Raw genomic sequence first — 922,746 nt, 5'->3', positions numbered from 1 at the left:
CAACTGGCGGATGATTTCGATCCGTCCGCAGTCGGTACGTTCGACTACGAGAAGTCCGAATACCAGATCTCGCATCCGTTGTGGCAAGACGATGCGCACATCGTCGCATGGAGCCCGCACGCCGGCAGCATTCACTATCATCTGTATGAAGACGCCGACGACGGCCAGGTGGAAGTGATCGGCCGCGACCTGCTGACCGAGAACGGGCATATGAGCTTTTCGCCGGTCGACACGCGCTGGCTGTTATCCGACACCTATCCCGACTCGCGGACCAACACACGCATTCTGTTTATCTACGACATGCGTGAAGGCGTGCGCTATGAGATCGGCGAATTCCATGCACCGCCGGAGCTGAAAAAAGAAAACCGCTGCGACTTGCACCCGCGCTGGAATCGCGACGGTCTCGCCGTGTGCATCGATTCCGTTCACGAGGGTGAACGCCAGATGTATGTGATCGACGTTTCGCAGATTACCGGCGCACGCTGAAGCAAAGATAATGAAGACCGTGGAGACAACGATGAAACGAGAGTACTTCGCCCGCGCCATCGTCACCGTTGCGTTTGCAACATCGAGCGCGCTTCAGCTTCATGGCGTGAAGGCGGCGGAACCCGCGCTCACGGGCACGCTTCTGAAAGTAAGCGAAGACAAAGTGATTACCATTGGCTACCGCGATGCGTCGGTTCCGTTCTCCTACTACGACGCGAATCAAAAGCCGATCGGCTACTCGATCGACGTCGCGAATCTGATTATCGAGCGCATCAGAAAAGATCTGAAACTTCCGGACCTGAAGGTCCGCACTATTCCGATCACTTCGCAGAACCGCATGTCGCTGCTTCAGAACGGCACGATCGACTTCGAATGCACGAGCACGACGAACAACGCCGAGCGCGCGCGGCAAGTGTCCATTTCAAACAGCTTCTTCATTATCGGCACGCGTCTGCTCGTCAACACGAAGTCGGGCATCAAGGACTTCGACGATCTGAAAGGCAAAACCGTCGTGGTCGGCGCGGGTACTACTTCGGAAAAGATCCTGCGCAAGATGAATGTCGAGAAGTCGATGAACATGGACATCATCAGCGCGAAAGATCACGCCGAATCGTTTCTCATGCTGACCACGGGCCGCGCGAAAGCCATGATGATGGACGACGCGTTGCTCGCCGGCGAACGCGCGAAAACGCGCAATCCCAATGACTATGAAATTGTCGGCACGCCGCAGAGCTACGAGGCGTACGGCTGCATGCTGCGCAAAAACGATGCGCCGATGAAAGCCATCATGGACGCCGCGATCGCCGACGCCCAGAAGTCCGGCCTGGCCGCGAAGATGTACACGCGCTGGTTCGAGCAGCCCATTCCGCCAAAGCAGCTCAATCTCGGTGTACCGCTGTCGCCGCGAATGAAGACTCTGTTCGCCAACCCCGGCGACAAGCCGACATCGTGAGCCGCGTCGCAGGCTAGAGGTATTCAATGGATTACAGATGGCACTGGGGTGTGCTGCTGCAGCCGGTCGCGACCGGCGAGCCCGCCACTTATCTGGACTGGCTCTTCTCCGGACTCGTGAATACCGTCGAATTGACCTTGCTTGCCTTCTCGCTTGCACTTGCGATAGGCACCGTATTCGGCGTCATGCGCACCTTGCCGAACCGCGCGGCAAATGCGGCGAGTGCGGCCTATGTTTCAATCTTTCGCGGCGTACCGCTGATCGTGCAGTTCTTCATCTGGTTCTTCGTCGTGCCAGAAGTACTGCCCACCGCTGCCGGAGACTGGTTCAAGAGCCTGCCCTCTCATCCGCAGTTTCTGATTGCGTCGGTTGTATCGCTCGGCGTGTACACGGGTTCGCGAATCTGCGAGCAAGTGCGCGCGGGCATACAGGCGCGACCCGTGGGACAGTTCCATGCGGCGTTCGCACTCGGGCTCACGCGAGCCCAGGCCTATCGCCATGTTCTGCTGCCTGTCGCGTTTCGCACGATACTCGGCCCGCTGACATCCGAGTTCCTGATCATATCCAAGAACTCTGCCGTGGCTTCCACGATCGGTTTGCTCGAACTGTCGGGCCAGGCGCGGCAACTCGTGGACTACACCGCGCAGCCGTATGAATCGTTTATCTGCGTGACGCTTGCCTATATGGCACTCAACTTCGCGATTCTGCGCGGCATGCGCTGGATTCGCCGGCGCACTGCGCTGCACGGAATGATCGGGAGTTGATATGTTCGAGATGGACTGGCAAGCGCTCATCGACTCGAGAGACGTGTTGCTCTCAGGCATGCAGGTCACGTTGCAGATTACCGTTGTCGCGATTCTCGTCGGTCTCGCCTGGGGCACAGTACTCGCGATATTCAGTTTGTCGGCGAATCGCGCACTGCGGCTCTTTACGCAAACCTATGTAGCGCTATTCCGATCGATTCCGCTCGTCATGCTGTTGTTGTGGTTCTACCTGATCGTGCCGCAACTGCTGAAGGCGCTGTTCAATCTTCCGTCCACGGTCGACTTGCGGCTCGTTTCTGCACTGACTGCTTATTCGTTACTCGAGGCGGCGTTCTTCTGCGAAATCATTCGCGCGGGCATCGCCGGCTTGCCGAGCGGACAGCTTCAGGCGGGATACGCACTCGGCATGACATCCATGCAGACGCTGCGTTATGTGATTCTGCCGCAGGCGTTTCGCGCGATGGTGCCGCTTGCTCTTACACAGTGCATCGTCATCTTCCAGGACACGTCGCTCGTCTATGTGATCGCGCTGGGCGATTTCTTCAGGCGCCTGACGGCAATCGGCGAACGCGACGGCACCATCGTCCCCGTGCTGATCGTGGCGGGCGTGGCTTACTGGGCGATCACCACGTTGATGATCGCGATCACTCATTGCGTTCGGACGAGGCTCGCAAAATGATTGCATTGAAAGACGTTTCTAAACGGCATGGACACGCGCCATCACGATGAGTACCAGCCACGACACGCAATTGCGCATGTTCGTCGCCGTCGCGAAGTTCCATTCGCTGCGCGCGGCGGCTGAAGCGGTCGGCATCACGCAGCCGGCCTTGAGCCGGCATATTCAGTCGCTCGAATCGAAACTCGGCCACGCGCTATTCAGGCGGCATGGTCGCGGAATGCAACTGACGTCGGATGGTGAAGCGTTGTTTCGGGCGGTAGAGCCGCTTCTCGACGCGCTGGACCAGTCGGTTTCGCACGCCACCGCGCATGGGCCCGGCTGGGGCCTGTCGCTGCGCATTGCCACCGTGGACACACTGGTTGGACACTTCGTACCGAGCCTCGGCCGCGAACTGTTGCGAGTCTATCCGCAGACGCGTCTCTCTTTGCAATGCAGCACTTCCAGTAGCGTCGTTGAAATGGTGTTGCGCGGCACGGCCGATCTCGGCCTGGCTTATTCCACCGAGTTGAGCACGACCGACCTTCAAAGCGTCGAGCTTCACGAAGAACGTCTCGCGCTTTACCACAGCGCGCGGACTGATGTCAGCCGTGAAGCCATGTCGCGTTTGTCGGAGTTGAAGCTGGTGCTGCCGCCTCGTCACTTCGGCGTGCGGCGTTATGTGGAGCGCGTGCTCGGTTGTGCGATACAGCCGTCGATCGAATGCGACTCGCTCGAGTTGTCATTGCGAATGGCGTCGGTTAGCGGAGCGATTGCGCTATTGCCAGAACATGTCCCAGAGGACTTAATGGCATCCTGTGAGTTAAATCGCATAATTCTCGCGGACATTCCCGCTCGACGGCTGGTCGCTTTCTGGCGCGCTCAAACCAGAAGATGTGTGGTACTCGAGACGGCCATTGAAATCGCCAGGCGAACCCGAGCCAGCGAACGATAACTGCACGTTAATCCAGAATTATTTCTGGGACGATGGCGCCGTGCATTCGCCACGGTCATAATCGCAAAGGCGTTGCGCAGCATCAACGCAAACTTCAAATACCTCCTGACCCGTTACACAACAAAGGGCACTGCGAAAGGGCACTGCCAACAAATCGCCTGAATCGTCAAACAGTTTTGACAATTAGTCATGCATACCTTCAAACGGTGAGGACACGATGAAGAACCATCAACTTCGCGCGCTCGTCGCCATTGCAGACGCCGGCAGCGTTCGCGGCGCAGCCAGGGCATTGGGATTGTCGCCCTCCGCCATCACGCAGGCGCTGAAAGATCTCGAAGACCGCGTCAACGCGCCTTTGATCGTGCGCGCATCGTCAGGGGCGACGTTGACGGAATGCGGCAATACGCTGCTCCCTCATGCAAGACTTATCGTGTCGCAAGTAGAGCGCGCGCATGGCGCTTTGAATGAGATGCGCGGCGAGCCGTGCGGAAAACTGTCGCTCGCGATCACGCCGTGGATAGCTTTATGTTTTCTTCCCGAGATATTCATTCAGTTCCGCAAGCTGATGCCGAATGTGCAACTCGAGATGTTCGAAGGCCTCATGTCGATCGCCTATCCGCGTTTGCGCGATGGCAGCGTCGAAGTATTCGTGGGCCAGCAGGCTCCCGATACGGTCAACACGGAATTCAATTTCCGCCCGCTCTTGTCGTGCGGCCTGACCGTGGTCGCGCGGCGTGGACATCCACTCGCGCAGTCCCGCTCTCTTGCGGATCTGATGGATGCCGATTGGCTGGTGTGCCTCGACTCGGATATGGAGTGCCGGCTCTCGAAGAAAATGTTCTATCGCAATGGCTTGCCGGAACCGCGTAACGTTCACTACATGCATTCATTGATGGTGGCCGCATCGGTACTGCAAAGAACCGACGCAGTGAGTATCTTCCCGTGGCCACTCGCGGAACTCTGTGTGACGCGCTTCAAGTTCTGCGCGTTCCCGCTGAGAGAAGAACTCGAAGATACATCCATTGGAATCGTTTCGCGCCTTGGCCATCCTCAAAGCGCGGCGGCAAATTGCCTTATCGACATACTTCTGGAAACCATCCGCGATAGCGACAACACAGGAAGCGTAGAAGCAAAGCGGGTTCTGCAATCGACTGAGCGGCTGTTCTAATTCGCGCCATTGTCGTGCAACGCCGGCGGCTGTACTCGGCTTTACGCTTCACCGCCGGCTCATCATAACGATTAGCGAATCGGCTTGCCGTCGCGTGTGATGAGAACCGCCGTCTCAGCGCTATATGTCGCGTGCACGCTGTCGCCTACCGCGATCTTGTCGAGGGGTACGTTCGGGGCAATTTGCAGCAGCATACTGCGCGAGGGTCCGCGCAATACGACCTGGCGATTCTTGCGGTCGATGCTTTGCACGGTCGCGACCACGTCGACCTTGCGCAGCTTCACGGCCATGCTGTGCGATATGGGCCTCGCGGATTCTTCTTCGACTCGCGAGCGCACGCCCTTGGCCGCCACCTTTTCCGCCGACAACAACAGCGCGCTTTTGTATTGGACCTGTATCTCGTCGCCGACCTTGAGCAGCCTGATATCGGCCACCTCGGGATCGACCTCCATCACTACTATCTCGCCGTGCGATCCCTGCACGGTGATACGGTTCATCTGCGCGTCGATATTGACGATACGGCTGGTGAGCCAGGCTACCATTTGCGCACCCGGTGCGCTTGCCGGTGCAGGTGTCCGATCGTCTTGCGCGCGACTTGCTGCCGGATAGCCCAGCAATAATGCCGCGGCAAAGGCGAGGTTTAACATACTCGACGATTGCGCTGTAAGTGCACGCATAACTTGCTCCGATTTCAATTTCATAGTGAGTAGGTGTGGTGGGCAGTCCTCGACAACATCAGCGCTTTAATTAACCGGTCGCCTGTTGACTGCCAGCAGCGAACGTATCGCGAGCCCATGCACGCTGTGAAGCAACATAATGCTGAACGCGTTAATCGCTTCCGAACAACACAGCAAGGAGCCGGGCGCTCCATTCCGCATACGCACGCGCGTCGCCGCAACAGATCCATATCGCTTTCAATGAACCGCGTTCGCTTTTGCTTTACGCGTACGCCATTCCGCTTCTTCCGCCGACGGTTCGCTTGCATTAACTTTCCAACACGTTGCAGCGAGTAACGAACCCCGAGCCGCCACTTACCAAGGTCTGAGTGGTGGACTTTCGCGGCCGCTAAGGCGGCCGCCTTTTTTTCAGCAGGAGCGCCCATGAAGAAAATCGTTTCCACTCTGTTGTTCTGCATGATTAGCGCGGCGTCGACATCCTGGGCACAAACCCCGGCGAATAAAACATCGCCCGGTACAAGCGATCAGATCGTGCAGATGCACGAGCGCATTTCCGCGGCTAATCACGTATATGACGGCAAAGTGGCCGCCGCCAAGCGCGTGTATATGCGGCAGAAAGCGGCCGCAGCGAAAGAGCGCGACGCCGCCGTCGCCGCTGCTCGCGACGGTGTTCCCGCGGACGCCGCTCAATAGGCGACTTATTGGCGCGGCCGGAGAACGCGCGTTCCGGCACGCGATGTAAAGACGATCCAGCACTGCTAACGCAGCAAGAAGAGAGGCGTCGACTATGAACCGGGATAACGAGGCAACAGATAGACACGCAAAGGACACACATGCAAAAGAGGAGGCAGCAAAACGCAGAAGACTGACTGCGTCGAGTCTCGACGCCATCATGACACCAGGCGTGCGCTATACCTGCGTTGCGCTCGCGAATCAGTTGAATAGCAGCACACGGCAAATCAAGGCCTCGCTGAGTCAGCTCGTCGACGCCGGCACGGTCCGCCATATACAGGAGGCCCGCACCGGCATTTACTGGGTGCCGACAAGCGACGAGAGGAAGAGCTTCGAGCAAAGACGCATGGCGCGCAGAGTGCTCCTCGGCCATACGCTCGAAGGTTATGACGCGGGTCTGCACAGCTTGCAAAGCCTGTGCATGCTGGTACGTCGATCCTGACGACGCCACCGCTCTTCTCCAATACGCGCGCGGTGCAAGCGATTTTGCGTAAACTGCCGGGTGCCGGCATACGCCGGCTTGCCTGCGCGCGGTTTCAATCGAATCCCGGCGTCGCCCGAAGTGGCGCGCATCGTGCTCTTGCGTAGGCAACGCTGCTTATCGCACCGCTTATCCAGGAGCCATCGCATGAATCGACACAAGCGCCTTCCCTGCACGCCGACTTGTTCGGGCTGCGCAAACTCGCCGCGCTAGCATGGTCGATATCGTCGACAGCGCCACGCGCAGCCGCATGATGTCCGGCATTCGCGGCCGCAATACGAAGCCCGAGGTGCTGATCCGCAGCCTGCTGCATCGGCAGGGCTTTCGCTTTCGCCTGAATGCGCGCGACCTGCCGGGGCGCCCCGACATCGTGCTGCCTCGCTACCGCGCCGTCGTGCTCGTGCATGGCTGCTTCTGGCATGGTCACGACTGCCCTCTTTTCAAATGGCCGCAGACGCGCCCCGAGTTCTGGCGCGAGAAGATCGGCCGTAACCGCGCGAACGACGACAAGGTGCGCGCCGCGCTGCTCGCGGCCGGCTGGCGCGTCGGCGTCGTGTGGGAATGCGCGTTGCGCGGCGCGAATCGCGACATCGAGGGCGTGCTGACGCGTCTCGTCGAATGGCTGAAGAGCGACGCGCCGAGCTTCGAAGAACGCGCCTGAAAGCGCCCTTGCCCACCGCCTGCTACGCGCGGTTTGGCGAGCGAACCGGAAGCCCTCGGTGATACACTCGACTGGCTAACCCGAAGCGACTTAAGCCCGCCGGCCATCACGCCGGCACGGCACTCACGGTGCTCGCTTCGGCCATCAAACCCGCCAGCAAGGGAGGCACACAATGGCTGATTTCCGTCTGTGGTCCGACGATTTTCCCAATAGCGGCTTCATGCCGAAGGCGCACGAATACGACGACAAGGCATTCGGCGTCGACGGCGAAAACATCTCGCCCGCGCTGCAATGGGAAGGCGCGCCGGCCGACACACAAAGCTTCGCGCTCACCGTGCACGATCCCGACGCGCCAACGGGCAGCGGCTTCTGGCACTGGGTCGTGGTCAACATTCCCGCGGACGCACGCTCGTTGCCGCGCAACGCCGGCAAGGCCGACGGCTCGCTGCTGCCGCAAGGCGCGCTGCAGGTGCGCAACGATTACGGCACGGTCGGCTTCGGCGGTGCCGCGCCGCCGCGCGGCGACAGAACGCATCGCTACATTTTCCGGCTGCATGCGCTGAAGGTGCCGCACCTGCCCATCACCGCCGAGACCACCAACGCGGTCGCGCGCTTCATGACTCATCTGAATGAGATCGACTCGACGACGCACACCGGGCTCTACGAGCTCAAATAGCGGCGAGCTGCGGACGATGCCGCAACGCACGCCATCATATTGAGCGGCGCGGCATCGACCCAGCGCGCGCGAACCTTTCGCGAAAGCAGCCATAAGTCGCGACCCGCCGCGCTTTCGTGCGGAACGCTGAAGGCAACTCGAACAACCGATGCACGCACAACCATCCCGCAACGGCGGGACCCTACCGCCGGATGCCGCGGACACGCTCGCTCCTGACAGCGCGCGGCCGTCCAATAACGAACCCGGTCTGCCCACGCCGCAACGCTATTGGGCGATGCTCGTCATCGCTCTTGCGCTGACGCTTGCGGTGCTCGACAGCGCGATTGCCAATGTCGCGCTGCCCACCATCGCGCGCAACTTGCAGGCGAGCGCGGCCGGCTCCATCTGGATCGTCAACGCGTATCAACTCGCCATCACCATTTCGCTGCTGCCGCTCGCGTCGCTTGGCGACCGCATCGGCTATCGGCGCATCTATCTGGCCGGGCTGATTCTGTTTACGGTGGCGTCGTTCGGTTGCGCGCTCTCGACCTCGCTGCCGACGCTCGCGATCGCTCGCGTTGTGCAGGGCTTCGGCGCGGCGGGCGTCATGAGCGTGAACACGGCGCTCGTGCGCATGATCTATCCGCCGACGCAACTCGGACGCGGCGTCTCGATCAATGCGATGGTGGTTGCGGTGTCGTCGGCAGTCGGACCCACGGTCGCTTCCGGCGTGCTCGCGGTCGCTCCGTGGCCGTGGCTGTTTGCGATCAATGTGCCGATCGGCATTGCGGCGATTATCGGCGGCTTCAAGGCGCTGCCGATGAACCGCGGCCACGATTCCCCGTACGACCTGTTGAGCGCGGTGATGAACGCGTTCGTATTCGGCCTGCTGATTTTCGCCGTCGACGGACTCGGCCACGGCGAACGGCTCGGCTATGTCGTCGTGGAACTGATCGGCGCGGTGGTGATCGGCTACTTCTTCGTGCGCCGTCAGTTGAGCCGCCCCGCGCCGCTGCTGCCGATCGATTTGCTGAGGATTCCGATCTTCGCGCTGTCGATCGGCACGTCGGTGTGTTCGTTCTGCGCGCAGATGCTCGCGTTCGTGTCGCTGCCGTTCATGTTGCAGGACATGCTCGGTTTCTCGCAGGTCGACACCGGTCTGCTGATGACGCCGTGGCCCGCGATCATCATCGTCGCCGCGCCGATTGCCGGCGTGCTGTCGGACAAGGTCTCGTCGGGCTGGCTCGGCGGCGTGGGGCTCGCCGCGATGACGGTCGGCCTGCTCCTGCTCGCGACGCTCGGCCCGCATCCGGACGCCTGGCAGATCGCGTGGCGCATGGCGTTGTGCGGCGCGGGCTTCGGCATCTTCCAGTCGCCGAATAACCGCACGATGCTGTCGTCCGCGCCACGCGAACGCAGCGGCGGCGCAAGCGGCATGCTCGGTACTGCGCGCCTGACCGGTCAGACGCTCGGCGCGGCGCTCGTCGCGCTGATCTTCGGCGTCGCGCCGCACAGCGGGCCGGTCATCGCGCTTTATGTTGCCGCGGGTTTTTCGGCGGTGGCCGCCGTGGTCAGCACGATGCGCGTGATGCAGCGGGTCAATACGCGCGCCGCGTAACGACGCCACGCATCCGACAAACGACGTAGATGCAAAAAGGGCGCGCATCGCATGATGTGCGCCCTTTCTCTGCTCTGCCTCAACCCTTCCTTCCAGGCTCTCACTTCGACGTGATCAGCTTCGCGCGGCTTCTAACAAACGCAAAGAAACCGCGCAGCCGCCCACAACTCCTAGGACGACGACGACGCCGTCACGTCAGCGAGCTTTACCGCTTTGGCCGTCACCGAAGACGCGGTCGCCACGTTACGCAGATCCGCCAGGAACGTATCGCGCCACACGGACAGGTTGTTCTCGCGCATCGGCGCCATCATGTCGGCGTGACGCGCCTGCCGCTCGGCAAGCGGCATCGACAGCGCGCGTTCGAGCGCCTCGGCCATTTGCGAGAGATCGAACGGATTGACGACGAGCGCGCCCGGCAATTGTTCGGCCGCGCCCGCGAACTGCGACAGCACGAGCACGCCAGGATCGGCCGGGTCCTGCGACGCGACGTATTCCTTCGCGACGAGATTCATGCCGTCGCGCAGCGGCGTCACATAGCCGACCTGCGATTGACGGAACAGCGCCATCAGAAGATTGCGCTCGTATTTGCGGTTCAGGTACTGGATCGGCGTCCAGTCGAGCTGCGCGAAGCGTCCGTTGATGCGGCCGGCCTCGCCTTCCAGCGTCTGACGAATCCGCTGATAGGTTTGCACGTCGGAGCGCGTCGGCGGCGCGATCTGCACCAGCGACACGCGCCCGTGCCATCCCGGCGCATTCAGCAGCAGACGTTCGAACGCCTGGAAGCGCTCGACGAGCCCCTTCGAATAATCGAGGCGATCGACGCTCATGATCAGCTTGCGTCCGCGCATGCCGTCGCGCAGGCTGCGCACCGGCTTGCGGTCGGTGAACTGCTCGGCGGCCTTCGCGATCGCATCGGGATAGATGCCGATTGGATACGCGGCGACCTTCAGGAAGCGGTTATACGCGTGGACCATGCCGTCTTCGCTCGAGGTGCCGTGATGACCGCGCTCGATGAAATCGACAAACGACTGGCGATCCGCCTCCGTCTGAAAGCCGATCACGTCGTAGCTGCACATTGCCTTGACGAGTTCCTCGTGCGGCGGAATAGTGCGCAGCACCTCGGGAACCGGAAACGGAATATGCAGGAAGAAGCCGATCGGATTCTTCACGCCGAGATCGCGCAGGCAGCGCGCGAACGGCAGCAGATGATAGTCGTGAACCCAGATGATGTCGTCGGGCCGCAGCAGTTCCTTCAACTGCTTCGCGAGCGTCGCATTGACGCGCTGATAACCCGCGTATTCCTGCCGATCGTAGCGCGAGAGGTCGTTGCGATAGTGGAACGTGGGCCACAGCGTCGCATTCGAAAAACCGCGGTAGTACTGGTCGTAGTCGCGCTTGGTCAGGCCGACCGTCGCATACGTGACGTTGCCCTGCTTCTCGATTACCGGCGCCGACGGTTCGCTCACCGTCTCGCCGCTCCAGCCGAACCAGACTCCGCCGGTTTCCTTCAACGCGTCCAGCACGCCGATCGCCAGGCCACCCGCTGCGGGCCGGCCCTCCTGGGTCGGCGCGACACGATTCGATACCACGATCAGTCTGCTCATTGGTGCTCCACCTAGTTCAGTTGTTTCGTTGCATGCGGACATGTGCGGCAAGATTGCACGCAAGTCGCGTGCCGTTTCGGTGCAAATGGGAAATAAAAATGTGTGCAAATGTGACAAACGAGCACAAACCCGCGCCGCCATGATGCCGCGAAGGAGTTTCTTCCGTTTCGTCACATGAAAGTGGAAACGTCTTGCTCGGGCTGGGAGCTCGGGCTGCCGAGCAGTCTTATGCGTCCTGCTCAGAGCCCAGGTCGCGCTGGTAGTCGAGGCCTTCCTGACGCACGCCGCCCTGGTTGTATTCCCCGTCAGGTGGGGCGTCGGGGGCGACGCGATTCTGCGCGGACGGATCGTGATGCGGCGCGGACGAGGCCGCAGCGGCCGCAGCGGGCGAAGCATCCGGAACCGGTCCGGACGAAGCCGGCGGTGGAGCGCTCTTGTCCGTAGAACGGCTGTCGCGCTTGGAATGGCGCGCGGAACGCCGCAGCGCTGGATGTCTCATGATCGATGCCTCCGGGCAAAGCCGCGCCGCCTGGCAGCGGCGGCATCAACACAGTCTAGGAGCGACGACATTGAATTGCCGGTAAATCATGCGTCGCATTTGTAACATGTACACAAATTTGCTGCGCCCGCCAAGGCGCGAACGGCAAGGAATTCAGAGTTGCAGAGAGATTGGCGGACGCCGACTGGCCTGCGGAGTTTGCGTGGGCTGCGGAGGCGGGTCGCCAATCGGCGGCTCCACAGGTTCGATCGGTTCAGGATCCGGATTGGGCACCGTATCCGGCTCGCCCGGACTCGGCGGCTCGATCGGCTCCGGTCGATGCGCGTGCTGGCGAAGCGGCAGCGCGGGAGCGGCAGCGTAGTGCGGCATGTCAGTGGTCCTCGCTATGCGTTTGGGTTGAATGCAGCAAGGGCTGTGCCGTTCGACGCCGCGCTCCCGACCGAAGCGGCGCGCGGACTTTGCGCGCCGGATTTTACGCGCCGGACTTTAAGCGTCCGCGCCGCCGAGCGCACGCGATTCGTCGGCGGCATCACCGTCTTCGCGCGCGTCGTTGCCGTATTCCACGAGGCGGTTGTACAGCGTCTTCAGGCTGATGCCGAGAATTTCCGCAGCGCGCGTCTTCACGCCGCCGCATTGCTCGAGCGTGGCCAGAATCAACTGACGGTCGGCTTCGGCGAGCGACGTGCCGAACGGAATCGTGATCGCCGTGCCCGCAGCCGGCTTCGACAACGTGATCTGCAACGGCACGGTCGCGGTGCTGTCCGAGTCCGTGCCCGACATGATGTGCGCGCGCTGCACGTAGTTCTTCAGCTCGCGCACATTCCCCGGCCACGGATACGACAGCAGCATCTCCTTCACCGCGGGCGGGAAATGCTTCTTCGTGCCGTGCCGCTCGTTCAGTTCCTCGAGGAACGCTTGCGCGAGCAGTTCGACGTCCTTGCCGCGATCGCGCAGCGGCGGCAGGCTGATCGGAAACACGTTCAACCGATGGTAGAGGTCGAGCCGCAGCTTTCCTTCCAGCACCGCCTGCTCCGGATCGCGGTTGGTCGCGGCGATCAGCCGCACGTCGGTTTCGATTTCCTTCGTCGTGCCGACCCGCATGAACATGCCGGTTTCCAGCACGCGCAGCAGCTTGACCTGCAATTCGATCGGCATTTCGGTGATTTCGTCGAGGAACAGCGTGCCGCCGTTCGCGCGCTCGAAATAACCCTTGTGCTGGCGATCCGCGCCCGTGAACGAGCCGCGCTCGTGGCCGAACATTTCCGACTCGATCAGATTCGGCGAAATCGCGCCGCAATTTACTGCGAGAAACGCATGCTTGCGACGCAGGCTGAGCTCGTGCAGCGTCTGCGCGGCCACTTCCTTGCCGGTGCCTGATTCGCCGACCAGCATGACCGAAGCCGCCGTCGGCGCGACACGGCCGATCTGGTCGTAGACCTCCTGCATGGCCGGCGAATTGCCGAGCATCAAACCGAAGCGGCCCATGCGGCGCAGTTCGCCGCGCAAGGTGCCGATTTCGGCCTTCAGGTCGCCGGCACGCGGCAGGCGCGACAGAATCGCCTTCACGCGCTGCATGTTGATGGGCTTCACCAGGTAGTCGGTGGCGCCCATTTTCAGCGCGTTCACCGCCGACTCGACCGTGGCGTGGCCGGTAATCACGATCACTTCCACGCCGGAGCGCGGATCGAGATCTTCGAACAGTTCGACCCCGCTGCCGTCCGGCAGCTTGAGATCGGTAAAGACAACGTCCGGCATCTGCCGGACCAGTTGAATGCGCGCTTCGCGCAGATCGCCCGCGGTGGCGGTGGTCAGACCGTCTTCCCCGATGATGGCGGAAAGCGCCTCGCGGGTACTTGCGTCGTCATCGACAATCAGTACATGTGGCATCGCGTCTCGAAAGCCTGCAAGCGTGGGAGGAACAGCATGCGGCGAGCATGCTGAAAAAGCGCCGACGACCTCGCGCGGGTGGCGGGCATACCTGTCTCAAAGTGAGCGTACGCCAACTTCCGACAGCGCTTGGTCGCCGATTCCATTCAATATTGCAACAATACACGCATAAATCGCGACGTGATCGGCACTATTGTTCTGTATTTACCTATTATACGGCTTTATAGAGACAATTTAACAGTCCCGGAGACGCGCCGCATGCCCAGCGGATCGGCGGCGGCGCGCGGCGGGAAAGCAGCCTAGCTGCTGTGCGGGAACGGCCAGGCGTCCGGGTGAGCGGAGCCGTTCGGCCCATGCGCGCCCGGACCGGCGGGGGCCGGCGAGCCCGCGCCGGACTGCGCGGAAGAAGCGGACGACGAGGACGCCGCCGACGGCGTGACAACCGCGCCGCCCTCGTCTTCCCAGCGGTTCAACTCGCGCCCGGTGGTGGATTGCGCGGCGCGGCTGCGCTGCACATAACGCACCGCGAGGTAGCCGCCGAGCGCCATCAGCGCACCGAAAATGCCAATTTTGGGTCGAGCCATCATGAACTCCTTGTGGTCGTTTTGTGATCGTTAGATGCAGAGAGGCAGAGAGTGCAAACCGCCGCGCCGCGCAGCCGGCCGCAGCGGACGCCGCGGACGCCGAACCCGCGCCTAGCGCGCGCTCAGCACGCCCAAGACGAAGCCGACGCCAGCCGCAATGGCGACGGAACTCCACGGGTTCTGCCGCACGTAGCGTTCCGTGTTGACGGTTGCGAAGCGATAGCGCCGCTGCGCGTTTTCCTGCGCGTCGCCGAGCGCGGATTGCAGCGTCTCGACATGGGTGCCGAGCTTCTGGCGCAGCGCGCCGACGCCCTCGCCCGGCACATTGGCGGCAAGCCGCAGCATTTCTTCCGAATCCTTCAGCAGCACCCGCAGATCCTGGACGATCTTCTGGCCGCCGAGTGCGAGCTGTTGCGTCGTGTCAGTCATCTTTCACTCCTCGTCTGGTTCAGCGCCCGCGCGGACTGCGGCGTCCGCGGTGTCCGCGGCCTGAGCGCACGCGTGCCGGGGGCAAGCTGCAATGCATGTGCCCGGTAACTTTGCGGGTTCGCGGGCGCGGCCGGCGCGCGCCACGCGCAGTTTCGACCGACTCGCCGCGATGCGCGGCCGATCGCCTTCACATAGATTGCAGGAAGCGCTGTCAAAGTGGTTAAATCGACCTTTGTGAGATAGAACTTCGGTCGTCTCGTTCCCAGGCCTGCGCGCCGCACCAACGAACTCATTTGCACAGGACTTCCCCGTTTATGGCGTCAATCGATCTGGCCTCGCCCACTGTGTCCGCCGGCGGCAGCGCTTCCGCACAGGCAAAGCAGCGCGTCGCGGACGGCGTCGCGGGACTGAAATCGTACGGCCTGCTGTACGGTTCGTCCCCGGTGATGCTCGACCTGTACGAGCAGATCGAGCGCGTCGCGAGCACCGACGCGACCGCGCTGATCATCGGCGAATCGGGCACCGGCAAGGAGCTGATCGCCCGCACGATTCACGATCAAAGCAGCCGCAGGGAGGCGCCGTTTGTCGCCGTGAATTGCGGCGCGATTCCCGACGAGCTGATCGAGGCCGAACTGTTCGGCCATGAAAAAGGCAGCTTCACCGGCGCGGTCCAAGGGCGCGTCGGCTACTTCGAGCATGCGAACGGCGGCACGCTGTTTCTCGACGAAGTCACCGAAATGGCGCCCGTGCGTCAGGTGAAACTTCTGCGCGCGCTCGAGACCGGCACGTTCTATCGCGTCGGCGGCAACGAGCTGATCAGCGGCAACGTGCGCGTGATCGCCGCGACCAATCGCGACCCGGCCGTCGCGGTCAAGGAAAACGGTCTGCGCGAGGATCTGATGTACCGGCTCGCGGTGTTTCCGTTGCGCGCGCCGCCGCTGCGCGAACGCGAGAACGACCGCGAACTGCTCGCGCAACACTTTCTTGCGCAGCTCAATCAGCAGGAAGGCACCAGCAAGAGCTTCAGCAAACGCTCGATCGAAACGCTGCGCACGTGGTCGTGGCCAGGCAACGTGCGCGAGCTGAAGAACGCGGTGTACCGCGCGTTCATTCTCGCGGAGAAAACGGTCGAGTTGCCGCACCCGCACCTCGCGTCGAAAGTGAAGCGGCCCGTGACGCAGGGCGACGCGATGAGCGTATGGATCGGCACGCCGCTCGCCGACGCGCAAAAGCAGATCATTCTCGGCACGCTGAAGTACTGCGGCGGCGACAAGCGGCGTGCGGCAAAAGCGCTCGGCGTGAGCCTCAAAACGCTCTACAACCGCTTGAGCGCGTATGGCGACGAAAGTACCGACGAAGACACCGAACAGTAGACGCGCTCCAGCAGAAGTTTCCTCATCAAACAGTTCGCACCACCAATCAAACCGGTCTGCAGCTTGAGCAGAAACCGGTTTGGTGCGCACCATGTTTTGCAATTGCTTGCACTTTCCCTCTGCCATTTACAAAACGCATCCTGCAAAATGCAGCAGCCCATTTTCGACGATGGGACGACATGCCGCCGGCTCGCCGTTGCCTTCGCACGCGAGCCGGAGCACTTGCAAGAGTAGAGACAGGGATGCAAAAGAAAATGCTGTGCGCCGGGTGCCTGGAACCAGGCTTGAAACCGCGCTTGAAAGTGCGCCGCCAACCAGAAGCGAGGCGCGGATGGGGTAACGCAACGGTCCTCGTTGCGTTGAGCCTGGCGCTCGCGTCGGCGCTCTCGGGCTGCAGTTCGTTCTACACAGAAGGCGCCACCGCCGGCGCGGGTATCGCCGGCGCCGCGCTCGCGGCGAAGGTCACGAGCAACGCCGCCGTCGCGACCGGCATCGGTCTCGGCGCGGTGGCCGCGGCGCGAGCGGGCGTGCAGTACTCCGAGCGCGTGGTCCACCGGAATACGCAGGACGGCATCGCGAAGATCGCCGGGCCGCTCGAAGTGGGCGCGATCGCGCCGTGGAGCGTCACGCATTCCATGCCGATCGAAGACGACGAACACGGCCGCGTCACGGTCAGCCGCACGATCAGCGCGGGCGCGCTCGACTGCAAGGAAATCGTCTTCTCGGTCGACCACATCGCGACGAAAAACGTGCCGGCCAGCAGCACGTTCTACGTGGCCTCCATCTGCCGCGACGGCGAAAACTGGAAATGGGCGTCGGCCGAACCCGCCACCGAACGCTGGGGCGCATTGCAATGACCGCGCGTGCGTTTCCGGCCGCTCAGCGGCTGCATCGCGCGAGTCTGACGGCGCTCGCCGGCGCGCTATGTCTCAGTGCGACGCTTCTCACGAGCGGTTGCTCGTCGATCGGCGCGGCGAGCGGCGCAGCGGCCGGCGTCGCGTCCGGCCTCGTCACGTCGAATCCGGCGGTGGGAATCGGCGTCGGTATCGCGGTGCAAGCCGCCACCGACGAAGCCATCGGCCGCTACATGCGCAGCATGCACAGCGACCAGCAGAATCTGATCGCGGCTTTGGCCGGCGCGATGCCCGTCGGCGAAACGCGTCCGTGGTCCGTCAAACATACGCTGCCCATCGAGAACGGCCACGGCCAGGTGCGCGTCACGCGCGCGTTCGGCTCCGCGCTCGCGCTATGCAAGGAGTTCGTGTTCTCGGTGCAGGACGGCGACGGACCGAACGCACGCGAAGACTGGTACACGGCAAGCGCGTGTCAGCAGGAGAAAGGCTGGAAATGGGCGTCGGCGGAACCGGCCGTGGAGCGCTGGGGCAATCTGCAATAAAACGAATCGCACCGCATAACGAAAAACGGCAGGGTCTCCCCTGCCGTTTTCATTGAACCGTACTACGTGAGCGCCGCGGTGCTCACGACTCCACGTCTTCCAGACTGAAGATTTCGGTCTGGTCGTTGTAGGAAAAAATCTCGCCATAGCGCCCCCAGTTGATGACCGCGTCGAGCGTTTCTTCGGCGGCGCTGTCGGACAGAAAATCCTCCAGTTCCTGCTCGAAGCGCACGCGCGGTGCGCGATGCCCCGGCCGCTCGTTCAGCACCTTCTTGATTCGCGCGGCGAGCGGCACATGCCGCAGTAGATGCTCGGCGAACATCATCTTGCGCTCCTGCGTGCCGAATTCGGCGAACACGCGCGCGGGCGGCGTCAGGAAAATATCGCCTTCGCGGACGTCGGCGAAACCGAGGTGCTGAAGCACTTCCGCGACCGGGAACAGGTCGTCCACTTCGAGATGCAGCGAACGCGCGATTTCCGGCATGTCCGCGCGGCCGTGATACGGCGCGGCGGCGAGCGTCTCGATCAGACCGGCCATCAGGTTGGTCGACACATGCGGCAACCAGCTATGCAGCTCGAGGCCCTTCCGCGTTTTCTCGTCGGTCTGACGCGCGGTCATCTTCGCGTAGATCTCATCCACCAGACGCCGGAACGCCGGATCGAGACGATTGCGCGGATGCTTGAACGGCACCTTGATCTCGGCGATCACGCGGCCAGGATTGGACGACAACACGAGAATCCGGTCGCACATGAACACCGCTTCCTCGATGTTGTGCGTGACGATCAGCACCGCCTTGATCGGCATGCGGCCTTGCGTCCACAAGTCGAGCAGGTCGGTACGCAGCGTCTCGGCGGTCAGCACGTCGAGCGCGGAAAACGGCTCGTCCATCAGAAGCAGTGTGGGGTCGACCACCAGCGCGCGCGCAAAGCCGACGCGCTGGCGCATGCCGCCCGACAACTCGCGCGGATACGCGTTCTCGAAGCCGTCGAGGCCGATCAGGTCGATTGCGGCGAGCGCGCGTTCGCGCCGCTCGCGCGCGGCCACGCCTTGCGCCTCGAGCCCGGCTTCCACGTTTTGCAGCACGGTCAGCCACGGGAACAGCGCGAAGGTCTGGAACACCATCGCGACGCCCTTCGCGGGACCGTCGAGCGGCTTGCCCATGTATGTGACTTCGCCGTCGGTCGGCTCGATCAGACCGGCGATGATGCGCAGCAGCGTCGACTTGCCCGAGCCCGAACGCCCGAGCAGACCGACGATCTCGCCTTCGCGCAGCGACAGGTTGGCGTCGTCGAGAACCAGCAGTTCGCCTTGCGACTTGTTGAAACCGCGGCACACGTCCTTGACGCGCAGGATTTCTTCGCCGAGACGCGGTGGCTTCGGCGGCGTCTGGATCGGCGCGGCGGTCGTGGCAGCTTTAGGATTTTGCATCGCGTTATGCCTTCAATTCTCAGGAAAACACCGGGCCGCGCAGGTTTGTCGTGCACCGCGGCAGGCCAGGCGCGTAGCGTCAGGGCCTCAGAGCTTCACGGCCTCAGGGCCTCAGTCCAGCCGCAGCTTCGCTTCGGCGTAGGCGTACATCGGACGCCACAGCAGGCGGTTGAACAGCGTCACGAATAGCGACATCACGGCGATGCCGACGATGATCTTCGGATAATCGCCCGCCGCCGTCGACTGCGCGATATAGGCGCCGAGCCCGTGCGCGGCCACCTTCGTGTCGCCCCACTGCACGAATTCCGCGACGATGCTCGCGTTCCATGCGCCGCCCGACGCGGTGATCGCGCCCGTCACGTAGTACGGGAAGATGCCCGGCAAGATGGCCTGACGCCACCACTGCCAGCCGCGGATATGGAAATTCTTGGCCGCCTCGCGATAGTCGTTCGGATACGAAGTCGCGCCGGCAATCACGTTGAACAGGATATACCACTGCGTGCCGAGCACGATCAGCGGCGAGAGCCAGACATCCGGGTTCAGGTTGAAGCGCACGATCACGATCACGAAGACCGGAAACAGCAGATTCGCCGGGAACGCGGCCAGAAACTGCGCGAGCGGCTGAATCTTCTCGGCGAGCGCCGGCCGCAGGCCGATCAGCACGCCGACCGGCACCCAGACCACCGACGCTAGCGCGATCAGCACCACAACCCGCAGCAGCGTGATCAGACCGAGCACGAACACGTGGCCGACTTCATCGAGCGACACGCCGGTGCGCACGTAGATGAACACGCGATACACCACATAGACAGTGGCGACCAGCACGAGCGCGCCCCACACGATGTCGCCGATGCGCGAGCTCTTCTGGATCTGCGGAATCGGAAAGCGCGGCGCTTGCAGCGCGGGCAAGCGGAACGGCACGCGCGCGGCCTTCGCGAACATCCAGCCGAGCGGCACCAGCAAGCGGTGAATCAGCCGCGTGCGGCGAATCAGATCGAGCAGCCACGACTCGGGCGCGTCGCCCGAACTGGTGGTCTCCATGCGGAACTTGTCGGCCCACGCCACCAGCGGACGGAAGAGGAGCTGGTCGTAGGCGAGAATCACGACCGTCATCGCGAGGATCACCCAGCCGATCGCATGCAGGTTCTTGACGACGATCGCCTGCGCGAGATACGCGCCGATGCCGGGCAGCGTGATCGTGTTATTGCCGACCGTGATCGCCTCGGATGCGACCACGAAGAACCAGCCGCCCGACATCGACATCATCATGTTCCAGATGAGGCCGGGCATCGAGAACGGCACTTCGAGTTTCCAGAAGCGCTGCCACGACGTCAGATGAAAACCGCGCGAGACTTCGTCGAGATCGCGCGGCACCGTGCGCAGCGACTGATAGAAGCTGAACGTCATGTTCCACGCCTGGCTCGTGAAGATCGCGAAGATCGCCGCGAGTTCGGCGCCGAGCACGCGGCCCGGAAAGAGCGCGAGAAAGAACGTGACCGTGAACGAGATATAGCCGAGCACCGGCACCGACTGCAGGATGTCGAGAATCGGCACCAGCACGAGTCCGGCGCGGCGGCTCTTCGCGGCCAGCGTGCCGTAGGCGAGCGTGAAGATCAGCGACGCGACCATCGCCGCGAGCATGCGCAATGTGGTGCGCATTGCGTACTCGGGCAGATTCGCCGGATCGAGCGAGATCGCCTGGGTCTTCAGCGTCGACATCGGCGCGAGCGTCTCGTGAAAGCCGATCGCCGCCATCGCGATGATGCAGATGATGAGCGGAAACGCGACGAAGTCCCAGCGGTTGGGCAGCACGCGCCATGCCGACGCGTTGGCGGTGCGCTTCAGGTTGAAGCTGAAATCCATCAGACCGGCTCCTCGTTAATACAGGCGTTCGAATGCGCGAAGGAGGCCGCGGCTGCCGCGCGGCGGTCTGAAGTTCGGTCCGGAAAGCGGAAATCAGGCATGGCAAAACGCGTGTGCGCGGTAAATCGTTAGCGTACGAGACAGGTGGACCGGCAACGGAAGCGCCGATGGGCAAGCCGCCCCCGAACCGCAATCGTCAAGCCTGAGTCCTGTCGCCGCAGGCGCCGCCCGTAGGCTGGCGAGCTTTCCTTTGTTTTGGACGGCACGACACTACACCATCCTATGTTTCAGGCACAACCTTTGACGGCAAATCCGGCAACTTGCTGCGCCCCGCCTGACAACGGCCCGGCAATGGCCTGACAGTGGCCTTCCGCGAAGCTTCCGTGAAGACCGCGAGCCTCGTTGCGCGTCTCGTCGCGCGTGGCCTATTGCCGCTCCCGGCATCAAGAAAACGGCGCGGTTGCCGTTAAGAGCCTGATGGGTGCAGCCCATCTGGATTCATTGCCGCGATAAGGGTGCCGTCTGGCCCCATGACGGTTAGAATCCACTAAAGATGCGCCCGTATGGATGGTTTTATCCCGGCCCGCGCGGCGCAACCCCGAGCGAAACGCGAGGCGAAACGGCGCCGCGGCGCTGCCACGAATAAGCTAGTTGCATGTCTCAGCCAGACGGATCAGAGGGTCGATGAACAGGACAACCTTGCGCCAGGCAACCGGCCCGATCGGCTTCGTGCTGATCGTACTGGCTTGCTGGTTCGTGGCCGGCATGGTCGCGGACCGGATGGTACAGCAAGAGCTCAACGCGGCGTTGCACGCGCAGCGTCAGATGGCCGCCTCGATCGTCGACAACATGGCGGAGGTGATCGCAAGCGACCTCGCGATGTCGCGAGCCATTCCCGCAACCATGGCCGAAATGGACGTGGTCCAGAACGCGCTGGTGCAATCCCGGAATTATGCCGCGAACGGCGAGACGACGGAACCCGCGCTGCGCGCCGCGTTGCTAAAAGACCCGCATCTTGGCGCGGTCAGCACCTTCCTGCACCGGGCACAGGGCTTCTCCGGGCTCGATCAGGTGTGGCTCGTGAATGCCAACGGCATCTGCGTGGCCTCGAGCGATGTCTCCGGCGATCCGCAGAGGCGGCGCGCCTCGTTCGTCGGCGTCGACATGCGGGTGCGCGCGTATCTGACCAACGCGCTGCTCGGCGCGTTCTCCGAAACCTATGGCGTGGGCCGCACGAGCGGCGAACCCGGCATCTTCATCGCGGTCCCCGTCTATGCGGACGGCGAACTCGCGGGCGCGGTCGTCGCCAAGGTCGGCATCGCGCGGTTGCGCCACTGGGTCGCGCATGCCGGCACCTTCGTCGCCGACGATAACGGCGTCATCATCATGGCGCACGACAGCAAGCTCGAAGGCCACGCGTTGCCCGATTCGCGCGTGACGAAGATGAGCGTCGCCGAGCGCACCGTGACCTATCGCCGCGACGCGTTCCCGGACATCCAGATTCGCGTCGACAACGAAGTGCGTGAGCAGGCGCCGTGGGTTTCGGCGACCGTCGCCGGGCAACTGTTCGGCTCGGCCGGCCGCCTGGGGCCGTCGCTGTATCAGACTCGTGGCGGCCTGAACTCGGGGCTCTCCGCGCATCTGGTCGAGCCGCTCTCGGCCTGGCCGGAGCTGTTGCGCAACCATAAGCGCGATCATCTGCTGGTGTTTCTGACGCTGGCGGGTACCGTGGCGCTCGCGTGGGTGATCACCGTGTCGTACGTGCGCGAGCGGCGCCATCATCGGGCCACGCGCGATCTCGCCGAGCAGTTGCAGTCGGCCAATACGCTGCTTTCGGCGGAGGCGCGTCACGACGCGTTGACGGGCGCGCTGTCGCGCCGCTACTTCCTCGATCTGCTGCGTCACGAGATCGATCGCGCGCACCTCGGCAACCAGCCGCTGTGCATGGCGATTGCCGACCTCGATCACTTCAAGCAGATCAACGACCGCTTCGGCCATGCCGCCGGCGACCGCGCGCTCGAGCATTTCGTCGAGACCTGCCGCGCCGAACTGCGCGGCGCCGATGCAATCGGCCGGCTAGGCGGCGAGGAGTTCGGTGTGCTGCTGCCCGGCACCGATCTCGCGGGCGGCCGCGAAGTGGTCGAGCGCCTGCGCTTGCGTCTGAAAGCGGTGCCGTCGGCGAAACTGCCTGCGTCCGTTACGCTCAGCGTGAGCATCGGCATCACGGAGTTGTCCGTCGACGACCTCCCGGAGCGGATCATGAGCCGCGCCGACATGGCGCTCTATGCCGCCAAGACCGGCGGGCGCGACCGCACCGAAGCGCTGCCGCCCGACGACACCGCCCCGCCCGCGCGCACGGTCGCAAGCGTCTGGTAACGGCGAGTCCGCTCCTTGACGCGACGCAAGCCGGAGCTTCGAGCCTTCCGCAAGCAAGCAGGTATGATCGACACTGACCTCGAGTTGTCGCTACCGCTTTAACGGGAGATTCGCATGAAGGGAAATCTGGTCATTGTTTGCCGCGATCAGGATGCTGACGCGTTCGACCATCTGCTGGCTGAGTACGGCGCGTTCCAGACGCGGCTGTCGTCGACCGCGTGGTATCTGAAGCTCGATGTCGCGCCGGAAGTCATTCAGGAAGAGATACTCGGCCGCCTCGGCAAGTACACGACCCACTATATTTTCGAAGCCGAAACCGTGACGTGGAATACGGTGGATAGCGAAGCCGCCAACGCGCTGAATACGTTGTTCTCGGATTAGGGCGCGAGAGGGAGGCGGTTGCGTGTGCGGCCGCATTCATGACCTCGGCGGCGGACCACACCAGCCCACGACCAAACCAGGCGCGACGCAACGCCGCGCCTGCAACTCAAATCACCAGACACTGCTCTCCGACGCCGCCCTCGCCTGAGGCACCGCCGAAAACGGGAAGCTCATCAAAACGCGCAAGCCGCGGCCGTCGTGGTTGCCGATCTGCCACTCGCCGCCCGCGCGCCGCACCAGCCGCTCGACAATCGCAAGCCCAAGACCGCTGTGGCCATTGCCGCCGCGCGCGGGGTCGAGCCGCACGAAAGGCCGGCTTGCGTTGACGAGGTCCTGCGCGGCGATGCCCTTGCCGTTATCGCTCACCGACAACGTGAAGCCTTCCGCCGTGCGCGCAGTGGCCACGACGATCGGCGGCGCTCCGTACGCGTGCGCGTTGTCGAGCAGGTTCGACAGAATCCGGTCGAGCGTGGCAGCGGGCAGCATGAAGCCGGGGCCGGCTCGCAGATCGGTCTGCACCGCGGGTGCGCCCGAGGCCACCGCGCGATAGCTGCGCACGACACGCTCGCATTGCGCATCGACCTCGACGGCTTCGCTGCGATCCGCGCCGTCGTGCGCGAACACCAGGAATTGTTCGACGATGTGCGTCATCGAATCGACGTCGCGCACGACGCCGTCGCGCATCTTCGCTTCGTCCATCATTTCGGCGCGCAGACGCAAGCGCGCAAGCGGCGTCTTCAGATCGTGCGCGACGCCCGCGAGCATCACCGCGCGGTCGTTCTCGGTGCGCGCGACTTCCTGCACCATCTGGTTAAAGCCATGCGTCAATTGCCGCAACTCGCGCGGTCCGCGCTCGGGCACGGGCGGCACCGGCAGGCCACGGCCGAAGCGCGCCACCGCCTGGGCGAGCGAGCGCAACGGCTGCTGCAACGCCCATGCGGCGAACAGCGCCGCCATCACCGCGAACGAGAAGATGATGACGAGCCACAGCACGGTTCGGTCGAGCGAGCGCGGCGGCCGCAGCGGCTGCACCGGCACGACGATCCAGCTACGGTCCCTGGGCGCGCGTACCCACAGCGTGGGCGGCGCTCCCGGCAAACCGACGCGCACCTGCGTGCCGGACGGCATGCGGTCGCGCGCGTCTTCGATAAACCGTTCGAGCGGCGGCGGCAGATTCGATGTCTCGGGCGGTACTTCGGGGCTCGCCGGATCGACGAGCTTTACGCGCGACGGCAGCGGCTGATCGGGATTGCGGGCCACGTGCTGACGCACCGCGTCGACGAGGAACGTGGCTTCTTCAACGGCATAGCGGGTTTGCAACTGGCTGCGCTCGAGGCGCATGAGCGCATACCACGCGAAGTGCGACAGCAGCAGCACCGCGACGACCAGCAAGGCCAGCCGTCCGAACAACGAATCAATGGGCCGGCGCATTCTGATCGCCGTCGGGCACGAACACGTAGCCGCGCCCGCGCACTGTCTGAATGAAGCGTGGCGTGGACGGGTCCGTTTCGAGAATGCGCCGCAGACGCCACACCTGCACGTCGATACCGCGGTCGGTGCCGTCGTATTCGGGACCGTGCAGCAACTCGAGCAGACGCTCGCGCGTCAGCGTGCGCATGGGATGGTTCACGAAGATTTTCAGCAACGCGAACTCGCTGCCCGACAGCGTGAGCGGCTTGTCTTCCTGATGCAGCGTGCGCGACTGGAAGTCGAGCGTGAAGCGGCCGAAGCTGAACGGCTCGCGCTGTTCGGGCGCGGCCGCCGAAGGCAGCGTGCGCCGCCGGCGCAACACCGCCTGCACGCGTGCGAGCAGCTCGCGCGGATTGAACGGCTTGCCGAGATAGTCGTCCGCGCCGAGTTCGAGACCGACGATCCGGTCGACGTCGTCCGCACGCGCGGTCAGCATGATGACGGGAATATCGTCGCCCGACGCGCGCAGCTTGCGCAATGCAGTGAGCCCGTCGACACCGGGCATCATCAGGTCGAGCACGATCAGGTCGGGACGCTCGCGTTCGAGCCTGCGCTCGAGCGAGCCCGCGTCGTGCAGCACCGAGACTTCGATGCCCTGACGGGCCAGATAGTCGCGCAGCAGATCGCGCAGTTCGACGTCGTCGTCGACAACAAGTATTTGAGTAGCCATGGAATGAAGTTTAACGCGCGGCAGCAGCGGTTTTCGATTTCACAGTGGCCTCAAGGGTTACCGGGTGTTACGGTGAAAGCTGCACGTAATGGCCCGTAACAGCGGCGCGAAGGCGCGTAACACAGCGCCGGATGCAGTTCTCTACGCTGTGTCTTACCGAATGCAGGCCGTCAACTGGATCGGATGCATCGTCGGCTATTCCATTACAAGGAGCCTTACATGTCCACCAAAAAAATCTCGCGCGCCCTCGCCGTTGCCGCCACCGCTCTCGCCATCGGCGCGGGCGCTGCCTATGCCGCACAACCCGCTCATGAGGCCCACGGCGGTCCCGGCGGATGGCACGGGCACTTCATGAAGGAACTCACGCAACTGCACGATCAGTTGAAGCTGAACGCGGATCAGGAAAAGCAGTGGCAAGCCGCACTCGACACGATGAAGCAAGGCCATGAAGCGATGCGCGCGAACCACGAGCAGATGAAGAACCAGTTCAAGGCCGCGCAGCAGCAGCCGATTCTGGATCTGAATGCGATGGCTTCCGCTCATCAGCAGATCGAGCAGAAGGACGCGCAGTTGCGCCAGCAAACCACGGACGCCTGGCTCAAGTTCTATAACGGCCTGAACGACCAGCAGAAGACGACCGTCAGCACGGCGCTGAAGCAGCGCTTTGCGAAGATGGAGTCGCGTCACGAGAAGATGCGCGAGCGTTGGCAGCAGCATCATGGCGCGGCGTCGGCGCCGGCTGCGAGCCAGTAAGCGGCGCGGCCGCCGCGCGGTAAAGCGCGGCGGCTTCGCAGAAACAGAAACGCCACGGAGCGCAGTTCAAAAACTCCGTGGCGTTTTCCATATATACATATAGCGGCGCGTGCATAGCTCACCGCAAAAAGCTGACCTTGCAGCACGCGCCGTTTGCGCCGTCTTGGTTGCGCCCTCAACCAACTCCGCGTTGAGCGGCGCAACATCTGCCCCCGCTTCAGCTATCCAGCCGTCCAAGGTCGAACAGCAGCACTTCGGCCTGATCGCCCTTTTCCAGCGTCACCGCGTCCGTATCGCTGAGCTTCGCGGCATCGCCCGCTTGCAGCGCCTCGCCGTTCACCGTCAGCGAGCCGCGCGCGACGTGCACGTATACGAGCCGTCCCGCGGGCACCGCGAAGCTGGCCGTCTCCGCGCCGTCGATCAAGCCCGCGTAAATCGACGCGTCCGCGTGGATCGTCACCGAGCCGTCGCGGCCGTCGGGCGATGCGACGACGCGCAGGCGGCCGCGCTTGTCGGCGGCGTCGAAGCGCTTTTCCTCGTAGCCCGGCTGATCGCCCGCGCGTTGCGGAATCACCCAGATCTGCAGCAGATGCGCCTCTTCGTCCGGCGACGCGTTGAACTCGCTATGCATCACGCCCGTGCCGGCGCTCATGCGCTGCACGTCGCCGGGGCGGATGGTCGAGCCGTTGCCCATGCTGTCGCGGTGCGCAAGCGCGCCTTCGAGCACATACGTGACGATCTCCATGTCGCGGTGCCCGTGCGTGCCGAAGCCCTGGCCGCCCGCGATGCGGTCTTCGTTGATCACGCGCAGCGGCCCGAAATGGACGTGCTCGGGATCGCGATAATCGGCAAACGAAAAGCTGTGATACGAGTCGAGCCAGCCGTGGTTGGCGTGGCCACGCTCGTCGGAGCGGCGAATCTCGATCATGACGTACTCCCGGTGAAATTGGCGATGGCGAGAATGTATGGGCTCGCCGCCCGATCCACAATCGGGCGCGGGCGCACCGGATCGTTTCGCAAATCCGCTTAATCGAAGTTGGCGAAGCGGGCCGCGCCCATCGAACCGTCGTCTACCGCTTTCGCAACGCGCCGCGCGAATGCGTCGCGCATACGCAACGGCCTTGATGCAGCGCCGGCGCCGCGGGCAACGCGCACTGGCGCCGCGCCCCTGTTCGGGTAAAATACCGCGCTTTTCAACGCATAGGGTGGCCGAAGGCTCGCCTGCCAAAGCCTTGGCAAAGCCTTGGCAAAGGCTCGCAATGGCCTGGCAAGGCCGGACACCACGCGGAAAACCGCGGCGGCGCGACAATTTTGACCGCCTAGAATAGCGACGGCCGGCCACGAGCCGAGGCGACGGCCGGCCACGAGCCGGCTTCGTCGGGATCGGACACCACGACGATCAGTTTGACCCAGGAGAAACATGAAGAAGCTCGCACTGTGCGTAGCGCTCGCCGTCATGGCCACCGGCGCCATGGCCAAAGAATGGAAAACCGTACGCATCGGGGTTGACGCCAGTTATCCGCCGTTCGAATCGAAGGCGGCCAGCGGCCAGGTCGTCGGGTTCGACGTCGACGTGACCAAGGCGCTGTGCGCGCGAATGAACGTCAAATGCGTGTGGGTAGAGCAGGATTTCGACGGCATCATCCCGGCATTGAAGGGCAAGAAGTTCGACGCGATCGTGTCGTCGCTGACCATCACGGACAAGCGCCGCGAGCAGATCGACTTCTCCGACAAGCTCTTCGACGCCCCCGCGCGCATGATCGCCAAAGCCGGCTCGCCGCTGCTGCCCACGGCTGAATCGCTGAAGGGCAAGCGCGTCGGCGTCGAGCAGGGCACGACCCAGGAAGCGTACGCCAAGGCGTATTGGGAGCCGAAGGGCGTGACCGTGGTGCCCTATCAGAACCAGGATCAGGTCTACGCCGATCTCACGTCCGGCCGGCTCGACGCCGCGTTGCAGGACGAAATCCAGGCCGACGCCGGTTTCCTGAAGACGCCGCGCGGCAAGGGCTTCGCGTGGGCGGGCCCGGAAGTGAAGGACCCGAAGACCATCGGCGAAGGCACGGCCATCGGTCTGCGCAAGGACGATGCCGAACTGAAGGCGATGTTCAACAAGGCGCTCGCGCAGATTCATCAGGACGGCACGTTCACGAAGCTCGAAAAGCAGTACTTCGACGTCGAGATCTATCCGGCACACTGAGCACGCACCTGGGCACCGTCGGAGCGCCGCCTTTGGGCACCAGCGCCGCTCCCATCAGATGCAGCAATCGCAGCAATGAGAAGACTCGGGCTCGCCCGCATGGGCGCTCGCGAGGCTTCGTAATACAGTCGGTCTAGTTTCAAAGAGAGTCGAAAAGCGCGCTGCAGGACCGGCAACGGCCATGCAGTCATGATTTGCACAGCGGTGCGCTGTGCGCCGCGGATCACGGCGAGCCACGCTCGCGGTACATGCGGCGCCAGGCCGCCCGCGTCTTTCGCGGTGTGCCGCAAGCGCATCGTCAAGGACCCCCTATGTTCCTTCAAGGCTACGGCCCGCTGCTTCTCAACGGCACCTGGCAAACCGTCAAGCTGGCGGTGTTGTCACTGGCGCTCGCTTTCTTGCTGGGCCTTCTCGGCGCGGCGGCGAAACTGTCGAAGAACCGCTTCTCGCACGGCGCCGGCACCGTCTACACGACGCTCGTGCGCGGCGTGCCCGACCTCGTGCTGATGCTGCTGCTGTTCTACAGCATCCAGATCTGGCTCAACAATCTGACCGACCTGCTCGGCTGGGACCAGATCGACATCGACCCGTTCGTGGCCGGCGTCGCGGTGCTCGGCTTCATTTACGGCGCGTACTTCACCGAAACCTTCCGCGGCGCCTTTCTCGCGGTGCCGCGCGGTCAGCTCGAAGCCGGCGCGGCCTACGGTATGACGAGCTGGCAGGTGTTCGCGCGCATCATGTTCCCGCAGATGATGCGCTTCGCGCTGCCCGGCATCGGCAATAACTGGCAGGTGATGGTGAAGGCCACGGCGCTCGTGTCGATCATCGGACTCGCGGACGTCGTCAAGGCTTCGCAAGATGCGGGCAAGGGCACGTTGCGGTTCTTCTTCTTTACCCTGCTTGCGGGGGCGATCTATCTCGTCATCACCACAGTGTCGAACTTCGTGCTGATGTACCTCGAAAAGCGTTACTCGACCGGCGTGCGAAAGGCGGATCTATGATCGAGATCATTCAGGAATACTGGCGCAATTATCTCTACACGGACGGCTACCGCTTCACGGGTCTCACGATCACGCTGTGGCTGCTGGTGGTGTCGATCGGACTCGGCTTCTGCCTGTCGATCCCGCTTGCGGTGGCGCGCGTCTCGAAGAGGAAATGGCTCGCCGGTCTCGTGTGGCTTTACACGTACATCTTTCGCGGCACGCCGCTTTATGTGCAGTTGCTGCTGTGCTACACGGGCTTGTACAGCCTCGAAGTCATCCGCAATCACGAGCTGACCAACGCGTTCTTCCGCGACGGCATGCATTGCACGCTGCTCGCCTTCACGCTGAACACCTGCGCGTACACCACGGAGATTTTCGCGGGCGCGATCAAGGCCACGCCGTACGGCGAAATCGAAGCGGCGCGCGCGTATGGCATGTCGTCGTTCACGCTGTACCGGCGCGTGATTTTGCCGTCGGCGCTGCGCCGCGCGCTGCCGTACTACAGCAACGAAGTCATTCTGATGCTGCACGCCACGACCGTCGCCTTCACCGCGACCGTGCCGGACATTCTGAAGATCGCGCGCGACGTGAACTCGGCGACGTATCAGTCGTTCAACGCGTTCGGCATTGCCGCCCTGCTCTATCTGTGCATTTCTTTCGCGCTCGTGTGGCTGTTCCGCCGCGCCGAGCGCCGCTGGCTCGCTTACCTGCGGCCGCAAGGCAAATAAGCGGGCACACGCCCCGCGGTTAAGCACGCCCAAGGACCCCGATGAACAACACGAAGCAAAAGCTTTTCGTCGACGAACTTCATAAACAGTACGGCGATAACGAAGTCCTCAAAGGTGTTTCGCTGAAGGCGAACGCCGGCGACGTCATCAGCGTGATCGGCTCGTCCGGTTCGGGCAAGAGCACGATGCTCCGCTGCATCAACTTCCTCGAACAGCCGAACGCCGGCCGCATCTTCGTGGACGGCGAAGAAGTGCGCACGCAAAAGAACAACCAGGGCGCGCTGCGCGTGTCCGACCCGAAACAGTTGCAGCGCGTGCGCACCAAACTGTCGATGGTGTTTCAGCACTTCAACTTGTGGTCGCATATGAACGTGCTCGAGAACATCATCGAGGCGCCCGTGCATGTGCTCGGCCTAAAGCGCAAGGAAGCCGAAGACCGCGCGCGCGAATATCTCGAGAAAGTGGGCCTCGCGCCGCGTCTCGAGAAGCAGTATCCGTCGCATCTGTCGGGCGGTCAGCAGCAGCGCGTGGCGATCGCGCGCGCATTGGCGATGCATCCCGACGTGATGTTGTTCGACGAACCGACTTCCGCGCTCGACCCCGAACTCGTCGGCGAAGTGCTCAAGGTCATGCAGACGCTCGCCGAGGAAGGCCGCACCATGATCGTCGTCACGCACGAAATGGCGTTTGCGCGAAACGTGTCGAACCACGTGATGTTCCTGCACCAAGGGCGCGTCGAAGAAGAAGGCCGCCCCGACGACGTGTTCAAAAACACGCGCAGTGAGCGCCTGAAGCAGTTCCTGTCCGGCAGTCTGAAATAGCAATGCGGTAGCAAAACATATCGCACAGCCTGGTATTTGAGATTTGGCGATGACTCATCGCAACGCCTCATGACCGGGCTGTAGTCGAAGTACTTTTTACAAGGCGCTTACGAGCGCCTTTTTTGTTTCGGTCACCTGTGTAATCCGCGCTTTTCGGCCGCGAAACCGTCGCGTACAAGCCTCCCAACGCGTCTTTTCGCCCCTACCCTGCCGTATCCGAAGCGTCAATAGTGGCAATCCTTAATCTTGCCCCCGTCGATCCGTGATTCCCTTGTCGCATAAGGGCTTTAGCCGTTTTGACACAGGCGGCAATGGGTCTTTGCCCACATCGGTATTGCAATTTGGAGACACAGGTCAACGCCGGTACTAATTTCTTCTCACACTCAAGTGTATTTTTGATAAATTAGTAACCAAAGTAGCAAAACTAAGTTCATTAAAAGTAGTTTTACTTCAAAGCACAGAGGAGAACCGGTCGGCGAGGGATCGGCATGACGACCAGACAGCCCCAAGGCTGCACGTCAGGATAGGAGACCAATCCGCCCGCTAATCTCCCTGGTACCGATTTCTGTTCGGCGCAACTCGCGTCCGAACACCATTCGCAGTACTGGGTTTCACTTTTTGACAGGGTATGGAGGAGAAGATGAAGAAAGCTTTGCTCGCCGCTGCGCTGATGTCGGCCGGGGTTGTTGCACATGCCCAAAGCAGCGTAACGCTGTATGGCCGCCTGGACGCAGGTCTCGAATACATCAGCGGCCTGCCGAACGCCAACTATACCGGTTCAACCTCGCGCTTTCGCGCGGAAAGTGGTGACTGGGGCACGAGCCTGTGGGGCATGAAGGGCGTCGAGGATATCGGCGGCGGCAATAAGGTCCTGTTCCAGTTGGAAGGCTCGTTCAACACGATGAACGGTCAGGGTCCTGGCGGCGGCGGTCTCTTCAATCGCTGGGCAACGGTCGGTCTGTCGAACAGCGCATACGGTACGTTGACGATGGGCCGCATGCTCTTCATCTCGAACGGCGTGTGGGACTTCGACCCGTTCGGTCAGTCGAACTGGTCGTCGGCGTCGCTGGTGCGTGGCCGCAACTGGCCGCAATCGAGCAACAACATCGCTTACCAGTCGCCGAAGTTCTACGGCTTTGACGTGTACGGTCAGTACGCGCTGTCGAACGCGACGAACTGGAACGGTAACGGCACGACGCCGCAAGGCCGCGAAGCCGGTCTGCAAGTGACGTACACCTCGTCGCTGTTCCAGTTGCGCGGCATGTACGACGAAATCCGCAACAACACCAACGGCAACTTCACGGACCCGTTCACGGCATCGCGCGAGTACACGGCTGCGTTCAACGTGTTCCTCGGTCAGTTCAAGATCCAGGGCGCGTATCAGGCAGTGCGCACGTCCGCGGCTGCCAGCGCGGTAAACGCTGCGCCGACCTCGCTCGATCACGAATGGGGCGGTGTGACGTGGCAAGCCACGCCGGCTGCAGCACTGATCGCGGCTGTGTATCACGTGAACGCGAACAAGGGCGGCGGCAACGCAACGATCTACACGATCGGCGGTTCGTACAACCTGTCCAAGCGCACGCTGCTGGACATCCAGGTCGCGACCGTGCGTAACAGCAAGTCGGCTAACTTCGGTCTGGATGCGAACAACGCAGGCCGTGGCGGCAACATCACCGCTTCGGACGGCACGGTCTCGTACAACGAGAACCCGCTGCCGGGCCACAGCCAGACCGGCGTGTACGCAGGCATTCAACACTCGTTCTAATCGAACGGTGTTCCCCGAAGGCGGCGCCTTCGGGGCTTAGAAGTTCTTCAAGAGAATCTTTTTCACGCTGCTGCGAGAGGCGCGTATCGGTGCGATGTCCGAAAGGGTATCGCACCGTTTTTTATTGGCGCGAAGGCTTCGCGAGTTCTGTCGACGTTGCGCAAAGTCTCCTGCTCGCGCCGGCGCACCGCTTCGGTGCGCGAGCCGCTTAGACGGCCGCTTCGTTTTCTTCGCCGGTACGGATGCGAATCACGCGCTCCACGTCCGCGACGAAAATCTTGCCGTCGCCGATCTTGCCGGTGCGTGCCGCGCCGATGATCGCGTCGATCACCTGGTCGCACTGGTTATCCGCGACGACGACCTCGATCTTCACCTTCGGCAGAAAGTCGACCACATACTCTGCACCACGATAGAGCTCGGTATGGCCTTTCTGCCGGCCAAATCCTTTGACTTCGGTGACGGTCAGGCCCGTGAGGCCGACTTCAGCGAGCGCCTCGCGCACTTCGTCGAGTTTGAACGGTTTGATGACTGCGGTGATGCGCTTCATGGCGAACCTCGTCTCGTGACTGGAAGAGTGAAAGGGAAATGGATGATTTTTATTCTACGCCGCGCCGGATGCGTTGCGGCAGTCCGGCGTGCGTCGCAATGCCCGCGGCTCCGATTCATTCCACCGGTTCGGTGTAGCGCGACGTGATCGGATAGCGCCAGTCGCGGCCGAACGCGCGATGCGTGACGCGAATGCCGATCGGCGCCTGGCGGCGCTTGTACTCGTTGATCTTGATGAGCCGCGTGACGCGCTTCACGTCGTCGGCCGCATAACCCGCGGCGATGATTTCGGCGAGCGAGCGGTCCTCTTCCATGTACATGCGCATGATCGCGTCGAGCACGTCATAGGGCGGCAAGCTGTCCTGGTCGGTCTGGTTCTCGCGCAATTCCGCGGAGGGCGCGCGCGTCAGAATGCGCTCGGGAATCACGTTCTGCGTGTCGAAGGCCGTGGCCTGATTGCGGTAGTGGCACAGCCGATAAACGAGCGTCTTCGCGATGTCCTTGATCACCGCAAAGCCGCCGGCCATGTCGCCGTAAAGCGTGCAGTAGCCCACCGCCATCTCGCTCTTGTTGCCGGTCGTGAGGACGATCGAGCCGAACTTGTTCGACAGCGCCATCAAGAGCGTGCCGCGGATGCGGGCCTGGATGTTTTCCTCGGTGGCGTCTTCCGGGCGTCCTTCGAATTCCTGCGCGAGCGAACTGCGGAACGCGTCGAACATCGGCGCGATCGCGATTTCGTCGTAGCGCACGCCGACGCGGCGGGCCATCTCGGCGGCGTCGGTGGTGGAGATGTCGGCCGTGTAGCGCGAGGGCATCATCACCGCGCGCACCCGATCCGCGCCGAGCGCGTCGCACGCGACCGCCAGCACGAGCGCTGAATCGACGCCGCCCGAGAGGCCGATCAGCGCGCCAGGGAAACCGTTCTTGTTGACGTAGTCGCGCACGCCGATGACGAGCGCCGCGTAGACCTGTGCCTCCAACGAAAGCTCGGGGGCGATTGCTGGGTTGGCGCCGGTTGCGCCGCTGAAGAGCTGCGCGTCGTTGGCCTTCGCTTCACCGCCATGACCGCGCAACGGCACCGCGTTTTCAAACTCCACGAACGCCGTCGCTTCCTCGAACTGCGGCATCTTCGCGACCAGTTCGCCTTGCGCGTCGAGCACGAACGAGCCGCCGTCGAACACCAGTTCGTCCTGCGCGCCGACCATGTTCACATAGACCATCGGCAACCCGGTCTCGCGAATCCGCGCACGCAGGATGTCGAAGCGCACCGCTTCCTTGTTCAGGTGAAACGGCGAGCCGTTCGGGATCAGCAGCACTTGCGCGCCCGCGGCTTTCGCCATTTGCGCGGCCGACGCATGCCACGCGTCTTCGCAGATCACCACGCCGTACTTCACGCCGTCGAGTTCGAAGACGAACGGCTGCGCGTCGGACGCGAAGTAGCGCTTCTCGTCGAACACTTCCGTATTGGGCAAATCCTGCTTGCGATACGTGCCGGCGATCCGGCCGTCCACCACCAGCGACGCCGCGTTGAACGTGTCGACCGGCGGCACGCCGCGCTGGATCGGCGCGTTTGCATTACCATGACCACTCGCCGCGCTGTTGGCAACACTGTCAGCAGCGTCGCGCAACGGATGACCGACGATCACATGCAAGCCGGCGAACTGCTTGAGTTGTTGCGCGAGGTCCGCCAACGCAGCAGCGCTTGCGGTATAAAACGCGGGGCGCAGCAGCAGATCTTCGGGCGGATAGCCGGACAGCGCGAGTTCGGGCGCGACCAGCAGCTTCGCGCCGGCGCTGTGCGCGTCACGCGCGGCGGCGACGATCTTCGCGACGTTGCCGGCGAAGTCGCCGACGGTGACATTGATTTGAGCAAGAGCGATTCGTGTCTTCATGGCAGGATCGACGGGCAAGCGAAAGGCTTGCGGAGGGCTTGCAAATAAAGCGGCTTGTTGTGGGCTCGACGGAACGGACAACTCGGATAAACGAACGACGCAGTACGTGCTTGACGGACCGCGTCGCTCATTGGGACAGTCACACAGATTGAATCAGGAACGCTTTGATTATCGCACGGGCATTCTGGCGTCGCCCTCCGAGGTTGACGCCGCCGAATGGAACGCCCTCCTCGCGCAGCAGACGCAACCCACGCCGTTTCTACGGCATGAGTTCCTGAGCGCGCTGCACGCGACCCGTTGCGCGGTCGCGGACACCGGCTGGGCGCCGCAATTCGTCACGCTGACCGACCCGCTCACGGGCAAGCTCGCCGCGGCCGCGCCGGTTTATCTGAAGGGCCACTCATACGGCGAGTACGTGTTCGACTGGGCCTGGGCCGACGCCTACAAGCGCAACGGCTTGCCCTACTACCCGAAGCTGCTGTGCGCCGTGCCGTTCACGCCGGTGCAAGGCAACCGCCTGCTCGCCGCCGATTCGCACGCGTTGCGCCACCTTGCCGCGACGTTGATGGCGTTCGCCGAGCAGGCCGACGTGTCGTCGCTGCATGTGCTCTTTCCGACCGAAACCGAAGCCAACGCGCTCACCGAGATGGGCATGATGCAGCGCGAAGGCGTGCAGTTTCACTGGTTGAACGACGGCTATCGCGACTTCGACGATTTCCTTTCGACGCTCGAACAGAAGAAGCGCAAGAACATCCGCGCGGAACGCCGCAAAGTCCACGACGCCGGCATCACGATGCGCCGTATTCGCGGCGAGGACATTCAGGACGCGGACTGGCGCTTCTTCAGCAAGTGCTATCGGCAGACTTATCGCGAGCACTTTTCGACGCCGTATCTGAACCTCGATTTTTTCCGCATGATCGGCGCGTCGATGCCGGAGAATCTGCTGCTCGTGATCGCCGAGTACGAAGGCAAGCCGATCGCGAGTTCGCTCGTCGTGTATCAGCGCGATGCGAAAACCGGCGGCACGCTGTACGGCCGTTACTGGGGCGCGCTCGAACATGTGCCCTGTCTGCACTTCGAGACCGCGTACTATCAGCCGCTCGAGTTCTGCATCGAAGAAAAGCTCGGGGCCTTTGAAGGCGGCGCGCAAGGCGAACACAAAATGGCGCGCGGCTTCCTGCCCACAGTGACGCGCTCGGCGCACTGGCTCGCGCATCCCGCTTTCGCCGATGCGGTCGGCCACTTCCTCGACAACGAAAAGAACAGCATCCACGCTTATGTGGACGAGCTGCGCGAACACAATCCGTTCAAAGGCTGACGCGTCCGTGGCGTGGTTTCTCTATCTGCTCGAATGTTCGGACGGCAGCGTCTACACCGGCATCGCCACCGACGTCGACGCGCGTTTCGAAAAGCACGTCAGCGGCGCGGGCGCGCGCTATACACGTTCGCGCAAGCCGGTGCGCGTGCTGGCATCGTTCGAACTGGCGGATCGTTCGAGCGCGTCGCGCGCCGAGTATTGGGTGAAGCGCTTGACGCCCGCGCAGAAGCGGACGCTGGCGGCGGGTGGGCGGACGCTCGAGTCGGTGATGCCGGAGCCTGAGCCGGCTCTGGATGATGATGAAGTCGAAGGCGACGCGGCGTGAACGGCGTGCGTTCGCTGAGCAGTTGGCGGTGACTGTGCCACCGTCAGCCACGCTTCATTAACGCCCAATCACCCCCGCGCTTCGCGCATCCGCTCCGTCAGCAAGCGCTGCATCAACGCAAGCTCGCCCACTGCATCCGCTTCGAGCGATGTCAAACGCTCGCGCGCCGGCAGTTCATGCCGTAGCGGCACGATCGCGCGATTCAGCGACGCCTCGATGTCCGCGCTCACCGCCTCCACCCACGCGCGAAGCTCGGCGTGCACATCGTGAGCTTCACGCCGGTTCGCGCTCAAGCGCAACTGCGTCGCCGTGCCCGCCATCTTGCGCAGCACGCTCAGCACCGTCAGCGTGACCGTGTCGACCATCGAGTGCTCCAGCTTTTCGAGGCGAATCCGCGCGATCGCCTCTTCGGCGTTATTGCTGCCGAGGCCCGCCGCCCTGCGCAGGCGCTCCATATCCTTTTCCGTGCGACGCGGCGATTCGAGCGCGGCAAGCAGATACGCCAGATTGGCGCGCACGGCGTCGCCGAGATACGCGCGGTAATCGGTTTTCTCGCGCGTCGGCCATAGATAGAACGTGGCGAACAGCGCGAGCACGCAGCCGAGCACATTGTTGCCGAGCCGCGTGAGCGCATACGCGATCTCGCTCGCGCCGGGCGTCGCGAAGTCGGCCACGAGCACGAACGTCGGCGTGAGGAACAACACGAACAAGCTGTAGCTGACGGGGCGCAAGGCCATCGTCGCCATCACCAGCGGAAAGACCGCGAGCGAAATGCCGAGCGGCGAATGAATCGCATAGCCGATGCCCGCCGCCAGCACGCCGCCGACAATGCTGCCCGCCGCGCGCTCGATGCTGCGCGGCCAGGTCGCGGCAATCGAAGGTTGCAAGATCAGCAGCGTCGCCATGGTCGCCCAATAGCCGAACGGCAAGCCGAGCACGCGGATCACGACAAAGCCCGCGGTCGTCGTCACGCCGACGCGCGCCGCATGGCGCAAGCCGACCGACTCCAGCGACAGGTTTGCCTTCAGCGTCGACCAGACCCGCGCCAACGTGATCGCGACACTCCCTAAGAAATGCGGCGGCGCCTGTACCGGCGTGAAGTCGACGAGTTCGAAGTCGGACTTCAGCTTGACCGGCTCCATCAGCGCGGTTTCAAGACGCCGCGCGAGCCGGCGCAAGCGCAACTGCAATTTCACGAGATGCGTCCAGCGCGCTTCGTTTGCATCGGCGCCGATGTTGCGCAGCGTCTCGCCCAGCGCCGTGAGAAGACGCGCCGCGCGTCTGATGTGGCGAGCGTGGTGTTCGTCGCCGGGCATTTTTTCGCACGCGCCGGAGACGGCGATCAGATACGCGAACAACGCCTCGCCTTCCGTCAGCAAGCCGAGCAGCGCGTCGTAGGTCTCGCGCGCGGCGGTTCGCGTCGGCGGCACGCGCGCCAGCGCCTTGCGCGAGCGCTCGAGCGCCGCGCGCGCATCGGCGCGAAACTGCGCGGCATGCGTCGCCCATTCGCGCGGCGTGCTGCGCTGCTGCAGCAGACGCGCGCTGTCGAACGCAATGTCCGCGAGCCGCAGATACACCGTGCGTAACGAAGCGCGGCTTGCGCCAAACGGCTGAATGCGCCACACGGTCAGGCTCAACGCGACCGCGAACAGGCAGCCGATCAGATAGACGCCGAGAAACGCGAGCCCTTCGCGGACGTCGTGCATCGGCCGGTCGACCATCACGACGCAGGCGGTCGCGGCGAGAATCGTCACTTGCGAGGTCGCCGCGCCCCAGATGCGGCCGAACGCGCCAAGGCTCGTGAAGACGAGGACTGCGAGCGCGGCAACCACCGTGCCGCTCGCCGACGCGAAAGCGGTGAGCCCGCCGCATGCGGTGGAGAGCAGCGCGAAGCCCATCATCGATGCAAAGCGGGCGCGGTTTGAACCGGCGGCATCGGCGAGACAGGTCCAGAACGCGCCGATCGCGGCCCACGCGAAGACCGGATCGTGCAGCAAGTTGCCGAGCGCGAGCATCGCCGTCGATGCGCACGCGGCGCGCAAGCCTTCGGAGAGACTGGCCTCGCTGGCGGAGAACGACACCATCCACACCGGCCGCTTGCGATAGATCGCCGTGGCGATCGCATACAGCCGATTCGACCAGCGAGGCAAGGGACGCGGCGTGTTGGACTTGCGGTTCGTCATCCGGACAGTGGGCTCCTGAGGCGGCGTGTGGCTGGGCAATGGCAGATTGGGCCGCGGTCGGGACAATCCGACGCGGTCACAAATCATAAGGGTTTATACCTGGATATAAAAATGGCTTCGGTTCATCCGCGCGATGCAGTTGGGCTATACGAGCGTGCCTCGGCTGCAATTGCAATAAAAAACCGCGCGGCCCGTTCCGGCTCGCGCGGTTTTGTGCACCTGGCTGGCGTCTGGCGTCTTACTTGGCGGGCCGATGATTCGATCTCATCGGCGCGCCAGAGCCATTTACTTCTTGTAGTTCGCCACGCCTTCGCTGATTTCCTTGTGCGCGGCTTCCATGTCGGCCCAGCCTTCGACCTTCACCCACTTGCCCTTCTCCAGCGCCTTGTATTGCTCGAAGAAGTGCTTGATCTGGTCCTTGAGGTAGGCCGGCACGTCGTCGATCGACTTCAGGCTTGCGGTCATCGGGCAGATCTTGTCGTGCGGCACGGCAATCAGCTTCGCGTCCACGCCCGATTCGTCGGTCATTTGCAGCATGCCGAGCGCGCGGGCGCGAACCACCGAGCCTGCCAGCAGCGGGAACGGCGTGATCACCAGCACGTCGACCGGGTCGCCGTCGCCCGACAGCGTTTGCGGAATGAAGCCGTAGTTGGCCGGATAGCGCATGCCGGTGCTGATGAAACGGTCGACGACGAGCAGGCCCAGGTCCTTGTCGGCTTCGTACTTCACCGGGTCGCTTTGCGCCGGGATTTCGATGATGACGTTGAAATCTTGCGGAAGGTCTTTCCCTGCGGGGACGTTATTGAAGCTCATGAGCGCTCTCTGGTCAGATGGAATTCGGAGCACGGCATGCGGCGCGTGGCCCGAGGCGATGCATGATGAAAACTCGCCCCGAACGCGAGCGCTGCGGCCGGACAGTGCGGAATGCGCCATTATAGCCAATCGGCCGATGGCATCCGTCGGCGGATCGGCGCGATAATCATCAGGCGTCGCTCGATTGTGCCTCTCGTTTATGAACACCGCGTAACGGCGTTCGTTCAGCGTTCCGTCGAACTTCTGTGGAACGTGCGCCGGTTGCGGACATGTCAAGGAGTCTGAATGGAAGAAGCCCGACACTTCATCGGCGGCGAGTGGGCCGCTGCTTCAGGCGGCGAGACCATCGCCGTGCTCGATCCCTCGGACGGCCAGCCGTTCACGCAACTCGCGCGCGGCACAGCGGCGGACATCGACGCCGCCGTGCACGCCGCGCGCCGCGCGTTCGAAGGTGCATGGGGCGCGGCGAGCGCGGCCGAACGCGGACGCGTGCTGTACCGGCTGTCGATGCTCGTCGCCGCGCATCAGGAAGAACTGGCGCAGCTCGAAGCACGCGATACCGGCAAGCCGCTTAAGCAGGCGCGCGCCGATTCGGCGGCGCTCGTGCGCTACTTCGAGTTCTACGCGGGCGCAGCCGACAAGCTGCATGGCGAGACGCTGCCCTACCAGGCCGGCTACACGGTGATGACGATCCGCGAGCCGCACGGCGTGACCGGCCACATCGTGCCGTGGAATTATCCGATGCAGATTTTCGGGCGCAGCGTGGGCGCGGCGCTCGCGGCGGGCAATGCGTGCGTCGTCAAACCCGCCGAAGACGCGTGCCTTTCGGTGCTGCGCGTCGCCGAACTGGCGGCCGAAGCGGGCCTGCCCGCAGGCGCGCTCAATGTCGTCACCGGTTATGGACACGACGCGGGAGCGGCGCTCGCGCGTCATCCGGGCATCGATCATATTTCGTTCACCGGCTCGCCCGAAACCGGCAAGCTCGTCACGCAAATGGCCGCCGAGAACCACGTGCCCGTCACCCTCGAGTTGGGCGGCAAATCCCCGCAAATCGTTTTCGCCGATGCGGACCTCGACGCCGCGCTGCCCGTGCTCGTTTCCGCGATCGTGCAGAACGCCGGGCAAACCTGTTCGGCGGGCAGCCGCGTGCTGATCGACCGCGCGATTTACGAGCCGCTGCTCGACCGGCTGAGCGGCGCGTTTAACGCGCTGCGCGTCGGTCCGTCGCATGCGGATCTGGATTGCGGGCCGCTCATCAACGCGAAACAGCAGCAGCGCGTGTGGGACTTTCTGTCCGACGCGCAGCATGACGGCATCGCGATGGCCGCGCACGGCGAAGTGATTCCCGAGGCGCCGGAAAGCGGCTTCTATCAGGCGCCCACGTTGTTGCGCGACGTGCCCGCGAGCCACCGCCTTGCCCGCGACGAAGTATTCGGCCCCGTGCTCGCCGCCATGTCCTTCAGCGACGAAGAGGAAGCGCTCGCGCTCGCCAACGGCACGCAATTCGGCCTGGTGGCCGGCATCTGGACACGCGACGGCGCGCGCCAGATGCGTCTCGCGCGACGTCTGCGCTCGGGCCAGGTGTTCATCAACAACTATGGCGCGGGCGGCGGCGTCGAATTGCCGTTTGGCGGCGTCAAACATTCGGGCCACGGACGCGAGAAAGGATTCGAGGCGCTGTATGGCTTTACGGTGCTGAAGACGATTGCGATCCGGCACGGCTAGTTCGTGTCTCTGCATGCCCCGACTTACGCATCAACATCTACGACAAACAATGGAGACATCATGCGGTTGACAGGTAAAACGGCCATCGTCACGGGTGGCGGCTCGGGTTTCGGCGAAGGCATCGCGAAGACCTACGCGCGCGAAGGCGCGAACGTCGTCGTCAACGATCTCAACGGCCCCGCCGCCGAGCGCGTCGCGAGCGAAATCGCGCTGGCGGGCGGCAAGGCGATTGCAGTGACGGGCAACGTCGCGCAACGCGAGGACTGGCAAAAGCTGCGCGAGGCGGCGCTCGAAGACTTCGGCAGCGTGCAGATCGTCGTCAACAATGCGGGCACCACGCATCGCAACAAGCCGGTGCTCGAAGTGACCGAAGCCGAGTTCGACCGCGTGTACGCGGTGAACGTCAAAAGCATCTACTGGAGCGTGCAGGAGTTCGTGCCGTATTTCCGCGAGCAAGGCGGCGGCAGCTTCATCAATATCGCGTCGACGGCGGGCGTGCGGCCGCGCCCCGGACTCGTCTGGTACAACGGCAGCAAGGGCGCGGTGATCATCGCGAGCAAGTCGCTGGCGGTGGAACTCGGGCCGGACCGCATCCGCGTGAACTGCGTGAATCCGGTGATCGGCGAAACGGCTTTGCTGTCCGAATTCATGGGCGTCGAAGATACGCCTGAGAACCGCAAGCGCTTTCTCGCGGGCATTCCGCTGGGACGCTTTTCGACGCCGCAGGACATCGCGAACGCCGCGCTCTATCTGGCTTCGGACGAAGCGGAGTTCATCACCGGCGTGTGTCTGGAAGTGGATGGCGGGCGCTGCGTGTAGTCGCAGCTCTGGCGTTGGGTTTGGCGTTGGTGGCGTTGCCCTGAGCAAGCGCCGTTCACGTACGGCGCTTGCGGGGCTCAGTGTTTTCCCCCGGTATCTAATTGACGTGCGAGCCGCGCCGCACGGCTAGAATCGATCGACGCGGCACTTCAATTCCACAAGAAAAGAGGAGACACCATGGCTAGTCCCGCAGATCCGCTCCACCATCCCGGCGCGGGAGCGCCGCCTTCCACTTTCGAAGAGGCGACCTATCGCAAGGTCAACTGGCGGCTCGCGCCGCTCCTGATGCTCTGCTACGTGGTCGCGTATCTCGACCGCGTGAACGTCGGCTTCGCGAAGCTGCAAATGACGAGCGATCTCGGCCTGAGCGATGCGGTTTATGGCTTTGGCGCAGGCATTTTCTTCGTCGGCTACTTTTTCTTCGAGATCCCAAGCAATGTGATTTTGCACAAGGTGGGCGCGCGCGTGTGGATTGCGCGGATCATGGTGTCGTGGGGCGTGATCTCCATGCTGACCATGTTCGTCACCACGCCGACCATGTTCTACGTGATGCGCTTTCTGCTCGGTATTGCCGAAGCCGGCTTCTTTCCCGGCATCATTCTGTATCTCACCTACTGGTATCCGTCGCATCGGCGCGGACGCATGACGACGTGGTTCATGACGGCGATTGCGCTCTCGGGAGTGATCGGCGGGCCGGTGTCGGGCTATATCCTGAAGACGTTCAATGGCGTGAACGGTTGGCACGGCTGGCAGTGGCTGTTTCTGCTCGAAGGGCTGCCGTCGGTGCTGGTGGGCATTCTGGTTTTCGTCGCACTCGATGATCGTATTTCGAAGGCCAAGTGGCTGACCGACGAAGAAAAGGAACTGCTGCAGCGCCACGTTTCCGCGGAAGAAGCGACCAAGCACGACATGCCGATTCGCCAGGTGCTGACGAGCGGCCGCGTGCTGATGCTTAGCCTCACTTACTTTTCGTTCGTGATGGGTTTGTATGGCGTGAGCTTCTGGCTGCCGACGATCATTAAGGCGACCGGCGTGACGGATGCGTTCGCGATCGGCCTGCTCTCCGCGATTCCGTTCGCGGCGGCGGTGGTGGCGATGGTGCTGGTTGCGCGCAGCGCGGACCGCATGCGCGAGCGTCGCTGGCATATTGCGTTGCCGGCATTTGCGGGGGCGGTTGGACTGGTGCTTTCGGTGGTGTACACGCACAACACGGTGCTCGCGATGGCTTCTCTCACGCTTGCGACGATGGGCATTCTCACTACGTTGCCGCTGTTCTGGAGTTTGCCGACGGCGATTCTTGCGGGAACGGGTGCCGCGGCCGGGATTGCGATGATTAATTCGATTGGCAATCTTGCGGGGTTTTTGAGTCCGTATGCGGTGGGGTGGTTGAAGCAGGCGACTGCGGCTAATGATTCGGGGATGTATATGCTCGCGGCGTTTCTGGTTCTTGGGGGACTGCTGGCGATTAGTGTGCCGGCGAGGATGGTTAATCGGTGAGTGGGTTTGCTAACCATCGAGTTTGAGTGAGGCGCGGCTATTGCCATTGACATGTAACGTTAGGCGATAGTCGCGCTCACAAGGAATGCGTGCACAAGCGAGAAAAAGCTCGAACAATCCGCATAGTTTCCTGCCATTGCCATTTCCTGAGACACAGTGATGAAGGTCACGATTGCGTACATCGAAGAACCGCCATTCGGTTGGACCGACGCGGATGGTAGCGCTACAGGCGCTGACATCGCCTTGGCCGATGCAGTCCTTCGGGCGATTGGTGTAGCGCGGATCGAATATCACCTGACCACGTTCAGTGAACTGCTGCCCGGCGTTCAAGCAGGCCGGTGGGACATGAATGTGCCGCTCTTCGTCACGGCTGAACGCGCGGAGATGGTCGCGTTCAGCGTACCTGTATGGGGAATCGGCGACGGCTTTCTCGTTCAGGCTGGAAATCCGAAAGCGCTCGACAGCTATGTATCACTCGCCGAACGCGCCGATGCCCGCCTTGGCATCATCGCGGGACAGGTTCAACACGATTCGGCCAGAGCATCAGGCGTATCGGAAGAGCAGATCGTCATCTTTCAACAACAGGCCGACGCTATTGACGCGGTCCTTTCGCGCGAGATCGATGCGTATGCGAGCACCGCGTTGGGCAATCGCATAGTTGCGAGTCGGGTCGGTGGCTCAATGCTCGAGGCGGTGGCGCACAAGCGGGCAACGGACGGTGCGCAGCACACGCCCCCGCTCGGAGCGTTCTCGTTTAATCGAAAGAACAGCGAGCTGATTAATGCGGTGAACCGGCAACTTCGTTTATATCTGGGCTCGGAAGATCATCGCGCCAGCATGGCAAGGTTTGGATTGACGGGTAATGAAATCGATCCAGCGCTCGCGCGCTGAGTTTGTTTGCGTTGGCGTAGGCATTAGCTGCCGCTCGATAAGGTCGCACTACTCGGCAACAATTCGCCGCGACGACTACTATCTCGTCCATCTACTGTTGGGCCAACTCGCGGCATTATGTGGACGCACGTTTGGAGAATGTACTTTGGCCCCGGCACTTGGCGTTAGCTTCAAGTTGAAGAACTACTTGACGAACACGCCGCGATGGGGATTGATCGTGGGAGGGGCAGCGATCATGTCGTTCGGGCAGATCGCGCTCATTGTCGTCGGATCGTGGTTTTTTGGCGCGCCGCCTGCGCACGAAATACCGTTCGCGAACCGCTCTATTGAGTTGCGACTGTTCGTTATCGTTGTCGCGATGCCATTCGTGGAGACAATAGTCGGGCAATGGCTGCCGATTCGATTGGTTAGGGGCGTTTTCCGTCAACCGTGGTGGGTTGCTGGACTTTGTTCAGCCATTGCATTCACTTGCCTGCATGGTTATACGGATCGTACTGTCGTGAGTATTGTCTTGGGCGCAGCGGTGCTTGCGGCGGTCTTCGTTGTGGAGGCCAGGAAGCAAGGGCGGCCGATTTTTAGCACGTACGTTACGCACGCTTTGGCTAATGGGCTTGTGTTGGCTGTGCGCTTTCTTTAGCCGGGGAAAGGTTGAGTAGGTGGGGTTCCGGTCGAACGGCCGCTGACTACAGCGTCTGGCCGCGAGCCTCGCTTTATGCTATCGACGCGCTCGGGGCCGAGCGCTCTACATATGGACGACGGTCGCCAGTACCGCTGTGACAATATCGCTTCCGTTCCGGCTCAATGCATTGATTTCGCTGCCTTTCGCCGGCCTGTTTATTGCCTTGGTGTATAGCAAAAGGAGTTACGACTTCTTTGTCGAGAGCCATCATATGCCGTCGCGACATACGGTCCGGGATCTGGTTCGAATTGGCGCTCTCGGTCTCTCGTGTCTGCTTCATTTTTTTGCAATGTCTTTCGCGGCAAGCCGCGCGGGCTGGTTACCGCTCCTAATGCCGCAGGGCCGCCCTTTGAGCCTTCTTATTGCGGCAACGATCGCGCTCCTCTTTGGAGTCGCGCTTTCGCCAAAGGGACAGCGCGCGTGGAACTGCGGCATGACCCTGATGATCTTCTCTGTTTCGATGACCTGCCAATTGCTCGCCCACGTAACGACGAGCACGCCACTCATCAAATACTTGCCGCCTCCTTTCAGGTTCACACCGTTTCCGTGGTCCGTGATGATTGCGTACACCGCAGTGGTCGGACTCACTGCTACAGCGTTGCTGCAATGGACCAGGCCCCCTCGTCACCGGCCGCCTCTGGAAATGCCTGACTTTTCGTGAAAGTAATTCCGATTCCCCCACACGCCATCCACTCACCTCGCCCGCAACGCATCCACAACATTCATCCGCGACGCGCGCAACGCGGGCAAAAAGCCGCCGACCAGCCCCATCGTCACCGAGAACGCCAATGTCTTCCCGACAATAGCGGGCGTCAGGATGAAGCGGAACGACAGGTCCGCGAAGGTCTGGAAGTTGGTTGTCGAGAACGACGCGAACTGCATGAACGCTGCGCAGCCAAGCCCCGCCAGTCCGCCGACGAGCCCCAGTAGCATCGCTTCGATGAGGAACGCCGCGAGCACGTTCGCGCGCTTGAAGCCGAGCGCGCGCAACGTGCCGATCTCCGCCACGCGATTCGCCACGGACGCATACATCGTGATCATCGCGCCGATCATCGCGGCAATGGAAAAGATGGCCGACAGCGTGAAGCCGAGTATGTTGAGGAACGTCGACAGCGCCTTCGACTGGTCGCTGTAAAAAGTCCGCTCGCGTTTCGCGTCGTCGGCGAGGCGGGGGTCGACGTCGATATCGCTCCTGAAGCGCTCAAACTGATCGCTCTCTGAAAGCCGCACGACCATCGACGAATAACTCGTCCGGCGAAACGCCTGCATCAGTTGATCGGCATCGCCCCAGATCTCCGAATCGAAGCCGCTGCCGCCTGCGTCGAAGGTGCCGACCACAGTCCATTCGCGCTGCGCGAAACGCAAATGCTCGCCGGGCTGCGTGCCCGCAAAGCCCTTCGCAATGCTGCTGCCGACCACGATCTCCGACGAACCCGGCGTGAAGAAGCGCCCCGATGCGAGCCGCACTTGCGGCCGCAAGCCGATGCCCGCTTGCGACACACCGCGTATCACCACGTTCGACGGCTTGCCCGAGCCGATTTTCGCGAGCGAGATCAGCACGACCGACTCTTTCGACGCGAGCCTTCGTCCGTCGCCGCCGATCGCGACGGCCGGATGCATCTCGATCACGTTGGCCTGATTGCGGTCGATCGCGCTCTGCACTTCCGTCTCGGCGCCCTTGCGGATCACGACGACGTTGTCCTCTTCGCCCGTCGAGACGAGCGTTTTCTTCAGGCCCGCGTCGAGCATCAGCACCGTCGAGAACACGAATACGACGAGCGCGAGTCCGCCCGCCGTGAGCGCCGTCGTCAGGCGACGGGTCCACAGGTTGCGAGCGATATATGAAAGCGGAATGGCCACGATGCGCTACCCGATCGCCCGCAGGCCTTCGACGATCCGCACGCGCGCCGCCTGGATCGCCGGAATGATCGCCGCCGCCACGCCGACGACACCCGCACACGCCGCCTGCAACAGCACGGTGTCGCGCGACACGTGGAAGACGGGGAATACACCGCCCGTTGCCTGCCGGAAGATACTGGCGGCGGGCGGCGTCAACAGCATGCCGAGCCCGCCGCCCGCGATGCACAGCGTCAACGATTCGCCGAACATCAGCAGCGCGAGAAAGCCCGGTCCGAAACCGAGCGCCTTCAGCGTCGCGTATTCGACGGTGCGCTCGCGGGCGCTCATCGCCATCGCATTCGCCATCACGGCCATGATGATGACGATCACCACATACGACACGACGCGGATCGCCGCGATGATCTGATTCGACATCGCGACGAAGCCGAGCTGGAACGCCTGCTCGGTTTCGGTCAGCGTTTCGGCGAGGGAGTTCCTGAACACGTCGTCGACGTTGCGCGAGATCGCTGCAGCCTCCTCGGGAACAGCAATGCCCAGCACGTAGACACCGACCTGATCCGCACGCCGCCCCGGCATTTTGCGCACCGATTCGTTCAGATAGTCCCAATGAAAAATGAGTTGCCGCGTGATGGTGGATTCGTCGCGGCCGTCCATGATGCCGCGCACGACAAACTCCCAGGTGCCCGGATAGATCGTGCCTTTGATCGGGATGACGTCGCCGACCTTGAAGCCGAACTGCGTCGCGAGTTGCCGGCCGACGAGACAGCCCTTGCGGTCGCGTACGTAATCGCTGCGCTGTTGAGCGGGCACGATCAACTCGGGATAGAGGTCCAGATAGTTGTCCGACACGGCGAACTGCGCGAAGAAGTTCTTCGGCTCGCGATACACGCCGCCGAACCAGCTCGAGCGCGCAACCAGCGTCACGCCTTCCACGCCGCGAATGCGGTTCTCGTAGCTGAGCGGCAGCGAGAACGTCAGCGAAATGGCGTTGCGCGTGACGAGGCGCGCATTCGATGCGGCCGCGGCGCCCGCATACCATGCATCGACTACCGTATTAAGAAGCCCGTATGCCAGCACCGCGATCGTGAGCCCGAGCACCGTCAACGCAGTGCGCAGCTTGTGGCGCAGCGCGTTGCGCGTAATCAGCTTCAGCGCGTGCATGACAGGCTGCCGTCGCGCCGATCAGCGTGTGTCGCCATCGGTCAGCTCCCCTTTGTCCAGATGCACGAGCGCATTCGCGGCGCCTGCGGCATGCGCGTCGTGCGTGACCATGATGATGGTCTTGCCCAGTTCGCGGTTCAGACGTTGCAGCATCGCGAGGACTTCTTCCGCCGATGTGCGATCGAGGTCGCCGGTCGGTTCGTCGGCGACGATCAGCGTCGGATCGGTGATGACTGCGCGGGCAATCGCGACGCGCTGCTGCTGTCCGCCCGACAGCTCCGACGGATAGTGATGCGCACGGTTCGCGAGGTTGACCATCTCGAGCACCAGCTCGACGCGCTCGCGCCGCTCCTTGCGCGTGAGTCTCGTGAGCATCAGCGGCAACTCGATGTTCTCGAACGCCGTCAGCACCGGCATCAGGTTGTAGAACTGGAAGATAAAGCCGACGTTGGCCGCGCGCCAGTCGGCCAGCGCCGCTTCCGACAGTTGCGTGATGTCGAGCCCGCCCACGCGCAGCACGCCGCCATCGGGCCGGTCGATGCCCGCAATCAGGTTGAGCAGCGTGCTCTTGCCTGATCCCGACGGCCCCATCAATGCGATGAAGTCGCCTTCTTCTATCGAAAGCGTGATGTTCGACAGCACCGGCACCGTCTGCACGCCGCGCCGGTACGACTTCACGAGCTGCGATATCTCGACGAGCGGCGCAGCGCCATTCGCGCGGTTCATAGCTTGCTGCCCGCTCATGTTATGGCTTCGCCACGTTGACTTTCGCGCCGTCCGTCAACTGCGCGTCGGGCGCACGCACCAGCACGTCGCCGGCGCGCACGCCGTCGAGTGCGATCAGGTCGCCGAGTTTCGCGCCCGTCGTGACCGGCACCTGATGCACGGTCTCGTCCTTGACGACGAAGACGACGCTGCGTCCGTCGCGCTGAACGACGGCAGCCGGCTGCGCCGCGACGACGGGCCGCCGGTCCTGCGGCGGCACCGGCTTTGACAGGAAAGCGATCTTTGCGCTCATGTCCGGCAGCACGCGTGGGTCGCGATCGACGAAGCGCACCTTGACGAGCACCGTCGCCTTCGAGCGGTCGACGGTCGGCACGATGCGCGATACGCGGCCTGCGAGACGCAGTTCGGGGAGCGCGTCGAGCTGGATCTCGCAAGGCGCGTCGACGGCGATCTTCGCGATGTTCGATTCCGCGACATCCGCCTCGACTTCGAGCGTGTCCATGTCGGCGATGGTGACGACGGCCCCTTTGCTGTCGGACGCCTGAGAAAACGGCGTGATGTTGTCGCCGACGTTCGCATGCTTCTCGATCACCACGCCGTTGAACGGCGCGCGAATCACGGTCTGATCGACAGCGACCTGTGCGGCCTGCGCGTTCGCCTGCGCCGACACGATGGCCGCGCGGCTGTTGTCGATCGACGCCTGCGCCTTGTCGTAGCGCGCGAGATCGGCGTCGTACTGCGTCGCGGGCATCGCGCCGCTCGGCACCAGAATCTTAGAGCGGCGCAGGTTGAGTTCAGCGTTTTTCAGTTCGGCGACCTGCAGCGCGAGGTTCGCTTGTGCGACCTTCACCTGCGCCCTCGCCTGCGCCAGCGACGCCTCGACGTCCGCACTTTCCAGCCTGGCGATGACTTCATCCTTTTTCACATGCGTGCCTTCGAGCACCCCGAGCCATTCGAGCCGCCCTTGTGCCTTCGACGCCAGGGCCGCCTTGCGTTGCGGCACGACGTAGCCCGTCGCGTTCAGCAAAGTGTAGCTCTGCGACGGATAAGCGGAGACGACCGACGTGGTTTGCACGGTGCGCGGGCTGGCGAAGCGCAAGCCCACGACGAGCGCGCCCACGACGATCAGCGCGGCCACCCCGTAGCCGGTCCAGTTGCGCCGACGGCGCGCAGTCACCGGCGCGCGGTCGATTTTGAGTCGTTTGAGATCGTGTTCAGCCAATTTTTTTATCGGTTCGCCGGGCAGCGCTCGTGCTGCCCCGGCTACTCGCGCTATGGACGGGGAGTCAGTATAGCGCTGCGTCTGGTGTGGCAGCCTGCGGGTGGGGGACGGCGGCTCAAAACGACGATGCGCTGCGCGGCGGAGAAAGACTACGCGCCGCATTTCCCCTTCGGATGGCCGCTGCCTATCATTCTTTAGAAGGCCGAAGTGGCGGCATTGACTCGCGGATAACGTAGGAAGAATCTGCGCCCGATGCAGGCTCTCACGCGCCGCATCCTGCGGCGCCTGCTGCGATGACGGCTTGCCACTGGCCGGCATCGTCGCGAGTCAAGTGGAGGTCCGCAATGAAATTCATTGTGCAGTGGAAGGGGCTACCGACGGCACAGCAATCGGCGATCGAACGTTTCATGAAGACGGGAGGCGCGCTGCCGCCCGATGGCATCACGATGCTCGGCCGTTGGCACGCAATCGGCGAGTTGAGCGGGTGCGCGATCGTCGAGGCCGACAGCACGGCCCCCCTGGCGGCGTGGGTGCTGCAGTTTGGCGATATCTTTACGTTCACCATTTCGCCCGCTGTCACCGACGACGAACTCGGGAAGGCGTTGGCGGCGTTTCAGGCGGGGAGGTAAGGCTGGCGGAACAGGGGCGTTAATCGGAATACCGATGCGCTTCTGTTTTTGTGTTCCAGGCTAGGGTCGGGCGCTGCCGATCGTCGTGCCCTCCACTCCACTCGGCCGTAGAATTGCTTAGCCCCCGCAGCGAGGGGTGCAACGCGCTGATTTGGGTCAAGCTTGACGCAGTCACGCAAAGCCGCTGCTCAATCCAGCACGCATCGACAGTGACCAGTCACCCCGTGCAATGTCTCCCCCAACCAAACTTCCATCGCTAACCGTCGGCTACCGAACGACACTTCCCCGCTCTCCGCACTGGCATACAACCCCACCCAGCCGCCAGTAAAGGCACACCGTTCCATGGCACGGTCGATGCATAAACGACGCCGTCAAGAGTCGTCTATTGACCAACATCGGGCCGTACGAGGTGCGTCATGTCCAGTGCTCAGCAACAAGCCAGTCGCGGAACCCACCACGGCTTGCACGCCTTCTCCTGGCTGCGCGCCTTAAGGCTGATTTTCGGCGCGCCCAAAGCGTATTTGCCTTACGTGCTTCCGTGGCTGCTGGGAAGTCTCACTGTCGCGTTCTGCTATCTCGTCGTGCAAGGCGTGCTCAGGCAACAACTGCTGGTGCCGCCCGTGGCCACGCCACCGTCTCTCGCCGAACGCGGCTACACATCCAGTTTCCTCGCCGAAAAGATCATGTCTGAGATGCGGGTGATCGGGCGCGATGCCGGTTCCATTCCCCACGACGCGCTGACCGCGAGCGAAGCACAGCCCGACATCCAGATTCCCGGTCAGGACCTGTCCTATGCGACGACCGTGCGCTTTCTAAAAGAGGTCGTCGACCGGAAGGATGTGGTCGTTCATATCGGCATCACAAAGCTCGGCGATGCCGCGGACTCCTACATGGCGCACGTGCAGATCGAAGGCGGTGTGTTCCAGTCGCGCCAGGCCGAGGTGACGTTCGCGGGACGCGACATCGACAGATTCGTGCGCGACATTGCCTCGCAGGCGATGCGGCTTGCCGAGCCGAATATACTGGCCAGCCATCTGTTCACCGAAGTGCAGAAAACGAAATGCTCGCTTGCGCAATGCAATTACAGCGAGATCGTCGGCATCTACGATGAAGTGCTTGCGCTGCCCGCTTCGAAGCAGAGCGAATGGGCGGAGGCCGGCAAGGCGTGGCTGCTCGTTAGCCAGGGCCTCGCGAAAGACGCCGAAGCGCAGAGCCGCGAGGCGCTGCGCCGCTATGAAGGCTCGGCGATTCTGCGGGCCAGTCTTGGGATTGCGCTCGAGCAGCAGCACCGAATCGACGACGCGCTGGAACAACTCCAGGCCGGCGCAAAAAAATCATCGCGCACCGCCGAGAACCTGCGTCTCTTGGGCGACGTCATGTTGCACGCGCATCGTTATCCGGAAGCACTGAAGGCTTTCAGGGAAGCCGATCGTATGCAGCCGGACTCGGTCAACACGTTGCACGACTGGGGTGAGGCGCTTATCGCGGTCGGGCGTCACAACGATGCGATTGCGAAGTTCTCTCAGGCCGTATCGCTTCGGCCGGATCTCGCGCCGTCGTATGCGGGATGGGGCCGTGCGCTCGAGCTAAGTGGCGAGATGAGCGAAGCGGCGCGCCGGTATGCGCAGGCATCGAAACTCGACAAGGATGTGCTCTCGCCGCACGAAGACCGTATCGCGCGGCTTAGCAAGGAGTATCAGGCGGTCACGCGTTCCGACAAACCGGCTTCGGATGCGACGAGCCGCCCACGTTTAAATCAGCCCGCAAGACGTCAGCTTGATGCAACACAAAACCCGATCGCGATGCTGACGGCTTAGTGCAAAGGCATCCTCTTCAGCAGTATCACGTAGCAGGCACGGAGACAGTAGATGAACAGCTTCGACGATGCGTTCAGGGCTCTGATCGGAAGCGAAGGAGGATATTCCTTCCATCCCGCGGACCCGGGCGGCGAAACGATGTGGGGCGTGACGGCACGCGTGGCGCGTAGCTCCGGTTATGCCGGCGCGATGAAGGACCTGCCGCTTGAAACCGCCAGGCAGATCGCCAAGGAAAAATACTGGGACCCGCTGCATCTGGATGAACTCGATCCGCGGGTCGCCTTCCAGATATTCGATGCGAACTATAACGGCGGTCTCGTTGTGTTGTGGATGCAGAAGGCGTCCGGCGCTCAGGAAGACGGCAAGTTCGGCCCGGACACGCTGGACGCCGTCAAGAGCGCGGACCCGATGAGGTTTGTCCTGCGATTCGTGGCGTATCGGCTGCGGTATCTGCGAAACCTGCATACGTGGCCCACTTTCAGCCGCGGATGGACGGACCGTATGGCAACCAACCTTCTCCTTGGAGCTGCATGATGGACTGGTCAAAAGTAGCGTCGAGCATCGGCAGCACGGCCCCTTTGCTTGCGGGCCTGATAGGCGGCCCGAGAGGGTTGGGCGTGACTGCCGCCGCCGCCATCATCTCGCATACGCTTGGCATACCCAACGATCCGCACGCGATCGAAACCGCGCTAAACGACCCGACGGCACTCGACAAGCTCAGACAGGCCGAGCGCGCCAACGCGGTGCAGTTGCAGCAGTTGATGGTGACTGCGGCGCAGGCCCATCTCGCGCATGAGACCGACATGGCACGCATCCAGGCCGGCGATCGGGCCGACGCGCGCGCGATGGGGATTGCCAACAAGGATTGGGTGCCCAAGGCGCTCGCGATGGTGGTGACCGGCGGCTTCTTCGGCATCCTGCTGCTGATGGCCCTGAAGGAATTGCCTCACGAGAACCGCGATCTGGTGAACGTGGTGATCGGCGCGCTCGGCACGGCGTGGATCAGCATCATCGGCTATTACTTCGGTACGTCGGCGGGTTCGATGAGAAAGACGGAACTGCTCGCGAAGCCGAGTGTGCCGATCACCGCGGATAGTGCTGTTATGTCGAGGGAACCGGCGGCGGCGCCTCATCCGCATGCTGGGGGGAGTGCGCCGCATGGCGAGATGTTTCCGGCGTTTGCGCCGGGGGGACAGGGGCCGGTTTTTACTGGTGGAGCGTGATGTGAAGGTGCGATGGTTGGTGTGTGCGGTTGAGAGTTGCGCTGGCGCGTGCGGTGAGACGGGACCTGATATTCGCGGTTATCGCGATGTGCGAATGGCGGGCAAGCAATGTGTAGGTGGCTGGCTAACGACAATGCGCGGATGTGGGCGAAGGAACAGATGGTGCCGGCCGCCGTGCGTTGACGGATGGATGGCGGTTGAAGTTCGGAAGCCGCCGTTGAGGTGGTGCGGGGTCGAACGCAGGTTGAGGGGAGCACGGAGTAGAGCGCGTTGGATGTAGTCAGCCATGAAGAGTCTCTCGGCTCATCCTTCGCTAAGATGCTCAGATGTCGGCTCCGCTCAGCAAGCGGTCATTTGGCGCGCAGGCAGATGGGGCGCGTCGGCGACGCAGCAATCGCGCGCTCGGCCGCGGAGTGCGACGGCAAGCGAAAGCCATATCTGATAACCGTATGCAGGCGAGTCGGCGTGCGGATGCAGGCGAAGCCCCGGTCTATCGAAGCCGAAGCTGTACCCGGGCGTTAGCTGGTCACCCATTCGGGGTATGCTTGCTTTCCGTTACTAGGGCGCTGGCTTACTCCAACGCCGGACAATGGTCGCCCCGGGCGAGAATGAAGACGCATCCAATGACAGCAGATACGCAACAGCCGAAGTCTTTATCCCGTACAACTGGACGATGCGGATACACGAACAGTGGGTCATCGACCTCGCTGAGTGTCTGGTGGAAGACGATGTCGACGTGATCATCGACAAATGCGCCTTTGCGGGAAGGCCACAATGCCGATGCAAAAGGCTAATCGCTCATAGCTTGCCATATCACACGACTCAAAAAATCGAACAATGAAACCGTTAATAGAATATTGCCGGGGAGCTGTCGCAGCACTGAACGCTCAGTACAACATGACCGAAGTCCTGGGTCACGCGGCAACAGCTGGCTCAGCGCGGGAGCGCCTGATTCAGGATTTTCTGACTGGCCATCTTCCCGAGATGACCAGCGTGGTGAGCGGCATGATTGTCGACTCAACCGGACAACGCTCGAAGCAGCAAGATATTGTGTTGATGTTGAAATCGATGCCTAGGTTGAGGTTCGCAAGCGGTCACGATCTAATATTTCAAGAAGGCACCATCGCAACTTTCGAGATTAAGACCCAAATTTCGCCGTCTGTGCTAGAAAGCATCGCTGATAATATTGAAAGTGTGAAGCGTTTGAAGCCGACGACACTTTTAGGCGCACAGCTGGGTGACATTGACTGGCCATACAACCGGATTCTTAGCGTTGTCCTCACTTACGGTGGATCAAATTTGCATGTCATCGGCGAAAAACTTAACGCCCTATCCGACGCGAGTAAACCAGATGTTTATTTGGATTTAACGAAAGGCATTCTAATCAAGAACGAAGGCCTACTCTTTCCACAGTTCGGTTCTGACGAGTATCTTTGCTATGACGATGCGGCCATTGGTCTTGCTCGATTGTTGGCTTTATTGTCTAAAGTAACCGGGCGCCTGGTGATGCGATCTGTGGAATGGGAGAAGTACATTTCATAGCCACGCGCACATTGGAACCGGAAGCAAAGGAGCACCACTTGAGCGCTGGAAGTGGGAGTTCGGCGTCGCAAGAGGCGCGCGTGGGCATACGTGGGGATCGATCCGCATGCACATCAGCAGTCATCTATCAGGCCTGCTCCTTAGACGCACAAGGTCGGTCTTCGCGGATGTGCCGCCGTTCAAATTAAGAGTGACAGCTAGTATTCCCGCACGAACGCCTCGAAATGAAGCTCCGCTATTTTTTTAACTATCCCATGACAGAAAGCCGCGTTCTGAAACCCAAGATTGCCTCGCTCATCCGAGCAATGACGCTCGCAGGTGACTCCGTGGTAGACGTAATAGAAATCGCAGGAGTGCCACCCTTAACCCCAGAGCAACATGAAGGATTTGAATACCTCCACAATTACCTTTTTTCCCCGCAGCCTCCTTGGTTGCAAGAGCTCAGAGCAACGCCCGCAGGAGAACGATGGTACCTGCGATTGGTCGGAGGCATTTTCGACAACGTGCAAAGTGCTCGGCTGGCTGTGGAATACCATTTTGGCAACATAAAAGCTATTGAGTCTGCGGTTCATTCCGTCTTGCAAGACCGCGATCTTTCTACCATTCCTCCAAATCAAACGGTGGCCGTTGGAAATACGCAAAAGCTCGAATTCGAATACCATGCTTACGTGTTTGCTTATCGCCGTACCTTGGAGTATCTCTCGCGCGCGATGGCAGGGTATCTAAAGTGCGATTGCAGTTCATTTAATCGGTTTTCGAAAGTATTAACGGCCAAACGGTCGAGCAATGTTGCGACGCGGCTGCAAGTTGTTTGCGATGAGTTCGACGAACAATTCGCGTTTGTTGTCTCCGATGGGAATGAGGGCGTCTCTGTTCGAGATCGTATTTCGCATTACGAATTCACATCGGCAGGATCATACAACCTTACACGGGATGGTTTTCGTCTGATTGGCGGTGGTGAAGTACTTCATCTCATTGGAAAGGCAGGTACATTATCTGAGGCCCTAGAAGAACGACTGCGGGTTCTCGACGCATTTTTGTCGAAGATGCTGCACGAATTCACGGACGCCGTGCGGGAAGAAAATCAAGGTGCTGCGTTGCCGACATCTTCCTGCGGGCTCTGAACCCATAGCCGCAGACCCACGAAGTGCATTTCACCATCTTCGACTACTTGGCTCAGTCGGTGGCCGACAAATAGAGAAAGGGGAACCATGGCGATCACACAGTGGCTTCATCTCAGCGAGCTCGGCAGCGATCCATGGGTGCTACCGATCTATACGGCATGGAACAAAGCCGTTACCGAGAACCGTGTGGCGGTGCGGCCGGACGCAGTCAACGAGGCCGGATTGCACATTACCACGCGGATGAATCTGGTTCGGCACATCGTGCGCCGTCTGCAGCGAGACTTGTCTGCGCTGGTGAAAGAGGTCAACCAACACGTTACGGAGGAAAACCAGTGGACACCGGACCACGAAGGCATCTCGCTGCGAGTCGACGATCACATGAAATACCTGATGATTGCGGACCTCCACTCCGTTATCTCGGAGGTCGACGCTTGTATCGACAGGATGAAGGCTTTCATGGAAACGCTATACGACCATGTTGGGCAACACATCACGGACAAGCAGCGCATCGAGATAATCAACTCGTGGATGAAAGAGCGTGGCGTCGACCCTAATTGGTTTAAGAGGCTGGCCAGCGCCCGCAACTTCATCGCGCACGTCGGCGCGTTCTACATTGCCCTCGACACCACCGAGTCCTCTTGGGACCTGTTACTGGTCAAAGGGAATCTAAGACAGTTCGATGACCCGCGCACCTACGTGCGATTCTCCAGCGTCATGGAGATCATGGACAGTTTCCTGGAATGCCGCGAAGCGATGCAGGCACATCTCGTCGCCCTGCTCGAAGCCACAAAGTGATCACACTTCAGCGCTCTACTCACTGAGCATGGGGAATGTCTGCTCGTCCCTCGTGAACAGTCGCCAGGGAATCCGAAACTGTGCGTCTGCTCCGGCTCGACGTCGGCCCCTTACCAGTCTCCTCCCCCCGCCCCCCATTTAACATTCCGAAGCATTCCCCCAACTCCCCCAAATTCAAGACAGTCCCACTCCCCTATAATCACCAAGTCGCCGGAAAACACCCTGCGACCAGGTTTAGCAGCCTGAACGTTGAAACCCGCACGCCTGCCCAGGCAGGCCGTGCGTCTACTGCTGCACGTCTATAATTCAATGGGCGGGCCGTGGTGGGGGAGCCGCAAGGCTCGCCGGTTTTGGTTTCAACGCCGGTCTGCTAACCCCGCCACGTGCCCGCTCACCCTTCCTCAAAAAAGCGCGTGTCCGGGCGATCCAAAGCAGCACCAGGGAGATCGCACCATGACCAAGCCCATCAAGAACCACACACCTTCGCGCCCACCCGTCGACGCACTCCAGTACGAAAAACTCGCCCTATCCGCGTTCGACCTCTGCGACCGGCAGGTAGCTCAACTGGACACCTTGATCACACTTGCGTCGTCGATAGTTAGAAATCCTGCCGTTTCGCGCGACGAAAGACAGCGCCGTCAAAAGCTCATCGAACTGTTGCTCGACACAGCAGAGCAGTATCAGCAGGAACTCGAATGCGACCGCGAGTTGTTCCAGGTGATCGCACTCGATGCGAAGGGCGTCCCGCGCAGCCGCATCACCGCGCATCATGCAACGAAGCTGCTCGCCGAAGCATCGCAGAGAGCAAACGCCTCTTCGACTGCCGCGGACGAAAGCACATCGCGCGGCAAAAACGCGTCCACGAAACGCGCCGCCTCCGTGACCGCAAACATCACGCAACCACCCGCAGCCGCACCACACTAAGTAACGGCCGCAACCCGCGCAAACCACAAACCAACCGCACAAGCAACAAAAAACAAAACGCAAAAAAAAATGGCCGCAGCACCCGCTGCGGCCATCATCCAAAAACCCAAAACCCAACTCAAACAATATTCATAGCCAACGCACTTTCGCGATAATGCAGGCTCGCCTTCTCCGCATCGCCAAGCTGCTCATGCAAGCGAGCCAACGCGCGATGCGACCGGATCTTCAGCGTCTCGTTATCGGCCAGCTTCAGCGCGCGCTCCAGGAACGACTGCGCCTTGCCCCACAACTGCTGATGCAGACACAAGCGCCCCAACGCGAACAACAAGTCCGCATCGTCCGGACGATCCTTCTGCCAGCCCTCGGCCTTCTGAATTAGCGGCAACGCGTCGCCGCCCGCCGTATCCGGATAACGACGCAACAAGCGCGCGTCCCAATTCTGCGCGAGCGCTTCCTCGACAATCTTGCGCGCTTCCTGCGGACGATTCAGCGCCACCAGCAGTTCGGCGGCGAGATCGGCGAGACGCGGCGAATGGCGCTCGGTCGGCGTCAGCGAATTCCATAGTTCGAGCAGCGCATCGGCGTTATGCCGACGATCGCGCAGCAAATTCTCCGCTGCGAGTTGCCGCAAACGGACGGCCACCGCCGGATGAATCGCCTCGCGCTTTTCCAGCGTCTTGACGAGCTTGAGCACTTCGCCCCAGTTCTTCAATTGCTGTTGCGCGCGCAACATGATCTGCTGCGCGTGAATGCGCCGCCCGCCCTGCGATTGCATTTCCTTGAGCGCGGCCAACGCGCCGTCGGCGTCGCGGCCGTCGGCGCGCATGTCGGCGGTGGCCATCAGACGCGCGTCCTGCCAGTCGGCCTCGTCGATCTGCGCGAGCCATTCGTCGCGCCGCGCATATTCATGCATGCGATGCGCCGCCGCCGCCGCGATCAGGCCAGCCGCGCCCTTGTTGTCGCCATTCGCGAGCGCGTCTTTCGCGGCCTTTTCCGCGCGCGAAAAACGCCCCGCGTACAGATTGCCGATCGCGTCACGCAGCGCGGCGTGCGCCTTCGCGACACGCGAGCGCGCACGATACGCGGCCACGCGCTGCGGCATGCGCCAGATATTGCGCACGATGCGCAACAACGCATACAGCAGAATGAACAGCACCACGAGCCCGACCACGAACAGATTCAGCGACATGTCGATGCGGTACGGCGGATACACCAGCAGCACCTGTCCCATGTCGAAGCGCCCGACCACCGCCAGCACGACCGCGATGGTGAACAGCAACGCGAGCCATAGAAGTCCCCGGATCGCCATGATTAACCTCGGCTCCGGTATTGATTGACCGCCTGCAGGCTCGTATTCAGATTCGGCAATTCGACGGCGGCCGAACCGGCTTCCACCTGCTTGACGAGATCGGCCACGTTTTGCGTTTTCTTCGACGACGCATCGAAGTAGCGCGTCAGCGCCGTTTGCGCAGCCTGCAGGTCGGACTTGAGCGTCGTCTGGTTGCGCGACAGGAGCGCGAGCCGCGCGGACAACAGACGCAGCTTCACGTTCTCACGCACGAAGTAGCCCTGATCGGGCGCGACCATCATCGCGTCCGCATTGTCGATGCGGCGCACCTGCACGAGGCTCGTCAACTGCTGGCCGATGCCGGTCGTCACCTCGCGCCACCACACTTTCCAGCGCGGCTCGCCAGTGGCCGCCGCGACCTTGGCCGTGTCCGCCCACGTCGCCGCTTGCGGCGTCGCATGCGCGATCGGCGCCTCGCCCGAAAGCGGCAGACTGTCGATCTGATCGACCGCGTTGTCGAGTTTGATCGCGAGACCGGTGAGGTCGGTGGAAGGCGCGGCCTTCAGCTTGTCGATGTCCTGCGCAATCGCCTTGCGCACCGCAACCGCCTGCGTGCTGTCCGACGCGGCGAGCCGCGTGTCGGCGCTTTGCAGCGCGAAGAGCGCAAGCTGCGTGTTGCCGGTCAGCTGCAACTGCTGGCTCGCGGCCGAGAGCATCTGACCCACTTCGGCGAGCGTCCAGTCGTCGCGATTGCGCGCGAGATCCGCGTATTGCTGTTGCAGCGCCTGCTGCCCGGCCTGCGCGTCGGCGAGCTTGCCTTCCAGTTGCGCGACCTGCGAGTCCGACTGACGCACCGTCGCGAGCGCCTGCTCGGTCTTGATGCGCAACTCGTTGGCTTGCGTGTCGTTCGCCTGCTGACGTTGCGTAAGCTGCTGCTCGGTGCGCTCCAGCTTGCGGTTGAGCGCATAGCCGCCCACGCCCGCGGCGCAAGCGAGAATCACGACGACAAACCACAACAGCGGTCCGCTCGCGCTGCGGCGCTTTTGCGCTTCGTAGGGCGTGAAGGGTTGGTTCGGCGGCAAGCTTGCGGTCGCGGCCGGCTGGGGTGAAGCGTTCGTGGATGCGTTCGTTTCAGTCATGCGTGATTGAGCCGGTGAATGAGCCGGATTGGACGATACCGGTTGAACTACGGTCGGCAGGGCGGCGAGCAAGGCTTGGGCGATGCGCTCGTCGCCCGCGCCGGACACCGTAATCCTATCAAAACCCAATGCCCGCGCGGTCTGCGCGATACGGGGATGCGGCGCGACGATCGTCGCGCGCTTGAGCTGCGCGATTTCGTCGGCGGTGAGATGTTCTTGCGCGAGTTCGTGCAGGTTGCGCACGCCTTCGGAACTGGTCAGAAGCCATGCGTGCGGTTCGCCCGCCAGCAGTCGATGCACGCGCGCCCAAGCCGCGATAGACGGCTCGGGCACGAGGCGCCGATACGCGGCGACCGTTTCGACTTCGGCGCCGGCTTCGCGCAGGCGGTCGGCGAGCCACTCGCGGCCGCCGTCGCCGCGCACGATCAGCACGCGCTTGCCTTCGAGATTCGCCTCGCCGAGCGCTGCGTCGATCGCGGCGAAGAGGCCTTCGGAATCAAAGCGGCCGTTGTCTTCGTCGGCGTCCGACGCCGGGCTGATGACCTGGTGCGCCGGCGCATTCACGCCGTGACGCGCGAGCGCGCGCACGCTGCCCGGCCCGACCACGCCGACCGGCAATGCATGCGGCCAGATCGCGCCGCTTCGGGCGAACGCGTGATCGATTGCGTTCGGCGACACGAATACGACGAGCGCATAACGTTCGAGCGAGCCGAGCGCGGCGCGCAACGGCGCGTCGTCTTCGACCGGGGCGATGTCGATCAGTGGAAAGTCGAGCGTGACGGCACCGGCCGCGGCAAGCCGCTCAATCAGTTCGCTCGACTGACCGGCCGGTCGCGTAATGACGACCGTGAACGCCGCCTTGCCGGCAGCCGGCGATGATGCCGACGCGTTGCCCGAAGTGTCGGTATGGGCGGCCATCAGTCGCCGGATACCGCGCTGTCCGCGGCGCCGTTGCCGGACGATGCCGCGGCGCCATCCACCGCGCTCGCCGTGCTCAACGCGCGGACGATGTCCATCGCGCCTTGCTGTTCGAGCGCGCTCGCCACTTCGCGGCCCAATGCGATGGCGCGTTCCGTGGTCGGCGCGGGTGCCGACGCCTGCGCGCTCAGCACGCGTTGACCGTCGGGCGTGGCGACGATGCCGCGCAGATGCAGCGCGCCGTCATGCCATGTCGCGTACGCGGCGAGCGGCACTTCGCAACTGCCGCCGAGCACGCGCGACACCATGCGCTCCGCCTCGACGGCCGCAGCCGTGTGTTCGTGATGCAGCGGCGCGAGCCACGCCGCGAGTTCCGCGCGGTCGGCGCGAATCTCGATGCCGAGTGCGCCCTGCCCGGCGGCGGGCAAGCTGTCTTCCGGATCGAGCAGCGCGCGGATGCGGCCTTCGAGACCGAGACGCTTCAGCCCCGCCGCCGCGAGAATGATCGCCGCGTAATCGCCGCGGTCGAGCTTGGCGAGACGCGTGTCCAGATTGCCGCGCAGCGGCCGCACTTCGAGATGCGGATAGCGCATGCGCAACATCGCTTCGCGGCGCAGGCTCGATGTGCCGACCACGGCGCCGGCCGGCAGCGCGGCGAGCGAGTCGTAATCGTTCGAGACGAGCGCATCGCGCGGGTCTTCACGCTCCATGATCGTGGATAGTGCAAAGCCCGCGGGCAATTCCATCGGCACGTCTTTCAGCGAATGCACGGCGAGGTCGGCGCGGCCATCGGCGAGCGCGGCTTCCAGTTCCTTGACGAAGAGACCCTTACCACCCACCTTCGACAGCGTACGATCGAGAATCTGATCGCCACGTGTCGTCATTCCGAGGATTTTTACGTCGCAAGATGGATATAATTTGTGCAGCGCACATCGCACATGCTCCGCCTGCCACATCGCAAGGCGGCTCTCTCGCGAAGCAATCACAAGCGTGTGGGGTGGCGCGGCAAACGTCTCGGTGTTCATTAGCTTGTCGATTGAATGACGGGATGGAATAACAAGGAATGTTAGCACGCGCTCTTGCGTTCTCCCCCTCGGTTCGCCCGCCTGCCGCCCTTACGGATCAAGGCTCGAGTAGAGGTGGAAGGGGCGCCGTGCCGACGCGGTATCGATGGAGGAGACGGGCGTCGCGCCATGCGCGGCTGCCCAGGACGTTGTGCGTGCGAAATACGGGCGACTTGCGGCTGTGGTGCGTTTGACTTTGCAGCAAGCTCTTCACGCACGGTCGTTCGCGCATCGCGGCGCCGCATGCGCGATGATTCAATGCGGCGCAACATGCGCCGTATGCGGACCTCGTCACGCGCGGCCATCCTCTCCGGCGTATCGCCATCGGTGCATACCGCTTCATGCAGTTCACGTTGCCGTTTCAGTGCAGTTCGAGTTCCGCAGTAGCAGTTCATCACTTAACAGACCCTGGCTTCCCTGAGGAAACCCATCGTGACGTCTTCCGGATCGGCGCGCTCCGCCCGCCGCAACACTGCATCGCCCAACGCTTCCACTGCCGACGACGACGCGTCGACGGCTTCCGCCTCGTCCGCCGCGGACGCACACGCCACGCAACCGGCCAAAGCTAAACGCGCGACGACTGGCGCTAAGCCTGCGAAAGCCGCGAAGGCCGCCACCGCCGCGAACGCCGCCAAAGCCATCAAGGCCGGGAAAACCTCGGTGCCCGTCAAAGCGGAAAAGACCGTCAAGACATCGAAGGCTGGCAAAGCGAACGAGGCCGCCTCCGCGATGAAGAACGGCAAAGCGAACGCGAAGGCGAAGACGAAGAGCAAAGCCGAAGACAACGCGGCGAACCTGCAAGCCGTGTCCTCGGAAAGCATCGTCATCGCCGCGCCGAAAACGAACGGCCGCACGCGCGACGACAAGGATCATCCGCTCTTCCAGGACATCCGCTATCTCGGCCGCCTGCTCGGCGACGTGCTGCGCGAACAGGAAGGCGACGCGGTGTTCGACGTCGTCGAAACGATCCGGCAGACGGCCGTGCGTTTTCGTCGCGAGGACGATAACGCCGCCGCGCAAACGCTCGACAAGAAACTGCGCTCGCTGAGCCCTGAGCAAACGGTCAGCGTGGTGCGCGCGTTCAGCTACTTCTCGCACCTCGCGAATATCGCCGAGGACCGTCACCGCAACCGCCGCCATCGTATTCACGCGCTGGCGGGCTCGGCTCCGCAGCCGGGCAGCATCGCCTATGCGCTGGAGCGGCTCGTCGAAGCGGGCGCCGCAGCAACGCCGGTGTTGCAGCAGTTTTTCAACAACGCGCTGATCGTGCCCGTCCTCACCGCGCACCCGACTGAAGTGCAGCGCAAGAGCATTCTCGATGCGGAGCACGACGTCGCGCGCCTGCTCGCCGAACGCGACCAGCAGTTGACCGACCGCGAACGCGCGCACAACGAAACGATGCTGCGCGCACGCGTCACGTCGCTATGGCAAACGCGCATGCTGCGCGACTCGCGGCTGACCGTCGCGGACGAAATCGAGAACGCGCTGTCGTACTACCGCGCGACCTTCCTTGAGGAAATTCCCGCGCTCTACGCCGATGTCGAAGAAGCGCTGAAGGAGCACGGTCTCGAAGCGCGCCTGCCGCCGTTCTTCCAGATGGGTAGCTGGATCGGCGGCGACCGCGACGGCAATCCGAACGTCACCGCCGAAACGCTCGAGCACGCGATCTCGCGCCAGGCCGAGGTCATCTTCGAACACTATCTGGAGCAGGTGCACAAGCTCGGCGCGGAATTGTCGGTGTCGAATCTGCTCGCCGGCGCGAGCGACGAACTCAAAGCGCTTGCGGAAAGCTCGCCGGATCGTTCGCCGCATCGCACGGACGAGCCGTATCGGCGCGCGCTGATCGGCATGTACACGCGGCTCGCGGCAAGCGCGCGCGTGCGTCTCGGCGAAGGCAGCGTGCCGCTGCGCAGCGCGGGACGTGGCGCAGCGCCGATTCGCGCCACGCCTTATGACGACGCCGCCGAATTCGCGCGCGACCTGCATGTGCTGATCGATTCGCTCGCCGAACATCACGGTGCGCCGCTCGCCGCGCCGCGTCTCGCGCCGCTGGCGCGCGCGGCCGAAGTGTTCGGCTTCCACCTTGCGAGCATCGACTTGCGTCAGAGTTCGGACATCCACGAAGCAGTGATCGCGGAGCTGTTCAAGCGCGCGGGCGTCCACGACGACTACGCGGCGCTCGAAGAAAGCGAGAAGCTCGACGTGCTGCTCGCCGAACTCGCGCAGCCGCGTCCGTTGCGCCTGCCGTATGCCGACTACTCGGATCTCGTGAAAAGCGAACTCGGCGTGCTGGAGCAAGCCCGTGTCACGCGCGAGAAATTCGGCGCGCGCGCGGTGCGCAACTACATCATTTCGCACACGGAGACGGTCAGCGATCTCGTCGAAGTGATGCTGCTGCAAAAAGAAACCGGCCTGCTGCAAGGGCGGCTCGGTGACGCGAACGATCCGGCCAAAGCGGCGCTGATGGTGATTCCGCTCTTCGAGACGATTCCCGACTTGCGCAACGCGCCGCACATCATGCGCGATCTGCTCGCGCTGCCGGGCGTCGATTCGATCATCGAACATCAGGGCAACGAGCAGGAAGTGATGCTCGGCTATTCGGACAGCAACAAGGACGGCGGCTTCCTCACGTCGAACTGGGAGTTGTACCGCGCCGAACTCGCGCTCGTGTCGCTCTTTAACGAACGCGGCATCACGCTGCGCCTTTTCCACGGACGCGGCGGCACCGTCGGCCGTGGCGGCGGCCCGACCTATCAGGCGATTCTGTCGCAGCCGCCTGGCACCGTCGACGGCCAGATCCGTTTGACGGAGCAAGGCGAAGTGATCGCGAGCAAGTTCGGCAACCCGGACATCGGCCGGCGCAATCTGGAAACGGTGGTCGCGGCGACGCTCGAAGCGTCGCTGCTGCCGCACGGCAATGCGCCCGCCGAACTGCCTGCATTCGAGCAAACGATGCAGCAGTTGTCCGACGCGGCGATGGCGTCGTATCGCGCGCTCGTGTACGAAACGCCCGGCTTCAAGGAGTATTTCTTCGAGTCGACGCCGATCTCGGAGATCGCGGAGCTGAACATCGGCAGCCGTCCGGCGTCGCGCAAATTACAAGATCCGAAGCAACGCAAGATCGAAGATTTGCGCGCGATTCCGTGGGGTTTTTCGTGGGGCCAATGCCGGCTGCTGCTGACGGGCTGGTACGGTTTCGGCAGCGCGGTCGCCGCGTTTCTCGACGGCGCGCCGAGCGACGCCGAACGTGGGCGCCGTCTTGCGCTGCTCAAGAAGATGCACAAGAGCTGGCCGTTCTTCTCGACGCTGCTGTCGAACATGGACATGGTGCTCGCCAAGACCGACCTCGCGGTGGCCTCGCGCTACGCGGCGCTCGTGTCCGACAAGAAGCTGCGCAAGCATGTGTTCGAGCGGATCGTCGCGGAATGGGAGCGCACCTCGAAGGTGTTGTCGGAGATCACCGGCAAGAGCGAGCGGCTCGCGGAAAATCCGCTGCTCGCGCGCTCGATCAAGAACCGTTTTCCGTATCTCGATCCGCTCAATCACTTGCAGGTGGAATTGCTCAAACGCCATCGCTCGGGCGATACCAACGCGCGCGTGCGGCGCGGGATTCATTTGACGATCAACGGGATTGCGGCGGGCTTGCGGAATACGGGCTGAAGGTGCGCGGCGACGTTTGAGAATTGAGAACGTTGCTGCCGTGCGGTTGAAATAAAGCCGGGCGTCGACCGATTGTGGTCGCGTCCGGCTTTAGTTTTTTCTGCAAGCGATCGTGCCGCGCTTAACTCGCGTCGATCATCAACGCATCGAGCTTGAACGACCCATCTTCCTTTACGTCGAAGTACTGCCGCACCTCATCCGGCGAACCGCGCCACAGCGACTGAATCGCCACGACACGCGGCTCCGGCGTGCGCATGCGCGCGATCCACGAACTGAATTCGAGGTCGATACGCCAGCGCTCGCGAATCGACGCCTTGAAGCCCGCGGCTTCGAACATCGCGATCCATTCGTCGGCGCGGTAATCGCGAATGTGCGAACCGTCGCGCAACAGTTCGATTGCCTGAATGTGCGTATCGAGCAGCGGATGATCGATGCCCGCAATGTCGATGAACAGCACCCTGCCGCCCGGCTTCAGCACGCGCCGCACTTCCGCAAGCGCGGGCGCCACGTCGTGCCAGTGATGCGCGCTCATGCGGCTCACGACCCAGTCGAAGGTGTGATCGCCGAACGGCAGTTTTTCGGCGGCGCCTTGCTGCGTGCGGATATTCGCGAGACCGCGCTCCTTCGCCGCGCTTTCGACGATCGCGAGCATCGGCGCGGCGATGTCGTAGGCGACCACCTCTTGCGCATGCGGCGCGACGGCGAAGCTCGCGTGGCCCGCGCCGCAACCCATGTCCAGCACCGTCGCGCCCGGCGTCGCGGCGACCGCTTCGGCCAGCGTGCGCAGATCGGCGCCGGTGGCATGCGTCGGACTCGTCAAATAAGCGGCGGCGGTCGAGCCAAAGGCGTCGGCGACCTGATCGTGATGCTTCATGGATAGCTCCGGTTGTCAGCGTGGGATGTCGTGTCGTGTGAATCCGCGTGTAGCGCGCGGGCAGCGCGGCCTGCCGTTCGAGTCGCTACGCCGCTACAATAGAGCCCGCCGTGTACCGGTACAAGTTAAGCAATTATTCTGGTATCTATAACACCACCCCGCCACCCTCCTCACGCTCAGCAAGAACCGAATGACCCCGCCCTCTTCCGCCGACCAGCCGCCGCCGCTCGACGCCACGCCCGCCCGCGCGCTCGGCGACTTTATCCGCGCGCATCGTGAACGGCTGTCGCCGCAAGCGGTCGGCCTGCCGCCCGGCCCGCGCCGCCGCACGCCGGGCTTGCGCCGCGAGGAAGTCGCGCAACTGTGCGGCGTGAGTCCGACCTGGTACACGTGGATCGAGCAAGGCCGTCCGGTTTCCGCTTCGGCCGATGCGCTCGCGCGCATTGCCGTCGCGTTGCAACTGTCGCGCGCCGAGCGCGCGTATCTGTTCGAGCTGGCGGCGCAGCGCGATCCGGCCGAACCCGACCCGGCCGCCGCCGACGCGCCCGCCACGCTGCTCGAAACCGTGCAACTGGTGAACGCGCCGGCCTACGTGCTGGACCGTCAATGGAATGCGCTGGCGTGGAACGAGCATGCGGCGGGGCTTTTTGTCGGCTGGCTCGACGGCGCGCACGACCGCAATCTGCTGCGCTACACGTTCACGGAAGCGGCGGCGCGCGAACTGATCGTCGATTGGGAAACGCGCGCGCGCCGGCTCGCCGCGGAGTTTCGCGCGGATTCGATCCGTCATCTGAACGATGCGCCCACGCGCGCGCTGATCGATTCGCTGACCGCCGCGAGCGACGCGTTCGCGCGCTTCTGGGCGTCGCAGGACGTCGGCGGCCGCGAAGGTGGACGGCGCGAATTCAACCATCCGCGCGACGGGCGGCTCGTCTACGATCAGATCACGTTCAAGCCTGCGCATCGTGAGGATTTGAAGCTGGTGGTGCTGGTGCGGGAGTGAGCGGTTGTGGTTGCAGCGCGTTGCATGACGTTGCGTCGCCCGGCGGCTTCAGCTCCTATGAATGGCGAGCATCAGGCCGTTCAATCGTCGGCCACGCCTCGCGCCAGTGTTAAAATCGCCGTCTTTCTTCGCTTCGGCGACGCTGCGCGCGGTCATGCCGCGTGCACTGCGCCGTCAGCCTTATCGCCGCTCGCTCAACCGCCAGGTAAGCACCGACTAAGCGCCACTTTAACCGCCGCATAACTGCCCAACACCATGACGTCCCAACTGCACAAAAAAGGCGAAGCCTGGTCGGCTCGCTTCTCGGAGCCGATGTCGGAGCTCGTCAAACGCTACACGTCGTCGGTTTTCTTCGACAAGCGTCTGGCGCTCGTCGACATCGAAGGGTCGCTTGCGCACGCCTCGATGCTAGCCGCGCAAAAGATCATCGCCGCCGACGACCTCGCCGCGATCCAACGCGGCATGGCGCAGATCAAGGGTGAAATCGAGCGCGGCGAGTTCGAGTGGCAACTCGACCTGGAAGACGTCCACCTGAACATCGAGGCGCGTCTGACCGCTCTCATCGGCGACGCCGGCAAGCGCCTGCACACGGGCCGCTCGCGTAACGACCAGGTCGCGACCGACATCCGCCTGTGGCTGCGCGGCGAGATCGACCGCATCGGCGGATTGCTGACGGAACTGCGCACCGCGCTGCTCGACATGGCGGAGAAGAACGCGTCGACCATCATGCCCGGCTTCACGCACTTGCAGGTCGCGCAGCCGGTCACGTTCGGCCATCATCTGCTCGCCTACGTCGAAATGTTTTCGCGCGACGCCGAGCGCATGCTCGACTGCCGCAAGCGCGTGAACCGCCTGCCGCTCGGCGCGGCGGCGCTCGCGGGCACGAGCTATCCGATCGACCGTCACGCGGTCGCGAAAACGCTCGGCTTCGACGGCATCTGCGCGAACTCGCTGGATGCCGTCTCGGACCGCGACTTCGCGATCGAATTCACGGCGGCGTCGGCGCTCGTGATGACGCACATCTCGCGCTTCTCCGAAGAACTCGTCTTGTGGATGAGCCCGCGCGTCGGCTTCATCGATCTGGCCGACCGCTTCTGCACCGGTTCGTCGATCATGCCGCAGAAGAAGAACCCGGACGTCCCCGAACTCGCGCGCGGCAAGACCGGCCGCGTGAACGGCCATCTGATGGCGCTGCTCACGCTGATGAAAGGCCAGCCGCTCGCGTACAACAAGGACAATCAGGAAGACAAGGAACCGCTGTTCGATACCGTCGACACAGTGGCCGACACGCTGCGTATCTTCGCTGAAATGGTCGCGGGCATTTCGGTGAAGCCGCAAGCGATGCGCGACGCCGCGTTGCAAGGCTTCTCGACGGCAACCGATCTGGCCGACTATCTGGTCAAGCGCGGCCTGGCGTTTCGCGACGCGCACGAAGCCGTTGCGCTCGCCGTGCGGATCTGCGCGGATCGCGGCATCGACCTCGCAGACCTGACGCTCGATGAAATGCGCGCGGAGCTGCCGAACGTCGCGCATCTGATCGGCGACGACGTGTTCTCGTATCTCACGCTCGAAGGCTCGGTCGCGAGCCGCAATCATCACGGCGGCACGGCGCCCGAGCAGGTGCTGGCGGCGGTTCAGGCGGCACGGCAAGCGTTGAAGTAAAACGCGGAGCGCGCCGTTCTCCGGCGCGCAAATGCATGGCAGATTGCGAAGGCGAACTCGTTAGCGAGTTCGCCTTTTTTATGCGCGCGTGCGTGCTCAGCAAGGGCGAACGCGGATTGAAACCGCGCGGTTTTTGACTACCATCGAAGCAGGTTCCGCTCTCTTTCGTGGTTCATCATGCTTACCCGCACGCGCTTCCTTCATCTTCTGACTGAATGCGGCGCTTGCCGCGGTTCGTCATCATGGCCAACGCGGCGCGGCACGGCGCTCGCGGCGTTGCTCGCGCTCGCCGCCGCTGGCTGCACCATCACGCCGCCGCCCCGCGCGGTCGTCCCGACGCCGCCCGCCGCGGTCAACAGCGCGACGCTCGATCAATATCGCGAGGCCGTCGCGCGGCGCATCGTCGAGCGCAATCCTTCGTATGTGCTGCGCGGCAAGCCTCAGGCGATGCTGCGCTCGCTCGTCGTGGTGTCGTTCACCGTCGATCGCAACGGGCATGTGGTGGACTCGTCGGTGTATCGCACGAATGGCGACGACGAAGCCGAAGGCACCGCGCTCGCCAGCTTGCGGCGCGCGTCGCCGCTGCCCTTGCCGCCGGGCAAGCTGCTGAACGGCCGCGGCCAGCTCGAACTGTTCGAAGACTGGCTTTTCAACGACGACGGCAAGTTCCAGTTGCGCGAGCTCGCCTCGCCGCAGGCGCTGACCATCGACTGAACGCGGCTTGGCCGATCGGCCAGCCGCCTTGCTGCGCAAGCGCCGCGCTCGCTATAATTTTCCGATTCCCTCGCCGGAGCACTCCGGCACGGCTCAGGCCGCCTGCTCATCCGCGGGCGTGCTAGCAGCCGATCCTGGCGGCGCCGCGCCATCCGCGCGCGCCGTGCAAGCGCTTTGTGCTTGATGCCGTGGCGTGCTGTGGCGTGTGTTGCACGCGGCGCGGCGCGAACCTCTATCATCGACACGAGCGCGCCACCACCTCAACAAAGATGCCGACTGATCTTGCCGCTGTCCGCGACTGACGGCGGTCGACCGCGCCGCTACCAGGCGCAGGCAAGCCGGCATCACGAAACATGGAGACCCTGCATGTCCACATCGCCGATTTCCGCGGCCAAGCCCAATGCGGCCGGGCAGACCAACAGCGCGCGGATCATCTTCGCGAGCTTCATCGGCACCGCGATCGAGTTCTACGATTTCTATGTCTATGCGACCGCCGCGGCGCTCGTCATCGGCCCGGTGTTTTTCCCGCATGGCTCGGCGACGGCGCAGGCGTTGTCCGCCTTCGTCACGTTCGGCATTGCCTTCGTCGCGCGGCCAATCGGCTCGTTCCTGTTCGGGCACTTCGGTGACCGCATCGGCCGCAAGTCGACGCTCGTCGCCTCGCTGCTCGTGATGGGCGTGTCCACGACGCTGATCGGCTTCGTGCCGGGCTACGACTCGATCGGCAGCCTTGCGCCGATCCTGCTGTGCATCTTGCGCTTCGGCCAGGGCATCGGCCTCGGCGGAGAATGGGGCGGCGCGGCGCTGCTCGCCACCGAAAACGCGCCGGCCGGCAAGCGCGGCTGGTTCGGCATGTTCCCGCAACTCGGGCCGTCGATCGGCTTTCTCGCGTCCAATGGGCTCTTCTTCGCGCTCGCGATGTCGCTCACCGACGAGCAGTTCCGTAGCTGGGGCTGGCGCGTGCCGTTCCTCGTCAGCGCAGTGCTGGTGGCGCTCGGCCTTTACGTGCGACTGAAGATCGCCGAGACGCCGGCCTTCCAGGCCGCCATCGAGCGGCAGGAGCGCGTGAAGGTGCCGATCGCCACGCTGCTCTCGCGGCATTGGCTGCCCACCTTGCTCGGCGCGCTCGCGATGGTGGTCTGCTACACGCTGTTCTACAACGCGACGACGTTCTCGCTGTCGTATGGCGTGTCGGTGCTGCACATTCCGCGGCAGACGTTCCTCGGGCTGCTGTGCGTCGCCGTCGTGTTCATGGCGCTCGCCACGCCGCTGTCGGCATGGGCAAGCGACCGCTATGGCCGCAAGCCGGTGCTGATCGTCGGCATCGTCGCGGCTGTGTTGTCGGGCTTTACGATGGCGCCGCTTCTCGGCAGCGGGCAAACGTCGCTCGTGCTGCTGTTCCTCGTGATCGAACTGTTCCTGATGGGCGTGACCTTCGCGCCGATGGGCGCGCTCCTGCCCGAGCTTTTCCCGACCAACGTGCGTTATACCGGCGCGGGCGTGTCGTATAACCTCGGCGGGATTCTGGGCGCGTCGGTGGCGCCGTATATCGCGCAAATGCTGGCCGCGCGCGGCGGCTTGCCGTGGGTCGGCGCGTATGTGTCGATTGCCGCGGCCGTCAGCATGATCGGCGTGCTGTGCATGCGCGAAACGCGCGACTCGCGGATGATGTGACGCGAGCGGTCCGCGAGGCGGCGCGCTTGAGCGGCTGATCGCTCAGGCGGCTGCCTCGCGGCGCTTTGCTTTGCTTCGCTGGGTGAATCCTCTGTCTTGCGCGTCTTTTTGACTTGCCTATACTCGAATTCAAATAACCCCATCGCAAGCAGGGAGGCCCGCATGAATTTCCATCTTCACAATGCGGATGTCGTGATGATCATCGCGCTCGCGCTTCTGTGTTCGTTGCTGCTCGCGCTGCGCTTCAAGCCGGCCAGTTGGAAAGGCATTGTCGTCGAGGCGCTGGCGGCGAACGCGGCTGCCATTACGGCCGTGCTCGCGGTCGAAATGCTGATTGCCTGACGGTCCGCCGCGCTCTTGCCTGAGGGTGCTTCGCGACGGGCCGCCCGTTGAGTCGGCTCAGCGGTCTCAACGGTAGTAATAGCCGTGATGGTGGTAATAGCCGCCACCGCCACCGCCGTAGTAATAGCCCGGCGCCGGAGCGACGATGCAGCCGCCCAGCATGCTTGCGAGCACGGTGCCGGCGATCAGGGTGAGGATCAAGCGTTTCATGTCGTTCTCCGTCGAATCAGATTATTCGAGCTCAAGCCCCGAATGACTCGATTGAACACGACGCGCGCCTGCTTGAACGTTGCCAGTTGTAAGGGAAGATCACGCCGGTGTTACAGGTTCGCCGACGCCGGCGGGCATTGCGCAACGCTTTCCACGAAGCGCCGACATTCTCGAAACAACCGACGAAAACACCGCCTATACTGACTTGCATGTGCCAAGCGCCGACGCCGCCTTGCAGGCATTGCGCGGCGGCTTGGCAAAGGTGAGAGCGAGCCCGCCGCCACACGGCTCGCAACCGGCCCATGTGGGCGCATTGGTGGCACGAACCGGCACGAACCGGCGCGAGCCCCACGCGCAACCGGCGTGACGGCCAACGAAAAGCGACAGATTTAACAACCGTGTAATGCGGCAACACGGCGTGTAATCCCCATCCTCTTCGCCCGACGTTCCCCGACGCGGGCGTTTCAGGGCGTCACGTGACAGGGCCGGTTCGCATAGGCACTCTGCGCGTGACGCCCTTTTCTTTTGAGCAAACGATTGCGCGGCCAAAGCCAACCGCGCTCAAGCCGCGGCCGAGCCCTGCTGTGCGGCGAGAGTCTGCGTTGGCCGAAGAATGGAATAGTCTTTGCTGAACCGGGCAAAGGCCGTCCAGCGGATTAACAACGGCGTCCTGCAGCGCTCGCCTTACAACATGCCTTTTCACTCTATTTCAGCAGGCTTTCATACGTTTTAGAGCCATCCGCGGGCTTTATACTTTCCCCTTTGCTTTCCAGATACTCATGCCACGAGCGCAACCTTTTCTTTCTTCCGGGATTCTGCGTCGAGGCAAGCGCCTTTGGCGTCAATACGGCATTTTCTGGCTCGGCGCGATCGCGGTCGGACTCGTCGCGGTGCTTTACGCGCGGCTGATCGACTGGGGCTACGACGAATTCCGCGCGGTGCAGCGCGAGCATGTGTGGGCGCCGCTCATCATCACGCCCGCCGTGGCCGCGCTCGCCGTGTGGCTGACGCGCAAGTTTTTCCGCGGCGCCGAGGGTAGCGGCATCCCGCAAGTGATCGCCACGCTTCATGCGAAGCCCGGCGAATATGGCGCGCGGCTGCTGTCGTTTCGCATCCTGCTCGGCAAGATCGCCGTGTCGTTTCTGGCGATTCTCGGCGGCTTCACGATCGGCCGCGAAGGTCCGACGGTGCAAGTGGGCGCGGCGCTCATGTTCAATCTGCGCAGGCTTTATCCGCGCTCGAATGCGCTGATCGAGCGGCAACTCGTGCTGGCCGGCGCGGCAGCGGGTTTGTCGGCGGCTTTCAACACGCCGCTTGCGGGCATCGTGTTCGCCATCGAGGAACTGACGCGCAGTTTCGAAGCGCGCGCGAGCGGCGTGCTGATTACGGCGATCATCATCGCCGGCGTGATTGCGCTCGGCCTGAACGGCAACTACACGTACTTCGGCACGATTCAGATCGGCGCGCACTTTCCGAACTTGCTTGCGCTCGCGGTGCTGCTGACGGCCATCGTCACCGGCATTGCGGGCGGCGTGTTCGGCTGGCTGCTGCTGAACACCGCGCGCTGGATTCCCGCGCCGCTGCGCCGCTTGCACGGCGAGCGGCCCGTCGTGTTCGCGGCGTTGTGCGGCCTGGTGATAGCGGTGGTCGGCATCGTGTCGGGCGGCACCACGTTCGGCAGCGGCTACGCGGAAGCGCGCGGCCTGCTCGACGGACAGGAACAGCTCTCCGTGTTCTATCCGTTTCTCAAGATGATCTCGATGGTCGGCTCGTACCTGCCCGGCATTCCGGGCGGCATCTTCGCGCCGTCGCTGTCGATCGGCGCGGGCTTCGGCAATCTGCTGCACATGGTGTTCGGCTCGATGCAACTGCCGATGCTGATCGCGCTCGCGATGGTCGGCTATCTCGCGGCCGTCACGCAATCGCCGATCACGTCGTTTGTCATCGTGATGGAGATGATCAACGGTCACGCGCTCGTGATTTCGCTGATGGCGACCGCGCTGATCGCGAGCCGCGTGTCGCGCATGTTCGCCCCGGCGCTTTATGAGGCGCTTTCGGAGCGCTATCGGGCGCCGCTGCCCCGTCCGGCGCCCGCTCCGGTGCCGGAGGTGCCGGAAGTGGATGCGCCGGAGGCGGCGGCGGCGAGCGCTGCTGAGGGTTCCGGTGAGGCGTCGGGGGATGCTTCGGCTGATGCGCCGGCTGATGCGTCGATTAATGCGGCCGGTGAGGCGCCCGGCAAACACACCGACTAAAGACGGCCCGGCCTCGGGTTCCCGGTAAGCGGCGTTCGCGCGTCGCTTCATTCGCGACGCGCGTCGACATGCGCGCTGCCAGAAAATCCTGTCACGCCACGCAAAGACCGACGACCCGATCGGCCCCCCCGCACCACGCGTCTGCCGCCAGGAATTCAGCGATCCCGAGATTGACGCCACCGCCGCGCCCTACCACCTTCGCGCAATCTCCATCTTGATCTAGAGCAACCAAAGTCTGTCGCCAGCTAACAAGCTGACGTCGCGTCGTCACGTCCGCTCGTCAGAAACACGCCCCCTTAGACGCCCGCTTGCAAGTTTGCAAACTATGCACTGACTTTTAGGACTGGTCCGATAAATCAGTCTACCTAATTACTTAATAATCTGTCCGCCCTTACGGGAAGCTTAGCGACTCAACCTCGGGATTCGGCAGCCAAGACCGAAAAATCGCCGGCGCCGGCGCGTGTTCCGGTTCGGTGCGCTATGTGTCGTTCATCAACCTACCTCGGTCAACACCCTGGAGTACATCTCAATGAAAAAAATCGCATTCCCCCTGATCGTCGCGGCAATGGGTCTCGTTGCTTCAGCAGCGCACGCTGCACCTGCCAGCAACGGCGGCGTCCTGACCATCACCGGCCAGTTGACGGCGAACACCTGCACGGTGAGCGGCAATGGTCAGGGCAACAACTTCGCGGTCACGCTGCCGACGCTGTCTGCCGCGACGCTGTCCGCCGCGGGTTCGACGGCAGGCTCGACGGGTTTTAACATCGCTCTGAGCGCCTGCACGCCGTCGACGGGCACCGTCCACACGTTCTGGGAATACGGCGCGAACACGCTGGCCGACGGCAACCTGCGCAACAACGGCACCGCCGCGAACGTGGAAGTGCAACTGGTCGACTACAACGGCACGCAAAAGGTCCTCGACGTCAGCAAGGCCGACGGCGCGCAGAACGCACAAACCGCCACGATCACGGGCGGCAGCGCAAACCTGCAATATGCGGCGCAATACGTGTCACCGGCCGGCGGCGCCACCGCTGGCAGCGTGACGACCAACGTCACGTACTCGATGATCTATCAGTAATCAACATGCTCTGAACGACAACTTCGCGTTACGTCATTTTTTAGTATGACTAAGCACATGCGGCGTTATCCGCGCCGCGTGTCGCTACAGCCGATGAGGCCTGTATGCGATTGCTTATCTGTCCTTTCAGGCATTGACTCGCTGTGGGAGCGCCGATGTCCTGGCGCGCGGCGCCGCGCAATCTTCGCGGCGCCATTTCACCGAAGTCCGTTTTTCAGGTTGAGCGTTATGAATATCCGCAAACTCCTTGGCAGCGCAATGACCGCTAGCGTGCTCGCACTGGGCGCACTGCTGCCCTTCTCGGCGCATGCTTCTGTCGTCATTGCCGGTACGCGTGTCGTCTATAACGCGACGGACAGCGAAGTCACGCTGAAGCTCTCGAATGTCGGTAAGTCCCCCGCCCTTGCGCAGGTGTGGCTCGACAAGGGCGACCCGAAAGTCGACCCGAGCAAACTCGACCTCCCGTTCGTGCTGACGCCGCCGCTGGCTCGCATCGATCCGGACAAGTCGCAGACCCTCCGCATTGCCTATACCGGTGAAGCGATGCCTAGCGACCGCGAAACCCTTCTGTGGTTCAACTTGCTGGAAGTCCCACCCAAGCCCGCAGCGGCAGAGGTTGGAGCGAACTATGTGCAGCTCGCGTTCCGTTCGCGCCTGAAATTCTTCTTCCGGCCGGCCGGCCTGCAAGGCAAGGCCGACGACGCACCGGCCAAGCTCGTATGGCGCCTCGGCACGCATGACGGCAAGCCGGCCCTGCTGGTCTCGAATCCCACGCCGTTTCACGTCACGATCATCGAGGCCCTCGTCGGCGAAGGCCCGAATCCGGCGAAGTTCGACGAAGGCGGCATGGTCGATCCTGGCGGCGAGCTTGCACTGCCGCTGTCGGCTACCCCTGCTGCCGGCAAGGTCTCATTCACGACGCTCAACGACTACGGCGGTCCCATGAAACACGAGGCGACGCTGCAATAAAGCCGTGGCCTGCCAGAGCGCGGGTGAAACGGATCGACGCTGCGAAGGAATCCGAACTTTCGTCAGCCGGACGGGGTGCGTCGGGTCGAAATGACCCTGGCGCGCAAACAGGATCAATTGTCGCGGTCAGCGGGTGCGTGCCGATGTGTTGACAGTCGGCCGGGCGCCCTGTTGCCCGCGATTCCGGCACCACCATGAACAATAGCAATTCGAAATCCAGTTCCCGGCGCGCTCAGGCCGAGCCGTTATCCTTGAGCCGGGCTAGCATGGCCGTTCTGCTGGCATTCACCGCCGCACGCGCGCATGCCGATGGCCTGTCAATCGGAAAGACCCCTCCGTCGATGGCGTCCCTGCTTCCCGCGGAAGCCGGGCGCACGCCGCAATCGCTGCCCGACCCCACGATGACTCCCGCGCCGGACTCCGCGGATGCCGCCCCACGCGCCGTCGACGTGGCGCAAGCCGGGGCATCGTCGGACATGCAGGCGGGCCGTCGCCCTGCTTCGCCCGATAGCGGAGCCGTCAACACCGCGCATCCGGCGATGGCCTCGCGGCTCCCGCCCAGCGAGATCACCGCTTCCACTTCCGCCGCCGCGCCCCAGACCGTCGAGTTCAACTCGCAGTTCCTGACCGGCAGCGGCGCGGCGAACGTCGATATTTCGCGGTTCGACCAAGGCAACGTCGCCTTGCCGGGACACTACCGGGCGGCGCTCTATGTGAACGGCGTCTGGATTGGCGTAGCGGATGTTAACCTGCGTGAACTGAACGGCCAGAAGCGCAACGTCCAGCCGACGTTCGACCGCGACCTGCTTACGCGCGCGGGCGTGGACCTGACGCGTCTCACCGACGCTGCACGCGCCAAGCTCGACAGCGCAGCGAATCAAGGCACCGCGGCGCTGCTGCCGGACCTCATCCCGCAAGCGACGGCGAGTTTCGACGCGGGCGAGCAGCGCCTCGACGTGACCATTCCGCAGGCCATGATGAGCCGCAACGCACGCGGCTGGGTCGACCCCAAGTTCTGGGACGACGGCGTGCCGGCCGCGACGCTTCAGTACAACGCCAACCTGTATCACACGAACGGCAGCGGCCTGTCGACCACGCAGGGCTATCTCGGCATCAACGCGGGCGTGAACGTCGGCGCGTGGCGCTTCCGCTATAACGGCAACGTCACGAGCGGCAACATGTCGGGCACGCATCTGCAAAGCATGCAGACGTACCTGCAACGCTCGTTCGAACCCATCAAGAGCCAGTTGACGATCGGCGATTCGTACACCGACGGTACGATCTTCGACAGCTTCGGTGTGCGCGGCGTCCAGCTCACCACCGACGACCGCATGTATCCCGAGTCGCAGCGCGGCTATGCGCCGACTGTGCGCGGCATCGCGAACAGCAATGCGAAGGTCGAGGTCAAGCAGAACGGCAACATCATCTACACGACCACGGTCGCGCCGGGGCCGTTCGAGATCAACGATCTTTATCCCACTGGCTATGGCGGCGACCTCCAGGTCGTCGTGACGGAAGCCGATGGCAGCCAGCATGCGTCGGCAGTTCCGTATGCGGCGCCAGTGAACGCGCTGCGCGAGGGTCGCTGGCGCTATAGCACGGCGCTCGGACAGTACCGCAACACGAGTCTGCGGAACCATCCGGTTGTGTTCGAGGCCGGTGTGCAGCATGGCCTGAACAATTTCGTCACGTTGTATGGCGGGACGATCGTCGCGGAGAATTACGTCTCCGGCGCGATTGGTGCGGCACTGGATACGCCGATCGGCGCGTTCGCGGCCGACCTGACGCAGGCCAACTCGAACTTCAGGAACATTCCGGGCCGCAACGGACAAAGTTTGCGGATTTCGTATTCGCGCGTCATCGCGCCTACGGACACGAGCGTCACGCTCGCCGCTTATCGCTACTCGACCAACGGCTTCCTGAGCGTGCAGGACGCGATGAATCTGCGCGACCTGGCGCTGCGCGGCATCCCCAATACGAACGGCGGCATCCAGAAAGGACGGCTTCAGCTCACGCTGAACCAGAACCTGAAGTCCTGGGGCTCCATCTACGCTTCCGGCTTCACGCAGAACTACTGGAACAAGCCGAATCGCGATACGTCGTTCCAGGTTGGCTACAACACGAACGTCGGGCGGGTGGGCGTGGGCGTGTCGGCGTCGCGGGAACTCGACATCAACACCACGCGCTGGAACAACCGCGTGATGCTGAACCTCAACATTCCGCTCGACATCGGTTCGAAAGTCGCCAACACGACGACGAGCTTCGCCCACGACTCGCGCGACAACAGCAATCAGATTCAGGAAGCGTTCACGGGCGCAGCCGGCGTCGACAACGAGTTCAATTATGGCGTCTCGACGGGCTACGACTCGGCGAGCGGCAACGGCGGCAGCATCAACGCGAATGCGGGCTATCTGAGCCGGTACACGCAGGTGCGCGGCAACGCCGGCTATTCAGGCGGCTACACCCAGGCCGGCGCAGGACTCTCCGGCACGATCGTCGCCTATCCGGGCGGCGTGGTGCTCTCGCCGCAGACGGGCGACACACTCGCGGTCATCGAAGCGAAGGACGCCGTGGGCGCGCGGGTCGCCACCGCGCCAGGTGTGCGCGTCGATGACAACGGACTCGCTGTCGTGGCCGGCATGCAGCCGTACTCGCTGAACACGGTCGAGATCGACACCAAGGGCCTGCCGATGGGCGTCGATCTGAAGAGCACCGAACAGCACTTCGCGCCGACAGCGGGTGCCGTCGTGCGCGTGAAGTTCGACACCGAGAATCGCGGCCAGGCGACGTTGCTGCGCCTGAGCCGCCCGAATGGCGATCCGGTGCCGTTCGGCGCCGACGTGCTTGACGACAAGGGCAGCAACGTCGGCACCGTTACGCAGGGTAGCCGCGCGATGTTCTACACCAAGGCAGTGACAGGCGAGTTGCTCGTCAAGTGGGGCCAAGGCGTTGGGCAGTCATGCAAGATCAGCTACGGATTGCCCGTCGCGCAAAGAGACAAGCCGGCGGCAACGGTGTTCTCGGACGCGAGCTGCAATTGAACGAACGCGAACAATCGACGGCCTGGCGAAAGCCCGCTCGGAGCGATGACAGTGTCATCGCGACCGACGCGGCTTGCCATTGAGCGACCATAGACAAGGTATTGTATGAACGCTTTTAAGAGATTCCTTTCCCGATCCAGACGCTTGCATCTGACGATGTCGTGTCTGATGGGACTTCTATGCGGCGCAGTAACGCCGCTGGCCCACGCCGATAGTTGTTCAGGAGGCGGGCAGACTATCACCCTGCCATTCCCGTCCACTCTGACCGCACCCAGGGATGCCGTGGTCGGCGCCGTCATCTCGCCGTGGGTGTCCACGCCGTGGCAAACCTTCTCGTGCAGTTCGACGAAGATCCAGGCCGCTACCTTTATTACGGCGTCGTTGCTGATGTCGTCCAGCACCGGTTATTCGGTGTCGTACTCTGGTTACACATTTCCGGTGTACGCCACCAACTATCCGGGCATTGGCATTGCGGTCGGTTGGCAGGACATGCAGGGAGGATCCGTTGTAACCAACGACGGGCCCATCAACCCAAGCGTAAATAACGGCTATGGCTACAACGGCAGTACATCGGTGCGAGGCCTGATATACGCCGCCTTCGTCAAGACCGGCCCGATCAGCGGGGGAACGCTCGCCGGGCAATCGGTCGGGCAACTGACACCGGGTACGTGGTCCTACGTGACGACGCCTCCGACTAATGTGTCGGTTATGTACTCTCAGTCTGACACGGCCGTATTCCCGACGCTTAACGTGGTGAACGCCTCGTGCACCACCCCGGACGTCTCCATACCGCTCGGCACGTTTCCTACGACAGGCTTCACTGCGATCGGCCGAACGACCACTACCGCCAACTTCAGCATCAGTCTGAACAACTGCCCCGCCGGCATGAATTCGATCAAATACCGGATCGATCCGACGACGACCGTGCTGAACAGTTCGCAGTCGGTGGTGGCGCTCGACAGCACTTCGTCGGCCACAGGCGTCGGCGTGCAACTGCTCAACAGCGCCGGCTCGGCCGCGTTCCCGTTCAGCAGTCTGCAGACGTTCAGCGGCTATAGCTCGAGCACGGGCGGCAGCTATACGATTCCGCTGGCCGCACGTTACTACCAGACGAGCGCCACGGTTACGCCTGGTCCGGCCAATACGTCAATGACCGTGACCATGCAATATCAGTGATTCCGCAGGCAGACAGGCGCGGCAACGCCGACGCAACGAACCGGACCTATGCAACGGTCCGGCTCATTGCGCCTTTTGCAGCGACTCGACGCCCCGCAGGGCCGCATTTGCCAAACGACGCAGCGGCCCCTTCCATCCTCAAATTGAACAACCCGACCATGCGAAAGATTTTGATGCCCCTGGCCGCTTCCGCCGTGATCGCCGCGATGGGCGCGGGGTCCGCCGGGTCCGCCCTCGCGGCGGACGCGAACCTGAAGTTCACCGGTCTGATCACGCAGCCGTCCTGCACCGTGGATAGCTCGACGGCCAATCAGACCATCAGTCTGGGCAGCGCGCCGATCATGAATTTTCCGGCGATCGGAAGCACCGGCAACCCGACCGCATTCAGTCTGAACCTGCTGAATTGCTCGCCGGGCACGGCGGTGACGATGTCGGTGGCGGGAACGATAGATACGGTTGCGAGCGTGTTGCAGAACACCGGTACTGCCACGCAGGTGGGCGTGCAGATTCTGAAGGCGGCCAGCGTGGGCGCGACGACGGGTACGCCCGTCACGCTCAACAGTACGAGTTCGCTCGGCACGGTCGACAACACCAATACGATGACGGTTCCGTTCGTCGCGCAGTTCTACCGGCTCGGTACTTTGACGGCCGGCTCCGTGACGACAACCGCAACGGTCAACTTCACGTACAACTGATCGGCTGCGTCAGTCGATCAGGTCGATCAGATGGATCAGCAGGCGCCGCATCGACCGGCGCCGCTCTGCCTTGTGAATATCGGCCGGATGGCGCGCGAGCCGCGCGCCAGTTCCTGCAAACCCGTCAGGTCTGCGGGATCTCGATCTTGACCTCGAGCACCTCGAGGTCGTCCTGACGCTCGAGGCTCACGCGGATGTCGTCATCCGAGATCCTCACGTACTTCGAAATCACGGCCACCAGTTCGCGTTGCAACGCAGGCAGATAATCGGCGGGAGCATGACCGCCGGCGCGCTCGTGCGCGATGATCAACTGCAGGCGTTCCTTCGCTACCGACGCGGATTTCTTCTTCTCGCCCAGCAAAAACGAAAGAATCGACATAACGTGCGCTCCCCTTACTTGGTGCCGAAGAGGCGCTGCAGCAGCCCGGGCTTCTGGTAATCGGTAAAGCGAAGCGATTTCTGCTCGCCGAGAAAACGCGATACGACGTCTTTGTAGGCTTCCGCCACGTCGGTGCCGTCGAGGTGCACGGCCGGCAGGCCCTGGTTCGACGCGTGCAGCACCGCTTCCGATTCCGGAATCACGCCGATCAGGTCAATACGCAAGATTTCCTGGATGTCCGTCAACGACAGCATCTCGCCTTCGCTCACACGCTTCGGGTTGTAGCGCGTGATGAGGAGATGCTCCTTGATCGGCTCCTTGCCTTCAATTGCCCGCTTGGTCTTCGACGACAGAATGCCGAGGATGCGGTCCGAGTCGCGCACCGACGACACTTCCGGGTTCGTCACGATCAGCGCTTCGTCGGCGAAATGCATCGCGAGCAGCGCGCCCGATTCGATACCGGCCGGCGAGTCGCACACGATGAACTCGAAGTCCATCGCGATCAGATCGTTGATGACCTTCTCGACGCCTTCCATGGTCAGCGCGTCTTTGTCACGCGTTTGCGAGGCCGGCAGGATAAAGAGGTTCTCGCACTTCTTGTCCTTGATCAGCGCCTGGTTCAGATTCGCTTCGCCCTGAATCACGTTGATCAGGTCGTACACCACGCGGCGCTCGCAGCCCATGATGAGATCGAGATTGCGCAGGCCGACGTCGAAGTCGATCACGGCGGTCTTGCTGCCCCGCAACGCGAGGGCCGATGCAAAACTCGCGCTCGTGGTCGTCTTGCCCACGCCACCCTTGCCCGATGTCACCACAATGATTTTTGCCATTACCCTTACCTTGTGTTCGTCAAATTCGTCAATTATGTGCGGCCATATTTCGAGCAGAACGCCGCGCGCCGCAAAGCTCCAGGACGGCGCGATTCACAGCGTGCTTTCCGCGCTCAAGTGAGCCGCAATGGTTCGATCATCAACTTTTCTTCTTCGAGCCAGATCTGCACCGGTTTGCCGAGTACATCGGCCGGCAGCGGGTTCTCGGTCGTTCGATAGATGCCCGCGATCGAGATCAGTTCCGGTTCGAGACACGTACAGAAAATGCGCGCGTCGTGGTTGCCCTGCACGCCGGCAAGCGCGCGGCCGCGCAACGGCGCATAGATATGGATATTGCCTTCCGCGATGACTTCCGCGCCGTAGCTGACCAGCCCGAGCACCACGAGATCGCCCTTTGCGTAGATGCGCTGGCCGGAACGCAGCGGCTTTTCGACCACCATCGTTTGCGAAGACGTGGCAAGACGCACGGGTTCGGCGGCGGGCGCAGGTTCGAGCGATGCGCTTGCCGTCGCGCCCGATGCTGCGTTCGTGGCTGCCGTGCTTGCTGCGCTTGCTGCGTTTACCGTGCTTGCTGCGTCGTTCGCGGCTTCGCCCGAATCCGCCGTTGACGTGCTCGCCGATTCGTCGTCAGCCGGTTTCGCGGCCGCGCCGCGGCGGTCGCGCGCTTCGAGGAGCGGCAACGCCGATTCCGTCGCCCACGACTGCTGCGTGTCAGCGACCACGCCGACCGGACGCATGCGCACGCTGTCGAGCAGTTGCGCAATCTCGGCGAGCGGCACGCGCTCGTTCTCCGCGAGACGGCGCACGTCGATCGCGACGACGTCGTTAGCGAAAAATTCGGGGGTCGCCTCGAAGCGCCGGGTCAGCTCGGCACGCATGGCATCGAGGTCGGTTGTCTTGACCACAAAGAGGAGCGTGTCGACGGAACCGCTGCGAAGTTCGAAAAAGGGCGATTTCTTGGGCGACATAGCGTTCGGCAAAAAATTTTGCGTATTTTACAGGCGTCCACGCGTGCGGCGAGATTTTTTGCCCGCGCGCGCGGCGATATGCGCGTGTTGTGCATGTTGCGCGAGCAGAAACGATCACGCCGCGCCGCGCAAGAACGGGCGAGGCAGGACATCTGTGGAGATACGGCTGCGGATGCGAGCAGGGAAGCAACAGAACCGCGCAAGAGATCCGGAACGGGCGGCAAACTGCTGCGCCGCTCGGCGGATCACGAGTCAACTGCGGGTGACGTGGACGGCACGTGGCGAACCAGCAGGCTTTCGACCTGTTCCGGCGCGCGCGTGACGCGCCGATGTTCGCCGGTCGGTCCGAAACCGAGCGCTTCGTAAAAGCGCATGGCGGTGCGATTCGAGTCGGCGACCCATGCGTAAATTTCGGCGGCGCCTTCGTTGGCGAGCCAGCCGCTAGCGGTGTCGACCAGCAACTCTCCGCCACGCAGATGACGAACCGCCGGCGCCACCCACAACTCGCAAACGAATGCGCGGCGCTCGGGGGTCTCTTCGAAATGCGCCTCGATGAGTCCCGCCGGATGACCCTCGGTATAGAGAATAAAAGTGCTGACGGTAAGAGAAACCGCGTGCTTCGCGGCGATGACGTCAAAGCTGGCGGCGTCCGCGGACAAGGCGTCCTCTAGCGTCGCGCCGAAGGCATAAGGCGCCTCTCGCAGCGACGCAGTACGGAGTTCGCGAAAAACAGCGCCCTGATCAGCGGCGATACGGCGAACGGTCAATGACGGACTCATGCAGACGAAAACCCCTTGAAGCCTTAAGGCGTAGCTTTAACCGAACCGGCGCGCGAGTCAAATCATTCTTTGCCGGGGGATCTTATCGCGTGAGCCGGTTCTGGCAAAGCGCGCATCGAGTTCTCAGCATTTGCCGCGCCCGGTGTCTCTGAGCTCGGCCCACTCGCGATGGAAGCGTTTCGGGCTAAGGCGCCTCGTAGCTGCCGGTGCCGTCCGGCCAGGGCGTGAGGAGTTCGTAGCCGTCGTCGGTGACGGCGATCATGTGTTCCCATTGCGCCGACAGCGAGCGGTCTTTCGTGACCACCGTCCAGCCGTCGCGCAAGACGGTGGTGCCGGCGCGGCCCGCGTTGATCATCGGCTCGATCGTGAAGACCATGCCGGGTTTCAGACGCACGCCCTGCCCCGGCTGACCGTAATGCAGAACCTGCGGGTCCTCGTGATAGACCTTGCCGATGCCGTGGCCGCAATAGTCGCGCACGATCGAAAAGCCGTCGCGCTGCGCGACCTTCTGAATCGCATGGCCGATGTCGCCGAGCGTCGCGCCTGGCTTCACTTCGCGGATGCCCGCGAGCATCGCTTCATACGTCGTGTCGATCAGTTGACGCGCGACCGCGCTCGGCTCGCCGACGCAATACATGCGGCTCGTGTCGCCGAAATAGCCGTCCTTGATGATCGCGACGTCGATGTTGATGATGTCGCCGTCCTTGAGCACTTCGTTGCGGCTCGGAATGCCGTGGCAGACCACCTGATTCACGGACGTGCACACCGTCTTCGGAAAACCCAGATAGCCGACGTTCGCCGGAATCGACTTTTGCGTATTGACGATGTAGTCGTTGCACAGTGCGTCCAGCTCGTCGGTGGAGACACCGGCCTTCACGTGCTCGCCGATCATGGCCAGCACGTCGGCCGCGAGGCGGCCTGAAATACGCAGCCTGGCGATGTCTTCGGGAGTCTTGTAGGTAATGGCCATGAATTCGGTCGATGGGTTCGAAGGTAGGTCGATATTCAATCGAACGGCCAATTGTACAGAGGATCGCGGAGGGGTCGGGGGAATGGGGGTGCGGGCGTTTGTATCGCGAGCGTGGGGGATTAAACGGGCAACGCTTGGTGAGCACTCGAAGATTGCCGAGAAACTCTTCGCTCGCTTGTTGCGTAGCGCGCGGACGTGATCGCCGCGCTATCGTTCGATGTACTCAGAAGAAGGATGGGACAGGCTCCACACTGTGCTTAGATACGAAGCGAAGATTTCGTAGTCGACATGGAGCACTCACCGATCCTTTAGCGCTATCAAGACCTCACGGTGCTCGGAGATTACCAGGCGTGCGGAACGCAGTACGTCCGACTTCTCTCTTTCTGTGGCCACGCTCACCGAAGCCTTCGGACGCACCATCACTCGCGGCGCCAACTGAACGCCATACAGCTCTGTAATACGTTTTTTCTCGGCCATGAGATGCAACTCAATCAAGAGACTTAGCACTTGGGCAATACAAACGAAAACAGGCCCCGAAGGGCCTGTTTTCTAAATTTGGCGGAAAGGGTGAGATTCGAACTCACGGTACCCCTAAAGGTACACCGGATTTCGAGTCCGGCGCATTCGACCACTCTGCCACCTTTCCGGGTTTTCTAACTAGCCGCTGCCGTATGAAGCTGGCGCGGTTTTGTCAGATCCAAGCGGGTCGCTGCTTGGGAGAGAAAGATTATAGAACAGTGAATCTGGATTTCCAAGTCCCTCGCCGAAAAAATTTCAGAGGGACGTACGCGAAACGTACAACACGACTCAAGCGGCCGGCACTTCCAGCCGCTCCACGCCGCCCAGGTACGGCCGCAGTGCAGCCGGCACCGTCACCGAGCCGTCGGCGTTCTGGAAATTCTCCAGCACCGCCACGAGCGTGCGGCCGACCGCGAGCCCCGAGCCGTTCAACGTATGCACGAGTTCCGGCTTGCCTTGCGCGTTCCGATAACGCGCCTGCATCCGGCGAGCCTGGAACGACTCGGTGTTCGAGCAGCTCGAGATCTCGCGATAGGTGTTTTGCGCCGGCAACCACACCTCGAGGTCATAAGTCTTGGTGGCCGAGAAGCCCATGTCGCCGGTGCACAACGTGATCACGCGATACGGCAGCTCGAGCTTCTGCAGAATCGTCTCCGCGTGGCCGACCATCTGTTCCAGCGCGTCATAAGACGTTTCCGGCGCCACGATCTGCACCATCTCCACCTTGTCGAACTGATGCTGACGGATCATGCCGCGCGTATCGCGCCCATACGAGCCCGCTTCCGAACGGAAGCACGGCGAATGCGCAGTCAGCTTGATCGGCAGCGCATTACCTTCGACGATGCTGTCGCGCACCGTGTTCGTCAGCGAAATTTCCGACGTCGAAATCAGATATTGCGTGACCGTGTTTTCGCCGCCGCCCTTCTCGACGCGGAACATGTCGTCCGCGAATTTGGGCAACTGCCCGGTGCCGTACAGAATCTCCGGATTCACGATGTACGGCGTGTAAATCTCCGTATAACCGTGCTGCTGCGTATGCGTGTCGATCATGAACTGCGCAAGCGCGCGATGCAGCCGCGCTATCTGCCCACGCAGCATCGTGAAGCGCGCGCCCGAAAGCTTCGCGCCGGTCTCGAAATCGAGGCCGAGCGGCGCGCCCACATCCACGTGATCCTTCACTTCGAAATCGAACTGGCGCGGCGTGCCCCAGCGGCGCACTTCGACGTTATCCGCTTCGTCGCGGCCAACGGGCACGCTCTCATGCGGAAGATTCGGCACGCCGAGCAGAAGATCCGACAGCCGCTTCTGAATATCGTCCAGCTTTGCCGCCGACGCCTTCATCTCGTCGCCGATGCCGCCGACTTCCGCCATCACTGCCGACGTGTCCTCGCCCCGCCCTTTCATCGCGCCGATCTGCTTGGACAGGCTGTTGCGGCGCGCCTGCATTTCTTCGGTGCGGGTCTGGGTATCGCGGCGTTCCGCTTCGAGCGCGGTGAACGCCGCGACGTCGAGGCTATAGCCGCGGTCGGCGAGGCGTTTCGCGACGCCGTCGAGGTCTTTGCGCAGCAACTGGATGTCGAGCATGGGATGGGGCGGGTATTCGTTGTATGAAGGTGGGATTTTAGCGCACCGGCGCGCCGCGCCGGAGACTCTCAGCCCTTCTTCGGCTTGTTCTCGCTGCGCCATTGCGCGTCGAGTTCGGCAAGACGCGCCATCTTGTCGCCGATCTTGCCTTCCAGACCGCGCGGCGTCGGCGTGTACCAGTGCGGATCGCGCATGTTCTCGGGCAGATAGGCCTCTCCGGCCGCATAGGCATCCGGCTCGTCGTGCGCGTAGCGATACTCGTGGCCGTAGCCGAGTTCCTTCATCAGCTTGGTCGGCGCATTGCGCAGATGCACGGGCACGCCGCGCGACTTGTCCTTGCTGACGAAGCGCCGCGCCTCGTTATACGCGTTGTAGCCCGCATTCGACTTCGGCGCGACCGCCAGATAGATGATGGCCTGCGCAAGCGCAAGCTCGCCCTCGGGCGTGCCCAGGCGCTCGTAGGTTTCGGCGGCGTCGAGCGCGATGCGCGCGGCGCGCGGGTCGGCGAGACCGATGTCCTCCCACGCCATGCGCACGATGCGCCGCGCCAGATAACGCGGGTCCGCGCCGCCGTCGAGCATCCGGCAGAACCAGTAGAGCGCGCCGTCCGGACTGCTGCCGCGCACCGACTTATGCAGCGCGCTGATCTGGTCGTAAAACGCGTCGCCGCCCTTGTCGAAGCGGCGCAAATTTTCGGCGAGCGCGCTGCCGAGCAACGCGCCGTCAATCTCCGTCGTCTTCTGCTGCGCAGCGGCGCGCGCGACGATTTCCAGGTTGTTCAACAGCTTGCGGCCGTCGCCGTCGGCGGAACCGATCAGCGCGTTGCGCGCTTCGTCGGTGAACGTGAGGCCGCCGAGTTCGCGCTGCGCCCGCTCGAGCAGTTCGCGCAACTCGTCCTCGTCGAGACTCTTGAGCACATAGACCGCGGCGCGCGACAGCAACGCGCTGTTCACCTCGAACGAGGGATTCTCCGTCGTCGCGCCGACAAACACGAACAGCCCCGACTCGACATGCGGCAAGAACGCGTCTTGCTGACTCTTGTTAAAGCGATGCACCTCGTCGACGAACACCAGCGTCTGATGCCCGTTCGCGCGATGAATCTGCGCCGTCTCGACCGCCTCGCGAATGTCCTTCACGCCCGAGAGCACCGCCGACAGCGCGATGAACTGCGCGTGAAACGCGTCCGCCATGAGCCGCGCAAGCGTGGTCTTGCCGACGCCCGGCGGGCCCCAGAGGATCATCGAATGCGCCTCGCCGGATTCGAACGCGACCCGCAGCGGCTTGTTCGGACCGAGCAGATGCTTCTGACCGATCACTTCGTCGATATTGCGAGGCCGCAGGCGTTCGGCGAGCGGGACATTGGCACGGGTTTCTTCGAACATGACGTTTTGGGGATAATCTCGGCTTTTCCGGACGCGGTTCGCGCGACGGTATCTGCGATGGTCGGAAGGCGGCGTGCTGCCGGACAAGCGCAAAGCCTGCACGAGAAACGCGCGGGCAACGTCCTGCATTATGACAGTGACGGAGCGTCGGCGAGCGCGGCGTGTCGTCTACCGAATGCGAACACGAGCGCGAACGCGCAGGCAAACCAAAGCAACAGACACACACTCACGGACAACACCCGATGGCACAAGACCCGCTCACCGGCAACGCCGGTTCCACCTACGCACCGCTCACGCCGGTGCCCGACGCGCGCCGCGCATTCCGCACCGGCGACGCCTTCGCGCTCTGGTTCTCGCTCGGCATCGGCCTGCTGGTCGCGCAGGCCGGCGCGCTGCTCGTGCCGGGCTTGTCGCTGCCGCACGCGCTCCTGGCGATTGTGATCGGCAGCGCGATCGGCGTGGTGCTCCTCGCGCTCGCAGGCGTGATCGGCACGGACACGGGGCTCGCCGCGATGTCGTCGCTGCGTCCGACGCTCGGCGTTCGCGGCGCGTCGGTGCCCGCAGTGCTGAACGCGGTGCAACTGGTCGGCTGGGGCGCGTTCGAAGTGATCGTGATGCGCGATTCCGCCGACGCCCTCGCGAAGCAGGCGTTCGGTTTCTCGATGCCGCTCGTCTGGACCGTCGTGTTCGGCTTGCTCGCGACGCTGCTTGCGATCAGCGGACCGCTGTCGTTCGTGCGGCGCTTTTTGCGCACGTGGGGCATCTGGCTGCTGCTCGCGGGCGCGGCGTGGCTCACATGGAATCTGCTCGCTCAGCACGACTTGAGCGCGATGATGCGCCGCCCCGGCACGGGCGAAATGCCGTTCGGCGGCGCCATCGATCTGGTGGTCGCGATGCCGCTCTCATGGCTGCCGCTGATCGCCGATTACACGCGCTTTGGCCGCCGCGCCGGCGACACGTTCCGCGGCACGCTGCTCGGCTACGGCATCGCGAACATATGGTTCTATGCGCTGGGCGCGATCTACGGTCTCGCCGCGGGCGGCGGCGACGCGCTCCTCACGAGCGCACTCGCGCAAGCCGGCGGCGGCCTCGCGCTCTTGCTGATCCTGATCGACGAAGTGGACAACGCATTCGCCGACATTCATTCGGCAGCCGTGTCGACCGGCACGTTCTGGGCGCGCGGCAGCGTGCCGCTGCTGTCGGCTGCGTTCGGCGCGCTCTGCACGTTGATCGCGCTGCTCGTGCCGATGGCGAAATACCAGAACTTCCTGTTGCTGATCGGCTCGGTGTTCGCGCCGCTCTTCGGCGTGGTGCTGGTCGATCACTTCATCGTGCGCAAGCGCCGCATTGAAGCCGCCGTGCTCGCCGACGTGCGCGGCCGCTACGGCTTTTCGGGCGGATGGCATCTGAGCGCGTTCATCGCGTGGGCGATCGGCATTGCCGCCTATCAGGCGATCAACCAGTGGCTGCCGAACCTCGGCGCGACGTTGCCCTCGCTGGTGATCGGCGCGGTGTGTTATCTCGCGTTCGTGTCGACGCGCAAGACTGCTTACGCGTAAGCGCTCGCTGCACTTCTAAATGCAGAAAAGGCCCACAAATGCAGGCCTTTTCGTTGCTGACGGCGCGCCGCAAGAGCTACGTGGCGAATGGATTCACCGAGCCGCGGCAGTCCGGTATTCGACGCCCGGCAGCACGCACAGCAACTCAAACGCGAGGTTCGCCCCGAGCAGCGCCGTGGTGCCGAACGGATCATACGGCGGCGCCACCTCCACAAGATCGCAACCGACGATATTCAGGCCGTGCGCGCCGCGAATGATTTCGAGCGCCTGCGGCACCGTCAGCCCCGCGATTTCAGGCGTGCCGGTGCCGGGTGCAAAGGCCGGATCGATCCCGTCGATGTCGAACGTGATGTACACCGGACCGTCGCCCATGCGCTCGCGCACACGCGCCATCAGCGGCGCGAGCGACTGGTTCCAGCACGCTTCCGCCTGCACGACCTCGAAGCCCTGGTCGCGGCACCAGTCGAAGTCTTCCGCCGCGTAGCCTGTGCCGCGCAGACCGATCTGCACGACGCGCTCGCAATCGAGCAGGCCCTCTTCCACCGCGCGGCGAAACGGCGTGCCGTGCGCGATTTTCTCGCCCATCATCGTGTCGTTGACGTCGGCGTGAGCATCGACGTGAATCAGCCCGACCTTGCCGTGCTTGCGATGGATCGCGCGCAGGATCGGCAACGCGATCGTGTGATCGCCGCCGAGCGTGATCGGCTTGCAATCGTGCTGAAGGATCTCGTCGTAAGCGGTTTCGATCCGCGCGATCGAGTCGTGCAGGTTGTACGGATTGATCGCGACGTCGCCGAGATCGGCGACCCGCAGCGAATCGAACGGCGCGGCGCGCGTCGCCATGTTGTACGGGCGCAGCAGCACGGATTCGCTGCGGATCTGGCGCGGCCCGAAGCGCGCGCCCGTGCGGTTGGACGTGCCGAGATCGAACGGCACGCCGACGAAGCAGGCGTCGAATCCCGCCGCCGAGCCGACGTTCGGCAGGCGCATCATCGTCGCGATTCCGCCGCAGCGCGGCATCGCATTGCCGGACAGCGGCTGCGGCCGCTCGCCGGCTTCGGGAGAAATGAAGGAGGAAGTATTCATCGTGGCTCGGCAATGAAAAGTCCCGGCGGGCGGGAATCGGCGAAACCGGCGCGGAACAGACGTCTGACAAGCGGCCAGACGCTATTCATGCCGGGCGAACTCCCATTCTTGAGCAGTTCGCGTGAACGTCCAATAGCTGCTCAAAAACCTTCGTATTGATCCCGAGCGATGTATCCTGACGCATGTTCTCCCAACTCACCGACCTCGACCTGCGGCTCATCCGCGTCTTTCTCGCGATCGTCGATGCGGGCGGCGTCTCGCCGGCGCAAGCCACGCTCAACGTCGGTCAGTCGACCATCAGCACGCAACTGGCCACGCTCGAAACGCGCCTCGGCTACCGGCTATGCGAACGCGGCCGCAGCGGCTTTCGCCTGAGCGCGCGCGGGGCGCAATTTGTCGATGCCGCTCGCGCGCTGCTCGATGCCGTCGACAGCTTCGGCATGCAGGCGCGCAACGTCGGCCGCAAGCTGGTCGGCACGCTCGACATCGGCATGATCGGGCACACGCCGGTATCGGCCAGCGCGCGCATCAGCGAGGCGATTGGCCGCTTTCGTTCGCGCGATCAGTCGGTGCGGTTTTCGATTCTCGTGCGCTCGCCTGGCGAGCTCGAAGAGTTGCTGCTCAACGGGCGAATTCAGATCGGCATCGGCTATTTCTGGCATCGCGTGCCGTCGCTCGAATACACCGAAGTGTTCGCTGAAGACCAGTTCGCCTACTGCGCAAAAGAGCATCCGCTCTTTGCTCGCGCGGGTGAAGTCACGCCCGCGCAGGCCGCCGCGCATGAATGGGCGTGGCGCAGCTATCCGTTGCCGGAGGCTGAAAGTTCGACGGCCGGGCGCAACGTCACCGCCGTCGCCGACAACATGGAAGCGGTCGCGATGCTCGTGCTCTCGGGGCACCACCTCGGCTATTTACCGGGACATTTCGCGGCGCCGTTCGTCGAACAAGGGCTGCTCGCCGCGCTGAATCCGGCCGTCATGCGCTATCGCGTCGCGTTTCATATGGTCACGCGCGCACGGCAGCATCGAACGGATATTGTCGAAGCGTTTCTCGAGGACATGAAGGCCGCGCATGCAATTGAAGCCGAGAAATAGCGCGGCCCGTTTTGCATCGGCGATAAAAAAGCCACGCATTCAGCGCGGCTTTCTTCGTCAACATTGAACGTGCAGCTTGAACGTGCAGCGGCAATTTAGCCGTTGATCACGTCCGCGCCCTTCGGCACGGTGAACTTGAACGCGTCAGCAGGCAGCGGCGGATTCTTCTGGATGTTCGAGAACGTCAGCAAGGTCACGTTCCCGAACACATCGTGCAATTCCATCGCTTGCAGATTGCCGTCCTTGAAGCCGATGCCCACGCGCTGGAATTGCGTGTCCTTTGCTTTCGGCGTGAGTTCGAGCCAGTCGATGCCGGCCTTCACGCCCGCATCGCGCAGCGTGAAGTTCTTGTCGAGATCGTTGCTGCCGAACAGGATCGCCGCCGGGCTCGCGCCGAGCGCGCCGCCCAGGCTCCGCACTGTCACCTGGTTCAGGTCTTTGTCGTAGACGTAAAGCTTGTCGCCGTCCGCTTGCAGCAGTTGCGCGTAGGGCTTTTCGTATTGCCAGATGAACTTGCCGGGACGCGCGAACGTGAATGTTCCACTCGACGTGCTGTTCTTGCTGCCGCCCGTGGTGGAGAGCACGCCGCTTGCGCCGCTCCCGCCACTCCCGCCGCTCGCCCCTTGCGCCTTGCCCGGCGCGCGCACTTCCTGCTGGACGAAGGTGCCGCGCGCCGAGTGAACCTGCGAGACGAACGCCTTCAACTGCTCGGTGCCGCTCGCGAACGCCTGCGAAGCGACTAGCACGGATGCGCCGATCGCCACCGTGCCCGCAGTGCGCGCAAGCGCGCGAGCCAAATGCGCAAAGCGGCCGACGCGGCCGGATTGTGCATGCTGCTGTGCGAATAGCTGCATATGTTTTTCTCCCTTGATCTGAATTCGTTGAGCGGCCGCGATGTTGGCGGCGCATCGTCATGAGCGGTGTTGCCGCGCAAGACTGCGGTTTTGCGCGAAGCTTAGGCAGGCAGCCTTAAGCGAGTCTTAGGAGCGAACCTTTGGAAACGAACGTTACAAGCGGTGAACAAGCGGTGAAGAAAGCGAAAAAGACAGAGCGGTAAAGGCAGCCGACAAAAACCCAACGCCTCACCGCAGCATGCCTTAATCAACCTCACTCCGCCTCGCGCGCCGGCGCGAGAATCTCGCGATTGCCGTTCGACGACATCGCCGACACCACGCCGGAGTTTTCCATCTGCTCGAGCAGGCGCGCCGCGCGGTTATAGCCGATGCGCAAATGCCGCTGCACCAGCGAGATCGACGCGCGCTTGTTCTTCAGCACGACGTCCACCGCCTGATCGTAAAGCGGGTCCGACTCGCCGTCGCCCGATCCGCTTCCTCCGGCGCCCGCCGAGCCTTCGTCGCCCTCGCCCGTCACGCCGCCTTCGAGAATGCCCTCGATATAGTTCGGCTCGCCCTGCTCCTTGAGCTTGTCGACGACGCGGTGCACTTCCTCGTCCGACACAAACGCGCCGTGCACCCGCACCGGCAAGCCGCTGCCGGGCGGCAGATAAAGCATGTCGCCCATGCCGAGCAGCGATTCCGCGCCCTGCTGGTCGAGAATCGTGCGCGAGTCGATTTTCGACGACACCTGGAACGCCATGCGCGTCGGCACGTTAGCCTTGATGAGGCCGGTGATCACGTCGACCGACGGACGCTGCGTGGCGAGAATCAGATGGATGCCGGCCGCGCGCGCCTTCTGCGCGATTCGCGCGATCAGCTCCTCGACCTTCTTGCCGACCACCATCATCAGGTCCGCGAGTTCGTCGATCACGACGACGATGTTGGGCAGACGCGTGAGCGGTTCCGGCTCGTCCGGCGTGAGGCTGAACGGGTTCGGCAGCTTCTCGTCACGCTTCGCCGCTTCGTCGATCTTGTTGTTGTAGCCGGCGAGGTTACGCACGCCGAGCTTGCTCATCAGCTTGTAGCGCCGCTCCATTTCGGCGACCGCCCAATTCAGCGCGTGGCCGGCCTGGCGCATGTCCGTCACGACCGGACACAGCAGATGCGGAATGCCTTCGTAGACGCTCATTTCGAGCATCTTCGGATCGATCAGGATCATGCGGACCTGGTCGGCGCTCGCCTTGTAGAGCAGCGACAAAATCATCGCGTTGATACCGACCGACTTGCCCGAACCGGTCGTGCCGGCCACCAGCAAGTGCGGCATTTTCGCGAGGTCCGCGCAAACGGGCTTGCCGCCGATGTCCTTGCCGAGGCCCATAGTGAGCGGCGACGCGGCATCCGCATAAACCGCCGAGCCGAGAATCTCGGACAGGCTCACGGTCTGCCGGCGCTGATTCGGCAACTCGAGCGCCATGAAATTCTTGCCCGGAATCGTTTCGACCACGCGGATCGACACGAGCGACAGCGAACGCGCGAGGTCTTTCGCCAGATTCACGATCTGGCTGCCCTTCACGCCGGTGGCCGGCTCGATCTCGTAACGCGTGACGACCGGGCCCGGATAGGCGGCGACCACGCTCACTTCGACGCCGAAGTCCTTGAGCTTTTTCTCGATCAGACGCGAGGTGAATTCGAGCGTATCGGCCGAAATGGTTTCCTGCGCGGCGGGCGCGGGATCGAGCAGCGAAATGGGCGGCAACGTGGAATCGCCCGGCAGATCGGTGAAAAGCGGCACCTGCCGTTCCTTCTCGACGCGCTCCGACTTGGCCGGCGTGACGACCGGCGGCACGATCACGACCGGCTCATGTTCCTCGATGCGCACTCGCCCCTTCTCGACCTTGCCCTCGCGCTTGACCGCGGCGGCTTCGCCGAGCTTGCGGTCGCGCCCGGCCTCGCGGCGCAGCTTCGCGAAGGTCACGGCGGAGATAATCGATTCGCCGACTTTCTCCGACACCGACAGCCACGAGAAACGGAAATACAGCGACAAGCCGATGCCCAGCACGATCAGCAGCGCGAGCGTGCCGCCCGTGAAGCCGAGCGCGTGCGACACGCCGCGCGCGACCGCCTCGCCGATCACGCCGCCCGGCGCGCGCGGCAGTTGAACCTTGAGCGACCACATGCGCAGCGCCTCGATGCCGTCGCAGGCGAGCAGCACGAGCATGAACGCGAAGGCGTCCGCGAGCCAGGTCGTGTCGCGCGGCGCGTCTTCGTCCGGTTCGTCCTGACGGGTAATGCGCTTGTAGTTCGCGGAAATGTGCCGGCCGAGCAGCACGATCCACCAGTACGCGGAGAGGCCGAACAGCAGCAGCAGAATGTCCGAGGTCCACGCGCCCACGCGGCCCGCCCAGTTGGCGATGTGATCGACCTGCGCGGCGTGCGTCCAGCTCGGATCGCGGCGGCTGTAGCTGACGAGCGCCATCAGCAGGAACACGCCGAGCGCGACCTGCAGAATCCAGCGGATTTCGGTGAAGAGGCGCGACATGCGGTGCGGTAATGCCTGCGCGCTCGCGGAATAAGGAGCTTTTGCCATTGATCCTGTTGCTTGTGTGGCCGATGCGTGGCCGATGCGTGTTGCCAATTCTATTGCCGGGCCTCGGGTCGAAGCCGTTCGGCGCGGCAGAGAGCCCGGCGCCGTCGACCCGAAAGACCCGAAACTTCGATCCGGCCTATTGTAAACGCAGTGCCCCGCATGAGGCTGTAAATGACGGTAACCTGGCCGATCGGCCACGCGCGCTGATCGCTTAGGCCCCGCGCCGGGCTATCGCCGCGATCGGAAAGCTTCATGGAGCAGGCCGCGGCCCCGCCCTTTATAATGCCCGACTGATACCCATCTACAGTTTCAGCCAAGTCGCGTTGCCCGCATGGGCGGGCAGCGCGCCGTAAAAGGATTCGATCATGCCCGCAACTTCCACGAAACACGCCAAGGTTCTGATTCTCGGTTCCGGCCCTGCCGGCTACACGGCAGCGGTCTACGCGGCGCGCGCCAACCTCGCGCCGGTGCTCGTCACGGGCCTCGCGCAAGGCGGCCAGTTGATGACCACGACCGACGTCGAAAACTGGCCCGCCGACGCCAACGGCGTGCAAGGCCCGGAACTGATGGCGCGCTTCCTGGAGCACGCTGAGCGCTTCAACACCGAAATCATCTTCGACCACATTCACACGGCGAAGCTCGACGAAAAGCCGATCCGCCTGATCGGCGATTCGGGCGAATACACGTGCGATTCGCTGATCATCTCGACGGGCGCGTCGGCGCAATATCTCGGCCTGCCGTCGGAAGAAGCGTTCATGGGCAAGGGCGTGTCGGCCTGCGCAACCTGCGACGGCTTCTTCTACAAGCAGCAGCATGTGGCCGTGGTCGGCGGCGGCAATACCGCGGTCGAAGAAGCGCTCTATCTGTCGGGCATCGCGAAGAAGGTCACGGTGATCCATCGCCGCGACAAGTTCCGCGCCGAGCCGATCCTGATCGACCGCCTGCTCGCGAAAGAGAAGGAAGGCGTGGTCGAGATCAAGTGGAACCATACGCTCGACGAAGTGACGGGCGACCAGTCCGGCGTGACCGGCGTGCGCATCAAGCACACGCAAACCGGCGAGACGACCGACATCGCGCTGCAGGGCCTGTTCGTCGCGATCGGTCACAAGCCGAACACGGACATCTTCGAAGGCCAACTGGAGATGAAGAACGGCTACATCATCACGAAGGGCGGCCTGAACGGCTTTGCCACCGCCACCAGCGTGCCGGGCGTGTTCGCGGCCGGCGACGTGCAGGACCACGTGTACCGTCAGGCGATCACGAGCGCAGGCACCGGCTGTATGGCCGCGCTCGACGCGCAGCGCTATCTGGAAACCATCAACGAGATGGCCGGCGAGCATGCGATGAGCCAGGAAGCCGAGCGTTGATCGGCAGCGCTTTCGTGCGAACGCAACGGTAAAATAGCGGCTGGGCGTTGCCCGGCCGCTCGTTGGATCTAAGGCCGCGGCTCATGAGCCGGCGGCCTTTTTTATTCGAAGCCGCACCAGGATCGCGCGAGGCGCCGCGCGACCGAATCGTTATCCGCGTCTACTACCGCCATGCCGAAGAACCACCCTCATCCGAACGAGCCGAAGCGCGTCCGCGCCCCGGCTGCAACGCCCGCGCGCGAACCGGCTGCGCCCGCCGCGACGCCGAAGATCGAACCGGCCGCGGGCCTCGCCGGCCTCGGCGCATTGCGCGACGCGTTGAAGGTCGACGCGCAAAAGCGCGAGCGCGAACGCGCCGCCGCGACGGCTGCACGGCGCGAAGCCGCGGCGGACGCCGATCTGTTTCGCCGCGAGATCGGCGAAGTCGCGCCGCTTGCCGTGCCGCCGCGCGCATCGTTGCCGCGCAATCCTCCGCCGCCGCTGCCCGTGCAAACCCTGCTCGACGAAGAAGCCGTTCTGCACGAAGCGATCTCCGATGAATTCGATCCCGAGGTGCTGCTCGAAACCGACGAGACGCTCTCCTATTGCCGCCCCGGCGTGAGCCAGGAAGTCGTGCGAAAACTGCGGCGCGGCGACTGGATCGTGCAGGCGCAAATCGATCTGCACGGCATGCGGCGCGAGAAAGCCCGCGAGGCCCTGGCGGAATTCATCCGCGAGTCGGTCAAGCGCGGCTTGCGCTGCCTGCGCGTGATTCACGGCAAAGGCCTGGGATCGATCGGCAAGGAACCGGTGCTCAAGGGCAAAGTGCGCGCATGGCTCGTGCAGAAGAACGAAGTGATCGCGTTCTGCCAGGCGCGGCCGCACGACGGCGGCGCGGGCGCGGTCGTCGTGCTGCTTCAGCCGGGCGCCGCGCCGGCTCACGCCAGGCCGCTGACGGAGCCGCAGTGATCCATCCGAGACTCACACTCGCGCTCTCCCTCATGGAGGCGCTGGCCATCTTTGCGTACGCGATTTCCGGTTTTATCGAGGCGAGGACGCGCCGGCTCGACGCGGTCGGCACGTTCCTCGTCGCCATTGCCACGGCCTTCGGCGGCGGCACGTTGCGCGACGTGCTGCTCGAGCGCCGGCCGTTCTACTGGGTCGAGCATCAGGGCTATCTGATCGCGATCTTCGTGATGTCGCTGTTCGCGCCGACCTTGCTGAAAATGACCTCGCGCCTGCTGTCCGAGCGCGTGCTGCTGGTCGCCGATGCGATCGGCCTTGGCCTCTTCAGCATCGCGGGGACCTCGATTGCGCACGACGCGCAAATGCCCTGGTTCACGTCCGTGATGATGGGCGTGGCGACGGGCGTGTTCGGCGGCGTGATCCGCGACGTGCTGTGCAACGAGGTGCCGCTGATCCTGCGCGATTCTCGGCCTTACGCGACGTGCGCTTTCGTCGGCTGCTGGCTGTATGTGCTGCTGGACTACGTGAATTTCGACACCGTGTATAGCGTGCTGTTCGCCACGGGGTTCATTCTGCTGGCGCGGCTCGCGACGTTCCGCTTCAACGTGCGCCTGCCGCATTAGCGGTTTCTGGCGCGGCGTCGGCACGACTGGAACGGGGGCCGTTTGTCGATTTGCGCCGCGCTCGCTCGTCGTGATGTGAACGGCCTTGCCCGGCCGCGGCAGCCGTCCAACCGTCGAAGGTGATCACGATGAAGCTCAAGCTCTACGCACACCCTTTCTCCTCGTACTGCCAGAAGGCGCTCATCGCGCTGTACGAGAACAGCACGCCGTTCGAATTCCGCCTGCTCGCGCACGACGACCCGCAAATCATGGCCGAATTCGCCGATCTGTGGCCGATCAAGCGCTTTCCCGTATTGGTCGACGGCGAGCGCACGGTGACGGAGGCGAGCATCATCATCGAATATCTCGGCCTGTACTATCCGGGGCCGGTGGCGCTCGTGCCCGCCGACGCCCGCGCGGCGCTCGACGTGCGCAGCATGGACCGCTTCTTCGACAACTACATTTCGACGCCGCAGCAGAAGATCGTGTTCGACAGCCTGCGTCCTGACGCCGAGCGCGACGCGCGCGGCGTGACAGAAGCGCGCGCGATGCTCGATACGGCTTACGCGTGGCTCGACAAAACAATGGCGGCGCGCGAATGGGCCGCGGGCGACACCTTCAGCCTCGCCGATTGCGCGGCGGCGCCAGCGCTTTTCTACGCCGACTGGAGCCACGCGATCGACCCGGCGTTCGCCCATGTGCGAGCTTACCGCGAGCGCTTGCTGGCGCGTCCGTCTTTCGCTCGCGCAGTCCACGAAGCCCGGCCCTACCGCCCGCTGTTCCCGCTCGGCGCGCCGGATCGGGACTGAGCGGCGACGAGCGTGGAACGAGCGGAGACTGAGCCGGATCAGCGGAGTCGCGCGCCAACCCCTTGCGACAACATTATTCCGAGCCTATACACTTCACGTCGAAACCAATTTCCGCTCATTACACATAAGAAGGCCAAACATGGACCGTTTTGAAGCGATGGAGATCTTTACGCGTGTGGTCGAGGCGAACAGCTTCACGAAAGTATCCGAATCGCTCGACTTGCCGCGCGCGAAAGTGAGCCGCACGATTCAGGCGCTGGAAGAGCATGTCGGCGTGCGCCTCCTGAACCGCTCGACGCGCCAGGTCAGCGTCACCGAAGACGGCGCGCTCTTTTACGATCGCTGCGTGCGCATCCTCGCGGAAGTCGCCGACGCGGAATCGTCGCTGTCGAACAAGCGTGAGAATCCGGTGGGCACGATCCGCGTCGACACGTCGGGCACGCTCGCTCGCGCGCTGCTGCTGCCCGCGCTCGACGACTTCTACCGGCGCTACCCTGAAATCGACGTGCGTCTGGGTCTCGCCGACCGCAACATCGACCTGATTCAGGACGCCGTGGATTGCGTGATCCGCATGGGCACGCCGGAAGAATCGAGCCTCGTCGCAAGGCGCATCGGCCATGCGCGTATCGTCACCTGCGCTTCGCCCGCATATTTGGAGAAGTACGGCACGCCGAGCACGCTCGATCAATTGAGCGAGCACCGCGCGGTCAACTACGTGTCGGCGCGTACGGGCAAGACCTTTCCGTTCGAATACGAAGTCAACGGCGAGACCGTGAAAGTCGCGATGAAAAGCGTGCTCGCGGTCAACGACGGCTCGGTCTACATTCGCGCGGGCGAGCTCGGCCACGGCATCATTCAGCCGTCGCGCTTCATGGTCGCGCATCTGATCGAGCGCGGCGTGCTGAAGGAAATTCTGACTGACTACACGAGCCCCGGCACGCCGCTGTCGATCCTGTACGCGCATCGCCGCAATCTGAGCTCGCGGCTGCGCGCGTTCACCGAGTGGGTGACGGAACTCGTACGCAACAATCCGGACCTGCGTATTCCGGAAGCCTGACTGGCGCCGCCGGCCCAGGCGAAGAATCGGCATAGGGGACGGCCATGAGGCCGTACCCCTGCCACACCACCCGGCATGCGGGTCCGCACCGGGCGGTTCGGGAAGTTGAGGTTATGAGAGTCGGGGTACGCCCAGTTGGTCGAAGTAGGCGATGGTCAGCACGCGCTTGAGCGCACCGTCGCTATTGCGCCACCAGCAACGACTGTTCGCCGCCACTTGTCGCGCCACAGCGGCCGATGCCCCCAGCGCACGCAGTTCCCGGTAGATGGTGGTGCCACGGCGCCAGTGTTTGAGATGGATCGCGCGCAACCGGTGACGCAGCCACTCATCCAGTGCCAACCACACACCGGGTGTTTGCGCCAACCTGAAGTACGCCTTCCAGCCTTGCACGTAAGGCCGTAACTGTTCCACCACTTTCTTCATGCTGCGCCCGCCAGAGCGATGGGTCAGTTCACGGATGCGGTGTTTGAACGCCAGCAGCGGTTTGGCCGCCACCTTGCGTTTGACCACCCCACCCGCAGCCACCCACAGGCTGTAGCCCAGAAACTTGCGACCAAACACACTGGCCACCGCGCTTTTGGTCTCGTTGACCTTCAGCCGCAGTCGCCCATACAGACGCCGCAGCAGTGCCATCACCCGCTCACCCGCCCGGCGGCTACGAACATAGACATTCGCGTCGTCGGCGTAGCGCGCGAAGCAATGACCCCGCCGCTCCAGTTCCTTATCCACTTCGTCGAGCAGCACGTTGGCCAGCAACGGGGACAGTGGTCCGCCTTGCGGCGTGCCCTGATCCCGTTGCTGGACCACTCCGCCATCCATGATGCCGCTGCTCAGATACGCCCGGATCAGCCGGATTACGCCGGCATCATCGATTCGCTTCTGTAGACGGTCAATCAGGATGTCGTGGTTGACCCGGTCAAAGAATTTCTCCAGATCAACGTCCACCACGATTCGCCGACCCGACTGCACGTACGACTGCGCGGCTAACACCGCGTCGTGCGCACGCCGTCCAGGCCGGAAGCCGTGGCTGTGCTCGCTGAAGGTAGGGTCCAGAACCGGCTGTAGCACCTGTAGCAGCGCCTGCTGGATCAACCGGTCCGTTACCGTCGGGATGCCAAGCTCGCGCTCGCCTCCATCCGGCTTCGGTATCGTCACCCGACGTACCGGGCTGGGCCGGTACGTCCCCTTGAGCAACTGTTCACGGATCGCGGGCCACGCCGTCACCAGATGACGCGACGTCTGGTCAACGTCCAGACCGTCCACGCCAGCGGCTCCCTTGTTGGACCGGACCCGTTTGAACGCCTGCTTCAGGTTCTCTCCTGTCAGCGCCGCTTCCAGCAGCGCCGACCCTGTGTCCCCGGATTCATGTCGCGGGCAGCAGGCTTCATCGCTAGTCGGTGTACGCCGTGCAGCTTCACCGCACGTGACCCCCACCCGCCCCGCTTGCGCGGGCATCTGACGCATTGCCTGTCGCATCGACATGACGCTGGACACTCCTTCCCGTTTAGCCCTTCGTCACCAGCTTCGGCCTCATCAACCTGTCCTGTGACTACTACGGCCTCTGCTGACTTCTCGCTCCGGCTCGACGCCGTTGCCCTTTCAGGCACGAGGCGAGATCTCCCCAGGTAAGAACGCAATCCTTCACCGCACAACCGCCGCATTTACGTTGCCTGATCCTTGACCACGAGAGCTTCGCGCTTCTTTGCACGCTCGCCCTGATCGGCACCGCCTCATATCCGGTTCTTGTTCATCGGCTCGCGGTTTCGCTCCACGCTTCCTCCCCACGCTCGGTCGCCCTCACGCAGTTGCGCTTCACTTCGTTCGCTGTGGTCAACTCACGATGGGACTTGCACCCACAAGATTGCGCCCATGCTGGGCGCACAAAGAAAAGCCCCTTGCGTCGCGAGACGCAAGGGGCTTTCTCAATGAGGCAAGGCCAAGCGATCAGACCAAAAAATCAGGCGATGCGCTCTTCATTCGACGGATCGAACAACACCGCTTTCGACGTATCGAACAGCAGCGTCGTATTCGTCAGCGGCTGCGGATTCGACGCCGGGTGCACGCGGCTCACCACGCGCTTGCCGTTGACCTGCGCGAATACCAAAGTGTCCGGTCCGGTCGGCTCGATCACGTCGACCTTCACTTCGATCTGTTGCAGCTTCGCGTGATCGCCATGCGCGCCGCGAGCATCGGTAATGCGCTCGGGACGCAAGCCGAGAATCACTTCACGGCCCACGTGCGACTTGACCTTCGCCGAGTCGAACGGCAGATTCAGCGCCGTGCGCGCAATGCCCGTATCGAGTTCGAGACCCACGCCCGCGCCCTGCTCGACGAGCTTGCCCTGGATGAAGTTCATCGGCGGTGCGCCGATAAAGCCGGCCACGAACAGGTTCGACGGCGAGTCGTAAATCTCCTGCGGCGCGCCGAACTGCTGGACGATGCCGTCTTTCATCACGGCGATGCGGTCGCCGAGCGTCATCGCTTCGATCTGATCGTGCGTCACGTAGACGATCGTCGTGCCGAGGCGTTGATGCAGCAGCTTGATTTCCGAACGCATCTCGATACGCAGCTTGGCGTCGAGGTTCGACAGCGGTTCGTCGAACAGGAACATCACCGGGTCGCGCGCCAATGCGCGGCCCATTGCCACGCGCTGACGCTGGCCGCCGGACAACTGACCCGGCTTGCGATCCAGCAGATGCGTGATCTGCAGCGTGTTCGACACGCGGTCGACAATCTGCGTCTGTTCCTGCTTCGGCACCTTGCGGATATTCAGACCGAACGAGATGTTCTCGCGCACCGTCATCGACGGATACAGCGCGTACGACTGGAACACCATCGCGATATCGCGATCTTTCGGCGACAGGTTGTTCACCGTCTTGCCGTCGATCTGGATCTCGCCCTTGGTCACCGTTTCGAGGCCGGCGATCATATTGAGCAGCGTCGACTTACCGCAGCCCGAGCCGCCGACCAGAATCAGGAACTGACCGTCTTCGATGTCGATGTTGACACCCTTCAGAACCGGCACCCCGTTCGGGTAGGTCTTGTACACGTCACGGATGGAAAGGCTTGCCATGCTGTGAATCCTCTAGTCTCTGGTACTGCTTGAAAACGTCTTGTTTATGCGCCGGGACACGCCGCCGCGCTCGGATGGTTTGCGAGGCGTTAGCCCTTCACCGCGCCGGCCGTCAGCCCGCGCACGAAATAGCGTCCGGCGATGATGTAGACGAGCAAGGTCGGCAATGCGGCGATGATCGCGCCGGCCATGTCGACGTTGTATTCCTTCACGCCCGTCGACGTATTCACGAGGTTGTTCAGCGCCACCGTGATCGGCATCGAATCGACGCCGGAGAACACGATACCGAACAGGAAGTCATTCCAGATCTGCGTGAATTGCCAGATGAGGCAGACCATGAAAATCGGCAGCGACACGGGCAGCAGAATCTTCGTGAAGATCGTGAAGAAACCCGCGCCGTCGATACGCGCCGCCTTCACGAGTTCAGCCGGAATGCTCACGTAGAAGTTGCGGAAGAACATCGTCGTGAACGCGATACCGTAGATCACGTGCACCACCACCAGGCCGGTCGTGGTGTTCGACAGGCCGAGAAAGCCTTCGAAGCGCGCCATCGGCAGCAGGATCGCCTGGAACGGAATGAAGCAGCCGACCAGCAGCATCGTGAAGATCGGATCGGCGCCGCGAAAACGCCAGTGCGTGAGCACATAACCGTTGAACGCGCCGATGATCGACGAGATCAGCACCGCCGGAATTACCATCCGCACCGAGTTCATGAAGAACGGCTGCATGCCGTCGCAACGCACACCCGTACACGCGCCGCTCCATGCCTTGATCCACGGATCGACGGTCCAGTGCGTAGGCGGCGTCAGCAGATTGCCGGTGCGCAACTGGTCGATGTCCTTGAACGACGTGGACAGCATCACGTACAGCGGAAACAGGAAGTACAGGGCAAACAGGACCAAGGCCGCGTAAATGACGGCACGGCTGATCGTCATCTTAGGCTGCATTGCGGGTGCTCCTCGATTCCAGATACATGAGCGGCACGAGCACGGCCACGACGGTTGCGAGCATCATCATCGACGATGCCGCGCCGACGCCGAGTTGCCCGCGATTGAACGAAAACGTGTACATGAAGATAGCCGGCAGCGACGACGACGTGCCCGGACCACCCGCCGTCAACGCGACGACGAGGTCGAAGGTCTTGATCGTGATGTGGCAAAGAATCAGCAGCACCGAGAAGAACACCGGACGCATGCTCGGAATCACGATCTTGCGATAGATGGTGGGCAGATTCGCGCCGTCCATCTGCGCGGCCTTGAAGATTTCGCCGTCCACGCCGCGCAGGCCCGCAAGAAAGAGCGCCATCACGAAGCCGGTGGATTGCCATACCGCCGCGATCACTACGCAGAAAATCGCCTTGTCCGGGTCGCCCAGCCAGCTAAACGAAAAGCTCGTCCAGCCCCAGTCGTGGAAAACTTTTTCGAGGCCGATGCTCGGCGTCATGATCCATTGCCACGCCGTGCCGGTCACGATAAACGACAGCGCCATCGGATACAGAAACACCGCGCGCAATGCGCCTTCGTTGCGGATCTGCTGATCGAGCAGGATCGCGAGAAAGAGACCGAGGCCGATGCAAATGCCGATGAACGGAATGCCGAACCAGCCGAGGTTCACAGCCGAGGTCCAGAACACGTCGTTATCGAACAGTTCGCGATAACGGTCCAGACCGACGAAATCATAACGAGGCATCAGTCGCGAATTGGACAGCGACAGATAGCCGGTGATGGCGATGAAGCCATAGACGAAGATCAGGCTGATCACGACGCTGGGTGCGAGCACCAGCTTCGGAATCCAGCGATCGGCAAGGGCCGCCATGGGCGACGTGCGGCGGGCGACGCTAGCCGTTTTCCCGTTTCCGCTGATAGAAGCAGTCACTACTCGACTCCTGCTGAAACTGTCAGGTGAAGCCGCGTGCATGCGAGGCGCAGTGCAAACAGCGCACACCGCATTGCGCGAATTCACGCGATCAACGGCGCGAAGGGCGCGCCCGCTTAATCCATTCGACGGACGCGCCCTTCGCTACTTCACTTACTTGGTCTTCGCTGCCTTCGCGAGCGCGGTCACTGCGCTCTTCGAATCCTGCTGCGAGTTCATGAACTTCGTGACGACGTCGGAGATCGCGCCGGCTGCCGCATCCGGCTGAGCCATGCCGTGAGCGAGCGACGGCACATAGCCGCCCGACTTGATCGCCGTTTGTTCATCCGCGTACGACTTCTTCGCGCAGTCGTCGAACTTCGCCATCGAGACGCCCAGACGAACCGGAATCGAGCCCTTGTTCAGGCTGAACTGCTCCTGGAACTCCGGCGTCATGATCGTCTTCGCGAGCGCGAGCTGACCCGGCGTTGCCGCCTTCTGGCCTTTCTGCTGGAAGAACACGAACGAGTCGACGTTGAACGTGTACGACTTTTCGGTGCCCGGCACGGCGGCGCAAACGTAGTCCGCGCCCGACTTCTTGCCGGCGTTGGCAAATTCGCCCTTCGCCCAGTCGCCCATGAACTGCATGCCGGCCTTGCCGTTGATGACCATCGCCGTTGCCAGGTTCCAGTCACGGCCCGTGCGGCCCGCGTCGAAGTAACCCTGGATCTTGCGGACCGTGTCGAACACGCCGACCATCTTGTCCGAAGTCAGCGTCTTTTCGTCGAGGTCGACCAGCGCCTTCTTGTAGAAGTCCGCGCCTTGCGACAGCACGACGTCTTCCCACAGCGTCAGGTCTTGCCACGGCTGGCCGCCCATCGCGATCGGCTGGATGCCCGCGGCCTTCATCTTGTCGGCCACCGCGAAGAATTCAGGCCACGTGGTCGGCACCTTGCCGCCTGCCTTGTCGAGCGCCGCCTTATTGATGTACAGCCAGTTCACGCGATGCACCGAGAACGGCGCCGCGACATAGTGGCCGTCCGCGTGCATGATCTTGTCGATTTCCGGCGGCAGGTTCTTCTTCCAGTCGCCCGCGACGGAGTCGATCGGCACCAGCACGCCTTGCGAAGCCCAGTCCTGAATCAGCGGGCCCTTGATCTGCGCGGCGCTCGGTGCATTGCCCGAGATCACCTGCGTCTTCAGTGCCGTCATGGCAGCCGCGCCCGCGCCACCCGCAACCGCAAAGTCCTTCCACGTGTAACCCTGCTTCGTCATGTCGTCCTTGAGGACGCCGACGGCTTTCGATTCGCCGCCCGAAGTCCACCAGTGCAACACTTCGACCGACTCGGCAGCCTGCACGGCCGAGACGCCACACATCAGACCCGCGGCGCACAGAGCGCCCATGATCGCGCGAAATTTCATTGCTTATCTCCTCCAGACACCTGAACAAAAAACAAATGGCCCCTGATGTCGCCAGGGTGCTGTGGTTGGTTCAAACAGGCAAAACACTGGGCGATCGAGCACGGTCGGGCGCATGCGTTAAGGCATGTGCCGGCGGACCGATGTCCGGCCGCTGGAAGCTCAAGAGATGAGTGATTCGGGATGCAACTGACTGTCTCCTCTTTTGATTTTTGCCCGCCCGCGTCGCGCGGCAGACTCGAGGCTGGCCCATGCCGGCAATGCAATGTCCGTTTGCAATGTCCGTTAACATGCAGGGGACGTTGGCCGATTCGCGAAACGTGCAACTGACATGCAGCGCACGCTTTTTTCATCGAATTAGCGCTACCTCTTGATTTGGATTGTAGTTAAACTACAATTCAGTGTCAAAAAATATTTTATCGGACTACGGTCGCCTGTTCGCGAGGAGCGAGCGGTTGGCGCGGCGGCCCCAGGACATCGACGGAGACTCATGCAAACCGATTCAAGTTTCACCTTCGTTCTCTTCGGCGGAACCGGCGATCTGTCGATGCGCAAGATTCTCCCCGCACTGTTTGAAGCACACCGTGCGGGCGGCATGCTGGCCGACAGCGGCAAGATCGTCGCAGTGGCCCGCCACGCAGCGGATCGCGGCGAATATCTTCAGTGGGTCAACGAGCACGTCAAGCCGCATGTATCGAAGAACGGTGTCGACGAAGCGGCATGGGCCAGTTTTCTCGAACGCATCGAGTTCGTGAAGATCGACCTGGGCAATCCCGAAGACTTCACGTTGCTGCGCGATGCGGTGAAGGACTTGCCCGGCATCCGCGTGTTTTATCTCGCTACGGGTCCGTCGCTCTTCGTGCCGATCTGCCGCGCGCTCGCGTCGGTGGGGCTCAATGAAAACGCGCGCATCGTGCTAGAAAAGCCGCTCGGCTACGACCTCAAGTCGTCGAATGCAATCAACGACGCGGTCGGCGAAATCTTCGCGGAAGAACAGATCTACCGTATCGACCACTACCTCGGCAAAGAGCCCGTGCAGAACCTGCTCGCGCTGCGCTTCGGCAATGCTTTGTTCGAGCCGCTGTGGCGCCGCGAATGGGTCGAGAGCATCCAGATCACGATCGCGGAAGAACTCGGTGTCGAAGCGCGCGGCGATTTCTACGACAATACCGGCGCGCTGCGCGACATGGTGCAGAACCATTTGCTGCAACTGCTTTCGATCGTCGCGATGGAGCCGCCGCATTCGATGGACTCCGACTCGGTGCGCGACGAAAAGCTGCGCGTGCTGCGCGCGCTCAAGCCCATCAATCAGCTCGACATCGGCAAGGTTGCGGTGCGCGGCCAGTATCATTCGGGCGTGATCCGCGGCAACGCCGTGCCCGCCTACGCGACCGAACCCGGCGTGAAGCAGAACAGCACGACCGAAACCTTCGTCGCGCTGAAGGTCGAGATAGAAAACTGGCGCTGGGCGGGCGTGCCGTTTTTCCTGCGCACCGGCAAACGGCTTGCCGATCGCGTCGCGGAAATCGTCGTGAATTTCCGCTCGGTGCCGCATTCGGCATTGGGCGCATCGGCGTTGCGCGCGGGCGCGAATCGTCTGGTGATCCGCTTGCAGCCGAACGAGACCATCCGTCTTTACTGTCTCGCGAAGCAGCCGGGCGAAGGCATGAACCTCGCCAGCGTTCACCTCGATCTCGCGTTCGACCAGTTCTTCCGCGAAGGGCAGATGGAAGCGTATCAACGTCTTCTGCTCGACGTGATCAACGGGCGTCTCGCCCTCTTCGTGCGGCGCGACGAACAGGAAGCCGCGTGGCGCTGGGTCGAACCGATCCTGAACGAATGGAAGGCTTCGAACAAACCGCCGAAGCCGTATGCGTCGGGCACATGGGGTCCTGCCGCGGCGAGCGCGATGCTCGCGCAGCACGGCACCTGCTGGCTCGAAGAAGAGAATTGATTCGCGGCGGCTGGTCGCCGCGCTAACAAAAAAGCAGCACGGAGGAGAAGTGATCGAGCTTCACGCTTTCGACGATCAACGCGCGCAATCCGACGCGTTGGCGAAGGCAGTCGGCGACGCGCTACATGCATCGCTGGCCGCCCAGGCGGCAACGTCGGACGCCGGTATTGCCGGCGCGTCCACGGCCGGTACGTCCACCACGACATCTGCGGCCCGCCCGGCGCTGCTCGCCGTTTCGGGCGGCAGCAGTCCGCGCCCGTTCCTGCAGACGTTATCCACGCAAAGTTTCGACTGGGCGCGCATCGCCGTGACCCTCGTCGACGACCGCTGGGTGCCCGAGACGGACAGCGCGAGCAACGCGCAGCTCGCGCACGCGACGCTGCTGCAGAACGCCGCGCAGAACGCGACCTTCTGGCCGCTCGCCGACACATCGCAGGACCTGCATTCGCACGTCGCCGCGCTGAACGCCGACGCGCGTTTTGCCAATGCGCCCGACGTCGCGATTCTCGGCATGGGCGAAGACGGCCACACCGCGTCGATCTTCGCCGACGCACCCGAGTGGGATCACGCGATCACCACGCGCGAGCGCTTCGTCGCCGTGCATCCCGGCAGCGCGCCGCATGCGCGCGTGAGTTGGTCGCTTTCCGCGTTGAAGGAAGTGAAGCACCTGTTTTTGCTGATCGCAGGACCGCGCAAGATGGACGTGCTGAACGCCGCCGCCTCTTCGCTACAAAAAAATGCCATCTCGCAGTTGGCGAACGACAAGGGAGTGAGACTCGATGTCTACTGGTGTGCAAACTAAGGCTGCTCCGGGCGCGGGCCAGCACGCCGATGGACCGAGGCTTCTCGCCGACATCGGCGGCACGAACGCGCGCTTCGCGCTCGAAACCGGACCGGGCGAGATCGGCTCGGTGCAGGTCTACCCGTGCGCGGAGTATCCCGGTGTTGCCGAGGTCATCAAGAAGTATCTGAAGGACATGAAGATCGGCCGCGTGAATCATGCGGCCATTGCAATTGCGAACCCGGTCGACGGCGATCAGGTCAGCATGACGAATCACGACTGGACCTTCTCGATCGAAGCCACGCGCCGCGCGCTCGGCTTCGACACGCTGCTGGTCGTGAACGACTTCACCGCGCTGGCGATGGCCTTGCCGGGCCTCACCGACGCGCAGCGCGTGCAGGTCGGCGGCGGCACGCGCCGCCCGAATAGCGTGATCGGCCTGCTCGGTCCGGGCACCGGCATGGGCGTGTCCGGCCTGATTCCCGCCGACGACCGCTGGATCGCGCTCGGCAGCGAAGGCGGCCACGCCACCTTCGCGCCCGCCGACGAGCGCGAGGACATCGTGCTGCACTACGCGCGCAAGAAGTGGTCGCATGTGTCGTTCGAGCGCGTGGCCGCGGGCCCCGGCATGGAAGTGATTTATCGTGCGCTCGCGGGCCGCGACAAGAAGCGCGTGGCGGCCAACGTCGACACGCGCGAGATCGTCAAGCGCGCGCTCGAAGGCGAGCCGCTCGCCGCCGAATCCGCCGATGTGTTCTGCGGGATTCTCGGCACGTTCGCAGGCAATATCGCGGTGACGCTGGGCGCGCTCGGCGGCATTTACATCGGCGGCGGCGTGGTGCCGCGGCTCGGCGACTTCTTCGCGCGCTCGTCGTTTCGCAAGCGCTTTGAGGCGAAGGGCCGCTTCGAGGCGTACTTGCAGAACGTGCCGACGTATGTGATCACCGCGGAATATCCGGCCTTTCTCGGCGTGTCCGCGATTCTCGCCGAGCAGTTGTCGAATCGCGCGGGCGGCAGTTCGTCGGCGGTATTCGAGCGGATTCGCCAGATGCGCGACGCGTTGACGCCGGCCGAGCGCCGCGTCGCCGATCTCGCGTTGAACCACCCGCGCTCGATCATCAACGATCCGATCGTCGACATCGCGCGCAAGGCCGACGTGAGTCAGCCGACCGTGATCCGCTTCTGCCGTTCGCTCGGCTGCCAGGGACTGTCGGATTTCAAGCTGAAGCTCGCCACCGGCTTGACCGGCACAATTCCGGTGAGCCATAGCCAGGTGCATCTCGGCGATACCGCGACCGACTTCGGCGCGAAGGTGCTCGACAACACCGTGTCGGCGATTCTGCAATTGCGCGAGCATCTGAACTTCGAGCAGGTGGAACGCGCAATCGATCTGTTGAACGGCGCGCGTCGTATCGAGTTCTATGGCCTCGGCAATTCGAACATCGTCGCGCAGGACGCGCACTACAAGTTCTTCCGCTTCGGCATTCCGACCATTGCTTACGGCGATCTGTACATGCAGGCGGCTTCCGCTGCGTTGCTCGGCAAGGGCGACGTGATCGTCGCGGTGTCGAAGTCGGGCCGCGCGCCCGAGTTGCTGCGCGTGCTCGATGTCGCGATGCAGGCCGGCGCGAAAGTGATCGCGATCACGTCGAGCAACACGCCGTTGGCCAAGCGCGCGACGGTCGCGCTCGAAACCGATCACATCGAGATTCGCGAGTCGCAGCTTTCGATGATCTCGCGCATCCTGCATCTGGTGATGATCGACATTCTCGCGGTCGGCGTGGCGATTCGCCGGGCCGTGCCAAGCGCGGACGTCGCGGAAACGGTGGCGAAAGCGCGTCAAGGCGCGGACGACGACGCCACCGCCGTACTCGACTGGCTCAGTCACGGCGCGGCTTCATCGGCGCGCGATTGACGTTTGCAGATTGAGGCTTGCATGAAGGCCACGCTACGGCGTGGCCTTCATGCTTTCTGCTAAAGCATTGCCCGTTCGAGCCTGCGCTTCAATCGCGCGACTCGAACAACAAGCGATAATAGAAACTCCATCGCTCATGGCACAGCACACCGATGATCATCCGTCCGCATCTCCATTGGTTCCGCATGCTGCTTGCGTGGCGCGGCTCGGTGCTTCCGCAGTTGCTTCCCCGGCTGTTCCTCATTTTCGCGATCTCGGTCGTTGCGGTCGCGGCGCACGATCATCTGCTGCCCATCTCGCTGAACCTCAACACGACTGCGCCGTTCTCGCTCGTCGGCATCGCTCTCGCGGTGTTTCTCGGCTTTCGCAACAACGCCAGTTATGACCGCTGGTGGGAAGCGCGCAAGCTCTGGGGTCAACTGCTGAACGACGCGCGTTCGCTCATTCGTCAGGCGCTGACCTTGCGAACGACGCCGTTGCCCAAAGAAGACGCGGCCGAATTTTGCGCGGCATTGGGCGCGTTGCCGCACGCGCTGCGGCATCAGCTTCGCAAAAGCGATCCGCGCGAAGACCTCGCCGCGCGCCTGCCGCCTGCGCTGTTCGAACGCGTGATGGCGTCGCGCTACCAACCGGCGACATTGATGCTGGTTCTCGGCGAATGGGTGCAGCGCCAGGCGCAAAAAGGCTCAATCGATCCGATGGCCGTACTCGCGTTCGACCGGAATCTGAATGGCTTGTCGGATGTGATCGGCGGATGCGAGCGCATTGCCTCCACGCCGCTGCCGTTTGCGTACTCGGTGATGATTCACCGCACGGTCTACTTCTTCTGCGCGTCGCTGCCGTTCGGACTCGTCGACAGCATCGGCATTTTCACGCCGGTGTTCGCGGTGTTCGTCGCGTACACGTTCATGGCACACGAAGCGATCGCGTCGCAAATCGAGGAGCCGTTCGGCACCGACGACAACGACCTCGCGCTGCACACCATGTCGCTCACCATTGAAGACGCACTGCGCGATCTGCGCGGCGAACCCGCGGTCGCGCTGCCCAATCTGCAAGCCGACAGCTACGCGTTGACCTGAAGCTCTCGTCTCGATGAGGCGGCTTCTGCGCGCGCAGAAGCCTAGTCGTTGCCGACCGTTTCCGACAAGCGCTTGAGCGTCGCCACACGCGCACCGATGATATCGATGCGGCCGCGTTCATCGACGAGCGGCGTGCTTGCGTTCAGATAAGCGGTCCACGCCTTTTGTGCGCGCGTCAGCGTGGAACGCGAACGCGCCGGCATTTTCGCTTGCAGACGACGGTAGTAGCGGTTCATGTCGAACATCGCGTGTTCGCAGCGCGCGTCGGCGGCACAGGCGCGCACACGGCCGCTCCGCGAACGACCGGCCTTAGGTTGCCCACCTGCGCTCGCATCTGCCGCCGCGCTGCGCAGCACGAGCGCGCGGTCGCGCACCGGCTGCAATTGCATATCGGCGGCGGCAAGCACATACATCGTGCCGCGCGTGGTGGCGAACACCGCCGCGAGCAGTTGCGTGTCGGCATCGCGCCAGGCCTGCCAGCTCGCCTGACTCTTCTGCCACTGCTTGCGGCGCGTCTGCGGCGACTCGCCCTGCAACTGCTGCCATGCGTTATCCAGCGCGGTCTTCCAGCCGATGCGCGCCGTCTCCATGCACTGCACCTGCCCGGCCGTCGACGACATATCGCTGCGCGCAAGACAGGTGCGCATGGCCGCGTCAATCGGATCGGCGGCCGCGACTTCGGCGCGCGCCGCGAGCGGCGCGGCGCCAAGCAGCAGCGCACAGATGACAGCCCGCGCGAGCAACGTCGATCGCATCGTCAGACGCGCACGCAATCGACGAAATATTCGATGCGCCCGTTGATCATTTCGCCGACGAGTCCGTGGATGTCCGTGTGGAAACCCGGGAAACGCTCGTTGAATTCGCGCGCGAAGCGCAGATAGTTGACGATGGTCTTATTGAAGCGCTCGCCCGGAATCAGCAGCGGAATGCCCGGCGGGTACGGCGTCAACAGAATGGACGTGACGCGGCCTTCGAGTTCGTCGATAGGCACGCGGTCGATCTCGCGATGCGCGAGCTTCGCGAATGCGTCGGACGGCTTCATCGCCGGTTCCATGCTCGACAGGTACATCTCGGTGGTCAGGCGCGCAATGTCGTTCGCACGGTAGACGCTGTGAATCTGCTGGCACAAGTCGCGCAACCCGACGCGCTCATACGTCGGATGCAACGCGACGAAGTCCGGCAGCACGCGCCACAACGGCTGGTTGTTGTCGTAGTCGTCCTTGAACTGCTGAAGCTCGGTCACCATCGAGTTCCAGCGGCCCTTCGTGATGCCGATCGTGAACATGATGAAGAACGAGTACAAGCCGGTCTTCTCGACGATGATGCCGTGCTCGGCCAGATACTTCGTGACGATCGCGGCCGGAATGCCGGTCTCGCCGAAATCGCCGTTCATGTCGAGACCCGGCGTGACGATGGTCGCCTTGATCGGGTCGAGCATGTTGAAGCCTTCGGCGAGCGGGCCGAAGCCGTGCCACGAATCGTCGGGGCGCAGCATCCAGTCCTCGCGCGAGCCGATGCCTTCTTCCGCGAACTGGTCGGGGCCCCACACCTTGAAGAACCAGTCGTCACCGTATTCGGCGTCGACCTTGCTCATCGCGCGGCGGAAGTCGAGCGCCTCGGCAATCGACTCTTCCACGAGCGCCGTGCCGCCTGGCGCTTCCATCATCGCCGCGGCCACGTCGCACGACGCGATGATTGCGTACTGCGGGCTCGTCGACGTATGCATCAGATACGCTTCATTGAAGCGATGCTTGTCGAAGCGGCTGTTCTTCGAATCCTGCACGACGATTTGCGAAGCCTGCGAAATGCCGGCGAGCAGCTTGTGCGTGGAGTGCGTCGCGTAGATCATCGCGCCGATGCGCGGACGGCCCGCGCCGATCGCATGCATGTCCTGATAGAACTCGTGGAACTCAGCGTGCGGCAGCCAGGCTTCGTCGAAATGCAGCGTGTCGAGCCATTCGCCCAACATCTCCTTGATCATCTCGACGTTGTAGATCACGCCGTCGTACGTGCTTTGCGTGATGGTCAGAATGCGCGGCTTCAGGTTCGGATTATTCGCGAGCGCTTCGCGCGCGAACGGATTCGCCGCGATCTTCTTGCGGATGTTTTCCGGCTCGAATTCGCTGCGCGGAATCGGACCGATGATGCCGAAGTTGTTGCGCGTCGGCGTGAGGAACACCGGAATCGCGCCGGTCATCGTGATCGCGTGCAGGATCGACTTGTGGCAGTTGCGATCCACCAGCACGATGTCGCCCGGCGCGACCGTGCCGTGCCAGACGATCTTGTTCGACGTCGACGTGCCGTTGGTCACGAAGAACACGTGATCCGCGCTGAAAATGCGCGCGGCGTTGCGCTCCGATGCTGCGACCGGGCCCGTGTGATCGAGCAGTTGCCCGAGTTCGTCGACCGCATTGCAGACGTCGGCGCGCAGCATGTTCTCGCCGAAGAACTGATGGAACATCTGCCCAAGCGGGCTCTTCAGAAACGCGACGCCGCCCGAGTGGCCCGGACAGTGCCACGAGTACGAGCCTTCTTCCGCGTAGTGCACCAGTTCCTTGAAAAACGGCGGCGCGAGCGAATCGAGGTACACCTTGGCTTCGCGGATGATGTGGCGCGCGACGAACTCCGGCGTGTCCTCGAACATGTGGATGAAGCCGTGCAGCTCGCGCAGGATGTCGTTCGGCAAATGGCGCGACGTGCGCGTCTCGCCGTACAGGAAAATCGGAATGTCCGCGTTGCGGCGGCGCACTTCGGTCACGAACGCGCGCAGCGCGACGATGGCCGCCGCGAGTTCCGGCGTCTCGCCTTCGACCACGACGTTTTCGACGTACGGCAGCAGCTCGTCGTCGTCGATGGAAAGGATGAAGCACGACGCGCGGCTCGACTGCTGCGCGAACGAAGTCAGATCGCCGTAGCTCGTCAACCCGAGCACTTCCGCGCCTTCTTTCTCGATTGCTTCGGCCAAAGCCCGGATGCCGGAACCCGAGATGTTCTCGGAGCGGAAATCTTCGTCGATGATGACGACGGGAAAACGGAACTTCATGGGCGATTCTCCAAAAAGAACGACCGCTGCATTCGATAAATTGCAGCGGTCACCCTGTGTACCTGGTGGGTCGATGCGCTGCCGGCGTCAGGTCTTCGGCAACGTGACGCCGTGCTGACCTTGATATTTGCCGCCGCGATCCGCGTACGACGTTTCACAAATCTCGTCGCTTTCGAAAAACAGCACCTGGGCGACGCCTTCGTTCGCGTAGATTTTCGCAGGCAAAGGTGTCGTATTCGAGAATTCGAGCGTGACGTGGCCTTCCCATTCCGGCTCGAACGGCGTCACGTTCACGATGATCCCGCAGCGCGCGTAAGTGGACTTGCCGAGGCACACGGTCAGCACCGAGCGCGGAATGCGGAAATACTCGACCGTGCGCGCGAGCGCAAACGAATTCGGCGGAATGATGCAGACGTCGCCCTTGAAGTCCACGAACGATTTCTCGTCGAAATTCTTCGGATCGACAATGGTCGAGTTGATGTTCGTGAAGATCTTGAATTCGTCGGCGCAGCGAATGTCGTAGCCGTAGCTCGAGGTGCCGTAGCTGACAATCTTCCGGCCGTCTTCGGAGACGCGAACCTGATCGGGCACGAACGGCTCGATCATTTTGTGCGACTCGGCCATGCGCCGGATCCACTTGTCGGATTTGATGGTCATAGGTGAACGCTGCTCGACGTGAATAACAGAGGTGTGACGGATAACCGCCCGGTGTGCGCCGGCCGCCTTGCGGCCGGTTTCGCGCATTGCCGTGACGGCGGGAAGGCTGCTAGCGCGCCCGGACGAAGCCGCCCGCGAGTCCTGTTGACGATAACGCCAGCCGGACGCCGCGACGAAAGGCGCTTATTTTACGCGATCACGAAGATGCTGCCGCGGATGCGGGCCACGAATGCGGACCACCAAGGCGCCGCGAATGGACAAGCGCGCGGCAACCGCCGACAAGCGCGCGGCCCGTCATGCGATCGTTCATTGCCGGATTGCGCCGCACGCGAGCGCCGGACCTGCGCCATGCTGCGGATACGCGTAAGGATCGGTGGGATCGCGATGCAGCAGAACCGCGCGTTGCAGGACCGAACGGATACCGTCGAGCGAAACGTCCGGCGCGACGATGAAGCCGGTTGCCACGCCGTTCGCATCCGCATGAATGTTGCCGAGATCGCCTTCCACGCGCGCGCCCGCTTTGAGACGCTCGGCGGCCGGCGAGAATATCTGGCCGGCGCTCGAGCCGTCGGTCGCATTGCAGTCGCCGCGCTCGTGGACTTGCAGCGCGTGATCGCTATTGGGCGGCAAGCCCGAGAGGTTGTAGGTCACCTGCACGCCGTCCGAGCGCTCGATGAACGTCACGAGGCCGCGCGCCTGATTGCCCACGGTGGGCAGCAACTGCGCGTCGGCGCGCTTTTCCTGTGGTCTCAGGAACGCGCTGCAGCCGCATAACAGCACACTGCAGGCAGTCAGGACGATGAACGCATGCACCGCCTGCCCGTCGATTCGTTTTCCCATGCGATCCTCTTGCCGGCCTGGTGGCCGCCCCTGCGGCCGCCGAGCCGAACTTGTGAAGTCGACATGATACCGCGAGAGAAGGCGCAAATAGAGCGTTGCGCCCGCCGCCGCTCGGGCGCCTCAGGTGTTCTGGACCACGATGTTCGGAAACTTCGAGGTCATGTCGCGCGCCCGTTCCGCGATGTGCACTGCCATCTTCCGCGCAATCGTGCGATAGATCTCCGCGATGCGTCCCTGCGGATCGGCCACGACCGTCGGCCGGCCGGAGTCGGTCTGCTCGCGGATCGCAATGTCGAGCGGCAGACTGCCGAGCACGTCGACGCCGTATTCCTTGCCCATGCGCTCGCCGCCTCCGGCGCCGAAGATATGTTCTTCGTGGCCGCAATTCGAGCAGATATGCATGGCCATGTTCTCGACGATGCCGAGAATCGGAATGCCCACTTTCTCGAACATTTTCAGGCCCTTGCGCGCGTCGAGCAGCGCGATGTCCTGCGGCGTCGTGACGATCACGGCGCCGGTCACGGGCACGCGTTGCGAGAGCGTCAACTGGATGTCGCCGGTGCCCGGCGGCATGTCGACGATCAGATAGTCGAGATCGCGCCAATTGGTCTGCCGCAGCAACTGTTCGAGCGCGGAGGTGGCCATCGGGCCGCGCCAGACCATCGGATTGTCCTGTTCGATCAGGAAGCCGATGGAGTTGGCCTGCAGACCGTGACCCGTCATCGGATTCATGGTCTTTTCGTCCGGCGATTCCGGGCGCCCCTCGATGCCGAGCATCAACGGCAGCGACGGCCCGTAGATGTCCGCGTCGAGTATGCCCACCGACGCGCCTTCGCTTGCCAGCGCGAGCGCCAGGTTGACCGCGGTCGTGCTCTTGCCGACACCGCCCTTGCCCGACGCCACCGCCACGATGTTTTTAACGTTCGGCAAGAGTTTCACGCCGCGCTGCACCGTATGCGCGGCAATTTCCTGCGATACCTCGACGCGCGTCCCGGCCACGCCCGGCACGGCCTTGAGCGCGTCGTCGAACTGCTTGCGGATCGCGTCGAATTGGCGCATGGCCGGATAGCCGAGTACCACCGCGACGCTAACCGTGTCACCCTCCACGGTTACGTTTTTGATGTTCCTGGCAGCGGCATACGGCCGGCCGGTGTTAGGGTCAGCGACGGCTGCGAGCGCAGCGTCGACCAAAGCCCGATCGATACTCATTGACACTCCGAGGGAACACTCGCGGCGCGGCGGAATCGAAGTCCCGTCCACGCGCCGGAATTTGCAAGAAATTGTTAGGCAGCATTGCGAAAACCGGGCCTGCCGGGCACCCTTCGGGCAGGCGGACGGCCGTGGGGCCGCATCGCTGCGCGCCAGGCTTTATTGTAGTGGCTCGCGTCGTGCGCTGCCGGAAGACCCTTCTTCACTGTCGGACCGGGACTGAAGAGCGGCCCTGGGTTGACGCCCGGGTTCCGTCTCGATGAGCAGTCTGCTTGGCTCCCGCCGCGTTCGCCGTCCAGGCTTGATCCAGACGCAACGCTGCGGAGTGCTTTACCTGCGCGCTTCATGCGCGTCATTCGCTTCACTCAAGAGGACTTAAAAATGAATGCAAGAATCATGACTCGCCTGGCTGTTTTCGCGGTTGCCGGCTCCTTGCTGGCAGGCTGCGCTAGCCAGCAAGGCACCAACACGGCCGTCGGCACGGGCGTGGGCGCCGGCACCGGCGCGGCGCTGGGCGCGATTTTCGGCGGCGGCAAGGGCGCGGCAATCGGCGCCGGCGTCGGCGCTGCGGTGGGCGGCATTACCGGCTACAACTGGCAATCCATTCACAACAAGCTGTCGGGCGCCACCAAGGGCACCGGCACGCAGATCACCGAGCAGCCGGACGGCTCGCTCAAGCTGAACATTCCGAGCTCGGTCACGTTCGACACGAACAGCTACGCGATCAAGCCGTCGTTCGCGCCGGTTCTGGACCAGCTCACGCAAACGCTGCAGCAGAATCCTGAAGTGATCGCGCAAGTGGTCGGCCACACGGACAGCACCGGCCAGCCGGCGTACAACCAGACGCTGTCGGTCAACCGCGCGCAAAGCGTGACGGGCTATCTGGCGCAACGCGGCGTCGCGCCGCAACGCCTGTCGGCAGAAGGCATGGGCCAGAACCAGCCGATCGCCGACAACAACACCGAAGCCGGCCGTGCCGCTAACCGTCGCGTGGAAATCTATCTGCGCGCCACGGCTCAGCACACGACGCAATAAGGACAGCGCGCGAAAGCGCAGGAGAAATGGGCGGGCGAGGGCCGGCCGCAGGGTGGGCCCCGCGCGCCTGGCGTCGACGTGCGCCGCGCCATGATCCAGCCGTAAAAGATGCATCGCGGGAAATCTCGCACGAGGACGAAAAAAATTTCGAACTCTCGCGAAAATCCGCTGTCTGTCTTTACGGTACGTGGCTGGCGAAGCCGCCGCGTCACCATTCTCCTCTTGTCGTTGTTGCTCCGGGGTTAATCGCCCCGGTTTTTTTTGGGCGCTCGCTTTTCGCATCGCCCGGTGCAGCGCGGCATGACTCCGGCTTCGCATCCGGCTCCGCGCGAGCCCGCGCCCGGTGGGCGTCCGCCTGCTAGAATCGACCTTTCGTCCCACCGCAGGCTCCCACCATCCTTATGTCAGCACCCGCTACCGATCTCATCGCAGGCGCGCCGTCGGGCCGCCGCCAGATTCTCGTCACGTCGGCCCTTCCTTACGCGAACGGGCAAATCCATATTGGCCATCTGGTCGAATATATCCAGACGGACATCTGGGTCCGCGCGCTGCGAATGCACGGTCACGAGGTCTACTACGTGGGCGCCGACGACACGCACGGCACGCCGGTCATGCTGCGCGCGGAAAAAGAAGGCATAACGCCGAAGCAACTGATCGACCGCGTGTGGCAGGAGCACAAGCGCGACTTCGACAGCTTCGGCATTTCGTTCGACAACTACTATTCGACCGATTCCGAAGAGACCCGCGTCCTGAGCGAGAACATCTACCTCGCGCTGAAGGAGGCGGGCCTGATCGACGCGCGCGACATCGAACAGGCGTACGACCCGGTCAAGGAAATGTTCCTGCCCGACCGCTTCATCAAGGGCGAGTGCCCGAAATGCGGCGCGAAAGACCAGTACGGCGACAGTTGCGAAGTCTGCGGCTCGACTTATCAGCCGACCGAGCTCGTCAATCCGTATTCGGTCGTGTCGGGCGCCACGCCGATCCGCAAGACGTCGACGCACTACTTCTTCCGCCTGTCCGACCCGCGCTGCGAGAATTTTCTGCGCGCGTGGGTGGGCGGCCTTGCGCAACCCGAAGCGACCAACAAGATGCGCGAATGGCTCGGCGACGCCGGCGAAGCCAAGCTCGCCGACTGGGACATCTCGCGCGACGCGCCCTACTTCGGCTTCGAAATTCCCGGCGCGCCGGGCAAGTATTTCTACGTGTGGCTCGATGCGCCGGTCGGCTACTACGCGAGCTTCAAGAATCTCGCGCAAAAGCGCGGGCTCGACTTCGACGCGTGGGTCCGCAAGGGTTCGACGGCCGAGCAGTATCACTTCATCGGCAAAGACATTCTGTATTTCCACACGCTGTTCTGGCCGGCCATGCTCGAATTTTCGGGCCATCGCACGCCGACCAACGTGTTCGCGCACGGCTTTCTGACCGTCGACGGCGCGAAGATGTCAAAGTCGCGCGGCACCTTCATCACCGCGCAAAGCGTGATCGACACGGGGCTGAATCCGGAATGGCTGCGCTACTACTTCGCCGCCAAGCTGAACAGCACGATGGAAGACCTCGACCTGAACCTCGACGACTTCCAGGCGCGCGTGAACAGCGATCTGGTCGGCAAGTACGTGAATATCGCGAGCCGCGCCGCGGGCTTCCTGATCAAGCGCTTCGACGGCCGTGTGCAGGACAGCGCGATGCAGCATCCGCTGCTCGCTTCGCTGCGCGCCGCGGTCCCGCAAATTGCCGCGCACTACGAGGCGCGCGAGTACAGCCGCGCGCTGCGTCAGACCATGGAACTGGCCGACGCGGTGAACGCCTACGTCGATACCGCCAAGCCGTGGGACCAGGCGAAAGACCCGGCCAACGCCGTCGCGCTGCACGAAACATGCAGCGTGAGCATCGAGGCGTTCCGCCTGTTGTCGCTTGCGCTCAAGCCGGTGCTGCCGAAGCTCGCCGAAGCCGTCGAAGGCTTTCTCGGTATCGAGCCGCTGGTGTGGGCCGACGCCAACGTGCCGCTCAGTTCCGCGCGTCCGATCAACGCGTACAAGCATCTGATGACGCGCGTCGATCCGAAGCAGATCGAAGCGCTGATCGCGGCCAATCGCGATTCGCTGCAGGCCACGCCGGAAACGGCTGGGTCCGCCGCGGACGCGAAGGCGAAATCGAAAGCCGCCAAAGCAGCCGCTGCTGCGTCTGCGGCGAGTGACGAAACGCCAGGCATCATCTCGATCGACGACTTCGCGAAGATCGACCTGCGCGTCGCGAAGATCGTCGACTGCAAGGCGGTGGAAGGCTCGGACAAACTGCTGCAACTTACGCTGGATGTCGGCGAAGAGAAAACGCGCAACGTGTTCTCCGGCATCAAGTCCGCGTATCAGCCGGAGCAGTTGATCGGCAAGCTGACGGTGATGGTCGCGAACCTCGCGCCGCGCAAGATGAAGTTCGGTTTGTCCGAAGGCATGGTGCTGGCGGCATCGGCGGCGGACGAAAAAGCCGAACCGGGCCTTTACGTGCTCGAGCCGCACAGCGGCGCGAAGCCGGGCATGCGGGTGAAGTAAAACCGGCAGCGGGCTTTCCGCACCACGCTTTCGCCCGGCAAACAAAAACGGCACGTCCTCAAAAGACGTGCCGTTTTTTTACGCCTGCGAAAAAGTCACCACTTGATCCGGTCGTAGCGCCGCGTGTAGAGCAACGTGAGGCCGTCGAACGTGCCGCCATAAGCCGCGACCGACCAGTAGCGCGTCAGATTGACCGTCGCCTTGATCGCGTTGCTCGCCGACTGCAAGCCCTGCTCATAGCCGATCACGAGCCATTCGTTGATCGCCTTCGACACCATCACCACCTGCGGATCGGTGAGCCCCACTTCGCTGTGTCCAATCGAAAACTCGTCGAGGCCGAAGGTCTGCGCAATCCGCTTGCCGCTCGCGCTGCCGAGCAACGCGAGCGCCGTCGTCATCGTGCTCTGCTGGCCGAGGTTATTGCCCTGGTCCGTACCGTGGCCGAACAGCAGCCATGAGAGCTTTTCGTTGTCCGGCACGTTCGGCTCGGACACGAGCTTCGCGACCGGGAACTGAACTGTGCCCGTCACCTGCACGCCCGCCTCGACCTGCTGATTGCGGCGCATGGCCAGAATGTTGAGGCCCGGATTCGCCACCGGTCCGTTGAATGTGAAGAAGCCGTTTTCGATGTTGAGCTTGCGGCCGAACGCGGTATACGTCGAGCCCGGCGTCACGCGGACGTTGCCGACCGCGCGCAGCGGCAGATTCGGCGCGCTCATCGCGGTGATGGTGCCGGTCAGGCCAAGATCCGCGCCTTGCCCGCGAAAGCGGAAGCTGTTGCCGAGACTGATGTCGATGTTCGCGCGCGGCGCGAACGGCCCGATCGGCTTGTTGCTGCCGGGTACCGGCCGCGGCCGCTCGCCGGCCACGGTGCCGTCCGGGCGCACCACGACCACGTCGTCGCCGAGTTTGGGCGCCGACTGCTCCGGCATGTCGAACAGCGCGTGATCGACGACAAACTTGCCGTTGATCGCCATGCCGCCCTGCGCACCCGCGTTCGCGACGGTCGCGCTGCCCGTCAGCGACAGATTGCGGTCCGGCGCGGCAAACAACTCGAGTTTGTCGGCGACGATGCTCGCCGTCAGATCCGGCTCCGCGCCGTCGAGGCGCACGCGGCCCGTGGCCCGCAAGGTGCCGCTCGCGCCGTGGAACTCGACCTGCTGGAAGTCCACGAGATTGTGCGACAGCGCGATCCGCACGATGCCGTCCTTCAACTGCACGCCCTGATCGACGAGCGTGGCCGACAACTCGTCGCCGAGCAGCGAGCCGGTCAGATTGGGCTTGGCCACCGTGCCGCCGAGCGCGAGCTTCAGCGCGAGATGGCCGTCGAGCAGATAACTCGGGCCGAACAGCCCGCCGGTGGTTTTCAGCGACGGCACATTGGCGCTCACATTGCCGCTGAGCGCGCTCTCTTCGTCGACGGTCAAGAAGCCGTCGCGCGCGACGAGCGTGGTGTGCGCATCCGCGTCGATCACGCCGATGCGGCTCGCCTGCGCGTGCAGCGTCGCATTCAGACGATTGCCGCCGCTGAACTCGGCGCGCGCGGCCATATCGGTAATGCCGAGCGATGCCAGCCCGCGGCCGATTTCAACCGTGACGTCGCCGCTGCGGCGCTTCAGTTGGATATGGCCGCCTGCGGTGCTGCCGAGCGCGAAGTCCCAGTCGCCGTCGAAGATCAGATCGGTCCTCACCGCCGGCGGCGCGCCGGTGATCTCGCGCCGCAAGTCCTGCAGACGCGCGAGCGAAATGCCGGTCAGCGTGCCCGCCGATTGCGCGCGGCCGTGATCGAACGCGAACGACTTCAGGCTCAGCACCGCGCCTTCGAGCGTGAGCCGCGTCGCGCCGAGCGTGAGGTGGCGCGGCCCGGCGCTCACGGCAAGCGGCGACTCGAGATTCAACGCGGGCGTGCCGCGGTTTTGCAGACGCGTCACGGTGCCGTCCCAGCGCGTGCCGTCGCGTGCTTCGGTGAGCTTGCCGTTGGCCGCGAGCGTCAGATCGAGCGGCCGATCCTGCAGCTTGCCGGTCGCGGCTGCTTCGAGCGAATGATTGGCGCGCGTGCCGGTCAGGCGCGCGGTGAGCGTGGCGAGATCGACGCCGCCGGCGCTCACGTTGCGCGCATCCGTCGTGAAGACGAGCGCGCCGTTCGCGCCGTCGCGCACTTCGGCGTGGCCTTCCGCGTGGCCGATGCGGTTGCTGCTCAACACGACGCTGTCGGCCTTGTAGTTCAGCACGACGTTTGGATGGTCGAACGAGCCGGTGAGATCGCCGTCGGCGGCAATCATTCCGGCGAGGCCGAAGCCGAGGCGCTCGAGCGCGGGCGCGTCGATATGAAAACGCAAGCGGTCGCCGCGCGCGCCGAAGCTGCCTTGCAAGTCCACCTGATTGCCCGCCACCGACAGGTTCGCGCGGCTCGGCAGGATTCGCGAGCCGGCCAGTTGGATCGTGCCGCCGCCCGTCAGCGGCAGGCCGTCGTAGACGCTCGGGCCCAGTTTGAATTCGGCCTTGGTGGTGAAGCCCGGAGCCAGCACGCCGGTCGCGGACAAGGTGCCGTTGACCTTCGCCTCGATCTTGCGCGCGGGCGGCACGGCGCGTTTCGGCGCGGGCGTCTTGCGCTGCATGACCTCACTTTTGACGACGGCCTTGCCGGTGTTCTTCACGGCGGCAGCCGCCTTGTCGGCCGGAGCCGCGCTTTTTGCGCCCGCGGTGCTGCCGGCTTCGCTGGAAGCTTCGGCGGCCTGCTTGCCTTTGGCTGCGCGCTGCGGTCCCGCGGACGTGGCGACCGGCGTGCGCGACGGCATCTGCGAGGTCAGCGTCAACGGGTCGAAGTCGGTCAGTTGCGCTTTCAGGTTGTAGCTGGAATTGGCGTCGTGCTTGAGCGCGCCGGACAGTTCGATGCGGCCCTTGCCCGAGGTGATGCGCACGTCGTTGAAGCTGAGCCGCGCCGGATCCATGGTGAGCTTGCCTTGCGCCCGCAACGCCGCTTTCGGGTCGGCGAGATCGAGCGTCACGCTCTGAATGTCGTCATTCAGACGGATGGCGATGGGCCCGGAAAGCTGCGTCGGCCGCACGGTCGCCTGGAGTGCGTTGAGGTCGAGGCCGGCGACCTGCAGGTCGAACTGCCCGCGCTTGCCGGTGAGCGCGCCGCCGCCTGTGAGCGTCGCGTTCTTCACGAGCCGGACGGCGAGGTTCGAGATGCGCTGCGCGTCGGCGTCGAGGCGCACGTCGGCGTTGGCGTCGATGAGCGGCAGCAGGTTCTGATCGATCGCGCCGGGACGCGCGTTGACTATGGAGATATGGCCTGCGACGGCGAACGGGCTGGGTGTTTTGCTGGCGTTGGGGCGGTGGGTGGAGCCTGGGGCATGCACAGCGCCGTCACGGCCCGCTCCGCTGTTTGCGCTGTTTGCGCTGTTTGCGCTGTTTGCGCTGGTTGCGCTGGTTGCGCTGGTTGCGCTGGTTGCGCTGGTTGCGCTGGTTGCGCCGTTCGCGCTGGTCGCCGCCTTTCCGCTGGTCGCGCCGTTTCCGCTGGTCGCGCCGTTCACACTGCTCGCGCCGTTCACACTGCTCGCACCCGCCCCCGCCCCCACCGGCTGCAACTCCGCCCTCACGGCGAGATCCGCGAGCGGCGCGCCCGGCGCGAACGCCTGCGGATTGACGTGATCGAACGTCAGCGTCGCGCGCTTGAGCGGCACCTCGGCGAACGGCGTCGCTTCAATTTGCGCGTGCCCGGCGAGCTTCATCCCGCTTGCGTCGAGTTCGGCGAGCACATTCTCCAGCGACCCGCTCAGATGCCCGCCCACCTGCACGGCCTCGTCGTTGACCTTGCCCGAGTAACCGACATCGCCCGTCAGCGGAAACGGTTTGACGCCGTCCAGTCTCGCCGACGCCGTCACCCCGCCGAACGGCGTATCCAGGCGCTCGACCGCGGCCTCGTGATGACGTCCGTCGCTGCGGCCATGAAAAGCGAAGTGCGAGAACTCGCTCGTCGACGTGCCCTGGCGCAGCAGCAGGCTGTCGACTTGCACATCGCGGATCTCGAGCTGCATCGGCAAGCGCAGGTCCTGCGGCAGCTTCAGCGGTTCATTGCTGCTCGACGACGATGCGCCGATGCGCGCGTCGATGGTGCCGACATGCAGATAGTCGATCGTGAAGCGCCACGGTTCGCGCGTCAGCCCCCAGCGGCCCGACACGCGGTCGATCTGAATGTCGGTGCCGCTGCCGTCCAGCGCTCGCCAGCGCACTGCGCGCAGCCGCACGCCGTTGGCCAGCGCGCCGCCTTCGAGCGTGCCGCTCAGCTTGCCGCCCAGCAGCCGGACCGCCGCCTGCCACGCGTACGCGGTGCCGCGCTCGGTGGTGAGCGCGCCGTACACGAGACCCAGCGCCAGAACGAGCAGCAACACCAGCACCGCGACGGTCCAGCCGAGCGTCTTCAGCAGTAGACGGCCAGCGCCGCGGCGCTTCCGAGGCGGCTGCGGCGCGCCGGGTTGTCCGGCGGCGCCGGCCGGCTCGTTGCCGGGCGGCGGCGCGGGAGGTTGGGCGGAAACGTCCGTGGTCATGCGCGGTTCGGGTAAAAGGAGGTTTCCATCAGAAGGCGATCCCAAGCGTCAGATAAGGCCGCACGCTTCGGTTGCGGATGCCGTAGGCCACGTCGACGTTGACGGGGCCGACCGGGCTGCGCCAGCGCGCGCCGACGCCCACGCCCGGATAAAACACTCTTTCGCCCCAGGTGTCGGTGGCGGTGCCGACGTCGAAGAACGCGGCCGCGCCCCAGTCGTGCGTGAACCAGTGCTGATATTCCGCCGACCCCGTCAGCAGATATTTGGTCGGCAGCACGGAACCCTGAACGTTGTTACCGATGCTCTGGTAACTATAGCCACGCACCGAATTCGAGCCGCCCGCGCGAAACAGCAGCGAGGCCGGAATGCCGCTCGAACTGCCGCTCGTGAACACGCCGCCCAGTTCCGCGCGAAATACCACGAGGTCCTGCTTGCCGATCGGCAGATACTGCTGGCCGCGCGCGTAGCCGCGGATAAACGTCTGGTCGGTCAGCACGCCCTTCACCGCGAAACCGGCCTCGACGTGGATCAGATTGCCTTTGCGCGGAAACAGCGGGTCGTCGGTATTGCGCCGGGTCCACGACCAGGTCGGCACCAGCGCGCGGCTCGTGGTCGGCGGCCCGACGTTCTGATCGAGCCGATCCTGGTAGAACAGGATCGCGTAGTTGTAGTCGATGAATTGCGACGTGCGCGTGCGCTGCACACCGCCGCGGATACTGTAGATGCGCGTGTCGGAAACATCTGTCGTCGTGTAGGAAGCGAGCACGCTATTGGTCCATGCGCGCGGGCCCGGCGGCATCGCAAGCTGGATCTGGCCGTATTGCTGCACTTGATCGACCCGGCCGTCGATGGTGAACGGCCACGCCTTGCCGAACGTATTCAGATACGAGTACGCGCCCTGCACGAGCGCGCCGTTATCGGTCGAATAGCCGACGCCGCCGCGAATACTGTTGTACGGATATTCCGACACCTTCACATGCAGCGGCGTTTCGGCGGGCTTGGCCGGGTCGCTGTCCACGTCGATCGCGACGCTCGCGTAGTACGGCGTGTTCTGCAACTGCCGCTGCAATTCGGTGATGCGCTGGACGTCGTAAATATCGCCGACCGAAATCGGATTGACGTTGTCGACGATCTGCTCCGGATAGCGCCGCGTGCCCGACACGTCGAGCTTGCCCATCGTGAAGGTCGGCCCGCTTTCATAGGCGACGGAGAGCTTGGCCTCGTGCGTGCGCGGATCGACGCGCGCCTCCGAGTGGTAAATCTTCGCGCCGAGATAGCGGCGCGCCTGCAACGCCTTTAGCGATGCGTTCTTCGCGTCGTCCCAGTCGCCTTGGGAAAACGGATCGCCTTCGTGCAGCGAAAACGCGAAGCGCGCGGTGTTTTCCTGCTCCGGGTCCTCGGTCAGCACCGGGCCGCGAAACGACAGCGAGATCGAACTGATGGTGGTTTGCGGGCCTGGATCGACGCTCACGGTGACGCGCTTCGCGTTGTCGACCGTGCGCACGTCGGTGCGCACAATCGGCGTGAAATAGCCCTGCGTCGCGGCCAGATCGCGTACTTGCTGCGGCGTCGCGGTGATCAGAAACTCGAACTGATCCTCGCTGATGTCGGGACGCTTCGCGAAGCGCGCAATATCCAGATGCTCTTCGAGGAGTTTGCGCAGCGAGCGCGGCGAGGCTTCCACGTCGACCTTGTAGCTCGCCGCCGCGCGCGCCGCGTAAGCGGGCCCGCCGGCGAGCGTCAGCAGCAGCACGGCGGCGGCAAGCCACGCGCGCAGCCAGCGCCGCAGCGCCGCGTTGCCGGCTAACGCGCGCCGCTGCGCTGCGCCCCGCGCGCCGCGTTCACCGCGCCGCTCTAGCGGCTTTTCGATCGCACACCCCGCCAAGCAGGACCTCCGGCCATGGTTGATGAATTTTTCGTTCGGGCGCGCAGTGCCGCCGAAGCTCGCTATTTGACCACATCGGCGGAAGCGCGCTATCTCTAAACGCACGCCCGAACACAAGCTCGAACGCGCTGCCGATCCCGCCGCAGACGCATCCAGCGAGGCGGACGCGCCCGCCTTTGACGCGCCATACGGCGCGCGGTTCCAGCCGCGCATGCAGCGCGCAACATCGGCCACGATGCGTGCGCCGTCGACGGGGTTTTTCGACCGCGCGCGGCGCATGCGCTAAAATTGCGAAATAGATGCGGCATCCGCACGAAGACCAGCGAAGCCGCCGTTTCCCCAACCACGGACGTCGAGCCATGTATCAGTCGGACATCACCCAGTTCCTCAATCAGCTCAAGGAGCAGAAGCCCACGCTGGAAGCCGAGCAGCGCCGCGGCCGGGCGCTCTTGTGGGACAAGCAGCCGATCGACCTGGAAGAGCGCGCCGAGCAGAAGGCTTCGCGCGTCGAACAGACGCCTTACCAGTACTATCAGAACTTCTAAGCGCCCGGCGCAACCGATGAGCCACGCCGACGAGGCACACGGCGCGCCGCCGGATTCGTCCGACGCCGCGCTTGCCGCGCCCGCCACCGATTCGACGCCGGACACCGTCGACGGCATTGCTTTCGCGCGCCTGTACGGCGAGCCGCTCTTCAAGCTGCCCACTGACCTGTACATCCCGCCGGACGCGCTCGAGGTGTTTCTCGAAACGTTCGAGGGACCGCTGGATCTGTTGCTCTACCTGATCCGCAAGCAGAACTTCAACGTGCTCGACATTCCGATGGCGGATGTCACGGTGCAATACCTCGGCTACGTCGACCAGTTGCGCCAGACCAATCTCGAACTCGCATCCGAATATCTGCTGATGGCGGCCATGCTGATCGAGATCAAGTCGCGCATGCTGCTGCCCGTCAAGAAGGTGGACAGCGGCGAGGAAGCCGAAGACCCCCGCGCCGAACTCGTGCGGCGCCTGCTCGAATACGAGCAGATGAAGCTCGCCGCGCAGCGCATCGACCAGTTGCCGCAACTCGGGCGCGACTTCCTGCGCGCCGAGGTCTATATCGAGCAAAGCATCACGCCGCGCTTTCCCGACGTGAACAGCGAAGACCTGCGCGCCGCGTGGGCCGACGTCATCAAGCGCGCGAAGCTCGTCCAGCATCACAAGATTTCGCGCGAGGAACTGTCCGTGCGCGAGCACATGAGCTCGATCCTGCGGCAATTGCAAAGCGCACGCTTCATGGAGTTCGCCGAGCTCTTCGATACCGGCAAGGGCGTGCCCGTCGTGGTGGTGAACTTCATCGCGGTGCTCGAACTGTGCCGGGAATCGCTCGTCGAAATTACCCAGGCGGAGCCGTTCGCACCGATCTATGTGCGCCTCGCCTATTTGCCGGCCTGAGCGTCGCTTTCGGGCGGAAGCGCGGCCGTTAGGCCGGCCATTCGCCAGGCCGTTAGCGAAGTCATTCGCCAGGCTGCCAGCCAAGCCATTCGCCAGCGGGGCCAGCATGGAAACCGCGGCGCCGCACCTCCCCATTTCGAGTGGCCGATCGGGCCTCATTTCGGTGCGTCGCGCCGGCAAATCCACTACAATCCCGCGCTTCGAACCTGTCATTACCAGTGAGGCCGCGGGCCGCGCAACCGGCCAGGCCGTTGCGTCAACCCAGTCTCGCGCCGCGCGAGGAATCCCTGTCCGATCATGAAAGTCATCAGCTCGATCCATGAATTGCGCGACCAGTTGCGCGGCCAGAATCGCACGGCCTTCGTGCCCACCATGGGCAATCTGCACGAGGGCCATCTGTCGCTGATGCGCCTCGCGCGCCAGCACGGCGATCCGGTGGTGGCGAGCATCTTCGTCAATCGTCTGCAGTTCGGACCGAACGAGGATTTCGACAAATATCCGCGCACGCTCGAAGCCGACATTGAGAAGCTGCAGAAGGAAAACGTCTACGTGCTGTTCGCGCCGACCGAGCGCGATCTGTATCCCGAGCCGCAGGAGTATCGCGTGCATCCGCCGCACGATCTGGGCGACATCCTCGAGGGCGAATTCCGGCCGGGCTTTTTCCAGGGCGTGTGCACCGTCGTGATGAAGCTGATGTCGTGCGTGCAGCCGCGCGTCGCGGTGTTCGGCAAGAAGGATTACCAGCAGTTGATGATCGTGCGCCGCATGTGCCACCAGTTCGCGCTGCCGACCGACATCATCGCCGCCGAAACCGTGCGCGATGCCGACGGCCTCGCGCTCAGCTCGCGCAACCGCTTTCTGCAGGCAGCCGAGCGCGCCGAGGCGCCGATGCTGGCAGCCGAGCTCAATCGCGTGCGCGACGCGGTGCTCGCCGGCGAACACGACTTCGCGGCGCTCGAGCGCGCGGCGATGGCCGCGCTGAGCGCGCGCGGCTGGCAACCGGATTACGTCGCGGTGCGCAAGCGCTCGAATCTGCTGCCGCCGGGTCCGCAAGACGCGAACGCCGAACTTGTCGTGCTGGCGGCCGCCAAGCTTGGGTCGACTCGTCTTATCGACAACCTCGAAATCTGAAATTGCCTTAGGCGATTGGACTGCGCCTACGAGTCACAAGGGATTGACTAGCCATGCAACGCAACATGCTGAAGTCGAAGATTCACCGCGTCGCGGTCACGCATTGCGAGCTGCACTACGAAGGTTCGTGTGCGATCGACGAAGATCTGCTCGAAGCGGCGAATATCGTGGAAAACGAGCGGATCGACATCTGGAACATCAATAACGGCGAGCGCTTCTCGACGTACGCGATCAAGGGCGAGCGCGGCAGCGGCATGATTTCGCTGAACGGCTCGGCGGCGCGGCGCGCGCAACTGGGCGATCTGGTGATCATCGCGGCCTTCGCCGTGGTCGACGAAGCCGAGCTGAAGGCGGGCTGGAAGCCGGACCTGGTGTTCGTCGACGAAAACAACAAGATCAAGGGCAGCCGCGACCACGTGCCTACGCAGAACTGGACCTGAGAAAGCTGCGGGCGGCGTCGGCCGGCCTAAGATTGCCACGCCGCCCAGCCCCGCGATCGCTCAACCCTTCCTCGCGGCGCCGTTCGTCCACTCGATGATCGGTTGCCACTGCTCCAGATCCTTCTCCACGCGGCTTTTTGCGACGTCCCACAGCGTCAGGCCGTGCGCCGCGAGCTGCACGTAATTCTGCGTGTCGCGCAAATAGCCGAGCACCGGCAGCTTCAATCCCTCGACGAAACGGTGCAATTGCTCCGCCGAGCGCGTGCGCGCGTCGACCCGCATGCCGACCACGCCGATCTCGATCGCGCCTTTCCTGACGGCCTTCTCCTTGGCCAAGCGCTCCAGAAAATTCTGCGTGGCGAGGATGTCGAACATGGATGGCTGCAGCGGCACGATTACCTTGTCCGCCAGTTCCAGCGCGACGTTCATGCGATTGCCGTGCAGGCCGGCGGGCGTGTCGACGATCGCGTGCTCGAGCCCCTTCGGCGGCCTGGCGGGCGTCTCCGGGTTGACTTCCCACGTTTCGATGGCGGGCAACGTGTCGGGCCGCAACGACAGCCACGCGTGCGCCGACTGCTGCTTGTCCAGATCCGCGAGCGCCACCCACTCGCCGTTTGCGGCGAAATAGCCGGCCAGATTCGTCGACAGCGTGCTTTTGCCCACGCCGCCCTTCGGATTCGCCACCACGATTACCGTCATGAATACTCCCGGAAAGAAGGCTGGGCGCTGCCAGCCGGTTTGCCGCTGTGTGTCTTCAACTGTATGCGTCGGATTTTGCCCTGCTGTCCTGCTGTCCTGCTGTCCTGCTGTCCTGCTGTCCTGCTGCCGCGCCGATGCGCCGATTTGCCCAGGCTTCAGTCCGCGCGCCGATCCAGCCGTTGATAATATCGACAAATGCAGCGAGGCCGAAGCCCCCGAATGGCTAATCGGCGTCGTCCGTCAGCGAATCCATCCTTCGAGGAAGCCACAGCCATGAGCAAGCTCCGTCCGGAATACACCGTCGAACGCCTGCACGAACGCCAGCAGGGCAAGCTGCCCGGCTTGCTGGGCGTGCGTGTGCTGTCGCTGGATCAGGGCATGTTGAGCGCGGAATTGACCGTGCGCGAGGAACTGCTCGCGCCGAACGGCTTTCTGCATGCGGCCACGGTGATCGGGCTCGCGGACACCGCCTGCGGCTACGCGTGCCTCGCGCATCTGCCGGAGACGGCGCGCAATTTCACGACGGTCGAGCTGAAAAGCAACTTCCTCGGCACGGCCACAGAGGGCATCATCCGCGCGGTGGCGAAAGGCGCGCACCTCGGCCGCAGTACGCAGGTTTGGGACGCGACGGTGAGCGATGCGAACGGCAAGACGATTGCGTTGTTTCGCTGCACGCAGATCGTGTTGTATTGAGGGGTTGGAGAAGGAGCAGGCACGCGACTGTCGCGCTTGCGATGCAAAAAAGCACGCGACCTGACGGTGCGTGCTTTTTGAAATGCTGCCTGGATGGGCTCAAGGGGCGCCGGCTAAAGGCGGCGGCGCCCACGCCCCGCCGCACCTCAGGCAACCACCGCCCGCGGCGCCTTCACGCCGCCCAGCGCGAACGCGCCACTGCCGAGCAACGACTGCACGACGAGCGTCACCGCCCAGAACGCCGGATATTCCCAGCCGCCATGCGGCGAGCCGAATCCCCAGCCGTTGTGCCAATGCGCGGAGACTGCGCCGAGCATGAACGGCAACAGCACGAGCGCGACCCAGCGCACCTGCACGCCGAGCAACAGGGCGATCCCGCCGATCAGTTCGACGAACGTCGTCACGTAAGCCAGCCATCCCGGCAAGCCGAGCGAGACGAAGAACTGCGCGGTGCCGGGCAGCGTGAACACAAAAATCTTTTGCAGGCTGTGCGCGAGGTACAGCACGCCGAGGGCGACGCGCAAGATCAAAGCCGCCAGATCGGCGGAGCGGTTCGGGTTCATGACGGGATCCTTCGTGAGAGGTGGGAGACGGCTTGGACGAAGCCGGTCGATGTCCGCCACTCTATTCGAACCACCACGCACGAAAAACCGTCGATCTCGCTTTGATTATTTCCTGCCGCGATGCAATCGGCGGCCGCGTCCTTTCAAGCGCAACCGCCGTCAAGCCATCGCCGCCATCAATTTCCCGAGATCCAGGTGCTCCGCGAGCGTGTCGGCCAGCCGATCCAGCGACGCTTCGCGCAGCGCCGGATAATCGATCGCCTCGGCATCGCTCAGTCCGGCCCACGCCAGGAGCGCCGCGCACGCGGCCGGCGTGTCGAACAGGCCGTGCACGTAGGTCGCGAGAATCTGGCCATCCACGGACAGCGCGCCGTCGGGACGCGACTCGCCCGCTTGCCCGAGACGCAGCGCCGGCGAGTCGAGCGCCGGACCGCGCGTCTCGCCCATATGAATTTCATAGCCCGCGACTTCGGGCGAACCAGGCAGCGCCAAGCGGCCGCTAACATTCTTGAGCGTCTTCTCGCGCGTCAGCACCGTCGAGTAATCGAGCCAGCCCAGCCCCGCCGACGTCCCCGGCGCGCCCTCCACGCCATGCGGGTCCGCCACCTCGCGCCCGAGCATCTGCATGCCGCCGCAGATCCCGATCACCCGGCCGCCGTAGCGCAAATGCCGCTCGAGCACCGCGTCCCAGCCTTGCGCGCGCAGGAACGCGAGATCGCCGGGCACGTTCTTCGAACCCGGCAGAATGATCAGATCGGCGGGCGGCGGCGCCATGCCGCTTCGCACGTAATGAAAATCGACCTGCGGATGCGTGCGCAGCGCGTCGAAATCCGTGTGATTGCTGATATGCGGCAGCACCGGCACGACGACCCGCAACGTGCGCGTGGCGTCGCCGCGCTGCGCCGCGCGCAACTCGGGCGGCAGCATGTCCTCGGCGTCGAGCGTGAGGCCGTGCAGATACGGGAGCACGCCGAGCACCGGCTTGCTGGTCTTTGCTTCGAGCCAGTCGAGCCCCGGCTGCAGCAGTCCGATATCGCCGCGAAAACGGTTGATGATGAAACCGCGCACGCGCGCCTGCTCGCTCGCCGACAGGCACGCGAGCGTCCCCGTGATATGCGCGAACACCCCGCCCCGGTCGATGTCCGCCACCAGCACGACCGGACAGTCGACCGCTTCCGCAAAACCCATGTTGGCGATGTCGCGATCGCGCAGATTGATCTCGGCCGGACTGCCCGCGCCTTCGACGAAGATCGTGTCGTACGCCGCTTGCAGCCGCGCATACGACTCCAGCACCGCCTCGAAGGCGACCGGCTTGTAGTCGTGATACGCGCGGGCGTCGAGATTCATGCGCGCCTTGCCGTGGATGATCACCTGCGCGCCGCGATCGCTCGTCGGCTTGAGCAGAACGGGGTTCAGATCGGTGTGCGCGGCGATGCCGGCGGCCACCGCCTGCAGCGCCTGCGCGCGCCCGATTTCGCCGCCGTCGACGGTCACCGCGCTGTTCAGCGCCATGTTCTGCGGCTTGAACGGCGCGACGCGCACGCCCGCGCGCCGCGCGAGCCGGCATAGGCCGGCGACGAGCGTGCTCTTGCCCGCATCGGACGTGGTGCCCTGAATCATCAGCGTGCCGCGCGGCACGAAGACGGCGTCATGCGGGATCGAATGAATGCTCACGGGAAGGTTGGATTCGGTGGGGAAACGCATTATCCCATCGCGCCGACCCGCGCTGCACGCCGGTACAATCACGCGATGATTTCCCGCGACCTCACCTTCGTCATCGGCGGCGCGCGCTCCGGCAAGAGCGTGCACGCGGAACAGCTCGCCAGTCAAAGCGCGCTGCCCGTCACCTACATCGCGACGGCACGAGTCACCGGCGACGCCGAATTCAGCGCGCGCATCGCGCATCATCGCGCGCGGCGTCCCGCGCACTGGCGCCTGCTCGAAGCGGACGTCGACCTCGCGGGCGCCGTCTCGAAGGCGGACGCGCCCGGGCATTGCACGCTGATCGACTGCCTGACGCTGTGGCTCGCCAACCTGCTATGTCCCGCCGACGGCGACGCGCTCCCGCCCGCTCAAACTCAGGCCCGCATCGAAGCGCTCGAGGCCGCGCTCGCCAACGCTCGCGGCAAGATCATCGCGGTCAGCAACGAAATTGGTCTCGGCGTCGTGCCGCTCGGCGCGGCCACGCGTCTATACGTCGATGAACTCGGGCGGCTCAATCAGCGTATCGCGGCGCTCTCCACGCAGGCCACGATGATGGTCGCCGGCCTGCCGCTGTCGCTCAAAACCGCGGGCGGCGCGTGATGCTGTCGCTTCCTCTCATCGTGACGCTCGCCACCGCGGGCGTGGCCGTCGACCGTTGGATCGGCGAGCCGAGCGGCGCGCATCCGCTGGTCGGCTTCGGCAAATGGGCGGCGCGCCTCGAGGCGCATTACAACCGTGGCCGGCGCTTGCGGCTCAAGGGTCTGCTCGCGTGGTCGCTGGCTGTGTTGCCGCCGGTGCTGGTCGCCTGGTGGCTCGTCGCCGTGCTGCCGTTTTTTGCGGCGTGCGCCGTGCACGTCGCGCTGCTGTGGTTCGCGCTCGGCGCGCGCAGCCTGCACGATCACATCGAACCGATCGCGCGGGCGCTCGCGCAGCGCGACCTCGGCGAGGCGCGCTTGCTGACGGCGCGGATCGTCTCGCGCGAAACCGCCAATGCCGACGAAGCCGCGCTGTCGCGTGCCGCCGTCGAATCGGCGCTGGAAAACGGCAACGACGCGATTTTCGGCGCGCTCTTCTGGTTCGCCATCGCAGGTGGCCCCGGCGCGCTCGGCTTTCGCCTCGCCAACACGCTCGACGCCATGTGGGGTTATCGCACGCCGCGCTATTTGCGCTTCGGCTGGGCCGCCGCGCGCCTCGACGACGTGCTCAACTGGATTCCCGCGCGCCTCACCGCCGCGAGCTACGCGCTGCTCGGCGACACGCGCACCGCGTGGCGCTGCTGGCGCGAGCAGGCGCCGCGCTGGGACAGTCCGAACGCCGGCCCGGTGATGGCCTCGGGCGCGGGCAGTCTGAACGTGCTGATCGGCGGGCCCGCGGTTTATAACGGCATGCTCGAACATCGGCCGACGCTCGGCTTCGGTCATCCCGCGAAGGCCGCTCACATCACGGCCGCGCTGATGCTGGTCGAGCGCACGGTGATCCTGTGGCTCGCGGTGCTGATCGTGCTGGCCTTGCTGAGCGTGCCCCTGCATGTCTGAGCGAAGCGCCGAATCCTGCATGCGTCATGACGCGTCGCCCGACACGGCTTCTCATGCGTCGGCTGGCGCGCTCATCGTGCATGGCGGCAATCTGCACGAAGCGGCCGAGCGCTATCGCATTCCGTACGATCAGTGGCTGGATTTGTCGACGGGCATCAATCCGCACGGCTATCCGGTGCCGCCCGTTCCCGCCGACGCATGGCGCCGCCTGCCCGACGATGGCGACGATCTCGCCGCCTGCGCCGCGCGCTACTACGACGCGCCGGACGCGGCGCACGTGTTGCCGGTCGCGGGAAGCCAGGCGGCGATTCGCGCGCTGCCGGCGTTGCTGCCGCGCGCGCAGGCCGGCGTCGCGGCGCTCACGTACAGCGAATACGCACCCGCGTTCGAGCGGGCCGGGCATCGCGTCATGTCGCTCGATATTTCCTGCGACGTGCTGCCCGACACGCTCACGCATGCAATCGTTGTGAATCCGAACAATCCGACGGCCGAGCATTTGAGCGCCGCGAGGCTGCTCGCCTGGCATGCTCAACTGAGCGCGCGCGGCGGCACACTGCTCGTCGACGAAGCGTTCGCCGATACGATGCCCGCCGCTTCGCTCGCAGCGCACGCGAATCGCGAAGGGTTGATCGTGTTGCGCTCGCCGGGCAAGTTCTTCGGCCTCGCGGGCGTGCGCGCCGGTTTCGTGCTCGCCGCGCCCGCCGTGCTCGACAGCTTGCGCCGCGCGCTCGGCGCGTGGACGGTCAGCGGCCCCGCGCGTCATGCCGTGAAAGCGGCGTTCGCGGACCGCGCGTGGCAACAGCAGATGCGCTCACGGCTCGCCGCGGACAGCGCACGTCTCGTCGACATGTTGCAAGCCCACGGCATTCGCACGCGCGCCACGCCGCTCTTTGCATGGACCGACGACGCACGCGCCGCGGCCTTGCATCAGGCATTGGCCACGCGCGGCGTGTGGACGCGGCTCTTTGCATCGTCAGGTAGCGTGCGGTTCGGCTTGCCTGCAACCGAAGCGGAATGGGCGCGGCTGCAAGAGAGCCTGCGCGCGGCGATCGATACGATTGACGCTGCGGGCGCTGCCTGATTCCTCGTGCTTTGCCATGCCGACGCGCCACCGAACCCGATCTCTCAACCGATGACTCAATCAGTGCGCCGTGCCCGCCTCACCTTCGCCGCCATGTTGATCACCGCGGCACTGCCGGCGCGAGCCGGCATCACAGTGACCGACGATACCGGCGCGGTCGTCACCCTGCCCGCCGCAGCGCAACGCGTAATCAGCGTCGCGCCGCACGTCACCGAGCTTTTATATGCGGCCGGCGGCGGCTCGAAAATCGTCGGCGCCGTGTCGTACAGCGACTATCCGCCCGAGGCAAAGCAACTGCCGCGCGTCGGCGATAACAAGTCGCTCGATCTCGAACGCATTGTCGCGTTGAAGCCCGATCTGATCGTGGTGTGGCGGCACGGCAATGCGCAACGTCAGCTCGACCGTTTGCGCGAATTGCACATACCGTTGTTCTTCAGCGAGCCGCATCGCCTGGACGATATTGCCGTCTCGCTGACGAAGCTCGGCCAGTTGCTCGGCACCTCGTCCACTGCGGATGCAGCCGCGGCCGAGTATCGGCGCGACATCGCGAACCTGCGCGCGCAGTACGCGAAACGGCCGGCTGTGAGTGTGTTCTATCAGGTGTGGGATCAACCGTTGATGACGCTCAACGGCGAACACATGGTCAGCGACGTCATTGCGCTATGCGGCGGGCGCAACGTGTTCGCGGCGCTTCAACCGCTCGTGCCCACGGTGTCGACGGAAGCCGTGCTCGCCGCCAATCCCGAAGCGATCGTCACGGCCGCGCCCGGCGCGACGAAACCGGACACCGCGTTGCCGCAATTGAGCGCATGGCGCGCGTGGCCGCGTCTATCGGCGGTGGCGCACGACAACCTGTTCGCCATCGACGGTGATGTGATCAATCGGCCCACGCCGCGCATCGTGCAGGGCGCGACGCGGATGTGCGAGGACCTTGAACTCGCGCGCTCGCGCAGAAAGCAGAACGCGCAGTAGCGCTCGATGCGGGAAGCGCGGCAAAGCGTGAACAAAGCATCAGCAAGCAAACATCGCCAAGCGCTCACGCATTCCACTTCACGAGCGACCACGGCTCGCCGTCACCGCCGCGGCGCAGCCAGACGATGGCGCCGGTTTCAAGCGACCATCGCAAGCAGCGTTCGAGCGGCACGTCGAGCGCCAGCGACGCAATCGCGCGCATGACGCCGGCATGCGTGACCACATACGCAGGCGAGAGCTCGCGCGTTTGCGCGTACGCGTCGAACCATGCACGCACTCGAACGACGAATTGCGCGACGCTTTCGCCACCATGCGCTCGCGCGTGCTCGAAGTTCGAAGCCCAGTCGTCGAGCAATTCGCGATCGATCGAGTCCCAGCGGCGCTCTTCCCACGCGCCGAAATTCATTTCCTTCAGCCGGTCGTCGTGGCTCAGCACGCAGCCGAAATCGTTGGCCATTTCGACGGCGAGCGCCGAGCAGCGCGTCAACGGACTCGACATCACGACGCGCGGCGCGGGCACCTGCAAACCGGCAAGCCTGAGCGCAAGCGCGGCCGACGACACATCAGCCGCCTCGGCGAGCGCCACATCGCTGTGGCCGTAGCACACGCCCGCGTCGAGCGCGACTGCGGGGTGACGGATCAGAACGAGGTCCATGCGAGCCCCACCAGATAGATGCTCAGTTCAAAGATCTGCTGCGCGAAGCCGAGGCAATCGCCGGTATAGCCGCCGATGCGCCGCACGAAGTAGCGGCCCATCGCAAAGCGCAGCACCAGCAGCACGGCAAGCGTCGCGCAGGCGAAGCGCCAATCGGGCATGAGCAGTCCGTGCGGACCATCGGGCCACAGCAGCCACGGCAATCCGAACACCGCCGCGCACGGCAGCGCGATGCCGCTCAAGCGTTGCGCGACCGGTTTTGCCTTGCCCTCCGCGCGCACGTAGTCGAGCGTCGCCAGATAGCTGATCGCGCATGCACGGCTCGCCGCATGAGCCGCAATCATCAGACTGGCGGCGCGCATCGGCGGCAACGCGGCGAGCGTCTGCCACTTGAGCGCGAGCGCGATCACCAGCGCGATTGCGCCAAATGCGCCGATGCGCGAGTCATGCATGATGCGCAAAACATCGTCGCGCGCATAGGCGCCACCGAACGCATCGACGCAATCGGCGAGACCGTCCTCGTGAAATGCGCCGGTAACCAGCAACGTCGACGCCATCGACAGCAACACCGCGACGCCCGCTGGAAACACACGCAGCGCAGCGAGATAGACGAGCGCGCCGACGCCGCCGATCAGCGCGCCGACGAGCGGAAAGTAACGCGCCGCCGCATTCAGATAATGCGGTTCATAGCCGACCCATCGCGGCACGGGCACGCGCGTGAAATAGCCGAGCGCGGTGAAGAAGTAGCGCAATTCCGCCAGCGGGTTCATGGGTGCGTCGTCGCGTGCATGGGTTTGAAAAGCATGCCGAGGATCGCTCAGGCGTCGCGATTCGCGACGCCTGCCGATTCGAAACTCGCCATCTCGTTGATGAATGCGCAGGCCGCGCGCAGCAGCGGCACGGCGAGCGCGGCACCCGTGCCTTCGCCGAGCCGCATGTCGAGCGCGAGCAATGGCGTGGCGCCGAAATGATCGAGCATGCGCCGATGCCCCGCTTCGTTCGACGCATGGGCGAACACGCAGTACTCGCGCACGTTCGGCGCAATGGCGTTTGCAACCAGCAGCGCCGAACTCGCAATGAAGCCGTCGACCAGAATCGTCATGCGCGCCTGCGCCGCCGCGAGATAGGCGCCCGCCATCATCGCGATTTCGAAGCCGCCGAAGGTGGCGAGCACATCGAGCGGATTGTGCCGATTGTGCCGATTGTGCCGATCGTGCGGATCATGCGATGCACTGTGATGCGCGAGCGCCGCGGCCAGCACGTTGCGCTTTTTCGCGAGCCCCGCGTCGTCGAGACCGGTGCCGCGGCCCACGCACTCGTCGATCGGCACGCCGCACAAGCGGCTCATCAGACACGCCGCCGCCGACGTGTTCGCAATGCCCATTTCGCCGAAGCCGATCACGTTGCTGCCGAGCGCCGCGTGATGCCGCACGCGCGCGGCGCCGGCGTGCATTGCGGCGAGCGCCTGGTCACGCGTCATCGCCGGTTCGTGCGCGAAGTTGCGCGTGCCCGCTGCAATCGGAATGTCGATGAGGCCGTCTGTGTGCGGCAGCGGCGTGGCGATACCGGCGTTCACGACTTCGAGTTCGACGTCCGCGACGCGGCTCAACGCATTGACCGCCGCGCCGCCCGCGAGAAAATTCGCGACCATCTGCGCGGTCACCGCTTGTGGATAGGGGCTCACGCCTTCAGCGGCAACGCCATGATCGCCGGCGAAGACAATCAGCGCGGGTCGTTGTACCGTGGGACACGTGCTGCGCTGGATCAGGCCTATCTGACGCGCGAGCGTTTCAAGCTGGCCGAGACTGCCGGGCGGCTTCGTCTTGGTATCGATGATGTGCTGAAGCTCGGCGCGCAACGTCTCATGGAGCGGTTCAACTTCGGACAATGCGGACAAGCCTGGCGTGGAAGTCATGAGTTCGTGAAGATAGATGATGTTGTGTTCCCGCTACCGGCTCGCCGATGTGTCATTAACCGAAGGCGACTCATGACGCAAACGCGGCGCGGGAATCAGCGCCTCGTGCTCGCCATCGCGAATCAGAATCAGCGGATAGCCGAATACGCGGCTCGTCAACGCGGGCGTCAGTACATCGTGCGCGGGACCCGCATAGGCAGCGCCCGCGCCGTCCAGAAGCAGCGCGTGCGTCGCGAACCGGCGCGCGAGATTCAGGTCGTGACAGGAGAACAGAACCGTGCGTCCCCGCTCGCGTGTCCATTCGCTTAGCGCTTCCAGGCACTCTATCTGATGATGCAAGTCGAGATGCGACAGCGGTTCATCGAGCAGCAACAGGGGCGCTTGCTGGCACAGCACCCCGGCGAGCGAGACACGCTGACGTTCGCCGCCTGAGAGCGACAGCACGTCGCGCGCGGCGAATTCGGTGAGGCCGAGCACATCGAGCGCGGCGTGGGCGGCGTCGCGATCGGCCTCGCGCTCCCAGCCCCAGCCGGTCAGATGCGGAAAGCGGTTGAGCATGACGATGTCGAGCACGCTTGCGCTGAAAGCGTCGGGCGCGCTTTGCGGCATCAGCGCGCGACGCTGCGCAAGCTGCTGACCATGCCAGCGAGCAAGCGGCACGCCGTCGAGTTCGACCTGTCCCGCCGACGGTTGCTTCAAGCCGGCCAACGTCGATAGAAGCGTCGTCTTGCCCGCGCCGTTCGGACCGGCCACGCACCAGATCTCGCCGGGATAGAACGTATGCGTGAAGGCGTCGAGCAAGGTGCGTGCGCCGGCACGCAACGTCACGCGTTGCGCGCTGAGCGCGGGCTGAGCCTGGTTGGAGGTGTGATGGGAGGCGTGCATCATCGGCGGGCGCGCAGCAGCATCCACAGAAACACGGGCACGCCGATGATCGACGTAATCACGCCGACCGGCAATTGCGCCGGCGCGATCACGAGGCGTGCGATCAGGTCCGCGCCCATCACCGCGACGCCGCCGCCGAGCGCCGCGGCGGGCAGCAGCATGCGCTGGTCGTTGCCGAACGCGAGCCGCAGCACATGCGGCACGACGAGCCCGACGAAGCCGATGGTGCCCGCCGTCGTCACGGCCGCAGCCGCCGCAAGCGAGGCCGCGAGATAGACGCGCAAGCGCAGCGGCATGACCGCCACGCCGAGCGCTTCTGCGACGGCGTCGCCTCGCAAAAGCACGTTCAGACGCGGCGCAACCGGCACGATGACAACTACAACGACCACGAGCGCCGCAAGCGCCGTCCACGGCATCGCATTGCCGTCGAGGTCGCCGGTGAGCCAAAACAACATGCCGCGCAGACGATTGTCGGGCGCGAGGTTCAGCAGCAACGTGATCAACGCGCCCCAACCCGCCGCGATGACCGCGCCGGTCAACAGCAAACGCGGCGACGTGTCCTGCGGCTCGCCGCGCCACAACTCGCGGCGCGCGAGACCGAGCACGAGCAGAATCGACACGAATGCGCCTGCGAACGCGCACGCATCGACGAGCCACCACGCGCTGCCGGCGATCATCGCGATCAGCGCGAAGCTCGCGGCCCCGCCCGATACGCCCAACACGTAGGGCTCCGCGAGCGGATTGCGCAACAGCACTTGCAAAAGCGCACCGGCCATCGCGAGCAATGCGCCGCACGCGAAACCCGCCAATGCGCGCGGCAAGCGCAGCGTGCGCACGATTTCGCCGGCGAGATCGTCGGAGGCGCTTGCAGAGCCGGACGCGGACGCCGACGCATGCAACGGCGACAGCGCCTCGATCACGCGCGCGGGCGCGAGCGAAACGCTGCCCAACGCGAGCGACGCCATCAGCACGACCAGCGCGGCGAGCGCGAGCACGAGCCAGATCGCGGCGGCGCGCTTCGCGGTCATCGCGTGCAATGCGGCGGGCAACGAACCTGGATGACGGCTCATCGGCGCGCTCTCAACATGGCGCGCGCATCACTGCTGCTGCCAGCCGAGCGTGACATACGCACCGCGCCCCGGCGAGTTATACGAGTAGGCCGTTTCATAGTCCTTGTTCAACAGATTCTGGATTTGCGCGGCCACGTACCAGGCTTTCGTGATGTTGTAGCGCGCGGACAGATTCACGATGCCGTCGCCGCCGAGCTTGCCGCTGCTGTCCTCGCGCGGGCCGCTCACGATCCACTCGCCGCCCACGCGCCATCCCGCGATGCTGCGGTTCACCGTCAAGGACGCGAAGCGCCGCGCGCGCCGCACGAGGTCCACGTCGTTGTCGAGATCGACGGGATTTTGCAGCGTGACCGATGCGCGCACATCGGTCTTGCCCACATGTCCGCTCCACGATCCCTCGAGCCCCTGCACTTTTGCATGCCCCACGTTCTCCGCCAGATAGATGCCCGGCGTGACCTGCTGATAGTCGATCAGATTCGAATAACGCGTCTGGAAAGCACTCAAACGCATCACGCCCAACGCATTCGACGCGTACTGCAGCGCCGCTTCGAGCGAATGGCTGCGCTCGGGCTGAATCGACGGATTGCCGCTTAGCGGATAGTACAGATCGTCGAAGCTCGGCGCGCGAAACGAATCCGAATAGCTTGCGCTCAGCTTCCAATGCGGTGTGATATCGAACCCATAGCCGAGATAGTAACTGTTCGCTCCGCCGAAATCGGAGTACTGGTCGCGCCGCACGTTGGCCTGGATCTGATTGCGTCCGAAGCGCGCCGTGTAGCCCGCGAAGACGGAATCGACATGCCGCGTGGGCGCGGCGAACGTATCGGAGTCGAGGCTCTGATCGAGATGCTCGTAGCCCACGCGCAGTTTTTGCTGCGCGGCCAGCGCGAAATCGTTCTGCCACGTGTATTGCCGGTTGTCGGTATCGAAGCGTCCGTTGTAGAGGCCGTTGGTCTTCGATACGCTGCGGTCGTCGCCTTCGGACACGATGAAGTGCGTGGTCCACCAGTCGGTCAGCTTGCCGTTGGCGAACGCGGACACCTGCCGCACTTTCGTGTAGAGGTTGTTCAGATCGGTCGGCGCGCCGTACGCGTTGTCGTAGCTGTTGTTGCCGTTCGACTGCAGATAGCGGACGCCCGCGTCCCATTGGTCGTTGAACTTGTGGCGCAGCGACGCCGAAATGCTCTCGTTCAGATAGCCGTTCGCGTTCGGATTCGCGTTGGGCGCCTCGCTTGGATTGAGCGCTGAAAAGCCGTCGTCTTTCGAGCGCGCGAGCGAAATGCTGAAGGTCGTGCGGCCGTCTTTATCCAATGCGCCGTTCGCGCCGACCTGCTGCGTCTGCGTGTGATAGCTGCCGTAGCCCAGGGAGAAATTGAAACGCGGCGGATGCGCGCCGCCGTCTTTCGTGAACACCTGTACCACGCCGCCGATCGCGCCCGAGCCATATAACGCGGACACGTTGCCGTTCACGACTTCGACGTGATCGATCTGATCGAGCGGAATCTGCGCGATTTGCGCGGTGCCGAGACTCACGGAATCGACGCGCACGCCGTCGATGAGAATCAGCGATTGCGTCGACGACGCGCCGCGCAAATAAAGGCTCGCCGTCGAACCGGGCCCGCCTGTACGCGAGATTTGCGCGCCGGGCGCGAGTTGCAGCAGGCCGGGCAGATCCGTTGCGGTGGTGTCGGCCAGGTCCTGCTGATCGAATAGCGACGTCTGCGGGATCGTATCGGCAAGCGCTTGCGGTCCGCGCTCGGCGGTCACCACGACGGGCGATAAAACAGTGGACGATGCAGTGGACGCAGCAGTGGACGAAGCGTCGGCGTTTGCAGGCGCGGCGGCCTGCGCATGCGCGAGATGGGGCAGCCCGGCAAAAGCGAGCAGCACCGCGCGGGCGATGGGGGACAGCATGAAGTGAGATTTCCCGTGGATGGCGTGCGCGGCCCGCTTCCCCGCAGGCCGTCGCGTAACGAGGCGCGTGCGCTTTTGACAATTCGCGCCGCGCGCCCCTCCCTCTGGCCGGTATCCGGGCTAACGACTTTCGATCCCGCCTTCCCACGCGTGACGCGCAGTGGCACACTCGCGAGTTGAACCGGAACACGCGATGGGGATCGAACTGCAAAAGCGCGAACTGCTGTTCGAAATACGATTCGTACCGCAGCACTGAACTGCGATGAGCAGCAATGAACTGCAGCGAATGCGACGAACTGCAATGCACGCGAAATGCGGTCGCTTACCGTTGCGGGGGCAGCGCAGGTTGGCGCGTTCGGGTAGAACGGCGCGGCCTGCTTCCCGTTTAACTGCGCGCACAATGAAATGCGCGCGGGCACCAGAGTGCGGCCAGTGTATGAGCGCCCTCTGAGTCAGTCAAGAACGCGGGCCGCGAGAGCGATTCATTCGGACAGGGTCGAGCTATTGTCCGACGCGATCTCCGGCACGCGCGTAGTTTCTCTTCTTCAGTCGAAAAAAGGCTGCAAAAAGCGGGGTTGTTACGTCTCGAAACGAGACAAATGTCGGAACGTGCGACATTCCGCGCTAAAATGCGATGTCTTTAGAGGACGCAGCACATGCTCACCGAACTCGAAACACTTTCACAGAATATCGGCAAGCTGATCGCGATCAGCCAGCGCCACAATGAAGCGCGCCTCGCGCTCGAAGAGCAACTCGCGCAGTCGCGCGCCGAAGCCGAAGCTACGCGCACGGAACTTGCGCTGCTGCGCGAGGAACGCGACGCACTGCAAGCGGAGCGCGACGCGCTGTCGGCCAAGATCGACGACGCGCAGGTGCGTCTGAACGCGATCCTCGAAAAATTGCCGCGTGCGCGTGCGCACAACGAGCCGGACAACCAGCTCGATCTGCTCGAGCCCGCTCCGCACGAGGTCGAAACAGAGAGCGACGCCACTCGCCACGGAGAAAATGCATGACGACCAAGCAGATCGAAGTATCGATTCTCGGCGTGCCCTATCGCCTCGCCTGCTCGCCGGAAACGGAAGGCGCGCTGCTTGAAGCAGTCGCGCGAGTCGACGCCGAAATGTCGAAGATCCGCAATAACAGCAACGTGCGCGGCACGGATCGCATTGCAGTCATGGCTGCGCTGTCGCTGGCATCCGAACTGCTTAAGCTGCAAACAAGCGTGCGTCACGGAGAAGCATTTCCCGCTGAAGAAATCCGGCGTACAATGCATCAAATGAACGAGCAACTGGGTACTGTCATCGAGCAGTACAGCGTGCAGTAAGTTGCAAGTAGCATGTTGCAAGCAGTGCGGTCGGTGCTGATACCGGCTGCGGATTCAAACGGAAAGTAAGCAGGCAAGGTTCGTGAAGCATGCACGAACTGCGCGAGGCGAACAGGTCCCCAACGTTTGAGTCAATCGTTTGAGTGTCATCGGTTTAGCTTCATCGGTTTAGCTTCCCTGCCTGGTTCGCCAAGGTCATATATTCCTTGAACCAATGCCATGTGCACGGTTGCGGAAATTTGTAGCACGGGCGTGCGCGTCACTCTGTCTGATGTACCCGAAGTGCTGCTAACTGCGACCAATTCTGAACCCCCGGTTCAGGATGCCGGCCTAGCGGCTAAGGCGGGGACCTTATTTGGAACGGCATCGGACTTGCGTCCGGTGCCGTTTTTGTTTGGGCACCGTGCTTCTTCAAACCCCTAACGTTCAATTCGATTCATGCGCTACTGGCTAATGAAGTCCGAACCGGACGAAGCAAGCATCGACCATCTCGCCAACGCCGCGCACCGCACGCTGCCGTGGACGGGCGTGCGCAACTATCAGGCTCGCAACTTCATGCGCGATGGCATGCAGATCGGCGACGGCGTGCTGTTCTATCACTCGAGCTGCCCCGAGCCGGGCATCGCGGGGCTTGCTGAAGTTGCGTCCACGGCCTATCCGGACCCCACGCAGTTCGACAGCAAGAGCCCGTATTACGACCCGAAGTCGTCGCAGGAAACGCCGCGCTGGCTGCTCGTCGACGTCGTGTTCAAGAAGAAGATTCCGTTGATTCCGCTCGCCGCTTTGCGCGAGCACGAAGAACTCAAGGACATGCGCGTGCTCGCGAGAGGCAACCGTCTGTCGATCACGCCGGTGACCGAAGCGGAGTGGCGCTTCATCACGACGCGGCTCGTTTGACGTCGCGCGGCCCACGTTGCCGCAACGCTGAGCAACGTTGAAGCAAGGTTAAATTAGGGAACCAAGCTCAGGTTACGAGCGCCTAACGGACTCGCAAACGGCTTCGGCAAGTGTCGTGCCGTTGCGTCGCGCTCGCCTCGTCGCGCGCAACCCTGTTCAAGCATGGAGTCCAATAATGACGAAACACACCGCACGTGCACTCGCTTTCGCGCTGGTCTGCGCGGCGCCCGCTGCACTCGCGCTCACGCCCGCCGTTGCGCGCGCGCAGAGCGTCGTGCCCTATCAACCGGCCGGCGTGCTGTCGCTGAATGCGCAAGCGAGCGCGGACGTACCGCAAGACGTGGTCGACATCACGCTCTTTTACGAGCAGGAAGCGAGCGATCCGTCGGCGCTCACGTCAACGCTGAATCAGCGTGCCGATTCCGCGTTGCAAAAAGCAAAGGGTGTGAGCGGCGTGACCGCGCGCACCGGTTCGTTCTCGATTTATCCGTCGACCGATCGTGACGGGCGCATCTCCGCATGGCGCGGCCGCACGGAGATCGTGCTCGAGTCGCACGACTTCACCGCGGCGTCGAAGCTCGCGGGGCAAATGGCTTCCATCATGCAGGTCGGCAACGTGCAGTTCTCGCTCTCGCCCGCGGCGCAGCGCGTGGCCGAACAGAAGCTCACCGGCGAGGCGATCAAGTCGTTCCGCGAGCAGGCGGCATCGTCCGCGCAGGCGTTCGGCTACAGCGGCTATTCGATCCGCGAGGTCAACGTCGGGCACAACGGCTCGATGCCGCGGCCGGTCATGATGATGAGCGCGCGCGCGATGGGCGCGGACGCGAAAATGGCTGCGCCGGTGCCGATAGAAGGCGGCACGTCGACGGTGACGGTGAATGTGTCGGGCTCGGTGCAGATGAAGTAAGGCACTGGCAGTTCGCCAGACGTTCGGCCAAACAAAAACGCCACGGGCATGCACTGCATCCCGTGGCGTTTTGCTGTCCATCGCGCGCAAAAGAAAACGCGCGCCACGCGTTACGGCAACGCGTGAGCCGCTTCGCTGCGGCCGCGCCGATACGACCATACCAGCATCGCGATGCCCGCGAGAATCATCGGCAGCGAAAGCCATTGGCCCATCGAGAGACCCATCGCGAGAAGACCGAGGAAGTCGTCGGGCTCGCGTGCGAATTCCACCGTGAAGCGCGCGAGGCCATAGCCGATCAGGAACACGGCGGAAATCGCGCCCATCGGCTTCGGCTTGCGCGAAAAGAAGAACATGACGAAGAAGAGCGCGATGCCTTCGAGCGCGATCTCGTACAGCTCCGACGGATGACGCGGCAGCATGTGATATTGCGCGAACACTTCGTTCAGATGCCATTGCGCGGCGAGTTGCGGATGCGCGGCGAGCCACGCGGCGTCGTCGGGCGCGGCGCCGGGAAAGAGCATCGCCCACGGCGCGGACGGGTCGGTCACGCGCCCCCACAACTCGCCGTTGATGAAGTTGCCGAGCCGCCCCGCGGCGAGCCCGGTCGGCACCATCGGCGCAACGAAGTCGGTGACCTGCAGCCACGAGCGTTTGCGCTGATACGCGAACAGCACCATCGCGAACGTCACGCCGAGAAAGCCGCCGTGAAACGACATGCCGCCTTCCCACACCTTGAAGATGTCGAGCGGATGCGCGAGGTAAAAGCTCGCCTTGTAGAACAGCACGTAGCCGAGCCGGCCGCCGAGAATCGTGCCGAGCACGCCGTAAAACAGCATGTCGTCGATGTCTTTCGGCGTCCAGCCTTGCGCGGCGACGTACGGCAAGCGCAGCCGCAGCCGGCCGACGACGATCGCCGCGATGAACGCGACAAGGTACATCAGTCCATACCAGCGCACGGCAAGCGGCCCCAGGTGAATGGCGACGGGGTCGAAGTTCGGGTGAATGAGCATCGTGTTGTTATGGGCAGTTCGGGTTCAGAAGCGGGTTGGTAGGGATGACGGACGGCTCGCGCGCCGTCTGCATTGGACGGCTTTGCGCGCAATGCGTTCGCCGCCGTGGCGCTAGACGCGTGACGTGGCTGGCTGCATATCGGCAGCGGCCGCATGCGCCCGCGCGATGTCGATAAAGCCCGCGAGCACCGGACTCACCTCGGCGCTGCGCCAGACGAGGCCTGTCTCGATGGCGGGCACGGACTCGCGCAACGGCCGGTACACGACGCCGGTGCGGCGCAGGTTACGCAGCGATTGCGGCACCAGTGCGACACCCATGCCGGCCGACACGAGGCTGACGATGGTCTGCATCTGTATCGCCTCCTGGCCGATGCGCGGCACGAGCCCCGCGACGCCGTAGCAATCCATAATGATGTCATAAAAGCCCGGCGCCAAACGTCTTGGGAAGATGACGAGCGGCGCGTCGGCGACCTCGCGCAGACTGACCGGCGCGTCGAGCCATTCGGCGTGCGGCTCGCCGGCGCTATCCGTGGCCGCCGCGGCATGCGCCCCACCATGCGCGACCCGCGCCGCCATCTCCGTCGACATCGCGATGACGAGCGGCTCGCGCTCGATCGGCAGCCACGAAAGCTGCATCGCATGACGCGACGGCAGCGGCGCGATCACGAGGCCGGCGTCGATGCGGCCGGCCACGAGTTCATCCACCTGCACGTCGCTCGTGGCTTCGGTCAGTTCGAGCCGCACGCGCGGATAACGCGCGCCGAACTCGCGCAAGAGCCGCGGCAGCAAACCGTAATCCGCCGTCGATACGAACGCCAGCGAGAGCTCGCCCGCCTCGCCACGCGCAAGACTTTGCGCAAGCGGCCGCAATCCTTCGGCGCCCGCCAGCAGACGCTGAACTTCGGGCAACAGATCGGCGCCGACGCGCGTCAGCTCCACCGAGCGCTTGGTGCGCGCGAACAGCTCGACGCCGAGCGTCTCCTCGAGCGCGCGAATTGCCTGCGACAACGGCGGCTGCGTCATCGACAGGCGCGCGGCGGCGCGGCCGAAGTGCTTTTCTTCGGCCACGGTCACGAAATAGCGCAATTGACGCAGGTCGGGAACGGCGGGCAGCATGATTAAGACATTTTACGACCTAATAAGCCGCTAATAATATATTGGACACGCATCTCGCAAAATTGCATTCTTGCCCGACGCGTCCGAACTACACTGGACCGACCAGCAAAACAAACAGACTGGAGTTCCCCATGCCATACAACCGTCGTTCGAAGAACATCACGCAAGGCGTGGCCCGTTCGCCGAACCGCTCGATGTACTACGCACTCGGCTATCAGAAGGAAGACTTCGACAAGCCGATGATCGGCATCGCGAACGGCCATTCGACGATCACGCCCTGCAACGCCGGCCTGCAGCGTCTTGCCGACGCCGCGGTCGCCGCGGTCAAGGGCGCGGACGCGAATCCGCAGATCTTCGGCACGCCCACTATTTCGGACGGCATGTCGATGGGCACCGAAGGCATGAAGTACTCGCTCGTCTCACGCGAAGTGATCGCCGACTGCATCGAGACCTGCGTGCAAGGCCAATGGATGGACGGCGTGGTCGTGATCGGCGGCTGCGACAAGAACATGCCGGGCGGCATGATCGGCCTCGCGCGCATGAACGTGCCGGGCATCTACGTGTATGGCGGCACGATCCGTCCGGGCAACTGGAAGGGCACCGACCTGACCATCGTGTCGTCGTTCGAGGCGGTCGGCGAATTCACGGCGGGCCGCATGTCGGAAGAGGATTTCGAAGGCATCGAGAAGAACGCGTGCCCGTCGACGGGTTCGTGCGGCGGCATGTACACCGCCAACACGATGAGCTCGTCATTCGAAGCGCTCGGCATGTCGCTGCTGTATTCGTCGACGATGGCGAACCCCGACGAGGAAAAGGTCGATTCGGCCGCTGAGTCGGCGCGCGTGCTCGTCGAAGCCGTCAAGAAAGACCTGAAGCCGCGCGACATCATCACGAAGAAGTCGATTGAAAACGCCGTCGCGCTGATCATGGCGACGGGCGGCTCGACCAACGCGGTGCTGCACTATCTGGCGATCGCGCACGCGGCCGAAGTGGAGTGGACGATCGAGGACTTCGAGCGCATCCGCAAGAAAGTGCCGGTGATCTGCAATCTGAAACCATCGGGCCAGTACGTCGCGACCGACCTGCACAAGGCCGGCGGCATTCCACAGGTCATGAAGATTCTGCTCGACGCGGGTCTGTTGCATGGCGACTGCATCACCATCACGGGCAAGACGCTCGCCGAAGAACTGAAGGACGTGCCGGGCAAGCCGCGCGCCGATCAGCAGGTGATCTTCCCGATCGAGAAGGCGCTGTACAAGGAAGGCCATCTCGCGATTCTGAAGGGCAATCTCGCCGAAGACGGCGCGGTGGCGAAGATCACGGGCCTCAAGAACCCGGTGATCACCGGGCCGGCTCGCGTGTTCGACGACGAGCAAAGCGCGCTCGAAGCGATTCTGGCGAACAGGATCGTTGCCGGCGATGTCGTCGTGCTGCGCTATCTCGGCCCGAAGGGCGGTCCGGGCATGCCGGAAATGCTCGCGCCGACGTCGGCGATTATCGGCAAAGGGCTCGGCGAAAGCGTCGGCCTCATCACCGACGGACGCTTTTCGGGCGGCACATGGGGCATGGTGGTCGGCCACGTCGCGCCGGAAGCGTTCGTCGGCGGCACGATCGGGCTCGTGCAGGAAGGCGATTCGATCACCATCGACGCACACAGGTTGCTGCTGCAACTGAACGTCGACGACGCCGAATTGCAGCGCCGCCGCGCCGCCTGGCAGCAGCCGAAGCCGCGCTACACGCGCGGCGTGCTGGCGAAGTACTCGGCGCTGGCGTTGCCGGCCAACAAGGGCGCGGTCACGGGTTGATGGCGATGCGGTTTAGAAGCGACGCGGGAAGGTCTGTAACGATGCAGGCGGGCAAAACGTCGCTGCATTAGCCCTACGTAAAAGCGAAAGGGGCGCACGAAAAACCGTGTGCCCCTTTCCTTTTATAATGCCGGCACCACAAGCCGGGCATCCGCACCGGCGGAGACCAGAATGAAATCAATGTCGTATGCGGTGCTTGCAGCGGCTGCCGTGTTCGCCGCGTTGTCGATGGGCGTCAGCGCGACCGCGCATGCGGAAGCGGCGGCGGGACTCGCGCTTGCACAACAGCAAAACTGCATGAGCTGCCACTCGGTGGCGCGGCCGTTCATGGGACCGGCGCTGCACGACGTGGCCGCGAAATATTCGGGCCGCGAAGACGCGACCACTTATCTCAAGCACAAGATTCTGGATGGCAGCACCGGCGTGTGGGGCCAGGTGCCGATGCCCGCGAACACGCAGCTCACGCCCGACCAGGCGGCCACGCTCGCGAGCTGGGTGTTGACGTTGAAGTAGCGCGGCTTGTTTTGATCGACTTGATCGGCCTTGACCAGGTACGAGCGGGCCGCGCCTGAACTATCAGCGCCACGGCGCGAGCCGCGCTCGATACGCGACCCTCTCTTCGATCACGCTTTCGGTGTTCGCCGCGCGATCTCCGCTTCCACCGCTTCGCGCACCCAGCCCGTCATTTCGTTCGCGAGCGTGGACACCACTTCGCGTGTGATCTGATCGACGAGCCGGGTCGTGTGCTCCTGCACGGCGCTGCGGCAGCGCGCTTCGACGATGCCGCGTCCATCGCCCGCCAGAAAATCCGCGAATCGTTCCTGTAGACGCCCGGCGATAACCTCTGCATCGACGGCGGACGATGCCTGCTCGCCCGCTTCGTGCGCGAAATCCGGCGGCACGGTGGCGCCCGCCTCGAGCGGCGTCGGCGGCTCGGTGCGATCGAACACGCCCGCCGATGCAGCCAGCACCTCGTCATGCGCGTGCTCGGCTTCGGCTGCGCGATGGGCATCGTCGGGATAGGTGGTTGGCTGTGCGTGCTGTGCGGAATGCGCCGGCGTCGCTGCGCCAGGCTCCGGTGCAAGCACGGGCTCGGGGGTCAACGTTTGTTCGGGCGAGAGAACCGGCTGCGGTGCGAGTTCGGGCTCGGCTGTTAGGCCGGGCTCACGCAGGTCTTCGGGTTCGCGCAGAGGTGTATCGGAGCGAGCCGCGGGCTGAGCGGCACTCTGAGGGGCACTCGGAGCCGTAGGCTGAATGGCGGCCTCAGCGGGCTGAGTAGCGGGCTTAGTACCGGCCTGAGCCGCGCTTTTAGTATCGGTCTGGGTAGCGACCGGTGTAGGCACAGGCGCGGCCGCAGTACCAGCCGGCGCAGCACCTGCCGATGCGGTACCAGCCGGTGCAGCACCAGCCGATTCACCACCGCCCGGCACAGCCCCCGGCACACCACCCGCACCCGCACCCCCACCGCCGCTCTGCGGCTCGCGCCGTTGCGCCGCATGGCCCGGCACGAGCACCTCTTGCAGAATAGGAATCGAATTATCGTTGGAATCGGACACGTGCGCCCTCCGTGTTTGAGTCGTAGCGGAAGCAGGCCGCGTATGCGCCGGCGCGCCTTGACAGGACACAACGCAACACATGACGCGAGGCGGGACGAAGCTCTAGCCGCCCTGCTTATAGTTGTTCAAAGCATAGCCGCGATCGCGATAGAAGCGATAGCGCTCGCGCCCGGCAATGAGTTCGTCATGTGCGTTACCGACCACTTCGAGCAACCTTTCGAAGCGCGCGAACTGCGCGGGCACGGTCGCACCGAGGTTGAGAAGCACCTGATGATGCGGCACGTCGTCGAGGTTCGCGGCCAGCACGATCGGCGTTTGCGCGGCGAGCGGCGTGCCCGCCATGCAGTGCGGCACGAAGTCGAGCGCCGAGAAAGTCCACAGTTGCTCGTCGAACGCGCGCAGCCGCTCGGGCTCGGCCACGACGATGGTGGGCTGCCCCGCCTGATACGCCTTGCGCACCAGGCGGCACGCATAAAGCAGCGAGTCGCCGACGTTCGAATGGAAGTCGATTCGAGTCATCGGCGGCCCCGCTTTACGCTTTCGGCGCGCTCTGCGACACGTGGGACACCTGCGACGCGCGCAACGTTACTGCGATGCGTCATTGCGCCGCGCGGCCGTCCACGGCCCGACCGTCCGCGGCGCGATCGATCAAGAACTGCGCGAGCAACGGCACCGGACGTCCGGTGGCGCCCTTCGCCGCGCCGCTCTTCCACGCCGTGCCGGCAATGTCCAGATGCGCCCACGGATACGCGTCGGTGAAGCGCGACAGGAAGCACGCCGCCGTCACGCTGCCCGCCGGCCGGCCGCCGATATTCGCGAGGTCCGCGAAATTCGACTTGAGCTGTTCCTGATACTCGTCGTCGAGCGGCAGGCGCCAGGCCGGGTCCGATGCCTCGCGCGATGCGTCGAGCAGCTCGCCCGCCAGCGCATCGTTCTTGGAGAAGAGGCCGCTGTTGTGATGACCGAGCGCGATGATGCAAGCGCCCGTCAGCGTGGCAATGTCGATCACCGCGGCGGGCTTGAAGCGCTCCGCATAAGTGAGCGCGTCGCACAAGATCAGACGGCCTTCGGCGTCCGTGTTGAGCACTTCGATTGTCAGGCCCTTCATGCTCGTGACGATGTCGCCCGGCTTCGTGGCCGTGCCCGAAGGCATGTTCTCGACAGCCGGAATGATGCCGACCACATTGATCTTCAGGCCCATTTCGGCGACCGCGCGCAATGTGCCCAGCACCGAACCGGCGCCGCACATGTCGTACTTCATTTCGTCCATGCCTTCGCCGGGCTTGAGCGAAATGCCGCCCGTGTCGAACGTCACGCCCTTGCCGACCAGCACGACCGGCGCGGCCTTCGCGGCGCCGCCCTGGTACTGCAGCACGATGAACTGCGCGGGTTCGGTGGAGCCCGCCGTCACCGACAGGAACGAGCCCATCTTCAGCGCTTCGCACTGTTTTTCGCCGAGCACTTCGACCTTCAGCTTCCAGTCTTTCGCGAGCTTCTTCGCGGTGTTCGCGAGATAAGTCGGCGTGCAGACGTTGCTCGGCAGATTGCCGAGGTCGCGCGTCAGGTCCATGCCGTTGGCGAGCGCGGCGCCCTGCTTCGCGGCGAGCTTGGCGGCCTTCTCGTCGCCGGTATTCACGCTGAAGACGATGCGTTTCAGCGCGCGCGCCGAGTTGTCCGGCTTGCTCTTCATCTGCGTGAACTTGTAGGTCAGTTCGCGCAGCGCGAGAATCGCGGCGCGCACAGCCCAGTCGGCCGAACGCTCGAGGATGGGCAGTTGCGCCAGCGTGAACGTGACCTGCACGACCTTGGTGGCGAGCAACGCGCGCCATGCCGCGCGCACCGCTTCGCCATAGGCTTTCTGACTGAAAGCGTCCTGTTTGCCGAGCCCGACGAGCAGCACGCGCGATGCGCCGATACCCGAGACTTCATGCAGGAACAGCGTGCTGCCCGCTTTGCCTTCCATGTCGCCCGCCTTGATGATGCGGGTCAGGAGGCCCTTGGTGGCTACGTCGATTTCGAGTGCCGCGCCCGAGAGCGTCTGCGACTCGAACACGCCGATTACGATGCAATCCGATTTCCCGGTGAGGAAACCGTTTGACGAGCCTTTGGTCCAATCACAGGCTTTTATGCTAAAGTCCATCGCGCTTGTCCTCGGATAAAATCTGGGCTTAGGATGAAAGCCGCAATTATCCGCTATTTTTCCTGCGGCGGCTGCACCGGAGGCGTGGCGGAAAGCAATCCGCGCGTCGCTGAGAGCGCCCCCTCTCGTCATCAATAATGATCTTCGAACGCTCCCTCCAGCGCGAACTCGCGTATACGGCTGGTGCCGTGTTCATGGTTCTGCTTACGCTCGTGCTGACCACGATGATGATCCGCATCGTCGGCTTCGCGGCGCAAGGCGAGATCGACCCGCGCGACGTGCTGGTCCTGATCGGCCTGACCGTGATCGGCTATCTCGCCATCATGCTCGTCGCCACTTTGTTCGTGTCGATCCTGTTCGTGCTGACGCGCTGGTACAAAGACTCCGAGATGGTCGTCTGGCTTTCGTCGGGCGTGAGTCTCACCCGGTTTATCAAGCCCATCGGCATGTTCGCCACGCCGATCATTATTCTTATCTGTTTCTTCGTGTTCGTCGGTTGGCCGTGGTCGAATCAGCAAAGCAAAATGATCCGCGCGCGCTTTCAGCAGCGCGACGAAGTTTCACTGCTCGCGCCAGGCCAGTTCCGCGAATCGGCTAGCAGTCATCGTGTGTTCTTCATCGAGAAGATGTCGCCGGATCAGGGCCACGTCGAGAACGTATTCGTGACGAGCACCGAGAACGGCAAGGTCAACGTGGTGGTGTCGAAGAACGGCCATACCGAAACGCACAAGAACGGCGACCGCTTCGTCGTGCTCGAAAACGGCCGGCGCTATGAAGGCGAGCCGGGGCATCCGGATTTCCGCATCATGGAGTTCGAGCGTTACGGCGTCAAAATCGAGAGTCAGCCGGTGGTCAACACGCCCACCACGACGGGCACGCCCACGCTCACGCTGCTGCGCAATCCGACCCAGGTGAATCTCGCCGAATTCGCGTGGCGCGCGGGGCTGCCGCTCATCGCAATCAATCTGATGCTGCTCGCCATTCCGCTCGCGCATCAGAACCCGCGGCGCAGCCGCACGATCAACCTCGTGATGGCCGTGCTGATCTATCTGACGTATTCGAATCTGCTGAACGTCGTGCAGTCGTGGATCGAGCAAGGCAAGATGTCGTTCGCGCTCGGGCTCGTGATTCTGCATGTCATCGTGGCAGCGATTGTCGCGTTTATCTTCTGGCTGCGCGTGCGCAACCGGCCGCTCTTCACGAGGGCCATGTTCAGCCGTTCGCAGGGAGCCTGATCAATGCGCATCTATGAAAGGTACTTCGCGCGTCAGGTCTACCTCACGTTCATTTTCATTCTGTTCGCGTTTTCGGGCCTGTTCTTTTTCTTCGATCTGATCAACGAACTGAACTCGGTCGGTCACGGCAACTATAAATTCCAGTACGCGGTGCTGCGCGTCGCGCTGCAAACGCCGTCGCGTTTCTACGAAATCATTCCGGTCGCCGCGCTGATCAGCGCGATCTACGTGTTCGCGCAAATGGCGGCGAATTCCGAGTACACGATCTTTCGCGTGTCCGGGCTCGCCACTAATCAGGCGCTGCGCTCGCTGCTGAAAATCGGCATTCCGCTGGTGTTTTTGACGTACCTGATCGGCGAAGTGGTCGGCCCGTACACGGATCAGTTGTCCGAGCGCGTGCGGCTCGAGGCGCTCGGGTCGTCGGTGTCGAGCAACTTCCAGTCGGGCGTATGGGTGAAGGACACGCTGACCGCGCGCGCCGACGGCGAGCAGGTCACGCGCTTTGTCAACGTCGGCGAACTGAAGCCGGACGCGACCATCAGCAACGTCCGCATTTACGAGTTCGATTCGAAGTTCCGGCTCTCGAATGTGCGCATTGCGAAGAGCGGCGTCTATCAGCCGCCCGGTCATTGGCAATTGACCGGCGTGACGGATACGCAGTTGATCGACGTGCCCCCGCCTTCCGGCACGCCGGCCGATGCGCTGAATCCGGTGTATCGCGCGAGGCAGGTTGCGCTGCCCGAATATTCGTTGCGCTCGGAATTGACGCCGCAGATTCTGTCGGTGCTGCTGGTGTCGCCGGATCGCATGTCGATGTTCAACCTCTTCCGCTACATTCAGCATTTGACCGAGAATCATCAGGACACGCAGCGCTATGAAATCGCGCTGTGGCGCAAGGTGCTGTATCCGTTCGCGGTGTTCGTGATGCTGGTGCTGTCGCTGCCCTTTGCGTATCTGCATACGCGCGCCGGCGTGGTCGGTATGAAGGTGTTCGGCGGGATCATGCTCGGCATGAGCTTCCAGTTGTTCAACACGCTGTTCTCGCATATCGGCACGCTAAACACGTGGCCCGCGCCGTTGACGGCGGCCACGCCTGGACTGGTTTATCTGGTGCTCGGCCTCGTCGGGCTAAAGTGGGTTGATCGCCATTAGGAGCCTTCGCGATGGCTACGCATGGGTTGATCCTGTTTGGGCATGGCGCACGCGATGTGCGCTGGCGTGAGCCCTTTGAGCGGCTCGCGCACAAGCTGCGCGCAGCGCGCGCTTCGGGCGCGAACGGCGACGATGGCCGTGTGCGTCTCGCTTTTCTGGAGTTGATGGAACCGGATTTGCCCACCGCGGTCGGCGAACTCGTTGCCGATGGCTGCGATGCGATTACCGTCGTGCCCGTGTTCTTCGGGCAAGGCGGGCATATCAGGAAAGATCTGCCCGAGTTGATTCAGCGTTGCCGCGACGCGCAGCCTTCGGTGGAGATTACGTGCGCGGTTGCCGTGGGTGAGGATGAGGCTGTGCTCGATGCTGTCGTGGGGTATTGCTTGCGGCAGGAGTGATTCTTTTGTTCCAGGATCGCTAGTTGCAGCCGGCGTTTAAGCCGCCACCAGAATCCCGCCCGCCACAGAGCGCGCCACGTCCTTCGCCTTCACACCTTCGCGCGCCGCAAACGCCTCGCCGATCATCAACAGACTCGGCTGCGAAGCGTCCAGCCATCTTTGCGCTTCCCCCGCAGCCAGCTCTTCGAGCGTCAACGTCAGCGTGCGCTCACGCTCGGTGCTGCAGGCCTCGACAATCGCGACGGGCGTCGAAACCGGCTTGCCCGCGTCGATCAACTGCTGCGCAATCTCGACGCCGCTGTCACGCCCCATATAAAACACGAGCGAATCGGCGTTCACCTGCTCGCGAATTTCATCGGAGCCCGGCGCGCGGCTGAACGTCGCGAGCGCGACGCTGCGCGACACGCCGCGCAACGTCAACGAACGCTTCAGGGACGCCGCGCTGGCGAGCGCAGCCGTGATGCCAGGCACCACTTCATACTCGATGCCCGCGGCCTCGAGCGCACGCATTTCCTCGTCCGCGCGACCGAACAGCATCGGATCGCCGCCCTTCAGGCGCACGACGACTTCGTGTTCGAGCGCCGCATCGACGATCTGCTTGTTGATGAACTGCTGCGCCGTCGATAGCTGTCCGCAGCGCTTGCCGACAGCAATCCGCTTTGCGTGGGACGGCGCGTAGTCGAGCATCGCCGGCTCCACCAGCGCGTCGTGCAGCACGACGTCGGCGCTCGCGAGAAGCCGCGCACCGCGCACCGTGATCAGGTCGGCGGCGCCTGGTCCCGCGCCGATCAGATAAACCTTACCCATGTGTGTCAGCCTGTTCGTCAGTGCGCTCGCTGCCAATCAATCGCCGTTACGCCGAGAACGCGCGGATCATGCCGGCCGCGACTGTGTGATGCGTCGCTTCGTCGATCAGCACGAACGCGCCCGTGCCCTGATGCGAGTCGTACACGTCGCACACCAGCGGCTTTTGCAACGTGAGCGCCACGCGGCCGATGTCGTTCATCGCGAGCTCGCGGCGATCCGTCGACTGCGACAGCGTATGCACGTCGAGCACTTCCTTGATGGAGCCGATGCGCGCGAACACAGTGTTGGTGGTCTGCTTCAGCAGATACTTGCGCTGTGTCGACAGCGGCGTGTCGTCAAACCAGCACAGGTCGGCCTCGAGCTTCTTCGCGGGTTCAGGCGCGGCCTCGCGCAGCACGAAGGTATCGCCGCGCGACACGTCGACGTCTTCCGCGAGACGGATCGTCACCGTCTGACCGGCAAACGCGCGGTCTACCGCAGCCGTGCCGCCCACCACCGGCGCGATGATCTCAGCAACCGTCGCTTCGCGATTAGCCGGCAGCACGACGATCGTGTCGCCGACCTTCACCTCGCCCGCTTCGACGCGGCCCATATAGCCGCGGAAGTCGTCGGCCTGGCTGCCGTCCTGGCGCGCGACCCATTGCACCGGGAAACGCAGCGCCTGGCCCGTCGGCACTTGCACCGGCAGCGCTTCGAGCAGATCGAGCAGCGGCTCGCCCGCGTACCACGGCATGCGTTCGCTGGCCGTCACGATGTTGTCGCCCTTGAGCGCCGACACCGGCACGAAGCGCACATCGCTCAAACCGAGCTGACGCGCGAGTTCGACATACGCGTCGCGAATCTCGTTGAAGCGCGTCTCGCTGTAATCGACCAGATCCATCTTGTTGATCGCGACGATCGCATGCTGCAAGCCGAGCAGCTTCACGATCGCGCTGTGACGCTTGGTCTGCGGCAACAGTTGCGCAACGCCGTCGACGAAGGTCACGCGCGTTGCGTCGACGAGAATGATCGCCGCGTGCGCGGTCGATGCGCCCGTCACCATGTTGCGCGTGTACTGCTCGTGGCCCGGCGTATCGGCGATGATGAACTTGCGCTTCGCGGTCGCGAAGTAGCGATACGCGACGTCGATCGTGATGCCCTGCTCGCGTTCGGCTTCGAGACCGTCGGTGAGGAGCGCGAGGTCGATTTCGTCGCCGACGGTGCGCTTGTTCTTCGCGCGCGACAACGCGGAAAGCTGGTCGCTCAAGACAGCCTTGCTGTCGTACAGCAGGCGGCCGATCAACGTGCTCTTGCCGTCGTCGACGCTGCCTGCGGTGATGAAGCGAAGCACGCCGAGGTCTTCTGGTTGGTGAATGCTGCTCATGATGTTCCTTTACGTATGTCGGCGTGCTTAGAAATAACCTTGCTTCTTGCGCTGTTCCATCGCGGCCTCGGAGACCTGATCGTCCATCCGGGTCGCGCCGCGCTCCGTGATTTCGGTCACGGCCGTTTCGGCGATGATCTTCTCCAGATCGTCCGCATCGCTTTCAACGGGGCAGGTGCAGCTAATATCGCCGACCGTGCGGAAACGCACCACCGCCGTTTCGCTGACTTCGCCTTCGCGCATCGGCGTGAGCGGCGTGACGGGCACGAGCAGGCCGTTGCGGCGCACGATCTCGCGTTGATGCGCGTAGTAGATCGACGGCAATTCGAGCTTCTCGCGCGCAATGTATTGCCACACGTCGAGTTCGGTCCAGTTCGAAATCGGGAACACGCGCAGATGTTCGCCGTTATGCAGACGCGCGTTGTACAGGCTCCACAGTTCGGGGCGCTGCGCCTTCGGGTCCCATTGGCCGAACTCGTCGCGGAACGAGAAGATGCGCTCTTTCGCGCGGGCCTTTTCTTCGTCGCGACGCGCGCCGCCGATCAGCGCGGTATAGCCATGCTGTTCGATGGTTTCAAGCAACGTCACCGCTTGCGCCGCATTGCGCGAATCCGTTTCGCGACGCAGACGCACCGTGCCGCGCTTGATCGAATCTTCAACGTGGCCAACCACCAGTTCCGCGCCGATCTCTTTCGCGCGACGGTCGCGGAAGTCGATCACTTCGTCGTAGTTGTGGCCCGTGTCGATATGCACGAGCGGAAACGGCAGCACGGTCTTGCGATTCGCGCCGATGCCGAACGCCTTCAGTGCGAGCGCGAGCACGACGACCGAATCCTTGCCGCCCGAAAACAGCAGCGCCGGCTTGCTGCATTCGGCGACCAGTTCGCGCAGGATATGAATCGACTCGGCTTCGAGCCAATCGAGGTGATCCATCCGGTTCGCCGTGTTGGCAAGCGGAGCGTTGACAGTGGAATCGAGCGTGGTGCTCATGTTTGGGTCCTTCGTTGATTCGCTTGACGAGCGGTTGCTCGCGAAGCGCACAGATTCAATTCGGTATGTGCGGCGTGAAGAAGCAAAGACAAGTCTTCAACTCCACGCCGCATCAATAAGCGATGCTTCAGGCCGGGGCGTTCTCGCTGCGATCCACCGCAATCGGCGTGATCGTCGTGATGTGCAGTCCGCATTCCTTCGTGTCGCGCGACTCCCACCACCAGCGGCCCGCGCGGCTGTCCTCGCCGGGACGCACGGCGCGCGTGCACGGCTCGCAGCCAATGCTCGGATAACCGCGCGCATGCAGCGGATTCACCGGCACGTCGAACGCCTTGAGGTAATCCCATACTTCGGCTTCGGTCCAGTCCGTGAGCGGATTGAACTTCGCGATGTTGCGCGCGGCGTCGTGCTCTTCCTCGTGCAGTTCGGCACGCGTGACCGACTGCTCGCGGCGCTGGCCCGTCACCCATGCGCTGACATCCGACAGCGCGCGATTGAGCGGCTCGACCTTGCGGATTTCGCAGCAGCGCTTGCGCAGATCGACGCTTTCATAGAACGCGTTCAGACCATGTGACGTGACGTATTCTTCGACGGCGGCAGCTTGCGGATGAAACTGCTCGATGTCGTAGCCATAACGCTCTTTCACGCGATCGATCATGCCGAGCGTCTCGGCGTGCAAGCGGCCCGTATTCAGCGAGAAGATGCCGATCTTCACGCCGCGCGAGAGGATCGCGTGCGTGAGCAGCATGTCTTCGGCGGCGAGGCTGCTCGCGAACTTCACGTTCGCGTGACGCGCGGCGATCGAATCGAGCAGCGCATTGAGGCGCTCGACTTTCGCAGCGAGTTCGGGCGCGAGCGACTGCGATAAAGCGGCGCTCATGCCGAAACCTTTTGCGAAGCAGCCGACGACGAAGCCGAAGCAGCGCGGCGGCGGAACAGCGGCGCCGGTTCGTCGAACGCGCCCTGATACTGCACGGTGAAATCGTCGAATGCCTTGATGGCGTCGCTAATGTCTTTATCCGCGCGCACGGCGAATGCGTCGAAGCCGCAACGCAACATCAAACGCACCTGGTCGCGCAGCACGTCGCCGATGGCGCGCAATTCGCCCTTGTAGCCATAGCGCTCGCGCAGCAGGCGGCCGATGCTGTAGCCGCGGCCGTCACGAAACACCGGGAAGTCCACGGCGATTACCGCGAGCTTGTCGAAATCGCCGGCGATGTCCGCCGGTTCGCTGTCCGGCGCGAGCCACACGCCGAGTTCAGCGGCGCCGCGCGAGGCGCTCAATGCGTCGCGCTCGGCTTGCCAGAATGCGAGCGGCACGATGATCTTGCCGGCCGGCAGTTCGTTCACCGCGGGCAGCGAGCCGTCTTCGGCGGGACGCAGGAGCGTCCAGTCATCGTTGACGATCGCGCGATTCTTGATGATAGAAGCCATCTGTTCTGTATCCTTTTCGCGCTTACGCGTGAGCCGGTTGACGCGATGCGTACACGCGTTCCTTAAACGGAGCGATGCCGATGCGGCTGTACGTGTCGATGAAACGCTCGCCTTCCTCGCGATGCTCGACGAACGTGTCGATCACCTTCGAGATCACGTCCGGCATTTCTTCCGCCGAGAACGACGGGCCGATCACGCGGCCGAGATGCGCGCCCGTTGCGCCGGTGCCCTGCTCGCCGCCGAGCGTCACCTGATACCACTCCGAGCCGTCCTTATCGACGCCCAGAATCCCGATGTTGCCCACATGGTGATGACCGCAAGCGTTGATGCAACCCGAGATATTCAGCGACACGTCGCCCAGGTCGTACACGAAGTCCAGATCGTTGAAACGCTCCTGAATCGCGAGTGCAATCGGGATCGACTTGGCATTCGCGAGCGAGCAGAAATCGCCGCCCGGGCACGCGATGATGTCGGTCAGCAAGCCGATGTTCGGCGTCGCAAAACCTTGCGCCTTGGCCTTTTCCCACAGCGCGAACAGGTCGCGCTTCTTGACGTTCGCGAGAATCAGATTCTGTTCGTGCGACACGCGAACTTCGCCCAGCGAATACTCGTCGGCCCAATCGGCGACGGCTTCCATTTGCGCGTCGGTTGCGTCGCCCGGCGCGACGATGCCGTTTTTCAGCGACAGCGTCACGGCCGCGTAACCCGCGACCTTATGCGGACGCACATTGCGCTCGACCCAACGCGCGAAGCCACGGTTTTCGAGCAGATGCTTTTCGAACGAAGCGTCCGTGTCGGCGAGCTTCTCGTACACCGGCGGCTGGAAGTATTGCGACACGCGATCGAGTTCGGCTTGCGTCAGCGTCGAAGGACCGTCCTTCAGATGCTGCCATTCCTCTTCGACCTGCGCGGCGAACTTCTCCGGCGACAGCGCCTTCACCAGAATCTTGATACGCGCCTTGTACATGTTGTCGCGGCGGCCGTAGCGGTTGTACACGCGCAGCACGGCTTCGCTGTACGTCAGCAGATGTTGCCAGGGCAGATCGCGACGAATGACCGCGCCGACGATCGGCGTGCGGCCCAGACCGCCGCCCGCCAGAATGTCGACCACGAGTTCGCCTTGCTCATTGCGCTTCACGTACACGCCCATGTCGTGAATCTGCACGGCGGCGCGATCTTCCTGCGAACCGGAAACGGCGATCTTGAACTTGCGCGGCAGCCACAGAAACTCGGGGTGGAACGTCGACCATTGACGCAGAATTTCCGCCCACGGCCGCGGGTCGACGAATTCGTCGGGCGCCACGCCCGCGAACTGATCGGCGGTAATGTTGCGGATGCAATTGCCCGACGTCTGGATCGCGTGCATCTGCACCGACGCGAGCTTGCGCAGAATCTCCGGCGTTTCCTCGAGCTTGATCCAGTTGTACTGGATGTTCGAGCGCGTCGAGAAATGGCCGTAGCCGCGGTCGTGCTCGCGCGCGATCACGGCCAGCATGCGAAGCTGGTCGCTGCGCAGATTGCCGTAGGGAATCGCGATGCGGTGCATGTACGCGTGGCGCTGGTAGTACAGGCCGTTCTGCAGACGCAGCGGACGGAACTCCTCTTCGCTCAATTCGCCCGACAAGCGGCGGCGAACCTGATCGGCGTACTGCGCGACCCGTTCATCGACGATGGTCTGGTCGTACTGATCGTATTGGTACATTCGGGGACCCCAATTTTTTGGCTTGCACACACGACGGTCCGGCGACCGGCGCTCCGGCTCCGCCGCGCTTCTGAACATCCGTGTTTGTCAGCTCGATCGAGTCAGGGTTTAGACCTATCTCTCATTTGCTTATAACAAATACAGATATCCATATTGAAAAAGATGGACAGATCGTAATAAACTCGCCTTATATTTCAAACGACTAAAAAATTCTTTTGATATGCGGAGAGGTTATATATGAACCTGCATCAGTTCCGCTTCGTCCGCGAGGCTGTGCGGCAGAACTTCAATCTGACCGAAGCGGCCAAGGCGCTGTTTACAAGCCAGCCGGGGGTTTCCAAGGCGATCATCGAGCTCGAGGACGAGCTGGGCGTGGAAATCTTCACGCGCCACGGCAAGCGCGTGCGTTCGCTGACCGAGCCGGGGCGGATCATCCTCCAGTCGGTCGAGCGTATTTTGCAGGAAGTCGAGAGCCTGAAGCGCGTCGGCAAGGACTACGCGGCGCAGGATCAGGGCAACCTGGTGATCGCGGCCACGCACACGCAGGCGCGCTATTCGCTGCCCGCCGCCATCGCCGAGTTCAAGAAACGCTTCCCGAAAGTTCACCTTTCGATTCTGCAAGGCAGCCCGACGCAAGTGGCCGAGATGGTGCTGCACGACCAGGCGGACCTCTGCATCGCCACCGAGGCGATCTCCAACTATAAAGAACTCGTCTCGCTGCCGTGCTTCCAGTGGCATCACGTCGCCGTGATGCAGCCGGATCACCCGCTGCTCGACCGCAAGCTGTTGTCGCTGGACGATCTGACCCAGTATCCGCTGATTACCTACGACAACGCGTTCGCCGGCCGCACCAAGATCAACGAGGCGTTCCGGCTGCGCGCGCTGCATCCGGACATCGTGCTCGAGGCGATCGACGCCGACGTGATCAAAACCTATGTCGAACTCGGCCTCGGCGTCGGCATCATGGCGGACATCGCGTTTAACGCCGAGCGCGACCGTCATCTGCGCGCGATGCCGGTGGGCCACCTGTTCGGCAGCAACGTGACGCGGGTCGCGCTCAAGCACGGCGCGTATCTGCGCAGCTATGTGTATACGCTGGTCGAGCTTCTGTCGCCGGGCCTGAACCGCAGGCTGATCGAACAGGCGCTCAAGGGCGAACACGAAACCTACGAACTTTGATTTGACCAACGCGCTTTGCTTTGTCCGCTACGGAGACCTATCGATGACGTCGCATAAAAACAGACTTCGCGGCCTCGCCGCTCTCGGCGCGCTCTTGCTCGCCACCGCCGCGCATGCCGACATCAAGGTCGGCATCGACCTGTCGAGCACCGGCCCGGCCGCCGTGATCGGCATCACCAGCAAGAACGCGATGCTGATGTGGCCGGCCACCATCGCCGGCCAGAAAGCCGACTATATTTTTCTCGACGACGCGTCGGACCCAGGCGCCGCCGTGCGCAATATCCGCAAGCTGATCAACGAAGACCACGTCGACGTGATCGTCGGCCCGAACATCACGCCGGCCGCGATGGCCGCGCTCGATCCGGTCGCCGAAAGCCAGACGCCGATGATCACGCTGATCGGCTCGGCAAGCGTGGTCGAGCCGCAGGAAGGCAAGAAGGTGTGGGCCTACAAGATGGCGCAGACCGACAGCGCGATGGCCGACGTGATGACGCGCTACATGTCGAACCATAATGTGAAGACGGTGGGCTTCATCGGTTTCGCGGACGGCTACGGCGAAAGCTGGCTCAACGAGTTCAGCAAGTTCGCGGCGCTGCGCCACATTCAACTGGTCGCGACCGAGCGCTATAACCGCACCGACGCGAGCGTCACCGGCCAGATTCTCAAGCTGATGGCCGCGAAGCCCGACGCGATTCTGATCGCCGGCGCGGGCACGCCGACGGTGCTGCCGCAGCGCACGCTGATCGAGCGCGGGTACAAAGGGCCGATCTATCAGACCCACGGCATCGCGACGCCGGAGTTCATCAAGCTGGGCGGCAAGGACGTCGAAGGCACGCTGTTTCCGACGCAGCCGGTCGTCGTCGCGCGCACGTTGCCGGCGGATCATCCCGCGAAAAAAGCGGCGCTCGCGTTCGCGAACGATTACGAAGCGAAGTACGGCGCGGGCAGCGTCACGCAATTCGCCGGCGATGCAGCGGGCGTCTATCCGCGCCTACAGGATGCGGTCACACGCGCGCTGAAGACCGCGCAACCGGGCACGCAGGCTTTTCGCGTGGCGCTGCGCAACGAACTCGAGCACGCGCATGAACTGGTGGTGCCGAACGGCGTCGTGAGTACGAGCGCGAAGGATCACGTGGGACTGGATCAGCGCGCGAGCGTGATGGGCATCATTAAGAACGGCAAGTTCGTGTACTTGAGCCAGTAAGCGTCTAACAAGCGACGGTTACGCGGGGAGCGGCGCTTCACGCGTAACTTAACCGCCGCCACGAAATTGTTAAAGTAGTAGTCTTCAACCGACCGGCATTACCACACCATGCGCACCACGCGAGCCATCCACGCCGTCGAGCGCCTGAAAACGCGCAGCGGCAATCCGCAGTTCGCCGCGATCAGCCTCTCGGGCGGCCTCTTTTATCTCGTCGACAAATCAGGCGGCTCCGACAAGAAAGTCTCCGACCCGCTCACGCTGGACGACTTCGTCAAGTTCGTCGACGCATACGGCCCGCCCAAGCCTCGCAAGGCAAGCAAGCTCGATATCGCATTCGAAGCCCAGATCAAGAAGAGCAAAGGCGGCTAGAACGGTTACGGCGCAATCTCGCGCCACTGACCATCGGCCGCGCTGCTCGCCAGCACGGCGTCGATAAAACGCAGACCCGCCACGCCGTCATCCACCGTTGTCAGCAAGAGACTTTCCGGCGGCAGCGCGCGGCCCTCGTTCAGCGCCTCGATCTGCAACGCCGCGTCCTTGTACAACTGCGCGAACGCTTCCAGATAACCTTCGGGATGACCCGCCGGCACACGCGTCGCATGGGCCGCGCTCGCGCCGCTCACGCGGGCGCGCGTCAAACGCTGCGCTGCTGCGCCAAGCGGCGTGAACCACAATTCGTTGGGCTGCTCCTGATCGAATGCGAGGCTCGCTTTCGTTCCGTAGACACGCAGACGCAATGCGTTCTCCGCGCCGCTCGCGACCTGGCTCGCCCACAGCATGCCGCGCGCGCCGTTCGCGTAGCGCAGCATGGCCTGCACATGATCGTCGATGCGCCGTCCAGGCACGAACGTATGCAACTCCGCGGAAAGCGCGACGGGCGTCATGCCCGTGACGAACGCGGCAAGCTGATAAGCATGCGTGCCGATATCGCCGAGACAACCTGCCGGCCCCGCCAACGCCGGGTCCGTGCGCCAGCCGGCCTGCTTGTTCAGGCCGCCGTTTTCAATCGGTTCAGCCAGCCAGTCTTGCGCGTATTCGACCTGCACGACGCGAATCTGGCCGAGTTCGCCCGCTTCGATCATCTCGCGTGCGTGGCGCACCAATGGATAGCCGGAGTAGGTGTGCGTCAGCGCAAAGAGCCGGTTCTTCTCGCGCGCGAGTTTCGCCAGCGCTTCGCCTTCGGCGAGCGAAATGGCGAGCGGCTTGTCACACACCACATGGATGCCGGCTTCGAGAAACGCGGTCGCGACCGGCGCATGCAGATGATTCGGCGTGACGATAGCGACGGCGTCGATGCCGTCATCGCGTGCCGCTTCCACGCGCGCCATCTCGCGCCAGTCGTCGTAGCTGCGCCCGATGCCCGCTTCCGCCGCGCTCTGACGCGCGCGCTCGGGATCGGACGACAACGCGCCCGCCACCAGTTCGAAGCGATCGTCGAGCCGCGCAGCGATCCGATGCACTGCGCCGATGAACGCGCCCTGCCCGCCGCCGACCATCCCGAGCCTGAGTCTTCTGAGTCTCTTGTATGGCATCGCGCTTCTTCCTTTCGCCTGTCGTTGCTGTCGTTGCACTGCGCTTACCTACGCTCAAATGCCGAGCACGCGTTTTAATTGCGCCGCGTCGACGCCGCTGCCCGCGAAGTCGTCGAATGCATGTTCGGCCACGCGGATAATGTGCTCGCGAATGAACTGCGCGCCTTCGCGCGCGCCGTCGTGAGGATGCTTGAGCGCGCATTCCCATTCGAGCACTGCCCAGCCGGGGAAATCGTATTGCGCCATCTTCGAGAAGATCGCGCGAAAGTCGATCTGCCCGTCGCCGAGCGAACGAAAACGCCCCGCGCGCTCGACCCAGCCGCTATAGCCGCCATACACGCCCTGCTTGCCGTTCGGCCGGAATTCCGCGTCCTTCACATGAAACGCCTTGATGCGCTCGTGATAGATGTCGATGAACGCGAGGTAGTCGAGCTGCTGCAAAACGAAATGGCTCGGATCGTAGAGAATGTTCGCGCGCGGATGCTGCCTCACTGCATCGAGAAAACGCTCGAAGGTCACGCCGTCGTGCAGGTCTTCGCCCGGATGCAGTTCGTAGCAGACGTTCACGCCGGCGGCGTCGAATGCGTCGAGAATCGGCGTCCAGCGGCGCGCAAGTTCGTCGAATGCGGCTTCGACCAGACCGGCTGGACGCTGCGGCCACGGGTACAGATACGGCCACGCGAGCGCGCCGGAAAACGACACATGCGCATCGAGCCCGAGACGCTGCGACGCCTTCGCCGCGAGCTTCAATTGCTCAATGGCCCATTCGGTGCGCGCTGACGGATTGCCGCGCACGTGAGCCGCCGCAAAGCCGTCGAATAACGTGTCGTACGCGGGATGCACGGCCACGAGTTGCCCTTGCAGATGCGTCGACAACTCGGTGATCGTCACGCCCGCGTTGTCCACGGTCTCGCGCAAATCGTCGCAATACGACTGACTCGACGCGGCCTGTTCGAGATCGATCAGGCGCGCATCGCACGGCACCTGAATGCCCTTGAAGCCGAGACTCGCGGCCCAACTGGCCAGGTGCGCGAGATTGTCGAACGGCGCCTCGTCGCCCATGAATTGAGCGAGAAAAATCGCCGGACCTTTGATGGTTTTCATCGTTGGGTTCCTTTAACCTTGGGTTCCTTTGATCTTGGGTTGATCTACCCATTAACGAGGGCCGCGCTTCACGATCAGAACGGCGAATCGGGGAAGTAGAACTGCTGCGCGTTTTCCTTCGTGATGAGCACCGAAGGAATGATCGTCGTGGCCGGCAGCTTCTCGCCTTTGAGACGCGCCTCGGCGGTGAGCTTGATCGCGTCGTAGATGAATTTCGGCGAGTACGACACGTCGGCCTTGATGAGCGGCGCGCCGTCCATCACGTTCTTCACCATGCCCTTCGAGCCCGCGCCGCCGAATACGATCTTGACGTCGCTGCGCTTCGCCTGGTCGATGGCCTTCAGCACGCCGACCGCCATGTCGTCGTCGGCGGCCCAGACGGCGTCGATGTGCTTGAAGCGCGTGAGGTAATCCTGCATCACCTTGAACGCGTCGTCGCGATTCCAGTTCGCGTATTTCGCGTCGAGAATCTTGATGTTCGGATAGCCCTTCAATACGCCGGTGAAAGCGGTCCAGCGTTCGTTGTCGAGCGTGGTCGGAATGCCGCGCAGCGCGACGATGTCGCCCTTGCCGTCCAGCGCTTTCGCCAGAAATTCAGCAGGAATTCTGCCGAACGCGGTGTTGTCGCCGGCCACGTATGCATCCTGCGCGCTGGTGTCGGTCAGGCCGCGATCGACCACCGTCACATACACGCCCTTCTTCTTCACCTGCGCGACCGGTTGCGTGAGCGACGCCGATTCGAACGGGAAAATCACGAGCGCATTGATCTTGTTGACGGTCACGAGATCCTGCAACTGGTTGGCCTGCTCGGGCGAGCCGGCCGCGGTCTTGACGATCACTTTCAGATTCGGATGTTCTTTCTCCAGATCGGCCTTCGCCTTGTTGGCCCACCAGACGATGCCGCCCGTGAAGCCGTGATCGGCGGTTGGGATCGCGACGCCCAGCGTGACCTTGTCGTCGGCGCGCGCGATGCCCGCCGTGCTCACTATGCCCAACGCCAGCATGCCGGCGCCGATCGCTCGAATGACCTGCTTCATGGTGTGTCTCCTATCTGATGTTGTGAGGCGATCGTGCGCCCCTTCCGTTGTTTCACCGTCAATCACCGTGAATCGCTACCGCCTTCCGCGTTGAACGAACGCGACGAAGATAATCACCACGCCCTGCACCGCCGCGTTCAGATACACGCTGATGATGCTGGTGAGATTCAGAATGTTGGCGATCACCGAGAGCAGGATCGCGCCGACCACGGTGCCGACCACGCGTCCTTCGCCGCCCTTGAGCGCCGTTCCGCCGACGACCACCGACGCAATCGCCTCCAGTTCCCACAGCAAGCCGGTGGTCGGCGTCGCCGAGCCGAGGCGCGGCACGTACAGCACCGTGGCCACGCCGACGCAGATGCCGAGCAGCACATACGTGACGATCTTCACCGTGTCGACGCGTATCGCCGCATAACGCGCGACCTGTTCGTTGGAGCCGATCGCCTGCACGTGCCGGCCAAATGCGGTGCGGTTGAGAATCAGCGCACCGCCTGCGGCCGTCACGAGAAACACCCAGATCGGCACCGGCACGCCGAAGAGGCTCGCGTAATACACCGGCCCATAAAGATCGGATAACGAATTATCGAGCGTCAGCGCGCCGCCGTCGGCGAGCCACGTCAGCACCGCGCGAAAGATGCCGAGCGTGCCCAGCGTGACGATGAACGGCTCGATGCGTCCCTTGGTGATCAGCAAGCCGTGCGCGCAGCCGAACAGTCCGCCGAGCACGAGCGCGAATGCGATGCCCAACGTGACGATGACGAGCGGCGGGAACGTATGGCCGCCGACGCCCGCCGCGAGCCCGTTCATCAGCCAGATCATGCTGCCCGCGATCAGCGCGGCCATTGAGCCGACCGACAGATCGATGCCGCCCGAGATGATCACGAACGTCATGCCGACCGCGATGATGCCGATGAACGACGTGCGCGTGAGCACGTTCATCATGTTGTCGAGCGTGGCGAAATCGCGATTGAGCAGCGTGCCGGCGATGCACAGCGCGATCAGGCCGGCGAACGGCCCAAGCGCATACAGACGATGCGCGAAGCGCAACGCGCGGCCGGATTGCACGGCTTCAGTGGGTGCCGGTCGCATGAGCGATCAACTCCTCTTCGGTCAGATGGTCGAGCGTGAGCGTGGCTTGCAGACGTCCCGCGCGCATCACGGCGACGCGATGGCACAAGCCGATCAGCTCGATCAGTTCGGATGAAATGACGATCACCGCGCGGCCTTGCGCGGCGAGACGATGAATCAGGAAATAGATGTCGCGTTTTGCGCCGACGTCGACGCCGCGCGTCGGTTCGTCGAGCACGATCACGTCGGGCTCCGGCTGCAGAAACTTGGCGAGCGCGAGCTTCTGCTGATTGCCGCCCGAGAGCATGCGCGCGCGGCTCGACAGATCGCCCGTGCGTATGCCGAATTCGCTCACCGCATGCTTCAACGCGTCGCGGCCCGCCTTCATATCGAGCAGCGGATGCGCGTAGCGTTCGAGCGTCATCAGCGTGACGTTGTCCTGCAGGCTCAGGTTCACATGCAGGCCCTTGCCCTTGCGGTCCTCGCTGAGATACGTGAGGCCGTGACGCATTGCGTCGCGCGGGCTTTTCAGATCGACGGCATGGCCCGCGATTTCGATGCGCCCCGCGGTGCGCTTGCGCAAACCGATGATCGCTTCGAAGGCTTCGGTGCGGCCCGCGCCGACGAGTCCGGCGAAGCCGAGCACTTCGCCGGCGCGCACGTCGAAGCTCAGATCGTCGACCCACTCCGGCACCGCGAGCCCTTCCACTTTGAGCGCGACCGGCGCGCTCGCGGACACGGTGATCTTGTCGGGGAACATGTCGGACACGTCGCGGCCGACCATCAGGTTCGCCATCTGCTGCCGCGCAAGCGCCGCCGTTTCGTTGCGCGCGACGAAGCGGCCGTCGCGCATCACGATCACTTCGTCGGTGATGCGCTCGACTTCATCGAGCTTGTGCGAGATGTAGACGATGGTCGCGCCGTCGGCCTTCAGCTTCGCCATCAGCGTGAAAAGCCGCTCGGTTTCAGACGGCGTGAGCGTAGCGGTCGGCTCGTCCATGATGAGCAGACGCGCGCGGCGCGACAGCGCCTTCGCGATCTCCACCATCTGCTTTTCCGCGACGATCAGTTCGCGCACCTTCGTATCCGGCGCCTTGTCGAGCCCGACCTGCGCGAGATAGCGCGCGGCTTCGGCGCGCATCGCGGCGTCGTCGACGAACCAGCCGCGCCGCTTCTCGTGGCCGAGATACATGTTCTGCGCAATCGTCAGATGCTCGGCGAGGTTGAACTCCTGGTGAATCAGCACGATGCCTTGCGCTTCGGCGTCGCGCGAACCGGCGAAGTGTTGCGCATGGCCGTCGACCAGCAACGTGCCCGACGTCGCGGTTTCGTACCCGGCGAGAATCTTCATCAGCGTCGACTTGCCCGCGCCGTTCTCGCCGAGCAAACCGTAGATGCGCCCAGGCGCGAGATCGAAGCTCACGCCGTGCAGCACGCGCACGGGGCCGAAGTCTTTGCGGATGTCGTCGAAGCGGATCGCGAGACTCATGGCTCAGGTGCTCCCGCGAATCACGAGCCGATGCGGCAGCAGCACGCCCGGCACATTCGCCAACGGATTCGCGAGCCGCTGCAACAGGAGGCGCGCGGCGGTCTCGCCGAGTTCGCGCATCGGCTGGGCGATGGTGGTGAGCGGCGGATCGACTTGCGCGGCGATGGAGATGTCGTCGAAGCCGACCACGGCGACATCCTGCGGCACGCGTTTGCCGATGCTGCGCAAGCCGTGCAGGACGCCGGTCGCGAGCGTGTCGGAGACGGCAAAGATCGCGCTCGGCGGCTCCGTTTGTCCTTGTCCCCGCCCTTGCCTCGGCAGCATCAGCGAAACCGCCGCCGACGCGCCCGCCTCGTAGTCGAGACTGTTCAGATTCATGCGCCAGCCGTCGAGCGGCTCGATCCCCGCCTCGGTCAGCGCATCGAGATAACCTTGCTGACGCTGCCGCGCGTACAGGTAGTCGACGTCCGAATTGATGAGGCCGATGCGCCGGTGGCCGCGCGCGAGCAGATGCCGCACGGCGTCGCCCGCGGCCCGATAGTTGTCGATGCCCACATACGGCACGCCCATCGCCGGATCGAACTCGCAGCACGCGACCCACGGCAGCGCGCTCGACGCTTCGCCGAGCGCCTGCTGGATCGTCGCGGGATCGAGGCAGATCGCGCCGTCCGCGCGGCGGCGGCGCAGCAGATCGAAGTAGCTGCGCTCGCGGCCGGGGTCGGCGCCGGTATCGCACAGAAGCATGAAGTAGCCGTGCTGGCGCGCGATGCTGTCGATGCCGCGCACGATCTCCGCGTAAAACGGATTGCCGAAGTCGGGGACCATCGTCAGCAGCAGGCGGCTTTCCGCGGTTCGCAGATTGCGCGCGAGTTCGTTGACGCGGTAGCCGCTTGCGTCGATGGCGGCCAGCACCTTGTCGCGGGTCGCGGGCCGCACGTTCTCGTGCGCGTTCAGCACGCGCGATACGGTGGCGACGGAAACGCCCGCCTGCCGCGCGACGCCGGCGATCGACAAACCTTCGGGCGCGGGCGTGACTGCGGCTGCGCGTGTGGCAGCGCTTTCCACAGGCTTCGCTTTCGACGTCGGTCTCGGCACGGACGCGGCTCCAGAATGTAATCGATTACATTTTTGAGCGATGACAGCCCGAAGTGCAAGGCCAGATTGCTAGGGATTAACACGGGGGCAACGGGGGGCAACGCGAACAAAAGCAGCCGCGCCGCGCTGCGCGCCCTGGCCCGGAACCCCGGCGCCATTTGGTACAATCCCGCAGTTACCCTGCCGTGCCTGCCTGCCGGCTTCAATGCCGAGGCTCATGCCCAGGCGCCCGCGCAGCGGATAAAATCGCAAAACTCGCAAACCAGAACCGCCAATCCACCATGAACATCGAGCAAGCGCGTTTCAACATGATCGAACAGCAGATCCGCCCCTGGGAAGTGCTCGACCAGGACGTGCTGAATCTGCTGTCGATCGTCAAGCGTGAAAACTTCGTCCCCGCCGCGTACCACGAACTGGCCTTCGTCGACTTCGAAGTGCCGCTGCCGGCCGGCCAGCACATGCTGGCGCCGCGCGTCGAAGCGCGCACGCTGCAGGAACTGGCGGTGAAGAAGCACGAAAGCGTGCTGGAAATCGGCGCCGGCTCGGGTTATATGGCGGCACTGCTCGCGCATCGCGCGCAACACGTGCTGACGGTGGACATCGAACCTGAACTCGCCGAACTCGCGAGAACCAACCTGATCGCCAACGGCGTGCTCAACGCGGAAGTCGCGACCGGCGACGCCGCGCGCGGCTGGTCCGCCGCCGCGCCGTACGACGTGATCTGCGTGTCGGGCGGACTGCCCGTGCTGCCGCAGGAAATCCTCGAACAACTGAAGGTGGGCGGCCGTCTGGCGGCATTCGTCGGCACGGCGCCGGTCATGAAGGCGCAGATCATCACGCGCATCGACGAAAAGCAGTACCGCATTGCCGACGTGTTCGAGACGTATGTCGAGCCGCTCGTCAACGCCGTGCAGCCGCCGCGCTTCAAGTTCTGATTCGCCTGTTTTTCACGGACGGCCGGCGCGCGCCGCCGTCCTTTGAACGGAAGTCCCGCTGATGCAAAACCTGACCGCTCCCGCACTCGCCGAATGGCTCGCCGACACGTCGCGCCCCGCCCCCGTGCTGCTCGACGTGCGTGAACCGTGGGAAATCCAGACGGCGGCGATGCCGGGCATCGTGTCGATTCCGATGCGCGAGATTCCCGCGCGCAGCGAGGAACTCGACGACGACGCGCAAATCGTCTGCATCTGCCATCACGGCGCGCGCAGCGCCCAGGTCGCCATGTTCCTCGAATCGCGCGGCCACGCCAACGTCATCAATCTGCAAGGCGGGATCGACGCGTGGTCGCGTCAGGTCGATCCGTCGGTTCCGACGTACTGATCGCGTACTGATCGTGTAGAGGCGGTTCGTTTCCGCCAGCTCGAGCGTGAGCCCGCGAAACGCGGACTCACGTCAATCGCTACTACGCCTGCACGAACGCCAGAAGATCCGCGTTCAACACATCCGCATTCACCGTCAACATGCCGTGCGGGAAGCCCGGATACGTTTTCAGCGTGCCGTTCTTCAGCAGCTTGATCGACTTCAGCGCCGCGTCCGCATACGGCACGATCTGATCGTCCTCACCGTGCAGCACGAGCGTGGGCACCGAGATCGCGCGCAGGTCCCCGCTCTGGTCCGTTTCCGAGAAAGCCTTGATGCCTTCATAGTGGGCCTTCGCGCTGCCCATCATCCCCTGACGCCACCAGTTCTGAATCACGCCTTGATGGACTGTCGCGCCCGCACGGTTGAAGCCGTAGAACGGACCCGCCGGAACATCGACAAAGAATTGCGCGCGATTGGCGGCCAGCGCCGCGCGAAAGCCGTCGAAAACCTCGAGCGGCAAGCCTTCGGGATTCGCCTCGGTCTTGAGCATCAGCGGCGGCACGGCGCTCACCAGCACCGCCTTCGCCACGCGGCCGGAAGGCTCGCCATGCTTCGCCACGTAACGCGCCACCTCGCCGCCGCCCGTCGAATGGCCGATGTGAACGGCATTGCGCAAGTCGAGCGCTTCGACCACGGCGAAAGCATCCGCGGCGTAGTGGTCCATGTCGTGTCCTTCCGACACTTGCGACGAGCGGCCGTGGCCGCGCCGGTCATGCGCGATCACGCGATAGCCCTTCTGGACGAAGAACAGCATCTGCGTATCCCAGTCGTCGGAAGACAATGGCCAGCCATGATGGAAGACGATCGGCTGCGCGTCTTTCGGGCCCCAGTCCTTGTAGAAAATTTCGACGTTGTCCTTCGTTGTCACATACGGCATGGTCGTTTCTCCGGTTGAGATTTTTGGCGATAGCCGGCTACATGATCCGGCTGCCGTGTTACGAAAGCCACCACGGTGGCGGCGACTGCACAAGCAACTGCAAACGCATCGAATGGAGAATACGGACGCGCTCCGCGTTATGGAAGAGATTTGCACCGCTTCGCCGCATTGATTGCGAAATTTCACAGGTTTTTCGGAATGCCACACAGGCACCATGCTCTGTTCATTCTGGGAGCCGTGTGATGAGACTAATAAAGATCGCGATGCTGGCCGCAACGTTGTTGCCGCTGTCGTCGTTTGCGGCGCTTGGCGGCGCCCCCGTCGCGAACGCCTCCGCGCCGCTCGTGCTGCGCGCCGCGGCGTCGCAGTCGGTTTCGGATTCCGCTTCGGCGTCCGCTTCCGCGTCCCCTGCCGCGTCCCCTGCCGCGGGCAGCCAGCCGGCCAGCGCCGTCACCGCCACGGCGCCCTACACGATGCGCCAGTCCGTCGACGCGAACGGCGTCACGATCCGCGAATACCTGCTGCCGGCCAACGTCGTGTTCGCCGTCACCTGGCAAGGGCCGATCCGCCCGAACATGCGCGCGCTGCTCGGCAGCTACTTCACGAACTACGTTGCCGCCGGCCAGACCGGCGTGCGCGGCTCCGGCCCGCTGATAGAAGGCAACGACGATTTCCGCATCGAGTCCGCAGGCCGCCTGGGGAACTTCTCCGGCATGGCCTGGCTGCCGCGTCTGTTGCCCGCGGGCGTGCGTCCCGGCGACCTCGAATAACCGCCGCTCGGCACGAAGAGAACAAGACATGAATACATTAAAGAAGACGCTTTCGCTCGCGGCCGCCATTGGCGTGTTCGCGCTTTCGGCATGTGGAGGCGGCGGCAGCAGTGGCGGCAGCAACAATCAGGGCAGCAATTCGGTTGGCTGGAATGCGACGCCGGACTGGACGCCGCACGGCTCAGGCACGGACTCGGGGAATTCATCGCCGCCCGCAACCGGCGACAACACGGCGACGATCACCGTCGACAAGTCGATGGGCAGCATCAACATGCCGAAGGTGTCCATCAAGATCTGCGTGCCGGGCACGCAGAGCACGCCGCAATGCGTGACCGTGGACAACATGCTGGTCGACACCGGCTCCACGGGCGTGCGCATCGCCGCGCGCGCGATTCCCACGCTGGCCCCGTTGCTGCTCACGCAGGTCGGCGCTGCGGACGACACGAGCGGCTCGGCGCCTATTGTCGAATGCATGCCGTTCGCGTCGGGCTACACGTGGGGCTCGGTCAAGCGCGCCGACATCACGATCGGCAGCAAGACGGCGAGCAATCTTCCCATTCAGGTGTATTCGGACAACGCCTATCCGGTGCCGGACGACTGCTCGAACTCCGGTGCCGACATTGGCGGCGCCGACTTCTCGAACATGAACGGCATTGTCGGTGTGGACAGTTTCACAAGCGATTCGGCGGACGCACTGACCACCGCGGTTCCCGGCCTTTACTACTATTGCCCGTCGCAGAACTCGTGCGTCAGCACGCGCATGCTGGCCGGCAAGCAGGTCAGGAATCCGATCGCATCATTCGCCACCGACAACAACGGCGCGATCATCCGTCTGCCCGCCGTGCCGGCCGGCGGCAAGACTAGCGTGACGGGGCAACTGGTGTTCGGCATCGGTACACAGCAGAACAATCAGGTGCCGTCCACCGCGACGATTCTTGCCGTCGACAAATACGGCAGTTTCACCACGCAGTACAAAGGCCGGGCCTTCACCCACAGCCTGATAGACAGCGGCACGAACGCCTATGCCTTTCCGGATGACACCATTCCGACCGCGCTCGGCGACTGGTACACGCCCGCTGCGCCGCTCAGCCTGAGCGCAACAATGGAGTCGACCAACGGCTCCGGCAAGCCGCTCGATGTGCCGTTCTCGATCGCCAATCCGGGCGGCCGAAGCTCAGCGGGTTACTACGCGCTGAGCGACGCCGGCAGCAACTTCTCGCAGCACAAGAACAGCATGTTCTTGTGGGGACTGCCGTTTTTCTATGGGCGCGACGTTTATACGGCCATGGGTAACGCGAAGGTAGGCACTCAGACCGGACCGTTCATCGCGTTCTAACCATTTCGCGCGGCACTGAAGGCGCGGCGTTACCGCTGTTACCGCTGCGCCTTCTTGCGCCATTTCCCAGGACACATTCAGCTTTGTCGGCATATTCCGGTACGGCTGCGCTGGCAACATGCTCCGACCTGTTTTCTGGAGCATTGCGATGAATCTTGTGAAGGCCGCGCTCGCCGCTGCGGTGATGTTACCGCTGGCTTCCTATGCGGCGTTGGGCGGCGCGCCGACGATCAGCGCAGCGTCGCAGTCACGGCTGCGGTCCGCCGCCGTTGCCGCGCCCACCGCTTTGGCTTCCGCCTCGTACACCGTGCGTGAAGCGCGCGACGCGGACGGCGTCACGATTCGCGAATATGTGCAGCCCAATAACGTCGTGTTTGCCGTCGCGTGGCAGGGGCCGGTGCGCCCCGACATGAATGCGCTGCTAGGCAATTATTTTCATCGCGCGGCGTCGGCGGGTGCGGGTAAGCCTCGCGGCACCGGTCCGTTAATCGACCGTAGCGACGACTTCCAGATCGAGTCGGTCGGCCGGCCTGGCAATTTCTTCGGCAAAGCGATTTTGCCGCGGCTGCTGCCGGCGAATGTCCGTGCAGAAGATGTCCGGTAACGGCCCGCGTCGATTTACGAAGAAGAAAATAATGAAGACTTTCAGCAAGACAGTTTGCTTCGCTTTGCTCACGGCTAGCGTCGGGCTTTCCGGTTGCGGCGGCGGTGGCGGCGACGACGACGCATCGGGCGCGGCGGTGCAGAATAACGATAAAGCGGATTCTGTGAGTCCGGCTTCGAGTCCGCGTCCTTCGCCGGCTCCGACTCCGACTCCGGCACCTGCTCCGACTCCGACTCCGGCACCTGCTCCGGCTCCGACGCCTGTGCCGACTCCGATTCCGGCGCCTGTTCCGACGCCTACGCCCACGCCCACGCCAAGGCCGACTCCGACGCCATCCCCGGCTCCGACACCGACGCCAACTCCGACTCCGGCACCGACACCAACGCCGACGCCGACGCCGACGCCAACCCCGAAACCAACACCGACTCCGACGCCGACGCCGAAACCAACACCGACTCCGACTCCGACACCAACTCCGACTCCGACTCCGACTCCGACTCCGACTCCGACACCAACTCCAACTCCGACTCCGACTCCAACTCCAACTCCGACACCGACACCGACACCAACCCCAACCCCAACACCGACACCAACGCCCACACCAACGCCCACGCCAACGCAAAACACAGCCCCCATTACAATAGAACGATGGACAGGCGGCTACGCGAACACGCCGTACGTCACGGTCACGATCTGCATTCCCGGCGTGCAAGGCGCGAATCAATGCGCGACCATCGATCACATGTTGCTCGATACCGGCTCGGCAGGCGTGCGTGTGATGGCGAGCGCGCTCGGGTCGGCGCTGGCGGGCAGCTTGCCGGCGCAGACAGGCGCGACCGACGATCCCACGCACAACGCGTCCATCTCCCAGTGCGCGATCTTTGCGTCGGGTTACACGTGGGGCTCGGTCAAGCGCGCGGACGTGAGCATCGGCGGAAAGCTGGCGGGCAGTCTGCCGGTGCAGATCATCAGCGACGGCGCGAATCCGACGCCGACCGATTGCGCGTCGCGCGGCGTCGTCGATATTGGTAGCGTCGCGCAGCTCGGCGCGAACGGCGTGGTCGGCATCGGCTCGGCGGTCCGCGACTTCCCGCTCGCCGCGCAATATGTGTTGCCGGCAACGTACTATTACTGTCCGTCGTCGGGTCCATGCGCGAACACGCGCGTGCCGCTCGATACGCAGGTCATGAATCCGGTTGCGGACTTCACGACCGACAACAACGGCACGATCATCCGTCTGCCTTCGTTGCAGCCGGGCGGCCAGGCGAGCGCGACGGGCGAGCTCGTGTTCGGTATCGGCACGCAGCAGAACAACGCGCTGCCGTCGACCGCGAACATCATCCCGCTCGACAGCAACGGCTTTTTCACGACGACGTACAAGGGAAGCGCATTCGGCAACGGCGTGATCGACAGCGGCTCGAACATAACGATCTTCGGCGACACGGCCATTCCGTTCGATGCCTGGGGCCGCTATACGCCATCGACCACGTTGAGCCTGTCCGCCGTGCTCAAGCCGACGAGCGGCGCGCTCAAGTCCGCGACCGTGCCCTTCCAGGTCGCCAACACCGCGAGCCTCCTCGCCGGCACGTATGCCGCGTTCGACAACATCGCCGCGTACACGTCGGTCTCGGGCTATTTCATCTGGGGCTTGCCGTTCTTCTTCGGCCGCAGTGTTTATACGGCGCTTAGCGGCTCGCAAGCCCGACCGCAGAGCGGGCCCTTCGTTGCGTTCTAAGAAAGCCGACGCATAACGCGGGTAATACGCGAGGCTGGCAAAGGCAACAGCCGGCCTCGTGCAAGACCATTCACACGCGTTCATTAGCTCACATTGGACGCGTCGGCGGCGGTCGCGAATATCGCCGCGATCTTGCGGTTTCGATCACGTCCGAAAAGCCGCCGAGCCCGATGAACCACGCGGCGATAGTCGCGCTCGCACCCGATCGAGCGCGTGCGCTGTCTTCGCCAAGCCGGCGGTGAAACGCGAGCGCTATCGAACAGTACGCTGCCCCTCCTCACGCCGGCCGTGAGAGGCGAGCGCAATCTCAGCGGCGCGTTGCGTTCACCACAACCACCGCCATACGCGAGCGCTACCCCAGGCGCCGCATCCCTATGCACAACGCCGCTGCGCATGTGCACCGTCAAAGCCCGCTTGCCGATTCTCACGCCTCGTCGCGGCGCGTCCCGCACCCGAACGAGGCGCATCCCATCTGCATGCACCACATTCGTACGCCAGCACGCATAAGCCCGCTTGCTCCGGGCCGCGCCACAGCGCGCGACGCTGCCATCCCGCGCGTTTCATCAACATGGCATATGCCTTGCAGTACAGGAGCGGCAAATCATGCAGGGCACGCCCTGTGGCTGAGATCGACGCCCATAAACATTCATCATCAATGGCAAGGGGATACACATGAAACGTCGCAGTCTGTTGAAGTTCGGCTCCATGTCCGGCGCGCTCGCGCTTGCAGGCCGCGTGCCGTTCGCGCACGCACAGTCCTCAAGCGGCCCGATCAAGGTAGGCATCCTGCATTCGCTGTCGGGCACGATGGCGATCTCCGAGACATCGCTGAAAGACACCGCGCTGATGACGATCGCGGACATCAACAAGAACGGTGGCGTGATGGGCCGTCAGCTTCAGCCGGTGGTCGTCGACCCGGCATCGAACTGGCCGCTCTTCGCAGAAAAAGCGCGTCAACTGATCACGCAGGAAAAATGCGCGGTGGTGTTCGGCTGCTGGACTTCCGTGTCGCGCAAGTCGGTGCTGCCGGTCTTCGAGGAACTCAACGGCCTGCTGTTCTACCCCGTGCAGTACGAAGGCGAAGAGATGTCGCGCAACGTGTTCTACACGGGCGCCGCGCCGAACCAGCAGGCGATTCCCGCAACCGAATATCTGATGAGCGCGGAAGGCGGCGGCGCGAAGCGCTTCTTCCTGCTCGGCACCGACTATGTGTATCCGCGCACGACCAACAAGATCCTGCGCGCGTTTCTGAAGTCGAAGGGCGTGCAGGACGCCGACATCCAGGAGGTCTACACGCCGTTCGGCCATAGCGACTACCAGACCATCGTCGCGAACATCAAGACCTTCTCGCAAGGCGGCAAGACGGCCGTGATCTCGACGGTGAACGGCGATTCGAACGTGCCCTTCTACAAGGAACTCGGCAACCAGGGGCTGAAGGCGTCGGACGTGCCGGTCGTCGCGTTCTCGGTCGGCGAGGAAGAACTGCGCGGCATCGACACCAAGCCGCTCGTCGGCAATCTCGCGGCATGGAACTACTTCATGTCGGTGCGCAATCCGGCCAACGAGAAGTTCAAGAAGCAATGGGCCGCGTGGGTCAAGGAAAACAACCTGCCGGGCGGCACGAAGCGCGTGACGAACGATCCGATGGAAGCGACTTTCGTCGGCATTCACATGTGGAAGCAGGCGGTCGAGAAGGCCAAGAGCACGGACGTCGACAAGGTTCGCGTGGCGATGGTCGGCCAGCAGTTCGCGGCGCCGTCGGGCTTCACGCTCGAGATGGACGGCAACCACCATCTGCATAAGCCGGTGATGATCGGCGAAGTGCGCGCGGACGGTCAGTTCAATGTCGTATGGCGCACCAAGACCGCGGTTCGCGCGCAGCCGTGGAGTCCGTTTATCGCGGGCAATGCAGGCAAGCCGGATGTGGTGAGTTCGATTCCGGCGTTTCTGAAGCGCTCGCGGTCGCGGGTCGCCTGATTGCGTGGTGTGGCGTGTCGCGGCGGCTTGTGTTGCCGTTGCGATGCGTTGGTTTTGTGGTTGCGGCGCGCGTGCGGGGAGTCGCTTTGCGGCGCATGGCTTCGGGTTGAATTGCGTGGTCGTGCGTTGCTCGAATCGTGTGGATCGCGTAGTGCGTGGGTTGTACTGCGTCGCCGTGTTGCGTGGTCGTACTGCGTGGTCGCGTCGTGTGTCGTACTGCGCTGTCGCGCTGCGTGGTCGTACTGCGTGGTCGCGTCGTGTGTCGTACTGCGCTGTCGCACTGCTGGTCGTCCTGCGCCGTCGTACTGCACCGCCGCACTACGCCGCATCGCGCCGCCAGCACCTCGCCACAACAAGCGGCCGGCCACAAGCATCCGCAGCGCTCCCGCAACCCATCGCGCGAAACGCTGCCTTGCATCGCGCCGCGTCGCTAGTCATTCTTCAAAGGCCATCATGGCGTTTCCATTTCTCGCTTCTGCGCAGCGGTTCGCTCGACGCGGCACCGCATCTGCACTGTTCGCGTTAGCAACATTAGCCACGCTAACGCCACACACCGCGTTCGCGCTGACCACCGCCGATGTCGCGCCGCTCGCCGCCGACGACTTCGACGCCAAGTCCGCAGCCATCGACAAACTCATCGCGAACCACGACAAGGAATCGCTGACGGTGTTAAAGGCGCTGTCCGAAGACGCGGTCCTCGCCACCGACTCCGGCGCCGTCCTGCTACAAGACGGCGACACGCTGCACGATGCAGTCACCGGCAAACCAGTGGAAGCCAGCGACGCCCAGCCCGTCACGCTAAACAACCTGCTGCGCTCAAAAGTATCAGGCGCGCTCTCCGGCCTGCAACTCGACTCCGCCGACAAAACGACGCGCGAAGAAGCCATCAATGCGCTGCTGAAAAACCCGGACCCGTCGATCAAACCACTCGTCGACGCGGCCCGCGCAAAGGAAACCGACCCGGCGCTCAAGAAGCGCCTCGATACGCTTTGGGCCATGACCGCGCTGCATGACGCGGACGCGACGAAACGCCTCGAAGCGGTGCAACTCGTCGCCGCTCGCCACGACCTCGACATGAACGAACTGCTGCGTCCGCTCGTCGCGAAGAAGCCCGACGGCACGTTCGCCGAAACGGACGCTCGCGTGCGGGCCGCGGCACAAACGGGCATCGACGAACTCGATGCGATCCAGCGCCGCAGCGCGATTGCCGGCACGCTGTTCGCGGGCCTGTCGCTTGGCAGCGTGCTGCTGCTCGCCGCGCTCGGCCTCGCGATCACGTATGGCCTGATCGGCGTCATCAACATGGCGCACGGTGAATTCCTGATGATCGGCGCCTACGCCACCTATGTCGTGCAGAACCTCTTTCAACGCTTCGCGCCCGGCGCGTTCGACTGGTATCCGCTGCTTGCGGTGCCTGCGTCGTTCGTCGCGGCGGCGCTTGTCGGCATCGTCATCGAGCGGCTTGTGCTGAAGCATCTGTATGGCCGTCCGCTCGAAACGCTGCTGACCACGTTCGGCATCAGCCTGATTCTGATCCAGGCAACGCGCATGCTGTTCGGCGCGCAGAACGTGCAAGTCGTGAACCCTTCGTGGATGAGCGGCGGCGTAACCGTGTTGCCGAATCTGATCCTGCCGTATAACCGCCTCGTGATCCTCGCGTTTGCGCTTTTTGTCGTCGGCATTGCATGGGCCGTGCTGACGAAGACGCGCCTGGGTCTCTTCGTGCGCGCCGTCACGCAAAACCGTCGCATGGCCGCATGCGTCGGCGTGAAAACCGCGCGCGTCGATTCGTATGCGTTCGCGTTCGGCGCGGGCATTGCGGGACTCGGCGGCTGTGCGCTCTCGCAGATCGGCAATGTCGGCCCTGATCTCGGTCAGAGCTACATCATCGATTCGTTCATGGCGGTCGTGCTGGGCGGCGTCGGTCAACTGGCGGGCACGGTGATCGGCGGCTTCGGGCTCGGACTCGTCAGCAAGGCAATCGAACCGTTCTGGGGCGCGGTGCTCGCGAAGATCGCGGTGCTCGTGCTGATCGTGCTGTTCATCCAGAAGCGTCCGCAGGGCATGTTCGCCCTCAAGGGCCGCAGCGCGGAGGCATGACATGACATCTGCGACTTCTTCTTCGAACGCGCCCGCTCACGTCGGCACGCACGGCACAAGCGGCGCCGAAACGCGCGCCGCGCAATCCGGCTTCGCGCTCGGCTTGCCGCCGCGTCCCGCGCTGCTGTCGCGGCGCGCCTGGCTCGCGCTGATCGCGTTGATCATCGTGTTCGGGCTCGGCGTGCCGTTCGCCACGCTCGTCGTGCCGGAGACGAGCCCGCTGCATCTGTCCGCCTACGCGATGACGATCACCGGCAAGTTCATGTGCTACGCGATCGCCGCGCTGGCGCTCGATCTCGTGTGGGGTTACTGCGGCATTCTGAGCCTCGGTCATGCGCTGTTCTTCGCGCTCGGCGGCTACGCAATCGGCATGTACCTGATGCGCGCCATCGGTCACGACGGCAAGTACGGCAGCGACCTGCCGGACTTCATGGTGTTCCTCGACTGGCATCAACTGCCTTGGTACTGGGAAGGCACGCAACATCTCGGCTATGCGCTGCTGCTGGTCGTGCTGGTGCCGGCCGTGGTCGCGTGGGTGTTCGGCTTCTTCACGTTCCGCTCGCGCGTGAAAGGCGTGTATCTGTCGATCATCACGCAGGCCATGACCTTCGCCGCGATGCTGCTGTTCTATCGCAACGAAACGGGCTTCGGCGGCAATAACGGCTTTACGGATTTCAAGCGCATCGGCGGCTTCGCGATCACGCACCCGGGTACGCGCACCGCGTTGCTGCTGATTACGTTTGCCGTGCTGATTCTCGCGTTCATCGGCGCGCGCGCGATCGTCACGTCGAAGCTCGGGCGCGTCGTCACCGCCGTGCGCGACGGCGAGACGCGCCTCATGTTCCTCGGCTATAGCCCGCTCGCCTACAAGCTGTTCGTGTGGACCGTGTCCGCGGTGCTGTGCGGCATTGCCGGCGCGTTGTATGTGCCGCAAGTCGGCATCATCAATCCGGGCGAAATGTCGCCGGGCAATTCGATTGAAATGGCGATCTGGGTCGCCGTGGGCGGACGCGGCACGCTGATTGGGCCGATTGTCGGCGCGTTCGCGGTCAACGGCGCGAAGAGCTTTTTCACGGCGAATTTCCCTGAATACTGGCTGTTCTTTCTCGGTCTGATTTTCGTGCTGGTCCCGCTGTTCTTGCCGAACGGCATCATGGGACTCATCGAACTCGTGACCCGCAAGAGGAACCGCTCATGAACGAAAATCCGATGGTTCCCGATCTCGCGTTGCCCGAACAACCTTCCGAGCATGCGCTAAGCGGCGTCGCCAGCATGGGGCACGCGGTCGTGCCGGGCGAGATCGACGTGTCGCACGGCACGATCCTGTATCTCGACGACGTGACCGTGAGCTTCGACGGCTTTCGCGCGTTGAACGCGCTGACGCTTTCCATCGACGCCGGCGAATTGCGCTGCATCATCGGCCCGAACGGCGCGGGCAAGACGACGATGATGGATGTGATCACCGGCAAGACCGCGCCCGATTCCGGCAAGGTGTTTCTCGGCCAGTCGATCGACCTGACGCGGATGAACGAGCCATCCATCGCGCGCGCCGGCATCGGACGCAAGTTTCAGAAGCCGACGGTTTTCGAGCAGCATCCCGTGTGGGAAAACCTCGAACTGGCGATGAAAACCGACAAGGGCTGGCTCGCTTCATTGCGTGCGCGGCTCGATCGCGAGGCGCAAGCGCGCATCGAAGAAACGCTGGCGTTGATCGGTCTCGAAAGCGAGGCGCGGCGTTTGGCCGGCGAGTTGTCGCATGGACAAAAGCAGCGGCTCGAGATCGGCATGTTGCTGATGCAACAACCGGCGCTGCTGCTGCTCGACGAACCCGCCGCCGGCATGACCGACGACGAAACCATGCAGCTCGCCGAACTGCTCAACCATCTGCGCGGCACCTGCTCGATGATGGTGGTCGAGCACGATATGGAGTTCGTCGCGGCACTGTCGGGCAAGACCGGCAAGGTCACGGTGATGGCCGAAGGACGCGTGCTCGCGCACGGCACGCTCGACGACGTCAAACGCGACGAGACCGTGATCGAATCGTATCTCGGCCGCTGAGTTAGCTCTATTAGTTAGCCCGATCAGCGCGCAGAGAATCACAGGACCGGACCACCATGCTAGAAGTACAAAACCTCAACCAGTACTACGGCGGCAGCCACATTCTTCGCGATGTGAAGCTGACCGTGCCCGACGGCAAGCTCACTGTGCTGCTGGGCCGCAACGGCGTCGGCAAGACCACGCTGCTGCGCTGCCTGATGGGCGTCGTGCAGACGAAGAGCGGCTCCATCGCGTGGCGCGGCGCGCCGATCACGAAGCTGCCCACGTATTCGCGCGTCGAGCATGGCCTCGCTTATGTGCCGCAAGGGCGCGATATTTTTCCGCGGCTCACCGTCGAAGAAAATCTGCTGGTGGGCGCGGCCAGCAAGAAAGCGCCGAAGAAAGTCCCCGAGCGCATCTACGAATTGTTTCCGGTGCTGAAGGACATGCGCGGGCGCCGCGGCGGCGATCTGTCGGGCGGTCAGCAGCAACAGCTCGCGATTGGCCGCGCGCTGATGAGCGAGCCGCAACTGCTGATTCTCGATGAACCGACGGAAGGCATTCAGCCGTCGATCATTCAGGATATTGGCCGCACGCTGCGTCAACTGGTCGAGGAAATGGGCATGACGGTGCTGCTTGTGGAGCAGTACTACGACTTCGCGAAGGAGATCGCCGACCGCTATTGGGTGATGAGCCGTGGCGAGATCGTCGCGGGCGGAGAAGGCGCGAATATGGATGCGGACGGCGTGCGTGCGCTGATCGCTGTGTGACTCGTGCGCGTTGGTTCGCGTGCTATGCTCGGCGCGTCTTGTGCGTGTTGCGCGGGCCTAGCGTTGGCTCCGGCTCGCTGCTGTAGTTCCTGTATTCACACATCGATCGCACGTTCATTAGCACGCTCATTAGCACGTCCACTTGCATGTCGCTTCACGAAAACCACATCACGTTGGCCAATGCGCAAAGCGAAGCGCATGCGCTATGGCGCGCGCGTCTCGAACTCGGCTTCGTCAGGCGAGCTCAGCGCACCGCGCTTGAACACCGGCTCCACGATGGACCGTTGCGCGTGCAGCGGCCGCTTTATCCCGAGGGCGAGTCCATCTGTCATGCGGTGATCGTGCATCCGCCCGGCGGGATTGCGGGCGGCGATCAGCTCGACATCAGCGTGAATGTCGGCGCGGCCGCGCATGCCGTTATCACGACGCCTGGCGCGACCAAGTGGTACAAATCCAATGGACGCGCCGCGCGGCAAAACATCGCCGTGCACGTCGGCGAGAACGCGAAGCTCGACTGGCTGCCGCAGAACAACATCGTGTTCGATCATGCGAATGCGGCGCTGGATTTTTCGCTGACACTCGACGAAGGCGCGACCGCGATCGGCTGGGACGCGACGCAGTTGGGCCGGCAAGCGGCTGGCGAGCGGTGGTCGGAGGGAAGCTTGCGGGCGGTGTCGCGGATCGTGCGGGCAAAGAACGACATGAACGGCGACTTGCTGTGGTTCGAGCGCGCGAGCCTCGTCGCCGACGATCCGTTGCGCGATGCCGCTCAAGGACTCGGCGGCTTTCCCGCGTACGGCACGCTGTGGGCGATCGGCGCTGCTTGCGACGACGCGCTCGCCGAGGCGCTGACAGCGCAGCTTCCATTCGACAGCACGATACGCGCCGCGGCCACTTGCGTGACGAGCGGCGTGTTGCTGGTTCGAGTCGTCTCGCGTTCAATGGAGACCTTGCAACGCGCGTTGACGCAATGCTGGATGCAGTTGCGCCCCATCGTGCACGGCGTCGATGCCGTGCCGCTAAGAATCTGGACCACCTGATCTGGGCCACCTAATCTGGACCACCTAGCGCGCCGCCGCGCTTTCACCGCGTAAGACAGCCCCGCACCACACTGGCGCAACGGCGAGCCCCCACATGGTGCGCCGCGCTGAAAACTCCCCGCTCGCGCCCGCCGCACCACGATGGCACACACCTTGCGTTGTTAGCGCGCGATGCTGCCGCGCCTCGCGCGTCGACATCGCGCCCGAACGCACACACCGACCACACCACGCCTACATCACATGAACCGACCCACGCTTCGTTCCATGCGCCGCACGCTGCTCGCCGCACTGCTCGCCTCGCCTGTCCTCGCCGTCACCGTGCCCGCCCACGCGGACACGCTCGACAACATCGCCAAGGCGGGCGTGCTGAAAGTCGCCGTGCCCGAGGACTATCCGCCATTCGGCTCGGTCGGCCCGGACATGAAGCCGCAAGGCTATGACATCGAGACGGCCGCGCTGCTCGCGAAGTCGATGAACGTGAAGCTCGAACTCGTGCCCGTCAACAGCGCGAACCGCATTCCGTATCTGCAAACGAACAAGGTCGACCTCGTGATCTCGTCGCTCGGCAAGACGCCGGATCGCGAGAAAGTGATCGACTTCTCGACCGCGTACGCGCCGTACTACCAGGGCGTGTTCGGTCCCGCCGACGTCGAGGTGAGCGGCCCCGCCGACCTCACCGGCAAGACGGTCGGCGCGACGCGCGGCGCGCTCGAGGAACTCGGCCTCACGCAAATGGCGCCGAACGCGACGATCAAGCGCTTCGAGGACAACAACGCGACCATCGCCGCATTTCTGTCGGGCCAGGTTCAACTGATCGCGGCGGGCAACATCGTCGCGGCAGCGATCCTCGCGAAGAATCCGCCGCGCCGTCCCGAGCCGAAGTTCGTCATCAAGAACTCGCCGTGCTTCGTCGGCATGAACAAGAACGAGCCGCGCCTGCAGCAGAAGGTCAACGCCGCGATCGCGCAGGCGAAGCAGGACGGCACGTTCAACACGATGTCGAAGAAGTGGTTCGGCGCGGCGCTGCCTGCCGATCTGTAAGCGCGCCGTTAGCCGGACTTGATAGCGTCGCTGTTTGGTCCGGCATTGCACGGGTCGCATCCGCGACCCGCAACGCATATCATTGTCGCGACCCGATCCACTTGGACCGGGCGCCACTCACCGCACTCATTCGATGAAGCTGACACCTCGCGAGAAGGACAAGCTGCTGATTTTCACCGCTGCGCTGCTTGCCGAACGGCGCCGCGCGCGCGGCCTCAAACTGAACTATCCGGAAGCGGTCGCCTTCATCACCGCCGCGCTGATGGAAGCGGCGCGCGACGGCAAGACCGTCGCCGAGGTCATGCACTACGGCACGACGCTGCTCACACGCGACGACGTGATGGAAGGCGTGCCCGAGATGATCCCCGACATTCAGGTCGAGGCGACCTTCCCCGACGGCACCAAGCTCGTGACTGTTCATCATCCGATTCCCTGATTCGCTGAACCACAAAGGCACGCCCATGATTCCCGGCGAACTCCTCACCGACGACGGCGAGCACGAACTCAACGCGGGCCGCGCCACCGTCACGGTCGTCGTGTCGAATACCGGCGACCGGCCGGTGCAGATCGGCTCGCACTACCATTTCTACGAAGTGAACGACGCACTCGCGTTCGACCGCGAAGCCGCGCGCGGCTTTCGCCTGAACATCGCGGCGGGCACGGCCGTGCGCTTCGAGCCAGGCCAGGAGCGCACCGTCGAACTCGTCGAACTGGCGGGCGAGCGCATCGTCTACGGCTTTAACGGCAAGGTGATGGGCAAGCTGTGATGCCCTTGCGGGCACTCGCCCCGAACGACCTGCTCATTTCCGGACCCACACCATGACCTTACGCATTGGCCGCCGCGCATACGCGGAAATGTTCGGCCCCACCACCGGCGACCGCGTGCGTCTCGCCGACACCGAGTTGCTGATAGAAGTCGAGCGCGACTTCACGACTTATGGCGAGGAAGTGAAATTCGGCGGCGGCAAAGTGATTCGCGACGGCATGGGCCAGTCGCAGCGCGTGCATGCCGAGGTTGTCGATACTGTCGTGACGAATGCGGTGATTCTCGATCACTGGGGCATCGTGAAGGCCGACATCGGCATCAAGGACGGCCGCATTGCCGCGATCGGCAAAGCGGGCAATCCCGACATTCAGCCGAACGTGACGATTGCGATTGGCGCGTCCACCGAAGTGATCGCCGGCGAAGGACTGATCGTGACGGCGGGCGGCATCGACACGCATATTCACTTCATCAGCCCGCAGCAGATTGAAGAAGCGCTCGCGAGCGGCGTGACGACGATGCTCGGCGGCGGCACCGGCCCGGCCACTGGCACGAATGCGACCACTTGCACGCCGGGTCCGTGGCATCTCGAACGCATGCTGCAAGCCGCCGACGGTTATCCGATGAACCTCGGCTTTCTCGGCAAGGGCAACGTGAGCCAGCCGCAGCCCGCGCTCGAACAGATCGCGGCGGGCGCGATTGGTCTGAAGCTGCATGAGGACTGGGGCACGACGCCGGCCGCGATCGACAACTGTCTCTCCGTTGCCGACGACACCGACACGCAGGTCGCAATTCACACGGACACGCTGAACGAAGCGGGTTTCGTCGAAGCGACCGTGGCCGCGTTCAAGGGCCGCACGATCCACACGTACCACACCGAAGGCGCGGGCGGCGGCCACGCGCCCGACATCATCAAGGTATGCGGCGAGGCGAACGTGCTGCCTTCGTCGACGAATCCGACGCGCCCTTACACCGTCAACACGCTCGAAGAGCATCTCGACATGCTGATGGTGTGCCATCACCTGGACCCGTCGATTGCGGAAGATATTGCGTTTGCCGAGTCGCGCATACGCCGCGAGACGATTGCCGCCGAAGACATCCTGCACGATCTCGGCGCGCTCTCGATGCTGTCGTCCGATTCGCAGGCGATGGGGCGCGTGGGCGAAGTGATCATCCGCACATGGCAGACCGCGCACAAGATGAAGGTGCAGCGCGGCGCGCTGCCCGAAGACGGCGCGCGTCACGACAACTTTCGCGCGAAGCGTTACGTCGCCAAGTACACGATCAACCCCGCGATCACGCACGGCATCGCGCATGAAGTCGGTTCGATCGAGCCGGGCAAGTGGGCCGACCTCGTGTTCTGGGAGCCGGCGTTCTTCGGCATCAAGCCTTCGCTGATTCTGAAGGGCGGCATGATCGCGATGGCGCAGATGGGCGACCCCAACGCGTCGATTCCCACGCCGCAGCCGGTGCATTATCGCGAGATGTTCGCGACGCGCGGCGGTGCGTTGGGGCGCACGTCGCTGACTTTCGTTTCGCAACTCGCCGCCGAGGCTGGCGTTGCCGAGCGTTATGGTTTGAACAAGCGTATCGTGGCCGTGAAGAACTGCCGCAACATCACGAAGGCCGACATGATTCACAACGCGTGGCGTCCGTCGATCAGCGTCGATCCCGAAACCTATCAGGTGATCGCCGATGGTCAACTGCTCACGTGCGAACCGGCCACCGTCTTGCCGATGGCGCAACGCTACTTTCTGTTCTGATCATGCGCACACTCGACAAACTGCTTGCACCTCATCTGAAGCTCGCGCCCGTGCTTATCAAGCGCGCGCCGACCTTGACACTCGCGTTCGACGAACGTCGCAAGAGCCGCCTTGCCGCCACGCTCGATAACGGCGAGGAAGTGGCGTTGCTGCTGCCGCGCGGCACCGTTCTGCGCGACGGCGATGTGCTGGTCGCCGACGACGGCGGCCTCGTTCGTGTGGTCGCCGCGGCGGAAACCGTGCTCGTGGTCCGCGCGAAAGATACGCTGACGCTCACGCGCGCCGCATACCACCTCGGCAATCGCCACACGCCGGTTGAAGTCGGCGCGGATTATCTGAAGCTCGAATACGATCCCGTTCTCGCCGATATGTTGAAGCGCATCGGCGCAACCGTCGATCAGGTGTCGATGCCGTTTCAGCCCGAGTCGGGCGCATATGGCGGCGGCCACAAGCATGGCCACGACGAGACCTTCGCCGAAGACTATGCGTTGGCGCAGCAGGTGTTCGGCGAGCATCATGGGCATGGGCATTCGCACGATCATGATCACGGCCACGAAGGTCACGGCCACTCGCACGAGCATGGCCATTCGCACGATCACGAAGCCCACGTACACGACGAATCTTGCGGCCACGCGCATCACTCTCACCATGCGCATCGCTGAACTCACTGCGCTATTGCATCTCGCGTCGCCGGCATTGCCGATCGGCGCATTCAGTTATTCGCAGGGTCTCGAAGCGGCGATCGAAGCGCAACTGATCACCGACGCCGACTCGGCCCGCGACTGGATCGCAAGCGGCCTGACCGACGTGCTCGCGCATGGCGAACTGCCGTTCCTCGCGCATCAAATGGAACGCTGGCGCACGCACGACGCTGACGGCCTCGCACAAGCGAACCGCGAATTCCTCGCGAGCCGCGAGTCTGCCGAGTTGCGTCGCGAGACCGAGCAAATGGGGTGGTCGCTGCGGCAATTGTGCGTGTCGCTCGAATGGAGCGATGCAGCGCGGCGCGCGACGCTTGGCGCGATCACGCCGCTCGCGCAGCCCACGGCATTCGCTTTCGCCGCCTATGCGCACGATGCAGCGGTAGATGCCGCCCTCGCCGCGTATGCATTCAGTTGGGTGGAGAACCAGGCCGCTGCCGCATTGAAGGCGGTGCCGCTCGGGCAACTCGCGGGGCAGCGCATTATCGTCGCGTTGCGCGGACCGATCGACGCAGCGGTCACGCGCGCTCTCGCGACATCGCCGGAACATATCAACACTTTCGCGCCGCAACTCGGCATTCTGTCGGCGCGTCACGAGTCGCAGTATTCGCGGCTCTTTCGCTCATAAATCGATCCATCATGAACGCACCTCAACATTCCGCTCACTCGTCCGTTCGCACGAAGAAACTGCCGCCGCTGCGCGTGGGCGTCGGCGGTCCGGTCGGCTCGGGCAAGACCACGCTGCTCGAAATGCTCTGCAAGGCGATGCGCGAACAATACGATCTTGTCGCGATCACCAACGACATCTATACGAAAGAAGATCAGCGCCTGCTGACGGTGGCGGGCGCGTTGCCGGCCGAGCGCATCATGGGCGTCGAGACGGGCGGCTGCCCGCATACGGCGATTCGCGAGGACGCGTCGATCAACCTCGAAGCCGTCGATCGCATGCTCACGCGCTTCCCGGACGCGGACATCGTTTTCATCGAATCGGGCGGCGATAATCTCGCGGCAACCTTCAGCCCGGAACTGTCGGACCTGACGATCTACGTGATCGACGTGGCCGGCGGCGAGAAGATTCCGCGCAAGGGCGGCCCCGGCATAACGAAGTCGGACCTGCTCGTGATCAACAAGACGGACCTCGCGCCGATGGTCGGCGCGAACCTCGACGTGATGGCTTCGGACGCGAAGAAAATGCGCGGCGAGCGGCCTTTCGTGATGACCAATCTGAAGGCGCTCGACGGGTTGGATCAGGTGGTGCGGTTTATCGAGCGGAAGGGGTTGTTGAGGGTTTGAGGGCGGAGCGTGATGCTCGGCGTCTCACTCGCCCGGATGAGGGTGATCGGTGCGAAACGCAGTTGTCTTCAGGATATACGAATTAATCAGCAAGAAGCGCCGAGCCCCCCCTCACTCCGGCAACACCGCCATCAACACATCCACCGTGCGCGCGGTCGCGCCGCGATGGCGCGCGGCGAAGGCCGATGCCGCGCCGCCCATCGCGAGGCGCCGCGCCTTGTCGTTGAACAGATCGCGCAGTGCGCGGGCGAGATCGGCCGGGTCTTGCACCTGCACCGCCGCGCCCGCGGCGACCGCATCGGCCGTGGCCTGCGTGAAGTTGAACACGTGCGGGCCGATCAGCACCGGCACGCCGACCGCGCATGCCTCGATCAGATTCTGTCCGCCGAGCGGCAACAGACTGCCGCCGATAAACGCCAAGTCGGAGGCCGCATAATAAGCGCCCAGTTCGCCCATCGAATCGCCGAGCAGCACATTCACGTCCGCCGGCAACGTAGGCACGCCGCCGCTCGCAGCCACCGCGGCCGATGCCACCTTCGCATCCGGCGCCCATTGCGAACGCCGCGCGAGCCGCAAGCCCGCTTTCTCGACGAGCGCCGCCACTTCGTTAAAGCGTTGCGGATGACGCGGCACGAGAATCAGCAGCGCGCCTTCCACGCCAAGCTCGGAGAACGCCTGCAGCACGAGTTCCTCTTCGCCCTCGCGCGTGCTTGCCGCGACCCACACGGGACGCGCGCCGATCGCCGCGCGCCACGCATGACCGCGCGCCGCCAGTTCAGGCGGCGTGCTCATGTCGAACTTCAGATTGCCGAGCACCGCGACGTTGCGCGCACCGAGGGCGGTCAGCCGCTCGGCATCCGACGGACTTTGCGCCAGCACGCGCGCAAAGCCGCCGAACACGTCCTTCGTCGCGCCGCCGAACTTCGCCGCGCGCTTGAATGAGCGCGCCGACATGCGTGCATTGGTCAGCACGAGTTGTACATCCGCGCGACGGCATTCGTCGATCAGCGTGGGCCACACTTCGGTCTCCATCACGAGACCGACCGACGGCCGCCACGCGCGAAGAAAACGCCGCACCGCGTGAGGCATGTCGTACGGCAGATAGCTGCGCAACACGCGGTCGCCGAAAATCTGCTCGCCGGTTGCGCGGCCGCTCGGCGTCATGTGCGTCAACAGAATGCGCGCATCGGGACGCGCCTTCATGAGCGCGTCGATCAGCGGCTGCGCGGCGCGCGTCTCGCCCACCGACACCGCATGCACCCAGATCAGCGGCGCGTTGTCCTCCGGCAAACGTCCGCGCGCATAACCAAAGCGCTCGCCGATATGCTCACGATAACCGCGCTCCTTGCGCGAGCGGATCAGCAAACGCAGCACGGCGACGGGCGCGATGATCCACCAGAGCGCGTTATAGATCACCCTCAGCATGCGCGCTCCGCATCACGAAGCACGCGACGGGCTGACGAAGCCGGCGACTCGCAATAAGCGGCGCTCAAACCAGCGCCCTGCCCTTCAGGCGTTCGAGTATGCCGAGCGGCGCGCACTCGGGTTGCGCCATCGCCTTGACCGGCAGAAAGAAGGTCTGTTCGAGCATGAACTGACCGGACATCACCGCGTGCGAAGTCTGATCGGAGAAACACACCCACACGCTGCCCGGCGGAAACGGCACGGTCTCCTGCGGGCTCGTCTTCTGATACTCGAGATCGGCCTTCATGCCGTCGTGCAGATTGAGCATCAGATGGTCGTATTCGCTGCGCGGCGACTTCGTCACATGCAGCAGATTCAGCAGCCACGCGGCGCCCGGCATTTGCGGCTTGATGCGCGGCAGGAAGCGTTTGGCCATGTCCTCGAACGGTTCGCCGACTCGCCACACGCGCGGCACGCCATGCGGATTGACGTTCGTGAACACGCGCAGAATGCGCTCGCCGTAATTCGGCCGCGACGGGAATGCGTCGACGTGCAGACGGCTATCGTCCTTGCGCCACGACGTCTGGCGCGTTTCCACCTGATGCAGCCGCAGGCTCGTGGGCGCGACCCGCAGCCGGCCGTTGTATTCGGGAAAGAGCCCGTCGACCAGCGTGCGTGCATTCGCCTGATAACGCGCGATCAACGCGCGCACCGCGGACTGCGTGACGGCGTCCCCAGCCACGCCATGCAGCGCGCCGCCATTCGGTTCGAGGCTGATGTTCTTGCGGTTTGGATCGGCGAGCGCGGGATCGAGCAGCGCCTGCTCGCCGCCTTCGATAGCAAAGCGCAGATTCGGAAAATACAGCACTTTGCCGCGTTCGACGCCGGCCAGCAGCGTCTCGCGCGGCACGGACAGATTGCGTGCGTGCCAGTCGGCGTTCGCGACTTCGATGATCTGTGTTTCGTTCATGATCGCCCTTGAAAACGGATGATGCGTAAGGCGAAGCGCGCCGGACGAATTACAGCAGGCCGAAGCCGGCAAGCGCGGACTTCACTTGTTGCAGCGTGGGCGGTTGCCCGGCCGTGCCGAGATTGACGACGTTCGGCGACCAGTAGCCGCCGGTACGCCACGCGGTGGCGAAATTGTACAACTCGACCGTGGGCCGCTTCAGCGCAGCCGCAATGTGAACCAGACCTGTGTCAACGCCGACTGTCGCAGCCGCGCCTTCGATCAACCCGACGACCGCGGGCAACGACAACTTCGGCGGCACGATGGCCGCCGCGCCGAATTCCTTCGCGAGACGCTCGCTCGTCGCGCGCTCGGCGTCGCTGCCCCACGGCAGGACGATCGACGCGCCGCGCCGCACGAGCGCCTGGCCCAATTCGATCCACGCGGTATCGGGCCATTGCTTGTCGGCGCGCGAGGTCGCGTGCACGAACACCACGTAAGGCACCGGAAGATTCAGATTGGCCGCCGACAACGCCAGCGCAGCACGCCCGGTGTCGATGCCGAAGTCGATCTCGTCGGTGGGTTGCGGCTCGGGCTCGTTCAGCGCCGCGGCCACCAGTTGCCGCGTGCGTTCGACAACATGCGTGCGCGGCGCGATCGGCACGCGCTTGTCGTAGAAGAATCGCACCGGCCATTCGTAGCCGGCGCCATCCGTGCGATTGCCGAGCCCGACGAGCGGTCCGCGCGCCATGCTCGCGACCCATGCGGTCTTGATGAGCCCCTGGCAGTCGATCACGAGATCGTAGTGCTCGGCGGCGAGCGCGCGGCGAAACGCGCCGATCTCGCGCCAGTTGTCGAGCGAAAGAATGCGCTTGCGCCAGCGCCGCAGCGACACAGGAATCGCACGCCGCACGCCGCTAACGAGTTCGACCAGCCCCACGAAGCTTTCCTCGACGAGCCAGTCGATCTGCGCGTCGGGATGGCGGCGCCGGATGTCGGCAATCACCGGCATGTTATGGACGACGTCGCCCAGCGACGACACCCTCACGATCAATATCTTTTGCACGCTCAAGAGAGGAAAACCGGCCAGGCGGTCCTAAGATGCATTGAAAGAGGCGCGGCGAAAAACCTGCCGCTTCGCTTCACGCGATATACCTCCAGCGAGCGGCGACACGACCTTGATGCGCTTATGCGCTGATGTCGCGTCGCCAGGACGGCAATTCTAGCGCGACATAGCTGATCGGCATGAAAAAACGCGGCGCGGTAAGTGAGACCCGCGCCGCGTTATAACGCAAACTGCGAAAGACCACTGCGGCTCATTGCAAACCGCAGCGCCTTCGCTGCCGCCGTTCAAGCTTTTAGAACGGCAGCTTTGCGTCCGCCTTCTCCGCCATTATCACGCGGCGGAAATCTTCCTGGATGCGCTTGAGCGCCGCGTCGTTATCGGCTTCGAAACGCATGACCACGACCGGCGTGGTGTTCGACGAACGCGCAAGGCCGAAGCCGTCCGGGTATTCGACGCGCAGGCCGTCGATGGTCACCACGTCGTCCGCGCCGGTGAATTGCGCGTTCTTCTGCAGGCGCGCGATCAGTTCGAAGTTCTCGCCTTCCTCGAGCTTGAGTTGCAGTTCCGGCGTGGAATGCGAGTTGGGCAGCGAGTTCAGCAGCTTGCTCGGGTCCTGCACACGCGTGAGGATTTCGAGCAGACGTGCGCCCGTGTACAGGCCATCGTCGAAACCGTACCAGCGGTCTTTGAAGAACACGTGGCCGCTCATTTCGCCCGCGAGCGGTGCGCCCGTTTCGCGCAGCTTGGCTTTCACGAGCGAGTGGCCCGTCTTCCACATGAGCGGCTCGCCGCCCTTGTCTTTGACCCACTTCGCGAGATTGCGCGTGCACTTCACGTCGTAGATGATCTGCGCGCCCTTGTTGCGCGACAGGACTTCTTCGGCGAACAGCATCAGTTGGCGGTCCGGATAAATGATCTGGCCGTCTTTGGTGACGACGCCCAGGCGGTCGCCGTCGCCGTCGAACGCGAAGCCGATTTCCGCGTCGGTTTCCTTCAGCGCGCGAATCACGTCCTGAAGATTTTCCGGATGAGCCGGGTCCGGGTGATGGTTCGGGAAGTTGCCGTCGATCTCGGTGAACAGTTCAACGAGTTCGCAACCGAGCTTCTTGAAGAGCTTCGGCGCGAGACCGCCCGCGACGCCGTTGCCGGTATCGACCACGATCTTGATCGGACGCGCGAGCTTGACGTCGCTCGCAATGCGTTCGAGATACGCGTCGGCAATGTCGTAGTCGGTGTACGTGCCGCTGCCTTCGGAAAAGTTTTCGTCGACGATGCGCTGATGCAGCGCGAGAATCTGCTCGCCATAAATCGCCGAGCCGCGCAGCACCATCTTGAAGCCGTTGTAATCCGGCGGATTATGACTACCCGTCACGACGATGCACGAATCGACACGGCGTTCGCCGCCTTCGAGCTGCAACGGCACGCTTGCCGCGAAGTAGCCGACCGGCGTGGGCACCATGCCGACATTGACCACGTCGACGCCGGCCGCACGCAGGCCGTCCGACAATGCCTGGATCAATTCCGGACCCGACAGGCGACCGTCGCGCGCGACGACTACAGCGTCGCCGCCTTGCGCACGCACTTCGCTGCCGAATGCGCGGCCGATCGAACGCGCCGTGTCGGCGTCGAGCGTCTTGCCGATCACACCGCGAATGTCATACGCCTTGAAAATAGATTTGGAGATCATGTTGGCTCACTTGCGTGCAATGGAAAATTTTGACCGGCGCGGTCATGCGGATCGGTAAATCATGGTGATCGGACATGGTGCCGCGCCCTTGCCGGAAGCGATCCGGTTCCAACTTATAATTGCGCTTTTCGGACCAGCCTGGTAACGCCATTCTAATGCTTAGACGCCCTCCATTTGTAAAGTTGCCGGGATGGCCTGTCAGGTGCGCGCACTCGCGCACGATGCATTGGCGGGCGCCTGCCGGATGCTGACGCTCAAACGCTTCGCCAATCCGGACGTCACGCGCGCGTTCACGAATATCGTCTGGCTCGGGCTCGAACGGCTCACGCAAATCGGCGTGGCGATTGCGATCAGCGGCATCCTCGCGCGTTACTTCGGACCCGATACGTTCGGCAAATGGCAATACGCGAACACGCTGCTGCTGGTGCTCTCGCCAATCACATGGGTATGCGGCGCGGAGATTCTGGTGCCCACCATCGTCGCGCGGCCGCCCGCGCAACTCGGCACGGTGCTCGGCAGCGCCTTCACGCTGCGCTTTGCCGTTTCGGTCGCGGCGTTGCTGCTCACGTGGCTCGCCATTGCACTCGGCCTCTTCGATCCGCTCGTCGGCGCCATGCTCGCGGGCCTTGCCGTCACGATGCTGTTTCGCGAACCGTTCGTCGGCGTGATCAATGCGTGGCTGCAAAGCATGACGTACAGCAAGCCGCAGTTGCTCACGAGCATGAGCACCGCGGTCATCAAGGCGGGCTTCGTCTATCTGCTCGTGCGCGCGGCTGCCGAGCCCTCGCGCTTCGGCTGGCTGTGGGCGCTCGAATCGGCGGCCATCGGCGGCGTGCTGGTCGTCTATTACATTCGACGTCATGGCGGCAAGCTGGGCTGGCACTTCGACCGCTCGCTGTTCAGGCATTTTGCGAGCGCGGGCACGGTGTTCTGGCTCGGCCTGATCTGTATGTACCTGTTCCTGAAACTTGACCGGCTCATGCTCGAACGCGCCATTTCATTCGCCGATCTTGGGCGTTATTCGGCCGCGCAGCAACTGAACGAAAACTGGATCACGCTTGCGTTAATGCTCGCACAGACTATCGCGCCCGCCTTCGTCTACCGTGTGCAGCAGGCCGCGCAATTGCGCCGGAACATCTGGCGCCTCACCGCGATGACCGCCGCGTTGATGATCGGCGGCGCGCTCGTGCTCGACCTGCTCGCGGGCTTTATCATTCGCCGCGTGTTCGGGCCGGGCTTCGAAGGCGCCATCGAGATTTTCCGCTGGGCGGTGTGGCTTTCCGTGCCCGCGGGCATCGAGGCGATCGGCAATCTCGTCGTGCTGAAGTATCAGGCGAAGTTCGTGTTGCTGTTCAAATGGCTGCTCGCGCTTGCCGTAGCGTTCGTCGTCAATCTGCTCGCGATTCCGCGGCTCGGCGCCTATGGCGCGTTGGCCGGACTCGCGTGCGGTTATCTGGCGGCGGCGGCAGTTAATCTTTATTACATTCGTTTCAAATTGCGCCCATGACGCTTCCCGCCACCGACACGCCGCCGCACTGCCTCGACGACGTCGCGGTGCTGATGCCCGCCTATAACGGCCAGGCCGACGTCGATCTGACGCTCGCGTCGTTCGATGAACGTCCGCTGGTGCACGTTCTGATCGTCGATGACGGCAGCACGCCGCCCATCGTCGCGCCCGAGCTTGCCAACATGCACATTGAAGTGCTGCGCATGCCGGTGAACGGCGGCATCGAGCGCGCACTGGAAGCCGGCATCGACGCGCTCGCGCAGCGCGGCTATCGTTACGCGGCGCGCATCGACGCGGGCGACCGCAGCGTGCCGCAGCGTCTTGCGAAGCAGCGCGCGTTCATGGAAGCGCATCCGCACGTCGCCGGCCTCGGCATGTGGACGCAGGTCGTCACGCGCGCGGGCGAGCCGCTCTTCATGCTGACGCCGCCGAGCGACCCGGCGGACATCCGCCGCGTGCGCTTTTTCCGCTCATGCCTAGCGCATCCTTCGATGATGCTGCGAATCGACGCGGTGCGCGCCGTCGGCAACTATCGCGCGATGTATCGCTCGGCCGAGGACCTCGATCTGTTCGTACGCCTGATGGAGCGCTACGACTGCGCGAATCTGCCGGAGCTGGGCCTGTACTACGAGCTGAACGAAGGCGGCATCAGCGCGACCAGGCGCCGCCGCCAGGTGCTGTCGACGCTGCGGCTGCAACTGCGCTACTTCAACGTCGCGAATCCGTACGACTGGTTGGGCCTCGGCAAAAATCTGCTGCATCTCGTGACGCCTTACCGCGCGTTGCAGCGGGTCAAACGCGGCCTTCTGGCTGCGCGCGCGAGTCATTGAGCCGCGGCCTCGCGCGGTTTTGCGCAGTTTGGTCGTCGTCGTCCGCCTGTTCTCACAGCTTGTCTTTTCATTCACCGCCGAGTTCGTTCCCGCATGAAGCCAGCCCTGAAGTCGACGCCCGCGTTGCGCATTACACTCGTGTGTAACACCGCCTGGGCAATCTATACGTATCGGCAAGGCCTGATCCGCATGCTGGTGGGACGCGGCGTCGACGTGACGGTGCTCGCGCCGCGCGACCGCACCTTCGAACTGCTGACGGCAATGGGTTGCCGCTGCATCGAATTGCCGGTCGCGTCGAAAGGCACCAATCCGCGCGACGATCTGCGCACGCTGTGGTCGCTCTACCGCCGTTACTGCGCGATTCGCCCGCACGTCGTGTTTCACTACACGATCAAGCCGAATATTTACGGCTCGATTGCGGCGAAGCTCGCGGGCGTGCAATCGGTTGCGGTCACAACGGGTCTCGGCTATGTGTTCATCCAGCGGAGCCGCGCCGCGCAGGTCGCCAAAAAACTGTATCGTTTCGCGTTCCGTTTTCCGCGCGAAATATGGTTTTTGAATCGCGACGATCAGACAGCGTTTGTCGAACAGAATTTGTTGGTGCATCCTGAACGCGCGCGGCTTCTGCATGGCGAAGGCGTCGACCTCGAACAATTCGGCTTCACGCCCTTGCCCGAGCGCGCGGAATTCAGGTTCGTGCTGATCGGCCGTTTGTTGTGGGACAAGGGCGTGGGCGAATACGTCGAAGCGGCGCGGCGTGTGCGCGAACGTTATCCGCATGCGCGCTTCCAGTTGCTCGGGCCGGTCGGCGTCGACAATCCGAGTGCGATCACGCGCGACGAAGTCGCGGCGTGGGAACGCGAAGGCATCGTCGAGTATCTCGGCGAGGCGCACGACGTGCGGCCCTTTATCGCCGATGCGGATTGCGTGGTTTTGCCTTCGTATCGCGAAGGCGTGCCGCGCACGCTGATGGAAGCGTCGGCGATGGGACGGCCGATTGTCGCGACCGACGTGCCCGGCTGCCGCGAAGTGGTCGCGCACGGCGTCAACGGATTGCTTTGCGAAGCGCGCAACGCGGACAGCCTCGCGGACGCGCTCGCGCAGATGCTCGACATGAGCGGCGCAGAGCGCCGCGCGATGGCGGAACGCGGCCGGCAGAAAGTCGCGCAGGAATTCGACGAACGCGTCGTCGTCGAAACGTATAAAGACCTGGTGCAAAAAATGACGGGCGTTTTACTTTAACGGAGCAACAGCATGACCACGAAGGGCACGATTCTGGTAACAGGCGGCGCGGGCTTCATCGGCTCGCATACCTGCGTCGAACTGCTGAACGGTGGCTACGACGTCGTGGTAATCGACAATCTCGTGAACAGCAAGCGCGAATCGCTGCGGCGTGTCGAACAGATCACCGGCCGCACGGTCGCGTTTCATGAAGCCGACGCACGCGACGAAGCCGCACTCAACCGGATTTTCGACGCGCATCCGATCACCGGCGCGATTCACTTCGCGGCGCTGAAGGCGGTGGGCGAATCGGTCGCGAAGCCTGTCGAGTACTACAGCAACAACGTCGGCAGCCTGCTCGCGCTGCTCGGCGTGATGCGCGATCGCAACGTGAAGCAGTTCGTGTTCAGTTCGTCGGCCACGGTGTACGGCGTGCCGAAAAGCTCGCCCATCGACGAATCGTTTCCGCTGTCGGCCACCAATCCGTATGGCCAGTCGAAGCTGATCGCCGAACAGGTGCTGCGCGATCTGCAGGTCGCGGACCCGTCGTGGCGCGTCGCCACGCTGCGCTATTTCAATCCGGTCGGCGCACACGAGAGCGGGCTGATCGGCGAAGATCCCGCAGGCATTCCGAATAACCTCATGCCCTATGTCGCGCAGGTCGCGGTCGGCAAGCTCGACAAGTTGCGCGTGTTCGGCGGCGATTATGAAACGCCGGACGGCACCGGCGTGCGCGATTACATCCACGTGGTCGATCTGGCGCGCGGGCACCTGGCCGCGCTCGATGCGCTTGTGAAGCGCGACGCGAGCTTCGTGGTCAATCTCGGGACCGGCCAGGGCTATAGCGTGATCGACGTCGTGAAGGCATTTGAGAAGGCGTCGGGCCGGCCCGTGCCGTATGAAATCGTCGCGCGCCGTCCGGGCGACGTGGCGTCGTGCTTTGCCGATCCGCGCGCGGCGCTGGAGGTGCTCGGCTGGCGTGCGGAGTTCGGTATCGAAAGGATGTGTGCGGACCATTGGCGGTGGCAGTCCGCGAATCCGAACGGCTTTAATTGATGCTTCAATTGCTTCGCTTACCGAAGTAATTGCGCGCGCCGGCTCGACCGGCGCGCTTCTTTTAGCGCTTGTTTTAGCGCTTGTTTTAGCGCGGCTCTTACCGCGGCTCTTTCACGAGTCCCATCAATCGCGCCATCACCGGCCACTTCACCAGCGCATGCGCATACGCATGCTCGGCCTGCTCGTCGACGTATTTCGACGGATCGATCTCGGGCAGCGAGCGCGCAAGGCCGGCAATGTCGTTGACCGACCACCTGCGCTGCTTCGGCTCCTGCTTCGGCTCTTGCGCCGATTGCAATTCAGGCTTGTTCACTTCTCGTCCACCCACACGCCGTCCGGCGTTTTCACCACGTAACCGGTTGCCGTCTTCATCGTGACGGTGCCTTCGTTTTCGCCGACCATCTCCGTTTTTGGCAGATCGGCTGCGTACTGCGACAGCGTCACGCCCGGCTTGAACGGACTGTTCGATACCAGATTCGACAGCAGTTGCGACACCGCCAGAAAGCTCGTGGGCTGGTCGATGACCGTGGTCGGCCCGTGGCTGCCAGGAAGATTGACGAGCCGCACGCCGACCGGTCCGTGCACGATCCGCGGCGTCGGAATCTCGCGCAGACCCGCCACCTGGTTGGCATCGCCGCGCAGCGCAGCGCCATGCTCAGGCACGAACACGATCACCGCGCGCCGTCCCGACGCCGCGATCAGATCGGCGAGCCGGTCGAAGTCGTTCATCAGCTTGTTGACTCGCGCCGGATACGATTCGATGCTGGTCTGTCTCACGCCCGGCAACTGGTTGCCGTCGTGCAGGCTGATCGTGTTGTAGTACAGCGCGACCGGCCCTGCCGTCTGCTGCCGTTGCGCGAACCACTTCGCGAGCACGCCGTAGTCGTCGTGAATCGCGGAGCCGTCGAACGCATGCATCGCAACGGGCACGTCGGCGCTCGAGATCATCGGCACATTCGGCACGCCGACGTTGTCCTTGATGATCTGCAGGAAGTTGTCGAAGTGTCCGTCGTGATTCAGGATGGTCTGCGGCGCGAAGCCGGCCTGCGCCAGTTGCGAGAACAGATAGCACTGCTGCGCCGCGGGCTTGTACAGGTCGGCATGCGCCTCCTGCCCGCAGCTTGCGCGCAACACGCGGATCGCCGCCGGGCCGCTATAACTTGCCGCGGTGCTGAAGTTCGTGAACAGATAGTCGAAGTGGCTCAACATCGGGTTGTTGCGCGCCTTCGATACATCGAGGTCATCCCATGAAAGCGAGCACACGTGCAGCACGATCACGTCGAACTGCTGGTTCGGATCGCTCGTGAGATGGGCCATGCTCACCTGACGTTGCGATTCGCCGGCACGGAACGCGGCCAGCGCCGCGGTATGGTCGAGCGGCGCGCCGGGCTGCGCGACGCCGCCATCCTTCGCACCCGTGCGCAGCGTGGCCGCCGCCTGAATCGTGGCGAGCGCATTGGTGCTCGCCTGCCAGACCGGCAATGCCACGAGCGCGATGATGACGAAGCTCGTCACGCGCAACCAGCGGTTCACCACCACATACGCGACTATCGCGCAGCAGGCGGCGAACAAAGCCGCGGGCGGAACGAAGCGTTGCGCGAGCTCCATCCAGTAACCGAAGCTGAACGACTCGAGATTGCCGAACTCCTCCACGAGCCGCGCGAACGGCGGAATCGCGGCTTCGTGATACATCAGTACGATGCCGACGGCCAGCGCGATCATCGCGCGCAATACGCGCAGCAGACGGTTGCGCAACCCGCCCGTCGCGGCGAGCGCCAGCGCGAAAGCGATGTTCGCGAGCCACAGCGGATGCAGATGGCCTGTGCTGAACAGATACAGCTTCAGCAGGAAATACAGGTTCCAGACACTCATTCGATCCAACCTCAGATTCCGGCGCCTCGCGCCGGCGGTTCAATAGCTCAATAGCGGCTTTCGTCCAGCGCAAACACCGCGCGCAGTTTCTGCGACAGGCCTTGCAGCAGGCGCGAATAACCTTCGGCGCCCATCAGCACCACTTCGGCGAGCCCGCGCAACGGCGCGTCTTCCTCGGTGCGCGCTTCGTCGGCGGCGGCGATCCATGCGTCCGCGCGGCCGAACGTGCATTGCACGAGCTGGCGTTCCTGCTCGAGCGTCAACTCGTCGAACTGCACGCCGAGATGCTGGCCGGCCGCCCGCACCACGTGGACCGGAAAGGCAAACTGCCGGTCGCCGCGGCTCACGCACACCTGCAGCCAGTCGCCTTCAACGAGCGGCAGGCCGGGCGCGACGTGAAGACCGAGGCCGCCCGTCGAGTAGTCGCTCGTCATGCACGCGACCGTGGTGCCGTCGCTGAGCAAGAGCGTGGCCGGCATGCTCATCGGCACACGGTGGCTGCCGCGAATCTGCTTCGCCTCACGCGCGACGCTCACGGCCGCGCCGAGCATCACGAGGTTGTAGGCGGTCCAGAACACGTTCATGAGTACAGTGGCGAACTCCTCGCCGACACCGAACACGATGCGGTACACGCCCGCGAGCATCGCCACCACGTTCAGCACCAGCAGCACGATGTAGGGCTTCGACACGGACCAGTCGAGATAGCCCTCGTCCATGCGGCCGCCCTTGTCCGTCACGTTGAACTTGCCGTGCTTCGGGCTGAAGAACGCGAGCGTGGTCGGCACCGCGATGTACCACGCGAGCACCGATTCGTAGACCTCCGCCCAGAACGAGCGTCGATAGCGGCCTTGCAGCCGCGAGTTCGCGATGCTCGACAACATGATGTACGGCAGCACGAATCCGGCGATCGTCGTCGCCGATGCGTTGATCACGTACATGCCGAAGAACAGGAACGCCATCGGCATCGTCAGGAAGATGAGACGCGGCACGCCATAGAAGAAATGCAGCATCGCGTTGCCGTAGCAGATGCGCTGGAACAGGTTCAGCCCGCGCCCGAAAAACGGATTGTCGATGCGGAAAATCTGCGCCATGCCGCGAGCCCAACGGGTGCGCTGCTTGATATGGCCGGCGAGGCTTTCGGTGGCGAGTCCCGCGGCCTGCACGTACGGCAGATACGCGGTCGTATAGCCGCGCCGATGCAGCTTGAGCGCCGTATGCGCATCTTCGGTGACGGTCTCGACGGCGACGCCACCCACTTCTTCCAGCGGCGCACGCTTGATGACGGCGCACGAGCCGCAGAAGAACGTCGCGTTCCACAGATCGTTGCCCGACTGCACGAGCCCGTAAAACAGCTCGCCTTCGTTCGGCACGCGGCGGAACGTATTGAGGTTGCGTTCGAACGGATCGGGCGAAAAGAAGTGATGCGGCGTTTGCACCATCGCGCACAGCGGATCGCGCAGGAAGGTGCCCATCGTCGTTTGCAGAAACGACCGGCTCGGCACGTGGTCGCAATCGAAAATGGCGATGTAGTCGCCGCTCGTCTTCGCAAGCGCACGGTTGATATTGCCCGCCTTCGCATGCAGATTGTCGGTGCGCGTCAGATAGCGAATGCCCGCCTCGCGCGCGAATGCTTCGAACTCGGGACGCTTGCCGTCGTCGAGCAGATAGATGTGCAGGCGGTCTTCGGGCCAGTCGATACCCTGCGCCGCGAGAATGGTCGGCTTCACGACCGCGAGCGGCTCGTTATAAGTCGGAATGTAGACGTCGACGCTGGGCCAGCGCGAACGGTCGTCGGGCAGCGGCGACACCTTCCGTTCGAGCGGCCAGGCCGTCTGCACGAAACCGAGCAGCAGCACGAGCCACGTGTACGCCTCGGCACCGAACAACGCGTAACCGACGATCGCTTCGCTCGGGCCGTGAAAGTCGAGCGTCTGCGTCGCGCGCCACCAGACGTAGCGCAGCATCGCGAGCAACGACAACGACGCGAGCAGCAGCACCGGAAGGCGGCCCGGCAGACGGCGGATCAGCAAAGCGAGCGCGATGGTCAGGCCGAAAAACACGTACTGGTTCACGCCGGCCAGCGGCGATGTGCCGACCAGCGCCCACAGCACGGCGCCGAGCGCCGCCAGCATCAACATCAGCCAGCGGATGCGGCCCGCGCGCGTCGCGCCCGCTTCCAGCGAAGTGCCCCAGCGCTGCCACGGCAGTCTCGCCAGTTGGCGGTCGAGCGCCCCGACTGCGCCGCGCCATAAGCGGTAGATGGGCAACACGCCATAGCGTCCAAGCCACAGCAGGCCGCGCCCGATCTTCGGGGCAATGGAGAGCCGCAGCGGCCGCGGCCGCACGAACACGCGCCACAGCCAGGCGCGCAACGGCGCGGGACGCACGACGTCGAAGCGAGCCGCGAGGAACGCCACCGACACGCGCGCGAGCCACAACGGCAGATCGCGCCGGCCGTCGGCGGGCGGCCGGAAAAAGAGCCGCACCCACCATTCGAGCCGGCCGCCGCCGCTCACGCCGAGACGGCGCGCGAGCCAGTCGCCCGCACGCAAGCGCAACGGCCGCGCCGCAGGACGGGCGTCGGCGAAGGGCTGGTTTGGCTGTGGCGTCGTCATGTCAACGAGGCTCCGAATCCCGCGATGGCTCGGCGAGCGGCGCGAGCCATTCGTCGACCGCGCTTGCCAGTCCTTGCAGGTCGTGCGAGGTCTGCGAATACGGCGCATCGTCGAAAAGCCATGAACCGCGCGCGAATGCTTCGGGCAGCGCGGCGTCGGCATGCAGACGGATGACCGGCGCCGCGCCGGGACCGAGCGCGGCCGACAGCATGGAGAGCGCGTCGCGCTGCATCTCGCGCGCCGGGTTCAGGCGGTTCAGCACGAAGAGTGACTCGTTGCGCGCCGCCCGCAATTGCGGCAGATGGCGTGCGAGCGTCGCGAGCGGACCGGGCTCGGGCGGTGTCACGCAGACGATCAGATCGGCGCAGTAGAGCGCCTGCGCCGCATGCACCGACGGATAACGCGGCGTGTCGATCAGCACGACGCCTTGCGCGGGCAGGTCGATGCCCGCGAGCGAGGTCGCGAGCCACGCGGGTTCGTCGGCGAGCAGTTGGCTGATCGACACGAGGCTCGAAAGCGGCACGTCGCCGTGCGGGACGAACAGCACGCCGTCGTCATTGCGCCATGTATGCGCGTGCCAGGGCGCGCCGCTCGCGATGGCCGCGCCGATTCCGTCGGCGGGCAACTCGTCGAGCCCGAGGTGCGGACCAAGCAGGTTTTGCGGATCGAAATCGACGGCGACGACGGGACGGCCGCGGCGCGCGAGCAGCACCGCGAGCGCCGCAGTTAGCGTGGTTCGTCCGGCGCCGCCCGCCGTGGAGAGAATCGCGATGGTTTTCATGAGGCGGACGACGCTCCAGTCGCGCGTTCTTCTTCAGCGGCCGGCGCGGCAACGGCTTGCGGCACGAGACGGCCCTTCAGCACGAGCGCGGCGGCGTCGAACGGGACTTCATGCCGCGGATCGAAGCGGCGCGTGGCGCGCATGCCGGAACGTCGGCGAAAGTGCTGCCAGACGATCCACAGCGGAATCCCGCCGATCATGCCGATGCCGAAGCAGATGAGGAAAAACAAAGTCATAGGGCCTCCTGCTTGCGCAGTGGCATGGCGGCCGGCTCGGCGCGGCGGCGACGTCGGAGTTGCGCGGCGGCGTGGTCGGTGGCGGCGTCGGGTTGCGGCGCGTGGTTGGCTTCGTCGGAAGGCGCGCTTTGTGAGTGGACGGCGCTGGCAGACGGGGCTTGCGCGATGTGTTCAGTCACGCCCGGTGTCGTGGCTTCTGCCGCGGTTTCTTGCCGGCTTTCTGTCGGGGTTTCCACCGGGCGTTGCGATGCATCCTGCGCAACAGCAACAGCCACAGCACCAAACAGATCGCTAAAGTCGACATTCGGCACGCGGCGCTCCTCGATGCGCAGCCGCTCGATCTCCGGCAACAACTGCTCGCCGGCGATCAGTTGCCTGCTGTGCGCGAGCGACTCGACCGGCACCTGAAAAATGCGCCCCAGCGATCCCTGCGCATCAGCCAGCCGGCAAGCGAACAGGAACACATAGAGATACGCGCCGTCGGCGGTGAATACATCGCCATTGCGCACCGGCCGACACTGCCGCAGCGCGTCCGCATGCGCGACTTCCGGCTTCAGCAGCAGCTTGACCAGCACATGCGGCAGGTTCAACGACAAGCCACGCCCGAGCACATTGCTCACGTGATCCGCGAAACGCGCCACCGGCAAATAGCCGCAGACGGCATCGCTCAATGCAGCGGCGAGCGCGGCGCGGTAATCGGCGGCGACCGGGCGCGCGTTGAGCTGCCCTCTTAACGACTGCATCAGCGACTGCATCCGCGAAAACGGCACGTCGCGTCCGATCACGAGGTTCGCGCCGAGATTCAGCACGAGCAACTCGAACTGATGACGCAGCACCTGGCCGCGCTCGACCAGCACGATTTTCAGCGCGCGCCCGCACGTACGGCGCAGCGTGTGGATGGTCTCGCACAGCGTCTCGAGCTGATCGCCGCCGCTGTAGTCGAGCACGACGCTCGCCGCGCGCGCACCGAGACTGGCCTTGAGCGCCGCCTGCAAACCGTCGACGATCTCCCACTCGGCAGGCACCCACGGTTCATCGCCGACGGCTTTGCGCGTCGCGATCACGCGCATTTCGTCGCGTGCGATGCGTGCGTCGGCACGGCGGCAGGCTTCTGTTTCCTCGGGCGCGACCATCAGGCGGCCGGCGTTCGTGAAGCGCAGCGCACGCACTTCGCCCGCGGCGAGCGCCGCGCGGCTGCGCCAGAAATCGACATGCCACAACAGTTCGCCGTGAGTCGGCTGCAATCGCGCGACGCCCTGGCAACTGGTGTGGAACGCGTCGCGCTCGGGATCGCGCGCCTCCTGTTCGAGCTGCTCTTCGATCGCCTCGGAATCGAGCGCGAGGTCGTTCGTGGACGCCGCCGCTCGCCCGGCCAGCAGCACGAGCGTGATGTTGCGGGTCTCGCACCAGTCGGCGAGCACGCGGCCTTCGTAGGCGAGATCGTCGGGACGGTCCCAACTAAACCAATGCTCCGCGCCTTCGACGAAGAAAACGCTGCCTCGCCTGAAGCCAAACGGCTTGAGCGCGCGCAGCGCGCCGTAGAGACGCGCCAGCGGCCGTGCCGCGGCATCCGTCTGCGCGCTGCCCACAGCAGCATCGCTCGCGGACTCGCGCGGTCTTAGCGTCACGACGTTCAGGCGCGCCGGCAGATCGCCGCCGCCTTTCGCGTGCAAGCGCGCGAGCGGCGCGGCGCGTGTGGCGGACAGCACGAGCGTGACGGAGCGCGCGGCGCAGTCGCGGGCGCTTTCGAACAGCAGCGCGTCGGCTGCCGGCGTGCCCGCGATGCCGTACACGAGGTACACGCTGCCGGGCGCCAGTGTCGCCCAGCTTTCGGGCAGGCCGTCGAGCGCGAGCCGGTCGGGCGCCTTGTTCGGCGCAACCAGGCGCCTGAAGCCGGCGCCGAGCGCGCGCAGCGTCGACACCGACGAAGCCGCGTTGCCCGGCCGTTGGCCGGAATGTCGTGGATCTGACGTTGCGGGTCGCATGCCGTGCCTCCTCAATAGCTCGAATACAGACGCGTCGGCGTCGGCGACAGGCTCGTATCCGGCTTGCGAGCATCCAGGTTGTAGCGCACATAGACCATCGCGGAGCTCGGTGCGTAATCGTGCGAGCGGTCGATGTCGAACAGCAGCCCGGCCACCAGATGCGGACTGAAACGGTGTTCGACGACGCCGGTCAGGCCGTAAAGGAACGACACGCCGCGCGTCGAGCTGGCCCCATACACGTTGTTGCTGTTGCTCAGCGCCGCCGGGTTCAGCGCCGCCGACGCCGGCAGACCGTTCGGATAAAACGGCGAACTGCGCTCATACGAGTTCGACACGCCGACCGTCGCGGTCAGATCCCAGCGCCACGCGCCGCGGCGGCCCTGCCATTCGACCGGGAAACCGAGCGACAGATAGCGCTGCGGGCTGTAATAGCCGCCCTGGCCGAAAGTGTAGAACCGCAGATTGTTCGCATAGTGCCATGCATTGCCGACCACGCCGGTGCTGACTCTCATGTCGGCGCGCTCGAAGACCGGCACGGTCGCTCCCGTGCGCAGCGTGACGCCGGTATTGGAAGCGACGTTGCGGCCGGTGAACATCCCGGCGCCGACGTCGGCGAACAGGTTCACGCGGCCGACGTCGACGGAAGAATGCACATCCAGCCCGTCGCGGCGCACGCCGCCCCAGACCGCGCCCGTCCACGGATCGCGAAGCCCCGCGTACGACAGTTCACTGCTGGTTTGCGGCCGCCGCGACAGATTGACGGTGAAGCTGCTGTCGTCGCCGGCCATGCGGTAGCGCACGCCGCCCACGAGGTAATGCACGGGGAAGCCGATCGGCGTCGTGCCGAGATCGAACCGCAGATTGTCCGACCGGTAGCCGATGCCGCCGCCCGCACCGGTCGCATGCTGATGGAAGCTCGCCACCGCGGCGGTGCTGCTATCCGTCAGCGCCGCGTGCGTGCCGAGCGTGTCGAGCAGACTCGAGTCGGAGCTGCTCAGCGTGCCCGCATCGAGATTGACGACGTCGACATGCGCGAACACATGTCCGTCGTAACCGACCGGCAACTGCGCATAGACCGGCACCTGCTGCGCGTGATAGTTCGAGATGCCCTCGTCGCCGGACTTGTAGGCCGGATACCACGCCGCTTCAATCGACGGATCGCGGCGCTGCTCGAGATCGCTCAACGCCACTTGCGCCGGCGTGCCGTTCGGACCGGGACTCACGCCGGCGCTGCGCTCCTGCATCTCGGACTTGCGATACAGCGCCGCCGCGTCGTCGTAGCGGCCGAGGTCCTCGCTGATGCGCCCCCGCTGCGCAGTCACGTCGTAGCGGTCGGGAAACGCGCTCGCCAGTTCGTCGGTCAGCGTCTGTGCTTCATACGGCCGGCGCAACGCGGCCAGCCGGCGCGCCGCCGAGAGCCGCGTATCGATGTCGTCGGGCGCGCTTTGCTCGACAACGCCGTGCACGAGATCGAGCGCCTCGCGACGCTTGCCGCTTTCCTGAAGCACGCGGGCCAACGCAAGCTGCGCATCGGGATCGTCGGGATGCTCGGCGAGCAGTTTTTCGAGCGTCGCGCGGGCGCCGGCGAATTGGCCCTGCGCGCGCTGCAGATCGGCGACCTCGAGCGTGTAGCGCGGATCGCGCTGGCCTTCTTCGTCGACGGCCGCGAGAACCGCCGCCGCGCGCCGGTAGTCGCCGGCGTCGATCGCGGCGTCCGTCCGGCGCAGCGCAAGCCGCACCGACTGGTCCTGCAGCCGCGCGCGCTGTGCCGCGGTCAACGCGGCGTCGTTGCGCAGGTCGCGCAGCCACGCGTCGAGTTCGTCGTCGCGATGCGCGGAGCCGAGCAGATCGCCATAGCGCAGCCTGACGTCGTCGTCGGTCTGTTGCGGGTGCGCCTTCATCCAGTCGGCGAGGCGCGCGAGACCGCGATCCGGTTGGCCCATGTCGATTTCGAGCGAGCCCACCGACGCGGTCAGGTTCGCGTCGTCGGCGCCGAGCGCCGCGGCTTGATCGAGCGCGGCTTTGCCCGCCTGCGCCTCGCCCGCGGCATACGCGGCGCGCGCCGTGACGAGCGCCTGCTGCGCATCCAGATTGCGGCCGAACGCGCGCATCGCATCGGTCTGGTTCGCGGCCGGTACGCTCGCGAGCAACGCGCGCGCGCCGGCCAGGTCGTCCGTGGAATTGCGGTAGAGCGCGGCGGCGTAATGCATTTCCGGCGAATCGGAAGCCTTGAGCCCTTCGTCCATCACCGTGCGGCCGAGTTGCGGCAGGCCGAGATCGCGGTAGATGCGAGCGAGCGCGAAACGCGTCCACGGCGAATCCGGTGCTGCGCGCAGCGCCGCTTCGTAACGGTCGATTGCCTGCGCGCGCAGGCCCTGCTGCGACAGCCGCTCGGCTTGCGCCACCAGATTGTCCGCGCGAATCTGCGCGAGTTCCGCGCGATCCGCCGGCGCGCGGAAGCGGTTTTGCACGGCATCCAGCAGCGGCCCGATGCGTTCGTCGCGGCCGGTGTTGTCGAACAGCGTCGCGGTGCTGCGCACCGTCGCGAGGCTCGGATCGCGGGCGCTCAGCAATTCCTTCAGCAAGGGCTCGGCGTTCGCCCAATCTTTTTGCGCAAGCAGCGAGTCGGCGAGCACCAGCTTGGCGTCGGTATTCGATACGTTCATGGCGAGCGCCTCGCGCGCCAACCGCGCGGCTTCGTCCGGCCGGCCGGCCGCCGCGGCTTGCCGCGCGCGCGTGAGCGTGGCCCAGAACTGCGCGGTGCGGGCGAGGCCTGTCCACTTCGCGCGATTGTCGGGCGCGAGTTGCGCGGCGCGCTGAAAGAGCTTTTGCGCCTCGTCCTGGCGGCCCTCGCGCATGCGCAGCAGACCGAGGCCGCCGACCGCCTCGGCGTCATCGGATCGCGCCTGCGCGGCGCGTGTCAGCAGCGGATCGGCGGCGGCCAGATCGTTGCGCGAGAGCAGCGCGAGGCCGCGCTTCTGCGCGATGTAATCGGGATTGCTTTCGAGCCGGCGTTGGGCGTCGACTTTGTCTTTGACCACGGCGAGGCGGTCGTGGAACTCGGTGTCGTCCGGCGCGAGCGCGACGTAGGCGCTCAAGCCCTGCACATAGGCCGGATCGGGCCCTGCGGACTGCAACACGCGATGCCACAGGTCCATCGCCGCGCCGTGGTCCACATCCTTGCGGGTGGCCAGCGAACGGGCGATGCGCTCGGCCTCGGGCCGCGTGTCGCTGCTGCGATTGAGCAGGCCGGCGAGCGCCATCGCGGCTTGCGCGTCGGCGGGATCGGCGGCGAGCCGCGCGCGCAGCGCGGCGACCGCACGCACCCGGCCCTCCGGCGTGCCGGCGACGATGCTGTAGTACTCCGCGCCGAGCGGCCCGGACGGCGCGCCGTGCGGGAACAGCGCCTCAAGGCGCCGCGCGGCTTCTTCGGACTGACCGCTGCGCGCGAGCAGGCGGATCGTGGCGAGCTCGCCACGGCCGCTTGTGGCCACGCGGAACTCGTCGTCCGACTGTTGCGCGAGTTTGCTGCCGGGCGCGGCCTGGTGCAGCTTCGTCAACGCGGCCTGGGCGGCCTGCGCCTGGCCGAGGCGCAAGTTAATGCTGACGAGTTCGGCGAGCAGGACAGGCGATTGCGGCGCGATGAGCAACGCTTTGTCGATTGCCTGCTTGGCGAGGTCGTCGCGACGCTTGGCGCTCCACAGCCGCGCGGTTGCGTACAGCCGGGAGATGTTGGCGGAATCGGCGGGTGATGCGGCGGGTGATGCGGCGGGGGTGGGGTTTGCGGTGCTTGGGGTGGCGGTGGTGGTGATGCTGGCCGCGGCGTTACCGCTGGCCGCGGCGCTGGCTACGGCTACGGCTCTGGCGCTGGCGTGCGCTGCGGCGCGGGCGCTGGAATCGGCGCTGGCGCGAGCGTGGGCTGCGCCGCTCTTGCTGACCTCGGCACTCATGCTGGCTGCGGCACTCGTGCTGGCTGCGACGGTTGCGCTGGCCGCTGCCGCGCCGCCATTGCGCGTGCCCTTGCCCGCTGACCGCGCGGCGCGTGCTTGTGCCGGCTCGGCCGGCGCCGCCGGCGCCGTCGACGCGGAACCGGAAGCCTGCGCTGCCGCCTCCTGCGCGGCAACAGCATGCGCGAGCGGCGGCATGCCGCACGTGAGACCGGCCAGCCACAGCGCGCGCGCAATTCGCGAGCGCGCGCGAACAGCGACGGTTAGCGTTTCGCGGGACGGCAAACAGAACTCCAGGGCAAGTCGAGCGACCCATCGGCCGCAAAGCGATAGCGGCCATCGCGCCAGCCGAGGCCGAACAGCGTCAGCACGCTCGTGTAATAGCCGGGCGCGGTCTGCGCATCGAGCTGGTCGACCCGCGCGGACTGCCGGTCGGCAATCGACGTCTCGCCGCGCGCGATCAGGAACGGAATCGCCGCAGCCGAAAAGCCCGCGTTGCCGTCGTTCGCTCCGGGTTTCGCGTCGGTCGTATCGATGCGCTCGGGCGGCGCTCCGTGTTCCGCGATATAGCGCGCGAACGGCGTGAAATGATTGAGCAGGCGGCTTTTCAACGGATCGCTGCCGTTGAGCATGCCGATCCACAAGTACACGCGAATCGCGTTGTACGCGCTCTCGGCATGCGTCGCGGGATCGGGCAAAAAGCCCTTGCCCGCGCGATAGAGCGACCAGTCGGGCGAAAAACCCTGCGGCGCCGAGTCGACGAGCATGCGCGCCGACGAATCGACGAGCGCCTGCCAGCGCCGATCAGAAGCCAGCGCGCTACCGAGGCCACGCAGCACCTGAACCGGCGCGTAGCTCGGATTGACGCGCCACAAATCGGCCTCGGGATGAAAACCCGTCGGCCCCGGCAACAGCGTGAGGCCGAGCGTCGGCACGCGCGCGGTCTCCTCGTCAAGCACGCGCCTGGCAAGCGCCGCGCCGCGCGCCGTGTAGCTGCGCTCGTTCCAGACACGCCCCGCTTCGAGCAGCGCATAGGCGATCCACAAGTCGGCGTCGGACGCCGCGTTGCTGTCGAGCACGCCCCATTTGCCGTCCTGCCCTCGCCCCCACAGCCAGGCGGGCAGATGGGCCGTGAGATCGCCCGCGGCCAGATTGTTCTCGGTCCAGTGCAACAGACGATCAAACGACGCGCGGTCGTTGGCGACGAGCGCAAAGAACAGTCCGTACGATTGGCCTTCGGAGACCGTGCGGTCGTCGTCGGAACCGACGTCGATCACGCGGCCGTCCGGCGAGACGAACTTGCGCCTGAACTGTTCCCACGCGGGCCAATCGGCGGAAACGGCGAGTACCGTGGATTGCGCGCCGCCGGCATTGTCGAAGGCGCGGAAAGCCTGGGCGGGACAGGCGGCGGTGCCGGTCGCGCCGGCCGCCGACGTAGCAGCGGAAGAAGTAGCCGAAGTACCAGCCGAAGCAGCAGCGGAAGAAGCGGCCGAATTAGCAGCCGAAGAAGCAGCCGAAGCCGCGGCCGCAACACTCGCCGGCGCCAGCGCCACACCCGCGGCAAGCCACGCCAGCACCGCGCCGCACACACCCGACGCGACGCGACGCGCGGGACGTGCCCATGCCACGCGCGCAACGCCGACAGACGGCGACTGCACGCCGTTCGCGCGAACCTGAACTGTGCGCTTCACCATCAGAGACCCCGGCGGCGCGCCGCAAGCTCCTGGAGTGCGACAAAGGCGCCGATCGCCAGCAGCAGACCGCCGAGCGCGCCCAGCAAGCCGAGCACGACCGGATGCCTGATCGCGCTGCTCCAGATGCGCGCATACCACGGCACGTAGCCGACCAGATAAGTTTCGCCGACGCGCAGGCTGTCGATCTGTCCGTCGCGGACCAGCGCGAGATCGCCTTGCAGCCGCGACACGCTGTCGCCGCGTTCGAACACATCGAGCATGTCGCTCAGATGCGCCGGGCTCGTCGCCTGCATGACGACCACGCTGCGCCCCTTGGTGCCCGGCTGCTGGAAGCCGAACAGCGCGGCGAGCGCGCCGTCCTGCTCGAGCTGTGCGCTGCCGCCGGCGACGGGCGCGCCGTTACGCCAGTGCTCCTTGACCGAGAACGACGCGCGCACGGTGCCACTCGGTGCGCCTGAGCCGCCCGCGCCGCCGGCCGCGCCTTGCAGCGCGCCGAGCGTGAGCGGCAGCGCCGCTTGCCACGGCGTTTGCGCAAGCACGCCGGGCGAGCCGCCGACGAACAGCATGTCCTTCGTTTGCGCGAGCGACGCAACCGCCGCGGGTCGAATCACTTGCACGCGCAACGACGGGTAGCCGGTCCATTGACCCATGTGGCCCATCATCGTCAGGAATGCTTCGAGTTCCTCGGCGCCCGCATGCGGCGGAATCACCACCGCCGTCTGCGAAAGATCGGCGTAGCGCGTGAACGGAAAGCCGCTGTTGGCGAAGAACGCAAGGTTCGGCATCTGCGCGTAGTGGACGAAATGCGAGAAGTCGATCGTCGAATCCGGGTCGACCGCAGCCTGCACCGGATTCGCCGCGACGCCCTGGCACAAGCCGGTCTTTTGCGAATCGAGGTTAAAGCGCAATTGCAACTGGTTCGAACTGCCGACGCGAAACGCCGGAATGTCGATCGAGTTGGTCGAGTGGCTCGGCTGGTCCGAGAGTACCGGCAACTGCATGCGCCCTTGCCCGTCCTCGGCGCTCGCTTTCGGCAGACGCAGCGACTTGACGAGCTGATCGTTGATGTTGACGGCCAGCGCGGAATTATTGACCACCGTCGGCGCGGTGTAGCGGTAATGCAGGTCGAGCGGAACGCCCGTGCCGCTCCACGAAAAGAGGTCCGCGGGCACGCGCAGATTCACGCGGATCGCATCGGGATTGCTGCCGCTGACCTGCAGCTGCGCCGGGTCGTCGACGAGTTCCTTGAACGTGACGGGACGGTCGACCGGCACCCAGCGCGGCGCATCGTAAGGCTTGCGCGGCTCGCCGATGTCGATATGCGCGACCGTCGTCGCCGGGCCGGACAGCGCGGCACGGCCGAGCACGAGCGCATCGACGGCGCGCTCGACTTCGGCCGCGTCGCGGCCCGTGACGACGAGCAGCTTCTTGTCCTGCGCGGCGGGGTTGTCGACGACCATCAAGGTCGGGCCGGCCGGCGCGGGCAGCTTCAGTTGCGCGGGCAACGAAGACGCGACGCCGATCACGACGCCGTGGCTGTCGGCGGGAAGCCCCGACACCACCGGAAAGCGCGCCTGACGGTAATCGGCCAGCATGCCGAACCAGGACGCCAGGACGCCGGCGCTGCGCACCGTCTCGTTGTCGGGATTGGCGGGCAACAGGAACGGCAAACGCAGGCGCGACACGTCGCGGCGGTCGAAGAACGGCGCGGGCAGCAGCGCCAGATCGTTCGGCAGACGGACCGCCGACGTTTGCAGGATCAGTTCGCTCGTCGGGCTGACGTCGGCCCACAGCGCGGAGTTTTGCGGGTCTTCGCAATGATCGAGCGTGTAGTGCGCGATCAGATTCAGGTTGAGCTGGTTGTAGTCGGTGAAAAAGCGCGGGTCGAGCACGATGTCGCGCGTGACGGCCTGCCCCGCCTGTTCGCGCTCCAGCGGCACCGTGGCGACCGACTCGCCGTTCACCGACACCTTGATGTGCGACATCGGAAACACGAGCGACGGCGAATACGTGTAGCGCAGGCGCAGCGTCGCGGCCGTCACCACACGGTCGAGCCGCACGCCGACGTTGACCGTGCGCGTGTCGTCGAGACCGCGCAGCGCCAACGTCTGATAGGCGCCGAGCATGGAGAACGGCAAACGCAGGGCGCCAGCGCTCGTTGCGGCGGACGATCCGCCCACGGCGGCAGAAGACGCAGATGCCAGCGGCGCGGCAGCGAGCTTGCCGGCGATTCCAGCGGAAGCAGCCGACGCAGCAGCGGAAACCGAGGACGCGTCGGTTGCGGGCACAACCGTTGTGCGCGCCGGCGCTTCGCCGCCACGCGCGGCCACCGACATCGACGGATAGATAGCCGCTGCGAGCGCGCATGCGCCGGCCACCAGTGACACACAGAACGAGACAGCAGGCTTCATGAACTGATCAGACTCTCGCGCCCCCGCAGCACAATTGCTGGCAATGCTGTGGCAAAGCCAATTCCCTGGCCGGGATGCTGATGGGATAGAAGGAAGGGGCAATAATAAGACAACAGAAGGTAAGGTCACACTGCTTTACGTCACGGCAGCCGAAAACTGGAGCGCAAATCTCAAAATGATGCCGCACGATGTCGCGTGCGCGAGACAGTAGCAGCGCGAACACCCGGCGGCCACACAGACAGAGGCCCGTGTGGCATGCTTCTGCGGATGTCCAGAATGAACCGATCGATGCGCCGCCCGAACGATCCGCCGCCGTCTCCCGTCGCTCCCAAACGCAGCGGAATCTTGCGCGGACTGTTCGCGCTGCGGCACTCTTATGACGGATTCCTTACGACCCTGCGTGAGGAAAGCGCATTCCGTCAGGAAACCGCGCTCGCCGCGGTGTTGATGCCGTTTGCGTTGCTGCTGCCCGTCACGCCGGTCGAACGCGTGCTGCTGATTTCGTCGCTGCTGCTGGTGCTGCTGGTCGAGTTGCTGAATTCGAGTATCGAAGCGGCAATCGACCGCATTTCGCTGGAGCGGCACGAGCTTTCAAAACGGGCCAAGGATTGCGGCAGCGCGGCGGTCACGTTGTCGCTGTTGATCTGCGCGACGGTCTGGCTGCTGCTCGCCGGGCCGGTGGTCGTCAGGCTGGCTGAGGCTTATCTTTAGTTTTCTTTGAGCTGGCTTCAGAAGCCGCGCGCAAGGCGGGCCTTCGGAAGCCCGCCCACCATTCGACATTCGACGTCAAGCCACTTGCAGCGGCGAAGCGTCGCGCGCCGGCAATACGGGACGGCGCGTGTCGGCACGCGACAGCGAGCGGCCATCCGCGGCTCCGGCCGACTGAGCGCCATCCACGCGAAACACCGCGACCGCGTCGCGCAAAACCGCCGCCTGTTCTTCCAGCGATTTCGCCGCCGCCGCGGCCTCCTCGACGAGCGCCGCGTTGTGCTGCGTGACTTCGTCGATCTGCGAGACGGCCTTGTTGACCTGCTCGATGCCGTCGCTCTGCTCGAGCGCAGCCGCTTCGATCTCTCCCATGATGCCGGTCACGCGCTCCACCGACTGCATCGCCTCGTGCATCGTGCGGCTTGCCTCGGCGACGAGCGATGCGCCCTGCTCGACCTGAGCGGCCGAATCGCCGATCAGCTCCTTGATCTCCTTGGCCGCCGCGCCCGAGCGCTGCGCGAGGCTGCGCACTTCCGAGGCCACGACTGCAAATCCGCGCCCCTGCTCGCCGGCGCGCGCCGCTTCGACGGCCGCGTTCAGCGCGAGAATATTGGTCTGAAACGCAATGCCCTCGATCATGCCGATGATCTCCGTCACCTTGCGCGACGACTCCGTAATGCCGTCCATCGTTTCGGTCACGCGCGACACGACCTTGCCGCCGCGCGTGACGGTATCGAGCGCGCCATGCGCCAGCCGGTTGGCCTGCTTCGCGTTGTCCGCGTTCTGCTTCACCGTCGCGGAAAGCTGCTCCATGCTGGCCGCCGTCTGCTGAAGCGCCGCGGCCTGCTGCTCGGTGCGCGCCGACAGATCGGTGTTGCCCGACGCGATTTCGTTTGCGCCCTGCGTGATGGCCGTGGTGCTGCCGCGCACTTGCGAGACCGTTTCGACGAGACCGTCGCGCATCTTCGTCAACGCGCTCAGCAACTGGCCCATTTCATTGCGCGACTGGCTCTTGATCGCCACCGTCAGATCGCCTGCGGCCATGCGCTCGAAGTGCTTGACGGTCGCGTTGACCGGCTTGATCAGCGCCGCCGACAACGCGATGCGCGCCGCCACGCCCACCGCGATGGCAAGCGCGCCGATCGCGGCGAAGAGCAGCGTCGCCATCTGGAAGCGTTGTTCCGCGGTCGCGGCCTGGCGATGCTGATTCTCGATCTGCGCGTGTTCGAGTGCGTCGATGGCCTTCGAATACGTGGCGTAAAACGCGTTCGCCGTCTCGCCCTGAATGTTGCGGAACGTGTTGAAGTCGAAGTCGGTGAGCGCCTTGAACTCGAGTTCGATCGCCTTATCGACGAGCGCGCCGCGCGCCTGTTCGACGTTCTGCGCGAGCTTCTGCTCGGCGTCGCTCGCAAACGGGCCGGCCATGTAATTGCGGAAGTCGTTGTTGGACTCGACCAGCACCTTGTGCGCGGCGGGCAGCAGATCGTCGGTCTGCTTGCCGATGCTAAAGAGCGTTTGATACGAGCCCAGCGCCAGTTGCACTTGCAGGAGCTTCTCCGAGCTTGCCTTCAGATGCGAGAGCGCCGACGCGCTGCGCTGCGTGTCGGCGAGGCTGCTGTTGGCGAGCTTCAGCGCGCCATAGCCGACGCCGATCACCGTCAGCAGAAAGGCAACGAATACGCTGATGACCAGCGTCAGGCCGCCACGAATTGTGATGTTGTTTAGCATGGATTCTCCGGAACGGTCTTGTCGATCCGCGGCGAGTGCGTGTTGCCCCGCGTTGTCCGCACTTCGCCGCATCCAGTCTTAACGGCTCGCGGCAAGCCTCGCTGAATAGGTGAAATCCATGACTGGCGCGGCTTTCCGGGCCATTCTCGCCTCACTATCTGGGATAGTCGGCGGCATCGGCGAGCCCGGCGCTTTTCCGGGCGCGCAAGGTTTCGTTTGTATAATTCGGCGTCTTCGCTCAGGCCCACTTTCATGCTTAGTTTTGCGCTCGGCTTTCTCGTTTCACTGCTGATCACGCTGTTGATCGTGCGCTACGCGCATCTGCATGAAAAATTTTCGACGGACACCGATCTCGCCGGCGTGCAGAAATTCCATGTGCGTCCGGTGCCGCGCATCGGCGGAACGGGCATTCTGCTCGGGCTGATCGCGTCGGCGGTGCAATTGCACGGCGCGTACCCTGCGGTGTCGGGCGGCATCCTCGGACTCATTGCGTGCGGCATGCCGGCCTTCGGCTCGGGTCTCGTCGAAGACCTGACCAAGCGCGTGTCGCCGCTCGCGCGTCTCGTCTGCACGATGGCCGCCGCCGCGCTCGCGTACTTTCTGCTCGACATCGCGGTGACGCGCATCAGCGTGCCGCCGCTCGACTTTCTGCTCTCGTACGCGGTGATTTCGTGCGCGGTGACGGTGCTCGCGGTCGCGGCACTGGCGAACGCGATCAATATCATCGACGGCTTCAACGGCCTGGCTTCGATGGTCGCGTTCATGATGTTCGCGTCGCTCGCCTACGTGGCGTTCCAGGTGCACGATCCGATCGTGCTGTCGGCATCGTTCATGATGATGGGCGCGGTGCTCGGCTTCTTCATCTGGAACTTCCCGGCGGGTCTGATTTTTCTCGGCGACGGCGGCGCGTATTTCATCGGCTTCATGCTCGCCGAACTGTCGATCATGCTGGTGATGCGCAATCGCGATGTGTCAGCGTGGTATCCGGTGCTGCTCTTCATGTATCCGATCTTCGAGACGTGCTTCTCGATTTACCGGAAGAAGTTTATTCGCGGCATGTCGCCCGGCATTCCCGATGGCGTGCATCTGCATATGCTCGTGTATAAGCGGCTGATGCGCTGGGCAGTCGGTACGCGCACCGCACGCGAACTCACGCGGCGCAATTCGCTGACGTCGCCTTATTTGTGGCTGCTGTGTCTGATTGCAGTGGTGCCGGCTACGCTGTTCTGGCGGCATACGCTGCATCTGTTCTGCTTCGTGGTGGTGTTCGCGGCGACTTATGTGTGGCTCTATGTGAGCATCGTGCGGTTCAAGTCGCCGCGGTGGATGGTGGTGAGGAAGGGCAAGCGGTAAGTCGAGTTGCGCCGCACTGCATCGGCGGTGCAGGCCGACGACAGATTGCAGTGCGCTCCAAACCGGCTCGATCGGCCCCATCTTCCAGTTCGCCGCGCTTTTCTTTGCGTCGCGACGCCCTTCTCCGCGCGGGCACGCTTCCGGACTGCGCTGCTGATCTTGACGTCGAGCCGATACCCCCGCGCCGCCCGTTTCGCCGGCACGCAGGAAATCAGCATCGAAGCCGACGTCAGGGATGTTCGTCAGCGCTTCGGCGAAGCTCTCACGCTAAGACGCCCGATCTCTTTGCCACGATATTGCGGTGCTCGGCTTCAGCGCTGCGCCCCTGCGCTGCGGCCAACTCCCGCAGGCTCTGGACGGGTTTACCATCCAGAGCTCTCAACAGCGGACTTGCCACAAATGATTCCACGCGTTGATAGCGTCAGCGATAGAGTCAGGCGCGTGAAGTGCACGCATCCACTCCGCGGCCGACGTGAAACGATTTGCAACCCGAATGCCGAGCGCCTGTCTCGCGGCTGTGCTTAGAGCGACGAGCACGCCACCACTGCTCTTGATGAAGTTGCGCCGCTCACGGTCATCGCGAAAGTGACACGCGTGCGTCAATCGCGAGCCAAATCCTTGTGCCACTGACCGAACTCACACTTTACTTAGACGACCGAGAGCAGATGATGCCTGGACCGCTGCGATGCGAATATCATCCGAGACATCCCGCTAAATTCGGGAGTCTCGGTCAGCCTCGTTCGTGTCTGCTGCATTGCCTGCTCCGGTTCACGGCGATACTTGTACAGGAAGCCCGCGTCGTCGCACTCGATGACAAGTCGCTTTCTGACATGTCCCCGCGCGAGACGAATGCCACTAAGGTCAGCCGGTCGCACTTTCGCACCGACGAGCGCGCGAAGCAGATGGTCGCTCGAGGCTCCTCGCAGATGTGAGATGAGGAGCGCCAGGCGTCGCCCGAGCGTTTCCCGCACCAGCGCTGTTCGAGCGCCAAAAACTTTCGGCCGCTCATGAAGCGGAGCTCATCCGGGAACGCGTAAGGCGTTTCAAGCAGAAGTGCTCCGATGCAAACTGCGTCGCGAATGGCCCTCCGGGAAATAGCGAGCTCCCGGGCGCAGCTGCTGTACCTAGTCCGCTGTCAGCACTGAGCCTGCAGTTAAGATGGTAAGCCCGGGGGGGAGCTGCTTTTCCGGCGGCTGCCCCTCACCCAGCACCTCATAGATGAAACGTGTGGATGTCCGTAAAGCGCACGCCGCCCTTGTCAGACTCCCGCGCTGGTCGTCCAGAACCTCCATGATCTTCTCGCGCGTGAGGATAGGGATGACGGGCCGCGCATAGGCAACCGCATGCATACCCGGACGACTGCCGTTCGTGCCCGTCGAGTTCAATGTCCTCATTAAATCGTTTAGCAGACTAATCAGCTGCTGCTTGCGGATCCACAGCAGGAACTGGCACCAATGTTCATACTGCTCGGCGCGTTCTTCGCGGGTCATCTGCTGTGTTGACCAGCGATCGATCAGAAAGCGCAGATGCTTGGTCTTGAAGTTCCATGGACTTTGCAGGGCAAAGCCGCTTGAGCGCAGCGCCTCGAAACCCTCGAGCAGTTCAGCAATCCGTCGGCATTGCCCTTCCGCCGACACGGGCGTCACTGTCTGGGTGCGGCGGTCGCATGTTACGCGCACCTTCCCCCTGACAAGGTTGCGAAATTCCCGGCGCATCTCCCTGCCCATAGTGCTGCAGGCAATGACATAACGGTAGTCATAGTGAACGTACATGGTTTTCCTTGTATCTAGTTAGTCATCTGGACAGCGCCGAATGCGATCGCCGCCGTACGACGCCGCGACGAGCACGCTACCGTCCATCTTCTCCGCCGAACGGCGCGCGCATGCGGGCGGCAAAAAACGACTCGTTTAGTTCCAGTGGGTAAATCAACTTCAAGAGCGCAACGGGAGGCAGCGATCGTAGCTTCGCCGCGGGGAACAGTCCGGCGTCGCCTGCTGGCTAGCAAGTCAGGAAACAGACGAAGCCGGCCTGCACAACGTCTTTGCGAACCGGTACTTGCCATTTGCGTCGTTGCGCAGTCGCTCGCGCTTGACCCGCACCCTCAGCGCATCCAGCTTCCTGTGACCAAAACCGGACGCTAATAACGTCAACCTGATGCAGGTGATCTCCAGCAGGAGAATTTCGACATCGGTGCATTCCTCAGCGCGTGACGCGATGAAGCGCTCAACAAGCTGAACATCGATGTCTTCCAGCTGCGCCGGGCACGTCGAGCCCGGCAGAGAATGTTCAAATGCGGTCCACACGGCACTCGTGATCGATCGCATGTATTCGTTAAGTCCGATCTCTTCGGCGCAACGTGTCGCCTCCCGAACCAGCAGGATTCCAGACATGCAAACACCTCAGGGTTGTGATTTCCGCTTGTCGGTCGACGGCCAACCGGGTGCAGCTACCGGACCGCGTGACATGTCCCGCCGCCCGATCGGATGGCCGCTCAATTCTTGGTGCCGATATTTCGCCAGTAGACGTGCCCGTGCACGCGGCAAGGGCGATGGCTTGCGCCGACGTACCGCCGCGATGTGTTGCTCGGAGACGTGGTTTTGGAACCTGCCTTTGATGGGCTGACAGTAGTGCGCCAGAATCATCTGCACCCGTGTTGGCCCATGCCCGAGTGATTCGCTCAGTTCAATGAGCACCTCATACGGGGCCATCCCCGCTTCCAGCATCTCCAACGCGCTCTGGAGCGCATAGGTGTAGCGAAGCGAATGGAAGCTGAGCGTTCCCGTCATGCCCGCACGACGAAGCAAGGCTTTCAGTCGGTTCATCGACGACTTGAGCGTTTTCTGTTGCCCCGTGACCAGTTGAAGGTCATGCTCGCGGCTGTAGGCAAGAGCAGCGCGGACGGCCTCGGTCGTCCGTTCACGCTCGCTCGCGATGATGCGCACCTGCCGTGGCCTTGCGTTTTTCGAGCCGCGCATCAGTGCAAGCGTCGCGTCACCGCGCGCAAGGCCATCAAGCCACATCTGCAGATCGGGTGCGCACATCAGCGCCTCCTTTCTTCGGAGCCCGAGATGAAGTGCCAGCGAGATCATGTGGACGAGTCCCGTGTCCACCCTGCTCGCCCGCGCGAGCAGTGCGTCAACTTCTGCAGCCGTCATTGCCCGCTTCGCTCCCATCCTGACGCGTCGGCCGAGTTCGAGGCTTTCATTGCTGCAGACCTCGTTTATGTCGTGACCGGCGTGGCGAGACGTCACACGGATAGCCGAGAACATATTCGCGAGCGTGCCTGCTGCTTTGCCTTGCGCGACGTTGTATTGCGCATAGGCGCGAATTACCCATGCAGGGATCTCCGTGATGGATGCGCGCATCTCACCTACCTGCCGGGCGAAGCGCAGGAGCCCTGTTGTATCCAGCCGTCTGTTCTGCTGTGTTGCGAAGCTGCCGCCCGCTCTTTTGCTGCTTACCGCTGCATCGTGTACCGCTTTTGACATCATGCTCATCGTCGGAACCTCCGGTGTGCGCGCGTACTAACCCGTGATTCGCGCGCGCGTGACGCGAACAGGTCCCCGGAATAACGGCTTTTGCAAGGCATGTCATGTTCGACGGCGCTGCCTGCAGTGCCTGTATTGAAAGCGCTGGACCGGGGCGAGCCAGGCGCATAGGTTGGTTCGTGCTTCGCAAGGAGGGCCGGTACTGCGTTGAGCTGTGGGATCCGTGACGGATAGGCCTTCTGGGTGAAGTAATGGGAGAGGACGGCGAATGCCGCCAAGTGGCGCGATTTGCCGGAGGTACCAGGTGGCCCGTGGTCCGGTGCTGCCTGAGTCACGTGTCCAGTGACGAAACTGACCGCAATCGCATCAGGAGCGCTTACGCCGCAATAACTGTTGCGGGCGACAAGGCATTTTCGAGAGGAAGCCGGTTAAGGCGATGCCGTACGCTGCAGATGATCCGCCATCATGCAGAACATCGCAGCCACCGACTGCCAGATCGCTTGCTCGCGTAGCTGAGCTTCGTCTGGCGTTGCATGTGACGTACATAGCGCGTGAGACTGGCGAGATCGGCCGGAATCACACCTTTGCGCCGAACATTGTCTGGTGGTATCGCTCTCGAAGGAGCCGGCACCACTGACTCTCCTCCACCAGTTACCGCTTGCTGGCATCGGACATAAGGTGTTGCACCGCCTCGGCGGCGGTGCAACACATCCTCAAAGACAACGGGCTGCGAAACAGCGATGCCCGACGACAAAGAGCGCGATCGACGATACACCAAGACAAAGAGGTTCAAGCAGGGAATGCCAGCTGAAACCATGCATCGTGGCTACTTCAAAGCACGCTCCAATGAGCGCCATCGCGCTAAGCATATGAGCGAAGCGCCCGTTGAGCCGTCGCTGCGCAGGAGAAGATGAAAAGAGGTGCATAGCGCCTGCAGCGAACCCACGACGGCAAGGCGCACTGAAGTCAACAAAGTACCCTCGCCCTGTTTCATGCTTCACCAGGTATCGGGTGCCGCCGCAATCTGCGACAAACGATTTCAGCTGATCACACCGATTCAGCACTTCCATCAGGGAAGCAAGGCGCGGCGGCAGAGTGACATGTGCTGACTTGAGGTCAAGCAGCACGCGGTCTCCCAATACGGTGCCGCCCTCGTAAGAAACTTCAACGTTTACAAATTTCACGATTGCTCCATTGTTCACGACTGCTCCACTAGGAAAAAAGTAATAAAGGCGAATCTCCGGCAAGACATCGACCGCCCCACGGACACAAGTCCGTAGGCAGCCTTGTCAAGGAAAGGAGGTGAGGTTCACTGCCCGGTGACCACACATGCCGGGTTGATGGTCCAGACGGAACACCAGAATTGGCAGCCGGGCTGCCGCGAATGGAGTCGTTGGATAGAGAAAAGAAAACGGAGGGAATCTTTCGATTCGTCTTGTCGATGCGTTGAAAACGCGGGGATGGAGTGACTATAGCGGTCCGCAAAGGGCTCTGCGGCGGCGAAAGATCACGAAAACGGGGGGTCTTTCGCTGAACTGCTTTCTGGCACCTTGCTCCACGCGCGTGCCGGGCGCCCCGCTTCGCGCTCCCACAATTGTGCTGCGTGAACCTACGGAAGACATGCGCCCTTCGTCAGATTGTTCTGATAGTTACTGCACTGCCGGAGCTGATGCATCAGTTGCTCGCGCAGTTCGTGCTCGCCATCGTTCTCAACGACTACGTGCTGACCCGTCCCCTGCCGGTATGGGTTCGTCGGTCGTTTCTTGCCCGTGGACTTGCCTGCCAGATCTTACGAAGTCATGTGAATAAGTTAAGGCACTGAATCCAGAGCGCATTTTTCTCCGTCCGTTGTAGCCAATTCAGCAGCACCCGGGCTTTTTCCGTACAGCGCCCGTGTAACTTCACGTTGGCCGGACAACGTAGAGGGTGAGCGCCGATGGGCTACACCGCCTAGTGACTAAGCGTGCATCAACCGATGCAACGCTTGACGCGAGATGCAAGGCCTGCGACAGCCTGCTACGTGCTCCAAGACATCGCAGACCGTGCGAGTCAGTGACGTCCCTGGTCCACCCTCATGATCGACGCGAGCATGACCGCCGTGATGAACGATATGGAGGCGCGATTTTCACCTATCACGCACTGGCTAACCCTGTGCTGGAGTCACTGCGTGGGCTAAACATCCGAAAATTTTAACCATGGTTAAAATTTCTCGATGATGCCCCTCTCCAAGCCTTTGTTTTATTGGGTTTTTTTCGACGAACCTTGTTCCAAAAATGGAAATTTGGAAAAAATCTTGGAACAGGTCACCGCGTCTCTGGATTGAGCAACCGGTACAGGCTCTGGCGCGGGATGCCTAGGTTTGCCGCAGCTTGGCTTTTCATGCCCGAAGTCTGCTCGACCACTTGCTTGACAGCTTCTTGCGTCAACGCCCAAGTCTTCTTCGCGGTAAGTTTCGCGATTGGCAACATGTTCAAAGAAGACAGCGAGCCTGAGTTGTTTGCTTACGATCTCCCCCGACTCGCCATCAACCCAGTGGAGTTGGAAGACGTTCTTCGCGAGGTCTACACCGACCGTCGTAACTTCATTTCGGACCCTTCGGTTAGCCTGTGAAGATCTCAATGATCTTCCCATTTGGGCACATCAATGCCGTCGGCCCGTGAGGGTCCACTTCTTTTGGCTGCTCGCATCCGGTAGTGAGGGCGTTCATTCCATTTGTCGCTGGGCGGCCAGCTGGCTATCTTCACCAGCATTACATAGCGTGTCTGGCGCTCGACGAGCGTGGCAATCCGGCTGCTCCCGCTGCCGCACAGAGGCTCGCCTTCCCGATGAGGCCGGAAAGGTATGGAATCAGCGATTGAACCGCCCGGCCGCGGCCGAGGGCGAATTGCTCGATGTCGTACGTAAAGAGATCTCGCCGATCGACGCGCCGTACATCCTTGATTTACTTAGTCGCACAACGGAGGACTGGGAGAAGCGCGGCCCGATTTTCTCAATGCTCGCGCAGAAGATTGTCGACGGGAAAATCACCACGCGCGATTTCTGGCCGATAGACCCGGTGCTCGAGGATGCCGCCCGTTATCGCACGCTGCAGCAGATGGCGCGCTTCATCTACATCGATGGTGTGGCGTCCGTTCAGTTCCCACGCATTCCGGCGACCAGTGGTGACGAGGATTGCTCCTTTGAGACCCGAGTCTCCGCCGCAGTTGACGATCTCCCGGATCGCAACCGCTGGTGACTTGGCTTCGCCGGAGCGGCGCCATACTGGACTCAGCTCTCGCCATATCGGTGAGCGAACAACCACCTGTCGGAGAAAAACATGTCACCCATCGAGTACATCCGCGCCGCGTACCGTCATCGCGAAAAGCTTGTTCCGCAGCTACTTACCGTGCTGGCGCCCGGAGTAATTCTCACCTATCACGCGCTAACCAGCCCGGTTCTAGAGTGGCTTAGGTAGGCCGAGCACCTCAAAAAAATAACCATGGTTATTTTTTTTCGAAAAGAGCCGACGCTAAGTCATTGTTTCGGCGTTTGTTTTTTTCGGACCTCCCTGTTCCAAAAGTGTAAGTTGTGTATAATTTTTGGGAACACTGCTGCTGTACGACGACAGTCGAGCATTCCCCGCTTTGTCGGACCATCCGCTTTCTGACGAGAGCAGCTGGTAAAGCAAAGGGCGCGAGATGCCGAGAGCCGCGGCAGTTCGAAATTTTATGGCCGACGCCTCCTCGACAGCTGGCTAGACCGCTGCTTGCCGCGTCAACGCCCGAATCCTCGCCCTCTTAACAGCCTCGGTGAGTCGATACAGTTGCAAATAGGCCGTGTCACTTCGCCAGCCTGCATTCCTAATACGGCGCTACGTCCACCGTGTTGAGCACAACGACTGGCATCACCGCACTTCGAACGGAGTACGAACGCATGTGCTTCGCAACAGAGAAGCGAGTTGGCAAATGTTTTCAATTCTTGATGTACACGCTGTCTTACGGCGTTACCAATTGCCCGCCGATTTCTAGCCGATCCTAGAAGAGCTTCTGCGACGGAACGGGAGCCGCCCGCATGGCGCGACAAGCGCAAGTGCGAAAACACTCTCAATAGCGACGCAGAAGTACGGGGCAATGGCAATCTGCAAGTCGTTTGAGGAATTGCGTCAACATGGCTTTGCGTTGCAGGCCTCATACTCATTGAAACACAAACACGTAAGGTTTCTAGTGAACCTTTGGGTAGGTGCTAAGCTGACTGGTGGCGCCATTGAAAACAAATTGATCTACCTCTGGGCATTTTCCGACCGGATACGGTATCCCGATCTGGTCGGCACTCTCGCGGATCACGTCGACGGAGAAGAACACGATCTCGTGGGTTCGCACGTCGCCCGGCCCGACAAGTCGTGGGAGGCCAATGGCATTGATGCCGAACTGGAGATCAGCGAGGTCGCTGCCACCGACCGCAACGTCGCAGTGCAGTTGAAGCTTCAGGCCGCGGCCGGTTTGCGTGTGAAGGAAATCTTTCTGCTTCGACCAGCGGAGACCCTACGAGATGGTGGCTTACGGGAAGTCACGCATGGCAGGCGGGGCGGCCGGTCTCCGCTTGTACCGGTCGGCTGAGCGTCGACGTCCTTGAGGAAGCGGCAGCATTGTCCAAATCCATCTACCGGCACGATTCCGCCGGGTTATACCAATCAGCAGTGGCGTGAACACTATTACTACGTGCTCGGAAAGCATGGCCTGACTCAATCTGGCAACGGGGTGACGAGTCACGGGCTACGGTATCAGTTTCTTCAGAAAATGTACGCCGCACTGGCTGGCGAGCCCGCGCCGATTAAACGAGCGGAAGAGTGTGGGCCAAGCGAATTGCACCGTGAAGCCTGGCAGCGCGTAGGCATGATCGCAGGGCTCAGCGCTGCAACAAAAGTGAACGTGTACATCGCAGTCCGCCGCGCTGGCACGCGAGGCGTGGCGCGCTCGCTCACGCCGAAGGACGCTGAGCAGGCAATGAGCAAGCGCGCGGAGTGAAGATCCACGCCGCGGCGAAGCTGGGAATCTCGCCGCAGGCGCTCTACGGACTGCTTGAACGAGACCGTCATGACAGTCTCATTCGCCTGTTCCCGCGAACGCCGCAGCATACGCTGCTTCAGTCACATCGACGGTCTGGCGTCCGTCCAAATGCTCCGAGAAGGCGACGAAACAGCATGAGCAATCTACAGATATCGGAGATGTCGGCATTGCCGCAATTCTAGCCATAGAACAACGTCGCCGGCGGGGAGGAGAAATTGTCGAGACCTCCGCCGGCTTACCGTTCTTCAAATTAGCAACCCCCTCCCAGCTGTCCGATGGGAAAGCAACTGTAACGCTTCAATTCAAATCTGCTTGCGCGCGCGACCTTCCTCAATCCTCTGCCGATGTTCGGCGAGGGCTTCCGGTCGAGTGTCGGCATGCCGCATAACCGCCTCCGCAATCTTTTGGACCGGCAAACGAGCTATCTTCGTACGGGCGAATTGCTGCTGCCGCATCCGCAGGTGCCGGTAAAGTTCGCCGCGCTCAAGCAGAGTTGCCGGAAGCACAGGATCTACCGTGCAAGCGCCGTGGGAAAATACGCCAAGACCTTCCACGAGCCACAGCCTCGGAGGAATCAACCCCTTGATAAATCGAACTTTCGACGCATTCTGTTTCAGGGGCGACGTGCGCGCGACCCGCTGCCCGTCGAGCGTCGCGAGCATCAGCTCATCATTGGTTGCGCCGCTTGTGACAGCGCCGGCCCAGTGCTTCGTTTCGATGACGAAAATGCCAAACGGAGCAATGACCAGATGATCTATCTCGGCTGTCGGAAAGACACTGCCGGGCGCGTGAACAAGAATAAGGCCATTGAATAGCAGCCAGTCGTCCTCGCACAGGCGAACGAGGTGTCGTTGGAGATCAGAGGACACTTGCCTCTCCCCTTCTGCTCCAGCTCCGACTGCGGGCCTTAACCCACCTGAACCCGGCTCCTCCGGGGAAGGCTCGTCGGTTAGGCTCATGTACGCCCAAAGAAACGCGGCGCCAAGCAAGAGCAGTTTTATAAGCATGCTTTTTCTCCTTTCATTAGTTAGGTATCTTAATCATATCTGCCATCATCGAAAGTCAAGGAAAGCGTTGGCGCAACTAGTCAACGGCGGTCGGCGGGTCACCGCACGCCTATGTGAAATGTTGGTTCAGTGCCTGACTTGCCGTACCCGGTCCAGGTTCAGATCGGTGTGGCCAGGGTGAGCAGCAAGTATCAACTCATCCTCACCCAGCTCCTGTACAACCGGCCCTCTCCAACTTCACCGCCTGGCAACTGCTAATGCCAACGCTGTGCCGCGGCGTTAGCGTGCAGTCGCTTGCGCGTCAATACAATGCCGACGCGCACATGTCACCGAGTAACGACATTGAGAACAGGTTAGTTGCGACCGAGGAGCGGGGAAGGGCACAAAAGCGCCGATGTGACAGCCTCGACCAGCTCCCGTCGAGGCGGCGAGTTGGCCTTCAATGCTCCTTACCCGCTAGTGATCCGCGAGGGTTGACCCGCGAACTCAGTTGAACCAGTAAAACAGAGGGATAGTTAAAGCGTCATAGACAAGAATAGCCACGACTGCCAAGGCGAAAGCCAACTGGGGCGCGAGCTTGTGACGAAGACGGTACGCGGCGCGAATGTAGTCGAAGCGGGACATAAAGCAGCTACTCCTAAGTGAAGGACCGGTCTACCGCAGTCGGGAAGACCTTCTGACAAACATGCCGACCCCAGCAAGATATCGAGTTCGCGCCGGCTGCGCCTCTGCAAGCCGTCAACCCTGCAATGAACCCGGCCTACCTATCAAGTTCTGCGTCTGGCCGCGAAGCCCGACCGCGTTTAGACTCAAAGGCGTGGGAGCACTATCTTGATGGATGCAGCGTGACACCGCGAGTCATCGCATCAAGGTAGCGGCGAGCCTCGAACAGAACAGTCTGGAAAGTGGGCTTGTCTCCAGCGACTTCCCGGGTCCATGGCCTGCTCTCCACCGATCTGTGCAGTGATTTCAGCATCTAAATCTGCAGCTATAAGCTTGCGTTGTATCTCTGGAAGTTTTCCGGAGCCGTCCGCGTCGCCTAGATGTTGAGCGAAATGTCCTTCACAGGAAGCACATTTCCTGCGACCCGCGTTTATTGGAATTGGTATGGGGCAAGGGCCACGACGACCGTGGTCCGCAATGAGGCGTTGGCGCGGCCCAACAGCTAAAACACAACATTGGGCTCTCGCCGCGCGTCTCGTCATCGACAGCGGTTCACACTCGAAAATCGACCTCAGCAACGACACCCTACTTGCAGATGCCAGCAACGCGTGCTTCGTCAACCACCTTCGCCCCAGTCTGCAGTTCGCGACTGCAGGTTCGCCGCGATGTTCGCCGCTGCTGCAAACCGCGCGTGGCTATCGCGGAACTGGTTCAAACGCGAGCGCATAAAGTGGCGCAACTCAATAGCTTGAAGGAGGTTGACCGGTAAGGCGGGATCGAGCGTACACGAGGAATCGGCAAACACCGCAATGGACTCGACCGGACAACCACAATGGCCGACGACCGAGCGTAGATACCGGAGTGCCGGCTTTGCCCTGCGCAATGGCGACGTTTGAATCGAGACGACACCTGGTTTCTCATGCAGAACTACTTCCTCTTCGCTGGATGAACGCGTCACTGTGCCCGTCCAGTCGTACTGATCGACGACAAAGACCCCAAATGGAGTTACAGCCAAACAGTCCAGCCAGGTCACCGGGTTGAGCGTGCCTGGGGCGTGCTCCAGCAGCACTCCACGGCGAACGAAGCATGGATCTCCGGTCATTGCCTCGAGCAGCGATTGAATACGCCCTGATAATGGCGAGCACTCATGACGGCGCTGAACCTTCCACGAAGTTTGACCGAGGTCCTGTCCTTTAGCGGCCGCACTGAAATCCGTCCGCAACGCGGCGGTGGAAACTGCATTATTCCCGGCCAAAGGGTGCTGTAACTTGATTCGTTCCATATGTTCTCCGTTGATTGAACGAGCGGTTAAACGACAGGCAGCATTCGCCCCGCTCGGCTCGTCTAAGAGCGCAGCGTGGCACTCGGTGACACCGAACTGCGCAGCAGGTCCAAGACGTCGCTAGTCAGGACGGCCTTGGATAACTGCAGCGTGCCATGTGTGGCGCAAAGTCAAGTCAACGTGAAATGACCGAGATAGCGAGCCTACAGACCCGAACCAACAAATGCCTTCGAGGTTCAGCCCGTTGACCTTCTCTTCTTCAAGCGAGCACATGGGCGATCTCGCGTGCCTGAAGGTCCACTGCTCGCGCCGAAAGCCACGCGGAGAGCGACGATCATTTCGGTGGGTATAGCGGCGGAGGTTTCGGCCGGCCGGTGCGGAGAAGTCGGCCGCAACGCAGCCGCTGGAGAGTTCTCCCCACCGGCGGCGCCAATCGGTTGAGCCCTATGATGGCTGATTGAATAAGAAAGCGATCCGCTAGATATCTGCCACCGGCATTCCCCACAAACCGGTTCGCGTCTGCATGTCGAAACGCAAACATCACTCGCAGTAGATCGCCGGCGCCAAGGCCGGCATCAGTAATCGGTTATCGCCAGAAGGTGCGGGTGTATGGTGACAGGCTCGACTGCCAGCGCGTAAAGACATCATCGAAATCAGCGCTGGCTGCATCCAATGACTTGTCGTTTTTTCATCGGCGCTCATAGCTCTTCGCAGTCATCCGCTCGCAACAACTCTGGGCGCGTACCAGAAAGGAGTCGACAACCACATGGTAGGCGGTCGTCCATTACTTGAAGAGGGAAATACGGCGTGTGGTAAAACGCACTGGCTCACTTAGCTTCAGCAGTGACGTCGGGACGCCGTACCCCAGCTCCGGTCTTCACCGTCAATTCGCGATCGCTTCAGCTGGGGAACTGAATCTGGCCAACAGTGCTCCCAAAAAGCTCACGGCCGGGGCAGTCTATGCAATAGGAGATGCGTAGGTGCTCACTTCCCGCGATTTGGTCGCAATGCCCAATTTGCCGACTTCATAGTCCATCGAAATCCGGCCAGACGCAGAGATATGCGTAACGACAAATTCACCTGTCAAGACAACGCAGTCCCGCCCTAACAATGGGACCTGAAGACCCGGCAGACGGTAGCACTGCTAGCTCTTCGCGAATGGAAAACAGTTCCCCAAGCAAAGGGAGCAGTATTTCATGCGCCTTTGGCGAGAAGTCGCGAATTTTTTTTGGCGTTCGGTCATCGCGTGCAGTTTCTTGGCTCGATTCGGATAACCTAGCGTTGCGTGGGCCGTTAAGGTGTTCGCCAACCTACCCCCGCTCGTGTGGAATGTTCCGGTCATGGATAGATCGTTTTGTCGGGCTTCAGCAAAGGGTTCGGTGCGATGCCGTCGCTGTATCGGCAATGCCTATCCTAAACCGGCTCATCCGACGCAGCTCCTCAAATGATGACGATAGTGGTGGGCGTTTCGCGAGCGCACGGCCATCCCATCTTGAGTGGCGCCAGAGTCCTGGGAGCAGCTTATCCACCAAAATTGGTGGATAGGTGAAGCACGACCGCAGAGGGAATCGCGCTTGGCTGGCGTCGACGCCGACGCCGACGCCGACGCTGTAGCGTCGAGTTCAAAGTTTAGGCGGCGGCAGCATCCCAAGGTCCACGGTGTCGCTCATAGCCATCGCGTTGCACCACGAATCGAACGCTCATCTGGTGAGACACACCTTCAGCCGATATGCTGGCGTTCAGACACGCTGCAAGGCAATTGCCACAATACTCGCGCCAGCCTGCTGACCGCGACGAAACCGGTGGCAGCATCGGCTATTGACTATCACGCCGGCGCGACCAGCCGGACGTGCGGAGACTCCGTGAGGCACGGACCATGCGTCCCCAGCAAGGGAGCCAAGTCGCGGGCTAAGCAGATTGCAAAATCGGCGACTAGTGCGTTAGGCAGCGTCCTGCTTCGACCGGTTTCGCTATCAGAGGATTGAGTCCGCCAGATTGTTTGGCGGGACCGATCGAGTCGATTGGACATACCGATGATCATGCGACAGCGGACTCTCTAGCAGCGCACCGCCGCTTCCAGCACCTTCAAAGGAAGAGACACACTAACGGAAACTACCCCGTCTTCTTCCACGCATCGCGACGTCGTGGAGGCGATGGGCGAACACGCAGCGCGAGGGCGACAGCCAATCTATTTTCCGTTTAGCGCACCGGCCAAGAGCCGGGGTATGTAGCCTTAGTCTTAACAACTCCGCAGCTTAGCGTGGACTGGATCCAGAAATCGGCGAGAAACTCTGCGTGCTCTGCCAGTACGCAAGCCCGATCTGCGCATGTCGACCAACGCGACTGCCAATTGCGGGAAACTTGCGCGGCCGCCCCGTTGCCTCCGTGCAGGGGTTTTGGCGCCGTGGCGTGTGGTGATGTCTGCTCAACGCGAATCGTGCCACTGGGTCGGTTCAGTCACGAGCCGAAAGCGGCCGGTCATGTTCGCAAGATATGCATGAATGCAGCCGCTCACTGCTACAGTGCAGGTCCCGGAACGACGTGCGGACATGCCGTCCGCGGTTTCGTCCAAGCTCGTGTTGCGCTGATTCGGTGCTGCTGAAGAACCGGGCCCGTCTATCTACGATAGCTTCAATGACGACATCGAAAGGGGCCGCGATGATCTTGCGCCGTGTGGTTGCAAAGTTGCGGATCAAACGCCGCCGACGCAGCCGCCTCCCCGATGTCACCGGCCACATGCGCAGCACTTGTGTGGACACGCCGCCGGTTTTGGCGGTGCTGCGCCCACAAGCATGGTTCGCAACGCGGTGAGTCGTCCCTGCTGAGCGGGAACGAGATGGAACTGCTGGCCGATGCCTACGACGCGCGAAAGCCAGTAGGACGCGTCAAAGTAATCATAATCATCGGACGCGCGGCTACTAACGAAGTACCGGACCACCGTTTCCAGATGCGCTATTTCAGCATCGGCGAATGCCGCTGAGCGCTTCGGTCGGGGTTGCTCATCCGCAGCCGTTGCTCGCGACTTCATTCGAGGCTGCCCTCACACCGGTTCAAGATCCGACGAAGCAGCGCAGAGCGAGACGCAGAACCATCGCGCGGAAAGACGCGGCCAGGCGATAAAGGCGCGACGCGTCCCGGTTTGCGAATGTTGTTGCGAAGGTTATAGAGAGGGTCGTTGCGGAGGTTCCTATGACCTCGTCTGCGTTCGGCATTGCCTCCGCTCGCGGCGGAATCGGGAAAGTACAGTGTTTTGAAGTGCATGGCCCAATGAAATCGGATTGACGATTTCATCTTGCCGAGATCAGCGAGAAGTCAAGGCAGCGTAGCCCACGAAGCTTGACGCTGTTCTGAGCACCGCAGCGGTGTGCAGACGCTCAACCGAGAAATGGGGCGATCCTTCAGTCATCCTATGGAGTGACCAATGCGACAATCGCAAATAGCCCGACACTTTCAGTGACGTCTCCAAATGGAGTGCATTGGATTGAGGCAAACGCGACGTACAAGTTCAGTGATAAAGCCGCGCGCGCTCTTGCCACGCCCGCGAGATGAGATCGAGCTCGCGTTGCAGCACTTGCACCTCCAACTCGGCCGGACTAGGAGGTGACTTCGGCTCGGGGCAGTGCCACGCAGAGCACTGCGCGCCGCCGCAGTACTTACTCAGCAAGGGATCGCCGCTGAGTCGCGTAGTGGGCACTCCTGACTTCACTTACCGAATCTTTTGGTAGGCTTGTAGCAAGCTAATCGACGACTTTCGACAATGCACCAGTTACAGGCGCGCTTCCTCAAGTTGATTTCGTGAAGTGCTTTCCAATATTAGGCGAATTCGCGTCACCTATAGTGATTGACCGCAATGCAGGCGAGAACCTGCCGGAATACCGCTCACCATTCAACATGTTGCCATCGGCGCTTACTGGATAGGACGGAGAATCCTCACAACCGTTGTCTTGTTCCGCGGAGGCCAGTGTAAGGTTGGCCGTTCAGTTCTGCGCATCGCGCTTGGCTTCTTAGCCTTGGGAATTTGTCACGTCAATTCCCTTCGCGAGACAGCTATGAGATGCGCGTTACCGGCGCAGGCACGCTGCGCAGTGCGGTCAACGTCGCTGGCTGGTACTCGGCAACCCAACGGCGTAGGTCGCGGCGAACCTCGTCGTCGGTGGGAATCCGGTGCTGCATTAACCACGGCAGCAGGTTGTCGATCAGACTGTCCGACACTTCGCGCGCCCGCGCGATACGCAGCTTGGGATGCGGCGTGCGCGTGGTGGTTTCGTCGTCAGCCAGCAGTTCTTCGTAAAGCTTCTCGCCCGGACGAAGACCCGTGAATACCACGCGAATTTGCTCGTCCGTAAAACCGTAGAGGCGAATCAGATCGTGCGCAAGATCGGCGATGCGTACAGGTTTACCCATGTCCAGAATGAAAATTTCTCCGCCGTGTCCCATGCTCGACGCTTGCAGCACGAGCTGCGAAGCTTCGGGAATCGTCATGAAGAAACGCGTGATTTCCGGATGCGTGACCGTGACCGGACCGCCGCGCGCAATCTGCTCCTGAAACTTCGGGATCACGCTGCCCGCGCTGCCGAGCACATTGCCGAAGCGCACGGTCTCGAACTGCGTGCGCCGCGCGCCCTGCTGTTGCAGCGACGAACACACCATCTCCGCGAGGCGCTTGCTCGCGCCCATCACGTTGGTCGGATTAACAGCCTTGTCGGTGGAAATCAGCACGAAACGCGCGACGTCGTGACGGATTGCCGCGCGCGCCACGCGATAGGTGCCAAGCACGTTGTTGCGCACGGCCTGCCACGCATTCACCTCTTCCATGAGCGGCACATGCTTGTACGCCGCGGCGTGGAAGACGATATGCGGGCTGTAGCGCGCCATCACCTGATCGAGCAGCAGCGAGTCCTTGACGTCGCCGATGATCGGCACCACCGACACTTCCGGATACTTATCGCACAGCTCTTCGTTGAGTCGGTAGATGGAGAACTCGGAGATGTCGAACGCCACCAGTTGCGCCGGTCCGAAGCGCAGAATCTGCCGGCATAGCTCGGAGCCGATCGAGCCGCCGGCGCCTGTGACCATGACCACGCGGTTCTTCAGCAATGCTTCCACGTCGTCCGTGTCGATCATGACCGGATCGCGGCCAAGCAGGTCTTCCAGATCGATCTGACGGACGCGCGAGAGGAAGGCCTGGCCTTGCGTCAGCGGCGTGAGCGCCGGCAGCGTCATTGCGCGAACGCCGGCGCGAACGCAGAGCGTCGCGATGCGCCGATGTACTTCGACGGAAGCCGACGGAACTGCGATGATCACATGCTCGATCTTCAGCTCGGAGGTGATTTTCTGCAGATCGCTGATCGCGCCAAGCACGCGGTAGCCGTAGATCTCGCGGCCTTGCTTCACCGGATCGTCGTCGAGCAGACCCGCCAGACGCCACTCGCCCGAGCGCTTCAGTTCACGGACCAGATTCGCTCCCGCATTACCCGCCCCCAGCACCAGCACCGGTTTGCCTTGGCCGACGAGCCCGCCGTAGCGATAAAACTCCTTGGCCGCGCGATAGATGGCGCGCGAGCCGCCCATCGCGAGAAACAGCAGCATCGGCGAAACGATCAGCACGGAGCGCGGCACGATAGGCGCCGGCTGCAACAGCGCGGAAGCGATCATCACGACGAGCGCGCCGACGCCGATTGCTTTCGCGATCCGCACGAGATCCGGCAGGCTCGCAAAGACCCACATGCCGCGATACAGCCCGTAACTCCGGAACATGACTGCGTAAATGAGCAGCACCCAGATCAGCGCATGCATGCCGCTCGACCAGAACGGCGCCGGCACCGGGCCGTTGAAGCGGATCACGTAGGCGAGCATCCAGGCGACCGCCACCGCGCACAGGTCAAACGCAAACGCACTGAACGAAAGCCATCGGGCTTTGAATCTCTTCATTGCGCAGAACCTCAGGATTGCCCTGAACGGGGCACATGGCGTCGCCAGCGACGATCAATAAAAAGCCCGGCGACGACGAGCACGACAGCCCATGCGACGACCACCAGCCACTGGTTGGGCACCGACAGGTCCAGCGCCCACAAAGCAAGCATTATGCCCGCAGTCATGAACAAATACCAAATGCGCGCCGTCGATGCATGACCGAAACCCGACTGCACCAGTCTTTGATAGTAGTGTTCGCGGTGCGCTTCCCAAAATTTTTCACCGCGCAGCAGGCGTTTGGCAAGCGTGACCGACGCATCGCCGATGAACGGCGCAAAGCTAACTGCGGGAAACCAGACCGGCCACACGCCCTCGCGCCAGCCCCAGTAACCGAGCGCGCCTGCGAGAAAGCCGAGCGGGATCGAGCCGGCGTCGCCGAGAAAAATGCGCGCCGGGTGGAAATTGAACAGCAGGAAACCTCCCGCCGCGCCGGCCACGACGACCGAAGCGACCGCGAGCGCGGCGTCAGGACGGCCGGAAATTGACGCGGCGATTGCATAACCGCCAAAGCCGAATAGCGCCATGCCGCCCGCGAGGCCGTCGGAGCCGTCCATGAAATTGTATAAATTGACCAGCCAGACCAGTAAAACCGCCATGACCGCGAGCGCCCACCCGGGCACATCGGCGGGATAAACGATGATGAGCGCCGCCACCGCCGCCGCATGTCCGCCGAAGCGCACGCGCGCCGGCAAGCCGCGCCGGTCGTCGATCTGCGAGAGCGCGGCGAGCAGCGCCGCCGCCAGCGCAGGCAGCCACAGCGCGGGCGCCACGAGCCCGATCAGTACGACGGCCACCGGCACGATGCCCCAGCCGCCGACGCGCGGCGTGGGGCGCGTGTGCAGCGAGCGGTCGTTGGGAATGTCGATGGCAAGACGCCAGGCGAGGCCGGTCTTGAGCAGCGCCCACAGAATGGCGGCGCAGGCGCAGAACGCGAGTGCGCCCCATAGCAGCAACTGCACAGCGTGATGAGCGGAGAGCGAGGCAAATGGCATCGAAGTACGTTCAGTGCGTGGCGCGATACCAGGCCGCCGTTTCGAGCAGGCCATGTTCGACCGTATGCGGCGGATACCAGCCGAGGCGTTCGCAAATGTGCGAACTGTCGAGACGCAATTCGCCGATCAGACGATCGATGGGCGCCGAGCGCCCCGTGATGCGGCCGGCGAGCCGCAACACGGCAACCGGCACCCGCACGAGCCGCGCTGGCGCATGCAGTTGCGTCGCAAGCGCTCGCGCGAGTTCGGCGACGCTCAGATCTCGGCCGTCGGTGACGTTGAAGGTCTGGCCCGCCGCGCGCGGATCGGTCGTGCAGTGGACCAGCGCATCCGCGAGATTGTCGACAAAGACGAGGCTGCGGCGCGCGTCGATCGCACCCAGCGGCAACGGAATGCCTCGCGCGATGGCGCTCATCAGTTGCAGGAAGTTTGCCCGCACGCCCGGGCCATAAACCAGCGGCGGCCGCACGATCACGATCTCCATGCCCGACCTCGCGCCATAGTCGATCAGCGCGCGCTCGGCTTCGAGCTTGGAGATGCCGTACGGATCGGTCGGCGCCGGTTGGTCGGTTTCCGCGATCGGCCAGCCGGCGCTGCTCTCGGCCACCGCCTTGATACTGCTCACGAACACGAAGCGCCGTGCGCCCGCGCGACGTGCCGCCCCGGCCACGCGCAGCGCGCCAGTGACGTTCGTCGCGCGATAGGCCGCGAGCGGATCGGCCGTGGTGTCGCGCATCATGTGCACGCGCGCTGCAAGATGGATGACCGCATCGCAGGACAAGTCCGCGGGCCAACGCGCTTCGAGGTTCTCGAAGTCGGCCGCGTCGAAGCACCATTCGCGCACGCCCGGCTCGCCGGTCTCGGCGCGGCGCACCAGCCCCGTCACCGAATCTCCGCGTTGCAGCAAGGCCTTGCAGACCGCTTTGCCGACGAAGCCATTCGCGCCCGTCACGAGCACACGCTGGGTCATGAGCGCACCTCCGCTGCTAGCGGCAGCGGCAGCGGCCGCAGCCGCGAGCGCGTGCAGGCAAAGCCTGCCCTACCCCGGCACGTCGGGAAAGGGTTTTGAGACACGATACAATCTGGCATCGGCGGCGCTGAGAGGAAGTCTGACTGGGAACGTATTGTATGCGGGCAGCTTCTGCTTCGGCCCGCTTGCGCCGATCTTTAGGCGCTAAAATGTGCCGGCATCGCACCAGCCAAGCGGCACAGGACAAGTCGAATGAAACTGGCCGGGCCGGGACCGCGTTGGCGGCCTCGGGCCGAGATAATAAACGGCCGGCCGCGCAGCGAGAGCCGTCTGAACACTTCGTAACACCTCAAACATATTCGCGCATGTGGAATTCGTGGTTTCGATCCGACGTGCTCGACAACAGCACACTCAGGCTCGCCCCGCTCACGTCACGGCGGGCAAGCAGCGGCCCGTTCCCCAAGGCGCCGGCGAGCCGACGGGCGCCTCGTGCAATGCCCGCGCAACGCACGATCTGGTCTGAAGAACGTTTGAGTAAAAGAGCCCATCTATGAAAGTGCTGTTCGCCACCTATCCGATGGCATTCCACACTCCCGGAGGCGGAGAAATCCAGATGCTTGCGTACCACAAGCATCTGCCCGCGCACGGCGTGGACGTCACGTTGTTCGATCAATGGAACCCGCGGTTTCTCGAACACGACGTGGTCCACTTCTTCTCGTGTGTCGGCGGCTCCGTCCACTTCTGCAATTTCGTCAAACAGTTGGGCTTGCCGCTCGTGGTGTCGTCCAGTCTTTGGGTGACCGAGGAGACCAAGCATCTGTATCCGATCGGCGAGATTCATCATCAGTTCTCGCTGGCGGACCGGGTGGTCGCCAACTCCGAGATCGAATGCGAAACGCTGGCGCGCATTTTCGATCTGCCGCGCGAGAAGTTCGTGAGCGTGCTCAACGGCGTCGAGCAAAGTTTTTATGAGCCGGTCGCCGCTGAGCTCTTTCGTAGCGAATTCGCGATTCGCGACCGCTTCATTCTGAACGTGGGCAACATCGAGCCGCGCAAGAACCAGTTGGCGCTGATTCGCGCGATGAAGTCGTTCCCTGAACTGAAGCTCGTGCTGATCGGCCATCAACGCGATCCCGAGTACGCAAAAAGCTGCTTCGCGGAAGGCAGCGACCAGGTCATCTATGCAGGCACGCTCGCGCACGATTCGCCCGTGCTGCGCTCGGCCTACGCGGCATGCGAAGCGTTCGTGCTACCGAGCACGCTGGAGACGCCAGGACTCGCCGCGCTCGAAGCGCACGCCGCCGGCGCCCGCATCGCCGTCACAAAAGTTGGCTCTACCGAAGAATACTTCGCGGAGCACGTCGCCTATCTGGACCCGTCGGACGTCGACAGCATTGCGCAGTCGATTCGCGACGCCCTCGCACACGAACGCACCGGCACCTCCAATAGATTGGGCACGGCGCGCGACCTGACGTGGCAAGCAGTCCTGTCACCCCTGAAAGACCTCTACGATTCCCTGCTAAGAAAATGAACTTCGATCTTCGTCCTCTGAATAACGTCGAGAAATCCTCGAATCCTGACTTTTCCTGGCAGGCGACCAACAACGACCCGCAGTTCCAACTCGTGGGTTGGGAGGCGTTGTCGCAACGGGCCGCGCGCATTTCATTCGAACTGAAGACGAACGCCACGGCGGCCTCGCCCTGCATGCTGTATCTCGATGCGGGCTCGGGCATGTCCGAACATACCGCGATAGGTCTGCACGTCGACGCAAACGGCAAGGTCCAGCAGGACGTCGCGTTTCCGAAGCTGGCCGGTCCGATCCGCTTCGATCCGATCGCGCTGCCGGCGCTCTTTTCGGTGACGGGCCTGAGCATCACCGTGCTCGATGAAACCGAATGTTCGGGCGAACTGCTCGCCCGCGCGCGCCGCATGGCGGCATGGCGCGGCGGACCGTTGCCGGCCACTGCGCCAATCGTCGGCGAGTCGTATCCGGAATGGCTCGACGCCAACGAACCGCCGAAGTCCATTTACCCGCAACTGCGCGAACGTTCGAAAACGTTTGCCTTGCAGCCGAAGGTCAGCATCGTGATGCCGACCTATAACACGCCGGAAAAGTGGCTGCGCAAGGCGCTCGATTCGGTGGTCGACCAGGTGTATGAGAACTGGGAAATCTGCATCGCCGACGACTGCTCGACGAAGCCCGAAGTCAGGATGGTGCTGGACAGCTATGTCGCAAAGTACCCGGGCCAGGTGAAGGTCGCGTACCGCACGACGAACGGCCACATCAGCGCATCGAGCAACACGGCGCTCGAGCTCGCGACGGGCGAATTCGTCGGCTTGCTCGACCACGACGACGAACTGCATCCGCTCGCGCTCTATTGCGTGATCGAGAAGCTGAACGAACATCCGGACGCGGCGCTCATCTATAGCGACGAAGACAAGATCTCGGAAGAAGGCGAGCGCTCGGACCCGTACTTCAAGTGCGACTTCAACTACGATCTGTTCCTGAGCCAGAACATGATCTCGCACTTCGGCGTGTATAAGACGTCGGTGCTGCGCGACATCGGCGGCTTCCGCACCGGCCTCGAAGGCTCGCAGGATTACGACCTCGCATTGCGCGTGATCGATCGCGTCGGACACGACGTGGTGTATCACGTTCCGCGCGCGCTCTATCACTGGCGCATCATTCCCGAGAGCACCGCGAGCGGCCATGAAGCGAAGCCGTACGCACATATCGCGGCGATGCGCGCGATCGACGACCACCTGAAGCGCAACAACATCGCCGCGCACACCATTCATGCGCCCGGCACGCACGCGTTCAACAAGGTGGTGTACGAACTGCCGGAGGTGCTGCCTTCCGTCGAAATCATCATTCCGACGCGCGATTCTGCGGAACTCGTCGAGCAATGCGTCGAATCGGTGCGGCAGAAATCGACCTACTCGAATTACCGCATCACGATCATCGACAACGGCTCGGTCAAGCCCGAAACGCACGACCTGTTCGCACGCCTGCAAGCCGACGAGCGTATCAAGGTGATCCGCGACGACTCGCCGTTCAACTACTCGGCGATCAATAACCGCGTCGCGCTGGCGAGCACGGCGGACTTCGTCTGTCTGATGAACAACGACATCGAAGTCATCAACGCGGACTGGCTCGAGGAAATGGTGTCGGTCGCGATTCAGAAGAACGTCGGCGCGGTCGGCGCCAAGCTGCTTTATCCCGACGACACCATCCAGCATGGCGGCGTCGTGCTCGGCGTGGGCGGCATCGCGAGTCACGCGCACAAGCACTTCCCGAACACGATGGCCGGCTACTTCGCACGCGCGCGCCTGCGCAATGCGATGAGCGCGGTCACCGCCGCGTGCCTGCTGATCCGTCAGTCGATCTACAAGGAAGTCGGCGGCCTGGACGAAGAACTGCACGTCGCGTACAACGACATCGACTTTTGCCTGCGCGTGCGCAAAGCCGGCTATCGCAACGTGTGGACGCCGTACGCGGAGCTCTATCACCACGAGTCGGCCACGCGCGGCGCGGAAGACACGCCGGAAAAAATCAGCCGCTTCAACAAGGAATCGGAACTGGTGCGGCAACGCTGGCACGATCTGCTGATGAACGACCCGTACTATTCGCCGAACCTGACGCTGACGGCCGACGACTTCTCGTTCGCCTGGCCTTCGAGGATTGCAGACCTTGTCTAATCTGGGAACGAAGAACAAAACCGCCTGGCTGGCCGAGTATCGTCATCCGTCGCCAGGCGAGCTGTTTTGCCTGCCGAGCGCGATTTACTTCCTGATGAAGTTCCGCGCCGATCTCGCGCGCTTTAACTCAAAGTCGCTGAACGACCGCATCGCGCTGTATTTCTGGTGGGAAATGACGGCGCGCGAGACGTACCCCGACTTCGACTGGGTGCTGCGTCGCGAGGACGTCGACTATCTGCGTCAGCTCGACAACGAAACGCTGATCGCGCGGCATCCCGAGGCCGTGAGTTATTGGCTCGGTTCCACCGCGCCCAGCGTGCTCGACACTAAGCATTTGCCCGAGACGCTGCTCGAACCGCAGACCGTACTCGAGGAAGCCGGACTGCAACTGCCCCGCCTGATCACGATGATCGTCGCAAGTCGCGGCGATCTTTCGCAGGCGTTCGATCTCGGCACCTTGAGCGGCTTTCTGAACTGCCTGAACTGGTGGGAAGCTCACGGCCAGGACGCCTGTCCGCGCGTGACGTGGCGAGCGCCAGCTGCGTGGCCGAAGCTCACCGAGCCGATGCGCGATACCCAGGGCCGCGCGCTGCCCTTCCCGCGCTTTCTCGCGCTGATCGCAGCGGAGCGGCCCGATCTGAAGAGCGCGTTCGACCTCACGACGTTTATCGGTCAACTGGCTTGCCTGAGCTGGTGGGAAGAGCATGGGCATCGCGAATATGCGCGCATCAAGTGGTCGCCGGCGCCGATCGGCGGCGCGATGCTCGAACCCGTGGAACCGGTCAGCGACGACGGCCTGCATGTGCCGCGGTTCATCTCGCTCATCATCGATGAACGCCCCGATCTGCAAAGCTCGTTCAATCTGCGCAGCTTCACCGGCCGGCTGAGTTGTCTGTCGTGGTGGCTCGAGCACGGGCAGCTTCAATATCGCGCGATCAAGTGGGTGCCGCCTACCGCTCCGCGAACGCTCACCGAGATGGAAGAGTCCGAAGATCCGCACGGCTTGCCGTTGCCGCTCTTTTTGCGGCTCATTCTCGATGAGCGGCCGGACCTCCTGGCAGTGTGTCCGTTGGACACTTTTATCGGCCGTCTGAAGGCACGTTCGTGGTGGCTCGAACACGGACAATTCGAGTATCGGGCGATTCGCTGGGTCGCGCCGCCCGTGCCCGCCGACCTGTTCGCGATGCAAGCCGGCGAACGTTGCGCGCTGCCGCTCTTGCCGCGATTCCTGAATCTCATCTGGAAAGACCGCGCGGATCTGCACGCCGCGTTCAATCTCGACAACTTCGGCGCGCGAGTGAGCTACGAGTCGTGGTGGGACGAGCATGGCCAAGACGAATATCCGGCGATCAAATGGTCGGCGGCCGGTCTCGCCGTCGCGCTCGCTCGCATGGACGACGAAGAGGAACCGGGCACCTCGCAACTGCCGCGCTTTCTCGAACTGATCGCCAGCGAACGCCCCGATCTGCAAGCTTCATTCGATGTCGCGACCGAAGCCGGCCGCGCTCAGCTTGTAGAGTGGTGGAACAGCTTCGGCGGCCGCGAGTATCCGTTGCTGGACTGTCTGAAGGTGCACTGGGCGCAAGGCAACGCTGCGCGCGATGCACCGGAGCCGCCGCGCTATCACGCCCGTGTCGAAGGCGTCTGCGAGTTTGGCGTGAACGTGATCGGCTTTCCGCAAGGCGTGCTCGGTCTCGGCGAAGACGCACGCATGGCCGTGCGCGTATTCCAGATCAACGCCACGCCGGTCGCGCTCGTCAATGCGCCGATGTCCGGCCCGGCGAAGCTCGATCATTCAGTGGATCATCTGCTGAGCGACGAGCTGAAGTACGGCATCAGCCTCATTTGCCTGCCTGCGCCGGAAATGGTGCGTCTCGCGCTCGAAGGCGGCCGCAAGCTGATCGAAGCGCCCACGCACAAGATCGGCGCGTGGCCGTGGGAATTGCCTCACTGGCCGAGCGCGTTCGGCAAGGTGCATCAGATGGTCGATGAAATCTGGGCGCAGAGCCGCTTCGTGCAAAGCGTATATAGCCGGCTCGGCGACACGCCGGTGTATCACATGCCGATGGCCGTCGAAGTCCCCGCGCCCGTCGATGCGCGCCGCGAGCGCTTCGGCCTGCCGTCGAACGAATTCCTGTTCTATCTGATGTTCGACGGCAATTCGTGGCTCAGCCGCAAGAATCCGCTCGCGGGCGTGCAGGCGTTTCGCCAGGCGTTCGGTAACGGCTCGTCAGGCGTCGGGCTCGTCATCAAGGCGATGAACGTGCGCGACGACGATCCGGTGTGGCGCGCCGTGCGCGATCTGACGGCCGGCGACAGCCGGATTCACATCGTGTCGGAACGCCTGAGCCGCCAAGATTCGATCGACTTCATGGCATGCTGCGACGCCTATATTTCGCTGCATCGTAGCGAAGGCTTCGGCCGCGTGATCGCGGAGGCAATGGCGCTCGGCCAGCCGGTCGTCGCCACCAACTTCTCGGGCAACGTCGACTTCTGCGAGCCGGATACGGCATTTTTGGTCGACGGCGAACTGGTGCCGCTGCGGCCAGGCGACTATCTGTTCTCCGAAGGCCAGTACTGGTGCGATCCGGATGTGTCGATCGCCGCCGAGCAGCTCAAGCGCATGATCGAAGACGTCGCGTTGCGCGAGCGCATTGCGCGAGCCGGCAAGGCGCGCATCGAGCGGGACTACTCGGTTGAAGCGGTCGCACGTGCTTACGCGCGGCGTATCGCGGATATCGCGGATATTGCGGATATTGCGGATATCGCGGGAGCGCGGAGCGAATGAAACTGCATGTGTGCGCCCCTGACATTTTTGCCGGCGATGCCGTCGGCAATCATTGTCTTGGGCTTGCTCGCGCGGCGCGGCGTCTCGGCCTTGACGCGCAGTTGTACGCGCAGCGCTACGACGTCGGCACGATGGAAGTGCGTCCGTTCGACGAACTGTTCGCGAGCGTCGCGTCCGACGACGTCGTGCTGCTCAGCTATTCGATCTTCGATCCGTATTTGGAGCAACTGCTCGCATTGCCGTGCCGCAAGCTGTGCTATTTCCACGGCGTGACCGATCCGCAACTGCTGCGCCAACTCGAACCACGCACCGCGCAACTGTGCGAGAAGGCGCTCGCGCAACTGCCGTTGCTGCGAGGCTTCGACGTTGTGATCGCGAACTCGCTGAATACGGCCGAAAGCCTCGCCGGCGTGGTGCAAGCGGCGGCGGTGAAAGTGATACCGCCCGTGTTCGCCGATATGCCCGCGTTCCTGCGCAAGCCGGCTTCGGCCACGCGCAGGTTGCGTGAACCGAATTTGCTGATGGTGGGCCGCGTGGTGCCGCATAAGCGCGTGGAAGATGCGATCGACATTCTCGCGCTGCTGCAACAGCGGGAGTTCGCGGCGAGTTTGACGATCGTCGGCAATGCGCCGAATTACGATTATCTGAAGCTGCTCATCAATCGTGCGCGCAAGCTCGGTGTGCTCGAGCGCGTCGATTTCAAAGGCATGCTCGACGACGCCGACCTCTTCGAGTGTTACGACACGACAAGCGCGCTGCTCGCGATGAGCCGGCACGAAGGCTTCTGCGTTCCGGTGCTCGAGGCGATGCACTTCGGCAAGCCGGTTTTCGTCCGCGGCGGCACGGCGGCGCAGGAGATCTGCCCGGCGGATTGCGTGCTCGATGCCAGTGCAGAACTGTCAGCGTGGGCTGCCGCGATTACGGAGCGCCTGGGCGCATCTGCTGGCGCGAACGCCGCTGCAAAGCCGATTGACGCCGCGTATGTGGCGCATGCGAACAGCGTGCTTCAGCGTGCGAGCGATGTTGTGTGGCGCGATGTATTGATTCGAGCAGGCGCTCAGAGGAACAACGTATGACCGGGCTTAAATTCATTCTCACCACGTACAGCACCGCGTTCACCGTCAGCGGCGGTGGCGAATCGGAGCTCGTGCAGGTCGCCGAAATCCTGAAGGGTTCCGGCGTGCATACGGACATCTACGGAATCGGCAGCCGCCCCCTCAGTTTCTACGACGGCGTGATCCACTTCTCCGTGCATGCGGACGGCCACGCCATCCTGCGCGAGGCCGCGAGCCGCAACAAGCGCATTTTTCTGTGGCCGAATGTGTGGTGGCTCGACCCCGTTCCGGCGAGCGAAGTGCAGCGTATCGAGCAGATCATCGGTCTTGCGCATAAGCTGCTGTTCAAGTCGCAAGCGGAACTCGACAATTTCACGCAGTACATTCAGGTGCCTGCGGACAAGATCGAAGTGCTGCCGACCTGCGTGTCGAACCGCTTTCTCGCGCCGCCCGACAAGGACCTGATGTCGACGGTGTCGAACAGCACGGATTTCGCACTGTGCCTCGGACTCATCGAGCCGATCAAGAACCAGTTGCAGACCATCCGCGCGCTCAACGAACTGAAGCTCGACGGTCTGTTCGTCGGCGGTGCGCGCGACGACGCATACTACCGGCAATGCGTCACCGAGGCACATCCGGGTATCACATTCCTGCCGTTCATCCAGCCTTGCAGCGCGATGCTTCGCTCGATCATCGCGAATTGCAGCGTGATGGTGGAACCGAGCATCGATCCGCCCGGCCGCTCGAGTCTCGAAGGCGCGATCATGCAGAAGCCGCTCGTCATGTCCGACGGACCCTGGCAGCGCGAGCATTTCGAAGACGGCGTCTGGTACACGCCCACCGATTCGGTGAGCGCGATTGCTTCGGCGATCGCGGGCGCGCTCAACGACGCTGACCGCGAAGCCCGCATCTCGGCCACCTACGAGCGCGTCATGGCGCGTCATTCGGCGTCGACCATCGGAGCGCAAATCGCGGCGCTGCTTGCACGGGAAAGTGTCTGACATGCCGAAAATTCCTCGCCTACTGGTTGTTCAGCGAATCTCGCTGTCGCACGACAGGCTGATGTCCCGCTCCATTGCTGCCCGCTTCGGTCCCTTGCTCGGCTACATGGCGAACAACCGGATGCTCGAATGGGAAGAGATTGTTGAAAGCGACGTGACCGTCGGGCAATTGCGGCGTTTCGATGCGGTGCTGTTCAACAAGCACACGTCGAACCGTGCGACCGACGTGATGCGCATGGCCAACGACCTCGGCCTGCGCACCATCTACGATATGGACGACTGGATCATCGACTTGCCGATGTACAGCGTGACCGATCTGAACGACGACCTGCTCGCGAATATCACGTGGCTGATCCGCCAGGCGTCGATTGCGACCGTGTCGAACGACACGCTGCGCAACAAGCTGAGACGCCTGCGGCCTTCGGTCGTGGTGATTCCGAATGGTTTCGATCACGACGCGCTGCCTTCCGGTCCGTCGAACTGGCATGAAGCCACGCCGCCCAAAATCCTGTTCTCGAATACGGACGGCATCAAGCTCGTTCAGTTCAGAAAGGAGTTCTTCAAAGTCGTGGTCGACTTTCTGGAGCGGCATCCGGAAGTCGTACTGGAATTCTGGGGCGACGGCTTCCCGGAAATGTCCCGCATTCCGCGGCTTGTTTCCAAGGGCTTTCTCGAGAACCACGCCTATAAAGCGGCGATTCGCGATGCGGGCTATATGTTTTCGATCGTGCCGCTCGGCGGCCGCGAAGACCCGGACGCGCTGTTCTTCAATAGCTGCAAGTCGTGCATCAAGTACATCGACTACGGCAGCCTCGGCATTCCCGGCATCTACTCGCGCTCGCCGGTTTACGAGGAAGCGGTATCGAATGAAGAAACCGGATTGCTCGTGAACAACACGCCTGAAGAGTGGGCCGCCGGGATGGAGAAAGTGTACCAGGACAAGCGGTTGCGCGACTCGTTGCGCATTAACGCGCACGCCGACACGCATGAGCGATTCGGCCTCGCCGGTCCGGCCAGGACGTTCCTTGAACTCATCACCGGCGACAATCCGGTCTGAACGGATACGACACTATGGATCTTCTATTGATCAGACACGGCCAATCGGTCGCGAATGAAAAGGGACTGCTGATCTCAACGGACAAGGACGGACTCACCGAGCTCGGCCGAAAACAGTCGATCAATCTCGCGGCGACGCTCGAGCGTTTCGCCTTCAAACCGTCGCGCTTTTATTGCAGCCCGTGGGCGCGTGCACGCGAAACCGCCGAGTTGCTGTTCGACGCCGCCACGCCGATTACCTACGATGCGCGGCTCGCGGAAACGCATCCGGGCAAATACGCGACGTGGCTGGAGCTCGAGTTCAATCGCGCGTTTCCCGACTTCAACGCCAACATCAGAAACCGCTACGAAGAAGGCGAATCGCATCTCGAGATGGCGGAGCGCGTGCAAGCGTGGGTCGAGTCGGAAGTGCGCCCGCATGTGAACGAAAGCGGTTTGACCGTGGCGGTCGCGCATGGCGGGCCGATCAGCGTCGTGTTGCAGCATCTGCTCGGCGTGCCTATCGAAACGCATTACCCAAGCTTCACCGTGCCGAATGCGTCGTTCAGTTATCTGAAATGGCGTTCGGATCTGAACCGCTACTGCCTCGAACGCGCAGGCCACGTATGAGCAAGACCGTTGCGATATTCGAGCCGATCTACTCGCAGGATCAGACGCTGACCTGCGCGGACTTCCTGCCGCTGGTGCGCGCCGACAATGCGCGTCCCGAGTGGCGCGAGTTCAAGATCCTGACCGACATGTATCGCAACGGCGAGCATCTGCGGCACGACTATACGGGCCTCTTTTCGCCGAAGTTCTCGCTCAAGTCGAAGATCGCCGGCAGCGGGTTTCTCGATTTCGTGCAGCGCCACGACGGCGCGGACGTCGCTTTCATCAATCCGTTTCCGCAACTCGCCTACTGGTCGTTCAATGTGTGGATGCAGGGTGAAGAGGCGCATCCTGGCCTCGCCCGCGCGGCGCAGGCGCTGCTGGATGCGAGCGGTGTCGACATATCGATTGCGGATACGCCGCGGCATGGACCGGCCACGCTCGCTTACTGCAACTTCTGGGTCGGCTCGCGCCGCTTCTGGAACGAGTATGTCGGCAACACGCTGTTGCCGATTGCCGATTTTCTCGAAGCAAATCCGTCGCACGAAGCGGCCATCGGCGTGATGACCGATACGATGCACACGGACCCGGCGCCGTTTTTGCCGTTCATTGTCGAGCGCCTTTTCAGCACCTATATTTCTTTGCATCCCGAACTGCCACGCGCCGCCTATACGTTCGATGCTAATACGGTGCGAGAGTACTGCATCAATGACTTCGAGAAGCTGTTGTTCGACCGCATGCGCGCAAAGATCGACAAAGCCGATGCGTCCGATGTGTTCGAACCGGCGCTGATCGAACAGATGCAGACGGTCTGCGCGTTGTGGCAAAAACATTTTTTCGATTTCTATGCAACGCGGCCACATCCGCATACGGGGCAGCCGGTGAGGATCTAATAGACGGCGGCTTTGCGTTGTAACTGCAGCCCGTTTGACGAAACACAAGAACCGCCACGCGCGGCCAGTCCATTTCTCTCGAGAAAACGCTTATGCAGTCAGCACGCATTCATCCGAACGACGACATGTTTCATGGTTCGGCCGAACATTACGCCTCGGTCGGCACGCAAATGGCCGACTTCGTCTCTCACGCAGCGGCGCTCGCGAATGCGCGCTCGCCAAACGTTCTCGAATTGCCGTGCGGTTATGGCCGCGTCACGCGTCACCTCGTTTCCCGCTTCTATCCGCAACAGATACACGTGGCCGACATCATGGTGCCGGCCGTCGACTTTTGCGTCGAGGAATTCAGCGTCAATGCGTATTCCATCGTCGATCCGGTGTATGAGTTCAAGAACGTTCCGGATGAGTTCTTCGACGTTGCCGCGCTCGGCTCGCTCATCACACATCTGTCGGGCCACAACGCCCGCACGGTGATGAAGCACTTCTTGCAGAAACTGAAACCGGGCGGCGTTGCGGTCGTCACCACGCACGGCGAGCGTTCGCGCGAAATTTTGGGCACTGTGGATTGCTATCAGGTGGGCGACGCCGCGCGCACTCATTTGCTCGCCAGTTACGACGCCGGTCAATACGGTTTCGTGAACTACATGCCCGACCATTCGCTCGAGTCCAAAACCGTCGACTACATCGGCGACAGTTACGGCATTGCACTCATTCCCCATCAATGGGTGAGCGACGTCTGCCGCGAAAACGGCGTCGAGATTCTCGAGTACCGCCGCGGCGGATGGGACAATCATCAGGACGTTTTCTTCATCTCGCGCGAGTAAGCTATTCTTTAGTCGCGAGCCATTGTCGGCTCAGCCAGCACGCGTGCGATAGACACGCGCTGCCCTTCACGTTTGGTACATGCAACGGGTTGCGTTGTCTCATGCCGGGCGCCATCCGACGCATGTACGCTAACCATCTTTTCGCGTTGTGCGTTTTTGCGCCACTACGCGTGACGCATGAATCGAGCGGCTCAGGATGCAGTTCGATGAGGAGGAGACATGACGAAGGAGAGCAACGACCGCGACACCGTTGCAAGAGAGAAGCGCCGCGCCCGCCTTCTGCGGGGACTCCATCTGAAGCAAAGCGTGGGCGTCGAAATCGGCGCGCTGTGCTGGCCGCTGGTTCGCCGTGCCGATGCCGGCAAGATCATCTACGTGGATCACACCGACACGCCGCATCTGCGCGAGAAGTATCGCGAAGATCCGCATGTCGACGCAAACGAGATCGTCGAAGTGGATGCGGTGTGGGGCATGAATACGCTGCACGAAGCCATCGGTGGGCAGTATGTCGATTATGTGGTGGCCTCGCACGTCGTCGAGCACGTTCCCGATCTGGTCACGTGGCTGCGCGAACTGGCCGCCGTGCTGAAGCCGACCGGCGAAGTGCGTCTCGCCGTGCCCGACCGGCGCTTCACGTTCGACTATTTCCGGCGCGAGAGCGGCCTGCCCGAGGTCCTCACGAGCTACGTGGAACGCGCGCGGGTGCCTCGTCCGTTTTGTCTCTTCGATCATTGTCTGAATGCCGCCGATATCAGTACAGCGCAGGCGTGGCGCGGACGCATCGACCGCGCTTCGGCTAAACGGCATCACACGTGGCAAGGCGCGCTGCACCTCGCGCGCGACGTCGTCGAAAACGGCACCTATCACGACGTCCATTGCTGGGTCTTTACGCCGCGGTCGTTCGCGAACCTGATCGCGAATCTATGCGACATGGACCTCATCGACTTCGCGTGCGAGGACTTCGCCGACACTGTGCGAAACGGCATCGAGTTCTCGGTCGTGCTTCGGCGTTCGTGTGACCGGCAATACATCGCCGAAAGCTGGCGACGCATGGAACGCGCGGCGAACGACGTCACAGTGGGCGCGCCGTTCTCGCGGGCGCGCCGCAAACTAAAGGAAATGACCGTTGGGTCGGACGAAGCAGCGCCTGTCGCTCGCGTTACTGGGCGGAAGTACGATCTCGATCCAATCGAGCCGATTGCTTTGCCGCCCGATTTCGATCCAGTCGATTATCTTGCGGCCAATCCTGATGTGCTCGACGCAGGCGTGGACCCGGTGCTTCATTACATGCATTTCGGGTGGCACGAGGGCCGGCCGATTCATCCGCCGCCCGCAATACTCACTACAGAACGTGCGGATGTAACTGGCCCAAAATGACAGGAACACGTGCGTGGCAGCGCACGTACTTTCCATGCGCCGCAGTGCCAGATTTTTGCTACAACCACTCACCGGGAGTCCGGGATACGCGCGCGCAGTCCGGTTCTGCGCGACTTTAAGAACATATTCAGTGTTCTCGTGAGTGATCTTCCAAATGGGCCATTCCGAGGCCTGGAAGCGGGTCGCGCTGGCTAGCAGAATGACACACGCATACGGCCAACGTCGTTGTCTCGATTGGAAGCAGGGTCGCCGAGAAAGCGAACAAGAGCGCCGCATAAATGTAGCGAGCGCCAGTACCGTACCAAAACATATGATCGGCAATGGGGTTCGTTCGGGCCGCGCCTAATAGCCAGATTGCCACCGCCGTCGGCGCAAGAAGTAGGCAGACCCCATGCGCACTCGATGCGAGCGCCACCGACACAAATGCAACCGCCGGGATTAGACCGAGGACAGTCGAGACATTATTGGGTGCCGGAAGAAGGCCCACAAATATCTCCCGGATCAGCCGGATGCCGCACCGAAACATATACGGTGGAGTGCCAAATTCTAGCGTCGGCGACGCGTTCGTTCCATCGCATAGATTTGTCCGGCGACGCCAGCAAGATAGACGAGCACAAATCCAATTGGCAACGCGAAAAACGCCACCGCGACGCCATACGCAAACGCAAGCCACGAGGGTCCGTACGAGCGCGATGATTCCGAACGGTCCCGTCAGCGAGATCGCCGCCGCCACCAGCCCGCGAACGAAGTATCCCGATCGAGGCGGGCTAAACAGGTTCTCCCACAACAGAATGAGGAGTGTAGAAAAAGTATCCATTGGATATTCGCGACGTTGAGAAGCATCTCGCCGGTTTGCGGAACCAGCAATGGGCCAGCGCAAAAAGGGCCGCAATGGCAGACGAGAGCTGGCGCACAACATACGCCATATAACTAGTGGACAGCGCCGTGATGAGCGCGCACGCCCACATGAAAAATACGGCGCTGCGTCCACAGAACTCGTTCTCATTTAGAGCCATGCCATCAGCCGCGGGACAAAATGCCGATATCCTGAATAGGCCTGAACGAATGGGCGCGCCCCGAGTTCATGAGCTTGAGTGATGAAGATGGTTGAATCCTCGGCCTATAGGAATCCATGCTCAATGCGTAGCGGCGCCCGAAACCACATAAGCAAAAATGCGCAAACAAACACCAGCAGCGGCAATGAATAGAATTTCGTGCGGTGCATGTTGATATCTAGTAGCCGTCTCAAATCGAACTGGTTTGCCAATCTCCAAGCTGGCTTGTCGCACAAAACGACCCGTCGCCAAACCTGAAGTACCTCGGACATCAACAACTGCTAGTTAGGTGCGTGGTCCTTTTGAGCATACTTTGATCCGCCGTTGCGTCTCAGGAGAGTCGCCTTTCTTCAACAGCCGGTAGCCAGCAAAGTTGAACGCTTCCACAGGTGCGTACGCTCCACTCTCGAGCAGGCAATTTACGCTTACCTCAAAGCGCCACAGCGGTTGATGCACCAAAATATAGTCGGGACTGTACTTCGAGAGCCAAGAGTAGACGTCCCCGCGAGCGATGTAATCAGCGTTGTAGCGGTTCGTTAAACCAAGAATATCAATGATGTACCGGTGCGAGTACCATCCGACCGTCCCGATTTCTACCATGGCAATTACCGAGTTGTTTACCGTATTGTCCTTCAACCATCCGCCGATATTTCTGTAGGCGTCCATCGAACCTCGCTGGACGTTGGAAATTTGGAAGCTTCGATAGCCAAACGCGGCCGTGATGAGGAAAAACGCGAGGAAAAGCGTCATGAACACTGCGCTTTCCTGGGACCGCACATAGGTAAACTTCAATACCTTCCATGCACCGACACTGACGAACAGCAACCAGAAGAAATAGAACGGAGCGTAGTACCAGTGATAGTTCGGAATATGCAGAAAGACGTAGAACGCACCCAGTAGGATCAAATAGCCGAGTACCAGTCGCACCGACATCTTCCTGAGACTAGTCAACATTCCCAAGAGGCCCACGGGCACCATGAAAGAGAGTAGCTTGAAGCTGCCGCCGAGGAATGCGTCCTTCATGTACTGCACATGCAGGAAAATCAGCCCTTCTCCCCAAAATCCCGACTTACCTTGGCCGATTTTGGCATTGCCGGTCGCGGGTAGAAAAGCACCGTAATAGTAGTAATTGAACAGGAAATTGCCCGCGAGCAAAATGGCCGGCGCGATGAAATACTTGGCATGCGGCGGCTTCTTCGTTCTAAGGACGTAATCACCGACCAGCACGGCACCGAGAAACACGCCTTCGCTACGAGTTATAAAGAGTAAACCCAACACAACGCCTAGAGGGAAGAACTGGTCCCTACCATAGAGTATCAACGCAAGCGCTGTAAGGAACAAAAACAGCGAGGTTTCCATCCCGAACGTATCGTAAAAGTAATTGAACGACACGACGAGCAAGGCGCACAGGATCTGCTCGTACTTGTTATCACAGAGTAGATGTGCGCCAGTAATAGCCGCCGCGCATAGGAACAAGAACGACAGGAAAATCGTCGCGTATTGCAGGTTCCCAGCGATCAGGTTAGCGACTATCAGCAGATAGGAATACAGCGGCGATGTGAGGCCATTGAACCGATCACCGGTGTTGTACGTCAGCCCGTTTCCATCGAACAGATTACGCAAATACCGGAGGTAGATCAGTGCATCGTCCAGCTGGAAATTGCGATTCTGCCACGCCAAAAAACCGCCCACGGCGATGGTCGCCGCCAGCAGCAGGGCGTTCTCTAAAACGTACCGTCTAAGTCGTTGCATACTCATGGAGTTAGTTTGTCGTTGGCGACACGCCGGTTAGCAATCACGGCGCCGGAGATATCTGCGCGTCTACCGCAGTCAAGAAAACACGAATTTTTTGTCCAGCCGGTATTTGACCACATAGCCAATCGCCAGCCCTATCGCTCCGCCGATAAAACGCGCGGCTTCCGAGTGGAACATAGCATCTCCGCCGAACTCAAAAGCCCAGAAGATTGCGGTCGTCGCCAGACCCATCACGGTATAAAGTGCGAAACTCTGAATTCCGTGCGACATGTCGCGATGCTGGTATCGGAAGATCCAGGTTTTGTCGAGCAGGAATTTCAGGACGAGGCCGCCACCGGTTCCCACGAAGACCGACAGCGGCACGCCGAATGGACCCGAATAAGCGAGCAGAGAAAGCTTTTGCGATCCAATGTTCGCGAGAATTGCAATTCCTGCAAATAGAGTATAAAGAGTGACGAGACGTGTCGGACTCAAAGGCGTTGCGGGTGAATTCACAAGTGGCGCACCATCATCAGTCAAATGGGAGACGCCCGGCACCGGAACGCAGTGGCAGTATCGGACGGCTGGAAAAGCAATCAGTTCGCCAACACGACTGCAAAGACTGGCCGTGGTGACGGTGGCAGTTAAAGCGCGAGCCGTTTGAATATTCGCCCGGGCACCGACCGGATGATCAACATGATCCCCGACCAGAACCACGGTGTGTAAATCGAATCCTTCTTACGTTCGACCGCTCGAATGATGTCACCGGCCACACGCTCGGGAGTCGCAACGAGTGGCCCCGGCAGGGGCATGCCGGCCGTCATTGGTGTATCGACAAAGCCCGGCTTAATGGTCAGCACATGCACGCCGGATTTGAATAGCCGCGCGCGCAAGCCTTCGCAGAAGGTGCTGACTGCTGCCTTCGCCGTGCCGTAGACGTAATTGGATGGACGCCCGCGATCGCCTGCCACCGATGAAATTACCGCGATCACACCGCGTTTCGAGGCTTCCATTAGGTTCGCGAGCGGCGTCAACAATGCGATCACCGACAGGCCATTGGTCGACAACTCATGCATCGCAATCTTCACATCCTGCTCGCAGGCCTTCTGATCCGAGAGCGTGCCGTGTGCGATCAGAGCAATGTCGATGCCGCCGAGCTCGCCCACGCACGCATCGAGCATGGCCTGATGCGCGTCGAAATCATTCATGTCGAGCACGTGGGCACGCGCCGCGGTGGCGCCGCGCGTGACGAGATCGGCGGCTATCTGCTGGAGGCGCTCCGCCTGGCGCCCGACGAGAAACAAAGCAGCTCCCTCGGACGCCCAACGGCGCGCGCAAGCAATGGCGATTGCGGATGTCGCACCGACTATCAGGACTTTTTTCATGTTTGTGTGGTTCGTTGCCAGAAACGTGACATCAATGCCGGATCGCGTAATGCCTCCAGGCGATGCCAGGCGGGATAGGCGCGCTGAAAATCGCTCGCCGACATGTGCGCGTCCTTGGCTGGATAGAGCCGCCCTCCGGCCCCGCGCACGATGGCGTCGAGTCGTTCGAAGAGCCGTCGATTGCCTTCATCGCGCTGCGGAAAGTCCAGCGCTAGCGATGCGCCGGCCATGGGAAAGGACAGCAGGCCAGGCGAAGCTATATCGCCACAGCGCTTAAGCACTGCGAGAAACGAGCCGGCGCCGCTCTTGCCGATGGTATCGAGAATCGCACGCATGCCTGCACGCGATTCGGCTTGCGGAAGCACGCACTGATATTGCTGAAAGCCGCGCTTGCCGTAAATCCGGTGCCATTCGAGTAGACTGTCGAGCGGATAAAAGTAGCTGTCGTAGTCGACTTCGCTCGCCACCGTCTTTTGCTGCTGACGGTAGTAGTACAGCGTATTGAACGCGCGTAACGTGAGCGGATTGATGAGCGAAATGGGCGGCGTGAGCGGCACCGTGTGCTTCTTCCTGGCCGGCAGTTGCAGACCGCCCTGCTCCGCATGATCGCCGACAATGAAGCGCCCGCGCCCGAGCGCCGAGCCGCGGCTCACGCAGTCGATCCACGCGACGCTGTACTCGTACTGATTGTCGAGTTCTTGGGATAACGTAAAGAATTCGTCGAGATTCTCGAAGCGAATGCTTTTGACCGAGATCTGGCTCGAACGGATCGGCATTAGTTGAATTTCGACCCATGTGATCACGCCGGTCAGCCCGAGGCCGCCAATCGTCGCGGCGAAATACTCCGCGTTATCGTGCGGCGAACATTCGAGTGATTCGCCATCGGAGCGCAGCAACGAAAAGCGGCGCACATGACGGCCAAATGTGCCACGCACATGGTGGTTCTTGCCATGCACGTCGTTCGCCACCGCCCCGCCCAGCGTCACATACTTAGTGCCCGGCGTGACCGGCAACATCCAGCCGCGCGTGACCGCGATCTCGAGAACATCGGCGAACATGGCGCCGGCTTCCGCCCGCACGACACCGGTCGTCCAGTCTGCAGCAATGAAGCGGTCAAGGCCGCGTGTATGTACCACATGACCGGTCGCGGCGAGGCAACTGTCACCGTAGCTGCGCCCGTTCCCATAGGCGAGCGTCGTTCCATGCGCCTGCGCTGTCTGCGCGAATACCGGGCGCACCCGGTCGCGCCATTGAACCGCATGCCCGGCTTGCGGAAAGTCGGGATAACGTCCCCAAGATCTCAGCGGCCCCGTCATACCGCGAGCCAGAAAACCAGAGCCATCAACGCGACGATCAGCACACTGGTCCGGTCTTTCGCAGCAAAAACCACGGGGTCGTCGTGCATCAGCCCGCGGTGTGTGATAAGCCAGGTGCGGCTGATCCAGTACAGCAACAGCGGGCAGGCAAGCCAGATGACCTGGGGGTGGCCGTAAAGATGCGCGGTCTTCGAGTCCTGGATGTAAAGCGCGAGAACCAGCACCGACAGGTAGCCCGATGCAGCACCAAGCGACGAGATCATCGGCAGATCGTCGGCAACATAGCCGCGTCCGCGCGCTTTCGCACCACCTGCCGCGCGCGTTGCATGCAACTCGGCGTAACGCTTGACGAGCGCGAGGCTCAAAAACAGGAACATCGAGAAGCCGAGTAACCAGAACGTCAGCGTCATTCGCAGCGCCGCCGTGCCGGCGATGATGCGCGCCGTGTAGAGCATGGCCAGCACGACCACGTCGAGGATCACGCGACGCTTGAGCAGGAAAGAATACGCCATGGTCAGTAGGTAATAGCCGGCGAGCACCCCTGCAAAGCGCAACGGTAGCCAGAGCAACGCACCCACGAACGAGCAGACGGCAAGCACCGGAAAGGCGACCATGCCTGAGATGATAGACAGCGAACCGGACGCGAACGGACGCCGACGCTTACTGTGATGATGCCGATCGTCTTCTAGGTCCAGCAGATCATTGAGCAGATAGACGCTCGATGCACACAAGCCGAACAGCACGAAGGCGAGCACGGCGCGCAGGTCTAGGTCCAGCGACGCGACTTGATGCGATGCCAGCAGCGGAATAAAAATCAGCAGGTTCTTCAGCCACTGATGCACGCGCAGCGCCTTGAGCCACACATGTAGCGAACTCTTGCGCGTCTCGATCACGCTTTCGACGTTGCCCAGCTTACGAGCGCGACGCTCGACGCCCGGAGACGGATTGACGACGTAGGCGCGCTCTGCGGCTTCCCAGACAGCAATGTCGTCGTGCGAATTGCCCGCATAGTCGAAACCCTTGTTGCCGAATTCACGCACGAGCGCGTCACGCTTGCGGCCCGACGACAGGTTCACCTTGCCGTCGGTGGCGAGCGTCTTGTCGAACAGGCCGAGATGCCCGGAGATAGCTTCCGCATAGCGCGCGTCGCTTGCGGTTGCCAGCACCATCGGGCGACCAGCGGCGCGTTCGCGCTTGAGCCATTCGATAACCTTGGTGTCGTACGGCAATGTCGTGATGTCGACGTGAGTGGCTCTCGCCAGATTCGACTTCAGATGCGCCTTGCCGCCGCGCGCGAACCAGATCAAGGGGCGATAGAACGACAACGGATTTGCCTTGACGTAGGCGAACCCCGTCTCGACCAGAATGTCAGATCGGATCAATGTACCGTCCAGATCGACGGCCAACGTTTTCCATTGCATGTACTACCCCTTACGCCCCGGCGGCGCAATTTCCCGATACAACGCCCCATACGCCCTGCCCAGCGCCAGCCCTGAGAAGAGCGCCTCGTAACGCTCGCGCGCCGCGCGGCCCATCTGAACCGCCAGCGCGTCGTCGTCGAGCAGCGCGTTCATGGCGCGCGCCAGTTCTTGCGGTGCTTCGGGAGCAACGACAAAGCCGGTTACACCGTTCTCGTTCACATATGAAGTACCCGATCCCACTTCGCAGCACACCATCGGCTTGCCGAACATCTCTGCTTCGACGAGCACCATGCCAAACGCTTCTGAGCGCAAATGGGAAGGCAATACCATCGCGCGGCAATTCCTGAGCAGCACGACTTTTTCCTCATGCGTCACCTGGCCCGCAAACACAACATTCGTCGCGCCGGTCTGCCGTGCCAACGCACTCAGCCGCTCGCGTTCCGGCCCGGAACCCGCGATCACGATTTTCGCATTCACGACACGCGCGGCCTCGACGAGCGTATGCAAGCCCTTGTAATAGCGCAACACACCGAGCGCCAGAAAATACGGTTCGCCGTTCGCCAGCCCGAGCCGGCTCACAATATCCCGCTCTGTGTCCTGCGAATGAGGGGCGTCCCGATAATCGATGATGCCCAGCGGAATCGTTTTGAGCCGCTCGCCCTGCACGCATGCGGCCAGCGTCTCGCTCGTCTGTGCATAAGCCGGCGAGGTCGCGACCACCGCTGACATGCTGCGCAACGTGCGTCGCATCAGCGGCCCGTAGACGGCACCGAGGACCTTCTGTCGCACGACGTCCGAATGATACGTCATCACGGTGGGCTTTTTGGTGGCGCCCAGAAGATGCAGCACATCAGCGAAGGGCCACGGAAAATGAAAATGCACGACATCAGCCCAGTCTGCCATCTCGCGATACGTCGTCAGCGAACCGATACCGCCGAGATCGCACGACGCCGGGGCTGCCCACGATTTCGCCCGCACCACGCGGCCCTCGGGAAAGTCGATCGCGGGTGGCCGGGGCGTCGGCGACAAAGTGAAGATGCGAGGCTCGACGCCGCATGTCCGCGTGGACAACGCGATCTGCCGGATAGCTTCCTGAAGCCCGCCAGGCGGGTCGGGAAAATACGTACGGTAAATATGCAGAACTTTCATGCGCTCATCACTCAAGCGGCAGCGTTCAGCGAAGCCGGCAGGCCGTTGCCGGACACGCGGCCCTCGAAGGTGATCGCGAGCATCTTGTCGAGCCTGCGCTCCCACGTGTTCTCGCCGACCGCCGCGACGGCTTCCTGGGTGGAAAGCTTGCCGCGCGCCAACTGTTTTTCGATTGCCGCGATGAATGCGTCGGCATTGCCGCCCACTTCCAGCCCCCCGCGCGGCTCCCTCGCGAAGTCGAGCGGCGTCGACACGACGGGCAACCCCGCCGCGAGGTATTCATAGAACTTCATGGGGAACATCGAGCGGGTGTATTCGTTGAGCAAAGTCGGCAGCACGCCGACGCGCATGCCGCGCAAATATTGCGGCAGCGACTCATAGGTGCGATAGCCGAGCAGGTGCACATTCGGCAAGCGCGCCAGTTGCGCGAGCAGTTCGCTGCGCTGCCCTTCCCGCTCTTCGCCAATGATTACCCATTGCCACTGCGGACGCGCCTCGGCGGTCTGCATCAACAGCGGAAAGTCCACTTTGAAGTCGGACAGCACGCCGTGATACACGAGCCGCGGCTCGGGGATCGCAGCGAGTTCGGCGGGCAGCGGACCATCGGCGCGAGCCTCGCCGAAATGCGCGTCGTCGACCACGTTGCCGAAAAAATGCGTGTTGCGGTTGAACGGCAAGCACACTTCTTTCAACGACATCGCCGTCGTGAACACGGCCTCGCATTGACCGAGCAGCGCCTGCTGCGCGCTGCGAAACGCGTCCACGTCCACACCGGGAATCGCCGCAATATCGTCGACGCAGTGATAAACGAGCGGTCCGCGCCGCAGCGTCGCAATCGAGTCGAGCATGTACGGGTGATATGTCCACACGACAGGATCCTGGTAGCGATGCCCCTTCGCAAAACGTGCGACGGAAATGCGCAGCAGCGCCTGGTTCAGCGAGCGCACGAACGGCAGATGATGTCCGGCCGGCACCATCAACGGAGAAAGCACCCAGATGTTCGCCGCGCGCCGCGGTGGCCCGAGCACGAGCGACTGCACGCCGCGCCACAAGCGCCGCCACAGGCGCGCCCAGTCGCGGCCGCTGCCGACTTTCGGCGAACGGAAGCCGACGCTCTCCACATACAGAACCCGCCAGCCGCGCGCCGCGAGAATGCTCGCCGTATGCTGCTTGTTGGTCCAATACGGTTCATCCCAGTCGGCGGTCGAAAAGAGCACGCAGTCGCGCGCGGCCGACACGACATCCTTGCCGTCAACCAATGAACACCTCGACCGGCCGGCCCAACAGGCTCTCGACGATACGGTGCGAAGCCAGCCCGTCGCCATAAGGATTCGCGCGGTTGCGCAGCGCCTCGCGGCGCGCCGGATCGTCGAGCCAGCCCGCCACCGCGCTTTCGATGTTCTCCGGCGCCTGGCCCGCGAGCGTCGCGAAGCCGGCATCGACGCCTTCGCGGCGTTCCGTGTGATTGCGCATCACGACGACCGGCACGCCGAACGTCGGCGCTTCTTCCTGGATGCCGCCCGAATCGCTGACCACGACCGCGCTGCGGCTGATCAGATACAGGCTCGTCGGATAGTCGACGGGTTCGATCAGCGCGAGGTTCGCAATGCCGTCCAATTCGCGATGCACGGGGCCGCGCACAGCAGGATTCAGGTGCACAGGAAACACCCATCGGTAAGCGCTGTAGCGCTGACACAGATCGCGCAGCACGCGGCAGATGTCCTGCAAGACATCGCCGAAATTTTCCCGCCGATGGCACGTGACCAGAACGTGCTGCTGTTCGGCGCCATGCCATGCGGGCAGCGGACTTTGCGGCGGCGTCGTGCTCCAGCTTTGGCGGACCTCGGCAATCGCATCGACGACCGTATTGCCGGTCACCACGATTTTTTCCGCGGCAATGCCTTCGCTCAGCAGATGCCGGCGCGCGAGTTCAGTCGGCGCGAAATGGAGCGTGGTAATGCGGCTCATCAGACTGCGATTCGCTTCCTCGGGAAACGGGCTCGTCAGATCGCCGGTGCGCAGGCCCGCTTCGACGTGACCGACCTTGATGCCGCGATGAAACGCCGCGAGGCCCGCGCAAAACGCCGTGGTCGTGTCGCCCTGGACGATCACCCAGTCGGGACGCACTTCGTCGAGCGCGCGGTCGAGCGCAGCAAGGAGGCGCGACGACAGCGCGTTGAGCGTCTGCCCGGCGCTCATCGTGTCGAGCGTGAGATCGGGTTCGATGCCGAAGAACGAAAGCGCTTGCGCGGCCATGTCCTTGTGTTGCCCGCTCGCGCAGACCACCGTGTCGACCTGCGCACGCAACGCGCGCACGACGGGTGCGAGCTTGATCACCTCGGGGCGCGTACCCATCACCACCATGACTTTCATTGCAGCGGTTTCCCCGGTTGGACCGGCACATGCGCGCCGCGATATTCGACGCCGAGCGTCAGGGCCGTCGAGGCTGTCGCCGGCGCGGCTTCGCGATTGCCCGGCGTCAGCACGCGAAACTCGCCGCCGTCTCCGGCGACCTGGGCAAGCGACCTGAACTTGAGAAAATCGAGCGCGGCGTCTTCGTGCAGAAAGAGCGGCTTGTGCGCCTTGCTGCGGATGTACGCGATGAACTTCTTGTGAGCGTCGATACGCTGCGCTTCGTCAGTCCAGCCGTACGTATAACGCTCGGAGAACGGATGATCGAGATAGCCGAACAGCGTATTCGTTGCGTATGCGTAGTCGAAAGCCTGCTTGAAGATCGCGAGCGGATCGCCTCCTTGCAACAGGCAATCGCCGTGCAGCATGCACTGCTGGCTGTGCGCGACGAAGCCCGCCGGCATGCCGGCCAGCGCGCCGCCGCGAGCGGTCAGAAACTCGGGATCGTTGCCGATGATTCCGCCGACGCAGCCTTCATAGCCGGCATCCGCGAGACCGCGCATGGCGTACGGCGGCGACTGATGAAACGGCGACACCGCATAGCGCACGGGCGCGCCCGTCGCGGCTTCGAGCAAGGCCGCCGATTGCATGCCTTCGGCGACCGCGTTGTCGTACGTGCCGCCCCAGTTGGGCGCATGCGTCGCGGTGTGCGACAGCACCGCGCCTTCTGTTCGCTCGGCGAGAAGTTCGCGCAGAATGCGGTGCTGCTCCGCGCAGTTCAGGTTTTGCGTGTGGACGGCGAGCGTGAACGGCACGCCGAGTTGTCGATACGCCTGCCACAGCGGACGCGCGGACTCAACGCCTTCATCGCAATCGAGGCGCGACGTGATGGCCGCGTCGTAGCCCCACGGCAGTTCGCTCAACACGGGCTGACACGGCAGGCTGTCCTGCGCCCGATAGCCCGACAGAAAATTTTCGACGAGGCGCCATTCGAACGAGTCGCAAGGACCGACCGGCCGGTTGAACCACAACACGCTCGACTCGCCCGCATCCGACAGCGCGGCGTACGAGAACTGCCGCTCGCCGTCGATCAGCGCAGCAGCAAGTTCAACCTCGGCTGGCACGTGCATCGGCTTGCCGACTGCCCACATCGAGCCGTCGCCGCGGATCGCGCCGAAGCCCAGGTTGTTCCACTCGTCGGCGAAATCGAAACGCTCGAACGGACGATGCCACGCGTCGCCGCCCAGCGTGCGCGCGAACATGCGGTAGCGGACCACGGCTGCGCTTTCCCGCGCCTCGCCTGACGGCGCAGGCTCGCTGCGGCTCGCAGTAGCAAGCGTGGCGGTGAAATCGGCCGACGGCTCCGCGCGTTGATAGCGCAGATAGTCGGCGAGCGCGATCGGCATGTTGCCGAACACCATGAGCTTGCGAGGCCGGGCGCGCAGCCAGGCGATTAGGTCCGCGCTCCAGCCGTCGGGCGTATCGACAGCCACCACGATGTCAGGCGCCAGTTCCTCGCGCAGCAGGCTGCGCGAAATCGGCTGCGCCTGGCTTGCGCTAACCGAGCGCTGCACGGCGGCGAGCGCATGGCGGCACGCTTCCGCCGACGCGTCGGACGAAAGAACGCCGATCATGCAGTCACCACGTGACGGAATTTGGCGCGGCTGCCGACGCGCACGAAGTCGTCGTGTCCGACATAGGCGATCGTGAACGCGTCCTGCCAGAAATGCCGCAGCTTGGCAGTGGTTTCCTCGGCGCTCGCATGCGGCTCGAGCACGATGCGCAACGTGGGTGGCGAGGTGCGCAGATCGATCTGAAACTCCTGAATTCCGCCGACGCGATGATCGAGCATGTCCTGAATGTGATGCGTCGGATGCGCGACGCCCTTGATCGGCACGACGTCATGAATACGGCCGACCACATCGGTCAAGAAAAAGCCGTTCTCCGTTTCCTGCACGCGCGCGAGATCGCCTGTTGCGTAGCGAATCAGCGGCATCAGCTTGTTGCGAAAGCCGGTGAACACGAGTTCGTGCGCGCCGTCCGGATTGCCCTCGGACAGACGGCTTTCCGGCCAACTTTCGGATTCGAGAATCTGGAAGCCGCCTTCGTGGCCGTCGAGTTCATAAGCCATCACACCGAGCTCGGCGAGGCCGTAACGGTCGATCACGCGGCAGCGCAGCGCCGACGCGATCATCTCGCGCGCATGCGGCTCGAGCAGTTCGCCGCTCGACTCGAACACCTGGAACGCCTTGCCGCCGCCATATTTGCGCTGCACGTAGCAGGCGAGCGCGTACATCGTGGACGGATGCGAATGCGCGAGATAAGGCTTGCGGCGCTTCAACGTGCGCCATATTTCCTCGAGGCCCTGATCGTCGATACGGTCGAAGAAAATATTGCTGCGGTTCATCGCGAAGCATTTGAAGTCTTCACGCGACGGCCATTCGGGAATCGCCTGATCCGGGAAGCGGCACGCAAAGTGAAGCTCCGAGCGATGGCGCAGTTTGCCGATGCGCTCGCGGCAATAGTTCGTCACCGCTGACGAATAGTCGGCGCCCTCCTGATCGTAGTAGATCGTGGTCGACAAACCCGTCGAGCCGCCCGTCTTGCACGCATGGTGCTGTCCGGCTTCGAGCGGCCCGGACAAAAGGCGCGGCCCCTGCTCGCGGATGATGTCCTTGGTCAGGTACGGAAGCTCTTCCAGATAACGCGGCTCTTGCTTGACCTTCGCCGGATCGAACTGCTTCGCCTTGAACAGGTCCTGGTAGTACGGCACTTTGGCGCCGGCGAATTCGAGCATGCCCGCGAGCCGTTCGAGCGCAATACGCCGGCGATGCGGCACCGGCAGCGTGTAGTGCTCACGCAGTTCCTGGATCTTCGGGCGCACGCTGCGCTTTTCGCGGCTCTCGGCGATCGGATAGGCGATGTAGCCGCCGGCAAAACCCTTCAGCGTGCGAAACGGCTGGCGCACGAACAGGGATTCGGAATAACGCAGGAATGGATGATTAGCTCGCATGACTTCGAACCTTGTTGCGCCTCTCTTGCGCCTGACTGCTGCCGCCGGATGCGCCACGACAGTCTCGCGGGCGCTTCGGCGGCATGATTGGTATAAAGCGCGAAACTTTGCCTCGAATGGAAGCGCGCGCAAACAGTGCCACGCGCGCGCGTCCAGCCTTCCTTGACACACAGCATGCGATGCCGCGACGGCGAGACCTCAACCAATGGTCCACGCGCCCCGCGACCTCGACTCTTACTCCAGCGTCAATGCGGCAACTGCGCGGTATGACTGACGAGCGGGCCCTCGCTCGCGACCGGCGGCGCCACGGGTTCATCCGCGATCATCCGGCCGTGCTCCATCGAAATCTTGCGATTGCATACGCGTGCCACGAGCGACGGATCGTGCGACGCAACGACCAGCACCGACGCCTTGCCGACGAGACTCTCGAGACGCTCCGCGGCCTTGATGCTGAACTCGGCGTCCCCCACGCTCAACCACTCGTCCATGATCAGGATGTCGGCTTCGACGCTCGTCGAAATAGCGAACGCGAGGCGCAGCATCATGCCGCTCGAATACGTGCGCACCGGCAGATTCAGGTAGTCGCCGAGTTCGCTGAAATCCGCGATTTCGTCGATCTTGCCGCGGATGCGCGCCGGCTTCAGGCCGTCGAGAATGCCGCGCAAATAGATGTTTTCGAAGCCCGTTGCGTCGGGGTCGAGGCCCATCGACACGTCGAGCAGCGACGCAATCTTGCCGTGCACCTTCAGTTCCCCGCGCACGGGCGCATAGACGCCCGACAGCGTGCGCAATAGCGTGGTCTTGCCCGAGCCGTTGTGACCGACGAGGCCCACGCGATCGCCTTCTGCGAAGGTGAACGAGAGGTCGTCGATCGCCTTAACGATCGCATGACGGCCGGCGTCCTGGCCGATGCGGCCACCCGTCGTCAGGTTGAGCACCGCTTTTTTCAGCGAGCGATGCGAGTTCTCGTAAATCGGAAATTCGACGGAGATGTTACGAGCGACAATCGATGAAGAACTCACAATATCAAAGCCAGTAAGGAACGCGATTACGGAAACGCTTCATTAGGAATTGCGCGAACGCAAAGCCGACGATCAACAAGCCGATTGACCAGGCCCACGACTCCCAATGGGTCGGGCGGCCGGTGAGCGGCGCGCGAACCGTTTCGATCAGGTGATAGAGCGGGTTGTAGTCGGCGATCCAGCCACGGTCTTTCAGAATTTCCGGCGACCACATGACGGGCGTGAAAAAGAACACGACCTGAATCAGATTGGTGACGATCGGCGGAATGTCGCGAAAGCGCGCGCACAACACGCCGAGCGTGACGCCGAGCCATACGCCGTGCAGCAGCAGAATGGCCAGCGCGAACGGCACCAGCAGAAACTCCCAGCCGGGCCAGCGTCCGAAAGCGACCAGCAGCACGACGACCACCGGCAAGCTGTGCAGCAGGATCACGAAGTTGCGCCACGCGATACGGCACACGTGCACGGTCAGCGGCAACCTGATCTGCTTGATCAGATACGCGGCGCCGATAAAGGCAAGACAGCCTTCGTTCGCGACCGAAGCCAGATACGCCCACACGACCAGACCGACCGCGAGATACGGCAGATAGTCCGAAATCTCCTGATGCAGCAGCGTCGAATATAGCGCGCCGAGCACGACGACCATGATGATCGTGCTCAACGTGAACCAGAACGGCCCGAGCACCGAACGCCGATAGCGTTGACGGATGTCGTGCCAGCCGAGCGTGCCCCACACGCGCACCGACTTCATGCCGACGATCAGGTCGTCGTTCTGCGTGTGCCGCGTGAGGTCTTCACTACTGTCGTTAATAAAGGTGATGTCCATCTCAAGTACGTCCGTAAATGTCTTCAAAGCGGACGATATCGTCTTCGCCCAGATATTCGCCGCTTTGCACTTCGATCATCACGAGCTCGACGACGCCCGGATTTTCGAGGCGGTGTTTATGACCCGCCGGAATATAGGTGGACTCGTTGGTCGACACGAAGAACGCCTTCTCTCCGTTGACGACCTTCGCCATGCCGCTCACCACCACCCAATGTTCGTTGCGGTGATGATGCATCTGCAAACTCAGGCTCGCGCCGGGTTTCACTTCGATGCGCTTGATCTTGAAGCGCGGGCCTTCCTCCAGCACCGAGTAAGTGCCCCACGGCCGATGCACCGTGCGATGCACCTTGTACGCTTCATGTCCGCGCGCTTTCAGTTCCGCGAAGATCTGCTTGACGTCCTGGGCGCGGTCTCTGTGCGCGAGCAGCAGCGCGTCGGGCGTGTCGATCACGATCAGATCCTCGACGCCCACCGCGCCGATCAGCCGGTTGCCGCCGCGCACATAGCAGTTCTTCACGTCGAACAGCAGCGCCTCGCCTTCCACGCGATTGCCGCTCGCGTCCGCTGGCGAGAGATCGCTCAGCGCAGTCCACGAGCCCACGTCGGTCCAGCCGATGTCGCAACGCACCACCGCCGCGTGCTTGCACTTCTCCATCACTGCATAGTCGAACGAAACGTCGGGCACCGTGCCAAAACAGCCGGGCTCGAGGCGGATCTGCGCGGCGCCGTCGGCGCCTTGTGCCGAAGGCGATACCTTCATGCACTCCGCCGCGGCATTCAGTACCTCGGGGCAATGCTGCTGCATCTCCTTAAGGATAGTGCGCGCGGTGAAGCAGAACATGCCCGAGTTCCACACGAACTTGCCCGACGCCAGATACTCGCGCGCCTTTTCGAGCGACGGCTTCTCGAAGAAACGCACGACCTTCTCGCCGTCCGCCTCGATATAGCCGTAGCCGGTCTCAGGCGTGAGCGGCTGCATGCCGAAGGTGACGACCTTGCCCGCTTGCGCAAGCTTTTGCGCTGCCGCGACGGCTTGCGCGAAGGCGGCCTGGTCGGCGATCAGATGATCGGCGGCCAACACCAGCATCACGGTTTGATCGCCGTGTGCCTTCGCCGTATGCAGCGCCGCGGTCGCAACGGCAGCAGCCGTGTTGCGGCCGAACGGCTCGAGAATGAACGAGGTCGCACAACCCTTCGTGTTCACCTCGCGGAAGTCGTCTTCCGTTTTGAAGAACAGCTCGCGATTGGTTACCGTCAGCACTTCCTTCACGCCGGGCAACGCGACCGCGCGCAGGAAAGCTTTCTGCAAAAGGCTCTCGCCATCCGCGAGACGGATGAACGGCTTCGGGTGCGACTCGCGCGAGACCGGCCACAGTCTCGAACCCGCCCCGCCACACAGAATGATCGGCAACAAATCCACTGGCTCCCCTTCAATACCGTATTTATTACTCGACCGATAATGCTCAGCGCTCATTGGTCACCGCTTATTGCTTGGCGCTTATTGCTCGCACTTACTGGGTCACCGCTTGCCGCGTGCTTGCCGCGCGCACGGCCTGCATGCCGCGCCCGTCGCGCTCGTCAGCGGAAGTTGGCAAACGCTTCAATCGGGCCGCGGCAAATGTCACAGGACGGTCAATATTCTACCCTCGCCCTCTTTCAAAATCGTCAGCCAGCGCGGGCTCGGTGCATATATGCTTACCAGCCACAGATCACGACTCGACGTCTTCATGAGCCGCGCCGCGAGCTGACGCAACGGCTTCAGGGGCGCACGGCAGGCGACTTTGGGAAACCGTCGGTCAGGCATAGCTTCAACGCGTCGCGCCAATGCGGAGCGGCGAGCCCAAAGACGCGGGCGAGTTTGTCGTTCGACATGCGCGAATTGGACGGACGCCGGGCCGGCGTCGGATAGTCGGCCGCGGGAATCGGCAGCGTGTTGGGCCGCTGCGGCAAATCGGCGAGGTCGAAGATCGCGGACGCGAAGCCGTGCCACGATGTCGCGTCGCCGGCGCACAGGTGATAGATGCCCGAGCGCTCGCGCCACCACGACGCACTGTCAGGCGTGGCAAACGACTGCGCCGCGATATGCGCAGTCAGCGTGGCGATCGTGTTGCACCACGTGGGCGCGCCGAACTGATCGGCGACGACCTTCAGCTCGGGCCGATCGGCGCCGAGACGCAGCATGGTGAGCAGAAAGTTTTTGCCACGCGTGCCGTAGACCCAGCTCGTGCGCAGCACCAGGTGATTCTCACCCGTCGCCGCAATGGCCTGTTCGCCGGCGAGCTTGCTGCGCCCATAGACGTTCTGCGGATTGGCGGGATCGCTTTCGACGTAAGCGCCTTGCTTCTCGCCGTCGAACACGTAATCCGTCGAATAGTGGATCAGCGCCGCGCCGAGCTTCCTGGCTTCCTCGGCCAGCACACCCGGTGCTTCGCCGTTAATGCGCATAGCAAGTTCCGGCTCCTGCTCGGCCTTGTCGACCGCCGTGTAGGCCGCGGGATTGACGATCAACGCGGGCTTCACATCGCGGACCACGGCGCGGATCTGATCGAGGTTCGACAGATCGAGCGTCGAGCGGTCTACCGCGACTACGTGCCCGAGCCCTTGCAGCGTGCGCGCGAGTTCATAGCCGACCTGGCCGTTGACGCCGGTGACGAGAATCGTCGGCTTGCCATTGTGTGCGCTCATGCGGCCGCCCCTTATGCGTAGACTTCGGCGTCGGCGAGACGCTTGGCCGCCGCATCTTTCGCTGCGAGCAGCGGCTCGAAATCAACAGGCCATTTGATACCGATAGCGGGATCGTTCCAGAGAATGCTGCGCTCATGCTCAGGGAACCAGTAGTCGGTCGTCTTGTAGAGGAACTGCGCGGACTCCGACAGCACGACGAAACCATGCGCGAAGCCAGGCGGCACCCACAGTTGCCGATGGTTCTCCATCGACAACGTCACGCCAACCCACTTGCCGAAGTTCGGCGAACTCTTGCGAATATCCACCGCGACGTCGAACACTTCGCCTTCCACCACCCGCACGAGCTTGCCCTGCGCATGTTGAATCTGATAGTGCAAGCCGCGCAGCACGCCTTTCGCGGAACGCGAATGATTGTCCTGCACGAACGTCACGCCGGCCTCGACATGCTCCGCGAATTCCACGGCATTAAAGCTCTCGTAGAAATAGCCGCGCGCATCGCCGAATACCTTCGGCTCGATGATCTTGACTTCGGGCAGCGCCGTAGCGGTTACTTGGATGGCCATGCAACTTGGTCCGTAAGAATGTTTTGCAGATACTGCCCGTAGGCGTTCTTCGCGAGCGGCGCGGCGAGCGCGAGCAACTGCTCGGCGCCGATCCACTGCTGGCGATACGCGATTTCCTCGGGACATGCGACCACGAGGCCCTGGCGCTTCTGCAACGTCGCAATGAACGTGGCCGCTTCGATCAGCGAATCATGCGTGCCCGTGTCGAGCCACGCATAGCCGCGGCCCATGATCTCGACATTAAGCGCGGCGTTGGCGAGGTAACGCGAATTGACGTCGGTGATCTCGAGTTCGCCGCGCGGCGACGGCTTGATGTCCGCCGCGATGTCGCAGACCTGCTTGTCGTAGAAATACAGACCCGTGACGGCGTAATTCGAACGCGGCTTCGCGGGCTTTTCCTCGATGGACAATGCGCGGAACTGCTTGTCGAACTCGACTACACCATAGCGCTCCGGATCGTGCACGTGGTAGGCGAACACGGTCGCGCCGTCGGCCTGATCGTTCGCGCGCTCGAGCTGCTTCGCGAGATCGTGACCGTAGAAAATGTTGTCGCCGAGAATCAGCGCCGACGGGTCGTTGCCGACGAACTCACGCCCGATGATGAACGCTTGCGCGAGGCCGTCCGGCGAAGGCTGAACCGCATACTGAATGTTCATGCCCCACTGGCTGCCGTCGCCGAGCATGGCTTCGAAGCGCGGCGTGTCCTGCGGCGTGGAGATGATCAGCACGTCGCGAATGCCCGCCACCATCAGCGTGGACAGCGGGTAGTAGATCATCGGCTTGTCGTAGACCGGCAGCAGCTGCTTCGAAACGACATGGGTGATCGGATAGAGCCGGGTGCCGGATCCGCCCGCGAGAATAATGCCTTTGCGCGCCATGACCGTGCCTTTACGCGCGTTGCGCGTAGTTGGTCTCAACCCACTTGCGGTACTCGCCCGAAGCGACTTCGTCAGACCATGCCTGATTGTCGAGATACCACTGAACAGTTTTTGCCAGACCCGTTTCGAATGTCTCCGCAGGCTTCCAGCCGAGTTCGCGCTCGAGCTTGCGGGCGTCGATTGCGTAACGGCGATCGTGGCCCGGACGGTCCTTCACGTAAGTGATCTGGTCGCGGTACGAACCGGCCGTTTTCGGACGGAGCGTGTCGAGCAGATCGCACAGCGTGTGCACGACCTCGAGGTTCTTCTTCTCGTTCCAGCCGCCGACGTTGTACGTTTCGCCCGGCACGCCGCGCGCGAGCACTTCGCGAATCGCGCTGCAATGGTCGCCGACATACAGCCAGTCGCGCACGTTCTGACCGTCGCCGTATACCGGCAGCGGCTTGCCGCCGAGCGCGTTGGCGATCATCAACGGAATCAGCTTTTCGGGGAACTGGTACGGGCCGTAGTTGTTCGAGCAGTTCGTGGTGAGCACCGGCAGGCCGTACGTGTGATGGTACGCGCGCACCAGATGGTCCGAGCCCGCCTTGGTCGCCGAATACGGGCTATTGGGCGCGTACGGCGTGGTTTCGGAGAACTGCGGATCGGTCGCGGACAGCGAGCCGAAGACTTCGTCGGTCGAGACGTGCAGGAAGCGGAACGCTGCCTTCGCGGCTTCGTCCAGCGTGTTCCAGTAGCTTCGCGCGGCTTCGAGCAGCGTGAACGTACCGACAACGTTGGTTTGCACGAAATCGGCCGGGCCGTGGATCGAGCGGTCAACATGGCTTTCCGCGGCAAAGTGCAGCACCGCGCGCGGCTTGTGTTCGGCGAAGAGCGCGTCCATGGCGGCGCGGTCGCAAATGTCCGCGCGCACGAAGACGTGCTGCGGATTGCCTTGTTGCGACTTGAGCGTGCCGAGATTGCCGGCATAGGTCAGCTTATCGACGTTCAGCACCGCTTCGTCCGACGTATTCAGCCAGTCGAGCACGAAATTGGCGCCGATAAAGCCGGCACCGCCCGTAACCAGGATCATGAAATTCCCTTCCAGATATCAGCGACGGCCCGGCATTAATGAGCCGGCCGCTCGCCACGCGTTATGGTGTTCGATTATTGCGGCGCCCGCGGCCTTGCACGGCACGCAGGCGCTTGGACGCCAATCTTATGAAGCCCAGATTATAAAGCCGCGCCGAGCAAAAACTAGAACCCTAACAACTTGAAACAGCTTGACAAGTCTGGTTTCCGGTGCAGTTTGCGAAGTCGCATAGGGGCGTTGATGCTTGCCGGGTCGACGGGGCGTATGCAAAAGATTAACGCGCGGTCAGATGCTCAGGCCGAAAGGCAAATCGCGGCGTTGCGCGAAAGGAATCGAAAGCATAGAAGGGACATGCTGCGGACCGCGCCATTGTGCCGCTGGCGGCATTTGCAGGACGGGCGAGCGCCCGTCCATGAGCTGCAGGCGCTTCAGGCCGCGAGCATCCAGCGCAGCGTATCCATGAACGGAATGGCTTGCACCTCGGGAACCAGCGAGCGGAGCTTCGCGGGCGAACCGGCGAGGACCTTCACATCCGTTTGGCGGACGAACGCGGGATTGACATGCACTTGCAGCTTATGTCCGGTCATGTCGCTGGCCGCGGACAGAATCTCGCGCAGCGTATAAGGCGTGCCGGTGCAGACGTTCACCGTTTCGCCTGCCGCATCGGATGTCAGCAACGCTTCGTAAGCACGCGCCACATAGCGCACGTCGGAGAAATCGCGCGCGACGTCGAGATTGCCGAGTTCAATGGATGGCTCGCGCCGCGCGAAATGCTCGACGATCTTCGGCACGAGAAAGTTGGACGCCTGGCCGCGCCCGGTGTAGTTGAACGGCCGCGCGATCAGGATAGGCAGCCGCTCGAACCACGTATGCACCATCGTTTCCATCGCCGCCTTGCTCGCGGCGTAGTGGTTGACGGGCGTGAGCGGGAAGCTTTCGTCGATCGCATCGCTCGTCACGTTGCCGTACACGTTGGCACTACTCGCGATCAACACCTTGCGCGGCGTGTGGCCGGTCGCGGCGCACGCTTCCAGCAGGTTCAGCGTGCCGATCACGTTGACGCGGTAAAAATCGAGCGGATCGTCATGGCCGACGAAGCTGATCGCCGCAAGATGCACGATATAGTCCGGCCGCACGGTTTCCATCACATGCCGGCAGTTTTCCGGCGACGTGATGTCGAGCCTCAGGCGCGTGGCCGTTTCGGGCTCGTCATGCCCGGCAAAGGTTTCGATCACGGTATGGCCGCGACCGGCGAGGTTCTCGACCAGATAGCGGCCAGTAAAGCCGCTCGCTCCAGTGACGAGCGTGCGGACGGGTTGCTTCGCATGGGAAGACGACATGCTTTCTCCGTTCACGAGGGTCATCCTGTTGTGATGCAATATTGCGCCGGTCGTTCACTGCGGCGGATGCGAACTGCCGCCAGGTTGCCTGCGGAGTGGTCGCATAGTGGCCACAGCGGCCGCGCGGTGGCCTTCAACTGCTCGGCACACACGTGATGGCCGCCGCACCGCGCGATGCCGGCGCTGCAAACGGGCTATTATGTCACGCTCTTTTGCTGCACCGCCCCAACGCGGCACGCCTCCTGCATCGCCGCGCGTATCGAACCGCCAACATTTCGTCGATGACACCGTCAACCGCGCCTTCACCCGCTTTGCCAATCTCGCAGCAGCAGCCCGTGCCTCTGGCTTTCGGCGATCTGCAAGGCTGCCGCACGCCGTTCCAGCGACTGCTCGCGAAGGCCGCGCCTCCCGCCGGCACGCCGCTGTGGTTCGCGGGCGACCTGATCAACCGCGGCGCCGAGTCGCTTGCGACGCTGCGCGACATCATCGCGCTCGGCGATCGCGCGGTGCCGGTGCTGGGCAATCACGATCTGCATTTGCTGTCGGTATCGGCGGGCATTCGCCAGTCGAAAAAAGGCGACACCATCGACGACATTCTCTCGGCGCCCGATGCCGCCGATCTGCTCGAATGGGTTCGTCATCGCCCGATCGCCCACTACGAGAACGGCATGCTGATGGTGCATGCGGGCGTCGTGCCGCAATGGGACGTGAACCTCACGCTCGATCTCGCCGACGAATTGCAGCGCGCGCTGCGCGCGCCGAACTGGAAGGAAACGCTCGCCGGTCTCTACGGCAACGAGCCGAGTTTATGGACGCCGCAATTGAAGGGCATCGAGCGGCTGCGCGTGACCTGCAGCGCGTTGACGCGGGTGCGCTTCTGCAACACCGAAGGCGCAATGGACTTCAGCAGCAGCGGTGGCCTGAACGCCGCGCCGCCTGGCTGCATGCCGTGGTTCGACGTGCCGTGGCGCAAGACCGCGGACGTCACCGTCGTATTCGGTCATTGGGCCGCCCTTGGGCTGACGTTGCGCGACAACCTGATCGGGCTCGATTCGGGCTGCGTGTGGGGCGAAAAACTGTCGGCGGTGCGGCTCGCGGCGAACCCCGCCGAGCGCACGCTCACTCAGGTGGAATGCGAGAACTGCCGCGCGCGCGGCGGCAACTAGACAGCGCTCGTCCGAAAGACGCTCAGACGCTTGGCGAGCGGCCGGACTGATCGACCGGTTCGATCAGCGTCTCGTTGCTCGCTGACGACTCCACTCGCTCGACAACCAGTGCGCCGCTCGTTGCCGCGCCACCCTGCATTTCCGTCAGCGCGGCCGCAACGGCGCCCTGCGCTTGCGCCGCCAACGCACGGCGGTCGGCGCCAGGTAGAAGCGGCTCGCACACGTAGACATGCGCGGTCAACGGGCCGCCGCGCAGCAGCAGATTGAGCGAGTCGGCGAGCGAAAGATCGTCGATATAGGCAGGCGCCGTCGACTGCCGGCCGTGTGCGTCTTCATACATGATGCACAGCGGCTGCACCGGCACGGACGCCGACACCGCCGCCTGAAACATGTTCGCGTGAAACGGCAGCAACTCGAGACCATTCGACGTCGTGCCCTCCGGAAACACGCACATCAATTCGCCGGCGCTCAAACGGTCGGACAACTCGTGCATGATCCGCTTTGCGTCGCTGCGTTTCTCGCGCTGGATGAACACCGTATCGAGTTGCTGCGCGAGCCAGCCGACCAGCGGCCAATGCCGGATTTCCGCTTTGGACACGAACGGCGTCGGCCGCCACGCATTGATCACGTAGATGTCGATCCACGAAATGTGATTGGCGACCACCAGCGCGCCGCGATCGAGCCGCGCGCCATCGTTATGGACGACGAGGCGCATGCCGCACAGCCGCAGCATCTTCAGCGACCACGCGCGATTAAGCGCGTGACGCCGGTCGGCATCGGCTTTCGGAAAACGCGTGGCGACGATCCACATGCCGTGCAGCAGATGCGCGATGAGACGGGCCTTGCGTAACGCGAGCTTCATGGTCGGAGCTTTTCCTGGCGAGTCGATGCGGTGGCTGCGGTCAATGCGAAGTCAGTACGTGTCGATGCCTGAGTCATGCCGCGAACATCAGCGCAAACATCAACGCAACATCAGCGCTGTTCGAACGCGACGCGGCCCGACACGATGGTCGCACGCACGCGCGCCGGCAGTTCGTAGCCGAGGAACGGCGTGTTATGCCCCTGGCTCTTCAGCGCGCGCGGCTCGACGCGCCAATGTGCGTGACGGTCGAACACGCACAGGTCCGCCACGCTGCCCACGGCGACGCGGCCAGCCGCGTCCAGATCGAGCACTTGAGCCGGCGCAGCCGTGATGCGGTTGAGCGCCTTCGCGAGCGGCACGCCGGCTTCGTCGGCCCATTTCACCGTCAGCGAGAGGAACAGCTCGAGGCCCGTTGCGCCCGGTGTGGCTTCGCCGAACGGCAGCAGCTTTTCGTCGTCATCGACGGGCGTGTGGTCCGAGCAGATTGCGTCGATCGTACCGTCGACGAGACCCGCGCGAATCGCTTCGCGATCGCGCTGCTGACGCAGCGGCGGATCGAGGCGGAATTGCGCGTCGAAGTAACCGATGTCGAGATCGATCAGATGCACGTGATTCACCGTGACGTCGCACGAAACCGGCAAGCCCTCGGCCTTGGCCTCGCGCATCAGCGCAATGCCCGCCGCCGACGACACATGCGACAGATGCACCCGCGCGCCCGTCACGCGCACGAGTTCGAAGATCGTATGCAGCGCGATGGTTTCAGCCGCGACGGGCACGCCGGAGAGGCCGAGCCGCGACGCGAGCGCGCCGCTCGCGGCCACGCCGCCCTTGCCGAGATACGCGTCCACAGGACGCAGCCACACGGTGAAGCCGTACGTCTTCGCGTATTGCAGCGCGCGCATCAGCACCTGCGTATCGACCACCGGCGCGTCGGCCTGCGAAAAGCCGATGCAACCCGCCTCGGTCAACTCCACCATTTCGGTGATGACCTGGCCTTTGAGGCCGACGGTCAACGCGCCGAGCGGATACACGTGCGCCTGATCGAGATTGCGCGCGCGGAACTTCAGCATTTCGACGAGGCCGGGTTCGTCGAGCGTGGGATCGGTGTCCGGCGGACACACGAGGCTCGTCACGCCGCCCGCGAGCGCCGCGGCCATTTCCGATTCGAGCGTTGCCTTGTGCTCGAAGCCAGGCTCGCGCAGACGCGCCGACAAATCGACCAGACCCGGCGCGATATGCAAGCCGCGGGCGTCGATGGTTTGCGTCGCCTCGAAATCGGCGGGCGCGTTGCCGAGCGCGACGATCTTGCCGTCCGCGATAAAAACGTCCTGCTGCTGTTCGGTGCCCGCTGCGGGGTCGATCAGCGTGCCGCCTTGAATGTGAATCTTCATGCGCTGCCTTAGTTGTTTCAGCCTGGTTCGGCGAAGGTTTTGCGTTCGCTTGCCGCGTTCGTTTGCCGCGTTCGTTTGCCGCGTTCGTTTGCCGAGTGTTCGAGCCGCGAATCAGTCGTTATTGCCCGCGACAATCCCCATCACCGCCATGCGCACCGCGATGCCGAACGTCACCTGATTCAGGATCACCGATTGCGGACCGTCCGCGACCTGCGAGTCGATCTCGACGCCGCGGTTCATCGGGCCCGGGTGCATCACGATTGCATCCGGTTTCGCGAGCGCGAGCCGCTCGGGCGTCAAGCCCCAGCTCTTGAAGTACTCCTGCGCCGAGGGCAACAGCGCGCCGCTCATCCGCTCGTTTTGCAGACGCAGCATGATGATCACGTCGACGTCCTTCAGTCCTTCGTCGAGGTTGTGGAACACCCGCACACCCATCTGTTCGAGGCCGCCCGGCAGCAGCGTGCGAGGACCGATCGCGCGCACTTCCGGCACGCCGAGCGTGGTCAGTGCATGAATGTCGGAGCGCGCGACCCGCGAATGCAGAATGTCGCCGACAATCGCCACCCGCAGATTCGTGAAGTCCTTCTTGTAGTGGCGGATCGTGTACATGTCTAGCAGCCCCTGCGTGGGGTGCGCATGACGGCCGTCGCCGGCATTGATCACATGCACGTGCGGCGCGCAGTGCTGGGCGATCAGATACGGCGCGCCGCTCGAAGCGTGACGCACGACGAACATGTCGGCGTGCATCGCCGACAGATTGTTGATCGTGTCGAGCAGCGATTCGCCCTTGCTCGTCGACGATGCATTGATGTTCAGATTCAGCACGTCCGCGGACAAACGCGTGGCCGCGATTTCGAACGTGGTGCGCGTGCGCGTGGAGTTCTCGAAGAACAGGTTGAACACCGACTTGCCGCGCAACAGCGGCACTTTCTTCACCTCGCGATCCGTCACGCTGACGAACTGGCTCGCGGTGTCGAGAATGTGATTGACGATCGCCTTCGGCAAACCTTCGATCGACAACAGATGCTTAAGCTCGCCGTTTTTCGTGAGCTGCGGGTTGCCCTTCAGGAAGCCATAACGGAAGCGCTCGGTGGCGCTATCGGCGGAATCCTGCGGAGCCTGGGTGGCGGTATTCATGATTTACCTGCTTGAAATACGGGCTTCAACGTGTTGGTGCGATGCGGCGTTGGAAGCTGCACTTGCAGCCGCACTTGCATCTGCACTCAATCGACGCGTGCTTCGGTATGAAACGTGAAACGCGGCTGATCGGCGCTGCTGGTTTCGTCGCGCGCGAGCACGAGCGTGGCGTCGGCGGGCACATCCACCACGCCGCCGACAAAGCGTGCCGCCACCGGCAACTCGCGCCCGCCGCGATCGGCGAGCATGGCCAGTTCGACCGCTGCCGGACGGCCGTAGTCGTACAGCTCATTGAGCGCCGCGCGAATCGTGCGGCCGGTGTACAGCACGTCGTCGACCAGCACGATGCGGCGGCCGTCGACGGAAAAAGGCAGCGACGTCGGGCTCGCCTGCGAGTGCAAACCTTTCTTCGCGTAGTCGTCGCGATGCAGCGCGACATTGACGACGCCGAAGCTCGCCAGGTTCAGATCGCGCGCGAGCCGTTCGGCGAGCCACGCGCCGCCGCTGTAAATGCCGGCCAACACGGCGCCCTCGGCGCCGTCGTGCGCACCGAGCTTGTCGCCGTACGCGGCGCGAATCTGGTCGAGCAGCGCGCGGTATAGCGCTTCAGCGTCAATGGAACTCATGGGTGTCGGAAAGTCCGTCAAGATATTGCTGAAGGATGATGCTGGCGGCTTCGGCGTCGAGCATATCGGCGCGGCCCTTGTTGGCGCGCGTGGTCGCTTCCGCCTCGACCGACGAATAGCGCTCGTCGACCCACGTCACCGGCAAATTGAAGCGGCCGTTCAACTGATTGCCGAAGCGCTTTGCGAGCTGCGTCATTTCGTGCGGCGTGCCGTCCGGATGCATCGGCAAGCCGACCACGAGCGCGTCCGGCTTCCATTCGGCAATCAGCTTGCCGACTTCGGCAAAACGATATTCGCGGCTGCGATTCTGCACGATGACGAGCGGCCGCGCGCTTCGGGTAAGCGAATTGCCGACCGCGACGCCGATGCGCTTTTCACCGTAATCGAACGCGAGCAGCGTCGCCTCGCGTCCGCCCGGCAGGCTCATGCGGCGCCTCTCATGCGTGCCCGGCCTCGCCCGACAGCATGGACAGCGAGACGCCGAGCAGCGCGAGCGCGGCTTCGAAGCGCTCCTCGGCGGGCACGTCGAACACGATTTTCGGATCGGCCTCGACGGTGAGCCAGCCGTTCTTCGAAATCTCTTCTTCGAGTTGGCCCGCACCCCAGCCGGCGTGGCCGAGCGTGAGCAGAAAACGCTCGGGACCAGTGCCGCTCGCGACCGCCTCGAGCACGTCTTTCGACGTGGTCATCTCGAGACCGCCCGGCACCGACATGGACGACGTGTAGGTATTGCCGTCTTTCGGATCGTGCAGCACGAAGCCGCGCTCGGTTTGCACCGGGCCGCCGAAATACACGGGCACGTGAAGAAGAGGCTCGATTTCGAGCTTGAGGTCGATGCGACTGAAGAGCGCTTCCAGGTCGATGTCGGTCGGCCGGTTGATCACGAGGCCGAGCGCGCCGCGCTCACTGTGATCGCAAAGGTAGACCACCGTTCCGGAAAACGTCGGATCGGCCATGTTCGGCATGGCGATCAGGAACTGGTTAGTCAGATTGATGCGATCGGTACTCTTGGACATAGTTCGGATTTTAGCAAAGACGGTGCAGGATGGCGGGCTTTGAGCAGCGTGGAGCGGCGGCCGGAGTGATGCGGCGTGCCGCGAGCCATCGACGGCGATTCATGTTGCACTCTATCACGCACGCGCGCGTTGCCACGGTGCCGATTCGCGGTGCGCGGCGGCTTGCGCGGCGCGGTGTTGGCGTGGCCTGGCCGCGTGGTTCTCATGCGGCCTGCGGGACGAGCGCGGCGCCTTGCCGGAGTTGCTTGCCGCTCGCGCCTGAATCACGCGCCGCCCTGTTCAGGTTACGTGCCGCTTGCGGGAATTGCACGCCGCCCTTGCCCACTTGCGTGGCGCTCACGCCTCGATCACGCGCCGCCCTGCTCGATCGCCCGCGTCAACGCAGCGAGCGCCGCGCTGCTGGCCGGCGGCGCCACGCCTGCGGCTACCTTGTGCAGCGTCGCGCGCAACGCCTCGGCGGCGTTTTCGAGCGCACTGGCCGCGGGCGCGTCGACGATCACATGCGCGCGCACCGCAGGCGTCGAAACCCCGGCGTGCGCACGACGACGCCATGCGAGCCCGAGCGCATCCGCGAGCAGCGCGACGTGGCCAAGGCCCAATGCGCAAGCCGCGGACCCGAGCCGGTACGCGGCGTCGCCGGCTTGCAGTGCTTCGCTCGGGTCGGCCTTTTCCGGCTGGTCCGCGGCACGCGCGTGTTCCGCGAGCGCGGAGATGGCGGCGTCCGCCGTCTGCAAAAAGTCTTCGTAGGCATGGGCATTGACGCTCAGCACGCCGAGGTCGCGCGTCATCGACGTTTGCGCGCTGAACGATTGCGCCTCGACCGCGCCGGCTTCCCAAAGCATTTCCGATGCCTGAGTGCCCGCGACGTGCCAGTCGACCGTCAAGCCGTAATCGTGCAGCACCTCGACCTGGTCGGCGTCTTCGGCGGCGGCGCCGAACAGCGCGTAGTCGCGCCACAGCAGCGCGAGCGTGGCCCGCACGAGCGAGCGCTGCGCGCGTTCGATGCCGCGCGCGTGGTCCGCAAGCGCGAGGTTGCAGCGTGCGTAGAAGCGCCGCGCGTCGGGCTCGCCGGCCGCGCGCCCGCTGACGCGCAACGCGCGCGCGCAGGCCTTGGCGAGGCGCCAGAAATCGTACGGATCGGGACCGGCCAGCTCGGTGAATACGGCGTCGAGTTCGTCCAGTGCGGCTTGCGTCGCTGCGCGCGCCGCCGCGCTGCCTGTGTCCGGCTGCGAGCGCAGCACCGGCAGCAGCGCGCGCTCATAGCGCGCCCGCAGATGCGCCAACTGCTCGGCCGGCTGCGCGTGAAACGACACAGGCGGCACGGGGCGCGCGGTCAACGCGAGATCTTCGTACGCAACGGGCGACGCGGCGCTGTGCTCGCCGAGATGGGCGCACAGCGCGCGGTAGTGATCGAAGAGCGTCGGCGAACAGGCGAGTTCGCGCAGATTGTGACGCTCGAGCGCCGCCCGGAAATCGCGCAGCGCCGCGCCGAAGCCCGGCCGCACGCTCTCGGCCTCGGCCGGATCGCCGGCCGCGAGCGGCGAAAGGCGCACCAGCACATCGGCGAAACGCGTGGCGCTCAGCCAGCCGGCGCTGCGCAACGCGTGCGAGACGCGCACTAGGGCGGTCGTGCAACCGGTGTGCTGCTCGAACGCCAGCAGCGCTTCAGCGAGCGCCAGCTCCGCGGGGCGTACGGCGCCGCCGCGCGGGTTGGGCAATGCGTCGAAGGAAACGGGAGCTGCGGATCGAAGAGTCATGAGTTGGCGACGGAAAGTCGGCGGGCCGCCGCTTGGCGCTGCGCGCAGACTGAGCGCCTAACGCGCGAACCGGCGACTGAACAGTGACAAATGCGCAATGACAAACGCGCAACGACAATGCGCAACCACAATGCGCGGCGATGCGTGCCCAGTGACAAATGCTGAAGAGCCAATGCCCCGTGCAATACCGGCGATATCAGCTTGTGATTGCGACACCGCCGGCACGGCGACGTTCCGGCGCGACGCCACACTCTGGCCGAGCGCCGCCGGCCGACTTCGATGTCAGATCTGGACCATCTCGAAGTCTTCCTTGCGCGCGCCGCATTCCGGGCACGTCCAGTTAATTGGGACGTCTTCCCAGCGCGTGCCCGGCGCAATGCCTTCGTCCGGCAAACCGGCTTCTTCGTCGTAAATCCAGCCGCAAATCAGGCACATCCAGCTTTGATATTCCATTCTTGTGTCGCGTCGTGAAGTCCGGGGAAACGGGAGCCATGATGGTACCGTGTTGCCGCCCCAATGCCTAGCAATGGCAAACGCCCAATGCAGGCGGCTCACGACGGCGGGCAGCGCTGGGCGGATCACGCGGCGCAACATGTGGCGCCGCGCCACACGGCGGGCGCGCGTTGCGGCAGGAAGCGGCAGGCGGGAAGCAACAGGGAGCGGCAGCAAGCGACAGGGAACGGCCCTGTGCGAAAAAACGCCCCCGCGCCGGTTTAGGACGCATAATTGAGCCAATTGCGCACCTGATGCGCCGAAAATACTGCTCCTCGTAAATCTTCATGCCCAGCGACACGCCTCCGATCGTCCTCACCTTCGGTCTTTCCGATCCCACCGGCGGCTCAGGCCTGCAAGCCGACCTGATGACCCTTGCCAGCATGGGTTGTCATGGCGTCTCCGTGCTCACCGGCTACACCGTGCGCGATTCCGCAACCTGCGACGAGGTCAACGGACTCGATCCTGAAGTGGTCGCCACCCAGGCGCGCATGCTTCTCGAAGACATGCCGATTGCGGCGTTCAAGGTCGGCGCCTGCACGCGCGCCGAAGTCGTGAGCGCGATCGCCGAGGTTGTGGCGGATTACGACGACATTCCGCTGATTCTCGCCCCGGACTTCACGCTCGACGACGAACACGTGCTCGCCGCCGACGAACTGCGCGAGGCCATCGCCGATCTGCTCGCGCCGCAAACCACCTTGCTGGTCGCCGATTCCGCCACGCTGCTCGCCCTTGCTCAACCGGACGGCGACGCCGAAGCGCCGAGCCTAGACGCGGCGATCTCGCATCTGCTGTCGCACGGCTGCGAATACATTCTGTCGACGGAAACGGGCACGCACCGGCTCGTCAACACGCTTTTCAGCGAAGACGGCCAGTTGCGTCAGGACATGTGGGACCGCGGCAGCAACCGGATCATGGGCATCACCGACACGCTCGGCTCGGCGATCGCCGCGCTGCTCGCCAATGGTCAGGAGCCTGCCGAGGCAGTTCGCGAGGCGCAGGAGTATCTGTATCAGGCTATACGCAGCGCGTTCCGGCCGGGCATGGGCGCGTATATGCCGGACCGCTTCTTCTGGGCCCGCGGCAGCGACGACGAAACGCCGCCGGCCGCCGGCAAGGACGCGGCGCCAGGCGAAGCAAGACACTGACTCGCGCGCGGTCGGTATCGCAACTTGCGAACTCGGCGCACGGAGCATGTCGCTGACGCCGTTGCGCGTCAGCCGCCCGCTTGATGGGGTGCCCGCCGTCGCAATCTGTACCCGTTCGTGATGCAACTCCGCGCGGACAGGCGCCTTTCGCGCTGTCTCCACTTTTTTCTGCCGCGCACTTTGATCCAACGACGTCCCGTGCGCTGCCTATGCAGATGTCGTTGTTGTAATCAAACGTTACAACGGGCGCCAGGTCCAGACGTTACACTGGCAAATCGTGAATCGTCATAACGTTATATGTCCGCGCCCACATTTTTTATTCACCCGCCCAAGAGCGGGGGATCGACGGTTATTTCATTTTTCGACCTGAATAAAGGTAAAGACCAATTCGTCGTGTTCGAATGGGATAGAGAAGGCTGGGACAAGTGCCGGGCGAGACTGCTTGAGACACTTATCGGCGGCGGTCATCAGCCGTATGGCATTCATAGAAGCCTCAAAACCCCTCTCTCCTATTGCACCATTCTGCGCGATCCTTTAGCGCGGCAAATATCGCATTACCGCTATGCATTGAATGGCAAAAATGGCGAAATCGCCCACGGCGCGAGCGTGTCGGCCACCGAGGCGCTCGTACTGCGCGGTACACTTTCGCTCGACGAGTGGGTCAGCGAGTCCCTCGGCGGCAAAAACATCTTTGTGCAAATGCTGACCGGCCATTCGGCGCCGGAAGAACTCAGCCTGGAAATTGCGAAAGCCAACCTTCGGCATCATTTCAGCGCCGTCGGCCTTTGCGAGAACATGAGTGAATTTTTACTGCGTCTCTGCGCCAAGACCGGATTGAAATTACCGTTTTATTTTCAGACGAACATCACGAGCGGTTCTCCGAAAGCCATAGGCCAGTTAAGCGAAAAGTCCAGGCAGAAATTTATCGAAGACAATCAGCTCGATTACAGGATTTTCGAGCACGCAAAGAACGAGATTGAGAGCAAGACGCGCAAGTCCGGCAGCGTGTTCAGCAAAGCGCTGGAACTGGTCGAGACGATCCAGGCGGAGATCGATCGGCTCGAGAATCCGCATCTTCATAGCTCGGTGGTGTTCGGCTTCGACGAAGCGTTTCTCGCGAAAGTACACGGCGTAATCGGCCGTTTCGACCTCGCGCCAATCGAGGAATACGTGCGGTTTGCGCAAAGCGAAACGCAACCGCTTGCGGATATGTACGACGGCTTCGTCGACTCCGTGCACGACGGCGTCGTGTCGGGCTGGGCCGTGAACCTCAGTCGCCCGGAACAGAAGGTGCTGCTCGAAGTGCGCGTCGGCAGCGACGTGATTGCGAGCGGCTGGACCGGCGAGCAACGGCCGGATGTAGCCAGCGCGGGATACCCGAGCGCGCACGCCGGCTTTTCGATTGCTTTGCCGCCGGACGCGCCCGACGGCTTCCACGTCGCTGTCGCCGATTCCGCCGAGCGCTTGCACAACGCGGGCGTTTGGCGGCGGGGTTGGCACTGCGCTTAGTCCCTGTGTTGGTCTCTGTGTTTAGTCCTTCAGGAACATGAGAATGGAAGAGCCCTGCAGTCCAGTGCAACGCTTTCGCGGCGGCACGATCACGCTCGAGGACAGAATGCGCATGCACCGCCAGAAGCCGGTCACGATCTGGCTCACGGGCCTGTCGGGAGCAGGCAAGTCGACCATCGCATTCGAACTCGAACGGCAACTCGTCGCGCAAGGCCACGCGTGCTATGTACTCGACGGCGACAACGTTCGCCACGGTCTCGGCAGCGATCTGGGCTTCGATCCGCGCGACCGCCATGAAAATATTCGCCGCGTCGCGCACGTCGCACAGTTGATGAACGACGCGGGCCTCATCGTCATTGCGGCGCTTATTTCGCCGATGCACGCGGACCGCGCGATGGCGCGCGGCATCATCGGCGCCGGCAGTTTCATCGAGACGTACGTGTCCGCATCGCTCGCCACCTGCGCCGGCCGCGATCCGAAAGGACTGTACGCGAAGGCGCTCGCGGGCGAGATTCCCGCGTTCACCGGCATTTCGGCGCCGTATGAAACGCCAGTCAATCCGGAACTCGTCATCGATACCGCTTCGTTGACGCTGAGCGACAGCGTGGCCCGCATCTTCAGCTACTTGCGCCAGCATTCGCTCGCGGTTGCGGCATAGGCACACGCATAGTTTTCCGAAGCGCTGCAAAGCGCAAAGCCAAAGAAAAACCCGCATTTCTGCGGGTTTTTCTTTGGCAAGGCGCACCTCGCGGTGCGCTTTCGCATGAGCTCCCGACCGAGCCTGTAGGCCAGGCCCAACCGGGGAGCGGACACGAAATTACATGTCCATGCCCATGCCGCCCATGCCGCCGGGCATGCCGCCAGGCATCGGTGCATCTTCCTTCGGCAGTTCGCAAACCGCTGCGTCGGTCGTCAGCAGGAGACCTGCCACCGATGCTGCGTTTTGCAGTGCCGTGCGCGTGACCTTCGTCGGGTCCACGACACCGGCGTCGACCAGGTCGACGTACTCGCCGGTCGCTGCGTTGTAGCCGTAGTTGCCCTGGCCAGCAGCAACTGCCGCCACCACGACGCTGGCTTCTTCGCCGCCGTTCGTGACGATCTGGCGCAGCGGCTCTTCCATTGCGCGCAGAACGATCTTGATACCTGCGTCCTGATCGGCGTTAGCGCCCTTCAGGCCGGCGATCGCCGTACGTGCGCGGATCAGCGCGACGCCGCCGCCAGCAACGATGCCTTCTTCCACAGCTGCGCGCGTTGCGTGCAGTGCGTCTTCGACACGTGCCTTCTTTTCCTTCATTTCGACTTCGGTCGCAGCGCCGACCTTGATCACTGCAACGCCGCCTGCCAGCTTGGCAACGCGCTCTTGCAGCTTTTCACGGTCGTAGTCCGACGTTGCTTCTTCGATCTGCTTGCGCACTTGCTTGACGCGCGCTTCGATGTTCGCACCTTCGCCAGCGCCGTCGATGATCGTCGTGTTTTCCTTGCCCACTTCGATACGCTTCGCCTGGCCCAGTTCTGCCAGCGTTGCCTTTTCGAGCGTCAGGCCGGTTTCTTCAGCGATGACCTGGCCGCCGGTCAGGATCGCGATGTCTTCCAGCATGGCCTTACGGCGATCGCCGAAGCCCGGAGCCTTCACAGCAACCGTCTTCAGAATGCCGCGGATGTTGTTCACCACCAGCGTTGCCAGTGCTTCGCCTTCGACGTCTTCTGCGATGATCAGCAGCGGACGGCCAGCCTTGGCGACCTGTTCCAGAACCGGCAGCAGATCACGGATGTTCGAGACCTTCTTGTCGTGCAGCAGCACGAACGGGTTCTCGAGCACGGCAACTTGCTTGTCCGGGTTGTTGATGAAGTACGGCGACAGGTAGCCGCGGTCGAATTGCATACCTTCGACGACGTCAAGCTCGTCTTGCAGCGACTTGCCGTCTTCGACGGTAATCACGCCTTCCTTGCCGACCTTGTCCATTGCTTCAGCAATGCGGTCGCCGATCGACGAGTCGCTGTTTGCCGAAATCGCGCCAACTTGTGCGATTTCCTTGTTGGTCGTGCACGGCTTGCTGATCTTGCGCAGTTCTTCGATTGCGGCCGTAACAGCCTTGTCGATACCGCGCTTCAGGTCCATCGGGTTCATGCCCGATGCGACGTACTTCATGCCTTCGCGGACGATCGACTGAGCTAGGACCGTTGCGGTCGTGGTGCCGTCACCTGCGTTGTCGCTGGTCTTGGAAGCCACTTCCTTGACCATTTGCGCGCCCATGTTCTGGAGCTTGTCTTTCAGTTCGATCTCTTTTGCGACCGACACACCGTCCTTGGTGACCGTCGGGCCGCCGAAGCTGCGTTCCAGGACAACGTTGCGGCCCTTCGGACCCAGCGTGACCTTCACAGCATTCGCGAGGATGTTCACGCCTTCGACCATCTTGGCACGGGCGGAATCACCGAATACGACGTCTTTAGCTGCCATCTTCTAACTCCTTGAATTCTCTGGATATAACCGTGTAAGTAGCGCTTTGCGCTTACTTGTTGACCACGGCCATGATGTCTTCTTCGCGCATGACCAGCAGTTCGTTGCCGTCGACCTTGACGGTCTGGCCTGCGTACTTGCCGAACAGAACGCGGTCGCCAACCTTCACGTCGAGGGCGATTTGTGCGCCCTTATCGTCACGCTTGCCCGGGCCGACGGCCAGGATTTCGCCCTGATCCGGCTTTTCTGCTGCGGCTTCGGGGATCACGATGCCCGACGCGGTCTTGGTTTCTTGATCCAGACGCTTGACGATCACGCGATCATGCAAAGGACGAAGGTTCATACATACTCCTCTCTTGATTGAGACTGAAGAACGCTTGGAAAACCCGGCTGGCCGAGCCAACCGGCGAAGTTGTTAGCACTCTCGTGCGACGAGTGCTAATTATATGGACAGGTGGTGACAAATTCAAGAAGGGAGGGATCGTTGGCGAGTTTCGTCCAACTTTGAAGCTGTTTACTTCAGCTTGAGCCGCGAGCGTGCGCAGCAGGACAAATTACCCTTGTACATACAAGGGCTTACGGTCACGAATCGCCGTAATCCGACGCGGCAACCTTTACGTTTGGCGCGCCAGATTCGATGTGCGAGGCAATCCACGCAAGGTCGGTAAAAACCCTTACTACCCGGAGCTTCAAGCTACGCTGCTTGAAGCTCTTGAGGGCCGCATAAGGTTTAGGCGGCAACCACGGAACCCGCAGCGAGCCGCTTGCGCCAGGCAATCCAGCCGACAACAATCGATAGTATCGCCACGACAAGCGGCGCCACCCCATGTCCGTATTCGCCGTGCACTGTCACGGTTGCCAGCGCGGCCAACATCACGGTGCAGCCGAGCGCCGCGCCCCACAGCCGTGTCCGTGCTCGCGCCAGCAGAACGGCGGTCATAAGTTCCAGCGAACCGGTCACGAAATGGAACCAGTGCGGGTATCCCCACTTCAGGTATTCCTCGAAGATGGATCGCGGGGCGACGATGTTGCTGAGTGATCCCACGACGAAAAAAGCCGCGAGAACCAAAGGTAATATCTGGCGCCAGGAAAACTTGGACATTCGTTCTACCTTCTCCGATGAGGGCGCTGCCGAGCATCAGTGTGGCCGCCTGTCGACGAGCCGATACGAACTGCGCTGTTCATGCCGTGGTGGCCTTGTAGGCCGCCGCAAAGACATCGCGAGGCGATGTCGTGCCCGCGACGTGCTCGGTGCCCGCAACGCCGAGATCCATCCAGCCCGCGTTGACGGCATCGAACATCGCTTCGGCGGGTCCGGTGTGGCCCTTCGGAACGCCGAGCTGTTCGAACGCTGCCGCCCACCCGGCCCGCGGGATGGCAAAGGCCTTGACGTCGCGCTGCAAGACTTTGCCCAGTTGGGCGGCGACTTCGTCGGCGCTGACCATCGAGCCAAGCTCGACAACGCGATGCCCGGACCACGTCGGCCCGGTCAGCAGCGTCACCACCTGGGCGCCGATATCGTCGGTCGCGATCATGGTCGACTTCCGGCTCGTCGGGTTGTAGTAGACGGGTAGCGTGCCGTCCTTGGCAACATGCAAGCCGTAAAGGAAGTTTTCGAAAAACCCGCCGGCTCGCACATAGGCGATCGGCAACGTCAGGTGGCGCAGTCCCTCCTCAAGAAGCGACAGGGCCGTGATCATTCCCAGCCCGCTCGTTCTGTTCGCACCCATCGACGACAGCACAACCACCCGCGGCGGCACTGCCCTGGCCAGCGCCGCGACATAGTTCGCGATCACGTTCTTTGCTTCCCTGAAATCCGGCGACGGTGCCCAGACCGCCGGCAGCATGACAAATGCACCGTCGACTCCTTCGAGCGCCCTCTCTACGGCGGCCGCGTCATTCCAGTCGCCGTCGACCAGTTCCACACCTTGATCCGCCCAATTGGCCGCCTTCTCGCGATTGCGGACCAGCGCCCGGACTTTCCTGCCTTGCGCCAAAAGATGTTGCGCCGTTGCGCCGCCTACGTGTCCCGTGATTCCCATAACCAGAAACATGTACTTCTCCTGAAATTAGTATCCTGCGACTCCACCACACGCCCGGCCCAGAGGTCCGTAGGAGTGATGAACGGTCTTTGTTTGAGGGCAGGTCTATCATAGAGACCTCTGCCTTCCATCGTAAGGAGGCAGTTTTTTGTTACCAGAAGAGTTAAAGGGAACCCGAATGAGCACGTCCCAGAATGCGATCGACAGATTCAGCCGATATCAGCGTCAATTGGCCGACGCCCAGCCGGCACACTGCGCGGTTCGCGACGTGCTCGACCGCATCGGCGACAAATGGAGCATGCTCATGGTCATGGAACTCGCGACGCGATCGCAGCGCTTCAGTGAGCTTCACCGGGCCATACCGGACATTTCCAAGCGCATGCTGACCCAGACACTGCGCGATCTCGAGCGCGACGGACTCGTCACCCGCCATGTTTTTTCAACGAGGCCGCCGACCGTCGAATATCGTTTAGCCGCACTAGGCCAATCCCTGTTGGAACCGATGGCGGCGCTCATCGATTGGGCCGATCGTCGTTATCCGGAGATCCATGCCGCGCGCGTCCGCTTTGACGACGCACCCGGTGATGTCCCGCGCTAGATGCCTGGCCTGATGTGAGGGTGATGGCGAAAGCCTGAAGCGGTCAGCTTATGTTGGGCTTCGCAGATGGCGCGGTAGGACGCATCACTCGTTTAGTACTCGACTTGGGACGCCGAGGCGAAAACCGCATTGAGAACTCGTAGCAGGCGCGCGAAGCACGTTGGCGCCGACGCGGTTATACCGCGGAGGCCATCACATTTTCTCTGACGGCGCGACCCATTGCGTCGCCTTGCCCGAATCCAGGGCTTCCACCAGCGCGGCGAGCGGCATTGGCTTGGCGATGTAATAACCTTGGGCTTGCCCCGCGCCGATTTCGCGCAACGCAGCGAGCGTCATCGCATCTTCGACACCTTCCGCGACTACACGCAGGTCAAGCGATTCCGCCATGCGCACGATCGCCCGAACAATAGCCCGCGTGCGCGGATTCGACGATAGGCCGAAGGTGAACGACTTGTCGACCTTGAGGCCGCTAAAGCGATACTCGTGGACGTAGCTGAGTGACGAAAAGCCCGTCCCGAAATCGTCCAGTACCACGGACACGCCGTTGTCGGCCAAGCGCTGCATCGTACGCCGTGCTATCTCTGGCTCCGCAATCAGCGCGCCCTCTGTTAATTCCAGACAGATGCGCGACGGCGCGACTCCGTGCTGCTGGAGGAGCGCGAAGACGTCGTCCGCAAAATCCTCGCGAGTCATGCTGTAACTGGAACAGTTCACATGTACGGGCGGCCAGCCGGCGAGCCCCGGCTGGGCGAGTATCACTGCGATACGATTGAGCATGTATAGATCGAGCCGGCCCATGACCCGGAGTCCTTCCATCGCAGGCAGAAATTCTCCAGGGGTGAGCACGCGGCCGTCTGGCTGGCGCCAGCGAATCAGAGCTTCGAGCGCAGTCAGACGACCAGTGGCGGTACAGACGATCGGCTGAAAGAAAGGCGCGAGTTCATCGTCTTTTTTTAGCGCAGCGCGCAAGCTGCCTTCCTGTTGCATCTGATCCGAAACCTGGCGTCGCAATTCCTGATTGAACACCACGTAACTGTCACGCCCGCCGTTTTTTGCCCGGTACATCGCCGTATCGGCATCGCGCAGCAGGTCCGCCGGTTCGCCGTGAAAGTCATCGTCAGCGGAGACAATGCCGATACTGCATGACGAAAAAACCACGTGATCGCCGATAGAAAACGGCACGTCGAATGCTGACAGTATCCGCTCGGCGAGCTCGATAGCGTCTTCGACGGAAGCCTCGGCGGAGAGGATCGCGAATTCATCTCCGCCGAGGCGCGCAAGCATGCATTTATCCGCGAGACAATCACGCAGCCGCGTGGCCGCCGACACCAGCAACTGATCGCCGAAATGGTGACCCAGACTGTCGTTCACGACTTTGAAGCGATCGAGGTCGAGAAACATTACTACCAGTTGCTGCCCGGCGTCGCGGTGCCTCGTCCATTCCGCACCAAGCCGCTCGAGCAAATAACGGCGATTAGGCAGACCGGTCAGTGCGTCATGAAAGTTCTCGTGCCACAGTTGCGCGTTTGCCTCGTCGAGCTCCCGCGTGCGTTCCTGAACGCGTGCTTCCAGCTCGACGTTGGCAGCATGTAGTGCATCGGCGGCGCTGCGTCGTGACAACGCAGTGTCGATGTGACGTGAAACGAAGGTCAGCAGCTCCTGATCGCGCGGGGTGTAGTGGACGTCCGGGGAGTAGCTTTGCACTGCAAGCATGCCCCGCACGTTGCCGCCTTCGAAAAGCGGGATACCGAGCCAGGAACGCAGCTTGAGCTGATCGTGCTCAAGTTCCACCTTTCCTTCGCGAATCAGGCATTCTGCATCGGCGCGATTCAGTAGACACGGCCGACGCAGCGAGATCACGTATTCCGTGAAACCTCGTTTGCGACGTCGCGGAGCCGGCTGATGGTGAACGAGTTCATCGGCGTAGTAAGGAAACGAAACCGTTTCGGTATTCTCATCGTAAAGCGCGATGTAGAAGTTATGCGCGTCGAGCAGTTCTCCGAGGATGCCATGCAGATTGCGGAAGAACCCGACCATATCTCCCGGCGCGCTAGACAGCTCGGCGATTTTGAAAAGCGCACCTTGCAAATGTTCCGCGCGTTTGCGCTCCACCACCTCCTGACGCAACGCAGTGTTGAGTTCTGACAGTTCGGATGTTCGCCGGGTGACGGTTTCTTCCAGATTGGCGCGATGAAGAATCCGGTCCAAGGCCATTGCAACGTGACCCGCGACTACGAGAAACAACGCGCGGTCTTCGGCGCTATAACTGCGCGACACGTCGTACACCTGCATGGCAAGCATGCCGAATACTTCATCCGATGCATTTTTTAGCGGGGCGCCCATCCAGAACTCCGGGCGGTCGCCAACGCAATAGAAACGTCCCTGCTTTTCAGCCTCGATAATCCCCGCAGCGTCGATCAGCAACGGCTGTCCACTGGTCAGCACGTGGCCTGTCAATGACAGGCGGTCCGGGTCGACGACGTCGTAGCTTTCCGGCTCGAGCGCCTCAACGTCGATAACATCGACGTAATACGGATAGGTGATGCGTCCGCTTGCCTGTTCATACAGCGCGAGATAGAAGTTTTCCGCGTCGATTATCGTCGCGAGCTGCCGGTGCACCGCGAGCAGGAAAGCCGAGCGCTCGCGCACAGTGCTGGCTATGTAGGCGATCTCGTACAGTACCTGCTGCGTCTTCTGCGCGCGCGCGAGCGCGTCGGCAAGCAGTTGCACTCCCAGCGCATTCGCGAATGCGGCAAGGGCCGCCTCATGCGGCTGGGCAGGCGGTGCAAGGAGCCATCCGAAAGCGCGGTCGCTGGGTCCCGTCGGCCAGCAATGCAGAGCTTCCGCCTCGCAAAACTCGCTGAGTTTATTGTTGGCCAGAACTTCCGGCCATACCCGGTGTGTGCGGGCATGCGCCGCCAGATGTAGTTTTTGTCCCGCGCGATACCATGCCCATTCTCTCCCGCGCAGAAGGTCGCCCGACGCTCGAAGGAGGTTATCGATCGATGCTGTCGCCTCTGTTGACGCAGACAGGTGCATCGCTGGACTTCCGGCAACTGTCGTCGGATTGTCGTCCTTCACTCCTGTCAAGCCGCGATGGTCCCCGGAAACGATATTCATCGACGCTCCATGCAATATTGGTCTTGCATGCCTCCACATCCAGTAACGATCTCTATGGCGTCGGAGCTTTTTTAGAATTTGGCTGCCGACACTCGCTTAACGGCAACTGGGGGGTTTTCCTTTATGGCGACATCATTTCAATGTCGGCAGCGGTTTTAAGGACACCGCGGTACAAGTGCAGCTCCAGGCAACGCCTCACCGTAAAACCTCGGCCACTTCGGCCGTTCGCGACGACCGGGCACTTGAGCGCGTCCGATAATTAATTGAGTGGAAAAAGGTTCAGGGCAATAACCCCGTCCATTCTGGATATCGTTTCCTTTTCAACGCCCCGGGCAGTCCAGTGCCAGGACTCTCCGTGCTCCCGATGTCCCGTTCAAGGGAAATCCCTGCCCTTTTATTCCCATTGAGCGGGAATATGATTTTTGAAATTCGAGAATGGTCTGGCATTCTGCGCTCTTGATGGATCGTGGATAGCGTGATCGTGAATGTGGAACAGGGTGTGACAGGGGCCGAACGGGTGTTGCTGGTGCTGGCCGCGCTCGCCAGTCATGGCAAGGCGATGTCGGTCAAAGATCTGCTAGCCGTGACCGGGCTTGCGCAAAGCACACTGTACCGTCAGATCGCGCTGCTCAAGCGCTGGGGTTTCGTCGCCGAAAACGCCGGTTACTACGCGCCCGGTCCGATCAGCTTGCAACTCGCGCTTGGCTTCGATGTGAATTCTCTGCTCGTCGAAGCGAGCCGCACGGAGATGCAGCAGCTCGCGCGCGCGTCGCAGGAAAGCATTGGGCTGGTGGTCGCGGTCAGGCATCAGGTGATGTGCCTTGAGATGGTCGACAGCCAGCAATCGTTGCGCTGCTCGTTCGAGAAAGGCCGCGCCGTGCCGCTCAAGGCGGGCGCGTCGGCGAAATCCCTATTGGCATTCATGGGCGACAGGGCGCGCGCCGAAGTGCTCGACAGCGTGTTTGGCAACGACCCCGTCGGCCGTGCCGCGATCGAAGCAGAACTTGAACAGATTCGAGCCCAGGGCTACGCCGTTAGCGACAGCGAAGTCGACCTGGGCGTGTGGGGAGTCAGCGCTCCGATCTTTCATCACAGTGGACGCAGCGCCGGCAGCAGCGCGTCGATCACGTTGATGGCGCCATCAACGCGCGCCATCGGACGAGAAAGCCAATTAATCGACGGGACGCTACGTACGGCCCGCGCCATTTCCGAGCATATGCAAACCGATTAGCGGGACGAATCTTTTTCAATTTCATCCGTAAATTGGGCGCTCAAATTAACCGCATCACTTGATAGAACCGCAAGGAGCCTACCCCATGAAGCTGCAACGACTGTTGTCCCTCGCATGCGTGACGTTCGCCGTGACGTTTGGCGGATTTTCCGGCGCGGCGTCAGCACAAACGCCGGAAGTGCTGAACGTCGCCACCGACGCCACTTTCCCGCCGATGGAGTACACCGAGAACGGCGCGCGCACCGGCTTCGACGTCGATCTCATGAATGCGCTCGCGAAAGTGATGGGCAAACGCGTGCAATGGACCGACATTGACTTTAAAGGACTGATTCCAGGTCTGATCGCGCATCGTTTCGACGCTGCGATCTCCGGCATCTACATCACTGACGAGCGCGCGAAAGTGATCGACTTCACCGATTCCTACTACGCGGGTGGGCTGGCCGTGCTGGTCAAAAGCGATTCACCGATCAAGACGGTGACCGATCTGAACGGCAAAAAAGTCTCAGTCCAGGTGGGCACGAAGTCCGTGAACTTCCTACGCGATAACTTCCCGCAGATCAATCGCGTCGAGGTCGAGAAGAACCAGGAAATGTTCGACCTGGTTGGCATCGGCCGTGCAGACGCTGCTGTGACGGGTAAGCCGGCCGCCTATCAAGTTGCGAAAACGCGCACCGGCTTCCGTGTACTCGACAAAACGCTGACGACCGAAGCGTACGGCATCGCCGTGCGCAAAGACGAGCCGCAGCTGAAGGCAGCCTTCAACACCGCGCTCGCCAGGATCAAAGCTGACGGCACGTATGCGGCGATCGTCAAGAAGTGGTTCGGCGCGAGTGCGCAATAAACGGCTGGACACGAAATGGAACTTGATTTCTCGCCGGTGATTGCCGGTTGGCCAGACATCATGCAAGGCGCGTTAGTGACGGTCGAAGTGACCGCCGCGTCACTCGCGCTCAGTTGCGCGCTTGGCCTGTTGATCGGCATCGGCCGGCTGACGCCGCAGCGGCGCATCGTGTACGGTTTCTGCACCGCTTACCTGACGTTCTTCCGCGGCACGCCGTTGCTTGTACAACTCTTCCTGCTGTTCTTCGGCCTGCCGCAATTCGGCATCCTGCTGCCGGCGTTCTTGTGCGGCATGCTGGGGCTCGGTCTGTATTCGGCGGCTTACGTATCGGAGATCGTCCGCGGCGCGATTCAGTCGGTCGATCGCGGGCAGATGGAAGCGGCGCGTTCGATCGGCATGTCGTCAGGGCAGGCGATGCGCGCAATCATTCTGCCGCAGGCCATCGTGCGGATGATCCCCCCGCTCGGCAACGAATTCATCGCGTTGATCAAGAACTCGGCGCTGGTGTCGCTGCTCACGATCGACGATCTGATGCATGAAGGCCAGAAGATCATCAGCGTGTCCTATCGTTCGCTTGAAGTGTATCTCGCTATCGCGCTGGTGTATCTGGTATTGACGCAGGTGACCAATTTCGCGCTGCATCGCGTTGAACGTCGTTTGCGTGTGGGAGGAATGGTGCAATGAATACCGTGGCCAAAATCAACGAGCCTATCGTTAGCATTCGCGGTCTGACGAAATCGTTCGGCTCGCATACCGTGCTCAACGGCATCGATTTCGACATTCAACCGCAGCAGGTCGTGGTGGTGATCGGGCCGAGCGGGTCGGGCAAGAGTACCTTTCTCCGCTGCTGTAATGGACTCGAACAGGCAGAAGGCGGCACGATCGACATTTGCGGGCATCGGTTAGTCGACCACGGCGAGATGCTCAAAGAGCGTTCGCTGAATGCTCTGCGCACCGAAGTCGGCATGGTGTTTCAGTCGTTCAATCTGTTTCCGCACCTGTCGGTGCTGCATAACATCACCGTGGGACCGCGCATGTTGCGTGGCGCCAGCAAGGCGCAGGCCGAAGCGGCTGCGATGGCGTTGCTGGAGAAGGTCGGGCTCGCGCACAAGGCGCATGTGATGCCGGCGAGTCTCTCGGGTGGTCAGAAGCAACGGGTTGCGATTGCTCGCGCGCTAGCGATGCAGCCACGGGTGATGCTGTTCGACGAGCCGACGTCCGCTCTCGATCCCGAACTGGTAGGCGAAGTGCTGCAAGTGATGAAGCTGCTCGCGAGCGAAGGCATGACGATGGTGGTCGTCACACACGAAATGGGCTTCGCGAAGGAAGTGGCCAATGTGGTGGTAGTCATGGACGGCGGTATGATCGTCGAAGCGGGGCCGCCCGCGGAGATTTTCACTGCGCCATCACAGCCGCGCACACGCGCATTCCTGCAGGCGGTGTTGTCGCGCGCATGAGAGTCCCATTCGATGACAAGGTGTGGGCAGGCCGTTCCGACGACGGCGAACCCGGCGACACACGACGTGTTTTCAATCAGGTGATGCCATTCGGTAACGCTGTGGACGTGCAGCGCGATGCGCCCGTGATCGTCGGCTTCGGCTCCGATGAAGGCGTGCGCCGCAATCAAGGTCGGATTGGCGCAGCGCATGCTCCGAAGGAATTGCGCCGTGCGCTCGCGGGTTTGCCGGCCAAATCGGCGATGGCGGCACTTGCCGACGCAGGCGACGTGGTGTGCGACGACGGCGACCTCGAAGCCGCGCAAGTGGAACTGGCCCAAGTGGTTAGCGAAGTACTGGCGAGCGGTGGGCGGCCGTTGGTGTTCGGCGGCGGTCATGAGGTCGCGTGGGGTACGTATAGCGGTTTGCGGCTGCATCAGCAGCGTGAAACCGACAATGCAGCAACGCCATTGGCATTGCGCAGTTTGCTGATCATTAACTTCGACGCTCATTTCGATCTGCGCCAGAAGCGTCCCGCGAATTCCGGCACGCCGTTCGATCAGATCGCGCTTGACTGTGCGGAACGAGGGGTGCCATTCAACTATGCGTGCTTCGGTATCAGCGATCTCGGCAATACCGCTTCGCTTTTCGCGCATGCGGAGCGACTCGGCGTGCGCTATGTGTTGGACGTCGATATGCAGGAAACGCAACTGCCGCAGCGCCTGAATGAGCTTCAGAAGTTGCTGGACGCGGCGGACGACGTCTATCTGACGATCGATCTCGACGTGTTGCCGGCCGCCACGGCGCCGGGTGTGTCGGCGCCCGCTGCGCTGGGCGTACCGCTATCGGTGGTCGAAGCGATGGTGCTGCGCGTGCGGGCTTCGGGCAAGCTGCGCGCGGCGGATATCGCGGAGTACAACCCGGCGCTCGATCAGGACAGGCGCACCGCGAGAGCGGCCGCCCGACTAGCGTACCGGTTGCTTTAAATCAGGTCATCGCGCTCACCGTATCGCGTGAGCAGAAAAAACGGCTCGCCGGATTCCCGAACTGGACCGACCGAGTTCAACAGTTCCCGAGTGGGCCCGATGGGGCTGAGTTCTGTATCGCACGGGACTCCGGCGTTTCAGTTTGAGCTCGATGCGCTTGCCGACGCATGCAAGCCAATGCGCGAACGTCTGCTGCGGGCCGATAACTATTTAGCCCCCATCCCAGTACGAACGTCCGTTGTTTGGTGCGCATCTGCCGTTTGAATGGCCCGCTGAACACGAAGGCAAACGGCTGCAACTGGCCGGAAATTGTCCACGATCCAGGCGTTGGCGTCGAATGTCCAGTTCTGGCCGGCTAGTGCCCACCGACCAATGGCGGCTCGTGGCCGCACTGCGTCCCAGGTCCGAGAGGGCCGCGTCTGCGAGGCCCGCGTTTCGTGCGCCGGCATGAACAAGCCGGAACGGACTGACGACGTCACCGCAAGCGGTGGCCATTGATACTCACGGTCTCTGAATATGCTAGTGACAAATGTCGAAGGAGGTATCAGACATACCAGTAGGATGTGTTGCCTTGTTGGTTGGCCGTGACGTTGAAACAATGCTTGTGAGTCAACGGGCTCGATCCCGGTCAGGGAAGCGACGAAACAGACGCGTTCAATTCACGAGGGAACTGGCGATGCGCATCTCGTTTTTTGCATACGATCAATGACAACCAACGCATATTCGAGGACGCGGCAATAAATCTTGGTTTGCGGACCGATAACCTCCGCCATGAAGTCCGGTCGGATCTTCGTGAGGCTGTTCAACAAGCGGGTGCATTCCCAGCCAGCGTGAAGGAGGAGACGAAACGTTGTCTTCTGGCTCTTGCGGCGGACGCAGATGCCGTCATCCTGACTTGTGCGACGCTTGGACCGGCTGTGGAAGGAATTGAAAGCACGTCCGTTCCGATTGTGAGAGCAGATGTCGCGTTAGCCGCGGCGGCAGGCAAGATTGGTGGAAAGACCGCCGTGCTGTGTGCGGTTGAGGCTTCCGTCGAGCCTACGAGACGCCTTTTCGCGCGGTATGCTAGCCACTCTGTTACGTCATTGGACGTCATCCACGTTGAAGGTGTGTGGACGCTGTTCCAGAATGGCGACGTCGACGAATGCTTCGCTGCTATCGCGGCATCGGCGGATCAAGCATATGAAGAAGGCGCAACTCTTGTTGCATACGCTCATCCCTGGATGGCCCCGGCGGTGAACCTCGCGCGCAGAGGAAGGCAGCCGCTTGATAGTCCCCAGGCTGCGTTGCGCGCCGTGATGCAGCGAGGCGGTGACCCTTCGCTCGGCTTCTGACATCCGACGGTGGTGCCGATTGTTGGATTGTTGACGATCTTCGCCGCACCTTTGAATGTCTCAAAGTGGCCGACTGTACGCGTTCGTCGCCTGCACCAGATTCGCGTCAACGGCGGACGAACCAAACCGACCCACAAGCGCCGCTGGTATTTTTTTCGGAGCGGACGTTCGACACGGCGAGCCAGCCGTTTAGCTCATGGTGCCAGTAGTGATTTCGACCAATGAAGTCAAATGCTTCTGGCCACGCCCGCCTGTCCCTGAAGGGCTGGTGCCTGGGAACGCTGGAGGAAACCGTTCGCTTCCAGGCCAGAGGGCGCCCGGAGGGTGGCGCGAAGAAGCGTCTTTCCTGGCGCATTGCCGCAGTCAGCGACTGAGTACTGCTGAACCTGAAGTTGTCCTGCATGGCAACCGTGTTAGGTCGCACAACCGGGTGCTCAGCGGCGGGGCAACAAATTGCTCTTGGCATTTCTCGAGCAGCTGCAGTAGCCGAAAGCGCTCTATCGGCAGCGGGAGCTTTTCACCAATCAGACCATGGTCCTATTGCGTCTAGGTAAAGCTGGAACAGATTATATTGGGATGGTGCGCATTCAACTCGGTGCATGTCCGTTCATCTGTGAGCAGTTAGGACTAGCGCAACTGGAATGCTGCGCGAACAGCCCGCATCGTGGACCGCGGTCCTTCAACGATCTGTCGTAGCCGACTTGGAAAGAACAATGAAGCTGACCAAAACATTCATGATGTTGGCGGGCCAGTAACAAACTGCTGCTCGGGTCTGCCCCGGCTACGCCGGGTAGATTACTCCCGGGAAAATCCGGGAGCGCGCGCCTTGTCGCCTTCGCGTAAGATCGTCGTCAGACGATCACGATCCGGGTGTACCTGCATGTCACCCTTCGTCCGCCCACGATGCACGACAAATGCAAGCGGTTCCGCTCGAAGCAGCACTCGATACCGTGTCTCGCGGTCGCGAAGGGCTCGCGTGAATCGGGGACCACGGCGTCGCCCCCATTCACGCCTATACGCCCTTTTGATCCTGCGGTGACTACGACGATCTGCGCCGCGGCGGCTTGGATGCCGTGCGTTTGAGGTCAGCCGTTCTGTCGATGGTCGTCAGGCGGCTGGCAGCGTTGCCAAGGTCGTCCGGGGCCGCGAGCACGGTGCAATGTATCGCCCCAGTCAGTGGCGCGTCACAGCGCGCGACTTGAAACCGCTGGCGTCGCTCGCTTGTCTGGTCCATCTTCGAATCTGCGGAGAGCGACATGATGAACCTCCGAAGTCTTGTTGCGGCGATCGTCGTCGTCCTGCTGACTTCGTGCGCAAGCCTTCCACCGCAAGCCGGCCGCGTGTCCACCCACGCGCTCACCGATACGCAGGCCACGCGCCTCGGCGCAGCGTTCACACCGCGAGACCAGCAGCATCCGGGAGAAAGCGCGTTTCACCTGCTGCCCGACTCTGTCGACGCGCTCGTCGCGCGCGTTGTGTTGATGGAATATGCTGACCGCTCGCTCGACCTTCAGTATTACATCTGGCACGCCGACCTGACCGGCCGTGAACTCGCCGCGGCCTTGCTGAGAGCGGCAGACCGCGGTGTGCGCGTGCGCGTCCTGCTCGACGATCTGGGCACGAATGCGGACGACCAGATGCTGCTGGTGCTCAGTTCGCATCCGAACATTGAGATCCGGCTCTTCAATCCTGTCGCAAACCGCCGGTTCAAGACGCTCGGCACGGCCACCGAGTTTGCTCGCGTCAACCGGCGTATGCATAACAAGGCGTTGATCGCCGACAACCAGGGCGCAATTCTCGGCGGGCGCAACATCGGCGACGAATACTTCGGCGCGTCGAGCACCGTCGCGTTTGGCGATCTCGACGTGCTGGTGCACGGGCCCATCGTACGGAATGTTTCGACGGCGTTCGACGAGTACTGGAATTCGGACGCGTCGTATCCGATCGAGAACCTCCTCGGCCGTCAGGCCGATCCATCGGCGCTAGAGGCTGGCCGCGCGAAGCTGGATGCCTGGCTTGCCTCCAACGAAAACGGTGCGTATGTGCGGCAGGCGAAAGCGCGGCTGACGCAGGTGATCCAGTCACGCGATGCCGAGTTTTCATGGGGCAAGGCGACGCTGCTCTATGACGACCCGTCTAAAATCACGCGCACGCCCAGCGACGCTGAAGGACATCTGATCTCGCAGTTCAGGGCGTTGAAGCTGGAGCCGACCCAGCACTTGCTGATCGTCTCGCCGTATTTCGTGCCCGGAAAGCGCGGCGTGGCATGGTTGAGCGGCCTGACGCAACACGGCGTGCACGTGACGGTGCTGACGAACTCGCTGGCGGCAACGGATGTCGCCGCGGTGCATGCGGGCTATCAGCGTTACCGGAAGCCATTGCTGGAAGCAGGCGTGCAACTGTACGAACTGAAACCCGTTGCGACAACCAGCGGCACTGTCGACAAGAACAAGTCAGTGTTGGGCTCGTCAAAAGCGTCATTGCACGCGAAAACGTATGTGTTCGACCGCAAAAGTGTCTTCATCGGCTCGATGAATTTCGACCCACGTTCGGTCGAGTTAAACACCGAGATAGGTATCTACTGCGAAAGCGAGCGTGCCGCCCGGCAGGTGACCGACCACGTGGAGTCGAGCCTCACCCGCGGAGCGTGGCGGCTCGAACTACGCACCGACGTGACCGGCGCGAGCCATATCGTCTGGAACGATACGGCCGAGGACGGCACCGTCACGGTATTAGATTCCGAGCCGGAAGTATCGGCGCTGCGCCGCGCAGGCATCTGGTTTCTCGGCATTCTGCCGATCGAGTCGCAGCTATGAATTCTGTTCTGGCTGGAAGTCGAACGCCATGGAGCCGGTTGCTGGTCGATGAGCGACGGACGCGAACTCGTCGTCCTATATACGATAAAGTCCTCTATCGCATACGGGTCGATCATAAAAAAACAATCTCACTGTTTGCTCTGGTGACACCAGGCCCTGATCGCTCAAATAAAAATCCCCGTCGGGCGTATGGCCCGTCTGCCGAATCATCGGTCGTCGTCGCTTTGCAAAATGGCGGTTCGTCGCTCGTCAACAGACGTTCAGCAACAGAGTGCGGAGGACCGTTCTTGGCCGACTATACGCGTTCGTCGCCTGCACCAGATTCGGGTCAACGGCGGACGAACCAAACCGACCCACAAGCGCCGCTGGTATTTTTTCGGAGCGGACGTTCGACACGGCAAGTCAGCCGTTTAGCTCATGGCGCCAGTAGTGACTTCGACCAATGAAGTCAAATGCTTCTGGCCACGAGGGTTCGTGGTCCGCCTCTACGTGAAACGTCACGCCGCCCGAAAAACAAAGGCAAAGTACGAAAGCATCTGTCCGTGTGACAGTGGTCACGGACCTACTCCCGACTCGCTTGTTTGACGCCGTTGGAGAAGACAAGATTCGAGAGGCGCTACAGCACATGGTGGTCTATGACCTTTACTCCGGCGACTGGAGAGAGCAGTAGTCATGCTTTCATGACGCATACCACGCCGGCCATTCAACCTTGGGTTCGCCGATCAGGAGTGCTGCGGCACTCAGTCGGCAAATCGTCGACGATCCTAAGCCCGATCTCGAATGACTGATTGTGGCCGAACCAGGAAGTTCGGCATGAACCGGCCAGTGACCAGCTCCGCCTCGCCGCGAATTTCCCTTGTCGACCCCTGAGCGGCCGTTCGGAGACGCGTCGATCCTTGACATAGACCCGTAGGTGGGCACAGCCATCATGATGGGCTGTTCTACTCTATTTAAAGGTACTTGAATTTTGTGATGTATATTTTGCTATTGAACCGGGCAGCCTTGAACTGAACTGGCTCCGTCGAGTTTGCTGTAGTTCGCTCCATAATCCACGGAATGGGTCGATATGTCATCTTTCGGCCCTCGATAATTAAATCCAGTATCTCGAATTCCTTCACATAGGCACGTGTCAAATAGCGTCCACCAGTTTCCCACTCCCAATGAGCGGGCACAATCCGCTTTGCTATGACCGTGGCGCTTCCGGTTCGCGCCTTCACTCCCGCAAAGTTGGCAATTTCGAATATTGCTTTCGCCATGCCGGCGAGGATGACCGCGTAGAAGAAGAAAAGCACGCCTGCGGCACCAAGCTGACCGCGATTCAGTAAGGTGAATGGAAGCGACGCGACGTTATGCAAAGACACTCTTGATCTCCATCTTGAAGGAGCCCGGTGCAACGCGCCGAGTGACGCTCACACGCAGTGCATTGATTCTCCCTCAGTCTTGGCCGAATTGTCAGCAATCTCGCCTGACATGTCGAGCATCCGGTTCTGGCCGTCTGTTACCGTTCGCGGCCACGACCGCCTATCTCTCGTCGGAGTCAAACACAAACGAGAGTTCGCTGACCCGCGACGCCCCACTCGCGAGTCCAAGGCCTAGCCAATTGAGCGTTGCTGGCTCGAGCTCAACTGCGAAGCGAGATCGTGCGCTAACAAGACGTGTACCGATTCTTTGACACTCGACCTCAAGCGCCGAATGCTCAACGCTGTCAAAAGCAAACGCGCGGAGAACCAGCCGACTGTATGAATTCGCGGCACTGGAGCCGTTCTCAGACACCACTTCATCTGTGGATGAACGAGGGAACTCGTACAAGGCACGGCCGAACTCTTGCGTCTCGGTAAGAGCAAAAATCTATTGTTGCTGCGAAGCCGGCGCCTCCATGGAAAATCGAAGCTTAATCATGCCGTCGTGATCGCCCCGAAGCGCTCACCACATCAACTCATTTGTCGATAACAGGTTTGCGATCCAAAGCGGCCGTCGTTCTGACCACCGCTGACCGCGAACCGCCTTCCACCCGCTCTCCACCGCCTAACGCCGTCTCGAGCTTCTTTCGATCGAGTCCGCCTTCCCACGCCGACACCACGATCGCCGCCACCCCATTGCCGACGATATTGGTCAAAGCCCGGCATTCGGACATGAAGCGGTCGATGCCGAGGATCAGCACCATCGCGCTCACGGGAACCGTCGGCACGACCGACAGGCTCGCGGCGAGCGTGATGAAGCCCGCGCCGGTTACGCCGGTCGATCCCTTCGAGGTCAACATGGTGACGAGGAGCAAGGTGATTTCCTGCGCGAACGACAAGTGCGTGTTGGTCGCCTGCGCGAGGAACAGCACGGCGAGCGTCATGTAGATGTTGGTGCCGTCGAGGTTGAACGAGTAACCGGTCGGCACGACGAGCCCGACGACGCCGCGCGGGCAGCCCAGCCGTTCGAGCTTGTCCATCAACTGCGGCAAGGCCGCTTCGGACGTCGAGGTGCCGAGCACGATCAGCAATTCGTCGCGGATGTAGGCGAGAAAGCGCCACAGACTAAAGCCGCACAAGCGCGCGACGATGCCGAGCCCGACCGCCACGAACAGAAATGCGGTGAGATAAAAAGCGCCGATGAGCTTGAGCATCGGCACCAGCGAGACGATGCCGTATCGGCCGATCGTGAAGGCCATCGCGCCGAAGGCGCCGATCGGCGCAAGACTGGTGACCATCCGCACAATGCGAAAGAACGCTTTCGAAAGTGTCTCGACCAGTTGCGTGACCGGCGCGGCGGGCGCACCCATCAGCGCGAGCGCGGTGCCGAACAGCATCGCGATCAGCAGCACGGGAAGGATATCGCCCTGAACCAGCGCGCCGAGAAACGTCTCTGGGATCACATGCGCGATAAATCCGGTGATGCCCTCGCCATGCGCCGCCTGCGCCGCATAACCCGACACGGCGCGCGCGTCGAGCGTGGACGGATCGACATTGAAGCCCGCGCCGGGCGCGAGCACGTGCGCGGCAAGCAAGCCGATCGCCAGCGCGAACGTGGATGCGGCTTCGAAATAGAGCAACGCCTTGCCGCCGACGCGTCCGACCTTCTTCATGTCCTGCATGCCCGCGATGCCGGTTACGACTGTGCAAAAGATCACCGGGCCGATGATCATGCGCACGAGCTTGATGAACAGATCGCCGAGCGGCTTGAGCGCGACCGCCGTTTGCGGTGCGAAATGTCCGAGCAGCACGCCGGCGGCGATGGCCGCGAGCACCTGAACATAGAGAATCTGGTAGATCGGCTTGCGTTTCATGTGTCTCCTCCGTTTTCGAGGCAAAGGGACGCCCTTCCCTTCTTCGATCGGAGGGGAATTGGCGGGTTTGAAACAAGGAAAGCCGCCGCGTCGCGCGGCGGATGGGTGCTTACATCACCTGCGCCCAGGGATGCCTGGCGAAATGCCGCTGTTCGAAGGCTTCGATCGCGGCGAGCGAGTCGAGCGTCAGATCGACGGTATCCATGCCTTCGATCACCATGCGCTTGTGGCGCGCGCCGATCGCATAATCGAACCGGTTGTCCGAGCCGGATGTCACCGTTTGCCGTTCGAGATCGATCGACAACAAAGTGCCTGGCGTTTCGCTTGCCTCGCGCGTCAGGGCATCGATCGCGTCGCGCTCCAGTTGCACGAGCAAGAGGCGGTTGTTCATCGCGTTCGAATAGAAGATTTCCGCGAAGCTCGGCGCAATCACCGCCTGAAAACCGTATTGCTGCAAGCCCCACACCGCATGCTCGCGGCTCGATCCGCAGCCGAAGTTCGCACCGCCGATCAGCACGGTCGCGTTCGCATACGCGCGCTGGTTCAGCACGCAGTCGTCGCGCGGCGCGCCGCGCTCGTCGAAGCGCAGGTCGTACAGCAGACCGTCGGCGAGACCCGCCTTGTCGATGATGCGCAGGAACTGCTTCGGCATGATCTGGTCGGTGTCGAGGTTGTCGATGGGCAGCGGCGCGGCGCTGCCGCGAATGGTCGTGAGTCGGGTCATGATGTGTGCGCCTCCAGCGTGCGGACATCGGTGATGCAGCCGGTCAGCGCGGCGGCCGCTGCCATCGCCGGGCTCATCAGATGCGTGCGACCGCCGCGTCCCTGACGGCCTTCGAAATTGCGGTTGGTGGTGGATGCGCAGCGCTCTCCGGCGTCGAGCACGTCGTCGTTCATCGCGAGGCACATCGAGCAGCCCGGCTCGCGCCACTCGAAGCCCGCATCGATCAGTGTCCGCGCGATGCCTTCCTGTTCGGCGGCCCGCCGCACGCTGCCCGACCCCGGCACGACCATCGCGCGCACGCCGGGCGCAACCTGCTTGCCGCGCACGATGCCGGCCACGATGCGCAAATCTTCGATGCGTCCGTTGGTACACGAGCCGATGAACACGCGGTCGACGCGCGTGCCGGCAATCGGCCGCCCGGCGGCAAGTCCCATGTAGTCCAGCGCGCGGCGCAGCGATGCGGCGGCCTCGGGCGTCGCTTGCGCGGCCTCGGCGGGAATCGGCTGATCGATGGCGACGGCCTGATCGGGGCTCGTGCCCCAGGTGACGAACGGCGCAATGTCGCCCGCGTCGAAGCAATGCTCGGCATCGAAACGCGCGTCGGCGTCGGAATGCAGGCCGCGCCAGTCCGCGAGCGCCGCTTGCCATGCCGCATCGTCGAGCGACGGCGCGTGGGCGCGCACGTAGTCGAACGTGGTCGCGTCCGGCGCGATCAGCGCGGCGCGCGCACCGGCTTCGACGGTCATGTTGCACAAGGTCATGCGCGCCTCGGCCGACAGCGATGCGATCGTCGAACCGGCGAATTCCACCGCGTAGCCGCGCGCGCCCTGTGCGCCGATCCTGCTGATGATCCAGATAACGAGATCCTTCGACGACGTGCCATAGGCAAGCGCGCCGTCGATCGTGATGCGCATGGTCTCTGCGAGCCGGTACACGAGCGTCTGCGTCGCCAGAACGTGCTCGACTTCCGACGTGCCGATGCCGAAGCCGAGCGCACCGAGTGCGCCGTATGTCGTGGTATGGCTGTCGCCGCACAGCACGACCATGCCGGGACGAATCAATCCGAGCTCCGGCGCGACGATATGTTCGATGCCTTGCAGCGGATCGTCGGCGGCGAGAAGGCGTATGCCGGCGCGTTTGCAGTTACGCGCCAGGTTCTGCGCCTGCAACAGCGACGCCGCATCGCGAATCACGCGCGGCGACTCCGCATGCGTCGGAATGATGTGGCTCACGACCGCGAGTTGCTGGCGCGGACGGCGCACCGCGCGGCCGCGGGCATCGAGCCCGCTGAACGCTTGCGGGCTGGTGTACTCGTTCATCAGATGCAGATTGGCGTACAGCAGCACGTTGTGTTCGTCGATACGCGCTACGCTGTGCGAATCGACGAGCTTCCGGTAGAGGGTCTGGTCTGACATGACTTACTCGCTGAGAAAAGGCAGCACGCGCTCGAGCAGCCGCTGTGGCGCTTCTTCGGGAATGTAGTGGCCGCAAGGCAGGGCCTCGCCCTGCACGTCCGGCGCGTACGCCCGCCACTCGGCAAGCGGATCGAAGCACTGCTCGATCACACCCTGCGCGCCCCACAACGCCATGAATGGGCAGTCAATCCGCTGCTGCGAGGCCAGCGTCGCGCGATCGTGTTCAAGGTCGATCGTCACGCTCGCGCGATAGTCTTCGCAGATGCCGTGCGCCGTCGCCGGATCGGATAGGCAGCGCAGATATTCCGCGTAAGCCGCCGGCGTGAACGGCGCGAGGCCGGCGCTGCGCGCGCCGATGGTCTGCTTCAGATAGAGATCGGGGTTGGCGCGGATCAGCGTCTCAGGAAACGGCGCGGGGCGCACCAGCATGAACCAGTGCCAGTAGGCGCGCGCGAACTCGAACGAGGTCTGTTCGTACATGGCGAGTGTGGGCGCGACATCGAGCGTCACCAGGCGCGTCACGACTTGCGGATGATCGAGCGCCATGCGCGCCGCGACCCGGCCGCCGCGATCGTGACCGATCACCGCGAAGCTCTCGTGGCCGAGACCGCGCATCAGCTCGACCTGATCGAGCGCCATGCGCCGCTTCGCATAGTTGGCGTGAGCCGGGTCGCCGGGCGGCTTGCCGCTGTCGCCGTAACCGCGCAGATCCGCCGCGACCACCGTGAAACGCTCCGCCAGCGCGGGCGCGACTTTATGCCAGATCGCGTGCGTTTGCGGATGCCCGTGCAAGAGCAAAAGCGCGGGACCGCGCCCGCCCTGAATTGCATGAATGCGCACGCGATCGACGGTTGCCGATGCGTCGCTGAAGCCTTCGAACATGGTTGTCTCCTGATCGCAATCCGAGTCTAATTGATGACTCATGCGATTGGGTTTCCTGAAAAGCATTCCGGCAGTAACTCACAGGAACGAATCGACCGAACAAAACGGAGCTCGGGATGGATAGCTTTTCGGATCTGAATCTGTTCGCGCTCGTGGCGCGGCATCGCAATCTGGCGGCGGCCGCGCGCGAGTTGGGCGTGACGCCACCCGCGGTCAGCAAACGGCTGGCGCAACTGGAACGGCGCCTCGGCGTGCGGCTGATGAATCGCACGACGCGGAGGCTGAGCCTCACGCCCGAAGGCGAGCTTTATCTGTCGAACGGCTCGCGCATTCTGGACGAGTTGTCGGAACTGGAGCATCTCGTCATGCAGAGCCGGGGCGAGCCTACCGGCCTGCTGCGCGTGAACGCTTCGTTTGGATTTGGGCGGGCCCGCATCGCGCCGGCGGTATCGGAATTCGTCACGCGTTATCCCGCGATAAAAATCCTGCTGCATCTGACGGACCGTCCGATGAGTCTTCAGGACGAAGGTTTCGATCTCGGCATTCGCTTCGGCGAAGTGCCGGATGCGCGCATCAACGCGCGGCTCCTGCTCGAAAACCGGCGCATGGTGTGCGCATCGCCCGGCTATGTGGCGCGGCATGGCCGACCGTCCGTGCCGCACGATCTGACGCGGCACGCCTGCATCGTCTTGCGCGAGAACGAATCGGCCTACGGCACGTGGCATTTTTCGCGCGGCAAACGCTCGGAAACGGTCAAGGTCGACGGCGCCCTATCCAGCAACGACGGCGGCGTCGTCCTGCATTGGGCGCTCGAAGGCCGCGGGATTGTCGTGCGTTCGCAGTGGGAAGTGGAACGGCATCTGGCGCGCGGCGAACTCGTGACGCTGCTGGACGACTGGGCGTTACCGGACGCCAATATTCACGCGATCTATCTGGAGCGCAATCAGCTCTCGGTCAGGCTCAGGGCCTTTGTCGACTTTCTCGGCGAGTTTCTGCGCAGGCCGGGCGGCTTGATGTAGCTACGTCGAGAAGGAAAGCCGCACCGAAACCATTCTCGCACTCAGCGTGCCCTACATCCCCCAACGCAACGACGGCGTATGAACCGGGCTGTCCCAGTGGCGTGTCATTTCGTCGTCCAGCATACATAGCGTAATCGACGCGCCCGCCATCTCGAGCGAAGTCGTCAGCGCCCCCACCTGGGCCCGGCCAACCTTCAGGTCGCGTTGCTCAAGCCATGCACGCGTCGAGTTAAAGAGCAGGTAAAGCTCGCCAAGCGGTGTTCCGCCGAGGCCGTTGATGAGCACCAGCAATTCAGCTCCGGGTTGAGGCGCGAGGTCATCGACGATCGCTTTGAGCAGTTCTCCCGCAATCGCGTCGGCGCCTGCGAACTTTGCGCGGCGCCGCCCCGGCTCGCCGTGAATACCCACGCCCACTTCGATTTCGTCATCGCCGATCTTGAACGTCAGCGTTCCTGCGGCCGGCACGGTGCAACTGCTGAACGCAACACCCATCGAAGCGGCGCGCTTGTTGATCCGGTCACCGAACGCCTTGCACTGTTCAAGGCCGGCGCCGCTTTCGGCCATGCTGCCCACCAGCTTCTCAACGATCACTGCGCCAGCGACACCACGCCGCCCGGTGGTGTAACTGGAGTTTTCGACTGCCACATCATCGTTGATCAGCACCATCGCGTTCGGGACCTCCGACATCTCCGACGCCATTTCGAAATTCATCAGGTCACCGGAATAATTCTTCACGATGAATAGCACGCCCGCACCGGTATCGACAGCGTCGGCAGCGGCCATCATCTGATCCGGCGTAGGAGATGTGAAGACCTGGCCGGGGCAGGCTGCGTCGAGCATTCCATAGCCCACGAAACCGGAGTGCAACGGCTCATGCCCCGAACCGCCACCCGATATCAACGCCACTTTGCCCGGTTTGAGCGTCTTGCGACGCACGTACACAGGCTCGTTGTTGAGTACGACGAGATCGTTATGCGCGGATGCAAATCCCGCCAGACTTTCGGCGAGGAAATCGTCGACGTGGTTGATGAATTTTTTCACGGTCTGGCCTCCTTTCACACCGGGTTGCGCGCCAGATGCGCGCATACGGCTGTAATCATGGTCTGACTGGAACGCGCACCAGGGTCGATATGACCGCGCGAGCGTTCGCCCAGAAACGACGCCCGCCCTTTGGTCGCGAGCATATCGCGGGTGGCAAGCATGTTCTGCTCGGCCACCTGCGGCAATTCATCCAGCACCGCTTTTCGCAACGCAGGTGATTCGACGGCCGCAAGCTCCTTAAAGCGCGCGGCAACGGGAATCAGCACGTCCATCATCGTCTTGCTGCCTACGCCCGTCTTACCCCGCTGCGCGACCGCTTCGACGCCCGCCGCAAACATGAGCGCGGTGCCCGCAACATCCAGTGGAGTGTTCGCCGATGCTTTCGCCATCCCGTGCAGCAGCGAAAAGAACAGCGGCCCGGACGAGCCGCCGACCGTCGACAGCACCTTGTTCGCCGCGAGTTCCAACGCGGCCCCAAATGTTTTCCCTTCGATGTCCGCACGCAAGGCAAGCAAGGCCTCCATGCCGCGCAGCAGATTGAAGATGTGATCGCCATCGCCGATCTGCTGGTCGAGCACGGCTATTTCGTCCGTGTGTTCCTTGAGCGCTGCATATGCGGCGTCGATACACTCCATGACCGTTTTGCCGTTCATGTCGGGATCCTCCTGCCGTCTGCACGGAAATATAAGAGGCTGCGTGCGGGCAGCGACACGCCCACGGACTGCCCCGGGCTGAAATTGCGTTCGACCATCGTGGTCGCCACAACCGCGGTTCCTGCATGCTCCAGAATCAACAGATGACGCAGCGGCGAGTACTCGAGCACCTTCAGGTCGAGTGCGTCACGTGGATGAGGGGCGCCGGGTGCATCACGCGCGTTGCCCTCGTGCAGCAGCACGTCTTCAGGACGAATCGCCACGGTGGCCGTACCGGTCGGCACCGCTGCCGAATTGAACAGCGTTGGCGGCAACAGGTTGATCGGCGGCGAGCCGAGCCGCTGCGCCGCGCTCAATGAAACCGGATTACCGTAGACCTCGCGCGGTGTGCCGAGCTGCACCAGACGGCCGTGTTCAAGAATGCCGATGCGGTCGGCCAGTGTGGTGGCTTCCACCTGATCATGCGTGACATAGAGAATCGTCGCGCCAATCTTACGATGCAGGCGCTTCAACTCGATACGCAATTCCTCACGCAGTTTTGCATCGAGCGATGACAGCGGTTCGTCCATCAGAAAGACTTTCGGCTCGCGCACGAGCGCACGCCCGATCGCGACGCGCTGCATTTCGCCGCCCGACAAATGCGTTGCCATGTTGTCGAGCTTCGCCTCCATGTGCAGCATCTGCGCGACCGCATGCACCCGCGCGCGCACCTGTTCCTCGCTGCTGCGACGACGGGGCGAACGCAGCGGAAACGCGAGATTGCCAAACACACTCAGATGCGGATACAACGAGTATTGCTGAAAGATAAACGCGACATCACGATCGGAAGGATGCACGCCGGTGGCGAGCGCGCCGTCGATCAGCACGTCGCCGGCATCGGGACCTTCCAGTCCTGCAATGAGGCGCAGCGTCGTGGTTTTGCCCGCGCCGCTCGGTCCGAGCAGCACGACGAATTCGCCGTCTTTCACGTCGATCGACAGGTCGTCCACCGCAACGATGTTGCCGAAGCGCTTCGATACATTGCGTAGCTGGACTTCAGCCATGACCGACTCCGTTGACAGAAAGCGTGGAAGCAGCGCCCAGCAGCAGGCGCTCAGTGGTGGCGTCATAAAGCAGCGTGCGTTCTTTCCGAAACGACAGACCGACGCTCGTGCCCGCGGCAACACCATCGTCTTTGCTGACGCGCACGCGCACGACGCCGAGCGCCGTTTCAACCGCCAACACCTGGTGCGAGCCGAGGTATTCGTCGGCGATCACGCGACCGCGCAGCGGCCCGTGCTCGTCGATCACGACGTGCTCGGGTCTGATCCCCAGCAATACGCGTGCGGCAGCGGCATCGCAACGCGGCACGCAAACCGGTGCGCCATGCAGACTCACCTGCTCCTGACCTGCCGTCACCGCGTCGTCGACGGGCAAGAAATTCATGGGCGGACTGCCGATGAAGTTGCCGACGAACACTGTCGCGGGGAAGTGATAAATCTCATGGGGCGAGGCCGCCTGCAACACTTCGCCCTGATTCATCACGACGATATCGTCCGCCATGGCCATCGCCTCACTCTGATCGTGTGTGACGTAGACCGTGGTGGCAGCGAGCGCGTTGTGCAGTTTGCGTAATTCCAGGCACATCAGTTCACGAAAGTCGGCATCGAGTGTGCCGAGCGGTTCGTCCATCAGGAATGCTTTCGGTTGCCGCACGATCGCGCGACCGAGCGCCACGCGTTGCCGGTCGCCACCAGACAGGCCGCCGGTCTTACGATCGAGAATGTTCTCGATGCGCAGCATATGCGCCGCTGCATCGACCCGCGCGGCAATCTCGCTGCGTGACACATGTTCGTTCTTCAGCGGAAACGCGATGTTATTGCGCACCGTCATGTGTGGATACAGCGCAAACATCTGGAACACGAAAGCAATATCGCGTTGCCGGGCGCGCAACGCAGTGACATCCTCACCGTCGATCAGGATCTGCCCGGAAGTCGGCAACTCGAGCCCCGCGATCATCCGCAGCGTTGTGGTCTTGCCGCAGCCTGACGGTCCGAGCAGCACGACGAAGCGTCCGGCGCCGATGGTCAGGCTGGTGTCGCGCACCGCGACAAAATCGTCGAAGCGCTTCTGAAGATGAGCGAGAACGATCGTGGACATGATTCAGTCTGGAAAATGGCTGGTGACGACGAACGCGAGCGCGCCCACCAGAAGCACCGGAAACGACCAGGTGAAGAGCGCGAGCGAAAACGGCTGCACGAGCATCGCCGCACCCAAGCCGATCAGTACCGTCGATGCACCCTCGCTGTACCTGCGACGTAACAGCCAGCGATGCGGAGCAATGTCTTCGCGTTTCATTTGCGCACGGCTCCGAAGGTGATGCCGCGTAACAGATGTTTGCGCAGCAGAACGGTGAAAAAGAGAATCGGCAGCACGAATAATGTTGTTGCAGCCGCAACGGCCGGCCAGTCCTGACCGCCTTCTCCGATGATGAATGGAATGAATGGCGGCATGGTCTGCGCATCGCCGCTTGTCAGCAGCGAAGCAAATGCGTATTCGTTCCATGCGAAGATCAGGCAGAAGATCGCTGTAGCGGCAATGCCCGTCGTCGCTTGCGGCAACACCACTTTCACGAAGGCCTGCAAACGCGTGTAGCCATCCACTAGCGCGGCTTCTTCATACTCGCGCGGGATCTCGTCCATGAAACCTTTAAGCAGCCATACCGCCAGTGAGACGTTCACCGCCGTGTACAGCACGATCATGCCGACATAGCTGTCGCTCAAACCCAGCGCGCGATACATCAGGTAGATCGGAATGGCGACGGCAATGGGCGGCATCATCCGTGTGGAAAGAATGAAGAACAGCAGATCGTCGGACAGCGGCACCTTGAAGCGCGAAAACGCGTATGCCGCGAGCGTGCCGAGAAATACCGCAAGAAACGTCGAACCGAACCCAATGACAAGCGAATTCATAAAGCGCGGCACAACCTTCGAAGGTCCGGCGATCACCATGTTGCGCTTGCGCACCTCGCGCTCATACCAGGTCCGCGCAGGCGGCAGGCTCGCAATGAACTCGGGCGTCTGCCGCGACCGGATCGTAAGCAGGTTCACATAGCCTTCCATGGAAGGCTGAAACAGCACGACGGGCGGATACGCTATCGCATCTTCCTGCGTCTTGAAGCTCGTCAGGAAGATCCAGACCATCGGTAACGTAGCAATCAGCGCATACGTGATGACAACCGCAGCCGCGAAGCGCCTGGCGCGCGGAGACGACGCCACCACGGAATGTTGTGTCGCAGTCGGTCTCATCGCTGTTTGATCCGGTTAAGTGCCTTCACATAAATATTCGCCGCACCGAATACCGTCACGAACAGAATAATTGCGAGCGCGGACGAATAACCTGTCTGCCACTTTTCGAAGGCGGCGCGCTTGAGCGTGATCGATACCGTTTCGGTAACCGAGCCCGGGCCGCCCGATGTGAGCAGGTTCACCATATCGAACATCTTGAAGTTTTCGATGCCGCGAAACAGTACCGCCAGCATCAGGAACGGCATGGTCATAGGCAACGTGATCGACCAGAACTGACGCCACGGCGTCGCTCGGTCCACTTCCGCTGCTTCGTAGATATAGTCGGGAATTGAGCGCAGACCCGCGAGGCAGATGAGCATGACGTACGGCGTCCACATCCACGTATCGACCATCACAATGGTCCACGGCGCGAGCGCCACGTCGCCGATCATCTGGAACGACGCCGGCGCGATGCCGGTGAAGAAGCTGACGATATCGTTGAAAAGCCCCGTCTGCGGTTGCAGCAGGAACGTCCAGAAGTTGCCCACTACAGCAGGCGAAAGCATCATCGGCAGCAGGATGAGCGTGGTCCAGAAGCTATGTCCGCGGAACTGCCGGTTGATCAGCAAGGCAAGCCCGAATCCCAGCAGCACCTCCAGCCCGACCGACCAGAACACGAAACGCGCGGTCACCTGCATCGCGTACCAGATATCTTCGTCAGTCAGGATGTCGACATAATTGTCGATGCCGACAAAACGCGCCGGCACGCTCGGCATGTTCGACTTGAAGTTGGTGAACGACAGGCGAAGCGCCCAGATCAACGGAAAGATGTTGATCGCGAGAAGCAGCAGAATGGTCGGGAGGATGAAGAGCCACGCGATGGTCCGATCCGACAGTCCGCTTAACCGCTTCGCTATGCGCGTCGACGCTCCCGCTTCGAGACTCGTGGGAGAAAAAGGCTTATCTGCCAACATGCCTGGCTCCTTTAAGCGGACCGGAGACAGGCCGTTCGGCCGCCGCCGGTCCAGTCAAGCCCAGCTAAAAACTACTTTCCTTCTTGCTTGAAGACCTTGGTCCAGTCTTTCACCAGCAGATCCAGCGCATCTTTGGCCGTGCCTTTATCGGCCACGACGTAGTCGTGCACACGCTTTTGCATGTCGAGCAACAGCTCGGCATAAGCCGGCTCTGCCCAGAAGTCTTTGACGATTGCCATCGACTTCAGGAACGCGGGTGCGAACGGCGCGCTATTAGGGAAGTCCGGTGCGTCCACCACCGATTTGGCTGCCGAATAGCCACCCAGTTGCCACCATTTCTTCTGCACGTCGGGTTGCGCGAACCACTTGATATATTCGAGCGCGTCTTCTTTATGGTCCGAGTACGAGACGACCGAGATCCCCTGCCCGCCCAGCTGAGTGTATTGCTTCGTCTCACGCGGATTGACGAAGAAGCCGATCTTCTCGCCACCGACATTCGGGTCTTTATAAAGCCCTGGGAAGAACGCAAACCAGTTCATCTGCATTGCCACCTGACCCGACTTGAACGCGTCGAGCCCCTCCTGCATGTAGGCGTTGGTCATGCCTGGCGCCGTGCAACATTTATAGAGCGCCTTGTAGTACTCGAGCCCCTTCACCGCGCCTGGCGAGTTCACGAAGCCGTCGAGGTGATAGGGGTTCTTGGGATCCTGATACTCAAAGCCGAAGTTGTATAAGGCATTCGTCGCGCCCATCGTGATTCCCTCGGAGCCACGCTCCGTGAAGATATACACGCCATAGACCGTCTTGCCGTCGATCTTTCGACCCTGGAAGAATTGCGCAGTCTGCTTGAGTTCGTCGAGCGTAGTGGGCGGCGCAAGCTCACGGTTGTACTTCTGCTTGAATTCCGCGCGAAGTTCCGGGCGCGCAAACCAGTCCTTGCGGTACGTCCATCCGACTGCGTCAGCCATCGCAGGTAAAGCCCAATAGTTCGGCGTATTCTTTGGCCACTCCGAATATCCCACCACCGTTGCAGGCACGAAGTCGTTCATGGAAATCTTGTTCTTCGTGAAGAAGTCGTTGAGCTTCACGTAGTGTCCATTGACCGCCGCGCCGCCAATCCACTGACTGTCGCCAATGATGAGATCGCACAGCTTGCCGTGCGAATTGAGTTCATTGATGAAGCGGTCAGCGTAACTGGTCCACGGTACGAACTCGAACTTCATCTTGATGCCGGTCTTCGTCGTGAAATCCTTCGACAGTTCGACCAGTGCATTGGCGGGATCCCATGCCGCCCAGCAAAGTGTCAACTGCTTATCCTGTGCCTGCGCGCCCGTTGCAGTGCCGAGCCCCAGCGATATGAGGGTTGCCGCCACTACCCTCGCTGACGTTAGACGTACCATGTCTCTTCTCCTTGTCTTTCTCGCGTCTCCAACCTCATGACATTCAGCGCCCATGCGCCGGGCACCGCATTTCGGCTCTGGCAGATCAGAAGTCGATCCGCGTGTCGCGAGCGTCAGGCATGCGCATTCTCACGAAGATAAATCCGGGTTTCCGGCGTGGGGATGGCAAGCGCCCCCCGAACGTCGTTAAGAAAATTAATCGCGGCGAGCCCAGCCCAATGAACAATGCCGCGCACGTCCTGACCGAGTATCACGTCGATCGCGCGTTCCGAGAGTTGGCTGCGGGTCTCCGCAGTGCATTCGTGGCCAATCAGGACGAGGTGAGCCTTGTCGCCGGACTCCTGCAATGCCGCTGCAATGCCGGAGATGCCGCCGCCCGTCACATACACGCCGACCAGATCCGCATGGCGCGCACGTAGGCCCTGTACGGCGAGGCCCGCACCATCGTCGTCTTCGGCGAAGTCCGGTTCGGCGATCCAGCGCAGGTTGCGGAAGTCCTCCTCCAGCACTTGCGAAAAGCCAGTGCGGCGTTCCACCTGATCATGCAGACGCGACGATCCCGATAGCACGGCAACCGTGCCGAGCTTCGCGCAAAGGAAGCGCCCCATCAGTAGTCCTGCCGTGCGTCCGGCAATCCGGTTGTCGACACCCACATACGCGGCGCGCCGGCTCGCAGGCAAATCGGAGAACACGGTGACGACCGGCACCTGAGCGTCGCTCATCTCTTCGATGAAACGCTCGACCCACGGATAGTCCAGAGGCGCGAGCACGAGCGCGTCGTAGTCGATCACTTCGGCGGCGAACGCCGCGGTCTCGCGTTGGCTGGAAAAATCGCAGCGGTAAAACGAGGGGATGATGCGGTGCTCGCGAAAGAAGCTGGCCGACAGCGCAATATCGCGCTCGACGTGATCGAGGAAGCGGGAGTTCACTTGCGGCAGCACGAACGCGACCCGGAACGAACTGACCTTTGCCGGCCGGCCACGGCTCGCCCGCTCGTCACGCAGATTCGCGAGTGCAAGATGCACGCGTTCGGCCGTTTCCGGACGCACAGCCTGATCGTCGCGCAGGACACGATCGACCGTGGCCACGCTGACGCCAGCCCGACGCGCAATCATCGTACGAGTAGCCGGCATGGGTCTCCTCCGGTGCCGAGCGAAAGAATTATTTTGTTTTACTGAAGGTAGTTTTTCCCACGAAAAATGCAAGCTTTTTCGCCGCGGAAAAAGCGTCATTGTTTTGATGGACATAAAACACGGTGGTGCCCGGTAGCGCCAGCAAGTGCGACGGACGACGCAGCGGGCCTACAGATCGGGGATCGCAGGGAGAGTCGATGGCGTGCGGCGGCTATTAGCGCCCGAGGAGAACCCCGGCCAACTGTCGTGTCGACCGCGGTATGGGTATTGGGTGGGTGCTTAGAAAAAGAGAAGCCCTCGGTCGTGAGTCACAACTGATCCTGCCTTTAGGCTTTTAATCGCCGGAGCCATTTCGAACTTCGCGAACCGGACGTCCGACACGGTCGGACGGCGCGGAATTCCTGTGATGAGCCCACTCGCGCAGCTTATCCAGTGCGCCGCCTGAATGCGGGTTAGCAAAGTGAAACAGGACGGTCGACCTGACGCTATGCGGCAGACAAGCCTGATTCGCGTGGAGCGATCGCATTCCCCAGAAAAAATACATGTTGCCTGGCTCGAGCGGTACGACGCGTGCGCCGAGCGCGCGCTGCACGCTTTCGGCTGCAAGTACCCGGCGCACCAGCGAGTTTTGCACTACCGCTTTCTCGACAAGGTTGATCACCGATGAAGAGCGGATCTTGCGCAGGTTCGGATACATCACGAGGTCGCCGCGCGGCTCGTTCGGGCCGTTTGGAATGATCAGCGGCAAGAGCGCGGTGACGACGTAGGTGTCGTAGTGGAACAGGTTTGATGCCTTGAGTCCGAGATCACCCGACAGCACCCGAAGCGCGGAGACGATATCGATGTCGGGCACGGCTCGCCCGGTGCCGCGCCGGTACAGTCCGGCGAGTATCCGGCGCAGATCAGGCGAATCACCGAATGCCGCGAGCGGCGAGGCGTCGAGCCAGGGATGGCCGGCATAGATGAAATGCTGGCGCTGATGCTTGTCCAGTTCGCGCTGGACATAATCGCTCGCCATTGCAAGTTCAACGGGTGAAAGGACATCGTGAAGTGCGCTTATGCCGACCGCGTCCATCTCACGGCTCAATGCGTCGAGGCTTTCATCGGTCACCTGCTTCAATCTGGAGTCCAGAATTTGATCGGGCGGACTTTCCATGATTCCTCACACAAGGTTGTCGCAGGATAGATACGTCGTGTTTTTTCCGAATCGTCCAATTTTGCCTACAGTGTGTCATGCACCGACTATGAGTTATGTGCGGCGGAGCATATGGCGGTTCACGTTAAAGGACATCGCGTTCTGCGACTAGTTGTGCGCCCGTGTGCTGAAGGTTGCTTGCCAGGAGCATTCCCGCACCTTGCGCTACCGGATAGCCGGCACCGATGTTATGCACGAGGGGAATGAGATCCGGGCTCCTGAAGCCGACAATAGTGGCGGATGTGAATTCCGTTCATAGCTCTTTCGGTTCTCGCCACACGCCGCCCGAATCGCTCGGCATATTCGCGCAAAGTATTGCGCGCCGACACGCTCTTTTATTAGCGATACCCCGCGATGTGATCTAAGATCGAAAGAACGTGCGTGCTAAACAGCCTTCTCAATAGGAGATATCCAATGGCAGCATTCGTCGATCATCCGGCGATTTTGTTTCTGGTTCTCTTTGTTTTATTCATTGCGGCAGTTGCATTCGGGGTGTTTGTCTTGCGCCGTCTATCTCCATTGCATGAAGACGAACGCGACGATTTCAGCGCTGTCCAGGGCGCCACGCTCACGTTGTTGGCTTTATTGATCGGTTTCAGTATTTCCATGGCGGTGAACCGCTATGACCAGCGAAAAGTCCTTGAAGAAGCGGAGGCTAACGCGATCGGTACGGAATTCGCGAGGGCCGATTTGACGGAGCCTGGCGTCCGTGACGAGATGAAGGCGGCATTGCTCCAATACACCCGCTTGAGGCTGACAGAGTTTCGGACCCGCGATCACGCCGAGCGCAAACAACTCGACGGTGAACTCGCAGCGCTACAGTCGAGATTGTGGCTGCAGGCAACCCACGTTGGAAAAAATCAGCCCACGCCCATCGGGGCGCTCGTCGTTGCGGGAATGAATGATGTGCTCAATTCGCAGGACTATTCAGAGGCCGCAAGAATCAATCATATTCCGCTCGGCGCATGGGTTTTGATGATCGTGATCGCGGTTTTCGGATGTGCGGTTCAGGGTTATGGCGCCAAAGGGAAGCGCCGTACTGCACTGCTCATGACTATTCTGCCCGTGACGATCTCATTGTCACTCGCCCTGATTGCCGACATAGACAGTCCGCGCGGCGGGATCATCCGCGTGCAACCGCAGAACCTGGCGAGGCTTCTCCAGTCGCTGGAAAAGTAATGGCTGGTTCTGACAGCCTGCTTATTCACATTGGAATGCGCGACAAGTAGTACCGCTTGATCATGCTATTAGCTAATGCAGCCTAAACCTGAAAGCGTCGCTTCCACTGCCTCGTCGATTGGCGTATTCGGCTCGTGCCCTAACGTAGCGATCAATCGGGTGTTTTGCATCCGGACAGGCGTTTGCCACAAATAGCGCATCTCGCCCAATTCGCGAAACGTCGCATTAAACGGTGACGCGAGCTTGACGAGCGCCCACGGAAATGCGCCGACCCCCGGTTCTCGCCCCGTGCGCCGCGCCACGACTCTGCGAATGGCCGCCACGAGTTGAGTACCGTCCTCGTCCCAGTGGCCACCCATATGAAAGCGCGCGAAAGGCTCCAGCGTGTCGCGCCGCGCAAGCAGCTCGAGCATCGTATGAGCTACGTCAGGCAAATAAGACCACTGATGGCCAACCCCGCGCGCGCCCGGATAACTGATCTTTGCGACGGGCTTTCCCGGTTTGACGAGACCCTGCGAAAACCAGTTATTGCGCGCTCGCGGGCCGAAGAAATCACCCGCTCGCACAATCAACGCGCGCAACCCTTCTGTGGTCGCGCGTTGCAGCAGAGCCTCCATTTGCACGCGGATTGCGCCTTTCTTTGTCACCGGATGTTGAGGCGCATCTTCATCGAGCAGCGCAAACGCGTCCGGACCGAAGTTGTACACCGTGCCCGGCAGCACGATCGTTGCGCCTACCGCTTTCGCTGCTGCGATGGTGTTATCCAGCATCGGCAGGACAATCTGTTCCCAGCGCCTGTAGCCCGGTGGATTGACCGCATGCACGATGACCGACGCGCCTTGCGCCGCGCGTACAACGTCGGCATGGTTCATCGCGTCGCCCTGCACCCATTCGATGCCGTCCGCGCGCGGACTCAATGCACTTGACGCACTCGACGAGCGCTGCATCGCCCGTACATGCCAGCCTGCCGCAACCAGTTGCCGCGCAAGTTCCCCACCGATGCCGCCGGTCGCGCCAAGTACGAGTACCGTTTCATCTGCCACGTCAGTTGCTCCATTTCGTATTTCGATGCAGCCATTCTGCGACTTTTACTGGCACAATAAAAGTAGCGAACCCCGTTGACCGGATATACGAATTTGTATGGCAGACAACATTGGTTGGGAACTGTATCGCACGCTGCTTGCGGTGCTGCAAGAGGGCTCACTGTCAGGCGCTGCGCGCGCGCTCGGCATCACGCAGCCCACGGCGGGCCGTCATATCGAAGCGCTCGAACGCGCGCTGAAAGTATCTCTATTCACGCGCTCACAAACGGGTTTGCAGCCCACCGACATCGCCCTCGCCCTGCGCCCGCACGCGGAGACGATGCAGAGCACGGCGGCATCACTGGAGCGCGCGGCGAGAAGCGACGCTGCCCAGGTGCAAGGCGCGGTGCGCGTGGCGGCGAGCGAGGTCGTCGGCGCGGAAGTGCTGCCGCCTATCATTGCGGCGCTTCGCGAGCGCTATCCGCAGCTTGTCGTCGAGCTGGTGCTGTCCAACCGCGTGGAAGATCTGCTCAAGCGCGAGGCCGATGTCGCCGTGCGCATGATGCGGCCGAAGCAGACGCAGCTCGTCGCGCGGCGCATCGGCAACATCGAACTCGGCCTGCATGCGCGGCGCGATTACCTCGCGAAACACGGAACGCCGCGCAACGCCGCCGCACTGTGGCAGCACGCGATCATCGGGTACGACAGGCCGAGCGCGTTCGTTCGCGATGCCAGCAAGGCCTTTCCAGGGTATTCGCGTGCGGGTCTGTCGATCCGCACGGACAACGACCTCGCGCAGCTCGCACTGATTCGCGCGGGTGCCGGCATCGGTGTCTGTCAGGTCGCGCTTGCCCGTCGTGACAAGTCGCTGGTTCGCGTGCTGCCGAAGCTCGTCGCGCTACGCCTCGATACGTGGGTGACCATGCACGAGGATCTGCGCAACAGTCCGCGTTGCCGCGCGACGTTCGATGCGCTCGTCGAAGGACTCATGGGCTATGTGCAATAACGGGGATTGTCGGCGCGCATGTGTGCCCACGCTGCGCGCGGTTCGGGCATTGCGTCGCAACATCGAAAATCCGATAAAGGCACGCACATCCAGGGAAAACCCGTCTTGCCTGACAACCCCAACGACTCGCCGCTGAACGCTCGCGCAACGAGTGGCCGATTTCGTTGATGCCTTTGCCGAAAGCGAGGAGACTTGGACCTCGCCGTGAAATAACGCTGCGGTATGCTGTTTCTCATGAAGAAACTTATACTCTCCGCGACAGGCGCCGTAGCTTCAATGCTTCCGTTGAGGCTGCGGCATGTTATGGCGAAGTCCCTGTTAGAGGATAGCTCGCTCACGCGGGAGTATGGCTATCTCTACCTGTCGAGCCTTTCGCGCAAGCTCAACGTTGTCCGCTTCTCCGCCGCGGGACAGTACGGCACGATGGTTAGCAGCTCCAACGATTTGAGCATTCTGAGAAAATACGCGGAGACCGGCCGCTGGGCACCCGAACTCGCGGAGAAGTTAAAGACATTCTTTGGCGAATCCGGCGGGACTTACCTCGACATCGGCGCGAACATCGGCATGACGACCATTCCGATTGCGCAATGCAACGAGCGCGTGAAGTGCTACGCGTTCGAGCCCGAACCGGCCAACTATCGCAATCTGCTGCGCAACATTGCTGAGAACTGCCCGTCATCCAATATAGAGACGTTTCAACTCGCGCTGCACGAACGCGAAGAAGTACTGCCCTTTGAAATTGCCGACGGCAATCTGGGCGATCATCGCCTTCACATTGAAACCGGTCTCCCGGCAAAACAGAATGAAAAGAGTCGGCAGATCATCGAGGTGCGCTGTGTCAGGCTGGACGATCTGCCAATTCATCTGACCGGCCCCGTCTTTGCCAAAATCGATACGCAGGGCGCTGAGCCTTACGTCTTCGCGGGCGGCAGCAAAACGCTTGCAGAGGCCGATGCGATTCTCGTCGAATGGTCGCCGTATCATATGGCGCGGCTAGGCGGCAATCCGGACATCGTGCTCACGTTTCTCGAAGACCACTTCAGTCACGGCCGGATTGAAGAAACCGACGCGAAAGCGGGCAAGCACGGCCCGACTGAATCGATGAAAACGATCACAACTCGCTTGCGCGGCACGATCACGCAGTGGCGCGACGATCCGCTGAATTACGTGGACATCTACGCCACGAAGTCGCCGTCGATCGGTGGCTAGCTAGCAGGCGCCCGCGCAAAAACCTCACTCCGTTACCGGCTTTTCCACCGCAGCCGCCTGTCCGCCGACGGTCTCCAGATAGTGTCCGTAACGCCGGCAGCAGGTTTTCCAGCCGAACTCGTCGAGTGCCTTGCGATGACTCGCATTGTTGGCATACGTCTGCCACGACTCGTTGACCGAGCGCAGGATTGCAGGCAGTTCGCTGGCGTCGTTAAAGAGAATGACGTTGTCGAACTTCCTTGCTGCCCATTTCATGAACGGCGTCGAGCGCGCGATCAAAACCGGCACGAGTCCGATAGCCTCGAAGAACGCGCCGCTGACCAGCATCGAGTCGGCCGAGTGCGGGAGAATCAGCACATCGCTGTCGGCGATGCTTTGCGCAAACTCGGCGTCGGAGAGAAAGCGCGATTCAAGGCGCACCGCGTCTCGCAACGATCTTCTATCGATGATCTCGTTCAGCGTGGCAAGGTAAGCGTCGGTGGCGTGCCCCGCTATATGCAACTTGCAATCGGGCGGCCAGACGTCGAGCACCGCATCGATCTGCTTATACGGACGGATCACGCCGAGCATCGTATAGAGCGGCGCCGATCTTTCCGGCCTTGCATTGTGCGGCTGATGACCGGGCGAGTCCCAATACAGCGGATGAGGCAAATACTGGGCGCGGTACTGCTCCTGAAAGTCCGGCGCGTGCACCACACGGAAATCCGCAAGACGGCGCACGAATGCAATGATCCGCATCGACAGGCGCCTGTTGAATCCCTCCGTATCGTGCACTGCCTGGTCGTGCACGAAGTACACAACCTTGGCTCGCCCAAGCAGCATCAGAGAACAATAGAAAGCAAAAAGCAGTGAGCCGCCGAAGCTCAGTTGCGCAGTGCCTTTCTGTCGCCTGAACGGCCTGTACTCGAGCCAATGGAATACGAGAACATTTTCCGGCTTGAACAGATCGGTAAAGCCGCCCTTTAACAAGCCCTTGATGGACAACGGAGCAACATCGTAGCCGACCGACCTGTACAGATCTTTTTGAATCTCTATATAGCGGTTGGTCGGATTCGTAAAAGGACACATCAGCACGCGTTGCCGCAGCCGTTTCGTTTCATCGTTTCCGTGCGCGCTGCTGGCGTCGTGAGAAATCTGCGACATTCGACAATCTCCGGTCAGAGTGCACTCGCGGAACAATAAGCGCGAACGTAATTCCGACGTCTTGAATTCCCGTCGTTATGAACGCTTCCAGTGAATATCGAGTGATTTAATCAGTATGTTCAGTCCAGCTTAGCATGCAAAAAACGGCATTGTGTGGCCGCAATCACCTGAAAACGCGCCAATTTGCGCCCGCGCCGCCGATTCGATGTCCGAAAGTGCGGACCGAAGACCCGCACGCCAGGTCACCTCGGATAGCCCGCAGCCGCTCCGAAAATCCGCGCGCGGCGAAAGCGGAAAAAACGACTTGCTCCTCTTGGGGTCAAAGCGCAAATAATGCAGGGCGACCAGTCCCCATACATCAGGCGAAAGCGTAATTTTTTCGGGTGAGAAGCGTTGATCGGAAACGATCCTGCTTTCTGGCGGAATACAGCTATTTTTCATTTTGAGCCGCAGCGCTTCCGGGTAAGATCTACCCCGTTCGCAGTAACCGTCCGAAAAAATTACGCGGTCGGCTTGATCCCCGGACAAACGTTTGCGCGAGTGCGCCGTACTCACATTCGGCCGCGCGCGGCGACGTCGGTTGATTTCCTCCGTTGATTGAACCGTTGGCGCACGCGTCGTGCCCGAGCGTTCCCTGCTCGTGCGCACGTTCATTCCGGCGGCTTTAACTGGTTGGATAAAACAACCAGCATAGCGCATTAAAAGCACTCAGATTTCCTGGACGATCAGTAGTGCCAATAAAAATAACGTTTCGAGTTTCGCAATAAGCAATTAACCAACATAAGAACACATTTTTATCTTTATTCGGGGACTTTCTCGATAGTGGAATAACTCATAATGTTGAAACGACGGCAGTTTATTGGTGCGCTGGGCGCATTCGGCGGAAGCGTGATTTTGAGCGCCTGCGGTGGTGGCGGCGCTGAAGATGCGGGTGCAACTACTTCGACTTCTGGCGCCAGCGCGCAAAAGACGAGCGCGACCGCAAAGAGCGCTTCTCCGAACGGCGCGGCTATGCCGCCGGCCACGTCGCTGATCGACGGCACGGGCGCGACCTGGACGCTTTCCGGCGGCGTCGCCTATCGCAATGGCGCAAAGGCCGGGAACAACTACAACGTGGTTCTCGCCATGTGCTTCAACGGCAACATCTACGTTGAAAACACGAGCGCGCAGTACTATCAGTGGACCGGCTCGACGTGGCAGGCTTCGAGCGACCCGCGCCTCGGCACGACTTCGCCGGACGGCACCACGATGCCGTCCGCATCCAGCATCATCGACAAGACCGGCGCGGTGTGGACGCTCACCAATGGCGTCATCTCGAGAAACGGCGCCGTGGTGGGCAACAACTACGCCGTGTCGCTCGTGCTGTGGTACGGCGGCAAGATCTATTGCCGCAATACGAGCGGACAGTTCTACGCCAATGCGGAAGTCGCCTCTCAATGGCTGCCGTGCAACGATCCGCGCACTCCCATCGCGGCGAGCGCGGGCAGCTTCTTCGGCATGAACGGTCACTTCGATTACACGTACACGCCCGCACAGGTCGTGTCGATCCTGAAGGGCCTGGGTTGTACCAGCTACCGCGTCGGCTGCACGGCGGACCCTGCTCAACTGAATGCCGTGGTCAAGCTCGCGCAGGCCTTCCAGTCGGCCGGCATGACGCTGCTCGTTTTGCTCGATCTTGGTCTTCGCGACAGCAGCGGCAGGCTTCTGGCCGGAGAATCCGCCGCATATAACGCCACTTATGGACCCGCCTTCACGATCGCCAATACGCTGAAGCAATACGGCGTGACGTTCTATGAATGCGGCAACGAATTGACCCGCGACAGGGCCATCATCATCGATTCGACGAATGCAGGGACCAAGGCGCTCGACTTCAACAATGCGAACTGGCCGGTGATGCGTGGCGCGATGCGCGGCATGATCGACGGCGTGAAGGCCGCACAGCCCGGCGCTAAATGCGGCGTGAACTTCTGCGTCGCGGATGTCGGTGCGTCGGATGCGCTGTGGGACGGCATGCAACCGGACGGCAGCGGCGGCTATCCGAAGGTGCGTTGGGACATCACGACGTGGCACAACTACGAAGTCTACGGCGACATCTTCAACATCGGAACCGATGGCGCCGGTCCCGGCTTCAATTTGCCTGCCTACTGCAAAGCCAGATACGGTGTGCCGTTCTTCATCACCGAGTGGAATACGGGCCCCGAACAGGCGCAGTCGTATCGCGCGAGTTACATCACTTCGCAACTGGGTTCGTTCTACGCGGCGCGCAAGACGCACAACATTCAGGCCGTCATGTACTACGTGCTCGATAGCGGCAACAACACGTTCGGCATTATGACGAATGGGACCGCGTTGAATCCGCCGTATGGTGCGTTCACCGCTTTCACGTCGAGCCACGTGGATAGCTGATACGGCGAAATCGTCGCATCCATACTGCAAAGCTGGCCTTCCCGCTGCACTCCGGCGGGAGGCTATTTTTTTGCTTGAAACTGAGCGCAGATCAGCGTCGGCACACGCGGCCCATGCATACCGGCACGCGACGCAGGTATGCTTACTGCTCCATTGCGGCAGTAGACCGCAATGCGTCACAGCCTGTCGCTAGAGAACACGGAGAAACGCCATGCGCCTTGATGATGAAGTGGAAAGCCAGAACGTCGAAGACCGGCGAGGCGGCGGTATGCGGGTAGGCGGCGGCATCGGCATCGGGACGATCGTCATCGCGCTGGCCGCGTCGTATTTCTTCGGCATTAATCCGCTGACGATCATCAACGGCGCGCAGGTGCTGCAAGGCAATGCGCCGCAGGCCAATGCACCGACCAACGCGCGCCCCGCCGACGATGCCGGCAGCCACTTCGTGCGCCGCGTGCTCGGCAACACAGAACGTACATGGCAGCACATTTTCCGCACGCAGTTCAATCAGGATTATCCGGCGCCCAAGCTCGTGCTGTTCAGCGACGCCACACCGACGGCGTGCGGCACGGGCCAGTCGGCGATGGGTCCGTTCTACTGTCCGCCCGACAGCACCGTCTACATCGACCTGTCGTTCTATCGCGAGTTGCGCGACCGCTTCGGCGCAAGCGGCGACTTCGCACAAGCCTATGTGATCGCGCATGAAGTCGGGCATCACATCCAGAAGGTGCTCGGCATCTCCGACAAGTACGAGGCCGCGCGTGCACGCATGTCGCAAGCGCGGGGCAATGCGCTGTCCGTGCGCCTCGAATTGCAGGCCGATTGTTTTGCGGGCGTATGGGCCGCGGTCGCACAGCAGATGAACGCGAAGCTGATGGAGCCGGGCGACTTCGAGCAAGGGCTGAATGCTGCCGGCGCGATCGGCGACGACCGGTTGCAGCGGCAATCGCAAGGACGCGTGGTGCCCGAAGCATTCACGCACGGCACGAGCGAGCAGCGGCAACGGTGGCTCAGGCGCGGCATGACGAGCGGCGACATTCGCCAATGCGATACCTTCTCGGCGCAATCGCTATGAGTTTGAGCACCGGCTAACCAGGAAATACCCGTCGGTGCTATCCCTACAAACAAAAAACTAACATTACATTTCACTTTCGACTATAAAGGCAAGGCACGCGGTGAACAGCCTTGTCTCACTGCCTGCCCTCAGCCCGCCGGCCTTGCCGGCGGGCTTTTTTTGACTCTTTCGAATGAGTCGGCAGCATTCCTTCGTTTTCCTTTCTTATCACAAAAGACGTCGTCAGAACGTCGGGTTTCTTTCGCTTGACTTACTTGATATATCACATACTGTATTGATTCGACCACCGACTTCAAGACGCGTTAAAGACGTCCAACGGTTGTCCGCGGAGCGTGGCGCCCGCAATCACAAGACAAGCATGTCAAAGGAGACAGCGATGGAAACGGATCACCAGAAGGGAGCGTCGTGGGTAGCGTCACCGTGGGTGCAACTCGTGTTCGGCGTCATCTGTATGGCGATGATTGCGAACATGCAGTACGGCTGGACTTTGTTCGTCAATCCGATCAACGAAAAATACCAATGGGGCCGTGCCGCGATTCAGGTCGCGTTCACGATCTTCGTCGTGACCGAAACATGGCTCGTGCCGGTTGAAGGCTATCTCGTCGACAAATACGGGCCGCGTCCGGTGGTCGTCGGAGGCGGCCTGCTGTGCGCGATCGCGTGGGCGCTCAACTCGGTCGCCGGGTCACTGCCCGTGCTTTACATTGCCGCGGCGATCGGCGGCGTGGGCGCGGGCGCGGTCTACGGCACTTGCGTCGGCAACGCGCTGAAGTGGTTTCCAAACCGCCGCGGCCTCGCTGCGGGGATCACCGCCGCGGGCTTCGGCGCGGGATCGGCGGCGACCGTCATTCCGATTTCGAACATGATCAAAAGCAGCGGCTATGAAGCGACTTTCCTGTGGTTCGGTCTCGGCCAGGGAATCATTGTAGTCGCGCTCGGGCTTGCGCTGCTCGCGCCGCCGGCCAGTCTGCTCGCGTCGGCGAAGAGCGCCCTCAAGCGCGTCGTCTATAACGCGACGCCGCGCGAAGTGGTGAGCTCGCCAATATTCTGGGTGATGTACCTGATGTTCGTGATGATGGCCGCAGGCGGTCTGATGGCGACCGCGCAACTCGGGCCGATTGCAAAAGACTTCGGCCTGCACGATTCGCCCGTTTCGTTGCTCGGCCTGACCCTGCCGGCGCTGACGTTTGCATTGACGATCGACCGCGTATTGAACGGTCTGACGCGGCCGTTCTTCGGCTGGATCTCGGATCGCATCGGCCGCGAAAACACGATGTTTCTTGCGTTCGCGATCGAAGCGGTCGGCATTCTCGCGCTGTCGAAATACGGGCAGAGTCCGGTCGCGTTCGTCGTGCTGACCGGCATCGTGTTCTTTGCATGGGGCGAAATTTACAGCCTGTTCCCCGCGACCTGCGGCGATACGTACGGCCCGAAATTCGCCGCCACCAACGCAGGGCTGTTGTACACCGCGAAGGGCACGGCCGCATTGCTGGTGCCGTTCACGAGCGTGATCACCGCGGCAACCGGCAACTGGCATGCGGTCTTCATGCTTGCATCGGGCATGGCGGCCGCAGCCGCGCTGCTCGCGCTATTCGTGCTCAAGCCGATGCGCCGCGCGCATGCCGCGCGGCACGCGAGCCCTGCGACGGAAAGCGTTTATAGCGGCGGCTCATTGATCAGCGAATCGGCGCGTGTGTCTGCCGATGGCGGTTGACGGAAGTTGTATCGAACGCACGGGCGGCATCGCGCGCGTCGGTAACGGCGCGCGCCGCCGCTCTTGGCCCAAGTTTCTGGCCCAAGCTTCTGGCCCAATAAAGTCGACGGAAGCTGGCTCTTCAGGATTGACCCGTTTCGGCGCACACTGCGTGCACGAACTCAACGGAGCAATCATGTACGTCCCAGCCCATTTCAACGAAGCACGCAAAGACGTGCTGCACACGCTCATCGCGCAGAATCCGTTCGGCACGCTGATTACTCACGGCGCGAACGGCCTCGACGCGAATCACATTCCGTTCGAGTTGGCATCCAACGAAGGTGAGTTCGGCGTGCTGCACGCTCACGTGGCGCGCAATAACCCGCTTTGGCAGGACGTGGCCAATGGCGACGAAACGCTGGTCGTGTTCCGCGCCGGCGACGCGTATGTTTCGCCGACCTGGTATCCGAGCAAGCACGAAGCGCACAGACAGGTGCCGACATGGAACTACGTCGTCGTGCACGCGCATGGGCGCATCACGATTCGCGACGATGAAAAGTACGTGCGCGGCGTCGTGGCGCGCCTCACGCGTACGCATGAAGCAGGCGAAACGCAGCCGTGGAAGATGGGTGACGCGCCGGCCGAATACATCGACGCAATGCTCAAAGCGATTGTCGGCGTGGAGATCAAGATCACGCGGCTCATCGGCAAGAGCAAGCTCAGCCAGAACAAGGACGCGCGCGATATTCAGGGCGCCGGAGAAACATTGAAGGCACGCGAGAACCGGATCGGCGATCAGATGCTCGCGTGCCTTGCAGAGAAGCCATAACGCTGCCTGCGTGGCGGCACCCTCCGGACACTTGCTTGATTCCGGAGGGGCGTCGGCAGGTTATTACACGAGCGCTTATTGCCCCGTGTAGCCGAGCGGAACCGTCGAGTTGTTCTTCGCCACGGTCGCGTTGCTGGACACAATGTACTGCGGCACTTCGGTAAGGGTCAGCGTCACTGAACCGTTGCTATACGGAACCGTGCTGACGTTCCCGTATCCATCGATCTTCGTCACGTTGCCCGACGTGCCGGCATTGTCGACCTGCAGCGTATAGCTCGTCGAATACGTCTGGCTGTACACGCCGCCGCTCGTCGGCCATTGCGCATTGCTGTGCGCCCACGCGGCCGTCACCACCTTGCCGTTGCCCAGCTGCTGGAACGCGTACGCGAACGTACCTGACGGCGCGCCCTTCACACGGCCCAGCGTATTGGTGCCGTCGAGAACGCGCGTCATCGTCGCAAACGCCATTGCCTCGGGTTTCGGCGAGAGGTTCGTCGCGCCGAATGCACCCTGCGCGTTGTTCAGATCGAAGAAAGAGCCGTATCCGACTTCGCCCGGATAGTCGGGACCGTAAAAGAGCGTGGTCACTTGCGCGCCGCCGCCGAGCACGATGATGTGCGAGCGCACGCCGACTGCCGCATGAGCAAACAACTGGTTTTGCGACGGCACGTTCGGGCCATAACTGAGGCCCGGATCGTAGCTCGTGCCCGCTTCCGTGAAGAAGAGCTTCATGTTGGGCTTGCCCGCCTGCATCACCGAACGCAGTTGCGCCATCTGATTGTCGAGCGCATTGGCCTGGTTCGCGGCATCCGGATCGGCGTCCTGCAACTCGGGCGGATGTGCCGGATACGTGCCCGCATTCCAGTAGCCGTGCGTCGACACCGCGTCGATGTAATTCCACAAGCCGAGCGCGCCGAACTTCTTCAGATAGCCGGTCGTGCAGGTATCGCAATTGGCGGCGAACGGGTTGCCCGTGCCCATCACGACCGCGTTCGGATCGGTCGAGTGGATGCCTTCGTAAGCGGCCTTGTACATAGCGACGAAGTTCGCGTCGCTGTCGGCCCAGCCGAGGCTCGGCTCCCACGTCACCTGGTAGTAGTTCTTCTGCTGATTCGGATAGTTTGCAGACCGGATCGAACTCGTGTTGGTCCCGACGCGCGCCATGAAGTCCTTGAACTCGGTCATGTTCGACGGCGCGTAATAGCTGTCGTTGAACTGGCCGGTCTTCGAATCCCATGCGGGCAGGCCGTCGAGACGCACGATACGCATCTGATCGGGATTGGCCTTATAGAAAGGATCGAGATCGTTCACGCTCGGCGTGTACGTGTACGGCCCGTTGGGTTCCATCGTCGATACCTGGCGGTCGTCGATCGTCCACGAAATGCCGAGCGCACGCAGCGCCGCGATGTTGCCGTTGAAGCCCTGCATGCCGAAGCGATGCTGGTCCTGATGCGCGTAGGCCACCGTGCCGATCGCCGAACTCAGGTCAGGCAGCACGCCGAAGGTTGCAATGCCAGTTGGCCGGGTGCCGCTTTTCGGCAGGGTGCCGCCCGCGGAGCGCAACGTTGCAGTCAGCGCGCCGTAGCCGGCCCACGTCGACTTGCACGACAGGGTGTTGGTCTGCACGCCTGAGCTAACCGGGAAGCTGCCCTGCGTCTTGATCGCGCCATTCGAATCCGCGACGGACCAGACGACCGTGTCGGCGCCCGGCGCGTTCGTCGTGATGGCGATCTTGAACGCGGCGTTGTTCGGGAAGACGCGCAGACCATCGCTGGTCGGCGTATCGGCGCTGATGATGCCGTTGGCGGTGCCGCCCGCGGTTTGGGCCGGCGTGCCGCAGGAGATCGCTGCGCTCGTTGCGACGGATTGCGTCGGTGTGGGGGTGGGGGTTGGGGTGGGGGTTGGTGTTGGCGCAGGTGCAGGTGCCGGAGCGGGCGCAGGCGTAGGTGCGGGTGCGGGCGTAGGTGCAGGCGCGGGTGTAGGTGCAGGCGCCGGTGCTGGCGCGGGTGCGGGTGCCGGTGCAGGCGCAGCGGCCGCCCGCATCCAGCAAGCCTTGTCATAGCCATACGCCGGATCAGTTGGCGAAACGGCGCCCATATAGCAACCCACGCCATTGCTGAACGTGCGGGGACTCGTCAGCATCGTCGACGGCGCATTGGGCGGCACCGCACCGAATACGACCGAAGCCGTGCCGAGGAACGAGCACTTGCCGTTCTCCTGCGCGCACAGCTTGTATTGCTGACCCGCGACGGTAACCGTGCTGGCTTGCGCTTGTGCGTTTTGCACACCAAAGGATGCCAGCGCCGTTGTCGCCGCGATCCCAATCAACCTCGAATATCTAACCATTGTCCCTGTCTTGCGAAGAAGAGTTATCCCCGAAAATGGAACGGCATCGGACTGGCCGTGCCGTCTTTGTCTTGTCGGATAAAAAGAAAAAGCGTCCCCCCGGACGCAATGCGGTCCGTCTGAACGTGTCAAACGCGGGACGAGCGAAGACCAGCGCGGCTATGTCTTACGCGCTCATTTAGAAAACAGGACCACCAGAACCGTTTGTCTTTCGTTGTGCTTCCAACCATTAGGATGGCTAACTGACAATGAAAGCCAGTTGTTTTCCCGTCATCGATCAATGCTGTTGGTTGGACACACCGTCTGTCACGCGCGACACACCCGGCGACAGACGTCAAGCGAGCGGTAAGAAGAACGCAGGCATGCTGGCCGGCGTCGTTGTTACCAGTACTGCGCGGCACCGCAAGGGCACCGGGATGGAAATCTTGCTGAGACTCACCGCGATCCGCGCGCCACAGGTAGTACTTACGGGTGCGCTGGCGGAAGAATTATAAACGTTTCAAAACTGCAACGAAGTGCGCTCACGGGCCGATAAGTAGCGATCCTGCCCCTGCTCCCGATGCTGAGGCCGGACTTTCGCAAATGCGCGGCTCTGCGAAAAGCCTGCCTCGCGATCGCGGCGAAAAGGTAAAACCTGTAATCGTCGGCGGATAGGCGAATTGGGGACGGCGATAGCGCGCCGCGCACGCCGCTTTCCGCCACTACTTCGCCGGTACATCGGCAATACTTCGCCACTGAGTGCCCGCGCGAACGCCGCGTGCCACGCATCGTTCTACTTGCACTATGCTTTTATGAAGGGCGTCAAACACATGCGAACCCCACGGCGCATGTCCTGATTGGACTGCACCATGGCGTTTTCGCGCGTTATGCAACGCACTGACCTCGCGCACCACAGTGGTACGCTGAGGAAAGCAGCCTTCGCGGCAGTGAACCGCCGTTTGTGCGGCGAGATCCACGCAACCAGAACGCACCGCGAAGCGCAATTGCCGGCGAACGGCTCAACATCGCTGCGGGAGCGACTGCGATGGGATACAAAACCTATACCTTGATGACCTTGATGGCGGTTAGCAACGCGGCCTTCGCGTGGCAGCCGGTCATCTATCCGATTCGAAGTCAAAGCGCGTATCAACGCAGCGTCGACAGCGCGATGTGTTACGCGACTGCAAACAAGCAAACCAAAGTCAACATGGCGCACGAAGCCCAGACGCCGCCGCCGAAGCCGGCTGGGACCAAAACATCGTCGACGGGCGCGCCATCGCGTCCGCCGTTGCCTCCCAGTACTTTTTCCGCGACGCCACCCGGCACCGCGATTCCCGACGGCATGGAGCCAGCAGCACCCACTGCGGCTTCCGCTGCGAAGCCCGGTACGGCAACGGCCGCCGCCGCAAGCAATGCGGCTTCCGCGACACCCGCGGCTCCGGCGAGCGAAGCGCCCAGCGCGACCGCGACGGCGACCGCGAATGCCGGGCACGCAGCATCAGCGACTGCGCCGGCGTCGGCATCGGCGGCAATCGCGGACAAAGGCGCCTCCGAGCCCGCTACCACGGCAAGCGCGCCGGGCGCCTCGCAACCCGGCATGGCCGCCTTGCCGCCTCTGCCCGCGCCCGAGCCGCCCATGACGCGCTACTGGGCCGCCTACGGCGCGTGCATGCAGGCGCGCGGTTACGTCGTCGCCCAGTAAGCGTCCGCTGCAAGCATGACTGGCGGTGGCCGCGCACCGGCTGCCGCAAGCGAATCCGACGCCCGCAACCTCGCCATCGATAACGACATGAATACAGACCAGATCAATACTTCGGGATGCGAACAATGTGGAGCACCGCTCGCCAACCGCATGATGCCTTGCGCGTCATGCCGTGCGCGCAGCACTCCTTCGTACGGTGCGATGGTGCCGACTCTGACCGTGCGGCTCAACGAAACTCGCCCGCTGCCGCCAAGGCGGCTTCCGGCTCGCAGAGTGTGGAGTCCGTCGCGTGCGCTGGCGAATCCGTATGCGACGATCGAAGAAGCGGTCGTGGTCCAGAGCGCTTATCGGCGACTGCGCGAGCCGCTCGTGCTTGCCGCGTCGGCGCTGGTCGTCGCGTCGGCGGTGTATGCGGGCTTCATACACAGTAGCGATGAGGGTGTCGAAGGGGAACCTGTCGCTGTGTCGGGTGCTGTTAAGAGACCGAGTGTCGTGCCGGCTATCGGAGCCGTCGAGCGCCCTACTCCGGTATCTTCAGTGCGTTCGGCTGCCGAAGTCGCTGCGCCGCGTGGAGAGCCGGCGCCCACGCCGTCGGTGGCAGTGGCGGCTGCATCGCCAAGGTCGTTGCCCGTGTCGTCGTCCACGGCATCGCGAGCACCAGCGTCGCCGTCCGCCTCGCCCTCACTCGCCGCGCGTCGCGCCGCGTCTGCGGCTCCAGTCGTGTCAACTGCCGCAACGCCCGCAGCTACGACCATAGCAATCGCCTCCGCACAACCGAAACCCGTCCCCAGCGCCCCGCCTCCGCTCACCGCGGAAGAAAAAGCACGCGCCGATCTGTCACGGCATCTGCGCGCCGCGCGCGCGAGCCTGCAGAACAACAATCTCTCGGCGACGAAGGTGCGCGTCGCCGCAGCCATGGTGGTGCAGCCTCAAAGCCGTGAAGCGCAGAACCTGCGCGCCGCCATCAACACGCGCGAACAGCAGCGCGACGCACTGCTGAGTCTCGCGCGCGGCTGCGGCTATATCGCGCGTTGGGACTGCGTGTCGCGCAATGCGGGCAGCGCGTTGGAGATCGATTCGAGCAGCAGGGAAGCGCGGCATCTCGTGACACTGGCGATGCAGGAGTCGGCGCTCGCAAGCGTGCAAGCGGTGGAATCCGAGCCGAGCCCTGCGCCCGATACACGCGACATCAACGCTCATCACTGAACGCGCGACGCTGAGCGCCTAACGCGCCGATACCGCCGGGCACACCTGCCGTGCAATCGCGCGGTATCGCTCGGCCGTGTCTCTCAGCGTGAGTCCCACGAGCGATCTTTGCACGCGCTCCTGGCTTAACGCCATGACGATCGCGTCGGCGTAACAACGAATGTCGTCGGTGTCGACGAGTTGCACGCCAGGAAAACTATTCGCGAATGCGAACGCCGGTATCCTGCTCGCGACGATCGGCACGCCCGAAGCCAACGCCTCGAGAAACGCCACGCTATGTCCTTCCGAGCGCGACGGCATCACGAACACGCTCGATTCCGACAGCACCGTCGCGACGTCGCTGCGCGGACCGGCCACGACGACGCGCTCCCCGATGCCCAGCTCCGTTGCAAGCGCAACCACCGCGCGCTGATAGTCAGGGTCCTCGACCACGCCATAGAGCACGAGTCGTGCGTCTTCGATCCGCGTCAGTACTTCGCTAAAAGCCCGCACGGTAAGCAGTTGATTTTTTACCGACGCATATCGGCCGATCTGCACGATTTGCGGCACGCTGCTCACGCGCTCGCCACCGTCGGTGAATGCGAAGCGCGCAAGGTCGACGCCGTTCGGCACGACCGTCATCGACGGATGCACGCCGATTGCCTGGACATAGTCCATCACGCCTTGCTGCGAGACGCCGATCACGACGCGCGCGCGGCCGGACAGCACATGCTCGACGCGCCTGAAGAGCGGCCGCTCGAAGTCATTGGTCGCGGAATGCATCACGTAGACGACCGGCGCGCCGAGCGGCAACGCGCGCGCGTAGAACGACGGAATCGTCGCATGCGCGAAGATGACGTCGGGCCGAAACCGCCGCACCGCGACGAACAGATTCCACAGCTTGCCGAGCGCGTGGTGCCGCTTCGGCGGAAACCAGCACTCCACGCCGTGCGCATGCAATTCATCGGCGAGCGACGCGAAATCGGCATGCGCGGGCAACAACGACGCCATGCACACCGCCATTCCTTCGGAGCACTGATCGATCGCGAGATCTTTCGCGAGCACTTCGGCGCCCGACAAACGCGGCGCCAGTACGAGGTGGAAGACACGCATCATGCCGTCCTTGCCTTCAAGGTTCTGTAGAGCATCCACGCCGCGGCGCAGCCGAGGCCCAGCGTCATCGACCATGCAATGCCGGTCACGCCCCACCAGCGCACCGCGAGCGGCGCGCTGACGAGCAGCACCACCACCTGAATCGCGGACGCATGCACGGTGGCCTTCGCATCGCCGACTGCGCGCAGATACGACACGAGTACCGCGATCAACGCACCGATTGCCATATTGATGACCAGTATCCTGAAGAGCGGCACTGCCGGCAGCCAGGCTGCGCCGAGAATCAACGAGAACATCGGCTCGGCAATGAGCCGCAGCAGTTCGACAAATGCAGCAAGCCCAACGGCGGCCACAAGCAGATAGATCCTGATGAGCCTGGAAGCCGCCTGCGCATTGCGCCGATGATGCGCGGCAAAAGTCGGAAACAGGTACTGCGACATCGCGATCGCCGCATCGGCGAGCAGCATCTGCGCGAGGCGCGACGACATTTGATAGCCGCCGAGTTGCGTCGGCCCGAGCAGTTTGCCGACCACCACCTTGTCGAACTGATTCAGCAGCAGGTTGATGACGCTGCTTGCCCAGATCCATCGGCTGAAACCGACATACTGGCCGATGCCCGACCACACCGCGCGCACCGGCGGGCGCGGCGTCATGGTGGCCCACGTCAGCACGCTCTTCAACGTTTCTCCGGCAACGAGGCCGATCAGCACCGACGCCGCGCCCGCGCCGAGATAAGCGAGCGTGAGCCCGACGGAACAATCGACAAACGCGGCCGCCACCTCGACTCCCGCTATATGCTGAAAGCGCCGCTCGCGCTGCACCACGTAATAAGCCGGCGATGCAAGCCCGCGCAACAGCGGCAGCAACGCAGCGAGTTGAATCAGCACGAGCGATCCGTCGAGATGAAACTGACTCGATAACAACGGCGCCGACGCAACCAGCAGCAACGAAATCAACACGCCGCGCGCCGTCAGCGTCGTCCATACAGCGCTGAGCTGCGGGCGCGTCGGCGCATGCTCGCCCTGAATCACCGCTTGCGCGAGTCCCGTGTCGGACAACGCCTCGGCAATCGCAACCGCAAGCAAGGCCACGCTGACGCTGCCGATTGCCGCCGGTCCGAGCATGCGGCCAATCGCCAGAAACTTGATCGCCACCAGTCCCCGCACCGCGAACTGTTGTAACAACACCCATGTCGCCGCGCTCGCGCCGAAGCTGCTCGCTATCGAGAGCGCGGGAAGCCTGATCGCCCGCAAGCTGGTTCTCCGTCGAATTGCAGCGCTGTAGAGCGGTTAGCAGCGCGTCATGACTCGCTGTGAACACCGCCGCGCCGGATTGGATTGAATTGGTCGCGCCAGCAAGCTGGCAATGGTTCATCTGGAACCGTAAGCATGACCTTACCGCGAGAGATTCGCCGTCAACCGCCATCAACCAGGCCGCTTCAGCCGCGGCCCTTGCGTGGTAGTACGTTTACCCACACAACGCGCGAATCAGGCAGTTTTGCGGTTGCTGGCAGTGCTAACGTTATTCATCTGATTGCATCGCAGAGCCCGCGGCGCGCGTCGTTTCGTCCATGCCGCTTGCACTGATGCAATTCCCCAACCCATGCATGTTGACTCCCGCCTATGCCTACCGACGTGATCGAACCTGACTTTGTCCTGATCGTTGAGCCGAATCTCACCGGTCATCGCTGGCGCTACGCGGAGTGGATCATGCAGGCGTGCGCGGAGGCCGGCTATCCATGCATCCTCGTCACCGAATGCGCGAATGAAGATCATCGGCTCGCGCGGCAGATTACCGCTGCAAATCGCGCCGACCAGCAGATTGCATTCGTCGATCCGGAAGAAAGCCGCACGCACCGTTTGCGGGAACGCAATCAGTACTGGCGCTTTCATCACTACTTCGAACGCGCGTATCGCATTCTCAGCCGCGCGCAATCGATCCGGCTTGTCGTCGTGCCGTATGCCGATTACTTCTTCAATGGCCTGCCCTTTCTCGGCTCACCGTTCGGCAAGACACCGTGGATCGGCATCACGATGCGCTCGACGTTTCATCATCACAAGGTCGGCATCAAGGCGCCCGATCGTCCGCTCGTCAACGCGATCAAGGCGCAACTGTTCAGGCGTGCGGTTCGCACGCCGGGTCTGCGCACGTTGTTGAGCATCGATCCGACCTTGCCCGAATGGGCGGCGCACCACGTATCGAAAGGCAGTGCGAAGGTCGCTTATGTGGCCGACCCGTTCCCCGACGAGCGCGCGGAAGATCCCGCGCTTGCGCGCGAGCGACTCGGCCTCGACCCCGGGCAGCGCTATCTGCTCGTCTATGGCGCGATTACCGAACGCAAGGGCATTTACGAACTCGTCCACGCAATGACGCGCCTCGAACACGCGCCGACGTTGATTGTCGCGGGCGAGCAGGATGCAGGCACACGCCACTTCATGCGCAACCATGTGCGCAGTCTCACGCCCGCGCCGGTCGTGCTCGACTCGTTTATTTCCAACGACATGGAGCGCGATCTGTTTTCCGCATGCGATGCGGTATGGCTCGGCTACAAAGGTCACTACGGCATGAGCGGCGTGCTCGTGCAGGCATACCGCTTTGGCAAGCCGGTGATCGCAACGGAAGACGGTTTGATCGGCTGGTTCAGCAGACGCTGCGAATTGGGACCGATTCTGAGCGACTTGAGTTCGGCGTCGATCGGGAAAGCCATTACCGAAACGTTGACCTCGTGGCCGCACGAACATTCGGCTGCGGCCCCGCGCGACAATCTTCTGTCGCAAAACACGCTCGGCGAATTCAAACACACTTTGCTGCAGCAGATGGCGTGATTCAAAAGCTCTCAGCGTGACCTGACGTGACGTGATGCGCCGGCTTAAAAGCCGGCGCACGTCATGAATAAGCCCGCGCTTTCAGGACAACTGCCCGCCTGCCACCGGCACTTCCTCGCGCACCGAGCTGCTGCGCTTTTCCGGGAACAGCGCATTGCGCATCAGCATGAACGGATACTCGATTGCGCGCGTGGTCACATAGCCGATCCCGATCGCAATGACGAACTGCGCGGAAAGCGCCACGATCCAGATGATGCTCGGCGCGAAGCCAAGCGCAGTCGCCTTGCGAATCAGCATCTCGCCCGGCGCAAGCGCGAGCGAGTGCCACAAGTAAATACCGTACGAATAAAGACCGACCCACGCGACGCCGCGATAAATCCACGTCGTCCGCAGCGACCCCGAGTACTCCAGAACGAAGACGATGAGCGCGGCAAAGCCGAGTGCCTGAATCGTGTAGCCGATGCTTTCGTCGAGCGCGATATGTTTCGTGGCCAACGCGAGCCATGCGCACAGCAGCCCGACGCAGCCGACCAACAGCCACTTGCGCTTCGCGATCTGATGATAGATGCCGGGCTTCATCCAGTAGATGGCCGAGAGAATCACGCCGATCAGTAAACTGTCGATACGGTACTGCGTGTATGCGAATGCGCCTTGCAAATCCCCATCCGCAACTGCAAAACAACGCGCTATGAGCGTTACCGCACAGATGCCCGACAGTACGCCGATAATCGTCCACGCGCCGAGCCGCAAGCGGGAAAAAAGCAATAAAAGCGCCGGCAGCACGAGATAGAAATGTTCTTCCACCGCGAGACTCCAGGTCTGCGTGATCGACGTGCCGAAATAGTTCTGAAGATGCGTGAGGTTCTGGAAAAGAAATGTATTCCACGGATGCCGCCCGGCGAGCATGTGAAATATGATCAGCACGTAATACGCGGGCCAGATGCGGAACATGCGTCGCACAATGAAGCGCCGTGCGTCGACGTGGCCTGTTTCGGCGTATTGCCGCAGCAGCAGTCCGCCCACCAGAAAGCCGCTCAAGGTAAAGAAGAGATTGACGCCCTCTCGCCCAAAGCTCTTTAGCGGGTACTCGATAATCTGGAGCAGAACATTACTGGTGTGAACAGTACGAAAGTGAAAGCCCATTACCGCAATAATGGCGATGCCGCGAACGAAGTCGAGTTCGATCGCCCGTCTGGCTTTCGCGGGTCCCGTCCCGCCAAATAGCTTCATGCTGTTTTCCCCTTTTTCCGTTTTATCGGCCGCATTGTCCTGTTTGCATCATGGGTGGCGGGAAGCAGGTATGAGCGCCAAGATCAAGGCATTCAGCGACAACATCGGCCAGCTTGCGTGCGTCTTGCAGGCATAGCCCTTTCCACTGTCGCCAGAATCCAGGCAGCCGGAGACGAACCGCATTGGCGACGCGCACAAGCATAAGGTTGCGCGCACAATGACCCGACGCGAGACCGTCCGCTTAGACGACGGCAAATGACGGCGACGGGGAGGAAACAAGAATGCGCCATCAGTATGCAACGCCATGGATATGGATTTTTCTTTTACCGCTTGCACTGGACTATAAGGCCACCAACGCAAGCACCGGGCACTTCGCCCAGTTCATCTTTGTCATTCCAGCAATGGCGGCAGGGCTCGCCCTTCTGCTGATCGCACCGCGCTTTCACGAGCGCTCTCCGCTACGCTCGGTCGTCACCGCAAGCATGCTGTTGTGCGTGTTCGGCAGCGTCGTCGCGCAACTGATTCAGGACAACGACAGCGGCAATTATTTGCGCGTGCTATTGCCGTTCATCCTGTTTCTGCTCGGCTACCTGGTCGCGTGCCGGCCGTGGAGCGAGCATCGAATCGCTCAATTCGAAAAAGCACTGTTCCTCGGCAATGTGATTAGCCTTGTATTCACGTTTGTCTACGGCATTGCAACGGGCGGCGGTCTCGAGGAGGTGCGCTTTCGCATCATCTCCGTGACGCTGCTCGGACTGCAAGGCGTGCTGCTGCATGAGTTCGTCGTCGCCAAACGCTATTCGCTATACACGGTGGCCGTATTCGCGGGCACGGTGATCGTCGAATTGCTGAGCGTCACGCGCAGCCTTCTGGTCGGCACCGTGCTGTTGTTCCTGATCGCGATGGCGCTCAGCGCACCGTCGGTGCGGCAAATCTGGCGCGCCGTCGGTCGCGGTGTCGTGGTCGCCTCGGTGCTGGCGGGCGTGGCGGGCATTGCGGCACTGGCCGTTCCGAATGTCGCGGAACACTGGACGCAGCGCATATTCTTCTCGGAAGCAACTGTCTCCGGCAAGGACCCGACCACCATCACGCGTCTCGCCGAAATGCGCGATCAGTACGACCAGGTGAGTGCGTCGCCGGAAACGCTTCTATTCGGCGCGGGCTACGGGCACTACTACCGCTATTCGCCGGTCTATTTGCCGGACCTTGCGGGCCAGTTCAGCAAGCAGGACTTTTACGCGATCAACGAATGGGCCGCGGGTCACAACTTCTGGGTCTATCAGTTGTTTGCGGGCGGACTCGTATTCGGCATCGCGATGCCGCTTGCCACGCTCGGCGCGCTCGCGGTGTGTTTCTTCGCCTATCGCTACTGGCGCAAGGTCGTACCCAATGCGCCGATGCTGCCGGTATTCGGACGCGCGATCATGCTGTTTGCCGCATTGCCGGCGACGTCGATTGGCGGCAATCCTCTCGGCCCGCGCTTTTCGGGTCTGGTATTCGGCATTGGACTCGGTCTGATGATCGCCACTTATACGCGTTTGCAGCTCGCGCTGCCCGCACGCGCGAATCGCGTGCGTAGCGCCCGGCGTATGCGGCCCGCCGCGATGCCGGACTTGCCGGGCCGCATTCAGCCTGGCATGGGCCGCCCGGATCTCGCCGGCACCCTCGGCATGTCGCACACGGCACAACTGCCGGGTTCCAACCGACCGGACATTGCGCGATGAAAATCCTCCACGTGCTTGCAAGCGTCGATCCGCGCGCGGGCGGTCCCGTTGAAGGCGTTCGCCGCAGCGGCATCGCGATGCAGGAAGCCGGCCATGAAATAGAAGTGGCCACTTGCGATGCGCCGGACGATCCGTATCTCGCGGCTTTCCCATTTCCCGTTCATGCGTTCGGCCCGACTTCGAATCGCTATAGCTATAGCGCGTATCTCGCGCCGTGGCTCGCGAATCACGCGAAGCGCTTTGACGCCGTCATCGTGCACGGCTTGTGGCAATACCACGGTTTCGCGACATGGAAGGCGCTGCACGACAGCGACGTGCCGTATTACGTGTACGCGCACGGGATGCTCGATCCGTGGTTCAAGGAAGCGTATCCGCTCAAGCATCTAAAGAAATGGCTTTACTGGCCGTGGGCGGAGTACCGCGTGCTGCGCGACGCGCGCGCGGTGATCTTCACGACCGAAGAAGAGCGCACGCGCGCACGGCAATCCTTCTGGCTCTATCGTGCGCGCGAGCGCATCGTGCCGTTCGGCACCACGGTGCCCGAGGTGGACGTAGCGTCGGCGCGCGAAGCGTTTTTACAGGCCGTGCCGGGCGCACGCGGCAAACGCATCGTGCTCTTTCTCGGCAGAGTGCACGCGAAGAAAGGCTGTGATCTTCTGATCGATGCATTCGCGCGCGTCGCGCAACGCGACGACGCGCTGCATCTCGTGATTGCCGGGCCCGACGAAACCGGCTGGGCCGCGAGCCTGCGGGCTCAGGCGCAAGCCGCCGGAATCGCGCATCGCCTGAGTCTGCCCGGCATGCTGCAAGGCGATCTCAAGTGGGGCGCTTTTTACGCGAGCGACGTGTTCGCCTTGCCGTCGCATCAGGAGAACTTCGGCGTCGCGGTGGCCGAGGCACTCGGTTGCGGACTGCCCGCGCTGATCTCCGACAAGGTCAACGTATGGCGCGAAATCGAAGAAGACGGCGCGGGACTGATAGCAACCGACACAGTCGACGGAACCGAGAAGAGCCTGATTCGCTGGCTCGAGCTCGACGACGCCGCACGCGCAGCCATGCGTGTGCAAGCCGCGCGCACTTTCCATGCGCGTTTCCGCATCGACACCATGGTGAGTGCGTTGACGAGTTTGCTGGAAACGAGAGGCGGCCGCGACAGCGAAGCGAACCGCAACAAGCTCGCCGGGTTGCGCGAGGCGAGCCAGCCGAGCCGCTGAATTGCACGAAAAAAACGGCGCTCGTTCGAGCGCCGTTTGCGTTAGCGGCGGCAGCGCGTTGGCCGCGCCGCCTTCTCTTCTACTTCATTGTTCCTTCATCAACGACGTCAACGTCGACGCTGCGATAGGCAACGTCTCGACCGGAGACTGCGCCGGCGCGATTACGTTATTCTCCGCTTCCGCATGCGTTGCGCCGACGACGTGCGGCACATCGAGCTGACGCGCCAGATGTCCGGCGAGCCTGAGCGACAACGCGGCAATCGTAATGGTCGGGAAGTTTGCGCCGACAGTCGGAAACACCGAACTGCCGCCGATATACAGATTGCTGATGCCATGCACCTTGCAATCGCGATCGACCACGCCTTCGCGCGGCGAATCGTGCATGCGTGTCGTGCCCATGTGATGCCATGTGCCTTCCAGCTTATCGGGCCACGCCCGGCCTTCGAGCGGCGCGTCGAGCTCGACATCGGCGAAGCGGGCCATCTGCAACTCTCTTGCGAATCCGGCGAATGTTTTATCGAACGTGCGCTTCACCTGGTCGCCGAGACGCCACTCCACCTTCACGCGCGGCATGCCAAAACGATCGCGCTTATCCGCGCACAACGTCACGCGGCTATCCGGATTCGGCACTGCCTCGACGATGGCCTGCAGCGTGACGTCGGTGATGAGTGCGGGCCATTGCAGCAAGCGCGCGAGGCCGTATCCGACCGTATGCAGCGGATGCGCGACCATCGTCGCGATGTCGGCTGTGAGCCTGCGTCCGGGCTGGTCCTTGAGCATCAGCGCTTCCTTGCAGCGAATCAGCGCCTCCGAGCCCGCACTCGCCTCGCCGTACCAGCGCGAATAGAGCCACACGCGGGAATTGAGCAGTTGTTCGCGCTCCATCATTTCGCGCTTCGGCGCGAACTGCGAGGAGATCTTCGTGCCATGCGCCGAGACCGCGGCATTCTGGTAGTGATACTTGATGTCGTAGAGCTTGTTACGCGGGACGCCCTGGCGGAAGCGAACCTTTCCACACATCATTCGCGGATGGTCCATGAAATAGCGTCCCACGAGATCGTTAGTGTTCCCAAGTCCTGCTGCATGTACATTGTTCGAAGCGAGCAGCAGTCGCGCGTTCTCGATCCCGCCCGCAGCGAGTACGAAGATGCGCGCCTTCACGGTCATCCGACGGCCGCTGAGCGTGCCGACCTGCACGCGCGTAATCGTGGTGCCTTGCGCATCGGCGTCGATATTGAGGACGTTCGCGTGCAGAAAGACGCGCACCCGCGTGGAGCGCCCCAATTCCTCGCGATACACCTTGCCGAAGCGCACCGGCGGGCTGAACTGCGCAACGGTGTCGCGCATGTCGCCGGTGCCAAGCGGTAGACGGCGCACGTCGGAGCGGCCAATCTCACGCTCCCAGTATGCGGGGTCGAAGTTCTGCGGACCGAGCTTCAGCAATTCATGCGTGCGCGCGTAGTACGGCGCGAGTTCTTCGAGTCCGAATGGCCAGCCGCTATGCGGAATCCAGTCGCGCTTCTCGAAGTCCCACGGATCGAGCGGACGGCACCAGCCGCCCCAGCAGTTGCTGCTGCCGCCGAAATAGCGGCTGCGCGAGCCGTCCGCGAATCGATACGGCAGTCCGGCGTTTTCGCCGCGGTACAGGTCGCGCGTTTCTTCGTCAGGCGCAAACCCGCCGCTTTCCAGCAGGCAGGTATCCACCCCGGCGGCCGACATTTCGCGTGCGAGCGTGATGCCCGCGACGCCTCCCCCGATAATGCAGACCGTCGTTTCGATGACCGTATTTTGTTCGACATTGCGAGTATCGATGAACATCCGCAGCTCCCGTGTTCTTCATCATGATTTTTTAAGGCGTCGCCGGCTTGCGGGCCTATGGCCGGCAAGCAACGCGCCCCTATGCCGTGACCGGATGCATCAATTGTCCGGTTGCCACGACATCGGTCTCCTCAGCGTATAAAAGCTGCGGATCTATTTCTGTGCTTCAGGTCACGGAAGAAAACGCTTCCGCAAAAAACGACACGGGTTCCCGCCGTATACGCCCCCGGCTTCGAGCGAGCGATGCACGACAGAGAGCGGTGTGACGACCGCCGAGCGGCCTATCGTCACGCCCATTTGCACGACGCATTTAGACGTGATCCACACGCCGTCCTCGATCACGATCGGCGCGACGCGCAAGTCCATCGTGGTGCTCATATCGTGCGAGCCGGCTGTCAGGAACGTTCCCTGAGAAATGCAAACATTGGAGCCGATGCGAATCGGTGCCTGGTTATAAATCCATACGTCGACGCCGAACCAGCACTTGTCGCCCACTTCGAGATTCCACGGCGCCTTCACCCGCAATGGATGCACGAAGCGGCAGCCAGTACCGATCCGCGCGCCGAACAGACGCAGCAACGCGACGCGCACGGATGAGAGCGGCAGCAGCTTGTTATTGATGACGCACGCCTCGACCACAAACCATATGAGCTCGACGAGCGCGCCGCGCCCCGCACGATAATTGCCCTTGCCCGCGAGGCTCAGGTCGATCACGCGATGCTCCGCGCCGGCGCTTTCAGTTGGCGGCGCACAAGCGAGCCGCGGATCGTCTGCGATATTGCCCATGATTCTTCTCCATACCGTGCGCCGTGCGTTTATGCACAGGGATGCTAATTAATCTCGATGCCTGTCTTTGGCAGACTCGCTCTTCTTCACTACGTGGCCGCGCAGGCAAGCGTTTTGGCGGCTGCGTGCATGGATTTTGGCGCACGATGTTTTCATTGGACTGCATCAACCCGGGGACCACAATGACAACACTGATTCGACACACCGCCCACTGCATGCTTCTTCTCACCGCCGTTTGCGCCGCACCCGCATTTGCGCAGAAGGCCGCGCCGGCCATGACCGCCACGGCGCCGACCGGCTATGGCGCGCCGGCGCCCGCTCCAGTCGATCGCCGCGCCGTTCAGCGCAAGCGCGAACAGAAGCTGCTGGGCGCGCCTGACGGCTACGTCGCCGGCAATCCGCAGGACGCCAATATCGACAACGGGCGCCGTGCAGCCCTGCTCGACGAACAACGCATGACCGTCACCGATGGCGAGCAAGCCGGCAAGCCGGGTGCAGCGGGCAAGCGCAAGGCGCCGCCCGTCGCGAACGGGCAGTTGCGTGTCGCCGATGCGGCAGCGCGTCCGCGCGCCGACGACAAGCTCGTGCCGCAAGGCGCCGCCAAGGCCACCTACGCCGATCCGTACACGATGGGTAAGCGTTCCGTCTACCGTTCGCCGTGGTGATCCTGCACTCATGATGGCCGCGGCCGGATCATTCCGGCGCGGCGTCCTCCGTGGTCGCCGGCTTCGCATGCGGCACGACCACCGCTGAAGGCCTGGCGTCGAAGTACGTAGCGCTCGCCTTCAAGCGCCTTCTTCCTGCCGCGCGGCACAGCATGCCGATGCGTTCTTCAAAAGTACTAATTGTCGAGTCCGGCGAAAGCGCGCTCTCCGCGTAATCGCGCGCGGCTCGTCCGAGCGCCGCGCGCCGCTCGGGGTCGTTGGCGAGAGCGGTGATCGCGCCGACCAGCGCCTTCACGTTATCGGGCGGCACGACGACGCCGCGCGCATGCACCGCCTCGTGCAGCGCGGTGCCGCGCCGCGCCATCGCGATCGTCGCGCGGCCGCTCGCGAACATGCCGGTCAGCTTCGACGGCATGACGAGATCCGCTGCATCGGCGCGTTGAGGCAGCACGTGAATGTCCGCGAGATTGAGCAGTTCGTTCAGGCGCTCGGCCGGTTGAAGCGGCAAGAAGACGCAGTTCGGCAACGTTGCGCAGCGCTTCTCCAGGTTCTCTCTCGCCGCGCCGCCGCCACAAAATACGAACGTGACATCAGGACGGGACGCGAGCGAAGCAGCGGCTTCCGCAAGCGTTTCAATGCCCTGCTTCGCGCCCATGTTGCCGGAGTACAGCACGACTTTCTGCGCGTCGGACAGATTCAACTCGCTACGGTATTCGCTCGCGCGCGACAGCGGATAAATGGCCGACACGTCGACCCAATTGGGCAGACACACCACTTTCGAAGGCGCTACGCCTTTCGCCGACGCACGCGCGCTCATCTGCCGCGTGATCGACGACACCGCGTCGAAACGCCGCAACAACTGGCTTTCGACCCAGCGCGCGATTCGCGCCGCGCGCGAGCCTTTGAGAAGGCCGAGTTCGAACGCCGCGTCGACTTCGTAATCCTGAATGTGCAGCCACGCGCTGGCGCGCGCCACGCGAGCCAGTGCAAGGCATGCCGGCGCGCATATCAAGGTCGGCGCGATCAACACGACTGCATCGGGGCGCCATAACGCCTGCAAGGCGAGCACAGGCAGCGAGGTCGCAGCAAAGCTTGCCAGATGAATCATCCGCTTCAGGCCGCTCGGTCGCGACGGCACCCACAGCGGCGCGCGCCAGATCGCGACGCCGTCGCGCTCTTCCCGCCGATAACGCCACGACGCATAGCCCGGCGAAACCTGCCATTCAGGGTAGTAAGGCGGAGCGCATACCACCCGCACCTCGTGCCCTCGACTTGCGAGCAGCGCGGCCATTTCAGCCGTGTACTTGCCGGTCCCCGTGAGCTCGGGCGCGTAATTGAGGCCGTAGATCAGGATCTTCATTGTGCGTATCTAACGTGTTAAAGCTTCCATGCCCGACCTCGCGGCGGCGCCGCGACACCCGTCAATCGCTCAGCATCAGCGCACAGCCCCGGGCAATATTGGCGGCTGCGGAAGGCGGATCAAACCGGCGAATCACTTCCATGCAACGGTGAGCGGTGCCGCTCGCATCGGCGAAGGCTTCCATTGCTTTTAGCAGCGTGCGCTGCAATCCGGCGACGTCGCCTGCGGTAAACGAATAGCCGCTCACGCCGTCGATCACGAGTTCCGGCACGCAGCCGCAACTCTCGCTGACGACAGCCGGACAGCCGTGCGCGAGCGCTTCGTTGACGACGAGACCCCACGGCTCGCTGAAGCTCGGCAGCACCATGCAGGTCGCGCCGTAGTACTCGCGCGTGAGCGGCTCATCCTGCAAGCTGCCCGCGAACGTTACGGCGTTCTCAAGGTGCAATTCGACGGCTTTTGCACGCAATGCGTCGGCCATCGGCCCCGTGCCGACAATGCGCAATTGCGCAGCGGGTACGCGTTTTTGCAAACCGGCAAACGCTTCGATCAACGTGCCGACGCCCTTCTCTTCCGACAGACGCCCGACGTATAGAAACACCGGCGGATTGCCGGCACGCGCGGCGACGCGTTCGACCAATGCCCGCTCCGGCGAAAAAGAACCGGGCAGTGCGGCGGCCTGACACGGTATAAAAATCTTCTCGCGCTTCGCGCCGAGCGACAGCAGATACTCGCGGCTGCGCTCGCCGAAACCGAAATAGCCGTCGCACAGCGAGAAAAACACGCGCTTCGGAATAGACGTGAGAAGCTTCTTCGGACGATCGCGTCCGGTCGAATCGCAGAACACCGCGCGCCGCTTGCCGGTCACAATGCAAGCCGCAAGCATCGCCCAGTATTCCGGACGGTGATAACCCGGCAGCACGATCAGATCGGACTTCGCCTTCAGCACTTCCCACGTCAGCCGCGCGATCATCTTGATCGTCGGCACGTCTTCGTAACAGCCGTCGAAGAGCTTCTGCATCGGATAACGATGGTACGAATAGTCGACCTCGGAAAAGCCGATGCGGTCGTGCTCGGTATCGGCGATCTGCACCATCCGGTAGCGAATTGCTCCGGATGCCGAAATATTATGCAGCGCAGAAAAGACGACACCTTTGTGACGCGACCATACGACGTTATGGAAGATGGTGACGGATGCACTCATTTTTATGCAGCTCCTCGAAAAGACGTCATTGCACGGCGGCCGCGGTCGGCGACCCGGCATAGGATTCGACGAATTCCCGATACGTCGACGCGATTCCCTGCTCCAGTCCGATCGTTGCCCGCCAGCCCATCTGCGCGAGGCGCGAGACGTCGAGCAACTTGCGCGGCGTGCCGTCGGGTTTCGACGCGTCGAACACGAGCTCGCCGTCGAAGCCGACCACCTTGCAAATGCACTCCGCCAGTTCGCGTATCGACAGATCTTCGCCGACGCCCACGTTGAAAAGCCCTTCCATCACGTTGTTTTCGAGCACGAACAGCGTGGCCGCGGCGAGATCGTCGACATGCAGGAACTCGCGGCGCGGTGTGCCCGAGCCCCATACCGTCAGCGTATCGGCGCCGTTCAGCTTGGCTTCGTGCGCCTTGCGCAGGAGCGCCGGCAACACATGGCTGCTCTTGAGATCGTAGTTGTCGTTCGGGCCGTACAGGTTGGTCGGCATCAGCGATACGTACTGCGTGTTGTATTCGCAGTTGTACGCCTCGCAGAGTTTCAAACCGGCGATCTTCGCGATGGCGTATGCGTCGTTCGTCGGCTCGAGCGACGAAGTCAGCAGATACTCCTCGCGAATCGGCTGCGGGCATTGCTTCGGATAAATGCACGACGAACCGAAAAACACCAGCCGCTCGACCTGCGCCCGATACGCGGCGTGAATCACGTTGGTCTCGATCACCAGGTTTTCATAGATGAACTCACCCGGCCGCGACGCGTTGGCAAAAATGCCGCCCACGCGCGCCGCCGCCAGCAGCACGACGTCGATCTTCTCGGCCTCGAAAAAACGGTTCACAGCGGCCTGATCCATGAGATCGAGCTCGAGCCGCGTGCGCGTGACGACGTTCGTGTAGCCCGCTGCGACGAGCCGCCTGACGAGAGCCGAGCCGACCATGCCGCGGTGCCCCGCGACGAAAATGCGTGACTGTTTGTTCATCGCATCACTCGTGATGTTCGAGCGCCGTGAAGCCGGCGAGCGTGACGAGCGCGTCACGACGTGCAATCTGGAAGTCGGAGCGCACCATCTCCTTGACGAGCGCGGCAAACGGCGTGGTGGGTTGCCAGCCCAGCTTCGCATGCGCCTTCGACGGATCGCCGAGCAACGTCTCGACTTCGGCCGGCCGGAAGTAGCGCGGATCGACACGCACGATCACGTCGCCCGGCGACATTCTGGTCTCGCGCCCTTCCACTTTGTCGACAATGCCGATTTCGTCGACACCGCTGCCTTCAAAGCGCACCGTGACACCCAGTTCACCCGCGGCATGCTGGACGAACTGACGCACGCTGTACTGCACGCCGGTCGCAATCACGAAGTCCTCCGGCTGCTCCTGTTGGAGCATGCGCCACTGCATCTCGACGTAATCGCGCGCATGGCCCCAGTCGCGCAACGCCGACAGATTGCCGAGATAGAGCGTCTTCTGCATGCCGACCGCAATACGCGCAATCGCACGCGTGATCTTGCGCGTCACGAAAGTCTCGCCACGCACCGGCGATTCGTGATTGAACAGAATCCCGTTGCAGGCATAAAGACCGTACGCTTCGCGATAATTGACCGTTGTCCAGTACGCGAACATCTTCGCCACCGCATAGGGGCTGCGCGGATAGAACGGCGTCGTCTCCGATTGCGGCACTTGTTGCACGAGGCCGTAAAGTTCGGACGTCGACGCCTGGTAAAATCGCGTCTTATTCTGCATACCTAAGATACGCACAGCCTCCAAAATCCGCAGTGCGCCAAGACCATCGGCGTTGGCCGTGTACTCCGGTTCCTCGAACGACACCGCAACGTGGCTTTGTGCCGCGAGGTTATAAATCTCGTCCGGCTCCACGCGCTGAATCACGCGCAGAATGCTGGTGGAGTCCGTGAGATCGGCGTGATGCAGAAAGAGGTGCTGTTCCGGATCGTGTGGGTCTCTATAGAGGTGATCGATCCGGTCTGTGTTAAACAGCGACGACCTGCGTTTGATGCCGTGCACGTCGTAGTTTTTGGCGAGCAGCAGCTCGGCGAGGTACGACCCGTCCTGCCCCGTGATCCCCGTGATCAGCGCGACCTTGCGTTTCATGAAGGCTTCTCCTTGTTAACTTTTCAACACTTGTAGCGAGAAACTCGGCCGCGATTTCAGCCCGCTATGCTGTCATATCCGTAATATCCGCCTTGGTAACCCGAGCCGAGGAACGCCCCTTCCTGCGGCACGTCGGTGAGCAATACGCCTCTGAGTCCCACGCCGCCATTACGAAGACGCTTGGCGGTCTCGGCAATTTCATTCAACGGATGACGGCCGTGGCGAACCACCAGCAGCGTCGTGCCCGCGTGCTTGCCGATCAGCGTCGAATCGGTGACGGCGAGTACCGGCGGCGTATCGATGATCACGAGGTCGTAGCGTGATTTCAGTTCGTCGAGCATCGTCTGGAAGCGCGAACTCATCAGCAGTTCCGACGGATGCGAGGGCAGCGTGCCCTTGGCCAGCACATCGAGTCCGGGCAGCACGTCGCGCTGGATCATCGAAGTCAGGTCGCCGCCGCTCAGCACATCCGACAAGCCCGGTTGATGTCCGATGCCGAAGTGCGAGTGCACATCGCCGCGCCGCATGTCGCCGTCGATAATCAGCACGCGTTTATTCGCCGATGCGACGAGCGCCGCGAGATTCACCGACAGAAACGACTTGCCTGCGTCCGGCCGCGAGCCCGTAATCATCACGACGTTATTCGCCGCATGATCGAGCGAAAGTTGCAGTGATGTACGGAGATTGCGCACGCCTTCGACAGCAATGTCTTCCGGCGCCTGCTGCGCGAGAACATGCAGACCGCGCCGGCGCAGCATGACGTCCTCCTGCAAGCGCAACTGCGTCTGGCTGCGCGGCACCACCGCGAACACCGGCACGCCGAGCACGGCTTCCAGTTCGTCGGGACGCTCCACGCCGCCATACATCGCGCGCTTGAAGAAGGTCAGCATGATGCCGAGCACCAGACCGCCGCCCAGCGCAATGAGAATCGCGATCACGCGCTTCGGACGCACCGGCTCATCGGGTGCTTCGGCGAAATCGACCACGCGCACGTTGCCGACCTGGCCCGCCTTCGCGACGCGCAACTGCTGCGCGCTATTGAGCAGATTCGTGTACAACTCCGTGTCGACATGCACGTCGCGCAACAGACGCAACGCGGTTTGCTCCGTATCCGGCATCACCGACACGCTGCGGTTCATGTTGACCTGCGCGCCTTGCAGCGCTGCGATCTGCGCATCGAGCGAAGCGACTGCCGGGTGATTCGCCGTGAAGCGTTGCGACATCTCGGCGCGCTGCGTTTGCAGATCGAGCAGCTTCGTCTTGTTGTCGACGATCTGCTGAAGCAGCAGGCGGCTCTCTTCGCCGAGATCGACCGTGCCGTGCGTATTGCGGAACTTGTTGTAGCGCTGCTCCGCTTCGTCCAGTTCCTTGCGCAAGCCCGGCAATTGCTGGTCGAGGAATGCGAGCATGTGCTCGGCTTCCGTCGAACGGCTTGCAACGTCCTGGCGCACGAACTCACGCGCCATGCTGTTGACGATCGCCGCGGTCAGCGCGCTGTCACCGCCTTCGAGGCTCGCGCGGATCACGCCGGATTGCAGCGTGGTTTCCTGCACGACGAGCGCCTTCTGCAAGCGGTCGACGGTGCTGAGCGTCGACGCACGCGACAGCTCGAATTGCGAGCCCGCGGCGCCGGTCAGCGCATCGACACGCAACGCGATAGGACCGTCGGCGGTATCCGTCTGGACCGTTTCGCCGACGTGGCCCGACAGGATCGCAATGCCGTTCCTGTCGCGCAGCACGTACGAGCGGTCGTTGCCCGCGACCAGCGTGAAGGTGGTGTCGTACATCTCCTTCGACGTGTCGAAGCGCGACACCGAGATGCTCTCGTTGCCCCACGCATAGCCGGACAGGTTGATGAACTGGGGCAGTTTGAAGCCCCATTGCCCGTTCACCAGCCCGGCAATCAGACCTCCGATCACCGGCATGTAGCGCGGCGTGGCCGTGATGTCGAGATGCAGCTTCTTGACGGTCTCCTCCGTCACGAGACGCGACTTCAGCAGCTCGATTTCCGCTGCCGTCGACGGTTTCGTGTCGAACATGCCGGTGAGCGGCGGCAAGGAATCCTTACCGTTCGCGTTGGCATTCGCCGTCTTGTCCTCGACGTGAAACAGCACGTCCGCCCGGTACGTCGGTGGCGCAAGGAAAGCGTACGCGCACCCCAGCGCGAGCGCGATCAGCGTCACGGTTGCAATAGTGCGCCAGCCCCGCACGATAGTGCGGAGATAGTCCGAAAGATGCAACTCATCCGCTGCGGACACGTCCGTATAGCGGTTCTCGAAGTTGATTGCCATGTTTGGTCTCACCCAGCATAACCCGCGGTTTTTCTGAACTGCTTTATACGTTTTTTACTTTGCTGCTTGTTTTGCTGCTTACTTCGCCACTACCACGCCGGTCACAGCCGCATTGATCGCCGGCAGCAACAGGTTCAGGATACGGTTGAAACGAACCAGCCCGCCCTGGCCCACGTACACGACGTCCTTCGGCTGCAACTCGAACTGGTTCGCAAGAATCATCGATACCGGCGAGCTCGCATCGAGGTGATAGATCTGCGGCGATTCGCTTGCGGAATTTCGGATCACGAACAATTGCCGCGTGGAAGCCGTAGCCTGGTCGAAGCTGCCGCTGTCCGAAATGGCCTGCGAGAGCGTCAGCGAACCGTTGCGCATCGGCGTGACCGTCGCCGGCTTGTTCACTTCACCCATCACGTAGACACCGCTGTCTTCACGCGAGGCCACACGCACTGCGTCGCCCGCCTGCAGATAGATGTTCGACGGGTTCTGTCCGCGCTTGAGCAGGTCGTCCATGTTCAACTGATACGTGACGCCATTGCGGATCAACTCGACACGGCTGCGGTCCGCGTTCGGGCTGAAGCCGCCGCTCTGGCTGATCGCACTCGTCAGCGACATCGTGATGTCGTTCAGCGACTGCGCGCCCGGCGTGCGTACTTCACCGTCGATGAAAATCTGCGCGTTACGGAAAGAGGCCACGCGCACCGTCACTTCCGGCTTCTGGTACACCTTGCTCAGGCGGTTATACAGTTCCTTCTGGATCGCGCTGACGTCTCTGCCCGCCACGTGAACCGTGCCCGCATACGGAAACTGAATATCGCCCTTCTCGTCGATGAGAAAGCCCGAGGCCGCATCCGAAGACTTGGCGTTCTGCGCCGGTTGGCCGAGCGCCGCCGCGAGTTCGGGGTGATCCCACACGACGATCTGCAGCACGTCGCCAGGACCGACGCGGTATGGGCCCGGCTTGCCGAAGAGCGCGAGCGTTGCCGGCGGCAACGGGGCACTGGTCTGGTCCGCGTGCATCTTGCGCACGAGCGACAGATTGATGTCCGTGATGGGTATCGTCTGCTGCTGTGACGGTTCGGTGCTGAAATCGCCGCCCGTCTCCTGAAGAGTGGCCGGCGTGTCCATCCGCTGACCGGGCGCGGCAGCGCAGCCCGCGAGCAGTGCAGCGATTGCGAAAACCGAGAGACTTCCCGTGCGTGTACCAAGCGAGCTCATAACTTTTTCCTCCTTGCGCAAGAGCGAATGTCTCAGGAAAGAGGCACCGCCTTGCGTGCTTTGTTAACAACTAGTAAGCGTTTCGATGCACCAGTCCGGCGACAATCGTCGCGCCGATGATCCGCATGTCGAGTGCAAACGACCAATGCCCCAGGTAGTACAGGTCATGTTCGACGCGACGTTCCATCTTTTCGATGCGGTCGGTCTCGCCACGAAAGCCGTTGATTTGCGCCCAACCTGTAATACCCGGCTTGATCCGATAGCGATTGATGTAGCCCGCGACCACTTTCTGATAGAGGTCGTCGTGCTCGAGCGCATGAGGACGCGGTCCCACGACCGACATGTCGCCACGCAATACGTTAAAAAACTGCGGTAATTCGTCGAGGCTCGTACGGCGCAGGAACGCGCCGACTTTCGTCACGCGCGGATCATTGCGCGTCGCCTGGCTGACGGTGCCCTTCTCTTCCGTATGCATGCGCATCGAACGGAATTTGTAGATCGTGAATACGCGTCCATCAGCGCCCTTGCGCTTCTGCCTGAAAAACACGGGCCCACGCGACGAGAGCTTTACCGCGAGCGCAATAGCAACCAGCAGCGGCGCAAGACAGAAGAGCGCGGTAGCTGCGAACAGGCGATCGAAGATCTCTTTCTTCAGCATCGAGCTCGCCGAAAGAGGCGACGCCACGAGGTTGATTGCAGGCACACCGAGCAACTCGATCACACCGCTGCCCTCGAAAAGCGCGAGACTGCGCACGTCGGGCATGAAGCGGATGTTCACCAGATCGTCGCGAAACTCGCTGACGAGCGAACAGATCAGCGGCTCCTCCGCGAGCGACAGCATCAGCCACAATTCATGAACGTCATTCGTGCGGATGTATTCGGCGAGCGCATCCACGCTATCGAAAACCGGCACACCTTTACTGTTCACCGGCGATTGATCCGGCTTCGTGTTGTAGACCGCCGTCGCGCGAAAACCCGTGGTCGGCGCGGAATCGATGCGGCGAATCAGCGCGTCGCATTGCGAGCCGCTTCCCACTATCGCGACCCGATGCAGATTCATCCCCGCGCCGCGTGCACGCGCAAGCACCGCATGCGTGATGAGGCGATACGAGATCAGCAGGCCGCCCGTCACGGCAGTCCAATACGAGAACCACAAACGCGATACGAAGTCGCTGCGATGCAACGAATACATCAATACGAGCGCGCTGCCCTGCACGATCAGCCACGCGAGCGACACCTGTCCCGCGAGCGCGAGCTTCGAGCGGCCGCGCCATGATTCATAGACGCCGAACGCCGGAAAGATCGCGAGCGCGAAGGCAGCGGCGAACATCACCAGCGCCCAATAGAAACCCGATTGAGCGAGGTAGTCGAAGCGGATCTGCGACGCCACCGCCGCTCCTACGAGCACCAGCGCGACATCGAACATTCGCGCGAGCAAATCCTGAAACCTGCGCATTTTGCTTACCTCGTACTGACCGTTCCTGTCCGCAATCCGCCGCGACCGCTGCTTATGAGCAGCGGCCGTAGTTGTCGTTGAATCTCACGATGTCGTCTTCGCCCAGATACGTGCCCGACTGGATCTCAATGATCTCGAGCGGCACCTTTCCCGGGTTTTCCAGCCGATGCCTGATGCCGAGCGGAATGTAAGTCGATTCGTTTTCGCTCAGCAGGAATTGCTCTTCGCCGCGCGTGACGAGCGCGGTGCCGCGCACCACGACCCAGTGCTCGGCGCGGTGGTGATGCAGTTGCAGCGAAAGCTGCGCGCCCGGCGTCACGACGATGCGCTTCACCTGAAAACGCTCGCCGTGGTCGATCGAATCGTAAAAGCCCCACGGACGATGCACCTTGCGATGCGCGTCGGCCTCCGGTGCGTTCTGCGCCTTGATGCGCGACACGAGGCCCTTGACGTCCTGCACATGCGAGCGGTCCACCACGAGCACTGCGTCGGCGGTTTCGACCACCACCACATTCGTCGTGCCGACGCAGGCGACGAGGCGTCCTTCCGAATGCGCGTAGCTCGACACCGCGCCCTCGAACGCCACGCGACCACGGCCCGCATTGCCGTTGGCGTCTTTTTCCATCGCGGCCCACACGGCGTCCCATGAACCGAGATCGGACCAGCCGGCTTCGAGTCGGACCACCACGCCTGCGGGCGACGCATCTTTTGCGTTGGCGTTGGCGTTTGCCGTGTCAGCCGCGTCCGCTGCTTCACTCAAACGCTCCATCACCGCGTAATCAATCGAATCGGCAGGCGAACTCAAAAACGCATCGACGAGCGGGCGGAAATACCCGCCTTCGCTACGACCGCCGCTGAACGCGCGCTCGCAAGCCGAGTGCATGTCCGGCTGCAAACGCGCGAGCGTGTCCAGCCAGACGCTTGCGCGTACAACGAAGATGCCGCTATTCCACCAATAGGTTCCCGCTGCGACGTACTGCGCCGCGATCTCTTCCGCGGGCTTTTCCACGAAGCCGTCGATGGCATGCGCGCCGTCGCCGACCGTGGCGCCGATGCGGATATAACCGAAGCCCGTATCCGGACGCGTCGGCGGCACGCCAAGCGCCGCGATCGCGCCGCGTTCGGCGTAACGTGCCGCGTTTTCGAGCGCGGCCTGCAACGCGTTGACGTCGGCGATCGAATGATCCGCCGGCATCACGACGAGAATTCCGTCCTGGCCTTCGGCGCAAGCGAGCGAGGCCGCGAGCGTCAGCGCGGGCGCCGTATCGCGGCGCGCAGGCTCGACAATCAGACGCGCTTCGACGCCGTTCTCGTGAAGCTGCTCCGCAATCACGAAGCGGTGTTCTTCGCCGCATACGATGATCGGCGAAGCATCGACCTGCCAGCCCGCGGGAAAATCGTTCATGCGTCGTGCGGTGGCTTGCAGCAGCGAATCGGAGCCCACCACGTCGATGAGTTGCTTCGGAAAATTTTCGCGCGACACGGGCCAAAGACGCGTGCCGGAACCACCCGCGAGAATGACCGGGACGATGCGCGTGCAACGCGCGCCGCGTGCGTCCTCACCAGCGTGGGACGACGTATTATTTCCAGCTCCCTGATTCAACATATCTGCAATCCTTATGATTCTTGCAAAGCAACCCACCGATGCTACTGGCCGACCATGCGGCGGCTCTGTATCCGGAACTCGGTCGGCGAAATCCTCATTCGCTTGCGAAACACCTTGGCGAGACGGTCGCCGTTGCCCATGCCCGTGCGGCGCGCGATTTTGTCGACCGGCAATTCGGATTCGGTCAAGAGGCTGCACGTCACGGCAAGGCGTTCGTGCAACAGAAAACTCGATGGCGTGATGCCCATTTCCATCTTGAAGCGGCGCAGGAAGTTGCGTTCGCTCATCGCCGCGAACTGCGCGGCGTCCGCAATCGAAATCGATTGCTGGCAGTTTTCCTGCAGCCAGCGAGCCGCCGCGCGTACCTTGTCGCCTGGCGTCAGCGCGCCGTCTTCGCTAAGAAGCGGCGCGAGGTTCGAGCACGAATCGGCAAGCAGGCGCTCAGCAACGGTGCGCGCAGCCGCCGCGCCCAGGTCGCGCTTGATCATGCCGAGCGCGCTGCGCATCGACTCGAGGCGATCGCCGGCGTCGGCGCCCTGCTCGCTCTGACGCGATGTTTTCGCCGACTCGTCGCGCAATGCATAGGTGCCGCTTGCGTCGGGTAAGTAAGCCGCGTCGAGCAGCGCGCGTCCTTCCGCGATCGGCCGGATCATGCCGGTGTTGTGCCGCACGCGGCGCAGCCACGCGATCAGGCGCTCGTCCCGCGCCGCCGCGATGGCGCCCTTGCCGCCTGCTACGTACAGCGCGTCGAAGCCGCTGTAATGTCGCGCGTCGAGTCCATCGGTCCACACGCGCAGAGCCGACGACGACGTCACCATGCCGCCATCGGCGGAGAGGAAGCACACGTCGTATGAACAGCCGCTCGGGCCCGAGGAAGCCAGTTCATTCGCTGCCTGGAACACTTCGGCTACAACGCCGGCGCCTTGCAGCGAGCAGTCGTTGAACATCAGTATCGCGATGCGGCGCATGCCTTTGTTCGGTGCGTGCACCCAACGCAGCATGGCAGACTCGAGACTCGCGCAGGTCATAGCTATCCTCACCAGAAAACGGATTTACTTTCACCATCAACGGCCACGCCGGGGCCGACTCTGAGCAGTGCATCATAGCCACCACTAGTCAAGTATTTAGCCGCCATGACCGATAGTGCTGACATGTTGGCGCATTGACAGGAGTAGCTCGCGGTGATTTTCGGCAATATTCCGCCAACACCGAATTGCACCGAATTAATTGCCGATTCGACATATCATTGAATTGGCGTTGTGCGAATCTTAGTTCAAAGCAGAAGTCGATTTCGTTCGCCACCGCACACTGGTTCGCTACTCAAAAAAGGGCGGTTACAATTCGATCCGCACGGAACCAGGGCCAAAATAAAGGCGTTTTCGCCAATGAATGGAGCGGTTGCGCACAAACTCTCCCGCTTGTGCAGATTTCCCCGCGCAACCGCCGCGCAGGTTTCGGCTGACGATAGGAACCGCGCACTTCAATAACGCGAAGCAGTGTCTAATATAGGCACCTTGCGCAGCCTTTCGGTTATTTAATTTGTTCTTATTGGGTGCATTCAATATAAATACGGCGATTAATGTTTCAGACCTGAAACATGGGGAATAACGGCCGTTAAGATGACAGCGCAATTGACGGACCCGCGGCGGATCGCGCGAGACGCGCGCCAGTCGGAAACGGCCAGAAGCTTGCGGAAATGCACTATGCGGTTTCCGCAACATGCAGCAACGGACACTACGTCGCGGCGGCTCTGGCCTGGTGAATTAGCAGTTTGACGACGTTCGCGCGACGAGACACAGCGCGAGCAGCACGGGATACACGGGATACACGGGGGATGGTATGTCGAATTCAAACAGGCATCGCGCAGTGCGAAGCATTATAAGGTCCGTGCCGGGGCGCACGACTGCATGTGCGGTTCTTTTCGCGGCGCTCTGCGTATCGGCAGTTGAATGCCAGGCAGCGGCGGCGCAGGTCGATACGAAGGCGCCCGACGGCAAGGGCCTGCGTTGCTCGGCGCCTTCGTCGCAAGCAAGCGCAGCGTCCGCAGGCGATTTGATCGAAGCGGATACACCGAGCGACGGCACGCGTCTCTTCGCCGCATCGAAACCGTTTGCGCTTGTGTTCACCACGCGCGCGCCGCAAAACGATACGCTCATCTGGCAGATACGCGACACGTGGAATGTTGTGCGTGCAAGCGGTCGCTTCAGCGTCGCCGCTGGCGCAATGTCATGGACGCTCAATTGCGCATCGCCGATAGCGGGCTATTTCGCCGTGTCCGCGTCGCTCGAACGCGCGCAGGGTGAACTGTCATCGCGCGGCACGCGGCCGGCCGGCATCGCCACTTTCGGCGTGCTGCCCGATACCGCGGCCACGCTACCGGCCGTACGCTTTCCGTATGAAGACCTGCATCGGTTCGGCGGCCAGGGCACCGCGTATCTCGCGCCCGGTCAGCATTGCTGCGACGGCGACGGTTATCGTCCGGTCTATACCGCGCTCGGCCTCACGTGGATAAACGACAACCGCAACTGGTACATGGAAGAGCCGGACAAACCCGGCACCTTCGATCCCGCGACGAAGCAGCTCACGCCCTACCTGCAACGCGGCGATCTCTTGCGTCTGATCCAGCTCGACGGCATCCCCAAATGGGCGAGCACGACGGGCAAGCAAACTCATAGCTATGCACCCACTTCACTCGCGCAGATGAAGGAGTACATGGCGAAGGTCGGCGCGGAATCGAATCGCGTTCGCACGACTTATTTTCCGAAGCAGCGCGACAACTACTATCAGGTCACCTGGGAGCCCGACGCCGACGGCGGTTTGCCGTGGCGCGACAGCGACGCGAATTTCGTCGCGATGTACAAGGCCGTGTGGGAAGGCATCCATCAGACAGATCCGCATGCGGTGGTGATGGGCCTCACGTATTCATCGGTGCAAGGCAACGTGACGTGGATGCGCCGTTTGGGTCCGCTCGGCATCGGCCGCTATATGGACGGCATGACCGTGCACGGCTATTACGACATTGGCGCCACACCGTCGCATCCGCCGGAGCGCGTGGCCGACACGCGCAATCAGGGCACGGTATCGGGCGCGCTCGCTGCGTCGATGCGCGCGTTGCGCCACGAAATGCGGCAATACCTGAAGCCCGGCGCGCCGCTATTCGTGACCGAGACGGGCATCAGTTACGACATCGGCGAATCGTATGGCAAGCGCTATCCGGGCGCTGACGTGCTGTATGCGCAAGCCGCGGTCGTCGCGCGCACGCATCTGATTCTGCTCGGCGAAGGCGCCGACATGACCTACGTGTTCTATCTCGCGGACATGCCGGACGCGGCGCCCGGCTACGGCATCTTCTTCGAACTCGAGCATGCGAAAGGCGCCTATGGTCCGTCTCGCACCAGTCCGAAGCCGGCGGCGCTCGCGGTGGCGGCGATGACGCGCATCGTCGACGGAACGAGCACGCTCGGGCCGCTCAAAGCGTTGCCGAACGGCGTCCATGCGTACGCATTTCGAAGGCTCGGTGGTGGCAAGATCGTGACCGCGCTCTGGACTCACGACAACGACAAATGGAGCGCGAAAACCGGCTTCAACGCGGGGCAAAGCGTCGAATATCGCTTGCGTGTCGACGCGCCCGGCACGAGCGGCGAAGTCACCACGCTCGACATGATGGGCAACGCGGCGGCGGTGCCGTATCGCGACGGCGTCGCAACGTTGAAACTGTCGCCCACGCCTTTATACGTGGTGTCGAGTAACGCCGACGTATTCAAGGACGCTGTCACTACGCCGGAAGGTTACGTCGCCCGCTAGCGTTCCGGCTCGAAGTCATGCGGCGAGAACTACGCGAACTACGAGAACTACGAGAACTACGCGAACCGCGATAGCTAGCGCACAGAACACCGCGGCCGCCGCAATTAGCATCTGTATCGACGCGCGGGGGGCGCTAATAATGAACGGGGTTGCGTGGATCATGCTCGTGCTGGCCGCGATAGCCGGTGCATTCGCGTTTGCGGCGGCAGGCACTCTCATGCTTTTGCTGCTGATCGCGGACGTCGCGCAAAGACTGACTCGCGACGACGACAACCGTGGCGACTATTAACACTGCTTGCGCCACGGAAATCACCGTGGCAATAGCGAGCTTGCTCGGGAACCCGCATGCTGACGGAAATCGACTTCCTCGATGTTGTTCGTTTGACGCCGCTCGTCGCGATCGATCTGCTGGTTCGCGATGCAGACGGACGCGTTCTGCTCGGTCATCGCCGCAATCGGCCCGCGCGCGGCACGTGGTTCGTTCCCGGCGGCCGCATCCTCAAGGACGAAACGCTCGACGCCGCTTTCTCGCGCATCGCCGACGCCGAGCTCGGCATCGCGAAACTCGCACGTTCCTCGGCGCGCTTCGAAGGCGTATTCGAACATCACTACAGCGATAATTTCGCGGGCGAGCCTGGCGTGTCGACGCATTACATTGTGCTTGCTTATGCGTTGTCGGTAGCGAGTGCGCAGCCGGTCGGCCGGCCCGATCAGCACAGCGAATATCTGTGGCTCACGCCTCACGAACTGCTCGCGCGCGACGACGTCCATGAAAACACCAAGGCGTATTTCCGTTAGTGTTTCCGCTAGTATTCCCGCTAAGCAGCCACCGTATGCACAGTGTTAGCCCGCCAACGCGGAACGTCAGATGATTGCAGTATGATCGAGCGCACTATAAAAGGCTCGAATGCACATGCGATCATCGGCGGCCCGTGTTGTTCGGAGAATATGCATTGCGCTCGGCGCGCTCTTCGCGCTGCTCGCGTTGGCCGTGTTACCAACGGCAGCGCGCGCGGCGGACTGCAAGGCGGGAACGCTCGTCACCGTCGTTGCGCATCTGGACGACGATCTGCTGTTCGTCGATCCCGCGATTAGCGCGCGTCTCGATGCCGGATGGTGCATCACCACAGTTCATCTGATCGGAGGCGCAAACGGCGCGAGGCTGCCCTATGTGCTGACGCGCGAGCAGGCCTCGCGGCTCGCGTATGCGCGCATGGCCGGTGTGCCCGACGTATGGAACGAGTCGAGCGTCGAGATCGCCGGCAAGCTCGTGCATGAAATGGTGCTGAAAGCCAAGCCGCAGGTTCGGCTGCTCGAACTGCGGCTACCGGGCGGTGGCGTGCGCGGCGGCCGCGAGCCGCTCGGCTTGTTATGGGAACAGCGCGCAACGCTATCCACGTATCCGATCAACGCGGACGGCTCGGGGCGCATGAAGTACGATCGCGAGTCGCTCTCCGCGACACTGAAGACGATTCTCGCGCAAGCCACGCTGATCTACACACTTAATCCGGATACCGTACCATTTGTCGAGCACCCGGATCACATTCTCGCGGCGCGCATAACGCGTCATGTCGCGCAGACGCTCGGCAACAGCGTGCCGATCGTCTACCACGTGACTTATCCCACCGGCGGCTGGCCCGGCAATCTTCCTGCTGCCGAGGTGCAACGCAAGCGCGACATCGTCGCGAGCTATTTTTCCGTCGACGGAAGCGAGTCGTCGCATGTGTTCGGCGAATTCCAGTGGGACGGCAACTGGATCGCGCGACGCTATGCGTTCGCGGACCGCAGCGATCGCCGTGTGCCGGACTTCGTCGCGCGCCCGATCACGCTATTCAACGTGGCGACGAACCGCTGTGTGACCGCGCCCGGCATGAACCAGGCGCCCACACTCGCCGCGTGCAACGGATCGGCCGCGCAGCAATGGCGATGGGAACCGCTCACGGTGTATCCCGGCAATGCACGCAACGCCGCCCTCGTGAGTGTGGCCACGTCGCAATGCATTGCCGAGCGCGACGGTTATCTGCGCGCGGAAAGCTGCGATCAATGGGACCTCGCGCAACGCTGGACGCCTTGGGATTTTGGCCTCGTCTACACGCCGATGCGTCACTGCCTCGGCGAAACGGGCGGCAAGCTGACGATGCGCGGCTGCGCGGCGCTCACCACCCGTTACCGCTGGGCCACAACGCAGCACATTCAGGCCAACGATCTGCGGCTCGCGACCGCCATGTATGCCGACGTGATGGGAACGGGCGACGCATCCGCCGTCTACGTGCAACGGCAGCACGACGGTCCTGGATTCGATGCCTACGTCGCGTCGCTGGAACGCGCCGCGCCGCCGGCGCTGTGGTACAAGGCCGCGGTTCCATTCGATGCACGCGCCACCGCGCCAAGCTGCGCGGGCGACAAGTTGTGCTTCGACAGCGCGCGCTTTCTGCTCGGCGACTTCGACGGCGACGGCAAGGCGGATCTGATGATCGTCACCGCGCGCGAGAACGGCACCGCCTTCTGGCTGCTGCGCAGCGCGGGCGACCACTTCGACGCGCCGCGCCTCTGGCTGCAAACAAGTACCGCATTCAAGCCCGAGCTGACGCAGCAATATGTGGCCGCGGATTTCACCGGCACGCATCGCGCGAGTGTGCTGATTGCACAGAAGCGCGCGGACAGCGGACTCGATTTGTGGCTCGCGTCCTCGAACGGCGCGGCAAGCACTGCTGCTCAGCCCACGCTCGTCGCAGAAGCCAAAGGTCTCACGCAGAATGCGACGCTCTTGCCGTTCGGCAAGGCGGGCTCGCCCTCATCGCTCGTTGCGCTGGAGACGGGGCAAGAACGCGTGTCGCTCAGGGTCATACGCAACGACAACGCGGGCATGACGATCGGCGAACGCAAAATGCTGCCGGCCGGCTTCATGCCAGGCTTCGTGAAGCCCGCGATCGCCTCGCTGCACGGCGAAGATCGCGACACGCTGCTGCTGGTCACGCCGCGCCTCGACGGCACTGACGCCGACGAGTTGATCGACATTGCCGCGCTTGATATCGCCGACCCGGCTGCGATGCCCGCGCATGTCGCTTCGTTGCGCGGCATGTCGTGGTCGGATGTGTTTCCGGCCTACGTTCACGGCAAGCAAGGCGCGGCGCTCGCGCTTTATCGTCGAGTGGACGCGACGCTCGGCGACTTCTACTTCACGGGCGGCGCTCCGGCGCTGTCGCGCTATCCGCTGAAAAACGGCCTGACGCTGGGCACGCCGCAGGATCTCGGCGAATTGCCGGGGCTTTTTTCGGAGACGGTGCGAATCGACCGGCTCGCTCAATAACGTCGTGCGACGCGTAACGAAGCGGCCGGTCGATCCTGTCAGGCGGACATGCGCAAAGGCTCGGCGAACTTGCGCACGATCGACATATAGCGATCCGCCGTATCGTGCAACGTATAACCGGCGAGCTGCCGGTGCGCGCGCGGCGTATTCAGCGCGTTAGCGAGCGCATGGCCGTACGCTTCGACGTCCGTCGTATCGACAAGGCTCACGCCGGGCAGGCTGCTCGCAAAGCCGAACGAAGGAATCCGGTTCGCGACGACCGGAATGCCGGACGCCAGCGCCTCGAGAAAGCCAATGCTCTGCGCTTCGAAACGCGAGGGCATCGCGAACACGCGCGACGAACGCAACACCGCGGCGACGTCCGAGCGCGGTCCGCATACGGTCACTTTGCTCTCGAGCCCAAGCTCTCTGACCAGCGACACCACCGCGCGGTGATAGTCGACTTCTTCGACCACACCGCAAAGCAGCAGACGTGCTTCGGGTTCCACCTGCAAGACGCGCTCGAACGCGCGAACGGTGTGGAGTTGACTCTTTGCTTCTATGTACCGGCCGAGCTGGACGATCTGCTTCGGCGGCACCGCGCTGTCATGCGCAGGCGTGGCGTCCGGCGCGGCGAATTGCGACGCGTCCACTCCATTAGGAATCACAACCATCGACGGATGCCGGCCGATCTCGCGCATATAGTCGTCGAGATTCTGCTGCGAGACGCCGATGATCGCACTAGCTCGCCGCGACAGCAGGCGTTCGGCGCGCTTCAATGCGCCGTTCTCGAAGTCGTTGACACCCGAGTGCATTACCCATGCGATAGGCGTATGCACCGGCAACAAACGCACATAGAGCGCCGCAAGCGTCGCATGCGCAATGATGAAATCCGGCCGAAACTCGCGCACCACGCGATACAGGTGCACCAGCTTGCCCGCGCGTCCATGACGCACTTGCGGAAAGCGGCACATGACGCCGGCCGCGTTGAGTTCCGCGCGAATGTCGGCGAAATCGTCCTGCTGCGGCAGCAGCGAAGTCATACAGACTTCATGCCCGGCACGCTGATGATGAATTGCAAGCCCTTTGACGAGTACTTCTGCCCCCGACAATCGTGGTGCGTGAACCAGTTGAAGAATCCTCACGATTTATCTCTCTGATGACCGCCCGCTTCACAGCGGCGAGATGATCCGCGCACGTGAGCAAAAACGGCCCACTCGACGCTCTCATCCGATAGTTAGTATGTGGCGCGCATTCGTGACGCGCGTCGTCTCCGAAACCCGCGACTTGCCGATGCACCGGCAGCAGTCGCCAGAAAACGTTACACCCAACATCCTGCAAATTTGCGCCAAGGCCAAGACTTCTTCCGCTGTGAAATGCGCGGTATCGCCCATTCCGGACGCAAATCCGCCGCCGTTGCCGTTGCGATCCGAACGACCGCGCGGCGCCGCGAACTCGTGGCGGCAATCAACGTGCGCTACCGCACATTGCCGGAAAGATTATTGAAGCGCGAGCACGTTTGTTCTCGCGCCCAGTGCGCTACTTCGAGATGTCCTCCAGTGCGACGTCGCGCGTCTTCGGCCCCAGCGTGCCGATAGCGAGCATCACGATCACCATCGCACTCGAAATGAATGCGAACACGCCATTCACTCCAAACTCTCTCAGGCATCCGGCGATCACGAATGCGGAGAACATCGCCGAAAGCCGGCTCCACGAATAGACGAAACCGACAGCGCGTGCGCGAATGCTGGTGGGAAAGAGTTCGGCCTGATACGCGTGATAACTGTAGGAAATGATGTTGCCGGCCAGCACGAGACACACGCCGAGACTCACGAGCAGCACGGTCTCGCGCGCCTGGCTGAACAGCAGCCCGCACACCACGTTGACCGCAGCCATGCAGATGATCACCGTCTTGCGCTCGAAGCGGTCCGCGATCAGCAAGCCGAGCAGCGGTCCGAGCGGCGCGGCCACGGCGATGATGCTCGCATACATCAGGCTCGTCGTCACCGTGATGCCCTGCTTGATCAGCAAGGTCGGAATCCAGTTCGCGAAGCCGTAGTAGCCCATCGTCTGGAATACGTGAAAGATGATCAGCATCAGCGTGCGCTTGCGATACGGCGGCACGAGCAGATCGCGGAACGCAGCGCGCGCCCGCACCGGCTCGGGCAATGCAGGCTCCGGCAGTGCACGTCCATACTCGCGTTCGACTCGCGCCTCGAGCCGCGTCATGATCGCGTCGGCTTCGTCGAGGCGGCCTTTTTGCGCGAGCCAGCGCGGACTCTCCGGCAAACCGAGGCGAATCCACCAGACGACGATCGCGCCGACCACGCCGGTCAATACGACGAGACGCCAGCCGTCGAGGCCGAAATATCGATGCGGCACCAGCAGATACGAGAGAAACGCGACGATCGGCACCGCGCAAAAACCCACGGCCTGCGAGCACGCGGACGCGCGGCCGCGCACATGCTTCGGCACCAGTTCGGAGATGTACGTGCCGATCGTCACGATCTCCACGCCGATGCCGATGCCCGCGATAAAGCGCCACAGGTTCAGCCCGAGCGCCGTGTCCTGAAACGCCATGACGATGTTCGCCGCCGTGTACCACAGCAGCGACCATGTGAAGATCGCGCGCCGCCCGAAGCGATCGGCGAGAAAACCGCAAGCCGCCGTGCCGATGAAAAGCCCCGCGAACAATGCGGCGATAAAGCTCGCGACACCGCTCGTGCCAAAGAGACCATGCGTCGTCGCGGTGAGAATGCCGCTCTTCACGAGGCCCGGCGCGATGTAGCCGGAGAACATGAGGTCGTACAGTTCGAAGAAGAGCCCGAGGCTCAGCAACATCACGAGCTTCCAGATGGAACGCGTGGCCGGCAGGCGGTCGAGCCGCGCCGAAATGCGCGCGCCGCCAAGGGCGATTTCTTCGGCACGGCCGCCCGCCGCTGCGCCGGCGCCCGAAGGCAAGCCGAGCGCGCCGGCATCGCCGAGCGCTGTTGCATACACTGTTTGATTCGACGACTTCATCGTCTGTCTCCTTGAATGCCGGTCTGTTGCCGGTTAAGCCTTGGTTGACCGCGTGCGCGACAAGAAACGCCTATGCGGCTTCGCGCGGCGTCTGATTTGAACCGCTCGTCAACGAGGCGATTCGCGCGTCGTCATAGCCGAGTTCGCGCAGCACATCAGCCGTGTGCTCGCCGATCTTCGCGATCGGCTGACGCGGCTGCAAACGCTCACCGTCGATTGAAATGGGCAGCAGCGGCATCGCGGTTTCGCTGCCGTCGTCGAGCGTGAGACGCGCAAGGCCGCCGCTTTCGTTCAGATGCGGATCGTCGAACAGTTCTTCGGGCTTCACGATCGACGCGAACGGAATATGGTCGCGTTCGAACAGCGGCACGAGCGCCGCGCCGTCGAATTCCCGCAGGGTTTCGCCGAGCGTCTGCAACAGCCATGAGCGCGCGAGCACGCGATCGTTGTTGGTTGCGAGACGCGGGTCGGCGAGCAGATCGGCGCGGCCGAGAATCCCGCACAACGCGCGCCATTGACCGTCGCCCGTTGCGGCGATGAACATCTGCTCGTCGCCGGCAAGCGTGAACACGTCATACACGGCCCATGCGCTGATGCGCTCGGGCATCGGCGCAGGCGCCACGCCGGTGGCCGCATACTGCTGCATGTGCTGCGCGGACAGCAGCACGCAGTTCTCGAAGAGCGCGCTCTGCACTTCCTTGCCGCGTCCGCTCGCATGCCGTTCGTGCAACGCGGCCAGCACGCCGATCGCGCCGAACATGCCGCCCATGATGTCGTTGACCGAACTGCCCGCGCGCAGCGGACGGCCCACGGGGCCCGTCATATAGGCGAGGCCGGCCATCATCTGCACGACTTCGTCGAGAGCGAGCCGGTGCTCATAAGGCCCGTTGAGAAAGCCCTTGTGCGAAACGTAGATGAGCTTCGGGTTGCGCTCGCGCAGCGACGCGTAGTCGAGACCGAGGCTCGCCATGCGGCCCGGCTTGAAGTTTTCGACGAACACATCGGCGGTATCGACGAGCTCATGCAGCGCGGCAAGTCCCGCCTCGCTATCGAGGTCGAGCGCGACGCTCTTCTTGTTGCGATTGAAGGTGCGGAAAAAACCCGCGCCGGTGCCGAGCAGGCGCCGCGTGCCGTCGCCGCGCGGCGGCTCGACCTTGATGACTTCGGCGCCGAGATCGCCGAGGATCATCCCGCACGTCGGACCCATCACCATATGCGAAAGCTCGATCACGCGAATGCCGGCGAGCGGCAACGCGCGTTGCGGCGCGTCGGCGGCGGAATTGTCGGTAAAAGAAGAGGCGTTCATTGCGGCACCTGCGAGCACGAAGGAGTTGAAGGTTGGCTGGGTTGGGAGATCGCGAACTGCTTCGGCACACCGGCGCGCGCGAGATAACCGTAGAGCGGCTCGCCCGGCAATGCATCGGCGAGCACGTCGCGCGACGCGATCAGGCGGGCAAGGTCGATGCCGGTTTCATAGCCCATGCTGTTAAGCATGAACACGAGGTCTTCGGTGTTGACGTTGCCCGTCGCGCCAGGCGCATGCGGGCAGCCGCCGAGTCCGGCGAGCGACGCGTCGAATTCGCGGATGCCGTGTTGCAGCGCGATCAGCGTATTCGCGAGGCCCAAGCCGCGCGTGTCGTGGAAATGCAGCGAGCGGAGCTTGTCGCCCGCGACGCCGCGCACGCGGTCGATGATCTCGCCGACCTGACGCGGCGTGGCTTCGCCGGTCGTGTCGCCGAGTGCGATGACATCGGCGCCTGCGTTGACGGCGTCGCGTGCGATCGCCGCGATGTCCGCGTAAGGCACCGCGCCTTGCAGCGTGCAGCCGAATACCGTCGACAAACCGGCGATCAGTTGCACACGCCGCGTGCCTGCGCCTTGCGCGCTGTCGATCGCGTCGCGCATGGTTGCAAACGCATCGATCATTTCGGCGGGCGTCTTGCGGACGTTCGCGAGGCTGTGCGCGGTGCTCACCGAAATCGGCGCGACGATCCGATGGACGCCCGCTTCGAGTGCGCGTTGCGCGCCCTTCAGATTGGGCACGAGCGCGGTCACGATGAGATCGTCGTAGCCGAGTGCGTGAGCGATGACTTCGTCGGCGTCGGCCATCTGCGGCAACAGTTTCGCCGGCACGAACGACGCCACTTCCATGTGCCGCACGCCGGCGGCATACGCGGCATCGATCCAGCGGCGCTTGAATTCGGTGGGCATGGTTCGCGCGATGCTTTGCAGACCGTCGCGCATGCCGACTTCGGTTATGACGACGCGTTCCTTCGTATCGCTCATGTCGCTCATGTCGCTCATGGGTTGAATTCCTGCGGAGAAATGCGGGGAAATGAAGCACGGATCACAGCGTGCCTGCGCGCGTGCGCGTAGCAAAGTCTGCGTTGACGAAGCACTCCATCGCCGTTGACGATGCCCGGCGAAGCAAGCGGGACGGCCGTGCGGCGTCGCAGAGGGGAAACCCTTAAGGGCTTTTCAGAAGGGGCGGGGCGTGCGTGGAGCGTGAGTAGTTAGCGCAACCGCGGCGCAACGCCCTAAACCGCGCGCAGCAAATGATCCAGCAGATGCGACGCGGCAAGTGTCAGCGCGCCGCGGTCGCGCACGCAGATCACGAAGCGCCGCTCGGCCCATGCGTCGCACAACGGCACGGCGACGATGCCGTATTCGTCCGCGGCATGGCGCGGCAGCGCTTCGCCTGGCAGGATCGCCACCGCGAGGCCGGCCTGGATGAAGCGATACGCGGCGTCGAAGGTCGACACGTACGTGCGGTAGTTCAACTCGCGCCCTTTCTCGGCCGCGATCCGCTGCATCAGCGCATTGACCGATGCATTCGACGAGAGCCCGAGATGATCGAAGGCGAGCGTCTGCTCGAAGCCGACGTTGGCCTCCGCAGCGAGAGGATGACCGCGCGGCACGATCAGCGCGAGATGGTCGGCGCGGTACGGCAGCGCGTCGAGACTGCCCATCGGCACGACGTCGCGGCAAATGCCGAGATCTGCAACGCCTTCCTCGAGACCGCGCACGATCTCCGCGCTCACGCGCTCTTCGACATCCACGCGAATCTGCGGATTGGCCTTCAGGAATTCGGACAAGGCCTCGGGCAAAAACTCGACCATCGACGATACGTTCGCCAGCACGCGCACGTGCCCCCGCGCGCCGGCTGCGTACTGGCTGAGTTCGGCCTGCATGCGTTCATGGCCGCGCATGATGAGCCGCGCGTGCCGCAACAGCGCCTCGCCGGCGGCCGTCGCGCGCACGCCGCGCTGACTGCGCGAAAGCAGCGCGACGTCGACGAGCGCTTCGAGATCGGCGAGCCGCTTGCTGACCGCCGAAGGCGCAATGAACTCACGCTCCGCGGCGCGCGCGATGGTGCCTTCCTCGCAAACGGCGATGAACAAGCGCAACGTCACCTGATCGATCTGCCACATGGGAAACGGCTCCGAGGATTTGAGTGCGGAAAATTATGCCCGAGGAGAAGCGGCAGCCGCGCTAGGCCAGGGTATTCACGGTTAGTGACATTGTGGGGAGTGGAAGCTTGCTCGCGGGATGCGCTGTGGCTATGCTGGGCGATGGTCGTGGGAGGCGGCGGGTTGCAGATTTTAGACACACATCGCTCGCCCCGCGCTATCCAGACAACAACCATCGGAACCCGCCATGTCGATGACCAGCCTCTTCTTCACCGCCGCCGGCGTCGGCCTCGCGATTGCCGCGCCGGTCGGCCCGATGGGCATGCTCTGCATTCGCCGCACGTTGACCGGCGGTCCGCGGGCGGGGCTTGCCATCGGCCTCGGCATTGCAACGGGCGACGCATTGTATGGCCTGATCGCCGCGCTCGGCCTCGTCAGCATCTCGCAGTTCATGCTGGCTTATGACCGGCCGCTGCATCTGCTCGCCGGCTTGTTCCTGCTGTATCTCGGCGTGCGCACGCTGCTGCAAAAAGCGCCGGCAGACACGGCCAACGGCGAACCAGACGGCAATGGCAACGGCAACAGCAAGCTCGCGCAAGTGGGCCGCGCCGGCGCGTTGCGTGCCTACGCAAGCTCCCTGTTGCTCACGCTGACGAACCCGCAAACGGTCATCATGTTTGCCGCGCTGTTCACGACGCTCGCGCCGCGCGGCGCATTTTCATCGACGATCGCGCTGACGACCGTCGGCGGCGTGTTCTGCGGCTCGATCGCGTGGTGGTGTTTCCTCGTGACCGTGGTGTCGCTGGCGCGGCATGCGATCGGCAGCAAGCTGAGGCTCGCGATCGACCGGTTCGTCGGCATCATGCTGGCGGCGTTCGGCGTCGTCGAAATTCGCCGCGCGCTGTGAGCGGCGCGCCGCTCACAACCCTCGCGGCACGCCCGCTTCCGCGCATTCCCGTACGCTGCGGCGTCAGTTTTGCGACAATAGCGGCTTTCGCCGCGCCGGGCGCCGCCTTCTTTCCAGCTTGCCGACCCGCGTCGGCGGTCGAGGCACGCGCGCCGCCCGTGCCCTAACCGTCAATCCACCGACCGCCCGCGGTCTCTTCAATGGCTCTTCCGCATATCGATCTGCTGTACTCCGCGTCCGGCCTGTTCGTCGGCTTTCTGGTCGGACTGACGGGCGTGGGCGGCGGCTCGCTGATGACGCCGATTCTGGTGCTGCTCTTCAACGTGCATCCGGCGACGGCCGTCGGCACCGACCTCCTGTACGCGGCCGCCACCAAGGCGACGGGCACGCTGGTCCACGGCCTGAAGGGTTCCGTCGACTGGCAGGTGACGCTGCGGCTCGCGGCCGGCAGCGTGCCCGCCGCGACCATCACGCTGCTGCTGTTGCACCGCTACGGGATGGACACGCCGGGCGCGAGCCGGCTGATCCAGCTTGTCCTCGGCGCCGCGCTGCTCGTGACGGCGGTCGCGCTCGTGTTCCGCCCGCAACTCGCCGCGCTGGGCGCGCACCGCCGCCGCACGCCGAGCCAGGGGCGCACGCTTGTGCTCACCATGCTGACGGGCGCGGTGCTCGGCGTGCTGGTGTCGCTGACTTCGGTGGGCGCGGGGGCGATCGGCGTGACCGTGTTGCTGCTGCTTTATCCGCTGCTGCCGACCATGCGCATCGTCGGCTCGGACATCGCGCATGCGGTGCCGCTCACGCTGCTCGCGGGAGCGGGCCATTGGCTGCTCGGTTCCGTCGACTGGTCGATGCTGCTGTCGCTGCTGGTCGGCTCGCTGCCGGGCATCGCGATCGGCAGCATGCTGTCCGCGCGCGCACCCGATGCGCTGCTGCGCAATCTGCTCGCCGCCACGCTCACGCTGGTCGGCGTGCGTCTCGTGCTGGCCTGAGAGCGGCGCTGGGGGTGGTGCTGAGGGTGCCCGCCGCCGTGACGCGAATCATCTGAAGAAGCGGCAGGTGAGATCGGCCTCGAACTGTCTGACCCATTGACCCTGACGGTCGTAATAGGATTGCGCCCAGCCGCCGCGCCGCACGGTGACGAGGCGTCCCTGGGCGGGATCGGCCGGATCGGCGTGAACGCTGACGTCGAAATGCGCGGGCGCGAAGCCGTGCCGCGCGCAGACGAGTTCAAAAGCGGCCCGGTCGGTGATGGGCAGATCGGTATAGCGCAGGAGCGTGGTTTGCATGGCGATGACTCCAGTTCTCCATGCACACAGTACGCTTTGGGCAGCGTCCCAAATGTGTCATTGCGCACAGTCGGACGACGGCGCAGCGCCGCACCGCATCGAGCTATGGCGACGCCATCGTCGCTGCTTGTGAATGATCGCGCGTAATCGCGTGACGAAAAAAAGCTCCGGCAGGATTGCCGGAGCTTTTTCGCATGCATCGAACGGCGCATTGCGTCGGGAGCCGCGCGAAGAGCCGTATAAAGAGCCGTGTAAAGAGCGGCTTCCGGCGCTATCTCGCCCACTCACGCAGCCGGTCAGCGCGCCGTCACGGCGGGCTGACCGATGCGCCCGCTCGTCACGCTTACTGCTGCATCACCGACAGCTTGTTCGACACCGACGTCACGCCCGCGACGCCCTTCGCTGCCTCGCCGGCCGCGTCGATCTGGCCTTGGTCGGGCACCGAACCCGTCAGCGTCACCGCGCCGCCGCGGGCACGCACGGAGATGTTCGACACGTCGACGCCTTGCGTCTTCGAGATCGCGGCGCGCACCTTGCGGCCGAGCTGGCTATTGGCCTTCTTGCTCGCCTTCGCGCTGGCGGCGGGGGCGGCTGTCGTGCCGGTTGCCGTTGCATCGCTTGCCTGAGCATAGACGTTGCATGCCACCACCATTGCCACCACCGAGCCCAGCGTCTTCAGAAAACCGACCGATTTCATATTTCTTCTCTCCTTAGCTTCATATTGGACCGCTTGAATAAGCGGCTTCGTTACGACTACCTGCGGCCAGGGCCGACGCGCGACAATGCGCGCGGCGAGGCAATGGCCGGCTGTGGGCGGCGACACGAGATGCGAGAGGCACAAAGAGAGACCGGCTGCCTATACCGCACGCGCTGACGATACTGACCTGCATGCGATGCGGTACGGAAACCGGCAAGCCGCGAGATCCGCCGACGCGCCCGGTTCTTGTCTGTCGTGCCGGGTCGCGCCGCGCGAGACGTGTGTTCGCGGCAGCGATGCACAATTTAATCTAGCCGGGCCAGAAGCGCAAAGGGTTTAGTCATACGCGATACGGGTCAGTGGCGATTCACCGGCGGGCGCAGTCACCCCGCAGTCACCCGCAGTCACCCGCAGTCACCTTTTGTTACGGCTTTCTCGACACACGCCGACGCCGCGCATTCCGCCGCCGCGGCAATCTCAGGTACCATCGGCGCCACGCGCAGCGCCGCATTCCAGTTCACCTTCGACAGTCGCCGTCCCCGTCATCCGATGAAGCCAGTCCCCGGCCGCCTACGCCCTCCCCGCCTCGTCGCGCGTTTTGTCGCGATCTCATGGCGCGACCTCGCGGTCTCGTTCGGACCCATCTTCCTGATCGCCGTGGCCGCGATCTGGGTCGCCGTGCGCCTGATCCAACCCGCGCCTCCCAGCACGCTGACCATCAGCGCCGGTCCCGAAGGCAGCACCTTCTGGAACGCCGCGCAAAAGTACAAGGAGATTCTGGCGCGCAACCGCATCACGTTGAAGGTGCTGCCCTCCGAAGGCTCGCTGCAAAACCTCAAGCGGCTGTCGGACTCGAACTCGGACGTCGACGTCGGATTCGTGCAGGACGGCATGGCGCCGGGCACGGCGAGCAACGGGCTGATATCGCTTGGCAGCGTGTCGTATGTGCCGCTCGCGATCTTCTATCACGGCCCGACGGTTGCGCGGCTCGCCGAATTCAAGGGCCAGCGCCTCGCGGTCGGCGCCGAAGGCAGCGGCACGCGACAACTGGCGCTCGCGCTCCTCAAGGCGAACGGCATCGAGCCCGGCGGCACGACGAAGCTGCTGCCGCTTTCGGGCGACGACGCCGCGCAAGCGCTCGTCTCCGGCAAGGTGGATGCGGCATTTCTGGCCGGCGATTCCGCGCAGCCCGCGGTCATGGGCAAGCTTTACCGTACGCCGAATGTGCAGTTCTACGATTTCGTCCAGGCCGACGCGTACACACGGCGCTTTCCGTATCTGACGCAGCTGGAATTGCCGATGGGCGCGTTCGACCTCGGCAAGAATCTGCCGTCCGCACCGATTCACATGGTCGCGCCGACCGCCGAACTGGTGGCGCGCGACTCGCTGCATCCGGCGCTGTCGGACCTTCTGATCGACGCCGCGCGCGAGGTGCACGGCAAGGCGAACATCATGCAGCGCGCCGGCGAATTCCCCGCGCCGCTCGCCCACGACTTCCCGATCAGCGACGACGCCGCGCGCTACTACAAGTCGGGCAAAGGCTTCCTGTACCGGGTGTTGCCGTTCTGGCTCGCGAGCCTCGCCGACCGTCTGCTGGTGGTGGTCGTGCCGCTTATCGTGCTGCTGATTCCGGCGCTGCGGCTCGTGCCGTCGCTGTATGCGTGGCGCGTGAAGTCGCGCATCTATCGCTGGTACGGCGCGCTGATCGCGATTGAGCGCAGCGCGCTCAGCGATCATTCGGCGGCCGAGCGGGCGTCGCTGCTGCAACGGCTCGACGCCATCGAGGATTCGGTGAACGGCCTGAAGATGCCGCTCGCCTATGCGGACCAGTTCTATGTGCTGCGCGAGCATATCGGCTTCGTTCGGGCAAGGCTCACGCAAAGCCGCGATGGCCGGCGCGAGATGTCGGAGGCGTTCGATACCGCGGACGACGAAACCGAGGAAGCGGAAGCCGCGGACATCGAAGCACGCGCCGCCGACCAGGCCGACAGCGCGGATCAAGCCGGCAAAGCTGGCAAAGCCGCCGAAACCGACGCCGCGCCGAACGAAGCCGCCGAGATCGGCGAAACCCGCGCCGACGACCGCCGCAAACCAGATTGACGGTGCAAGCCGCAGCCGCACCGCGTAAGATCATTACAATTCCGACGATCTAGCAGACGCATCCGCCGATCTGTCGGACAGGCAATCCGGGAGACATATATGACCGTTGGCATCGACGCCGCGCAGCCGCTGTGGTTCTACGATTTCGTCTCGCCGTTCACGTACCTGCTGCTCGAGCAACACGACAAATGGCCGGGCTTCGACTTCGCCTTCACGCCCGTGGTGCTGAACGACCTGTATCGCCATTGGGGGCAGCGGCCGGCGTACAGCGTGCCGGCCAAGCGCACCTTCATGTACCGGCACGCGCTCTTTCGCGCGGAACAGCTCGGCATTCCCTACAAGATGCCGCCGGCCCATCCGTTCGACTCGATGAAGCCGCTGTTGCTCGCCACTGCCGCGCAGGCCGACGTGGTGTGCGTGCGCGAAATCTTCCGCTTCATCTGGCGCGAAGGCCGCGATCCTTCGACCGACGAGGCGTTCGCCGAACTGTGCGAGCGCGTCGGCATGCCCGATGGTCCCGAACTCATCAAGAGCGAGGAAGTGCAAGCCCAGTTGCGGCGCAATACGGCGGATGCAATCGGGCTCGGCGTCTACGGCGTGCCGACCTTTCGTCTGAACGACCAGTTGTTCTGGGGCGAGGACGCGTTGCCGATGGTGCTGTACTGCGCGCGCACGCCGAACTGGCTGGAATCGAGCGAAGTGAAGCGGATCAGCGCGTTGCCCTCGGGTGTCGCGGACCTTTGAACGCGGAGCACGCGGCGTGACGCGTGGTGGCCGCAAGCGCGGCATGACGCTCGGTGGCCGCGCTTGCGCGGCTGATGCCGGTCATACCGTGCCCGCTATGGCCGCCGCGATGCAATTGGGCCTAAGGTTATAACCTTTGCGCGATTCATGACCCGCGTGTTGCCGGGCCTGCGCGCGGCTGACTTTCGGGCACCGGGGCACAACGCCCGCTCGCCTTCGCTTGGCTTCTACCATGGACGACACCGCCGCCTCCCTCGACATCTGGCTCGTGCGCGTGCTGCGCACGCTGCTTGTCGAGCGCAGCGTCACGCAAGCCGCGCTGCGGCTCAATCAGACTCAGCCCGCGATCAGCACGGCGCTGCGCAAGCTGCGCGAGACGCTGAACGACCCGATCCTCGTACGCGGCAAGTCCGGCATGGTGCCGACCGAATACGGCGAATCGCTGCTTGCGTCGGCACAACGCGTGCTGCGCGAAGTCGATTTCGTGGCCACGCCGCACGGCGATTTCGATCCGGGCCGCTCGCGCCGCACCTTTCGCGTGGCCGCGCCCGATTATCTGAACGACTTCTTCATGCCGACCGTGATCGCGCAGTTTCGCGAGGCGGCGCCGCATGCGCGGCTCGAAATCGATTCGCTGAATCCGATGCTCGATCATTCCGCCGCGCTCGATGCCGGCGAGCTCGATCTCGTGATCGGCAACTGGCCGAAGCCCGATCCGCGTTTCGAGCGCAGCGATCTGTTCTCGGACACTGTCGTGTGCATGATGCGCGCGGATCATCCGCTGACGCGTGCGCCGCTTACGCGCGAAGCCTATCTCGCCGCGCCGCATCTCGCGCCGACGCCGTATAGCGGCGCGCGCGGCGGCGCGATCGACACGGGTTTCGCGCGCGCGAAAGCCGAGCGGCGCATCGTCGCCACGCTGCCCTACTTCGGCCTCGTGCCGCAGACGCTGCTGCAATCGGATCTCATCTTCACGACGACGCGTCGTTTCGCGACCCACTATGCGAGCATTCTGCCGCTCGCGGTGGTCGAGGCGCCGATTCCGTTTCCGCGTATCAAGTGTTATCAGATGTGGCATCCGCAGCCGGATCGCCCGAGTGATCTCGGCTGGCTGCGTGCGTTGATGTTCGGGGTGTCGGATGGGCTGGTCGCGCAGAAAGCGCGGGGGGCGAGGCGGGCGCGGTGAGTTGTGGCGTGATGGACTCACGCGCTCGATGCGTTTCAGACTGTCCGGGCGCGTTGGACGTTTATCGCTTAGACGCTGAGAGGCCGCTTGTATTCCGCGTCCGTTTGCATCGAAGTACACGCAGCAGCCCGCCGCCCGCGAACCTGCAACAACTCCGCGCACACCGCGACGGCGATCATCGCAGGCGCCTTATCGACGATGCCGGGCACGCCGATCGGACACGTCATGTGCTCAAGCCGTTCAAGCTCCACGCCACGCTCCAGCAAACGCCGCTCGAACTTCACGCGCTTCGTCTTCGAACCGATCATGCCGAAGTAAGCGAAATCGGTCCGCCGCATGATGCGTTCGGCGAGCGAAAAATCGAGCGCATGGTTATGCGTCATCACGAGAAACCAGGCGCCGGGCGGCGCGGCGTCGACGATCGCATCGGGCGTGTCGGTGGCTTCGATCTGCACGTTCGCGGGCGTTTCGTCGGGAAAGAGTTCGTCGCGCTCGTCGACCCACTGAACCACGCACGGCAGATTGCCGAGCAACTCGATCAGCGCATGACCCACGTGTCCTGCGCCGAACAGCACGATGTGCATCGGCGCCGCGCGCGGTGCTTCCACCGCGCCGCGCCGCCCGATCTGAATGGCGGAGCAGTCTTTCATCGCGCTCATCCCTCTCTCTGTTAGCGGCGCGCGGCGGACGTGGCCGCGCGTACCGCACCGATTGCCTTGAGGATCTCCTCGCTCGTCGCGGGCGCGTTCAGCGGCGGATTCACCTTGTGATCGCCGACCGCCGAGACGGCGTCGCGAATCGCAAAGAACACCGAAAACGGCAGCAGCAACGGCGGCTCGCCGGTTGCCTTCGAACGATGAATGCTGTCCTCCGCGTTGCGGTTCTTGAAGAGGCGCACGTTGAAGACCGGCGGCGTATCGTTGACGGTCGGAATCTTGTACGTGGACGGCGCGTGCGTCATCAGCTTGCCGCCTGCGTTCCACCACAGCTCTTCGGTGGTGAGCCAGCCCATGCCCTGAATGAACGCGCCTTCCACCTGGCCGATGTCGAGCGCCGGGTTCAACGACGCGCCCACGTCATGCAGCGCGTCCGCTCGCAGCACGCGCATTTCGCCGGTCAGGGTGTCGATCACGACTTCCGACACGGCTGCGCCGTACGAGTAGTAATAGAACGGCCGGCCTTGCAGCTTCGCCTGATCCCAGTAGAGCTTCGGCGTCGCGTAAAAACCGTCGGACCACAACTGGATTCGCGCGAGGTACGCCTTGGCGATCACTTCTTCGAACGGCAAGACCACCTCGCCGACGATCACGCGATCATGCGCGAAGCGCACGTCCGAAGCCTTGACCTCGCCCGCGCCAAAACGCTCGGCGGCGAACGCGGCGAGGCGCTCGCGCAATTGACGCGCCGCGTCCTGCGCGGCTTTGCCGTTCAGATCAGAGCCCGTCGATGCCGCCGTCGCCGATGTATTCGCGACCTTGCTCGTATCGGTCGCGGTCACGCGAATGCGATTGAAGCCGACGCCGAGTTCATGCGCGACGACCTGCGCGACCTTCGTGTTCAAGCCCTGGCCCATTTCGGTGCCGCCGTGGTTCACGAGCACGGAACCATCGGTATAGATATGCACGAGCGCGCCGGCCTGGTTGAAATGCGTGACGTTGAACGCAATGCCGAACTTGACCGGCGTGAGTGCGAGGCCTTTTTTGAGCACCTCATTGTTTGCGTTGAATTCGTCGATGGCCGCGCGGCGCGCGCGGTATTGGCTCGTCGCTTCGAGTTCGTCGATCAGTTCGTGAATCACGTTGTCTTCGACGACCTGGCCATACGGCGTCTGATTGCGCTCGGTCTTGCCATACAGATTGCGGCGGCGCACGTCGAGCGAATCTTCGCCGATGGAGCGCGCGACGTTGTCCAGAATGTATTCGATCGCGAACGCGCCTTGCGGACCGCCGAAGCCGCGAAACGCGGTGTTCGATTGCGTGTTGGTCTTGCCGCAAAAGCCGTCGATGGCGACGTCCGAAAGCCAGTACGCGTTGTCGAAGTGACACAGCGCGCGCGTCATCACGGGGCCGGACAAATCCGCTGAAAAACCGCAGCGCGAAGTCATGTCGACCGCGACGCCTTCGATCACGCCCTTGTCGTCGTAGCCGACTTCATACGTGTAGTGGAAGTCGTGGCGCTTGCCGGTGACCATCATGTCGTCGTCGCGATCGGGGCGCAGCTTGACCGGGCACAACAGCTTCCAGGCGGCGAGCGCCGCGCAGCACGCGAACAGACCCGACTGCGATTCCTTGCCGCCGAAACCGCCGCCCATGCGCCGGCATTCGATCAGCACGTTATGCGATGCAACGCCCAGCGCGTGCGCGACGAGATGCTGCATTTCGGTCGGGTGCTGCGTCGAACAGTAGACGTGCATGCCGTCGTCGTCCTTGGGCACCGCGTAGGAGATTTGCCCTTCGAGATAAAACTGCTCCTGGCCGCCGAGCAGGATTTCGCCGGCCTCGCGATGCGCGGCTCGCGCGATCTTCGTTCCCGCTTCGCCGCGCGCGAGCTTCATCGGCGGCAACACGTATTGATTGGCGGCGCGCGCCTGCTGCGCGGTGAGGATTGCGGGCAGTTCCTCATAGACGATCTCGGCGCGGCGTGCGGCATGCCGCGCGATTTCGTGCGACGTCGCGACCACGATGAAGACCGGCTGACCGACGTATTGCACGATGCCATCAGCGAGAATCGGATCGTCGCCGTGGACGATCGGCGCGACATCGTTCGCGCCGGGAATGTCGTCGGCCGTGAAGACCGCGACCACGCCGGGCGTCGCGCGCACTTTGTCGAGCGACATCGACACGATCTTCGCGTGCGCTTTGGCCGACAGTCCGAGCGCCGCGTGCAGCGTGCCCGCGACCGTTGGAATGTCGTCGGTGTAGGTGGCGCGGCCGCTCACGTGCAGATGCGCCGATTCATGCGGACGCGATACGTGGACCTGCGTGAAGTCGTCGAGTGCCTGAGCGTCTTTCAGGAATGGTTCGGCATGCTGATTCATTGTTGTGTTCTCCGTGTTGCTCGTGGATCGCGCGCGTCAGGCGCTTGCTGCGGCGTTGAGCTGACCGCCGATGTCAACGTCGACGCCGGCAGGCGCGCAGGCCGCCTCGACGGCGCGCACATCGAGCGCGCTTTTCGGCAGCGGATTGTGCGGACGCGTTTCGAGCCAGAAGCGATACAAGGTGTTTTTCGCGGCTTCCAGACGGTAGTTGCTGGTCGCGCGCATGTCGGAGAGCGGCGCGTAGTCGTTGCCGAGCGCGAGCATCGCGGCCTGTGCCGTCGCTTCGTGCCATTCGGCATCGCGCAGCACGGCTTCGGCATGCGTCGCGCGCTTCGGCGTTGCCGCCATGCCGCCGAATGCGATGCGCGGCTCGCGAATCAGCTTGCCGTCCGCGATGAACGAGAACGCCGCGCACACGGCCGAGATGTCCGAGTCGAAGCGCTTCGACAGCTTGTACGTGCGAAATTGCAGCTTCTCGCGCACGCCGGTTCGGGTCGGCACCTTCACGCTCACGACGAACTCATGCTCGGCCATATCCTTCTTCTGATAGGCGAGGTACAGGTCTTCGAGCGGCATTTCGCGTTCGATCGCACCGCCGCGCACAATCACGCGCGCGCCCAACGCGATGAGGCCGGGCATGGAGTCGCCGATCGGCGAGCCGTTGGCGATATTGCCGCCGAGCGTGCCTGCGTTGCGGATCGGCAGCGACGCGAAGCGTTGCCACATCTCCGTCAGTTCGGGGTACTGCTTGGCGATCTCCGCATAGGCTTTTTCGACGGTGACGCCCGCGCCTATTTCGATCCACTCGCCGCGCGTTTCGAGCTTCTGCAATTCGGCGATCTGCCCCACGTAGACCACATTGCCGAGCTCGCGCATCTGCTTGGTGACCCACAAGCCGATGTCCGTGCTGCCCGCGAGAATGCGCGCGGCCGGCTCGGCCTCCTTGATCTGCGCGAGCGCCTCGACGGTGCGCGGCGCGTGAAAGCGCTGACCGGCGTGTTCGTAATGGAAGGTGTCGTCGCGTTGCAGTGTGGCGAGCGAGCGCGCCAAGGCGTCGACGTTGACCGGCGCCTTGGGCCCGGGCGCTTCGAACATGCGCACGGCTGCATCGACGATCGGACGATAGCCGGTGCAGCGGCACAGATTGCCCGTCAGCGCATTGCTGATCGTTTCGCGCGACGGCACAGTCCGGTTCGCGCAGCTATGTTCGTGACCGTGCTTTTCATACAGCGACCACATTGACATGACAAAGCCCGGCGTGCAGAAACCGCACTGCGAGCCGTGGCATTCGACCATCGCCTCCTGCACCGGATGCAGCGAGCCGTCAGGCTGGCGCAGGTCTTCGACGGTGAAGAGCGCCTTGCCGTCGAGCGTCGGCATGAACTGGATGCAGGCGTTGACCGTCTTGAAGTCGACGCCGCCCGCTTCGTTGCGCTCGCCGATCACGACCGTGCAGGCGCCGCAATCGCCCTCGGCGCAGCCTTCCTTGGTGCCCGTGCAATGCACGTCCTCGCGCAGATACTGGAGGACCGTGCGGGTGACGGGCGCGTCCTTGATCTCGCGGATCGCGTTGCGGTGATAGAAGCGAATCGGCTCAGTCATGTCTCGTGCTCTCGGTGTTCTCGAATCTCGTGTGCGGCTGCCAGCGCCGCGGGGATGGTTCGAAAACTATCACCGTCAATAAATAGAACCCATAGCGGCAATCGCATGCGGGACATATTCGCAAAGCGATATTGAGATGAGTTTGGCGGGCGGTTGGCTTATGTTGGGGTGGCCCGATTGAGGTGTTTTCCGTACTGACATTGCGTTTCGGACAGTATTTGTGTTTCCCCGCAGTCGTGTTGCTCGGCGAACGGAGCGTTTCACGCGACGTAAGCGGCATTTTCGCGGCGTTTCACGCCCTCTTTCGTCCGATCATTATTAAGCAAACGCTGCACGAGAATCGGTTCCATGGGAAAATCACGCCTTCCCGCCGTTTTCAAGTCTCGTTTTCCCCATGTCCACCGATTCAGCCACACCTCGCAGCGAACTGGCGACGACCCTGCAGATCATTCCGGTCGTCTTTTTCACGTTTCTTTGCTATCTGACGATCGGCATTCCGCTCGCCGTGTTGCCGGGCTACGTCCACGACGACCTCGGCTACAGCGCCGTGCTCGCGGGCGCGGCGATCAGCGTGCAGTACCTGGCGACGCTGGCGTCGCGGCCGCTCGCCGGCCGTTCCGCCGACACGCTCGGGCCGAAGCGCACCGTGTCGATCGGCTTGCTCGGATGTGGCGCGAGCGGCGCTCTGTTGCTGCTGGCCGTGTTGTGCGGACGCTGGCCGGCGGCGAGTCTCGCGCTGCTCGTCTGCAGCCGGCTCGTGCTCGGATTCGGCGAGAGCCTGTGCGGCACCGGCGCGATTCTCTGGGGGATCGGCCGCGTGGGCACGAGCAACAATGCGCGGGTCATCTCATGGAACGGCATTGCCACGTATGGCGCGCTCGCGGTCGGCGCGCCGCTCGGCGTGGCGATCGAGCGGACGGTCGGTTTCGCGGCGCTCGGCATTCTGGTGATGCTGCTGGCGGCGCTCGGCTTCTATCTTGCGCGATCGATCGCGCCGGTGCCCCTCGTGCACGGCGAGCGCATGTCGTACCGAAGCGTATTCACGCGCGTGCTGCCGCACGGCATCGGCCTCGCGCTCGGCTCGGCCGGTTTTGGATCGATCGCGACGTTTATCACGTTGTTCTATGCGGCGAAGCAGTGGCCGAACGCCGCGTTGTCGCTGACGGTATTCGGCACGCTCTTCATCGGCGCGCGGCTGCTGTTTGCCAACACGATCAAAACCTATGGCGGATTCCGCGTTGCGATTGCTTCGTTTTCGTTCGAGTGTGCCGGCTTGCTGATGCTGTGGCTCGCGCCCGAGCCGCATGTGGCGCTGGCGGGCGCGGCGCTGACAGGGTTCGGCTTCGCGCTGGTTTTTCCAGCGCTTGGCGTGGAGGCCGTCGGGCTCGTGCCGCCCGCAAGCCGGGGCGCGGCTCTGTCGGCTTACTCGGTTTTCCTCGACTTGTCGCTCGGCATTACCGGTCCGTTGGCCGGGTACATTGCTGGCGAGTTCGGATACGGGTCAGTGTTTCTGTTTGCGGCTATTGCGGCGGCGGCGGCTGTTGGGCTTTCGTCCTTCCTTTATCTTCGCGATGCGAGGGTTGGGAAGATGCCTGCGGCGCTTTGAGGTGGGGCTGCGTAGGGTGGTGTTTGACGCGCAACTGCTTGCCTGCCTCCGCGATGCATGACGACTGGGCGCTCGCCGGCTGGCGGCAGCGCTGCGGCACTGCGACGCGACAAGCTTCGGCGGCTGCTTGCAATTGCATAAGCACAGGTCGCCGCTTAGCGCGCTTCGCCTGCCGCTGGCTCCCGTCTACGGAGCGCCTGAAAGGGACCTGTGCGCTTCGGCGTCAACTTCAGGTCAGAGAGTCAGACGCGCCTCGACATGCTGAAGGCCCGTCTGGATTGCGCGCGAGCGTTGCACCGCCTGAGGCAAGTGCAAGCGTCAATAAACACGATGCGTTTGCGCTGGCTTCAACGAGCTCTAAGAAGCGGGCCCACAACAGCAACGGATTCGCGCAGTGTGTACGAGTGATCACGCTTGCGCAAAGCAGTAGCGCTGCCGGCGAGACTCGTCCAAGTTTGGCAAAGACGTGATACAAAGCTCTACTTCCCCTCCGACAATCCCCGCTCCAACGCCGCCACGCCGGCAGGCAAATCGACCTTAACGCCAAGGTCCACCATCGTCCGACCCAACGCATGCACGGTCCTAAACAGATTGTGTTCGCGGCACTGCTCGCCCATCTGACCGATGCGGACAATCGGCAATCCAAACGATCCTGAAATTTCCACCTGATGCTGCCGCGAAATGTGCGCGCACACGTCGCCGGGACTCAAGCCCTCGGGCACCTCGATGCCCACCACCGAATTCAACCGGCACGCCTTAGGCGCATACAACTGCAAACCGAGCGCCGTCACGCCTTCCTGCAACGCGACCGAACACTTCAGATGCCGCGCGAAACGCTTCTCCAGCGTCTCGGCGCACACGAGCCGCAACGCCTCATGCAACGCGAGCACGCCCGACACCGGCGCCGTGTAGTGATACCCCGCGTTGTGCCAGAAGTTTTCCGCGAGCGACGCATCGAGACACCAATGCGCATTCGGCGCGGTGCGTCCCTTCACCCGCGCCCAGGCGGCATCGGAGAATGCAATCAGCGAGACGCCGGGAATCGACGACAAACCCTTTTGTCCGCCGGTGATGACGGCGTCGATACCCCATGCGTCCATCGCGAGCGGCATCGTGCTCAACGTGCACACCGCGTCGACGATCACCAGCGCGCCCGCCGCTTTCGCCAGGGCAGCGATGTCCTTCAGTTGATAATTCCAGACCGTATTCGACGTCTCGCCCTGCACCACCGTGACGATCTCGGGGCGCTCGCGGCGAATCGCCTCGGCAATCTCATCGAGACTCGCCACCGACTGGTCGCCGACTTCGAGCGTGCTCACACGCGCACCGACGCGGCGGCCCATCTCGGCCATCCGTCCGCTGAAAAAGCCGTTCTTGATGCTGAGCACGCGCGTGCCTTCCCACGCGAGATTGGAGATCGCCATTTCCATCGCGGCCGAGCCCGGTCCCGCGACGCCCAGCACCCACTTCGAATGAGTCTGGAACACGTAGCGCGCCATGGTCTTCACCTGGCTGATCACCTTCACCATGGTCGCGCCCAGGTGATTGATCACGATCGTGTTGGCCTTGGCGACGGCGGCGGGAATCGGCACGGGGCCCGCGCCCATCATCAGCAACGGCTCTTCGGGAAGAATGGCGTCGAGCGATTCGACAACCGGACAGGGCACAGCAGTAGACGTAACGTTGAACGATGAAGTCGGCATGATCGGCACTTGAAGGAAACGGCAAACACGGAACGCACAGCAGTCAACGGCCTCGCCAGCAGTGACACTGGCGAGGCCGTTTTTCGATCATTCACCGATCCGCGCAATTGCGCAAGTTTTTTGACCATGCCCGAGCGGGCGGCGTCATTTCACCTTGCTTTTATCAAGCTTCTTGCCTGTCTCCGCATTGAAGCGCTCGACGTATTCCTCGATGAGCCGCCGCATCGCGCGTCCGATCTGCCGGTAGTCCGACTCGTTGAGATTGGCGAGCGACACGCGCCCCGACGCATGCTGCGTGCCGAAGCCGAGCCCCGGCAACAGCACCACCCGCGCCTCGCGCGCGAGCCGGAACAGCAGTTCGGTGGGCTGCGTGTTCTTCAATTGCCACTCGACAAACTCGCGCCCGAACATCCGTTCGCCGAGGAACTCGGCGTCGAGAATCGTGTAGTAATCGACCTGGTTCGGATCGTCGTCCTCGAACGAAATGCCGAGTTCCTCGTAGAGCGCCTGCTTGCGCTTGCGGATCAGGCGCTTCAACGCGTTCTTGTACGCGTCGGGCGTGTCCATCAGCGAGAACAGCGAAAAGAGCACCATCTGCACCTGCTGCGGCGTCGACAAGCCCGCCGTGTGATTGAGCGCGACGGTACGGCTGTCGGCAACCAGACGGTCGATGAACTTGAGCTTCTCGGGCTCCGTCGTGATCGATTCATAACGCTCGTGCAACTGCTCCTTCGCCTCTTTCGGCAACTCGGCAATCAACCTGTCGAGCACATTGTCGCGATGCGTCGCGATGGTGCCAAGACGCCAGCCGGTCGCGCCGAAGTACTTCGAGTACGAGTACACGAGAATCGTATTCTTCGGCGCGAGCGCGAACAGCGACACGAAGTCGTCCGCGAACGTGCCATACACGTCGTCGGTGAGAAGAATCAGATCCGGGCGTTCCTTGACGATGTCGGCAATGTATTGAAGGCTCTCGTCGTCCATCTTCACCGAAGGCGGATTGCTCGGGTTCACGAGAAAGAATGCCTTGACCTTCGGATCGCGCAGCTTGTCGAGTTCCTCTTTCGAATACTGCCAGTTGCTCTCGACGGCGGCGTGAAGGTTCACCACGTTCAACTGGTAGTCGTTCAGTCGCGGAATCTCGATGTACGGCGTGAAGATCGGCATGCCGAGCGCGATCGTATCGCCGGCTTTGAGCAGGTGATTCTCGCGCATCGTGTTGAAGATGTATGTCATGGCCGCCGTGCCGCCCTCCACGGCGAACACGTCGAACTCGCCGACAAACGGATGCTGCCCGATCATCTCGCGGCGCAGATACTGGCCGACAATTATTTCGGATAGCTTAAGCATCCGGTCCGGCACCGGATAGTTCGATGCGAGGATGCCTTCGCACATTTCATACAGGAAATCGCCCGCGGAAAGTCCCAACTGATCGCGCACATACGACACGGCGCCGCGCAAAAAGTCGATGCCGGGCACGCCCTTGTTCTCGCGCAGGAACAGATCGAAGCGCTCTTCGAGACCATCGCGCCGCGGGAATCCGCCGACGCCCTCCGGCATGTACGCGAACGAACGCTCCGACTCGCGCATCGCAAAGAGGCCGAGTTGCCAGAAGCCGTGACGCGGAATCGTCGCGAGAAAATTCGGGTTGCCGCGCCCGGCGTTGAGCATCGCCGCGTTGGCCGGACGCTCGACCGCGCCGCCGCCCGCGGCCTTGATGAGTTCATCCTTCAATTCGAACGGGCTCAGCGCGGCAAGACCCGCTTGCGCCATATCGCCATGTTTGCTGTCGCCCTTCTCTTTTGCCATGATGCGTTCTCCAATGAGCCAGATGAAAGCGCCGCCGCGAGTTGCTCTGCGTGATGCCGCGGCCGGCGCGAAGAGACCGATACAACGCTCCGCTAGACGAGCCCCACCACCAGCGGCCCGAGCAACGTCAACGCGACGTTTGCAATCGCATACGTGATGGCGAACGGCACGGTCGGCACCGCGCTTTCCGCCTTGTCGAGCACGCCGCCGAACGCCGGATTGGCGCTGCGCGAGCCCGTCAGCGCGCCCGCCAGGATGGCCGCGTTGTTGTAGCGAAGCACGTAGCGGCCGAACAGCATCGTGAGCAGAAGCGGGAACAGCGTGACGAATACGCCGAGCAGGAAGATCGTCATGCCGCTCTGCTTGACGGTCACCACCGCCTGCAAGCCGGAATTCAGGCCGACCACGGCGACGAAAGCGGCGAGTCCGAAGTCCTTCAGCAACTGCGAAGCAGCCGTGGGCATCACGCCGTACATCGGATGCTTGCCGCGCATCCAGCCGAACAGCAGGCCGGCAAGCAGGCAGCCGCCGCCGGAACCGAGCGTGAGCGGAATGCCGCCGACATTGACGACGATCAGGCCGATCAGCAAGCCGAGCACGAGACCCACGCCCATGTAGATGAAGTCGGTCTTGATGGTGTACGGCAGTTCGTAACCCGCGGCGTCGACGGCGCGCTTCGTGTCTTTCGGCGATCCGTAGAACGTGATGACGTCGCCGTGTTCGAGCTTTGTCTCAGGCAGTAGCGGCAGCGGCTGACCGGCGCGCGAAATGCTCTGGATGTACACGCCGTGGCGCATGTCGCGGTCCACGATCTCGCGTGCCGCGGCGATTGTGGTGTGGTTCATGCCTTTGCGCGTGAACACGCCTTCGCGCGTTTGCATGACGACGCCCACGTCGCCGATGTCGGCGACCTCGCTGCCGTTCGAGCCGAATTCGACGACGGCTTCGCGACGGCCCACGACCAGCACGACGTCGTCGGGTTCGAGGATCAGATCGGGCGTCGGGTCGAGCGTATGACCGCCGCGCTTGACGCGCTCGATGGTCAGCAGATCGCGATGCAGCGTCTCCACTTCTTTCACGGATTTGCCCGCGCTGACGTCGATCCGGTACGCGCGCCCCACCAGTTCCGGCAACGCGCGCAGTTGCCCCGGTCCTTGCGCCGGCGCGCCCGCTGCAAGCTCGCGTTCGGCTTCGATGGACGCATCGCGCAGGCTCTGCCCCATGAACTTCGGCAAGATGTTCACGCACACGATGATCGCGCCGAGCGAGCCGAACACGTAGGTCACCGCGTAGGCAATCGCCACGTCAGATTGCAGCGCCTTGACCTGGTCCGCGGGCAAGCCGAGGCGCGCGATCGCGTCGCCCGCCGTGCCGATAATCGCCGACTGCGTCAGCGCGCCGCCTGCGAGGCCGGCCGCGAGTCCCTTGTTCAGATGGAACAGCTTCGCGCACACCACGACGGTGATGAGCGCCGTGACCGCGAGAAAGACCGCCATCGCGATTTCGCGCAGCGTCTTGCGGTTCAGCGAATTGAAGAAGCCGGGACCCGAGTCGTAGCCGACCGCGTAGATAAACACCGCGAACATCACCGACTTGACGCCGTTGTCGATCGTCACGCCGGCCTGGCTGATGACCACGGCGGCAAGCAGCGAGCCGCCCACGCCGCCCAACTGGAATTTGCCGAAGTTGATCTGGCCGATGAAGTAACCCGCCGCCAGCGACAGAAACAGCGCTATCTCAGGCGATTTCTGAAAGATTTGATGTAGCCAGTCCATCGTGCCCTCGCTTTTTAGTTTGTCATACTAATTACCAGCCACTGCCGCGAGCGCACGAGCGACGCCTGACGGCACTGCTGACTGCCTAACCCAACTTGCCGGCAACGCCGACCACGACCGGACCCATCAACGGCAAAAGGATGTTGGAGAGCGCATAGGTGATCGTGTAGCCGATCACCGGCGTCGAATTGCCGGCCACGCCGACCAGCGCGCTGATCGCGGGCGTGCTGCACTGCTGACCGGCGATCGCGCCGAGCAGCATCGGCGTGTCGAGCTTGAGGAACACGCGGCCTATCCATAAGGACAACAGCCCCGGCACGAGCACGAGCAGAATGCCCGCCGCCGGCAACGCGAGGCCGTACTCGCGCACGAGCCTGATGGCATCCGGTCCCGCCGACAAACCGACCGCGGCGATAAACGTGGCGAGCCCGAAGTCCTTGAGAATCTGCGCCGCTGCCGAAGGCAACGAGCCGACGAGCGGATAGCGCGAGCGAATCCAGCCGAATAGCAGGCCCGACAGCAGACATCCGCCGCCCGTGCCCAGTGCGAGCGACACGCCGCCGATGCGCCCGCCGAGATGACCGATCGCCATGCCCGCGAGCACGCCGAGGCCGAGATAGACGAAGTCGGTCTTCTGCGTGGCGACGAGCACATAGCCGAGACGCCGGGCGCCGCGCTCCACGTCGGTCTTCGCGCCGACGAGCGTCAGCACGTCGCCGCGATTGAGTTCCGTGCCGGGCAACGCGGGGATCGTCGAGTCGAGCCGTGCGACGGCCGCGATATAGACGCCGCGTCCCTGCTCCGGGGCCGCGCGTTCGCGCAGTTGAGCGACCGTGAGACCGTGCGCGTCGCGCCGCGTCAGCACCACATCGCGCGTCTCCGCGAGGACCTGGCCGAAGTCCGCGCCGTCGACTTCATCGCCGAGACCCGGCCCCGCCGCGACGATCGCTTCGCGCCGGCCGCCTACCAGCACGAGGTCGCCGGACGCGAGCGCGAGTTGCGGCTCGACGGGCAGGTCCGAGCCGTTGCGCCGCACCTGCTCGATGGTGAGATTGAAGCCGTGCTGCTGTTCGATGGCGAAAACCGTCGCTCCATGAGCGCCGTCGATGCGGAACGCGCGGCCCACCAGCGCGGGCGCCGCGGCGCGCTGTCCGTCGCCTAGGGCGCCGTCGCCGCCGAGCGTGCGCCACATTTTTTCCGCCTCGGCGCGCAAATCGATGCGCAACAGCAAGGGCGCGAACTGACTGGTAAAGAGCACGATGGTGATAAGCCCGAACAGGTAACTCACGCTGTATGCAGTGACGACGTTGGCCTGCAGGCGCACCGTCTCAGCTTCCGCGAGACCGAGCTTCGCGATCGCCTCCGAAGCCGTGCCGATCACCGCGGACTCCGTTGCCGCGCCGGCCAGCAGGCCGGCTGCGGTGCCGGCGTCGAGCCGCATCACGGCCACCGCGATGACGATCAGCGCGAGCACCGACACGATCTCGATCACCGACAGCAGCCCATAGCGCCAGCCCCGGCCGATATTGGCGAAAAACTGCGGCCCGCCCGTGAAGCCCAGCGCAAAGATGAAGAGCGCGAATGCAATGTTCTTCAAATCGGGGGCGAGCCGCGCGCCGGTCTGACCCAATAGCAGCGCGACGATCAACGTGCCGCAAACGCCGCCCAATTGAATAAGGCCGATACGAAAGGAGCCGATCAAATAGCCGATTGCGAGGCTCGTGAACAGCGCGATCTCCGGTTGAGCCCTCAGCAATTCAGCGATCATGTTGGCCGGCCAATTTATAGGTTCGATTAGCGATCTGCTCAATAACGCCGACTGCAAATTGCGTGACTGCTTTCGTGAAGACTGTTCTGATCTGGGTCAATGGTTCAACTGGACGGTTCAATTAAACGCCATATGACGGAACAGGCAGGCAGCGCAATACGAACGCCGCACTGAACTACTGCGTCATTGAAAAAGACAGCATTTGCAATCGGACCACGCCGATGGCTTTGCAGGGACAAATTGCCACAGGTACCGTGCGTGCGGCGCGTTTTACCGTTTCCGCCCAAGACAGCGTCTGGCGCTCACGGGCTTTTTTAAATTATGTAAGTTGAGAAGACCTGTCAATGTTATTTTTTTCGCAGTTGTTCTTGACTTCGCGAATAGCGGACCTATGGAAAGGCACCTTCTAGCCGTTTTATTGCATTGCACCTTTTGATGAATTCCTTATACTCGTTTTCACTGAGCGCTAAAGCGCCGTCTTCATAAAACTGCGAATTGCGCAGCGCCGGTATGCGATTAAATGGAGTGAGCAATGCGCATGATCCTGTTCAGCAGCCGTCAATACGACGTCGAGACTTTCACCGAAGCGAATGCCGCGCATCGCTATGAACTGCATTTCCAGGAATCGCATCTGAACAGCGAAACCGCCGTGCTCGCGCGTGGCTATGAGGTCGTGTGTCCGTTCGTCAACGATCGTGTCGACGCCGCGGCGCTCGAACATCTGCATGCTGGCGGCACGCGCATGATCGCGTTGCGCTCCGCAGGCTTTAATCACGTCGATCTCGCAACGGCCGAGCGCCTCGGCATTGCCGTCGCCCGCGTGCCCGCTTATTCGCCGCACGCCGTCGCCGAGCATGCGGTGGGCCTCGTGCTCGCGCTGAACCGGCGCCTCCCGCGTGCGGTCGCGCGCACGCGCGAGGGCGACTTCTCGCTGCACGGACTATTGGGCTTCGATCTGCACGGCAAGACAGTCGGCGTGATCGGCACCGGCATGATCGGCCGCGTGTTCGGACGCATCATGTCGGGCTTCGGCATGCGCGTGCTGGCGTACGATCCCGGCACGCCCGCCGACGATCTGCTCGCGCTCGGCGCGCGCTATGTGACGCTCGACACGCTTCTCGCGGAATCGGACATTGTCAGCCTGCATTGTCCGTTGCTTCCGGCAACGTACCATCTGATCGACGCGGCCGCGCTCGCCAGAATGAAGCGCGGCGCGATGCTGATCAACACGGGGCGCGGCGGGCTCGTCGAAAGCAATGCGCTGGTCGGCGCGCTGAAGGACGGTCAGCTCGGCCATCTGGGGCTCGACGTCTACGAGGAAGAAGGCGGTCTGGTCTTCGAGGACCATTCGAATCTACCGCTGCAAGACGACGTGCTCGCGCGTCTTCTGATGTTCCGAATGTGATCGTCACCGCGCACCAGGCGTTTTTTACACGCGAGGCGATGAACGAGATCGCGCAGACCACGCTCGCGAACGTCGCCGCGTGGCAAGCGGGCACGCCTCGCAACGCGGTGCATGCGAACGACCAGGCGTCGTCGGGCCTGCCTGGCTGAAGCCGGAAATCTACCCACCGCCCGCGTTCAGCGGAACGGGGCGAATCGCCGTGCGGGCGTCGTCCGGTGCGCCGCATATCTCGCGCAGCAACGCCGCCTCGCGCTCGTGCACTTCCACCGGAAACCAGCGCGCCCCGGCATCGGCGAGATAGCGCGCGCGATGCTGCCCGTTGCGAAACGCCACCACGCCCTCGCGCTCGAAACCGAGCCACCCGAGCAGGCCCGAAGCGCGGCGCGTCGAGATCGTCACGTAGGGCATCTGCGGAATGCGCGGATTGTCCGGATCGAGGAACTCGCGAATGCCGCGCACCTTTCCCGCATGCCATTCGGCAACGGGCTTCAGAACATAATCGGTGTTGTCGCGATCGGCGCACGCGAGCAGCTTGCGCACGTCGACCACGACGACCTGATGCCGCGTGCCGTCGGCGACGAAGACGCGTTTCAGACGCACGTGGTCGTACCATGAATGCCGGTCGAGCGGGACGATCCAGACGGTCTCCGCGCAGGCCGGCGCACCCGCGGACGGTGAATTGGCGAGAGGCAAAGGCAGGCTCGATAAGCTGGCGGCAGCTCGCCAGCGCGTTAAGAGAGCGCTAACGCTACGAGTCGATTGTGAAAGAAGCATGTCAAGCCACGGTATTAGCTGCTGTGCATGAGCGCTGCACTGGCGCCCGAACGGATCAACGAACGGGCGAACGCGGACCTTCAGGGAGACGACGATGATAAGCACGCAAAATTTCAACCAATATGTGCGTATCGAAGCTAACCGTGATAACGGCGTAGCAACCATCGTGCTTGAGCGTCCGGAGCGGCGTAATGCGGTCGACCGCCTCGTCGCCGATGCGTTGAGCGCCGCGTTTCAATGCTTCGAAGCCGAGCCCGCGTGGCGCGCGGCCGTGCTGTTCGGCGCGTGCGGCACCTTCTGCGCAGGCGCGGATCTGAGCGCGCTCGCCGACGACACGCGCCGCAACGAGATTCACGCGGACGGCAGCGGTCCCGGACCGATGGGACCGACGCGCATGCATTTCACGAAGCCGGTGATCGCGGCCATTGCGGGCTATGCGGTCGCGGGCGGTCTGGAGCTGGCGGCCATGTGCGACCTGCGTGTCGTCGAGGAGGACGCGGTGCTCGGCGTGTTCTGCCGCCGCGTCGGCATTCCGTTGATCGACGGCGGGACGATTCGCTTGCCGCGGCTGATCGGCATGTCGCGCGCGCTCGATCTGATACTCACCGGCCGCGCGGTGAGCGCGCAGGAAGCGCTCGCTTTCGGCCTCGCGAATCGCGTGGTCGCCAAAGGCGAGGCGCGCGCGGCGGCCGAGCAACTAGCCGCCGAACTCGCGGCCTTTCCGCAGGCGGCGCTGCTGGCCGACCGCCGCTCGGTGCTGGAAAACAGCATGCTGGACGATCTCGCCGACGCGCTGCGGCGCGAAGGCGCCGGCGGCTATGCGGCGGTTTTCGACGAAGGTGTTGCGGGCGCCGAGCGTTTTACGAAGGGCGCGGGACGTCACGGCAAGGCGTCGGATTAAAAACAACAGCCGCGCCGTGCACACGACTGAGCGCCCAGCACTATCGTTTTGACTTAGGTAAAATCCCTAACTGTTTTGCTTTCAGCACGGCGCACGCGCTTTCGCCCCGAAAACGCGCGCCGTCCGCGCGACGTCTCGCGCCGCGCCGATCCACAGTCCGCCGCCATGCCTTTGCCCCTGCTTGCTCTCGCCATTGCCGCCTTTGGCATTGGCACCACCGAATTCGTCATCATGGGGCTGTTGCCCAACGTCGCCCGCGATCTGTCGGTGTCGATTCCGGCTGCCGGCATGCTGGTCTCCGCTTATGCGCTCGGCGTGACGATCGGCGCGCCCATTGTGGCGATCGCCGTCGCCAACATGCCGCGCAAGAAAGCGCTGATGAGCCTGATCGGCGTATTCATCGTCGGCAATCTGCTGTGCGCGCTTGCGCCGGGCTACGCGGTGCTGATGGCCGCGCGGATCGTCACCGCGTTCTGCCACGGCGCGTTCTTCGGCATCGGCTCAGTGGTGGCCGCGGGGCTCGTCGCGCCGAACCGCCGCGCGCAGGCCATCGCGCTGATGTTCACCGGCCTCACGCTGGCGAATGTGCTCGGTGTGCCGCTCGGCACGGCGCTCGGCCAGGCTGCCGGCTGGCGCGCGACCTTCTGGGCAGTGACGGGCATCGGCATCGCCGCGGCCGCCGCGCTCGCGGTCTGCCTGCCGGCGAAGATCGAGATGCAGAAAGCGAGCCTCGTGCGCGAATTCGGCGTGCTGAAAAATCCGCAAGTTCTGATGGTGCTCGGCATCAGCGTACTGGCGTCGGCGAGCCTCTTTTCCACTTTCACGTACATCACGCCGATTCTCGAAGACGTGACCGGTTTCACGCCGCACGCGGTCACGCTCGTGCTGTTGCTGTTCGGCCTTGGGCTGACGGTTGGCAGCACGCTCGGCGGCAAGCTCGCGGACTGGCGGCTGATGCCGTCGCTGGTGGCGTTCCTGCTCGCCATCGTCGCGATTCTGACGATCTTCGCCGGCACCATGCATGCCGAAATTCCGGCGATGATCACGATCTTCGCGTGGGGCGTTCTGGCGTTTGCGATCGTGCCGCCGTTGCAGATACTGATCGTCGACCGCGCGAGCGATGCGCCGAATCTCGCGTCGACGCTGAATCAGGGTGCCTTCAACCTCGGCAATGCGACGGGCGCCTGGCTCGGCGGCATGGCGATCGGTGCGGGTGCGCCGTTGACTACGCTGCCGTGGGTCGGTGTCGCTATTTCCGTTGGGGCGCTGCTGCTTACGCTGTGGTCGGTGTCGATCGACCGGCGTGCACAAAGGATGGCGGTGGCGGGGTGAACGCCAGGAGCGCATAGTGAGGCCAGCCGGCCGGGCGGCCTTTCTGGGCCATAGCCGGCCGGCGCTTCAGGTTCACGCGTTCACCCCCGCGCCGCCACAATCTCCCCGACGCAAGCCCCAAAACCCACGCGATATCCATCGCCCTGGCACCATCCGGCGAGCGTCAATTCATCGCCGTCCTCAATGAACGTGCGCGTGCCGCCGTCTTTCAGTTCGAGCGGCTTCTTGCCGTTCCACGTCAGTTCGAGCAGGCTGCCGTACGAGTCTTCGGTCGGGCCGCTGATCGTGCCCGAGCCCATCAGGTCGCCCACTCGCGTATTGCAGCCCGATACCGTGTGATGCGCGAGTTGCTGCGCCATCGTCCAGTACATGTGCCTGAAGTTGGTTCGCGCGATGGTCGTCGCCTGTTTCGCTGCATGAGGCCGCAGCTTCACTTCGAGCGCGATGTCGAACGCATGGTCGCCGTCGTGCCGTAGATACGCCAGCGGCTCTGGCTCCTGCACCGGGTGCGCGACGCGGAACGGTTCGAGTGCATCGAGCGTGACGATCCACGGCGAGATCGTGGTCGCGAACGTTTTTGCGTTGAACGGACCGAGCGGCACGTATTCCCATTGCTGAATGTCGCGGGCGCTCCAGTCGTTCAGCAGCACCATGCCGAAGATGTGCGCTTCCGCGTCCGCACATGCAATCGGCTCGCCCAACGCGTTGCCGCCGCCGATCACAAAGCCCGTCTCGAGTTCGATGTCGAGCTTGCGGCACGCGCCGAACACCGGCCGCTCCTGATCGGGCAACTTCAATTGACCATTGGGCCGACGCACCGGCGTGCCGCTCACCACCACCGACGACGCGCGTCCGTTGTAGCCGATGGGCATCTCCGACCAGTTCGGCAGCAGCGCATTCTTCGGATCGCGAAACATCGAGCCGACGTTCGTCGCATGCTCTTTCGAAGAATAAAAGTCCGTATAGCCGGGAATCTGCACGGGCAAATGAAGCCGCGCGTCGGCCGCACGCACCAGCACTTTGGCGCGCAGTGCCGCGTCGTCGCGCAACGTCGCGGTGTCGCGTGAAAGCAGGTTGCTCAACTGGATGCGCACGCTGCGCCACGCGTCGCGGCCTAGCGCGATGAAGTCGTTCAGCGTATCGCGCGCAAAAACATCGGCGTTCGACGGCAGCTTCAATAGCCCCGCCGCCTGCAATGCGGCCAGATCGACGATCTCATCGCCGATCGCCACGCCCGCGCGGCGCGCACCGTTTGTCGTGTCGCTGAAAATGCCGAACGGCAAATTCTGGATCGAGAAATCGTGACTCGGCTCGTTGGCCGACTCGACCCAGCTTTTGCGCGACGGATCGAGCGTCGCCTGAAGATCGCTCACTGCGCTCATCGTTGCTCCGGATTGAAGTGTTTCTTGAGACCTTGCCAGCACTCGTAGTAATGCGCCTGAAGCTGCGCGGTTTCGAGCGCAAAGCGCGTCGGCTTGATCAGCGTGCGCGTTTCGAACATGAAGGCCATCGTGTCGCCGACCTTGCTCGGCTTCGACGTGTCGCTATGCGACGCTTTCTCGAAGGTCTCCGCGTCGGGGCCGTGGCCGGACATGCAGTTATGCAGGCTCGCGCCGCCCGGCACGAAGCCTTCGGCCTTCGCGTCGTAGACGCCATGCACGAGGCCCATGAATTCGCTCGCGACGTTGCGATGGAACCACGGCGGGCGGAACGTATCTTCCGCGGCGAGCCAGCGCGGCGGAAAGATCACGAAGTCGATCGTATCGACGCCCGGCGTGTCGCTCTGCGATTGCAGCACGAGAAATATCGACGGGTCCGGATGATCGAAGCTGATCGAGCCGATCGTGTTGAAGCGCCGCAAGTCGTACTTGTACGGCGCATAGTTGCCGTGCCACGCGACCACGTCGAGCGGCGAATGGCCGATGTCCGCACGCCACAAATTGCCGTTCATTTTCGCGACGAGTTCGAAGTCGCCTTCGCGGTCTTCGTAGGCGGCATGCGGCGTGAGAAAGTCGCGCGGATTGGCGAGACCGTTCGAGCCGATCGGACCAAGATCCGGCAAGCGCAGCAACGCCCCGAAGTTTTCGCAGATGTAGCCGCGCGCATTGCCGTCGGGCAGGCTCACCGCGAAGCGCACGCCGCGTGGAATCACCGCGATCTCGAACGGTTCGACGTCCAGCCGGCCCAGTTCGGTTGCGATATGCAGGCGCCCTTCCTGCGGCACGATCAGCAGTTCGCCGTCGGCGCTGTAGAAGAAGCGGTCTTGCATCGAGCGATTCGCCGCGTACAGGTGGATCGCGCAGCCGTTCATCGATTCGGCTGCGCCGTTGCCGGCCATCGTCACCCAGCCGTCGATGAAATCCGTCGGCACGGTCGGCATCGGCAACGCGTCCCAGCGCAACTGGTTGGGCGGCGTCGGCGGGACGTCGGCGAAATTGGCGACGAGCCGCTCCGAAGGCAGCGGCGCGAACGGCTTGTGCACCGCCGCCGGACGGATGCGGTACAGCCACGAGCGCCGGTTGTGGCCGCGCGGCGCGGTGAACGCGGTGCCCGACAATTGTTCGGCGTACAGACCATAGGCGACGCGCTGCGGTGAATTGCGCCCTGCGGGCAGCGCGCCCGGCAGCGCTTCGGTCGCGAATTCGTTGGCAAAGCCGGACTGATAACCGGGCTCGATTTCGAGCCGCGAACTGGCGCTATGCGGCTGACGTGTTGAGGTGTCCATGCAAGTTCTCCGTTGACTCTGTATTTCGTCTCACGCGGGTTTCGTCACGCCGTTTGCGGCTGCGACGGGCGGTTGCGTTGCCGCGTCGCCGCGGCGAGCGCGATCACGAGCAGCGCGGAACACAGCACCGGCACGGCGGCCGCATGAAACAGCGATTCGTTCGACCAGTTCAATGCGATCAACTGGCCACCGACGAGCGGTCCAATCACCGAGCCGATCCGTCCGATACCGAGGCTCCAGCCGATGCCCGTCGAGCGCAGCGTGGTCGGGTAGAAATGGCCGGCCAGCGCGTTCACCGCCGGCTGTCCGCCGACCACGCAGAAGCCGCCCGCGAACACGACGAGCAACAGCCACGGCAACGCATGCGCGACCGTCCCGATGGTGCCAACGGCGAGCGCCGCGCCCGCAAAGCACAGGAACAGCACGCGCACAAAACCGAACCGTTCGATGAACCAGCCGAGCAGCAACGTGCCCACGACGCCGCCCGTCTGCAACACCGTGCCGACGATCACCGCCGTGCTCGGCGAATAACCGGCGTCGCGCATAACCGTAGGCAGCCAGTTCGACAGGAAGTACAGATCGATCAGATTCATGAAGCTGATCGCCCACAGGATCAGCGTCACCGGCGCCCGGCCCGCGCGGAACAGTTCCGCGACCGGCGCACCGTCATTGCCCTTTTCACGCACGACGACGCGCGTGTTCGCGTCGATCGGCAGGCTCGGATCGAATCGGGCGAGCCAGCGCAACGCGCGCTCGCTGCGGCCCTTCAGCACAAGAAATTGCAACGACTCCGGCAGCAAGGCAAGCATGGCGACGGCGAGCAGCAGCGGCACCACGCCGCCGACCCAGAACACCGCGCGCCAGCCGTAGGCCGGAATCAACGCGGCGCTGATAAATCCGCCGAGCGCGGCGCCCAACGTGAAACCGCACGACACCAGCATCATGCGCTTCACGCGATGCGCCGGCGTCGAGAATTCGCCGACGAGCGCCATCGCGTTCGGCATGATGCAGCCGAGGCCAAGACCCGTAATGAAGCGCAGCGCGATCAACGCGGGGATCGTCGCGACAAAGGGCGTGGCGAGCATCGACAGCGCGAAGAAAAAGGTCGCGCCGATCAGCACCGGACGACGCCCGATGCGGTCGGCCAGCACCGACAACCCAAGTGCGCCGAGCAGCATGCCGAACAGGCTCGCGCTGAAAACCGGACCGAGCGCCGCCTTCGACACATGCCATTCGCCGATCACGCTCGGCGCGACATAGCCCATGGCCTGCGCGTCGAAGCCGTCGATGACGAGGCACAGTCCGCACAACGCGAGCAACATCAATTGAAATGCCGGGTGATGCGTTTCGCCGAGCACCTGCTCGACTTCGATCACGTTGGCGGCGGCTGCGGCCGGCTTGGCGCTCATGAGGGTTGTCTCCGGATAGGGTCTTCGAATGCTTGCGCGAGAATTTACGCATAGTAAAACGAATTACGTTAAGTGAAATTAACGTATACCCTGGAGCTTGCGCGACACACGCGCCGCGGCCCGCGCAGACAGGCATCCGCGGGATATGGTTATCAGCATTTTGTTCATGTGACGGCGGTGCGGACTGCTACCATCGGAAGATGCGGTGTACGCGCGTTGTCCCGGCGCCGACACGCCACCAAGTGATCCATTCGCCTAAATGATTCCGCCGACTATCCCCACTCTCGTTGCGCGCGCCAGTGACCATCCCTTTCTCGGCAAACATCTGGCGATGGGCTCCGGCAGCCACGGAGACTTCGCGCTCGCGCGCTTTAACGACCTCGAACTGACGAGCGGCTACGAGCCGATCTTCGACATCAGCGTGCATGCGTTGGCGCAGTCGCTGTCGTCGGATGTGGAAAACGTGGATCGTTTCGGCGATGAGCTCGGCTTCCAGGCGGTCACGCAGCGGCTCGACGCCGCGCCGTTCGATATGTTCGACGCGTTCGACCGCATCGGCGACGACCAGCAACTGGTCTCGCTGGATCGCATGTCGCGCGCGCTGCATGCGATCAATTTCTTCGGCGCACAGCGGCACGGCCTGCTATTTCTGCGCGTGCACGAGCGGCTGTTGAAGAGCGTGAAGTACGACCACGGGCGGCATTTTTCGAGCGTGCTGACGTCGTTCGGGCTGAATCCGGCGAGGATCGTGATCGAGCTGCCCGCGGCGGCCGTCGCGCATAAGACTTTTCTCGGCTATCTGACGAAGAGCTATCAGCACTACGGCTTCAAGGTCGCGGGCAATCTGTCGAACGCGGGGCAGATTCTGTCGGTCTCCGATACGGCGCGGCTCGATTTCCTCAAGATGGATGCGGCAGTCGCGTTGCGCGACGCGACGGTCAAGCCGTTAGTCGGCTACGCGGGCCGGCTGCGGATTCCGCTGATTTTTAATCGCGTGATGGACGAAGCGCAGTTCGAAGCGTTGCAGCAATACGATGTGCGCTTTGTGCAGGGGCCGCTGTTTAATGCGCATTATCATGATCGGGCGGCTTGAGCGTGGCTTGATCCCGGCTTGATTTGCGCCACGGACTGCTAGCCCACGTCTCCCAGACGCCGCGCAAGCGTCTTCAATCTCGGCGCTACTTTCTCGCGAAACACCTCTTCTCCCATCGACGAAGCCGGCCCGCTGCAACTCAGCACGAGCCAGCGTCCTTCGCGCGGCTCGCGAAACGGCACCGCGACCGCGTTCACATCGTCATGCCACGCGCGAAACGAATAACAGCAGCGCTCCTCGGCGAACGCCGCGATCTCCTTCACGGCCTCGGCCACCAGCGCCGCGCCGCCCTTGCCCGCCGCTTTCTTCAGTTCGGCGAGCAGCGCATGGCGCACGTCGGCAGGCTGCACGGCGAGATACGCGCGGCCCATTGAGCTCGTCAGCATCGACAGTTTCGAGCCGGGCGCGAGGCCGAGCGTGAGCGCCGTTTCGCTGCGAATCGTGTCGAGATAGATCATGTCGAGTCCGTCGCGGCAGCCGAGCGACACCGCCGCGCCGACTTCGCGCGCGAACGCGCGCATATGCGGGCGCGCGAGTTCCAATGTGTCCGTGCCGGACAGCAACGCGAAACCGAGCGACAACACGCCGGCATCGAGCGCATATTTGCCTAGCGCCTCGTCGAGCCGCAGATAACCGAGCACGGTCAGCGTGTACGCGAGACGGTTGACGGTCGCCTTCGGCAAACCCGTGCGTTCGACGAAATCGCGGTTGCCGAGCATCGTCTCGCCAGGCTTGAAAGCGCGCAGCAGTTCGAGCCCGCGCGCAAGGGCGACGACAAATTTGCGCTCGTCGAGCGGCTCGGTGAAAGTGGCTGCGGGCGTCATCGGGTGATACACTCGGGTGTCGTTTGCAAAACATTGTTTCGCATAGCGGAACTCAAGTCAAGCTTGGATTACGCAGGAATCAGGAGATATGTCATGGCCGAGGCCGCGCAGTTTCACTGGGAAGACCCGTTGCTGCTGGATCAGCAGCTCACCGAAGACGAACGCATGGTGCGCGACGCCGCCGCCGCGTATGCACAGGACAAGCTCCAGCCGCGCGTGCTCGAAGCGTTCCGTCACGAGAAGACGGACATCGAGATCTTCCGCGAAATGGGCGAGCTCGGCCTGCTCGGCCCGACCATCCCTGAGCAATACGGCGGGCCGGGGCTCAACTATGTGGCGTATGGGCTGATCGCGCGTGAAGTGGAGCGCGTGGATTCCGGCTACCGGTCGATGATGTCGGTGCAGTCGTCGCTCGTGATGGTGCCGATCTACGAATTCGGCTCGGAGGCGCAAAAGCAGAAGTATCTGCCGAAGCTCGCCACCGGCGAATGGATCGGCTGCTTCGGGCTCACCGAGCCGAATCACGGCTCCGATCCGGGCAGCATGGTGACGCGCGCGAAGAAGGTCGACGGCGGCTACTCGCTGTCGGGCTCGAAAATGTGGATTACGAATTCGCCGATCGCGGATGTGTTCGTCGTATGGGCGAAGCTCGAGGAAAACGGCAAGGACGCGATTCGCGGCTTCATTCTCGAGAAGGGCTGGAAGGGACTGTCGGCGCCGACCATCCATAGCAAGGTGGGTTTGCGCGCGTCGATCACCGGCGAAATCGTGCTCGACGAAGTGTTCGTGCCGGAAGAAAACCGCTTTCCCGAAGTGAGTGGGCTGCGCGGTCCGTTCACCTGCCTGAACTCGGCGCGCTATGGCATCGCGTGGGGCGCGCTCGGTGCAGCCGAATCGTGCTGGCATACCGCGCGTCAGTATGTGCTCGATCGCAAGCAGTTCGGCCGGCCGCTCGCGGCCAATCAGTTGATTCAGAAAAAGCTCGCCGACATGCAGACGGAAATCACGCTGGGCCTGCAAGGCGTGCTACGCCTTGGCCGCATGAAGGACGAAGGCACTGCGGCCGTCGAGATCACGTCGATCATGAAGCGCAATTCGTGCGGCAAGGCGCTCGACATCGCGCGGCTCGCGCGCGACATGCTGGGCGGCAACGGCATTTCGGACGAATTCGGAATTGCGCGGCATCTGGTGAATCTGGAAGTCGTGAACACTTATGAAGGCACGCACGACATTCACGCGCTGATTCTCGGCCGCGCGCAAACGGGCATTCAGGCGTTTTTCTGAGGCTTGTCTGAGCATGTACGGAGCGCCGCTTGCGTCGATAACGGCGCGCTCTGGCGAGCAATAAAAGAAGGCCGGTTCGCAATGAACCGGCCTTCATTTATTTGACGACGCGCCGGAGTTTCCCGACGCGCCGAACGCGAGCTTACTTGTTCGGCTGCGGCGTCATGCGCAGATACGGACGCAGTGCCTTGTAGCCCTTCGGGAACTTCTGCTTGATCACTTCTTCGTCCTTCAGCGACGGCACGATCACGACGTCGTCGCCCTGCTTCCAGTTGCCGGGCGTCGCGACCGAGTGGCTGTCGGTAAGCTGCAGCGAATCGATCACGCGCAGAACTTCGTCGAAATTGCGCCCCGTGCTCGCCGGGTACGTGATGATAAGACGCACCTTCTTCTTCGGATCGATCACGAACAGCGAGCGCACGGTGAGCGTTTCGTTCGCGTTCGGGTGAATCATGTCGTACAACTCGGACACCTTGCGGTCGCCGTCGGCCAGAATCGGGAAGCCGACGCTCGCGGCCTGCGTTTCATTGATGTCCTTGATCCACTCCTTATGCGACTCAGCGCTGTCGACCGACAATGCAATCGTCTTGACGTTGCGTTTTGCGAATTCGTCGGCGAGCTTGGCCGTCAGACCGAGTTCAGTGGTGCAGACCGGCGTGAAGTCGGCCGGATGCGAGAACAGGACGCCCCAGCTATCGCCGAGCCATTCATGAAACTTGATGCGGCCGATACTCGACTCCTGCTCGAAATCCGGTGCGATATCGCCAAGACGTAGACTCATTTGCATCTCCTTAAGGTTCTGAAAAACTGGCGTGGGCGTGTGCCCGTGTGGTTCCGCAAAGATAAAGCATACGGCAGCAACCGTACATGGCGAACCAACATCGGCTCAGTACTTTATGCGGTTTTGTAATTTTCGCCGATTTAGTGGAAACTTTGCGGGACAGATCAACTCCATCATGCACTAACATCAACTGCGGAAGTGGCGCAGTGGATGTTCGGGGAGTTTCACCTCGCCGGGAACGGTTCGTGCATTCGCTCGGTGCAACCGGGCAGTGGCTCGCCAGTCGCCGTTTCTTTGGTTACGATTCACGCGTGGCGTGAGACGAAGGGGGAGCTGTCAATGTCGGAAGTCAACAAGGAGAGATTGATGTCGGATATCAAAACCGTCCTCGCGGACGCGGAAGACCTGCTGAAACAGGCCGCAAGCGCAACGGGCGAGCGCGCTTCGGAATTGCGCGAAACGGCGCTGTCCCGCCTGAAGCAAGCCAGGGAAAAAGCGGCCGACGTGCAGGTCGTCGTAGTCGAGAAAGGCAAGAAGGCTGCTCGCGCAACCGACGACTACGTTCACGAGCACCCGTGGGCATCCATCGGCATCGCTGCGGGCGCCGGCGTGCTGCTGGGTCTCCTGATCAACCGCAAGTAACACTGCACCGCAGGTGCCGGACACGCGATGTCCGGCATGCCAGCCAATCGAGCGGACCGGCGCACGTCAGGCCGGTCAGCTTATCCCGGCGCGCACGTTTGCCACGCGCCGCTTCGGCCAACCCGCGCAACGCCCACAGCCATGACGATCGACACACAATCGCAGCGCGAACAACATAGTCCGTTACGCCGCATCATCAGTTCGGTGTCGGCGATTCTGCAAACGCGTCTGGAACTGATCGGCATTGAACTCGCCGAAGAAAAGGATCGCCTCCTCGGCGTGCTGTTCCTCGGCCTTGCCGCGATGATGCTGACCACCATGGCCCTGATCGCCCTCACGGCGCTGATCGCGATTGCGTTCTGGGACACCTACCGATGGCAGGCGCTTGCCGGAATCACGCTCGTCTACGCGATTGCGGGACTGGTGTGTGCGCTAAAGGCGCGCAGCGGGCTGCGCAATGCGCCGATGGTGTTCGATGCCACCATCGCCGAATTCGAAAAAGACCGCGACGTGTTTCGCAAACCGTAGCGTTGGCGAACGAGTGTGATGCTTTGCGAGCCGTTTGTAGCATTGTTCATTGCCCTTTCGTTGCGCTGTTCCTTGCCCCTCTCACTGCCGACACGCCATGAGCCATAGCTACTCCAGCACCGCCTACCGTAACAAGCGCCAGCCGGCGAGAGACTTGAGCGCACCGCAGTTGCGCGAATTGCGCAAGGAACTGTTGCTCGTGCGCGCGGACGTCGAGCGCATGGAATTCGCTCAGGCCACGCTCGAATTACGCGAGGCCGTCACTCACTTCAGTTGGCTCAAGTTCATCGTGCCAGGCTTCGGCGGGCTGCGCATGGGCAGCGGCGCCAAGGCTAGCCTTCTGAACGCCGGAACCATCGGCGCACTTCTGAAGCAATATCCGGTGATCAGTTCGATCGTGTCGCTCGTGCTCGCGAAACCGTTGCGCGCGACGTTCGCAGCCGGTGCGAAGCCCGCACTCAAGTGGGGCGGTCTCGCATTCGCCGCGTGGGAAGCGTATCGCGTATGGCAGCAGATCAAGGGCGAGTCGCGTGCTTCGGCAAGGTCCGGCGACGAGGGGTGAATTCGTCGCATATGCTGCTGGCATCAGACGGCTTGCTGCGCAGACAGCAGCCCCGTTGCTAGCCTGTGGCCCAACACTGCGCGGTCAGCGGTGCCGAACCGTTTCCCGCAGTCTTATTGCTTCGCATGCCGGTCGCGTCGAGCGTAAAGACGCCGCACGCGTCGTCTCGCATCGGTCCCGATTCGTCCGGCGCCGCTTCGATCGAATAGCCGCCGTTTGCATCGTCCGCCGGCAACACGCGCAACCGATAAACAGCCGAGCCGAATGACGGAGCCTGGTTGAAGCCGGGCGGCAGCGCAAGAACGCTGTCGCTTGCCGCGCCCTCGACGAATTGCGCCGCGCGCAACAGCGCCGATGCCGCGTCCATCCGATACGTGCGCGCGATATGGCTGCGATACGAAGGCACCGCGAACAAAGCCAGCACAGCGACGATCGCGAGCGTGATGATCAGCTCGAGCAAGGTGAATGCGGATAGATGCAGCCTTCTCATTTGCAACCTCGCTAAAAGGGCCGTGCAGCGACGCGCCGCCAATGGCGTTCGATCCTGTCGCCGTCGATAACCAGTTGCATCTGCAGCCATACCTGCGACTCGCGCTTGTTGCCGAAGCCGCGCGCCGTCAACAGATACGCGCGTGCATCGGGGCGACCGGCGAGACGCCACTCTTCGGCCACGCATTGCGGCGCGCGCAGCGAGCCGGGCCATTGCGCCAAAGGTGTGGCAGCGGCGCCTTCGAACGTGGCCTCGACTTTCCATTGCGCTGGCTCATGGGCGGCGGGCTGCGATGCGATCACACCCAGGCCCGTGGATGCAACGGCGCTGCGGGCGCATAAGGTCAATGCCGAATCGGCGGCGTGAAAGGCCTGCAAATAGTCGCGCACGTTTACCGCGCTACGCGCTGCCGCGAGCGATGCCTCGAACCACGCCGCGGACGTCGCGAGCAGCATCGCGGAAATCAGCAGGACGATGGGTAATACGGTGCCGCGCTCCTGCATGCGCGGGGCGTGTCTGCGAAGGCGGCGAGGTCGATCCGATTGCTGACTAGCGGCTTCGTCCAAGCAACCGCGTTCGGCCATGACTGGCGTTTCGCTCACGACAAGCCCCCTGCGTAATTGCGCAACGCAACTCGCCGCCAGAACGCTTGCCGCGGACGCAGATCCGTCGCGATACCGCTTACGCCGTCGCAATCGACATAACGTGAGCGCTGCCCTTGCGGCGCGCCGCGCACTAGCACGCAGAGGTCAACCGCGACCACGTTGGCCCACTGGTCGGCCGTCACCGCCCAGGCGTCGATTGCATTCGCCGCGCCGGCAAGCCAATACTTGATGCGCAACCGCTCCACACCTTCGACGAGCGGTTGCGCGGACCCTGTCTTGCCGTTGCCTTCGCAGTACAGTTCCGGCTCTCCGGTCGAACTGCTCGCCTTCGCGTAAAAGCGATTGACCACCGGCACGCCGCGATCGCCGAGCGCAGCGCTGTTGGCTGTGACAGCTTGTCCGAGGCAGTCCGTCGTCTGTCCCGTGGCCGACGGCCAGGTCGACACGCTGTCTCCAACGTATCGCACCGCGACGCCGTCCGATTTGCCCGTCAATGTCTCGCACGTCGGACGGCTGTCGTCCGTGCCTGTCGGATGCCCGCCCGAACAGCCGAACAACGACGTTGGCGCACGATATTGCGTGGCGTCGGCCGGCACGAAGCCCGCCATCTGCAACTGCTGGCCAACGACGGTCAACGCAGTCAAGCCGGCATCGCGCATACGCAGCGCATTGTTCGCGCGGTCGAAGGCGGCTCGCTGCATCGTGTAAAGCGAGACGGCGCCCGCGGTCACGATGAGTCCAAGCGCAAGCGCGATCACGAGCTCGATCAGCGTATGGCCGCGCACGTCATGCGCATGCGGCATCATTTGACGAACGCCAATGCGACGCACGAAAGGCCCACGGGCGCATCCACTCCGCCGCACGGCTCGGGCTTGTCGATCACGTCGTCGGCGGCGTGCGGCGCGTTGCGCGGAGCCGTCCAAGTGACGCGGGCCGCCGACACGCCTCCTATGCCGATCACCGACGCGTCGCCGCCCGGCAACAGCGTCGCCGCTCGCGAGCGCCATGCGTTAAGCGCGGCGTCGTTCGCTGACGGCGCAGACACCGCTTCGGCGACCGAATCGGCGATCCATGCGGCGTGTTCGCGCATCGACATTGCTCGCGCCTCGCGCGCCGTCCACAATTGCCCGGCGATGAGACCGAGCGCCGTGACTGCCATCACCGCGACGGCCAGCATCACTTCGATCAACGAACTACCGCGGCGCTTGTTGCAACTGCGGTGAGGCCGTGCCTGCAGCCGCCGCAAAGACCTTCTGACCAACGGGCTCACGACGCCGCCCCACACGCGCCGTCCGTAATTCGCGTGCGACCACCCGCCGCGATGCGAATGCAGCGCCGCCACTTATCGCCCTGCGTTGCTTTCGATGGCGTTCGCGGCGCAATGTCGAAGCTGCGAAACGTGCCGATCAGTTGACCAGCAGGCGGTGTGAACGTGAGATTCGTCTGCGTGCCGGCGATGCTCACCGCCGCAACCGAGGCATGCGCGCGCAACAGCGTAGACGTGCCGCCGCGCTCGGCCAATACGGCCCAACCGCAAGACCAGTCGGCGACGCCATTGCCGCACGGCTGCCCGGCGGCAAGACAGTGACGCGCCGCGTCCGTCCTGCATACGATCACGCGGGCGCCGCGGCGCAATGCCTCACTGCGTGCATACGCAAGCGTGGACACGAGCGCGTTCGCACGTGCGTCGACCTGATCGCGCACCTGCCAGGCTACGAACGATGGCGTCGCCATCATCACGATCACCGCGAGCAGCGCGATCACGGCCAGCGTTTCGATAAGCGTAAATGCGCCGCATGGCGACGAAGCGATTGCATGTTGTTTCATCTGCATCCCTGAACGTTTTCAAAGAATGCAGCCAATCTAGCGATTCGCGGACCGTCCAACAATCGGCCGAATGGCCAGGTGGTATTCAGACGCTACCGCACGCGAGAATTCACGCGACGAACCACAATCGGAGCGGCAAATGCAGAAACGTCAAGCCACGCGGCAAAACAGAAACGACAGGAAGCGCCGGGCGGCGGGCTTCCGATCAGCGCTTGCGGGAAGGCTTGGGAGGAGAAGAGGCGCGGCGGAACTCTTCGATCACGTCTTCGAATTCGGAGACGTCTTCAAAGCGCCGGTAGACGGAGGCGAAACGAACGTAGGCAATGGTGTCGAGCGCGCGCAACTCGTTCATGACGAGTTCGCCGAGACGTTCGCTGCGCACTTCGCGCTCGCCGCTGCCCAGCAGTTGATATTCGATACGGGCGACGGCCGCGTCGATCGCGTCCGCTGCAACCGGACGCTTGCGCAGCGCCAGTTGCATGCTCGCGACAATCTTGCGGCGATCGAATTCGGTGCGGCTGCCGTCTTTCTTGACGACCGCCGGCAACGCCAGCTCGACCCGCTCATACGTCGTAAAACGCTTGTCGCAGGCCGGGCAGCGGCGGCGCCGGCGAATCGTCGCGCCGTCTTCCGAGACACGCGAGTCGACGACCTGCGTATCGGCGTGACGGCAGAAAGGGCAATGCATGGCGGCTTAGCGGTAGACCGGGAAGCGCTGCGTCAACTCGGCGACCTGACCACGCACGCGTTCGATCGTGGCGGCGTCTTCCGGGTTGTCGAGCACATCGGCAATCAGGTTACCCACCTGCTCCGCTTCCTTGACGCCGAAGCCGCGCGTGGTCATGGCCGGCGAGCCGAGACGGATACCGCTCGTCACGAACGGCTTTTCCGGGTCGTTGGGAATCGCGTTCTTGTTGACCGTGATGTGCGCTGCGCCGAGCGCGGCTTCCGCAGCCTTGCCGGTGATCTTCTTCGCGCGCAGATCGACCAGCATCACGTGGCTTTCGGTGCGGCCCGAGACGATGCGCAGGCCGCGCTTCACCAGCGTTTCCGCGAGCACGCGAGCGTTTTCGACAACGTGCTGCTGATACGTCTTGAATTCCGGCGACAGCGCTTCTTTGAACGCGACAGCCTTGCCGGCGATCACATGCATCAGCGGACCGCCCTGAATGCCCGGGAAGATTGCCGAGTTGATCTGCTTCTCGAATTCGGCCTTCATCAGGATCACGCCGCCGCGCGGGCCGCGCAGGCTCTTGTGCGTGGTCGTGGTGACGAAATCCGCGTGCGGCACCGGGTTCGGATAGACGCCCGCGGCGATGAGGCCGGCGTAGTGCGCCATGTCGACCATGAAATACGCGCCGACCGACTTCGCGATCTTCGACAGACGCTCGAAGTCGATGCGCAGCGCGAAAGCGGACGCGCCTGCGACGATCAGCTTCGGCTTGTGTTCCTGCGCGAGCTTTTCGGCAGCGTCGTAGTCGATGTCTTCCGCTTCGTTCAAACCGTAGCTGACCACGTTGAACCACTTGCCCGACATGTTGACGGGCGAGCCGTGCGTCAGGTGGCCGCCGTGCGCGAGGCTCATGCCCATGATCGTGTCGCCCGGCTTGAGCATCGCGAAGAACACGCCCTGGTTCGCCTGCGAGCCGGAGTTCGGCTGCACGTTGGCGGCTTCGGCGCCGAACAGTTGCTTCACACGGTCGATCGCAAGCTGCTCGGCCACGTCGACATATTCGCAGCCGCCGTAGTAGCGCTTGCCCGGATAACCTTCGGCGTATTTGTTGGTGAGTTGCGAGCCTTGCGCAGCCATCACAGCCGGGCTCGTGTAGTTTTCGGACGCGATCAGTTCGATGTGCTCTTCCTGACGGCGGTTTTCCTGCTCGATCACCTTCCACAGTTCAGGGTCGACGTTGGCGATGGTGCTTTGGGCTCTGTCAAACATACGGATTCCGTTGAGTGTTTTCAGGTTGACCGGATCGTGCGCCGAATCTTGCGTAGAGGGTACGCGGCGCTGCTGGCGGCTGGGCTTGGCCTGACGTGGCGGAGGAAGAGTCGCCGCACACGCAAGGCAGGACAGCCACCGTCAGCGCAGATGAATGCGCGCGGATCACGGCTGCCCAGGCGAACGGCAAAACGGCACCCCGCGCTTCACGGTGGGTTTTTCCACCTTGAACCCGATTGTCAAAACCGGTTCTATCGCCAGTCACGCAGGGATGAGCGCGTTAGTTTATTGGAAGAGGATCGAATAGGCAACCGGCTTTCGGCCGCCGCAAAGGGCGCCGAAAAAGACCCGGCAGAAGGCCCGACAGGCAGTGCCGAACCGTGCCGCGAAAGCCTGTCGCGCGGCGGCTGCGCAGTTCTCGCGACGCGACTCCTCCGGCTCGTTGATCCTTGCCGCAGCGCCGCATTGGAAGTAGGCTTGGGGCCTTTCTCTCCTACCGACCAGGGAACTGCAATGATCGTGTTCGTCACCGGGGCGTCCGCAGGATTCGGCGCCGCCATCGCTCGTGCCTTCGTGAAAGGCGGCCACCGCGTCGTCGCCACCGCCCGCCGCAAGGACCGCCTGCAAGCGCTCGCCGACGAACTCGGCGACGCTCTCCTGCCCTACGAGCTGGACGTGCGCGACCGCGCGGCCGTCGAGGCGGTGCCCGCCTCGTTGCCGGCCGACTTCGCCGCCATCGACGTGCTCGTCAACAACGCCGGCCTCGCGCTCGGCGTGGAGCCGGCTCATAAAGCGAGCCTGGACGAATGGCAGACGATGATCGAAACGAACTGCACCGGGCTCGTTCAGGTCACGCATGCACTGTTGCCCGGCATGGTCGAGCGCAACCGCGGCCATGTCTTCAACCTTGGCTCGGTCGCGGGCCACTGGCCTTATCCGGGCGGCAACGTCTACGGCGCGACGAAGGCATTCGTGCGGCAGTTCAGCCTGAATCTGCGTGCCGACCTTGCCGGCACCGCGCTGCGCGTGACCGACATCGAGCCGGGCCTGTGCGGCGGCACGGAGTTCTCGAACGTGCGCTATCGCGGCGACGACCAGAAGGCCGGCAAGGTCTACGAGAACGTGCAGCCGCTCACGGCCGAGGACATCGCCGATTCGATCTACTGGATCGCCACGCGCCCGGCCCACGTCAACATCAACACGATCGAACTGATGCCGGTCGCGCAATCGTTCGCCGGTTTGAGCGTTCATCGCGGCTGAGGCCCGCCAGGCCGCGCGCACATCTTGAAACAGACCTCGCGGTGTGCGTTCCGGTAAAATGCGCCGCATGAATATGACGACAAGCCAGCCAGGCGCGGAAATCGGCCACACGTGGGGCATCCGCGTGTATTACGAAGATACCGACGCCGGCGGCATCGTGTTTTACGCGAACTACCTGAAGTTCTTTGAACGGGCGCGCACCGAATGGCTACGCGCCTGCGGGATCGACCAGAACCGGCTCGCCGACGAAACGGGCGCCATTTTCATCGTCCGTAGCACGGCGGTCGATTATCGGGCGCCGGCACGTCTCGACGACGTGGTGAAAGTCGTCAGCCGCATCGAGCGCCTTGGCAAGGCATCCGTCGACTTCGTGCAGGAAGCGTGGCGCGACGGCACGTTGCTTGCTACCGGCTCGATCCGGGTCGGCTGCGTCGAGCGCACAGCGCTGCGCCCCGCCGCGATTCCTTCGCCGGTGCTGGCCGCTTTGCGGCGCGGACCCGGCGTCAGCGAGGGCGGCGTGTCAACGAACGCAGGCTGACTCCCGTTGTTACGGCGCCAGTGAACTCGCATCGATCAAGCAGCACCAAGCATGGTTCGGCTTGCGTCACCGCCGAAGCTTCCGTTTTGCTCACGGCAAGCTTCGTGTGGCCTTGCAAAGCCGGACGCCCCCTTTCGGGACGATAAAACGAACCTTTATGAACACTACACAAGATCTGTCGATCGTTTCTCTCGTACTCAATGCGAGCCTGCTGGCGCAGGCCGTCATGGCCCTCCTGCTGCTGCTGTCGCTGTTGTCGTGGACTTTCATCTTCCGCAAGTGGTTTGCGATCCGCCGGGCGCGCGCGCAAACTGAGCGTTTCGAACGCGATTTCTGGTCGGGCGGCGACCTGCAGGCGCTGTATCAAAGTGCCGCGAATAACCGTCACACCATCGGCGCGCTAGAGCGAATTTTCGAATCCGGCATGCGCGAATTTCTCAAGGGCAAGGAGAAACGCCTGAACGACCCGGGCGCGATTCTCGACGGCGCGCGCCGTGCAATGCGTGCCGCGTTCCAGCGTGAAATGGACGTGCTTGAGGCCAACCTCGCGTTTCTCGCGTCGGTCGGTTCGGTCAGCCCGTATATCGGTCTGTTCGGCACGGTCTGGGGGATCATGAATGCGTTTCGCGGACTCGCCAACGTGCAGCAGGCCACGCTTGCGAACGTCGCGCCGGGCATCGCCGAGGCATTGACCGCCACCGCGATCGGCCTCTTTGCCGCGATTCCCGCGGTGGTCGCGTATAACCGCTACGCGCACGACATCGACCGTCTGGCGATCCGCTTCGAGACCTTCATCGAAGAGTTCTCGAACATCTTGCAGCGCCAGGCGCACTAAGGAGTCCACGATGGCAGGCTCTCGCTCCTCCAGCATGCGCGGCGGCCGCTCGCGCCGCGCGATGTCCGACATCAACGTCGTGCCGTATATCGACGTGATGCTCGTGCTGCTCGTCATCTTCATGGTGACCGCGCCGCTCGTCGCGCCGTCCATCGTCAATCTGCCGACAGTCGGCGGCGCCGCGCCGCAGCAGCAAACGCCGCCCGTGATCGTCAACATTCGCGCGGACGGCAACATGAGCGTCAAGTACAAGGACGACGCGGGCGCGCAGCAGCAGGAGGACATGACGAAAGCCGGGCTTAACGGCTTCATCGCCGACCGCGCGCAGTCGCATCCCGATCAGCCTGTCGTGATCGCCGCCGACAAGACCGTGAAGTATGAAGTCGTGATGAATGTGATGTCCGAGCTCAAGGCTCGCGGCGTCAAACGCGTTGGATTGCTCGTCAAATCGCAATGATCCGTAAGAACACCGACTATCCGCTCCAGCCACCGCGTGAACGCGGCACCGGGCGAGCCTTTGCGTTCGCGCTGGTGATGCATGCGCTGCTCGGGTTCTTCCTGTATCACGGCATCCAGTGGCAAAACAGCACGCCCGAAGGTGCCGAAGCGGAACTGTGGACCGAGGTGCCGGACAGCGTGATTCCGCGCCCGGTCACGCCGCCGCCCGTACCTGTTGCGCCTGCTCCGCCGGTGCCCGACGAACAGGCCGACATCGCGTTGCAGGAAAAGAAGCGCAAGCAGCAGGAAGCGGCGCGCGAGGCGCAACTCGCGGAACAGCAGCGTCAGCAGAAGCTCCAGGCTCAGCAGGAAGCTGAGGCGAAGCGCGAGCAGCAACTCGCGGCCGAACAGGCGGCGCAACTGGCTGCGCAGAAGGCCGCGGCGGCGAAGCAGAAACAACTGCAACAGCAGCAACAGGCGGACAAGCTCAAGCAACAGCAACTGGCCGAGCAGAAAAAGCAGCAACTGAAAGAACAGCAGGACGAACAGCAGAAACAGGCCGAAGCCGAAGCGCAGAAGAAGGCTGATGCGCAGAAGGCGGCCAAGGCAAAGGCGCAAGCGGAAGCCGCGGCGCAGGCGAAGAAACTCGACGCCGAACGTCGCGCGCGCCTCGCGCAAATGCAGGGCATGGCAGGGCCTCCGGGCTCGACCGGCAATGGCCTCGGCAAGAGCGGCACGGGCAGCGGCTCGGGCGGCAATGCGGCATCGCCCGGTTATGCGGACAAGGTTCGGCGCGTGGTGCGGCCGAACATTTCGTGGGGTGGCGAGACCGAGGGTCTCGAGACCGTGATCGCCGTTCGTTGCTCGCCGACCGGCACGCTGTTGAGCGCGACGATCGCGCACAGCAGCGGCAATGCGGCGTGGGACGATGCCGCGCTGCGAGCCGTTCAGCGTTCCGATCCGATGCCTCAGGACATCGACGGAAAAACGCCGGGGAGTTTCAGGATCACGTTGCGGCCGGCCGGTTGACGGCAGCCTGACAGTGGGTGACAGCAGGCCCCGCGCCCCTTTCGGCGCGGCGCACTCGGGAACGAAATAGTCGTTTTCCGGTCTGTCTGCTGTCGCGAAGCTTTAGTAAAACCGTTTTTGGGGAATCCATACAGCATGAGTTTGATGACCAAGCTAGGCCTGCGGACACTTGTAGCGTCGTGCCTGATCGCCGCCGGCGGCGCCGCGAACGCGCAACTCAACGTGCTCGTCACGGGCGTCGGGTCCACCCAGTTTCCGATCGCAACGGCGAACTTCGCCAATGAAGCGAACTCGCCGCAGCAGGTCAGCACCATCGTGCGTCAGGACCTGCAGCGCAGCGGCAAATTCACCAACATCGACGCGGGTTCTGCGCCCGTTCCCGAAACGGCTTCCGTCGATCTCGGAAGCTGGAAGGCGAAGGGCGCGAATGCGTTCGTGGCCGGCAGCGTGAACCGCCTGCCGAACGGCCAGTACGAAGTGCGCTTCAAGCTGTACGACACGGTCAAGGGCGAAAGTCTCGGCGGCCTCGTGCTGGTGAGCCCGGAAAGCGGCCTGCGCATGAGCGCGCATAAAGTGGCCGACTACATCTACGCCAAGCTGATGGGCGGCCGCGGCGCGTTCGCCACGCGGCTGTCGTATGTCATCAAGAGCGGCAACCGCTATCAGTTGCAGATTTCGGATTCCGACGGCCAGGACGCGCACATCGCGCTGTCGAGCCCCGAGCCGATCATCTCGCCGGCATGGTCGCCTGACGGCACCAAGGTCGCTTACGTTTCGTTCGAGAAGAAGAAGCCGATCGTCTATATTCACGATCTGCCTACGGGGCGCCGCATCGTCGTGTCCGATCAGAAGGGCAATAACAGCGCGCCCGCGTGGTCGCCGGACGGCCGCACGCTCGCCGTCGCGCTCTCGCGCACGGGCAACACGCAGATCTTCGCGGTCAATGCGGACGGCAGCGGCCTGCGCCGTCTCACACAGGGCAGCTCGATCGACACCGAGCCGACCTTCTCGCCCGACGGCCAGTCGATCTATTTCACGAGCGACCGCGGCGGCCAACCGCAGATCTACAAGATGTCGGCGCAAGGCGAAAGCGCCGGCGGCGCACAGCGCGTCACGTTCACCGGCAGCTACAACACGAGCCCGCGCGTGAGCCCGGACGGCAAGCAACTCGCGTATATTTCGCGCGTCGGCGGCGGCTTCAAGCTGTATATCCAGGACTTGCAAGGCGGAACCGCCACGGGCCTGACGGACACGACACATGACGAATCGCCGAGCTTCGCGGCGAACGGTCAGTACATTCTTTACGCCACTCAGGTGAACGGCCGTGGCGTATTGGCCGCGGTTTCGACCGACGGTCGCACCCGGCAGGTCCTGTCAGTGCAGGGAGGCAGCGTACGCGAGCCGTCCTGGGGCCCTTTCATGCAATAACGTTGACGCAATAACTGATGCAATAACACAAGGAGAGTACAAAATGATGTCCAAACTTCGCTTCGCATTTGCAGTTCTCATGGTCGGCGCATTGGCCGCGTGTCACTCGGGCGTCAAGCTCGACGAAAACGCTAACAAGGGCGGCGCAGTCTCCACGCAGCCGAACCCGAACGATGTCGCGCAAGTGAACGTCGATCCGTTGAACGACCCGAACAGCCCGCTCGCGAAGCGCAGCATTTACTTCGACTTCGACAGCTACTCGGTGAAGGACGACTACCAGTCGCTGCTCCAGCAACACTCGCAGTACCTGAAGAGCCATCCGCAACGCCACGTGCTGATCCAGGGCAATACCGACGAGCGCGGCACGAGCGAGTACAACCTGGCACTCGGCCAGAAGCGTGCTGAAGCTGTGCGCCGTTCGCTGTCGCTGATGGGCGTGACGGACTCGCAAATGGAAGCCGTGAGCCTCGGCAAGGAAAAGCCGCAAGCCACGGGTCATGACGAATCGTCGTGGGCACAGAACCGCCGCGCCGACCTCGTGTACCAACAGTAAGTAACGGGTGATGAGCCGAATGACGCATCGTTTCTCCTGGCTGCGATTTGCCGCAGCGGCCTGCGTCGCGGGCACGGTCTTTACGGCTGTGCCGGCGCACGCCGGCATCTTCGACGACGATCAGGCCCGCCAGGCCATTCTCGATCTGCGGGCGAAGACCGATAGTCTGTCGAGCCAGTTGTCGGCAGCGCAGCGCACGATCCTCGATCAGTCCAACCGTCTCGACCAGTTGAATCAGCAGGTCGCGACGCTGCGCGGGCAGAACGAGGACATGGGCAATCAGCTCGCCACGCTGCAAAAACAGCAGAAGGACTACTACACCGACCTTGACACGCGCCTGAAGAAATTCGAGCCGCAGCAGCAAACGGTCGATGGTGTCCAGGGCGAAGTTCAGCCGGGCGAAACCGATGCGTTCAATGCGGCTTCACAGCAGTTCCGCAACGGCGACTTCAAGAACGCGGCGGCGTCGTTCCGTAGCTTCATCGCCAAGTTTCCGAGCAGTCCGTATCAGCCGACCGCGCAGTACTGGCTCGGCAACGCGCTGTATGCGCTGCGCGATTACAAGGGCTCGACGGCGACCTGGCAGGGTGTCGTGAAGAACTATCCGCAGCATCCGCGGGCGCCGGAGGCGTTGCTCGCGATTGCGAACAATCAGCTCGAGCAAGGCCAGAAGGCTGCGGCCAAGAAGACGCTTGAGCAGATCGTCGCGCAATACGGCGGCTCGGACGTCGCACAGTCCGCGCAGAGCAAGCTGTCGCAGATCAAGTAGGCGGTTTGGTGGTCGTCGCGTTGGCGTAGTTGATCGTTGAGCGGTTGAGTCGTTGCTTGAGTCGTCGGCTGTAACGCGCAGTGTCTGCAAAGTGTCAGAAAGATAGTCACGCGCGCCTCTCGCTGGAAAGCCCGGGTCTCCACATCGGAAGCCCGGGCTTTTCACTATCCGGATTGCTTCGCACAGTCATTGGCGGATGCGCGGAATGGGTTGACAGCCCCTTCGGGCCGTCGATATAATTTCGCTTCTCTTTTGGGTCGTTAGCTCAGCTGGTAGAGCAGCGGACTTTTAATCCGTTGGTCACAGGTTCGAATCCCGTACGGCCTACCAAAAGATTCAAGGGCTTACACGCGTCAGCGTCGTAAGCCCTTTTCTTTTTGCGTCGCAGTTTCTCTGCTCGCTCCAGAAACGCCCAAGCCCGAACCCAAGTCCAAGCAAAGCCCAAAAAAGCAGAAGCCTCCGCTCAACTCTCTGTACTTTTCCACAGCATCCCACGCCCGTTCACCAACGCAACTTCGCACATTCCGACAACGCTACGGACTCCGAACGTGATCATTTATTGAGACATAAAGACGTGCAATGATCGCCGCAGTCTGACTCAGCCGCTGTCAAGCAGCGCAGGCAGACGCTCTCGCAACACCGCAACGTGCGGCGCTTTCATTCCATCGATATGACCAATTTTCTGTTCGATCTCGCCTCGAATCTTGCGTTGCTGGCAATCGTGCTGGTTGCATGCCATCTGTGTAATCGTCTGATACCGGGCGCTGCGCTAAACGGTTCGCGCGTCTTTGCCGCGCTCGTGTTCGCCGCGGTGCTGCTCGACGCGGCCCTTACCTTTCTCGTGTTCGCGGACGCCCGAACCCGTTATGGCCAGTTCAGCACGTCGACGGCGTTTTTTACGCGTAGCGCGGCGTACGCGCTCGCTGTCGTTGCCGCGTTTGTCTGGAGCAGTCGCAGCCGTCGCAACGTGCTCGCGAAAGCAAGCGCGGACAAAGCGCTCGTCATCCCGACATCGCCGTACACGGAATCTCATTTGCCGATGTGAACCGCCGCGTCCTTAACGTGTCGGCGGTCCCGCAAAATAAAAACGGCGTCGCGAAAAATCGCGACGCCGTTTTGTTCATGCAGAAACCTTAGCGGGCTATCCGAGCGATGCCGGTTTAGCTCGGCTTCGACGCGTTCTTGCGCGTCATCTTCCACAGCGCGCCGAGCACGACCGGCACAATCGCCGCGCCAATGCCGACCAGCACGATCACATTCAGGTATTGGCGGATGAACGGAATGTTGCCGAAGAAATAGCCGAGCAGTACGAGCAGCAACACCCAGAACAGCGCACCGGCGATATTGAAAAGCTGAAACCGGCTGACCGTCATCTCCGACGCACCGGCGACAAACGGCGCAAACGTGCGCACCACCGGAATGAAGCGCGCGAGCACGATCGTCTTGCCGCCGTGCTTTTCATAGAAGTCGTGCGTTTTCTGCAGCGCGCGCCGATCCAGGAAACGCTCGAGCATGGGAATGCGCGAGTTGAAAACCTTGGGACCGATCGATCGTCCGATCATGTAGTTGACGGTATTGCCGGTCGTTGCCGCGACGAACAGCAGCAGAATCAGCAAACCGAGATTCATCTGCCCAGCCGCGCAAAACGCGCCGCCGATGAACAGCAGCGAATCGCCCGGCAGAAACGGCAGAATCACGAGCCCCGTTTCGCAGAACACGATCAGGAAAAGGACCGCATAGACCCAGGCGCCGTACACGTGGATGAATTCCCCAAGGAACTTGTCGATGTGCAGCACGAGGTTGGCGAGATGTAGCAGCGTGTCCAAAAAGCGTCCTTTATCAAGCGAAAATGAGCGTGGCGGGAAAATCCGGCGGAGTTTTACTGGCGATCGCGGCAAGCGTCGCCGACCCCGCAAATTGACCGCGTCATGATACAGAAAGTGCCCGGTCGATCCTGGAAAATCTCCGGCACGTTTACGCCATTCCAGGACGGCCGCGCCGAATCGCTATAATTTCGCCATGTCCGAATTCCCCGAAACGCCCGCCCGCGCCGACGCCTCCGCCGCTGCTGCCAGCACACAGAGCACGCCGAGTGCGCCGGGCACGCCCGCGCCGCGGCCGCTGCGCGCGATCCAGCCGCTGCCCGATCAGCTTATCAGCCAGATTGCCGCCGGCGAGGTGGTCGAGCGGCCGGCATCGGTCGTGAAGGAGTTGCTGGAAAACGCACTCGACGCAGGCGCGCAGACGTTGCGCATCATGCTCGATGAAGGCGGCGTCAAACGTATTTCGATTACCGACGACGGCTGCGGCATTCCCGAGAACGAACTGGCGCTCGCGTTGATGCGCCACGCGACCAGCAAGATCCGCTCGCTCGCCGAACTCGAGGCAGTGGCCACGCTCGGGTTTCGCGGCGAGGCGCTCGCGTCGATCGCGTCGGTCGCGCAAATGACGATCACGAGCCGCACGGCCGATGCGCCGCACGCGATGCGCGTCGATGCGCAAACGGGTGTGCTGAGCCCCGCCGCAGGCACGCAAGGCACCACGATCGAAGTGCGCGAGCTGTACTTCAACACGCCGGCGCGCCGCAAATTCCTGAAGAGCGAACAGACCGAACTCGGACATTGTCTCGAGCAGATTCGACGCGCCGCGCTGGCGCGTCCGGACGTCGCGATTTCGGTGCTGCATAACGGCAAGGCGGTCGAGCATTGGAACGCGAGCGAACCGCCGGTGCGGGTCGCGAAGATACTCGGCGAAACTTTCGCGACTGCTCATCTGCCGCTCGACGAGTCGGCCGGCCCGCTCGCCGTCTACGGTTGCGCGGGTCTTCCGACCGCGAGCCGCGGGCGCTCGGATCAGCAGTACTTCTTCGTCAATGGCCGTTTCGTGCGCGACAAGCTGCTCACGCACGCGGTGCGCGCCGCCTATGAAGACGTGCTGCACGGCGATCGTTATCCGTCGTATGTGCTGTTTCTCGATCTGCCGCCCGAAGCGGTCGATGTGAACGTGCATCCGTCGAAGATCGAAGTGCGCTTCCGCGATTCGCGCTCGATTCATCAGTTCGTTTTTCACGCGGTTCAGCGGGCGTTGGCGCGTCATGCGGGCGCGTCGCCCGAAACGACGGCGGGCGGGCATGCGGCGCATTTGCAGGCGTCGGCGGGCGGAGGGGTTTCGTTGGGGACCCCGGCGTTTGGGGCGTCGTCCTTTGGCACGTCGCCGTCTGGCGCGTCGCCCATTAGCGGGGCGGGGTTTGGCGCGTCAGCGTCAGCCGCAACCGGTGCAGGCGGCTTCGGTGGGAACGCATCGAGCGGCCCGGCGAGCAGCGGCTTCAACGCGTCGCAGCCCGGCAACACCTGGATGCGCCAGTCGCGCATGACGCAGGGCACGCTGCCCGTCGCGCAGCCGCTCGCTTTCTACGACGCGCTGTTCGGCCGCAAAGACAACAGCGGGGTCGCGCAGCAAGGCGCGACGCTTTTCGAAGCACGCGATTCCGCCGCCGAAGGCGCGTCGCCGTATAACACGTCGGCGTCCTACGCCTCGCCCACGTTCAATCCCGCCGACGACCAGCCACTCGGCTTCGCGCTCGGCCAGATCCACGGCATCTATGTGCTCGCGCAGAATGCGCACGGGCTCGTGATCGTCGATATGCACGCCGCGCACGAGCGCATTCTGTACGAGCAGTTCAAGAATGCGCTGGCCGATCGCACGATCGCCGTGCAGCCGCTGCTGATTCCGCAGACGATGCAGGCCGATGCGGTCGAAATCGGCACCGTCGATGAAGAGCGCGACACGCTCGATGCACTCGGCTTCGATCTCGCCGTGCTGTCGCCGACCACGCTCGCCATCCGTGCAGTGCCGGCGCTGCTGAAAGACGCCGATTTGCAGGCGCTGGCGCGCGCGGTGCTGTCCGATCTGCACGCGTACGGCGGCTCGCGTGTGTTGACCGAGCGTCAGCACGAACTGCTCGGCACGCTCGCATGCCATCACGCGGTGCGCGCGAACCGGCGTCTGACGCTCGATGAAATGAACGCGCTGCTGCGGCAGATGGAGGCGACCGAACGCGCCGATCAATGCAATCACGGGCGTCCGACGTGGTATCAATTGACGCTGTCCGATCTCGATCGGCTGTTCATGCGCGGGCAGTGACGGTGGGGGTTTTGGTGCGCGTGATGCGCTCGATGGTCTTGACGCGCGCGACGCCCGCGATGTTGTCGATGCGCCTGATGTTGTCCATGCGCCTGATGTTGTCGATGCGCCTGATGTTGTCGATGCGGTTCTCGATGCGCCTGATGTTCTCGATGCGCTTTGTACGCTTTGTCCGCTCGATGGTCCTGATGCGCGCGACGCCCGCGATCTTCCCGATGCGCCTCATGCTCTTGATGCGCTCGATGTGCTTTGTGCGCTTGGTCCGCTCGACGGTCTTGATGCGCGTGACGCCCGCGAAGTTCTCGATGCGCCTCAACCCCTCGATGCTCTTGATGCCCGCGACGCGCTCGATGCCCTTGATGCCTTCGATGCTCTTGATGCCTTCGATGCGCCTGATGTTCTCAATGCGCCTGATGCGCTCGATGCGCTTAACGCCCTTCATGCCTTTGGCGCCCTCGATGCTCCCGACGCCCGCAACGCACCTGATGCGCTCCACGCACGCAACGCCCTCCACACCCCCAGCCCCCGATTGCCGCCCGCCGGCCCACCCATGACCGCCCGCCCCCCCACGCCCATCCCCTGCCTACTCGGCCCGACCGCCTCCGGCAAGACCGCGGCCGCGCTAGCACTGGCCGCCCAGCGCCCGATCGAAATCATCAGCGTCGATTCCGCACTCGTCTATCGTCAGATGGACATCGGCACCGCGAAGCCGACCGCCGAAGAACGCGCGATCGCGCCGCATCATCTGATCGATATCGTCGACCCCGCCAACGCCTACTCAGCCGCCGAATTTCGCGCCGACGCGTTGCGCCTCACGGCCGAGATCCACGCGCGCGGCCGGCTGCCGCTGCTGGTGGGCGGAACGATGCTGTACTACAAGGCGCTCACGCAGGGGCTCAACGACTTGCCCGCCGCCGATCCCAACGTGCGCGCGCAACTGGACGCCGACGCCGCGCGCGACGGCTGGCCGGCGCTGCATGCGCGCCTCGCCGCCATCGACCCCGCGACAGCCGCGCGCCTCGCACCCAACGACTCGCAGCGCATCCAGCGCGCGCTCGAGGTCTTCATGCTGACCGGCGAGGCGATGTCGACGCTGCTGGCCGCGCCCGCGCGCACCGACGATGCCGCGGCCGATTGGCGCTTCGTGCCGATCGCGCTCGAGCCTTCCGACCGGAGCGTGCTGCACGCGCGCATCGAGCGGCGTTTCGACGCGATGCTGGAAAACGGTTTCGTCGACGAAGTGGTGAAGCTGAGGGAACGCGGCGATCTGTCGCCCGAGATGCCGTCGATGCGTTGCGTCGGCTACCGGCAAGTCTGGGAATATCTGGATGGCGCGGTCGACTATCCGACGATGCGCGACAAAGGCGTGTTCGCGACGCGGCAATTGTGCAAGCGGCAGCTCACATGGCTGCGCAGCATGGACGAGCGCGTGGTGGTGGACTGCTGCGATCGAGAAGCAACGGCGCGCGTGCTAGAGGTGATTGAAGCGTTGACGTAAAGCGTCAAGCGTAAAGCGCGGGATATGAAGCAACGCCGTGAGGCGCGAAAAGCGTGAAAGCAAACCGGCGAAAGCAAACCGGCAAACGCAAACCGGCAAATCACAGCCCGCGCGGCGCAATCCATCGCAACGCCGCGCGAACCACCGACCTTTTAAACCACAACCGTCTGCGCTTCACCCGCAGCGCTTTCGCGAATCACACCGATCTTCCAGACCTGCTCGCCGGCCGCCGACAACAGACCGATCGCGGCATCCGCGTCCGCAGCGGACACGACGACTGCCATGCCGATCCCGCAATTGAACACGCGATGCATTTCCGCGTCCGCGACGCCGCCGTGCTTTTGCAGCCACGAGAACAGCGGCGGCAGCGGCCAGCCGCGATGATCGAGCTCGGCCGTCAGACCTTCGCGCAAAACGCGCGGAATGTTTTCGACGAGCCCGCCGCCCGTGATGTGCGCCATGCCCTTCACGGCGATCTGCTGCATCAGCGCGAGGAGCGGCTTCACGTAGATATGCGTGGGCGCCATCAACGCGTCGGCGAGCGAACGGCCGTCGAAATCCGCGTTCAGATCGGGCTGCGCGCGCTCGATGATCTTGCGCACGAGCGAAAAACCATTCGAGTGGATGCCGCTCGAAGCGAGGCCCAGCACGACGTCGCCGGGGGCGATCGTGCTGCCGTCGATAATCTTGCTCTTTTCGACCGCGCCGACCGCGAAGCCCGCCAGATCGTACTCGCCGTCGGGATACATGCCCGGCATTTCAGCGGTTTCGCCGCCGATCAGCGCGCAGCCCGCCAGTTCGCAACCATAAGCGATGCCCTTGACCACGGTCGCCGCCGTGCCCACGTCGAGCTTGCCGCACGCGAAGTAGTCGAGGAAAAAGAGCGGCTCGGCGCCTTGCACGAGAATGTCGTTCACGCTCATCGCGACCAGATCCTGGCCCACGGTGTCGTGCTTGTTCAACTGAAACGCGAGGCGCAGCTTCGTGCCCACGCCGTCCGTGCCCGACACCAGCACCGGTTCCTTGTACCGCTTCGGCACCTCGAACAGCGCGCCGAATCCGCCGATGCCGCCCAGCACGCCGTCGCGCATGGTCTTTTTGGCAAAGGGCTTGATTGCGTCGACGAGAGCGTCGCCCGCGTCGATGTCCACGCCAGCGTCCCGATACGACAGACCTTGGGCCGAATCAGTGGAATTCGGGGCGGATTTCGGTTGATTCATGGGGGGAGCGCTCGAAGGTCGGTAAAATGCGATTTTACCCGATGCCGATCGAGAGTTGGCGCTTCAGCGCTTACTCCGGTCCCATAGAGAGTTGCCGGCCGGCTGGCTGGAATTTGATCATCCGGTTCCGACGACACCAGGGAAACAACTTTGCAACAGAATTCCTCGATACTGACTCCCGTGCAGCGCCGCGCCTTCATCTGGCTCGCCATTGCGCTCGGCGTCGGCATTCTGCTGTGGCTGCTGAGTCCGGTTCTCACGCCCTTTCTGCTCGGCGCGATTCTCGCCTACATCCTGCAGCCCGGCGTCGCGTGGATGGTGCGCCGGCGCGTGCCGCGCGCACTCGCCGCCTTGCTGATGATGCTGCTTTTCACGTTGCTGATGACGCTGCTGGTGCTGCTCGTGTTCGCCGTCATCCAGAAGGAAGGGCCGCAGTTGCGGCAGCAGGTGCCGCAGCTCTTCGCGCATGTGAATGCGTGGCTGCAACCCAAGCTGGCGATGCTCGGCCTCGCCGATTCGCTCGACTTCGCGAGCGTGCGCGACATGGTGATGGGTCAGCTTGAGGGCAGTGCGCAGACGGTCGCGCGGTATGCGTGGACGTCGATCGTGACAAGCGGCAACGTCATGATGACCGTGGTCGGCAATCTCGTGATGGTGCCGCTCGTGCTGTTCTATCTCCTTTACGACTGGAACCGCATGCTGCTGCGCATGCAGAGCGTGGTGCCGCGGCGCTGGCTCGACAAGACGCTGCAACTTGCGCGCGACATGGATCAGATGCTGTCGCAATACCTGCGCGGCCAGTTGCTCGTGATGGGCGTGCTCGCCGTGTTCTACGCGGCCGCGCTCAGCATCGCCGGCTTCGAGATTGCGTTGCCCGTGGGCATTTTCACGGGGCTCGCCGTGTTCATTCCGTATATCGGCTTCGCGACCGGTCTTGCGCTTGCGCTGCTCGCGGCGCTGCTGCAGTTCGGCAACTGGTACGGCTTCGGCGCGGTCGCGCTGATTTACGGCGTCGGGCAGATCGTGGAAAGCTTTTATCTCACGCCGCGTCTCGTCGGCGAGCGAATCGGCCTGCACCCGCTCGCGGTTATCTTCGCGCTGCTCGCGTTCGGGCAGTTGTTCGGCTTTTTCGGCGTGCTGCTCGCGCTGCCGGTCAGCGCGATTCTGTCGGTGGCGATGCGCGAGTTGCGGCAAAGCTATCTGCAAAGCACGCTCTATAACAATTGATGTTCTGCTCCGGCGTCCCGGCTCAGCGGGACACTTCGCGGCTTCAGCCTTACTTTCGGCATTAACCTACTGTGCTTCGTCAACTGACGCTCGATCTCGGCACGCCGCCGCCATCGACATTCGACAATTTTTTCGCCGGCGCGAACGCCGAGCTCGTCACGCGCCTGCGTGAGCTCGATAGCGCGCTCGCCGCCGGGCCGGTCGCCGATCGCACGTTCTACATCTGGGGCGAAGCGGGCAGCGGCCGCACACATCTGCTGCAAGCACTCGTGCATGAAGCGCCGCGCGGGCATGCGCGCTTCGCCGGTCCGCAAAGCAGCCTCGCCGCGTTCAGTTTCGATCCGCGCGTCGCGCTGTATGCAATCGACGATTGCGACGGCCTCTCCGCCGCGCAGCAGGTCGCCGTGTTCAATCTCTTCAACGAGGTGCGCGCGCATCCGACCAGCGCGCTCGTCGCCACCGGCAACGCGCCGCCGATCGGCATGACGGTGCGCGAGGATCTGCGCACGCGGCTCGGCTGGGGCCTCGTGTTCCATCTCGCGCCCTTGCCCGACGAAGGCAAAGCCGCCGTGCTGAAGCATGCGGCCCGCGAGCGCGGCATCATGCTCGCCGACGACGTGCCCGCCTATCTGCTCACGCACTTTCGCCGCGACATGCCGAGCCTGATGGCGCTGCTCGACGCGCTCGACCGCTTCTCGCTCGAACAGAAGCGCGCGGTCACGCTGCCGCTCTTGCGCACGATGCTGGCTTCGCCCGGCCAGGACGGCCCCGCCGCGTCGTCCGCCGCTTCAAGTAAAATAAACCCCCATGGCTAATCTCGCACTCTTCGACCTCGATCACACGCTCATTCCCACCGACAGCGACCACGAATGGGGCCGCTTCATGGTGAAACACGGCATGGTCGACGCCGAAAACTTCGCCCGTGACAACGACCGCTTTTACGCCGACTACAAGGCCGGCAAGCTCGACATTCACGCCTATCTGATCGCCATGCTCACGCCGCTCGCCAAGTACACGCGCGCGCAACTCGCGGACTTTCACGCGCAGTACATGCATGAAGTGATCACGCCGGCCATCCTTCCGGCGGCGGTCGAACTGGTCAAGCGGCACCGCGAAGCGGGCGACCTGTGCTGCGTGGTCACGGCCACCAACGAATTCATCACCCGGCCCATCGCGAGCGCGTTCGGCGTGGACACGCTGATCGCCTGCGAAGCGGAAACCGTCGACGGCCAGCCGCATTCGGCCTACACGGGCCGCCCCACCGGCACGCCGAGCTACAAGGAAGGCAAGATCGTGCGCACCGAGGCATGGCTCGCATCGCTCGGCAAAAGCTGGAGCGACTTCGAGCACAGCTATTTCTACAGCGATTCGCACAACGACATTCCGCTGCTCGAAAAGGTCACCGACCCAATCGCGACCAATCCGGACGACACATTGCGTGCTCATGCACAAGCCAAGGGCTGGCGCATCCTCGAACTCTTTCAACCCCAGTGATCAAAAAACTCATTCGCAAGCTATTCGGCCAGGACACAGCATCCGCCGACGACACGCTGCCGGCTGAAGCCGACGCAGACGAAACCGGCAGCGCACCGGCACACCATGCACAAGGCGCCGCGGGCGCGGGCCGCGCGCGCCGCAAGCCGGCTCGCGGCGGCGCGTCCACCAAACCACAGGTGCCGGACCCCGACGTGCCGGTCATCATTCCGCACGACGTCCACGGCATCGACCCCACGCTGATCTCGCGCAACGCGATTCGCGTGACCGAAGGGCTGCAACAGGCGGGGCACCGGGCGTTTATCGTCGGCGGTGCAGTGCGCGATCTGCTGCTCGGCATCAAGCCGAAAGATTTCGACGTCGCGACCGACGCCACGCCGGAACAGGTGCAGAAGCTGTTTCGCCGTGCGCGCATCATCGGCCGCCGGTTTCAGATCGTGCATGTGCAGTTCGGCCAGGAAATCATCGAAACGTCGACGTTCCGCGCGCTGGTCGATCCGCCCGCCGCTGACGCTGCGCCGCCGCGGCGCCTGAAGCGCGACGAGCTCGATCGCCGCACGCACGCGGTGGACGCGAGCGGCCGCGTGCTGCGCGACAACGTATGGGGCGAGCAGCACGAAGACGCCACGCGCCGCGACTTCACGATCAACGCGATGTACTACGATCCGGCCACGGAGACCGTGCTGGATTATCACAACGGCATGGCCGACGTGCGCGCGCGTCTGTTGCGCATGATCGGCGATCCGGCCACGCGTTATCGCGAAGATCCGGTGCGCATGCTGCGCGTCGTGCGTTTCGCGGCCAAGCTCGACTTCGAGATCGAAGACGCGACGCGCGACCCGATCGCGAAAATGGCCGATCTGATCAACAACGTGCCGGCCGCGCGTCTCTTCGACGAGATGCTGAAGCTCATGCTGTCCGGTCACGCGCTCGCCTGTCTGAAGCGCTTGCGCCAGGAAGGCCTGCATCACGGACTGTTGCCCTTGCTCGACGTCGTGCTCGAGCAGCCGACCGGCGAAAAATTCATCACGCTCGCGCTCAACAATACCGACGCACGCGTGCGCGCCGGCAAACCGGTGTCGCCGGGTTTTCTGTTTGCAACACTTTTGTGGCACGACGTGCAGCAGCGCTGGCAGAAATTCGAAGCGAACGGCGAGTATCCGGTGCCCGCGCTGCATCGCGCGATGGACGAAGTGCTCGACATGCAGACCGAGAAACTCGCTATCCACAAGCGTTTTTCGTCCGATATGCGCGAGATCTGGGGCTTGCAGCTGCGCCTCGAAAAACGTTCGGGAAGAAGCGCGCTGAAGCTGCTGGAACACCAAAGATTTAGAGCGGGGTATGATTTCCTCCTGTTGCGCTGCGAATCGGGCGAACTCGACGAGTCGGTCGGAGCGTGGTGGACGGAGTTCATCGAAGGAGACATCGCGGCGCGTGAGGCATTGCTCACGCAAGGCGGGAAGGACCGAAGCCCCAGAAAACGACGGCGGCGCGGCGGTGGCGCCAGAAACCGCAAACCGGGCGACGGAATGGAGGGCGGCACGCCAGCCGAACGCACAGACGCCGAAGCGGGCCACGACAGCCCGCACGAAGACTGAAGCAGCGTTCGCTAACGCAGCGCTGGTTCATGCAGCGTCGGCTGAAGCCGTCGAACGATAGTTGCAGGAAGTTATGCCATGACGGTTGCTTATCTCGGCCTCGGCGCGAATCTCGGGGACGCGCGCCAGACCCTGAAAGACGCGGTGGTGTGCCTCGCACAACAGCACACCATCACCGTGCTCGCCAAGTCGAGCCTGTATCGCACTGCCCCGATCGACGCGGGCGGTGACGACTATTTCAACTGTGTCGTGAAGATCGACACGACGCTCCCCGTGCGGCATCTGCTTGCGCTGTGCCACAAGATCGAGCATCAGTTCGGCCGTGAACGGCCCTTTCGCAATGCACCGCGCACGCTCGATCTGGACATCCTGCTCTTCGGCGATCAATCCATCGACGAAGCCGACCTGATCGTTCCGCATCCCCGTCTTGTCGAACGCGCGTTTGCGCTGGTTCCGCTCGTCGAGATCGACGCCGCGCTGATCATTCCGCGGCATGGCCGCGCTGACGCGCTGCTCGACGGCGTACGCGAACAACGCATCGAGAAGGTCAAAGGGCCGTGCCAGTGCCCGACGCTCAACGCCCTCAACGCCGGCAAAGGCCGCTGCGAATGAATTCACCGCCACTCACCGTCACCGCGCCGCAATTGCGGCCTCCGTTCGGCTATCTTGCGATCGAAGGGCCGATCGGCGTCGGCAAGACATCGCTCGCGCGGCGTCTCGCGCAACGCTGGTCGATGCAGGAATTGTTCGAGCGGCCCGAAGAGAATCCCTTCCTCGAACGCTTTTATCGCGACACCACGCGTTATGCGTTGCCCGCGCAATTGCATTTCGCGTTGCAACGCGCGCAGCAGGCGCAGGACGTGAACGCGGTGCAACTGGCCGGCACGCCGCTCATCGCCGATTTCATGACGCAGAAGAACGACATCTTCGCGCGTCTCACGCTGCAGGAAGACGAGTGGCATTTGTACCGCGCGCTCGCCGCGCGCCTCGAAGTGAGCGCGCCGGCGCCGGACTTCGTCGTGTATTTGCAGGCGAGTCCCGAGGTGCTGTTCTCGCGCATTCAGAAGCGCGCGGTGCCTATGGAATTGCAGATTTCCGACGCCTATCTGCATGCGCTCTGCGACGCGTATAACGAGTTCTTCTATCACTACGACCGCACGCCGGTGCTGACGGTCAACGCCGAACATCTGAATCCGCTCGACTCCGACGCGGACCTTGCGCTGCTCGCCGAACGCATCGAAACCATGCGCGGCCGCAAGGAATTCTTTGTCAAAGGCACGTCGCTTTAAGCGGCGCGCGCCCCTCTTTCAACGGATCGACCCATGACCTATTTGCAGGAAGCGAGCCGGAACGCGATCACCGTGCCGAAACTGCAGGCAATGCGCGATGCGGGCGAGAAAATCGCCATGCTCACCTGTTACGACGCGAGCTTTGCGGCGCTGCTCGATCGCGCGGGCGTCGACGTTCTGCTGATCGGCGATTCGCTCGGCAACGTGCTGCAAGGGCAGACCACGACGCTGCCGGTGTCGCTCGCCGATATTGCGTATCACACGGCCAGTGTGGCGCGTGCGCGGCCGTCGGCGTTGATCGTCGCCGACTTGCCGTTCGGCACTTACGGCACGGCGGAACAAGCGTATCGAAGCTCCGTCGAACTGATGCGCGGCGGCGCGCAGATGGTGAAGCTGGAAGGCGGCGAGTGGCTTGCCGACACGGTGCGCTTTCTGGTCGAGCGCTCGATTCCGGTGTGCGCGCATGTTGGACTGACGCCGCAGTCGGTGCATGCGTTCGGCGGCTTCAAGGTGCAAGGCAAGACCGAGGAAGGCGCGAACCAGTTGCTGCGCGATTCACTCGCGATGCAAGCGGCGGGCGCGCAGCTCATCGTGATGGAAGCCATTCCGACGCTGCTCGCGAGCGAAGTCACGAAGCAGTTGCGTATTCCGACGATCGGCATTGGCGCCGGGCTCGATTGCTCAGGTCAGGTGCTGGTGTTGCATGACATGCTGGGGATTTTTCCCGGCAAGCGCCCGCGCTTCGTGAAGGATTTCATGCAGGGCCAGCCGAGTATTCTCGCGGCGGTTGAAGCCTATGTGCGTGCGGTGAAGGATGGGGCGTTTCCTGGGCCTGAGCATACGTTTTGAGGGTTTGGGTGGCGGTGCGGGCTGGCGCTTGGCCCTTCGCACCACTCTAACGGATAACCCGCGCCGGCAGCGCTCCGCGCAGCGCATTGCAGATCATCAGCGCTTCGGCGTTCAACAGATCCGCCTGCGTCAGCACTCTTTCTTTCGCCTGCAAGCTCGCGTCGTCCTCGAGCAGCACGCTTCGCATCACGCCCGGCAACACGCCCGACCCGAGCGGCGGCGTCCACCACTTGCCCGCCAGCTTCACGAACACGTTCGACCGCCCGCCTTCCGTCAACTCGCCTCGTTCGTTGAAGAACAGTGTGTCGAACGCGCCCTTCGCCTCGGCCTCGCGCCAGCCGCGGTCATACTCGGCGCGGCGCGTGGTCTTGTGGTGCAACAGCGGATCGCCGGATTGCATCGTCGGGAAGCCGTGATCTGTTGCGAGCAGCACGCCGACCGTCGAGTCGGCCAACGGCGTCAGGATCGCAGCCGTGATCTGCGTTGCGCCATTCTTGCCTAGTGCGAGACGCATGCGATGCGCAGTCTTTGCGGGCAACGCCGCGCATTGTTCCGCAATCTTTGCGCGCACGGCTTCGGCATCGAATGGAAAGCCCAGTGCTGCGGCACTCGCCGAGAGTCTCGCGAGATGCCGCGGCAGATAACGCACGCCGTCTTCGCGCGTCGCGAGCATGGTTTCGAACAGCTCGAAGCCCGGCTCGGCGCCGGTCAGAAAGCGCGCTTTCAATCGACACTCCGCGTATTCGTCTTCGGCGACGCTGTCGAGCACGATGCCCGCGCCGATGCCCATCGTGCCGCGCAACGAGCCTGCTTGCGCCGACGGCTTCAACGTCAACGTGCGAATGGCGACCGACATGCAAAAGTCGCCGCACGCATTTCCACCCGAGCCCGCCGGTTCCGACGCGGCCGCGTCCAGCCAGCCGATCGCGCCGGTATAAAGCCCGCGCGGCGTGCTCTCGAGTTCGTCGATCAACTGCATCGTGCGATGCTTCGGCGCGCCGGTGATCGAGCCGCAAGGAAACAGCGCGCGCAGTATGCCGGCGAACGACGTGCCGGGCCGCAAAGCGGCTTCTACCGTCGACGTCATCTGCCAGACCGACGCATATGGCTCGACCGAAAAGAGCGCCGGCACATTGACGGAGCCCGTCTGCGCGACACGCGACAAATCGTTGCGCAACAGATCGACGATCATCACGTTCTCGGCGCGATTCTTCGGATCGCTGCCGAGGAATTCAGCGGCGCCGCGATCCGTTGCCGGATCGTCAGAGCGCGGCGCCGTGCCTTTCATCGGACGGGCGCGCAACGTAGCGCCCTGCTTCTCAACGAACAGCTCGGGCGAACACGACAGCACCCACGCGCCGCCCGGCAGTGCGATCAACGCGCCATAGCGAACCGGCTGCCGCGCCCTCAACCGCCGATACAGCGCGACGGGCGAGCCGAACACGTCGAAGCCAAGACGGTATGTGTAGTTGACCTGATACGAATCGCCGGCGTGCAGCGCGCTGTGAATCGCGCCGATCGCCGCGTTGAACTCCTCGGGCTCGACGCTCTCGCGCACGTTCGCCGTGCCCGCCACCGACGGCTCAGCAAGACCGCCGTCTTCGTTCACGAGCCACGCGTCGACTTCATCGCGCGAAAGTTTTTCGCAACGTTCGAACAATAAAAAACGCAGCGTGGCATCGCCATGCTGCGTTTTGAACGACGGACCCGATTCCCCGTCGAGAAGATGCCGGCCGAATTCATAGTCGGCGAGTACGACGGCATGCAGACCGAGCCGCGCGTCCGCTGCCGCGGCCTCGCACACGGCTTCGAGCTGCGTGGCGTTCGCGCACACGCGCTCATGCACGAAGCGCGTGTACAGACGGCTTGAGCGGCGCGCCGCCGACGCGTCGCAATCATCGAGCAATGCAAACACTGCGCCGCGCTCATCTGCCGTCATGCTGACCGCCAACCTCAAACCGCCATTAATCGAAGAAGCTCTTCACCCGGTCGAACCAGCTCTTGCTTTGCGGGCTATGCCGCGCGCCGCCTTCCACCAAAGCCTTCTCGAATTGCTTCAGCAGATCGCGCTGCGGTTCGGTGAGCTTGACCGGCGTTTCGACCTGCACATGCACGTACAGGTCGCCGGGAATGCTCGAACGCAGGCCCTTGATGCCCTTGCCGCGCAACCGGAACGTCTTGCCCGACTGCGTGCCTTCGGGCACCGTGAAGCTCGCGCGGCCGGCAAGCGTCGGCACTTCGATCTCGCCGCCCAATGCTGCCGTGGTGAAGGGAATCGGCATCTGGCAATGCAGATCGTCGCCGTCGCGCTCGAACACCGAGTGCTGCTTGATGTGAATCTCGACGTACAGATCGCCCGACGGTCCGCCGTTGATGCCCGGTTCGCCGTTGCCGGCGGAACGGATGCGCATGCCGTCGTCGATCCCTGCCGGAATCTTCACTTCGAGCGTCTTGGTTTCCTTCACCTTGCCCGCGCCGTGGCAGTGACCGCAGGGCTCGGGAATATAGGTGCCGGTGCCGTGACACTTCGGACACGTTTGCTGAATGCTGAAGAAGCCTTGCGACATGCGCACCGCGCCCGAACCGCTACACGTCGGACAGGTTTCCGGCTTCGTGCCGGGCTTCGCGCCCGAGCCGTGACAGACTTCGCACGAGACCCAGCTCGGCACGCGAATCTGCGTTTCGTAGCCGTGCGCCGCCTGCTCGAGCGTGATTTCCATGCTGTAGCGCAAGTCGGCGCCGCGATACACCTGCGGGCCCGCACGGCCACCGCCGCGCGCGGCGCCCCCGGCCGCCTGGCCGAAGATGTCGCCGAAAATATCGCCGAACGCATCGGCAAAACCGCCGAAGCCTTGCGCGCCGGCTCCGCCCATGTTCGGATCGACGCCCGCGTGACCATACTGGTCGTACGCGGCGCGCTTTTGCGAGTCCGAGAGCATTTCGTAGGCTTCCTTCACCTCCTTGAAATGCTCTTCCGCATCCTTGTTGCCCGGATTGCGGTCGGGGTGATGCTTCATCGCCAGCTTGCGATAAGCCTTCTTGATTTCGTCGTCGCTCGCGTTCTTTGCGACGCCCAGAACCTCGTAGTAATCCCGTTTCGCCATATCGGTTCAACGCCCCTCGCGCAATGCCGCGCGGTGGCTCCTCTTGAATGCTGGAGTCTCACGACTCGTCCGGCCGCTGTTTCATGCCGCCTGAATACGGCAAAAAACAACGCCCTCCATAAAACAAATGTGCCCGGAGAGCCTAAAAGGCTCGCCAGGCGTGATAACCGCTCTTGCACGTTCCCGCGTCCGGATGGGCGCGGTCCCTTGTGCAGCCGGGCCGCACACAAAACCCGTGTGCGGCTTTACGGTCGGAATGCGACCTGGCTTTAGTCTTTCTTGACTTCCTTGAACTCGGCGTCGACCACATCGTCCTGCGGCTGGCTCGCGCCACCCGCCGATGCACCCGCGCTCGCGCCCGCCGCGCCTGCTGCCGCAGCTTCGGCACCTTGCGCAGCCTGCATGTCGGCGTACATCTTCTCGCCCATCTTCTGCGAGGCCGTGGCCACTGCTTCGATCTTGGCTTCGATCGCCGCCTTGTCGCTCGAACCGCTCTTCAGCGTTTCTTCGAGGTCCTTCAGCGCGGATTCGATCTTTTCCTTCTCGGCAGCTTCCAGCTTGTCGCCGTATTCGGTGAGCGCCTTCTTCGTGCTGTGGACCAGCGCGTCGCCCTGGTTGCGGGCATCGGCCAGCTCACGCAGCTTGTGGTCTTCTTCCGCGTTCGCTTCGGCGTCCTTCACCATCTTCTCGATTTCGGCTTCGGACAGACCCGAGTTCGCCTTGATCGTGATGCGGTTTTCCTTGCCGGTCGCCTTGTCCTTCGCGCCGACGTGCAGAATGCCGTTTGCGTCGATGTCGAAGCTCACCTCGATCTGCGGCGTGCCGCGCGGTGCCGGCGGAATGCCTTCCAGGTTGAACTCGCCGAGCAGCTTGTTGCCCGCTGCCATTTCGCGTTCGCCCTGATACACCTTGATCGTCACGGCGCTCTGGTTGTCGTCGGCCGTCGAGTAGACCTGCGAATGCTTGGTCGGGATCGTGGTGTTCTTGTTGATCATCTTCGTCATCACGCCGCCGAGCGTTTCGATGCCGAGCGACAGCGGGGTCACGTCGAGCAGCAGAACGTCCTTGCGGTCACCCGACAGAACCTGACCTTGAATCGCGGCGCCAACGGCCACGGCTTCGTCCGGGTTCACGTCGCGGCGCGGGTCCTTGCCGAAGAATTCCTTAACCTTTTCCTGCACCTTCGGCATGCGGGTCATACCGCCGACCAGAATCACGTCGTCGATTTCGCCGACCTTCACGCCTGCGTCCTTGATCGCCACGCGGCACGGTTCGATCGTGCGTTCGATCAGCTCCTCAACCAGCGCTTCCAGCTTGGCGCGCGTGATCTTCAGATTCAAATGCTTCGGACCCGACGCGTCAGCCGTGATGTACGGCAGGTTGATTTCGGTCTGCTGGCTCGACGACAGCTCGATCTTGGCCTTTTCAGCCGATTCCTTCAGGCGCTGCAGCGCGAGCACGTCTTTCGACAGATCGACGCCTTGCTCTTTCTTGAACTCGCCGATGATGTAGTCGATGATGCGCTGGTCGAAGTCTTCACCGCCGAGGAACGTGTCGCCGTTCGTGGACAGCACTTCGAACTGCTTCTCACCGTCGACGTCCGCGATTTCGATGATCGACACGTCGAACGTACCGCCGCCCAGGTCATACACGGCGATCTTGCGGTCGCCCTTCTCGTTCTTGTCGAGACCGAACGCGAGCGCGGCTGCGGTCGGTTCGTTGATGATGCGCTTGACTTCCAGACCGGCGATGCGCCCCGCATCTTTGGTTGCCTGACGCTGGCTGTCGTTGAAGTACGCGGGAACCGTGATCACTGCTTCGGTGACCGGCTCGCCGAGGTAGTCTTCAGCGGTCTTCTTCATCTTGCGCAGCACTTCCGCGGAGATCTGCGGCGGAGCGAGCTTCTGATCGCGCACTTCGACCCATGCGTCGCCGTTCTCGGCCTTCATGATCTTGTACGGCATCAGGCCGATGTCTTTCTGAACTTCCTTCTCTTCGAAGCGGCGGCCGATCAGGCGCTTCACCGCGTACAGCGTGTTCTTCGGGTTCGTGACCGACTGACGCTTGGCAGGCGCGCCGACGAGAATCTCGCCGTCTTCCATATACGCGATGATCGACGGCGTGGTGCGCGCACCTTCCGAGTTCTCGATCACCTTGACCGAATTGCCTTCCATGATCGCCACGCACGAGTTGGTCGTGCCGAGGTCGATACCGATGATTTTGCCCATTTTTACTAATCTCCTGACTTTGATCGCTGCGGGAAGCGCCCTGTTTGCCGTCTGGCGGCAAGGCGATCCGCCCTGAATTCACACTGCACTGAACATAAGTGCGTCCGCATCGTTTTCAAGACCTCTTTTGCGATGCGGTCTTTAATTTTTTTCAATCGACCGGCGTTTCACCCGGCGTCTTGCCGGAAACCGCCTGAATCTTCTGCCGCGCCGCGGCGACAGCGGCCTGGAACTGCCCAAGACCGTGCCAGCCGGTTGCGCGGCCAAGCCGTTTGCCGCGATGAAAAAAGAACCACGTAGGCACGCCGTGAAGCATGAAGCGCCGCCCAAGATCGCGGTGCTCGTAGACATTGCTGTGAAACCACCGCAGACCGAGCGCCCGGATCGCCTCGGGTTGCGCCAGCATCGCCTTCTTCGCGATCTCGCAATTGAAGCAGTCGAGGCCCCAGAAGAACACCACCGCGAGTTCGTCGCCTGCTTCGGCGAGGCCCGCGTCGAACGATTCGGCGCTCAGCTCCTTCATGTCGAAGACCGAAAACGCGGTAGCGTCGACGGGAATGTTGGCCATGATCGGGTTACCTGGTGTCTACGTGGACCTGGCGAACCGGCTGCGACGGGCGCTTTACTTCGGCGCGGCCACCGTCACGAGCGCCGGACGCAGCACGCGGTCGGCGATCACGAAGCCCTTTTGCAGCACGGCGACCACCGTGTTCGGCTCCTGATCCGCCGGCACCATCGAAATGGCCTGATGGCGATGCGGGTCGAACTTCTCGCCCACCGGATTCAGCGCGACGACGCGCCCCTTCTCCAGCGCGCCCGTGAGCTGGCGCAGCGTGAGCTCGACGCCTTCGCGCACTTTCGCGAGGTCGTCGGAAGAATGGGCGACGGCAGCTTCCAGGCTGTCGATTACCGGCAGCAGATGCTCGGCGAAGCTCTCGATGGCAAATTTATGCGCCTTCGCGACGTCTTCCTGCGCGCGGCGACGCACGTTCTCGGTCTCGGCCTTGGCCCGCAGGAAGCTCTCCTGCAACTCGGCGATCTTGGCCTGCGCTTCAGCCAACGCAGCTTCGGCACCCGTGGCTGCCGGCGTGTCCGTGGCGACGCTCGCCGCGGCTTCCTGCTCGGGAGTGACCGCCTCGGCGGCCGGGCGCTCGGTTTCGTCCGCGGGCGTGGGATTCTGGCTCGTCGGGTTCTCTTGCGTGTTTTCCATGTCGCTGAAAGTCGTTAAAGATTTAAAAGCCAACGGCGGCGGCAACGCATGAACGCGCCGCGACTTTTGTGCGTTGCAAAATCGCGACAAACATTCGAACGCGCCACCGCGTATCGGAACGGCAGGTGGGGCCGCAAGCGCCCATTTCAAGCGCCTCGGCCGAAATTTTCAGAGCTGGCGCCGCTGGCGGAAACGCGCGGTTACAACCATTAGCGCGGCGCAATCAGATTCAGATTGAGCGCGAAGAGCAAGTGACCTATGCTCCAGTAACGCAGCGGAAAAACCTCGTTAACCCTAATCTGACGTAATCCTTTCCGCCCTCTTGCAATTTCCACCCGGCTAGCTCGTTTCTTTGCTGCAACATCCCATAAGGGGGTACCGTGAAACTGACCTTTGCAATCTCGGTGGTCGCACTGGTACTCGTTGCGGGCACCACGACCATCTGTATGTCCGGGGCGGTCAACGACCACACCACCGAATACGGCGGCGTGAACGCGACCATGGAACAGCTGTTCAATCCCCACCTGAAAATCTGTCGATAGTGCGGCGGTCGCGCTTGGTCGGGCGGCCATGCAATGCCTCGGCCGGCTCGCGATAAGTTTTGCGGCGCTCCTGCTCGGCCTTGCGTTTTTCGCGGCTTTCGTCGGTTTCCGCGTAGAGCGTCTGCGCGACGGTCGCCGGACCGCGCACCTCGCACACGCCCAGCACCTGCACCTGCCACACGAAGCGCTCGATCTCGATCTCGACCAGGTCGCCGACCCGCACGTCCTTGGCCGGCTTCACATTGGCCCCGCCGATGCGCACGCGCCCTTTCTCGACAGCATCCGCCGCGAGCGAACGCGTCTTGAAGAAGCGCGCCGCCCAAAGCCATTTGTCGATGCGCAGTTTCGCGCCCGGTTCGGTTGAAATCCTGTAGTTCATGAAGTCTCGTCAAGCCGCTGTGTTATGCGGCACGGGTACTGCCTGCACCGGCCAGCCTTGCAGATTCTGCGCGACGATTTCGCCGAGCGCGGCGATCCACGCCTGCGACGCGTTCACACACGGAATGCGGTGAAATTCCTTGCCGCCCGCATGCAGGAATTCGTCGCGCACTTCCATGCCGATTTCTTCGATCGTCTCCAGGCAGTCGGCCGTGAAGCCCGGACAAAACACATCAGCACGCCGCACGCCTGCCGCGCCGAGTTCCTTCAACGTGGGCGCCGTGTAGGGCTGCAGCCACTCGGCCTTGCCGAAGCGCGACTGGAAGGTGATGCGGCATTCCACCGACGTGAGGCCAAGCGCCTGCATCAGCAGCGCGCCGGTTGTCTGACACTGCTCGTGATAGGGATCGCCGAGATCCAGCGTGCGCTTGGGCACGCCATGAAAGCTCAACACGAGTTTGTCGCCCGCCGCGAAATCCGGCTGGCCATGAAGATGCCAGTAGTGACGCACCTGCGCCGCGAGCGCCGCGATATATGCCGGATGATCGGCGTATTGACGCACCGTGCGGATCTCCGGCTGATTGCGCATGCGCTTCATCGCGGAGAAGGCGTCGTCGAAAGCGGTCGCCGTGGTCGACGACGAATACTGCGGATACATCGGCACGAGCAGCACCCGCTCGGCGCCCGCGAGCTTGAGCTGATTCAGCATGGCCGGAATGCCCGGTGTGCCGTAACGCATCGCGTATTCGACGAGCACCGTGTAGTCGTTCAACTGCAGCAGATGGCGCAACGCTTCCACCTGCTTTTCCGTATAGACGCGCAGCGGCGAGCCTTCGGGCATCCAGACGGCCGCATATTTCTTCGCGGACGCGCGGCCTCTGAACGGCAGAATCAGCAACCGCAGAATGATCTGCCATAGCAGCGCCGGAATCTCGACCACCCGAGGGTCGGACAGGAACTGCGCGAGATAGCGGCGAACCGCCCGCGGAGTTGGCGCGTCGGGCGTGCCGAGGTTGATCAGCAGCACGGCAACACGGTGCGACGTGGCGTTCTGCGAAGGCCGCTCGAGGTCGAAGCGCATAGGCTATAGCCGGGTAACCGCAGTGAGCGGAGGGTTGAACAGGTGAGATTCATTATAGCGGTGCGCCCTATGGCGGCGGCCTTCGTGGCCGCGCGCCCCAGGCGCCCCTGGCCGTTCGGCTAATTGGCAAGCGGCGCGCGCTCGCGCATGATGTGCCGCATCGACCGCCGCGGCGTTGACCGCTACTGCTGACTTACTGCTGACTTAGCGTGAGCGAAAGCAGTCTTGCGGTGATGTCCACGATCGGGATGACCCGGTTGTAGGCCATCCGCGTCGGGCCGATCACGCCGAGCGTGCCGACGATCTTGCCGTTCACCTCGTAGGGCGCGGTGACGACGCTCATTTCCTCGATAGGCACGAGGTTGGACTCGCCGCCTATGAAGATCTGCACGCCGGCCGCATGACTCGACACATCCAGCAACTGAAGGAGACTGGTCTTTTGGTCGAACACATCGAACAGCTTGCGCAGGCGCGCCATGTCCGAGGAAAGATCGGCGACTTCGAGCAGATTGCGCTCGCCCGAAATCAGCACGGTCTCGCCGGTGTCGGATTCGTCCGTGCTCGCCGTGACGGCCGCGTGCATGAGCGTGGTCATGTCGCCGCGCAACTGGTCGATTTCTTCGCGCAGGCGGCGGCGCACTTCGTCGAAAGACAGGCCGGCGAAGTGCGCGTTGATGTAGTTCGAAGCCTCCACGAGCTCGGACGGCGAAAAGTCGCGCTGGGTCGCCATCATGCGGTTTTGCACGTCGCCTTCGGGCGTCACGATGATGAGCAGAATGCGCTTGTCCGACAGCCGCATGAACTCGATCTGCTTGAACACGTGACTGCGCCGCGGCGTCAGCACGACACCGGCGAACTGCGACAGATTCGAGAGCACGCTCGCCGCGGCCGCGACGATTTTCTGCGGCTCGCCTGCCTGCAGCGTAGTCTTGACCGTGCGGGTGACGGCCTCTTCGTCCGCGGCGGATTCGACCGTGAGCATGGTGTCGACGAACAGCCGGTAGCCGCGCGGCGTGGGAATGCGTCCCGCCGAAGTATGCGGACTGATGACGAGCCCGAGATCCTCGAGATCCGACATGACGTTGCGGATGGTTGCCGGGCTCAACTCCAGGCCCGAATAGCGCGACAACGTGCGCGAGCCGACCGGCTGACCTTCGGCAATGTAGCGCTCGATCAGCGTTTTCAGGAGGGTTTGTGCGCGAGGATCTAGCATGACGAAAAATTTTAGCTCAATGAGGCGACTACCGCGAGCGCCGACGGCGCCCATCACCGGCGAATTTCCCGCCGCCCGCCGGGACCGCGCCTTGCGCTCGTTCCAGCACAACGTGCCGCATTGTGTCGGGCGTGCCGCCGGCCCCGTTGCCGACGGTCCGGCCAGCCGCGCGCCGGTGCGGTTTGCGCGGCGCGCATGTCATCAAGGCTTCACCATTCTAACGATAATCCCGCACTGCGCTCACGGCCCGCTGCGAACGGCCGGCCGCGGCGTCCCGGCCCCGTTCTTTTCAGGCCCTACCTATGGTGTAATGCCGGCATGCAAGTAACCAGCCAGTTCAAGACTGTCGCGCTCGTCGGGCGCAACAATACGCCGGGCATCCGCGACCCGCTGACCGCGCTCGCCACGTGCATCGCGAAGCGCGGCTTCGAGGTCGTTTTCGAAGCCGACACCGCGGCCGAAATCGGCGTAACCGACTATCCGGCGCTGCGCCCCGCCGAAATCGGCGCGCGCGCCGACGTGGCTGTCGTGCTCGGCGGCGACGGCACGATGCTCGGCATCGGCCGGCAACTGGCGCCGTACCGCACGCCGCTCATCGGCATCAATCACGGACGGCTGGGCTTCATTACCGACATCCCGATCTCCGACATGAGCGTGACCGTGCCGCAAATGCTGGCGGGCAACTTCGAGCGCGAGGAACGCGTGCTGCTCGAAGCGCGCATCATGCGCCAGGGCAATCCGATCTATCACGCGCTCGCATTCAATGACGTCGTGGTGAATCGCAGCGGCTTTTCGGGCATGGCGGAGCTGCATGTGTCGGTGGATGGCCGCTTCATGTACAACCAGCGTTCGGACGGACTGATCGTCGCCACGCCGACCGGCTCGACGGCGTACGCGCTGTCGTCGCAAGGGCCGATTCTGCATCCGCAACTGCAGGGCATCGTGCTCGTGCCGATCGCGCCGCATGCGCTGTCGAACCGGCCGATCGTGCTGCCGGACGATTCGAAGGTCAGCATCCAGATCGTTTCGGGGCGCGAGGTGAACGTCAATTTCGACATGCAGTCGTTCACGTCGCTGGAACTCGGCGACTCAATCGAAGTGCGCCGCTCGCGTCATACGGTGCCGATGCTGCATCCGGTCGGCTACAGCTATTTCGCGACGCTGCGCAAGAAGCTGCACTGGAACGAATACCCGTCGCACGAGGAAGATCCCAAGCCGTGACCGGCGCGGACGCCGGACCGCAAGCGCTGCTCGTAAAACCCGATACCAAGCTCACCGACAAGCACAAACGACTTCCATGCTTCGCCACCTCTCGATACGCGACTTCGTCATCGTCGCCGCGCTCGACCTCGAATTCGACAGCGGCTTTACCGTTTTCTCCGGCGAAACCGGCGCCGGCAAGTCGATCCTGATCGACGCGCTGGCGCTCGCGCTGGGTGCGCGCGCCGACGCGAACGTCGTGCGGACCGGCGAGACCCGTGCCGACATCACCGCCGAATTCGATACGCACGCGCAAGTGGACCAGTGGCTCGACGAGCAGGCGTTGAGCGCGGCCGCGGCGGACGGCCAGCACGGCGGCACTGTGATGCTGCGCCGCGTGGTGGATGCGAACGGCCGCTCGCGCGCGTTCATCAACGGCACCGCGGCGACGCTCGCGCAACTGCGCGAAGTCGGCGAAATGCTGGTGGATATTCACGGCCAGCACGCGCATCAATTGCTGATGCGTCCCGACGCGCAGCGCGAGCTGTTCGACACGCATGCAGGGCTGACCGAGCTGTCCGCGAGCGTCACGCGCGCGTGGCGCGCCTGGCGTGAGAAAGTGCAGGCGGTCGAGCACGCGCACACCCGCGACCGCGAATTGCAACTGGAACGCGAGCGTCTGGCATGGCAGCTTGCCGAGCTGGACAAGCTCGCGCCGCAGCCGGGCGAATGGGAAGAGGTCAACGCGGAGCATCGGCGGCTGTCGCATTCGGCGAATCTGATCGACGGTGTGCAAGGCGCGCTGAATGCGCTCTCCGAATCGGACGAGGCAATGATCACGCACCTTGCGTCGATCGTCTCGAAGGTGCGCGACCTTGCCGATATCGACCCGGCCTTGAACGACGTGCTGGCCGCGCTCGAACCCGCCGAGATCCAGCTTCAGGAAGCCGCGTATTCGCTGAGCCATTACGCGCAGAAGCTGGAACTCGACCCGGACCGGCTCGCAGAAGTCGAAAAGCGTCTCGACGCATTGCATTCGGCGGCGCGCAAGTTCCGTTTGCAGCCCGAAACGCTGCCCGAGGAACACGAGACGCGCCGCGCGCAGCTTGCCGCGCTCGACGCCGCCGCGGACCTCGACAGCCTGCACGCCGCCGAAGCCAAAGCGCGCGAGGACTTCCTCGCCGAAGCAAAGAAGCTCTCGAAGGCGCGCGCCAAGGCCGGCAAAGCGCTCGGCGCCGCGGTCACCACAGGCATGCAGGAACTGTCGATGAAAGGCGGCAGCTTCGAAGTCGCGCTCGTGCCGTTACCCGAAGGCGGCGCGCATGGCCTGGAGCAGGTCGAGTTCCGCGTCGCAGGTCATGCGGGCGTGCCGCTGCGGCCGCTCGCGAAGGTCGCGTCGGGCGGCGAACTCGCGCGTATCAGCCTCGCGCTCGCCGTGATCGCGAGTGCCGCGAGCCCGACGCCCACACTGATCTTCGACGAAGTGGATACTGGAATCGGCGGCGGCGTCGCCGAAGTGGTCGGACGGCTGTTGCATCAACTCGGCGAAGCGCGCCAGGTGCTTTGCGTCACGCACTTGCCGCAGGTCGCCGCGCGTGGCGATCATCATTTCCAGGTGGCGAAGGCCGGCAACGGCAAGGGCGGCACGGTGAGCAGCGTCGTTTCGCTCGACAAGACGAGCCGCGTCGAAGAAGTCGCGCGCATGCTCGGCGGTCTGGAGATCACGCCGACCACGCGCAAGCACGCGAAGGAAATGCTGGCGGCGTAGGTGGGGGTTGAGGGCGGCGGTCGGGCTGCTAGTCGCCCGCTACCCGCCCCCATCCTCAAAAATCCCACCTCACCCCCGCCCAAACACCCGCTCCCAAAGCCCAAGCACCGCATCTCTCTCGGCCGCGACCAACCCCGGTTCCACCCGCGCCTTTTCCATCCCATCGAGCCGCAGCTTGTGCTGCAGCTTCCGGTACGTGCGATAAGCGGCGCCGACCGTCTCAGCTTCCGCCTCGCTCATCAGCCCAAGACGCGACACCTCGCGCAACAGCGCAATGTTGCCCGTATTGCGGATCAGCTCGGGATCGCGCGCCGCATGCAACAGCACCCAATACTGCACGGTGAACTCGATATCGACCATCCCGCCGCGATCGTGCTTGAGATCGAACAGCGTCGTGTGGTTCGGATGCCCGGCGGCGACGCGCTCGCGCATCTCCACGATTTCGTCCGCAAGCTGCGCGGCGTCGCGCGGCGTCGTCAGCACCTGTTCGCGGATCGCCTCGAACTGCGCGCCGATCTGCGCGTCACCGGCGCAGTAGCGCGCGCGAGTCAGCGCCTGGTGCTCCCACACCCACGCGGTGTTGGCCGCGTCGCCCTCGCGCAACTGATAACGGCGGAACGCGTCGAGATCGGTAACGAGCAGGCCCGACTCGCCGTTCGGCCGCAAGCGCAGATCGACGTCGAACAACGTTCCCGCACCGGTTGCGGTCGTCAGCCAGGTAATCAGGCGACGCGTGTAGGTCGAATAGATGTCCGAAGCGGCATCGTCGGGATCGTCGTAGAGAAAGATCACGTCGAGGTCCGACGCATAGCCCAACTCCTTGCCGCCCAGCTTGCCGTAAGCGATCACCGCGAATCGCGGCGCGTCGCGGTGGCGCTTCGGCAACTGCTTCCAGACGGCTTCGAGCGTGACGTCGAGCACGGCATCGGCGAGTTCGGACAGACGGTCGCTCACATGCTCGACGCTCAGCTTGCCCGCGAGGTCGATCAGCAGAATACGGAACACCTCGGCCTGGTGCGCGTGGCGCAGCAAGTCCATCTGCTGCTCGACGCCGTCCGCCGCGGCCAGCCGCAAGCGCAGCGTGCGCTTGAACTCGGGCCAGTCGAACGGCGTGTTCAGCGCTTCGTCGTCGAGCAGTTCGTCGAGCAGTTGCGGATGGCGGATCAGATAACCGGCTGCCCAGCGCGACGCGCCCAGCACCGACAGCACCCGATGCAGCGCTTGCGGATACTCGGTGAGCAGCGCGAGGTACGCGCCGCGCCGGCCCACGGCTTCGAGCAGATCGAACAGACGCGCGAGCGTGTCGCCGCGCCGCTCGGGCGGCTCGAGCGTGCGCGCGGCTTCGAGCGCGCGCTGCGCGACGATGTCGAAGCGCTGCCGGCTGCGCTCCGCGAGTCCGGCATAGCGCGACGATTGCCAGACGCCGCGCAGCCGCGCGAGCAGATCGGCGGGCTCGGCCACGCCCAGTTCGACGAGACGTGCATGCAGCGCGTCCGCCGCGCTGTCGTCCGCGAGCGCGCTGCTCCAGACCCACACTGCCGCGCCGTCTTCGGGCGCGCCGCAGCCGTCGCGGCCGCTCACCTTGTCGGCGAAAATCTGGTCGAACTGCTGTTCGACGAATTCCCGATGCGCGTCGAGCCGCTCCATCAGCATCGGATAGTCGTCGCAGCCCATTGCGCGCGCGAGCGCCACGCGTTCCTCGGAATCGACCGGCATCGCGTGCGTCTGCGCGTCGTTGCGATATTGCAGCCGATGTTCGAGCTCGCGCAAAAAGCGATAAGCCTGTGAGAGCTTCACGCACACCGACGTGTCGATCAGCCCGTGCGTCGCGGCGTGCCGCAGCACGGCGAGCGTGGGCCGCACCCGGAAACCGGCGTCCTGGCCGCCGCGAATCAGTTGGAACACCTGCGCGCTAAATTCGATTTCGCGGATGCCGCCGCGCCCGAGCTTGATGTCGTCGGCCTTGTCGGGACGCATCGACGCACGGCGTTGCGCCTCCTGGCGAATCTGCAAATGCAGCGCGCGGATTGCGCTGATCACGCCGAAGTCGAGATAACGGCGGTAGACGAACGGCGTGACGATTGCATCGAGTTGTTTCGACAGGCGCTGCGCCGCGTCGCTCGTCCCTTCGGAAACGAGTCGGCCCTTGATCCACGCATAGCGCTCCCACTCGCGGCCCTGCACGTAGAAATATTCCTCGAGCATGCCGAGGCTGCACACGAGCGGTCCCGAATCGCCGTTCGGACGCAAACGCATGTCGACGCGAAACACGTAGCCGTCGGCGGTCACTTCGGCGAGCGCGCCGATCAGGCGCTTGCCGAGGCGCGTAAAAAAGTCTTGCGTGGCAATCGGCGCGCGCTGGCCGCCCGCCGTCTCGCCGTCCTCTTCGTAGATGAAGATCAGGTCGATGTCCGACGAGACGTTCAGCTCGCGGCCGCCGAGCTTGCCCATGCCGACGACGCCGAGCGTGAGCCGTTCGCCCTGCGGGCCGCGCGGCTCGCCGAAGAGCGTTTCGAGTTCGGCGGACAGCACCGTGAGCGAGCGCTGGATCGTGGTCTCGGCGAGATCCGTCATCGCGCCGGTGACTTCGGCGACGTCCGCCTCGCCGGCCAGGTCGCGCTCCATCACCGCGCAGAAGACCTCCGTGCGCAACTGGCGCAACGCGCGCTTCAATGCGGCCTCCGTCAACGGCGCGTCGGCGCCGCCGGCCGCTTCGGCGCACAGCGCGTCGAAGCGGGCGTCGATGCGCTCGCGCGTCAACGGCCCGGACGCAAGCTCCGCCACCTGCGCGACGAGCTGCGGACGGGCCGCCACGGCGCGCGCCGCGTAATGTGAATAGCTGGAACTCAGGAGAGTGGCGTGAGTCATCAAAGGTCTGGCTCGCTCGTTGCTTGATTGGCATGAACCGCGGATCAGCGGCTCGTCGCACGACGGTTTGCTGCGCGCCGATGTGGGTCGTGCAGCGGGCCCCTGACAGGGTTTTCCGGAAGTCCTGTCGACGCTTTCCCGTGTGTTACATTTCGTCGTTAATCCGCAAAACTACCATACGCCCACCCGCCGCAGCATGTCCGAGCGAAACGAATCCGCCGACCCGCAGGAAACCGGGCCGGCCCGGCCTGTGAGCGGAAGCGACCACGTCGTCTTGCGCCGGACGCTCCACGTTGTTCTCGCGCTCGCGCTCGTCCTCTATTTCATCGCGGCGGGGCTCTTTCTCGGCTTGCGCTACGTGGTGCTGCCGCGCGTCGACACGTTCCGGCCGCGAATCGAAGCGACCGTCTCCGACAAGCTGCATGCGCAGTTCACCATCGGCAAACTGGCGCCGCATTGGAGCGGGTTTCAGCCGGGGCTCGACATCACGAATCTGGTGATCCGCGACCATGACGGCAAACCCGCGCTCACCATTCCGCACGCCACCGCGACGCTGTCGTGGCGCTCGCTGTGGCAATTCCATCCGGCGCTCTCGAGTCTGATCGTCGACCAGCCCGACGTGCTGATTTCGCGCGGCGGCGACGGCGTGCTGTCGGTCGCCGGCGTGCCGGTGCCGACGCGTCATAGCGGCAATGACACGTTGTCGACGTGGCTCGTGCGCCAGCAGGCGATCGTCGTGCGCGGCGGCGTGCTGCGTTGGCGCGACGCCCAGCGCGACGCGCCGGAGCTCGCGCTGCGCGACATCCGCATCGCCATTCTCAACGACGGTTACGATCACCGCCTCGCGCTTCAGGCGCCGCCGGACGGCCAGTTGCTGCGCGGCCCGCTCGATTTCCGCACGCATTTCCGGCACGCGCCGCTCGCCGCGATCGGCAAGCCGATCAACTGGAAAGGACAGGCGTATGTGTCGACCGGGCCAGTCGATCTGCCGACGCTCGCTCGCTACATCAAATTCCCGATCGAGACGTTTGCGGGCCGCATCGACAACGCGATCTGGGTCGATTTCGCCGACGGCCGCATGACTTCGGCAAGCGGGCAAATGGCCGGCGCCGACGTCGCGCTGCGAGTTCGGCCCACGCAGCCCAAGCTGCTGTTGCCGATCGCGAATTTCGGCTGGCGCCTGCAAGCGCAGCAAGGCGATTACGAGCTGCAACTGAACGACATGCGCGCCGAACTCGGCCAGCCGCCGCTCGAAGACGGCACGCCGCTCACGCGCACGCTCGCGTTCCAGACGCTGAACGGGCACTACCGGACGGCTTCGCAGCAACACGGGCAGTTCATCAGCGTGTCGGGCGATCGCGTCGACCTGGGCATTCTCGCGGAGTTCAGCCGCGCGCTGCCGCTGCCGCGTGCGCTCCTGAACAGCCTCGTGCGCTATAACCCGCGCGGGCTCGTCGCCAACTACCTGATCGAAGTCGAGCGCGGCAAGCCGGAATCCGGCGAGCCGGGCGGCGACCGTCATGGGACCGGCGCGGAGCCGATCGAGCGCTACCGCTTCACGGGCGATCTGCAAGGCATCAGCGTCGCCGCGCAGGAGCCGCCGCCGGGGCTCACGGCGCGCAATCACCCGCGCGCCGGCATTCCGGGCATCGAAAATCTGTGGGGCCGCGTGGATGCCGATCAACGCCGTGGCACCGCCACGCTCGACACGTCCAACGTCGCCATCACGCTGCCGGGCGTGTTCGACGATCCGCGCCTCACGCTCGACCGGCTGCATGGCCGCGCCGACTGGACCATTTCGCCGAAGGCGCCCGGCGAGAACCATCCGGCGTTCACGGTGAAGCTGGCCGAGCTAGGCGTCTCCAATGCGGACGTCGCGGCGACAGCAAGCGCGGACTACAGCAACCCCGGCCACGGCCGCGGCTCGCTGGATCTGACCGCCGACTTCGAGCGCGCGCAGGTGTCGCGCATCGTCCGCTATCTGCCGACCAGCATCAGCGAGAAGCTGCGCATGTATCTCGGCCACGGCTTGCAGGCCGGCATGTCGCGCGGCGCGAAGATCGAAGTGCATGGCGACCTCACCAAGTTCCCGTATTCGCGCGATCCCGAGGCGGGCATCTTCCATATCGTCGCGCCGTTCAAGGGCGGCAAGTTCGACCCGTCGCCGTACCCGCCGCGCAACATGCGCAACGGCACGCCGAACGTGTGGCCGGCGTTCGACGGCATCGACGGCGTGTTCGAGATCAGGCAGAACGTGCTGCGCTTCGACATCGACCGGGCGCGCTACAAACGCGTCGCGCTGCACGGCGTGAACGGCAGGATCGACGACCTCGGCACGCGCGAGTCGAATCTCGTCATCAAGGGCGACGGGCTCGGGCCGCTCGCCGACATGCTCGACTACGTGAACGAAAGTTCGCTTGGCATCATGGCGCGGCATCAGACCGAGAAAATCCGCGCCGAAGGGCCGGCGTCGCTCGCGCTGAAGCTGACGGTGCCGCGCACGCCGAAGCCGCATATCGGCGTGGAAGGCGCGCTCGGTTTCCAGAACAATCGTTTGAGCGTGGCGAACGTGCCGCCGCTGTCGCAAGTGAAGGGCAAGGTGCGTTTCACCGAGCGCAGCGCACAAACCGAGCGGCTCACCGCGCAGTTTCTCGGCGGCGATGTGCGGGCGAGCGGCGGGCTGAAACAGGACGGCACCTACGCGCTCGACATGAACGGCCATATCGCCGTCGAGGCCGCGCGCGGCCTCGATCTGCATGGCCCGGCCGCACAGGTCCTCACGCGCATGAGCGGCAGCGCGCCGTATGCGCTCACGGTGCGCGGCGCCAAAGGCAAGCTGCCGCAACTGACCGCGAACTCCGACCTGACCGGCCTCGCGCTCGACTTCCCCGCGCCGTTCAACAAGCCGGTCGGCACGCCGATGCCGCTGCGCGCCAGTGCCGGTCCGTCGACGCTCGCCGGCGAAAGCGGACTCGAGCGCGCCGAGCTCGACTTCGGCCCCATCGCCGCGCGCTATCTGCTGCATTACGACCCGAAAAGCCCGCCGACGGTGGTGCGCGGCGCCATCGGCGTGAACCGGCCGGCCGACTTGCCGAGCGAGGGCGTGATCGCCGCAGTGGACGTGGACGCATTCGACGCCGATGCGTGGCGCGCGCTGATTACACAACTGCGCAGCAACGAGGCGCCCGCCGCGCCCGTCCCGCCCGCAGCCCCGAATCCGACCGTCGCGCAGTTTCTGCCGAGCCGCTTCGCGCTGCACATCGGCACGCTGACGCTGCTCAAGCGCCACTGGGAGAGCGTGATCGTCGGCGCTTCGCACGCGGACGGCAAATGGCAGGCGAACATCGCGTCGAATCAGGTGTCCGGTCACGTTTCGTGGCTGCCGGGCGCCGACAAGGCATCGCCGGGCACGCTGCAGGCGCGCTTTGCACGCGTCGTGATTCCGTCGGTCGCCGACAAGGATCTGCTCGGCCAGGCGATGTCGGCGCCGGCGCAAAACATGCCGTCGATCGATCTGGTCGTCAACGAACTGATCGTGCGCGACCGCGACATCGGCCGGCTTGAAGTGCTCGCGCACAACTTCAACGAAGACGGCGTGCCGGTCTGGCAACTGGACAAGCTCGACATCGCGAATCCTGCGGCCACGTTAACCGCGACGGCGAACTGGCGCACCTCGACGGAACTCGGCAACGCCGCGGACGAAAGCACGCCGCGGCGCACGGTGTTCGATTTCAAGCTCGACATCAAGGACGCGGGCGGCCTGCTCGAGCGCTTCGGCCAGCCACGCACGCTGAAGGCGGGCAGCGGCACGCTCAACGGCAAGATGGTGTGGCGCGGCGGCCCGACGGCGATCGACTATCCGACGCTCAACGGCAATATCGCCGTGGATCTGCGGCATGGGCAGATTCTCAAGGTCGATCCGGGCGTCGCCAAGCTGCTCGGCGTGCTCAGCCTGCAAAGCCTCGCGCGCTTCGCGACGCTCAATTTCCGTGACGTGATCGGCGAAGGTCTGCCCTTCGAGCATGTCACGGGGACGGCGCAGATTCGCAACGGCATCGGCCGCACGGAAAACTTCGAGATGGTGACCGCGCCGGCCCGCGCCGAGATGAAAGGCTCGGTCGACCTGGCGCAGGAAACGCAGGACATGCACGTCAAGATCGTGCCGACGGTGAGCGCCGGCGCGGCGGTCGTCGCGGCCGCGGTGATCAACCCGCTGCTCGGGCTGGGCGCGCTGGTGGCGGACCTCGCGTTCAGCAAATCGGTGTCGCACGCGTTCGCGCGAGACTATGCGATAACGGGCTCCTGGTCGAAACCGCACATCGAGCGGGTCAAGAGCGATCGGGGTAAGATGGACGCTCCAGCTTCGACCGCCGGCGCGAACTGAGCCTGCAAGTTAGCGCGTAACCGTGGCTTCGTTCATCGCGATCGGACGGCTTCGGTCAGCGCATCGAGTAGGCGCTTTCGAGTGACGCACACCGGCGGCCCGAGCCAGCCCTGAACGACGTATGCGGCGCCGGCTGTCGCGCCGCCTTGCCGGGAGTTTTCCGAAACGCTCATGAGCGAAACACACGTCTCTTCGTCTTCATCCCACGCTTCGTCCGACACTGCGCTTGATAGTGCGCAGCGCGAACCGGCGAGCGGTCAGTCAAGCAGCTTCCGGGTCGCCGCGCTGCAAATGGTGAGCACGCCGGATCGCGAGCGCAATCTCGCCGACGCCGAACGTCTGATCGCCGAAGCCGCCGCCGATGGCGCGCAGCTCGTCCTTCTGCCCGAGTACTTCTGCTTCATGGGCTTCAAGGACACCGACAAGCTCGCGGTTCGCGAAGCGTATCGCGACGGCCCGATCCAGCGTTTTCTCGCCGATGCCGCGCGCCGCCACAAGGTATGGGTGATCGGCGGCACGTTGCCGATCACGGCGCCGGAGCCGTCGCGCGTATTGAACACGACGCTCGTGTTCGACCCCGAGGGTAACGAGGCCGCGCGCTACGACAAGATCCATCTGTTCAACTTCGAAAAGGGTGAGGAATCGTTCGACGAGGCGCGCACCATTTGCCCCGGCGGCGAAGTCCGCACCTTCGAGTCGCCGTTCGGCCGCGTCGGTTTGTCGGTCTGCTACGATCTGCGCTTCCCCGAGCTCTACCGGCGCATGGGCGATTGCGCGCTGATGGTGGTGCCGTCGGCGTTTACTTACACGACGGGCCGCGCGCATTGGGAAATGCTGCTGCGCGCGCGCGCCGTCGAAAACCAGTGCTACGTGCTGGCCGCGGCGCAAGGCGGCAAGCATGAGAATGGCCGCCGCACGTGGGGCCACAGCATGCTGATCGATCCGTGGGGCGAAGTCGTCGCGGTGCGCGACGAAGGCGCCGGCGTGGTCGCGGGGACGCTCGAACGCACGCGCATCGACGAGGTGCGGCAGAGTCTGCCCGCATGGCGTCATCGGGTGCTGAGCTAGAACACGTGACATTGAAACTGCGGCGTCCGTCACTCATATAGTGAGCGTGGCGCTAACCGAATCCTTCGTATCGAGCAGAACATACTTCGCATGAACATCATCGAACCTGGTATCCGCAATCTCGCCACCGCCAAGGACATCCTCCTGACGCCCTACGGTCTCGACGAATCGCTGCTCACCCGCACGCTCGCCGAGATCTTCACGCATCGTGTCGATTACGCGGACCTGTATTTCCAGGCCACGCGCAGCGAAGCGTGGAGCCTGGAGGAAGGCATCGTGAAGTCGGGCAGCTTCAGCATCGACCAGGGCGTCGGCGTGCGCGCCGTGTCGGGCGACCGCACGGCTTTCGCGTATTCGGACGATCTGTCGCCCGAGGCGATCCGCCAGGCGGCGATCGCCACGCGCGCCATCGCGAAGGCGGGCGGCGGCAAGCAGAAGATCAAGGTGGCGTCGTCGCTGACAGGCATCGCCGGGCGCGATCTGTATCTGCCCGCCGATCCGCTGCATTCGCTCGACGCCACCGCCAAGGTCAAGCTGCTCGAGCGCATCGAACACATGGCGCGCGGCCGCGACCGGCGGATCCAGCAAGTGATGGCGGGCCTCGCCGGCGAATACGACGTCGTGCTGGTCGCGCGCAGCGACGGCGGCTTCGCGGCCGACATCCGGCCGCTCGTGCGCGTCTCGGTCACGGTGATCGCCGAGCAGAACGGCCGCCGCGAAATCGGCAGCGGCGGCGGCGGCGGCCGCTTCGACTACAGCTATTTCACCGACGAAGTGCTGTCGCGTTACGTCGACGACGCCGTGCACGCGGCGCTCGTGAATCTCGAAGCGCGCCCCGCTCCGGCCGGCGCGATGACGGTCGTGCTCGGGCCGGGCTGGCCGGGCGTGCTGCTGCACGAGGCGATCGGCCACGGGCTCGAGGGCGACTTCAACCGCAAGGGCTCGTCGGCATTCGCGGGACGCATCGGCGAGCAGGTCGCGGCGAAGGGCGTGACGGTGGTCGACGACGGCACGCTGCCGAATCGCCGCGGCTCGCTCAATATCGACGACGAAGGCAATCCGACGCAGTGCACGACGCTGATCGAGGACGGCATTCTCAAGGGTTACATTCAGGACACGCTCAACGCGCGCCTGATGAAGATGCCGGTCACGGGCAACGCGCGTCGTGAATCGTATGCCGCGCTGCCGATGCCGCGCATGACGAACACGTACATGCTCAACGGCGACAAGGACCCGCAGGAGATCATTCAGTCGGTGAAGAACGGCTTGTATGCGGTGAACTTCGGCGGCGGCCAGGTCGACATCACCAACGGCAAGTTCGTGTTCTCGGCGTCCGAGGCGTACATGATCGAGGACGGCAAGATCACGTACCCGGTCAAGGGCGCGACGCTGATCGGCAGCGGCCCGGAATCGCTCAAATACGTCAGCATGATCGGCAACGACATGAAGCTCGATTCGGGCGTCGGCGTGTGCGGCAAGGAAGGCCAGAGCGTGCCGGTGGGCGTCGGCCAGCCGACGCTGCGCATCGACCGGATGACGGTGGGCGGTACGGCCTGACGAGGCTCCGGCCGCACGATTCATGCGTGGAAACGCTGGATCGTGCGGCTTTTCCGCATTTTTAGACCGCATAGCTTGCCAGCCGAGCTTCCCCGGGTTATAAAGTCAATCACCCTTTTTTGACCAGCGACTCCATTTCGCCATGTCCGCCAAGTTTTACTTTTACTTTTTTTGGTATCTCAGACCGCTGGCGGATCGAGAGGGGTGTTAGTGCACGCAGAACACCGAGAATTCCCGAAAAACCGCCAGCGAGTCTGGCGGTTTTTTTTCGCCTTCAGTCTTTGCTCATTCAGCCTTTGAACACTTTGCCTTGCACGCGCCGCCCGCGTGAACACGCTACGAACCGATTCAGGAGAACAACATGCCCCCGCACAACACCGACGATGTCCGCATTCGAGAATTGAAAGAGCTCACGCCCCCGGCGCACCTGATCCGCGAATTTGCCTGCGACGAAGCAGTGTCCGACCTTATCTACAGTTCGCGCACCGCCATGCATCGGATCCTGCATGGCATGGACGACCGCCTGATCGTGATCGTCGGACCGTGCTCGATTCACGACACCAAAGCGGCAATGGAATACGCGGGGCGTCTCGTCGAACAGCGCAAGCGCTTTGCGGGCGAACTCGAAGTCGTGATGCGCGTGTATTTCGAAAAGCCGCGCACGACGGTGGGCTGGAAAGGCCTCATCAACGACCCGCACATGGACAACAGCTTCAAGATCAACGAGGGTTTGCGCACCGCGCGCGAGCTGCTGTTGCGCATCAACGAACTGGGTCTGCCGGCCGGCACCGAATACCTCGACATGATCAGCCCGCAATACATCGCCGATCTGATCTCGTGGGGCGCGATCGGCGCGCGGACCACCGAGTCGCAAGTGCACCGCGAACTCGCGTCGGGACTGTCGTGCCCGGTCGGCTTCAAGAACGGCACCGACGGCAACGTCAAGATCGCCGTCGACGCAATCAAGGCCGCGTCGCAGCCGCACCATTTCCTGTCGGTCACGAAGGGCGGGCACTCGGCGATCGTATCGACGGCGGGCAACGAGGACTGTCACATCATCCTGCGCGGCGGCAAGACGCCGAACTACGATGCTGCGAGCGTGAACGCGGCGTGCTCGGACATCGGCAAGGCCGGACTCGCGGCGCGCCTGATGATCGACGCAAGCCACGCGAACAGTTCGAAGAAGCACGAGAACCAGATTCCGGTGTGCGCGGACATCGGCCGGCAGATTGCTTCGGGCGACGAACGAATTGTCGGCGTGATGGTGGAGTCGCATCTGGTGGCGGGCCGCCAGGACTTGCAGGAGGGCTGCGCGCTCACGTACGGTCAGAGCATCACCGATGCATGCATTGGCTGGGACGAAAGCGTCGCCGTGCTGGAAGGTCTCGCCGACGCGGTCAAACAGCGGCGCGTGGCGCGCGGAAGCGGCAACTGATTTTTTGTTTTGTGGTTTTACCGTTTGACCGCATCGCAAGAATGCGGTTTGCAGCGTTAAGAAACCCGGCTCGTGCAGTTCACAGCCGGGTTTTTTTATTTCGTTGGCCGAACGGACGAATGGTGGAGATGCCGCCGTCTATGTACCGTAGCAGTTCATCGCCGGGTCGCGAATGACTTGACCAGGCGGGAATTTGCGTATAATATTTTGTACATGGAAGGCGGTTATGACGCTGGAAAAAGAAGTTCGCTGGCTAGGCTCCAGCTATCGCGATTTGCTCGCCTTTCCAGAAGAGGCACGTCGGCAAGCCGGGTTTCAGATCGGCAAGATCCATGCGCGTCTCGACCCCGACGACTGGGAACCGTTCGACTCGGTGGGTCCTGGAACGCGCGAAATTCGCATCCGGGAAGAGAACGGCATTTATCGCGTGATGTACGTCACGAAGTTTGCAGAAGCGCTTTACGTGCTTCATTGCATGCAGAAGAAAACCCAGAAGCTCGCGCCGCACGACAAACTGATTGCCGAAACGCGGTATCGCGCCATCATTAACGATAGGAAACCTTAACAAATGACGATCGACACCAAAATTCGTCACGTGACAAAGCCCGGCGCAAACGTGTTTCTCGAACTCGGCTTTTCCGCCGACGAGGCGAAGCGCCTGCACGCGGCGTCGCAAAAGCAGATCAACGACACGAGGCTGCTCAAGGAGCAGCTCATGACGGAATTGTCCACGTGGATCGAGCAGCATCATCTGAAGCAAGCGGAGGCCGCGGAAATTCTCATGGTCTCGCGCCCGCGGGTCTCGGACGTGGTGAACAAGAAAACCACCAAGTTCACCATCGACACGCTCGTCGAAATGTTGAGCCGGATTGGCAAGCCGGTCACGATGGCGGTGGGATAGCGCGCGAGGGTGGCGGATTCGCGCAGCTAGCTGCTGGCAGCGAGCGCGCGCGCTTTGCCTGACCTGCTACATCGACCGGCTTACTCGACCGCGCCTGAACCGAACACTTCCGTGTGAATGCACGCCGGCTCCACGCCCAATGCAACCAGCGCGTCGCGCTGCGCGCGCATGAAGGGCACCGGGCCGCAAATGTAGTAGTCGGCATCCAGCGCGATGACGCGATCCGCGATTTTTGTCACGTCGAGACGGCCTTCGAAATCGTAATCGATGCCCTGCCGGTCGCTTGCATCAACGGCTTCGTAGAACACGACACGCTTCACGTTCGCATGCGACGCAACGGTTTCGTCGAGCCACTCGCGGAACGCATGCACGCGGCCGTTGCGGCATGCGTGGACGAAAGTGACGCTCCGCTCGCTGCCGTCGGCGAGCAATGTCGACAGCATGGACGTCATCGGTGTGACGCCCACGCCGCCGCTCATCAGCACGACCGGCGTGGTCTTCTTGCGATCGAGGGTGAAGTCGCCCATCGGCGCGCTCACGTGCACGATCGTGCCCTCCTCCACGCCCGCATGCAGCAGGTTCGACACGTGACCCGGCGCGGCATCCTCGCGGCCGTCTTCACGCTTGACCGAAATGCGCAGCCACTTGCCATGCGGCGCATCCGACAAGCTGTACTGCCGCGGCTGGTCGACGCCCAGCTTGTCGACAAAGCGCGTGACGCTCACGTATTGGCCGGGTTCGAACTCACAGGCTGCGGTGCCGTCGGCGGGCGTCAGATAGAAGGACGTGATCTCGTCGCTTTCCACCTGCTTGCGCGCCACCTTGAACGGGCGGAAGCCGCTCCATGCCGCGCCTTCGTACAGCTTCGCCTCGGTGCCGACGAAAATGTTCGCGAGTTGGCCATACGCGACCTGCCACGCGTCGAGCGTCGGCTGATCGACCGCGTCGCCGAGTACGTCGACGATCGCACCCAGCAGATGGCGGCCGACAATCGGATAGTGCTCGGGCCGAATGTTCAGGCTCGCGTGCTTGTTGGCGATTCGCGAGACGGCCGGGCCGAGCGCGCCGAGATTGTCGATGTTGGCTGCGTACGCGTACACGGCGCGAGCGAGCGTCTCGGGCTGATTGCCGCTTTGCTGATGCGTCTGGTTGAAGAGATTCTTCAGTTCCGGGTGATGCGCGAACATGCGCTTGTAGAAATGCTTGGTGATGGTCGTGCCATGTTCGGCGAGCACGGGAACCGTGGCTTTGACGCGGGCAATCTGGTCGGCGGTAAGAGCGGTCATTTGTACTTCTCCTTAAAGATGCGCATACGATACATCTTATAGAGCGCCCTCGCCCAGACAGATTGTCGCAGGCTGAATTGCCCTGGCGTTGATGCCTACAGAATCGCGTCTGCTGCCTAGCCGTGACCGCGGTCGTGCTGCCAGAGGACGTCGGTGCCGCCGTCAGCGCGATTGAGCACGCGAGCGAGCACGAAGAGCAAATCCGACAGGCGGTTCACATACTGGCGCGGCGCCGCGTTGATCGTCTCTTCTTCGCCGAGCGCGACAATCGCCCGTTCGGCGCGGCGGCAAACCGTGCGGCAGACGTGAGCAAGCGACGCCGCCCGCGAGCCGGCCGGCAGGATGAACTCCTTGAGCGGCGGCAATGCGGCGTTGTAGTCGGCGAGCCAGCCGTCGAGTTGTGCGAGGTGGCGGTCGGTGATCATCGTGTGGCCAGGAATGCAGAGCTCGCCGCCGAGGTCGAACAGGTCGTGCTGGATCGCCACCAATGCCGCGCGCACGTTCTCGGGCAGGTTTTCGCACAGCAGCACGCCGAGATTGGAGTTGAGTTCGTCGACGTCGCCGATTGCCTCAATGCGGGCGCTGCTCTTGCGTACGCGCCGGCCGTCGCCGAGGCCGGTGGTGCCGTCGTCGCCGGTGCGGGTGGCGATTTTGGTTAGGCGGTTACCCATGTGATCCTCTGGTTGGTTGGTCGGTCGGGATGCGGGTGGTGTGGCGGAGTCGCTGATGCCTCGGTCGATACGTTGGCCGGTGGGCGTTGATCATGCTTGGCGGCGGCTGCGTTAGTCGCGGCGCAGCTATCGCATCGAACATATTGCGCGCATCGGGCGGCCGTGGCCATTATAGGAGCGAGGTCCGGGCCGCAGTGATCGTCGGCGGCCTGCAAGGACTCGAGCCGGCCTGCAAACGATCGGCGTAAAATGAAACGGTTGCTGCAGAATCGCTTCGGCTGACAATGATTGATAACCGTGGTTGATGGACTGGGGTAAGCGCTGAGGTGCCAAACTCGGGTTGACCGCTAGCATGGGACCGGACTAAGCGCTAAAGCGCTAACTCCAGTCGACCGCTAGCATGGGACCGGACTAAGCGCTGAAGCGCTAACTCCAGTCGACCGCTAGCATGGGACCGGACTAAGCGCTGAAGCGCTAACTCCAGTCGACCGCTAGCATGGGACCGGACTAAGCGCTGAAGCGCTAACTCCAGTCGACCGCTAGCATGGGACTGGAGTAAGCGCTGAAGCGCTAACTCCAGTCGACACAGGAGACATGCGTGAATTATGGTGTTCCGCCGGCCGCGCTGCGCCGGCCATTTTCCCCCGAATTGCTCAGCGCCCTCACCGACGCCTTCGGCGAACGTGTGTCGGTCGCCCAGGCCGTGCGCGAACATCATGGCCGCGATGAATCGCCGTTCGACCCGCAATTGCCCGACGCCGTCGTGTTCGCGCGCAACACCGAAGACGTGCAAACCATCGTCAAGCTCTGCGGCCAGTACGACGTGCCGATCATTCCGTACGGCAACGGCTCGTCGCTCGAAGGACATCTGCTCGCGGTGCAAGGCGGCGTGTCCATCGATCTGTCGGAAATGAACCGCGTCCTGTCGATCAACGCGGAAGATCTGACGGTCACCGTCGAGCCCGGCATCTCGCGCAAACAGCTCAACGAGGCGCTGCGCGACACCGGCCTCTTTTTTCCGATCGATCCAGGCGCGGACGCCAGCATCGGCGGCATGTCGGCCACGCGCGCGTCCGGCACGAACGCGGTGCGCTACGGCACGATGCGCGAGAACGTGCTCGGCCTGACCGTCGTGCTCGCCGATGGCCGCGTCATCAAAACCGGCACGCGAGCACGCAAGTCGTCCGCGGGTTACGACCTCACGCGTCTTTTCGTCGGCTCGGAAGGCACGCTCGGCGTCATCACCGAAATCACCGTGCGCCTTTATCCGCAGCCGGAAGCGGTTTCCGCGGCCGTCTGCGCATTTCCGTCGATGGGCGATGCAGTGCGCGCCGTCATCGAAACGATTCAGATGGGCGTGCCGATCGCCCGCGTCGAATTCGTCGACGCGCTCGCGATCCGCTCGATTAACCGGCATTCGAATCTGACGCTGCGCGAGGCGCCCACGTTGTTCTTCGAGTTCCACGGCACCGAGGCCGGCGTGAAGGAACAAGCCGAACTCGTGCAGGAACTGGCCGCGCAGAACGGCGGCGAAGGCTTCGAATGGGCGACGCGGCCGGAAGACCGCAGCCGTCTGTGGAACGCGCGTCACAACGCCTATTTCGCGATGCTGCAATTGAAGCCGGGGTGCCGCGCCGTTACGACCGACGTCTGCGTGCCGATCTCGCGCCTCGCCGAATGCGTCGTCGAAACAGAGCAGGACCTGAAGACGTCGCCGCTGCCCTGCCCAATCGTCGGCCATGTCGGTGACGGAAATTTCCACGTCGCGATCCTGATCGATCCGAACAAGCCGGAGGAACTGGTCGAGGCCGAACGTCTGAATCATCGCATCGTGCAGCGCGCGTTACGCATGGACGGCACGTGCACCGGCGAGCACGGCGTCGGTCTGCACAAGATGAATTTTCTGCTTGAGGAACACGGCGATGTCGCGATCGACACGATGCGCTCCATCAAGCACGCACTCGATCCGCACAATCTGATGAACCCCGGCAAGATTTTTAGCTGGGCGGCTTGACGCATCGGCAGACACACAGGCGAGCGCAAGCCAGCGCAATTCAGGCGCAATATGAGTAGCAGCACCGGTAGCAACGGTAGCAAACGCGGCATGAGCGCGGACCACCCCGCCGGCCGCAACAGTCGCCGCAATACAAGCGCGCGGGAAGCGCCCGGAAGTGCCTGAAAGCGCGCGCGGCGAAAGACAAGAGGAGACGACGCACATGAACGCACCCGCCGAACTGTCGGCAGAAGTTCTCGCCCAGCGCCAGCGCGAAGTCGTGCAGGCGTTGATGGCGGTCCTGCCGAACCACTGTCTGCTCTATCGCGACGAAGATACGGTCGCCTACGACTGCGACGGCCTCGCCGCATATCGTCGGCTGCCGCTTGCCGTCGCGCTGCCGGAGACCGAGTCGCAAGTCCAGCGCATCGTGCAGATCTGCCATCGCCTTGGCGTGCCGATCGTGCCGCGCGGCGCGGGAACCGGCCTGTCCGGCGGCGCGATGCCGATTCGTCACGGCGTCGTCGTGTCGCTCGCGCGCTTCAAAAAGATCATCGAAGTCGACTCGTACGCGCGGACCGCCACGGTGCAGCCCGGCGTGCGCAATCTGTCGATCTCCGAAGCCGCGGCGCCGTACGGCTTGTACTACGCGCCGGACCCGTCGTCGCAGATTGCCTGCACGATCGGCGGCAACGTCTCGGAAAATTCGGGCGGCGTGCATTGCCTGAAGTACGGCCTCACCGTGCACAACGTGCTGCGCGTGCGCGCGGTGACGATGGAAGGCGAGATCGTCGAATTCGGTTCGCTCGGACCCGATGCGCCGGGGCTCGATCTTCTCGCGGTGCTGATCGGCAGCGAAGGCATGTTCGCGATCGTCACGGAAGTCACCGTCAAGCTGATTCCGAAACCGCAAACGGCGCAGGTCATCATGGCCAGTTTCGACGACGTGGTGAAAGGCGGCGATGCGGTCGCCGGCATCATCGCCGCGGGCATCATTCCGGCGGGGCTCGAAATGATGGACAAACCCGCCACGCGCGCCGTCGAGGAGTTCGTGCACGCGGGCTACGACCTCGACGCGGCGGCGATTCTGCTATGCGAATCCGACGGCACACCCGAAGAAGTCGCCGACGAAATCGTGCGCATGACGGCGGTGCTGCGCGAGCACGGCGCAACGCGCATCGCGATCTCGCGCACGGAAAACGAGCGGCTGCGCTTCTGGTCCGGCCGCAAGAACGCGTTTCCGGCCGCCGGCCGCATCTCGCCGGATTACTACTGCATGGACGGCACCGTGCCGCGCCGCAGTATCGGGCCGCTGCTGTCGCGCATCGAGGAGATGGAGAAGAAGTACCGGCTGCGCTGCATCAACGTGTTTCATGCGGGCGACGGCAACATGCATCCGCTGATTCTCTTCAACGGCAACGACAAGGACGAGTGGCACCGCGCGGAAGCGTTCGGCTCCGATATTCTCGAAGCGTGCGTCGAACTGGGCGGCACGGTGACGGGCGAGCATGGCGTCGGCATCGAGAAAATCAATTCGATGTGCGTGCAGTTCTCGCCCGAGGAGCGCGATGCGTTTCACGCGGTCAAACGCGCCTTCGATCCGCCCGGCCTGCTGAACCCGGACAAGGGCATCCCCACTCGCGCGCGCTGCGCCGAATACGGCAAGATGCACGTGCGCGGCGGTCTGCTGCCGCATCCCGAGTTGCCGCGCTTCTAGCGTCCACGCATCGCGCATAGCCCGTCGCGGCGGGGTTTCGCGTCTTGTCACCCTGATTACCCGATAGGGGTCCGCTCCGGGTTGTCAGCGCGGCCCCGCCCGGTACAATCGTTCGAAACATAACGAAGCAGGGCATCATGGAAGAGGACGACATCGTCGCCATGTGGTCGGAGCGCGTGCGTTCCGCCAGCGCCGAGGGACGCGCGTTACGCGTGCGCGGCGGCGGCACGAAAGACTGGTACGGTCAGACGCTGGAAGGCGAGATCCTCGACACGCGCGCTTATCGCGGCATCGTCGCGTACGACCCGGCGGAGCTGGTCATCACCGCCCGCGCCGGCACGCCGCTCGTCGAGATCGAAGCGGCGCTCGCCGAACACAATCAGATGCTTGCGTTCGAGCCGCCGCACTTCGGGCCGCAGGCCACCTTCGGCGGCTGCGTGGCCGCGGGCATTGCGGGTCCACGCCGCCCGTCGGCCGGCGCGGCGCGCGACTTCGTGCTCGGCGCGGTCATCATGAACGGCCAGGGGCAAACGCTGCACTTCGGCGGCCAGGTCGTGAAAAACGTCGCCGGCTACGACGTCTCGCGCTTGATGGCGGGCTCGCTCGGCACGCTCGGGCTGATCCTCGAATTGTCGGTCAAAGTGCTGCCGCAGCCGCAGGCCGAAGCCACGCTCAAGTTCGACATGAACGGCACCGACGCCGTACGCAAGCTTAACGAATGGGGCGGCCGGCCGTTGCCGATTACCGCGAGCGCCTGGCGCCACGGCACGCTCGCCGTGCGTCTCGCGGGCGCGGAGAGCGCGGTCAAATCGGCGCGCTCGTCGCTGGGCGGCGAAGTCGTCGATGCGGTGGAAGCCGAACGCTTCTGGGCCGGCCTGCGCGAGCAGACCGACTCGTTCTTCGCCGCGATTCCGCCGAAGGCCGCGCTGTGGCGGCTCGCGTTGCCGTCCATCACCGAGCCGCTGCAACTGCCCGGCGCGCAACTGATGGAATGGGGCGGCGCGCAGCGCTGGTGGATCACGGACACCGACGCGCAAACGGTGCGCATCAGCGCGAAGCAGGCCGGCGGCCACGCGACGATCTTCCGCACCGGCCTCGGCTACGACCGCGGCGCGGGCGTCTTCACACCGCTGCCCGCGCCGCTGATGAAAATCCATCGCGGCCTGAAAACCGCTTTCGACCCGGCCCGCATCTTCAATCGCGGCCGTCTCTACCCCGACTTCTGAGCGCGCGATGCAAACCAATCTCGCGGACTTCATTCGCAATACGCCCGACGGCGACGAAGCCGACGCCATTCTGCGCAACTGCGTGCACTGCGGCTTCTGCACGGCCACGTGCCCGACCTATCAACTGCTCGGCGATGAACTCGACGGCCCGCGCGGCCGCATCTATCTGATCAAGCAAATGGTGGAAGGCGCTGAGGTGACGCGCAGCACGCAGGTTCACCTCGACCGCTGTCTGACGTGCCGCAATTGCGAAACCACCTGCCCGTCCGGCGTGCAGTACGGCAAGCTGGTCGAAATCGGCCGCAAGATCACCGAGGAAAAAGTGACGCGCCCGCTCGGCCAGCGTCTCACGCGCCGGCTGCTCGCGAGCTTCGTGCCGAACAGCGCGCTGTTCACGCCGACCATGCGCGTCGGCCAGCATTTTCGTGCGCTGTTGCCAAGAAAACTGCGCGACAAGGTGCCCGCGCGGCAGCGTCCGCTGACATGGCCGAGCGCGACGCATGCACGCAAGATGCTGATGCTGGCCGGCTGCGTGCAACCGTCGATGATGCCGAACGTGAACACCGCCACCGCGCGCGTGCTCGATGCGCTCGGCATCGAAACCGTGGTCGCGCCCGACGCCGGCTGCTGCGGCGCGATCCGGCTGCACCTCGGCTACAACGACGAAGCGCTCGACGACATGCGCGCCAACATCGACGCATGGTGGCCGCATGTCGAACAGGGCGTCGAGGCGATCGTGATGAACGCGTCGGGTTGCGGCGCGACGGTGAAGGAATACGCGCACCTGCTGCGCGACGATCCGGCGTATGCGGAAAAAGCGCGCCGCATCGTCGAATTGACGCGCGACATCGCCGAAATTCTGCCGGATTTCGAGGAAGAGCTCGTGGCCGTCACGCGCCGCCGCGCGATCCATACGGTCGCGTTTCATCCGCCGTGCACGTTGCAGCACGGGCAAAAAGTGCGCGGCACGGTCGAACATCTGCTGACGAGGCTCGGCCTGGAAGTGCGACTGCCGGCCGACAGTCACCTGTGCTGCGGCTCCGCAGGCACCTATTCGCTGACGCAGCCGAAGCTCTCGTATGCGTTGCGCGATCAGAAGCTCGAGCGGCTGCATGCGCAGGAACCGCAGGTGATCGTATCGGCGAACGTGGGCTGTATTTCACATCTGCAAAGCGGCACGTCGACGCCGGTTGCGCACTGGATCGAACTGGTCGAGCACATGCTGTCCGTATAATCGGGGCATCGACTTCATCGACCCATCGACCTTTGGTCCGCTCCGGTTCGTTCCATGCCCGATCTGATTCATAACCTCGAAGCGGTGCAGCAACGCATCGCCCTCGCCGCGCACGTGGCGGGACGCGACGCGCGTTCCATCGCGTTGCTTGCCGTCTCCAAGACCTTTCCCGCCGAAGACGTACGCGCGGCCCATGCCGCCGGTCAACGCGCATTCGGTGAAAACTACGTGCAGGAAGCGCTCACGAAAATCGAAGTGCTCGCCGATTTGCGCAGCACGCTCGAATGGCATTTCATCGGCCCGTTGCAGTCGAACAAGACGCGGCCGGTGGCCGAACAGTTCGACTGGGTGCATTCGGTGGATCGCCTGAAGATCGCGCAACGGCTTTCCGAGCAGCGGCCGGAAACGCTGCCGCCGCTGAACGTGTGCTTGCAGGTCAACATTAGCGGCGAGGCGTCGAAAAGCGGCGTCAGCGTCGACGAAGCCGTGCAAGTCGCGAAAGACATCGCCGCGCTGCCGCGGCTCAGGTTGCGCGGCCTGATGGCGATACCCGAGCCGGCCGGCAGTATCGACGACCAACGCGTGCCGCATCGCCGCTTGCGCGAACTGTTCGAGCGTCTCGTCGGCGAGGGGCTCGAACTCGATACGTTATCGATGGGTATGTCGAGCGACCTCGAGGCCGCCGTGCTCGAAGGCGCGACCATCGTGCGCGTGGGCACGGCCATCTTCGGCGCGCGCGATTATTCGCACTAGCGTTGCGATTAACGTTGCATTAACGGGCGCACACGCGGTTTCACAAGCTCAATCCAACCTTCGCGGAACATCATGAAAATTGCTTTTATCGGCGGCGGCAACATGGCTGCGGCGTTGATCGGCGGCCTTATCAAGCGCGGTGTCGCGCCCGCCGATCTCTACGCGATCGATCCCAACGAAGACGCGCGCAAGCGCAATGAAGCGCAGTTCGGCATCAAGACCGGAGCGGCCGCGGACGCCGCGCTCGGCACCTATGACGCCGTCGTACTCGCGGTGAAGCCGCAGATCCTGAAGAGCGTCGCCGAAGCGCTCGCGCCGCATCTGAAGGCGGCGCAACTCGCGATCAGCATCGTCGCCGGCATTCGCATGGATGACATGTCGCGCTGGCTCAACGGCCATACGCGCATCGTGCGGGTCATGCCGAACACGCCGGCGTTGATCGGCATGGGCGTCGCCGGCTTGACCGCGACCGCGAGCGTCGACGATGCGGGCCGCGCGCTCGCATCGCAGGTGCTCGGCGCGGTGGGCGAAACGGTATGGTTCGACGACGAAGCGAAGATCGACGCCGTCACCGCGATTTCGGGCAGCGGGCCGGCCTACGTCTTTTACTTCATCGAAGCATTGCAGGAAGCCGCGCGCCAACTCGGCATGGACGAAGCACAAGGCCGCGCGCTCGCCGTCGCGACTTTCACGGGCGCCGCGCAACTGGCCGCGAATTCCGACGAGCCGCCGGCCGTGTTGCGCGAACGCGTGACGTCGAAAGGCGGCACGACCGCCGCGGCGCTTGCATCGTTCGACGCGAGCGGCATCAAGGAAGCCATCGTGCGCGGCGCGCTTGCCGCCGATGCGCGCGCGAAAGAAATGGGCGATGAGTTCGGCAAGCAGTGAGCGGTTATTGCCCGCTGAAACGTGACAAGCCGTGAGGCGCGGTGTCTTTACTCAACAAAGCCCGCGCTTACCGCAACGATCGGCCTCGCGGCATCAACGCCGCGCTAAAAACTAAAACGAAGCCACCGCATAATGCGCGGCAATGCCGACGAACAACGCGCCGCCGAGCCAGTTGTTATGCAGGAACGCCTTGAAGCACGGCATCCGTTCGCGGTGGCGGATCAGCGTGTAGTGATAGATCGCGCAGCCCGCCGCAGCCGCCCAGCCCAACCAGTACAGCGCGCCAAAACCGAGCATCACGCCGATGCCGACATAGATGCCGAGCGTCGCCGCATAGCAGAGCATGATCGCCGCCACGTCGAAGCGGCCGAACGTGAGCGCCGACGTGCGAATGCCGATCCGGATGTCGTCGTCGCGATCGACCATCGCATATTCGGTGTCGTACGCGACGGACCAGAACACGTTGGCAAGCAGCATGACCCACGCGAGCATCGGCACCTGATTCTGCACGGCCGCGAACGCCATCGGAATGCCGAAGCCGAACGCAATGCCGAGATACGCCTGCGGGATCGCGAAGAAACGCTTCGTGAACGGATAGGAGCCGGCGACGAACAGCGCCGCCACCGACAATTCCTTCGTCAGCGTGTTGAGCGGCAGAATCAGCAGAAAGGCCAGCAACGACAGCCCGGCCGCGAGCGCCACCGCTTCCCACGCCTTGATCTTGCCGGACGTGATCGGACGATTCTCGGTGCGCTTCACATAACGGTCGAAATCGCGATCCGCGTAGTCGTTGATCGCGCAGCCCGCCGAGCGCATCAATATCGTGCCCACCGCGAAGATGACGAGGAGCGGCCAGGACGGATGACCGTCGGACGCGATCCACAGCGCGTTGAGCGTCGGCCACAGCAGCAGCAGACTGCCAATAGGCTTGTCCATGCGCACGAGGCGCAGATACAGGGGAAGTCGGGCGAACATGGCGGACTCGTTGAATGCAGGCGAAGTGCGAGGACGGTGCCGTTATTTTACGGGATGCGGACGGCGTGGCGCGTCGGTGCGAACTGCTACCGACGAAAGCAGATGGCAATGGCGACCCCGCCACAGCGTTCTCAAAAGCGGCGCGCAAAAAACAAAGCCTCCCGCGAAGGGAGGCTTTGCATCGTGCCAGCTCATATCCGGCAATTCGGCTTCTGCGAAACGAACGCGAACAGCAACCGCAACCGACTCAAACCATCAAGCCAGCATCGAGCGCAGCATCCACGCGGTCTTTTCATGCGTTTGCATGCGCTGTGTCAGCAGGTCGGCGGTCGGCTCGTCGTTGGCGGCTTCCGTCGACGGGAAAATCGCGCGCGCGGTGCGCACCACGGCTTCCTGCCCTTCCACCAGCTGACGGATCATCTCTTCGGCGGCAGGCACGCCGTCCGCTTCGGGAATCGACGACAGCTTCGCAAAATCTTTATAGCTGCCCGGCGCATGCACGCCCAGCGCGCGAATCCGTTCAGCGATCGAATCGACGGCCAGCGCCAGTTCGTTGTATTGCGTTTCGAACATCAGATGCAGCGTGTTGAACATCGGACCCGTCACATTCCAGTGGAAGTTGTGGGTCTTCAGGTACAGCGTGTAGGTGTCCGCGAGCAGACGCGACAGACCTTCCGCGATCTTCTTGCGGTCCTTGTCGCTGATCCCGATATTGACGTGCTGTACAGCTTCTTTTTTGGCCATGATGACTCCTTCGAAGAGTGATACGAACCGGTGACGAAGTAACGCGTGCGAGCGGCCTGCCGGCAGCAGGCCCGGCAAAAACGAGCGTTCGACAGTTTATCTTAGAACGGCGAAATGTTCGTGTGAGGTGTCGCCGCTACGCTGCGCCGCTCAGCCGCCAAACGCGTGTTGCAGCATTTGCGCCGCGATCACCGCGAATCCGCTCGTCACGATGGCGAAGCCCACGGCTCTGCGCAAGTTCAGCACCTGCTGCTGTTGCGCGCGATGCATGGCCGGCGATCTGCCGGCGGTGGCTTTCACCAACTCGATCATGAGCGTGCTCCCTGTTCGTATCGATACTCGCGGGGCACACGCGCAAGCAACATGCACGCGCGCCCCGCTTTACACACTGCGTTACTTCTTGCCTTCCGCGAGTTCGGCCATCGCGGCGATCACGCCTTCGGCATAGGCGGGATCGATGCGGCGGAAATGCTCGACCGCACGCGCGACGATGTCCTGCGGCACACCGTTGATATGCCGCGCGATGTTGCCGAACAAACGTTGGCGCTGCGCTGCATCGAAGAGCGCGAACAGCATGCCCGGCTGCGTGTAGTAGTCGTCATCCGCGCGATGGTCATAGCGGTCCACCGCACCCGCGGCGAGCGCCGGCTCCAACGCATTCGCATCCTGCGCGAAGTCGCCGAAACGATTCGGCTCGTAGTTCACGTTGCCACCCAGGTTGCCGTCCGTGCGCATCGCGCCGTCGCGATGGAACGAATGCGGGTTCGCAACGCGCGACGCGTTCACCGGAATCTGATGGTGATTGATGCCGAGGCGATAGCGCTGCGTGTCGCCATACGAGAACAAACGGCCCTGCAACAGACGGTCCGGCGAGAAGCCGATGCCCGGTACCACGTTGGCCGGCGTGAACGCAGCCTGCTCGACGTCCGCGAAATAGTTGGCCGCGTTGCGGTTCAACTCGATCGTGCCGACGTCGATCAGCGGATAGTCTTTCTGCGACCACACTTTCGTGATGTCGAACGGATTGAAGCGATACGCCGCGGCTTCCGCCTCCGGCATCACCTGAATCGCAAAGCGCCACTTCGGGAAATTGCCTTCGTCGATGCTGCCAATCAGATCGCGCTGCGCGCTTTCGCGGTCTTGCGCGACGACTTGCGACGCTTCCGCATCGGTGAAATTTTCAATGCCTTGCTGCGACTTGAAGTGGAATTTGACCCAGAAACGCTCGTTGTTCGCGTTGATGAACGAGTACGTGTGCGAACCGAAGCCGTGCATCTGACGGTAGTTCTTCGGAATGCCGCGATCGCTCATCAGGATCGTGACCTGATGCATCGACTCCGGATGGCGCGTCCAGAAATCCCACGCGGCAATGTTGTTGCGCAGGTTCGTGTACGGATCACGCTTTTGCGTGTGAATGAAGTCCGGAAATTTCAGCGGATCGCGGATGAAAAACACCGGCGTGTTGTTGCCCACCACGTCCCAGTTGCCTTCGTCCGTATAGAACTTGATCGAGAAGCCGCGCACGTCGCGCTCGGCGTCGGCCGCGCCGCGCTCGCCCGCCACCGTCGAAAAGCGCATGAACAACGGCGTTTCCTTGCCGACTTGGGCGAACACTTTCGCCTTCGTGTAGCGCGAGATGTCGTGCGTGACCTTCAGCGTGCCGAATGCACCGGAGCCTTTCGCGTGAACGCGGCGCTCGGGAATCACCTCGCGATCGAAGTGCGCGAGCTTTTCGAGCAGCCATACGTCTTGCAGGACGACCGGGCCGCGCACGCCGGCCGTCATCGAATTCTGGTTATCGGCGACGGGCGCGCCGGCGGCATTGGTGAGCTTCTGTTCGGACATGCGGGACTCCTGGATGGTTTTCGTTCAAACGGATTGGGGGAGAAGCGCGGCAAGGCAATGCCGAAAGCTTAGACGAACAATTTGGCGATTACGCGGACAAAGCGCGGTCGACCAGCAACGAAAACGCGGCCGTGCGCATGCCGAGCATGGCCGCCGCCAAGCCGGCATTGGCGCTGGCCGGTTCAGCGGCGAAGGTCTGAGTTTGCGGCACGTTCGATTGCGTCATGATGTCCTCCGGGTTTTTGTCATCGGGCGATGTATGAGGAAGACTATATCAAGACTATCGAAATCGTGTGTTTTATAAATTTAATCTATGCCATAGGCGCAAGGCGGACGCGAGTTCGGCCCCGCCTGCGGCTGCTGTTGCTGTTGCTTCCGCGCTGAACGCGCGTCAGTTCACCGCAACCGGCAAATCCAGCTTCTTCACGCCCGGCAAGTCGCAGGCGTTGATGGCGTCGCAGATCGCGTCGATGGCGGGCATTCGCGTAAAACTTTTGCGCCACGCGAGCACGACGCGGCGATCGGGCACCGGCTCGCCGAACGCGACATAGGACAGCAGGCCCGAGTCGATGCCGCCCGCGTGCGGCTTCACCTCATGCACCGACATGCGCGGCAGCACGGTAATGCCCACGCCGCTCGCCACCATATGGCGGATCGTTTCCAGCGACGACCCCTCGAACGTCTTCTGGATGCCGTCGGCGTTCTGCGAGAAACGCATCAGTTCCGGACACACGCCGAGAACGTGATCGCGGAAGCAGTGACCGCTGCCGAGCAGCAGCATGGTTTCCTGCTTGAGATCGTCGGCGTCGATTTTCGGACGGTTTTCCCACGCGTGACCGGACGGCAGCGCGACGACAAACGGCTCGTCGTAGAGCGGACGCAGCATCAGGCCGGTTTCCGGGAACGGCAGCGCCATGATCGCGACGTCGATCTCGCCCTGCTTCAGCAGTTCGATCAGCTTGAGCGTGTAGTTTTCCTGCAGCATCAACGGCATTTGCGGCACGCGCTTGATCATCTGCTTGACGAGCGTGGGCAGCAGGTACGGCCCGATCGTATAGATCACGCCAAGGCGCAGCGGCCCGACAAGCGGATCTTTGCCCTGCTTGGCGATTTCCTTGATGGCGAGCGTCTGTTCCAGCACCCGCTGAGCTTGCGTGACGATCTGCTCGCCGATCGGCGTGACACTGACTTCGCTCGTGCCGCGCTCAAAAATCTGCACGTTGAGCTCGTCTTCGAGCTTCTTGATGGCCACAGACAACGTCGGCTGGCTGACGAAACACGCTTCGGCGGCCCGGCCAAAGTGCCGCTCGCGGGCGACGGCGACGATGTACTTCAATTCGGTGAGCGTCATTGGGGGACCAATCAGTGCGGTGAATTCGATAGGTTCTAGTTATACACCCATAGGGTCGGTTCGCCAACCGGGTTCGCCGGTTTTCAATATCGGCGAGATACGCCATGCCGCGGCGCCGCCAACAGCAGCGTGTTCAAGCCTTCAGATACTGTTCGCGCGCGCCGAGCCAGCGCGCCAGATGCTGGGCGACCACTTCCGGATATTGCTCGAGCAGCGCCGCGGCCGCCTCGCGCGCGGGCTCGATCAGCCATTGATCGTTTTGCAGGTCGGCGAACCGCAGCATCGCCGCGCCCGATTGCCGCGCGCCGAGAAACTCGCCGGGGCCGCGAATCTCCAGGTCGCGGCGCGCGATTTCGAAGCCGTCGGTCGTCTCCCTCATGGTCTGCAGGCGTGCGCGGGCGGTCATCGACAGCGGGCCGGTGTAGAGCAGCACGCACACCGACGCCGCGCTGCCGCGCCCCACGCGTCCGCGCAACTGGTGCAATTGCGCGAGGCCGAAGCGCTCGGCGTGCTCGATCACCATCAGCGACGCGTTCGGCACGTCGACGCCCACTTCGATCACCGTGGTCGCGACCAGCAATTGCACTTCGTTGCGCGTGAAGGCGTCCATCACCGCGGCTTTTTCAGCCGGCGCGAGACGCCCGTGCACCAGCCCCACCTTCAATTCGGGCAACGCCGCGACGAGGGTTTCGTAAGTCTCGACGGCGGTCTGCAATTGCAGCGTCTCGCTTTCCTCGATCAGCGGACACACCCAGTAGACCTGACGCCCCGTCAGCGCGGCTTCGCGCACGCGGCCTATCACCTCTTCGCGGCGCGCGTCGGACACAAGCTTGGTGAGAATCGGCGTGCGTCCGGGCGGCAATTCGTCGATGGTCGAGACGTCGAGATCCGCGTAATACGTCATGGCGAGCGTGCGCGGAATCGGCGTGGCCGACATCATCAGTTGATGCGGCTGAAAATCGCGCGCGCCGTCGGCGGCGTTTTGCGCCTTCGCGCGCAGCGCGAGCCGCTGCGCGACGCCGAAGCGATGCTGTTCGTCGACGATCACGAGCCCGAGCCGCGCGAACTCCACCGTGTCCTGAATGATCGCGTGCGTGCCGATCACGAGTTGCGCGGTGCCGAGCGCGGCCGCTTCGATGGCCGCGCGCTTTTCCTTCGCCTTCAGACTGCCCGCGAGCCACGCGACGCTCACGCCGAGCGGCTCGAGCCAGCCGCGCAGCTTGCGCGCGTGCTGCTCGGCGAGGATTTCGGTGGGCGCCATTAGCGCGGCCTGATAACCGGCGTCGATTGCCTGCGCGGCCGCGAGCGCGGCGACAATCGTCTTGCCGCTGCCGACGTCGCCTTGCAAGAGCCGCTGCATCGGATGCGGCTGCGTGAGGTCGAGCGCAATCTCGCCGCCGACGCGCTCCTGCGCCTTCGTCAGCGAAAACGGCAGCGCTTTGAGCAAACGCGCGACCAGCGCCGCCTCATCGCCGAGCTTGCGGCGCGGCATGGCCGGCGCGGCGCGCGTGCGGCGCTCGTCGTGCGCGCGCTTGAGCGACATCTGCTGCGCGAGCAGTTCCTCGAACTTGATGCGCACCCACGCCGGATGCGTGCCGTCGATCAACGCCGTTTCGTCCGATTGCGCGTCCGGATGATGCAGCGTGCGCACCGCGTCCATCAGCGAGGGCACGCCAAGCGGCTGCAACCATTGACGCGCGACGGCCTCGGGCAGCAATTCGGGCAGCGACGTGCGCGACAACGCGTTGTCGATGGACTTGCGCAAATACGCCTGCGTCACGCCCGCGGTGCTCGGATAAACCGGCGTGAGCGCTTGCGGCAGCGGCGTGTCTTCATCGACGACGCGCACGGCCGGATGCACCATCTCCATGCCGAAGAAGCCGCCGCGCACGTCGCCGCGCACGCGCAGCCGTGCGCCGATCGCCATCTGCTTGACCTGCGAGCCGTAGAAGTTGAGGAACCGCAGCACGAGTTCGTCGCCGGCGTCGTCGCGCAGTTTGACGAGCAACTGGCGGCGCGGCCGATAGGCGATCTCGTTGTCGAACACGACGCCCTCGGTTTGCGCGATGCCGCCCGGCAGCAGATGGCCGATCGGCGTGAGGGAGGTTTCGTCCTCGTAGCGCATCGGCAGATGCAGCACGAGGTCGATGTCGCGCGTGAGGCCTAGCTTGGCGAGTTTGTCGACGGGCTTGTCGGCAGCTTTGGCTGCGGGCCTGGCTGCCGATTTGGCTGCCGATTTCTCGGCGGCTTTGGCAGAGCCCGTTCGCGCCGTCCGTTTGCCTTGCGCCGCCGCGCCGCCGCGCGCGACGCCGGGTGCCGGCTCGGCGCTCGCATCATCGGTAGCGGAAGGCAATCGGCGGTCGGACAAAGGCATGGGCTGCTTCGCAAGTACAATATCGGCTGTCAAAAGTATCGAAGGCCGGGCGGCTGTTCGCGGGCTGCGCAAGCGCGCGGGCTCGCGGGCCGCCGCGGCGTCCCGCAATCATAGCCGCCCGGCTCAGGCTTCGGCTCAATTCAGTCTCCATTCGCTTCCAGTCGTTCGCATGTTTACGCTTTCCGATTTCGATTTCGATCTGCCGCCCGAGCTGATCGCGCAAGTCGCGCTGCCCGAGCGCAGCGCGAGCCGACTGCTTCACGTGGACAACGCGGCCGACGCCGATCGCGCCGCGCGCCTCATCGACCGCCGCTTCGCCGAATTGCCCGACTGCATTGCGCCCGGCGATCTGCTGGTCTTCAACGATACCAAAGTCCTGAAGGCGCGCTTCCTCGGCCAGAAGGCCAGCGGCGGGAAGATCGAGGTGCTGGTCGAACGCCTGACCGGCGAGCGCACGGCGCTCGCGCAAATCCGCGCGAGCAAGAGCCCGCAGCCCGGCACCACGATCCGTCTTGCCGATGCGTTCGACGTCACCGTCGGCGAGCGCGTCGAGCCGTTCTACACGCTGCATTTTCCCGCCGACTGCCTGACGCTGATCGAGCAGTTCGGGCGGCTGCCGCTGCCGCCGTACATCGAGCACGACCCCGACTCGATCGACGAAGCGCGTTATCAAACCGTCTACGCACAAAATCCCGGCGCGGTCGCGGCGCCCACGGCGGGCCTGCATTTCGACGACGCGCTGTTCGCGCGGCTCGACGCGCACGGCGTGGAGCGCGCGACGCTGACGCTGCACGTCGGCGCGGGCACGTTCCAGCCGGTGCGCGTCGAGAATCTCGCCGAGCACAAGATGCATAGCGAGTGGTATCACCTGCCGCAATCGCTCGCCGACAAGATCGCCGCGGCCAAGGCGCGCGGCAACCGCGTGATCGCGGTGGGCACGACGTCGATGCGCGCGCTCGAAGCCGCCGCGCGCGACGCCGAAGCCGCCGGCCGCCCGCTTGCCGCGACGAGCACGGAAACCGATATCTTCATCACGCCGGGCTACCGCTTCCGCGTGGTCGACCGGCTGGTGACGAATTTTCATTTGCCGAAGTCGACGTTGCTGATGCTGGTGTCGGCGTTCGCCGGCGTGGAGACGATCCGCGCCGCTTATCGTCATGCAATCGAACAGCGCTATCGTTTTTTCAGCTACGGCGACGCGATGCTTCTGACGCGGCGCGACGGTTGAGCTAACCCGGCGCTTCTTGTTTTCGTCGTTCCCTGAAGCCGCTGCGAACACTCGCGGCGGCGTTTTCTTATCGCGCCGGACTGTTTTCCGGTAGCACAGGAGTCATTTCAATGACCATCGGTCATCAAACGCAACCACCCGCCGACGGCCTCAAATTCGAACTGCTCGGCACCGACGGCCAGGCGCGGCGCGGCCGCGTCACGCTGAATCACGGCGTGGTCGAAACGCCGATCTTCATGCCGGTCGGCACGTACGGCACGGTGAAGGCGGTGCAGCCGCGCGAACTCGAGGAAATGCACGCGCAGATCATCCTCGGCAATACGTTTCACCTCTGGCTGCGGCCTGGGCTCGAAACCATTGGCGCGCATGGCGGGCTGCACGGCTTCATGGGCTGGAAAAAGCCGGTCCTGACGGACTCCGGCGGCTTCCAGGTGTTCTCGCTCGGCGACCTGCGCAAGATCACCGAAGACGGCGTGACGTTCGCTTCGCCGATCAACGGGGATAAGCTGTTTCTGTCGCCGGAAGTGTCGATGCAGATCCAGAAGGTGCTGAACTCGGACATCGTGATGCAGTTCGACGAATGCACGCCGTACGCGACCAACAACGTGCCGACCTCGCACAAGGAAGCCGCGGACTCGATGCGCATGTCGATGCGCTGGGCGCAGCGTTCCATCGACGAATTCCGGCGCCTGGGCAATCCGAATGCGCTGTTCGGCATCGTGCAGGGCGGCATGTTCGAAGACCTGCGCGACGAGTCGCTCGCGGGTCTCGCGGAGAAGGATTTTCACGGTCTCGCGATCGGCGGTCTGTCGGTCGGCGAGCCGAAAGAAGACATGATGCGCGTGCTGAATCACATCGGCCCGAAGCTGCCGGCCAACAAGCCGCACTATCTGATGGGCGTCGGCACGCCGGAAGATCTGGTCGCGGGCGTCGCGGCCGGCGTCGACATGTTCGACTGCGTGATGCCGACCCGCAACGCGCGCAACGGCTGGCTCTTTACGCGCTTTGGCGACATCAAGATCCGCAATGCCGCGCACAAGAATTCGCTGCGTCCGCTCGACGAGCAATGCGGTTGCTATACATGCAGAAATTTCACTCGCGGCTATCTGCATCATCTGCATCGCGTGGGGGAAATTCTCGGCGCGCAGTTGAATACGATCCACAACCTGCACTACTACCTGGAACTCATGCAGGAAATGCGCGATGCAATCGACGCGAAAATGTTCGAGCCGTTCCGCAAGCGCTTTCACGAGAACCGCGCGCGCGGCATCGACGACGCGCCATGACGGCGAACGTAATCTGATTGCGGACAAGAATCATCAGACGGCGAGCGAAAAACCTTACAATCCACTTTCGCGGACGGCAAAAATCGGCTTTAAGCGGTTGATCGCAAAGCCGAAACGCCGCGCCGACGCGCGCAATGCCGGTGGTAGAATAACCGGCTGATTTTTTTGATTGAATTGATCTATAACGGAGAGACCAACGTGTCGTTCATTTCCAATGCCTTCGCCCAAGGCACGGCCACAGGTGGTGGCATCGAATCAAACCTGATGAGCTTCCTGCCGCTGATCCTCATGTTCGGCGTGCTGTACTTCATCATGATTCGCCCGCAAATGAAGCGCCAGAAGGAACACCGCAACATGCTCGCCGCCATGGCCAAGGGCGACGAAGTGGTGACGAATGGCGGCATCGTCGGCAAGGTCACCAAGGTGGGCGAGGCTTACGTCGGCGTCGAAATCTCGGAAGGCACGGAAATCACCGTGCAGAAAGCGTCGGTCACGACGATTCTCCCGAAGGGCACGATCAAGTCGCTGTAAGGCCTGCTCTCTCGCGTCCGGCGCGGCCTCGCCGGCGATCCACGCATACCTGACCGGATCGCCCGCGCTCATCGCCGGGCGCATCGCTTTCAAGCCAACCTTCCGTTGGACCACTCATGAATCGTTACCCCCTCTGGAAATATGCCGTGATGCTGGTGGCTTTGGTCATCGGCCTCGTGTACACGCTGCCCAATCTGTTCGGCGAAGCGCCGGCGGTGCAGGTGTCGAGCGGCAAGGCAACGGTCAAGCTCGACTCGACCACGCTCTCGGCAGTCGAAGCCGCGCTCGCAGCCAATCAGATCAAGCCGGAAGACGTCACGTTCGACAACACGTCGGCCAACGCGAACATCCGCGTGCGCCTTGTCGACACCGACATGCAACTGCGCGTGAAAGACCTGCTGCAAAAGTCGCTGAACACCGATCCGAACGACCCGCAGTTCATCGTGGCGCTGAACCTGCAAAGCGCGTCGCCGCGCTGGCTGACCGCGTTGCACGCGCTGCCCATGTATCTCGGTCTGGATTTGCGCGGCGGTGTGCACTTCCTGCTGCAAGTGGACATGGCGGGCGCGCTGAACAAGAAGCTCGACTCCGACGCGTCGGACGCCCGCACGCTCCTGCGCGACAACAATATCCGCGACGGCGGCGTGAACCGCGTCAACCAGACGGTGGTGATCAATTTCGCCGACCAGGCGACGGCGGATGCGGCGGCGAAGCAACTGGGCCGCGGCATCGGCGAGTTGCAATGGGCGTCGCAAAACAGTCCGGACGGCTCGGTGCAACTCGTCGGCACGTTCACGCCGACGGTGCAGAAAGCCGTGCAGGACGCCGCGCTCAAGCAGAACATCACCACACTGCATAACCGCGTGAACGAACTCGGCGTGGCCGAGCCTGTGATCCAGCAGCAAGGCACCGACCGGATCGTGGTCGAACTGCCGGGCGTGCAGGACACGGCGAAGGCGAAGGACATCATCGGCCGCACGGCGACGCTCGAAGCGCGCCTCGCCGATCCGGTCAACACGCATCCGAATCCGTCCGATCCGGTGCCGCCAGGCGACGAACTGTTCACGCAAGGCAACCAGACGCCGGTGCTGCTGAGAAAGCAGATCATCTTCACGGGCGACCGGATTATCGACGCGTCGGCGGGCTTCGACGAGCATCAGCGTCCGTCCGTCAACATTCGCCTCGACTCGGCCGGCGGCCGCGCGGTGCGCAGTGTCTCGCGCGACAACATCGGCAAGCCGATGGCGATGGTGCTGTTCGAAAAGGGCAAGGGCGAAGTGCTGACGGTGGCGACCATCCAGTCGGAACTGGGCGACCGCTTCCAGATCACCGGCCAGGCCACGCCGCAAGGCGCCGCCGACCTCGCGCTGCTGCTGCGCGCCGGTTCGCTGGCCGCGCCAATGGACATCATCGAGGAACGCACCATCGGCCCGAGCCTCGGCGCCGACAACATCAAGAAGGGCTTCCACTCGGTGGTGTGGGGCTTCGCGGCCATCGCCGTCTTCATGATCGCGTACTACATGCTGTTCGGCGTGATCTCGATGATCGGCCTGTCCGTGAACCTCTTGCTGCTCGTCGCGGTGCTGTCGATGTTGCAGGCCACGCTCACGCTGCCGGGTATCGCGGCTATCGCGCTCGCGCTCGGTATGGCGATCGACGCCAACGTGCTGATCAACGAACGCGTGCGTGAAGAACTGCGCAACGGCGCGCCGCCGCAACTGGCGATCCAGAACGGCTACGCGCATGCGTGGGCGACGATTCTCGACTCGAACGTCACCACGCTGATCGCCGGTGTCGCGCTGCTCGCCTTCGGCTCCGGCCCGGTGCGCGGTTTTGCAATCGTGCACTGTATCGGCATTCTCACGTCGATGTTCTCGGCGGTGTTCTTCTCGCGCGGTATCGTGAACCTCTGGTACGGCGGCAAGAAGAAGCTGAAGTCGCTGGCCATCGGCCAGGTGTGGCGTCCGGAAACCGCGGCTGCGGCCTCGGCTGCTTACTTGGGTAATGAACTGAGCGCGGACGACGCCGCAACCGACACCGCGCAAGCCATGCGCGCGGCAAGCGCAGCCGCCGCCGCGAAGCAGAAAGCGCCGGCCGCAGCCGCGCAGTCGCGCGCGGGCAAGCCGACCGTGCGCCGCCGCAACGCGCCGGGCACGCCGAGCTCGTCGCAGAAACCGGGTTCATCCCGCTGAGTCCCGGAGAACAAGACCATGGAATTTTTCCGCTTTCGCAAAGACATTCCGTTCATGCAGCGTGCGTTGATCTTCAACGCCATTTCGCTGCTGACGTTCCTCGCCGCCGTGTTCTTTCTCGTGCATCGCGGGCTGCATCTGTCGGTGGAGTTCACCGGCGGTACGGTCATCGAAGTGCAGTATCCGGGCGCGGCGCCGCTCGACCCGGTGCGCGGCACGCTGAACAAGCTCGGCTATGGCGACGCGCAGGTGCAGAACTTCGGCACCTCGCGCGACGTGCTGATCCGTTTGCCGCTCAAGCAAGGGCTGACGTCCGCGCAGCAGAGCGACCAGGTGATGAGCGCGCTCAAGACCGATACGCCGCAGGTGCAGTTGCAGCGCGTCGAGTTCGTCGGCCCGCAGGTCGGCAAGGAACTCGCCACCGACGGTCTGCTGGCGCTCGCCTGCGTGGTTGTGGGCATCGTGATCTATCTGTCGTTCCGCTTCGAATGGAAGTACGCGGTGGCCGGCGTGATCGCGAACTTGCACGACGTCGTGATCATTCTCGGCTTCTTCGCGTTCTTCCAGTGGGAGTTCTCGCTGTCGGTGCTGGCTGCGGTGCTCGCGGTGCTGGGTTATTCGGTGAACGAATCGGTGGTTATCTTCGACCGGATTCGCGAGACCTTCCGCCGCGAACGCAAGATGACGGTGATCGAAGTCATCAACCACGCGATTACGAGCACGATGTCGCGAACCGTCATCACGCACGGCTGTACGCAGATGATGGTGCTGTCGATGTTCCTGTTCGGCGGCCCGACGCTGCACTACTTCGCGCTGGCGCTGACGGTCGGTATTCTGTTCGGTATCTACTCGTCGGTGTTCGTCGCGGCGGCGCTCGCAATGTGGTTCGGCGTGAAGCGCGAGGATCTGGTGAAGGACAAGAAAGAACGCGTTGATCCGAACGATCCGAATGCGGGTGCGCAGGTGTGATGGCGTTTAACTAACGCGCAGTGCATCGTTGTAAAGCAAAAGGCCGGTTCATCGACGAACCGGCCTTTTGCGTTTACCGCGCGATGTCCGCTTACGAGCCTACCGGAACCCCAACTTCCGTCGCGCCGCCACCAGCGACGCCAGGCTCAACAGCGCGGCGAAAATCAGGTAATAACTCGGCGCGGCCTTCGAACCGGTAAAGCTGATCAGCCACGCGATGATGAACGGCCCGAAGCCGCCGAACACCGTGACCGCGATGTTATAGGCGAGCGACATGCCGGTCGTGCGCGTTTGCACCGGAAACATCTCCGACAGCAAGCCCGGCAGCGCCGCGAAATAGCCGGTCATCAGGAAACCGAGCAGGATTTGCAGCGCGATCAGCGTGCCGAACGTAGGATGTGCGACCAGATAGACGAACGCCGGATAGATCAGCACGAGCAGCAGCACGCCGGAGATCAGCATGATCGTCGTGCGTCCGTGCCGATCCGACAGATGCCCAACGAGCGGCGCAAACACCATCTGGATCAGGCCGGTCAGCGCGATCGCCGAAAACGCAACCGATGGCGCGAGCCCCAGTTGCTTCACGCCGAAGGTGGGCATGAACAGCACGAGGTAAGTCGACACCGTGCCGAGCACGACCGCGCCGATTGCGATCAGGAGCCGCAGCTTCTGGCTCGTGAAGGTATCGCGCAGCGGCGTCGTGGTGGTTTCCGCGGCGAGAAACTCGGGCGTCTCGTCGAGCTTCGTGCGAATGTACCAGGCAACCGGTCCGATCAGCAGCCCGAAGAAAAACGGCACGCGCCACCCCCAGGCCGCCATCTGCTCCGGCGTCAGATTGCCCGTCAGCACGACGCCGAAACCGGCCGCGAGCAGCGTCGTGAGCCCCTGGCTCGCGACCTGCCAGCTTGCGAAAAAGCCGCGCCGCGCCGGCACATGCTCCGCGAGAAACGCCGTCGCGCTGCCGAATTCGCCGCCGGCCGAGAAGCCCTGCATCAAACGCGCGATGACGAGAATCACCGGCGCCGCGATGCCGATGCTTCGGTACGTCGGCAAAATCGCGATGATCAGCGTGCCGCCCATCATCAGCAGGATGGACAGCGTGAGCGCCGCCTTGCGTCCGGCGCGGTCGGCGTACGCACCGATCACGATGGCCCCGAGCGGCCGCATGAAGAACGACACGCCGAATGTGCCGAGCGTGAGCAGCAGCGACACGGTGTCGTTGCCGGCCGGAAAAAACAGCTTCGCGATCACCACGGCGAAAAAGCCGTAGACCACGAGATCGAACCATTCCAGCGCGTTGCCGATGGACGCGGCGATCACCGCCCGCCACGAATTTCGCCGGCTTCCCGCAAGGCTTGCTGCAGTCGTTGCGTTCATGCAGATCTCCAGTTCGCGCGAATATTATGGATGCGAGCCGACGCCCGATCTCGCCGCATTGGATGCGCGCACAACCAATGCGGTGCCAGCGCTCTATGTACCCGAAAAATTAAAGCGGCGCGAGTGCGAAATGTCGAACCGGCCTCACATAACGCCTCGATCGCCTTCGATTTCCTGCGACGCCATGAAAAAGCCGCTTCGTCGCGAAAGCGACGAAGCGGCCGGCACAGCGGTAAAACGCGCGGTAAAACGGACCGTTTGCTTTTTGATGCGCCGCGACGGCGGCATCATCTCAAGCGCAACCGCAAGCGGCAGGCGCAAGCGGGCAGGCGCCCGCCGCGCTCTCATCAGCGCTTATTGCTTGATGCCCTCAGCCTGGATATGCAGCTTCGTCTCCATGCTGAAGCCGTACTTGCTGCCGAAATCCATGCCGTAATCCGCGCGATTGAATTGCGCGCTGGCCTCGACGCCGCACACTTCGCGCTTGAGCACCGGGTGCTGCATGCACTTGAACGACTCCACCTTCAGATTCAGCGGCTTCGTCACGCCGTGCAGCGTCAGGCTGCCGACCACTTCCGACGGCTTGTCGCCGTCGAACTTGATGTCGGTGCCTTTGTACGTCGCGGCGGGAAACTTAGCGACGTCGAAGAACTCCGCCGTCTTCAGGTGATCGTCCAGCTTGCCGTTGCCGGTGGAAATCGACGCCGCATCGACGTTCACTTCGACTGTGCCGGTCTTGGCCGCGCGGTCGAGCGTGACCGTGCCCGAGCTTTTCGTGAACTTGCCGCGCCACACCGACAGGCCGCCGAAGTGGTCCGCCTCGAAACTCGGATAGGTGTGAGTCGGGTCGAGCTGATAGGTGTCGGCGGCGGCGAATGCGCCAAGCGAAACGCAGGAGGCCAATGCACCGGCGGCGATCAACGTGGATGTCTTCAATTCATGCTCCCAGTCAGGTAAGAACGGCTGCGCTCAACGCGCAGCGCAAGTCACTTGCGTGCGGCTACGATATGAAACTTGATGACGACGTCGTCGGCAACCACGGACGTGTCTTTCCACTCGCCCGTGCCGATGTCGAATTGCGAACGCTTGATCGGCAACGAGCCGTCGAACGCCTGCGTCGCGCCCTGCTGCGTCACGGTAACGGGCACCACGACCGTCTGCGATTTGCCCTTGATGGTCAGCTTGCCCGTCACCTTGTACTGATTGCCGCCGGCCGGCGCAATCGCGCTCGAAACGAAGGTCGCGCTCGGATAGGTCTTCGCGTCGAACCATTCCTTGCCGCGGACCTGATCGTTATAGCTCTCGTCGCCGAGATCGTAGCTCGCCACGTCGATGTTCAGTTGCGCGCTGCCCTCGGCGGGCTTGGCCGGATCGAACTTGACCTGCGCGGTGAATTTGCCGAACTTGCCTTCGACCGGCACGTTCATCTGCTTCGAGGTAGCCGTCACCGAACTCTTCGCGGTGTCGACCTGGGCCAGCGCGCCGCCGGCCGCGGTCAGCGAGGCTGCGGCAAACGCCGCCAGCATGTAGCGATAAAACGAGACCTTCATGGTGGTCCTTATTTGAGGAAGGGAATCATGCGCGACAGCAGCCCGTCGCGGTCCAGCCACTGATGCTTGAGCGCCGCCGCGACGTGCATCGCGACCAGCGCCAGCAACGTGTAATTCAACACGATGTGGACGTTCTTGAGCAGTTCCTTCAGATGCGGGTCCGGCGCGATCAGCCGCGGCAGCGGAATCAGCCCGAGATAGACGACCGGCACGTTCGCCGCCGAGCTATACAGATAACCGGAGACGGGAATCGCAATCATCAACGCATACAGCAGCAGATGCACGAGATGGGCGGCGCCGCGCTGCCAGGCGGGCATGCGGCGCGGCATCGCCGGGGCGCCGTGCGTCGCGCGCCACAGAATGCGCACGACAGCGAGCGCGAACACGGTCACGCCGATCCACTTATGCCACGAAAAATAGCGCAGCTTGGTCGGCGTGAAACCGGGAATGTCGGTCATCACCCAGCCGAGCGCGAAGCCGCAAACGATCAGCAGCGCGATCAGCCAATGAATCGCAATGGCGGTCCGCGTGTACGACTCCCGGCCGCCGAATGAAGGATTGTGTGCCATGACAGGTCAACGCTTGCTAAGAGAGGTTAACGGCGCGGCACCCCCGGCTATTCCCCGCCGATGTAAAGTCCATCGCCAAAGTGCCGGGCGCCGCGGCCTTCGAGACGCACCAGGCCGCCATGCTACCCGAAGCGCAAAAAGCTGGCTGCGGCAAAGCGAAATTGACCGAAGGACGCCTTCACGTTCCCGGATCAGCCGGTTGAACAATTGGGGACGGACGCTGTCAGAACCGTTGCGCGCCAAGCGTTTCGCGCTCACCGGCGCGGCGCGGCAATGCCTTTTGGTACTATTGCTCCACGAATTTTTACAGACCCGCCGAATCGGCTACATTGCGACCCGCATTGCAACCAGTATTGCCACCGAAATTGCGACCGGCATTGCACGCTCACTTACATATCGTTGGCCCGCTGCCGCATGGAACATGACAACCTGATCGCGTGCCATGAATGCGATACGCTGTTCCGCAAGCCACGGCTTGTCGGGCGCAAAGTCGCCCGCTGTCCGCGCTGCGGCGCCACGCTCTACGCGGGCGTATCGCGCAAGCTCGACGGCATCAGCGCCATGACGCTCGCCGCGCTGATCACGTTCCTGATCGCGCAGGGCTTCCCCATCGTCGAGCTGGAGACTAATGGCATTACCTCGCAGACCACGCTGTTCGGTGCGCTCGTCGCGCTGTGGAACGAGAACATGCAGATCGTCGCCGTCATGGTGTTCTGCTCGACGATTCTCTTTCCGCTCACCGAACTCGTCGCGCTGCTCTACGTGCTGGTACCGCTGCGCGCCGGCTATGTGCCGGGAGGCTTTAACCGCGTGTTGCGCGCGATCCAGTTCGTGCGGCCCTGGGGCATGATCGAAGTGTTCATGCTCGGCGTGCTCATCACGATCGTGAAGATGGTCAGTCTCGCGCGCGTGATTCCGGAAGCGGCGCTCTTCGCGTTCGGCGCGCTGACGCTGATGTTCGCCGTGGTCGTCACGTTCGATCCGCGCATTCTGTGGGATCTCGCCGACGAACTCGGCGCGCGCGGCCAGCGGCCGCTGCCGCGCACGTCGGCGGACAGCGCGGCAGCCGCGCTCGGCTCGATGGCCGGCCCGCCCGCGCCGCCGCTGCTGCAAGCCGGCGACGAAGCCGACTCGAGCCACAACACACGCAGCGACCCAGGCCGCGACACAACTCCCGGCGCCCCGCCGGCCTCCAATCGAGGATGACCCGCGCGATGAAATACGTCACCGCAAAACGCGCGGGGCTCGTGGCCTGCCATGCGTGCGGACGCGTCGAGCCGCGCATCCGCTCGGTCACGCCGCAGCACTGCGGGCGCTGCGGCGCGCATCTGCACTCGCGCAATCCCGACAGTCTGATGCGAACGTGGGCGCTGCTGATCGCCGCGGCCTTGCTGTATATTCCGGCAAATTTGTTGCCGGTCATGCACACGTCGTCGCTGCTCGGTTCCGAAGACGACACCATCATGAGCGGCGTCGTTTATTTCTGGACCTCCGGCGACTGGCCGCTCGCGGTGATCGTGTTTATCGCCAGCATCATGGTGCCGATGCTGAAGCTGAGCGTGCTCGTGCTGCTCACCGTCACCGCGCAGCGACGCTCGCGCTGGCGGCCGGAGCAGCGCACGACGCTCTATCGGATGGTCGAGCGGATCGGCCGCTGGTCGATGCTCGACGTGTTCGTCGTCACGCTGACCGTGGCGCTCGTGCGTTTCAAATCGCTTGCCGTGATCACGGCCGGCCCCGGCGCGATTGCGTTCGGCTCGGTAGTGATCCTGACGATGATGGCCTCCATGCAATTCGATCCACGGCTCATCTGGGACCACGTGGACGGCAGTACCCAAAAACCTCAGGACCTCGAACATGACTAGCCCGCCAGGACCGACGCCCGCCTCCGATGCGCCGCGCAACGATTCGAACGGACCGAAGCTGCCGCCCCAACTGCCCGACCCCGACATCGAGCCGCGTAGCCGCTGGCTGCCGTCGCTCGTCTGGGTGATCCCTCTGATTGCCGCGCTGATCGGCATTGCGCTCGTCATCAAATCGGTGACGGAAAAAGGCCCGACCATCACGATCAGTTTCATCAGCGCGGAAGGGCTAGAGCCTGGCAAGACCAAGGTCAAGTACAAGGACGTCGACGTCGGCGCGGTCAAGTCGATCACGTTGTCGAAGGATCTTTCGCACGTGCTCGTGCAGGTGCAGTTGACGAAGGAAGGCGAAGACTTCGCGGTCAAGGATTCGCGCTTCTGGGTCGTGCGGCCGCGCGTGGGCGCGAGCGGCGTGTCGGGCCTCACCACACTGCTCTCCGGCGCCTATATCGGCGCGGACGCCGGTCATTCGCCGGACAGCGAGAAGAACTTCGTCGGCCTCGAGACGCCGCCGCCGATTACCGGCGACCAGAAGGGCCATCAGTTCATTCTGCATGGCGATTCGCTCGGCTCCATCGACATCGGCTCGCCGATTTTTTATCGCCGCGTGCAGGTCGGCCAGGTGGTCGGCTTCTCGCTCGACAAGGACGGCACCGGCGTGACCATGCAGGTGTTCGTGTCCGCGCCGTTCGACCAGTACGTCGGCACCAATTCGCGCTGGTGGCATGCGAGCGGCGTCGATCTGCGGCTCGATTCGAGCGGCTTCAAGCTGAACACGCAGTCGCTCGCGACGGTGATCGTCGGCGGCTTGTCGTTCCAGTCGCCGCCGGGTCAGGGCGTGGGCGCGCAGGCGCCGAACAACATGACGTTCCGCCTCGGTTCCGACGAAGGCGACGCGATGCGCGAGCCGGACGGCGTGCCGCTGCGCGTCGTGATGAACTTCAACCAGTCTCTGCGCGGTCTGTCGGTCGGCGCGCCGGTCGATTTCCGCGGCATCGTGCTCGGTCAGGTGACCAACATCGGCATCGACTACGATCCGAAGACGCGCAGCTTCACGATGCCGGTGACGATGAACATCTACCCTGACCGCCTCGGCAAGCGCTTCCGCGAAACCGCGCCGACGCCGGGCAGCCTCGCCGGTCAGACGCTGCTGCAACAACTCGTCAAGCACGGACTGCGCGGCCAGTTGCGCACGGGCAATCTGATCACGAGCCAGTTGTACGTCGCGCTCGACATTTTCCCGAAGGCGCCGCCGGCCACCGTCGACGTAGCCAGCGACCCGCTCGAATTGCCGACCATTCCGAACACGCTCGACGAGCTGCAATTGCAGGTCGCCGACATCGCGAAGAAGCTCGACAAGGTGCCGTTCGATCAGATCGGCAACAACCTGAACAGCGCGCTGAAGAATGCCGACCAGCTCTTCAAGCGACTGGACACGGAAGTCGTGCCGCAAGCCCGCGACACGCTGGCCGCCGCGAAACAGACGTTCGGCTCGGCCGAGGCGACGTTGCAGCAGGACTCGCCGTTGCAGTCGGATGTGCATCAGGCGTTGCAGGAATTGACGCGCACGTTGCAGTCGCTGAATGCGCTGTCGGATTATCTCGAGCGCCACCCGGAATCGTTGTTGCGCGGTAAAGCAGGAGACAAGCCATGATGTTCGTTCGACTCCCCCGTTTGTCGCGCGTAGTGGCGCGCAGCGCTGTTCGTGCCGGTGCGCTCGCCGCGGTGCTGGCGGTCGCGGCGTGTGCGTCGCCGAGTAGCCGGTTTTATACGTTGGGCGATGTGAATGGCGCTGCGTCCGCTGCGGCGTCGGGCTTGCGGACGTCGGCGGCGCCTGCGTGGCTGATCGAAGTCGCGCCTATCGATGTGCCGCCGCAAGTCGCGAAGACTCAGCTCGTCGTGCAGACGGGACCGACGCAGGTCAAGGTGCTGGAAGAAGATCGCTGGGCGTCGCTGCCCGGCGATGAATTGCGCCGCGCGTTGTCGACCAGTCTCACTCAGCAACTCAATACGATCGATGTGTACGGGACGGCTTATTCCGATGCGACGCCGGTGTATCGCGTGAGCATGAATGTGCAGCGGTTTGAGTCGTGGCCTGGGTCGCATGCGCTGATCGATGCGGTGTGGAGTGTGCGGGCCGTGCGCAGTACTGCTGTGATGACTTGCAGGAGTGTTGTTAGTGAGCCTGTCGGTGGTGGGTATGATGCGCTTGTTGATGGGCATCGGCGGGCTTTGATGCGTGTTTCGGCGCAGGTGGCTGCTGCGTTGCAGGCTATGGCTGCTGCTGCGGGTTCTTCTTCTGCTTCGCAGGGGACGAAGGCGAGTACTCGCGGTAGTGTGCCGGGGTGTCCTGCTTTGGATGCGGGTGTTGCTGGGCGGTGATTGGTTTTTGTGCTTTTCACGTTGGTTCTTTTGCTTTCTTTTTTGCCTTTCCTTGAATTCGTTGTGGTCTATTTGTGTTGCCCCTGTGCGGGGCGGCACTTACTTTCTTTGCCGCCGCAAAGAAAGTAAGCAAAGAAAGCGGGCTTACACCGCTAGCTTATAAATGGAGCCCCTTGCTCGGAGTGGGCAGTGGTGCGCCTTACATCCGTGCTCTCGCGCACTCCGCACTTGTGACAAGGCAGTCATGCTTCCCGACTCGCACTCGTGCTCGTCGGAAGGGTTCGCTGCGGTGTCTGTTTCGCTTTTCGCTTTTCGCTTTTCGCTTTTCGCTTTTCGTTTTTCGTTTTTCGCTCTTCGCTCTATTGAAGGGTCAGCGCTCGCTCATTGCGTTGGTTGCTTTGGGTCGGGGCCGAAGCGGTTTTGGCCTCGCGTTCCCTCGAAGCAGGCAAACACCAGGTTGGCGACGGGGCAAAGGGCCCACCAACCGCTTCGGTTGGAATCGTGCATGCGACGAACCAGCGCCGCCAGGCCCGGAAGGAACACCAGCAAGGGATAAAGGTTGCGCCAGAACCTGGACTCTTCCAGATCGAGGATGACCAGCACGACTCCGTAGGCAATCCCGATGATTACGTTGAACAGCAGGAACATCCAGTATTCCTTGCGACGCGCTCGTCCACTGAATTCAACGTACTTCGAAAGCACTAGCAGATACCATTTCATGTTTTTCTCTTTCTGATAGAAACGACCGAAAAAACCGCGCGCCGTGACGGACGCTACGCGATAGATGCCATTAAGACCGTGGAAACGTGTGCAGCGCTGGTTGCGACGGCTGTGCAGCTCTGACCAGACTTCCACGTGGCACCCAATACAAGACTACGCCGGCGAGACCGGGATAGGCGCGGGACATTTCGCAAGACAACAGGCGCCATTTCCGGTCGTGCGCGAAGCGGCGTGCGCGCCGGAAGCAACCCTCCCGGCGAGCACGCAGTGCAAGTCGGGAAGCATGACTGCCTTGTCACTAACGCCGAATGCGCGAGAGCACGGATGTCTGCCGCACCACTGCCCGCGGCGAGCAACGGAACCCACTTATAAGCTGGCGGTGTGAGCCCGCTTTCTTTGCTTACTTTCTTTGCGGCGGCAAAGAAAGTGAGTGCCGCCCCGCACAGGGGCAACGCCGATAGACCACCATGAAAACAAGGAAAGGCCAACGGCGTTAACAAGCAAGCGAGAGGCTCTAAGCGAACCCTTCCGGCGAGCACGCAGTGCAAGTGGGGAAGAATGACTGCCTTGTCACGGGCGTCGAATGTGCGAGGGCACGGATGTCAGGCGCACCACTGCCGCCTCAGAACTGGGGGAGCCATCTATAAGCTGGCGGTGTAAGCCCGCTTTCTTTGCTTACTTTCTTTGCGGCGGCAAAGAAAGTAAGTGCCGCCCCGCACAGGGGCAACGCCAATAGACCACCGAGAAAACAAGGAAAGGCCAAAGCAAGCCAGGTGCAACACAAATAGACCACCGACAAAAAACAAGAAAAGGCCAAAGGGCCAAAAAGCACCCCCCACACCCCACCGCGTACAATACCCCCTTACCCACAGCCCACCGGCTAGCCCCTCCATGTCCTTCGATTTCTTCCTCCCCTGCCCGCGCGGTCTCGAAGCCGCGCTCGCCTCCGAACTCGCCGAGATCGCCGCGAAGCATCTGCACGGCGCGCCGTTCGCACCCGGCTCGCAAGTCCCCGGCGGCGTGCATTTTCGCGGCGGCTGGGCAGCCGGCATGGCGGCCAATCTGCATTCGCGCCTCGCGAGCCGCGTGCTGCTGAAAATCGCGCATCGTCCGTATCGCAGCGAGCAGGACATCTACGCACTCGCCGTCGAACAACGCTGGGAGCAATGGTTCTCCGCGAACGAAACGCTGCGCGTCGACGTCACCGCGATCAAGTCGCCGCTGCGCAGCCTCGAATTCACCACGCTGCGCGTGAAGGACGCGATCTGCGACCGTCTGCGCGAAGTCAGCGGCGCGCGCCCGAACATCGACACCGCGACGCCCGACGTGCGCGTGTTCGCGTTTCTCACCGCGACCGACTGCACGCTTTACCTCGACACCTCCGGCGACCCGCTCTTCAAGCGCGGCTGGCGCCTCGACAAGGGCGCGGCGCCGCTGCGCGAAAATCTCGCGGCGGGCATTCTGCGGCTGACGGGCTGGAGCGCCGGCACGCCGCTATACGACCCGATGTGCGGCAGCGGCACGTTCCTCGCCGAAGCCGCGCAGGTCGCGCTCGACATCGCGCCCGGCGCCGAACGCCGCTTCGGCTTCGAGAAGCTCAAGCAGTACGACAGCAAAACCTGGCAGACGCTGAAGGCCGCCGCGCTCGACGCCAAACACGCCGCCCGCAACTCGCGCGCCGACTTGCAGATTTTCGGCAGCGACATTTCCGGCGACATGCTCGACAAGGCGCGCGCGAATTTCCAGCGCGCCGGCTTGCCGACCATTCCGCTCAAACAGGTCGACGCGCGCGGCATGACGCCGCCGACATCGGCGCCGGGCATTCTCGTCGCCAATCCGCCGTATGGTGAGCGGATCGAAGTGCGCGGACGCAACGCGCGCGGCGAAATCCGCGAAGGACGTGAAGGACGCAGCCGCGACAACCGCGAGGACGACAGCTTTCGCCGCGCCCAGGAAGAAGCGCCCGACAGCGAGTTCTTCCAGTCGCTCGGCGACGCGCTCAAGCAGCGCTTCACCGGCTGGCACGCATTCATCCTGACGTCGGATCGCAAGCTGCCGGGCCAGTTGCGCCTGCGCGAATCGACGAAGACACCGCTCTTTAACGGAGCGCTCGAATGCCGGCTGTTCCGCTTCGATCTGATCGCGGGCAGCGTGCGTCAGCGGCCGCAAGGCGATACGCCTGCCGGTTAAGACAAGCGGCAAGCGACAAACAACAAGCGCCAAGCAAACGCAGCCAGAAACAAACCGCGGCCACACACAGTGCCGCGGTTTTTTCTCACCTCGCCCATCCGCACGATCGCACGACCCAGCCCGACCGCCCCACCCTACTGACACCACGCTGTCAGTAGCACCCCCGCACACTCCTCCTCACGCCATCCGGCGATTTATCCGGCTTACCGCCATCCACAGGAGAGTGTCATGTCCGCATCGTCCAAAGTTGTTGCATGGTTCGAAATCCCGTCCGTCGATTTCGACCGCGCCGTGCGCTTTTATGAAGCCGCGCTCGACGTGAAGCTGAACCGCCAGGAAATCGGCGGCCAGCCCATCGCCGTGTTCGGCTACGAAGAACCGGCGACGGGCGGCGCGATCGTCCACAGCCCGTCGATGACCCCGAACGGCGACGGCGTGCTCGTCTACCTGAACGCGCAGCCGACCGTCGACGCTGCGCTCGCCCGCATCGAAGAAGCCGGCGGCAAGACCGACGGACCCGTCATCAAGCTGCCGCAGGACATCGGCTATATCGCGTTTTTCATCGACAGCGAAGGCAATCGCCTCGGCCTGCATTCGCGCACCAACGGCTAACCGCGCTGCGGACAGCGGCCATCGAACGGGTAACGCCCGTGCGGGCGACACACGCATCGAGCCCGCCGTCCGAACGCTCACCTGAGCATTCACTCAAACGCTCACCCGAACGCTCGACTCAACGCTGAACCCAACGCTAACCCGAACGCTGACCGGAGCGCGGCATGCGGCGCTATCATCGCGGGACTGTCCCTGTCCTCTTCTACAAGACGCCCACGATGACGCGCCGCGCCGACCGTCTGTTCCAGATCGCCGAATTGCTGCGCGGCCGGCGTTTGACCACCGCGCAACAACTCGCCGACTGGCTCAACATCTCGCTGCGCACCGTCTATCGCGACGTGCGCGACCTGCAGCTATCCGGCGTGCCGATCGAAGGCGAGGCCGGCATCGGCTACCGGCTGAGCCGCAGTGCGAGTCTTCCGCCGCTGACCTTCACCGCCGATGAACTCGCGGCGCTCGCCGCCGGCGCGCGCATGCTCGAATCGTGGGGCGGCGCCGGCTTCGCGAGCGGAGCGCGCGGCGCACTGGCCAAGATTGCGTCGGCCATGCCCGCAGACAAGCGCGCGTCCCTTGAAAGGCTCGCGATCTTCGCGCCGTCGTTCCACATCAAAAGCGATTTTTCGACGCAGCTCGACACGCTGCACCGCGCGATCGACGCGCGGCATGTGGTGAGCTTTGCGTACACGGATGCCAACGGCGCGGCGACGGAGCGGCGCGTGTGGCCGCTCGCACTCGCCTATTGGGGCGCGCGCTGGACGCTTGGCGCGTGGTGTGAATTGCGCGGCGATTTCCGCAACTTCGGGCTCGAGAAGATCCAGCAACTCGAAGTGCGTGAGCCGTATCCCGATCAGGAAGGCAGACGGCTCGCGGACCTGCTGCGGCATGTGAACGCCAAACCGAAACAGAAGTGAGCATTGCGCGGCGCAGACCTTCGCGCGCCGCGCAATTTATCGCGTGTTATTCGACCGCCTTGACCATGTCCTCGATCACTTTCTTTGCGTCGCCGAACACCATCATCGTCTTGTCCATGTAGAACAGATCGTTGTCGAGCCCCGCGTAACCCGCCGCCATCGACCGCTTGTTGACGATCACCGTGCGCGCTTTATAAGCCTCGATGATCGGCATGCCCGCAATCGGCGACTTCGGATCGTTCTTCGCAGCCGGGTTCACGACGTCGTTGGCGCCGAGCACGAGCACCACGTCGACCTGACCGAACTCGCCGTTGATGTCGTCCATTTCGAACACCATGTCGTACGGCACTTCCGCTTCGGCGAGCAGCACGTTCATGTGACCCGGCATGCGTCCGGCGACCGGGTGAATCGCGTACTTCACCTCGATGCCTTTCTCGACGAGCTTGTCGGTCAACTCCTTCAACGCATGCTGCGCGCGCGCGACGGCAAGGCCATAACCCGGCACGATCACCACGGTTTCGGCGTTGCCGAGCATGAACGACGCGTCGTCGGCAGAACCCGATTTCACCGGACGCTGCTCAGCCGATCCGCCCGCCGCAGCCGCGCCCGGCTCGTTGCCGAAGCCGCCGAGAATCACGTTGAAGAACGAGCGGTTCATCGCGCGGCACATGATGTACGACAGAATCGCGCCCGACGAGCCCACCAGAGAGCCCGCGATGATCAGCATTGGATTATTCAGCGAGAAGCCGATGCCCGCCGCCGCCCAGCCCGAATACGAATTGAGCATGGACACGACGACCGGCATGTCCGCGCCGCCGATCGGAATAATGATCAGCACGCCGAGCACGAACGCGATCAGCGTCATGATGATGAACGGCAACCACGACTGCGTGAAAAAGAAGATCACGCCGAAGCCGAGCATCGCAATCGCGAGCATCAGGTTGATCAGATGCTGACCCGCATAGACGACCGGCGCGCCCTGGAATAACCGGAACTTGTACTTGCCCGACAGCTTGCCGAACGCAATAACCGAGCCGCTAAACGTAATTGCGCCGACGAACGTGCCGATGAACAACTCGACGCGATTGCCATAAGGCAGAAAGCCCGGCACCGGATTCTCGGGATCGATCAATCCGAATGCCGCCGGCTCCGACACCACCGCATACGCGATGCACACCGCCGCGAGACCGATCAGCGAGTGCATCGCCGCGACGAGTTCCGGCATCTTGGTCATCTCGACGCGCGCGGCGACAAACGCGCCAATCGCACCGCCGACGATCAGCGCGGCGAACAGCAAGCCGAGCCCGAGCGCGAGATTCGAGCCCAGTGCATTCGCCTGCTTTGCGATCAGCGCGATGGTCGTGAGAATCGCAATCGCCATCCCGACCATGCCGAACGTATTGCCGATGCGCGCCGTCTTCGGATTCGACAGCCCCTTGAGCGCCTGAATGAAACAGACCGACGCAACCAGATAAAGCAGCGTGACGACGTTCAGACTCATTACGCGTTCTCCTTGCTCTTATCGGCGATGAGCTTTTTCGGCTCTTTCTTGCGGAACATCTCGAGCATTCGCCGCGTGACGAGGAAGCCGCCGAACACGTTGACCGCCGCCAGCGCAACGGCGAGCGTGCCGAAGAACTTGCCCGGCGTGCCGAGCGTGAGGCCGGTCGCGAGCATTGCGCCGACAATCACGATCGCGGAAATCGCGTTGGTCACGGCCATCAGCGGCGTGTGCAGCGCGGGCGTGACGTTCCAGACGACGTGGTAGCCGACGTAAATCGCCAGCACGAAAATAATCAGGTTGATGACGGTGTGGTTGAGCACTTCCATCGCCGTTTCTCCAGGTGAATTCGCGTTATGCCTTGCGCGCGACTTCGCCGTCGCGGGTGAGCAGCGTGGCCGCGACGATGTCGTCGGCGAGGTCGATGTTCAGCGTGCCTTCCTTCGTGATAATGAGCTTGAGGAAGTCGAGCAGGTTGCGCGCGTAGAGCGAGGACGCGTCCGCGGGCACCATCGAGGCGAGATTCGTGTAGCCGACAATCGTCACGCCGTGCCTGACGATCACTTTGTCGGCTTCGGTGAGCGGGCAGTTGCCGCCGCGCCGGCCTTCATAGTCCGCGCCGCGGCCCGCTGCCAGATCGACCAGCACCGAGCCCGGTTTCATCGCCTGCACGGTCTCGACGGAGAGCAGCGTCGGCGCCGCGCGGCCCGGAATCAAGGCGGTGGAGATCACCACGTCGGCCTGCTTCGCGCGCTCGTGAACGAGTGCCGACTGGCGTTGCAGCCACGAAGGCGGCATCGGCCGCGCATAGCCGCCGACGCCTTGCGCGGCTTCGCGCTCTTCATCGGTTTCGTAGGGAACGTCGAGAAACTTCGCGCCGAGCGATTCGATCTGCTCTTTCACGGCGGGACGCACGTCGGATGCCTCGATCACGGCGCCCAGGCGCTTGGCGGTCGCGATCGCCTGCAAGCCCGCCACGCCCGCGCCCAGAATCAGCACGCGCGCGGCTTTCACCGTGCCCGCGGCGGTCATCAGCATCGGCATGAAGCGCGGATAAAGCGTCGCGGCGAGCAGCACCGCCTTGTATCCGGCGATGTTCGCCTGCGACGACAGCACGTCGAGGCTTTGCGCGCGCGTGGTGCGCGGCGCGGCTTCGAGCGCGAAGGCGGTGACGCCCGCCGTGGCGAGTTGCTGCGCATTCTCCGCATTGAACGGATCGAGCATGCCGACCAGCGTCGCGCCGCGTTTGAGCAGCGGCAGTTCGGCTTCGGTGGGAGACTGGACTTTGAGGACGAGGTCGGCGCCAAAAGCGGTGGCCGCATCGACGATTTCCGCGCCGGCTGCCGCGAGAGCGTCGTCGGGAAAGCTCGCGCCGGCCCCGGCGCCGCTCTGGATGGTGACCCGATGGCCCTGCGCCACGTACTTCTTGACGGTCTCGGGCGTCGCGGCGACGCGGGTTTCGTGCGCGCGCGTCTCGGCTGGCACTCCGATGTGCATCGTGTTCCTCCTCGACTTACTGTTTGACGACAGATCGGCCGACGAGGCACGCCGGCTTGCAAGTGCAACGGCTAACGCCTCACTTTACCCGAAACATGGGGGGCGGCAGAAATCGGGGACAATCCGGGGGTGTGCGCGGATACGGGGCTCCGAGGCGTGTGGGCGGCGGCAGTCGCATGCGGCAAGTCGCCGCAGCCGGCCGCATGTCACCGGTCACCGCCGGCCGCCGCAATGAACCGGCAACGACCCGGCCGCGTCCCGCCCGCATCCCGGCAGTCAGCGGCCATAAACGGTAAAATGCGCACCCATGAAACCGGAAACCTGGCTGCCGCATGTGACCGTCGCGGCCATCGTCGAGCGTGACGGGCGCTTTCTCGTGGTCGAGGAACACACGGCCGCCGGGCTGCGCCTGAACCAGCCGGCCGGCCATCTGGAAGCCGGCGAAACGCTGCTGGAAGCGGTGATCCGCGAAACGCTCGAGGAAACCGCGCATCCGTTCACGCCCGAGGCGCTCGTCGGCATGTACATGACGCATTTCGAACGGCCGGACAACGGCGGCGTCACCTATTTGCGCTTCACGTATTGCGGCGCTGGCGGCGAACCGGAAGCAGAGCGCGCGCTCGATCCCGACATCGTTCGAACCTTGTGGATGAGCGCCGACGAACTGCGCGCCTGCCCCGAAAGGCACCGCACGCCGCTCGTCATGCAATGTATCGACGATTACCTGGCAGGCCGGCGTTTTCCGCTCGATTTCGTGCATACGCATTCGGTCGGGCCAAAGAGGTAGCCGTCACGAGCGGTCACAAGCCGCCACAAGCGGCCATCTCCACGATCCATGAAGTCACGCAGTACCCAGTGAGCATCTTATGAGCAAGCAGAAAGTCGTAGTAGGCATGTCGGGCGGCGTCGATTCGTCGGTCACCGCGTGGCTGCTGAAGGAACAGGGCTACGACGTGGTCGGCCTCTTCATGAAGAACTGGGAAGACGACGACGACAGCGAATACTGCTCGACGCGCCAGGACTGGATCGACGTGGTGTCGGTGGCGGACCTGATCGGCATCGACGTCGAAGCGGTCAACTTCGCGGCCGAATACAAGGACCGCGTGTTCGCCGAATTCCTGCGCGAATATTCGGCGGGCCGCACGCCGAATCCGGACGTGCTGTGCAACGCCGAAATCAAGTTCAAGGCCTTCCTCGATCACGCGATGTCGCTCGGCGCTGAAACCATCGCGACCGGCCACTATGCGCGCGTGCGCGAAAACAATGGCCGCTTCGAGCTGCTGAAAGCGTTCGACCATACGAAGGATCAGTCGTACTTTCTGCATCGGCTGAATCAGGCGCAGTTGTCGAAAACGCTGTTTCCGCTCGGCGAAATTCCGAAGACGAAAGTGCGCGAAATCGCCGAGCAGATCGCGCTGCCCAATGCGAAGAAGAAGGATTCGACGGGCATCTGCTTTATCGGCGAGCGGCCGTTTCGCGATTTTCTGAACCGCTATCTGCCGACCCAACCCGGCCCGATGAAAACCACCGACGGCAAAGTGGTCGGCGAGCACATCGGCCTCGCCTTCTATACGTTCGGGCAGCGCAAGGGCATCGGCCTCGGCGGCAGCAAGGACGGCAGCGGCGAGCCGTGGTTCGTCGCGGGCAAGGACATTCCTTCGAACACGCTGTATGTCGCGCAAGGGCACAATCATCCGTGGCTGCTGAGCCATACGCTGAGCGCGGGCAACACGAGCTGGGTCGCGGGCGAGCCGCCGGCGGAAGGCTTCGCGTGCGGCGCGAAGACCCGCTACAGGCAGGCGGACGCGCGCTGCACGTTCGGCCGCGCGAATCAGCGCGAAGGTCTGTTCGAACTCACCTTCGACGATGCGCAATGGGCTGTCACACCGGGGCAATCGGCCGTGCTTTACGATGGCGATGTTTGCCTCGGCGGCGGCATCATTGAACACGCGGCGACCGGGCAGCCGGCCGTGCGCGAGCCGCAAAAGGCGGCACTGCTGAGCGCGCGCTAGCTTGCTGCGTTTCGCTCGCCGACTTCAACTCAGCAAGCCTTTGCACGACGTTTAAACCTCACCAACGACCCGCCCACGTCTTCCCGACAGGCAGTCGCTCGTTTTCCCACGGTGGATCTGCCTGTGCTCCGGGCCCGGCAATCCCTCCGTGACGATTCACTGCACCGGAGTCCTCATGTTTTCTCGACGTTATCTGGCCATGTGGAGCGCCATCGCGCTCCTCGGTTTGTCTACGGCGCTCGCCGCGACGCAACACGTTTCGTGGTTGTGGATCGTCGTGCCGCTCGCGCTCGTCGCGCTCGGCATCTTCGATCTGACGCAACAGCGCCACGCGATTCTGCGCAACTATCCGCTGTGGGGCCATTTCCGTTTTCTGTTCGAGTTCATCCGGCCGGAAATCCGCCAGTATTTCGTCGAAAACGATACCGACGAAAAGCCGTTCTCGCGCGCTCAACGCAGCATCGTCTATCAGCGCGCGAAGAACGACGTCGACAGCCGGCCCTACGGCACCGAACTCGACGTGAAGGCCGTCGCGCACGAATGGATCAGCCACTCGCTCGCGCCGACCACGCTCGATAGCCACGACTTTCGCATCGTGGTCGGCGCCGATCGCGCACAGCCTTATTCGATGTCGATCTTCAACGTCTCGGCGATGAGCTTCGGCTCGCTGTCGGCGAACGCGATCATGGCGCTGAACCTCGGCGCGAAGAAAGGCAACTTCGCGCACGACACCGGCGAAGGCTCGATGTCGAAGTATCACCGCGAGCATGGCGGCGACATCATCTGGGAAATCGCGTCGGGTTACTTCGGCTGCCGAAACGACGACGGCACGTTCAGCGCCGAAAAATTCGCGAAGCAGGCCGCCGAGCCGCAAGTGAAAATGATCGAGGTGAAGCTGTCGCAAGGTGCGAAGCCCGGTCACGGCGGCGTGCTGCCCGCCGCGAAGATCACGCCGGAGATCGCAGAAACGCGCGGCGTGCCGATGGGCCGCGATTGCATTTCGCCGGCCACGCATTCGGAGTTTTCGACGCCGCGCGGGCTGCTCGAATTCGTCGATCGGCTGCGCACACTGTCGGGCGGCAAGCCGACCGGCTTCAAGCTGTGCATCGGGCATCCGTGGGAATTTTTCGGCATTGCGAAGGCGATGCTCGAGACGGGCATTCTGCCGGACTTCATCGTCGTGGACGGCGCCGAGGGCGGCACCGGCGCAGCGCCGCTCGAGTTCACCGATCACGTCGGCGTGCCGTTGCAGGAAGGCTTGCTGCTCGTGCACAACACGCTGGTCGGCATCGGCTTGCGGCAGCGGATTCGCATCGGCGCGAGCGGCAAGATGATCACCGCGTTCGACATCACGAAGACGCTCGCGATCGGCGCGGACTGGGTCAACGCGGCGCGCGGCTTCATGTTCGCGGTCGGCTGCATTCAGGCGCAGACGTGCCACACCGGACGCTGCCCGACCGGCGTCGCGACGCAAGACCCGGTGCGCCAGCGCGCGCTCGTCGTGCCGGACAAGGCCGACCGCGTCTTCAGCTTCCATCACAACACGCTGCATGCGCTGAAGGAGATCGTTCAGGCTGCAGGCTTGAAGCATCCTGCGGAACTGCGCGCGCATCACATCGTGCGACGTGTGTCGTCGCATGAGGTGCAGTTGATGTCCGAGCTTCTGAAGTATCTCGAGCCGAACGATCTTCTCAACGGGAATTATCGTTACTCGTTGTATGAGAAATGGTGGCCGGTTGCGCAAAGCGATTCGTTTTCGCCGAAGGTGGAGTTGGCGGTGGCGTGAAGGCCTCCGCTGACGAGAGCCGCTCCCCCTCCCAAAACGGACACCCCCCCGCCTTTCCGTTAAAATCTCCGGTTTAGCACTTCGCTCCACGGCCGCCCCGCGCGCTCACGCGCCCGCGGCGCGGCCCCATGCCCGAAAGGCACTTCATGCTCACGTTTCAGCAAATCATCCTGACACTGCAGTCCTATTGGGATAAGCAGGGTTGCGCGTTGCTCCAGCCGATCGACATGGAAGTCGGCGCGGGCACCTCGCACGTCCACACCTTCCTGCGCGCGATCGGCCCGGAGCCGTGGCGCGCCGCGTACGTGCAGCCGTCGCGCCGCCCGAAAGACGGCCGCTATGGCGAGAATCCGAACCGTCTGCAGCATTACTACCAATATCAGGTCGTGCTGAAGCCGGCGCCGGAAAATATCCTCGATCTGTATCTCGGCTCGCTCGAAGCGCTCGGCTTCGATCTGAAGCAGAACGACGTGCGCTTTGTCGAAGACGACTGGGAAAATCCCACGCTCGGCGCCTGGGGCCTCGGCTGGGAAGTGTGGCTAAACGGCATGGAAGTGACGCAGTTCACGTACTTCCAGCAGGTCGGCGGTCTGGATTGCAAGCCGGTGCTCGGCGAAATCACCTACGGCCTCGAGCGTCTCGCGATGTATCTGCAAAAGGTCGAGAACGTCTACGACCTCATCTGGACCGAGTGGGAAGAGCAAGGCCCGAACGGCCCGGAAACGCGGCGCCTGACCTACGGCGACGTGTACCACCAGAACGAAGTCGAACAGTCCACGTACAACTTCGAGCACGCGAACGTCGATCTGCTGTTCACGTTCTTCAACAGCTACGAGGCGGAAGCGAAGCGCATGATCGAAGCGCAGATCGCATTGCCCGCCTATGAACTCGTGCTGAAGGCCGGCCACACGTTCAACCTGCTCGACGCGCGCGGCGCGATTTCGGTCACGGAGCGCGCGGCCTACATCGGCCGGATTCGCGCGCTGTCGCGTCTTGTCGCGCAGGCTTATTACGATTCGCGCGAGAAGCTCGGCTTCCCGATGCTCGGCAATCCGGTGCACGGCGTGCCCGGCCTCACGACCGACGAGCAGGACGCCGCCATGCCGGCTTGGGCGCCGCCGCTGAAAGTCGAACGCAAGATCGACCAGGACTGACGAGAACATCAAGAAATGACTCAATCCCATCAAGCTACCCTGCTGGTCGAACTGCTGACCGAGGAACTGCCGCCCAAGGCGCTCGCCCGTCTCGGCGACGCTTTTGCCGAAGGCATCGCGGAACGCCTCGCCGGGCGCGATCTGATCGAAGGCCAACTGTCGTTCGAACGTTACGCGACGCCGCGACGCCTCGCGGTCACGGTGAAAAACGTGCGCACGGTCGCGCCGGAAAAACACGTTCGCGAAAAAGTGTTGCCGGTTTCCGTCGCGCTCGATAAAGACGGCCAGCCCACCGCGCCGCTCGCGAAGAAACTGGCCGCGCTCGGCTTCCCCGATTTTTCCATTAGCGACCTCGAACGCGCGCAAGACGGCAAGGCCGAAGCCTTCTTCCTGCGCTATGCCGCGCCGGGCGCGACGCTCGCGGAAGGCTTGCAAGCCGCGCTCGACGAAACGCTCAGCAAGCTGCCCATTCCGAAGGTGATGACGTATCAGCGTCCCGACGGCTCGAACGTGCAGTTCGTGCGTCCGGCGCATCGCCTGACCGCGCTGCATGGCGACCAGGTGGTGCCGGTCAGTGCGCTCGGCATCGACGCCGACGACACCACGCTCGGCCATCGCTTCCTGTCCGAAGGTTTCGTGCAGATCCAGCACGCCGATTCCTACGCGGACACGCTGATGCACAAAGGCCGCGTGGTCCCGAACTTCGCTGATCGCAAGGAAACGATCCGCACGCATCTGCTCGCGCACGCTGACGGCGACCAGGTCGTGATGCCCGAATCGCTGCTGGACGAAGTGACGTCGCTGGTCGAATGGCCGGTGGTCTACGCATGCCGTTTCGAGGACGAGTTCCTGCAAGTGCCGCAGGAATGTCTGATCCTCACGATGCAGACGAATCAGAAATACTTCGCGCTGACCGATGCAAACGGCAAGCTGCGCTCGCGTTTCCTGATCGTGTCGAACATTGAAACGGCCACGCCGGGCGACATTGTCGAAGGCAACGAACGTGTGGTGCGTCCGCGTCTTGCCGACGCGAAGTTCTTCTTCGAGCAGGACAAGAAGAAGCCGCTCGCGGATCGCGTGCCGCTGCTTGCGAACGTCGTGTATCACAACAAGCTCGGCTCGGCGCTGCAACGTGTTGAGCGGGTCGAAGCGCTGGCCGGTGCGATCGCCGCGTTGATCGGCGCCGACGTCGCGCTCGCCAAACGTGCCGCGCGTCTCGCGAAGGCGGATTTGATCACCGACATGGTCGGCGAATTCCCCGAGCTGCAAGGCACGATGGGCACGTACTACGCGCGCCACGACGGCGAGCCGGAAGAAGTGGCGCTCGCATGCTCGGAACACTATCAGCCGCGTTTCTCGGGCGACGCGTTGCCGGGCACAGCGACCGGTACGGTCGTCGCGCTCGCCGACAAACTGGAAACGCTGGTCGGCATCTGGGGCATCGGCCTGCAACCCACCGGCGAAAAAGACCCGTTCGCGCTGCGCCGTCATGCGCTCGGCGTGCTGCGCATTCTCGTTGAAAAGCAACTGGCCGTGGACTTCGTCGAGTTGCTGCGCACGGCTTACGCGCAATTCGCCGCCGTGCCGAACGTCGCCGATTCGACGCAAGCCATTTACGACTTCAGCATGGACCGTCTGCGCGGTTTGCTGCGCGAACGCGGCCACGCGCCGGGCGAAATCGACGCGGTGCTCGCGCTCAATCCGACGCGCCTCGACGACATCGTCGCGCGTCTCGATGCCGTGCGAGAATTTGCGGCGTTGCCCGAAGCGGCATCGCTCGCGGCAGCCAACAAGCGCATCTCGAACATTCTGAAGAAGTCGGAAAGCGCTAGCGCGAGCGGCGGCGTGCAGCCAGCGTTGTTAGTTGAAGCGGCGGAAAAAGCGCTGCATGCTCAGCTCGAACAGGTTGCGCCGCGCGTGCAGTCGCAACTCGCCGCGCGCGACTACACCGGCGCGCTGACCGCGCTCGCTGCACTGCGCGAACCGGTCGACACTTTCTTTAACGACGTGATGGTCAACGCGGAAGATCCGTCGCTGCGTGCAAACCGCCTGGCCCTGCTCGGCGCGCTGCATCAGCAGATGAATTGCGTCGCGGACATTTCCCGGCTCGCCGCCTGAGCCGCACGCCATGCCGACCAAGAAAGTAGTCATTCTCGACCGCGACGGCGTGATCAACGTCGATTCCGACGCGTTCATCAAGTCGCCGGACGAGTGGGTCGCGCTGCCGGGCTCGCTCGAAGCGATCGCGCGTCTGAGCCAGGCGGGCTATCGCGTGGCGATCGCGACGAACCAGTCGGGCATCGGCCGGGGTCTGTTCGACATGAACGCGCTCAACGCGATGCATCTGAAGATGCATCGCATGGCGGCTTCGGTCGGCGGGCGCATCGACGCCGTGTTCTTCTGCCCGCACACGGCGGAAGATCACTGCGAATGCCGCAAGCCGAAGGCCGGCATGCTGAAGATGATCAACGAGCGTTTCGAGGTCGCCCCCGAGAACACGCCGGTAGTCGGCGACGCGATGCGCGATCTGCAAGCGGGCGCGTCGCTCGGCCATCCGGTTCATCTGGTGCTGACTGGCAAGGGCCGCAAAACGCTCGCGGCCGGCGGACTGCCGGAAGGCACCACGGTCCACGACGATCTGCGCGCGTTCGTGCTCGACTTCCTCGCCGACGCTCAAGAGTGACGCGCACGTCGCGCGTCCCCAACCCTCACAGACCACGCCGATGCGCTTCATTCGTTCCTTGCTGCTGCTGATCTACTTCGTCGTATTCACGGTGCCCTACGCGACCGCGTGCTTCATCGCGTTTCCGTTCATGCGTGCCGACAAGCGCTACTGGATGGCGGCGGGCTGGTGCCGTGTCACGGTCATCGTCGCTCGCTGGCTGACCGGCATCCGCTACACGCTCGAAGGCATGGAGAACCTGCCCAACGGTCCGGCCGTGCTACTGTCGAAGCATCAATCGGCATGGGAGACGCTCGCGTTTCCCGCATTGATGCCGCGGCCGCTGTGCTATGTGTTCAAGCGCGAGCTGCTGTACGTGCCGTTTTTCGGCTGGGCGCTCGGTCTCCTGAAGATGGTTCACATCGACCGCAAGGAAGGCAAATACGCGTTCGAGTCGGTCATCCGGCAAGGCAAGGCGCGCATGGCGGAAGGCGCATGGGTCATCATGTTTCCGGAAGGCACGCGCACGCCGACTGGCAAGCAGGGCAAGTACAAGACCGGCGGCGCGCGCTTCGCGATCGCCACCGGCGCGCCCGTCGTGCCGATCGCGCACAACGCCGGACGCGTGTGGCCTCGCAACTCGTTTCTCAAATATGCGGGTATAGTCACAGTGTCAATCGGCAAGCCGATCGACACCACGGGGCTCACGCCCGATGAAGTGAACACGCGCGTCGAACAGTGGATCGAAGCTGAAATGCGTCGCATCGATCCCACTGCGTATCGCGCGGCGGATAGCAGTTCCGCCGCCGCACCAATCTGACGCGCCCACGCCCTCGAAGGCGTACTTGCGCGAAGCCGAATCCGATGCAGAAGTCTCCTACGCCGCAGCCCGCCGCGGCGCTCGATAACCGGCAACTCGATCTCCCGCTCTTTGCAGAGCCGGGTTCGACGTCGTCGTCTCCTTCGCCGTCCGCACCTACCGCGACGCCTCACGGGCAGGAGCCCGCTGTCCCGCTTGCACCCGACGGCAGCAAGCTGCGCAAACTGGTGATCGGCTCACGCACGCTGCATTACGCGCTCAAGCGTTCGGCGCGCCGCTCGATTGGCTTTGCCATCGACAGCACCGGCCTCACGATCACGGCGCCGCGCTGGGTCACGCTCGCCGATATCGAAACCGCGATCACCGAGAAGCAGCGCTGGATTTTCACGAAGCTGATCGAATGGCAAACGCGCGTCGAACAGCGCGCGTTGCCGAAGGTCGACTGGAAAGACGGCGCGCAAGTGCCCTATCTCGGTCAGCCGGTGCATGTGAGGCTCGGCTCGCCGCAAGGCACGCTCGCGTTCAGCGCGGAAGATTCCGCGCTGCAAGTGCCGCTGCCTTTGCAAGCCGATCCGCAGCAGATCAAGGACCGCGTGCAAGGCTGGTTGCAGGGCGAAGCGAAGCGTGTGTTCGGCGAGCGCCTTGCAATTTACGCGGAGAAGCTGGGCGTCAACTATCGCGCGTACGCGCTTTCGTCAGCGGCCACGCGCTGGGGCAGTTGTTCGAGCGACGGCAAGATTCGCCTGAACTGGCGGCTGATTCACTTCCCGCTTTCGATTATCGATTACGTGGTTGCGCACGAACTCGCGCATCTGCGGGAAATGAACCACAGCCCGCGCTTCTGGCAAACGGTCGAATCGATCTTCCCGGAATTTCGCGAAGCGCGGCAGACGCTCAAGTCGCATCCGCCTGAACTGCTGCCGACGCTTTAAGGCCCGTGGCCCGCGTTACTTCTTCTTCTGGATGAACTCGATCTTGTAGCCGTCCGGATCGGTCACGAATGCGATCACGGTCGTGCCGTGTTTCATCGGGCCGGCTTCGCGCACCACCGTGCCGCCTTGCGCCTTGATTTTTTCGCAGGCGGCGTAGGCGTCTTCCACTTCCACGGCGAGATGCCCGAAACCGTTGCCGAGATCATAGGACGGCGTGTCCCAGTTATGCGTCAATTCGATGACGGTGCCGTCGCGCTCATCCGTGTAGCCGACGAACGCCAGCGTGAACTTGCCATCCGGATAATCGTCGCGGCGCAGTAACTTCATGCCGAGCAGTTCGGTGTAAAACGCGATCGAACGGTCCAGGTCGCCGACCCGGAGCATGGTGTGAAGCAGGCGCATCGTGTACTCCCTGTTGCTTTGACGTCGAGACCGTCAATGTACCCGGAATCGCCCGCCGTTGCAGCGGACGCAATGCTCGCAATCGACGTGTGAAACGCGCTTCGCAACGCTTCAGAACTGATGCCGCAGCCCCGCCATCAAGCCGATTTGCGAGCCTTTCTGCGCGAGGCCCACGGCATTCACGCCCTGCAATTGCGCGCCGATCAGGTCGCCGCGATACAGCGAATAATCGCCTTCGACGTAGACGTCCGTGCGCTTCGACAGGTTGTAGTCGGCGACGAGCTGGTATTGCCACGCCGAGCCGTCTTTCGCGGGAGTTTTGCCGTCCTGCAGGGTCCGCCAGACATTCGCCGCCACATGCCACGCGTTGCCGATCTGCTGCGTGATGCCGCCCATGAACATGCGTCGTCGCGAGAAGTCGGTGTACTTGAGCGCGGTCAGCGAGGCCGCGGAAAACGGTCCGTTGGCGAACGTGGAGAAACCGGCGTCGGCCCGATTGACGATGTAGCCGAGCGAAAAGCGCGTCTTGTCCCACGTGTACGAGCCGCCGAATGTCCACGCTTTCGCCGACGCGCCGTTGACCGAGTCTTTCGACTCCTCATACGCGCCGCCGACGGTGAACGGTCCTCCCGCCGGCGCATAGGCCGCCGCCGCGCCGATCTGGCTGCCGTACGAGTTGCCGGCATTGCCGCCGAACGCGTAGCCCGCTGCAAAGGTGAGTCCGTTGTACTTCGCCTGATACTGCACCTGGTTGCTGGTCCAGATGCCGCCTGTCATCGTCACTTCGGGCTGAAAGCTGAAATCGTACGGAATCCACGGATTGCTGCCGTAGCCGCCTACCGTGATGCCTTCAATCATCACGTTGTACTGACGGCCGAAAATCACCTGGCCGTAGGAAGTGGAGCGCACACCGATCTGCGCTTCGTTGAAGAACGGCAAGGTCGGGTCGCTCTGCCCGCTGTTGATGTAGATGCGGTTCTCGAGCTTGAAGAAGGTCGACCAGCCGCCGCCCAGATCCTCGACGCCCTTGAGCCCCCAGCGGCTTTGCGTCATGCCGCCGGTGCCGAGTCCGAGCGACGAATCGCCGGCCTTGTTGGCATGCGTCAGATAGCGCACGCTCTCGTCGACCACGCCGTACAGCGTCACGCTCGATTGGGCGTGCGCGGCCGGACAGCCGAGCGACATCAACGTGACAACGGCCGCGCCTCTGCTGAGGGTCATCATGTCGTTTCCTCGTATCGGCTCCGCTTTGCGCGGATAGAGTTTGACTGCTGACGCGGCGCAGCGTCCGCGAGGTCGGCTTCCTACAGAAGCCCGGAATCGGCGACACAGTGCGCACTAACGTACTGACAGGCAGTGCTCACGGCGCTGTCGTCGAACCTTAGCGCGAAATAACGACGGTAAGAAATAGGTGTTGCGCGAGGTGTTGCGCGGGCGTTGCGCAAAATCAGCAAAAGGACTTGCGAGTTATAGGAAGCACGCGTAGGCGGTGGGGGCATCGGCCGGGCGGGCCGGCGGGTTTGATATGGTACGTGCTGCGCCGTTCAACCGTCTTGCCTTCCTCTCACGACATCGCCCATGAGCACCACCGCCCTGCCCGCGCGCCGCGCCCCCGATGGCTTCGCCGTCCTGCTGATGGTCGGCTTGTGCGCGATCTGGGGCTTCCAGCAAGTCGCGATCAAAAGCACCAACGCCGCGTTGCCGCCGCTATTTCAGGCAGGCTTGCGCTCGACCATCGCGGCGTTGCTCGTGTGGGGCTGGGCTCGCTCGCGCGGCACGCCGCTCTTTCGCGACGACGGCACGCTCGCCGCAGGTCTGCTGGCGGGCGTCCTGTTCGCCGCCGAATTCGTGTGCATCTTCCTCGGGCTGACGCTGACCAGCGCGTCGCGCATGGCGGTCTTTCTGTACACCGCGCCGTGCTTTACGGCGCTCGGGCTGCATTGGTTCGTCGACGGCGAGCGGATGCGGCGCATCCAATGGATCGGCATCGTCGTCGCGTTCGCGGGCATCGCGCTGGCTTTCGCGGATGGCTTCCTGCATGGCGCCACGGCGAGCGGCTCGTCACTGGCCGCGGTGGCCGGCGACGCGCTCGGCGTGCTGGCAGGCGTCGCGTGGGCCGCGACGACCGTCGTGGTGCGCGCCACGCGGCTCGCGCAGTCGAGCGCGAGCAAGACGCTCTTCTATCAACTGACTGTGTCGGCCGTGGTCCTGCTCGTGATGGCGCTGGCGCTCGGCGAGGCGCATGTCGACACCGTCACGCCGCTCGCGGTCGCGAGCCTCGCGTATCAGGCGGTGGTAGTCGCGTTCGTCAGCTATCTAGTGTGGTTCTGGCTGCTCACGCGCTATGTCGCGTCGCGGCTGTCGGTGTTCTCGTTTCTGACACCGCTCTTTGGCGTGACCTTCGGCGTGCTGCTGCTCGGCGAGTCGTTCAGCTTGCGCTTTCTTATGGCGGCGGCGCTCGTGCTGACCGGTATCGCGCTCGTCAATGCGCCGGGGAAACGGGCGGGAGCGTAGCGCGCACTATCCGCTATACGTTCGCTATCAGGCGGCGAGGCGTTGCAAAGAAGCCAGGCCGCCACTGAGCCGCGTATCAGGCCTTGGCCGCCACGATCTGCGCGACGCGCACATATTCGGCGACCGGCACATCTTCGGCGCGGCGTTGCAGGTCGAAGCCGATCGCCTCGAAGTCGACGCGATCGCGGAATGCAGCCAGCGTGTTGCGCAGCATCTTGCGACGCTGCGAGAAGGCCGCGGTGACCACCTCGCCGAGCACGCGCTCGTCCACGGGCGTCAGTTCGTGCGGCGCATACGGAATCATTCGCACGATCGCGGAATCGACTTTCGGCGGCGGCTGGAACGCCTCGGGCGGCACGTCGAGCTGCTTGTCGATCACATAGCGATATTGCAGCATCACCGAAAGACGGCTGAACGCCTTCGTGCCCGGCTCGGCCACCATCCGCTCCACCACCTCGTTTTGCAGCATGAAGTGCTGATCGATCACGCGAGGCGCGAACGACACGAGATGAAACAGCAGCGGGCTCGAAATGTTGTACGGCAGATTGCCGACAATGCGCAGCGACGGCGCGTCGCCAGGCGCGGCCAGCGAGCCGAAGTCGAACGCGAGCGCATCGCCCGCATGCAGTTCGAGCAGCTCGCCGAACTTGTTCTTCAGACGCCCGATCAGATCGCGGTCCAGCTCGACGGCATGCAGCGGCGCCTCGGGCGTGGCGAGCCGCTCGATCAGCGGCTGCGTGAGCGCGCCCAGTCCCGGCCCGATTTCGACCATGCGCTCGCCGCGTTGCGGACGGATCACGTCGACGATCGAATCGATCACGCCCATGTCGACCAGAAAGTTCTGCCCGAAACGCTTGCGCGCGATATGACCTTGGTGGCGGCCCTGCTGCTGTCTGCTGGTGGACATCGAAGAAACGCTAAAGAAAGAGCACTGCTTGAAAAGAGACGACGCGCGAGGCTGCCGCGGCAGCGTTGAATCAGCCCGCGCGGCGATGTTGCGCCATGGACACCGCTGTGTCGATGGCGGCGATCAGGCTGCCCGCGTCGGCGCGGCCGGTGCCGGCCAGATCGAGCGCGGTGCCGTGATCGACCGACGTGCGGATGATCGGCAAGCCGAGCGTGATGTTGATGCCTTCGCCGAACGTCGCGTACTTCAGCACCGGCAAGCCCTGATCGTGGAACATGGCGAGCACGCAGTCGGCTTCGTCCAGATAACGCGGCTGAAACAGCGTGTCGGCCGGATAGGGACCGCGCGCGTCGATGCCTTCACCGTTAGCGAGCTTCAGCGCGGGCGAGATCACGTCGATTTCCTCGCGCCCGAGATAGCCGTTTTCGCCCGCGTGCGGGTTGAGCCCGGTCACGAGAATGCGCGGCGCGGGCAAGCCGAAGTGATGCCGCAAGTCGTGATCGACAATGCGCAACGTTTCGACGAGACCTTGCTGCGTCAACGCGGCGGAAACGTCTTTCAGCGGCAGATGCGTGGTCGCGAGCGCGACCCGCAACGGACGCTTGCCGGTGCCCGCCAGCATCATCACCACGCGCGGCGTGTGCGTGCGCTCGGCGAGATATTCGGTATGGCCGGTAAAGGGCACGCCGGCGTCGTTAATCGTGCTCTTTTGCAGCGGCGCGGTGACGATCGCGTCGAAGGTGCCGGCCATTGCGCCGTCGATTGCGCTATCCAGCAGATCGAGCACGTAGCGCCCATTGGCCGCGTTCAGTTTGCCCGCGACCGCCGGCGCGCCGAGCGGCCGATGCTGCACGCTAATGCGCCCCGCCCGCGCGGCGAGCGCGCTCCAGTCGACACCCACTGCGCGCGCGCGTTCGGCGAGCAGCGCCGAATCGCCCAGCACCGTGAACTGTGCGCTGGGCCAATGCGCCGCCGCGCCCGCGAGCGCCTGCGCCGTCAGTTCGGGACCGACGCCGGCCGGCTCGCCGGTCGTGATCGCGATCTGCAACGGCAAGCGGGCGGACTGGGCGGCGGTGTTCATGACGATTACCGAATGCTCGACAGATCAGGCTTGACTTCGACGTACGCAGTATCGCGCAGTTCGCGCAGCCAGTCGGCGTAAGCCTGCTCGGCCTTGCGCTGACCGATCGCCTGGCGCGCAAGATCCATTTGCTGTGCAATCGAGCCTTGCGCTTCGCGGCGCTCCAGCACCTGAATCAGGTGATAGCCGTATTCGCTGCGCACCGGGTCGCTGATCTGGCCGTCCTGCAGCGAGTTCATCGCGCGCTCGAATTCGGGCACCGTCTCGCCCGGGCTGATCCAGCCCAGGTCGCCGCCTTGCGACGACGAACCGTCTTGCGAATAGGTGCTGGCGAACTTCGAGAAGTCGCCGCCCGCGGCGATTTCCTTCCTGATTTCGAGCAGCTTCTGACGCGCTTGCGGCTCCGACATGCCGTCGCCGACGCGCAGCAGAATGTGGCGCACATGCGTTTGCACGAGCTTGGGCGCATCGGAACTCGTGCCCTGACCGGCACGGCGATCGACGAGACGCACGACCTCGAAGCCGTCGCTGGTGCGGATCACTTCCGGATTGACCTGGCCCGGACGCAGTGCCGACGCCGCCTTGACGAACTCCGGCGGCAGCTTCGACGGCGCCGCGTAGCCCATGTCGCCGCCCTTCGACGCATCCGGCGCCTGCGAATTCGACTTCGCGAGCTTTTCGAAGTTGGCGCCGCCCTTCGCTTCGGCGAGCAATGCCTCGGCCTTCTTCTGAGCCGCCTCGATGTCGGGTTGCGGCGCGTTCAGCGGCGCCTTCAGCAGAATGTGCTCCAGGTGCAGGTCGCTCGTCGCGCCCGCGTTCGGGCCGCGCTGACTTGCGATGTAGTTCGCGACTTCCGCGTCCGACACCGTGACCTTGCTGTCTACTTCCTTCTCACGCAGACGCGAGAGCGTGAGCTCAGTGCGCGCGTCGCTCGTGAACGTGGTCCAGGGCACGCCTTGCGCCTCGATACGCGCGCGGTAGACGTCGAGCGACAGGTTGTTCGCCTGCGCGAGCCGCTCCAGCGTTTTCTGCACGGCTGCGTCGTCGATATTGATGCCGTCTTCCTTCGCCTTCTGCAACTGGATGCGTTCCAGCACCATCTGGTTGAGCACCTGCTGACGCAACTGGTCGGCCGGCGGAATCGGCGCGTTTTGCTGGTTCAGGCGGCGCGTGATGAGGCTCACGCGTTCTTCGAGTTCACGCCGCGTGATGACACCGTTGTTGACCACTGCGGCGATCGTGTCGACCGTCTGGCCGCGGTTGCCGGCAAGCGCCTGCGCGTGCACCGGCGCCACCGACAGGAAAGACGCCACGGCGGCGAGACCTGCCGCGAGCGTTGCCAAGCGAAGCTTTTTCATGATTGCCACAGATACTCCAATGATGTCGGGCACGCCTGGCCCGTCTTTTCGCATTCGATGAACGACCGGGCGAGCGTCATTCGTAATTGATGAACCGCGACTCCGGCGGCGGCGGTGGCGGCAGCGGCGTATAGCCCGCCACGCTGCTGCGGAACGCGGCAATCAGCCCGTTGTCGACGCTCGACAAGCCCTTGAACGTCAACTGCGCGAGAAAGCGCGTGCTCGACTGGTGCTGCCCCGACGTATTCAGCCCGTTTGCGTAGCGCTGAAGACCCGCGCCGAGCGTCCAGCAATCTGCGTCGTACTGCAGACCAACGAGTCCGTCGACGATGCGATGTCCGCCCAGATCGTAATTGAAGCGCCCGACACCGAACACCCGATGCGCCAGCGGCCATTGCCCCGACACCAGCACCTGGTTGATAGGCTCGTTGTCGAGCGTGGTGTTCGCGCGCGTGTACCGATACGCGACGTTGAGCACCTTGCCGGTTGCCGGACTGAATCCGAAGCCGACGCTCGTCTTGACCAGCTGGTTGTTGTCGGCATTATATTGGAACGCAGTTTCCGACGCGAAACCGGCCCCGAGCTTGAGCGACGCGCCCACGATCAGGTCGGAATGCGTGGCCTGCGTGCTCGTCTGCGTCGGCGTCAGCGTGACGCGCTGATCGCGGAAATAGTACTGCTGCGCGATCACGAAGCGCGCGCGTTCGTCGCCCGTTGCCGGGTTGATGAAGCGCGTGGTGAGGGCCGCGGTCAGGCGGTTTGCATCCGCGATACGGTCGTTGCCGACGAACGTGTTCGGCGTGAAGATTTCGGCGAGCCCGAAGTCGGATTCCGCAGTATCGAAGAGCGGCGCTGACTGCTGGTTGCGATACGGCGTGTACACGTAGTACAGGCGCGGTTCCAGCGTCTGGATGTAATCCTCGCCGAAGAGCCGGACCGAGCGGTCGAAAATCAGACCGGTGTCGAACGTCAGCGTGGGGATCGATTCGGTGAAATTCTTCGGCGTGCCGGCGGGCACATCGTTGCTGATGTTGTTCAGGTTGTACGACGCGAAGTGCCACTGCACCTTCGGCGTGACGAAATAACCCGGCCCCACCACGGAGTACGAAATATACGGGTTGAACATCACCCGTTGACCCTGGGTCATGTCCGCGGTCGTGATGCGGAAATTCGTGTAGTCCGCTTCGGCGCCGAAGTCGAAGCCGCCCACGTTGTACTTCGCGTACCTCACGTTCAACTGCGGTTCGCGGCCATACGGCGCGACCGACGGCGTGAGCGTCTGCCAGTGCTGCTCGCGCGCGAGCACGGACCACGGGCCGTTGTTGTAGGTCAACCCGGCTTCCTGCTGATACAGGAGCTGGGTGCCGTTCATGAACTGATTCGACGACGACGACAGGTCTTCCGGATACGTATTGTCCGAAACCTTGTTGTAGTAGATGTAGCCGCCGAACCCGTTGCCGAAGTTCTGGTTGTGCTGGATATACAGCGCGTAGCGGTTGGTCTTCGTCAGCCGGTCGTTCGGCAGGTACTCGCCGGTAATCGAGCCCGAATACGTGGGCGACAGATAGCGGAAGGTGCTCTGCAACTGCACGCCGCGCTTCGAAATGATCCGCGGCGTGACCGTCAGATCGCGATTCGGCGCGATGTTGAAGTAATACGGCACCGACAGTTCGAAACCGTTCGTCGAACTGAGCGAGAAGGTGGGCGGCAAGATACCGCTGCGCCGCTCGCCCGACAGCGGAAACGAGAGCCACGGCGACGCGAACACCGGCACGCCCTGGAAAAACAGCACGCTGTTGTAGGCCACGCCTTCGTCGGCACCGGTATCGAAATCGAACTCGCTGCCCTTGATGTACCACGCCGGATTATCCGCGCACGCGCACGCCGTGTAGGTGCCCTTCGTGAACACCGAGCGCTCGTTGTCGAGCAGATCGACGCGCTCCGCGCTGCCCGAACCGCCCGTCACGTTGAAGTGATACTTGGGCGCGGTCATGAAGCCTTCGCTCGAATCCACGCGCATGTGCGCCTCGGGCCCCGCGAAGGTTGTACCGTTGTTGCTGATGTGAACCTGGCCGTATGCATCGGCCATGTCCGAGTCCTGATCGTAATGCAGCGCGTCGGACTTGATGACGACCGTACCGCGGCGCACTTCGGCCGCGCCCTTGACGGCCATGTCCTGGTCCGTCGTGCCGTTGGTCGAATCGCCGAGCACGAACGTGGCCGGCTTCTGTCCCGGCTGCAGCACATGGTCTTCGAGTTGCGGAGCGAGCTGCATGCCCCACGGTGGATCGATTGGCTGCGGCTGCGCCGCCTCACCGACCAGTTGGGCGTGAGCAAGCGCGGGCACGAGGCCCGGAACGGCGATCAACGCCGCGACGAGCCGCCTTTTGCGCGGCATCGCGGCACAAGAGGGATTCGTTTGGGAAAGCTGTCTAGGCGGCATGTATCGTTTGGCGAATCGGCCCGTCCGTCAGCTTTTGCAGTCACGATCCACCGCCTGCACACCACGACCGTGACAGTCGGCTGCACACAATATTTACAATCTCCGAACGGTGAGGCGGGCGGTAAAGCGGAATACGCGAAAGCTGGCGTGAGTCGCGTCAAAAAAGTCGTGGGGTATTATATGGCAAGACGTTGTCCCTCTGAATTTGCCGCCGGTTTTCATGACGCTGCCCCCTTCCCAAGACTTCACACACCATCCCGCCGACAGCCGCCTCGAACTGCTCAAGGCCTGGCTGCAAGGCCACGCGGCCCGTTATGCACTCGATATCAGCACGCTCGCGCCCGCTTCGTCCGACGCGAGCTTCCGCCGCTATTTCCGGCTCGCCGGTAAGGCGGCGGAAGGCGAAAACGCCGCCACGCTGATCGCGGTCGACGCGCCGCCGCCCGAAAAATGCCGCGAGTTCGTGCAGGTCGCGCAGTTGCTCGAAGCGGCCAACGTGCATGTGCCGCGCATCCTCGAAGTGGATTTCGACGCGGGCTTGATGCTCGTCACCGATCTCGGCACCGCGTCGTACCTCGGCGCGCTCACGGCCGCGCAAAACGATAACGATCCGCGCCGCGCACGCGCGCTGATGCGCGACGCGCTCGACGCGCTGATCCGCTGGCAACTGACATCGCGCGAAGACGTGCTGCCGCCGTTCGACGAAGCGTTCCTGCGCCGCGAGATGGAGCTGATGCCGGAGTGGTTCATCGGCAGGCACCTGGGGCGCGAGGTCGACGACAATACGCGCGGCCTGCTCGACCGCACGTTCGCGCTGCTGATCGCGAGCGCGCGGGCGCAGCCGCAAGTGTTCATGCTGCGCGATTTCATGCCGCGCAATCTGATGGTGTGCGCAGCGCCAGGTGCGGCCGGCGAAGCAAGCCGCGCGGCCAACCCCGGCGTGCTCGACTTCCAGGACGCGGTATACGGTCCAATCACTTACGACGTCGCGTCCTTGTTGCGCGACGCCTTCCTCAGTTGGGACGAGGAGTTCGAGCTCGATTGCTTCGTGTACTACTGGGAACGCGCGAAGAAAGCCGGCCTGCCCGTCGATCCCGATTTCGGCGAGTTCTATCGGCAGATCGAATGGATGGGTCTGCAACGGCATATCAAGGTGCTGGGTCTCTTCTGCCGCATCAATTACCGCGACAGCAAGGCGCATTACATGAACGACTTGCCGCGCTTCATCGGCTATGCGCGCAAGGTGGCCGAACGTTATGCACCGCTGCGTCAGTTCGGCAAGCTGCTCGACGATCTCGAAGGCCGCGCGAATGAAATCGGCTACACGTTCTGAACAATCACAATGCCTCTGAAGAAAGCGATGATTTTCGCCGCGGGCCGCGGCGAGCGCATGCGTCCGTTGACCGACGCGTGTCCGAAGCCTTTACTCGAAGCGGGCGGCAAGCCGCTGATTGTCTGGCAGATCGAACGGCTCGCGCGGGCGGGCTTTGAAACCATCGTGATCAATCACGCGTGGCTCGGCGAGCAGATCGAAGCCGCGCTCGGCGACGGTTCACGCTGGCACGTCGAACTGCGCTATTCGCCCGAGCGTGAAGCACTCGAGACCGCGGGCGGCATCGTGCAGGCGCTTACGCTGATCGAAGATAACGGGGCAAGCGAAGTGTTCGTCGCGGTGAGCGGCGACGTGTACGCGGACTTCGATTACAGCAGGTTGAGCGCGCGCGCCGACGCATTGAAGGCTTTGCCCGAGCCGGGCATGCATCTCGTCATGGTGCCGAATCCGCCGTTTCATCCGAACGGAGACTTTGCGCTCAAGGACGATGTGTTGTCGCTCGACGGCGCGCCGCGCTTCACGTTCGGCAACATCGGACTCTATGACACGCGCATGTTCCGCGATCTTCCGCGTGGCACGCGACGCGCGCTCACGCCGTATTACCGCGAAACGATCGCGCGCGGTCTTGCCACTGGCGAGTTATACGAAGGCTTGTGGGAAAACGTCGGCACGCCGGCGCAGCTTCAGCAACTCGATGAGCGGTTGCGGTCGCGCTGAGATCGCGGTGCAGTCGCGCTGAGTTGGCGTTCAACGCGCCGGCAGTTCCGCGCTGTCAGGCATCGCCGCAGCGCCGGCACTCTCCACCACTTCCGACGTCTCGGCCGTGCGTTGCTGCTGCAACGCCCACATCTGCGCGAACAGGCCGTTTGCGCGCAACAGTTCGGCATGCGTGCCGCGCTCGACGATGCGCCCCTTGTCCATCACGATGATCTGCTGAGCGTGCACCACCGTCGACAGCCGGTGCGCGATGATCAGCGTCGTGCGTTCGCGCGCGATCTGATCGAGCTCGTGCTGGATCGCGCGTTCCGAACGTGAATCGAGCGCGGAGGTCGCCTCGTCGAACAGCAGGATCGGCGGATTCTTGAGGATGGTCCGCGCAATCGCGACGCGCTGCTTCTCGCCGCCCGAGAGCTTCAGGCCGCGCTCGCCGACCGGCGTGTCATAGCCTTTCGGCAGTCCTTCGATGAACTCGTGGATATGCGCCGCGCGCGCCGCCGCGATCACTTCGTCGCGCGTCGCCGAAGGCCGTCCATAAGCGATGTTGTAGTAGATCGAATCGTTGAACAGCACCGTGTCCTGCGGCACCGTGCCGATCGACGCGCGCAGCGATGCCTGCGCGACGTCGCGAATATCCTGACCGTCGATGGTGATCGCGCCGCCCGTCGCGCGGTCCAGATCGTAGAAGCGGAACATCAGCCGCGCGAGCGTCGACTTGCCCGAGCCGCTATGCCCGACCACGGCCGTCGTGGTGCCCGCCGCAATCGTAAAGCTCACATCGTGGAGAATCTGCCGCGCCGGCTCGTACGAAAAGTTGACGTGCTCGAAACGCACTTGCCCGCCGCTCACTCGCAGCGCGGGCGCGCCGGGCACATCGGGCACTTCCTGCGCGGCGCCGAGCAGCGTGAACATGCGGTCCATGTCGGTGAGACTTTGCTTCAGCTCGCGATACACGACGCCCAAGAAATTCAGCGGAATATAAAGCTGCAGCATGAACGTGTTGATCAGCACGAGATCGCCGAGCGTGAGGCGCCCGGCCATCACGCCTTCGGTCGCGCGCCACAGAATGAACACGAGCCCCGTGCCGATGATCGCCTGCTGCCCGAAGTTCAGCGCCGACAGCGAGCGCTGCGACTTGATCGCCGCGGTGCGATAGCGCTTCAGGTTCTCGTCGTAACGGCTCGCTTCCCACTCTTCGTTGCCGAAGTACTTGACGGTTTCATAGTTGAGCAGCGAGTCGATGGCGCGCGAGTTCGCCTTCGAATCGAGCTCGTTCATCGTGCGGCGAAAATGCGTGCGCCACTCGGTCACCTTCACCGTGAAGACGATGTACACGGCCAGCGCCACGAACGTGACCGCGGCGTAATACGCCTCGTATTTGACGACGAAGAAGCCGAGCACGAGGCCGACTTCGACGAGCGTCGGCAGAATGCTGTACAGCGAATACGAAATGAGTTGCGTGATGCCGCGCGTGCCGCGTTCGATGTCGCGCGACATGCCGCCCGTTTGCCGCTCGAGATGAAAGCGCAACGACAGGCCATGCAGATGCCGGAACACCTTGAGCGCGAGTTGCCGCACGGCGCTTTCGGTGACTTTCGAAAACAGGATTTCGCGCAACTCGGTGAAGAGCGACGTGGAGAGCCGCACCACCGCATAGGCGACCACCAGCAAGCCGACGCCGCCGAGCAGCACGATGCCCGGCGAATCGTGCGCGCGGCCAAGCGCCGTGAGATGCTGCACGGACGCGAGACTGTCGACGATCCGCTTCATCACGATCGGCACGCCGAGGTTGGCGATCTTCGCGCCGATCAGGCAGCTCAGCGCGAACGCGACACGCCATTTGTAGGTGGCGAGATACGGCAGCAGCGACAGGATCGTCTGCCAGTCGTTGCGCGGCTGGGTGGAAATCGGCGAGGGTTCGGACGGAAGCGAGCGGCGCATGGATTGGGCTGGGGAGATATGGAAATGCCGGAGTTCGCAGCGGCCGCGACCGCCACGCGCGCGCCGCCAACTGCCGGCGCACGGGGCCTCGTCGCGACCCGACTGGGCGCTTTCCCGTACAATTCCTGATCGTTCTATTGTCGCAGAAGCCGGCTGGCGCCGCTTTTCATCGGCGAGGCGGCTCGTTATGGCTGGACGTTGGACGCGGCTCTGCCGTTTGGTAATGTCCAGGGCTTGCGTCGTGAGCCGCGCCGGCCAGGCGAATCAAACCAACACGCGTTTCCAGGGTAACTGATGACCGATATTCTCCAACTCCCGCAAAAGCCTTGCGCGCTGCGCGTCATGCCGCAGCCGGCCGACGCCAATATCCACGGCGACGTGTTTGGCGGCTGGATCATGGCGCAGGTGGACATTGCCGGCTCGATCCCGGCAAGCCGCCGCGCGAACGGGCGAGTCGCGACCATCGCGGTCAATTCGTTCCTCTTCAAGCAGCCGGTGTTCGTCGGCGATCTGCTGAGCTTTTATGCGGACATCGTGAAGACGGGCAATACGTCCATCACCGTTTCCGTCGAGGTCTACGCGCAACGTATGAGCCTCGCGGAAGACATCGTCAAAGTGACGGAGGCCACGCTGACCTACGTCGCCACCGACAGCGACCGCCGCCCGCGCGCACTGCCCGCGCTCGACTGAAACGCGCCGGACCCGCCCCAACGCGCCGAACCCGCCTGACCGCAGCGCGGCGCTATTGATCCCCAAGCGCCGCATTCGCGCGCAGATACGCGTCGACCTGTCCTTCGATCCACTGCGCGAAATGCGCCTGCTGCGCAGTGAGCGTTTCGCGCTGCTGCCACACAAGCCAGTACGGATAGCGATAAGGCACGCGAACCCGCGTGATCTGCACCAGCTCGCCGCGCGCAAGCGCGTGCGCGACCAGGCTGCGCCGCTCGAGCGCAACGCCCTGGCCGAGCAATACCGCGCCGATCACGACGTTCGAATCGTTCGCGGACAACACCACGCGCGCGGCATCCGGTTGCGCGACCTTCGCGGCTTCGCACCAGTCGGCCCACGGCGCGTCGGGACTCGAAATCAGCGGACACGCGATCACCTCTTCGGCCGTGACCGGCAAGCGGCCACCTGGCGCGAGCGCGAAATGCGGCGCGGCGACCACGATCATTTCATCGTCGAATAGCTTTTGATGCGCGACGTCGGGCCAATGGCCCTGGCCCATGCGAATGCCGACATCGCTCGCACCGTGGCGCAAATCTTCGAGTTGCAAACTCGTGACGAGACGAACGCGGTAATACGGATGCGCGTCGCGAAAGTCGGGCAGACGCGGCACGAGCCAATGTTGCGCGAACGACGGCAATGTAGCGATCACCAGTTCGCTGTCGTGCGGACGCGCGAGCACGCGGCGCGTGGCCTGCGTGATGTCGCGCAGCGCCGCGCGGATCTCGAGCGCGTAGAGACGGCCTTCGTCGGTCGGACGCAGACCGCGCGCCTCGCGTACGAAAAGCGCGACGCCCATCGCCTCTTCGAGTACCTTGATCTGCTGGCTCACCGCCGAATGCGTGACGTGCAACTCGCGGGCCGCCTGCGTGACGCCGCCGAGGCGCGCGACGGCCTCGAAGCAGCGCAGAGCGGTCAAGGGCGGAATGCGTTTCATGTAAGAGATTCTGACGTAAACCGTCGAATAATTTCGCTTTTTCTGCCGCGCCGCGATGCTTAATCTATTGCGGTGAAGCGCGCCGCATGGACGCGGCGGGACGCGGCGACAGGCAACGAGCGCCGCGACCCCACGGCGCATGATGATAGAACGTCTAACGGGACAGACATGAAACTGATCGGAATGCTCGACTCGCCTTACGTGCGCCGGGTCGCTATCTGCATGAAGCTGCTCGGGCTCGAGTTCGAGCACGCGCCCATCTCGGTGTTCAGCACCTACGACCAGTTCGCGGCCATCAACCCGGTCGTCAAGGCGCCGACGCTCGTCGCCGACAACGGCAAGACGGTGATGGACTCGACGGTGATCCTGCAATATCTCGCGTCGCTGGCCGGTCCGAAGCAGCGGCTATTTCCGTCGCATCCCGACGACTGCCTGCGCGCCGCGCGCCTGACCGGCCTCTCGCTCGCCGCATGCGACAAGAGCGTGCAGATCGTCTACGAACGCAACCTGCGGCCGGCCGACAAGCAGCATGAACCGTGGATGGACCGTGTGCGTGCGCAAGTGCTCGCCGCCTACGCCGAGCTCGAACAGGAAGCCGCGGCGGCGCCCTTGCCGACCGAGGCCGAGCGCTTCGGCGCGGCCGAAGTCACGGTCGCCGTCGCGTGGAATTTCACGCAGATGATGCTGCCGCAGATCGTCAGCGCAAGCGCGCACCCGCATTTGCAGGCGTTTTCGGCGGCAGCGGAACAGTTGCCGGTTTTCGTGAGTACGCCAGCGGTGTGAGCGCGGCGCAGGCGTTAGCCAGGCTTCAGGCCATCGCCGGTTCGTGCGCGGTGCCGCCTTTCATCAGCTCGGAGATCGCATCAGTCGACAAAGGCTTCGCGAAGTAGAAGCCTTGCATCTCGTCGCACGCGCGCTCCTTCAGAAAGTCGAGTTGCGCCGAGGTCTCGACGCCTTCGGCGATCACTTGCAGCTTCAACGAATGCGCGAGTGCGATGATCGCCGACGTAATGGTCTCGTCGTCGCCCGAGATGCCGATGTCGGACACGAACGAGCGGTCGATCTTCAGCCGGTCCACCGGAAAGCGCTTCAGGTAGCTGAGGCTCGAATAGCCGGTGCCGAAGTCGTCGATTGCGAGGCCGATGCCCAGCGCGCTCAGTTCGTTGAGCATCGACACGGCTTCTTCGGCATTGCGCATGATCGCGCTTTCGGTCAGTTCCAGTTCCAGGTATCGCGGCTCGAGCCCGGTTTCGTCGAGCACCTGCATCACGAGCTTGGCAATATCGCGCTGCTGGAACACACGCGCCGACAGGTTCACGGAGACGCGCGCCGGCGGCAAGCCGAGGTCTTGCCACGCCTTGTTTTGACGGCACGCTTCGCGCAGCACCCATTCCGACAACGGGCCGATCAACCCGCTTTCTTCGGCAACGGGAATGAACGACGACGGCGGCACGAGCCCCACTTCGGGATCGCGCCAGCGCACCAGCGCCTCGGTGCCGACAATCCGCCCAGTGTGAATATCGACTTGCGGCTGGTAGTGCAGCAAGAACTGGTTGTCGCGCAGCGCGCGCCGCAGACGCCGCTCCAGGTTAAGGCGCGCGCCCGCGCTCGCGTTCATCTCGGGCTGATAGAACTGGAACGTGTTGCGGCCCATGTCCTTCGCGCGATACATCGCGAGATCGGCCTTTTTCATCAGCGTTTCGGCGTCGTCGCCGTCTTGCGGGAACAGGCTCGCGCCTAGGCTGCAGCCCACGTACAGTTCCGTTCCGTCGAGCCACACCGGCTCCGAGATCGACGCGCGCACGCGCTCCATCCACGCAATCAGCGATTGTTCGTCGACGGTATCGGTCATCACGACCACGAACTCGTCGCCGCCGTGACGCGCGACCGTATCGCTCGTGCGTGTGCAGCGCGCGAGCCGCTCCGCGACGACACCGAGCAGCCGGTCGCCGACGCTGTGGCCCAGGCTGTCGTTGACGTTCTTGAAGCCGTCGAGATCCATGAACACGACCGCGACGCCCTTGTGCTGCCGCTGCGCGACGATCAACGCATGCTGCAAGCGGTCGCGCAACAGGTTGCGATTCGGCAGGCGCGTGAGGCTGTCATAGTTGGCCTGATATTCGAGCTGTTCCTGATAGCGCATCAAGTCGGTGACATCGTTGATCACGCCGATGTGATGCGTGATGATGCCTTCGGCATCCGGCACCGGCGCGATGAAGAGCTGATTCCAGAACAGCGCGCCGTCCTTGCGATAGTTGCGCACCACCGCGCTCACTTCGCGATTCGCGGCGAGCGCCTCGCGGATCAGCGCGACGCCTTCCTGCTCGCGATCGTCGCGTTGCAGCACGCGGCAATCGTGGCCGATCACCTCGGCGGGATCGTAGCCCGTGATGCGCATGAAGGCCGGATTCACGTATTCGATCAGATTGCCCGCCGGCGAAGGCGCCGTGATCAGAATCGCGTTGACGCTCGCATCGAGCGCGCGGCTTTGCAGACGCAGCGCGAGATCGGCGCGCTTGCGCTCGGTGATGTCCGTGTACGAACCCAGCACGCCGATCACGCGGCCGTCGCCGTCGGTGAACGGCAGCTTGCTCGTGACCGTCGTGCGGTGCACGCCGTCTATCACCACGTCGACTTCGAAATTCATCTTCGGCACGCCCGTGCCGACCACTTCCCTGTCGTGCGCGTTGAGCAATTCGGCGAACGCCCGCCACGGCATGTCGGCGTCGCTCTTGCCGACCACCTGCTCGGGATACGACAGACCCGCGTCGCGCGCGAACGCCATGTTGCAGCCGAGATAGCGCGACTCCAGGTCTTTCCAGAAAATGCGCTGCGGGATGTTGTCGATCACCGCTTCGAGCATCTGGTTCGAGCGCTGCGCCTCGGCTTCGGCGTTGATCTGCTCGGTGACGTCGTCGGCGAGAACGAAGAACGCGGCGCGGCCCATGAAGTTCAGCGCGTGATAGGAGATGTCCGCGCTTATCACCGAGCCGTCCTTGCGCCGGTGATGCCAGATGCCCGCCATCGTGCGGCCGCGCTCGGCGCTGTCGGCGCGCTGCAAATGCGACTCGAGCCGGCCGATCTCGCTATTGGGCCGGATCGCGCGAATCGTCATGTCGAGAAACTCGCTCTCCGAATAGCCGTACTGCTTGATCGCGGCCGAATTGACGGCGAGAAAGCGCAGCGTCTCGCGCTCGAAGATATACATCGGCACCGGATGATCGTCGAACAGGCTGCGAAAGCGCTCGTCGTTGCGGCCGAGCGCGCGCACGCTGTGCAGCTTCTTGCGCGCGCTGCTTTCGCGTGCGCCGAAGGTGAAGATCAGGAGCGCCGCGCCCGCCAGCATGGTCGCGATCAGAAACAGCGCCGCGTGCCGCCGCTCCTTCGACGACGCCGCGAGCGACGCCTGCAACGCGCGGTTCTCGGCTGCCCGCAGCGCGGCGAGGCCCGCTTCGACACGCTGCAGCCCGAGCCCGGCGTGCATGTACGACGCCGCCGTCCATGCGCGCGAGGCGGCCGGCTCGTCGGCGTCGCGCGTGAGCAGCGCATCGCCGATGTCGCGTTGCAGCGCGCGCCGGTCCGCGCCGACCTGGGCGAGCGTGGCGAGCATCGCGGGTTCGTCGGCCAGTTCGCCCTGCAACTTGCTTTCGAGACTCGCGAGCGTCGCGTTCATCGTCGCGGCCGCGTCGACGGGCGGCGGATCGCCCGCGGCCTCGAGGCGGCCGAGCGCGGCGAGGCCGCCGTCGAGCGCCGACTGGTACGCGTCGAGGCTCTGGCGAACGTGCGTCGAATGCAGCATGCGCGCGTCGGCCTCACGCTGGCCGGCGATCTGCAAGCATGCGGCGAACACGTTTGCGCCGAGCGCGACGGCCACGACCGCTATGTTGATCAGCAGCCGCTTCGAGATGAAAGGAGTCATGGGTTCCGAACGTCGATCGTTCTTCGGGCGGGAGCGCGAGGCCGCTTGCGATGCGTCCGGCGGCATCGATGCGAGTCTTTTACGCGCTAACCTTTGGATAACGGCAGCGTTCGGAACAGGTTGAGGGTGGGAGGTGAAAAAAAGTTGGTGGGGTGCGCCTAGCCGGCCGCACCTAGCCGGCCGCACCTAGCCGGCCGCACCTAGCCGGCAGCGCCAAACTCCTTCATCGCCGGGATGAAGTCGTGGTTGATCTCCTGCTTGCGCGACAACTTCGCCAGCACGTAGCGCTTGAACGGCTCGAGCTCCGCCCAGCGCGCGGCACTCGGACCCGCGAGACCCGCCAGCTTCGCCTGACGCTCGACGCTTTCGGGCACGCTCGCCGTGTCGCGCCACGCGGGCGCTTCGTCCGGCGTGAACCACTCCGGTTCGACGTTCGCGTGCGTGCGCAGCATCTCGAACAGCGCGTGATCGAAGTTGGGCTCGATCTCCGCGTCGTCTTCGACGGGAAAACGCGCGAGCAGCTTGCGGTCCTCCAGCGGCAGCATTTGCCATTGCGCGAGCGAAATGCGCAGCCCGAAACGATCGAGATTGAAGCGAACCGACATCGGGATATAGGTGAAATTCTGCGACGACTCCACCTCGAAGTTGAACAGCAGCGGTGCTTCGTTGAGTCCCATGACAGTTTCCTCTTGGATGACGGGCAACGCACAAGGCCAGCTTGAGGTATTTTAGAACCTTATTCGTGCGTCGGCGGCGCGGCATGGCCGGGCGCACGCACGGCATCAACGGAGTGAATCAGCGTGAACGAACTGCAAGCAGGCCAGCCCGGCGCGGTGGAGCGTCAGGTGCACCGCCATCGCGGCGCGGCGGTGGAAACGGTCACCGACCACGTCGGCCAGGAGTGGCCGGTCGCGCTCGTCTTCAACGGCATCTCGCATGCGGTGATGATGTGCACGCCGCGCGATCTCGAAGCATTCGCCGTCGGCTTTGCGATTTCGGAAGGGATTGTCGAGCGCGGCAGCGACATTCAGGACATCGAGGTCGAACTGCATGACGACGGCGAATTGCCGCACGCCGAGGTGCAATTGCAGGTCGTGCAGCAGGCATTCGTCGCGCTGAAGGAAAAGCGCCGCGCGTTGGCCGGCCGCACCGGCTGCGGCGTGTGCGGCATCGAAAGCATCGATCTGCTCGATCTGAAGCCGGAACGCGTGCCCGACACCGGCTTTTTGCAGCGGCTCGCGCCCGACGCGATCGCGCGCGCGGCCCGCGATTTGCCCGCGCATCAGGCGTTGACGCGCCTCACAGGCGGCCTGCACGCGGCTGCATGGTGCGACGCGGCGGGCGCGATCCGCTATGCGTTCGAAGACGTCGGCCGCCACAACGCGCTCGACAAACTGATCGGCCAGCTCGTGCTCGATCGCGCGGATACCAAAGAGGGCTTCGTGTTTCTGTCGAGCCGCGCGAGCTATGAACTCGTGCGCAAAGCCGCGCGCGTCGACGTGCCGATGCTCGCGACGATCTCCGCGCCGTCGTCGCTGGCGATTGCGATTGCCCGCAAGGCCGGCGTGCGGCTCGTCAGCTTCTGCCGCGAAACCAGCTACGTCGATTACGACACCGCCCAGCCCTGAGCGGCTCGTGTGAACAGGGCCAAGTGGGCGCTTTGCAGCCGCCCTGCTTGCTCAGTCGAATTGCCGGAAGTGCGGCTTGCGCTTCTCGAAGAACGCCTTGAACGCCTCACGCGCTTCGGGCGCGATCAGCATCTTGCCGAAGTGCAGCGCTTCCTCCGACATCTGCGTTTGCAGTTCCTGGTGGCTCGCGCGCTTCATCAGGCTCTTCGTCACGCGCAATGACGACGCCGGCAACGCGGCGAGCTTCGCGGCTTGCGATGCCGCGAACGCGTCGACTTCCGCAGCCGGCAACACGCGATTCACGAAGCCCATGCGTTGCGCTTCGGCGGCGTCGAACGCCTCGCCGAGCAGCAGCTTTTCCGCCGCTGCCTGATAGCCCGCGACGCGTTGCAGCAGCAAACTCGACGCCGCTTCGGGACACAGCCCGAGTTGCGCGAACGGCAACGAGAAGCTCGCCGAATCCGCGGCATAAACCAGATCGCAATGCAGCAGCAGCGTCGTGCCGATGCCCACCGCCGGCCCCGCGACCGACGCCACCACCGGCTTTTCCGCCGAACTGATCGCGCGCAGGAACTGGAACACCGGCGCGTTTTCGCCCATCGGCGGCGCCTTCATGAAGTCTTCGAGATCGTTGCCCGCGCTGAAAATGCCCGCGCTGCCGCGAAACAGAATGGCGCGCACGGACGCATCGGCTTGCGCGTCGACCAAAGTGTCGGCCATCGTCTGATACATCGCGGCCGTGATCGCGTTCTTCTTGTCCGGCCGGTTGAAGGCAATCGTCAGCACACCGTTGGCGCGCTCGACCAGAATGTCCGTCGTCATGTTCGTCTCCTTCATGTGCTACAGAAACTGCTGCGGAAATCGCCGCTGAAACTGCTGTAGTAAAAGCAAAAACGGTTCGCAAGCGCGAGGCCTGCGAACCGTTGCGAGTGCCTTAACGGCATGCCGCGTGCACCGAAGCGAGCCGTATCACAGCCGCTCGATGATGCCCGCCGCGCCCATCCCCGTGCCGACGCACATCGTCACCATGCCGTACTTGTAGTTGCGGCGGCGCAAGCCGTGCACGACCGTCGACGCACGAATCGCACCCGTCGCGCCCAGCGGATGGCCGAGCGCGATCGCGCCGCCGAGCGGATTGATCTTCGACGGATCGAGGCCCAGGTCCTGAATCACCGCGAGCGATTGCGCGGCGAACGCTTCGTTCAACTCGATCCAGTCGAGGTCGTCCTGTGTCAGACCCGCGGCCTTCAGCGCGGCCGGAATCGCTTCCTTCGGCCCGATGCCCATGATTTCCGGCGGCACGCCGCGCACCGCGAAGCTGACGAAGCGCGCGAGCGGCGTCAGGTTGAACTGCTTGAGGATCTTCTCCGACACGACGATCAGTGCGCCCGCGCCGTCCGAGGTCTGCGAGCTGTTGCCGGCCGTCACCGAGCCCTTGTTCGCGAACACCGTGCGCAGTTTCGCGAGACCTTCGAGCGACGTGTCGGCGCGTGGGCCTTCGTCGAGCGAGACTTCGCGCGTTTTAACGCGCACTTCGCCCGTGGCGAGATCGGGGAAGCGCTCAGTGACCGTGTACGCGGCGATCTCGTCGTTGAATTCGCCGGACTGCTGCGCGGCGATTGCGCGGCGATGCGATTCGACCGAGAACGCGTCTTGCGCTTCGCGGCTGATCTTCCAGCGCTCGGCGACTTTCTCGGCGGTCAGGCCCATGCCGTACGCAATGCCAACATCTTCATTGCGATCGAAGATATGCGGCGACAGCGACGGCTTGTTGCCCATCATCGGCACCATGCTCATCGACTCGCAGCCGCCCGCGATCAGCGCGTCCGATTCGCCGACACGGATGCGGTCCGCGGCCATCGCCAACGCGGTCAGGCCCGACGCGCAGAAGCGGTTCACCGTCACGCCGCCGACCGATTGCGGCAGGCCCGCGAGCAGCGCGCCCATGCGGGCCACGTTCAGGCCCTGCTCGGCCTCGGGAATCGCGCAGCCGACAATCGCGTCTTCGATCACCTTCGTGTCGAGGCCGGGCACTTGCGCCACGGCGGATCGGATTGCATGCACCAGCAGTTCGTCGGGGCGCGTGTTCTTGAACACGCCGCGCGGCGCCTTGCCGATCGGCGTGCGGCTCGCGGCGACGATATATGCGTCTTGCAATTGCTTGCTCATTTGTTTCTCCGAAATTTGCGCGCGTCGCTATTAGTTCCGCACCGGCTTGCCGGTTTGCAGCATGCCCATGATCCGCTCCTGCGTCTTCTGCGTGCCGAGCAGATCGACGAACGCGCGGCGCTCGAGTTGCAGCAACCATTCTTCGTCGACGAGACTGCCGCCTTCCACGTCGCCGCCGCACACGGCTTCGGCGATGCGGCTCGCGATCAGGAAATCGTGCTCGCTGATGAAGCGGCCGTCGCGCATGTTCACGAGCGATGCCTTGATGGTCGAGATCGCCGAGCGTCCGGCAACCGGCACTTGCGTGACGCGCAGCGGCGGACGATAGCCCGCGCCGGCGAGTGCGCGCGCTTCCTTCTTCGCGACGTCGAGCAACTCGAACACGTTGAACACAATCGTGTCGGACGGCTTCAGATAACCCATCGCGCGGGCGTCGAGCGCGGACGCCGACACCTTCGCCATCGCCGCGTTTTCGAACGACTTCTGCACGAACTTCAGCAGGTCATTGGTCGCGCCGACTTGCGTCGCGGCTTCGGCCGCGCGCAACGCCGCTTCCTTCAGACCGCCGCCCGCGGGCACGAGACCCACGCCGACTTCCACGAGACCGATATAGCTTTCGATGTGCGCGACGCGCTTCGCGCTATGCAGCAGCAATTCGCAGCCGCCGCCGAGCGCAATGCCCGACACTGCGGCCACAACCGGCACGCTCGCGTACTTCACGCGCAGCATGCCTTGCTGGAACTTCTTCACGAACGGCTCGATGCCTTTGGCGCCGCCCATCATGAACGCGGGCATCGCTTCTTCGAGGTTGGCGCCCGCCGAGAACGGGCCGCCCGGCGCGCCGAGTTTGAGCGACGTCGGCTGCCAGATCACGAGGCCCTTGTAGTCCTTCTCGGCCAGTTCGATCGCCTGCGTCAAACCGTCGATCACCGACGGTCCGATCGTGTTCATCTTGCTCTTGAACGACACGATCAGAACATCGTTCTCGCCGGCGCGGTCGTCGACCCATGCGCGCACCGCCTCGGTTTCGAACAGCGTCTTGCCGTAGGTCTTCGGGTCCGCAGCCGTTTCACCGACGAGCGGCGCGCGGAACACCTGGCGCTCATACACGCCAAGCGACGAGCGCGGCACGAACGTCTTCGAAGCCGGCGACCACGAACCTTCGTTCGTATGCACGCCGCCCTTTTCGGCGACGGGACCGTCGAGCACCCACGAAGGCAATGGCACAGTGGAGAGCGCCTTGCCTGCCGCGATGTCTTCCTGCACCCATTCGGCGACCTGCTTCCAGCCCGCCGTCTGCCAGCCTTCGAACGGACCTTCGTTCCAGCCGAAACCCCAGCGGATTGCGAGGTCGACGTCGCGCGCGTTATCGGCGATGGATTCCAGATGCACGCCGATGTAGTGGAACACGTCGCGGAAAATGGACCACAGGAATTGGGCTTGCGGATGCTCCGATTCGCGCAGCAGTTTCAGCCGCTCAGCCGGCGGACGCTTCAGAATGCGGCCGACCAGTTCGTCGGCCTTCGCGCCGCCATCCACGTACTCGCCCGTTTTCGGGTCGAGCACCTTGATCGCCTTGCCTTCTTTCTTGTAGAAGCCGCCGCCCGTCTTCTGACCGAGCGCGCCCTTCTTCACGAGTTCGGCGAGCACGGCCGGCGTTTCGTAGACCGGGAAGAACGGATCGTCCTTCAGATTGTCCTGCATCGTCTTGATGACGTGCGCCATCGTGTCGAGACCGACGACATCAGCAGTACGGAACGTGGCCGACTTCGCACGGCCGAGACGCGAGCCGGTCAGGTCGTCCACTTCGTCGAAACGCAGGCCGAATTTTGCGGCCTCGGTAATCACGGCGAGAATCGAGAAAATGCCGACGCGATTCGCGATGAAGTTCGGCGTGTCTTTCGCGCGCACGACGCCCTTGCCGACCACGCTCGTCAGAAACGTTTCGAGTTGATCGAGAATTTCCGGGCGCGTGGTCGCGGTCGGAATCAGTTCGACCAGATGCATGTAGCGCGGTGGATTGAAGAAGTGCACGCCGCAAAAGCGCGCCTTGAGTTCGTCCGCGAAACCTTGCGACAACTCGGTGATCGACAGGCCCGATGTATTGGTCGCGAAGATCGCGTTCGGCGCGATGTGCGGCGACACCTTCTTGTACAGGTCGTGCTTCCAGTCCATGCGCTCGGCGATCGCTTCGATCACGAGGTCGCATTCGGCGAGCTTCTCGATGTCGTCGTCGTAATTGGCGGGCTGGATGTACTGCGCGTCGTCCTTCACGCCGAACGGCGCGGGCGACAGCTTCTTCAGATTCTCGATCGCCTTCAACGCGATGGCGTTCTTCGGACCTTCCTTGGCGGGCAGGTCGAACAGCAGCACCGGCACCTTGGCGTTGATCAGGTGCGCGGCGATCTGCGCGCCCATCACGCCGGCGCCGAGCACGGCTACCTTGCGAATGATCAGATTGCTCACGTTGTTCCTCCGGGGAGTTATGCGGTGTCGCGAATGTGTCGCGAGTTTGTCGACTACTTCGCGATGGATGTGGCCGGCAAAGTCGCCGCGTTGTTTGAACCGGCGCGGCGATTTTCCGCGAGTTGATTTAGAACAGCGCTTCTTCGTAGTCCATCAGCGGCTTGGAACCGGCGCGCGCCTGGCGAATCGTCATCGCCGTTTCGGGCAGCAGCTTCGCGAAGTAAAAGCGCGCGGTGGCGAGCTTGGCCTTGTAGAACGGATCGCCCGATGCTTCGTTATCCAGCGCGACGCGCGCCATGCGTGCCCAGAAGTACGAGAACACGAGATGGCCTACAGTGCGCAGATACGGCACGGCCGCGGCACCCACTTCGTCCGGATTCTGCATGGCCTTCATGCCGATTTCCATCGTCAGCTTCTGCACCTTTTCGCCGATGTCGGCGAGCGGGTTGATGAACTCCTGCATCTCCGGCTTGATGCCTTCGGCTTCGACAAACTCGGTCACGAGCTTGCCGAACTTCTTCATCTTCGCGCCCATGTCGCCGAGAATCTTGCGGCCGAGCAGGTCGAGCGCCTGAATCGCGTTCGTGCCTTCGTAGATCATGTTGATGCGCGCGTCGCGCACGTACTGCTCCATGCCCCACTCGGCGATATAGCCGTGGCCGCCGTAAATCTGCATCGCGTGATTCGTGCCTTCGAACGCGTTGTCCGACAGGAACGCTTTCAGGATCGGCGTGAGCAGCGCGACGAGATCGGCGGCTTCCTTGCGCACGGATTCGTCGGCGTGCGACAGTTCCTTGTCGATGTGCAAAGCGGACCAGTACGAGAACGCGCGCGCGCCTTCGGCATAGGCCTTTTGCGTGAGCAGCATGCGGCGCACGTCGGGGTGCACGATGATCGGATCAGCGGCTTTGTCCGGGGCCTTCGGACCGGTCAGCGAGCGCATCTGCAGACGTTCTTTCGCATACGTCAGCGAGTTCTGGTACGCGACTTCGGTCAAGCCCAAACTCTGCATGCCGACGCCCAGACGCGCAGCGTTCATCATCACAAACATCGCGTTCAAGCCTTTGTTCGGCTCGCCGACGAGCCAGCCCTTCGCGTTGTCGAGATTGATCACGCAGGTCGCGTTGCCGTGAATGCCCATCTTGTGTTCGATGGAACCGCACTTCACGCCGTTGCGTTCACCGGGCTCGCCTGCTTCGTTCGGCACGAACTTCGGCACGATGAAAAGCGAAATGCCCTTGGTGCCTTTGGGCGCGTCCGGCAGACGCGCGAGCACGAGGTGAACGATGTTCTCCGCAAGATCATGCTCGCCGCTGGAGATGAAAATCTTCGTGCCGCTGATCGCATACGAGCCGTCGCTATTCGGCTCGGCCTTGGTGCGCAGAATGCCGAGGTCGGTGCCGCAATGCGGCTCGGTCAGACACATGGTGCCGGTCCATACGCCCGACACCAGCTTCGGCAGATACACCTTTTGCAGTTCCGGCGTGCCGTGCGCGTGCAGGCATTCGTATGCGCCGTGCGAGAGGCCGGGGTACATCGTCCATGCCTGGTTCGCCGAATTCAGCATTTCGTAGAGCGCGTTGTTGACGAACGCGGGCAGCCCCTGGCCGCCGTACTCGGGATCGCAACCGAGCGCGGGCCAGCCGGCTTCAACGTACTGTTGATAGGCTTCCTTGAAACCCTTCGGCGTGGTCACGACGCCGTCGCCGACGTACGTGCAGCCTTCCTGGTCGCCGCTGTGATTCAGCGGAAACAGCACTTCGGAGCAGAACTTGCCGGCCTCTTCGAGCACGGCGTTGATCGTCCCGGCGTCGAGATCCGCGTGCTTCGGCATCTGCTTGATCTCGGCTTCGACGTTAAGCAGCTCGTGCAACACGAATTGCATGTCGCGCAGCGGCGCGGCGTACTGTCCCATGAGTCTCTCCAAAGTTTAAACATGAAGCCAGGCCGTTAGCTGCACGCGCGACGCGGATCGGCTCTCTGCTAACGGCTTTCGCTTTGATACGAAACAATCAGTTTTTCCAACGCGGCCCACGTCAGACGCACCGCATCCGGTAGATGCAGGAAACGCGCGTCGTGATGCAGACCCAGCGTGAAGCTGTACAGTTCGAACAGCATCAATTGCGGATCGGTGTCCGCGCGCAGATGCCCTTCTTCCATTGCCTGCGAAATCGCGCGGGTGAGCGCCGCGCGCCACATCGTCACGCTCGACACCAGTTGTTCGCGCACCTGGCTGTCCGCGCGGTCGTCGTATTCAACGGCGCCGCTGATGTAGATGCACCCGGTGGTCACTTCCTGAATGCGCTTCTCGATCCAGCGCGAGATCATCGCGCGCAAACGCGGCAATCCGCGAGGCTCGCGCAGGCTCGGGAAAAACACCTCGTCTTCGAAACGACGGTGATATTCGCGCACGACTTCCACCTGCAAGTCCTCGCGCGACCCGAAATGCGCGAACACACCGCTTTTGCTCATCTGCATGCGCTCGGCCAGGAGGCCAATCGTCAGACCTTCGAGTCCGTCGCGGCTTGCAAGATCAAGTGCTGCATCGAGAATTGCGGCTCGCGTTTGTTCGCCTTTTCGCATAGCTTTTACCGTTCTAATGTGACCGAAAGAAAATCGAACGGCCGTACTATTATTGAGTGGCGCCGTCCGCGAAACAAGGACTTTATTAGAAACCGGTTTCTAACCTGGCTTCAATTTTGGGGCATGTAGCAATCAGAGGAATCGGATTTTTTAGAGGGGTTTGTCGTCAGGCAGTTTTGCATTGCTCCATCTGCTTCCTCGAACTGCGCAGCCGGCTGACATGATGCAGCAGCGCAAGCGAATCTAGAACACGTTTAAGCTCCGATTGCGTAGCGCTGCTTGAGTGCCTCGCATGTCCGCGCGAGCACGTCGTCCCAGTCGTCGCGCTGAGTTTGCGTGAAAAGACGCAAGCCCGGATACCACGGGCTGTCGTCCCGTCCGCGCAGCCAACGCCAGCAACCGGCGAAACGGTTCAGCAGCCATACCGGCTTGCCCAGGGCCGCGGCGAGATGCGCGACCAAGGTATCGACGGAAATCACCAGATCGAGGTTGGCGATCAGCGCGGCGGTATCCGCGAAGTCCGTGAGATCGGCGGTCCAGTCCGTTAGGCGCGCCTGGCTGGCCGGATCGGCCAGCTTGGCGGGATCGTCGGTCTTTTGCAGACTGATCCAGCGGATCTGATCCAGCGCGAAGAGCGGCGCAAGCTGAGCTGCGCTGAGGCTGCGCCGGCGATCCACGGCGATGCCCGAATGGCCGCCCGCCCATACCACGCCGATGCGCGGCAAATGCGCGTCCGGCAACGCGTCGAGCCGCGCGCGCCAGGCGGCGGCACGCGTCATATCGGCGTGGAGATACGGCGTGTCCGCCGGGATGGTCGCGACTTGCGTGCCGAACGCCATCGGCAACGACATCAGCGGGCAATAGCGATCCCAGCTCGCAAAATCGGACACCGGCTCGTCGAGCAGCACGAGCCCCGGCCAGCGCGAACACAGCGATTCTTCGTACAGGCGACGCAGCGGCGCCGGGCATACATAGCCGACCTGCGCGAACAGTTCTAGCGCCATTGGCAGGTAGCGCACGAATTGCAGACTGTCGCCATAGCCTTGCTCGTCGAGCACGAGCAGACGTTCGCTGCGCATACGTTTCGGCTCCGCTGCGCCGACCACGGCGGGGCTTTCGCCCCACCAGCGCGGCAACGGCGCCTGGATGGGCACTCGCGCGGGACTTCCGTCGGCGTGACGGAAGCTGACCCAGCGGTCCTCGAAATAGGGCCACGCTTCCTGATAACGGCCGGTGGCGAGCAGCAGCATCGACAGGTTATTGCGCGCGACGAGATTGGCCGGCGCGAGTTCGAGCGCGCGCCGGTAGTGATGCTCGGCTTCCTGCAGTGCGCCCAGGTCCGCGAAGATGCGGCCGAGGTTGTTGTGCGCCGCGGAGTGGCCAGGTTCAATCTTGATCGTCCGACGGTAACTGACTGCCGCGTCTTCCGGACGGTCGAGATGTTGCAGCGTCAACGCCAGGTTGTAGTGAAGCGCAGTGAACTCCGGCTGCAGTGCGAGCCCCTTGCGCAAACTGTCGACGGCTCCGTCGTGATCGCCCAGTCTGAGCTGAATCGCGTACAGCGTGTTGTAGAGGTTCGCTTCCGGGCCGAGCTGGATCGCCCGCTCGAGCCAGTGTCGCGCCACTTCAGGCTGGCCGGTGGCAAGCGCGAGCAGGCCCTCGAGATGCATGGCGCCGGTGTGCTCGCCGTCCAGCGTCAGGATTTGCGCGGCGAGCGCGTGGACGGTGTCGTGGCGACCGGCCCGGTACGCTGCCAGAGCCTGGTCATGCAGGCTTGATATGTTGCTGTTATCGGATGCGGCTTCGGAATGCGCTGGCATGGGACGGACGGACCTCGATGACTGGCCGGTGGCTTCGCGCCGCTCACGGTGCGCGGTGCGGTGCCATCGGCGCACGCTGCTTGATGGCAGAGGTCTTTGACGCCGACGCATGGGCTCGCATCTTCTCGCGTCGGGCGCTTGACCGCTGGTGAGCGGCGATTATGGTTTCGGGGTCGGCGAAGGGGCTGCGCGAAAAGTCTGAAAGACATCGGGAAATGGTTGAGCGTGCTTGTGAAGCGTCGGCCTTATCCGCTAATCGTAGCCGCCCACCGTCAGCACCTTCATCGCCAGCCGATACGTCGTGTAGGCGAGCCAGTTAAGCAACCGTTCGCCGGCCGGACGCGCGTCGTAGTGCGCCTCGTCGATGCGCCGGGAGTCCTTGAACGCGACGAGGATCGCTTCGCGAAGCGCGTCGATCGACGGATCGTTCACCAGCACGACATTGGCCTCGTTATTCAGCATGAGGCTCAGCGCGTCGAGATTGGACGAGCCCACGGTCGCCCAGTTCGAGTCGACCACCGCGACCTTGCCGTGCAGCATGGTCTTCTCGTACTCGGCGATCTGCACGCCCGCCCGCAGCAACGCGCGATAGAGAAAAGGCACCGCGTAGTCGAGCGCCTTGAACTCCTTGCGGCCGATAATCAGCTTCACCACGACGCCGCGCCGCGCCGCATACACGAGCGCGCGACGCAGCTTGCGGCCAGGCATGAAGTACGGATTCGCGAGCAGCACCTCGTTGCGCGCCTGGCCGATCGCCGTCAGATACGCCTTTTCGATGGCACGCCGATTGATCAGGTTGTCGCGCGCGACGAACGCCACGCACGGTTCGCCGCCCGCCCACAGTTCTTCGTTGCGGCGCCGGCGTCGACGGCGCAGGCTGCCGAGCGACGCGGACGTCTTCGGACTGAGATCGGGCTCGAGCGACTCCACCGGCCGATGCCCGACGCGAATCCGCCGCCATTGCACTTCGAACGCCTGGCGCACGTCGCTCACCACAGGCCCATGCAATTCGACCGCGAAATCCCAGCGCCGGTACGGCAGCGTCTCGCCGTTGTTTTCGTAATCGTCGACGATGTTGATGCCGCCGCAATATGCAAACGCGTCGTCGATCACGGCGAGCTTGCGGTGCGTGCGCGAGAAACCGAAGCGCCCGAAAATGTGCGGGTTGTAGATGCGATGCTCGATGCCCGCGCCGGTCCACTCGTCGAACATCGGCAGGCGGGCGGTGCCGACACCGTCGGTGATCACGCGCACACGCACGCCGCGCGCCGCCGCGCGCAGCAGCGCCGCGTTGACCATCTGCCCGGCCTCGTCGTAGCAAAAGATATAGGTTTCGAGAACCACGTCGCGCTCGGCGGCATCCACACGCTGCACAAGCGCGCTGAAGAACTCGTCGCCGGAGCGCAGCAGCTTGACGTCGTTACCGCTCGTGAAGCGGTAGCGCTGCCAATAGCGGCGGCCGAGCAGCGATTGCCGCAGACGGGCGAAACGGCGTGCGCCGCCGACGCTCATCGGCGAGACTCCGAACGCTTGCGCAACCTGTTCGGCAACTGCAGGATCGCATCCGCATTCGACGACGAAAAGCAGCGCGACGCCGCCTCTTCATACGGCAGCCAAAGAAACGCAGTGTGCTCGCGCGGCGCGAGCGTGACTTCGAGGCGCTCGGGCACTTCCACGCTGAACCAGTGCTCGGTGTTGTGGATCACGCCTTCGGCATAGCGATGCAGGAACTGCGGATAGATCTCGTATTCGATCGAGTATTGCCAGTCGAACAGTGCGCTTTGCGGCACAGCAGCGCTGCCGATCACGATGCCGGTTTCCTCGGCCACTTCGCGCATGGCCGTTTCGGCGAGCGGTTCGTCGAGCCGGTCTTTCGAACCCGTCACCGACTGCCAGAACCCCGGCATATCGGCGCGCTCGATCAACAGCACATCGAGCGAGGGCGTATGAATGACGACGAGTACGGACTGCGGGATCTTCGGCGGTTTCGGCATGATGTGAAAACTGGGCGCAATGCTGCGCGATACATGTCGGCGGGTGGTCCAATGAACAGTCGAAAGCTGTTGCATCGACTGTAACGCAAAAAACGAAAAAGGCGCCGGAGTTTCCTCCCGCGCCTTTTCGTTTTGCTTCTGCTGTCGTTTTCAGACAGCACCCGGCATCAAATCATCACGCCTTCGGTTCCGGCGTGCGCAGACGGATGTGCAACTCGCGCAACTGGCGCTCGTCCACTTCGCTCGGCGCCTGCGTGAGCAGATCTTGCGCGCGCTGCGTCTTCGGGAACGCGATCACGTCGCGGATCGAATCGGCGCCGGCCATCATCGTGACGATGCGGTCCAGACCGAACGCGATGCCGCCATGCGGAGGCGCGCCGTACTGCAACGCGTCGAGCAGGAAGCCGAATTTGGCTTGCGCTTCTTCGGCGTTGATCTTGAGCGCGCGGAACACCTTGCTCTGCACTTCCTCGCGATGGATACGCACCGAGCCGCCGCCGATTTCCCAGCCGTTCAGCACCATGTCGTAGGCCTTCGCGAGGCAGCGCGCCGGGTCCGATTCCAGGTACTCGAGGTGCTCGTCTTTCGGGCTCGTGAACGGATGATGCGCGGCGACGTAGCGGTTGTCTTCCTCGTCGTATTCGAACATCGGGAAGTCGACCACCCACAGCGGCTTCCAGCCGGACTCGACGAGGCCATTGGCCTTGCCGAATTCCGAATGGCCGATCTTCAGACGCAGCGCGCCCAGGCTGTCGTTCACCACCTTCGCGCGATCCGCCGCGAAGAAAATGATGTCGCCGTCTTGCGCGCCGGTGCGCTCGATAATCGCCTTGACCGCTTCGTCATGCAGGTTCTTGACGATCGGGCTTTGCAGACCGTCGCGGCCCTTCGCCACTTCGTTGACCTTGATCCACGCGAGACCCTTCGCGCCGTAAATGCGCACGAATTCCGTATAGCTGTCGATGTCGCCACGCGAAAGCTCGCCGCCCTTCGGCACGCGGATGGCGGCAACGCGGCCGTCTTTCGAGTTGGCCGGCGTGCTGAACACCTTGAATTCGACGTCTTTAACCGCGTCGGTCAGGTCGGTGAATTCGAGCTTCACGCGCAGGTCCGGCTTGTCCGAACCGAAGCGGCGCATGGCTTCCGAATACTCCATGACCGGGAACTTCTCGTCGAGCGAAACGCCGATCGTTTCCTTGAACACATGACGGATCATCGCCTCGAAGAGATCGCGAATTTCCTGTTCCGACAGGAACGAGGTTTCACAGTCAATCTGCGTGAATTCCGGCTGACGGTCGGCGCGCAGGTCTTCGTCGCGGAAGCACTTGGTGATCTGGTAGTAGCGGTCGAAGTTCGCCACCATCAGGAGCTGCTTGAAGAGCTGCGGCGACTGCGGCAGCGCGAAGAACTGACCGGGGTTCGTACGCGACGGCACCAGGTAGTCGCGCGCGCCTTCCGGCGTGCTCTTGGTCAGCATCGGCGTTTCGATGTCGATGAAACCGAGCGTGTCGAGGTACTTGCGCACTTCGATCGCGACGCGGTAACGCAGACGCAGGTTGTGCTGCATCTGCGGACGGCGCAGATCGAGCACGCGATGCGTGAGGCGCGTGGTCTCCGACAGGTTGTCGTCGTCGAGCTGGAACGGCGGCGTGACCGACGCGTTCAGCACGATCAGTTCGTGGCACAGCACTTCGATCTTGCCGCTCTTGAGCGCGGCGTTCGTCGTGCCTTCGGGACGCGCGCGCACCACGCCCTTGATCTGCAGACAGAACTCGTTGCGCACGTCTTCGGCCGCCTTGAACATCTCCGCGCGATCCGGGTCGCAGACGACCTGAACGAGGCCTTCGCGGTCACGCAGGTCGATGAAGATAACGCCGCCGTGGTCGCGGCGGCGGCTGACCCAGCCGCACAGCGAGACGGTTTGGCCCAGTAGTTCTTCGGTCACCAGACCGCAGTATTCAGATCTCATCGACATGATGTTTGACTTTCGTTTTGCATTGGTTGATCGGCGCGCCGCAGTTCGACACTGCGTGAAACGTTGCGCGCCGGCATTACAGCGGAGGCTCGACTGTCGTCCGGCGCACCGGCGCCGGAGGCGCGGACGGCGCCACGACGCCCATCGAGACGATGTACTTGAGCGCGGCGTCGACCGTCATGTCGAGTTCGATCACTTCGCTCTTGGGCACCATCAGGAAGAAGCCGGACGTTGGATTCGGCGTGGTCGGCACATAAACGCTGACGTGATCTTCTTTCAGGTGATTGATCACGTCGCCGCCCGGAATGCCGGTCAGAAACGCAATCGTATAGCAGCCGCGGCGCGGGTATTCGATCAGCAGCGCCTTGCGAAACGCGTTGCCGCTGCTCGACAGCAGCGTGTCGGACACCTGCTTGACGCTCGTGTAGATCGGCCCGACCACGGGAATGTGCGCGACCACGACTTCCCACCACTTCACGAGCTTCTGCCCGACGAAGTTCTGAGTCAACAGCCCGACGACAAAGATGAATGCCAGTGTCAGAACCGCGCCGAGGCCGGGCAGGCGGAAACCGAACACGCGCTCGGGCTGCCATGCGCGCGGCAGCAGCAACAGCGTCTGATCCATCGTGCCGATGATCAGACCGAGCACCCACAGCGTGATGGCCAAAGGCACCAGCACCAGGAGGCCAGTCAGAAACACCGATTTGAGCGTCGTTTTTTTCGTCGTCATGTGTACCGCCAGAAAGCCGCGCCGCCGAAGCAATGCGCGGCGTGTGCGCCGCCCGCGAGGGCGGCAGTGCTACTAGACGCTGCTGGAGCCGCTTGCGGGCGTGCTGGCCGCCGGCGTTGCAGCCGGTGCTGCCGGCGCCGCGGCTGAACTGCTGGCTGCGGCTGTGTCGGATTTGGCGGCGCCGTTGCTGGCAGCCGCGGCGTTCTCGCCCGAGGCGCCGTTGGCAGCGCCATTCGACGCGCCGTTGGCGTCGGCCTTCGCGGGCGCGCCGCTGTTGCCGCCGCGGAAGTCGGTCACGTACCAGCCGGAGCCCTTCAACTGGAAGCCCGCGGCCGTGACCTGTTTGCGAAAAGTGTCTTTCCCGCACTCGGGACATTGCGTCAACTGGGGGTCGCTCATCTTCTGAAGGACGTCCTTCCCAAAGCCGCATGACTCGCAACGATAAGCGTAGATCGGCATGACCTGTTCCCTACTGAAATCTTGTAAACGCTTGCAAAGCCTTGAATTATAGCCGCAAACCGTAACGCTCCCCGGCATTTTGGGGATGAGCGTCCGGCGCAGCCGCCGTCGCGCCAGATGGGGGCGCTTGCATGAAAAATCAAGGGCCGCGCGAGCAATGCGTAGGCGCGGCGGCGCTCGAACCGGCAGCGGCGGCGGCCTCGGTGGGCGATGCTCGACGTTCAGCCTCGGCGGCGCCACGTCAGCCAACGCTCGCGTCCCGCAAACACCGCGATCGAATCGCTGACCGCCTCGTCTTCGATCAATTCGAAATGCGGCGTGAGCAGCGTCTCGAGTTCAGCGCGCTCGATGCCGAACGGCGGCCCTTTCGGCGTCGATCCGATAAAAAAGAAGCCGGCGAGCAGCGCGCCTGCCGGCAACAGTTCGGCCATGCGGCGCGCATAGTCGTCGCGGCGCGCAGGCGGCAACGCGCACAGAAACGCGCGCTCGTAGATCCATGCGGGCGCAAACGGCGGCTCGTAGCTGAAAAAATCCGCCTGTTCGACGAGCTGTGCATGCTGTTCGCCCAACTGCGCGCGCGCCGCCGCGACGGCTGCGTGCGAAAAGTCGATGGCGCGCACCGGACTGCCGTGCGCGGCCAGCCAGGCCGCTTCGTAGGCGCTGCCACAACCGGGAATCAGCACCGCCTCGCCGGCATGACGCCCCGCGAACGACTGAAACGCCGATGGCACGCCCGCCTGGTCCCACGGCGTGAAATGACGCTCGAAACGCTCGTCCCAGAACGCCGGCGAATTCGGATCGCGGCTCTCGAAATCGGGCATCGGGGATTGGGTCGGATCTTGGGTCGGATCGCTCATCGTTCGCCTCGCATTCGGGCCGCTTAGGCTTCGCTTGGATCAGGCGCCGTACGCCAGCGCGAGGAACACGCGCGCAAGCGCCGCGCCGACACCGACGGCCACGCCGAACAGCAGCAATCCTTGCAGCAGCCGGTTCGTGCGTTTCTGCTCGAGCAGGATCTGCCGGATCATGTCGTCGTTGCCGACGCGCCCATGATCGTGCCGCTCGGCCAATACATGATGGATCAGCCGCGGCAATTGCGGCAGCGTCTTGCTCCACTGCGGCGCCTCGATCTTCAACCGCTCGTACCAGCCGCGCAGCCCGATCTGCTCGTTCATCCAGCGTTCGAGATAGGGCTTCGCCGTCTTCCACAAATCGAGTTCGGGATCCAGCGAGCGGCCGAGCCCTTCGACGTTGAGCATGGTTTTTTGCAGCAGCACGAGCTGCGGCTGAATTTCGACGTTGAAGCGGCGCGACGTCGAAAACAGGCGCATCAGCACCTGACCGAGCGAAATGTCCTTCAGCGCGCGGTCGAAATACGGCTCGCATACCGCGCGAATCGCGCTTTCCAGTTCCTCGACGCGCGTGGTCGGCGGCACCCAGCCCGACTCCAGATGCAGCGTCGCGACGCGATGGTAGTCGCGCTTGAAAAAGGCGAGGAAGTTCTGCGCGAGGTAGTTCTTGTCGAAGTCCGACAGCGCCCCGATGATGCCGAAATCAAGCGCGATGTAGCGGCCGAAGTGCGCCGGATCGAGGCTCACCTGGATGTTGCCAGGGTGCATGTCCGCATGGAAAAAGCCGTCGCGGAACACCTGCGTGAAGAAAATCTCCACACCTTCGCGCGCGAGCTTCGGAATATCCACGCCCGCCGCGCGCAGCGTATCCACCTGGCTGATCGGCACGCCGACCATGCGCTCCATCACGAGCACGGTGGGCGTGCAAAATTCCCAATACATTTCGGGCACGAGCAGCAAGTCGAGCCCGGCAAAATTGCGGCGCAACTGGCTGCCGTTGGCGGCCTCGCGCATCAGATCGAGTTCGTCGTGCAGATACTTGTCGAACTCGGCGACCACCTCGCGCGGCTTCAGGCGCTTGCCGTCGGCCCACAAGCGCTCGGCCCATACGGCGATGTCGCGCAGCAACGCGAGGTCTGAATCAATCACCGGCAGCATGTTCGGGCGCAGCACTTTCACGGCGACAGCCTTGCCCGCGTGCTGCCCGGCCTTCACGGTCGCGAAGTGCACCTGCGCGATGGAAGCGCTCGCCACCGGCACCCGCTCGAAATCGTCGAACAGCACATCGACCGGCGCGCCGAGCGACTTCTCGACGAGCCCGATGGCCACCGTCGAATCGAACGGCGGCACCTGGTCCTGGAGCTTCGCGAGTTCGTTCGCGATGTCGACGGGCAACAGATCGCGCCGCGTCGACAGCACCTGCCCGAACTTGACGAAGATCGGCCCGAGGCTTTCTAGCGCGAGGCGCAAGCGCACGCCAGGCGGCGCGTCGAAATTCCGTCCGAGCGTGGTGATACGCAGCAGCATGCGCACGCGCCGGTCGTTGATGCGGCCGAGCATCATCTCGTCGAGACCGAAGCGGATAACCGTGAAAAAGATCTTGAGGAAACGCAGAAAACGCATAGTGGTGCCCGGTGACTAGCGCGTGCCGCGCAACGTGGCGGCGCTGCCCGGCGCGGCGGCGCCGCGGGCTTCGACCTTCTGTTCAAGACGCTGGATGCGTTTTTCGACTCGCGCGAGCGCATCGCGTGCTTGCGCCAGCTCGACGTTGAAGTCGTCGAGCGCGGTGCGGCGCACGAGTTGCGGATTTTCGTCCAGCAGATATTCGGCGGCCGTGTCGAGCAGATTGCGGCCGGTGCGCTGCACATGTTCGCCGACCGTGCGCGCAATCGACGCGACCCGCCACGCGGGCCCGTCGCCGATCAGCTTCGCCAGATCTTCTTCCGGCTCCCAGCGCAAATGCTCCGCCAGTTTGGCGATGACGGTCGCGAACTCGGCGTCGCCGTCGATCTTCACGTGCTTCATGACGGCGGCCTGGCCACCCTGGACGAACGCCGGCAACGCATCCGACGGCACCGAAAGCGTCACGTCGAACTGTTGCGCATCGGTTTCGCCGAGCGCGCCCAGATAGCCGTCCGGCTGCACGACGAGCGCCAGCACGACCGGCGGCGACGACAGTCGCGCGGTCTTGCCCGCGTAAGGGGCGAGGCGCTCGCGAGCCCACGATTCGCGGGCGAGCAGATGATTGACGGCAGCGACAAAGGGCTTGGCGGCGAGGGTCATTGAAGGTGGCAAGAAAAAACCCGCGGGAGCGACTGCTCGCGCGGGTTCCTATTGTAACGTCCGTTCGCTTCGCGGCCTGCCTGGCTGAACGGCTAATCGTGGGCCTTGATGATCAACCGCGGATCAGCGTCGGGCGACATGTGCGCACGTTGCAAGCGAACCACCGGACCGACGGCCGCGACGCTCTCGCGTCTCAGTGCTGCGCGACCTGCTGGATGCCGGCGAGCAGCCAGCCTTCGCCCGGACGGTTCGCCTTGGACAGATTCCACACTTCGACGAACGGCTCGGCCGCCGCACCCGGCGCCTCGCGGATCAGCCCGGAGAAGCGCACGCTCGCGAAGTATTCGTTCGCGCGTTCTTCGACGCCGAGCAGATCGGCGTTCAACTGCACGACATCGGTCTGATTCGTTCCGGCGCCGCGCGAAGACAGGTCGACGCGAACCTCGGCGAACATTTCCGGCGTGGTGAACTCGCGAATGTCGTCGATATTGCCGACGTCCCATGCGGCTTGCAGTCGCACGAAATACACCTTCGCGTTGCGCAGGAAGGCTTCGGAATCGAAGCCGGCCGGCACGCTCGGCGTTGCGTTCACCGACGGCGTGGTCAGCGGATTGCCTTGCGGCTCAAGATACGAACCGGCAGGCGGCGCCGTGTAGCGCGGCTCTTGCGGCTCCTGCGTATAGCCCGTGGCGCCGGAATTCAGCGACGGCGAATGCCCCGCGTAAGCCGGTTGCGACGTATCGCGCTTGCGGCCCAGGAAGCGGCGGATCAGCCAGATGCCGATCATCGCGAGCAATGCGATCACGATGATGTTGGCCATGGCGCCCGCGAACGCGCCGCCCAGACCGAAGTGCGACAGCAACGCGGCGATGCCGAGACCGGCCGCCAGACCGGCGATCGGCCCAAGCCAGCGCGAGCGGTTAGGCTGCGCGGCCGGCGCCGGTGTAGGCGCAGGCGCGGGTTGCGCGCGCTGCTGCATGGCCGGGTTGGTCGGCGAAGGTTGCGGCGCAGCCTGCTGCTGAACGGTGTTCGACTGACGGCCGATGCTGCGGCCGCCGCCCATGCGGCGCGCTTCGGCGTCGAGCGAGGCGACGGAGCCGGCGACGATCAGACCGACCATTGCGATCAGTCCGATTCTTCTCGCCAGCGACCGCTTGACCTTACGGGGAGATAACAGCATTGAATCGGACATTTCGGTGCATTCCTTTAAAAATCGACGGGTTAGGAACCCTAGTATTTGGTCCCCACATGCAAAGCTACCACGCCGGCTGACAAATTGTAATATTTGACGCTGTCGAGGCCCGCTTGTTCCATCATTGTTTTTAAAGTTTCCTGGTCCGGGTGCATGCGGATCGATTCGGCCAGGTAGCGGTAGCTCTCCGCGTCTTTCGCAAAACGCTCGCCGAGCCACGGCAAGACCTTGAACGAATAGACGTCGTAGGCCTTTTTCAGCGGGTCCCAGACCTTCGAGAATTCCAGCACGAGCAGACGCCCGCCCGGCTTCAGCACGCGGCGCATTTCCGCCAGCGCGATGTCCTTATGCGTCATGTTGCGCAAGCCGAATGCCACGGTGACCACATCGAAGTAGTTGTCCGGGAAGGGAATCTTCTCGGCGTCGCAGAGCAGCGCCGGCGTAATCACGCCCTTGTCGAGCAGACGGTCGCGGCCGACACGCAGCATCGACTCGTTGATGTCCGTGTGCCAGACCTCACCGGTTTCGCCCGCCTGCTTCGCGAACGCCTTCGACAGATCGCCCGTGCCGCCCGCGATGTCGAGCACCTTGTAGCCCGGCCGCACGTGGGCCTGCGCGATCGTGAACATCTTCCACGCACGGTGCAACCCGCCCGACATCAGGTCGTTCATCAAGTCGTAGTTGGCGGCCACCGAGTGGAACACGCCCGCCACCTTCTGCGCCTTTTCCTGTTCGTCGACCGATTGAAAGCCGAAGTGGGTTTTGCTCATCGCGCTTGTCCTTTCCGCGTATTCTGAAAATATTGCGCCGCAGGTGCGGCAGTTCTGGCGAATCGTATCAGTGACGGTGGCCGTGCGCAGCGCCCGGCGGGGCCATCGGCGTATCGCGGTCGACGCCGGCCGCAGCCAGTTTGTCGAGATACGCGCGCCACAGTTCATCCTGGCGCCGTGCCAGATCGTAGAGCAGGTCCCACGAATAGATGCCGGTGGAGTGCCCGTCGGAGAACGTCGGCTGAATGGCGTAGTTGCCGACGCCTTCGATCATCGTGATCGTGACGTCGCGCTTGCCGGTTTGCAGCGTTTCCTGGCCGGGACCGTGGCCCTGTACTTCCGCCGACGGCGAATACACGCGCAGCAGCTCGAACGGCAGCCGGTACGATTCGCCGCTCGCGTACTGCAATTCCAGCACGCGCGACTTCGAATGCACGACGACGCCGGTCGGCACCGGAGTATCGGGAGTCAGTCCGCTCATGATGGCCTCGATGGGTCGATATGAAAGCGCCGCCGCGCCCGATGCGCCCCATGAGCGCGGCGCGAAGCGGCGGGTGAATGGCGCTCAGGCGAGAGCGTGTTCGATTTCCTGCCGCACCGCTTCGCGCAGCAGCGTGGCCTGCGCGCGGCGCGACGACAGCATCGCTTCGGACACCGTGCGCTGGCGCGGCGCCCAGATGGGCAGCGGGAAATGAGCGTCGTTCGAGAAACGCGGAATGACGTGCCAATGCACATGCGGCACCTGGTTGCCAAGGCTCGCGAGGTTCACCTTCGCCGGCTGAAGAATGCGCCGCATCGCGCGCTCGACCGCATACACCGCCTTCATCACGCGATCGCGGCCCGCCGCGTCGAGATCCGAAAACTCCGCTACGTGCTCGTTCCAGATCACGCGGCAAAAGCCCGGGTAATCGTGTTCGTCGGCGAGGACGACGCGCAAGGTGTCGTCCTGCCACAGCACATCGCCGCCATCTTCACGGCAAAAAACGCAATCCATCGTCGTCCTCAGGCAAAAATCGTCAGTCGTGCCATTAAACCAGCACGCGCTCGATTCCGCCATTGTTCGCACGCTGCACGTAGTCGACCATCCAGTCTTCACCGAGCACGTGACGCGCCATTTCCACGACGATGTAATCCGCCTCGATGCCCGCGTCTTCGTTGTAGCGCGACAGACCTTGCAGGCACGACGGGCAGCTCGTGAGAATCTTGACGTCGGTGGCGCCCTTCGGCTGCGGACCGTCGCCGGCCTTCAGCACGGAGCCATTCGCCGCACCCGCGGTGCCGGCCGATGCATTGGCCGGATTGATCGCGTTCGCGCCAGCTTCGGCGACGAGCGGAATACCGCGCAGCTTGGCCGCGCCCTTGCGGATTTCCTCTTCCTTGCGAAAGCGCACCTGCGTCGAAATGTCGGGACGCGTGACCGCGAGCGTGCCCGATTCGCCGCAGCAACGATCGTTCTTTTCGATCTTGTAGCCGTCCTTCTCGGAACCCATCAGCGCGTTCACCAGCTTGACCGGGTCCATCGTCTTGATCGGCGTGTGGCACGGGTCGTGGTACATGTAGCGCGTGCCTGTGACGCCGTCGAGCTTCATGCCTTTTTCAAGCAGAAACTCGTGAATGTCGATGATCCGGCAGCCCGGGAAAATCTTGTCGAATTCATAACCGGCGAGCTGGTCGTAGCAGGTGCCGCACGACACCACCACCGTTTTGATGTCGAGATAGTTCAGCGTATTCGCGACGCGATGGAACAGCACGCGATTGTCGGTGACGATCTGCTCGGCCTTGTCGAACTGACCCGAGCCGCGCTGCGGATAGCCGCAGCACAGATAGCCCGGCGGCAGCACGGTTTGCACGCCCGCTTCCCACAGCATCGCCTGAGTCGCTAGGCCGACCTGCGAGAAAAGCCGCTCCGAACCGCAACCGGGGAAGTAGAACACCGCTTCCGTATCGGCCGTGGTCGTCTTCGGATTGCGGATGATCGGGACGATCTTGTTGTCCTCGATATCGAGCAATGCGCGCGCGGTTTTCTTCGGCAGATTGCCCGGCATCTTCTTGTTCATGAAGTGGATCACCTGCTGCGTGACCGGCGGCTTGCCGACCGTTGCGGGCGGGTGCGCCGTCTGCTTCTTCGCGAACTTCTTCAGCACTTCGTTGCCGAGGCGCTGCGCCTTGTAGCCGATGCCCATCATCGCCGTGCGCGCGAGGTTGATGGTCTGCGGATTCGTCGCGTTGAGGAAGAACATGCCGGCTGCGTTGCCCGGATTGAACTTCTTCTTGCCCATTTTGCGCAGCAGGTTGCGCATGTTCATGGTCACGTCGCCGAAGTCGATCTTCACCGGGCACGGCGTCACGCATTTGTGGCACACGGTGCAGTGATCGGCGACATCGCCGAACTCGTCCCAATGCTTGATCGACACGCCGCGGCGCGTCTGCTCTTCGTACAGGAACGCCTCGACCAGCAGCGAGGTCGCGAGAATCTTGTTGCGCGGGCTGTACAGCAGGTTCGCGCGCGGCACGTGGGTCGCGCACACCGGCTTGCACTTGCCGCAACGCAAACAGTCCTTGATCGACTCCGAAATCGCGCCGATATCCGACTGCTGCATGATCAGCGATTCATAGCCCATCAGGCCGAAGCTCGGCGTGTAGGCGTTACGCAAGTCCGCGCCTTCGAGCAGCTTGCCCGCGTTGAAGCGGCCATGCGGATCGACGCGCTGCTTATACGCGCGGAATTCGCCGATCTCGTCGTCGGTGAGAAATTCGAGCTTCGTGATGCCGATGCCGTGCTCGCCGGAAATCACGCCGTCGAGCGAACGCGCGAGCTTCATGATGCGCGCGACCGCCGTGTGGGCGTCCTGCAGCATCTCGTAGTTGTCGGAGTTCACCGGCAGGTTCGTGTGCACGTTGCCGTCGCCCGCGTGCATGTGCAGCGCGACGAACACGCGGCCGCGCAGCACCTGCTTGTGGATCGCCTGCGCTTCGTCGAGGATCGGCTTGAACTCGCCGCCGTTGAAAATCTGCCGCAATTCAGCGCGGATTTCCTGCTTCCACGACACGCGGATCGTTCGGTCCTGCGTGACATGGAACACGGTCGCATCAGCTTGTGCGTCGACGCGATCGGCGAATTTTTCGGCGAGCGCTTCGTAGCCGAGCCCGACGAGATAATGCTGCGCCTCGCGCAACGACAGGTCGAGCTTGTCGCGCAAAAACTCCCAACGCGTGCGCACGCGCTTGAGCAGATCCAGCGCCTGCTGCACGCGGTCTTCGAGCAGTTCGGCGCTCGGAATTTCATTGGCGTCGTCGCTCTTGCCGAGCGGCAGCTTGCCTGCCTTGAAGAACGCTTCCAACGCGTCGACCAGTTGCAGCTTGTTCTTGATCGACAGCTCGATGTTGATCCGCTCGATGCCGTCCGTGTACTCGCCCATGCGGTCGAGCGGAATCACCACGTCTTCGTTGATCTTGAACGCGTTGGTGTGCTTCGCGATCGCGGCGGTGCGGCTGCGGTCGAGCCAGAAGCGCTTGCGCGCCTCGGCGCTCACCGCGACGAAACCTTCGCCGCTCTTGCCGTTGGCCATGCGCACGACTTCCGACGTGGCCTGCGCCACCGCATCCGCATCGTTACCGACGATGTCGCCGATCAGCACCATCTTCGGAAAGCCGTTGCGCTTGCTCTTGGTCGCGTAGCCGACCGCGCGCAGATAGCGCTCGTCGAGGTGTTCGAGGCCGGCCAGAATCGCGCCGCCCTGCTTCGACGTTTCGAACAGATAGTCCTTGATTTCGACGATGCTCGGAATCGCTTCGCGCGCCTGGCCGAAGAATTCGAGGCACACAGTGCGCGTATGCGCGGGCATCTTGTGCAGCACCCAGCGCGCGGACGTGATGAGTCCGTCGCAGCCTTCCTTCTGCACGCCCGGCAAACCGGCGAGGAATTTGTCGGTGACGTCTTTACCCAGGCCTTCCTTGCGGAACACGCGGCCCTTGATGTCGAGCGCTTCCGTGCGCAGCAGCTTCTCGCCCGGCGCATAGTTGCCGTCGAACCATTTCAGCTCGAAACGCGCGACTTCGATATCGTGAATCTTGCCGAGGTTGTGATCCAGACGCGTGACTTCGAGCCAGTTGCCTTCCGGATCGACCATGCGCCACCAGGCGAGGTTGTCGAGCGCCGTGCCCCACAACACCGCTTTCTTGCCGCCCGCGTTCATCGCGACATTGCCGCCGACGCACGATGCGTCGAGCGAAGTCGGATCGACGGCGAACACGAAGCCCGCCTGCTCGGCCGCCTCGGTCACGCGGCGCGTGACGACGCCCGCGCCGGAGAAAATGGTCGGCACTTTGCGATCGACGCCCGGCAGTTCGGTCATTTCCACTGCGCCGAGCTGTTCGAGCTTTTCGGTATTGATGACGGCCGAGAACGGCGTGAGCGGCACCGCGCCGCCCGTGTAGCCGGTGCCGCCGCCGCGCGGAATCACCGTCAGCCCGAGCTCGAAGCACGCCTTGATCATGCCGGCGATCTCGGCTTCGGTATCCGGCGTCAGCACGACGAACGGATACTCGACGCGCCAGTCGGTCGCGTCGGTCACGTGCGACACGCGCGACAAACCGTCGAACTTGATGTTGTCCTTTTCGGTGACGCGACCGAGCACCTTCGTCGCGCGGCGGCGCAGATCGTAGGTCTTCTGAAATTCGCTTTCGAATTCGTCGACGGCGCGGCGCGCGGCCTGCACCAGCGTTTCCACGCGCGCGGCGCGGTCGACGCCCGCTTCGTCGCCGTGCTCGGTGAGATCGGCGCGGCGGCGCTTCTCGATCTCCGACAGCCGGTGATGCAGCGCCTCGATCAGCATCGCGCGGCGCTTGGGGTTGTCGAGCAAGTCGTCCTGCAGATACGGGTTACGGCGCACCACCCAGATGTCGCCGAGCACTTCGTACAGCATGCGCGCGGAGCGGCCGGTGCGGCGCTCAGCGCGCAGTTCGGCCAGCGCGGCCCAGGCGTCGTCGCCTAGCAGACGAATGACGATTTCCCGGTCGGAAAACGACGTGTAGTTGTAGGGAATTTCGCGCAGGCGCGCTTCGGGATCGGCGGCGACCGCAGTGGCGGCTCCGTGCGGATCGAATACTTGAGGTGCGTTCATGTGTGGACGACTCGGTGGATCAGCCCGACGCTCTCGTGGCGAGGCGCCGGCTGACTGTGCGCGTGGGGCGCAATGCTTGGAAATCTTCTTGGGAGCGAAGCGCCACCGACGGTCTACTCACGTCGGACGCTTCGCGGCGCTCAGATACTGCTACACGATCGTGCCTGGCGGACGTGACGCTCCGCCGCGGGGCGAGACTCACGCGGGACGGGCATCAAATGGGCGATCCGAGGCTGCCAGTGCATCTTCCGATCCTTATTCCAAAATGGAATTCTACCGCATCGGCCAACGCCGCGTTGAGGGCGGAAAAGGAGGCGGCGGCGGGGCTGAGGGCCAGGCAGTGCACCGCAGTCCGCGCTATGAGCCGCCCCATTCCGCACTCAGGCGCCCTTCGTCACCATCAGCCAGAAGATGCCGACAAAGGCAAAGAATGCGATTGCGCCGAGCGCGACCCAGATCCACAGCATTCGCCAGTAGGCGGCGCTCAGCGGACGCCCGGTTTCAGCGCTCACGCGGGCCGACGCGGCGAGGCGCATCTGCAGGAACACCACGGGCAGCCAGCAGCCGATGGCCAGCACATACAGCCCGATCGACCACGCGAGCCAGCCGCTTGCCAACTGCATGTTCGCCAGATGCGCGAGGTAAAGCCCGGTGGCCGGCTGCAGGATCGCGGTGGGCGTGGTGAACAGCCAGTCGGCGATCACCACGAGCCGGGTGACGCGCGCGACGGTCCTCGCATCGCGGCCGAGACTGGTCAGCAGCATGTAAAAGGCGGAGCCGATGCCGGTGCCGAACAGAATCGTCGATGAAAGCACGTGCAGCCATTTGATGACGAGGTAGGTCATGGGTAATTCAGGGGTTAGCGACGGCTTTACCGGCGCGGGCGGATCGCTCACCGCCGCCGCCGTCGAACTGGATCAGCAGAATCAGCAGCGCGATCATCGGCAGATTCTTCGAGAGCGGCCCATACGGATGCAGCCAGAATTCGGGCAAGCGCCAACTGATCAGCGCCGTATAAAGCACGATCAGCACGATCTGCAATGTCCAAAGCCGAGCGCGCGGACCCAGGCGCCGCGGCCAAACCAGCGAGAGCACGCCGAACGCAAGGTCGAGTAACGCCGCGCCGTAGAGCAGCAATGGCGCGAGCGCCGCCGGCGCCCCGACCCGCGCCAGCAGTTCCAGGCTCGACGCACGCGGGTACAGCCACGCCGACACGATCGCCGTCCAGATCCACACCGCCGCGATCGATATGCGCAGCAACGGCAACAGCCACATCAAACGCGCGGGCGTACCAAAGCTCTCGCGCTCGACGGGCATCTCCGACAGCGCGCGCGGCGCCCTTCCGAGCAGCCGCTCGAAACGGTCGGTCGGCGCGACGTTGCCGCGCTCGAGCATCGCGAGCGCGTCGGCGCTCATCAGCGAGCCCGGCAGCAGCGCGCCCAGCCTGGTTGCCAGCCTGACGAGCGGCATCGGCACCGGCAGGAACCAGCCACGCGGGCTGCCGGCTACCCGTCGCAAGACGGCCAGGTATTCCCTCAGCGTCATCGGCTCCCGGCCGACGGCCGCGACACGACGCGTCGTCGGCGTCGTCGGTGCGGCTGCGTTGGGCGTGTCGCCGGCCGGCGGGGCCAGCGCGCCTGCCACGACCAGCTCGACGACATCGTCGATATGAACCGGCTGAATGCGCTGCGCGCCCGCGCCGGGCAGCGGCACGACCGGCAGCGTCGCCCACGCGGCGAAAAAGCGCGTGCTGCGGCCCTCGGGTGCGAACACGAGCGACGGCTGCACGATCAACGACGAAACCGGCAGCGCGAGCAGCGCTTCGTCGGCGGCGAGCTTGCTGCGGTGATAGGGGCTTTGCGCGAGCGCATCGGCGCCGAGCGCGGAAATCTGCACGATGCGCCGCACGCCCGCGGCGACCGCGGCCTTGAACAGCGCGATCGGCGCCTCGGTGTGCAAGCGCCGGAAGTCGTTGCCGGTCGCGTCGCTAAAAATGCCGACCGCGTTGACCACTACGTCGACGCCCGCGAGCAGCGGCATCAACTTTGCTGCATCGCCGAGGCCCGCGAAGTCCAGATGGACCAGCCGGCAGCCGCGCAAGCGCTGCGCGGCACGGACGGGATCGCGCACGCCGCACACGACGGAGTGGCCCGCCGCCACCAGCGCGTTCGCGACTCGCGCGCCAATCATGCCGGTAGCACCTGCAAGGAAGATGACCATGGGACTCGACATAAGACCGTTAGAAGACATCGTGCTGCCCGGACTCGTTGCCGGCGCGCTTTCGACGCTGGCGCTCGGCGCGTGCGCGCGCCTCATCGGCAAGCGCGCGACCGCGCCTGTCAGCGCCGTAAGCCACTGGGTCTGGCCGCAAGAAGTGAACCAGACCGCCCGCCCGCGCCCGCGCCACCTGGTGACGGGGCTGGCGATTCATCATCTGATGTCGGTGGGATGGGCGGCCGTCAATGCGTACACGCTTGCAGCCGTTCAGGAGTCCGCCGGGTTATGCGGCGACTCGCGCCCAGAACACGGTCGACGCGTCGCGCTCGCGAGCGCGTTGACGGTCGTCGCCGCCTTCAGCGACTACGTGATCGCGCCGAAGCGCTTCACGCCGGGCTTCGAGTTTCATTTGCGGGTGCCGCACATCGCGGCGGTGTACGTCGCATTCGGCGCGGGGCTGGTTGCGCCGTTTGTCGTCGAGGATTTTTGCCGGAGAAGGCGGGTCGCGGCCTTGCCCGCTAACGAGGCGATAACCAGGCAATAACGGCGCGATCGCGCGGCACCGCCCGCGCCATCAAGAAGCGAAAACCGCGCGGCACGCGGCATGCTGACCCAAACGACGAACCACCAACTCACGGAGGCTCAGCATGGCAGATCCCGAATCGAAAACCGGGCACATCGAGCAGCAACCGGTGCCCGGCCACACCGAGAACATTCCAACCGACGGCTCCGACGACCGACGCGATGACCACCGTCAGGAAACCGCGGCACCGACGGCCAGCCCCGACACGAAACCCGGCAACCCGCCTGGCTCACAAAGCGACGCCGACCGCACGCGCTCGCCGGACTGAGCCGATACCGCAACCGACGCACCAATCGACACCGCAATCCACACGACAAGGACTTCCCATGACAAGCGAATCCGCCAGCCCGACGCCGCCGCGCCAGTCGCCGAACGATCCGACGGCCGGCGACCGCCGCCTGTCCGACGAACAGAAGCAGTCGGCGAGGAACGAACCCGCGCCGCCCGAACCGGGCCGCGGCGCCGACCTGCCCGATCCGAACGAAGTCGGCGAGGACGGCTAGGCCGCATCGACAACGCCAGACTACAAGGTACAAGGAGAATCGCGATGGCAAGCAAGCAACCCGCCGCGTCCGCGGCGCTAAAGGCCACTTTCAGGCTGTTCGCGGACGGTGATCGCGTCCTTGCGCAGAACGTCGACGGCAAAGTCATCGACATCGGCGCGCTGGAAACGAAAGGCGATCGCTACATCGTGCGGCTCGACGTCGACCCGCCCGCGCTGGAACCGTCGCATTCGGTCGAAGCAGCGCTGCGTGCGGTCTCTTCGCAATTGAACTTCGACTATCTGGACGGGCTTTTCACGAGCGAAGGACCGGTCGACTTTCACGGCGACCTGTTTGCGTTGCCGCACGTCGAATGGCAGCTCGACGAACCGTTGCCGCGCGAACTCACCGACGGCAAGCCGCCGCATATCTTCTAGTCCGCTTGCAGTACGCGCGGGGTTGGGCCTTCGCGGCGCCAACCCCGGCCGGCCAGTGCTCGCACCGTTGGCGCTATCATTGATGCTTTTCCGCCTTCCAGAGCGCATCGCGCCACTCGCATGGCCTCCCACGACTACCTGAAAAAAACCCTCACCGCGCGCGTCTACGACGTGGCCCGCGAGACCGAGCTCGAACGCGCGCCGCATCTGTCGGCGCGTCTGCGTAATCCCGTGTATCTGAAGCGCGAGGATAACCAGCCGGTGTTCTCGTTCAAGGTGCGCGGCGCGTACAACAAGATGGCGCACATGTCCGCCGACGCGCTCGCGCGCGGCGTAATCACCGCGTCGGCGGGCAATCATGCGCAGGGCGTGGCGTTGTCCGCGGCACGCATGGGCGTGAAGGCGATCATCGTGGTGCCGGTCACGACGCCGCAGGTCAAGGTCGATGCCGTGCGCGCGCATGGCGGGCCGACGGTCGAAGTCGTGCAGTTCGGCGAGTCGTTCAGCGATGCGTACGGTCATGCAGTTCAGCTACAGAAAGAGCGCGACCTGACCTTCGTGCATCCGTTCGACGATCCATATGTGATCGCCGGCCAGGGTACGGTCGCGATGGAAATTCTCAGTCAGCATCAAGGCCCGATTCACGCGATCTTCGTGCCGATCGGCGGCGGCGGGCTCGCGGCGGGTGTCGCGGCCTATGTGAAATCGGTGCGCCCGGAGATCAAGGTGATCGGCGTGCAGACCGACGATTCGTGTGCGATGGCGACATCACTGAAAGCGGGCGAACGTGTGACGTTGAACGAGGTTGGTCTGTTCTCCGATGGCACCGCCGTCAAGCTCGTCGGTGAAGAAACCTTCCGCCTGTGCAGCGAATATCTCGACGATGTGCTGCTGGTCAACACCGACGCACTCTGCGCCGCGATCAAGGATGTCTTCCAGGACACGCGCAGCGTGCTCGAACCGGCGGGCTCGCTCGCAGTCGCGGGCGCAAAGCAGTATGCCGAGCGCGAGGGCATCGAGAACCAGACGCTGATCGCGATCACGTCGGGCGCGAACATGAACTTCGACCGGATGCGTTTCGTCGCCGAGCGCGCCGAAGTCGGCGAGGCGCGCGAAGCCGTGTTCGCCGTGACGATTCCGGAAGAGCGCGGCAGCTTCAAACGATTCTGCGAACTGGTCGGCACACGCAGCGTCACGGAGTTCAATTACCGGATCGCGCAGGCCGAATCCGCGCATATCTTCGTGGGCGTCCAGATCAGGAATCGCAGCGAATCGGCGCAGATCGCAAGCGCCTTCGAGGCGCACAACTTCGCCACCGTCGATCTGACTTTCGACGAACTCTCGAAGCAGCATATCCGCTACATGGTCGGCGGACGCTCGCCGCTCGCACACGACGAACGTCTGTTCCGCTTCGAGTTTCCCGAACGGCCGGGCGCGCTGATGAAATTCCTTTCGTCGATGGCGCCCGACTGGAACATCAGCCTCTTCCACTACCGGAACCAGGGCGCGGACTATAGCTCGATTCTCGTCGGCATTCAGGTGCCTGAAACGGATAACGCGGAGTTCGATCGTTTTCTCGCGACGCTCGGCTATCCGTATTGGGAAGAGACGCAGAATCCGGTTTACCGGCTGTTCCTCGGCTGAACTACTGAAACGAAACCCGCAGATGGCTCTTTCGCTTGTCGACAAACTGGTGGTGGCGATCTCGTCGCGCGCGCTCTTCGACTTCGAGGAAGAGAACCGCGTGTACGAGGAAGGCGACCTTCGCGCCTATGAAGCGTTGCAGCGCGAGCGGCTCAATGTCCCCGCGAAACCCGGCGTCGCGTTCCCGCTGATCCGCAAGCTGCTGGCATTGAACACGAGCGGGCATCGCGTGGAAGTGGTGATCCTGTCGCGCAGCGATCCGATCAGCGGCCTGCGCGCGTTTCATTCCTGCCGCGAACATGGACTCGCGATCGAGCGCGGCGTGTTCACGCGCGGACGCGCGCCGTTCGCTTATCTGAAGCCATTGAACGCGTCGCTCTTTTTGTCCGCGAATCAGGACGACGTGCGCGACGCGCTCGCCGCCGGTTTCCCGGCCGCACGCGTGCTGCCGGAATCGGCGAAAATGGCGAGCAAGTATCCGGACGAAATCCGCATTGCTTTCGACGGCGACGCCGTGCTGTTTTCCGACGAAGCCGAGCGCGTGTTTCAGAAGGACGGTTTGCGCGCGTTCGTCGGCCACGAGACGCACAACAAGGATTTGCCGCTTGCCGACGGGCCGCTCAAGCCCTTGCTCGAAGCGCTTCATCGGCTGCAAAAACTCGCGGATCAAGCCGCGCCGATGCATATTCGTACGGCATTGGTGACGGCGCGTTCGGCGCCCGCGCACGAGCGCGCGATCCGAACCCTGATGGCCTGGAACATCGAAATCGACGAAGCGATGTTCCTCGGCGGCCTCGACAAGAGCGCATTTCTGCGCGAGTTCGAGCCGGACTTTTTCTTCGACGACCAAATTGGCCATTGCGAATCGGCCCGCGTCGTGACGGCGACCGGGCACGTGCTGAGTGGCATCGTGAATGCATCATGACACCCGAACAATCACCGCTGGGCAAGGCCTCCACTTACACCGAACAGTACGACGCCTCGCTGCTCTTTCCGATTGCGCGCAAGAACGCGCGCGAGGCGATCGGCATCCACGCGCAATTGCCGTTCTTCGGCACGGACATCTGGAATGCGTATGAGTTGTCGTGGCTGAATCAGCGCGGCAAACCGCAAATCGCAGTGGCCACGTTTTTCGTGCCGGCGGACTCGCCGAACATCGTCGAATCGAAGTCGTTCAAGCTTTATCTCGGCTCGTTTGCGCAGACCGCGTTCGACTCAATTGAAGCGGTGCGCGACACGATCAAACGCGACGTGTCCGCGTCGTGCGGCGCGACGGTCTCTGTCTATCTGACCGGGCCGCATGACTTCGGCAAACTGAAGATGGAAGAGTTCGAAGGCACGTCGCTTGATCGCCTGGATCTCGACACGGACGTGTACACGCCGGACGCTTCCCTGCTGACGGCCGCGCTTCACGAAGCGCCCGTCGAGGAAACGGTGTTCTCGAATCTGCTGAAATCGAATTGCCCGGTGACGGGGCAACCGGATTGGGGCAGCGTGCAGATTCACTACGTCGGCCCGCAAATCGATCATGCAGGCTTACTGCGCTACATCATCTCGTATCGCAATCACACGGGTTTCCACGAGCAGTGCGTCGAGAAGATTTTTATCGACGTGCTGAAGGCGTGCAAGCCGGTGAAGCTCGCGGTTTATGCACGCTATACGCGGCGCGGCGGGCTCGATATCAACCCGTTCCGCACCAACTACAACTTGCCGATGCCGGACAACCTGCGTTTGGCGCGGCAATAAAAAAGTACGTGCGCTTATCGCCGCGGACGTTCATTCGACGCTCCGCGACGAAGCGCTAATAACGTTAAGCCGCCGGCTTCTTATAAGCGACGCAATCCACTTCGACCTTGCAGTCGATCACCATCGACGAAACGACACAGGCGCGCGCCGGCGGATTGTCGCCGAAGTATTCGCGGAACACCTTGTTGAACGACGCGAAGTCGCGCGGGTCGTCGAGCCACACGCCGCAGCGCACGACATGCTCCGCGCCGTAGCCGGCTTCCTTCAGAATCGCGAACACGTTTTGAATCGCCTTATGCGATTGCTCGACGATGCCGCCGTTGATCACCTCGCCGTTTTCCATCGGCGTCTGTCCCGACACGAAGAGCCAACCGTCGGCTTCCACCGCACGCGAAAACGGCATGTGCTGACCGCCCGTTCCCTTACCGCCTTCAACACCATATCGCTTCATCTTTACGCTCCTTGAAAGTTCGGCGCGCGTGGCCGTAGTGCCGCGCGCCGCGATAGATCGTTCAACCAGTTACTCGATAAAATCAGAATGCGCCTTCAGCGTCGCCCTTCGACGCCGCGCCGCGCGCAACGAAATGGCCGGCGCGTTCGCCCGTCACTTCGCCGTTCAGGTACGACAGCACGCCGTTGACCCACACTGCGTCGATGCCGTCAGCCGCTTGCTGCGGCTTTTCAAAAGTAGCCGCGTCGCGCACTTTCGCGGGATCGAACAGCACGAGGTCGGCGTGATAGCCGATATGCACCTCGCCGCGTTGCGCCAGGCCGAAGCGTCGCGCGGAGAGGCTCGTCATCTTGCGCACCGCTTCCTCGAGCGGCAGCAAACCGGCGTCGCGCGCATAGTGGCCGAGCACGCGCGGAAACGCGCCCCACAAACGCGGATGCGGCAGCGGATCGTTCGGCAAGCCGTCGGAGCCGACCATCGTCGCGGGATGCGAGAGGATGCGCCGCACGTCGTCCTCGGACATGTTGTGATAGACCGCGCCCGCCGGTTGCAGGCGCTTGCCCGCTTCCTGCTGCGTGACGCCCCACTCGGCGGCAATCTCCTTCACGAGCTTGCCGGCCATCTCGGGATGCGGCTCCGACCACGTAATCGTAATGTCGATGTCGCCGGTGACCTGCTTCAGATCGAGCGTCGACGAACTGCGGTTGTACGGATAGCAATCGCAGCCGATCGGCTGCATGCGCCGCGCGCCTTCGAGCGAGTTCAGCACTTCGACGCTGCGTCCCCAGTTCGACGGACCCGCGCATTTCAGATGCGAAATGATGACCGGCACGCGTGCATGACGGCCGACGCGATAGGCTTCGTCCATTGCGTCGAGAATCGCGTCGAACTCGGTGCGCATGTGCGTGGTGTAAAGCGCGCCCGCGGCGGCGAGCGGTTCGGCGAGCGCCATCACTTCCTCGGTCGGCGCGGCAAATGCGGAACCGTAAGCGAGTCCGGAACTGAGCCCGAGCGCGCCGTTCGCGAGCGCCTCTTCGAGCTGCGCACGCATGCCTTCGATCTCCTGCGGCGTGGCCGCGCGATCCAGCCGGTCCATCTGGTTGTTGCGCAGCGCCGTGTGCCCGATCAAAGCGCCGACATTCACCGCCGGACGCGCCGCGTTCACCGCCTTCACGTAGTCCGCGAACGTCGGGTACTGGAACGCGTCGCGCTCGCCGAGCAGATTCATCGGATCGGGCGGATCGCCCTTCAGCGCAACCGGCGACGCGCTAATGCCGCAATTGCCGACGATCACCGTCGTCACGCCTTGCGTGATCTTCGGCAGCATTTGCGGCGAGCGGATCACGTGCGTGTCGTCGTGCGTGTGAACGTCGATGAAGCCCGGCGCCAGCGCGCGGCCTTCGGCCTCGATCACGTCTTCGGCGAGCCAGTTCGACAGATTGCCGATCGCGACGATGCGCCCGTCGCGCACGGCCACGTCGCGCTCCACAGGCGGCGCGCCCGTGCCGTCATACAGTTGCGCGCCGACAATCAGCGTATCGGCGGCTTCGGGATGCGAGTGCATGGATCAGTCTCCTAATGGTTGTCGATCGCCGCCGCCACGATGCGTGTCGAGCGCGTGCTTCATGCGGCGCAGCAATTCGCGGCTCTCGTCGCCCTGACTGACGGCCAGTTCGGTGACGAGCACGTCGAGCGCCATCATCATCGCGTAACGCGACGAAGACGGCTTGTAAATGAAGTCGGTCTCGAACGCGACAATCGGGATCAGCCAGTCGGCGAGCTTCGCGAGCGGCGACGCCGGCGCGGTGAGCGCGATCACCGTCGCGCCGTAGCTGCGCGCGATCTTGCAGTTCTCCACCATCTCCGGCACGCGGCCGGTCGTGGAGAGCGCGATCAGCACCGTGTCGCGCGAGACCGTGCTCGCGACCATGCGCTGCAATAGGCCGTCCTGATACGTGGCCACAGGGCGGCCAAGGCGCACGAGCCGGAAACGCATTTCGTCGGCGAGTGCGGTCGAGCCGCCGCCCATGCCGAACACGTAGATCATGCGCGCGGCGCGCAGCGCGGCAGCCGCGTCGGCCAACGGCGCCTGCCGCAGCAATCGATGGTTGTGCGCAAGCGCCGTCTGCAATTCGTCGAACACGCGCGTCGCGATGTGCTCGGGCGCGCCAGCAGGCGTGCCCGCCTGCAAGAACCGCTGGCCGACCGCCGCTGCCTGCGCGAGCCTCAGCTTCAACTCGCGGACGTCGCGGCAGCCCACCGCTTTCGCAAACCGCGTGACCGTCGCGACGCTCACTTCTGCCTGCTCGGCAAGCGCGCCGATGCTGGCGCGCGAGGCGCCCGTCAGATCGTCGAGAATCAGCGCGGCCACCTTGCGCTCGGCCGAACGCAACTCGGGCGCGCATTCGGCAATGCGCGCGACGATGTCGAAGGTCAGCGGTTCGGCGGCGGAGTTCATCGCGGCTCGTGAAAGGGCGTGGTACTAAATAACATTTCTCCGTCCATCGTACTTTCGGTAACATGATAAAGTCAACTTGGATGCAATTTAACCGGACGATGGAGCAGGAGACATGAAAGTTACAAACTATCAGGGCGCAACGATTGATCCTTATAGCAAGGGCTTGGGCATGGTTCCGGGCGCGAGCATCCAGCTCACGGACACCGGGCGTCTCGAGTGGAATCTGCTGAACGAAGACGTGAGCCTGCCGGCCGCCGTGCTGTACGCGGACCGCGTCGAGCACAACCTGAAATGGATGCAGGCATTCGTCGCCGAATACGGCGTCAAGCTCGCGCCGCACGGCAAGACGACGATGGCGCCGCAACTGTTCCGCCGTCAATTGGAAACCGGCGCGTGGGGCATCACGCTCGCCACCGCGCATCAGGTGCGCGCGGCTTATCACGGCGGCGTGTCGCGCGTGTTGATGGCCAACCAGCTCGTCGGGCGCCGCAACATGATGATGGTCGCCGAGTTGCTGAGCGACCCGGACTTTGAGTTCTTTTGCCTCGTCGATTCAGTGGAAGGCGTCGAGCAATTGGGACGCTTTTTCACGTCGGTGAAGAAGCCGTTGCAAGTGCTGCTCGAACTTGGCGTGCCTGGCGGGCGCACCGGCGTGCGCGACGAAGCGCAGCGCAATGCGGTGCTCGAAGCGATCGGCCGCTATCCGGGCGTGCTGAAGCTCGCGGGCGTCGAGTTGTATGAAGGCGTGCTGAAGGAAGAACACGAGGTGCGCGAGTTTCTGCAAAGCGCCGTTGCGGTTACGCGCGCGCTCGTCGACGGCGGGCGTTTCGAGCGTACGCCGGCGATTCTGTCCGGCGCGGGCTCGGCATGGTACGACGTGGTCGCGGAGGAATTCTCGAAGGCGTCGCAGACGGGCAAGGTCGAGGTCGTGCTGCGCCCCGGCTGTTATCTGACGCACGACGTCGGCATTTATCGCAAGGCGCAGACGGACATCTTCGCGCGCAATCCGGTCGCTAAAAAGATGGGCGAAGGCTTGCTGCCTGCGTTGCAATTATGGGCCTACGTGCAGTCGATTCCCGAGCCCGACCGCGCGATCATCGGTCTTGGCAAGCGCGACTCGGCATTCGACGCAGGCTTGCCGGAGCCGGCGCGCCATTACAGGCCGGGCAGCGAGGCGCCGCGCGACATCGCCGCGAGCGAAGGCTGGGAGATTTTCGGCTTGATGGATCAGCACGCGTATATGCGGATTCCCGCAGGCGCCGATCTGAAGGTGGGCGACATGATCGCGTTCGACATCTCGCACCCGTGTCTGACGTTCGACAAATGGCGCCAGGTGCTGGTCGTCGATCCGGCTTATCGCGTGACGGAAGTGATCGAAACGTTCTTCTGATTTTTTGCGTTTGAGGGCGCGCGCGGCGTGGAGTGGATGCACTGAGGCGCCGCGGCGCTTCAGCGCTCCGCTCGCGACGCTTCGGCGGCAAGCTCGACAGGCGTTTGTGCAACATTCGCCGCCGACACGACTTCGCCGATTCTCGCCTCCAGCATCTTCAACGCGCCGGACAACGCGCTCAGCGCGTCGTCCGGCAGCGCGGCCATCGTGTCGTGCAAAAACGCGTTGCGGCGCGGCAGGCTGGCTTCGGTTGCAGACAGGCCCGCTTCGGTCAGACGCACATTGGTCACGCGGTTGTCGCGCGAGTCCATGCTGCGCGCGATCCAGCCCAATCCTTCGAGCGCTTTCAACTGGCGCGTCAATGCGCCGGGATCGACGCGCAATTGCTCGACAAGCCGCTTCTGCGACGACTCGCCCCCCTGCTGATGCAGCGCGAGCATGATGCGCCAGCGCGGCAACGGGTGGCCGACTTGCGCCTCGAACGCCGACATGAACGCCCGGTATGTGCGGCCGAATTGCTGCATGACGGCTACGCGGTCCTGTTCTTCCATGATGGTTCTATCAAGCTGCAATCGAAAATCAGTCCGCGTGGACCACCGGCTCGAGCTTGCGCTGGAGCTTGATCGGCGGAACGCGGCGGCTTTGCCATACCGACACGACGGCGACGACAGCCGCCATCGCGAGACCAAAGTGAATCGCCGAGACGAGCGTTTCGCGCGCGGTCTCGAGAAGCATCGCGCCATTATGGCCGGCTTGCGCCAACTCGCCGAGCAGCGTTGTTTGCGCTTCGTGATTGATGAGGATCTGCGGATCGCCCAGGTCGCTGAACCATTGCGACGCGCGATCGCTTTCGAGCGCGCTGCGCACGCCGCTCGCGTACATATGGCTGATGAGCGTTCCGGTCAGCGCGGTGCCGATCATGCCGCCGATCATCCGCAGCGATTGCAGCAGCGCGGTTGCAATGCCGAGATGCTCGCGGCCGGCCGTCTGCTGCGCGAAGATGGTGAGGTTCGGCATGACGAAGCCGAGGCCAAGGCCGCCGAGCACCATGAACGACATGAGGAGCCAATGCGGCATCGACCGCGTGGCGACCACCACGCCGAAGCACGCGAGCGCGATCAGCGCGAAGCCGACGTACAGCATCAGATTCGGATTGCGCACGCGCGAAACCACGCGTCCGTTCGCGATGCTGCCGATCGTGATGAAAACGACGAGCGGCGTGATAACGACGCCCGCTTCCTTCGGCGACATGCCGAAGCCGCCCTGGAACAACAGCGGCGCGTAGAAAAGCAGCGAGAACATCGTGAAGCCGCCGAGCACCGCGAGCGTGAACAGCGCGGCGAGACTCGGGTTGCGGAACATATCGACGGGAAGGATCGCCGTCGGGCAGCGCTTCTCCCATTGCCACAGCGCATACGCCGAAGCGGCGCTCAGCACGAGCAGCGCACACGCGCTGAGCGTGAGCCCATGCTTCGGCAGCAATTCGACGAACAATTGCAGCGAGCCGAGCGCCACCGCGATCAGCGCGGCGCCGGGCCAATCGAGCCGCATCTTGCCTTCATGTTCGACGTGCCGCAGATGCGGCAGAAAGCGCCAGACGAAAAAGAGCGATAGCAGGCCAACCGGCAGATTCACGTAGAAAACCGAGCGCCAGCCGTAGTACTGAGTGAGGAAGCCGCCCAGCGACGGCCCGACCGCATTGGCGATGCCGAACGCCGAGCTCATCAGCACCTGCCAGCGCAAACGCACGACCGAATCGGGAAACAGGTCGGGAATGCAGGCGAACGCGGTGCCGACCAGCATGCCGCCGCCGATGCCTTGCAGGCCGCGCGCGAGCACGAGAAACAGCATGTTGTTCGCCATGCCGCACAGCACCGACGCGGCCGTGAACACGACGATCGACGCGATCACGAACGGCTTGCGTCCGTAATAGTCGCCGAGGCGCCCGAAGATCGGCACGGTGATCACCGAGGTCAGCAGATACGACGTGGCCACCCACGCGTACAGCTCGAAGCCCTTGAGCTCAGCGACGATGGTGGGCAGCGCGGTGCCGACGACCGTCTGGTCCAGCGCGACCAGCATGGTGACGAAGGAAATGCCGAGCATCGCCAAAAGCGATTCCCGGAACGGCAAGACTTGCCCACTCGAATGGTGGGCGGCGGTGTGGACAGCCATTTTTGATAGAGCAACAGTTGACGCGTCAAACGATTAGGGAATCATACCACGCATGTTGGCTCTAAGCAGGACGTCGACGGTGGGCATAAGCGCGTTCGTCGACGGAAAAAAAGCACATCACATCACGCCAGGGAGGCGCATGGAGCCAGGTTCGCTCGCAGGACAATCGTTGTCGGAAGAAGATCTGAGCGCGCTGCGGCGCGCGAAACACGAACTGGAAAGCCCCGCGCTGGCGATGAAGCTGGCGAGCATCGTCGGCGCGCCGTTGGAGAAGCTGCTGTCGCGCATGCCCGCGTTCGCCAACGAGAAGGTCACGGACGCCACCGAACTGGCTTTGCGCAAGTGTCTGTCCATCGCGCTGCGCACGCTTGGCCGGCGCGACGGCGCGTCGCCGCTGCTCGCGCCCGAGAAGCCGAGCAATCTGCTGCACAAGTTCGCGGTGGCCACGACCGGCGCGGCCGGCGGCGCATTCGGCCTCTTTGCACTGCCCGTCGAATTGCCGGTCACGACCACGCTGATGTTCCGCTCGATTTGCGACATCGCGCGCAGCGAGGGCGAGGATCTGACCTCGATCGACACGCAGCTCCAATGTCTGACGGTGTTGGGCATGGGCGGCACGTCCACGGCTGACGACGACGCCGACTTCGGCTACTTCATCATGCGCGGCGCGCTGGCGCAGGCGGTGTCGAAGGCGTCGTCAGAAATCGCGACCAAGGGATTCACCACGCACGGCTCGGCCGCCTTGCTGCGGCTCGTCAATACGATCGCCGCGCGCTTCTCGGTGCAGGTGAGCGAACAGATCGCCGCGAAGTCCATTCCGGCGATCGGCGCGGTGCTCGGCGCAATGGTCAACACGGTTTTCATCGACCACTTCCAGCAGGTCGCGCACGGCCACTTCACGGTGCGTCGACTGGAACGGCAATACGGCGAGCCGACGGTGAAAGCCGCGTATCAGACTATCAACGTCACGCTCGGCGCCTGAGCAGGATTGGCGGCGCGGCGTGTCGCGCGCGTCACGAAGGCGGCTGCGCGATCGAGCGCGCGGTTCGCCTCGGGCACGAACGGCGCGAAAAGCGGCCACACGTGCGGCATCTTTTTCCACACCTCGAGTTCGCAATCGACACCCGCCGCGCGCGCATTCGCCGCGACGCGCCGCGAGTCGTCGAGCAGGACTTCGGTGCTGCCCGCCATCATGAAAAGCGGCGGCAAGCCGCGCAGGTCCGCGTAGAGCGGTGACGCATACGGATGCGTGGCGGGCATCTCGCCGAGATAGACCTTGGCCGCCCGCGAGATTGCCGGGCCGCTGAACATCGGGTCCGCGCCGTCGTTATCGACGATGCTCGCGCCGGTTGCCGCGAGATCCGTCCACGGCGAGAACAGCAGTGCGCCGGCGGGCAACGGATCGCCCGCGTCGCGCAGCGCGACCAGCGCCGCGAGCGCAAGGCCGCCGCCAGCCGAATCGCCTGCAATCACGATCGACTCCGGCGCTGTGCCGTCGGCGATCAATTGACGGTAGGCGGCGGTCGCATCGTCGAGCGCGGCCGGGAAGCGGTGTTCGGGCGCGAGGCGGTAATCGAGCGAAAAGACCCGTGCATTCGCACGCGTGGCGAGACCGAACACGATCGAGCGATGTGTCCGCGGCGAGCAGAAGTAATAGCCGCCGCCGTGGCAGTAGAGCACTGTGGCTTGCGCGCCGGCTGCGGGTTGGTCCGCTGCAGGTTCGATCCATTCGCCTCGCAGTGGGTTGCCGTCCGCGCCATCGAGTTCACGCAGACGCCAGCCGCGCGGCACATCCGGCGACCACACGCGCTTCGCCGTCAACGCGCGCGCCTTGTGGACGTCGATATGCGGTTTCAGGGTTTGAGGGCGAAATTGCCTGCGCAAAAACCAGCACGCGAGTGCGCTTTGCCAACTCATCGGGACACGCTCCTTCGGAAATGTCCCGTCATGGTACGTGCGTTGTCCGCTGCGTCGGTGGATGGGGGCTTCTAATCGTGAAGGCGCATCCGCCGATCCGACCGTGCTACGCAGTACCGCCCGCTAGTTGGCAGGCAGCACTTGCCCGCGAATTTCACCCATCGGGTTCTGCGCGGTGTGAATGTTGAAGTACCACTGGCCGGCCATCAGGTCGGTCACCTGCTGTTCGCTGAGGGCCGCCGAGCCTTTCATCGGACTCGCTACCGCGCTTTTGTCGATGGGAACCTGCACTTTCGCGTTCTGCCCAACCGGCGCCGGACCGTGGAAATGCGCGGCCGTGACGGGGCCGCTGAGCCCTTCATAGGTGACGGTCCATTGGAGAGATTTCGTCGACGTGTCGAAGGTTGCGTTCAGCGCGCCGTGACCGTGACTCACACGCGGTGGCACTTCGCTGGAAGGTTCGAGGTCTGCCTTCAGCGCAACGGTGTCCGCAAACGCGGCGCCCGCCATTGCCGCCCACAAAGCCATCGCGATATTGAGTTTTTTTAGCGTATTCATGGTCTTCTCCGACGAAATGCACCGCGCCGGCACCACGGCCGCGCGAAGCCATCACATACTAGTGCAAATCGTCGGAGGGCGTCGATGGTGGGAGTGGACGCAGCAAATGCACCGCTCGACGCTTGTTGCGATTTTCCCGAACAGTTATTTGCAGATTATGGAATGAATCATCCGGGCGATCCCTGGTATGCTTTGACCTCGCGAGAAGTGACTCCTTCATCGAGGGATGTCTCCAAATCTTTAACGCGGCTTCGGCCGCGTTTTTTTTCGTCTAAGCGTTCAGGCGAGCAGCGCGGCTTGCTGCTCGATGCCGTCCAGCATTGCATTGCACTTGTCGATGAGCGCAAGTCCTTCGCGGCGCGCCCGCTTCGGCTCGCTGATGACGCTGTGGCGATATTCGTCGAGCGCGCTGATGAGCGGCGGGTATTGCAGCACGCTAGCCGCGCCCATCACCCGATGAAGCCACTCGCGCACGAGAACCATATCGACGTTCTGGAGCAACGGCGTGAGCGACCGAACGTCTTCGCGCACGGAAGAAACGAACGAATCGAGCAAAGCCTTGACCGTCGATTCGCTGCCCCACAATTGCGTCATGTGACCGAGATCGACCGGGACGAACGGCTCGGCGGCCGTTGCTGACGCTCGGGCAAGCTCCGTGGTGTCGGCGGTTTCGGCCGGAGCGGCCTGCCAGGCGCTGTCAATGCCGAACCAGCGGCTCAGATATTCACGGAGCGTGGCGAGGCGCGTCGGCTTGATGAGGCTCTCGTCCATGCCCGCCTCGCGGCACAGGTTGAGGTCTTCGGGCGCCGTGTTCGCGGTGACGCCCAGAATCGGCAGACGATGCGAAACGCCATGCTCCTGCTCTCTTTCCCGAATGCGCTGCGTCAATTCATAACCGGACACGTTCGGCATATGACAATCGGTGATCAGGCATCCGTAACTGGTGTGTTCGAGCGCGGTTAGCGCTTCTGCGCCGTCGTTCGCGACGTCGCACGCAAAACCGAGCAGCGCCAGTTGATGGCGAATCAACTCCTGATTCACCGGATGATCTTCAGCGACGAGAATCAGGCGGCCGCTCGCCATAGCCCGCTCGCGGTCCGGCGGCGCGGTGATGCCTTCGCGCACAGCCGACGCACCAGCCGACGGCGTCGGCGCGGACTGAAGTCCCGTCATGACCGCCGCGCACGCCGCACCGAGCCCGCGCCATGATATGGGGTTGATGCTCAGGCGCACGTTGGCGTCTTCGAGAATGCGGTAGCCCGTGGGCTTGGCCTTCTCCGTCAGCGAGATCACGCGCAGCTTGTGCGTGACGTTGGCGGGCAGCGTCAGGTCCTCGCTCACGAACAATAAGTCGACGTCGCGTAGCGTGGCGCTGCAACGCAAATCCTCGGCGTCTGCCGGAATGTGGTACAGGTCGAGCCCCAGCGCTTGCCCGAAGTGGACGAGCGCCTGGCCGACTCGCGCGTCGTTGGTCGCGACGAGACAGCGCTTGCCGCGCAAGCCGCTCACCGAATAGCGCTGCGTCTCGACCGGCATGCTGAGCCGCACGGTCATGCGGGTGCCGCGGCCGGGTTCGCTGTCTAGCGCCAGCGAGCCGTCCATCAATTGGATCAGCTTGCGGCAAATCGTCAAACCGAGGCCGGTTCCACCGAAGCGGCGCGTAGTGGACGACTCGGCCTGCACGAACGGCTCGAACAGCTTTGCCTGCAGTTCCGCCGGAATGCCGATACCGGTATCTTCGACGATGACTTCGATTGTCTGAAGCTCGCCAGTCTGCGCAACCGCCGCCACGCGCACGTCCACGTGACCTTCGGGCGTGAACTTGATTGCGTTGCCGAGCAGATTGAAAAGCACTTGGCGCAGTCTCACGCTGTCGCCTCGCAGCGTGGCCGCGACGTCAGATGCAATGTCCACCCGGACTTTCAGGCCCTTCTCGTGCGCGCGGCCGGCGAGCAGCCCCACGGCGTTGTCGACCATTTCACGCAGATCGATGGGCTCCGCTTCGATCGTCAGGCGGCCGGCCTCGATCTTCGAGTAATCGAGCAGATCGTCGAGGATTTGCAGCAGCGCGCCCGCCGACTCGTGAATCATGCCGAGCATTTCCCCCTGGTCGGAGTTGAGCGGCGTGCGCTCCAGCACCTCGACGAGCCCGAGCACGCCATTCATCGGCGTGCGGATTTCGTGGCTCATCATCGCGAAGAAGTCGTCCTTGGCGCGCGAAGCGGCCTCCGCCAGGTCGCGCGCCCGGGCGAGTTCCTCGGCACGCGCGTGCTCAATGCTCGCGTCCACCCAGTAGCCGCTCCATACGACGCCCCCGTCCGCTTCGCGGCGCGGCACCAGTTCCGCGCGCGTCCATTTGAACTCGTGTTCGCGGCCGAGACGAAACTCGACGAGCACCGGCGTTTCAAGACGCGCCGAACGTTCGAGTTCCGCAAGCACCACTGGCCGGTCTTCGTCGCAAATGCGCGCGAAGTCGGCATGTTCGAGGCATGTCTGCCTTATTCCGCTTTCGCCAAGCAGAAGTTTTGGCGCACCGCCGATGTAGGGAAACGAATAGGCGCCGTCCGCCGCGCGGCGCAATTGGAACACCACCGCTGGCAACGAACGGGTGACATCGAATAGCCGCCGCTCGGTGTCGCGCGCGCGCATTTCGGCACGCCGGATGTCGGTGATGTCGACCATGGTGCCGAGCGAACAGACCGGCTGACCGTCATTGCCGCGGCAGATGCTGGTCCAGAACAGGCCGTGCCGCAAATCGCCGGGGCCGCGCTCGAACTGAAGCTCGACCTGGGCCATGTCGCCGCCTTGCAGCAGGTCGAGCCTCATTTTCTCCAGCACGTCGCTGTTGGCTTCGCCCCACGTCTGAACGTCCATCGTGGTGCGTCCGAGAACTGCCTCGCGGCCTCGCCCGCATGCCGCTTCATACGCACCGTTGACGGCGATGTAGCGACCTTGCAGATCCTGCGCGACGAGCGGATAGGGAACCATCTTCATCATGGTTTCCTGGAAGTTCAGTTGCAACGCGAGCTCCTGCTCGGTTTGCTTGCGGCGCCTGACTTCGCGCTGGAGGAGCAGATAAGCGCGCAGCGTGACCAGCAACGCGACACCGATGCCGATCAGCACAGGCAAGAGGCGCACGGCCGTCACGCTCCACGTACCCGTTGCCGGTGCGTTGCCGGTCACCCATTTCTGCCGGATGCGCTGCCTCTCGGCAGGCGGCATGGCGAGCAACGCACGGTCGATCAGCCCGGCGAGCGGACTCAGGTCCGGGCGCACGGCGAAATCAAGGGCGTCCGACTCGCCGACCGTGCCCAGAATCTTTAGCACGCCCGAGTATTGCCGCTTGAGCACCGTGTCCACGGCAGCCACATTTTCCACGACGACGTCCGCTTCGCCGGACGCGACCATGCGCAACGCTTCGTCGAGGCTTGGCGCGATGGCCAGGTGGTCCTTCGGGATGCGTTGGAACGCGAGCAGACCCGCCCCCGCGACATGCGACGACACCACGACGCGCCGCGCGGCAAAATCGCCGAGCGAACGTGCGGCGGGCTCGTCGTCGCGACCGACCATCACGAGCGGATAGCTTTCGTATGCACGGGTATGCCGCGCCTTCTGAAGGCGCGGATCGTTGCTTGAGCCCGTGGTGAGAATGGCCAGTTCGCCGCGCTGGAATGCGTCGATCGTGCTCGGCCAGTCGGGCTGCCGCGCGCGGTTGAATACCACGCCGAGCGTGCGGCTCAGGTAGGCGAGATAGTCGGCGGTAATGCCGGCCGGATGCCCGGATGCGTCGATATAGCTGAACGGCGGCCAACTGCTGTCGAAGCCGACTTGCAACGGCGGCAGCGACCGCAGCCAGGCCTGCTCCTGCTGCGTCAGTTCCAGGCGAGACGTGGCGGATTCGGGTTTCGCGTCGAAATTGCCCGAGAGCCAGTGAACGCGAATCGCCGTATCGTCGGCCTGACTCATGGATGCCAACGCACGATTGAGCCGGTCGCGCAATGCAACCTGGTTGCGCGGCACACCGAACCGCAGTTCCGCGCTCCGGCTGGTTTCCCCGAACGCGACACGCAGATTGCGGAACTCGTCGGTGGCGAGTGCATATTGGATGGCCGGCGTGAAGCCCATGTAGACGTCTGCATCGCCGCTAGCAACCGCGGCGAGCGCCGCGTGCGTCGATGTAAAAGCGCTGATCTGGGCGCGCGGAAAGCGTTCGCGCAAAGAGCGCTCGAGCGCAAAGCCTTTCTCGATCGCGATGGACGCTGCCGCGACGCGCGCGGGGCCTTCGTACAGTTCACCGTCCCTGCGGACCACCGCCGATGTCGACGCGCGAAAATACGGCGCCGTGAAACTGAGGCACCGCTCGCGCTCGGGAGTGCGGGCGACGCTCATCAATAGATCAACTTCCCCCGCGCAGGCTGCGGCGAGCAGTTGCGGCATGTCGGGAAACGCCTTGGCCTCGATCACGACGTTCGGCCCGACCAGCGCACGCAGATAGTCGACGCTCAATCCGGTCAGCCGGCCGTCCTGCAGCGCGTCGAACGGCAACCAGTTGTCCGCGAGCACGCCGACGGTAATTTTCTGCGGAAAAGCTTCAACCGTCCGCACCGAAGCGGAATCGCCGAACGGCTCCGCGACCGCTGCCGATTGCGCAGCGGCAAACAGAGCCAGTCCCATGAGACATAGGCAGACGCGCCGGAATACGCGCGCTATCGCGGCCCTTTCGAAGCCCATCGCGGTGAATTTCAAAGACACGGCGCGACTCAAGCCGCTTCGCTCTGCCGATCGGCAAGCGCAGCGGCAGACTGCTCGGATCTGCCGGACAGGACCGAGAACACAAAGCCCGCCACGACCCCGCCCGACATGGGCGCCGCCCAGAAGAGCCACAACTGGTCGAGCGCCCAGTCGCCGACGAAAAGCGCCTGCGCCGTGGAGCGCGCCGGGTTCACCGAGCCGTTAGTAACAGGAATCGACACGAGATAAATGAGCGCCAGACATCCGCCGAGGACCACGGGCCCGGCCACCTCCGCCTTGTATCGCGTGGCCACGAAGAGGCTCACCATGACGAACGCGAACGACAGCACGAACTCGATCGCGAGCGCGGAGTGCAGTTTGTAGTCCGAAGGAGAATGGTCGCCAAAACCATTGGCCGCGAATTCGCTCGCGCCCATTTCAAAGCCGGGGCGGCCGTTCGCCACATAGACGAGGAGCGCAGCGGCCGCGACAGCGCCGAGAATCTGCGCTGCGATGTAGGGCAGCAAGTCTTTGACGGGGAACCGTTGCGCGGCCGTGAAACCGACCGTGACAGCGGGATTGAAATGCGCGCCCGACGTCCCGCCGAACCAGTAGCTGGCCGTGGCGAGCGCGAGGCCGAACGCGAGTGAGACCTCGAGTACGCCGTACCCCTGCTGAACGGCGCCGGTGTTCAACACAATACTGCCGCAGCCGACGAAAACAAGCCATGCAGTACCTACGCCCTCGACCAACAACCGCTTACCTAGCACGGCCATGCCGCCCTCCTGTCGCGATGCAAGGCGGAAGGCGCCGCGAAATTTCTGCAGCACACCCGCCTCAAGTTCCCGGCTTTGAGCGGTCTAGCCTCGAGAAATAACTGCTTCTATGAGGCTAACGTCAGCAAAGGCCGAAGCTAATTCGCAACTATGTAGCGGCGAGGCGCGTCTACCAATCAGAAGAGTCCTAATTTCAGGACCGCGAGATGTCGGTATAGGGGCGTGGCGCCAGCAGGTCGCCTAGACCAGTCCGATTTGCCGCGCGTACTCGATGAGGTCGGATTCCGTCTCGAGACCCAGCTTGCGCATGGCGGTGCGCTTCTGAGTGCTAATGGTTTTTCCGCTGCGCTCGAGACGCTTCGCGATTTCGTGCACAGCGAGACCTTGCGTATAGAACTGAAATACTTCCCATTCGCGCGCGCTGAGAACGCTGGCACGTAGTTGCGGCGGCGTCTCGCTGATCTCCAATACATTGCGCACCCGATCCGACAGATAGACGCCGCCCGACATTGCTGCACGGATCGCGTCGATCAACGCTGCTGTCGTGTCGCGCTTGTCCACTATCGCGCTGACGCCGAGGTGTAACAGCCCTGACAGCATATGCGCGTGGCAAATCATGGTGAGGACGACGACAGGCGGATGCGCGCGTCCTCGCAACACGCGGCGCAGGAACGACACGGCGTTGCTCCCGCCGTCCAGTCCGGGCATTCCGATGTCGGATATGACGACGTCGCACTCGCAGATGTCAAGCAATTCGGCGAGTCCCTGCGTGTCGGCCGCCTGCCCGACGATCTCGATTTTCGATGTGGCCTGCAGCAACCGCGTCACGCCGACGCGAACACAGTCGTGGTCGTCCGCCACGATAACGCGGATTTTGTCTGTCATTGTTTTCTTGACTTATCGACTGGCTGCCCAATACGAGATGTACTTCCCCAGGCAACGCCAATCCATTTTTTGTTCGCCGCGCCGGCCCGGCGCGACGTCCACTTGTAGCTATCGGTGCGTTAACGGCCTTCGGTGTGCGTCTCCGACACCACGCCATGCTCGACCGCAAACCGGAACAGTTCCGCGTCGCTATTTAACGAAAGCTTGCGCATGGCCGTACATTTCTGAGCGCTGATCGTCTTGACGCTGCGCCCGAGCCGGCCCGCAATTTCGGTGACGCCGAGCCCCGACGCGTACTGAGTGAATACTTCCAGCTCGCGCCGCGACAACACCGAACGCACGAAGTCGAGCCGCTGCATCGCCGCTGCCTTGGTAATGAGCGTGCGCACCGCCGGTCCCAGATAGCATTCGCCCGCGAGCGCCGTGACGATTGCCACGTGGATCAGATCGATACGGTCGCGCTTGCTGATCAGCGCGTCCACGCCGAGCGAGATCACGCTTTGCAGCGCTGCGGCCTCGGTCTCCATGGTGAGCACGATGAGCGCGACGTCAGGATAGCGCCTCCTGAACTGCCGCACGGCCTCGACTCCGCTGCCGTCTGCGCCGCCTGGCATGTACAGATCCATGAGCACGAGGTCACAGCCTGTGCGGTCGACCTCGGCAAAGAGCTCGGTCGCGTCGGCCGCGCGGCCGACGACCTCCATGCTCGGGTAGCCGCCTATCAGATTTTCGATCGCCAGCAGGACGAGCGGATGATCGTCCGCGATGATCGCCCGGACCGGTGTGCTTATTGCAGCGGTGTCGCCCATCGTCTACCTCTTCTCCATGTTCTGACTCCCGTCACCGTGTCCCGCGCAACCGGTCCCGCTTGATCATCAAGCATTACGATGGCCTTAAACATAAGATCGGTCCGAAACAACTTCAAAAACCGGATCGATTGATTGCTTAGCTATGCGATCCAATCTTAAGAATTTCGCTGGACCTGATGCACGAGAATAAACCAGGATCGTTAGTAACGCCAAGTTTTGTCATTGCTTCACGCTTTCGCCGAATAACAGTGCGGCGATGACATCCGAGAGCAGCGGCAATTTCCGCAATTGAGTGGCCTTCTACGAACATCCTGACGACCGTCGTCTGCATTCCCGACAGCGGAAGCGCCATCTTCCGATCGCAACCCGTCTCCGGTCTTGCGAGAAGTCTCGCAATCGAACTTCGGATATATCGCGCGCCGCTTGCAGGTTCGTCGATCGCGCGCCACAGTTCGCGCGTCGACTCGCTCTTGCTTAGCAAGCTCACAGCGCCGTCCGCTGCAAGCGCGTGGAGAAGCGCAGGGTTGGTTGTCGTCGACATGACGACGATGCGCAGGCCCGGCCACTCGGCCTGGATATGGCGGATGAGGTGCAATTCATCTTCGATGAGGCCGGCGGGATCGGGCATCGACAGATCCGTAACCAGCACGTCGCACGGCGTGCGCCGCAGCAGTTCGATCAATGTCGTGGGACTGCCAGCCTGCCCGACGATCGCGACGCCGGCACGCGTCTCAAGCATGCTTCTGACACCAAGCAGAACGAACGGATGATCGTCGGCAAGAACAATTCGAATGTTCACTAGGATTTTCTCGCGCTGAATGTAGGAATAGTTATCAGATACGCAGAACAGATTAAGACGCTCCACGCGTGTCCCGCCGCGGACACATTTGAATGTGAGCGCGCGGCACGACCATAAAATCACCACCCCGCGCAAAACTAAAATCGGAGCGCTCCTAATCCTGTAGTGAATCGAACCGCCAAAGGCTTAAATACCCAAAGTGAATAATTCGCGAAGGTCTACGCGGGGGAGATTGGCGCGCAAACCAGGCGCCATTAACACCGTCTTGCACACCGGCTTGCGCGGCGTCCAGATAAACGTCGCGCGAAATGGAAATACGCTGTGTGAAAATTCTTAACCCACGTCAACAGGTTTGCGTCACGCGCGCCGAATCCATGCGCGCAGCGCGCGGGAAAACCGGCAGCGCGAGCAACGCGCTCACACTCGCGACCGCCCACACCATCGGCCACGATCCGAGCGAGAGCAGCGGCGGAATCGCAAGCGGCGTCAGAAAAAGCGTGAGGAAAACGCAGGTATTGCCGATCGCGAGCGCAGTACCTGCGCGGTTCGTGCCGGCGAGCGTCGCGAGCTCGGTGAACGCGACGCCATGCCATGCGGACGCGCTCACGCCGCCGAGCACGATCATCGACGCGAGGATCAGCGTGACCGGCATGGTCGCGGCGTGCTGCATGCCGGCGACGCTGGTCGCGAGGGCAAGCGCGGCGAACAGTACGGCCGTCAGCAGACTGCAGCCGCGCATGTAGGCGCGGCGATTGCCGCGCCGATCCGTCCATCTGCCGCTGCAGACGCGCGCGATCGCCGCGCCGGCCTGCACCGCCGCCATCGCCACGCTGATCGTCAGAACGTCGGCGTGACCGAAGTCATGCAGAAACACGGTTCCGAACGTGACGACGGCAAGCTGCGGCACGCAAAGCGCGCCCGCTCCGAGCGCGACGCGCCAGATGCCGATTTCGCGCAGCGGCGAGGGTGTTTTGGTTTGGCTGGCGTTGGCACCGTTTGCGTTGGCGCCGTTGGTGTTGGCATGCACGGCACGTCCGCCGCCCGCCGCATCGGCTGCTCGTACTGCACGTCCGCCACGCACCGCACGCGCACCTTGCGCGGCACCGTCAGCACGTACGATACCCACCGCGTCTACGGCACGCTGACCATTCGCATCGCCCGCAGCCTCTGCCGCATCCTCTGTCCTCGCACGATGCGCCGCGCCTCCATACGCCGCGCCCGCATCGCCGTCCACAACATGCGCCGGTTCATGCAGCCATCGCCATGCGAACCCCGCCGTTATCGCGCAACCCAGCGCCAGCACCGCATAAACGCTCACGAAGCCGAACCTCGACGCCAGCGCCGGCAACAGCAGCGCGCCAAGTCCACCGCCCGCCGGCACCGCCGTTTGACGAATGCTCATGGCCAGTCCGCGCTCGCCTTCACGAAACCACGCCATCACCGCGCGGCCGCTCGATCCGTTGACGCTGCCGCCGAGCAGGCCGACCAGCAGCAAGCCGACCGCCAGCGTCGTGACGTGAGGCACATGCGAGCCGAACGGCGCCGCGAAGAGCGCAAGGCCGGCGAGCGCCGCCGCAGTGGACAACAGTCCCAGCAACAGCACGCGACGGTCGCCCCAGCGGTCCGTCAAGAGCCCCCACGGCAGTTCGCTGACCGCGATGCCCAAACCGAGCATGCCAAGGACGAGGCCGAGTCCCTCGTTGCCGAGGTGATAACCCGAGCGCAAATAAACAGCCGTCGTAGGAATGCCCGAGAAAGCCGCCGAAAAGCTCGCGTTCGCCGCGAAACCGACGCCCAGCACCTTCCATTTATGGCTCGCCGCACGTCCGCCGATGACCAAGCCGCTTGCCGATAACCCGTTTGCCATGATTCCTCCGCGATGATTTCGGAGGTATCCTACGGCGACGGCTTCCATCGGAAAAGCCGGAAATACAGATGCCATCAATCGGAACAAACGAAACATGAGCCAGCGCGGATTCGACCTGACGCAACTGCGCACCTTCGTCGCCGTCGCGGAATCGGGCAGCGTGTCGGCAGGGGCGGAGCGCGTTTTCCTGTCGCAATCGTCGGTTAGCGAGCAGCTGAAAAAACTCGAGGAACGCGTCGGCCAGCCGCTCTTCGTACGCAGCAAGCAAGGCGTGAGCGCGACGCCTGCGGGCAGCCGCCTGCTCGAACACGCGCGGCGCATCATCGCAATGAGCGAAGCGGCGTTCGAAGACCTGCAAGGCCGCTCGCTTGACGGCGAGTTGCGCATCGCGATCACCGACTATTACCGCCCGCACGACATCGCCCGCATCCTCAAGACGTTTTCCGAGCAGCATCCGCGTCTGAAGCTGCATGTCACCGTCTTGCCGAGCGCCGTGATCGACAGCCACGCCGCCGACGACGCCTCGTTCGACATCGGCCTCTCGTTGCGGCTCGTCACCGGCAACTCGCGAGCGGGCGTCCGGCGCGGCGCTGCACAAAGTACCGTGGTCAGGCGTGAGAAGCTGCTGTGGGTCAGCGCCGCCGATGCGAGTCCGCGGCCCGCCTCGCCGTATCAACTGGTGCTGCTGCCGTCGAGTTGCCAGTTGCAGCGCTTCGTCGTCAAACTGCTCGACGAAAACAAGGTGCCCTATGTGGTGTCCCACTCGGCTTCGGGCGTGGCCGGATTGCAGCTCGCGTTAAAGGCGGGGCTCGGCATCTCGTGCCTGAATGAATCGTCGATTGGCGCGGGCGTGATCGCGTGCCCGCCCGGCATCGGCTTGCCCGCATTGCCTGCCGTCGAATTCCATCTATTGCCGGGCCGAATTGGCGAAAGCGAACGCGTGAGCAATGCGCGCCTAGCCTTGATGCGGCTCTTCAGTTAAGCACATCCGACTGTCACATTCGCCCGCTGTGGAATTTGCGTGCAGTGCGAATTGAAGCATTGAAAGCGCTTTGAAGCGCATCTATGATGGTCAGAGACGAATCAACGAGCCGCCGTCTTCGGCACATACACGCGCTTGCTTGATTTGAATCAAGCAATTGCATCGCAATGGCGAATCAACTTTATTGTCCAGAATAAGCTTCCCTTCGCAGTCTGTGCTGTCGTAAGAGAGAAAGTGATAGACCCGCTGTGCGTGGCCATAGGCAGACTGGAAAGCAGCCCAGTCGCGAATGCGGGCGAAGCAAGCCGACAAAAAAACGTTTCCCAGCGAGGCCCGACGTGCATCGTAGAGCTTGGGGATTTGCCATTGTGTTTATGCTCCATCTCTTATGGAGCGGCGCCGCGCTAGCGGCCGGCAATGCAGCCGGCGCAATGCCTTCGGCCATGGACGAGCGCGTGCGCGCCTGCACCTCTTGTCATGGCGTGCAAGGTCAGGGCCTCAATAACGACTACTTCCCGCGCATCGCCGGCAAGCCCGCCGACTATCTGTTCAATCAACTCATCGCATTCCGCGACGGCGGCCGTACCTATCCGCCGATGGGTTACCTGGTCGCATTTCTGCCCGACGAGTATTTGCACAAGATCAGCGAGTACTTCGCCGATCTTCAGCCGCCCTATCCGAATGCCGATCACTCCGACGTCTCGCCCGCGGTGCTCGCCGCCGGTCAGCGGCTCGTGACGCAAGGCGATCCGGCGCGCAAGATTCCCGCGTGCATCGCGTGTCATGGCGCGCGCATGACCGGCCAGCAGCCGGGCATTCCCGGCCTGCTCGGTTTGCACGCGAGCTATATCGCGGGGCAGATGGGCACCTGGCGTTCGGGCACACGCCACGCGCTCGCGCCGGATTGCATGCACTCGATCGCCGTGAAGCTGACCGACAAGGACATCACCGCAGTATCCACGTGGCTCGCGCGCCAACCGCGTCCAGCCGATCCGCGGCCCGCGCCGGCATCGGCGGAGCGCTTGCCTCTCGCATGCGGGAGCCAACCGCAATGAAACCGACACTTCGTCCGCCTCGCACGCCGATGCGCCGCCGTTTCGCGCTGCTCGCCGCCGCGGCGCTCGTGTGCGGCAGCGCGATGCTTGCGCGCATGGCCGTGCCGTTGCCGCTCGTCGTCGCCGAAGCTCGTGCCGCGGAAAGCGCAGCAGTTCAACCCGGCGCAGCCGCCGACACGCGTCCCGACATCGTCAAGCGCGGCGAATACCTGGCGCGCGCGGGCGACTGCGTGGCCTGCCACACGGCGCCGCGCGGCAGGCTGTTTGCGGGCGGCCTCGCGATGGAAACGCCGTTCGGCACGCTCTATTCGCCGAACATCACGCCGGACGCGCAATACGGCATCGGCACATGGAGCGAGGACGCGTTCTTCCGGATGATGCGCACCGGCATCACGCCCGAAGGCAAGCTGCTTTATCCGGCGATGCCGATTGCGCAGTACACCAAAGTCACGCGCGAGGACTCGGACGCGATCTTCGCTTATCTGAAGTCCGTCGAACCGGTGCGCGAGGCGAACCACAAGCACACGCTGCGCTTTCCGTTCAATCAGCGCAAATTGCTATACGGCTGGCGCACGCTGTATTTCCGCGAAGGCGAGTTCAAGCCGGATCCGACTCGTTCGGTCGAATGGAATCGCGGCGCGTATCTGGTCGAAGGACTCGGGCACTGCACGATGTGCCACACCAAGATCAACATGCTCGGCGGCTCGTCGCAAAGCGAGCAGTTTGCCGGCGGGCTGATTCCGGTGCAGAACTGGTATGCGCCCTCGCTCACCTCCGACAAGGACGGCGGCCTCGGCGACTGGAGCATCAAGGACATCGTCGATCTGCTGCAAGCGGGTATCTCGGACCGCGGCGCGGTGTATGGCCCGATGGCCGAGGTCACCTACCACAGCCTGCAATACATGACCGACGAAGACGCCAAGGCCATGGCCGCGTATCTGAAGACGCTGCCGGACAATCGCGGCCGCAAGTCGGGGCCGTCGGCGGCGACCAACACCAACGTATTCGCGCTCGGCGAAAAGATCTACGCCGACAAGTGCGCGCTGTGCCACGGCGCAAAAGGCGAAGGCAAGCTGCAGCACTATCCGCCGCTCGCTGCGAACCAGTCGATCGAAATGGACTCCGCGGTGAACCCGATCCGCATCGTGCTGAACGGCGGCTTCCCGCCTGGCACGCGACGCAACCCGGAGCCCTACGGCATGCCGCCTTTCGCGCAGGAGTTGAACGACACCGAAGCCGCCGCCGTCGTGACGTATATCCGCACCGCGTGGGGCAACCACGGCAAGCCCGTGACCGCACGCGAAGTCAACGAACTGCGCAAGGCGCCGCTGCATTAGCGCGGCATGTCCCGTAGCGGCAGCAGCCGCGATTGAACCGCCGCATCGGAAACTGGAGAAGCCCTTGATGGAAGCGAACGATACCCGCACCGCGGGCCCATCCACGGATGAAGACGTCGAACGCGTGGTGGCCGCCGGTCCGCACGGCGCCGTTGCGGTGGCGGGCGTGGCTACGCTGATCGTGATGGCGATCTGGTTCGGCTTCTACTTCCTCGTGTTTCTGCCGCGCGGCGTCGTGCACTGATCATGTCCACCGAACCGCAACCTCAACATCCACCAGGCAGCGGCCACGCGATCGCGCTGCGCGCCGAACGCCGCTGGGCGATCTTCGTCAGCGCGCTGATCGTACTCATGCTCGCCGTGATCGTGTACTCCGGACTGCATTGGGCGATGATGCCGCCGTCGCGCGTGGAAACCATCGACCCGTCACGCCTGCAACTCTCGGGAGAATTCGTCGAAAACAATCTCGGCAGCGCGGTCGAGCCGGACGGCTCCGTGATCGTGCGTTTCATCGCGCAGCAGTATTCGTTCACGCCGCAGTGCCTGCTTGTGCCCGCGGACACGCCGATCACGATTCGCACGACAAGCGCCGACGTCGTGCACGGCCTGCTCGTCACCGATACCAACATCAACACGATGGTCGTACCCGGCTACGTGGCGACGCTGAACACGCGCTTCGACGCGCCCGCCGATCACACCATGCCCTGTCACGAGTTCTGCGGCTTCGGTCATCAGGCGATGTGGGCGCATGTGAAGGTGATCGACAAAGCGGCCTTCTTCGAGCAGGCCCGACAAACACGGAGGCTGAGCTGTGTTTCACGCTAAGCGACTCGTTCTCGCGCATTTCTGGCTCGCCTTTATCGCGTTCATCATTGCGCTCTTTCTCGGCGCCTGGCAGATGCTGGTGCGCAGCCCGCTCGCGCCTTGGATCGGCGACCCGGAACTCTACTACCGCTCGGTGACCGCGCACGGGTCCGTCATGGCCTACGTGCTGCCGACGCTGGTGTCGATGGGCTTCGGTTATGCCATCGTCGAGCTTGCGCTCGCGCAGCGCCTCGCCGGCCTCAAGTGGGCATGGGCCGCGTTCATCATGCTGGCGGTCGGCGCGGTGATGGCGATGGTGCCCGTGGCACTCGGCAAAGCCTCGGTGCTCTACACCTTCTATCCGCCGATGATCGGCAGCCCTTTCTATTACCTCGGCGTCGTGCTGGTCGTGGTCGGCTCATGGATCTGGGTCGCGCTGATGCACGTGAATCTGCGCATCTGGAGGCGCGCGAACCCCGGCAAACCGGTGCCGCTTGCGATGTTCGCCAACGTTGCGGGCGCGTACCTGTGGGCGTGGACCGCGGTCGGCGCGGCGCTCGAAATCCTCTTTCAGATTCTGCCGGTCGCGCTCGGCCTCACCAATACGATCGACGCCGGCCTCTCACGCATCCTGTTCTCGTGGACGCTGCACGCGATCGTCTACTTCTGGCTGATTCCCGCATACATCGCGTACTACACGCTGGTGCCGCGAGCCATCGGCGGGCGGCTTTATAGCGATTCGATGGCGCGCGTGTCGTTCATTCTGTTTCTCGTCTTCGCGATGCCGATCGGCATTCACCATCTGTTTGTCGATCCGCAGGTCGGCTCGGGCTTCAAGTTTCTGCACGCGGTGTTCACCGGAATGGTGTCGGTGCCCACGCTGCTGACGGTGTTCACGATTTGCGCGTCGGTGGAAATTGCCGGCAGGCTGCGCGGCGGCAAAGGCGCGTTCGGCTGGCTCACGGCATTGCCCTGGCAGAATCCGATGATGCTCGTCATCGCGTTCTCGTTCGTGATGCTTGGGCTCGGCGGCGCGGGCGGCCTTATCAACATGAGCTATCAGTTGAACTCGACGGTGCACAACACGCAGTGGGTCACCGGCCACTTCCATCTGATTTTCGGCGGCGCGATCGTCATCATGTACTTCGCGATCGCTTATGAATTGTGGCCGCAACTGACGAGCCGCGCGATCGTGTCGGTGAAGCTCGTACGCACGCAGTTGTGGCTATGGTTCATCGGGATGCTGGTGGTCACGCTGCCGTGGCATTACGTCGGCCTGCTCGGCGCGCCGCGCCGCATGGCTTACTACGACTACAAGATGCCGGGTCTCGAATCGCAGGCGTTCTGGGTCGGTGTGTCGGCAGTGGGCGGCCTGATTCTCGCGGTATCGGGCGCGCTCTTCATCTACATTCTCGCGAAGTCGCAGTTCGGGCCCGCGGTTGAGCAGCAACGCTTCCGCTTCGCGAGCGCGGTTCATCCGGTGGAACGCGTGCCGGCCGCGCTGAATACCTTCGGCTTGTGGGTCGCCTTGATGATCGGCCTGACCGTCGTCAATTACAGCGTGCCCATCGTTCAATTGCTCAAACTGCCGCAGACTTCGGTGCCCGCGGTCGTCGTCGGAGCCCAGCGATGAATCAGGAACGCGTCTTCAGCTTGCGCAACCCGTGGTTCACGGTGAGCGTCGGCGGCACGCTCGCGATTGCCGTCATCGCGATACTGATCGGCTTTGTCTGGCTGCCTTCGGCGAATAGCGCGTTCGCGGGCCGCGGCTTGTGGGCAACCATCTGCGGCGCGGCGGGCGCGCCGTCGAGCTGGTATGGCGGCGCGAACGTGGCGGGCCCGGCGCCGAGCGACGTGGTCGTGCTGCCGCCGTTGCGGCGCGTGCGGGCCGACGCGGATTCGATCGGGCGCGGCGCGACGATCGCGACGCAGAACTGCTCGATGTGCCACGGCGTGCTCGGCACCGTGCAGGTCACGGCGCCCGCATTGGCGGGTCAATACGCTGATGTGGTCTACAAGGAGTTGCGCGATTATCAGGAAGGCGTGCGGCAAAACTCGATCATGCAGCCGATCGTCGCGGCCCGCAGCGATCAGGATCTGCACGATCTCGCCGCTTACTATGCGTCGCTGCCGCGAGGTCCGGCGGCGGAAGTCTCGCCCACCGGCAGCACGCCCGATGCGAACGCGGTGCGGCTCGCGATGCAGGGCGATCCGCAGCGCAATATCGCGCCGTGCGCGGCGTGCCACGGACAGCTCGACCGCAAAGGCTCGGCGCCGTGGCTCGGCGGGCAGTCGTCGATTTATCTGGCCGCGCAAATGCGGGCGTTTGCTTCAGGCGCGCGTCGCAACGACATCAATGAGCAGATGCGCAATGTGACGCGGCAGATGACGTCGGCGGAGATAGATAGTCTTGCGAAGTATTATGCGGCTATGCAGTAAGGCGGGCTTGAGAGGACGTGCGTTGTTCGCGGTGCGTTGTTCGCGGTGCGTTGCTGGCGGTGCGTTGCTGGCGGTGCGTTGTTCGCCGTGCGGTACGGCTCAGCGCGCCGCCACCTGACGCACCCGACCGCGCCTCGCCTCACCCGCCAAACCGCTCACAAACGCATCAAGCCGTGGCGAACTCATCCGCCTCGCTTGCGGCAAACTGAGCCGCAACGCCGTTACCGTTACCGCGCCCCAACGCCGCCGTGACCCGCGACGACGAACCACCCTCCGTCTGAAACACAGCCACCGCCGACGTCAGCCTTCTCGCCTGCTCCTCCAGCGAACTCGCGGCCGCCGCGGCTTGCTCGACGAGCGCGGCATTCTGCTGCGTGACTTCATCCATTTGCGCGACGGCGAGATTCACCTGGTCGATACCCGCGCTCTGCTCGGTTGCCGCTGCCGCGATCTCGCCCATGATCGAGCTCACACGCGAGATCGCCTGCACGATTTCGCTCATCGTCGAGCCCGAGCGCTCGACCAGTTGCGAGCCGTTTTCGACGCGCGCCGTCGACGCGTCGATCAGCGCCTTGATCTCCTTCGCAGCCGCGGCGCTTCGCTGTGCCAACGAACGCACCTCGCTCGCGACGACCGCAAAACCGCGGCCCTGCTCACCGGCACGCGCCGCCTCGACGGCCGCGTTCAGCGCGAGAATGTTGGTCTGGAAAGCGATCCCTTCGATCACGCCGACAATGTCGGCAATGCGCCGCGAGTCGTCGACGATCTCGTGCATCGTGCCGACCACCTTGTCCGCCAGCTCGCCGCCCTGAGCAGCGAGCGTCGATGCGCCTTGGGCGAGCGAACTCGCCTGCTTCGCGTTGTCCGCCGTTTGCTTGACCGTCGACGTAAGCTCTTCGATGCTCGCCGCCGTTTCCTCGAGCGACGCAGCCTGTTCTTCCGTGCGTTGCGACAAATCCGTATTGCCGGCGGCGATTTCGCTCACGCCGCTGTCGATGGATTCCGTGCCTTGCCGCACTGACGTCACCGTCGCGATCAGCGATTCCTGCATCTTGCGCAGCGCCGCGGCGAGGCGCCCCATTTCGTTATTGCTCGTCACGACGATACGGCCGGTCAGGTCGCCATTCGCGATCCGCTGGAACTGCGCGATGGTCGCATCGACCGGAGTCACGATTGCGCGCACCAGCACCGCGCGGCCGATCAGCGAACCGAGCAGCGACACGACGATGCCGACCGCCACCGTCACGCAGATCGCGTAAAACAGGTCTTGTGCGCTCTGATAGCGCTGCGCGCCGTGATCGAGTTGCAACTGTTCGAGCGCGAGCATCGCTTTTTCATAGGCGCTGTACAGCGACGGCAGCTTGCGCGCCTGCAATTGCTGGAACGTGGGATGGTCGCCCGCCTTCAACGCGGCGAACGCCGGTTCCACGCCTTCGTGCAGGAACGTGTCGCGCTTCGTCTGCATGTCCTTGATCAGCCGCTGCTCGGTTTCGTCGGCGCTAGCGCGGCTCAAATAGTGGGCGAGGCGTTCGTCGGACGCTTTCTGGTATTGATCGAAGCGCTTGAGTACGGCGTTCGCGCCGTCCTGGTCGTTCAGATCCACCAGCGACGAATAAGTGGCCAGCGCGAGACGCAGCCGCAGCAACTGGCCGGCACTGCCTTCAAGATCGGCGACGGCGGGCGTATCCACGGTGTACATCTGCTGCAGCGACGCGTTGCTCGAGCGCAGCGACAGAAGCCCGGCCGCGGCGCCCAGCAGCAGCGCGGCGGCAAAGAAGGCGATCATCAAGGTAAGGCAACTGCGAATCGACAGATTTTTCAGCATCGGGCTAGTCTCCATTTGGGCTGCCTGACCGAATACTCAGTGAAAATGTGCCCGGCCACGCGTGCTGCGCCCAAGCCCGTTCGGCATGGTCCGCAACTTTTGTCAGAATTTAAGCGAATGCCACAGATAGGGACTACGGCGAAATAACTGGAAACTTTATGGTGATGACGCAAGCGTTTGCGTCGCATCAAAAATTCCGACGACGGCAAACAGCCTCGAAGCGCCGCATGGCGGGCCCGCCGGGTTCGTGGCACGCTAGCCGGATGCCGCCTGTCGACGCGAGCGCCACTGGGAGCACTTTTATGTCGGAAATAGGCTCGGCTCTGCTGGTTTTCGTTCTGCTGCTGGTGGCGACGGGGTTCGGCGTGTGGCTGCGGCCGCTGCTGCCCGAGGAGCACAAGGCGCACGAAACGGTGCAACTCGTGCAACTAGTGATCGGCATGCTGGTGACGTTCGCGGCGCTGGTGCTCGGTCTGATGACGGCATCGGCGAAATCGAGCTTCGACACAGCCGCGAACGATTTGCGCACCTACGCCGCCGACATCATCGAACTGGACACGACGCTCAGGGAGTACGGCAGCGACACGGACGCGGCGCGCAAGCTGTTGCGCGTCTACACGGCGGCGGCCGTTGCATCGACATGGCCGCGCGAGCCGGCGCCGGCCGGCGATTACCCGAAAAACCTCGGCTCGCCCGACAACTCGCAGAAACTGGAAAACGTGCGGCTCGGAGATTTGCTGACGTCGGTGGGCCGCCAATTGCGGCAACTGCGCGCGCATGACCCGCTGCAACAACACGCACTCGACGACAGCCTCACGCAGTTTCGCCGCGTCGTGGACGCGCGCTGGAAAATTATCGAGGAAGCGCATAGCTCGATTTCGCAGCCGTTCTTCAAGACGCTGACGTTCTGGCTTTGCGTGATCTTCCTGAGCTTCGGGTTGATCGCGCCGCGCAATGCACTGGCGCTAGTGACGATTACGCTCGGGGCTGTGTCGATTGCGTCGGCTATTTATGTGATCGTGGATCTCGATACGCCGCTGACCGGGCCGATCATGATTTCGAGTGCGCCGATGCGGGATGCGTTGGCGCATTTGGGGCGGTGACGACGGCTGAATCGGCATAGGGGACGGCCATGAGGCCGTACCCCTGCCACACCACCCGGCATGCGGGTCCGCACCGGGCGGTTCGGGAAGTTGAGGTTATGAGAGTCGGGGTACGCCCAGTTGGTCGAAGTAGGCGATGGTCAGCACGCGCTTGAGCGCACCGTCGCTATTGCGCCACCAGCAACGACTGTTCGCCGCCACTTGTCGCGCCACAGCGGCCGATGCCCCCAGCGCACGCAGTTCCCGGTAGATGGTGGTGCCACGGCGCCAGTGTTTGAGATGGATCGCGCGCAACCGGTGACGCAGCCACTCATCCAGTGCCAACCACACACCGGGTGTTTGCGCCAACCTGAAGTACGCCTTCCAGCCTTGCACGTAAGGCCGTAACTGTTCCACCACTTTCTTCATGCTGCGCCCGCCAGAGCGATGGGTCAGTTCACGGATGCGGTGTTTGAACGCCAGCAGCGGTTTGGCCGCCACCTTGCGTTTGACCACCCCACCCGCAGCCACCCACAGGCTGTAGCCCAGAAACTTGCGACCAAACACACTGGCCACCGCGCTTTTGGTCTCGTTGACCTTCAGCCGCAGTCGCCCATACAGACGCCGCAGCAGTGCCATCACCCGCTCACCCGCCCGGCGGCTACGAACATAGACATTCGCGTCGTCGGCGTAGCGCGCGAAGCAATGACCCCGCCGCTCCAGTTCCTTATCCACTTCGTCGAGCAGCACGTTGGCCAGCAACGGGGACAGTGGTCCGCCTTGCGGCGTGCCCTGATCCCGTTGCTGGACCACTCCGCCATCCATGATGCCGCTGCTCAGATACGCCCGGATCAGCCGGATTACGCCGGCATCATCGATTCGCTTCTGTAGACGGTCAATCAGGATGTCGTGGTTGACCCGGTCAAAGAATTTCTCCAGATCAACGTCCACCACGATTCGCCGACCCGACTGCACGTACGACTGCGCGGCTAACACCGCGTCGTGCGCACGCCGTCCAGGCCGGAAGCCGTGGCTGTGCTCGCTGAAGGTAGGGTCCAGAACCGGCTGTAGCACCTGTAGCAGCGCCTGCTGGATCAACCGGTCCGTTACCGTCGGGATGCCAAGCTCGCGCTCGCCTCCATCCGGCTTCGGTATCGTCACCCGACGTACCGGGCTGGGCCGGTACGTCCCCTTGAGCAACTGTTCACGGATCGCGGGCCACGCCGTCACCAGATGACGCGACGTCTGGTCAACGTCCAGACCGTCCACGCCAGCGGCTCCCTTGTTGGACCGGACCCGTTTGAACGCCTGCTTCAGGTTCTCTCCTGTCAGCGCCGCTTCCAGCAGCGCCGACCCTGTGTCCCCGGATTCATGTCGCGGGCAGCAGGCTTCATCGCTAGTCGGTGTACGCCGTGCAGCTTCACCGCACGTGACCCCCACCCGCCCCGCTTGCGCGGGCATCTGACGCATTGCCTGTCGCATCGACATGACGCTGGACACTCCTTCCCGTTTAGCCCTTCGTCACCAGCTTCGGCCTCATCAACCTGTCCTGTGACTACTACGGCCTCTGCTGACTTCTCGCTCCGGCTCGACGCCGTTGCCCTTTCAGGCACGAGGCGAGATCTCCCCAGGTAAGAACGCAATCCTTCACCGCACAACCGCCGCATTTACGTTGCCTGATCCTTGACCACGAGAGCTTCGCGCTTCTTTGCACGCTCGCCCTGATCGGCACCGCCTCATATCCGGTTCTTGTTCATCGGCTCGCGGTTTCGCTCCACGCTTCCTCCCCACGCTCGGTCGCCCTCACGCAGTTGCGCTTCACTTCGTTCGCTGTGGTCAACTCACGATGGGACTTGCACCCACAAGATTGCGCCCATGCTGGGCGCACAAAGAAAAAACCCCGCTGAGGAAGCGGGGTTTTGCTGGCTTTGCGCTACGGGCCGATCAGAACGGAATATCGTCATCCATCTCATCGAACCCACCGCCGGCCGGCGCGCTCGGACGGCTGGAACCACCACCGCCGCCGCCAGCACCAGCGCCACCGCCGCTGCCGCCACGCGAACCGCCGCCCGACATCGCACGGCCGCCGCCACCGCCACCACCGCTGCGCTCCGACGGCTCGCCGCGGCTATAGCCGCCTTCATCGCCGCCACCCATCGAGCCGCCGCGGCCGCCCAGCATTTGCATCTGCTCGGCGACGATTTCCGTCGAGTAACGGTCGGTGCCGTCCTGCGCCTGCCACTTGCGGGTGCGAATACGTCCTTCCAGATAGACCGACGAGCCTTTCTTCAAATATTCGGACACGATCTCCGCGAGGCGGCCGAAGAACGACACGCGATGCCATTCGGTGGCTTCCTTCATCTCGCCGGATGCCTTGTCCTTGTACCGATCCGTCGTGGCAAGGCGGATATTCGCCACTGCGTCGCCGCTCGGAAGATAACGGACTTCCGGATCGGCTCCGAGATTGCCGACGAGAATGACCTTGTTCACGGATGCCATGAGTTTCTCCTGTTGATTCCATGTCGGGCGGCGCGGCAATTCGCGGTTCGCGTCTCATGGCCTGCGGGCCGTGGATCGGAATGCGCCTCTGCCCGCCGCCGGGTGAGTTCTGGGTGATGCCGGGATAGGCCCCGAATATGCTGCGTGCGCCGCGAAATTCTTCAGGCCTTGCGCGGCGGCTGTTTCATCTTTGCGGCGATTATAAGCCAGCATAAGACGAGCCCCGAGCACGCAAAAAACACCGTGCTGGGGCCATCCACTTTCAACAGCCAGCCGCCGATCATGCCGCCCAACGCGAGACCGATGGACTGCGTCGTGTTGTACACGCCGGCAGCCGCGCCCTTGCGGTTGCCCGGCGCCAGTTTCGACACCAGCGAAGGCTGCGACGCCTCGAGAATATTAAAGCCGAGAAAGTACACAAAGAGGATGGCCGCCACACTCAGAATCGTATGCGGAGCGACGCCCAATAACAACTGTCCGAACAGGATAAGAGCGATCGCAGAGAGCAGCACGGTTTTCATCTGTCCGCGCTTTTCCGCGGCGATGATCGCCGGCACCATCATCACGAACGACAGTCCCATGACCGGCAAATACACCTTCCAGTGCGACGCGACCGGCAGGCCGCCGGCTTCCAGAATGCGCGGCACGACGAGGAACAATGCCGTTTGAGTGGCGTGCAAAACGAGCACGCCGAAATTCAGGCGCAGCAGTTCGACGTTGTGCAGCACTTCGGCGAACGGCGCGCGCACATGCACGGGCTTCGGCGCATCGGGCACGACCCACAGCACGACGCCCACGGCCAGGATCGAAAACACGCCGACCAGCGTGAACAGCCCGCTCATGCCGACCCAATGAAAGACGATCGGCGCGCCGACAATCGCGACCGCGAACGACATGCCGATGCTGCCGCCGACCATCGCCATCGCCTTCGTGCGGTGCTCTTCGGCGGTGAGGTCGGCGATAAAAGCAATCACCGCCGACGACACCGCGCCCATGCCCTGAATCACCCGGCCGACGATGATCCACGTCATGTCGTGCGCGCCCGCCGCGACGAAGCTGCCAAGCGCGAAGATCAGGAGCCCCGTCGCGATGACCGGCTTGCGGCCCACCTTGTCGGAGACCCAGCCGTAGAAGATATACAGCATCGACTGCGTGACGCCGTACGCGCCGAGCGCGATGCCGACGAGCAGCACGTTGTCACCGCCGGGAATCGTCTTCGCGTAGATGGAGAACACCGGCATGATCATGAAGAGACCGAGCATGCGCAGCGCGAAGATGGCGGCAAGCGACACGGTCGCGCGCAGTTCAGGCGCGCTCATGCGTGAAGATGTGGCGGACGGATTGGACATCGGAAGCGTTCTTTGAATGAGCTGGTCGCGGACCGGGCAGCACGGCCGGACGGCTTTCCCGGGAGACGCCTTGCACTGACGGAAAACGGCCCCAGTTAGATTTTTGCCGCAGCGCCTGGCCGCAGTCTTACAGCACGCCTAAGGTCTTGTTGAGGCCGTCAGGAAGCCGTAACGGCGGCCTTGAAAAGTCGTTATAGTAGCAGGTTTAGCCTCTTCCTCTTTCCGCAGTTCATGGAATAAATCCGTGGAACAAATCCGTATTCGTGGGGCTCGCACCCACAACCTGAAGAACGTCAATCTCGACCTACCACGTCACAAGCTCGTCGTTATTACCGGTCTTTCCGGCTCGGGGAAATCGTCGCTCGCGTTCGACACGCTCTACGCGGAAGGACAGCGGCGCTACGTCGAAAGCCTGTCGGCCTACGCGCGTCAATTCCTGCAATTGATGGAAAAGCCCGATGTCGATCTGATCGAGGGCCTGTCGCCGGCCATCTCGATCGAGCAGAAGGCCACCTCGCATAACCCGCGTTCGACGGTCGGCACCGTCACCGAGATTCACGACTACCTGCGGCTATTGTTCGCACGCGTCGGCACGCCCTATTGCCCGGACCACGAAATCCCGCTCGAGGCGCAAAGCGTGTCGCAAATGGTCGACGCGGCGCTCGCGTTGCCCGACGAAACGAAGCTGATGATCCTCGCGCCGGTCGTGGCCGACCGCAAGGGCGAGCACGTCGAACTGTTCGAGGAAATGCAGGCGCAGGGCTTCATCCGTTTCCGTGTGCGCTCGGGCGGCGGCACGGCCAACGAAGGCGCCGCGAAGATCTACGACGTCGACTCGCTGCCGAAGCTGAAGAAGAACGACAAGCACACCATCGACGTGGTCGTGGACCGCCTGAAGGTGCGTCCCGACATGAAGCAGCGTCTCGCGGAATCGTTCGAAACCGCGCTGCGTCTCGCCGACGGCCGCGCGATCGCGCTCGAAATGGACACGGACAAGCAGCATCTGTTCAGTTCCAAGTTCGCGTGCCCGATCTGCTCGTATTCGCTTCAGGAACTGGAGCCGCGGCTCTTCTCGTTCAACAATCCGATGGGCGCGTGCCCCGAATGCGACGGCCTCGGCCAGATTACTTTCTTCGATCCGAAGCGGGTGGTCGCGCATCCGTCGCTGTCGCTTGCGGCTGGCGCGGTGAAGGGCTGGGACCGGCGCAACCAGTTCTACTTCCAGATGCTGCAAAGCCTCGCGGCGTTCTACGATTTCGACATCGACACTGCCGTCGAAGACCTGCCGGAAAAGGTCCGCAAGATCCTGCTGTTCGGCTCGGGCAAGCAGGAAATTCCGTTCTCGTACATCAACGAGCGCGGGCGCGCGTCGGTCCGCGAGCATGTGTTCGAAGGCATCATTCCGAATCTGGAGCGGCGTTACCGCGAAACGGATTCGGCCGCGGTGCGCGAGGAACTCGCCAAGTACCAGAACAATCAGCCCTGCCCCGCGTGCGCGGGCACGCGGCTGCGCCGCGAAGCGCGCTTCGTGCGGATCGGCGCGGACGGCGACGCGCGCGGCATCTACGAAATCAGCGGTTGGCCGTTGCGCGATGCGCTCGGCTACTTCCAGACGCTGCGCCTCGAAGGCTCGAAGCGCGAGATCGCCGACAAGGTCATCAAGGAAATCGTCGCGCGGCTCATGTTCCTGAACAACGTCGGGCTCGATTATCTGTCGCTCGAACGCAGCGCCGAAACGCTGTCGGGCGGCGAGGCGCAGCGCATTCGCCTCGCGTCGCAGATCGGCTCCGGCCTCACCGGCGTGATGTACGTGCTCGACGAGCCGTCCATCGGACTGCATCAGCGCGACAACGACCGGCTGATCTCCACGCTCAAGCATCTGCGCGATCTGGGCAACTCGGTGATCGTGGTCGAGCACGACGAAGACATGATCCGCATGGCCGACTACGTGGTCGACATGGGTCCGGGCGCGGGCGAGCATGGCGGCATGGTGATCGCCGAGGGCACGCCGAAGCAGGTGCAGGCCAATGCGGCTTCGATGACGGGGCAGTACATGTCCGGCGCGCGCACCATCGAGTATCCGGACGAGCGCAAGGACCCGGACGAGCGGCATCTGCGCATCGTCGAGGCGCACGGCAACAATCTGCGGCACGTCACGCTCGATCTGCCGGTCGGGCTGCTGACGTGCGTGACCGGCGTGTCGGGCTCGGGCAAGTCGACGCTCATCAACGACACGCTGTATCAGGCGGTCGCGCATCACCTTTATGGGTCGTCCACGGAGCCTGCGCCGTACGAGTCGATCGAGGGACTGGAGCATTTCGACAAGGTGATCAACGTCGACCAGTCGCCGATCGGCCGCACGCCGCGCTCCAATCCGGCCACTTACACGGGCCTCTTCACGCCGATCCGCGAACTGTTCGCGGGCGTCCCCGCCGCCAAGGAGCGCGGCTACGACCCGGGGCGTTTCTCGTTCAACGTGAAGGGCGGCCGCTGCGAGTCCTGTCAGGGCGATGGCGTGCTGAAGGTCGAAATGCACTTTCTGCCGGACGTGTACGTGCCTTGCGACGTCTGCCACGGCAAGCGCTACAACCGCGAAACGCTCGACGTGCAGTACAAAGGCAAGAACATCAGCGAAGTGCTCGACATGACCGTCGAGCACGCGTACGAGTTCTTCAGGCCGGTGCCGGTCGTCGCGCGCAAGCTGAAAACCTTGCTCGACGTGGGCCTCGGCTATATCCGGCTGGGGCAGTCCGCGACCACGCTGTCGGGCGGCGAGGCGCAGCGCGTCAAACTATCCCTGGAACTGAGCAAGCGTGATACCGGTCGCACGCTATACATTCTCGACGAACCCACGACCGGGTTGCACTTTCATGACATTGCGCTGCTGCTGGAAGTTATTCATCGGTTACGCGACCAGGGTAATACCGTCGTGATCATCGAGCATAATCTCGATGTAATCAAAACTGCCGACTGGGTCATCGACATGGGTCCGGAAGGCGGCGCGGGCGGCGGCCAGATCATCGCGCAAGGCACGCCCGAGCAGATCGCGAAGTCCAAAGCAAGTTTTACCGGTAGATACCTGGCGCCTTTGCTGAAACGCGCGGCCAGTAAAAAGTAACGCTGCACAACACGGGTTGGAGACGGATAAGCCATGGCCAAGCGGAATCAGGCGAGCGAAGAAGGGCAAGTGCAGGACCTGCGCCCACGCCCGGTCAGGCTGACCAGCAATATGAGCCTGCCGAAACTCTCGGCGGTCGAGATCGGCAGCTATGTGCTGATGCTGTTCGGCATGTGGGCGGTGATCCAGCTCCGGCTGCTCGGCGCGCTGCTCGCCGGGCTGCTGGTGTTCCAGCTCGTGCATACCATCGCGCCGCGCATCGAGCGGCATATGTCGAGCGGGCGGGCGCGCTGGCTGGCGGTCGTGATTCTCTCGACGGTGATCGTGGGCGCGCTCACGGGCCTGACGCTCGGCGTCATCGAGCACTTCGAGAACGACGTGCCGAGCGTGCAGAAGCTGCTCGACCAGGCGATGCAACTGATCGATCAGGCGCGCGGCCGGATTCCGCAATTCATCGCGAGCTCTCTGCCGGTCGACACCGAGCAGATGAAAGCCAAGGCCGGCGAACTCATGCAGACGCACGCGAACATGCTGCAACAAAGCGGCAAGACGGCGGCGCGCGCGTTCACGCACATTCTGATCGGCATGATCATCGGCGCGATTATCGCGGTCAGCGCGCAGAAGCATATGCAGCGGCTGCCGCTGTCCACGGCGTTCGTCACGCGCGTGACGCGTTTCGCCGACGCGTTTCGCCGCATTGTTTTCGCGCAAGTGAAAATCTCCGCGATCAACGCGGTATTCACCGGCATCTTCCTGCTGGTCGTGCTGCCGATGTTTCACGACCAGTTGCCGCTGTCGAAAACGCTGGTGCTGATTACGTTCATCGTCGGCTTGCTGCCGGTCATCGGCAATCTGATTTCGAACACGATTATCGTGGCGGTCGCGCTGTCGGTCAGCTTTCCTGCCGCGGTCATGTCGCTCGCGTTTCTGATCCTGATCCACAAGCTCGAGTACTTCCTGAACGCGCGGATCGTCGGCGGACAGATCGAGGCGCGCGCGTGGGAACTGCTCGTGGCGATGCTCGTCATGGAAGCCGCGTTCGGTCTGCCGGGCGTGGTCGCCGCGCCGATCTTCTATGCGTATATCAAGCGTGAGCTGATTTATCTGAGGCTGGTTTAGGTTCGTTGCGCGCCGCTCGGCTCGCAGGCAAGGAAAACGGCACCGCGGTGCCGTTTTTTTTCATCGTCAGAAGTCGATGCGCGCGTTCAGTGACAGCGTGCGCGGATCGCCCGGCGTCACGTAATCCGCGTACTGGTATTCCCAGTAACGGCGGTTGAGCAGGTTGTCGATGGCCGCGCGGAACGTCACGTCATAGCCGCCGATTCGCGTCGCATAGCTCGCGCCGAGGTTCACGAGCATATAGCCCGGCGCGTTCAGATTCGACGACGGCCGCACGTTCGTATTGCCCGTGAACTTGGCGTCCGCGCCGATGCGCAGACCCGGCACGTACGGCACCGAGTAAGTCGCATGACCGGCGACGACGAACTGCGGCGCGCCCGCCACGCGATTGCCGTTGTTGGCCGCGCCACGCTCGTACTTCGTATTGATCCACATGAGATCGCCGCCGACATTCCAGTGGCTGCCGAGACGCACGTCGCCGCCCATCTCGATGCCCTGGAAGATCGACTCGCCGTCCTGCGTGTAGACGTTCGCGCTGTTCGCGTAAGCCGCGCCGCGTTCGATGCGGAACAGCGCGGCCGTCGCGCTCCAGCGTCCCTGCTCCGTCTTGATGCCGACTTCGTACTGCTTGCTGCGCAACGGCTTGAGCAGCTCGCCGCGGTTTGCATACGTGTCGCCGACCACCGTGCCCGCTTCCAGTGACTCCACGTAGCTCGTGTAAAGCGTCGTGGTCGGCGCGAGCTTGAACATCACCGCGACGGTCGGCGTGACCACGCCGTTCTGGCTGTACGTCGACGTTGTGGCGCCGCTGGTCGAGTAGCCGTGCTGCTCGTAGTTCGTGTACCGCACGCCGCCGAGCACCGACCAACGCTGCGTCAACTGGATGGTGTCGCTCGCGAACAGCGCCTTCTGCGTGATGTCGCTGTCGCGATACGTGTAGTAGTTCGACGCGCCGCCGAACGTGTTCGTATTCGGCTGATAGATGTTGCCCGTGCCGATCTGCCCGAAGAAGCTGTTCGCGCCGTAGTCGTTCGTCTGCCGCTGATACGCGGCGCCGAATACGAGTTGATGCTGCAGCGGTCCGGTCTTCACCTGGCCTTCCGCGGACACCTGCCACAAGCTCAGCTGATGCCCTTCCTTGCCGGCGAAACGGCTGTCGGTGTAATCGCCCGCGCCGTTCAGCAGGTAGTACGTGCTTTCGTTGCGATCGCGCGAGCTCTTGCTGTAGCTGTAGCTCGCATTGAGCGTCCAGTTCTCGCCGAGGTTGTACTGAAGCCCCGCCGTGTAGAGCTGCAGGTTCGTATTCAGATGCTGGTCGGGACCGGACAGGTCGCCGGTGCCGCCGCTGATCGTATGCGGGAGCGACGTGCCGGTGTATTGCGCCGTCGAAATCGAACCGGTGATGCCGGTGGAATGGCGCTCCTGATACAGCGCGCCGAAGGTGGCCTTGAGGTCGCGCGTGATGCGGGCGTCGAGCGCGACCGAAACCGAATCGCGCCGCACGTTGCCGTCGTTATAGGTTTTGCCTTCCTCGTGCGTCGCGTTCAGGCGATAGCCGAACATACCGTTGGGGCCGACGCGGCCGCCGAGGTCCGCGTGCTCGGTCCAGACGCCGTCCGTGTAATAGCCGACGTCGACGCTGCGCACGGGCGTCGTCGAGACCGGCGGCTTCTTCGTCACGTAGTTGACGACGCCGCCCGGCGCGCCGAAGCCGTACATGAAGCCGGTCAGGCCTTTCAGCAACTCGACTTTTTCGAGCTGCTCGTACGGCATCGTGATGCCATAGCTGTTGAACGGCATGCCGTCGATTTTGAAACCCGACTGCCAGTCGAGCTGCATGCCGCGCACCGTCAGATACGTGGCCCACGCGTTGTACGCGTTGCCGTTGTCGGACACGGAGGCGTCGGTGGCGAACACGTCGCCGAGTTTCGACGGCTGGCGATCCTGCAACTCCTCGCTCGTCACGACGGTCGTCGAAAACGGCGTATCGAGTTGCGAACGCGTGCCGAGCGCTCCGCTGCCGACGTCCTCTTTCAGATGCTGCGTGGTGTCCTGCGCCGCAGTGACTTTGACCGTCGGCAGCGCCTTGTCTTCGCTATCCGCCGATGCCGATGGCGACGCTGGTGTCGACGCCGGCGGCACTGACTGTGCGAGCGCCGCCTGAGTGGCCGTCAGCGCCAGGCACGCGGCCCAGTGCAATCGACGCTTCGTGCGCGTTTTCTGTGGACGCGCTTCCCCGTTATGTTTGTTCATTCCCTTTCCCGTCGTCGGTGATTCACTTAACGAATGAGAATCATTCCCATTACACGGGACGGGATGATGCCGAAAAACTATGCGGATTGTAAGCCCCTTCATGCGACATTTTGCCGCACTTGGCACGCGCGGACGGTGGGCCAAGCCTTATGCAGCGGGACTTCAACGGGTTTTGACGCGTCGCAGCAACTATCGCCTTAGCAAACCTTTCAGAGAACTTGCCGCCGACAACGTGCGTCGCTTAAGATGCGAACAATTCCCATTTACGCGCCGACTCTCGCAGTGACACGTCCCCCGGATTTTTTCTTGCTTTCGTTGGCCCGCTCATGAGGCGCCAGTTCGTTCGCCTGCATCGCTGGTTCGGCGTGGCCACGGCGCTGTTCCTGTTCGTCGCGGGATTGACCGGCGCGGTGATCGCGTGGGATCACGAACTCGACGCCGCGCTCAACCCGTCCTTCTTCGAGGCGCGCACGCCAGGGCCGGCGTTGTCGGGGCTGGAACTCGCGCGGCGCGTCGAGGCTGCCGATCCGCGCGTGCAAGTGACGTATCTGCCGCTCGCGGCCGAGCCCGGCCATACGTTGCAGATGATGGTGCTGCCGCGCATCGACCCGGCCACGCGAGCGCCGTACAAGCTGGACTTCAACCAGATCGCCGTCGATCCGGCCACCGGCGACGTGCAGGGGCGCCGCGAATGGGGCGCCTTTTCCCTGTCGCGCATCAACCTGATTCCGTTCATTTACAAGCTGCACTACACGCTGCATTTGCCGTTTACCGGCGGCGTCGATGCCGGCGTCTGGCTGATGGGCGTGGTCGGCATCGTCTGGCTGTTCGACAGCGTCATTGCGCTCGGCCTGTCGTTTCCGAGTCTCAAGGCGTGGCGCAAGTCGCTCGCGTTCCGCTTCGGGCGCGGCGGCTATGCGCTCACCTTCGACCTGCATCGCTCGGGCGGCGTGTGGATCTGGGGCCTGCTCATGATCGTCGCGCTGACGTCGGTGTCGATGAACCTCGCCGCACCCGTTGTGCGCCCCATCGTGTCGATGTTTTCGACGCTGACGCCGGACCCGATCAACAACCCGGAGATCGTCCGCGCGCCCAAGCCCAGCCACGGCGTGCTGAGTCGCGAGCGCATCGTGCAACTCGCCGAAGAAGCCGGCAAGGCGCAGCACATCGCCGTGCCGCCGGGCGGCATGTACTACGCGGAGTTCCTGCACACCTACGGCGTGGGCTTCTACGAGACGGGCAACGATCACGGCGACATGGGCCTCGGCAACCCGTGGATGTACTGGGACGCGGCCACCGGCAAACTGCTCGGCAAGCAGATTCCCGGCAAGGGCACGGCCGGCGACATCTTCATGCAGGTTCAATTTCCGCTGCACTCGGGTCGTATTCTCGGTGTCGGCGGACGGATATTGATTAGCGCGGTCGGCATCGCAGTGGCCGTGCTGAGCGCGACTGGATTGCTGATCTGGCTAAGGAAGCTGAATGCGCGCCGAGGGGCGGCGGTAAAGGCGAGGAAGGCTCAGAGCGTGGAGGAAACTCAGAGAGCGCCAGTCGCGCGCAACGCCGACCGGATGCCGGAGCGGTCACGGGAAGAGGTGGCGTCGGAATAAGGCGGCGGGAGGAGAGCAATTCATCGCGGCGGCATCTTCAAGCGCCACGCCTTGGCACTGCGCATCGTTAACACGTTCGTACGCATTGTGCGAAACGCACCGGCTTCATTTGAATTACAACGAAGGTGCGCCGCCGCGACGCTCAACATCACGCCGAGCCGCGGCAGCGGCCCCAACCTCCTACCGAAACACCACCGTCTTACTCCCGTTCAACACCACCCGATGCTCGACGTGCCACTTCACCGCGCGCGCGAGCGTCACGCATTCGACGTCGCGGCCAATCGCCGTCAACTGCTCCGGCGTCATGCTGTGGTCCACGCGCTCCACTTCCTGCTCGATGATCGGACCTTCGTCCAGATCGGTCGTCACGTAGTGCGCGGTTGCGCCGATCAGCTTCACGCCGCGGTCGAACGCCTGGTAATACGGCTTCGCGCCCTTGAAGCTCGGCAGGAACGAGTGATGAATGTTGATCGCGCGTCCGGCGAGCGCTTCGCACAGCTTCGGCGACAAAATCTGCATGTAGCGCGCGAGCACGACGAGATCCGCCTGATGCTCGTCGATCACTTCGAGCGCGCGCGCTTCCTGCGCCGCCTTGGCCTCGGGCGTGCCGCCCAGCAGCGGAAAATGATGGAACGGAATGTCGTAGCTGGCGGCGAGCTGATAGAACTCCTTGTGATTCGAGATGATCGCCGGAATCTCGATGTTCAACTGACCGGTGCGGTAGCGGAACAGCAGGTCGTTCAGGCAATGGCCGATCTTCGACACCATTATCACGACGCGCGGCTTCACCGATGCATCGTGCAACTCCCAGTTCATACCGAAGTGCTCGGCAAGCGCCGCGAATGACACGCGCAATGCGTCGAGCCCCGGATCGCCGCCCACCTGCTGGAAATGCACGCGCATGAAGAACTCGCCGGTGCGGCTGTCGCCGAACTGCGCGGAGTCGAGAATATTGCTGCCGCGCTCGAACAGAAAGCCCGACACGGCGTGGACGATGCCGGGCCGATCGGCGCACGACAGTTTGAGGATAAAGCTGTGATCGGTCGACATGACCTGGGTGACTCCCTTCTTCAATGCGTGGTTTGTTCGGTGTAGCTGGTTTCAACGTTAGGCATCTCGCGCCGCGCTGCTATCACCCGCCGCTGTCAACCAGTTACGGGCGGCGTAAACAGCGCCTCTATTCCCTGGCACGCCTCTTCGTCGATCCAGCGGCGACGCAGCAGGCAATCGAGCGTGGCGAGACTCGCGTCGACGGTCATCGCACCTTCCTCGATCCAGCGCGCCACTTCGTCGATGCGGGCAAGGCGATGCTCACCGACTTCGCCGTCCTGATTACGCGGCGCAAAATCGGCCGGCAGCGCGAGGTCGTAGATGAAAATCTGCTCGGCCTGCGTGCCTTCCGGCAACGATTGCAGCACATAAGCGGTGCGCCCCGCCACGGCGCGCACGGCGATTTCCTCGGGAATGCCGGCTTCTTCCCAGCATTCCTTGACGATCGTCGTCTCGACGCTGAAACCCCAACCGATTCCGCCCGCCACGACATTGTCGAGCATGCCCGGATCGGTCGCCTTGGTGTCGCTGCGGCGCGCGATCCACAATCCCGGCGCGCCGCCGTCCGCATATTCTACGACGCCGTTCAGATGCACCGCGTACGTCATCGTGCCGAAGAAGCGCGACGCCGCGCGCTCGATGTACGCGAGCGGCCGCGCGTCGAACGCGTTGCGGATCGCGTAGGTCTCGTTGCGCCAGCCTGGAATGCGCCCGTCGGCGGCAAGAGCGCCGATCACCGAACCGAGCGCCGCGCTGCGCAGATCGACTGTGTTGAAGGCCGGCGCGAGCTTCACGCGCGCATCGTCGATCTCGAACACGTCGGGCCAGCGCGCGAGCAAACGTACGTCGTCCGAACGAATCCAGCCGACCTGCTCGGCGTCGATCCAGAGCGGCAGATGCGCGTGAGCATCGAAGCGGCGCGCGGCAACGAGGCAAGGCAAACTCATTCGACACTCCACATTTTTTCCAGCGAGGCTGGACGACAAGTGCGGCACGTCGTCAGCCGCGTAGCTGATTAGTCGCGCAACGTGACGCGAATTCCCAGTGCAATAAACGTAGCGCCCGCAAGACGGTCGAGCCACACACCCACGCGCGGCCGCCGCCTCAGCCATCCGCCGATCATTCCCGCGCACACGCCGAACAGCGAAAACACCACGAGCGTCTGCAACATGAAAAGCGCGCCGAGTTCCAGCATCTGCACCGTGACGCTTTGTGCACCGTTTTGTGCACCGCCGGTCTGCACGAATTGCGGCAGGAACACGACAAAGAACAGCGTCACTTTCGGATTGAGCAGATTGCCGAGCACGCTTTGACGGAACACGGTCATCAACGGTTGCGGCGCGCGTTCGTGAGCGGTCGCGAGGCCCTGGCTGCGCAGCGCCTTGATGCCGATCCACACGAGATACGCGGCGCCGGCCAGTTTGATGGCCTCAAACGCGAGCGGCGACGAGCGCAGCAACGCAGCCACGCCGAGCGCGGCCAGTGTCGTGTGGAACGTGATGCCCGTCGCAAAGCCGAGCGCCGCGACGAGACCCGCGGCGCGGCCCTGCGAGATGCCGCGCGCGAGCACTTGCAGATTGTCGGGACCGGGCGCCATCGTGATCGCAATCGATGTGGCGAGGAACAAGGCGAAGTTGGGCATCGTTCTTACCTACCTTTCTTTATGCGGACAGCAAGGCGCACACAGCGGCGTGGCGCCGCGCTCAATGACCGTCGAAACTCGTCACGGTATAAAGCGGCAGGCCGCCGCCCGCGAGCAGCTTCGAGCCGCCAAGCTCGGGCAAGTCGATAATCGCCGCGCCTTCAACGACCACTGCGCCGAGCCGCTCGAGCAGAATCTTGCCGGCCATCATCGTGCCGCCGGTCGCGATCAGATCGTCGACGATCAACACGCGGTCGCCCGGCTTGCACGCGTCCTCGTGAATTTCCACGGTGGCCGTGCCGTATTCGAGCTCGTACGATTGCGACGCGCGCTTGTAGGGCAGTTTGCCCTCCTTACGGATCGGAATGAAGCCGAGGTTCAGCTCGTACGCGAGAATCGGCCCGATGATGAAACCGCGCGCGTCGAGCCCGGCGATGTAGTCGAGCTTCGCATCGATATAACGCTGCACGAAGAGGTCGATCAGCACCCGCAGCGACCTCGGCTCACGCAACAGCGGCGTGATGTCGCGAAACTGCACGCCGGCCTGCGGCCAGTCCTGAACCGTGCGAATGTGGCTCTTGATGTAGTCGGCCGCGTCGAGCGGCGCGCTCGCAAGCGCGTTTGACATGATGTCTCCGGATGGACCGCGTAAGGCCCAATGAAAAGCTGAATCGATGCTGGACGCGCGGACCGTGCCGCGCATTCGCTATGCCGCGGCGGCGCCCGCGCGGCGGTGTTTCGAGAGCCGCTCCTCGGCCTGCGCCAGTTGCTCCGGCAAGCCGCGCAACACGACGATGTCGCTCGCGCGCAGCTTGGTCGACGGATCGGGCTCCACACCGCGAATGCCGTGCCGGCGAATCGCCGTGACTTCGACACCGAGTTCGTAAAGGCCCAGCTCCGCCAGCGTGCGGCCGACCGCGTCGGCATTCGTATCGACCGGGACCGATTGTAGCCGCACCTGTTCGTGACCGTCGTCGTCGTCCATGTCGTCGGCGCCGTGGAAATAGCCGCGCAGCAGCGCATAGCGCTCGTCGCGCATTTCCTCGACGCGGCGCACCACGCGGCGCATCGGCACGCCCATCACCACCAGCGTGTGCGATGCGAGCATCAGACTGCCTTCGACAATCTCCGGAATCACCTCGGTTGCGCCTGCGGCCAGCAGCTTTTCCAGATCGGCGTCGTCGACGGTACGAACGATGACCGGCAAGGTCGGCTCAAGTTCATGAATGTTGTGCAGCACGCGCAATGCCGACGGCGTGTTCGCATACGTGATCGCGATCGCCGCGGCGCGGTGAATGCCGGCCGCGAGCAGCGACTCGCGCCGCCCGGCATCGCCGAACACGACCGATTCGCCCGCCGTCGCCGCCGCTTGCACGCGATCCGGGTCGAGGTCCAGCGCGACGTACGAAAGACCTTCATGTTCGAGCATGCGCGCAAGGTTCTGCCCCGCGCGGCCGTAGCCGCAAATGATCACGTGGCCGCTTTGCTTCAGGCTCTGCGTGGCGATGCGCGTCATCTGCAGCGACTGCATCATCCATTCGGTCGAAGACAGGCGCAGCACGATGCGGTCCGCGTTCTGGATCAGGAACGGCGCGGCGAGCATCGAGAGCAACATCGCGGCGAGAATGGCCTGCAACAGCGTGGCGTCGACGAGATGTTTGTCGAGAATCAGATTCAGCAGCACGAAGCCGAATTCGCCGGCTTGCGCGAGGCCGAGACCCGTGCGCATGGCGACGCCCGGCGACGCGCCGAACAGACGCGAAAGCCCGGTGATCATCACCGCCTTCAGCAAGGTCGGCCCGATCAGGAAGCCGAGCACGATCAGCGGATGCTCCCAGATCACACGCGGATTCAGCAGCATGCCGGTCGTGACGAAGAAGAGCCCGAGCAGCACGTCGCGAAACGGCTTGATGTCTTCTTCCACCTGATGACGATACGGCGTCTCCGCGATCAGCATGCCGGCGATAAACGCGCCGAGCGCAAGCGAAAGACCGAACTTGTCCGTGATGAACGCGGAGCCGAGCGTGACGAGCAACAGATTGAGAATGAACAGTTCCTGCGAGCGCCGCCGCGCGACCACGTTGAACCAGCGCGTCATGAACTTCTGACCGACGATCAACAGCAGCGACAACGCGACGACGATCTTGATCGCCGCGATGCCGAGCGCGTTCATCAGGTCTTTCGAATCGCCGCCCAGCGCCGAGATGATGATGAGGAGCGGCACCACCGCGAGATCCTGAAACAGCAGCACGCCGAAGATATTGCGGCCGTGCTCGGTCTCGATCTCGAGGCGCTCCGCGAGCATCTTGCTGACAATGGCCGTCGACGACATCGCGAGCGCGCCGCCGAGTGCAATGCTCGCCTGCCACTTGATATGCACCCAGCGCTCGAACGCGAAACCGAGCGAGACCGCGACCACGATCGTGCCGAGCACCTGCAACAGGCCGAGCCCGAAGACGAGGCGGCGCATCGAGCGCAGCTTCGCAAGCGAGAACTCGAGGCCGATGGAAAACATCAGGAACACGACGCCGAATTCGGCGAGATTCTGCGCGCCGACCGAATCGGGAACGAGACCGAGCGCATTCGGCCCGACAAGAATGCCGACGGTCAGATAGCCGAGCATCGGCGGAAGATTCAGAAAGCGAAAAACCACCACGCCCGCCACTGATGCCAGCAGCAGGAACAGCGTCATCTCCAGCGGGGAAATCATCGGCAAAAACGCATGGGTAAAGCGTCCTCGTTCGTCAGCGGAACCGCGCACGGAACACGCCGTGCGACAAGGTTGAGGGGCCGTTATACAGGGCGATAAAGCGGGCAATGGAGGCAGCGGCTTTGCACAGCAGGCCCGGCGCGGCGAACAGGCGCCTTTGCTATACTTCGCGAATGATAGCGAAAATCAATGGCGACCGGGCACTCGCGCTCGCTCGCGACGTGCTCGACATCGAAGCGGACGCCGTGCGCGCGCTTCGCGATCAGCTCGACGACGCGTTCGTCGGCGCGGTCGACTTCATCCTGGGTTGCCGTGGGCGCGTGGTGGTCTCGGGCATCGGCAAGTCGGGACATGTGGCGCGCAAGCTCGCGGCCACGCTCGCGAGCACGGGTACGCCGGCTTTCTTCGTGCATCCGGCAGAAGCAAGCCACGGCGATCTCGGCATGGTCACCGCCGACGACGTCTTCCTCGCGCTGTCCAATTCCGGTGAAACCGAAGAACTCGTGGCGATTCTGCCGCTCATCAAACGGATCGGCGCGAAGCTGATTGCGATGACCGGCCGGCCGTCGTCGAGTCTGGCGAAACTGGCCGACGTGCATCTGAATTCCGGCGTCGCGAAAGAAGCGTGTCCGATGAATCTTGCGCCCACCGCGAGCACCACCGCAGCGCTTGCGCTCGGCGACGCGCTCGCCGTCGCGGTGCTCGACGCGCGGGGTTTCGGCCGCGACGATTTCGCGCGCTCGCATCCGGGCGGCGCGCTCGGCCGCCGCCTGCTCACGTATGTCAGCGACGTCATGCGCACCGGCGACCAGGTGCCGAAGGTCACGCCTGAAGCCACCGTGCGCGACGCGCTGTTCCAGTTGACCGCGAAGCGCATGGGCATGACCGCGATTGTCGATCAGGAAGACCGCGTAAAAGGCATTTTCACCGACGGCGATTTGCGCCGCGTGCTGGAGCGCGACGGCGATTTCCGCGCGCTGTCCATCGCCGCCGTCATGACCGCCGATCCGCGCACCATCGGTCCAGATCATCTCGCGGTCGAAGCCGTGGAACTGATGGAGCGCCATCGCATCAATCAGATGCTGGTCGTCGACGAAGCGGGCAAGCTGATCGGCGCGCTCAACATGCACGACCTGTTCTCGAAGAAGGTGATCTGATGGCCGTCGCGCCCCCTACCGCTACCGAACGCGCGAGCCGCGTGAAGCTGATGATTTTCGACGTCGACGGCGTGCTGACCGACGGCGGCCTGCTTTTCACGGCGGAAGGCGACACGATGAAAGCCTTCAATTCCATGGACGGCCACGGCATGAAGCTGCTGCGCCAGGCCGGCATTGAAACGGCGATCATCACCGGCCGCAAGTCGGGCATCGTCGCGGCGCGCGCGAAGGAAATGCACATCACGCATGTGTATCAGGGCATCGACAACAAGCCGCAGGCATTCGCCGATCTGCTCGAAGCAACCGGCATGAGCGCCGACGAATGCGGCTACATGGGCGACGACTGGGTCGATCTCGGCGTGATGCTGAAGGTCGGCTTCGCGGCGGCGCCCGCCAATTCGCATCCTGAAGTGATCGCGCGGGCGCATTGGGTCAGCGAGGCGCGCGGCGGTCACGGCGCGGCACGCGAAGTCTGCGACACCCTACTGCGCGCCCAGCACAAGTACGAGGCGCTGCTCGCGGCCGCCTGCAGCGGCGAAACGCGAGGCCTCGTGGGATGAACAACCAGTTTCGCCTGACTTCGCTGATTCCGCTCGTCGCGATGGCCGCGCTCGCGGGCATCACGTGGTGGCTTTTGCAGGCCACGTTGCCGCGGCAAAACGAAGGCGTGGTGCGTCCCAAGGAGCACACGCCGGACTACTTCGCCGACAACTTCTCGGTGTCCGAACTCGACCAGTCGGGCTCGACGCAATATCGCCTGACCGCGCAGTCGCTGATTCATTACGAAGACGACGAACTGAGCGATCTCGTGAAGCCCGCGATGCGCGCGTTCCAGCCCGGCAAGCCGGTTGTGACCGCGACCGGCGACACGGGCAAGGTGAACGGCGACGCGTCCATCGTCGATCTGTACGGCAACGCCCGCATTCTGCGCTCCGCAGGCTACGGCGATCCGCAGATGCAGGCCGATTCCGAGCATTTCCGCGTGCTCGTCAACGACGATGTGATCGAGACAGAAAAGCCGGTTAAACTTCAGCGCGGCGTGTCCGTGATGACCGCCAGCGGCATGAACTACAACAACGTCACCCGGGTGATGAAGCTCTTCGGCAACGTAAAAGGCGCGATCGCCGCGTCCGACGCCGGCGGCAGCTCGCCCAAGCAACCCGGGTAAATCCATTCCAGGCGTGACTGCATGAACGAATCGTTCCCCCGTTTTGATACCGGCCGCTCGCGCGCCGTGTCGGCGTGCCGCGCCGGACTCGCTGCGCTCCTGGTCGCCTTGCCGCTCGCCGGCTTCGCGCCGCTCGCGCACGCGGACCGCGCCGACAAGGACAAGCCGCTCAACATCGAAGCGGACAACATGACTTACGACGACCTGAAGCAGGTCAACATCTTCACCGGCCATGTGGTCGCCACCAAGGGCACGATCGTGATCAAGGCCGATCGCGTCGAAGTGACGCAAGACCCGCAGGGCTATCAGTACGCGACCGGCACGTCGAGCGGCGGCAATCTGTCGTACTTCCGCCAGAAGCGCGAAGGTCTGGACGAATACATCGAAGGCACGGCTATTCGTATCGACTACGACGGCAAGCAGGATCTGACCACGCTTACCACGAATGCGACCGTCAAGCGCCTGCAGGGTCTGTCCACCGTGATCGATCAGGTGCACGGCAGCGTCATCACGTATGACGGCCAGAAAGACTTCTATACCGCGAAGGCGGGCAAGGACGTCGCCGGCCCGGGCAATCCGAGCGGCCGCGTGCGCGCGATGCTGTCGCCGCGCAACGGCGGCGCTGCGCCGCTGAACGGCGCATCGGCCACGCTCGCGCCGTCCACCACGATTCAGGGAGCGCCGAATCAGTGAGCACCTCCGCGTCCCTACCCAATCGCAAGCCCGCAGGTACGAGTAGTTCGCTGGTCGTACGGAATCTGAAAAAGCGCTACGGTTCGCGCACGGTCGTCAAAGACGTTTCGCTCGATGTGAAAAGCGGCGAAGTGGTCGGCCTGCTCGGTCCGAACGGCGCGGGCAAGACCACGTCGTTCTATATGATCGTCGGCCTCGTGCCGCTCGATGCCGGCGAAATCGACCTGGACGGCAAGTCGATCAGCCTCTTGCCCATCCACAAGCGCGCTTCGCTCGGGCTGTCGTATCTGCCGCAGGAAGCCTCGGTGTTCCGCAAGCTTTCCGTCGAGGAAAATATTCGCGCGGTGCTCGAACTGCAGCACGAGGACAACGGCAAGCGCCTGTCCAAAGACGCCATCACGAACCGCACTGAAGCGCTGCTGGACGAACTGCAAATCGCGCATTTGCGTGAAAATCCGGCGCTTTCGCTGTCGGGCGGCGAGCGCCGCCGCGTGGAAATCGCGCGGGCGCTCGCCACGAATCCGAGCTTTATTCTGCTCGACGAACCGTTCGCGGGCGTCGACCCGATCGCGGTGCTGGAAATCCAGAAGATCGTTAAATTTCTGAAGCAGCGCAATATTGGCGTGCTAATCACCGATCACAACGTGCGTGAAACGCTCGGCATCTGCGACCACGCTTACATCATCAGCGACGGCAGCGTGCTCGCCGCCGGCGCGCCAAGCGAAATCATCGAAAACGAAAGCGTGCGGCGCGTCTATCTGGGCGAGCATTTCCGCATGTAAAGGCGCAGGGAACCGGCGGCGCCGCGCGCGTTGTCGGCCCCTTGCGTTGTTTCCGGCTCGTTTTCGAGCTGGGCGGCTCGCGTCGGGCGCCGTCGAAAGCGGACGCATTGGTAATTGCGAATTCGCAAGGTATCGCGGTCGTGGCAAACTCTCTACAATGAATCTGAACTTGCCATGAAAGCCAGCCTCCAACTCCGCCTATCGCAGCATCTTGCGTTGACCCCGCAACTGCAGCAGTCCATCCGGCTGCTTCAGCTGTCCACGCTCGAACTGCAGCAGGAAGTGGCAACGGCGATCTCGCAGAATCCGCTCCTCGAGAACGAGGACGACTGGATCGCGAGCCCGCTGCGCGTGGCGTCCGACGGCTCTCTGATCACGCAGGCGCCCAGTTCGTCCGCGCCGCCCGAGCAGATGGGCGGCAATGGCTCGTCGTCGAGCAGCAGTGAGCGCTCGGAGAACGGCGAGCCGCAAGGCGTGGACGAATACAACGGCCTCTCGGGCGACGGCAACGGCGACGCGTCGCAATGGAATCTCGACGACTACGGCCGCTCCGGCAACGCCTCCGACGACGACGATTTGCCGCCGCTGCAAATTCACGAATCGAGTACTTCGCTGCGCGATCACCTGATGGCGCAACTGCGCGTCACGCAGGCCGGTCAGCGCGACCGCGCGCTCGTCACCTTCCTGATCGAGTCGCTCGACGACGACGGCTATCTTGCCGCCACGCTTGAAGAAGTGCTCGCCGACTTGCCCGAAGAACTCGAAGTCGACCTGGACGAAATGAATGCGGCGCTCGCGCTGCTGCACAGTTTCGACCCCGCGGGCGTCGGCGCGCGTTCCGCGTCCGAATGCCTGAAGCTGCAATTGTTGCGGCTCGAACCCTCGCCTACGCGGGCGCTTGCGCTCGACATCGTCAGCCATTATCTGGAACTGCTTGCGGCGCGCGATTTCACGCGTCTGCGCAAGCATCTGAAGGCAAACGACGACGATCTGCGCGACGCGCACATGCTGATCCGCTCGCTCGAACCGTTTCCCGGCGCAGCGTATGGCAAGGCCGAAGCGGATTACGTGGTGCCGGACATCATGGTGCGCAAAACCGCCCAGGGCTGGCAGGCCGAACTCAATCCCGAGGTCGTGCCGAAGCTGCGCATCAACCACCTGTACGCCAACATTTTGCGCAATAACCGGGGCGATCCGGGCAGCGGTTCGTTGCGCCAGCAACTGCAGGAAGCGCGCTGGCTGATCAAGAATATCCAGCAGCGTTTCGAGACGATCCTGCGGGTCGCGCAAGCCATTGTCGAGCGTCAAAAGAGCTTTTTTGTGCACGGCGAAATTGCCATGCGCCCCTTGGTTTTGCGGGAAATTGCTGATACGCTGGGCCTACACGAGTCGACTGTCTCGCGTGTGACAACCGGTAAGTACATGCTCACCCCGTTCGGGACGCTCGAGTTCAAATACTTCTTCGGTTCGCATGTTTCGACAGATACGGGCGGCGCGGCGTCTTCGACCGCCATTCGCGCGCTCATCAAGCAACTGATAGGAGCGGAAAACGCAAAAACGCCTCTCTCAGACAGCCGCATAGCCGAACTGCTGGCGGAACAGGGCTTCGTGGTCGCACGGCGCACCGTGGCGAAATATCGCGAAGCGCTCAGAATCCCGGCAGTCAACCTGCGCAAGTCTCTGTAGCCCGTCGCCTTCCGTGGCGGGCATTTACCGGCCGCTCCGCAAGTTGGCGGACAGGCCGGCCGATGCGACCTGCCAGAAGTCAGTCACCGGGGGGCGACTCAGGCAAGCCGACAGATCGACCGGACCTACGTCATCGTGCGGACCAAGCGGCCACTAGCTTGGAGAAGCACTATGAATCTGCAGATCAGTGGACACCACCTCGAAGTTACGCCTGCGTTGCGCGAATACGTGATCTCCAAATTGGATAGGGTGCTAAGACATTTCGATCAGGTCATCGACGGCAGTGTGGTCCTCTCGGTCGACAACCACAAGGAAAAGGAAAAGCGGCAAAAGGTTGAAATCAACCTGCATCTGAAGGGCAAGGACATTTTTGTCGAGAGCTGTGACAGCGACCTTTACGCTGCGATCGATCTGATGATCGACAAGCTCGACCGGCAAGTGATACGCCACAAGGATCGCCTGCAAGGCCATCAGCACGAAGCGATCAAGTATCAACCGGCACCGCAACTGGACGTGCCGCCGCAGTAAGCGAATCCGCAAGCACTGCTTCAGTTCGCTCACCGAAACCGCCCGCAATCGGGCGGTTTTTTGTTGGGGCTTTGGTTGCGTTGTTCGTTGGGTTTTTCATTGCGTTTTTCGTTTGCACCCACGCCGGCCAATCCGAAGAAAGAACCTATTGCGCATTGATGGCGCGCCGCACCATACGCTGCTACCCTGTTCTATAATGTTCCGGTTACCATCGGGGTCTAGCTCGCATGCAGGCGGTGTGCCGGAGTCCTGTGCTTTCGGACTCCAACGTACGTCGCCGTGAGCATCAAACGAATGGAACACCAATCAATCGCCCCAGCGAGGAGAACCCAGGCCACGTTTTCGCCTGTCAACATGAATCGTTTAGCCAAATTTCTTCCCCTCGAGAACGTCGTCGTCGGACTATCGGTCACCAGCAAAAAGCGCGTGTTCGAGCAAGCGGGCCTCATCTTCGAGAACCAGAACGGCATCGCCCGCAGCACGGTCACAGACAATCTGTTTGCGCGCGAGCGCCTCGGATCGACGGGGCTCGGCGAAGGCGTCGCGATTCCGCACGGCCGGATCAAAGGACTCAAGCAGCCGCTCGCCGCGTTTGTCCGCCTGGCCGAGGCCATTCCTTTCGAGTCGCCCGACGGTCAGCCGGTCTCTCTGCTCATCTTCCTGCTCGTGCCCGAACAGGCCACGCAGCAGCACCTCGAAATTCTTTCGGAAATCGCGCAACTGCTGTCCGACCGCGAGGCCCGCGAGCGCCTGCACACGGAAGAAGACCGCGAATCATTGCATCGTCTGCTCACTCAGTGGCAACCTTGATGCAGCGGCGGTCATCCGCACGCCGCCTATCCGCACGCCCAACCGCCCGCGTGCGGATATCGCCAGGCCCGGCTCACGGCGCGCGTTAGCGCGGCCCGCGCTGTGCCCGGCAAGCGGCCAACACTGGAGTCACTGACTCATGGACACGTCCAGCATCAACGCCCAGAGCATTTTCGACGATAACGCCGCCACGCTGAAACTGAGCTGGCTGACAGGGCATGAAGGCTGGGAACGCGGCTTTTCTTCGGAATCGGTCGCGAATGCCACGTCGAGCGCCGACCTCGTCGGCCACTTGAACCTGATCCATCCGAACCGGATCCAGGTGCTCGGCGACGCCGAAATCGACTACTACAAACGCCAGACCGACGAAGACCGCTCGCGCCACATGGCCGAGCTGATCGCGCTGGAACCGCCGTTCCTCGTGGTGGCGGGCGGCGTTGCCGCGCCGCCGGAACTGGTGCTGCGCTGCACGCGCTCGTCCACGCCGCTTTTCACCACGCCGATGTCGGCGGCCGCGGTAATCGACAGCCTGCGCCTTTACATGTCGCGCATTCTTGCGCCGCGCGCCACGTTGCACGGCGTGTTCATGGACATCCTCGGCATGGGCGTGCTGCTCACCGGCGATTCGGGCCTCGGTAAGAGCGAGCTTGGTCTCGAACTGATCAGCCGCGGTCACGGCCTCGTCGCTGACGACGCAGTGGATTTCGTGCGCCTCGGCCCGGACTTCGTCGAAGGACGCTGCCCGCCGCTTTTGCAAAACCTGCTGGAAGTGCGCGGCCTGGGCCTGCTCGACATCAAGACGATTTTCGGCGAAACCGCCGTGCGCCGCAAAATGAAGCTGAAGCTCATCGTGCAACTGGTACGCCGTCCTGACGGCGAGTTCCAGCGGCTGCCGCTGGAAAGCCAAACCGTCGACGTGCTCGGCCTGCCGATCAGCAAGGTGACGATCCAGGTGGCGGCCGGCCGCAACCTCGCGGTGCTGGTCGAAGCGGCCGTGCGCAACACGATCCTGCAACTGCGCGGCATCGACACGTTGCGCGATTTCATGGACCGCCAGCGTCTCGCCATGCAGGACCCGGATAGCCAGTTTCCCGGCAAACTGATTTAAGTCGGCGGGCATGTCGACCCGGTTGACGCCGCAGCCCGCGGCTGTCCGCGGGTACGCGCGAAAGGGCTCAGATGCTATGATGAAACGGACCGATTTCACGACTTCATGCGCATAATCCTCATCACCGGCATATCCGGCTCAGGCAAATCCGTCGCGCTAAACGCGCTCGAAGACGCAGGTTATTACTGCGTCGACAATCTGCCGCCGCGCTTTCTGCCCGAGCTCGCCTCTTACCTTGCCGAAGACGGACACGACCGCCTCGCGGTCGCGATCGACGCGCGTTCGAGCGCATCGCTCGACGACATGCCCGCCATGATCCGCGATCTGTCGCGCGCTCACGACGTGCGCGTGCTGTTCCTCAACGCGAGCACGCAGTCGCTGATTCAGCGCTTTTCCGAAACGCGCCGCCGCCACCCGCTGTCGGGCTCCACCGCGCATGATGCCGACGTCGGTTTGCTGACGTCGCTCGCCGAAGCGATCGAACGCGAGCGTGAACTTGTCGCGGGCCTTGCCGAGTTCGGCCATCAGATCGACACGAGCAATCTGCGCGCGAACGTGCTGCGGCAATGGGTGAAGCGCTTTATCGAACAGGAGCATGCGGGACTCGTGCTGATGTTCGAGTCGTTCGGCTTCAAACGCGGCGTGCCGCTCGACGCCGATCTGGTGTTCGACGTCCGCACGCTGCCGAACCCGTACTACGATCATGAATTGCGCCCGCTCACGGGCCTCGACAAACCGGTGATCGATTTTCTGGACGCGCTGCCGGTCGTGCATGAAATGATCGACGACATTGAGAAGTTTCTCGCTAAATGGCTCCCGCATTTCCGCGACGACAACCGTAGTTATCTGACAGTCGCGATTGGTTGCACGGGTGGCCAGCACCGCTCGGTGTTCATTGCCGAGACGCTCGCCGCGCGTCTCGCCAATGCAGCGAATGTAATCGTGCGGCACCGCGACGCACCGGTCGACGCCGGCGCGTCTTCGAAGTTAGTGGCTTAACCGGCCGCATCGCGCGGCCTTAACTCGAAGCGTTGCGCCATGTCCTCTACTTCCACTGTGCTCGCCGATGTGCCGCTGTTCCCGTTGCACACGGTTCTGTTTCCCGGCGGAATTCTGCCGCTGAAAATTTTCGAAGCGCGCTACCTCGACATGGCGCGCGACTGTCTGCGCGAAAAGACGCCGTTCGGCGTGTGTCTGCTGAAAAGCGGCGCCGAAGTCGCGCGGGAAAATGAGCCTTCAGTACCCGAATCAATTGGCTGTCTCGCCGAAATCGACGAATGCGACGTCGAAGCGTTCGGCATGCTGCTGATCCGCGCACGCGGCACGCGGCGCTTCCGGCTGCTGTCGCATCGCGTGGAAAGCAGCGGTTTGCTGGTCGGCATGGCCGAGCCGCTCGGGGAAGACGAGCCGCTCGAAGGCAATCAGCAGTTGGCAAAATTCGGCGCGTGCGCGGAGGTGCTCGAACGGATTATCGCGACAATCCGCGAGCGCGATCCGGAAAGCTTGCCGTTTGCCGAGCCGTTCCGACTCGAGGACCCGTCGTGGGTATCGAACCGTCTCGCCGAAGTACTGCCGATCGCGCTGCGTGCGCGCCAGAAACTGATGGAGATGCAGGACGCCGGCGCGCGCATCGAAGTGGTTCATCGCTATATGCAGCAGCATCAACTGCTCTAGCTATTACTGAAGACACGCCGACGCGATTCGTCAGATCAGCGAACCTTGCAGACCATCCAGCAGTTTCCGCACGGGCGCGGGCACGCCGAACGAATCGAGATCGCTTAATGCGACCCAGGCGGTGTCCGCATCGCCCAACGCGGCGAGCGCGCCGACGCCTCGCTCCAGTTCCGCGAGCCGCGGCTCAATGTCCAGCTTGAAGTGCGTGAAAACGTGCGTGAGCGGTGCAAGCGGCGCAAGCGATGAAACACCGGCGCCGCCGCCGAACTCGCGCGCACGAGTCGCGAGCGCGGCTTCGTCAGCCGCTTCCGGCAAGCTCCACAAACCGCCCCAGATACCCGAGGGCGGACGCTTTTCGAGCATCACCGCATTGCCGTCGCGCAGCACGAGCATCCACGTGCGGCGGGTCGGCACGGCTTTCTTCGGACGCGCCGTCGGCAGTTCACGCTGACGCCCCGTTACGTTAGCGACGCAATCGGCGGCGAACGGACAGCGCAAGCAGTCGGGCTTGCCGCGCACGCACAATGTGGCGCCGAGGTCCATCAACCCTTGCGTGTACGCGCTGACTTCGTCGTCCGATGCATTCGACGGCAATAGCGACTCCGCCAGCGTCCACATTGCATTCTCGACCTTCTTCTCGCCCGGAAAACCTTCGACGCCGAACACTCGCGCGAGCACGCGCTTCACGTTGCCGTCGAGAATCGTCGCGCGCGCGCCGAATGCAAACGACGCAATCGCCGCCGCCGTCGAGCGGCCGATGCCCGGCAATTCCGCGAGTTCGTCGACGGAAGCCGGGAACGCGCCGCCATGCTGCTCGACCACCACCTGCGCGCAGCGGTGCAAATTGCGCGCGCGCGTGTAGTAGCCGAGGCCGGCCCACAAGGCCATCACGTCATCGACGGGCGCGGCGGCCAGTGCGGCGACATCCGGAAAACGCGCGAGAAATTTCGCGTAGTACGGAATCACCGTCGACACCTGCGTCTGCTGCAACATGATTTCCGACAGCCAGATCCGATACGCATCGCGCGTGTTCTGCCACGGCAGGTCATGGCGGCCATGCTTGCGCTGCCACGCGACCAGCCGCGAGGAAAAATCGGACGTGAGCGAAGAGGCGGATGCTGCGGGCGCGGCCGACGGCGACGAACGCTCGGCGGAGCGCGGAGTTAAGCGGGAGGGCATTGAAATTTAGCGCTGGCAGGTGGGACAAAAGTAAGTGGAGCGCTGACCTTGCACGATCTGTCTGATCGGCGTACCGCACACGCGGCAAGGCTGCCCCGCGCGATCATAAACGAAGTAATCGAGCTGAAAGTAGCCGCTTTCTCCGTTGCTGCCGACAAAATCGCGCAGCGTGCTGCCGCCTTTTTCTATCGCCGCGGCAAGCGTGACGCGCACGGCGTCGGCCAGCAGTCCATAGCGCACGAGCGAAACGCGGCCCGCTGCGGTCGTCGGCCGAATGCCCGCGCGAAAAAGGCTCTCCGATGCATAGATATTTCCCACGCCGACCACGATTTCGCCCGCCAGCAGCGCCTGCTTCACCGAGACCTTGCGCCCGCGCGTGAGCCGGTGCATCAGCGCGCCGGAGAAGGCCGGCGAGAACGGCTCGACGCCGAGGCTCGCGAGCAGCGGATGCCCGAGCACGTCACCGGCTTCACGCGGATGCCATAGCACCGCGCCGAAGCGCCGCGGATCGCGAAAGCGCAAAATGAACTCGTCGAAGATCCAGTCGACGTGGTCGTGCTTCGCCGCGGCCGGCGGATGCGGCACGTGACGCAGCACGCGCAGCGTGCCGGTCATGCCAAGATGCACGATGAACCACCCTGCGTCGGTTTCGAACAGCAGATACTTGCCGCGCCGCTCGACGTTGCGCACCACATGGCCGCGCAAAGTCTTCGCGAGATCCGCCGGAATCGGCCACCGCAGCGCGGGCGTGCGGACATCGACGCGCTCGACCTTGCGGCCGGACACATACGGTTCGATTCCTCGTCGGGTAACCTCTACTTCTGGCAACTCTGGCATGTCTGACTGGTCTGCAACTTGCGTGAGTGGTTGTGCGCGTATTGTAGCGAGCGCGTTACAATCGTCCGAAACATTGAACGGATTTCCATGAACTTGTCCTTCGTGAAGCTGTTTTTGAAGCGCCCGGCTAGCGCATTGCGTGTGCCGCAGGCAGTGTCCGCCCGGCGCGTGCTCGGTACTGCCGCGCTCGCGCTGTGGGCGTTCGCCGCGGCGCCCGCGCACGCGCAGGACCCGTCGCCCGACTCGGACGATACCTCCGTCACGCTGAGCGATCCGCTCGGGCCGCCGTCGGCGGAAGAACAGAAATCGCTGCCGAGCGTGCAGCTGACGAGCCAGATCGTATTCCAGGTACTCGCCGCCGAAGTCGCGTTGCAACGCAATCAGCCGGCGCCCGCGTATCAGACGTACCTCGCGCTCGCGCGTGACACACATGATCCGCGCATGGCGCAGCGCGCCACCGAAATCGCGCTGGCCGCGCAAAGTCCATCGGACGCACTGGCTGCCGCGCAATTGTGGCAGCAGTATGCGCCGAGTTCGGAGCGCGCCGCGCAGCTGGACGCGTCGCTGCTCGTGCTGTCGGGCAAGCCGGACGACGCGCAGCCGCTGCTCGAGCGCGAACTCGCGAAGGTGCCGGCGGACAATCGCGGCAACGCGATCCTCGCGCTGCAGTTGCTGCTCTCGCGCGGACCGAACCGGATCGGCGGCCTGCATGTGTTGCAGGAGATGTTGAAGAACGACATGAACCGGCCGGAAGCGCAACTGGCCGTCGCACGTCAGCAACTGGTCGCGAACGACGCACCCGGCGCGCGCAAGTCGCTCGAACAGGCGCTGGCGCTCAAGCCCGACTATTTGCCGGCCGCGCTGACGCTTTCGCAAATGGGCCCGGAAGAGCGCAAGGAAGGCATCGCGTCGCTCGAAAAATACGTGCAGCAGAATCCGAAGTCGCATGACGCGCGTCTCGCGCTCGCGCAAATGTATCTGGCGAGCGACCGTCTGGACGACGCGCAAAAGCAGTTCGAGATCATGCACAAGGCGAACGCGAACGACCTGACGCCGCTCATGGCGCTCGCGCTCATCAGAATCCAGCAGAAGAGTTTCAACGACGCGCAGGCTTACCTCACGCAATACGCGCAGCAAGCCGAGAAAACGCCCGGCGCCGATCCTGGCCAGGCGTACATCTACATTGCGCAGTTGTCGCTCGAACAGAAGAACGAAGCGGCTGCCGCCGACTGGCTCGACAAGATTTCGCCGTCCAGCCAGCAGTACTTGCCGGCGCAGATTACGCGCGCGCAACTGCTCGCCAAGCAGGGCAAGCCCGACGACGCGCGCCGGCAACTCGCCAGGCTGCGCCCCGCCGATCCGCGCGATCAGGCGGTGGTCGTGCGCACCGACGCAGCGATTCTGTTCGACGCGAAGCGCTATGGCGAAGCCGAAACGCGCCTGCAGGAAGCCACGGCGGCGTTCCCGGACGACCCCGATCTGACGTATGACTACGCGATGGCCGCCGAAAAGAACGGCCACTTCGACACGATGGAAGCGCAATTGCGCAAGCTGATCCAGACGCAGCCGGACAATCCGCAGGCGTATAACGCGCTCGGCTACTCGCTGGCCGATCGCAATCAGCGTCTCGCGGAAGCCGACAAGCTGGTCGAGAAGGCATCGTCGCTCGCGCCGAACGACGCCTTCATCATGGACAGCGTCGGCTGGGTCAAGTACCGCATGGGCGACACGACAGACGCGATCAAGGTGCTGCGCAAGGCTTACGACATTCAGCCGAACGCCGAAATCGGCGCGCACCTCGGCGAAGTGCTGTGGAAATCCGGCAATCAGGACCAGGCTCGCGCCGCTTTCCGCGAAGCGCGCAAGCTCGAACCGGACAACGAAACGCTCGTCAAAACGCTGCAACGTCTTCAGGTAAACGATCTTTGATGCGTCTTTCCCGTCTTGATACTCACTCCCTTGCGACGCGTCGTGCGGCGCTCGGGCTCGCGGCGGCAGCCGTCGTCGCACTGGCCGGCTGCGCGTCGGTGAAACCGCAAGGGCCGTCCACGTCGAATGCCGCAACCGCGGTGACCGCGCAAACCAGCCGCGCTTACCAGGGCCGCTTCGCCGTCCAGTACAACGATCAGAATGGCCAGCAGCGCAATGCGTACGGCAATTTCTCGTGGCAGGAAACCGGCGACACCGTCACGCTGCAGTTGCGCAATCCGTTTGGCCAGACGCTCGCAATCGTGACGTCGTCGCCGGCTTCGGCGACGCTCGAACTGCCGAACCGCCAGCCGCTCACCGCGGACAACGTGTCAACGCTGATGCAGAATGCGCTGGGCTTCGCGTTGCCCGTCGAAGGCTTGCGCTACTGGCTGCAGCCTTCGCCCGCGCCGACTTCGCGCGCAAAGACTGAAAAAGACCCGGAGCAACCGTCGCGTTTCAAGGAAATCACCCAGGACGGCTGGACGATCGACTATCTGGCCTACGCCGATGCGCCGGCCACCGGCGTGAAGCGTGTGAATCTGACGCGCTCGGAACCTCCGCTCGACATCAAGCTTGTGCTGGACCAGTAAGAACAACGGCGTGCCTTGCGCGCTGTTGTTTCGCATGCACTTGCCGCTTATTCGGCGCCTGTTTGGCGCATGTAGCCCCGTAGCCCCGACCCATGATCGAAACAACCCACTCGCTGCGCGATTGCCTCGCGCCAGCGAAGCTCAATCTCTTCCTGCACATCACCGGGCGCCGGCCGGACGGCTATCACACGCTGCAAACGGTCTTTCAGCTACTCGACTGGGGCGACACGCTGCATTTCACACTGCGTGACGACGGTCTCGTCACCCGCAGCACCGAAATCGCCGACGTGCCGCCGGAACACGACCTCACCGTGCGCGCAGCCAATCTGTTGAAAGCGCATACGGGCTCGCCGGAAGGCGTCGACATCGAGATCGAAAAGCGTCTGCCGATGGGCGCGGGGCTCGGCGGCGGCAGTTCCGACGCGGCGACCACGCTGCTCGCGCTAAACCGTCTGTGGAAGCTGAAGCTGCCGCGGCTCGAATTGCAGGCGCTGGCACTGAAACTCGGCGCCGACGTGCCGTTCTTCGTCTTCGGAAAAAATGCGTTCGCCCAGGGTGTTGGAGAAACGTTAGACGTTGTACAATTGCCGCCGCGTCATTTCCTGGTAGTGACGCCGAGGGTTCATGTGCCGACTGCAGCGATTTTCTCCGAAAAATCGTTGACAAGAGATTCAAAAGCCCTCACAATTACGGACTTTCCTGCAGAACTTAGCTGCAACACTGAATGGCCAGACAGTTTTGGCCGCAATGACATGCAGCCGGTTGTCGTAGGAAAGTACGCGGAAGTAGCGCAAGTGCTGCGATGGTTTGAAAATATCGCGCCGGCGCGGATGTCCGGATCTGGTGCAAGTGTCTTTGCAGCGTTCCGTAGCAAAGCTGAAGCAGAAGCGGCACAAGCCAAACTGCCGAGCGAATGGAACAGCGCAGTGGCCGCCAGTCTGACGCAGCATCCACTCTTTGCTTTCGCGTCATAGGTTTTGCATCGTCGAACGAAACTCCACGTTCGGCGGGGCTCAAAGTTAGTGTAGGGGAGTCGCCAAGCTGGTTAAGGCACCGGATTTTGATTCCGGCATGCAAAGGTTCGAATCCTTTCTCCCCTGCCAAAAATTCTCGCATTTCCCCTCGCCCCCAGCCTGAAGCAGGTGCACGATGAGCAGCCATGACGGCCTGATGGTTTTTACTGGCAACGCAAATCCCGCGCTTGCACAGGAAGTCGTCAAAATCCTCGGTATTCCCCTCGGCAAAGCAATGGTGAGCCGTTTCTCGGACGGTGAAATCCAGGTCGAGATTCAGGAAAACGTGCGCGGCAAAGACGTCTTTGTTCTGCAGTCCACGTGCGCACCGGCGAACGACAACCTGATGGAACTGATGATCATGGTCGACGCGCTCAAGCGCGCATCGGCCGGCCGGATCACCGCAGCCATCCCCTACTTCGGTTATGCACGCCAGGATCGCCGCCCTCGTTCGGCGCGCGTCGCCATCTCGGCGAAAATCGTGGCGAACATGCTGGAAATCGCGGGCGTCGAGCGGATCATCACAATGGATCTGCACGCCGACCAGATTCAGGGTTTCTTCGACATTCCGGTCGACAACATCTACGCTACGCCCGTGCTGCTCGGCGATCTGCGCAAGCAGAACTACGAGAACCTGCTGGTCGTTTCACCGGACGTCGGCGGCGTGGTGCGTGCCCGGGCTTTGGCGAAGCAGCTCAACTGCGACCTCGCAATCATCGACAAACGCCGCCCGAAGGCGAACGTTGCCGAAGTGATGAACATCATCGGTGAAGTCGAAGGCCGGACCTGCGTGATCATGGACGACATGGTCGACACCGCCGGCACGCTTTGCAAGGCAGCACAGGTTTTGAAGGAACGTGGCGCGAAGCAGGTCTTCGCTTACGCCACGCACCCCGTTCTGTCGGGCGGCGCGGGCGAGCGTATCGCCGCTTCCGCGCTCGACGAACTGGTCGTCACGGACACGATCCCGCTCGGTGAAGAAGCCCGCTCGTGCGCGAAGATCCGTTCGCTGACGAGCGCCGGTCTGCTGGCCGAAACGTTCTCGCGCATCCGCCGCGGCGATTCGGTCATGTCGCTGTTCGCTGAAAGTTAAGTATTTGCGAAGGCGCGGCGTATTGCTACAAGGCAACGCCGCGCTTTTGCACAATCGGCGTGAACGAACGAAGGTTCATGCCGCAGCTCTGGGGCCTCAGCCATAACGGCTTGCGGGCCCCGTTTTTACTGCCTGGTCGCGGGCAGTGCATTGGAGATTCAAGATGAAAGTTGTCGCTTTCGAGCGTTCTTTGCAAGGTACGGGTGCGAGCCGCCGCCTGCGTAACTCGGGCAAGACCCCGGGCATCGTATATGGCGATGGTGCTGAAACGCAATTGGTCGAACTGGACCACAACGCGCTGTGGCACGCGCTGAAGAAAGAAGTTTTCCACTCGTCGATTCTCGATCTGGAAGTCGGTGGCAAGTCGCAACAGGTTCTGCTGCGCGACGTGCAATACCATCCGTTCCGTCAGCTCGTGCTGCACGTGGACTTCCAGCGTGTCGACGCAACGAAGAAGCTGCACACCAAGGTGCCGCTGCACTTCATGAACCAGGAATCGAACCCGGCAGTCAAGCTGGCGAGCGCGGTGATCTCGCACGTCATCAATGAAATCGAAGTCGAGTGCCTGCCGTCGGCACTGCCCGAATTCATCGAAGTCGATCTGGCGAAGATCGAAGCGGGTCAATCGGTTCACGCGAAAGATATTCCGCTGCCGGCAGGCGTGTCGCTGGTTGCTCACGTCGACGCTGAAAACCCGGTCGTCGCTTCGGCAACGATCCCGGCTGGCGCAGTGTCGGAAAGCGACGCTGCTTCCGCTGAAGGCGAAACGCCGGCTGCTTAAGCGCCGTTCGCGCATTGAGCAAGCAATCCTCTCGATCCGTTTCAATGAAACGGTCGACGTGACCCGCCGAGGTTCGCCCCGGCGGGTTTTTTTTCGGTTTTTTTCGGCTCGGCCGCGCGCTGCTTCCGGGCCAGATGGACCCACGCAATCATGATCAAGCTGATCGTCGGGCTCGGCAATCCGGGCGCCGAATACACCGCGACGCGCCACAACGCAGGTTTCTGGCTGGTCGATCAACTGGCGCGCGACGCAGGCACGACCCTGCGCGACGAGCGGCGCTTCCACGGTTTCTACGCGAAGGCACGGCTTCACGGCGAGGAAGTGCATCTGCTCGAGCCGCAGACTTATATGAACCGCTCGGGTCAGTCGGTCGTCGCGGTGGCGCAGTTCTTCAAGATTCTTCCCGACGAGATTCTCGTCGCGCACGACGAACTCGACATGCCGCCCGGCAGTGTCAAGCTGAAGCTCGGCGGCGGCAGCGGCGGTCATAATGGTTTGAAGGACATCACCGCACATCTGTCGTCGCAGCAGTATTGGCGGCTGCGCATCGGCATCGGCCATCCGCGGGATTTGATTCCTGAAAGCGCGCGCGCCGGCGCGAAGCCGGACGTCGCCAACTATGTGCTGAAACCGCCGCGCCGCGAGGAGCAGGACGCGATCGACGCGGCCATGGAGCGTGGGCTGGCAGTGATGCCGCAGATCATCAAAGGCGAGCTTGAACGCGCGATGATGCAACTGCATCGGAATTCGTAAGCGCAATTCGTAAGCGCTGTTGTTTTGCGCGGGACGGCCCCGCTGCGTTGCGTGCAACCGGCGCGTTCTGCCGGCCGTGCGCTTAACAACACAAGCTGATCATCGCATTGACTTAGAACCCGCCGCGCCAGATCGACCGCTTTGCATCGGAGAACCCTTTGAGCCGCTATTGGAGTGACATCGTTCACCGTCTGACGCCGTATGTGCCGGGCGAACAGCCCGCGCTCGCGCATCCGGTGAAGCTGAATACCAACGAGAATCCCTACCCGCCTTCGCCGCGCGTGCTCGAGGCAATCCGCGAGGAACTGGGCGATGCCGGCGAATCGTTGCGCCGCTACCCGGACCCGACCGCGCTCAAGCTGCGTGAAACCGTGGCTGCGTACCACGGCATCCGCGCCGATCAGGTTTTCGCCGGTAATGGCTCGGATGAGGTGCTCGCGCTCACCTTCCAGGCCTTGCTCAAGCACGACAAGCCGCTGCTGTTTCCTGACATCACGTACAGCTTTTATCCGACTTATGCGCGGCTTTTCGACGTTGACTATCGGACGATTCCGCTCGACGACGCCTTTGCGATCCACGTCGACGACTACGCGGTTCCCAACGGCGGCATCCTGTTTCCGAATCCGAACGCGCCGACGGGACGTCCGCTGCCGCTTGCGGACATCGAGCGCTTGCTCGCAACAAACGCCGATTCGGTCGTGGTGATCGACGAAGCGTATGTGGATTTCGGCGCGGAATCGGCGATCGGGTTGATCGACCGCTATCCGAACCTGCTCGTCGTGCAGACGGTGTCGAAGTCGCGCTCGCTGGCGGGCATGCGCGTCGGCTTCGCGTTTGGCAACGCGGAACTGATCGACGCGCTGAATCGCGTGAAAGACAGCTTCAACTCGTATCCGCTGGACCGCCTCGCGCAAGCCGCGGCCCGCGCGGCGTATCAGGACGAAGCGTGGTTCCGCGACACTTGCGCCAAAGTGATCGCGAGCCGCGAACGGCTGGCTGCGGGCCTGACGGCGCTCGGTTTCGATGTCGTGCCGTCGGCGGCCAATCTGCTGTTTGCGCGCCACCCCGGATACGACGCGGCGGCGCTGGTGTCGCGGCTTCGTGAGAAGGAAATTTTCGTACGCCACTTCAAGGCGCCGAGAATCGATCAGCACCTGCGCATCTCGGTCGGAACCGACGCCGAGTGCGACATGCTGCTCGACGCCTTGCGCGACATTTTCAGCGCCTACGTGAGCTAGTCAGCTAATCAGCTAGTCGGCGCGCAGCAAAAAAAACGGCGAGGCCCGCGCCTCGCCGTTTTCAATTCCATTGACCACAACCTCACGCGCTCTTTGCCGCCTGTAACGCGTGATACTTCGCCATCAAGCCTTCCGGCGTTTCCAGATGCTCGGGATCGCGCGGAATGCACTCGACGGGACACACCTGAATGCACTGCGGCTCGTCGAAATGGCCGACGCACTCCGTGCACTTTTTCGGGTCGATCACATAGATTTCCGGGCCCATCGAAATCGCGTCGTTCGGGCACTCGGGCTCGCACACGTCGCAATTGATGCACTCGTCGGTAATCATCAAGGCCATACTTCTCTCACTTCATGCCGGCCGCAGCCAGCTTCGTTCCGTCAAACCGATAGTTTACGCCGGTTACGGCTGCGCCGCCGAAGCGCCGTTGTCCGCGTCCAATGCCGCGACCTTTTCCTTCAGCCATTTTTCGACCGACGGGAACACGAACTTGCTGACGTCGCCGCCCAGTTGCGCGATCTCCCGGACAATCGTGCCCGAGATGAACTGGTACTGGTCGGACGGCGTCATGAACATGGTCTCCACGTCCGGCAACAGATAGCGGTTCATGCCAGCCATCTGGAACTCGTATTCGAAGTCCGACACGGCGCGCAGCCCGCGCACGATCACGCGTGCGTTATTGGTCCGCACGAAGTCCTTCAGCAGCCCCTTGAAGCTCATGACCTGCACGTTCGGATAATGGCCGAGCACTTCATGAGCGATGTCGAGACGCTCTTTCAGCGTGAAAAACGGCTTCTTGTTGCGGCTGTCGGCAACGCCGACCACCAGCGTGTCGAAGATGCTCGACGCGCGCCGCACGAGGTCTTCGTGACCGCGTGTGAGCGGATCGAACGTGCCCGGATACACGGCGACTACCATGAGATTTCTCCTCTCTTCAGACAGATGGGCACGTCAAAGCGTCCACGCGACGCATTTGGCACCGGCCGCGCGCGTGACGTGAAATCGTCCGGCGCTTGTTTTGGAAGGCGCATTATTCCTCATTTTCGCGCTGCAGCAAATGGAAGTGGACAGCGCCGGCTTTCCCTTCCCGCACGATTTTCCACCCGGCCAGCGCTTCGTTTGCGTCGACGTCCAGAGCCGCGCCGGCCTCCACATACAGAAACCCGTCTTCGCTGACGAGCGGCGCGGCCAGCGCCAGCGCTTTGTCCAGCAGATCGTCGCCGAAAGGCGGGTCGAGAAACACGACGTCGAACGAAGCGGGCGGCAGGCTTGCAGCAAGCCGCAAGCCGTCGGCCTCGACAATTTCGATCGTGCGCGCGGCGAGGCGCTCCTGATTCGCCCGCAACTGGGCGGCCGCTCGCGCGTTGCGCTCGACCATCAGCACGCGCGCGGCGCCGCGCGACGCTGCCTCGAAACCGAGCGCGCCGCTGCCCGCGAACAGATCGAGACAGAGCTCGCCGTCAAGGCGTTGCCCGAGCCAGTTGAACAGCGTCTCGCGGACGCGGTCCGGCGTCGGCCGCAGACCGTCGAGGTCGAGCACCGGCAGCGGCGTGCGTTTCCAGTCGCCGCCGATAATCCGGATCGCGTGCGGCTTGCGGCTTTTGGAGGAAGCGCCGTGGGCGCGTGAAGGAGCAGAACGGGGCATGCAGTTTCGATTACGTTTGTGGAAAGCGTCCGCCACATCGACGCGAAGCGCCATACGAGCGGACTGGAGCGCCAACGTTACCACAGGGGCGCCGCGCGTCCACCCTGGCCATTCGGCCGATACGACGCACGACGGCGCGCCTGATAAAATGTGCGGCTTCCAGCGCCCTGCATCCCGCATTGCAACGCTGCCTGCCGCTCCCGCCGGCGCTGTGCCGGCTGCGCGCTTCGGCGCGCGCTCTCACCACGCCAGATCATGTTCAGCTTTTTCAAACGATTCAAGGGTTCGAAAGAGTCCGAAAACGCGCCAGACGAATCGCAGACCGCGCCTGACGATCTTCTCGACGAGCCGCCTGCGGTAGAAGCACCGGCCGCGCCGCGTGCCGATGCGCCCGGCAGCATCGCGACACCGCCTGCAGCCGCTGAGCCCCAATTTGTGCCGCAAGCCCAGCCAGAAACCGACGTCGAAGAAGCGTCGTTAGAAACGGTAGAGATCGTGCCGCCGCCGGTTCCGGACGAGAGCGCGAAACGCTCATGGCTGACTCGCCTGAAGACCGGCTTGTCGAAAACGAGTTCGAGCATCACCGGCATTTTCGTCGGCGCAAAGATCGACGAAGATCTTTACGAAGAGCTCGAAACCGCGCTGCTGATGTCGGACGCAGGCGTCGACGCCACCGAATTCCTGCTCGAAGCGCTGCGCGAGAAAGTGCGCGCCGAGCGTCTCACGGAGCCGCAGCAGGTCAAGGCCGCCCTGCGCACGCTGCTCGTCGACCTTCTGAGGCCGCTCGAAAAATCGCTGATGCTCGGGCGCGCCAAGCCGCTCGTCATGATGATCGCCGGCGTCAACGGCGCGGGCAAAACGACCAGCATCGGCAAGCTCGCCAAGCATCTGCAGAGCTTCGACCAGTCGGTGCTGCTGGCCGCCGGCGACACGTTCCGCGCGGCCGCGCGCGAGCAGTTGGCCATCTGGGGCCAGCGCAACAACGTGACCGTAGTCGCGCAGGAAAGCGGCGACCCGGCCGCCGTGATTTTCGACGCGGTCGGCGCCGCGCGGGCGCGCAAGATCGACGTGATGATGGCCGACACGGCCGGCCGTCTGCCGACCCAACTGCATCTGATGGAAGAGCTGCGCAAGGTCAAGCGCGTGATTGGCAAGGCGCAGGACGGCGCGCCGCACGAGGTGCTGCTCGTGATCGATGCCAATACCGGGCAGAACGCGCTCGCACAGGTCAAGGCTTTCGACGACGCGCTCGGCCTCACCGGCCTCATCGTCACCAAGCTCGACGGCACGGCGAAGGGCGGCATTCTCGCGGCAATCGCGCGGCAAAGGCCAATTCCGGTTTACTTCATCGGCGTCGGCGAGAAGGTCGAGGATTTGCAGCCCTTCAGCGCCGAGGAGTTTTCGGACGCGTTGCTCGGCGGCTGAACGCCAGCACAGGCAGACGAAGGGAACCGAAGGGAAACGAAGCCAAACGAAAAAGGGCACTCCGCGGAGTGCCCTTTTCGCATTCACCGTAGCAAGCCTATTCAGCGTCCGGCTGCGCGCCCGGCGCCGCACGCGCGAACGCATCGATTTGCATCGCGTGATCGTAGATGCGCTGGATCGTCGGAAATTTCGCCGTATCGACCTTGAAGCGCTGAGCGTTGAAGACCTGCGGAATCAGGCAGGCGTCGGCGAGCGTCGGCACGTCGCCAAAGCACAACTTGCCCGTGCGTGCGTCGCTCGCGAGGTGCGTCTCGAGCGCCGCAAAACCGGCTTCCACCCAATGCCGATACCACGCGTCTTTGGCATCGTCGTCGACACAAAGCGTGTGTTTCAGATACCTGAGCACCCGCAGATTGTTCAGCGGATGAATTTCGCACGCCACCTGCAACGCCACCGAACGCACATACGCGCGATCGAGCGGCGCTTTGGGCAGAAGCGGCGGCTCCGGATGCGTTTCCTCCAGATACTCGATGATCGCGAGCGATTGCGGCATGACCTCGTGGCCGTCCACCAGAGTCGGCACGATGCCGTCGGCGTTCAGCTTGCGGTACTCGGGCTTCAACTGCTCGCCGCCGTCCCGCACGAGATGCACGGGCGCATACTCGTACGGCAGATTCTTCACGTTGAGCGCGATGCGCACGCGATACGACGCCGAACTGCGGAAATAGCTGTAGAGCTTCATGTTGTTGTCTCCTCCCCATCCCCGCGTCAAACGACGCGCACGCTCAACTCGCCGAGCCGGTCCACGCCGCCTTTCATCAGATCGCCCGGCACGACCGCGCCGACACCTTCCGGCGTGCCCGTGAAGATGAGATCGCCGGGTTGCAGCTCGAAGAGCGTCGACAGATAAGCGATAGTTTCGCCGACCGACCAGATGAGCTGCGACACGTCCGAACGCTGCTTGTCCTCACCGTTGACGGACAACCAGATCGCGCCTTCTCCGACGTGGCCGACCGTCGAAACCGGATGGATCGGCCCAAGCGGCGCCGAGTGATCGAAGCCCTTTGCGGTGTCCCACGGACGCCCGAGCTTCTTCGCCTCGGCCTGCAGATCGCGGCGCGTCATATCGAGGCCGAGCGCGTAGCCGTAGACGTGATCCAGCGCGCGGTCGGCCGGAATGTCCTTGCCGCCTTTGCCGATCGCCGCGACCAGTTCCATTTCGAAGTGCACGTTTTTCGACTGCGACGGATATGGGAATTCGCCCGTCTCGCCCGGCGGCACATACAGAACGGCATCCGCGGGCTTGGCGAAGAAAAACGGCGGCTCGCGATCCGGATCGTGTCCCATCTCACGGGCATGCGCCTCGTAATTGCGGCCGACGCAGTAAATGCGACGCACAGGGAACTGCTCGCTAGACCCGACAACCGGCACTGCAACTACCGGTGCCGGTGCAAATACGTAACTCATCCGGTTCTCCGTTGTTAGACAGACAGAAGCCGCGGCGCGGCGATAGACAGACAAACAGACAGCCAGTTTAACGCGCGGCAACAGGCGGCGCGCGTCAGTCCGGCAGCCGTTCGCGACAGCGCCGCGCCATTGCCACGCCGTTGCCAGGATCTCGCCGCAGCGCCATAGATGCGATACTCACACCAGACAACGTCCCTTGAATACCGTGGCGGCCGGCTCAAAGTCGGCGCGCCAGCAAGTCCATTGCCCTCATGACAGACTCCGCCGACACCGCCAACCCGTTCCCTTGCGCCCGCTTCATCAAGGAGATTGGCCGCGGGCCGAACGGCGCCCGCGCGCTCACCGCCGACGACACCCGCGCGCTCTACACCGCCATGCTCGACGGCCGCGTCGGCGAACTCGAGCTCGGCGCGATCCTGCTCGCCTACCGCGTGAAAGGCGAAACCGCCGACGAACTCGCCGCGATGCTCGCCGGCGCTCATGCGTCGTTCGAGCCGGTTCATCTGCCGCCGGGCGAGTTCAGCCCGGTGTCGATCCCGAGCTACAACGGCGCGCGCAAGCAGCCGAATCTCGTGCCGCTCCTCGCACTGCTGCTCGCGCGCGAGGGCGTGCCGGTTCTGGTGCACGGCGTCACCGACGATCCCGGCCGCGTGACGAGCGCCGAAATTTTCACGCATCTGCGGATTCCGCACGCAAGCTCGCACGACGATATCGAAGACGGCCTCGCCGAGCGGCGCGTGGCCTTTGCGTCCATCGATGTTCTCGCGCCGAAGCTCGCGCGTCTGCTCGCGCTGCGCCGGCGCATGGGCGTGCGCAACTCGACGCACACGCTGGTGAAAATTCTGCAGCCGTTCGCGCCCGCCGGTTTGCGGCTCGTGAACTACACGCATCCACCGTATCGGGACAGCCTGACCCAGCTATTCAGCGCGCATCCCGAGGCGGCGCAGGGCGGCGCGCTGCTCGCGCGCGGCACCGAAGGTGAAGCGGTGGCCGACACGCGGCGTCAGGTGCAGATCGACTGGCTGCACGACGGCATCTGCGAGACGCGGGTGCCGCATGAGCGCTCGTCGCGAGACGCGCCGGAGGTCGAATTACCCGAAGCGCGCGACGCCGCGACGACCGCGGCGTGGATCAGCGCCGTGCTGCGCGGCGAGGCGCCGGTGCCCGGCGCGATCGAGCGGCAAGTCGAACTGATCGTGGATGTCGCCAGAACGCCGTCGTAAGCTCACTCGATTGCGCAGCGCGTTGCCTGCCACGCAATGAGGCGCCACTGGCCCTCTTCCTGCGTATGGATCGCCGTGTAGGCAATGGGGAAAAGCAGCGCGCCGTTATTCGCTTCCATCTCGATCAGCGCGCGGCCCGTCACGACGCAGGTTTCCCGCCCGACCGGCAGCACGTCCTGCGTCTGCACTTCGATCTGCCGGTAGCGGCGGCGTCCGCCCGTAATGCCGTCGATGAACTGCTGCTTCGTTTCGCGCTTGCCGTTCGTGTGGACGTAGCTCAGGTTGTCGGCGAGCAGCGCGTCGAGCGACTGCCCGTCGCCGTCGACCATTGCGCGAAAGCGTTCCCGCTCCAGCCCGCGAATCGCCTCGATTGTCTTTGCCGCCATTGCTCAGCCCCTTGTACCGGTGAGCCGTAGCGGCCACGGTCAGAAGTTATATTGCAGATATAGCTGGTGGAAATTTATACCAGGATTCGGCTCTTTGATACCGCCGTTCGACACATGCTGGAAGCGGTAGCCGGCCTGGTACTGCTGACGGCCGCCGAATTGCACGCCGACGCCCGCCATATCGGCGAACTGGAACGCCGTGGAAAGCGTGAAGGTCGAAGAGATTCTCGGGCTCGACAGAAGCCGCACGCCCGCGCCGGCCTCGACGAAAGGCCGGATCGTTCCCGATCCTTTGATGAAGCGAATGATAGGCGTCACACCGATTTCGCCGATGTTCTCGTGCACATTGCCTTCGTTCGTATGCCACCAGGCCACGTGCGCCTCGCCGATCAGCGCGAAATGCCAGTCGCCGATCTGCCACCACGTGAGATTCGGGTCCCACACAAAGCCGAGATCCAGCTTCTTGACATGATGATCGCCGAGGCCGCCGGCGACCTGGATTCCGAACTGATCCGCCGCGGCGACGCCTGAAAGGCCAAACAGCAGGGCCGCGCAGACGCTTTTTAGAGCCAGTCCACGCACGACATTCTTTTTGTTGTTCATCTGACACCCGAGCTCAACAGGTTGAACGATCTGTAACAGTCTTGCTTATTCTAAAGAGAATCCGAAGTCGGCGGATCATCTTAAGAAACTTAAATTTTCGCAATTACTGACGTTAAAAAGTGAAAAAATCGGTCGAAAGTGATAAATGAAGGCGCTTTGTCAGGTAATTAATACGTCTCTGCATTGCGCTTTGAAGGGGCGTATCATGGCTATTGAAGCTTTGATGTCGATAGGAATTTACGGAACTTGGAAGCCCCTACGGCCTCTAAGTATTAGCACTCGGAAAACGAGAGTGCTAACATCCAACGCTGGAGTCGTTACCTGAACAAGCTTTTGCCTGATTCCAAAGGAGTTTTCCACGTGAGCCATGCATTGACCCTTCCGAGTACTCTGAGCCCGTCGTCGGCTAAGGCCGCTCCGGCAGGTGCGCTGGCGCTCTCGCATTCCTCCCTGCTGCCCGGTCAACTGGGCAACATCGACGCCTACATCCAGGCCGTAAATCGGATTCCGATGCTGACGCCGGCAGAAGAACGCCAGTTCGCCACAGAATTCCGCGAGCACGACAACCTCGAGGCCGCGCGCCGGCTCGTGCTGTCGCACCTGCGGCTGGTCGTTTCGATCGCGCGCAACTATCTCGGCTACGGGCTGCCGCACGCCGACCTGATCCAGGAAGGCAACATCGGCCTGATGAAGGCCGTGAAGCGCTTCGATCCCGAACAGAACGTGCGTCTGGTGTCGTACGCGATGCACTGGATCAAGGCCGAGATCCACGAATACATTCTGCGCAACTGGCGCATGGTGAAGGTCGCCACGACCAAGGCGCAGCGCAAGCTGTTCTTCAATCTGCGCAGCCACAAGCAGGGCCTGGGCTCGTTCACGCCGGACGAGATCGAAGGTCTCGCCAAGGAACTGAACGTCAAGCGCGAAGAAGTAGCGGAAATGGAAACGCGCCTGTCGGGCGGCGACATCGCGCTGGAAGGCCAGGTTGAAGACGGCGAAGAGTCGTACGCGCCCATTGCGTATCTCGCCGACTCGCACAGCGAGCCGACCGCCGTGCTGGCCTCTCGTCAGCGCGACAAGCTGCAGAGCGACGGTATCGCGACGGCACTGGAGGCACTCGATGCCCGCAGCCGCCGCATCATCGAAGCCCGCTGGCTGAAGGTGCAGGACGACGGTTCGGGCGGCTCGACGCTGCACGAACTGGCGGACGAGTTCGGCGTGTCGGCGGAACGTATTCGCCAGATCGAAGCCAGCGCGATGAAGAAGATGCGCGGCGCGCTGACCGAGTACGCGTAACGTTCGTTTCGAATAAACGCTGTAAGTGAAAAACCCTGCCGTCTCACGACGGCAGGGTTTTTTTATACGCGCTGTGATCTCTCAGCGCGAAGAGAGCGGCGGCAGCCTGGCTGCCGCCTTCATCCAATCACGCAGGCAGAGGCGCCGCTCCGCCGCTCGCCGGCATGCGGGTTGCCAGCGTTTCGGCGTAACGCCGCGCGGCATCGCCGACGACGATATGGAACGTGTCCGCCGACACCCACGCGGTATCGAGCGTGGCGAGACGCTGACGATCCACCGCCGACGGATCGCGCACGACGATACGCAGACGCGTCGCCGCGACGGCATCGAGCGACACCACATTGCCCGCGCCGCCAAACACCGCGAGCCAGCGCAACGGATCGGGATCGAGAGGACCGTTCGCCGCGCCAGTTGCAACGGCCGCGGGAGCCGAAGCAGCAGGAGCCACTACAGCAGCCGGCTTTGCCGCAACCGCGTCACCGCCGCCCTGCCCGATCACCGTGCGAATTTCATCGGCGATGATGTCCGCTTCCGGTCCGATGATTACCTGCACGTTCGTCGCGCCGCGCTTGAGCACGCCGCGCGCGCCGATCGTCTTCAGTTCGCTCTCGGAGACCTTGTTCGAATCGACGACGGACAGACGCAGACGCGTCGTGCACGCATCCACCACCGACAGATTCGCCGCACCGCCCAACGCCGCGATATAGCGCTGCGCACGCGGCACGGCCGCGCCGGCAGCCGGCGAAACGAAGCCGCCAGCCGTGAACGATTCGACCTGCTCGTCGGCCGCGGCCGGTTCGCGGCCCGGCGTCGCCATATTGAACTTGCGGATGAAGAAGCGGAACAGCCCGTAGTACACCACCGAATACGCGATACCGACCGGAATCGCCAGCCAGCCCTTGGTGGACAGGCCGTAGTTCAGCACGTAGTCGATGGCGCCCGCGGAGAACGTGAAGCCGAGGTGAATGCCGAGCGCCGAGCAGATCGCGAGCGCGAGACCCGTCAGCAACGCGTGGATCACGTACAGCACCGGCGCGAGGAACATGAAGCTGAATTCGATCGGCTCGGTCACGCCCGTGAGGAACGACGTCAGCGCCATCGAGAACAGCAAGCCGCCCACGACTGCGCGGCGCTCCTTCGGTGCTTCATGGAACATCGCGAGACACGCGGCCGGCAGGCCGAACATCATCACCGGGAAGAAGCCCGTCATGAACGTTCCGGCAGTCGGGTCGCCCGCGAAGAAGCGATGCAGGTCGCCCGTCACCGCCGCGCCGCCCGGCGGCGTGAAGCTGCCGAACACGAACCACGTCAGCGAATTGAGGATGTGATGCAAACCCGTCACGAGCAGCAGCCGGTTCAGCACGCCGAACACGAATGCGCCGAACGCGCCCGCCGTGGTCAGCCAATGGCCGGCCGTATCGATCACGCCCTGCACCGGCTGCCACACGTAGCCGAACACAATGCCGAGCGCGAGACAGACCACGCCCGTGACAATCGGCACGAAGCGTTTCCCTCCGAAGAACGCGAGGTAATCCGGCAGCTTGATGTCCTTGTACCGGTTGTACAGCAGTCCCGCGACGACGCCCGCCACGATCCCCGACAACACGCCCATGTTGAGCTTGTCGTTGATGTCCTTCATCACCGCGACTTCGATCAGGTAACCGATCGCGCCCGCGAGACCCGCGACGCCGTTGTTGTCCTTCGCAAAGCCAACGGCCACGCCGATCGCAAACAGCAGCGGCAGGTTATCGAAGATCGCGCCGCCGGCGTCGGCGATCATCTTGATGTTGAACACATCGGGCTGGCCGAGGCGCAGCAGCAGGCCGGCAACCGGCAGCACCGCGATAGGCAGCATCAGCGCGCGTCCCAGGCGCTGTATCTTCAGAAACGGATTCCCATCCATTGATTACCTCCAATCCTTGTCTCGTTGTCGACGGACGTCGTTAAGTTATGTAGCGATGCAAGCCGTGCGGAGTTCAGTCCAACGGCCAGGTTTCGCGGCTGACTGCTCTTACCGCCTGCGCCGATTCGAGCGCCAGTGCATCCTGGGCGCGCTGGCGGCACAGTTGATAATCGAGGTTGCGCACACGCGCCTTGATGCCCGGCACCGACACCGGGTCCACCGAAAGCTCGGTCACGCCGAGGCCGACAAGCAGCGGCATCGCAAGCGGATCGCCCGCAAGCGCGCCGCACACGCCGACCCATTTGCCATGCTTGTTCGCGCCCTGCACCGTGGCCGCGATCAGACGCAGCACAGCCGGATGCAGACCGTCGGCCTGCGCGGCGAGATCGGCCTGACAGCGGTCCATCGCGAGCGTGTATTGCGTGAGGTCGTTGGTGCCGATCGACAGGAAGTCCGCGTGTTGCGCAAGCTGATCGGCGAGCAGCGCCGCCGACGGCACTTCGACCATCACGCCCACTTCGATCGGCTCGGTGCGGCCAAGCTCGCGAGCGAATTCGTCGATACGTTTGCGGATGCGGATCAGTTCGCCGACGTCGGTCACCATCGGCAGAAGAATGCGCACGGCGCCGAACGGCTTGACCGCGAGCAGGCCGCGCAACTGATCGTCGAGCAGGTCGGGGCGCACCTGCGCGAGGCGAATGCCGCGCAAGCCGAGCGCCGGGTTCGGCTCCGGCGGCAGCGTGAGGTAATCCACTTCCTTGTCGGCGCCCACGTCGAGCGTGCGGATGATCGCGGTTCGCCCGCCGAGTGCGTCGGCAATGCCCTGATAACTCTGCCGATGCTCGTCCGTGGTCGGCGCGGCGGCGCGGTGAATGAACAGCAGCTCGGTGCGCAACAGGCCAACGGAGTCGGCGCCGTTTTCCACAGCCGTCTTTGCGTCGTCGAGCGTGGCGATGTTCGCGGCCACTTCGATCGCGCGGCCATCGGCTGTCACTGCCGCTTGCTGCGACATGCGGCGGTTCGCTTCGCGCACGCCCGCGAGACGATTGCGCTCGAGGCGCGCGCGCTCGACATCGAGCTCAGTCGGCGCAAACTCGAGACGGCCGTTCGTCGCGTTCACCACGACCTGCGCGCCCTCAGGAATCGCATGCAGCGCGTCGCCGACGGCGACCATCGCCGGAATGCCCGCCTGGCGCGCGAGAATGGCCGCGTGCGAAGTTGCGCCGCCGCGCGCCATCACGAGCGCCGTGACACGCGAGCGGTCGAGAGACGACAGATCGGACGGCGTGAATTCGTCGGCGGCGAGCACGGCTTCATCCGGCAACGTGCGCGCGGCCGCGTTCGTATAACCGAGCGCGCGCAGCACGCGCTTTTCGATGTCGCGCAGATCGGCAGCGCGTTCGGCGAGCAACGCGTCTTCGACATTGTTCAGGATGCCTATCTGTGCCCGGATCGCTTCGCGCCACGCGAAGCCCGCGCTCTTGCCGAGGCTGATCAGATCGCGCGCGGCGTCGAGCAGCGTCGGATCTTCGAGCAGCACGCGATGCACCGCGAAAATGCCCGCCTCGCCGACCGCGCCGCGTTGCGACGCGTCGCGCACTGTCGTGCCGAGATCGGCGTCGACGGTCGCGATCGCCTTGTCGAGCAGGCGGCTTTCCGCAGCGGACGTGCCGCTCGCCTGTTCCGGCGGATCGAGGTCCGCGTCGTCCCAGCGCACCAGCTTGCCGACCGCGACGCCCGGCGACGCGCACACGCCCGCGAGCGTATTCGGCGCGAGCGCTTCGCCGGCGGCAGGCGCCGCCGTTTGCGGCGCCTGCGAACTTTGCCGCGCCGGCTTCTCTTCCACTTCGCCGTGCGCCTCGCGCGTCAGTTCGTGAGCGATTGCGTCGACTGCGGCTTTGGCTTGCGGGCCGACGCCGAGCAGTTCGACCGTCGCACCCTGGCCCGCGCCGAGCCCAAGCAGACCAACCACGCTTTCGATCGCCGCCTTGCGTCCTTCATAACGCACTTCGACGCGCGCATCGAACGCACGCGCCGCTTCGCGGGCGCGCGCTGCCGGCCGTGCATGCAGGCCGCCCGCGTGGACCAGCGTGATCTGCGCACGCGCTTCCTCGGTCACGCCGGTCGCGCTCAACTGACGCGACGCCGCAGCCGCCGCGCCGTCGCGGGCACGCAGCAGCAACAGCGGCGTTTCGCCCGCCTTCAGCATGCCGCCTTGCGCGCGCTCGACAATTTCGAACGCATCGGAATTGGCGATCGCAATCACCGAGACGAGGCTCGGCGCACGCAGCGCCACCTGATCCTGATCGAACTCGATCAGCACATCGCCGGCACGCACCTTGGCGCCTTGCTCGACCATCGGCGCAAAGCCCTTGCCGTTCAGCTCGACGGTGTCGATGCCGATATGCAGCAGAATCTCGGCGCCTTCCGCGGTCGCCAACGTCACCGCGTGACCGGTGCGCGCGAGATGCGTGACGGTTGCGTCGCACGGTGCGACGAGCCGGCCCTCGAGCGGATCGACGCCGATGCCGTCGCCGAACATGCCGCCCGAAAACACCGGATCGGGCACGTTCGCGAGCGGCACGACCGGACCGGTCATCGGCGCGAGCAAAACAATATGGCCTTCAGAATGGCTCATTAAACGGGACTCCTCGACACGTCGCATCTGATTTCTCGTCAGTGAGTTTCGGTGACTTTGTTGAGATGGCGCGGCGCATCGGGATTGCGCCCGCGCGCGGCCGCAAGGCCGGCGGCCATCACGTAAAAGGACAGGATTGCGGCGATCGGATCGAGCGCCGCATGAGCGGTGGTGGCGAGCGGCAGCGTGGCTTCGGGCACGTCGGACGGCGCGGCCAGCAGCACGCGTGCGCCGCGCGCCTGCATATCGCGCGCGAGTTGCAGCAGGCCTGCCTGCTCCGGTCCGCGCGGCGCGAATACGAGGAGCGGATAGTCGCGGTCGATCAGTTCCATCGGACCGTGACGCACTTCCGCGCTCGAGAACGCTTCGGCCTGAATGCCGGAGGTTTCTTTCAGCTTCAACGCGGCTTCCTGCGCGATCGCGAGACCCAGACCACGGCCGATCACGATCATGCGTTCGATGCCGCGCAGTTCGTCGACTGCCTTCGACCAGTCGAGCTTGCCCGCGTCTTGCAGCGCATCCGGCAGCGTGTTCAGCGCGCCGAGCAGCGCCGCGTCGTTCTGCCAGTGCGCGACCAGTTGCGCGGAGATCGACAGCATCGCGATATAGCTTTTAGTAGCCGCGACGCTCAACTCGGGACCGGCGACGAGCGGCAGATGCCATTCGCAAGCATCCGCGAGCGGCGAGCTGGGCGCGTTCACGGCGGCAACGGTCAACGCGCCGGCTGCGCGCAGCGCCTGCATCGTGCCGACGAGATCGGGACTCTTGCCCGATTGCGAAAACGCGAGTGCAAGCTGATCGCGCACCTGAAGCGGCGCCTGCTGCAGCGTCGCGACCGACATCGGCAGCGAGGCAACCGGCACGCCAAGGCGGCTCATGGTTAGCGATGCGAAGTAACTCGCCGCGTGATCCGAACTGCCGCGTGCGACCGTGAGCGCGACATGGCGCAGCTTTTCTGCGAGCCGCGCGGCCAGCGCCTCGACGCGCGAGGTGTCCGTGAGTTGCGCGGCGACCGTTTCAGCGGACGCCAGCGCCTCTTTAAGCATATTCGACAATTGCTTCTCCTTCGACGTAAGTCGCGCTCAACGCCAGTTCACGATCGAACACGACGACGTCGGCCCACGCGCCGCGCGCGATACGGCCACGGTCTTCGATGCCGAGATAGTCGGCGGCGTAGCGCGACAAACGGTTTGATACATCGGCGATCGGCAGACCGATCGACACCAGATTGCGCAGCGCCTGATCCATCGTCAGGGTGCTGCCGGCAAGCGTACCGTCGGCGAGACGCACGCCGCCGAGACACTTCGTCACGTGTTGGCTGCCGAGGCGATATTCGCCGTCGGGCATGCCGGTCGCCGACGTGCTGTCCGTGACCACGTAGAGGCGCGGGATCGCGCGCAACGCGGCGCGGATCGCGCCCGGATGGACGTGCAGCAGGTCGGGAATGATTTCGGCGAATTCGGCGTGCGCGAGCGCGGCGCCGACGAGGCCAGGATTGCGGTGATGCAGCGGCGACATCGCGTTGAACAGATGCGTGAAGCCGCACGCGCCGTGCTTGAGCGCGGCGACGGCGTCGTCATAAGTGCCGAGCGAATGGCCGAGCTGCACGCGCACGCCGCGCGCCGCCATCGCCGAGATGATGTCCATGTGCCCGGCAATCTCCGGCGCGAGCGTGACCACGCGGATCGGCGCAATGGACAGGTACTTCAGCACCTCGTCCATCACGGCGGACACGGCTGCGTCGGGCTGCGCGCCGAGCTTGCCGGGGTTGATGTACGGCCCTTCCAGATGCACGCCGAGCACGCGCGCGCAGCCCGGCGTGCGCACCCGCGCGACGTCGCCGAGACCGGCGACCACGCTCATCAGCTCGTCGCGCGGCGCGGTCATCGTGGTGGCGAGCAGGCTCGTCGTGCCGTAGCGCGCATGCGTGCGGGTGATCGTCTGGATCGCGTCGCCGGCTTCCATCACGTCCGCTCCGCCGCCACCGTGCACATGCAGGTCGATGAAGCCAGGCAGGATGTACGGCGCATCGTTCGTTGCCGGATCGACGCGCTCGCCGGTGAGCGCGGTGATGCGGCCGTTTTCGAATTCGAGCGTGCCGTGAATCCACCCTTCGGTGGTGAGTATGTTTCCGGTCAGCATGAGTCTCTCTTGCAAGGCGTGATACGGGGCATGGCTGAACTGGTCGGCGGCGCCGCTTAGGTCCGCAGTTCAGCGACGAAGTCGTAGTAGTCGTCGCGGCAATAGGTGTCGGTCAATTCGATTGCGCGCTGGTCGGCGCTGTAACCGATACGGGTAATGACCAGCAGCGCCGAGCGCGGTTCGATGTCCATGAGTGAAGCGATCTCGCTCGAAGCGTTGACCGCGCGAAAGTGCTGCAACGCGCGCACGACTGCCGCGCCGCGTTGCTCGAGATAGCTATAAAGCGAGACGCCGATGGCGAGCGGATCGGGAACGATTGCAACCGGCAGCGCCGAATGTTCGACCGCCATCACGATGCCGTCGGCGCGGCGCAAGCGACGCAGGCTGGCGACCGCGGCGCCCGGCGACAAGCCCAGGTGCACCAGCTCCTCGCGATTGGCGGCGCGAATATCGCGCTCGAGCCAGACGGAGTCGGGACGAAAGCCGCGCTGCTGCATCTTCTTCGTGAAACCGGTGAGCCTGGACAGCGGGTCTTCGACGCGTGGCGTGATGAAGCTGCCCGCACCACGCGCCCGCCGGATCAGACCTTGCTCGACCAGCAGTTCGATTGCCTTGCGCGCGGTGATGCGCGACACGCCGATTGCGTCCGACAGCGTGCGCTCCGAAGGCAGCGCCTCGCCCGCGGACCACACGCCGCAGTGGATCGCCGTCGCCAGATTGCGCGCGAGCTGCAAGTACAGCGGCGTGACGTTGCGAGCGTCAGGCATGAGTGCGGACCAGCGAGTTTCCATGGCGCTCCGGCGGCCTTCGACCAGGTTCGGCCTGCAAAAATGAGAGCCCATTATATAACCAACATAATACCAGTCAACGGACTGGTTATAAGCCGGTACGTTCTGGCGCGAAGCCTTGCCGCATAAGCGTTGGCGGCGGTCAACGCGCGCTCGCGGCCCCTTTCTACGCCCCAGGATTTACCCGTATTCGAGTCGTTTGCGACGCGCAAATGACCAGTTGCAGACCAATTGCGCGGGCACGCGCGCCGCAGCTTCATACCGCCTTGATACCAGTCGATTCCCGCCTGCCGGACACGCGGCTTTGTTAATGAGGGCGCGTTCCAATATAGTGATAGCGAACGCATAAAAATCCGGAGATCAGCATTTGACCGATTCCGAGGCGCTGCGGCGGGCTCAGGCAGTCCGCCGCTTCAATCGCTTTTACACGCGGCTTATCGGCGCTCTGCACGAGCATCTGGCTCACAGCACTTTCTCGCTGACCGAGGTGCGCGTCCTGCACGAGCTGTCGCGCGGGCGCGAGCAAACCGCGTCGGTACTTGGCCGCGCGCTTGGACTGGACAGCGGTTATCTGAGCCGTCTGCTGACCAATTTCGAACGACGCAATCTCATCACGCGACGGCCGTCCGAGACCGACGCGCGTCAGTCGCTGATCGCGTTGACGGATAACGGCCACGCTGCGTACGCGCCGCTCGACGCCGCCGCGAGCCAGGAAGTGCTCGACCTGCTGGGCCGGCTCACCGCGGGCTCGCAGGAGCAGTTGATTGCCGCGATGAACATCGTCGAAAGGCTGCTTGGCGACAAGCCTCGGCCGCACACGGTGGAATTGCGTGCGCCGCGCCCCGGCGAATGCGGGTGGCTCGTGCATCGGCAGGCGCAGTGGTTCGCCGCGCAATACGGTTGGGACGAATCGTTCGAGGGACTGCTCGCGCGCGTGGTCGCCGACTACACGCAGCGCAACGATACGGTTCGCGAACGGTGCATCGTCGCCGATCAGCACGGCATGGTGGCGGGTGCGGTGTGCGTCGTCGCGGTATCGACGACGGTAGCGGGCCTGCGGCTCTTATGGGTCGAACCGGACCTGCAACGCCTCGGCATCGGCACGCGGTTGATCGCCGAAGCGACGCGCTTCGCGCGGCGTGCCGGCTATACGAGATTGACGCTGACCACGGCCAGCGCTTTGGAGGAACCGCGGCGCCTGTGCGAGCGCACCGGTTTCGAACTGGTCAGCGCGGCGCCGGAGCGCCGTTTCGGCAAGGACCTGATCGTCGAGCGCTGGGAGCTCGGGTTATAGGCCGCGTCAGAACGACGGCACCACCGAACCCTTGAACTGCGTCTTGATGAACTGGCGCACGTCTTCCGATTGATACGCGGCAACCAGCTTCTTCACCCACGGCTTGTCCTTGTCCTGCGTGCGCACGGCGATCAGGTTCGCGTACGGGCTGTGAACGTCCTCGAGCGCGATCGCGTCCTTGGTCGGCTGCAGGCCCGCGGCCAGCGCGAAGTTGGTGTTGATCGCGGCCGCGTCGACATCGGCGAGCGAGCGCGGCAATTGCGCGGCATCCAGTTCGACCAGCTTGATCTTCTTCGGATTCTCCGCGACGTCGAGCGCCGTCGCGTTGTTGCCGTTCGTGCCCGCGCCGGCCTTCAGCTTGATCACGCCTTGCGCTTGCAAAAGCAGCAGCGCGCGGTTCTCGTTCGACGGGTCGTTCGGCACCGCGACCTTCGCGCCTTGCTGCAAGTCCTTCACCGACTTCAGCTTCTTCGAATAGATGCCGAGCGGCGAGATATACGTGAGACCCGCGCTGACGATCTTGTAGCCGCGCTGCTTGATCTGGCTGTCGAGATACGGCTGATGCTGGAAGCTGTTGGCGTCGAGATCGCCGGCGTCGAGCGCGGCGTTCGGCTGCACGTAGTCGTTGAATTCGACGACCTTCACGTTCAGCCCTTCACGCTTGGCGACCTTGGTGACGACTTCCCAGATCTGCGCATCGGGGCCGCTGATCGTGCCGACCTTGATGGCTTTGTCGTCGGCGTGCGCGCCGAAGCTGGCGACGATCGCCGCGCCGGCGACTACTGCGGAGAGGGCTTTGATGATAATTCTGCGCTGCATGTCATTCTCTCTGTTTCTGGTCGAGTCCATTTGCAAGGGACTCGGGTGATAGCCGAAGACAGACGCTGACGACACGCGCGTCACCGCGCAATGAAGGGCGTCGCCGGCTGGACCGTAAATCGTCTCATATGCGCTGCAAGATGGGAAATACCGCAATCGCATATGAGTATGCAGCGCGCGGCTCGCGGTTCACGGTTCGCGGCGAAAGGTCACGCCGTGACGGATAATCTGGAACGTTGCCGCGAGTGTGCGCGGCATGTTCATTTGCGTGTGAGGACGCCTATCCATGTATGTCATCAACCTGATCTACACCGCTTCGCTCGAACGGATCGACGACGCGCTCGAAGCGCATCGCGCCTTTCTCGCGGAGCAATTCGAAGCAGGCGTATTCGTGGCTGCGGGGCCGAAAGTGCCGCGCGACGGCGGGATCATTCTGGCGGTACGTATCGAGCGCGAGAAGCTGGATGCGATCCTTGCGACCGATCCGTTCGCCGTGCAAATGCTCGCGCGTTATGAGGTGACGGAGTTCAAGACCACGCGGCTCGCGCCGGGATTGAATCTGCCGATGCCGGCTTGAGGTTGTCGCGGGTTGGTGTGGTCGCTACGTGGTTTCGACGCGGGTTTCGCTGCATCAATCCAGCAGCAGCTTGATGTCGTGCACCCAGGGCGCGGCGCCCTGGCCGTCGCGTGCGAAAAGGCGCAGCTTGCCGTCGGTGTCGAACACATAGCTCGCCGCGGTATGGTCCATCGTGTAGCTGTCTGGCGTCTTGCCCGGCACCTTCGCGTAGTAGATGCGGAAGTCTTTGGTCACCTTCTTGACCTGTGCGTCGTCGGCGGGACGCAGACCGACGAAGCTCGGATTGAACGCCGGCACGTATTGCCCGAGCAACGCGGCAGTGTCGCGCTCGGGATCGACGGTGACGAACAGCACTTGCACACGCTTGGCATCGTCGGGACCGAGTTGCTGCAGCGCTTGCGAGAGTTCGGCCATCGTGGTCGGGCAAACGTCCGGGCAATGCGTATAGCCGAAGAACAGCACGACCACCTTGCCCTTGTAATCCGCCATCGTGCGAATCTTGCCGGACGTGTCGGGCAGCGAGAAGTTGCTGCCGAATTGCGTATTGCCCGTAATGTCGAGATTCTGGAATGCCGGCTGCTCTTTGCCGCAGCCCGCGACAAACAACGCGCCGCCGAGCGCGCAGGCGATCACAGCAGCACGCGCGGCGCGCGCGAAGCGGATATTGAGCATGGGTTATTACACGCCGATCAGGACGCGCACATAGTGGTCGACCAGCAGCGCGGCGAACAGCAGCGACAGATAGACGATCGAATAACGGAAGGTTCGGCGCGCCAGATCGTCCGAATACTCGAGATAGATCTTCCACGCGTAGGCGAGAAACAACGCGCCGAGCAGCACGGCCGCGGCAAGGTACACCACGCCGCTCATGCCGGAGATGAACGGCATCATCGTGACGGCGAACAGGATCACCGTGTAAAGCAGAATGTGCAGCCGCGTGTACTTCTCGCCGTGAGTGTTCGGCAGCATCGGCAGGCCGGCATTTTCGTAATCTTTGCGGCGATACAGCGCGAGCGCCCAGAAGTGCGGCGGCGTCCACACGAAAATGATCAGCACGAGAATCCACGCGTCGCCCGGTACATGGCCGGTGACCGCAGCCCAGCCGAGCGCGGGCGGCATGGCGCCCGACGCGCCGCCGATCACGATGTTCTGCGGCGTGGCCGGCTTCAGCAGCAGCGTATAGATGACCGCATAGCCGACGAACGTGGCAACCGTGAGCCACATGGTGAGCGGATTGGCGAACGTGTAGAGCGTCCACATGCCGAGGCCGCCGAGCACGGCCGAGAACAGCAGGATCTGCGACGTGGTGATTTCGCCGCGCGCCGACGGACGCCACGACGTGCGCCGCATCTTCGCGTCGATCTTCTGTTCGACGAGGCAATTGATCGCGAACGCCGCGCCGGCCAGCAGCCAGATGCCGACCGTGCCGCCGATCAGGACGGGCCACGGCACCATGCCCGGCGTCGACAGAAACATGCCGATGACGGCGCAGAACACCGCGAGTTGCGTGACGCGCGGCTTGGTGAGCGCGATGTACTGCGACATCCTGCTGCCGGGCGTTTGGGGAAGTGTTGTGCTGTCCATGTGGAGTCACGCTGGCGCGGCATCGTGCGCGGGCAATACGGCACGGCCGGGACGGCTATAAGCGATTCGAAAGTTTAGCATAACGAGCAGGAGCAGCAGGACCGCCGCGCCGCCGTTATGAGCTACCGCGATAGGCAGAGGCCATTGTAGGACGATGTTCGACAATCCCGTGATGAACTGGATCAACACCACCAGCAATACGCCGTTCGCCGGACGCCGCAGCGACTCGAAGCGGCGCAGCTTGAGCGCAAACCACACGAGGTAGGCAATCACCACGAACGCAAACGTGCGATGCGTCCAATGGATTGCCACGAGCGCCTCCTGCGTGATCATGTCGCCGTCGCCCGTCATGCCGAGCGCACGCCACAGATGGAAGCCGTGAGCGAAGTCCATCGGCGGAAGCCATTGGCCGTTGCAGGTCGGGAAATCGGTGCAGGCGAGCACCGCATAGTTCGTGCTGACCCAGCCGCCCAACGCGATCTGCGCGATCAGCAACGCGAGACCCGCTAGCGCCGCCGTGCGCCAGCGCGCGGCTTCGGGCTCGTAGGCGGGCAGCGGCGTTTGGCGCGCGGCGAGCCAGCCGAGCATGCCGAGCAACGCGAGGCCGAGCAGCAGATGCGTCGTCACGATGACCGGCTGCAGTTTCAGCGTAACCGTCCACGCGCCGAACGCGCCTTGCACGAGGATCAGCAGCAGCAGCGACGTCGGCCACCACGGCGACACATGCAGCGGACGGCGCTTGATGCGCGCGACCCACGCGATGACCGTCTGCGCGACGATCAGCACGCCGATGGCCATTGCGAAATAGCGATGGATCATCTCGATCCAGGCCTTCGTCATGCTGACGGGGCCGGTCGGCATCGCCTGATGCGCGGCCGTGATGGCCGCGTGCGCGATAAACGGCGACGACGTGCCGTAGCAGCCCGGCCAGTCCGGACAGCCGAGCCCGGAATCGGTGAGACGCGTGAAGCCGCCGAACATCACGAGGTCGAGCGTGAGGAACGTGGTGAGCCAGACGAGCTTGCGGAATTTGTTGTCGTCGGCCTTGACCCACACGTAGGACAGCGGCAACAACGCGATACACAAACCGATCAGGCCCAATTGCAATACGAACATCTTGATTACCCTGGTTGCGGCATCAGCCGATGCGGGACCACTTGAGCAGCTTGGTCAGGTCGCCCTTGATCTTGCTCGGGTCGGGATCTTTCGGGAAACGCATCATCAGATTGCCGTTCGGATCGACCATATAGAGGTGGTCGGTCACTCGAGTGCCCTTGTCGACGGGCAGCCATGCCGACACTTGCGCCGGATCGGCAATCAGCATGTTGGTGTCGGGATACGCTTTTTGTATCACGTCAGCGACGTTGCCCGCATCCGTGCGCAGCCACACTTCTACTACACGCTCGCGTTCCGGGCCCTGTGCCGCGCGGATTTGCCGCATGAAGTACAGCTTCGTGACGCAGGCTTTGTCGCAGGCGCTGTTGTCGACGGAAACCAGCAGCCAGTGGCCGCGCAGCGTGGCGAGCTTGAGCGGCTTGCCGTCTTCGCCGGTCACGACGAGCGACTCGGGAATCGGCCGTTGCGGTTCGACGAGCGTGCCGTAGCTCGTCGAACCGCCCGTCGGCTTGACGACGTAGTACATGAAGTACGAGATGGCGATCGGCGCGCCGCAGACGATGGCCAGCAGCAGCAGCATCCAGCGGCCGCGCTGCCACGAGCCGCGGCCATTCGGTTGGCCGGGCATTGGTTTCGCTGCAGCGCGTTGGGCGGCGGCGGGGCTCGCGTTGCCAGGTTTCGCGTTGGACTGTCCGTTGGATTTGCCGCCGGATTTGCCGGTCTCGGGCGAACGGGGAGATTGCGTCGACACTACGTGACCTCTTTCAATGATTGTGCGGCTCGCGTCGAACTCACATGGAACGACACGAAACACGCTGCGTCACACGCCGGGCGCGTGCTCTTTTCTGGCGGCGCGGCGCGCGGCGTAAAGGCCGAAGGCCACCGCCGCCGCCGCCATGCCCCACCACTGGAACATGTAGCCGTAATTGCGCTCCACGCCGCTGGTCGGAGCCGGCCAGTCGCGCACGAGCTTGTCGCCGTCGTCGCTCAATTGCTGGATCACGAACGGCTGCAAAGGCAGTCCGGTTTCAGCGGCGTAAGCGGCGATATCCAGGTTCTGGCGAATCGGCTGATGCGCGGCCGAACCGCCCTGCCCGAGTTCGTAAGCACGCGACGCATCGGCGCGCGCTATGCCTTCGATCTCGATCTCACCCTGCGGCGTGACGTACGGCGCGATCGTCTCGCGATTGCTCATATTGCGCGGCAACCATCCGCGATTGATCAGCACATAACCGCCGTCCGCGAGTTTAAAAGGCATCACGACGTAAAAGCCCGGCTGATCGTTATACGGACGATTGTCCAGGTACACGACCTTGTCCGCGACAAACGTGCCGCGCGCCTTCACGCGATGAAATTCGATGTCCTTCAATGCCACCGGCGCGCGGGTCACGGGTTGAGCGGGCGCGTTTTCGAACTGCGTGATGCGCGCCTCGAGCGCTTCTTTCTGATGCGCGCGGTCGCGCTGCCAGAAGCCGAGCCGCATAGTGACCGCGACCACCAGCAGGATCAATAACGCGGGCACGAGCCGGAATTTCATCGACGATACTCCCTGCCTGCATTGAGCGCCGCGGGGAACGCAGGGCAAACGCCGACGCGCGGTGAGATAATAAACGTCTCGCCTTTGCGCTTTTCCGTTTCAGCAGATTCCATGCACATTCTCGTTCCCATTGCCTTCGCACTGATCATCGCCAGCATGGTGTCGGCGCTGTACTTCATGATGCATGACAAGGGCAAAACCAAGCGGATGGTCTGGTCGCTCGCCACGCGAGTCGGACTATCGATCTCGCTGTTCCTCTTCATCCTGTTTGCTTACTGGATGGGCTGGATTCACTCGACGGGCATTCCGTACGGGCGCTGAATCTGGCAAGAGGTTTTACTGCTCTAAACAAAACGCCGCCCTGACAGGGTCGAGGGCGGCGCTGCATCAAACCGGTATGCCTGCTTCTGCGTACTGCTGATTGCGTACAGCCTGAGCGCCCGCCGAAAAACACGTTGGGCAACAGCCCGCGCAGTTCCGGCAAGCGCCGGCCCGCGCGGACAGTTCAGCCTTACAGCCAGTACACGACAACGTACAGTCCGAGCCAGACCACGTCCACGAAGTGCCAGTACCAGGCCGCGCCTTCGAACGCGAAGTGGTGCTCCGCCGTGAAGTGACCGCGGATCATGCGCGCCAGCACGACCGCCAGCATCGTGCCGCCGAGGAACACGTGGAAACCGTGGAAGCCGGTCAGCAGGAAGAACGTCGAGCCATACACGCCCGAAGCCAGCGTCAGGTTCAGTTCGTTGTACGCGTGGAAATATTCGAAGCCCTGCAGGAACAGGAAGCAGACGCCGAGCACGAGCGTGGCCGCCAGCCAGATGATCGCCTTCTTGCGATGATCTTCGCGCAGCGCGTGGTGCGAGACCGTCAGCGTGGCGCCCGACGACAGCAACAGCGCGGTATTGATAGTCGGCACCGGCCACGGCGTCATCGACTTGAAGGTCGACACGAGCGCCGCAGGACCGTTGTTCGGCCACACCGCCGAGAAGTCCGGCCAGATCAGCTTGTAGTCGAGGCTCGACAGTTCATGCAACGCGATGGCGCGTGCGTAGAACAGCGCGCCGAAGAACGCGCCGAAGAACATGACTTCGGAGAAGATGAACCAGCTCATGCTCCAGCGATACGACTTGTCGACGTTCTTGCCGTACATGCCGCCTTCGGACTCGGCAATCGCGTCGCCGAACCAGTGCCACAACGTAAAGAGCAGCCACAGCAGACCGACGACAACTCCGATCGGCGCCAGTTCATGTTCGTTGATCCAGGCCGCCAGCGATCCGAGCATGATCAGCAAGCCAACCGCGGCGGTGATCGGATGCCGCGACGGATGCGGTACGAAATAGTACGGGCTCTCGTTTTGACCGCTCATTCTTGATTCTCCACTTCAGTCCAGTTGTTCCGGAAGCTCCGGCTGTATCTTCGACGGCGCGTGGCTACCGCACCGCTTCACTCTAATTCGTGGGCGCTGCCGCGCCCGGTCCTTCCTGCATCGTCGCACTGCGCGAGTCGCCTCGATGGTCTCAGCCGACCACCGCGCGAACCACCAGAATCAGCACGCCGATGAAAATAGCCGTGCTGATCAGCGCCGCGATAATCACATGCAGCGGGTTCAGTTGCGTCGCGTCGCTTTCAAGATCGCGCCGCTTGCGCACGCCGAAAAACGACCAGAACACCGCCCGCATCGACTGGCCAAAGCTGCTCTTGCGCGGGCCGCCGCTGTTATCGCTCATTGCTGTCTTCCTTCGCCTGGGCCTGCGCCTTGGCCTGGGTTTCGGCCCTTACCATCAGGCGGGATTGGCGGCCGTGGCCCCCGTCTCAGCCGGAAGCGCCGCGCTTCCAACCTTCGCCGTTGCCGGCGTGTTCAACTCGAAAAACGTGTACGACAACGTGATCGTTTTCACATCCTTCGGCAGCTTCGGATCGACGACGAACACCACCGGCATCCGCTTCGTTTCGTTCGCCTTCAACGTTTGCTGCGTAAAGCAAAAACACTCGATCTTCTTGAAGTACTCGGTCGCCTGCTTCGGCGCGTAGCTCGGAATGGCTTGCGCCTGGATCGAGCGCGCCTGTTCGTTGCTCACCTCGTACATCACCGTGGTCACTTCGCCCGGATGCACGTCGAGGCTGCGCTGCTCCGGCTTGAAACCGAGCGGGCCGCGCGCGTTCGCATCCAGTTCGATCGAAATCGTGCGGCTCATGTCGACTTGCGTGTTCTTCGCCTCGCGCACCGTCGCGTCGCGCTGCACCAGGTTGTTGATCCCGGTGATCTGGCAGATCGCGCGGTACATGGGCACCAGCGCAAAACCAAAGCCGAACATCATCAACGCGACGACGAACAGCTTGATCAGCATCGAACGGTTAAAAGAGCGATCGGCCTGAGCCGGCGGCTGCGTCGACATCTCAATCCTTAACAAACCTGCAAACCAGAGTTACCGCCTGGTCAGGAAAACCAGCCCTGATTGATGATGACGGCGGTGAAAAAAACCGCTGCGATGGCAAGCAGCACGAGACCTAACCGCCTGTTGCTCGCGCGAATCTGCTCCGGGGTACGTCTTTCCTGTGGATTGCGCGTCATGCTCGAGTTTCTGAATACCTTGCTGCTGCTTTTGTCACCGCGGTTGCCGCGATCACCGCGATCACCGCGGTCACCGCTTCGGCGGCTGTCCGGTTCCGATGACGGCACAACCATCATGCCGCCGCCGGAACCGGCCGTCTCGCCCGACGCCGATTACTCGACGGTCGGCGGGTGTTCGAACGTGTGGAACGGAGCCGGGCTCGGCACAGTCCATTCGAGGCCCGTTGCGCCGTCCCACGGCTTGTCGGCCGCTTTTTCGTGCTCGCCGCCGCCGCGATACGCCGGCAGCGCGACCGCGAACAGGAAGTAGACCTGTGCGAGACCAAAGCCGAATGCGCCGATCGAGATGACCTGGTTCCAGTCGGTGAACTGCGCCGGGTAGTCGGCATAACGACGCGGCATGCCGGCGAGACCCACGAAGTGCATCGGCAGGAACGCGAGGTTGAAGAAGAACATCGACGCCCAGAAGTGGATCTTGCCGCGCGTCTCGTTGTACATCCAGCCGGTCCACTTCGGCGCCCAGTAGTACCAGCCCGAGAACAGCGCGAACAGCGAACCCGCCACCAGCACGTAGTGGAAGTGCGCCACCACGAAGTAAGTGCCGTGGTACTGGATGTCGAGCGGCGCCATTGCCAGCATCAGGCCGGACAGACCGCCGAACGTGAACACCAGCAGGAAGCCGACTGCGAACAGCATGGGCGTTTCGAACGACAGCGAACCGCGCCACATCGTCGCAACCCAGTTGAACACCTTCACGCCGGTCGGCACTGCGATCAGCATCGTGGCGTACATGAAGAAGAGCTGACCCGTAACCGGCATGCCGGTTGCGAACATGTGGTGCGCCCAGACCATGAACGACAGAATCGCGATCGACGACGTTGCGTACACCATCGAGCTATAGCCGAACAGCGGCTTGCGCGAGAACGCCGGGATCACCTGCGACACGATGCCGAACGCCGGCAAGATCATGATGTACACCTCGGGGTGCCCGAAGAACCAGAAGATGTGCTGGTACATGACCGGGTCGCCGCCGCCTGCCGCATTGAAGAACGACGTGCCGAAGTGGCGATCGAACAGCACCATGGTGATCGCGCCTGCCAGAACCGGCATCACGGCGATCAGCAGATACGCGGTGATCAGCCAGGTCCAGACGAACATCGGCATCTTCATCAGCGTGAGGCCCGGTGCGCGCATGTTCAGGATCGTCACGACGATGTTGATCCCGCCCATGATCGACGAAGCACCCATCAGGTGGACCGCGAAAATCGCGAAGTCCATGCCCGGGCCCATCTGCGTGGAGAGCGGCGCGTACAGCGTCCAGCCCGCGGCGGTCGCGCCGCCCGGCGAGAAGAACGAACCGACCAGCAGAACAGCCGCGACCGGCAGAAGCCAGAAGCTGAAGTTGTTCATGCGGGCGAAAGCCATGTCCGATGCGCCGATCTGCAGCGGCACCATCCAGTTTGCGAAGCCGACGAAGGCCGGCATGATCGCGCCGAACACCATGATCAGGCCGTGCATGGTGGTCAACTGGTTGAAGAACTCGGGACGCATGATCTGCAGACCCGGTTCGAACAGTTCGGCACGGATCATCAGCGCCATCACGCCCCCGGAGAGGAACATGGTGAACGAGAAGATCAGGTACAGCGTACCGATGTCCTTGTGGTTGGTTGCGAACAGCCAACGACGCCAGCCGTGCGGCGTTTCGTGGGCATGGTCGCCGTGCACGTGCTCGTGGCCCGCGACTACATCGTGTCCGATGCTAGACATGACAATCTCCTAAAGCGAATACTGCGGTGCGATCATGAACACGTCAGGCAGCCGGACTTGCAGCCGCACTAATTTCAACACGTCGGGCTTCTTTCGCGTCGCCGCCGCCCGTGATCGTTTCCGGCTTTTTCAAAATGATATGGTCTTCGGCGATGCCGGCTGCTTTCAACGCGTCGCGCACGGCTTCGGCGCGGCTCTTGGCGAGCTTCGCGTTGGTGTCGGCGGAACCGGATGCGTCGGTGAAGCCCGACAGCGTGAACTTCGCGTCCGGATGCGCTTTGGCATACGCCGAGGCTGCCTCGACTGCCGCTTTCGCGTCGGCCGGCAGCGTGCTCTTGCCGGTATCGAAGTAGACGCTGGCGGGTAGCGCAGCTTGCGATGCGCCCGCGCTTTCCGAACCCGCTGAAGCTGCCTGTGCACCCGCCGCTTGCGCACCCGATGCTTCCGAAGCCGCGGCGCCCGAAGCAGCAGCGCCGCTTGCGGCCGCGCCTGCGTCGGCCAGATGGTTGCCGCCTTCGGGCAGCTTGCCGTTGCGGGCGTCCGCGACCTGCTTCGGCTGGAGAATGTCGCCGGTGTGGTTGCCCCACGAGTTACGCTCGAATGTGACGACCGATGCGATCTCCACGTCGTTCAGCGTAGGCGCCCACGAAGGCATGGCGTTCTTGCCCTTCAGCACGATGCTGACGTGCTCGGCGATCGCGCCGTTGGCAACCTTGCTGCCGTCGAGCGCGGGAAACGCGCCCGCGCCCTTGCCCGTCGGCTGATGGCAGACCGCGCAGTTCGCCGCGTAGACCTTGCCGCCGCGTTCCATCAGTTCCGCCATGGTGTACGTCTTGTTCGGATCGTCCTGACCCGCGGCCATTTTCTTCTTCTGCGCGTCGACCCACTTCGCGTAGTCGTCGGTGGAGAGCACTTCGACGACGACCGGCATGAACGCGTGTTCCTTGCCGCACAGTTCGGTACAGAAGCCGCGGAACGTGCCGACCTTCTCGGCCTTGAACCACGTGTCGCGCACGAAGCCCGGAATCGCGTCCTGCTTCACGCCGAAAGCCGGCACGTACCAGGAGTGGACCACGTCGTTCGCGGTGGTGATGATGCGAATTTTCTTGCCGACCGGCACGACGAGCGGATTGTCGACTTCCTGCAGATACGTAGTGGAAATCGGCTGACGCCCGTCGGTTTCCGAACGCGGCGTGGCGAGCGTGGAGAGGAAGCTGATGCCCTCGCCCGGACCCTTCACGTAGTCGTAGCCCCACTTCCACTGGTAGCCGGTGACCTTGATGGTGACGTCGGCATTGGTCGTGTCCTTCATCGCGACGACCGTCTTGGTGGCCGGCAGCGCCATCAACACGACGATGATGAACGGCACGATCGTCCAGATGATTTCGACGGTGGTGCTTTCGTGGAAATTCGAAGCCTTATGTCCTTTCGACTTGCGGTGAGCGAAGATCGAATAGAACATCACAGCGAACACGCCGATGAAAATCACCGTGCACAGAATCAGCATTAGCGTGTGGAGGCTGTAGAGCTCCTCAGCGATTTTCGTCGCAGGCGGCTGGAGATTGATCTCGTTGACGGCGGGGCCGCCCGGAACATCGCCCACTGCCAGGGCGGCACCGGCGAAAAGCAGTCCGCTCATCGCCAGCACGCCCATGAGCGCTCGCTTGATTGTTTTCATAGCTTCCTTACCCAAAATTTCCATTCAAACCTTCGACCCCGCCGGCCCGCTCGCCCCGATCACCCGCTGCTCCGCTGCGGCGAACGCCGCATGCCCCGACGCGACTAACAACGCGCGAGCCATCTGCGCAATTCGCCGGCAAACTGCGCGCGCCGGTGCTGCGCGAGGTGCTGCCCGATCATGATCGTCTCGCCGCGCGAGACCAGTCTGATCTGATCACGCGGTGTTGCGCCAGCCTCGATCCGCACCCAGCGCGGATTGAACTCGAACTGCGTGACCTGCTCGGCGCTCACCTGTTCGATCACGAGCCGGTTGGGAAACAGCCGGATGCGTTCGTAATCGACAGCATGACGCGCATAGATGGCAAACGCGACGCCCACCGCCAGCAATTCGATACCGGTGAACGGCAACACCAGCCAGGCGCCGACCAGAACCAGCATGAAAGCAATTGCCAACGAGAACAACGCAAGCGACACGTAGAAACATACGAACTGCCGCGGCGACATGGAACAGTTGCGCTTCATCGTCCAGTCTTTAAGGACCGGTTCCGAATCCGCCAGCAGATCAGATGCTTCCATCGCTGCCTCCTGCCGATCGTCCCAAAGGCCCGCTATCGACCTCTATTGACCATTACCGCACCAACCAGTCTTGCTGCCCTGTGCCTCGGGCCTGCCGCCCCAAATGTGGGAACTCCGGGCGACAAACTGACGCATTATAGGCGCGATCCATAGCATCCACAAGCAAGCCCCGGCTGCCTCACAAGCCAGGCGCGACAAGCCTCCGCGCCGTTTTGCCGCACGTTTTGCGCGTGTCTGGAAACGGTAATTTCAGACATAACAGATGTCCTCTTTACCGCTTCAGCGATTCCTTGACGAGCCTCGTCCAATGTCCTCGATTCGCACGATGCCATGCCCTTCGGCCGTCGTGCGCGGCACCGCTTTCCATGCGTGTCCGTAGATCACCTCGAAGGTCAGCGCGATCGTGCCGTCGCCGCGCCGGCGCGCTTCGAGCGCCGCCAGCAATGCCTTGTGCAACCGCCGTGCCGCCGCACCCGACGACGCTTCGCGCTCGAACGGATACGCGCCCCAACGGCGCACGTCCGCGAGCAGCGAGTCGGGTGACTTATAGGTGATTGTGATAGTTTCCTGGTCCATCACGGGAATCTCGAAACCGCTTTCGACCAGCATGTCGCCAAGATCATGCATGTCGACGAAGTCGATCACGTGCTTGCGCGAGCCGACGCCATGCGCCGCTTCGACTTCGGCATAGGCGCCGCGCAACTCCTTCAGCGTGTCGGGGCCGAGCGTGCTGAACATCAGCAGGCCGTTCACCTTCAAGACGCGCTGCCATTCCGGAAAGACGAGATCCGGGCGCGAGTGCCAGTGAAGCGCGAGATTGGACCAGATGAATTCGAACGCGCCCGCCGCGAACGGCAGCGCGGCAAAGTCGGCTTGCGCGAAACGCGGACCGCGCGCGCCGAGCGCCTTGCCGAGCGTGGCCGGCAAGAAGCGCCGCCAACTGGTATCGCCGGAATCGTGGCGCAGCGCGCGCGTGAGCATGCCGCGCGACAGGTCCGTGCCGAACACCGGCGCTTCGGGAAAGCGCTCGCGCAATGCGGGGATGTCCTCGCCTGCACCGCAACCCGCGTCGAGCACGGCCGCCGGCGCGACCTTGATGTAATCGAGACGCTCGCGCATGCGCTGCGAAATTTCGCGCGGAAGGAAGGCGACGTCGTCGAAAGTCGCTGCGCGGCGGTCGAAAATCCGCCGCAGGCGCCGGGAGTCATAGGCCGGACGGCCAGATTGAGGGGGCGTTGGGGACATGGGTGTCGTGCTGGCGTGGAGCCCGAAGTATACTCGTTCGCTTCCTTCGATTCAGCGCCAAAGGCCTTTGCGGCCGCCCATGCATGCCATTCCGAGCCCGTTTTCCGTCTTCACGAAGCCCCTTCACGCGATTCGCGCGCGGCTTCCGCTCGGCGTGGCCGCATGCGATGCAGGCGATACTGCCTAACGCATGCGCGTTATGCGGCAATTTGTCGCATAACGCGCTGTGCGGCTTTTGCGACGAATCCTATTGGAATGAAGGCGCTTTGCGATGCTGCGTTTGCGCGGTTCCGTTGCCTGTCACATATCGGGGGCGTCGAGCGTCATATTGCTGTGGAGATTGCATCGCCGAAAAGCCGCCGTTCGACGCCACCTTCGCGCTCGCCGACTATCGTGCGCCGCTCGACACGCTCGCCGTCGGCCTCAAGTTTCGTGCGCAGTTGGTGCTTGCGCGGGAATTCGCGCGGCGCCTCGCGCTTCTCGCGCACGATGCCTGGCAAGATCCGTCGGAGTGGCCCGACGTGATCGCTCCCGTGCCGCTTGCGGGCCGGCGTCTTCGAAAGCGCGGCTATAACCAGGCATGGCAAATCGCGAAACCACTGGCTCGCGCGTTGCATGTGCCGCACGACGCGACGCTGCTGCGCCGCGTGATCGACACGGCGCCACAGTCGCGGCTTGACCTCGATGCGCGCCGAATGAACGTCGGGCGCGCATTCGAAGTTGCCGGCAACGTGCAAGGGCTGCACGTCGGAATCGTCGACGATGTCATGACGACCGGCGCAACACTGGAAGCGCTGGCTCGCACACTGAAAGCAGCGGGCGCGCGGCGCGTCACCAACTTCGTCGCGCTGCGCACACCGAAAAACTAGTCCCTACCTGGTCACCTTATGTTCAATGTCGTTCTCGTCGAACCGGAAATTCCGCCGAACACCGGCAACGTCATCCGCCTGTGTGCGAACACCGGCGCACGTCTGCATCTGATCGAGCCGCTCGGCTTTCCGCTCGACGACGCCAAGCTGCGCCGCGCCGGCCTCGACTATCACGAGTACGCGCAAATGAACGTGCACGCCGATTGGGCCGCGTTTGTCGCGAAGGAATCGCCTGATGCCTCGCGCATGTTCGCGTTCACCACGCGCGGCTCGGGCCGCTTTCACGAGCACGCGTTTCAGGAGGGCGACTGGTTTGTGTTCGGCGCGGAAACGCGCGGCCTGCCCGACTCGGTGCTCGGGAAATTCGCCGGCGAGCAGCGCGTGCGCCTGCCGATGCGTCCCGGCAACCGCAGCCTGAATCTGTCTAATACGGTGGCAATCGTAGTGTTCGAAGCGTGGCGTCAAATGGGATTCGAAGGCGGCGCCTGACGGCTTTTCAATTCGGACTGATAGCGCTCGAACATCGCGTCGTCGAAGCAGGCGAAGATCACGCTGCGCAGTTGCGGCATGCGCGGCAGATTTTCCAGTACGGTGTCGACCGCAATGCGGACTGCCTGATCGGCGGGAAAACGGTAGATGCCGCAACTGATCGCGGGGAACGCAATGCTCGCGCAATTCGCCTCGCGCGCCACTTCGAGCGAGCGCTGATAGCACGACGCGAGCAAGTCGGCCTCGCCGTGCGTGCCGCCCCGCCATACGGGGCCCACCGCGTGGATCACATAGCGCGCGGGCAAACGGTAGCCGCGCGTGAGTTTCGCGTCGCCGGTTGCGCAGCCGCCGAGTGCTTCGCATTCGCGCAGCAATTCGTTGCCGGCCGCGCGGTGGATCGCGCCATCCACACCGCCGCCGCCGAGCAACGAAGTATTGGCTGCGTTGACAATGGCATCCACGTCAAGCGTGGTGATGTCGGCCACGCGGGCTTCAAGCGTGCAACGATCGATACTGAGCATGTGAACCTCGCTGATCCGAAGCGTCGATAGACAGTGGACAGCGAGAGCAGACAGCCGTTCAGCGTTTTTTACACACCGAACGGCCGATTGAAACGGCTCAAGGAAGAACCGCAAGACGGCTCGCTTCGGCTTATTCCAGCTTATTCAGCCTTGGAATCGCGCCGCAACAGAGCGCTGACGGCGTCGCGGGGCGCCACGCCGTCGAACAGCACGGCGCAGACGGCCTGTGTGATCGGCATTTCAATCGCATGAGCGCGTGCGATCGCGAGAACCGCTTGCGCGCAGCGCACGCCTTCGGCCACATGCCCGAGGCCGCCGAGAATATCGGCCAGCGAGCGGCCTGCGGCGAGTTGCACACCCACCGTGCGGTTGCGCGACAGATCGCCGGTCGCGGTCAGAATCAGATCGCCAAGACCGGTCAAGCCGGTGAACGTCTCCGCCCGTCCGCCCAACGTCACGCCGAGGCGCGACATTTCGGCGAGACCCCGCGTGATCAACGCGGCGCGCGCGTTCAGGCCGAGACCGAGGCCGTCCGCGATACCCGTCGCGATAGCCAGCACGTTCTTCACCGCGCCGCCTACTTCGACGCCGACAACATCGTCGCCGGTATAAATGCGCATCGCGCCGTGATGAAACGCGGCGACCGTGCGTTCGCGGCACGCCGCCGAAGCACTTGCGATAGTCAGCGCGACCGGCAAGCCCTGGCCCACTTCGCGCGCGAAGCTCGGCCCCGACAGCACGCCGTTGCTGCCGTGTTCCGGCAATTCGGCCGCGACGACCTGGTGCGGCAGCAACTGCGAGTCGGCCTCGAAGCCTTTGCAAAGCCACACGACATGCGCCGGCACTTTGCCGGCATCGCGCATCGACTGGATGAGACTGCGCAGTCCGGCGACGGGCGTCGCGACGACGCATAACGCGTCGTCGGCGAGCGCATGGTCGAGCGCTGCGTTGAGATCCGCTTCGTAGCGAAGCGCCGCAGGCAAAGCAACGCCCGCCAGATAGCGGGCGTTTTCATGCGAAGCGGCGAGATCCGTAACGAGCGCAGGCTCGCGCGCCCACAGCACCGTGTCGTGCCGAACGGCCAGATGGCCGGCGAGGGCTGTGCCCCACGCGCCGGCTCCGAGGACAGCAACCTTCATAGCCGGCACTGCCTGGGACACTTAATGCGTGACGCCGTTTTGCGCCGCGCCGTTCTCGCCGCCCATCTGCGCGAGGCGTTGCTCGTACAGCGCCTGGAAGTTGATTTCGGCGAGGTGGATCGGCGGGAAGCCGGCGCGCGTGATCGCGTCCGCGATGTTCGAACGCAGATACGGGAACAGGATCGTCGGGCATGCAATGCCGACGAGCGGATCGACCTGCTCAGCCGGAATATTGCGGATGTCGAAAATGCCCGCTTGCTTCGCTTCGATCAGGAACGCAACCTTGTCCGCGACCTTGGCCGTAACGGTGCCCGTCACGAGGATTTCGAAGACGGTGTCGGCGAGACGCTCGGCCTTCACGTCGACTTCCACTTCCACCGACGGCATATCCTGCTCGAGGAAAATGCCGGGCGAATTCGGCTGCTCGATCGACATGTCCTTCAGATAGATGCGCTGGATGTTGAAGAACGGCTGGTTATTCTCGTCGGACATGATGGTGTGATTCCCTGATAGATATGCGTAGCGGCGGCCCCTGAGTCTCAAGGGCCGCCAGATAGTTGCGGCGCGCCGTCCGCCCCTTTCAGGAGCAACGATGCGCCGGCTTGTGTTTCACCCGCCGACACGCGCGCGCAACAGGCGCGCGAATTCAGGCGGCTTCGAGCAGAGGCGTCAGACCGCCCGCGCGATCCAGCGCGGAAAGGTCGTCGTACCCGCCGACATGCTTCTCGCCGATGAACACCTGCGGCACCGTGCGACGACCGGTCCTGGTCATCATTTCCTCACGACGGGCCGGGTCCTTGTCGATCAGTACTTTTTCGATATTCTCGACGCCGCGCGACTTTAAAAGACGTTCGGCCATCTGGCAATACGGGCACACCTGCGTGCTGTACATGATCACTTTGTTCACTTGGCTACTCCTTGTTTCACAACCGGCATGCCGGCTTTCTGCCAGGCGTCGACGCCGCCTTCCAGAACGTGGACTTCCGCATATCCTGCGTCCTGCACGATACGCGCTGCCTTGTTCGACTGCTGGCCGGTCTGGCAGACCAGCAGCACGGGGTTGTTCTTATTCTTCACCAGTTGCGCGACCTTTGCTTGCAACTCGGCGAATTCGAGGTGCCGCGCCGCGGGCAAATGACCCTTGGCGAAGTCGGCCGACGGACGCAGGTCGATAACGGCCGCGTTGCGCCGGTTGATCAGTTGCGTGGCTTCGGCGGCCGACAGGCCACCGCGGCCGCGCCGGCTGATGGTCGGCCACAGCAGCAACCCACCGGAGATGAGGACGATCGCGATCAGGACAAGGTTTGTGTAATCAGTGAAAAACTTCACGGAAAATCCGCCGAAAAAGAGAGAAATCGGAAAGGGCAATCCGCCCATTATAAAATAAGCGTCTGACGCGATGGCGGCGCTCCTCGGCGGGCGCTTCGCAGCGCTTTACCGCTTCCTCACTACCGACCGGCAATCTTATGTACAAACTCGTTCTCATCCGCCACGGCGAATCGACGTGGAACAAGGAAAACCGCTTCACGGGCTGGGTCGACGTCGACCTGACCGAACAGGGCAACCGTGAAGCGCAGCAGGCGGGCGTGCTGCTGAAGGAAAACGGCTATACGTTCGACATCGCGTACACGTCGGTGCTCAAGCGCGCCGTTCGCACGCTGTGGCACGTGCAGGATCAGATGGATCAGATGTATATCCCCGTCGTCCATTCGTGGCGTCTGAACGAGCGCCACTACGGCGCGCTGTCGGGTCTGAACAAGGCCGAAACCGCAGCCAAGTTCGGCGACGAACAGGTGCTGGTCTGGCGCCGCAGCTACGACACGCCGCCGCCGGCGCTCGAGCCGACCGACGAGCGCGCGCCGTACAACGACCCGCGCTACGCGAAGGTGCCGCGCGAGCAACTGCCTCTCACCGAGTGTCTGAAAGACACGGTCGCGCGCGTGCTGCCGCTGTGGAACGAGTCGATCGCGCCGGCCATCAAGTCGGGCCGCAAGGTGCTGATCGCCGCGCACGGCAACTCGATCCGCGCGCTCGTGAAGTACCTCGACAACATTTCGGACGACGACATCGTCGGGCTGAATATTCCGAACGGCGTGCCGCTCGTCTATGAACTCGATGAAAACCTGAAGCCTATCAAGCACTACTATCTGGGCGACCAGGAAGCGATCGCGAAGGCGCAGGCGGCCGTCGCGAAGCAAGGCAAAGCCGGCTAAGGTTGGCCGGCATGGCGTGCTCATTGGCCGCCACTCTTTGTTAAAGAAGGTGACGAGAAACGCAGCAGCACGTCGCCAGCGGACCGCGCCGACCGGCAAGACGTACCGGTCAGCGTGGTCCGTTTGTTTTGAGCGCGCCATTCTGGCCGCCGTCTTCCGTTACGGCACATTACTTCGCAGCCGCGCGCACATTGCGCCGAACCCGGCACGCATCCCGCTGTCGAATCACGATTGCCTGCCCCGCGCCCTCTGTTGGCGGGTGTGCAGTTATACTTGTCCGTCCCCATCTCTATCGACGCTGCCACGCGCTTCCGACCGCAACAGACTCTATGCGAAAGAACCTGAAAAATATCGGCCTGATCGCCGCGGGCCTTGCTACCGGTGTATTTGCCACCCTGCAACTTTCCGCTTCGGCGCAGCAGCCCGCCAGCGCCGCCGCCGCGCCCTTGCCGCTGGACCAGCTCAGGCTCTTTGCCGAAGTGTTCGGTCAGATCAAGCACGAATACGTCGAACCCGTCGACGATAAAAAGCTCCTCACCGCCGCGATCAAGGGCATGGTGTCGAGCCTCGACCCGCATTCGTCCTACCTCGACAAGACCGATTACGAGGAACTGCAGGAGCAGACCAAAGGTCGCTTCGCGGGCCTCGGCATCGAAATCTCGTCGGAAGACGGCCTGATTAAAGTCATTTCGCCGATCGAAGACACGCCCGCGTTCCGCGCCGGCATTCGTCCGGGCGACCTGATCACGCGCATCAACGACAAGCCGGTGCGCGGCATGACGCTCGACCAGGCCGTCAAGCAGATGCGCGGCGAGCCGGGCACGAAGGTCACGCTCACCATCTTCCGCAAGACCGACGACCGCACGTTCCCGCTCACCGTGACGCGCGCCGTCATCAAGGTGCAGTCGGTGAAGATGAAGATTCTTGCGCCGGGCTACGCGTACGTGCGTATCACGAGCTTCCAGGAACGCACCACGCCTGACCTCGCGGCGAAGCTGCAGGACATCGCGCGTCAGCAGCCGAACCTGAAGGGCCTCGTGCTCGACCTGCGCAACAACGGCGGCGGTCTGCTGCAAAGCGCGGTCGGCGTCGCCGGCGCGTTCCTGCCGCCGAACTCCGTCGTGGTGTCCACCAACGGACAGATTCCGGATTCGAAGCAGGTCTATCGCGACACTTACGACAACTACCGTCTGCAATCTTTCGACAGCGATCCGCTGAAGGACGAAGCGCCGATCTTCAAGACGGTGCCGATGGTCGTGCTGACCAACGCGTATTCGGCGTCGGCCTCGGAGATCGTCGCGGGTGCGTTGCAGGATCAGCATCGCGCGTTGATCGTCGGCAAGACGACCTTCGGCAAGGGCTCGGTGCAGACCGTGCGCCCCATGACCGCCGACACCGCATTGCGTCTGACCACGGCGTATTACTACACGCCGAGCGGCCGCTCGATCCAGAACAAGGGCATCCGTCCTGACATCGCGGTGGATCAATACGCGGAAGGCGATCCGGACGACGCACTCGTCACACGCGAAGTCGACTACTCGAACCACCTTGCCAACACGCAAGATCCGAACGAGAAGAAGGAAGCCGAGAAGCGCGAGCAGGATCGCATGGACCAGTTGCGTCAGCTCGAAGAGCAGAACGATAAGAAGACGCCGGAACAGCGTCAGAAAGATCGTGAGCGCAAGCCGGTCGAATTCGGTTCCGCCGACGACTTCATGCTGACGCAGGCGCTGAACAAGCTCGAAGGCAAGCCGGTGCAGGAGTCGAAGTCGGTGACCGAACGGCGTCTCGCGCAGAACAAGCCGGCTACGTCGGCGTCCGCGCCGGTTGCTGTGAAGCCCACGCAACCGGTGCCCGGCGCGTCGGGTCCGGCTCCGGCGTCGGCTCCGGCCACGCAAGGCAAGTAGTCGCGCAAGCAACCTCCTGTGTCTTCGCGGTCAATGCGCCGCGAAGACACGCCGGCTCCCGCCATGAACGACGATCAACTCCTTCGCTATTCCCGCCACATTCTCGTCGACGAAATCGGCATCGAGGCGCAGCAGCGTTTTCTCGATGCGCACGCGATCATCGTCGGCGCGGGCGGGCTGGGTTCGCCTGCCGCGATGTACCTCGCGGCGGCGGGCATCGGACGCTTGACGCTGGTCGATGCCGATACGGTCGACCTCACCAATCTGCAACGGCAGATCCTGCATGTGAGCGCGTCGGTCGGACGCAAGAAGGTCGAGTCCGGCCGCGACACGCTCGCGCAGATCAATCCCGAAGTGCATGTGAACGCGGTCGCCGAACGCGTCGACGATGCGTGGCTCGATCGGCAAGTGCCGGGCGCCACGGTCGTGCTCGATTGCACGGACAACTTCGCGACGCGTCATGCGATCAATCGCGCCTGCGTGAAGCACGGCGTGCCGCTCGTGTCGGGCGCGGCGTTGCGCTTCGACGGCCAGATCAGCACATTCGATTTCCGCGACGAAGCATCGCCGTGCTACGCGTGCGTGTTCCCGGAAGACCAGCCGTTCGAAGAAGTTGCGTGTTCCACGATGGGCGTGTTTGCGCCTACGGTCGGCATCATCGGCTCGATGCAGGCGGCCGAAGCGCTGAAGGTGATCGGCGGAATCGGAACGTCGCTCGCCGGGCGGCTGACCATGCTCGATTCGCTGCGAATGGAATGGACCACGATGCGCATTGCGCGTCAGCCGGACTGCCCCGTCTGCGGAAAACGCCACGGCCACTGAGCACGAGCATGAGCGGGACTGCGAGGTAAGCCACAACGACAAACGCCGCACATGTGCGGCGTTTCTCATTGCACCTCTAATCAATCAGGCTTGCGCGACCCGCTTCAGCGCAGCCTGCACCTCTTCCGGTTCAAACGATGCAAGCACATCGGCCACCGGCTTCTCCAGCGTCTTCAGATGCGAGCGCAACACTTCCTGCTTGACCTCGAGCAACTGGCTCGGATGCATCGAAAACTCGGTGAGCCCCATGCCGAGCAATAGACGCGTCAACGTCGGATCGCCGGCCATCTCACCGCAGACCGACACAGGCACGCCCGCCCGCTTCGCCTCGCGCAACGTGAACGCGATCAGATGCAGCACCGCCGGATGCAGCGGGTCGTACAGATGCGCGACCGAATTGTCCGCGCGGTCGATAGCGAGCGTGTACTGGATCAGATCGTTGGTGCCGATCGACAGGAAATCGAGCCGCTTCAGAAAGAGCGGCAGCGCAATCGCGGCGGCCGGAATCTCGATCATCGCGCCGACTTGCACGTTCGGGTTGTACGCGATCCCTGCGTCGTCGAGTTGACGCTTCGCTTCGCGGATCAGGTCGAGCGTCTGATCGATCTCCTGCGCATGCGCGAGCATGGGCACCAGAATCTTCACCGTGCCGAACGCCGATGCACGCAGAATCGCGCGCAATTGCGTGAGGAACATTTGCGGCTCGGACAGGCTCCAGCGAATCGCCCTAAGCCCGAGCGCCGGGTTGGGCGCGGTCTCGTAGCCGTCGCCGCCGCCCATCGAATCGAGCGGCTTGTCGGCGCCCACGTCGATCGTGCGAATCGTGACGGGCAGCCCGTTCATCAACTCGACCGCGCGCCGGTAGGCTTCGAACTGCTCCTCCTCCTCGGGCATGCGGTCTTTGTGATTCATGAACAGGAACTCGGTGCGGAACAGGCCGACGCCGGTCGCGCCCGCATCGAGCGCGGCGCGCGCGTCGTCCGGCAACTCGATGTTCGCGCACAGTTCGATGCGCGTGCCGCACAGCGTCTGCGTCGGCGAAAATTTGAGGCGCTGCAGCTTGCGTTGCTCGAGCGCCTTTTCGCTTTGCCGGTACGAGTATTCCTCCAGCACGATCGGCGCGGGATCGACGATCACAATGCCATGATCGCCGTCGACGATAATCAGGTCGTCCTGACGAATCAGCGCGCTCGCGTGCTGCACGCCGACCGCGGCAGGAATGCCAAGGCTGCGCGCGACGATCGCCGTATGCGACGTGCGGCCGCCGAGATCGGTGACGAAGCCCTGAAACGTTTGCGTTTTGAACTGCATCATGTCGGCCGGCGCGATGTCGTGCGCGACCACGATCATCTCGCTGCAGGCGCCGTGCACGCCGTCCACGAGCGTAGCCGACGCACCCGCCAGCGCCTTGAGCACGCGCTCCACCACTTGCTCGATATCGGCTTTGCGCTCGCGCAGATATTCGTCTTCGATGTCGTCGAAATGACGCGACAGCCGTTCGAGCTGCTCGGTCAGCGCCCACTCCACGTTGTAGCGGCGCGTGCGAATGAGGTCGATGGTTTCCTGAACGAGCATTGCATCGTTCAGGATCATTGAATGAACGTTGATGAACGCGCCCATTTCGCTAGGCGCGTCTGCGGCGAGGTCGGCGCGCAACGCGTCGAGCTCGACATGCACGCGTTGCTGGGCCGTGCGAAAGCGCTCGACCTCGCTCTCGATCTGCGCGGGTTCGATCAGATAGTGGTCTACGTCAAGTGCAGCCGGGGCGATCAGGTAGGCCCGCCCGATGGCGATACCGCGTGACACGGGAATTCCATGCAGCGTGAACGACACGCGCACCTCCTCTAGTTGTGTGATGCCGCGGCAAACCGCTGCAATGCTCTCAGACTCTCGTCGTCATTATAAATTCCGCGCCGCCGCAGACGTACGCGAATGCTGTGTGCAGTGCAGCACGAAAGCGCGTAAGAGCGAGGCATAACGCCCGCGTAGTCATGCGCGTCCGCATATTGTCGCGCGCTAAAAAAAACGCCGCGGAGCGATAGCCGCGGCGTTCTTCTACATTGCACTGTCGATTCGCCAGCTCACTGGCCTTCGCCGAATTTATCCGCGATCAGTTTCAACAATGCGTCCATGGCTTCTTTTTCGTCGGCGCCCTCGGTTTCGATCAGCACCGTGCTGCCGATGCCCGCAGCCAGCATCATCACGCCCATGATGCTTTTCGCATTGATGCGGCGGCCGTTGCGGCTCATCCAGATTTCCGACTGATAGTTGCCTGCGAGTTGCGTCAACTTGGCCGACGCGCGCGCGTGCAGCCCCAGCTTGTTCACGATAGTCGTTTCCTGTTGCAGCATGTGTTGGTCCGAAGCGCGGGTAAGTGTTGTTGTGAAAAGTAGAACTGCGAATCAGGGTGTACTGCGAGGTTGCACTGCAAGCTTGCACTGCGAGCGACTATAAACCGGCCGGCCCGGTCTTCTGTGCGAGGTCCGCATCGGCCGGCAACGCGGGCAGACAGTCGGCGGTGACAGCCGCGGCCTCGGCGGGCGCGGGTGCTGCCGGGCCGATCGCGTGAATGCCCTTGGTCGCGCCGGCGAGCGCTTTGTCTACCAGCGTGTCGAGCGGCGTCGCGCGATAACAGACCGCGCGCACGAGCATCGGCAGATTGACGCCGCACAGCACGCGCACGTCGGGCACGGAAGCCAGCCGCCCGGCGATATTCGCGGGCGTGGCGCCGAACATGTCGGTGAGCACGAGCGCGCCGTTCTCTTCTTTGAGGCGCGCAATCTCGGACTCGGCGAAGGAAACCATTTGCGCGGGATCGCAGTCGGGCGATACGTCCATCACGCCGATGCGAGCCGGCAAACCGCCGTAAATATGCGAAATACAGTCGCGCAACGCGGTGGCGAACGGTGCGTGCGCAATGATCAGAATGCCTGCCATGTCAGCCTACTGCAAAAAGACGGCCCCAAACGTGGATCGGAACGCTGTCCGAAACGCTCGCGCCCTCGGCCGGCCGTTGGCCATGAGAGCCGGAAATACGCCTTTCGCGCACAGAACCTCGAATGCGACGCCGCAGCGGCGCCCGTCGAACCTGCCCGTTTCAAGGCTCCGCCGTGCATGCGATGACTCCTTGCGGAGCGTATCGCTACAAATCGACGCGGAGAGCGGGCATTGTAGCAGGCCCGTTTTTCGGGCCCGCGCCGCCGTTCCGCCCGCAGCGGACATGATGCTCATCCTGTCTGTCAGTTTGGGGGCCGCCGCCCAGTTTCAAGACGGCCGCTCAGCCCGCCGCGCGCTCCAGCGCGTCCACGAACATGGCGGCGACGTCAAAGCTCGTCTGATCCATGATCTCGCGGAAGCACGTCGGGCTCGTCACGTTCACTTCGGTCAGCCAGTCGCCAATGGCGTCCAACCCAACCAGCAGCAGACCGCGTGCCGCCAGCACGGGCGCGAGCGTGTCGGCGATCTTGCGGTCATGGTCGGTCAGCGGACGCGCCACGCCCAGCCCGCCCGCGGCCAGATTGCCGCGCACCTCGTTGCCTTGCGGAATCCGCGCGAGCGAATACGGCACGGCTTCGCCGCCGATCAGCAGAATGCGCTTGTCGCCGTCCTTGATTTCGGGGATGAACTTTTGCGCCATCACTGAGCGCGCGCCGTCGTGGCTCAGCATTTCGACGATCGAGCCCAGGTTCATGCCGTCCGGCTTCACGCGGAATACGCCCATGCCGCCCATGCCGTCGAGCGGCTTCAGAATCACGTCGCCATGCTGCTCGTGAAACGCCCTGAGTCGCGCCGGATCGCGCGTGACCAGCGTGGGCGCGACGAACTCCGGGAACTCGCCGATAGCGAGCTTTTCGGAATGATCGCGAATCGCCTGCGGCTTGTTGAAGATGCGTGCACCCGCGCGCTCGGCCAGTTCGAGCAGCCACGTGGACGTCACGTATTCCATGTCGAACGGCGGGTCCTTGCGCATGACGACCGCGCTGAAGTCCTTCAGCGAGCGCGGCGCGGCGGCGTCTGCCGCATACCATTCGTCGCGGTGCAAATCGGTCACGTCGCCGGTGATCGCAAAACGCCGCACGTTGGCTTCGACGTCGCCGCCCGTCCACGCGAGATGCTTCGGCTCGCAGAAGTACAGCGTATGGCCGCGGCGCGCGGCCTCGGCCATCATCGCGTAAGTGGAGTCCTTGTAGATCTTGAACTGCGTGAGCGGATCGGCGATGAAAAGAATGTCCATGAAGGTCCCGTTGCGCCCTGGAGGGCCTGGCATTGATCGTGAATCGAGCGTGTATTACGCGTGAATGCGGCGTGAATGCGGCGTGAACATCGTCGATGAAAACGGCGCGGGGCGGCCTACGCGCTGCCCGCGCCTGGCAATCTCACGTGGCTGCGTTCAAACCTGAATGGCTTCCGGATCGGTCTTTTCCAGTTCAACCGATGCAGCCAGCAAGCCGAGCCGCGCCACCACGCCGTACATGTAGAAGCGGTTCGGCGGCGCCGCGCCCGGCTTCGCGTGCGCGTCCGGCAGCGCGGTGTGCTCGAAGCCGAGCGGCACGAAGTGCATGCCCGGCGCGTTCAGGTTCTGGTCGCGCTCGCGGCTGCCGTGCACACGGTAGAAGCCGCCCACCACATAGCGGTCGATCATATAAACGACCGGCTCGGCTACTTCCTCGCCGATGCGCTCGAACGTGTACACGCCTTCCTGCACGATCACGTCGTGCACTTCGAGGCCGTCTTTCGTCGCCGCCATCTTCGCGCGTTCGCGTTTCGTGAGCGCGGCCACTTCCGACGCGTCGTGCACCGTCATCACGCCCATGCCGTACGTGCCCGCATCCGACTTGATGACGACATACGGTTTTTCGGAGATGCCGTACTCGCGATACTTTTTGGCGATCTTCTTCAGCACGCCGTCGATCGCGTCGGCCAGCGCCTGCTCGCCGGTGCGCTCCTGAAAATCCACGCCTTCCACGTGCGCGAAGTACGGATTAATCATCCACGGATCGATCTCGACCATCTTCGCGAATTTCTTCGCGACGTCGTCATAGCACGAGAAGTGCGTCGATTTGCGGCGCACAGCCCAGCCGGCATGCAGCGGCGGCAGCAGATACTGCTCATGCAGATTTTCCAGCACGGGCGGAATGCCGCCCGACAGATCGTTATTCAACAGAATCGAGCACGGATCGAAATTCTTCAGCCCGAGGCGGCGCTGCGAACGCTCGAGCGGTTCGAGCACGAGTTTCTGGCCGTCGGACAGCGCAATGGTGACGGGCCCGTTGATGCTTTCGTCGAGCGTGCCGAAACGCACGTTCAAGCCGGCCTGGCGCATGATCGCGGCGAGCCGGGCGACGTTCTCCAGATAAAACGCGTTGCGTGTGTGGCGCTCGGGAATGACGAGCAGATTCTTCGCGTCCGGGCAGATTTTTTCGATGGACGCCATTGCCGCCTGCACGGCAAGCGGCAGCACTTCCTGCGGCAGATTATTGAACGCGCCGGGAAACAGATTGGTGTCGACGGGCGCGAGCTTGAAACCCGCATTGCGCAGGTCGACCGAGCAATAGAACGGCGGCGTGTGCTCCTGCCACTCGAGCCGGAACCAGCGTTCGATTGCGGGAGTAGCGTCGAGGATCTTCCGCTCGAGATCGAGCAGCGGGCCGTTTAACGCCGTAACTAGGTGCGGAACCATTGATCACTCGCAGACTGGAGAAAAAAGATTGTAGAGCAAATGCTTTGCCCATTTGGGGATGGTTTCTCCATTCGCAAGCCAGCCGGAATGCATTCTCCCTATCGCAATGATAGGCAGGGGAAACTGTCGTGAACAAGAAGGCCAGCAAGAAAAAAGCCCGCCATGAAGGCGGGCCAAATCGCTGCGCTTGTTGCTACCTGTTGCTGCCTGTTGCTACCTTTATGAGCCGGTGAGGCTCGGCGAGCCCGGGAGCGCGGGCTCGTGAAACGCCTTCGTTATTCGACGTGTTCGCCGTGCAGGCTCACGTCCAGACCTTCGCGTTCCTGTTCTTCCGTCACGCGGATGCCCATCGTCATGTCGATGACCTTCAGCAGGATGAAGCTCACCACGCCGCTGTAGACCAGCGTCGTCACGACGCCCTTGGCTTGCAGCAGCACGCTGCCGTCGAAGCCGCCGATGTCCTTCACCGCGAACACGCCGGTCAGCAGCGCACCGACGATACCGCCGACGCAGTGCACGCCGAACGCGTCGAGCGAATCGTCGTAACCGAGCTTGTGCTTGAGCCACGTTGCCGACCAGAAGCAGACCACGCCGGCCACGATGCCGATCACGAGCGAACCCGTCATGCCGACGAAGCCCGAAGCCGGCGTGATGGCGACCAGACCCGCCACTGCGCCCGACACGATACCGAGCACCGAAGGCTTACCCTTCGCGGCCCATTCGGCGAACATCCATGCGAGCGCTGCCGCTGCGGTTGCCACTTGCGTTGCGAACATCGCGAAACCGGCACGGCCGTCTGCCGCCACTGCCGAACCCGCGTTGAAGCCGAACCAGCCCACCCACAGCATCGCGGCGCCGACCAGCGTCAGCGTGAGGTTGTGCGGCGCCATCGCTTCCTTGCCGTAGCCGACACGCTTGCCGAGCACGAGGCAGCAGACCAGACCGGCGATACCGGCGTTGATGTGCACCACCGTGCCGCCCGCGAAGTCGAGGATGCCCGCGGTCGCCAGCCAGCCGGTCGGTTCCCAGACCATGTGCGCGATCGGCGAGTAGACGATGATCGACCACAGGCTCATGAAGACGAGCATCGCCGAGAACTTCATGCGGTCGGCAAATGCGCCGGTGATCAGCGCCGGCGTGATGATCGCGAACGTCATCTGATAGACGAAGTAGACCGTTTCGGGGATCGTCTGCGCGAGATGGCTGACGGTCAGCGTCGTGGCCTTGTCGCCCTTGATGTAGTTCATGCCCGACATGAAGAAGCGCGAGAAGCCGCCGATGAACGAGCCGCCCGGCGTGAACGCGAGGCTATAGCCCACGACCGCCCAGATGATCGTCACGAGGCAGGTGATCGCGAAGCTTTGCATCAGCGTCGCCAGCACGTTCTTCTTGCGGACCATGCCGCCGTAGAAGAGCGCGAGGCCCGGGATCGTCATGAACAGCACGAGCGCGGTGGAGGTCAGCATCCAGGCGGTGTCGCCCGAATTGATTTTCGACGAGTCGACCGAGAACGGCGCGGTGGGCGCAGCCGGAGCGGCGTCCGATGCGGCGGGGGCGGCCGCGGCGGCGCTTGCTGCAGGTGCAGCCGAGGCGTCGGCGGCGGGCGCCGATGCTGCTGCGGCCGCCGAAGCGTCCGCTGCCGGCGCGCTTGCCGCCGTATCGGATGCAGCGGCCGAGGCGGCTACGGGGGCGGAAGCGTCGTCCGCGAGGGCGGCGCCGATACCGCCCGCAAGCAGCGAACCGGCCATCAGCAAGGACATCAATAATTTGCGCATCTTTCGTTTCCTCTTGTCGCTATCTGTGTCGCTATCTTTTGGTGTTACAGAGCATCCGCGCCGGTCTCTCCGGTGCGAATCCGGATGACCTGCTCGATCGGCGTGACGAAAATCTTGCCGTCGCCGATCTTGCCGGTGCGCGCCGCGCGTTCCAGCGCCTCGATGGCCTGATCGACGATGTCGTCCGAGACAGCCGCCTCGATCTTCACTTTCGGCAGGAAATCGACGACGTACTCCGCGCCGCGATACAGCTCCGTATGGCCCTTCTGACGGCCGAACCCCTTGACCTCGGTTACCGTGATGCCGGAGACGCCGATCGCCGACAAGGCTTCGCGCGCCTCATCGAGCTTGAACGGCTTGATGATTGCGGTGATGAGTTTCATGAAATCCCTCGCTTAGTTGCCAAAAACCGTTGCTAACCCGTTTGCGTAACCGCCGCGGAACCGCTGCGTAACCGTCTCGTAAGCTGCCTGTAGCCCGCTCGCGCAAGCCTGGTGGTACTCGTTGCCCTTTCGCCTGGTCTCGTTGCCCTGCCGGAAATTCGTGCCGGCAGAACGCGCGGGGCAGTAAGAGCAACTCGTATGCCATGTTGTGTCAGACTGCCGCCGGTGCACGCCCGGCAAGGGGCGCAGCCGCCCTTGTCCAGATGGCCAACGCGCGCGCTGCGCTGTGGCGCGCCGCCTGGATCATTGCTAGAGTGTCCGCAGGGTCTGCAAGCGCCGACGCGCACCAAACGGGCTCACGCGGCGAAGCACAGCCGGCGTGCACGCACCAACGCAGCGCATCGTCAGACGCGAGGCACAGACGTAACGAAACGCTGCACATTTTTTGTGCATCAAGGGGAACACCATGAAACAACCAAACGACGTTTTCAACGACATCCAGGCGCGCATGAGCGAGCTGTTCAAAAACTCGCCGGCCAAAGACGTCGAACGCAATGTGAAAGCGATGCTGTCGCAAGGCTTCTCGAAGCTCGATCTGGTCACGCGCGAGGAATTCGATACGCAGACCCAGGTGCTGGTGCGCACACGCGCGCGCCTCGAAGAACTGGAGCGCCGCGTCGCGGAACTCGAACAGAAGCTGCCCGTCACGACGCAAACGCTCTGACGGTTTCACAAGCAGCGCGTTAGCTGCGTCGAGCTGCACATCACAGGCAAGCGAGCCGTGACGTCATCAGCGTATTAAGGGGACCGCAGCGCGCCACTTGCGCGCGGTCCGACGGGAGAAAACATGTCGCTTGCCGTGGTGCGCAGTCGCGCGCCGGCCGCCGGCCGCGCGCCCGAAGTAACCGTCGAGGTTCACCTCGCCAACGGGCTACCCTCTTTTTCGATCGTCGGACTTCCCGATCTGGAAGTCCGCGAAAGCCGCGAGCGCGTGCGCGCAGCGCTGCAAAACTGCGGCTTCGATTTTCCCGTGCGGCGCATCACGGTCAACCTCGCTCCCGCCGATCTGCCGAAGGAATCCGGCCGCTTCGATCTGCCGATTGCCTTGGGCATTCTCGCGGCGAGCGGGCAAATCCCGGCCGAATCGCTCGTCAACCGCGAATTTGCCGGCGAGCTTTCCTTAACCGGCGCGCTGCGTCCGATGCGCGGCGCCTTCGCGATGGCTTGCGGCACCGCGCGCGGCGCGGCGGTTTGCGCGGCGGCTCCTGGTCTCGCCGAAACCGCGTGGATGTGTACGGCGCGAGCGATCTGCCGTCGCTGTGCGCGCATCTCGCCGATGCGCCCGAGTCCCGCCTCTATCCGGTCGCCGCGCCAAACCTGGCCGACACGCGCCCTGCCGCCGTGCCCGACATGGGCGACGTGATCGGCCAACGCGGCGCGCGCCGCGCGCTCGAAGTCGCCGCGGCCGGCGGCCACCATGTACTGCTGATCGGCCCGCCGGGCGCGGGCAAGTCGATGCTCGCCGCCCGCTTGCCCGGTCTGCTGCCGCCGATGACCGACGACGAGGCGCTCAGCTCGGCCGCGTTGCTGTCCGCGAGCCGCGCCGGTTTCACGCCGGCGCAATGGCGGCAGCGGCCGTTCCGGGCGCCGCATCATTCGTCGAGCGCGGCGGCGCTGGTGGGCGGGCGCAATCCTCCGCAACCGGGCGAGATCACGCTCGCGCACCTGGGCGTGCTTTTCCTTGATGAACTGCCGGAGTTCGACCGCCACGTGCTCGAAACACTGCGCGAGCCGCTCGAAGCCGGGCGAATCACGATTTCACGCGCGGCGCTGCAGGCGGACTTTCCGGCGGCGTGCCAACTGATCGCGGCGATGAATCCGTGTCCCTGTGGATGGCGCGGTGACCCGAATGGGCGTTGTCGCTGCACGCCGGAGATTGCGGCGCGTTATCTGCGCAAATTATCGGGCCCGCTGCTGGACCGAATCGATATTCAACTGGAAGTGCCGGCGCTGACGTCGGCGGAATTGTCCGCGCGAGCGCATGCCGCCGGAGAAACGAGCGCGGTCATCGCGCGGCGGGTGCTCGCCGCGCGCGAACGGCAATTGGCTCGGCAAGGCAAAACCAACCGTGAGTTGACGGGCAAAGAAGTCGACGAAGTCTGCCGTCCCGACGCGGCCGGGGAGGCGCTGCTGCGGGAAGCGGGCGAGCGTTTCGGCTGGTCGGCTCGCGCGTATTACCGCGTGCTGAAAGTCGCACGAACGATTGCCGACCTCGCGGGCGCGAGCATGCCGAGCGCCGCGCAGATCGGCGAGGCGGTTCAGTACCGACGGGCTTTTGGCTCTGGTTGAGGAGAAAAAAATGCTGTCAAGACTTGACTTATGCACATGCCCGCGTTCCAGATAGATTTAGAAACATCTGAAAGGTACTTAGAAACTCAGATCCAAACGGCATTGATTTCAAAGGATTTTTTCTTCTGCGTCAACTACATTCAGACTGACGGAATGCCCACGGCGCGGGCATCTGCGGCAAAAAAAGCGGAGTTCTCAACAGAGTTATCCACAGGACGCCCGGCGAGGTGGAAAACTTCAACGTAAACCGCGAATTAGCGCCGAAAGCTGCGAAGGAACTTTCAGTACGTCCGCGCGTCGCTTCGGCGTCAGGTCGGCGCCGAGTCGGCCAAATCTACCGGTTCAATAGAGTTGGAACGACGAGAAAAATTGGTCCACCTGTTCCCGGGGCAGCGGCCCTGACGCGATGATCGCGGCCTGATACGCGTGCCGGCCACGCGCTACGAGGCGCGCATAGACGGTCCGCTTTTCATGGCTGGAGCCGGCCTCGCCGCTCAGCGTCATCTCGAGCCCCAGGACTTTGCCGCCTGCCGCGAGCGGAATTTGCACCGCGCGCGCCTCTGGCGTCACGCCCACGTTTCGCGCGAGGCCGGTGCGCAGGAACTCGAGCGCCTTACGCTGCGTCGCTTCGCTGTCGTCGGGCAGCATGATCGTGCCGACCGCGAACACGGCGTCGCCGGCTTCGGCCGTCTGCATGGCCATCTGCATCGGCGTGCCGTCGACCTGCACCGCGCGCTGATCGTTGCCGGGCTTGGCAGGCAAGTCGATGCTGTAGCCGTTGTCGTTATTCATGACGGTGCGCCAGTCGAAGGTCGGCGAGCAGCCGCTCAGCGCGACGCCGATAGCAAGCGCGCAAAGCGCCGCGCGGGTCATCGACTGCGCGCTTGGCGGGCGAGCCGCCGCATTGCCATGGAAGACGAGGCTGGAAAACAGACGCGAGGGAATTCGAACGAACAGGGAATAGATGCGGAAAACTGTCTGGAACATGAGCAAGAGAGACCGTGAAGCGGTGAAGTTGACGTGAAGCGCAAAACGCCATTATCCGCTGCAAACTGATGGAGCGCGTGGAAGCGGTCAAGCGGCCAAGCGGCCAAGCGCCCGTTTGGCTGTGCCGGCGCAACGCGGGTTGCGAGTTGCGCTCCCTGCCCCGCATCCCGAATAGGACTACAATATCAACGCTCCGTTGCGGCACGCTCCAAGCCACAGCCGACGCACTGTCCTGCGCCCTTGCGCGACTTCCGAGGTTCCGCTCATGAGTTCCATCGCATCGACCAGCGCCGTCAAGCGCACGAATCCGCTTCGCTATCTGATCATCGCCGCGGTGGCGATTGCGATCGGCATCGCCGGCTATTTCGCGTTTGCCGGCCAGCAGCGGGTGCCCGACGCGACCTTTACGCTGCTCTCCGGCCAGAAAGTCACGACCGCCGACCTCAAAGGCAAGGTCTACCTCGTCAACTTCTGGGCGACGAGTTGCGACACCTGCATGAAGGAAATGCCGCAGATGGTGCAGACGTATAACCGCTTCAAAGGCAAAGGGCTCGAATTCGTCGCGGTGGCCATGAGCTACGACGCGCCGATGTACGTGACCAATTACACGCAAACGCGCCAGTTGCCCTTCAAGGTCGCCATGGACGACGGCTCGGCCGCCAAACAGTTCGGCAACGTGCAGCTCACGCCGACCACCTTCCTCGTCGACAAAGACGGCAAGATTCTGAAGCGCTACGTCGGCGAACCGCAGTTCGCGGAACTCGATCAGTTGCTCGAGAAGGCGCTGAACGCGGCTTAAACAGTCGCGAAGCAAAGGCAAGCCAACCCAGGCCAGCCCAGGCCACGCCACGCCACCGCAAGCTCAAACAAAAACGCCGGCACTCCCACTTGCCGGCGTTTCTATTTCACCTCTCCCCATCGCCCTTGGCCGCGAGGCCATATCGCTTGATCTTCTCGTAGAGCGTCGCCTTGCCGAGCTGAAGTCGGTCGGCGGCGACTGCGACCGCGCCGCCGCACTGCTCGAGCGCTTCCGCGATCACCGCGCGCTCGAACTGCTCGACGCGCTCCTTCAGCGGCTGCGCCTGTCCGCCGTCGTCGCCGAAAGACATCACGGGATCGTCGGCGACACCGAGCACGAAGCGGTCCGCGGCGTTGCGCAGTTCCCGCACGTTGCCCGGCCAGTCGCGCTGCATCAGGCTCGCGCGCTGACGGTCGGTGAGAATCGGCGCGGGCCGCTGATAACGCACCGCCGCGTCGAGCAGAAAGTGTTCGAAAAGCGGCACGATGTCCTCGCGCCGCTCGCCGAGCGGCGGCAATGCGATCGTGACCACATTCAACCGGTACAGCAGATCGCGGCGGAACGAGCCGTCCGCGACGTGTTCCGCCATATCGCCTTTCGCCGCCGCGACCACGCGGCAATTCACGCGAATCGGCTGATTGGAACCGAGCCGCTCGAGCACGCCGTCCTGCAACACGCGCAACAGCTTGACCTGCAGCGCGAGCGGCATGCTTTCGATTTCGTCGAGAAACAGCGTGCCGCCCGACGCATGTTCGAGCTTGCCGATCCGGCGTTTCGCCGCGCCCGTAAACGCGCCGGGCTCGTAGCCGAACATCTCGGACTCGAACATCGGCTCGGGCAGCGCGCCGCAATTCACCGCGATAAACGGCTTGTCGCGCCGCGGCGACAACTCGTGCAAACTGCGCGCGATCAGTTCCTTGCCCGCGCCGGTATCGCCGTTGATGAGTACGGACGCATCGGTCGGCGCGACGTTCGCGATGAGCCGCCGCACCTGCTCGATCGCCGGACTGCGGCCGATGATCCGCGGCGCCACCGTGTTCTGCCCCGCGAGTTCGCGGCGCAGCGCGAGGTTTTCGAGCACGAGCTTGCGCCGCTCCAGCGCGCGCCGCACGGTCTCGATCAGACGCTCGGAGGCGAACGGCTTTTCGATGAAGTCGTAGGCGCCGTCGCGCATCGCCTGCACGGCCATCGAAATGTCGCCGTGACCGGTGACGAGAATCACGGGCACATCGGGCGCGCGTTCGTGGCACTGCGCGAGCAACTCGAGACCGCTCGCGCCAGGCAGCCGAATATCGCTGACGATCACGCCGGAAAAATCCGCACTGATCGACTTCGCCGCCGATTCCGCCGACGCATGGCCGACCACCTCGAAGCCCGCCAGTTGCAAACTCTGCACGCTCGCGCGCCGCACCAGTTCGTCGTCTTCGATATACAGCACTTGCAAGCCGTCGTTCAGCATGTCGTTCTCATCGGAATCAGGAACCCGTGGTGAGCGGGTCCGCGGTAGGGCTCGTCTGCACGCGGGCGCGGCGCAGCGTCAACACGAAGAGTGCACCGCCTTGCGGCGCGTTGCGCGCCACCAGCGTGCCGCCGCAATCGCGTGCGATCGACGATGAAATCGCGAGCCCGAGACCGAGTCCCTGGCCCATTTCCTTGGTGGTGAAGAAAGGTTCGAACAGGCGCGGCAACACGTCTTCGGCGATGCCTGGACCGTTGTCGCCCACCGCGAACGAGAGATTGTCCGAAGCCACCTCGATATGCACCGAAATACGCGGCGCGCTCATGCCGGCGGTGGCGTCGAGCGCATTGCCGAGCAGATTGATCAGCACCTGTTCGAGACGCAGATCGTCGCAATGCGCGATCAGGCCGGGATGATCGTCGGCAAGATCGAGCGGCGTGCGCGTACCGCTTTCGACATCGAATAGCGCAAGCTGCAGTTCGACGCCCTGAAAGCGCTTCTGCAACAGCGCGAGCGCATTGCGCAGCGCGCGCACAGCCGACGCGCGCGCGCTGCGCGGCCGCGCCCTTCCGACGAACAGCTTCAACTGGTTCGTGATCTTGCCCATGCGCTCGGTGAGCGCCGCGATCGCTTCGAGATTTTCACGCGCCGACGCCTGATCGCCGCGCTCGAGCAGCACGCGCGTGTTGTCGGAAAAACCGCGCAACGCAGCGAGCGGCTGATTCAGTTCATGCGTGATGCCGGCCGCCATCTGACCGAGCGCGGCGAGCTTGCTGGCCTGGATCAACTCGTCGTGCGCGGCGCGCAGTTCCTGCTCGGCGCGCGTGCGCTCGGCGACTTCCTTCTGCAACTGCTCGTTCGCCTGCGACAGATCGGCCGTGCGTTCCGCGACGCGCTGATTCAGTTCGGCATACGCCTTTTGCAACAGCGTACGGCTGCGCATCACCTCGCGCACGCGCGAGCGGCGCATTCTCCAGTAGAACGCGAGCAGCACGAGCGACACATAGCCGAAGCCCGTGACGATGGTCGCGTTGCGCGCGTCGGCATCGACGGGGCTCACGGGCGCCATCGTGATCAGATGCCAATCGGGTTCGCCCATGCCGCGCCGCGACGCGAGATAACGCGGCGCATAGCGGCCGCCGCCCACGCGCACAATCTGCGCGTCGCCTTCCAGCTTGCGCTCGATCGTCACCGGCAGCGGCCCGATCGGCTGCTGCGCATATTGACGCGCCTGGTAAATCGAATCGGCGACCTGGCCCGACAGCGGCCGTATCGTGTGGTATTTCCAGGCGGGCACCGACGACAGAAAGATCACGCCATGATCGTCGGTGACGAGCAACGGCTCGGACGCGTCCGAGCCCTGAAACCATTCGAGATCGAGTTTGACGACCGCCGCGCCGACAATCTTGCCGTCGCGCCGCACCGGCTGCGAAATGTAATACCCCGGCGCCTGCGAGATCGTGCCGATGCCGAAGAAGCGGCCCACGCCGCCCTTGATTGCATCGACGAAATACGGCCGGAACTGATAGCCCGCGCCGATGAAACTGCCCGGCCCTTGCCAGTTGCTCGCGGCCACGCAGTAGCCGTCGAGCGGAATGATGTAGGTGACCGTCGCGCGCGCGTGGCGGTTCAGGTCTTCGAGATAGAGATTCGCGCGCTCGACGTTGGCCGGCGACGGATCGACCAGCACGTCCTGCACGATCGGATGTTCGGCGAGCAGATACGGCAGCGATTCGTAGCGCTCGAGCGTGCTCTTGAGCGAACTCGCGGTCCGGTCGACGCGCCCCGCGGCATTCAACCGCAAGCTGTCGATGCCGCTTTGCCACGCGACGCTATAGGTGAGCCCGCACGCCGCAACGAGCCCGGCGACGAGCGCGAAGAGAATCAGCAGGCGGCGGGTCACGTTGGCACTATCCGGTCGGGTGGGATCGGATATTGTGGCATAAGGCGAAGCGCCGTCGGCCTGCGCTTCCCCGGCCGACGGCACTGGGGTTGGGCGCGCGTTCACCGGTTGCATGGGCTGGTGTCCGCGGCCGCAAACATCACGCTATTTCAGGCGATGCCCGACGACGTCCGGCTTAGACGCTGGCCGGTTCGTCGACCGGCACATCGCCGCGCAGCGCCGCTTCCAGCTTGCTGCGGTCCAGTTCCTTTTCCCATGCCGACACCACGACGGTCGCCACGCCATTGCCGACGATGTTGGTCAGCGCACGGCATTCGCTCATGAAGCGGTCGATGCCGAGAATCAGCACCATGCCCGACAGCGGAATGGTCGGCACCACGGCAAGCGTCGCGGCCAGCGTGATGAAGCCCGCGCCGGTCACGCCGCTCGCGCCCTTCGAGGTCAGCATCGTCACCGCGAGCAGCGTGAGCTGCTGCGTCCACGTGAGGTCGGTGTTCGTCGCCTGGGCGATGAACAGCACGGCCATCGTCATGTAGATGTTGGTGCCGTCGAGGTTGAACGAATAACCGGTCGGCACGACGAGGCCCACCACCGAACGCGAGCAGCCGAGCTTTTCGAGCTTCAGCATGAGTTGCGGCAACGCGGCTTCGGACGAGCTCGTGCCGAGCACGATCAGCATCTCTTCCTTGATGTACGCGATGAAGCGCAGGATATTGAAGCCCACCGCACGCGCAATCGCGCCGAGCACCACCACCACGAACACGATCGCGGTCAGATAGAACGTGCCGATCAGCTTGAGCATCGGCAGCAGCGAGCCGATGCCGTACTTGCCGATGGTGAACGCCATCGCGCCGAATGCGCCGATCGGCGCGAGCTTCGTGATGATGCCGACCATGCCGAAGAGGATGCTCGACAGGCTTTCGATAAAGCTCGTCACCGGCTTGCCGCGTTCGCCGATGTGCGCGAGCACCGCCCCGAACAGCAGCGCGATCAGCAGGATCTGCAGGATTTCGCCTTGCGAGAATGCCGACACGAGCGTGTCCGGAATGATGTGCATCAGGAAGTCGACGGTCGTCTGACCGTGCGCCTTCGCGGCATACGATGCGACTTCCTTGCCGTTCAGCGTAGCCGGATCGACGTTGAAGCCGACGCCCGGCCGCAGCAGGTGCGTCGCCGCCAGGCCGAGCAGCAGTGCGAACGTCGAGACGATTTCGAAGTACAGCAGCGCCTTGCCGCCGACGCGCCCGACCTTCTTCATGTCTTCCATGCCGGCGATGCCGGTCACGACCGTACAGAAGATGATCGGTCCGATCACCATCTTGATGAGCTTGATGAACGCATCGCCGAGCGGCTTCATGTCGACGGCGAAGGTCGGATAGAAATGGCCGAGCGCGATACCGATGATGATCGCCACGATCACCTGGACGTACAGCACTTTGTGGATAGGTTTCTTCACGATGTTTCCTGCGATGTGGGTGAGCCCATGGCCTGCCACGCTGCGCATCATGCGAACGAATGAACGTCGCCTCTGCACGGCATTAGGCCGCGACAAGACGACGAATTCAGAAATACCGGGAAGGGAAATCAGACATCGTTGTCTCCTTGCTTTAGTTGTCGGACCGTTGCGGCCGCGTTATCTATTTTGCAAGGTCGATGCCAGCTTGATGCCTAAGACATACCCTTGATTCTTATGGGTTTGCGCGTAAGACCTGGCGCGCGCGTTCCGGGATTCCGGAAATCCGGACGAGCGGCGTCGGGAAACCCGGACTCGCCGCCGCGCAAACCCTCGGGAAAACCCGAAGCCTTTGCGGGCGGGCTTCGGCGGGCGTTGGCGGGCTTTGGCGGATTGTCAGGCGTTGCCTTCTTCGAGCACCAGCAGGTTGTCGTGCGAAAAGCCGAGCGACACGGGCTGCCCTCTTTCGGGTAAACCGCGATTCGGGTCGTTGAATACGTCGAGCGAAATCACTGCGTCTTTTACACGCGTTCTGATGCGCACTACCGCGCCGAGAAAATTCACTTCTTCGACGGTCGCATTCAGCGTGTTGCGGCCGGGCGCCGCAGGTTCGAGCACGATCGCTTCGGGACGCAGCGCGAGCAGGCGCTTCTTGCCGGCATCGGCGGAAGGAAGTTGCTGCGTGGTGATGAGCTCCTGACCGTCCACGGCCATCTTGCCCGTCGCCGGATCGATCACATGCCCGGCCAGAATATTGAGCGTGCCGACGAACGACGCGACAAAACGCGTGCGCGGATAGTTGTAGATTTCCGATGGCGAGCCGATCTGTTCGACGCGACCCTCGTTCATCACGACGATGCGGTCGGAAATGGACAACGCCTCTTCCTGATCGTGCGTGACGAAAATCGACGTGATGCCGAGTTCGCGCTGCAACGCGCGAATGTCCTGCCGCAACGAGATGCGGATTTTTGCGTCGAGCGCGGACAGCGGCTCGTCGAGCAGCAATACCTGCGGCTTGCCCGCGAGCGCGCGAGCGAGTGCCACGCGCTGCTGCTGACCGCCCGACAGTTGCCACGGATAACGCCCGCCGAGCTGCGGCAGCTTGATCAGATGCAGCATCTCTTCGACGCGCTGATTGATCTCTGCCTGCGGCCGATGCGTGATCTTTAGCCCAAAGCCGATGTTCTCGGCCACCGTCATGTTTGGAAAGAGCGCATACGACTGGAACACCATGCCGACCTTGCGCTGCCGCGTGCGCAGATGCGTGACGTCCTTGTTGTCGAGCCGGATAATGCCGCGCGTCGGCGTCTCGAATCCGGCGATCATGCGCAGCACGGTCGTCTTGCCGCAACCGGACGGTCCGAGGAACGTAACGAACTCGCCGCGCTCGATTTTCATGTCGAAGTGATGCAGCGCGATGTTCGACGCGAAGGACTTGTGCAGATTTTCTATCTCGAGAAATGCCATGGTTCGCTGCCTCAGTGCGTCAGATTTTCTGGCCGCTCAACGCGCGGGCCGAGCCGAACACCTGTATCAATCCCATCGACGCCCACGTAATCATGAACGCGATAATCGCCAGCGCCGAGGGCTCATACGCGCGGTTCGCGCCGATCAGTTGCAGATACGGACCGAATGCGGGACGGTCGAGCAGGCTCGCGAGCGTGAACTCGCCGATCACGACCGCAAAGGTGAGAAAGGCGCCGGACAGAATGCCCGAGCGGATATTCGGAAAGATCACCTTGAACAGAATGGTCGGCCAGTTCGCGCCGAGACATTCGGCGGCTTCGGTGAGCGAGCGGACGTCCACGGCGCGCAGGCCCGCATCGACCGCGCGGTACATGTAGGGCAAGGAGAGCGTCACGTAGCCGAATACGAGCAGCAGATCGGTCGCGCGCTCGTTGCTCGTGAGCGGCAGAATCGAACTGCTGTTGTAGATGCGCAGATAGCCGAACACGATCACGATAGCCGGCACGACGAGCGGCAGCAGCGTGATGAATTCGACGACCGGCCGCAGCCTCGGCAAGCGCAATTGCACCCAGTAAGCGGTCGGCACCACCAGCAATATGCCGACGACGATCGTCAGCAGCGCCATCAGAATGGAATAGCCGAACGACGCCTGAAAGCGCGGATCGCTCAGCACGACGCTATACGCCTCGAAGCTGTAGGTGCCGCGTTTCATCCGCAAGCTGAATTCGAACGTGGCGATCAGCGGGATCAGGAAGTACAGCGAACCGATCACCGTCGCGGTCCACGCTCCGACGCGGGATTGGCTTTTCATCGACGGCCCCTTTCGGCGCGCGAACGCAGCCAGATGTAGCCGCCATTCGAGAGCCCCGTCACGAGCACCATGCCGAGCGCGAGCGCGTAGCCGAGGTTCTGGTTATGCATGACGTCCCCGCGTATTTGTGCAAACAGCAGGATCGGCACGATGTTCAGCGAGCTGCCCGTCAGCGCGTAAGCCGTGGCCACCGCACCGAACGCATTGGCAAAGAGCAGCAGCGTCGCGCCCAGCACGCTAGGCCACAACACGGGCAACGCGACGTGGCGCCAGTATTGATACGCGGTGCCGCCGAGGCAATCGCATGCTTCGCGCCATTCGCGCTTCAGGCCGTCGAGCGCGGGGGTGACGATCAGCACCATCAACGGAATCTGGAAGTACAGGTAGGTCAGCGTGAGCCCCGAGAAGCTGAGAATGCTGAAGCCCGTCGAGTAAAGATTGAAGCCGAGGTATTTCTTCAGCAGCACCGTGACGAGCCCGACGCGCCCCAGCGTGCAGATGAACGCGAACGCGAGCGGCACGCCCGCGAAGTTCGACGCGACGCCCGAGAATGTCATCAACGTCGGACGAATCCAGCCGGGCAGCTTGCCCTGCACCGCCGCCCACGCGAGCAGCGAGCCGATCAGCGCGCCGCCCGCCGCGGACGCCGCGCTCACCTTGAAGCTGATCCAGTAGGCGTCGAGTATCGACGGCTGAAACAGATCACGCAGATTGGCGAGCGTGAAGTGGCCTTGCGCGTCCTGGAACGCGCCGATCATCAGAAAGCCGGTCGGCAGAATCAGGAACAGCAGCGCGAACGTGAAGAACGGCACGACGCCGATCCACGCAAGCATCTGCGACGCGCGGCCCGGTCCGTCGACGCGCGGCGTCGGCGTGGGCACGGGCGGCACCAGCAGATCCGGCGGCACCGATCCAGCATCCGATGAAGCGCTCATAGCTCACCTTTGGGCTTGATGACTAACGCCGCAAACGCCGCTCTTTGCGAACGGCGCCGCGGCGCACACATGACTTCGCGCTTTCTAAAGCTGCGCTTACTTGACGTTCGCGCCGACCACTTCGTCCCAATGCTTCGTGATGGTTTCCTTGTACGCGTCCTGCTGCTGAAGCGTCGGGAACACCACGTTCTTATACGACGACGGCGGCGGCAATTTGTCGAGCAACGCTTGCGGCACTTTCTTCGCGGCCACGAGTTCGTTGTAGCGCATCGGATGGCAATAGCCGGCCAGCCAGCCAAGCTGGCCTTCGTCGGAATAGAGGTACTCCATCCACAGCTTCGCCGCGTTCGGATGCGGCGCGTAGGCGCTAATTGCCTGAACATAGACGCCTGCGACGACGCCCGTTTTCGGAATCACGACCTGCACCTTCGGGTTGCCCTTCAGCGTATCGCGATCGGCCAACGCGTTGTAATCCCAACGGACGACGATCGGCGTCGTCCCTTGCGCAAGCGATGCCGCCTTGCCGATCACCGGCACGAAGTTGCCGCTCTTGTTCAGGTCCGCGAAATACTTGAGGCCGGCTTTATCCGCCTTCGCCGCGTCGCCCTTGCTTTGCGACAAGCCCGCCGCATAGACGGCCTGGATCGCCTGATTCGCCGAGCGCGGATCGCCCGCGAGCGACACGGCGTTCTTGTAATCGGACTTGAGCAGATCGCTCCAGTCGGACGGCGCCTTGTCGATCATGTCGGCGTTGACTTCGAACGCAAGCACGCCGTAGTAATCGCCGTACCAGTAGCCGTCCGGATCTTTCGACTCCTTCGGAATCGAGTTCCACGACGACACCTTGTACGGTTGCAGCAGCCCGTCGGCCTTCGCGGTCGGACCGAACGACAGACCCACGTCGATCACGTCGGGCGCTTGCGGACCTTTGTTGCCCTTGTTCGCCTTGATGGCTTCCACTTCGTCGCCCGAGCCCGCGTCCGGATTCAGCTCGTTGATCTTGATGCCGTACTTCTTCTGGAAACCCGCGACGAGTTGCCCGTAGTTGCACCAGTCGTGCGGCAATGCGATCACGGTGAGCTGGCCTTCCTGCTTCGCGGCGGCGATCAATGCGTCGAGCGGCGCGGCCGATGCGCTGCTCGCGCCAACGGCGGCGACACCCGCGACGGCCGACATCGAAAGTATCCGAGCTAACACGGTGCGGTTCATAGTTTTCCCCATCCTCTGCCGAAGTTGTTGCGTTTGGAAAGTTGCTGGTTCGACTTCAAGGGCACAGCTCGCTCGCACTCGTCCGCTTGTGCTTTCGTGCTTTCGTGCTTGCGCGCCCACGCCATGCCCGCGCCGGCTGCGGCGCTCAAAGCATGTCGTGCGACAGCTTATCGATGCGATCTGTACAAATCATGTCGACGCCCCATTGCGCGAGCAATTCGGCGCGCGCGGGATCGTTGACGGTGTAAGCGAGTACATGCAAGCCGGCCGCGCGAATTTCCGCGACGAGCGGTTCGGTCAGATAAAGGTGGCTCGCGTGCAAGGACACGCAGTCCAGTTCGCGCACGATACGCAGCCAGTCCGCGGGCACTTCCTCGAACAGCATGCCGCGCCGCAATGAAGGCGCGGCGTCGCGCGCGGCCGCGAGCGCGTCGAAAGAAAACGACGACAGCAGCGGCGGCGTCTGGTCTTTCCACAACTCGAGCGCGGCGCTCGCGACGAGCTGGCCGGTGATCTCATCGCGGCCAGGACAGGGTTTGATCTCGATGTTCGCCGCGATGCCATCGCGCGCGCAACGCGCGGCCGCATCGGCGAGCGTCGGCAAACGCGTGCCCGCGAATTGCGGCCCGTACCAGGCGCCGGCATCGAGCAACGCAAGCTGCGCCCATGTGTAGACCGCCGCCGCGCCATACCCGTTGGTGGTGCGCTCGAGCGTGTCGTCGTGCAGCAGGAAAAGCTGGTTGTCGACGGAAAGCTTGGCGTCGAATTCGACCATGCGGTAACCGTAACGCACGCAGGCGTCGAAGCCCGCTAACGTGTTCTCCGGCGCAAGCGTGCCGCCGCAGCGATGCGCGACGAGCGGCGGATACGGCCAGTCTGCAGGTGATGCACGATCGATCCCGTTTGCCACGTCCCGTCACCTTTCACTCAGAATAAGCGCGTTTCGCCGCGCGCCGACGCCAAAGGTCTTGTCAAAAAACGCCATGACAATGCGCGAAAGCACAGATTAACTTTGCCTTCGACGATTCGATGTTCGAATCAGGCGGCGCTTCGATTTGCGAAGGCTAAAGTCAAATACACAAACTTGCAAGCTACCAAAAAAATACAACACAATCCGGCTGAAGTAGTACGCTTGACATCGTCTCGACACACATTCATTTCCACGATGTCGTCAGTCGAAACACGTTGTGCGAGCGCCTTCGCATCCAAGGAAAATGCATGTGGCAGGAAGACCGTCATCAGAGAATACGCGCGTTATTGTCGACGCTCCATAGAGTGTCGACCGAACGGATCATGGCGGACCTGGGCGTGTCGCGCGAAACCGTGCGGCGCGACCTGCTCGATCTCGAAGCGCTCGGTGAACTGCGGCGTGTGCACGGCGGCGCGATCAAACCCGCCGACGAAGCGCCGATCGCCGAGCGCGCCCACATGCGCGTCAAATCGAAAACGGCCATTGCCAAAGCGGCAATCGGGTTGATTGCGAGCGGCCAGACGCTTTTTATCGACGCGGGCACGACGACCGCCGCGCTCGCCGAGGAACTCGCGAAGCTCGCGAATCTGACCATCGTCACGAATTCAATCGACGTCGCGTTGAAAATGCGCGGAGCGGCCGAGCAGTCGGCAGCCGGCAACGAAGTGATTCTGCTCGGCGGCACGATCAGCGACCGCGCAATGGCGACCACCGGCGCGACCACCGTGCTCGACATTCAGCGGTATCGCGCGGACCTCGCGCTGCTGTCGCCGGTCGGCATCGACCACCGGCATGGCGCGACGAATTACGATCACGCCGAAACCGAAGTGGCGCGCGCGATGGTCGCGAATGCGGACCGTGTGGTGATCCTCGCCGACTACAGCAAGATCGGGCAGCGCAGCCGGATTTCGTATTGCCCCGTTGAGCAGATCGACGTGCTCGTCACCAATAAAAAGGCCGCGGATGCGGCTGATTTCGGTGCGCTGAAAAAGAAGCTGGAAGAAGTGGTGCTGGCGTGAAGCGCGACGCGTAAAGCTTCACGCGCATTGCCGCGCTTCGCGATTCATTCCTTCACATGCATGGTATCGAGCACACGCTTGCGCAAGCGCGTGTCGTGCAGCGCGCCCGCGGCATCCAGAACCGGATAAGCCGTCGAGCAAAACAGCGAATTGAGCCGCTTCATGTCGCTGATCAGATCGAGATGCAGCGCGCTGGTTTCGATGCTGCGCAGCGTCTGCCCGGCGAGTCGATCCAGATGTCGATACGAATACGCGCGCTCCAGATCGCGAAAGCGCTCTTTCTCGGCGAGAAGCCGCTCGGCGCAACGCAGATCGTTATTAAGGAACACGGACAAGCCAAGCTGCAGATTGCTGACGAGCCGCGTCTGCAAATCGTCCAGTTCGCCGAGCCCTTCTTCGGAAAACGACAGCCGGTGCGCGATCTTTTTCTCTTCGATGTCGCCCACGATCCGCTCGATGATGTCGCCCGCGTGCTCGAGGTTGATGGTCAGCGAAATGATGTCGGTCCAACGGCGGCTATCGGCTTCGTCAAGCTGCTCGCGTGAAATCAGCGTGAGGTAGTTCTTGACCGCGGCGTACAGTTCGTCGACGTCGTCGTCCATACGAACCGTTTCGCGCGCCTTGTCGAGACGGTTGTGATGAATCAGCTCGGCCACATTGTCGAGCATGGTCCGCACGATGTCGCCGATACGCAGCACTTCGCGCGCGGCATTGGCAAGCGCGAGCGTCGGCGTGGACAGCGCGGCTGCATCGAGATGCAGTGGCCGCAGTTCGCCATTCGGCATCGGCCGGTCGGGCAGCACCCGCTCGCAGATACGCGCGACCGGATCGATCAGCGACAGGCATACGCCGCAGCGCAGCGCGTTGTAGATCAGGTGAAAGCCGACCGTGGCTTCGCGAGGATTGGCGATCAGCATCGGCAGCCAGCGCGCGAGCAAGGACGCGAACGGCAGGATCAGCAACGCGCCCGCGAGCTTGAACGTGAAGCTGCCGAGCGCAAGACGCCGCGCCGCCGAATTCTGCGCGGCCGCGCCGAGCAAGGCGACGAGACCGCTGCCGAGATTCGCGCCGATCACAAGGCACAGCGCCACCTTCAACGAAATCACGCCCGACGACGCGAGCGTCGCCGTGAGCAGCACCGCTGCCAGGCTCGAGTACGACAGGACGGCGAACGCGGCGCCCACCAGCGCGTCGAGCATCGTGTCGCCCGTCAATGCGCCGAACATCACGCGCACGCCGGCGCCTTGCATCATCGGCTGCGCGGCCTCGACGATCAGATGCAGTGCGAGCAGGATCAACCCGAGACCGATCAGCGTACGGCCGACCTGACCGGCGCGTGTTTGCTTGCGGGACAGAAAGAGCGGCACGCCGAACAGGATAAGGATGGGCGACAACCACGAGAGATCGAGTGTGAGAACCCGCGCCATTAGCGCCGTGCCGACGTCGGCGCCGAGCATGATGGCGAGCCCGCTGGTGAGCGGCAACAGCCCTTGGGCCGCGAACGACATGAGGATGACCGCGGTCGCGTTGCTGCTCTGTACGAGACTCGTCACGCCGACGCCGGACAGAAACGCGCGCCAGCGGTTGCGCGTGCTGCGCCCGAGCACGCCGCGCAGATCGGCGCCCAGCACGCGAAGGATGCCCGTGCGCACGATATGCGAGCCCCACACGAGCAGTGCCACGCCTGCGAGAAGGTTAAGGAGAATCAACATAAGGCACTGCGCACTCGTTCTCTGCTGCCGTAACCGGAACCGCATGCCGCGCACGGCATCCGGGGCGTATGACAGTAGTGTTGCACATTTTTGCCTTATTGTAATTTTGTGCTTTTAAATATACGCTCGCGCAACGATGTCGAGCGCGGCGTGGCGGCTTTTTGCTGCGCACGTCGTGCTCATATCAACCGTATGCCGCTAACGCTTTGGTCACCTGATCACGAGGACAACCGGATGAGCCGCAATCTCGCGCTGTTCGACCTGGACCATACGCTGCTGCCGCTCGACAGCGATCAGGCATGGGCGCACTTTGTCGCCGGACTCGGAATAGACGGCGCGGCGCGGCACGCGCAGGACATCGACGAGTATTACCGGCAATACGTGGCCGGCACGCTCGACATGGCGGCCTATCTGGAGCGCACCCTGGCGCCGCTCGCTCGCCATTCGCGCGAGCAACTCGACCTCTGGCACGCGCGCTTCATGCAGGAGGTGATCGCGCCCGCCATCCTGCCGGCCGCGCGCGAGCTCGTGCAACGTCACAGGGACGCGGGCGACCTGTGCTGCATCGTCACGGCGACGAATGTGTTCGTGACCGCGCCGATCGGCAAGGCGCTCGGCTTCGAGCATCTGCTTGGAATCGAGCTCGGCACCGAGGGCGGCGATCCGCTCGCGCGCTTCACGGGCGCGTCGGTCGGCATTCCGACTTTCCGCGAAGGCAAAATCACGCGCACCGAGAACTGGCTGGCGTCGCTCGGTCACCGCTTGCACGATTTTCCGCAGAGCTGGTTTTATAGCGATTCGATCAACGACGTCCCCTTGCTCGAACGCGTCACGCATCCTGTCGCGACGAATCCCGATGCGCGCTTGCGTGCGATCGCGAACGAGCGGGGTTGGCCGGTGATTGAGCTTTTTGCATAGCGCACGCGGTGGCGCGCCGTTCAACGCATATGCGGGGTTGTTAAGCCCGGCCCTTCCACGGCACGAGCCACCGCTCAAGCGCGCGCATGCCCAGGTCGAACACCCACGCGATCAAGCCGATCAGCACGATGCCCATCACCACGACATCGGTGCGCAGAAAGCTCGACGCGTTGAGCACCATCTGACCGAGCCCGGCGGTGGCCGCGACCATTTCGGCGGCAACCAGCGTCGTCCAGCCGAAGCCGATTGCAATCCGCAGACCGGTCAGAATCTCCGGCAGCGCAGCCGGCAATACAACGTGACGCACGACCTGACCGAAGCTGCCGCCGAGCGAATACGCCGCATGAATCTGCTCGGTCGTCGCACTGCGCACGCCGGCGCGCGCCGCCATCGCGATCGGTGCGAAGCAGGCAAGATAGATGACGACGATCTTCGCCGTTTCGTCGATACCAAACCAGATCACGACCAGCGGCAAATAAGCGAGTGGAGGAAGCGGTCGATAAAACTCGAGCGGCGGATCGAGCAGACCGCGCGCGACGCGGCTCACGCCCATCAGAATGCCGACCGGCACCGCGGTAAGCGCAGCCAGTGCGAACGCGCCGAACACGCGCAGCGCACTCCACGCGAGATGCTGCGCGAGCGGCAAGCCGCCCTGAATGTGTCCGCGCGATGCATCGACGAAAGCCGCCCACACGGCTTCCGGTGTCGGCAGAAAGAGCGGAGGCAGCCAGTGCAGATGCGTGGCCACCCACCAGAGCGCCGCGAGCCCCGCCACCGACGCCGCGCTAAGCGCGGCAGTCGGCCCTTCGCCCGGCAGACGCCAGGCTTTCGGCGGCCGCGTTCGACGCCGCTCGCCTTGCGCGGCGTCGGCCAGCCGCACATCGGCCAATGAGTCGCGCGAAGCCGTCATGAACTCACCTCTTCCTCGTTGCGCCGATGCAGGTGCCGCACCAGCCGCTCGCGCCATTCGATGAATTCCGCCGACGACTTGACCGCGCGCGCATCGCGCGTCTTCAGAAAGCGCCGCGCGAACGGCAACTCGTAGCTCTCGGCGATGCGGCCGGGACCTGGCGTCATCACGACAAGACGCGTCGCGAGAAAAAGCGCTTCCTCGACGCTGTGCGTGATGAAGAACACCGTCTTGTGCGTGCGCCCCCAAACATCCAAGACGAGTTCCTGCATCGACTCGCGCGTCATGGCGTCGAGCGCGCCCATCGGTTCGTCCATCAGCAGCACTTGCGGATCGCTCGCCAGCGCGCGAGCAATGCCGACGCGCTGCTGCATGCCGCCGGAGAGCGCATGAACGCGCGAATGCGCGTGCTTCTCGAGCCCGACCAACGCAAGCATGTCACGCGCGACGCGCTCGCGCTGCGCCTTCGGCACGCGCTGAAAACGCAGACCGAGCGCGACGTTGTCGAGCACGTTAAGCCACGGCATCAGCGCGTACTTCTGAAAGACCACGCCTCGATCCACGCCGGGTCCGACGACGCGCTCGCCGTTTAACCGCACCTCGCCTTGCGTCGGCGAAACGAAGCCGGCGATGCAGTTGAGCAAAGTCGTCTTGCCGCAACCGGACGCGCCCAATGCAACGACGAACTCGCCGCTTTCGATATGCAGATCGACGTCGTCGAGCGCGAGTTGCGGCGCCGCGCCGCGCGCGCCTTCGTAGGCGACGCGCAATCGGCGGATTTCAAGAGCGCTCATCGGCGGACCTCGTCATGCTCACGTGAAGCCTCATGCGGCGGTCATTGCGCCGCGCGCTGCACGAACCGCGGATCGACGCCAGCCGAATAATCGGCCAGCACGTTCTGAATCGTGCCCTGCGTTTTCAGGAACGCAGCCGTTGCCGCAAGCGACTTCGCCGCGCCCGATTGCGCGCCGCCGCCAAGCCACGCATTCGACGCCTGCTGCGCCGGCGTCGGGAACGCATAGAGCGCGAGGCTCGCCGGCACTTCCTGCGCGTTCGCGCCGGACTCTTTGGCGACGGCCTGGACTTGCGGCGAGGCCGCTGTCCACGCCGATGCGTGATCGCGATAACTCGCGTCGTTGGCGGCCAGCACCTTCACGAAGCGCGCCACGAACTCCGCGTTGTCCTTCGCGAACTTGCGATCGACGACGAATCCGTCGAACGTCGCCTTGCCGGTTTGCTGCGCGATCTGGCCCGAAGTAATGAGCACCTTGCCGTTCTTCTTGACCTTCGCGAGCACCGGGTCCCAGATATACGTTGCGTCGATGTCGCCACGCTCCCACGCGGCCGCGACTTCAGGCGGACGCAGATTGACGATCTTCACATCCGACGGATTCACGCCCGCGCTCTGCAGCGCCACGAGCGTATGAAAATGCGACGTCGACACGAACGGCACGCCGATTTTCTTGCCCTTCAGGGCAGCGATGCTCGCGACATTCGAGCCGTCGCGCGCGACGAGCGCTTCGGCGTCGTTGATGTTGTCCAGAATCCAGAACAACGAAATGTCGACACCTTGCGACAAGCCCGCCGCGATCGGGCTCGATCCGGCCTCGCCCAGTTGCACCGAGCCTGAGGCGAGCGCGCGAATCACGTCGGCGCCGCTGCCGAGTTTGCGATACGTGACCTTGTAGCCCGTCGCCTTTTCTACCTCACCGGTTGCCTGCGCATAGCGCCACGGCACCACCATGTCCTGATACGCAATCACGACTTCTTTGGCGTCGGCGCGCGCGGTGGAAGCGAACAGCGCGGACAGGGCAAGCAGCGTCGCAAACGCGGCGAGCGGACGGCGGAGACGGTTCATCAAAAGCCCCTTGTAGCGGATGTTGTCTGGGAGGCTTTCGACTATAGGGAGTTTGCCCTTATGCGGTTCTAACAAATCCGCGATTGCAAATCACGCTGTTCGAGCATTGCTTTTCACGTTGCGTTGGTTGCGAGCCGCTGCTCGAACGCTCAGTGCGCCGGCTTCCGCACATGATGCGCGATTGCGATGCCTTAAAACAAGCTGGCCATTCGGCTGATTGACGCTTGTAGGATGCGTTCGGGATGATGCGTGAGTCTTCATCGCCTGCCCTCTTTCATGATCGAATTTCTTAGCCGCTCGAGCTGGCTCTTTTTCAATATCGGCGTACCCGCGCTGGGTCCAATTGCGCTGCTGCCGCTTCTCAGTTTCTCGCGCTCGTATCGACAGACGTCGAAGGGAATTGCCGCCCGATCGATACGCGACGGACAACTTTTATGGGTCGTCATTTCGATGTGCGCAAGCGCCTGCTACGAGATCGGATGCGCGCTGGGCGATGCACCGACGCGCGGCACACTTGCGCTGGTGCTGGCGGGCTTGTTGTGGTACGTCGGCTTTATCGTCGTCGCGTCGATTCTGGTTTCGTTCGGCGCGGCGGATTCCACACGCCGCCCTGGCTATCGGCGCCGTGACGGCAAGCAGGAAGGAACGCTGATGTGGCCATCACTCGTCATGACCGCTGTGGTCGCCGCGTCATTCGCCGCATCTCATTATTCGTTAACCTAACTAAATTTAACGTGATCAGATATACTTTTTGCTCACGCTTACCGGAGAACTCACATGCCCAATCTCATCGACTACGTCATCGAAAATCCGGCTGTGCGCGACCGCTTTATCGCATTCACGATTCCGTTTTCGATAGTCGGCGGCACGCTCGCATCCGTTTGCATGTTGCTCGCGCGGTACTACCGGTAGCGCGCCGCAGTCGCCGCGCTCGCGGGCCGGCGTTTCGCGTTTTGCGTTTTGCGTTTTGCGTCTTGCCTACCGCGAATAAAAATGCCCGCAGCATGTGCGGGCACTCTTCAAACTGCCGGAGCAAAGCGCGAGGCGCTTACACCACGCCGGCTCCATGCGCCTGCAAATCGGCGTGGTAGCTGGAGCGCACCATCGCGCCCACTGCTGCGTGCGTGAAGCCCATCTTGTACGCTTCTTCCTCGTACATCTTAAAGGTGTCCGGGTGCACATAAGAACGCACCGGCAGATGGTGTTCGGAAGGCTGCAAATACTGACCGATGGTGAGCATGTCCACGTCGTGCTCACGCAGATCGCGCATGACCTGCAAGATCTCTTCTTCGGTTTCGCCGAGGCCCACCATCAGACCTGACTTGGTTGCGACGTCCCGATGCAGTGCCTTGAAGTCCTTGAGCAGCTTCAGCGAATGCGCGTAGTCCGAACCCGGCCGGGCTTCCTTATACAGACGCGGCACGGTCTCGAGGTTGTGATTCATCACGTCGGGCGGAGCGGCGTTCAGAATGCCGAGCGCGCGGTCGAGACGTCCACGGAAATCCGGCGTCAGAATTTCGATGCGCGTGTCAGGCGACAGTTCGCGCGTCTGACGGATACATTCCACGAAGTGCGCCGCGCCGCCGTCGCGCAGATCGTCGCGATCCACGCTGGTGATCACGACGTACTTGAGCTTCAACGCGGCGATGGTGCGCGCGAGGTTCGCGGGCTCGTCCGCATCGAGCGGATCGGGACGGCCGTGTCCGACGTCGCAGAACGGGCAGCGCCGCGTGCACTTGTCGCCCATGATCATGAAGGTCGCGGTGCCCTTGCCGAAGCATTCGCCGATATTCGGGCAGCTTGCTTCCTCGCACACCGTATGCAGGTTGTGCTCGCGCAAGATCTGCTTGATTTCGTAGAAGCGCGAGTTGCCGGTTGCCGCTTTGACGCGAATCCAGTCCGGCTTCTTGAGCTTTTCAATCGGAACAATCTTGATGGGAATACGGGCGGTTTTGGCTTGAGCCTTCTGCTTCGCCGTGGCGTCGTAGGCAGCAGCGGATGCCGGCACGCCTTCGGGCGCGGGAGAAGCTGCGAGGTTCGCGGTAACGTCAGTCATTCGTTCGATCCAGTCAGGCGGTGAGCGCACCGGCCTGCGGTTGGTCGACGGCCGCGGGACTGCCGTCGAGGTTTGCGGTGAGGCGTGCTGCAAGGGTGCGGGCCACGTCGTCCCAGCCGGCCGCAACGCCGAGCGTTGCCATGTCGACTGTTTCGAGCCCCGCGTAGCCGCAAGGGTTGATGGCCAGAAACGGCCGTAAATCCATTTTCACGTTCAGGCTGACGCCGTGATAGCTGCAGCCGTTGCGGATTTTGAGGCCCAGCGCGGCAATCTTCGCGCCGGCATGCAAGCCGGCCTGCGGCCCGGGCGCGACATAAATGCCGGGCGCGCCCGCCTTGCGTTCTCCGGCGAGATTATACGCCGCAAGGGTGTCGATCACGGCCTGCTCGATCCGCGTGACCATCTCGCGGACCATCAGTTTGCGGCGCCGCAGATCGAGCAGCAGATAGGCCACCACCTGGCCGGGGCCGTGATACGTGATCTGGCCGCCGCGGTCCACTCTCACGAGCGGGATGCCGCTGTCGGCAGCCAGCAGGTGCGCGGGATCGCCGGCCTGGCCAAGCGTGAAGACGGGCGGATGTTCGACCAGCCAGATTTCGTCGGATGTATCGGCGGTGCGCGCGTCGGTGAACGCGCGCATCGCTTCGAAACTGGCTTCGTAGGGTTCGTTGCCGCGCCAGCGCAGCGTGAGCGGCGCCGCGGCGGGCAATAGAGATGAAGAAACCGGAGAGGCGGACATGATCCCGGCAGTTTACCGAAATACGGCAATGCCCGCCCGACGTCGCCGCGGACGCGCCGCGGCGTCCGCCGTCAAACGGTGCGCCAGCCTCCACGCATCCGCGCCGCGAGGCGCTCGCCGATGCGCGCAAACCAGTTCAGCGCGCGCTCGTCGCAACGCGTCGGCACCGAAAACGCGACCGTCGCGCGGGGCGTGCCCTCGGCGCTCAGCCACAGCCGTTCGCCGCGCCGCAATCTCAGCGTGTGGCCGGGCTGCAGCCAGTAGTCTTCGGTATCGTCGCTGCGCGTCACCCACACCGCGCCGCCACGCACGACCAGCTTGGTGCTGCGCGCCACCTTCAGGGGCAGCGTTTCGCCGCTATGAATTTCATACGCGATGCTAGAGGATATTTCTCGCATGATGCCCTCGCCAAAAGTCGTTTCATGGCTACAATCGTAGGCGTAGCAAGGGCTTACGCAAAACGATCAATTTTCACCTCTATGTGAGAAAAATTGCGATGGAGCTGCGCCATCTTCCACCACTGAATGCGATCAAGGCCTTTGAGGCGGCCGCCCGCCACGAAAGCTTTTCGCGCGCCGCGGACGAGCTTTTCGTCACCCACGGCGCGGTCAGCCATCAGATCCGGGCGCTCGAGGCCGAGCTTGGCGTGTCGCTCTTTGCGCGCGACGGCAAGCGCGTGCGGCTCACCGAAACCGGCAGGCGCTACGCCAGCCACGTGCGCACGGCGCTCACCGCGCTGTCCGACGCCACGCGCGAAATTCGCGCCGGCGACCGCGAACGGCGGCTGGTGGTGTCGATGCTGTCGTCGTTTGCCGCGCGCTGGGTGACGCCGCGCATCGGCAGCTTTATCGAGGCGCATCCGCAGTGGGACCTGGAACTGCTGTCCACCAACGCGTTGACGGACTTCGCGCGCGACGACGTCGACGTGGCAATCCGTTTCGGCTACGGCAAATATGCGGGCCTGTATTCCGAGCTGCTGCTGGAGGAAATCTTCTTCCCGGCTTGCGCGCCGAATTTCAACGGCGGGAAGCTGCCCAAAACGCCGGCCGATCTGGCCAATCTGCCGCTGCTGCGTTCCGACGACGAACTGTGGCGTCCGTGGTTCGACGCCGCCGGACTCACCGACTGGCCGGAGCCGAAACGCGGCGTGCTGTATCAGGATTCGTCGAATCTGTTGCAGGCGGCTATCGACGGTCAGGGCATCGCGCTCACACGCCGCTCGCTGGCGATGCACGAGATCGCCGCGGGCCGCCTCGTGCGGCTTTTCGACGTGGATGGGCCGAGCCCGTGGCAGTACTACTTCATCTGCACGCCGCAGATGCTGGAAACCGCGAGGGTGAAGGCGTTCCGGGACTGGGTGTTCGGGGAGGTGGGGCGGTTCAAGCTGCTTTTCGACCAGGTCTGCGAGGCCGGGCCGGCGGCGCGTGTCGCAAGCAAGAACGCTGAAGATGCCGCAAACGCAACAAGCACCGGCGGGACGGCGAACGCGAACGCATTGCGCGTCGCGCCCTAACGCGGCACCAACCGGCGCGTAAAACTTAAAGCACCACCTTGACCATCGGATGTCCGGTCAGCGCGCGATAAATGTCGTCGAGCTGCGTGCGGCTGATCGCACGCACGGTCACCGTCAGTCCGGTGTAGTTGCCGCCGCTCGACGGACGCGTTTCGACGCGCGATGCGTCGACTTCGCTATCGAACTGCCGGACCACCGAGACGATCGTCTCGGCGAACTCGGGATGCGATTTACCCATGATCTTGATCGGGAAATCGCACGGATACTCAATAAGTGATTCTTCCGCCGGATTCATGGCTTGCTCCTTGCCGCTCACGCCTGTTCTGCCTTGGCTCGCTGATACGCCGCATACAGCGCCGCAAACACCGCGCCCGGCTTGCCGTCGCCGACCGGCTTGCCGTCGAGCTGCGTGACGGGCAGCACTTCCTTGGTCGCGGAACTGATCAGGATTTCGTCGGCAGCGCGCACCTCGGCTTCGGCGATCTCGCGCACTTCGAAGCGAATGCCGCATTGCGCCGCGAGTTCCTCGATCAGCCCATAACGGATGCCTTCGAGAATCTTGTGGCTGCGCGGCGGCGCGGCCAGCACGCCGTTCTTCACCACCCACACATTCGACGACGACCCTTCGGTCAGCACGCCATCACGGAACTGGATGGTTTCGAGCGCATCGTTTTCGGCTGCGTATTGCGCCATCAGCACGTTGCCGAGCAGCGAAACGGACTTGATGTCGCAATGAAGCCAGCGGCGATCCTCGGCGCTCACGCAGCGCACGCCCGCCGCGCGCTGTGCGGCGCCCGGCAGAGTGAGCGGCGTGACCATCACGAACACCGTCGGCTGGATGCCTGCGGGAAACGCGTGAGCGCGCTTCGCGACGCCACGCGTGATCTGGATGTACGCAATCGCGTCCTGGTCGGCGGCGAGGCCGGCCTCGGCTTCGTTCGCCGCGGTCACGCGCTCGATCAGCGCGCGCCAGCCGGCATTGTCCAACGGATTGGCGATGCCGATCTTCTCGAGCGAACGCGCAAGGCGCGCCAGGTGATGCTCGAAGCGGAACGCCAAGCGGCCGCTCGCGCGCGCATACAGCGGCGCGACTTCGTAAATGCCGTCGCCGAAAATAAAGCCGCGGTCGAGAACCGGCACGCGCGCTTCGGACAACGGCACCACTTCGCCGTTCAGATAAACGATCGGTTCGAGCGAAACATCGGGAAGAGCGGTCATCGCAGTCAGGTCTTTACTTTTTCTTGTTGAACATGAGCATCAGCGAATCCCACACGCGGCCCACCACGCCGGCCTGCGGCACGGCCTGCAATGCGACCACCGGGAATTGCGCGAGCACCTTGCCGTCGGCAACCAGCTTGGCGGTGCCGACCTGCTGACCGTTGGCGATCGGCGCGATCAGCGGATCGATCTGCTCGATCTGCGGCTTGACCTTGTCGGCCATGCCCTTCGGCACGGTGATGTACTGATCGCTCTTCACGCCGATCTGCACCGTATCCTGCGCACCCTTGTAGACGCGCGGCGTGCCGACCACCTGATTCGCCTTGTAGAGGCGCGCCGTGTCGTACGCGGAGTAGCCGTAGTTCAGCATCTTCAGGCTGTCCTGCACGCGGTCGTGTTCCTTGGTCTCGCCCATCATCACGGAGACGAGCCGGCGCGATGCGTCCGGCGTGCCCGGCAGCGAACGCTTCGCGCTTGCGATGAGGCAGTAGCCGGCGGCCTGCGTGTGGCCGGTCTTCAGGCCGTCCACCGTCGGGTCGATCCACAAGAGACGATTGCGGTTCGGCTGCTTGATCTTGTTGTACGTGAAATCCTTGACCGAGAAGATGTTGTAGTAGTCAGGGAAGTCGCGAATCAGACGCGCCGACAGCACCGCGAGGTCGCCCGCGGTCGTGTAGTGCTGCGGGTCGGGCATGCCGTTCACGTCGGCGAAATGCGTGTGCTTCATGCCGAGGCGCTGCGCCTCGGTGTTCATCATGTTGACGAACTGCGACTCGCTGCCGCCGACCAGTTCGGCCAGCGCGATCGCTGCGTCGTTGCCCGACTGCACGATCATGCCGTACACCAGATCGTGCACAGTGACGGGCTTGTTCGCCTCGATGAACATGCGCGATTCGTCCGTGCGCACGCGGCGCACCGCTTCGCCCGGCGTCACCGTCTGGTCCATCGTGATCTTTTTCGTCTGCAATGCTTCGAAGACGAGATACGCGGTCATCAGCTTCGTGAGCGAAGCGGGTTCCACGCGTTCGTCGGGATTGCCCGACGCGAGCACCTGATTGCTGGTCGCGTCGACGAGCACCCACGAGCGCGCGTTCACCGCCGGCGGCGGCACTTGCGCGAACGCGGTGCTGGCCACGAGCGTTGCGGGCAGCACGACGCCGAGCGCGAATGCGCGGGCTGGCGTGGAAGGAACAAAGGATGCAACAGAGGGGAAAGACAGGCGGCCGGAGGTCGAAAAACGCATAGGGTCGGTTCGTGCAGAAAAATACAACGCGCAGGGCGCAGAGTGGGAAGAGCCGGTCGGCGAGCGTCGGGCCGCAACAACATCAAGCGTAACGGCGCGGGCGCCCATTGGACTTCCGGCCACGCGATCGGTTCGCGCAGCACACTTGCAGGCGGCACCGCTGCGCGCGTGAAAAGAAGCTACGCGTCGCGCGAACTGCCGCACAAGCCGTGCTGCGCCCAAAAAAGAGCGCCCATTATACGCGCGCTGCTCGGGTAACTTCGCGTAGTGGCAGGCGATTAATTGTGCGTTTTCGCGTACCTGTACCCCGGAAAACGCGCGGCGCCCGCCGCATCAACGCCATGCGTCGACGATGATCCGCTTCAGAATGTGCAGCTTGCGATGCAGGAAATGCTCCGCGCCCGGAATCACGACGACCGGCAATTCCTGCGGCCGCGCCCAGTCGTAAACCGATTGAATGGGAACGGTATCGTCGGTTTCGCCGTGAATCAGCAGCGTGTTTTCCGGCACCGGCGCGACTTCCCAGCGGCTCGCCGCGGTGCCCACGAACACCATGCGCTCGATGGCCTGGCCTTCGTCGCGCAGCTTCGCGGCCACGTGCGACAACACGAACGTGCCGAATGAGAAACCCGCCAGCACGAGCGGCAGGTCTTCGTGCCCCGGCTGCGCGCGCATGTGATCGAGCACGGCGCGCAGATCGTCGCGCTCGCCGATGCCGGCGTCGTGTTCACCTTGCGTTTGCCCGACGCCGCGAAAATTCGAGCGATACGTCACGTAGTTCAACTGGACGAGCGTGCGCGCGAGCGTCTGCGCGACCTTGTTGTCCATCGTTCCGCCGAAGAGCGGATGCGGATGCGCGACGAGCGCAATGCCGCGCGGCGCGGCGCCGTTTTCGCGCGCTTCGTCGGGCAGGTCCAGCGCGACCTCGATCTTGCCGACCGGGCCGTCGATCAGATACTTCTTGGTGTGTACGTTCATGGCGGCGCTTATTGATCGATCTTCAGACGCTCTACGATTTTGCCGTTCGCGAGATGGGAGTCCACGATTTCGTCGATGTCGCTTTCATCCACGTACGTGTACCAGACGCCCTCCGGATAGACCACGAGCGTCGGACCCAGCTCGCAGCGGTCGAGACAGCCGGCCTTGTTGATGCGCACCTGGCCGGGCCCCGCGAGGCCGAGTTTCTTGACGCGCTTTTTTGCGTGCTCCTGCATGGCCTGCGCGTTGCAATTCGCGCAGCTCGGCCGCTCCGCGCCCGGCTCGCGCTGATTCAGGCAAAAGAAGACGTGATACTTGTAGAAGGAATCCATGATGTACGCAGAGGGAGACTGTCGGAAGGGCAATAGTGCAGCAGAACGCCGTTCGGCGCAGCGGCGCGAGGTTTTGTTCGCTGATCGTAGCGGCGGGCAATTGCTGTTGGGGTGCGGACGACCGAGCCGAGAGCCTCTTGCCGACCGCCCGTAGCAAACAATTATAGCGAGCGGGCAAGCCCCACCCCGCCACACGCATCCCGCCCCCGCCCTCAAGCGCGCCGCGTGCGCCGCCCCAACCACACGCGTTCGACGACAAACGCGAGCCACACCAGCGCCGCATAAGGCCAGACCCACGCGAGCCAGCGCGCGAGGCCGTTGAAGTGCAGATACCGTCCTTGCCGCCAGTCGGCCAGCACGACGTCGAAATAAGGATTCACCGGCAGCAGATTGACGAACACCAGCGTCACGACGAGCGCACTGGCGGCCAGCCCCGCTCGCGCGCTGCGCGTGAGACGCAGCGCGGCAAGCCCGAGCAGCGCGCCGCAGCCGAGCCCCGCGAGCGCGCCGGGCGTCGCCCAATCGAACGCGAGGCCGGATTGCGATTGCAGAAACGTCGCGCCCGCCTTCACGCCCAAAGCCACGACGATGAACAGCAGCAGCAGCCGCACGCGCGGCGCATGCCGGCGCACCGTTAGCGACGCGAGCGCCAGCGCGGCGAACAGATTGAGCGTCGTAATGAGCGCTTCCCAGCCGTCGTCCGGCAACCACGCGGCGACCCACGCCGGCCATGTGCCGACGTGCCAGCCGGCCGGCGCCCACGCGAAGAGCGCGTCCTGCGTCGTCGAATCGAACCGTGTCCACAACGCACGCGGCCAGTTGCCGAGTCCGAACAGACGCGGCGACGGATACATCGTCGCAAACGGCCATGCCGTTACGAGACACGCGAGCGCCGCGCTGTCGCGCTCGAACCACATGAGCCGCAAACGCCGCAGCAAGCCGCGGTCGAGCAGCGCGCCGGTGGCGGGCGACATGATCGCCGCGCCGAGCAGCGCGCCGAGCGCGTTGGCCGCGAGATCGAGGTTGGAAGCGACGCGCGTCGGCAGATAGGTTTGCACGGCTTCCATCACGCCCGACAGCAGTCCGCCCAGCACGAACGCGAGCGCAACCGCGAGCGGTCCGCGCCAGCGCGGGTAAAGCGCGAGCACCATCAGCGCGCCGAACGGCATATAGCCGAGCACATTCGTGACGACGTCGAACGCCGTGAGGTACTGCGGCATCGGGTCCGACAGGTACGCCAACGGACCGAGGCCGAGCGAACGCCAGCCCGAAAACGGATACCACGAACCGTAGACGATCAGCGCGGTGTACAGCACCAACGCTTGCCGCGAGAGCACCGACGGGCGGCGCAGCCAGGATCGTTCGCTCATGCAGCGCTCCGTTGCGTGCGCTGCGCGGACGTCATTGCGCGGCGACCAGCGCCTGGACGCCGAGCCACGCGCCGATTTGCGCGACGAGGTCGTCGCTGGCGGCGGCGAGCGCCTGCGCGCCGCCGGCGGCGTCGGCGGAACGGGACGGCGCACGCGAAATGAAAGTGCGCTGGCCGATCACCTTGCCGTTCTGCGTCAGCGTGGCGCGCGCGGTCACTGCCGCATGGCTTTGCGCCTGGCTGTCGAAAACCTGCTCGAACTCGTTCAGATCGACTTTCAGCACCGGCGCCGGGACGCCGTCGGCGCCCGTCAGCACCGTGCCGCGCGAACTGAGCGCGCCGCGCAGACGCTGCGTGAGCAGCTCGGATGGCGGCATCGTCCAATGGCTGTTCGCGTACGCGGCGACCTGCTGCGAGTCCGCATAGCCGATCCGGTACACGAGCTTGTCGGAGCGCAGCACTTCGGGCGCGCTCACGTCGAGCACTTTGACAGCCGGCTGTGTTCCCGCCGACGATGCCGGCTTCGGCGGACCGAAGTCATAACGGATGTCCGACAGCGCCGCCGGCGTGCTCGTGCAGCCCGCGGCCAGCAGACCGACGGCGACGAGCGCCGCGCACGCCGCACCCGCACGCGTGACGCGCGAGGACAACAACCGGTGAATGGAGCGTGACATGACAATCTTCCTTTCTTCAAACCTTCAGATTCATTTCCCGGCGCTCGTGGCGGGCCACGTAAAGCCGGCCTCGCCGGGCCCAGGCGCCGCAGTCGGTGCACCGAAGAACACGCTGCGCGGACTGGTGCTGAACGTATCGGCGGCCCGGTCGACCGAGCGCGCCGCCGAGCGCACGTCCTCGGCGAGCGAATTGACGCGCGGCAGCGTGTCGTAACCGACTCGCGCCGACAGTTCCTGCAACGAGCCGTTCATCTGCGTCAGCGCGCCGCCCGCCTGCTGTGCGGCGGTGCCTACCTTGTTCAGGTTCATCTCGAACGGACCATCGGGGCGGTTCAAGCTCGTGATCAACTGGTTGGTCGAGACGAGCGTCCTGTCCAGCTTGTCGATGGTCGCGGGCAACTTGCCCGCCGCCGGCGCCATCTGCTGCGTAAGCGTGGCGACGCCGTCCGCGGCCTTCTGGATGCTGGCCGCCGTGCCGTGCAACTGATCGACCATTTCCTGCGACAACAGATTGTCGACGTCGTCCGTGACTTTTTCGAGCTTCTTCAGCAGCACGTCGCCGCGTTGCTGCAACTGATCGAGCAAGCCTGGACGCATCGGCAACTGCGCAACCTGTTTCGGCGACGAAGCGAGCGGCGACGGATCGCGCCCGGTGTCGTCGAGCTGAATGAACGCAATGCCGGTCACACCCTGAAAACCGAGACTGCCGAACGTGGAATGCGTGATCGGCGCATGCGTGTCGACGAGAATGCGGATCACGATCTGCCCAGGATGAGCGCGGTCGAACTTGATGGACTGCACCTTGCCGACGTCGAGCCCGCGATAGCGCACGGCGGCGTCGGTAAACAGGCCCGTCACGTTGGTGCGCGCAATCAGATCGTACGGCACGCGCACGGCGCGGTCGACATTGAACAAAAATGCCGCCGTGGCAATCGCGCCGAGCAGCACGATCGTGAAGAGCCCAGCCCAGAACGCATGTGATTTGTTTTCCATTACCAGGTTCCCTGATTTACAGCGGCAATTTCACAGCGGCAATTCCGACGACGCCGGCTCGAGCGCCGCGCGCGGCAGCTTCGCACGGCGCTCGGGCGGCAGCGCCTGCAACGCGCGGCGTCCGCGCAAGCCCAGAAAATATTCGCGGATAAACGGATGATCGACGCCCGCCGCTTCTTCAACGGGCGCGGCGACCAGCACCTTGCGGTCCGCGAGCACCGCGACGCGCGTGGACAGCGCGACCATCGTATCGAGGTCGTGCGTGACCATCACGACCGTCAGGCCGAGCGCGCGATGCAGCGCCGAGATCAGTTCGACGAACTCATCGGACGCCTGAGGATCGAGGCCGGCCGTCGGCTCGTCGAGAAACAGCAGCTCCGGTTCGAGCGCGATCGCACGGGCAATGCCGACGCGCTTGATCATTCCGCCCGACAGCGCCGACGGCATTTTCGACGCGTGCTTGCACGGCAGGCCGACCATCTCGAGCTTCAGCATCACAATGTCGCGCAGCAGGTCTTCGGGCACCTTGCCGAGTTCGCGCACCGGCTGCGCGACGTTATCGAACACCGACAGCGACGAGAACAGCGCGCCTCGCTGAAACAGCATGCCGGAGCGGCTGCGCATCAGCAGCGCGGTTTCGGGCGAAATGGTCGCGAGGTCCTCGCCGAACAGCTTGATGGTTCCCGACGACGGCCGCTCCAGGCCGAGAATCTGCCGCACGAGCGTGGTCTTGCCCGATCCCGAACCGCCGACAATCGACAGGATTTCGCCGCGCCGCACGTCGAGATTCAGATGCTGATGCACGATGTTGCGGCCATAGCGCTTGGTGACGTCGATCACCTCGATCACCGGCTCGGCGATCGAAGGCATCGGCTGGCCGCGCACGGCCTGAGTGAGCGGCGCGATCATCCGAGCCCCACGTTCTGGAACAGGATGGCGAACACGGCGTCCGCGAGAATCACGATCGTGATCGACGTCACCACCGATGTCGTCGTGCCCTCGCCGAGGCTCTGCGAATTCGCCTTGATACGGAACCCGAAATGACAGCCGGCAATCGCGATCAGCATGCCGAACGCGACGCCCTTGCCGAGCCCGATCCACAGATTCGCCACCGGCACGACGCCCGGCAACGCGCGCGCAAAGTAGCTCATGTCGATGCCGAGCACGATCTTCGCGGCGACTGCGCCGCCCGTCAGCGCGATGATGTCGGTCCACATCACGAGCAGCGGCATCGCCACGCCGAGCGCGATCACGCGCGGCAGAATCAGCCGCAAGCCGTGTGGAATGCCCATCACGCGCATCGCGTCGAGTTCCTCGGTCACGCGCATCACGCCGATCTGCGCGGTGATCGCCGAGCCCGAGCGGCCGGCCACGAGAATCGCCGACAGCACGGGGCCGAGTTCGCGGATCACCGAAAGCCCGAGAATATTGACGATGTACTGATTCGCGCCGAAGAGCCGCAGTTGCTGCGCGGACAGATAGCTCAACACGATGCCGATCAGGAACGCGACGAGCGCGGTGATCGGCAGCGCCTTCGTGCCGGCGTTGTAGATGTTCGCGGAGATTTCCGTCCACGGCGTGATGGCCGGCTTGCGCGCGATGGCGAGCAGATCGAGCACGACGCGCCCGAGCATCGCGACGCCGCCGTACAGATGCTCGAAGAACGAGAAAATCGCGAGGCCGAGCCGCGTGAACGGATCGAATCTGACGACCGGTTCAGCCGTCTCGCGAACCGTGTCGAGCAACGCGATGCGCTCGAAAATGTCGCGCTGGGTGTCGGTCAGCTCGGTGTCGGGCGGCATTCTGTGGCCCCACACGCGCCACAGCGCCTGGCCGCCCACATGGTCCATCCGGTCGATACGCGACAGGTCCCACTGGCCGATGCCTTCGGCGCCCTCGAGCGAGCGCAGTTGCGGGATCACGTGTCCGGTTGCGCGATCGCGCGCGAGCGCGAGCGCCGTCCACTGGCCCGAGAGCCGGACGATCTTGCCTTGGCTGCCGGCCGCGACTTCGAGGCCGGGCGGAGTGTCGTAGTTCAAGGATCGCTGCAATCTGGTTATCGGATTAGCGGCCATTGTAGCGAAGGCGCAGCGGAACGACCGTGCGGGCGGCCTCGCGCGGTTCGCTGTCGTTACAATATGGGACATGAACGCTTCCCGCACTCCGCCCCAAGGTCCAGCCGCTGCCGCGAACGCAGCTGACTGGCGCATCGACCGTGAACGCGCCGTCGCGCTTTTCGGCGCGCATGCGCATGACTGGCCGATCGAAATCGTCGAGGAAACCGGCTCGACCAATGCCGACCTGATGTCGCGCGTAAAGGCGCTGCCGCGCAAAGCGGGCGCGCTGCCGCGGCCGATCGTGCGGGTCGCTTATCTGCAGACCGCCGGGCGCGGCCGGCGCGGCCGTCCGTGGTACGCGGAGCCGGGCAATGCGCTGCTGTTTTCGGTGGCCTGTGTGCTGCCGCGTCCGCTCGAAGGGCTCGCGGGATTGAGCCTCGCGGTGGGTGTTGCGCTCGTCGACGGATTGCGTTCGTTGCCGGTCGCGGGCCCCGGCCAGATTGCGCTGAAGTGGCCGAACGACGTGCTGCTCGAAGGCGACAAGCTCGCGGGAATTCTGATCGAAACCGCGTGGAGCACGGAGCACGCGAGCGCGGTCGTGATCGGCATCGGCACGAACGTGAAGGGCGCCGACGAACTCGCCGCGAAGATCGGCGCGCTGAACGCCGACGCGCCGCCGCAGGCGCGCGGCACGGCGCCGACCGCGTTGCAGCGCGCGCTGCCGAACGCCAATCTCACCGATACGCTCGCCGCCGAACTCAATGCGCTCGAACCCGCGTTGCAGCGCTTCGGCGCGGAAGGTTTTGCGCCCTTCCAGGCGCGCTGGAACGCGGTGCACGCGTACGCGGGCCGCGAGGTCGTGCTGCTCGAGCAAGGCCAGGAAGTCACGCGCGGCGTGGCTGCGGGCGTCGATGAACGCGGTCAGTTGCTGCTCGACACGGCTGCGGGACGGCAGAGCATCGCGACCGGCGACGTGTCGCTGCGTCTCGCCGACGGTGCCGCATGACGCGCGGCGCGCCTTATCTTTTGATCGACGCGGGCAATAGCCGCGTCAAATGGGTGATGGTGGCGGCGGACGGTGCGCAGATCGCGGCCGGGGCGCTTGCGCATGGGGATGGCGATTCGCCGGAGTGGTCAAAGCTGCCCGCGCCGGGCGGCGCGTGGTTATCGAATGTCGCCGGCGATGCGGTCGCGGCGCGCATCGCCGAACTCGTTCACACGCAGTGGCCGGGCTTGCCGCTCACCACGATCCGCGCACGCGAACGCCAATGCGGCGTGACCAACAGCTACACGACGCCGCATGCGCTCGGCAGCGACCGCTGGGCCGGCATGATCGGCGCGCACGCGGCGTTTCCGGGCGAGCATCTGCTGATCGCGACGTTCGGCACTGCGACCACGCTCGAGGCGTTGCGCGCGGACGGCTGCTTCGTCGGCGGACTGATTGCGCCGGGCTGGAGCTTGATGATGCGCTCGCTCGGCGAGCACACGGCGCAATTGCCGACGCTCGACGCGGACGCCGCGCGCGGCCTTCTCGACGACGACGCTCGCGGCACGCGGGACGCGGCCCGTCGCGGGCCGTCCTTTGCGACAGACACGCCGCGTTCGCTCTCTGCCGGTTGCACGCTCGCGCAAGCGGGTCTCGTCGAACGGATGTGGCGCGACTTGCAGGATGAATGGCAGGTGCCGGTGCGCCTTGTGATCGGCGGCGGCGCGGCGGACGAAGTGGCGAGCGCGTTGAAAGTGCCGCATACTCGCCACGATTCGCTGGTCTTATCCGGGCTCGCATTGATCGCTTCGGAGCGCGCTTCGGATCACGGCGCTTGAAGCACAGTCGAATATCATCGGCACGGCTCGATGTCGTGGTGCAGCGGCGATACCGGCGGCTAAACTGACTCAGCTTATAGATGGGAAAATCAAACGATGCTGCGCTGGCTGATTGCCATTTTGTTTCTAGCCAACCTTCTGGCATTCGTCGCGGTGCGCGGCGTATTCGGTCCGACGCCCACCGCAAGCGGACGGGAACCCAATCATCTGAGCCGGGAAGTGCATCCCGATGGGCTGAAGGTGCGCCCGATCACTGCCGCCGAGGCGGGCGACCAGGCGGTAGTCGGCGCGCCGGCCCCGGCTGCGCCGATCGCGGCGTCAGCGTTACCGCAATAAAGCACGGTGAAACCGCGCGCCACATTCAACCCTGCGTGCGAACCTTGTTGAGCAGCGCCGTGGTCGAGCGATCGTGCTCGAACGGAATCGCCAACGCCTTACCGCCCCAGCCACGCACGATGGCCGATTCCGGCAACGCATCCATGTCGTAATCGCCGCCCTTCACGAGCACGTCCGGACGCACCGCCGAGATAAGATCGACCGGCGTCTTTTCCGTGAAGCAAACCACGTAATCGACGCTTTCCAGCGCCGCGAGCAGCGCCATGCGGTCGGCTTCGTTGTTGATCGGACGGTCGTCGCCCTTGCCGAGCATGCGCACCGACGCGTCGCTATTCACGCCGACAATCAGGCAAGCGCCCTGGGCTTTGGCATCGGCGAGATAGGTCACATGCCCGCGATGCAGGATGTCGAACACGCCGTTCGTAAAGACGACCGGCGACTTCAGTGAAGGGCGCAATGCGACGAGTGCGTCGCGCGCGAGAATCTTGCGTTCGAAAATGGCAGCCATGAGGATGTGGAAGAGACAGAAGGAGCGCCGTCACGATACACCGCGAGCCGTATCGAGAACGCAAAACCGATCAAAAAAGAACCTGATGAAGCCGGTCAGATAGAGCGAATCGAACTGAGTCATGAAACGGAACGGCCCGGCAAGCTGATGCCTGCCGGGCCGTCTTTTTTACGAATCAGAAGCGTCGAACCGGAACTTACGAGCGCTCGGCCATTAAGCCGGCTGTTCGGCCGATTTCTGGTCGGCCTGCAGGCGCGCCACCACTTCCTTGCGATAGCGGTTCAGTTCCTGCGCGGTGTTGAACGTGCGTTCGAACAGCAGCGACAGATTGTGCAAAATGCGCTCGACGACCTTCTTTTCCCAACCGTCGTCGAAACGGATCTGCTCGTCGAGCCAGCGCTCGAGCCATTCGGGGTCGGGCAGACGCGACTGGATCGTGTCGCGCGGGAACAGAGCCTGATTGACGTGCAGATTCGTGGGATGCAGCGGCTTTTCGGTGCGGCGCGCGGACGCCATCAGCACACCGATCTTCGCAAAGGCAGCGCGCGCGATGTCGCCGGTTTGCACCATCGCCTTCTTCATGTAGCGCAGGTAGGCGCCGCCATGCCGGGCTTCGTCGCGCGAAATGGTTTCGTAGATGTGCTTGATGACCGGCTCGGTGTGCCATTCGGCCGCACGGCGATACCAGTGATTCAGGCGGATTTCGCCGCAGAAGTGCAGCATCAGCGTTTCGAGCGGCGGCGCCGGATCGAATTCGAAGCGCACGGCGTGCAGTTCTTCTTCGGTGGGGCACATTTCGGGCTTGAAGCGGCGCAGGTATTCCATCAGCACCAGCGAATGCTTTTGCTCTTCGAAGAACCACACGCTCATGAACGCGGAAAAATCGCTGTCGTGATGGTTGTCACGCAAGAACATTTCCGTGGCGGGCAGCGCCGACCATTCGGTGATCGCGTTCATCTTGATCGTCGCGGCCTGCTCGTCGGTCAATAGCGATGCATCGAACTTGTCCCAGGGAATGTCTTTCTCCATGTCCCATCGAACGGATTCGAGCGATTTATAAAGTTCCGGATAAAGCATGGTGTTCATAGTCCCACCCCTGTTCTGCACATACTGTGTGTGTCTGTCACTACTACGTGTAGCACTCTTGCTGACGACGAACCTGGTGCACCGGGCGTTGTGCCCGAATGCCGCGCCGTTCGCCGGCCAAAGCTTCAATTTTACGCGGTAACCGGCCGCCTGGATGCACGGGCAGCGAAGAAGTCCGGGCGCTTGCGCGAAGAGCGGCTAACGCAAAATTTGCATGCTCAACGTTACGCGCTGCGCGGCCAACCGTGGGTGAGGGATACCCTATGCCTGAGGTCGAGCCAGTCTGCGATGAAAACCGCACCGTCCAGCCCTGCGCCGGTCCTGCCGGCGGCGAATGGAGCAAGGGCGGCTGGATTGGTTGTTTTTCAGCGCACGCCCAAAAGCCAAACAAATACCTTCCAATGATAGCACGCTGATTTGCCCAAACCCGCGCGGGAACAGACGCAATTCCGGTGCCCGCTTGACGTGTCTCAATGACGCGCGCAATCGGCGGAGTGTGACGGGCGATCGGGGACAAAACGGTGACAGTCGGCGATTTCTGCTGTTGTTTGCCGCCGACAGTCGATGCGCGCCGCCGTCCGGCGCGCGTGCTTACAGTGACTTTTTGGGCGCTTTCGACGCGTTGCTGCCGGTGCCGGCGGCGGTGCGCTTCGTCGCGGTCGGCGCGCGCTTCGCCGCGGGACGCTTGGCGGCAGACTCAGCGCTGCCGCTCGATCCACCGGACGCCGCGGCTGCCGCTGCAACGTCCGCCGGCGATGGACGCGGCACATCCGTCGCGCCGCCTACCGCTTCGCTCGCCTCGTCCAGGTGGTCTTCCGTCGATGCCGCCTGCGCGCCGCCGCTCGTGGCCGCGCCGGCAGCACCCGCTGCGCCGGCCGCTGGCTGCGTCATCGCGAACTGGGCGATCTGATTGAATTGCGATTGCAGCAGATTCCACCATGCCGATGCATCGAAGCTCGGCGTGGCGGGCTCGGCTTGCTCATCGCTCGCAGATTCAGCGGCGCTCGCGCTTTCCGCGGAACTGGAGGCCGAAGCCGACGCTGGCGAATTCGGCCAGCCGCTCGCCGCCGACGGGCTCGGCGCGGGCGCCGGCGACTTCGCCTCGGCCGCCGCCGCAGGCTGCGCCATCGACTGTTGCGCGAACGCGCCGAACGCACGCAGCGTCGCAAGCGTCGCGCGCTGCACCTCGAGCGCCTGAATCGCGGACTGCAGCATGCTCAGGTTCAGCTTGAGCCACTGCTCGACGGCGCGCATGTCGGTGATGCGCTTGTCGAGTTCCTCGACATTGGTGAGCGGCGCCATCATGTCGGACATCATCGACAGCGATGGGCCGAGGCTCGCGCCCGGCTGCGCGCCCGAAAACGCGGAGCCGAACGGCGACAGGCGCATCATGCCCCACATGCTCTCGAGCATGTCGGCGGGCGGAAAACCAGGGAAGCCAGGAAACGGCGGCGTTGAGCCAGGTGTGTCGGTCATGCTTGTCGCCTCGCTGCATTAACTGAAAAAACACGGAACAAAGAGCGCACAAACGCGCTGAGTACCGCGCACACGCATCTGAATCCGATCATACCGCGCGCGGCGTTGCCTGATCGCACCGTGGCTGTCGCCGTACTCGCGACGCGCTGATGCCGCCAGATCGGGCCGCGGCTCACAGCGTACTCACCATGCGCCGCCTCTACCCAATCACGCCACGGCTCTCATGGTGCGCATCAGGCGCACGAGCCGTCAGAACGAGCCGCCGCCCTCACCGCCCTCACCGCTCGCGCCACGGATCTGCGCCGCCGAAATCCGGCGCGCGCCGCTCGCGCAGCGAGTTCACGCCTTCGCGCACGTCGGGCCCTGCGAAGCCCATGAACTCCAACGCAAGCGACGTATCGAACGCCGGGCCGGCCGAGCGCAGCCAGTTGTTCAACGCATACTTGGTCCAGCGGATCGCCGTCTGCGAGCCGTGCGCGAGCTTTTGCGCGACCTCGAACGCTTTGGGCAGCAGATCGTTTTCGTCGACGGCAAGCGAGACGAGGCCGATGCGCTCCGCCTCCGCGCCGCTCACCGGCTCGCACAGCATCAGGTAGTACTTGGCCTTCGCCATGCCGCACAAAAGCGGCCAGACAATCGCCGCATGGTCGCCGGCAGCGACACCGAGCCGCGTGTGCCCGTCGATGATGCGCGCCGTTTTCGACGCGATCGAAATATCCGCGAGCAACCCGGCGACAAGTCCCGCACCGACCGCCGGACCATGCATCGCCGAGACAATCGGTTTGCTGCAGTTGATCACGTTATAGACGAGGTCGCGAGCCTCGCGCCACACGCGTGCGCGCACATCGAAATCGGTCGCCATGTCTTCGACGAGTTGCAGATCGCCGCCCGCCGAAAAGCCCTTGCCCTCGCCGCGAATAATCGCGACGCGCGTGTCGGGATCGCGGTCGATGTCGCGCCAGATTTCCGCAAGCTCGTAATGCATGCGCGCGTCCGCGGTGGCGAGCGCGCTTTTGTTCGCGCCCTCGCCGCTCATCACCACCTCGAGCACGCCGTGCTGATGGCGACGCAGTCGAAGCGACCGGTAGTGTGCGTAAAACGCGTCGTTGCTGTGAGCTTGCTCTGACATGGCGATCGATCCGTGTGTCGGTAAAGGCGCGCGTGGCGCGCGTCGTGAGTCGATTTAACGCTAACGCGGCTGATAAACCCACTTGCCGTTCCTGATTTCGACCATCACGCGTGCGCGTTGATCGAGACCGAGGTGGTCCGTGGGGCTCATGTTGACGACGCCGTTGGTGTCTGCGAGACCGCGCGTGGTTTCGAGCGCGTCGCGCAACGCGCGGCGGAATTCGGGCGTGCCCGGCGAGGCCGCCTTCAATGCGATCGGCACGGCATGATTGAGCAGCATGCCCGCGTCCCAGGTGTAGGAGCCGAACGCCGACACCGTGCCTGCGCCACGCAGCGCCTCGAAACGCGCGATGTAATCGAGTGCAAGACGCTTCGCCGGATGATCCGCCGGCAATTGCGCCGCCACCAGCACCGGGCTCGCGGGCAGGAACGTGCCGTTGCAATCGGCGCCGCACACGCGCAGGAAGTCGTTGTTGCCCACGCCGTGATTGTGATAGATCAGCCCTTTGTAGCCGCGCTCGCGCAGCGTCTTCGGCGGCAGTGCGGCGGGTGTGCCGGCCGCGCCGACCACGACGGCATCGGGATGCGTCGCGAGGATTTTCAGCACCTGGCCGGTCACGCTCGGATCGGTGCGGTTAAAGCGCTCGCTCGCCACCATCTGCATGTGATGCAGTTGCGCGAACTTCGCGACTTCGTTGTAAAAAGTCTCGCCGAGCGCGTCCGCCTGGCCGATGAACGCGACCGTTTTAACGCCGCGCGTGCTCGCGTGCTCGGCAATCGCCGAGGCCATCATCGCGTCCGTTTGCGGGGTCTTGAATACCCAGTGGCGCTTCGCATCCACGGGCTCGATGATTTTCGCCGACGACGCCAGCGAGATCATCGGCGTCGTTCCGTCGGCGACCACGTCGATCATCGCGAGCGAATTCGGCGTGATCGAAGAACCGATAATCGCGTCGACGTGATTTTCGGAGATCAGCTTCTTCGTGTCCTGCACGGCCTGCGTGGTGTCAGAGGCATCGTCGAGCACGATGTATTCGACGCTCTGCCCGCCGATCTGTTTAGGCAGCAAGCTCGCCGTGTCGCGCGCGGGAATGCCGAGCGACGCGGCCGGTCCTGTCAGCGACAGCACGAGCCCGATCTTGACCTGAGCAAGCGCGACGGCAGGCGACAGTGCGGCAAACATCGCGAACAAAATCGCCGGGCGACGCACAAGAGGCATCAAGCGCAGAAACCAGGCAAACCGCTTCTCCTGTCGCGCAACCTGCTGCGCGAACCGCTCCGCGAACTCGCGCCCTATGCCCGCACGCGCAGGCTGCCCGCAAGCGCCCGCCATCCCCGCTTCCAACGATCCAGCTCGCCGCATGGTGTCTCCTCACATGAGTTTTTGTTCTGCTTCGTTCTAATCATCCGCCGATGCCGCTGCGCCAGTCAGTGTAGCGGCGCGCGATGGCAGCGGCATCGGGCGAAACCCTTTCGGACCGGCGCGCGTGCCGCGTCAGTCAAGCGGTGCGATGCTCTGCTCGATGGACCCGAAAATCGACTTGCCCGCTTCGTCGAACATTTCGATTTTCACCGTGTCGCCGTACTTCATGAACTCGGTCTGCGGCGCGCCGTGCTCGATGGTCTCGAGACAGCGCTTTTCGGCGATACAACAATAGCCGCGCTTCGCGTCCTTGTTCGACACCGTGCCCGAGCCGACAATCGCGCCCGCGCGCAAATTGCGCGTTTTCGCCGCGTGTGCGATCAGTTGGCCGAAGTGAAACACCATGTCAGTACCGGCATCCGGCTGGCCGACTTTCTTGCCGTTCCAATGGACGATCATCGGCCGATGCACGCCGCCTTCGCGCCAATGCTCGCCGAGTTCGTCGGGCGTGACCGCAACGGGCGCAAACGACGTGGCCGGCTTGCTCTGGAAAAAGCCAAAGCCCTTCGCGAGTTCGGCGGGAATCAGATTGCGCAGCGAGACGTCGTTGACGAGCGTGATGAGGCGCACGCTTCTGAGCGCCTGGTCGGGCGTGGCGCCCATCGGCACGTCGCTCGTGATGACGGCAACTTCCGCCTCGAAGTCGATGCCGAACGCTTCGGACGCGCACACGACGTCGTCTTTCGGGCCGATGAAATCGTCGCTGCCGCCCTGGTACATCAGCGGATCGGTCCAGAATTCCGGCGGCATTTCCGCGCCGCGCGCGCGCCGCACGAGTTCGACATGATTCACATACGCGGAGCCGTCGGCCCATTGGAACGCGCGCGGCAGCGGCGCCATGCAGTCGCTCGCGTCGAACGAAAACGTGTTGCGCGCGCGGCCCTGATTGAGCGCGTCGTACAGGTCGAGCAATTGCGGCGCGTAGAAGGCCCAGTCGTCGAGCACGCGCTGCAACGTGGGCGCGATCGCGTCGGCAACGGCAGCGGTATGCAGATCGCGGGACACGACAATCAGTTGGCCGTCGCGCGTGCCGTCCTTCAGCGTGGCAAGTTTCATGGAGGAATGAACCGTGTTAGTGACGATAAGGGGAATCTATTCTACGATGGTGAATCGGCGCCGCCCAAGTCCGGCGCGCCCTGGCCGGCAAGAGGCGCATTGCATGCGCGCCGCAGCCGGTTCTTCCTACATTGCTTTTGAACGCGCTTAGCGCCTTTTGCTCATGCCGCACACTGCCCGCTCCGGCGCCATTGCTCACGATGCTGACGCCGCTGCCGAACCGCTCGACGCATCGGAAGCGCCCGACACCGACGACGATACCGCCGACGCCGGCGAAGAAAAACTGCGCTCGGGAATCCAGTCGATCGAAGTCGGCTTCAGGCTGCTCGACGTGCTCACTCACGAGCCGCGCGCGATGATGCTGCGCGACCTCGCGCAGCGCGCGGGCATGAGTCCGGCGAAAGCGCACCGCTATCTGGTGAGCTTTTTGCGGCTCGGCGTCGTCGCGCAGGATCCGTTGTCGGGGCGCTATGAACTCGGCGGCTTCGCGTTGCAACTCGGACTCGCGCGGCTGGCGCGCGTCGACGGCGTGAAGCTCGCGCGTATCGCGCTCGCCGAATTGCGCGACCGCCTGGACCTGACGGTCGGCATCGCCGTGTGGGGCAACCAGGGGCCGACCATGGTCCACTGGATGGAGTCGAGTCATCCGGCAAAAGCGTCGCTCAAGCTCGGCGACGTGATGCCGCTTCTCAGTTCCGCGACCGGCTTGCTGTTCGCGGCCTATCTGCCCACAGGCAAAACCGCCGCGATGCTCGAGCGTGAGTTGGCCGACACGCGCCGCTCGTCGCATATCGGCGTGCCGCGCACGCGCGAGGAAGTCGAACGCGCGCTCGCGGAAGTGCGCGAGCACGAAGCGGCGCGCGTCGAAGGCATGCTGCTGCCGACCATCCACGCGTTCTGCATGCCGGTGTTCGACTCGACCGGCGAACTCGCGCTCGGCCTCGTCGCGCTCGGTCACGAAGGCGCGTTCGACATTAGCTGGGGCGGCGAGATCGACACGGCCCTGCGCGAATGCGCGCGCAAGCTGTCGTACGAGCTGGGGTATAGTCCGACGCCTCGCTAAAGCGCACGCCGCTTTCCGTCCGCTCGCCCATTTTTCCGCCGATGGCCTTCCCTTTCGCCGCACGTTCCGCCGAAGCCACTGTCACGCCGCCAGACGAGCCGCGCGCCCGTTCGCGCATGTGGCGATGGATCGTCGTGCTGCTCGTCGTGGGCGTGCTTCACTGGATCGCCGCGCAATGGGTCGAGCGTCATCGCGCAACCCTGAATCCTTCGGATGACGAACACGTGCCCGTGCAGGTCGCGCTTCTGAAGCCCGAACGTATCGAGCGCAATCCGGCGGCCGTGCCGCCCGCGCCGGCCGCGCAGCCGGCGACGCGCAAGCCCGCCGCGAGCAAGCCGCGAGAACATGTGCTGACAGCAATGCAATCGGCCGAACGGGCGGCAATGCAAGCGGCGCGCGCCGCATCGGACGCCGCGGCGAGCGCGGCCGCCGCAAACGCGATGCCCGCGAGTTCAGCGAGTTCCGCGAGCGGCGCGTCGGCAAGTGCATCGGCAAACGCAACCGCGCCGCAACCAGTTCCCGGCGCAAAGTTCTCTGTCCCGCCGTCCGGCGATCTTCAATACGACACGTTTTACAACGGCGTGCGCAATCAGCCTGGCACCATCCATTGGACGAGCAGCGGCGAGCGCTACGAAATGGTGGTTTCGGTGCCCTTACCTTTTGTCGGCACGTTCGTCTATTCGAGTCATGGCCGTATCGACGCATTCGGTCTCGCGCCGGAGCAATATGTGGAAAAACGCGGCCATCGCGCGGAAGACATTTCAATCTTCAACCGCGCCGACCGGAAAATCGCCTTCACGCGCACGCCGGCCACCTTGCCGCTGCCCGACGGCGCACAGGACCGCTTCAGCATGGTGATGCAGTTGGCGAGTCTCGTGCGCGGCGACCCGACTGCGTACAAGCCGGGCGTCACGCGGCAGTTCTTCGTGGTGGATAGCGACAGCGGCGAGAACTGGCCGGTCGAGACCATCGGCGACGAAACCATCCGCACCGCGCAGGGCTACCTCGAAACGCGCCATTTCAAACGCCTGCCGCGTCGCGAGGGCGATCAGCGCCGCATCGACGTATGGCTCGCGCCTTCGCTCGGCTGGCTGCCCGCGCGGATCGTGCAAACGGAGCCGAACGGCACGCAATTCGAGCTGGTGTGGCGCGGCAAGCTGAACGCGGAGAACGGCGCGGGCACCGATTCGCCGGATGGGTCCGCCAATACCTCGTCTTCCGCTGCGCCCGCAGCGGCACCCGACCCAGCGCCACCCGCACCGGTCGATTCGACCGCTCCCGACGACACTTCCGGCAACATCAAGCCATAACGACATGCCATTCGGCTAAACGCGCAAAGGCAAGCGCCGCACCCGAATGGTGCCTCTGACATTCCGCGAAACTTCCGCCTGGCCGCCGACTCTTCATCATCTGATGCGACCGTTCGGCGGACCGCTGCGCATAAACGCCAGGCAGCGACATGCAACAACCAGCGCCGACGGACTCTCCCACTGCATTCCCCTCGAAGGAGCTTGCATGCAAGTGAACATCAACGGTATCGAGACACGCTACGTGCTGAGCAATGAAGGTGGTGGCCCGTGGCTGACGTTCATTCATCAGCTCGGCGGCGATCTGTCGGTCTGGGACCAACTCGCCGGCTATTTCCGCGACGACTACACGGTTCTGCGCTACGACGTGCGCGGCCACGGCGAGACGGCGGTGTCGAAGGAGCCGTTCACGATTGCCGATCTCGCCCGCGACCTCGCCGCACTGCTCGATGCGCTCGGTGCACCGAGCACGCACCTCGTGGGCATGTCGATGGGCGGCATGATCGCCCAGCAGTTCGCGCTCGATCACCCTTCGCGCGTGGACACGCTCACTATTGCTGACAGCAGCGCGGCCAATCTCCCGGAAGCCCGCCCGCTATGGGATCAACGCGCTGCGAGCGCACGCCGGGACGGCATGGCATCGCTTGCGCCCGCCACGCTCGAGCGCTGGCTGACGCCTGAGTTTCGCAGCGCGCATCCCGAAGCCGTCGAGCCGATCCGCGAGGCGCTCGTGCGCACGTTGCCGGAAGGCTACGCCCTGGCGTGCGAAGCGCTGCGCGATTTCGATGTACGGGGTAAGCTGGGAAGCATTCGCTGCGCAACCCTGGTGGTGGCTGGACGCCACGACACGGGCACGGCGCCTGCTGCTAGTCAGGCAATAGCAGATGCCATTGAAGGCGCGCAGTTCGAATTGCTCGACGCCGCTCATCTCGCGCCTGTCGAGCAGTCCCAACGGTTTGCCGCACTGCTTGAAACGTTTCTTGAAGGCCGGTCTAACCGGTAGGTTCGGAACTTTTACATGCGTCAATCCGGACCCACCCCTTGAATTCCAGACCACAAGCTCCACGTAAGGCGCAGGAACGGCCAGGAGCCAACGGAAATAAGGAGTGTCGCCATGCAAATGATCTACAACAGCCCCAACTATTGTGTCGTCGAATTTCCGCCGCAGGAAGGTCCGCTGGCCATGAAATCGGGTGGCTATGAGATCGTCGACAAGAACATGCAGCGCGAGATTTACATCGACGGTGCAATGGCGGCGCGGTTTCGCGAGAGCGTGCAAAAGCTGATCGAAGAGGAACCGTCGCTCGATGAGGTCGACGAATTCCTCGGCCAGTTCGACAGCCTGATGCATCAGCCGGTCATTCTTCACTAACCGCAAGGAGTGCAGGAAGCGCCAAGGTTTTTGGCGTGCGAGCATCTCGACGTTGTTGGCGACATTTGCCGACGCCGCCGCCCGGCTTCACGGGCGCGCTTCACAAGGCGGTCGGTTTTAATGGAATCGGTTCAGCGGGCTTAAGGCGCGCTGGACCGTTTTCTTTTGCAAAGCGCGTTTCGCGCGGCCGGGCGCGCTGTGTCGTCCAGTGCTGCCACGTGCCGCCCAGTGCCGCGCCCGGCGCGATAGCCCGGCTGCGGCTACAATGACAGGTCCCAGAAAAGCCGGCCCAAGCCATCGTCAGCCATGAACCAGCCTGCCCAAACCGTCAAGCCTATCCGTCCCGAGCGCGATTACACGCGCGGCGCGACACTGCCCGCGCTGCTCAAGTCGCGCATCCTGATTCTGGACGGCGCGATGGGTACGATGATCCAGCGCTACAAGCTCGACGAAGCACGCTATCGCGGCGAGCGCTTTGCGGACTACGGACGCGACATCAAGGGCAACAACGAACTGCTGTCCATCACGCAGCCGCAGATCATCAGCGAGATTCACGAGCAGTATCTGGCTGCGGGCGCCGACATCATCGAAACGAATACGTTCGGCGCGACCACCGTCGCGCAGGCTGACTACGGCATGGAAGCGCTTGCAGTCGAGATGAATCTGGAGTCGGCGAAGCTCGCGCGCGCCGCGTGCGACAAGTATTCGACGCCCGACAAACCGCGCTTCGTCGCCGGCGCGATCGGACCGACGCCGAAGACCGCGAGCATTTCGCCTGACGTGAACGATCCGGGCGCGCGCAATGTCACGTTCGACGAACTGCACGCCGCCTATTACCAGCAGGCGAAAGCGTTGCTCGACGGCGGCGCCGACCTGTTCCTCGTCGAAACGATCTTCGACACGCTCAATGCCAAAGCCGCGCTGTTCGCGCTCGACGAACTGTTCGAAGACACCGGCGAGCGTCTGCCCATCATGATTTCGGGCACGGTCACGGACGCCTCGGGGCGCATCCTGTCGGGACAGACCGTCGAGGCGTTCTGGAACTCGCTGCGCCACGCGAAGCCGCTTACGTTCGGCCTGAACTGCGCATTGGGCGCGGCGCTGATGCGTCCGTACATCGCCGAACTGGCGAAGCTGTGCGACACCTACGTGTCGTGCTATCCGAACGCGGGCTTGCCGAATCCGATGAGCGATACGGGCTTCGACGAATTGCCGGCTGACACCTCGGGCCTGCTGAAGGAATTTGCCGAAGCGGGTCTCGTGAATATTGCCGGCGGCTGCTGCGGCACGACGCCCGAGCACATCGCTGCGATCGCCCGCGCGCTTGCCGAAGTGAAGCCGCGCAAGTGGCCGACGCAATACCGCGACGCCGCCTGAGCGGCATCGAAAAACAGCCGCCGCTCAAGCCGCATCAGACGCACCCAGGCCGCACCTAACGCACGCATTCGACTCGCACCTACGCCATGACCGATCACACCATGCGCCTTGCCGGCCTCGAGCCGTTCAACGTCACGTCCGGGACGCTTTTCATCAACGTTGGCGAACGTACCAACGTGACGGGCTCGAAAGCCTTCGCGCGAATGATTCTGAACGACCAGTTCGACGAGGCGATTGCCGTCGCGCGTCAGCAGGTCGAGAACGGCGCGCAGGTGATCGACGTCAACATGGACGAGGCGATGCTCGATTCGAAAGCGGCGATGGTGCGCTTCATGAATCTGATCGCGTCGGAGCCGGACATTGCGCGCGTGCCGATCATGATCGATTCGTCGAAGTGGGAAGTGATCGAAGCGGGCCTGAAATGCGTGCAGGGCAAAGCGATCGTCAACTCGATCTCGCTGAAGGAAGGCGAAGAGGCTTTCCGCCATCACGCGAAACTGATTCGCCGCTACGGCGCGGCAGCCGTGGTGATGGCCTTCGACGAACAAGGCCAGGCCGACACGTTCGAGCGCAAGACGCAGATCTGCAAACGCTCGTATGACTTTCTCGTGAACGAAGTGGGCTTCCCGCCGGAAGACATCATCTTCGATCCGAACATCTTCGCGATTGCCACGGGTATCGAAGAACACAACAACTACGCGGTCGACTTCATCAACGCGACGCGCTGGATCAAGCAGAACCTGCCGTACGCGAAGGTGAGCGGCGGCGTGTCGAACGTGTCGTTCTCGTTCCGCGGCAACGATCCGGTGCGCGAAGCGATTCACACCGTGTTCCTGTATCACGCGATTCAGGCCGGCATGGACATGGGCATCGTGAATGCGGGCCAGCTCGGCGTGTATGCGGATCTGGATGCGGAACTGCGCGAACGCGTCGAAGACGTCGTGCTGAATCGCCGCGCGGACGGCACCGATCGTCTGCTGGAAGTCGCCGACAAATACAAAACCGGCGCAGCGAAGAAAGAAGAAAACCTGGAGTGGCGCAATCAGCCGGTCGAGAAGCGTCTGTCGCATGCGCTCGTGCACGGCATCACGAACTTCATCGTCGAAGATACTGAGGAAGTGCGCGCGAAGATCGCGGCGCAAGGCGGCCGCCCGATCAATGTGATCGAAGGCCCGCTGATGGACGGCATGAACATCGTCGGCGATCTGTTCGGTCAGGGCAAGATGTTCCTGCCGCAAGTCGTCAAGTCGGCGCGCGTGATGAAGCAGGCGGTCGCGCATCTGATCCCGTTCATCGAAGAAGAAAAGAAGCAGCTCGCGGCCGCGGGCGGCGACGTGCGCGCGAAGGGCAAGATCGTGATCGCCACCGTGAAGGGCGACGTGCACGACATCGGCAAGAACATTGTGTCGGTGGTGCTTCAGTGCAATAACTTCGAAGTGGTCAACATGGGCGTGATGGTCCCGTGCAACGACATTCTCGCGAGGGCGAAAGTGGAAGGCGCGGACATCATCGGACTGTCGGGCTTGATCACGCCGAGTCTCGAGGAAATGGCCTACGTTGCGTCTGAAATGCAGCGCGACGACTACTTCCGCGTGAAGAAGATTCCGTTGCTGATCGGCGGCGCAACGACCTCGCGCGTGCATACGGCCGTGAAGATCGCGCCGCATTACGAAGGGCCGGTCGTGTATGTGCCGGACGCGTCGCGCTCGGTGTCGGTCGCATCGAGCCTCTTGTCCGACGAAGGCGCGGCCAAGTACCTCGACGAACTGAAGGCCGACTACGATCGCATTCGCAATCAGCACGCGAACAAGAAAGCGCTGCCGATGGTCACGCTCGCCGAAGCCCGCGCGAACAAGACGCCGATCGACTGGAAGAGCTATCAGCCGGTCAAGCCGAAGTTCATCGGCCGCCGCGTGTTCAAGAACTTCGATCTGAGCGAACTCGCGAACTATATCGACTGGGGTCCGTTCTTCCAGACGTGGGATCTCGCCGGTCCCTACCCCGCGATTCTGAACGACGAGATCGTCGGCGAATCGGCGCGGCGCGTGTTTTCGGACGGCAAGTCGATGCTCGCGCGCCTGATCCAGGGCCGCTGGCTCCAAGCGAACGGCGTGATTGCGCTGCTGCCGGCCAACACCGTGAACGACGACGACATCGAAATCTATACCGACGATTCGCGCAGCGAAGTTGCGCTGACATGGCGCAATCTGCGGCAGCAAAGCGTGCGGCCGGTGGTCGACGGCGTGATGCGGCCGAACCGCTCGCTTGCCGACTTTATCGCGCCGAAAGATTCGGGCGTGGCCGACTACATCGGCATGTTCGCGGTCACGGCGGGTCTGGGCGTCGACGTGAAGGAAAAGCAGTTCGAGAAAGATCACGACGACTACAGCGCGATCATGCTGAAGGCGCTTGCCGATCGTTTCGCCGAAGCCTTCGCCGAAGCGCTGCATGCGCGCGTGCGACGCGACTTGTGGGGCTACGCGAGCAACGAGACGCTTGCGAACGACGAACTCATCGCCGAAAAGTATCGCGGCATTCGCCCGGCGCCCGGCTATCCGGCGTGCCCGGATCATCTGGTCAAGCGCGACATGTTCGACGTGCTGCAGGCGAATGAAATCGGCATGACCGTAACGGAATCGCTCGCGATGCTGCCTGCGGCGAGCGTCTCCGGTTTCTATCTCGCGCATCCGGACAGCACTTATTTCTCGGTGGGCAAGATCGGCCAGGACCAATTGGAAGATTACGCGCAGCGCATGTCGCTCTCGAAGGCGGATGCCGAACGCGCGTTGGCGCCGTTGCTATAAGCCGTTCCGGCAAGGCAGCGTTGAATGCATCGATGAGCCGAGCCGGCGTGGCGCGAAACCCACTATATCCGGCGAGAAAGACTGAATATTTGCGGCAACGTAATTTTCGGCTTTGTAGACTGAGGCGGCTTGACCCGCCAGACGCAACCAGAATGCGTCGGCTCATCTAATTGCAACCGTCAACGGAGAGAAAATCATATGAAGAAGCTGGCGCTGTTATTGACCGCTGTTTCGTTTGCCGTGGGCGCTTCGGCGGCGCTCGCACAAACCGCCGCTCCGGCCGCATCGAGTTCGGTCAGTTCGTATTCGCCGCCCACGACGAAACACGTCAAGAAGCCGAAGAAGCAGAAAATGAAAAAGGGCGCGTCAGCTCCCGCGGTTGCTCCGGAAGCCGCAAGCCAGTAAACCGCTTTCGCGTTTCTGGCTTGCAAAGAAAATGAGCCCGCTTCGAGCGGGCTCATTTTTTGGCGCCGTACACACATTGGACACGGCGACAGGCCGTGAGTCACAGCAAGTGCCGCGGCCACGATGGCCGTGTTTGTCGCCCTGGCCACGACAGTCGCCGCGGCCGTCCCGGCGAACCTGCCTCGACTACAGCCCCCAGACGATGTCCGCGTTTTCCTTCTGGGCGGCGCGCAGCATGTCGAGGAACGGATACGCACGTTGCGCAAGACCCGGCGGAATCTCGTGATGCTCGTGGCCTTCTTCGCCTTCGTGGAAATGGCCGTCGTGTTCGGCGCGTTCCTGCTTGTCGAAGTTGATAGCCGCTTCGAGTTTGGCGATCGCTTCGCCGGTTTCGGCGTGCGTAATCACACCGCGCTCACCGAGGCGCTTGCCGACAATGCCGACCAGATACTGCGCCAGATTCTCGAGCATCATCACATCTGGACAAGCTCGGCATTTGAAAGTAATCAGCATGACAATTCCCTTTTTCGTTATGTTGGCTTCACGCGCAAGCGGAGCCGAAAGCGGCCTCTCGCATGTTCCGTTAGCCGCGCGAACAGACGCGGCGGCCACGGCCCTTGCTGGGCTTCTCATTGAACATATTAGCACCTGCTAAAATCCGTCTGGACGGAAAAGCGCGCCGCATTGCACCGCGCGCGGCAAGGCGCAGCGGCGCGGCCGGCCAGCCGGTTGCGGCCTGCATGCCGCAGCGGCCAAGCCTTCGCCTCGCGGCCGAACGGCGCGCTGATTGCATTGCAGGCAAAGTGCCCAACAGCTCGCCTCGTCATGCCGATATGTCATGACAGACCGCGCCGCCGCGCAACCGCCGCTTTCCACGCTTCTGCCGAATCGGCCGCGCTCGAGGCGGCCGGCGCTTCCTCCGTATCACCGGATTGCCTCACTGGACTCGCAACAAGCATGCTGCCCGCACATAAACACACTCTGGAAACACTGCTCGCCGACACGGTGAAGCAGGTCGCTCTCGCCACGCAAGGCGCGACGGAAGCCGCCTTCGTGTCGCCCACCATCGCGCTGGAACGTCCGAAGGTCGCCGCGCACGGCGACGTCGCGTGCAATGTGGCGATGCAACTCGCCAAGCCGCTGCGCGCGAATCCGCGCCAGTTGGCGCAGCAAATCGTCGACACGCTGCTCGCGCAGCCGCAGGCACAAGGCCTGATCGAATCCGCCGAAGTCGCGGGCCCCGGCTTCATCAACCTGCGTCTTGCCGCTGCGGCGAAGCAGGCGGTGGTCAAGGCCGTGCTCGCGGAGAAAGACGTGTATGGCCGCTCGCAACGCGACGCGGGCAAGCACGTGTTGATCGAGTTCGTATCCGCGAATCCGACCGGACCGCTGCACGTCGGCCACGGCCGTCAGGCCGCGCTTGGCGACGCGCTGTCGAACGTGCTCGCGTCGCAAGGCTGGGACGTGCATCGCGAGTTCTATTACAACGACGCCGGCGTGCAGATCGGCACGCTCGCGCTGTCCACCCAGGCGCGCGCACGCGGCCTCGCTCCGGGCGACGCCGGCTGGCCCGCTTCCGCGTACAACGGCGAGTACATTGCCGACATCGCGAAAGACTATCTGAACGGCGTCACGGTATCGGCGAGCGACGGCGAGCCCGTCACCGGCGCGCGCGACGTCGAGAATCTCGACGCGATCCGCCGCTTCGCGGTGGCGTATCTGCGCCGCGAGCAGGACATGGACTTGCAGGCGTTCGGCGTGAAGTTCGACCAGTACTACCTGGAGTCGTCGCTTTACACTGAAGGCCGCGTCGAGAAGACGGTGCAGGCGCTCATCGCCGCGGGCAAGACCTACGAGCAGGAAGGCGCGCTGTGGCTGCGCACGACGGACGACGGCGACGACAAGGACCGCGTGATGCGCAAGACCGACGGCACGTACACGTACTTCGTGCCCGATGTCGCGTATCACGTCGCGAAGTGGGAGCGCGGCTTCACCAAGGTCATCAACATTCAGGGTTCCGACCACCACGGCACGATCGCGCGCGTGCGCGCCGGGCTGCAAGGTCTCGGCATCGGCATTCCGAAGGGCTATCCCGACTACGTGCTGCACAAGATGGTCACGGTCATGCGCAATGGCGAAGAGGTGAAAATCTCCAAGCGCGCGGGCAGCTACGTGACGGTGCGCGATCTGATCGAATGGTCGGGCGGCGCGCTGCCCGGCACCGAGGCAGCCGTCGATCAGATCGACGAAGAGACGATTCGCCGCGGCCGCGACGCCGTGCGTTTCTTCCTGATCTCGCGCAAGGCGGATACGGAGTTCGTCTTCGACATCGACCTCGCGTTGAAACAAAATGACGAAAACCCCGTGCACTACGTGCAATATGCGCATGCGCGGATCTGCTCGGTCATCGCCGAATGCAAAACTCGCTACGGCGCGGACGAAAGCACGCTTGACAGCGTGGACCTCGCGCCGCTGTCGAGCGAGCGCTCAATGGCCTTGCTGAACAAGCTCGCGGAGTTCCCGGACATGCTGCAACACGCCGCCGACGAACTCGCGCCGCACGCGGTCGCGTTCTATCTGCGCGACCTCGCCGGGGAATTCCACTCGTTCTACAATGACAGAGCCGAACGCGTGCTGGTCGACGATGCGGCCGAACGCAATGCACGCGTCGCGCTGCTCGCAGCCACGCGTCAGGTGCTCGCCAACGGTCTTGCGATCATCGGCGTCTCCGCTCCCGTCAAGATGTAAGTCCTCCGGCGCAACATGCATGCGGCCGTCGTTATAATCGGCGGCCGTTCCAGGATTCTTTTTGCAGGTGATTCATACGATGGCAAAACCACGCCGCACAACAAAGCAATCGAAACAAACCGGGGGTACTTTTCTCGGCATCGTGCTGGGCCTGATTGTCGGCCTCGCGATCGCGGTAGTGGTGGCGCTGTATATCACCCGTGCGCCTACGCCGTTCGTGTCGAAGGTCGCGCCGCCCGCGGCGTCCGAGTCGAGCGCGAGCCAGGCGCAATACGATCCGAACCGTCCGCTGCAAGGCAAGACGCCGGGTCAGCCGGTGCCGCAGGCCGCGCAACCCGCGCCGCCGAACACCGCGCCTGGCCAGACCAACTCGCAGACGCAGTCGGGCATGCTCGAGCAGCCGCAAATCATCGAAGTGCCGCCGACCCTCGGCGGGAACAATAATGCCGCGGGCAATGCCAACGGCACGGCGGTCGCGCCGAAGCCCGCGCCGGATAACGGCAGCAGCGCCACCGCCGCGGTGAAAAAGCCGCAAGCCACGAGCGCGCCGGCTGCGACCACAGCGGGTTCCGCGCCGAAGAGCACGTCGTCGGCGGCGGTCGCGAACGTCAAGCCGGGTTCGGGCGCAGCGCCCGCGCCGGGCGACGCGAACACGGGCTACTTCCTGCAAGTGGGCGCGTACAAAACCGCTGCGGACGCCGAACAGCAACGCGCGCGTCTCGCGTTCCAGGGCTTCGAGTCGAAGGTCACGCAGCGCGATGCGGGCGGGGTCACGTATTATCGCGTGCGTATCGGGCCGTTCTCGAAGTTCGAGGACATGAACGCGAGCCGTCAGCGTCTGTCGGACGCGGGCGTTGACACCGCCGTGATCCGCTTCACCAAACAATAAGCAGCGCGGGACCCGCAGGCAGGCGCCGCCGCCGAACTATCGGCGCGCGGCGCCTGTCACAGGAATCGCAGGCAACAAGCACAGTAAGCACGATTGAGCATGATTGAGCACGACGGCCGATAGAGCCGTCCAACGCCGATTTGAAAACGGTGACGGGCATTTGCGTGGCGCCACTGTTTTACGCCTACCTGGGTCAAGACAACATGAAAAAACTGCTGAGCATTCTGTTCCTCTCGTTGGGCCTCGTCGCGGCCTCGGCGCACGCGTCGCCGACCGCGCCGGTCTCGGGCAAGGACTACACCGTGTTGCCGAGCGCGCAATCCACCGACGTGCCCGCCGGCAAGATCGAAGTCACCGAATTCTTCTGGTACGGCTGCCCGCACTGCAACGAATTTGACCCGTATCTCGAAGCATGGGTGAAGAAGCAGGGTCCGGACGTCGTGTTCAAGCGCGTGCCGGTTGCCTTCCGCGACGACTTCATTCCGCATTCGAAGATGTATCACGCGCTCGACGCGCTCGGTCTCGCCAACCAGCTCACGCCGAAGGTCTTCAACGAAATTCACGTCAACAAGAACTATCTGCTGACGCCGGAAGATCAGGCCAAATTCCTCGCGAAGAACGGCGTCGATCCGAAGAAGTACATGGACGCGTACAACTCATTCTCGACGCAAAGCGCGTTGCAGAAAGACAAGAAGCTGCTCGAAGACTACAAGATCGACGGTGTGCCGACCATCGCCGTGCAGGGCAAGTACGAAACCGGCCCGGCTGCGACCAACAGCCTGCCTGGCACGGTCCAGGTGCTCGATTACCTGGTCCAGCAGGTTCGCGCGAAGAAGATGTAAAGCGCGAGGCGCCGGAATGAGCTCACCGTTGAAAGTTTTCATTACCGGCGCTTCGAGTGGAATTGGCCTCGCGCTCGCCGCCGAATACGCGCGGCGCGGCGCGACGCTCGGCCTCGTTGCCCGCCGCGGCGAAGCCCTCGCCGCCTTCAGGCGGTCTCATCCGCAAAACTCCATCTCCTGCTATAGCGTCGACGTGCGCGACGCCGAGGCGCTCGCCGAAGCGGCCGCGCAGTTCATCGCGGAACATGGCCAGCCGGACATCGTGATCGCCAATGCGGGCGTAAGCCGCGGCGCGGTCACCGGCGAAGGCGACCTGCGCACCTTCCGCGAAGTGATGGACATCAACTACTTCGGCATGGTCGCCACCTTCGAGCCGTTCGCGGCCGCGATGGTTGCCGCAAGACGCGGCACGCTCGTCGGCGTTGCGAGCGTCGCGGGCGTGCGCGGCTTGCCCGGTTCGGGCGCGTATAGCGCGTCGAAGTCGGCGGCGCTCAAGTATCTCGAAGCGTTGCGCGTCGAAATGCGCCCGCACGACGTGGGCGTTGTCACGATCGCGCCCGGCTATATCCGCACGCCGATGACCGCGCACAATCCCTACACCATGCCCTTTCTGATGGACGCCGACCGCTTCGCCGCGAAAGCCGCGCAGGCCATCGAGCGCCGCACCGCTTTCGCGGTGTTTCCGTGGCAGATGCGTGTCGTGGCGATGCTGCTGCACGTCGTGCCGCGCTGGCTCTACGACCGCGTGTTCGAACGCGCGCCGCGCAAGCCGCGCGCCGTCGTCGAGTAAATCATGTCTGCCTGTGCGGTCGATGCAGCCGGCGTCGCGCACGAAAAAACGGGTGCCGGCGCGCGCATCGTCTCGCTGGTGCCGAGCATCACCGAACTGCTGTTTGCGCTGGGTCTAGAACGCCAGGTCGTCGGGCGTACCGGTTTTTGCGTGCATCCGCGCGACAAGGTGCGCAATGTGCCCAAGGTCGGCGGCACGAAAGCCGTGAAGGTCGACGCCGTTCGCGCGCTGCGGCCTACTCACCTGATCGTCAATATCGACGAGAACGAGCGCGACACCGTCGAGCAACTGCGTGCTTTCGTGCCGCATGTCGTCGTGACTCATCCGCTCACGCCGCACGACAATCTCTCGCTGTACGCGCTGCTGGGCGCGATCTTCGATCGCGAGCACGAAGCGCAGCGTCTCGCCGATGCGTTGCAGGCGCGTCTGCATGAAGCCGCCGCGCATGCATTCGCCGCGCAAAACGTGCTGTATCTGATCTGGCGCGAACCGTGGATGACCGTCGCGCGCGACACCTACATCTCCGCGATGCTGCGCGTCGTGAACTGGCAGACGCTGCCGGAGGTGCAAGGCGGCGCGACAGGCGCGGGCCGTTATCCATCGTTCGAATTCGACGACGCCGAGCACGCGCCGTGGCTTGCCGGCGTCGACCGCATTCTGCTTTCGAGCGAACCTTATCGCTTCACGCAGGCGCATTGCGATGCGCTGAAAAGCGATCCGCGCATGGCCGGCAAGCGCATCGAGTTGATCGACGGCGAGATGGTCTCGTGGTACGGCGTGCGCGCGATCGACGGCATCGCTTATCTGATGCAGCGTGCGAGCGCCGCGTGAAGCCAGCACGCGCACGGCACAGGCTCCATACGATCCCATATGGATATGCGGATTATGTTGTTGTCGCGCGAACTGCCCTTCGATAAGCTTTCGCGAAGGCCGGCGCGCACGTGAGCCCGCATTTTGGCGAGCATGCGCGAGCCCCGGAAAGGTATCAGAATGAAGTCGACGGCGAGGCCATAAACGTCGCTGTCACTCGTCAACGGAATAACCACACAACCAGACGCACTGCCTGACTGCGCTTGTTATCGGAGATCTTATGCGCTTCAAACTGCTCGCAGCCGCCGTACTCTTCACGGCGCCCGCGCTCGTGCTCGCCAAACCGCTGACCGTCTGCACCGAGTCGAGCCCCGACGGCTTCGATGTCGTGCAGTTCAACTCGCTCGTTACGACCAATGCATCGGCGGATGTGATTTTCAATTCGCTCGTCTCCTACGATGAGGCCGCGAAGAAAGTGGTGCCGTCGCTGGCCGACAAGTGGGACGTGAGCGCGGACGGCCTCACGTACACGTTCCATCTGCGCCCGAACGTGCAGTTCCAGACCACCGACTACTTCAAGCCGACGCGGCCGCTGAATGCCGACGACGTCGTCTTCACGTTCGACCGCATGCTCAACGACAGCAACCCGTGGCACAAGGTGACGGGCGCGAGCGGCTTTCCGCATGCGCAGTCGATGGGCTTGCCGAAGCTCATCAAGGCGATCAGCAAGGTCGACGACAACACCGTCAAGTTCGAACTGGACGCGCCGGACGCGACCTTCGTGTCGATCCTGACGATGGGCTTCGCGTCGATCTACTCGGCTGAATACGCGGATCAGTTGCTGAAAGCCGGCAAGCAGGTCGATCTGAATTCGAAGCCGGTCGGCACGGGCCCGTTCGAGTTGAAGAGCTACACGAAAGATGCGGTGATCCGCTACGACGTGAACCCCACCTACTGGGGCTCGAAACCGAAGATCGACCGTCTGATCTACGCAATCACGCCCGACGCCACCGTGCGCGCGCAAAAGGTGAAAGCCGGCGAATGCCAGATTGCGCTGTCGCCGAAACCGCAGGATCTCGCAGATGCGAAGAACGACAAGTCGCTCGCCATCGTGCAGACGCCCGCGTTCATGACGGCATTCGTCGCGTTGAACACGCAGAAGAAGCCGCTCGACAATCAGAAGGTGCGCGCCGCGCTGAACATGGCGTTCGACCGCGGCACGTATCTGAAGACCGTCTTCGACAACACCGCGACCGCAGCGGTGAATCCGTATCCGCCGAACACCTGGAGCTACGACAAGGCCGTGAAGGCCTGGCCGTACGATCCGGCCAAGGCAAAGAAACTGCTCGCCGATGCCGGCTACCCGAACGGCTTTGAAACGACCATCTGGGTGCGTCCGAACGGCAGCGTGCTGAATCCGAATCCGAAAGCGGGCGCCGAGCTGTTGCAAGCGGACTTCGCGAAGATCGGCGTGAAGGCTGACGTGAAGGTGATCGAATGGGGCGAGCTGATCAAGCAGGCCAAGCAAGGCCAGCACGACTCGCTATTCATGGGCTGGGCGGGCGACAACGGCGATCCGGACAACTACCTGTCGCCGCTCTTTAGCTGCAATGCGGTGAAGTCGGGCATCAACTTCGCGCGCTTCTGCGATCAGGATCTCGACAAGCTGATCGCCGACGGCAAGTCCACGCCGGACCAGGCCAAGCGCACGAAAGCGTATCAGGCTGCGCAGCAGATCATTCACGATCAGGCGCTGTGGATTCCGCTCGGTTATCCGACGGCGGCGGCTATCACGCGGACCAATGTGAGCGGTTATCACGTGAGCCCGTTTGGGCGGCAGAACTTCGGGGCGGTGTCGGTGCAGTAATACCGCACGAACATACCGCACGAACCCGAAGCAGCAGAAGCCCGGTCGCCCAATGCAATGCAATGCAGTGCAAACGCGCGACCGGGCTTTTTTTTATGCGTAGGCCACCGACATCGAGCAAGGGCTCACGCCGAAAACCGCATCACGCCATCCGCATCGTGCGTGCGTTTTAACGCGCCCGCCAGCCACAGCAGATGCAAATGCGCGAGCGCCTCGCCCATCGCGAACGTCATCTGGTGAATATCCAGCGCGCGCTTGAACATGAGCGGCACGATGTCCGCCGCGCTTTGCGGCTTTTGCGCGCACGCCTCTCGCACTTCGGCGAGACGCGCGTCGTGATGCTCGCGCAACTGCTTCACGCGCGTACGCACGCCGCGAAACGGCTTGCCGTGCGACGGCAACACGAGCGTGTCTTCAGGCATTACCTCGTAGCGCGCGAGCGACTCGAGATAAAGCGCAAGCGGCGAGCCTTCGGGCTCCATCGCGAACACCGACACGTTCGTCGAAATACGCGGCAGCACCATGTCGCCGGAAATCAGCACGCCCATCTCTTCGCAATGCAGCGCACAGTGCTCCGGTGAATGGCCATAGCCCGTCACCACGCGCCACGTTTTTCTGCCGATCCGCACGCGGTCCGCTTCACGCAAACGCCGGTATTGATCGGGCACCGACGGCACCAGATTCGCGTAATAACTCTGCCGGCTGCGCAGCTTCTCGAGCGAGTCCTCGTCGGTGACGCCGTGCAGCGCGAAGTGCCGCGCCGCCGCTTCGCCGCCCGCGTTGGAGCCGTCGCCGGCCGCCATCACGCGAGCCTGCATGTATTCGCCGAGCGTCATCCACAGGCGCGCGTTCCAGCGCTTCTTGTCGCCGCCGCTGCAAACCCAATCCGCGAGACCGACGTGGTCGGGATGGCAATGCGTGACGATCACGCGCAGCACCGGCAAACCGTCGAGCACCGACTCAAACACCTTTTCCCAGTTCTCCCGGATCGCGTCCGACGCGATCCCGCAGTCGATCACCGTCCAGCCTTCCTCGCCGTCGATCTGATCGCGCAGCAGCCACAGATTGATATGGTCGAGCGCGAACGGCAACGGCATGCGCAGCCAGAACACACCGGGCGCGACTTCCTGCGCGTGGCCGGGCTCGGGCAGCGTGTCGTTGAACGGATAGTCGAGTTGATGTTCGAGTGCATTCATTCGGTGTCTTCCTCCACGCTTTCCGCGTACTTGCCGCAGGTTGCATTCAACCCAAGTTGACGATAACGTAAACGTCGATTCTATCGTTCAATCTGACTTTGTGCCCGGCCAGTGAATGCCCCGATGACCACTCAATACACGATCACCGAACTCGCGCGGGAATTCGACGTCACGCCGCGCGCCATACGTTTCTACGAAGACCAGGGTTTACTCTCGCCGAGCCGCGAAGGTTCGAGCGGCTTGCGGCGCGTCTATTCGGGCCGCGACCGCACGCGCCTGAAGCTCACGCTGCGCGGCAAGCGGCTCGGCTTCACGCTCTCCGAAATTCGCGATCTGCTGGACGTGTACGAATCGCCGACAGACACCGTCCCGCAACTGCACGCGTTTCTCGGCACGGTCGCGCGTCATCGCGAGGTGCTGGAGCGGCAACTGGAAGACCTGAACGCGACGCTCGAAGACCTCGCCCAATACGAAGCGCAGGCGCGCGCGCTGCTCGAAGGCGGCAAGCATGCGGCTTCCGAGGCACGCAAAGCGACGCAAGCGCAAGAAACGCAACAAGGGCGACGAGCGCGCGAAGCCAAGCCCGCATGACGAGACCCGCGCACCAGGTAAGGTCGTGAACGAAATTTTTTCTTGCCGCAAATTGAGCCGTTTAACAACGCCGAACCAGGGCATTGAGCGCAGTTGCCCGGAAAAGTCCGCAAATGCCCGGCACCGCTCACACGGCGCCGGCGCACGAGCCGGTTGACGCAATGCGTCGCGAGCGCACCCGACGATACAATCACGGGTGTCTTCACGACACGAGACGAATGCACGGTCGACATGAATCACTTCCCCAAACTGTTGTCGTCGCAAATCGGCTTTGACGTCGCGCAAACCATGCTCGAAGGATTCAACCGGCACTACCGGATCTTTCGCGACGCGGCGATTCATGCCAAGACGCTGTTCGAACACGGCGACTGGCACGGTCTGCAAAAGCTCGCGCGCGAGCGCATTACTTCATATGACGACCGCGTGCAGGAATGCGTCGAGCTGCTCGAAGACGAGTACGACGCGGAGAACATCGACAGCGAAGTGTGGCAGCAGATCAAGCTGCACTACATTGGCCTTCTCACCACGCACCGTCAGCCCGAGTGCGCGGAAACGTTTTTCAATTCGGTGTGCTGCAAGATTCTGCACCGCTCGTATTTCAACAACGACTTCATTTTCGTGCGCCCGGCAATCTCGACCGAATATATCGAGAACGACGAGCCCGCGGCGAAGCCGACTTATCGCGCGTATTACCCCGGCAAGGACGGCCTCGCCGCGACGCTCGAGCGCATCGTCACGAATTTTCAACTCGAGCCGCCGTTCGAAGATCTGACGCGCGACGTCGGCTGCGTGATGCAGGCGATTCACGACGCGTTCGGCACCTTCGACGAAGCGCCGAACTTCCAGATTCATGTGCTCTCGTCGCTGTTCTTTCGCAACAAGTCCGCGTATATCGTCGGGCGAATCATCAACGGCGACAGGCTGCTGCCGTTCGCCGTGCCGCTGCGTCATGTGAAGCCCGGCGTGCTCGCACTCGACACGGTGCTGCTGACGCGCGAACAGTTGCTGATCATCTTCAGCTTCTCGCATTCGTACTTTCTTGTGGATATGGAAGTACCGTCGGCTTACGTCGAATTTCTCGGCATGATCATGCCGGGCAAGCCGAAGGCGGAAATCTACACGTCGGTCGGTTTGCAGAAGCAGGGCAAGAATCTGTTCTATCGCGATCTGCTGCATCACCTGTCGCATTCGAGCGATCAGTTCATCATCGCGCCCGGCATCAAGGGGCTCGTGATGCTGGTGTTCACGCTGCCCTCTTTTCCGTACGTGTTCAAGCTCATCAAGGACAACTTCCCGCCGCCGAAGGAAACCACGCGCGCGAAGATTCAGGAGAAGTACCAGCTCGTCAAACGGCACGACCGCCTCGGCCGCATGGCTGACACGCTCGAATATTCGAGCGTCGCGCTGCCCATTTCGCGGCTCGACGAAGCGCTCATGCGTGAACTGGAGAAAGAAGTGCCGTCGCTGCTCGAGTACGACGGCGACAATGTGGTGATCCGCCATATGTATATCGAGCGCCGCATGGTGCCGCTGAATCTGTTCCTGCAAAACGGCAGCGACGACGACGTCGATCACGGCATCAAGGAATACGGCAACGCGGTGAAGGAAATGATGCAGGCGAACATCTTCCCCGGCGACATGCTGTACAAGAACTTCGGCGTGACGCGCCACGGCCGCGTGGTGTTCTACGATTACGACGAGATCGAATATCTAACCGACTGCAACGTGCGTGCAGTGCCCGCGCCGCGCAACGAAGAGGACGAGATGTCGGGCGAGCCGTGGTACTCGGTCGGGCCGCACGACATTTTCCCCGAGACGTATGGCACTTTTCTGCTCGGCGACCCGCGCGTGCGCCGCGCGTTCATGCAGCATCACGCGGACTTCTTCGATCCGGCGCTGTGGCAAAAGCACAAGAATCATCTGCTGAAAGGCGAACTGCCCGACTTCTTTCCGTATGACAGCAGCGTGCGTTTTTGCATTCGCTATCCGGAGCGTTTTGTCGATGCAGAATCCGCAGAGTGGAACGCAGCAGATGCTATCAGTGCCGCTGGACCGCAGGCCGACGAGCGCAGCGTGAGAGTTGCTTAACGCATGCACACAGAATCCAACGTAACGAAACCGGCCGCTGAAAGCGGTCGCCTAACCGCCAGATAACCACTGAATAACCGTCGATTAACCGCCAAGACGCATCATGAACATGAACGCTTCCAACCCCGCCCATCCGCTCGCGCATCTATTCGATAACAACGACGCGTGGGTCACGCGCAAGTTGTCCGAAGATCCCGAGTACTTCTCGCGCCTCGCGCATCAGCAGACGCCCGAGTATCTGTGGATCGGCTGCTCCGATTCGCGCGTGCCCGCGAACCAGATCATCGGTCTGCCGCCGGGCGAAGTGTTCGTGCATAGAAACATCGCGAACGTGGTCGTGCATACGGATCTGAACTGCCTCTCGGTGATCCAGTTCGCCGTCGATCTGCTGAAGGTCAAGCACATCATGGTGGTCGGCCACTACGGCTGCTCGGGCGTGGCCGCCGCATTGCACGGCCGCCGCGTGGGTCTCGCGGATAACTGGCTGCATCACGTGCAGGACGTGCGCGCGAAACATGCCGCACTGATCGACGAGTGGCCCATTGGCGAGACACGTCACCGGCGTCTCGTCGAACTGAACACCATCGAGCAGGTCGTGAACGTGTGCCGCACGACCATCATCAACGACGCATGGGCGCGCGGCCAGGAACTCACGGTGCACGGCTGGGCCTATGGCGTGCACGACGGCAAGGTGCGCGACCTCGGCATGACGATCAACAACGCGGCCGCGCTCGATGAAACCTATCGGCGTTGCGTGGCCGGCGTGTCGGCGAGCACCGCGCATACGGCGGACAACGACGTCGTCGCGTCAGACGCGGCGCAGCTTGGCGACGTGCCGGCGATAGTCCAAGGCGTAATCAAGGAGCTAAAACATGAGTGAGACGAAGACAAAGACAGAGACGAACGGCACGACGGCCGATCCGATTGTGATCGTGAGCGCGGCGCGCACGCCGATGGCTGCATTTCAGGGCGATTTCGCATCGCTGACCGCGCCGCAACTCGGCTCGATCGCGATCGAAGCCGCGGTTCAGCGTGCGGGCCTCAAGCCCGAGCAGATCGATGAAGTCGTGATGGGTTGCGTGCTGCCCGCGGGCCTCGGCCAGGCGCCCGCGCGGCAAGCCGCGCTCGGCGCCGGCTTGCCGCTTTCGACGGGCAGCACGACAGTCAACAAGATGTGCGGTTCGGGCATGCGCGCGGCCATGTTCGCGCACGACATGCTGGCCGCCGGTTCGGTCGACGTGATCGTCGCGGGCGGCATGGAGAGCATGACGAACGCGCCGTATCTGCTGCCCAAAGCGCGGGGCGGCATGCGCATGGGTCACAGCCAGGTCATCGATCACATGTTCTACGACGGCCTCGAAGACGCCTACGAAAAAGGCCGTTTGATGGGCACGTTCGCGGAAGAATGCGCGGCCTCGTTCGACTTCACGCGCGAAGCGCAAGACGCGTTCGCCGTCGAGTCCCTGAACCGCGCGAAACGTGCGAACGAAGACGGTTCGTTCGCGTGGGAAATCGCGCCGGTGAAAGTGCAAAGCCGCAAGGGCGAAGCGACCATCGACCACGACGAACAGCCGTACAAGGCGAACCTCGAAAAAATTCCGACGCTCAAGCCCGCGTTCAGCAAAACGGGCACGGTGACGGCCGCGAACTCGTCGTCGATTTCGGACGGCGCCGCGGCGCTCGTCATGATGCGCGAATCGACGGCGAAGCGTCTCGGCGTCACGCCGCTTGCGCGCGTGGTCGGCCACTCCACGTTCGCGCAGGAGCCGGCGAAGTTCACCACCGCGCCGGTCGGCGCGATCCGCAAGCTGTTCGACAAAAACGGCTGGCGCGCGGACGAAGTCGATCTGTATGAAGTCAACGAGGCTTTCGCCGTCGTGACGATGGCCGCGATGAAGGAACACAAGCTTCCGCACGACAAGGTCAACGTGCACGGCGGCGCGTGTGCTCTCGGCCATCCGATCGGCGCATCGGGCGCGCGCATTCTCGTCACGCTGATCGGTGCGCTGAAAAAGCGCGGCGGCAAGCGCGGCGTCGCCACGCTTTGCATCGGCGGCGGCGAAGCGACGGCAATGGGCATCGAACTCGTTTGACGCGTCGCGCGCATGTTCAGGCGCGTCACATAGTCGGAGGTGATTCATGAAGACAGTGTTGATTGTCGGTGCGTCGCGTGGCATCGGCCAGGAATTTGTCCGGCAGTACAAACAAAGCGGCTGGCGTGTGCTCGCCACCGCGCGCGACGGCGCCGCGCTCGACGCGCTCACGCAACTCGGCGCGCAAACCTATTCCGTCGACGTAACCGAGTCCGCGGACATCGCCGCATTGGGCTGGAAGCTCGACGGCGAGCAGGTCGATGTGGCCATCGTCGTGTCGGGCGTTTATGGTCCGCGCAGCGACCGCATTGAAACCATCACCGCCGAAGACTTCGATCATGTGATGCACACCAACGTGCGCGGCCCGATGCAACTGATGCCGATCCTGCTGCCGATCGTCGAGGAAACGGGCGGCGTGCTGGCGGTGATCTCGAGCAAGATGGGCAGCATCGCCGATTCGAGCGGCACGAGTGGCTGGCTGTATCGCGTGAGCAAGGCCGCGCTGAACGACGCGCTCAAGCTCGCGTCGCTCGAAGCACAGAGCGCGACGTGCGTGTCGCTGCATCCCGGCTGGGTGCAGACGGACATGGGCGGCGCGCACGCGGCAATCGATCCGACGACGAGCGTCGCCGGCATGCGTGACGTGCTCGCGCAGGCAGCGGCCTCGCGCGACGCGTTCAATGGCCGCTTCTACCAATACGACGGCACGCAGCTGGAGTGGTAGCACGAGCGCGTGAGTGGTCTGGTCGGCCCTTATGCACGAGGCCAGAGTGAGGAGGCAGATTCATGGTGCTTGATCAGGATCATCTGATGGTCCGCGACGCGCTGCGCACCTTCGTGCGCGAAGCCGTCACACCGCACGCGGCGGCGTGGGACCGCGAGCGCACTTTTCCAAAAGAAGTGCATAGGCAACTTGCGGAACTCGGCGCGTATGGCGTGCTCGTGCCCGAAGAGTACGGCGGCGCCGGCATGGACGCGCTCGCGCTCGCGCTGATTCTCGAGGAAATCGCAGCCGGCGACGGCGGTACATCGACGGCGATCTCCGTGAACAATTGCCCTGTGTGCAGCATTCTGCTGAGTTACGGCAACGACGCGCAAAAGCGCGACTGGCTCACGCCGCTCGCGCGCGGCGAGATGCTCGGCGCGTTCTGCCTGACCGAACCGCAGGCGGGTTCCGACGCGTCGGCGCTGCGCACCACCGCAACGCGCGATGGCGACGCCTACGTGCTCAACGGCGTCAAGCAGTTCATCACGAGCGGCAAGAACGCGAATGTCGCCATCGTGATGGCCGTCACCGACAAGGCCGCCGGCAAGCGCGGCATCAGCGCGTTTATCGTGCCGACCGACAGCAAGGGTTATCTGGTCGCGCGGCTCGAAGAGAAGCTCGGCCAGCATTCGTCGGATACCGCGCAAATCATTTTCGACGATTGCCGCGTGCCCGCCGCGAATCTGATCGGCGCAGAAGGCGAGGGTTATCGCATTGCGCTGTCGGGGCTCGAAGGCGGGCGCATCGGCATCGCCGCGCAAAGCGTCGGCATGGCGCGCGCGGCGTTCGAAGCAGCGCTGAGTTACGCGAAGGAGCGCGAGAGCTTCGGCCAGCCGCTGTTCTCGCACCAGGCCGTGCAGTTCCGTCTCGCCGATATGGCGACGCAACTCGAAGCCGCGCGTCAGTTGATCTGGCACGCCGCGTCGTTGAAAGACGCAGGCCAGCCTTGCCTTACCGAAGCCGCGATGGCGAAACTGTTTGCGTCGGAGGCCGCGGAGCGCATCTGTTCGGCGGCGCTGCAAATTCACGGCGGCTATGGGTATCTGAGCGACTTTCCGGTCGAACGGATTTATCGCGATGTGCGCGTGTGCCAGATTTACGAAGGCACGAGCGACATCCAGAAGATATTGATCGCACGCGGTCTTGGTTAGGAGTTCGATGAGCAAGCACGAGTCGTCCACACAGCGGCCCGCCGACTGTCCATGCGGCGGCGCGGCGCCTCGCCAGTCCGCGGCCGCGAAAGCACCGCGTTTCGCGGCGTGCTGCGGCCGTTATATCGACGGCGGCGAATTGGCGCCGCGCGCGCTCGAACTGATGCGCTCGCGCTACAGCGCGTATGTTGTCGGCGCAACGGATTATTTGCGCGCCACGTGGGCGCCCGCCACCTGCCCCGCCGATCTCGACGCCGACCCTTCCGCGCCCGATGCGCCGCGTTGGCTCGGACTGCAGATCAAGGCATTCGCCGAAACGGACGCGCAACACGCGACCGTCGAGTTCGTCGCGCGATACAAGGTGGCCGGGCGCGCGCATCGGCTGCACGAGTTAAGCCGTTTCATTCGCGATGATCGCGGCCACTGGCTCTACGTCGACGGCGATGTAAGCGAATAGTTTTTTAAGCGTCAACGGAGAATCCGCCGTCATCGCATATGGCCCCTTAGCGGGGCCGCTTCAAGGCGTTGGCTCGACGCGACAGTCCGGTCAGCCCGCTATCGCGCGATGCAAAGCGAGCCCGGCCAACGCATCGCCCCAATCCGCCGATTTAAGACCCTTTTCGCGGCTTTATTGCCCCCACCTGCGCGGGTTTTCACCGCGCGTCTTGCTCATCGAGCCTGCCGCTCTGCCTCTCGCGCGACGCGGCAATTTTTTCGTCAGGGGTTCTCCTTGATTGCACAAAACAAAATTGTCGTGCCAGGATGAGGCCGTTGCTTCGTGACGCCATCAAGCGAGGACCCGCTGGTAAGGGTTCCGCAAGTTGCGCCGGCGCCTGCCGATAACCAGTTAACGAGGTTATGGCAGCGGCGTCCGGCAGCGGAGGTGGCGTTCATCATCGGCGCGTGGGGTCGCGTCGGCCGTTGGGTTTATCCCGTGCGATCTCGATTGGCGTGCGTGCGCTTCGCGCAATGCGTACGTGAGCATGTTTTTGTTTGTCGCAAACGCGCGTGCGAAAGATAAATGTCAGCCGCGCGATTCGATGAACAGACACGAGATGTCGAGGCAGATTTTTTGAGGCAGGTGGGTGAATGGCGTTGAGCAAGGTTCTGGCGAAGTGGGCAGCGATGTGTGCAGCAGCAGCGGCGGCGTGCGCTGTCGCAGCGGCGCACGCGACCCCGCTCGCGGACGCCCAGCCCGGACCGCTCGCCCGCGCTCACGTGCCGCGCATCGCACTGCCGGACGACGTGTATCTGCCGAGCGCGCGGCTGAACGAACAGATCATCCGCGTACCCGTCGATGCGGACGGCGACGTCACCCTTCAAACGACGATCTACAAGCCGGACGGCCCAGGCCCGTTTCCTATGATCGTCTTCAATCACGGCAAGATTCCCGGCGATCCGCGTATGCAGGAACGCAGCGACCCGCTGCCGTTCGCGCGCGAATTCGTGCGCCGCGGTTACGTGGTCGTGGCGCCGAACCGCCAGGGCTTCGGCCAGTCGGGCGGCGTCTATCAACAGGACGGCTGCGACGTCGAACGCAATGGCATGTCGCAAGCCGGCGACGTCGCGGCGACGATCGACTACATGTCGAAGCAGCCTTACGTCGACGCCACGCATATCGTCGTGGCGGGCACGTCGCATGGCGGCCTCGCGACGATGGCCTACGGCACCGAGGCGGCGCCGGGCGTGCGGGCGCTCATCAACTTTTCCGGCGGCTTGCGCCAGGACGCGTGCGGCGACTGGCAGGGCAATCTGACGCGAGCATTCGGCGCGTATGGCGACAAAACGAAAGTGCCGTCGCTGTGGATGTACGGCGACAACGATTCGGTGTGGAATGCGCCGCTCGTGGCCGGCATGCACGCGGCGTACGTCGCGCACGGCGCGAGCGCGAAGATGGTCGACTACGGCACGTATAAGAACGACGCGCACCGGCTCGTCGGCGACCGCGACGGCGTGCATGTCTGGTGGCCGGCTGTGGAGTCGTTCCTTGCACGCGTGGGCATGCCCACGGGCGTGCAGTATCGCGTGTCCGATCCTTCGGCGCCGAAGGCGAGCGGCTTTGCTTCCGTCGATGCCGTCGACGCGGTCCCCTACGTCGATGAAGCCGGGCGCAACGGTTATCGCAACTTCCTGCACCAGTACCCGAGCCGTGCCTTCGCGGTGTCGGACACGGGCGCGTGGTCGTGGGCCGAGGGCGGCGACGATCCGATGTCGGTTGCGATTGCGAATTGCCAGAAGCAGAGCTCGGCGCCTTGCCGGTTGTATGCGGTCGATAACTCCGTTGTGTGGGGTGATCAGGGATCGCGGACGGCTGATAGTGGTGCGGGTGGGTCTGGTTCTTCGGTTTCTTCTTCCTCTGTGTCTTCCGATGGTGACGTGCGACCGGCTATTGCTAGTCGGGAGTGAGGCCCTTCCCGCTAGAACTGCGCTGTCGCCTGGAAGCCAAGCGTGACACGCGCGGTTGGGAATGCTGCCGGTTTGTAGACGGGCGTGCCGGCGAACACGTCATAGGCGAGTCCGCCGATCCGCGTGCCGACGCTACCGCGTAGGCCGATTACCGCGCCGGCCAGTTGCGTGCCCGCCAGGAACGCCGTGTTTGGTCCGAATACGTGGCCGTAGTCGATCCCCGTGTAGAGCGTCTGCCCTGTTTGGCCTAGGGGCATCTGTAGTTCATTGCGCCAGTAGAAACCCTTCTCCGCCGCCAGCATCGTCTCGCCGTCGAAGCCGCGTACCGTGTAGCGGCTGCCGATCGTCAGGTCGTCTAAATAGAACAGCGTGTCGTTCATGAACTGTGCGTGAACGGTTGTCACGTAGCGGAAGTTTTGTGTCTTGATTGAAAACGGCACCGACAGGTTTGTGTCCAGCACGGCGAGATGGTAACGGTACGTCGGACCGTCCGGGTGCGGGTCAGGCGTCGCACCCAGTCCGCCGATGCCCTGACGGTACGCGAGCGTCCCGTCGAACTGTGCCGCGCCAAAGTAATGCCGGTCGGTCAGCCCCGCCTCGATGAACGTGTTGTTGCGGCGCTGCGTTGGAATGTCGGTGCCGTCGATGAAGCTCTCGCCGAAGCGCTTCGATAGCTGGAATTCCACGCCGAACACGTCGGTCTGGCTGCGTCTCAGGACACGCGCGAGTCTCAGCGCGGCGGTCTGCGAATTGCCGCTGGAGACGAACGTCTGATTCACGCCCGCAATGTTCTGGTAATAGGTGTTCGCAGTGCCCGACAGTGTGGCCGTCCAGTAACCCCACGGCAGCGAGTACGATCCGTTGAAGCCGTGCGAGCCCAGGCGCTTGTCGCCGAATTCGAGATCCTGACTGGCGCCCGCCGTGAGAACATCATTCAGGCCGAGCGGGTTGTCGATGCCGACGCTAAGGTTGCCCTGTAGCTTGCCGGTTGCGCGCGAACCCGAGTTGTCCACGGACGCGACCACGCTCCACGGCTTAGCGCGTTTCATCGATATGACCACGTCGCTTTCGCCCGGCATGTCGGTCGGCTCGATCTTCATATCGACATCCTGGCTCGCGACGCGCTTCGACTGTTCCAGACCTTGCTCAAGATCGCGCAGGTTCAGCAGGTCGCCATCGCGTGCCGGGAATGCGGTTTTCCATGTGCCGCGCGTGTCGGGATCGGCATAGCGCAGCTTGCGGATGACGCCGGGCACGAGCGCGAATTTCAGGGTGCCGGTTGACAGATCCTGTGCAGGTAACAGCACGCGTGTCGTGATGTAGCCCTCGCTCAAAATGGCTTGCTGCAATCCTTTCGTGATGACATCGAGCCCGGCCTTGCCGATGCACTGGCCGCGATAGTGCGCAAGCCATTCGCGCGCGAACGCGAAGCGGTCGAGCGGCAGTTGCGAGGCGCCGTGACTGCGTACTGCGTCAGGCAGATTGGGCGGCACGTCGAGTGAAAGGGAGTCGATGCGGAAGCACGGTTGCTCTGCCGGCAGATCGGGCCAGCCTTGCACGCGTGGGACTTCGGAACGCACGACCGGCGCCTGCACTGTTGCGTCGCGCTGCTGGGCGTCGCGTTGCTGCTGGAGTTGCTGGTTCTGTTCTGCGTTGGCGCGTGCCGCGGCGGCTGTGTCCGCGGGTGTGGGTGCCTGCTGCGCGTTGGACGCGAGTGATACCAGGGCTGTGAGCGGGAGTACCGCCAGCCTATTTCGAATTTTCATGGGTGTTTCATTCCGTGATTCGATACGACATGCAGCGGCGGGCATCGTTAGCCCGCTGCTGCATCAACGGTTTATTTCCCGTTTTCGTCGTCCTTCGTTTTGTAGCTGTCGCGTGCTTTCTTGTAGCTGTTATCGAAGGGCTTGATATTTAGCAATTTGGCCCGACTGGTCATTCCGCCGACAAGCACTGAAAGAAAGCCGACTAACAAGAAAACTCTCGCCCAAAGGACTGGGAGTTCACATTCAAGTGCGATAGCGGCAAGTCCTATTCCAATAACGATTAGCGTCAAGCGAAGCCATGAAGCTAGGTTGCCGTTGTCGATGAATCTGATCTTCATTTTCTCCCCTTGGAAGTTTGCGGCCCGAAAATGCCATCTATCTTTTCTTGCACGTTCTTAGCCACGCCACTACCGTTCACTTGATTCACCAACTCATTCACGGCAGGGGTCAATAGGGGAGATGCCGCTGAAATGTAGTTCGATGCAATAGACGTAGAACCATTAAAAACGTACTGCCCCGTATTCGGCTTGGGGCGTGGACGCGTCGATGTCGAAGGCGCACGGCGACGGCAATAGCGATGCGGCCATGCAGAACAACGCACACGTGACGGCGGCGAATACCGCGACGATCATCTCGGGAGGCGATACCAACATCATCGGTTCGAACGTCAATGGCCGTCAGGTGAATGCCGATGTCGGCGGCAACCTGAACATTGCAAGCGTGCAGGACACGATGACGAGCAGCGCGCATCAGGAGAGCACGGGCGGCGGCTTCAGCATCAGCCAGGGTGGCGGCAGCGCGAGTTTCAGTCACACGAACGCGAGTGCGAACGGCAGTTACGCGGGCGTGAACGAAGAGGCCGGCATCCAGGCGGGCGATGGTGGTTTCAACGTCAACGTCAAGGGCAATACCGATCTGAAGGGCGCGGTGATTGCGAGCGATGCCGATGCGTCGAAAAACAATCTCGCCACAGGCACGCTGAGCTATAGCGATGTACAGAACTCGTCGAGCTATAACGCGCATACGGGCGGCATCGGCGGAGGCGTGACGGCCGGCGACGGCGGCGCGAACTACGGCACGACCGGCAGCACGTCGGGCCACAACGCAGGCGGCGCTGCGCCGATGCTGAGCCAGAACGACAGCGGCAGCGATAGCGCGACCACGCGTAGCGGCATCAGCGCGGGCACGATCAATGTGACGGATGCGGCTCATCAGACGCAGGACATCGCGAGCCTCAATCGTGATACGTCGAACGCCAACGGCACGGTCGCGAAACTGCCGGACGTGAATAATCTGCTCGACCATCAGGGGGACATGATGGCGGCCGCGGGTGCGGCGGGTGAGGCGGTGTCCCGGCGTATTGGTGACTATGCAGAATCGAAGTACAAGGAGGCAAAGGCGAACGGCGATCAGGCCGGCATGGATGCGTGGAAGGAAGGCGGCTTAGCGCGCGCCGGAATGCAGGCCGCGGGCGCTGCGCTCGTGAGCGGGCTTGCTGGCGGCAATGCAATTGGCGGCGCAGCGGGTGCTGGCATCGCTTCGATCGAGGCGGGCAAGCTGAACGAGCTGAGTGGCGACATTGCCGGTTCGAAGCCGACCGGCAATGCGGATATGAATGAAGCGCTGGGCAATATTGTTGCAAACGCGATTGCTACAGGGGCGGGTGCGGTGGTTGGCGGCAATGCGGGGGCGTTTGAAGGCTACAACGTGGATAGGTTCAACCGGCAGTTGCATCCCGAAGAAAAGGCCGTAGCCAAGCAGCTTGCAGATAAGAGCGGTGGCAAGTACACGGAGGCGCAAACTGAGGACCAGATGCGTATTATGGGCGTAACCGTGAACGGGACCAACGAATCAGGCGCACCGACGACGCTGATTGGCCAGGCGCCCACGGATTCCGGCGCAAAGTGGATATCGGGTGGTACGACGGCGGACGGCAAACCGATTCTGACGCAGGTTACGGCGCAGGCGAATCCGGAGTTGCAGACATACATCCTGTCGAACTATGTCACGGACGTGCCGGGCACAGTTTCGTATGATCCGTTGTCCGGCTCAAAGTCATCAACTATAACGGGGCCGTTCACCAAGTTCGACAAGAGCGACGCGGACTTTATGCGTAACACAACGGCAGATGCAGCGGGGATGGTTTCGACTAACGCCGGACGTGTATCGTCACTTGCGGCAGCGGGTGCGTCAATAACGCCTTGCTCAGTAGTCTGTGAGGGTATTGCATACGGCGGAACAATCATAGCAATCGCCGCAGATGCGGTTGGGCAATTGGCTAACCCTGCGTGCCATACGAAATACCGACGCTTGCGCTGCTCGACTGGTTCGTGCTGCGCGTCGAATCGGTGTCGGTCGTGTTCACGACATTGACCTGATTCTTTGCCGCGAGGATCACGGCATCTGCCGAAACCATACTGCCCTGCGACAACGTCGTCGTGCTGTTGCTCGAACTCGACACTTCCTTGCCGCTCACCACATTGCTGTGCTTGTGCTGCTCCTGCGAATTGTCGACGTGCGTCTCCGTCGCCGCGCCGATATTGACGTTGCCTGTCGCCGCGAGCGTCGCGGTTCCCTTGTCGAGACTGATTGCGCTGCCCGTGACGTTGATATCCTTGCCTGACGCGACCGTCAGCGAGTTGCCGGCATTAAGCGTCGTCGCAGTAAGCGTGTCGTCCGACCGGTGCAAGGACTCCGAATAACTGCCGTGGCCATCGCTGCCTGAACTGTTGCTGTTCGTGGTCGACGTGGCTTTTGCAGCCTGCAAGGTCACATTGCCGTTCGCAGCGAGCGTTCCGCCGCCCGCGAGGCGGATGTCTGCCCCGGTTGCAGTCAGGTCGCCGCGCACGCCAATCTGCGAAACGCCACCGACCTTGATGGAACTGCCGGTCGTCTGGTTAAAGTCGGTGTTCGACACACCGTTCGCGCGCTCGACAATCTTGTGTTCGCCGGTCTGCACCGCGCCGATATCGTAGTTGCCACCCACGGCCATACCGAGGTTGCCGCCGACGTTCAGATTGCCCGCGTTCTGCTCGACGTTGCCGCCGGTGACGATGACCGCGTTACCCGCGACGTTCAGGTTCGCAATCGGGCCGAGCGTGGTCGTCGTGCGCGTGGCGCCGGTTGCGCTCACCTGGTCAACCGTCTTGACCGCCGTATTGAGCAGCAGGTCGCCGCCCGCCTTCAGCGCAAGACTGCCCGCATTCACGGTCGCCGAGGTGAGGTCAATATTGCCCTTTGTGTTCAGCGACATGAGGCCGCCGCTTTGCAGCGTGCCGAATGCGTTGTTGATCTGGTTGCCCTGGATTGACAGCGTATTGCCTGCCTGCACCGTGCCGCTGTTCGTGAAGGTCTGCGCGTTCTGGATGTCGATGTCGGTTGCGGCGATCAGCGGACCATTCATGTTCTGCTGACTGGCCTTCGCAAGATAGACGACCGGCACGAGCACGGCCTGGCCGTCGACCATCTCGGTCTGCATGATGACGACGTTGCTGGTGAGCGCGGCCACCTGCTCGGGCGACAGGCTCATGCCGAGCGGCAGGTTCAGCGACTGCGAGAGCGAGGCGCCCGCAGCAAGCAGCGACTGGTACATCGACTGGAGATCGGTGTAAGGACCGAGCACGGCCTTGCCAGTCAGCGACGTCACCTGGTTACGCACGAGCTGCTGCTCGTAGAAACCATCGCCGAGACGCTTTTCCGTCGTCTGCGGATTCACGCCAAGCTGTTGCAGGTAGTAGTCGCTCGAAATGAACGTCTTCTGGTTCGTGAAGGCCGGGTTCGTCTCGATCAGATAACGGGCGCCCGGTGCGCTCGCCGGTCTGAACAATCCGCCCTGCGGAACCGTCAGGTTTTGCAGGACGGTCTGCGCCGTCGCACTCGCGATGACCGGATTGACCATGCCCGCGCCACCGTTGACCGACGCCGCGCCGGACTTCGCGCCGCTCGCGTTGCCGCTCAGGCCGCTGATATTCACCCCGGACATGGCCTGGCCAGGTGCGAGACCGATCGACGGAATGCCCGCGTTGCCCGCCGTGTTGTTGATGCTGATGCCCGTGCCCGAGAGCGTGCCGCCCGCGACAAAGCTCGATTCGTAACCCGGCAGCGCGTAATAGCGGATGTCGGCCGGCGCCGCCTGCGTGTAGCCGCCCGGCCGCTTGCCGACGAACGGCGCATCGCCGAACGGCAATTGCCAGTCGTGTTCGCTGTTGTCGTAGTTGTTGTAGTGGTACTCGCCGGAATACGTGACCTGCACTTGGGGAGCCGTCTGGCCCTGCCAGCTATTCTGGTCGAGTGTCATGGGCGCGGCGATGTTGCCGACCGCTGCCACCGCGCTCCAGTAGTTCTGGAACAGTCCCACCTTCGACGCGTCCAGATTGCCGCCCGCGATGATCTGCGCCTGCGGGCTGATGCCTGCGATCAGGTTCGCCAGCGCGACGCCTGTGTAGGTGGTGTACTGGTAGGTCGAATTCCATTGGCCTCCGTGTGGCGGATCGGTAAAGACGCCACCGATGCTGTTCGGGTCCTGTATGCCGACCTGGCCGGTGCGGCCGGACAGGCTGATGCCAAGTTCGTCGAGCAGCGCCGGAGCGACCGGCTGGTTCAGGCCGGTCGTCGTCATCGTCGTGCGCGTGTTCGTCACCTGGGCGGCGTGCAGTTCCATGTCGCCGGCCGATTCAATCAGCGCTGACTGGTTGCGGATCAGGGCCGCGTTCGTGTAGCTGCCGTCTGCATTCTTGCCGCCCGCCAGTATCATCTTGCCGAGACCGTAAATCGCGGTGGTCGCCTGCGTGTCGGTCGCCGTGGTGTCGTCGCGGTTCTCGATGTCGTTCGACAGCAGTTCGAGCGTGCCGTTACTGTCGGTTGCGCCGATCAGCGCCGTCGGCCCCGTGTTCGTCAGCGATTGCGTCGCGTTGAGCGAGACGCTTCCGCCGACCATCGTCCCGGTGTTCTCCAGCGTATTCGAGTGCGTCGTGAGTGTGCCGCCCGCCATCATCACGCCGCTGTTCTGCACGTCGGCCGCGTTGATGTTCAGGTTGTTCGCCGCTTCGACGAGCGCGCCGTTGCTGAATGTTCCGGGCAGGGTGAAGGACAGGTCATGGCCTGCGGCGAACTGCAGGTCGGGCGTCGGCGTGAAGTCGCCCTGCACGCTTACCGCTACGTCGTTGGCCGCGCTATATGCGCCGCCGCCGGTGAGCGCCGCCGCATTGACGGCAAGGTTATGCGCCGCGCCAATCTGCCCGTTCGTGTTCGTGACCGCGCCGGTCGTCGTGATCGCGACATCGCCATTCGAACCGCTCAGGTTGCCGATCTGGCCGTTGCTGTTGTCAACCGTGTCCGCCCGCACGGCGACATTCACGCCGCTGATCTGGCCACCGCGCTGGCCGTTCTGCGTGTTCACGAGCGCCGACGTATCGACGGCAACATTGCCGTTGCCCGTCATGACGCCGCCGCTGTTCACGGTCTGGCTGCCACCTTGCACGGTCATGTCGCCCGTGCCGAGATTGCCGACGAGGCCGTTCGTGTTGTTGACCGACGCGGCCTGAATCGCGAGCGTGCTCGCGTCGCCAGCCGCGCCCGTGCCGGACTGGATCTGTCCGTTCGTGTTCGTCAGCGTGCCGCCGCTCGCGAGCGTCAGCGACGAGAGGGAGCGAACCGAGCCTTGCGTATTGTTCACATCGCCCGCGATGTTTGCCGCGATGTTTCCCTGCGCGGCGAGCACGCCATTCGCGTTGTTCAGGCTGCTGGCCCGCGCGGTGAGCTGCCCGGCCGTGATGATGCGGCCGCCGACGTTCGAGAAGGCACCCGCGCCATTGCCCGGTGCAATCGTCAGCGTGCCCGTGCCGGCGTCGAGGATCGTGCCACCGTCGTTGATGAGCGCGCCAGGCGCGAGCGTCAGGTCGGTGCTGTTGGTCTGGAATGTGCCGCCGCTTGAATTGTCGAAGGTGCCGCTGACGTTAAAGCCCATCGACGACGCGCCGTATTGCGTGATCGTGCCGCCGTGGTTCACCAGGTCGGTCGCGTTCAGCGCAAGCTGGTTCGCCTGGATGTCGCCGCCGCTGTTGTCCAGTGTCGACCCGGTGGTAAGCGCCAGGTTCGGCGCGACAATCGAGCCGCCGCTGTTGGTCAGCGAGCCCGTGCGAATCGTTTCGTTTGCGCCCGCGCCGATCTGGCCGCCGTTGTTGTTCAGCGTGCCACTGGCGAGGCTCAGGTCCGTATTCGAAAGCAGCTTGCCGTTGGTGTTGTCCAGCGTGCCGCCGACGCTTGCCGTGAGACCGTTCTGGCCGATGATCGAGCCAGCCGTGTTGTCGAGCGTTCCGGCCTGAGGCGCAGCCTGGCCGTTACTGGCGATCGTGCCGCCGACGTTGGACACCGCGCCCGCGCCATTGCCGGCGTCTATCGTCAGCTTGCCGTTCCCGGCATGGCTAATCCTGCCGCCGTCATTGTCGAGTGTGGCCGGTGCAAGCGTCAGGTCGATGCTGTTCGTTTGCAGCGTGCCGCCCGCCGAGTTGTCGAGCGTGCCCGCTACATCGACCGTCGTCGCGCCGGTTCCGGTCTGCGTGATCGTGCCGCCGTGATTGACGAGGTTCGTCGCGTGCAGTGTGAGCAGGTTTGCGCTCGTCGAGCCGCCGCTGTTATCGACGGTCGCCGCGCTGATCACTGCCTGCTGGCCGGCCGTGAATGTGCCGGCGTTCGCGAGTGTCGTGCCTGCCGATGCGTTCACGTTTCCGTTGGCGGCCAACGTGCCGTTGCTGAACAGGCTTTGCGCCGCAGCCGCAGTCAGGTTCTGCACCGCCGTGATCGAACCCGCGTTCGCAATCTGTCCGGCCTGCACGGTCACATTGCCGTTGCCGCCGATGGTGCCCAGACCCGTGCCGCCCGCGCCGTTATTCAACGTGCCCGCCGCGGAGAGCGTCAGGCCGTCCGCATTGAGCGATGCGATATGGCCCGCGGTGTTGTCGAATGACCCAGCGTTCGCCGTCAGCGCGCCTGCGGCCTGCATCGTGCCGCCCGTGTTGGACACGGCCCCCACGACGTTTGCATTTAAAACACTGCCCGAAACGATCTGGCCGTTGCTGTTCGAGAGCGCGCCCACATTGACCGTCTGCGTGCCACCCGATGAAAGCGCACCGCCGTCATTGGTCAGCGAGCCCGCTGCATTAACCACGAGCGTACTGCCGGCGGTTGTCGTCGCGCCAGCGGTATTCACATCACCGCCCGTCGCGGTCAACGCCATGCTCCCATTCGCCGACGTACTGCTGCCCGCGACATTGACCCACTCGCCTTGCAGATTCGCATTCCTGCCCGCTGCATTGCGCCCGGTTGCCGCGAGGGCACCGCCCGCCGTCACCGACAGATCGCCGGATGTTGCCAGGCTGCCATCGCTGTTCACGCCCGCGCCGAGCGTACCCGTCGATGCCACGCTGCCCGCGTTGACGGTGGTGCTCTGCTGCGCGGCAAACGTGCCGCTATTACTCAGCGTACCTGCGGTACTCGCGCTGACATTCTGCTGCGCATACGTGGTCCCGCTATTGTCGATCCCGTCACGCGCGTTAATCGCGATATTGCCGCTCGCGTTCGTCTGCCCGCCGAGGACCAGCTTGCCCTGCGTGGTCAACGTCACGTCACCCGCCTGCGCAGCGAGCACGCCCTTCGTCGACACGCCCACACCGTTCTCGGTGCCCACCAGAACGATACGATTTGCGTACATGCCACCGAGACTGCTCACGTCGATGGACACCCCCGGCGCAGCGCCACTACCCGCGATGGCCGTCGCGTTCAGCGTCCCATAATCGACACTGTTCGCGCCCGTGATGACGTTCAGGTTCTTCGCGTAAATCGCGGCATTCGCCTGCACGGCGCGCGCAATCAGATCGACCTGATCGACGTCGCCCGCATTCAGCCCCGCGCCCTGCACGGTGATATTGCCGCCGCTCACGTTAAACCCGGTGAGGCTGCCGTCCGTGCCGTAGTTCGGCGTGCCGGTGGTGAGCGTCGCGCGCGACGTGTTGATGAAACCGCCACCATTCACGCTGATCCCCGAGCCGTTGGCGATCACGACCTGCGCCTTCTGCCCGGCGACTTCGAGATAACCGTTAATCTGGCTCGCCGCGCTGCTATCAACCTGGTTGACGATGATCCGCGCGGACTGTCCCGGCGCGAAGTTCGGATTGCCGTTGATCATGCCCGCCTGCTGCGTCTGCACGATGGTCGGCGAGTTGTTAAGGATCGCGCCGCGCTGCTGCACGTCGAACTGGTTATATGTGTTGACCGACACGCCCGCGCCGGACGGCCGGTTGATGTTCACCTGGTTCAGCCCGTTCGGCGTCGTGATGACGCCCGGCGCGTTCGCGCCGCCCGGCACGATCTGCGCTACGGTGAAAGCGGGCAGGGCGCCGAGCAGCACAAGGGCCGCAAGTGCGATGCTTCGCAGCGCGAAGCTGTGCTGTTGCGTGCTGGATGGAGTCGCGAGCACGCGCCTCGTTGCAGCGGTCTCGCCATTACCCTTGCCTGTTGCCGTGGCCGATTCCTCGACGGCAACCAGCATTGCCCTTAGCCGGCTGAATACCAGCCTGAATGCCCTGCGGTTCATCGTTTTTCTGTTGCGGATTGGTAAGAAGGCCGTAACGTACCGAACCGCGCAAGGCAGATGTGTCAAGATTCGTCAAGGTCAGCATCGACACAACGATTGCCACAAAATAGGTCATATCTGATTGCGAGGCCCCCGAGCGCCCATCTTTTGCTCCACTACCCCCAATACTTTTCCGTCGCTAATTCCGCCCTTCTGCGCCCTTTACGGCAAAACGCAAATCACCTGCCGCGAACAGCGCCGAACCCCGCACCGGCAGCCGAAATTCGCCGCCAAACCGCTAGTGCAAAGCCCCGAAGAAACCGCTAATCTCGACCCCGCACGCTAGCCGTAGGGTCGCGCATCGCTGAAAAACGCGACGCACCGCGCCCCAAAAACCTGACAAAAAGAACCCACGGCGGCCGCAAAAAAGCACCCTGGAGTACGCCTTGGAAATGTCAGCAACATCACCCACATCCACGGAAGACTGGATCGCCCGAAGCCTGCGCGCGGTCTGGCATCCCTGCACGCAGATGAAGCATCACGAGCGTCTGCCCCTGATACCCGTCGCGCGCGGTCAAGGCGCGTGGCTCTATGACCAGTCCGGTCATCGCTATCTGGACGCGATCAGCTCGTGGTGGGTCAACCTGTTCGGCCACGCGAATCCGCGCATCAACGCGGCGCTGAAGGATCAGCTCGACACGCTCGAGCACGCGATGCTTGCCGGCTGCACGCACGAGCCCGCAATCGAACTCGCCGAGCGCCTCAACGCGCTCACCGATCACACACTGGGCCACGCGTTCTTTGCATCGGATGGCGCATCCGCCGTCGAAATCGCGCTGAAAATGAGCTTCCACGCGTGGCGCAATCGCGGCTTCGCCGACAAGCAGGAATTCGTCTGCATTGCGAACAGTTACCACGGCGAGACGATCGGCGCGCTCGGCGTGACAGACGTCGCGTTGTTCAAGGACGCCTACGACCCGCTGATCCGCAACGCTCACGTCGTGGCTTCGCCGGACGCGCGCCTTGCACAACCCGGCGAAACAGCCGCCGATGTCGCGCGTCGCGCGCTCGAAGCGGTGCGTTCGCTCTTCGAAGCACGCGCCACCAGAATCGCCGCGCTGATCGTCGAGCCGCTCGTGCAATGCGCAGCCGGCATGGCGATGCACGACGCGTCGTACATCGCCGGTTTGCGTGCGCTGTGCGATCAGTACGGCGTGCATCTGATCGCCGATGAAATCGCCGTCGGCTGCGGCCGCACCGGCACTTTCTTCGCTTGCGAACAGGCAGGCATCTGGCCGGACTTCTTGTGTCTGTCAAAGGGCATTAGCGGCGGTTATCTGCCGCTTTCCATCGTGCTTTCACGCGACGAAATCTTCGAAGCCTTCTATCACGACGACACGGCTCGCGGCTTTCTGCATTCGCATTCGTACACCGGCAATCCGCTCGCGTGCCGCGCGGCGCTCGCAACGCTCGACCTGTTCGCGAGCGACAACGTGCTCGCGGTCAACGCGCAAAAGTCGGCAACGCTGAAGGCCGCACTCGCGCCGCTCGCGGAACACGCGAATGTGCGCAATCTGCGCCAGTGCGGAACGATTTTCGCGTTCGACGCAGTCATCGAAAACGCTCAGCATGCCAAAACCTTTTCGCGCCGCTTCTTCGAAAATGCCTTGCAGCGCGAGCTATTGTTGCGCCCCATTTCGACCACCGTGTACCTGATGCCGCCATACATTCTCGACGACGAAGAGATCGCGCTGCTCGCCTCGCGCACGCGCGAAACGTTCGACGCCACGCTCGCGGAGCTGCGCTAATGCATCTGCTCGACAAACTTTCGCAGGGACTCAAGGAGATCGACGAACACGGTCTGCGCCGTCGCCGCCGCACCGTCGACACGCCGTGCGCGGCTCATATGACGGTCGACGGCCGCGAGATCGTCGGCTTTGCGAGCAATGACTATCTCGGACTCGCCGCGCATCCGCAGTTGATCGCGGCCATCGCGGAAGGCGCACAACGCTATGGTGCGGGCAGCGGCGGTTCGCATCTGCTCGGCGGCCATTCGCGCGCGCATGCGCAGCTCGAGGACGATCTCGCGGAGTTCGTCGGCGGATTCGTCGATGCGCCGCGCGCGCTGTACTTCAGCACCGGCTACATGGCGAATCTCGCGACGCTCACCGCGCTCGCGGGCCGCGGCACGACGCTGTTCTCCGATGCGCTCAACCATGCTTCGCTGATCGACGGAGCGCGTCTGTCGCGAGCCGACGTGCAGATCTACCCGCACTGCGATATGGAAGCGCTGAGCGCGATGCTCGACGCGTCGGACGCGGACGAGAAGGTCATCGTCTCCGATACGGTGTTCAGCATGGACGGCGACATCGCGCCGCTGCCGCGTCTTCTCGAACTTGCGGAGCGGCACGGCGCGTGGCTGATCGTCGACGATGCGCACGGTTTCGGCGTGCTCGGTCCGCAAGGCCGCGGCGCGATCGCCGAAGCCGCGTTGCGCTCGCCGAATCTGATTTCCATCGGCACGCTAGGCAAGGCGGCGGGCGTGTCGGGCGCATTCGTCGTGGCGCACGGGACCGTGATCGAGTGGCTCGTGCAACGCGCGCGTCCGTACATTTTCACCACGGCTTCGGTGCCGGCTGCCGCGCACGCGGTGTCGGCGAGTCTGCGCATTATCGGCGGCGATGAAGGCGATGAGCGGCGCGCGCATCTTCGGCAATTGATCGAGCGCACGCGCGCCATGCTCAAGACCACGCCGTGGCTTCCCGTCGATTCGCATACCGCCGTGCAGCCGCTCATTATCGGCGCGAACGACGCGACGCTCGAGATTGCCGCGTCGCTCGATCGCGCGGGTTTGTGGGTGCCCGCGATTCGGCCGCCGACAGTGCCGGCCGGCACATCGCGCTTGCGCATTTCGCTGTCGGCCGCGCATTCGCATGCGGATCTCGACCGGCTCGAAGCGGGCTTGCAAGCCGCGGGGGAGCAAAGCGCATGACGTCTGCGAACACTGCACTGTCACTCTTCGTCACCGGCACGGACACGGAAATCGGCAAGACCTTCGTGTCGTCGGCATTATTGCGAGGCTTCGTTCGCGAGGGACTGCAAGCGGCCGCGATGAAGCCGATCGCAGCGGGCGCGTTCGAGGTGAACGGCGAACTGCATAACGAAGACGCGGACCAGCTCGACGCGGCCTCCAACGTGCTGTTGCCGCCTGCGATGCGCACGCCGTATCTGCTGAAAGAACCGGCCGCGCCGCACATTGCCGCCGCGCTGGAAAACGTTGCATTCGATATCGACCACATCGTCGCGTGTCATAGCGAAGCGTTGACGCGCGCGGACGTCGTCGTCGTGGAAGGCGTCGGCGGCTTTCGCGTGCCGTTGACGGCGACGCACGACACGGCCGACCTCGCCGTCGCCCTGAAGCTGCCCGTTGTGCTGGTGGTCGGCATGCGCCTTGGCTGCATCAACCACGCGTTGCTAACCGCCGAGGCCATCGCCGCGCGCGGACTCACGCTTGCCGGCTGGGTCGCGAATCGCGTCGATCCCGACATGACTTTTCCCGACGAAAACATCGCGTCGATCCGCGAGCATCTCACGCGCGAACATCACGCGCCGTTGCTCGGCATCGTGCCGCATATGAGCCCGGCATCGCCCGAACTCGCGGCTGAACGGCTCGACATTCACCGGCTATTGCAAACGCTGCGCGACGCGCAGCGCTGAATTGAACATCACGTCCACTCATGAGGATCGACCACATGACGCAACTGAACATCGCTGCTGCATCCGCTGATACGGCTGCCCTTAACAATGCCAACGTCAACGCGAACGCCAATGCCAACGCCGATGCTGCGGGCAAACAGCTCGCGCGCTGGCGCGTCGCCGACATCGTCGCGCTGTACGAACTGCCGTTCAACGACCTGATGTTTCGCGCGCAGCAAACGCATCGCGAGCATTTCGACGCCAATACCGTGCAACTGTCGACGCTGCTGTCGATCAAGACCGGCGGCTGCGAGGAAGATTGCGCGTACTGTCCGCAGTCGGTGCATCACGACACGGGCCTGCAAGCCGACAAGCTGATGCCGGTCGACGAAGTGCTCGCCGCCGCGAAAGCAGCAAAAGAAAACGGCGCGACGCGTTTCTGCATGGGCGCCGCATGGCGCAATCCGAAGGACCGCCATCTCGAGCCGATCAAGGACATGATCCGCGGCGTGAAGGCGATGGGACTCGAAACCTGCGTGACGCTCGGCATGCTCGAGACGCATCAGGCGCAAGCGTTGCGCGAGGCCGGGCTCGACTACTACAACCACAATCTGGATACGTCGCCGGAGTTTTACGGCCAGATCATTTCGACGCGCACGTATCAGGATCGTCTTGACACGCTGGAACGCGTGCGCGATGCGGGCATCAACGTGTGCTGCGGCGGCATTGTCGGCCTCGGCGAATCGCGCCGCGAGCGTGCGGGCCTGATCGCGCAACTGGCGAACATGGAGCCGTATCCGGAATCGGTGCCGATCAACAATCTGGTGCAAGTGGAAGGCACGCCGTTGACCGGCACGGAAGCGATCGATCCGTTCGAATTCGTGCGGACCATCGCGATTGCGCGCATCACGATGCCGCGCGCGATGGTGCGCCTGTCCGCCGGCCGCGAGCAGATGGACGAGGCGTTGCAGGCGATGTGTTTTCTCGCGGGCGCGAACTCGATTTTCTACGGCGATCAGTTGCTGACTACCAGCAACCCGCAAGCCGAAGCGGACCGCAAGCTGCTCGCGCGCCTCGGCATTCGCGCCGAAGCCGCGCAGCAGATGCCGCTCGATAAGAGCGGCTGCGAGCACGGCTGCGAGCACGCGTAAAGCGCATTACTTCCTGTCGACGATGATCTGATCGAAAGTCCCGCCGTCGGAGAAATGCGTCTGCTGCGCTTTCTGCCAGCCACCGAACATTTCTTCGACGGTGAAGGTCTTGATCGGCTTGAACTCCGCGGCGTGTTTCGCGAGCACGTTCTTGTCGCGCGGACGCAGATGATGTTGCGCGATGATCTCCTGCGCGGCCGGCGACCACAGATAGTCGAGATACGCCTGCGCTTCCTTGCGCGTGCCGCGCTTGTCGACCACCTTGTCGACGATCGACACCGGCGGTGCGGCCAACAGGCTCACCGACGGATACACCGCCTCGAAATTGCCGCCGCCCACGCCGCTGTTCATCAGCGCGACTTCGTTTTCGAACGTGACCAGCACGTCGCCGATGCCGCGTTGCGTGAACGTCGTCGTCGCGCCGCGGCCGCCCGTGTCGAGCACCGGCACGTTCCTGAACAGCGCCTTTTCGAAGTCGAGCGCCTGCGCATCGGTGCCGCCGTGCTGCTTGCGATAACCCCACGCGGCGAGGTACGTGTAGCGTCCGTTGCCGGACGTCTTCGGATTCGCGATCACCACTTGCACGCCGGGCTTCGCGAGATCGTCCCAGTCATTGATGTGCTTCGGGTTGCCCTTGCGCACGAGGAACACCATCGTCGTCGTGTACGGCGCGCTGTCGTCCGGCAGACGCGTGCGCCAGTTGGCGGGCACCAGTTGGCCTTTTTCCGCGAGGAGGTCGATGTCGTTCGGCTGGTTCATCGTCACGACGTCGGCCTGCAAGCCCTGCAATACCGACAACGCCTGTGCGCTCGACGCGCCATGCGACTGGCGAATCGACACGGTCTCGCCGCTCTTCTGCTTGTACGCGGCGATGAAGCCCGCGTTGATATCCTTGTACAACTCGCGCGTCACGTCGTACGACACATTCATCAACGACGTCTCGGCATGCGCCGCCGATATGCCGCCAGCGCCGAAGCCGAGCGTGAGCGCCGTAAAGCCGGCCGCCAGCCAGCGTGAAGTCCCCGTCTTGCCTGCCATCTTGTCCCCGCTATCGATGTTAAAAACCTGTGGCCGCGCAATCGCGCAGCATCAAGCGGGATTCTAGCGGATCGCCTATACGCGGCCAGCCGGGCCGGCCCGAGCAACGCACTCGAGCCCGCGCGTTAAACCAGCGCGTGCTGCCCGATCTCGAGCGCTTCGTCGCGAAAGCGCAGCGGCGCCGCGCAATGCACGAGCGTGTCGATGAAATACTTGGCCCGCGGCCACGGTCCGAATCCGGCTGCGGTATTGATGTGCCCCGCGTCGCCGAGATTGACAAACGCACTGCCGAAACGCTGCGCGAGTTCGCGAGCGCCGGCAAGCGGCATCCACGGATCGGTTTCGCTGCCGATCAGAATGGACGGCACACCCAGCCGCCGCGCCTCGAACGATCCGGCGAAGGCGAACTTTTGCGGGCTCGCGGGCGCGACGAGGAGCACGCCGACCACTTCGTTCGCATACGACGCCTGCTGCAACGCGTGAGCGGCAGCAAGACATCCGAAGCTGTGCGCGGCGAGCACGAACGGCCCGCGTTCGCGCGCGAGCAACTCGCGCAGCGAGTTGGCCCAGCCGGCGACGTCCGGTGCATCCCAGTCGGCCTGCTCGACGCGCAACGAGCGCGCGAACTGGCGTTCGAGCCACGTTTGCCAATGTGCGCCCTCGCTGCCGTGCAGACCCGGAACGGTCACGAGCCGCGGCGGCCACGGCGATCTGGTGCATGAAAGCATGTCTGTCCCTCGCAAAGGGAAAACCGGGTAGTCATTGTCCCGCCGCCCGTCGCGCGGACGAACCAAGTTTTTGTGCTTTGTTTATCGACTGAATCTGCGGATCGCGAAGCCGAAAGCGGACGGTCGTGCGCAAGCGCGCGGGATCGTCGGCGAAAAAGTAGAATGAAGCCTGCCCATAAAAGGAGGAGCCCTCATGTCGTCAGCGTCGCGCGCCGCGCCGCAGCCGTCGCGAGCCTTGCAGCCGCCCCGCCGCCCGCCACGCCCGCACCGCGCGCGCAGCGTGAACCGGGGCCGTTGCGCGTGCAACGGTGAGGTCGCATGAAAGTCCTCTTCTATATGCCGAACGCCGAAGCCGCAGCCTGGCTGCATGACTTTGCGCGCGCGCTGCCGCAAGCCGATCTGCGCGAGTGGCAACCCGGCGACACCGCGCCCGCCGATTTCGCGGTCGTCTGGCGGCCACCGCGCGAGATGCTGGCCGGCCGCGCCGATTTGCGCGCGATCTTCAATCTGGGCGCGGGCGTCGATGCGATTCTCGCGCTCGAACGCGAGCAGCCCGGCACCTTGCCGCCCAATGCGCCGTTGATCCGTCTCGAAGACACCGGCATGGCGCCGCAAATGGCCGAGTATGTGACGCACGCGGTGCTGCGTTATCTGCGGCGCTTCGACGAATATGAAGCGCTGCAGCGCGAGCGCCGCTGGCAAGTGCTCGATCCGCATCCACGAGACACGTTCACGGTCGGCGTGCTCGGGCTCGGCGTGCTGGGCGCACATGTCGCGCAAACGGTCGCGCGATTCGGCATGCCGGTGCGCGGCTACAGCCGCAGTGCGAAGGATGTCGAAGGCATCACCACGTTCGCCGGCGAAGCGCGTTTCGACGCGTTTCTCGACGGCGTGAAAGTGCTCGTCAATCTGCTGCCGCATACGCCGGATACCGCAAACGTGCTGAATGCCCGCACGTTTTCGAAGCTCGCACGCGGTGCGTATCTGATCAACGTTGCACGCGGCGCGCATCTGGTGGAAGCCGATCTGCTCGACGCGCTCGCAAGCGGTCAACTCGCCGCGGCCACGCTCGACGTGTTTCAGGAAGAGCCGTTGCCGCCCGATCATCCGTTCTGGCAGGAGCCGCGCATTACCGTCACGCCGCACATGTCGGCGCTGACCTTGCGCGAAGAAAGCGTCGCGCAGATCGCGCAAAAAATGCTCGCGCTCGAACGCGGCGAAGCCGTCGGCGGCGTGGTGAATATCGAGCGCGGATATTGACGGCGTGGAGTCACAATCACGTCAAGGAGACACAACATGGCCGTACCCCAGCAAGTGAAAATCGTCGAAGTCGGTCCGCGTGACGGTCTGCAAAACGAGAAGGATTTCGTGCCGACGGCGATCAAGGTCGAGTTGATCAACCGGCTCGCGGCAGCGGGTTTTCGCAACGTCGAAGCGGCGTCGTTCGTGTCGCCGAAATGGGTGCCGCAAATGGCCGACGGCGCCGACGTGATGGCCGGCATCGAGCGGCGCACCGGCACGATCTATTCGGTGCTCACGCCGAATCTGCGCGGCTTCGAAGGTGCGCTCGCCGCGCGCGCCGACGAGATCGTGATCTTCGGCGCGGCGAGCGAAGCGTTCTCGCAGAAGAACATCAATTGCAGCATCGCGGAAAGCATCGAGCGATTCGCGCCGGTCGCGCAGGCGGCGAAGCAGCACGGCTTGCGCATGCGCGGCAGCGTGTCGTGCGCGCTCGGCTGTCCGTATCAGGGCGAGGTGCCGGTGGCGTCGGTGGTCGATGTGGTGCAACGTTTCGCGGCGCTCGGTTGCGACGAGATCGATATCGCCGATACGATCGGCGTGGGTACGCCCAAGCGCACGCGCGAAGTGTTCGAAGCCGTGACCCGCGTGTTTCCGCGCGAGCGTCTGTCCGGGCACTTTCACGACACCTACGGCCAGGCGCTCGCGAATATCTACGCGGCGTTGCAGGAAGGCATCGAGATTTATCACGCGTCGGTGGCCGGGCTCGGCGGCTGTCCGTATGCGAAGGGCGCAACAGGCAACGTCGCCACCGAAGACGTGCTGTACTTGATGAACGGCCTTGGCATCGAAACGGGCATCGACCTCGCGCAAGTCGTGGGCATCGGCGATTTCATTTCGACGGCAATCGGCCGGCCGAACGTGTCGCGCGCGGGCAAGGCGTTGCTTGCGAAGGCGCGCAGCGAAGCCGCCAATTGCGTATGAGCCGGACCGAACGGCATGCTTGAGGCGCAACACCCATACTCAAACCATCAGGACCTGAAACGATGACGGACCACGCTTTTCTCGACTCCGACGACCTCACCGCATTGCCGGATTCCGCACGCCGTGTCGCGCTGCTGCTGCGCGAGCGCGGCCACGCGGGACGGGTCGTGATGCTGCCGGAAACCGGCAAAACTTCGGCCGAGGCCGCCGCGGGCCTCGGCTGTTCGGTCGCGCAGATCGCGAAGTCGATTCTGTTTCGCCGCCGCGAAGACGACGCGCCGGTGCTGGTGGTCGCGAGCGGCGCAAATCGCGTCGATGAAAAAAAAGTGGCGGCGCAGGTCGGCGAGATTGGCCGCGCGGATGCGAAGTTCGTCCGCGAAAAAACCGGCTATGCGATCGGCGGCGTGTGTCCGGTCGGGCATGCGGTCGAACCCGTCACGCTGATCGACGAAGACCTGCTCGCGCTCGACAGCCTGTGGGCCGCCGCGGGTCATCCGCACGCGGTGTTCAATCTGACCGCGCAGGAACTGATTGCGTTGACGGGCGCGCCGGTGGTCGACGTGGCGCTGCGCGAGACGGCCTGAATCCGATGACAGCGCGAATCGATCACGCAGCGACAGGCGGCGGCGTGCCGTCGCCGTGCATCAACGTGTGCCGGATGGACGCGTCGAGCGGCTGGTGCGAAGGATGCCTGCGCACCATCGACGAAATCGCCGGCTGGTCGCTCTACGATGACGACGAAAAACGCGCGGTATGGGACGCGCTCGAAGCGCGCCGCGCCGAATTGATCGCCCGCCAGGCGAAGGTGCAACGATGAACGCGGCGCCGCGCATTGTCACCATCGGCGAGACGTTTAGCGCGACGCTCGCGCTGTCGGCGGATTCGGTGAAAACGTTCGCGACGCTCGTCAACGATCTGAACCCGCTGCATCACGACGAGGCCTATGCCGCGCAAAGCCGATTCGGCGGTCTCATCGCGTCGGGCACGCAGCCCACCGCGCATTTCATGGCGCTTCTCGCCACGCATTTTTCGACCTACGCGCAGCCGCTCGGACTCGAGTTCGATATCAAGCTGAAGAAGGCCGCGCACGCCGGCGACACGCTCGTGATGACATGGCGTGTGCGCGATGCTTACTGGAAGCCGAGCCTGCACGGCGACCTGACGCATCTGGAAGGCACGGTCAAGAATCAGCGCGGCGAAGTGACCGTTGTGGGCGCATCGACCATTCTCGTGATGCCGAAGCCCGAAGCGTCCGTCGACGCGAGCATCAACACGGGCACGCTATGACCGAGTTGACCACTGCATTGACCATCGCATTGCCCGCATCAGTGCGCGTGTTCGAGCGCGGCTGGCTGTCATCGAACAATGTGCTGCTCATCGACAACGACTGCGCCGCGCTCGTCGATACCGGCTACGCGACGCATGCGCAGCAAACACGCGCGCTCGTGCAACAGACACTTGGCGAGCGGCCGCTCGATCTGATCGTCAACACGCATCTGCATTCGGATCATTGCGGCGGCAACGCGTTGTTGCAGGCGACGTGGCCATGCCGCACGCTCATTCCCGCCTGCGAAGCCGGCGCGGTGCGCGACTGGGACGAAGCGCGTCTGACTTTCCGCGCGACCGCGCAGACTTGCGAGCGCTTTGTGTTCACCGGCACGATCGCGCCGGGCGTGATGCTGCGCCTCGGCGCACTCGACTGGCAGGTGCTCGGCGCGCCCGGCCACGATCCGCATTCGCTGATACTGTACTGCGCGGCCGAACGCGTGCTGATCAGCGCCGACGCGCTGTGGGAAAACGGCTTCGGCGTGATCTTTCCGGAGCTGGAAGGCGAAAGCGGCTTTGCCGAGCAGCAGGCGGTGCTCGAGGCGATTGCCGCGCTCGACGTGCGCGTCGTGATCCCCGGTCATGGCGCGCCCTTCACGAACGTCGAGCAGGCGCTGGAGCGCGCTTTCTCGCGGCTCGCGTGGCTGCGGGCCGATCCGGCGCGCAATGCAAAGAATGCGCTGAAGGTATTGATCGTCTTCAAGCTACTCGATGTGCGCGCAACGAGCTTCGCGGCGTTGCTGGAGATGCTCGACGGCGCAGCGGCGATGCGCGCGGCGGCCTCGATGCTGAAACCGCGCGGCGAGTGGCCGGCGCTTGTCAAAGCGATCGTCGGCGAGCTGGCTGCCGGGAATGGGCCGCTTACGGTGGATGGTGAAAGGATCGTCGCGCGATAGTGCTGCAACCGGGAATGCAGTCGTGCAGTGAAGTAAGGCAGCGACGTGCAGCAGCAGCAGCGCTCACGCAAAAACCGCCGCCACAAAAAGAAAGCCGCTCAACCTGTGAAGGCGAGCGGCGGAAATTCTGTCGGACGTGATCAGCGTCTGCCCGAATGATACGCGCGCGCGATTTTCGGCCGCATCAGTGATTTCCCTACAGATGCATGACGGCGGCTGTTAACCCGCATACACGCCGGCGCGCGCAAACCGGCGCCGACATTAGCTTTGCGAACCATTAGTCCGCTGATATGAACAAACGTGGTTCGTTTGCAATCCGTAGCATTTGGGCGGTTGCATCGGCTGCCTCCGGCTGAAACAGCAAAGCGCCGCATTCAAACAGACGGCGCGCGTCTTTGCGGCACGATCCGCCAGCCGAGATTGACGCCCGCAGCGGCAAGCAGAATCAGCACCGCGCCCAGCACCTGAATCCACGCGAGCGTCTGTCCGAACGCGATTCTGTCGACGATGATCGCGACCACCGGATAGATGAACGACAGCGCGCCGGTCATCGAAGTCGGCAGCTTCTGGATCGCGCCATACAGCAGCACATACATGAGCCCGGTGTTCACCACGCCCAGCACGACCAGCTCGAGCCATTGAACGCCCGTGGCCGGCAGCGCGTCGAAACGCACGAGCGGCGCGAGCATCACCACGCCGAGCGACACCTGGATCAGCGCGATCAGATGCGGCGGCGTGCCCTTCAAATGCTTGGTGATGATCGACGACACCGCGTACATCGCCGCCGCGCCGACCGCGTACCCGATGCCGACCAGATACTGCCCCGGCACGGCCAGTACCGCGGGTTCGACCTTCACGACGAACACGAGCCCAATGAACGCGAGCACGAGCCACAGTACCGTCGACGCGCTGATCCGCTCGCGAAACACGATTGCGCCCAGCGCGACCAGCATGAAAGGTTGCGTGTTGTAGACGGCCGTCGCCATCGAGATCGACGCACGCGAATACGCGGCGAACAGCAGCACCCAATTGGCGACGATCGCCGCGCCGCCGAGCAGCGCGAGGCCAACCATCTTCCACGAGAACAGCTTGCGCCTGAACAGGCCGAGCACTGCGCATACGAGCGCGAGCGTCGCGCCACCGAAAATGCAGCGGAAGAACACCACGTTAAATGCGCTTTGCTGCGACGACACGACCAGCCAGCCGATCGTGCCCGACATCAGCATTGCCACGCTCATCTCCGCCGCGCCGCGGCGGATGTCGTTTGAAGCCATGATTCGATCCTCGAATGGATTCCTGTATGGCAAGCAGTGTAAATAATCCGGTCGAGCGAATACATGGATAAACTTAAGCCATACCGCCATACCACCTAAAATTCGAAGGCCGTCATGACGAAACGCCTTACTCCGTTAGCGCCTGTCCCGCTCGACGAAACCGATCGCGCGCTGCTCGCCGCGCTCGCCGAAGATGCGCGCCGCCCGGTCAGCGAACTGGCGCGGCTCGTCGGACTTTCGGCGCCGAGCACGGCCGAGCGCATCCGCAGACTCGAGGCGCAAGGCGTGATCGAGCGCTTCACGGTGCAACTCGATCCGCGCGCGCTCGGCTTCACGCTGCAAGCCATCGTGCGTGTCAAGCCGCTGCCGGGGCAGTTGCATCTGGTGGAAGAAGTGATCCGGCGAATTCCGCAGTTCGTCGAATGCGACAAGGTGACGGGCGACGATTGCTTCATCTGCCGTCTTTATCTGCGGACGATCGATCAGCTTGACGAGATTCTGTCGAAGGTCACCGAGCGCGCGGAGACCAGCACGGCAATCGTCAAGTCGACGCCCTTGGCGCGGCGGCTGCCGCCGCTTGGTTAGGCGCGCGAAGCACAACCGCCTTCGCGCTCTACCGCTCTATCGCTTCAAAGAAGGACAGCATTTCGGCGAGCAATTCGTCCGGCGCCTCTTCCGGCAAATAGTGGCCGCACCGCAGCGAACGCCCGCTCACGTCGCGCGCGACATGACGCCATTCGGCGAGCGCGTCGAAGCACTTTTCGATGACGCCGTTCTCGCCCCACAGCACACGCAATGGGCAAGCAATCTTATGTCCGCGTTCGATGTCGGCGCGGTCGTGTTCGAGATCGATGCTCGCCGACGCGCGGTAGTCCTCGCACATCGCGTGCACCGCGCCTGGTTGCGCGAGCGCCGCGCGATACGCGTCGAGCGAGGCCGGTTCGAACGGCGCGAGGCCAGCATGACGGCTGCCCATCACCGCATCGACATACGCGGCGGGATTGGCGCCGATCAGCGTCTCCGGCAGCGGCTCGGGCTGGATCAGGAAGAACCAGTGGAAGTAATGCGTGGCGAACGTGCGGTCGGTGGCTTCGTACATCGCGAGCGTCGGCGCGATGTCGAGCAGCATCAGACGCTCGACGGCATCCGCGTGATCGAGCGCCATGCGATGCGCGACGCGCGCGCCGCGATCGTGCGCACAAACGAGAAACCGCTCGTAGCCGAAGTGGCGCATCACGGCGACCTGATCGGCGGCCATCGCGCGTTTGGAATACGGCGTGTGCGCCGTGTCGCTCGCCGGCTTGCCCGATGCGCCGTAGCCGCGCAGATCGGTGGCGATGACCGTGAAGTGCTGAGCCAGTCGCTCGGCGCAGCGCGCCCAGATCAGATGCGATTGCGGATGGCCGTGCAGCAGCAGAAGCGGCGGCCCCGCTCCGCCCTTCACTCCAAAGATATCCGCATCGCCCACAGCGACGCGAAAGGGCGTGAAATTCTCGAAGGCCATGGCCGTGTCTCTTGTCGTTTGGAGTGCGTGCATTGTAAAAGCCCAATGTGTCCGCACGCGGTGGGATAGCCCACGCAAGCATAGAACCTGAACACTCCTTCCAACCGTTCTAAACGATGCGGCGAACGCGGCGCGAGCGCTTCGCCTATAATCGAACGACCGTTCTTAAACGTTCCTGCATCTATGCATGCTGTCGGCTGCAACGCGGCGCGCGCCGCATGCCGCTAAACTCATCAAATAGCCGGGCGCCTCGCGCACACCGGCTCGTCAATCAGGAGACTCGCACTATGGCATTGCCCGCCGTTCTGCAAAATCTGGCGTTGCCTGTCGTCGCCTCGCCGATGTTCATCGTCAGCTATCCCGAGCTCGTGCTGGCGCAGTGCAAGGCCGGCATCGTCGGTTCGTTTCCGGCGCTGAATGCGCGCCCTGCCGAGTTGCTCGACGAATGGCTCACGCAGATTCAGGCGCAACTCGCCGAGCATCGCGCTGCGAATCCCGACGCGCGCATCGGACCGATTGCCGTCAACCAGATCGTTCATCAATCGAATACGCGGCTCGAGCACGACGTGCGCGTATGCGTCGAACACAAGGTGCCGATCTTCATCACGAGCCTGCGCGCGCCGGCGCGAGAAATTGTCGACGCCGTGCACAGCTATGGCGGCATCGTGCTGCATGACGTGATCAATCTGCGTCACGCGCAGAAGGCGCTCGAAGCGGGCGTCGACGGTTTGATCCTGGTGGCGTCGGGCGCGGGCGGTCATGCGGGCACCACGTCGCCGTTTGCGCTGGTCGGCGAAGTGCGGCGCATTTTCGACGGCCCGATCGTGCTGTCCGGCGCGATCGCGAACGGCGGCTCGATCCTCGCCGCGCAAGCGATGGGCGCAGACCTCGCGTACATGGGCACGCGCTTCATCGCGACCAAAGAGGCGCACGCGGTGGAGAGCTACAAGCAGGCTATCGTGAGCTCGTCGGCGTCGGACATCATCTACACGAACCTGTTCACGGGCGTGCATGGTAATTACATTCGCGAGAGCATCGTCAACGCCGGGCTCGATCCAGATGCGCTGCCGGAATCGGACAAGACCAAGATGAACTTTGCCAACGAAAAGGCCAAGGCGTGGAAAGACATCTGGGGCGCGGGCCAGGGCGTCGGCCTGATGGACGACGTGCCGAGCGTGAGCGAACTGGTCGCGCGTTTGTCGAAGGAATACGACGACGCGAAGGCGCGCCTCGGCATCGCGCGCTGACGCCAGGCTTCGCCCGCCTACATGTTCCGCCGATACTGCCCGCCAACCTCGAACAGCGCGTGCGTGATCTGTCCGAGCGAACACACGCGGACCACGTCCATCAGCACCGTAAAGACGTTTTCATCGTCGATCACCGCGCGCTTCAGACGCTCCAGCGCGGCAGGCGCGGCCTCGCGATGCCGCGCCTGAAAATCGCGCAGGCGTTTTAGCTGGCTTTGCTTTTCTTCGTCGGTGGAACGGGCGAGCGCGATGGGCTGCGGCGCCTCATGCGGATGCGCGCTCACGAATGTATTCACACCCACGATCGGATACGAGCCGTCATGCTTGCGATGCTCGTATAGCATCGACTCGTCCTGAATGCGTCCGCGCTGATAACCCGTCTCCATTGCGCCGAGCACGCCGCCGCGCTCGGTGAGCCGGTCGAACTCGGCGAGCACCGCTTCTTCGACGAGATCGGTCAACTCGTCGATCACAAAACTGCCCTGATTCGGGTTCTGATTCTTCGCGAGTCCCCATTCGCGATTGATGATCAACTGAATCGCCACCGCGCGACGCACCGACTCTTCGGTGGGTGTGGTGATGGCTTCGTCGAAGGCATTGGTGTGCAGCGAGTTGCAGTTGTCGTAGATCGCGATCAGCGCTTGCAGCGTGGTACGAATGTCGTTGAAGTCGATCTCCTGCGCATGCAGGCTGCGCCCCGACGTCTGCACGTGATACTTGAGCTTCTGGCTGCGCTCGTTCGCGCCGTAGCGTTCGCGCATCGCGATTGCCCAGATGCGTCGCGCGACGCGGCCGAGCACCGTGTATTCCGGGTCCATGCCGTTCGAAAAGAAGAACGACAGGTTCGGCGCGAAGTCGTCTATCGACATGCCTCGTGCGAGGTACGCCTCGACATAGGTGAAGCCGTTGGCGAGCGTATAGGCGAGTTGCGAGATCGGATTCGCGCCGGCCTCGGCAATGTGATAGCCGGAGATCGACACCGAATAGAAATTGCGCACGCCGTGTTCGACAAAGTACGCCTGAATATCGCCCATCACTTTCAGGCTGAATTCCGTCGAAAAGATGCAGGTGTTCTGGCCTTGGTCTTCTTTGAGGATGTCGGCCTGCACGGTGCCGCGCACATTTTCCAACGCGATGTGGCGCGTCGCGGCGAGTTCGTCGTCGGTGAGTGCGCGGCCTAGTTCGTGTTGCTTGCGCGTGATCTGCTGATAGATCGCGACGTTGAAAAACATCGCGAGGATGGTCGGCGCGGGGCCGTTGATCGTCATCGACACCGACGTTTCCGGCGCGCACAGATCGAAGCCGTCGTAGAGCGCGTGCATGTCGTCGAGCGTCGCGACCGACACGCCCGAATTGCCCACCTTGCCGTAGATGTCCGGCCGTTCGTGCGGCTCTTCGCCGTACAGCGTGACGGAATCGAAAGCAGTGGAAAGACGCTTGGCCGGCATGCCCTCGGACAGCAGCTTGAAACGCCGGCTGGTGCGCGACGGGTCGCCTTCGCCCGCGAACATACGCGTCGGGTCTTCGTTTTCGCGGCGGAACGGGAATACGCCTGCGGCGAACGGGAAGTAGCCGGGCAGGTTCTCGAGCATGAGCCAGCGCAAAATCTCGCCGTGATCGACGAACTTCGGCAGCGCAACTTTGCGGATCGGCGTGCCGGACAAGGTGGTGACCGTGAGCGCCGTGCGGATCTCGCGGTCGCGAATGCGGATGACGTGTTCGTCGCCGGAATACGCGGCGACGGTTTGCGGCCAGGCGTCGAGTAGCTTGCGTTCGTGTTCGCCTAGTGCGGCTGTACGTTGCTCGATTAGTGCGTCGAGTTGGGCTGTGGGTGCGTTGGCGTTTGTGTCGTTGTTTGTGTCGTTGTCATTCGTGTCGGCTTCGCCGAGCATTCGGCGCGCTTCGATGAGTTGCCAGCGTTCACGCGCGATGCGCGCCTGCGCATCGGCGCGCTCGCGATAAACGTGAACGGTCTGCGCGATTTCCGCGAGATAGCGCACGCGCGCCGGCGGGACGATTGCATGACGGCCGCTCGAAAACCGCAGGTCGGCTCGCGCGGCAAGACGTCCGCCGCCGTCCGCGCGCAGGCCATGCTTGTGCAACGCGTTCGCGAGATGCACGTAGAGCGCGGTCACGCCGTCGTCGTTGAAACGCGAAGCGATCGTGCCGAACACCGGCATCGCGTCGGGCGGCTTCACGAACTCGCCGCGATTGCGCTGCACCTGCTTCGCGACATCGCGAAGCGCATCGGCAGCACCCTTGCGGTCGAACTTGTTGATCGCGACGAAGTCGGCGAAATCGAGCATGTCGATTTTTTCGAGCTGGCTCGCCGCGCCGAACTCAGGCGTCATCACGTACAGCGATTCGTCGACGAACGGCACGATGGCGGCGTCGCCCTGACCGATACCCGACGTCTCGACGACGATCAGATCGAAGCCCGCTGCCTTGCAGAGCATCAGCGCGTCGGGCAGCGCGTTCGAGATTTCGCTCGACGCCTCGCGCGTCGCCATCGAGCGCATGTAGATACGTGCACCGCCGCGCGCGCCGCCGTCCCAATCGCCGATCGCGTTCATGCGGATGCGGTCGCCAAGCAGCGCGCCGCCCGACTTGCGGCGCGATGGGTCGATGGCGAGCACGGCAATGGTGAGCGCGTCGCCGTAATCTAGGCGGAAGCGGCGGATCAGTTCATCCGTCAGCGACGATTTACCCGCGCCGCCCGTGCCGGTGATGCCCAGCACGGGAATCTGCGCGGCTTGCGCCAGGGTCGCGATTTTGCTGCGCTCGGCGGCGGTGACGGCGCCGGTTTCGAATGCGCTGATGAGTTGGGCGAGGTGGCGGAACGCGATGGTGGTGGGGTGTTCGGTGCGTCCAGCCGTCAAACCGTCGATCCATTCGCCGACTGCGCCGGCTGTGCCCCTCGGCACCGCGGCGCTCTCGCGCGCAAGCGCTGCGCACCGCCCAATCATGTCGTCGATCATGCCTTGCAGGCCAAGCCGCTGGCCGTCGTGCGGCGAATAGATTTTTTCGACGCCGTATCGTTCCAGCGCGACGATTTCCTCGGGGACGATCACGCCGCCTCCGCCGCCGAACACCTTGATGCGCTCGCCGCCGCGCGCGCGCAGCAGATCGACGAGATAGCGGAAGTATTCGTTGTGGCCGCCCTGGTAGCTCGACACCGCGACGCCGTCGGCGTCTTCCTGAAGCGCGGCGGTCGCGACTTCATCGACGGAACGGTTGTGGCCCAGGTGGATGACCTCCACGCCGCTTGCTTGCAGAATGCGCCGCATGATGTTGATCGACGCGTCGTGGCCGTCGAACAAGGCTGCGGCAGTGACGAAACGCAAGCGCCGGCCGGCGGGCAGCTCGTGGCTGGCGGCGCGCTGCGGCGAGGACAGATCGGTCATGTCTCCCCCAATCGTTACGCTGTTTGCGTGTGCGGGTGCTGGCAACCAGTATAGCGAAAGGGGGCGCTACCTCACCGCCATCGCCTTGATCTGCTCAAGCGACGGCCACAGCGATTCGTTCGCGAAGCGGTCAGCCAGAAAATCCACGAACGACCGCACCTTCGCCGACAAATGGCGACGGCTTGCGTAGACGACATGGATCGGCAGCTCGCGCGGCGGCACTTCATCGACGAGCAGCGGCACGAGACGCCCTTCCGCCAGATCGGCGCCGATCACCTCGGTGCCGAGCAGCGCGATGCCCGCGCCATGCAGCACCATCACGCGTTGCGCCTCGAGATGGTTGACGATCAGATTGCCGGACAAGCGCACGCGCGCCGCCTCGCCCGTGGTTTGCATGACATCGAGCGCCGACACGCCCGCGTACTGCAGATAGTTGTGGCGCGCGAGATCGGCGGCTGTTTTGGGCGTGCCGCGCCGGCGCAAGTAATCGGGCGACGCGCACAGCAGCAGATGCGCCATCGCGATCGGCCGGGCAATCAGCGACGACGACTTCATGCCGCTCGGCGAAGCGCGAATCGCAACGTCGAAGCCCTCGTCGATCAGCTCGACCACGCGGTCGGACAACGTGATGTCGACGGTGACCTGCGGATACTGCGCGGCGTAGTCGGCGACGGCGGCCATCACGTGGCTGAGCCCGAACGCCGACAACGACGACACGCGCAAGCGCCCTTGCGGCACCACGCTCGCCGCGCCGACCACCTGCTCGGCTTCCTCTAGTTCGGTGAGCACCTGACTCAGACGCTCGTAGTATTCGCGGCCCGCCTCGGTCGGCGCGACGCGGCGCGTCGTGCGATTGAGCAAGCGCGCGCCGAGCTGCTGTTCGAGATGCATCACATGCTTGCTCGCCATCGCCGCCGACATTTCCATCCGCTCAGCCGCGCCGACGAAGCTGCCCACCTCGACCACTTGCCGGAACACTTTCATGCTGACGAGGGTGTCCATCGAATCGCTCGCTCAAGGAATTAATCGGCGTCATTTTGCATGGTTTATCAAGAACCGGTGGGGAAAGGCCGCGTGCGAGCAATGCCGAATGACTAAAACGACGAAAGCCCGCGTTCGGTGAGAACGCGGGCTTTGTGGTTACTGCGAGCCTGGCTGCGACTTCGACTGCGGCTGCGACTTCGACTGCAACGTTAACTGCGCCGAACATCGCTTGGCGCGCAGCGACACAAGCGAGCCGCCGCGCCCCGCGTTTCAGCCGCGCCTAGAACTTCGCGCGCAAGCCGACGCCGTACGTGTTGCCGCTCGACTGATTGCTGATGTGGTCGTACAGATAAGCCGCATAAACGTCGGTGCGCTTGGACAGCGGATAGTCGTAGCCGACCGCGGCCGTCTGACGGGTCTGGTCGAAGCCGCCGCCATCGCGCGAGTACGCGTACGACGCCATCACCGTGCCCGGCCCGAACGGCACTGACACGCCGCCTTGCGCCGTGTTCACATGCCAGCTCGTCAGCGTCTGGTCGTTATGCGTGTACATGTACTGACCGAACAGCTTCACGTACTTCAGGTCGTACGACAGGCCGAGTTGCGCGACGCTTTGCGCCTTCAGGCCCGGCACGCCCGACGAATCGAAGCTGCCCAGATCACCCGGCGTGTTGTTGAAGTTCACGTACTGATAGACGGCGGTCGCGGCGAACGGGCCGTGGAAATACAGCACCTGGCCGCTCCACTTCTTCGCGCCGTTCTGCGTCGTGTTGCCGAGCGCGTACATCGCGCTTGCCGACAGTCCGTTGAAATTCGGCGATTGGTACTGCACCGCATTATTCCAGCCGGAGTCGCCGGTCACGCCCTGGTCCGTCGAGTACGTCGGGAACGTGCCGAGCCCGAGATAGACGTGGTAGACCATCGGCGAGAAAACGTACGAGTCGATGAACGGGTTGAACAGAATCGTCGACACGAACAAATGGGTGGTCAGACGGCCGGCCGTGACCGTGCCGTACGGCGATTCGATACCGACGTAGGCGTTGCGCGAGAACGTGCTGTCGCCGGTGAAGCGGCCGTACTGGCCGTTTTGCGCGCGGAAAAATCCTTCGAGTGTGAAGATCGCCTTGTAGCCGTTGCCCAGGTCCTCAGCCCCTTTGAAACCCCAGTACGAGGTCGACATGCCGCCGCCGGACACGCCCACTGCGGTCTTGCCGCCGGGGAATTTCTGCGCGCCGACCCATTCGTCGACCTGGCCATAAAGCTGCACGCTCGATTGCGCGAAAGCAGACGATGCGCCGGCCAGCAAAGCGGCACATGCGGTCGCCTTGAGGGTGGTCTTCAGCGCACGGCTGATGTTTGTTTTCATGGATTCTCCAGTCTTTGTCAAAAAGGGTGTGGCTGTGCGAAAGGGCAAGCTCGCGCGAACCATTGTTGTTGTCCGTCCGATCATCGAGCCAATCTGGGCGGGACCATCTTTGCGGACCATTTTTATAAACAAAAACATGGCTCGTTATTGCCGGTATATCGGTCTGATTAGGTTCGTCGTTTATCGGCCGGTTAAAGACCGTTGTGCAAGCCGTTTCGCGGTGCCGCGGCAGACGCAATGAATCGCGCCAGGCAGCGCTCGCGGCACGCCAGCCGGTTAATAACGCTTCACATGACATCCCGATGACGCAGCGCCGCATAACCGCCCCGATTTGACGACGGGAGACGGTCTGCTGCCGAGTGTTTTCAAAAAAGTGTGGCGTCGAAACGTCAACTAGAGCGGAGGCGTTTCAATGCTTGTGACAAGAGAATTGAGATGTAATGCGGATGCGAAGCGGATTGAAAGGCGGAGTTGCTTGTGAAATGCGCGGGATACGTCGTGGAGCAACGGACGTTGTATGCGTATGCGACGTGCGCGTGTAAACGCCTCGGGCCAAACCGGCTGCAAGCGGCCAACGTCAGCGCAAGTTAGTTACGGTAGGGCGAAGCTTCGGGCGGGCGGCTGTCGTCGCCCTGGCGCTGGATCGAGCGGATGGAGCTGCGTTCTTCGTTATATCGCGCGACGTCGGCGCGGATCGAGCCCGAGCGAACCGGCGGGTTGGACTGCGGCCGCTGTCCGGGACGCGATTCGGCGCTGACGGGCGTGATCACGCCGGGGTACGGTATGCCGCCGCGGCCTTCGCCGGGATAAGAGCCCGGTCCGGCGACACGGCGAATATTGGAGACAGGCGCGCCCGAGCGGTGGAAGGCGCCGCCCACGTCGCGGTTGACGTAATTGCCGTGACCGTAGCTGTCGACGGCGAAACCGGCAACGCCCGGCCCTTTGGCGTAGGCGAACGAGCACAGCGCGACAACAAGCGCGCCCCACAGCCAGTGCTTCGTTCTCGACAACCCGTCCACCCGTGACTCACTTGCCCGAAGACTTGCCTGAAGCCCACCGTTCGAGCTGCGGCGGACTTGTTGAGGGACTGGCGCGGGCGCCGCGGAAAAGCTCGCGGCGCGGGGCATTCCCGACGGCCTTTGAACGGTAATTTATGGTCGTCGGCAGAGGGTGTCGAGCCAAAAAGTGTTAGGCCTCGCCCGCTGTTGTAACACCTTGTTACTGCGACGTTTTTCTACGACATAACCCTTGCGGAAACCGCCTTATGGCGGTTCCGGATCGCGCTCCTGGCATTCGCGGAACGCGTAGCGGAAACGGGTGGCAAGGGTCTGTTATGCGCGCATGATGTCGGGACCGACAAAGCCAAAACCGTGCGCCTCGCGCATGCACAACCGCCTGCGAATTCACGGCCAACCGTGGACAGCACGCAGCTCCGAATGCGCATCACTCATCAATCGATTCGGCAAATGAATTTGCGTTTTCAATCGCTTTCGCGGGAGAATACTGGTTTTCCCTGGCGCTGATCCGCGGCGCTTCGCGCACGCCCCTTGCGTGCAGTCCCGCATTACCGATTTCGAGAATCCGACATGGCCCGCCCGAAACTGCTTCCCGACAACTTCACCTTGTGCCTCGTCGGCACCGTGATATTCGCCAGCCTGTTGCCGGTTCACGGGCAGGCCGCCGTCGGGTTCGACTGGGTCACGAACGTCGCGGTCGGCCTGCTGTTCTTCCTACACGGCGCGAAGCTTTCGCGGGAAGCGATTGTTGCGGGCGCCACGCACTGGCGTCTGCATATAGTCGTACTGCTCAGCACGTTCGCGCTGTTTCCGCTGCTCGGCCTCGCGCTTAAACCGCTCCTTTCGCCACTTGTCACGCCGGCGCTCTATGCCGGGGTCCTCTTCCTCTGCACGTTGCCGTCGACGGTTCAGTCCTCTATCGCGTTCACGTCCATTGCCAAAGGCAACGTGCCGGCCGCCGTTTGCAGCGCGTCGGCCTCGAGTCTGCTCGGCATCTTCGTCACGCCAGCGCTCGTCAGCGTCCTCGTTACGAATCAGGCGGCGGGCGGTAGCTCCCCGTGGCACACCGTCGGCAATATCGTGCTGCAATTGCTGGTGCCGTTCGTGGCGGGCCAACTGCTGCGCCCGCTGATCGGCAAGTGGATCGAGCGGCATCGCAGCGTGCTCAAGTTCGTCGACCAGGGCTCGATTCTGCTGGTGGTGTACGGCGCGTTCAGCGAGTCCGTTACCGAGGGCCTGTGGCACCAGATTCCGCTCTCCGCCCTCGGCGGCGTGCTGCTCATCAGTGTCGTGCTGCTCGCGCTCGCGCTGGGCGTCACCATTCTCGTGAGCAAGCGGCTCGGCTTTTCGCGCGCGGACCAGATCACCATCATCTTTTGCGGCTCGAAGAAAAGCCTGGCCGCCGGCGTGCCGATGGCGAAGGTCATCTTCGCCTCGCAGGCCGTGGGCGCAGTCGTTCTCCCGCTCATGCTGTTCCATCAGATCCAGTTGATGGTGTGCGCCGCGCTCGCGCAGCGCTGGGGCGCCCGCGACATGAGCGGCGAAACGCGCGCCGCCTCGCGCGGGCAAACTGCCGCCGCCGTGGCTCGTCGTTGAACTCGCCGCTGAGTTCGCCGCTGAGTTCGCCGGTAAGCTCGCCGTTGAATACGCGCGCAATGCAAATAGAACATTCATAAGCGCCCTCCCTGAGCGTCGTTTTTCGAAAAGCCGCCTTGCGCGGCTTTTTGCTATTTCACGCGCAAACGCCGCGGTTGTCGCCTCGGCCGGATGGCATAGGCCGATTCCGCAAAATTCCTGGGACGACGCTCGCGCACCACTCAAGTGCAACGCTTCATCAAAAGTTCACTTAATTCTTCGCATGGGCGGTCGTTAAGCCGCAGGTCCATCGCTACGCCGACCTGCCATGCAACTTCGCTCGCCCTCCCGATCCGCCGCGCCGCGCATCGATGAACTGATTGCCCGGCGTGAGCTGTCCGCCGTGTTCCAGCCGATCATCGACTTCGAGGACGGCGCGATTCTCGGCTACGAAGGCCTGATCCGCGGCCCGGCCGGCACGCCGCTCGAAGCGCCGTTCGCGCTCTTTTCGCAGGCGCTCGCCGAAGGCTGCACGATCGAGCTCGAGCAGGCCGCCGCGCGCGCGTGCATCGACGCGTTCGCGCAGCTCGGTCGCGACGGCAAGCTGTTCCTCAACTTCAGCGCGGGCGCGCTGCGGCGCCTGGCCGACGCGCCCGACGAAACGCTCGCGCTGTTGCGCCACCGCGGCGTGGACCCGCAGCGCATCGTGATCGAGTTGACGGAGCAAAGCACGATTCCCGACGTCGGCGCCTTTCTGCCCGTGATCGCCTGCCTGCGCACGGCGGGCGCGCAATTCGCGCTCGACGATTACGGCACCGCGAACGCCAGCATGAATCTGTGGGTGCGGCTGCAACCGGACGTCGTGAAGATCGACCGCTTCTTCATTCACGACATCGCCTGCGATCCGCTGAAATTCGAAGCTGTTCGCGCGATGCAGCACTTTGCGAGCGCGAGCGGCGCGCGGCTCGTCGCCGAAGGCATCGAGAACGAAGCGGATCTGATCGTCGTGCGCGATATGGGAATCGGCTGCGGGCAAGGCTTTTTCTTCGGCCGTCCGCATGCGCAGCCGGCCAGCAAGGTCACCGACGACGCCCGCGACGCGCTGCGCGCCGGCCACATCGCCGTGTTTCCCGAAGCGACGCGCACGCTCGGCGGCGCATCGCCATCGGGCGGCATGGCGTCGGAAAAGATGCTCGTGCACGCGCCCGCGCTGCCGCGCCACGCGACCAACAACGACGTGCTCGAACTCTTCAACCGGCTGCCCGAACTGCACGCGGTGGCCGTCGTCGAACACGACGAGCCGGTCGCGCTGATCAACCGCCGCAGCTTCATGGACCGCTACGCGCTGCCCTATCACCGCGAACTGTTCGGCAAGCGGCCGTGCCTGCTGTTCGCGAATGCGTCGCCGGTCGTGATCGAAAAATCGATGACGGTCGAGCAAATGGCCAAGCTGCTCGCGAGCGACGACCAGCGTTATCTCGCCGATGGCTTCGTCATCACCGAAAACGGCAAGTACGCGGGGCTCGGCACCGGCGAAAACCTCGTGCGCGCGGTCACCGAAGTGCGCATCGAAGCGGCGCGCTACGCGAACCCGCTGACTTTCCTGCCCGGCAACATTCCGATCAGTTCGCACATTGCGCGGCTCGTCGGCAACCACGCGGGTTTCTACGCGTGCTATGTGGACCTGAACCACTTCAAGCCCTTCAACGATCAATACGGCTACTGGCAAGGCGACGAAGTGCTGAAGTTCGCCGCCGCCGTGCTCGCCGACGTCTGCGACCCGACGCGCGACTTTCTCGGCCACGTCGGCGGCGACGACTTCCTGATCCTGTTCCAGAGCGACGACTGGCGCGGGCGCGTGCTGCGCGCGATTCACGCATTCAACGAAGGCGCGCAGCGTTTCTATGCGCCCGCGGACCGTCTGGCCGGGGGCATCCACGGCGAGGACAGGCGCGGCAATCCGACCTTCTTCGGCTTCGTGACGATGGCGATTGGCTGCGTGCGCGTCGAGCCGGATTCCGCCGACGGCGTGTCGCTCTACAACAGCGAGGCAATCGCCACGGTCGCGGCGCTGGCCAAGCGGCGCGCGAAGATGGAAGCGAGCGGCTTCGTGCTGATCGACGCCGAGGAAAGCGTGGCGTTGTTACGCGGACAATCGGAAGCCGCGCTGCACGCAGACTGACGGACTGATAGCGCTCATAGAGGCGAGAGCGCCGCCGAACGCTTTTCCCCGGGCGTGTTTAGCTAGTTTTACTAAACACCAAAAACTCACAAATAGCCCGTACATGCGGGTATTTACGGGTGTGGTCAGCGCTTTTTTCAGGCTGTTTCGGCTACGTTTTACTATACAATCGCCCGGACCCAAACACCGCGCGGCCGCCTTTGCACGGCCGCCTGCTTCGATGGCGATAACCATTCGCGACGTCGCGCGCGCGGCCAGCGTGTCGATCGGCACCGTATCGCGCGCACTGAAAAACCAGCCAGGGCTTTCCGAGGCCACCCGCGTGCGCGTGGTCAAGGCCGCGCGCGAACTCGGCTACGACGCCGCGCAACTGCGTCCGCGTATTCGCCGCCTGACCTTCCTGCTGCATCGGCAGCACAACAACTTCGCCGTCAGCCCGTTCTTCTCGCACGTTCTGCATGGTGTCGAAGACGCGTGCCGCGAGCGCGGCATCGTGCCGTCCGTGCTGACTGCCGGACCGACCGAAGACGTGATTGAGCAGATGCGTCTGCATGCGCCGGACGCCGTCGCGATCGCCGGCTTCGTCGAGCCCGAGACGCTTGCCACGCTCGTCGCGATGCAGCGGCCGCTCGTGCTGATCGACCTGTGGGCGCCCGGCCTGCGCTCGGTCAATCTCGACAACGCCGCGGGCGCCGCGCTCGCCATGCGCCATCTGTTCGAACAGGGGCGCAAGCGCGTCGCGTTCATCGGCGGATCGCTTGCGCACTTCAGCATCGCGCAGCGCGCGCTCGGCTACCGGCGCGCGTTTTTCGAAGCGGGGCTGCTGTTCGACCCGTCGCTGGAAGTGACGATCGACGCCGGCCTCGACCCCGACAGCGGCGCGGCCCGCGCGATGCAGCAACTGCTCGATGCGCCCGATCCGCGTCCGGACGCGGTATTCGCCTACAACGACGCCGCCGCGCTCGCGGCGCTGCGCGCCTGCTTCGCGCGCGGCGTGCGCGTGCCGGAGGACATCGCGGTGATCGGCTTCGACGACATTCCCGCCGCCGCGCATGCCACGCCGCCGCTCTCCACTATCTCCGTCGACAAGGAAGCGCTCGGCCGGCGCGGCGTCGAATTGCTGCTGGAAGACGCGCCCGCCGAAACGGAAGTCCGCTTGCCCGTCCATCTCATCGCCCGTGCCAGTACTTTGGTGAAAACGCCATGACGCAATCCGCCACGCCTCATTCCGCGAACGGCCCTGCCGTGCCGCCCGTCGCCAGTTTCAGAAGCCGCGAGTTTCTGCTCTCGCATATCGAGGACACGCTGCGCTTTTACGCGCCGAACGTGCTCGATCCGAGCGGCGGCTTCTTCCACTTTTTCCGCGACGACGGTTCCGTCTACGACAAAACCACGCGGCACCTGGTGAGCAGTTGCCGCTACGTGTTCAACTACGCGATGGCGTATCGCCAGTTTGGCGACCCGAAGCATCTGGAATACGCGCGCCACGGTCTGCGCTTTCTGCACGACGCCCATTGGGACGCGCAGCACGAAGGCTACGACTGGGAGATCGAGTGGCGCGACGGCAAAAAGCGCACGCTCGACGCCACGCGTCATTGCTACGGCCTGGCCTTCGTGCTGCTCGCGTATTCGCATGCGGCCATGGCCGGCATCGAGGAAGCCAAGCCGATGATCGGCGCGACCTTCGAACTGATGGAGCACCGCTTCTGGGACGCCGCCGCGGGTCTCTATGCCGACGAAGCATCGCCCGAATGGCGCGTGAGTTCCTATCGCGGGCAAAACGCGAACATGCACACCACCGAGGCTTTGCTGACCGCACACGAAGCGACCGGTCATCTCGTCTATCTGGATCGCGCCGAGCGCGTCGCGTCGAACATCACGCTGCGTCAGGCGAAACTCTCGCAGGGTCTCGTGTGGGAGCACTTTCATGCGGACTGGTCGGTGGACTGGCACTACAACGAGGAAGACAGCTCGAACATTTTTCGTCCGTGGGGCTTTCAGCCGGGTCATCAAACCGAATGGGCGAAGCTGCTGCTGATTCTCGAGCGCTACCGTCCGTTGCCGTGGCTCTTGCCGCGCGCAATCGAACTGTTCGACGCCGCGATGACGCACGCATGGGACGAAGACCACGGCGGCCTCTACTACGGCTTCGGCCCCGACGGCACCGTCTGCGATCACGACAAATACTTCTGGGTCCAGGCGGAGACCTTCGCGACCGCCGCGCTGCTCGGCAAGCGCACGGGCAACGAGCGCTTCTGGGACTGGTACGACGAGATCTGGCGCTATAGCTGGACGCACTTCGTCGATCACAAATACGGCGCCTGGTATCGCATACTCACCTGCGACAACCGCAAATACAGCGACGAAAAGAGCCCGGCCGGCAAGACCGACTATCACACGATGGGCGCGTGCTACGAGGTGCTCGCGCACGCGCTGCCCGACGGCGCGGCAACGGCCGGAGCCACTGCAACCGCTCAAACGGAGCAGGCAAAATGACGAACGCGGACACAAACCATGAACTGCCGGTTTTCGTTTCGGCAGGCGACATCCTTACCGACCTCGTGCGCACGGGCGCCTCGCAATGGCTGTCGCGTCCGGGCGGCGCCGGCTGGAACGTGGCGCGCTGCGTGGCGCAGCTCGGCTTGCCGACCGCGTGCGCGGGCTCGCTAGGCGTCGACAATTTCTCCGACGAGCTGTGGGACGCGAGCGTCGCCGCCGGCCTCGACATGCGCTTCATGCAGCGCGTCGAGCGCCCGCCTTTGCTCGCGATCGTTCATCGCACGCATCCGCCCGCCTACTTCTTCATGGGCGAAAACGGCGCCGATCTCGCGTTCGATCCCGCGCACCTGCCGGCCGGCTGGATGGAGCGCGTGAAGTGGGCGCACTTCGGCTGCATCAGTCTCGTGCGTCAACCGCTTGGCGATACGCTCGCGGCATTGGCCGCCGAGTTGCGCTCGCGCGGCGTGAAGATCAGCTTCGATCCGAACTACCGCAACCTGATGGAGCATGGCTACGAACCCACGCTGCGCAAAATGGCCGCGCTCGCCGATCTCATCAAGGTCTCCGACGAAGACCTGCGCCTGCTCTTCAAGACCGACGACGAAGCGCAAGCTCTCAGCCAGTTGCGTTCGATGAACCCGAGCGCCACGGTCCTCGTCACGCGCGGGCCGGAAACGGCGCTGCTGATCGACGGCGCGATGACGGTCGAAGCGCGGCCGCCGCGCGTCGAGGTGGTGGATACGGTCGGCGCGGGCGACGCGTCGATCGGCGGCTTGCTGTTCAGCCTGATGACCGCTTCGCAACGCGCGTGGCCCGAGCATCTGGCGTTCGCGCTGGCGGCGGGCGCGGCGGCGTGCCGGCATGCGGGCGCGCATGCGCCGTCGCTGGATGAAGTCGTCGCGCTGTTGTAACGCGGGTGGTTTATGTTGGCGTTGCGCTGTCGTTGCGCGCGGCCTGCGCCCTGCGGCACGTCGCCGCTTCTGCCGATGCGCGATGGCCGTGCTAGCATGAAAACACGGCAACCTTTGGAACGAGGAGCGACGCCATGGAGGACATCACCTACACCAAAGGCATCTACACGGCCACTGCGTCGGTAAGAGAACTCGATCGGGACACCTGGCAAGGCGTAGTCACACTCGCGCGCGACGAAGGCGAAGCGAGCGAGGACCAGGAAACCACCGTCTACGAAGTCGAGGCTACGTCGTCCACGCCAGGCGAGGCACTGGAAGAAGCGAAGGCGCTCGCTCATCGCATACTCGGGGAAATCGAACTCTAGGCAGGCCGGCGCCGCGCTCGTGCACCTCGCGCCGCGCCGCCTGAACGCAATGGTTGGAGGCGATCATGGCTGAACAGCTGTTCCTCTACGGCGTGTACTCGATTCACGTGCGCCCGATCGAACTCAGCGGCGCGCGCTGGGACGCCGAGTACGAAATCCGGCATCGCGAGAAAGCGGTCAAGCCGTGGACGACCGTCGGCGGCGACAACGGTTATGGCGACTCCGCCGAGGCGATCGCGGCCGCGCATCAGCAAGCGGTCGAGGACATCGAACACGGCGCGGGCATTCCGAAGCCGCGGGCGTTTCCATAAAGCGGCATTAAGGCTTGCGAGTGCGAAGCGCGGCGCGGCGTGCGGCTTTCGGGCGCGCCGCGCTTCGCACTCGCAAGCCGCGTTCGGCGAGCCAGGCGCCGTGCTACGCTTGCGCCGTTTTCATTCCTCGAGCACGCGATGGCTACCGAACCGACCGACCGTTTTCCCGGCATCGGCGACGCTGAAGAGCGCGCGCGAAAACGCCGCTTGCGCGGCAGCCGCGAACTGCGTATCGAGGATCAGGTGGTCGTCGCGCACGGCATGCCGATGCGGTTCTGGCAGGATCTCTATCACCGCGCGCTAACGGTTCGCTGGCCGACGTTTTTCGTCTCGCTCGCGGTGCTGTTCATGCTGCTCAACACGAGCTTCGCCGCGCTCTACATGCTCGGCGACGCACCGATTGCCAACCTGTATCCAACGGGCTTCGGCGGCGCGTTTTTCTTCAGTGTCGAAACGCTCGCCACCGTCGGTTATGGCGACATGCATCCGCAAACGGTCTACGCGCACTGGATCGCCACGCTCGAAATCTTCGTCGGCATGTCGAGCATTGCGTTGGCAACGGGGCTGATATTCGCGCGCTTCTCTCGCCCGCACGCGAAGATCATGTTCGCGCGCTACGCGGTCATCCGGCCGCTCGACGGCCACATGACGCTGATCGTGCGCTCGGCCAACGGACGTCAGAACGTGATCGCCGAAGCGCATGCGCGGCTGCGCATTCTGCGGCGTGAAACCACGGCCGAAGGCTACACATTGCGGCGGCTTCATGACCTGACGCTCGTGCGCGATCAACATCCGGTGTTCAAGCTCGGCTGGAGTCTGATGCATGTGATCGACGAAGAGAGTCCGCTGTTTGGCGAAACCGCCGAAACGTTGAAGGCGCGCGACACCTCGCTGCTGCTGACGCTCGAAGGCGTCGACGAATCGACGTCGCAAACCATGCAGGCGCGCCATATGTGGTCGTGCGACGAGATCTTCTGGCATCACCGTTTCGTCGACATCATGAGCGAGCAGGACGGCGTGAGCCATATCGACTACTCGCATTTCGACGAGATCGTGCCGCTCGACGAAGCGCCTGTCGCGGCAAGCGTGCGGCCGTAAGCGGCGATAAACGGCCAAAGCAGCAACACGCGAAGCGCGGGCGACAATCGCCCGATATAACCCGGCGAAGCACCCAGGGCATACCCGAAGCCATCCTTCGCGTGGCATATCCATCTCAAAACCGCGTCAAAACGCGGCGCTCTTCGCGCGCATTCGCGTGCATGCGCGGAAAGTAGAAAAAATCCACTCTGATTGGCGCTAAAAAATAGAGTCTCTTTCGCTGCGCGGGCTTCGTGGTTCCCACCGGTCCCCATCGCGCGCGCGAATGCAAAATTACGGAGACTCACCCATGACCGCTCGCCTGCCCATCGACGGCACGCCCGCTCTCGCCGACTACAAGCTGTCCGACAATCTCACCGCGACCCGCGGCCGCATCTTTCTGACCGGCACGCAGGCGCTCGTGCGCCTCGCGTTGATGCAGCGCGCGCTCGACAAGGCGTGCGGCATGAACACCGCGGGCTTCATCAGCGGCTATCGCGGCTCGCCGCTCGGCATGGTCGATCAGCAATTGTGGAAGGCGAAGAAACTGCTCGAAGCGAGCGACGTGCGCTTTCTGCCCGCGATCAACGAAGAACTCGGCGGCACCGCCGTGCTCGGCACGCAGCGCGTGGAAGCGGACCCGGAACGCACGGTCGAAGGCGTGTTCGCGATGTGGTACGGCAAGGGCCCAGGCGTCGACCGCGCGGGCGACGCGCTCAAGCACGGCAACGCGTACGGCTCGTCGCCGCATGGCGGCGTGCTGGTCGTGGCTGGCGACGATCACGGCTGCGTGTCGTCGTCGATGCCGCATCAAAGCGATTTCGCGATGATGGCGTGGCACATGCCGGTCGTGAATCCGTCGAACATCGCCGACATGCTCGAGTTCGGGCTGTACGGCTGGGCGCTGTCGCGCTTCTCGGGCGCGTGGGTCGGCTACAAGGCGATCTCCGAAACCGTCGAATCGGGCTCGACCGTCGATCTCGATGCGCTGCGAACCGACTGGACCGTCCCGCACGATTTCGAAGTGCCGGCAGGCGGCCTGCATAACCGCTGGCCCGACTTGCCGAGCCTCACCATCGAATCGCGGATGCACGCGAAACTCGACGCGGTGCGCCATTTCGCCAGGACCAACAGCATCGACAAATGGATCGCGCCGAGTCCGCATGCGAACGTTGGCATCGTCACGTGCGGCAAGGCGCATCTCGACCTGATGGAGACGTTGCGCCGCCTCGATCTGACCGTCGCCGATCTGGACGCGGCCGGCGTGCGCATCTACAAGGTCGGCTTGTCGTTTCCGCTGGAAATGGCGCGCATCGATACGTTCGTCGACGGTCTTTCCGAAGTGCTCGTGATCGAGGAGAAAGGCCCGGTCATCGAGCAGCAGATCAAAGACTATCTGTACAACCGCACGCAAGGCGCGCGGCCGGCCGTGATCGGCAAGCATGCGGAAGACGGCAGCATGCTGCTGTCGTCGCTCGGTGAATTACGGCCTTCGCGCATTCTGCCGGTGTTCGCGAACTGGCTCGCGAAGCACAAGCCCGCGCTTGATCGCCGCGAGCGCGTGGTCGATCTCGTCGCGCCGCAAATTCTTTCGAACGCCGCCGACAGCGTGAAGCGCACGCCGTATTTCTGCTCGGGCTGCCCGCACAATACATCGACGAAAGTGCCTGAAGGTTCGATTGCGCAGGCGGGCATCGGCTGTCACTTCATGGCTTCGTGGATGGAGCGCGACACCACCGGTCTCATTCAGATGGGCGGCGAAGGCGTGGACTGGGCATCGCATTCGATGTTCACGAAAACGCGCCACGTGTTCCAGAATCTCGGCGACGGCACGTACTTTCATTCGGGCATTCTCGCGATCCGCCAGGCCGTCGCGGCGAAGGCCACGATCACGTACAAGATTCTCTATAACGACGCGGTCGCGATGACGGGCGGCCAGCCGGTCGACGGCAGCATTTCCGTGCCGCAGATCGCGCGTCAGGTGGAAGCCGAAGGCGTATCGCGCTTCGTCGTGGTCAGCGACGAGCCCGAAAAATACGACGGCCATCATGATCTTTTCCCGAAGGGCACGACGTTCCATCACCGCAGCGAAATGGATGCCGTGCAACGCGAACTGCGCGACACCGACGGCGTGACCGTGCTGATCTACGACCAGACCTGCGCCGCCGAAAAACGGCGTCGCCGGAAAAAAGGCGAATTCCCCGATCCGGACAAGCGGCTCTTTATCAACGAGGAAGTGTGCGAGGGTTGCGGCGATTGCGGCGTGCAGTCGAACTGTTTGTCGGTGGAGCCCGTTGAAACCGCGTTGGGACGCAAGCGCCGCATCGATCAATCGTCGTGTAATAAAGATTATTCGTGCGTGAACGGCTTCTGTCCGAGCTTCGTGACCGTGGAAGGCGGCAAGCTGAAGAAAGCCGCGGGCGTCGCGTTCGATCCGCAAGCGCTGACCGAACGCGTGAACGCATTGCGGCTGCCCGCCACGCAGCTCGATGCCGCGCCGTACGACATTCTCGTGACGGGCGTCGGCGGTACGGGCGTCGTGACGGTCGGCGCATTGATCAGCATGGCTGCGCATCTGGAAGGCAAGAGCGCGTCGGTCCTCGACTTCATGGGCTTCGCGCAAAAGGGCGGCTCCGTATTGTCGTTCGTGCGTTTCGCGGCGCGCGACGAATGGCTGAACCAGGTGCGCATCGACACGCAGCAGGCCGACGTGCTGCTCGCCTGCGACATGGTGGTGGGCGCAAGCGCCGACGCATTGCAAACGGTACGTCATGGGCGCACGCGCATCGTCGTCAACACGCATGCAATTCCAAACGCGACCTTCGTCACGAACCCGGACGCGACGCTGCACGCCGACGCGCTGATCGACAAGATGCGTCATGCGGCCGGAGCCGAACGCATGTCCGCCTGCGACGCGCAGGCGCTCGCCACACGTTTTCTCGGCGACACGATCGGCGCGAACATTCTGATGCTCGGCTTCGCGTGGCAACTCGGCCTCGTGCCCGTGTCGTTCGGCGCGTTGATGCGTGCGATTGAGTTGAACAACGTCGCGGTGCAGATGAATCAACTCGCGTTTTCGATCGGCCGTCTTGCCGCCGACGATCCCGCCGCGCTCGAATCGCTGTGGCAGGCGCGGCATGCCGCGAAGCAAACGGTGCGCGTCGATACGCTCGATGAACTGATCGCGCATCGCGAAGGCCGTCTGCAGACTTATGGCGGCGCGAGCTACGTGACGCGTTATCGCGCGCTGGTCGACGCCGCGCGTCGCGCCGAACATGCGGTAGATGCAAGCAGCGAACGCGTGACGCGTGCAGTGGCTACGACGTTTTATCGCTTGCTCGCGGTGAAGGACGAATACGAAGTCGCGCGCCTGCACACCGACGCCGCGTTCCGCGAAGCACTCGAAGCGCAATTCGAAGGCGTCGCGGGCAAGGACTTCGGCATCAAGTTCAATCTCGCGCCGCCGACGCTCACGCGCCCGCATGACGGCGCGCATCCGACGAAGAAAACCTTCGGTCAATGGATGTGGCCGGTTCTCGGCGTACTCGCAAAAGTGCGTGGACTGCGCGGCACGATGCTCGATCCGTTTGGCCGCACGCTCGAACGCAAGATGGAACGCGAACTCGCCGACGACTACGAAACCACGTTACAGCGCGCGCTTGCCAAGCTCGACGCAGGCAATCTCGAAGACGTCGCGAAGCTCGCCGATCTGCATGCTCGCGTGCGCGGTTATGGTCATGTGAAGGTCGCGAATCTCGCAGGCGTGAAGCGTGGCGAACGTGAACTCGCGGCGCGCTTGCAGATTGAAGCGGCGACGGGAGCGTCGGTGAAGAAATCGCTGGAGGATGTTAAAGGCGCGGGGCAGTTGCGCGGCATTCCGGTTGTGGTCGGGAAGTAGTACGCGTTGTAGAAACCGGCGCAACGCTTGCTGCTGCGCAAACGATGAAGCCGCTTCATGTGTCGACATGAAGCGGCTTTTTTATGCGTTCAGCAATGCCCTGACTCGCGCAACTTTGTCGATGTCGATCGGCGCAAGTCCGTTGCCGCCCACACGCACACCAGAGCCGAAGTGCACCGCTTGCACTTGCGTCCGGCTCACGAAGCCGGCGACTGCATCGACTGTCAGACCCGCGCCCGCGAGCACCGTGCAATGCGATCCCGCCGCCTGGCGCACAAGCGCGCGAATCGTCGCCTCGGCATTCAGTACGGAAGGCTGTGCGCCTGACGTCAGCACGTTCGTCACCGCATCGAAACCGAGCAGCACGTCCAGCGCTTTTCGCTGATCGCGCACTTCATCGAACGCGCGATGGAAGGTGACGGCAAGGCCATCGGCGGCGTCGATTGCGCGCGCCAGTTGTTCGCGATCGATCTCGCCGTCAACGTTCAACATGCCGATCACCACGCCGTTCGCGCCCGCCGCTTTCACGGCGCGCACGTCATGCAGCATCAGCGCATGATCGTCGGCGTCGTAGACAAACGAGCGGCTGTGAGGACGCACGATCACGTTGACGGGAATGGAGACCGCGTTCACCACGGCTTCGATCAGACCGATGCTCGGCGTGAGCCCGCCCTCGCCCATCGCGGTGACGAGTTCGAGACGGTCAGCGCCCGCCTGCGCGGCGAGCCGCGCGTCGGCAACGGTAGTGGCAATGACTTCGAGCAGAACGGACATGAGCGCAACCGGGTGTCGTTGAAAACGACATGATGTCAGAAGCGCTCTTCGTCCACCCAGTCGATATCTCCGCACAGCACGCAGATTTGTCCGCCAACCTGCGTGGCCACCGACAACGTCACGCACGGCAACGCCTCGTTGATCGACAGATACGGACGCGTGACATGCACGCGCTCAGGTGCATTGATCGCATCGCGAAAGTACGGACGACGCAGCCAGTTCGCACCTTGTGCGTCGGCGAGCGGCAAGAAGCGCGTTTCATGCGCCGCGCGGTCGGCGCGCAGCACGACGTTGCGGCCCGCTTGCCGCCCTTTCGCGTCGAGCAGAAAGCAGCGCGCGGCGTGATCGAGCGCGAGAAAATTCCAGCACACTTCTTCCAGCGGCTCGCCGGCCGCAAGCCGCTCGGCCGCGCGTTCGAAGGCGCGCAGATACGGCGCGAGGCGAGTCGCATTGCGGCGCTCGCCCGCTTCAGTCTGGTCGCGATAACGCTCGGTGAGTTCGCCGATGCAACTGGCCGCATGCGTCGCGTCGGCCGCGCCAGGATTCGGGCGTCCAAAGAAAAAGCCTTGCACGAAGTCGGCGTTGCAGGCGAGCGCCATCTGCGCTTCGTGCTCGGTTTCCACGCCTTCGATCAGCACGAGCTTGCCCGCTTCGTGCAACAGCGCGACGAGGCCCGGCAGGATCGTCGCCATGTCGGCGCGATGCGCGGCGTGCGACAGCATGATGCGGTCGAGCTTCACGATGTCCGGGTTGAGTTGCCAGATGCGCTCGACGTTCGAGTGTCCCGCGCCGAAGTCGTCGAGTGCGATCAGAAAGCCGCGCTCGCGGAATTGACGCACGGCATCCGCGAGACGCTCGAGGTCTTCCGCGCGCTGCTCGAGCACCTCGAGCACGATGCGCCGCGGCGGCAAATCGAGGCGCTTGAGCGTGGCCAGCAATGCAGCGGACAGATACGGATCGGTCAACGCGCCGGGATGCACGTTGAGAAAAAGCCACTCGCGTTCGGCGCCGAGCACCTTGAAGTTTTCCAGATGCAGCGTCTGCGCGAGCCGGTCGAGTTGCAACACGTCGCCGACGCGCGCCGCCTCGCCGAACACGTCGAGCGGCGACACCGGCCGGTCGAGCATATCGTGCGCGCGCAATAGCCCTTCATAGCCGACAGCCCGCATGTGCGACAGACTGAAGATGGGTTGAAACACGCTCGTGAGCGTCAGCTCGCCGTGCTGCACCGAAAATCGTTCGAGGCCCGATGTCACTTCGACGTCGAAGCCATGAGGCGCGGCGGCCGTTCTTTCCTGTTGCGCAATCGTCATGCAATCCTCTCACGCGAGAGCCGGGCCGGTCAGAACGCGGATGCGAACAACCCACGGCGCCATTGCTCCAAAATGTGCGTCATCGATATGGCTTAAGCAAGCTCCATGCGCACGCTTGCGCACATAGCGATGTAACTCGCGTGAAAGATTGCACCGACGGTATGGCGCGTGCGCCACCAGAGGGCGAGCGCGCACCGTTAAGGTGCGATGGACGTGCGTGTGCGCGCCCTGGCTCCGATGCGCCGATCCGTCGGATAATCCCCGTTGTCTTTTTATGCCCTGTACCGATGGATATCGTCTTCACCGTATTGATTCTTCTGCTTGCCGTGGCCGCCTCCGGTGTCGTGACCCGCTTGCTGCCCTTGCCGTTGCCGCTCGTGCAGATCGCGATGGGCGCGATGCTCGCATGGCCGAAGCTCGGGCTGCATGTCACGTTCGACCCTGAAATCTTCATGATGCTGTTCATTCCGCCGCTGCTGTTCGCCGACGGATGGCGCATCCCGAAGCGCGAATTTTTCATGGCGCGCCGCTCGATCCTGATGCTCGCGCTCGGCCTCGTGTTCATGACGGTGCTGGCCATCGGCTACTTCGTGCACGCGCTGGTGCCGTCGATGCCGCTGCCGGTCGCGTTCGCACTCGCCGCGGTCCTCTCGCCGACCGATGCCGTCGCGCTCTCGGGTATCGCCGGCAAAGGCAAGGTGCCGGGCAGGCTGATGCATATTCTCGAAGGCGAAGCGTTGATGAACGACGCGTCCGGCCTCGTCGCGCTCAAGTTCGCGATCGCCGCTGCGTTGACCGGCGTGTTTTCATTGCGCGATGCGTCGATCAGTTTCGTGATCATCGCCGTCGGCGGTCTCGCGACGGGCGCGGCGGTGAGCTGGCTGTTCAGCTTCGTGTCCGTGCGCTTTCTCAATCTGACGGAAGAAGGCGACCCGGCGCCCGGCGTCGTGATGACGCTGCTGATTCCGTTCGCCGCCTACCTGATCGCCGAACGTTTCGAGCTCTCAGGCATTCTCGCGGCGGTCGCCGCCGGCATGATGATGAACTACACGACGCTCGCCACGTCGGGATCGGTCTCGTCGCGCCTGCGCGCAAACAATACGTGGATGATGATCGAGTTCGTCTTCAACGGCATGGTGTTCATTCTGCTGGGGCTGCAGTTCCCGCACATTCTCGGCCGCGCATTGCTCGACGCGCATCAGACGAGCGACGCGCAAGTGGGACGCCTGATCGGCTACATCGCGGTCGTCGCTGTCGCGCTGTATGCGTTGCGCTTTACGTGGGTGTGGCTGCTGCGCTGGTTCTCGAGCCGCGGCGCAGCGCGGCATGGCCTCGTGAACGCGGTGCCGGGGCTGCGCACCGTGGCGGTTACGACAGTTGCCGGCGTGCGCGGGGCGGTGACGCTTGCCGGCGTGTTGTCGTTGCCCGAGACATTGCCTGGCGGCGCAGCGTTGCCTGGGCGCGACCTCGCGATCTTTATCGCGTCGGGTGTGATTCTCGTGTCTCTCGTCGTCGGCGTGATTGCGTTGCCGTTGCTCCTGCGCGGATGGCGCCGCGGCAAGGACCCGCACGCCGCGGAAGAAGCGCTTGCGCGCACGATGGCGGCGCAAGCGGCGATCCGCGCCGTCGACGATCTGCATGACAAGGAGTGCGCGAATCTCGATGAATCGGCCTCGGCCTATGCCGCCGACGTGACCGCGCGCGTCATGGACATTTATCGCCGCAGGCTGACGGCACTCGCCGGAGATCAGGAACCGCGCGACATGGCGCGGCGCGCGGACGCATTGGAATTTCGCATGAAGCTCTCGGCAATGCGTGCCGAGCGCCAGGTATTGCTCAGCTTGCGCAGCAATCAGACGATCAACGACGAGACGTTCAACAAGCTCATGCACGAAGTGGATTTGTCGGAGACGGCGCTGACCGCGCGCTGGAAGTAACGTCGTCTCCTGAAAACGCTCAGGCCACCGGCCCTTGCGCCGGCTTCCGTCTGAGAAGCGCGTAAAGAATGATTGCGCCGAACGTCGCCGTGCCGATGCCGCCAAGACCAAAGCCGCCGAGCTTCAGCGAGAAGTCGCCGGCGCCGAGCACGAGCGTGACCGCGGCCACGATCAGATTGCGGTTATCCGAGAAGTCGACCTTGTTGACGACCCAGATGCGCGCGCCGGTCACAGCGATCAGACCGAACACGACAATCGAAACGCCGCCGAGCACAGGGCCCGGAATGGTCTGGATCACCGCGCCAAACTTCGGCGAAAAACCGAGCACGAGCGCGATCAACGCGGCGATCACGAACACCAGCGTCGAATAGATTTTGGTCACGGCCATCACGCCGATATTTTCCGCGTAGGTGGTCACACCCGTACCGCCGGCAAAACCGGAAACGACGGTCGCGAGTCCATCGCCGAGAAAAGCGCGGCCGATATAGCGGTCGAGGTTCTGTCCGGTCATCGCGCTAACCGCCTTGATATGCCCGAGGTTTTCGGCGACGAGGATCACCGCGATCGGCGCGAGCAGCGTCATGGCCTGCATGTTGAACACGGGCGCCGTGAAATGCGGCATGCCGAACCACGCAGCGTTCGCAACGATCGAGAAGTCGACTGGCTTGCCCATGCCGAGGCCGTTCGTCACGATTGCGTAGATCACGTAGGCCATCAGCAGGCCGACGAGAATCAGCAGGCGTTGCAGCATGCCGCGGCCAAACACCGCGACCGCGCCGACGCACAGCACGGTGACGAGCGCCATCCACGAATCGAAGTTGCTGCCGCTCACGCCGCGCACGGCAATCGGCGCGAGATTCAAACCGATCACGCAGACAATCGCGCCGGTCACGACTGGCGGCATCAGCGTTTCGATCCAGCGCGTGCCGACCGCCGACACGATCAGGCCGATGACCGCATACACCACGCCGCACGCGATGATGCCGCCCAGCGCGACCGGAACGTTCATGTTCGGCCCGTGGCCGCCGTAGCCGGTGACCGCGATCACGAGACCGATGAACGCGAAGCTCGAGCCGAGATAACTCGGCACGCGGCCGCCGACCAGCACGAAGAACAGCAGCGTGCCGATGCCCGACATGAAGATGCAGAGGTTGGGATCGAAGCCCATCAGCAAGGGCGCGAGCACGGTCGAGCCGAACATCGCGACGACGTGCTGAATGCCCATCGCGAACATCTGCGGCCAGGCAAGGCGTTCGTCAGTACCGACGATGCGCCCCTCGACGGCATCTGGCTGCGCGCGCCAGCGGGGAAAATAGGAATCGGCCATCGCGGGGGTTCTCCTCTATTCGGCGTTTTTCGTGGACGACGGCGCGCAAAAATAGCGCCGTGCGGGAATTACGCGCGAGTGTACGGAGTGCGATTGGAGGTGGCAAGCGCGGACAATATCGCGCGCGGCCAGGCACAAACGCGACGCGCGCGATGACGCGACGTTCGTCACGCGTGCTTCGGCTCGAGCGAGAACACCGTCACCGCCGCCTGCAACTGCCTCGCCTGATCCGCCATCGACGACGCCGCGGCCGCGGCTTGCTCGACGAGCGCGGCATTCTGCTGGGTCACGTCGTCCATTTGCGCGACCGCGCGATTCACGCCTTCGATGCCTGTGCTTTGTTCCTGCGACGCCGCGGAAATCTCGTTCATCAAGTCCGTGACGCGACTGATCGCCTGAGTCACTTCGGCCATCGTCTGGCCGGCCCGCTCCGCGAGTTCCGCGCCGCTGTCCACGCGCGCAGTCGAGTTTTCGATCAGTTCCTTGATCTCTTTCGCCGACACCGCGCTGCGCTGCGCGAGCGAGCGCACTTCGCCCGCGACGACCGCGAAGCCGCGTCCCTGCTCGCCGGCGCGCGCGGCCTCGACCGCGGCGTTCAGCGCAAGAATGTTGGTCTGGAACGCGATGCCTTCGATCACCGCGATGATGTCGGTCATGCGCTTCGAGCCGGCCGCGAGTTCGCGCATCGTTTCGACCACATCGCCGACGAGATGGCTGCCGCGCGCCGCCACTTCCGAAGCGCCGTGGGCAACGCCGCCCGCCTGCTGCGCGTTGCCGGCGTTCTGCTTCACCGTCGACGTCAGTTGCTGCATGCTCGACGCGGTTTCCTGCAAGGCCGCGGCCTGCTCTTCGGTGCGTTGCGACAGGTCGGTGTTGCCCTGCGCGATTTCGCCCGATGCAGTGAGGATCGATTCGCTCGATTCGCTGATGCCTGCAACGATGCCCGAGAGCCGCTCGCGCATGTTGCGCAGTGCGAAGAGCATGCTCTGCGTGTCGCCGGGACGGGTTTCGACGCGCACGCTGAGGTCGCCGTCGGCGATGCGGTTCGCGATGTCCATCGCGTAATCCGGTTCGCCGCCCAACTGACGCGCGAGGCGCCGCGCGATGATCGCGGCCAGTACGCCGCCCGCGACGATCGCGCCCAGCACCAGCACGAGCATCGCCATGCGCATGCGCTGATAATTGGCGGCGGCTTCGGCCTGCGCGTCGTTGCCTTGCTGACGGCGATAGTCGATCAGCGCCGTGATGCGGTCGCGCAATGCCTCACTCGACGCGATGGCGCGGCGCACCAGTTCGTCGTTGTCGACGCCGGCCGGGATCGGCGCAAGGCCGATCTGCTGCTGCACGATGCCTTCCCAGACCGCGGACTTCTGCAGCACGTCGTCGAACATCTGGCGGCCCTGGGCGGTGACGATCGTCGCGCGATAATTGTCGTAGCCCTCGTGCATTCGCTTGAGCGACGCCACGATGCTGTCCTTGAGCTTCTGCCGGCCGGCGTCGCCGCTCACATAGCCGAGGTTCGCGGCGGCGAGATCCGAATCGATCTTGTGGCGGTTCGCTTCTTCGAGCCAGTAAAGGCCGTCCATATATTTATCGCAGATGGCATCCGTGATGTCATGCATCGACGACAGCGTCTTCAGCGAGGTGCCGCCGATCACCACGCAAAACGCAATCACCACGGCGAATGCCAGCAGCAGTTTCCTGAACACGGTCATGCGGTCGAACCACTTCATTGGCCTATCCTTCACAAGTCACAACAAAAATGCTCGCTGCCGCGTCACGGCCGGAACATGCCAACGACTCGTCATGAGCGAGAAGGCAGGTTCGGGACGCAGCGCTCGGCAGCGTTCAGTTCGTTTTACGGCGCGCAGCGCGCGGACTTGATGCAATGAATCCCGGAATAAGCGGGACAGGATAATGTAAGGAATGCCTGGCAGATGCAAACGAGCTACGCGTTTGAGATTCGTCCGATAGCGAAGCAGCGATTGGGCTCTTAGACTTGCCCCGCTGCGTTGACCCCAATTAACGCATGCGATGTTGTTGTAACTCTCCGACTTTCCGCTCACGCTCTCCGGGTGTGAGCGGTTTTTTTTCGCCTTGCTTCGGTTCAGGCGTGCGGTTCGAACGCATTCTCAGCGAGCCGCAGCGTGTACCTGCGGACATCGTCCGGCCATTGCGCGATTTTTTCTTCGAAGCGCGGCCGGTCGCCGGCATAGAGCGCACGAGTCGCATCTTCGTAATCGGGCAGGTTGCCCGCCAGCGCCGTCATGAAGCGATACACCGCTTCCTGCGCTGCGCGTCTGCGGTCGACATGCTCGCCGGTTGCGCGCGCCGTCTCTACCAGCTTGCGTAGCGCGACCGACGCGCCGCCCGGCTGCGCATTCAGCCAATCCCAATGACGCGGCAACAAGGTGACCTCGCGCGCGACGACGCCAAGCCTCGGCCGTCCGCGACCGCGTGGCGTGCTGGTGTCGGCGGCGGCGGCGGTGGTTGCGTCGGTGGTGGGATATGCGGCGCGGTCGGCCTGATTCAAGCGCGCGACGATGTCCTCCGCACTGCCGCGCAAATCGAATTCGACGGGAGCCGCGCTGACGTCGTCGAAAACGAGGACGGGCGCCTGTTCGCCCCGCGCGAGGACCTCTTTGACGGCGAGCGCGACCCGCGGCAATTCGCCGGAAGCGATAAGGCGATGGCCCTCAAAGGCCGTACAGGTGCGGGAATACGTGGTCACGACAATCTCCGGTTCGGGAAGTTGTCGAATTATATCCGGGTTAAATAAAAGCGCAACATATTATCCGGGTATTATTGTGAGGCAGCGCTATCGACCAACGACAGTTGTCGCGCTGCCTTCCGCCGCCGGCACACCCGGCCCGTACGAAGACACGCGATTGCGGCCCGCATCCTTCGCGGCATACAACGCCTGATCGGCGGCGTCGACGAGCGCGCGGCTCGACGTGAACGCCTCGCCCTGCATCGTCGCGACGCCGATGCTCACGGTCAGCACATGGTGGGAGCTGGCCACGTGACCGAGCCCAACCGCCTCCACGGCCGCGCGGATTTTCTCGCCAATGGACATTGCGCCGGCCTGGTCGGTGTCCGGCAAAAGAACCGCGAACTCTTCGCCGCCGTAGCGCGCCGCCGTGTCGCCCGGACGCTGCACGTTCTGCGTGATGCAGCGAGCCACCGTGATCAGCGCATCGTCGCCGGCCGAGTGGCCGTACAGGTCGTTGAATCCCTTGAAACTGTCGACGTCGATCAGCAGCATCGAAAGCGATCCGCCGTTGCGGTGTACACGGCGCCATTCGTTCTCCGCGGACTGCTCGAAGGTGCGGCGGTTGTCGACGCCCGTGAGACCGTCCGTGCTCGCGAGCGTGCGCAGTTCTTCCTCGGCGATGAGGCGCCGCCGTATCTGCTGCGCGAACAGCACGGCGAGCGCGATCATCGTGAGATCGAGCGCGCCGATCAGCGAGCCGATGATCCATGCGCGCCGCCGCCAGCCGACGTAGATATCGCGCGTGGACAGCGCGACGTCGAGAATCAGCGGATACATGTCGATGTGGCGAAACGCGTACCAGCGCTCGACGCCGTCGATCGCCGCCGTTCCGAAGAAGTCGCCGCTCGGCTGCTGGACGAAGCGCGAATAATTGGCTGTGCCCATCAGATTGATGCCGATCGTCTTCGGATCGTACGGACGCCTCATCAACATCGTGCCGTCGCTCAGCATCAGCGCCATCGATCCGCCGGCGCCGAGGTTCATCCCGTCGAACAGGCTGCGGAAATACTTCAGGCGCATCGTGCCCACGACTACGCCGCCGAAGCTGCCATCCAGCCGCGTGATGCGCCGGCTGAGGCCAATGCTCATGTCCGCGCCCGTCGTGCGCGGCATGAACGGACGGCTCACGTACAAACCGACGCTAGGCGAATCGCGATGCACCTTGAAGTAGTCGCGGTCGCCGAGATAAACGTGGCGCGGCGGCAGCGACTGCGAATCGATCGCGATATAGCCCGTTTCATCGATGACGAGAATCGAGCCCATGTCTTTCGCCGACGCCGAGCCGTCGAACAGCACCATCTGACGCAGCGCCGGATCGAGTTGCATCACGCGCGACTGCTTGAGCCCGTCGATCACCGTTCGGATCGACAAATCGTAAATTTCCAGGTTGCGCGAGACGTCGCGCTCAACCAGCAGCGAAACGTTGAAGACCGAGTCCTGCGCGCGCCGCAACGCGTCGTCGTGCATCTGCGCGAGCACCCACACAGCGAGCGCGAGGATTGCGCTCGCCAGCACGCCACTGATCGCGATGATGAGGTTGGGACGACGCGTGACCATGTTGTTCGGTTCGGACATGCGCGGCCTTGGCGCGCGGTGGGGAAAGGACGCGCCCGTGGGCACGTATGGCAAGCCGGTAGCGTAACAGAGGGAACCGCGGCCCAAATCGTGGAAAAGACGGGGGTTTGACGGCTTGCGCGGGGCTTACGGTTGTCTTTTGGTTGTCTTTGGTTGGCGGTGAGAGTTGGGTGGAAGTCTAGACGGCGGCGGACGTTAACGGGTCGTGGATTACCCGGCTTCTCTCAAGTCCATCTGCGAAGCTCCGATAACCAATAAATGGGATGCCGCTTTTTGTGCTCGCACGAAGCGGCAACACCGCGCGAGGTCGTCGACTGTCCGGCGGCCGCATAGACGCTCCCATTCCCGGACCTGAGAGTCCATTACGAAGCGCTCGTTTCGTCCCTGGAGAAATACAGATACATGGCCGCTCTGAACCAGTTCACCATTAAAGCGAAGCTGATAGCCGGCTTCGGCATGCTGTCCCTGATCGTCGTTGCGGTCGCGGGACTTTCGCTCAAGTCGCTCGCCGATTCCACCGATGGCTTTTCCAGTTTCGTGCGCGGCATCAACGCGCGCGCCGACATGGCGGTTCAGGTGCGAACCGCGGTTGATCGCCGCGCGATCGCGGCGCGCAATCTCGTGCTCGTCGTCAAGCCCGAGGATCTCGAGATCGAAAAAGCGCAGGTCACGCGTGCACACGAAGACGTGGCGGCGAATCTCAAGAAGCTGAACGAGATGGTCAGGGACGCCGGCGCCGACGACAAGGCGCGCAGCCTCGTGGCCGAAATCAATCGCGTGGAGACCGCGTATGGCCCGGTCGCGACCGACATTGTCGGCCTCGCGCTCGCCAACAAGCGCGACGAGGCGATTGTCAAAATGGACGATCAGTGCCGGCCGCTCCTCGCGGCGCTGATTCGCGCGACCGACGCGTATGCCGGGCACGCGCATGCGCGGCAGGAGACGATGATCGCCGACTACGCGGCGCATTACGAGAACCAGCGCAATATGCTGATCGTCATTTCGCTGCTGGCCGTTGCGCTTGCAGTCGGCGCGTGCCTCGCGATCACGCGTGCCGTGAGCGGGCCGTTGAGCGTTGCGATCGACGTCGCGCGGACCGTGTCGCAAGGCGATTTGCGTACGCGCATTCGCGTCGACGGCAAGGATGAGGCCAGCAAACTTCTCGGCGCGCTGCGCGAGATGAACGAGCGTCTGACGACGGTCGTCGGACGCGTGCGCGACGCCAGCACGAGCATCGCGGGCGCGGCTCGCGAGATCGCGGCGGGCAACATGGATCTGAGCCAGCGTACGGAACAGCAGGCGGCGTCGTTGCAGGAGACGGCGTCGAGCATGGAGCAGCTCACGTCGACGGTGAAGCAGAACGCCGATAACGCGCAGCAAGGCAGCACGCTCGCCGCGAATGCTTCGTCTGTCGCCCGGAAAGGCAGCGCCGTGGTCGGCCAGGTGGTGAGCACGATGCAGGACATCAGCGATAGCTCGACGAAGATTGCCGACATCACGGGCATCATCGAAGGGATCGCGTTTCAGACCAACATTCTTGCGCTGAACGCAGCCGTGGAAGCGGCACGCGCGGGCGAACAGGGACGCGGGTTCGCGGTGGTCGCAAGCGAGGTGCGGAGTCTTGCGCAGCGCTCGTCGAGCGCGGCGAAGGAGATCAAGGATCTGATCGCCGATTCGGTGGGAAGGATTCGCGACGGCTCGTCGCTTGCCGGCGAAGCGGGCAAGACGATGACCGAAGTCACGCATGCCGTGGCGCGCGTGACGGACATCATGTCGGAGATTGCGGCGGCCTCGAGCGAACAGAGCCGCGGCATCGAGCAGATTAACCTCGCGATCACGCAGATGGACAACGTCACGCAGCAAAACGCGGCGCTGGTGGAACAGGCGGCGGCGGCTTCGCGGTCGATGGAGGAACAGGGGGAGCGGTTGAGTGAGACTGTGGGGTTTTTTCGGGTGGGGGTGGGTGTTGACCTCGTGCTGAGGGAAGACGCGGGGGCTGGGGTGGCTGGGGTGGGTAAGCTAGCCAATGTTGCTCACGTCAAGCCGGTGAGTGCGGTCCGCGTTGGGGCGAAGGCTGAACCGGTGCGTGTGCCGGCGAAGGAGTTGGCGTCGCCGGTTGCTACCGTCGGTGGCGATGACGGGTGGGATAAGTTTTGAGTGGATGCTTCGGTGGATGGGTTGCGAGGGCGGGTGAAGAAAAACCCCCGGCAGTTTGAGGCTGCCGGGGTTTGTGCGGCGGTGAGACATCAAGCAATTTCTTCCAATCAGTTGGAACCTTCTCTTTGCACCTCAACTACGGGCAGCTTGAACCTCGCAAAGCTGCGACCAACGGCACTCGGCACGGACCGTCACCATGGCAAAGTGTCAATGAGGCGTCCCTGACAGGAGCGGACGTTCGGTGGGGAAGTCACCGGTCGAGGTAAGCGGTATGATCTTCCGGAGCACCGCAAAGAGCCAGCATCGGCACCGTTCTACTAATTGACTAGCGATAATGGCCATTCCTGATTTTCAGACATTGATGCTTCCCGTCCTACGTTCGTCCGAAATGGGCGAGGTGAAAATTTCTGATGTCGTCCAGTTGTTGGCGGGCAAATTCCAACTGACAGAGGACGAGCGCTCAGAACTACTGCCATCCGGAAAGCAGACGACCTTCGCTAACCGTGTGCATTGGGCCAAGAGCTATTTGGGCAAAGCGGGCCTGGTTGAGTTGACCAGGCGCGCCCACTTCCAGATAAGCGATCGGGGACGTGATGTATTGGCCAATCCGCCGGGAAAAATCGACATTCGCTTTCTGGAACAATTCCCAGAGTTCATACTGTTCCGGGACGCCAGCAATGGTAGCGACAACGCCGGAAAAAACTCGCCGGCGGTGGAAGCTGTCCAGGCGAGCGGCATGACGCCGGACGAAATCATCCGAAAAGCTCACGGTGAGTTGGACGACGAACTCAGTCTTGATCTGCTCGCCCGTGTCATTGCGGCGCCGCCGGAGTTTTTCGAGCGTCTCGTAGTCCAATTGCTGCTGGCCATGGGTTATGGGGGGTCCACAAGTGACGCCGGCCGTGCGTTAGGCAAGAGCGGCGACGGCGGGATTGACGGCGTTATCGATCAAGACGCCTTGGGCTTGGACCGCATTTACGTACAGGCCAAGCGCTATTCCGACGGCAATAACGTCAGCTCGGGTGCGATCCGGGATTTCTTTGGATCACTGGATCGTTTCAAGGCGGCAAAGGGACTTTTTGTTACCACTTCGGCGTTTTCGGCTTCTGCCAGAGAGACGGCCGATTTCCTCAGTAAGCGTATCGTCCTTATTGATGGTCGCCAGCTAGCCAAGCTGATGATCAGGTACAACGTTGGCTGTCGCGTTGAGGAAACAATCCAGCTGAAGAGGGTCGACGAAGAATTCTTTGAGTAGTCGTTGAACGGCAGCGTACTGAGCGGAGCCCGGTCTGAGGGGCCTAGATAACGGCGCCTGCGAACGACGCCTCCTGGGCGACGCGTGCCGGTCGCAGCGCTTATTGACATAAAGACGACGACGATGAGACCGCGACCAACCGGATGACGATATTGCAAAGTTAGTACGTGGAAAGGTAAACGCCGCCCCAAGGGGCGAGCCGGCTGCCCATCAACGCTCTTCCTGTCGAAGCTTCTAATGCCCGTCATTGTACTGAACGGGGCGCGAGGCGCGCTGTTGATCCTGGGGAAGATTGGTCACCGATACCAATCAATGCGACCGCGCCGAAATTGTCTTTTCGCGGGACAAGAAAGCTACCGGTGGAAGGCGAATACCTCTTTTAGACGCGACCGAAGGTTTGCTTCCATCTGAAATCGAAACAGATTGCTACGACGCGCAGTCGCCACTAATCGCGAGTTCCAACGCCATGCGGTGAGAACATGGTCAGCGTGCATGACGAGCGAACATGAACCATAGATAGACCCTCTCTCTATGACTTCAACTTCGCGGCGCCAATTGTCGACTATGACTTCCCCGACGACGACAGACTCGAAATCAGCGTCGCTCCGCAAGACGTCTTGTGTCCGTCAAATGCCACGGCGCGGCCGTTGATCTTCACATTCTCATCCCCCTCTGCAATCACGCAGTCGCGATGGCCACTGGTCGGGCAGGTGCATCTATCGCCTATGCGCGCCACGCCCCTCCCCATAACCAGCGACGTTTCGCTGCCAGTAACCACCTTACCGCCGTGACTTGTACTGTCACCAATGCGTATCACACCTCGCATTCTGTACCTCACTGGTCCTTTCAAAAGACGAGGCATCCCCTGACGCGTTGCCTAAACCCAGTGACAGCTTCCCGAGTTTCGTTGTCCCTGTAGGCCTCATCGATCAGGCCTCCGATGTATGACCAGCTGGTTGCGCTTTTCACGGACGACCCGCTCTTGGTGCTTCCTCTGCAATTCCGCGACGCGTGCGACCAGTGCATCCACCGAGTGCCGCGCCGACTCGCCGCCCGCACTACTTGGTCCTCGCCCCTGCACGGAAGCGCGGACAATGCTGCCCCTCAAATCATCGAGCGGCATGACTCACCACCTGACGTCGTTCTGCGCGCGCTTCGCTACTGATTCGGCCTTAGTTGGGCGACCCCGCCGGCGCTTTTCAGGTGACGCCAGTGCCGTCGCGTTCGGAGAGTCGGCTGCGGCGACGTGTAGACCAATCCATCTCTCTACATCTTCAGCGCGCCAAAGAAGGCGCTTCGTGTTGGGGAGGCGGCAGATCGGCGGAAGGGACTGAGGATTACGCGTCGCATCGCTACGGATGCTGGCGACAGATTTCTGTAGATGCTCAGCGAGCTGATCGACCGTGAGTAGCGCTTGCATGGACATTGGCCCCTTGTTGGCGCCATGTCACATTTGTGCACACAGCGGCGTTGGTTAGCTGATGTATGCAAGGTTGACCCGTGGGGTCACTGAAATCTCGGTAGAGACACGAAGTGTTTTCTACCAATGAGCTGCGCGATCTCGAATCACTGCGCAGCGCCACAAATTTGCCACACCCCGTGTGCAAAAACCTGCGCCGGAATGCAAAACAACGCACTACATCGCAAGACGTAGTGCGTTGTTTCTAAAGAAAAACTTGGTGGAGAGGAGGAGGATCGAACTCCCGACCTTCGCATTGCGAACGCGACGCTCTCCCAGCTGAGCTACCCCCCCACTATCGAAACAATTCTAGCACAGCCCTTTTCGGTTTTGCCAAGCCGCAACGGGCCACAAAACCTCACTTCGACGGCGCCCCCGCAAGCACCCAACCGACTACAGTACGGACATCCGCATCGCTCATCGACTGATGCGCCGGCATGGGAATCATGCCCCACACGCCCGAGCCGCCGTCCTTCACCTTGCGCGCCAATTTTCCGGCCGCCTGCGCATCGCCCTTGTACCGGGCGGCGATCTGCTGGAACGACGGGCCGACCAGCTTGCGATCCACCGCATGGCAGCCCATGCACGCATTCGCATTCGCGACACGCTGACCAGCGGGTACATCGGCGGCAAACGCTTGAGATGCAAACACAAGCGCCACCGAGCCCGCCATCAACGCCATAAAAACACCGCCAACCCCACGCATCACTGCGGCGCCTTCGGATTGCCCGGATGCACCGCGTTCGAATTCGTGACCGGCGCCGGCGCCTGCTGTTCAAGCGGCCGCGCGCTCACCGACGAATCCGGAATCGCGCCCACCGTCGCCGCGCTCGCGTCGGGCTGCGACGCGGCGACCGGAGCCGTTGCCGCAGCAGCGGCCGCCGCAGCGGCTTCCTGCGGCTGGATGTACTGGAACACCTTCACGACCTGCGTCACGCCCGGCACCCGGCTCGCGACGTCCGCGCCGCGATTGCCTTCATCCATCGTGACGAGGCCCATCAGATACACCGAACCGCGCTCGGCCACGACCTTGAAATCGTTCGCCGAAATATCCTTCTCGGCGATCAGCGCCGTTTTCACGCGCGTCTCGAGATACGTGTCGTTCGTGCGCGACGAGAACGAACTCGCGGGCATGATCGCCAGTTCGTTGACGATCGTATTCACGTTGTTCAGTCCGCGCACGATGCTCTCTGCGCGCTGCTTCGACGCGTCCCCCGCGACTTCGCCGGTCAGCAGCACGCGGCGATTGAACACCGTCACGTTGACGTGCGCCGAGTCCGGCAGGTTCTGGCTCGTCTGCGAAAGCGCCTTCACCTGAATCTCGCGGTCTTCGGTCTGCGCGCCGAGCGTGCGCCGGTCGGTAGCCATCAACGCGCCGCCGCCCGCCGCGCCCGCAACGGCGAGAAAGCAACCCTGCAACGTCGCGGACAACCCCGCCGCAAAACCCACCACCAGCACGGTTCTCACCAGTGTCTTCTTGACGCGGAATACGCTCATCAACTAGCTCTCCTTCGGATCGTTCTCAGTCTTCGCCCAGCAACATGGCATCGATGCCGTCGCACAGACAATGGATGGTCAGCAAATGCACTTCCTGGATACGCGCGGTGCGATCCGACGGCACGCACACGTGGATGTCGGTATCGCTCAGTATTTCCTGCATGCGTCCGCCGCCTTTTCCGCTCAGCGCGACGACGATCATTTCGCGCTCATGCGCAGCTTCGATCGCGGCGATCACATTCGCGGAATTGCCGGACGTGCTGATCGCGAGCAACACATCGCCCGGCTGTCCGAGTGCCCATACCTGCTTCGAGAAAATCTGCTCGAACGAGTAGTCGTTGGCGATCGCGGTAAGCACGGACGTATCGGTGCTGAGCGCGACGGCCGGCAAGCCGGGCCGCTCGCGCTCGAAGCGGCCAATCAGTTCCGCGGCGAAGTGTTGCGCGTCGGCGGCCGAGCCGCCATTGCCGCAAGAAAGAATGCGATTGCCGTTGGCAAGCGCGGCGAACATCGTGTCGATCGCTGCAGCGATCGGCATCGACAAGGTTTCCAGGGCTTCGAGTTTGACTGCCGCGCTATCGCGGAAGTGTTGTTGAATGCGTTCGACTGACATCGAGTCTCTATCTTCTACCGCGAGTGGGCCGCAATGCGCAGCCATGTTGTGAAGTCGTATGAATGAAGTCGTGCAGCCTGCCGTGCCGCTGCGGTGAACGTGTTACGCAACGCGTGACGCGACATACGTGAATCCGAAGAACACCTCGCGAAATGCGCTGTACGGAGCACTGTTATGCCGCATGTCGTCCGCCGCCCCGTAGCTCGCACGCGAGCGCAAGTTTATCGCACTAACACGCGTTGTCCGCGCATTGCGTCAGACTTCGTCGGCGCGGAAAGCATCGCGCAGCCACACGAGCCGCCCCGCTTCGAAGGCAATCACGTCGAAGCGGCAAGCGGGCTGGGCGCCTTGCTGCGACACCTGCGTCGCGAGGTAATGCTGCGCGGCGCGCACGATCCGCTGCCGCTTCTGCCACCCGATGCTCGCCGCGGCGCCGCCATACTTGCGTTGAGCGCGCGCCCGGACTTCGACGAAGACCAGTGCGCCATCGCGCTCGCGCATGACCAGATCGATTTCGCCGCCGCGGCACGACACATTGCGCGCGACCAACCGCAAACGCTGGCGCTGCAGAAACTCCTGCGCGTGTGCTTCGAAAGCGGCGCCGACGAGCTTGGACCCGGGTTGCGTGGAAAAGTTGTCGCGCATGGGCGCATGCGGTTTTGGCGGCCTACGCTCCTGCTCCTGCTCCTGCTCCTGCTCCTGCTCCTGCTCCTGCTCCTGCTTCGAGCGAGACGCGCTCCGAGCACGCACGCCGCCAGGACCTGGTGCCCCTGCGTGGCACAATGACGGCCTCATTCCGTCCGTCTGCGTTTTCTGCCTCATGACTTCTCTCTCCGAACTCGCGCAAGGACAGCAGTACCCTGCCGCCGCGCTGTATGTGGTGGCCACGCCGATCGGCAACGTCGCCGACATCACGCTGCGCGCGCTGCACGTACTCGGTCTCGTCGACCGCATCGCCGCGGAAGACACGCGCAACACGGGTCAGTTGCTCGCGCGCTATGGAATCTCGAAGCCGCTCATCGCCGTCCATCAGCACAACGAGCGAGCCGCGGCGCAACGCATCGTCGAACATTTGCAGGCGGGCGAGCGGGTGGCGTATGTGTCCGACGCAGGCACGCCCGGCATCTCGGACCCAGGCGCAAAGCTCGTCGATGCAGCGCGCGAAGCGGGCTTTGCGGTCGTTCCGCTGCCGGGCGCAAGCGCGCTTGCCACCGCACTGAGCGCGGCGGGCGACTGGGTCGCGACGTTCTCGTTCCTCGGCTTTCTTCCGCCGAAAGCCAAAGCGCGCGCCGCCACACTTCAGGGGCTCGCCCATCATCCGCATGCGCTGGTCTTCTACGAAGCGCCGCATCGCATCGTCGAAACGGTGCAGGCGCTGGCCGATACGTTGGGCGGCGAGCGCAAGCTGCTGATCGCGCGAGAACTGACGAAGTTACACGAAGCGCTGCATTGCGGCACCCTGGCCGAAGGGCCAACGTGGCTCGCCGCCGATCCAAACCGGCAACGCGGAGAATTCGTACTGGTAGTGGAAGGCGCGCAGCAGGAAGCGGCCGGCGAACACGATCATGATGCGTTGCTCGAAACGCTGCTCGAAGAATTGACGGTGAGCAGCGCGGCCAAAATAGCGGCGGCGATCACCGGCGCGTCGCGCAACGCGTTGTACACGCGCGCGCTCGAGCTCAAGAAAGAAGAGGACTGACGCGCGAAGCGGCCGCGCCGCAAGCACAGCGGGATACGTCACGCAAAACAAAAGGGCCGCTCATACCGATGAGCGGCCCTTCTTGCATTTACACGCAGCAGCGTGGCTGTTCGTCATGCGAGGCAGCGCCCAAAGCGCCGCCGCAAAATCATTTCTGCGCAGTCGATCCCGAGTTGGACGCCAGCGTTTCGTCGCGTGCGGCGCGCGCTTCTTCCTGCGTCAAACCTTCGATCTTCACGCGCGCCGTGCCGGCGTGGCGCATATCGAGCACGTTCGCCGCCGCCATCGACAGATCGATCACCCGGCCGCGCGCATACGGACCGCGGTCGTTGATTCGCACGACGACCGAGCGCGACGTGGCGGGATTCGTCACGCGCACATATGAGCCGAGGGGCAGCGTGCGATGCGCGGCAGTCAGCGCGTGCATGTCGTAACGTTCGCCATTCGCGGTGCGGCGGCCATGGAAACCGCGGCCATACCAGGAGGCGCGGCCGATCTGATGAAAGTCCGACACGTCGGTGCCGTCATCGGTGAGCGGTTTGGCGTCGGCCAGCGACGAGCCCTGGACGGCGACGTCCGAGGCCGGCGCGCTGCCGTAGGCTTGCGGTCCGAAGGACGCTGCTTGCGCGTTTTTTGTGCGGAGCGGCACAGCGTTTGCAACGCTGTTGTCGGCCCCCGGCGGCGTGGCGCAACCGGCCAGCACAAAAAAGGCGAAAAGAGTCCCCAGACTACGGGATAACCGAGTTTTCATAAGACGTGCAATCACATTGTCGAGCCGCATCACGCGAAGTTGAGCGTGTTGCCTGCGACTCCGGCGGCAAAGGACGACAACGCGCCGCGCAGACGAGCGCAGTACGTCGAAGCCCGGATGCAGCTCACTGAGCCGCTACCGCACGGTTAATTTTCACGTCTGGCGCAACCTGTCCCCGGCAGCCTGACCAGACCCCACATGCCGCCATCGAACGTGGCAAACACGTTCTTGCGCGCGAAAGTTCAGCGCGCAGGAACGGCGGCGTAGGCCCCACCCAGCGTCACGACCGTTAAAGTCGTAGCAGGCGCGCGGCGCCTGGCTGGGCAAGACGTGTGCATCGAATGCATCGATACCTGATGGCCGTCATACCGCGACGGCCCTTACTTGAGTGGCGATCCGCGCGCCCATTTTTGATGGGGACGCATCGCCTTGTGGCAGCACGATTCCTCGTGCATGGGGTCCATTATACCCAAAACAGAAGTCTGCGTTGCTAAGCGACTGAAAACCTTGATGAATCTTCACCATTGCTGCAAGAATCGACAGACAAAAGCCGCAGGCGCGGCGTTTGCGGGGAGGCGACAAGCCTCGGCGCGCGCCGGAAAGACGCCGGTACAATCAACGTTTTCACTGCGGCGCCGTCATCCATGAAAGTCACCTTGATCCCCGTTACGCCGTTCCAGCAAAACAGCTCGCTGCTCGTTTGCGAGGCGACCGGACGCGCGGCCGTCGTCGATCCGGGCGGCGATCTCGACATCATTCAAGGCGAGATCGCGCGGCAGAAGGTGAGCGTCGAAAAAGTGCTGCTGACGCATGGCCATATCGACCACTGCGCCGGCGCGAAGACGCTGGCCACGCATTACGGCGTGCCGATCGAAGGCCCGCATCCGGACGAACGTTTCTGGCTCGACAAGCTGCCGGATCAAAGCACGCGCTTCGGCTTTCCGGCTGCGCAGGCGTTCGAGCCCGACCGTTGGCTCGACGACGGCGACACCGTGCAGTTCGGCGATGAAACGCTCGAGGTCTATCACTGCCCCGGCCACACGCCGGGCCACGTCGTGTTCTTCAGCCGCGCGCATCGGCTCGCGCTGGTCGGCGACGTGCTCTTCGCGGGCTCCATCGGCCGCACGGATTTTCCGCGCGGCAACCACGCCGATCTGATCCGCTCGATCCGCGAAAAACTCTGGCCGCTCGGCGACGACGTCACGTTCGTGCCGGGCCACGGTCCCACGTCGACGTTCGGCGCGGAGCGTCGCAGCAATCCCTATGTCGCCGACGGAGTCGCCGCATGAGCAGCGAAATCTATGTCAGTACCGACGTCGAAGCGGACGGCCCGATTCCCGGCCCGCATTCGATGCTGAGTTTCGCCTCGGCCGCCTACACGGAGGACAAGCAGCTGATCGCCACGTTCTCCGCCAATCTGGAATTGCTCGACGGCGCGGCGCCCCATCCGGTGCAGGAAGCGTGGTGGAAGACGCAGCCCGAGGCGTGGGCGGCCTGCCGTACCGACTTGCAGCGTCCGGACGCGGCGCTCGCGGCCTACGTCGACTGGGTCGAGGCGCTGCCCGGCAAGCCGGTGTTCGTCGCCATGCCCGCCGGCTTCGACTTTACGTACATGTTCTGGTACATGATGCGCTTTGTCGGCCGCTGCCCGTTTTCGTGGTCGGCGCTCGACATCAAGACGCTCGCCTTCGCGATGACCGGCCTGCCGTATCGCAAGAACATCAAACCGCGCTTTCCGAAACACTGGTTCGACGAGCATCCGCACACGCACGTCGCGCTCGATGACGCCATCGAACAGGGCGCACTTTTCTGCAACATGCTGAAGGATCTGCGCACGATGCAGGCCGCCAGCCTTGCGTCGGCGCAAGAAGGGGACGCCTCAGGACAAAATCCCGCTGAGGAACCGGCAAATTAGGTAATCTCCCTCGCGGGAGGCGTTTTGCATTGCGTTTCGTTTTCGCGCCCTCTACCATGCGGTGATACGGCGACGCAAACGGAGGCGCAGTTGACACTCGATACGTTCTCTCAAAAAATTCTGCGCCTTTTGCAGTTAGATGCACGCCGTTCGGTGCAGGAAATATCCGATCAGGTCGGCCTGTCGAGCACGCCATGCTGGCGGCGCATCAAGGACATGGAGCAGTCGGGCGTGATCCAGCGCTACACCGCGCTGCTGGATCGCGAAAAACTGGGGCTGCACGTGTGCGCGCTCGCGCACATTCACCTCACGCGTCACACCGAAGGCGGCGTCGAACAGTTCGAGCGGGAGATCGCCACCTGCCCGGAAGTCACCGAGTGCTACAGCACGACCGGCGAATCCGATTACATCCTCAAGATCGTCGCGCCGGACATCAAGGCGTACGACACGTTTCTGCACGAACGCATCTTCAAGATTCCCGCGGTGGCGCAAGTGCGCACGAGCGTCGTGCTGCGCGAGATCAAGTTCGATACGCAGTTGCCGCTTTGAGGGGATGCGCTTTGATGCGCTTCGCTTCGATGGGGTTTGATGCGCGTCGGTGTGCCAGAGGTGCACGTGTGATGCGCCTGATGGTCCGCAATCCGCCGATGATGCGCCGGCGAGCCGCCGCAATCCATCAAGAGCGCCGTTCGGCATGGCGACGCGGCCCGCCGCGCGTTGCGTTGCTCTCAAGCCTCAGTTAGTGCCATGCGGCACTGTGGTACGGCGACGACCATGGCCCGTAGCGCCCGCCTGCGTGGACGAACCGCTTTGCGTCGACGGCGTGCTCACCTCGCGTAACACCTCCAGCTTGCGCGCACCGAGCCGGCGCTTGAGCGCGGCGAGATCCACGCGCTCGAGCCCCTCTGCGTCGCCCTTGCCGGACCCATGCGAAGGCAGCGCCGGCAGCACGACTTCGACGTCGAGCCCCGTGCTCAGATAATGAATGTTGACCGCGGCCGCCTTCACGCCGCCGGCGGCCAATGCCGCGTTGACGTCCGCGACGATCCGCTCGCGCGGCGGCAAACCGACGGGCGGATGCGCGACGGCATCGTTCTCGGGATCGACGTGAATCAGCGCGTCCAGCACGCGGCTGTCGTTCAGCACGCGCAGGCGCGCAGTCTCCGCGATGTAGTGCCCCTCGGAAACCGAGATGAGCGGATCGACCAGAATATGCGCGTCGACAAGCGCGAAATCTCCCATTTTCCGCGTGCGTAATTCGTGGACGTCGCGCACGCCTGGCGTGGACAGCAGCAGCGCGCGCATGTCGGCGGTGGCGGCATCGTCGAGCGCGCGGTCGGACAGATCCTGCAGCGCGTCCCATCCGAACATCCAGCCCATGCGCGCCACCATGAAACCGACGATCGCCGCCGCGATCGGATCGAGCAGCCGCACGCCCGCAAGGCTGCCGAGAATACCGAGCGCAACCACCAGCGACGACGCCGCGTCCGAGCGCGCATGCCACGCATTCGCGATCAGCATGGCCGAACGCACGCGCTGAGCTTCCCGCAGCATGTAGCGAAACAGTCCCTCTTTGGAGACGAGGACGAGCACGGCCACGATAAGCGCGCTCAGATGAACGGCGGGGATGCTCTCGAGATCGGCGAGACGCGTACCGGCACGCCATAACATGCCGAAGCCGACCGCAATCAGCAGCGCGCCGAGAAAGAGCGATGCGACCGTTTCGTAACGGCTATGGCCGTAATTGTGATCGGCATCCGGCTTTGCGCCGCTGTGCCGATTGGCAAACAGCACGACAAAATCGGAAATGAGATCGGCGAGAGAGTGGATGCCGTCAGCCACCAATGCCTGCGAGTGCGCGAACACACCGACGGCGATTTGCAGCGCCATCAATACCGTATTCAGCGCAATACTGACAAACGTACTTTTGCGCGCGACGCGGTGTTTTTCAGCGGACTCAATGGCGGCGGAAGGCATCATGGAAGCGGTGGGTGTTCAACCTCTCCATTCTACCCGTCCGGTCTTAAGAATGAGCGCCCACGCCAACAAACATCTTTTAGAATCAATCGCTTATGAAAACGAAAAGCATTCGCATTCGAATTGCGCGAAGCGGCAGTGCGCGTGGCACACACACGATTTGAACGGACGACAAAAAAGCCGCGCCTGGAAACTGCGCGGCCTTAGTGAATGAGTCCAGCGCACTCGCGACGCGAGCCTCATTCGTATTACGTTAATGCTACACATGCGAGAGGCATTACACCTGATTAATTCCGGGCAAGCACTCAGTAAGCCTGGCGCCTGATTACTTCTGAATGAGAAACTTGTCGCGATCCATGCCCGCAATCCAGCGCGGCGGTTTGCCGCGGCCCGACCACGTGCTGCCGCTTTCCGGGTCACGATATTTAGGCGCAACGCCGGCACGCGGACGAGCGGCTTTTGCACCCTTGGGCGCGCGCCCGCCGCCGAGTTCGCTCAGCGAAATGCCGTAGTCGGCCATTTTCTGTTTGATTTCGTTCAGCACTTCCGCGTATTCGCGCGACTTCGCCTCTTCGATCTGCTTTTCCAGCTTCTCTCGCTGCGCGAGTAGTTCCTTGTAGGAAGACATAGGTTCCCTTGTGGTTTGGATTAACGACTGCCAGTCTTAAGCCGGCTTGCCCTTTGAAGGTGTTCATGCCTCGGAATTTGAACGCGAGATTAACACAAAATAGAAAGACTACAAACGCGTCCGCGTAAAACTAATACTTGTCCGTTTCAAAAACTTTCGCGGCGAGGCGCTGTCACGCGTCAGCTTTCATTTAGCCACTCCGCGTTTTTTGCAGACGAAGCGTCGCGCGAATCGGTAAATATGGGATTAATTATCAGCGCATGAAAATTAAGACAGTTTCCGCAAGCAAACATTTCATTGCATGAGAGCTTCGACATGAAATGTCGGCACATATTTGAAGCACTTTGGGCCCACCGTTTTCGGCGATAAGGTTTTCCCGAATAGGCAATAAACGCCTAATTGGCCCGCCGTCGAATGCAATCTTCTAGCGCCGCACGCAATGTTTCCATGTCCAGCTTCGCGCTTTCGAATGCGAAACGTTTGCGCAGACCGTTTTGCCGCAAATCGACGCCATATCTGTCGACGCCGATTAGCCGGTAGCCGCAGGCGTCGGACACTGCGTCGGCAAATTCGCCGATCAGCGCGTCTTCCTCGTCGTGCTCAAGCACCGGCAGCGGGTCGAGTTCATCGCCGCCGAGCCAGCCCATCGCGCCGAATCCGCCGATATAACGCAGGCGGTCGAGCTTCATCGTCCAGAACGTGAAGTCGCCGAGGACAAGATAGCGCTCCGCGTCTGGGTGATAGCGCAGATACCGCGCGACGAGTTCCGGTGCCGGGTCGACCGGTTCGAAGGTGCCGAGCAACGTGACGCGCTGACCGTTGAGCACGTCGCCGTCCGGCGCATCGACGACGAGGAAGCCGGCACGCGGATCGGCGTGCAGGTTATGCGTGTGCTCGGCGAGCCGGCTCACCAGAATCGTCGGCCGATGCTGTTCATCAGGCGCAAACGGCAGCACCGACGGATAAGGGAAGCCTTCGGGCTGGCGCGCGTGCGTCGCCAGCGTGCCGACCGCGGCGGTATGCAACAGGTGCAATGGAGCTTGTGCGGGAATGTTCAAGTGCGTTCCTTTCGTCGATGAGCGAATTCTTGCCGTCCGTGATGCGCGGATTGGCGTGACGTGCAATGCCGGCTGCCCGCCTATATATATATTGCATGCACCTCGTGGATTCGCGGATTCGCGGATTCGCGGATTCGCGGATTCGTGAGTCGCTGGGCGCTCACATCCGCGAACCGTCTGCCAACGCGCGACGAATCCAGCAAAAGCGCAATTCCGTGGGTTCAAGCATAAGACAGCGCCCTTCGTTAGAATCGGAAATTCGCTTTCAGTGCGCTTTCTTCCGCATCTTCCTCCTCACGAGACTCCCGTGTCCGATCGCTCCACCGACTTCGCCGCCATCCCCGCCGCTCACCGGAACCTGTCCGACACCGCGCGTCAGCGAGCGCGCATCGCGACGATGGCGCTGTTTTTCATCGCCGGGATGGTGTACGGCTCGTGGGGCGTGCATGTGCCGACCGTGCGCGACCGCTTCCACCTGAGTCCCGCCTTGCTGTCGGTCGCGCTTCTCGCGGTTGCCGGCGGCTCGATCGGCGCGATGGCCGCGAACGCGTCGTGGATTGCGCGCGTCGGCACGCGCCGCGCCTGCCTCACCGGCGGGCTCGTGATGTCGGTCTGCGTCGCGTTGATCCTCGTGGTGCCGTTCTACTGGATGCTGCTGGTCGTGCTGGCCCTGTTCGGCGCGGGCATGGCCACGCTCGACGTCGCGATGAACGCCGAAGCGAGCGCCGTCGAAAAGGCGCTGCGCAAGCCGATCATGTCGTCGTTGCACGGCATGTTCAGCGTCGGCGGGATGGTCGGCGCGGCGGTCGGCGGCGCGCTGCTCGCGCACGGCATGGCGCCGGCCGTGCATCTCGGCTTGGCCGCGGCCGTCAGCGCGCTGGTGCTGATCGCGGCCTGCCCTTCCGTGTTGCCGCACGTGCCGCACGACGAACATCCCGACTCGGCGACGCCGCGTGCGAACCGCTGGCGCTCGCCCGCGTTGTGGGCGCTCGGCACGGTCGCGCTCGTCGCGCTGATCGCCGAGGGCGCGATGTACGACTGGGCGACCGTCTATATGCGCGATGTCGTCCTCTCTTCGCCGGCCGCCGCGAGCGCCGCGTATGCCGCGTTTTCGAGCGGCATGGCAGCCGCGCGTTTTGCCGGCGACGCGGTGCGGGCGCGCTTTGGCGCTCCGCAACTGGTGATGGCCAGCGCGACGCTGGCGCTCGCCGGCATGATCGGCGCGCTGTTGGTGCCGACGCCGGTCGCGGCGCTGACCGGCTTCACGCTGATGGGCCTTGGTCTCGCCAACATGATGCCGGTGCTGTTCGCGGCCGCCGCGAGCGTGAAAGGCATCCACGCTGCCGAAGGGCTCGCGCACGTCGCCGGGCTGGCTTACTTTGGGATGCTGTTTGGGCCGGTCCTGATCGGCGCGGTGGCGCAGGTGACGAATCTGTCGATCGGACTGTCCGTGGTCGCGGTGTGCTGTGCGCTGATTGCGATCGCGGGGCCGAAGGTGCTGCAGCGGCTGAAGATTTAGCGGCCAGGCGCTGCTGCCCTCGCCTGTTTCGTCGATTGGCGCGGAGGGGGCGGGTCGCGTTGGTTGCGATAGCCGTTACTCCTCTTAGAACGCAAGCAACGCGGGCAACGCGCCCGACGCACGCAACGCGACGAACACGGCTGACGCCAACCACCAACCACCACCCCAAAACAAAAGGCACGCGACCGAAGGTACGCGTGCCTTTCCAATCATGCGATCACGGACAGCGCAAGCTGCCCGCACCCATGCGGTATTACATCTTCACCACGTCGAGCAGCGTCTTCTTGCCCGACTTGTAGTTGTACAGCGAGATCACGCCGTGCTTCAGATCGCCCTTCGAGTCGAAGGTCGTCTGGCCGATCACACCCTTGTAGTCGGTGTTCGGCATTGCAGCGAGGATCTTCGACGGATCGGTCGAGCCAGCGCGCTTCATTGCGTCGACGATGATGTACACAGCGTCATACGTGAACGGAGCGTAGATCTGGATCGGTTGACCGAAACGCTTCAGGTACTTCGCCTGGAACGCCGAACCGCCTTCCATCTTCTCGAGCGCCATGCCGGCTTCCGAGCAGACGATGTTGTCGGTTGCGTCGCCAGCGAGGTCCGACAGCTTGTCGGTACACACGCCGTCGCCTGCCAGCACCTTCGCGCGCAGGCCGAGCTGCTTGGCTTGCTTCGCGAACGGGCCGCCGGTGGCGTCCATGCCGCCGTACATGATCGCGTCCGGGTTTTCGCCCTTGATCTTCGTCAGAATCGCGCGGAAGTCGACAGCCTTGTCGTTCGTCGCGTCATGCGACATCACGTTCAGGCCCAGCGACTTTGCGGTCTTTTCGAATTCGTTCGCGAGACCCTGGCCGTAAGCGGTCGAGTCGTCGACGATCGCGACGCTCTTCACTTTCAGACCCTTGGCTGCGTAGTTAGCCAGTGCCGGACCTTGTTGCGCGTCGGTCGCAACGACGCGGTACGTCGTCTTGAAACCTTGTTGCGTATAGGCCGGGTTCGTTGCCGACGGCGAGATCTGCACGATGCCTGCATCGCTATAGATCTTCGAAGCCGGAATCGACGTGCCCGAGTTCAGGTGGCCGACCACTGCCACAACCTTGTCGTCGACCAGCTTCTGCGCGACTTGCGTAGCAGTACGCGGGTCGGCTGCGTCGTCTTGTGCGTCGAGTTGCAGCGTGACTTTCTGGCCGCCGATCGTCAGGCCCTTCGCGTTGATTTCTTCAACCGCGAGGCGTGCGCCGTTTTCGTTGTCTTTCCCCAGGTGAGCGATACCGCCAGTCAGCGGTGCAACGTGACCGATCTTGACGACCGTGTCGGCTGCAGCCGATGTTGCCAACGTCGCGAACAGCATCGCCGCAGCGCTGATCGGCAACAGCTTTTGAATCTTGATGTTCATGTAAGTCTCCAGTTTCGGTCCCAAAAACAACGTAATCGCCCTGTGCCCCCGCTTCCCCAACACGTGTCGCTCAGTCCCGTGGACGACCACGCCGGTTGCATCGTTCATGCACTTGGCCAGTACGTCTGCCGGACTGTTTGTGACAGGCGGCAACCCGTACTTGCGCGCAAGTGTAGGCTATCAAATTAATTTGTGGGACTTTTTTGAGGAAGTGGGATGAACACTAATAGCGTTTATCCAGTGGCGCCGGCTTCCGGCTTGCGTCGCGGGCTGGAAAGCACCGGCCCATGCGGGTTTCCGCTATATGAGCAACGCATCGGCGAGTAAGCGCTAAAGGTTTTAGCGAGTCAAACCGTTAATGGTTCGAATGAGGCGGAATACGTCGAAATGGATTCGAGCGGCCGGCACTTTTTTTGAAAACGACGCGCGCCGCAAGCGGGGGCGGCACGCGTCCTGACTCGTCGCGGTTCAGCGTTTAAATCCAGCGACGAACGCCGCGATGCCGGCGCTTGCCGCACGCCATTCGTCGTCGAGTTGGGCCATCAGTTCTGCCGCGCCGAAGTCCTCGCGCCGCGAGCGGCCGAGCGGCGCACCTTGCCCCGACCACAGCGACAGATAATCGCCGTTCTGCGCGCGGCCGGCCGTCTGACGCAACTCCTGCGTCAATGCGTTCTGCACGGGATACGGCGCGATCTTCTGCGGCGCTTCGCTCAGGCGCTGCATCAGCGGATTGCGGATGCCGCGCGCGTGGCGGCCAGTGATCGCGTAGGTCACCGAAGTCGACGTGTCGGAAATCGAGCGCAGCCGGTCTTTCCATGCCTGCGGTATCGCGCTTTCGCGGGAAGTCAGGAACGCGGTGCCCATGACCGCGGCTTGCGCGCCGAGCGCGAGCGCGGCGACGATTCCCCGTCCGTCCATGATGCCGCCGGCGGCGAGCACCGGCAGTCCGGTTGCGTCGACGACTTGCGGCACGAGCGCCATCGTGCCGACCAGCGCTTCTTCGAATGAACCGATGAACGTGCCGCGATGCGCGCCCGCCTCCGAACCCTGCGCGGCGATCGCATCGGCGCCCGCGTCGCGCCACGCGACGCCTTCCGCAACATGCGTCGCGGTGCCGATTACATATTGACCGTTCGCCTGCAGCCGCGCGACGTCTTCGCGTGACAGCAGCCCGAACGTGAAGCTGACCACCGGCACACGCGATTCGATCAGCGCCTCCAACTGCGCGCGAAAATCCGGCGCGTAGCGTTCGAGCGGCCGGCCCGGCGGCAAACCTAGGTCCGCGCGCACCGGGTCGATGGCTTCGAGCGCGCGGCGCACGGTGGCGTCGTCGGGCGCGGCAGGCTGCAGCACGAACAGATTGACGCCGAACGGGCGATCCGTCAGCGCGCGAATCGCCGCGACGTCGCTCGCGATTTTCTCCGGCGACAGCGCCGCACCGGCCAGCGTGCCGAGGCCGCCGCTATTCGACACGGCCGCGACCAACTCGGGCGTCGTGGCGCCCGCCATCGGCGCCTGCACGACCGGCACACGCAAGCCAAAACGCTCGGCAAACGGCGTCACAAAACTGCCTTCACTCATGATCGATTCTCCTTCGCGCAATCCGCTCGCCATCCCCGCGAGACCTTACCGTGGACTCTACCGGCGCGACGCGCAACAGGAAAATGAATAATCGAGAACGTTCGGATCGTCCAATGAGATTGCCTTGACGATGCCCGTCGAACGGGCTTTCGAAGGCTGTTCGCAAGGCTTTGCCGGGGGTGCCTGCACCGGCTTTCTTTTGGTGGCACACTGACCGCCCGCTTCAGGCATTCGCGCCTCTTGCATTCGTTTTGTCTCAACTCGCCCACTCAATTCATTCGCGCGACCGCGCGCGATTACGGAGGACACCATGAGCATCACTTCGCGATGGATCGACATTCCCGCCGGCAACGACACGTTCGGCGGCTATCTCGCGCTGCCCAAAAGCGGCAAGGGACCGGCTGTCATCATCATTCAGGAAATCTTCGGCGTGAACAGCCATATCCGCTCGGTCGCGGATCAATATGCGCAAGACGGCTACGTCGCGCTCGCACCCGACGTGTTCTGGCGCGTGCAGCCGCGCGTCGAGTTGACGTATGAAGGCGCGGACCGCGCGAAGGGCGTCGAACTGATGCAGAAGCTCGACGCAAACCAGGCGGCCGACGACATCGGCGCAACGGCCGCGGCGCTGCGCGCGATGCCCGAAGTCACCGGCAAGATTGCGGCAATCGGCTTCTGCTTCGGCGGACTGCTTGCATATTTGACGGCCGCGCGCGGCAGCGTCGACGCCGCGGTCGCCTATTACGGCGGCGGCATTCAGAACAAGCTCGACGAAGCCGCGAAGGTCAAAGTGCCGATGCAGTTTCACTACGGCGAACTCGACCAGCATATTCCGCTGTCGGCCGTCGGTCAGATTCAGGAGCGCTTTGCCGGCCGCACCGATGCCGAGTTCCACATCTATCCGAACGCGGATCACGGCTTCAACTGTTCGGACCGTGCGTCGTACAACCAGCGCGCCGCCGCGCTCGCGCATGGCCGCACGCTGACGTTCCTCGGCGAGCGGCTGTAAGTCGGGCAAGTGACGCAAGTCACGCACTGACGCGATAGGCTCGCCGCGGCGGCGCGCGAGTCGGTTACGCTTGATGGGCGGCGCGCCGCGTCCGCTCTCTTTGCGTCGATGCACGCGGCGGCAAATCACGGCGTAGCTGTGCCGCCGCGTCGCCGCTTGCGTGCATCGACGATGGACATCCCACATCCGCCAGCGAGGTCCTTTCCGCCGTGCTATCAGACTATCTCGCCCATGACGCCCTCGGCCTGGCCGAACTCGTGCGGACTCGCGAAGCCAGCGCGCGCGAGTTGCTGGACACAGCGATCTCGCGCACGGAAGCGGTCAATCCCGCGATCAACGCGATCGTGCTGAAGGACTACGAAGCCGCCCGCGAACGCGCGTCGCGTTACGACGCGAGCATGGCGAACGGCATCAACGGCGCAAATGGCGCGGACGCCGACAGCCCGCAAACCGCGCAGACCGCGCTCGCCGGCGTGCCGTATCTGATCAAGGATCTGGGCGCCGCCGTCGCGGGCCTGCGCATGACGATGGGCAGCCGTCACTATCGCCACTTCATTCCCACCGACGACGCGCCCGTCGTCGCACTCGCCAAAGCGGCGGGCCTCAACATCTTCGGCAAGACGAGCACGTCGGAGCTCGGTCAAATGCCTTATACGGAGCCCGAACTATTCGGTGCGTGCCGTAATCCGTGGAATCTCGACCATACGCCCGGCGGCTCGAGCGGCGGTGCGGCAGCGGCAGTCGCGGCGGGCATCGTGCCGCTCGCGCATGCATCGGACGGCGGCGGCTCGATCCGCATCCCCGCGTCGTGCTGCGGACTGTTCGGGCTCAAGCCCTCGCGTGGACGCGTGCCGCGCATGCCCGCCGCGGTCGCGGCCGGCGAACTCGGCGTCGATCACGCCATCTCGCGCAGCGTACGCGACAGCGCGGTGTTGCTCGACCTGCTCGCGGGCAACGCGGACCGTCCGCTCGGCGCGCCGGGTACGTTTCTCGGCGCGAGCCGCGAGCCGTGCAAACCGCTGAACATTGCGTACGTGACCGAGCCGATGCTCGCCCCGTCGCTTTCCGCCGATGCACGCGCCGCGCTCGAAGACGCCGCGCAACTTGCAAGCTCGCTCGGACACAACATCGAGCCTGTTTCGCTCGGGATCGATTTCGACGCGGTCAGGCACGCGTTTCTCACGCTGTGGTCCGTCACGGCGGAAGACCTCGTGCTGAACGCCGAGCGCATCACCGGACGCAAGCCGTCGCGCGACGAGTTCGAAATCTCGACGTGGGCGATGGCGCACGTGGGCCGCAAGCTCGGTGAGCGCGGCCTGCCCGGGGCGCTCGAAGAACAGCGCCGCATCACCGAACGTCTGACCGATCTGTTGAGCCGCTACGACGTGATCCTCTGCGCGACGCTCGCCGCGGCGCCCATCAAGATCGGCGAGATGCATCCGACGCAGGCCGAGCGCATGCAGATGCGCGCAGTCAGCGCGATGCCGCTCGAGCCGCTGATGAAGAAGTTGCTCGCCGAGGCGTCGAACAAGGCGTTTGCGTGGGCGGGCTGCACCGAGCTCTTCAATCTGAGCGGCCAGCCGGCCATGTCGATACCGCTTTACTGGAATGCGCGCGGACTTCCCGTTGGCGTGCAGTTCGCGGCCCGCGACGGCGGCGAAGCCACGCTGCTGCGCCTTGCCGCGCAACTCGAAGCGGCACGGCCGTGGTTCGACAAGCGTCCGCCGCTGATCAAGGCGCGCAGCTAGGCGGTGCGATGTGAGGTGAACGGTTTGCGTCGCGCGTGCGTCGGCATCGACGTGACGATGGCCCGGCATGCAAGCCACTGCGACGATCGACGCAGCCAGTCCGCGCATCAAGTAATAAGTCGGTGGGAGCGGCGAGCCGCTCGCCTCGGTAAGCGACGTGACGACGAACGGTCCAAAGCCGCCGAACATCGTCACGGCAATGCGGTAGACCAACGATAAACCCGTGCAGCGCAAATCCGCAGGGGAACAGTTCGGCGATCAGCGCGCCGAACTGCCCGTCATATTGCAGCGCACTTCAGCCAACGCATGAAGGCAGCGTGAGAACCACGCGATCAGGCCTTCTTGTTATACGCACTGCACCAGCCCTTCGCCGCAACCTGCTTGCCGGCGAACATCGGACACGGCGCGTACGGATCGCTCGCTTTGCCCTGATAGAAGCTGCAATTGCCGCAGTCCTGGCCCGGTGCGTACTTGGCGAACTTCGCCTTGTCGACCTTGCTGGCGTCTTCCTTGTAGCCGAGCGCCTGTGCGGTCGGGTCGCTTTCTGCGACCTTCGGTGCATCGGCGAATGCCTGGCGGGACAGTGCCAGCGACGAGGCCACGCCGATACTGGAAATCAAAAACGTGCGACGGGAAGCTTTCATGGGGACTCACTCCATTTATATTGAACTGATCGCCGTTCTGATGACAGCGGTCCCCAAGGATATCAATGAAGCCGTCTCAGGTGACGGGTCAAATGATAGAGATAAGCGAATCGCAACGACATCAGGCCGCCCGCGTGAAGCGCAACGGCGTGCGCTCATGCGCGGCCGCTCAATTCGCACACCCGCTGCGCGATCGCCAGGCAAGCCGTGAGTCCCGGCGATTCGATGCCGAACAGATTGACGAGTCCGCGCACGCCATGCGCGGCCGGTCCCTGGATCACGAAATCGGCGGCGGGTTCGCCGGGGCCCGACAGCTTCGGACGGATTCCCGCGTAAGCCGGCTGCAGCGCGTTGTCCGGCAGCGCCGGCCAGTAAGCGCGAATCGCTGCGTAGAAAGATTCGGCGCGCTGGGGATCGACGTCGTAGTTGATGGCATCGACCCATTCGACGTCCGGACCGAAGCGCGCCTGGCCGCCAAGGTCGATCGTCAGATGCACGCCGAGTCCTGCTTCGTTCGGCATCGGATAGATCAGGCGGCTAAACGGCGCGCGTCCGGAGATGCTGAAGTAGTTGCCGCGCGCGAGGTAGAGCGGCGGCACATGGCGCGCGTCGAGTCCGCGAATCTTGCGCGCCAGCGCGTTCGCGTGCAGCCCGGCGCTGTTGATCACGCAAGCGGCGCTGATCGTGGTGGGCGCGTCGCCGCCGACCTTGATGATGAAGCGGCCATTGCCCGCCTCGATTGCCTCGACCGGCGAGTGGAACGCGAACATCACGCCGTCGCGCTCGGCGTCGCCTTGCAAGGCCAGCATCAACTGATGACTGTCGACAATGCCTGTCTGCGGCGAGAACACGGCCGCCACGCATTCGAGCGCCGGTTCGAGCGCCTGCGCCTCGCTGCCCGTAATGCGCATCAGGTCGAGCACGCCGTTGTCGCGGCCCTTGGCCATGATGCTGTCGAGCTGCGGAATCTGATTGTTCGACGTCGCGACGAGCAGCTTGCCGCAGCGCGAATGCGGCACGTTACGCTCGACACAATAGTCGTAAAGCATCTCGCGGCCGCGCACGCACAGCGTTGCCTTCAGCGAGCCGCGCGGATAGTAGATGCCCGCGTGAATCACTTCGCTGTTGCGCGAACTCGTGCCCACGCCGATTGCCTCGGCGGCTTCGAGCACGATCACTTCGCGCCCGCGCGCCGCGAGCGCACGCGCCACCGCGAGCCCGACCACGCCCGCGCCGATTACGACACATTCGATCTGGTCCATGTCCCTCGACGCAGCCGACTTCGCTACGCGCCGCCTCGTTCATCCATGTAGATGGCAACAGCATGCGGCCAACGAACGCCGTACACCGCTCGCTGCCGAACGCACTGCCGTTTTGCGACCGTTTTACAACGGTCATCCGACCGCTGCCTCAAATTGTACGACGCCGCGCGCACGGCGATGCGCTCCCGCTGTTTCCAGCGGCAGCGCATCGTGCGGACACTTGCAGTTTTTGGCGGGAATGGACAGTGGCTGCCTAGAAGCCGATCGGCCTGCGACGGTTGCCGAAGTCGAGCCGGATGTCGCCGCCGCCGATCTCGTCGCGTCCGTCGATGCGCGCCGCGCCGAAGCCGTTCAGAATCGCCCGGCGCATTTCGCGAGGCGACGCGTTTTTCAGCGCGTCGAGCGCGTCATCGCCGAGCTGCTCCGGAAAGCGCAGACCCCAGTTGTGGGCGCCGCGGATCTCCGCGTAGATGGACTGCGCGATGCGGCGCGCGCCGTCGCGATCCGGCGGCGGAATCTCATACACGTTCATCCGGTTCATGATCGGCTCGGGAATCGAGCGCGCGTCGTTCGCCGTCGCAATCCATATCACGTGGCCGGCATTGATCGGAATTTCCGCGAATTCGTCGATGAAACTCTGCGCCGTGTCGTGCTCCAGCAGCGCGTACAGCGCACCGAGCGGATCGTATTGCGAGTCGCCGGTAGCCTTGTCGATTTCGTCGACGGTAATCACCGGGTTCGCGTAGCTGCCGTTCACGAGCGCGTCGAACACCTTGCCGGGCTTGGCGTTTTTCCATTGCGACGACGCGCCCGAAAGAATCCACCCGGCCGTCAGCGAGCTCATCGCGACATACTGATAAGCCGTGCCGAGCAGGCGCGCTAACTGCTTCGCAAAATGCGTCTTGCCGATGCCGGGATCGCCGAGCAGCAGAATCGGCATCAGCTCCAGGCGGTCCTCGGTCTCGAGACAGAGCGCGACCTGCTTGCGGATGTCGTCGAGCGGATCGGCGAAGTTCGGCAATGCGTCGATCAGATCGTCGATCGACGGCATGCGGTTCGGCTTCACGCAGAACCGCAGATTGCCGGTTTTCAGCATCTTTTCGTAGGTTGTGCGCAGGGCGTCGTTGGCGCCTTCGCTCAGATCGTTCAGCGCGGTCTCGACCTGATCGAGGTCGTACACCTGACTGAAAGACGCTACGGCGATTTCCTGTCTGACCATTGCTGTTGTCATTGCTCACCCCGTCTGACTGGCCTTGCTAGGCGGCATCCGATGGACGCCGTTTCAGGTCCAGTTTAACGAGGACAGATCGGCACGCAAGCCAGCAGTCGTGCGGCTCTGCTGCTAACAGCCGGTTATGCTGCAAAGCCGCGCCAGGCGCGCAGCGAGCATAACCGGCGCGCTTCGAAATAGATTGTTGCTGAACCCGGCCCCGTTTAACGTGTCAGAAAAGCGTTGCGCTCATCAGGCGTAAGATGGCCCTCTGACCAGGCTGCCGGACGCAGTCACCGGAGATTCGTTCTATGTGGAAAACGTCTATCGCGGCCGTGCTGATCGGCACTTCGATGCTGGCACAGGCGCAGCAGCGGCCGCAGCAGCAGGTCGTGCAATGGCAACTGCAAGTGCTGCTCAATGGGCAGCAGATCGACACCTTCGACGGCACGACCACGGTCGGCCAGGCGCGCACGGACACGCATCACAAGGTGGTGCAGCACAACGTCGGCTGCAAGGATCAGCCGGCGGGCAGCATCGACCTGGCGCGCACGCTCACCGTGTCGCCGCTGCAGGCGGACAGTAACGAAGTGACGCTTTCCATCGAGGCGCAGGAAACGTTCGAGGACAGTGCCGCGCGCCAGACCGACACCGGCTGCAAACTGCCGCCGCAGCCGCGCCAGGTGAGCGCGAGCCATCCTGGTCTGAAGGTGGCGGCAGGTCAATGGGCGAGCTGGACGATCGTCGACAAAGACCCGGCGCTCGTCTACCGCGTCCGCGCAAATCTGACGAATGGCGCCAATGCGGCAAGCGCGACAGATGCGGCGAGCGCGGCCAGTGCGGTGAACTGACTGCGCTGCGAGCCAGCGACAAACCCGCGGCAAATCAGGCGCAAGCGCGTTCCGTCGACGGGGTTGAAAAGCGAAGCTGAAGAGCCAACCTGAGAGACCCGCGAACAACGCATGAACAATCGAAGCTCCGAAAACAGAACACGTGGATAACGCGGCATGCGAAACCCCGAAGAATTGATCCGCGAAAGCACAGCACCCAAGGATTTCGTGGCGGTGAGCTGGAACCTTCACAAGGGCCGCACGCCGCTCGGCTTTCAAGCCTGGCAAGCCATGCAGCGCTGGGTTCAGTCGACCCACGCGGACGCCTATTTTCTGCAGGAAGCGATGGCGCGCCGCATGCCGTCGCCGGTATTGGCGAGCAGCTTCGGCGCGCCCGTCGCCGATCCCTTGAACGATGTCTGGCATTGTCAGGCGACCGAAATCGCGCAGGCGCTGCAACTGGAAATCGCGCTCGGGCCGAACGTGTTCAAGCCATCGTGGCGGCACGGCAATGCGATTCTGTCGCCGCATCCGCTGGATCTCGGCGGACGCTGGGATATTTCCGCGCATCGCTTCGAGAAACGCGGGCTGCTGGTTGCGCGCGCGACCTTCGGCGGACACTCGGTCACCTTGCTGTGCGCGCACCTCGCGCTGACGCGCTCGGCGCGCTTGCGTCAGATGAACTGGATCGCTCACTGGATCGCGAAGGAAGCGCCGGACGGTCCGCTCGTGCTGGCCGGCGACTTCAACGACTGGCGCAACGATTCGGTGCCGCTTTTCGGCGAGCACGGCCTGCATGAAGTGGCCACGCTGCTCGGCGAGGCGGGCCGCACGTTCCCCGCTTTTTCGCCCGCCCTCGCGCTCGACAAAATGTTTGTGCGCGGCATGAAGCCGATCGAATGGATTCCGCCGACGCAGGAAACCGCGTGGCTGTCGGATCATTTGCCGTATATGGCGCGCTTGCGGGTGGAGTGACGGCGCAGGCGTGGTTTTGCATGCGGGCCGGAACGAAATGCGCGCTTTCGATCGACACGATTGCGCTTGCGAACTGTCTGTCACGTAGAAACAAACCAGACGCCGGCTGGGCCTATGCGCTTTCTGCCGAACGCGAGCCTCGGCGCGACGTCACTCGTTGCGCGGTTGCAGCGGGCAAACGCTGACATTCCCGAGCCTGGTTTTCCGCCCGTTTGCCTGCTTTATTGGCAGGGTCTATGCTGCGCCGCACGGCAGCTTTCTGTATCATCCTGAAAATGTTGCCCGCGCGGCGCGCCTACCCGGCGCGAGCCGGACAGCCGGTGGCAGCCGCCCCGCGCGGCCTTCGTCCATCGCCGTACCCTTGGTGACGCGCGGCGGCAAGCACGCCTGGCACTGCCCGTCGCCGGTCGTAATCGGACCCGGCGGACCCGGCGGACCCAGCGAAAACCGGCGCCCGCGCTCTTCGGCCGGAAATCCGCATGATGAGTTCGACGAACGCCGGTTGATCACCGCCGCTCGACCGCTTGATTCGCTGTTTGATTCGCTTTTCGCGCCCCATCGCCGCGTCTCGGCCCGCTGGCGGCGGGCGCGGTAAAATAACGGATTGCGCGCCATTCCGCCCGCGGGTGAGCGCAGCATCGCCCTTGCCGTGCCGGCCGGCTCCAACGACTGGCCGCCTTTGTTTTCGCACTATCCAAGAAGCCATGAGCAACCTCAATTCACAAACCGTCCTGAGCGTCCATCACTGGACCGATACGCTTTTCAGCTTCACCTGCACGCGCGATCCGTCGTTCCGTTTCGAAAACGGCCAGTTCACGATGGTGGGCCTCGAAGTCGACGGCAAGCCGCTCTTGCGCGCGTACAGCCTCGCGAGTGCGAACTACGAAGAACATCTCGAATTCCTGAGCATCAAGGTGCAGGACGGCCCGCTCACGTCGCGTTTGCAGCATCTGAAGGTGGGCGACCAGGTGCTGATCGGCAAGAAGCCGGTCGGCACGCTGATGGCGGACAACCTGCTGCCCGGCAAGACGCTGTGGCTGCTGTCCACCGGCACGGGCCTCGCGCCGTTCATGTCGATCATCAAAGATCCGGACATTTACGACCGCTACGAGCGCGTGGTCCTCACGCACACCTGCCGTTTCGTCGACGAACTGGCGTACAAGGAATACATCACCGACCACCTGCCGGCGCACGAGCACCTCGGCGAACTGGTGCAGGAAAAGCTGCTGTATTACCCGACGGTCACGCGTGAAGCGTTCGAGAACCGCGGCCGCATCACCGAACTCATCGAGACGGAAAAGCTGTTCGCAGACCTCGGCGTGCCGGGCTTCTCGCTCGAAAACGACCGCGTGATGCTCTGCGGCAGCCCGCACATGCTGCGCGACACGCGCAAACTGCTCGACGACCTGGGCTTCCAGGAAGGCAGCAACAACGAGCCGGGCCACTATGTGGTCGAAAAGGCGTTCGTCGGTTAAGCGATTTTTCGCGGTTCGCGCCGCGAAACCAGGGAAAAGGAGCCTTCTGGCTCCTTTTTTTTCGCCGTTACAATTGGGCGTCGGATATTTGACATTTTCTGTCGGCAATCTTCCTACAGAACGGCATGAGCGGCATGTCAGGCGTTACGTGAACTAATGCCGGTAAGCCTTGGTGGGCCTGCATCTTTTTCTTTTTTGGGATATGATCGCGGCGCGCCGCCGGGCGATTTCACTGCCGCTCATGGCACGACCCGGTTGTTACTGAATGTAAATTTCGTTACGTTGCTGCGTAGTGATCTGCCCGTCGTAGTCATCCGAGGCGGCCATATTGGAGGCCCGAGACCTGATGCGCTCTTTCGTCTTCGCGGCGCCGATGCGCCACCGCTTCGCCGTCCGCGCCGCTTTCTGAGAGAAAGTCATGGATACGTCGACTGTCGTCCGTTTCACCAGCCATTCGTCGGCCTTGTTGCCGCGCTCCGCCGAAGACGCGGGCCGCGCGGCGGCGTCGGCGTCGGCGTCGGCGGAACGGGAATTGGCTCGCCTGCGCTCGCGCGTGCGGGAGCTTTCCGCCGAACTGGTCCGGGCGCAGGAAGCGGCCTGCCGTCACGTCGCGCGCGAACTGCATGACGGCGTGGGCGCCGAATTGACCGCGACGCGCTTCGCGCTCGCCGGCGTGGAAACCTGGCTGCCCGCCGACGCTCCGGCGCAATGCTCGGCCGCGCTCGCCGTCGCCAACCGCTCGCTCGACGCCGTTTGCGCCGCGACCCGGCAGGCGGTGGCCGAACTGCATGCGCCGGCGCTCGAAGCCGGCATCGTCGGCGCGCTCGCCCAGTGGACCGGCGACTTCGCCGCCCGCACGCAGTTGCGCACGAGCTTCGTCTGCGCGGCCGACGTGCGTCTCACGCGCCTCTCCGCCGACGCCGCGCTCGCCGTGTTCCGGGTCGCGCAGGAAGCGCTGAATAACATCGCCAAGCACGCGCGCGCCGAATCCGCCGACGTGCGGATCGAAACGAGCCGTCGTCATCTGACGCTGATCGTCAGCGACGACGGCGTCGGCGTTTCGCGCCACGCGCATCGCAGACACGGCCATTTCGGGCTGAGCGGGATGAAAGCGCGCTGTGCGGCCTTCGACGGCACGCTGAGCGTGACCGCCCGGCGCGGCGGCCAGCCGCTGGTGCAAAACCCGACGCAAAAGCCGGCGCAACGCAGCGATAGCGAAGGCCCGCGCGGCACGCTCGTGCGCGCGCGCTTCGCGTGGGACTCGATGCTCGCCGACGCGCAGCCAGGCGGCGGCCTGCGCGCGCTGCAATCGTGAGCGAGCCGTCATGAGCCTGCGCATCCTGCTCGCCGACGATCACGCCGTGGTTCGCCAGGGCGTGCGCCAGTTGCTGCTGGATCGCGGCGTCGCACGCGAGGTCACCGAGGCGCAGACCGGCGCCGAAGCGCTCGACGCCGTCGCGGCCCACAGTTTCGACGTCGTGCTGCTCGACATTTCGCTGCCGGACATGAACGGCGTCGAAGTGCTCAAGCGCCTGAAGCGCAAGGCGCCGCGCGTGGCGGTGCTGATGTTCTCGATGTATCGCGAGGATCAGTACGCGGTGCGCGCGCTGAAGGCTGGCGCCGCCGGCTACCTGTCCAAAACCGTCGATGCCGCGCAGATGATCGGCGCGATCCAGCAGGTCGCGGCCGGCCGCAAATACGTGAGCCCGGCGATGGCCGAGGCGCTCGCCGATTATGTCTCCTTCGACGGCGAGCAGTTGCCGCACGAAAAGCTCTCCGACCGCGAATACCAGACCCTGTGCATGCTCGCGTCAGGCAAACGGCTGACCGACATTGCCGAGGCGCTGTCGCTGTCGGTGAAAACGGTGAGCGTGTACCGCACGCGCCTGCTCGAGAAGATGAAGCTGCGCAACAACGCCGAACTCACTTTCTATGTGATGAGCAACCGGCTCGTCGACCTCAATCCGGCGATGGCGGGGTAAGCTGGCGGCTGCGGCAGGTCGGATGCCGCCGGGTTGCCGCCGGGTTGCCGCCGGGTTGCCGCCGGGTTGCCGCCGGGTTGCCGCTGGATTGCCGCTGGATTGCCGCTGGATTGCCGCTGCGATGCCGCTCGGTCACGCCAGCGCCACGTATCCAGAGTCCCGTCTTTTTAGTGCGTCCCAAAAAGGTGCATGCGCGCGCATCCGCTAAAATCGCGGGTTTCCCGACATTCGGCGCGCGACACGCGTGCACTACTGGAGACCCCCGCCAATGTCCCTGTTCCGCAAGAAGAGCGTCGAGCACATGCTCGCGACGAGCGCCCAGAACGCCGGCCTGAAGAAAGCGCTCGGTGCGCTAGACCTGACGTTTCTCGGCGTCGGCGCCATTATCGGCACCGGCATTTTCGTGCTGACCGGCACGGGCGCCGTGCAAGCCGGCCCGGCGCTGATGATCTCGTTCCTGATTGCGGCTGTCGCGTGCGGTTTCGCGGCGCTCGCCTACGCCGAATTTGCATCGACGATTCCGGTCGCGGGCTCCATCTACACGTATTCGTACGCGACGCTCGGCGAACTGGCCGCGTGGATCATCGGCTGGGATCTGATGCTCGAATATGGGCTCGCGACGTCCGCGGTTTCGGTGGGCTGGTCCGGTTATCTGCAATCGCTGCTGTCCGGTTTCGGCGTGTCGTTGCCGGTCGCGCTGACGGCGGCGCCGGGCGCGTTGCCCGGCCATGAAACGCTCTTCAATCTGCCCGCGTTCCTCGTGATGATGGCGATCACCGCGCTGTTGTCGGTCGGCGTGCGCGAGTCGGCGCGGATCAACAACGTGATGGTCGCGATCAAGGTGACCGTGGTGCTGCTCGTGATCGCGGTCGGCGTGTTTCATGTGACGCCGGCGAACTGGCACCCGTTCATGCCGAACGGCTGGAACGGCGTGTTCGGCGCGGCCGCGGTGATGTTCTTCGCGTTCATCGGCTTCGACTCGGTATCGTCCGCGGCCGAAGAGGTGAAAAACCCGAAGCGCGACTTGCCGATCGGCATCATCGCGTCGCTTGGCGTGTGCGCGGTGTTGTATGTCGCGGTGGCCGCTGTGGTGACCGGCATCGTGCCGTCGGCGCAGTTCGCGAACGTGTCGCATCCGGTGTCGTATGCGTTGCAGGTTGCGGGTCAGCCGTGGGTGGCGGGCTTCATCGATCTTGGCGCGGTGCTCGGCATGCTGACCGTGATCCTCGTGATGGCTTACGGACAGACGCGCGTGATCTTCGCGATGTCGCGCGATGGTTTGTTGCCTGCACGGCTTTCGCGTGTGCATCCGCGGTTTGCGACGCCGTTCTTCACGACGTGGCTCGTCGGCATTTTCTTCGGGCTCATTGGAGCGCTGGTGCCGTTGAATGTCTTGGCGGAACTGATCAACATCGGCACGTTGGCGGCGTTTTCGATGGTGTCGATCGCGGTGCTGGTTTTGCGTAGGACGCATCCGGAGTTGCCGCGGGCGTTCCGGTGTCCTGGTGTGCCGGTGGTGCCGGTGCTTGCTGTCGCTTCGTGTCTGTTTTTGATGGTGAATTTGCAGGCTATTACCTGGGTGGCTTTTTTGGTTTGGTTGGTGGTGGGGATGGGGATTTATTTTGGGTATTCGAGGAGGCGGTCGCATTTGGCCCGATGAGGGCAGGGGTTTTTGTTGTTGTTGTTGTTGTTGTTAGTAACCCCCTTGGCCTTTCCTTGATTTCGCGGTGGTCTATTTCGCGTTGCCCCTGTGCGGGGCGGCACTCACTTTCTTTGCCGCCGCAAAGAAAGTAAGCAAAGAAAGCGGGCTCACACCGGTGGCTTATAAATGGGTCCCACTGGCTCGCTTTGGCCTTTCCTTGATTTCGCTTTGGTCTATTTGTGTTGCCCCTGTGCGGGGCGGCACTCACTTTCTTTGCCGCCGCAAAGAAAGTAAGCAAAGAAAGCGGGCTCACACCGCCAGCTTTTAGATGGCTCCCCCAGTTCGGAGTGGGCAGTGGTGCGCCTTACATCCGTGTCCTCGCGCATTCGGCGTTAGTGACAAGGCAGTCATTCTTCCGGCGACGCTTCGCGCGCCGCAGCGGTCGTTCCCAAAACCATCGCGCGTTCGGCCGTGTCGCGGGCCGCGAGTCGTCGCGGGGACTCTGCGGTTCCCCGCGCCGCGGACCGTCGCTGCGCTTCGCGCTCTTCTGGCTCCGCCGCCGCGTTCGTCAAAAGCGCGATTGCAACGCAGGCATTTAGATTCCCGCCAGGCAAAACTATTGCCTTCGAGTGCGCCTCGCCGAGGCGAAGCCGATGGCCCCCACCGCGAAAAAACGCAAGCGGACGGTGTAAGCGAACCCTTCCGGCGAGCACGCAGTGCGAGGCGGGAAGCATGACTGCCTTGTCACGAGCGCCGAATGCGCGAGGACACGGATGTAAGACGCGCCACTGCCGTCTCCGAACCGGTGGACCCATCTAAAAGCTGGCGGTGTAAGCCCGCTTTCTTTGCTTACTTTCTTTGCGGCGGCAAAGAAAGTGAGTGCCGCCCCGCACAGGGGCAACGCGAATAGACCACAGCGAAATCAAGGAAAGGCCAAGGGTGTTAAAAAAAGCGCCGAAAGGCAAAACAACCCCCATAGCGCCCCCGCCCAATTTGTGCTTTACTTTTCGGCAGACTCATAAAAAACCGCAGCACCCTAATCGGACCTCGCGAACGAGCAGCAGGCTGAAGGCAAAACAAAAGCGGTCCGGTTTCCCCCCATCAGGAGACGACTTCATGGCGATCAGCATTAGTCTGACGGTGAACGGTGCGCCCATCAGCGCTTCAGTCGAGCCCGGCACCCTGCTTGTTCAGTTCCTTCGCGATCAACTCCGACTCACCGGCACGCACGTTGGCTGCGATACGGCCCAGTGCGGCGCGTGCACCGTCCACCTCGACGGCCGCGCGATCAAATCGTGCAACATCCTCGCGGCACAGGCGGACGGCGCGCGCATCACCACCATCGAAGGTCTCGCCAAAGACGGCGCGCTGCATCCGATGCAGGCAGCCTTCAAACACTGCCACGGCCTGCAATGCGGCTTCTGCACGCCCGGCATGGTGATGAGCGCAATCTCGCTCGTCGAACGTCAGCCCAATCTCACCGGCGACGACGTCCGCGCGCAACTCGACGGCAATCTGTGCCGCTGCACCGGCTATCACAACATCGTGAAAGCCGTGCTCGAAGGCGCCGCAGGCATGAAGTCCTCGGGCGCGGCTAACGCGGACGCAAACGCGACTGCAAACGCCAATGCAAACGCGAACGCAAGCGCCACCGCGCAAGCCACCGCCTGAGGAGCCGACGATGAACGCACCCGACACTCACAACCTGATCGGCGCTTCCGTCGAACGTAAGGAAGACTACCGATTCCTGACGGGCAACGGCCAGTACACCGACGACATCCTGCTGCCGCAGCAAACCTACGCGGTGTTTCTGCGCTCGCCGTATGCGCACGCGCGGATCAACAGCATCGACACGACCGCGGCCAGGCAGTCGCCGGGCGTCGTCGCGATCTTCACCGGCAAGGACATGGCCGCGGAAAACGTCGGCGGCCTGCCGTGCGGCTGGCTGATCCACAGCACCGACGGCAAGCCGATGAACGAGCCGCCGCATCCGGTCATCGCGCATACGAAAGTGCGCCACGTCGGCGACCAGGTCGCGCTCGTCATCGCCGATTCGATCAAGGCCGCGAAAGACGCCGCCGAACTGATCGAAGTCGATTACGACGTGCTGCCCGCCGTGGTCGACACCGCGCACGCAGCCGACGCCGGTCAGCCGGCCGTTCACGATGAAGTGCCGGACAACGTCTGCTACAACTGGGGCCACGGCGACAAAGCCGCGACCGACGCCGCGTTCGCCAAAGCCGCGCACGTGACCACGCTCGACATCGTCAATAACCGCCTCGTGCCGAACGCGATCGAACCGCGCGCGGTCAACGCGAACTACTCGCCGCAGGACGACAGCTACACGCTCTACGTCGCGAATCAGAATCCGCACGTCGAGCGCCTGCTAATGGCCGCTTTCGTGCTGTCGCTGCCGGAGTCGAAGTTGCGTGTGATCGCGCCGGACGTCGGCGGCGGCTTCGGTTCGAAAATTTTCCTCTACGCCGAAGACGTCGCGCTGACCTGGGCGTCGAAGAAAATTCGCCGTCCGGTGAAGTGGACCGCCGAGCGCTCGGAGGCTTTTCTCTCGGACGCACATGGCCGCGATCACGTAACGAAAGCCGAACTCGCGCTCGACGCCAACGGCAAGTTCCTCGCGATGCGCATTCACACCATCGCGAACATGGGCGCGTACTTGTCGACGTTCGCCTCGAGCGTGCCGACCATCTTGTACGCGACGCTGCTCGCCGGCCAGTACGCGACGCCCGCCATTTACGCCGAGGTCAAAGCGGTCTTCACCAACACCGTTCCCGTCGATGCTTATCGCGGCGCGGGTCGTCCCGAAGCAACCTACGTGGTCGAGCGTCTCGTCGAAACAGCCGCGCGCGAGATGAAGATCGACCCGGCCGAGATTCGCCGCCTCAACTTCATCCGCGAATTTCCGTACGCGACGCCGGTCGGCCTCACGTACGACACGGGCGACTATGAAACGATTCTCGCGCGCTCGCTCGAACTCGCCGATGTCAAAGGCTTCGAAGCGCGCCGCCAGCAATCGGAGAAGAACGGCAAGCGGCGCGGTCTCGGTTACTCCTGCTATATCGAGGCATGCGGTCTCGCGCCGTCGAACATTGCGGGCGCGTTGGGCGCACGCGCGGGCCTCTTCGAAGTCGGACAGATTCGCGTGCATCCAACGGGTTCGGTCACCGTGTTCACCGGCTCGCACAGTCACGGCCAGGGGCACGAAACGACCTTCGCGCAAGTCGTCGCAGACCGGCTCGGCATTCCGCTCGACAGTGTCGAGATCGTGCACGGCGACACCGGACGCATTCCGTTCGGCATGGGTACGTACGGCTCGCGCTCGATCGCAGTCGGCGGCTCGGCGATCATGAAAGCGCTCGACAAGATCGAAACGAAGGCGAAGAAAATCGCCGCGCATCTGCTCGAAGCCGCGGCGGAAGACATCGAGTTCAAGAACGGCGTGTTCCGCGTTGCGGGCACCGATCGCACGAAAGCATTCGCCGAGATTTCACTCGCCGCGTATGTGCCGCACAACTATCCGCTCGAAGTGCTCGAACCGGGCCTCGAGGAAAGCGCGTTCTACGATCCGAGCAACTTCACGTATCCGTCGGGCGCGTATATCTGCGAGATCGAAGTCGATCCTGATACCGGCGTGTGCGAGATCCAGCAGTTCACGGCCGTCGACGACTTCGGCAATGTGATCAATCCGATGATCGTCGAAGGCCAGGTGCATGGCGGCCTCGCGCAAGGCATCGGACAGGCGATGCTGGAGCGCTGCGTGTACGACAACGAAAGCGGCCAGTTGCTATCCGGCTCATACATGGACTACGCGATGCCGCACGCGTCAGACTTGCCCGACTTCACCGTCGAAACCGCGAAGGGCACGCCGTGTACGCACAATCCGCTCGGCGTCAAAGGTTGCGGCGAAGCGGGCGCGATCGGCTCGCCGCCGGCGGTGATCAACGCGATCATCGACGCGCTCGCGCCACTCGGCGTGACCGATCTGCAAATGCCGGCCACGCCGCATCGCGTGTGGTCGGCGATTCACGCGGCAAACGTGGCAGCCCATTGAGATCCTGAGCGGAGCATTCGACATGTATTCATTCGAGTATCAACGCGCGACGGACCCGCAAGCGGCCGCCGCGGCCATCGCCGCCGACAGCGAAGCGAAGTTTCTCGCCGGCGGGCAGAGCCTGTTGCCGACCATGCGGCTGCGTCTCGCGCAGCCGTCGCAACTGATCGACGTCACGCGCATTCCCGCGCTCAAGTCGATCGCCGTCGACGCCAACACGGTGAAGATCGGCGCAGCCGTCTGTCACGCCGATGTCGCGGAACACGCGGAACTGCGGCGCGTGTTGCCGGCGCTCGCGGAACTGGCCGCGCATATCGGCGACCGGCAGGTGCGCGCGCTCGGCACGCTCGGCGGGTCGCTGGCCAACAACGATCCGGCCGCCTGTTATCCGGCGGCGGCGATGGGTCTGGACGCCACCATCGTCACGCAGCGGCGGCGCATTGCATCGAGCGAATTTTTTGTGGGCATGTATGAGACCGCGCTGGAACCGGACGAACTAATCGTCGGCGTCGAATTTCCGGTCCCCGAGCGCGCGGCTTATGAAAAGTTTCGCAACCCCGCGTCGCATTTCGCGCTCGTCGGCGTGTTCGTCGCGAAGTTTGCAAGCGGCGTGCGCGTCGCGGTGACGGGCGCGGCGGCTTCGGTGTTTCGCGTGCCCGAACTGGAAAGCGCGTTGTCGGCAAATTTCACGCCCGAGGCCGCGCGTGCCGTCAGCCTGTCCGCCGCGAATCTGAACGACGACATGCACGCGAGCGCCGAGTATCGCGCGCATCTGATTCCGGTGCTCGCCGCGCGAGCGGTGGCGAAGGCGAATAGTTAGCGATCCTTTGCATGTCCGGCCGGCCTTGAGATGTTGAACGACACGCTCAGGTCGGCCGCATTCGCTCACCCGCGTCGCTGACCGCGCAGATTCAGGAACGCCATGCACCCCGCTTCAATCGACGACACCCTCGCGCAACTCGCCGCGCAAAACTATTTCGCGAGCCGCGAACTGGCGACGGCGTTGTACCTTGCGTTGCGCATGGAGCGTCCGTTGTTCGTCGAAGGCGAGCCGGGCGTCGGCAAGACCGAGCTTGCGAAAGCGGCGGCGGGCATGCTCGGCACGTCGATGCTGCGGCTTCAATGCTACGAAGGACTCGATACCGCGAGCGCGCTGTATGAGTGGGACTATCCGCGGCAGATCATGGCGCTGCGTCTCGCCGAAGCCGCCGGCGAGCGCCCCGATAACGACACGCTGTATCGCGGCGAATTTCTGCTGAAGCGTCCGCTGTTGCAAGCGCTGATGCCCGACGAAAACCATCCGGGCGCGCGGCGCGTGCTGCTGATCGACGAGATCGATCGCGCCGACGAACCGTTCGAAGCGTTCCTGCTCGAACTGCTGTCCGATTTCCAGGTGTCGATTCCCGAGTACGGCACCGTGCGCGCGGCCGTGCCGCCGCTCGTCGTGATGACGTCGAACCGCACGCGCGAAGTGCACGACGCGCTGAAGCGCCGCTGTCTCTATCAGTGGATCGGTTATCCCGAGCGTGATCGCGAGCTTGAGATCGTGGCGGCGCGCGCGAGCGCGACGTCGGCGGAACTGCAGCGGCGTGCGGTCGATTTCGTGCACCGGCTGCGCGGCATGGATCTGTTCAAGGCGCCGGGCATCGCCGAAACGATCGACTGGTGCCGCGCGCTCGAAGCGCTTTCGGTGACGGAACTCGATCCGCAATCGGTGCAGAACACCCTTGGCGTGCTGCTGAAGTATCAGGACGATCTCGCGCGCGTCGACGCGGAGCAGATCGCGCAGTGTCTCGCGGCGCCGGGATAGCGGCATGACGACGCCAACTCGCGTTGACAGCATGGGAGACGGCGATACCGCGCGCGTTCAACGGATGACGGACGCCATGAACTCAGCCCCCACCGCATCGCTAACCAACGACACGCCCACGCTTGCCCGCAACGTCGTGCATTTCGTGCGCGTGTTGCGCGGCGCCGGTTTGCCGATGTCGCCCGCGCATGCCGTCGACGCGCTCGCCGCTCTGCATTGGATCGACCTCGGCCGCCGCGACGACGTACGCGCCGCACTCGCCGCAACGCTCGTCTCCGCGCCCGACGAACGCGATCTGTTCAACGCCGCGTTCGAGCTCTTCTGGCGCGATCCCGATTGGGAAGGCAAATTGCGCGCGCTGCTGTTGCCGAAAGTCCGCGACGGCCTGCCGCCGCCCAAACGCAACAACCGTCTCGCCGACGCGCTCGCGGTCCGCGCGCCGCCCTCGCCGAATACGCACAAGCCGCAGGAAACCGAGCAGCATGAACTGCGCGCGCACGCGACGTTCAGCGCCGAAGAGCGGCTGCGTCATCGCGACTTCGACACCCTTTCCGCCGATGAGTGGCGCACGCTGCGTCACCTGATTCGCGCTCAGCGCCTGCCGCTCGCGAAAGAACCGACGCGGCGCCTGAAGGCCGCCTCGCACGGCACGCATGCCGACTTGCGCGCGAGCGCGCGGCAGGCTGTGCGCGCGGGCGGCGACTGGACCGTGTGGAAGTATCGCGCGGTGGTCGAGCGCAAGCCGCCGCTCGTGCTGTTGCTCGACATCTCCGGCTCGATGAGCAGTTACTCGCGCGCGGTGCTGTATTTCTGCCATGCGCTCGTGCAGTCGCGCGAACGCTTGCAGGTGTTTCTGTTCGGCACGCGGCTCACCAACGCGACGCGCGCGCTGCGCGAGCGCGATCCCGACGTGGCCATTGCGGCGCTGACCGAGCAGGTTGTCGACTGGTCGGGCGGCACGCGCATCGGCGCGGCGCTCGCCGAATTCAATCGACGTTGGGCGCGGCGCGTGCTCGCCGGGCGCGCGAGCGTGCTGCTCGTGACCGATGGACTCGATCACGAAGCCATCGACGTGCTCGACACCGAAATGGCGCGCTTGCGCCGCTTCGCGCATCGCATCGTATGGCTCAATCCGCTGCTGCGTTACAGCGGCTTTTCTCCGAAGGCGCGCGGCGTGCTGGCGATCCTGCCGTATGTCGACGCCCATCGCCCCGTTCATAATCTCGAGAGCCTGGCCGCGTTCGGCCACGACTTCGCGCAACTCACGCGCGCGCCGCGTCCGCGCGTTCTTGCCACGCCAACCGCAGGAGCAAGTTCATGGAACTGACCGAAACTCATACGCTGCCGGTTTCGCAGCAGCGCACGTGGGACGCGCTCAACGACACCGAGGTTTTGCGCGCGTGCATTCCCGGCTGCGAAAGCATCGACCCGGACGGCGAAAATGCGTATCTCGTCGCGCTGAGCGCGGCGGTCGGGCCGGTTAAAGCACGCTTCAAAGGACGCATGCAGCTCACCGACATCGACGCGCCAACTTCATACAACATCGTGTTCGAAGGCCAGGGCGGCGCGGCCGGCTTCGCGAAGGGCAACGCGCGCGTCGTGCTCGAAGCCGACGGCGACGCCGCGACCAAGCTCAGCTACACGGCGAGCGCGCAGGTCGGCGGCAAGCTTGCGCAGATAGGCTCGCGGCTCGTCGACGGCGCGGCGCGCAAGATCGCCGGCGAATTCTTCAAGCGCTTTAGCGCCCAGGTCGGCGGAGACAATACGAATGCCGCCGAAGCCGACGACGCCGGCAATGTTCCGGACGCTGCAGCCGCCGACGCGGCGGGGCACAATACTGCATCGACCGACGCCGAGGAAGGCGAGTCCGGTGGCGATGCAACGAAGAGGAAGAAATCATGGACAGCGTGGATCTCGAAGTCCTGAAGTCCAGCGCACGTTGGCTGGAGGAAGGACATCGCGCGCTACTGGTGACAGTGGTCAAGACGTGGGGCTCGTCGCCGCGGCCCGAGGGCGCGATGCTCGTGGTGCGCGACGACGGACTCGTGGTGGGCTCGGTATCGGGTGGCTGTATCGAAGACGATCTGATCGATCGCGTGCGGCAAAGGGGCATCGAACAGACGCATCCCGAGGCGGTGAAATACGGCATCACGGCCGAAGAAGCGCATCGCTTCGGGTTGCCTTGCGGCGGCACGATTCAACTGGTGCTCGAACCGTTGACGCCGCAAAGCGGCATCGCCGAACTCTGTCATGCGGTGGAAGAAGGACGGCTCGTCGCGCGCGAGCTCGACATGGCGAGCGGCAAGGCGCAACTCGGCAAGGCGCTCGCGACCGACGGCGTGCACTTCGACGGCGAGCGTCTTCTGACGATTCACGGCCCGCGTTACCGGATGCTCGTGATCGGCGCGGGACAGTTGTCGCGCTATCTGTGCAACATTGCCGTGGGGCTCGATTATCAGGTGACGGTCTGCGATCCGCGCGAAGAGTACACGGAAGAGTGGAGCATTCCCGGCACGAAGATCGTGCGGACCATGCCCGACGACACCGTGCTCGACATGAAGCTCGACGAACGCTGCGCGGTGATTGCGCTCACGCACGACCCGAAGCTCGACGACCTCGCATTGATGGAAGCGCTCAAGACGCCGGCGTTTTATGTGGGCGCATTGGGTTCGCGGCGCAATAACCAGGCGCGGCGCGAACGGCTGAAGGAATTCGATCTCAGCGAGACCGAGTTGGCCCGTTTGCATGGGCCCGTGGGCATTTATATCGGCAGCCGGACGCCGCCTGAAATTGCGGTGTCGATTCTCGCGGAAGTGACGGCGGCCAAAAACGGCGTTTCGCTGCCGACACTGCTTCAGGTGGAGGGCGCAAAGGCCGCGCGGGAAATCGCGGCGTCGGGCGGAGCGGCCTGCAGCGCGTAGGCTAGTGTCGGGTGCTGGGTCGCGCGCTGCGAGCGTGCGCGCGCGTCGGCATGCTTACACCAAGCCGCACACCACGGCGGCGATGATCGATCCGCCCACCAGCACCACGCCCACCACGCGTCGTTTGTTCAACTCGGTCCACAACAGCACGCCCGTCAGCGAAAGCAGGATCAGCGAGCCGGCAATCGTGTCGACCAGCAGCATCCAGCCGATGCTCAGGCCCACGCCTTTGTGCAGGTTCGTCATCGTCGCGAGAAAGGTGTTTTGCGTGCGCTTCACGGCGACGAAACCATTGCCGACCCAGTATTCGGCCTGCACGTTCTGCGTCGGCGCGGCGAATGCCACCTGCCAGAATTCCGGCTGAATCGTGCTCTGATCGCCCCACGCCACCGGATGCGCCGGTTCGCGTTTCATCCGGCCCGGCTTGCCGTCTATTTTCAGCTCGCCCTTGAGCCACTTCGCCATGTCCATCGGCGAATGGAATGGCTTGTCGGGCACGGCCATCTGCAATTCCTCGACCTGCGGCTGCCCGGTCGACACCTTCATCGGACCCGCGCGATGGTTCAGCAGAAAGCCGGTCGCGCCGAACAGCAGTCCGAGCACGGCGCCCCACAGGCCGACCCATCCATGCACCTTGCGCAGCCACTTGATAAAGTTCGCGCGCCGCGAACGCTGACGCCGCGCCGCCTGCTCGGCGCCGTCCATCAGATGACGGCCCGGCGGCTCGTCATGCGCGACGTAGCGCGTGGCGCCATCGGCTGCGGGTTTCATATCGATCGAGTCAGGCGCGTTCACATCCATGCTCCGGTGCAGCAGGTTAAGCCGCCGCCGGGGCGCACGCGCACAGCACGCGCGCGCTCGCAAACCGGCAGCGAAGGAATTCGAAAAAGGAGAAAGCAGACGGCTCCGGCTTGCGCTCGGCAGCCGCCCCATTGAGAGGCTGGCTGGCAGTCACAGAGGAGGAGAAATGTGACAGGAAGCTGGCGACGCCCTTCAATTGAGAATGGCTATCATTACACAATTGATGCGTTTGCTCAATCGCGGCGTGCCGGGAATGTGGCGTCGGCGCTTCGGTTCACACGTTCACACGTTCACACGGGCCAGAGCGGCCCTTCCTGCATCGCGCCGAGCTGCTCGCGCATTTCGAGGATGCGGTCTTCCCAGTAACGCTGCGTATTGAACCAGGGGAACGCGGCCGGAAACGCGGGGTCGTCCCAGCGTCGCGCGAGCCATGCCTGATAGTGGATGAGCCGCAGCGTGCGCAGCGCTTCGATCAGATGCAGTTCGCGCGGTTCGAAGTCGCAGAAGTCTTCGTAGCCGGCGAGCAGGTCGGTGAGTGCGCGCGACGCCTCCGCGCGTTCGCCCGGCAGCAGCAGCCACAAATCCTGCACGGCCGGACCCATGCGGCTGTCGTCGAAGTCGACGAAATGCGGGCCCGCGTCGGTCCACAACACGTTGCTCGGATGGCAGTCGCCGTGCATTCGCAACATGCGAATCTCGCCCGCGCGTTCGAAGGCGCGTTCGACGCCTTCCAGCGCGAGATTGATGACGGTTTCCCACGCGCCGCGCACGTCGTCGGGAAGAAAGCGGTGCGCGAGCAGAAAGTCGCGCGGCTCATAGCCGAAAGTCTGGATGTCGAGCGCGGGACGCTCCGTGTAGTTTTGCGTCTGCCCGACCGCATGAATCCGCCCGATAAAACGCCCGAGCCACTCGAGCGTATCCCGACGATCAAGGTCGGGCGCGCGTCCGCCGCGGCGCTCGAAAATCGAAAAGCGGAAGCCGTCGAACGTATGCAGCGTGCGGCCCTCGAACGTGCGCGCAGGCACGGCGGGAATTTCGCGCGCCGCAAGTTCGGCGACGAACGCATGTTCTTCGAGAATGGCGGCGTCGCTCCAGCGCTCCGGTCGATAAAACTTCGCGACCACGGGCGGCCCGTCTTCGACGCCCACCTGATACACGCGGTTCTCGTAGCTGTTAAGCGGCAGCATGCGCCCGTCGGTGCGAACGCCGACGGAGCCGAGCACGCTGTCGAGCGCGTCGAGTACGACTTCCGGCTGAAGCCGGGCGAAAGGCACAGCGCGCGCGGCGCCGTCCTGTGGATCGAGAATGTCGTTCATGCCCGCATTGTGCGCCGCGCCGCCGTCAAAGACGAGTGGCCCGGTTCGCGGCGCGCGTCTGCGAGATAGCGGCAGACGCGCGAAACCGCAACCGCTTCAATGCATCTGCGCGCTTGACGGACGCACGAGTTCGCCGGTGTCGATAAGGTCTTCGAGGAAAAAGGGTTCGGTGTTCAGTTGCGGCGAAGCGCCGGGCTCGCCGGCGTACCACGCCACCATGGCCATGTCGCCGAGAATGCGCATGACGATTCCGCGCGCGCCTTGCGGCACGGCGATATGCACCGATCGGACAATGGAACCGATTTGCATGATGTTTCCCCGTTCTCCCATAGCCGGCTTTCTGGATTCATGCCGGTCAAGGTGATGATAAAAGCGCCGCTTCGCCGGTAACGTTGCGTACGCACCCAAACTGCTGCGCGTGAATACGCGTGAGAGCATCTCGTCATTGTTCCCGTTTTGCGGGGCCCTTGAAAGCCGGAACTCGGGGCGCTTCACCCGTCGTTTCGCTGGATTCGTCGCGACGCGCGCATCGCAACGAGACCATCATAAACCCTGCTGGGCGCGGAGATCAAAAACGCGGAGCGTCGGCGCAACGCGCGCAGCGCTCGCACACCAGGGCGCGATTTTCAGCGTATCCTTAACTGCTTTGCATGCGCGGCGTCTCGCGAATAGCGGCCGTGATCGTGGCAATGATCATGACCCCGGCGCTTTAGAACGCTTCGACTATGCGGCCGTTTGCACTTCCGCCTTTTCCGCTTTCGTCTTTCTTCGTCTTTGCCGTGCCCAACGCCTCTCACGCCTCCCACCTCTCTTACCTCGAACGCGGCACTCGTGCCTATTGGCGCGCCAGCATCGCCTTGTTGTTTGCCGGCTATGCCACGTTCTCGTTGCTGTATTGCGTGCAGCCGCTGCTGCCGTCGTTTTCGTCGACATTCAACGTGACGCCTGCGCAAAGCAGCCTCACCGTTTCGCTGTCGACGGCCGCGCTCGCCGTCTCCATCTTCACCGCGGGCTTTGTCTCCGAAGGCTGGAGCCGTCACAAGCTGATGACGATGTCGCTGACGGCTTCCGCGTTGCTGACCATCGGCGTGTCGATTGCGCCGCAGTGGCATCAGTTGCTCGTGTTGCGCGCGCTCGAAGGACTCGCGCTCGGCGGCGTGCCGGCCGTCGCGATGGCCTATCTCGCGGAAGAAGTTCACCCCGACGGTCTGGGCCTCGCGATGGGGCTGTATGTCGGCGGCACCGCGATTGGCGGAATGGCGGGGCGCGTGATTACCGGCGTGGTCGCGGATCTGTTTTCGTGGCGCGTCGCGATCGGCACGATCGGCGTGCTAGGCATTCTGTCGATGCTCGCGTTTCGCGCGCTGCTGCCGCCGTCGCGTCACTTCGTGCCGCGGCGCGGGCTCGGCTTCACGCATCATCGCAGCGCGCTGCTGCGGCAATTCACGCGGCCGGGCTTGCCGTTGCTGTTCCTGCTCGGCTTCGTGCTGATGGGCAGTTTCGTCACGCTGTACAACTACATCGGCTACCGGCTGCTCGCGCCGCCGTATCGCCTGAGTCAAACGGAGATCGGCGCGATCTTCGTCGTCTATCTGACGGGCGTCATCGCGTCGCCCTGGTCGGGGCGCATGGCCGATACGTTCGGGCGCGCCCGCGTGCTAAGCGCGAGTCTTCTGCTGATGGGCGTGGGGCTCGCGCTCACGATGCTGAGCGCGCTTGCGGCGATTGTCGGCGGCATTGCATGCGTGACGTTCGGCTTCTTCGCGGGACATGCTGTCGCGAGCGGCTGGGTCGGGCGTCTCGCGAAAGAAGCCAAGGGCCAGGCGGCCGCGCTTTATCTGCTCGCGTATTACATCGGCTCGAGCGTGATCGGCTCATATGGCGGCCATATGTGGGCCGGCTATGGATGGAGCGGCGTTGCCGGACTCGTTGCCGCGCTGCTCGTGATCGGTCTGCTCGCGGCGTTCAGATTGCAGCGGCTCGACTCGGCTCACGGTTGAGTCGAACACGACTCGATCGCGACTTGGCCGCGACGCGCTCGCCGACCGCGCCGACGATTCACCTCGCATCGAAAATCGATAAAAAGTAAGGGGTGCGTAAGCAAACGCTTCACTTTTTGCGGCGTATTTTGCTGCGCCGCCACAAGCGCCGCGAGCCTTGCAGGCGTTGGCTTCTGCGGCCTGCGAATAAGCGTCGCGAAGCTCGTGGACGCGGCTACGCCGCTTCAGGCGTCATCTATACTCAAATCGAGCGTTGGCACTGCACGGCTCTTGAACAGAGCTGCTGTTTGGCGGCCACACGCGGCCAATACAACAGGAGACGAGTATGACGACCTACTTCACGATTGGCGACTTCATCCTGGTCATTCCGATGGCGCTTGCCGGGGCATTGTTCGTAGGCGCGCTGCCTTGCAAGACGGAGTTGCGGCACAACGCGCTGCGCGTGCTGGGCGCGCTGCTCGGCGTCGTCTTCGCAGTCGTGCTGGTCGAAGGCTTGCCCGCGCTCGTCTAGCGAAAAAAAGCCGCCTGTGCGGCGGCTTTCTGTTCATCTGTTGATCTGTTCGTTTGCAAGGCGGCAGCGTCGCCGGAATCAGATCGCCTGATCCGTCGACGGTTTCTCCCACAGATTGACGCCGCCTTCAGTCGCGTAACGATCGATCTCCGCGAGTTCCTCCTTCGAGAACGCGAGGTTCTTCAACGCGCCGACGTTTTCGCGCACCTGCTCCGCGCGGCTCGCGCCGATCAGCACGGAAGTCACGCGCGGATCGCGCAGCGCCCAGGCAAGCGCCATTTGCGCGAGGCTTTGTCCGCGACGCTGCGCGATGTCGTTCAGCTTGCGCACGTGCTCGATGTTCTGCTCGCTCAAATGTTCCTGCTTCAGTGATCCGCCGCCCGGCTTGTTGACGCGCGCGTCTTGAGGCACGCCGTTCAGATACTTGCCGGTCAAGAGGCCCTGCGCCAGCGGCGTGAACGCAATCGTGCCCGCGCCGACCTGTTCGAGCGTGTCGAGCAACTCACGTTCGATCCAGCGATTCAGCATGTTGTACGCAGGCTGATGAATCAGCAACGGCACCTTGTATTCGGCGAGCAGCTTCGCCATTTCGAGCGTCTTGCTTGCCGAGTACGACGAAATGCCGATGTACAGCGCCTTGCCCTGCTGCACGGCGCTGGCCAATGCGCCCGCGGTTTCCTCGAGCGGCGTGTTCGCGTCGAAGCGATGCGAATAGAAAATGTCCACGTAGTCGAGGCCCATGCGCTTAAGACTCTGATCGAGACTCGCGAGCACATACTTGCGCGATCCGCCGCCTTGTCCGTACGGACCCGGCCACATGTCCCAACCCGCCTTCGACGAAATCAGCAGTTCGTCGCGATACGGCTTGAAGTCGTCCTTGAAATGACGGCCGAAGTTCGTCTCCGCGCTGCCGTACGGCGGCCCATAGTTGTTGGCGAGATCGAAATGCGTGATGCCGAGGTCGAAGGCGGTACGCAGAATTTCGCGCTGCGTCGAGAGCGGCGTGGTGTCGCCGAAGTTGTGCCACAAGCCGAGCGACAGCGCGGGAAGTTTGAGACCCGTCTTGCCGCACACGCGGTACTGCATGTCCGAATAGCGTTCTGAAGCTGCTTCGTAAGCCATTGCTAGTGTCCTTGATGATGATGTCGCCCGGTGATTTCGGGCATGGGCAAGCGCATTCTGCGGGAGGCGTGCCGCTGCGATCTGTTTTTATAGGCGGCGAGACCGCTATGGTAGCCAATCGACGCGATGCGTGCAGACGCCCGCCATGCACGATGGACGAGTGCTTGCAGGTCCCCTACACTTTCGCCGACCAGGCTTAGGGAGCATTCAATGGCGAAGGCGATTTCGATTGCGCTGATTGTCGGCGGCGTATTGCTGCTGTACTTCGGCGGACAGGCATTCAATTCGGTGAGCAGCGACGTCTCGCGCGTATTTACGGGTTCGCCGACGAACAAGGCGATCATGCTGATTGTCGGCGGCGTCGTGGCAACGCTCGCGGGAATTACGGGCATGGCGTTGTCGGGACGCAAGCGCTAGCCGGCTAAGCGGCGGCGCCAGGGTTAAACGCTCTCGCGCGTGCGTTTGGCGCCGTCACAAAGCGCTAGTGAATCGTCGGATCAGAAAGCAATTTCAGGCTTCGCGGCCGACCGCGTTCCGGGCAACGGCACATTGCTCGCGCCGTGATACGTGTAGACGAGCGAGAACTTCACGCGGTCGCTCAGATTCTTGCCCGCCGAGTGCAGCGTATTGCAGTGGAAGAACACCACGTCGCCGGCTTTCAGTTCGGGCGAAACGGCCGCGCGAATCCACGCCTGGTTTTCCTCCAGATCGGAGCGGAAGAACTTGGCTTCGTCGAAACGATCGCCGGTGAATGGCGCGCTGTGCGAGCCGGGCACGAGCCATAGCGCGCCGTTGTCGACGGTTTCGTCGCCCAACGCAAGCCACACCGAAACGAGATCGTCGCGTTCGAACGACCAGTAACGCACGTCGCGATGCCAGCCGGTCAGGCTGCCGTACGCCGGGTGCTTGGTCATCATGCAGTTGTGATGCGCGCGCGACAGGCGCGGCTCCTCGCCGAAATACAACTCCATCCAGCCGCGAATCTCGGGCGCGGTCGCCCATTGCGCGAAACTGGGATCGCGGCCGTAGGCGTCGAGCAAACGCCGCACGGTATGACCGCCGGGCGCGAGTTTCGACGACGGCGCGCCGGGATATTGCAGATCCGCTTCGAACTCGATCGGCGCGGCGGCTTCTTCAAGTTGACGTTGCGCGATCTGCTTCATCTGCTCGCAACGCTCGGCCGACACGAGACCCGGCACGACGACAAAACCCTGCTCGCGCAACGTGTGAATCTGCTCTTTCTTCGAATGGAGTGACATGGTGATCCGTGACCGTCGACTAACCGATCTTCGATTGTAAAACGGGCGCGATCATACCGCGTGCTGTTTCACCGTCGCGCGTCGACATGAAGTTGATGCAGGTCCGCAATGCCGCGCACTATTTGCAGGCGGCGTGCGGCTTGCCGACGCACGCGGGCTGTGCGGGCACGCACGGTAACGTGCATGAAGAGTGTCCGCGAAACCCGTGTGCACTTGCCCTTTGCCGCTCTGCGAACTACGTATGAACCCTCATCCGCAGGGTAAAAACCGACTTTCAGACGTCATGAATCACGTGTAGCCTGCACGCATGTTGATCGCTATTCCCGTCTGTTTTCGCGTCCCACGGGCCATGAAGCCCAAGGCGCTGTTCTCCGCGCAGTTCCCCGCCGCGCAGTTTTCCACCGGATTCCGGGCTCCCGAACCATCTATCGCGAGACCGCCATTGGCACGCTTGGTGCTGCTATTGGGCGCACATTTCGTCGCGCGACACGCTGCCTACTTGTGAAGCCATGCATACTCTTCTGAGCACACGTTTTACCCGAGCCGCCCTCAAAGCCGCCCGTCCGGCGCGCCGCCATGTCGTGCGCGCGCTGCGTCATCACGCCACGCGCACACGCGCCTTGGGCGAACAATGGCGCGACACGAAAGCCGTCGACGGCATTCGCACCTGGTTCAACACATTCTTCTCGGCCTTGCGTACGCGAGGCGGTTCGCGCCGCTTCTCGCTGCGCACGCTGCTGCGCAAGCCGACGCCGCTGCGCCTCACCGCAGCGCAGCGCGCGCCGGTTGCCGTGCCGTCGCAAAGCACCAGTCGCCGTCCGCGTCGTATGTCGACGAACGGCAGCACGGGCTGGTTCGCGTTCGCTTTCGCGAGCCGCTAGGAGCCACCACGAGCGCCAAATAAAAAACCCTGCGCGGCGCAAGCCGGCAGGGTTTTTCGCATTCAGACGCCTGAATCTAGCGTTAGTCCGCCAGCGCAGCGACCGGCTCAGTGCCGGCGGCCTCCGCGAGGGCCAGCGCCTTGTCCGTGGCTTCCCACGTGAATTCCGGCTCTTCGCGGCCGAAGTGGCCATAAGCCGCGCTCTTCTCGTAGACCGGACGCAGCAGGTCGAGCATCTGAATGATGCCCTTCGGACGCAGATCGAAATGCTCCTGCACGAGGCGCGTGATCGTCGCGTCCGACACGCGGCCGGTGCCGAACGTGTTGACCATGACCGACGTGGGCTGCGCGACGCCGATCGCGTACGACACCTGGATCAGGCAGCGCGACGCGAGGCCCGCGGCCACGATGTTCTTCGCGACATAGCGGCCGGCGTAAGCGGCCGAACGGTCGACCTTCGACGGGTCTTTGCCCGAGAACGCGCCGCCGCCGTGCGGAGCCGCGCCGCCGTACGTATCGACGATGATCTTGCGGCCCGTCAGACCGCAGTCGCCTTGCGGACCGCCGATCACGAACCGGCCGGTCGGGTTCACGAGGAACTTGATGTCGCCCTTGATGAGTTCAGCCGGCAGCGTCGGCTTGATCACCTCTTCGATCACGGCTTCGCGCAGCGTATCCAGATCGATGTCCGGCGAATGCTGCGTGGAGAGCACGACGGTGTCGATGGAATGCGGCTTGCCGTCCACATACCGCACGGTGACCTGCGACTTCGCATCCGGGCGCAGCCAGGGCAGGCGGCCGTCGCGGCGCAGATTCGCCTGACGCTCGACCAGACGATGCGACAGGTGGATCGGCAACGGCATCAGCTCAGGCGTTTCTTCGCATGCGTAGCCGAACATCAGGCCCTGGTCGCCGGCGCCCTGGTCGAGGTTGTTGTCGTGCGCGCGATCCACGCCCTGAGCGATGTCCGGCGACTGCTTGTCGTACGCGACCAGCACCGCGCAACCGCGATAGTCGATACCGTAGTCGGTGTTGTCGTAACCGATGCGCTTGATCGTGTTGCGCGCGATCTGGATGTAGTCGACGTTGGCAGTGGTGGTGATTTCACCCGCGAGCACGACGAGACCGGTGTTGCACAGCGTTTCCGCTGCAACACGCGAGTACTTGTCCTGCGCCAGGATGGCGTCGAGAATCGCGTCCGAAATCTGGTCCGCGACCTTGTCGGGATGGCCTTCTGAAACGGATTCGGAGGTGAAGAGATAGTCGTTTGCCACGTTGCAGACTCCTGTTATGTGGTTACGGTTAATGTTCACGTAGCCAGCTTCGGGAGCCTGAAGCGGCGACGCTTTAGCGGATTACCTGACTGGCAGGCGCTTATCACATGGATCGCGCCGCCTGGCTTCGCCCCGCAAGTTGTCTATTAACTCGGCGAAGCCCTTATTATAGCGACTTCCGATGATTGTCACAGAGTGTCTACGAGTGCGGTATTACGTCAACTTCTCCGCTTTCCTTAAATGCATCACGCCGAGCGCCTTCCAGGAGGTCACATGCTGAGCCGCCTTGGTCCCCGGCTCGCGATCGGCCTTCTCAAACTGTTTGCACTATTGCCGTATGGTTTCATCGCCCGCCTCGGCGACGGACTCGGCTGGCTGCTCTATCAGATTCCGAGCCGCCGCAAGCGCATCGTCCACATCAATCTGAAACTGTGCTTTCCGGAGTGGAACGACGAGCGCCGCGAAGAAGTCGCGCAGAAGCATTTCCGTCACGCGATCCGCAGTTACCTTGAGCGCAGCGTCCAATGGTTCGGCTCCGCGAAGAAGCTCGAAAAGCTGATTCAGGTCGACAGCGCAATCGATCTGACCGATCCGAACCTGCCGCCCACGCTGTTCCTCGGCTTTCATTTCGTCGGCATCGAGGCGGGCTCGATCTTCCTCAATTACTCGCTCAAACGTCAGTGCGGCTCGCTGTATCAGCCGATGTCGAACCCAGAACTCGAGGAGGTCGCCAAGGCCGCGCGCGCCCGCTTCGGCGCGGACATGGCAAGCCGCGCCGACAGCGCGCGCATCGTGCTGCGCTGGCTGCGCGAGCGCAAGCCGGTGATGCTCGGCGCCGACATGGACTACGGCGCGCGCAATTCGACTTTCGTGCCGTTCTTCGGCGTGCCGACCTGCACGCTGACCGCCGTCGGCCGCCTCGCGAAAGTCGGTCACGCGCAGGTCGTGCCGTTCATCGGCGAAGTGCTGCCGAACTACAAGGGTTATCGGCTGAGGGTGTTCAAGCCGTGGGACAACTACCCGACCGGCGACGACGACGCGGACGCGCGGCGCATGAACGCGTTCCTCGAAGAACAGATTCCGTCGATGCCCGAGCAGTACTACTGGGTGCACAAGCGTTTCAAGACGCGGCCGCCCGGTGTGCCGAGCGTGTATTGAGGGCGCTCGAGGGGCGCGTCACTTACAATAGCGTGATGAAACTGAAATTCACCAAGATGCACGGCGCGGGTAACGACTTCGTCGTGCTCGACGGCTACACGCAAGCGCTCAACCTGACGCCGGAGCAGGTGCGCGCGCTCGCCGACCGCCATTTCGGCGTCGGCGCCGACCAGTTGCTGCTGGTCGAAAAGCCTACCGTGGATGGCGTCGATTTCAGGTATCGCATCTTCAATTGCGACGGCGGCGAAGTCGAGCATTGCGGCAACGGCGCGCGCTGCTTCGTGAAGTTCGTGCGCGACAGCGGGCTGACCGATCAGCGCAGCGTGCGCGTGCAAGTGCAGAACGGCACCATCACGCTGACCATGCAGGAAAACGGCGAGGTGCTCGTCGACATGGGCTCGCCGGTGTTCGAACCGGAACGTGTGCCTTTCGCCACCAAAGGTCTCCAGGGACGTCGCGAAGGCGCGGATACGCTCTGGCCGCTCGACGTGAACGGCACGACGCGCTGGATTTCGGTCGTGTCGATGGGCAATCCGCACGCCGTGCAAGTGGTCGACGACGTCGAGGCGTTTCCGGTGCTCGTCGAAGGTCCGGTGATCGAGCGGCACGCGCGCTTTCCGCAAAAGGTGAACGCGGGCTTCATGCAGATCGTCGGCCGGAGCGAAATCAAGCTGCGCGTCTATGAGCGCGGCGCCGGCGAAACGCTGGCGTGCGGCACGGGCGCATGCGCGGCGGTGGCCGCGGGCATTCGGCGCGGACTGCTCGACGCGCCGGTGCTCGTTCACACGCACGGCGGCAAGCTCACCATTTCGTGGGACAGTAATAAGGAAAGCGAACCGCTGCTGATGGCGGGTCCGGCCACGACCGTTTTCCAGGGCGAGATCGAACTGGCCGACTGAACGTGTCGCCTTCGATCGCGCATGAACGATTCATTAACTCACTGACCGACGCGTCGCATGAAGGCGTCGTCCTGTAGTCCTTTAGCCGAAACCATGAACGATCGCGAAGTCGCCGAATACCTGCTCGCCAATCCCGAATTCTTCGCCGAACACGCGGAAGTGCTCGCCACCATCCGGCTCGCAAACCCGCACGGCAAGGCCGCGGTGTCCCTGCAGGAGCGGCAGATGGAAATGCTGCGCGACAAGAACAAGCATCTCGAACGTCGTCTCGCCGAACTGCTGCGCTACGGCCACGAAAACGACAGCATCGCCTCGAAGTTCAACCGCTGGACGATTCGCGTGATCGCCGAGCGCGATCCGTACGCGCTGCCGCGTACCGTCGCCAATGGCCTGCGTGAGATTTTCGACGTGCCGCAAGCGGCGCTGCGCGTGTGGGACGTCGCCGAGCCGTATGCTCAGGCCGACTTCGCGCGCCACGTCGGCGAAGAAGTGCGGATCTTCGCGAACAGCCTCGCAGCGCCTTACTGCGGCGCGAACACCGGTTTCGAGGCGGCGCAATGGCTCGTGCCGGCTGCCGGCAGCGCCGACGAAAACCCGTCCGGCGGCGCTGCGCCGGAGCCCACGCACGTCACCGAATCGATTGCACTGCTCGCGTTGCGCGACCCGGAAGCCAATGAAGAAGCGTCGGCCTTCGGCCTTCTCGTGATGGGCTCCGCGGACGCGCGCCGCTTCCACGACGGCATGGCGACCGACTTCCTCACGCAGATCGGCGCGCTCGCAAGCGCCGCGCTGAGCCGTCTGCTGCCGCGCTGAACGCGCGAGCGCACGCGTCCGCCGTCAGCAAAAGTTAGCCGAACCCTGCTCGATCAAGCCAAACCGCCCATCGTGACCGAAACCGACTTCATCGCCGCGTATCTGTCGAATCTCGAGCACGAGCGGCGGCTGTCGGCGCACACCTTGCGCGGCTACACGCACGAACTCGAACAATTGCGGCTGCTGGCGAAAGGCCGGCCGCTCGAAAGCCTGACCGCTGTCGATATTCGCGGCGCCGTGTCGCGCGCGCACGCGGGCGGGCTAACGGCGCGCTCGATCAGTCACCGTCTGTCGGCGTGGCGTGCGTTTTACCGCTGGCTCGCGGGCCGCATCGATCTGCCGGCCAACCCCGTCGCCACCGTGCGCGCGCCCAAGCAGCCCAAGGCGCTGCCGAAGGCGCTGTCCGTCGACGACGCGAACCGCCTGATGGAAAGCCCGCCTGCCGCATCGGCGGAAGGTTTGCGCGATCACGCGATGCTCGAACTGTTCTACTCGTCGGGGCTGCGTCTGTCGGAACTCGTCGGTCTGGACGCCCGTTTCGCCGACGCCGACGGTTATCGCTCGGCCGGCTGGCTGAAGCTCGATTCCGCGGAAGTCGAAGTGCTCGGCAAGGGCAAGCGGCGCCGCATCGTGCCGGTCGGCAGCAAGGCGCTCACCGCGCTGAACGCGTGGCTCGCCGTGCGCGATCAGATGGTCAAGCACGATCCGCATCCGCTCTTTCTGTCGGCGCGCGGCAATCGCCTGTCGCCGAACGTCGTGCGCGAGCGTGTGAAGCGCGCGGCGCTGCTCGCCGGCATTCCGGCCAATGTGCATCCGCACGTGCTGCGGCACTCGTTCGCGACGCACGTGCTGCAGTCGAGCGGCGACCTGCGCGCCGTGCAGGAATTGCTCGGCCACGCGAGCATCACCGCGACGCAGGTGTACACGGGGCTCGATTTCCAGCACCTCGCGCGCGTCTACGATCAGGCGCATCCGCGCGCCAAAAAACGCGACTGACGCCGCCCTTGCGGCTCGATAGTCACCGCCCTTGCTTCATCCGCCGCGCGCGCAGCAGTTTGCGCGGCCCTTGCTTCTGCTGACACCCTCATGAATATCGTTACGCTCAAACCGTCGAAAGAAAAATCGCTGCTGCGCCGCCATCCGTGGGTCTATGCGAACGCGATTGACCGGATCGACGGCAATCCCGCGCCGGGCGCGACCGTGCTCGTGCGCGCGCACGACGGCCGGTTTCTCGCGCGCGCCGCCTACAGCCCGCACTCGCAGATCCGCGCGCGCGTCTGGAGCTTCGACGAAAGCGAGCCGATCGACCACGCATTCTTCAAGCGCCGCGTGCAGCGCGCGCTCCTCCATCGTCAAACGATGGTGCGCGACACCGGCGCCGTGCGGCTGATTTTCGGCGAAGCGGACGGCCTGCCGGGCCTGATCGTCGATCACTACGTCGCCGAGGACGAAGGCCAGCGCAGCCAGCTCGTCTGCCAGTTCATGGCGGCGGGCGTCGAGGCGTGGAAGGAGGCGATCGTCGCCGCGCTCGTCGGCGCGACCGGCTGCCCGAACGTCTACGAACGCTCGGACGTGTCGATTCGTCAGAAGGAAGGGCTAGAACAGACGACCGGCGTGCTGGCGGGCGAAGCGCCGTCGGAAGCGCTGATCGCGAGCGAAAACGGCGTGCGTTATCACGTCGACGTGCGCAACGGCCACAAGACCGGCTTCTACGTCGACCAACGCGATAACCGCCTGCTCGTGCAGCAGCTCGCGCAGGACCGCGACGTGTTGAACTGCTTCTGCTACACGGGCGGTTTCTCGCTGGCGGCGCTCAAAGGCGGTGCCAAGCGGGTCGTTTCAATCGATTCGTCCGGCGAGGCGCTCGCGCTCGCGCAGCAGAACGTGGCGGCGAACGGCTTCGACGCCGAGCGCGCGACCTGGCTCGACGCGGACGCGTTCAAGACGCTGCGCCGCCTCTACGACGAAGGCGAGCGTTTCGACCTGATCGTGCTCGATCCGCCGAAATTCGCGCCGTCGCGCGAGCATGTGGACCGCGCGTCGCGCGCGTACAAGGACATCAACCTGACCGGGCTGAAGCTGCTGCGCCCAGGCGGCCTGCTGTTCACCTACTCGTGCTCCGGCGCGATCGATTCCGAGCTGTTTCAGAAGATCGTGGCAAGCGCGGCCGCGGACGCGCGCGTCGACGCGCGGATTCTCAAGCGTCTTGGCGCCGGGGTGGATCATCCGTTGCTCACAGCATTTCCGGAAGGCGAATACCTGAAGGGCCTGCTGTTGCAAATCGCCTGATCGCCTATAACTTCACGGTTATTTCGCAGCGGGACGCGAGCGGCGGCGGCCCGGCCGTGCCGGCTGCCAGCGCCGCGTGGGCAGATATGTTTCAATAACCGGCTAGACAGGCTGCGCGCCGCGAGGTTGCCGCGCCCGGCTCATGCATACCGCTATGCATCCGCTAAGCATACGATTACGCATCGTTTCACGACTCTATAGGCGAACAACATGATCCCAGTCACCATCCTGACCGGCTTTCTCGGCAGCGGCAAAACTACCCTGCTCAAGCGCATCCTGAACGAAAAGCACGGCATGAAGATCGCCGTGATCGAGAACGAGTTCGGCGAAGAGAACATCGACAACGAGATTCTCGTGCAGGACACGAGCGAGCAGATCATCCAGATGAGCAACGGCTGCATCTGCTGCACGATCCGCGGCGACCTTTCGCGCGTGCTGAGCGATCTTGCGGCGCAGAAGCAGTCGGGCAAACTGGACTTCGACCGCGTGGTGATCGAAACCACCGGCCTCGCGAATCCCGGCCCCGTCGCCCAGACCTTCTTCATGGATGACCAGATCGCCAGCGAATTCCTGCTCGACGCGATCATCACGCTGGTCGACGCGAAGCACGCGAATCACCAACTGGACGAGCACGAAGTCGTGCAGCGCCAGGTGGGTTTCGCCGATCGCCTGTTCATCACGAAGGCCGATCTCGTCGACGAAGCGCAACTGGGCGATCTGCGCCACCGTCTGCTGCATATGAATCCGAAGGCGGCAATCAAGGTCGTCAATTTCGGCGACGCGGACATCAAGGAAATCTTCGACCTGCGCGGCTTCAATCTGAATTCGAAGCTCGAGATCGATCCGGACTTCCTCGTTGAGGACGAACACGCGCATAACCACGCGCATGCGCACGACGAGCACGGCCACACGCACGGCCACGATCACGACCACGCAAATTGCGATCATGACCACGGCCATTGCGATCACGAAGGCCATGAAGGCCATGAAGGCCACGATCATGCGCATCATCATCACGCGCATCACGACGACAAGATCAAGTCGTTCGTGTACCGCAACGATCGTCCGTTCGATCCGAACAAGCTCGAAGACTTTCTCGGCGGCATCCTGCAGATCTACGGCGAGCGCCTGTTGCGTTACAAGGGCGTGCTGTACATGAAGGGCGTCGACCGCAAAGTCGTGTTCCAGGGCGTGCATCAGATGATGGGCAGCGACCTCGCGGCCAAATGGCAGCCGGCCGAGAAAAAGACCAACAAGATGGTGTTTATCGGCATCGAATTGCCGCAAGATCTGATTACCGACGGCCTCGACGCCTGCCTCGCCTGAGCGTCGCGCCTGGCAAAAGCGTATTGGTCTGCTGTTACTCGGGGCGCGGGGGCCAAATGGCCGCCGCGAAATGTGCGGTGGCGCACATGTATGAAAAACGCGTGAAAACCCTGCTGTATTAGTGGGCGCTCAACCATCGCTTTTTGACCGTTCGCGCGTTATATTTTCGGGATACCAGTGCGCCGCCGAGGGATTTCCACCAGTTGCGGCGCCGGATTGTGATTCAGTTACAATACGTGCCCACTGGAGAATGAGAACGATTTGCCCGGTCAGTGCGCGGTGATTACATATTGCGCAGTGGGGCGCACCGGGCTTGTAGCGGCGCCGGAAAATCTTGTCCGGGGAACTCGCCGACAATACCCGCCGCAGCAGCCCGAGGAGGCTCGCTGCCCGGGAGCAAATACCTCAGGAGCATTTGAGAACCGGTTTCCAGAGGAGTTCGGCCCCGCATTGGCGTTGCGACGCCCGAGGTGGGCGTGAGGCGCTTCGGCGTCACGACAGTTCATCGTCCGTGTCAGCTTGTGCTCAACGTCCCAGGCGCCTTGCGGGCAATACGAAAGTGCGGGCACTATGTAAGAGTTTTGCCTCACATTGAAGAAGTAAGCCAGATGACGACGAAACGACTCTTGACCGAAGCCGAAATCCTGAAGATGAGCGACAAGGATTACATGAATGAGGATCAGCTCGCTTTCTTCAAGAACAAGCTCGAACAGCTGCAGGCGGAAATTCTCCGCAATGCCGGCCAGACGACCGAGAACCTGCGCGAAACAGTAATCGTGCCGGACCCGGCCGACCGCGCAACGATCGAGGAAGAGCATGCACTCGAGCTGCGCACGCGCGACCGCGAGCGCAAGCTGCTGAAGAAGGTGCAGCAGTCGCTCGCCCGCATCGACTCTGGCGACTACGGCTGGTGCGAAGAAACCGGTGAGCCGATCGGCATTCCGCGTCTGCTCGCGCGGCCCACGGCCACGCTGTCGCTCGAGGCGCAGGAGCGCCGCGAACTGCGCCAGAAGCTGTTCGGCGACTGAACGCCGGCGGCGCGGCTTCGGCGCCGCGCCCACAAACGCTGCTTCGTCGAGAGGCGCACGGTGATCCGTGCGCCTTTTTTCTTTTGTCCTATCCCATTTGCCGGCTCTTGATATGCCCGCGCGCGCCCTAAAATAAATCCGACATGCGCTGCACGAGCGCGCGAGGCGGCTCACTTCCCGCGTCGCGCGCCGTCTGCTTCCAGGATTCATGCGGTCGCGCATCGCGCTGCCGCGTCCTACCCGCTTTGCAAAGAGGAACGCATATGGAGCAATTTCACGGCACGACGATCGTCTCCGTGCGCCGCGGCGACAAGGTCGCGCTCGGCGGCGACGGCCAGGTGACGCTCGGCAACATCGTCATGAAAGGCGGTGCGAAGAAGGTCAGGCGCATTTACAACGGCAAGGTGCTGGTCGGTTTCGCGGGCGGCACGGCCGACGCGTTTTCGCTGCTCGACCGCTTCGAGGCGAAGCTGGAAAAGCATCAGGGCAATCTCACGCGCGCCGCGGTCGAACTCGCGAAAGACTGGCGCACCGACCGCATGCTGCGCCGTCTCGAAGCCATGCTGATCGCCGCCGACGCAACCACCACGCTCGTCATCACCGGTAACGGCGACGTGCTCGATCCGGAAGGCGGCATTTGCGCGATCGGTTCGGGCGGCGCGTATGCGCAGGCCGCCGCGAAAGCGCTCGCCGACAACACGGAGTTGTCGCCGCGCGAAATCGTGGAGAAGTCGCTGGAGATTGCCGGCGACATGTGCATCTACACGAACCACAACCGCGTCATCGAGACGATCGAGTAAGGACCCACGATGAGCACCATGACCCCTGCCGAGATCGTCTCGGAACTCGACAAACACATCATCGGCCAAGGCCGCGCGAAGAAAGCGGTTGCCGTGGCGCTGCGCAATCGCTGGCGCCGTCAGCAGGTCGACGACCCGCTGCGTCAGGAAATCACGCCGAAAAACATTCTGATGATCGGACCGACCGGCGTCGGCAAAACCGAAATCGCGCGGCGCCTCGCCAAGCTCGCCGACGCGCCGTTCATCAAGATCGAAGCCACCAAGTTCACCGAAGTGGGCTACGTGGGCCGCGACGTCGACAGCATCGTGCGCGATCTGATCGAGATTTCGGTCAAGCAGACGCGCGAATCGGAAATGCGCAAAGTGCGAACCAAAGCCGAAGATCAGGCCGAAGACCGCATTCTCGACATTCTGTTGCCGAGCGCGCGTCCGGTCGGTTTCGGTTCCAGTTCGAGCACGATCGACACGGCCGACGAAGGCAGCACCACGCGCCAGACTTTCCGCAAGCGTCTGCGCGAAGGTCTGCTTGACGACAAGGAAATCGAGCTCGACGTCGAGCAGCCGCAAGTCGGCATGGACATCATGGGGCCGCCGGGCATGGAAGACATGACCGAGCAGATCCGTTCGATGTTCGCGAACATCGGCGGCGGCAAGAAAACGCGCCGCAAGATGAAGGTGAAGGAAGCGCTGAAGGTTCTCACCGACGAAGAAGCCGGCAAGATGCTCAACGACGAAGAGGTGAAAACCAAAGCCGTGCAGAACGTCGAGCAGAACGGCATTGTGTTCCTCGACGAAATCGACAAGATTGCGTCGCGCAATGAAGCCGGCGGCGGTGAAGTGTCGCGTCAAGGCGTGCAGCGCGATCTGCTGCCGCTCGTCGAAGGCACCACCATCAACACCAAGTACGGCATGGTGAAGACGGATCACATTCTGTTCATCGCGAGCGGTGCCTTTCATCTCGCGAAGCCGAGCGATCTGATCCCCGAACTGCAAGGGCGTTTTCCGATTCGCGTGGAGCTCGATTCGCTGTCGGTGAACGACTTCGAGTCGATCCTCGTGTCGACGGATGCGAGCCTCGTCAAGCAATACCAGGCACTACTGGCAACCGAAGACGTGCATCTGGAATTCGCCGACGACGGCATTCGCCGTCTCGCGGAAATCGCTTATTCGGTGAACGAAAAGACGGAGAACATCGGTGCACGCCGTCTTTACACGGTCATCGAAAAGCTGCTGGAGGAAGTGTCGTTCGCCGCCGGCAATCACTCGGGACGCACGGTGCAGATCGACGCGGCGTATGTGGATCGCGCGCTGAACGAAGTCGCCGAAGACGAAGACCTGTCGCGCTACGTGCTGTGATGTAACGCCGAAGCGACGAAGCAAAACGGGCCGCCTGCAGAAAGGGCGGCCCGTTTTCTTTGCGCCACATCAAACGATGCGGCGATGAAGGCAACTTACTGCTTGACCGGCCGCTTCGCGAGTTTGCGCTGCAAGGTCCGGCGATGCATGTTCAACGCGCGCGCCGTCGCCGAAATATTGCCGCCGTGCTCGGCCAGCACGCGCTGAATGTGCTCCCATTCGAGACGCGCAACCGAGAGCGGCGTGGGATGCTCGATCGCCTCTTCCGCCTGCAGCGCACTCGCCTCGCTTTGCAGCGCCGACAGAATGGTTTCGACGTTCGCAGGCTTCGCCAGATAGTTGTCGGCGCCGTCTTTCACCGCTTGAACCGCGGTAGCAATGCTCGCGTAACCGGTCAGCACGAGCATGCGCGCGTCGGGTTGCAGGTCGCGCAACGGCGCGACGAGCGTGAGGCCCGAGTCGTTGCCAAGATGCAGATCCACTGTGATCTGACTGAACTTCTGCTGGTTGGCCAGCCTGATCGCTTCGTCCGCGTTGTGAGCTTCGCTCACCGTATAGCCGCGCCGCGTCAAACCGCGCGCGAGGATACCGGAGAACACTTCGTCGTCGTCGATCACCAGAAAATTCATCTCGCTCATGCCTGTTTCTCCGTGTTGGATGGCGCGGCGCCTTGGCGGCCCGGGCCGGAACTTTTGCGACCGGTGAGCGGCAGCCGCAAGACTGCGCGCGTGCCACGCGGTTGGGTCGCATTGACGTCCGTCAATTCAATCGATCCTTTCAGGCGCGCCGCCGCCGAAAACGCCAGGTACAGGCCGACGCCGTGCCCGCCTTGCGTGCTGTCCACCGGCATCGCTCCGAGTGAGCCGCGCAGCGCAGCCGGAATGCCGGGGCCCGCGTCGCAGACTTCGAATTCGATCTGATCGCCGCGCGCCGTGAGCCGGCACGACAGCGTGACGTGATCGCGGCTCGCGCGCGCGGCGTTGTCGAGCAGAATCGTCAGAATCTGGCTGACGGCTACCGTGTCGTCGAGACTGACATCCGCGGGCGGAGCGCCGAGCCGCTCGAACTTCACATGCGGATGGCGCAAGCGCCATTGCTCGGCGAACGATCCGAGCCACTCGTCGACCGGCTGGCGATTGGTGGCGGTCGTTGCACGGCTCCTCAACCTCGCGAGCGCGGATGTGCACAAGCTCATCTGCTGTTCGAGCAGTTCGAGATCGGCGCTGTATGGCGCGAGCCCTTTGTCGGTACGCGCCGCGTCGCGCAATTCTTCGGACAGCATTGCAATTGTAGACAGAGGCGTGCCGATTTCGTGAGCGACGGTAGCGGCCTGGACACCGAGCGCGACCGCGCGTTCGTCCTGGAGCAAGCGCTGCTGCGCTTCTCCGAGCGCTGCGTCACGTAGCCGCAGGGCTCGCGACATGCGCGCGACGAACCACGCGATCAGCCCGACGCTCACCATGAAGTTGACCCACATGCCGGCACGGTAGTAGTCGAACAGGTTGGCCGGGTTGTCGAGATTCAGCGGCACCGAATCGAAGCCGAGGACTGCATAGCAGGCCACGGCGAACGCGGCGAGCCACGCCATCAGTCGCCAGGGCAGCACGGCCGCCGCGATGGCAAGCGACGGCAGGTACAGCGAGACAAAGGGATTGGTCGTGCCGCCGGACAGAAACAGCAACGCGGACAACGCGCCGAGATCGACCCAGATCTGGCCGAACAGCTCCATGTTCGACTCGGGCCGCTGCTGCGTGACGCGCCACCATGTGAGTGCGTTAAAGATCACCTCGAGCGCGATGACGAGCAGCATGGCCGGCAACGGCAAATGCACGCCGATGAAGATCTGCACGAACGCGATGGTCAGCAACTGCCCGATGATCGCAAGGCTGCGCAGCCAGAACAGATGGCCGAGATTGACGCGGCCGGTGTTGGTTATACGATGCATGACTTCAGTTCACTTTACCCGTTCGGACGCTTCCCAATAGTGCCGCCGCAGCCCGGTGATACTATAGCTTTCTCTGTTAGCGCCTCGCGCCGATCTCTCGGCCGCAATCCTCATGGTCGACTCCGACATCCCGTCAGCTTTCCTTAATTTCATGCAGCAAGCCGCCGCAGCGCGTGTGAGCGGCGCGGTTGAGCCGGAAGCACAAGCGCTTCGCGCGGCAGCGCAGCTTCATCCGCTGGATGAGGACTCGCTGACCTCGCTCACTCAGAATCTGATCGGGCAACAACGCCTGGGCGATGCGATCGAACTGGCCTCCATTATTGCCCAACTGGATAGCGGCAACGCGCGTGCGCACTTCCGTCTCGGTTACGCGCTTCAGGTCGCGGACCGGCACGGCGAGGCGGTCGCTCCCTACCGCCGCGCGCTCGCACTCGAACCCACGTTGCCGTCGCTACGCAGCAACCTCGCTGGCGCGCTTTCGCTGTCGAATGGCGACCTTCGCGAGCAAACTGCGCTTCTTGAACAAGCCGTGCTCGCACATCCCGACGATGGAAACGCCTGGACCAATCTTGCAAACGCTTATCGCCAGAACCTGGATTTGTCGGGCTCGCTCAAAGCCGGCGAGCGAGCGGTTCAATGCGCGCCGTCCAGTGCGCTCGCCCACAACAACTATGCACTGGCGCTAAGAGAGGCACAACGTTGGGACGCGGCTTTGCAGGCCGCTGAAACAGCCTGCACACTCGCGCCCGACCACGCGGGCATGCGTTCGAATCTGTCGATGCTGCAACTGATGCGCGGCGACTACGCGAACGGCTGGCTCTCGCATGAGGCGCGCTGGAGCGGCTCGTCGGAGCTGCGCGGCAATCGTCCCGCCTTCCCGGCGCCGACCTGGAAGGGCGAGCCGCTCGCCGGCAAAACATTGCTGGTATGGGGCGAGCAGGGCATGGGCGATCTGCTGCAATTCTGCCGCTACATTCCAATGCTGGCCGAGTACGTGCATCGCGAAGGCGGCCGTCTCGTGTGGAACTCGTTCCCGCAGATGGGCGGCTTGATGGCGCGCAGTCTGGCCGCTCACGTCGATCAGTTTTCGGCGGGCGGCGGTGTCGAATCGCTGCCGCCCTTCGACTTCGAGATTCCATTGCTGAGCCTGCCGCTGGTCTTCGGCACGAGCGAGGCGACCATCCCGTCACCCGGGCCTTATCTTCACGCGGACGCCGCTGCTCTCGAGCGCTGGCGTCAACGGCTCGCCGGCGAGCCGAGGCTCAAGGTCGGACTCGCGTGGACGGGCAGCCACGGGCATCAACGCAATCCGTTTCGGCGTGTCGGCTGGGAACGCTATGCGGAGCACTTTGCGGGCATGCGCAATGTGGCGTTCTACTCGCTGCAACCGGGCGCGAGCGCCGACGTGAACGCAGCCGCGGCCGCCGGCCTGCCGATCACCGACTACACCGCCGAATTCGCCACGTTCGACGACACCGCAGCGTTCGTCGGCGCGCTCGATCTCGTCATTACCGTTTGCACGTCGGCCGCGCATCTGAGCGGCGCACTCGGGCAACGCACGTGGGTGCTGCTCGACGTCAACCCGCACTGGGTCTGGCTGATCGATCGACGCGACAGCCCGTGGTATCCGAGCGCGACGCTGTACCGGCAGCCGGGCTTCGGCGAGTGGACGCCGGCGCTTGAAGCCGTCGCCCGCGATCTGGAAGCGCTCGCGGCACAGCACGTCGCCGTACAACGCTAAGCGCTAAAGCGAGGAGCGAGCGTGACCGTGAGCCTGACCGCCCATAGCAGACGCGTTCACGGCACGTCCGCACCGGGCTCCGGCTGAGCCGTCCGCGCGATTTCCGCAGCGAGGCATTCGGGGCAAAGGCAACGGCCGGCGGGGTCCAGCCGCTCGCGCGGCAGTGCCGGCATCTCGCGGCACCAGCAGTCGAAAGGCTCTGCGTGCATCGCGCAATCGAACGCATTGCCGCAGCGCGGGCAGCGCGCGCTGCCTGGTGGGCGGGAAACAGACGGTTTCATGACAGGCGGACGGTCTCGCGGGCATCGACAGGGAAATGATGCCACGGCTTGCGTCCTACCGTGAGTCGTCCATTCGGCTAGTTCACAGGCACACGGAAGACGCGCTACGCTTGACTCCGAGTTGCCGCTGCAAAGCACGGTTTCATAGCACGCAAACGCGGCGTTGCACGCCGCCGCCGCACGCGTCGAAAACCCTGTTGCAGCGCGCCAGTCCTGTACAATTCGCCCTGTTTTAACTGTTCCGTGCCCGAGCCTGCCGCCATGTCCGAGCTTCCCGACCTTTCGCAGATTGCGCCCACCCTGAAGGCTGAAATCCTGGCCGAGGCGCTGCCCTACATTCGCCAGTATCACGGTAAGACCGTGGTCATCAAATACGGCGGCAACGCCATGACGGAGGAGCGGCTGAAGCAGGGCTTCGCGCGCGACGTCATTCTGCTGAAGCTGGTCGGCATCAATCCCGTCATCGTGCACGGCGGCGGTCCGCAAATCGACCACGCGCTGAAGAAGGTCGGCAAGCAGGGCACGTTCATTCAAGGCATGCGCGTTACCGACGAAGAGACGATGGAAGTCGTCGAATGGGTGCTCGGCGGCGAAGTGCAGCAGGACATCGTCACGCTGATCAATCACTTCGGCGGTCACGCGGTCGGTCTGACGGGCAAGGACGGCGGCTTGATCCACGCGCGCAAGATGCTGATGCCGGACCGCGACAATCCCGGCCAGTACGTCGACATCGGCCAGGTCGGCGAGGTCGAGGCGATCAATCCGGCCGTGGTGAAGGCGCTGCAAGACGACGCGTTCATTCCCGTCATCTCGCCGATCGGCTTCGGCGAAGACGGGCTGTCGTACAACATCAACGCCGATCTCGTCGCGGGCAAACTGGCGGTCGTGCTGAACGCCGAGAAGCTCGTGATGATGACGAACATCCCCGGCGTGATGGACAAGGAAGGCAATCTGCTGACCGATCTGTCCGCGCGCGAAATCGACGGGCTCTTCGCCGACGGCACGATCTCGGGCGGCATGCTGCCGAAGATTTCGTCGGCGCTCGATGCCGCGAAGAGCGGCGTGCGCTCGGTGCATATCATCGACGGGCGTATCGAACATTCGGTGCTGCTCGAAATTCTCACCGAACAGCCGTTCGGCACGATGATCCGCTCGCATTGATGCCTGCGTCACACGGGGCACACGGGGCGCGCCGCTGCACCGCGCCTCGTGTGTCCATCACGCCGCTAGCCGCAGCGCCCGGCGCCTGAACAGCACTCTTCCCATGCGCACTCCGACTTCCCGGCGCCGTCGTCCGCAGATCGCAAGTGGCGGTCCGGTCTGGCTGTTCGATCTCGACAATACGCTGCATCACGCGTCGCACGCGATTTTTCCCGCCATCAATCAGGCGATGACGCAGTACATCATCGACGCGCTGCAAGTCGAGCTCGACGAAGCGAACCGCCTGCGCACCGGCTACACGCAACGTTACGGCGCGGCGCTGCTGGGCCTCACGCGCCATCATCCGCTCGATGCAAACGACTTCCTGAAGGTCGTCCACACGTTCCCCGATCTCGGCTCGATGATCCGCCACGAGCGAGGCGTCGCGCGTCTCGTCGCGGCGCTGCCGGGCCGCAAGATCGTGCTGACCAACGCGCCCGAAAGCTATGCGCGCGCAGTGCTCGCGCAACTGCGAATCGAGCGTCTGTTCGAGCAGGTGATCGCCATAGAGCATATGCGCGACCGGCGCCGCTGGCGCGCGAAGCCCGATCACGCGATGCTGCGCAAGGCGATGCGCGACGCGCATGTGTCGCTGAAAGACGTGATCCTCGTCGAAGACACGCGCTCGCATCTGAAGAACTATCGGCGGCTCGGCATCCGCACGGTGTGGATTACCGGCCATCTGCCGCGTAAGCCGCATATGGACGGCGTGCCCACGCGTCTGCCGGGCACCGGCCGGCCGCATTATGTCGATCGCAGCATTCGTTCGTTAAAATCGCTACGACTGAGCACCCGCTCGGTTCGATTGAAGCGCCAGCAGACGGGACGACAGCCATGCAGCCGATCGACAAGCCTGACGAAGCCCTAGCCGAACCCGACCCCGCTGCAGCGGCTGTCCCGCGAGCGCAGCGTCTGAAGCCAGGCGAGCGCCGCGTGCATATCCTGCAAACGCTCGCCGCGATGCTTGAAGCGCCGAAAAGCGAAAAGATCACCACCGCCGCCCTCGCCGCGCGGCTCGGCGTATCGGAAGCGGCGCTTTATCGTCACTTTGCGAGCAAGGCGCAAATGTTCGAAGGACTAATCGAGTTCATCGAACAGACCATCTTCGGCCTGATCAATCAGATCGTCGACAAGGAAAACAACGGCGTACTTCAGGCGCGCGCGATCGCGTTGATGCTGCTGAATTTCTCCGCGAAAAATCCTGGCATGACGCGCGTGCTGACATGCGAGGCGCTCGTCGGCGAACATGAACGGCTGACGACGCGCGTCAATCAGATGCTCGAGCGCGTCGAAGCTTCGCTGAAGCAATGTTTGCGCTTGGCTGCGGTGAGCGTCGATGCGTCCGCACACGAAGCGCTCGCGCCTCTTCCGGCGGACTACGATCCTGCGGTGCGCGCGAGTCTGCTGTTGAGCTATGTCATTGGACGCTGGCATCGCTTTGTCCGTAGCGGCTTTGTGCGCATGCCGGCCGACGACGCCGATTCGCAATTGCGAGTGATCCTTCAGTAGCGTTCTCGGGAAGCCGCGTGGGCTGCCGGCCAGACGTTGCCGCCCGGAATTTTCCGCTATACTTTGCGCCTGACTGCGGCCCTTGCATTACCTGAAAGCACATGACAGGTATCGAGGGAACCGCCTTCCAGAACACACGTACTACGCGCCGATTTGCTGACTCGATTGCGGGCGCGCGAACCAGTGGAACAATTCCGCGGTTCACTATAAATGCGGCTAAAGAGGTCGTCAGCCGCGCACAAGTCGTTCTCCTCCGTGCTTTGCCGACGCCGTCTAGCCGCCCTGTCTTTGTCAAATGGCGGAATGAATGGAATCGATCGGTATCGTCGCTCCACAAAAAATGCATTTCACCGAGCCGTTGCGTCTGCAAAACGGCAGCTCGCTTGCCGGCTACGACCTGATGGTCGAGACCTACGGCACGCTCAACGCCGCGCGCAGCAATGCGGTGCTCGTGTGTCACGCGCTCAACGCATCGCATCATGTGGCGGGTGTCTATGCGGACAATCCAAAGGACATCGGCTGGTGGGACAACATGGTCGGCCCAGGCAAGCCGCTCGATACGGATAAGTTCTTCGTGATCGGCGTGAACAATCTCGGCTCGTGCTTCGGCTCGACGGGGCCCATGAGTATCGATCCGGCCACCGGCAAGCCGTATGGCGCGGCCTTCCCCGTGGTGACGGTGGAAGACTGGGTCAATGCGCAGGCGCTCGTCGCGGACCGGTTCGGCATCGAGCGCTTCGCTGCGGTCATGGGCGGCAGCCTCGGCGGCATGCAGGCGCTCGCGTGGAGCATGATGTATCCGCAGCGTGTCGCGCATTGCATCGTGGTGGCGTCCACGCCGAAGCTGTCCGCGCAAAACATTGCGTTCAACGAAGTGGCGCGCTCGGCGATTCTGTCGGACCCCGACTTTCACGGCGGCAACTACTACGCGCACAACGTGAAGCCGAAGCGCGGCTTGCGCGTCGCGCGCATGATCGGCCACATCACCTATCTGTCGGACGACGACATGGCCGAGAAATTCGGCCGTTCGCTGCGACGCGCGGAAGGCGCGCTCGACGCGTACAACTTCAACTTCGACGTGGAGTTCGAGGTGGAGTCGTACCTGCGCTATCAGGGCGACAAGTTCGCCGACTATTTCGACGCGAACACGTACCTGCTGATCACGCGCGCGCTCGATTACTTCGATCCGGCGAAAGCCTTCGAAGGCGATCTGACAGCGGCCCTTGCGCACACCACGGCGAAATATCTGATCGCCAGCTTCTCAACCGACTGGCGTTTCGCGCCGGCCCGCTCGCGCGAACTCGTGAAGGCGCTGCTCGATCACAAGCGCACCGTGACGTACGCGGAAATCGACGCGCCGCACGGCCACGACGCCTTCCTGCTCGACGACGCGCGCTATCACAACCTGATGCGCGCCTACTACGAACGCATTGCGAACGAGGTGAACGCATGAACCAGCGAGCACTCGATTATCTGGCGCTGCGCCCGGACTTCCGCGCGATCGCCCGCTGGGTCGAACCGCGCGCCACGGTGCTGGACCTGGGTTGCGGCGACGGCTCGCTGCTGTCGCTGCTCACCGAGGAACTGGACGTGCAAGGCTACGGCATCGAAATCAACGACGCGGGCGTGCTGGCCGCGACGCAAAACGGCGTCAACGTGATCCAGCAGAATCTCGAAGACGGCCTGCGTCTTTTCGAAGACGGCAGCTTCGATTTCGCGGTTTTGTCGCAGACGCTGCAAACCATTCATCAGACCGCGGCGATTTTGCGGGAAACCGTGCGCGTCGGTCGCGAATGCATCGTGTCGTTTCCGAACTTCGGCTATTGGGCGCATCGGCTTTCCGTAGTTCGGGGACGCATGCCGGTGTCGAAGTCGCTGCCCTATCAATGGCACAACACGCCTAACGTGCGCGTGCTGACCATCAAGGACTTCGAGGCGCTCGCGCCCGAAGTCGGCATCGAAATTCTCGACCGTGTCGTGCTGCACGACGGTCAGACGGTGCGGTGGGGCGTGAACTGGCGTGGTAGTCTTGCGGTCTATCGCGTCAAGAAAAGCTAACGCAAGCTATCCACATGTCGAACCCGCCGCACGAGGCGCCTGCACTTACCGCTCACGAAGAACATCCCGGCTGGCGCGCGTTTTTTAATACGCGCATGCTGATCTGCGTCTTTCTCGGCTTTACGTCGGGATTGCCGCTGTTCACGCTCGTCTATCTGGTGCAGGCATGGTTGCGCTCTGAAGGCGTCAATCTGAAGGAGATTGGCCTTTTTGCGCTGATCCAGTTTCCCTATACCTGGAAGTTCATCTGGGCGCCGCTGATGGATCGCTACGTCCCGCGCTTTCCGGGCTGGCGTCCGGGCAGACGGCGCGGCTGGATGCTCGTCACGCAGATTCTGGTCGCGGGCGCTATCGGCACGCTTGGGTTCGTGTCGCCGAGCGACTCAATCTGGACCGTCGCGGCATTGACGGCGCTCGTCGCGTTTTTCGGCGCAAGCCAGGACATTTCAATCGATGCCTACCGGCGCGAGTTGCTAAGCGACACGCAACAGGGTCTCGGCAATGCGGTGCATGTCAATGCCTACAAGATCGCGGCACTAGTGCCCGGTTCGCTGGCGCTTATTCTGTCGGATCATTTGCCGTGGACTACCGTGTTCATCGTGACCGCTGCGTTCATGGTGCCCGGCATGGTGATGACGCTTGTCGTACGCGAGCCCGAAGTGCACGGCACGCCGCCCAAGAATTTGCGCGACGCGATCGTGCAGCCGTTCCGCGAATTCGTCGAGCGCGATGGCTGGCGCGGCGCGCTGTTCGTGCTCGGCTTCATCTTTCTGTACAAGCTCGGCGACACGATGGCGACGACGTTGTCCACATCGTTCTTCCTCGACATCGGTTTCTCGCGCACGCAGATTGGCGTGATCGCGAAAACGACGGCGTTTGGCGCGAGTCTCGCGGGCGGAATTGTCGGCGGCATCTGGCTGATGAAGATCGGCATCGGCCGCGGCTTGTGGATCTTCGGCATCCTGCAGATGGTGTCGACGCTCGGCTTCGCCTGGCTCGCGCATCTCGGACCGGCATCGCCTGGCTTGACGGCGATTTACGACATCGCCGTGTGGACCAGCGAAGGCACGACGAAGCTGCTGTCGTGGGTCGGCATCGACTGGTCGGTGCAACTCGAACCGCGCTCGGTCGCGCTCGCGCTCGTCTACGGTTTCGAAACTTTCTCCACCGGTCTGACGATGGCGGCCTTCACCGCGTACATCGCCAGCACGACCGATCCGCGCTATACGGCCACGCAGTTCGCGCTCTTTACGAGCTTGGCTTCGGTGCCGCGCACGTTGGCGTCGGCGGCGAGCGGCTATGTGGTCGCGAAGATCGGCTGGTTCGACTACTTCATTGTCTGTACCGCGTTGGCTGTGCCGGGCATGCTGCTTCTGTTGCGCATCGCGCCGTGGAGAGTGCGGTCGTGAAGGTGCTTTTCGCAAAACAGCCATTGCGCCTGGGTGCGCGCCGCGGCGTCGCGTTGCGCGATGCTGGCCGTGGTGCGCTTCGCGCAGCGTTGTGGGTCGGCTGTTCGGGGTTTGTGAGTTTGATCGCGCCGTCCGCTGCTGTTTACGCAGCCGCTGGAACGCCGGCCGCCGGAACGCCAGCCACTGGAGCGCCGGCCGCCGCCGCGCCGATCACCGCTGCACCGCCCGCCGCTAACAGCGCCGCGGCCGGCACGTCGCTCAACGCTGCAACGGCTGCAGCGCCGCAACCGCCCGGGCCCGCGGCTAAATCTGCTGCGGCGGCCACGAACGCCGAAAGCGCGCCGGCTGCACCGCCGGCCGCGAACAGCGCGACGAGTTCCGGCAACGCGCCGCCAGGACCAACCGCTCAACCATCCGCGAGCGCGAAAGCCGCGGCGCCGACGTCATCGCCCGCTGGCGCTGCGAAGCCGGCTGCGTCGTACGGCCCGAGCAACCAGTTGCGTTACGGCGGCTATCTGGTGTTCCGCAACCTGATTCCGTCGCCGATGCTCGAGGCGCAAGCCGCCGAAGAGTTCAGCCAGATCGCGTACGGCGCCGAGCACGCCAACCGTCTATACGGCGACGCCGACGCGCACGTCACGCGCGTGCGCTCGATCGTCGACAAGATGGTTCCGTACTCGCTCAAATGGAACGAGCGGGCGAAAGGCTGGAAGTGGGACGTCGCCGTCGTGCGTTCGCCCGACATTCGCATGTACTGCCTGCCGGGCGGCAAGATCGTCGTGTACGGTGGGCTGCTCGACCGCGCGCATCTGAACGACAACGAGCTCGGCATGCTGATCGGCCATGAGATCGCGCATGCGCTGCGTGAACATGCGCGTGAGCGGCTCGGTCAGTTGCAGGCAAGCCAATTGGATTCGTCGGGTACGATCCCGCAGCTCTTCGGTCTCGCGGACCTGGGCGCGGCGCCGCTTGGCATCGGTTCGCGCCTGCTCGAAATGAAGTACGAAAACACGGACGAAACCGAAGCCGACGTGATCGGCAGCGACATCGCCTCTCGTGCGGGCTTCGATCCGCGCGCGGCAGTCACGCTGTGGGACAAGCTCGCGCAGGCCACGCGCAGCAATCGCGAGCAGGGCTTTATCTACGTGCATCCGTACTCGCCCGCGCGCCGCCAGGACATCGTCAAGCGTCTGCCGGACATGCTGCCGCTTTATGCCAAGGCCATCGGCAAAACCGTGGATGCGCTGCCGGACTATGCGGGCATAGGCCGTCCGCGCCGCAAGCTGGCGCGCGATTAACGGGCGTCACGCTTCACGCCTCCGCGATCTCGAGCGCGCGTCTTGCGGACGCCGCTCAAGCGCTCTTACCGACGCGGCGCTTCAACTCAAGGCCGCCGCGCAGAATCTAAAACTCACTTCTTCGTCACGTCGTGATCGTAGTCGACCGTCAGCGGCGCGTGATCGCTGAACTTGATGTCGCGAAACACGTCAGTGCGTTTCGCCTTGCTCGCGATGCCCGGTGTCGCGATCTGATAATCGATCCGCCACCCCACGTTCTTCGCATACGCCTGGCCGCGATTGCTCCACCACGTATATTGCTCGGGCCGCTGATCGAGCGTGCGGAAGACGTCGACGTAACCGACTTCGTCGAACAGTTTGGTGAGCCACGCGCGCTCTTCCGGCAGGCAACCCGAATTCTTCTGATTGCTCTTCCAGTTCTTGATGTCGATTTCCTTGTGGACGATATTCACGTCGCCGCACAGGATCACTTCGCGCTCGCGCGCGAGCTGCGCGAGATGCGGCATGAACTCGTCCATGAAACGATACTTGGCCTGCTGACGCTCTTCGCCGCTCGACCCTGACGGCACATACACCGACACAACCGACAGCTTGCCGAAACGCAGTTCGACATAACGCCCTTCGGGATCGAATTCCTCGCTGCCGAAGCCGATCACAACCTCATCCGGCTCGTGACGCGTATAGACGCCCGCGCCGCTATAACCCTTCTTCACCGCGTGCTGGAAATAGCCGGTGAAATCATGCGGCGCGAGGAATTCCGGCGTCATGTCGTCCTGCGAACATTTGATTTCCTGCACGCAAAGTACGTCGGCATTCTGCTCGCCGAACCAGTCGAAAAAACCCTTTTTGGCCGCTGAGCGGATGCCGTTCAGGTTGGCGGTAATCACACGCAACATGTCGTTCCTTTGTGTTCGATTCGTTTGGAGATTCGTCTTCGAGATGGTTTTCCGACGACGCCGAAAGTCATTCGATCTTCACGCCTTTCAGCGATTCCTTGGCCGGCGGGAATTCCAGCTTCAGGTCCTGGAAAGTGCGCAATAGCAACTCGGCGACCATCACATTGCGATGCGTTTTCGAGTCCGCGGGAATGACGTACCACGGCGCGTATTCGGTCGAAGTCGCGGCCAGCGCGTTGCGATAAACGCCCTGGTATGTGTCCCACTGCTTGCGTGCGTCGAGATCCGCTACGTCGAACTTCCAGTGCTTGGTCTCATCGTCGACGCGCGCCTGAAGCCGCTCGCGCTGCTCGTCCTTCGAAATATGCAGCATGCACTTGATGATCGTCGTGTCGCTATCGGCAAGCAGTTCCTCGAACTGGCGAATGTGGCGGCAGCGCACGTCGAATGCATTCGCGTCGATGTTGCCGAGCACGGTCGGCACCAGCAGGTCTTCATAGTGGCTGCGATTGAAGATTGTCAGTTCGCCCGCAGCGGGCGCTTGCGCATGCACGCGCCACAGGAAGTCGTGCGCGAGTTCGTCGGGCGTCGGCGCCCTGAACGGCGCGATGCGCAGGCCGAGCGGGTCGACTTCGTGAAATACGGCGCGAATCGTGCCGTCCTTGCCGCTCGTGTCCATGCCTTGCAGGACCAGCAGCACGCGGCGTTTTCGTTGCGCGTGCAAGCGTTCCTGCAAGACGTCGAGCTTCGCGCCGATCTCGGAGAGCCGCTCGCGGTCGGAATCTTTCGATCCCGTGGAAAAAGGCTTCGACGCGGGATCGAAATCGTCGAGCGAGAATTTGCCGTTCTTTTTGCCCTCGAAATAAGGCACGCGGAAATCGTCGAGGTCGGGTCGCTTCGCCATCCACACACTCCGTAATCTGCGTTCGGGTTCGCAAAAGCGGGCCCGCAAATGAAACGGGCCGTTGCCGCACTTTCGTTTCCGGCAACAGCCCGCGGTCGCCGAAGCGCAAACAATGCCTCGGCTATAGACGTTCGACCGCACGTCTGTCAGGTTTCAGCCTGGCCCGAACGAGGCGTCAGCCCAGCTTCTTCTTCAGCAGTTCGTTCACCTGCGCCGGATTCGCCTTGCCCTTCGTCGCCTTCATGGCCTGGCCGATCAGCGCGTTGAACGCCTTCTCCTTGCCCGCGCGGAATTCTTCCACCGACTTCTGGTTCGCCGCGAGCACCTCGTCGATGATCGCTTCCAGCGCGCCGGTATCCGAAATCTGCTTCAAGCCCTTCGCTTCGATGATGCGGTCCGCGGCGGCCTCGTCGGTCGCCTTCTCTTCCCAGATCGCGAGGAAAATTTCCTTCGCGATCTTGTTGGAGATGGTGCCGTCGGCGATACGTTGCAACAGCAGCGCGAGTTGCGCGGACGACACCGGGCACTCGGCAATGTCGAGACCTTCGCGATTCAGTTGCGACGACACTTCGCCCATCACCCAGTTCGCCGCGACCTTCGCGTTGGCCGCGCCGAGCTTCTCGACGACCGCTTCGAAATACGCGGCCGTCGCCTTGCTCGACGTCAACACGTTTGCGTCATACGGCGTCAAACCGTATTGCGACACGAAACGCTGCTGGATCGTTTCCGGCAACTCCGGCATGTCGCGCTTCACGCGCTCGACCCACGCTGCGTCGATCACGAGCGGCATCAGATCGGGATCGGGGAAATAGCGGTAATCGTGCGCGTCTTCCTTGCTGCGCATCGAGCGCGTTTCGCGCTTGTCCGGATCGTACAGACGCGTTTCCTGCACCACCGTGCCGCCGTCTTCGATGAGTTCGACCTGACGGCGCACTTCATACTGGATCGCTTCTTCGAGGAAGCGGAACGAGTTGAGGTTCTTGATCTCAGCACGCGTGCCGAATTCGGCCTGGCCGACCGGACGCACCGACACGTTCGCGTCGCAACGGAACGAGCCTTCCTGCATGTTGCCGTCGCAAATGCCGAGCCACGTGACGAGCGTGTGCAGCGTCTTGGCGTAGGCCACCGCTTCAGCCGCGCTGCGCATTTCCGGCTCAGTGACGATTTCGAGCAACGGCGTGCCCGCGCGATTCAGGTCGATGCCGGTCATGCCCGCGAAATCTTCGTGCAGCGACTTGCCCGCGTCTTCCTCGAGATGGGCGCGCGTCAGATTGACGACCTTCGTGTAGGCCGCCGTGCCCGCCTTCTCGTTGGCCGGCACCTGGATCGTCACCTGGCCGCCTTGCACGACGGGAATCTCGTACTGGCTGATCTGATAGCCCTTCGGCAGATCGGGGTAGAAATAGTTTTTACGCGCGAAGATGCTGCGCGGCGCGACCGTTGCGCCGATAGCAAGACCGAACTCGATTGCGCGCTCCACGGCGCCGCGGTTCATCACCGGCAACGTGCCGGGCAAGGCCAGATCGACGGGGCAAGCCTGCGTGTTCGGCGCGGCGCCGAATTGCGTGGGGGCGCCGGAGAAAATTTTAGATTGCGTGGACAGCTGCGCGTGGGTCTCCAGACCGATCACGACTTCCCATTGCTTGGTCATGGTGCTCACACTCCTGCCGGTGCCTTGCGGTGCCAGTCGGTCGCGCGCTGGAACGCGTCGGCCACCTGCAGCATCCGGGCTTCATTGAAATAGTTGCCGATGATCTGCAATCCCACCGGACGCTGTGCATTCGTGCCCGCGCCGAAGCCGCACGGCACGCTCATGCCCGGCAAGCCGGCGAGGCTCACGGACAGCGTGTAGATATCGGCGAGATACATCTGCACCGGGTCGTCGCCCTTCGCGCCGAGATCCCACGCCACCGAGGGTGCGACCGGTCCCATGATGACGTCGCACTGTTTGAACGCCTCCTGGAAATCCTGCGCGATGATGCGGCGAATTTTCTGCGCCTGAAGGTAATACGCGTCGTAATAGCCGTGGGAAAGCACGTAAGCGCCGACCATGATGCGACGCTTCACTTCGGGCCCGAAGCCTTCGGCACGCGACTTCTTGTACATGTCGAGCAGATCGCGATATTCCGCGGCGCGATGGCCGAAGCGCACGCCGTCGAAGCGCGACAGGTTCGACGATGCCTCCGCCGGCGCGATCACGTAATAGACCGGAATGGACAGCTCGGTCTTCGGCAGCGATACGTCGACGAGCGTGGCGCCGAGCGCCTCGTATTGCTTGAGCGCGGCGTCGACCGATGCACGCACGTCGTCGGCGAGACCGGCGCCGAAGTACTCTTTCGGCAAGCCGATGCGCAGACCGTCGAGCGGCTTGCCGGCGCCGTCCTGCTTCCATGCCTGACCGAGATAGCGCGTGTAGTCTTCGTCGTCGCGCACGAGGCTCGTGGAATCGCGCTGGTCAAAACCGGCCATTGCGTTAAGCAGCGTTGCGCAGTCAGCGGCGCTTTGCGCCATCGGACCGCCCTGATCCAGCGACGACGCAAACGCGATCATGCCGTAGCGCGACACGCGGCCGTAAGTCGGCTTGATGCCGGTGATGCCCGAGAACGACGCCGGCTGACGGATCGAGCCGCCGGTATCGGTGCCGGTTGCAGCAGGCGCGAGACGCGCGGCCACAGCCGCCGCGGAGCCGCCTGACGAACCGCCCGGCACTGCCTGACGATCCCACGGGTTCTGGACGGGGCCAAAATACGAATTTTCGTTCGACGAGCCCATCGCGAACTCGTCCATGTTCGTCTTGCCGACGCACACCATGCCGGCGCTCTGCAGACGCTCGACCACGGTGGCGTCGAACGGGCTTTCGTAGTTCGACAGCATTTTCGAGCCGGCCGTGGAGCGCCAGCCTTTGGTGACGAACACATCCTTGTGCGCGATCGGCACGCCGGTCAGCGGGCCGCCGTGGCCCGAGTGAAGCAGCGCGTCCGCGGCTTTTGCCTGAGCGAGCGTGAGATCCGGGTCCACCTGGATGAACGCATTGAGGCCGCGCGCCGCGTCGATGCGTTTTAGATAGAGCTGAGCCAGCTCGACTGCGGAGCATTCCTTGGCGGCCAACGCGGCGCGCAGTTCGGTCAAACTTTTTTCATGCATTGCGTGTTGTCCTGGAAAGCGCGGCAACGCGGATCGCGCTGCCGTGGAAGCGTTCGGTTGCGGGCCGGCGAACCGGGCCGAGGTGTCGACGAACATATCGGCGAACATACCGGCGACAAGCGAAGCTGCGCGCGCCGGATTCGGCGCGGCATGCCGCTCGCGGTGGTGGCTCGCGGCCCGCAAGCCGCGCCGCGCCCGCCGCGCGCTGATATCGCCGTTATTCGATCACCTTCGGCACGAGATACAGACCGTCCTGCACGGCCGGTGCGGGACGCTGGAAAGCCTCGCGCTCGATCGTTTCGGTCACCGCGTCGTCGCGCAGACGCAGCGCGACGTCTTCGATCTGCTCGATCGGATGGGCAAGCGGTGCGATGCCCGTGGTGTCGACCGCCTGCATCTGCTCGACGAGGCCAAAAAACTCGTTGAGCTGGACAAGCGTGTGTTCGGCGTCGGCGTCGGCCAGTTCGAGCCGCGCGAGATGCGCGATGCGCTTAACATCGGTCAGGGTCAAAGCCATGCAGTCACCGGAAAAAGTGGCGGACCGCCGCAGCCGGAAAAGCGCGCTGCGACAGCGAGTTAGGACGCTGGAGGAAGACCTCGAAAAAGGGGCCGGCGGCGGCAAAAAGTGCCGTCCGTTTCCTTCAAATCATCCAAAATTATAAGGTATCATTACGCGTTCGACCCAAACCCGGACCGACTTACCCAGGCCTTTCTGGACATTTCGTAAAGAGAGTTCGGATATTTCTGACCTGGCTTTGTATCGGCCTCCGGTAGACTCCCCCGCAGCTTCAAGTTCCAGTGGCGCCGCTTCGCCAGGTTGAAGCTGTTATTTTTTTTCCGCTGCCGCCCTGCGCAACGTTGCGAGGCCCGGCCCCAAGCGAGACAGGATTTTGAATGTTCGGTTTTTTGCGCAGCTACTTCTCCAACGATCTGGCGATTGATCTAGGCACCGCCAACACGCTTATCTACATGCGTGGCAAAGGCATCGTTCTTGACGAACCGTCGGTGGTGTCCATCCGCCAGGAAGGCGGTCCCAACGGCAAGAAAACCATTCAGGCAGTCGGTAAGGAAGCCAAACAGATGCTCGGCAAGGTGCCGGGCAACATCGAGGCGATCCGCCCCATGAAAGACGGCGTGATCGCCGACTTCACGGTGACCGAGCAGATGATCAAGCAGTTCATCAAAACGGCTCACGAATCGCGCATGTTCTCGCCGTCGCCGCGCATCATCATTTGCGTGCCGTGCGGTTCGACCCAGGTCGAGCGCCGCGCGATCAAGGAAGCCGCTCACGGCGCGGGCGCATCGCAGGTCTATCTCATTGAAGAACCCATGGCCGCGGCAATCGGCGCTGGCCTGCCGGTGTCGGAAGCCACCGGCTCCATGGTCGTCGACATCGGTGGCGGCACGACGGAAGTCGGCGTCATCTCGCTCGGCGGCATCGTGTACAAGGGCTCGGTGCGCGTAGGCGGCGACAAGTTCGACGAAGCCATCGTCAACTACATCCGCCGCAACTACGGCATGCTGATCGGCGAGCAAACCGCCGAAGCCATCAAGAAGGAAATCGGTTCGGCCTTCCCCGGTTCCGAAGTCAAGGAAATGGAAGTGAAGGGCCGCAATCTGTCGGAAGGCATTCCGCGCAGCTTCACCATCTCCAGTAATGAGATTCTCGAAGCGCTGACCGATCCGCTGAATCAGATCGTGTCGTCGGTGAAGATCGCGCTCGAGCAAACGCCGCCGGAACTCGGCGCGGACATCGCCGAACGCGGCATGATGCTCACGGGCGGTGGCGCACTGCTGCGCGATCTGGACCGCCTGCTCGCCGAAGAAACCGGCCTGCCGGTGCTCGTCGCCGAAGACCCGCTGACGTGCGTCGTGCGCGGCTCGGGCATGGCGCTCGAGCGCATGGACAAGCTCGGCAGCATCTTCTCGTACGAGTAAGCGAGCGAGTTCGATGTCAGCAGCGCGGATCTGGCAAACGGCCCCTTGCGGGCCCGTTTGCCGTTGGCTGCGCCGCCCAGCGTCCGTACGCTGAACCGCGTTTTTAGCGCGCCGCCGCCTCACACAACCGCTTACGCCCCCGGCGCCGACCATGGAATACAGTCCGCCGCCTCTGTTCAAGCAAGGCCCGTCCGCCCTCGCACGACTCGTGTTTTTCGTCGTGCTGGCGCTCGCCCTGCTGATCTCCGACGCACGCTTCAAGACGCTCGAAATCGTTCGCGGCGTGCTCGGCGTGGGTCTCTATCCGTTGCAGCGCGCAGCGCTGGTGCCACGCGACGTCTTCATGGGCGCCGCCGATCTGGCCGTGACGAGCGCCACCTTGCGCAGCGACAACGAAAAGCTGCGCACGCGCAACCTTCAACTGTCGCAGCAGGCCAATACAGCCGCCGAACTCTCCGCTGAGAACGGCCATTTGCGCGCATTGCTGCAACTGTCGCAGCGCGCGACCACGCAATCGTTGCCCGCTGAAATCCAGTACGACACGCGCGATCCGTTCACGCAAAAGGTCGTCATCAATCGTGGCGCGCAGCAAGGCATTCAGAACGGCTCGCCGGTCGTGAACGAAGACGGCGTGATCGGTCAGGTGACCCGCGTGTTCCCGCTGCAGGCCGAAGTCACGTTGCTGACCGACAAGGATCAGGCCGTGCCCGTGCAGATCGTGCGCACCGGCTTGCGCAGCGTCATTTACGGCACGCTTAAGGGCGATACGCTCGACCTGCGCTTCGTGCCGATCAGCGCCGACGTTCAGACGGGCGACGAACTCGTCACGAGCGGGCTCGACGGTGTGTATCCGCCGGGGCTGCCGGTCGCCAAGGTCGTGCGCGTCGACAAGCAGGCGGACACCGCCTTCGCGCGCGTGATCTGCCTGCCGATTGCGCCGGTGCGCGGCGCGCGTCAGTTGCTGGTGCTGCATTATGTGAACGACGTGCCGCCGCGTCCCGCCGAAGAGCCCGACCCGGCCGCAGCCGCCAAAGAGGCGGCCAAAGCGAAAAAAGGCGCGAAGGCAGACGGCAAGGCCGCCGCCGACAAATCCGCGAAACCGGCGGAAAAACCCGGCGCGGACAAAACCGCCGCGGCCAAACCTGCGGACAATACGCCAGCCCAAGCTGCGCAAGCAGGCAAGCAAGGCGCCGCCGACCAGAAATCCGCTGCATCGAAGAAACCCGCCGCCGCCGAAAAAGCGAAGCCGCAAGCCGCGCCCGGGGCAAAGCCATGAACCGCCCTCAATACATTCTGCAGCCGGTCAATCCCTACTTCATCGCATTCAGCCTCGCCGCGGCGTTTCTGCTGAATCTGATGCCGTGGGGCCGCATGATCGGCGTGCCCGATTTCGTCGCGCTCGTGCTGCTGTTCTGGAACGTGCACCAGCCGCGCAAGGTCGGCATGGGTATCGCGTTCTTCCTCGGCCTGCTGATGGACGTGCACAACGCAAGCCTGCTCGGCGAGCACGCGCTGGCGTACACGCTGCTCTCGTACGGCGCGATCACGATCCATCGCCGCGTACTGTGGATGTCGCTCGGCGTGCAGACTTTTGCAGTCATGCCGCTGCTCGTGACTGCGCAAGTAGTGCCGTTCGTGATCCGTCTGCTGACGGGCGCGGCATTTCCCGGCTGGGGCTATCTGGTCGACGGTTTCGTCGAAGCCGCCCTCTGGCCGGTCGCGAGCGTGCTGCTGTTGATGCCGCAGCGCCGGCCCGCCGACCCCGACGACACGCGGCCGATTTAACCAGGCGTCGAGCGCGCCGGCCGTCCATGGAACGTATGTTTTCTGCCCGCCCGACGCCCACTGCCGTTCATGCCTTCCGGTTTCGCCCGGATCAGGCGCACACTCATGATGGCCGTCGCCCGGCCTTTTGCAGAATCGCATGACCGAATTCAAGGACACTCAGCAACAGCTCTCGAAGTTCCGCCTGCGCGTCGCGGCGGCGGGCCTGTTCGTGTTCGTCTGCTTCGGGCTGATCGGCTTTCGCTTCCTGTTTCTGCAGGTCTGGCACTACAGCAAGTACTCGCTGCAAGCCGACGAAAACCGCATTTCCGTCGCGCCGATCGTTCCGAACCGCGGCATCATCACCGACCGTAACGGCGTGGTGCTGGCCAAAAACTATTCGGCCTACACGCTGGAAATCACGCCGTCCAAGCTCGGCGCGCCGCTCGAAACGGTTATCGACGATCTGGCCACGGTTGTCTCCATCGACGCCCGCGACCGCCGCCGCTTCAAGAAGCTGCAGGAAGACTCGAAGAACTTCGAGAGTCTGCCGATCCGCACGCGCCTGACCGACGACGAAGTCGCGCGCTTCACCGCGCAACGCTTCCGCTTTCCCGGCGTCGAAGTGCGCGCGCGCCTGTTCCGCCAATATCCGCTCGGCCCGACGGCCGCGCACGTGATCGGCTACATCGGCCGGATTTCGCAGCGCGACCAGGAGCGCATCGACGACGCGAGCGATCAGAACGACAGCGATCCCGAGCACTACGATCCGCGTCTGGACGCCAACAACTACAAGGGCACCGACTACATCGGCAAGATCGGCGTCGAGCAGAGCTACGAGACCGAGTTGCACGGGCAGACCGGTTTCGAGGAAGTCGAAGTCACCGCGGGCGGCCGGCCCGTGCGCACGCTGTCGCGCACGCAGGCCACGCCGGGCAACAATCTCGTGCTGTCGCTCGACATCGGCCTGCAACAGGTCGCCGAGCAGGCGTTCGCGGGCCGGCGCGGCGCGCTGGTCGCCATCGAACCGGCCACCGGCGACGTGCTCGCGTTCGTGTCGGCGCCGAGCTTCGATCCGAATTCGTTCGTCGACGGCATCGACCAGCAGACCTGGGACGAGCTCAACAACTCGCCCGACCATCCGCTGCTGAACCGGCCGCTGCACGGCACGTATCCGCCGGGTTCCACCTACAAGCCGTTCATGGCGCTCGCCGCGCTCACACTGCACAAGCGCACGCCGGGCTGGGGCTTCCAGGACCCGGGCTCGTACACGTTCGGCGGTCACACCTTCCGCAACGACGTGCGCTCCGGTCAGGGCTGGGTCGACATGAACCGCGCGATCGTCGTCTCGAACGACACGTACTTCTACATGCTCGCGCACGATCTCGGCGTGAACAACATCGCGAACTTCATGAAGCCGTGGGGCTTCGGCCAGATCACCGGCATCGACATCGCGGGCGAGGCGCGCGGCATCCTGCCGTCGACGGAATGGAAGCGCAAGGCGTACCGCAAGCCCGAGCAGCAAAGGTGGTACGAAGGCGAGACGATCAGCCTCGGCATCGGGCAAGGCTACAACTCGTTCACGATCCTGCAGCTCGGGCACGCCACGGCCACGCTCGCCAACAACGGCGTGGTGATGAAACCGCACCTCGTGCGCGACATCGAAAATCCGATCACGAAAGATACGCGTCCGGTCGTGCGCGATCCGAGCGACAAGATTCCCGTCAAGCAGTCGGACATCGACATCATCAAGCGCGCGATGGAAGGCGTGGTGACGAACGGCACGGCGTCGAAGGTGTTCATCGGCGCGCCGTATCTGGCGGCGGGCAAGACCGGCACGGCGCAGGTCTACTCGCTGCAGGGCGCGAACTACAAGGGCCACGCGATCGCCGAACATTTGCGCGACCACGCGCTTTTCATCGCTTTTGCGCCGGCCGAGCAACCGAAAATCGCGCTCGCGTTGATCGTCGAAAACGGCGGCTGGGGCGCGGAGTCGGCGGGGCCGATCGCGCGCAAGGTGCTCGACTACTACCTCGTCGGCAAGAACAAGCCGGGCGCTCAGGCGGCGGCTGTGGCAGCGGCGGCATCGGCGACCGAGGACGCGTCCGCGCCGGAAGTCGGCGGTGCGCCGGCGCCGCAGGAAGCGGCGCAACCGGTGAAGATCGCGGCGGGGTATACGGCGTTGCCGATGCCGGGGGTTGCGGCGGCGGGTGCGAGTGCGAGTGCGGCCGTGAATGGTGCGTCTGGGGCGGCGGCATCGGTGAACGGCGCCTCGGGGGTGAATGGTGCGTCGGTGAGCGGTGCGCCGGCGAATGGCGCGCAGGCGAACGGAGTTCCGGCGAAGGGCGCATCGGTGAACGGTGCGCCTGGGGCAACAGCATCGCCTGCCGCTTCGGCTCCGGCCGCGGCGACATCGAGATCTCCCGCGCCGGTGGCGCAAACCGGCGCAGCGCGCAATCTGCCGGCATCGGCGACATCGGCTGCGGCCACACCAGCCTCAGCGACAAAAGCCCCCGCCCAGCGCAAATCCGCCGCCCCCCGCCAGCCACGACCGGCAAGCGAGCCGGCCCCTGCTGCGGCCGCACACTCTACGCCCCACCCGGCCCGGGAATCATCGCGCGACAGCGGCACTGAGCCCGCGCCGCCACGCCAGCCGGTTTCCGGCGGCATCGACGAATAAGGAGAAAGGCATGCAATTCGACAAGCGCGCCTGGCTCGACCGCATCAAGCGGATGTTCGCGGGCTTCGATCGCCCGCTCGCACTGATCGTGTTTCTGCTGCTGTGCGTCGGCATCATCACCTTGTACAGCGCGAGTCTCGACGTGCCCGGCCGCGTGGAAGACCAGTTGCGCAACATCATGCTGACGTTCGTGCTGATGTGGGCGCTCGCCAATGTGCCGCCCACCACGCTGATGCGTTTCGCCGTCCCGCTCTATACGTTCGGCATTGCCTTACTCGTCGCGGTCGCGCTGTTCGGCCTCACGCGCAAGGGCGCGAAGCGCTGGATCAACGTGGGCGTGGTGATTCAGCCGTCGGAGATTCTGAAGATCGCGACGCCGCTGATGCTCGCCTGGTACTATCAGCGGCGCGAAGGCGTGATGCGCTGGTACGACTTCGTGGTCGGACTGCTGATCCTCGCCGTGCCAGTCGGTCTGATCGCCAAGCAGCCTGACCTGGGCACTGCGGTGCTCGTGTTCGCGGCCGGCTTATTCGTGATCTATTTCGCGGGCCTGAGTTTCAAGCTGATCGTGCCGGTGTTGATTGCCGGCGTGATCGCAGTCGGCTCCGTCGCGGCATTCCAGGACAAGATCTGTCAGCCCGACGTGCAATGGCCGCTGATGCACGACTACCAGAAGCACCGCATCTGCACGCTGCTCGATCCGACTTCCGATCCGCTCGGCAAGGGCTTCCACACGATTCAGGCGGTGATCGCAATCGGCTCCGGCGGGCCGCTCGGCAAGGGCTGGCTGAAGGGCACGCAAGCGCACCTGGAGTTCATTCCTGAGAAGCACACCGACTTCATCTTCGCGGTGTTCTCCGAGGAATTCGGGCTCGCGGGCGGCATCGTGCTGCTCACGCTTTACATGCTGCTCATCGCGCGCGGGCTGTATATCGCGGCGAACGGCGCGACGTTGTTCGGACGCCTGCTCGCCGGCTCGCTGACCATGGCGTTCTTCACCTACGCGTTCGTCAATATCGGCATGGTGAGCGGCATCTTGCCGGTGGTCGGCGTGCCGCTGCCGTTCATGAGTTACGGCGGCACCGCGCTGACGACGCTCGGCGTCGCCATCGGCCTCATCATGAGCGTCGCGCGCCAGAAGCGGTTGATGCAGAGCTAGCGTCCCGGCATCGCGAGCGCGAACGCAGGCGCAAGCGCTGCAAAACAGAAGGGGCGCACCGCAAGGCGCGCCCCTTCTTGTTCACTGCGTCGACCGCATGCACCGCGCTCACTGCGCCTACTGCGGCTTCACTTCCTTATGATCCCGCAACTGCGCACTCAGTTGCTGATACTTCAGACGCGCCGCCGGATCGCCCTGCGCGGCCGCCGCTGCGTAATACGCTCGCGCCACGTTCAGATTCTTGTCCACACCGTCGCCGCCGCGCTCGTAGAACGAGCCGGTCACGTACTGCGCGGTCATGTCGCCGCCCTCCGCCGCCTTCTTGTACCAGACGAACGCCTGCTTGTTGTCGCGGTCCGTGCCGCGTCCATCGAGGAACTGATTGGCGAGCGCCAGTTCCGCCTGCACATGGCCCTGCTGCGCGGCCCTGAGAAACCAGCGGTGCGCCTCGACCGGATCGCGGCCGACAAACTCGCCATCGTCGTACATCTTGCCGTACACATACTGCGCGTGCGACATGTTGGCATCCGCCGCCTTCCGCAGCCATTTCTTGCCTTCGTCGACGTTGACCGCCGTGCCCTCGCCGTTGAGCAGCATCATCGCGTAATTGAACTGCGCGAGGCGGCTGCCGCGCTCGGCCGCCTTGCGGAATTCGGCAAGCGCCGCAGCGAAATTGCCGGCGTTGTAGTCGGCAACCGCCGTTTGCGTCTCGGGATCGTTCGGTTTCGCGAGGCGATCCTGCGCCTGCGCCGCCATGCCCGTCATGCCCGTCATGCCCGCCGTCAGCGCCGCCGCGATCGCCAGCCGCACGACGACGCCACGCATCATCCACTTCATGCTCTTACCTCCTGCAACGCCTGGCGGGTTGCGCGCAACATCCACATGACGTCGGCGGCCAGAGCGATAAAACGAAAACCGCTATCGCGATGCTGCCTTGCGCTCGCGGCGTCCATCGAAAAAATGCCGGCTGCGATGCCCGCCTTGTCGGCCGCGCTGACGATGCGCGCCATGGCCGCCTGCACGTCGGCATGCTTCGAATCGCCGAGATGGCCGAGGCTCGCCGCGAGATCGGCGGGGCCGACGAACAGGCAATCGACGCCCGGCGTCGCCGCGATCTTTTCCACTTCGTCGAGTCCGCGCGCCGACTCGATCTGCACGATGGTCGCGATCTGCGCGTTAGCCGTTTGCACGTAGTCGCGCCGCATGCCGTAGGCCGCGGCTCGCACCACTCCGGCGACGCCGCGCAGACCATCGACCGCCTCGGCGCTCGGATATTGCGTGAGCCGCACCGCGTGCGCCGCTTCTTCGGCGGACTCGATGTTCGGAAACATCAGCGTGCGCGCGCCGGCATCCATCACACGCTTGACGAGCCACGCCTCGCTGGCCGGCAGACGCACCACCGGTTCGCTCGGCAAATGCGCGGCGGCGATCGCACGCAATTGCGAGGTCACGTCGCCGCTGTCGTTGGGCGCGTGTTCCATGTCGATCAGCAGCCAGTCGAAGCCGGCGTGCGCGAGCGCCTCCGCGGCGGCATCGCTGCCGAGCGACAGCCATAGCCCGAACAGCGGATCGGCTTCTTTCAGACGTTGCTTGAGGGGATTCGTGGAGGTGCTCATCGCCCCGCTCCATGACGGTGAAGGCCGCCGCCGATGGGCCAGCGGCAGCCGACGAGCGTGCCTGCCGGATGAATGCGGCGAGAAGCCTGGCCCGGACGCGGGCGGCCTCTCTGCCTGCTGCGACGCAATGCTGTGACCGGCATGTCTCGCTCCGTGTGGTTGTGGGAGCGATCATACCGTGACAATAACGCGGCAGCAGGGCCGCGCAGCCGCAGCGTTCGGAAGCGTTAGTCGCGGACCACGTCGGCCCAGCAATTCGGCGTCTCGTACAGGCGCACCTTATGCAGACGCAGATTCACGCCGTAGTGCGCGTCGTAGACGTTGGCGAGCACGTCGAACGCAACAGCCGCGAGATTTTCCACGGTTGGAATGCGGTCGAGCACGACCGTCTTGTGGCCCGCCATGGTTTCGAGGAAGCCGCGCACTTGCGAGTCGCCTTCGTAGACGAGGAACGCGTGGTCCCACTTGTCGACGAGATGCTCGACAGCCAGCGACTTCACGTCGGCGAAGTCCATCACCATGCCGCGATCGGGCGCGCCTTCGGTGTCGACCAGGTCGCCTTGCAGCGTGATTTCGAGCACATAGCGATGGCCGTGCAGATTACGGCACTGGCTGCGGTGATCGGGGATGCGGTGACCCGCGTCGAATTCGAGTTTTCGTGTAATCGTCAGCACGGCAAATCAGGGAATGTTCAGATACTTGTGGGTCTGCATCGACAGGCGCCATTGCGGATGGCGTTTGCACCAGTCGATCGCGAGCCTGGTGTTGATGTCGCGCGACGGGCCGTCCATCGGCTGGACGAGGAAATAGTCGAAGTCGAGCTTCGCGTAGTCGGACAGGCGCTGGTTGTCCTGCGGAATCACGACTTTCAGTTCATTGCCCTTCGTGACGACGAGCGGCGCGTCGGCCTTCGGGCTCACGCAAATCCAGTCGATCGTCTCGAGCACCGGCAACGAGCCGTTCGTTTCAATGGCGATTTCGAAGCCGGCCGCGTGCAGCGCGTCGACGAGCGGCTGGTCGATCTGCAGCATCGGCTCGCCGCCGGTGCACACGACAAAGCGCTGGCCCTCGCCCTCGGGCCATTGCGACGCGATCATCTGCACGAGGTCGGCGGCGGTGCGGTACTTGCCGCCGTTCTCGCCATCGGTGCCGACGAAATCCGTGTCGCAGAAGCGGCACACGGCGTCCGCGCGATCTTCCTCGCGACCCGACCATAGATTGCAGCCGGCGAAGCGGCAAAACACGGCCGGGCGTCCGGCATTCGCGCCCTCGCCTTGCAACGTGTAGAAGATTTCCTTGACCGCGTACGTCATGCTGCTTTCCGCCCTGTACCGTGTGCTTGTACTTTCGTACCTTGTAGTGCTTGTGTACCTAACAATGATTGCGAAACCCGCGCCGCTGCGCGGAATTCTCACGCCGGCTCGGTTACCTTCTCGCCGACGAGATACGCTTCATAGCCACGCTTGCGCAAGCGGCACGCCGGACATTCGCCACAGCCGAAACCCCATGCATGCAGTTCCGCACGCTCGCCGACGTAGCACGTGTGGGTCTCGACGCGCACCAGTTCCACCAGTTCGTCGCCGCCCAGTTCATGCGCGAGCCGCCACGTGTCCGCCTTGTCGAGCCACATCAGCGGCGTTTCGAGCGCGAAGCGCGAGTCCATGCCGAGATTCAGCGCGACCTGCAACGCCTTCATCGTGTCGTCGCGGCAATCGGGGTAGCCGGAGAAATCCGTCTCGCACATTCCGCCGACCAGCACCTCCAGACCCCGCCGATAAGCGATGGCCGCGGCGATCGTCATGAACATCAGGTTGCGGCCCGGCACGAAGGTGTTCGGCAAACCGCTCGCCGTGGCCTCGATCTCGATTTCGCGCGTCATTGCCGTTTCGCTGATCGCGCCAAGCACCGACAGGTCGATCATGTGATCGTCGCCGAGGCGCTCGCCCCATGCGGGAAACGTGCGCGCCACTGCATTGCGAAAACCCTCGCGGCATTCGAGTTCGACGCGATGCCGCTGACCATAATCGAAGCCGAGCGTCTCGACCGTGTCATATCGTTCAAGCGCCCATGCGAGGCACGTGGCGGAATCCTGGCCGCCGGAAAACAGCACCAGAGCGCTACGTTTAGCGTCTTTGCGGATCACCGTGAAACTCCGTGAATGATGAGTGCCGCGTCGCGCTGCGCGAGGTGCGCCATGCAAGCAACGCGGCGCGACGCGAGCCGGCACTGCTGCCGGCCCAAAGCAGTATAGGCCGCGCCTTTAGCCGCAAAGCTGCTGGGCGCTTATACCGTTGATCGTCGGGCGAGGGGTTCGGTGCGGATCGCGGCGTGGTCGCACGCGCTTCGACACATTCGGCGGCGGGCGACGCACTCGCATGCAAGTCATTGAACTGGCGCGATTTTATCACGCGATGCCGAAACTCGCCGGGCGCCCCAGCCTACTGCTGACGCCACACGGATGACGCAATGAAACCCACCGCAAAAGGAAAAGCCCCAGGAATCTTGCGATTTCCTGGGGCTGAATCCTGGTGGCCTGGGACGGAATCGAACCATCGACACGCGGATTTTCAATCCGCTGCTCTACCAACTGAGCTACCGGGCCAACGAAGAACGAAATGATATCAAAGGGTCATCTACTGGGCAAGCCCCCTTGTCCAAAAAATCTGCGAAAGCAAAGTCGGCCCGCGATCCGCGGTCTCCGCTCGCCCTTTCACTCACCTTTGTTCTTGCCGAGATCGACGCCGAGTTGCTTGAGCTTGCGATACAAATGCGTGCGCTCCAGTCCGGTCTTTTCCGCGACGCGCGTCATGCTGCCGTTCTCGCGCGCGAGGTGATATTCGAAGTACGCGCGCTCGAATGCATCGCGTGCATCGCGCAGCGGAATGTCGAACGAAATGGACGCCGTTTGCGCCGCAAGCACGCCGCTGCCGTGACCGTCGGCGGACAGCATCGGCAGAGCCGCGGCCGAAGCCACCGTCGACGAATTCATCGGCAACGGGGATTTCGCCGCCACGCCGCCAGGCGCGACCGCCGCCGTGCCGCGCGCGAGGCCCTGTTCGACGGCTTTCAGCAGTTTCTGCAACGCGATCGGCTTCTCAAGAAAGTTGAGCGCGCCGATCTTGGTCGCTTCGACTGCCGTGTCGATGGTCGCGTGACCGGACATCATGATCACCGGCATGGTCAGTTGCCCTTGCGCAGCCCATTCCTTGAGCAACGTCACGCCGTCGGTATCGGGCATCCAGATGTCGAGCAGCACCAGGTCCGGCGCCTGACGCAAGCGGAACTCGCGCGCCTGCTGCGCGTTTTCCGCCGCCTCCACGACATGCCCCTCGTCGCTTAGGATCTCCGAGAGCAATTCCCGGATGCCCATTTCATCATCTACCACCAGGATGGTTGCCATTTACGCTGCCTTTGTCTGCACTGTTGCTTTTGTCTTTCCCTGCGACGTACCGCCGTGCGCAGGACGCGGTCCCGCTTCGGGAGCCGCGGCGTCGTCTGCCAGTTGAAGGAAGAGAATCGAAATCTGCGCGCCTTCGATCACATCGCCCGCTTTCATGCGGTTGCGAATGTCGATGCGCGCGCCATGTTCGTCGACGATCTTCTTGACCATCGCAAGACCCAGGCCCGTGCCCTTGGCCTTGGTCGTCACGTAAGGTTCGAATGCACGCGTGAGAATGCGCGTGGGGAAACCCGGTCCGTTATCCGACACTGTCAGCCGCACCGCGATGCGCGCCTTGCCTTGCGCATCGGGGTCTCCGTATTCTACTGTCCTCGTCTCGAGCAGCACACGCGGGCGCTCGACGTCGGCCACCGCGTCCTGTGCATTCTGCAGCAGGTTGTGGATCACTTGGCGCAATTGCGTGGCGTCGCCGCGAATCGCGGGCAGTTCGGAGAGCTCGACCTGAATGGCGCCCTTGCCTTCTTCGATACCGTACAGCGTCAGCACTTCGCTCACGAGTTCGTTCAATTGCAGATGCGCGAGCACAGCGGGCGGCGTGCGCGCGTAGTCGCGGAAGTTGTCGACCATCTGCTTCATCGCCGCGACCTGGTTCACGATCGTGGTCGCGCCGCGCTTCAAGACATCGGCGTCGGACGGCGTCAGCTTGTCCGCTAGCTTCATCTGCAAACGCTCGGCCGAAAGCTGGATCGGCGTGAGCGGATTCTTGATCTCATGCGCGAGCCGCCGCGCCACTTCGCCCCACGCAATGGAACGCTGCGCGGAGATCACGTCCGAGATGTCGTCGAACACAACGACGTAGCCCGACGTCTGCATGTCCTGCGCGTCGCGATCGGTTGCGGACACAAGGCGCGCGCCGCGCACGAGCAGCGTGAGCGGCTCGGATTCGCCCGCCACCTGAACCGAAAACTGTTGCTGCCAGTGACCGCCGTCGTCGTGACCGTCGCCGCTTGCCGCTTCGCGATCGGCAAAGGCCTTGCGCACCATGCCGCCGAATTCGCTTAGCACGCCGATCTGTTCGAGCGCCGAGCCGAGCACTTCCTGGAACTGCTGACGGAAGATGCGCTCGGCGCCGCGATTCGCGGTAGTGAGGCGGAACTGCCGGTCGAACACGAACACGCCGGCCGTCAGGTTCGCGAGAATGCTCTCCAGATACGCCTTCGAATGCTCGAGCGCGATGCGGTTGTTCTCAACCGCGGCGCGCGCCTCGGACAACTGCCGCGTCATCGCATTGAACGACTGCGTGAGAAAGCCGAGTTCGTCGCGCGACTTGATTTCGCGCTTCGGCGTGTAATCGCCCTCGGTGATTTCCTTCGTGCCTTGAGCGAGCAGGAAGAGCGGCCGTGCGAGCTGATTGCCGAGCGCGAGCGCGAGCATCATCGCGATGAAGGTCGCGAGGAACAGCGCGAGCGTCAGCGTGCCGATGTACATCTTGCGCAGCCCCGTACGTCCGAGCGCTTTCTCCTGATACTCGCGATACGCGCGCTGCACGGCGTCGGCATTGCGTGCAAGCGATTGCGACACCGGCTGCGTGAGTTGCAGGAAGCGCTCGGTGGGCTGCAGCAGCGACGCGTTCGAATCGGGAATGCGCTGCACGACGCGCAGCCGCAGCGCGCCCTTGCTGCCGTGCGCGCGAGGATCGCCGTCGACTTCGCCTTCGATCGCCGCGTAGCCGCGCCCGCGCGCCGCGTCGACCATCAGCGGCGTGGGCAGATCGTTCGGCACGAGCGACGCGTAGTTACTCGATGCCTGCGCGACCACGTGCATGTCGGGCGTCGCGCCGGACATGCTGCGCGTCGGTTCGACGATGGTCGCCTCCTGCACGCCGAACTGATCGCGCAGACGCAGCAACGTGAGCGTCGTGCCGGCGGCGTCCGCGCTCGCGAGCTGCTCCGACATCAGGCGGCCCTTGGTTTGCAGATCGGACAGCGACGCGTCGAGCATGCCGCGCCCGAGATTCAGGCCCGACGTCAGCGCGGTTTCCACATTCACGTCGAACCACGATTCGATGCTGCGCGACACGAACTGATACGAGACCACATAGATGATGCCGCCCGGCACCACGCCGACGAGCGCCATGAAAAACGCCAGCTTCGCAAGCAGCCGCGTGCCGAACTTCCCCTTTCGCAATCGCACGATGATGATGATGACGAGCGTCGCCACCACCAGCAGAAAGATCATCGCGACCACCAGATTCGCGGCATACAGCCACTGGTAATAGCGGTCGAAGAATTCGGTATTCGCGCTTGCCGCGGCGAGCAGCACGAGCAGCAGCACGGCCGTCACGGCGACCGTGGAGACCAGCACGCGCACGACGATGCTGCTGACACTGGTGGCGGAGCGCACTTTATTTAGCACGTTCGGTCACCGTGAAAGTAAAGCGCTTCCATTCGGAAGCGAGGTTCCAGTCGCGGTTATTCACCGCGTCGATCTGAAACGGCTTGGGCATCAACGCGATGTCGAGCTGCATGCGCACCGACGCGTTGTAAGTCTCACCGGCATGCACGTCGTTGCGCTCGATCACATGCCACGACGACACATGCTTGATGACCGCGAGCGCGTCTTTCAGCGTGGAAAAGCCAAGCTGCAAACCGCCGGACGACACGCTCGACACGCGATATTCGCGCGTGAGCGGCTGGAACGACAGACGCAGACTCTGCGACACGTTGACCGGCTGTTCGTCGAACCAGTACCAGCGCGGCCGGCTCAATTCGAAGTCGGTCGTGAAGTAAAGCGGAATGCCTTTATTGACCGCGTCTTCGAGATTGCTGTTCAAATCGAAGTCGAAACGCGCGTCGAGGCTCCAACCGGTGTTGTCCGCTTGCAGCGAAGCGCGCTGCACGGCGATCGAGTCGGCGTGCGCCACGCCGGGTGCCGCAAGCCAGACGGCTAGCGCGACCCAGAGCACGGCAGCGAGCCGAAGCGGGAAGAAGCGTTTGATGGTCACCGTTTCTGAAAGCGCGCGTAGAAAAATCCGTCGTGGTCTGAGTTCGCGCCGGCGCTGATGTCAGCGAATTCTCCGGCATGGGAACCGGCCGATGTGTCGGCGGGCGCGCGGGCGACTGAAGGTAGAAGTTGCCCCGGCGCGTCCAATCGTACCGCATCCTGATATTTGTTTCCAAACCACTGCGCCTGCAACTCGCCTTCTTCGGGAAAGATCGAGCACGTAACGTAAAGCAATTCGCCGCCAGGTTTCACGAGCGGCCAGAGCGCGCCGAGAATCCGCCGCTGTTCGTCGACGAGCGCGGGAATATCGGACGCGCGGCGCAACCAGCGAATGTCCGGATGACGCCGCACGATGCCCGACGCCGAACACGGCACGTCGGCGAGAATGCGGTCGAACGGCTGGTCGATGTCGTCGTGCCATTTGGACGGCGCGCCGGCGTCGCCGATTCGCACCTCCGCTTCGAGCTTGAGCCGCTGCAGGTTTTCGCCGATCCGCCGCGCGCGCGACACGTCGCTTTCGAGCGCCACCAATTGCAGGTTCGCGAGTTCCAGCAGATGCCCTGTCTTGCCGCCCGGCGCTGCGCACGCGTCGAGCACGCGCATGCCGTCGCGCACGCCGAGCAGTTGCGCGGCGAGCTGCGCGCCCGCGTCCTGCACGGACACCACGCCCTCGTTAAAGCCAGGAATGCGATCGACCGGCATCGGTGTGGCGAGCATCACCGCGTAGTCGCCGACCTTGCTCGCGCTGATGTGATGGTCCTCGAGCACTTGCAGGTACGCTTCGACCGTCGAATGACGCGCGTTCACGCGCAGCGTCAACGGGCCTTGCGTATTGCCGGCCGCGAGCACGTCTTGCCATGCTTCGGGCCATGCGCGTCTCACGGCGTCGATCCACCATGTCGGGTAATTCCAGCGCGCGACTTCGTCGGCTTGCGCTTCTGTCAGCAGCGCGTCGCGTTCGCGTAGGAAGTTGCGCAGCACGGCGTTGACGAGCCCCTTCGCGAAAGCGAATTCACGGCGAGCCGAGATCGCACCGACCGCCTGGTCGACGACGGTGAACGGCGTATAGGCGGCGCTCGCTTCGTCGTCGATCAAGAGCGCGAGCGCGCAGGCCAGTACGTGACCGACATGCGGCGGCGGCGCTTTCTTGACGAGCTTCGCGATCAGCCACTCAGCCGTCCCGAGACGCCGCATCGTGCGATACGCGATGTCCTGCACCGCGCCGCGCGCGGCAGCGGCACTGCCCTCGGGTGCGGCCACGAAAACGGTTTGCAGCGCGGCCGGCAAAGCCGCGCCGAGGCGCACGGCGCCGACGGCCTGCGCGGCGCAATCGAGCGCGAAGCCGAGCGATTCCGGCGCGAGATGCAGCACGGACAAGCGGGATTCGCGCGGACGCGCCGACGAAGAAGCAGAACGCGAAGAAGGCTTTGGGATCATGGAAGAACAAAGGCAGGCCGCGCGGTAGGCGCGGCACAATGAGCACACATTGTAGCGTGGCGCGGCGTGTGGACCGCGAGCGGGCGTGTGCAGTGCGCGCGGCCGCGTCGATCACCGCGGCCAGCAAATAAAAAGGCGAGCCCGAAGACTCGCCTTTCGTCACGCCGCGCGCTACGCGCTTATTCGAAGCGCCCTGTGCGGGCCATTTCCATCAGGCGGGCAATGCGCTCTTCCGTTGCCGGGTGCGTCGAAAACAGATTCGCGATGCTCCCGCCCGCGAGCGGGTTCATGATCATCATCTGCGCGGTGGCCGGATGCTGTTCGGCTGTGGGAAACGGAATGCCGCTCGCATAACGATGAATCTTGTCGAGCGCCGACGCCAGCGCCTGCGGGTCGCCGGAAATCTGCGCGCCGCCGCGGTCGGCCTCGAATTCACGCGCGCGCGAAATCGCCATCTGGATCAGCGCACCGGCGATAGGCGCGAGCAGCGCGACCGCGATGCCGGCGATCGGGTTCGTGGTACGCCCGTTTTCGTCGCGGCCGCCGAAGAACATCGCGAAGTTCGCGATCGCCGAGATCGCGCCGGCCATGGTGGCCGAGATCGTCGAGATCAGAATGTCGCGATGCTTGACGTGCGCGAGTTCGTGCGCCATCACGCCGCGCATTTCGCGCTCGGACAGCACGCGCAGAATGCCGGTGGTCGCGGCAACCGCCGCGTGCTCCGGATTGCGGCCCGTAGCGAACGCGTTCGGCGCATCTTCGTTGATCAGATAGACGCGCGGCATCGGCAAGCCGGCACGCGTGGAGAGTTCACGCACCATGCGATAAAACTGCGGCGCACTGGTTTCGTCGACTTCCTGCGCGTTGTACATGCGCAGCACCATCTTGTCCGAGAACCAGTACGAGAAAAAATTCATACCGAGCGCAATGACGAGCGCGATCGTCATGCCGCGCGACCCGCCTATCATTCCGCCGATCACGATGAAAAGGGCCGTGATCGCGGCCATCAACATCGCGGTTTTGACCCAATTGAACATGTCTGCAACTCCTTGCCCTAACGCGGGGTTCATATCCGTGCCGCATCATCGCGGCGCCTGATTATGCCTGACTGTAAGCGAAATGTTAGATATGGACGCGCGCGAAAAATTCAATCATCTCGATGCAGTGGCGAGCTTGATGCCCAAGCCGACAAAGGCGCTGCCGACACCGCGGTCCAGCCACTTCTTGACCGACGGCTTGCCGGAGAAGCGCTGCGTGACGCTGCCGGCGATCCACGCGACAAAGCTGTTCCACAGCATGCTCATCACCACGAACACCGCGCCGAGCGTCAGAAAGGCGAGCGCCTTCTGATCGGTGCCCGCCGTAACGAACTGGGGGAAGAACGAAACGAAGAAAAGCACCACCTTCGGGTTCAGCACGTTGGTCCAGAAGCCTTGCAGAAAAAGCTGTCGCAACGACTTCGGCGCACCGGCCCCGCGTGCGTGGCCGCGGGCCTCGTCGGCGGCTGGCTTCGCAAAAATAAGGCGTACGCCGAGATAGATCAGATAAATCGCGCCGACGAACTTGATGACGGTGAACGCAGTGGCCGACGCCGCGAGCAGCGCCGTCAGGCCGAACGCGCACGCGAGCGAGTGCACGCAGCAGCCCGCCGAAATGCCCAGCGCGGACATGAGCCCCGCCCCGCGCCCCTGTGCGACGCTGCGCCCGACGATATAAGCCGTATCCGGCCCGGGCGTGACGTTCAGCAGAAAAACGGCGACGACGAAAAACTCGAAATGGGTGATGCCGAACATGGGAATCCTCGAAAGCTGGGCCTTTGCATGACGGATTCTAACGCGCGGCGGACGCGCGACGGGGCCGCTCGCCATCGGCCGAATGGACGATGGGCAAGCGCCGCGAGGCCGTGCTAGTTTGCGTCGGGAATGTGGAAGCGCTGACCTGCGGCGAGTCCGAAGCCAGCCAGGAATTCGCGGACCGGCAGCCGTTTGCCGCCGGGTTTTTGCAGTTGCGTGAGACGCAACGCGTCTTCGCCGCAGGCCACGACGACGCCTTCCGGCGAAACACCGGTGATCGTGCCGGGCGCCGCGTTGTTTGTGCTGTCTTGGGCGGCGGCCGCCCAGATCTTGATCGCGGTTCCGTCCTCGAGCGTCGCCACGCCGCCAGGAAACGGATCGAACGCGCGCACCTGGCGCGCGAGCACCGCGGCCGGCCGGCGCCAGTCGAGCGCGGCCTCGTGCTTGCCGATCTTTTCGGCGTAGGTCACGCCGTCGGCGGGTTGCGGCGTCGAGGCCAGCTTGCCGCTGCGTTCGAGTTCGACGAGCGCTTCGACGATCAGCTTCGCGCCGGCCTGCGCGAGGCGGTCGTGCAAGGTGGCGGTGGTGTCGTCGGCGGAAATGGGCGTGCGGATTTCGGAAATCATCGCGCCCGTGTCGAGGCCGGCGTCCATCTGCATCAGCGTGATGCCGGTTTCGGCGTCGCCCGCCTCGATCGCGCGATGAATCGGCGCCGCGCCGCGCCAGCGCGGCAACAGCGACGCGTGAATATTGATGCAGCCGTGCGGCGCGATGTCGAGCACTTCCTGCGGCAGGATCAGGCCGTACGCGGCCACCACCATCACGTCGTGCGGCGTGGCGCGCAACTGCTCGATGGCCGCCGCCGCCTCAGCCGGATACTTGCCTGCGCGGCGCAACGAAGGCGGCTGTGCGACCGCGATCCCATGTTCCACGGCGTAGCGCTTGACGGGACTCGCCTGCAATTTCATGCCGCGCCCCGCCGGCCGGTCCGGCTGCGTGAGCACGAGCGGCACCGCAAAACCGGCGCCGTGGATGGCCGCCAGAGCGGCCGAAGCGAATTCCGGCGTGCCGGCAAAGACAACGCGCAACGAATGACTCATGAGCGGGAGGGCAAGCAGGTAGCGGAATGGGCGCGCATTACATCGCGTGGGCGAGCTTCTTCATCTTGCTCTTGATGCGCGTTTGCTTGAGCGGCGACAGATATTCGACGAACACGTGGCCCATCAGGTGATCCATCTCGTGCTGGATGCACACGGCAAGCAGTCCCTCGCAGTCCATCTCGAAGGTTTCGCCCTTTTCGTTGAGCGCCCGCACGCGCACTTTCTCCGCACGCTCGACGTTGTCGTAAATGCCCGGCACGGACAGACAGCCCTCTTCCGACAGCTTCTTCTCGTTGCTCGACCAGACGATTTCCGGGTTGATGAACGCGAGCAGTTGATCGTGCGCGTCCGAGACGTCGATCACGATCACGCGCTCATGCACGTCGACCTGGGTGGCCGCGAGGCCCACGCCCGGCGCGGCGTACATGGTTTCCGCCATATCCGCGACGAGGCGGCGGATACGGTCGTTAACCTCTTCCACCGGCTTTGCAACCTTGTGCAGCCGTTTGTCCGGGTAATTGAGGATGTTCAGTAAAGCCATGATTTCGAGAGTGATTTTCAGACGCCGCTGACCATGAGAAGGCCCGCGTTGGCCATTCGGCCAGGTTGTCGGCACGTCGCAATGCGCACACGATAGATGGTGTCGAACCGGTTCGATTCAACGCGCCACACGCGCTAGACGACGAGCCCGCGCGGGTGGGCGCGGCGCTGCAGTTATTTCGGATGATGAAAATTTTAGCATGGCGCCCGCCTGCCCGCTGGCGCTGCACGAGGATCGACCCGCAATGCACACCTTGCCTTCAACGGATCTTGAACTCGCCGCGTGGCTGCGGCTCTCTCTCGCGCCGGGGCTCAAACCCACCGCGCTGCGCCTGCTGCTGGGCGCTTTCGGGCTGCCCGAGGCGATTCTTCGGCAGGAGCATGAGACGCTCGCCGCGATTGCCGGCGACGCCGCGGCGCGCGCGGCGCTGGCGCCGACCGGCCCGGACTTCGACGCCCAACTGGAAGCGGTGATCGCATGGCGCGAGTTGCCCGGTAACCAGGTCGTCACGCTCGACGATCCGGCCTATCCACCGGCGCTGCTGACCATGCCCGATCCGCCGCCGCTGCTATATATAAAGGGGCGGCTCGAGCTGTTGCACGCGCGCGCGGTCGCGCTGGTGGGCAGCCGCAGCGCGACGCCGCAAGGTGAGGAAGACGCCGAACGCTTCGCGCGGACGATTTCGGCGGCGGGCGTGACGGTTGTGTCGGGGCTCGCGAGAGGCATCGACGGCGCGGCGCATCGCGGCGGGCTCGCGGGCGTCGGCAGCACGGTCGCGGTGATCGGCACCGGCGCGGATCTCGTTTATCCGGCCGCGCACCACGCGCTCGCGCGGCAAATCGCGCTGCAAGGCGCGATTCTGTCGGAGTGGCCGCTCGGCACGCCGGCGCGCGCGGCCAATTTTCCGCAGCGTAACCGGCTGATCGCCGGTCTCGTCAGCGGCGTGCTGGTCATCGAGGCGGCCATGCGCTCGGGCTCGCTGATCACCGCGCGGCTCGCCAACGAGATGGGCCGCGACATCTTTGCGTTGCCGGGCTCGATCCACGCGCCGTTGTCGCGCGGGTGTCATCGGATGATCAAGCAGGGCGCGAAGCTGGTCGAGACGCCTGAGGAAGTGCTGGAGGAACTGGGGTTTGCGAAGACTGCGGCTGTGGGCGTTGGCGCAGGCGTTCGCGGACAGCGGGCGTCGACGCGCACGTTCGACGACGACGCAACGGCGGCGGACTGCACGGCGCCGGCGCGACATTCGGCGCAGCGCGACGAGGCGGCGACATACGCGCAGTCCCAGGCGAAGGCGCAGGCAAACGCCGACCCGCAACCCATAGCCGCCGAAGCACGCGCCCCGAACGTACGCGATGTACCCCACCCCGACGCGCAAAAACTTCTGGCGGCGCTGGGCCACGCGCCGACCAGCCTTGAAATTCTCGCCACGCGCACCGAGATGGAATACGCGGTCCTGCAGACGACGCTGCTGCAACTGGAACTCGCCGGCCACGTCAGCGCGCTGCCCGGCGGGCGCTACACGCGGGCAAGCCACGGCTAACGCACATTGACGCCCCTTGACCACTCTCCGGGATCGGCCATGCTACATTCGCGCCAACGCATCCGCCAAAGCATTCGACAAAGCACTAGAGGAACCACCATGCCCGCGCTGAATCTCGACACCGACCACGACCGGATCGCCGAGCGCGTCAATGAGCCCGACACGCTGTTCGTGGCCTGCCTGTGCGCGGAATGGTGCGGAACCTGCCGCGAGTATCGCGAGGCGTTCGACAAGCTGGCCGAGCGGCATCCGCAAATCTGCTTCGCATGGATCGACATCGAAACGCATGCGGATCGATTCGACGATCTCGACGTCGAGAATTTTCCGACCATCCTGATCGAAGACTCGGTAACGACACGTTTTTTCGGCACCGTTTTGCCGCAAGCAGGGATTGTCGAGCGGATGCTCTCGGACCTGACCGCGCTGCCGGGCGTCGTCGGCGCGCCCAAATTGCGGCCCGCGCTGGCGGCTGCCTGAGCGCCAGATTCACGGCTTCGTCGACAGCGCCGAGCGGATCGCGACGGCCTCGGCGGCACGGCGGTTGCGAGCGGCGCACAGCGCGTTTGCCGCAGCTTGTCCGAGCGCCGGACGCGCAATCATGATGGCGCGCTTTTAGGGCCGCTTTTATGCCCGCTTTTATGGCAGTTGACACGCCGCTTTCGCGCCGTGTGCTATAAAGCGGTCGTTAATGGGTAGCAAGGTCGCAAACGAGGGTCGCGCCAACTGGGCGCGCTCAAGGCCACCAACCCGGATATACCAACCTCACATCGAGTCATGTCTAAAGCACTGATCATCGCCGAAAAGCCTTCCGTCGCGAACGACATCGCGCGCGCTTTGGGCGGTTTTACCAAGCATGACGAGTACTACGAGAGCGACGAGTACGTTCTCTCATCGGCAGTGGGCCATCTGCTGGAAATCGCCGCGCCCGAAGAATACGAAGTCAAACGCGGCAAGTGGAGTTTCGCCAATCTGCCCGTCATTCCGCCGCATTTCGATCTGAATCCGATCGCGAAGAGCGAGTCGCGCCTGAAGGTGCTGACCAAACTGCTCAAGCGCAAAGACATCGACCGCCTCATCAACGCATGCGACGCGGGGCGCGAGGGCGAGCTGATCTTCCGCCTCATCGCGCAGCACGCGAAAGCCAAGCAGCCGGTGCAGCGCCTGTGGCTGCAATCGATGACGCCCGCGGCGATCCGCGACGGCTTCGCGCGTCTGCGCAGCGACGAAGAGATGCAACCGCTTGCGGACGCGGCTCGTTGCCGCTCCGAAGCGGACTGGCTCGTCGGCATCAACGGCACACGCGCGATGACCGCGTTCAACAGCAAGGGCGGCGGCTTCTTCCTGACCACCGTCGGACGCGTGCAGACGCCGACGCTCTCCATTGTCGTCGAGCGCGAAGAAAAGATTCGCCGCTTCGTGCCGCGCGACTATTGGGAAGTGAAGGCCGAGTTTGTTTGCGCGGCCGGCTTCTACGAGGGCCGCTGGTTCGATCCGAAGTTCAAGCGCGACGAGTTCGACCCGGAGAAGCGCGACTCGCGTCTGTGGGCGTTGCCCGCGGCGGAGACGATCGTCGCCGCTTGCCGCGGTCAGATCGGTGTCGTTAGGGAAGAGTCGAAGCCGTCCACGCAACTGTCGCCGGCACTGTTCGACTTGACGAGCTTGCAGCGCGAGGCCAACGGCCGCTTCGGCTTCTCGGCGAAGAACACGCTGGGTCTCGCTCAGGCGCTGTACGAAAAGCACAAGGTGCTGACCTATCCGCGGACTGACGCGCGCGCGCTGCCCGAAGACTATATGGACACGGTCAAGCAGACGCTCGGCATGCTCAAGGAGAGCAACAACTACTTGCCGTTTGCCAAGCAAGTGCTCGACAAGGGCTGGGTGAAGCCGAACAAGCGCATCTTCGATAACTCGAAGATCAGCGACCACTTCGCAATCATCCCGACGCTGCAGGCGCCGAAGAACCTGTCCGAGCCGGAACAGAAGCTTTACGACCTCGTGGTGAAGCGTTTTCTGTCGGTGTTTTTCCCGGCTGCCGAATACCGCGTGACCACGCGTATCACCGAAGTCGTCGGTCATCACTTCAAGACCGAAGGCAAGGTTCTGGTGGAGCCGGGCTGGTTGCAAATCTACGGCCGCGAAATCAGCGGTGAAGATGCCAACCTCGTGCCGGTGCAGAAGGACGAGAAGGTCAAGACCGACAAGATTGCCGCGCAGCAGCTCGTCACCAAACCGCCGGCACGCTACAACGAAGCCACGTTGTTGTCAGCAATGGAAGGCGCGGGCAAGCTCGTCGAAGACGACGAATTGCGTGAGGCGATGGCCGCGAAGGGGCTCGGTACGCCGGCCACGCGCGCCGCCATCATCGAAGGGCTGTTGGGTGAAAAGTATCTGGTCCGCGAAGGCCGCGATCTGATTCCGACCGCCAAGGCATTCCAGTTGATGACGCTCTTGCGCGGGCTCGGCGTGAAGGAATTGACCGCGCCCGAACTGACGGGTGAATGGGAATACAAGCTGTCGCAAATGGAACGCGGCAACCTGCCGCGCGACGCGTTCATGCAGGAAATTGCCCGCATGACGCAGACCATCGTCAAGCGCGCGAAGGAATACGATTCCGACACGATCCCGGGCGATTACGCGACGTTGCAGACGCCGTGTCCGAATTGCGGCGGCCAGGTGAAGGAAAACTACCGCCGCTTCGCGTGTTCGAAGTGCGAGTTCTCCATCTCGAAGATTCCGGGCGGCCGCCAGTTCGAGATTGAGGAAGTCGAAGAACTGCTGAAGAACAAAACGATCGGGCCGCTGTCGGGTTTTCGCAGCAAGATGGGCCGTCCGTTCTCGGCGATCCTCAAGCTGTCGCTCGACGACGAGATCAAGAACTACAAGCTCGAGTTCGACTTCGGCCAGGACGCGGGCGGCGAAGACGGCGAACCGCCCGACTTCTCCGACCAGGAACCGGTCGGCGCGTGCCCGAAGTGCAAGGGCCGCGTGTTCGAGCACGGCATGAGCTACGTCTGCGAGAACTCGGTTGCGAACCCGAAGACTTGCGACTTCCGCTCGGGCAAAATGATCTTGCAGCAGGAGATCGCGCGTGAGCAGATGGCCAAGCTGCTTGAAGAAGGACGCACGGATCTGCTGACGAACTTCAAGTCGTCGCGCACGGGCCGTAACTTCAAGGCGTTCCTCGTCAAGCAGAACGACGGCAAGATCGGCTTCGAGTTCGAGAAGAAGGAGCCGTCGGCCAAGACCGCAGCGAAGACGGCGGCGGCGAAATCGGCTGCGAAGGCAGGCGGTTCGGAGTTCGAGTCGGATGACGGCGATGCGGCGGTCGCGGTGAAGGCAGCGCCGGCGGCGAAAAAGGCTGCGGCGAAGAAAGCGCCTGCGGCTAAAACTGCAGCGGCGAAGAAGGCGCCGGCCAGGAAGACTGTAGCTCGCAAGACCGGCTCGTGATTCTTCGGTAGGCGCGATGGGCGCCTGCGGTGCACATCGAAGCCGATGACAAAAAGCGCGATCACCTGCAAGGTGACCGCGCTTTTTTTATGCGTTCAGCAGCCGCGCTCGACGCGCCGACATCCTACATCGCGCCTGAACCGCCTCTACAGCGGCGTCAACGCCGCCGGCCGGGTACGACTTCCGGGCTTCGCCAACGTCTTCGGCACCGGCGATAACTCGCTGTCCAGCAGACGCGACAGCGGCTCCGCGCCGTCGAATGCTTCCGGCGGCATCGACGCATCCGCCGGTTCAAACGACGCCGACGCCGGGCGTCCAACGCCGTCCTTGATCCATTGCTCGCCGAGCAGGCTATTCGGCGTCTGGCTGAAATGCTCGACCAGATGATCGATGAACGTGCGCACCTTGGCCGGCAAATGACGACGGCTCGGATAGGCGATGTTGATCTCGACTTGCGGCAAACGGTAATCACCAAGGAGGCGCACCAGCCTGCCGCGCGTCATGTCGCGCCCGATCAGATAGCTCGGCAGAATCGCGATGCCCATGCCGAGCAGCGCGAACTGACGCAGCATCTCCGTGTTGTTCGCGACGATCACATTCGACGGACGCACACGCACTTCGCCTTCGGGACCGGTAAACACGCGCTCGTCGCCCCAATACTCGGAGGGCAGGCTCAAACACGGATGCTCGAGCAGATGCTCGGGACGCGTGGGGGTGCCGTGCTTCTCCAGATACGCCGGGGTTGCGCAAACCGTCATGCAGCCCGTAGTCAGACGCCGCGTGACGATGCTCGCGCTGCGCATCTGCCGCGCGATTACCACGCCCACGTCGAAACCTTCTTCAACCAGATCGACCTGACGATCGACGAGCGTGACGTCGGGAATGACCTTCGGATAGCGTTCCGCGTACGTTTGCAGCACGGGCGCCAGATTGTGCAAGCCGAACACGACCGGCGCGACGATGCGCAATGTGCCGACCGGCTCGTGATTTCGCGCGACCACCATCTGCTCGACGTCTTCAAGCTCGTCGAGAATCTGGCGCGCGCGTTCCAGATAAACCTGACCCGATTCGGTCAGGGACAGACTGCGGGTCGTACGGTTGAGCAGCCGCGTGCCAAGACGCCCTTCGAGGTCGGCAACGTGACGGGTGGCAACTGCGTTGGAAATATCCATCGCGCTCGCAGCGCGGGCAAAACTGCCGAGATCCGCCACTTTGACGAAAACTCGCATCGACTGCAAATGATCCATATCACAACTCCTGCCGTGTTACGGCTCCCTGACAATTGGTGATAACCAGTGGAAGCGAATTAGGGATTCTCCTACGACTCGCGCAATCGTGCAGAAGTTGCCCGCAAAAGCGGAAATTTCGTCAATTTTCGTGCGACTGTATGCCCGAATGTGGGGCATCGGGGGCGATTGTTCCGTCGTTAGAAACAATGTGCTGCGGCGCAGCTTGCCCACGCGCGGCTTTCGAACAGATGAAAGATCAGTGTGTCGAGCGCTGAACGCGGCTCGCGCCCGGCTTGGCGGCGCTGAAAATGAAAAAAGCCGCCCGAAGGCGGCTTCTGCGAGTTAGCGAACACTCACGTCGTCAAGCTGCGAGCTTGCTCTCCAATTGGCTCTTGGCTTTCGCTAGCGCGGGCGGAAGGCCGTGCTGCAGCGTGTCAAAGAGCTCCGTATGCAACGCGAGTTCGGCGCGCCAGGCTGCGTCGTCGACGGAAATGACCTGCTCGAACTGCTCGCGGCTGAAGTCCAGACCGCTCCAGTCGATGTCCTCGTAATGCGGCGACACGCCGAACGCGTGCTCCTCGCCCTGCGCCGTGCCCTCGATGCGGCCGACCATCCAGCCGAGCACGCGCATGTTTTCGCCGAAGCCCGGCCACACGAACTTGCCGTCCGCGCCCTTGCGGAACCAGTTGACGCAGAAGATTTTCGGCAGCTTCGCGTTCAGTTGCTGCAGCCGCTCGCCCGTCTTCAGCCAATGGCCGAAGTAGTCGCTCATGTTGTAGCCGCAGAACGGCAGCATCGCGAACGGGTCGCGCCGTACGACGCCTTGCTGGCCCGCGGCGGCGGCGGTCGTCTCCGAACCCATGGTCGCGGCCATGTAGACGCCCTCGACCCAGTTGCGGGCCTCGGTGACGAGCGGCACGGTCGTCGAACGGCGGCCGCCGAAGATAAACGCGTCGATTGGCACGCCCGCCGGATTCTCCCAATCGGCGTCGATGGACGGACATTGCGACGCCGGCGCCGTGAAGCGTGCATTCGGATGCGCCGCCTTGCGGCCCGTTTCCTTCGCGCTCGCGGGCGTCCAGTCCTTGCCTTGCCAGTCGATCAGGTGCGCGGGCGGTTCGTCGGTCATGCCTTCCCACCAGACGTCGCCGTCGTCGGTCAGCGCGACGTTCGTGAAGATCACGTTTTCCTTCAGCGTGGCCATCGCGTTGAAGTTGGTCTTTTCGCTCGTGCCGGGCGCGACGCCGAAGTAGCCGGCCTCCGGGTTGATCGCGTACAGGCGGCCGTCCTTGCCTGGTTTGATCCACGCGATGTCGTCGCCGATGGTCGAGATCTTCCAGCCGTTCAGCCCTTCGGGCGGAATCAGCATCGCGAAGTTCGTCTTGCCGCACGCCGACGGAAACGCGGCCGCCACATGGTGTTTGCGTCCTTCGGGCGAAGTCACGCCGAGAATCAGCATGTGCTCGGCAAGCCAGCCTTCGTCGCGGCCCATCGTCGATGCAATGCGCAGCGCAAAGCATTTCTTGCCGAGCAACGCGTTGCCGCCATAGCCCGAGCCATAGCTCCAGATTTCGCGCGTCTCCGGGAAATGAACGATGTACTTGGTCGGATTGCACGGCCACGGCACGTCTTTGGCGCCCGCTTCGAGCGGCGCGCCGACCGAATGCACGCACGGCACGAACTCGCCGTCTTCGCCGAGCACGTCGTACACCTTGCGGCCCATGCGCGTCATGATGCGCATGTTGGTGACCACGTACGGGCTGTCGCTGAGTTCGACGCCGATATGCGCGATCGGCGAGCCGAGCGGGCCCATCGAGAACGGCACCACGTACATGGTGCGGCCGCGCATCGATCCTTCGAAGAGGCCGTCGAGTGTCGTGCGCATTTCGTCCGGCGCGACCCAGTTGTTGGTCGGACCGGCGTCCTCACGACGTTGCGCGCAAATGAAAGTGCGGTCCTCGACGCGCGCGACGTCGGAAGGATCGGACCATGCGAGATACGAGTTCGGACGTTTCGCCGGATTGAGCTTCCTGAGTGTGCCGGCTTCGACCATCTGCGCGCACAGGCGGTCGTACTCTTCCTGCGAACCGTCGCACCACACGATGTTGTCCGGACGGGTCATAGCGGCAACGCGCTGGACCCAGTCGATCAGTTTCCGATGTTTCACCCACGCTGGCGCTTCTACTGCCGCCTTCACTGCGGGCTGTGCCTCGAATGATGGAAGATTCATCGACTTGTCTCCGTTTGTAGGGATTGGAAAACGGTACAAGCCCGGCGACGCTGCATGCGAGAGGCATTTTGTTCGTTGCGCCAGTTTCTACAAACGGACGCGCAACTGCACAGGTCGTCACGGGCTTCAACGCAGCTTGTTGGGCCAGGGCGCATGGGACGGGCGTCTGCAACCGTCTGTAAAGCGGCTTGCCTGTACACTCAACAAACTGTTAAAAACGATGTCAATCGGCCTTGCTGTAGCGCTATCGTTCTACGCGGTAGTTGCTACGGTAAGGCATTCAGCTAAACCGGCATGTGACTTGGGTCACATGATGGGACAGTCAGCATAACACTCCGTTCCGCACCGCCATGGTGCGCCGCAAGACACATACCATGAAGATTGCCATCCTCGACGACTATCAGGACGCCGTTCGCAAGCTCGACTGCTTTCAATTGCTCGCCGATCACGAAGTCAAAGTTTTCAACAACACCGTCCGCGGACTCGGCCAACTCGCGAGCCGTCTTTCGGAAGTCGACGCGCTAGTCCTGATTCGGGAACGTACCCGCATCAGCTCGCAACTTCTCGACAAACTGCCGCGTTTGCGCATGATCAGCCAGACGGGCAAAGTGTCCAGCCACATCGATCTCCCGGCCTGTACCGAGCGCGGCATCGCCGTGCTCGAAGGCAGCGGCTCACCGATCGCGCCCGCCGAGCTGACGTGGGCTCTCATCATGGCGGCGCAGCGGCGCATTCCGCAATACGTAGCGAACCTGAAGCAGGGCGCCTGGCAGCAGTCGGGGCTCAAGACTTCGGCGCTGCCGCCAAACTTCGGTTTGGGTCAGGTGTTGCGCGGTCAGACGCTGGGCATCTGGGGCTATGGCAAGATCGGGCGGCTTGTCGCCGGTTACGGCAAGGCCTTCGGCATGAACGTGCTGATCTGGGGCCGCGAGCATTCACGCGAAGCCGCTCGCGAGGACGGTTATGGCGTGGCCGAGAGCCGCGAAGCCTTGTTCGAGCAGAGCGATGTGCTGTCGCTGCATTTGCGGCTGCACGACGACACGCGCGGCATCGTCAAGCAGGAAGATCTGATGCGCATGAAGCCGACCGCACTGCTCGTGAACACGAGCCGCGCCGAGCTGCTCGACGACAACGCGCTCCTCGGCGCGCTGTCGCACAATCGCCCGGGGATGGTCGCCATCGACGTGTATGAAAGCGAGCCGATCCTGCAGGGCTACAGCCTGCTGCGTATGGAGAATGTGATTTGCACGCCGCATATCGGCTATGTCGAGCGCGAGAGCTACGAGCTGTATTTCAGCGCGGCGTTCAAAAACATTCTGGCTTTCGATGCCGGCGACACGGCCAGCGTGGCGAATCCCGAAGCGTTGCAGGGTGGACGTCGGCGCTAAGCGATAGCCGCGGGCGTCAGGCGTCCTGCGTCAGGCGGCAAACTCCAGCAGGTCGGGCATGCGTTCGAGGAAGGTCTCGCCGTCCGCGCGGCCGAGGTTGTACGCATGCACCATCTGCGAGGGGCTCGTGTAATCCCAGCTCGAGATCGGCACTTTGCGCGACGGCTGCACATACAGGCGCTGCTGCACGCCGTGCGGCACGACGAACATCTGCGGCCGCGGATAAAGGCGCGTCACCATGACGAGCACGTTGCCGGGCGCATCGGCGTCGAGCGCGCCGACCGGCACGTTGTCGACCATGCCGCCGTCGAGCACCGGGCGGCCGTTGCGCCGCAAGACCGGCGTGAAAGGCGGCGTGCTCGACGATTGCAGAATCAGATCGGCGAGATCTTCGACGGTCGCGCAGTCCTGCGCACGCACGAATTCCGGATGAAAACCGAGTGTCTGACCGAGCGTCGGGTGCAAGGTCTTGCGCACATATTTTTCGATGTTGTACGCGATGAGTCCGGCCGCGACTGCGCTGCGCGCACCGAGCCAGCGCGGCAAATGTGAAACGCCGATGCGAATCTCGGGCGCATCGGCAAGCGACGAAAACTTCTCACCGTAGATGTCGAGCAATGCCTGACGATAGATGCGGTAATGCGGAAACACCGACTGACCGCGCAGCAGGTTGCCCCAATAGGCGTTGCGCGAATTGTGGCGCAGCGCGTCTTCGTAATAGCGCATGACCCACTCGGAATCGCGCGTGTAGAGCATGCAAGCGGTGGCCGCGCCCGCCGAAATGCCCGTGATGACGCGTGGACGGATGCGCAGTTCCGGTTGCACGACGTCCCAGAAACCCGCCTGCCACCAGCAGCGATTGCCGCCGCCGGCGAATACGACCTGATCGAACATCTTATTTCCTGGTGCCTTGTCTTATGATGCGCGCCGCTTTGCTTATTCGAGCAGCGCGTACGTCGTGGTCGCGTGGACGGCCATGTTGCCGGTCTCGTCGAACAGCTCGACTTCGCCGAAAACGAGGTTGCGGCCGAGGCGCAGCACGCGCGCGGTGACGAGCACGTCGCCCTTGCGCACGGCGCGCATGAAGCTGATGTTGAGCGACACCGTGGTCATCGGCTTGAAGCCGCCTAATGCCGCGGAAATCGCCACGATCATCGCTGTATCGGCGGCGGCCATGAACACCTGGCCGCAAATCACGCCGCCTGAATGCCGCAGCGCGCCGGCGAAAGGCAGGCGCAGCGTGGCGCCTTCCGCATCGGCTTTGACGGGCGTGAGCGCCAGTTCGCGGACCCACGGCGCGAGGATGCGGTCGAGCAGCTCGATAGTCTCTTTGTCGTCCATGGCGATTCCCGTCGAAGGCTGCGCGGAGCGTGAGCGGCAAGTGTCCGCGAGTCCGCGACATGATACCGGGATGCCCGGCGCAGCGCCTTTTCGGAGGCAGCGCTTTCGTTGAGGGATGACTCGAAGTGGGAGCGGTTTTTTTAAGAAATCTGCTAAGGGGGCTTGGCAAGCCCAAAAACATCCTGCATAATTTCGCTTCTGTTGGGGCGTTAGCTCAGTTGGTAGAGCAGCGGACTCTTAATCCGTAGGTCGAGTGTTCGAGTCACTCACGCCCCACCAAAGAATTCAATCACTTAGCCCGGTTCTCGCGACCGGGCTTTTTGCTTTTCAGCTTCCGTGTAGGCACCATGTAGGCATTCTTGGTCAGCATCAATCAACCTCGATGCATCTGACCCACAAAAGGCTACCAAAGGTTCGTCGGCGGATTCTACGTAATAGCCGGCCTCTCACCACGCTCACCTGCCACACGCGCTTCGGGTTTGCGCTTGACACTCACAAGTTGCGGTGAGGGGCGGTCAATTCGGATTGCTTCGTCAGACGCCTTCGGGTGCAATTGGTATTGCGCGGTCCATTTTTTGAGGCCGAGGAAGGATGATCGCGTCTGTTACGCCCCGGATGCGCATCAAGCCCTGACGAAACTCGGCATGCTCCTCGGTGCGCGCGCCGTCATCCCAGACGAAGGCGATAATCTCGGTGTAGCCGCTGCCTTCCTGCAAATAGGTACTGGCATCAGCGGCCACCTCTTGAATGAGGTCGCTAAAGGACTTTCCACCCTTGCGGGCGAACTTCACTTCAATAATCACCCGGAGCGACGGGATGGCGAGATCGGCGCGAGGGTGGTGATGGCCTAGAGATTTCAGCCACTCCTCATCGTCAAGATCTGGGAATTGAGGAGCTAGGACGACCCAGAGCATGTCCTGAACGTGATACTCATTGTCTATAATCCAACGTGCGGTGGCCGAGCGAGGCGTGCGCGGCTTTGATTCCCACACCCATCTGCGCATCGAGCGAGCCAAGCCGCTTAGCACGTTGGCAACATCGGAGACGGAACTGCTGCCCGTCCGAAGCGTCGACGACTCCCTGACCAAGAAGCCAAGTGCTGCAGCTTGAGCAGCGGCGCGGCTCATGCCGTCGTCGGAGCCGGTTAATCCTGCAATCAGACTCCAAGCCGACGCGCGCGCGGACTGGTCCGCCGAAAGCATGCCCCTCGCAGCCAAGGCGATCCGCAAATCTGGGACAACCTTGCCCATCGCGTAGCAGTCTCCGAGCACTTCAGCAGATGCGGCAATTAGAGATTCATTCCAGTCCACGAGACGACGCTGTTGCAGTGACTGCGACAGAAGGTTCTTGAGCCATGCTATTGCCTGCGCCGCGTCGGCACCGAATTCCGAGGTCGCACGCAGACCAATCGCGACGCCGAGCAGAGCAAGCCCATTCACTTCGAAACCAGCCGCCCGACCAGCGACGAAATATTGGCGCCGGCGGAGCCAAGCAACACCGCTTATGAAGGGGGATACATACGCCGAATCCACGCTAATGGCATATCCCAATAATGAAACGACGTTTGATTGTTGTTGATCTGCTAGGCCGACCGCGTCACCAGCTAAAGATTTGAGAAGGGTCAATTGAACCGGCAAGTCCTGTTGGACCCAAGCAGCGAAGCCGCGTGCCTGCTGCGGCTGGCTGGCATCGTCTGCCGCCGCACGAGCCAAGGTCCTTCGCAACGACCAATGATCGAGTTCTGTTAAAGAAACCATCGTGTTCTACTCACCGGACCAAGCATTGTGTCAGGGTCCCAGTCGGGAACATTGCGCAAGCCACTCAGCAGTCTCGCCATCAACTCCGAATAGTGAATGGTGATGGGAAGTGGGGCCGGCGTGAACATTCGCCAACTGTGGCACGAAAAGTCGAAGGCCTGGCGGGTCAGATACGTCATGTCTTGGAACGTCGACTGACGGTGCAGGCGCAAAAGAGTCGGCAAAGGATGGCCGTCACGGGCCTGTTTAAGATCACGGCCTCCGGTGAAAAACAATAGCGTTTCCCGGTCGCTGATCTGAATCGAGAGTCCACGCTCCGGGGCAAGAACACCCTTCATTCCATCTCGACTGCGTATCCCTTTACTTGCTTCGTCGAAGATCGTGAAGGGATGCTGGTCGACGATATGAAGGAACGCGTACTTCACCTGCGTCAGGCCAAGCTGCTGTACAACATGCCCGACCGCCTCTGCCTCGCTGTCAGCCATTTCCTTGAATACGTGAAAGATCAAACGCACGTCGTCTGAACTGCGCCAGCCGTCGGCGTCGCGAACCTTCGTTATCGAACGCTTCAGCGAATCCAGCAATGCAGATGTGTAGCTGTCGTAGTCGACCGCTGCTGTCATGTCATCAAGCAAATAGTTGCCGTCGCTGCTGAACACAGTGGTCAGGCCAACAACTCGTTTCTTCTGTGCAAGCCGGTCTGTGGCCAGATCCTGCGATCCGATACCGATCACAAGTTCGTGCGCACCTCTTGGCTGAGACTTTAATAACCAAGGGATGCCACCAATTTTTGCGTAGGTCGCGACGCTCATGTTGTTCAATGCGAACACCAGCTGCTGGTTCGAAAAGTTCATCGTCTCGACGGTGATCTCCTGAACCGGGACCCGATGCTTAAGGAAGATGGCCTTTGTAGCGTAATACGGATTCAGCTCATCGCGCAGGCTTTTGAAATCTTGATCAATCTGGACGATCGCCAGATTCCATTCGAAACCGCCATTCGTGGCTGCGGCGATGGCTTCTCTGCAAGCCGCCGCGTAGTCGCTGGTGTTTGGTCCACGCGCGGTGAAGACTGTTATCTTGGCCGACTCCAACATATAGCGGCGCACGAATCCCTTCGCATATGGAGTCCGAGCCCATTCGCCATTACCCGTTTGGACGTCGGGTAGGCCGTCGAGAAACTTGGCGAGAAAGGCATCAACCTGCCCTTCATAGTGCGCTTGGCATACAACAGCTATACGCAACTGCTTCGGCGTGAAGCTGCGCCGATCGTATGGCCCATGTTGATCCAGACCGCGCTCATTCCAGCGATCGGTCCGAGTGCCGTCGGGATCGAATACCAGAAGCGGCTTCTGAATGGCTTCGGTTCTTTGACGCCAGGTATTGGCCGTCTGCGAGATCATCTGCCCGATTTCGAGAGTGACGCCCGGCGCCAGTTCAAGATCAAGCCCGCGCAGATAGTCAAACGTCCGACAAACCAGTTCTAGCCGCTGAGGTCCTGACAAATGATGCGCTGCCGAGGCGTCGGCCTGCTCGATAGCTCGTTGGGCGCGGCCCTTTAGCAGGCGTTCGATGACCCAATTGACGTTTTCTTTCCTCGGCTCAAGGAAAGCATCTTGTATCGCGATCGATTCGAGCCTGTCCCTGGCATCATCAAGGATCAGATTTCCGCCGTCGACACGCGCAACGCGCCCGACAAGCCTGACAGATTCAACCAACCGGGGGTCGTCATTGGCATGCTTTCGCGCAACATATCGGCCGACCAACGGGATGTCGTGCTCAAGTAGTACGCGACAGTCCGCATCGATAATGTTGCGCGTCCGGGTACTACAAACGATAACCGTCTGAGGCTTGGTCCCAAGTGCCCATAGGGTGCGAGTATCAAAGTCGAGAACGATGCGCCGTTGCAACCATACGGGCAACCCTGAGTCGTTTGGCAGCAGATTTCCCGGACGCTGTGACAGCACCCTCAGCGGGTGAGTTGCACGGAGAATTGTCCGACCAAGGCGTAAGAAAGTTCGAAGAAGAGATTCGAGCGCGAGAGGAGCAACTAGGCCGTGTGCCTTCGAAAGGTCAAATTCGTCGATCTGGTCGCCCAAGCTTGGCAGCCCCGAATCGAGCGCCACAGAGAGAATGCTATTTCCATCGACACCGCCTCGCCGGAAGAAGTATTGCCCACTGCATTCACGACGAAGTCTGGCAAGTGTTTCCTTGTCATAAGGTTGCACTCCAACCGACAGGCGGCTTCCTTCCGCTGGCCGGATGCGCGCCGCATTGAACACGAGCTTCGTCATTTTTGAGTCAACCCTTTATACCTCGTCCGTATCTGCATGATGAGCCTCTGAGTTCAGATCTCCCGTAGAGGCGTTCGATTCAAGCACTTCCGCAAGCTGCGTGCGGTCGAGTTCGAAGAAGTCCATGACCGCTCCGCAGAACGAGCGCGCCTCTGTGCTTAAGGAGGAGTAGGCAGGGAGATAGCGAAGATGAGCAGCCATCTCTAGATTTCTGGCCGCATCAAAAAGACTCCCGCTGCTTCCCATTTTTAAGGCGACCTCTGCGATCACGTCGCCGAGGAAGGCCTCCGTATCGCTCGCGATCTTCTCGCGCAACTGGTTAGCCTGTGCCGCCCCGTTGGGAAGGTACTGACGTGCCACCTGTAACGCGAGGTCGAGCCTGCGCTTCGTTTCGGCATGATCCGAACCGTAGCGTACGGCGTCTTCAACCTCTTGCTGCTGTCGGTCTGTCGCCTGGTAGGCCGTCTGCGCAACGACGTAGTCAAGCCCTATGGCTGCGGCAGAGACCGACAGGTAGAACGCTCGAGTTGCGAGTTGGCTCGCCGGCGAGGCCGACGCCGTCGTCAATATCTGATCGGCAAAATATCCCGCGCTACGAAGCCCGACGTTTGCGCTACTGCCACCGAAAGTCGTCAGCAGAGCGGCGAGCGTATCGTGCAAATGCGTTCTCCACCTTTTGCTGTCTCTGTTGCGATCAGTCTCGCCGACAAGCTTGCTCAATTCTTCACGAGTCAATCTCTGGGAAACAGCGGTTTCGTCGATAGCCACGGTCTGCAGGTCCACGACGTTGATCCGCAAGCGCTTTGCTAGTCGTCGCGTGGCCTCGCGGATGCCTGCTGAAGCCACATAGGCTCCATCGACTCCCAGTGCGTCTCTTGCGCCAGAGGTCCAAAAAAGGCGCTCGACAAGCTTCGGCCTTGCCTTGTTCTTTGAATCAACTATGAAACGACGGCGTTCCGCGCCAGCTCCGCGTTCGTACAGCCATACATCGACATCGGTGATGTCCTCCTCGTCGTGCCGAAATGGCAATCCGCGGAGCGCGAAGAAGCCCATGCTGCGGAAGTGTGCGGCAAGCCCTTCCTCAGCGCGTCCACCTTTGTCGGTCGCAACTGCCTTGCTCATGCGCCCCCCTGTTCACGGAGCGTCTGCAAAATGTCGCCCGTATGCTTCCTGCTAGGCCTATTTTGGTTACGTCTGAAGGTGGCCCGAGATTCTTCAGGGCCGATATAGCCTGACATAGCCGCAGACGGGATGGAACCGAGCACCTGATCACTAGCACCGCCCTGCAGCAATACCTGTTGAGCGATTTCGCCAATGTCCCGCTTGCGGAGCTTCATGAAGAACATGCCCCGTGCAGCAGGACGAAGACTGATAACCCGCCGCAATTCGAGCACCTTGTAGTCTTGACCAATTGCGGTCGCCGGTCCAACCTCGTAACCCTGTACTAGCTTGCTCAACAGAACGGATGGCTGCATGATGCGGCCACGTCCCGGATTGCTTTTCGCGATGCCATAGGTGAGCGCGGCTACGAGCGCCTTGGCCAGATCAAACGCGTCGTCTACCATCGGATCGACAAACTTGTGGAACGCAGCCGGCGCGGTGACGAAAGCGTGCTCACCCTGGTCATTCGACACCATATTCACATCGTAAAAGCCCGCGGCCATGAGCTTGTCGAATAAGGACTCGGTCAGAGCCCTCTTCACTTCGTCACGATCGATACAGCCGCTTTCCGACAAACGCACGGTGATCTGGTTGATTCGATCGCGCTCACTTGTCGAGAGGCTGTCAAGGACGTGTTTGGACTTCACGACACTGTTCCGCCGGAACAGATTGCCGTTGAACAGTAAGCGGTCAGTTCCGTCTTGCTCGACATCAATGAAGCCGATCTCGGCCGAACGCCGTAGCAATTCGTCCACGTCGCCGAGAGACATTGAAAACTGCTCCGATAAGCGCTTTCGTTCGCGCACTTGCAGCCGCGGCGTCATGGATGCTTCTTCGGCCAAGTCAACGGCCGCGCGCTCTTCGGTAGTCGGTCCGAGGGACTCAAAAATCGCGGCGGACTCTTGGAGGACCTTTCGTGAACTCAATCCCAAAATCGAGACGGCGCCCGCCGAAGTAACATCGATCAGCTGACGGGATTTCAACATCGCCAGATAGCCGCTCAACTCAGTTTTCGGATTTAGGCTCGCAGCTTGTGCGAGCGCTGAGACTTCCTTGGCAGAAAGGTCCGCTTTGTCCGACGATGCCATGCCAGCCAGCAGAAGACTACCCTTGGCGGCGCCGTCAATCGCCGAAAATTCGGCAGGCCCCCGCTGGTCGCTCTGAAGTTTCCGACCGTGATGTACCACCCAGGCACCCAATGTTTCAGGCTTGAGCCGGTTCTGCGTCATCAACATCCTCCTTTCGAAGCGAACCTTTCACGTGGCTATGAATAAGGCCGTCCACAGACGGCGCGCTGTTTCATAACCATCCAAGTTCATGCGGCATGCATACACAGGACCGTAGTGGACATCGGCCGCGAAAGGATTCAAAGGATGGTTGCCCAATCAAGCAGCGGCATTGCTGTGCAAAAAGGCGAAGCCCCGAATAGTGGTCTCTCTCGATTTTGATGTCTCTGTGCTCGTGTTCAGCGAGTCGGCAGATCATATTCCAATATATATCTTACATGCCAGTTAAGACTGCTGTATCACCCTTTACGTTTGCCCGCTTCGGGAAAAGACGACGATCGCTTCATCCATTCTGGCCTCTCGCTTTATGGCAATGGGATACGTGTGCCGACGCTCACAGAGCGAGGAACATTTCCAAATTTTCAGACGCAAGATCGCGAACATCTTCACATTCCAAGTCCTCTTGAGGCCGCATGCACGCACCGACCAGCAAACATCGTCCGCAGGCGTTCCGTTCCCGATCCGCCGCTTCATCACCTCGCCGAAGACGATGTCGTGCAATTACGACGTAAAGTCATCCGGTTAACAGGAGGCATACACGACATGGTAGGATTTTTCTCGCTATCTCAATTCAGTCCCTGATCCATCTCCGAATGGTTAGTCTATGAGAATTACGCGTGCCTATTGCATTGATCTTGATGAGGTCGTAACCATTGATGCTGCGCGTCGGGAATTTCTCTCGATTGAGCCCACACCCGAGCGGTTCCGATTTCTCTGCTCAGATGAGGCTTGTCGCAAGGCAGGCGTCGCAGTGACCGGCGTGGCTTTCACATTCAATGCCGAAGAGGGTTCCAGGCATGTCGCCGCGCACTTTCGCGCGCATAACCCCGAAAAGCATCTTCCGGACTGCGAGTGGCGCAAGGCCGCCAAGGGCGATGCATCGGACAAGCCGCTACCGGGGGAAACGGACGAGGAGGCGCGCCAACGTATCGTACGGCGCAAGCTGACTGATTTCGTATTGTCGTTCGACCCGACTGATCGGGAAGAAGGTAATGGGAAGCCTGGATTGCACGTCGGAGATAAGGGAGGCGATGGCGAAGCCGCTAGCGGCGAGCATCACCGCCCAACACGGCCGCGCACTGAAGACCCACCTGGAGGGCACGCGAGTACGCGTAGCCTCGAGCGCTTGGTCGAAACCTACCGAGAAGCGCGCACAAACCTCAGTGACGAAGAGTTCCGTGCGTTGGCGTTGCGCGTGAAGAAGGTCGGCATGCTCTCGCTCGGCGAATACTTTCAGCCACTCACGCGGTGTTCGGAAGCAACCGCGGATCGGATCATCTACGGCGGCGCGACGCTTTCCGACCGATACCCGAAAGACGGCGGCAGAGGTTTCAAGCTGAAGTTCTACGACAAGATCGATAACCTGCCGGTCTATCTTTACGTGAGTCAAGCCGACGTTGATGCTTATCGACATCGTGGGTACCTTTGCCGGATCATAGACAAAATCCCCGCGCATCGATTCTTGCGGGTGTTCGCGAACGGCTTGATTCGGCGGTCTCCGAGCGGCAAGTCGTATAGCGTTGAACTCTCCCACCCTCGCCATCTCGCACTGGTACTAGCCGAGCCGAAGGACAATGGAAGGCCAGGGTGAAAGAGTGACTCCTAGGAGTTGCGCGCGCTCTGCTGGCGCGGAGCGAGCGCCGATCGCGAGCTCGCAGTCTCCCCAGAAGGACCGACGAACGCTCCGCCTTTGAACTGCAGAAGTTTACGGAATTAGCGAATGAAGCACCTGCTGGCTAACAGGATTGGTGGTCCCCGTCAACCAGCCCGACGACGCGACGGTAAAACCTCCGGCGACTACCGGAGCATAGGGATCGGTTAGGATATCGATTTCGTAGTGTCGAAGTTGATTACCAAATTTGCCTAGTGCGATACCCGTGACGTTCGCAGCACCTGCTTTTCGAAGGAACGCCGCAGCTACGCCGAATGACACACCGTAGGTGGTGCAGTCATCGACCACTACCACGTGTTTGCCAATAAGCCGGTTGCTCTCCTGGTAGTACGGATTAAGGTGCAACGTCAATAGCTGACCTGTCGGGTCAGTGCGATCTCCCGCGCCGCCTGCAGATCGCTTAACTGACGGTGAGTGCCGAATGAATAGTGGTTCGCCTCGTTTAGAAAAGCGAACCCGTGAGACAGTGGTCCGCAATCGATGCGTAAAATCGGACAAAGTATCTGCGTCGCTGTTATCGCTGCTCGACGATGGGTACACGCCCCACACTAACCCCGGTATTGAATCGGTACCATCGATCAGCAGCGATCGAGCAGTAATGGCCAAAAGAGCGTTTAGCCGCCCGCCTCCATTCTTCACCGTGTTGGTTAATCGTCGCGCAATATCCTGCTGCGTTGTAGATTTTCCATACCCCGACAAATCAGACAACGCGCGCACTCGGTAGTGTGGCGCATCACCCGCAAACCACCAATGCCCTTGCCAGCCAGCCGTTAGATCGATGATCTCATTGAACTCGACCGCGTTGTCGACGCGTATGCCCAGCGCCTCAACCTGTCTGGCGCCGGACCAACCAGCAGCAACAAGCAACGCATGGCCATTTTTCCCCATCTGAACATCTTCATCCTTGGCCGCAAGGACGAGAACGTCAAATGGATTCAGCCCGAATTTGCTCGCGTTCTGCGAGACGACCTCGCCAGATTGACGCCCCGGATTTTGCAAGAACTGCACACCGCTTGTGCCGAAAGCTCCCTGGAACCATGCCGGTTGAGCATGGTTAGAAATGAGCCCCACGGCATTACCCAAGGCCTTAACGTTAGTCAACACCTGAACGAGCTGCGGGTCCGGTACACCGCCGCGAAGAACTGCATCTGGTGAAGTCATTATGATCAGCATTCTCTGTCTCTGGTCTGTTATTTGGACTCACCAGGAGTCAGCAGTCTAAATGCGTCATCGCGCAACGTGCGGCGAGTCGTCATAGAGCATCCGCGCAATAAATTCATTGAATGAGCACACCAGATCGTCGAAGCTAACGTCGATTTTGGTACCTGAGAACGACTCCTCATTCTCAGGGCGAAATGGGCTATTGGGCTCAACATCTAACACGATAGATTCAGGACACGATGCGAGCACCTCGTTCAAAGCTTCACGAAGAGGCAGCTCCTTATGGCTTTGCCACCCGTTATGCATACGCAGACTCAATTGTTTTCCCGACACACATTCGACGGAATTATCGTCTAACGCACGACACGCTTGCAAGGTGACGTTGCCGCGATTTAGCACGCTTAAGATATCGACGGCACGCTTCATTTGCCCTAACGCGTCCTCAATGGAAAACCTCAGGAACAAAAAACCTTCCACGCTTTTCGGCACATCAACATGACGCATCTGGTTGAGCGCCTCTAGTCGCGTCTGAACATAGCGCAACCGCGCGACCAAGATGTCGTCGTTATGAACAAGAGAATCCTTGCCTTCGGGCCACCTCGAGTTTCGCAATGGCATCTGCGGAATTTCTAGGCTAACGGACGGTGCTCCGTCGACCGCAACATGACAGCGAATGACCATATCCGAAATGGTCTCATGAGGAAGTGGCGCAGAAGGTATCGTCATCTCCTCCTTCGCATACTGGGTCGCAACGGGCACAGTAACCACTTCCTTCGCACTGTTCGCATCACGTGACGGCAATCTGAGGGGGCCGTCTTCTGCCTCACTCCCCGCAGCCTCGGTTTTTTCCACATCCACGCCGACACCCTCGTTGTATAAAAACTCCAAGGCGATCGGGTCATGGGGCTCGCGTGCCAACAATACGTCGGATGCTTTACTTCCGGTCGGGTCGATCATTCGCAGATAATCCTCGCGACCACGCAAGATCATGATTCGTGGCAGGGCGCTCGAAGAGCAACGCAGCAGATCAGCTCTCTCCGCATCGGTACCTTCAGCAATAAGCAGATTCGCCTGCACTTTTGGCTCAGCGTTCTCTAGATCCTTGTCCGTAGGGTACGGAACAGCGAGCCATCGCCCATAATCCAAGGAGGCACGCGACGCGTGCAAGCTTCCACCTTTGACGTCTGACTGAATCATCACTACACCCTGCGCCATCCCTGCTTGTGTACGATCTCGCTTGACGTACTGCTGGCTCTGGACGTTCTGACCAAAAGGGTATTCACTAACAAGCGCGCCGCCAGAAGCGAGAATATCTTGCGCCAGCTTCTTATGTCGCGTCGGCGCGATCATGTGCAATCCATGCGCTAAGACAGCCACGGTATGTGCACCCACATCCAATGCCATCTGATGCGCAACAGCGTCGCAACCGATTGCCAGACCACTGACAATGCTCCAGTCATGCTCGGCGAAGAACTGCGTAATCCGCTTGGCGATCAATCTTCCGTGTGCTGTCGGCTCGCGGGTCCCGATGATGGCAACTGACTGTTCCGGATTGCTTGCGAGTGTCCCCTGAACGTAGAGGATGAATGGATCATCCTTCGTGGCAGCCAACAGGTTCGGATATTCAGAGTCCAGTGGAGACAAGATACGGGCACGATGCTTCTCCGCATCGTCAATCTGTCTTTCGGCCGCTTCCTGGGCGGTTTGCCAATCACCCCCGTTGGCTAACGCACGCGAGATCTGTGGGACCTCACTTGCCCACTCCTCAATCGCCTTGTCGACAAAACCTCGGATAGATGATGCCTTTTTAAGAGCAACAGGCCCGACGCCTTTCAGCATTGACAGGGAAAGCAGCAACCGCGTCGGTGTTGAGATAGCGTTCATAAAACATCGCCTATATTCTTGGCCATCGACAGGCATTTGACCTCGCCAGCGCCTGAGGCTTTCAGGTATTTTGCTGCATAGATCAACGAAGCACCCGTCGTTGTAACGTCGTCAATAACCAGAAAGGACGTGCCCGCCTTCACCACGTCTGGAAGCTGTACGAACAGATGGTCGCGCACATTGATGAAGCGTGCATCCCGTTTCAAATGGTCATTGTGTTGAGATTGCACCCCAGACTTGTACGCCAACAGCCCGGGTTGGCAGGTGACCACGCGATCCTCGATAGGACTCTCCAAGATCGATTGAGCCAGTTGCTTGAGCAGATTCTCCAAGCGCGCCTTTCTTCCTGGTCTATGAGGTACTACGGTCACCACTAAGTTTACCGCCGCAAAGAAAGAGAAGTACTGGTCCTCGATGAAATGACGGATAGCTTTAATCCACTCCTCAGGAAAGGTATCCGAGTCCTTGTTCTCCTCTATCGATTCCGTAAGACCGTGCCACTGTTTTCTGTAACGTAGAGATTCGTAGTTGGCAAACGATCTACCGCAAACATAAATCGGATAGGGAGTCTTGTCTCCATCCGCCGCCTTGGCGACAAAGTGATTGATCTTGTCAAATCGCGCCCGCCCCACCGGAGCAGCCCCAACCAGCAGGCGCTCGAGTTCCGGAAGGAACCGGCCTGAATCTGCCAGTACGTCAAGAATCTCGTCAGGCGACGAGATCACCGCATCCGGCACATGCTCCAGAGCGCCCCAGTGCTCGTATCCCCGCTTTGACGGCCACGCTCCTTTGTCGAGCGCCACAAGACACCCACAATTGTACGCCGCGCGCACATCTGCATCGCTATCTCCCACCAAGATCACCCTATCGAGATACTCGACGCCAAACTGCTTCATAGCCAGATCAATGCCGTCACCATGAGGCTTGGTTGGCTTAACGTCTTCGTAGGCCACAACGATGTCCCATTTAAAGCCTGGATATGCCCAATCAAGCACCGTCTGCGCATAGCTGCGCGGTGACCGCGTAAAAACTCCCAAGTTTAGCTTGGGGAAATCTAAGCGGATTTTGTTCAGAATGTCCGCGCTATAGATGCGCCGGTCATCCCTGTCGGCAAGGTCCGCCTTCAACCTCTTTAAGCGAGCTGAATCAGCGTTGTTCTTGCAAGCTACGCGCAGATCGACCAGATCGTCCGTGTGGACGAGGGTTTCATCTAAGTCAAAGAGACAAATTTCAAACATGCCATCCCCGATACAGTTCTTGTTCGACCGATCTTCAACCCAGTGGGGCGCCCATATAGTTAGCGCTTTGTCGGCGCAGTGGCCTCGTGCAGGACGTACCAAACTGTCATCACCTCGCCCGTGCGGTGAATCTACTATCCTGCCAGACTTCCGGTGCCAGCGCGGGCGACCTGATCGAAAGCTGCTCCCAGTGCATCTTGAAAGTACTGATGCCGGAGCTTTGCCCGCTCGGCCGCAATGGTCTGAAAGCCTAGGACGTCGGCATGGTTCGCTCCGCGCGGAACAGACCCGACCCTAACAGGGTCCCCCCCGCTAGTGCCGCAGCCGCTGGTAACATAGCAGACTGCCATTGTCCACACCCGATTCAAATTTCTTTCAGCCCTATATCACTAGCCTGAGCACCGGCAGCAGTCTGCCGCTCCGCCGCTGCGACTGCGCACGGCGAACCCACCTCAGGAGTCCGGTGATGCTTCCCACCTCACCCCTCGATTATCTGGTCGCATTTGTGATCTGCTTCGCTCTCGGCGCGTTGTGGACAATGTGCGTCGGTTGCTACGCCAGTCACGTCCGGCGAAAGGCGACGGCCTGCCATGCCTGACCGTCGCCTGCCTTATCCGCCGTTCGACGATGACGACGAAGACGAATGGCTGGCCGAACAGTTGCGCCTGCACGAGCGCGAGTCCACGCAGACATCGTCCCGTCCGTCCGACCAGCAACTGCCTGGCTACCGCCCCGACACGGGCGACGTGATCTACACCTGTCCGGCCTGCGAATCGTCCCGCACTGAGCCACGCCACATCGCCCGACGCATCGGCGGCGCGATCGGCGCGACTGCCGGCGGCACAAGCGCAGCCGCCGCGGCACTATCCGGTGCAGAGGTCGGCGCGGTGGCCGGCGCGCTCGGCGGCCCATTCGGCGTGCTGTGCGGCAGCATCGCCGGCGCAATCATCGCGGGCCTGGCCGGCGCGGCTGCTGGCTGCGCGACCGGCGCAGCACTTGGCGAAACCATCGACCGGAAAGTGCTCGACAACTGGCATTGCCGAGCATGCGGACGTACCTTCTCGACCGGGTCGAACTGATCCGGTTTCCGGTTTCCGCTTTTCTCCTTCCCTGATCTTCCCTGTTGTTTCCACCGATGCCCGGCCGTGTGCCGGGCTTTATGCACTTGTCTGAGGTTTTAAATGCATCTGGTTCAATCGATGGCCTATGTTGGCGACACCCCTTGGCACGGTCTTGGCAATCAGCTTTCCCCGAAACAGCCGATCGAGACCTGGCAGAAACAGGCCGGCATGGACTGGACGATCGAATCGTCCGATGTCCGCTTCATCGCCGGACAAGCCGGTTCCGGCCTCGGCTCGATCCATGCTTTTCCCGAACAGCGCGTGCTCTACCGCTCGGATACAAAGGCCCCGCTGTCCGTTGTCTCGTCGCGTTATCAGGTCGTGCAACCGCGCGAAATCCTGGAGTTCTACCGCGACCTCACCGAAGTCGGTGGCTTCGAGCTGGAAACTGCGGGCGTACTTCGCAATGGTAAAAAACTCTGGGCTTTGGCCCGTACCGGTCAGTCCGTCTCGCTCAAGGGACGCGACGAGGTGAATGGTTACCTGCTGCTCGCCACAGCCTGCGACGGCACGCTCGCGACCACCGCCCAGTTCACATCGGTGCGTGTCGTGTGCAACAACACGCTGCAGATCGCGGTGGGCGATTCCGCAGGCAGCGTGAAGGTGCCGCACCGCTCCCGGTTCGACGCACAGGCCGTCAAGCGACAACTCGGCATCGCAATCGCGTCCTGGGACGGTTTCATGGTGCGCATGAAAGCGCTGGCGGATCGAAAGGTAAATGACACGGCTGCGGAGGCGTTCTTCCATCGCGTGCTGACGTATCCGGCCAGTTCCAGTGTCCCGATGCCGACCACCAACGATAGCGCAATCAGGGCCGTGCAGTCGCTGTACACCGGTCGCGGCAAGGGCGCGACGCTCGCCTCGGCAGCCGGTACCGCTTGGGGTCTCGTCAATTCGATCACGGAATTTGTCGATCACCAGCGCCGTGCGCGCAGTGAGGATCACCGGCGCGACGCGGCCTGGTTTGGCGCCGGTGCCGCGATCAAGCAGCGCGCGTGGGACGAGGCGATGAAGCTGGTTGCCTGAGTTCATGTCCATGACGTCATACGGCCCGGCCGGGATATTCCCGCCGGGCCTTCTGCTTTCTGGAGGTTACAAATGGCTTTGCCTGAATCGGCCAGGCGCGGTCGGCCTCGGCCTGCGCTGCGGCTCGTCGACACGAAATCGCTTTCGCGCGAAGACTGGCTATCGGTAAGGAAGAACGGAATCGGCGGCTCGGACGCGGCGGCTGCCGTGGGACTGTCGCCGTACATGAGTCCACTCGAACTGTGGCTCATTAAGACCAACCGAGAGGCGAATTTGCCGAAGCCGGACGCGAATGATACGGCCGAGCCCGTGTACTGGGGCACGCTGCTCGAGCCCATCGTGGCTGCGTCGTACACGAAGCAGACCGGCAATCGTGTCCGGCGTGTCAATGCCGTGCTCCAGCATCCGACGATACCGTTCATGCTCGCCAATATCGATCGTGAAGTCGTGGGCAACCGCGACGTGCAACTGCTCGAATGCAAGACGGCGGGCGAGTTCGGCACGCGGCTCTGGCGTGACGGCGTGCCCGAGTACGTGCAGCTTCAGGTTCAGCACCAGCTCGCGGTCACGGGCAGGCAGGCGGCCGATGTAGCCGTGCTGCTCTGCGGCCAGAAGCTCGAGGTGCATCAGGTGGTGCGTGACGACGCGCTGATCGCACGACTGATCGAACTCGAAGCGGCATTCTGGCGCTATGTCGAAACCGATACGCCGCCACCCGCCGATGGCTCGGACTCGGCGGAGCGCGCACTGCGCTGCCTGTACCCGGGTGCCGGCGGCACAGTCGATTTCACGGGCGACAGGTCGCTCTCGTCCGCCTTCGCCGATCTGGTCGCCGTGCGCGCAAAGATCGAGAGCCACCAGTCGATCGAATCAAAGCTGAAGCAGACCATCCAGCAGGCGATGGGCGAGGCCGACCGGGCCGAGTTCGAAACGGGTTCGGTGTCGTTCAGACGCAGCCGGGACAGCGCCGGCATCGACCTGCAACGGCTACTGGCTGATCACCCCGACCTTGCCGCGCAGTACGCCATCACGAAACCCGGTTCACGCCGGTTTCTTGTGAACACCTGAATTCCTGCCGGTCCTGCCTCTCCCTCTCCCGCTTCACGCCCCACTGTTTATGTATATAGGAGAAGTCCATGCTTAAAGGCTTAAGCATTACTCCGCCCGTCATCGGGCGGATTTCCATTGGTCGCATCGTCGAGAAGAACGGCAAGCGACTGCCCGAAAAAGACGACCAGTTCACCGTCACGACGCAGATCCAGAACCGCGACGGATGGATGCTGCATCCGCTCAACGAATCGCTGCGCAAGGCGACTACCGGCAAGCTGCGCGCGATCCCCGTCCGATTCCTTTTCAATGATCCGGACCTGAACCTGCGCGCCGAGTATTCGTGCTTCGACCGCGAGACCGGAAGGCCTGTATGCGTCGGAAATGGCGAAACCTGCCGCCGCGCCACGGACGCCGGTATCGAGGAACTGCCGTGCCCGTCGCCGGATGGCTGCATGTTTGGTCAGGGCGGCGCCTGCAAGCCCTACGGCCGACTCAATGTGCTGATCGGCGACGAAGACGAGATGGGGTCGTTCATCTTCCGCACCACCTCGTACAACTCGATCCGCACACTCGCCGCGCGCCTGCATTACTTCGCCGCAGTGTCGGGCAACCTGCTCGCCTGCCTGCCGCTGGAACTGAAGCTGCGTGGCAAGTCCACGACCCAGAGCTACCGTTCGGCCATCTACTACGTCGATCTGGGCGTGCGCGCGAGCAGCTCGCTCGAAGCGGCAATTATCGAGGCGCGCGAACTGGATGCGCGACGTCGCGCGGCCGGGTTCGATCAGGTCGCGCTGGATGCCGCTGCACGCGCCGGCTTTAGTAACGGTGCATTCGAGGACAGCATCGAGGACGTCGCCGCTGTCGCGGACGAGTTCTATCCGGCTCGGTCCGATGACGGTGACGGTAACACCCATGCCGACGCTGGCGGAACGCCTGACGCTGCCAGTCTGAAGGACCGGCTCGATCAGCGCGCGGCGCTGCTCGGCGGGAAGGCCGCATGATCCGTCGTCCGGCACGCGCTCTGGCCGTCGCGGCAACCACCACGGCCGTCTGCATGTCGGTCATTGCCGGCTGGCAACGCGGCGGGTGGCTGTCGGAGCGACTGGTGTGGGTCGCGGTGAGCGTCGTGCTGATCGGCGGCGCTCATCTGCTGCCCGCGCTATGGAGGTCCGCGCCGCTCGCGGTGCGCGGTATCGGCGTCGTGCTGTGGCTCGGGTGTATGGCCGCCGCATCGTGGGGACACGCGACGTACTTTCTGCTGTCGCAATCGCATGCGGGCGAGGTCCGGGTATCGGCCATGCCGGTCGTCAGCGTTCCCGCCCACCGGGCGCTGACGGCCGTGATGGCGGAGCGGGCATCGGTCGCGGTCGACAAGGCTGTCGCCGATGCCCGACACTGCATTCGCGACTGTCCGGCGCTACGGGTACGGCGAACTTCGCTGGCCACCCGGCTCGATGCACTCGACGCCGAAGCGGCTGACGTGCGGCGGTATCAGGTCGTCGAAGATAGTAACGCCGTGCGTCGTGACTCTGCACGTGACGATCCGGTCACGGCACGGCTTGCTGCGCTGCTGGGCGTAATGGATACGAGACTCGATCTGTTCACCGGTCTCGCGTTCGCGACCGTGCTCGAAGGCACGGCCTGCCTGCTGTGGTGGATTGCGCTGCTGCCGCCGGACACATCGGCCGTCATGGATCGTCACGAACGAGTATCCGCAGTTACCGCCGATGTACCTGTCGTGACGCCAGTTGAAGTGCCGACCATTCCTGCGATGGCCGAACCCGAAACCGAAGTCATGAAGCTGCGCCGCGACATCGAGGCCGGGCTCGTGCGCCCGACCGTCGCCGGCATCCGCCAGCACCTCGGCTGCTCGCAGGCGAAAGCCGCCGCGCTGCGCAGGCAGGTCATCGAGCCGGCGGCATAAACCGGGCGCGTCCTGCGCCCGTTCTCCCTTCCCTCACATTCTGCGATCACGCATCCGGTTCCTCCGGAGGCCCGTGCTCGTCCTGATTCTGGAGCCATCCATGAGCAATACAATCCGTCTCAAACCGCTGTTTCATCCGGGCCGGCTGCTGGTCACGCCCGAAGCCCTGGAAAAACTACGTGCCAACCAGATTCCCGTCATCAGCGTCATGCTGCGGCACATCGCCGGCGACTGGGGCATCGTGTCCGACGACGACCGTGCGCAGAACGACCTGTCGATCGCGGCCGGCCTGCGCCTGCTGTCGGTCTATCCGCTACCGGACGGCGCCCGCATCACTGTGGTTACCGAGTGGGATCGCTCGAACACCACCATCGAACTGATCGGGCAGCTGGTTTCCTGCAGTGCACCGCAGCGGCCCCCCGCTACTATTCATGCCTGTTACCCGCGATGGCCGACGATCAACTATCCGGTCAGGAGGTGCGCGTGAGCAACCGCCCGCGTTTCCGGATGGGCCACCCCGTCATTACCCCGGCCGCTCAGTCCGTGCTGGAACAGGCCGGGATTTCGCCGACCGTCCTGCTGGAACGGCATCTCCGTGGGGACTGGGGCGAGCTGGATATTGCCGACATCGCCAGCAACGAGCTGGCCCTGCTGATCCACAGACGCCTGCTGTCGAGCTATCTGATACCGGGCGGCGGCAGGATCTGGGTCATCACCGAGGCCGATCGCTCATTAACGACGATCCTACTACCGAGCGATTATTGACGGGAAAGCCGCCGTCTCACGTCCAAATTGCACACGGAGGCCCCGTAGTCGTCGGTTGCACCCTTCATCGGATGCAGTTGACGCGCTAAACGCAGTTTGCGCCACACTCGTCCACTTCCTCGGTCACTTTGGGGGCGATGTGAGCGATGGAGCGGCGAAACTGGCAGCGCGACGAGCGCGCGCCTCAGGCGCTTACATGCCGCCAAAGCAGAGTTGGTCGAGCGTGCGAAACATCCGGCTGTACATCACATGCGAGCCGGCGACAGTTTTTGTTGTATTGCCAGCGAAGCCGAGCCGGCTGGAGCGATCCCTGTACAGGGCGTTGGTCCATTGTTAGTGACGCCCCGTCTCCGCCTGCCGACGGGTCAAACGCGTCGATAGCCGCTCGAAGACCTCAAGCAACAGAGTTCGATCGCCCGCCGACAGCCGAGACAACAATCT

General features: G+C 63.3%; 806 protein-coding genes, 6 tRNA genes, 1 other RNA gene, 5 pseudogenes and 2 riboswitches (2 of these 820 running past the window's edge). Of the genes and pseudogenes, 395 read left to right on the top strand and 423 right to left on the bottom strand.

What is annotated here, in order from left to right; genetic code table 11:
- The 6 genes from CUJ91_RS04585 to CUJ91_RS04560 all read left to right on the top strand — a co-directional run.
- Window positions 1–486, top strand: the 3' end of a protein-coding gene (locus CUJ91_RS04585; RefSeq protein WP_208716147.1) for a hypothetical protein. 837 nt of this gene lie to the left of the window's left edge; only the last 486 of its 1,323 coding nucleotides appear in the window; its start codon lies beyond the left edge, outside the window; it ends in the stop codon at window positions 484–486.
- A gap of 31 nt (window positions 487–517) precedes the next feature.
- Window positions 518–1,438, top strand: coding sequence for a glutamate/aspartate ABC transporter substrate-binding protein (locus tag CUJ91_RS04580; protein WP_114156678.1), 921 nt, complete (start codon window positions 518–520; stop codon window positions 1,436–1,438).
- Window positions 1,439–1,464: 26 nt separating this feature from the next.
- Window positions 1,465–2,202 carry an amino acid ABC transporter permease gene (locus tag CUJ91_RS04575; RefSeq protein WP_053857724.1) on the top strand — a complete coding sequence of 246 codons (738 nt, stop codon included), beginning with the start codon at window positions 1,465–1,467 and terminating at the stop codon, window positions 2,200–2,202.
- A 1-nt stretch (window position 2,203) separates the two neighbouring features.
- Window positions 2,204–2,881 (top strand): ABC transporter permease subunit, encoded by a 678-nt coding sequence (locus CUJ91_RS04570; protein ID WP_114155892.1) that lies wholly within the window; start codon window positions 2,204–2,206, stop codon window positions 2,879–2,881.
- A 46-nt stretch (window positions 2,882–2,927) separates the two neighbouring features.
- Window positions 2,928–3,812 (top strand): LysR family transcriptional regulator, encoded by an 885-nt coding sequence (locus CUJ91_RS04565; protein WP_006048413.1) that lies wholly within the window; start codon window positions 2,928–2,930, stop codon window positions 3,810–3,812.
- Window positions 3,813–4,029: 217 nt separating this feature from the next.
- Entirely contained in the window at window positions 4,030–4,980 is a 951-nt protein-coding gene (locus tag CUJ91_RS04560) for a LysR family transcriptional regulator (protein ID WP_006048414.1), read from the top strand.
- Between the two features lie 71 nt (window positions 4,981–5,051).
- On the opposite strand, the gene CUJ91_RS04555 is transcribed toward CUJ91_RS04560, so the two are convergent.
- Window positions 5,052–5,681: a hypothetical protein gene (locus tag CUJ91_RS04555; protein ID WP_244230969.1), complete on the bottom strand. Its 630-nt coding sequence runs from the start codon at window positions 5,679–5,681 to the stop codon at window positions 5,052–5,054.
- 399 nt (window positions 5,682–6,080) lie between these two features.
- Here CUJ91_RS04555 and CUJ91_RS04550 point away from each other — a divergent pair, with 399 nt between their 5' ends.
- The 5 genes from CUJ91_RS04550 to CUJ91_RS04530 all read left to right on the top strand — a co-directional run bounded on the left by CUJ91_RS04550 (window position 6,081) and on the right by CUJ91_RS04530 (window position 9,804).
- A complete protein-coding gene (locus CUJ91_RS04550) occupies window positions 6,081–6,350 on the top strand; it encodes a hypothetical protein (RefSeq protein ID WP_006048416.1) in 270 nt (89 codons plus the stop codon).
- A gap of 94 nt (window positions 6,351–6,444) precedes the next feature.
- Window positions 6,445–6,831: a hypothetical protein gene (locus CUJ91_RS04545; protein WP_006048417.1), complete on the top strand. Its 387-nt coding sequence runs from the start codon at window positions 6,445–6,447 to the stop codon at window positions 6,829–6,831.
- A 253-nt stretch (window positions 6,832–7,084) separates the two neighbouring features.
- Window positions 7,085–7,531, top strand: a complete 447-nt coding sequence (locus CUJ91_RS04540; RefSeq protein WP_006048418.1) for a very short patch repair endonuclease — start codon at window positions 7,085–7,087, stop codon at window positions 7,529–7,531.
- Between the two features lie 172 nt (window positions 7,532–7,703).
- Window positions 7,704–8,207: a YbhB/YbcL family Raf kinase inhibitor-like protein gene (locus CUJ91_RS04535; protein WP_006048419.1), complete on the top strand. Its 504-nt coding sequence runs from the start codon at window positions 7,704–7,706 to the stop codon at window positions 8,205–8,207.
- 148 nt (window positions 8,208–8,355) lie between these two features.
- Window positions 8,356–9,804, top strand: coding sequence for an MFS transporter (locus tag CUJ91_RS04530; RefSeq protein WP_081653042.1), 1,449 nt, complete (start codon window positions 8,356–8,358; stop codon window positions 9,802–9,804).
- Window positions 9,805–9,974: 170 nt separating this feature from the next.
- Here CUJ91_RS04530 and otsA read toward each other — a convergent pair whose 3' ends face one another.
- From otsA to CUJ91_RS04500, 6 genes are all read right to left on the bottom strand, one after another.
- On the bottom strand, window positions 9,975–11,408 hold the full coding sequence (gene otsA / locus CUJ91_RS04525) for an alpha,alpha-trehalose-phosphate synthase (UDP-forming) (RefSeq protein ID WP_029970024.1): 1,434 nt from the start codon (window positions 11,406–11,408) through the stop codon (window positions 9,975–9,977).
- A gap of 226 nt (window positions 11,409–11,634) precedes the next feature.
- Window positions 11,635–11,907 (bottom strand): hypothetical protein, encoded by a 273-nt coding sequence (locus CUJ91_RS04520; protein ID WP_114155891.1) that lies wholly within the window; start codon window positions 11,905–11,907, stop codon window positions 11,635–11,637.
- Between the two features lie 153 nt (window positions 11,908–12,060).
- Window positions 12,061–12,276: a hypothetical protein gene (locus CUJ91_RS34715; RefSeq protein WP_006048424.1), complete on the bottom strand. Its 216-nt coding sequence runs from the start codon at window positions 12,274–12,276 to the stop codon at window positions 12,061–12,063.
- A 117-nt stretch (window positions 12,277–12,393) separates the two neighbouring features.
- A complete protein-coding gene (locus tag CUJ91_RS04510) occupies window positions 12,394–13,794 on the bottom strand; it encodes a sigma-54-dependent transcriptional regulator (protein WP_006048425.1) in 1,401 nt (466 codons plus the stop codon).
- A 299-nt stretch (window positions 13,795–14,093) separates the two neighbouring features.
- Window positions 14,094–14,378: a hypothetical protein gene (locus tag CUJ91_RS04505; protein WP_114155890.1), complete on the bottom strand. Its 285-nt coding sequence runs from the start codon at window positions 14,376–14,378 to the stop codon at window positions 14,094–14,096.
- Window positions 14,379–14,489: 111 nt separating this feature from the next.
- Complete coding sequence (locus tag CUJ91_RS04500) at window positions 14,490–14,807, bottom strand: ElaB/YgaM/YqjD family protein (RefSeq protein WP_006048427.1); 318 nt, start codon at window positions 14,805–14,807, stop codon at window positions 14,490–14,492.
- A 314-nt stretch (window positions 14,808–15,121) separates the two neighbouring features.
- Here CUJ91_RS04500 and CUJ91_RS04495 point away from each other — a divergent pair, with 314 nt between their 5' ends.
- From CUJ91_RS04495 to CUJ91_RS04485, 3 genes are all read left to right on the top strand, one after another.
- The gene (locus CUJ91_RS04495) at window positions 15,122–16,180 is read left to right on the top strand and encodes a sigma-54 interaction domain-containing protein (RefSeq protein WP_006048428.1); all 1,059 of its coding nucleotides are present in this window, start codon (window positions 15,122–15,124) and stop codon (window positions 16,178–16,180) included.
- A gap of 242 nt (window positions 16,181–16,422) precedes the next feature.
- A complete protein-coding gene (locus CUJ91_RS04490) occupies window positions 16,423–17,037 on the top strand; it encodes a hypothetical protein (RefSeq protein WP_244230968.1) in 615 nt (204 codons plus the stop codon).
- Window positions 17,034–17,576, top strand: coding sequence for a hypothetical protein (locus CUJ91_RS04485; RefSeq protein WP_053857722.1), 543 nt, complete (start codon window positions 17,034–17,036; stop codon window positions 17,574–17,576). The genes CUJ91_RS04490 and CUJ91_RS04485 overlap by 4 nt, the downstream gene beginning before the upstream one ends.
- Before the next feature lie 82 nt (window positions 17,577–17,658).
- Here CUJ91_RS04485 and CUJ91_RS04480 read toward each other — a convergent pair whose 3' ends face one another.
- Window positions 17,659–19,005: an ABC transporter ATP-binding protein gene (locus CUJ91_RS04480; protein WP_053857721.1), complete on the bottom strand. Its 1,347-nt coding sequence runs from the start codon at window positions 19,003–19,005 to the stop codon at window positions 17,659–17,661.
- Between the two features lie 111 nt (window positions 19,006–19,116).
- Window positions 19,117–20,868, bottom strand: a complete 1,752-nt coding sequence (locus CUJ91_RS04475; RefSeq protein ID WP_006048432.1) for an ABC transporter permease — start codon at window positions 20,866–20,868, stop codon at window positions 19,117–19,119.
- 684 nt (window positions 20,869–21,552) lie between these two features.
- On the opposite strand from CUJ91_RS04475, the gene CUJ91_RS04470 reads away from it, so the two are divergent.
- Both CUJ91_RS04470 and CUJ91_RS04465 read left to right on the top strand, forming a co-directional pair.
- The gene (locus CUJ91_RS04470) at window positions 21,553–23,244 is read left to right on the top strand and encodes a sensor domain-containing diguanylate cyclase (RefSeq protein ID WP_029970034.1); all 1,692 of its coding nucleotides are present in this window, start codon (window positions 21,553–21,555) and stop codon (window positions 23,242–23,244) included.
- Between the two features lie 114 nt (window positions 23,245–23,358).
- Complete coding sequence (locus CUJ91_RS04465) at window positions 23,359–23,625, top strand: double-stranded DNA-specific endonuclease (RefSeq protein ID WP_006048434.1); 267 nt, start codon at window positions 23,359–23,361, stop codon at window positions 23,623–23,625.
- A gap of 111 nt (window positions 23,626–23,736) precedes the next feature.
- Here CUJ91_RS04465 and CUJ91_RS04460 read toward each other — a convergent pair whose 3' ends face one another.
- Complete coding sequence (locus CUJ91_RS04460; protein WP_006048435.1) at window positions 23,737–25,056, bottom strand: ATP-binding protein; 1,320 nt, start codon at window positions 25,054–25,056, stop codon at window positions 23,737–23,739.
- Window positions 25,040–25,765: a response regulator gene (locus CUJ91_RS04455; RefSeq protein ID WP_006048436.1), complete on the bottom strand. Its 726-nt coding sequence runs from the start codon at window positions 25,763–25,765 to the stop codon at window positions 25,040–25,042. The genes CUJ91_RS04460 and CUJ91_RS04455 overlap by 17 nt, the downstream gene beginning before the upstream one ends.
- 219 nt (window positions 25,766–25,984) lie before the next feature.
- Between CUJ91_RS04455 and CUJ91_RS04450 the strand changes: the two genes are divergently transcribed.
- Window positions 25,985–26,518 carry a Spy/CpxP family protein refolding chaperone gene (locus tag CUJ91_RS04450; protein ID WP_053857719.1) on the top strand — a complete coding sequence of 178 codons (534 nt, stop codon included), beginning with the start codon at window positions 25,985–25,987 and terminating at the stop codon, window positions 26,516–26,518.
- 217 nt (window positions 26,519–26,735) lie between these two features.
- Here CUJ91_RS04450 and CUJ91_RS04445 read toward each other — a convergent pair whose 3' ends face one another.
- Window positions 26,736–27,446 carry a pirin family protein gene (locus CUJ91_RS04445; RefSeq protein WP_114155889.1) on the bottom strand — a complete coding sequence of 237 codons (711 nt, stop codon included), beginning with the start codon at window positions 27,444–27,446 and terminating at the stop codon, window positions 26,736–26,738.
- A gap of 492 nt (window positions 27,447–27,938) precedes the next feature.
- On the opposite strand from CUJ91_RS04445, the gene CUJ91_RS04440 reads away from it, so the two are divergent.
- The 5 genes from CUJ91_RS04440 to CUJ91_RS04420 all read left to right on the top strand — a co-directional run bounded on the left by CUJ91_RS04440 (window position 27,939) and on the right by CUJ91_RS04420 (window position 33,012).
- Window positions 27,939–28,715: an ABC transporter substrate-binding protein gene (locus tag CUJ91_RS04440; protein WP_006048439.1), complete on the top strand. Its 777-nt coding sequence runs from the start codon at window positions 27,939–27,941 to the stop codon at window positions 28,713–28,715.
- A 311-nt stretch (window positions 28,716–29,026) separates the two neighbouring features.
- The gene (locus tag CUJ91_RS04435) at window positions 29,027–29,716 is read left to right on the top strand and encodes an ABC transporter permease (RefSeq protein WP_006048440.1); all 690 of its coding nucleotides are present in this window, start codon (window positions 29,027–29,029) and stop codon (window positions 29,714–29,716) included.
- Complete coding sequence (locus CUJ91_RS04430; RefSeq protein ID WP_114155888.1) at window positions 29,713–30,426, top strand: ABC transporter permease; 714 nt, start codon at window positions 29,713–29,715, stop codon at window positions 30,424–30,426. Before CUJ91_RS04435 ends, CUJ91_RS04430 begins: the two co-directional genes overlap by 4 nt.
- 41 nt (window positions 30,427–30,467) lie before the next feature.
- A complete protein-coding gene (locus tag CUJ91_RS04425; RefSeq protein WP_029970039.1) occupies window positions 30,468–31,247 on the top strand; it encodes an ABC transporter ATP-binding protein in 780 nt (259 codons plus the stop codon).
- A 640-nt stretch (window positions 31,248–31,887) separates the two neighbouring features.
- Window positions 31,888–33,012 (top strand): porin, encoded by a 1,125-nt coding sequence (locus CUJ91_RS04420; RefSeq protein WP_006048443.1) that lies wholly within the window; start codon window positions 31,888–31,890, stop codon window positions 33,010–33,012.
- A gap of 208 nt (window positions 33,013–33,220) precedes the next feature.
- On the opposite strand, the gene glnK is transcribed toward CUJ91_RS04420, so the two are convergent.
- Window positions 33,221–33,559, bottom strand: coding sequence for a P-II family nitrogen regulator (gene glnK / locus CUJ91_RS04415; protein ID WP_006048444.1), 339 nt, complete (start codon window positions 33,557–33,559; stop codon window positions 33,221–33,223).
- Between the two features lie 115 nt (window positions 33,560–33,674).
- Window positions 33,675–35,450: an NAD+ synthase gene (locus CUJ91_RS04410; protein ID WP_114155887.1), complete on the bottom strand. Its 1,776-nt coding sequence runs from the start codon at window positions 35,448–35,450 to the stop codon at window positions 33,675–33,677.
- A gap of 148 nt (window positions 35,451–35,598) precedes the next feature.
- Between CUJ91_RS04410 and CUJ91_RS04405 the strand changes: the two genes are divergently transcribed.
- Together CUJ91_RS04405 and CUJ91_RS04400 are read left to right on the top strand one after the other, a co-directional pair.
- Complete coding sequence (locus tag CUJ91_RS04405) at window positions 35,599–36,768, top strand: GNAT family N-acetyltransferase (RefSeq protein WP_006048446.1); 1,170 nt, start codon at window positions 35,599–35,601, stop codon at window positions 36,766–36,768.
- Window positions 36,769–36,775: 7 nt separating this feature from the next.
- Window positions 36,776–37,093, top strand: a complete 318-nt coding sequence (locus tag CUJ91_RS04400) for a GIY-YIG nuclease family protein (RefSeq protein ID WP_029970043.1) — start codon at window positions 36,776–36,778, stop codon at window positions 37,091–37,093.
- Window positions 37,094–37,161: 68 nt separating this feature from the next.
- On the opposite strand, the gene CUJ91_RS04395 is transcribed toward CUJ91_RS04400, so the two are convergent.
- Window positions 37,162–39,276 carry an FUSC family protein gene (locus CUJ91_RS04395; protein WP_006048448.1) on the bottom strand — a complete coding sequence of 705 codons (2,115 nt, stop codon included), beginning with the start codon at window positions 39,274–39,276 and terminating at the stop codon, window positions 37,162–37,164.
- 285 nt (window positions 39,277–39,561) lie between these two features.
- Window positions 39,562–40,089 carry an inorganic diphosphatase gene (ppa, locus tag CUJ91_RS04390; protein WP_006048449.1) on the bottom strand — a complete coding sequence of 176 codons (528 nt, stop codon included), beginning with the start codon at window positions 40,087–40,089 and terminating at the stop codon, window positions 39,562–39,564.
- A 285-nt stretch (window positions 40,090–40,374) separates the two neighbouring features.
- On the opposite strand from ppa, the gene CUJ91_RS04385 reads away from it, so the two are divergent.
- The 5 genes from CUJ91_RS04385 to CUJ91_RS34710 all read left to right on the top strand — a co-directional run bounded on the left by CUJ91_RS04385 (window position 40,375) and on the right by CUJ91_RS34710 (window position 45,658).
- The gene (locus CUJ91_RS04385) at window positions 40,375–41,814 is read left to right on the top strand and encodes an aldehyde dehydrogenase family protein (protein ID WP_114155886.1); all 1,440 of its coding nucleotides are present in this window, start codon (window positions 40,375–40,377) and stop codon (window positions 41,812–41,814) included.
- A 60-nt stretch (window positions 41,815–41,874) separates the two neighbouring features.
- Window positions 41,875–42,633 (top strand): SDR family oxidoreductase, encoded by a 759-nt coding sequence (locus CUJ91_RS04380; protein ID WP_107707167.1) that lies wholly within the window; start codon window positions 41,875–41,877, stop codon window positions 42,631–42,633.
- Between the two features lie 177 nt (window positions 42,634–42,810).
- Window positions 42,811–44,130, top strand: a complete 1,320-nt coding sequence (locus tag CUJ91_RS04375; RefSeq protein ID WP_006048452.1) for an MFS transporter — start codon at window positions 42,811–42,813, stop codon at window positions 44,128–44,130.
- A gap of 159 nt (window positions 44,131–44,289) precedes the next feature.
- Complete coding sequence (locus tag CUJ91_RS04370; RefSeq protein ID WP_114155885.1) at window positions 44,290–45,021, top strand: transporter substrate-binding domain-containing protein; 732 nt, start codon at window positions 44,290–44,292, stop codon at window positions 45,019–45,021.
- The gene (locus CUJ91_RS34710; protein WP_244230967.1) at window positions 44,993–45,658 is read left to right on the top strand and encodes a CPBP family glutamic-type intramembrane protease; all 666 of its coding nucleotides are present in this window, start codon (window positions 44,993–44,995) and stop codon (window positions 45,656–45,658) included. Before CUJ91_RS04370 ends, CUJ91_RS34710 begins: the two co-directional genes overlap by 29 nt.
- Window positions 45,659–45,976: 318 nt before the next feature.
- Here the strand turns inward: CUJ91_RS34710 and CUJ91_RS04360 are convergent, their stop codons facing one another.
- The 5 genes from CUJ91_RS04360 to CUJ91_RS04340 all read right to left on the bottom strand — a co-directional run bounded on the left by CUJ91_RS04360 (window position 45,977) and on the right by CUJ91_RS04340 (window position 50,831).
- A complete protein-coding gene (locus tag CUJ91_RS04360) occupies window positions 45,977–46,237 on the bottom strand; it encodes a hypothetical protein (protein WP_153067613.1) in 261 nt (86 codons plus the stop codon).
- A 156-nt stretch (window positions 46,238–46,393) separates the two neighbouring features.
- Window positions 46,394–47,560 (bottom strand): ABC transporter permease, encoded by a 1,167-nt coding sequence (locus CUJ91_RS04355; protein WP_114155883.1) that lies wholly within the window; start codon window positions 47,558–47,560, stop codon window positions 46,394–46,396.
- Between the two features lie 6 nt (window positions 47,561–47,566).
- The gene (locus tag CUJ91_RS04350; protein ID WP_029970057.1) at window positions 47,567–48,721 is read right to left on the bottom strand and encodes an ABC transporter permease; all 1,155 of its coding nucleotides are present in this window, start codon (window positions 48,719–48,721) and stop codon (window positions 47,567–47,569) included.
- Between the two features lie 21 nt (window positions 48,722–48,742).
- Entirely contained in the window at window positions 48,743–49,447 is a 705-nt protein-coding gene (locus CUJ91_RS04345; protein ID WP_107707173.1) for an ABC transporter ATP-binding protein, read from the bottom strand.
- A gap of 19 nt (window positions 49,448–49,466) precedes the next feature.
- A complete protein-coding gene (locus tag CUJ91_RS04340; protein WP_244230966.1) occupies window positions 49,467–50,831 on the bottom strand; it encodes an efflux RND transporter periplasmic adaptor subunit in 1,365 nt (454 codons plus the stop codon).
- 182 nt (window positions 50,832–51,013) lie between these two features.
- Between CUJ91_RS04340 and CUJ91_RS04335 the strand changes: the two genes are divergently transcribed.
- The 9 genes from CUJ91_RS04335 (at window position 51,014) to CUJ91_RS04295 (ending at window position 58,723) form a co-directional block, all read left to right on the top strand.
- On the top strand, window positions 51,014–51,298 hold the full coding sequence (locus CUJ91_RS04335; protein WP_006048460.1) for a DUF3303 domain-containing protein: 285 nt from the start codon (window positions 51,014–51,016) through the stop codon (window positions 51,296–51,298).
- Window positions 51,299–51,714: 416 nt separating this feature from the next.
- On the top strand, window positions 51,715–53,115 hold the full coding sequence (locus tag CUJ91_RS04330; protein WP_114155882.1) for a tetratricopeptide repeat protein: 1,401 nt from the start codon (window positions 51,715–51,717) through the stop codon (window positions 53,113–53,115).
- 51 nt (window positions 53,116–53,166) lie between these two features.
- Window positions 53,167–53,649 carry a glycoside hydrolase family 108 protein gene (locus CUJ91_RS04325; RefSeq protein ID WP_114155881.1) on the top strand — a complete coding sequence of 161 codons (483 nt, stop codon included), beginning with the start codon at window positions 53,167–53,169 and terminating at the stop codon, window positions 53,647–53,649.
- On the top strand, window positions 53,649–54,338 hold the full coding sequence (locus CUJ91_RS04320) for a hypothetical protein (RefSeq protein ID WP_006048463.1): 690 nt from the start codon (window positions 53,649–53,651) through the stop codon (window positions 54,336–54,338). Before CUJ91_RS04325 ends, CUJ91_RS04320 begins: the two co-directional genes overlap by 1 nt.
- Before the next feature lie 318 nt (window positions 54,339–54,656).
- Window positions 54,657–54,860, top strand: coding sequence for a CppA family protein (locus CUJ91_RS35350; protein ID WP_482811980.1), 204 nt, complete (start codon window positions 54,657–54,659; stop codon window positions 54,858–54,860).
- Window positions 54,861–55,235: 375 nt separating this feature from the next.
- Window positions 55,236–55,880: a DUF6602 domain-containing protein gene (locus CUJ91_RS04310; RefSeq protein WP_153067611.1), complete on the top strand. Its 645-nt coding sequence runs from the start codon at window positions 55,236–55,238 to the stop codon at window positions 55,878–55,880.
- Between the two features lie 224 nt (window positions 55,881–56,104).
- Window positions 56,105–57,004 (top strand): hypothetical protein, encoded by a 900-nt coding sequence (locus CUJ91_RS33965; protein ID WP_153067610.1) that lies wholly within the window; start codon window positions 56,105–56,107, stop codon window positions 57,002–57,004.
- An 87-nt stretch (window positions 57,005–57,091) separates the two neighbouring features.
- Window positions 57,092–57,799 (top strand): hypothetical protein, encoded by a 708-nt coding sequence (locus CUJ91_RS04300; protein ID WP_114155877.1) that lies wholly within the window; start codon window positions 57,092–57,094, stop codon window positions 57,797–57,799.
- Window positions 57,800–58,252: 453 nt separating this feature from the next.
- Window positions 58,253–58,723 carry a hypothetical protein gene (locus CUJ91_RS04295; protein ID WP_029971906.1) on the top strand — a complete coding sequence of 157 codons (471 nt, stop codon included), beginning with the start codon at window positions 58,253–58,255 and terminating at the stop codon, window positions 58,721–58,723.
- 118 nt (window positions 58,724–58,841) lie between these two features.
- Here CUJ91_RS04295 and CUJ91_RS04290 read toward each other — a convergent pair whose 3' ends face one another.
- From CUJ91_RS04290 to hemC, 3 genes are read right to left on the bottom strand one after another with little or no spacing between them, the layout of a single operon-like run.
- Entirely contained in the window at window positions 58,842–60,032 is a 1,191-nt protein-coding gene (locus CUJ91_RS04290; RefSeq protein ID WP_006048472.1) for a heme biosynthesis protein HemY, read from the bottom strand.
- A 2-nt stretch (window positions 60,033–60,034) separates the two neighbouring features.
- Window positions 60,035–62,068 (bottom strand): fused uroporphyrinogen-III synthase HemD/membrane protein HemX, encoded by a 2,034-nt coding sequence (gene hemDX / locus CUJ91_RS04285; RefSeq protein ID WP_114155876.1) that lies wholly within the window; start codon window positions 62,066–62,068, stop codon window positions 60,035–60,037.
- The gene (gene hemC, locus CUJ91_RS04280; RefSeq protein ID WP_029971904.1) at window positions 62,068–63,093 is read right to left on the bottom strand and encodes a hydroxymethylbilane synthase; all 1,026 of its coding nucleotides are present in this window, start codon (window positions 63,091–63,093) and stop codon (window positions 62,068–62,070) included. Before hemC ends, hemDX begins: the two co-directional genes overlap by 1 nt.
- A 471-nt stretch (window positions 63,094–63,564) precedes the next feature.
- Here hemC and ppc point away from each other — a divergent pair, with 471 nt between their 5' ends.
- Window positions 63,565–66,792 (top strand): phosphoenolpyruvate carboxylase, encoded by a 3,228-nt coding sequence (gene ppc, locus CUJ91_RS04275; RefSeq protein WP_114155875.1) that lies wholly within the window; start codon window positions 63,565–63,567, stop codon window positions 66,790–66,792.
- Between the two features lie 121 nt (window positions 66,793–66,913).
- Here the strand turns inward: ppc and CUJ91_RS04270 are convergent, their stop codons facing one another.
- Window positions 66,914–67,666 (bottom strand): class I SAM-dependent methyltransferase, encoded by a 753-nt coding sequence (locus CUJ91_RS04270; RefSeq protein WP_006048476.1) that lies wholly within the window; start codon window positions 67,664–67,666, stop codon window positions 66,914–66,916.
- Window positions 67,667–67,856: 190 nt separating this feature from the next.
- On the opposite strand from CUJ91_RS04270, the gene CUJ91_RS04265 reads away from it, so the two are divergent.
- The 5 genes from CUJ91_RS04265 (at window position 67,857) to CUJ91_RS04245 (ending at window position 73,061) form a co-directional block, all read left to right on the top strand.
- Entirely contained in the window at window positions 67,857–68,669 is an 813-nt protein-coding gene (locus CUJ91_RS04265; RefSeq protein WP_107707184.1) for a helix-turn-helix transcriptional regulator, read from the top strand.
- Window positions 68,670–68,924: 255 nt separating this feature from the next.
- Window positions 68,925–70,331, top strand: coding sequence for an argininosuccinate lyase (gene argH, locus CUJ91_RS04260; RefSeq protein ID WP_114155874.1), 1,407 nt, complete (start codon window positions 68,925–68,927; stop codon window positions 70,329–70,331).
- Between the two features lie 177 nt (window positions 70,332–70,508).
- Window positions 70,509–71,045: an energy transducer TonB family protein gene (locus CUJ91_RS04255; RefSeq protein ID WP_006048479.1), complete on the top strand. Its 537-nt coding sequence runs from the start codon at window positions 70,509–70,511 to the stop codon at window positions 71,043–71,045.
- Window positions 71,046–71,411: 366 nt separating this feature from the next.
- On the top strand, window positions 71,412–72,719 hold the full coding sequence (locus CUJ91_RS04250; RefSeq protein ID WP_029971900.1) for an MFS transporter: 1,308 nt from the start codon (window positions 71,412–71,414) through the stop codon (window positions 72,717–72,719).
- 162 nt (window positions 72,720–72,881) lie between these two features.
- Entirely contained in the window at window positions 72,882–73,061 is a 180-nt protein-coding gene (locus tag CUJ91_RS04245; RefSeq protein WP_114155873.1) for a hypothetical protein, read from the top strand.
- Between the two features lie 66 nt (window positions 73,062–73,127).
- Here the strand turns inward: CUJ91_RS04245 and CUJ91_RS34305 are convergent, their stop codons facing one another.
- A complete protein-coding gene (locus CUJ91_RS34305) occupies window positions 73,128–73,271 on the bottom strand; it encodes a hypothetical protein (protein WP_006048482.1) in 144 nt (47 codons plus the stop codon).
- Window positions 73,272–74,050: 779 nt separating this feature from the next.
- On the opposite strand from CUJ91_RS34305, the gene CUJ91_RS04240 reads away from it, so the two are divergent.
- From CUJ91_RS04240 to CUJ91_RS04215, 6 genes are all read left to right on the top strand, one after another.
- On the top strand, window positions 74,051–75,523 hold the full coding sequence (locus tag CUJ91_RS04240; RefSeq protein ID WP_114155872.1) for a chloride channel protein: 1,473 nt from the start codon (window positions 74,051–74,053) through the stop codon (window positions 75,521–75,523).
- Window positions 75,524–76,052: 529 nt separating this feature from the next.
- The gene (locus CUJ91_RS04235; RefSeq protein ID WP_029971898.1) at window positions 76,053–76,601 is read left to right on the top strand and encodes a fimbrial protein; all 549 of its coding nucleotides are present in this window, start codon (window positions 76,053–76,055) and stop codon (window positions 76,599–76,601) included.
- Window positions 76,602–76,859: 258 nt separating this feature from the next.
- Window positions 76,860–77,570: a fimbria/pilus periplasmic chaperone gene (locus CUJ91_RS04230; protein ID WP_374710146.1), complete on the top strand. Its 711-nt coding sequence runs from the start codon at window positions 76,860–76,862 to the stop codon at window positions 77,568–77,570.
- A 266-nt stretch (window positions 77,571–77,836) separates the two neighbouring features.
- A complete protein-coding gene (locus CUJ91_RS04225; RefSeq protein ID WP_114155871.1) occupies window positions 77,837–80,611 on the top strand; it encodes a fimbria/pilus outer membrane usher protein in 2,775 nt (924 codons plus the stop codon).
- A gap of 144 nt (window positions 80,612–80,755) precedes the next feature.
- Window positions 80,756–81,787, top strand: a complete 1,032-nt coding sequence (locus CUJ91_RS34585) for a fimbrial protein (protein WP_208716145.1) — start codon at window positions 80,756–80,758, stop codon at window positions 81,785–81,787.
- A 158-nt stretch (window positions 81,788–81,945) separates the two neighbouring features.
- Window positions 81,946–82,482 (top strand): fimbrial protein, encoded by a 537-nt coding sequence (locus CUJ91_RS04215; protein ID WP_244230963.1) that lies wholly within the window; start codon window positions 81,946–81,948, stop codon window positions 82,480–82,482.
- Between the two features lie 124 nt (window positions 82,483–82,606).
- Here CUJ91_RS04215 and minE read toward each other — a convergent pair whose 3' ends face one another.
- From minE to CUJ91_RS04170, 8 genes are all read right to left on the bottom strand, one after another.
- Window positions 82,607–82,861 (bottom strand): cell division topological specificity factor MinE, encoded by a 255-nt coding sequence (gene minE / locus CUJ91_RS04210; RefSeq protein ID WP_006048489.1) that lies wholly within the window; start codon window positions 82,859–82,861, stop codon window positions 82,607–82,609.
- A 14-nt stretch (window positions 82,862–82,875) separates the two neighbouring features.
- Window positions 82,876–83,691, bottom strand: a complete 816-nt coding sequence (gene minD / locus CUJ91_RS04205) for a septum site-determining protein MinD (RefSeq protein WP_006048490.1) — start codon at window positions 83,689–83,691, stop codon at window positions 82,876–82,878.
- Window positions 83,692–83,804: 113 nt separating this feature from the next.
- On the bottom strand, window positions 83,805–84,659 hold the full coding sequence (gene minC / locus CUJ91_RS04200) for a septum site-determining protein MinC (RefSeq protein WP_114155869.1): 855 nt from the start codon (window positions 84,657–84,659) through the stop codon (window positions 83,805–83,807).
- A gap of 245 nt (window positions 84,660–84,904) precedes the next feature.
- On the bottom strand, window positions 84,905–85,438 hold the full coding sequence (locus CUJ91_RS04195; protein WP_006048492.1) for a GNAT family N-acetyltransferase: 534 nt from the start codon (window positions 85,436–85,438) through the stop codon (window positions 84,905–84,907).
- Between the two features lie 184 nt (window positions 85,439–85,622).
- Window positions 85,623–86,408, bottom strand: a complete 786-nt coding sequence (gene map / locus CUJ91_RS04190; protein WP_114155868.1) for a type I methionyl aminopeptidase — start codon at window positions 86,406–86,408, stop codon at window positions 85,623–85,625.
- 556 nt (window positions 86,409–86,964) lie between these two features.
- Window positions 86,965–87,054: transfer RNA gene (locus tag CUJ91_RS04180), tRNA-Ser, on the bottom strand.
- A 161-nt stretch (window positions 87,055–87,215) separates the two neighbouring features.
- The gene (gene serS / locus CUJ91_RS04175) at window positions 87,216–88,511 is read right to left on the bottom strand and encodes a serine--tRNA ligase (RefSeq protein WP_006048494.1); all 1,296 of its coding nucleotides are present in this window, start codon (window positions 88,509–88,511) and stop codon (window positions 87,216–87,218) included.
- A gap of 68 nt (window positions 88,512–88,579) precedes the next feature.
- The gene (locus CUJ91_RS04170) at window positions 88,580–89,893 is read right to left on the bottom strand and encodes a replication-associated recombination protein A (RefSeq protein ID WP_114155867.1); all 1,314 of its coding nucleotides are present in this window, start codon (window positions 89,891–89,893) and stop codon (window positions 88,580–88,582) included.
- Between the two features lie 242 nt (window positions 89,894–90,135).
- On the opposite strand from CUJ91_RS04170, the gene cytX reads away from it, so the two are divergent.
- On the top strand, window positions 90,136–91,452 hold the full coding sequence (cytX, locus tag CUJ91_RS04165; RefSeq protein ID WP_114155866.1) for a putative hydroxymethylpyrimidine transporter CytX: 1,317 nt from the start codon (window positions 90,136–90,138) through the stop codon (window positions 91,450–91,452).
- A 93-nt stretch (window positions 91,453–91,545) separates the two neighbouring features.
- Here cytX and speB read toward each other — a convergent pair whose 3' ends face one another.
- The gene (gene speB, locus CUJ91_RS04160) at window positions 91,546–92,538 is read right to left on the bottom strand and encodes an agmatinase (RefSeq protein WP_029971887.1); all 993 of its coding nucleotides are present in this window, start codon (window positions 92,536–92,538) and stop codon (window positions 91,546–91,548) included.
- 182 nt (window positions 92,539–92,720) lie between these two features.
- Here speB and CUJ91_RS04155 point away from each other — a divergent pair, with 182 nt between their 5' ends.
- Window positions 92,721–93,632, top strand: a complete 912-nt coding sequence (locus CUJ91_RS04155; protein WP_006048498.1) for a LysR family transcriptional regulator — start codon at window positions 92,721–92,723, stop codon at window positions 93,630–93,632.
- A 95-nt stretch (window positions 93,633–93,727) separates the two neighbouring features.
- On the opposite strand, the gene lolA is transcribed toward CUJ91_RS04155, so the two are convergent.
- Together lolA and CUJ91_RS04145 are read right to left on the bottom strand one after the other, a co-directional pair.
- Window positions 93,728–94,486, bottom strand: a complete 759-nt coding sequence (gene lolA, locus CUJ91_RS04150; protein ID WP_006048499.1) for an outer membrane lipoprotein chaperone LolA — start codon at window positions 94,484–94,486, stop codon at window positions 93,728–93,730.
- A 253-nt stretch (window positions 94,487–94,739) separates the two neighbouring features.
- On the bottom strand, window positions 94,740–97,055 hold the full coding sequence (locus CUJ91_RS04145) for a DNA translocase FtsK (protein ID WP_029971885.1): 2,316 nt from the start codon (window positions 97,053–97,055) through the stop codon (window positions 94,740–94,742).
- Window positions 97,056–97,420: 365 nt separating this feature from the next.
- On the opposite strand from CUJ91_RS04145, the gene trxB reads away from it, so the two are divergent.
- From trxB to CUJ91_RS04120, 5 genes are all read left to right on the top strand, one after another.
- Window positions 97,421–98,422: a thioredoxin-disulfide reductase gene (gene trxB, locus CUJ91_RS04140; RefSeq protein ID WP_006048502.1), complete on the top strand. Its 1,002-nt coding sequence runs from the start codon at window positions 97,421–97,423 to the stop codon at window positions 98,420–98,422.
- 171 nt (window positions 98,423–98,593) lie between these two features.
- Complete coding sequence (locus CUJ91_RS04135; protein ID WP_114155865.1) at window positions 98,594–99,370, top strand: Smr/MutS family protein; 777 nt, start codon at window positions 98,594–98,596, stop codon at window positions 99,368–99,370.
- The gene (locus tag CUJ91_RS04130) at window positions 99,370–99,990 is read left to right on the top strand and encodes a trimeric intracellular cation channel family protein (protein ID WP_029971883.1); all 621 of its coding nucleotides are present in this window, start codon (window positions 99,370–99,372) and stop codon (window positions 99,988–99,990) included. The genes CUJ91_RS04135 and CUJ91_RS04130 overlap by 1 nt, the downstream gene beginning before the upstream one ends.
- Window positions 99,991–100,118: 128 nt before the next feature.
- Window positions 100,119–100,778 carry a glutathione S-transferase family protein gene (locus tag CUJ91_RS04125; protein WP_114155864.1) on the top strand — a complete coding sequence of 220 codons (660 nt, stop codon included), beginning with the start codon at window positions 100,119–100,121 and terminating at the stop codon, window positions 100,776–100,778.
- Window positions 100,779–100,917: 139 nt separating this feature from the next.
- Window positions 100,918–101,835: a LysR family transcriptional regulator gene (locus CUJ91_RS04120; protein WP_006048506.1), complete on the top strand. Its 918-nt coding sequence runs from the start codon at window positions 100,918–100,920 to the stop codon at window positions 101,833–101,835.
- Between the two features lie 111 nt (window positions 101,836–101,946).
- On the opposite strand, the gene ltrA (CUJ91_RS04115) is transcribed toward CUJ91_RS04120, so the two are convergent.
- From ltrA (CUJ91_RS04115) to CUJ91_RS04090, 5 genes are all read right to left on the bottom strand, one after another.
- Window positions 101,947–103,317: a group II intron reverse transcriptase/maturase gene (ltrA, locus tag CUJ91_RS04115; protein WP_006046962.1), complete on the bottom strand. Its 1,371-nt coding sequence runs from the start codon at window positions 103,315–103,317 to the stop codon at window positions 101,947–101,949.
- Window positions 103,318–103,792: 475 nt separating this feature from the next.
- Window positions 103,793–104,908, bottom strand: a complete 1,116-nt coding sequence (locus tag CUJ91_RS04105; protein WP_006048507.1) for an ABC transporter ATP-binding protein — start codon at window positions 104,906–104,908, stop codon at window positions 103,793–103,795.
- 89 nt (window positions 104,909–104,997) lie between these two features.
- Window positions 104,998–105,855, bottom strand: coding sequence for a carbohydrate ABC transporter permease (locus CUJ91_RS04100; RefSeq protein ID WP_006048508.1), 858 nt, complete (start codon window positions 105,853–105,855; stop codon window positions 104,998–105,000).
- Complete coding sequence (locus CUJ91_RS04095) at window positions 105,845–106,783, bottom strand: carbohydrate ABC transporter permease (RefSeq protein ID WP_114155863.1); 939 nt, start codon at window positions 106,781–106,783, stop codon at window positions 105,845–105,847. Before CUJ91_RS04095 ends, CUJ91_RS04100 begins: the two co-directional genes overlap by 11 nt.
- Before the next feature lie 153 nt (window positions 106,784–106,936).
- Window positions 106,937–108,184, bottom strand: coding sequence for an ABC transporter substrate-binding protein (locus CUJ91_RS04090; RefSeq protein ID WP_006048510.1), 1,248 nt, complete (start codon window positions 108,182–108,184; stop codon window positions 106,937–106,939).
- A 487-nt stretch (window positions 108,185–108,671) separates the two neighbouring features.
- Between CUJ91_RS04090 and zwf the strand changes: the two genes are divergently transcribed.
- The 4 genes from zwf to CUJ91_RS04070 all read left to right on the top strand — a co-directional run bounded on the left by zwf (window position 108,672) and on the right by CUJ91_RS04070 (window position 113,910).
- Window positions 108,672–110,135, top strand: a complete 1,464-nt coding sequence (zwf, locus tag CUJ91_RS04085; protein ID WP_114155862.1) for a glucose-6-phosphate dehydrogenase — start codon at window positions 108,672–108,674, stop codon at window positions 110,133–110,135.
- 49 nt (window positions 110,136–110,184) lie between these two features.
- Window positions 110,185–110,937 carry a 6-phosphogluconolactonase gene (pgl, locus tag CUJ91_RS04080; RefSeq protein WP_114155861.1) on the top strand — a complete coding sequence of 251 codons (753 nt, stop codon included), beginning with the start codon at window positions 110,185–110,187 and terminating at the stop codon, window positions 110,935–110,937.
- Window positions 110,915–112,831, top strand: coding sequence for a bifunctional transcriptional regulator/glucokinase (locus CUJ91_RS04075; protein ID WP_006048513.1), 1,917 nt, complete (start codon window positions 110,915–110,917; stop codon window positions 112,829–112,831). The genes pgl and CUJ91_RS04075 overlap by 23 nt, the downstream gene beginning before the upstream one ends.
- A 152-nt stretch (window positions 112,832–112,983) precedes the next feature.
- Entirely contained in the window at window positions 112,984–113,910 is a 927-nt protein-coding gene (locus CUJ91_RS04070) for a bestrophin family protein (RefSeq protein ID WP_114155860.1), read from the top strand.
- A 41-nt stretch (window positions 113,911–113,951) separates the two neighbouring features.
- Here the strand turns inward: CUJ91_RS04070 and CUJ91_RS04065 are convergent, their stop codons facing one another.
- The 5 genes from CUJ91_RS04065 to apbC form a co-directional block, all read right to left on the bottom strand.
- Window positions 113,952–114,665 carry a lysozyme inhibitor LprI family protein gene (locus tag CUJ91_RS04065; RefSeq protein WP_114155859.1) on the bottom strand — a complete coding sequence of 238 codons (714 nt, stop codon included), beginning with the start codon at window positions 114,663–114,665 and terminating at the stop codon, window positions 113,952–113,954.
- A 2-nt stretch (window positions 114,666–114,667) separates the two neighbouring features.
- Complete coding sequence (locus CUJ91_RS04060) at window positions 114,668–116,953, bottom strand: arginine/lysine/ornithine decarboxylase (RefSeq protein WP_006048516.1); 2,286 nt, start codon at window positions 116,951–116,953, stop codon at window positions 114,668–114,670.
- A gap of 87 nt (window positions 116,954–117,040) precedes the next feature.
- Window positions 117,041–117,610 (bottom strand): dCTP deaminase, encoded by a 570-nt coding sequence (gene dcd, locus CUJ91_RS04055; RefSeq protein WP_006048517.1) that lies wholly within the window; start codon window positions 117,608–117,610, stop codon window positions 117,041–117,043.
- 306 nt (window positions 117,611–117,916) lie between these two features.
- Entirely contained in the window at window positions 117,917–118,450 is a 534-nt protein-coding gene (locus CUJ91_RS04050; RefSeq protein WP_006048518.1) for a superoxide dismutase family protein, read from the bottom strand.
- 120 nt (window positions 118,451–118,570) lie between these two features.
- Window positions 118,571–119,659, bottom strand: a complete 1,089-nt coding sequence (apbC, locus tag CUJ91_RS04045; protein ID WP_114155858.1) for an iron-sulfur cluster carrier protein ApbC — start codon at window positions 119,657–119,659, stop codon at window positions 118,571–118,573.
- A gap of 381 nt (window positions 119,660–120,040) precedes the next feature.
- Here apbC and CUJ91_RS04040 point away from each other — a divergent pair, with 381 nt between their 5' ends.
- Together CUJ91_RS04040 and metG are read left to right on the top strand one after the other, a co-directional pair.
- The gene (locus CUJ91_RS04040; RefSeq protein ID WP_029971135.1) at window positions 120,041–120,694 is read left to right on the top strand and encodes a YiaD family glycine zipper/OmpA-like lipoprotein; all 654 of its coding nucleotides are present in this window, start codon (window positions 120,041–120,043) and stop codon (window positions 120,692–120,694) included.
- A gap of 401 nt (window positions 120,695–121,095) precedes the next feature.
- Complete coding sequence (metG, locus tag CUJ91_RS04035; protein WP_114155857.1) at window positions 121,096–123,243, top strand: methionine--tRNA ligase; 2,148 nt, start codon at window positions 121,096–121,098, stop codon at window positions 123,241–123,243.
- Between the two features lie 95 nt (window positions 123,244–123,338).
- Here metG and CUJ91_RS04030 read toward each other — a convergent pair whose 3' ends face one another.
- Window positions 123,339–127,796, bottom strand: coding sequence for a translocation/assembly module TamB domain-containing protein (locus CUJ91_RS04030; protein WP_114155856.1), 4,458 nt, complete (start codon window positions 127,794–127,796; stop codon window positions 123,339–123,341).
- Between the two features lie 28 nt (window positions 127,797–127,824).
- Window positions 127,825–129,681 (bottom strand): autotransporter assembly complex protein TamA, encoded by a 1,857-nt coding sequence (locus CUJ91_RS04025; RefSeq protein WP_029971132.1) that lies wholly within the window; start codon window positions 129,679–129,681, stop codon window positions 127,825–127,827.
- A 359-nt stretch (window positions 129,682–130,040) separates the two neighbouring features.
- Here CUJ91_RS04025 and CUJ91_RS04020 point away from each other — a divergent pair, with 359 nt between their 5' ends.
- The 4 genes from CUJ91_RS04020 to panD all read left to right on the top strand — a co-directional run bounded on the left by CUJ91_RS04020 (window position 130,041) and on the right by panD (window position 132,689).
- Complete coding sequence (locus CUJ91_RS04020) at window positions 130,041–130,226, top strand: DUF3460 family protein (RefSeq protein ID WP_029971131.1); 186 nt, start codon at window positions 130,041–130,043, stop codon at window positions 130,224–130,226.
- A 16-nt stretch (window positions 130,227–130,242) separates the two neighbouring features.
- Window positions 130,243–131,118, top strand: coding sequence for a segregation and condensation protein A (locus CUJ91_RS04015; protein WP_029971130.1), 876 nt, complete (start codon window positions 130,243–130,245; stop codon window positions 131,116–131,118).
- A 297-nt stretch (window positions 131,119–131,415) separates the two neighbouring features.
- Complete coding sequence (gene panC / locus CUJ91_RS04010; RefSeq protein ID WP_006048526.1) at window positions 131,416–132,249, top strand: pantoate--beta-alanine ligase; 834 nt, start codon at window positions 131,416–131,418, stop codon at window positions 132,247–132,249.
- 53 nt (window positions 132,250–132,302) lie between these two features.
- Window positions 132,303–132,689 (top strand): aspartate 1-decarboxylase, encoded by a 387-nt coding sequence (gene panD, locus CUJ91_RS04005; RefSeq protein ID WP_006048527.1) that lies wholly within the window; start codon window positions 132,303–132,305, stop codon window positions 132,687–132,689.
- 60 nt (window positions 132,690–132,749) lie between these two features.
- On the opposite strand, the gene CUJ91_RS04000 is transcribed toward panD, so the two are convergent.
- Window positions 132,750–133,388, bottom strand: coding sequence for a ParA family protein (locus CUJ91_RS04000; protein WP_114155855.1), 639 nt, complete (start codon window positions 133,386–133,388; stop codon window positions 132,750–132,752).
- 273 nt (window positions 133,389–133,661) lie between these two features.
- Here CUJ91_RS04000 and CUJ91_RS03995 point away from each other — a divergent pair, with 273 nt between their 5' ends.
- Entirely contained in the window at window positions 133,662–134,081 is a 420-nt protein-coding gene (locus tag CUJ91_RS03995; protein WP_114155854.1) for a PaaI family thioesterase, read from the top strand.
- A 146-nt stretch (window positions 134,082–134,227) separates the two neighbouring features.
- On the opposite strand, the gene CUJ91_RS03990 is transcribed toward CUJ91_RS03995, so the two are convergent.
- Both CUJ91_RS03990 and CUJ91_RS03985 read right to left on the bottom strand, forming a co-directional pair.
- Complete coding sequence (locus CUJ91_RS03990; protein WP_053857679.1) at window positions 134,228–134,644, bottom strand: DoxX family protein; 417 nt, start codon at window positions 134,642–134,644, stop codon at window positions 134,228–134,230.
- A 159-nt stretch (window positions 134,645–134,803) separates the two neighbouring features.
- A complete protein-coding gene (locus CUJ91_RS03985; RefSeq protein ID WP_114155853.1) occupies window positions 134,804–136,348 on the bottom strand; it encodes a cobyric acid synthase in 1,545 nt (514 codons plus the stop codon).
- A 45-nt stretch (window positions 136,349–136,393) separates the two neighbouring features.
- On the opposite strand from CUJ91_RS03985, the gene cobU reads away from it, so the two are divergent.
- From cobU to CUJ91_RS03965, 4 genes are read left to right on the top strand one after another with little or no spacing between them, the layout of a single operon-like run.
- The gene (cobU, locus tag CUJ91_RS03980; RefSeq protein WP_114155852.1) at window positions 136,394–136,948 is read left to right on the top strand and encodes a bifunctional adenosylcobinamide kinase/adenosylcobinamide-phosphate guanylyltransferase; all 555 of its coding nucleotides are present in this window, start codon (window positions 136,394–136,396) and stop codon (window positions 136,946–136,948) included.
- Window positions 136,948–137,883 (top strand): adenosylcobinamide-phosphate synthase CbiB, encoded by a 936-nt coding sequence (gene cbiB / locus CUJ91_RS03975; protein ID WP_114155851.1) that lies wholly within the window; start codon window positions 136,948–136,950, stop codon window positions 137,881–137,883. Before cobU ends, cbiB begins: the two co-directional genes overlap by 1 nt.
- 19 nt (window positions 137,884–137,902) lie before the next feature.
- The gene (cobD, locus tag CUJ91_RS03970) at window positions 137,903–138,964 is read left to right on the top strand and encodes a threonine-phosphate decarboxylase CobD (RefSeq protein WP_114155850.1); all 1,062 of its coding nucleotides are present in this window, start codon (window positions 137,903–137,905) and stop codon (window positions 138,962–138,964) included.
- Window positions 138,965–139,015: 51 nt separating this feature from the next.
- Window positions 139,016–139,936, top strand: coding sequence for a cobalamin-binding protein (locus CUJ91_RS03965; protein ID WP_114155849.1), 921 nt, complete (start codon window positions 139,016–139,018; stop codon window positions 139,934–139,936).
- A 64-nt stretch (window positions 139,937–140,000) separates the two neighbouring features.
- Here the strand turns inward: CUJ91_RS03965 and cobC are convergent, their stop codons facing one another.
- The 6 genes from cobC to CUJ91_RS03935 are packed head-to-tail and all read right to left on the bottom strand — an operon-like array spanning window position 140,001 to window position 146,375.
- Window positions 140,001–140,591, bottom strand: a complete 591-nt coding sequence (gene cobC, locus CUJ91_RS03960) for an alpha-ribazole phosphatase (RefSeq protein ID WP_107707203.1) — start codon at window positions 140,589–140,591, stop codon at window positions 140,001–140,003.
- On the bottom strand, window positions 140,576–141,361 hold the full coding sequence (locus tag CUJ91_RS03955) for an adenosylcobinamide-GDP ribazoletransferase (protein ID WP_114155848.1): 786 nt from the start codon (window positions 141,359–141,361) through the stop codon (window positions 140,576–140,578). The genes cobC and CUJ91_RS03955 overlap by 16 nt, the downstream gene beginning before the upstream one ends.
- A gap of 47 nt (window positions 141,362–141,408) precedes the next feature.
- Window positions 141,409–142,506 (bottom strand): nicotinate-nucleotide--dimethylbenzimidazole phosphoribosyltransferase, encoded by a 1,098-nt coding sequence (gene cobT / locus CUJ91_RS03950; RefSeq protein WP_114155847.1) that lies wholly within the window; start codon window positions 142,504–142,506, stop codon window positions 141,409–141,411.
- Window positions 142,507–142,539: 33 nt separating this feature from the next.
- Window positions 142,540–143,394, bottom strand: a complete 855-nt coding sequence (locus tag CUJ91_RS03945; protein ID WP_114156675.1) for an ABC transporter ATP-binding protein — start codon at window positions 143,392–143,394, stop codon at window positions 142,540–142,542.
- Window positions 143,391–144,461 carry a FecCD family ABC transporter permease gene (locus CUJ91_RS03940; RefSeq protein WP_114155846.1) on the bottom strand — a complete coding sequence of 357 codons (1,071 nt, stop codon included), beginning with the start codon at window positions 144,459–144,461 and terminating at the stop codon, window positions 143,391–143,393. The genes CUJ91_RS03945 and CUJ91_RS03940 overlap by 4 nt, the downstream gene beginning before the upstream one ends.
- 27 nt (window positions 144,462–144,488) lie before the next feature.
- Window positions 144,489–146,375 (bottom strand): TonB-dependent receptor domain-containing protein, encoded by a 1,887-nt coding sequence (locus CUJ91_RS03935; protein ID WP_114155845.1) that lies wholly within the window; start codon window positions 146,373–146,375, stop codon window positions 144,489–144,491.
- Window positions 146,376–146,464: 89 nt separating this feature from the next.
- Window positions 146,465–146,813, bottom strand: a riboswitch (cobalamin riboswitch).
- Between the two features lie 218 nt (window positions 146,814–147,031).
- Here CUJ91_RS03935 and CUJ91_RS03930 point away from each other — a divergent pair.
- From CUJ91_RS03930 to CUJ91_RS03910, 5 genes are all read left to right on the top strand, one after another.
- Window positions 147,032–147,388 carry a hypothetical protein gene (locus tag CUJ91_RS03930; RefSeq protein WP_006048544.1) on the top strand — a complete coding sequence of 119 codons (357 nt, stop codon included), beginning with the start codon at window positions 147,032–147,034 and terminating at the stop codon, window positions 147,386–147,388.
- Window positions 147,385–147,699 carry a cell division protein ZapA gene (locus CUJ91_RS03925; protein WP_006048545.1) on the top strand — a complete coding sequence of 105 codons (315 nt, stop codon included), beginning with the start codon at window positions 147,385–147,387 and terminating at the stop codon, window positions 147,697–147,699. Before CUJ91_RS03930 ends, CUJ91_RS03925 begins: the two co-directional genes overlap by 4 nt.
- A gap of 171 nt (window positions 147,700–147,870) precedes the next feature.
- Window positions 147,871–148,052, top strand: a non-coding RNA gene (gene ssrS, locus CUJ91_RS03920) — 6S RNA.
- Between the two features lie 85 nt (window positions 148,053–148,137).
- Window positions 148,138–148,596, top strand: a complete 459-nt coding sequence (locus CUJ91_RS03915; protein ID WP_006048546.1) for an EVE domain-containing protein — start codon at window positions 148,138–148,140, stop codon at window positions 148,594–148,596.
- Between the two features lie 175 nt (window positions 148,597–148,771).
- Window positions 148,772–149,503, top strand: coding sequence for an SIMPL domain-containing protein (locus CUJ91_RS03910; RefSeq protein WP_006048547.1), 732 nt, complete (start codon window positions 148,772–148,774; stop codon window positions 149,501–149,503).
- Between the two features lie 110 nt (window positions 149,504–149,613).
- Here CUJ91_RS03910 and lgt read toward each other — a convergent pair whose 3' ends face one another.
- Window positions 149,614–150,513 carry a prolipoprotein diacylglyceryl transferase gene (gene lgt, locus CUJ91_RS03905; RefSeq protein WP_029971117.1) on the bottom strand — a complete coding sequence of 300 codons (900 nt, stop codon included), beginning with the start codon at window positions 150,511–150,513 and terminating at the stop codon, window positions 149,614–149,616.
- Window positions 150,514–150,624: 111 nt separating this feature from the next.
- Window positions 150,625–151,629: a LysR family transcriptional regulator gene (locus CUJ91_RS03900; protein WP_114155844.1), complete on the bottom strand. Its 1,005-nt coding sequence runs from the start codon at window positions 151,627–151,629 to the stop codon at window positions 150,625–150,627.
- Between the two features lie 131 nt (window positions 151,630–151,760).
- Here CUJ91_RS03900 and ilvD point away from each other — a divergent pair, with 131 nt between their 5' ends.
- Window positions 151,761–153,434, top strand: coding sequence for a dihydroxy-acid dehydratase (gene ilvD / locus CUJ91_RS03895; protein WP_114155843.1), 1,674 nt, complete (start codon window positions 151,761–151,763; stop codon window positions 153,432–153,434).
- A gap of 171 nt (window positions 153,435–153,605) precedes the next feature.
- Window positions 153,606–153,947 (top strand): c-type cytochrome, encoded by a 342-nt coding sequence (locus CUJ91_RS03890; RefSeq protein ID WP_006048551.1) that lies wholly within the window; start codon window positions 153,606–153,608, stop codon window positions 153,945–153,947.
- 110 nt (window positions 153,948–154,057) lie between these two features.
- Here CUJ91_RS03890 and CUJ91_RS03885 read toward each other — a convergent pair whose 3' ends face one another.
- The 3 genes from CUJ91_RS03885 to CUJ91_RS03875 all read right to left on the bottom strand — a co-directional run bounded on the left by CUJ91_RS03885 (window position 154,058) and on the right by CUJ91_RS03875 (window position 157,130).
- Window positions 154,058–154,990: a DUF2486 family protein gene (locus CUJ91_RS03885; protein ID WP_114155842.1), complete on the bottom strand. Its 933-nt coding sequence runs from the start codon at window positions 154,988–154,990 to the stop codon at window positions 154,058–154,060.
- Between the two features lie 102 nt (window positions 154,991–155,092).
- The gene (locus CUJ91_RS03880) at window positions 155,093–155,509 is read right to left on the bottom strand and encodes a DNA polymerase III subunit chi (RefSeq protein WP_006048553.1); all 417 of its coding nucleotides are present in this window, start codon (window positions 155,507–155,509) and stop codon (window positions 155,093–155,095) included.
- Between the two features lie 79 nt (window positions 155,510–155,588).
- Window positions 155,589–157,130, bottom strand: coding sequence for a leucyl aminopeptidase (locus tag CUJ91_RS03875; RefSeq protein ID WP_006048554.1), 1,542 nt, complete (start codon window positions 157,128–157,130; stop codon window positions 155,589–155,591).
- Between the two features lie 137 nt (window positions 157,131–157,267).
- Here CUJ91_RS03875 and lptF point away from each other — a divergent pair, with 137 nt between their 5' ends.
- Genes lptF through CUJ91_RS03860 form a run of 3 tightly spaced genes read left to right on the top strand, consistent with a single transcriptional unit; the run spans window position 157,268 to window position 159,915 of the window.
- Complete coding sequence (gene lptF, locus CUJ91_RS03870) at window positions 157,268–158,365, top strand: LPS export ABC transporter permease LptF (protein ID WP_006048555.1); 1,098 nt, start codon at window positions 157,268–157,270, stop codon at window positions 158,363–158,365.
- Window positions 158,366–158,368: 3 nt separating this feature from the next.
- Complete coding sequence (gene lptG, locus CUJ91_RS03865) at window positions 158,369–159,517, top strand: LPS export ABC transporter permease LptG (RefSeq protein ID WP_006048556.1); 1,149 nt, start codon at window positions 158,369–158,371, stop codon at window positions 159,515–159,517.
- Between the two features lie 11 nt (window positions 159,518–159,528).
- Window positions 159,529–159,915: a sirohydrochlorin chelatase gene (locus tag CUJ91_RS03860; RefSeq protein WP_114155841.1), complete on the top strand. Its 387-nt coding sequence runs from the start codon at window positions 159,529–159,531 to the stop codon at window positions 159,913–159,915.
- Between the two features lie 36 nt (window positions 159,916–159,951).
- On the opposite strand, the gene cobA is transcribed toward CUJ91_RS03860, so the two are convergent.
- The 6 genes from cobA to CUJ91_RS03830 all read right to left on the bottom strand — a co-directional run bounded on the left by cobA (window position 159,952) and on the right by CUJ91_RS03830 (window position 166,211).
- Window positions 159,952–160,722, bottom strand: a complete 771-nt coding sequence (gene cobA, locus CUJ91_RS03855; protein WP_114155840.1) for a uroporphyrinogen-III C-methyltransferase — start codon at window positions 160,720–160,722, stop codon at window positions 159,952–159,954.
- 46 nt (window positions 160,723–160,768) lie between these two features.
- Window positions 160,769–162,085: a sulfate adenylyltransferase subunit 1 gene (locus CUJ91_RS03850; RefSeq protein ID WP_053857662.1), complete on the bottom strand. Its 1,317-nt coding sequence runs from the start codon at window positions 162,083–162,085 to the stop codon at window positions 160,769–160,771.
- Between the two features lie 27 nt (window positions 162,086–162,112).
- Window positions 162,113–163,075: a sulfate adenylyltransferase subunit CysD gene (gene cysD, locus CUJ91_RS03845; RefSeq protein ID WP_006048560.1), complete on the bottom strand. Its 963-nt coding sequence runs from the start codon at window positions 163,073–163,075 to the stop codon at window positions 162,113–162,115.
- A 127-nt stretch (window positions 163,076–163,202) separates the two neighbouring features.
- Complete coding sequence (locus CUJ91_RS03840; protein WP_029971109.1) at window positions 163,203–163,955, bottom strand: phosphoadenylyl-sulfate reductase; 753 nt, start codon at window positions 163,953–163,955, stop codon at window positions 163,203–163,205.
- Entirely contained in the window at window positions 163,952–164,509 is a 558-nt protein-coding gene (locus CUJ91_RS03835) for a DUF934 domain-containing protein (protein WP_114155839.1), read from the bottom strand. The genes CUJ91_RS03840 and CUJ91_RS03835 overlap by 4 nt, the downstream gene beginning before the upstream one ends.
- Before the next feature lie 22 nt (window positions 164,510–164,531).
- The gene (locus tag CUJ91_RS03830; RefSeq protein WP_006048563.1) at window positions 164,532–166,211 is read right to left on the bottom strand and encodes a nitrite/sulfite reductase; all 1,680 of its coding nucleotides are present in this window, start codon (window positions 166,209–166,211) and stop codon (window positions 164,532–164,534) included.
- A gap of 237 nt (window positions 166,212–166,448) precedes the next feature.
- On the opposite strand from CUJ91_RS03830, the gene CUJ91_RS03825 reads away from it, so the two are divergent.
- From CUJ91_RS03825 to CUJ91_RS03815, 3 genes are all read left to right on the top strand, one after another.
- A complete protein-coding gene (locus CUJ91_RS03825) occupies window positions 166,449–167,390 on the top strand; it encodes a CysB family HTH-type transcriptional regulator (RefSeq protein WP_029971106.1) in 942 nt (313 codons plus the stop codon).
- Window positions 167,391–167,433: 43 nt separating this feature from the next.
- Window positions 167,434–168,594 (top strand): ABC transporter substrate-binding protein, encoded by a 1,161-nt coding sequence (locus CUJ91_RS03820; RefSeq protein WP_006048565.1) that lies wholly within the window; start codon window positions 167,434–167,436, stop codon window positions 168,592–168,594.
- Window positions 168,595–168,702: 108 nt separating this feature from the next.
- Window positions 168,703–168,963 (top strand): hypothetical protein, encoded by a 261-nt coding sequence (locus CUJ91_RS03815; RefSeq protein ID WP_006048566.1) that lies wholly within the window; start codon window positions 168,703–168,705, stop codon window positions 168,961–168,963.
- A gap of 5 nt (window positions 168,964–168,968) precedes the next feature.
- On the opposite strand, the gene CUJ91_RS03810 is transcribed toward CUJ91_RS03815, so the two are convergent.
- The 6 genes from CUJ91_RS03810 to CUJ91_RS03785 all read right to left on the bottom strand — a co-directional run bounded on the left by CUJ91_RS03810 (window position 168,969) and on the right by CUJ91_RS03785 (window position 175,889).
- The gene (locus CUJ91_RS03810) at window positions 168,969–170,126 is read right to left on the bottom strand and encodes a Gfo/Idh/MocA family protein (protein ID WP_053857660.1); all 1,158 of its coding nucleotides are present in this window, start codon (window positions 170,124–170,126) and stop codon (window positions 168,969–168,971) included.
- Window positions 170,127–170,180: 54 nt separating this feature from the next.
- Window positions 170,181–171,230, bottom strand: a complete 1,050-nt coding sequence (locus tag CUJ91_RS03805) for a sugar phosphate isomerase/epimerase family protein (protein WP_006048568.1) — start codon at window positions 171,228–171,230, stop codon at window positions 170,181–170,183.
- A gap of 74 nt (window positions 171,231–171,304) precedes the next feature.
- Entirely contained in the window at window positions 171,305–172,267 is a 963-nt protein-coding gene (locus CUJ91_RS03800) for a substrate-binding domain-containing protein (protein WP_006048569.1), read from the bottom strand.
- A 75-nt stretch (window positions 172,268–172,342) separates the two neighbouring features.
- Window positions 172,343–173,356, bottom strand: a complete 1,014-nt coding sequence (locus CUJ91_RS03795) for an ABC transporter permease (protein WP_006048570.1) — start codon at window positions 173,354–173,356, stop codon at window positions 172,343–172,345.
- Window positions 173,337–174,824 (bottom strand): sugar ABC transporter ATP-binding protein, encoded by a 1,488-nt coding sequence (locus CUJ91_RS03790; RefSeq protein ID WP_114155838.1) that lies wholly within the window; start codon window positions 174,822–174,824, stop codon window positions 173,337–173,339. The genes CUJ91_RS03795 and CUJ91_RS03790 overlap by 20 nt, the downstream gene beginning before the upstream one ends.
- A 3-nt stretch (window positions 174,825–174,827) precedes the next feature.
- Complete coding sequence (locus tag CUJ91_RS03785; protein ID WP_044020760.1) at window positions 174,828–175,889, bottom strand: LacI family DNA-binding transcriptional regulator; 1,062 nt, start codon at window positions 175,887–175,889, stop codon at window positions 174,828–174,830.
- Between the two features lie 311 nt (window positions 175,890–176,200).
- Here CUJ91_RS03785 and CUJ91_RS03780 point away from each other — a divergent pair, with 311 nt between their 5' ends.
- Both CUJ91_RS03780 and CUJ91_RS03775 read left to right on the top strand, forming a co-directional pair.
- Entirely contained in the window at window positions 176,201–176,854 is a 654-nt protein-coding gene (locus CUJ91_RS03780) for a protein-L-isoaspartate O-methyltransferase family protein (RefSeq protein ID WP_006048573.1), read from the top strand.
- 61 nt (window positions 176,855–176,915) lie between these two features.
- A complete protein-coding gene (locus CUJ91_RS03775; RefSeq protein ID WP_114155837.1) occupies window positions 176,916–177,239 on the top strand; it encodes a rhodanese-like domain-containing protein in 324 nt (107 codons plus the stop codon).
- 82 nt (window positions 177,240–177,321) lie between these two features.
- Here the strand turns inward: CUJ91_RS03775 and CUJ91_RS03770 are convergent, their stop codons facing one another.
- Window positions 177,322–178,158, bottom strand: a complete 837-nt coding sequence (locus tag CUJ91_RS03770; RefSeq protein WP_006048575.1) for an alpha/beta fold hydrolase — start codon at window positions 178,156–178,158, stop codon at window positions 177,322–177,324.
- A 242-nt stretch (window positions 178,159–178,400) separates the two neighbouring features.
- Here CUJ91_RS03770 and CUJ91_RS03765 point away from each other — a divergent pair, with 242 nt between their 5' ends.
- The 3 genes from CUJ91_RS03765 to CUJ91_RS03755 all read left to right on the top strand — a co-directional run bounded on the left by CUJ91_RS03765 (window position 178,401) and on the right by CUJ91_RS03755 (window position 180,868).
- Window positions 178,401–178,928, top strand: coding sequence for a DUF2844 domain-containing protein (locus CUJ91_RS03765; protein ID WP_029971101.1), 528 nt, complete (start codon window positions 178,401–178,403; stop codon window positions 178,926–178,928).
- 28 nt (window positions 178,929–178,956) lie between these two features.
- On the top strand, window positions 178,957–180,264 hold the full coding sequence (locus CUJ91_RS03760; protein WP_029971100.1) for a DUF3443 domain-containing protein: 1,308 nt from the start codon (window positions 178,957–178,959) through the stop codon (window positions 180,262–180,264).
- Between the two features lie 148 nt (window positions 180,265–180,412).
- Window positions 180,413–180,868 carry a DUF2844 domain-containing protein gene (locus CUJ91_RS03755; protein WP_029971099.1) on the top strand — a complete coding sequence of 152 codons (456 nt, stop codon included), beginning with the start codon at window positions 180,413–180,415 and terminating at the stop codon, window positions 180,866–180,868.
- A gap of 296 nt (window positions 180,869–181,164) precedes the next feature.
- Here CUJ91_RS03755 and CUJ91_RS34695 read toward each other — a convergent pair whose 3' ends face one another.
- Entirely contained in the window at window positions 181,165–181,473 is a 309-nt protein-coding gene (locus tag CUJ91_RS34695) for a hypothetical protein (RefSeq protein ID WP_244231018.1), read from the bottom strand.
- Window positions 181,474–181,502: 29 nt separating this feature from the next.
- Here CUJ91_RS34695 and CUJ91_RS34690 point away from each other — a divergent pair, with 29 nt between their 5' ends.
- From CUJ91_RS34690 to ureG, 14 genes are all read left to right on the top strand, one after another.
- The gene (locus CUJ91_RS34690; RefSeq protein ID WP_244230991.1) at window positions 181,503–182,603 is read left to right on the top strand and encodes a DUF3443 domain-containing protein; all 1,101 of its coding nucleotides are present in this window, start codon (window positions 181,503–181,505) and stop codon (window positions 182,601–182,603) included.
- A gap of 672 nt (window positions 182,604–183,275) precedes the next feature.
- Window positions 183,276–184,580 carry an urea ABC transporter substrate-binding protein gene (gene urtA, locus CUJ91_RS03745; protein ID WP_006048581.1) on the top strand — a complete coding sequence of 435 codons (1,305 nt, stop codon included), beginning with the start codon at window positions 183,276–183,278 and terminating at the stop codon, window positions 184,578–184,580.
- A gap of 453 nt (window positions 184,581–185,033) precedes the next feature.
- Window positions 185,034–186,680 (top strand): urea ABC transporter permease subunit UrtB, encoded by a 1,647-nt coding sequence (gene urtB, locus CUJ91_RS03740; protein ID WP_081653081.1) that lies wholly within the window; start codon window positions 185,034–185,036, stop codon window positions 186,678–186,680.
- Window position 186,681: 1 nt separating this feature from the next.
- The gene (gene urtC / locus CUJ91_RS03735) at window positions 186,682–187,878 is read left to right on the top strand and encodes an urea ABC transporter permease subunit UrtC (protein ID WP_053857653.1); all 1,197 of its coding nucleotides are present in this window, start codon (window positions 186,682–186,684) and stop codon (window positions 187,876–187,878) included.
- Window positions 187,875–188,738 (top strand): urea ABC transporter ATP-binding protein UrtD, encoded by an 864-nt coding sequence (gene urtD, locus CUJ91_RS03730; RefSeq protein WP_006048584.1) that lies wholly within the window; start codon window positions 187,875–187,877, stop codon window positions 188,736–188,738. Before urtC ends, urtD begins: the two co-directional genes overlap by 4 nt.
- 56 nt (window positions 188,739–188,794) lie before the next feature.
- Entirely contained in the window at window positions 188,795–189,487 is a 693-nt protein-coding gene (urtE, locus tag CUJ91_RS03725) for an urea ABC transporter ATP-binding subunit UrtE (RefSeq protein ID WP_006048585.1), read from the top strand.
- A 146-nt stretch (window positions 189,488–189,633) separates the two neighbouring features.
- Window positions 189,634–190,527: an urease accessory protein UreD gene (locus CUJ91_RS03720; protein WP_114155836.1), complete on the top strand. Its 894-nt coding sequence runs from the start codon at window positions 189,634–189,636 to the stop codon at window positions 190,525–190,527.
- A gap of 240 nt (window positions 190,528–190,767) precedes the next feature.
- Window positions 190,768–191,568, top strand: coding sequence for a transporter substrate-binding domain-containing protein (locus CUJ91_RS03715; RefSeq protein WP_114155835.1), 801 nt, complete (start codon window positions 190,768–190,770; stop codon window positions 191,566–191,568).
- Window positions 191,569–191,701: 133 nt separating this feature from the next.
- The gene (ureA, locus tag CUJ91_RS03710; RefSeq protein ID WP_006048588.1) at window positions 191,702–192,004 is read left to right on the top strand and encodes an urease subunit gamma; all 303 of its coding nucleotides are present in this window, start codon (window positions 191,702–191,704) and stop codon (window positions 192,002–192,004) included.
- Window positions 192,005–192,029: 25 nt separating this feature from the next.
- On the top strand, window positions 192,030–192,335 hold the full coding sequence (locus CUJ91_RS03705; protein ID WP_006048589.1) for an urease subunit beta: 306 nt from the start codon (window positions 192,030–192,032) through the stop codon (window positions 192,333–192,335).
- Between the two features lie 52 nt (window positions 192,336–192,387).
- On the top strand, window positions 192,388–194,094 hold the full coding sequence (ureC, locus tag CUJ91_RS03700) for an urease subunit alpha (RefSeq protein ID WP_006048590.1): 1,707 nt from the start codon (window positions 192,388–192,390) through the stop codon (window positions 194,092–194,094).
- A gap of 2 nt (window positions 194,095–194,096) precedes the next feature.
- Window positions 194,097–194,756 carry an urease accessory protein UreE gene (gene ureE / locus CUJ91_RS03695; protein WP_114155834.1) on the top strand — a complete coding sequence of 220 codons (660 nt, stop codon included), beginning with the start codon at window positions 194,097–194,099 and terminating at the stop codon, window positions 194,754–194,756.
- Window positions 194,743–195,423 carry an urease accessory protein UreF gene (locus tag CUJ91_RS03690; RefSeq protein ID WP_029971090.1) on the top strand — a complete coding sequence of 227 codons (681 nt, stop codon included), beginning with the start codon at window positions 194,743–194,745 and terminating at the stop codon, window positions 195,421–195,423. The genes ureE and CUJ91_RS03690 overlap by 14 nt, the downstream gene beginning before the upstream one ends.
- An 11-nt stretch (window positions 195,424–195,434) precedes the next feature.
- Window positions 195,435–196,088 carry an urease accessory protein UreG gene (gene ureG / locus CUJ91_RS03685; RefSeq protein WP_006048593.1) on the top strand — a complete coding sequence of 218 codons (654 nt, stop codon included), beginning with the start codon at window positions 195,435–195,437 and terminating at the stop codon, window positions 196,086–196,088.
- A gap of 111 nt (window positions 196,089–196,199) precedes the next feature.
- On the opposite strand, the gene waaA is transcribed toward ureG, so the two are convergent.
- The 4 genes from waaA to CUJ91_RS03665 form a co-directional block, all read right to left on the bottom strand.
- Window positions 196,200–197,513 (bottom strand): lipid IV(A) 3-deoxy-D-manno-octulosonic acid transferase, encoded by a 1,314-nt coding sequence (gene waaA, locus CUJ91_RS03680; RefSeq protein ID WP_114155833.1) that lies wholly within the window; start codon window positions 197,511–197,513, stop codon window positions 196,200–196,202.
- Window positions 197,514–197,577: 64 nt separating this feature from the next.
- On the bottom strand, window positions 197,578–198,462 hold the full coding sequence (gene kdoO / locus CUJ91_RS03675; protein ID WP_114155832.1) for a Kdo hydroxylase KdoO: 885 nt from the start codon (window positions 198,460–198,462) through the stop codon (window positions 197,578–197,580).
- Window positions 198,463–198,511: 49 nt separating this feature from the next.
- Complete coding sequence (waaC, locus tag CUJ91_RS03670) at window positions 198,512–199,513, bottom strand: lipopolysaccharide heptosyltransferase I (protein ID WP_029971088.1); 1,002 nt, start codon at window positions 199,511–199,513, stop codon at window positions 198,512–198,514.
- Window positions 199,514–199,799: 286 nt separating this feature from the next.
- Entirely contained in the window at window positions 199,800–201,194 is a 1,395-nt protein-coding gene (locus tag CUJ91_RS03665) for a phosphomannomutase/phosphoglucomutase (protein WP_006048597.1), read from the bottom strand.
- Between the two features lie 244 nt (window positions 201,195–201,438).
- Here CUJ91_RS03665 and CUJ91_RS03660 point away from each other — a divergent pair, with 244 nt between their 5' ends.
- The 4 genes from CUJ91_RS03660 (at window position 201,439) to galE (ending at window position 205,808) form a co-directional block, all read left to right on the top strand.
- Window positions 201,439–202,701 carry an oligosaccharide flippase family protein gene (locus CUJ91_RS03660; protein ID WP_107707361.1) on the top strand — a complete coding sequence of 421 codons (1,263 nt, stop codon included), beginning with the start codon at window positions 201,439–201,441 and terminating at the stop codon, window positions 202,699–202,701.
- Complete coding sequence (locus CUJ91_RS03655) at window positions 202,698–203,531, top strand: glycosyltransferase (protein ID WP_114155831.1); 834 nt, start codon at window positions 202,698–202,700, stop codon at window positions 203,529–203,531. Before CUJ91_RS03660 ends, CUJ91_RS03655 begins: the two co-directional genes overlap by 4 nt.
- A 93-nt stretch (window positions 203,532–203,624) precedes the next feature.
- Window positions 203,625–204,773, top strand: a complete 1,149-nt coding sequence (locus CUJ91_RS03650; protein ID WP_029971086.1) for a glycosyltransferase family 4 protein — start codon at window positions 203,625–203,627, stop codon at window positions 204,771–204,773.
- 12 nt (window positions 204,774–204,785) lie between these two features.
- Complete coding sequence (gene galE, locus CUJ91_RS03645; RefSeq protein ID WP_029971085.1) at window positions 204,786–205,808, top strand: UDP-glucose 4-epimerase GalE; 1,023 nt, start codon at window positions 204,786–204,788, stop codon at window positions 205,806–205,808.
- 97 nt (window positions 205,809–205,905) lie between these two features.
- Here galE and CUJ91_RS03640 read toward each other — a convergent pair whose 3' ends face one another.
- Genes CUJ91_RS03640 through bcsB form a run of 9 tightly spaced genes read right to left on the bottom strand, consistent with a single transcriptional unit; the run spans window position 205,906 to window position 221,349 of the window.
- Window positions 205,906–206,121 (bottom strand): hypothetical protein, encoded by a 216-nt coding sequence (locus tag CUJ91_RS03640; RefSeq protein WP_006048604.1) that lies wholly within the window; start codon window positions 206,119–206,121, stop codon window positions 205,906–205,908.
- Window positions 206,118–207,680 carry a cellulose biosynthesis protein BcsG gene (bcsG, locus tag CUJ91_RS03635; RefSeq protein WP_029971084.1) on the bottom strand — a complete coding sequence of 521 codons (1,563 nt, stop codon included), beginning with the start codon at window positions 207,678–207,680 and terminating at the stop codon, window positions 206,118–206,120. The genes CUJ91_RS03640 and bcsG overlap by 4 nt, the downstream gene beginning before the upstream one ends.
- Window positions 207,681–207,727: 47 nt before the next feature.
- Window positions 207,728–210,295, bottom strand: coding sequence for a UDP-forming cellulose synthase catalytic subunit (gene bcsA / locus CUJ91_RS03630; protein ID WP_244230962.1), 2,568 nt, complete (start codon window positions 210,293–210,295; stop codon window positions 207,728–207,730).
- A gap of 1 nt (window position 210,296) precedes the next feature.
- Window positions 210,297–211,076: a cellulose biosynthesis protein BcsQ gene (bcsQ, locus tag CUJ91_RS03625; RefSeq protein WP_114155830.1), complete on the bottom strand. Its 780-nt coding sequence runs from the start codon at window positions 211,074–211,076 to the stop codon at window positions 210,297–210,299.
- Entirely contained in the window at window positions 211,073–211,312 is a 240-nt protein-coding gene (locus CUJ91_RS03620) for a hypothetical protein (protein WP_053857642.1), read from the bottom strand. The genes bcsQ and CUJ91_RS03620 overlap by 4 nt, the downstream gene beginning before the upstream one ends.
- Window positions 211,309–213,297, bottom strand: coding sequence for a cellulose biosynthesis protein BcsE (gene bcsE / locus CUJ91_RS03615; RefSeq protein ID WP_153067609.1), 1,989 nt, complete (start codon window positions 213,295–213,297; stop codon window positions 211,309–211,311). Before bcsE ends, CUJ91_RS03620 begins: the two co-directional genes overlap by 4 nt.
- An 11-nt stretch (window positions 213,298–213,308) precedes the next feature.
- Window positions 213,309–217,529 (bottom strand): cellulose synthase subunit BcsC-related outer membrane protein, encoded by a 4,221-nt coding sequence (locus CUJ91_RS03610; protein ID WP_114155828.1) that lies wholly within the window; start codon window positions 217,527–217,529, stop codon window positions 213,309–213,311.
- Window positions 217,508–218,938, bottom strand: coding sequence for a cellulose synthase complex periplasmic endoglucanase BcsZ (bcsZ, locus tag CUJ91_RS03605; RefSeq protein ID WP_114155827.1), 1,431 nt, complete (start codon window positions 218,936–218,938; stop codon window positions 217,508–217,510). The genes CUJ91_RS03610 and bcsZ overlap by 22 nt, the downstream gene beginning before the upstream one ends.
- Window positions 218,938–221,349 (bottom strand): cellulose biosynthesis cyclic di-GMP-binding regulatory protein BcsB, encoded by a 2,412-nt coding sequence (gene bcsB, locus CUJ91_RS03600; protein ID WP_114155826.1) that lies wholly within the window; start codon window positions 221,347–221,349, stop codon window positions 218,938–218,940. Before bcsB ends, bcsZ begins: the two co-directional genes overlap by 1 nt.
- A 276-nt stretch (window positions 221,350–221,625) precedes the next feature.
- Here bcsB and CUJ91_RS03595 point away from each other — a divergent pair, with 276 nt between their 5' ends.
- Entirely contained in the window at window positions 221,626–222,060 is a 435-nt protein-coding gene (locus tag CUJ91_RS03595; RefSeq protein ID WP_374709762.1) for a diacylglycerol kinase, read from the top strand.
- Between the two features lie 75 nt (window positions 222,061–222,135).
- Here CUJ91_RS03595 and CUJ91_RS03590 read toward each other — a convergent pair whose 3' ends face one another.
- Window positions 222,136–223,785, bottom strand: a complete 1,650-nt coding sequence (locus CUJ91_RS03590) for a methyl-accepting chemotaxis protein (RefSeq protein WP_006048614.1) — start codon at window positions 223,783–223,785, stop codon at window positions 222,136–222,138.
- Window positions 223,786–224,037: 252 nt separating this feature from the next.
- Between CUJ91_RS03590 and CUJ91_RS03585 the strand changes: the two genes are divergently transcribed.
- Window positions 224,038–225,138 carry an MraY family glycosyltransferase gene (locus CUJ91_RS03585; RefSeq protein ID WP_006048615.1) on the top strand — a complete coding sequence of 367 codons (1,101 nt, stop codon included), beginning with the start codon at window positions 224,038–224,040 and terminating at the stop codon, window positions 225,136–225,138.
- Window positions 225,139–225,400: 262 nt separating this feature from the next.
- On the opposite strand, the gene CUJ91_RS35260 is transcribed toward CUJ91_RS03585, so the two are convergent.
- From CUJ91_RS35260 to CUJ91_RS33960, 5 genes are all read right to left on the bottom strand, one after another.
- Entirely contained in the window at window positions 225,401–225,535 is a 135-nt protein-coding gene (locus CUJ91_RS35260) for a FitA-like ribbon-helix-helix domain-containing protein (protein WP_425273891.1), read from the bottom strand.
- 727 nt (window positions 225,536–226,262) lie between these two features.
- The gene (locus CUJ91_RS03570; RefSeq protein ID WP_006048616.1) at window positions 226,263–226,910 is read right to left on the bottom strand and encodes a hypothetical protein; all 648 of its coding nucleotides are present in this window, start codon (window positions 226,908–226,910) and stop codon (window positions 226,263–226,265) included.
- Between the two features lie 234 nt (window positions 226,911–227,144).
- The gene (locus CUJ91_RS03565) at window positions 227,145–227,528 is read right to left on the bottom strand and encodes a hypothetical protein (RefSeq protein ID WP_006048617.1); all 384 of its coding nucleotides are present in this window, start codon (window positions 227,526–227,528) and stop codon (window positions 227,145–227,147) included.
- A gap of 9 nt (window positions 227,529–227,537) precedes the next feature.
- The gene (locus tag CUJ91_RS03560; protein WP_006048618.1) at window positions 227,538–228,635 is read right to left on the bottom strand and encodes an integrase domain-containing protein; all 1,098 of its coding nucleotides are present in this window, start codon (window positions 228,633–228,635) and stop codon (window positions 227,538–227,540) included.
- Between the two features lie 704 nt (window positions 228,636–229,339).
- Window positions 229,340–229,810 carry a hypothetical protein gene (locus CUJ91_RS33960; RefSeq protein WP_153067608.1) on the bottom strand — a complete coding sequence of 157 codons (471 nt, stop codon included), beginning with the start codon at window positions 229,808–229,810 and terminating at the stop codon, window positions 229,340–229,342.
- Window positions 229,811–230,888: 1,078 nt separating this feature from the next.
- On the opposite strand from CUJ91_RS33960, the gene CUJ91_RS34680 reads away from it, so the two are divergent.
- The 3 genes from CUJ91_RS34680 to CUJ91_RS03540 all read left to right on the top strand — a co-directional run bounded on the left by CUJ91_RS34680 (window position 230,889) and on the right by CUJ91_RS03540 (window position 233,221).
- The gene (locus CUJ91_RS34680; protein ID WP_244231017.1) at window positions 230,889–231,236 is read left to right on the top strand and encodes a hypothetical protein; all 348 of its coding nucleotides are present in this window, start codon (window positions 230,889–230,891) and stop codon (window positions 231,234–231,236) included.
- Window positions 231,237–231,480: 244 nt separating this feature from the next.
- A complete protein-coding gene (locus CUJ91_RS03545; RefSeq protein WP_114155824.1) occupies window positions 231,481–231,861 on the top strand; it encodes a hypothetical protein in 381 nt (126 codons plus the stop codon).
- An 874-nt stretch (window positions 231,862–232,735) separates the two neighbouring features.
- Window positions 232,736–233,221 (top strand): hypothetical protein, encoded by a 486-nt coding sequence (locus tag CUJ91_RS03540; RefSeq protein WP_114155823.1) that lies wholly within the window; start codon window positions 232,736–232,738, stop codon window positions 233,219–233,221.
- Between the two features lie 752 nt (window positions 233,222–233,973).
- On the opposite strand, the gene CUJ91_RS03535 is transcribed toward CUJ91_RS03540, so the two are convergent.
- A complete protein-coding gene (locus tag CUJ91_RS03535; RefSeq protein WP_244230961.1) occupies window positions 233,974–234,540 on the bottom strand; it encodes a nuclease-related domain-containing protein in 567 nt (188 codons plus the stop codon).
- Window positions 234,541–235,957: 1,417 nt separating this feature from the next.
- Window positions 235,958–236,623 carry a nuclease-related domain-containing protein gene (locus CUJ91_RS03530; RefSeq protein ID WP_006048621.1) on the bottom strand — a complete coding sequence of 222 codons (666 nt, stop codon included), beginning with the start codon at window positions 236,621–236,623 and terminating at the stop codon, window positions 235,958–235,960.
- Window positions 236,624–239,459: 2,836 nt separating this feature from the next.
- On the opposite strand from CUJ91_RS03530, the gene CUJ91_RS34105 reads away from it, so the two are divergent.
- Entirely contained in the window at window positions 239,460–239,603 is a 144-nt protein-coding gene (locus CUJ91_RS34105; protein WP_006048622.1) for a hypothetical protein, read from the top strand.
- A gap of 1,067 nt (window positions 239,604–240,670) precedes the next feature.
- Here CUJ91_RS34105 and CUJ91_RS03525 read toward each other — a convergent pair.
- Genes CUJ91_RS03525 through CUJ91_RS03515 form a run of 3 tightly spaced genes read right to left on the bottom strand, consistent with a single transcriptional unit; the run spans window position 240,671 to window position 244,558 of the window.
- Window positions 240,671–242,554, bottom strand: a complete 1,884-nt coding sequence (locus tag CUJ91_RS03525; protein ID WP_006048623.1) for a polysaccharide biosynthesis protein — start codon at window positions 242,552–242,554, stop codon at window positions 240,671–240,673.
- An 11-nt stretch (window positions 242,555–242,565) separates the two neighbouring features.
- Complete coding sequence (locus CUJ91_RS03520; RefSeq protein ID WP_006048624.1) at window positions 242,566–243,588, bottom strand: MraY family glycosyltransferase; 1,023 nt, start codon at window positions 243,586–243,588, stop codon at window positions 242,566–242,568.
- Window positions 243,589–243,598: 10 nt separating this feature from the next.
- Window positions 243,599–244,558, bottom strand: coding sequence for a UDP-glucose 4-epimerase family protein (locus CUJ91_RS03515; protein WP_006048625.1), 960 nt, complete (start codon window positions 244,556–244,558; stop codon window positions 243,599–243,601).
- Between the two features lie 550 nt (window positions 244,559–245,108).
- On the opposite strand from CUJ91_RS03515, the gene CUJ91_RS03510 reads away from it, so the two are divergent.
- From CUJ91_RS03510 to CUJ91_RS03465, 10 genes are all read left to right on the top strand, one after another.
- Window positions 245,109–246,089, top strand: a complete 981-nt coding sequence (locus CUJ91_RS03510) for a glycosyltransferase (protein ID WP_006048626.1) — start codon at window positions 245,109–245,111, stop codon at window positions 246,087–246,089.
- Window positions 246,086–248,257: a glycosyltransferase family 2 protein gene (locus CUJ91_RS03505; protein WP_006048627.1), complete on the top strand. Its 2,172-nt coding sequence runs from the start codon at window positions 246,086–246,088 to the stop codon at window positions 248,255–248,257. The genes CUJ91_RS03510 and CUJ91_RS03505 overlap by 4 nt, the downstream gene beginning before the upstream one ends.
- Complete coding sequence (locus CUJ91_RS03500; RefSeq protein ID WP_006048628.1) at window positions 248,250–251,045, top strand: glycosyltransferase family 4 protein; 2,796 nt, start codon at window positions 248,250–248,252, stop codon at window positions 251,043–251,045. The genes CUJ91_RS03505 and CUJ91_RS03500 overlap by 8 nt, the downstream gene beginning before the upstream one ends.
- On the top strand, window positions 251,042–252,121 hold the full coding sequence (locus CUJ91_RS03495; RefSeq protein ID WP_006048629.1) for a glycosyltransferase family 4 protein: 1,080 nt from the start codon (window positions 251,042–251,044) through the stop codon (window positions 252,119–252,121). The genes CUJ91_RS03500 and CUJ91_RS03495 overlap by 4 nt, the downstream gene beginning before the upstream one ends.
- Window positions 252,118–253,101, top strand: coding sequence for a glycosyltransferase (locus CUJ91_RS03490; protein WP_006048630.1), 984 nt, complete (start codon window positions 252,118–252,120; stop codon window positions 253,099–253,101). The genes CUJ91_RS03495 and CUJ91_RS03490 overlap by 4 nt, the downstream gene beginning before the upstream one ends.
- A gap of 1 nt (window position 253,102) precedes the next feature.
- Window positions 253,103–254,158 carry a glycosyltransferase family protein gene (locus CUJ91_RS03485; protein WP_006048631.1) on the top strand — a complete coding sequence of 352 codons (1,056 nt, stop codon included), beginning with the start codon at window positions 253,103–253,105 and terminating at the stop codon, window positions 254,156–254,158.
- A 14-nt stretch (window positions 254,159–254,172) separates the two neighbouring features.
- Complete coding sequence (locus CUJ91_RS03480) at window positions 254,173–254,766, top strand: histidine phosphatase family protein (protein ID WP_006048632.1); 594 nt, start codon at window positions 254,173–254,175, stop codon at window positions 254,764–254,766.
- A complete protein-coding gene (locus CUJ91_RS03475; RefSeq protein WP_006048633.1) occupies window positions 254,763–255,638 on the top strand; it encodes a hypothetical protein in 876 nt (291 codons plus the stop codon). The genes CUJ91_RS03480 and CUJ91_RS03475 overlap by 4 nt, the downstream gene beginning before the upstream one ends.
- A gap of 92 nt (window positions 255,639–255,730) precedes the next feature.
- A complete protein-coding gene (locus CUJ91_RS03470) occupies window positions 255,731–256,462 on the top strand; it encodes a class I SAM-dependent methyltransferase (protein ID WP_006048634.1) in 732 nt (243 codons plus the stop codon).
- Between the two features lie 219 nt (window positions 256,463–256,681).
- Window positions 256,682–257,839: a methyltransferase domain-containing protein gene (locus tag CUJ91_RS03465; RefSeq protein ID WP_006048635.1), complete on the top strand. Its 1,158-nt coding sequence runs from the start codon at window positions 256,682–256,684 to the stop codon at window positions 257,837–257,839.
- 1,340 nt (window positions 257,840–259,179) lie between these two features.
- Here the strand turns inward: CUJ91_RS03465 and CUJ91_RS03460 are convergent.
- The 18 genes from CUJ91_RS03460 to CUJ91_RS03375 form a co-directional block, all read right to left on the bottom strand.
- Window positions 259,180–260,652, bottom strand: a complete 1,473-nt coding sequence (locus CUJ91_RS03460; RefSeq protein WP_006048637.1) for a hypothetical protein — start codon at window positions 260,650–260,652, stop codon at window positions 259,180–259,182.
- Between the two features lie 72 nt (window positions 260,653–260,724).
- Complete coding sequence (locus tag CUJ91_RS03455; protein ID WP_006048638.1) at window positions 260,725–261,144, bottom strand: GtrA family protein; 420 nt, start codon at window positions 261,142–261,144, stop codon at window positions 260,725–260,727.
- A 128-nt stretch (window positions 261,145–261,272) separates the two neighbouring features.
- Window positions 261,273–262,013 (bottom strand): SDR family oxidoreductase, encoded by a 741-nt coding sequence (locus tag CUJ91_RS03450; RefSeq protein ID WP_006048639.1) that lies wholly within the window; start codon window positions 262,011–262,013, stop codon window positions 261,273–261,275.
- A complete protein-coding gene (locus CUJ91_RS03445) occupies window positions 262,010–263,329 on the bottom strand; it encodes an FAD-binding oxidoreductase (RefSeq protein ID WP_006048640.1) in 1,320 nt (439 codons plus the stop codon). Before CUJ91_RS03445 ends, CUJ91_RS03450 begins: the two co-directional genes overlap by 4 nt.
- Window positions 263,326–264,750 (bottom strand): UbiA family prenyltransferase, encoded by a 1,425-nt coding sequence (locus CUJ91_RS03440; protein WP_006048641.1) that lies wholly within the window; start codon window positions 264,748–264,750, stop codon window positions 263,326–263,328. Before CUJ91_RS03440 ends, CUJ91_RS03445 begins: the two co-directional genes overlap by 4 nt.
- A gap of 3 nt (window positions 264,751–264,753) precedes the next feature.
- The gene (locus tag CUJ91_RS03435; RefSeq protein ID WP_006048642.1) at window positions 264,754–265,899 is read right to left on the bottom strand and encodes a glycosyltransferase; all 1,146 of its coding nucleotides are present in this window, start codon (window positions 265,897–265,899) and stop codon (window positions 264,754–264,756) included.
- An 11-nt stretch (window positions 265,900–265,910) separates the two neighbouring features.
- Window positions 265,911–267,158, bottom strand: coding sequence for a glycosyltransferase (locus tag CUJ91_RS03430; protein WP_006048643.1), 1,248 nt, complete (start codon window positions 267,156–267,158; stop codon window positions 265,911–265,913).
- Window positions 267,151–268,272, bottom strand: coding sequence for a non-hydrolyzing UDP-N-acetylglucosamine 2-epimerase (wecB, locus tag CUJ91_RS03425; RefSeq protein ID WP_006048644.1), 1,122 nt, complete (start codon window positions 268,270–268,272; stop codon window positions 267,151–267,153). Before wecB ends, CUJ91_RS03430 begins: the two co-directional genes overlap by 8 nt.
- Window positions 268,269–269,885 carry a polysaccharide deacetylase family protein gene (locus tag CUJ91_RS03420; protein ID WP_006048645.1) on the bottom strand — a complete coding sequence of 539 codons (1,617 nt, stop codon included), beginning with the start codon at window positions 269,883–269,885 and terminating at the stop codon, window positions 268,269–268,271. Before CUJ91_RS03420 ends, wecB begins: the two co-directional genes overlap by 4 nt.
- Window positions 269,882–271,264 (bottom strand): phenylacetate--CoA ligase family protein, encoded by a 1,383-nt coding sequence (locus CUJ91_RS03415; protein WP_006048646.1) that lies wholly within the window; start codon window positions 271,262–271,264, stop codon window positions 269,882–269,884. Before CUJ91_RS03415 ends, CUJ91_RS03420 begins: the two co-directional genes overlap by 4 nt.
- A gap of 245 nt (window positions 271,265–271,509) precedes the next feature.
- Window positions 271,510–272,286, bottom strand: a complete 777-nt coding sequence (locus CUJ91_RS03410) for an ABC transporter ATP-binding protein (protein ID WP_006048647.1) — start codon at window positions 272,284–272,286, stop codon at window positions 271,510–271,512.
- 4 nt (window positions 272,287–272,290) lie between these two features.
- Entirely contained in the window at window positions 272,291–273,112 is an 822-nt protein-coding gene (locus CUJ91_RS03405; RefSeq protein WP_006048648.1) for an ABC transporter permease, read from the bottom strand.
- A 1-nt stretch (window position 273,113) separates the two neighbouring features.
- Window positions 273,114–274,532 (bottom strand): mannose-1-phosphate guanylyltransferase/mannose-6-phosphate isomerase, encoded by a 1,419-nt coding sequence (locus CUJ91_RS03400; RefSeq protein ID WP_044020718.1) that lies wholly within the window; start codon window positions 274,530–274,532, stop codon window positions 273,114–273,116.
- Window positions 274,533–274,870: 338 nt separating this feature from the next.
- On the bottom strand, window positions 274,871–275,797 hold the full coding sequence (gene rfbD / locus CUJ91_RS03395) for a dTDP-4-dehydrorhamnose reductase (RefSeq protein ID WP_006048650.1): 927 nt from the start codon (window positions 275,795–275,797) through the stop codon (window positions 274,871–274,873).
- Window positions 275,798–275,808: 11 nt separating this feature from the next.
- Entirely contained in the window at window positions 275,809–276,360 is a 552-nt protein-coding gene (gene rfbC, locus CUJ91_RS03390; protein ID WP_006048651.1) for a dTDP-4-dehydrorhamnose 3,5-epimerase, read from the bottom strand.
- On the bottom strand, window positions 276,345–277,238 hold the full coding sequence (gene rfbA, locus CUJ91_RS03385) for a glucose-1-phosphate thymidylyltransferase RfbA (protein ID WP_006048652.1): 894 nt from the start codon (window positions 277,236–277,238) through the stop codon (window positions 276,345–276,347). Before rfbA ends, rfbC begins: the two co-directional genes overlap by 16 nt.
- Before the next feature lie 10 nt (window positions 277,239–277,248).
- A complete protein-coding gene (gene rfbB, locus CUJ91_RS03380) occupies window positions 277,249–278,310 on the bottom strand; it encodes a dTDP-glucose 4,6-dehydratase (protein WP_114155821.1) in 1,062 nt (353 codons plus the stop codon).
- A gap of 428 nt (window positions 278,311–278,738) precedes the next feature.
- On the bottom strand, window positions 278,739–279,650 hold the full coding sequence (locus CUJ91_RS03375) for a GDP-mannose 4,6-dehydratase (protein ID WP_006048654.1): 912 nt from the start codon (window positions 279,648–279,650) through the stop codon (window positions 278,739–278,741).
- Between the two features lie 281 nt (window positions 279,651–279,931).
- On the opposite strand from CUJ91_RS03375, the gene CUJ91_RS03370 reads away from it, so the two are divergent.
- Window positions 279,932–280,816, top strand: coding sequence for a symmetrical bis(5'-nucleosyl)-tetraphosphatase (locus CUJ91_RS03370; protein ID WP_006048655.1), 885 nt, complete (start codon window positions 279,932–279,934; stop codon window positions 280,814–280,816).
- Window positions 280,817–280,838: 22 nt separating this feature from the next.
- On the opposite strand, the gene CUJ91_RS03365 is transcribed toward CUJ91_RS03370, so the two are convergent.
- The 8 genes from CUJ91_RS03365 to CUJ91_RS03330 form a co-directional block, all read right to left on the bottom strand.
- Window positions 280,839–281,678, bottom strand: a complete 840-nt coding sequence (locus tag CUJ91_RS03365; protein WP_006048656.1) for a lysophospholipid acyltransferase family protein — start codon at window positions 281,676–281,678, stop codon at window positions 280,839–280,841.
- A gap of 110 nt (window positions 281,679–281,788) precedes the next feature.
- The gene (locus CUJ91_RS03360) at window positions 281,789–283,069 is read right to left on the bottom strand and encodes a dihydroorotase (protein WP_006048657.1); all 1,281 of its coding nucleotides are present in this window, start codon (window positions 283,067–283,069) and stop codon (window positions 281,789–281,791) included.
- 111 nt (window positions 283,070–283,180) lie between these two features.
- Window positions 283,181–284,206: an aspartate carbamoyltransferase catalytic subunit gene (locus tag CUJ91_RS03355; RefSeq protein ID WP_006048658.1), complete on the bottom strand. Its 1,026-nt coding sequence runs from the start codon at window positions 284,204–284,206 to the stop codon at window positions 283,181–283,183.
- An 86-nt stretch (window positions 284,207–284,292) separates the two neighbouring features.
- Complete coding sequence (pyrR, locus tag CUJ91_RS03350) at window positions 284,293–284,832, bottom strand: bifunctional pyr operon transcriptional regulator/uracil phosphoribosyltransferase PyrR (protein WP_006048659.1); 540 nt, start codon at window positions 284,830–284,832, stop codon at window positions 284,293–284,295.
- Window positions 284,819–285,259, bottom strand: a complete 441-nt coding sequence (gene ruvX / locus CUJ91_RS03345) for a Holliday junction resolvase RuvX (protein ID WP_006048660.1) — start codon at window positions 285,257–285,259, stop codon at window positions 284,819–284,821. The genes pyrR and ruvX overlap by 14 nt, the downstream gene beginning before the upstream one ends.
- Window positions 285,260–285,269: 10 nt before the next feature.
- Window positions 285,270–285,848: a YqgE/AlgH family protein gene (locus CUJ91_RS03340; RefSeq protein ID WP_029971036.1), complete on the bottom strand. Its 579-nt coding sequence runs from the start codon at window positions 285,846–285,848 to the stop codon at window positions 285,270–285,272.
- Between the two features lie 347 nt (window positions 285,849–286,195).
- Window positions 286,196–287,605, bottom strand: coding sequence for a FimL-related protein (locus tag CUJ91_RS03335; protein WP_107707254.1), 1,410 nt, complete (start codon window positions 287,603–287,605; stop codon window positions 286,196–286,198).
- Window positions 287,606–287,887: 282 nt separating this feature from the next.
- Window positions 287,888–288,058: a rubredoxin gene (locus CUJ91_RS03330; protein WP_006047743.1), complete on the bottom strand. Its 171-nt coding sequence runs from the start codon at window positions 288,056–288,058 to the stop codon at window positions 287,888–287,890.
- A gap of 326 nt (window positions 288,059–288,384) precedes the next feature.
- On the opposite strand from CUJ91_RS03330, the gene CUJ91_RS03325 reads away from it, so the two are divergent.
- From CUJ91_RS03325 to cysC, 3 genes are all read left to right on the top strand, one after another.
- Window positions 288,385–289,245, top strand: a complete 861-nt coding sequence (locus CUJ91_RS03325; RefSeq protein WP_006047744.1) for a hydroxymethylpyrimidine/phosphomethylpyrimidine kinase — start codon at window positions 288,385–288,387, stop codon at window positions 289,243–289,245.
- A gap of 567 nt (window positions 289,246–289,812) precedes the next feature.
- Window positions 289,813–290,754 (top strand): chondroitin 4-O-sulfotransferase, encoded by a 942-nt coding sequence (locus CUJ91_RS03320; RefSeq protein WP_232292231.1) that lies wholly within the window; start codon window positions 289,813–289,815, stop codon window positions 290,752–290,754.
- 43 nt (window positions 290,755–290,797) lie between these two features.
- Window positions 290,798–291,412, top strand: coding sequence for an adenylyl-sulfate kinase (cysC, locus tag CUJ91_RS03315; protein ID WP_006047746.1), 615 nt, complete (start codon window positions 290,798–290,800; stop codon window positions 291,410–291,412).
- A 159-nt stretch (window positions 291,413–291,571) separates the two neighbouring features.
- Here cysC and groL read toward each other — a convergent pair whose 3' ends face one another.
- The 4 genes from groL to CUJ91_RS03295 form a co-directional block, all read right to left on the bottom strand.
- The gene (gene groL / locus CUJ91_RS03310; protein ID WP_053857609.1) at window positions 291,572–293,212 is read right to left on the bottom strand and encodes a chaperonin GroEL; all 1,641 of its coding nucleotides are present in this window, start codon (window positions 293,210–293,212) and stop codon (window positions 291,572–291,574) included.
- A 52-nt stretch (window positions 293,213–293,264) separates the two neighbouring features.
- A complete protein-coding gene (gene groES / locus CUJ91_RS03305; RefSeq protein WP_006047749.1) occupies window positions 293,265–293,555 on the bottom strand; it encodes a co-chaperone GroES in 291 nt (96 codons plus the stop codon).
- A 387-nt stretch (window positions 293,556–293,942) separates the two neighbouring features.
- Window positions 293,943–294,314 carry a DoxX family protein gene (locus CUJ91_RS03300; protein WP_006047750.1) on the bottom strand — a complete coding sequence of 124 codons (372 nt, stop codon included), beginning with the start codon at window positions 294,312–294,314 and terminating at the stop codon, window positions 293,943–293,945.
- A 79-nt stretch (window positions 294,315–294,393) separates the two neighbouring features.
- Window positions 294,394–295,266, bottom strand: coding sequence for an NmrA family NAD(P)-binding protein (locus CUJ91_RS03295; protein WP_006047751.1), 873 nt, complete (start codon window positions 295,264–295,266; stop codon window positions 294,394–294,396).
- Between the two features lie 166 nt (window positions 295,267–295,432).
- Between CUJ91_RS03295 and CUJ91_RS03290 the strand changes: the two genes are divergently transcribed.
- On the top strand, window positions 295,433–295,852 hold the full coding sequence (locus CUJ91_RS03290; protein WP_114155820.1) for a winged helix-turn-helix transcriptional regulator: 420 nt from the start codon (window positions 295,433–295,435) through the stop codon (window positions 295,850–295,852).
- 192 nt (window positions 295,853–296,044) lie between these two features.
- Here CUJ91_RS03290 and CUJ91_RS03285 read toward each other — a convergent pair whose 3' ends face one another.
- Window positions 296,045–298,972: a bifunctional diguanylate cyclase/phosphodiesterase gene (locus CUJ91_RS03285; protein ID WP_006047753.1), complete on the bottom strand. Its 2,928-nt coding sequence runs from the start codon at window positions 298,970–298,972 to the stop codon at window positions 296,045–296,047.
- A 481-nt stretch (window positions 298,973–299,453) separates the two neighbouring features.
- Here CUJ91_RS03285 and CUJ91_RS03280 point away from each other — a divergent pair, with 481 nt between their 5' ends.
- The 7 genes from CUJ91_RS03280 to CUJ91_RS03245 all read left to right on the top strand — a co-directional run bounded on the left by CUJ91_RS03280 (window position 299,454) and on the right by CUJ91_RS03245 (window position 307,616).
- Window positions 299,454–300,203, top strand: a complete 750-nt coding sequence (locus CUJ91_RS03280; protein WP_114156672.1) for an IclR family transcriptional regulator — start codon at window positions 299,454–299,456, stop codon at window positions 300,201–300,203.
- An 85-nt stretch (window positions 300,204–300,288) separates the two neighbouring features.
- A complete protein-coding gene (locus CUJ91_RS03275) occupies window positions 300,289–301,044 on the top strand; it encodes a transporter substrate-binding domain-containing protein (protein WP_006047755.1) in 756 nt (251 codons plus the stop codon).
- Between the two features lie 15 nt (window positions 301,045–301,059).
- Window positions 301,060–301,728 (top strand): amino acid ABC transporter permease, encoded by a 669-nt coding sequence (locus tag CUJ91_RS03270; RefSeq protein WP_006047756.1) that lies wholly within the window; start codon window positions 301,060–301,062, stop codon window positions 301,726–301,728.
- The gene (locus tag CUJ91_RS03265) at window positions 301,725–302,501 is read left to right on the top strand and encodes an amino acid ABC transporter ATP-binding protein (protein WP_006047757.1); all 777 of its coding nucleotides are present in this window, start codon (window positions 301,725–301,727) and stop codon (window positions 302,499–302,501) included. The genes CUJ91_RS03270 and CUJ91_RS03265 overlap by 4 nt, the downstream gene beginning before the upstream one ends.
- Window positions 302,498–303,466 carry a formimidoylglutamase gene (gene hutG, locus CUJ91_RS03260; RefSeq protein ID WP_006047758.1) on the top strand — a complete coding sequence of 323 codons (969 nt, stop codon included), beginning with the start codon at window positions 302,498–302,500 and terminating at the stop codon, window positions 303,464–303,466. Before CUJ91_RS03265 ends, hutG begins: the two co-directional genes overlap by 4 nt.
- A gap of 692 nt (window positions 303,467–304,158) precedes the next feature.
- Entirely contained in the window at window positions 304,159–304,800 is a 642-nt protein-coding gene (locus CUJ91_RS03255) for an aspartate/glutamate racemase family protein (RefSeq protein ID WP_167450645.1), read from the top strand.
- Between the two features lie 1,256 nt (window positions 304,801–306,056).
- On the top strand, window positions 306,057–307,616 hold the full coding sequence (locus tag CUJ91_RS03245; RefSeq protein WP_044020461.1) for a phospholipase D family protein: 1,560 nt from the start codon (window positions 306,057–306,059) through the stop codon (window positions 307,614–307,616).
- 950 nt (window positions 307,617–308,566) lie between these two features.
- Here the strand turns inward: CUJ91_RS03245 and CUJ91_RS03240 are convergent.
- The 5 genes from CUJ91_RS03240 to CUJ91_RS03220 form a co-directional block, all read right to left on the bottom strand.
- Window positions 308,567–308,977, bottom strand: coding sequence for a hypothetical protein (locus tag CUJ91_RS03240; RefSeq protein WP_006047762.1), 411 nt, complete (start codon window positions 308,975–308,977; stop codon window positions 308,567–308,569).
- Between the two features lie 575 nt (window positions 308,978–309,552).
- The gene (locus CUJ91_RS03235; RefSeq protein WP_114155819.1) at window positions 309,553–310,890 is read right to left on the bottom strand and encodes a dicarboxylate/amino acid:cation symporter; all 1,338 of its coding nucleotides are present in this window, start codon (window positions 310,888–310,890) and stop codon (window positions 309,553–309,555) included.
- A gap of 109 nt (window positions 310,891–310,999) precedes the next feature.
- Window positions 311,000–311,614, bottom strand: coding sequence for a 3-isopropylmalate dehydratase small subunit (leuD, locus tag CUJ91_RS03230; protein ID WP_006047764.1), 615 nt, complete (start codon window positions 311,612–311,614; stop codon window positions 311,000–311,002).
- Window positions 311,611–313,029 (bottom strand): 3-isopropylmalate dehydratase large subunit, encoded by a 1,419-nt coding sequence (gene leuC, locus CUJ91_RS03225; protein WP_006047765.1) that lies wholly within the window; start codon window positions 313,027–313,029, stop codon window positions 311,611–311,613. Before leuC ends, leuD begins: the two co-directional genes overlap by 4 nt.
- Window positions 313,030–313,032: 3 nt before the next feature.
- Window positions 313,033–313,911, bottom strand: coding sequence for an alpha/beta fold hydrolase (locus tag CUJ91_RS03220; RefSeq protein WP_006047766.1), 879 nt, complete (start codon window positions 313,909–313,911; stop codon window positions 313,033–313,035).
- A gap of 116 nt (window positions 313,912–314,027) precedes the next feature.
- Here CUJ91_RS03220 and CUJ91_RS03215 point away from each other — a divergent pair, with 116 nt between their 5' ends.
- A complete protein-coding gene (locus CUJ91_RS03215; RefSeq protein ID WP_006047767.1) occupies window positions 314,028–314,930 on the top strand; it encodes a LysR family transcriptional regulator in 903 nt (300 codons plus the stop codon).
- A 51-nt stretch (window positions 314,931–314,981) separates the two neighbouring features.
- On the opposite strand, the gene dhaK is transcribed toward CUJ91_RS03215, so the two are convergent.
- From dhaK to CUJ91_RS03165, 10 genes are all read right to left on the bottom strand, one after another.
- Entirely contained in the window at window positions 314,982–315,971 is a 990-nt protein-coding gene (dhaK, locus tag CUJ91_RS03210) for a dihydroxyacetone kinase subunit DhaK (protein WP_006047768.1), read from the bottom strand.
- Window positions 315,972–315,985: 14 nt separating this feature from the next.
- Window positions 315,986–316,624, bottom strand: coding sequence for a dihydroxyacetone kinase subunit DhaL (dhaL, locus tag CUJ91_RS03205; protein ID WP_006047769.1), 639 nt, complete (start codon window positions 316,622–316,624; stop codon window positions 315,986–315,988).
- A complete protein-coding gene (locus CUJ91_RS03200) occupies window positions 316,621–317,667 on the bottom strand; it encodes an ABC transporter ATP-binding protein (protein WP_006047770.1) in 1,047 nt (348 codons plus the stop codon). Before CUJ91_RS03200 ends, dhaL begins: the two co-directional genes overlap by 4 nt.
- On the bottom strand, window positions 317,660–318,763 hold the full coding sequence (locus CUJ91_RS03195; protein WP_006047771.1) for an ABC transporter ATP-binding protein: 1,104 nt from the start codon (window positions 318,761–318,763) through the stop codon (window positions 317,660–317,662). Before CUJ91_RS03195 ends, CUJ91_RS03200 begins: the two co-directional genes overlap by 8 nt.
- Before the next feature lie 3 nt (window positions 318,764–318,766).
- Entirely contained in the window at window positions 318,767–318,961 is a 195-nt protein-coding gene (locus CUJ91_RS03190; RefSeq protein ID WP_006047772.1) for a hypothetical protein, read from the bottom strand.
- Window positions 318,958–319,911, bottom strand: a complete 954-nt coding sequence (locus CUJ91_RS03185; protein ID WP_006047773.1) for a carbohydrate ABC transporter permease — start codon at window positions 319,909–319,911, stop codon at window positions 318,958–318,960. Before CUJ91_RS03185 ends, CUJ91_RS03190 begins: the two co-directional genes overlap by 4 nt.
- Window positions 319,908–320,864 (bottom strand): carbohydrate ABC transporter permease, encoded by a 957-nt coding sequence (locus CUJ91_RS03180; RefSeq protein WP_006047774.1) that lies wholly within the window; start codon window positions 320,862–320,864, stop codon window positions 319,908–319,910. Before CUJ91_RS03180 ends, CUJ91_RS03185 begins: the two co-directional genes overlap by 4 nt.
- 71 nt (window positions 320,865–320,935) lie before the next feature.
- Window positions 320,936–322,264 carry an ABC transporter substrate-binding protein gene (locus tag CUJ91_RS03175; protein WP_006047775.1) on the bottom strand — a complete coding sequence of 443 codons (1,329 nt, stop codon included), beginning with the start codon at window positions 322,262–322,264 and terminating at the stop codon, window positions 320,936–320,938.
- A 113-nt stretch (window positions 322,265–322,377) separates the two neighbouring features.
- Window positions 322,378–323,397: a LacI family DNA-binding transcriptional regulator gene (locus CUJ91_RS03170; RefSeq protein ID WP_006047776.1), complete on the bottom strand. Its 1,020-nt coding sequence runs from the start codon at window positions 323,395–323,397 to the stop codon at window positions 322,378–322,380.
- 334 nt (window positions 323,398–323,731) lie between these two features.
- Window positions 323,732–324,553, bottom strand: coding sequence for a hypothetical protein (locus CUJ91_RS03165; protein WP_006047777.1), 822 nt, complete (start codon window positions 324,551–324,553; stop codon window positions 323,732–323,734).
- 453 nt (window positions 324,554–325,006) lie between these two features.
- Here CUJ91_RS03165 and CUJ91_RS03160 point away from each other — a divergent pair, with 453 nt between their 5' ends.
- On the top strand, window positions 325,007–325,771 hold the full coding sequence (locus CUJ91_RS03160; RefSeq protein ID WP_006047778.1) for a bestrophin-like domain: 765 nt from the start codon (window positions 325,007–325,009) through the stop codon (window positions 325,769–325,771).
- Window positions 325,772–325,839: 68 nt separating this feature from the next.
- Here CUJ91_RS03160 and CUJ91_RS03155 read toward each other — a convergent pair whose 3' ends face one another.
- A complete protein-coding gene (locus tag CUJ91_RS03155; RefSeq protein WP_006047779.1) occupies window positions 325,840–326,814 on the bottom strand; it encodes an SDR family NAD(P)-dependent oxidoreductase in 975 nt (324 codons plus the stop codon).
- Between the two features lie 97 nt (window positions 326,815–326,911).
- Between CUJ91_RS03155 and CUJ91_RS03150 the strand changes: the two genes are divergently transcribed.
- Together CUJ91_RS03150 and CUJ91_RS03145 are read left to right on the top strand one after the other, a co-directional pair.
- Complete coding sequence (locus tag CUJ91_RS03150) at window positions 326,912–327,799, top strand: LysR family transcriptional regulator (RefSeq protein WP_006047780.1); 888 nt, start codon at window positions 326,912–326,914, stop codon at window positions 327,797–327,799.
- A 222-nt stretch (window positions 327,800–328,021) separates the two neighbouring features.
- Window positions 328,022–329,008, top strand: a complete 987-nt coding sequence (locus CUJ91_RS03145; protein ID WP_232292232.1) for an FkbM family methyltransferase — start codon at window positions 328,022–328,024, stop codon at window positions 329,006–329,008.
- Between the two features lie 24 nt (window positions 329,009–329,032).
- Here CUJ91_RS03145 and CUJ91_RS03140 read toward each other — a convergent pair whose 3' ends face one another.
- Both CUJ91_RS03140 and CUJ91_RS33955 read right to left on the bottom strand, forming a co-directional pair.
- Window positions 329,033–330,151 (bottom strand): glycosyltransferase family protein, encoded by a 1,119-nt coding sequence (locus CUJ91_RS03140; RefSeq protein WP_006047782.1) that lies wholly within the window; start codon window positions 330,149–330,151, stop codon window positions 329,033–329,035.
- A gap of 129 nt (window positions 330,152–330,280) precedes the next feature.
- A complete protein-coding gene (locus tag CUJ91_RS33955) occupies window positions 330,281–330,850 on the bottom strand; it encodes a hypothetical protein (protein ID WP_006047783.1) in 570 nt (189 codons plus the stop codon).
- A gap of 138 nt (window positions 330,851–330,988) precedes the next feature.
- On the opposite strand from CUJ91_RS33955, the gene CUJ91_RS03135 reads away from it, so the two are divergent.
- From CUJ91_RS03135 to CUJ91_RS03120, 4 genes are all read left to right on the top strand, one after another.
- Window positions 330,989–332,557: a hypothetical protein gene (locus CUJ91_RS03135; protein WP_006047784.1), complete on the top strand. Its 1,569-nt coding sequence runs from the start codon at window positions 330,989–330,991 to the stop codon at window positions 332,555–332,557.
- Between the two features lie 211 nt (window positions 332,558–332,768).
- Entirely contained in the window at window positions 332,769–333,632 is an 864-nt protein-coding gene (gene ypfJ, locus CUJ91_RS03130; protein WP_006047785.1) for a KPN_02809 family neutral zinc metallopeptidase, read from the top strand.
- A 376-nt stretch (window positions 333,633–334,008) separates the two neighbouring features.
- The gene (gene oxlT / locus CUJ91_RS03125; RefSeq protein WP_006047786.1) at window positions 334,009–335,346 is read left to right on the top strand and encodes an oxalate/formate MFS antiporter; all 1,338 of its coding nucleotides are present in this window, start codon (window positions 334,009–334,011) and stop codon (window positions 335,344–335,346) included.
- 175 nt (window positions 335,347–335,521) lie between these two features.
- A complete protein-coding gene (locus CUJ91_RS03120) occupies window positions 335,522–336,154 on the top strand; it encodes an FMN-binding negative transcriptional regulator (protein WP_006047787.1) in 633 nt (210 codons plus the stop codon).
- Window positions 336,155–336,229: 75 nt separating this feature from the next.
- Here CUJ91_RS03120 and CUJ91_RS03115 read toward each other — a convergent pair whose 3' ends face one another.
- Complete coding sequence (locus tag CUJ91_RS03115; RefSeq protein ID WP_006047788.1) at window positions 336,230–338,500, bottom strand: glycoside hydrolase family protein; 2,271 nt, start codon at window positions 338,498–338,500, stop codon at window positions 336,230–336,232.
- A 1,024-nt stretch (window positions 338,501–339,524) separates the two neighbouring features.
- Here CUJ91_RS03115 and CUJ91_RS03110 point away from each other — a divergent pair.
- Entirely contained in the window at window positions 339,525–340,181 is a 657-nt protein-coding gene (locus tag CUJ91_RS03110; RefSeq protein ID WP_006047789.1) for a hypothetical protein, read from the top strand.
- Window positions 340,182–340,901: 720 nt separating this feature from the next.
- Window positions 340,902–341,387: a hypothetical protein gene (locus CUJ91_RS34675; protein ID WP_232292233.1), complete on the top strand. Its 486-nt coding sequence runs from the start codon at window positions 340,902–340,904 to the stop codon at window positions 341,385–341,387.
- Between the two features lie 18 nt (window positions 341,388–341,405).
- On the opposite strand, the gene CUJ91_RS03100 is transcribed toward CUJ91_RS34675, so the two are convergent.
- Entirely contained in the window at window positions 341,406–342,479 is a 1,074-nt protein-coding gene (locus CUJ91_RS03100) for a glycosyltransferase family 4 protein (protein WP_006047792.1), read from the bottom strand.
- The gene (locus CUJ91_RS03095; protein WP_006047793.1) at window positions 342,479–343,732 is read right to left on the bottom strand and encodes an oligosaccharide flippase family protein; all 1,254 of its coding nucleotides are present in this window, start codon (window positions 343,730–343,732) and stop codon (window positions 342,479–342,481) included. Before CUJ91_RS03095 ends, CUJ91_RS03100 begins: the two co-directional genes overlap by 1 nt.
- A 369-nt stretch (window positions 343,733–344,101) precedes the next feature.
- Between CUJ91_RS03095 and CUJ91_RS03090 the strand changes: the two genes are divergently transcribed.
- Entirely contained in the window at window positions 344,102–345,304 is a 1,203-nt protein-coding gene (locus CUJ91_RS03090) for a glycosyltransferase (RefSeq protein WP_006047794.1), read from the top strand.
- A gap of 81 nt (window positions 345,305–345,385) precedes the next feature.
- Here the strand turns inward: CUJ91_RS03090 and CUJ91_RS03085 are convergent, their stop codons facing one another.
- A complete protein-coding gene (locus CUJ91_RS03085; protein WP_006047795.1) occupies window positions 345,386–346,534 on the bottom strand; it encodes an acyltransferase family protein in 1,149 nt (382 codons plus the stop codon).
- A 281-nt stretch (window positions 346,535–346,815) separates the two neighbouring features.
- On the opposite strand from CUJ91_RS03085, the gene CUJ91_RS03080 reads away from it, so the two are divergent.
- Both CUJ91_RS03080 and CUJ91_RS03075 read left to right on the top strand, forming a co-directional pair.
- A complete protein-coding gene (locus CUJ91_RS03080; RefSeq protein WP_006047796.1) occupies window positions 346,816–348,258 on the top strand; it encodes a hypothetical protein in 1,443 nt (480 codons plus the stop codon).
- Window positions 348,255–349,472: a glycosyltransferase gene (locus CUJ91_RS03075; protein WP_006047797.1), complete on the top strand. Its 1,218-nt coding sequence runs from the start codon at window positions 348,255–348,257 to the stop codon at window positions 349,470–349,472. Before CUJ91_RS03080 ends, CUJ91_RS03075 begins: the two co-directional genes overlap by 4 nt.
- Before the next feature lie 84 nt (window positions 349,473–349,556).
- On the opposite strand, the gene CUJ91_RS03070 is transcribed toward CUJ91_RS03075, so the two are convergent.
- Window positions 349,557–351,290 (bottom strand): FAD-dependent oxidoreductase, encoded by a 1,734-nt coding sequence (locus CUJ91_RS03070; protein ID WP_006047798.1) that lies wholly within the window; start codon window positions 351,288–351,290, stop codon window positions 349,557–349,559.
- Between the two features lie 171 nt (window positions 351,291–351,461).
- A complete protein-coding gene (locus CUJ91_RS03065; protein ID WP_006047799.1) occupies window positions 351,462–352,076 on the bottom strand; it encodes a DapH/DapD/GlmU-related protein in 615 nt (204 codons plus the stop codon).
- A gap of 215 nt (window positions 352,077–352,291) precedes the next feature.
- Here CUJ91_RS03065 and CUJ91_RS03060 point away from each other — a divergent pair, with 215 nt between their 5' ends.
- Complete coding sequence (locus CUJ91_RS03060) at window positions 352,292–352,741, top strand: hypothetical protein (RefSeq protein WP_232292234.1); 450 nt, start codon at window positions 352,292–352,294, stop codon at window positions 352,739–352,741.
- A gap of 28 nt (window positions 352,742–352,769) precedes the next feature.
- On the opposite strand, the gene CUJ91_RS03055 is transcribed toward CUJ91_RS03060, so the two are convergent.
- The 9 genes from CUJ91_RS03055 to CUJ91_RS03015 form a co-directional block, all read right to left on the bottom strand.
- Complete coding sequence (locus CUJ91_RS03055; RefSeq protein WP_006047801.1) at window positions 352,770–354,101, bottom strand: glycosyltransferase WbuB; 1,332 nt, start codon at window positions 354,099–354,101, stop codon at window positions 352,770–352,772.
- A gap of 61 nt (window positions 354,102–354,162) precedes the next feature.
- Window positions 354,163–355,305, bottom strand: a complete 1,143-nt coding sequence (locus tag CUJ91_RS03050; RefSeq protein ID WP_006047802.1) for a glycosyltransferase family 4 protein — start codon at window positions 355,303–355,305, stop codon at window positions 354,163–354,165.
- A gap of 25 nt (window positions 355,306–355,330) precedes the next feature.
- Window positions 355,331–356,287: a GDP-L-fucose synthase family protein gene (locus CUJ91_RS03045; protein ID WP_006047803.1), complete on the bottom strand. Its 957-nt coding sequence runs from the start codon at window positions 356,285–356,287 to the stop codon at window positions 355,331–355,333.
- Window positions 356,288–356,291: 4 nt separating this feature from the next.
- Window positions 356,292–357,410, bottom strand: coding sequence for a GDP-mannose 4,6-dehydratase (gene gmd / locus CUJ91_RS03040; protein WP_006047804.1), 1,119 nt, complete (start codon window positions 357,408–357,410; stop codon window positions 356,292–356,294).
- Between the two features lie 56 nt (window positions 357,411–357,466).
- Window positions 357,467–359,701, bottom strand: coding sequence for a polysaccharide biosynthesis tyrosine autokinase (locus CUJ91_RS03035; protein WP_006047805.1), 2,235 nt, complete (start codon window positions 359,699–359,701; stop codon window positions 357,467–357,469).
- 78 nt (window positions 359,702–359,779) lie between these two features.
- Window positions 359,780–360,919, bottom strand: coding sequence for a polysaccharide biosynthesis/export family protein (locus CUJ91_RS03030; RefSeq protein ID WP_006047806.1), 1,140 nt, complete (start codon window positions 360,917–360,919; stop codon window positions 359,780–359,782).
- Between the two features lie 70 nt (window positions 360,920–360,989).
- The gene (locus CUJ91_RS03025; RefSeq protein ID WP_006047807.1) at window positions 360,990–362,375 is read right to left on the bottom strand and encodes an undecaprenyl-phosphate glucose phosphotransferase; all 1,386 of its coding nucleotides are present in this window, start codon (window positions 362,373–362,375) and stop codon (window positions 360,990–360,992) included.
- 52 nt (window positions 362,376–362,427) lie between these two features.
- Window positions 362,428–363,981, bottom strand: a complete 1,554-nt coding sequence (locus CUJ91_RS03020) for a mannose-1-phosphate guanylyltransferase/mannose-6-phosphate isomerase (protein ID WP_006047808.1) — start codon at window positions 363,979–363,981, stop codon at window positions 362,428–362,430.
- 41 nt (window positions 363,982–364,022) lie between these two features.
- Window positions 364,023–365,009 (bottom strand): helix-turn-helix domain-containing protein, encoded by a 987-nt coding sequence (locus CUJ91_RS03015; RefSeq protein WP_006047809.1) that lies wholly within the window; start codon window positions 365,007–365,009, stop codon window positions 364,023–364,025.
- A gap of 811 nt (window positions 365,010–365,820) precedes the next feature.
- Between CUJ91_RS03015 and CUJ91_RS03010 the strand changes: the two genes are divergently transcribed.
- The 4 genes from CUJ91_RS03010 (at window position 365,821) to CUJ91_RS03000 (ending at window position 371,095) form a co-directional block, all read left to right on the top strand.
- Window positions 365,821–367,785, top strand: a complete 1,965-nt coding sequence (locus CUJ91_RS03010) for a hypothetical protein (RefSeq protein WP_006047810.1) — start codon at window positions 365,821–365,823, stop codon at window positions 367,783–367,785.
- 139 nt (window positions 367,786–367,924) lie between these two features.
- Window positions 367,925–368,074 carry a hypothetical protein gene (locus tag CUJ91_RS34300; RefSeq protein WP_006047811.1) on the top strand — a complete coding sequence of 50 codons (150 nt, stop codon included), beginning with the start codon at window positions 367,925–367,927 and terminating at the stop codon, window positions 368,072–368,074.
- Between the two features lie 56 nt (window positions 368,075–368,130).
- Window positions 368,131–368,583, top strand: coding sequence for a GDP-mannose mannosyl hydrolase (locus tag CUJ91_RS03005; protein WP_006047812.1), 453 nt, complete (start codon window positions 368,131–368,133; stop codon window positions 368,581–368,583).
- A gap of 115 nt (window positions 368,584–368,698) precedes the next feature.
- A complete protein-coding gene (locus CUJ91_RS03000) occupies window positions 368,699–371,095 on the top strand; it encodes an RICIN domain-containing protein (protein WP_114156671.1) in 2,397 nt (798 codons plus the stop codon).
- Window positions 371,096–371,133: 38 nt separating this feature from the next.
- Here the strand turns inward: CUJ91_RS03000 and CUJ91_RS02995 are convergent, their stop codons facing one another.
- The 5 genes from CUJ91_RS02995 to CUJ91_RS02970 all read right to left on the bottom strand — a co-directional run bounded on the left by CUJ91_RS02995 (window position 371,134) and on the right by CUJ91_RS02970 (window position 377,526).
- Window positions 371,134–372,219, bottom strand: a complete 1,086-nt coding sequence (locus CUJ91_RS02995) for a glycosyltransferase family 4 protein (RefSeq protein ID WP_044020467.1) — start codon at window positions 372,217–372,219, stop codon at window positions 371,134–371,136.
- Between the two features lie 394 nt (window positions 372,220–372,613).
- Complete coding sequence (locus tag CUJ91_RS02985) at window positions 372,614–374,095, bottom strand: MFS transporter (RefSeq protein WP_006047815.1); 1,482 nt, start codon at window positions 374,093–374,095, stop codon at window positions 372,614–372,616.
- Between the two features lie 70 nt (window positions 374,096–374,165).
- Window positions 374,166–375,401, bottom strand: coding sequence for a CaiB/BaiF CoA transferase family protein (locus tag CUJ91_RS02980; RefSeq protein ID WP_114155818.1), 1,236 nt, complete (start codon window positions 375,399–375,401; stop codon window positions 374,166–374,168).
- Window positions 375,398–376,381, bottom strand: coding sequence for a hydroxymethylglutaryl-CoA lyase (locus tag CUJ91_RS02975; RefSeq protein WP_044020569.1), 984 nt, complete (start codon window positions 376,379–376,381; stop codon window positions 375,398–375,400). Before CUJ91_RS02975 ends, CUJ91_RS02980 begins: the two co-directional genes overlap by 4 nt.
- Before the next feature lie 251 nt (window positions 376,382–376,632).
- Complete coding sequence (locus tag CUJ91_RS02970; protein ID WP_114155817.1) at window positions 376,633–377,526, bottom strand: LysR substrate-binding domain-containing protein; 894 nt, start codon at window positions 377,524–377,526, stop codon at window positions 376,633–376,635.
- Window positions 377,527–377,752: 226 nt separating this feature from the next.
- On the opposite strand from CUJ91_RS02970, the gene CUJ91_RS02965 reads away from it, so the two are divergent.
- A complete protein-coding gene (locus tag CUJ91_RS02965) occupies window positions 377,753–378,412 on the top strand; it encodes a LysE family translocator (RefSeq protein WP_006047820.1) in 660 nt (219 codons plus the stop codon).
- A gap of 200 nt (window positions 378,413–378,612) precedes the next feature.
- Entirely contained in the window at window positions 378,613–379,401 is a 789-nt protein-coding gene (locus CUJ91_RS02960) for a sulfite exporter TauE/SafE family protein (protein ID WP_006047821.1), read from the top strand.
- A gap of 48 nt (window positions 379,402–379,449) precedes the next feature.
- On the opposite strand, the gene CUJ91_RS02955 is transcribed toward CUJ91_RS02960, so the two are convergent.
- Window positions 379,450–379,698, bottom strand: a complete 249-nt coding sequence (locus CUJ91_RS02955) for a hypothetical protein (RefSeq protein ID WP_006047822.1) — start codon at window positions 379,696–379,698, stop codon at window positions 379,450–379,452.
- 343 nt (window positions 379,699–380,041) lie between these two features.
- Complete coding sequence (locus CUJ91_RS02950; RefSeq protein ID WP_006047823.1) at window positions 380,042–380,395, bottom strand: BON domain-containing protein; 354 nt, start codon at window positions 380,393–380,395, stop codon at window positions 380,042–380,044.
- A gap of 549 nt (window positions 380,396–380,944) precedes the next feature.
- On the opposite strand from CUJ91_RS02950, the gene CUJ91_RS02940 reads away from it, so the two are divergent.
- The 3 genes from CUJ91_RS02940 (at window position 380,945) to CUJ91_RS02930 (ending at window position 384,425) form a co-directional block, all read left to right on the top strand.
- Window positions 380,945–382,495, top strand: a complete 1,551-nt coding sequence (locus CUJ91_RS02940; protein WP_006047824.1) for a TAXI family TRAP transporter solute-binding subunit — start codon at window positions 380,945–380,947, stop codon at window positions 382,493–382,495.
- Window positions 382,496–382,594: 99 nt separating this feature from the next.
- Window positions 382,595–383,239, top strand: a complete 645-nt coding sequence (locus CUJ91_RS02935; protein WP_006047825.1) for a 2-hydroxychromene-2-carboxylate isomerase — start codon at window positions 382,595–382,597, stop codon at window positions 383,237–383,239.
- Window positions 383,240–383,471: 232 nt separating this feature from the next.
- Complete coding sequence (locus tag CUJ91_RS02930) at window positions 383,472–384,425, top strand: LysR substrate-binding domain-containing protein (protein ID WP_006047826.1); 954 nt, start codon at window positions 383,472–383,474, stop codon at window positions 384,423–384,425.
- 68 nt (window positions 384,426–384,493) lie between these two features.
- Here CUJ91_RS02930 and xdhC read toward each other — a convergent pair.
- The 3 genes and pseudogenes from xdhC to xdhA form a co-directional block, all read right to left on the bottom strand.
- Window positions 384,494–385,102 (bottom strand): annotated as a pseudogene (gene xdhC / locus CUJ91_RS02925) (xanthine dehydrogenase accessory protein XdhC); the annotation flags it as partial.
- Complete coding sequence (xdhB, locus tag CUJ91_RS02920) at window positions 385,096–387,462, bottom strand: xanthine dehydrogenase molybdopterin binding subunit (protein ID WP_006047828.1); 2,367 nt, start codon at window positions 387,460–387,462, stop codon at window positions 385,096–385,098. The gene xdhB and the pseudogene xdhC, both read right to left, overlap by 7 nt.
- A 36-nt stretch (window positions 387,463–387,498) precedes the next feature.
- Window positions 387,499–389,064 carry a xanthine dehydrogenase small subunit gene (gene xdhA / locus CUJ91_RS02915; RefSeq protein ID WP_006047829.1) on the bottom strand — a complete coding sequence of 522 codons (1,566 nt, stop codon included), beginning with the start codon at window positions 389,062–389,064 and terminating at the stop codon, window positions 387,499–387,501.
- A gap of 394 nt (window positions 389,065–389,458) precedes the next feature.
- Here xdhA and CUJ91_RS02910 point away from each other — a divergent pair, with 394 nt between their 5' ends.
- Complete coding sequence (locus CUJ91_RS02910; protein ID WP_006047830.1) at window positions 389,459–390,670, top strand: MFS transporter; 1,212 nt, start codon at window positions 389,459–389,461, stop codon at window positions 390,668–390,670.
- Between the two features lie 479 nt (window positions 390,671–391,149).
- Here the strand turns inward: CUJ91_RS02910 and CUJ91_RS02900 are convergent, their stop codons facing one another.
- The 4 genes from CUJ91_RS02900 to aspT (CUJ91_RS02885) all read right to left on the bottom strand — a co-directional run bounded on the left by CUJ91_RS02900 (window position 391,150) and on the right by aspT (CUJ91_RS02885) (window position 397,725).
- Window positions 391,150–392,373 (bottom strand): pyridoxal-phosphate-dependent aminotransferase family protein, encoded by a 1,224-nt coding sequence (locus CUJ91_RS02900; protein WP_006047831.1) that lies wholly within the window; start codon window positions 392,371–392,373, stop codon window positions 391,150–391,152.
- Window positions 392,374–392,517: 144 nt separating this feature from the next.
- Window positions 392,518–394,182 (bottom strand): bifunctional aspartate transaminase/aspartate 4-decarboxylase, encoded by a 1,665-nt coding sequence (locus tag CUJ91_RS02895; RefSeq protein ID WP_006047832.1) that lies wholly within the window; start codon window positions 394,180–394,182, stop codon window positions 392,518–392,520.
- Between the two features lie 92 nt (window positions 394,183–394,274).
- Entirely contained in the window at window positions 394,275–395,957 is a 1,683-nt protein-coding gene (aspT, locus tag CUJ91_RS02890) for an aspartate-alanine antiporter (RefSeq protein ID WP_006047833.1), read from the bottom strand.
- An 85-nt stretch (window positions 395,958–396,042) separates the two neighbouring features.
- Complete coding sequence (gene aspT, locus CUJ91_RS02885) at window positions 396,043–397,725, bottom strand: aspartate-alanine antiporter (protein WP_006047834.1); 1,683 nt, start codon at window positions 397,723–397,725, stop codon at window positions 396,043–396,045.
- 532 nt (window positions 397,726–398,257) lie between these two features.
- On the opposite strand from aspT (CUJ91_RS02885), the pseudogene CUJ91_RS02880 reads away from it, so the two are divergent.
- Window positions 398,258–399,279, top strand: a pseudogene (locus tag CUJ91_RS02880) (2-hydroxyacid dehydrogenase).
- 10 nt (window positions 399,280–399,289) lie between these two features.
- Here CUJ91_RS02880 and CUJ91_RS02875 read toward each other — a convergent pair.
- Window positions 399,290–399,904: a plasmid fertility inhibition factor family protein gene (locus CUJ91_RS02875; protein ID WP_029970394.1), complete on the bottom strand. Its 615-nt coding sequence runs from the start codon at window positions 399,902–399,904 to the stop codon at window positions 399,290–399,292.
- Between the two features lie 94 nt (window positions 399,905–399,998).
- Between CUJ91_RS02875 and CUJ91_RS02870 the strand changes: the two genes are divergently transcribed.
- Window positions 399,999–400,805, top strand: coding sequence for a crotonase/enoyl-CoA hydratase family protein (locus tag CUJ91_RS02870; protein ID WP_006047838.1), 807 nt, complete (start codon window positions 399,999–400,001; stop codon window positions 400,803–400,805).
- A gap of 165 nt (window positions 400,806–400,970) precedes the next feature.
- Entirely contained in the window at window positions 400,971–402,137 is a 1,167-nt protein-coding gene (locus CUJ91_RS02865) for an MFS transporter (protein ID WP_114156670.1), read from the top strand.
- 80 nt (window positions 402,138–402,217) lie between these two features.
- Here CUJ91_RS02865 and fahA read toward each other — a convergent pair whose 3' ends face one another.
- Genes fahA through CUJ91_RS02850 form a run of 3 tightly spaced genes read right to left on the bottom strand, consistent with a single transcriptional unit; the run spans window position 402,218 to window position 406,271 of the window.
- Window positions 402,218–403,519 carry a fumarylacetoacetase gene (gene fahA, locus CUJ91_RS02860; RefSeq protein ID WP_006047840.1) on the bottom strand — a complete coding sequence of 434 codons (1,302 nt, stop codon included), beginning with the start codon at window positions 403,517–403,519 and terminating at the stop codon, window positions 402,218–402,220.
- A complete protein-coding gene (hmgA, locus tag CUJ91_RS02855) occupies window positions 403,516–404,862 on the bottom strand; it encodes a homogentisate 1,2-dioxygenase (RefSeq protein WP_006047841.1) in 1,347 nt (448 codons plus the stop codon). The genes fahA and hmgA overlap by 4 nt, the downstream gene beginning before the upstream one ends.
- A gap of 44 nt (window positions 404,863–404,906) precedes the next feature.
- Window positions 404,907–406,271, bottom strand: coding sequence for an MFS transporter (locus CUJ91_RS02850; protein ID WP_006047842.1), 1,365 nt, complete (start codon window positions 406,269–406,271; stop codon window positions 404,907–404,909).
- A 259-nt stretch (window positions 406,272–406,530) separates the two neighbouring features.
- On the opposite strand from CUJ91_RS02850, the gene CUJ91_RS02845 reads away from it, so the two are divergent.
- On the top strand, window positions 406,531–407,364 hold the full coding sequence (locus tag CUJ91_RS02845; protein ID WP_006047843.1) for an EAL domain-containing protein: 834 nt from the start codon (window positions 406,531–406,533) through the stop codon (window positions 407,362–407,364).
- A gap of 38 nt (window positions 407,365–407,402) precedes the next feature.
- On the opposite strand, the gene CUJ91_RS02840 is transcribed toward CUJ91_RS02845, so the two are convergent.
- On the bottom strand, window positions 407,403–408,188 hold the full coding sequence (locus CUJ91_RS02840; RefSeq protein ID WP_006047844.1) for an IclR family transcriptional regulator: 786 nt from the start codon (window positions 408,186–408,188) through the stop codon (window positions 407,403–407,405).
- Between the two features lie 93 nt (window positions 408,189–408,281).
- Here CUJ91_RS02840 and CUJ91_RS02835 point away from each other — a divergent pair, with 93 nt between their 5' ends.
- Window positions 408,282–409,472 (top strand): acyl-CoA dehydrogenase, encoded by a 1,191-nt coding sequence (locus CUJ91_RS02835; RefSeq protein WP_006047845.1) that lies wholly within the window; start codon window positions 408,282–408,284, stop codon window positions 409,470–409,472.
- Window positions 409,473–409,614: 142 nt separating this feature from the next.
- On the opposite strand, the gene CUJ91_RS02830 is transcribed toward CUJ91_RS02835, so the two are convergent.
- Window positions 409,615–410,253, bottom strand: a complete 639-nt coding sequence (locus tag CUJ91_RS02830) for a peroxiredoxin (protein ID WP_006047847.1) — start codon at window positions 410,251–410,253, stop codon at window positions 409,615–409,617.
- A 339-nt stretch (window positions 410,254–410,592) separates the two neighbouring features.
- Here CUJ91_RS02830 and CUJ91_RS02825 point away from each other — a divergent pair, with 339 nt between their 5' ends.
- From CUJ91_RS02825 to CUJ91_RS02815, 3 genes are all read left to right on the top strand, one after another.
- A complete protein-coding gene (locus CUJ91_RS02825) occupies window positions 410,593–410,895 on the top strand; it encodes an ElaB/YgaM/YqjD family protein (RefSeq protein ID WP_006047848.1) in 303 nt (100 codons plus the stop codon).
- Between the two features lie 141 nt (window positions 410,896–411,036).
- On the top strand, window positions 411,037–411,423 hold the full coding sequence (locus tag CUJ91_RS02820; RefSeq protein WP_006047849.1) for a phage holin family protein: 387 nt from the start codon (window positions 411,037–411,039) through the stop codon (window positions 411,421–411,423).
- Window positions 411,424–411,520: 97 nt separating this feature from the next.
- Window positions 411,521–411,985, top strand: a complete 465-nt coding sequence (locus CUJ91_RS02815) for a DUF3318 domain-containing protein (RefSeq protein ID WP_006047850.1) — start codon at window positions 411,521–411,523, stop codon at window positions 411,983–411,985.
- 58 nt (window positions 411,986–412,043) lie between these two features.
- Here the strand turns inward: CUJ91_RS02815 and CUJ91_RS02810 are convergent, their stop codons facing one another.
- The 7 genes from CUJ91_RS02810 to glyA all read right to left on the bottom strand — a co-directional run bounded on the left by CUJ91_RS02810 (window position 412,044) and on the right by glyA (window position 416,849).
- Window positions 412,044–412,475, bottom strand: a complete 432-nt coding sequence (locus CUJ91_RS02810; protein ID WP_006047851.1) for a type IV pilin protein — start codon at window positions 412,473–412,475, stop codon at window positions 412,044–412,046.
- 11 nt (window positions 412,476–412,486) lie between these two features.
- A complete protein-coding gene (locus tag CUJ91_RS02805; RefSeq protein WP_006047852.1) occupies window positions 412,487–412,978 on the bottom strand; it encodes a pilus assembly PilX family protein in 492 nt (163 codons plus the stop codon).
- 95 nt (window positions 412,979–413,073) lie between these two features.
- The gene (locus CUJ91_RS02800; RefSeq protein WP_006047853.1) at window positions 413,074–413,886 is read right to left on the bottom strand and encodes a type IV pillus assembly protein; all 813 of its coding nucleotides are present in this window, start codon (window positions 413,884–413,886) and stop codon (window positions 413,074–413,076) included.
- Window positions 413,883–414,317, bottom strand: a complete 435-nt coding sequence (locus CUJ91_RS02795) for a type IV pilus modification PilV family protein (RefSeq protein WP_409372875.1) — start codon at window positions 414,315–414,317, stop codon at window positions 413,883–413,885. Before CUJ91_RS02795 ends, CUJ91_RS02800 begins: the two co-directional genes overlap by 4 nt.
- Before the next feature lie 29 nt (window positions 414,318–414,346).
- Window positions 414,347–414,907 (bottom strand): GspH/FimT family pseudopilin, encoded by a 561-nt coding sequence (locus CUJ91_RS02790; RefSeq protein ID WP_006047855.1) that lies wholly within the window; start codon window positions 414,905–414,907, stop codon window positions 414,347–414,349.
- Window positions 414,908–415,112: 205 nt separating this feature from the next.
- The gene (gene nrdR, locus CUJ91_RS02785; protein WP_006047856.1) at window positions 415,113–415,595 is read right to left on the bottom strand and encodes a transcriptional regulator NrdR; all 483 of its coding nucleotides are present in this window, start codon (window positions 415,593–415,595) and stop codon (window positions 415,113–415,115) included.
- Window positions 415,596–415,601: 6 nt separating this feature from the next.
- Window positions 415,602–416,849 (bottom strand): serine hydroxymethyltransferase, encoded by a 1,248-nt coding sequence (glyA, locus tag CUJ91_RS02780; RefSeq protein WP_029970409.1) that lies wholly within the window; start codon window positions 416,847–416,849, stop codon window positions 415,602–415,604.
- Between the two features lie 166 nt (window positions 416,850–417,015).
- A riboswitch (ZMP/ZTP riboswitch) is annotated at window positions 417,016–417,124 on the bottom strand.
- A gap of 238 nt (window positions 417,125–417,362) precedes the next feature.
- Here glyA and ydfG point away from each other — a divergent pair.
- The 10 genes from ydfG to CUJ91_RS02730 all read left to right on the top strand — a co-directional run bounded on the left by ydfG (window position 417,363) and on the right by CUJ91_RS02730 (window position 424,744).
- Window positions 417,363–418,109 carry a bifunctional NADP-dependent 3-hydroxy acid dehydrogenase/3-hydroxypropionate dehydrogenase YdfG gene (gene ydfG / locus CUJ91_RS02775; protein ID WP_006047858.1) on the top strand — a complete coding sequence of 249 codons (747 nt, stop codon included), beginning with the start codon at window positions 417,363–417,365 and terminating at the stop codon, window positions 418,107–418,109.
- 58 nt (window positions 418,110–418,167) lie between these two features.
- Entirely contained in the window at window positions 418,168–418,647 is a 480-nt protein-coding gene (gene ybgC / locus CUJ91_RS02770) for a tol-pal system-associated acyl-CoA thioesterase (protein ID WP_006047859.1), read from the top strand.
- Window positions 418,648–418,804: 157 nt separating this feature from the next.
- On the top strand, window positions 418,805–419,482 hold the full coding sequence (tolQ, locus tag CUJ91_RS02765; protein WP_006047860.1) for a protein TolQ: 678 nt from the start codon (window positions 418,805–418,807) through the stop codon (window positions 419,480–419,482).
- A 10-nt stretch (window positions 419,483–419,492) separates the two neighbouring features.
- Window positions 419,493–419,939: a protein TolR gene (tolR, locus tag CUJ91_RS02760; protein WP_006047861.1), complete on the top strand. Its 447-nt coding sequence runs from the start codon at window positions 419,493–419,495 to the stop codon at window positions 419,937–419,939.
- A complete protein-coding gene (gene tolA, locus CUJ91_RS02755) occupies window positions 419,936–420,949 on the top strand; it encodes a cell envelope integrity protein TolA (protein ID WP_006047862.1) in 1,014 nt (337 codons plus the stop codon). The genes tolR and tolA overlap by 4 nt, the downstream gene beginning before the upstream one ends.
- 135 nt (window positions 420,950–421,084) lie before the next feature.
- Window positions 421,085–422,377 carry a Tol-Pal system beta propeller repeat protein TolB gene (gene tolB, locus CUJ91_RS02750; protein ID WP_006047863.1) on the top strand — a complete coding sequence of 431 codons (1,293 nt, stop codon included), beginning with the start codon at window positions 421,085–421,087 and terminating at the stop codon, window positions 422,375–422,377.
- A gap of 43 nt (window positions 422,378–422,420) precedes the next feature.
- Entirely contained in the window at window positions 422,421–422,930 is a 510-nt protein-coding gene (gene pal / locus CUJ91_RS02745; RefSeq protein ID WP_006047864.1) for a peptidoglycan-associated lipoprotein Pal, read from the top strand.
- A 19-nt stretch (window positions 422,931–422,949) separates the two neighbouring features.
- On the top strand, window positions 422,950–423,699 hold the full coding sequence (ybgF, locus tag CUJ91_RS02740) for a tol-pal system protein YbgF (RefSeq protein WP_029970412.1): 750 nt from the start codon (window positions 422,950–422,952) through the stop codon (window positions 423,697–423,699).
- Between the two features lie 254 nt (window positions 423,700–423,953).
- A tRNA-Lys gene (locus tag CUJ91_RS02735) sits at window positions 423,954–424,029 on the top strand.
- A gap of 340 nt (window positions 424,030–424,369) precedes the next feature.
- Window positions 424,370–424,744 carry a hypothetical protein gene (locus tag CUJ91_RS02730; protein ID WP_006047866.1) on the top strand — a complete coding sequence of 125 codons (375 nt, stop codon included), beginning with the start codon at window positions 424,370–424,372 and terminating at the stop codon, window positions 424,742–424,744.
- A 115-nt stretch (window positions 424,745–424,859) separates the two neighbouring features.
- Here the strand turns inward: CUJ91_RS02730 and CUJ91_RS02725 are convergent, their stop codons facing one another.
- Complete coding sequence (locus CUJ91_RS02725) at window positions 424,860–425,525, bottom strand: VTT domain-containing protein (protein ID WP_006047867.1); 666 nt, start codon at window positions 425,523–425,525, stop codon at window positions 424,860–424,862.
- Window positions 425,526–425,718: 193 nt separating this feature from the next.
- Between CUJ91_RS02725 and mutL the strand changes: the two genes are divergently transcribed.
- Complete coding sequence (gene mutL / locus CUJ91_RS02720) at window positions 425,719–427,842, top strand: DNA mismatch repair endonuclease MutL (RefSeq protein WP_006047868.1); 2,124 nt, start codon at window positions 425,719–425,721, stop codon at window positions 427,840–427,842.
- On the opposite strand, the gene CUJ91_RS34100 is transcribed toward mutL, so the two are convergent.
- Complete coding sequence (locus CUJ91_RS34100; RefSeq protein WP_044020478.1) at window positions 427,826–428,284, bottom strand: hypothetical protein; 459 nt, start codon at window positions 428,282–428,284, stop codon at window positions 427,826–427,828. The genes mutL and CUJ91_RS34100 overlap by 17 nt on opposite strands.
- A 108-nt stretch (window positions 428,285–428,392) precedes the next feature.
- Between CUJ91_RS34100 and miaA the strand changes: the two genes are divergently transcribed.
- Window positions 428,393–429,340, top strand: a complete 948-nt coding sequence (gene miaA / locus CUJ91_RS02705) for a tRNA (adenosine(37)-N6)-dimethylallyltransferase MiaA (protein ID WP_006047870.1) — start codon at window positions 428,393–428,395, stop codon at window positions 429,338–429,340.
- Window positions 429,341–429,492: 152 nt separating this feature from the next.
- Here the strand turns inward: miaA and purM are convergent, their stop codons facing one another.
- Window positions 429,493–430,560: a phosphoribosylformylglycinamidine cyclo-ligase gene (purM, locus tag CUJ91_RS02700; protein ID WP_006047871.1), complete on the bottom strand. Its 1,068-nt coding sequence runs from the start codon at window positions 430,558–430,560 to the stop codon at window positions 429,493–429,495.
- Window positions 430,561–430,710: 150 nt separating this feature from the next.
- On the opposite strand from purM, the gene CUJ91_RS02695 reads away from it, so the two are divergent.
- From CUJ91_RS02695 to panB, 7 genes are all read left to right on the top strand, one after another.
- Window positions 430,711–431,787, top strand: coding sequence for an AI-2E family transporter (locus tag CUJ91_RS02695; protein WP_006047872.1), 1,077 nt, complete (start codon window positions 430,711–430,713; stop codon window positions 431,785–431,787).
- 71 nt (window positions 431,788–431,858) lie between these two features.
- On the top strand, window positions 431,859–432,602 hold the full coding sequence (gene hda, locus CUJ91_RS02690) for a DnaA regulatory inactivator Hda (protein WP_114155815.1): 744 nt from the start codon (window positions 431,859–431,861) through the stop codon (window positions 432,600–432,602).
- Window positions 432,595–433,281: a histidinol-phosphatase gene (locus tag CUJ91_RS02685; protein WP_006047874.1), complete on the top strand. Its 687-nt coding sequence runs from the start codon at window positions 432,595–432,597 to the stop codon at window positions 433,279–433,281. The genes hda and CUJ91_RS02685 overlap by 8 nt, the downstream gene beginning before the upstream one ends.
- Window positions 433,278–434,879 (top strand): polynucleotide adenylyltransferase PcnB, encoded by a 1,602-nt coding sequence (gene pcnB / locus CUJ91_RS02680; RefSeq protein ID WP_006047875.1) that lies wholly within the window; start codon window positions 433,278–433,280, stop codon window positions 434,877–434,879. The genes CUJ91_RS02685 and pcnB overlap by 4 nt, the downstream gene beginning before the upstream one ends.
- Before the next feature lie 78 nt (window positions 434,880–434,957).
- Complete coding sequence (folK, locus tag CUJ91_RS02675) at window positions 434,958–435,491, top strand: 2-amino-4-hydroxy-6-hydroxymethyldihydropteridine diphosphokinase (protein WP_006047876.1); 534 nt, start codon at window positions 434,958–434,960, stop codon at window positions 435,489–435,491.
- The gene (locus tag CUJ91_RS02670; protein ID WP_006047877.1) at window positions 435,488–436,168 is read left to right on the top strand and encodes a deoxynucleoside kinase; all 681 of its coding nucleotides are present in this window, start codon (window positions 435,488–435,490) and stop codon (window positions 436,166–436,168) included. Before folK ends, CUJ91_RS02670 begins: the two co-directional genes overlap by 4 nt.
- 33 nt (window positions 436,169–436,201) lie before the next feature.
- On the top strand, window positions 436,202–437,017 hold the full coding sequence (gene panB / locus CUJ91_RS02665; protein WP_114155814.1) for a 3-methyl-2-oxobutanoate hydroxymethyltransferase: 816 nt from the start codon (window positions 436,202–436,204) through the stop codon (window positions 437,015–437,017).
- Window positions 437,018–437,063: 46 nt separating this feature from the next.
- On the opposite strand, the gene pabB is transcribed toward panB, so the two are convergent.
- The 5 genes from pabB to grpE form a co-directional block, all read right to left on the bottom strand.
- Complete coding sequence (pabB, locus tag CUJ91_RS02660) at window positions 437,064–438,956, bottom strand: aminodeoxychorismate synthase component I (RefSeq protein ID WP_114156668.1); 1,893 nt, start codon at window positions 438,954–438,956, stop codon at window positions 437,064–437,066.
- Between the two features lie 25 nt (window positions 438,957–438,981).
- On the bottom strand, window positions 438,982–440,121 hold the full coding sequence (dnaJ, locus tag CUJ91_RS02655) for a molecular chaperone DnaJ (RefSeq protein WP_006047880.1): 1,140 nt from the start codon (window positions 440,119–440,121) through the stop codon (window positions 438,982–438,984).
- 269 nt (window positions 440,122–440,390) lie between these two features.
- The gene (gene dnaK, locus CUJ91_RS02650; protein WP_114155813.1) at window positions 440,391–442,349 is read right to left on the bottom strand and encodes a molecular chaperone DnaK; all 1,959 of its coding nucleotides are present in this window, start codon (window positions 442,347–442,349) and stop codon (window positions 440,391–440,393) included.
- Window positions 442,350–442,500: 151 nt separating this feature from the next.
- Window positions 442,501–442,917, bottom strand: a complete 417-nt coding sequence (locus tag CUJ91_RS02645; RefSeq protein ID WP_114155812.1) for a thioredoxin family protein — start codon at window positions 442,915–442,917, stop codon at window positions 442,501–442,503.
- 54 nt (window positions 442,918–442,971) lie between these two features.
- Complete coding sequence (gene grpE, locus CUJ91_RS02640) at window positions 442,972–443,559, bottom strand: nucleotide exchange factor GrpE (protein WP_006047883.1); 588 nt, start codon at window positions 443,557–443,559, stop codon at window positions 442,972–442,974.
- 380 nt (window positions 443,560–443,939) lie between these two features.
- Between grpE and CUJ91_RS34290 the strand changes: the two genes are divergently transcribed.
- The gene (locus CUJ91_RS34290; RefSeq protein ID WP_006047884.1) at window positions 443,940–444,101 is read left to right on the top strand and encodes a hypothetical protein; all 162 of its coding nucleotides are present in this window, start codon (window positions 443,940–443,942) and stop codon (window positions 444,099–444,101) included.
- Here the strand turns inward: CUJ91_RS34290 and CUJ91_RS02635 are convergent.
- The 3 genes from CUJ91_RS02635 to hrcA all read right to left on the bottom strand — a co-directional run bounded on the left by CUJ91_RS02635 (window position 444,073) and on the right by hrcA (window position 446,773).
- On the bottom strand, window positions 444,073–444,480 hold the full coding sequence (locus CUJ91_RS02635; protein ID WP_006047885.1) for an RNA-binding S4 domain-containing protein: 408 nt from the start codon (window positions 444,478–444,480) through the stop codon (window positions 444,073–444,075). The genes CUJ91_RS34290 and CUJ91_RS02635 overlap by 29 nt on opposite strands.
- A gap of 9 nt (window positions 444,481–444,489) precedes the next feature.
- Window positions 444,490–445,560: a ferrochelatase gene (gene hemH, locus CUJ91_RS02630; RefSeq protein ID WP_006047886.1), complete on the bottom strand. Its 1,071-nt coding sequence runs from the start codon at window positions 445,558–445,560 to the stop codon at window positions 444,490–444,492.
- 193 nt (window positions 445,561–445,753) lie between these two features.
- Entirely contained in the window at window positions 445,754–446,773 is a 1,020-nt protein-coding gene (gene hrcA, locus CUJ91_RS02625) for a heat-inducible transcriptional repressor HrcA (protein ID WP_025601566.1), read from the bottom strand.
- Window positions 446,774–447,091: 318 nt separating this feature from the next.
- Between hrcA and CUJ91_RS02620 the strand changes: the two genes are divergently transcribed.
- Both CUJ91_RS02620 and recN read left to right on the top strand, forming a co-directional pair.
- Window positions 447,092–447,994 (top strand): NAD kinase, encoded by a 903-nt coding sequence (locus CUJ91_RS02620; protein WP_006047888.1) that lies wholly within the window; start codon window positions 447,092–447,094, stop codon window positions 447,992–447,994.
- Window positions 447,995–448,070: 76 nt separating this feature from the next.
- The gene (recN, locus tag CUJ91_RS02615; RefSeq protein WP_114155811.1) at window positions 448,071–449,741 is read left to right on the top strand and encodes a DNA repair protein RecN; all 1,671 of its coding nucleotides are present in this window, start codon (window positions 448,071–448,073) and stop codon (window positions 449,739–449,741) included.
- Window positions 449,742–449,810: 69 nt separating this feature from the next.
- On the opposite strand, the gene glnE is transcribed toward recN, so the two are convergent.
- On the bottom strand, window positions 449,811–452,609 hold the full coding sequence (glnE, locus tag CUJ91_RS02610) for a bifunctional [glutamate--ammonia ligase]-adenylyl-L-tyrosine phosphorylase/[glutamate--ammonia-ligase] adenylyltransferase (RefSeq protein ID WP_114155810.1): 2,799 nt from the start codon (window positions 452,607–452,609) through the stop codon (window positions 449,811–449,813).
- 196 nt (window positions 452,610–452,805) lie between these two features.
- Between glnE and CUJ91_RS02605 the strand changes: the two genes are divergently transcribed.
- The 6 genes from CUJ91_RS02605 (at window position 452,806) to CUJ91_RS02580 (ending at window position 461,954) form a co-directional block, all read left to right on the top strand.
- The gene (locus CUJ91_RS02605) at window positions 452,806–456,993 is read left to right on the top strand and encodes a YhdP family protein (protein ID WP_114155809.1); all 4,188 of its coding nucleotides are present in this window, start codon (window positions 452,806–452,808) and stop codon (window positions 456,991–456,993) included.
- A gap of 171 nt (window positions 456,994–457,164) precedes the next feature.
- Entirely contained in the window at window positions 457,165–458,061 is an 897-nt protein-coding gene (locus CUJ91_RS02600) for a carbon-nitrogen hydrolase family protein (protein ID WP_114155808.1), read from the top strand.
- Window positions 458,062–458,151: 90 nt separating this feature from the next.
- Window positions 458,152–459,618, top strand: coding sequence for a metalloprotease TldD (gene tldD / locus CUJ91_RS02595; RefSeq protein ID WP_006047893.1), 1,467 nt, complete (start codon window positions 458,152–458,154; stop codon window positions 459,616–459,618).
- Window positions 459,619–459,979: 361 nt separating this feature from the next.
- On the top strand, window positions 459,980–461,053 hold the full coding sequence (gene aroG / locus CUJ91_RS02590) for a 3-deoxy-7-phosphoheptulonate synthase AroG (protein ID WP_006047894.1): 1,074 nt from the start codon (window positions 459,980–459,982) through the stop codon (window positions 461,051–461,053).
- Window positions 461,054–461,279: 226 nt separating this feature from the next.
- On the top strand, window positions 461,280–461,618 hold the full coding sequence (locus tag CUJ91_RS02585) for a type II toxin-antitoxin system RelE/ParE family toxin (RefSeq protein ID WP_114155807.1): 339 nt from the start codon (window positions 461,280–461,282) through the stop codon (window positions 461,616–461,618).
- Between the two features lie 3 nt (window positions 461,619–461,621).
- Entirely contained in the window at window positions 461,622–461,954 is a 333-nt protein-coding gene (locus tag CUJ91_RS02580; protein ID WP_006047896.1) for a helix-turn-helix domain-containing protein, read from the top strand.
- A gap of 80 nt (window positions 461,955–462,034) precedes the next feature.
- Here CUJ91_RS02580 and hmpA read toward each other — a convergent pair whose 3' ends face one another.
- Window positions 462,035–463,240: an NO-inducible flavohemoprotein gene (gene hmpA, locus CUJ91_RS02575; RefSeq protein WP_114155806.1), complete on the bottom strand. Its 1,206-nt coding sequence runs from the start codon at window positions 463,238–463,240 to the stop codon at window positions 462,035–462,037.
- 116 nt (window positions 463,241–463,356) lie between these two features.
- Window positions 463,357–463,911 carry a cob(I)yrinic acid a,c-diamide adenosyltransferase gene (locus tag CUJ91_RS02570; RefSeq protein ID WP_006047898.1) on the bottom strand — a complete coding sequence of 185 codons (555 nt, stop codon included), beginning with the start codon at window positions 463,909–463,911 and terminating at the stop codon, window positions 463,357–463,359.
- 598 nt (window positions 463,912–464,509) lie between these two features.
- Between CUJ91_RS02570 and CUJ91_RS02565 the strand changes: the two genes are divergently transcribed.
- From CUJ91_RS02565 to proC, 6 genes are all read left to right on the top strand, one after another.
- Window positions 464,510–465,925 (top strand): FAD-binding oxidoreductase, encoded by a 1,416-nt coding sequence (locus tag CUJ91_RS02565; RefSeq protein ID WP_006047899.1) that lies wholly within the window; start codon window positions 464,510–464,512, stop codon window positions 465,923–465,925.
- A gap of 202 nt (window positions 465,926–466,127) precedes the next feature.
- Window positions 466,128–467,621 carry an FAD-linked oxidase C-terminal domain-containing protein gene (locus CUJ91_RS02560; RefSeq protein ID WP_006047900.1) on the top strand — a complete coding sequence of 498 codons (1,494 nt, stop codon included), beginning with the start codon at window positions 466,128–466,130 and terminating at the stop codon, window positions 467,619–467,621.
- 137 nt (window positions 467,622–467,758) lie between these two features.
- A complete protein-coding gene (gene glcE / locus CUJ91_RS02555; RefSeq protein WP_006047901.1) occupies window positions 467,759–468,847 on the top strand; it encodes a glycolate oxidase subunit GlcE in 1,089 nt (362 codons plus the stop codon).
- 7 nt (window positions 468,848–468,854) lie between these two features.
- A complete protein-coding gene (gene glcF / locus CUJ91_RS02550) occupies window positions 468,855–470,081 on the top strand; it encodes a glycolate oxidase subunit GlcF (protein WP_006047903.1) in 1,227 nt (408 codons plus the stop codon).
- Window positions 470,082–470,135: 54 nt separating this feature from the next.
- Window positions 470,136–470,834, top strand: a complete 699-nt coding sequence (locus tag CUJ91_RS02545) for a YggS family pyridoxal phosphate-dependent enzyme (protein ID WP_029970439.1) — start codon at window positions 470,136–470,138, stop codon at window positions 470,832–470,834.
- A gap of 72 nt (window positions 470,835–470,906) precedes the next feature.
- Window positions 470,907–471,722, top strand: a complete 816-nt coding sequence (gene proC / locus CUJ91_RS02540) for a pyrroline-5-carboxylate reductase (protein WP_107707321.1) — start codon at window positions 470,907–470,909, stop codon at window positions 471,720–471,722.
- Between the two features lie 111 nt (window positions 471,723–471,833).
- On the opposite strand, the gene ubiA is transcribed toward proC, so the two are convergent.
- The 7 genes from ubiA to recG form a co-directional block, all read right to left on the bottom strand.
- The gene (gene ubiA, locus CUJ91_RS02535) at window positions 471,834–472,697 is read right to left on the bottom strand and encodes a 4-hydroxybenzoate octaprenyltransferase (protein WP_114155805.1); all 864 of its coding nucleotides are present in this window, start codon (window positions 472,695–472,697) and stop codon (window positions 471,834–471,836) included.
- A 255-nt stretch (window positions 472,698–472,952) separates the two neighbouring features.
- Window positions 472,953–473,441 (bottom strand): Dps family protein, encoded by a 489-nt coding sequence (locus CUJ91_RS02530; protein WP_006047907.1) that lies wholly within the window; start codon window positions 473,439–473,441, stop codon window positions 472,953–472,955.
- 150 nt (window positions 473,442–473,591) lie between these two features.
- Window positions 473,592–473,753 carry a hypothetical protein gene (locus tag CUJ91_RS34285; protein ID WP_167450644.1) on the bottom strand — a complete coding sequence of 54 codons (162 nt, stop codon included), beginning with the start codon at window positions 473,751–473,753 and terminating at the stop codon, window positions 473,592–473,594.
- Window positions 473,754–473,834: 81 nt separating this feature from the next.
- The gene (locus CUJ91_RS02525; RefSeq protein ID WP_006047909.1) at window positions 473,835–475,286 is read right to left on the bottom strand and encodes a catalase; all 1,452 of its coding nucleotides are present in this window, start codon (window positions 475,284–475,286) and stop codon (window positions 473,835–473,837) included.
- An 88-nt stretch (window positions 475,287–475,374) separates the two neighbouring features.
- Window positions 475,375–475,512, bottom strand: a complete 138-nt coding sequence (locus CUJ91_RS34280; RefSeq protein WP_006047910.1) for a hypothetical protein — start codon at window positions 475,510–475,512, stop codon at window positions 475,375–475,377.
- A gap of 165 nt (window positions 475,513–475,677) precedes the next feature.
- The gene (locus CUJ91_RS02520) at window positions 475,678–476,637 is read right to left on the bottom strand and encodes a LysR substrate-binding domain-containing protein (RefSeq protein WP_006047911.1); all 960 of its coding nucleotides are present in this window, start codon (window positions 476,635–476,637) and stop codon (window positions 475,678–475,680) included.
- Window positions 476,638–476,770: 133 nt separating this feature from the next.
- Window positions 476,771–479,011 (bottom strand): ATP-dependent DNA helicase RecG, encoded by a 2,241-nt coding sequence (gene recG, locus CUJ91_RS02515; RefSeq protein ID WP_114155804.1) that lies wholly within the window; start codon window positions 479,009–479,011, stop codon window positions 476,771–476,773.
- A 169-nt stretch (window positions 479,012–479,180) separates the two neighbouring features.
- On the opposite strand from recG, the gene queA reads away from it, so the two are divergent.
- The 5 genes from queA to secF all read left to right on the top strand — a co-directional run bounded on the left by queA (window position 479,181) and on the right by secF (window position 485,217).
- A complete protein-coding gene (queA, locus tag CUJ91_RS02510) occupies window positions 479,181–480,239 on the top strand; it encodes a tRNA preQ1(34) S-adenosylmethionine ribosyltransferase-isomerase QueA (RefSeq protein WP_114156667.1) in 1,059 nt (352 codons plus the stop codon).
- Window positions 480,240–480,349: 110 nt separating this feature from the next.
- Entirely contained in the window at window positions 480,350–481,525 is a 1,176-nt protein-coding gene (gene tgt, locus CUJ91_RS02505) for a tRNA guanosine(34) transglycosylase Tgt (RefSeq protein WP_107707324.1), read from the top strand.
- 198 nt (window positions 481,526–481,723) lie between these two features.
- Complete coding sequence (yajC, locus tag CUJ91_RS02500) at window positions 481,724–482,056, top strand: preprotein translocase subunit YajC (protein WP_006047915.1); 333 nt, start codon at window positions 481,724–481,726, stop codon at window positions 482,054–482,056.
- Window positions 482,057–482,172: 116 nt separating this feature from the next.
- Window positions 482,173–484,248: a protein translocase subunit SecD gene (gene secD, locus CUJ91_RS02495; RefSeq protein ID WP_114155803.1), complete on the top strand. Its 2,076-nt coding sequence runs from the start codon at window positions 482,173–482,175 to the stop codon at window positions 484,246–484,248.
- Window positions 484,249–484,266: 18 nt separating this feature from the next.
- Complete coding sequence (gene secF / locus CUJ91_RS02490; RefSeq protein WP_006047917.1) at window positions 484,267–485,217, top strand: protein translocase subunit SecF; 951 nt, start codon at window positions 484,267–484,269, stop codon at window positions 485,215–485,217.
- A gap of 99 nt (window positions 485,218–485,316) precedes the next feature.
- Here secF and CUJ91_RS02485 read toward each other — a convergent pair whose 3' ends face one another.
- The 4 genes from CUJ91_RS02485 to CUJ91_RS02470 form a co-directional block, all read right to left on the bottom strand.
- A complete protein-coding gene (locus CUJ91_RS02485; RefSeq protein ID WP_029970443.1) occupies window positions 485,317–486,594 on the bottom strand; it encodes an MFS transporter in 1,278 nt (425 codons plus the stop codon).
- Window positions 486,595–486,948: 354 nt separating this feature from the next.
- Complete coding sequence (locus CUJ91_RS02480; protein WP_006047919.1) at window positions 486,949–487,530, bottom strand: YceI family protein; 582 nt, start codon at window positions 487,528–487,530, stop codon at window positions 486,949–486,951.
- 50 nt (window positions 487,531–487,580) lie between these two features.
- Window positions 487,581–488,144 carry a YceI family protein gene (locus tag CUJ91_RS02475; RefSeq protein ID WP_006047920.1) on the bottom strand — a complete coding sequence of 188 codons (564 nt, stop codon included), beginning with the start codon at window positions 488,142–488,144 and terminating at the stop codon, window positions 487,581–487,583.
- A gap of 8 nt (window positions 488,145–488,152) precedes the next feature.
- A complete protein-coding gene (locus CUJ91_RS02470; protein ID WP_029970446.1) occupies window positions 488,153–488,713 on the bottom strand; it encodes a cytochrome b in 561 nt (186 codons plus the stop codon).
- A gap of 199 nt (window positions 488,714–488,912) precedes the next feature.
- Here CUJ91_RS02470 and CUJ91_RS33950 point away from each other — a divergent pair, with 199 nt between their 5' ends.
- From CUJ91_RS33950 to CUJ91_RS02450, 5 genes are read left to right on the top strand one after another with little or no spacing between them, the layout of a single operon-like run.
- Window positions 488,913–489,146, top strand: coding sequence for a hypothetical protein (locus CUJ91_RS33950; RefSeq protein WP_132384551.1), 234 nt, complete (start codon window positions 488,913–488,915; stop codon window positions 489,144–489,146).
- Window positions 489,128–489,919, top strand: coding sequence for a paraquat-inducible protein A (locus CUJ91_RS02465; RefSeq protein WP_114155802.1), 792 nt, complete (start codon window positions 489,128–489,130; stop codon window positions 489,917–489,919). Before CUJ91_RS33950 ends, CUJ91_RS02465 begins: the two co-directional genes overlap by 19 nt.
- 8 nt (window positions 489,920–489,927) lie before the next feature.
- Window positions 489,928–490,578 carry a paraquat-inducible protein A gene (locus CUJ91_RS02460; RefSeq protein WP_006047923.1) on the top strand — a complete coding sequence of 217 codons (651 nt, stop codon included), beginning with the start codon at window positions 489,928–489,930 and terminating at the stop codon, window positions 490,576–490,578.
- Window positions 490,571–492,229: a PqiB family protein gene (locus tag CUJ91_RS02455; RefSeq protein WP_029970448.1), complete on the top strand. Its 1,659-nt coding sequence runs from the start codon at window positions 490,571–490,573 to the stop codon at window positions 492,227–492,229. Before CUJ91_RS02460 ends, CUJ91_RS02455 begins: the two co-directional genes overlap by 8 nt.
- Window positions 492,226–492,957: a PqiC family protein gene (locus tag CUJ91_RS02450; RefSeq protein WP_114155801.1), complete on the top strand. Its 732-nt coding sequence runs from the start codon at window positions 492,226–492,228 to the stop codon at window positions 492,955–492,957. The genes CUJ91_RS02455 and CUJ91_RS02450 overlap by 4 nt, the downstream gene beginning before the upstream one ends.
- A 381-nt stretch (window positions 492,958–493,338) precedes the next feature.
- Here CUJ91_RS02450 and CUJ91_RS02440 read toward each other — a convergent pair whose 3' ends face one another.
- Entirely contained in the window at window positions 493,339–493,812 is a 474-nt protein-coding gene (locus CUJ91_RS02440; protein WP_279635418.1) for a DUF805 domain-containing protein, read from the bottom strand.
- 756 nt (window positions 493,813–494,568) lie between these two features.
- Between CUJ91_RS02440 and CUJ91_RS02430 the strand changes: the two genes are divergently transcribed.
- From CUJ91_RS02430 to CUJ91_RS02420, 3 genes are all read left to right on the top strand, one after another.
- Window positions 494,569–495,867: a THUMP domain-containing class I SAM-dependent RNA methyltransferase gene (locus CUJ91_RS02430; protein ID WP_029970451.1), complete on the top strand. Its 1,299-nt coding sequence runs from the start codon at window positions 494,569–494,571 to the stop codon at window positions 495,865–495,867.
- A 228-nt stretch (window positions 495,868–496,095) separates the two neighbouring features.
- Window positions 496,096–496,479 (top strand): VOC family protein, encoded by a 384-nt coding sequence (locus CUJ91_RS02425; protein ID WP_006047928.1) that lies wholly within the window; start codon window positions 496,096–496,098, stop codon window positions 496,477–496,479.
- Between the two features lie 164 nt (window positions 496,480–496,643).
- A complete protein-coding gene (locus CUJ91_RS02420; protein WP_006047929.1) occupies window positions 496,644–497,390 on the top strand; it encodes a helix-turn-helix transcriptional regulator in 747 nt (248 codons plus the stop codon).
- A 46-nt stretch (window positions 497,391–497,436) separates the two neighbouring features.
- On the opposite strand, the gene CUJ91_RS02415 is transcribed toward CUJ91_RS02420, so the two are convergent.
- Genes CUJ91_RS02415 through CUJ91_RS02405 form a run of 3 tightly spaced genes read right to left on the bottom strand, consistent with a single transcriptional unit; the run spans window position 497,437 to window position 500,388 of the window.
- Window positions 497,437–498,891 (bottom strand): NAD(P)(+) transhydrogenase (Re/Si-specific) subunit beta, encoded by a 1,455-nt coding sequence (locus CUJ91_RS02415; RefSeq protein ID WP_006047930.1) that lies wholly within the window; start codon window positions 498,889–498,891, stop codon window positions 497,437–497,439.
- Window positions 498,891–499,220 (bottom strand): NAD(P) transhydrogenase subunit alpha part 2, encoded by a 330-nt coding sequence (locus tag CUJ91_RS02410; protein WP_006047931.1) that lies wholly within the window; start codon window positions 499,218–499,220, stop codon window positions 498,891–498,893. The genes CUJ91_RS02415 and CUJ91_RS02410 overlap by 1 nt, the downstream gene beginning before the upstream one ends.
- A gap of 25 nt (window positions 499,221–499,245) precedes the next feature.
- The gene (locus CUJ91_RS02405) at window positions 499,246–500,388 is read right to left on the bottom strand and encodes a Re/Si-specific NAD(P)(+) transhydrogenase subunit alpha (RefSeq protein ID WP_114155800.1); all 1,143 of its coding nucleotides are present in this window, start codon (window positions 500,386–500,388) and stop codon (window positions 499,246–499,248) included.
- Between the two features lie 307 nt (window positions 500,389–500,695).
- Here CUJ91_RS02405 and CUJ91_RS02400 point away from each other — a divergent pair, with 307 nt between their 5' ends.
- From CUJ91_RS02400 to CUJ91_RS02365, 8 genes are all read left to right on the top strand, one after another.
- Entirely contained in the window at window positions 500,696–501,175 is a 480-nt protein-coding gene (locus tag CUJ91_RS02400; RefSeq protein WP_006047933.1) for an NUDIX hydrolase, read from the top strand.
- A gap of 79 nt (window positions 501,176–501,254) precedes the next feature.
- Window positions 501,255–502,400 carry a tRNA 2-thiouridine(34) synthase MnmA gene (gene mnmA / locus CUJ91_RS02395; RefSeq protein ID WP_114155799.1) on the top strand — a complete coding sequence of 382 codons (1,146 nt, stop codon included), beginning with the start codon at window positions 501,255–501,257 and terminating at the stop codon, window positions 502,398–502,400.
- Between the two features lie 175 nt (window positions 502,401–502,575).
- Window positions 502,576–504,186, top strand: coding sequence for an FMN-binding glutamate synthase family protein (locus CUJ91_RS02390; RefSeq protein ID WP_053857517.1), 1,611 nt, complete (start codon window positions 502,576–502,578; stop codon window positions 504,184–504,186).
- 146 nt (window positions 504,187–504,332) lie between these two features.
- Window positions 504,333–505,340 (top strand): glycine--tRNA ligase subunit alpha, encoded by a 1,008-nt coding sequence (glyQ, locus tag CUJ91_RS02385; protein ID WP_006047936.1) that lies wholly within the window; start codon window positions 504,333–504,335, stop codon window positions 505,338–505,340.
- A 15-nt stretch (window positions 505,341–505,355) separates the two neighbouring features.
- Window positions 505,356–507,458: a glycine--tRNA ligase subunit beta gene (gene glyS / locus CUJ91_RS02380; protein ID WP_114155798.1), complete on the top strand. Its 2,103-nt coding sequence runs from the start codon at window positions 505,356–505,358 to the stop codon at window positions 507,456–507,458.
- Window positions 507,459–507,468: 10 nt separating this feature from the next.
- The gene (gene gmhB / locus CUJ91_RS02375) at window positions 507,469–508,023 is read left to right on the top strand and encodes a D-glycero-beta-D-manno-heptose 1,7-bisphosphate 7-phosphatase (protein ID WP_006047938.1); all 555 of its coding nucleotides are present in this window, start codon (window positions 507,469–507,471) and stop codon (window positions 508,021–508,023) included.
- Between the two features lie 40 nt (window positions 508,024–508,063).
- Window positions 508,064–508,822 (top strand): lysophospholipid acyltransferase family protein, encoded by a 759-nt coding sequence (locus tag CUJ91_RS02370; RefSeq protein ID WP_006047939.1) that lies wholly within the window; start codon window positions 508,064–508,066, stop codon window positions 508,820–508,822.
- 44 nt (window positions 508,823–508,866) lie between these two features.
- Window positions 508,867–509,754, top strand: a complete 888-nt coding sequence (locus CUJ91_RS02365; protein ID WP_114155797.1) for a M48 family metallopeptidase — start codon at window positions 508,867–508,869, stop codon at window positions 509,752–509,754.
- A 15-nt stretch (window positions 509,755–509,769) separates the two neighbouring features.
- Here CUJ91_RS02365 and gloA read toward each other — a convergent pair whose 3' ends face one another.
- Window positions 509,770–510,156, bottom strand: a complete 387-nt coding sequence (gene gloA / locus CUJ91_RS02360; protein WP_006047941.1) for a lactoylglutathione lyase — start codon at window positions 510,154–510,156, stop codon at window positions 509,770–509,772.
- 111 nt (window positions 510,157–510,267) lie between these two features.
- Window positions 510,268–511,380: a porin gene (locus CUJ91_RS02355; protein WP_006047942.1), complete on the bottom strand. Its 1,113-nt coding sequence runs from the start codon at window positions 511,378–511,380 to the stop codon at window positions 510,268–510,270.
- Between the two features lie 354 nt (window positions 511,381–511,734).
- Between CUJ91_RS02355 and CUJ91_RS02350 the strand changes: the two genes are divergently transcribed.
- Window positions 511,735–512,670 carry a DMT family transporter gene (locus tag CUJ91_RS02350; protein WP_029970460.1) on the top strand — a complete coding sequence of 312 codons (936 nt, stop codon included), beginning with the start codon at window positions 511,735–511,737 and terminating at the stop codon, window positions 512,668–512,670.
- Window positions 512,671–512,746: 76 nt separating this feature from the next.
- Here CUJ91_RS02350 and rsmA read toward each other — a convergent pair whose 3' ends face one another.
- The 4 genes from rsmA to CUJ91_RS02330 form a co-directional block, all read right to left on the bottom strand.
- Window positions 512,747–513,577 (bottom strand): 16S rRNA (adenine(1518)-N(6)/adenine(1519)-N(6))-dimethyltransferase RsmA, encoded by an 831-nt coding sequence (gene rsmA / locus CUJ91_RS02345; RefSeq protein WP_114155796.1) that lies wholly within the window; start codon window positions 513,575–513,577, stop codon window positions 512,747–512,749.
- 70 nt (window positions 513,578–513,647) lie between these two features.
- Complete coding sequence (gene pdxA, locus CUJ91_RS02340) at window positions 513,648–514,658, bottom strand: 4-hydroxythreonine-4-phosphate dehydrogenase PdxA (protein WP_114155795.1); 1,011 nt, start codon at window positions 514,656–514,658, stop codon at window positions 513,648–513,650.
- 5 nt (window positions 514,659–514,663) lie between these two features.
- The gene (locus tag CUJ91_RS02335) at window positions 514,664–516,025 is read right to left on the bottom strand and encodes a peptidylprolyl isomerase (RefSeq protein ID WP_006047946.1); all 1,362 of its coding nucleotides are present in this window, start codon (window positions 516,023–516,025) and stop codon (window positions 514,664–514,666) included.
- A gap of 67 nt (window positions 516,026–516,092) precedes the next feature.
- A complete protein-coding gene (locus CUJ91_RS02330; RefSeq protein WP_029970463.1) occupies window positions 516,093–518,459 on the bottom strand; it encodes an LPS-assembly protein LptD in 2,367 nt (788 codons plus the stop codon).
- A gap of 220 nt (window positions 518,460–518,679) precedes the next feature.
- Between CUJ91_RS02330 and CUJ91_RS02325 the strand changes: the two genes are divergently transcribed.
- On the top strand, window positions 518,680–519,792 hold the full coding sequence (locus CUJ91_RS02325) for an aminoglycoside phosphotransferase family protein (RefSeq protein WP_114155794.1): 1,113 nt from the start codon (window positions 518,680–518,682) through the stop codon (window positions 519,790–519,792).
- Between the two features lie 9 nt (window positions 519,793–519,801).
- Window positions 519,802–520,509 (top strand): N-acetylmuramate alpha-1-phosphate uridylyltransferase MurU, encoded by a 708-nt coding sequence (gene murU / locus CUJ91_RS02320; RefSeq protein ID WP_114155793.1) that lies wholly within the window; start codon window positions 519,802–519,804, stop codon window positions 520,507–520,509.
- Between the two features lie 30 nt (window positions 520,510–520,539).
- On the opposite strand, the gene CUJ91_RS02315 is transcribed toward murU, so the two are convergent.
- Complete coding sequence (locus tag CUJ91_RS02315) at window positions 520,540–522,450, bottom strand: ABCB family ABC transporter ATP-binding protein/permease (RefSeq protein ID WP_114155792.1); 1,911 nt, start codon at window positions 522,448–522,450, stop codon at window positions 520,540–520,542.
- 294 nt (window positions 522,451–522,744) lie between these two features.
- Between CUJ91_RS02315 and CUJ91_RS02310 the strand changes: the two genes are divergently transcribed.
- The gene (locus CUJ91_RS02310; protein WP_006047951.1) at window positions 522,745–523,140 is read left to right on the top strand and encodes an acyl-CoA thioesterase; all 396 of its coding nucleotides are present in this window, start codon (window positions 522,745–522,747) and stop codon (window positions 523,138–523,140) included.
- A 52-nt stretch (window positions 523,141–523,192) separates the two neighbouring features.
- Here CUJ91_RS02310 and CUJ91_RS02305 read toward each other — a convergent pair whose 3' ends face one another.
- The gene (locus CUJ91_RS02305; protein ID WP_006047952.1) at window positions 523,193–524,113 is read right to left on the bottom strand and encodes a LysR substrate-binding domain-containing protein; all 921 of its coding nucleotides are present in this window, start codon (window positions 524,111–524,113) and stop codon (window positions 523,193–523,195) included.
- 168 nt (window positions 524,114–524,281) lie between these two features.
- Here CUJ91_RS02305 and CUJ91_RS02300 point away from each other — a divergent pair, with 168 nt between their 5' ends.
- On the top strand, window positions 524,282–524,896 hold the full coding sequence (locus CUJ91_RS02300) for a glutathione S-transferase (RefSeq protein WP_107707342.1): 615 nt from the start codon (window positions 524,282–524,284) through the stop codon (window positions 524,894–524,896).
- 25 nt (window positions 524,897–524,921) lie between these two features.
- Here the strand turns inward: CUJ91_RS02300 and CUJ91_RS02295 are convergent, their stop codons facing one another.
- Both CUJ91_RS02295 and CUJ91_RS02290 read right to left on the bottom strand, forming a co-directional pair.
- Complete coding sequence (locus tag CUJ91_RS02295; protein WP_114156666.1) at window positions 524,922–528,032, bottom strand: sensor domain-containing protein; 3,111 nt, start codon at window positions 528,030–528,032, stop codon at window positions 524,922–524,924.
- 200 nt (window positions 528,033–528,232) lie between these two features.
- Entirely contained in the window at window positions 528,233–528,709 is a 477-nt protein-coding gene (locus CUJ91_RS02290; RefSeq protein ID WP_114155791.1) for a nitrate reductase associated protein, read from the bottom strand.
- Window positions 528,710–528,832: 123 nt separating this feature from the next.
- On the opposite strand from CUJ91_RS02290, the gene fdhD reads away from it, so the two are divergent.
- Entirely contained in the window at window positions 528,833–529,660 is an 828-nt protein-coding gene (fdhD, locus tag CUJ91_RS02285) for a formate dehydrogenase accessory sulfurtransferase FdhD (protein ID WP_114155790.1), read from the top strand.
- A gap of 51 nt (window positions 529,661–529,711) precedes the next feature.
- On the opposite strand, the gene CUJ91_RS02280 is transcribed toward fdhD, so the two are convergent.
- The 21 genes from CUJ91_RS02280 to CUJ91_RS02175 all read right to left on the bottom strand — a co-directional run bounded on the left by CUJ91_RS02280 (window position 529,712) and on the right by CUJ91_RS02175 (window position 556,295).
- Window positions 529,712–530,482: an enoyl-CoA hydratase gene (locus CUJ91_RS02280; protein ID WP_114155789.1), complete on the bottom strand. Its 771-nt coding sequence runs from the start codon at window positions 530,480–530,482 to the stop codon at window positions 529,712–529,714.
- Between the two features lie 147 nt (window positions 530,483–530,629).
- Window positions 530,630–531,829: an acetyl-CoA C-acyltransferase gene (locus tag CUJ91_RS02275; RefSeq protein ID WP_029970476.1), complete on the bottom strand. Its 1,200-nt coding sequence runs from the start codon at window positions 531,827–531,829 to the stop codon at window positions 530,630–530,632.
- A 30-nt stretch (window positions 531,830–531,859) separates the two neighbouring features.
- The gene (locus CUJ91_RS02270) at window positions 531,860–534,295 is read right to left on the bottom strand and encodes a 3-hydroxyacyl-CoA dehydrogenase/enoyl-CoA hydratase family protein (RefSeq protein WP_114155788.1); all 2,436 of its coding nucleotides are present in this window, start codon (window positions 534,293–534,295) and stop codon (window positions 531,860–531,862) included.
- A gap of 127 nt (window positions 534,296–534,422) precedes the next feature.
- Window positions 534,423–536,210, bottom strand: a complete 1,788-nt coding sequence (locus tag CUJ91_RS02265; RefSeq protein ID WP_114155787.1) for an acyl-CoA dehydrogenase C-terminal domain-containing protein — start codon at window positions 536,208–536,210, stop codon at window positions 534,423–534,425.
- A gap of 68 nt (window positions 536,211–536,278) precedes the next feature.
- Window positions 536,279–536,878 carry a TetR/AcrR family transcriptional regulator gene (locus tag CUJ91_RS02260; RefSeq protein WP_006047961.1) on the bottom strand — a complete coding sequence of 200 codons (600 nt, stop codon included), beginning with the start codon at window positions 536,876–536,878 and terminating at the stop codon, window positions 536,279–536,281.
- Between the two features lie 254 nt (window positions 536,879–537,132).
- On the bottom strand, window positions 537,133–538,698 hold the full coding sequence (locus CUJ91_RS02255) for a tetratricopeptide repeat protein (protein WP_114155786.1): 1,566 nt from the start codon (window positions 538,696–538,698) through the stop codon (window positions 537,133–537,135).
- A gap of 252 nt (window positions 538,699–538,950) precedes the next feature.
- Complete coding sequence (gene clsB, locus CUJ91_RS02250; protein WP_029970479.1) at window positions 538,951–540,210, bottom strand: cardiolipin synthase ClsB; 1,260 nt, start codon at window positions 540,208–540,210, stop codon at window positions 538,951–538,953.
- Window positions 540,207–540,692: a dihydroneopterin triphosphate diphosphatase gene (nudB, locus tag CUJ91_RS02245; protein WP_053857506.1), complete on the bottom strand. Its 486-nt coding sequence runs from the start codon at window positions 540,690–540,692 to the stop codon at window positions 540,207–540,209. Before nudB ends, clsB begins: the two co-directional genes overlap by 4 nt.
- A 175-nt stretch (window positions 540,693–540,867) precedes the next feature.
- Entirely contained in the window at window positions 540,868–542,667 is a 1,800-nt protein-coding gene (gene aspS / locus CUJ91_RS02240) for an aspartate--tRNA ligase (RefSeq protein ID WP_006047965.1), read from the bottom strand.
- Window positions 542,668–542,743: 76 nt separating this feature from the next.
- Window positions 542,744–543,397 carry a DUF502 domain-containing protein gene (locus tag CUJ91_RS02235; RefSeq protein ID WP_006047966.1) on the bottom strand — a complete coding sequence of 218 codons (654 nt, stop codon included), beginning with the start codon at window positions 543,395–543,397 and terminating at the stop codon, window positions 542,744–542,746.
- A 72-nt stretch (window positions 543,398–543,469) separates the two neighbouring features.
- Window positions 543,470–543,856 carry an FmdB family zinc ribbon protein gene (locus CUJ91_RS02230; RefSeq protein ID WP_114155785.1) on the bottom strand — a complete coding sequence of 129 codons (387 nt, stop codon included), beginning with the start codon at window positions 543,854–543,856 and terminating at the stop codon, window positions 543,470–543,472.
- Between the two features lie 221 nt (window positions 543,857–544,077).
- A complete protein-coding gene (locus CUJ91_RS02225) occupies window positions 544,078–544,713 on the bottom strand; it encodes a methyltransferase domain-containing protein (protein WP_114155784.1) in 636 nt (211 codons plus the stop codon).
- A gap of 39 nt (window positions 544,714–544,752) precedes the next feature.
- Window positions 544,753–546,330 carry a ubiquinone biosynthesis regulatory protein kinase UbiB gene (ubiB, locus tag CUJ91_RS02220; protein ID WP_006047969.1) on the bottom strand — a complete coding sequence of 526 codons (1,578 nt, stop codon included), beginning with the start codon at window positions 546,328–546,330 and terminating at the stop codon, window positions 544,753–544,755.
- A 15-nt stretch (window positions 546,331–546,345) separates the two neighbouring features.
- The gene (locus tag CUJ91_RS02215; RefSeq protein WP_029970486.1) at window positions 546,346–546,990 is read right to left on the bottom strand and encodes a ubiquinone biosynthesis accessory factor UbiJ; all 645 of its coding nucleotides are present in this window, start codon (window positions 546,988–546,990) and stop codon (window positions 546,346–546,348) included.
- Window positions 546,991–547,183: 193 nt separating this feature from the next.
- The gene (locus CUJ91_RS02210; RefSeq protein WP_114155783.1) at window positions 547,184–548,182 is read right to left on the bottom strand and encodes a Tim44 domain-containing protein; all 999 of its coding nucleotides are present in this window, start codon (window positions 548,180–548,182) and stop codon (window positions 547,184–547,186) included.
- A gap of 38 nt (window positions 548,183–548,220) precedes the next feature.
- A complete protein-coding gene (ubiE, locus tag CUJ91_RS02205) occupies window positions 548,221–548,952 on the bottom strand; it encodes a bifunctional demethylmenaquinone methyltransferase/2-methoxy-6-polyprenyl-1,4-benzoquinol methylase UbiE (RefSeq protein ID WP_006047972.1) in 732 nt (243 codons plus the stop codon).
- Window positions 548,953–549,019: 67 nt separating this feature from the next.
- Window positions 549,020–549,433, bottom strand: coding sequence for a gamma-butyrobetaine hydroxylase family protein (locus tag CUJ91_RS02200; RefSeq protein ID WP_006047973.1), 414 nt, complete (start codon window positions 549,431–549,433; stop codon window positions 549,020–549,022).
- 84 nt (window positions 549,434–549,517) lie between these two features.
- Window positions 549,518–549,946, bottom strand: coding sequence for an HIT family protein (locus CUJ91_RS02195; RefSeq protein ID WP_006047974.1), 429 nt, complete (start codon window positions 549,944–549,946; stop codon window positions 549,518–549,520).
- A gap of 34 nt (window positions 549,947–549,980) precedes the next feature.
- Window positions 549,981–554,075, bottom strand: coding sequence for a DUF3683 domain-containing protein (locus CUJ91_RS02190; RefSeq protein ID WP_006047975.1), 4,095 nt, complete (start codon window positions 554,073–554,075; stop codon window positions 549,981–549,983).
- A gap of 380 nt (window positions 554,076–554,455) precedes the next feature.
- A complete protein-coding gene (locus tag CUJ91_RS02180) occupies window positions 554,456–554,920 on the bottom strand; it encodes a DUF2269 family protein (RefSeq protein ID WP_006047976.1) in 465 nt (154 codons plus the stop codon).
- Window positions 554,921–554,927: 7 nt separating this feature from the next.
- On the bottom strand, window positions 554,928–556,295 hold the full coding sequence (locus CUJ91_RS02175; protein WP_114155782.1) for an SDR family oxidoreductase: 1,368 nt from the start codon (window positions 556,293–556,295) through the stop codon (window positions 554,928–554,930).
- Here CUJ91_RS02175 and CUJ91_RS02170 point away from each other — a divergent pair.
- From CUJ91_RS02170 to queF, 7 genes are all read left to right on the top strand, one after another.
- On the top strand, window positions 556,294–556,836 hold the full coding sequence (locus CUJ91_RS02170) for a hypothetical protein (protein WP_029970492.1): 543 nt from the start codon (window positions 556,294–556,296) through the stop codon (window positions 556,834–556,836). The genes CUJ91_RS02175 and CUJ91_RS02170 overlap by 2 nt on opposite strands.
- Before the next feature lie 103 nt (window positions 556,837–556,939).
- Window positions 556,940–557,143: a hypothetical protein gene (locus tag CUJ91_RS02165; protein WP_029970493.1), complete on the top strand. Its 204-nt coding sequence runs from the start codon at window positions 556,940–556,942 to the stop codon at window positions 557,141–557,143.
- Between the two features lie 58 nt (window positions 557,144–557,201).
- On the top strand, window positions 557,202–557,378 hold the full coding sequence (locus CUJ91_RS34275) for a hypothetical protein (protein WP_006047980.1): 177 nt from the start codon (window positions 557,202–557,204) through the stop codon (window positions 557,376–557,378).
- 44 nt (window positions 557,379–557,422) lie between these two features.
- A complete protein-coding gene (locus CUJ91_RS02160; protein ID WP_006047981.1) occupies window positions 557,423–557,794 on the top strand; it encodes a hypothetical protein in 372 nt (123 codons plus the stop codon).
- A gap of 120 nt (window positions 557,795–557,914) precedes the next feature.
- On the top strand, window positions 557,915–559,438 hold the full coding sequence (ilvA, locus tag CUJ91_RS02155; RefSeq protein WP_244230960.1) for a threonine ammonia-lyase, biosynthetic: 1,524 nt from the start codon (window positions 557,915–557,917) through the stop codon (window positions 559,436–559,438).
- Window positions 559,439–559,460: 22 nt separating this feature from the next.
- Window positions 559,461–560,363: a 5'-nucleotidase gene (locus CUJ91_RS02150; RefSeq protein WP_006047983.1), complete on the top strand. Its 903-nt coding sequence runs from the start codon at window positions 559,461–559,463 to the stop codon at window positions 560,361–560,363.
- Entirely contained in the window at window positions 560,360–561,184 is an 825-nt protein-coding gene (gene queF, locus CUJ91_RS02145; protein ID WP_114155780.1) for an NADPH-dependent 7-cyano-7-deazaguanine reductase QueF, read from the top strand. Before CUJ91_RS02150 ends, queF begins: the two co-directional genes overlap by 4 nt.
- A gap of 64 nt (window positions 561,185–561,248) precedes the next feature.
- Here queF and CUJ91_RS02140 read toward each other — a convergent pair whose 3' ends face one another.
- The 3 genes from CUJ91_RS02140 to CUJ91_RS02130 all read right to left on the bottom strand — a co-directional run bounded on the left by CUJ91_RS02140 (window position 561,249) and on the right by CUJ91_RS02130 (window position 564,093).
- Window positions 561,249–561,635 (bottom strand): RidA family protein, encoded by a 387-nt coding sequence (locus tag CUJ91_RS02140; RefSeq protein ID WP_006047985.1) that lies wholly within the window; start codon window positions 561,633–561,635, stop codon window positions 561,249–561,251.
- A gap of 82 nt (window positions 561,636–561,717) precedes the next feature.
- A complete protein-coding gene (locus CUJ91_RS02135; protein ID WP_006047986.1) occupies window positions 561,718–563,199 on the bottom strand; it encodes an N-acyl-D-amino-acid deacylase family protein in 1,482 nt (493 codons plus the stop codon).
- Window positions 563,200–563,202: 3 nt separating this feature from the next.
- Window positions 563,203–564,093, bottom strand: coding sequence for a MurR/RpiR family transcriptional regulator (locus tag CUJ91_RS02130; protein WP_114155779.1), 891 nt, complete (start codon window positions 564,091–564,093; stop codon window positions 563,203–563,205).
- Between the two features lie 112 nt (window positions 564,094–564,205).
- Between CUJ91_RS02130 and CUJ91_RS02125 the strand changes: the two genes are divergently transcribed.
- On the top strand, window positions 564,206–565,483 hold the full coding sequence (locus CUJ91_RS02125; protein ID WP_006047988.1) for an amino acid deaminase: 1,278 nt from the start codon (window positions 564,206–564,208) through the stop codon (window positions 565,481–565,483).
- 59 nt (window positions 565,484–565,542) lie between these two features.
- Here CUJ91_RS02125 and CUJ91_RS02120 read toward each other — a convergent pair whose 3' ends face one another.
- On the bottom strand, window positions 565,543–566,034 hold the full coding sequence (locus tag CUJ91_RS02120) for a MarR family winged helix-turn-helix transcriptional regulator (protein WP_006047989.1): 492 nt from the start codon (window positions 566,032–566,034) through the stop codon (window positions 565,543–565,545).
- 28 nt (window positions 566,035–566,062) lie between these two features.
- Complete coding sequence (locus tag CUJ91_RS02115) at window positions 566,063–567,658, bottom strand: MDR family MFS transporter (RefSeq protein WP_114155778.1); 1,596 nt, start codon at window positions 567,656–567,658, stop codon at window positions 566,063–566,065.
- A 139-nt stretch (window positions 567,659–567,797) separates the two neighbouring features.
- Between CUJ91_RS02115 and CUJ91_RS02110 the strand changes: the two genes are divergently transcribed.
- Window positions 567,798–568,640: an EcsC family protein gene (locus tag CUJ91_RS02110; RefSeq protein WP_114155777.1), complete on the top strand. Its 843-nt coding sequence runs from the start codon at window positions 567,798–567,800 to the stop codon at window positions 568,638–568,640.
- On the opposite strand, the gene CUJ91_RS02105 is transcribed toward CUJ91_RS02110, so the two are convergent.
- The 8 genes from CUJ91_RS02105 to CUJ91_RS02070 all read right to left on the bottom strand — a co-directional run bounded on the left by CUJ91_RS02105 (window position 568,610) and on the right by CUJ91_RS02070 (window position 580,000).
- Window positions 568,610–569,575, bottom strand: coding sequence for an alpha/beta hydrolase (locus tag CUJ91_RS02105; protein ID WP_114155776.1), 966 nt, complete (start codon window positions 569,573–569,575; stop codon window positions 568,610–568,612). The two genes, CUJ91_RS02110 and CUJ91_RS02105, sit on opposite strands and share 31 nt — an antisense overlap.
- Before the next feature lie 123 nt (window positions 569,576–569,698).
- The gene (locus CUJ91_RS02100) at window positions 569,699–570,133 is read right to left on the bottom strand and encodes a CHRD domain-containing protein (protein ID WP_006047993.1); all 435 of its coding nucleotides are present in this window, start codon (window positions 570,131–570,133) and stop codon (window positions 569,699–569,701) included.
- Between the two features lie 279 nt (window positions 570,134–570,412).
- Window positions 570,413–574,864 (bottom strand): ATP-binding protein, encoded by a 4,452-nt coding sequence (locus CUJ91_RS02095; RefSeq protein WP_244231016.1) that lies wholly within the window; start codon window positions 574,862–574,864, stop codon window positions 570,413–570,415.
- 29 nt (window positions 574,865–574,893) lie between these two features.
- The gene (gene aqpZ, locus CUJ91_RS02090) at window positions 574,894–575,640 is read right to left on the bottom strand and encodes an aquaporin Z (protein WP_107710486.1); all 747 of its coding nucleotides are present in this window, start codon (window positions 575,638–575,640) and stop codon (window positions 574,894–574,896) included.
- A 240-nt stretch (window positions 575,641–575,880) separates the two neighbouring features.
- Entirely contained in the window at window positions 575,881–576,525 is a 645-nt protein-coding gene (locus CUJ91_RS02085) for a response regulator (protein ID WP_114155775.1), read from the bottom strand.
- Between the two features lie 119 nt (window positions 576,526–576,644).
- On the bottom strand, window positions 576,645–577,334 hold the full coding sequence (locus CUJ91_RS02080) for a response regulator (protein WP_006047997.1): 690 nt from the start codon (window positions 577,332–577,334) through the stop codon (window positions 576,645–576,647).
- 136 nt (window positions 577,335–577,470) lie between these two features.
- Window positions 577,471–578,199 (bottom strand): response regulator, encoded by a 729-nt coding sequence (locus CUJ91_RS02075; RefSeq protein WP_244230959.1) that lies wholly within the window; start codon window positions 578,197–578,199, stop codon window positions 577,471–577,473.
- A gap of 277 nt (window positions 578,200–578,476) precedes the next feature.
- On the bottom strand, window positions 578,477–580,000 hold the full coding sequence (locus CUJ91_RS02070; RefSeq protein WP_114155773.1) for an MFS transporter: 1,524 nt from the start codon (window positions 579,998–580,000) through the stop codon (window positions 578,477–578,479).
- A 94-nt stretch (window positions 580,001–580,094) separates the two neighbouring features.
- Between CUJ91_RS02070 and CUJ91_RS02065 the strand changes: the two genes are divergently transcribed.
- From CUJ91_RS02065 to CUJ91_RS02040, 7 genes are all read left to right on the top strand, one after another.
- Window positions 580,095–580,982: a LysR family transcriptional regulator gene (locus tag CUJ91_RS02065; protein WP_029970501.1), complete on the top strand. Its 888-nt coding sequence runs from the start codon at window positions 580,095–580,097 to the stop codon at window positions 580,980–580,982.
- A 374-nt stretch (window positions 580,983–581,356) separates the two neighbouring features.
- On the top strand, window positions 581,357–582,037 hold the full coding sequence (locus CUJ91_RS02060; RefSeq protein WP_216649265.1) for a c-type cytochrome: 681 nt from the start codon (window positions 581,357–581,359) through the stop codon (window positions 582,035–582,037).
- Window positions 582,034–583,374 (top strand): c-type cytochrome, encoded by a 1,341-nt coding sequence (locus CUJ91_RS02055; RefSeq protein WP_029970504.1) that lies wholly within the window; start codon window positions 582,034–582,036, stop codon window positions 583,372–583,374. Before CUJ91_RS02060 ends, CUJ91_RS02055 begins: the two co-directional genes overlap by 4 nt.
- A 67-nt stretch (window positions 583,375–583,441) precedes the next feature.
- Window positions 583,442–583,618 carry a hypothetical protein gene (locus tag CUJ91_RS34270; protein WP_165919865.1) on the top strand — a complete coding sequence of 59 codons (177 nt, stop codon included), beginning with the start codon at window positions 583,442–583,444 and terminating at the stop codon, window positions 583,616–583,618.
- 2 nt (window positions 583,619–583,620) lie between these two features.
- Window positions 583,621–584,199, top strand: a complete 579-nt coding sequence (locus tag CUJ91_RS02050; protein ID WP_114155772.1) for a cupredoxin domain-containing protein — start codon at window positions 583,621–583,623, stop codon at window positions 584,197–584,199.
- The gene (locus tag CUJ91_RS02045) at window positions 584,186–585,811 is read left to right on the top strand and encodes a b(o/a)3-type cytochrome-c oxidase subunit 1 (protein WP_006048005.1); all 1,626 of its coding nucleotides are present in this window, start codon (window positions 584,186–584,188) and stop codon (window positions 585,809–585,811) included. Before CUJ91_RS02050 ends, CUJ91_RS02045 begins: the two co-directional genes overlap by 14 nt.
- A complete protein-coding gene (locus CUJ91_RS02040) occupies window positions 585,808–586,617 on the top strand; it encodes a c-type cytochrome (protein WP_114155771.1) in 810 nt (269 codons plus the stop codon). Before CUJ91_RS02045 ends, CUJ91_RS02040 begins: the two co-directional genes overlap by 4 nt.
- A 166-nt stretch (window positions 586,618–586,783) precedes the next feature.
- On the opposite strand, the gene CUJ91_RS02035 is transcribed toward CUJ91_RS02040, so the two are convergent.
- Window positions 586,784–588,442 carry a methyl-accepting chemotaxis protein gene (locus CUJ91_RS02035; protein ID WP_053857489.1) on the bottom strand — a complete coding sequence of 553 codons (1,659 nt, stop codon included), beginning with the start codon at window positions 588,440–588,442 and terminating at the stop codon, window positions 586,784–586,786.
- A 302-nt stretch (window positions 588,443–588,744) separates the two neighbouring features.
- On the opposite strand from CUJ91_RS02035, the gene CUJ91_RS02030 reads away from it, so the two are divergent.
- The gene (locus tag CUJ91_RS02030; protein ID WP_006048008.1) at window positions 588,745–589,545 is read left to right on the top strand and encodes a bestrophin-like domain; all 801 of its coding nucleotides are present in this window, start codon (window positions 588,745–588,747) and stop codon (window positions 589,543–589,545) included.
- A 96-nt stretch (window positions 589,546–589,641) separates the two neighbouring features.
- Here the strand turns inward: CUJ91_RS02030 and ltrA (CUJ91_RS02025) are convergent, their stop codons facing one another.
- From ltrA (CUJ91_RS02025) to CUJ91_RS02010, 3 genes are all read right to left on the bottom strand, one after another.
- Window positions 589,642–591,012, bottom strand: a complete 1,371-nt coding sequence (ltrA, locus tag CUJ91_RS02025) for a group II intron reverse transcriptase/maturase (protein ID WP_006046962.1) — start codon at window positions 591,010–591,012, stop codon at window positions 589,642–589,644.
- Between the two features lie 456 nt (window positions 591,013–591,468).
- Window positions 591,469–592,023: a single-stranded DNA-binding protein gene (locus tag CUJ91_RS02015; protein ID WP_006048009.1), complete on the bottom strand. Its 555-nt coding sequence runs from the start codon at window positions 592,021–592,023 to the stop codon at window positions 591,469–591,471.
- A 161-nt stretch (window positions 592,024–592,184) separates the two neighbouring features.
- Window positions 592,185–593,372, bottom strand: coding sequence for an MFS transporter (locus CUJ91_RS02010; RefSeq protein WP_029969720.1), 1,188 nt, complete (start codon window positions 593,370–593,372; stop codon window positions 592,185–592,187).
- A gap of 244 nt (window positions 593,373–593,616) precedes the next feature.
- Between CUJ91_RS02010 and uvrA the strand changes: the two genes are divergently transcribed.
- Window positions 593,617–596,490: an excinuclease ABC subunit UvrA gene (gene uvrA, locus CUJ91_RS02005; protein WP_006048011.1), complete on the top strand. Its 2,874-nt coding sequence runs from the start codon at window positions 593,617–593,619 to the stop codon at window positions 596,488–596,490.
- A gap of 33 nt (window positions 596,491–596,523) precedes the next feature.
- Window positions 596,524–597,609, top strand: coding sequence for an AI-2E family transporter (locus CUJ91_RS02000; protein WP_006048012.1), 1,086 nt, complete (start codon window positions 596,524–596,526; stop codon window positions 597,607–597,609).
- Between the two features lie 66 nt (window positions 597,610–597,675).
- On the opposite strand, the gene CUJ91_RS01995 is transcribed toward CUJ91_RS02000, so the two are convergent.
- On the bottom strand, window positions 597,676–599,862 hold the full coding sequence (locus CUJ91_RS01995) for a TonB-dependent siderophore receptor (RefSeq protein ID WP_029969715.1): 2,187 nt from the start codon (window positions 599,860–599,862) through the stop codon (window positions 597,676–597,678).
- A 326-nt stretch (window positions 599,863–600,188) separates the two neighbouring features.
- On the opposite strand from CUJ91_RS01995, the gene CUJ91_RS01990 reads away from it, so the two are divergent.
- Window positions 600,189–601,472 (top strand): PepSY-associated TM helix domain-containing protein, encoded by a 1,284-nt coding sequence (locus tag CUJ91_RS01990; protein WP_114155770.1) that lies wholly within the window; start codon window positions 600,189–600,191, stop codon window positions 601,470–601,472.
- Window positions 601,473–601,652: 180 nt separating this feature from the next.
- On the opposite strand, the gene purU is transcribed toward CUJ91_RS01990, so the two are convergent.
- The 5 genes from purU to CUJ91_RS01965 form a co-directional block, all read right to left on the bottom strand.
- Window positions 601,653–602,522: a formyltetrahydrofolate deformylase gene (purU, locus tag CUJ91_RS01985; RefSeq protein WP_114155769.1), complete on the bottom strand. Its 870-nt coding sequence runs from the start codon at window positions 602,520–602,522 to the stop codon at window positions 601,653–601,655.
- 95 nt (window positions 602,523–602,617) lie between these two features.
- A complete protein-coding gene (locus CUJ91_RS01980) occupies window positions 602,618–603,469 on the bottom strand; it encodes an NUDIX hydrolase (RefSeq protein ID WP_114155768.1) in 852 nt (283 codons plus the stop codon).
- A 68-nt stretch (window positions 603,470–603,537) separates the two neighbouring features.
- Window positions 603,538–604,164: a LysE family translocator gene (locus tag CUJ91_RS01975; RefSeq protein ID WP_107710490.1), complete on the bottom strand. Its 627-nt coding sequence runs from the start codon at window positions 604,162–604,164 to the stop codon at window positions 603,538–603,540.
- Between the two features lie 61 nt (window positions 604,165–604,225).
- Window positions 604,226–604,792 (bottom strand): adenine phosphoribosyltransferase, encoded by a 567-nt coding sequence (locus tag CUJ91_RS01970; protein ID WP_006048019.1) that lies wholly within the window; start codon window positions 604,790–604,792, stop codon window positions 604,226–604,228.
- A gap of 78 nt (window positions 604,793–604,870) precedes the next feature.
- Complete coding sequence (locus CUJ91_RS01965; RefSeq protein WP_006048020.1) at window positions 604,871–606,874, bottom strand: monovalent cation:proton antiporter family protein; 2,004 nt, start codon at window positions 606,872–606,874, stop codon at window positions 604,871–604,873.
- 173 nt (window positions 606,875–607,047) lie between these two features.
- On the opposite strand from CUJ91_RS01965, the gene kdsD reads away from it, so the two are divergent.
- From kdsD to CUJ91_RS01910, 11 genes are all read left to right on the top strand, one after another.
- On the top strand, window positions 607,048–608,031 hold the full coding sequence (gene kdsD / locus CUJ91_RS01960) for an arabinose 5-phosphate isomerase KdsD (protein WP_029969706.1): 984 nt from the start codon (window positions 607,048–607,050) through the stop codon (window positions 608,029–608,031).
- Window positions 608,031–608,591, top strand: a complete 561-nt coding sequence (locus CUJ91_RS01955; protein ID WP_006048022.1) for a KdsC family phosphatase — start codon at window positions 608,031–608,033, stop codon at window positions 608,589–608,591. Before kdsD ends, CUJ91_RS01955 begins: the two co-directional genes overlap by 1 nt.
- Window positions 608,588–609,199, top strand: a complete 612-nt coding sequence (gene lptC / locus CUJ91_RS01950) for an LPS export ABC transporter periplasmic protein LptC (RefSeq protein WP_006048023.1) — start codon at window positions 608,588–608,590, stop codon at window positions 609,197–609,199. The genes CUJ91_RS01955 and lptC overlap by 4 nt, the downstream gene beginning before the upstream one ends.
- A 21-nt stretch (window positions 609,200–609,220) precedes the next feature.
- The gene (lptA, locus tag CUJ91_RS01945) at window positions 609,221–609,892 is read left to right on the top strand and encodes a lipopolysaccharide transport periplasmic protein LptA (protein ID WP_006048024.1); all 672 of its coding nucleotides are present in this window, start codon (window positions 609,221–609,223) and stop codon (window positions 609,890–609,892) included.
- Complete coding sequence (gene lptB, locus CUJ91_RS01940) at window positions 609,889–610,674, top strand: LPS export ABC transporter ATP-binding protein (protein ID WP_029969704.1); 786 nt, start codon at window positions 609,889–609,891, stop codon at window positions 610,672–610,674. The genes lptA and lptB overlap by 4 nt, the downstream gene beginning before the upstream one ends.
- 174 nt (window positions 610,675–610,848) lie before the next feature.
- Window positions 610,849–612,360, top strand: coding sequence for an RNA polymerase factor sigma-54 (locus CUJ91_RS01935; RefSeq protein WP_006048026.1), 1,512 nt, complete (start codon window positions 610,849–610,851; stop codon window positions 612,358–612,360).
- Between the two features lie 171 nt (window positions 612,361–612,531).
- Window positions 612,532–612,888, top strand: a complete 357-nt coding sequence (gene hpf, locus CUJ91_RS01930; RefSeq protein ID WP_006048027.1) for a ribosome hibernation-promoting factor, HPF/YfiA family — start codon at window positions 612,532–612,534, stop codon at window positions 612,886–612,888.
- A gap of 294 nt (window positions 612,889–613,182) precedes the next feature.
- Window positions 613,183–613,698, top strand: a complete 516-nt coding sequence (locus CUJ91_RS01925) for a PTS sugar transporter subunit IIA (protein WP_006048028.1) — start codon at window positions 613,183–613,185, stop codon at window positions 613,696–613,698.
- Between the two features lie 139 nt (window positions 613,699–613,837).
- Window positions 613,838–614,806, top strand: coding sequence for an HPr(Ser) kinase/phosphatase (gene hprK / locus CUJ91_RS01920; RefSeq protein ID WP_006048029.1), 969 nt, complete (start codon window positions 613,838–613,840; stop codon window positions 614,804–614,806).
- 105 nt (window positions 614,807–614,911) lie between these two features.
- A complete protein-coding gene (rapZ, locus tag CUJ91_RS01915; RefSeq protein WP_006048030.1) occupies window positions 614,912–615,805 on the top strand; it encodes an RNase adapter RapZ in 894 nt (297 codons plus the stop codon).
- Window positions 615,806–615,844: 39 nt separating this feature from the next.
- A complete protein-coding gene (locus CUJ91_RS01910) occupies window positions 615,845–616,480 on the top strand; it encodes an LON peptidase substrate-binding domain-containing protein (RefSeq protein ID WP_006048031.1) in 636 nt (211 codons plus the stop codon).
- A 30-nt stretch (window positions 616,481–616,510) separates the two neighbouring features.
- On the opposite strand, the gene mutY is transcribed toward CUJ91_RS01910, so the two are convergent.
- Both mutY and mutM read right to left on the bottom strand, forming a co-directional pair.
- Window positions 616,511–617,659 (bottom strand): A/G-specific adenine glycosylase, encoded by a 1,149-nt coding sequence (mutY, locus tag CUJ91_RS01905; RefSeq protein ID WP_181324950.1) that lies wholly within the window; start codon window positions 617,657–617,659, stop codon window positions 616,511–616,513.
- A gap of 6 nt (window positions 617,660–617,665) precedes the next feature.
- Window positions 617,666–618,496: a bifunctional DNA-formamidopyrimidine glycosylase/DNA-(apurinic or apyrimidinic site) lyase gene (gene mutM, locus CUJ91_RS01900; RefSeq protein ID WP_006048033.1), complete on the bottom strand. Its 831-nt coding sequence runs from the start codon at window positions 618,494–618,496 to the stop codon at window positions 617,666–617,668.
- 87 nt (window positions 618,497–618,583) lie between these two features.
- Here mutM and CUJ91_RS01895 point away from each other — a divergent pair, with 87 nt between their 5' ends.
- The 8 genes from CUJ91_RS01895 (at window position 618,584) to hisC (ending at window position 625,935) form a co-directional block, all read left to right on the top strand.
- On the top strand, window positions 618,584–620,425 hold the full coding sequence (locus tag CUJ91_RS01895) for a tetratricopeptide repeat protein (protein WP_114155767.1): 1,842 nt from the start codon (window positions 618,584–618,586) through the stop codon (window positions 620,423–620,425).
- Entirely contained in the window at window positions 620,425–621,057 is a 633-nt protein-coding gene (gene lolB / locus CUJ91_RS01890) for a lipoprotein insertase outer membrane protein LolB (protein ID WP_114155766.1), read from the top strand. Before CUJ91_RS01895 ends, lolB begins: the two co-directional genes overlap by 1 nt.
- 92 nt (window positions 621,058–621,149) lie before the next feature.
- On the top strand, window positions 621,150–622,031 hold the full coding sequence (gene ispE / locus CUJ91_RS01885; RefSeq protein ID WP_114155765.1) for a 4-(cytidine 5'-diphospho)-2-C-methyl-D-erythritol kinase: 882 nt from the start codon (window positions 621,150–621,152) through the stop codon (window positions 622,029–622,031).
- Between the two features lie 52 nt (window positions 622,032–622,083).
- Window positions 622,084–622,160 (top strand) — tRNA-Gln (locus CUJ91_RS01880).
- A gap of 46 nt (window positions 622,161–622,206) precedes the next feature.
- On the top strand, window positions 622,207–623,163 hold the full coding sequence (locus CUJ91_RS01875) for a ribose-phosphate pyrophosphokinase (RefSeq protein ID WP_006048037.1): 957 nt from the start codon (window positions 622,207–622,209) through the stop codon (window positions 623,161–623,163).
- Window positions 623,164–623,326: 163 nt separating this feature from the next.
- Window positions 623,327–623,944, top strand: a complete 618-nt coding sequence (locus tag CUJ91_RS01870; RefSeq protein WP_114155764.1) for a 50S ribosomal protein L25/general stress protein Ctc — start codon at window positions 623,327–623,329, stop codon at window positions 623,942–623,944.
- Between the two features lie 150 nt (window positions 623,945–624,094).
- Complete coding sequence (pth, locus tag CUJ91_RS01865; RefSeq protein WP_053857477.1) at window positions 624,095–624,697, top strand: aminoacyl-tRNA hydrolase; 603 nt, start codon at window positions 624,095–624,097, stop codon at window positions 624,695–624,697.
- A 158-nt stretch (window positions 624,698–624,855) separates the two neighbouring features.
- Complete coding sequence (gene hisC, locus CUJ91_RS01860) at window positions 624,856–625,935, top strand: histidinol-phosphate transaminase (protein ID WP_107710494.1); 1,080 nt, start codon at window positions 624,856–624,858, stop codon at window positions 625,933–625,935.
- Window positions 625,936–626,017: 82 nt separating this feature from the next.
- Here hisC and CUJ91_RS01855 read toward each other — a convergent pair whose 3' ends face one another.
- From CUJ91_RS01855 to rsmD, 3 genes are all read right to left on the bottom strand, one after another.
- Window positions 626,018–626,275, bottom strand: a complete 258-nt coding sequence (locus tag CUJ91_RS01855; protein ID WP_013337947.1) for a YfhL family 4Fe-4S dicluster ferredoxin — start codon at window positions 626,273–626,275, stop codon at window positions 626,018–626,020.
- A 63-nt stretch (window positions 626,276–626,338) separates the two neighbouring features.
- Entirely contained in the window at window positions 626,339–626,854 is a 516-nt protein-coding gene (coaD, locus tag CUJ91_RS01850) for a pantetheine-phosphate adenylyltransferase (protein WP_006048042.1), read from the bottom strand.
- A gap of 112 nt (window positions 626,855–626,966) precedes the next feature.
- The gene (rsmD, locus tag CUJ91_RS01845; protein ID WP_107710495.1) at window positions 626,967–627,581 is read right to left on the bottom strand and encodes a 16S rRNA (guanine(966)-N(2))-methyltransferase RsmD; all 615 of its coding nucleotides are present in this window, start codon (window positions 627,579–627,581) and stop codon (window positions 626,967–626,969) included.
- Between the two features lie 255 nt (window positions 627,582–627,836).
- Here rsmD and ftsY point away from each other — a divergent pair, with 255 nt between their 5' ends.
- Window positions 627,837–629,006 (top strand): signal recognition particle-docking protein FtsY, encoded by a 1,170-nt coding sequence (ftsY, locus tag CUJ91_RS01840; protein WP_107710496.1) that lies wholly within the window; start codon window positions 627,837–627,839, stop codon window positions 629,004–629,006.
- Between the two features lie 97 nt (window positions 629,007–629,103).
- On the opposite strand, the gene maiA is transcribed toward ftsY, so the two are convergent.
- Both maiA and CUJ91_RS01830 read right to left on the bottom strand, forming a co-directional pair.
- The gene (maiA, locus tag CUJ91_RS01835) at window positions 629,104–629,748 is read right to left on the bottom strand and encodes a maleylacetoacetate isomerase (protein WP_006048045.1); all 645 of its coding nucleotides are present in this window, start codon (window positions 629,746–629,748) and stop codon (window positions 629,104–629,106) included.
- A gap of 26 nt (window positions 629,749–629,774) precedes the next feature.
- Window positions 629,775–630,473, bottom strand: a complete 699-nt coding sequence (locus CUJ91_RS01830; RefSeq protein ID WP_053857473.1) for a fumarylacetoacetate hydrolase family protein — start codon at window positions 630,471–630,473, stop codon at window positions 629,775–629,777.
- A gap of 251 nt (window positions 630,474–630,724) precedes the next feature.
- Here CUJ91_RS01830 and ybiB point away from each other — a divergent pair, with 251 nt between their 5' ends.
- On the top strand, window positions 630,725–631,696 hold the full coding sequence (gene ybiB / locus CUJ91_RS01825) for a DNA-binding protein YbiB (protein ID WP_107710497.1): 972 nt from the start codon (window positions 630,725–630,727) through the stop codon (window positions 631,694–631,696).
- Window positions 631,697–631,698: 2 nt separating this feature from the next.
- Here the strand turns inward: ybiB and CUJ91_RS01820 are convergent, their stop codons facing one another.
- Window positions 631,699–632,082, bottom strand: coding sequence for a nuclear transport factor 2 family protein (locus CUJ91_RS01820; RefSeq protein ID WP_006048048.1), 384 nt, complete (start codon window positions 632,080–632,082; stop codon window positions 631,699–631,701).
- A gap of 39 nt (window positions 632,083–632,121) precedes the next feature.
- Window positions 632,122–632,685 carry an acyloxyacyl hydrolase gene (locus tag CUJ91_RS01815; protein ID WP_006048049.1) on the bottom strand — a complete coding sequence of 188 codons (564 nt, stop codon included), beginning with the start codon at window positions 632,683–632,685 and terminating at the stop codon, window positions 632,122–632,124.
- Between the two features lie 360 nt (window positions 632,686–633,045).
- Here CUJ91_RS01815 and rpoH point away from each other — a divergent pair, with 360 nt between their 5' ends.
- The gene (gene rpoH / locus CUJ91_RS01810) at window positions 633,046–633,981 is read left to right on the top strand and encodes an RNA polymerase sigma factor RpoH (RefSeq protein WP_006048050.1); all 936 of its coding nucleotides are present in this window, start codon (window positions 633,046–633,048) and stop codon (window positions 633,979–633,981) included.
- Between the two features lie 127 nt (window positions 633,982–634,108).
- On the opposite strand, the gene nagE is transcribed toward rpoH, so the two are convergent.
- The 5 genes from nagE to CUJ91_RS01785 form a co-directional block, all read right to left on the bottom strand.
- A complete protein-coding gene (nagE, locus tag CUJ91_RS01805; protein ID WP_114155763.1) occupies window positions 634,109–635,884 on the bottom strand; it encodes an N-acetylglucosamine-specific PTS transporter subunit IIBC in 1,776 nt (591 codons plus the stop codon).
- A gap of 73 nt (window positions 635,885–635,957) precedes the next feature.
- The gene (gene ptsP, locus CUJ91_RS01800) at window positions 635,958–638,522 is read right to left on the bottom strand and encodes a phosphoenolpyruvate--protein phosphotransferase (protein WP_192700005.1); all 2,565 of its coding nucleotides are present in this window, start codon (window positions 638,520–638,522) and stop codon (window positions 635,958–635,960) included.
- Window positions 638,523–638,560: 38 nt separating this feature from the next.
- The gene (locus tag CUJ91_RS01795; RefSeq protein WP_029969676.1) at window positions 638,561–639,568 is read right to left on the bottom strand and encodes an SIS domain-containing protein; all 1,008 of its coding nucleotides are present in this window, start codon (window positions 639,566–639,568) and stop codon (window positions 638,561–638,563) included.
- Window positions 639,561–640,664: an N-acetylglucosamine-6-phosphate deacetylase gene (gene nagA / locus CUJ91_RS01790; RefSeq protein ID WP_006048054.1), complete on the bottom strand. Its 1,104-nt coding sequence runs from the start codon at window positions 640,662–640,664 to the stop codon at window positions 639,561–639,563. The genes CUJ91_RS01795 and nagA overlap by 8 nt, the downstream gene beginning before the upstream one ends.
- Before the next feature lie 56 nt (window positions 640,665–640,720).
- Window positions 640,721–641,455 carry a GntR family transcriptional regulator gene (locus CUJ91_RS01785; protein ID WP_029969675.1) on the bottom strand — a complete coding sequence of 245 codons (735 nt, stop codon included), beginning with the start codon at window positions 641,453–641,455 and terminating at the stop codon, window positions 640,721–640,723.
- A gap of 364 nt (window positions 641,456–641,819) precedes the next feature.
- On the opposite strand from CUJ91_RS01785, the gene CUJ91_RS01780 reads away from it, so the two are divergent.
- On the top strand, window positions 641,820–642,746 hold the full coding sequence (locus CUJ91_RS01780) for a helix-turn-helix domain-containing GNAT family N-acetyltransferase (protein ID WP_114155761.1): 927 nt from the start codon (window positions 641,820–641,822) through the stop codon (window positions 642,744–642,746).
- A gap of 6 nt (window positions 642,747–642,752) precedes the next feature.
- Here the strand turns inward: CUJ91_RS01780 and CUJ91_RS01775 are convergent, their stop codons facing one another.
- The gene (locus CUJ91_RS01775; RefSeq protein ID WP_006048057.1) at window positions 642,753–643,565 is read right to left on the bottom strand and encodes a MetQ/NlpA family ABC transporter substrate-binding protein; all 813 of its coding nucleotides are present in this window, start codon (window positions 643,563–643,565) and stop codon (window positions 642,753–642,755) included.
- 286 nt (window positions 643,566–643,851) lie between these two features.
- Between CUJ91_RS01775 and CUJ91_RS01770 the strand changes: the two genes are divergently transcribed.
- Complete coding sequence (locus tag CUJ91_RS01770) at window positions 643,852–644,142, top strand: YciI family protein (RefSeq protein WP_006048058.1); 291 nt, start codon at window positions 643,852–643,854, stop codon at window positions 644,140–644,142.
- Window positions 644,143–644,196: 54 nt separating this feature from the next.
- Here the strand turns inward: CUJ91_RS01770 and CUJ91_RS01765 are convergent, their stop codons facing one another.
- The 5 genes from CUJ91_RS01765 to CUJ91_RS01745 all read right to left on the bottom strand — a co-directional run bounded on the left by CUJ91_RS01765 (window position 644,197) and on the right by CUJ91_RS01745 (window position 648,379).
- The gene (locus CUJ91_RS01765) at window positions 644,197–644,814 is read right to left on the bottom strand and encodes an SCO family protein (RefSeq protein WP_006048059.1); all 618 of its coding nucleotides are present in this window, start codon (window positions 644,812–644,814) and stop codon (window positions 644,197–644,199) included.
- Between the two features lie 6 nt (window positions 644,815–644,820).
- Window positions 644,821–645,726: a heme o synthase gene (cyoE, locus tag CUJ91_RS01760; RefSeq protein WP_006048060.1), complete on the bottom strand. Its 906-nt coding sequence runs from the start codon at window positions 645,724–645,726 to the stop codon at window positions 644,821–644,823.
- 6 nt (window positions 645,727–645,732) lie between these two features.
- On the bottom strand, window positions 645,733–646,842 hold the full coding sequence (locus CUJ91_RS01755; protein WP_006048061.1) for a COX15/CtaA family protein: 1,110 nt from the start codon (window positions 646,840–646,842) through the stop codon (window positions 645,733–645,735).
- A 22-nt stretch (window positions 646,843–646,864) separates the two neighbouring features.
- Window positions 646,865–647,593: an SCO family protein gene (locus CUJ91_RS01750; RefSeq protein ID WP_107710504.1), complete on the bottom strand. Its 729-nt coding sequence runs from the start codon at window positions 647,591–647,593 to the stop codon at window positions 646,865–646,867.
- Between the two features lie 69 nt (window positions 647,594–647,662).
- A complete protein-coding gene (locus CUJ91_RS01745; RefSeq protein ID WP_006048063.1) occupies window positions 647,663–648,379 on the bottom strand; it encodes an SURF1 family protein in 717 nt (238 codons plus the stop codon).
- Between the two features lie 111 nt (window positions 648,380–648,490).
- Between CUJ91_RS01745 and CUJ91_RS01740 the strand changes: the two genes are divergently transcribed.
- Window positions 648,491–648,700, top strand: a complete 210-nt coding sequence (locus tag CUJ91_RS01740; protein WP_006048064.1) for a twin transmembrane helix small protein — start codon at window positions 648,491–648,493, stop codon at window positions 648,698–648,700.
- 190 nt (window positions 648,701–648,890) lie between these two features.
- Here CUJ91_RS01740 and CUJ91_RS01735 read toward each other — a convergent pair whose 3' ends face one another.
- The 8 genes from CUJ91_RS01735 to CUJ91_RS01700 all read right to left on the bottom strand — a co-directional run bounded on the left by CUJ91_RS01735 (window position 648,891) and on the right by CUJ91_RS01700 (window position 656,222).
- Window positions 648,891–649,748: a cytochrome c oxidase subunit 3 gene (locus CUJ91_RS01735; protein ID WP_006048065.1), complete on the bottom strand. Its 858-nt coding sequence runs from the start codon at window positions 649,746–649,748 to the stop codon at window positions 648,891–648,893.
- Window positions 649,749–649,899: 151 nt separating this feature from the next.
- On the bottom strand, window positions 649,900–650,109 hold the full coding sequence (locus CUJ91_RS01730) for a DUF2970 domain-containing protein (protein WP_013587014.1): 210 nt from the start codon (window positions 650,107–650,109) through the stop codon (window positions 649,900–649,902).
- Between the two features lie 54 nt (window positions 650,110–650,163).
- The gene (locus CUJ91_RS01725; RefSeq protein WP_006048067.1) at window positions 650,164–650,778 is read right to left on the bottom strand and encodes a cytochrome c oxidase assembly protein; all 615 of its coding nucleotides are present in this window, start codon (window positions 650,776–650,778) and stop codon (window positions 650,164–650,166) included.
- A 41-nt stretch (window positions 650,779–650,819) separates the two neighbouring features.
- Window positions 650,820–650,954, bottom strand: coding sequence for a cytochrome oxidase small assembly protein (locus tag CUJ91_RS34670; RefSeq protein ID WP_006048068.1), 135 nt, complete (start codon window positions 650,952–650,954; stop codon window positions 650,820–650,822).
- 153 nt (window positions 650,955–651,107) lie between these two features.
- The gene (gene ctaD, locus CUJ91_RS01715) at window positions 651,108–652,721 is read right to left on the bottom strand and encodes a cytochrome c oxidase subunit I (protein ID WP_006048069.1); all 1,614 of its coding nucleotides are present in this window, start codon (window positions 652,719–652,721) and stop codon (window positions 651,108–651,110) included.
- A 43-nt stretch (window positions 652,722–652,764) separates the two neighbouring features.
- Window positions 652,765–654,423, bottom strand: coding sequence for a cytochrome c oxidase subunit II (gene coxB / locus CUJ91_RS01710; protein WP_107710508.1), 1,659 nt, complete (start codon window positions 654,421–654,423; stop codon window positions 652,765–652,767).
- 80 nt (window positions 654,424–654,503) lie between these two features.
- The gene (locus tag CUJ91_RS01705; RefSeq protein WP_006048071.1) at window positions 654,504–654,977 is read right to left on the bottom strand and encodes a DUF2244 domain-containing protein; all 474 of its coding nucleotides are present in this window, start codon (window positions 654,975–654,977) and stop codon (window positions 654,504–654,506) included.
- A 279-nt stretch (window positions 654,978–655,256) separates the two neighbouring features.
- On the bottom strand, window positions 655,257–656,222 hold the full coding sequence (locus tag CUJ91_RS01700) for a methyltransferase domain-containing protein (protein WP_053857462.1): 966 nt from the start codon (window positions 656,220–656,222) through the stop codon (window positions 655,257–655,259).
- Window positions 656,223–656,305: 83 nt separating this feature from the next.
- Between CUJ91_RS01700 and CUJ91_RS01695 the strand changes: the two genes are divergently transcribed.
- Window positions 656,306–657,091, top strand: coding sequence for a ComF family protein (locus tag CUJ91_RS01695; protein WP_114155759.1), 786 nt, complete (start codon window positions 656,306–656,308; stop codon window positions 657,089–657,091).
- 18 nt (window positions 657,092–657,109) lie between these two features.
- Window positions 657,110–657,580: a tRNA (uridine(34)/cytosine(34)/5-carboxymethylaminomethyluridine(34)-2'-O)-methyltransferase TrmL gene (gene trmL / locus CUJ91_RS01690; protein ID WP_114155758.1), complete on the top strand. Its 471-nt coding sequence runs from the start codon at window positions 657,110–657,112 to the stop codon at window positions 657,578–657,580.
- Here trmL and CUJ91_RS01685 read toward each other — a convergent pair.
- The 5 genes from CUJ91_RS01685 to CUJ91_RS01665 all read right to left on the bottom strand — a co-directional run bounded on the left by CUJ91_RS01685 (window position 657,553) and on the right by CUJ91_RS01665 (window position 660,569).
- Entirely contained in the window at window positions 657,553–658,101 is a 549-nt protein-coding gene (locus CUJ91_RS01685; RefSeq protein WP_029969656.1) for an O-acetyl-ADP-ribose deacetylase, read from the bottom strand. The genes trmL and CUJ91_RS01685 overlap by 28 nt on opposite strands.
- A gap of 140 nt (window positions 658,102–658,241) precedes the next feature.
- Window positions 658,242–659,240 (bottom strand): NAD(P)H-dependent glycerol-3-phosphate dehydrogenase, encoded by a 999-nt coding sequence (locus CUJ91_RS01680; RefSeq protein ID WP_114155757.1) that lies wholly within the window; start codon window positions 659,238–659,240, stop codon window positions 658,242–658,244.
- A 21-nt stretch (window positions 659,241–659,261) separates the two neighbouring features.
- Window positions 659,262–659,732: a protein-export chaperone SecB gene (secB, locus tag CUJ91_RS01675; protein WP_114155756.1), complete on the bottom strand. Its 471-nt coding sequence runs from the start codon at window positions 659,730–659,732 to the stop codon at window positions 659,262–659,264.
- 154 nt (window positions 659,733–659,886) lie between these two features.
- Window positions 659,887–660,147 (bottom strand): glutaredoxin 3, encoded by a 261-nt coding sequence (grxC, locus tag CUJ91_RS01670; protein WP_006048078.1) that lies wholly within the window; start codon window positions 660,145–660,147, stop codon window positions 659,887–659,889.
- Entirely contained in the window at window positions 660,144–660,569 is a 426-nt protein-coding gene (locus tag CUJ91_RS01665) for a rhodanese-like domain-containing protein (protein WP_029969654.1), read from the bottom strand. Before CUJ91_RS01665 ends, grxC begins: the two co-directional genes overlap by 4 nt.
- A gap of 137 nt (window positions 660,570–660,706) precedes the next feature.
- Here CUJ91_RS01665 and gpmA point away from each other — a divergent pair, with 137 nt between their 5' ends.
- The 3 genes from gpmA (at window position 660,707) to CUJ91_RS01650 (ending at window position 664,182) form a co-directional block, all read left to right on the top strand.
- Complete coding sequence (gene gpmA, locus CUJ91_RS01660; RefSeq protein ID WP_006048080.1) at window positions 660,707–661,453, top strand: 2,3-diphosphoglycerate-dependent phosphoglycerate mutase; 747 nt, start codon at window positions 660,707–660,709, stop codon at window positions 661,451–661,453.
- A gap of 329 nt (window positions 661,454–661,782) precedes the next feature.
- Window positions 661,783–663,360, top strand: a complete 1,578-nt coding sequence (locus CUJ91_RS01655; RefSeq protein WP_006048081.1) for a S41 family peptidase — start codon at window positions 661,783–661,785, stop codon at window positions 663,358–663,360.
- A gap of 63 nt (window positions 663,361–663,423) precedes the next feature.
- On the top strand, window positions 663,424–664,182 hold the full coding sequence (locus CUJ91_RS01650; RefSeq protein WP_114156664.1) for a HesA/MoeB/ThiF family protein: 759 nt from the start codon (window positions 663,424–663,426) through the stop codon (window positions 664,180–664,182).
- An 84-nt stretch (window positions 664,183–664,266) separates the two neighbouring features.
- On the opposite strand, the gene ptsP (CUJ91_RS01645) is transcribed toward CUJ91_RS01650, so the two are convergent.
- The 7 genes from ptsP (CUJ91_RS01645) to CUJ91_RS01615 form a co-directional block, all read right to left on the bottom strand.
- On the bottom strand, window positions 664,267–666,015 hold the full coding sequence (gene ptsP, locus CUJ91_RS01645; protein WP_053857456.1) for a phosphoenolpyruvate--protein phosphotransferase: 1,749 nt from the start codon (window positions 666,013–666,015) through the stop codon (window positions 664,267–664,269).
- 248 nt (window positions 666,016–666,263) lie between these two features.
- The gene (locus tag CUJ91_RS01640; RefSeq protein WP_006048084.1) at window positions 666,264–666,533 is read right to left on the bottom strand and encodes an HPr family phosphocarrier protein; all 270 of its coding nucleotides are present in this window, start codon (window positions 666,531–666,533) and stop codon (window positions 666,264–666,266) included.
- Between the two features lie 97 nt (window positions 666,534–666,630).
- Window positions 666,631–667,119: a PTS sugar transporter subunit IIA gene (locus CUJ91_RS01635; RefSeq protein WP_006048085.1), complete on the bottom strand. Its 489-nt coding sequence runs from the start codon at window positions 667,117–667,119 to the stop codon at window positions 666,631–666,633.
- A 340-nt stretch (window positions 667,120–667,459) separates the two neighbouring features.
- Entirely contained in the window at window positions 667,460–668,416 is a 957-nt protein-coding gene (gene gshB, locus CUJ91_RS01630; RefSeq protein ID WP_114155755.1) for a glutathione synthase, read from the bottom strand.
- 156 nt (window positions 668,417–668,572) lie between these two features.
- A complete protein-coding gene (gene gshA, locus CUJ91_RS01625; RefSeq protein ID WP_006048087.1) occupies window positions 668,573–669,862 on the bottom strand; it encodes a glutamate--cysteine ligase in 1,290 nt (429 codons plus the stop codon).
- 275 nt (window positions 669,863–670,137) lie between these two features.
- Window positions 670,138–671,637 carry an ammonium transporter gene (locus tag CUJ91_RS01620; protein ID WP_006048088.1) on the bottom strand — a complete coding sequence of 500 codons (1,500 nt, stop codon included), beginning with the start codon at window positions 671,635–671,637 and terminating at the stop codon, window positions 670,138–670,140.
- A 44-nt stretch (window positions 671,638–671,681) separates the two neighbouring features.
- Window positions 671,682–672,020, bottom strand: a complete 339-nt coding sequence (locus CUJ91_RS01615) for a P-II family nitrogen regulator (RefSeq protein WP_006048089.1) — start codon at window positions 672,018–672,020, stop codon at window positions 671,682–671,684.
- 466 nt (window positions 672,021–672,486) lie between these two features.
- Here CUJ91_RS01615 and CUJ91_RS01605 point away from each other — a divergent pair, with 466 nt between their 5' ends.
- Window positions 672,487–672,744: an accessory factor UbiK family protein gene (locus tag CUJ91_RS01605; protein WP_006048090.1), complete on the top strand. Its 258-nt coding sequence runs from the start codon at window positions 672,487–672,489 to the stop codon at window positions 672,742–672,744.
- Window positions 672,745–672,867: 123 nt separating this feature from the next.
- Window positions 672,868–674,369: pseudogene (locus CUJ91_RS01600) on the top strand (YifB family Mg chelatase-like AAA ATPase).
- A 342-nt stretch (window positions 674,370–674,711) separates the two neighbouring features.
- Here the strand turns inward: CUJ91_RS01600 and CUJ91_RS01595 are convergent.
- On the bottom strand, window positions 674,712–675,356 hold the full coding sequence (locus tag CUJ91_RS01595; protein WP_114155753.1) for a hypothetical protein: 645 nt from the start codon (window positions 675,354–675,356) through the stop codon (window positions 674,712–674,714).
- A 265-nt stretch (window positions 675,357–675,621) separates the two neighbouring features.
- Between CUJ91_RS01595 and CUJ91_RS01590 the strand changes: the two genes are divergently transcribed.
- The gene (locus tag CUJ91_RS01590; RefSeq protein ID WP_053857451.1) at window positions 675,622–676,155 is read left to right on the top strand and encodes a TlpA disulfide reductase family protein; all 534 of its coding nucleotides are present in this window, start codon (window positions 675,622–675,624) and stop codon (window positions 676,153–676,155) included.
- A gap of 106 nt (window positions 676,156–676,261) precedes the next feature.
- Here CUJ91_RS01590 and CUJ91_RS01585 read toward each other — a convergent pair whose 3' ends face one another.
- From CUJ91_RS01585 to ugpQ, 8 genes are all read right to left on the bottom strand, one after another.
- Entirely contained in the window at window positions 676,262–677,614 is a 1,353-nt protein-coding gene (locus tag CUJ91_RS01585; protein WP_192700001.1) for a sigma-54-dependent transcriptional regulator, read from the bottom strand.
- A gap of 16 nt (window positions 677,615–677,630) precedes the next feature.
- Complete coding sequence (locus CUJ91_RS01580) at window positions 677,631–679,631, bottom strand: sensor histidine kinase (RefSeq protein WP_114155752.1); 2,001 nt, start codon at window positions 679,629–679,631, stop codon at window positions 677,631–677,633.
- Between the two features lie 61 nt (window positions 679,632–679,692).
- Window positions 679,693–680,973, bottom strand: coding sequence for a dicarboxylate/amino acid:cation symporter (locus CUJ91_RS01575; protein WP_029969651.1), 1,281 nt, complete (start codon window positions 680,971–680,973; stop codon window positions 679,693–679,695).
- Window positions 680,974–681,366: 393 nt separating this feature from the next.
- Window positions 681,367–682,437, bottom strand: coding sequence for an ABC transporter ATP-binding protein (locus CUJ91_RS01570; protein WP_006048097.1), 1,071 nt, complete (start codon window positions 682,435–682,437; stop codon window positions 681,367–681,369).
- Between the two features lie 19 nt (window positions 682,438–682,456).
- The gene (locus CUJ91_RS01565; RefSeq protein ID WP_114155751.1) at window positions 682,457–683,248 is read right to left on the bottom strand and encodes an ABC transporter permease; all 792 of its coding nucleotides are present in this window, start codon (window positions 683,246–683,248) and stop codon (window positions 682,457–682,459) included.
- Complete coding sequence (locus CUJ91_RS01560; protein ID WP_006048099.1) at window positions 683,245–684,183, bottom strand: ABC transporter permease; 939 nt, start codon at window positions 684,181–684,183, stop codon at window positions 683,245–683,247. The genes CUJ91_RS01565 and CUJ91_RS01560 overlap by 4 nt, the downstream gene beginning before the upstream one ends.
- Window positions 684,184–684,279: 96 nt before the next feature.
- The gene (locus CUJ91_RS01555) at window positions 684,280–685,392 is read right to left on the bottom strand and encodes an ABC transporter substrate-binding protein (protein WP_107709275.1); all 1,113 of its coding nucleotides are present in this window, start codon (window positions 685,390–685,392) and stop codon (window positions 684,280–684,282) included.
- Window positions 685,393–685,537: 145 nt separating this feature from the next.
- Window positions 685,538–686,302: a glycerophosphodiester phosphodiesterase gene (gene ugpQ, locus CUJ91_RS01550; protein ID WP_006048101.1), complete on the bottom strand. Its 765-nt coding sequence runs from the start codon at window positions 686,300–686,302 to the stop codon at window positions 685,538–685,540.
- A gap of 308 nt (window positions 686,303–686,610) precedes the next feature.
- Between ugpQ and CUJ91_RS01545 the strand changes: the two genes are divergently transcribed.
- The gene (locus CUJ91_RS01545) at window positions 686,611–687,381 is read left to right on the top strand and encodes a DeoR/GlpR family DNA-binding transcription regulator (RefSeq protein WP_114155750.1); all 771 of its coding nucleotides are present in this window, start codon (window positions 686,611–686,613) and stop codon (window positions 687,379–687,381) included.
- Window positions 687,382–687,425: 44 nt separating this feature from the next.
- On the opposite strand, the gene CUJ91_RS01540 is transcribed toward CUJ91_RS01545, so the two are convergent.
- Complete coding sequence (locus CUJ91_RS01540) at window positions 687,426–689,093, bottom strand: Na/Pi cotransporter family protein (protein ID WP_006048103.1); 1,668 nt, start codon at window positions 689,091–689,093, stop codon at window positions 687,426–687,428.
- Between the two features lie 234 nt (window positions 689,094–689,327).
- Between CUJ91_RS01540 and CUJ91_RS01535 the strand changes: the two genes are divergently transcribed.
- Window positions 689,328–690,011 carry a histidinol-phosphatase gene (locus CUJ91_RS01535; RefSeq protein ID WP_114155749.1) on the top strand — a complete coding sequence of 228 codons (684 nt, stop codon included), beginning with the start codon at window positions 689,328–689,330 and terminating at the stop codon, window positions 690,009–690,011.
- A 40-nt stretch (window positions 690,012–690,051) separates the two neighbouring features.
- Here the strand turns inward: CUJ91_RS01535 and CUJ91_RS01530 are convergent, their stop codons facing one another.
- The 3 genes from CUJ91_RS01530 to tauA are packed head-to-tail and all read right to left on the bottom strand — an operon-like array spanning window position 690,052 to window position 692,779.
- Window positions 690,052–690,921 carry an ABC transporter permease subunit gene (locus CUJ91_RS01530; RefSeq protein WP_006048105.1) on the bottom strand — a complete coding sequence of 290 codons (870 nt, stop codon included), beginning with the start codon at window positions 690,919–690,921 and terminating at the stop codon, window positions 690,052–690,054.
- The gene (locus CUJ91_RS01525; protein WP_114155748.1) at window positions 690,918–691,715 is read right to left on the bottom strand and encodes a taurine ABC transporter ATP-binding protein; all 798 of its coding nucleotides are present in this window, start codon (window positions 691,713–691,715) and stop codon (window positions 690,918–690,920) included. The genes CUJ91_RS01530 and CUJ91_RS01525 overlap by 4 nt, the downstream gene beginning before the upstream one ends.
- Before the next feature lie 41 nt (window positions 691,716–691,756).
- Window positions 691,757–692,779, bottom strand: a complete 1,023-nt coding sequence (tauA, locus tag CUJ91_RS01520) for a taurine ABC transporter substrate-binding protein (RefSeq protein ID WP_114156662.1) — start codon at window positions 692,777–692,779, stop codon at window positions 691,757–691,759.
- A gap of 276 nt (window positions 692,780–693,055) precedes the next feature.
- Between tauA and CUJ91_RS01515 the strand changes: the two genes are divergently transcribed.
- Both CUJ91_RS01515 and CUJ91_RS35080 read left to right on the top strand, forming a co-directional pair.
- On the top strand, window positions 693,056–693,502 hold the full coding sequence (locus tag CUJ91_RS01515; RefSeq protein ID WP_114155747.1) for a hypothetical protein: 447 nt from the start codon (window positions 693,056–693,058) through the stop codon (window positions 693,500–693,502).
- 54 nt (window positions 693,503–693,556) lie between these two features.
- A complete protein-coding gene (locus tag CUJ91_RS35080; RefSeq protein ID WP_006048109.1) occupies window positions 693,557–693,691 on the top strand; it encodes a hypothetical protein in 135 nt (44 codons plus the stop codon).
- Window positions 693,692–693,827: 136 nt separating this feature from the next.
- Here the strand turns inward: CUJ91_RS35080 and lipA are convergent, their stop codons facing one another.
- The 3 genes from lipA to CUJ91_RS01500 all read right to left on the bottom strand — a co-directional run bounded on the left by lipA (window position 693,828) and on the right by CUJ91_RS01500 (window position 695,972).
- Window positions 693,828–694,835, bottom strand: a complete 1,008-nt coding sequence (lipA, locus tag CUJ91_RS01510; protein ID WP_114155746.1) for a lipoyl synthase — start codon at window positions 694,833–694,835, stop codon at window positions 693,828–693,830.
- A 13-nt stretch (window positions 694,836–694,848) separates the two neighbouring features.
- A complete protein-coding gene (lipB, locus tag CUJ91_RS01505; protein WP_114155745.1) occupies window positions 694,849–695,574 on the bottom strand; it encodes a lipoyl(octanoyl) transferase LipB in 726 nt (241 codons plus the stop codon).
- Window positions 695,575–695,645: 71 nt separating this feature from the next.
- Window positions 695,646–695,972, bottom strand: coding sequence for a DUF2917 domain-containing protein (locus CUJ91_RS01500; RefSeq protein WP_029969638.1), 327 nt, complete (start codon window positions 695,970–695,972; stop codon window positions 695,646–695,648).
- Between the two features lie 98 nt (window positions 695,973–696,070).
- Here CUJ91_RS01500 and CUJ91_RS01495 point away from each other — a divergent pair, with 98 nt between their 5' ends.
- The gene (locus tag CUJ91_RS01495) at window positions 696,071–697,087 is read left to right on the top strand and encodes a transcriptional regulator GcvA (protein WP_114155744.1); all 1,017 of its coding nucleotides are present in this window, start codon (window positions 696,071–696,073) and stop codon (window positions 697,085–697,087) included.
- Window positions 697,088–697,112: 25 nt separating this feature from the next.
- On the opposite strand, the gene CUJ91_RS01490 is transcribed toward CUJ91_RS01495, so the two are convergent.
- From CUJ91_RS01490 to CUJ91_RS01445, 10 genes are all read right to left on the bottom strand, one after another.
- Window positions 697,113–697,382, bottom strand: coding sequence for an HP0495 family protein (locus CUJ91_RS01490; RefSeq protein ID WP_006048114.1), 270 nt, complete (start codon window positions 697,380–697,382; stop codon window positions 697,113–697,115).
- 17 nt (window positions 697,383–697,399) lie between these two features.
- Complete coding sequence (locus CUJ91_RS01485) at window positions 697,400–698,305, bottom strand: D-amino acid aminotransferase (RefSeq protein WP_114155743.1); 906 nt, start codon at window positions 698,303–698,305, stop codon at window positions 697,400–697,402.
- A 13-nt stretch (window positions 698,306–698,318) separates the two neighbouring features.
- Window positions 698,319–699,548 (bottom strand): D-alanyl-D-alanine carboxypeptidase family protein, encoded by a 1,230-nt coding sequence (locus CUJ91_RS01480; protein ID WP_006048116.1) that lies wholly within the window; start codon window positions 699,546–699,548, stop codon window positions 698,319–698,321.
- Window positions 699,549–699,881: 333 nt separating this feature from the next.
- On the bottom strand, window positions 699,882–700,526 hold the full coding sequence (locus CUJ91_RS01475) for an alpha/beta hydrolase (RefSeq protein ID WP_114155742.1): 645 nt from the start codon (window positions 700,524–700,526) through the stop codon (window positions 699,882–699,884).
- Window positions 700,527–700,534: 8 nt separating this feature from the next.
- Window positions 700,535–700,858, bottom strand: coding sequence for a (2Fe-2S) ferredoxin domain-containing protein (locus CUJ91_RS01470; RefSeq protein WP_006048118.1), 324 nt, complete (start codon window positions 700,856–700,858; stop codon window positions 700,535–700,537).
- Window positions 700,859–701,070: 212 nt separating this feature from the next.
- On the bottom strand, window positions 701,071–702,228 hold the full coding sequence (locus CUJ91_RS01465; RefSeq protein ID WP_114155741.1) for a VanZ family protein: 1,158 nt from the start codon (window positions 702,226–702,228) through the stop codon (window positions 701,071–701,073).
- A gap of 31 nt (window positions 702,229–702,259) precedes the next feature.
- The gene (locus CUJ91_RS01460) at window positions 702,260–702,901 is read right to left on the bottom strand and encodes an ABC-type transport auxiliary lipoprotein family protein (protein WP_029969633.1); all 642 of its coding nucleotides are present in this window, start codon (window positions 702,899–702,901) and stop codon (window positions 702,260–702,262) included.
- A gap of 30 nt (window positions 702,902–702,931) precedes the next feature.
- Complete coding sequence (locus CUJ91_RS01455; RefSeq protein WP_114155740.1) at window positions 702,932–703,894, bottom strand: MlaD family protein; 963 nt, start codon at window positions 703,892–703,894, stop codon at window positions 702,932–702,934.
- A 30-nt stretch (window positions 703,895–703,924) separates the two neighbouring features.
- Window positions 703,925–704,803 carry an ABC transporter ATP-binding protein gene (locus CUJ91_RS01450; RefSeq protein WP_029969630.1) on the bottom strand — a complete coding sequence of 293 codons (879 nt, stop codon included), beginning with the start codon at window positions 704,801–704,803 and terminating at the stop codon, window positions 703,925–703,927.
- Window positions 704,800–705,933 (bottom strand): MlaE family ABC transporter permease, encoded by a 1,134-nt coding sequence (locus tag CUJ91_RS01445; protein WP_029969629.1) that lies wholly within the window; start codon window positions 705,931–705,933, stop codon window positions 704,800–704,802. Before CUJ91_RS01445 ends, CUJ91_RS01450 begins: the two co-directional genes overlap by 4 nt.
- Window positions 705,934–706,039: 106 nt before the next feature.
- Between CUJ91_RS01445 and CUJ91_RS01440 the strand changes: the two genes are divergently transcribed.
- From CUJ91_RS01440 to CUJ91_RS01430, 3 genes are all read left to right on the top strand, one after another.
- Window positions 706,040–706,957 carry a biotin--[acetyl-CoA-carboxylase] ligase gene (locus CUJ91_RS01440; RefSeq protein WP_006048125.1) on the top strand — a complete coding sequence of 306 codons (918 nt, stop codon included), beginning with the start codon at window positions 706,040–706,042 and terminating at the stop codon, window positions 706,955–706,957.
- A complete protein-coding gene (locus CUJ91_RS01435; RefSeq protein ID WP_114155739.1) occupies window positions 706,954–707,775 on the top strand; it encodes a type III pantothenate kinase in 822 nt (273 codons plus the stop codon). Before CUJ91_RS01440 ends, CUJ91_RS01435 begins: the two co-directional genes overlap by 4 nt.
- A 96-nt stretch (window positions 707,776–707,871) precedes the next feature.
- Window positions 707,872–708,111, top strand: a complete 240-nt coding sequence (locus CUJ91_RS01430; protein WP_006048127.1) for a hypothetical protein — start codon at window positions 707,872–707,874, stop codon at window positions 708,109–708,111.
- Window positions 708,112–708,136: 25 nt separating this feature from the next.
- On the opposite strand, the gene rfaE2 is transcribed toward CUJ91_RS01430, so the two are convergent.
- The 6 genes from rfaE2 to CUJ91_RS01400 all read right to left on the bottom strand — a co-directional run bounded on the left by rfaE2 (window position 708,137) and on the right by CUJ91_RS01400 (window position 714,788).
- Window positions 708,137–708,619, bottom strand: a complete 483-nt coding sequence (rfaE2, locus tag CUJ91_RS01425; RefSeq protein WP_006048128.1) for a D-glycero-beta-D-manno-heptose 1-phosphate adenylyltransferase — start codon at window positions 708,617–708,619, stop codon at window positions 708,137–708,139.
- A 213-nt stretch (window positions 708,620–708,832) separates the two neighbouring features.
- Window positions 708,833–709,705, bottom strand: coding sequence for a ferritin family protein (locus tag CUJ91_RS01420; RefSeq protein WP_006048129.1), 873 nt, complete (start codon window positions 709,703–709,705; stop codon window positions 708,833–708,835).
- Between the two features lie 591 nt (window positions 709,706–710,296).
- On the bottom strand, window positions 710,297–711,181 hold the full coding sequence (locus CUJ91_RS01415; protein ID WP_114155738.1) for a PhaM family polyhydroxyalkanoate granule multifunctional regulatory protein: 885 nt from the start codon (window positions 711,179–711,181) through the stop codon (window positions 710,297–710,299).
- A 277-nt stretch (window positions 711,182–711,458) separates the two neighbouring features.
- Window positions 711,459–712,310 (bottom strand): enoyl-CoA hydratase/isomerase family protein, encoded by an 852-nt coding sequence (locus CUJ91_RS01410; protein ID WP_006048131.1) that lies wholly within the window; start codon window positions 712,308–712,310, stop codon window positions 711,459–711,461.
- A gap of 60 nt (window positions 712,311–712,370) precedes the next feature.
- Window positions 712,371–713,672 (bottom strand): ABC transporter substrate-binding protein, encoded by a 1,302-nt coding sequence (locus CUJ91_RS01405; RefSeq protein WP_029969610.1) that lies wholly within the window; start codon window positions 713,670–713,672, stop codon window positions 712,371–712,373.
- A 132-nt stretch (window positions 713,673–713,804) separates the two neighbouring features.
- Window positions 713,805–714,788, bottom strand: coding sequence for a fumarylacetoacetate hydrolase family protein (locus tag CUJ91_RS01400; RefSeq protein WP_114155737.1), 984 nt, complete (start codon window positions 714,786–714,788; stop codon window positions 713,805–713,807).
- 163 nt (window positions 714,789–714,951) lie between these two features.
- On the opposite strand from CUJ91_RS01400, the gene CUJ91_RS01390 reads away from it, so the two are divergent.
- The 7 genes from CUJ91_RS01390 (at window position 714,952) to CUJ91_RS34665 (ending at window position 723,116) form a co-directional block, all read left to right on the top strand.
- A complete protein-coding gene (locus CUJ91_RS01390; protein ID WP_006048134.1) occupies window positions 714,952–715,851 on the top strand; it encodes an IclR family transcriptional regulator in 900 nt (299 codons plus the stop codon).
- A 41-nt stretch (window positions 715,852–715,892) separates the two neighbouring features.
- Window positions 715,893–717,161 (top strand): DUF3108 domain-containing protein, encoded by a 1,269-nt coding sequence (locus CUJ91_RS01385; protein WP_114155736.1) that lies wholly within the window; start codon window positions 715,893–715,895, stop codon window positions 717,159–717,161.
- Window positions 717,162–717,366: 205 nt separating this feature from the next.
- Window positions 717,367–718,161, top strand: coding sequence for an alpha/beta fold hydrolase (locus CUJ91_RS01380; protein WP_114155735.1), 795 nt, complete (start codon window positions 717,367–717,369; stop codon window positions 718,159–718,161).
- A 111-nt stretch (window positions 718,162–718,272) separates the two neighbouring features.
- Window positions 718,273–718,530: a BTH_I0359 family protein gene (locus tag CUJ91_RS01375; protein WP_006048137.1), complete on the top strand. Its 258-nt coding sequence runs from the start codon at window positions 718,273–718,275 to the stop codon at window positions 718,528–718,530.
- A gap of 306 nt (window positions 718,531–718,836) precedes the next feature.
- Window positions 718,837–719,907, top strand: coding sequence for a homocysteine S-methyltransferase family protein (locus CUJ91_RS01370; RefSeq protein ID WP_006048138.1), 1,071 nt, complete (start codon window positions 718,837–718,839; stop codon window positions 719,905–719,907).
- A gap of 86 nt (window positions 719,908–719,993) precedes the next feature.
- Entirely contained in the window at window positions 719,994–722,711 is a 2,718-nt protein-coding gene (gene metH / locus CUJ91_RS01365) for a methionine synthase (protein WP_082366928.1), read from the top strand.
- 198 nt (window positions 722,712–722,909) lie between these two features.
- Window positions 722,910–723,116 (top strand): hypothetical protein, encoded by a 207-nt coding sequence (locus CUJ91_RS34665; protein WP_006048141.1) that lies wholly within the window; start codon window positions 722,910–722,912, stop codon window positions 723,114–723,116.
- 186 nt (window positions 723,117–723,302) lie between these two features.
- Here the strand turns inward: CUJ91_RS34665 and CUJ91_RS01355 are convergent, their stop codons facing one another.
- A complete protein-coding gene (locus CUJ91_RS01355) occupies window positions 723,303–723,629 on the bottom strand; it encodes a DUF1840 domain-containing protein (RefSeq protein ID WP_006048142.1) in 327 nt (108 codons plus the stop codon).
- 444 nt (window positions 723,630–724,073) lie between these two features.
- On the opposite strand from CUJ91_RS01355, the gene argS reads away from it, so the two are divergent.
- The 6 genes from argS to CUJ91_RS01325 all read left to right on the top strand — a co-directional run bounded on the left by argS (window position 724,074) and on the right by CUJ91_RS01325 (window position 731,062).
- A complete protein-coding gene (gene argS / locus CUJ91_RS01350) occupies window positions 724,074–725,864 on the top strand; it encodes an arginine--tRNA ligase (RefSeq protein ID WP_053857434.1) in 1,791 nt (596 codons plus the stop codon).
- 61 nt (window positions 725,865–725,925) lie between these two features.
- On the top strand, window positions 725,926–726,753 hold the full coding sequence (locus CUJ91_RS01345; protein ID WP_006048144.1) for an SPOR domain-containing protein: 828 nt from the start codon (window positions 725,926–725,928) through the stop codon (window positions 726,751–726,753).
- A gap of 203 nt (window positions 726,754–726,956) precedes the next feature.
- A complete protein-coding gene (locus CUJ91_RS01340) occupies window positions 726,957–727,595 on the top strand; it encodes a thiol:disulfide interchange protein DsbA/DsbL (protein WP_029969595.1) in 639 nt (212 codons plus the stop codon).
- A gap of 16 nt (window positions 727,596–727,611) precedes the next feature.
- Window positions 727,612–728,385, top strand: a complete 774-nt coding sequence (locus CUJ91_RS01335; protein ID WP_114155734.1) for an SDR family oxidoreductase — start codon at window positions 727,612–727,614, stop codon at window positions 728,383–728,385.
- A 3-nt stretch (window positions 728,386–728,388) separates the two neighbouring features.
- Complete coding sequence (locus tag CUJ91_RS01330) at window positions 728,389–729,216, top strand: helical backbone metal receptor (protein WP_114155733.1); 828 nt, start codon at window positions 728,389–728,391, stop codon at window positions 729,214–729,216.
- A 259-nt stretch (window positions 729,217–729,475) separates the two neighbouring features.
- Complete coding sequence (locus tag CUJ91_RS01325; RefSeq protein ID WP_114155732.1) at window positions 729,476–731,062, top strand: ABC transporter substrate-binding protein; 1,587 nt, start codon at window positions 729,476–729,478, stop codon at window positions 731,060–731,062.
- Between the two features lie 125 nt (window positions 731,063–731,187).
- On the opposite strand, the gene CUJ91_RS01320 is transcribed toward CUJ91_RS01325, so the two are convergent.
- The gene (locus CUJ91_RS01320) at window positions 731,188–732,258 is read right to left on the bottom strand and encodes an MBL fold metallo-hydrolase (protein ID WP_053857431.1); all 1,071 of its coding nucleotides are present in this window, start codon (window positions 732,256–732,258) and stop codon (window positions 731,188–731,190) included.
- Between the two features lie 123 nt (window positions 732,259–732,381).
- Between CUJ91_RS01320 and CUJ91_RS01315 the strand changes: the two genes are divergently transcribed.
- The 8 genes from CUJ91_RS01315 to CUJ91_RS01275 all read left to right on the top strand — a co-directional run bounded on the left by CUJ91_RS01315 (window position 732,382) and on the right by CUJ91_RS01275 (window position 741,353).
- Window positions 732,382–732,849, top strand: coding sequence for a MerR family transcriptional regulator (locus tag CUJ91_RS01315; RefSeq protein ID WP_006048150.1), 468 nt, complete (start codon window positions 732,382–732,384; stop codon window positions 732,847–732,849).
- A 231-nt stretch (window positions 732,850–733,080) separates the two neighbouring features.
- On the top strand, window positions 733,081–734,937 hold the full coding sequence (gene aceK / locus CUJ91_RS01310; RefSeq protein ID WP_114156661.1) for a bifunctional isocitrate dehydrogenase kinase/phosphatase: 1,857 nt from the start codon (window positions 733,081–733,083) through the stop codon (window positions 734,935–734,937).
- A 103-nt stretch (window positions 734,938–735,040) separates the two neighbouring features.
- A complete protein-coding gene (gene can, locus CUJ91_RS01305; RefSeq protein ID WP_029969583.1) occupies window positions 735,041–735,817 on the top strand; it encodes a carbonate dehydratase in 777 nt (258 codons plus the stop codon).
- Window positions 735,810–737,030: an acetyl-CoA C-acetyltransferase gene (locus CUJ91_RS01300; protein WP_114155731.1), complete on the top strand. Its 1,221-nt coding sequence runs from the start codon at window positions 735,810–735,812 to the stop codon at window positions 737,028–737,030. The genes can and CUJ91_RS01300 overlap by 8 nt, the downstream gene beginning before the upstream one ends.
- A 46-nt stretch (window positions 737,031–737,076) precedes the next feature.
- Window positions 737,077–737,754, top strand: a complete 678-nt coding sequence (locus CUJ91_RS01295) for an SDR family oxidoreductase (RefSeq protein ID WP_114155730.1) — start codon at window positions 737,077–737,079, stop codon at window positions 737,752–737,754.
- Window positions 737,755–737,816: 62 nt separating this feature from the next.
- A complete protein-coding gene (locus tag CUJ91_RS01290; RefSeq protein ID WP_006048155.1) occupies window positions 737,817–738,947 on the top strand; it encodes an acyl-CoA dehydrogenase family protein in 1,131 nt (376 codons plus the stop codon).
- A 7-nt stretch (window positions 738,948–738,954) separates the two neighbouring features.
- Entirely contained in the window at window positions 738,955–739,404 is a 450-nt protein-coding gene (locus CUJ91_RS01285) for a YchJ family protein (RefSeq protein WP_114155729.1), read from the top strand.
- Between the two features lie 632 nt (window positions 739,405–740,036).
- Window positions 740,037–741,353, top strand: a complete 1,317-nt coding sequence (locus CUJ91_RS01275) for a dienelactone hydrolase family protein (RefSeq protein ID WP_029969578.1) — start codon at window positions 740,037–740,039, stop codon at window positions 741,351–741,353.
- Window positions 741,354–741,364: 11 nt separating this feature from the next.
- On the opposite strand, the gene CUJ91_RS01270 is transcribed toward CUJ91_RS01275, so the two are convergent.
- Both CUJ91_RS01270 and CUJ91_RS34260 read right to left on the bottom strand, forming a co-directional pair.
- Window positions 741,365–743,119 (bottom strand): ShlB/FhaC/HecB family hemolysin secretion/activation protein, encoded by a 1,755-nt coding sequence (locus CUJ91_RS01270; RefSeq protein ID WP_114155728.1) that lies wholly within the window; start codon window positions 743,117–743,119, stop codon window positions 741,365–741,367.
- A 71-nt stretch (window positions 743,120–743,190) separates the two neighbouring features.
- Window positions 743,191–743,457, bottom strand: coding sequence for a hypothetical protein (locus CUJ91_RS34260; protein WP_114155727.1), 267 nt, complete (start codon window positions 743,455–743,457; stop codon window positions 743,191–743,193).
- A 190-nt stretch (window positions 743,458–743,647) separates the two neighbouring features.
- On the opposite strand from CUJ91_RS34260, the pseudogene CUJ91_RS01260 reads away from it, so the two are divergent.
- A pseudogene (locus CUJ91_RS01260) lies at window positions 743,648–745,492 on the top strand (hemagglutinin repeat-containing protein); the annotation flags it as partial.
- Here CUJ91_RS01260 and CUJ91_RS01255 read toward each other — a convergent pair.
- The gene (locus CUJ91_RS01255; RefSeq protein WP_114155726.1) at window positions 745,398–751,709 is read right to left on the bottom strand and encodes a two-partner secretion domain-containing protein; all 6,312 of its coding nucleotides are present in this window, start codon (window positions 751,707–751,709) and stop codon (window positions 745,398–745,400) included. The pseudogene CUJ91_RS01260 and the gene CUJ91_RS01255 overlap by 95 nt on opposite strands.
- 425 nt (window positions 751,710–752,134) lie before the next feature.
- Here CUJ91_RS01255 and bioA point away from each other — a divergent pair, with 425 nt between their 5' ends.
- Genes bioA through bioB form a run of 4 tightly spaced genes read left to right on the top strand, consistent with a single transcriptional unit; the run spans window position 752,135 to window position 756,535 of the window.
- Window positions 752,135–753,496 carry an adenosylmethionine--8-amino-7-oxononanoate transaminase gene (gene bioA / locus CUJ91_RS01250; RefSeq protein WP_114155725.1) on the top strand — a complete coding sequence of 454 codons (1,362 nt, stop codon included), beginning with the start codon at window positions 752,135–752,137 and terminating at the stop codon, window positions 753,494–753,496.
- On the top strand, window positions 753,496–754,680 hold the full coding sequence (bioF, locus tag CUJ91_RS01245; RefSeq protein WP_114155724.1) for an 8-amino-7-oxononanoate synthase: 1,185 nt from the start codon (window positions 753,496–753,498) through the stop codon (window positions 754,678–754,680). The genes bioA and bioF overlap by 1 nt, the downstream gene beginning before the upstream one ends.
- Window positions 754,677–755,405, top strand: coding sequence for a dethiobiotin synthase (gene bioD, locus CUJ91_RS01240; protein WP_114155723.1), 729 nt, complete (start codon window positions 754,677–754,679; stop codon window positions 755,403–755,405). The genes bioF and bioD overlap by 4 nt, the downstream gene beginning before the upstream one ends.
- A gap of 35 nt (window positions 755,406–755,440) precedes the next feature.
- The gene (gene bioB, locus CUJ91_RS01235) at window positions 755,441–756,535 is read left to right on the top strand and encodes a biotin synthase BioB (protein ID WP_006048162.1); all 1,095 of its coding nucleotides are present in this window, start codon (window positions 755,441–755,443) and stop codon (window positions 756,533–756,535) included.
- 6 nt (window positions 756,536–756,541) lie between these two features.
- Here the strand turns inward: bioB and CUJ91_RS01230 are convergent, their stop codons facing one another.
- Window positions 756,542–757,573, bottom strand: coding sequence for a sulfate ABC transporter substrate-binding protein (locus CUJ91_RS01230; protein ID WP_114155722.1), 1,032 nt, complete (start codon window positions 757,571–757,573; stop codon window positions 756,542–756,544).
- Between the two features lie 125 nt (window positions 757,574–757,698).
- Window positions 757,699–758,301 carry an RBBP9/YdeN family alpha/beta hydrolase gene (locus tag CUJ91_RS01225; RefSeq protein WP_006048164.1) on the bottom strand — a complete coding sequence of 201 codons (603 nt, stop codon included), beginning with the start codon at window positions 758,299–758,301 and terminating at the stop codon, window positions 757,699–757,701.
- 318 nt (window positions 758,302–758,619) lie between these two features.
- Here CUJ91_RS01225 and CUJ91_RS01220 point away from each other — a divergent pair, with 318 nt between their 5' ends.
- The 6 genes from CUJ91_RS01220 (at window position 758,620) to CUJ91_RS01195 (ending at window position 762,746) form a co-directional block, all read left to right on the top strand.
- Window positions 758,620–759,561: a 2-hydroxyacid dehydrogenase gene (locus tag CUJ91_RS01220; RefSeq protein WP_114155721.1), complete on the top strand. Its 942-nt coding sequence runs from the start codon at window positions 758,620–758,622 to the stop codon at window positions 759,559–759,561.
- Between the two features lie 36 nt (window positions 759,562–759,597).
- Complete coding sequence (locus CUJ91_RS01215; RefSeq protein ID WP_114155720.1) at window positions 759,598–760,524, top strand: hydroxymethylglutaryl-CoA lyase; 927 nt, start codon at window positions 759,598–759,600, stop codon at window positions 760,522–760,524.
- Between the two features lie 62 nt (window positions 760,525–760,586).
- On the top strand, window positions 760,587–761,108 hold the full coding sequence (locus CUJ91_RS01210) for a YbaK/EbsC family protein (RefSeq protein WP_006048167.1): 522 nt from the start codon (window positions 760,587–760,589) through the stop codon (window positions 761,106–761,108).
- A gap of 5 nt (window positions 761,109–761,113) precedes the next feature.
- On the top strand, window positions 761,114–761,341 hold the full coding sequence (locus CUJ91_RS01205) for a DUF1289 domain-containing protein (protein ID WP_114155719.1): 228 nt from the start codon (window positions 761,114–761,116) through the stop codon (window positions 761,339–761,341).
- Window positions 761,338–761,811 carry a MaoC family dehydratase gene (locus tag CUJ91_RS01200; RefSeq protein ID WP_029969556.1) on the top strand — a complete coding sequence of 158 codons (474 nt, stop codon included), beginning with the start codon at window positions 761,338–761,340 and terminating at the stop codon, window positions 761,809–761,811. The genes CUJ91_RS01205 and CUJ91_RS01200 overlap by 4 nt, the downstream gene beginning before the upstream one ends.
- On the top strand, window positions 761,808–762,746 hold the full coding sequence (locus CUJ91_RS01195; protein ID WP_114155718.1) for an MBL fold metallo-hydrolase: 939 nt from the start codon (window positions 761,808–761,810) through the stop codon (window positions 762,744–762,746). The genes CUJ91_RS01200 and CUJ91_RS01195 overlap by 4 nt, the downstream gene beginning before the upstream one ends.
- Before the next feature lie 374 nt (window positions 762,747–763,120).
- Here CUJ91_RS01195 and CUJ91_RS01190 read toward each other — a convergent pair whose 3' ends face one another.
- Complete coding sequence (locus tag CUJ91_RS01190) at window positions 763,121–764,020, bottom strand: DMT family transporter (RefSeq protein ID WP_006048171.1); 900 nt, start codon at window positions 764,018–764,020, stop codon at window positions 763,121–763,123.
- A gap of 114 nt (window positions 764,021–764,134) precedes the next feature.
- Here CUJ91_RS01190 and CUJ91_RS01185 point away from each other — a divergent pair, with 114 nt between their 5' ends.
- Window positions 764,135–764,605, top strand: coding sequence for an Lrp/AsnC family transcriptional regulator (locus CUJ91_RS01185; protein ID WP_053857411.1), 471 nt, complete (start codon window positions 764,135–764,137; stop codon window positions 764,603–764,605).
- A gap of 28 nt (window positions 764,606–764,633) precedes the next feature.
- On the opposite strand, the gene CUJ91_RS01180 is transcribed toward CUJ91_RS01185, so the two are convergent.
- Window positions 764,634–765,524, bottom strand: a complete 891-nt coding sequence (locus CUJ91_RS01180) for an alpha/beta fold hydrolase (RefSeq protein WP_114155717.1) — start codon at window positions 765,522–765,524, stop codon at window positions 764,634–764,636.
- A 287-nt stretch (window positions 765,525–765,811) separates the two neighbouring features.
- Between CUJ91_RS01180 and CUJ91_RS01175 the strand changes: the two genes are divergently transcribed.
- The gene (locus CUJ91_RS01175) at window positions 765,812–766,771 is read left to right on the top strand and encodes an NAD(P)H-dependent flavin oxidoreductase (RefSeq protein ID WP_006048174.1); all 960 of its coding nucleotides are present in this window, start codon (window positions 765,812–765,814) and stop codon (window positions 766,769–766,771) included.
- Window positions 766,772–766,788: 17 nt separating this feature from the next.
- Here the strand turns inward: CUJ91_RS01175 and icmF are convergent, their stop codons facing one another.
- The 4 genes from icmF to CUJ91_RS01155 all read right to left on the bottom strand — a co-directional run bounded on the left by icmF (window position 766,789) and on the right by CUJ91_RS01155 (window position 773,544).
- The gene (icmF, locus tag CUJ91_RS01170) at window positions 766,789–770,175 is read right to left on the bottom strand and encodes a fused isobutyryl-CoA mutase/GTPase IcmF (protein WP_114155716.1); all 3,387 of its coding nucleotides are present in this window, start codon (window positions 770,173–770,175) and stop codon (window positions 766,789–766,791) included.
- 66 nt (window positions 770,176–770,241) lie between these two features.
- Complete coding sequence (locus CUJ91_RS01165; protein WP_006048176.1) at window positions 770,242–771,177, bottom strand: LysR family transcriptional regulator; 936 nt, start codon at window positions 771,175–771,177, stop codon at window positions 770,242–770,244.
- Window positions 771,178–771,439: 262 nt separating this feature from the next.
- Window positions 771,440–772,525, bottom strand: coding sequence for a porin (locus CUJ91_RS01160; protein ID WP_006048177.1), 1,086 nt, complete (start codon window positions 772,523–772,525; stop codon window positions 771,440–771,442).
- Between the two features lie 587 nt (window positions 772,526–773,112).
- A complete protein-coding gene (locus CUJ91_RS01155; RefSeq protein WP_029969549.1) occupies window positions 773,113–773,544 on the bottom strand; it encodes a hypothetical protein in 432 nt (143 codons plus the stop codon).
- Between the two features lie 567 nt (window positions 773,545–774,111).
- On the opposite strand from CUJ91_RS01155, the gene CUJ91_RS01150 reads away from it, so the two are divergent.
- The 9 genes from CUJ91_RS01150 (at window position 774,112) to CUJ91_RS01110 (ending at window position 786,359) form a co-directional block, all read left to right on the top strand.
- A complete protein-coding gene (locus CUJ91_RS01150; protein ID WP_006048180.1) occupies window positions 774,112–775,137 on the top strand; it encodes a bile acid:sodium symporter family protein in 1,026 nt (341 codons plus the stop codon).
- 307 nt (window positions 775,138–775,444) lie between these two features.
- Window positions 775,445–777,298, top strand: coding sequence for an EAL domain-containing protein (locus CUJ91_RS01145; protein WP_114155715.1), 1,854 nt, complete (start codon window positions 775,445–775,447; stop codon window positions 777,296–777,298).
- Window positions 777,299–777,518: 220 nt separating this feature from the next.
- Window positions 777,519–778,505, top strand: a complete 987-nt coding sequence (locus CUJ91_RS01140; protein WP_114155714.1) for a LacI family DNA-binding transcriptional regulator — start codon at window positions 777,519–777,521, stop codon at window positions 778,503–778,505.
- Window positions 778,502–779,794: an AGE family epimerase/isomerase gene (locus tag CUJ91_RS01135; RefSeq protein WP_006048183.1), complete on the top strand. Its 1,293-nt coding sequence runs from the start codon at window positions 778,502–778,504 to the stop codon at window positions 779,792–779,794. Before CUJ91_RS01140 ends, CUJ91_RS01135 begins: the two co-directional genes overlap by 4 nt.
- Window positions 779,791–780,708, top strand: coding sequence for a carbohydrate kinase family protein (locus tag CUJ91_RS01130; RefSeq protein ID WP_006048184.1), 918 nt, complete (start codon window positions 779,791–779,793; stop codon window positions 780,706–780,708). Before CUJ91_RS01135 ends, CUJ91_RS01130 begins: the two co-directional genes overlap by 4 nt.
- Before the next feature lie 134 nt (window positions 780,709–780,842).
- Window positions 780,843–781,073: a hypothetical protein gene (locus tag CUJ91_RS01125; protein WP_006048185.1), complete on the top strand. Its 231-nt coding sequence runs from the start codon at window positions 780,843–780,845 to the stop codon at window positions 781,071–781,073.
- A gap of 65 nt (window positions 781,074–781,138) precedes the next feature.
- On the top strand, window positions 781,139–781,384 hold the full coding sequence (locus CUJ91_RS01120) for a hypothetical protein (RefSeq protein ID WP_006048186.1): 246 nt from the start codon (window positions 781,139–781,141) through the stop codon (window positions 781,382–781,384).
- Window positions 781,385–781,522: 138 nt separating this feature from the next.
- Window positions 781,523–782,482, top strand: coding sequence for an ion channel (locus tag CUJ91_RS01115; RefSeq protein WP_006048187.1), 960 nt, complete (start codon window positions 781,523–781,525; stop codon window positions 782,480–782,482).
- Between the two features lie 289 nt (window positions 782,483–782,771).
- Window positions 782,772–786,359: an indolepyruvate ferredoxin oxidoreductase family protein gene (locus tag CUJ91_RS01110; RefSeq protein ID WP_114155713.1), complete on the top strand. Its 3,588-nt coding sequence runs from the start codon at window positions 782,772–782,774 to the stop codon at window positions 786,357–786,359.
- An 81-nt stretch (window positions 786,360–786,440) separates the two neighbouring features.
- Here the strand turns inward: CUJ91_RS01110 and CUJ91_RS01105 are convergent, their stop codons facing one another.
- Together CUJ91_RS01105 and CUJ91_RS01100 are read right to left on the bottom strand one after the other, a co-directional pair.
- Window positions 786,441–787,133: a copper homeostasis protein CutC gene (locus CUJ91_RS01105; RefSeq protein ID WP_029969539.1), complete on the bottom strand. Its 693-nt coding sequence runs from the start codon at window positions 787,131–787,133 to the stop codon at window positions 786,441–786,443.
- Between the two features lie 35 nt (window positions 787,134–787,168).
- Window positions 787,169–788,446 (bottom strand): sensor domain-containing phosphodiesterase, encoded by a 1,278-nt coding sequence (locus tag CUJ91_RS01100; protein WP_006048190.1) that lies wholly within the window; start codon window positions 788,444–788,446, stop codon window positions 787,169–787,171.
- Window positions 788,447–788,733: 287 nt separating this feature from the next.
- Between CUJ91_RS01100 and CUJ91_RS01095 the strand changes: the two genes are divergently transcribed.
- Entirely contained in the window at window positions 788,734–790,383 is a 1,650-nt protein-coding gene (locus CUJ91_RS01095; RefSeq protein WP_006048192.1) for a Na+/H+ antiporter, read from the top strand.
- Between the two features lie 19 nt (window positions 790,384–790,402).
- On the opposite strand, the gene CUJ91_RS01090 is transcribed toward CUJ91_RS01095, so the two are convergent.
- The 4 genes from CUJ91_RS01090 to CUJ91_RS01075 all read right to left on the bottom strand — a co-directional run bounded on the left by CUJ91_RS01090 (window position 790,403) and on the right by CUJ91_RS01075 (window position 796,058).
- Complete coding sequence (locus CUJ91_RS01090; RefSeq protein WP_029969535.1) at window positions 790,403–791,710, bottom strand: solute carrier family 23 protein; 1,308 nt, start codon at window positions 791,708–791,710, stop codon at window positions 790,403–790,405.
- Window positions 791,711–791,877: 167 nt separating this feature from the next.
- Window positions 791,878–793,443, bottom strand: coding sequence for a methyl-accepting chemotaxis protein (locus CUJ91_RS01085; protein ID WP_114155712.1), 1,566 nt, complete (start codon window positions 793,441–793,443; stop codon window positions 791,878–791,880).
- A 374-nt stretch (window positions 793,444–793,817) separates the two neighbouring features.
- A complete protein-coding gene (locus CUJ91_RS01080; protein WP_114155711.1) occupies window positions 793,818–794,441 on the bottom strand; it encodes a DUF2239 family protein in 624 nt (207 codons plus the stop codon).
- A gap of 87 nt (window positions 794,442–794,528) precedes the next feature.
- Entirely contained in the window at window positions 794,529–796,058 is a 1,530-nt protein-coding gene (locus CUJ91_RS01075) for a sensor domain-containing diguanylate cyclase (RefSeq protein ID WP_114155710.1), read from the bottom strand.
- Window positions 796,059–796,460: 402 nt separating this feature from the next.
- Here CUJ91_RS01075 and CUJ91_RS01070 point away from each other — a divergent pair, with 402 nt between their 5' ends.
- Both CUJ91_RS01070 and CUJ91_RS01060 read left to right on the top strand, forming a co-directional pair.
- Window positions 796,461–798,215 (top strand): methyl-accepting chemotaxis protein, encoded by a 1,755-nt coding sequence (locus CUJ91_RS01070; protein ID WP_114155709.1) that lies wholly within the window; start codon window positions 796,461–796,463, stop codon window positions 798,213–798,215.
- Between the two features lie 334 nt (window positions 798,216–798,549).
- The gene (locus CUJ91_RS01060; protein WP_114155708.1) at window positions 798,550–799,470 is read left to right on the top strand and encodes a restriction endonuclease; all 921 of its coding nucleotides are present in this window, start codon (window positions 798,550–798,552) and stop codon (window positions 799,468–799,470) included.
- Window positions 799,471–800,032: 562 nt separating this feature from the next.
- Here CUJ91_RS01060 and CUJ91_RS01055 read toward each other — a convergent pair.
- From CUJ91_RS01055 to CUJ91_RS01025, 6 genes are all read right to left on the bottom strand, one after another.
- Window positions 800,033–800,296 (bottom strand): PAAR domain-containing protein, encoded by a 264-nt coding sequence (locus tag CUJ91_RS01055; protein WP_114155707.1) that lies wholly within the window; start codon window positions 800,294–800,296, stop codon window positions 800,033–800,035.
- 851 nt (window positions 800,297–801,147) lie between these two features.
- Window positions 801,148–801,223 (bottom strand) — tRNA-Ala (locus tag CUJ91_RS01045).
- A gap of 64 nt (window positions 801,224–801,287) precedes the next feature.
- Window positions 801,288–801,635, bottom strand: a complete 348-nt coding sequence (locus tag CUJ91_RS01040; protein WP_006050466.1) for a c-type cytochrome — start codon at window positions 801,633–801,635, stop codon at window positions 801,288–801,290.
- Window positions 801,635–802,426 (bottom strand): BON domain-containing protein, encoded by a 792-nt coding sequence (locus CUJ91_RS01035; protein WP_006050467.1) that lies wholly within the window; start codon window positions 802,424–802,426, stop codon window positions 801,635–801,637. Before CUJ91_RS01035 ends, CUJ91_RS01040 begins: the two co-directional genes overlap by 1 nt.
- A 25-nt stretch (window positions 802,427–802,451) precedes the next feature.
- A complete protein-coding gene (locus CUJ91_RS01030; RefSeq protein WP_006050468.1) occupies window positions 802,452–803,039 on the bottom strand; it encodes a phosphoheptose isomerase in 588 nt (195 codons plus the stop codon).
- Between the two features lie 255 nt (window positions 803,040–803,294).
- A complete protein-coding gene (locus tag CUJ91_RS01025) occupies window positions 803,295–803,822 on the bottom strand; it encodes a YraN family protein (protein ID WP_114155705.1) in 528 nt (175 codons plus the stop codon).
- Between the two features lie 37 nt (window positions 803,823–803,859).
- Between CUJ91_RS01025 and rsmI the strand changes: the two genes are divergently transcribed.
- Window positions 803,860–804,738 carry a 16S rRNA (cytidine(1402)-2'-O)-methyltransferase gene (gene rsmI / locus CUJ91_RS01020; protein WP_006050470.1) on the top strand — a complete coding sequence of 293 codons (879 nt, stop codon included), beginning with the start codon at window positions 803,860–803,862 and terminating at the stop codon, window positions 804,736–804,738.
- 148 nt (window positions 804,739–804,886) lie between these two features.
- Here the strand turns inward: rsmI and CUJ91_RS01015 are convergent, their stop codons facing one another.
- Window positions 804,887–805,489, bottom strand: coding sequence for a septal ring lytic transglycosylase RlpA family protein (locus CUJ91_RS01015; RefSeq protein ID WP_374710149.1), 603 nt, complete (start codon window positions 805,487–805,489; stop codon window positions 804,887–804,889).
- A 644-nt stretch (window positions 805,490–806,133) separates the two neighbouring features.
- Here CUJ91_RS01015 and CUJ91_RS01010 point away from each other — a divergent pair.
- From CUJ91_RS01010 to CUJ91_RS01000, 3 genes are all read left to right on the top strand, one after another.
- The gene (locus tag CUJ91_RS01010; RefSeq protein ID WP_006050472.1) at window positions 806,134–806,778 is read left to right on the top strand and encodes an MBL fold metallo-hydrolase; all 645 of its coding nucleotides are present in this window, start codon (window positions 806,134–806,136) and stop codon (window positions 806,776–806,778) included.
- The gene (locus tag CUJ91_RS01005) at window positions 806,775–807,404 is read left to right on the top strand and encodes a 3'-5' exonuclease family protein (RefSeq protein WP_006050473.1); all 630 of its coding nucleotides are present in this window, start codon (window positions 806,775–806,777) and stop codon (window positions 807,402–807,404) included. Before CUJ91_RS01010 ends, CUJ91_RS01005 begins: the two co-directional genes overlap by 4 nt.
- Before the next feature lie 90 nt (window positions 807,405–807,494).
- Window positions 807,495–807,953 carry an Lrp/AsnC family transcriptional regulator gene (locus CUJ91_RS01000; RefSeq protein ID WP_006050474.1) on the top strand — a complete coding sequence of 153 codons (459 nt, stop codon included), beginning with the start codon at window positions 807,495–807,497 and terminating at the stop codon, window positions 807,951–807,953.
- A gap of 186 nt (window positions 807,954–808,139) precedes the next feature.
- On the opposite strand, the gene CUJ91_RS00995 is transcribed toward CUJ91_RS01000, so the two are convergent.
- The 3 genes from CUJ91_RS00995 to CUJ91_RS00985 all read right to left on the bottom strand — a co-directional run bounded on the left by CUJ91_RS00995 (window position 808,140) and on the right by CUJ91_RS00985 (window position 811,067).
- Window positions 808,140–809,381: a cation diffusion facilitator family transporter gene (locus tag CUJ91_RS00995; protein ID WP_044021448.1), complete on the bottom strand. Its 1,242-nt coding sequence runs from the start codon at window positions 809,379–809,381 to the stop codon at window positions 808,140–808,142.
- A 325-nt stretch (window positions 809,382–809,706) separates the two neighbouring features.
- Window positions 809,707–810,009, bottom strand: a complete 303-nt coding sequence (locus CUJ91_RS00990) for an H-NS histone family protein (protein ID WP_006050476.1) — start codon at window positions 810,007–810,009, stop codon at window positions 809,707–809,709.
- A gap of 395 nt (window positions 810,010–810,404) precedes the next feature.
- Complete coding sequence (locus tag CUJ91_RS00985; RefSeq protein ID WP_006050477.1) at window positions 810,405–811,067, bottom strand: HugZ family pyridoxamine 5'-phosphate oxidase; 663 nt, start codon at window positions 811,065–811,067, stop codon at window positions 810,405–810,407.
- 307 nt (window positions 811,068–811,374) lie between these two features.
- Between CUJ91_RS00985 and CUJ91_RS00980 the strand changes: the two genes are divergently transcribed.
- The gene (locus tag CUJ91_RS00980) at window positions 811,375–812,586 is read left to right on the top strand and encodes an MFS transporter (protein WP_114155704.1); all 1,212 of its coding nucleotides are present in this window, start codon (window positions 811,375–811,377) and stop codon (window positions 812,584–812,586) included.
- Window positions 812,587–812,839: 253 nt separating this feature from the next.
- Here CUJ91_RS00980 and CUJ91_RS00975 read toward each other — a convergent pair whose 3' ends face one another.
- Both CUJ91_RS00975 and CUJ91_RS00970 read right to left on the bottom strand, forming a co-directional pair.
- Complete coding sequence (locus CUJ91_RS00975; RefSeq protein WP_006050479.1) at window positions 812,840–813,985, bottom strand: branched-chain amino acid ABC transporter substrate-binding protein; 1,146 nt, start codon at window positions 813,983–813,985, stop codon at window positions 812,840–812,842.
- A gap of 468 nt (window positions 813,986–814,453) precedes the next feature.
- The gene (locus tag CUJ91_RS00970) at window positions 814,454–815,566 is read right to left on the bottom strand and encodes an NAD(P)H-dependent flavin oxidoreductase (protein WP_114156659.1); all 1,113 of its coding nucleotides are present in this window, start codon (window positions 815,564–815,566) and stop codon (window positions 814,454–814,456) included.
- Window positions 815,567–815,876: 310 nt separating this feature from the next.
- On the opposite strand from CUJ91_RS00970, the gene CUJ91_RS00965 reads away from it, so the two are divergent.
- A complete protein-coding gene (locus CUJ91_RS00965; RefSeq protein ID WP_006050482.1) occupies window positions 815,877–816,575 on the top strand; it encodes a dienelactone hydrolase family protein in 699 nt (232 codons plus the stop codon).
- Window positions 816,576–816,784: 209 nt separating this feature from the next.
- Complete coding sequence (locus tag CUJ91_RS00960) at window positions 816,785–818,323, top strand: amidase (RefSeq protein WP_114155703.1); 1,539 nt, start codon at window positions 816,785–816,787, stop codon at window positions 818,321–818,323.
- Window positions 818,324–818,356: 33 nt separating this feature from the next.
- Here CUJ91_RS00960 and CUJ91_RS34660 read toward each other — a convergent pair.
- The 4 genes and pseudogenes from CUJ91_RS34660 to CUJ91_RS00940 form a co-directional block, all read right to left on the bottom strand.
- Window positions 818,357–818,606 (bottom strand): annotated as a pseudogene (locus tag CUJ91_RS34660) (MFS transporter); the annotation flags it as partial.
- Window positions 818,607–818,655: 49 nt separating this feature from the next.
- Window positions 818,656–818,967 carry a high-potential iron-sulfur protein gene (locus tag CUJ91_RS00950; protein ID WP_006050484.1) on the bottom strand — a complete coding sequence of 104 codons (312 nt, stop codon included), beginning with the start codon at window positions 818,965–818,967 and terminating at the stop codon, window positions 818,656–818,658.
- A gap of 155 nt (window positions 818,968–819,122) precedes the next feature.
- On the bottom strand, window positions 819,123–820,229 hold the full coding sequence (locus CUJ91_RS00945) for an NAD(P)/FAD-dependent oxidoreductase (protein ID WP_114155702.1): 1,107 nt from the start codon (window positions 820,227–820,229) through the stop codon (window positions 819,123–819,125).
- Window positions 820,230–820,482: 253 nt separating this feature from the next.
- Window positions 820,483–821,460: an AAA family ATPase gene (locus CUJ91_RS00940; RefSeq protein WP_029969498.1), complete on the bottom strand. Its 978-nt coding sequence runs from the start codon at window positions 821,458–821,460 to the stop codon at window positions 820,483–820,485.
- A 290-nt stretch (window positions 821,461–821,750) separates the two neighbouring features.
- On the opposite strand from CUJ91_RS00940, the gene CUJ91_RS00935 reads away from it, so the two are divergent.
- The 3 genes from CUJ91_RS00935 (at window position 821,751) to CUJ91_RS00925 (ending at window position 824,719) form a co-directional block, all read left to right on the top strand.
- Entirely contained in the window at window positions 821,751–822,290 is a 540-nt protein-coding gene (locus tag CUJ91_RS00935) for a hypothetical protein (protein ID WP_114155701.1), read from the top strand.
- Between the two features lie 156 nt (window positions 822,291–822,446).
- A complete protein-coding gene (locus CUJ91_RS00930; RefSeq protein WP_006050488.1) occupies window positions 822,447–823,244 on the top strand; it encodes an endonuclease/exonuclease/phosphatase family protein in 798 nt (265 codons plus the stop codon).
- A 704-nt stretch (window positions 823,245–823,948) separates the two neighbouring features.
- Window positions 823,949–824,719 (top strand): ferredoxin--NADP reductase, encoded by a 771-nt coding sequence (locus CUJ91_RS00925; RefSeq protein ID WP_006050489.1) that lies wholly within the window; start codon window positions 823,949–823,951, stop codon window positions 824,717–824,719.
- Between the two features lie 258 nt (window positions 824,720–824,977).
- On the opposite strand, the gene CUJ91_RS34095 is transcribed toward CUJ91_RS00925, so the two are convergent.
- Window positions 824,978–825,139 (bottom strand): hypothetical protein, encoded by a 162-nt coding sequence (locus CUJ91_RS34095; RefSeq protein ID WP_161966559.1) that lies wholly within the window; start codon window positions 825,137–825,139, stop codon window positions 824,978–824,980.
- Here CUJ91_RS34095 and CUJ91_RS00920 point away from each other — a divergent pair.
- The 10 genes from CUJ91_RS00920 to CUJ91_RS00870 all read left to right on the top strand — a co-directional run bounded on the left by CUJ91_RS00920 (window position 825,138) and on the right by CUJ91_RS00870 (window position 837,143).
- Complete coding sequence (locus tag CUJ91_RS00920; protein ID WP_114155700.1) at window positions 825,138–826,034, top strand: sensor histidine kinase; 897 nt, start codon at window positions 825,138–825,140, stop codon at window positions 826,032–826,034. The two genes, CUJ91_RS34095 and CUJ91_RS00920, sit on opposite strands and share 2 nt — an antisense overlap.
- Window positions 826,035–826,044: 10 nt before the next feature.
- Window positions 826,045–826,701 (top strand): response regulator transcription factor RqpR, encoded by a 657-nt coding sequence (rqpR, locus tag CUJ91_RS00915; protein WP_006050491.1) that lies wholly within the window; start codon window positions 826,045–826,047, stop codon window positions 826,699–826,701.
- A gap of 268 nt (window positions 826,702–826,969) precedes the next feature.
- The gene (gene bcaP, locus CUJ91_RS00910) at window positions 826,970–828,361 is read left to right on the top strand and encodes a branched-chain amino acid transporter BcaP (protein ID WP_029969492.1); all 1,392 of its coding nucleotides are present in this window, start codon (window positions 826,970–826,972) and stop codon (window positions 828,359–828,361) included.
- Between the two features lie 1,098 nt (window positions 828,362–829,459).
- On the top strand, window positions 829,460–830,014 hold the full coding sequence (locus CUJ91_RS00900; RefSeq protein WP_006050493.1) for a (2Fe-2S)-binding protein: 555 nt from the start codon (window positions 829,460–829,462) through the stop codon (window positions 830,012–830,014).
- A 10-nt stretch (window positions 830,015–830,024) separates the two neighbouring features.
- Window positions 830,025–832,412, top strand: coding sequence for a xanthine dehydrogenase family protein molybdopterin-binding subunit (locus tag CUJ91_RS00895; protein WP_029969485.1), 2,388 nt, complete (start codon window positions 830,025–830,027; stop codon window positions 832,410–832,412).
- Window positions 832,413–832,434: 22 nt separating this feature from the next.
- Window positions 832,435–833,232 carry an FAD binding domain-containing protein gene (locus CUJ91_RS00890; RefSeq protein ID WP_006050495.1) on the top strand — a complete coding sequence of 266 codons (798 nt, stop codon included), beginning with the start codon at window positions 832,435–832,437 and terminating at the stop codon, window positions 833,230–833,232.
- Window positions 833,233–833,334: 102 nt separating this feature from the next.
- The gene (locus tag CUJ91_RS00885) at window positions 833,335–834,222 is read left to right on the top strand and encodes an AAA family ATPase (RefSeq protein ID WP_006050496.1); all 888 of its coding nucleotides are present in this window, start codon (window positions 833,335–833,337) and stop codon (window positions 834,220–834,222) included.
- A 64-nt stretch (window positions 834,223–834,286) separates the two neighbouring features.
- Window positions 834,287–835,549, top strand: coding sequence for a vWA domain-containing protein (locus tag CUJ91_RS00880; RefSeq protein WP_044021450.1), 1,263 nt, complete (start codon window positions 834,287–834,289; stop codon window positions 835,547–835,549).
- Window positions 835,540–836,148, top strand: coding sequence for an SRPBCC family protein (locus CUJ91_RS00875; RefSeq protein ID WP_029969481.1), 609 nt, complete (start codon window positions 835,540–835,542; stop codon window positions 836,146–836,148). The genes CUJ91_RS00880 and CUJ91_RS00875 overlap by 10 nt, the downstream gene beginning before the upstream one ends.
- The gene (locus tag CUJ91_RS00870) at window positions 836,121–837,143 is read left to right on the top strand and encodes an XdhC family protein (protein WP_053857380.1); all 1,023 of its coding nucleotides are present in this window, start codon (window positions 836,121–836,123) and stop codon (window positions 837,141–837,143) included. Before CUJ91_RS00875 ends, CUJ91_RS00870 begins: the two co-directional genes overlap by 28 nt.
- Window positions 837,144–837,197: 54 nt before the next feature.
- Here CUJ91_RS00870 and CUJ91_RS00865 read toward each other — a convergent pair whose 3' ends face one another.
- From CUJ91_RS00865 to CUJ91_RS00855, 3 genes are all read right to left on the bottom strand, one after another.
- Window positions 837,198–837,938 (bottom strand): PepSY-associated TM helix domain-containing protein, encoded by a 741-nt coding sequence (locus tag CUJ91_RS00865; RefSeq protein ID WP_006050500.1) that lies wholly within the window; start codon window positions 837,936–837,938, stop codon window positions 837,198–837,200.
- 296 nt (window positions 837,939–838,234) lie between these two features.
- On the bottom strand, window positions 838,235–839,260 hold the full coding sequence (locus tag CUJ91_RS00860; protein WP_114155698.1) for a serine/threonine protein kinase: 1,026 nt from the start codon (window positions 839,258–839,260) through the stop codon (window positions 838,235–838,237).
- Window positions 839,261–839,356: 96 nt separating this feature from the next.
- On the bottom strand, window positions 839,357–839,569 hold the full coding sequence (locus CUJ91_RS00855) for a hypothetical protein (RefSeq protein ID WP_006050502.1): 213 nt from the start codon (window positions 839,567–839,569) through the stop codon (window positions 839,357–839,359).
- A gap of 416 nt (window positions 839,570–839,985) precedes the next feature.
- Here CUJ91_RS00855 and CUJ91_RS00850 point away from each other — a divergent pair, with 416 nt between their 5' ends.
- The gene (locus CUJ91_RS00850; RefSeq protein WP_244230958.1) at window positions 839,986–841,260 is read left to right on the top strand and encodes an MFS transporter; all 1,275 of its coding nucleotides are present in this window, start codon (window positions 839,986–839,988) and stop codon (window positions 841,258–841,260) included.
- Between the two features lie 325 nt (window positions 841,261–841,585).
- Entirely contained in the window at window positions 841,586–841,771 is a 186-nt protein-coding gene (locus CUJ91_RS00845; protein ID WP_006050504.1) for a hypothetical protein, read from the top strand.
- Between the two features lie 78 nt (window positions 841,772–841,849).
- Here CUJ91_RS00845 and mgrA read toward each other — a convergent pair whose 3' ends face one another.
- Window positions 841,850–842,893 (bottom strand): L-glyceraldehyde 3-phosphate reductase, encoded by a 1,044-nt coding sequence (mgrA, locus tag CUJ91_RS00840; RefSeq protein WP_006050505.1) that lies wholly within the window; start codon window positions 842,891–842,893, stop codon window positions 841,850–841,852.
- 210 nt (window positions 842,894–843,103) lie between these two features.
- On the opposite strand from mgrA, the gene CUJ91_RS00835 reads away from it, so the two are divergent.
- The gene (locus tag CUJ91_RS00835; protein ID WP_006050506.1) at window positions 843,104–843,310 is read left to right on the top strand and encodes a DUF3185 family protein; all 207 of its coding nucleotides are present in this window, start codon (window positions 843,104–843,106) and stop codon (window positions 843,308–843,310) included.
- Between the two features lie 80 nt (window positions 843,311–843,390).
- Here the strand turns inward: CUJ91_RS00835 and CUJ91_RS00830 are convergent, their stop codons facing one another.
- Entirely contained in the window at window positions 843,391–844,152 is a 762-nt protein-coding gene (locus CUJ91_RS00830) for a phytanoyl-CoA dioxygenase family protein (RefSeq protein WP_114155697.1), read from the bottom strand.
- A 509-nt stretch (window positions 844,153–844,661) separates the two neighbouring features.
- Here CUJ91_RS00830 and CUJ91_RS00825 point away from each other — a divergent pair.
- Window positions 844,662–845,033, top strand: a complete 372-nt coding sequence (locus CUJ91_RS00825; RefSeq protein WP_006050508.1) for a hypothetical protein — start codon at window positions 844,662–844,664, stop codon at window positions 845,031–845,033.
- Between the two features lie 82 nt (window positions 845,034–845,115).
- Here CUJ91_RS00825 and metK read toward each other — a convergent pair whose 3' ends face one another.
- Window positions 845,116–846,306 (bottom strand): methionine adenosyltransferase, encoded by a 1,191-nt coding sequence (gene metK / locus CUJ91_RS00820; protein WP_006050509.1) that lies wholly within the window; start codon window positions 846,304–846,306, stop codon window positions 845,116–845,118.
- A 273-nt stretch (window positions 846,307–846,579) separates the two neighbouring features.
- On the opposite strand from metK, the gene CUJ91_RS00815 reads away from it, so the two are divergent.
- From CUJ91_RS00815 to hslU, 9 genes are all read left to right on the top strand, one after another.
- Entirely contained in the window at window positions 846,580–847,464 is an 885-nt protein-coding gene (locus CUJ91_RS00815; RefSeq protein ID WP_029969470.1) for a lipid A biosynthesis lauroyl acyltransferase, read from the top strand.
- Window positions 847,465–847,499: 35 nt separating this feature from the next.
- Complete coding sequence (gene dapF, locus CUJ91_RS00810) at window positions 847,500–848,363, top strand: diaminopimelate epimerase (RefSeq protein ID WP_044021421.1); 864 nt, start codon at window positions 847,500–847,502, stop codon at window positions 848,361–848,363.
- Window positions 848,364–848,456: 93 nt separating this feature from the next.
- Window positions 848,457–849,176, top strand: coding sequence for a DUF484 family protein (locus tag CUJ91_RS00805; protein WP_114155696.1), 720 nt, complete (start codon window positions 848,457–848,459; stop codon window positions 849,174–849,176).
- Between the two features lie 72 nt (window positions 849,177–849,248).
- The gene (gene xerC / locus CUJ91_RS00800; protein ID WP_107709152.1) at window positions 849,249–850,172 is read left to right on the top strand and encodes a tyrosine recombinase XerC; all 924 of its coding nucleotides are present in this window, start codon (window positions 849,249–849,251) and stop codon (window positions 850,170–850,172) included.
- Between the two features lie 90 nt (window positions 850,173–850,262).
- Window positions 850,263–851,465: a class I SAM-dependent rRNA methyltransferase gene (locus tag CUJ91_RS00795; RefSeq protein WP_114155695.1), complete on the top strand. Its 1,203-nt coding sequence runs from the start codon at window positions 850,263–850,265 to the stop codon at window positions 851,463–851,465.
- Window positions 851,466–851,675: 210 nt separating this feature from the next.
- On the top strand, window positions 851,676–852,791 hold the full coding sequence (locus tag CUJ91_RS00790) for a CobW family GTP-binding protein (RefSeq protein WP_114155694.1): 1,116 nt from the start codon (window positions 851,676–851,678) through the stop codon (window positions 852,789–852,791).
- Window positions 852,792–853,399: 608 nt separating this feature from the next.
- Window positions 853,400–853,819, top strand: a complete 420-nt coding sequence (gene dksA / locus CUJ91_RS00785) for an RNA polymerase-binding protein DksA (protein ID WP_006050516.1) — start codon at window positions 853,400–853,402, stop codon at window positions 853,817–853,819.
- Between the two features lie 263 nt (window positions 853,820–854,082).
- A complete protein-coding gene (hslV, locus tag CUJ91_RS00780) occupies window positions 854,083–854,619 on the top strand; it encodes an ATP-dependent protease subunit HslV (protein ID WP_006050517.1) in 537 nt (178 codons plus the stop codon).
- 9 nt (window positions 854,620–854,628) lie between these two features.
- On the top strand, window positions 854,629–855,975 hold the full coding sequence (gene hslU, locus CUJ91_RS00775) for an ATP-dependent protease ATPase subunit HslU (RefSeq protein ID WP_029969460.1): 1,347 nt from the start codon (window positions 854,629–854,631) through the stop codon (window positions 855,973–855,975).
- Between the two features lie 95 nt (window positions 855,976–856,070).
- Here hslU and CUJ91_RS00770 read toward each other — a convergent pair whose 3' ends face one another.
- Both CUJ91_RS00770 and CUJ91_RS00765 read right to left on the bottom strand, forming a co-directional pair.
- On the bottom strand, window positions 856,071–856,613 hold the full coding sequence (locus CUJ91_RS00770; protein ID WP_006050519.1) for a response regulator transcription factor: 543 nt from the start codon (window positions 856,611–856,613) through the stop codon (window positions 856,071–856,073).
- Window positions 856,610–857,920, bottom strand: coding sequence for an ATP-binding protein (locus CUJ91_RS00765; protein ID WP_006050520.1), 1,311 nt, complete (start codon window positions 857,918–857,920; stop codon window positions 856,610–856,612). Before CUJ91_RS00765 ends, CUJ91_RS00770 begins: the two co-directional genes overlap by 4 nt.
- A gap of 112 nt (window positions 857,921–858,032) precedes the next feature.
- Between CUJ91_RS00765 and CUJ91_RS00760 the strand changes: the two genes are divergently transcribed.
- Window positions 858,033–859,661, top strand: a complete 1,629-nt coding sequence (locus CUJ91_RS00760) for a tetratricopeptide repeat protein (protein WP_114155693.1) — start codon at window positions 858,033–858,035, stop codon at window positions 859,659–859,661.
- 56 nt (window positions 859,662–859,717) lie between these two features.
- Here the strand turns inward: CUJ91_RS00760 and CUJ91_RS00755 are convergent, their stop codons facing one another.
- A complete protein-coding gene (locus CUJ91_RS00755) occupies window positions 859,718–859,942 on the bottom strand; it encodes a cysteine-rich CWC family protein (protein ID WP_081653027.1) in 225 nt (74 codons plus the stop codon).
- 261 nt (window positions 859,943–860,203) lie between these two features.
- Between CUJ91_RS00755 and argB the strand changes: the two genes are divergently transcribed.
- The 7 genes from argB to CUJ91_RS00715 all read left to right on the top strand — a co-directional run bounded on the left by argB (window position 860,204) and on the right by CUJ91_RS00715 (window position 867,416).
- Window positions 860,204–861,103, top strand: coding sequence for an acetylglutamate kinase (gene argB / locus CUJ91_RS00750; RefSeq protein WP_006050522.1), 900 nt, complete (start codon window positions 860,204–860,206; stop codon window positions 861,101–861,103).
- A 103-nt stretch (window positions 861,104–861,206) separates the two neighbouring features.
- On the top strand, window positions 861,207–862,010 hold the full coding sequence (locus CUJ91_RS00745) for a pyrimidine 5'-nucleotidase (RefSeq protein WP_006050523.1): 804 nt from the start codon (window positions 861,207–861,209) through the stop codon (window positions 862,008–862,010).
- On the top strand, window positions 861,977–862,651 hold the full coding sequence (slmA, locus tag CUJ91_RS00740) for a nucleoid occlusion factor SlmA (protein WP_114155692.1): 675 nt from the start codon (window positions 861,977–861,979) through the stop codon (window positions 862,649–862,651). Before CUJ91_RS00745 ends, slmA begins: the two co-directional genes overlap by 34 nt.
- A gap of 307 nt (window positions 862,652–862,958) precedes the next feature.
- A complete protein-coding gene (metX, locus tag CUJ91_RS00730; RefSeq protein WP_006050525.1) occupies window positions 862,959–864,104 on the top strand; it encodes a homoserine O-succinyltransferase MetX in 1,146 nt (381 codons plus the stop codon).
- Complete coding sequence (gene metW / locus CUJ91_RS00725) at window positions 864,101–864,709, top strand: methionine biosynthesis protein MetW (RefSeq protein ID WP_006050526.1); 609 nt, start codon at window positions 864,101–864,103, stop codon at window positions 864,707–864,709. Before metX ends, metW begins: the two co-directional genes overlap by 4 nt.
- 14 nt (window positions 864,710–864,723) lie before the next feature.
- Window positions 864,724–866,118: an AmpG family muropeptide MFS transporter gene (locus CUJ91_RS00720; RefSeq protein ID WP_114155691.1), complete on the top strand. Its 1,395-nt coding sequence runs from the start codon at window positions 864,724–864,726 to the stop codon at window positions 866,116–866,118.
- Entirely contained in the window at window positions 866,115–867,416 is a 1,302-nt protein-coding gene (locus CUJ91_RS00715; RefSeq protein WP_114156657.1) for a M48 family metallopeptidase, read from the top strand. The genes CUJ91_RS00720 and CUJ91_RS00715 overlap by 4 nt, the downstream gene beginning before the upstream one ends.
- 113 nt (window positions 867,417–867,529) lie before the next feature.
- Here CUJ91_RS00715 and CUJ91_RS00710 read toward each other — a convergent pair whose 3' ends face one another.
- From CUJ91_RS00710 to gatC, 5 genes are all read right to left on the bottom strand, one after another.
- Entirely contained in the window at window positions 867,530–868,312 is a 783-nt protein-coding gene (locus CUJ91_RS00710; protein WP_114155690.1) for an exodeoxyribonuclease III, read from the bottom strand.
- Window positions 868,313–868,379: 67 nt separating this feature from the next.
- Window positions 868,380–869,216, bottom strand: coding sequence for a PPK2 family polyphosphate kinase (locus CUJ91_RS00705; protein ID WP_006050530.1), 837 nt, complete (start codon window positions 869,214–869,216; stop codon window positions 868,380–868,382).
- Between the two features lie 175 nt (window positions 869,217–869,391).
- Window positions 869,392–870,867 (bottom strand): Asp-tRNA(Asn)/Glu-tRNA(Gln) amidotransferase subunit GatB, encoded by a 1,476-nt coding sequence (gatB, locus tag CUJ91_RS00700; RefSeq protein ID WP_114155689.1) that lies wholly within the window; start codon window positions 870,865–870,867, stop codon window positions 869,392–869,394.
- Between the two features lie 5 nt (window positions 870,868–870,872).
- A complete protein-coding gene (gene gatA, locus CUJ91_RS00695; protein WP_053858938.1) occupies window positions 870,873–872,360 on the bottom strand; it encodes an Asp-tRNA(Asn)/Glu-tRNA(Gln) amidotransferase subunit GatA in 1,488 nt (495 codons plus the stop codon).
- A 217-nt stretch (window positions 872,361–872,577) separates the two neighbouring features.
- On the bottom strand, window positions 872,578–872,877 hold the full coding sequence (gene gatC, locus CUJ91_RS00690; protein ID WP_006050533.1) for an Asp-tRNA(Asn)/Glu-tRNA(Gln) amidotransferase subunit GatC: 300 nt from the start codon (window positions 872,875–872,877) through the stop codon (window positions 872,578–872,580).
- A gap of 377 nt (window positions 872,878–873,254) precedes the next feature.
- Between gatC and CUJ91_RS00685 the strand changes: the two genes are divergently transcribed.
- From CUJ91_RS00685 to rodA, 5 genes are all read left to right on the top strand, one after another.
- Complete coding sequence (locus CUJ91_RS00685; RefSeq protein WP_004189550.1) at window positions 873,255–874,298, top strand: rod shape-determining protein; 1,044 nt, start codon at window positions 873,255–873,257, stop codon at window positions 874,296–874,298.
- A 151-nt stretch (window positions 874,299–874,449) separates the two neighbouring features.
- Window positions 874,450–875,574, top strand: coding sequence for a rod shape-determining protein MreC (gene mreC, locus CUJ91_RS00680; protein ID WP_114155688.1), 1,125 nt, complete (start codon window positions 874,450–874,452; stop codon window positions 875,572–875,574).
- Window positions 875,571–876,083 carry a rod shape-determining protein MreD gene (gene mreD / locus CUJ91_RS00675; RefSeq protein ID WP_006050535.1) on the top strand — a complete coding sequence of 171 codons (513 nt, stop codon included), beginning with the start codon at window positions 875,571–875,573 and terminating at the stop codon, window positions 876,081–876,083. Before mreC ends, mreD begins: the two co-directional genes overlap by 4 nt.
- A 139-nt stretch (window positions 876,084–876,222) precedes the next feature.
- On the top strand, window positions 876,223–878,742 hold the full coding sequence (gene mrdA / locus CUJ91_RS00670; RefSeq protein WP_114155687.1) for a penicillin-binding protein 2: 2,520 nt from the start codon (window positions 876,223–876,225) through the stop codon (window positions 878,740–878,742).
- A 10-nt stretch (window positions 878,743–878,752) separates the two neighbouring features.
- Entirely contained in the window at window positions 878,753–879,901 is a 1,149-nt protein-coding gene (gene rodA, locus CUJ91_RS00665) for a rod shape-determining protein RodA (protein WP_029969445.1), read from the top strand.
- A gap of 117 nt (window positions 879,902–880,018) precedes the next feature.
- Here the strand turns inward: rodA and CUJ91_RS00660 are convergent, their stop codons facing one another.
- From CUJ91_RS00660 to def, 14 genes are all read right to left on the bottom strand, one after another.
- On the bottom strand, window positions 880,019–880,738 hold the full coding sequence (locus CUJ91_RS00660; protein WP_114155686.1) for a tetratricopeptide repeat protein: 720 nt from the start codon (window positions 880,736–880,738) through the stop codon (window positions 880,019–880,021).
- Window positions 880,735–881,517, bottom strand: coding sequence for an HpcH/HpaI aldolase family protein (locus CUJ91_RS00655; RefSeq protein ID WP_114155685.1), 783 nt, complete (start codon window positions 881,515–881,517; stop codon window positions 880,735–880,737). The genes CUJ91_RS00660 and CUJ91_RS00655 overlap by 4 nt, the downstream gene beginning before the upstream one ends.
- 227 nt (window positions 881,518–881,744) lie before the next feature.
- Window positions 881,745–882,188: a 6-carboxytetrahydropterin synthase QueD gene (queD, locus tag CUJ91_RS00650; RefSeq protein ID WP_107709344.1), complete on the bottom strand. Its 444-nt coding sequence runs from the start codon at window positions 882,186–882,188 to the stop codon at window positions 881,745–881,747.
- A 9-nt stretch (window positions 882,189–882,197) separates the two neighbouring features.
- Window positions 882,198–882,830 carry a 7-carboxy-7-deazaguanine synthase gene (queE, locus tag CUJ91_RS00645; RefSeq protein WP_006050541.1) on the bottom strand — a complete coding sequence of 211 codons (633 nt, stop codon included), beginning with the start codon at window positions 882,828–882,830 and terminating at the stop codon, window positions 882,198–882,200.
- Between the two features lie 98 nt (window positions 882,831–882,928).
- A complete protein-coding gene (gene queC, locus CUJ91_RS00640) occupies window positions 882,929–883,660 on the bottom strand; it encodes a 7-cyano-7-deazaguanine synthase QueC (RefSeq protein ID WP_114155684.1) in 732 nt (243 codons plus the stop codon).
- Window positions 883,661–884,043: 383 nt separating this feature from the next.
- A tRNA-Phe gene (locus tag CUJ91_RS00635) sits at window positions 884,044–884,119 on the bottom strand.
- A 108-nt stretch (window positions 884,120–884,227) separates the two neighbouring features.
- Window positions 884,228–884,917 carry a response regulator transcription factor EsaR gene (gene esaR / locus CUJ91_RS00630; protein WP_006050543.1) on the bottom strand — a complete coding sequence of 230 codons (690 nt, stop codon included), beginning with the start codon at window positions 884,915–884,917 and terminating at the stop codon, window positions 884,228–884,230.
- Window positions 884,918–887,332 (bottom strand): sensor histidine kinase, encoded by a 2,415-nt coding sequence (locus CUJ91_RS00625; RefSeq protein ID WP_029969436.1) that lies wholly within the window; start codon window positions 887,330–887,332, stop codon window positions 884,918–884,920.
- Entirely contained in the window at window positions 887,322–887,921 is a 600-nt protein-coding gene (locus tag CUJ91_RS00620) for a DUF4390 domain-containing protein (RefSeq protein WP_114155683.1), read from the bottom strand. The genes CUJ91_RS00625 and CUJ91_RS00620 overlap by 11 nt, the downstream gene beginning before the upstream one ends.
- Window positions 887,918–889,357, bottom strand: coding sequence for a 16S rRNA (cytosine(967)-C(5))-methyltransferase RsmB (rsmB, locus tag CUJ91_RS00615; RefSeq protein ID WP_006050546.1), 1,440 nt, complete (start codon window positions 889,355–889,357; stop codon window positions 887,918–887,920). The genes CUJ91_RS00620 and rsmB overlap by 4 nt, the downstream gene beginning before the upstream one ends.
- Window positions 889,358–889,536: 179 nt before the next feature.
- Window positions 889,537–890,394, bottom strand: a complete 858-nt coding sequence (gene htpX, locus CUJ91_RS00610) for a zinc metalloprotease HtpX (protein WP_006050547.1) — start codon at window positions 890,392–890,394, stop codon at window positions 889,537–889,539.
- A 114-nt stretch (window positions 890,395–890,508) separates the two neighbouring features.
- Window positions 890,509–891,150 carry a LysE family translocator gene (locus tag CUJ91_RS00605; protein WP_053857366.1) on the bottom strand — a complete coding sequence of 214 codons (642 nt, stop codon included), beginning with the start codon at window positions 891,148–891,150 and terminating at the stop codon, window positions 890,509–890,511.
- 113 nt (window positions 891,151–891,263) lie between these two features.
- A complete protein-coding gene (gene fmt, locus CUJ91_RS00600) occupies window positions 891,264–892,250 on the bottom strand; it encodes a methionyl-tRNA formyltransferase (protein WP_114155682.1) in 987 nt (328 codons plus the stop codon).
- Window positions 892,251–892,287: 37 nt separating this feature from the next.
- Window positions 892,288–892,791 carry a peptide deformylase gene (gene def / locus CUJ91_RS00595; RefSeq protein WP_006050550.1) on the bottom strand — a complete coding sequence of 168 codons (504 nt, stop codon included), beginning with the start codon at window positions 892,789–892,791 and terminating at the stop codon, window positions 892,288–892,290.
- Window positions 892,792–893,035: 244 nt separating this feature from the next.
- On the opposite strand from def, the gene dprA reads away from it, so the two are divergent.
- The 3 genes from dprA to CUJ91_RS00580 all read left to right on the top strand — a co-directional run bounded on the left by dprA (window position 893,036) and on the right by CUJ91_RS00580 (window position 897,781).
- On the top strand, window positions 893,036–894,334 hold the full coding sequence (dprA, locus tag CUJ91_RS00590; protein ID WP_114155681.1) for a DNA-processing protein DprA: 1,299 nt from the start codon (window positions 893,036–893,038) through the stop codon (window positions 894,332–894,334).
- A 99-nt stretch (window positions 894,335–894,433) separates the two neighbouring features.
- Entirely contained in the window at window positions 894,434–894,811 is a 378-nt protein-coding gene (locus CUJ91_RS00585; RefSeq protein ID WP_006050552.1) for a thioredoxin family protein, read from the top strand.
- A gap of 297 nt (window positions 894,812–895,108) precedes the next feature.
- The gene (locus CUJ91_RS00580; protein WP_114155680.1) at window positions 895,109–897,781 is read left to right on the top strand and encodes a DNA topoisomerase III; all 2,673 of its coding nucleotides are present in this window, start codon (window positions 895,109–895,111) and stop codon (window positions 897,779–897,781) included.
- Window positions 897,782–897,927: 146 nt separating this feature from the next.
- Here CUJ91_RS00580 and CUJ91_RS00575 read toward each other — a convergent pair whose 3' ends face one another.
- Together CUJ91_RS00575 and CUJ91_RS00570 are read right to left on the bottom strand one after the other, a co-directional pair.
- On the bottom strand, window positions 897,928–899,028 hold the full coding sequence (locus CUJ91_RS00575) for a LysR family transcriptional regulator (protein ID WP_006050554.1): 1,101 nt from the start codon (window positions 899,026–899,028) through the stop codon (window positions 897,928–897,930).
- A gap of 343 nt (window positions 899,029–899,371) precedes the next feature.
- Window positions 899,372–901,240: a phosphoenolpyruvate carboxykinase (GTP) gene (locus CUJ91_RS00570; RefSeq protein WP_053857364.1), complete on the bottom strand. Its 1,869-nt coding sequence runs from the start codon at window positions 901,238–901,240 to the stop codon at window positions 899,372–899,374.
- Window positions 901,241–901,614: 374 nt separating this feature from the next.
- Here CUJ91_RS00570 and CUJ91_RS00565 point away from each other — a divergent pair, with 374 nt between their 5' ends.
- A complete protein-coding gene (locus CUJ91_RS00565) occupies window positions 901,615–902,628 on the top strand; it encodes a D-2-hydroxyacid dehydrogenase family protein (protein WP_044021454.1) in 1,014 nt (337 codons plus the stop codon).
- Between the two features lie 30 nt (window positions 902,629–902,658).
- Here CUJ91_RS00565 and CUJ91_RS00560 read toward each other — a convergent pair whose 3' ends face one another.
- Window positions 902,659–903,522 (bottom strand): patatin-like phospholipase family protein, encoded by an 864-nt coding sequence (locus tag CUJ91_RS00560; RefSeq protein WP_107709121.1) that lies wholly within the window; start codon window positions 903,520–903,522, stop codon window positions 902,659–902,661.
- A 42-nt stretch (window positions 903,523–903,564) separates the two neighbouring features.
- Entirely contained in the window at window positions 903,565–903,969 is a 405-nt protein-coding gene (locus CUJ91_RS00555) for a PaaI family thioesterase (RefSeq protein WP_029969424.1), read from the bottom strand.
- 203 nt (window positions 903,970–904,172) lie between these two features.
- Here CUJ91_RS00555 and CUJ91_RS00550 point away from each other — a divergent pair.
- Window positions 904,173–904,248: transfer RNA gene (locus CUJ91_RS00550), tRNA-Lys, on the top strand.
- Between the two features lie 254 nt (window positions 904,249–904,502).
- Here CUJ91_RS00550 and CUJ91_RS00545 read toward each other — a convergent pair.
- From CUJ91_RS00545 to CUJ91_RS00530, 4 genes are read right to left on the bottom strand one after another with little or no spacing between them, the layout of a single operon-like run.
- A complete protein-coding gene (locus tag CUJ91_RS00545; RefSeq protein ID WP_153067606.1) occupies window positions 904,503–905,726 on the bottom strand; it encodes a PD-(D/E)XK nuclease domain-containing protein in 1,224 nt (407 codons plus the stop codon).
- Window positions 905,714–908,017 (bottom strand): argonaute/piwi family protein, encoded by a 2,304-nt coding sequence (locus CUJ91_RS00540; RefSeq protein WP_114155678.1) that lies wholly within the window; start codon window positions 908,015–908,017, stop codon window positions 905,714–905,716. The genes CUJ91_RS00545 and CUJ91_RS00540 overlap by 13 nt, the downstream gene beginning before the upstream one ends.
- Window positions 908,018–908,032: 15 nt before the next feature.
- Entirely contained in the window at window positions 908,033–909,139 is a 1,107-nt protein-coding gene (locus tag CUJ91_RS00535; RefSeq protein WP_114155677.1) for a hypothetical protein, read from the bottom strand.
- Window positions 909,136–910,407: a hypothetical protein gene (locus CUJ91_RS00530; RefSeq protein WP_114155676.1), complete on the bottom strand. Its 1,272-nt coding sequence runs from the start codon at window positions 910,405–910,407 to the stop codon at window positions 909,136–909,138. Before CUJ91_RS00530 ends, CUJ91_RS00535 begins: the two co-directional genes overlap by 4 nt.
- Before the next feature lie 661 nt (window positions 910,408–911,068).
- Between CUJ91_RS00530 and CUJ91_RS00520 the strand changes: the two genes are divergently transcribed.
- Window positions 911,069–912,055 (top strand): ATPase, encoded by a 987-nt coding sequence (locus CUJ91_RS00520; protein ID WP_114155674.1) that lies wholly within the window; start codon window positions 911,069–911,071, stop codon window positions 912,053–912,055.
- Window positions 912,056–912,169: 114 nt separating this feature from the next.
- Here the strand turns inward: CUJ91_RS00520 and CUJ91_RS00515 are convergent, their stop codons facing one another.
- Genes CUJ91_RS00515 through CUJ91_RS00505 form a run of 3 tightly spaced genes read right to left on the bottom strand, consistent with a single transcriptional unit; the run spans window position 912,170 to window position 916,419 of the window.
- A complete protein-coding gene (locus tag CUJ91_RS00515) occupies window positions 912,170–913,309 on the bottom strand; it encodes a phosphoribosyltransferase (RefSeq protein WP_114155673.1) in 1,140 nt (379 codons plus the stop codon).
- 54 nt (window positions 913,310–913,363) lie between these two features.
- Window positions 913,364–915,181, bottom strand: a complete 1,818-nt coding sequence (locus CUJ91_RS00510) for a DNA-processing protein DprA (RefSeq protein WP_114155672.1) — start codon at window positions 915,179–915,181, stop codon at window positions 913,364–913,366.
- Window positions 915,178–916,419, bottom strand: a complete 1,242-nt coding sequence (locus CUJ91_RS00505) for an NIF family HAD-type phosphatase (protein ID WP_114155671.1) — start codon at window positions 916,417–916,419, stop codon at window positions 915,178–915,180. The genes CUJ91_RS00510 and CUJ91_RS00505 overlap by 4 nt, the downstream gene beginning before the upstream one ends.
- A 590-nt stretch (window positions 916,420–917,009) precedes the next feature.
- On the opposite strand from CUJ91_RS00505, the gene CUJ91_RS00500 reads away from it, so the two are divergent.
- From CUJ91_RS00500 to CUJ91_RS00470, 7 genes are all read left to right on the top strand, one after another.
- A complete protein-coding gene (locus CUJ91_RS00500) occupies window positions 917,010–917,498 on the top strand; it encodes a hypothetical protein (RefSeq protein WP_208716143.1) in 489 nt (162 codons plus the stop codon).
- 102 nt (window positions 917,499–917,600) lie between these two features.
- Window positions 917,601–918,566: a DUF932 domain-containing protein gene (locus tag CUJ91_RS00495; protein WP_114155670.1), complete on the top strand. Its 966-nt coding sequence runs from the start codon at window positions 917,601–917,603 to the stop codon at window positions 918,564–918,566.
- Window positions 918,567–918,638: 72 nt separating this feature from the next.
- Window positions 918,639–919,634: a YqaJ viral recombinase family nuclease gene (locus CUJ91_RS00490; RefSeq protein ID WP_114155669.1), complete on the top strand. Its 996-nt coding sequence runs from the start codon at window positions 918,639–918,641 to the stop codon at window positions 919,632–919,634.
- A gap of 68 nt (window positions 919,635–919,702) precedes the next feature.
- Window positions 919,703–920,617 carry a recombination directionality factor gene (locus CUJ91_RS00485; RefSeq protein WP_114155668.1) on the top strand — a complete coding sequence of 305 codons (915 nt, stop codon included), beginning with the start codon at window positions 919,703–919,705 and terminating at the stop codon, window positions 920,615–920,617.
- A complete protein-coding gene (locus CUJ91_RS00480) occupies window positions 920,614–921,540 on the top strand; it encodes a hypothetical protein (protein ID WP_114155667.1) in 927 nt (308 codons plus the stop codon). Before CUJ91_RS00485 ends, CUJ91_RS00480 begins: the two co-directional genes overlap by 4 nt.
- A gap of 100 nt (window positions 921,541–921,640) precedes the next feature.
- Window positions 921,641–922,027 (top strand): hypothetical protein, encoded by a 387-nt coding sequence (locus CUJ91_RS00475; RefSeq protein ID WP_114155666.1) that lies wholly within the window; start codon window positions 921,641–921,643, stop codon window positions 922,025–922,027.
- Entirely contained in the window at window positions 922,024–922,305 is a 282-nt protein-coding gene (locus CUJ91_RS00470; RefSeq protein WP_114155665.1) for a hypothetical protein, read from the top strand. Before CUJ91_RS00475 ends, CUJ91_RS00470 begins: the two co-directional genes overlap by 4 nt.
- A gap of 333 nt (window positions 922,306–922,638) precedes the next feature.
- Here the strand turns inward: CUJ91_RS00470 and CUJ91_RS00465 are convergent, their stop codons facing one another.
- A protein-coding gene (locus CUJ91_RS00465; RefSeq protein ID WP_114155664.1) for a helix-turn-helix domain-containing protein crosses the window boundary here: on the bottom strand, window positions 922,639–922,746 show its 3' portion. 261 nt of this gene lie beyond the right edge of the window; the window shows 108 of its 369 coding nt (coding positions 262–369); its start codon lies off the right edge, out of view; the stop codon is at window positions 922,639–922,641.

Origin of the sequence: Paraburkholderia graminis (assembly GCF_003330785.1) — a bacterium.
Lineage (GTDB): Bacteria > Pseudomonadota > Gammaproteobacteria > Burkholderiales > Burkholderiaceae > Paraburkholderia > Paraburkholderia graminis.
The sequence above is the reverse complement of the archived record's forward strand: the minus strand, read 5'-3'. Positions and strand labels throughout refer to the sequence as shown.

Bases quoted from the DNA above. Each gene is read 5' to 3' on its own strand.
- CUJ91_RS04580 (WP_114156678.1), top strand. From the start codon at position 518: ATGAAACGAGAGTACTTCGCCCGCGCCATCGTCACCGTTGCGTTTGCA.
- CUJ91_RS04575 (WP_053857724.1), top strand. From the start codon at position 1,465: ATGGATTACAGATGGCACTGGGGTGTGCTGCTGCAGCCGGTCGCGACC.
- CUJ91_RS04570 (WP_114155892.1), top strand. From the start codon at position 2,204: ATGTTCGAGATGGACTGGCAAGCGCTCATCGACTCGAGAGACGTGTTG.
- CUJ91_RS04565 (WP_006048413.1), top strand. From the start codon at position 2,928: ATGAGTACCAGCCACGACACGCAATTGCGCATGTTCGTCGCCGTCGCG.
- CUJ91_RS04560 (WP_006048414.1), top strand. From the start codon at position 4,030: ATGAAGAACCATCAACTTCGCGCGCTCGTCGCCATTGCAGACGCCGGC.
- CUJ91_RS04555 (WP_244230969.1), bottom strand. From the start codon at position 5,681: ATGAAATTGAAATCGGAGCAAGTTATGCGTGCACTTACAGCGCAATCG.
- CUJ91_RS04550 (WP_006048416.1), top strand. From the start codon at position 6,081: ATGAAGAAAATCGTTTCCACTCTGTTGTTCTGCATGATTAGCGCGGCG.
- CUJ91_RS04545 (WP_006048417.1), top strand. From the start codon at position 6,445: ATGAACCGGGATAACGAGGCAACAGATAGACACGCAAAGGACACACAT.
- CUJ91_RS04540 (WP_006048418.1), top strand. From the start codon at position 7,085: ATGGTCGATATCGTCGACAGCGCCACGCGCAGCCGCATGATGTCCGGC.
- CUJ91_RS04535 (WP_006048419.1), top strand. From the start codon at position 7,704: ATGGCTGATTTCCGTCTGTGGTCCGACGATTTTCCCAATAGCGGCTTC.
- CUJ91_RS04530 (WP_081653042.1), top strand. From the start codon at position 8,356: ATGCACGCACAACCATCCCGCAACGGCGGGACCCTACCGCCGGATGCC.
- otsA (WP_029970024.1), bottom strand. From the start codon at position 11,408: ATGAGCAGACTGATCGTGGTATCGAATCGTGTCGCGCCGACCCAGGAG.
- CUJ91_RS04520 (WP_114155891.1), bottom strand. From the start codon at position 11,907: ATGAGACATCCAGCGCTGCGGCGTTCCGCGCGCCATTCCAAGCGCGAC.
- CUJ91_RS34715 (WP_006048424.1), bottom strand. From the start codon at position 12,276: ATGCCGCACTACGCTGCCGCTCCCGCGCTGCCGCTTCGCCAGCACGCG.
- CUJ91_RS04510 (WP_006048425.1), bottom strand. From the start codon at position 13,794: ATGCCACATGTACTGATTGTCGATGACGACGCAAGTACCCGCGAGGCG.
- CUJ91_RS04505 (WP_114155890.1), bottom strand. From the start codon at position 14,378: ATGGCTCGACCCAAAATTGGCATTTTCGGTGCGCTGATGGCGCTCGGC.
- CUJ91_RS04500 (WP_006048427.1), bottom strand. From the start codon at position 14,807: ATGACTGACACGACGCAACAGCTCGCACTCGGCGGCCAGAAGATCGTC.
- CUJ91_RS04495 (WP_006048428.1), top strand. From the start codon at position 15,122: ATGGCGTCAATCGATCTGGCCTCGCCCACTGTGTCCGCCGGCGGCAGC.
- CUJ91_RS04490 (WP_244230968.1), top strand. From the start codon at position 16,423: ATGCAAAAGAAAATGCTGTGCGCCGGGTGCCTGGAACCAGGCTTGAAA.
- CUJ91_RS04485 (WP_053857722.1), top strand. From the start codon at position 17,034: ATGACCGCGCGTGCGTTTCCGGCCGCTCAGCGGCTGCATCGCGCGAGT.
- CUJ91_RS04480 (WP_053857721.1), bottom strand. From the start codon at position 19,005: ATGCAAAATCCTAAAGCTGCCACGACCGCCGCGCCGATCCAGACGCCG.
- CUJ91_RS04475 (WP_006048432.1), bottom strand. From the start codon at position 20,868: ATGGATTTCAGCTTCAACCTGAAGCGCACCGCCAACGCGTCGGCATGG.
- CUJ91_RS04470 (WP_029970034.1), top strand. From the start codon at position 21,553: ATGAACAGGACAACCTTGCGCCAGGCAACCGGCCCGATCGGCTTCGTG.
- CUJ91_RS04465 (WP_006048434.1), top strand. From the start codon at position 23,359: ATGAAGGGAAATCTGGTCATTGTTTGCCGCGATCAGGATGCTGACGCG.
- CUJ91_RS04460 (WP_006048435.1), bottom strand. From the start codon at position 25,056: ATGCGCCGGCCCATTGATTCGTTGTTCGGACGGCTGGCCTTGCTGGTC.
- CUJ91_RS04455 (WP_006048436.1), bottom strand. From the start codon at position 25,765: ATGGCTACTCAAATACTTGTTGTCGACGACGACGTCGAACTGCGCGAT.
- CUJ91_RS04450 (WP_053857719.1), top strand. From the start codon at position 25,985: ATGTCCACCAAAAAAATCTCGCGCGCCCTCGCCGTTGCCGCCACCGCT.
- CUJ91_RS04445 (WP_114155889.1), bottom strand. From the start codon at position 27,446: ATGATCGAGATTCGCCGCTCCGACGAGCGTGGCCACGCCAACCACGGC.
- CUJ91_RS04440 (WP_006048439.1), top strand. From the start codon at position 27,939: ATGAAGAAGCTCGCACTGTGCGTAGCGCTCGCCGTCATGGCCACCGGC.
- CUJ91_RS04435 (WP_006048440.1), top strand. From the start codon at position 29,027: ATGTTCCTTCAAGGCTACGGCCCGCTGCTTCTCAACGGCACCTGGCAA.
- CUJ91_RS04430 (WP_114155888.1), top strand. From the start codon at position 29,713: ATGATCGAGATCATTCAGGAATACTGGCGCAATTATCTCTACACGGAC.
- CUJ91_RS04425 (WP_029970039.1), top strand. From the start codon at position 30,468: ATGAACAACACGAAGCAAAAGCTTTTCGTCGACGAACTTCATAAACAG.
- CUJ91_RS04420 (WP_006048443.1), top strand. From the start codon at position 31,888: ATGAAGAAAGCTTTGCTCGCCGCTGCGCTGATGTCGGCCGGGGTTGTT.
- glnK (WP_006048444.1), bottom strand. From the start codon at position 33,559: ATGAAGCGCATCACCGCAGTCATCAAACCGTTCAAACTCGACGAAGTG.
- CUJ91_RS04410 (WP_114155887.1), bottom strand. From the start codon at position 35,450: ATGAAGACACGAATCGCTCTTGCTCAAATCAATGTCACCGTCGGCGAC.
- CUJ91_RS04395 (WP_006048448.1), bottom strand. From the start codon at position 39,276: ATGACGAACCGCAAGTCCAACACGCCGCGTCCCTTGCCTCGCTGGTCG.
- ppa (WP_006048449.1), bottom strand. From the start codon at position 40,089: ATGAGCTTCAATAACGTCCCCGCAGGGAAAGACCTTCCGCAAGATTTC.
- CUJ91_RS04385 (WP_114155886.1), top strand. From the start codon at position 40,375: ATGGAAGAAGCCCGACACTTCATCGGCGGCGAGTGGGCCGCTGCTTCA.
- CUJ91_RS04380 (WP_107707167.1), top strand. From the start codon at position 41,875: ATGCGGTTGACAGGTAAAACGGCCATCGTCACGGGTGGCGGCTCGGGT.
- CUJ91_RS04375 (WP_006048452.1), top strand. From the start codon at position 42,811: ATGGCTAGTCCCGCAGATCCGCTCCACCATCCCGGCGCGGGAGCGCCG.
- CUJ91_RS04370 (WP_114155885.1), top strand. From the start codon at position 44,290: ATGAAGGTCACGATTGCGTACATCGAAGAACCGCCATTCGGTTGGACC.
- CUJ91_RS34710 (WP_244230967.1), top strand. From the start codon at position 44,993: ATGAAATCGATCCAGCGCTCGCGCGCTGAGTTTGTTTGCGTTGGCGTA.
- CUJ91_RS04350 (WP_029970057.1), bottom strand. From the start codon at position 48,721: ATGCACGCGCTGAAGCTGATTACGCGCAACGCGCTGCGCCACAAGCTG.
- CUJ91_RS04345 (WP_107707173.1), bottom strand. From the start codon at position 49,447: ATGAACCGCGCGAATGGCGCTGCGCCGCTCGTCGAGATATCGCAGCTC.
- CUJ91_RS04340 (WP_244230966.1), bottom strand. From the start codon at position 50,831: ATGCGGCGCGTAGTCTTTCTCCGCCGCGCAGCGCATCGTCGTTTTGAG.
- CUJ91_RS04335 (WP_006048460.1), top strand. From the start codon at position 51,014: ATGAAATTCATTGTGCAGTGGAAGGGGCTACCGACGGCACAGCAATCG.
- CUJ91_RS04330 (WP_114155882.1), top strand. From the start codon at position 51,715: ATGTCCAGTGCTCAGCAACAAGCCAGTCGCGGAACCCACCACGGCTTG.
- CUJ91_RS04325 (WP_114155881.1), top strand. From the start codon at position 53,167: ATGAACAGCTTCGACGATGCGTTCAGGGCTCTGATCGGAAGCGAAGGA.
- CUJ91_RS04320 (WP_006048463.1), top strand. From the start codon at position 53,649: ATGGACTGGTCAAAAGTAGCGTCGAGCATCGGCAGCACGGCCCCTTTG.
- CUJ91_RS35350 (WP_482811980.1), top strand. From the start codon at position 54,657: ATGCTCAGATGTCGGCTCCGCTCAGCAAGCGGTCATTTGGCGCGCAGG.
- CUJ91_RS04310 (WP_153067611.1), top strand. From the start codon at position 55,236: ATGACCGAAGTCCTGGGTCACGCGGCAACAGCTGGCTCAGCGCGGGAG.
- CUJ91_RS33965 (WP_153067610.1), top strand. From the start codon at position 56,105: ATGAAGCTCCGCTATTTTTTTAACTATCCCATGACAGAAAGCCGCGTT.
- CUJ91_RS04300 (WP_114155877.1), top strand. From the start codon at position 57,092: ATGGCGATCACACAGTGGCTTCATCTCAGCGAGCTCGGCAGCGATCCA.
- CUJ91_RS04295 (WP_029971906.1), top strand. From the start codon at position 58,253: ATGACCAAGCCCATCAAGAACCACACACCTTCGCGCCCACCCGTCGAC.
- CUJ91_RS04290 (WP_006048472.1), bottom strand. From the start codon at position 60,032: ATGGCGATCCGGGGACTTCTATGGCTCGCGTTGCTGTTCACCATCGCG.
- hemDX (WP_114155876.1), bottom strand. From the start codon at position 62,068: ATGGCCGCCCATACCGACACTTCGGGCAACGCGTCGGCATCATCGCCG.
- hemC (WP_029971904.1), bottom strand. From the start codon at position 63,093: ATGAACACCGAGACGTTTGCCGCGCCACCCCACACGCTTGTGATTGCT.
- CUJ91_RS04270 (WP_006048476.1), bottom strand. From the start codon at position 67,666: ATGAAGCATCACGATCAGGTCGCCGACGCCTTTGGCTCGACCGCCGCC.
- CUJ91_RS04265 (WP_107707184.1), top strand. From the start codon at position 67,857: ATGACCCCGCCCTCTTCCGCCGACCAGCCGCCGCCGCTCGACGCCACG.
- argH (WP_114155874.1), top strand. From the start codon at position 68,925: ATGACGTCCCAACTGCACAAAAAAGGCGAAGCCTGGTCGGCTCGCTTC.
- CUJ91_RS04255 (WP_006048479.1), top strand. From the start codon at position 70,509: ATGCTTACCCGCACGCGCTTCCTTCATCTTCTGACTGAATGCGGCGCT.
- CUJ91_RS04250 (WP_029971900.1), top strand. From the start codon at position 71,412: ATGTCCACATCGCCGATTTCCGCGGCCAAGCCCAATGCGGCCGGGCAG.
- CUJ91_RS04245 (WP_114155873.1), top strand. From the start codon at position 72,882: ATGAATTTCCATCTTCACAATGCGGATGTCGTGATGATCATCGCGCTC.
- CUJ91_RS34305 (WP_006048482.1), bottom strand. From the start codon at position 73,271: ATGAAACGCTTGATCCTCACCCTGATCGCCGGCACCGTGCTCGCAAGC.
- CUJ91_RS04240 (WP_114155872.1), top strand. From the start codon at position 74,051: ATGCCACGAGCGCAACCTTTTCTTTCTTCCGGGATTCTGCGTCGAGGC.
- CUJ91_RS04235 (WP_029971898.1), top strand. From the start codon at position 76,053: ATGAAAAAAATCGCATTCCCCCTGATCGTCGCGGCAATGGGTCTCGTT.
- CUJ91_RS04230 (WP_374710146.1), top strand. From the start codon at position 76,860: ATGACCGCTAGCGTGCTCGCACTGGGCGCACTGCTGCCCTTCTCGGCG.
- CUJ91_RS04225 (WP_114155871.1), top strand. From the start codon at position 77,837: ATGGCCGTTCTGCTGGCATTCACCGCCGCACGCGCGCATGCCGATGGC.
- CUJ91_RS04215 (WP_244230963.1), top strand. From the start codon at position 81,946: ATGCGAAAGATTTTGATGCCCCTGGCCGCTTCCGCCGTGATCGCCGCG.
- minE (WP_006048489.1), bottom strand. From the start codon at position 82,861: ATGTCGATTCTTTCGTTTTTGCTGGGCGAGAAGAAGAAATCCGCGTCG.
- minD (WP_006048490.1), bottom strand. From the start codon at position 83,691: ATGGCAAAAATCATTGTGGTGACATCGGGCAAGGGTGGCGTGGGCAAG.
- minC (WP_114155869.1), bottom strand. From the start codon at position 84,659: ATGTCGCCCAAGAAATCGCCCTTTTTCGAACTTCGCAGCGGTTCCGTC.
- CUJ91_RS04195 (WP_006048492.1), bottom strand. From the start codon at position 85,438: ATGAGTCCGTCATTGACCGTTCGCCGTATCGCCGCTGATCAGGGCGCT.
- map (WP_114155868.1), bottom strand. From the start codon at position 86,408: ATGGCCATTACCTACAAGACTCCCGAAGACATCGCCAGGCTGCGTATT.
- serS (WP_006048494.1), bottom strand. From the start codon at position 88,511: ATGCTCGACATCCAGTTGCTGCGCAAAGACCTCGACGGCGTCGCGAAA.
- CUJ91_RS04170 (WP_114155867.1), bottom strand. From the start codon at position 89,893: ATGTTCGAAGAAACCCGTGCCAATGTCCCGCTCGCCGAACGCCTGCGG.
- cytX (WP_114155866.1), top strand. From the start codon at position 90,136: ATGGCACAAGACCCGCTCACCGGCAACGCCGGTTCCACCTACGCACCG.
- speB (WP_029971887.1), bottom strand. From the start codon at position 92,538: ATGAATACTTCCTCCTTCATTTCTCCCGAAGCCGGCGAGCGGCCGCAG.
- CUJ91_RS04155 (WP_006048498.1), top strand. From the start codon at position 92,721: ATGTTCTCCCAACTCACCGACCTCGACCTGCGGCTCATCCGCGTCTTT.
- lolA (WP_006048499.1), bottom strand. From the start codon at position 94,486: ATGCAGCTATTCGCACAGCAGCATGCACAATCCGGCCGCGTCGGCCGC.
- CUJ91_RS04145 (WP_029971885.1), bottom strand. From the start codon at position 97,055: ATGGCAAAAGCTCCTTATTCCGCGAGCGCGCAGGCATTACCGCACCGC.
- trxB (WP_006048502.1), top strand. From the start codon at position 97,421: ATGCCCGCAACTTCCACGAAACACGCCAAGGTTCTGATTCTCGGTTCC.
- CUJ91_RS04135 (WP_114155865.1), top strand. From the start codon at position 98,594: ATGCCGAAGAACCACCCTCATCCGAACGAGCCGAAGCGCGTCCGCGCC.
- CUJ91_RS04125 (WP_114155864.1), top strand. From the start codon at position 100,119: ATGAAGCTCAAGCTCTACGCACACCCTTTCTCCTCGTACTGCCAGAAG.
- CUJ91_RS04120 (WP_006048506.1), top strand. From the start codon at position 100,918: ATGGACCGTTTTGAAGCGATGGAGATCTTTACGCGTGTGGTCGAGGCG.
- ltrA (WP_006046962.1), bottom strand. From the start codon at position 103,317: ATGTCGATGCGACAGGCAATGCGTCAGATGCCCGCGCAAGCGGGGCGG.
- CUJ91_RS04105 (WP_006048507.1), bottom strand. From the start codon at position 104,908: ATGGCAAGCCTTTCCATCCGTGACGTGTACAAGACCTACCCGAACGGG.
- CUJ91_RS04100 (WP_006048508.1), bottom strand. From the start codon at position 105,855: ATGCAGCCTAAGATGACGATCAGCCGTGCCGTCATTTACGCGGCCTTG.
- CUJ91_RS04090 (WP_006048510.1), bottom strand. From the start codon at position 108,184: ATGAAATTTCGCGCGATCATGGGCGCTCTGTGCGCCGCGGGTCTGATG.
- zwf (WP_114155862.1), top strand. From the start codon at position 108,672: ATGCAAACCGATTCAAGTTTCACCTTCGTTCTCTTCGGCGGAACCGGC.
- CUJ91_RS04075 (WP_006048513.1), top strand. From the start codon at position 110,915: ATGTCTACTGGTGTGCAAACTAAGGCTGCTCCGGGCGCGGGCCAGCAC.
- CUJ91_RS04070 (WP_114155860.1), top strand. From the start codon at position 112,984: ATGATCATCCGTCCGCATCTCCATTGGTTCCGCATGCTGCTTGCGTGG.
- CUJ91_RS04065 (WP_114155859.1), bottom strand. From the start codon at position 114,665: ATGCGATCGACGTTGCTCGCGCGGGCTGTCATCTGTGCGCTGCTGCTT.
- CUJ91_RS04060 (WP_006048516.1), bottom strand. From the start codon at position 116,953: ATGAAGTTCCGTTTTCCCGTCGTCATCATCGACGAAGATTTCCGCTCC.
- dcd (WP_006048517.1), bottom strand. From the start codon at position 117,610: ATGACCATCAAATCCGACAAGTGGATCCGGCGCATGGCCGAGTCGCAC.
- CUJ91_RS04050 (WP_006048518.1), bottom strand. From the start codon at position 118,450: ATGGGAAAACGAATCGACGGGCAGGCGGTGCATGCGTTCATCGTCCTG.
- apbC (WP_114155858.1), bottom strand. From the start codon at position 119,659: ATGAGTATCGATCGGGCTTTGGTCGACGCTGCGCTCGCAGCCGTCGCT.
- CUJ91_RS04040 (WP_029971135.1), top strand. From the start codon at position 120,041: ATGAATGCAAGAATCATGACTCGCCTGGCTGTTTTCGCGGTTGCCGGC.
- metG (WP_114155857.1), top strand. From the start codon at position 121,096: ATGTCAGCACCCGCTACCGATCTCATCGCAGGCGCGCCGTCGGGCCGC.
- CUJ91_RS04030 (WP_114155856.1), bottom strand. From the start codon at position 127,796: ATGACCACGGACGTTTCCGCCCAACCTCCCGCGCCGCCGCCCGGCAAC.
- CUJ91_RS04020 (WP_029971131.1), top strand. From the start codon at position 130,041: ATGTATCAGTCGGACATCACCCAGTTCCTCAATCAGCTCAAGGAGCAG.
- CUJ91_RS04015 (WP_029971130.1), top strand. From the start codon at position 130,243: ATGAGCCACGCCGACGAGGCACACGGCGCGCCGCCGGATTCGTCCGAC.
- panC (WP_006048526.1), top strand. From the start codon at position 131,416: ATGAAAGTCATCAGCTCGATCCATGAATTGCGCGACCAGTTGCGCGGC.
- panD (WP_006048527.1), top strand. From the start codon at position 132,303: ATGCAACGCAACATGCTGAAGTCGAAGATTCACCGCGTCGCGGTCACG.
- CUJ91_RS04000 (WP_114155855.1), bottom strand. From the start codon at position 133,388: ATGACGGTAATCGTGGTGGCGAATCCGAAGGGCGGCGTGGGCAAAAGC.
- CUJ91_RS03995 (WP_114155854.1), top strand. From the start codon at position 133,662: ATGAGCAAGCTCCGTCCGGAATACACCGTCGAACGCCTGCACGAACGC.
- CUJ91_RS03990 (WP_053857679.1), bottom strand. From the start codon at position 134,644: ATGAACCCGAACCGCTCCGCCGATCTGGCGGCTTTGATCTTGCGCGTC.
- CUJ91_RS03985 (WP_114155853.1), bottom strand. From the start codon at position 136,348: ATGCGTTTCCCCACCGAATCCAACCTTCCCGTGAGCATTCATTCGATC.
- cobU (WP_114155852.1), top strand. From the start codon at position 136,394: ATGATTTCCCGCGACCTCACCTTCGTCATCGGCGGCGCGCGCTCCGGC.
- cbiB (WP_114155851.1), top strand. From the start codon at position 136,948: ATGCTGTCGCTTCCTCTCATCGTGACGCTCGCCACCGCGGGCGTGGCC.
- cobD (WP_114155850.1), top strand. From the start codon at position 137,903: ATGCGTCATGACGCGTCGCCCGACACGGCTTCTCATGCGTCGGCTGGC.
- CUJ91_RS03965 (WP_114155849.1), top strand. From the start codon at position 139,016: ATGACTCAATCAGTGCGCCGTGCCCGCCTCACCTTCGCCGCCATGTTG.
- cobC (WP_107707203.1), bottom strand. From the start codon at position 140,591: ATGGACCTCGTTCTGATCCGTCACCCCGCAGTCGCGCTCGACGCGGGC.
- CUJ91_RS03955 (WP_114155848.1), bottom strand. From the start codon at position 141,361: ATGAACCCGCTGGCGGAATTGCGCTACTTCTTCACCGCGCTCGGCTAT.
- cobT (WP_114155847.1), bottom strand. From the start codon at position 142,506: ATGACTTCCACGCCAGGCTTGTCCGCATTGTCCGAAGTTGAACCGCTC.
- CUJ91_RS03945 (WP_114156675.1), bottom strand. From the start codon at position 143,394: ATGATGCACGCCTCCCATCACACCTCCAACCAGGCTCAGCCCGCGCTC.
- CUJ91_RS03940 (WP_114155846.1), bottom strand. From the start codon at position 144,461: ATGAGCCGTCATCCAGGTTCGTTGCCCGCCGCATTGCACGCGATGACC.
- CUJ91_RS03935 (WP_114155845.1), bottom strand. From the start codon at position 146,375: ATGCTGTCCCCCATCGCCCGCGCGGTGCTGCTCGCTTTTGCCGGGCTG.
- CUJ91_RS03930 (WP_006048544.1), top strand. From the start codon at position 147,032: ATGCTCACCGAACTCGAAACACTTTCACAGAATATCGGCAAGCTGATC.
- CUJ91_RS03925 (WP_006048545.1), top strand. From the start codon at position 147,385: ATGACGACCAAGCAGATCGAAGTATCGATTCTCGGCGTGCCCTATCGC.
- CUJ91_RS03915 (WP_006048546.1), top strand. From the start codon at position 148,138: ATGCGCTACTGGCTAATGAAGTCCGAACCGGACGAAGCAAGCATCGAC.
- CUJ91_RS03910 (WP_006048547.1), top strand. From the start codon at position 148,772: ATGACGAAACACACCGCACGTGCACTCGCTTTCGCGCTGGTCTGCGCG.
- lgt (WP_029971117.1), bottom strand. From the start codon at position 150,513: ATGCTCATTCACCCGAACTTCGACCCCGTCGCCATTCACCTGGGGCCG.
- CUJ91_RS03900 (WP_114155844.1), bottom strand. From the start codon at position 151,629: ATGCTGCCCGCCGTTCCCGACCTGCGTCAATTGCGCTATTTCGTGACC.
- ilvD (WP_114155843.1), top strand. From the start codon at position 151,761: ATGCCATACAACCGTCGTTCGAAGAACATCACGCAAGGCGTGGCCCGT.
- CUJ91_RS03890 (WP_006048551.1), top strand. From the start codon at position 153,606: ATGAAATCAATGTCGTATGCGGTGCTTGCAGCGGCTGCCGTGTTCGCC.
- CUJ91_RS03880 (WP_006048553.1), bottom strand. From the start codon at position 155,509: ATGACTCGAATCGACTTCCATTCGAACGTCGGCGACTCGCTGCTTTAT.
- CUJ91_RS03875 (WP_006048554.1), bottom strand. From the start codon at position 157,130: ATGGACTTTAGCATAAAAGCCTGTGATTGGACCAAAGGCTCGTCAAAC.
- lptF (WP_006048555.1), top strand. From the start codon at position 157,268: ATGATCTTCGAACGCTCCCTCCAGCGCGAACTCGCGTATACGGCTGGT.
- lptG (WP_006048556.1), top strand. From the start codon at position 158,369: ATGCGCATCTATGAAAGGTACTTCGCGCGTCAGGTCTACCTCACGTTC.
- CUJ91_RS03860 (WP_114155841.1), top strand. From the start codon at position 159,529: ATGGCTACGCATGGGTTGATCCTGTTTGGGCATGGCGCACGCGATGTG.
- cobA (WP_114155840.1), bottom strand. From the start codon at position 160,722: ATGGGTAAGGTTTATCTGATCGGCGCGGGACCAGGCGCCGCCGACCTG.
- CUJ91_RS03850 (WP_053857662.1), bottom strand. From the start codon at position 162,085: ATGAGCAGCATTCACCAACCAGAAGACCTCGGCGTGCTTCGCTTCATC.
- cysD (WP_006048560.1), bottom strand. From the start codon at position 163,075: ATGAGCACCACGCTCGATTCCACTGTCAACGCTCCGCTTGCCAACACG.
- CUJ91_RS03840 (WP_029971109.1), bottom strand. From the start codon at position 163,955: ATGAGCGCCGCTTTATCGCAGTCGCTCGCGCCCGAACTCGCTGCGAAA.
- CUJ91_RS03835 (WP_114155839.1), bottom strand. From the start codon at position 164,509: ATGGCTTCTATCATCAAGAATCGCGCGATCGTCAACGATGACTGGACG.
- CUJ91_RS03830 (WP_006048563.1), bottom strand. From the start codon at position 166,211: ATGTACCAATACGATCAGTACGACCAGACCATCGTCGATGAACGGGTC.
- CUJ91_RS03825 (WP_029971106.1), top strand. From the start codon at position 166,449: ATGAACCTGCATCAGTTCCGCTTCGTCCGCGAGGCTGTGCGGCAGAAC.
- CUJ91_RS03820 (WP_006048565.1), top strand. From the start codon at position 167,434: ATGACGTCGCATAAAAACAGACTTCGCGGCCTCGCCGCTCTCGGCGCG.
- CUJ91_RS03815 (WP_006048566.1), top strand. From the start codon at position 168,703: ATGCGCACCACGCGAGCCATCCACGCCGTCGAGCGCCTGAAAACGCGC.
- CUJ91_RS03810 (WP_053857660.1), bottom strand. From the start codon at position 170,126: ATGCCATACAAGAGACTCAGAAGACTCAGGCTCGGGATGGTCGGCGGC.
- CUJ91_RS03805 (WP_006048568.1), bottom strand. From the start codon at position 171,230: ATGAAAACCATCAAAGGTCCGGCGATTTTTCTCGCTCAATTCATGGGC.
- CUJ91_RS03800 (WP_006048569.1), bottom strand. From the start codon at position 172,267: ATGAAGCAGGTCATTCGAGCGATCGGCGCCGGCATGCTGGCGTTGGGC.
- CUJ91_RS03795 (WP_006048570.1), bottom strand. From the start codon at position 173,356: ATGCGACCGGCACCCACTGAAGCCGTGCAATCCGGCCGCGCGTTGCGC.
- CUJ91_RS03790 (WP_114155838.1), bottom strand. From the start codon at position 174,824: ATGAGTCTCGCGATCCGCTTCGACGACATCCGCAAAGACTTCGGCCCC.
- CUJ91_RS03780 (WP_006048573.1), top strand. From the start codon at position 176,201: ATGAACATCGAGCAAGCGCGTTTCAACATGATCGAACAGCAGATCCGC.
- CUJ91_RS03775 (WP_114155837.1), top strand. From the start codon at position 176,916: ATGCAAAACCTGACCGCTCCCGCACTCGCCGAATGGCTCGCCGACACG.
- CUJ91_RS03770 (WP_006048575.1), bottom strand. From the start codon at position 178,158: ATGCCGTATGTGACAACGAAGGACAACGTCGAAATTTTCTACAAGGAC.
- CUJ91_RS03765 (WP_029971101.1), top strand. From the start codon at position 178,401: ATGAGACTAATAAAGATCGCGATGCTGGCCGCAACGTTGTTGCCGCTG.
- CUJ91_RS03760 (WP_029971100.1), top strand. From the start codon at position 178,957: ATGAATACATTAAAGAAGACGCTTTCGCTCGCGGCCGCCATTGGCGTG.
- CUJ91_RS03755 (WP_029971099.1), top strand. From the start codon at position 180,413: ATGAATCTTGTGAAGGCCGCGCTCGCCGCTGCGGTGATGTTACCGCTG.
- urtA (WP_006048581.1), top strand. From the start codon at position 183,276: ATGAAACGTCGCAGTCTGTTGAAGTTCGGCTCCATGTCCGGCGCGCTC.
- urtB (WP_081653081.1), top strand. From the start codon at position 185,034: ATGGCGTTTCCATTTCTCGCTTCTGCGCAGCGGTTCGCTCGACGCGGC.
- urtC (WP_053857653.1), top strand. From the start codon at position 186,682: ATGACATCTGCGACTTCTTCTTCGAACGCGCCCGCTCACGTCGGCACG.
- urtD (WP_006048584.1), top strand. From the start codon at position 187,875: ATGAACGAAAATCCGATGGTTCCCGATCTCGCGTTGCCCGAACAACCT.
- urtE (WP_006048585.1), top strand. From the start codon at position 188,795: ATGCTAGAAGTACAAAACCTCAACCAGTACTACGGCGGCAGCCACATT.
- CUJ91_RS03720 (WP_114155836.1), top strand. From the start codon at position 189,634: ATGTCGCTTCACGAAAACCACATCACGTTGGCCAATGCGCAAAGCGAA.
- CUJ91_RS03715 (WP_114155835.1), top strand. From the start codon at position 190,768: ATGAACCGACCCACGCTTCGTTCCATGCGCCGCACGCTGCTCGCCGCA.
- ureA (WP_006048588.1), top strand. From the start codon at position 191,702: ATGAAGCTGACACCTCGCGAGAAGGACAAGCTGCTGATTTTCACCGCT.
- CUJ91_RS03705 (WP_006048589.1), top strand. From the start codon at position 192,030: ATGATTCCCGGCGAACTCCTCACCGACGACGGCGAGCACGAACTCAAC.
- ureC (WP_006048590.1), top strand. From the start codon at position 192,388: ATGACCTTACGCATTGGCCGCCGCGCATACGCGGAAATGTTCGGCCCC.
- ureE (WP_114155834.1), top strand. From the start codon at position 194,097: ATGCGCACACTCGACAAACTGCTTGCACCTCATCTGAAGCTCGCGCCC.
- CUJ91_RS03690 (WP_029971090.1), top strand. From the start codon at position 194,743: ATGCGCATCGCTGAACTCACTGCGCTATTGCATCTCGCGTCGCCGGCA.
- ureG (WP_006048593.1), top strand. From the start codon at position 195,435: ATGAACGCACCTCAACATTCCGCTCACTCGTCCGTTCGCACGAAGAAA.
- waaA (WP_114155833.1), bottom strand. From the start codon at position 197,513: ATGCTGAGGGTGATCTATAACGCGCTCTGGTGGATCATCGCGCCCGTC.
- kdoO (WP_114155832.1), bottom strand. From the start codon at position 198,462: ATGAACGAAACACAGATCATCGAAGTCGCGAACGCCGACTGGCACGCA.
- CUJ91_RS03665 (WP_006048597.1), bottom strand. From the start codon at position 201,194: ATGATCTCCAAATCTATTTTCAAGGCGTATGACATTCGCGGTGTGATC.
- CUJ91_RS03660 (WP_107707361.1), top strand. From the start codon at position 201,439: ATGCTGACGCTCAAACGCTTCGCCAATCCGGACGTCACGCGCGCGTTC.
- CUJ91_RS03655 (WP_114155831.1), top strand. From the start codon at position 202,698: ATGACGCTTCCCGCCACCGACACGCCGCCGCACTGCCTCGACGACGTC.
- CUJ91_RS03650 (WP_029971086.1), top strand. From the start codon at position 203,625: ATGAAGCCAGCCCTGAAGTCGACGCCCGCGTTGCGCATTACACTCGTG.
- galE (WP_029971085.1), top strand. From the start codon at position 204,786: ATGACCACGAAGGGCACGATTCTGGTAACAGGCGGCGCGGGCTTCATC.
- bcsG (WP_029971084.1), bottom strand. From the start codon at position 207,680: ATGAGTGTCTGGAACCTGTATTTCCTGCTGAAGCTGTATCTGTTCAGC.
- bcsA (WP_244230962.1), bottom strand. From the start codon at position 210,295: ATGACGACGCCACAGCCAAACCAGCCCTTCGCCGACGCCCGTCCTGCG.
- bcsQ (WP_114155830.1), bottom strand. From the start codon at position 211,076: ATGAAAACCATCGCGATTCTCTCCACGGCGGGCGGCGCCGGACGAACC.
- CUJ91_RS03620 (WP_053857642.1), bottom strand. From the start codon at position 211,312: ATGACTTTGTTTTTCCTCATCTGCTTCGGCATCGGCATGATCGGCGGG.
- bcsE (WP_153067609.1), bottom strand. From the start codon at position 213,297: ATGCGACCCGCAACGTCAGATCCACGACATTCCGGCCAACGGCCGGGC.
- bcsZ (WP_114155827.1), bottom strand. From the start codon at position 218,938: ATGGTGAAGCGCACAGTTCAGGTTCGCGCGAACGGCGTGCAGTCGCCG.
- bcsB (WP_114155826.1), bottom strand. From the start codon at position 221,349: ATGAAGCCTGCTGTCTCGTTCTGTGTGTCACTGGTGGCCGGCGCATGC.
- CUJ91_RS03595 (WP_374709762.1), top strand. From the start codon at position 221,626: ATGAACCGATCGATGCGCCGCCCGAACGATCCGCCGCCGTCTCCCGTC.
- CUJ91_RS03590 (WP_006048614.1), bottom strand. From the start codon at position 223,785: ATGCTAAACAACATCACAATTCGTGGCGGCCTGACGCTGGTCATCAGC.
- CUJ91_RS03585 (WP_006048615.1), top strand. From the start codon at position 224,038: ATGCTTAGTTTTGCGCTCGGCTTTCTCGTTTCACTGCTGATCACGCTG.
- CUJ91_RS03570 (WP_006048616.1), bottom strand. From the start codon at position 226,910: ATGTACGTTCACTATGACTACCGTTATGTCATTGCCTGCAGCACTATG.
- CUJ91_RS03565 (WP_006048617.1), bottom strand. From the start codon at position 227,528: ATGTCTGGAATCCTGCTGGTTCGGGAGGCGACACGTTGCGCCGAAGAG.
- CUJ91_RS03560 (WP_006048618.1), bottom strand. From the start codon at position 228,635: ATGAGCATGATGTCAAAAGCGGTACACGATGCAGCGGTAAGCAGCAAA.
- CUJ91_RS03540 (WP_114155823.1), top strand. From the start codon at position 232,736: ATGGCAATCTGCAAGTCGTTTGAGGAATTGCGTCAACATGGCTTTGCG.
- CUJ91_RS03530 (WP_006048621.1), bottom strand. From the start codon at position 236,623: ATGGAACGAATCAAGTTACAGCACCCTTTGGCCGGGAATAATGCAGTT.
- CUJ91_RS34105 (WP_006048622.1), top strand. From the start codon at position 239,460: ATGGAACTGCTGGCCGATGCCTACGACGCGCGAAAGCCAGTAGGACGC.
- CUJ91_RS03525 (WP_006048623.1), bottom strand. From the start codon at position 242,554: ATGAAGAGATTCAAAGCCCGATGGCTTTCGTTCAGTGCGTTTGCGTTT.
- CUJ91_RS03520 (WP_006048624.1), bottom strand. From the start codon at position 243,588: ATGCCATTTGCCTCGCTCTCCGCTCATCACGCTGTGCAGTTGCTGCTA.
- CUJ91_RS03515 (WP_006048625.1), bottom strand. From the start codon at position 244,558: ATGACCCAGCGTGTGCTCGTGACGGGCGCGAATGGCTTCGTCGGCAAA.
- CUJ91_RS03510 (WP_006048626.1), top strand. From the start codon at position 245,109: ATGAAAGTGCTGTTCGCCACCTATCCGATGGCATTCCACACTCCCGGA.
- CUJ91_RS03505 (WP_006048627.1), top strand. From the start codon at position 246,086: ATGAACTTCGATCTTCGTCCTCTGAATAACGTCGAGAAATCCTCGAAT.
- CUJ91_RS03495 (WP_006048629.1), top strand. From the start codon at position 251,042: ATGAAACTGCATGTGTGCGCCCCTGACATTTTTGCCGGCGATGCCGTC.
- CUJ91_RS03490 (WP_006048630.1), top strand. From the start codon at position 252,118: ATGACCGGGCTTAAATTCATTCTCACCACGTACAGCACCGCGTTCACC.
- CUJ91_RS03485 (WP_006048631.1), top strand. From the start codon at position 253,103: ATGCCGAAAATTCCTCGCCTACTGGTTGTTCAGCGAATCTCGCTGTCG.
- CUJ91_RS03480 (WP_006048632.1), top strand. From the start codon at position 254,173: ATGGATCTTCTATTGATCAGACACGGCCAATCGGTCGCGAATGAAAAG.
- CUJ91_RS03475 (WP_006048633.1), top strand. From the start codon at position 254,763: ATGAGCAAGACCGTTGCGATATTCGAGCCGATCTACTCGCAGGATCAG.
- CUJ91_RS03470 (WP_006048634.1), top strand. From the start codon at position 255,731: ATGCAGTCAGCACGCATTCATCCGAACGACGACATGTTTCATGGTTCG.
- CUJ91_RS03465 (WP_006048635.1), top strand. From the start codon at position 256,682: ATGACGAAGGAGAGCAACGACCGCGACACCGTTGCAAGAGAGAAGCGC.
- CUJ91_RS03460 (WP_006048637.1), bottom strand. From the start codon at position 260,652: ATGAGTATGCAACGACTTAGACGGTACGTTTTAGAGAACGCCCTGCTG.
- CUJ91_RS03450 (WP_006048639.1), bottom strand. From the start codon at position 262,013: ATGAAAAAAGTCCTGATAGTCGGTGCGACATCCGCAATCGCCATTGCT.
- CUJ91_RS03445 (WP_006048640.1), bottom strand. From the start codon at position 263,329: ATGACGGGGCCGCTGAGATCTTGGGGACGTTATCCCGACTTTCCGCAA.
- CUJ91_RS03440 (WP_006048641.1), bottom strand. From the start codon at position 264,750: ATGCAATGGAAAACGTTGGCCGTCGATCTGGACGGTACATTGATCCGA.
- CUJ91_RS03435 (WP_006048642.1), bottom strand. From the start codon at position 265,899: ATGAAAGTTCTGCATATTTACCGTACGTATTTTCCCGACCCGCCTGGC.
- wecB (WP_006048644.1), bottom strand. From the start codon at position 268,272: ATGAAAGTCATGGTGGTGATGGGTACGCGCCCCGAGGTGATCAAGCTC.
- CUJ91_RS03420 (WP_006048645.1), bottom strand. From the start codon at position 269,885: ATGATCGGCGTTCTTTCGTCCGACGCGTCGGCGGAAGCGTGCCGCCAT.
- CUJ91_RS03415 (WP_006048646.1), bottom strand. From the start codon at position 271,264: ATGCGAGCTAATCATCCATTCCTGCGTTATTCCGAATCCCTGTTCGTG.
- CUJ91_RS03405 (WP_006048648.1), bottom strand. From the start codon at position 273,112: ATGGACATCACCTTTATTAACGACAGTAGTGAAGACCTCACGCGGCAC.
- rfbD (WP_006048650.1), bottom strand. From the start codon at position 275,797: ATGAGCGCACACAATGGCAAGCCGACGATTCTCGTCACCGGCGTCAAC.
- rfbC (WP_006048651.1), bottom strand. From the start codon at position 276,360: ATGGCCATCCAAGTAACCGCTACGGCGCTGCCCGAAGTCAAGATCATC.
- rfbA (WP_006048652.1), bottom strand. From the start codon at position 277,238: ATGGCGCGCAAAGGCATTATTCTCGCGGGCGGATCCGGCACCCGGCTC.
- rfbB (WP_114155821.1), bottom strand. From the start codon at position 278,310: ATGATCCTGGTTACGGGCGGTGCCGGCTTTATCGGCGCCAATTTCGTG.
- CUJ91_RS03375 (WP_006048654.1), bottom strand. From the start codon at position 279,650: ATGTCGTCTTCCCATGCGAAGCAACCCGTCCGCACGCTCGTCACTGGA.
- CUJ91_RS03370 (WP_006048655.1), top strand. From the start codon at position 279,932: ATGACACCGTCAACCGCGCCTTCACCCGCTTTGCCAATCTCGCAGCAG.
- CUJ91_RS03365 (WP_006048656.1), bottom strand. From the start codon at position 281,678: ATGAAGCTCGCGTTACGCAAGGCCCGTCTCATCGCGCATCTGCTGCAC.
- CUJ91_RS03360 (WP_006048657.1), bottom strand. From the start codon at position 283,069: ATGAAGATTCACATTCAAGGCGGCACGCTGATCGACCCCGCAGCGGGC.
- CUJ91_RS03355 (WP_006048658.1), bottom strand. From the start codon at position 284,206: ATGAATACCGCCACCCAGGCTCCGCAGGATTCCGCCGATAGCGCCACC.
- pyrR (WP_006048659.1), bottom strand. From the start codon at position 284,832: ATGAGTTCCATTGACGCTGAAGCGCTATACCGCGCGCTGCTCGACCAG.
- ruvX (WP_006048660.1), bottom strand. From the start codon at position 285,259: ATGAGCCTGCCGGGCGGACGCGAGGCGACGCTGCTCGCGTTCGATTAC.
- CUJ91_RS03340 (WP_029971036.1), bottom strand. From the start codon at position 285,848: ATGTCCAAGAGTACCGATCGCATCAATCTGACTAACCAGTTCCTGATC.
- CUJ91_RS03335 (WP_107707254.1), bottom strand. From the start codon at position 287,605: ATGACTCTTCGATCCGCAGCTCCCGTTTCCTTCGACGCATTGCCCAAC.
- CUJ91_RS03330 (WP_006047743.1), bottom strand. From the start codon at position 288,058: ATGGAATATCAAAGCTGGATGTGCCTGATTTGCGGCTGGATTTACGAC.
- CUJ91_RS03325 (WP_006047744.1), top strand. From the start codon at position 288,385: ATGCCCAGCGACACGCCTCCGATCGTCCTCACCTTCGGTCTTTCCGAT.
- cysC (WP_006047746.1), top strand. From the start codon at position 290,798: ATGGAAGAGCCCTGCAGTCCAGTGCAACGCTTTCGCGGCGGCACGATC.
- groL (WP_053857609.1), bottom strand. From the start codon at position 293,212: ATGGCAGCTAAAGACGTCGTATTCGGTGATTCCGCCCGTGCCAAGATG.
- groES (WP_006047749.1), bottom strand. From the start codon at position 293,555: ATGAACCTTCGTCCTTTGCATGATCGCGTGATCGTCAAGCGTCTGGAT.
- CUJ91_RS03300 (WP_006047750.1), bottom strand. From the start codon at position 294,314: ATGTCCAAGTTTTCCTGGCGCCAGATATTACCTTTGGTTCTCGCGGCT.
- CUJ91_RS03295 (WP_006047751.1), bottom strand. From the start codon at position 295,266: ATGTTTCTGGTTATGGGAATCACGGGACACGTAGGCGGCGCAACGGCG.
- CUJ91_RS03290 (WP_114155820.1), top strand. From the start codon at position 295,433: ATGAGCACGTCCCAGAATGCGATCGACAGATTCAGCCGATATCAGCGT.
- CUJ91_RS03285 (WP_006047753.1), bottom strand. From the start codon at position 298,972: ATGAATATCGTTTCCGGGGACCATCGCGGCTTGACAGGAGTGAAGGAC.
- CUJ91_RS03275 (WP_006047755.1), top strand. From the start codon at position 300,289: ATGAAGCTGCAACGACTGTTGTCCCTCGCATGCGTGACGTTCGCCGTG.
- CUJ91_RS03270 (WP_006047756.1), top strand. From the start codon at position 301,060: ATGGAACTTGATTTCTCGCCGGTGATTGCCGGTTGGCCAGACATCATG.
- CUJ91_RS03265 (WP_006047757.1), top strand. From the start codon at position 301,725: ATGAATACCGTGGCCAAAATCAACGAGCCTATCGTTAGCATTCGCGGT.
- hutG (WP_006047758.1), top strand. From the start codon at position 302,498: ATGAGAGTCCCATTCGATGACAAGGTGTGGGCAGGCCGTTCCGACGAC.
- CUJ91_RS03245 (WP_044020461.1), top strand. From the start codon at position 306,057: ATGATGAACCTCCGAAGTCTTGTTGCGGCGATCGTCGTCGTCCTGCTG.
- CUJ91_RS03235 (WP_114155819.1), bottom strand. From the start codon at position 310,890: ATGAAACGCAAGCCGATCTACCAGATTCTCTATGTTCAGGTGCTCGCG.
- leuD (WP_006047764.1), bottom strand. From the start codon at position 311,614: ATGACCCGACTCACGACCATTCGCGGCAGCGCCGCGCCGCTGCCCATC.
- leuC (WP_006047765.1), bottom strand. From the start codon at position 313,029: ATGTCAGACCAGACCCTCTACCGGAAGCTCGTCGATTCGCACAGCGTA.
- CUJ91_RS03220 (WP_006047766.1), bottom strand. From the start codon at position 313,911: ATGTTCGAAGGCTTCAGCGACGCATCGGCAACCGTCGATCGCGTGCGC.
- CUJ91_RS03215 (WP_006047767.1), top strand. From the start codon at position 314,028: ATGGATAGCTTTTCGGATCTGAATCTGTTCGCGCTCGTGGCGCGGCAT.
- dhaL (WP_006047769.1), bottom strand. From the start codon at position 316,624: ATGAACGGCAAAACGGTCATGGAGTGTATCGACGCCGCATATGCAGCG.
- CUJ91_RS03200 (WP_006047770.1), bottom strand. From the start codon at position 317,667: ATGGCTGAAGTCCAGCTACGCAATGTATCGAAGCGCTTCGGCAACATC.
- CUJ91_RS03195 (WP_006047771.1), bottom strand. From the start codon at position 318,763: ATGTCCACGATCGTTCTCGCTCATCTTCAGAAGCGCTTCGACGATTTT.
- CUJ91_RS03190 (WP_006047772.1), bottom strand. From the start codon at position 318,961: ATGAAACGCGAAGACATTGCTCCGCATCGCTGGCTGTTACGTCGCAGG.
- CUJ91_RS03185 (WP_006047773.1), bottom strand. From the start codon at position 319,911: ATGAGACCGACTGCGACACAACATTCCGTGGTGGCGTCGTCTCCGCGC.
- CUJ91_RS03180 (WP_006047774.1), bottom strand. From the start codon at position 320,864: ATGTTGGCAGATAAGCCTTTTTCTCCCACGAGTCTCGAAGCGGGAGCG.
- CUJ91_RS03175 (WP_006047775.1), bottom strand. From the start codon at position 322,264: ATGGTACGTCTAACGTCAGCGAGGGTAGTGGCGGCAACCCTCATATCG.
- CUJ91_RS03170 (WP_006047776.1), bottom strand. From the start codon at position 323,397: ATGCCGGCTACTCGTACGATGATTGCGCGTCGGGCTGGCGTCAGCGTG.
- CUJ91_RS03165 (WP_006047777.1), bottom strand. From the start codon at position 324,553: ATGGAAAGTCCGCCCGATCAAATTCTGGACTCCAGATTGAAGCAGGTG.
- CUJ91_RS03160 (WP_006047778.1), top strand. From the start codon at position 325,007: ATGGCAGCATTCGTCGATCATCCGGCGATTTTGTTTCTGGTTCTCTTT.
- CUJ91_RS03150 (WP_006047780.1), top strand. From the start codon at position 326,912: ATGGCAGACAACATTGGTTGGGAACTGTATCGCACGCTGCTTGCGGTG.
- CUJ91_RS03145 (WP_232292232.1), top strand. From the start codon at position 328,022: ATGCTGTTTCTCATGAAGAAACTTATACTCTCCGCGACAGGCGCCGTA.
- CUJ91_RS03140 (WP_006047782.1), bottom strand. From the start codon at position 330,151: ATGTCGCAGATTTCTCACGACGCCAGCAGCGCGCACGGAAACGATGAA.
- CUJ91_RS33955 (WP_006047783.1), bottom strand. From the start codon at position 330,850: ATGCGCTATGCTGGTTGTTTTATCCAACCAGTTAAAGCCGCCGGAATG.
- CUJ91_RS03135 (WP_006047784.1), top strand. From the start codon at position 330,989: ATGTTGAAACGACGGCAGTTTATTGGTGCGCTGGGCGCATTCGGCGGA.
- ypfJ (WP_006047785.1), top strand. From the start codon at position 332,769: ATGCGCCTTGATGATGAAGTGGAAAGCCAGAACGTCGAAGACCGGCGA.
- oxlT (WP_006047786.1), top strand. From the start codon at position 334,009: ATGGAAACGGATCACCAGAAGGGAGCGTCGTGGGTAGCGTCACCGTGG.
- CUJ91_RS03120 (WP_006047787.1), top strand. From the start codon at position 335,522: ATGTACGTCCCAGCCCATTTCAACGAAGCACGCAAAGACGTGCTGCAC.
- CUJ91_RS03115 (WP_006047788.1), bottom strand. From the start codon at position 338,500: ATGGTTAGATATTCGAGGTTGATTGGGATCGCGGCGACAACGGCGCTG.
- CUJ91_RS03110 (WP_006047789.1), top strand. From the start codon at position 339,525: ATGGGATACAAAACCTATACCTTGATGACCTTGATGGCGGTTAGCAAC.
- CUJ91_RS03100 (WP_006047792.1), bottom strand. From the start codon at position 342,479: ATGCGTGTCTTCCACCTCGTACTGGCGCCGCGTTTGTCGGGCGCCGAA.
- CUJ91_RS03090 (WP_006047794.1), top strand. From the start codon at position 344,102: ATGCCTACCGACGTGATCGAACCTGACTTTGTCCTGATCGTTGAGCCG.
- CUJ91_RS03085 (WP_006047795.1), bottom strand. From the start codon at position 346,534: ATGAAGCTATTTGGCGGGACGGGACCCGCGAAAGCCAGACGGGCGATC.
- CUJ91_RS03080 (WP_006047796.1), top strand. From the start codon at position 346,816: ATGCGCCATCAGTATGCAACGCCATGGATATGGATTTTTCTTTTACCG.
- CUJ91_RS03075 (WP_006047797.1), top strand. From the start codon at position 348,255: ATGAAAATCCTCCACGTGCTTGCAAGCGTCGATCCGCGCGCGGGCGGT.
- CUJ91_RS03070 (WP_006047798.1), bottom strand. From the start codon at position 351,290: ATGTTCATCGATACTCGCAATGTCGAACAAAATACGGTCATCGAAACG.
- CUJ91_RS03065 (WP_006047799.1), bottom strand. From the start codon at position 352,076: ATGGGCAATATCGCAGACGATCCGCGGCTCGCTTGTGCGCCGCCAACT.
- CUJ91_RS03060 (WP_232292234.1), top strand. From the start codon at position 352,292: ATGCTTCTTCTCACCGCCGTTTGCGCCGCACCCGCATTTGCGCAGAAG.
- CUJ91_RS03055 (WP_006047801.1), bottom strand. From the start codon at position 354,101: ATGAAGATCCTGATCTACGGCCTCAATTACGCGCCCGAGCTCACGGGG.
- CUJ91_RS03050 (WP_006047802.1), bottom strand. From the start codon at position 355,305: ATGAGTGCATCCGTCACCATCTTCCATAACGTCGTATGGTCGCGTCAC.
- CUJ91_RS03045 (WP_006047803.1), bottom strand. From the start codon at position 356,287: ATGAACAAACAGTCACGCATTTTCGTCGCGGGGCACCGCGGCATGGTC.
- gmd (WP_006047804.1), bottom strand. From the start codon at position 357,410: ATGAAACGCAAGGTCGCGCTGATCACGGGGATCACGGGGCAGGACGGG.
- CUJ91_RS03035 (WP_006047805.1), bottom strand. From the start codon at position 359,701: ATGGCAATCAACTTCGAGAACCGCTATACGGACGTGTCCGCAGCGGAT.
- CUJ91_RS03030 (WP_006047806.1), bottom strand. From the start codon at position 360,919: ATGAGCTCGCTTGGTACACGCACGGGAAGTCTCTCGGTTTTCGCAATC.
- CUJ91_RS03025 (WP_006047807.1), bottom strand. From the start codon at position 362,375: ATGCGCAGGTTTCAGGATTTGCTCGCGCGAATGTTCGATGTCGCGCTG.
- CUJ91_RS03020 (WP_006047808.1), bottom strand. From the start codon at position 363,981: ATGTTGAATCAGGGAGCTGGAAATAATACGTCGTCCCACGCTGGTGAG.
- CUJ91_RS03015 (WP_006047809.1), bottom strand. From the start codon at position 365,009: ATGACCTGCGCGAGTCTCGAGTCTGCCATGCTGCGTTGGGTGCACGCA.
- CUJ91_RS03010 (WP_006047810.1), top strand. From the start codon at position 365,821: ATGTCGAATTCAAACAGGCATCGCGCAGTGCGAAGCATTATAAGGTCC.
- CUJ91_RS34300 (WP_006047811.1), top strand. From the start codon at position 367,925: ATGAACGGGGTTGCGTGGATCATGCTCGTGCTGGCCGCGATAGCCGGT.
- CUJ91_RS03005 (WP_006047812.1), top strand. From the start codon at position 368,131: ATGCTGACGGAAATCGACTTCCTCGATGTTGTTCGTTTGACGCCGCTC.
- CUJ91_RS03000 (WP_114156671.1), top strand. From the start codon at position 368,699: ATGCGATCATCGGCGGCCCGTGTTGTTCGGAGAATATGCATTGCGCTC.
- CUJ91_RS02985 (WP_006047815.1), bottom strand. From the start codon at position 374,095: ATGAAGTCGTCGAATCAAACAGTGTATGCAACAGCGCTCGGCGATGCC.
- CUJ91_RS02980 (WP_114155818.1), bottom strand. From the start codon at position 375,401: ATGAACGCCTCTTCTTTTACCGACAATTCCGCCGCCGACGCGCCGCAA.
- CUJ91_RS02975 (WP_044020569.1), bottom strand. From the start codon at position 376,381: ATGAGCGATACGAAGGAACGCGTCGTCATAACCGAAGTCGGCATGCGC.
- CUJ91_RS02970 (WP_114155817.1), bottom strand. From the start codon at position 377,526: ATGTGGCAGATCGATCAGGTGACGTTGCGCTTGTTCATCGCCGTTTGC.
- CUJ91_RS02965 (WP_006047820.1), top strand. From the start codon at position 377,753: ATGTCGATGACCAGCCTCTTCTTCACCGCCGCCGGCGTCGGCCTCGCG.
- CUJ91_RS02960 (WP_006047821.1), top strand. From the start codon at position 378,613: ATGGCTCTTCCGCATATCGATCTGCTGTACTCCGCGTCCGGCCTGTTC.
- CUJ91_RS02955 (WP_006047822.1), bottom strand. From the start codon at position 379,698: ATGCAAACCACGCTCCTGCGCTATACCGATCTGCCCATCACCGACCGG.
- CUJ91_RS02950 (WP_006047823.1), bottom strand. From the start codon at position 380,395: ATGAAATCGGTCGGTTTTCTGAAGACGCTGGGCTCGGTGGTGGCAATG.
- CUJ91_RS02940 (WP_006047824.1), top strand. From the start codon at position 380,945: ATGAAGCCAGTCCCCGGCCGCCTACGCCCTCCCCGCCTCGTCGCGCGT.
- CUJ91_RS02935 (WP_006047825.1), top strand. From the start codon at position 382,595: ATGACCGTTGGCATCGACGCCGCGCAGCCGCTGTGGTTCTACGATTTC.
- CUJ91_RS02930 (WP_006047826.1), top strand. From the start codon at position 383,472: ATGGACGACACCGCCGCCTCCCTCGACATCTGGCTCGTGCGCGTGCTG.
- xdhB (WP_006047828.1), bottom strand. From the start codon at position 387,462: ATGAATCAGCATGCCGAACCATTCCTGAAAGACGCTCAGGCACTCGAC.
- xdhA (WP_006047829.1), bottom strand. From the start codon at position 389,064: ATGACTGAGCCGATTCGCTTCTATCACCGCAACGCGATCCGCGAGATC.
- CUJ91_RS02910 (WP_006047830.1), top strand. From the start codon at position 389,459: ATGTCCACCGATTCAGCCACACCTCGCAGCGAACTGGCGACGACCCTG.
- CUJ91_RS02900 (WP_006047831.1), bottom strand. From the start codon at position 392,373: ATGCCGACTTCATCGTTCAACGTTACGTCTACTGCTGTGCCCTGTCCG.
- CUJ91_RS02895 (WP_006047832.1), bottom strand. From the start codon at position 394,182: ATGGCAAAAGAGAAGGGCGACAGCAAACATGGCGATATGGCGCAAGCG.
- aspT (WP_006047833.1), bottom strand. From the start codon at position 395,957: ATGGACTGGCTACATCAAATCTTTCAGAAATCGCCTGAGATAGCGCTG.
- aspT (WP_006047834.1), bottom strand. From the start codon at position 397,725: ATGATCGCTGAATTGCTGAGGGCTCAACCGGAGATCGCGCTGTTCACG.
- CUJ91_RS02875 (WP_029970394.1), bottom strand. From the start codon at position 399,904: ATGCTTCTTTCACAATCGACTCGTAGCGTTAGCGCTCTCTTAACGCGC.
- CUJ91_RS02870 (WP_006047838.1), top strand. From the start codon at position 399,999: ATGATAAGCACGCAAAATTTCAACCAATATGTGCGTATCGAAGCTAAC.
- CUJ91_RS02865 (WP_114156670.1), top strand. From the start codon at position 400,971: ATGCCTTTGCCCCTGCTTGCTCTCGCCATTGCCGCCTTTGGCATTGGC.
- fahA (WP_006047840.1), bottom strand. From the start codon at position 403,519: ATGAGCGCAGTGAGCGATCTTCAGGCGACGCTCGATCCGTCGCGCAAA.
- hmgA (WP_006047841.1), bottom strand. From the start codon at position 404,862: ATGGACACCTCAACACGTCAGCCGCATAGCGCCAGTTCGCGGCTCGAA.
- CUJ91_RS02850 (WP_006047842.1), bottom strand. From the start codon at position 406,271: ATGAGCGCCAAGCCGGCCGCAGCCGCCGCCAACGTGATCGAAGTCGAG.
- CUJ91_RS02845 (WP_006047843.1), top strand. From the start codon at position 406,531: ATGATTCCGCCGACTATCCCCACTCTCGTTGCGCGCGCCAGTGACCAT.
- CUJ91_RS02840 (WP_006047844.1), bottom strand. From the start codon at position 408,188: ATGACGCCCGCAGCCACTTTCACCGAGCCGCTCGACGAGCGCAAATTT.
- CUJ91_RS02835 (WP_006047845.1), top strand. From the start codon at position 408,282: ATGGCCGAGGCCGCGCAGTTTCACTGGGAAGACCCGTTGCTGCTGGAT.
- CUJ91_RS02830 (WP_006047847.1), bottom strand. From the start codon at position 410,253: ATGAGTCTACGTCTTGGCGATATCGCACCGGATTTCGAGCAGGAGTCG.
- CUJ91_RS02825 (WP_006047848.1), top strand. From the start codon at position 410,593: ATGTCGGAAGTCAACAAGGAGAGATTGATGTCGGATATCAAAACCGTC.
- CUJ91_RS02820 (WP_006047849.1), top strand. From the start codon at position 411,037: ATGACGATCGACACACAATCGCAGCGCGAACAACATAGTCCGTTACGC.
- CUJ91_RS02815 (WP_006047850.1), top strand. From the start codon at position 411,521: ATGAGCCATAGCTACTCCAGCACCGCCTACCGTAACAAGCGCCAGCCG.
- CUJ91_RS02810 (WP_006047851.1), bottom strand. From the start codon at position 412,475: ATGAGAAGGCTGCATCTATCCGCATTCACCTTGCTCGAGCTGATCATC.
- CUJ91_RS02805 (WP_006047852.1), bottom strand. From the start codon at position 412,978: ATGCAGGAGCGCGGCACCGTATTACCCATCGTCCTGCTGATTTCCGCG.
- CUJ91_RS02800 (WP_006047853.1), bottom strand. From the start codon at position 413,886: ATGATGCCGCATGCGCATGACGTGCGCGGCCATACGCTGATCGAGCTC.
- CUJ91_RS02790 (WP_006047855.1), bottom strand. From the start codon at position 414,907: ATGAAACAACATGCAATCGCTTCGTCGCCATGCGGCGCATTTACGCTT.
- nrdR (WP_006047856.1), bottom strand. From the start codon at position 415,595: ATGCATTGCCCTTTCTGCCGTCACGCCGATACGCAGGTCGTCGACTCG.
- glyA (WP_029970409.1), bottom strand. From the start codon at position 416,849: ATGTTTGACAGAGCCCAAAGCACCATCGCCAACGTCGACCCTGAACTG.
- ydfG (WP_006047858.1), top strand. From the start codon at position 417,363: ATGATCGTGTTCGTCACCGGGGCGTCCGCAGGATTCGGCGCCGCCATC.
- ybgC (WP_006047859.1), top strand. From the start codon at position 418,168: ATGCGCCGCATGAATATGACGACAAGCCAGCCAGGCGCGGAAATCGGC.
- tolQ (WP_006047860.1), top strand. From the start codon at position 418,805: ATGAACACTACACAAGATCTGTCGATCGTTTCTCTCGTACTCAATGCG.
- tolR (WP_006047861.1), top strand. From the start codon at position 419,493: ATGGCAGGCTCTCGCTCCTCCAGCATGCGCGGCGGCCGCTCGCGCCGC.
- tolA (WP_006047862.1), top strand. From the start codon at position 419,936: ATGATCCGTAAGAACACCGACTATCCGCTCCAGCCACCGCGTGAACGC.
- tolB (WP_006047863.1), top strand. From the start codon at position 421,085: ATGAGTTTGATGACCAAGCTAGGCCTGCGGACACTTGTAGCGTCGTGC.
- pal (WP_006047864.1), top strand. From the start codon at position 422,421: ATGATGTCCAAACTTCGCTTCGCATTTGCAGTTCTCATGGTCGGCGCA.
- ybgF (WP_029970412.1), top strand. From the start codon at position 422,950: ATGACGCATCGTTTCTCCTGGCTGCGATTTGCCGCAGCGGCCTGCGTC.
- CUJ91_RS02730 (WP_006047866.1), top strand. From the start codon at position 424,370: ATGACCAATTTTCTGTTCGATCTCGCCTCGAATCTTGCGTTGCTGGCA.
- mutL (WP_006047868.1), top strand. From the start codon at position 425,719: ATGTCCGAATTCCCCGAAACGCCCGCCCGCGCCGACGCCTCCGCCGCT.
- CUJ91_RS34100 (WP_044020478.1), bottom strand. From the start codon at position 428,284: ATGAAGGGCGTTAAGCGCATCGAGCGCATCAGGCGCATTGAGAACATC.
- miaA (WP_006047870.1), top strand. From the start codon at position 428,393: ATGACCGCCCGCCCCCCCACGCCCATCCCCTGCCTACTCGGCCCGACC.
- purM (WP_006047871.1), bottom strand. From the start codon at position 430,560: ATGAATCAACCGAAATCCGCCCCGAATTCCACTGATTCGGCCCAAGGT.
- CUJ91_RS02685 (WP_006047874.1), top strand. From the start codon at position 432,595: ATGGCTAATCTCGCACTCTTCGACCTCGATCACACGCTCATTCCCACC.
- folK (WP_006047876.1), top strand. From the start codon at position 434,958: ATGACGGTTGCTTATCTCGGCCTCGGCGCGAATCTCGGGGACGCGCGC.
- CUJ91_RS02670 (WP_006047877.1), top strand. From the start codon at position 435,488: ATGAATTCACCGCCACTCACCGTCACCGCGCCGCAATTGCGGCCTCCG.
- panB (WP_114155814.1), top strand. From the start codon at position 436,202: ATGACCTATTTGCAGGAAGCGAGCCGGAACGCGATCACCGTGCCGAAA.
- pabB (WP_114156668.1), bottom strand. From the start codon at position 438,956: ATGACGGCAGATGAGCGCGGCGCAGTGTTTGCATTGCTCGATGATTGC.
- dnaJ (WP_006047880.1), bottom strand. From the start codon at position 440,121: ATGGCGAAACGGGATTACTACGAGGTTCTGGGCGTCGCAAAGAACGCG.
- dnaK (WP_114155813.1), bottom strand. From the start codon at position 442,349: ATGGGCAAAATCATCGGTATCGACCTCGGCACGACCAACTCGTGCGTG.
- CUJ91_RS02645 (WP_114155812.1), bottom strand. From the start codon at position 442,917: ATGGCCAACATTCCCGTCGACGCTACCGCGTTTTCGGTCTTCGACATG.
- grpE (WP_006047883.1), bottom strand. From the start codon at position 443,559: ATGGAAAACACGCAAGAGAACCCGACGAGCCAGAATCCCACGCCCGCG.
- CUJ91_RS02635 (WP_006047885.1), bottom strand. From the start codon at position 444,480: ATGAACTACAGGATTTCAACCGAACCGGGCGCGAAACTGCGCATCGAC.
- hemH (WP_006047886.1), bottom strand. From the start codon at position 445,560: ATGCGCTTCGACCTCGAGCGGCCTTCGCAGAACGCCACGTCGCACCGT.
- hrcA (WP_025601566.1), bottom strand. From the start codon at position 446,773: ATGCTAGATCCTCGCGCACAAACCCTCCTGAAAACGCTGATCGAGCGC.
- CUJ91_RS02620 (WP_006047888.1), top strand. From the start codon at position 447,092: ATGCAAGTAACCAGCCAGTTCAAGACTGTCGCGCTCGTCGGGCGCAAC.
- recN (WP_114155811.1), top strand. From the start codon at position 448,071: ATGCTTCGCCACCTCTCGATACGCGACTTCGTCATCGTCGCCGCGCTC.
- glnE (WP_114155810.1), bottom strand. From the start codon at position 452,609: ATGACTCACGCCACTCTCCTGAGTTCCAGCTATTCACATTACGCGGCG.
- CUJ91_RS02605 (WP_114155809.1), top strand. From the start codon at position 452,806: ATGTCCGAGCGAAACGAATCCGCCGACCCGCAGGAAACCGGGCCGGCC.
- CUJ91_RS02600 (WP_114155808.1), top strand. From the start codon at position 457,165: ATGAGCGAAACACACGTCTCTTCGTCTTCATCCCACGCTTCGTCCGAC.
- tldD (WP_006047893.1), top strand. From the start codon at position 458,152: ATGAACATCATCGAACCTGGTATCCGCAATCTCGCCACCGCCAAGGAC.
- aroG (WP_006047894.1), top strand. From the start codon at position 459,980: ATGCCCCCGCACAACACCGACGATGTCCGCATTCGAGAATTGAAAGAG.
- CUJ91_RS02585 (WP_114155807.1), top strand. From the start codon at position 461,280: ATGACGCTGGAAAAAGAAGTTCGCTGGCTAGGCTCCAGCTATCGCGAT.
- CUJ91_RS02580 (WP_006047896.1), top strand. From the start codon at position 461,622: ATGACGATCGACACCAAAATTCGTCACGTGACAAAGCCCGGCGCAAAC.
- hmpA (WP_114155806.1), bottom strand. From the start codon at position 463,240: ATGACCGCTCTTACCGCCGACCAGATTGCCCGCGTCAAAGCCACGGTT.
- CUJ91_RS02570 (WP_006047898.1), bottom strand. From the start codon at position 463,911: ATGGGTAACCGCCTAACCAAAATCGCCACCCGCACCGGCGACGACGGC.
- CUJ91_RS02560 (WP_006047900.1), top strand. From the start codon at position 466,128: ATGAACGCACCCGCCGAACTGTCGGCAGAAGTTCTCGCCCAGCGCCAG.
- glcE (WP_006047901.1), top strand. From the start codon at position 467,759: ATGGAAGAGGACGACATCGTCGCCATGTGGTCGGAGCGCGTGCGTTCC.
- glcF (WP_006047903.1), top strand. From the start codon at position 468,855: ATGCAAACCAATCTCGCGGACTTCATTCGCAATACGCCCGACGGCGAC.
- CUJ91_RS02545 (WP_029970439.1), top strand. From the start codon at position 470,136: ATGCCCGATCTGATTCATAACCTCGAAGCGGTGCAGCAACGCATCGCC.
- proC (WP_107707321.1), top strand. From the start codon at position 470,907: ATGAAAATTGCTTTTATCGGCGGCGGCAACATGGCTGCGGCGTTGATC.
- ubiA (WP_114155805.1), bottom strand. From the start codon at position 472,697: ATGTTCGCCCGACTTCCCCTGTATCTGCGCCTCGTGCGCATGGACAAG.
- CUJ91_RS02530 (WP_006047907.1), bottom strand. From the start codon at position 473,441: ATGGCCAAAAAAGAAGCTGTACAGCACGTCAATATCGGGATCAGCGAC.
- CUJ91_RS34285 (WP_167450644.1), bottom strand. From the start codon at position 473,753: ATGATCGAGTTGGTGAAAGCCACCGCCGGCAGATCGCCGGCCATGCAT.
- CUJ91_RS02525 (WP_006047909.1), bottom strand. From the start codon at position 475,286: ATGTCCGAACAGAAGCTCACCAATGCCGCCGGCGCGCCCGTCGCCGAT.
- CUJ91_RS34280 (WP_006047910.1), bottom strand. From the start codon at position 475,512: ATGACGCAATCGAACGTGCCGCAAACTCAGACCTTCGCCGCTGAACCG.
- CUJ91_RS02520 (WP_006047911.1), bottom strand. From the start codon at position 476,637: ATGACGCTCACCGAATTGAAGTACATCGTCGCCGTCGCCCGCGAGCGG.
- recG (WP_114155804.1), bottom strand. From the start codon at position 479,011: ATGCCTTTGTCCGACCGCCGATTGCCTTCCGCTACCGATGATGCGAGC.
- queA (WP_114156667.1), top strand. From the start codon at position 479,181: ATGTTTACGCTTTCCGATTTCGATTTCGATCTGCCGCCCGAGCTGATC.
- tgt (WP_107707324.1), top strand. From the start codon at position 480,350: ATGACCATCGGTCATCAAACGCAACCACCCGCCGACGGCCTCAAATTC.
- secD (WP_114155803.1), top strand. From the start codon at position 482,173: ATGAATCGTTACCCCCTCTGGAAATATGCCGTGATGCTGGTGGCTTTG.
- secF (WP_006047917.1), top strand. From the start codon at position 484,267: ATGGAATTTTTCCGCTTTCGCAAAGACATTCCGTTCATGCAGCGTGCG.
- CUJ91_RS02485 (WP_029970443.1), bottom strand. From the start codon at position 486,594: ATGAACGCAACGACTGCAGCAAGCCTTGCGGGAAGCCGGCGAAATTCG.
- CUJ91_RS02475 (WP_006047920.1), bottom strand. From the start codon at position 488,144: ATGAAGGTCTCGTTTTATCGCTACATGCTGGCGGCGTTTGCCGCAGCC.
- CUJ91_RS02470 (WP_029970446.1), bottom strand. From the start codon at position 488,713: ATGGCACACAATCCTTCATTCGGCGGCCGGGAGTCGTACACGCGGACC.
- CUJ91_RS02465 (WP_114155802.1), top strand. From the start codon at position 489,128: ATGGAACATGACAACCTGATCGCGTGCCATGAATGCGATACGCTGTTC.
- CUJ91_RS02460 (WP_006047923.1), top strand. From the start codon at position 489,928: ATGAAATACGTCACCGCAAAACGCGCGGGGCTCGTGGCCTGCCATGCG.
- CUJ91_RS02455 (WP_029970448.1), top strand. From the start codon at position 490,571: ATGACTAGCCCGCCAGGACCGACGCCCGCCTCCGATGCGCCGCGCAAC.
- CUJ91_RS02450 (WP_114155801.1), top strand. From the start codon at position 492,226: ATGATGTTCGTTCGACTCCCCCGTTTGTCGCGCGTAGTGGCGCGCAGC.
- CUJ91_RS02430 (WP_029970451.1), top strand. From the start codon at position 494,569: ATGTCCTTCGATTTCTTCCTCCCCTGCCCGCGCGGTCTCGAAGCCGCG.
- CUJ91_RS02425 (WP_006047928.1), top strand. From the start codon at position 496,096: ATGTCCGCATCGTCCAAAGTTGTTGCATGGTTCGAAATCCCGTCCGTC.
- CUJ91_RS02420 (WP_006047929.1), top strand. From the start codon at position 496,644: ATGCGGCGCTATCATCGCGGGACTGTCCCTGTCCTCTTCTACAAGACG.
- CUJ91_RS02415 (WP_006047930.1), bottom strand. From the start codon at position 498,891: ATGAGTCTGAACGTCGTCACGCTGCTTTATCTGGTTGCGTCGGTCTGT.
- CUJ91_RS02410 (WP_006047931.1), bottom strand. From the start codon at position 499,220: ATGGAAGTGCTCAACCACACCGTCATCAACCTGATTATTTTCGTGCTG.
- CUJ91_RS02405 (WP_114155800.1), bottom strand. From the start codon at position 500,388: ATGCACATCGGAGTGCCAGCCGAGACGCGCGCGCACGAAACCCGCGTC.
- CUJ91_RS02400 (WP_006047933.1), top strand. From the start codon at position 500,696: ATGAAACCGGAAACCTGGCTGCCGCATGTGACCGTCGCGGCCATCGTC.
- mnmA (WP_114155799.1), top strand. From the start codon at position 501,255: ATGAGCAAGCAGAAAGTCGTAGTAGGCATGTCGGGCGGCGTCGATTCG.
- CUJ91_RS02390 (WP_053857517.1), top strand. From the start codon at position 502,576: ATGTTTTCTCGACGTTATCTGGCCATGTGGAGCGCCATCGCGCTCCTC.
- glyQ (WP_006047936.1), top strand. From the start codon at position 504,333: ATGCTCACGTTTCAGCAAATCATCCTGACACTGCAGTCCTATTGGGAT.
- glyS (WP_114155798.1), top strand. From the start codon at position 505,356: ATGACTCAATCCCATCAAGCTACCCTGCTGGTCGAACTGCTGACCGAG.
- gmhB (WP_006047938.1), top strand. From the start codon at position 507,469: ATGCCGACCAAGAAAGTAGTCATTCTCGACCGCGACGGCGTGATCAAC.
- CUJ91_RS02370 (WP_006047939.1), top strand. From the start codon at position 508,064: ATGCGCTTCATTCGTTCCTTGCTGCTGCTGATCTACTTCGTCGTATTC.
- CUJ91_RS02365 (WP_114155797.1), top strand. From the start codon at position 508,867: ATGCAGAAGTCTCCTACGCCGCAGCCCGCCGCGGCGCTCGATAACCGG.
- gloA (WP_006047941.1), bottom strand. From the start codon at position 510,156: ATGCGCCTGCTTCACACCATGCTCCGGGTCGGCGACCTGGACCGTTCG.
- CUJ91_RS02355 (WP_006047942.1), bottom strand. From the start codon at position 511,380: ATGATGACCCTCAGCAGAGGCGCGGCCGTTGTCACGTTGATGTCGCTC.
- CUJ91_RS02350 (WP_029970460.1), top strand. From the start codon at position 511,735: ATGAGCACCACCGCCCTGCCCGCGCGCCGCGCCCCCGATGGCTTCGCC.
- rsmA (WP_114155796.1), bottom strand. From the start codon at position 513,577: ATGTCCACCAGCAGACAGCAGCAGGGCCGCCACCAAGGTCATATCGCG.
- pdxA (WP_114155795.1), bottom strand. From the start codon at position 514,658: ATGAACACCGCCGCCCAGTCCGCCCGCTTGCCGTTGCAGATCGCGATC.
- CUJ91_RS02330 (WP_029970463.1), bottom strand. From the start codon at position 518,459: ATGCCGCCTAGACAGCTTTCCCAAACGAATCCCTCTTGTGCCGCGATG.
- CUJ91_RS02325 (WP_114155794.1), top strand. From the start codon at position 518,680: ATGACGCTGCCCCCTTCCCAAGACTTCACACACCATCCCGCCGACAGC.
- murU (WP_114155793.1), top strand. From the start codon at position 519,802: ATGCCTCTGAAGAAAGCGATGATTTTCGCCGCGGGCCGCGGCGAGCGC.
- CUJ91_RS02315 (WP_114155792.1), bottom strand. From the start codon at position 522,450: ATGCGCCGCTCGCTTCCGTCCGAACCCTCGCCGATTTCCACCCAGCCG.
- CUJ91_RS02310 (WP_006047951.1), top strand. From the start codon at position 522,745: ATGACCGATATTCTCCAACTCCCGCAAAAGCCTTGCGCGCTGCGCGTC.
- CUJ91_RS02305 (WP_006047952.1), bottom strand. From the start codon at position 524,113: ATGAAACGCATTCCGCCCTTGACCGCTCTGCGCTGCTTCGAGGCCGTC.
- CUJ91_RS02300 (WP_107707342.1), top strand. From the start codon at position 524,282: ATGAAACTGATCGGAATGCTCGACTCGCCTTACGTGCGCCGGGTCGCT.
- CUJ91_RS02295 (WP_114156666.1), bottom strand. From the start codon at position 528,032: ATGACTCCTTTCATCTCGAAGCGGCTGCTGATCAACATAGCGGTCGTG.
- CUJ91_RS02290 (WP_114155791.1), bottom strand. From the start codon at position 528,709: ATGGGACTCAACGAAGCACCGCTGCTGTTCAACTTCGAGGTGGAGTCG.
- CUJ91_RS02280 (WP_114155789.1), bottom strand. From the start codon at position 530,482: ATGACGACGGACATTCTGGTCGAGCGCGCCAACGGTGTGCTGACGATT.
- CUJ91_RS02275 (WP_029970476.1), bottom strand. From the start codon at position 531,829: ATGAGCAAGCAATTGCAAGACGCATATATCGTCGCCGCGAGCCGCACG.
- CUJ91_RS02265 (WP_114155787.1), bottom strand. From the start codon at position 536,210: ATGGGACAGTACGCCGCGCCGCTGCGCGACATGCAATTCGTGTTGCAC.
- CUJ91_RS02260 (WP_006047961.1), bottom strand. From the start codon at position 536,878: ATGCGAAAAGGCGAACAAACGCGAGCCGCAATTCTCGATGCAGCACTT.
- CUJ91_RS02255 (WP_114155786.1), bottom strand. From the start codon at position 538,698: ATGCCAGCGCATTCCGAAGCCGCATCCGATAACAGCAACATATCAAGC.
- clsB (WP_029970479.1), bottom strand. From the start codon at position 540,210: ATGAGCGTCGGCGGCGCACGCCGTTTCGCCCGTCTGCGGCAATCGCTG.
- nudB (WP_053857506.1), bottom strand. From the start codon at position 540,692: ATGCCGAAACCGCCGAAGATCCCGCAGTCCGTACTCGTCGTCATTCAT.
- aspS (WP_006047965.1), bottom strand. From the start codon at position 542,667: ATGTCGATGAGATCTGAATACTGCGGTCTGGTGACCGAAGAACTACTG.
- CUJ91_RS02235 (WP_006047966.1), bottom strand. From the start codon at position 543,397: ATGACGACGAAAAAAACGACGCTCAAATCGGTGTTTCTGACTGGCCTC.
- CUJ91_RS02230 (WP_114155785.1), bottom strand. From the start codon at position 543,856: ATGCCGATCTACGCTTATCGTTGCGAGTCATGCGGCTTTGGGAAGGAC.
- CUJ91_RS02225 (WP_114155784.1), bottom strand. From the start codon at position 544,713: ATGAGCGATCCGACCCAAGATCCGACCCAATCCCCGATGCCCGATTTC.
- ubiB (WP_006047969.1), bottom strand. From the start codon at position 546,330: ATGCGTTTTCTGCGTTTCCTCAAGATCTTTTTCACGGTTATCCGCTTC.
- CUJ91_RS02215 (WP_029970486.1), bottom strand. From the start codon at position 546,990: ATGACCCTCGCCGCCAAGCCCTTTGTCGCTGCCGTCAATCATCTGCTC.
- CUJ91_RS02210 (WP_114155783.1), bottom strand. From the start codon at position 548,182: ATGTCCGATTCAATGCTGTTATCTCCCCGTAAGGTCAAGCGGTCGCTG.
- ubiE (WP_006047972.1), bottom strand. From the start codon at position 548,952: ATGAGCAAAACCCACTTCGGCTTTCAATCGGTCGACGAACAGGAAAAG.
- CUJ91_RS02200 (WP_006047973.1), bottom strand. From the start codon at position 549,433: ATGAGCGGACTGACTCCCGATACTCCGGTGCCGACCGGCGTCGTCGTG.
- CUJ91_RS02195 (WP_006047974.1), bottom strand. From the start codon at position 549,946: ATGGATTGCGTTTTTTGCCGTGAAGATGGCGGCGATGTGCTGTGGCAG.
- CUJ91_RS02190 (WP_006047975.1), bottom strand. From the start codon at position 554,075: ATGAACGCACCTCAAGTATTCGATCCGCACGGAGCCGCCACTGCGGTC.
- CUJ91_RS02180 (WP_006047976.1), bottom strand. From the start codon at position 554,920: ATGACCTACCTCGTCATCAAATGGCTGCACGTGCTTTCATCGACGATT.
- CUJ91_RS02170 (WP_029970492.1), top strand. From the start codon at position 556,294: ATGGGACTCGACATAAGACCGTTAGAAGACATCGTGCTGCCCGGACTC.
- CUJ91_RS02175 (WP_114155782.1), bottom strand. From the start codon at position 556,295: ATGGTCATCTTCCTTGCAGGTGCTACCGGCATGATTGGCGCGCGAGTC.
- CUJ91_RS02165 (WP_029970493.1), top strand. From the start codon at position 556,940: ATGGCAGATCCCGAATCGAAAACCGGGCACATCGAGCAGCAACCGGTG.
- CUJ91_RS34275 (WP_006047980.1), top strand. From the start codon at position 557,202: ATGACAAGCGAATCCGCCAGCCCGACGCCGCCGCGCCAGTCGCCGAAC.
- CUJ91_RS02160 (WP_006047981.1), top strand. From the start codon at position 557,423: ATGGCAAGCAAGCAACCCGCCGCGTCCGCGGCGCTAAAGGCCACTTTC.
- ilvA (WP_244230960.1), top strand. From the start codon at position 557,915: ATGGCCTCCCACGACTACCTGAAAAAAACCCTCACCGCGCGCGTCTAC.
- CUJ91_RS02150 (WP_006047983.1), top strand. From the start codon at position 559,461: ATGGCTCTTTCGCTTGTCGACAAACTGGTGGTGGCGATCTCGTCGCGC.
- queF (WP_114155780.1), top strand. From the start codon at position 560,360: ATGACACCCGAACAATCACCGCTGGGCAAGGCCTCCACTTACACCGAA.
- CUJ91_RS02140 (WP_006047985.1), bottom strand. From the start codon at position 561,635: ATGAAGCGATATGGTGTTGAAGGCGGTAAGGGAACGGGCGGTCAGCAC.
- CUJ91_RS02135 (WP_006047986.1), bottom strand. From the start codon at position 563,199: ATGCACTCGCATCCCGAAGCCGCCGATACGCTGATTGTCGGCGCGCAA.
- CUJ91_RS02130 (WP_114155779.1), bottom strand. From the start codon at position 564,093: ATGAACTCCGCCGCCGAACCGCTGACCTTCGACATCGTCGCGCGCATT.
- CUJ91_RS02125 (WP_006047988.1), top strand. From the start codon at position 564,206: ATGAAAGTTACAAACTATCAGGGCGCAACGATTGATCCTTATAGCAAG.
- CUJ91_RS02120 (WP_006047989.1), bottom strand. From the start codon at position 566,034: ATGGAAGAACAGGACCGCGTAGCCGTCATGCAGCAATTCGGCCGCACA.
- CUJ91_RS02115 (WP_114155778.1), bottom strand. From the start codon at position 567,658: ATGGCTGTCCACACCGCCGCCCACCATTCGAGTGGGCAAGTCTTGCCG.
- CUJ91_RS02110 (WP_114155777.1), top strand. From the start codon at position 567,798: ATGGAGCCAGGTTCGCTCGCAGGACAATCGTTGTCGGAAGAAGATCTG.
- CUJ91_RS02105 (WP_114155776.1), bottom strand. From the start codon at position 569,575: ATGAGTTGGCAAAGCGCACTCGCGTGCTGGTTTTTGCGCAGGCAATTT.
- CUJ91_RS02100 (WP_006047993.1), bottom strand. From the start codon at position 570,133: ATGAATACGCTAAAAAAACTCAATATCGCGATGGCTTTGTGGGCGGCA.
- CUJ91_RS02095 (WP_244231016.1), bottom strand. From the start codon at position 574,864: ATGGGCTTCGAAAGGGCCGCGATAGCGCGCGTATTCCGGCGCGTCTGC.
- aqpZ (WP_107710486.1), bottom strand. From the start codon at position 575,640: ATGGCCGTGCTAGGTAAGCGGTTGTTGGTCGAGGGCGTAGGTACTGCA.
- CUJ91_RS02085 (WP_114155775.1), bottom strand. From the start codon at position 576,525: ATGACAGACAAAATCCGCGTTATCGTGGCGGACGACCACGACTGTGTT.
- CUJ91_RS02080 (WP_006047997.1), bottom strand. From the start codon at position 577,334: ATGGGCGACACCGCTGCAATAAGCACACCGGTCCGGGCGATCATCGCG.
- CUJ91_RS02070 (WP_114155773.1), bottom strand. From the start codon at position 580,000: ATGGCAAACGGGTTATCGGCAAGCGGCTTGGTCATCGGCGGACGTGCG.
- CUJ91_RS02065 (WP_029970501.1), top strand. From the start codon at position 580,095: ATGAGCCAGCGCGGATTCGACCTGACGCAACTGCGCACCTTCGTCGCC.
- CUJ91_RS02060 (WP_216649265.1), top strand. From the start codon at position 581,357: ATGCTCCATCTCTTATGGAGCGGCGCCGCGCTAGCGGCCGGCAATGCA.
- CUJ91_RS02055 (WP_029970504.1), top strand. From the start codon at position 582,034: ATGAAACCGACACTTCGTCCGCCTCGCACGCCGATGCGCCGCCGTTTC.
- CUJ91_RS34270 (WP_165919865.1), top strand. From the start codon at position 583,442: ATGGAAGCGAACGATACCCGCACCGCGGGCCCATCCACGGATGAAGAC.
- CUJ91_RS02050 (WP_114155772.1), top strand. From the start codon at position 583,621: ATGTCCACCGAACCGCAACCTCAACATCCACCAGGCAGCGGCCACGCG.
- CUJ91_RS02040 (WP_114155771.1), top strand. From the start codon at position 585,808: ATGAATCAGGAACGCGTCTTCAGCTTGCGCAACCCGTGGTTCACGGTG.
- CUJ91_RS02035 (WP_053857489.1), bottom strand. From the start codon at position 588,442: ATGCTGAAAAATCTGTCGATTCGCAGTTGCCTTACCTTGATGATCGCC.
- CUJ91_RS02030 (WP_006048008.1), top strand. From the start codon at position 588,745: ATGTCGGAAATAGGCTCGGCTCTGCTGGTTTTCGTTCTGCTGCTGGTG.
- ltrA (WP_006046962.1), bottom strand. From the start codon at position 591,012: ATGTCGATGCGACAGGCAATGCGTCAGATGCCCGCGCAAGCGGGGCGG.
- CUJ91_RS02015 (WP_006048009.1), bottom strand. From the start codon at position 592,023: ATGGCATCCGTGAACAAGGTCATTCTCGTCGGCAATCTCGGAGCCGAT.
- CUJ91_RS02010 (WP_029969720.1), bottom strand. From the start codon at position 593,372: ATGTCCAATCCGTCCGCCACATCTTCACGCATGAGCGCGCCTGAACTG.
- CUJ91_RS02000 (WP_006048012.1), top strand. From the start codon at position 596,524: ATGGCCAAGCGGAATCAGGCGAGCGAAGAAGGGCAAGTGCAGGACCTG.
- CUJ91_RS01995 (WP_029969715.1), bottom strand. From the start codon at position 599,862: ATGAACAAACATAACGGGGAAGCGCGTCCACAGAAAACGCGCACGAAG.
- CUJ91_RS01990 (WP_114155770.1), top strand. From the start codon at position 600,189: ATGAGGCGCCAGTTCGTTCGCCTGCATCGCTGGTTCGGCGTGGCCACG.
- purU (WP_114155769.1), bottom strand. From the start codon at position 602,522: ATGTCGACCGATCACAGCTTTATCCTCAAACTGTCGTGCGCCGATCGG.
- CUJ91_RS01980 (WP_114155768.1), bottom strand. From the start codon at position 603,469: ATGAGTTTGCCTTGCCTCGTTGCCGCGCGCCGCTTCGATGCTCACGCG.
- CUJ91_RS01975 (WP_107710490.1), bottom strand. From the start codon at position 604,164: ATGCCCAACTTCGCCTTGTTCCTCGCCACATCGATTGCGATCACGATG.
- CUJ91_RS01970 (WP_006048019.1), bottom strand. From the start codon at position 604,792: ATGTCAAACGCGCTTGCGAGCGCGCCGCTCGACGCGGCCGACTACATC.
- CUJ91_RS01965 (WP_006048020.1), bottom strand. From the start codon at position 606,874: ATGATTTCCCCGCTGGAGATGACGCTGTTCCTGCTGCTGGCATCAGTG.
- kdsD (WP_029969706.1), top strand. From the start codon at position 607,048: ATGATAGCGAAAATCAATGGCGACCGGGCACTCGCGCTCGCTCGCGAC.
- CUJ91_RS01955 (WP_006048022.1), top strand. From the start codon at position 608,031: ATGGCCGTCGCGCCCCCTACCGCTACCGAACGCGCGAGCCGCGTGAAG.
- lptC (WP_006048023.1), top strand. From the start codon at position 608,588: ATGAACAACCAGTTTCGCCTGACTTCGCTGATTCCGCTCGTCGCGATG.
- lptA (WP_006048024.1), top strand. From the start codon at position 609,221: ATGAACGAATCGTTCCCCCGTTTTGATACCGGCCGCTCGCGCGCCGTG.
- CUJ91_RS01935 (WP_006048026.1), top strand. From the start codon at position 610,849: ATGAAAGCCAGCCTCCAACTCCGCCTATCGCAGCATCTTGCGTTGACC.
- hpf (WP_006048027.1), top strand. From the start codon at position 612,532: ATGAATCTGCAGATCAGTGGACACCACCTCGAAGTTACGCCTGCGTTG.
- CUJ91_RS01925 (WP_006048028.1), top strand. From the start codon at position 613,183: ATGGAACACCAATCAATCGCCCCAGCGAGGAGAACCCAGGCCACGTTT.
- hprK (WP_006048029.1), top strand. From the start codon at position 613,838: ATGGACACGTCCAGCATCAACGCCCAGAGCATTTTCGACGATAACGCC.
- rapZ (WP_006048030.1), top strand. From the start codon at position 614,912: ATGCGCATAATCCTCATCACCGGCATATCCGGCTCAGGCAAATCCGTC.
- CUJ91_RS01910 (WP_006048031.1), top strand. From the start codon at position 615,845: ATGTCCTCTACTTCCACTGTGCTCGCCGATGTGCCGCTGTTCCCGTTG.
- mutY (WP_181324950.1), bottom strand. From the start codon at position 617,659: ATGCCCTCCCGCTTAACTCCGCGCTCCGCCGAGCGTTCGTCGCCGTCG.
- mutM (WP_006048033.1), bottom strand. From the start codon at position 618,496: ATGCCAGAGTTGCCAGAAGTAGAGGTTACCCGACGAGGAATCGAACCG.
- CUJ91_RS01895 (WP_114155767.1), top strand. From the start codon at position 618,584: ATGAACTTGTCCTTCGTGAAGCTGTTTTTGAAGCGCCCGGCTAGCGCA.
- lolB (WP_114155766.1), top strand. From the start codon at position 620,425: ATGCGTCTTTCCCGTCTTGATACTCACTCCCTTGCGACGCGTCGTGCG.
- ispE (WP_114155765.1), top strand. From the start codon at position 621,150: ATGATCGAAACAACCCACTCGCTGCGCGATTGCCTCGCGCCAGCGAAG.
- CUJ91_RS01875 (WP_006048037.1), top strand. From the start codon at position 622,207: ATGAGCAGCCATGACGGCCTGATGGTTTTTACTGGCAACGCAAATCCC.
- CUJ91_RS01870 (WP_114155764.1), top strand. From the start codon at position 623,327: ATGAAAGTTGTCGCTTTCGAGCGTTCTTTGCAAGGTACGGGTGCGAGC.
- pth (WP_053857477.1), top strand. From the start codon at position 624,095: ATGATCAAGCTGATCGTCGGGCTCGGCAATCCGGGCGCCGAATACACC.
- CUJ91_RS01855 (WP_013337947.1), bottom strand. From the start codon at position 626,275: ATGGCCTTGATGATTACCGACGAGTGCATCAATTGCGACGTGTGCGAG.
- coaD (WP_006048042.1), bottom strand. From the start codon at position 626,854: ATGGTAGTCGCCGTGTATCCGGGCACGTTCGATCCGCTCACACGCGGT.
- rsmD (WP_107710495.1), bottom strand. From the start codon at position 627,581: ATGCCCCGTTCTGCTCCTTCACGCGCCCACGGCGCTTCCTCCAAAAGC.
- ftsY (WP_107710496.1), top strand. From the start codon at position 627,837: ATGTTCAGCTTTTTCAAACGATTCAAGGGTTCGAAAGAGTCCGAAAAC.
- maiA (WP_006048045.1), bottom strand. From the start codon at position 629,748: ATGAAGCTCTACAGCTATTTCCGCAGTTCGGCGTCGTATCGCGTGCGC.
- CUJ91_RS01830 (WP_053857473.1), bottom strand. From the start codon at position 630,473: ATGAGTTACGTATTTGCACCGGCACCGGTAGTTGCAGTGCCGGTTGTC.
- ybiB (WP_107710497.1), top strand. From the start codon at position 630,725: ATGACAGACTCCGCCGACACCGCCAACCCGTTCCCTTGCGCCCGCTTC.
- CUJ91_RS01820 (WP_006048048.1), bottom strand. From the start codon at position 632,082: ATGGCGGCAAAGACAATCGAGGCGATTCGCGGGCTGGAGCGGGAACGC.
- CUJ91_RS01815 (WP_006048049.1), bottom strand. From the start codon at position 632,685: ATGAACAACAAAAAGAATGTCGTGCGTGGACTGGCTCTAAAAAGCGTC.
- nagE (WP_114155763.1), bottom strand. From the start codon at position 635,884: ATGGATGGGAATCCGTTTCTGAAGATACAGCGCCTGGGACGCGCGCTG.
- ptsP (WP_192700005.1), bottom strand. From the start codon at position 638,522: ATGAGCCATTCTGAAGGCCATATTGTTTTGCTCGCGCCGATGACCGGT.
- CUJ91_RS01795 (WP_029969676.1), bottom strand. From the start codon at position 639,568: ATGCTTAAAGAGGCGCTGGCGTCCGCTGAAACGGTCGCCGCGCAACTC.
- nagA (WP_006048054.1), bottom strand. From the start codon at position 640,664: ATGCTGACCGGAAACATACTCACCACCGAAGGGTGGATTCACGGCACG.
- CUJ91_RS01785 (WP_029969675.1), bottom strand. From the start codon at position 641,455: ATGGAAACTCGCTGGTCCGCACTCATGCCTGACGCTCGCAACGTCACG.
- CUJ91_RS01775 (WP_006048057.1), bottom strand. From the start codon at position 643,565: ATGCAGCGCAGAATTATCATCAAAGCCCTCTCCGCAGTAGTCGCCGGC.
- CUJ91_RS01770 (WP_006048058.1), top strand. From the start codon at position 643,852: ATGTATGTCATCAACCTGATCTACACCGCTTCGCTCGAACGGATCGAC.
- CUJ91_RS01765 (WP_006048059.1), bottom strand. From the start codon at position 644,814: ATGCTCAATATCCGCTTCGCGCGCGCCGCGCGTGCTGCTGTGATCGCC.
- cyoE (WP_006048060.1), bottom strand. From the start codon at position 645,726: ATGGACAGCACAACACTTCCCCAAACGCCCGGCAGCAGGATGTCGCAG.
- CUJ91_RS01755 (WP_006048061.1), bottom strand. From the start codon at position 646,842: ATGTTCGTATTGCAATTGGGCCTGATCGGTTTGTGTATCGCGTTGTTG.
- CUJ91_RS01745 (WP_006048063.1), bottom strand. From the start codon at position 648,379: ATGAAATTCCGGCTCGTGCCCGCGTTATTGATCCTGCTGGTGGTCGCG.
- CUJ91_RS01740 (WP_006048064.1), top strand. From the start codon at position 648,491: ATGCACATTCTCGTTCCCATTGCCTTCGCACTGATCATCGCCAGCATG.
- CUJ91_RS01735 (WP_006048065.1), bottom strand. From the start codon at position 649,748: ATGAGCGGTCAAAACGAGAGCCCGTACTATTTCGTACCGCATCCGTCG.
- CUJ91_RS01730 (WP_013587014.1), bottom strand. From the start codon at position 650,109: ATGAGCGATAACAGCGGCGGCCCGCGCAAGAGCAGCTTTGGCCAGTCG.
- CUJ91_RS01725 (WP_006048067.1), bottom strand. From the start codon at position 650,778: ATGTCGACGCAGCCGCCGGCTCAGGCCGATCGCTCTTTTAACCGTTCG.
- CUJ91_RS34670 (WP_006048068.1), bottom strand. From the start codon at position 650,954: ATGACGCGCAATCCACAGGAAAGACGTACCCCGGAGCAGATTCGCGCG.
- ctaD (WP_006048069.1), bottom strand. From the start codon at position 652,721: ATGTCTAGCATCGGACACGATGTAGTCGCGGGCCACGAGCACGTGCAC.
- coxB (WP_107710508.1), bottom strand. From the start codon at position 654,423: ATGGAAATTTTGGGTAAGGAAGCTATGAAAACAATCAAGCGAGCGCTC.
- CUJ91_RS01705 (WP_006048071.1), bottom strand. From the start codon at position 654,977: ATGGAAGCATCTGATCTGCTGGCGGATTCGGAACCGGTCCTTAAAGAC.
- CUJ91_RS01700 (WP_053857462.1), bottom strand. From the start codon at position 656,222: ATGTCCCCAACGCCCCCTCAATCTGGCCGTCCGGCCTATGACTCCCGG.
- CUJ91_RS01695 (WP_114155759.1), top strand. From the start codon at position 656,306: ATGCCATTCCGAGCCCGTTTTCCGTCTTCACGAAGCCCCTTCACGCGA.
- trmL (WP_114155758.1), top strand. From the start codon at position 657,110: ATGTTCAATGTCGTTCTCGTCGAACCGGAAATTCCGCCGAACACCGGC.
- CUJ91_RS01685 (WP_029969656.1), bottom strand. From the start codon at position 658,101: ATGCTCAGTATCGATCGTTGCACGCTTGAAGCCCGCGTGGCCGACATC.
- CUJ91_RS01680 (WP_114155757.1), bottom strand. From the start codon at position 659,240: ATGAAGGTTGCTGTCCTCGGAGCCGGCGCGTGGGGCACAGCCCTCGCC.
- secB (WP_114155756.1), bottom strand. From the start codon at position 659,732: ATGTCCGACGAGAATAACCAGCCGTTCTTCAACATCCAGCGCATCTAT.
- gpmA (WP_006048080.1), top strand. From the start codon at position 660,707: ATGTACAAACTCGTTCTCATCCGCCACGGCGAATCGACGTGGAACAAG.
- CUJ91_RS01655 (WP_006048081.1), top strand. From the start codon at position 661,783: ATGCGAAAGAACCTGAAAAATATCGGCCTGATCGCCGCGGGCCTTGCT.
- CUJ91_RS01650 (WP_114156664.1), top strand. From the start codon at position 663,424: ATGAACGACGATCAACTCCTTCGCTATTCCCGCCACATTCTCGTCGAC.
- CUJ91_RS01640 (WP_006048084.1), bottom strand. From the start codon at position 666,533: ATGCTGCAACAGGAAACGACTATCGTGAACAAGCTGGGGCTGCACGCG.
- CUJ91_RS01635 (WP_006048085.1), bottom strand. From the start codon at position 667,119: ATGGCAGGCATTCTGATCATTGCGCACGCACCGTTCGCCACCGCGTTG.
- gshB (WP_114155755.1), bottom strand. From the start codon at position 668,416: ATGGACATTCTTTTCATCGCCGATCCGCTCACGCAGTTCAAGATCTAC.
- gshA (WP_006048087.1), bottom strand. From the start codon at position 669,862: ATGGTTCCGCACCTAGTTACGGCGTTAAACGGCCCGCTGCTCGATCTC.
- CUJ91_RS01620 (WP_006048088.1), bottom strand. From the start codon at position 671,637: ATGCGCAAATTATTGATGTCCTTGCTGATGGCCGGTTCGCTGCTTGCG.
- CUJ91_RS01615 (WP_006048089.1), bottom strand. From the start codon at position 672,020: ATGAAACTCATCACCGCAATCATCAAGCCGTTCAAGCTCGATGAGGCG.
- CUJ91_RS01605 (WP_006048090.1), top strand. From the start codon at position 672,487: ATGAAACAACCAAACGACGTTTTCAACGACATCCAGGCGCGCATGAGC.
- CUJ91_RS01595 (WP_114155753.1), bottom strand. From the start codon at position 675,356: ATGTTCCAGACAGTTTTCCGCATCTATTCCCTGTTCGTTCGAATTCCC.
- CUJ91_RS01590 (WP_053857451.1), top strand. From the start codon at position 675,622: ATGAGTTCCATCGCATCGACCAGCGCCGTCAAGCGCACGAATCCGCTT.
- CUJ91_RS01585 (WP_192700001.1), bottom strand. From the start codon at position 677,614: ATGCTGAACGACGGCTTGCAAGTGCTGTATATCGAAGACGACGAACTG.
- CUJ91_RS01580 (WP_114155752.1), bottom strand. From the start codon at position 679,631: ATGCAACCGGTGAACGCGCGCCCAACCCCAGTGCCGTCGGCCGGGGAA.
- CUJ91_RS01570 (WP_006048097.1), bottom strand. From the start codon at position 682,437: ATGGCATTTCTCGAGATAGAAAATCTGCACAAGTCCTTCGCGTCGAAC.
- CUJ91_RS01565 (WP_114155751.1), bottom strand. From the start codon at position 683,248: ATGAAAAGCCAATCCCGCGTCGGAGCGTGGACCGCGACGGTGATCGGT.
- CUJ91_RS01560 (WP_006048099.1), bottom strand. From the start codon at position 684,183: ATGAGCGCTTCATCGGATGCTGGATCGGTGCCGCCGGATCTGCTGGTG.
- CUJ91_RS01555 (WP_107709275.1), bottom strand. From the start codon at position 685,392: ATGAACCGCACCGTGTTAGCTCGGATACTTTCGATGTCGGCCGTCGCG.
- CUJ91_RS01545 (WP_114155750.1), top strand. From the start codon at position 686,611: ATGTGGCAGGAAGACCGTCATCAGAGAATACGCGCGTTATTGTCGACG.
- CUJ91_RS01540 (WP_006048103.1), bottom strand. From the start codon at position 689,093: ATGTTGATTCTCCTTAACCTTCTCGCAGGCGTGGCACTGCTCGTGTGG.
- CUJ91_RS01535 (WP_114155749.1), top strand. From the start codon at position 689,328: ATGAGCCGCAATCTCGCGCTGTTCGACCTGGACCATACGCTGCTGCCG.
- CUJ91_RS01530 (WP_006048105.1), bottom strand. From the start codon at position 690,921: ATGACGGCTTCGCGCGACTCATTGGCCGATGTGCGGCTGGCCGACGCC.
- CUJ91_RS01525 (WP_114155748.1), bottom strand. From the start codon at position 691,715: ATGAGCGCTCTTGAAATCCGCCGATTGCGCGTCGCCTACGAAGGCGCG.
- tauA (WP_114156662.1), bottom strand. From the start codon at position 692,779: ATGAACCGTCTCCGCCGTCCGCTCGCCGCGTTTGCGACGCTGCTTGCC.
- CUJ91_RS01515 (WP_114155747.1), top strand. From the start codon at position 693,056: ATGATCGAATTTCTTAGCCGCTCGAGCTGGCTCTTTTTCAATATCGGC.
- CUJ91_RS35080 (WP_006048109.1), top strand. From the start codon at position 693,557: ATGCCCAATCTCATCGACTACGTCATCGAAAATCCGGCTGTGCGCGAC.
- lipA (WP_114155746.1), bottom strand. From the start codon at position 694,835: ATGACTGACGTTACCGCGAACCTCGCAGCTTCTCCCGCGCCCGAAGGC.
- lipB (WP_114155745.1), bottom strand. From the start codon at position 695,574: ATGTCCGCCTCTCCGGTTTCTTCATCTCTATTGCCCGCCGCGGCGCCG.
- CUJ91_RS01500 (WP_029969638.1), bottom strand. From the start codon at position 695,972: ATGCGAGAAATATCCTCTAGCATCGCGTATGAAATTCATAGCGGCGAA.
- CUJ91_RS01495 (WP_114155744.1), top strand. From the start codon at position 696,071: ATGGAGCTGCGCCATCTTCCACCACTGAATGCGATCAAGGCCTTTGAG.
- CUJ91_RS01490 (WP_006048114.1), bottom strand. From the start codon at position 697,382: ATGAATCCGGCGGAAGAATCACTTATTGAGTATCCGTGCGATTTCCCG.
- CUJ91_RS01485 (WP_114155743.1), bottom strand. From the start codon at position 698,305: ATGACCGCTCTTCCCGATGTTTCGCTCGAACCGATCGTTTATCTGAAC.
- CUJ91_RS01480 (WP_006048116.1), bottom strand. From the start codon at position 699,548: ATGCGTTTTTCGACCTCCGGCCGCCTGTCTTTCCCCTCTGTTGCATCC.
- CUJ91_RS01475 (WP_114155742.1), bottom strand. From the start codon at position 700,526: ATGAACGTACACACCAAGAAGTATCTGATCGACGGCCCGGTCGGCAAG.
- CUJ91_RS01470 (WP_006048118.1), bottom strand. From the start codon at position 700,858: ATGGATTCCTTCTACAAGTATCACGTCTTCTTTTGCCTGAATCAGCGC.
- CUJ91_RS01465 (WP_114155741.1), bottom strand. From the start codon at position 702,228: ATGAGCGAACGATCCTGGCTGCGCCGCCCGTCGGTGCTCTCGCGGCAA.
- CUJ91_RS01460 (WP_029969633.1), bottom strand. From the start codon at position 702,901: ATGTCACGCTCCATTCACCGGTTGTTGTCCTCGCGCGTCACGCGTGCG.
- CUJ91_RS01455 (WP_114155740.1), bottom strand. From the start codon at position 703,894: ATGGAAAACAAATCACATGCGTTCTGGGCTGGGCTCTTCACGATCGTG.
- CUJ91_RS01450 (WP_029969630.1), bottom strand. From the start codon at position 704,803: ATGATCGCGCCGCTCACTCAGGCCGTGCGCGGCCAGCCGATGCCTTCG.
- CUJ91_RS01440 (WP_006048125.1), top strand. From the start codon at position 706,040: ATGAACGCTTCCCGCACTCCGCCCCAAGGTCCAGCCGCTGCCGCGAAC.
- CUJ91_RS01435 (WP_114155739.1), top strand. From the start codon at position 706,954: ATGACGCGCGGCGCGCCTTATCTTTTGATCGACGCGGGCAATAGCCGC.
- CUJ91_RS01430 (WP_006048127.1), top strand. From the start codon at position 707,872: ATGCTGCGCTGGCTGATTGCCATTTTGTTTCTAGCCAACCTTCTGGCA.
- rfaE2 (WP_006048128.1), bottom strand. From the start codon at position 708,619: ATGGCTGCCATTTTCGAACGCAAGATTCTCGCGCGCGACGCACTCGTC.
- CUJ91_RS01420 (WP_006048129.1), bottom strand. From the start codon at position 709,705: ATGAACACCATGCTTTATCCGGAACTTTATAAATCGCTCGAATCCGTT.
- CUJ91_RS01415 (WP_114155738.1), bottom strand. From the start codon at position 711,181: ATGACCGACACACCTGGCTCAACGCCGCCGTTTCCTGGCTTCCCTGGT.
- CUJ91_RS01410 (WP_006048131.1), bottom strand. From the start codon at position 712,310: ATGTCAGAGCAAGCTCACAGCAACGACGCGTTTTACGCACACTACCGG.
- CUJ91_RS01405 (WP_029969610.1), bottom strand. From the start codon at position 713,672: ATGCGGCGAGCTGGATCGTTGGAAGCGGGGATGGCGGGCGCTTGCGGG.
- CUJ91_RS01400 (WP_114155737.1), bottom strand. From the start codon at position 714,788: ATGAAACTTGCCACGCTGAAGGACGGCACGCGCGACGGCCAACTGATT.
- CUJ91_RS01390 (WP_006048134.1), top strand. From the start codon at position 714,952: ATGCCGCACACTGCCCGCTCCGGCGCCATTGCTCACGATGCTGACGCC.
- CUJ91_RS01385 (WP_114155736.1), top strand. From the start codon at position 715,893: ATGGCCTTCCCTTTCGCCGCACGTTCCGCCGAAGCCACTGTCACGCCG.
- CUJ91_RS01380 (WP_114155735.1), top strand. From the start codon at position 717,367: ATGCAAGTGAACATCAACGGTATCGAGACACGCTACGTGCTGAGCAAT.
- CUJ91_RS01375 (WP_006048137.1), top strand. From the start codon at position 718,273: ATGCAAATGATCTACAACAGCCCCAACTATTGTGTCGTCGAATTTCCG.
- CUJ91_RS01370 (WP_006048138.1), top strand. From the start codon at position 718,837: ATGAACCAGCCTGCCCAAACCGTCAAGCCTATCCGTCCCGAGCGCGAT.
- metH (WP_082366928.1), top strand. From the start codon at position 719,994: ATGACCGATCACACCATGCGCCTTGCCGGCCTCGAGCCGTTCAACGTC.
- CUJ91_RS34665 (WP_006048141.1), top strand. From the start codon at position 722,910: ATGAAGAAGCTGGCGCTGTTATTGACCGCTGTTTCGTTTGCCGTGGGC.
- CUJ91_RS01355 (WP_006048142.1), bottom strand. From the start codon at position 723,629: ATGCTGATTACTTTCAAATGCCGAGCTTGTCCAGATGTGATGATGCTC.
- argS (WP_053857434.1), top strand. From the start codon at position 724,074: ATGCTGCCCGCACATAAACACACTCTGGAAACACTGCTCGCCGACACG.
- CUJ91_RS01340 (WP_029969595.1), top strand. From the start codon at position 726,957: ATGAAAAAACTGCTGAGCATTCTGTTCCTCTCGTTGGGCCTCGTCGCG.
- CUJ91_RS01335 (WP_114155734.1), top strand. From the start codon at position 727,612: ATGAGCTCACCGTTGAAAGTTTTCATTACCGGCGCTTCGAGTGGAATT.
- CUJ91_RS01330 (WP_114155733.1), top strand. From the start codon at position 728,389: ATGTCTGCCTGTGCGGTCGATGCAGCCGGCGTCGCGCACGAAAAAACG.
- CUJ91_RS01325 (WP_114155732.1), top strand. From the start codon at position 729,476: ATGCGCTTCAAACTGCTCGCAGCCGCCGTACTCTTCACGGCGCCCGCG.
- CUJ91_RS01320 (WP_053857431.1), bottom strand. From the start codon at position 732,258: ATGAATGCACTCGAACATCAACTCGACTATCCGTTCAACGACACGCTG.
- CUJ91_RS01315 (WP_006048150.1), top strand. From the start codon at position 732,382: ATGACCACTCAATACACGATCACCGAACTCGCGCGGGAATTCGACGTC.
- aceK (WP_114156661.1), top strand. From the start codon at position 733,081: ATGAATCACTTCCCCAAACTGTTGTCGTCGCAAATCGGCTTTGACGTC.
- can (WP_029969583.1), top strand. From the start codon at position 735,041: ATGAACATGAACGCTTCCAACCCCGCCCATCCGCTCGCGCATCTATTC.
- CUJ91_RS01300 (WP_114155731.1), top strand. From the start codon at position 735,810: ATGAGTGAGACGAAGACAAAGACAGAGACGAACGGCACGACGGCCGAT.
- CUJ91_RS01295 (WP_114155730.1), top strand. From the start codon at position 737,077: ATGAAGACAGTGTTGATTGTCGGTGCGTCGCGTGGCATCGGCCAGGAA.
- CUJ91_RS01290 (WP_006048155.1), top strand. From the start codon at position 737,817: ATGGTGCTTGATCAGGATCATCTGATGGTCCGCGACGCGCTGCGCACC.
- CUJ91_RS01285 (WP_114155729.1), top strand. From the start codon at position 738,955: ATGAGCAAGCACGAGTCGTCCACACAGCGGCCCGCCGACTGTCCATGC.
- CUJ91_RS01275 (WP_029969578.1), top strand. From the start codon at position 740,037: ATGGCGTTGAGCAAGGTTCTGGCGAAGTGGGCAGCGATGTGTGCAGCA.
- CUJ91_RS01270 (WP_114155728.1), bottom strand. From the start codon at position 743,119: ATGAAAATTCGAAATAGGCTGGCGGTACTCCCGCTCACAGCCCTGGTA.
- CUJ91_RS34260 (WP_114155727.1), bottom strand. From the start codon at position 743,457: ATGAAGATCAGATTCATCGACAACGGCAACCTAGCTTCATGGCTTCGC.
- CUJ91_RS01255 (WP_114155726.1), bottom strand. From the start codon at position 751,709: ATGAACCGCAGGGCATTCAGGCTGGTATTCAGCCGGCTAAGGGCAATG.
- bioF (WP_114155724.1), top strand. From the start codon at position 753,496: ATGCATCTGCTCGACAAACTTTCGCAGGGACTCAAGGAGATCGACGAA.
- bioD (WP_114155723.1), top strand. From the start codon at position 754,677: ATGACGTCTGCGAACACTGCACTGTCACTCTTCGTCACCGGCACGGAC.
- bioB (WP_006048162.1), top strand. From the start codon at position 755,441: ATGACGCAACTGAACATCGCTGCTGCATCCGCTGATACGGCTGCCCTT.
- CUJ91_RS01230 (WP_114155722.1), bottom strand. From the start codon at position 757,573: ATGGCAGGCAAGACGGGGACTTCACGCTGGCTGGCGGCCGGCTTTACG.
- CUJ91_RS01225 (WP_006048164.1), bottom strand. From the start codon at position 758,301: ATGCTTTCATGCACCAGATCGCCGTGGCCGCCGCGGCTCGTGACCGTT.
- CUJ91_RS01220 (WP_114155721.1), top strand. From the start codon at position 758,620: ATGAAAGTCCTCTTCTATATGCCGAACGCCGAAGCCGCAGCCTGGCTG.
- CUJ91_RS01215 (WP_114155720.1), top strand. From the start codon at position 759,598: ATGGCCGTACCCCAGCAAGTGAAAATCGTCGAAGTCGGTCCGCGTGAC.
- CUJ91_RS01210 (WP_006048167.1), top strand. From the start codon at position 760,587: ATGACGGACCACGCTTTTCTCGACTCCGACGACCTCACCGCATTGCCG.
- CUJ91_RS01205 (WP_114155719.1), top strand. From the start codon at position 761,114: ATGACAGCGCGAATCGATCACGCAGCGACAGGCGGCGGCGTGCCGTCG.
- CUJ91_RS01200 (WP_029969556.1), top strand. From the start codon at position 761,338: ATGAACGCGGCGCCGCGCATTGTCACCATCGGCGAGACGTTTAGCGCG.
- CUJ91_RS01195 (WP_114155718.1), top strand. From the start codon at position 761,808: ATGACCGAGTTGACCACTGCATTGACCATCGCATTGCCCGCATCAGTG.
- CUJ91_RS01190 (WP_006048171.1), bottom strand. From the start codon at position 764,020: ATGGCTTCAAACGACATCCGCCGCGGCGCGGCGGAGATGAGCGTGGCA.
- CUJ91_RS01185 (WP_053857411.1), top strand. From the start codon at position 764,135: ATGACGAAACGCCTTACTCCGTTAGCGCCTGTCCCGCTCGACGAAACC.
- CUJ91_RS01180 (WP_114155717.1), bottom strand. From the start codon at position 765,524: ATGGCCTTCGAGAATTTCACGCCCTTTCGCGTCGCTGTGGGCGATGCG.
- CUJ91_RS01175 (WP_006048174.1), top strand. From the start codon at position 765,812: ATGGCATTGCCCGCCGTTCTGCAAAATCTGGCGTTGCCTGTCGTCGCC.
- icmF (WP_114155716.1), bottom strand. From the start codon at position 770,175: ATGACCGATCTGTCCTCGCCGCAGCGCGCCGCCAGCCACGAGCTGCCC.
- CUJ91_RS01165 (WP_006048176.1), bottom strand. From the start codon at position 771,177: ATGGACACCCTCGTCAGCATGAAAGTGTTCCGGCAAGTGGTCGAGGTG.
- CUJ91_RS01160 (WP_006048177.1), bottom strand. From the start codon at position 772,525: ATGAAAACAAACATCAGCCGTGCGCTGAAGACCACCCTCAAGGCGACC.
- CUJ91_RS01150 (WP_006048180.1), top strand. From the start codon at position 774,112: ATGGCCCGCCCGAAACTGCTTCCCGACAACTTCACCTTGTGCCTCGTC.
- CUJ91_RS01145 (WP_114155715.1), top strand. From the start codon at position 775,445: ATGCAACTTCGCTCGCCCTCCCGATCCGCCGCGCCGCGCATCGATGAA.
- CUJ91_RS01140 (WP_114155714.1), top strand. From the start codon at position 777,519: ATGGCGATAACCATTCGCGACGTCGCGCGCGCGGCCAGCGTGTCGATC.
- CUJ91_RS01135 (WP_006048183.1), top strand. From the start codon at position 778,502: ATGACGCAATCCGCCACGCCTCATTCCGCGAACGGCCCTGCCGTGCCG.
- CUJ91_RS01130 (WP_006048184.1), top strand. From the start codon at position 779,791: ATGACGAACGCGGACACAAACCATGAACTGCCGGTTTTCGTTTCGGCA.
- CUJ91_RS01125 (WP_006048185.1), top strand. From the start codon at position 780,843: ATGGAGGACATCACCTACACCAAAGGCATCTACACGGCCACTGCGTCG.
- CUJ91_RS01120 (WP_006048186.1), top strand. From the start codon at position 781,139: ATGGCTGAACAGCTGTTCCTCTACGGCGTGTACTCGATTCACGTGCGC.
- CUJ91_RS01115 (WP_006048187.1), top strand. From the start codon at position 781,523: ATGGCTACCGAACCGACCGACCGTTTTCCCGGCATCGGCGACGCTGAA.
- CUJ91_RS01110 (WP_114155713.1), top strand. From the start codon at position 782,772: ATGACCGCTCGCCTGCCCATCGACGGCACGCCCGCTCTCGCCGACTAC.
- CUJ91_RS01105 (WP_029969539.1), bottom strand. From the start codon at position 787,133: ATGTCCGTTCTGCTCGAAGTCATTGCCACTACCGTTGCCGACGCGCGG.
- CUJ91_RS01100 (WP_006048190.1), bottom strand. From the start codon at position 788,446: ATGACGATTGCGCAACAGGAAAGAACGGCCGCCGCGCCTCATGGCTTC.
- CUJ91_RS01095 (WP_006048192.1), top strand. From the start codon at position 788,734: ATGGATATCGTCTTCACCGTATTGATTCTTCTGCTTGCCGTGGCCGCC.
- CUJ91_RS01090 (WP_029969535.1), bottom strand. From the start codon at position 791,710: ATGGCCGATTCCTATTTTCCCCGCTGGCGCGCGCAGCCAGATGCCGTC.
- CUJ91_RS01085 (WP_114155712.1), bottom strand. From the start codon at position 793,443: ATGAAGTGGTTCGACCGCATGACCGTGTTCAGGAAACTGCTGCTGGCA.
- CUJ91_RS01075 (WP_114155710.1), bottom strand. From the start codon at position 796,058: ATGTCCGAACCGAACAACATGGTCACGCGTCGTCCCAACCTCATCATC.
- CUJ91_RS01070 (WP_114155709.1), top strand. From the start codon at position 796,461: ATGGCCGCTCTGAACCAGTTCACCATTAAAGCGAAGCTGATAGCCGGC.
- CUJ91_RS01060 (WP_114155708.1), top strand. From the start codon at position 798,550: ATGGCCATTCCTGATTTTCAGACATTGATGCTTCCCGTCCTACGTTCG.
- CUJ91_RS01055 (WP_114155707.1), bottom strand. From the start codon at position 800,296: ATGCGAGGTGTGATACGCATTGGTGACAGTACAAGTCACGGCGGTAAG.
- CUJ91_RS01040 (WP_006050466.1), bottom strand. From the start codon at position 801,635: ATGCGTGGGGTTGGCGGTGTTTTTATGGCGTTGATGGCGGGCTCGGTG.
- CUJ91_RS01035 (WP_006050467.1), bottom strand. From the start codon at position 802,426: ATGAGCGTATTCCGCGTCAAGAAGACACTGGTGAGAACCGTGCTGGTG.
- CUJ91_RS01030 (WP_006050468.1), bottom strand. From the start codon at position 803,039: ATGTCAGTCGAACGCATTCAACAACACTTCCGCGATAGCGCGGCAGTC.
- rsmI (WP_006050470.1), top strand. From the start codon at position 803,860: ATGACTTCTCTCTCCGAACTCGCGCAAGGACAGCAGTACCCTGCCGCC.
- CUJ91_RS01015 (WP_374710149.1), bottom strand. From the start codon at position 805,489: ATGAAAACTCGGTTATCCCGTAGTCTGGGGACTCTTTTCGCCTTTTTT.
- CUJ91_RS01010 (WP_006050472.1), top strand. From the start codon at position 806,134: ATGAAAGTCACCTTGATCCCCGTTACGCCGTTCCAGCAAAACAGCTCG.
- CUJ91_RS01005 (WP_006050473.1), top strand. From the start codon at position 806,775: ATGAGCAGCGAAATCTATGTCAGTACCGACGTCGAAGCGGACGGCCCG.
- CUJ91_RS00995 (WP_044021448.1), bottom strand. From the start codon at position 809,381: ATGCCTTCCGCCGCCATTGAGTCCGCTGAAAAACACCGCGTCGCGCGC.
- CUJ91_RS00990 (WP_006050476.1), bottom strand. From the start codon at position 810,009: ATGTCTTCCTACAAGGAACTACTCGCGCAGCGAGAGAAGCTGGAAAAG.
- CUJ91_RS00975 (WP_006050479.1), bottom strand. From the start codon at position 813,985: ATGAACATCAAGATTCAAAAGCTGTTGCCGATCAGCGCTGCGGCGATG.
- CUJ91_RS00970 (WP_114156659.1), bottom strand. From the start codon at position 815,566: ATGAGTGAAGGCAGTTTTGTGACGCCGTTTGCCGAGCGTTTTGGCTTG.
- CUJ91_RS00965 (WP_006050482.1), top strand. From the start codon at position 815,877: ATGAGCATCACTTCGCGATGGATCGACATTCCCGCCGGCAACGACACG.
- CUJ91_RS00950 (WP_006050484.1), bottom strand. From the start codon at position 818,967: ATGAAAGCTTCCCGTCGCACGTTTTTGATTTCCAGTATCGGCGTGGCC.
- CUJ91_RS00945 (WP_114155702.1), bottom strand. From the start codon at position 820,229: ATGGACCAGATCGAATGTGTCGTAATCGGCGCGGGCGTGGTCGGGCTC.
- CUJ91_RS00940 (WP_029969498.1), bottom strand. From the start codon at position 821,460: ATGACAACAGCAATGGTCAGACAGGAAATCGCCGTAGCGTCTTTCAGT.
- CUJ91_RS00935 (WP_114155701.1), top strand. From the start codon at position 821,751: ATGTGGAAAACGTCTATCGCGGCCGTGCTGATCGGCACTTCGATGCTG.
- CUJ91_RS00930 (WP_006050488.1), top strand. From the start codon at position 822,447: ATGCGAAACCCCGAAGAATTGATCCGCGAAAGCACAGCACCCAAGGAT.
- CUJ91_RS00925 (WP_006050489.1), top strand. From the start codon at position 823,949: ATGAGCAACCTCAATTCACAAACCGTCCTGAGCGTCCATCACTGGACC.
- CUJ91_RS00920 (WP_114155700.1), top strand. From the start codon at position 825,138: ATGGATACGTCGACTGTCGTCCGTTTCACCAGCCATTCGTCGGCCTTG.
- CUJ91_RS34095 (WP_161966559.1), bottom strand. From the start codon at position 825,139: ATGACTTTCTCTCAGAAAGCGGCGCGGACGGCGAAGCGGTGGCGCATC.
- rqpR (WP_006050491.1), top strand. From the start codon at position 826,045: ATGAGCCTGCGCATCCTGCTCGCCGACGATCACGCCGTGGTTCGCCAG.
- bcaP (WP_029969492.1), top strand. From the start codon at position 826,970: ATGTCCCTGTTCCGCAAGAAGAGCGTCGAGCACATGCTCGCGACGAGC.
- CUJ91_RS00900 (WP_006050493.1), top strand. From the start codon at position 829,460: ATGGCGATCAGCATTAGTCTGACGGTGAACGGTGCGCCCATCAGCGCT.
- CUJ91_RS00895 (WP_029969485.1), top strand. From the start codon at position 830,025: ATGAACGCACCCGACACTCACAACCTGATCGGCGCTTCCGTCGAACGT.
- CUJ91_RS00890 (WP_006050495.1), top strand. From the start codon at position 832,435: ATGTATTCATTCGAGTATCAACGCGCGACGGACCCGCAAGCGGCCGCC.
- CUJ91_RS00885 (WP_006050496.1), top strand. From the start codon at position 833,335: ATGCACCCCGCTTCAATCGACGACACCCTCGCGCAACTCGCCGCGCAA.
- CUJ91_RS00880 (WP_044021450.1), top strand. From the start codon at position 834,287: ATGACGGACGCCATGAACTCAGCCCCCACCGCATCGCTAACCAACGAC.
- CUJ91_RS00875 (WP_029969481.1), top strand. From the start codon at position 835,540: ATGGAACTGACCGAAACTCATACGCTGCCGGTTTCGCAGCAGCGCACG.
- CUJ91_RS00870 (WP_053857380.1), top strand. From the start codon at position 836,121: ATGGACAGCGTGGATCTCGAAGTCCTGAAGTCCAGCGCACGTTGGCTG.
- CUJ91_RS00860 (WP_114155698.1), bottom strand. From the start codon at position 839,260: ATGAACGACATTCTCGATCCACAGGACGGCGCCGCGCGCGCTGTGCCT.
- CUJ91_RS00855 (WP_006050502.1), bottom strand. From the start codon at position 839,569: ATGCAAATCGGTTCCATTGTCCGATCGGTGCATATCGCCGTGCCGCAA.
- CUJ91_RS00850 (WP_244230958.1), top strand. From the start codon at position 839,986: ATGCGGCCGTTTGCACTTCCGCCTTTTCCGCTTTCGTCTTTCTTCGTC.
- CUJ91_RS00845 (WP_006050504.1), top strand. From the start codon at position 841,586: ATGACGACCTACTTCACGATTGGCGACTTCATCCTGGTCATTCCGATG.
- mgrA (WP_006050505.1), bottom strand. From the start codon at position 842,893: ATGGCTTACGAAGCAGCTTCAGAACGCTATTCGGACATGCAGTACCGC.
- CUJ91_RS00835 (WP_006050506.1), top strand. From the start codon at position 843,104: ATGGCGAAGGCGATTTCGATTGCGCTGATTGTCGGCGGCGTATTGCTG.
- CUJ91_RS00830 (WP_114155697.1), bottom strand. From the start codon at position 844,152: ATGTCACTCCATTCGAAGAAAGAGCAGATTCACACGTTGCGCGAGCAG.
- CUJ91_RS00825 (WP_006050508.1), top strand. From the start codon at position 844,662: ATGCATACTCTTCTGAGCACACGTTTTACCCGAGCCGCCCTCAAAGCC.
- CUJ91_RS00815 (WP_029969470.1), top strand. From the start codon at position 846,580: ATGCTGAGCCGCCTTGGTCCCCGGCTCGCGATCGGCCTTCTCAAACTG.
- dapF (WP_044021421.1), top strand. From the start codon at position 847,500: ATGAAACTGAAATTCACCAAGATGCACGGCGCGGGTAACGACTTCGTC.
- CUJ91_RS00805 (WP_114155696.1), top strand. From the start codon at position 848,457: ATGAACGATCGCGAAGTCGCCGAATACCTGCTCGCCAATCCCGAATTC.
- CUJ91_RS00795 (WP_114155695.1), top strand. From the start codon at position 850,263: ATGAATATCGTTACGCTCAAACCGTCGAAAGAAAAATCGCTGCTGCGC.
- CUJ91_RS00790 (WP_114155694.1), top strand. From the start codon at position 851,676: ATGATCCCAGTCACCATCCTGACCGGCTTTCTCGGCAGCGGCAAAACT.
- dksA (WP_006050516.1), top strand. From the start codon at position 853,400: ATGACGACGAAACGACTCTTGACCGAAGCCGAAATCCTGAAGATGAGC.
- hslV (WP_006050517.1), top strand. From the start codon at position 854,083: ATGGAGCAATTTCACGGCACGACGATCGTCTCCGTGCGCCGCGGCGAC.
- hslU (WP_029969460.1), top strand. From the start codon at position 854,629: ATGAGCACCATGACCCCTGCCGAGATCGTCTCGGAACTCGACAAACAC.
- CUJ91_RS00770 (WP_006050519.1), bottom strand. From the start codon at position 856,613: ATGAGCGAGATGAATTTTCTGGTGATCGACGACGACGAAGTGTTCTCC.
- CUJ91_RS00765 (WP_006050520.1), bottom strand. From the start codon at position 857,920: ATGCATCGTATAACCAACACCGGCCGCGTCAATCTCGGCCATCTGTTC.
- CUJ91_RS00760 (WP_114155693.1), top strand. From the start codon at position 858,033: ATGGTCGACTCCGACATCCCGTCAGCTTTCCTTAATTTCATGCAGCAA.
- CUJ91_RS00755 (WP_081653027.1), bottom strand. From the start codon at position 859,942: ATGAAACCGTCTGTTTCCCGCCCACCAGGCAGCGCGCGCTGCCCGCGC.
- argB (WP_006050522.1), top strand. From the start codon at position 860,204: ATGTCCGAGCTTCCCGACCTTTCGCAGATTGCGCCCACCCTGAAGGCT.
- CUJ91_RS00745 (WP_006050523.1), top strand. From the start codon at position 861,207: ATGCGCACTCCGACTTCCCGGCGCCGTCGTCCGCAGATCGCAAGTGGC.
- slmA (WP_114155692.1), top strand. From the start codon at position 861,977: ATGCAGCCGATCGACAAGCCTGACGAAGCCCTAGCCGAACCCGACCCC.
- metX (WP_006050525.1), top strand. From the start codon at position 862,959: ATGGAATCGATCGGTATCGTCGCTCCACAAAAAATGCATTTCACCGAG.
- metW (WP_006050526.1), top strand. From the start codon at position 864,101: ATGAACCAGCGAGCACTCGATTATCTGGCGCTGCGCCCGGACTTCCGC.
- CUJ91_RS00720 (WP_114155691.1), top strand. From the start codon at position 864,724: ATGTCGAACCCGCCGCACGAGGCGCCTGCACTTACCGCTCACGAAGAA.
- CUJ91_RS00710 (WP_114155690.1), bottom strand. From the start codon at position 868,312: ATGTTGCGTGTGATTACCGCCAACCTGAACGGCATCCGCTCAGCGGCC.
- CUJ91_RS00705 (WP_006050530.1), bottom strand. From the start codon at position 869,216: ATGGCGAAGCGACCCGACCTCGACGATTTCCGCGTGCCTTATTTCGAG.
- gatB (WP_114155689.1), bottom strand. From the start codon at position 870,867: ATGACCAAGCAATGGGAAGTCGTGATCGGTCTGGAGACCCACGCGCAG.
- gatA (WP_053858938.1), bottom strand. From the start codon at position 872,360: ATGCATGAAAAAAGTTTGACCGAACTGCGCGCCGCGTTGGCCGCCAAG.
- gatC (WP_006050533.1), bottom strand. From the start codon at position 872,877: ATGGCTTTGACCCTGACCGATGTTAAGCGCATCGCGCATCTCGCGCGG.
- CUJ91_RS00685 (WP_004189550.1), top strand. From the start codon at position 873,255: ATGTTCGGTTTTTTGCGCAGCTACTTCTCCAACGATCTGGCGATTGAT.
- mreC (WP_114155688.1), top strand. From the start codon at position 874,450: ATGGAATACAGTCCGCCGCCTCTGTTCAAGCAAGGCCCGTCCGCCCTC.
- mreD (WP_006050535.1), top strand. From the start codon at position 875,571: ATGAACCGCCCTCAATACATTCTGCAGCCGGTCAATCCCTACTTCATC.
- mrdA (WP_114155687.1), top strand. From the start codon at position 876,223: ATGACCGAATTCAAGGACACTCAGCAACAGCTCTCGAAGTTCCGCCTG.
- rodA (WP_029969445.1), top strand. From the start codon at position 878,753: ATGCAATTCGACAAGCGCGCCTGGCTCGACCGCATCAAGCGGATGTTC.
- CUJ91_RS00660 (WP_114155686.1), bottom strand. From the start codon at position 880,738: ATGAAGTGGATGATGCGTGGCGTCGTCGTGCGGCTGGCGATCGCGGCG.
- CUJ91_RS00655 (WP_114155685.1), bottom strand. From the start codon at position 881,517: ATGAGCACCTCCACGAATCCCCTCAAGCAACGTCTGAAAGAAGCCGAT.
- queE (WP_006050541.1), bottom strand. From the start codon at position 882,830: ATGACGTACGCGGTCAAGGAAATCTTCTACACGTTGCAAGGCGAGGGC.
- esaR (WP_006050543.1), bottom strand. From the start codon at position 884,917: ATGGCAACCATCCTGGTGGTAGATGATGAAATGGGCATCCGGGAATTG.
- rsmB (WP_006050546.1), bottom strand. From the start codon at position 889,357: ATGATCCCAAAGCCTTCTTCGCGTTCTGCTTCTTCGTCGGCGCGTCCG.
- htpX (WP_006050547.1), bottom strand. From the start codon at position 890,394: ATGTTCAATTGGGTCAAAACCGCGATGTTGATGGCCGCGATCACGGCC.
- CUJ91_RS00605 (WP_053857366.1), bottom strand. From the start codon at position 891,150: ATGTTCGGCATCACCCATTTCGAGTTTTTCGTCGTCGCCGTTTTTCTG.
- fmt (WP_114155682.1), bottom strand. From the start codon at position 892,250: ATGAGTCATTCGTTGCGCGTTGTCTTTGCCGGCACGCCGGAATTCGCT.
- def (WP_006050550.1), bottom strand. From the start codon at position 892,791: ATGGCTTTACTGAACATCCTCAATTACCCGGACAAACGGCTGCACAAG.
- dprA (WP_114155681.1), top strand. From the start codon at position 893,036: ATGCACACCTTGCCTTCAACGGATCTTGAACTCGCCGCGTGGCTGCGG.
- CUJ91_RS00585 (WP_006050552.1), top strand. From the start codon at position 894,434: ATGCCCGCGCTGAATCTCGACACCGACCACGACCGGATCGCCGAGCGC.
- CUJ91_RS00580 (WP_114155680.1), top strand. From the start codon at position 895,109: ATGTCTAAAGCACTGATCATCGCCGAAAAGCCTTCCGTCGCGAACGAC.
- CUJ91_RS00575 (WP_006050554.1), bottom strand. From the start codon at position 899,028: ATGGATCATTTGCAGTCGATGCGAGTTTTCGTCAAAGTGGCGGATCTC.
- CUJ91_RS00570 (WP_053857364.1), bottom strand. From the start codon at position 901,240: ATGAATCTTCCATCATTCGAGGCACAGCCCGCAGTGAAGGCGGCAGTA.
- CUJ91_RS00565 (WP_044021454.1), top strand. From the start codon at position 901,615: ATGAAGATTGCCATCCTCGACGACTATCAGGACGCCGTTCGCAAGCTC.
- CUJ91_RS00560 (WP_107709121.1), bottom strand. From the start codon at position 903,522: ATGTTCGATCAGGTCGTATTCGCCGGCGGCGGCAATCGCTGCTGGTGG.
- CUJ91_RS00555 (WP_029969424.1), bottom strand. From the start codon at position 903,969: ATGGACGACAAAGAGACTATCGAGCTGCTCGACCGCATCCTCGCGCCG.
- CUJ91_RS00545 (WP_153067606.1), bottom strand. From the start codon at position 905,726: ATGGTTTCTTTAACAGAACTCGATCATTGGTCGTTGCGAAGGACCTTG.
- CUJ91_RS00540 (WP_114155678.1), bottom strand. From the start codon at position 908,017: ATGACGAAGCTCGTGTTCAATGCGGCGCGCATCCGGCCAGCGGAAGGA.
- CUJ91_RS00535 (WP_114155677.1), bottom strand. From the start codon at position 909,139: ATGAGCAAGGCAGTTGCGACCGACAAAGGTGGACGCGCTGAGGAAGGG.
- CUJ91_RS00530 (WP_114155676.1), bottom strand. From the start codon at position 910,407: ATGACGCAGAACCGGCTCAAGCCTGAAACATTGGGTGCCTGGGTGGTA.
- CUJ91_RS00520 (WP_114155674.1), top strand. From the start codon at position 911,069: ATGAGAATTACGCGTGCCTATTGCATTGATCTTGATGAGGTCGTAACC.
- CUJ91_RS00515 (WP_114155673.1), bottom strand. From the start codon at position 913,309: ATGCTGATCATAATGACTTCACCAGATGCAGTTCTTCGCGGCGGTGTA.
- CUJ91_RS00510 (WP_114155672.1), bottom strand. From the start codon at position 915,181: ATGAACGCTATCTCAACACCGACGCGGTTGCTGCTTTCCCTGTCAATG.
- CUJ91_RS00505 (WP_114155671.1), bottom strand. From the start codon at position 916,419: ATGTTTGAAATTTGTCTCTTTGACTTAGATGAAACCCTCGTCCACACG.
- CUJ91_RS00500 (WP_208716143.1), top strand. From the start codon at position 917,010: ATGCCTGACCGTCGCCTGCCTTATCCGCCGTTCGACGATGACGACGAA.
- CUJ91_RS00495 (WP_114155670.1), top strand. From the start codon at position 917,601: ATGCATCTGGTTCAATCGATGGCCTATGTTGGCGACACCCCTTGGCAC.
- CUJ91_RS00490 (WP_114155669.1), top strand. From the start codon at position 918,639: ATGGCTTTGCCTGAATCGGCCAGGCGCGGTCGGCCTCGGCCTGCGCTG.
- CUJ91_RS00485 (WP_114155668.1), top strand. From the start codon at position 919,703: ATGCTTAAAGGCTTAAGCATTACTCCGCCCGTCATCGGGCGGATTTCC.
- CUJ91_RS00480 (WP_114155667.1), top strand. From the start codon at position 920,614: ATGATCCGTCGTCCGGCACGCGCTCTGGCCGTCGCGGCAACCACCACG.
- CUJ91_RS00475 (WP_114155666.1), top strand. From the start codon at position 921,641: ATGAGCAATACAATCCGTCTCAAACCGCTGTTTCATCCGGGCCGGCTG.